Genomic DNA, 922,746 nt, shown 5'->3' on the forward strand with positions numbered 1-922,746 from the left:
AAGAAACAACAAGGTTACTATAATTATCTACATGGTATCATGGTTTCTCAAGATAATATGAATGCTGCCGAGAAATATTTTAAAAAAGCGATTTCTCTAGGGCTTTCTATGGGGCATGATTTAGCAATGGCTAAATTAAACTTAGCTGGTATTGCTATGGCTAAAAGACGTAAAAGAGAAGCTCAAGTTTTACTTAAAGAAGCTGAAAAATTAGACAAGCACGGTATGTTAAACGAGCAAATTAAAATGATGAAAGAAAACATGAAACGTGCTCAAATGCCTAATCAACATTTTGGTGGGCACAGACAGCAAAGACCAGGTAAAAGACGATAAACTTTCTATAATAAAGGCGACCAAAGCCTACAAAGCGACTCTTGAAGCCTAATAAAATTTGAACGTTTTTCCCAAACGTTTATATCTATTTTATTACAATCTTGTAAATCTTTTAAAAACTGATTTTTAAGATCTACACTTACTTGTTCATTGTAAATAATAGCATTAACTTCAAAGTTAATATTAAAGCTTCTATAGTCCATATTTGATGTTCCTACGGTACAGAAAATATCGTCTATAACAACTGTTTTGGCATGCACAAAACCTTTTGTATAGTGGTAAACCTCTACGCCTGCTTCTAATAAAGGTTGTAGAAAAGAATTGGTAGCATGTTTGGCTGTCCAAGAATCCGATTCGTAAGGCACTATTAATTTTACATCAACACCACTCTTATCTGCAATTTGCAAGGCTGTAACTATTTCATCGTTTGGTATAAAATAAGGTGTAGTAATATATACGTAATCTTCGGCTGTTGTAATGGCTAACATAAGAACTTCTAGAATATTAGCCCAATCTGTATCTGGGCCACTTCCAGCTATTTGCACTGCAACATCATCATTACAATTTGTTTCTGGAAAATAGCTTGTTGTTATATTCACGGTTTCTCCTGACACAAAATCCCATGTTGTTAAAAAATGAATTTGAAGTTGCTTTACAGCTTCGCCAACAATTCTAACATGAGTATCTCGCCAATATAGTTTGGAATCGGTATAATTCATATACGTGTCGGACATGTTAATGCCGCCAACATAACCTACCTCTCCATCTATTATAGCAATTTTCCTATGGTTTCTGTAATTCATTTTTCCTGCAAATCGCGGAAACAGCACAGGCATAAAAGGGAAAAATTCAACTCCAGATTGTTTTAGTTTGTGTTTGGATTTTTTAGATATTTTGCTCCCTACATCATCGTAACTAACTCTAACTTTTACACCTGATTTTGCTTTTTTACATAAAATATCGATTATTTGAGAACCTATTCTATCGTCTTTAATGATGTAATATTCTAAATGAATATGATGTTTAGCGTCATCTAAATCTTTTAATAAGCGCTTAAATTTTGCTTCTCCATTAAAAAGTAATTCGACTTTATTGTTTAGTGTTAATGGTGAATTATCGCTATTATGAAGTAATTTTACAAGCTTAACTTTTTTATCTAATTGCTTTTTTACCTCTTCTAATTCTCTTTTATTTAGTTCTAATTCTTCACGAACCCTTTTAACTACAGATTTATTTAAGATTTTCTTTCGATTGAAAATTTTATTTTTTCGGTATTCTTGACCAAAGAAATAATATACGACTAATCCAAAAAATGGAAAAAGAACTAATACTATAATGTAAGTTAGTGTTTTTGAAGGGTTAATGTTTTTAAACAGTATTGTTATGGCCGCAGAAATAGCTAAAACATAGTTTAATACGATTAAAATGTTCCAAAAATTATCCTTTAAAAACTCCAATTCATTGTTACTTTAAGTAGACACCGTCTTTAGGTATATCGATAAAATACTGCTTACGCGACTTATTATTTAAATGTTTTTCGCGCAACCAAGGGTTGTGTATTTTTAATATTTTATAGTTAATCCCAAATTTCTCTGAAAATGCTGTAAAGTCTGTAACAGCGGTATCTACCCCAACCTTATAGGTAGGTATATTTTTATACAAATCTTTATCTCTAAAGTTAAAACCATATTTATCTGGATGGCTTAAAATTTCTTTTAAAGCTAATATTCTAAACACATAACGCCCTGTTTCTTGCCCTAACAATAAATCGTAATAATCGGATACGTTTTGTCTTTCTAATTCTTTTGAAACACCATAATTCCCCGCATTATATGCTGCAGCCGCTAATGTCCAAGACCCAAAACGCTCTTTAGATTTTTTTAAATACTCGCAAGCTACTTCTGTAGCCATTTCTAAATTATAACGTTCATCTACATTATCATTAATTTCCAATCCATATTCGCGTCCTGTTGTTTTCATAATTTGCCAAAAACCACGTGCTCCAGCAGGCGATACAGCATTGGTTAAACCACTTTCTATAACAGCTAAGTATTTAAAGTCGTCTGGAACACCATGTTTTGCTAAAATAGGCTCTATAACAGGAAAGTACTTTTTAGCACGTTTAAACATTAATAATCCATTAGATTGCCAATAAGTGTTTACCAAAAGCTCTCTATCTATACGTTCGTATATATCTGGATTATTTAGAGGTACAGGTTCTCCAGAAAATTCTAAGTATTCAGGTACTTGAAGTGCATAAACATTATAATCGTTCACCAGTTTTTTTTCAAAATTCTCGTCGGTTGGGGCATCTTGAAAGGCATTCACAAAAATAGATACCACAAAAAACAGCCCTAAAAGTGCCATTACATTTTTAATCCATCTCATAACTATTGTGTTTTTTATAAATTTAATAAAAGCTTTTTAATTATAGTTTATTTTCGCTTAAAATAAGTTTTGGTAAATGTTCATTAAACCATTTATATCTATTCAATATCATAATATGTGTTCCTCCTTTAACAGTAATACAGTTTTTTATGTGATAATACGGGAACACAAGGTCTTTATCGCCGTGAATATGAATAACATCTTTTAAAGGCGTTTTAACGTTCCAACAAACAATTTGTTGTATAGACCATCTCATATAATGGGCATCGTTAACAGATAAGTATTTCTTATATAATTCTACCCGTTTAGTAGCCCTTTTACCAAGTGCAAAACGTGCTAAAAAATCTAAATCTTTAAATGCTCTAGCTGGAATAAGCTTATATACTTTAATATATTTTGCAAATTTTAAGCGTTTAGGGAGTTCGTATTTTGTCTTTACTGTTGAAACAATAATTACTTTTCTTGCGTGAACATATTTTTGCATTTCTTGTACCAAAATGCCTCCAAAAGATACTCCAAGAAGCACAACATTATCATGAGTTACTTTTTTTGAGAGACGCTTAGCATAATTGGTTAAACTTTCGTTTTTAAATGGAATTTCCCATTCCAACCAATGCGATTCAAACTTATCTGAAGGTAATTCTATATTCTCAAAAATTTTAGGATTTGCCGCCATTCCAGGCATAAAATAAACGTGTATAACTTCGGTATTCATGGGAGATAAACCGTTAAATATGTTTCTATTAACAATAATTTTTCGTAAATTAGCGTTACAAAACTATTGAAAATAGTACTTACTCCTAAACATTCCTAGTAAATAAAATATTTTATTATGATTGATGCAGCTGATCTTGTAGATAATGACTTTTTACGCCAATTTGAATTAAAAATTGATGACCATTTAGCAAAAATTGAATATTCGCTTCAAGAACGAAAAATATTCTTAACCAAGCTTGTTGTTCCTGAAGAAATTGATTCGGCAGAATTTCAAAACGAGTTTATAAAAATTGTGTTCCAAAATATTGAAGAACGTAGCTTAAGTGTTGTTCCTACAAGTCCAGAGATAGCCAAATTTATTAGGAAAAATAAGCGCTATAAAAGCATGTTGCCTGTTGGTGTTAGAATTTAAAAACGGCTTATTATTTATTTTACAAATGTATAAGTCAAGTTTTGAGATACCGATATATCTCCTGTAATCTGGTCTCTTGCTATAAAACCATTCGCAACAGTTATAGATAACACATTTTCACTTACTATAAAAGACGATTCTACACCATCATAATTAATAATTCCAACACCATCTTCTAAGGTGTAATTTATAGGTTCGTCTACTCTATCGTCATTTGTAGAACTAGTAATCATAAAAAATAATTTCCCATCATCATCTCTAGTGCTATATGTTGTTTGGGCACTAAAATAAATAGTCCCACTTGTTTCATTATTTATAATTAATTCCGAATGACCTAAATACCCTGGCGCTTCAAATAAAATAGCACTAGCAACACCATCATTATTAATATCTAAAGGGGTTTCTAAGGTTATTTCGTTCAATCTCCAAACACCTTCAATGCCAGATGCTTCATTATTAACAACATCATCTTGATCGCTTGAACAAGCAAAAACGACTGTAAGTGATACTAAAAAAAATAGCTTATTTATAAATTTATGCATGGCAATATAATTACTGGAAATAAAAGTAATTTTACACCTAATAATTACCCAAAAAAATAGCTGAAAGACTACTGAAAACCGATGAGTTACAAAAAATAAGGAGATTTAATTTACCGAAACACTTAAAAACTCAAACCTTACCAAACCATCCTCATCTATCTTGGTAAGTTCAACATCATGTAACGTGTTAACAAGTTCTGGATTCCATGGTGCTTTAACTTTAACATAATTTTCGGTAAACCCATGAATGTAACCTGCTTTGTTTTCTCCCTCAAACAACACCGTACGTTTAGTTCCTAATTGGTTTTCATAAAATGCACGGCGTTTTTTAACAGACAAGCCACGCAGCATTTTACTACGTTTAGAGCGTACTTTTTTAGGCACTACGCCATCCATTTCGGCAGCTTCGGTATTATCACGTTCTGAATAAGTAAAAACGTGCAAATAAGAAATATCTAATTCATTTAAAAAATTGTAAGTCTCTAAAAAATGCTCGTCGGTTTCTCCAGGAAAACCAACAATTACATCTACACCAATGCAGGCGTGCGGCATAACTTCACGAACTTTAGCTACACGATCTACATAAAGCTCTCGCATATAACGACGCTTCATTTTCTTTAAAATAGTATTACTACCACTTTGCAACGGAATATGAAAATGCGGCACAAAAGCTCTAGATTTTGATACTAAATCTATGGTGTCGTTTTTTAACAGATTAGGCTCTATTGAAGAGATGCGTAAACGTTCTATTCCTGCTACTTTATCCAGTTCGGTTACTAAATCTAAGAAGGTATGTTCATGTTTTTTATTACCAAACTCGCCTTTTCCATAGTCACCAATATTAACACCTGTTAATACAATTTCCTTGATACCTTTTTCTGAAATCTCCTTGGCGTTCTTTAACACATTGTCCATCGTATCACTACGCGAAATACCTCGTGCTAACGGAATGGTACAATAGGTACATTTGTAATCGCAGCCATCTTGAACCTTTAAAAATGCACGTGTCCTATCACCAATAGAATAACTTCCCACATAAAAATCGGCTTCATTAATTTCACAAGAATGGACTTCGCCTAAATCGTTTTTAGATAAATCGTTTAAATAATCGGTAATTTTGAACTTCTCGGTAGCGCCAAGTACTAAATCCACGCCATCAACATCGGCCAACTCCTGTGGTTTTAATTGCGCATAACAACCAATGGCAGCGACAAACGCTTCTTCATTAGCCTTCTGCGCTTGCTTAACAATGGTTTTAAAACGTTTATCGGCATTTTCGGTTACCGAACATGTATTGATCACATAAATATCTGCTTTTTCAGAAAATTCTACGCGATCAAACCCTTCATTAGTGAAGTTTCTAGCAATGGTTGATGTCTCCGAAAAATTAAGCTTACAGCCTAATGTATAAAATGCGACTTTTTTACGTTCCATATTTATTTAAGCAAACTTTGTTTTAGGACGTGCTAAAATTTATCTTTACAATTAAATGGCTGCAAATTTACAACTAAATAATAGAATGATAAAACCCTTACTACCAAACTTAAATGCTTTAATATATTATTTTACAATTAGTTGTGCTGTACTATGTCTTATTTCCTGTGAAAAAAAAGCAACTAATAACAATGATAATTTAGTTTTTCGCTATAACGAACATAAAAATATTGGTTCTCTGGACCCTGCATTCTCTAAAGATCTGGCCGATATTTGGGCTACCAATCAGTTGTTTAACGGTTTGGTTGAAATGGACGACAGCCTTAACGTAAAACCAAGTATTGCTAAACATTGGGTAATAACCGATAGCGCCAAGACGTACACGTTTACTTTACGACATGATGTTTGGTTTCATAAGCATCATTTATTTGGAAAAGATTCTACGCGAACAGTTACTGCTTATGATTTTGAGTATAGTTTTAACCGGCTTATTGACCCTAAAGTGGCTTCTCCTGGAAGTTGGGTTTTAAATAAAGTTGAAGGGTTTAAAGCGGTAAACAGTTCAACCTTTCAAATACAATTAAAACAACCTTTCCCTGCGTTTTTAGGATTGTTAACCATGAAGTATTGCAGTGTTGTTCCAAAAGAAATTGTAACACATTACGGAAGTAAATTTAGAGCAAACCCAATAGGGACTGGGCCATTTAAGTTTAAACGCTGGGAAGAAAACATCAAATTGGTATTTAGGAAAAACCATAACTACTTTGAGGCCGATTCTAAAGGTGAAAAACTTCCTTACTTAGAAGCTGTTGCTATTACATTTTTGCCTGACAAACAAAGTGAATTTTTGCAATTTGCGCAAGGTAACATTGATTATGTTTCTGGACTTGATGCATCTTATAAAGATGAGATTTTAACTGCAAAAGGCCAACTTCGAAACAACTATGCTAAAGATGTAAATATGATTCGCGGGTCATATTTAAATACCGAATATCTAGCATTTTATATGGATTCTGAGATTCCTGAAATTCAATCTAAATTACTTCGGCAAGCTGTTAATTATGGGTTTGACCGCAAAAAAATGATGACCTACTTACGCAACGGTATTGGTATTCCTGCCAATGGTGGTTTTATTCCAAAAGGATTGCCTGGTTATAATGAAGATATAGGATATGATTATCAACCTGAAAAAGCTAAACAATTAGTCACTCAATTTAAAACCGAAACAGGTATAACAGCTCCAGAAATTACCATAACCACTACTAGTAATTACCTAAGTTTTTGCGAGTATATTCAACGTGAATTACAAAAAACAGGGTTAACCGTTACTGTTGATGTTATTCCTGCTGCCACTTTAAAAGATGCCAAAGCCAATGGCAAATTGGATATGTTCCGTGCCAGTTGGATTGCCGATTATCCTGATGCCGAAAATTATTTATCCCTGTATTACAGCAAAAATTTTGCGCCAAATGGCCCAAATTACACACATTTTTCTAGCAAGATTTTTGATCAATTATATGAACAAGCTTTTAACGAAACCAATACAAAAGCTCGTGAATTGCTTTACACAAAAATGGATAGCCTTGTAATGCAGGAAACTCCCGTTGTAGTCATGTTTTATGATGAAGTTGTACGGTTTACTAGAAAAAATGTTACCGGTTTAGGGATAAACCCAACCAATTTGCTAGACTTAAAACGTGTTCGTAAAAATTAACTTCGTCTAAACTTAGCCGTTTCTTCAAAAACGTGCTCTAGAATGGCTTTGTCTGTATCGGAAAGCTCTACATTTCTGCGAGACATAACTACTTTAGCAACTTCAAAAGCTTTTTTAGTTAAATACGTTGTAAATCCGTTGTTGCCTCCCCATGAAAAACTAGGCACAAAGTTTCTTGGAAAACCACTACCGAAAATGTTAGCACTTACACCAACTACTGTTCCTGTATTAAACATGGTATTTATGCCACATTTACTATGATCGCCCATCATTAAGCCACAAAATTGTAAGCCTGTTTTAGCAAAACTTTCGGTTTCGTAATTCCATAAACGGACTTCGGCATAATTATTTTTTAAATTAGAATTGTTACTGTCGGCACCAATATTACACCATTCGCCAAGCACAGAATTTCCTAAAAAGCCATCATGTCCTTTATTAGAGTAGCCAAAAATTACCGAGTTATTAATTTCGCCACCAACTTTACTGTAAGGTCCAACTGTGGTTGGTCCATAAATTTTAGCCGACAACTTAACCGTAGCATTGTCGCACAAGGCAAATGGCCCACGGATTACGCTACCTTCCATAATTTCGGCGTCCTTACCAATATATATCGGCCCATTTTCGGCATTTAATGTTACAAAATTTAGTTTAGCGCCTTCCTCTATAAAAATATTTTCTGAGGATAAAGTATTTACTGTTTTTGGTATAGGCTGTGAGGTTTTATTTTTAGTTAATAAATCATAATCGGTTTCAATTGCAGCACCGTTTTTACTAAAAATATCCCAGGTGTGTTCAATTTTTAAAACATCTTCTGAAAACTCTATAGCTTCATAAGCTTGTAAAGCTACATCGTCTTGCGAATCTTTGGTGTAAAAAGCAATGACATCTTCATCTTGAAAAATGGCTTGATTTTCTTTAAGGTTTTTAATCATTTCTATCAACTCATAATTTGGTAAGAAGGAAGCATTTATCATAATATTGTCTTCCATCTCTACCATAGGAAACTTATCAGACAAGTAATCCTCGGTCACCGTTGTTGTGGTAATTCCTAAAAAGGCTTCCCACTTTTCGCGTATGGTAAGAATACCTACTCTTAAATCTGCTACAGGTCTTGTATAGGTAAAAGGCAACAAGTTATTTCTTGAAGGACCGTCAAAAAGGATGTAGTTCATTTGGTTGAAAATTTAGGTTGATATAGAACGTTGTATTATCTCAAAAATAGCTTAATTATAGCAACAAAAAAAAGCCTTCAGTAAAAAACTGAAGGCCTAACAAAAATTATATTTAACGCTATATTACTTTTTAAATTTAGCGTATTTGTTTTTAAACTTATCAATACGACCAGCAGAGTCTACTAACTTAGACTTACCAGTGTAATATGGATGTGATGTTCTTGAAATCTCCATTTTAACCAATGGATACTCAACACCATCAACCTCAATAGTTTCGTTTGTATTGGCTGTAGATTTTGTTAAAAATACATCTTCATTTGACATATCTTTAAACGCTACCATTCTATAATTTTCTGGATGTATTCCTTTTTTCATCACTAAATTCTTTAATCGTTTCGGTTTTTTCGAGGTGCAAATTTAAGCATTTTTTACAATTGAACAACTCTTTTTTATATTTTTTATTATGTTAAAGTTTTGTAACGTTTTGGTATCTTTGTTTACTAACTAAACATAATCAACTAAAAACACAAACATAATGGAAAAATCAGTAAAATCAATTGCAATTAATTACGGTCTATATCTTGGTGGTATCTTAGCCTTATTTTCTGTTTTAGCTTATGCTATAAATTTAGATTTATATACAAAAGTGTGGTATGGTATTGCGTTACTATTAATTGTTATTGTATTTGGTATTATCTCTACTGTAAAAACCAAAAGTGCCTTGCAAGGTATTATCAGTTTTAAAGAAGCGTTTACATCGTACTTTTTAACGGTTCTTATAGGAATTGCTATTAGCTCTGTAGTGAGTATTTTAATTTTTAATGTAATCGATCCCGAAGCTGCTATTGTATTAAAAGAAAAAATTGTTGACTCGCAAGTGCAAATGATGAGAAACTTTGGAGCTCCAGAAGAAGCCGTAGCCGAAGCTGTAGAAAAAATGGAAGCTGAAAGCAATATGTTCTCTATAGGAAATGTTCTACAATCATTAGTTTTTCAACTAGTAGGATTTAGTATTGTAGGCTTAATCGTTGCTTTAGTTTTGAAAAAGAACGAAGAAAACGCTTAAAATTCTTACTTTTGAATATTGTTTTATTTAAACGCATTCAATGAACATATCAGTAGTCATACCACTACTTAACGAACAAGACTCTTTAAAAGAATTATACGATTGGATTGCAGAGGTTATGCAGTCCAATCGTTTTTCTTATGAAATTATTTTTATTGATGATGGTAGCACCGATAATTCATGGAACACCATTCTACAGCTCTCCAAAGCTAATAAGCATGTAAAAGGTATTCGCTTCTTAAAAAACTTTGGCAAATCGCAAGCTCTACACGCAGGGTTTCATGAAGCTAGTGGCGATGTTGTTATAACGATGGATGCCGACTTACAAGATAATCCTGAGGAAATTCCAGAACTGGTTTCCATGATTACTAAAGACGGTTTCGATATGGTTTCTGGTTGGAAAAAGAAACGTTACGATAATACCTTTACAAAAAACCTTCCGTCTAAATTATTTAATTGGGCAGCACGAAAAACATCTGGTGTTAAGCTACACGATTTTAATTGTGGTTTAAAAGCTTACCACATTAATGTGGTTAAAAATATTGATGTTAATGGTGAAATGCATCGCTACATCCCCGTATTGTCTAAAAACGCTGGATTTATAAAAATTGGTGAAAAAGTAGTGAAGCATCAAGCCAGAAAATACGGCGAAACTAAGTTTGGCATGGATCGTTTTATACATGGTTTTTTAGACCTAATTACCATTTGGTTTTTATCGCGTTTTGGCAGAAGACCCATGCATTTATTTGGCGCTTTAGGTGTTATTATGTTTGCTATTGGGTTTAGTTTTTCACTATATTTAGGTATAGATAAACTCATTTTAAACCCTTCTGGAAGATTAATTACACAAAAACCACAATTTTACATTGCCTTAGCCACGATGATTATTGGAACCCAATTTTTTGTCGCTGGTTTTTTAGGCGAAATCATCCTAAGAACAAAACAAGACAAAAAGCGCTATTTAATTAAAGACAAACTTAATTTTTAACCACCTAACAGTTCTTTTTACAAGTTGAACAACTCAATTTTTTTGTATTAAACCTTAAGAAATGACACATTTAAAACCTGAAATACAAAACCAAGTTAACACCTGGTTAACCCCTACTTTCGATGAATCAACTCAAAACGAAATAAAAGAGCTCCTTACTAACAACCCTAAAGAACTAGAAGAAAGCTTTTATAAAAATTTAGAGTTTGGTACAGGCGGCATGAGAGGTGTTATGGGCGTTGGAACCAATCGTATTAATAAATATACGCTTGGAAAAAACACCCAAGGGTTAAGTAATTATTTAAAAACACAATTCCCTGGTGAAGACTTAAAAGTGGTTATTGCTTACGATTGCAGAAACAATAGTAACACGCTAGCAAAAGTAGTAGCCGATGTCTTTTCGGCAAACGGTATACAAGTTTATTTATTTGAAGACTTACGCACAACACCAGAATTATCCTTTTCCGTAAAATATTTAAACTGCCATTGCGGTATTGTTTTAACCGCTTCGCACAACCCACCAGAATACAACGGTTACAAAGTATATTGGCAAGATGGCGGCCAATTAGTTCCACCTCAAGATGGAGAGATTATATCAGAAATTAACAAATTAGATTATGCTGAAATTAAATTTGAAGCTAACAATAATTTAATTGAATATATTGGCGAAAAAGTTGACAATGCTTTCATTGATGCATCCGTAAAAAATGCGAATTTCACTTCAAATGAAGCCAAAGACAACCTTACAATTGTGTTTACCTCGTTACATGGTACATCCATAACTACGATTCCAGAAACTTTAAAACGTGCTGGCTACAAAAATGTTCATATTGTAGAAGAACAGGCTACACCAAACGGTAATTTCCCTACGGTTAAGTCGCCAAACCCAGAAGAACCAGCAGCCTTAAAAATGGCTTTAGATTTGGCTGAAAAAGTAAAGGCCGATATTGTTATCGGTACAGATCCCGATAGCGATCGTCTTGGTGTCGCAGTTAGAAACTTAGAAGGCGAATTAACCCTTTTAAATGGTAATCAAACTATGGTTGTCATGACAGAGTTTTTACTCAACAAAGCAAAAAACAACGGGTTACAAGGCAATGAGTTTATTGGTTCAACAATTGTGTCAACACCAATGATGGAAGTTCTTGCTAATGATTATGGCGTGGAATATAAAGAAGGACTTACCGGGTTTAAGTGGATTGCCAAAATGATAAAAGACTTCCCTAATCAAGACTTTATTGGTGGTGGTGAGGAAAGTTTTGGCTTTATGGTAGGCGATTTTGTTCGCGATAAAGATGCTGTAACTTCTACCCTTTTAGCTTGCGAAATAGCGACAAAAGCAAAAACCGAAGGAATTTCTTTCTATGAAAAATTATTACAACTATATGTAACACAGGGGTTTTATAAAGAGCGTTTAGTTTCCATAACCAAAAAAGGGATTGAAGGCGCTCAGGAAATCAAACAAATGATGGTTGATGCTAGAGAAAATCCTAAATCTGAAATTAACGGTTCAAAAGTAGTTACTCTAGAGGATTACAAAATAGCAATTGCTAAAAATTTAATTCAAAATACAGAAAGCCCAATTAATGTCCCTAAATCTAATGTCTTAATTTATTACACTCAAGACGGTAGTAAAATAGCATTAAGACCAAGCGGCACCGAACCTAAAATAAAGTTTTACATTAGTGTAAACACCAAATTAGACAATGTGGCAGACTTTAAACAAACGGAACAAGAATTGGAAACTAAAATTGATGCTATCCTAAAAGATATGCAGCTTAATTAGATGAAAAAAATAATAAACCAATTACTTCCCTTTATCAAGAAATTTAAAAGACACGTATTTTTTAATGTGTTTTTTAATTTACTCTATGCCTTTTTTAGCGCTTTAGCATTTATCTCATTAATACCAATGCTAAATGTATTATTTGATAAAACAGCCATTGTTAAAGAAGCCCCAAAATGGGAAAGTATTTTAAAAATAAAAGACTACGGCGAGCAATTATTAAACTATAAAGTAAGTGGTTATTTAGAAGATGGAAATCCACAAATGGCCTTAGTAATTGCCGTAGTTATTGTTATTTCCACTTTTTTATTAAAAAATATGTTTGGTTATTTTGCCATGCAACATGTTATGTATCTTAAAAATGGTGTTTTAACCGACTTAAGAAAAACCATGTACAACAAAATTATTAGCCTTCCTATAAGCTTTTATTCCAAACGACGAAAAGGCGATGTTATGGCTAGAATTTTAGGCGATATTAACGAAATGCAAAACTCCTTTTTTATTGTATTAGAGTTAATTGTAAGAGAGCCAGCAACCATTATTTTTTCCTTAATACTTATGTTTACTATAAGTTGGGAATTATCATTATTCGTACTATGCTTTATTCCTATAGCTGGTATTTTAATTTCAAGAATAGGAAAAAGCTTAAAAAAGAACTCCTTAAAAGCACAACAAGAATCTGGTAGATTAATTTCAATTGTTGAAGAATCATTAACAGGATTAAAAATTGTAAAAGGCTACAATGCCGAAAATATTTTTAAAAAGAACTTTATTACTTCAGCCGATAAAATTTTAAAACTGAAAAATAAAATTGGTCTAAAAAATAATTTAGCTGGACCCATTAGTGAAGTTTTAGGTATTATTACCATTGCAATTTTATTATGGTATGGTGGTAAATTAGTCCTAGTAGATAAAGTTATTGAAGGCACAACCTTTATTGCCTTTATGGGACTTTCATACGCTATACTAACACCTGCAAAAGCTATTAGCAAAGCGTCTTACAAAGTTAAAAATGGTATTGCTGCTGCAGATCGTGTTTTCGAAATACTAAAAGAAGAAGATAGCATGAAGGATTTACCAAATGCGACAAACCTTGAAACGTTTAACGATAAAATATCTATTGATAATATTTCCTTTAAATATGACGATGATTATGTTTTAAAAGACTTTTCAGTAGATGTTCACAAAGGAAAAACTGTCGCTTTAGTTGGCCAATCTGGAAGCGGAAAAAGTACGATTGCTAATCTTGTAAATAGATTTTACGACGTAAATAAAGGCAATATTTCTATTGATGGTATTAACGTTAAAAACGTAACAAAAAAGTCATTAAGAGACTTAATGGGACTTGTCACACAAGATTCCATCTTATTTAACGACACAATAAAAAACAATATTTCTTTAGGAAAACCAGACGCTACAGAACAAGAAATTATAGAAGCCTTAAAAATTGCTAATGCTTGGGAGTTTGTGCAAAGCTTACCAAACGGTATTGAAACTAATGTTGGCGATGCAGGAAATAATTTTTCTGGTGGGCAAAAACAGCGTTTAAGTATTGCAAGAGCTGTACTTAAAAATCCACCAATTATGATTTTAGATGAAGCAACTTCTGCTTTAGATACCGAAAGCGAACGCTTAGTGCAAGATGCGCTTGAAAACATGATGCGTAACCGCACCTCTATTGTTATTGCACATAGATTATCAACTATTCAAAATGCCGATACTATTGTAGTTATGCAAAAAGGAAACATTGTAGAACAAGGAAACCATAACGAATTAATGGTCAAAAATGGTGTTTATAAAAAACTGGTAGAAATGCAAAGTTTCGAATAACCTTTAAACAATACATATTAAAAAAGGACAAATCCATTTAAGGTTTGTCCTTTTTTGTTTACTGCTAGACTTGGGGCAGACTAACAATAAGTAGGTTTTCTGGTGTAAACATAACGTAATAAAATGTAAAAAGCAAGGAAAAAGTGCTTTTCATCGGTTTTTTAACGCATTTCAACGATTGTTTTCTAATGCTAAAAATTAAAAATACTTCAGAAAATAAACTTTTAATAGTTACTTTAGTCTTAATAACAAAGTGTTTAATTGATTACAGAAAAAGACTTAATAAAACGGTTAACTAATAAAGGTACAAAAGACGAAGCCTTTAAAGAACTATTACACCAATACAAAGAGCGTTTGTATTGGCATATTAGAAAAATAGTTCTGTCGCATGACGATGCAGATGATGTGCTTCAAAATACATTTATTAAAGTCTTTAAAAATATTGATAAATTTAAAGGAGATAGCCAATTATACTCTTGGATGTATCGTATCGCCACAAATGAGTCGTTAACATTTTTAAAAAAGAAATCGAAAATATTACAAATATCAGACGAAGAGTTACAACAGCAAACGATTAATAATCTAGAGGCCGATGTATATTTTAATGGAGATGATATTCAACTAAAATTACAAAAAGCCATAGCTACTTTACCCCAAAAACAACAATTGGTTTTTAACATGAAGTATTTCGATGATATTAAATATAAAGATATGGCCAAAATACTAGACACTAGTGAAGGCGCATTAAAAGCTTCTTACCATATGGCAACAAAAAAAATTGAAACCTATTTAAAGTCAAAATAAACCATTTAACAAAAAAACAGTCTAAGTATTAGATGAGTAACAATTTAAAACATAGTAAACAACACGGATTTTCAACTCCAAAAAATTACTTTGACTCTTTTGATGCTAAAATATTACAGCAATTAAAGGAAGAGGAAACGTTACACCAAGTTAAAACGCACGGTTTTAAAGTGCCAAATCATTATTTTAACGAAGTCGACAATCTTATAATTAAAAGCACATCCAAAAAAACTAAGGTTATTGCTATGCCTTTGCTTAAAAAGGCTCTCTACACAACAGGAATTGCTGCTAGTTTGTTATTAGCTTTTACGGTATTTTTTAACCAGAACAATATAAGTTTTGACGATGTAGAAACCACCTCTTTAGAAACATACATTGAAAGTGATTTTGAACTTCAAGATTTCACTACTTTTTTTACAAATGAAGACTTAGAAAACAATAGTTTTTCAGAAGTTCGTTTTTCCGAAGAACATTTAGAAAATTATATATTTAACAATACATCAATTGAAGATTTAATGCCAGAATAACATGAAAACAGTAACTATATATCTTTTCATATTAGGAATATCTTTTTCTAGTATGGCACAAAATAAAAGTAAAAAAGAAAAAATTGATGCTTTAGAAATTGCCTACATCACAGAACATTTAGACTTCACAAAACAAGAAGCACAAAAGTTTTGGCCCATTTATAATGCTTTTGAAGACAAAGAAGACAAATTACGCTATAAAATGAGAGACAAAAAGCATAATACAAACTTAAACTCTTTAAGCGAGCAAGACGCCAAAAAGCTTATTACAGATTATAATTCACTAGAAGAACAAATGCATAATCTACGTAAAAACTACACACAAGATTTGCTACAAATACTTCCTGCGAAAAAAGTATTGCTTCTTAAAAAAACCGAAGAAGATTTTAGACGCAAAATGTTTGAAGAATTTAAAAAACGTCGAAGTCAGAATTATAAAAGAAGAGATTAATCTTAATCTCTTCTTTTATGGAATAAATGTTAGTTTACATATTCTTCCTGCGCCTGCAGCATAAGCCACACTATCGTTTAAAAATCTAATGGTATAAAACCCTTCATTAGTTAAATGTGACCAAGATTCACCTGCATCGTTACTGTAATCAACTCCCTTAAATCCAACCGTAACAAGCTCCTCTCCTGCTCTATTAGGTAAATACTGAACACAACTGCGGTATCCTGGATTTTTATTTTCTGCTACTAATTGCCAGGTTTTTCCACCATCAATCGTTTTCATTTTATTGGCAGAATTATCTTCTGGATTGGTATAATCGCCACCAATAGCAAAACCAAGTAATTCATTATAAAAATCGATAGAATAAATACCCTCGGTATCTTTGTCTTTTACAATTGGAGCTTCAAAAACGTTCCACGATTTCCCTTTGTCTGGCGAATAGTAAACTCGTCCAGCGGTAGTGGCTACCCAAGTATGGTTCCCAACAATAGCAATATTGGTATTACTTGCAGCAAAAGCACCTTCATTCTCAATAGTATTTGGCAAAACATCACAAGGTAATTTGGTCCACAATTCTCCTCCGTTACGGGTAATAATTATGCTTAAACAACCATGTGTAGCATCGCCAATGGCAATCCCTTCTTTTTCATTCCAAAAAGCCATCGCATCGTAAAAAACGCCGTCGTTTTCTTCTTTGTAAACCAACTCCATATCGCCCGAATTACTGGTTTTATATAACAAAGATGGATTACCTACACTTAACATAAAAAAGTCTTCATTATTATTGGCGACTGCTCTAAATTGGATGTCAAGAGAATCATATTCTTGTTTTGAAAGTAACCATTTATCATTTTCGGCATGATACAAACCATAGGTATTATTATTGGCAGCAAAAGCTAAACTATGCTTGTCTAAAATTTCAATAGCTCTAATGCTTAAGGTGGAATCTTGTAAAATAGTTTCTAGGGCAACATTTGAAAATTGTCGTGGCTTAAACTTCCCCTCTTCTTTACAAGACCATAGAAAAACCAAACTGAATAAAGCAATATAAACACGTTTCATAAGGTGAATTTTGAAGAAAGATACATCTATTCGTTCTAATAATAAAAATATTCGTCTATTCGTGTGATTTAACGTAACTTTGCACGCTTATATAATTGAAATGCGATTACACAGAAACCTATGTTTTGCCGTTATAGATGGCTTAAACAATATATTTAACGACGGTGAATATGCCGACAAGGTTATTCAGAAACTTTTAAAGCGTGATAAACGCTGGGGAAGTCGCGACCGCTCCTTTATTGCCGAAACCACTTACGACATTGTACGCTGGAAACGCCTTTACGCCAAAATTGCCGATGTAAAAGAACCTTTTGATCGTGATAATCTTTGGCGATTATTTGCCGTATGGGCAACCTTAAAAGGTATTCGTTTACCCGATTGGAAGTATTTTGAAAACACCCCAACTCGCAAAATAAAAGGCCGTTTTGATGAACTTTCTAAAATTAGAAAATATCGTGACTCTATTCCAGATTGGATAGATGAAGTTGGCCTAGCAGAACTTGGTGAAGACCTTTGGACCAAGGAAATTGCTATGCAAAACGTGCTAGCTGATGTTATTTTAAGAGTCAATACTTTAAAAACCACAAAAAAAGAATTACAACAACGCTTACAATCTGAAGATATTGAAACCGAATTTTTAGACGGTTATCCATCAGCATTAAAACTAAAAGAACGTGCCAATGTATTTAAAACTACAGCCTTTAAAGATGGCTGGTTCGAAGTACAAGATGCGTCATCGCAATTAGTTGCCGAATTTTTAAATGTAGAACCAGGCATGAAAGTGGTTGACACTTGTGCTGGAGCCGGTGGTAAAACCTTACATATAGCGGCTTTAATGCAAAATAAAGGGCAAGTAATCGCTATGGATATTTACGAAAGTAAATTAAGAAAACTAAAAACTCGTGCTAAAAGAAATGGCGTTCATAACTTCGATATGCGTGTGTTAGATTCTACAAAACCTATTAAAAAATTATATGATAAAGCCGATCGCGTTTTAATTGATGCGCCTTGTTCCGGTTTAGGTGTTTTACGCAGAAACCCCGACGCCAAATGGAAGCTAGAACCAGAATTCTTAGATAGAATACGAGTAACCCAACAAGACGTTTTACAAAAATACTCAAGAATGGTAAAACCTGGTGGAAAACTAGTTTATGCGACTTGCTCTGTATTACCATCAGAAAATCAAGAACAAGTTGACAAATTTTTAACATCAGAATTCGGTAAAGACTTTACTTTTGTAAAAGATAACAAAGTTTTAGCACATCAATCTGGTTTCGATGGCTTTTACATGGCTCTGTTAGAAAAGAAAAAATAATACTATGAAACAATTTTACACGCTCCTTTTAACCCTAATAACAACTACCGTGTTTGCTCAAGCACCAGCAGGTTATTACGACTCTGCTACAGGAACGGGATACACACTTAAAACACAGCTTAAAGAAATCATTGATGATACTGATGATAATTTAGCAACAGAATACCTACATAACGACCAAGGTTATGATGCCATGGATGGTTTTATAGCCTCTTATGATTTAGATAATTATTACGAAACGGGTAGCAATACCATTCTTGATCCGTATTCTGAAAACCCAACAGGAGCCGATCCTTATACATTTTCACCTGCAAATGATGAGTGTGGAGAATATAGTAGTGAAGGCGATTGCTATAACAAAGAACATGTTATTCCACAATCTGTATTTAATCAAAATTTACCTATGCGTAGCGATGCACATCATTTATTACCAACCGATGGTCGTGTAAATGGCTTTAGAAGCAATTTCCCTTTTGGGGTTGTAGATAATTCACAATTAGTGTCGCAAAGTGGTATTTCAAATCCAACGCAAAACGGCTCAAAACTTGGTGGTAATTTAAATAGCGGATACTCTGCTGGATATTCAGGTACTGTTTTCGAACCTATCGATGAATTTAAAGGCGATATCGCACGTATTTATTTTTACTTTGTAACACGTTATGAAGATCAAATCGATAATTGGGGGGCTTACGCCATGTTTGATGGTAGTAATAACAAAGCTATTGCCGATCCGTTTTTAAACATTTTAATTACTTGGCATCAAAGCGATCCAGTTTCACAAAAAGAAATAGATAGAAACAATAATATTTTCAATAATCACCAAAGTAACAGAAACCCTTTTGTTGATCATCCAGAGTGGGTTGCAGAAATTTGGGATGTGACACCAGATACCGAAGCACCAACGGCTCCAACAAACTTAGTTGCTTCAAATCCAACAGATACTTCTATTGATTTAGATTGGGCTGCTGCTACTGATAATATTGCTGTAACATCTTACGATATTTATGTGGATGGCGTTAACACCTTCAATACAAACACAACAAGTTTTACAGCTACAGGGCTTCAACCTAATACTAATTACTGTTTCACTATAGTTGCTTTAGATGCCGCTGGAAACGAATCTGGTTTTAGCAACCAAGATTGTGAAACAACAACTAATAATGGCTCTTCTGGAGGCGTCGATATTTTCTTCTCGGAATATATTGAAGGTGGCAGCAACAACAAAGCTCTAGAAATAGCTAATTTTACAGGTACTGACATTACAGATATGTCTAGCTACTCGTTAAAGCTTAGTAGTAATGGTAATGCAAATTGGACAACAACCTACAGTTTCCCTGGAAATGCACAAATAGCTCATGAAGATGTATATGTTATTGCCAACGGAAGTGCCTCAATTTGCACTTCAGAATACGACGATTTAAACAACGGTATTACCGGCTTTAATGGAAATGACGCAATTGGACTATTTAAGGACGATGTTTTAATTGATATTATTGGTGCTTTAGGTGACGATACCACTTTTGCTCAAAACACAACGCTAGTAAGAAAACCTACAGTAAGCGAGCCAACAACAACATTTGATATAAATGAATGGGATAGTTATCCACAAGACAACTGTGACGATTTAGGAAATCATACACAAACGTTAAGTATTAAAGAGAATCACCTAACCAATGTAACTATTTATCCAAACCCTATAAAAGGCAGCCACATTAAGGTGTCTTCAAATAAAACCTTACAATATGAGATTTACAATATTTTAGGACGATTAGTAAGTAAAGGAGAAACAACTAATGGAAATATTGCTGTACAAATGTTGAATTCTGGTGTTTATATTTTAAAACTTTCAAACGGAAATCAGCAAATCACCAAAAAGCTAATTAAGAAATAAATTATAGCTTAACCATATTTTTAAAGGCCATCAATATTTTGATGGCTTTTTTATTTTTACAACCTTTGATTTTCAATGGAACAAGCCTTTTTTAAACATATTGAAAATAAACTTAGTGCCAAAATTAATAGTATAACGTCTGTTTCAGGCGGTGATATTTCTTCAGCTTTTAGAATCATAACTTCAGATCAAAGTTTTTTTCTTAAAACAAATACAGTTTTAAATGCGTTAAACATGTTTCAAACCGAAGCAGAGGCACTAAAAACCATAGCCAATACTAATACAATCTCTACTCCAAAGGTTATTGATTGCTCTAAATTTGAAAACATATCATTTTTACTTATGGAATTTATTGAAAGTAAATCCCCTTCCTCAAAAGATTTCAAAACCCTGGGAAAGCAACTAGCCCAACTTCACCAAAATACTAACCCTTATTTCGGTTTAGAACAAGACAATTTTATTGGAAGCCTCAAACAATCTAACAAACCAACTAATTCTTGGAATTTATTTTACGTTAACGAACGGCTGTTTCCTCAACTACAATTAGCAATTCAAAACCAATTGTTAATAGAATCCGAATGCCCTTCAAAAGAACAAATGTTAAACAAGCTAGAGCCAATCTTTCAAAATATAAAACCTTCGCTTTTACACGGCGATTTATGGAATGGAAATATTTTGATTTCAGAAAATGGTTCACCCTACCTAATTGACCCAGCTATTTACTACGGAGACCGTGAAGTCGATATGGCCATGACCAAACTTTTTGGAGGTTTTTCAAATAGCTTTTATGACGCTTATTATACTATCCATCCAATTACCGAAAATTCAGCTATAAAAACAGAGATCTATCAACTCTACTATTTATTGGTACATTTAAATTTATTTGGACGCTCATATTACAACGCAGTTATCACTATTCTTAAAAAGTATTTTTAAGCCCTGTTAAAAAGCTTGTTAACATTCCTTAGGGTTTGCTAAAAAAATGCCTGCTTTTATGACTTAAAAAGTGTATTTTTGCACTTTCTAAACACAACTATAACATTTACATAATGATTCATTTCTTTGGAAACCAAAACAGCAAAGTTTATGCTGTTCAAGCAACAAAAGAATTCTCCCCAGAAACCATACAAAAACTGTCATGGTTATTTGGCAACCAACCTAAAATAGAGCAAGCATCGCTGGATGCTTTTTTTGTTGGACCACGTGCTGCTATGATTACGCCTTGGAGTACCAACGCTGTTGAAATCACTCAAAACATGGGGATTACAGACATCATTCGAATTGAAGAATTCGAAGCTGTTTCTAAAGATTTTAAAGGTTACGACCCGATGATTTCTGAAAAATTCAACGGGTTAAACCAAGAATCATTTACCATAAATATCAAGCCAGAACCTATTTTGGATATTGAAGATATTGCAGCTTATAACATTCAAGAAGGATTGTCTTTAAGTGATGAAGAGGTGACTTACTTAGAAGGTGTTTCTAAAAAAATTGGTCGCCCGTTAACCGACTCTGAAGTTTTCGGTTTCTCTCAAGTAAATAGTGAGCACTGCCGTCACAAAATTTTTAACGGAACATTCGTAATTGATGGTGAAGAAAAACCGACGTCATTATTTAAAATGATTCGTAAAACGTCTGAAACACATCCTAACGATATTGTTTCAGCTTATAAAGATAACGTCGCTTTTGTAAAAGGACCTGTTGTTGAGCAATTCGCACCTAAAAGCGCAGACAAACCTGATTTTTACGAAACTAAAGATTTCGAATCTGTGATTTCATTAAAAGCGGAAACGCACAACTTCCCTACGACTGTAGAGCCATTTAATGGTGCTGCAACAGGTTCAGGAGGTGAAATTCGTGACCGTTTGGCTGGAGGAAAAGGCTCCTTACCTTTAGCTGGAACTGCAGTTTACATGACATCTTACTCGCGCTTGGAAGAAAACCGTCCTTGGGAACAAGCCATGGAGGAGCGTAAATGGTTATACCAAACACCAATGGATATCTTAATTAAAGCCTCTAACGGAGCTTCAGACTTTGGTAACAAATTTGGACAGCCATTAATCTGTGGTTCGGTATTAACGTTTGAGCATGATGAAGCCAACGACGTCATTGCGAACAACGTGAAGCAATCTGCTAAAAACGATGAGATTACTTCGTCGCAAACTCCTCGTAATGACGGTAATCAACCTCGAAAACTCGGTTTCGACAAAGTGATTATGCAAGCTGGAGGTATTGGTTATGGTAAAGCCGAACAAGCTTTAAAAGACACCCCTAAAACTGGTGATAAAGTGGTGATCCTTGGTGGTGAAAACTACCGTATTGGAATGGGTGGTGCTGCGGTATCATCGGCCGATACAGGTGAATTTGAATCAGGTATCGAATTAAATGCGGTACAACGTTCGAATCCGGAAATGCAAAAACGTGCTGCTAACGCGGTTCGTGGTATGGTTGAAAGCGATGAAAACTACATTGTTTCTATCCACGATCACGGTGCTGGTGGACACCTAAACTGTCTATCGGAATTAGTTGAAGAAACTGGTGGACACATCGATTTAGATAAATTACCTGTAGGAGACCCTACTTTATCAGATAAAGAAATTATCGGTAACGAATCTCAGGAACGTATGGGATTAGTAATTGCCGAAAAACATATTGAAACATTACAAAAGATTGCCGATCGTGAGCGTTCTCCAATGTACACCGTTGGAGACGTAACCGGTAATCACCGTTTCACATTTGAGTCTAAAACCAACGGTCACAAACCTATGGATTTAGCCATGGATGATATGTTTGGAAGTTCTCCAAAAACATTCATGTACGATAAAAAAGTAGCTCGCAATTATGCCGATGTTGCTTACAACAAAGAAAACTTCTACGATTATTTAGACCAGTTATTACAATTAGAAGCAGTAGCGTCTAAAGACTGGTTAACCAATAAAGTAGACCGTTGTGTTGGTGGAAAAGTAGCCAAACAACAATGTGTTGGACCATTACAAATTCCATTAAACAACGTTGGTGTGATGGCCTTAGATTACAAAGGTAAAGAAGGTATCGCAACCTCTATCGGGCATTCTCCTATTTCAGGATTAATTAATCCAGTTGCAGGAAGTAGAAACTCGATTACCGAAGCTTTAACAAACATTATCTGGGCGCCATTAAAAGACGGAATACAAAATGTGTCTTTATCGGCAAACTGGATGTGGCCTTGTAAAAATGAAGGTGAAGATGCGCGTTTATATGAAGCTGTTGAAGCGGTTTCAGAATTTGCCATTGATTTAGGCATCAACGTGCCAACCGGAAAAGATTCCTTATCAATGAAGCAAAAATACCCTAACGAACAGGTTATTGCTCCTGGTACGGTAATTATTTCGGCTGCGGCTAACTGTACAGATATCAATAAAGTAGTTGAACCTGTTTTCCAAAAAGGTTCCGGTAATGTGTATTACATCAACCTTTCACAGGATAACTTTAAACTGGGAGGAAGTTCTTTCGCTCAGGTAGTTAACAAAATTGGTAACGACACGCCTAATGTTCAATCTGCAGGGTACGTAAAAACCGTATTTAATACCATTCAACAACTCATTCTTGACGGACAAATTGTTGCTGGTCACGATGTGGCTTCTGGTGGTTTAATTACGACGTTATTAGAACTTTGTTTTGCTGATAACAATTTAGGTGCTGAATTAGATATCACAGCTTTAGCTGAAAACGATTCATTTAAAGTGTTATTTGCTGAAAATGCAGGTTTAGTAATTCAGTCGAAAGATGCTTCAATCGAAACTGTATTATCTGCTGCTAATATCGACTTCTTCAACATTGGTAAAGTAACAGAATCTGATACGCTAAGCATCATCAACGGAACAGATGTATTTACTATGACAATCTCTAAACTAAGAGATATGTGGTACAAAACATCGTTCTTATTAGATCAAAAACAAACCGCTAACGGTTTAGCACAAGACCGTTATGACAACTATAAAAATCAGCCATTACAGTTTAAGTTTCCAGAACATTTTACGGGTAAATTATCCGATGTCATTCAGAGCGCTAGCGAAGAATCTAAGATTGCCACGTCGCAAACTCCTCGCAATGACAAAAGACCAAAAGCGGCGATTTTACGTGAAAAAGGAAGTAACTCAGAGCGTGAAATGGCAAATGCGATGTACTTAGCAGGATTTGATGTAAAAGATGTGCACATGACCGATTTAATTTCTGGTCGTGAAACGCTTGAAGACATTCAATTTTTAGGTGCTGTTGGTGGATTCTCAAACTCAGACGTTTTAGGTTCTGCTAAAGGTTGGGCTGGGGCTATCAAATACAACGAAAAAGCGAATGAAGTGATTAAAAACTTCTTTGAAAGAGAAGACACACTTTCTGTAGGTATTTGCAATGGTTGTCAGTTATGGATGGAATTAGACCTTATTAACCCTGAGCACGATGTTCATGGTAAAATGGTTCACAACGATTCTCATAAACACGAAAGTTCATTTACTTCAGTGAAAATTCAAGAAAACAACTCTGTAATGTTATCTAGCCTAGCCGGAAGTACTTTAGGTGTTTGGATTTCTCACGGTGAAGGTAAATTTAACTTACCAAAATCTGAAGATCAATACAACATTGTTGGTAAATATGGATATGCTGAATATCCACACAACCCTAATGGTTCTGACTATAACACAGCCATGATGTGTGATGCAACAGGCCGTCACTTAGTAACGATGCCGCACATTGAGCGTTCTACGTTCCAATGGAACTGGGCACATTACCCAAATAACAGACAAGACGAAGTATCGCCTTGGGTTGAAGCTTTCGTTAATGCCAGAGAGTGGATTGAGAACATTTAAATTGATTTAGATATAGTCATAAAACCCAGATTTAAATTTAAACCTGGGTTTTCTTTTTTTATCAATAGAGTATATTACTTAATCCAAAGGTGGTTATTTTAACCTACCGACGGTTACGGTTTTAATCTCTCCAGTATCCATATCTTTAAGGGTCATGACTATTTCATCCCCTATATCATCATTCTGATGAACTACCAATTCACAAAAATTTTTATCTTCATAGGAAAACTCATTGACTTTCAAAATATAATCTCCTAATTTTACTTGCTCGCTAAGTGTTTCATCCCAAATAATACCAACGACCAATTGTTCGTCTTTCATGGTTGGCTGCACAACAAACGGTGGTTTCACAAAGGTTCTTAAATCTACTAAATCATAGGAATCAAAATAGAAACGTTGCTTGTCATAATCCAGTGTCACTTTTCCAAAAGACAATACTTTGGCGCCAAACCGTGACTCATTGCTGGTGGTAGTATTCACAAAGACATCTTTAAATACCTCCGTATTAATAATCATTTTAGGGATTTTAAGTATCAATTTCTCATTTTTTTTGGCAAATCCATGCATTCCCCAACTATTGGCTCCGTTGGCTTTAGCTAGAACGTCCAACACATCTGTTTTTTCTTCAAAATACTGACACGCCTTCTTAGACATCGCATAGAAGTCATCGGCTCCAGTATCAAACAATACCCGATCTGCAGCACTAGCTTCTCCTTTCTCCAATTTAATATGAATAAATGGATTGCTCTGTGTTTTGGAAAGTTCCATGGTTGAATAAAACTCCGTATTTATTTCCAAATTCTTGGCCTTGTCTGTTATAATAATATGTTTCTTTTGATCATCTATCTGTACCACAGAATTCCGCAACATATTACTCCCTATAATACCATCAATCCCTATACACTGGAAATAAACCTCTGCATTTTGTTGCAATAAAAAACCTGGCGTATCTTCAAAAGTTAATGCTCCCAACTGTAACTTTGGTAAAGAAACAATGTTAATAGCAGCTACATTTCCCGATGCATCATGCACGTCTATAACATCAATAATATCAGGCTTAAATTCCTGATAAAGAGCTTTTGATAAAGAAAAAGGTGCACCTGTATCAAATAAAAATGTATAAGATTTCCCTTCAATAATGACAGGTACTAACATTTTATCTTTAAACATCTTGTATGCGATTGTATCGTGATAATGTTTTTGAGAAATTTGTCCATGATTGATATTAGAAGGCTTTTTTTGAGCAAAGCCAACAAGCGTCAAACAAATGGTAAAAACACACAGAATTTTTTTCATTTCGAGATAATTTTAAGAAAGGGGAAGGTAGAAAAAAAACTCCTTTTATTCTATTAATGACAACGAAAGATTAGGGTAACACGTTATATTACATGGAATTAGGCACACTACCCTAGCAACAGACAAGATGAAGTATCGCCTTGGTTGGAAGCTTTTGTGAATGCTAGAACATGGATTGAAAGTAGGAAATAACGTATTTTTTAGTAATTTAGATTCGGAAATCTGTTCTAAATGAAGCCACTATTAACCTCTATTTTTTTGCTTGTTGCAAGTATTATTTGCGCACAAGACTTGAAAACACAACCAATTGTTAACGAGTTAAACACTCAAATACAATTAGAAAAAAGCAAAGCGAAAAAATTAAAATTGCTAGATAGTTTAACAGCTACTGTAAGAAACAAAACAGATTTTGCATACGATTCTATCGCTCGTAAAACTATAGATTATGCCATATTATTAGACTCGTTTAATATAGCTGCTTACAATACTACAAACCTAATTAACTACCATAATAACATCTTAGGAAACCCCGAAGAAGGCATTGTTATTTTCAACAACTATTTTAATACTTTAAAAAATAAAATAAGTTATAGAAATATAGCAAGTCTTTATATCGATTCGGGAGACAGTTTTTACTTTATAAAACAAGTAGATTCTGCCATGTCTCATTACAGCAAGGCTATAGCCTTTGCAAAAAAAGCAAAAGATCAACGTGTTGAAGCAATGGCTACCTTATATCAAGGTTATGCCTATACTGACGAAGGCAATTTTGTAAAAGCATCGCAAACACTACAAAAGGCTTCAAAAATATTTAATACCGTAAAAGACACATTTAATATTATTGCTTCAAAAAATGCGCTATCACTTTTATACAGTTCTAACGGGTTTTTAACAGAAGCCAGAGAAGAACGTATTGAAGCGATTTCGCTTGCCGAAAAAATAAAAAGCTACGGGCAACTTATTCCGCTTTATGTCAATGAGGCTACTGATAACAAAAAACAAAATCTAGAAACACAACGCATTAAGTATTTACATAAAGCTATTGCTGCAAATAAGAAATCGAATTACTTCGATTATTTTAAACCTATTTTATTGAATGAATTAATTGTTGCCTACGCTGAAAATGATAGTATCAACAAAGCAAATTTCTACTTAAAAGAAATAGAAAAAGATAAACGTAATACCGAAGGCATCTACAAAGTTCATTATTATAATGCTTTAAAAAGTTTAGCCTATGCTAATAAACAATATTCTAAAGCCGAAACATTAGGCAACGAGCATCTTAATATGCTAATTAAAACTAACGATATAAACACCATTCAGAAAGCAGAAGAGTTTTTGGGTAAAGTTTACGAAGCTTTAAATAAACCTAAACAATCATTGACACACTATAAGGTTTCGCAACATATTTTAGACTCTATAAAATCGGTACAAAAAACAAAAGCTCTTGCCTACTACCAAACATTATATGAAACCGAAAAACGTGACCAAAAAATAAAACTGCAAAACAGTAAAATAACTTTACTAGACGAACAAAACAAGCGTAAAAAACAATTACTTTGGTTTGGTGGTCTATCGTTAGTAGCACTATTTATTATTCTTTATCTGTGGCGCTCTAACAAGTTTTCTAAAAGAAAAGCCAAATTAGAAAAAGCATTTGCTCAGGATTTAATTAGAAATGTTGAAACCGAACGCAAACGCATTTCCAGCGAATTACATGACAGTGTTGGCCAAAGTTTACTACTAATTAAAAACAAAATTTTATTAGATTCTGACGAAACTACCGATATGAATTTAATAGATAATACCATAGATGAAGTTAGGAGTATTTCGCAAAACTTACATCCGTTTCAATTTGAAAAGTTAGGACTAATTGCTTCGATAGAAAATACCGTTGAAAGCTTTCAAAAAAGCTCCGATATTTTTTATTCAGAAGATATAGACATACAAGACTTAAATATCCCTAAAGACAAAGAAATATTTATTTATCGTATGATTCAAGAATGTTTAAACAATGTTGAAAAGCATTCGCAAGCTAAAGCTTGTAATGTTATGGCTAAAGATGCGGAGAAATATGTATTATTTCAAATAAAAGATAATGGTATTGGTTTCGACCTTACCGAAAACAGCCAACTTTTAAATAGCCTTGGGATGAAAACCTTAAAAGAGCGTGCACAAATTATACAAGCACAATTAAGTATAAATTCTGAAAAAGGAAAAGGTACAACCATCCAAATACAAGTTCCCAAAAAATAAGTTATGCCTACAACTATTTTATTAGCCGACGATCACCCTTTATTATTAAATGGCACCAAAGAGTTTTTAGAAAAAAAAGGATATCATGTAATAGCAACAGCCATTGATGGAAATGACGCCTATTTAAAAACCCTAAACTTAAAACCAGATATAGCCATCCTGGACTTCGATATGCCAAAACTTAATGGTCTTGAAGTTGCCATTGAAATAGAAAAAAATGAATTACCCACCAAAGTAGTCATCTTAACCCTACACAAACAAGAATCAATTTTAAATGAAATAGGCCATTGCATTCATGGATACATCACTAAAGATAGTGCTCTGGAAGAATTAGAGTTATGCCTAGAAACCCTAAAAAAAGGCGACACATTTATTAGTAGCAAATTAAAGAGTAACATACATTTTGATACCGATGACAACAGTAACATTGAACAATTATCAGTTACCGAAATAAAAATCTTAAAATACCTCAACAAAAACCTTAACAGTACACAAATAGCCGAGGAATTATTTATCTCTAAACGCACCGTTGAAAAACACCGTAGTAACATTATAAAAAAGCTACAAATAGACTCTAGCAAACAAAACGCCCTAATTATTTGGTTAAAAAATCACCCAGAAGTTTTTAACTAATACTCTACACAATACGTAGGTCTACGTATTGATTTTAAAACAAAACTTTCACTCCTTTGCAGTTATAGTCTATTAAAGGCTATTAAAATAGAAGGGGTAGCTATTTATATGAAAAGGTCAAGTATTACACTTGGCCTTTTTTAGTTTCAATACGTAGGTCTACGTATTGATAATGGTTAGCAGCATAAGTAATTTTACATACCAAATAGAACTTAAAGAACATTAACAATGACTTATCTTACTCAATTAAAACATCGTCTTTTTAAAAAACAGCATTTCCTTACATTAGCCTGTTTTATTTTTATACAACTATCCTATGGGCAAGTTGTTCCCTTAAACATTAACAAACATTTTAGTCAAGCCAATGTTATTGTTGAAGGAGAAATTACGGGCTCCCAAAGTTATTGGAATGCCAAGAGGAGTAAAATTTACACCAGCTACACGCTAAACGTAGCTCAAGTTATAAAAGGCAACATTAACCAAGACCAGATACAAATTGTTGTACTTGGTGGACAAGTAGATAATAAATTTTTAAAAGCAAGCCACACACTTAATCTAAAAATGTATGATAAAGGGGTGTTTACATTAAAGTCGTTAACCTCAGCACACCCCAACCCTAACTTTCCTACGAACCTTCAATTTCAAAGTTATGCTGGTTCGCAATCAGCTTTTAAATACAATGATATAGATAATCGTGTTACAGGTCTTTTCGATCAATTTCAATCAAGAGAGGCATTTTACAATACTTTAAGACAAACTTTCACACAAGCTTCTCCGCTATTACAAAGAACAACCTCTTCAACACAAAACCAAAATGCAAATATTTCATCTATATACCCACCTTCTAACATAAGTGCTGGTACAGAACAAGTAATTACAATTAACGGTAATAACTTTGGAAGTAGTACAGGAACTGTTTATTTTGACGATGCCCAAGATGGTGGGATTAGCCAAGTTGAAGGAACTATTGTATCTTGGTCTGATACACAGATAGAGGTAGAAGTTCCCTCTGATGCAGCAACTGGCACCGTATACGCAAATACGTCTAATGGTACATTTACTAGCGCTATAACCATCGATTATAACATTAAAGACTATTTTAACGACACAAGGTTTATAAATGACGACAATAGCCATGGATATACTTGGCGAATGGAAAGTGGTTTTAACAATAATACGCCTGCCAAAACAGCTTTCATGAGAGCATTTAATTCGTGGCGTTGTGCTTCTAGGTTAAACTGGAAAGTAGGAGAAGCAACCTCTTTAAATGAAACCGATTGGGACAACACTAACATTATTCGTTTTGCTAACCCTGGAGAACTAAGTGCTGGTATATTTGGACAGTCTATAATGATGGGAGAATCTTGCCCCGACGTTGTTAATGGAGATTTTATTGTTTCTGAAATGGATATTCATTTTAATCCAGATATCGATTGGAATTATGGAATAGAAGCTCCCGCTTCTAATCAAGTTGACCTTGAAAGTATCGCTTTACGTGAATTAGGTCTTGGCCAAAGTATTGGTTACGTAATAAATCCTAATTCCGTGATGCATTACGAAGATATTACACCAGGTGAAGTAAGAAGAACCCTAAATGAAGGTGACGTCGATGCCACTGAATATATGATGTGGAAAAGTATTCAGTTTTTACCAGATGGATGCAGTCAGTATAGCCGCATGAGGCATAGAAGCCTTAATACTACAGTATATGTTAATCAAAATCAAACGACAGGGCTTAAAAATGGTACATCATGGGAGAATGCCTATACCAGCTTACAAACAGCATTACAAAACTCGACCTCTTGTGGAGATAATATAAAAAATATTCTAGTGGCATCTGGTAATTATAAGCCAACTGATGGCAATGATCAAACAGCCTCTTTTATAGTTCCATATGGCATAAGACTACTAGGCGGGTTTAATGGTACAGAAACCGATATAGATCAACGAGATTGGGTTGCTAATCTAACTATATTAAGTGGAGGAATAAATACTTTTGTTTCAAATCCAGGTAACAGTCATACTATTATAACCATGCTAAGTAATGAAGCAGAAATAAACGGATTTACTATAAGAGGTGCATATGCCGATGATAGCACAGATAACTCACAACCAGCCATTGGTCGCTCTGGCGCTGCTATTTACAACAACGGTAACAATAAAATTTACAATTGTATTATAACAGATAATACCGCAATAGATTCTGGTATTGGGGGTGGTATCGTATCTTTTGGTGGCACTCTAGATATCGTTAACACCTTGTTTTATAATAACTCGGCCTCAGAAAATGGTGGAGCAATCTCTGTTGAAAGCGGCACTACAAATATTATAAACTGTACTATTGCAGACAATACCGCTAATAAAGGTGGCGGTATACACTTTTTCAATGGTAATGTTAATGCTACAAATACCATATTCTCCAATAATAGTGGCACTAATGGGAATATAAATGATGATGGTGGTGCTGGTACAGGAACCGCCAACTATTGTTTGTTCTACAATACAACTAGTGAAAATGACGGTAATATCCCACCTAATATTACAGGTAATAATAATTTAGAAAATACAGATCCAGATCTTAGACCTGATTACAAACTGACCTATACCTCTGCAGCTATTGATGCTGGAGACAACACAGCCAACACCTTAACAAAAGACTTAAGTTTTCAAGATAGAATACAAAACAGCACTATAGATATTGGCGCTTATGAGACAGGAAGTTTATGCGATCTTAACGTAGGTAACACTATCTATGTAGATAAAACAGCCACAGGATATAGAACTGGTAATAGCTGGGGGAATGCCTTTAGAAATTTAGAAACAGCATTAGCTTTACAGGAATGTGGCTTTACAGGTGAGATACTTGTGGCAGGCGGACAAACCTTTACCCCGTCAGCATCTAGATTATGTACCCAAGGTTGTGAGACCCCTAGAGGTTACTATTTTTTAATTCATGAAGATATTCAACTTAAAGGTGGGTATATCCCTCATACATTTACACAAGACTATACCAATCCTACCATATTAAGTGGTGATATTGGTATTATTAACGATAATAGCGATAATACCCTGACAGTAGTTATAACTGCTAACCTAACCAATGCTGCACAAATTGATGGTTTTGCAATTACTAAAGGAAATGCTAATGATAGTAATGTTTATCAAACTATTGGTGGCCTAACCTATCTACCAACAGGTAGGTATGGCGGAGGTCTGTACAATGCTTCTTCTAATATTAACATGACCAATACGGTAATTTATGAAAACTCAGCGGCGCAGGGTGGCGGTATGGTGAACGGTGCATCCAATCCAAATATTATCAACACCGTAATTTATGAAAATTCGGCCGCACTTGGAGGAGGTATTTATAACGATAACTCTGATCCTAATATTACTAATACAGTGTTTATTAATAATTCATCAACATTAGCGGGCGGTGGTATAATGAATTCAGATTCCTCCTCTCCAAGTTTAATAAATACTACTTTTTATGGAAATATAGGTGGTTCTGATGGTGGTGGTGCTATTTATATTGGTATAGGCGAAAATAATAATCCTGAAGTATATAATACGGTATTTTATAACAATACCCCTAATGATATTGATCATTTTTTAGCAGATGGTTCTATAACAGATAACAGTGCTAATAATTACAGTGAAAACTATACAGGTTCTGGTTTCAACGCTCTTACAGTAGACCCGTTTTTAAATAGCAGTTCCCCTATTGGCGATGATGGTATTTGGGGTACAGCAGACGATGGGTTACATCCAACTTATTATAGTATCCTTATAAATGCTGGTGATAATAGTTTTAATATTGAAAATAGCGATATTACAAGAAACCAAAGAATTTATGATAACACTATTGATGTTGGTGCTTATGAGAGCCAATTGACTACAAACGATATTTACCCAAGTGCCAACAATATTTTATATGTAAATAAAAATGTAAGTGGCGGTAATGGTAGCGGAAACTCTTGGGCAAATGCCATTATTGAATTGGCAGAGGCTTTACGTTGGGCTAATAATAATCAAGATAATGCTTGGCAAACTACGCCTTTACAAATCTGGGTAGCAGACGGAACCTACACTCCTGGAACTTTGCAAACCGAAAGCTTTACTATTCCTAGCAACGTAACAGTACTTGGTGGATTTAATGGCACAGAAACCACTGCCAATGAACGCAACTGGGCAGAAAATCCAACCATTTTAAGTGGCGATTTAAACAATAGCCAAACCGCAAATGAAGGTGACAGCCATACCATTGTCACCATGCTGGGTGACAATGCCGAAATAAATGGCTTCTTTATACAATGGGGGTATGCCGATGCTGAGACTTGGATTAGCTCACCATATGGTATTGGCTTAGCTGGTGCTGGTGTGTATAATAATGGTGATAACCGCATTTACAATTGCAGTATACGAAGCAATATAGCAGGCGGTACAATAGGTGGTATTGGTGCTGGTCTAGGATCCTATGGAGGAGAATTAGAGGTTATAAACACATCTTTTAGTTCCAATACAGCCACAAATGGTGGTGCTATATCTGCCGAAGGCGGTACGATAAATCTTATTAACTGTACCATTGCCAACAATAACGCTAATAGAGGTGGCGGTGTTCATTTTTATAATGGAAATGTAAACGCTACAAACACTATTTTCACCAATAATAGCGGCACTAACGGTAATATAAATGATTATGGTGGCGCTGGAACAGGGACCGCCAACTATTGCTTGTTCTACAATGCAACTACAGATAATAATGGAGGTGTACCTCCCAATATTACTGGAAACAATAATATAGAAAATACCGATCCAATCTATACTAACGGCTATGCAATAGCAAATAACTCTCCTGCAGTAGATGCTGGCGATAACACGGCCAACCCTTTATCATTAGACCTAAATGCGCAAAATAGAATATCTAATACAACTATAGATATTGGCGCTTATGAGTTTCAAAATTTATGTGGTGATTTAAGCATAGGAACTATAGTTTATGTAAACAAAAACGCCACAGGCAATAACGACGGTAGTAGTTGGGCAAATGCCCTTACCAGTTTAGAAAGCGCTTTGTCCTTGCAACAAAATTGTGGTTTTACTGGCGAAATGCGTGTTGCTGGCGGACAAACGTTTTACCCTTCCACTTCTCGTTTATGTACCAGTGGCTGTACTAGCCCAAGAGGTTATTATTTTTTAATACATGAGGACATTCAACTTAGAGGTAGTTATGTGGTGGGTACAGACACCCAAGACTATAGTAACCCAACCATTTTAAGTGGTGATATTGGCACACTAAACGACAATAGCGATAACATCTACCATGTTGTTATTACCATCGACCTAACTAATGCTGCAACTATTGACGGTTTTACCGTTACTAATGGGCATGCCAGTAATACTAATACTGCTGTAAATGGACTTAATTTTTCAGGTAATGGTGGTGGTATGTATAACAACTACTCCTCCCCAAGTATAACCAATAGCACGTTTTCTAATAATTCTGCTCCTAGAGGTGGTGCTATGTTCAATCGCTACTCAGACCCTAGCATATCCAATAGCTCGTTTTCTAATAACTCTGCTACCGATGTTGGCGGTGTTGGTGGTGGGATGTTTAACAACCGTTCCTCCCCTAGTATAACCAATAGCACGTTTTCTAATAACTTTGCTCCTAGAGGTGGTGGGATGTACAATCGCTACTCCTCCTCCCTTAGTATAACCAATAGCACGTTTTCTAATAATTCTGCTACCGATGGTGGCGGTGGCATGTATAATGATGAGACTTCAAACCCTGTACTTTATAATACGGTTTTGTATAATAATACTGGTAACGATATTTCTAATCACACCAATTCTTCTATTGATAACAATAGCGCCAACAACTTTAGCGAAACCTCTTATCTTTTAGGAAACCAAGGGGTAAGCTTTACCCAACTTACCGTAGACCCTTTTGTAGATAGTAGCAACCCTATTGGCGCCGATGGTGTTTGGAATACCGAAGACGATGGCTTATATCCAGCTAACGGTAGCGTACTTATAAATGCAGGCGATAATAGTTTTAATACAGAAAGCACAGATATTACTGGTAACCCTAGAATTTTTAATAGCACAATTGATGTTGGGGCTTATGAATTACAATCAACCTTAAGTAATAACTCTGTTAATAAAACAAATAATGAGTTCGTGGTTTACCCTAACCCAACAACCCATATGTTGTATATTAAAACTAACCTTAAACAATTTAGCTATGAATTGTACAACATACAAGGGCAAAAAATTATGGGCTCTAAACAAGCTGTAAATACCATTAACACCTCACAGTTAGCTACTGGTGTTTATGTGTTAAAGCTAAACAGTGGCAACAAAACACAAAGTATAAAGGTGATAAAGAAGTAAAAACAGAGTCATTAACTAAACTACCTTAAAAGGTCAAGTATAATACTTGGCCTTTTTTAATACGTAGACCTACGTATTGATAATGGTTAGCAGCATAAGTAACTTAGCACTCCAAACTATTTTAATGAACATCAAAATGACTTATCTTACTCTACTAAACCGTCTTTTTTTAAAAAAGCAATACCTTTTTACATTGGTTTGTTTTGCTTTTATGCAACTCTCTTATGGGCAAGTTATTCCCTTAAACCTCAACAAACATTTTAGTCAAGCCAATGTTGTTGTTGAAGGAGAAATCACGGCCTCACAAAGCTATTGGGACACAGATAAAAAAAACATCTATACTAGTTACACACTAAACTTGGCTCAAGTCTTAAAAGGTAATATTAACCAAGAGCAAATACAAATTGTCGTGCTTGGTGGCGAAGTTAATGGCCAGTTTTTAATGGCATCTCATACCCTTAAGCTAAATATACATGACAAAGGTGTATTTACGTTAAAACCGCTAATATCGGCAAAAGCCAACCCTAACTTTCCTGCTAATCAACAATTTCAAAGTTACGCCGGAGCGCAATCTGTATTTAAGTATAGCGCTATAGACAATAGTGTAAAAGGGCTATTCGATCAATTTCAATCAAGAGAAGCATTTTACAACACGTTAAGACAAACCTTTACACAAGCTTCTCCGCTATTACAAAGAACAACCGCTTCAACGCAAAATCAAAGTTCTAATATAACTTCTGTAACACCTAATACAGTAAGAGCTGGTGCTGGTGATATTATTACTATTTCAGGATCTGGTTTTGGCACAACACCTGGCACGGTAGCTTTCTCTAATGCCAACGATGCTGGCGCCTCACAAGTTGTCGCCTTAAATTCTCAAATAAGCTCTTGGACCGATACTTCCATAGAAGTAGAAGTTCCTTACAATGCAGGAAATGGTAGCGTATATGTAATTACAGATGGAGGTAGCAACACATTCTCTACACCAATAAACATTACATACAACTTGATAAATGTAAGTGCTGATAATAATATGGCGTACTTATTAAATCATATTGCTCAAAATAGTAGCGGTGGATATGTTTGGCAAATGGAAAACAGTTTTTATAACAATGTTGCTGCTAGAGAAACATTTATAAAATCTTTTAATCTATGGCGTTGCCAATCAGATATTAACTGGCAACTAGGAAGCACAACTACAGTAAATGAAAATGCTAATGACGATATAAACATCATTCGTTTTGCCAATTCTGGAGAAATGAATAGTACAACCTTAGGACAATGCCTTACAAGAGGATCTTATTGCTACCCTGTTGGAGAACCAGATAATAGAAATTACTTTATCGTTGAATTAGACATTCGTTTTAATCCAGATTTCGACTGGAATTATGGTCCTAGTAACCCAACATCTAGTCAAGTTGACTTTGAAAGTGTTGCCTCTCATGAGTTAGGTCACGGTCACAACCATGGTCATGTAATAGACAATACCGCTATGATGCATTACAGTATTGCTCCAGGACAAGTAAAAAGAACTCTTAATCAAAATGATATAGATGGTGCTAATTACATGATGAGTATTAACACACAAGCATCTAGTGGTTGTTATGATACAATGATACCGTTCGGCTCTAACCCTATTGTATATGTTAACGCTAACCAAACTACTGGAAATAACGATGGTAGTTCATGGAGCAATGCCTATACTAGTCTTCAATTAGCACTACAAAATACGCCCTGTGATAACAGTCAGGAAATCTGGGTAGCCGCAGGTACGTACACACCAGGAACAGAACAAACAGACAGTTTTACCATTCCAAGTAATGTAACCGTTCTAGGAGGTTTTAACGGCACAGAAACCACTGCTGATGAACGCAACTGGGCAGAAAACCCAACCATTTTAAGTGGCGATTTAAATGGTTCAGGAACTGAAAATGAAGGTGACAGCCATACCATTGTAACCATGCTGGGTGATAACACCGAAATTAATGGCTTTTTTATACAATGGGGCTTTGCCGATGATAGTACAGATAACTCACAACCAGCTATTGGACGTTCTGGAGCAGGTGTGTATAACAATGGCGACAACCGCATTTACAATTGTACCCTAAGAAGTAACGTAGCAGATACCACAGACGACCCAGAAATTGGTATTGGTGCTGGGTTAATATCCTTTGGTGGTATACTAGATATTATAAATTGTCTTTTTAACTCAAATACCGCTTCAGCTAATGGTGGTGCTATGTCTGCTGAAAGCGGCACTATAAATATTATTAACTGTACCATTGCCAATAATAACGCCAACAAAGGTGGTGGTGTCCATTTTTATAATGGTAATATAAACGCTACTAATACCATCTTTACCAACAATAGTGGCACTAACGGTAACATAAATGACGATGGTGGTGCTGGTACAGGAACCGCCAACTATTGCTTGTTCTATAATACAACTACAGATAATAACGGAAATATGCCACCTAATATTACTGGAAACAACAATATAGAAAATACAGATCCAATCTATACTAACGGATACGAAATAAATTACGATTCACCTGCTGCCGATGCTGGCGATAACACCGCCAACCCTTTATCACTAGACCTAAACGCTCAAAATAGAATATCTAACACCACTATAGATATTGGCGCCTATGAGTTTCAAAGTTCTTGTGAAGGGCTTAATGTAAATGAAATAATCTATGTAGATGCCAATGCAACAGGCACTAATGATGGTACTGATTGGACAAACGCGTTTACCGATTTAGAAGTCGCATTGTCCTTACAAGAATGTGGCCTTACTGGTGAAATTCGTGTCGCTGGCGGACAAACCTTTACACCATCAACATCTCGTTTATGTACTAATAATTGCGACAGTCCTAGAGACTACTATTTTTTAATTCATGAAAATATACAACTAAAAGGTAGTTATATAGTAGGTACAGACACTCAAGATTATAGCAACCCAACCATTTTAAGTGGTGATATAGGTAATTTAAATGATACTAGCGATAATACTTATCATGTTATTGTTACTAACCATCTAAATAACACCAATGTTATTGATGGGTTTATAATCACAGAGGGGCATGCAAATAGTAGCGACACCTTCGTTATTAATGAGCATCATATTTATAAAGACCGAGGAGCTGGCATGTATAACAACACCTCTTCTCCGATTATATATAACACAATTTTTTCTCAAAACACATCTCTATCAGAAGGAGGTGGGATATACAATTTCCTTTCAAACCCTAGTATTTATAACGCTGTTTTTTCAGAAAATGTAACCGGTATTGCTGGTGGTGGGATGTACAACAACTACTCTTATCCAAACATTTACAATGCTACCTTTTCTAAAAACTCGGCAGATTATGGTGGAGGTATCTACAATCAAGACAACTCCAACTCTACAATTTATAATACAGTATTACATAATAATACTCCTACTGATATTTACAATGATGTTACTTCTTTTATTACAGCCAGTAGTGCTAATAATTTTAGTGAAACCTCATACCTAGTTGGCAATAGCTTTACCCAACTTACCGCAAGTCCTTTTGTAGATAGTAATAACCCTATTGGCGCCGATGGTGTTTGGAATACCGCAGACGATGGTTTATATCCGGCTAACGGTAGCGTACTTATAAATGCAGGCGATAATAGTTTTAACACAGAAAGCACAGATATTACTGGTAACCCTAGAATTTTTGATACCACAATTGATGTTGGGGCTTACGAAATGCAAACAATGTTAAGCACAGAAGATGTAAGTTCTACAGAATTTATGGTTTACCCTAATCCAACAACCCATATGTTGTATATTCAAACTAACCTTAAACAATTTAGTTATGAGCTATATAGCATCCAAGGGCAAAAAATTATGGGCTCTAAACAAGCGGTTAACAACATTAACACCTCAGAGTTAGCTACTGGTGTTTATGTGTTAAAGCTAAACAGTGGCAACAAAACACAAAGTATAAAGGTGATTAAGAAGTAAAAACGAAATCATCACCTAAAATTATCTTAAAAGGTCAAGATTGTATTCTTGACCTTTTCAACATAGAAGTCTAATTAAAGTTAATCCCCTTCAAAAAATGAAAAGACTATTATTAATTACCGTATTGAGTTGTAGTATTTACTATGGTTATTCTCAACAAAATACGTTAACATCAGGTGGCGATGCTTCTGGCACTAATGGAAAAATAAGTTATTCTATTGGAGAAATAACCTATCAACATGCTTCAAGTGCTGATGGTAGTATAAACCAAGGCATGCAACAACCCTATGCTTTTGAAACGTTAGGAAAGGACGACCCAAATATAGCTTTAGAAATGGTGGCATACCCCAACCCAACAACTAACACATTACAATTAAAAACAACATACAATCCTAGCGAATTATCGTTTAAACTATTTAACCTTAACGGTAGACTAATACTAACTAAAAAGTTTACCTCACAAGCTATCACAGTAAACATGAGTACACTTACACATGCTACGTATATTTTAAACATTTACAAAAACAACCACCAACTAGAATCTTATAAAATCATAAAAAAATAAACATCATGAAAAAATTAGCTACGCTTTTTCTATTACTTACGGTGATTTCGCTTCACGCGCAAACACCCGAAAAAATGAGTTATCAAACCGTTGTTTGGGATGCCGATAACACCCTATTAGCTAACACACCAGTTGGTATACAGTTAAGTATTTTACAAGGTAATGCATCTGGTACTGCTGTATATATAGAAACGCATACCCCAACAACAAACCAAAACGGGTTAGTTAGTTTAGAAATTGGTACCGGGACAATAACCTCTGGAAATATAACTACTATAGATTGGAACAACGGCCCTTACTTTATAAAAACCGAAACCGATATTACAGGAAGTACAAACTATACTATTACTACAACCAACCAACTTTTAAGCGTCCCTTATGCGTTACATGCTAAAACAGCCACAACGGTAACCACACCACCCCTTATGGAACCTTATATTTTAGGTAGAAGTGCCATGTCAACTAGTGCAAGAGTCAATTATGGAGGACTAACAGGTTGGCAAGCAGCCAACCAAATGTGTAAGGATACTTATCCTAACGAGCCTTACGCAAGAGCTTTTACTGCAGAGCAGATAACACAAGCTATTGTTATTGGTAGTTATTCCTCTAATACAAATTATGATAATGTTTGGTTTTGGGTTATTACATCCTCTGTAACTAAAGGACTGTTTGATGGATCTGGTTTTAATACTTCAGAAAATTTTGGTGGCAATGCAGCAAATGTTTCTCGGGGAGTTAGAGGTATCATTAAATTTAACTATACAACCATAGGAAATGGTGGAGGAATAAATTTACCACGGTTTTTTAATGTAGAACAAGATATTATGAATGGTGATTATATGCCTTGTCTTTGTGGCACCTATGTCCCTGCTAATTAAATGAGGTGTTCTAAAAAACATAAAGGTCAAGATTGTATTCTTGGCCTTTTTTATAAACTATAAAGACATAAAACTAAAGAAACGTATAGATAATTTTAAAAGTATGTGCATCACCTAATGGTAGGTTATTAAAGTGTCTATATTTTTCTAAAAGATACCCCATACTAATTCTACTTTTAGTAAAGGTTTTTATCATATAAACCCGGAATTCTCTAGAATTTGCATAGCGTTCGCCTCTAGCTGGGTCTTTTAAAAAATACCAGGTGTAACCTGTATCTACTTGCCAATGTTTTAGTTTTAGTATATCTAAATCGTAAAGCACCCCTAACGAATAAGTGGTACGAATATAATTTTCATTTTTTAAGCCATCGTAAATAAAATTTCGCCATTCTACTTTTCCTAATTGGTTGGCCTTTAAACCCTCTATAATTTTTGTTTTAAGACCTATACCTAACCACGGACGCAGCTCTAAACCATTGCTTATTTCTTCATCAAAAATATATTGGGTTGTAAAACCACCTAATAAAGACCAAGTATTATATTTATATGTAGCAGATCCGCTAGCATTTATCCGACTCCAACTTGGGTGATCAAAAATTTGTTTATACGATACACTTGCATCATAATTAAACCCCATATCATCTTTAAACGTTTTAGCAACTGTAAGATCTATAAAAAGATCGTCTGTTTGACAAAAACTAAGTAATGGAAAGAAAATAAAAATAATGATAAAGAGGTTTTTCCCCATAATAAAATAGCTTGAAAAATAGGTTTTAAAGTTTTCTACAAAGTACAATACCTAGAATATAACTATCATAAGCGTTCCATCGTAAATCGTAACTAAGCGATAAGCCTACCTCCCATTTTTCAGAAATTTCTATACCGTATTCGTAAGTAAATCTATTTAAAAACAGCGTTTCTTCTTTTTCAAACTCGGCTCCAGCTCCTAATAAAATAGTATGGTGCCCTAATCTTCTTCCTAACATTGCAGCTGGCGCAATAGGATAGCTACGTTCTATAATTTCTTCATCGCTATCTAAGTTTTCTTGTACGGCAAACTTTTCTATAATAATATCGGTATGTAAACCAACACTCCATTTTTCAGAAAATACATAGTCATAATCTAAGCTAAAACCAGGTAAGGTTATCCATTTGGTACCAGCATCTTTTATACCACTAGACATATTTACATGAGTTAAAGCGACACCTATTTTATGAAAAGGAATGTCCTCGCTGTCGTGTTCCTCATGCTCTTGGGCAATAGCCTGTGTGCCTATTAGTAATAGTATTAAAAGTAATTGGTGATTAAGTATTTTCATAACGATATCTATTTAAAGATATTTTACTATTTAGGGAATAGAAGAATTAAAACAGCTCTAAACCCTAAATCGGCATCTTGACCATCTGGTGCATTAAGATTAAATCTTGGACCTACGGCAAAAGAAATTTTTTGTTTTCCAAAACTTGAAAGGCCACTAAAAGTAGGATTTAACCAAACAGTACTTGTATCGGCTTCCCAGTTTTGAGTCCATTCCATATTAAAACCTACACCGCCGCCACTAGACCAGTTATAAGTAAAAAAGGGCTGTAAAAACATTTGATTAACATCTGCTCTATCTTCATTTCCAGCAAAACTCCATATTTGGTTCACTAAAGCACCAAAAGTAATTCCTTTAGCTTGTTTTAAAATAACAGCGGTAGGACCAGCACCAAATTTTTTAGTAGTTAAAAAATCGTCTGTTCCCGTTGGAAATAATAAGGCTGGACCAACACCCCATGTAAGTCCATTTTTTGAAGCTTTAGGGCTAAAAAAACCACTAACAACAGCATCGCTTAAGCCACTTTCGTTAGTGCCTTGTCCTGTAATATTATATTGTGAAATAACTGGTAAAACAACACGACCAATAAGATTCCATTTTTCGTTAATGCTAATAGGAAGTACAGGTTGAATATTTAACGTATAGCGTGTTCCATTATTATCACCAATACCAAAATCGATATTATTTTGAAACGGTAAACTAATTAAAGAGGCTACAGGATTTGCTAATTTTTTGGCTAATTCTTCATCAGAATGTTGTGCCTGAGCTGTTGTAGCAAATAGCACAACAAACAAAAGTAATAGTTTTTTCATATTTAGGATTTTAGGTAAATGCGATTTATTTTCTTTTGTTAGGAAATCAAAGATAAGTGTTTTTACAAAAAACGTTGTTTTTACTCATACTGATTTTCACTATTTTAAATTTCAAAAAGTAAAACGTTTTCTAAAGAATAAAGGATATAAAAAGTCGGGATGACAGGATTCGAACCTGCGACCTCACGGCCCCCAGCCGTACGCGCTAACCGGACTGCGCTACATCCCGAAAAAACAATAAGTAAGAAAGGCAAAAATAAAATTTTAATTAAAAAAGTTCCTATAAATTATTACAATTTCATTCTAACAAAAATATACCTCTGAAAATCAGTATAACACAAATAAACCACCATGTTATTATTAATATTTAAAAATCTTGTGTAATTTTATGCTTTTCTTATCTACAATTTTCTTAGAAATTCAAATGACAGAAATTACCAGACTTTTCGATTTTCCATATTACCAATTGGAAACACACAATCTAGATAAATCTTTAGTTACAAAATATAATGGCCAATGGGTAGCAACCTCCACCAAAGAATATATTGATAAAGCGAATGCTTTAAGCCGGGCGCTACTTAAGTTAGGTGTAGAAAAAGATGATAGAATTGCGGTTATTTCGTCTACAAATCGTACTGAATGGAATATTGTCGATATAGGCGTTTTACAATTAGGAGCGCAAAATATTCCTATTTACCCTACTATTTCGGCAGAAGATTATGAATATGTATTAAATCACAGTGAATCTACATATTGCTTTGTTTCTGATGAGGAAGTTTTAAATAAAGTTAACCAAGTTAAAGATAAAACAAAACTAAAGGAGGTTTACTCTTTTAACCATATTAAAGGCTGCAAGCACTATTCTGAATTGTTTGAATTAGGAAAAGATGTTAGCAATCAAGATGACGTACAAGCTAGAATGGATGCCGTGAATCCAGATGATTTAGCAACCATTATTTATACTTCCGGAACTACAGGAAGACCTAAAGGTGTTATGTTATCACACTGGAACATAGTAAGTAATGCTTTAGATTCTTCTGAAAGACTTCCTGATATAGATTCAGATACAAGAGTGTTAAGTTTTCTACCTATATGCCATATTTTCGAACGCATGCTTATTTATTTATACCAATATGCTGGTGCCTCGGTGTATTACGCCGAAGGTTTAGATAAAATTGGCGACAATGCTAAAGAAATTAAGCCTCATTTAATGAGTGTTGTCCCTAGACTTTTGGAGAAGGTTTACGATAAAATTATGGCTAAAGCCGAAGAACTATCAGGCCTAAAACATAAACTTTTATTTTGGGCTGTAGAACTTGGCGAACAATGGGAACCTTATAAAAAAAATGGTGGATGGTACGAATTCAAATTAAAAATTGCTAGAAAACTCATTTTTAGTAAATGGCAAGAAGCATTGGGAGGTGAATTACAGACTATGGTTTCTGGAAGTGCACCTTTACAATCTAGATTAACTAGAATTTTCTGTGCAGCAGGCATGCAAATTATGGAAGGTTACGGACTTACAGAAACGTCGCCTGTTATATCTGTAGGCATGTACAAAAACAACATGTTTAAAGTAGGAACCGTAGGAAAACCTATTAAAAATGTTGACATAAAAATAGCCGATGATGGTGAAATCTTAATAAAAGGCCCTAACGTTATGAAAGGGTATTATAAAGATCCTGAAAAAACGGCTAGTGTAATGACAGGAGACTACTTTCACACGGGAGATAAAGGAGAAATTGATAAAGAAGGCTTCCTTAAAATTACAGGACGTAAAAAAGAAATGTTTAAAACCTCTGGTGGAAAATATGTTATTCCTACGTTACTAGAAAATGAATTAAAACAATCTAGGTTTATAGAACAAGTCATGGTTATTGGAGAAGGCGAAAAAATGCCAGGAGCTTTTATTCAACCTAATTTTGAATTTGTTGGCGAATGGATAGAACGTAAAAAGAAAACTATTGAACATTCTCCAGAAGCTATATGTGCTGCTGAAGAAGTTATTAATCGTATTCAAAAAGAAGTCGATAAATGCAACGCTAAATTTGGTAAATGGGAACAAATAAAACGTTTCGAACTCACCCCAGTAATTTGGTCTATAGATAGTGGCCACCTTACCCCTACCATGAAAATGAAACGAGACGTTATCAAGTCTATTCATAAAGATCTTTACGATAAGATTTATAAATAACCTCCTATAAAATTACAAACACCTTAAATTAAGGTGTTTTTTTTTGTTAAATTATCACCATTTATTATGCGTGCATAATAAATTTTATTATATTTGATGAGATTAATTTTTTCAAATGAAAGATAAAACCATCGACTATGTCCTGCGTACCACATGGTTAGCAGTAAATAAAATGTATAACGAAGAAGCCAATAAGTTTGATAGTACCATGGCAACAGGATTTACCTTACTTAATATAGATCCTGAAAAAGGCACACCATCAACATCGTTAGGTCCTAAAATGGGGATGGAAGCTACATCGTTATCCAGAATTTTGAAAACTATGGAAACCCGTGGTTTAATAGAACGCAAACCCAACCCTGAAGATGGTCGTGGGGTTTTAATTCATCTTACCGAGTTTGGTCGTGAAAAACGTGCTTATTCGCGTGAAAAGGTGTTAATGTTTAACGAAGCGATTCGTGATAATATTTCAGAAGAAAAATTAAATCATTTCTATGACGTTGCTGAACTGATAAATGATATGATTTCAAACAAAAAAATATATAACCAAGACAAATAACAATATATATAATGAGCAAACGAATTATTAATAAAGTAGCTGTTATCGGATCTGGAATAATGGGAAGCGGTATTGCTTGCCATTTTGCCAATATTGGTGTGGAAGTTTTACTACTGGACATTGTTCCGCGTGAACTTACCGATGCCGAAAAAGCAAAAGGGTTAACTCTAGAAGATAAAACTGTTAGAAACCGATTGGTAAATACCGCATTACAATCAGCATTAAAATCGAAACCTTCCCCTATATATCATAAAAAATTTGCGAATAGGATTACAACAGGAAATTTAGAAGATGATATCGCAAAAGTAGCCGATGTAGATTGGATTATTGAAGTTGTTGTAGAACGCTTGGACATTAAGAAGCAAGTCTTCGAAAACCTTGATAAGCACCGTAAAGAAGGAACTTTAATTACATCAAATACATCTGGTATTCCTATTAAGTTCATGAGCGAAGGCAGAAGCGACGATTTCCAAAAACATTTCTGCGGTACGCACTTTTTTAACCCGGCACGTTACTTAAAATTATTCGAAATTATTCCTGGACCTAAAACATCCCAAGATGTTCTAGATTTCCTTAATGGCTATGGTGAACAATACCTTGGAAAAACCTCGGTTGTTGCTAAAGACACACCAGCTTTTATAGGTAACCGTATTGGTATTTTTGGCATTCAATCCTTATTTCATCAAGTAAAAGATTTAGGGTTAACCATTGAAGAGGTTGATAAATTAACAGGTCCCGTTATTGGTCGCCCAAAATCGGCAACCTTTAGAACGGTCGATGTCGTTGGATTAGATACGCTAGTACACGTTGCCAATGGTATTTACGATAATTGTCCAGATGACGAAGCGCACAACTTATTCAAATTACCAGATTTCATCAATACCATGATGGAAAATAAATGGTTAGGAAGCAAAACGGGACAAGGGTTTTATAAAAAAATAAAAGGTGACAACGGTAAAAGTGAAATCCTATCGCTTGACCTTGACACTCTAGAATATAGAAAAAAGAAAAAAGCCTCGTTTGCTACTCTAGAGCTAACAAAGACTGTCGATAAGGTTATAGACCGCTTCCCTATTCTAGTAGGAGGAAAAGACAAAGCAGGCGATTTTTACCGTAAAAATTTCTCGGCAATGTTTGCCTATGTATCTAACAGAATCCCGGAAATAACAGACGAGCTATATAAAATAGATGATGCTATGAAAGCTGGTTTTGGTTGGGAACACGGCCCATTCCAAATTTGGGATGCCATTGGTGTTGAAAAAGGTTTAGACATTATGAAAGCAGAAGGCTACGAACCAGCAGCTTGGGTAAACGAAATGTTGGCTTCGGGTAGCAAATCGTTCTATACCGTAAAAGAAGGCGCAACGTATTTTTACGATATTCCATCAAAAACACAAACTAAAATACCAGGACAAGATGCTTTCATTATTTTAGATAACATCAGAAAATCCAATGAAGTCTTTAAAAACTCAGGTGTTGTTATCGAAGATTTAGGCGATGGTATTTTAAACTGCGAATTCCAAAGTAAAATGAACACCATTGGTGGCGATGTGTTATCTGGATTAAACAAAGCCGTGGATTTAGCCGAAAAAGATTTCCAAGGATTGGTTATTGGTAACCAAGCCGCAAACTTTTCGGTAGGTGCTAATATTGGCATGATTTTCATGATGGCCGTTGAACAAGAATACGACGAACTCAATATGGCCATAAAAATGTTTCAAGACACCATGATGCGTATGCGCTACTCCTCTATTCCAACAGTAGCTGCACCACACGGTATGGCGCTTGGCGGCGGTTGTGAATTATCGCTTCACGCCGATAAAGTGGTTGCTGCTGCAGAAACTTACATCGGACTTGTAGAGTTTGGTGTTGGTGTTATTCCTGGTGGAGGCGGTTCCAAAGAGATGGCATTAAGAGCATCAGATCAATTTCATAAAGGCGATGTCAAACTTAATGTATTACAAGAATACTTTATGACCATTGGTATGGCAAAAGTATCAACATCGGCTTACGAAGCCTTCGATTTAGGACTTCTTCAAAAAGGAAAAGACTCCGTAGTTGTTAATAAAGACAGACAAATAGCCACAGCAAAAGCGTATGCTAAATTAATGGCAGAACAAGGCTATACGAAACCTATAAAACGTAAAGATGTTAAGGTTTTAGGTAAACAGGCTTTAGGCATGTTCTTAGTAGGAACAGATTCTATGGAAGCTAGCCATTACATTAGTGAACACGACCAAAAAATTGCTAATAAACTAGCCTATGTTATGGCTGGTGGCGATTTAAGTGAACCAACAAATGTTAGCGAACAATATTTATTAGACCTAGAACGCGAAGCCTTTTTAAGTCTTTGTACCGAACGTAAAACATTAGAGCGCATTCAGCATATGTTGAAAACAGGAAAACCACTTAGAAATTAGAAAATAGAACCAAGATACAAGAACCAAGACATCTTGACTCTTGATTCTTGACTCTCTAAATCTTAAAAGAAAAAGATGAAAAACGCATATATAGTAAAAGCATACAGAACAGCTGTTGGAAAAGCTCCAAAAGGACTGTTCCGTTTTAAAAGAACTGATGAATTGGCAGCCGAAACCATCAAACATATGATGAAAGAATTGCCAAACCTTGACCCAAAACGCATAGACGACGTAATTGTTGGTAACGCCATGCCAGAAGGTGCACAAGGACTTAATATGGGGCGCTTAATTTCTCTGATGGGACTAGATATAGTAGATGTTCCTGGAGTAACTGTTAATCGATTTTGTTCCTCAGGAATTGAAACCATAGCTATGGCGTCAGCAAAAATACAAGCAGGTATGGCCGACTGTATTATCGCTGGTGGTGCAGAAAGTATGAGCGCCGTACCCATGACAGGTTTTAAACCAGAATTGAACTACGATACCGTAAAAGCAGGTCACGAAGACTACTATTGGGGAATGGGCAATACCGCTGAGGCAGTTGCCAACCAATTCAAGGTCTCCCGAGAAGATCAAGACGAGTTTGCTTACAATTCACATATGAAAGCCTTAAAAGCACAAGCCGAAAATCGCTTTCAAGATCAAATTGTTCCTATAGAGGTTGAACAAACTTATATAGATAGTAATGGCAAAAAAGCTACAAAAACCTATACCGTAAATAAAGATGAAGGCCCACGAAAAGGAACTAATAAAGAAGCCTTAGCTAAACTACGTCCTGTATTTGCACAAGGCGGAAGTGTTACTGCTGGTAACTCATCGCAAATGAGTGATGGTGCTGCTTTTGTAATGGTGATGAGCGAAGATATGGTAAAAGAATTAGGCCTAGAACCTATTTCCCGTTTAGTAAGTTATGCCGCAGCTGGTGTACCACCTCGCATTATGGGAATTGGACCAGTAAAAGCCATACCAAAAGCCTTGGCGCAAGCCAATTTAAAACAAAACGATATAGAACTTATCGAGTTAAACGAAGCTTTTGCTTCGCAATCGTTAGCCGTTATTCGTGAACTAGACTTAAATCCAGATATTATAAACGTAAACGGTGGCGCTATTGCATTGGGACATCCATTAGGCTGTACGGGAACCAAACTATCTGTACAACTGTTTGATGAGATGCGCAAACGCAATATGACGGGTAAATATGGTGCCGTAACCATGTGTGTGGGTACTGGACAAGGTGCTTGTGGAATTTTTGAATTTTTAAATTAGAATTGAGATATGAGATTTGAGTAATGAGACATCCAAAACATCTCAATACTCAATACTAACTACTAAAAACCTATTATTTATAATGGAAACAGAAAAAAAAGATATTTTGCGCGGCGGACAGTTCTTAGTAAAAGAAACCAACTGCGAAGACGTATTCACTCCTGAAGATTTTTCAGAAGAACAACAAATGATGCGCGACTCGGTTATTGAATTTAACGACCGAAAAATAATTGCCAACAGAGAGCGTTTTGAAAATAAAGACTATGCTTTCACCGAAGAATGCATGAGAGAAGCCGGAGAAATGGGCTTTTTAAGTGTCGCTGTTCCTGAAGAATATGGCGGCATGGGAATGGGCTTTGTTTCAACCATGTTAGTATGCGATTATATCTCTAGTGGAACGGGATCGTTTAGTACGGCTTTTGGTGCACACACAGGAATTGGCACCATGCCAATTACACTTTATGGTACCGAAGAACAAAAACAAAAATACGTACCTAAACTAGCTTCTGGCGAATGGTTTGGTGCTTATTGTTTAACCGAACCTGGTGCTGGTAGCGATGCGAATTCAGGAAAAACAACAGCAAAATTATCTGATGATGGTAAACACTACCTCATCAACGGACAAAAAATGTGGATTTCCAATGCAGGGTTCTGTAACATGTTCATCGTTTTTGCACGTATTGAAGATGATAAATATATCACTGGTTTTATTGTTGAAAACAATCCTGAAAACGGTATTACTTTAGGTGAAGAAGAACATAAATTAGGAATACGCGCCTCTTCTACCCGACAAGTATTCTTTAACGATACCAAAGTACCTGTTGAAAATATGTTATCGGAACGCGGTAATGGTTTTAAAATTGCTATGAATGCTTTAAATGTAGGACGCATTAAATTAGCTGCAGCTTGTTTAGATTCGCAACGTCGTATTACCACTACAGGCGTTCAATATGCTAATGAGCGTAAACAATTTAAAACCCCGATTGCCGAATTTGGTGCGATAAAATCGAAATTAGCCGAAATGGCGACCAATGCTTATGTTGGCGAATCGGCAAGTTATCGTGCTGCAAAAAATATTGAAGATCGTATAGCTATTCGTTTAGCAGAAGGTAATAGCCATCAAGAAGCCGAACTAAAAGGTGTTGAAGAATATGCTATTGAATGTTCTATTTTAAAAGTTGCTGTTTCTGAAGACGTTCAAAATTGTGCCGATGAAGGAATTCAAATTTTTGGCGGTATGGGCTTCTCGGAAGACACCCCAATGGAAGCTGCTTGGCGTGATGCGCGTATTGCAAGAATTTATGAAGGTACTAACGAAATTAACCGTATGCTTTCGGTAGGTATGCTCGTTAAAAAAGCTATGAAAGGTCACGTTGATTTATTAGGTCCAGCCATGGCGGTTAAAGACGAATTAATGGGTATTCCATCGTTTGATATTCCAGATTATTCTGAGTTGTTTACAGAAGAAAAAGACATGATTGCCAAACTTAAAAAAGTATTCTTGATGGTTGCTGGTGCGGCTGTTCAAAAATACGGTCAAGACTTAGAACAGCATCAACAGTTAATGATGGCGGCTTCGAATATCTTGATAGAAATTTACATGGCTGAATCGGCTATTTTAAGAACCGAAAAGAATGCTAAACGTTTTGGCAAAGACAAGCAAAAAGAACAAATTGCCATGGCAAAATTATATTTGTTTAATGCTGTAGAAACGGTAAAAAAGAACGGTATGGAAGGCATTATTTCCTTCTCTGAAGGCGATGAGCAAAAAATGATGCTTATGGGCTTAAAGCGTTTTACAAAATATACAAATTTCCCTAATGTAGTAGACTTACGTAACACTATTGCGGAGAAAGTTAAAGCAGAAAATAAATACTGCTTTTAAGTAATTTTAAGTTTAGTTAGTTTAATCGTTAAACATCCACTTTTTAATTGTTAAAAGTGGATGTTTTTTTATCGAATACTATGTTTAACGCGTTCTTCTTTAGTAACCTCAGAAAGGTTTATAGCTGTTTCTATTAAAGCTAAATGAGAATATGCTTGGGGGAAATTACCTAAAAGACGTTTGGTTTTAAAATCGATATCCTCACTAAACAATCCTAAGTGGTTACTATATGAGAGAAGTTTATCGAACATTTTTTTCGCCTTTTGTACTTCACCAATTTTATACAAGCTATTTATAAACCAAAACGTACAAATGGTAAATGATGACGAAGGCAACCCAAAATCATCTTGATTTTTATAACGATATAATAATCCGTCGTTACAAAGTTCGCGTTCTATAGCATTAACTGTACTTATATATTTTGGATCACGTCCATCTATAAATCCATAGGGTTCCATGAGTAACACCGATGCATCTAAATCTTTAGAGCCATACGATTGGGTAAATGCTTTAACCTCATCGTTCCAAGCATGCTCCATGATATCTTCACGTATTTCACTTTCAAGGATTTTCCATTTGGTACTTTTTCTGGTTTTCCCTAAAAGGTCGGCCACTTTAATAGCTTTGTCTACTGCTACCCAGCACAACACTTTGGAGAAAGTAAAGTGTCTATCTTCTGCTCGAAATTCCCAAATACCTTTATCGGCTTCTTTCCAGTGTTTATTTACAACCCAAACAATACCTTTGGTAATAGTCCAAAGTTCTTCTGTATTTTCTACATCTAGTGTAAAGGTCTTGAATTGCTGATGGATGACATCCATTAAAATGCCATAGATATCGTTTTGCTTTTGTTTATAAGCAGCATTTCCAACGCGTACCGGGCTAGAATTTTTATAACCTTTTAAATGATCGAGTGTGTGCTCTGTTAGTTTCTTTTCTTTATTAATTCCATACATAATTTGGAGTTTTTCATCCTTGTGTGGAATAAGATCTATAATAAAGTTAAGGTATCTTTTAGCTATATTTTTATGACCTAGTTGCGACACCACTTTTATAACCATAGAAGCATCTCTAATCCAACAAAAACGATAATCCCAATTACGTACTTCGCCAATAGTTTCTGGCAAAGATGTTGTTGCTGCAGCTAATACAGCTCCCGATTTATCGTAAGTAAGTAACTTTAATGTTAAAGCACTTCGTATAATTTCGGTATTATACAGGTTATATTTTGGCGTTCTATCTACCCAATTTAACCAATAGACTTTGGTGCGTTCGTGTTCTAAAAAGATATTTTCTACGGTTGTTTCGAACACTTTTTCGTTATAACCTAACAAAAAATAGCCGTCTGATGTTAACTCTATTTCATCGCCATTTACAACACCTTGTTTATCAAAATTAGTATAGAGGAAAATTGTATCAAACTTATCGCCATAAGTTAAACTAACAATAAAATTGTCTTTAATATATGTATTTGTTACCCCTTTTGCATATTCTAGCTTTGGGTTATAATTTATTTTAAACTTTGGTTTTCCTGATATATATTTTATATACCTAATTAATTCTGGTGGTGCTTGATAGCTTCCATTTGCTTTATAATAGCGTGGCATAAAATCGTGTACTTCAAACACATCTTCACCATGACTAAACCTAGTAACAAGTATCGTGGTGTTTTCTATATAAAACTGAGAGATTTTATAACTATCATCTACTATAAAACCAAAACTACCGCCTTTTTCTTCATCTAAAATTTTTGCAAAAACCGATGAAGAGTCAAACTCTGGTAAACACGCCCATTCTATCGTACCTGTTTTAGAAACTAATGCACAACTTCTGCAATTACCAACAATACCGTAATGTAAATTATCTGTCAAATTTCTTAAGTTTTAGGGTTAGGAAATTAATTTTCATTAAATTAACAAAATTCCAAACGGTAATACAAAATATAGTATATGAATAAAACCATAATTGTTTCAAACAGACTTCCTTTACAAGTAAAATTAGAAGACGATAACCTTAATATAAAACCTAGTGTTGGTGGTTTGGCTACAGGCATGAAATCTGTACACGCAGAAGGAAATGGCATTTGGATTGGGTGGTCTGGACTTACCGAAGAAGAATTAAACGAAAACCTATCAGAACAAGTAAATAAGGCCGTTGCAAAAGAAAAGTGCGCTACGGTTCCGCTTACTCAAAGCGACATAGACAACTATTATCTTGGTTTTAGTAATAAAACACTTTGGCCTTTATTTCATTATTTTTCTGAATATACTGTTTTTGAAAGCGAACAATGGGAAACCTATAAAAAGGTAAACCAAAAATTTGCCGATGTTGTTTTAGAGCATATAAACGATGGCGACACTGTTTGGGTACACGATTACCAACTATTATTATTACCAAAACTTATAAAAGATAAAAAGCCTAATACTACCATTGGATTCTTTTTACATATCCCCTATCCGTCTTATGAGATTTTTAGAACCTTTCCTTGGCGTGAAGAATTATTACACGGCATGCTGGGATCCGATTTAATTGGTTTTCACACTTACGATTACGAGCGTCATTTTTTAAGCTCGGTAAAACGTATTTTAAGGCTAGATGTTAAGTTTAACGAGGTGTCTTACTTAGACAGAATTGTAAAAGTAGACTCCTTCCCTATGGGAATAGACTACAAAAAATTTGAAAATGCAGCACTAAAGCACACTAATCAGGAAGATGATGAAAAATCCGAATTACAACGCAGGTTAGACGACCATATTCAATCAGGCTCCGAAGCAAAAATGATTTTATCTATAGATAGAATGGATTACACCAAAGGCATTCCTAACCGTATTCGGGCTTTTGAGTATTTTTTAAATAAATACCCACAATTTAAAGAAAAGGTTCGTTTAATTATGTTAGCAGTTCCATCACGTTCCGATGTTCCACAATACCAAAAACTTAAACGAGAAACCGATGAGCTTGTCGGGCGAATTAACGGGCAATTTGCTACTGTAAGCTGGACACCTATTTGGTACTTTTATCGCTCTATGCCGTTTGAAAACCTTATCGATTTATACACCTCATCAGATATTGCCTTAATTACGCCTATTAGAGACGGTATGAATTTGGTTGCCAAAGAATATGTTGCCACAAGAACAAACCAAGACGGTGTACTTATTTTAAGTGAAATGGCAGGCGCTTCAAAAGAAATGAACGAAGCCCTTTTAATAAACCCCAATAACTTTGCTGAAATAGCAGACACGGTAAAATATGCTTTAGAAATGCCTCTTGCCGAACAAAAAAGTAGAATAGAAATACTTCAAAAACGCTTAAAACGATATAGCGTTGAAAAATGGGCCGAGGAGTTTTTAAAATCGCTTAACAACACCAAACAACTTGATGCCGTAATAGTTGCCGAAAAAATGGCAGGAATTCACGAAACAAAAATGCTATCAGATTTTAAAAAATCGAAACGTAAACTTCTTTTATTAGATTATGATGGTACGTTGTCTGGATTTAAAAACAACCCAAAAGATGCCAAACCAGATCAAGAACTTTTTAACTTATTAGATAATTTAAATGCGCTTGAAAATACTGACATTGTTATTATAAGCGGAAGAGACCGTGAAACTTTTGAAACCTGGTACGGGCATAAAAACTACAATCTTATTACAGACCATGGTGTTTGGTTAAAATCGAAAACATCTGATTGGGATATGCTCGAACGCCTTAAAACCGGGTGGATGGATAATATTCGTCCTATTTTAGAGACATTTGTAGATAGAACACCAGGCACATTCATTGAAAAGAAAAAATACTCGCTAGCTTGGCATTATCGTAAAGCCGATCCCGAACTAGCACAAATTCGTACTATGGAACTTAATACGGTACTTACTAGTCTAATTTCCAATAACGATTTAACAGTATTAAAAGGCAATAAGGTTATAGAAATAAAAAGTAGCAGTGTAAATAAAGGACGTGCTGCCTCTAGATGGATGACAAAATCTGATTACGATTTTACTTTTGCTATTGGAGACGATTGGACAGATGAGTATATGTTTGAAGAGCTTCCTAAATCGGCTTATACTGTTAAAGTAGGCTTTAAAAAAACACAAGCCAAGTATTATGTTAAAAACACAGAAGCTGTTAGAGACTTATTAAGTAAATTTGTTAATGTCTAAATACCTTTAATTTTTATGAAATACATTCTTTTTCTTTCAGTAATACTTTTTAGTTCTTTTAGTCAAGCACAATTATTAGGTGAAAAAAAATCGTTCACAAAACAAGACACGCTTCGCGGCTCCATAACACCAGAACGAGAATGGTGGGATTTAACTTATTATCATTTAGATGTAGACGTATTTCCAGAAGAAAAAACAATTTCAGGAAAAAATACCATTACCTATAAAGTGTTAGCACCTCATCAGGTCATGCAAATAGATTTACAAGAACCTATGCAGCTTACTAAAGCCACACAAAACGGTAAAGAATTACCTATTAAACATGAAGGCAACGCCCACTTTATTACTTTAACTAAAAACCAAAAAGTAGGCGATATAAATACTATTGAAGTCACCTATAACGGAACACCTAGAGAAGCTATTAATGCCCCATGGGACGGTGGATTTTCATGGAAAAAAGATAAGAACGGTAATCACTTTATAGCTACATCAAATCAAGGGTTAGGTGCTAGTGTTTGGTGGCCTTGTAAAGACCACATGTACGATGAAGTTGATAGTATGGATATTAGTGTTACTGTACCAAAAGGATTAACCAATGTTTCAAATGGAAGATTAAAAAGTAAAATTGAAGATAAGAATGCCACTACATTTAATTGGACGGTAAAAAATCCTATAAACAATTATGGTGTTAACATAAATATTGGCGACTACACCAACTTTTCTGAAGTTTATAAAGGTGAAAAAGGAAAACTCGATATGGATTATTGGGTGCTAAGTTATAATCTAGACAAAGCAAAGCAACAATTTAAACAAGCCCCTAAAATGATGGAAGCTTTCGAGCATTGGTTTGGCCCATATCCGTTTTACGAGGATAGTTTTAAACTTGTTGAAGTCCCTTATTTAGGCATGGAACACCAAAGTTCAGTAACTTATGGCAATAAATACCTTAACGGTTATTTAGGCCGTGATTTATCGGGAACTGGTTGGGGACTAAAATTTGACTTTATTATTATACATGAAGCTGGTCATGAGTGGTTTGCCAACAATATTACAAACATAGATATTGCCGATATGTGGATACATGAAGGTTTTACAAATTACTCTGAAAGCCTCTTTTTAGAATACTATTATGGTAAAAAAGCTGCTTCTGAGTATCTTATCGGTCTAAGACAAATTATTCAGAACGATATCCCTATAATTGGCCCATACAATGTCAACAAAGAAGGTTCTGGAGACATGTATTGCAAAGGTGCTAATATGATACACACCTTACGTCAACTTGTTGAAGATGATGATACATGGCGAGCTATTTTACGAGGTTTAAATAAAGATTTTTATCATCAAACGATTAGCACGCAGCAAATTGAAGATTACTTAAGCAACAAAACAGACATTGATTTAACCGAATTTTTTAATCAATACTTAAGAACCACAAAGATTCCAACGCTAGAGTACAGTATTAAAAATAATACCCTAAAATATCGTTGGACAAACATTGTAGATGGTTTTGATATGCCTATAGAAGTTACTATTGATAATAAAAAACATTGGCTATATCCTAATGCCAACTGGAAAACAACAACAATAAAAGGTGATGCTATTATTGTTGATGAGGATTTTTATGTTAAAAAGAAAGAAATTTAAATAGAAGACTTCTATTATTCCATACGCTTTAAAGCGTTTACATTTTCTATTTTAACATATTTCCCTTTGGTAGAAATTAATCCGTCTTTTTTGAATTGCGATAAAATTCTAATGGCAGACTCTGTTGCTGTTCCAACAATGTTGGCATAATCTTCTCTAGATAAAACGATATTAAGCAATCCTTCATCATCTTCACCAAAATTATCCTGTAAATATAATAGGGTTTCAGCCAAACGCTGTTTAACCGATTTTTGTGCCATATCTACAATCACATTATCAGCCGATTTTAAATCATCGGCCATTTCTTTAAGCATGTCCATAGAAAAGTTTACATTGTTTTTTAAGTCATGAACAATTTCACTTTTTGGTATAAAACAAACCTCCATATCGTTTACAGCAATGGCACTTAAATTTGTTGTATCATCAGAAATTAAAGAGCGTTGCCCAAGTAAATCGCCTTTAGTAACTAACTTTACAATTTGGTCTTTTCCATTGGTGCTTAATTTAGATAACTTACAAACCCCATCTTTAATACAATATACACCGTTTACATTTTCACCTTCATCAAAAATCACTTCGCCTTTCTTAATAATTTTTGTGGTTTTACACCCCGACAACCTTACAAGATCCTCTTTATGAAGGGCTTTTAAAGAATTAAATTGCCTAATAATACATTGTTCACATTTACTCATACCTATACAAATTACCTGCTGTGTAAAAATAATTAATAGCTGACAATTATCATATTTTTTATTAACTTATATGACAAAATTTGCCATTAGGTATTTATGAGCAAATAATTATGAAGCAAACTACTTGTTTTCATTGTGGCGATTCTTGTACAACAGACCACATTATTTTTGACAACAAAAATTTTTGTTGTAATGGCTGTAAAACAGTTTATGAAATTTTCTCTGAAAATGATTTAACCTGTTACTACGATTTACAACAATCACCTGGTGCTACACCAAAAGAAATTCAAGGTAAGTATGATTTTCTTTCTGATGAAAGTATTATTGAAAAGCTTACCGAGTTTAACGATGGAAACAATCAAATTGTTACACTTACAATACCACACATACATTGTAGTTCCTGCATTTGGATTTTAGAAAACCTCAATAAACTCAACCCTAATATAACAACCTCTCAGGTTAACTTTGGAAAGAAAACGTTACGCGTTACTTACAAATCCAAGGAAATTTCACTTAAAGAACTCGTATTATTACTAAGTAAAATTGGTTACGAACCTTACATCTCGCTAGAAGATTTTAATACCGGAAAAAATAAAGTAAACCGCAGTTTAATTTATAAATTAGGTGTGGCTGGTTTTGCCTTTGGGAATGTTATGTTTTTATCTTTTCCAGAATATTTCGAGGTGGAAGAGTTTTGGTTAGACCAATATAAAAATGTGTTTAGATGGCTCATGTTCACCTTCTCTTTACCCGTGGTTTTTTATGCTGCTCAAGATTATTTTATTTCGGCTTACAAAGGCTTAAAATCTAAATTATTAAATATAGACATCCCTATCGCTTTGGGAATTTTAGTCTTGTTTATAAGAAGTACTGTTGAAATTATTTTTGATCTTGGTACAGGTTTTTTTGATAGCCTAACAGGCTTAGTCTTTTTTCTACTTTTGGGAAAATTTTTCCAACAACGCACCTATAACTTCTTGTCTTTTGAACGTGATTACAAATCGTATTTTCCAATTGCAGTCACTAAAATTTATCACGACAAAGAAATTCCTATTCAAGTTTACGATATAAAAAAAGGCGACCGATTATTAATAAGAAATGAAGAACTTATCCCTGTTGATGGCATTCTTATAAATGGTAATGCTAATATTGATTATAGCTTTGTAACAGGCGAATCTGAGGCTGTTAAAAAACACTCAGGTGACAAACTTTTTGCCGGTGGTAAACAAACTGCTGGTAGTATAGAAATGGAAGCTTTAAATGCTGTCGAGCAAAGTTATCTTACTCAGCTATGGAGTAACGATATTTTTAATAAAAATAAAGAAGATGGTTTTACATCGTTAACCAATGCTATTAGTAAACGATTTACAGTAGCCGTTTTAAGTATTGCTACACTTGCAACGGTATATTGGTTGATTGTAGATGCTTCTAAAGCAATAAATGTATTTACTGCCGTATTAATTATAGCGTGTCCATGTGCTATTGCGCTTTCGGCTCCTTTTACCCTAGGCAACCTATTGCGTATTTTTGGTAAGTTAAAGTTTTACTTAAAAAATGCTTCGGTTATTGAGCAATTAGCTAAAATTGACACTATTATTTTTGACAAAACAGGAACGATAACCTCTAATAAAGAAAGTAAAACAGCATATGTTGGCGAAACACTATCTACTGAAGAAGAAGCTTTATTAACGAGCACTTTAAGGCATTCAAATCATCCATTAAGTCGCTCGTTATACGATATTCTTCAAAAAAATAATATCGTTTCTTTAAATCATTTTGAAGAACATTTAGGACAAGGTATTTACGGAACCTCTAATAGCAACTCCATTAAAATTGGATCTGCCCATTATGTTGGAAAACCACAACAAGAGACCGATTTACATACAGCTGTTCATATTAGTACCAATAACGCCTATAAAGGAAAGTTTACCTTTTATAACTCCTACAGAAAAGGGTTATCTAAACTATTTAAGACCTTAAAAAAAGACTTTGATTTAGCCATATTGTCTGGTGATAACGATAGTGAATTAGAAAACTTAAAAAAGTTATTACCGTCTAAAACCAAGCTTATTTTTAATCAAAAACCTAACGATAAATTAGAATACATTAAACACCACCAAAACAACGGCGCTAATGTTCTTATGGTTGGCGATGGTTTAAACGATGCAGGAGCCTTAGCACAGAGTGATGTTGGTATCGCTATTTCAGAAAACATTAATGTCTTTTCTCCTGCTTGCGATGCTATTTTAGATGCTTCTAAATTCGACCAATTACATAATTATATAAAAGCCTCAAAAGCAGCTATTAAAATCATAAAATGGAGTTTTATATTCTCATTTATTTATAATGTTATCGGGCTTTATTTTGCCATTACTGGACAACTTATGCCGGTAATAGCCGCTATACTTATGCCTTTAAGCTCTATAAGCATTGTAATATTTACAACTATAGCTACCAATGTATTAGGACGGCGATTAAAATGAAAAAAAAACTTAAACATGACAAATATCATCTTTTAAAAAGGATGCTGAAAGTATTTTTGAACTATAACTTCAAATAGGTATGAGTGTTATTTACGTATTACTTACAATAAGCATAATTATTGCTGTGTTATTCTTTATTGCTTTTATAAAAGCAGTTAAATCTGGACAATACGATGATGATTATACACCTTCTGTGCGCATGCTATTTGAAGACGAATTGGTTAAAACTAAACCTAACAAAACCATTAAAAAACAAAAGTCTAATTAACTATTATGGAAGTACAACAATTTTATTACGACAACAAGATTGTTAAAAAGTTCTTATATGCCACAATTATTTGGGGTGTTGTAGGAATGGCTGTCGGCTTACTCTTAGCCTTTATGTTCTTGTTCCCTAACCTTACCGATGGTATTTCGTGGTTAAGCTTTGGGCGTTTAAGACCCTTACACACAAATGCCGTAATTTTTGCCTTTGTAGGTAATGCTATTTTTGCCGGAGTATATTACTCCTCTCAACGCTTGTTAAAAGCTAGAATGTTTAGCGATGCCTTAAGTAATATTAACTTTTGGGGATGGCAATTAATTATTGTTGGCGCAGCTATTTCGCTACCATTAGGCTTTACTACAAGTAAAGAATATGCCGAACTAGAATGGCCTTTCGATATTGCTATTGCAGTTGTTTGGGTAGCTTTTGGGTGGAACTTAATTGGTACCATTTTAAAACGTCGTCAACGCCATATGTACGTAGCTATTTGGTTTTACTTAGCCACTTTTGTTACCGTTGCGGTACTTCATATTTTTAATAGTTTAGAACTACCTGTAAGCGCTATGAAAAGCTACTCGGTTTATGCCGGAGTACAAGATGCCTTAGTACAATGGTGGTATGGTCATAATGCGGTGGCTTTCTTCTTAACGACACCTTTCTTAGGATTAATGTACTATTTTGTTCCTAAGGCAGCAGATAGACCTATTTATTCTTATAGACTATCCATTGTACATTTTTGGTCGTTAATATTTATTTATATCTGGGCTGGACCTCACCACTTGCTTTATACAGCATTGCCTGAATGGGCGCAAAACTTAGGTGTGGCGTTCTCTGTTATGTTATTAATGCCATCTTGGGGTGGTATGATTAATGGTTTATTAACACTACGTGGAGCTTGGGATAAAGTGCGAACTGATCCAGTTCTTAAATTTATGGTAGTTGCTATTACCGGGTATGGTATGGCTACTTTTGAAGGGCCAATGTTATCTCTTAAAAATGTCAATGCTATTGGTCACTTCACCGATTGGATTATCGCTCACGTTCACGTTGGTGCATTAGCTTGGAACGGTTTCCTTGCATTTGGTATGATATATTGGTTAGTACCAAGATTATTTAAAACAAAATTATTCTCAACCAAACTAGCTAACCTTCACTTTTGGATTGGCACATTGGGTATTATTATGTATGCTCTACCAATGTATGTTGCTGGATTTACACAAGCTAGTATGTGGAAACAATTTAATCCAGATGGAACCTTAGTATATGGAAATTTCTTAGAAACTGTATCTGAAATTATTCCTATGTATTGGATGAGAGCTATTGGAGGTTCACTGTACATTGTTGGTATGTTCATTTTAGCTTACAACATTATTGTTACTATTAGAAAAGGAAGTACTGTAAACGATGAACTTGCCGAAGCTCCTGCATTACAACGTGTGTCTAAAAGACGTATCGCTGGCGAAGGCTTCCACACATGGTTAGAGCGTAAACCAGTACAATTAACCATATTAGCAACTATTACTATTCTTATAGGTGGCGTTATTCAAATTATTCCAACTATTATGGTAAAGTCTAATGTACCAACTATAGCCAGTGTAAAACCATATACCCCACTTGAATTAGAAGGGCGTGATATATACATTCGCGAAGGCTGTGTAAGTTGTCACTCACAAATGGTACGTCCTTTTAGAAGTGAAGTAGAACGCTATGGTGATTACTCTAAAGCTGGAGAATTTGTTTACGATCATCCATTCCTTTGGGGAAGTAAACGTACGGGACCAGACTTACATCGTGTTGGTGGCAAATACTCTGACAATTGGCACCTAAACCACATGTACGATCCACAAAGTACTTCATCTGGTTCTATTATGCCTGCTTACCAATGGTTAGTTCGAAATGAATTAGATAAATCCATGACAGAAGCTAAAATGGAAACCATGGTGAAATTAGGTGTTCCTTATACCGAAGAAGACATTGCTAATGCACAACAAAGCATGTTAGAACAAGGTACCCAAATTGAGAAAAACTTATATGCAGATCCAGATTTTGCCGAAACCTATGAAGCTGATAAAAAAGCCGCTGGCGATGACTTTATTGAAATGCGAAATCGAGAAATCACAGCATTAATAGCTTATTTGCAACGTCTTGGAACAGATATTAAAGTACAAGAATTAGAAGATCAATTAACAACACAAAACCAATAAGTCATGCTCAAATTTGTAAAAAATCATTTAGAGAGTATTACAGGTATAGAAATATATCCTTTAATCTCCTTACTTATATTCTTTCTCTTTTTTGTAGTCCTTTTTTGGTGGGTAGCGACAGCAAAAAAAGATTATATAAATACAGTAAGCAACTTACCATTAGATAATAAAAACGACTAATACTATGAGACAATATTTTCCATCTTGGCTAAGAGTTCCATTGGTGTTTTTTGCCATTGCAGCATTAGCCGAATACGTAATAGATTCTGGCGATAAACCCGCCTTTATAGAACATCCTATGGTAGGTTTATTTTTACTCCTAGTACTACTTATTTTAATTGCTATTGAAGGCATTGTAGGTGCTATGGATAATGTACTTTACCAAAGTTTAGATGACGAAGCTAAAGCAAGGTATGTAGCACAAAAGAACAAAACACCTAGGTTTATTAAATGGATTCAAAACATCTATAAAAAATTATTAGGATCCAAACCTATAGAAAAAGAACACGAAATTATTCTAGACCATAATTACGATGGTATTAAAGAGCTAGATAATTCGCTTCCACCATGGTGGTTGTATAGTTTCTATGCGTCTATAATATTTGCAGCCGTGTATTTATTAAAATACCACGTGTTTAATGGAGATAGCCAATACGACGAATTAGAACAAGAATATGCCGAAGCTAAAATAGCCATTGAAGAATACAAAAAAACAGCTAAAGACCTTGTAGACTTTACCACAGTAGAAGTCCTTACTGATGCCTCCGACCTTAAAGCAGGTGAAGCCATTTTTACCACAAACTGTGTGGCTTGCCATAAAGCAGATGGCGGCGGCGGTATTGGTCCAAACCTAACCGACGAATATTGGATTTTAGGTGGCGGAATAAAAAATGTGTTTAAAACAGTTTCCGAAGGTGGTCGTGACGGTAAAGGTATGATTGCCTGGAAACAGAACTTAAAACCCTCTGAGATTGCACAAGTGGCTAGTTATGTGTTAACATTTCAAGGCACTACACCTGCCGAACCAAAAGAAGCCGAAGGAGATCTTTGGGTGACAGAAAACACTACTACTTCTAAAGAAGCAGCATCTAGCTCTGAAAACGACATAGAAGCTACCGTTGAAACAGACTCAACAACTGCAAATTAGCCTAATTTAAAATGAGCAAACAGACCGAAAATAACGAAAGCTTTAGAGACTCTATTGGAACCATTACCGATGAAGGTAAACGTGCTTGGATATTTCCTAAAAAACCAAGCGGCAAGTATTACGAACGCCGAAAAATAGTAAGTTATTTTTTATTAGCGTTCCTATTTGCAGCACCTTTCATTAAAATTAATGGTAATCAGTTTTTAATGTTTAACGTGCTAGAACGCCGTTTCAATATTTTTGGATTTCCGTTTTGGCCTCAAGATTTTCATCTGTTTGTCATTTCAATGATTATAGGAGTTGTTTTTATTACGTTATTTACTGTTGGTTTTGGTCGTATTTTCTGTGGTTGGATTTGTCCACAAACCATTTTTATGGAAATGGTTTTTAGACGTATAGAATACTGGATAGATGGCGATAGAAACAAACAACGTAAATTAGCACGCCAAAAATGGGATGCCGAAAAAATAAGAAAACGCCTTTTAAAATGGTTTATCTTTTTGGTTATTTCGTTTCTAATTGCTAATATATTTTTAGCCTACTTGATTGGTAGCGATAAATTAATCCAATATATAACCGATGGTCCAGCAAATCATTTAAGTACGCTTTTTCCGTTGCTAATTTTTACAGGTGTTTTCTACTTTATATTTGCTTGGTTTAGAGAACAGGTTTGTATTATCGCATGTCCTTATGGAAGGTTACAAGGGGTGCTTTTAGATAATAAATCGGTCATTGTAGCCTACGATCATAAACGTGGTGAAGGCAAAAATGGACGAAAAAAGTTCCGTAAAAATGAAGACCGCGAAGCACTAGGACACGGCGATTGTATTGATTGCTTACAATGTGTTCATGTATGCCCTACGGGAATAGATATTCGTAATGGTACACAACTAGAATGTGTAAACTGTACAGCCTGTATAGATGAGTGCGACCACATTATGGAAAGCATTAATTTACCAAAAGGATTAATTAGATATGCTAGCGAAAACGAAATAGAAAAGAAAGAAAAATTCAAGCTTACCGCTAGAATGAAAGGTTATATTGCTGTTCTTACTATTTTAATAGGCATATTAACTGGTATGTTATTATTAAGAAATGATGTTGAAGCTAGAGTTTTAAGATTACCTGGACAACTTTACGAACGTAAAGACAACAACATGATAAGCAATGTATTCACCTATAAATTAGTTAATAAAACAACTAAAGAAATAGATAATGTTAGCTTTAAACTTAGAAATTTTGATGGGGAGATTAAACTTGTTTCTACAACAGATGACTTTATAGTACCAGAGCAAGGTATAGCTGAAGGTACCTTATTTATAGAAATAAAGAAAACCGATTTAAAAGGTGATAAAAACAAACTAACTATTGATGTGTATAGCCACGACAAAGTTATTGAAACCACAACCGTTAACTTTTTAGGACCAAGAAGTTACCATTAAAAACAAAATGCTATGAAATTTAATTGGGGAACAGGAATTGTATTGGCTTTTATAGGCTTTATAAGTTTTATCATGTACTTTGTTATAACCATGAGTACAAACGAAAAATACAATCATGATTTAGTAACCGAAGATTATTACAAGCAAGAACTTCAGTTGCAAAATAACATTGATAGCGAACAAAACTCAAAAAAGTTAAAAGAAGATATTACTTGGGAAAAATCTGAAGAAGGAATTACCATAACTTTCCCTAAAGACCTTAATATTTCAAACATAACAGGAAAAGTGTTCCTATATAGACCATCTAACAAACAATTTGACTTCGAAACACCTATTTCTTTGTCAAACCACAATTTGCTCATACCTGACAACCGTTTGTTGGATGGTCGTTGGAACATTATTATAGATTGGCAATATAATAAAATACCTTACCGCTACAAAAAAGAAATTATATACTAAACATGCTTTGGTCTGCATTCATATTAGGTCTATTAGGCAGTTTTCATTGTGTTGGTATGTGCGGACCAATTGCTTTTATGCTTCCTGTAGATAGAAGCAATTCCATAAAAAAAGTTAGTCAAATTACAACTTACCACATAGGAAGGCTTTTGGCTTATAGCACTATTGGTTTATTTTTTGGACTTATTGGCAGAAACCTTTACATTTTTGGATTACAACAACAACTATCCATAATAATAGGTGTTTTAATGATTATTATTGCAGTGCTTCCCTATAAAACTATAAGTAAGTACAACGCTTCAAAACCATTACACAAACTTATAGCTAAAGTAAAGAGTAAACTAGGTATGGCTTTAAAAAGAAAAACGGCCGACACCTTTTTCACTATTGGTTTTCTTAATGGGTTTTTACCTTGTGGCTTAGTTTATATGGCTGTTTTTGGAAGCTTAGTAAGTAGTACGGTTACAGAAGGCGTTTTATATATGACTCTTTTTGGTATGGGCACAATTCCGTTAATGACATCAGCCATATACTTGGGTAAGTTTTTAAACACCAAAATAAAACAACGCATACAAAAGGCCATTCCCGTTTTTGTTGTTATTATAGGAATTCTATTTATTTTAAGAGGCTTAGGGCTTGGCATTCCTTACCTCTCTCCTGCTCCAGCCATTGAAATGGTTTCAGGCAATGTAAATTGCCATTAAAAATTACTCTAATAATCTATCAGAAACAAATTTGTTTCTGGGTTAAAGTAATATCTTTGTTATAATAGGCCATCATAATATGAAACACATTCTACTACTTACCGATTTTTCTAAAAGTGCTACCAATGCCATGGAATATGCCTTGGCTTTTTTTAATACTGAAAAATGCCATTTTCACTTAATGTATGTTCATAAATCTAACAGTTTTACAATGGACGACTTAATGAGTAGCTCTAAAAAAAATGTATACGATGCTATTTTAAAAGATGAAAAACAACAATTAGAAGCTTATAAAACCCAATTACAAAACACTTATAATCAACATCAATTTTCAACAATAATTGATTACGATAATCTGTTAAGCGCTATTAAACAAACAATAGACAGTCAACTTATTGATTTAATTATTGCTGGATACGATGGTGCTACCAGCCTTTTTGAAGTCGTTTTTGGCACTAATACACTTCAAATTATAAGAAACATAGCCTGTCCTACACTTATTATTCCTGAAGATTTTAGCTTTAATGACTTTAAAGATGTTTTATTACCTTTAGACGAACACGATATGCTTGACACCAAAGAGTTTGATAGGCTTTTAAAATTCTTAGATATTAACAAAACGCATTTTCACGTTTTAAGAATGGAACAAGATAACCATTTAATAGAAACCGATAAGCAGCAATTAAACACCAAGGTGAAATCGTACGATTATCACTCCATTAAAAATGTGGCCCTTGCAGATGCCGTTTCAACCTACCAACAGCTAAAAAAAATAGATATTATTGGGCTTATTGTTGAAAAGGAAAGTTTTTTAAAGCGTTTAATAGCCGAGTCTTCAACAACAAAAATCAGTAAGAGCTTGAGTTTACCCTTACTGATTGTTCATCATTAAACACACTATTTAAAATATAGCATACGACGCATTTACGTAAAAATTACGTCCTTGTCTTGGTATATTATTCCAATCGGCGTAGGTTGAATATTGAGCATCTAAAATATTCTCTACCCCATATTTAAATACCATTTTGCTACTTTTAAAATTGATAACATGTCCTAAATTTAAGTTTATCACACCATAAGCAGGCGTTTCATCTTCACCATAAAAACTACTAAATCTACTTTGGTTACCATTACCTTCTAATTGTAAACTCGCATTAAATGTTGCCGTAGAATAAGCCACCTCAGCTAAGTATGACAATGGTTTTATTAGTGGCAACGATTCGCCATTACTACCTTGACCGTAGTTATAACCTAATGAAGCATTAAGCGACAGTTTTTTTGATACACTATATGATGTATTCAAATAAACATCAAAAATAGACGCATGATTTAAACCTGTATATGTTTTTACTCCAGAAGCACCAATAGTCATAGCACTTAAAGTTGGATCTATTTCACCAACTATATAATCTAGAATATAAAAATAGGAGCTTTCTAACCCTATTTTAAAACTCTTTAGGTTGTAATTTGCCTTTATATTAGTTTGAATAGATTTTTCATTGCTTAAATAGGGATTTCCTATGTAATCAAAATTGTCAAAACTGTTGAATAAGAAAAAACCATAACCTTCGCTAACCGACGGAGCCCGTTCGCCATATCCTAATCCAAAAGCAACATCAAATGTTGATTTTTTTAATTGATAATCGGCAGCTATAGTTTTTAAAAATCTATGTTTTGAATCGCTTAATGTTGGGTAAAAAATTTGTAAACTTTCCAAACCAGCCTTTTCACCAATAGAATTGTTATGCACACCAAATCGTACCGAAGCCGACACCTTTGATGCTTTATTTAAGACATAAGTATCTTTAGCATACACTCCAGAATACCATGTTCTAATATCTGGCCAAGTGTACATAAACATAAGTGGTTGATTGGAATCGTTAGGATACATGGTCATTTCAGCTAGAGAACGATTGTAAAAGCCATTTACATTGAAAAGTAAATTATGTTTATGCTCGCTAATTTTCACTTTACTATAAAACCCGTACGTATCGCTCCATCCTGGCATATCCATACGAATAGGCACGTCTGGACGTTGCGAATCGTCCATGATATGCGTAATGGTATTGAAATACAACTTGGTTTCCCATGAGTTAATAAATGTAGAATCGTTTTTAAAAGTGTGTGTTAGCGATGTTATTAAAGCCTCTGCTAACGATACATCCATAGGTAAAGCTGGATAACCAACATCTGTTGCTTTATCATAAATAATATTTGCATCTAATTGATGGTTTTCTGTTAGCTTATAACCACTTTGCAACGAAACATTATATTTTTGAAATTGTGAGTATAATACTTCTTGATTGTTGCCTGCATCATAATTATCAGATTTTCTAAAAATACCATCGGCATTTATATAAAACTTGTTTCCAGAATATTCCAAATCTAAACCTGCTGTTTTATAATTACCATTGGTTTCGTAACCTAAATCTACACTTGATTTTAATCCAAAATCATAATATTTAGATTCCGGTAATTGTAAGTCGATAGATCCACCTACACAATGGCCATTTTCGGTACCTTCCTGCCCTGAAGCAATAGTAACTTTTTTTAAATTTGACACATCAACATAGGATGTAATTGGGTCCATTTTATCGGTACATGCACCAAATATTTGCATGCCATCTATAGTAACATTTAAGCGCTCGCTAGTCATGTTACTTAATGTAGGTTCCCAAGCATAATTTCCACGCTTAATCATAGTAATATGATTAGATTTTTCTAAATAATCGTCTACACTTGATAAGGTTTTTTCTTGGCGGTAATTACTTAGTTTTCGTTGCGATATTACAATAACCTCATCTAATTTTGTGGTGTCCTTTTCCATAGAAGATGCTATTTCCTGTCCTAAAGAAACTGTACTGTATATTAGTCCTAGTAGTGTTATGAGTTTTTTCATGATTATTATATTTTATGAGATGTCATAGTTGGTGATATATCTATGACATCTCATGTTTTAAAAAATTAAAACTCTAATTCTAGATATAGGCTACTTTGCTCGTTAGTTTCTGTTACGTCTTCACCTTTTAAAACATCATCATTATCATTAATAAGCTTTAAGTTTAACACCCAATATCCTGTCATGGTTAGCGATAAATTAGCGTGATACATATTATCGGTTTGATTAAATGTTAAATTGGTATTGTTTGGTGAGCTATGGTTTCCCATACCTGGCATACGTGGATCTAGAGTTAATAGGTAGTTTTCAACAACTGGAAAAGACATCATTGTTTCCATTTTATAAACCCCCACAACTAAGTCGTTATTTCCAATTATGGGGTTTTTAGGCTCAATCATGGCAACGATATAACGATTGTCGTCATTCCCCATAAAACTGGCTACATTTTGATCGTCATTTTGCATTACCGTAATGGTTTCAGAAATCATATAATCCACATCATCAATAGTATAATTTAATGTTAAAGACCATCCTGAACCATCGGCATTAGTCATTTGATAAATAATAGTTCCTTCATAAATTGTATTTTTTCCGCTAACTTTAACTGGGTTTGTATTTGGGCATGAATGCTGCATTGTTGGCATTTGCATTATAGGCATCCAAGAAATTGTAGCATTTTCAATATAGCTATTGGTTGTTTTATCTTTTATTCGAACACTAACCTCGTTGTATCCTGTATAGAAAAGTCCTGATTTGTTATACAATTCGATTGTATGCGTGTCGTTTTCTAATTCTTGAATTAAGTTTAAACCTTGTGTTTCGTTAATTGATGGTGTAAATTCATCGTTGTCATCTGTAGAGCAAGCTACGTTGAACAATGCCAAAAAAAGAATTGGCAGTATATATTTAAATTTCATTTTAATTTGTTTTATAGGCATACCTATAGCGTGTTGCTGTATACAAGCAACATCTATTTAGTATTATTTTTGTAATATTTATATATAATTATCCTCATCCAACTCATTAGAATAAGTTAGAAGGAAAGCTATTTTTAAAGAAATAATTATATAATATTTGGTGGTGGTGTATCTACTAAAAGTAGTGTTTCGTGAGGAATTGGCATATTATAAAACGCTTCGTTTTTACTTGTAAAAACCGAAATAAATTGTGGCGTAACGGAATTTACACTTGACACAAAAAATACATCTAAAACAAGGCGTTTACTTTCTTGAACTGGAGCTTTATTATCTGTTCCTGTTTCGTTTTTTGCTAATTGCTTTTTTAAATGGCATTTCCCATTACACCCTTGTTGATTGTCTTTTTGAATACACAAAGTTTTGGCTATAAACTCTTGATTAGCTAAAAAGTCGCCCACAATAACCAACGTGTTAATATTATGCGCTAGTAGAATAACTACAAGTACATGCGCTGTAATATTATGGGTAAAACTTTTAATCATGTTGCAAATTTAAGTATTGCCTTCTTATTTTTATGTGATAATAGTTACTTAATTAAAAAATCGTTCTTTAGCATTAAAAATCTTTTTTTCTAGATTTAAACATTATTCGCATTACAGGGAGAATGACCCAAATAATAAGCATAATAAACGATACTATTAACCCAAAACTGGTTCCGAAAAATTGTTTAAATATGGCTCCTGTGTAACCTAATAACGCTGAAATATCTAATTTTAATAAAATTAAAGTTCTTGATAAATCTATAGGATTTAACATAGTGCCAACAAGCGAGAGTTTATCTAAAGGGTAATCCTCGAAAAAGATTAAACTCATAAGAAATACCCCATCGTAAATAATCGCTAAAAGTAACCATAGTAAAATAGCATAGCCAAATCCTTTTATTTTATTGTCGTTGGATAATGCTATGTTAAATGCTAAAGCAGTAAAAATAAAGGTTAAAAAGGTACCTGTTATAAGTAATAATGAAAAGTCCCAGATAGCATTACTTTTAAATAAACCATAAAAAACAAACGGAATTCCTAACCCTAAAATCAAGCTCATGGATAGCGACATTGCCACACCTAAATATTGTCCTAAAAAAATGGAGGATCGTTTTAAGGGTTGTGCCAAAAGTAACTCTGTAAACTCTTTGGAATTGTAATAATACATAACGCCAAAAATGGTTCCTATGAGTGGTACTAAAACAATAATAACATTCATGAGCGTAATGACTGCTTTGGATAAATCGTTGTTTAAAAACAGTAACACAATGCCTAATAACAAATAAAATGCAAAGTACACATAACTCCAACGGCTACGTATTAAATCGAAAAAACTATATTTTAATATTTTAAGCATGATTTTCTGATAAAATAGACGCAATAGCGTGTTCAAAATCTTGCTGATTGGTCTTGTTTTTTAATTCGGTTATGGTTCCTTTAAAATAAATTTTGCCTTCCAGAAGAAAGACAATTTCATCTGAAATTTCTTCAACAAAGCTCATAATATGCGAGGTTATTAAAATAGTTTTTCCTTTGGCTTTTTCTTCTTGAATAAGATTTTTTAATCGTATTAAGGAAATAGGATCTAGCCCTGTTGTTGGTTCGTCTAAAATAATTAGCGGGCTATCAAACATAAAGGTTAGAACAATGTTTACTTTTTGTTTTGTTCCGCCAGAAAGGTTGCCTAGTTTTTTATCTAAAAAAGGGGTTAGTTTAAATAATTCTATTAAACGCTCATCTTCGTTAGTGTTTTTTCGCAAATCCTTAATCATTCTAATAAGCTCTTTTACTTTTAGGTTACTAGGAAAATTGGCTATTTGCGGCAAGTAATCTATATAATGCCTGTAACTTGAGTTTTTCTTGATGTTTTCTCCTTGTACTTTAATAGTTCCTTTATTGGGAATTACCATACCAAGAATAGACTTGATTAATGTTGTTTTTCCAGAACCATTAGGGCCTAAAACTGCTATTATACCACCGTTTTTAATACTTAAATCAACGCCTTTTAATACTTGGTTTTTTCCAAATTTTTTATGTAGGTTTTCAATGCTTACCATGTTATGCGTTTTGTTTGTGGATTATTATCTAATAAATTATCTGGCGTAAAAACGGGTGACACTTTTTCTGAAAAATCGATAATATCTATAAACATACTTCGTAATAATATTATGGTTTCAGGTGTACGATTTACAATGTAAGAATAGAGTTTAACAGGTCTATAAGGTATATCGCCAATACCGTCTTTATTTAAATCGTAGCCGGTGTAATTACTCCAATAGTTCTTATCAAAAACATTGTCGTTTACTTTGCTGTTATAAGCTATATCAAACGAATTATATAAAAAATTATTCTCAGTAAACGTATTAGTATAACATGCTCCTCGTACTTTAATTGCCCAACCATTTTTTATAAAATCGTTGTGTTTATATACTATTCTGTTCGAGCCTTCTATATTAATGCCTATGGTATTCTCTTGAAAAGTATTTCCTATAATTTCTGAATCGTTTATCTCTTTAAGTAACATACCATAAGAAGCTGTTCCCCAATTTTCTTTAAAGGTATTGTTAAACATTTTTATATGCTTGGAAAACATAACAGCAACACCTGCGCCATTATTCTCGAAGGTATTATCTTGATAAGTATCGGTATTGGAAAACATAAAATGCAATCCATACCTTACATTATTAGCACTTACATTATTCTTAATTAAACAATTATCTGAAAACTCTAAATAAATGCCATCTCGCACTCGTTCTACATAATTATGCTCTATTTCAATATGATTACTGTACCATAATTGAATACCATTTCCAGAATTGTACTCTTCTACGGCATTTCCTATTATTTTGTTATGATATATCTTACCGTAATTAGATTTTTCTAGATAGATACCGAAGAATAATTTTTCTAAAACCAGATTTTGTATTACAAAATGCTTGCTATTTTTAACCCTTAAAGCGGCGTAATCTTCTGTATAACTCGTGCCTACATTTATAATAAATAATCCATCTACTGTAACAGAGTCGGAAGCAACTGTTATGATCTCTCCTTTAAATTCACCATCTATAACAGGGTAGTTTTTCCCTTTAATGATTAATGGTTTATCGACTATAATATTATGCTCTTTATAAGTACCTGGTTTTACGGTTATAGTATCAAAACGCTGTGCTTTATTAATAGCCTCTTTTAACGTAGATATAGTACACGTACTACACACCTCTATATGTTGAGCATGAGTTGTCATAGCTAAAAAAATAGCACATATAATAACGCCCCATTTTTTCATAACTATTTATTATTTAAATACTCTTGTAAGCTTGACCAATTATACAGTGTACCACCTTTGTTGGATTGAACAGACTCTGCCTCTGCTTTTGTTTTAAAAGCTGACAGGTAAGCTCCCATAGGACTAGGAATGTTTTCGCTAATTAAAAAAGTGGCTTGTGTGGCATCAATTAAAGCTTCTGGCTCTAAATAATTATTTGATAAGTATAGAGCTATCTCATTGGTATCAAATTCTTCCATAAAATTAACCATACACTCTGTTGCATCAAATTTATAGACCTTTCCCTTTTGAGTAACAATCTCGGCTGCGTGGACTTTATCAACAATAGTCATTTTACAAAAATGGCAACCATCTTCACCGTAATTTATAGGTTTAGGGGCTACATTGCATGCAAATAACAACAACAATATATATATTGAAAAATATTTTAGTGGTTTCATGTTTAGTGTTTTTATGTTCTCTTTATTGCTCTGTTGTTTTACTATTCTTCCTTCCTACAAGATAAGCAATTAATGATGTAGCAATACCTAAGCCTAAAAATAAGGCACCTAATCGTGGGTAAGAATGGGCTCTAAAGTTTAAAATATTCTTGCTACCAAATAAAGGTGGTTGAAATCCCATTTGTGTTCCATCTGGATTAGTAAATTTCATAATAGCTTTAGGGTCTAGATTATGCCCGTAGTCATGCTCCCAAAGGTAAAAATCATATAACCCGGCACCACTTAATACAACCATTAATATAAACCAATACAAGAACCATTTGTAATTTCCTTTAAAAGCTATAATAAGTCCTATTAAAGATGTAATTAAAATACCAGCGGGGAAAATTTTAAATTCAGGTATAGCCTCTGGAATATATTTCATACCCACATAATGATTCATTAAATTAATGTTTTTAATGTCATGTGGATTAGCATCTGCAAAGTCATTAATGTGAATATACATTCCTAATGGTGTAGGGTATTGTGGTGCTTCTAATGTAATTTTCCACAAGGGAAATAAAAACAGTCCTAACGGTAAAATAACCGCTATAAGCATTATAATATTCGACTTCTTCATGAATGTTGTGGTTTGGTGTTTCTTTAGTGTTTTTTAAAAGAAAGGCGAGAGCGAAAAGACAACTCTCGCCTTAAATAGGAAAATAAACACTAAAACAAAATTCTCCTAAAAGCTTCTTATTCTATATCTTCTCCCATAGACCATTTTATAGGTGTATCAGCTCCTTTTGGAGACACACGAATATATCCTTGCATTTCTTGATGTAAAGCTGAACAGAAATCGGTGCAATAAAAAGGCCACACCCCTACTTTTGTGGGCTCCCAAACAGATGTTTTTGTTTGTCCAGGCATAATTAATAACTCTGACGTATTTTGTCCTAGCACAGCAAAGCCATGAGGTACATCAAAATCTTGTTCTAAATTAGTTACATGAAAGAATACCTTATCACCTACTTTTATACCTTCTATGTTATCTGGTGAGAAGTGACTTCTTATAGTGGTCATATAAATATGAACTTCATTTCCATCTCTTACTACTTTTGTATCTGCATCCGATTTAGCAGCATAAGGGTGATTATTTTCTTCTAAATTATAGATTTTTTTAGAACGTTCTTTTATTATGTCTGCACGCATTGCTGCAGCATAATGAGGCTCTCCATGTGTTGGAAAATCTAAGAGTAATTCCATTTTATCTCCAGAAATATCATACAATTGTGCAGAGTGCTCCATTTCTGGTCCTGTTGGTAAATATCTATCTTTTGTAATTTTATTCATTGCAAACATGTACTTACCTTGTGGTTTTCTAGAGTTTCCTCCTGGAATGGTTAAATGCCCAACAGAGTAATAGGTTGGTTTTCTATCGATGACTTCCCAAGTTCCTACTTTCCATTTTACAACTTCTGATGAGATAAAGAAGGTTGTATAAGCATTTCCTTGATCATCAAATTCGGTATGCAAAGGGCCTAACCCTGGTTGTTCAACAGTACCTGCTAACACATCTTCAAAATTTAAAATTGGAATACCATAAGCCTCTCCATCAAACTTTTCATTTTCAATGGCATCAAGCATTTTTGTAAATGAGTGTACGGTTAAATTCGCAGATAATTTACCATTACCTACAATGTACTCTCCTGTTGGGTCTACATCACAACCATGAGGCGATTTTGGTGTTGGTAAAAAGAATACGGCTCCAGGAACATCGGTAGGGTTAACTACACGCACTTCTTTTTTTATAGTTGAAGTTGCTGTATGTGTATGCTCATCATAAACATTATGGGCATATTCGGCTGGCATCATTGTACCGCCACCGTTGTTTACGTATTCTTCAATTTTTTTCCAATTTACTGCCGCAATAAAATCTTTATCGTTTTGAGATGCATTAACTTCTAATAAAGTACTAGCTTCTTCGGTATTATACGTCGTAAAAAAGAACCAACCGTGAGATTTACCACGTCCAGGGTGCGATAAATCGTAGTTAAAACCAGGCATTAACACTTGAAATTTTATATCCATATCGCCTGTTTCTGGTGCTACACTAATAAATGATAAGGCGCCCTGAAAATTACCTTTGTAATCTTTTATTGGCATATCGCGTTGTGGAATAGGTACTGAAAAACGTGTTCCTGCTACTACATATTCTGTATTTTCTGTTACAAATGAAGAACTATGATTTCCCGCACTATTAGGTACTTCTATAATCTCTGTTGTTTCAAACGATTGTAAATCTATCTTTGCAATTCTTGGCGTATTATTCTCATTTATAAAAATAAAACGGCCATCAATTTCTCCATTAGTTTGAGAAATATCTGGATGGTGAGAATCTCCCCAAGGCACAAAGCCATGAGAGGTGTTTAACATAGGTTTTGTCTCTTCTGAATATCCATATCCAGAAGTAGGAAATTGTGAAAACACAGGTATTTCCTTAAACATTCTTCCTGATGGTAGTCCGTAAACTGTTAAGTTCCCGCTATATCCACCTGAAATAAAGGCATAAAATTCGTCGTGTTCACCAGGAGACACATATACTTTTTCGGCTATATTGCTTGCCAAAGCACCTGATTTACTATTTGATTGTTTCGTGCTGTTGTTGCAACTAGTAAGAACCAAAAGTCCCGTTACAAATGCAGCCACTGGTTTTAAAATATTCTTCATAGTGTTCATTATTAATTGAGTTAGTGATTTATTTATTCTTTAGATGGCGGTAATAACACCTTATCGATTACGTGTACAATACCATTTCCAGCTGGTACGCTAGCTATTATTTTTGCTCCACCAATAATGGGCTCACCATTCTCTACTGTTACTGGAACATAACCGTTATTAGCTTGCCCCAACTTTTTGAATTTGGTTAAAAAGTCTTTAGAGTAGTTGCCTGGTGTAACATGGTATTTTAAAATGTTTGCTAAATCTGCTTTATTTTCTGGCTTTAATAAATTATCGACAGTACCTTCTGGCAAAGCAGCAAAAGCCTCATCTGTAGGAGCAAAAACAGTTAGTGGTCCTACATTTACTAATGCGTTTTCCACTTGAGCAGCTTGTACGGCTGCAACTAACGTTTTATGGTCTGATGACTCTATAGCTATTTGAAGACAATTAGGTTTTGAGGCATCGTCTTTTATAAAAGCTTGCCCTGTTCTTTCTGAAGACTCATCGGGCTGTTCTGTATTACTTTCTGGCTTGGCTGTTTGTTGACTTTCATTTTTACAGGCAAACAGAGTTCCCATAAAAATAACAACCAAGCAAAATTGTTTAAATAACTTCATAAAATTAATTTTTAATTATTTCAACGTTCTAAAGTATTCTAGTACCGCTCTTGCCTCCTCTTCGCTAAGGTTTTGGTTTGCCATTGGCGAACCATTAAACTCTACTAATAAATCTTTTGCTAAAGGATCTTTTTTTACCATTTCCTCTGGGTTTAAAATCATATTCATAACCCATTCTGGACTTCTTCGTTCTAAAATCCCTGTTGGTGCTGGACCTATAAACTTTTTATCTGCTCTGTGGCAAGCTGTACACATTTTTTTGTAGACTTCCTGCCCATGGGTTGCCATAGACTGATCTATATCTGCAGGTAAATTAATTGAAGTAATAGGACCTACGCCTTTATTATCTAAATCTACTCGTTTAGATGCTGGTAATGGTTTCTCAGCATTGTCCTTTTTTGTAGTTACCTGTTCTGTGTCGGTACTTTTCTTTTGATAAGAGAATGTTTCTTTTTTCTTTTCTTCTTTGCCACCACACCCCATTATTAGGACGGCAAATAAAATTGCGATAATTGATGTTTTAGTTTTCATATATAAATTAATTATTAACTACTCAAAAGTACTTGTTGCATAGAAGATAAAATATGATTTTTATCATAAAAAAGGACTTTTTTATCCTATTTAAAGATAAATAAACACAAAGAAGCATAACCAACTAAATAACAATTAGTTAAAAAAAAGCCTAAAGAGAAATCTTTAGGCTTAAAACACAAATTATGGTTATTATTTTAGATTTTAAATGTCATTACTGGTAATATGGAATGGTTAGCAATATCTTCAGATATACTGCCTTCAAAAAAGTGTGCAATACCAGTTCTACCATGTGTTGCTACAGCAACTAAATCGGCTTTTATACTATTTGCATGATTTAAAACACCTGCCTCGACTGTATAGTCAGACACAAAACTAGTATCTTCCATTCCATCTGTATTTCCATTGGCCTCAGCTAAGAAGTTAGATACTTTCTGGCGCATTTCGGTTGAATTTAAAAAGCTCCCTGGCGTATTTACATACACTAAATGTACCTTAGCTCCCATGCCTTCTAATTTACTTGACGCTTTTTTGTATATATCGATAGATTCTTCTGAAAAATCGGTTGCAAATAACACATTTTTAAAAGCTGTTGATTCTAGTTTGTTTTTTAACACTAGTACAGGAGTTTCTGAGTGTCTTACAACTTTCTCTGTATTTGAGCCAATAAATATTTCGGCCAAACCACTTGTACCTTGAGATCCCATAACAATTAAATCGGCATCGTGTTCTTGGGCTACATCATTAACCTCGCTAAACACTTTAAAGTGTTTAACTATAGGAGTTACATTAACGTCTTGTAAATAATCACGCTCTAAAAACTCTTCAAATCGTTTTTCTGCTAGTTTAAGATAAAAAACAGCTTCTTCACTTTGTGCTGCACTTCCTTTTGTTAAAACGGCTTCCGATAGTTCTAGCATATGTAAAGCTAATACTTCACCATCGTTTTGTTTGGCCATTACAGCAGCTGCTTCTAAGGCGTATTCTGAATATTTAGAGAAATCTATAGGAACAATAATTTTTTTCATTTTTTTTGATTTTAGTATTTTTTAGTATTGTTTTTTGTAGGGCTTAAATTACGATTTTTTGCATTACCCAACAAAGAAGGTTTTAGTTTATTAAATTGTCATAGAAAACAACGGCTTATCAGGTTGCCTTCGTTGTAACAAAACATCAAAAGCCATAGAAATATTACGCACAAAAGGTTGGCCTTTTTTAGTGACTTTTAGACTTTCTGATTCTATAATTAACAAGCCATCTTTTACCATCTCTTCTAATTTAACTAAAGTATCATTTAAAGCTTCAAATTTTAAGTTTTCAGATTTCCAAGATGTTTTATTATGGCACATTAAGTTTAAAATGTGTTGTCTTATTACTAAATCTTCATGGTTTAAAATATGCCCCTTAAAAACGGGGATAATATGTTCTTCTATTAAATGATAATATTCTTCTAAACCTTTTACATTTTGGGCGAAACCATACCAACTATCACTTATAGATGATACACCTAAGCCTATCATCATTTGCGTTTTTGATGCGGTATACCCCATAAAATTTCGGTGTAAACTTTCGTTTGCCATAGCTTCGTATAGCGAATCGGTTGGCAAGGCAAAATGGTCCATTCCTATTTCGGTATATCCTGCTTCAGTTAGTAGCGTTTTGCCTATATCGTATTGCAGTCGCTTTTGTTCTGGTATTGGCAAATCTTGCTCGTTAAAACCACGTTGTCCATTACCTTTTATCCAAGGTGTATGCGCATAACTGTAAAAGGCAATGCGATCTGGCATTAATTGCTTTGTCTTTGCAATAGTTTCTTTAATATGATCCACCGTTTGAAACGGTAAGCCAAAAATAATATCGTGCCCAACACTTGTATAGCCTATTTCTCTAGCTGTTTCTGTAACATATTTCACATGCTCGAAAGGTTGAATTCTATGAATAGCTTTCTGCACCTTTTCGTTATAATCTTGCACACCAAAACTTACGCGTCTAAACCCCAAATCGAAAAGTGTTTGAAGGTGTTCTCTTGTGGTATTATTTGGGTGACCTTCAAAGCTAAACTCGTAATTACTGGCTAATTCGGCTCTATTAACAAGGCCTTTTATTAATCGTTTTAAATTTTCTGATGAGAAGAATGTAGGTGTTCCGCCACCTAAATGGAGTTCTTTAATTTTTGGTTTAGCATCAAATAAATCGCAATATAGTTGCCATTCTTTTAAAAGTGCTGTTATGTATGGAGATTCTACTTCGTGACGTTTCGTAATACGCTTATTACAACCACAAAATGTGCATAAACTTTCGCAAAATGGTAAATGAATGTAAATGCTTATACCTTCTTTAGCATTACTTTCAATAAAAGACTGTTTTAAAGATGCTTTCCAAGCTTTTAACGAAAAGGTGTCCATATTCCAAAAGGGAACTGTTGGGTAACTTGTATACCTTGGACCAGGAACGTTATATTTCCTTATTAATTCTTGTTGACTCATACCTAATAATTTATAATCAAAATTAGCGGTACTGTTAGCTTCAAACTATGATATTTGTCATATAAACCTTGATTATAATTTTATTATCTATATGATAATCCTTAATTTTAAATAAAACTTTATAATTTATAAAAAATGAAAAAAATAAGTTACTTATTAGTAGTACTTACATTAAGTTTACTGTCGTGTAAAGGCGATAAAAAAGAAGCAAAAGCAGAAGAAACAACTGAAGTTGTTAGTACTGAAAAGTTTGTAGTAAAACCAGAAGCGACTTCGGTAAAATGGACGGCTTATAAAACAACAAAAAAAACACCGGTTGGAGGCGAATTTACCGTTTTAAAATTTGACGAAAAATCGGGTAGTTCTCCAGAAGAAGCCTTAAACAATTTAACGTTTTCTATTCCTGTAAGTAGTTTATTTACAAATGATGATGTACGTGATGGCAAGTTAAAGGAATCGTTTTTTGGTGCCATGTTAGACACCGAACTTATAAGCGGTACTATTACATCTAGTAATGGTAGTTATGCTGCCTCTATTACCATGAATGGGGTTACAGAAAATCTTCCTTTAGATATTAGTATTACAGATGAAAGACGTGTTACACTTACAGGAACTATGGATTTAAAAACTTGGAATGCTCTTGATGCTTTGGAAAGTTTAAACAAAGTTTGTTTTGATTTACATAAAGGACCAGACGGTGTAAGTAAAACTTGGGAAGATGTTGCTATTGAGGTAAGTACTTACCTAAGAAAAAACTAAAAACACTATACACTTTATTATTTATATTATAATTTATAAAAAAAGCTGCTTCTTATTATGTAAGCAGCTTTTTTTATACCCAAATACCTCTCCTTACTTATTTTAGTGACTTTATAAATAAAGTGGTGTCTTAACACAATAAATCCCAAATAAAAAACGATGCCGTTAACGCTTATAAATCTTATAGCTATCATTCAAATAGTTTCACTTTGCATATTGGTGTTTTTAAATTTAAAAATGTGGCGGAGATATATAAAAGCTAAAAAGGTTTATCTAAAAAATAAAAACAATTAAAAAGGCTTACTAATAACTAGTAAGCCTTTTCTTTTTATAAGCCAAATTGTGTACTGCCTTGTTAAAATTTATAACTTATGTAACCTTTAGCAAAAAAAGGTGTTCCTGGTGTAAAATGAATTTCTTCAACAGGGTTTATTTCATTTTGAAGTCTTGACTCTGTAGCAAATTGTGTTTCGTTCCAATCAACATCAAATAGGTTTTCTATATTAACTCCAAAGGTTAGTTTTTTCAATGTATAAGAGACATTTATATCGGTAACAAAATAGCCTTCGGCTACAATAGAGTTATTTTCATTTGCTGGTCTATCATCAATATACCTATAACGTACTCCAGCATTAAATCCTTTTAAATTATTTATAGCTAATCCACCTGTTAAAGTAAAGTCTGGAGCTAATGGTATGTAATCTTCTCCATCTGGTGCTTCTGTACTTCGTGCATGCGTAAGTGTAGCATCGGTATCAAAGTATAACCAATCTGTAAATTGATAACGCAACCCGACATCTAATCCATAACGTTGCGACTCACCACTAGGTTCTACAATTCCAGCATCACCTACGTAAACAAATTCTTGTTCTGAAAGTAAATACCAAACGGCGGTGTTAAAGAACATTTTAGGAAATGGTTTCCAAATAGAGCCAACATCTACACCATAAGCTCTAGGTAATATGTCTTCTTCTTGCTGAAGAACTACACGAGTATCATTAGAGTGAAACCCAATGCCTGATTTTACAAACCATTGTAAATTATCCGATTGATTATAAAACACATTTAACTTAGGGCTTAAAGCTACCTTATAATTACTTAGCGTTTTGTAATTTGTTGCTAAAGCATCGTTATACATAAACTTAAAGTAATCTAACCGAAGTCCTGGCACTACTTTAAAATCGCCCATTAAAAATTCTGAATTTAAGTAGGCAAATATATTAGTTAGGTTAACATCGCCTAACTGTAAATACGTTAAAGTTTCTTTTCTATTTAATGTATGTGATAATTCTACATCGTTAACAATATCATGTCGTAAACCCGCTCCAACACTAAAATTTGCTGTAACTTCTCCAAATTTATGATACTTTTCAATCTCGGTATTAAATCCTAAAATATGTCGGTCTTCCTTTTGCTTGATTTGATCTCCATTTACAGGATCTTCTAAAAAGAAAGTGAAATTAGAATACAACTCAAAATCGTAATGAGAATAGTAAGCGTTTGAAGTCATTTTTATATCATCGTCTAGAAACTTAAAGTACGACACATTAACATTAGATCTTGAGGTATTTCCACCTTCGGTATCATCTATGGCACCAAATCTTGAAATTAAGCCACTATCAACTGCTCGTTGTGGAATTTGCCCAGAAGCATCCCATCTGCTGGTAAAGTGCGATGCTGATAATGACAATTTACCGCCATTGTTTAATAAGGTATTATATTTCCCAAAAACATTTAATCTATTAAAGTTTTGAGGCGAATTGTAAGGACCATCAGTAGCAATATACTCCATGGCTAAGTAAGCATTTTGCGTTTTGTTATTTCTATCTAATAGATTAAACATTCCTAACGTTCTTAATGAATTAAATTGCCCGTAAGAAAATGTAATATTATTATCGTTAAGTCTATCTTTTGTTTGAAACCCAACATAAGCCGCAGTAGCAAAATCGCCTTTATTAGCATAATAAGGTCCTTTTCCAAATTCTATATTTTTTATAGTTTCAGGAATAAGAAAATGTAAATCGCTATAGCCTTGACCATGAGCATGAGACACCATGTTTACAGGCATTCCATCTACAGTTAAGGCAACATCGGTACCATGATCAATATCAAAACCACGTAAAAACATCTGTTCTGCTTTTCCGCCTCCAGCATGCTGCCCTATAATCATTCCTGGAACTTTTCTTAAAATCTCTTGAGAGGAATTTACTGGGTTTGTTTCTAAGTCTAATTTAACTATCGAGTTTATGGCATTTATCTTATTGGTTAACACCAACTCATCTAGTAAAAAAGCTTTACTTTTTAAACCAACAACCATGCCTTCTTTAAAGTAAAATGGTTTAACAATAATGGTTGTTTTTTCATAACCTAACAACCCAATTGTAACAGAATCGTTTGCCTTGGTATTATTTAAAATAAAAGCTCCTTTTTCATTACTATGCGCATGACTTTTTGATGTTATATTATAAATATATGCACCATGCAACGGTTGATTATCTAGATTAGTTATTGTTCCTTGAATAGTTTGTGAAAAACCTGTCTTTACAATTATAATTAAAAGTAAAACTGTTATTAGTTTTTGCATATTGGTTGGTTAAAAATTAAGACCTACTAAAATAGTATTAGACTATAATTTTCCACACGACTTTAACATTGCTTTAACTTTACATATATGATATAACGTGAAAAATTAATTTACCTATATTTACATTTTATTAAAACATTTATGAATCCTTCGGCAAACGGTTGGGTAAAAAAACTTTTAAAGCTTGAAAATGAAACCTCGGTATGGATTAATACTGACTTAGAAAGGTTTTATTATAAGTTAAGAGACGTTGGTTTTATTTACGGTAGTAACATAAAAACTATAAAAAATGGTTTAAGTGAAGAGAAACTTACCGAAGAAGAAATTTGTAAAATTAATTTTCTTCTTGCCTTAAAGTTTTGCTATAACGATGTCTTAAATAACGATGATAACGGTTTTGTAGAGAGTGTTATCGATTTTTACACACAAATAAATGCGCACAAACCATCTATTTTTTCTGAGTTTTTAGGCGAACGAAAAACAACATCGCTTTTAGAGACTATTATTCATAAACGTATTCAAATAGATGATAATATTATCGAGCGTAGCTTTAATTATTTTATCACAAACGCCTTACTTTTTATTGATGTTTTAGCTTATCAAAGATTTTTACAACACGATTTTATTTCTGAAGACTATATAAAACATCTTGAATTAGCTATAGAAACAACCGTTATAGAAGTTTTAAATATTAAAGAACAGAAAACTAAATACGACGAAAGTTTAATTGAACTTGTAGAGCAATCGTTACGTTATAATATAGACAAAAAAGTAGAACTTCAAGACGCCTTATCGCTTGTAAACATTAAGCTTGAAAAATATTACATCGTGGATATTGCTTGTATGGCTACTTGGAGTGATTTAAATATTGATAAAAATGAAGAAAGCATTTTACAAGACATTGGTCAACTTTTGGAATTAGATCATGCTATTATTACCAATTCCATAAATAATATTAAACTATTTTACAGTTCGCATAAAGAGAAAATTGCGCTTTTAAGCTCTAAAAACATTGTAAAAACCTTTTACTCTAATTCTAGTAAAATGGTGAGTAAGCTTATTTCTAGAAACAGTAAACGGTTACAAAAAGAATTAAGAGAAAGTCAGGAATTAGTTAAGTTATTAAGCCAATCTACCGTTAGAGAATTAAGCGACGACGAACAAAAAAAAGTACAAGACCAATTATTAGATATTTTTAAATCTATTCCTAGTTTAGCCATTTTTATGTTACCAGGTGGTGCATTACTATTACCGTTAGTTATTAAGTTTATCCCTAAGTTATTGCCATCATCGTTTGATGATAACAGAATTGAAGAAGACTAATTTTTACGCCAACCAACTTTTAAAATCTTTTACACGTTCTCTAGCCACAATAATATCCTGCTCGTTATAATTATTTAGTTTTATTTGAAGTCGAGAATTGGTATAACTCACCATATCGCTTATAGCATGAACATTTACATAAAATGTACGGTTAACACGATAAAACTGATTTGGTTCTAGCTGAGATTCTAACTCTTCCAACGTATCGTCTATTAAATAATTTCTACCGTCAACAGTGTGTAAATAAGTCCCTTTATTTTGACTAAAAACACACTCTATATCATTTACATTTATAAGTTTTAAATGTTGTCCTACTTTTACCGAAAACCTTTTTTTGTACTCCCGTTCTATAGGATTCACTAAAAGCTTTTTTATGTCTTCAAAATCTAAAGAAATAGGAGATTTATAATCAAAATTAGATTGAAATTTGGTAATGGCTTGTTCTAATTCTTCTTCATCTATAGGCTTTAATAAGTAATCTATACTATTCAACTTAAAAGCTTGCAAAGCATACTCATCGTAAGCTGTTGTAAAAATAATTGATGACTTTATATCAACAGTTTCAAAAATTTCAAAAGATAATCCATCACTTAACTGAATATCTAAAAAAATAAGTTCTGGGTGTGCATTGTTTTGAAACCAATTTATAGCCTCTTCAACCGAGTGCAACATGGTTTCAACCTCTAAAACTTGTTTTTCCAACATACGCTGCAAGCGTCTTGCCGATGGCTTCTCGTCTTCAATAATGATTACTTTCATGGTCTGTTAATTGAATTCATTTTTTAATATAACACTCAAAACAACTATTCCCAACGGTTATGGTGTTTTTCCTGTTCCATAAACTGCTTTATTTTGCGTTCTTCCCAGTCTTTTCCCATTATAAATTTTGGCATAAATACTGTTAATCCATGAGCTAAGAGTCCTATTCCCCAAAAAAACATAGTGCTAAAATTACTCCATTGAAAAAACGACTCGCCAGGATTTACATAAATAACGTTAATTATCAAGAGTAAAGCATTAATAACTATGTAAACTACTAAATGAGAGTAAAAGCCTTTTAACTTTTTTACACGTCTTCTAGCATTATCTATACGTTGTTGTTCATTAAAATTCGATTCCATAATTATTGCCATTTTGAGTTGCTCTCCTTTTCTTTATCAAGAATTTCTTGAATTTTTCGTTCTTCCCAGGTTTTCCCATATCCAAATACCCCAAAAGCATGAAATATTAATCCTATTCCCCAACCTATTGCGGGAAACCAAAACCATTGAAACTCCCAATAGGTTTTATAGTTAATAAACATTAAAAAAGGGATAACGCAACAGTAGGATATTAAGTTGCCATAAAATCCTTTTATTTCCTCTACACGTTTTTTGGCTCTGTAGTAAGCGTCTTCTTGTTTTGTTGATTGTGTTTCCATGATTAAAATTTGTTTTGTGAGCATAGGTATTGCCACAGCAAAACTGTCTGCTCTTTGATTGATGATAACTTTTCTATTGGTTAGTAAATCATAGCGTTGTTTAATATTACTTAAACCAACTCCGCTACTCTTTTTTACTATTTGTTTTGGCTGAAGATTGTTTTCTACTATTAAATTACCGTTGTCTTCATAAATATGAATTTTAAGTGGTTTTTTTTCGGTAACCATATTATGCTTTACAGCATTTTCTAGCAATAGTTGTAAGGATAATGGTACCACTTTACTTTCAGGGTTATTTGCCTGTTCTGGAATATTAAAAACAATACTATCTTCAAATCGCATTTTTAATAAAGACATGTATATTTTGGCAAATTTCAACTCTTCATCAACAGCCACTAAATCTTTATTTTTTTGCTCTAAAACATACCTGTAAACCTTAGATAATCCTGTAGTAAATTTTTGGGCGCTTTCGGGGTTTTCTTCAATTAAACTGGTAAGAACATTTAAGCTATTAAACAAAAAGTGCGGGTCTAATTGATTTTTTAAAGCATCAAACTTAGCGCTTGCCGTTCCGGCTATAACCTTTTGCTCCTTAATTCTATTTTGCTGATACTCATTATAAAAATAAATTAAATGAAATACCATAACAATGGTTAATGTAATCCATAAACCAAAGGTATAATTGCTAAAACTTTCGTTCGAAATAAACTCTTTAAACGTATTTCCATTATAATAAATAGCGGTTGATGCTCTTAAAATAAACAAGCCTATTAAAGTTATAATAACCGATCCTACAACACCAATAACAATTCGTTTAATACTACTATTGGGAGGCCATCTTATCTGATTTAGAAACTGAAAATAGAACATATTACTGTAACCTAATAAAAAGGCATAAGCTTGATAAAAAATGAAATTAATTAAAAAATCATTTACCGAATTAAAATGAAATCCATTTCTAGAAAGCGAGTTACCAATTACAAAAACAATCGTTCCTATAATAAATACAATAATGATATTTTTTAAATGTTTTTTCATGCGTCGCGGTTATAGAAACCTAAATTTAACAACTATTTTAATTGATGTAATAAAACTGTTCGTTTTTTATTGATGGTACAAATGTTTTAAAGTTTTAAGTAATTTAAAAAACCTATTTCCCGAACTGTAAAAATTATGGGACGAACTGTATAAAAACAAAAAAGCCTGGAAAATTCCAGGCTTTTAAAATCTTATTTAGGAGAATATTTATTTAATCTCGATTAACTCTAATTCAAAAGTTAAATCTTGTCCTGCTAATGGGTGGTTCCCATCAACAATAATATTATCTTCATTAACCTCAGCAATTCTAAATTGGTATTCTCTACCGTCTTCTGCTCTCGATGTTAATCCCATCCCTACTTGTGGCTCAATATCGTCAGGTAATTGTTCCTTTTTAACTTCATGAAACAATTCTTTATTCACTTCGCCATAAGCTTCTTCTTTAGGAATGTTAACCGTTTTCTTTTCGTTAACTTTCATATCAACAATGGCTTTTTCAAAACCAGGAATTAACATACCTTGTCCTAAGGTTGCCTCTAAAGGTTCTCTTTCAAGAGAACTATCAAAAACTTGCCCGTTACTTAATTTTCCTGTGTAGTGAACTTTTACCGTGTCGTTTTCTTTTACTTGACTCATAAATTATTATGTCTATTTTAATTTTGTGCGAAACTAATATTTATATATTGAATACCAATAAATTAAACCTATTAATCCTAATTAATTAAGAAAAACTTAACGCTAAGGCATAAAAAAAGGTCAAACCTAGTAAGTTTGACCTTTTTGTCGGGGTGGCAGGATTCGAACCTGCGACCTCCGCGTCCCAAACGCGGCGCGATAACCGGGCTACGCTACACCCCGAAAATTTCAGACTGCAAATATATAGCTTTTCTTTAATTAGAAAACTATTTTATTTATATTTTTAGTCAAAAAATTTAATTAGCAACCCGATTTATTAAATCTAATGAAAAAGATTTCTATTCTTTTTAGTTTTATTTTTTTAACAATTGCTTGTAAAAATAATTCTTCTAAAGAAAATAAACAAACCTTTAAAACAAGCTTTAAAAGTGGTAAAACAGTATACAACAACTATTGCATTGCTTGCCACATGGCAAATGGCGAAGGTGTTCCTAAAGCATTTCCTCCACTTGCCAAATCCGATTATCTCATGACAGATATTTCTAGAGCTATTAAAATAGTAAAATACGGACAGCAAGGAGAAATTACAGTAAACGGAAAAGTATACAATGGTAGTATGACACCATTAGGATTAAGCAATAAAGAAATTGCCGATGTTTTAAACTATATAACAAACTCTTGGGGCAATACTAATAATAACTTAATTACAGTAAATGAAGTTTCAAGCATTGAACGATAAAATTACCCTTGAAATAATTAAATTTGCAATAAATGTAAATAACTCTCTATGCTAATCATAGGTATCGCAGGTGGAACTGGATGCGGGAAAACAACCGTAGTAAATCAAATTTTAGATCAACTTCCAGAAGGACAAGTGGGTATACTTTCTCAAGATTCTTACTATAAAGACACGTCTCATTTAAATTACGACGAACGTGTTAAAATAAACTTTGATCATCCTAGATCTATAGATTTTGAGTTATTAGAAGAACACTTAAAAGAGCTAAAAAAAGGCAATAATATTAAACAACCAGTATATTCTTTTGTAAAACACAATAGAACAGGCGATAGCATTATAACAAAACCAAGAAAAGTTATGATTGTTGAAGGTATTTTAATTCTAACCAATCCCGAATTAAGAAATATGTTCGACATTAAAATATTTGTACACGCCGATAGCGACGAGCGTTTAATAAGAAGACTAAAACGAGACATAGCTGAACGTGGCAGAGATATAAACGAGGTACTTTCTCGTTATCAAAACACGTTAAAACCCATGCATCAACAGTTTATCGAGCCTATGAAAGAATATGCCGATATTATTATACCAAACAATAAATATAATACTGTTGCTATAGATATTGTAAAAACCATTATTAACGAACGTTTAGTTTAATATGGCAAAAAACAAAAAAAAATATCTTAAACCTTTTAAAAACATTTTCCTTATCATTCTTATCGGGTTTGGGGTATGGATGATTTTTTTAGATGCTAATTCTTGGCTCATTCATCGCGAATTAAATTCAGACATAGAACAACTAGAAGAAGAAAAAGAATATTACCAAAAAGAAATTATTAAAGATAGAAAAGCTATCAAAGAGTTAAAAACAGAAAATGGTATAGAAAAATTAGCTCGAGAAAAGTACTACATGAAAAAAGAAAATGAAGAGATCTTCATTATAGAGTATGAAGATAGCATAGCAAAAACAGAAAACCATGAGTAAACCGTTATTTACTGATTTTCAATATGTTTCATCAAAGGAGTGGAAACAAAAAATACAAGTTGATTTAAAAGGCGCCGATTATAACGATACCTTAATTTGGCAAAGTCCAGAAGGCATAGATGTTAAACCATTTTATCATGCCGATGAATTTTCTTCGCTCCCAGAAACATCAACAACAAAGGCTACCACATGGAATGTTTTGGAAACGTTTTATGTGTCAAACCCAGAAAGTATAAACAAAAAAGCTTTAGAAGCACTTACAAAAGGAACCGAAGCTTTACATTTTGTAATTCCCCATAAAGATATTGCTGTAGAAATTTTACTAAAAAACATCTCTAAAAACACCCCTTTGTATTTTAGCCTCGATTTTTTAGACGCAGACTACGTAAAGCAACTTGTTACACAAACCCCTAATAAAGACATCACCTTTATTAATAGTGATATTATAAACAACCTTGCAAAATCTGGAAATTGGTTTAACAACCTTAATGACGACTACACCGTTTTTAAAAATAGTGTAAAAAATAGCGGTTGCTTGAGTGTCGATTTATCGCTTTATCAAAATGCAGGAGCAAACATAACACAGCAATTAGCTTACAGTCTAGCACATTTAAATGAATATTTTAATTATTTAAATGATGACATTTCAACTTCAGAAAAGGAAACCTTACGCGTTATTTTTCAAGTATCGGTTGGTACAAATTACTTTTTCGAGATTGCCAAATTAAGAGCGTTACGAGATTTACATGCTTCGCTAGCTAGTGAGTACGGATTTAACGAAAATTGTCACATAGTTGCCTTTCCTACAAAGCGCAACAAAACCATTTACGATTATAACACCAACATGTTGCGTACCACTACAGAGTGTATGAGTGCTATTTTAGGTGGCGCAAACGCTGTTAACAATACGCCTTACGACGCTATTTACCATAAAACAAATCCATTTGGTGAGCGTGTGTCTAGAAATCAATTATTAGTATTAAAGCACGAAAGTTATTTCGATAAAGTTGATAATCCTACCGATGGCGCCTATTATATAGAAACCATTAGCGATCAACTAGCTGAAAAAGCTTTAGAGGTTTTTAAAAGCATTGAGTCTTCTGGTGGTTTTTTAAAACAATTGAAAGAAGGCATTATTCAACGAAAAATTAAGGAATCAGCATCTAAAGAAGAGGAAGCTTTTGAAAAAGGTGATAACATTCTATTAGGCACAAATAAACATCCTAACCCAGAAGATAAAATGAAAAATGAGTTAGAACTCAATCCTTTTGTAGAAACAAACCCTAGAAAAACCTTAATAGAACCTATTATTGAAAGACGACTTGCTGAAAAATTAGATAAAAACCGATTAGAAAACGAATAATTAAACATTTTTAAAACACCATTTTATTTATGAAATCTTTACTTAAAATTACATTATGCATAGTATTACTTAATGTTTTAAGTTGTAAAAATGAACCAAGTATAACTTTGGAATATAAGTATTCAGATAAAGAAAATCCCTTAAAATGTGACGGTTTAGACACCAAAATTTATAACGAAGCCCTATTATCTTTTGAAGAAGACATTATAAATTTTTACGATAAAGAGAATAAAAACCTAACCAGAGCTTACTCAATGTTTTTTAGAAACGCTTCAACAAACCGCATTAAGTTTCAGGACGTTGCATCGCTACATAGTGTAAATATTTTAAAAACTCTGAAAAACGAAAAAGGCTTATGGAAAGAAGGCCATACACTTAATTTTAATCATAAACTATTTAAATGTCTAGGAGACAACTTTAAAGACAAAGACCTTCAAACAACCTTCAACGCATTAATTAGCGCTAACAGTCTAACTCCTGAACTTTTTGGCGCTCCACTAAGATATAAAGTTTCATCTGTTAGCCGGGATAGATATTTAGCTGCTTTTTTTGCTTTAGAATATTATTATTCATACCTATCACAAGTAGATCCATCCAAAATAGATGGAACCAAAACACATAATAATTCTTCTGATGAAGCCGCTCGCTTAAAGGAGCTTAAAAAAACCCAAAAAAGTGTCGATCCACACGCTGGTCATAATCATTAAAACCCTACATGACAAAAAGAATTATCTACATATTACTTTGTTCTATTTGTTGCTTTTCTTGTGTTCAACTGGCAAGTGAAGTTAAAAGCTGGGTTGAGTTAAACGAAAACGACGATATTTTTGGCAAATATCATCATTTAAGTGAAGAAGGTATTAAACTCTTTTTACCAGAAGTTTTCAAAAAATACTCATTGGTTGCTTATCAAGAAGAATTAGATTCTCTTTTAGATGAAAAAGCATATAAACATGAACTCCATAGATTAAACGTATTGAAATCTATGGATGGTAATTTCTATATTTTTTTTGACGAGGATACAAAATCAACCTATACCTTAAACACTCTTCCTTATACACCGCTCTACAAAAGAGATGCTCAATTTATTTTAGGCATGATAAGGAAACGACACGAAGCAGAAACCAAAAACATGAATGCTTCTTTTGAAAAAGTAACCGCCAAATATAATAGTAGTAATGGTGTGCAACTTTTTAAAGTTATATATAAAATTAACTATAAAGATCATCCTGTTGATATCTATAGTACATCCTATATTATATCATCAAACAAAAAAACAGTGATGATAAATCTAACAACACCTTTCGATGTGTATTTCGACCCTTTTATTCAAAAAACGATTTTATAATGTCTAGAAAGAACCTCCAACATATTACATTAAAAAAGGCTACTTCCAATAGTAATAATACTCAAGAGCAATTTACCACTGCAGAAGGAATAAGTTTAAAGCCTTTTTACTCTAAAAACGACATAAAAAATGTAGAACACCTCAACTTTGTTGCAGGAATCTCTCCTAATTTACGGGGTCCTTATAGCACTATGTATGTTAGAAGACCATGGACAATTAGGCAATATGCTGGGTTTTCTACTGCCGAAGAAAGTAATGCATTTTACAGAAGAAATCTTGCTGCTGGACAAAAAGGATTATCTGTAGCCTTCGATTTAGCAACACATCGTGGTTACGATAGCGACCACGAACGTGTAGTTGGCGATGTTGGAAAAGCTGGTGTAGCCATAGATTCGGTTGAAGATATGAAAGTACTTTTCAATCAAATTCCGTTAGATAAAATGTCGGTTTCAATGACCATGAACGGTGCTGTTTTACCTATCATGGCATTCTATATTGTAGCAGCCGAGGAACAAGGTGTAAAACCAGAACAATTAGCAGGAACCATACAAAATGATATTTTAAAGGAGTTTATGGTTAGAAATACTTACATCTATCCACCAACTCCTTCCATGAAAATTATTTCAGATATTTTTGAGTTTACCAGTAAAAACATGCCCCGATTTAACAGTATTAGTATTTCGGGTTACCACATGCAAGAAGCTGGAGCCACTTGCGATATAGAATTAGCATACACACTTGCAGATGGATTAGAATATATTAAAACAGGACTTAAAGCAGGAATGGATATCGATTCGTTTGCTCCTCGCCTATCCTTTTTCTGGGCTATTGGTATGAATCACTTTATGGAAATTGCCAAAATGAGAGCTGGTAGAATGCTTTGGGCAAAACTAGTTAAGCAGTTTAATCCTAAAAATCCTAAATCTTTAGCGTTAAGAACACATTGCCAAACTAGTGGTTGGAGTTTAACGGAACAAGATCCATTTAACAATGTAGCTAGAACATGTATCGAAGCTGCTGCTGCTGCTTTTGGTGGCACACAAAGTTTACATACTAATGCTTTGGACGAAGCCATTGCCTTACCAACCGATTTTTCGGCAAGAATAGCCAGAAATACTCAAATTTATCTCCAAGAAGAAACACAAATTACCAAAACTGTCGATCCCTGGGCTGGAAGCTATTATGTTGAAAAACTAACACACGATATCGCTCAAAAAGCATGGAAACTAATAGAGGAGGTTGAAGAATTAGGAGGTATGACAAAAGCTATTGAAGCAGGTATCCCTAAACTAAGAATAGAAGAAGCTGCTGCTAGAAAGCAAGCTCGTATAGACTCTGGAAAAGATGTTATTGTTGGTGTAAATAAATTCCGCTTAGTAGAAGAAGACCCACTTCAAATACTAGAAGTAGATAATCAAACCGTAAGACGCCAACAAATTGAACGTTTAGATAAATTAAAAGCTGACAGAGATACTGAAAAAGTAAATTCTTCACTACAAAAATTAACCGAAGCAGCTAAAACTGGTCAAGAAAATTTATTAGCTTTAGCTGTAAATGCAGCAAGAAATAGAGCTACATTAGGAGAAATAAGTAGTGCTCTAGAGACCGTTTTTGGTCGCTACAAAGCGCAAATTAAATCATTTTCAGGTGTGTACAGTAAAGAAGTAAAAGACGACGATTCCTTTAAAAAGGCTAAAGCATTGGCCGACAAATTCGCAGAACAAGATGGTAGAAGACCACGAATTATGATTGCAAAAATGGGACAAGATGGTCACGACCGTGGAGCCAAAGTTGTAGCCACTGGTTATGCCGATGTTGGTTTTGATGTCGATATTGGCCCTTTATTTCAAACACCTCAAGAAGCAGCTAAACAAGCTGTAGAAAATGATGTTCATATTTTAGGTGTTTCATCATTAGCTGCTGGGCATAAAACCCTAGTCCCTCAAGTTATTGAAGAGTTAAAAAAGTATGGTCGCGAGGACATTATGGTTATTGTTGGTGGTGTAATTCCTAAACAGGACTATCAATATTTATTTGATGCTGGTGCAGTAGCTGTTTTTGGTCCTGGCACAAAAATTAGTGATGCGGCAATTAAAATTTTGGAAATTTTAATTGATTAACTGCTTTTTAAGTTTTTAAAACGCTGCAATAATGTGGGGTGTGAATAATGCACAAACACATAAGCTGGATGAGGCGTTAAATTGCTTAAACTATTCTTGTTAAGTTTTTTTAGCGCAGTTATTAAAGGTTCAGATTTGTAGGTTTGCTTGGCATAATTATCAGCTTGGTATTCAAATTTTCGTGAAAACCAATTCATGACCAATCCTGTAATTTCAGAGATAGGTGCGTACAGCATTCCAAAAGCAATTAACCCGACGTGAAAACTTGGTTGCTCTACACCTATGGCTTGCGATAATAATGGGTTTGATATAAAAATGGATAACACATAAAGCATTATCCCTGTCAATAGGATTGAGGTTATTAAATTAAACATAATATGCCTTTTCTTGTAATGCCCAACCTCATGTGCTAAGACAGCAACAATTTCCTCATCATTTAAATCATTAATTAAAGTATCATAAAGTGTGACACGCTTTTCGTGTCCAAAACCAGAAAAATAAGCATTGGCTTTTGAACTTCTTTTGGAACCATCAATAACAAAAATCTTGTCCAATTGAAATCCAACCGATTCTGCATACTTAGAAATTTTGTTTCGTAAATCACCTGCTTCTAAAGGTGTCTGTTTGTTGAATAATGGCACGATTAATCGCGAATAAAACATATTCATAAACACCGTAAAAACGGTAATGAGTCCCCAAGCATATAACCAAAAATGAGCTTTTGTAAGTTGAAAAAACCAGATAATCAAAGCTAAAATGCCGCCACCTAAAATAGCCATCATTAGCAATCCTTTAAGCTTATCGATTACAAAGGTTTTAAAAGAGGTTTTATTAAAACCAAAGCGTTCTTCAATCACAAAAGTCTTGTAATACGAAAATGGCGTTGTCAAGATATCGCTACCCAACATAATAACACCAAAAAAGATGAGGGCAACTACAATAGCATTATCACTAAAACTCCTCGCAATATTATCGACAAACTCAAAACCATCAAACACTAAAAACAACACCATTAACAGCAATGAAAATGTTGACGTAATGATTCCAAACTTATAATTAACACGTTTGTATACTTGCGATTTTTTGTATTCGGTTTCATCAAAAACATCTTGAAGTTGTTCAGGAATAGCATCGTTAAAATGCTTAGCGTTTAAAGCATCTAAGATTTTATCCTTTATGAAGTTGACAATGATAATGCCGATAATGATGTAGAATAGGGTTTGAGCTGTCATTTCTTTAATTAATGATTAGTAATGAATAATTATCAATTATTACTCTTTTGAAGATTGGATGATTTTGAATAATATCTTTAGAATACTTGAGAGTTCCGTCTCCAACTTTTCAAATTCTGAATCTGTGATATAGTCCGTATCTTTAAGAATTCTCAACCAATAATGTGTTTCTCTAGCTTCTTTGTAGGAAATAGACATTTTGGCTCTAAAATCTTTCTTTGAAATTCCACCAATGGCTTCTTCTAGATTGGCACCAATTGAAGTGCCTGATTTTAGAATCTGTCTTGATAATACATATTCATTTTCAGCAATAAGTTTTTTGCTCAACAAAACTATTTTTACAGCAAAATCATAACTTTTAGTTGCAATGATATTTTCCTTCATTATTAATTACAAATTGTTCATTACTCATTGATTCGCCTTTGGCGAACTGCTTCAAAAATAAGAATTCCAGCGGCTACCGAAACGTTCATAGAATCAATTTCACCTTGCATGGGAATAATAATGTTTTGTGTAGAATGTTGTAACCAATCGTCACTTAAGCCAGTAGCTTCGGCTCCTACAACAATTGCTGTTGGATTGGTATAATCCTGTTTGTGATAATCCTGAGACGCTTGCAAGGCTGCGCAAAAAATATGAATCCCATTTTGCTTTAAAAACGATAATATCTCGGAAGTTGTTCCTGTGGCAATGGATTTTGTAAACACGCAACCTACGCTAGACCTAATAATATTGGGATTATACAAATCGGTTTTTGGATTTGCAATAATTACGGCATCAACATTAGCAGCATCTGCCGTTCGCAACAATGCCCCTATATTGCCAGGTTTTTCTGGAGCTTCGGCAACCAAAATTAAGGGGCTCTCAGTATTGAATGTAATATCACTTAACTGATGAGGTTTTGCCTTAGCTACAGCAATAACACCTTCTGTAGTACTTCTATATGCTAATTTCTGAAACACCTCTTGAGAGATTTCAATAATCTCTACACCATTTTTTTCTAATGATTTGGCTTCACTCTCAGAAAATAAGTTAGGATAAAATAATAACGTCTCAATAACATAACTTCCTTTAATTGCTAAAGACAACTCACGCTTGCCTTCAATTAAGAATTGCTCAGACTTTCTTCGTTCTCGCGATTTATCTTTAAGCTGAACCAATTGCTTTATGAGTGTATTTTGGGTACTATGTATGGTTTTATGCATAAATGCAAAGGTATAATTTCTGACACAAAAAAAGCGAGTCTAAGTAACTCGCTTTTAAGTTTATTATTGATTTTTATACTTATTAGAATACCGTTTCCAAAGATCGGTTTGGTGACTTTCCAAACTAATATCTCGTCCATCTATAAAAGCTTTATCAAGCACATTGGTACGCATATCTAAGGCATCACCTTTACTAATGAATAACGTCGCACTTTTTCCTACTTCTAAAGAACCATAATTGTTATCAATACCTAATATTTTGGCAGCGTTAAGCGTAATAAGTTGAAGCGCTTCTTCTTTACGTAAGCCATAGGCCGCTGCGGTTCCGGCTAAAAACGGTAAATTTCTAGCATTCATACGTTCCATATCTCCACTGTTTTGTAAAGCTACCAAAACACCGGCATCAGTAAGTTGTTTGGCTAACTTAAATGGTTTATCATAATCATCATCCGCATTATTTGGTGTTGAATGTACGCGCTTAATAAGTATAGGTATGTCATGTGTTTTTAACAAATCGGCTACTTGTAAGGCTTGGTAGCCACCAACAACGACCATTTCCGAAATACCATTTTGGATTTTAAAATTAATCGCATCGGTTATGCCTTTGGCATCGTCAACGTGTACATATAGTTTTTTGCTGCCATCAAATAGCCCTTGAACGGCCTCAAAAGGTAAATGCTTTGTAGATTTATCACTATCTTGATATGTTTTGCTTTCCTTTAGGAAGCTAGTCACTTCTTCAACCTGTTCTGCATAATTGGTATTGGGCTTTAATCCTGGGTCTTCGCCACGCCACCAACGGCCACGCGTAAAACTATTTGGCCAATTTAGATGGATACCGTCGTCTACCTTAATAGCCGCATCTTCCCAATTCCAAGCATCAAATTGCACTACGGAAGATGTTCCAGAAATCCTGCCGCCACGTGGTGTTATTTGTCCAATAAGCACTCCATTAGGACGCATCGATTCCACAACTTTTGATTCGGCATTGTAGGCTATCAAACTTCTTATGTGTGGATTTAGACTTCCAATTTCGTCGTCATCGTCAGAAGCTCTTACAGCATCAATTTCTACTAATCCCAATGTTGAATTCGGGATGATAAACCCGGGATAAACGTGTTTGCCATTGGCATTGACGACTTGCATGCTGCTTAGATCCATTTTCACGACTCGTGCATCGACGACGGTGGTCAATTTGCCTTTTTTGAAGATAATCAAGCTATTTTCAATAATTTCTCCGTTACCAATATGCGCCGTTGCTCCCATTATGGCAATGGGCTGCGTTTGCTTTGATGCTGGAGTTTGTTGTGCCATTACAAGTGAAGCACACAACAGAAATACGATTACTATGTTTTGTTTTAAATGTTTCATTTGTAGTGGATTTTAAAATTGATGATCCATAGTGTCACAATGGAAATGTTGTTGCTCTTCTTTTTTTACGGGTTGTGTTTTTAAGCCCTTGTTCTTGGCTTGCATCATCATATTAATGAGTTCACTTTTTTCTTTCTTGATGGTTTCGCGTTTCTTTTTGTCGGTTTCAATGTCAAAATACACAGCACCTTCAATCAATGTTTTTTCAGCTTTGGCATAAATAGACAATGGATGATGAGACCACAACACCACATCGGCATCTTTGCCTACTTTTATACTACCAACACGATCGTTGATATGTAAAAGTTTTGCAGGGTTTAAAGTCACAAATTTCCAAGCGTCTTCTTCACTTACACCACCATATTTAATGGTTTTTGCAGCTTCTTGGTTAAGACGTCTAGACATTTCGGCATCGTCACTATTTATGGCCACCGTGATGCCCTGATTATGCATAATAGCCGCATTGTAAGGTATGGCATCGTTAACTTCAAACTTGTATGCCCACCAATCACTAAAGGTAGATCCACCAACGCCGTGTGCTTTCATCTTGTCTGCTACTTTATAGCCTTCCAAAATATGCGTAAACGTATTAATATTGAAATTGAAGCGTTCGGCAACTTTCATAAGCATATTAATTTCACTTTGTACATAAGAGTGACACGAAATAAAACGTTCCTTATTTAGTATTTCGGCTAAAACTTCAAGCTCTAAGTCTTTTCTGTAAGGTTTGCCACTTTTTTTAAGCGCATCGTATTCCTTAGCTCTAGTGAAATAATCCATATAAACTTGCTCAACCCCCATTCTTGTTTGCGGAAAACGATCGCGGCTTCCCCAGTTGGATTGTTTTACGTTTTCACCCAAAGCAAACTTGATGAATTTAGGTGTGTTTTCATAGATTAAATTATCGGCCGTTTCTCCCCATTTAAGTTTAATAATCGCCGAGCGTCCACCAATAGGGTTTGCAGAACCGTGTAAGATTTGTATGGAAGTTACGCCACCTGCTAAATTCCTGTAAATGTTGATGTCGCTTGGGTTTAGCACATCTTCTATAGATACTTCTGCTGAAGAATTTTGACCGCCTTCATTTATTGATGACGCAGCAATGTGCGAGTGTTCATCTATAATTCCAGCAGTTAAGTGTTTTCCAGTGGCATCGATAACCGTAGCACGACCAGCTGAAAGGTTCTTACCGATTTTAGAAATTTTACCGTCTTTGATTAATACATCGGTTTGCTCTAAAATACCATCGGCTTCGTTGGTCCAAACGGTTGTATTTTTGAACAAGATAGTTTCCTGTTCTGGTAAGCTTTTAAAGCCATAAGCATTGTTTGGAAATGTTACGGGAACAATGTTTTTTTCTTCATTGGTTTTGTTGGTTTTGTCTTTTTCTTTCGCATCAACAGATTTATGGGTTGCATAAAACGCTACGGTAGTTCCGTTGGGCAGCGTCGCTTCACCTTTTAGATTTTTTGAAGCCTCTACATTGGCAACAATTCTTATGAATTCTTGGTTTGTGGTATCTTTTGATGTTATGGATAGTGTTACCCAATCGTTATTGTATGAAAGTTTTGAACCACGTTTTAAATCATCTGTTTTAACGTCTGTTTTCAGCTTTTCCAAACTCCCTTTTACGCTCATAGAATAATCTTCACCAGCTAATTTAAAGGTATAATCTCCGCGAATATCCAAACGATCTTTATCTGAAAACTCCAAAGCATCTCCTTGAATCCAGTGTTCGTAAATTGTGGCATCATCTTCAAAAATATCTCCAGAAACAATCATAAAATTGGCCCAAGCGCCTTGATTAAGGTTCCCTAAATATTCGGCTTGCCCCAAAATAGTTGCTGGTATGGCTGTAAGCGCTTCCAAAGCTTTTTCTTTTGGCAATCCATAAGCAATGGCTTTTTTAAGATTACCCATAAACTCCTTTGGCGATTTTAAACCATTGGTGGTAAATGTAAATGGCACACCATTTTCAGCTAAAATTTTGGCATTAGCTGGTTTTTGATTCCACTGGCGCATATCGCTCAATGACAATTGTGATGCCATAAATGGATTTTCAACATTATAAGCATCTGGAAATTTTAATGGAAGGATAAACGTCGCGTTGGTGTTCTTTATTAGATTAATTCGCTCATACTCATCTCCACCTCCAACTAAAACATATTGAATATCTGACTCGTCTCCTACTTTATCCGCTCGAAGCGCATTTAACCTACTGCCGGCTGCAAAAATTTGTGGCTGCTTCTTATTTTTATTTAAAGCTTCCAAAGATAAATCTTTAGTTTCTACATGACCTTTAGCATACCAATCGGCATCAATATAAAGTTGTCTTAACAACGCCATACTTCCCATAATGGAAGACGGATACGACTGTCTTGACGTCACACTTTTACTAAAAGAAAGATATTGAGCAGATTCATCATTCAAAATTCTATTGGCATTATCGCCTTTGTTATTCAAAGCAACCAAAATTCCTGTACCACGAACAATACCGTCTTGAATATGGGTATTTACTGTTCCAAAACCTGCTTTAAGAAATTCTATTGCTTTTTTCTCATCGTAATTAAAACGGTCTATGGCTTTGTTTTCTGGCATTACGTGGTCGTTCCAGTAATATCCTGTTCTATTCGAATTATACTGTGAACTTCTACCATTACCGTCTGCTCTAGTTGGTTTTTTTACACCAAAATCGGCATACAAATCGATAAAAGAAGGATAAATGGTTTTTCCTTTTAAGTCTATAATGGTACTATTTTTTGGAATAGTTACTGATTTGCCACTGGCTACAACTTTACCATCCTTGATGAGGAGGGTTCCATTGTCAACAACCTTATTGTGCGAGACATAAATTGTAGCGTTAGTTAACGCTTTATAATTTGTGTTTTTGGTTTTTACCCCATCGTTTTTTGGAAAGTAATCTTGTGCATAAAACGTAAAACTACACAACAATGCAAATAGCAAAGTAATGGGTTTGTTCATTTTGAGTTAGTTAAAAGTGTTAGAACCCTAAAGATATACATTTAAGGTAGTTTTAAATACAATTTAATTTGCTTTAACATTTTGGTTTTCGAAATAATTGACCAATAAAGCCACCACATAGCTGTAACTTTTCATACCATCGGTTTGATTGTTAACCTTTAAAAAGCCATCATAAGTGGTTTTAAAAATAGATTCAAAAGGATTTTCATAACCGTCCCAAAATTCTTGAAGCTCTTGATAATTCTTTAATATTCCAACGTTTACTTGAGTTTTTAAAACTTCATACGTATCAGGATCTCTACGATAAACTTCAACCAAACAATGTTTCAAGGCGAAAATAGTTCCAGAATACTTAAAGTATTTATCAGGATGCTTTGTGGCTGCTAGGACACCTATAAAATTAGCTTCATTTTCAGCAGCAAACCCTAATTGATGCGCCACTTCGTGTGAGGAAATCATTGGAATTTTAAAACTGGGCACTAAATAATCAACATGGGCTTCGCCAGTTAACGGATTCAAATAACCACTAAACCCCATATACGTTAATGGCAAACTAAACAACGCATTTTTTATACTCTTTGGGTAATAATCTAAGCTTGGAAACTCGGTTTTTAATTGGTGAAACCCTTCTGGAACCTTTTTAAAAACCTCCTTATTTGCATAAGGAGATACTACTTTTTGAGTACTATCCTGCGTAATACTTAAATGAATAGTATTAGCTTCTACTATAAATTTCTCAGTCGTTGAAATTAACTCTTCAGTAGTGTAATCGGCATTAATATTTAAGTTTTCATGTAATGGTAATCGGTAATAATTCAATCCCCATAACACATGAAACGCTAAGTATATCATAGAAATAGCAGAAAACACATCAATTAAAAAGCCTTTAAAATTATATTTTACTCGTCTAATATTTAATATTAACCACCTAAGCATATAAATAATCGCAAAAGCATAAAATATGTCCCCAAAAGAAAACGGCAACCAACCAAACACATATCTAAATAATTTTGATATATACGGGTAGACTCCTTCACTATAATAAGATTCCACAAAATTAGGATAAGTAGACAGCCATTTCATCAATAAAATTTGAGGTAGAATGGATAAGGCTACTAGTAGTTTTTTGTTTTTTGGCATAGTTCCAAAATTAATGAAATCTTTATAATACTCCTTAAGTTATTTTTACCTTTGCACAACTAAAATTTTCAATTATGAATTCAGAAATAAGAGCCCTAGAACCCAAAGCACTTTGGAATAAATTTGCTGACCTTAACGCCATACCTAGACCTTCTAAAAAAGAAGAACAAGTTATCGCCTTTATGAAAAAATTTGGCGAGGAATTAGGTTTAGAAACCCTTGTTGATAAAGTTGGTAATGTTATTATAAGAAAACCAGCCACTACAGGTATGGAAGATCGACAAACCGTAGTTATGCAATCGCATTTAGATATGGTTTGCCAAAAAAACAACGATACCCAATTTGATTTTGATACCCAAGGTATAGAGATGTATGTTGATGGCGATTGGGTAAAAGCAAAAGGCACAACACTTGGAGCTGATAACGGATTGGGCGTTGCTACTATTATGGCTATTTTAGAAAGTAACAATATTGAACATCCTGCTATTGAAGCTCTTTTTACTATAGATGAAGAAACAGGTATGACTGGAGCAATGGGACTTGAAGGCGGTATTTTAGCAGGTGATATTTTATTAAATCTTGATACCGAGGAAGATGATGAAATTGGTGTTGGTTGTGCTGGCGGCGTAGATGTTACTGCTACTAGAACATATAAAGTTGAAGAAACACCAGAAACCAAAACAGGTTTTGAAGTAACTGTAAAAGGATTACAAGGCGGACATTCTGGAATGCAAATACACGAAGGCTTAGGAAATGCCAATAAAATAATGAATCGTTTATTATTTGATGGCTTTGAAAACTTTGGCCTACGTATTTCTGAAATTAATGGCGGTGGATTACGTAATGCTATTCCTCGTGAGAGTAAAGCCATAGTTGCCATTGACACCATTCATGAAAATGCCTTTGTTATGGAACTTGCCCAATTAGCTCAAACCATAAAATCTGAATACAAAACTATGGAGCCAGATTTAGATGTTATTGTATCTAAATGCGATACTCCAGAAACTATTATGGAACTAGGTGTTCAAGAAGGCTTTACTAGAGCTATTTATGCTGCCATAAATGGTGTTTATAGAATGAGTGCCGATATTCCTAATTTAGTAGAAACTTCCAATAACATTGCAAATGTAACTGTTAAAAACGGTGAAATAAAAGTTGGTTGCTTAACACGCTCTTCTGTGGAAAGCTCTAAATGGGACTTGGCAAATACCTTACGCGCTACCTTTGAACTTACGGGGTGCGAAGTGGAGTTTTCTGGCGATTACCCAGGTTGGAAACCTAATATGGACTCACCAATATTAAAGGTTTTGGAAAGCTTATATATTGAAATGAATAATGAAAAACCTCACGTAGCTGCTTGTCATGCAGGTTTAGAGTGTGGTATTTTAGGACAAAATTACCCTGAAATGGATATGATAAGTTTTGGACCTAATATAAAAGGAGCACATTCACCGGATGAGCGTGCTCAAATTTCATCAGCACAAAAGTACTGGAAATATGTGTTGGAAATCTTGAAAAACATTCCAAAGAAATAACTTAAACACTATAACAAAAAAAAGCCGCTTTAAATAAAGCGGCTTTTTTGTTATAATTGTATGATTTATTTATCTATACCTACTAAAATAATATCGAAAACTAGGTTTGTATTTGGTGGAATTGGTCCTGTTCCACTTTCTCCATACCCTAAAAACGACGGTATAAATACTTTTGCTTCATCTCCTACTTTCATATTTAACATAGCTTCTCTAAAACCTGGTATTAAACCAGCACTTTCGTTATAAACTTTAGAAAAAGGTTTGTAAGCACCTTGTTCGTCTGCTTTTTCATTATACATATTATTTTCTTGAGCAACCTCTTTAATTGTGGTGTAAAAAAGCTTCCCGTTTGCAAAATATCCAGCGCAATCAATTAATACGTTTTGCGTATGGTTAGGTTTTTCGCCATTACCTTGTTTTGTGTAGACCATCACAACTCCTGTATCCAGTTTTTTAACGTCTCCTAGGTCTTTATTAGCTTCTAAAAAAGTTTCAGCAGCTTTGCTTGCTGCTTCTTTTATTTTTCTTTGTGCTTCTTCTTTTAAGGCACGTTGCTTTTCTTCTAATTTAGGCGCCTCTTCTGTAAATATTTTTACGGCATCAAAAGCTTTAGCATCATTACCTTTTCTAATAATATTTAATTGCTGAATAACAACACTTTGCTCTGGTTTATCTCTGGCTGCAGTTTTTACGTTTGAAATGGTGTCCTGCACATCTAATCCTAAAACTAACTCACCAAAAACGGCATGACAACCACCTCCTGGAAATGTTCCACAACGCTTTAAGCTACCATCTGGTTTAAAAGCATCTAGATTAGGTGTTGGCTTTTCAGTAATAAAAAACTGACTTCCATTAGTGTTTGGACCAGCATTTGCCATAGATAGAATACCCGGTTTATCATGTTTTAAATCTGGGTGAAATTCATCTGGAAAACTATATCCTGGACCGCCAGCGCCAGTTGCTGTTGGATCGCCAGCTTGAATCATGAAATTGTCTATAACACGGTGAAAAATGATACCATTGTAGTAAGGTTTACCTTTAAGCGAGTCGGTTACTTCTGGGTGAGTTCCTTCGGCCAAAGCCACAAAATTGGCTACTGTTACTGGCGCTTTCTTATAAAAAAGCTTTGCCACCATAGTGCCTTTGTTTGTTACAAATTCAGCGTAAAGTCCATCTTCTAGATCTGGGTATTGTTGTCCACAAGACGTAAAACTTACTAATAGTGCTAGTACTAAAAGTTTCATAATCTGGTTTAATTTTTTCATTCTTTTTGGGTTAATTTATTTGTTTTGAATCGGTTATTGAGTTTACGGTAACTTCGCAAATTAGCGGCACATTCATACCTATTCTATTTTCGTCGCCATAGTAACCAAAAGCCTTTTGTGAAGGAAACATAAAAGTTACTGTTTCTCCTGCTTTCATAAGTTTTAAACCTTCACGAAGTCCTGAAAACAGTTCTTGCTTATCCATGACGTAGTTTTGGGTTTTTATGTCTTTTTTAGAATAAATAGTTTGCCCGTTAATTGTTTTTAAGTTGTAATTAAAATTAACGACATCGCCAAAGTCTGGTTTAATTAACGAATCGTTTTCAATTTTCGTATTATAATAATACCAAAACCCGTTTTGCGATGCCATATATTCAGTTTCTGGATTAGCTTGCATTAATTTCTCAAAACTGGCTTTTTCCCTAGCATAAAGCTTTTTATTTCTAACCACAGATTGATCTATAAAAGAACCTGTTTTGGAAGATATTGGTCTTCTTGCTTCTGGTGGTTTACAAGAACACAAAATCGCTAGCGTGCTTATTAATAAAACTATATTACGCATGATTAAGGGCTTTAGAATATTGCGGTAAGATAGTAATAAATTTTTCAACTGTATTTTTCAAGTCTAATTCGCTTCGGCCTCCTGCGGCATTTGTATGACCGCCTCCATTAAAATGCGCTCTTGCAAATTCATTAACAGAAAAGTCACCTTTCGATCTAAAAGAAATTTTGATAATATTATTTCCCTGATCTTCAATAAAAATAACAGCAAATACAATACCTTCTAGAGATAATGCATAATTTACAAACCCTTCGGTATCGCCTTTTTTATAATTGTGTTTATTTAACTCTGCTTGCGACAATGTTATATACGCTGTGTGATATTCTTTAAGCACTTTTAAATTGCTTAATGCTCGACCTAAAAGTTGCATTCTATCGTAGCTATTAGTATCAAATATACTATTATGTATCTCAGAATGGTTTGCGCCTTGATCTATTAGAAAAGCAGCTATTCTGTGTGTTGTACTTGTAGATGATGGAAATCTAAATGAACCTGTATCGGTTAAAATACCTGTGTATAAACATATGGCAATATTTTTATCTATTAAAGCAGTGTCTCCCAACCTATCTATAAAATTATATACCATTTCACAAGTAGAGCTAATAGCCACATCGGAATACATATATGTCGCATAATCATCTGGTTGCTGATGATGATCTATCATAATTTTTAGACATTCACTTTGCGCAAGTACTTCTACCATATCTCCTGCTCGATTTAACGCATTAAAGTCTAAGGTGAAGATAATATCGGCCGCATTAATTAATCCATCTGCTTTATCTTTTTCAGATTCATAGATTACAACAGCATTATTTCCCGGCATCCATTTTAAAAAATTTGGATAGTCATTAGGAGCTACAACAACAGCATCGTGGTTGTATTTGTTTAAATAATGATAAAGTCCCAAAGTGGAACCAAGTGCGTCGCCATCAGGATTTTTATGTGGGACAATAACAATTTTTTTAGGAGTACTTAAAAGCGTTTTTATGTTTGAAATATCGCTATTTGTCATAGTGAGCGAATATACATTTTTTAAAATTGATTACACTTGTTTTTATTAATAAATCCATTACTTTTGCACCAAATTTAAACGAATAAAATGGCAACAAACAGAACATTTACAATGCTTAAGCCAGATGCTGTAGAAAAAGGGCATATTGGTGCAATATTAGAAAAAATTACTGCTTCAGGATTTAGAATTGTGGCAATGAAATTAACACAAATGACTACCGCTGATGCTGAAACATTTTACGCTATTCATAAAGAGCGTCCGTTCTTTGGTGAATTAGTTGAATATATGACACGCGGTCCTATTGTTGCAGCTATTTTAGAAAAAGATAATGCTGTTGAAGACTTTAGAACGTTAATTGGTGCTACAAACCCAGCTGAAGCTGCAGAAGGAACTATAAGAAAAATGTATGCTGCTTCTATAGGTGAAAATGCTGTGCACGGTAGCGATAGCGATGAAAATGCCGCTATTGAAGGTGCTTTTCACTTTTCTGGAAGAGAGATGTTTTAATTAGAAGTTAAAACAATTGTATATAAAAGGCGCCTAAAAGGGCGCTTTTTTATTTTAAAACCACCTTTTTTATAAGGTCTTTTCCTAGATTCTCGTTAAGCATGGTAACTATTTTTTCTTTGCCATAACTTAATTCTTCTCGTAAAACACTAGAACTTAAACTTACATACAATACATCTTGCTTTAAAGAAATAGCTGTTGTATAATTACTAATGCCTGGCCCCATCATATCATGCCAGACATTCTTAATATTAACTTTGTCTAAGCCACTTTCTAGATTGTTGGTTTCCACAAATTCTTTTAAAACTTCTGATAAACTTAAATGTTCTGTATGACGTTTTGACATTATTCTATTTTTATGGGGTGATAAGGTTTATACGTGTAAATAATCTGGTTTTTATTAATGACTTGTAACGCTTCTTCATCAAGTAAAAGTATCGTCTCTTTCCAACTACTATAAGGTGTTTTGTAATAAAGATGTAAACTGTCATTTTCTTTTTTTACAACGAATGTTTCTTCAATAACTACATTCGATGTTTCGTAAGTGCCATTAAAATTAGGTTTTAATTTCTTCCTAAATCCTGTGGAATCACTCGTTAACTCTATAAAATCTATGGTATTATTAAAATTATAAGCTTTTTTAGTGCCATCTGGCATTACAACTTCTTCTATTTCCCAATACCCGTTTAAATCTTGAATATTCTTGTTCTGGGAACAGGACATTACAAATAAACATGATAATAAGGCTGTAATATATTTCATTTAAGATAGTTTAAAAATTTCGTAAGATTGATGAACTTGTTTAACCACATGCTCTGTTCTTTCGGCATGTGTATCGCTTATAAATAATTGGCCAAAATTCTCATTATCTACCAATTTTATTATTTGCGCTACACGTGTTTCATCTAATTTATCGAAAATATCGTCTAATAACAAAATAGGATTAACGCCACTTTGTTCCTTAATAAAATCGAATTGCGCCAACTTTAAAGCTATTAAAAATGATTTTTGTTGCCCTTGACTTCCAAATTTTTTAACAGGATAATCACCAATATTAAAAATTAAATCGTCTTTATGAACACCAACACTTGTATATTGTAACGCTTTATCTTTGTTTAAGTTTTGCTTTAATAACGATTTTAAATCATCGTCAAACAAATTACTTTTATAATCTAACTCAACAGTTTCATTACCGCCACTTATGGCTTGATAACGCTTTTGAAAAATGGTTGAAAATGTTTCTAAAAACTGTTGTCGTTTCTCAAAAATATGTGTTGCATATCCGTTTAATTGCTCGTCATAAACATCTAAAGTGTCTTGATTAAAAGTATTGTTTAACGCAAAATACTTTAACAGTGAGTTTCGTTGCGCTAAAATTTTATTGTAGTTAATTAACTGCTCTAAATACACTTTATCGCCTTGAGAAATAACACTATCTATAAATTTTCGTCTTGTGGCACTTCCCTCTATAATTAAATCTCTATCGGCAGGAGAAATAATAACTAATGGTAAAAACCCAATATGATCGCTAAGCTTATCGTAAGCTTTTCCGTTTCTCTTAATTGTTTTCTTTTGTCCCTTTTTTAAACTTACAACTACTTTTTCTGTATCGCCTTCTTTATCATAATCGCCATTAACTACAAAAAAAGATTCACCATGCTTAATGTTTTGAGAAGAGATAGGATTAAAATAACTTTTCCCAAAAGACAATAGGTAAATAGCATCTAAAACATTAGTTTTTCCTACACCATTATTCCCCACAAAACAGTTTATCTTATCGTTAAAAACATAAGATTGGCTTTCAAAATTTTTATAATTCAATAAGGATAAAGATTTTAAAACCATAAAGTCGTTTCTCTTGTTTTTTGCAAAATTACATTAGAAAAGTTGTGCAAATTATTGAAAAATAACAAATAATTTCACTTTTATTTATGAAGAAAAATTATATTTTTGCGGCGCATTAATATACAATATATGGCAACTTACAAGAAAAGAGGATATAAACCTAAAGCAAACAAGGAAAAAGAAGTTGAAGACGTTGTAGTAGACGAACAAGACTCTACAACAGCAGAAGTGTTTAATACCTTAGATGAAACCGCTTCTAAAACAGAAGATTGGGTTATTAAAAACCAAAAATATATTTTTATAATTATTGCTGTAGTAGCAGCAGTGGTTTTAGGATACTTAGGATATAACCAATTTATTGCCAAGCCTAAACAAGCCGAAGCAATGAACGAAATTTTCCAAGCTAAAAAATACTTTAACGAGGCTGTAACAGGAACCGCTAAAGATTCGCTTTACACATTAGCACTTAATGGTGGTGAAGGAAAATTAGGTATGGTTGATATTGCTTCTGAATACAGCGGAACAAAAGCTGGTAACTTAGCTAATTACTACGCAGGTATGGCTTATCTAAACTTAAAAGATTATAAAAATGCCGTATCTTATTTAAGTGATTTTAATAGTGAAGATGAAGTATTAGCCCCTATGGCTAAAGGTGGTATTGGCGATGCTTTCGTGCAACTTAATCAAACCGAAGACGCGTTAAGCTATTACGAAGAAGCTGCAAAAATGCGTGCTAATGAATTTACAACACCATTATATTTATACAAGGCTGGTGTAACTGCATTAGAGTTAAATCAAGCAGATAAAGCGTTAAATTTCTTCAACAAAATAAAAGAAGAGTACCCATCATCTACACAAGCAACAAATATTGATGTATTTATAGGTAAAGCACAAGGGTTGACCAATTAATAAGTATGGCAACAGCAAATAAAAACTTATCAGAATACGATAAAAACACCATCCCAAACGCGAAAAACTTTCGGTTTGGGATTGTTGTTTCTGAATGGAATGATTCCATAACAGAAGGGTTGTTTCAAGGTGCACACCAAACACTTTTAGATAATGGCGCTCAAGAAAATAATATTTTAAGATATAATGTTCCTGGAAGTTTCGAACTTATTTATGGCTGTAAAAAAATGCAGCAACACAATGTTGATGCTGTTATCGCTATAGGGAGTGTTATTCAAGGAGAAACCAAACATTTCGATTTTGTTTGCGAAGGTGTTACTCAAGGTATTAAAGACCTAAACATTTTACACAATGTGCCTGTTATTTTTTGTGTACTAACCGATAATACAATGCAACAAGCCATAGACCGTTCTGGTGGAAAACACGGTAACAAAGGTACAGAAGCTGCTATTGCAGCCATAAAAATGGCTGTTCTGGAAAAACAATCCCATAGTTAAGACCTAACTGTTAACAATTTTTGGCATTTCAAATCTTAAAATTCCTAGTATTTTAAGTACTTTTGAAATAGTAACCAAGTACCGCGTCATTTTGATTTTCAAACAACGCAAAAACAAACAATTCAACTACAAAACAAGATTTAACGAAGACGGTGAATTAAAAAAAGACACTGCTTCTAAGTTTGATTTTAATTGGGTGGAAGAAAGTAAAGCTAGGCAAAAACGAACTAGCAAATTATTTTCCTTGCCTTTTTTAATCTTATTTCTAATTATGATTGTTGTACTTTGGATACTTTTAGGACGATATGAGTAATTGATTTATGGGAGTATTTAAGACCAGAAAAAATAAAAAGTTTAGTTATACGCCACGCCATTATAAAGGTGATAGTAATCCTTATGAAATAAAACATAAGTTTGACGAATACAGAAAAACGGTAGATTCTTCTGGAGGCTTAAAAGGTAAAATAAACAATGCTTGGGATGACTATAAAAACAATACTGATGAGAAGGCTAACAAACGTGTTTTAATTATAATCCTTGTCTTAATTTTAATATTTCTTTTTATTATCGACTTCGATTTGTCAATATTCTTTAAAAACTAATGGCAGATATTATTCAGTTATTACCAGATCATGTAGCTAACCAAATCGCTGCTGGAGAGGTTGTACAAAGACCCGCTTCGGTTGTTAAAGAACTTTTGGAAAACGCTATTGATGCTAAAGCCACAAACATAAAGCTTCTAGTAAAAGATGCTGGAAAAACCTTAATTCAAGTTATAGATAATGGCTGTGGCATGAGTGTTACCGATGCGCGTTTAAGTTTCGAGCGTCATGCTACATCAAAAATACGGTCTGCTGATGATCTTTTTCAATTAAATACCAAGGGGTTTCGTGGCGAAGCTCTTGCTAGTATTGCCGCTATTGCCCATGTTGAGTTAAAAAGCAAACAAGAAGTCGATGATGTCGGCACACATTTGGTTATAGAAGGAAGCAAAGTGGTCTCTCAAGAGGTTACGGTTACTCCTATTGGCACATCTATTGCCGTTAAAAATTTATTTTTCAATATTCCTGCTAGACGTAATTTTCTAAAGTCCAATCAAGTAGAATTTCGCCATATTACCGATGAATTTCAGCGTGTTGCTATGGCGCATCCTAATGTTACGTTTTTATTGATTCATAACGGTAGTGAGCTTTTTAATTTACCCGCCAGCAATTTTAGACAACGTATTGTAAATATTTTTGGCAGTAAAACCAATGAAAAATTAGTTCCTGTAAATGAAGATACCGAAGTGCTTAAGATTTCTGGCTTTGTAGGAAAACCTGAGTTTGCTAAAAAAACACGTGGCGAACAGTTTTTCTTTGTAAATAATCGGTTTATTAAAAGCGGGTATTTAAATCATGCTATAAATGCTGCTTTTGAAGGACTTTTAAAAGACGGTACACATGCCAGTTATTTTTTAAATCTTGATGTGCCGCCAGAAACTATCGATATTAATATTCATCCTACAAAAACTGAAATAAAATTTGATGATGAACATACGCTTTATGCTATAATTCGTTCGGCTGTAAAGCATAGTTTGGGGCAATTCAATATTGCGCCTATTTTAGATTTTGAAAGAGATGCCAACCTAGACACACCTTACGGCTATAAAAATAAACACGCCGAAACGCCAAAAATTGAAGTGGATAGAAGCTTTAATCCGTTTCAAGATAAAGCAAATTCTGGTAAGCAACAACCAGCGTCTTTAAAACCGAAACCATCGAGTAGTTGGGAAAGTCTTTATGTCGATTTAGAATCGAAAGGAAATAGCAAGCAAGAACTTTCAAATTTTGACGATATTCAGTTTGAAAGTACTACCAAAACCTCTTCTCTATTTGAAGAAAATACCGTAGAAAAAAGTAAAACAACATTTCAGTTGCATAACAAATATGTTATCAGTACAATTAAATCTGGCATGTTGGTTTTAGATCAAAATAAGGCACATCAGCGTGTGCTATACGAAAACTACTTACAACAACTAACGCTAAAAGAAAGTGTTAGTCAACAGTTACTATTTCCTGTTTTGCTAAATTTTTCAGCACATGAAATTGACATTATTAAACAGGTTAAAGACGATTTAGAGCATACAGGGTTTATTTTTTCTAAGTTTGAAAAAGATGCTGTTGAAATCTCTGGTGTTCCTATTAATGTTCCTGAAAGTGAAGTTAACGATGTACTAGAACAAGTTATTAACGACATACAAAATGATGTCCCCGATAGCCATTTTAGCGCTATGGATTTATTAGCCAAATCTATGGCTAAAAGTTTAGCTATTAAAACAGGGCAACTATTATCAAACTCTGAACAAGAACACTTAGTAAATAGCTTATTTGCTTGTAAAGAGCCTAACATGTCGCCCAACAACAAGACAACATTTATTACGTTATCTGTTGATGAGTTAGATAAAAAGTTTAATTAAATTTATGATAAACAATATTACCGATACAGTAAAACATTTACTAATCATTAATGTGATTATGTTTGTTGGTACACTTGCTATAGGAAATAATGGTGTTTTATTTTACGATTGGTTTGCATTACACTTCCCAAAAAACGACACATTTCAATTGTGGCAAATTTTCACCCATATGTTTATGCATGGTGGTTTTATGCATTTATTTTTTAACATGTTTGCATTGTGGATGTTTGGTACAGCTGTAGAGCAACGCTTTGGCAGTAAGAAATTCTTATTCTTTTATATTTCTTCGGGTCTTGGTGCTGCATTAATTATGATTGGTTATTATTTCTTTCAGTATTACAGTGGACTGTCTACATTAAATGAATCTGGTTTTGATACGGCTCAAGTTATAGACGTTTTAAAATCTGGATATAACCGATACGACACGCGTTGGGAAAGTGTTTTAAACCAAGACCAATTAGGAAACTTTGTTGGCGTATTTAATAGTACAATGGTTGGGGCTTCTGGAGCTATTATGGGCGTTCTAGTTGCTTTTGGAATGTTATATCCTGAATCGAAATTAATGTTGATTTTCTTACCCATTCCTATAAAAGCTAAATATTTTATTCCTGGAATTATTATTTTAGATTTAATTTCAGCTGTAACAGGGCAATCTTTTTTCAGTCCAAGCAACACGGCTTATGTCGCTCACGTTGGTGGTGCCCTAACAGGCTTTTTAATTATGTGGTATTGGAAAAAAACACAGTTTAATAAAAATCGTTGGGATTAACGTGACCTCACTAAATCAAGACATACAAAACAAACTTAACAACCTAAATGTTTTTGAAAAACTTATAGGTATCAATCTATTACTGTTTTTAATTGGCCTTATTTTACGACCTATTTTAAGTATTCAAAATAGTTTAAGTTGGTTAGAGCTACCAAGCGATTTTATGGCTTTTTTGTTACAGCCATGGAGCATTATTACTTATGCTTTTGCTCATTACGATTTCTGGCATATTATTTTTAATATGCTTTGGCTATACTTTATTGGCCGTATGTTTTTAAACCTATTTAATGTAAAACTAGGGTTAAACATTTACTTTTTAGGAGCTATTTGTGGTGGCATTTTATTTTTAGCTGGTTACAATTTACTTCCAGATTTTTTTAACACCAACACCAGATTAGTCGGTGCCTCCGCTGCAGTTAGAGCATTGCTTATTTTCATGTGTGCCTACATGCCTAGCATGTCTGTTAGGTTTTTTACGTTTAATATAAAATTATGGCACATAGGAGTTGTTATTGTTGTATTTGATATCATTGGATTGTTTGGTTTAAATGCTGGTGGTAATTTGGCCCATTTAGGCGGTGCCATCTTAGGCTATTTTTATGCTATTCAATTGCAAAAAGGAACAGATATAGGTAAAGGTTTTGAAAAACTTATGGACAGCATTATGGGGCTTTTTAAAAGCTCTAAAAATACGCCTTTAAAAACAGTACATCGAAAAAAAAGAGCATCAAAAGATAAGATGGCTGGCTACTCAAAAGAAGAGTTTGATGAGTTTAACAAGCAAAAACGTATCGATATTATCTTAGATAAAATAAGTAAAAGTGGTTACGATAGCTTAACTAAAGAAGAAAAAGAGTTCTTATTTAGAGCTGGAAAATAATGACCGGATTTATATGAAAAAACTAAAGCTTTTAGATAAACTTATTTACCTAATTAATGCTTTAGTGGCTACACTACTCTTGCTATCCTACCTGTTACCATTTGTACCACCAAAAAATTTCGCTTTACTTTCTGTATTAAGTTTAAGTGTCCCTTTCTTAACGTTAGTTAACGTCTTATTTTTTATTTACTGGCTAGTTAAGGTAAAAAAACAAATGCTTTTATCGCTTTTTGTGCTTGCGATAGGCTATATAAGTTTTGGTTCTGTTTACAAGTTTTCATCATCATCTGGAAAAACGCAATTCCCCAAAACAACACTTTCTGTAATGAATTACAATGTAAGGTTGTTTAACTTATACGAGTGGATAAAAGAAAAGCACATAGAAGACAGTATAACATCGTTTATTAAAAGAAAATCACCCGATATTTTATGCTTACAGGAATATCATCCACATAAAAACGTCAACCTATCGTTTTTTAAACATAAATATGAAAAGGTTTCTGGCAAGAAAACAAAATACGGACAAGCCATTTTTTCAAAATACCCTATTATAAATTCAGGATCTGTAGCATTCCCAAACACATCAAACAATGCCATTTTTGCCGACATTGTAAAAGAAAAAGACACTATAAGAGTTTATAACGTTCATTTGCAATCGCTACGTATAGACACTAATGTTGATAAGCTTAAACAAGAAGATTCTGAACGTTTATTTAAACGTGTAGGTGAAACTTTTAAAATGCAACAGCTTCAAACCGAATTATTTTTGAAACACAAGGAACAATGCAACTATAAAATGATTGTTGCTGGCGATTTTAATAACACTGCTTTTTCGTACGTTTATAAAAATATAAAAGAGAACTTAACAGATAGTTTTGAGGAAGCTGGAAATGGTTTTGGAAGAACTTATGACTTTAAATTCTTTCCCGTTAGAATAGATTTTATTCTAGCCGATCCAAGTTTTAAAGTGGAGCGTTTTAAAACATTTGATGAAAAGTTTTCCGATCACTACCCTATAATGACGCATTTATCACTACATTAATAAGCAATCTAAACTATCTGCTAGCATATGGAGTAATAAGCCAACACCTATAACTCTGGTTACTTTAGGAAATAATAATACCATATAAAAACCTATAGCATAATATGAATGTAGCGGATGAAACCCAATACTACATCTACTATTATCGAAAATTGGTGTTGCGAGTAAATGGTCTAAATCTATAAGTATGGCTGCGAGCATTATTAACGCAGCTTGCTTCCATTTAGATTTAAAAAATAAAAGTGCTATTACTATGGGTAAAATAAAGTGGCATCCATAATGCACAAAAAAACGCATCATAAATCAAGATCTTGAGCTTGTAAGTAATTTAACGTATTAGGACCTTCGTTAAACAGCACATCTAAAATACTAAGATTATTAATGTAACCGTGCTTTTCAGAAAATACCTGTGTATAAGGTTCAAATGGTATAATGTCTGCTCCTTTGGCTTTAACTAAATGTCTAAAATCTATTTTACTGGTGACCTCTTTTTCAAAACTAGAGGTCTTTTCTATATTTAATTCGAGTTGAAGACATTCGCAAATCACATAAATTGTTTCAAAATTTAAATCGATAAGAGACGTGAATGCTTTTTTAAAAATAGGTTCCAAATCATCCCTGTAAAACTCAAAAAAAGGCGACGTACTATAAGCAGACAATAGTGATTTCCAATGATTACTTTGCCAGTTTTCTTCATTAAAAATCTTTACCTCACGATATTTTTGTCGGTTTTTTTGGGTAAAAGAAACAGGAACATTTAGCAACAGTTTACCATTGGCAGCATAAATATAGGTACGATTTCTATAGGTTTGCTTTTGAAAATTATCTTCCATCTCAAAAACGACATTATCTGCCTTAACCATAGCCACAAAATGCGATACAGATGGAAAATATGTTGGATGAATAAGTATATCCATAAAAGTGTTATGCTGCTTTTTTCTTCTTACGCCATTGGTTAAATCCAAACCAAATAGCTAGCAATACTAAAAATGGAATTAAGTAAGATACTGGCTTGCCGCTACCACCAACAGTTGTAAACCAACGTTCCCAACGTGGTTTGCCATCACCCCAGCTCATCCAAATAAACACAGGTTTACCAACAACATGATCAAATGGTACCAAACCCCATGAACGTGCATCTTGTGAATTATGGCGATTATCTCCCATAAGCCAATAATAGTCTTTAGAAAACGTATACGTATTGGCCACTTGGTCATTAATAAAAATTTGGTTGCCTTTTACTTGAAGATCATTGCCTTCGTAAGCCGTAATAACACGTTTGTATAGTGGTAAATTTTCTAGAGTTAAATCAATTGTTTTTCCTGCTTCAGGTAAGTATAATGGGCCGAAAAAGTCGTTATTCCAATCGTAATTTGGGTTGTGAGGAAACACACTAGCGTCTCTTGTCTCTGAGCTATTCTTTACAATAGAAACCACTTCGGGGTCTTGTTTCATTTTCTTAGCTAGTTCTAACGTCGCATTGGCACTAATTTTATTGCTAACCGTAGTAAACTTTAACTTTTCGTATGCTGTTCGGCTCATTTGCCCTATTACATGCACATTTGTACTATCTCTATGAACAACATCTAAGTGCGTATTATTATTTCTTAAAAAATCTTGAACCCTGGTATCGTCCCAAACCTTGGTTCCCAAAGAAAACACATTGGTATATTCTGTAATACCGTATTTATTAAGAAAACGCATATCAACGTTACCCTTGGTTTCTATAGTATGGAAGAACTGCAGTTTTGCACGGTCTGGTAATACATTTTGTTTACCATTCACGTAAACAAAACCATCTTTAACTTCTATAGTATCGCCTGGTAATCCAACACATCTTTTCACATAATTTGTACGTTTATCAATAGGTTTAAAATAGGTTCTATCGGCTGTTTTATACATGTTATATAACGTATCTACCGGCCAATTAAATACAACTATATCGTTGTGTTTTATGTTTTGAAATCCTGGCAACCTTAGATATGGTAATTGAAAAAAGTTTTTCCAAGACGTACTTTTCTCTCCTTTTTTGTCATCGTACAAGTACGATTTTTTCTTAATTCCAGGAATGGTATCATGAACCATTGGTGCAGCAACAGTAGTCATAGGAACTCTGGCACCATAATGAAATTTACTTACAAAAAGAAAATCTCCTACAAGCAACGATTTCTCTAATGATGATGTTGGGATAGTAAACGGTTGTATTACATAAGTATGTACGATTGTTGCAGCAACAATAGCAAATAAAATGGAGCTTACCCAATCTCCTAAAGACGTTCTTGGTTTAAGACTTCTATCGTTTATATACGTAACATCTGCTGTATAGTTTAAGTAGTAATTAAAAAACCCTAGCGTTACAATAGACAATAATGTATCGGTAGCTGAATTTTTACCAAAACTCCTAGCAGTTTCAACCCAAACAACAGGAAACATAATAAGGTTAACTATAGGTAAGAATAATAAAATCGTCCAATACCATGGGCGATTAATTATTTTCATTAAAACAACAGCATTATATACTGGAACAAATGCTTGCCAAGCTTGTTTACCTGCTTTTACATACAATTTCCATGTTCCTAAGCCGTGAATTACTTGAATTACTAGAATGAAAATTAACCACTGCGTCCAAGTCATATTTTAAAGAGTTTCTTTTTTAGTATTGTATTATTTAAGAAAGTTACAAGATGTTATTAGCATTAACCAATATTTAACACATCCTTCATAGTAAAAACACCTGTTTTTCCAAGTAACCATTCTGCTGCTACAACAGCACCAAGCGCAAAACCTTGTCTGCTATGTGCTGTGTGTGTTATATTTATCGTATCAACTTCGCTTTTGTAGTCTATACTGTGCGTACCGGGCACATTTTCAATACGCTTTGCTGTGATAGGTATTACTCCTTCGAGGCCTGACTCTAATTTCCATTCGGTATAGTCGGCATGTTCAGAAATAATATCTTCAGCTAATGTAATGGCTGTTCCACTAGGGGCATCTAATTTTTGTGTATGGTGAACCTCTTCCATAGAGACATCGTATTCCCGTAACTGACTCATCATACGAGCTAGGTTTTTATTTAGCTCGAAAAAGATATTAACGCCTAAACTAAAGTTAGATGCATAAATAAAAGCGCCTTTGTTTTCTTCACAAAGCTCTACAGCCTTATCATAATTTTGCAACCAACCCGTTGTACCAGAAATTACCGGTACGTTGTGTTTAAAACAATTCACTATATTATAAAAAGCAGCATTTGGCACGCTAAAATCTATAGCTACATCGGCTTGAGATATATCGTAACCATCTTCATCTGATGTTTTTATAACAATATCGTGTCCTCTACTTAAGGCTATTTTTTCAATGGTTTTTCCCATTTTACCATATCCTAGTAGTGCTATTTTCATAAATTAAAATTTGAAATTAAGAGTTACGCCTAAATCGCCCGTATTATCAAACTCATTAAGCTTATAATGTGGTCGTAACGACAGGTTATCATCTACATTATACTGTAATAAGTGAGCGTCTACATTGGCATCGATAATATTTAGTGCATAAATACCAATTGTAACCAAAAGGGAAATTTCTTTGTTTCTACGTAATGTTTTTTGGGCTTCTCGTAAGCCATCATCTGTAACAACGCCATAAAACTCATCGTCTTGAAAACCGGCTAATCGTCTTTTATAGGCATCGCGATAACGTTGGTATTCTTTTTGATTATCCAAATAAAAATACATCCCTATTCCTAATCCCGCATACACAATGGGTATCTTCCAATACTTTTTATTGTATGCTTGCCCCAATCCTGGCAATACCGCCGAATAGAAAGCCGCCCTTGCTGGTGCAAGTGGATCTATAGGTTTTTTATCTATAGCTGCCTGCTCAACAACCAATTCTTCGGTTGGAGTAAGTTTACTTTTGTCTTCTTTTTTATTTTCTTCATCCTTACCTTCTTGAGCTAAAGCTGAAAATGAAAAAACAAATAGTAAAAAAAACGCGAGTATATATTTACTTGGCACTTTTTACGAGTTTGATGATACGATTAAAGTCTTCTTCTGAATGAAAAGGAATACTAATATTACCTTTTCCTTTATTATTAACCTTAACGTTTATTTTATGACCAAAGTATTCTGAAAACTCTTTGGCTCCTTTTTTTATGTATTTTGGAAGTTCTTGCGATTTAGATTTTGAAGAAGGTTTTGGAGCTTCTTCTCCTTGTTGAAACGCTCTAACAATAGCTTCTGTATCTCGTACCGATAATTTTTTAGAGATAATTTGCTCGTAAATATCTAATTGGTGGCTTTGGTTTTCTATATTAATTATGGCACGCCCATGTCCCATAGAAATAAAGCCGTCGCGCATACCTGTTTGAATAATAGGATCGAGCTTTAACAAGCGTAAATAGTTAGCAATCGTAGAACGTTTTTTTCCTACACGCTCGCTCATTTGCTCTTGTGTAAGGCTAATTTCATCTATTAAACGTTGGTACGATAAGGCAATTTCTATTGGATCTAAATCTTGACGCTGAATATTTTCTACCAAGGCCATTTCTAGAGACTCTTGGTCGTTTGCTATTCTTATGTAAGCAGGAATAGTTTCTAAGCCTATTAACTTAGAAGCTCGAAAACGTCTTTCTCCAGAAACTAATTGGTACTTATTAAAATCTAACTTTCTAACAGTTATTGGTTGAATAACGCCTAATTCTTTAATAGATGACGCTAATTCGCGTAGCGTTTCCTCGTTAAAGTTTGTTCGCGGTTGAAACGGATTAATATCTATCGTCTCAATATCTAAATCTACTATATTTCCTATAACCTTATCGGCATTTTCGTCTTGTACAGAGTTAATGTCGTTACTAGGATCTTTTAATAATGCTGATAATCCTCTTCCTAAAGCCTGTTTCTTTGTTGCCTTCGCCATAAATTAGGAGTTTTTATTAATGATTTCCTTCGCCAAACTTAAATAATTGCTGGCGCCTTTACTAGCGGCATCGTAATTAATAATGCTTTCGCCATAACTTGGTGCCTCACTAAGTCTTACATTTCGTTGAATAATTGTTTGAAAAACCATATCGTTAAAATGCTTTTGCACTTCTTCTACCACTTGATTTGATAGTCTTAAACGTGAATCGTACATGGTTAACAACATGCCTTCTATATCCAGTTTATTATTATGTATTTTTTGTACGCTTTTTATTGTGTTTAACAACTTGCCTAAACCTTCTAAGGCAAAATATTCGCATTGAATAGGAATAATAACCGAGTCGGATGCTGTTAAAGCATTTAACGTTAGTAACCCTAAAGACGGTGCACAATCAATTAAAATAAAATCATAATCATCCTTTATCTCTTGTATAGCTTGTTGAAGCATATACTCGCGCCTATCCTTATCTACTAATTCAATTTCTATAGCAACCAAATCAATATGCGCTGGAATAATATCCAGATTTGGTGTTTCGGTTTTTACAATAGCTTCTTTTACTGTATTGGTATGCTCTAGCAACTGATAAGTTCCTAATTCGACTTCTTCAACATCAATACCTAATCCTGACGTAGCATTCGCTTGTGGATCGGCATCAATAAGAAGCACTTTTTTTTCTAACACACCTAGCGAAGCAGCAAGGTTTACAGAAGTGGTTGTTTTTCCAACACCACCTTTTTGATTGGCAATGGCTATAATTTTACCCATTAATTGATTTGGTTTTTTCTCCCGTAAAAATACAATTATTTACGACTTTATAAAACGGAAGTTGTTAACAGTTATCATGCCATTCACCATAAAAAATAACAATCCCTTTTTTATATCAATATTCCATAGCTTTATAGCTAACAAATTACACCACTAAGCTCTTAAAATTTGTCCTTATATTTGCAAATGTTAGATTAAAAAATCACATACAATTGACAGAAAACGATAAACATTTTATGACACGTGCCATTAGCTTGGCAGAAGAAGGCATGAACAAAAATGCTGGCGGACCTTTTGGGTGTGTTATAGTAAAAAACGGAAAAATTGTTGCCGAAGGGCATAACTGTGTTACCTCAACCAACGATCCTACCGCACATGCCGAAGTTGTTGCCATTAGAAAAGCTTGCGAAGCTTTAGGAACATTTCAATTAGACGATTGCACTATTTACACCTCATGCGAACCCTGCCCTATGTGTTTAGGGGCTATTTATTGGGCTAGACCTCAAAAAGTATTTTATGCTTGCGATAAAAAAGATGCTGCCAATATAGATTTTGACGACCATTTTATTTACGAAGAAATTGATAAACCTATTTCTGTACGAAGTATCTCTTTTCAACAAATTTTACAAAAAGAAGGTGTTTCTGTTTTTAATAAGTGGACCAATAAAGTTGATAAAACCGAATATTAGAACTGTAAGCGTTTATTAAAATAACGCTTAAGCCACGTTAATTGCACTAATAGCATAATACCAAAAAATAGTATCGCATAAACTAAACTTGTTGGTAATTGGGTACTAGGAAAGATATTACCTAGTCTAGAAACTATACTAAAGTCTAAAAAAGTTAACCAAGAGGCTTGGGTAAAAGTTACATTAACTAAAATTGCAGCTAAAAACCCTACAAAAACGACTGCTATTGCTATCCATACAGATCTTGAAATTAACGGTTTGTAAGTAGTTACCTTAGTATTATTTATAGCATGTATTTTAGACATCACTTGTGTTGAAAATTCTAATGAAGGTGATTCTAAACTTGAATTTTCAAAAATATTGTCTATAAATTGCGTTACCTGTTTATCTGTCTGGTCTTTCATAACTTGCTATTAATTCAGGTTCTAAATATTGTTTTAAAATAGTGGCTAGTTTTTTCCGGCTTCTAAACAATTTAACCTTAACATTGTTCTGGGTTATACTCATTATTTTTGATATTTCACTTAAAGACTTTTCTTCAAAATAATATAATGTTAGCAAAAACCCTTCATCGTTTGGAAGCTTACTTATGCAACTTGTAATCGCCTCCTTACGTTCTACAGCAACCAAAGCATTAAAAGCATTATCTATACTTTTTACTTCACGTTCTGTAAAACTATCTATTGGCACTTCATTAAAATGCTTCCTATTTTTTTTAATTCTGTCTAAACAATTGTTATACGTAATTTTATATATCCATGTAGACAATTTAGAATCGCCTTTAAACTTTTCTAGTGATTTATACACTTTAATAAACGTATCTTGTGCAACCTCTTCCGCTTCTTCGCGATGTTTTAACATTTGTAATGCTAAACTAAACACTAAATCTTTATATGTATCAACCAACGTTACAAAAGCAGCTGTATTGCCTTGTAATACTTGATGGATGATTTTTTGGTTGTTAGTGTCTTTCATTTTAGCATAAGACGATAGGTTTTCCTGTTTGGTTACATATGTAAAGAAAAAAAAATTTTAAAAAAGTTGTAACCATAATTAAAAAACTGTCGTCATAAACTATGAACTCATTAAAAATAATCAATTAAAAACAAACAGTCATGGGATCAGAAGTTATTATTTTACCTGTTATTTTCGGCGCCGTTTTCGGCATATTTTACTTATACTTTTCAACAAGAAACAAAGAACGTCTTGCTTTAATTGAAAAAGGTGCCGACGCTAGTATTTTTGTTAAAGGGAAACAGAAAACAGCTCCTATTTGGAAAGTTTTAATATTAAACTTAGCCTTATTATTAACTGGTATTGGCTTAGGCTCTTTTATTGCCTTGTTACTAGAAAGTTATACAACTATTAACGACAATGCCATTTATCCGTCATGTATTTTTACTATGGCTGGTTTAGGACTTTTTGCTGGTTTTAACATGACAAAAAACTTAGACAAAGAATAACGCTCTTACAGTAAAAAATTCATCAAAACGGTTTCCATACTTTGGAAGCCGTTTTTTATTTGGTATCTTCACTTTATGAGAAATTTTCATCTACTAGTGTTAAGCTGTTTAGGCTGGCTTCCCATTTTTTCGCAAACTTATATTATTGATGACAATACAAAAGAAAGCGTCCCTTATGCCACCGTGTCTTTTGGAAACGGACAAGGTATTTTTGCAGATGAAGATGGGATGTTTCTTTTTACCAAAAAACTATATTCTGATGTAGATTCGCTATTTATATCGTCGCTTGGTTATAAAAATATAGAACTACACTCTAGTAAACTTCCAGATACTATTTATATGCCTCAAAAAGTGGACAAACTGGATGAAGTTTTTATTTATGCTGTTAAAAATCGTGATTATGATGTTGAAACCTTAAAACCCTATCTTGACGACGATTATTACAAATGTTGGCTACCTACAATAGAATCGGAAATAGCTGTGTTTTTCCCCAACAAAGACAAATTAGATAAACAACTAAGTCAAGTGCATTTTCCTATAGCTTTAGAATCGCAAGATTGGAGCAAACGAAAACGAAAAAACGCTGATAAAAAACCATTCTCAACCCTATTTAAAGTTAATTTTTATAGTAATAATGATGGCTTTCCAGGAGATCCATTACTCTTTGAAAATGTGGTGTTTCGTGTTACCGAAAAAGATGGCGACCAATACAATCTAGACGTTTCAAGTCATAATATTTTCATTCCTAAAACAGGAATTTTCATTTCTTTACAAGTTCTTGGATACACAGATAAGAACGGCAAATTACTTCCTAATAAGAAATATAAAGAAATAAAAGGTAGACAAGGTTTGGTAAAAATACCCACCAATTTTAGACCGCTCTTACCTTTTACAGATGAAATTTCGTATAACAAAACTTATACAAAAAGAGTGTTTCTTCATAATAACAAATGGATTCAGTTTAATAAAGCTACTGCTCCAAATTCAAGTTTAATAAGGCAAAATGCGAATAACTATGGTATGGGAATTAGCTTTAAACAATTTAAGGATGAGTAACCTTTGGCACTTGTACGTTATGGCTATAATTTACATTTTAGCTGGCATTATGCACTTTGTAAAACCTAAAGTATACATGCGAATTATGCCCAGGTATTTACCTAACCATAGGTTTCTAGTGTATTTAAGTGGTTTTTTCGAAATTCTTTTTGGGGTTTTACTATACTTTAATAGTACAAGAAACTTAGCTATTTATGGCATTATTTTAATGCTCACCATTTTTTTACTTGTTCATTTTTATATGCTTTCAAGTGAAAAAGCTGGTGCAGGTTTCCCGAAATGGCTTTTAATTTTAAGACTTCCGCTACAATTTGCTTTAATGTATTGGGCTTATTTATATCTTACTTAAAAAACTCGGTGTATTGCATTACCCTAAAATCTAACGTACTAAAATTAGAATCGCGTTGCTTTAATTGTTTGTAAAGCGCCATACTACCAACGGCTCTGTTAGCACTTCCTGAAGGCGCCGTTAGAGAGACTGTTTTTATTATACGCGATGTATTTGGCACTAAAAACTGATGTATTCTTGGCACCTGATTAGAAACTACTTTAAGTTTAATTCCATGAGGTTTTATATGTCTTCTAAAAAAATATTCAGGACCATTTTTACTATTTCCACCCATAAAAAGCAATGTTTTAATGGTTGTATGCTGTTGCAAAATCTTAATCATATCTCGCAACTCAACATCTTGCATTCCTAAATCTGACGCATCAATTTTATCACGCTTGGCTTTTTCAACCATATCGCAAATGCCTATGTTGTGTTTTTTAAGAAACGATTTTCTATGCACAACAGCTTCTTCTGTATTTTCAAATTTTAGGTTTAAATCAAATATCCTGTTTAAAATTTTCCATAATTGTCCATCGCGACTACCATAACAAAAATTAACATCGTCTGGTTTTAAATCGCCCGTTGTAAATCTAGGCGGTGGCAATGTCCCAACAATTAATTTTGACGTGTCTTTTGGAATAAACGGTTTATAAGGATGTTGATGTATAAACACTAGCGTTTTTTTTTGAATTTATTCTTCGTTTTTGTAAATTATAGTGAACTCAAAATTGATTAACTATGGGAAAAGGCGATAAAAAGACAAAACGCGGAAAAATACACAGAGGCACTTATGGCGTAAGGAGACCACGTATAAAGAAAAAGCCGCGCCCTGAAAACAAAATTGACGTTAACAAAAAAGCCAAATAACTACCTTGTAAACACAAGTTTTTTGTCTGTTGATAAGGCTTCGCTAAAACGGTAATTTTCTACATCGAATCCTTTAACATCTTCAATGGTTTTTGCATCATTCTCCACAATATACCGTGCCATTAAACCACGTGCTAGTTTAGCGTAAATGGCAATGGTTTTATATTTTCCATTTTTTAGTTCTTTAAAATCAACATCAATCACCGGTGCTTTTAACGCTTTTCTATCTATAGCTTTAGCATACTCATTACTTGCTAAATTTAAAAATACGTCGTCTTCTTGTAATTCTTCATTTAAAGATTGCGTCACTTTTTTTCTCCAAAATTCATATAGGTTTTTATTTTTTCCTACAGGCATTTTAGTTCCCATTTCTAAGCGGTAAGGTTGTATTAAATCTAAAGGTTTTAACACCCCATAAAGTCCAGAAATTATCCTTACTGTATTTTGAAGTTTATCTAGTTTATTTTCTGCAATGGTATACGCATCTAATCCTCTGTAAACATCGCCATTAAAAGCGTACACAGCTTGTCTGGCATTATTTGATGTAAATGGCAATTCCCAATCTTGATTACGTTGGTAATTTAACTGTGCCAAGTTATCTGAAATTCCCATAAGCTTAGATAAACTTTTAGGTGATTTTTTCTTTAGCAAAGTATTTAAACGTTCAGCTTCTTTTAAAAAACAAGCTTCCGTCGTTTTTGAAGTTGGCAGATTACTTTCGTAATCTAATGATTTTGCTGGAGATAAGACGAGTTTCATAAATCATGATATTTTTTATAAAATTACAATGGTATTCATATTTTATCAAACAATTTTGTCATATTCTCGTTATTACTTTATAAGTTTTTTCGATTGCATTATTTTAAATGCATCATAGGTGTAAAAATATCTAAGGACACTAAAGAGCTAAACATTTCTCTAAATTGTTCTGGCATATTTTTGGTGTTAATAATCTCTCCATTAAAAGCACTAGAAAAATAATGTTGGCTTTCCTCGTCTGAAAACTCTAACAAATATTCATTTTCTAAGTTTTTAAAAACATAGCTATTATTTTTCTCCTTTTTTAACTGAAACTCTGTATTGTAATAATAGATTTCTTGGCTTGTAAACCCTAATTTATCCAATAGTTTTTGCAATCTATAAAAAAGCCTATTGGGTAAAACGTTATTTAAACAAACTCTATCTTCACAATTAATAATAACATTATAGTTACACGTTAAATTACAATGACCTTTTTTACCCCATATTAACTCTACATTTTCTGAATATGCGCCCCAAGACCCTGGCCCAGTTGGTCCGTAAATAGTTAAAATTGGGCAGTTAAATGCTCCTGCCAAATGGGTAATACCAGAATCGTTACCTATATGAAACATGGCACCAGAGACGGCTTTAGCAACATCTTCTATACCGCCATCAATTATTTTAAAAGACAATTCACGACTTAAATAAGGTGAAATATCTGGATCCTTGGGGCCTTGTATAACTTGTACTTCTAACTCTGGGTAATAATTATGTATTTGTTCGATTAATTTAGCAAAGTATGTAATTGGCCAAGCCTTTAAAATAAATCCAGCTCCCGGGTGAACCGTGAAATATTTTTTTGATTTTAATGCTGTTTCATCTCTTTTAAAATAAGGAAACCCAGAATAATTATTCTCAATATTTGCGTGTAAACGAGCAACGCCATCAATATAATGTTTAATGGAATGTTGTTTAAGTTTCTTGCCTGTTATATATTCAATTTGATTAACCTCGTAGTTAAACTTAGGATGGTTTCCTAACTCTATTATAGTATCGTATTGCTTAGTTTCGATTTCTTTACTACTTATAACTGCAACACCGTTTAAGTAGGTTTTAAAAAAGTTAACCAATCTAGGCGCTAAAGCATAGGTTACTTTTTGGGATACTGCCTTTAATTTATAAACTGCAGGTATCGTAAAAAAAATGTCTCCCAAACCTCCATAAGATTTCTTTACAAGTACATTACCTAAACTTTTGTTTTGTTCTTTATCTAATTCTTGATTCTGTATTAAATTAATGTTGTTCCAAAATTCTGGTATCGTCTCCTTTATGGCTTTTAAAGCTTTTGCTTTATCATCTGGATAAAAGTTAAACGACCACGTTCCTACTTTATCATTAGTGATAATCTCACAATCAGATAAAAAAGCTTCTGCAGCTAACCGTCCTGAGGGTTCTGGCCAAACAGGTTTTATTATAATGGTTTTTGTTTTGCCTAGTATATTTAAAACCTCTTTGTTTTCTATTGGAGATTTAAACTTAATGTTTTTAGGGATATCTACTTGTAGTTTGTTTTCGCCATAAACAACAAATTGCTTATCTGGATGGTTAACAGCATAATCAACAAATTCATAACCACCTTTAAGGTTATTAAGGGTTCCAAAAAACGGAATTTGGTCTAGTTTCTCTTTTGAAATTTGAAGATTATCAACATCTACAGTTGGAGGCATTATTAAATGTTCACCTATTGCTTCTCCAAAAAAATCGTAATGATATTGATAATGTTTTGGTGATTGAAATACATTTAATCGTGCGTTAGCAAACAGATTTCTGTAAAGATGATATTTTTCATTATTACAGCAATTCTTAACGTTCTTTTCACTTAAACACAATAGGTTTCGCCTAACACAAAAATTATAATCGTACTCTAGCTTAACATATGGTTTATTACTGTTTATAATGTATTGGAGCAATTCTATTTCAAATTGACAACGCGATGTACTACTTACAATAATTATATTTGATTGAGCTATCTTCTCTTTGGTTATTTTAAAGTTTTCAAGAAGATTTAGTTCAACTAAAAACCCCAACTCGTCTCCATAGGAAATAAGTTGGGTTAATGTTAATTCGGCACCACGCTTTAAGGTTATGCCTGTATCGTGAAGGAATAAAATTCTATTCAATACTACATGTTGTATTAGCCACTGTAATATCCATCGTCATAATAGTCGTCATCTTAGTATCCATCATCGTAATAGCCATCACTATAATAACTATCGTCATAGTATCCATCATTGTAAGAATCGTCATCATAGTAACCATCACCATAATAACCATCGTAAAATGATCCATCGTCATCACTACTACAAGACGCTAACGAAACGCCTACTAAAGATGCTGCAGATGTAACTAATAAGGTTTGACCTGTTTTTTTAAGAAAATCTCTTCTATTCATAATAGCAAAATTAAGTTTCCTGAATTTTTCAAGAAAAAACTCTATTAAATATACAACTTTTTTTTAACTATCAATATGTTTGGCATAGTTACGCCATTTTTCAATGCAAAGGGTCATGTCTTCTGGCAACTCTGACGTAAAGCTCATCCACTTACCTGTTTTAGGGTGCTCGAAACCTAAGGTTTTGGCATGGAGCGCTTGTCGTGGTAAGACTTTAAAGCAGTTTTCTACAAATTGCTTGTATTTACTAAATGTGGTTCCTTTTAATATTTTTTCACCGCCATAACGTTCGTCATTAAATAAAGTATGGCCAATGTGTTTCATATGAACACGTATTTGGTGTGTTCTTCCTGTTTCTAACTTACAGGATACTAAGGTTACATAACCTAAACGCTCTATAACTTTGTAATGCGTTACGGCTGGTTTTCCCTTCTCTGCTTGATCGCCTAAGAAAACGGTATTTTGTAATCGGTTTTTAGGATGACGTCCTATGTTGCCTTCAATAGTGCCTTGATCTTCTTCAACATTTCCCCACACTATAGCAATATACTCGCGTTCACTAGTTTTATTAAAAAACTGTTTGGTTAAATGCGCCATAGCTGTTTCGGTTTTTGCTACAACCAAAAGACCGCTTGTATCTTTGTCTATACGATGCACCAACCCAGGTCTATTACTTGAGTTGTTTGGTAGGTTTTCAAAATGATAAATTAACGCATTTATTAATGTTCCCGAATAATTACCATGTCCAGGATGCACAACCATTCCTGCAGGTTTGTTTACAACTAAAAGCTCCTCATCTTCGTAAACAATATCTAACGGAATATTTTCTGGGGTAAGTAAATACTCAAATGGTGGGTGCTCGAAAAGCACCTGAATTTTATCAAAAGGTTTTACTTTATAGTTTTGCTTTACAGGAGTACCATTCACATGTATGTTACCACTCTTGGCCGCTGCTTGAATTTTATTTCGGGTAGCATTTTCAATAAAATTCATTAAGTATTTATCTATGCGAAGTGGCTGTTGCCCTTTCTCGGCTGTAAAGGAATAATGCTCATAAAGATCGTCCTCACTTTTCTCTATATCGTCTTGGTTTTCTTGAATCATGCGTTTCTTATTCTGGTCGGTTTCCATTACCTAAAACCAAGTCTATTTTTGATGTTTTTGGCAGCTTATCGCCTATTTTAATTTCCGAACCTTCAAACGTTACTTTTACCACCTCATCTTTACCTAAGTAATCTACATAAGAGGTTTCTCCGACTCTAAACCCTAAAGCTTCTAATGTGGGTTTGGCTTGCCTAAATGTTTTACCAACTAAATCTGGGACGTTTACTTTACGGTAACCAGAAGGGTTTAAGGTTAAATATATCTTTCGGTTTTCTTTTACTTTTTTGCCTGCTTTAGGGTCTTGATCTATTACAGCAAATTTTGGATAGTCGGGATTAAAGTTAGAAGAGTCTTGTATTTCCATTGCCAAGTGGTTATTATTTAACTCTATTTTTGCTACTTCTACAGACTTCCCTGTTAAATTTGGCACCGTTTCGAACTCGTTATGATTAGTAGAAACATTCAGCCATTTTAGTAGTAAAAAACATAATACAAACACCCCTATAATAGCAAGTATAACTTGCTTTAAAAAGGTTTTACTAGTAACAAACTTTATAAGACTCATGAAATTTTATTTATCAAACAAATATATAAAAACAGAACTGTTTTTTCTTTCGGTTATTATGTGATATTTTAGCTTAACCAATATTATTTACGTCGCATTGGTCGTTTTTGGATTATTATTTTAAAAAAGTCGCCTACACTATAGGTATAAAAAATGAAAAAAAACATCGCCATTATTATGGGTGGATATTCCAGCGAATTTGAAATATCCTTAAAAAGTGGTAACGTGGTTTACACATCGTTAAATCAAGATAAATATAATCTTTACCGCATACATATATTAGAACATAAATGGGTATATGTTAATGATGATAATGTTGAATTCCCTGTAGATAAAAATGATTTTTCTGTTATCATTCATGACCAAAAAATTCTTTTCGATTGTGTTTTTAATGCCATTCATGGTACACCTGGTGAAGATGGCTACATGCAAGGCTATTTAGAACTTTTAGGTATTCCGCATACCAGTTGCGGTATGTATCAAGCGGCATTAACATTTAATAAACGTGACTGTTTAAGTGTTTTAAAGCCTCATGGTATAAAAACAGCTCAGTCGTACTATGTCAATTTAGGTGATACTATTAGCGAAACAGCCATTATAGAAAAAGTTGGCTTACCTTGTTTTGTAAAAGCTAATAAAGCTGGTAGCAGTTATGGCATTACCAAAGTTTACAAGCAAGAAGACTTACAAGCCGCCATCGATTTTGCTTTTAAAGAAGATGACGAAATAATTATTGAAGCTTTTTTAGATGGTACCGAAGTATCTGTTGGTGTTATAAGTTACAAAGGAAATATTAAAGTTTTACCCATAACCGAAATTGTTAGCGAAAACGACTTTTTCGATTTTGAGGCCAAGTATTTAGGAAAATCACAAGAAATAACCCCTGCCAGAATTAATGAAGCCCAAGCTAAAAAAGTACGCACTTTAGCCAAAAAAGTCTATACCATTTTAAAAATGACAGGCTTTAGCCGAAGTGAATATATTTTTAAAGACGATGAACCACATTTATTAGAAATAAATACTGTTCCTGGTCTTACTGCCGAAAGTATTTTACCACAACAAGCAGCACAAGCAGGTATTTCGTTACAAGACCTGTTTAGTAATGCCATTGAAGAAGCTTTAAAAGCATAACACATTTATTATACGTAACTTTAAAGAATTAATAGCTTAAAAAATGAGACGAGCCATATTTCCTGGGTCTTTTGACCCCATAACATTAGGACATTACGACATTATTAAACGCGGTGTAAAACTTTTTGACGAAGTTATTGTGGCCATTGGGGTAAATGCAGAAAAAAAATACATGTTCTCTCTTGAAGAAAGAAAAGCCTTTATTGAAGCTTCTTTTAAAAATGAAGATAAAGTAAAAGTAGTGACTTACGAAGGTTTAACGGTTGACTTTTGCAAAGAAATCGATGCGCAATTTATTTTACGTGGCTTACGTAATCCTGCCGATTTCGAATTTGAAAAAGCCATTGCTCACACCAATAGAAAACTCTCTAAAATAGAAACTGTCTTTTTATTAACTGCTGCAAAAACATCATATATTTCTTCATCTATTGTTAGAGATGTTATAAGGAATCACGGCGATTACAGTAAACTAGTTCCCGATAGTGTTGTTGTAAAATAACCCCTAAAACTTATATTCTGAAAGCGATTTAGGAAACTCTTCTGGATTGGCTGCTAAATGATATCTTGGATCATCGATATCTTCTACAATAACCTCTTTAAATTTTGGACTAGCTTTATACAATAACGCTTTACAGTCTTCACTTAAATGTTTTAATGTAATTTTCTTCCCTGCGGCTTCATACTTTTCAACTATATTAAAGATGGCTTCTAAAGCAGAGTGATCGCTTACACGTGACTCTACAAAATCAATTTCAACTGTATCTGGGTCGTTTTTAACATCAAATTTATCGTTAAAGGCTTTTATAGAACCAAAAAATAAAGGCCCCCAGATTTCGTAAACTTTTGTTCCATTGTCTTTAACACGCTTTCTTGCTCTAATTCTTTTAGCATTTTCCCAAGAAAACACCAAAGCGCTCACAATAACCCCAGCAATTACCGCTATAGCTAAATCGAAAATTACGGTTAAACCAGAAACTAGTAATAACACAAATAAATCACTTCTTGGAATCTTACCGGCTATTCTAAAACTACTCCAAGCGAACGTACCAATAACGACCATAAACATAACACCTACTAAAGCTGCAATTGGCACTTGTTCTATTAATCCAGAAGCAAATAGGATAAAAAAGAGAAGTCCTAAAGCTGCCACAATACCAGACAAGCGTGTTCTTCCGCCTCCTTTAATGTTTATTATGGATTGCCCAATCATAGCACAACCGCCCATGCCTCCAAAAAGTCCCGTAACTATATTAGCACCTCCTTGCGCTAAACATTCTCTATTGGTGTTTCCTCTAGTTTCGGTTAATTCATCTATTAAGTTTAACGTCATTAAAGATTCTATTAAACCTACCGCTGCTAAAATTAATGCATACGGGCCAATAAATTTAAGTGTTTCCCATGTCATTGGGACTTTATTAAAAATATCTGTTTGGAATGTTGGCAAACCACCTTTTAAACCTTCGCCTCCACCATCTCTAATAAAGCTTCCTACAGTTGCTACATCTAAATTTCCAAAAATCACTATAGCCGAGACGACTAAAATGGCAATTAAAGCCTCTGGTAGTTTTTTATTTAGTTTTGGAAGTCCGTACATAATTCCCATTGTTAAGGCAACTAAAGCAATCATAATCCATAGTTTTGGCCCTTGCATCCAAACCACTTCGCCGTTAACAAACTCCTTAAACAACCCTAATTGCGACAAGAAAATAACAATAGCTAATCCGTTAACAAATCCCATCATTACTGGGTGAGGAATTAATCTCACAAACTTTCCTAGTTTAAATACTCCAGCAAGCATTTGAATAATTCCCATTAGAATTACGGTCGCAAACAAATAATACAACCCTAAGTTTTCGCCTTCTGCTCCCATAGCATTTCCTTCGGCAACTAGGCTTACCATAACTACTGCCAGAGCACCAGTTGCACCACTAATCATGCCTGGTCTACCACCAAAAATTGAAGTGATTAAACCAATCATAAAAGCAGCATAAAGCCCTACTAACGGATCTACCCCTGCAACAAAAGCAAAAGCAACAGCTTCTGGCACTAAAGCCAAAGCCACCGTAATACCACTTAAAATATCGTTCTTAGCATTTGCTGCTCGTTTTCTAATAAAACTTGTCATAAGGTTGAGTTATTTTGAAAGGCGCAAAAATACAGTTAAAATGTAGAAGCACAAACCTATATTATTATATTTCAATGAAGTTTTTTACACTAAAACGTTTGAGATACTTGCAGTCTAAGCGCAACATTATTTTCCTATTATATTCCTCAATAAAAAAACTATTGAATTTTAAAATCAAAATATGTTTTTGGAAACGGTTCGCCTCGTAATGTAAAATGCCACCATTCTTTAGCGTAATTCCTAAAGCCATGTTTTATCATAACTTGCTGTAATAGTTGTCTATTCTGTTTCTGTTTTAAAGTTATACCATCGTAATTTACCCAGGATTCTTGCCCAAAAAAGTCGTATGGACTTCCCATATCTAATGCTTCACCTGTATTACCGTTAATTATGGTTAAATCGACTGTACTTCCGCGACTATGACCAGATCGTGTAGCAATATATTCTTCTCGAAACAAATGGCGTTTTTCAACTTTGGGATAAAACTCTTGCTTATTTATGGTATCATTCAAGTCTTTAGCCCAAACCATAAAATGATTCACCGCTTGTTGTGGGCGATACCCATCAAAAACTTTTAAACATAAATTCTGCTCTTGCAATTCTTCTTGTACTTTTTTTAAAGCCTTTGCAGTAGGTTTTGTTAGAATGAGTTCATTCGCATAATAACCTGGTATGGTATCACCCACAAAATTATTTGTAGAATAATATCTTAACTCAATCGTTATGTCTGGAATTATTTCTTTGACATTAACAAACTCTTCTGGAAGAGCGTTTTGATCATTCACCAAAAGAAATAGGATAATATACAGTGTCGTTTTAAGTTTCATCATATATTGACTAATTTAGAAAAAAATAGGTTATGGACTTATTTTCAAACGAAAAAAACACCTTTAGTTTACCAGATGCTAAGCTAATTTATTATCCTAACTTTTTAAATAGAGCAAAAGCAAATATTTACTTTAAAACTCTTTTAAAAGAAACCCTTTGGCAACAAGATGATATTACTGTTTTTGGCAAAACCTATAAACAACCAAGATTAACAGCCTTGTATGCTGAAAATAACAAACCTTATTCCTACTCTAATATAAGTATGCATCCCAAAAAATTTACAAAAACACTTTTAAATTTAAAATTGGAAGTAGAAGATATATGCAATCACAATTTCTCTAGTGTACTCCTAAATTTATATAGAAATGGAAACGATAGTAACGGCTGGCATGCTGACAACGAAAAAGAATTAGGCAAACATCCAACAATCGCTTCTCTTTCCTTAGGAACAGAACGAGTTTTTAAATTTAAACACAGAACATTAAAAAATGAGAACCATAAACTGTTATTACAACATGGAAGTTTACTAATAATGAAAGGCGCTATGCAGGAGTTTTGGGTACATCAAATACCAAAAACAAAACAGCAAGTTGGTAAAAGAATCAACCTAACATTTAGGTATATTAATTAAAAAACCGAGGTCCCTCAACCTCGGTTTTCTGTTTCATTTGCATTCATATATGTAGTTAGATTTAGGGTCTCTAGTATCAACAACATAATGCAAATATTAATTAATTAATCCATTGAACTAAAAAGTAATTTTCTAGTACACACCAAATGTATAATTAAATACCTACAAGAACGTTTAAAGACACATATTTTCGATGAAATGCACTTTTTTTTAACATTTTGGGTCAAAATATTTAATTTTACCGACGAAATACATACCTGAAAATTAAAAAATCCGTTTTATATGCTAAGAATTATTATATCTTTAGATAAAGAAAATAAAAAAACAACTATGAAAAATTTGGCACGAATTATTTTAATCACATTTATAGTATTTCCTTTAGTAACTAAAGCACAAGACACTACATTCCAAATTAAAGAAATAGCTATCACAAAACTTATTGATGGTACATTATTAACTCCAAATAATAAAACTTCCAATTTGGTTATCATTATTGCTGGCTCTGGCCCTACAGATAGAAATGGCAACCAAAACTTTATGAAAAACAATTCGTTAAAAAAACTTGCCAAAGGAATAACTAAAAATGGTATCGCTACATTTAGGTATGATAAAAGATCGGTAAAACTTATTAAGCAAGGTAAAATAAATAACAGTAATATTTTATTTGATGATTTTGTAACAGACGCCCAAGCCGTAGTAGATTATTTTGCCAATACAGAAACATATAAAAACATATACATTGCTGGGCATAGTCAAGGTAGCCTTATTGGGCTTTTAGCTTCTAATAAACATGTGGCGGGTTTTATATCTCTTGCTGGAGCAGGAAAATCTATAGACAATGTACTATTAGAACAAATTGAAAAAAGCGCACCAGCTTTTAAAGAGCCTTCAGAAAAAGTGTTGACCTCATTAAAAGAAGGTAAAATCACTAGCGATTATCCGCCAGTTTTAGCAAGCCTTTTTAATGAGGACTTACAACCCTTTATGATTAATTGGATACAATATAATCCGGAGGACATTATAGCCAAACTAGAGATTCCCTGTTTAATTATTAATGGTACAAAAGATTTACAAGTATCTGTCGAAGAGGCAAAACTACTCCATCAAGCTGCTAAAAACAGTACGTTGAAAATAATCGATAATATGAATCATATTTTCTTTACTATAGAAGGCGATACTCTAGAAAACTCAAAATCCTATAATGAATCATCAAGAACAATAAACCCAGAAGTTATAAATGCTATAGTCAACTTTATTAAATAATAACCCCTCTCATTACAGAAAAGTAAAAAAGCAGTTCGAAATCGAACTGCTTTTTTTTTCAACTAACTAACCAACCAAAAATATGGATACTGTATAATAACTTATGGTTATCTACAGTATTAAACATAAAACAATATCTGTGCCAAACTTTAATTTGGAATTAAACAAAAACACATATATCTTTATGATATCATTTTAATATCACTTTAAATCAACTAATATGACACAAGAAAAAATTATTGTTCCAGCAAATGGCTACTTAATGCTATTTATTTTTGTTTTAATCTTCTTTGGAAGCATAGCAGCTATTGTAATAACCAAAAGCCCGTGGTTTATTATAACCATACTAAGCGCTATTATTTTAGCCATTGGTTTTGTTATGGTACAACCTAACGGTTCTAGAGTTCTACTATTGTTTGGAAAGTATGTTGGTACGATTAAAAAAAATGGTTTTTACTGGGTAAATCCCTTCTATTCAAAAAAGAAAATATCATTACGTGCTAGCAATTTTGATAGCGAACGTCTTAAGGTTAACGATAAATTAGGAAACCCTGTAATGATTAGTACCATTTTAGTATGGCGCGTAGAAAACACTTACAAAGCAGCTTTTGATGTTGATAATTACGAAAATTTTGTTCGCGTGCAAACCGATGCTGCTGTTAGAAAATTAGCCAGCATGTATCCTTACGATAATTTTGCCGATGAAGGTATGGATGAAGACATCACACTTAGATCAAGCGTAAATGAAGTTAGTGCTGCTCTAGAAAAAGAAATAGATGAAAGACTTTCCATTGCAGGCATAGAAGTTCTTGAAGCAAGAATTGGCTATTTAGCTTATGCTCAAGAAATAGCAAATGCCATGTTAAAACGCCAACAAGCAACAGCTATAGTTGCCGCAAGACATAAAATAGTAGAAGGTGCTGTAAGTATGGTTGAAATGGCACTTGAAGAATTAGGCAAAAAAGAGATTGTCGATTTAGATGAAGAACGTAAAGCAGCTATGGTCAGCAACCTAATGGTAATTCTTTGTGGTGATAAAGACGCCTCACCAGTAGTTAATGCAGGAACATTAAATCATTAAAATGAAAAAAAGATTTGTTTTAGTACAGGGCTATGTTTCTATGGATAACGACACATTATATGTTGAAAACAATAAACATAATATTGTACAAGACTTAAAAAGTAAAACCATTTTACCCATTATTGCAGGTATTTTGCTCTATAATATTATTCAAAAACAAAAATTTAATAGCACTATTGAAACGACAAAAGAAATTATATTATTAGGATTTCAATGGTTGGGCCTTATTGTTATAATTTTAATTATAGCTTATTTAATTTTTAAAATACATTGGTCGAATAAAATTATTATTAATAATTTAAAGAAGATAGAAATAGATAACTCTGATGATTTTGTAACAGAGATGACTTTAACAACAGTTAAAAATAGAGAAAAACACATGGAGTTTAGAAAACTTGAGAATCAGCTAGAACCATTTTTAGAAGAAATCAAAAAGAGAAATTCAAGAATTAAAATAAAATACAAATAATCAATGAAAGAATATAAAGTCGTTTCCAAATCTCTAGGTTTTAGGAGCCCAATACAAAAACTAGAGGATCACCTTAACCAATATGCCAGAGAAGGTTGGCAAGTTATACATATTAACACATCTATGACAACTATAGTCTTTGAAAGAGATAAAAATAGGTAACAATGTCTAAGAAAAAAGCATTTGCATTACGACTTAACGAAGATATGCTCAAAGCCATTGAAAAATGGGCTTCTGATGAGTTCAGAAGTACCAATGGTCAAATCGAGTGGATATTAATGCAAGCGTTAAAAGAGCACAACAGAGTTCCTAAAAAGAAATCCGATAAAAATAAAAGCGACTCATGAGTCGCTTTTTTTATACCCATTAATTTTGGTATTTTGCAGCACAAATTATAACTACACATGGAAAACCAACCAATATTCACAAACGATGCTATAGTTTTTGGGCTTTTAATGCTAGCTCTTGGCTTTGTATTTTATACAGAATCTAAAAAAACAGGCTTCTGGCCCGTATTTTACAAGTACATTCCTGGGCTGTTAATGTGTTATTTAATTCCAGCTATTTTTAACTCTTTAGGGTTAATCTCTGCCGATGTTTCTAAAACTTATTTTATTGCCAGCAGATATTTATTACCTGCATCATTAGTTTTATTAACCTTAAGTATTGACTTAAAAGCCGTTTTTAATCTAGGTTGGCGTGCATTAGCTATGTTTTTTACAGGAACTATAGGTATTATAATTGGTGGACCAATTGCTATTTTAATTGTGTCGACATTTTCTCCAGAAACAGTTGGCGGTGCAGGGTTTGATGCTGTTTGGAGAGGGCTTGCTACTTTAGCAGGAAGTTGGATTGGCGGCGGCGCTAATCAAGCTGCTATGTTAGAAATTTACGAATTCAATCAGGAGCTTTACGGCGGTATGGTATTAGTAGATATTGTAGTTGCTAATATTTGGATGGCCATTATTCTTTTAGGTATTGGAAAACGAAAAAAGATTGATAATTGGTTAAAAGCCGATAATACAGCCATTGATGAATTACAACAAAAAGTACAGAATTTTAGTGATAAAATCACCAAAATACCAACGCTAACCGACTTAATGCTTATTCTCATGTTTGCTTTTGTGGCGGTTGGAATTGCGCATTTTGGATCGGAAAAAATTTCAACATTTTTAAACGACAATTTTGTAGCTGTTAGCGACCCAAAAAGTGCTTTATCTTCCTTTGGTAGTAGTTTCTTTTGGTTAATATCTATTGCTACTTTAATTGGTATAATACTATCATTTACCAAAGCAAAAAACTTAGAAGGCGCTGGCGCAAGTAAAATAGGAAGTGTTTTTATTTATATTCTAGTTGCAACCATTGGTATGAAAATGGATTTAGGTAAAATATTTGAAAATCCTGGACTAATTTTAATTGGCTTAATTTGGATGGCCATCCATGCTGGATTACTCATTTTAGTCGCAAAACTTATTAAAGCACCTTATTTCTTCCTAGCTGTAGGAAGTCAAGCAAATGTTGGTGGAGCCGCTTCTGCACCAGTTGTTGCTGCTGCTTTTCATCCTTCTTTAGCAACTGTTGGTGCTTTACTAGCAGTATTTGGTTATGTAGTTGGAACTTATGGCGCCATTATATGTACAGAGCTTATGAAAATAGCTTCAGGTGCTTAAAAAATTCGTTTATATTTGCCGCTTAACTTTAGAAAACTTAGTATGAAAAATTCACTTTTAGCCTTAATTGTTTTGTTTATTGTTAGTTGTAATAATAAACCACAAGACTTAATTGTTAAAGGGCATATAAAAGGGTTAAAAAAGGGAACGATTTATTTAGAAAGAGTACAAGACTCCGCTATTATTATTCTAGATTCTTTGCTTATAAAAGGCAATCCAAACTTTGAATTATCTTCTGAATTAGAAACACCAGAAGCGTTATATTTAAGACTAGATAAAAACAGTACAAAAAAAAGTACTGACAATCGTATTGTTTTTTTTGCTGATAAAGGAACGACTGAGATTACTACAACATTAAAAAACTTTGTTGTTGATGCTACTATTAAAGGCTCTAAACAGCAAACGCTTTACGAGGACTATTTAAAAGTAATGAGTCGTTTTAACGATAAAAGTTTAGAGTTGTACAAAGATAAACTTGAAGCGATAAAATTAGGAGATTCATCAAAAATAAATGAAATTCAAATTGCTATTAATAAGCTTATTAAAAGCAAGTATTTATATACGGTTAACTTTGCTGTAACTAATAATGACAGTGAAATAGCGCCATATTTAGCCCTTTCTGAGGTTTACGATGCGCAACCAAAATGGTTAGACACCATTAACCAATCACTTACACCCAGAATTAAAGATTCTAAATACGGAAAAATCCTGGACAATTATATTTCAGAATTGAAAGAAAACTAATAAAAAAAGCCTCTCAAAATTGAGAGGCTTTTTTATTAAGAGCCGATGGAGGGACTCGAACCCACGACCTGCTGATTACAAATCAGCTGCTCTAGCCAGCTGAGCTACATCGGCAAAAAACGTGCGCAAATATAACTCTGTAAATTAAATTTGCAAACATTTTTTTAACCAAGTTTATTTATTTTATCCACTAAAGATCTAGCCTTGGTTTCTAAATCGTTGTTAATTGCCTTAAAATGAGCCTTTGCATCATCAAGACCTCTTTTATTTACACGTTCCATTAAATCGTCAAACGTTTCAATAGCTTCATCTATAATAGCTTCACCTTTTTTAGAATCTTTGTCGGTATTATTGTATTCCCAAACATAAACCGATTCAATAATGTCTCCTAAAACATAATTAATGTCTTTTTTTAAGTCTCTTTTATTTGCCATAATTCATTTATTTTATTCTTTTAAATTTATACATAAACTTCCAAAAGCTTAGCGCTTTCAGCTTTTATTTTAAATGTTTTTAATGCTGCGGGAAGCAATACGGTTTCTCCTGCTTGTAATTCAACTGTTTTGTTTTCTGAAATAATTTGGGCATTACCTTCTACACACATATAGATCATAAAAGAATCGTATGTGTTTTCTTTGTCAAGAACTGTATCGAGTTCTAAATAGTTTGTCGTGAAATAAGGACAACGCACCATTGAGTTCGATTGATTTTTATCTTTATCGTAAGCTATTTTAAAATTATTAGGCATATCAAAACCAATGGCATCAATAGCCAAATCGTTGTGCAGTTCACGTCCTTTTCCATTAGCATCTACACGATTCCAATCGTAAACACGATAGGTAATGTCGCTAGTTTGCTGTATTTCTGCCAACATTACGCCTGCGCCTATGGCATGTACACGACCAACTTCTATAAAAAATGTATCACCAGAGGTAACTTGTTCAAAATTCAATATTGAAGGTAGTGTTTTATTTTCTAAATGGTTTAAATAAACTTCAGGGGTGATTTTTTCTTTAAAATCTATAATCAAATTTGAACCTTCATCGGCTTGCATAACGTACCACATTTCGGTTTTGCCAAATGAATTATGACGCTTTTTTGCCAACTCATCATTAGGATGTAATTGAATGGATAAATCCTGCTTGGCATCAATAAACTTGATTAGCAACGGAAATTTGTCGCCAAAAACCCTGTAATTTTTCTTTCCTATTAAATTGGAATGATAGGTTTTTAATAATGTTTTTAATGTTTTTCCTTTTAACTCACCGTTTGAAACAATGGATGTATCACCTTCTACATCACTTATTTCCCAACTTTCGCCAATGTTGGGCGAATCACTTTTTTTGTTTAGCAATTGTTTTAATTTTTCGCCGCCCCAAATTTTTTCTTTAAGTATTGGCGTGAATTTAATGGGATACAATAATTCTTTCATAGGCTAATGTCCTGAATAGGTAACAAAATTTCTTGGTGTTTCGTAAAGTGTGATTTCCAAACTTAAATTTGAAGGTAATTTAGGTTTCAACTTGTTATAAATGACAACCGAAATATTCTCGGCAGTTGGATTAAGCTCATTAAACTCTGGAACCTCTAAGTTTAAGTTTTTATGATCGAAAGCCTCTTCTATTTCTACTCTAATAAGCTCCTTAAGCTCTTTTATATCTATTACATAACCCGTTTCTGGATTAATGTTGCCAGTAACACTAACGATTAACTCATAGTTGTGACCGTGAAAATTAGGGTTATTGCACTTACCAAAAATGGCTTTGTTTTTGGCGTCGTCCCAATCTTTTCTGTACAACCTGTGTGCTGCGTTAAAATGTGCTTTTCTACTGACGGTTACTTTCATCCTTCAACATTGATGTGTTCGTAAAATTTTTCAAAAATAATTTTGAACCACGCCGTATATTGATTTGGATTCGCTTTTATATCTGTATTTACAGCATTTAAACTCATCCATTTCCAATCGGCTACTTCATTTGGGTTAATGTTTGGCTCGTCGTTATAATACCCAATTAAAATATGGTCGTATTCGTGTTCGGTCAAACCATTATCAAACGGTGCTTTGTAAATAAACGATATGGTCTCCTTTAAATCTGTTTCAAAACCCATTTCCTCTTGTAAACGACGTTTTCCGGCCGAGATATTATCCTCTCCTTCTCTCTGGTGACTACAACACGTATTGGTCCATAGTAACGGCGAATGGTATTTATGTCCTGCACGTTGCTGAATCATTAATTCATTTTTATCATTAAATACAAAAACTGAAAATGCCCGATGCAACAGCCCTTTTTCGTGGGCTTCCATTTTTGGCATTAACCCAATTTGTTCGTCCTTTTCGTTTACTAAAATTACTTGTTCTTCTTTCATTAAAACAAAAATACCAAATCCGTTTTTTTAAAGCATTAATATTTCTTTAAAATTGAAAACCTATCATTACATTCATTTTTATTGTAAACAATAATAGTATCTTTGCACACCATTGCTTTATTTGATTTTATGAGCTTTAAAAAAGAAATAGAAAGACGACGTACCTTTGGTATTATATCGCATCCAGATGCCGGTAAAACAACGCTTACTGAAAAATTACTACTTTTTGGTGGAGCCATACAAGAAGCCGGTGCCGTAAAAAGTAACAAGATTAAAAAAGGTGCCACGAGTGACTTTATGGAGATTGAGCGACAACGGGGAATTTCGGTAGCAACATCTGTTCTAGCTTTTGAATACAATGGCACCAAGATTAATATTCTAGATACACCTGGTCACAAGGATTTTGCTGAGGACACTTTTAGAACTCTAACCGCTGTGGATAGCGTTATTGTAGTTATTGATGTTGCAAAAGGTGTTGAGGAACAAACCGAAAAGCTAGTGGAAGTTTGTAGAATGCGAAATATCCCGATGATTGTTTTTATTAACAAATTAGACCGTGAAGGAAAAGATGCTTTTGATCTTCTAGATGAAATAGAACAAAAACTAGGCTTAAAAGTTGTCCCTATGAGTTTCCCTATTGGTATGGGATACGATTTTAAAGGGATTTACAACCTATGGGAAAAGAATGTGAATCTTTTTAGTGGCGACAGCAGAAAGCATATTGAAGAAACCATCGAAATTTCAGATTTGGCTTCTGAAGAACTTGACCAGCTTGTTGGAGAAACATCGGCAAACACCTTACGTGAGGAAATTGAACTTGTTGAGGGCATTTACCCTGCTTTTGATAAAGACACCTATTTAAAAGGCGAACTTCAACCTGTATTTTTTGGGTCGGCTTTAAACAATTTTGGTGTTCGCGAACTTTTAGACTGTTTCGTAGAAATTGCACCTAAACCAAGACCCAAACAAAGTGAAGAACGCTTAGTAAAACCAGATGAAGACAAGTTTACGGGCTTTGTATTTAAAATTCACGCCAATATGGATCCTAACCATAGAGACCGTTTGGCATTTATAAAAATTGTATCTGGGCAATTCAAAAGAAATACACCTTATTTACACGTTAGAAATGGTAAAAAATTAAAGTTCTCCAGTCCGAATGCTTTTTTTGCTGAAAAGAAAGAAATCGTAGATGTGTCGTATCCAGGTGATATTGTAGGCTTACACGATACGGGGAATTTTAAAATTGGAGATACGTTAACCGAAGGTGAAAACATTCATTACAAAGGTATTCCTAGTTTCTCTCCAGAGCATTTTAGATACATTAACAACGCCGACCCTTTAAAATCCAAACAACTTTATAAAGGTATTGACCAATTAATGGATGAAGGTGTTGCCCAATTATTTACCCTAGAACTTAACGGACGAAAAGTAATAGGAACAGTTGGCGCTTTACAATATGAAGTGATTCAATATAGATTGGAACACGAATATGGCGCTAAATGTAGTTATGAAAACTTAGCTGTTCATAAAGCGTGTTGGGTAGATCCTGAAGATCCTAAAAACGATGAGTACAAAGAGTTTTTAAGAGTAAAACAACGCTATTTAGCCAAAGATAAACAAGGGCAATTGGTTTTTTTAGCAGATTCGCCTTTTTCATTACAAATGACTCAACAAAAATATCCAAGCGTAAAATTTCATTTTACATCTGAATTTAACTAAACCTTGCGATTTTTTCAAAAAAAGTGTAAGAAATTTATGATAAAACCGATTTTGTACACTAAAAATTAGTGAGTTATCGATTTTTTTAATTATCATTGAATTGAATTCTTAAATTCATATTGATTATTAACCCCAAAGATGATCTACTATGGAAATTCAATCTAACGTTTTCACAAACGGTGATATTACCGTTACCTACGAACCTTGTAAATGTATTCACGCTGAAAAATGCGCACAAGAATTGTCAAGTGTATTCAGAGCTTCTGTAATTCCTTGGGTGGATTTGGATGGCGCTTCGACACAACAGATTATTAATCAAATTAACAAATGTCCTTCTAAAGCATTACAATATTATTTAAACAAAAAAGAAGCTTCTTAAGTTTATTAGAAAAAGAAAAAGCCCTTATAAATTACTTATAAGGGCTTTTTTTAAGCTTCACCAGTTGGACCAAAATTAAGTGGTATTGGTGGTTGCTCATAATCTTTTATTTCTCCATGAGCGCTTTCAAATCGTTGTACATTATCATTTAATGCCTTAAGCAATCGTTTGGCATGCTGAGGTGTTAAAATAATTCTAGATTTTACTTTACTTTTTGGAGTTCCAGGCATAATACGAACAAAATCGACTACAAATTCAGATACTGAGTGATTAATTATTGCCAAATTAGAATAAACACCTTCGGCAACTTTTTCGTCTAGTTCTATATTAATTTGCCCTTTCTTCTTTTTATTATCGTTTTCTGCCATACTAATAATGGTTAAAAAATCCCGCACTAGGCGGGATTTAATTTATGTATTAATTAAAATTAACTTCTTGTTTAGCTTGCATCATTTCATCAAACTCTTCTTTAGAACCAACTATAATGTTGTTGTAAGTTCTCATTCCTGTACCTGCAGGAATTCTGTGTCCAACAATAACATTCTCCTTAAGTCCTTCAAGCGTATCAACTTTACCGTTAACAGCTGCTTCGTTAAGTACTTTTGTTGTTTCCTGGAACGATGCTGCAGAAATGAATGATTTTGTTTGAAGCGAAGCTCTAGTAATACCTTGTAAGATTGGTGTTGCTGTTGCTGGTTTTGCATCACGAGCTACAACAAGCTGCTTATCTTCACGACGTAAAATAGAGTTTTCATCTCTTAAATCTCTAGGCGAAATAATTTGACCTGCTTTAAGATTTTCTGAATCTCCCGCTTCTTCTACCACTTTCATTCCAAACATATCATCGTTTTCCTCGATAAAGTCTGATTTATGAACTAGTTGATCTTCTAAGAACGTTGTATCACCAGAATCGATAATTTTAACTTTACGCATCATTTGTCTTACAACAACCTCGAAGTGCTTATCGTTAATTTTCACCCCTTGTAAACGGTATACTTCTTGTACTTCGTTTACTAAGTATTGTTGTACTGCTGATGGTCCTTGAATATTCAAGATATCGTTAGGTGTAATAGAACCGTCAGATAATGGCATACCTGCTTTTACAAAATCGTTTTCTTGTACAAGAATCTGATTTGATAATTTCACAAGGTATTTCTTAATTTGACCAGCTTTAGATTCAACAATAATCTCTCTATTACCACGCTTAATTTTACCAAAAGAAATTACACCATCAATCTCACTTACTACTGCTGGGTTAGATGGGTTACGTGCTTCGAATAATTCGGTTACACGTGGTAAACCACCGGTAATATCACCTGCTTTAGCCGATTTACGTGGTATTTTAACTAAGATTTTTCCAATCTTAATCTTATCACCATCATCAACCATTAAGTGAGCGCCAACTGGTAAGTTATAAGATCTGATAACTTCTCCTTTTGAATCTTCAATATGAAGTGTTGGAATAAGTTTCTTATTTCTAGTTTCAGAAATTACTTTTTCTTGGAATCCTGTTTGTTCATCTATTTCTACTTGGTAAGTCACCCCTTGTTCAAGGTTTTCATACTTCACTTTACCAGCAAATTCTGAAATAATAACACCATTATATGGATCCCATTGACAAACGACATCTCCTTTAGATAGTTTTTGACTATCTTTAACAAATAAGGTCGATCCATAAGGAATGTTATTTGTGCTTAATGTAATACCTGTTTTCTTATCGACAAGTTTAAGCTCAGACGTTCTAGAAATAACGATATCTATTTCGTTTCCGTCTTGATCTTCTCCTTTAACTGTTTTAAGGTCTTCAATTTCTGCAACACCATCATGTTTAACAATTAACTTGTTTTCTTCTGAAATGTTACCTGCAATACCACCCACGTGGAATGTACGAAGTGTTAACTGCGTACCTGGCTCACCAATAGACTGTGCTGCTACAACACCTACGGCTTCACCTTGCTGTACCATTTTACCTGTTGCTAAGTTACGTCCGTAACATTTAGCACAAATTCCTTTCTTAGCTTCACAAGTTAATGGCGAACGAACCTCGACAGTTTCTACAGCAGAATCTTCAATTTTCTTGGCAATATCTTCTGTAATTAAATCGTCTGCAGATACTAATAATTCATCTGTAATAGGGTCTGTTACATCGTTTAATGATACACGACCTACTATTCTATCTTTTAATGGTTCTACGACTTCGTCGTTTTTCTTTAATGGCGATACTTCTACTCCTCTTAATGTACCACAATCTTCGCTATTTACAATAACGTCTTGAGATACATCTACTAAACGACGTGTTAAATAACCGGCATCGGCTGTTTTAAGTGCGGTATCGGCAAGACCTTTACGAGCACCGTGCGTTGAGATAAAGTATTCTAAAATTGAAAGTCCTTCTTTAAAGTTAGAAAGAATTGGATTCTCAATAATCTCGCCACCTCCAGCATTCGATTTTTTAGGTTTAGCCATCAGACCACGCATACCTGTAAGCTGACGAATCTGTTCTTTCGATCCACGAGCTCCAGAATCAAGCATCATAAACACAGAGTTAAATCCTTGTTGGTCTTCGCGAATACGCTTCATAGACAACTCGGTTAACTCGGCATTAGTCGATGTCCAAATATCAATAACTTGGTTATAACGTTCATTATTCGTAATTAATCCCATGTTATAGTTTGCCATAATACCATCTACTTGCTTGTTAGCAGAGTCTATCATGGTATGTTTTTCAGCAGGGATAATAATATCTCCTAAACTAAACGACAATCCACCTTGGAAGGCGAAATTATAACCTAAAGATTTTATTTTATCTAAGAATTCAGCTGTTTCTGGTACTGACGTTGCTTTTAATATATCACCAATAATATTTCTTAGCGATTTTTTAGTCAATACTGCATTTATAAATCCAGCTTGTTCTGGTACATTTTGATTAAATAACACACGACCAACAGTAGTTTCTACTATTTGCATAGCAAGTTTACCTTCGTCGTTAAAGTCTAGCGTTCTTACTTTTATAGAAGCATTAAGGTCTACACGTTTTTCGTTGTAAGCAATAACGACTTCTTCATCTGAATAGAATGTTAACCCTTCACCTTTAATTGGGTGGTCTTTGGTTGACTTTCTTTCTTTAGTCATATAATAAAGTCCAAGAACCATATCCTGAGATGGTACCGCAATTGGTGATCCATTTGCAGGGTTTAAGATATTATGAGACGCTAACATTAATAGTTGCGCTTCTAGAATAGCTTCTGGTCCTAATGGTAAGTGAACCGCCATCTGGTCACCATCGAAATCGGCGTTAAACGCCGTACATACTAATGGGTGTAATTGAATTGCTTTACCTTCAATTAATTTTGGTTGGAACGCTTGAATACCTAAACGGTGTAATGTTGGAGCACGGTTTAGTAATACTGGATGTCCTTTTAATACATTTTCAAGAATATCCCATACAACTGGCTCTCTTCTGTCTATAATCTTTTTAGCAGACTTCACTGTTTTTACAATACCTCTCTCTATTAGTTTTCTAATAACGAATGGTTTATAAAGTTCAGCTGCCATGTTTTTAGGAAGACCGCATTCAAATAATTTCAATTCTGGTCCTACAACAATTACAGAACGTGCAGAATAGTCAACACGCTTTCCTAATAAGTTTTGACGGAAACGTCCTTGTTTACCTTTTAATGAATCGGATAACGATTTTAATGGTCTGTTTGAATCTGTTTTTACCGCTGAAGATTTACGTGTGTTATCGAATAACGAATCTACAGATTCCTGTAGCATACGTTTTTCGTTACGTAAAATTACTTCTGGCGCTTTAATTTCAACTAGACGCTTTAAACGGTTATTACGTATAATAACACGACGGTATAAATCGTTAAGATCTGATGTTGCAAAACGGCCTCCATCTAATGGTACTAATGGGCGTAATTCTGGTGGAATTACTGGTACCACTTTCATAATCATCCATTCTGGACGATTTTCTCTATTTTCATTAGATTCTCTTAAAGCTTCAACAACTTGTAAACGTTTTAAAGCTTCGGTTTTACGTTGCTTAGACGTTTCTGTATTTGCTTTGTGTCTTAATTCGTAAGACAATTCATCTAAATCTATTCTTGATAATAGTTCTATTAAACATTCAGCTCCCATTTTAGCGATAAACTTGTTAGGATCTGAATCTTCTAAATATTGATTTTCTTGAGGAATAGTTTCAAGAATATTTAAATATTCTTCCTCTGTAAGGAAGTCCATTTTTTGTAATGGATCTCCTTCCGCATTTTTAGCAATACCTGGTTGAATTACTACGTATCTTTCGTAGTAAATAATCATATCTAACTTCTTAGAAGGTAACCCTAAAAGGTAGCCTATTTTATTTGGTAACGAACGGAAATACCAAATATGAGCTACTGGTACAACTAAGTTAATGTGCCCTACGCGATCACGACGTACTTTCTTTTCTGTTACTTCTACACCACAACGGTCGCATATAATGCCTTTATATCGGATACGCTTATATTTTCCACAAGCACATTCGTAATCCTTTACAGGACCAAAAATACGCTCACAGAATAAACCATCTCTTTCTGGTTTGTGAGTTCGATAATTAATAGTTTCTGGCTTTAAAACCTCACCTCTAGACTCTGCTAAAATAGATTCTGGTGACGCTAAACCAATGGAGATTTTATTAAATCTCTTTACTGTATTCTTATCTTGTTTTCTTGCCATAATATATGGTACTATCGAATTATTTGTAAACTTATGATTCCTAGAAACTCCTAAAGAATTAACTTTAGGAGTTAAAAGGATGTATTATTCTTCTAATCTGATGTCTAAACCTAGACCTTTCAATTCGTGCATTAATACGTTGAAAGATTCTGGTAATCCTGGTTCTGGCATTGGCTCTCCTTTAACAATACTTTCGTATGTTTTAGCTCTACCAAGAACATCATCAGATTTCACGGTCAATATTTCTCTTAAAGTACTAGATGCACCATAAGCTTCTAATGCCCAAACTTCCATTTCACCAAAACGCTGACCACCAAATTGTGCTTTACCACCTAATGGTTGTTGTGTAATAAGCGAGTATGGTCCAATTGAACGCGCGTGCATTTTATCGTCAACCATATGGCCTAGTTTTAACATGTAGATAACACCTACAGTTGCTGGTTGGTCGAAACGTGATCCTGTTCCACCATCGTAAAGATAGGTATGACCAAATCTTGGAATACCAGCTTCGTCTGTAAAGCCGTTAATTTGGTCTAATGTGGCACCATCAAAAATAGGTGTTGCATATTTGCGTCCTAATTTTTGACCTGCCCAACCTAGTACAGTTTCATAAATCTGACCAATGTTCATACGAGATGGTACCCCTAATGGATTTAATACAATATCTACAGGTGTTCCATCTTCTAAGAACGGCATATCTTCATCTCTTACAATACGTGCCACAATACCTTTGTTACCGTGACGTCCTGCCATTTTATCTCCTACCTTAAGTTTACGTTTTTTAGCAATATAAACTTTTGCTAATTTGATGATACCTGATGGTAACTCATCTCCTACTGAAATAGTAAACTTCTCACGTCTTAAAGCTCCTTGTAAGTCGTTTTCTTTAATTTTATAGTTGTGAATTAAATCGGCAACTAATTTATTTGTATAATCGTCTGTTGTCCACGTTCCTGTTGTTAGGTGTGTATAATCATCAACAGAGTTTAACATTTTTTGAGTATATTTTTTACCTTTTGGTAAAACTTCTTCTCCTAAATCGTTAAATACACCTTGAGCGGTTTTACCATTTACAATGGCATAAAGTTTATCGACTAAGACAGATTTTAACTCGTCGAATTTCACTTCGTATTTTTGCTCTAATTGTGCTATATCTTCTTTATCCTTAGCTCTTTTACGCTTGTCTTTTATTGCTCTAGCGAAAAGTTTTTTATCGATTACAACACCATTTAATGACGGTGATGCTTTTAAAGAAGCGTCTTTAACGTCTCCTGCTTTATCACCAAAGATAGCACGTAATAGCTTTTCTTCTGGTGTTGGATCGCTTTCTCCTTTAGGTGTAATTTTACCAATTAAGATATCGCCAGGCTTAACTTCGGCACCAACGCGAATCATTCCGTTTTCATCAAGGTCTTTTGTAGCCTCTTCGGAAACGTTTGGTATATCGTTAGTTAGCTCTTCGTTACCTAATTTTGTATCTCTTACTTCTAGTGAGTACTCATCAATATGGATTGATGTAAAGATATCTTCTCGTACTACTTTTTCTGAAATTACAATCGCATCCTCAAAGTTATACCCTTTCCAAGGCATGAAAGCTACTTTCATGTTTCTTCCTAAGGCAACTTCTCCTTTTTGCGTAGCGTAACCTTCACATAATACTTCACCTTTTTTAACTTTATCGCCTTTTCTTACAATAGGTTTTAAGTTAATTGAAGTTCCTTGGTTAGTTTTTCTAAACTTAACTAGAGGATATGTTTTAGTTTCGCTATCAAAGCTTACTTTAGCTTCGTCTTCTGTTCTATCGTATCTGATAGTGATTTTTTGAGCATCAACATATTCTACAACACCATCGCCTTCAGCATTAATTAATACTCTAGAATCTGATGCTACTTGACGTTCTAATCCAGTTCCAACAATAGGTGCTTCTGGACGCAATAATGGTACCGCTTGACGCATCATGTTAGATCCCATTAACGCACGGTTGGCATCATCATGTTCTAAGAACGGAATTAACGATGCAGAAATAGAAGCAATTTGATTTGGTGCAACATCTGTATAGTGCACTTGGTTTGGTTCTACTACTGGAAAATCGCCTTCCATTCTGGCAATTACCTTATCGTGTACAATCTTTCCATCGTCATCTACTTCTACAGTAGCTTGCGCAATCATTTGCTCTTCTTCTTCCTCTGCACTAAGGTAAATTGGTTTTCCTTTAATATCTACAACACCATCTTCTACTTTTCTATAAGGTGTTTCAATGAATCCCATAGAGTTTACTTTCGCATAAACTGAAAGTGATGATATAAGTCCAATGTTTGGACCTTCTGGTGTTTCAATAGGACATAAACGTCCATAGTGTGTATAGTGAACGTCACGAACCTCGAAACCTGCTCTTTCACGAGACAGACCTCCTGGCCCTAAAGCTGATAAACGACGTTTGTGAGTAATCTCGGCTAATGGATTGGTTTGATCCATAAATTGAGATAACTGGTTTGTACCAAAGAATGAATTAATTACTGACGATAAGGTTTTCGCGTTAATCAAATCTATTGGTGTAAACACTTCGTTATCACGAACGTTCATACGCTCACGAATAGTACGTGCCATACGAGCTAAACCAACACCAAATTGAGATGATAACTGCTCACCTACTGTACGTACACGACGGTTAGATAAGTGGTCGATATCATCAATCTCTGCTTTAGAGTTTATAAGCTCGATTAAATATTTTATAATGGTAATGATATCTTCTTTGGTAAGCACTTGCTTGTCCATACCGATATCAAGACCTAATTTTTTGTTCATTCTGTAACGACCTACTTCACCTAAAGAGTAACGTTGGTCACTAAAGAATAATTTATCTATAATACCACGCGCCGTTTCTTCGTCTGGCGGCTCGGCATTACGTAATTGACGGTAAATATGCTCTACTGCCTCTTTCTCAGAGTTTGTAGGGTCTTTTTGAAGTGTATTATGAATAATGGCATAATCTCCTTGCTGTGCACTTTCTTTATGTAAAAGAATTGTTTTTACGTTTGTTTCAAGGATTTCTTCAATATTATCTTTGTCTAGGACTGTATCACGGTCAAGAACTATTTCGTTACGTTCGATAGATACTACTTCACCTGTATCTTCATCTACGAAATCTTCGTGCCATGTGTTAAGTACACGAGCGGCTAATTTGCGTCCTAAAACTTTCTTTAATCCAGATTTAGAGACTTTAACTTCTTCTGCTAAATCAAAGATTTCAAGAATATCTTTATCTCTTTCAAAGCCTATGGCTCTAAATAATGTTGTTACAGGTAATTTTTTCTTACGGTCGATGTAAGCATACATTACGCTGTTAATATCTGTTGCAAATTCAATCCAAGATCCTTTAAAAGGAATAACTCTGGCAGAATACAACTTGGTTCCATTTGCGTGAAAAGATTGTCCGAAGAAAACTCCTGGCGAACGGTGTAATTGCGATACTACAACACGTTCTGCTCCATTAATAACAAATGTTCCACTAGGTGTCATGTAAGGAATTGTTCCTAAGTACACATCCTGGACAATGGTTTCGAAATCTTCATGTTCAGGGTCTGTACAGTACAATTTAAGTCTAGCCTTAAGTGGCACGCTATAGGTAAGTCCTCTTTCTATACATTCTTCTATGGTATATCTTGGAGGGTCGACAAAGTAATCTAAAAATTCTAATACGAACTGATTACGGGTATCTGTTATTGGGAAATTTTCCATGAAGGTATTGTAAAGCCCTTCGTTTCCTCTTTCTTCAGATTTAGTTTCTAACTGGAAAAAATCCTGGAAGGATTTAATCTGAATATCCATAAAGTCTGGATATTCTGTTCTATTGATAATAGAAGAGAAATTTAATCTTTCAGCTTGTTTTGCTAACATCAATGGACGGAATTTAGATTAAAAAAAATGAATGCGCGTACACTTACTTTTATATACGCAAAATGGTCTAGGTCATATCCCGCTTTTGGGATAGACCTAAACCTTTAAAGTTTTGGGTTGTTAAGCTTACTTAAGCTCAACCTCTGCACCAGCTTCCTCTAATTGAGTTTTTAAAGCTTCTGCTTCGTCTTTTGCAATACCTTCTTTGATTGGGCTTGGAGCGTCATCAACTAAACCTTTTGCTTCTTTTAATCCTAAACCAGTTAATTCTTTAACTAATTTTACTACTGCTAATTTAGAACCACCAGCGGCTTTAAGGATTACATCAAATTCAGTTTGCTCTTCAGCAGCTTCACCACCACCAGCAGCAGCGCCACCAGCAACAGCTACAGCAGCAGCTGCAGGCTCAATACCGTATTCTTCTTTTAAAATATCAGCTAACTCATTAACTTCTTTTACTGATAAGTTAACTAATTGTTCTGCGAAATCTTTTAAATCTGCCATTTTTCTATCGTTTTAATGTGTGTTTTTAATTTAAATATAATTGTGTAAAAAGTGCGTACTCTTTTGGTTTATCCTTCTTTTTCGGATAATGTTTTTAAGATACCTGCTAATTTGCCACCGCCAGATTGAAGTGCTGAAATAACATTCTTCGCTGGAGATTGTAATAAACCAATGATATCACCAATAACTTCTTCTTTAGATTTGATCTCAACTAAAGTATCAAGTTGTTCGTCTCCTAAGTAAATAGCTTCTTCGATAAAAGCACCTTTTAAAAGTGGTTTATCGGACTTTTTACGGAAATTCTTAATTACTTTTGCTGGAGCATTTCCAGTTTCAGAATACATTACTGAGGTGTTACCTTTAAGTGTAGAAGGTAAATCGCCAAAGTCTTTTTCTGATGATTCCATTGCTTTTGCAAGCAAGGTATTTTTAACTACTGCTAGTTTTACGTTTGCTTTAAAGCAAGCGCGTCTTAAGTTTGAAGTACTTGCTGCATCTAAACCTGAGATATCGGCTAAATAAATATTAGCAGATTCGGCTAATTGTGCAGTTAGGTCTTCAATTACTTGTGATTTTTCTTCTCTTGTCATAATAAAAGTTTTAACTACTTAACCGACCAGTTTTTAGTATCTACAGCTACACTAGGACTCATTGTACTAGACATAAAAATACTCTTTACATAAGTACCTTTTGCAGCAGTTGGTTTAAGTTTCATTAATGTTTGTAATAACTCGTTTGCGTTACCTGCTATTTTTTCAGCATCGAAAGATGCTTTACCTATAGAGGCGTGTACAATTCCGGTTTTATCAACTTTAAAGTCAATTTTACCAGACTTCACATCGTTTACTGCTTTAGCAACATCCATAGTTACCGTACCTGTTTTTGGGTTAGGCATTAATCCTCTTGGTCCTAAAATACGTCCTAAAGGTCCTAATTTACCCATAACACTTGGCATGGTTATTATAACGTCTACGTCTGTCCAACCACCTTTAATTTTATCAAGGTATTCGTCTAAACCTACGTAATCTGCTCCAGCTTCTTTAGCTTCGGCCTCTTTATCTGGCGTTACTAATGCTAAAACTTTAACGTCTTTTCCTGTACCGTGTGGTAATGTTACAACACCTCTTACCATTTGATTAGCTTTTCTAGGATCTACTCCTAAACGAACTGCTAAATCTACAGAGGCATCAAACTTGGCGTTTGTGATGTCTTTTACTAATGCAGATGCTTCAGCGATAGAATAAAGTTTTCCTTTTTCTATTTTTGCTAAAGCTTCCTTTTTCTTTCTTGTTAATCTTGCCATTTAATAATTTTTTAGATTAATTAGGGGCTTCACCTCCTTTTACAGTTATCCCCATAGATCTTGCTGTTCCAGCTACCATTCTCATGGCAGAATCGATTGTAAATGCATTTAAATCTTGCATTTTATCTTCAGCTATGGCTCTAACTTGATCCCAAGAAACTTTAGCTACTTTTTTTACATGAGGTTCTCCTGAACCTTTCTTCACCTTGGCCGCTTCTAATAATTGTACAGCAGCAGGAGGCGTTTTGATTACAAAGTCGAATGATTTATCTGAATAAACAGAAATCACAACTGGTAATACTTTACCTTGTTTATCTTGGGTTCTTCCGTTAAATTGCTTACAGAACTCCATGATATTAACTCCTGCGGCACCTAAAGCGGGTCCAACCGGTGGCGAAGGATTCGCGGCACCTCCCCTAACTTGTAGTTTAACTACTTTACTTAACTCTTTTGCCATTTTAATTAATTTAATTTGATACAAGCCTTAATTGTGGAAGCAAAGGTTGCATCTATATCATGTAACAATTATTATACTTTTTCTACTTGCATATAGCTTAGTTCTAATGGTGTTTTTCTTCCAAAAATTTTCACCATAACTTCTAGCTTACGCTTTTCTTCGTTTATTTTTTCAATGGTACCGTCAAATCCGTTGAAAGGTCCATCGATAACTTTTACAGTTTCACCTACTTTGTAAGGTATCGCTACATTCACATCGGCTTCTACTGCTAATTCATCTACCTTACCTAACATTCTGTTTACTTCAGATTGTCTTAAAGGTACTGGATCACCACCTTTGGTTTCACCTAAAAATCCAATAACATTTGTTACAGACTTAATAATATGTGGTATTTCACCAGTTAAGTTAGCCTGTATCATAATGTAACCTGGAAAATATACTTTTTCCTTATTTATTTTCTTTCCATTACGGATTTGGATGACCTTTTCCGTTGGAACTAAAACTTGGTCTACATAGTCTTCTAAACCTAATCGAGCAATTTCGTTCTCTATATAGGTCTTTATTTTATTTTCTTGACCACTAACAGCTCTTACAACATACCACTTTTTCTCGCTCACTTCAGACATATTCTAACCGTTAATCCATTTAAAATAAAAACCAACAACCTTACTAAAAACCGTATCTACTCCCCAGATTGCTAAGGAGAAAATAATTGAAAACACCGCTACTAACACTGTTAAGCCTTGAGCTTCAGACCAAGTTGGCCATGTAACATGGTGCTTTAGTTCTTCGAAAGATTCTTTAATATATTTTACAATTCCAGCCATTGTATTTCTTTATTTGCACGGGTTGAGAGGCTCGAACTCCCGACACCTGGTTTTGGAGACCAGTGCTCTACCAACTGAGCTAAACCCGTAAATACAAGTCAAGGCATTTCGACTTATCGAAACACCTTAACTTATATATTAAACTTATAATTAGTCTAAAATCTCAGTTACCTGACCAGCTCCAACTGTTCTACCACCTTCACGGATTGCAAAACGTAAACCTTGATTTAGTGCAATTGGTTGAATTAAATCAACAGTAATAGTTAAGTTATCTCCTGGCATAACCATCTCAACTCCATCAGGTAAGTTAATGTTACCTGTTACGTCAGTTGTACGTACGTAGAACTGTGGACGGTAGTTGTTATGGAATGGTGTGTGACGACCACCTTCTTCTTTCTTAAGGATATAAACCTCTGCTTTAAATTTAGAGTGAGGAGTAATTGAACCTGGCTTACAGATTACCATACCACGACGGATATCTGTTTTCTCAATACCTCTTAATAAGATACCTACGTTATCTCCAGCTTCACCTCTATCTAATATCTTACGGAACATCTCAACACCTGTAATAGTAGATGTTAATTTTTCAGCTCCCATACCAATGATCTCTACAGGATCTCCAGTGTTAGCAACACCAGTTTCGATACGTCCAGTTGCTACTGTACCACGACCTGTAATAGAGAACACATCCTCTATTGGCATTAAGAAATCTTTATCTGTATCACGTACTGGCTCTTCAATCCAGTTATCAACAGCTTCCATTAATTCCATTACTGTATCCACCCATTTTTGCTCACCGTTAAGTGCACCTAAAGCAGAACCAGAAATTACAGGACCATTGTCACCATCGTATTCGTAGAAAGATAATAAATCTCTCACCTCCATATCAACAAGCTCTAAAAGCTCTTCGTCATCTACTAAATCTACTTTGTTTAAGAAAACAACAATACGAGGAATACCTACCTGACGTCCTAAAAGGATGTGCTCACGTGTTTGTGGCATAGGACCATCTGTAGCAGCTACCACTAAGATAGCGCCATCCATTTGCGCAGCACCAGTTACCATGTTCTTTACGTAATCGGCGTGACCTGGACAGTCAACGTGTGCATAGTGACGGTTAGCTGTTTGGTATTCTACGTGAGATGTATTAATTGTAATACCTCTTTCTTTTTCTTCTGGAGCATTATCGATAGTATCGAAATCTCTTTGCTCAGATAAACCTGCGTTAGCTAATACTGTAGTAATAGCTGCAGTTAAAGTTGTTTTACCGTGATCTACGTGTCCAATTGTACCTATATTTAAGTGCGGTTTGGAACGATCAAAAGTTTCCTTTGCCATGTTTGTAAAATTTAATCTTAGTTATATAATAATATTAGTGTAAAAACAAAATTTATTCCTAGCAGAGCCAATGACGGGATTTGAACCCGTGACCTCTTCCTTACCAAGGAAACGCTCTACCCCTGAGCTACACCGGCTTAAAAGTTCAAAGTTTAAAGCTCAAAGTTTCGCTTTGAAGTTTTAAACGACACTCAAAAGTTTAGAGCGGGAGACCGGGTTCGAACCGGCGACATTCAGCTTGGAAGGCTGACGCTCTACCAACTGAGCTACTCCCGCAATTCTCAATTAAAATAATTTCTTATTTTTTTTTGAGATTTCCGTTTTCACGGAAATTGTTGTGGGGAGAGCAGGATTCGAACCTGCGAAGTTAAAAAACAACAGATTTACAGTCTGTCCTCGTTGGCCGCTTGAGTATCTCCCCAATGTTTGGTATAATTCAGTATTTCTTAGAACTTAGAGCCGATGGAGGGACTCGAACCCACGACCTGCTGATTACAAATCAGCTGCTCTAGCCAGCTGAGCTACATCGGCTTTTTTATTGACTTTTTTTACCTAAAAAAAGCCCGCTATTTCTAACGGACTGCAAATGTATATATTTATTTTCTTATTCAAAACATTTTTTAAAAAATTTTCATTAAAATTTTACAAATAAGATTTTAGCTTGCCTTTTCGTCTTTTTAATTGCCTTTCTAATGAGGCTACAGCCATATCTGTTCCTTCCTCAAAACTTTTGCATTGTTTCTTTACAATTAAGCTATCTCCTGGTACACTAACTCTTGCTTCAAAAATTTTATTTTCTTTATCGCTAGTGTTTTCTACTTTTAAATAAACATCTGATTGAATTATCTTATCGTAAAACAAATCTAACTTATCCATTCGCTTTTGAATAAAATCTATCAACTTTCTATCGGCAGAAAAATTGACTGACTGCGTGTTTACTTTCATACTTTTAATTGTTTTAGGGTTAGACATAAGATTTAATGCTATTTATTACTTCTTGGATGGGCACTTAAATAGACTTTTTTTAGCTCGGCAATACTATTGTGTGTGTATACTTGCGTAGCAGCTAAACTAGAATGCCCTAAAAGCTCTTTAACAGCATTTAAATCGGCTCCTTGATTTAATAAATGCGTTGCAAAGGAGTGCCTTAATATATGTGGGCTTTTTTTAACCTTTGCCGACGCTTTACTAAAATACTCATTAATTGTTCTGTAAACAAGAGTTTCATAAATTTTAACGCCATTTTTGGTTAAAAATAAATGGTCTGAATCTTGTATTTTATTTAATGCTTCGCGTTTCTTGAGGTATAGTTTTATGGTTTCTATTACTTTACCTAGTAATGGTACATAACGTTCTTTATTTCGCTTTCCTACAACCTTTAACATTTTATTGGGTAAATCTAAATAAGACAATTTCATTTCGATTAATTCAATACGACGCATACCTGTTGAATAGAACAACTCTATTATTAAGCGATCGCGTAAGCCTTCAAAATCGTCATCAAAGTGTAATTCATCTAGAACAGTTGCGACTTCGGCTTCGGAAAAAGGGACTTGTATTTTTTTGCTAGTCTTTAGCGCTTTATGTTTGGCTAACGGGTTGGATGTTATTTCGCCTATTTTTAGCAAAAATTTATAATAGGAGTTTAAAGCTGATATTTTACGGTTAATGCTACGGTTTGATATCTCTTCTTCTACCATAAGAACAATCCAGCTTCGTATTTGCGAATAATTAACTTCAACCATATTATTTGTATCGAAGTTTTCTTTTAGAAATGCTAAAAAATTCTCCAAGTCGGTTTTATAAGCTTTCACTGTAAGCTTAGAGTATTTTTTTTCTAGTAATAAGTAGTCTAAAAAGGATTGAAAAGGCATTTCTACATTGTATTATTAGGTTAAATATACAGTTTTGTTATGACATTGGCTAAGCCACATAAACGATAAATCGCTACTTTCTTAAAAACTTTTAACTTTTACGCATAAAAAAATCCTGCAAATTGCAGGATTTTTATTTTTTTTAAAAGCTAAACTTAGATGTTTTCTTGATCTCTAAGTTGTTGTATATACTGTGCTTTTTGTACTTGTGCTCTTCTTGCGACAGAAGGTTTTGTAAATTGCTTACGTGTTTGCAATTGACGTTTTGCTCCTGTTCTATCGAACTTACGCTTAAAACGCTTTAGCGCTCTATCTATATTTTCTCCTTCTTTTATCGGTATTATTAACATAGTGCCTTAACCTCCTCTCTTTTAAAATTTCGGTGTGCAAATATACTTTCTTTTTTTATACGTGCAACTGTTATTTTAAAATAATTAGTTAATCTTTATATAGTTTAGATCTTTTGGTTAAGTCTTGAATTAATTTTTCGTCTTCTTCGCTCTCTAAAAGAATGTTATACCCTTTCCAGAATTCTTTATTGTAAGGCTTTGGCGAAAAAATATCGGCGTCCCAATCTTTGCTTAATGCTTCAGAAATTTTCTCCTTATCTTCTATAACTTCTGAAAATAATATTTCTTGTACCGTATAGTAATAACGCTCCTCTTTATTATAACGTTTTTCTTCTTCTTTATTCATTTTACCTTTGGGCTTATAGCCTACATTAACTAGTTTAGGTGTTTCATAATACATATAACTAGGGTACATTTTATCGTTATACGCCATGTAATTTATAACTAGTTTATGATTGGTTTGTGTTCCAAAGAGTGTTTTACTACGGCTTTTTTGCGCTGGTGAAGCAGCTACTAATTCATACTCTATCTTTTTAATCGCATAATTATCCCAATAGATATACATCCAACCTTTTGGATAATAACCTTCGTTATAAATGCCTTCTGTATCTAAGCCAACATACTCGTTTCCTTTCGCTATTTGAATTTTGTAAATCTTCCTATCGTTATCGACTAGAATTGTATCAATCCCAAATAAGTGTTTGTCTAAAATATCTTCACCAAAAAGGGCGTCTTCTTCTTTCGAGTTTCTAACTAGGTTAAGCTTTCCTTTAAAAAGATTTGGCAGGCCATTAACACGTGTATCGTTCCATTTAATTGCTTTTGTTAGCCTAGATGTTGGAATGGTGTCACGTTTTAAGTTTTCAGCTTTTAAGGTTTTATTCCCTGTTGTATTTTTTAAATATGTATAATAGGTAAATAAGCTATCTACATCGCGCAAGTCGTAACTTTTACGCATTTGATCTACATTTACTTTTAAATACTCGCTACTAGGAGAAGTAAAACCAGAATCGTAAACCGATATGGCGCTTTCTATAAGCCATTTAAATTCTTTAGTATTTCGTTCTTTATGTCGTAAAAATCCTTTTTGAATATAAGCCGAATCGGGCATGTTTTCTTGAAGTTTTTCTAGCGCTTTTAGCACTACTTCGTTTCCGGTTTCGGGGCGTGGATCGGCAACAATTAAAACCTCATCTAAAGAAGCGACATCTTCTTCCAAATAAACTATGGCTTGATTATCAAACTCATCAACAGGTGTTTTGTAGCTTTTGTATCCAATTGTAGAGATAACTAAAGTATCTTTTGCATGCTTACTAGGCACTTGCAACACAAACTTACCATCAATATTACTTACAGTACCAATGGTGGTATTTTGAACATACACACTAGCACTTTCTATGGGATAGTCTAAAATTGAATCGACAATTTTATTTCTTAATTCAATTTGAGAATAACTCGAAAAACCAAAAGCTACGATTAATACAATTAATAAACTTATGTTCTTGTTTTTTGAAGCCATAAATAAGTTATATTGTTGTTTTATATTCTTTATTATCTAGTCCCATTTTGGCAATAATAGATTGGTATTTTCGCTAAAACGCTAAACTAATTTATTTTGCCGGTTTATATGTTTTTTCGTCTATCACCATTTTGGCGATAATTTCACGAAGAATTTCAGAGGTTCCGCCTCCAATAGGCCCCAACCTACTATCGCGAAGCATTCTTGCCATAGGATATTCTTCCATATAACCATAACCTCCTAAAAACTGTAAGCAATTATAAATAACCTCATCGGCCATTGCAGTAGATTTTAGCTTAGACATGGTAGCTTCTTTTACAACATATTCTCCCTTGTTTAATCTATCGGCTACAGTATAATTGAAGGTTTTACACATGGTCATATCGGCATATAATTCTGCAAATTTGTGTCGTAATGCCTGAAACTTATCTATGGTTTGACCAAAAGCTTTACGCTCGCTCATATATTGTTTTGCATAGTTCAAGGCATATTCTGCTCTAGCGTGAGCATTAACTCCCATAATTAACCTTTCTAAAGCAAAGTGCTGCATAATATAAGGGAAGCCTTTTCCCTCTTCTCCCATTAAATTTGATGCTGGAATTTTTACATTATCGAAAGCGATTTCAGCTGTATCTGAAGCACGCCATCCTAACTTATCTAACTTAGTTGCCGATATTCCTGGTGTATCTCTATCCATAATAAAGATACTTATTCCTTTATTTCCTAGCTCTGGGTTTGTTTTGGCTGCTACCACTAAATAGTCACTATATACGCCGTTAGTTATAAATGTTTTTGAACCATTAATAATATAAGAACCGCCTTCTTTAACAGCTGTTGTTCGCATACCAGCTACATCACTACCTCCAAAAGGCTCTGTAATACACAAGCAACCTATTTTATCGCCTGTAATACTTGGTTTTAGGTATTTTTCTTTTATCTCGTGGCTTCCTTCGGCATTAACATGCGTCATGGCTAGATAAGTATGTGCCCAAATATTGGCTGCGAAACCACCTGAATTTATTTTTTGTAGCTCTTCTAAAAGAATGACTGTGTAAAATGTATCTAATCCCATACCGCCATAGGCTTCTGGATATACTAATCCAAATATTCCCATGTCGCCAAACTTCTTCCAAATAAATCGTTCTACGGTTCCTGTTTCTTCCCATTTATCGATGTGTGGTACGACTTCTTTCTGCAAAAACTCTTTAAAACTTTGCCTAAATAATTCATGTTCTTCTGTGAAGTACATATTATTCATATATAAAAATTTAATTATTCTTAGTTATAGGGTCAAATATAACTTAATTATATCAAATTTATTTAAAGGAAAGTCCTCAACTTTCAACAATTCCTCATAAGACTTAAATCCATCCCGTAGCGTTCTTTGTTCTAAAATATTATGAGCGACTTCATAATCAATATATGGAATTAACACTAATTGGTCTCTTGTTGCTGTATTCAGTTTTATTTTTTGAATCGTTTTAGGTGTTTTAACTGTAAAATGCTCTAAAACTCTTGCAATAACATCGTCTTGCAACCCGTAGACTTCTTGTAATTCCACGTCGGCTATAAATCCGTTGTTTTTAACTTTATAATCTACAATTCGCTTACTTAATGCCTCACCAATGCCATACACTTTTTGAAGTTGACTTGCTGTGGCTTGGTTTAAATCGATTTTCTCTTTAAAGGTTTTTGGTAAACTATTTTTATTCCTGTAAGTTTTTTGGGGCTTGGGATTTGTAACCCATTCTGGAAATTTAAAATATGGAGAGATTGTCTTTAACAGGGAATCAGAAACCTTGGTGACTTGCTGAAATTCTTTAGCCGAGTTAACCCATTTATTTTTTGATCGAAATTTATGAAGCCTATCAATTTCCTGATTACTCATCCCTAAAACGTACCCTTTATAATCTGTAATGTAATTCGGGTTAAAAGGATAAATTTTGGGTTTGTTGTTTTCTTTGGCAACTTTTTTAAGCGAGTCGATCTCTTTTTCAAGGTCTTCAAAATTAGTTACATTAGGTAACTTTTCAGGAGTAAAACTCACAAATGAATACACCAATTGAATAACTATAATAAGGAATATCAACAAAAAAATCCCATTTCGTTGTTGATTAGTAAACTTGAAATGGGATTTTATATTTTTCATAAAACTTTATTACATATGCTTAGTCAAGTCTTCGGCTCCATCTTCTAGAGCGTCTTCTTTCTTATTAATAGCATTCATGTATTTTTTTAATTCTTTTCTAATTACTGGAGATAGCATAATGACACCTATTATATTAGGCACAACCATAGCAAAAATCATAGCATCAGAGAAGTCTATTACTGCTCCTAAACTAATAGATGCTCCAACAATTACAAAAATTAAGAAAAGAAATTTATAGATTAAATCGGTTATTTTTCCTTTTCCAAATAAATAAGCCCATCCTTGCATCCCATAATAAGACCATGAAATCATAGTAGAGAAGGCAAATAATATAACGGCTACTGTAAGTATCACTGAGAAATGAGGAATAACAGTATCGAAAGCACTTGCTGTTATTTCTACACCTTCTTTAATCTCTACACCATACTCCATAAATCCACCATCAAAATTAGTAATTACAATTACTAATGCTGTCATAGTACAGATTACAACGGTATCGACAAAAGGCTCTAATAACGCTACAATACCTTCAGAAGCAGGATATTTTGTACGTACAGCGGAGTGTGCAATTGCTGCAGAACCAACCCCGGCTTCGTTTGAAAAGGCCCCTCTTCTAATTCCTTGAATCATTACACCAACAAGACCTCCGGCAATACCAAGACCTGTAAATGCACCGTCATAAATTAAACCAAAAGCATCGTCGATTAAAGTAAAGTTAGCGCCTAAAATAATTAATGCGGCTAATACATAAATACCCGCCATAAACGGTACTATTTTTTCTGTTACAGAGGCAATACGTTTAATTCCTCCAATAATAACAATTGCTACAAGACCTGCCATTACAAAACCAAAATACATTCCTGCATTATCGCTTTCAAAATTAAAAAGCTTAGTAAACTGTGCTGCAGCTTGGTTGGCTTGGAACATATTTCCACCACCAAAAGAACCTCCAATAACAAAAACAGCAAATACGGCAGCTAAAATCTTACCAAGTCCTCCAGCTCCTTTTTCTTTTAATCCTTTTGATAAATAATACATTGGCCCACCGTATACGGTACCGTCTTCGCCAACATCTCTATATTTTACACCTAAAGTACACTCAGCAAATTTAGAAGCCATTCCTAATAAACCAGCAATAATCATCCAAAAGGTTGCTCCTGGTCCACCTATAGATAAAGCTACGGCAACTCCGGCTATATTTCCTAATCCAACAGTTGCCGATAATGCTGCGGTTAAAGCCTGGAAGTGCGACACTTCGCCATGTGCACTATCATCTCTTAGGGTTTCTATAATATTGTGATCTTCATTAGGAGTGGGATCCCCATAAAGTGTATCGGCTCCATGTTTTTCAATGTCTTCATACTTACCCTGTACTACCCTTACAGCAGTTCCAAATCCTGTAATATTTATAAGTTTAAAATAAAAGGTGAAAAATAGCGCACCACCTACTAAAACGATGAGTACCCAAGGAATTTGAAAGGTTTCTGAAAAAGGGATTTCATAAAAAATAGCATCTACAAACCAACCTGTATAGTCTTTAAAAAGTCTGTCAAACTTCTCGGAAGTTGATTCTTGAGCAAACGTTAAAAAAGGTAAAATTGCGGTAAAAAAAGTAAGAAGATATCTCTTCATTGTTATGTTATTTTTTAGTTAGTTTTTAGAAAATAAATTGTTAAAGTCGACAAGATGCTAAAAAAAAATGAGTTATTAAAACATCTGGCGTTAAAATGGGAAGTTACTAATCTATGTTATACACTGTATTTAGCTTTTGTATTTGCTCTGGACGACCTAACACAATAATCTTAGATTTGGGTACTAATTGTGTTTCGGCTTCTGGGTTTACTACGTAATCGCCTTCGCCATCTTTAAAGCCTATTACGTTACAGCCTGTTTTTCGCCTTAGATCTAAATCTTTAATCGTTTTTACCTCTGCTACATTATAGAGTTTCTCGACTTCAATCTCTTCTATATTTATGTTTGATTTACCAACGATAGATAAATTATCTATAAACTCTATTAAATCTGGCACAACAACTAACGATGCCATGTGATCGCCACCTATTTTATCTGGTAAAATTACGTTATCTGCTCCTGCTAATTTTAATTTTTTATAAGAGGTCTCTTGCGATGCTCGACTAATAATACACAGGTTTTTATTTAATTGTCTTGCCGAAAGCACCACAAAAAGGTTATCGGCATCGTTTGGTAAAGCACAAATTAAAGTACTTGCTCTATTAACGCCTGCTTGTATTAAGGTTTCATCGTCATTGGCATTGCCATGAATAAAATGCATATCATCATCGGTAAATCTATCTATTAGTTCCTTATCTTTTTCTATAACCACAAAAGCTTTATTATAAGCCAATAGCTTTCTTGCTGCTTGCGTTCCGTTACGGCCATAACCACAAATTATAATGTGATTGTTTAATTGGTCTATTTTCTTTTGCATTTTTTTTTGCTTTAATTCTTCTAAATTATTCTTGCTTAAAATGTATTCGGTAATCACGCTAATAGCAAAACCTACAATAACAACACTGGCTAATATTAAAAATACGGTAAATACTTTTGAGTATTCGTCGAGTGGTTGCACTTCTCCAAAACCAACTGTTGTAATGGTAATAACCGTCATGTAAAGCGAATCTACCCAGGAATATCCCGACATAAAACGATAGCCAAAAACACCTATTACAAGCACACAACCCAATAACAATATTGCCGTGTAAATTCGAGACTTAAAAAGTTTTAAGAAAGTATTATTCATAAATGTTATAAATCAAAAACCGATGTGCGTTTTGTATAGATTAAGTCTTTTATTCGCATCCAAAACGCGATAAACAAATACAGGGCAAACCCAAAACCTAAGGTTACAAATGTTAAGTATAAAAAAGATGTTCTTACAACTTTAGCACGAATACCTAAACGGTCGGCAATACGTTGGCAAACGTAATAGCCTCTTTTTTGAAAGTACAGTAATGCTTTGTAAAAAATATTCATACTACAAAGAAACGGTTTATTTTGCAATTAACGTATTGCCAATAGCACATTGCAAACACTTATTATAATTACAATACTTATTTTTAAGCTGCAACAATGCTTGTGTTTGTAATGCTGAATTTGCCATAGGACGCAACTTACTAAAAGCTGTAATAACTTGGTTTTTTTCTGGTTTTATTTGACTTACTAGCTTTAATATGGCTTCGTTATTATTTTTTCCAACGGATTGATTATAAGTGAATTTTAAAGGAATTATCGTATTAATAATTAAAAGATCTATAAAAGATTTTGATAAGTTTTTTTGAGTGGCTTTTGATTCTTTTTGAAACGTATAATGTGTTTCCCAAAATGGTAATGTTCCTGTTTTAAATATCTCGTAAATACTCTTTTTATCCTTTGCTTCAATTAGTTTAAAAAACAATCCTTGATGTATACTGTAAAGCATAGCTAATTGAGACAGCCTTATGGTTGGGAAGTTTTTAGGACGTAACCGAAAAAATTTTAATGGTAAAACCGACTCGTTAGACAACCCAAATTTTTGTTTTATAAAATTATATTTTGAAGATAGCTCAAGAAAGTACGGAACTTCTGAAACCTTATTAAATAATCCAGATTGGCCAAAAAACAAAGCTTCCAATTCGTCTGGTTTTGATGATAATTTTCTAACCACAGAAAAATCGAAAGATTTTGACATACTAAAAAATGCTTCGCCATTAACTTTTAATCCAAAGTTTTTAGCTAACAGCTTAAACAACACCGCTTCCCAATCGTTGTTAGATGTTTCTAAAAGCTGTTGTATAACGTTGGTTTTATCTTCTAGCCTTTCAAAGTATAAACGTTCCAGCCAATTATCAATAATAAAATCTTCTATTAAAGCTATTTCATTTTCACAATTAATCCACTTTTCAGATGTAGAAAGTAAGTTGTTGTAATTAGATAGTATGTCTTTAGAAATATAGTTTTTCAGCTCTAAAGTTGGTAATACCGAATTATCTTTCCTAAAAATATCCGTATCGTGATTATAAACCACATGTAAAATTACGTTATCGTAAGCTTTATCCTGTTCGTGATGATGCACAAACCAATCGCTAGAATTTATATGTATCTCTACATTTCCTGCCCAAAGCTGCTCGCTTATTCGTATTTGAGCATTAAAAAAATCTGGTCCAGAATTATGATTATGTTGCCCAACTGAAGTTATAGTTAAACTTTCGTATTGTGTTGTTTGAGCTTGCAACACATCAAACTTTTTATGTTTCCAAATATAATGTAGAAACGCTTCTTGCATGTAACTAATATAGTGCAGTTTAGACTATATAGCAATAAAAAAGCCCAAAACATAGTTTGGGCTTCTTCTTTATTTGTTATTTGAAACGTTGGTTTTTTACTCTAAAAACCCTTGTTCTTTCATCCAATCATTATTAAACATTTTTCCAACATAGCGACTACCATGATCGTGAAATAATACAATTACGACATCGCCTTCTTTAAAATGTTCTTTTAATTGCAACACACCTTTTATAGCAGCTCCAGCAGAATTCCCTAAAAACATACCTTCTTCTTTGGCTAGTTTTTGGGTATAAACTGCCGCGTCTTTATCGGTTACTTTGGTAAAACCATCTATAATATCGAAGTTAACATTTTTTGGTAGTATATCTTCCCCAATACCCTCGGTTACATAAGAGTAAATTTCATTTTCATCAAAAATACCTGTTTCATGGTACTTTTTAAAAACACTTCCATAGGTATCTACGCCCCAAACTTTTACATTAGGGTTTTGTTCTTTTAAATATTTACCTACACCAGAGATGGTTCCTCCTGTTCCTACTCCAACAACAAAATGTGTGACTTTACCATCGGTTTGATTCCAAATTTCTGGTCCAGTACTTTCATAATGTGCTTGTGTATTACTTGGGTTATCGTATTGGTTTACATACCAAGCATTAGGTGTTTCTTCGGCCATTCTTTTAGATACCGAATAGTAACTTCGTGGATCTTCTGGAGCAACATTAGTAGGACATACAACTACTTCGGCGCCAACAGCACGAAGGACATCAATTTTTTCTTTTGATTGCTTATCGGCAATTACAAAAATACATTTGTACCCTTTTACAATAGCGGCTAATGCTAACCCCATTCCTGTATTACCAGAAGTTCCTTCTATAATAGTACCGCCAGGTTTTAGCCTTCCATCGGCCTCGGCATCTTCAATCATTTTTAGAGCCATTCTATCTTTTACCGAATTTCCTGGATTAAAGGTTTCATATTTAGCCAATACTAAACAAGGTAATTCTTTGGTAAGTTTATTTATTTTAACCAATGGTGTATTTCCTATGGTTTCTAAAATATTTTTTGCGTATTCCACTCTATAATTTTTTGTGTGGCAAAGTTACGTGTATTGTTTGAAAATAAAAGTTAATCAATTCTTATTTAAACATTATTCAAACCTCATGGCTTTAACTGGAGATATTTTGGAGATTAAATAAGATGGCACTAAAAGCATAATTAAACACATTACAAAGGTGCCTAGATTTAATAGCAGGACATAAGTTAAGTTTAGGTATATAGGCACTTCGGCAACATAATATACGTCTGGATTTAATGGTATAAATTTAAAATATTTTTGGGCTAATAATAGACCAAGCCCTAGTACATTTCCCCAAAACAGACCTAATAAAATAAGATATGATGCGTTGTATAAAAATATCTTTCTTATGCTCCAATTATTACTTCCTAAAGCTTTAAAAACCCCTATCATTTGGGTACGCTCTAATATAAGAACTAAGAGTGCTGTAATCATATTAATTCCCGCTACCAGTATCATGACACCAATTATACCGTAAATATTATTTTCGAAAATTTTTATCCATTCGAATATAGAAACGTATTTTTCTTCAACTGAATAACTATTAAGTTGAGATGGCGTATTTTGGTAAACCTCGATGAGTTTTTCGTTTATCTGGCTATAATCATCTAAAAAAATCTCAAAATTCCCAGCTTGATTTTCACCCCATTTATTAATACGCTGTAAGTGTTTTAAATCGCCAATTATATAGGTTTTATCAAAGTCGCTAAACCCTGAATTATATATGCCTACTATGTTATATGGTATCATTCTTGGCGGCTTGTTAGGATCGTCTTCTCGCCTAAACATCGTGATAAACTTATCGCCCACTTTAAAATGCATTCGATTGGCTAAATATTCCGATATTAAGACATCTTCATTCATTTTACCTGAATAATCTGGCAAATCGCCATCGACTAAAAACTCTTTAAAATAGCTCCAATCGTAATCGCCACCAACACCTTTAACAATCACTGCTTCAAAATCGGTTTCAGTTCTAATAACCCCCAGTTTTGTTGCCACAGCTTGAATGTGTTTTATGCCACTAACCGATTTAAACTCGGGATAAAAATCTTGTTCCATAGAAACCGGTGCACCACTTTCTTGCGAATTGTTACTATCGAAATTTGAAATAATTAAATGCCCGTTAAACGCCGATACTTTATCGCGAATTTTATGCTGAAGCCCAATTCCTGTAGCAATCGAAATAAGCATAACTACCATACCAATAGCAATAGCTGTAATACCAATTTTTATAATTGGTGCCGAAACGCTACTTTTATACGTTTTATTATCAATTATGCGTTTTGCTGTAAAATATTCGAAATTCAAACTATGTGTTTACTTTTAAAGATGTTCAAAAATACAGTTTTATTATTGGTTTTAGTATTGATTTCCTGCGGAAACTCTCCAAAGGAGAAATCGCTATCTAAAAAGGCTTCAGAAAAACAAAATACAGCCACTAGCTATGATTCTGTACTAAAGACTCCTATTGTTGTTGGCGCTAATAAAACACAAGATTACTTTCCTAAACTCTCAGGCAAAACTATTGGTATTGTTGCCAACCAAACCTCGGTTATTTTTAACGCCAACGGCCACACACATATTGTAGATTCGCTTTATAATTCTAACATTAAAATTCAAACTGTTTTTGCTCCGGAACACGGTTTTCGTGGTAAAGCCGATGCTGGTGAAGTTGTAAAAGATGGTGTAGACACTAAAACAGGTTTGCCAATTGTATCGTTATACGGAAGCAATAAAAAACCAACTCCAGAACAATTACAAGGAATTGACCTTATTATTTTTGATATTCAAGATGTGGGCGCTAGATTTTACACTTACATTTCTACATTGCATTATGTTATGGAAGCTTGTGCCGAAAATAATATTTCGGTTTTAGTATTAGATAGACCAAACCCCAACGGACATTACATTGATGGGCCTATTTTAGAACCAGGACACAAAAGTTTTGTTGGTATGCATCCTGTTCCTGTTGTTCATGGTATGACTATTGGCGAATATGCCCAAATGATAAATGGTGAAGGCTGGTTAGAAAATGGTGTCACTTGCAATTTAGATATTATTAAAATGACTAACTATTCGCATAAAACACCGTACAGTTTACCCATAAAACCGTCTCCAAATTTACCGACAGATCAAGCGATAAACCTATATCCTAGTTTATGCTTTTTTGAAGGCACTAATGTTAATGCTGGTCGTGGTACAAAGACGCCTTTTGAAGTTTTTGGCAGTCCGTTTTTAAATCAAAATACATATACTTTCACATACACACCTCAATCTAACGATGGCGCAAAATACCCTAAACATAAAGATGTGTTGTGTTACGGAAAAAAGTTAAGCCAGAATGAACCATTGCATCGTTTAGATTTAAATTATCTAATTGAAGCTTATAACAACACAAGTGACAAAACAGTATTTTTTAATAAGTTTTTCACCAAGTTAGCAGGAACTAAAACACTTCAAAAACAAATTGAAGATGAGCTAACAGTTTCCGAAATTAAAAAAACTTGGGCTTTAGGTTTAAAAGCTTACAAGGAGATGCGCAAACCGTATTTGTTGTATAATTAAAGTTAGTCTTTCAACAATGGGATTAACTTATTGGGATAATCGGTAATTATAGCGTTTACACCAAAATCTATCATAACTTTCATATCGTCGACTTCGTTTACCGTCCATGGAATAATTTTAAACCCTTGTTTTTGATAGTCTTTTACCTCGCTTTTTATAAGGAGTTCGTAATAAGGACTAATAATCTCAGGTTTAAAAGATAGCTTGGTTAATTTCTCCTCGATATTTTCATCATCATCAATTAACAACGCAACATCCATTTTAGGTGCTTGTTGTTTTATTTCTTCTAAAATACGCACATCAAACGATTGTAAATTACATCTATTAAAAACGTGGTGCTCTTTAATTTCGTTTAAAACAAGCGTTACAAACTCTTTTGGTTCTGGCGTATATACATTATCGTATTCGAGCCTCGCTTTTAACTCAATATTATATTTAATATGCTCGTTTAAAGAATCTGCCATAACAAAAACCTCATTTAATAAAGGTTTGTAGGTTACCATTTTTTGCTGTTCTGGGTAACGTTCATGTATTTTGCTACCGCAATCAAACTGTTTAATTACCTCATAATTCATTGTATAAAGGTTTAACAGTTTATCTACTTCTTCAGGAATTTCTGCACCGCTTGGATCTAAACAATAAAAACGACTAATAAAAGGTTCGTGAGAAACAACCACTTTTTTATCTTTAGAAATCGCTAAGTCTAACTCTAAAGTATTCACCCCTAACTCGATAGCTTTTTTAAACGCTGGTAGTGAATTTTCTGGTAAAATTCCTCTACAACCTCTGTGTCCTTGAACACCAATGGTGTTCTTATGTTCACAACTCATAATAATTGTTGACAATGTAATAGCAAATAGTATTTTAAGAGATTTCATTTGTAGGTAGAGTTGTGGGCTTTTTATATTTTTGAAAGGGTTGGGTTAATAAGTTCTTTATTCGGCTATTTTCATCTTCATAAGGAAAAACATCTACACCATAAACCAGTTTTTCTCGATCTAATTCCATGTATGTTCCAAAAAGTCTATCCCAAACAGAAAAAATATTGCCATAATTAGAATCGGTATACGGTAACACATAATGATGGTGAACCTTATGCATATCTGGTGATACAAAAAAATAACTTAATATTTTATCTGCTTTTTTGGGCAGTTTAATATTGGCATGTGTTAATTGTGTAAAAACGACAGAAAGTGATTGATACAAAAACACCAACGCTATTGGTGTACCAACAATAAAAACACCCAGTAAGGTAAAGGCAAATCGTATGACACTTTCTATGGGGTGATGCCTATTTCCAGTTGTTGTATCGACTTTATGATCGGTATGATGCACTAAATGCACCATCCACAATGGTTTTACTTTGTGCTCGACATAATGAGCCAAATATGCGCCAAAAAAATCTAACAACATCACGCCTACAATAGCATATAGCCAGAGTGGCATTTCGGGTAGCCAATTTATAATTCCAAAGTTAGTTTCTTTAACCCAATCGGCTGTTTTAAGTAGCATAAAGGCTAATCCAAAATTGATAACAATAGTAGTAAGTGTAAAAAAGAAGTTAGGAATAGCATGACGCCATTTTTTATAGTTGAATTTAAACAACGGCACTGCACCTTCTAACAGCCAGAAAAGCGTGATACCACCAACCAATAAAATGCTTCGGTGTAAGGAAGGAATTGTTTCAAAATAGTTTAAAATACTTTCCAATAAATTAACTTTTTGTTTTTAAAGATAACATAAAAGTCTTATGAAAAAAATTAAAATTTAATGCGCTTTTTCATGGCTTCAACAATATTAAAAGCTGCTGGGCAAATAGCTACATTTTTCATGGTTAAATTTGAAATTTGCTGAAACTTCTTCCTATCGGTATGCGGAAATTCGCGACATGCTTTTGGTCTTACATCATAAATCATGCAGTAATTATCGGCACCTAAAAATGTACACGGTACACTTTGTAGCACATAATCGTTATCTTCATCAATACGCAAATATTGGTCTATAAATTGCGATGGTTTCATTCTAAAATGTTTAGAAATACGCTGTATATCTTTATCTGTAAACAACGGTCCAGTGGTTTTACAACAATTAGCGCAGGTTAAACAATCGGTTTTTTCAAACTCATCTTCGTGAAGTTCTTGCATAATATAATCCAATTGCTTTGGCGGTTTCTTTTTTAGCTTTTTAAAGAACTCTTTATTTTCCTTATGCTTATCTTTGGCTCGTTCTGGTAAGTTATTTAATTGATCTTGCATAGTACAAATTTACAATTATGAAAGATATTTTTGGCAAAGCCTTATTAGATTACCATAAAGGTAATTATAGTGACGATATTATAACTTCTACAAATATTTCTGATGAAGACGAGTTACCGCTTCCTTATTTGTTTAGAAATTACAGCAACATGCCTAAACTTGAACAAAAAGCGCTTCAATTAGTAAAAGGTACTGTTTTAGATGTTGGTTGTGGTAGCGGAAGCCATAGTTTATACTTACAAGAAAAAGAACTACAGGTTAAAGCAATAGATATTTCTAAAGGTGCTGTAACAGTGGCCAAAGAAAGAGGCGTTAAGAATGTTGCGTTAGCATCTGTTTTAGATGAATCCGAAACTTTTGATACCATTTTATTGCTAATGAATGGCACAGGAATTTTTCAAGAAATAGCACAAGTCTCAAAATACTTAACTCATTTAAAAAACCTTTTAAATGCTAACGGACAAATTTTAATTGATTCGTCTGATATTGCTTATATGTATGAAGATGATGACGGCGGACTTTGGATAGACACCAACGCGAATTACTATGGCGAATTGGATTACTTTTTAAGCTATAAAGGTGAACAAGAATTACCTATGAAATGGTTATATCTTGATTTTAATACGCTTTATACTGCTTGCAAAGCTGTTGGCTTAGAATGCGACTTAATTATGGAGGGCGATCATTTTGATTATTTAGCTAAACTTTCGTTAGCTTAAAAGCTATTGCTCTTCTCCATCAATAAATAAGCTTTCAACTTTTATAGTAGGTATTTTGTTTACCTCAACAGTCATAATATCCTTATCTAGGATAACAAAATCGGCAAATTTGCCTTTTTCAATACTTCCTTTTTCCTGATCTTCAAAGTTAGCATAAGCTGCCCAAATGGTCATCCCTTTCAAAGCTTCCTCTCGTGTTAACGCATTTTCTTTTTGAAAACCTCCTTTTGGAAACCCTTCTAAATCTTGTCGGGAAACCGCCGCATAAAATGTTAAAAACGGGCTTACTTTTTCTATAGGAAAATCGGTTCCTAAGGCAATCTTTCCTGAGGCTTTTAACAACTCCTTATAAGCATAAGCCTGTTTAATTCTATCTGCCTCTAGCCTATCTTCGGCCCAATACATATCACTCGTAGCATGTGTAGGTTGCACCGATGGGATAATGTTACTGTCTTTAAAAAATTCTATATCGTTATCTGTTAAAACTTGCGCATGTTCTACTCGCCAACGCTTGTCTTTTTTGCCTTTTAAAACATCTTTATAGGTTTGAAGCACAACTTTATTAGCCGAATCGCCAATGGCATGTGTATTCATTTGAAAATTTGCTTGTTCAATCTTTTTGGCCAACGCTTTAATGTTTTTAGGGGTTGTTACCATAGCCCCAAAATGATTATGCTTGTCACTGTAAGGTTTCTTTAAAGCTGCTCCGCGTGAGCCCAAAGCACCATCGGCATATACTTTTACCGATTGCACATTAAGTTTATCGGTTTTAATTGGCCCATTGTTTAAGTAATAGTCAAGATTTTTTTGGGTATTACTCACCATAGCATACACGCGCATGTTTAAATCGCCTGTTTGTTGTAGACTATCGATAAGTTGGATAACGTCTTTATCTAAACCAGCATCGGAAACTGTGGTTAGCCCTAAATCGAAACAAATATCTTGGGCTTGTAATAAAGCGTTTATTTGCTCTTGTTTGGTTGGATTTGGGTAAACGGCCTCAACCATCGCCATAGGATTATCAATTAAAATACCTGTAAGTTCGTTATTTTCAATAACGACTTCTCCCCCTTCAATTTTTGTCTGTTTAGTAATTCCCGCTAAATCTAATGCCGCTTGGTTACACAACATAGCATGCCCGTCTATCCTAGTTAAGGCAACTGGCGTGTTAGGAAAAAGGGCATTTAACAATTTATTGTTTGGAAAGGCTTTTTCTTCCCAATCGTTTTGATCCCAACCGCGACCTATTATAAAATTAGTTTGTTTGGTATTTTGAAAATCTAACACACGTTTCATAACCTCATCGAAACTAGATGTCCCCGCGAGATTTACTCGGTTTTGTTCTAGTCCTAATCCGTAAAAATGGCAATGTGCATCGATAAACCCTGGCACAATCGTTTTACCAGAAACGTTTAAGATATTTTCGGCAGTGAATTTATCTGAAATTGCTTTTGAAGTACCAATAGCAACAAATTTACCATCTTTTACTGCAAAGGCTTCAGCTTTATCATAAGTGTTATTTACTGTGTATACATTAGCATTTACAATTACGGTGTCAACAACTTCTTTATTTTTTGCACATGACCATATAGTAATGGCTATTAATAGGGTTAAAAGCTTTTTCATTGGTAAATAATTGGTGGTTAGTATGCTCTTAAAAATCGAATTTATAGGTTGCTCCTGCTAAAGCTTGAAAACTTTGTACCGGATAGTTTAGCCAACGGTTATAATTTTGATTGGCGATGTTATTTACTTTAGCATATACCGATAATTTATCATTTACATGATATCCAGCATGGGCATTGGCATCGAAATAGCTATCTAATGCTATTGTTTCAATGTTAACAGGCACTAAAGAATTGGTATAATCCATTTGTGCTTTTCGTTCGCCAACATAATAAATGTTTGCGCCAGCAAACCAATGTTTGTTTATTTGGTAATCCATAAACAACGATCCTGTAATTTCTGGTAAGTTCCAGGCCACTTCTTGATTATCTACATCGTACGCAAAATAATCGGCTTTAATACCTAAAGTAAAGTTGCGGTTAATATCTACGCTTAATTGGCCACCAATATTAAATGTGGATACATCATCGTAAACAACCCCGTAAGAATTGGCATGCTGATATACCTCTTCGGCGCCATTAACGACAAGTTCATTATTTTTAAACAAGGCTTTATCTCGTTCGGCTAAATACGCCCCTTTAATATTATAACTCACACTGTTTGACACTTTTCCTTTTAAACCTACATAGGCGTTGTATTGCTGATCGGTAGGTGCAATAAATAATGTTGGCGATACAAATGGGTTATCTTGTGCAAAATCGTAATAGGAATTTTGAATTAAATCACCTTTTATACCTCCGTAGGCGATTAATACCTCATTAACCACTTTATAAGAGGCCGAAATGTTTGGATAGATGTAAAACTTGTTATCACTATTCTCTATATCGTTTAAATAAAATGTAGAAACACCTAAATCTAATGTTAGATCATCATAAATTATTCTGTAGGTTGGCTTTAATCCAATATTAAAATTACCATATTTTAACTCTTCATTGGTATAATAATTTCTATCAAAACTCCCACCTAAATAATCCAACACTAAAGTTGTTGTGATTTCTTCATCAACAATTGGAATATCTGCCGTTGCAGTGGCTTTAAATCTATTTTCAGCCGAACTATAATCATCGCCAAAATGTCTAAATAGTACATCTATATTTTTTAAATAGGTGTCTTCAAATTGAATATCGCCACCAATATTTGCGCCATAAAATGTATGGTTTACATCCATGTTAGCTTCTGGTGATTCTGTGGTAAAATACGGTTGTGGCAAACCATACCAATTATAAACTTGATGCAAAAATCCACCTTCAATATTCCAAGATAAATCTCGTAATGTTCTAGAGTAATTTACATTTATCTTACTGTCGTAAAAATGGTCGTCTAGTAACACATCTTCAATTCCACCTTGAGAAGAATGATGGCTAACATAGCCACCAACATTATCTGTTCTACTAATAGCATGATTTAAATATACTTCACCTAAAATGGTGGTGTAACTACCAAAACCTAAAGTAGCATAATTATCATATAATTTCGCTGGCTTTTCTTTTTCTACTGTGGCAGCTTTTCCTTTTGCTGGCGTAAATGTAGACGCCACAGGAAATGAAAAAATATTATATTTCACCTCTTTTTTAGTTGTGGTAACCTCATCATCTAAAGACGGGGTTTCTTTTACCTTAAAGGCATCGGAAATCGATGGTGTATATGGTTTTACAACATTAATCACATTGGTTCCTATGGTATCGTTGTCGCGTTCTTGACTCCAACTTAACATTCCTGTTAAAGTAAATAATACAACGGATAAATATTTCATGTGCTTGCGCATAAATTTCATTTAATGTTTTTTTTGACTGATTTTTTTAATCTTCTGGTTGAACAGACATGTTGGTTTTAGCTTCTTCTGTCTTAATTTTAGACAACTCGGACTGGGCTTCTGCAACGACATCATCGTAGTCTTTAAAGTTTTCAATAACACTTTCAAGAATGTACGTTGCTTGAAAAGCATCGCCTAATTGATAATGATTTTTTGCCATAACAACCAACCCTTTAGCGCTGTAATATTTATAACCTGAAAAATTCTTTGCTAAATTTTGAACTGTACTATTAGAGGTTTCGAAGTCGCCTTCTTTATGTTGAAAATAAGCTTTGTAAAACATGGCTTCTGCAGCGGCTTCTCCTGTGGCTGTTTTTTCAACTTCTTGATAAGCTTGTTCTGCTTTTGGCTCATCGTCTGTTTTTATAGCCGAACGTGCTATAATTAAATAGGCATCGCTTTTTATTTTATTGTCAATAGTATTTTGCTCAAGTACTTTCTCTGCGTAGGAAACGGCTTGTTTATATTGTTCTAATTGATAATTGGCTTTCATTAAGTTAGATTGCGCAAAAACCACATTTTGTGGAAAACTAGCCTGAACCTCTAAACGTTCTAATAACGGAATTGCTTTATTCCAACTTTTCTGCTCTAGTTGAATTTGTGAAGCACGCAATAAAGCTTCTTCTGTAAACTCATTTGAAGTTCTATTAACAACCTCTATATAATGTGGCAACGCATTTTCTTTTAAATCTTTTTTAAAGTACAATTGCGCGACATAAAAATGCGTTTGTAAAGCATGAAGCCCTTTTGGGAATTCATTTAAATATCCATTAAACTGACGAATTGCAGCATCTGATTGGCCATCTAAATACTTTTTTTCGGCAGACTCGTAAGTGGTATTATCTAAATCGGCATCGGTAACTTCTACATAGTCTAACGTTTGCACCCAAGCTGCATAAGCATCTACTTGCCCTAGGTCGATATAAATTAAACGCGCTGTTGCCACTGCTTGATTTGCTTCTGGTGTATTTGGAAATTCTTCGGCAACTTGTTTAAACTTGGTTAAGGCTTTATCGTTTGTTCCAGAATTATAGTGTACCAAACCTTGACGTAATTTAGCCTTTGGCACAAAAGTACTCATGCGGTATTCGTTATTAAGTTTGTTATACATGTTTAACGCCTCTGAATTTCTATTTGCTTTTACGAGGGAGTTTCCTAATTCATACATGGCATCGTCTCGTAAAGTTGACTTTGGGTAACGTTCTATAAACGTGTTTAGGTCTGTAATTTTTTTATCAGAATTTCCTGCGTAACCAATACTCATTGTTTTTTGAAAAAAGGCATAATCTGAATTCACCTGATTAATTTTTATGGCCTCACTGTATGCATTAATAGCATCGTTATATTTACTAGATACAAAATTGACATCGCCTAACCTTAAATATGCATCGTTTAGCCTAATATTATCGTTGCTGTTATTATTTATAAACTGATTGAAAAAGGTAATGGCTTGCGAATAATTCTTTTGTTTAAAATATGTGTAAGCCAAGTTATAATCAATATTTACCGCTTCTTTTGTAGCTGTAGCTTCTTCAATTTGCTTAAACTGTTTAAAGCCTATTAAAGCATCGTTGTAATTTGATAAATTATAATTTGTTTCCGCTTTCCAAAAAATGGCTCGTGCAGTATAAGTAGGATTTATTTCTTCTTTTAGCGACTTATTAAAAAAGTCTTGAGCTTCTTGATAGTTCCCTTCATTATAAAGTTCTATTCCACGATAAAATGCGACTTTTTGATAGGCTTTTTTATTTTCAAAACTATTTTTCCCCTCGAGTAACTCTAAAGCTTCTTTGTAGTTTTTTGATGTAATATAGGAATCGATTAAAAGTGTTTCTATTTCATCTTTATATGCGGTATCTGGATAAGTCTCTAAATACTGCGTTAATACTTGTGGCACCGATTGATAAGGATTTCCTATTTCGTAACTAATTTTAGCATAGTTTAACCAAGCATCTTCTTGAACTTTTAAATCGTAAGTCATTTGTGAGGCGTTACGAAACGCATTTAAAGCTTCTTGTTTTTTATTTAAATGCACATAACTTTCGCCTAAATGATAATAAGCATTTTGAGCTACGGTATCTTGCCCGTCGATAATTTTACTAAACTCGGCTACAGCATTATCGTAATCTTTTTGCTTGTAGTACGTATATCCTAATTGGTAATAATCGGTATTGGACCATTTTCCGCGTTTTCCTTGATATTCTTTTAAATAAGGAAGCGCTTCTTCATATTGTTCTAAGTTGAAGTAGCTTTCACCTATAATTTTATTTAGTTCTGAAATTTCATCGCGATTACTTTTTGGTAATTGCTCTTTAGCTAACTCGATAGCTTTTTCAAATTTTCCTAGTTTAAAGTTTAAATCGGCTTGATAGTATGATAGCTTTTCTTGGTATTTCTCTTGGTCGCTAACTTGGTCGAAATATTGTGTTGCTTGGTCGTAATCATCGCCTTCATAAGCCATAAAACCAATATAGTATTTGGCTTGCGAGCCATATTTTTTGGAATTTTCAATGCGACTTAAATATTTCCTAGCGTCTTTATAATTTTTGGTTGTAAACGCTACATAACCATTGTTGAAGTTAAATTTTTCACGTTCGTTGCCTGCCAATGAGTTTTCGTCTACTTTATCATACCATTTTTTAGCGTAGGCATACTTTCCATTGGTAAAATAATAGTCGGCAACATCTACAAAAGCAGTATTTCGTTTGGTACTTGTAGGGTAATCTTCAACAAAATCTTCCATTAAGGTATCGGCGTTTTGCTGATTTAGTCTTACCGCACAATTAGCTATATAAAAGACACAATCAGATTCTAAAACATCTGTTTTGGCCGTCTTCTTCAACTGTTTAAAAAGTGTTTGCGCTGCTAAATACTGTTGGTTGTTATATAAAGAAAGGGCTTTTTGGTAATCCACTAACTCGTTAGTATATGCTGCAGATTGTTGTGCATAGGTTACAACACAAAAACAAAGAGTTAGAATGAAAAGGAAAACTCTATTAAGACTCATATAGTGTATGATTTTTTATATTGAATTCAAAGATAATTTTTCTATACATTTTATAACGTTAGAATTCTGTTATAATTATAAACACAAAAAATTGATTTATAAAAATTCTTAACAAAATAGCTTAATTTAAAAACCTTTGATGATTTAGGTTTTAAGTAATACATTTACAAAAGCGTTTTTCTAGTTTTTAAATTCCTATGGCAAATACTTGCATTATTATTCCTTGTTATAACGAAGTCAACAGATTGCCTAGTGAAGATTTTATAGCGTTTTCTAAAACCAATAGTCCTATTCACTTACTTTTTGTGGATGATGGAAGCCAGGACAACACCTTAGCTATTTTAAAAGAAATATCGGATTCCTCCTTATCGGTTTCGCTACTAACTTTAGAAAAAAACTCAGGAAAAGCCGAAGCTATAAGACAAGGCGTTTTACATTTAAACAATCATTACAAAACTATTGGCTATTTAGATGCCGATCTTTCTACACCTTTATCAGAAATAACACGTTTAATTACAATAGCGCAGACCAAGAATGTAGCTTTTGTTATGGGGTCTCGGGTAAAACGATCCGGCGCAACAATTAACCGACGATTAAAAAGACATGTGTTTGGTAGAATTATTGCTACATTTATAGATTCGTGTATATTAAAATTAGGAATTTACGACACCCAATGTGGTGCTAAAGTCATTGGTGCACCTTTAGCAAAAGAACTTTTTAAAACACCTTTTAAAACCAAGTGGCTTTTTGATGTAGAATTACTCCTTAGAATGAAACATAAATACGGGAAAGCCTACTGTAAAAACAATATTCTTGAAATACCTTTAGAGTATTGGCGCGATATTGGCGCATCTAAAATTAGTTTTTTAGATATTTTAATAATTCCTTTCGACCTCTTAAAGCTTTATTTTTCAAGAAAATGATTCTAAAGAAACTATACACATCTATTTTAAAGTCACCTTTAAAGTTTTTACTTATTTATAGTGTTTTAATAAGGCTATTTTTAGTATATACTTACCAGTCGGTTACTATATTCCCAGACAGCGAAGATTATATTACATTAGCTAAGTATATTTCTAATTGGAGCTTACAAGGTTATACCGGAGAAAGAACACCAGGTTTTCCTGCGCTATTAGCATTGTATGGCAATAGTCAAAAAATAACAGTTCTGTGTCAGTTACTTTTGGGGTTGGCAAATATGTATTTTTTATTCCAGTTAAGTTTTAAACAAACGCAACGAAAAGATATTGCTTTTTGGGTAACATTTGTTTTTGGCTCCTTTATAAATATTGTCTTTTTCGAATTTGCTATTTTAACAGAAACACTCACACTAACCCTTCTTTTACTATCGTTTTGGTTTATTTCTAAATACCATTTACTATCCCAAAAAGCCTCTATTAAGCATTTAGGTGTTTTATCTGTAATCTATAGCGCGTTATATCTTACAAGACCTATGTTTATATATCTTCCTTTAGGCTTTTTTCTTTATCGTTTAGTCCTACTTTGGAATATAAAAAGCATTTATAAAACGTTAATCGTTATTGTGTTTCCAGCTTTGGTTTTTTATGGTTGGAATACATTAAACAAAAAGAATATCGGACTATTTACAAGTAGTTATTATCTTGGTTTTAATTTGGCTCAAACAGCTACTTCATTCTTTCATCTTGTACCTGATGAAGACTATGTTATTCGAGATATTTTTGTTAAACATAGAAACAATGTTGAAGAAAATGAACCCGACCATGTTTACCCTATGAGCGTTTGGAAAGCACACGACGAACTCTTAGAAGAAACCCAGCTAACTCGTGTTGAACTTTCTCAAGAATTAAAACGTATTTCTATAGATTTATTTAAAAAACACCCCGATTTGTATCTAAAACAAGTCCTTATTTCTTGGAAAGATTTTTGGGGGTCTACAGAATCTTTACTTTGGAATGTTTCAAAATTTCAAAATAAACCGGTTAGAAAAGCCCTTATTGGTTTTTGGATTTACTTTCAAAAATATCTTTTAATAACAATTAACATCCTATTTCTTGTTTTTGGGTTTAAAAAATTGTGGTCTTTTATTAAACATAAACATATGGATTTTGACCTATTTTTAGTGGCTATTGTGCTATCAGGTTCTTTAGCTCAAGCATTAGTCGCTTACGGATCAAATTCTAGATTTTGCATTCCTTTTTTCCCTTTAATTGTTTACTTTGTAATTTACAGTATATTTACTTCAAAATTTATAGCAAGACTTTATGCAAACAGTACTTCATCTTAAAGATGCTTCAATATACCAAGGCGATAATTTAGTATTAACCGATGTTAATGTAGATGTTAACAAAGGGGAATTTGTTTACCTTATTGGAAAAACAGGAACCGGAAAAAGTAGTTTTATGAAAACACTTTACGGCGATTTGCCCCTAACAAAAGGTGAAGGACAAATTGTAGATTTTGATTTAAAAACACTTAAAGAGAAAGATATTCCATTTTTAAGGCGAAAGTTAGGCGTTGTTTTTCAAGACTTTAAACTCCTTACAGATAGAACTGTTAACGACAATTTGGCGTTTGTACTAAAAGCTACAGGCTGGAAAGACAAAAACAACATTAAAACTAGAATTGATGAGGTTCTTGACAAGGTTGGCATGAAAACCAAAGGGTTTAAGTTTCCCCACGAACTTTCTGGTGGTGAGCAACAACGTGTTGCCATTGCGCGTGCTTTGTTAAACAATCCTGAACTTATTTTGGCAGACGAACCCACAGGAAACCTTGACCCACAAACTAGTGTTGAAGTTATGGAAGTGCTTCGAGATATAAACAAAAATGGGAACACCATACTTATGGCCACGCATGATTATGCCTTGCTTTTAAAATACCCAAGCAAAACTTTAAAATGCGATGACAATCAAGTTTTTGAAGTGGTCCAGAGAAAATAAATATTACTTTAAATAACGACTAACTTCAGCATCGATAATTTTTGAGCATTTCTTGGCGCCTTTTATATTTAAATGATCGGCATCATGAAAATCGCTTAGTTTAAATTTAGGATTACGCAATAAATTAATATTAAAAACATTAGCATATTTTTCACTCAACTGCTTACTTATACGCTCTATAGCTTTCACTTCTTTATAATCGAGTTTATTAAGGTATGGTTCTCCTACAGGCATATTTACCAAAAACACTTTTATTTGTTTTTTAGCACAAATAGAAATCATGCCTTTAAGTCGTGTTATATTATGCGAAAACACCATGCTTCCATCATCATGTTTTGCTGAAATAATCTTGGCTAATCGCTCCATTTCTAACGAATCGACTGCTGTTACATAGGTATTCCCCCAACCTCTTTTATCGCATCCAATTAAGGTTCCTTCGTTTATGTACTGCGTAATGGTTCTAATAGTATGTTTTAGTTTTCTTGTTAATGCTAAACTATATTTTTTGAGATCGAAAGTTGTAATTAAAGGCACTTCTAATTCCATGTTATAACGGTAAAAATACTTTCGCCAAACATCTTCTTGAGTATTATCGGCTTGACTAAGTGTAGTATACTCCATAGGGAAAATAACAAACTCCAATTTTTTAAAACTATCTATATGTTTTTTAAATAATAACTCATCAAAATAAATAGTTTGGCTAATATTAGCCATATTAAAAACAGGCCTTGAAAAACTCTCCGGATTTAAACCATAAAAGTAATGGGAATCGCCAAATATCAACCCTTTTGCTACATTATAATGTTTTGGTATTTGCTTTTGCTTAAAACTATAATTATTTGGTGTTATCCTATAAAAACACTCTATAGAAATCCAAACCAACAGTATTGGAAAAATAAAAAGCAGCGTATTTCTTTGTATTTTTTTCATTTATAATGATAACTATTAAAACGTTTCTTTAACACAGAAAACAATTTCTTTTTAAAAGACGCTCAATATTAACCGCCTTATCTATTTAAAATAGACAATATACATTTAAAACTTGGTTTATAGGTAACATGAAATAAATAACATTGCGAGACAAAATTCGTTTTTTCATAATAAACCCAAAAGTTATTGCTTAGATTTGAAAAACATATGACGCTATTTCATGCTTTCTATTTTAATTCCTACATACAACTACAATGCTTTACCATTAGTTCAAAATATTGAGCAACAAATCAACGAACTAGGAATAGCCTATGAAATTATTTGTATAGATGATAATTCTAACGCCTCGTTTGATAAAACCAACCAGCAAATAAATTATTTAAAAAACTGCATATTTATAAAAAACTCTGAAAATTTAGGCAGTTTAGGCACTAGAGTTAATTTAGCTAAAAAAGCAACATATAATTGGTTATTATTTTTAGATGCCGATACGCTTCCTAAAAATTCTAGCTTTATGGCTTGTTATATAAATAGTTTAAACAAAAATTTTGATGTCATTTTTGGAGGAATAGATTACAAAATCTCACATGAAAAAAGATTTGCTTTAAGAGAAGCTTTTGGAAAAAAGAGAGAAACCGTAAGTGCTTTAAAAAGAAACAAAATGCCTTATAAATTTGTCTCGTCGGCTAATTTTTTAATTAAAAAAAAGGTATTTCTTAATACTTTAGAAAATATAAACAAAACGGCTTATGGGCAAGATTACCTTTTTGGTTCTCTATTAAAATCTAAAAAAACAACTATAAAACATATAGATAATACTGTTTACCATTTAGGACTCGAGGAAAATGATGTTTTTTTAAAAAAATCTAAAACGGCCGTTAAAACGTTAGCGAAACTATATAAAGCTAATCAAATTAAAGAACACGACATTACACTTATAAAAGCATACAAAACACTTCGTTTGTTTGGTTTGACCAGAATATTTAAAATCATTATAACAGCTTTTAACAAAAACATAGAAAAAAACCTTACTGGTAGTTCGCCTAGCTTACTTTTGTTTGATTTATATAGATTAGGGTATTTTTGTAACGTTACTTTGTAAATTATGACGCCTTTTTTCTCCATAATTATACCACTTTACAATAAAGAATATTTTGTAAAAAACACTATTACGAGTATTTTAAACCAATCGTTTAAAGATTTTGAAATTATTGTTGTTAACGACGGCTCTACAGATAATAGTTTAGATATTGTTAAAACATTTAAAGACCAAAGAATTCGTGTTTTAACTACTAAAAATCAAGGCGTTTCATCTGCCAGAAATTATGGTATAAAAAAGGCTAATGCTAAATATATTGCCTTTTTAGATGCTGATGATTTGTGGGAAACCTCATACTTACAAACAATTCATAATTTAATTATAGGGTATCCTAAAGAATCTATTTTTGCAAGTGCTTTAAAAATAAAGAAAGGAGGTAATTATCACCTATCCAAATACAAAGATTTAGATTTAAAAAAAGGCGAAACAGCTAGGTTAAATTATTTTAAAAGCAGTAAAAAACAATCTATCCTTCACTGCTCGTCTGTAGTTATTAAAAAAACCATTTTTAAAAAAATTGGTGGTTTTAATTCTAATCTTAAAACTGGTGAAGATACAGATTTATGGATTAGGATTGGCTTAAAGTACCCCGTTGTGTTTATACATAAATATTTGGTTACTCACCTCGCTCTAAATTCTGGATTAACCTCTACTAACAGAAGCTATTTCAAGCCCATAAATTTTTCGGAATATGAAAACAAAAGTCAAGATATTGATTTTAAATCCTTTTTAAATAAAAACAAATTTTCATCGGCCTTAAAACTTAAAATAACTAAAGACATGAGGTGTTTTAACCAGTTAAAACAAACTATAAATTTTGATATGCTAAGTGTTAAACAAAGGCTAGCCCTAACAGTCCCAAGGTTAATACTATTGGCATACTTATATTTACACTCATTATTTAGTAACGAAAAAAAGTTCTTTTAGAGAGCTTTAAACGACTTAAATTGTTTAAAGTTTCTAATATAATCTGATTCATTAAACTCTTCGGAAGCCAGAACTAAACAAACCGATCCTGAAGAAAAATTTTCTAACTCCCTCCATATTCCAGTTGGTATTAATAAGCCTTTATCTGGTTTATTTAGCACGACTCTTTTTTCATCTACGCCATCATTAAGTACAACTTCAAAACTACCACTTAAGGCGACTAAAAACTGTTTTAATTGTTTGTGAGCATGTCCACCACGATAAGCGTCGCTTGGCACATCGTATAGATAGTACACTCGTTTTATTGCAAAAGGAATACATGTTTTTTCAATAACAGCAAGATTTCCTCTATGGTCTTTTATTTTAGGAATATCAATTATTGTTATATCTTCTAATCGGTTCTTATTCATCATTTTTCTTGACAATATTTTTATACGTTGATATTCCTTTATACCCAGCTTTTAATTTAGAAAAAATACTAGAAACATGAATTAATCCTCTTATAGTTATTCCTACAACATGTTTAATAGGATAAAGATAGGCTATTGTGCCAAAAAGTTTATAATTCAATGCACTTCTAGCAAATATAAATCTATCAGAGTCCATTTCATCGCTCGAACTATAGGGTTTATGTTTTACAATATACTCTGGATAGAAAATTGAAGTAATATGTTTATTTAAAGCATTCCTTAAAAAAATTCGATTCTCTCCATCTTGAAAAACACTTCCTAATCCAAAATACTCATCAAACGACAGTTTATTTTCTTTTAACACTTTTAGATTAAATGTTATTTCAATTGAAAGTACTTTTCTATAAAACCTTCTTAAACTGCTAATTTTATTAGGGTAATTACTATAAGGATCACCTATTGTTGTTAGTGTTTTAAAACATATTAAATCGGCCTTAGTTTCAAGGTAAGCATTGTTTATTTTACTTATAAAATTTTTCAAAAAAACAACATCGTCATCTGCTATTAAGCAAATATCGCCTTTAGCATTATTAATAGCTAAATTACGGCTTTTGCTAACCCCTTTTTCATAAGAGTTAATTATTCTTATATTTTTAAAATTGGACGTGAGCAGATTTTTTGGTGTTGTTTGGTTTATAACTAAAACATGACATTTACTAATGTCATTATTTTTAAACATTTCGTATAAAAAGTTTAATGAACTTCTATTTGTAGTAGATACTAAAACTTCTATACTATATCCTTTATTCTGCGTTATGTTCACTTAAACCGTTATATTTGGTTCTACAAAGTTACCAAATATAGCATGAAAATACTTTTAATTGGAGAATTTAGCCGATTACATAATTCCTTAAAAGAAGGACTTAATTACTTAGGGCATGATGTTATAATTATTGGAAGCGGTGATTTATTTAAAAAACTACCCGTAGATATTGATGTTTCGGTTAAGTTTTTTAATAATAGTTTAGGACGGTTCCTTAGAAAAATTACGTTTCGTGTTTTTGGCTTTGATATTGCTGATTTAGAAACTTTTTTAAGGGTTAAAAAAAACCTTCATCAATTAAAAGGTTTTGATATTGTTCAATTGATAAACGAAGATGCTTTTAACTTAAATCCAGGGTTACAAAAATTAATCCTAAAGCCTATATTTAAACATAATAAATTTGTTTTTTTACTTTCTTGTGGCGACGATTATACTAGTACTAATTATCACCTAAACAATAAAGATAGGTATTCTGTTTTAACTCCTTATTTTAAAGATTCAAAACTTAAAAAAAAGTTTCAATACTCTTTAAAATTTACTACTAAACCTTACAAAAAACTTCACGACTTTATAGTGGCTAATTGTAATGGCGTTATTGCATCGGATATGGATTACCATATACCTTTGCTTGAACACCCTAAATATTTAGGGTTAATTCCTAACCCCATAAATATTAAAAAAATTAAATTCTCCCCCATAAAAGCAAACAACAAAATCAATATTTTTTTAGGAATAAACACACTATCTCGAATAAAAAAAGGGATTCCTTTTTTTGAAGAAGCACTAAATATTATTCAAAAAAAGTATCCTGAAAAGGTGGATATAAAAATCACAAAAAACCTTCCTTATAACGAGTATATTAATATTTATAACAACGCGCATATTGTGTTGGATCAGGTTTATGCTTACGATCAAGGTTATAATGCTTTAGAGGCTATGGCTAAAGGTAAGGTGATTTTTACTGGTGCAGAAAAAGAGTGGCTTAACCATTATGATTTAAAAGAAGATACTGTTGCTATAAATGCGCTTCCAGATGTTAATCAAATAGTAAAAAAGCTAGAATGGTTAATACAAAACCCTAAAAAAATCGAGGACATATCTAAAAACGCTAGATCTTTTATTGAAAAGGAACATCATTATATTACAATAGCCCAATTATATTTAGACACTTGGAAAAACCATTAAGAATCCTCCGGTCCTTCTCCATTATTATGTTTTGACGTTTCGTCTGAAATAACACCAAACAGTGAAGAGCTAAATATTAATAATATAATACCGTAATACATTACATAGGAAACAAAGTGTGCTATTGTTGCTCCTTTTACGCCAAACATATCTATAAAGTAAATACTTGTTGCATACAAAATGGCTACAGAAAAAGCTTCTGTAATAATGTAATGCCAAAACATTTTTTTAGCTAAAAACTGGTAAGCAATAACAATGGAAAGCACTTTTACAAAGTCACCTAAAAGTTGCCATAAAAACAACTCTTCTACAGGCTGAAAATCGCTTGAAAAAACCATTTGAACAATAAATCCTCTTAAAAGATAGATAACCAATAAGCCCGCAAAAAATATAGGGATAATAGATTTATAAAATCCAAAAACTTCATTTCTAAAGTCTTTTACATTGTCTATCTCAGACAATCTAGGTAATACATATAATGTTAATAAAGAGCTTACAAACATTAAGTAGTATTTAGAAATACGATTCATAGCCTCTAAAAAACCGGCTTCATTATCGCCTACGGTATCCATAACATAAGTTCTTATTGCCAAAGACACCATAGGAAGTACGAGCGCAGAAAACAAAGCCATTAACGAATAAGCCCCTAGTTTTTTTACATAACTTAGAGAAAACTGCTTCACCTTAATTAAAGGCGCTAAACTTCTTCTATTTATAACACCTACAAGTGTTATTAAGAAAATTAACGACTCAGCAATAGCAACTGCTATTAAAGCACCATCTATACGGTTTTGATAAATTAAAAGTAAGGTTATAGACAGCCCTAAAATTTGCCCAATAATGTTAATTATAATAAGTATTTTAAACTTAGAAAAACCATTAAGTATTGAAAACGTAAACATATTCAATACATAAAAGGGCAACGCAATGGCTGCTATTTTAATAACGTAAGCATAATCGTTATACGCTGGAAAGATTATGGTATTTATATAATCGGCGTTAAAATAACATAAAAAACAAACTAAAACCGTAGAAAAAAAACCGAGATAGAAAACCGTAGAAATAGTTTTACTTAACTCAATGGTGTTTTCTTTAAACTGGGCGATATATTTTACAACGCCATTATATAACCCTAAAGTAGCAAATGATTTTACAGAGTTAAGAAAATCTCTTAAGTTTCCTATTAATGCTAAACCTTCTGGCCCAACATACAAAGCAATAGCCTTTGATGTTAAAAAACCAGCTACTATTTTGGTAATAACAGACGCCGAATTTAACGATGCTACCTTAAATAAAACATTATTATTTATGTACTTTAAGAGTTTTCTCAATTAATAGGTATTTACAATTTTCACCACATAACTCACTTCTTCATCGGTCATAATAGGACTTATAGGCAAACTTACAATACTTTCGTGAATAGCCTCTGTTATTGGTAAGTTTTTATCAGCAAAACCACTCATTGCCTGCTGTTTGTGTGGTGGTGTTGGGTAATGTATTAAGGTTTCTATGTTATGCTGTTTTAAATAATTTATAAAACCCTCCCTATCGTTAACCCTAACCACAAACACATGATAAACATGTGCTTTTTCACTATTTACAAAAGAAAACTTAACCTTATTATTCTTAATTTCTGATAAATATATTTTAGCTATTTCCTGTCTCCTTGCGTTATCTTTATCCAGACTTGGTAATTTTATGTTTAAAATAGCTGCTTGGAGTTCATCTAATCTCATGTTAAACCCAAGATATTGATTAATATACTTTTTCTCGGCACCATAATTTCTTAAACTCCTAATAACTTTAGCCAAATCTAAATGATTAGTTGTTACTGCTCCTGCATCGCCCAAAGCGCCTAAGTTTTTACCTGGATAAAAACTAAATGCTGCTGCATCTGATAAATTTCCAGCTTTGTTTCCGTTTTTATAAACAGCTCCATGAGCCTGTGCAGCGTCTTCTAAAACAAGTAATCCATGTTTTTTGGCAAAAGAATTCACGTTTTCCATATTGGCTAATTGCCCATATAAGTGAACCGCTAAAATAGCCTTTGTATTTTCTGAAAAAGCATTTTCTATGCTTTCTATGTCTATATTGAAGGTTTCTACGTCTGGCTCGACTAAAACTGGTTTTAACCCAGAATTTATAATCGCTAAAATAGAAGCTATATAAGTGTTGGCTGGTACAATTACCTCATCACCTTCTTGAAGCTTACCTAATACTTTATAAGCTTGAAAAAGCAACGTTAAAGCATCTAATCCATTACTTACACCAATACAATATTTCGTTCCGCAGTACTTAGCATAATTTGTCTCGAAATCCGTAACCTCATTACCAAGAATGTACCGTCCAGAGTTTAAAAATCTAGAGAAAACCTGTTGAAATTCTTTTTCAAATCGCTTGTTAATGCTATGTAAATCCAAAAATTTAATCATTTAAGCACATTATTAAGTTTCTCATGATTTTTAACGTTTATCTTGTAAAAATCTTGTGTAACACCGCGTGCTCCAAAACCTTCTTTCCAATATTGCAATCCTGAATTGACTTGCTTTCCATTATTTTCATTTGAAATTCCAAAATCGAAATACACTTTGTTGGCAAACACCTGTGTTATTAAATAATGATGTAAAAAGTCTAAACTTCCTAATAAATTTTTATCATAATTCCCAGATATATATTGTGAATGAGCCACTTTATCGGTTATAAAAATGGTTGTTCCTGCTACAATTTTGTTGTCATGATATACATTAAACTGTTTAATATTATTAGGAAACTTAGCTTTGAGTTGCTGAATTTCTTCTAAAGAATGTACAGGTTTAGCTTGGTGCTTTTGTTCTAGGTTAGGAATTAAAATAGTATTCCAAAACGCATCAAACGTATCATCTTCTTTTATAGTTAATTTGTGTTTCTTTCCTCTTTTAACACCATCTTTTCTGTCTTTTGAGAACTTTACATGAGCTTTTAAATCGACTACCGAAAGTAAATCTCGTCTTAGCAGTTGGGCTTCCAGTAAAAACATTAAATAAGCCTGCTCATCGCTAGGAACATGACAATAAATACTTGGTATTTGCTTTACAATTAATGTTTCTAGATGTTCTTTTTCTAAATACTGTAAAAGTGTTTGAAAAAGCTTAATTACAGTATTAAACTTTAAGGTATCGCAAAATACTAAACCGCCGTAAGTTAGTCCTTGATGAGAATACACAGTATGTTCTAAAATATTAGCGGGAAAGATGGCTTTTAACTTATTTTTATCATCAAAAATTAGCAGTGAAAAGTCATGAAACTTATGGTTATGATATTCCATAAAATCTCTATAAAACAAAAACGTGCTGTTTTTTGCTTTTGCAACAAAAGTATCCCAAAGGACTTTATCTGAAGTTTGATATTTTCTTACCGAATAACGATTCAAAAGAATAGTTTCCTAAACTGATTTAGCATCTAAATCTAATGTATTTCTTTTTAAAAAAGAAAAAAGCCAAGTTTAAAACTTGGCTTTTGATTAATCTTAGATGTTTTTTGATCGTTTACGATCAACTTCTTTTAATAATATTTTTCGAATACGTAAATGATTTGGTGTCACTTCTACATATTCATCTTTTTGAATATATTCTAACGCTTCTTCTAAAGAGAATTTTATGGCTGGTACAATTTTCGCTTTATCATCGGCACCTGCACTACGTACGTTGCTCAATTTTTTTGTTTTGGTAACATTAACCGTCATATCATCTTGACGTGAGTTTTCACCAATAACTTGCCCTTCATAAATATCTTCTCCTGGATCGATAAAAAACTTACCGCGTTCTTGAAGTTTATCTATTGAATAAGGAATCGCCGTACCATTTTCCATAGAAACCAACGATCCGTTTAAACGCTCAGGGATTCCGCCTTTTAAAGGCTGAAACTCTTTAAACCTATGAGCCATAATAGCCTCGCCAGCTGTTGCAGTAAGTAATTGATTTCTTAAACCAATAATTCCGCGAGATGGCACTATAAACTCACATACCATTCTATCTCCTTTAGCTTCCATACTTAAAAGCTCTCCTTTTCGCATGGTAACCATTTCTACAGCTTTTCCGGAGACATTTTCTGGTAAATCTATCGTCATTTCCTCTACAGGTTCGCATTTTACACCATCAATCTCCTTTATAATTACCTGTGGTTGGCCAATTTGAAGTTCGTACCCCTCACGACGCATGGTTTCTATTAACACAGATAAGTGTAATACACCACGACCGTATACCATAAATTTGTCGGCGCTATCTGTTTCTTCAACACGTAAAGCTAAGTTTTTTTCTAGCTCTTTTGTTAAACGTTCTTTAATATGTCTTGAGGTAACAAATTTCCCATCTTTTCCAAAAAATGGCGAGTCGTTAATGGTAAACAACATACTCATTGTAGGCTCATCAATAGCAATGGTTTTTAAGGCTTCTGGATTTTCCCAGTCGGCAATGGTATCGCCTATTTCAAACCCTTCAAGACCAACTACAGCACAAATATCTCCTGCAAATACTTCTTCTACTTTCTTACGACCTAACCCTTCAAATACATGAAGTTCTTTTATTCTAGATTTAACAACACTACCATCGCGTTTTACCAATGATATGTTTTGGTTTACTTTAAGTTCGCCTCGTGTTAAGCGCCCAATAGCAATTCGTCCTGTAAAAGATGAAAAGTCTAGGGATGTAATTAACATTTGCGTGGTTCCTTCTGGAATTTTTGGTGACGGGATATGCTCGATAACCATATCTAATAATGGCTCGATATTTTCGGTTGGCTGTTGCCAATCTTCACTCATCCAATTATTTTTTGCAGAACCATAAACGGTAGGAAAGTCTAATTGCCACTCTTCTGCACCTAATTCAAACATTAAGTCGAATACTTTTTCATGAACCTCATCTGGTGTACAGTTTTCCTTATCTACTTTATTAACCACAACGCAAGGCTTTAGACCTAAATCGATTGCTTTTTGAAGCACGAATCTAGTTTGTGGCATTGGTCCCTCAAAAGCATCTACCAACAATAATACACCATCTGCCATGTTTAAAACACGTTCCACTTCACCACCAAAATCGGCGTGACCTGGTGTATCTATGATATTAATTTTTGTGTCTTTATAAGTAACCGAAACGTTTTTAGAGGTTATTGTAATACCTCTTTCGCGTTCCAAATCGTTATTATCTAAAATTAAATCGCCTGTATTTTCGTTCTCACGAAATAACTGGCAATGGTACATAATCTTATCAACCAACGTAGTTTTACCGTGGTCAACGTGTGCTATAATTGCAATATTTTTAATTTGAGCCATAATTTAAAGCCTTGTTTTAAGCGCGCAAAGGTACGTTATATTTTAACATGTTGAGTAATAATTACTAATATTTAGTTAATTAAATGTTATAATGAAATAATTTGGCAATTTTGGGTTGTATATTTCGTTATGAAAGCAACTTACTAATCAATTCTGAGTTTTATATTAAACCCTGATAAACAAAAGAATTATGGCACTTTTTAGCAAGTATTACAAATACACTCCTTACTTATATTTTATAGCTGTTACCGCTTACTGGTTTACGCAAGTTAATCGTACTGAAGGATTAACAGCCTACCCTATTTTATTATTTGGCATTCCCTTTTTGTGGCAAATTATTAAACCTAGTAAAAGATTAAACGCTATTTTAGGAATTACTTTTGCATGTTTATCTTCTTATTTAATTCTAGCTTTTTTATCATATACTTTAAACATTATTCCTATATCAAACACCGCTTCTAAATATGTTGCATTTGGAGGCTTATTTGCTATAACCAATTTTATTATGGCTGTTTGGATGATACGAAATACTATTAAAAAAAGCTTTTAATTGATTATCTTTGTTGCTTAATAATTAAGCACCATGAAACTATCCAATATTTCTAAAATAAAACATCCCAACTCTGATAATTTTTTCTTGTTATGTGGCCCTTGTGCCATTGAAAGCGAAGATATGGCGTTACGTATTGCCGAAAAAGTGATTTCTATAACAGATAAATTAGAAATTCCTTATGTATTTAAAGGAAGTTTTAAAAAAGCTAACCGCAGTAGGATTGATAGTTTTACAGGTATTGGAGATGAAAAAGCGCTTAAAATTTTAAGAAAAGTTTCGGAAACTTTCGATATTCCTACCATTACAGATATTCATGAAGCTTCTGACGCAGCTATGGCAGCCGAATATGTAGATGTGCTGCAAATTCCTGCATTTTTAGTTCGTCAAACCGATTTAGTTGTAGCTGCTGCCGAAACAGGAAAAGTGGTTAACCTTAAAAAAGGCCAATTTATGAGTCCCGAAGCCATGAAACATGCGGTACAAAAGGTAAAAGACTCTGGTAGCGATAAAGCTTGGATAACCGATCGCGGAACCATGTTTGGTTACCAAGATATGATTGTTGATTTTCGCGGAATTCCTACCATGAAACAATACGCTCCTGTTGTGTTAGATGTTACACATTCTTTACAACAACCTAACCAAAGTGTTGGGGTTACGGGTGGCAGACCAGATATGATTGAAACTATAGCTCGTGCTGGTGTAGTAAACAATGTAGATGGTTTGTTTATTGAAACGCATTTCGATCCAGCCAACGCCAAAAGTGATGGTGCCAACATGTTACACCTAGATAACCTTGAAGGTTTATTAACTAACTTAACAGCTATTAGAAAAACCATAAATAGTTTGTAATACATTATCTGTAGGTTTATCTACTTACTCTTTTTAAAACATAAATAGTAGCATTATTTTTAAGGTATTAAACAAAAAAAGAGTTTTAACAATATTACTCGGTATAATTGCAATATTACTTATTCCTTTAATTGCTATGCAATTTAGCAACCATGTTAATTGGAGTGTATTCGACTTTCTTATTGCAACAATTGGGCTAGTTTCTCTGGGGTTTTTATTGGAACTAATTTTAGTTTCAGTTAATAAAAAAAGATTAAGAAATATCTTAATTACAGCTCTTTTAATAGTATTCCTATTAATTTGGGTTGAATTAAGCGTTGGTATTTTTGGGACTCCAATTGCAGGAGATTAATCGGTTCTACTAAAAAAACATTTTAGTTTTTCTGCACAAGAACAAGCAACAATTTTACTCTTTCCTATTTTTCTCCTGAATATTTCTTACAATATTGGCCGCCATACCTCTTGGCACCATTCTAGGTAAAGTTGCTAAAAACTTATTAAACGCACCAGGTATAGCCACTGGCTTTCCTTTTTTTAGGGCTTTATAACCATAAACAGCAACGTCCTTGGCGTTAGCCATGTTAAATGTTATTTTATTCTCTGAAGTACCACTAGATACCACTTCTTGAAACGAGGTTTTTGTAGGACCAGGACACAAAGCTGTTACGGTAACTCCTGTTCCTTTTAGTTCATTTGAAATGGCTTCTGAAAAGGATAAAATATAGCCTTTTGTGGCGTAATATAACGACATTAATGGCCCTGGTTGAAAAGCTGCCAATGATGATAAGTTTAAAATTTTCCCTGAACCTCTTGCTACCATTTGATTTAACACAAGCTTTGTTAAGTGTGTTGTTGTTAAAACATGAAGATTAAGCATTTGCGATTCGCGCTCCCAAGCTGTCGTATGAAAAGCTCCAAACAAACCAAAGCCAGCATTATTTACTAAAATTTCAATTTGTTTATCGCCAACATCCATCATAATCTCTTCGGATATATTTGGTAAGCTTAAATCTTTTGTAAGCGTTACTACGTTTACCTGATACTTAGATTCTATTTTCTGCTTTGCTTTAGATAAATTATCTGAATTAATATCTACTAAAACTAAGTCATATCCGTCTTTGGCTATAACATAAGCCAACTCTAAACCTAAACCAGATGCGCCACCAGTAATTAATGCTGTATTTTTCATGCTTATTCTTTTCCGTCTATATAATCTTGTAAGTATTTAAAACGTGGCGTTAATTGACCATTCTCAGTAATTTTAGCACGTTCTAAAACACCATCTTTATCATTATTAAAAAAGGCTGGTATAACATGTTGTAAAAACAACTCCCCAAAACCTTCGCTGGCATCTTTAGGTAACTCGCAAGGCAAATTATCAACTGCCATAACTACAATGGCTTCATCGTTCATAAAATCAATCTCTCTTTCTGTTTCCGCATGATAACCATAAATAGGATTAGCAATTGTAGACGGCCTAATTGTGGTTGCTACTGGCCCATCAATATCACAACTTACATCAGCAACTAGTTTTATATTAAAATCTTTTGATTTTGCGTCTTCTCGAGTGTACAAATAAGGAGATCCATCACCATAAAAGTGACCTGCTATAAAATAGTCGGTTACTTTAGCAAATCGCATAAAATCTGACACATAATCTTCTGGGTGATTATAAAAATCTTTGTTATTAATAACCTGACCATCTTTACGTTTATTGTAGTCTAAAACATCTATTTTACAATACACTGGCTTATTAAAAGATGTATTTAAATAGTCATGGACAGAAACAGAAGTTATATTCATGGCATCTAGCATTTCTTGTGCGCCATTTGCTACTTTTCCACTACCAGTTAGTAGAATTTTAATATTGGGTAATTTTATGTCCTGTAGTTCTTTTATTAAAGCTTTTTGGTCAGGCAAGGTTTCAGCTTTAGGCAAACTCCAAGAGTTTTGTTTTAGTCCCCAAGCCCTAAATCCATTATAAGCGCCTACAATACCTGCATATCTACCAAAACCTATTAATCTGGCTCCATTTTCCTTTATTATGGTTTCATGATCGTAAAGCTCAATATTTTTCTTTAAAATGGCTTGAAGTAACGCTCTATTATAGGGTTGTTTTTTTATAGTATGAGAAAAAAAGAAGTATTTTTTATTAGGAATCAATGCTTCAATAGGCACCTCTTTTACACCAAGCATAACCTCACAATCTGAAACATTTTCAGACACTTCAAAACCAAGGTTTTTATAGGCTTCATCTGAAAACACTCTAATATCTGAATGTTCTATTTTAAATGAAGCTTCTGGATATTTATCCTTTACTTCTAACAATTTTTCTGGCGAAAAAACTACACGCCTATCTGGTGGGTTTTTTCGCTCTTTTATAATAGCAAACTTCATATATTTTTGGTTTTAAATAACTGCCTGACATTTTTTAAACTGGCATAGAATTTGCACGAAAATACATGGATTTAGCGTGTTGCACAACTTTTTTTAGTAACTTCGCCATCCTTTAAAAAAATACGTTCATAAACATATTGGGGTCGACTGGTTTTGACAGCGAGATTTATTAACCAGTAAGCACGTCGTGCTATGATATTAACACACGTAACATGTTGTATCAACTTTTTTAAACGGCGAGAATAACTACGCTTTAGCTGCATAATCTGAATTATAGTAAGATTTGCCTCGGCGCACAAGGTGCGCAAGCTAAATGTCCTTGGAAAGCCTTGGTTAGTGGCGTTCCGCTTAAGGGCATCGTAAAAATTAACCTAGAACCGTTAGCGCTTTGATAAGGGTTCGAAATTTTAAAAGCTAAGTTGTAATTAGGTTGTTTTTTGCCGGCTTACAAACGAAAATTAAGAAAAAACTAAACGTGTAGAAAGCTGCTTGGTAACTTGTTTGGACGAGGGTTCGAATCCCTCCGACTCCACATTTAAGCCTGTTAAACTCTGTTTTTCAGGCTTTTGTATTTTTAGGTGATAATTCAGGGGATAGAATTAATTGATAAAATCATCAATACAATCATGTTTTATAATAGCACTTAATTTACGTTCTTTCATTTCTAGTCTTACAATTCAGGCAAATTTAAAACCTATCATATTGCCAACAATGAACTTAACTTCATTAAGCAATCCTTTACAGCAAAATTCAATTCAGAGATAATCGTTAAGAATGCCTGAAACACAATTTGTTTTATATCAAAACTTGGAAGATAAAGGTAATTATTTAGATAACGAAATCGAAGGTCCTTATCCTTGCGCTTGGGAAAACACTTGGTTGGGTCAGGGATTTTATTATTGGTATCATCATTTAATTATTGGTAAATGGTGGGGTAAGCAACGTTATGGTGAAGGTAATTTTGTAATTTTCAAAATTATTTGTACTGATTTGTCAAAATGCTGGGATTTGCATTCAGGCCCTCATCAGGAAGTTTTTCTTTACTGGTTAGAAAAAATGGATAATGAAGGTTATTTAAAGCACAACACTACAGTTGCCCAAGTAATTGAATTTATCAAGGGAGAATATGATGATTTTGATTATGAGGGCATTAGGTTTTTAGGAGTGGATTCAATTTCAAGAACAGCTATTCAAGATATGGGTATGTCAAGAATAAAATTTGAAATACCAAGAGATAAACGCGATAAAAATAAGCAGAGGTTTAAGGCATATTTCGACCCCACACCACCAGTTCAAGTTTGTTTGTTTAAACATAATTCTTTAGGTCGTACAGGTTATGATGTTGTTTTTCCAGATGAATATTGTGCAGATTATCGTGTTGAAGATTTTCTAATATAATTCCCCACAAAATAAAACCCAGTTTTTTCGTACCTCAAAATCCTCTGTCTTTTATTTTGTTCCGCTCGCCAACGCGCTTGTAGTTTTTGGTTGCCAACAATTAGATAAACACACTAGTGTGTTTATCTATATTATGTTTATACCTCTAAAAATAGTTAAAATTCTTAAAAACCGATCTGGTTTTATGGTTATTTGTGTATTGGGCTGGTAGCAAATAAAAACTGAATAGAATATTCTGCAAGACACGAGCACGAAGTGCGAACTGTACGTTAGTAAATTTTTGTAAGTAGGCTCTCAATAGCAATGGATTATATACGTTGTTGTGGGTAGTTTTTGATTTTTAATGCCATATGCAAAATCGGATAAGGCTTTCCTGAAGCATCAAATTCAGAACGTCCAATTACATAAAAACCGTAATTTTTGTAAAAGCCTATAGCTTCTTCATTCTGTTGGTTAACATCAACCCTACTTACCTTCATATTCTCAACAGTATACATTATCAAGGCTTTACCAATTCCTTTCCCTATATAGTTTGGATGAACAAACAACATTTCTAAATTATTTTCTACAACACCCATAAAACCAGCTATTTTATTATCAGTGGTTCTAATACACCTTAATTCTACGGCATCCAAATAGGTGTTTAATATGAGTGGCTTAAAATATTCAATGTCTTCTTCCTTGAGAAAATGATGGGTTGCCCTAACAGAAGCTTCCCAGACATCTACTACTACTTTAAATTCACACCTCTTAATCGTGTCTATGTTACTAATAGGGAAATCTGTTTTATTTATCATGCGCTTTTTTCTGTCAGCCTTATAATCAATTTTTCACCTCCAAATTCTATTTCTTTTTAGTGGTTTTAGAGTATAATTAATTAGTTATCCATTCAATTGAACTTTCTGACATTTTTTTATAGTCGTGACCTACATTTTTGATGGTATCAATTTCCCAATTAAACACCCAGCTATTCTTGTTCTTCATTTCAATATTTGTATTGAAAAAAGTAGTTCCGCGTTGCAACCTATGAGAGCCTTGTTCCATTGCCAAATCTGTAGTTCTAAAAGTTCCTAAATTTGGATCATTATCTAACTCTCCTAATAAAACAACCAATTTTTTACGATAAGATTCTACCAGATTTATTTCTACATTTTTAATACCATACGGAAACTCAAGAGTTGCATTAGGTAATGTATAAAAGCCCGCATTTGCAGAAATAGCTGTTCTTATTCTTGCTTCAGGCATTAACAAGACCATTCTATGCACAAACTGACCTCCTGCTGAATGTCCAAAAATATCATAATGATCATTAGTAATATTATTGGTCATTTTGATATGATCAAAAATGTTTTCTACCACTGTAAATGCCCACTCTCTTTTCGGGTTTTTAGTCCCAAAAAAGGTAAACAAATTTCCTTCTTGGTAATCGTTAGTTGTATATTTTGAAAACTTGTTCTCAAATTCAGGAGCTACAATTAATAGGTTATTTATATCTGCCAATTCAACCCAAGCCTGTATATAGTCATCTGCATTTCTTCCTCCACCATGCATAACAAATACTATGTTATCATGGTCCTTCCAACTTTCTGGTTTATAGGTCCATACTTTAATAGATTTTCTATCACTATCTTTGTAGGCATTGATGACAAAAGCGTCTACTCCAATTTTAATTTTACTACTTGCTGTAATTTCAGGACCTTTAGGAAGTACATAAAGGTAAATATAACCTGCAACAGAGTGAAGTAAAAAAATAGAAAAAGTATATAAAAACACCTTTTTTAATATTCTATAAAAATTATTCATTGATTCGTTTTTTGTTTATTGATATTTAAATTGCTTTACCTATTGCCTGCTTTTATAGTATCAATTTATGTTTTTTATTCAGATAACCTCATAATCATTTTTCTACCGCCAAAATCTATTTCGTGCATGAGTAATTTTCTGGTTCGGGTATCAATATAATATGTGTTCAACACATTATTATCTGAAATATCATCTGTCACCTCAACTTTCCAAACAGGGATGGATGTCTTGTTAAAATTAAGCGTCGTTTTTTTGGTGTTTTTTACTGTTGCTGCAATTACTCCCACTTTTGATTTTGGATTGTAATCAAAAATAGAAATAGATGTAGAATAGCTATCCTTTAAAGGAAGTAAACGTATCAATTGAGGATAAAAGTTACTATCAAAGAATGGTTGTTGGGTTTCTTCTAAAATTTCTGTTTTAATAGCTGTTTTTTTATCCAAGTAGTAACCTTTTATTTGCTCATCAAACTTCAAAACCATATCTCTTTGTTCATTGTAAGAAGCATGATAAAGTGGCTTAAAACTTTCAGCAGCAACCGTTGTACTGTCAACCCATTCACTTTTAGATTGCTTCATTTTCACTTGAGTTATAATATAGATAACAGCATTCTTTTTTTGAATTTGAGTTACTACCTCTCCTATTTTCACTTCTGTAGTATCGGTAACAATTAACCAATCCATAACATAAGTTTCAGATTTCAATAAAGATTCATCAGCTGAATGACTTAATGGAGTTAATTGTTTCTCCTGACCAAAAATTGATAGCGTTGTATTTATGATGAATATAACTAAGTAAAGCGTGTGTTTCATTTTAAATTTTTTTTAGTTTGCGTTATTGAGTTACAAATTTGACCATTACTTCTATATCTCAAAATGGATAATCTACGTTTATAGATGAACAATTTTCCTCTTTTTTTAATTCTTTATTTATTAGTTTCTATTGGCTGCCAAACTCCTGTTTTTGCAGTTTCTGTTGCATACGCTAAAAACGTTTTTGGTTTTCTACCTAAAACCTTTTCAATATCGTTAGTTATTTTTTGATTTTCCGGGTTGGTTAATACGTGGCTAAAGAGATATTCAATTAACCAAACAACATCAGCTTCTACTTGCATTTGTTTCATACCTTCAACATACTGCTCTAAAGTGATTTCGTAAAAGTTTAAATTTCTTTTACTCACGTTTGAAATGGTGTTAACAATATCCTTAAAAGTGATAAGCTCTGGTCCTGTTACTTCAATAATTTCTCCGTTATAAGTATCATCTAATAAAACAGTGCTAGCAACTTCTGCAATATCATCGGCATCTACAAAAGGAATTAATACATCTGACAAGGGTAAAGCAACTTCTCCTGCTAGTATAGGCTCTAAAAAGAAGCTTTCACTCCAGTTTTGATTAAACCAAGAAGCTCTTACAATAGTGTAATTGATACCTGATGTCATTATAATTTTTTCACAAGCTTCAGCTTCAGTTTCCCCTTTTCCTGATAATAAAACAACTTTTTTAACGCCAAGTTCTTTCGCTAAATATGTAAAACTTTCAATAGCTTCCTTCGCTCCTGGCACAGCTAAATCTGGATAAAAAGTGATATAAACGCGCTCTATATCTTTCAGCGCATGCACCCAAGTTTCTTTATTATTCCAATCGAAACTTGGAGAGGCATTTCTGGATCCAACTCTTGGTTCAATACCTTTCTTTTGTAATTGCGTCATAACTCGGCTACCAGTTTTACCAGTCGCACCAAGCACTAAAATGTTACTGTTCATAATTTGATTTTTTTAATTATGAAGCAAAAGTCACACTAAATGAAAGGAATAAGTTATTTGAAAAAGAATTTGATTTATTCCAAAAGGAGTTTATTTAATTTGGCTTGGTCTGTATCCAAATTTTTTCTCAAAAGCATTTGAAAAAGACCCTAAACTGTCATAGCCAACTTGCCATGCAGCTTCTTGTACCGTGGCTTTCTTATTGTTTATTAAGTCATGAGCCATTTTTAAACGTTCGTTTTGTAAATATTTAAAAACGGGCGCACCAAACAATGCTTTAAAGTTCTTTTTTAAATTATAGGTATTTAAGCCTATTTTACGAGACAATTCTGAAAGTGTAGGTGGATTGTCTAAATTATTAACCAAAATATCTTTAGCCAAATACAACTTTTCTCTTTCTGCTGAATTTATAGTATTTGTTTTTAAGGAAGCTAATTGCCCAAAAAAATGTGATAATAACGCGGTCATTTGACTACGAAAGAACATCATTTTTGTTTTTCCTTCATATGTCATATTAAATACGCCATCCACAATTTGATCCATTTCTGGCGTCATAAAAAACTTTGGTCCCTCTACATAATGATCGGAAGGATTGACCAATTCATTCAATAAGGTCGAAAAAATTTCACCTTCATCATTAGGTAGTTTATCTAAATTTCTAATTGAAGTTGCTATTAATAAACAACGTAAAGGTTTTTCTGGTGATACGGTATGCACAAATTCCACCTGTTCATCTGCATAAAAAGACAAAGCCAATCCTTTGGTTTGTTGAAATTGCTTTTCAGTGCTTTTATAATTAACAGAAAGATCTACATTTCCTGATCCATAGAAGGCCACCGCGATTACAGGTTCATCAAATCGACAAGCATCGGTTATCACACTTTCCGAAAAAGCCTCCTCTACCAAAATGGTAAAATCATTAATATGTATAAAATCTCTGGTCATAAATACCGTAAAGTTAAAAAATAGAAAAAAGTAATTGCAGGCTTCAAACAATTATTTGTGAGACTTATTTCTTCTACAATAAATCATTCTCCTTTCTAAATAAACAACAAGCGTATCTTCTACATACTTTCGAATAGCTTTTTTATAGCAGGGAAAATTGTCCATCCATAGACGTAATTCATCCATTTTATAGCGTGTGTGTTATTCTCAATTTTGTAATGTCAATAATGATAAACAATTTAAAAACAAAAAAATGGAAAATGTAACCGTTTCAGAATTTAAAGTTCCTTCAAGAGATGAAGTAGCTACAAGTAATCAAGAAATCTTTGATAATTTAAACAAAGCCCTAGGTTTTGTACCAAATCTTTATGCCACTATGGCCTATTCTGACCATGGTCTGGGAAGATATTTAAATTTTCAAAATGCTAAAACGTCATTCTCTAATAAAGAGAAAGAAGCTATTAACTTAATTGTAAGCGAGGTAAATGGCTGTATTTATTGTTTAAGTGCACATACTGTAATTGGAAAAATGAATGGCTTTACAGATGCCCAATTGCTAGATATTAGAAAAGGGACAAGCGATAACGTAAAATTAGATGCCTTAGTAAAATTAGCTGCAGATATTACTAAAAACAAAGGAAATGCTGATGATGAGAATGTTCAAAATTTCTTTAACCAAGGCTATTCTAAAGAAAACTTGGTAGACCTAATTCTTCAAGTAAGTGATAAAACAGCCATGAATTATTTACACAACCTTACCAAAGTTCCTGTAGACTTTCCCGTGGCTGAAAGTATTTAATCAAATATGGGAAGTTTGTAAAACAAACAGACTTCCCTCTTTTAACTTTTAAAACGCAATTACAATGAATACACTAAAAAATATCTTGAGCTTTTTAAATAAGACTCCACAAGAAAAAATAGGTAAAACTCCAGAAGGTTTTTGTCCCAACTGTTGGGGAAGACAAGAATATGATGGTAATTCTCACAAAGCCTTAAAAGCTGAAAAATTAGAAAACATAGAGCGTAAAAAGGGTTGGATTACAGCCTACGCTGAGCGTAATCTTAAGCACATACAGTTACAACACAAAGAAAAAAAGCAGGTTTGTAACGTGTGCTTTGAAAGTTTCGATTGCTAATATCCTATTGCTTGATTTATAACAACTAAAAACAACATCATGAAAAAATATCCATTACCACCTTTTAACAAAGAAACTGCTAAACAAAAAGTGCAAATGGCAGAAGATGCTTGGAATAGTAAAAATCCTGAAACTGTAGCCCTAGCCTATACTTTAAATTCAGAGTGGCGAAACAGAACCCAGTTTATTAATGGACGTGAAGAAATTGTGCAGTTCTTAACCAACAAATGGAACAAAGAAAAAAATTACAAACTCAAAAAAGAACTTTGGGGATTTAGAAACAATAGAGTTGCTGTAAGATTTGAGTATGAATACCAAACCGAAAACAACCAATGGTATCGTGCCTACGGAAATGAACTATGGGAATTTGACGAAAACGGACTTATGCAAAAAAGATATGCTAGTATTAACGACCTAGAAATTGAAGAACAAGACCGAATCTTATAATTGTCTTTATAAAAATATCTTAGCTAACAAAAACAACTCATCATGGACAGAAGACTTTTAGGAAACATATTAGTATTTACACTACTCGTATTATTAGCTTCAGGGTTACTCATGTATTTTAACCCCTTTAGCAAAATAGTGGCGTCCATACATACGGTTTTTGGGTTCTTATTCATTTTTGCCATGGCTTTTCATATTATAAACAACAAAAAACCATTATACAATTATCTTTCTGGAAAAAGAAAATCTAGTTTACAGAAGCTTCAAAGTCCTTTAATTATTGTTGTAACAACGGTTATTGTAACCGCCTTATGTTTGAATTTACCTATCTTTAATAAGGTTTACAATTTTGGAAATGAATTGAGAAATAAACAATTGGGAAAAGTTGAAAATCAATTAGATTATCAAATTATAAACCTTAATAATGAACAAAACGGTTTGCAGTTTGAGATAGAATTAAAAAAAGGAGATGCTTTTCAATATCCTTTATTTGCCATTTGGCTAGAAGATAGTATAGGTAATTATTTGGAGACCCTTTACATTTCTAGAGTGATTTCCTCTAGTTCTTATGACTACGGAAACAAAGTAAACGGAACTTGGGAAGCAGCTATAAAACGTCGCCCAGAAGCACTGCCATATTGGTCCCATAAAAGAGGCATAAAAGCTGCTGATGGTTTGTATGTACCACTTAATAACGCTCAAGACATTGATGCTGTTTCTGGTGCTACCCCAACTGGTAATTTTATAATTCAACTAAATAGCAAGTTAGAAAAGTTAAATAATTACAAAGTAATGTTAGAAGTCAACCAATCTTACGACTGGAATACATATTATTCTGAAGACAGATTCCCAGAGGATAAAATCTATTCAGGAACAGGACAAGTAGGTCAGCCTTCCTTGATATACGCAAGCTATGTTCATGATGAAGATATCAAAACTAAACCGTACCATTTCATGACGTTAGTAGGTCATGGTCATCATTCGGGAAAAAATGGGAAACTGTATACAGATTTATCTAATATTACAACGGCTAAAAACATAGCGGATAGAATTATTTTAAACATCAAGTAAAGCCTCAAAATAATTTATGTGCATTGTTAAAAAAAACAGACATTCATCAATTTAAATACGTAAACCATGGAAGAAAATAACTGTTTTACACTTATAAATCCGCAAACCGGTAATTTGGCTTTTAAGCTTCAGTTTTTTAAAATGAAAACCCTTTTGATATCATACAACGGTTAAACCATTATTCTGTCATTTGGATAAAAGAAGGAGCAGGTAATGTGCACGCAGATTTTTCAGACTATACCATAAACGCAAACAGTTTATATTCCTTTTCGCTTTACCAACCTTATCAATTTAAAACTGAAAAACATTTAAGTGGTGTAGCACTTTATTTTCATCCAGATTTTTTTTGCATTCATAAACACCATAAAGAAGTGGCTTGCAATGGTGTATTGTTTAATAACATTTATAATTCTCCATCCATCAAAATAGACAGTAAAACGGAGTTAAATTTTAACATGCTTATTGAGCAATTACAATTAGAAATGCAAAATCCTGCGTTGGCACAATATGAACTTTTGGTATCGTATTTAAAAATTATATTGATAACCGCATCTCGATTAAAAACAGAACAACAAGACGCAGAAAACGTTGAGACTAATAAACATGATGAACCTTTTATTTTACAAAATTTAAAAAACTTTATAGAAACACATTACAAAACCAAACACACCGCTAGCGATTATGCTAACTTGTTAGCTATAACTCCAAAAGCGCTAACCAAATTAACAAAATCTCATTTCAATAAAACGCTTACCGAGTTAATCGCCGAACGCATTGTTATTGAAGCTAAAAGAGAACTGTATTTAACAAACAAAACCGTAAAAGAAATAGCTTTTGAATTAGGTTATAATGATGAATATTATTTTAGCCGATTCTTTAAAAAGCACGTAGACCTATCTCCTCAACTCTTTAGAGAACACATCAATTTTGACAGTGCTACTTTTTCTTGACAAAAAGACTTTAACATCAATATTTCAATCAAAAAACGAACATGTCATGAATACATTGTTGGCAAACGTTATTATTCCTTTTTAATCAACTTTGGTATGTCCTCGTATAACCGTCAGTTACGGGATTAAAGTTAATGATTTTCGGTTAAGAACTGGCGTTAGCAATTCCGAGTGGATTCGGACGTAGTCGAATCCGCCGTAATTGCGGTTATACATTGTTGTACGCAGGTTTTTTAATTCAACCATATTAAAATTCCAATTATTGAAATCAATCCGCAAACAATAAAAATTCCGAAAATTAATCGCTCTTTTCTTTGTTTCTTTTCAGCACGTTTGCGAATCCTTTTTTTTATTTCAGTCAGTTCTTTTTCAGGTACAGTTTTAAAATTCGGTCGTTCCGTTTTCTTGTCAGTTGAGTAAATTCCATCACGATTATTTTCTTTAAACTTTGGCCGATTTGATGGACGTTGTGCTCGGTTTTGTTTCATCCGATTATTCATATCCTGAACGTGTCCTGCTCCAAATGCCATTTTAATTAATTTTTTTTATCGTCAAATTCCGTTTCTTTGCTCAACTTGCGTACAACGGTTTTGGCTATGGTTTCGTTGCGTGAAAATCCGCGAGGACTTTCCGCAAGGAAAGTCAGAAGCAATGAACTATAGCCGGTGTTGGCAAATCGTTTTTGTTTTAATATTAAAGGGGCAGTGATATTTTTCTTTTATTCCATTATGAATGTTTCTATTCTATTATTTCGTTTGATTACGAAACTTGTATCATTATATTTTACAAGCTCATTGTAAATTGTGTCATATAATTGAGTTCTCTTTAGATAAATTCCTTCTTCTGTTTTGTTTCCATTTTTGTACTTAATTCTTTGGATAACAGAATAGTCATATATACTATCCGAAGTGAACTTCATATTGTTAAAAAAAGCAATTTGATTTTTTAAGAATGTTACTCCGTTTAGGGAATCAGAACTTTCAATCCACATTCTTTCCGCAAATTTTTGAGAGATTACTTTTTCAGTATAAGTTTCCTTTGCCTCTTTGCAAGAGAAAAAGCATAAAATAAATAGAAGTAGGTAAGTCTTGTTGTATTTCATTTTAAATGTTTGCCAACTATTGATATGAATAATTAATAAGCAGATAAAACTAATAAATTAAAAACAAACTGGATGAAGTGATTATCAGAAGTTATTAAATTTCACGCTATATATGAAATGGAATGGTTTTAAGGCTGTCTCATTTTCAAACTAACGTACAATCCCTTAACGGTTCACCTATTTTATTATAAAACAACACCACTTCAACAGGCCTTAATTTGCTTTTCTTTTTGGCTTCTTCTAGAGAGATATTTCTGTTTTCAGCAATAATAGGGTTGATATATAATGCAACTTCCTTAGAACTCATGTTTAAATCATGGCTTAGAGATCCTTTGTAACTAGGTTTTACATTTTTAGCAATGTCAAGATTATTCATAAATGGATTGTTGATTTTTAACTTCATAAAATTAAGCCGATACCAAAAAAATCAACAAAAGAATAACTAAGCAACAACCCTTAAAGCAAAAAGTGAATAGTTAGGAGTTAATCCTGAAACCATTCACTTAATATCTTAGGTGACACTCCCAAGGCTGCCTTAGCAAATCCTAATGACGGGGGAGTTTTACTCACCTAAGACAATACAAATATAAAAAAATAGCCTTTCTTCCTCAGGTCGCAATGCGATACCCGCAGTCGGAGAAGCAAGACTACATTACAAATATAAAAAAACAACTAATCAACAACCCTTACATGGGTTGTTGATAATATAAAAACTATCTTAAAACACAAGTGGTTATCCCAAAGAATAATCATTACATTTTTGCAATTATATACTTAGCTTTAATTAATATTTACACACTTTGTTTATATTTATAATATAGTGAATCTTACCACCACTACATCAGTCATAATATCCTTGTTTAATTATACAATGACCCAGAGTAATTAACGGGAACATCAACTATTTTATCTGGAATATTGTCTAAAGCTAATTTATTTTTTATATTTAAAGGACTTAATCCTTGAATTTCAAAAGGCTTTCCCTCTTATTTTGCTCATATGTTGTTGTGGATAATTTTTATTTTTTATAAACATATTCTTCTTTTATTTTTTTTCCAGAGTCAATATCATACCAAACTTCATAGTTAGATTGATAGTATAATTTTAGGTAATCTTTTCTTATTTCAATATAATCGGGATATGACATAAAATTATCAATCTCTTTTCTGCTGCCAAAATTATGAAGAATTTCACCTTGAAAATTAAAAATAAAAATATTATTTCTGCTAAAATTTTCGTCGAGATAATTACAAGGAGGAGTATTTTGTCTTTTAGGCATACCTCTAATTATCATTTTTTCTTTTAAAAAAATTATTTGTTTAATTTCTAAAAAATATTGATTATATAAGTTAAAAGTTATGTTTTCAAAAATTATTTTGTTATTATGGATATCAGTATTTATCATAATTTTTTGTTTAGTTTAAAAAATCAGAAATTGTGCCAAAACTCAGTAAAGAATGAAGTTGGAATAGAAGCATTATTTCCGCCAAATTGTACTCTACCTATAAAGAACTGATATCCAACTCCATCAAGGCCATACAAATTATTAGCAGTCCTACTATACATTTTTGTGCCTCTGGAACGTTATCAAGATTATTCATAAATAGATTATTGATTTTTAACATCATAATATAAAGCCGATACCCAATAAAAATAAACTAAAGAATAACTAAGCAACAACCCTTAAAATAAAAAGTGAATAGATAGAATTAATCTTGAAACTATTCATTTAATATCTTAGGTGATACTCCCAAGGTTGCCGTAGCATATCCTAATGGCGGGGAAGTTTTACTCGCCTAAGACAATATAAATAAAAAAAAAAGCCTCTCAACTTTGAGAGGCTTTTTTTTTTATTACTTTACGGTAACTTGATGGCCTTCATGTTTCCATTGTGAAATACCACCATCTAAATCGTAAACCTTTACAAAACCTGCTTTAATAAGTTTTTCGGCGCATTTGGCGCTTCTTCCGCCAGATTTGCAATACACGATTACAGGCTTTGTTTTATCTAGCTCAAGAATATCTTCTTCAAAAGTATCAGAGTAATAGTCTATATTTTGAGCATGGTCTATATAGCCTTCATTATATTCTTCTGGTGTTCGTACATCTACTAATTGTACATCATCCATATCGAGTAATGTTTGCATTTCTTCTGATGAAACAACTTTAACATTTTCACTCCTATTAATGCACGACATAGCAACTATAGAAAGTAAAACTAAAACAAAGGCTGATTTTTTCATAATTATATATTCTCTACATCACCTTCCCATTCGCTAAAACCACCAAGAAGGTTATGGGTGTTTGTAAATCCTAATTGGTTCATTATAGCACAAGCTTGACCGCTTCTGTTACCTGAACGACAATAAATATAGTAATTTTTTGACTTATCTAGTTTTTCTACTTCATTTATAAATCCTTGTCCCATATAAATATCTATATGTTTGGCATTAGGGATAATTCCGCCTTCTACCTCTTCTTGGGTTCTTACATCTAAAATAATTGCATTATCATCTTCTGATAATTGCGCTAACCATTGGTCTTGTGTTAAATCTGCCATATTATCTTTTTATTTGCAAATTTAAGGTTTTACAAAGACATTTATCATAAAAAAACCGAAGACTTATTTCTTCGGTTTTTTCAATAAAATTAGTTTCTTTTTTAACGGTTATACTTTTATAGTACAACCAATAGCTCTTGTATGTGTTTCTTTAACAGATTTACCTTCTAATAAAGCATCAACAGCTTCTTCTACATACTTTTGGTTAACAGCATTAGCGTCTTTATAATTATCATCAATAGCTCCAATATATTTTACCACATTTCCTTTGTTTTCTTTTTGAAGCACGAAAACATGTGGTGTTTTTGTGGCGCCATATTGCGGATATATTTCCTGACCTTTATCCATTAAATACGGAAATGTAAACCCTTTAGCTTTAGCTCTAGCTTGCATAGCTTCCATACGATCTCCTGATTGTACTTCTGGATTGTTTGGCATAATAGCAATAACAGGATAACCTTTTTTAGCATATTTTTTATCGAGTGCTATTATTCTGTCTTCATAAGCTACTGCATAAGGACATGTGTTGCAAGTAAAGACAACTATAAAGCCTTTGGCATCTTTATAATCGGATAATGATACCATTTTACCATCAATGTTTTCTAATGTAAAATCTGTAGCTACATCGCCTACTTTATAGCCTTGATTATCTTTTATTAAAGTAAATGCCGAAAAAAGCACAACTGTAGTAATTCCTAAAATAAATTTTAGTGTTTTCATAATATGTTAGTTTAAAAATGGTTTGAGTTCGGTTTCAAGCTCGTCGTAAGTGAAGGATTTTTCAAAAAACTTACGTTCTGTTTTGTTAAAAATAAGTGTAGCCGGAATGGCTCCAGACCAATTTTCATTCACCTTAGGAATCCACGTGTTCATACCTGGATCGTCCAATGCTACCACTTTCGACTTTAGATTGTGCTCCTTGATAAATGGCTTTAATTTGCTTTCATACTTAGCAGGAAAATCTAAGCTTACAAGAAGTAATTCCACATTTTTATCTTTGTAATTACTACGTAACTTCTCGAAATAGGGTAGTTCCTTAACGCAAGGTTTGCACCAAGTCGCCCAAAAGTTAACCACATAAGTTGTATCGCTTTGAGTTGAAAGCATTTTTTCAAGCCCTTTAAAATCATAAACCTCAAGATCTATAGCTTCTGAAGTTTCAACACCTTCTTTTTCTGCATTAGGTGTTGTTTTATTCTCTTTACAAGCAACCAATACAATAGTCGCAATTACCAATACAATTCTTTTCATAAGTTTAAAAATAAACACTTCAAACCTTAGCGCTTGTTCATTTAACAAAATTTTATTGCTTTTAATATTCGTATGCCTAAAATAAATTTTCAACAAAAGTTTGAAAAACTGAATTTCGTTTCTATCTTTGACCCATATTAAATTATTAATGAACACAATTTTAAATCATACTTGGTGGTGGAACTTTCGAAACGCAACTTTCGTGAAGTAAACCTATTGTATATTTAAAACTTATAATATCAAGGCTTGTCAATTCACGACAAGCCTTTTTTTTATTTAAAAATGAAAAAATTCAGTCTTTACACACATTACAAAAAAATCCTAGCAGATACCATAACCCCTGTTAGCATTTACTTAAAAATTCGGGATAAGTTTCCCAATAGTATTTTATTAGAGAGTAGCGATTATCACGCCAACGACAACAGCTTTTCGTATATATGTTGCAACCCCATCGCGTCTATAAAAGTTCAAAATGAAACCATAACCGAACAGTTTCCAGATGGCAGTATATTAAACACCAACATAGGACAAAACACAAAGATTTCTGAATCTATCCATAAATTCACAAAGCGCTTTAAAGTTGATGCCGAGAAAAAATTCAAATTCATCAACAATGGTATTTTTGGTTATTTGGCCTACGATGCCGTGCGGTATTTTGAAGACATTGACATTCAGAAAAAAGCCGATCACAATGATATCCCAGATGCTTATTATGCCGTTTACAAAAACATCATAGCCATTAACCACCATAAAAGCGAAGCTTACATTTTTGCGCATTGTTTTAATAACGATAATAACATTGAACAAATCCATCAGCTTATCAAAGCAAGAAATCACGCTGTTTTTAACTTCTCAACAGCTGAAGAACCAAGCTCCAACCTAACTGACGATGACTATAAAAACCACGTAGAATTAGCAAAAAAACATTGTGCTCGCGGCGATGTATTTCAATTGGTATTGTCGAAAAAATTCACGCAAAAATTTAAAGGCGACGAGTTTAACGTGTATCGTGCTTTAAGAAGCATCAATCCCTCGCCTTACTTATTTTATTTTGATTATGGCGATTTTAAACTCTTTGGAAGCTCGCCAGAAGCCCAACTTATCGTAAATAATGGTACCGCTGAAATTCATCCCATTGCGGGAACGTTTAAACGTAGCGGAAATGATGAAAAAGATGCCGAACTTGCCAGAAAACTAGCACAGGATGACAAGGAAAATAGCGAACACGTTATGCTTGTGGATTTGGCTAGAAACGATTTAAGTCGTCATGGCAGTCAAGTTTCCGTAAAAACCAACAGGGAAATTCAGTTTTTTTCGCACGTCATTCATTTGGTGAGTAAAGTCACAGGAAAAATCCACGACAATATTACCACTATGGAGGTTGTCACTGACACCTTTCCTGCCGGGACCCTAAGTGGCGCACCCAAACACAAAGCTATGCAACTCATAGAGCAGTATGAAACCACAAGTCGAGAGTTTTATGGTGGCGCCATTGGATTTATGGATTTTAACGGTAATTTTAATCACGCCATAATGATAAGAACCTTTTTAAGCAAAAACCACAAACTCCATTGGCAAGCTGGCGCTGGAATTGTATCAAAATCCAATGCCGAAAACGAATTACAAGAAGTATACAATAAACTGGGAGCGCTTACAAAAGCGCTAGAAATTGCTGAAAACATTTAATTATGACACACGTTTTAGTAATCGACAATTACGACAGCTTCACTTACAATCTAGTGCATTATTTAGAAGACTTGGATTGCAAAGTTACCGTAAAACGCAATGACCAACTAAATTTGGAAGACGTAGAAGCTTATGATAAAATCCTGTTATCTCCAGGCCCTGGAATCCCTGACGAAGCTGGTTTACTCAAAGACATCATTGCAAACTATGCTGGTAAAAAAAGCATTTTGGGCGTATGCCTGGGTATGCAAGCCATTGGGGAGGTTTTTGGAGGTTCGCTCATCAATCTGGACGCTGTTCATCACGGTGTGGCCACCAAGATTAACATAACGGTAGACGACGAGCCTATTTTTAAAGACTTGCCACATAATATTTTGGTAGGACGCTACCATTCTTGGGTGGTCAACAAGCAACTTCCAGAGATTCTTGAGGCCACGTCGTTTGATGACAATGGTGAATTGATGTCACTCAGGCACAAAATTTTTGACGTAAAAGGGGTTCAGTTTCACCCAGAATCTGTATTGACTCCAGACGGCAAACAAATGCTAAAAAACTGGGTAAATAGTTAAGAGAACAATAATGAAACAGATATTAAACAGACTTATTAATCACGAATATATATCCACCGAAGAAGCCAAACAGGTTTTAGTGAATATTTCCAAAGGCGATTACAACCAGAGCCAAATTGCAGCCTTTCTTACGGTATATATGATGCGCAGCATTACCGTTGAAGAATTGCAAGGGTTTCGCGACGCTTTGTTGGAACTTTGCATTCCCATAAATTTAGAAAGCTACAACACCATAGATTTATGCGGTACTGGCGGCGATGGCAAAAACACCTTCAACATTTCCACTCTAGCGTCATTCATCACTGCTGGAGCTGGTGTAAAAGTTACCAAACACGGTAATTATGGGGTGTCTTCGGTTTCTGGGTCGAGTAATGTTATGGAGTTTTTTGGCGTTAAATTCAGTAATGACGAAGGATTTTTAAAAACCTGTTTGGAGCAAGCCAATATTTGCGTGTTGCACGCCCCGTTATTTCACCCCGCAATGAAAAATGTGGCTCCTATAAGACGAGAACTTGGCGTAAAAACCTTTTTCAATATGCTTGGCCCTATGGTAAATCCTGCATTCCCCAAAAATCAATTGGTAGGTGTTTTTAATTTGGAATTGCTTCGCCTCTACGCCTATCTATACGAAAAAACCGACAAAAACTATTGCATTGTTCACGCTTTGGATGGCTATGACGAAATTTCCCTAACGGGAAATGCCAAAGTTGTAAAAAATAATTCTGAAAGAATATTAAGACCTTCACACTTTAACTCCGATACCTTTAAGCAATCTAGCATTCACGGTGGAAATAGCATTAAAAGTTCAGCTAAAATCTTTGACCATATCCTTTCCGGTCTTGGTACCGAAGCCCAAAACAATGTGGTTTGTGCCAATGCGGCATTAGCTATTTCAACTGTAAAACACTGCAGTTTGGAAGACGCTTATAATTTGGCTCACGATTCCTTAAAAAGCGGGAAAGCAAAAGCGAGTTTCAACACCTTAATTCAATTAAGCAAATGAATATTTTAGACCAAATTGTTACCGACAAACGTCAGGAGATTGCTTTAAAAAAGGCTCTAATTCCCGTATCTCAACTCGAACAATCGGTGTTGTTTGAACGCAATACCACCTCATTAAGTAAACGATTAAAAAACAGTCATTCGGGCATTATTGCCGAACACAAAAGGCGTTCGCCTTCAAAATCGGTCATCAACCAATCATTAAATGTGCAAGCGGTTGCGAAAGGTTATGAAAATGCTGGTGTTTGCGGGATGTCCGTGCTTACCGACGGTAAGTATTTTGGCGGATCTCTGGACGATTTAACACTCGTAAGAGCTAGTTGCAACCTACCACTTTTAAGAAAAGAATTCATTATTGATGAATATCAAATTTTAGAAGCCAAAGCTTATGGTGCCGATGCCATTTTACTTATAGCAGCCATATTAACACGTGATGAGATTAAGCAATTTTCAGAAATTGCCAAACAATTAAGCTTGGAAGTACTTCTGGAAATTCACAATGAAGAGGAACTCAATAAATCCATAATGCCAAGTTTGGATATGCTAGGTGTAAACAATAGAAATCTTAAAACTTTTGAAGTGAATTTGGAAACTAGTAAAACCCTGAGCGCTCAAATCCCCAATGATTTTGTGAAAGTTTCTGAAAGCGGTATTAGTTCTGTCAAAGCCATTAAAACGCTTAAACCATTTGGTTATAAAGGGTTTTTAATTGGTGAAAATTTTATGAAAACCGATAACCCTGGTAACAGCGCAGTACAATTTATAAAACAACTGGAACGATGAAATTAAAAATCTGCGGGATGACATACGAAGACAACATTCTAGAAGTTGCCAAACTGCAACCTGATTATCTGGGCTTTATATTCTATGAAAAATCCCCTCGATATTTTGATAAAACTATTCCAAAACTTCCCAAAACCATTAAAAAAGTGGGGGTTTTTGTCAATGATAACTTAGACAACATCAAAACCAAAATAAAAACACACGATTTACAAGTTGTACAATTGCACGGTCAAGAATCTCCAGAATTTTGCAACAAATTAAACCAAACTGATATTGAAATCATAAAAGTATTTTCAATTAAGGACACCTTTAATTTTGATAAGCTGAAACCTTATGAGCCTTATGTAAATTTCTTCCTTTTTGACACCAAGGGAAAGCTTCCTGGTGGGAACGGTTATGTTTTCAATTGGGATATTTTAAAAAACTATACTGCAACAACGCCTTATTTTTTAAGTGGCGGTATTGGATTGGACAGCATTGAAAACCTCAACAGTTTTTTTAAGACATCGGCTTCAAAACAATGTCACGCCGTGGATGTCAACAGTAAATTTGAAATTAAACCAGGGTTAAAAAACGGCAAATCATTAACTGAATTTAAATCTCTATTATGAGTTACAACATAGATAACAACGGCTTTTACGGCAAATTTGGCGGTGCTTACATTCCTGAAATGTTATACCCAAACGTTGAGGAGCTTCGCCAGAATTACCTCAATATTATGGCTGAAACCGATTTTCAAAAGGAATTTCAGCAACTCTTAAAAGATTATGTTGGCAGACCTTCGCCTTTATATTTTGCCAAACGCTTATCAAAAAAGTACAATACCAAAATTTATTTAAAGCGTGAAGACTTAAATCATACTGGTGCGCATAAAATAAACAATACCATCGGACAAATATTAATGGCAAAACGCTTGGGCAAAACACGCATTATTGCTGAAACTGGTGCGGGACAACACGGTGTTGCAACAGCAACAGTTTGCGCGCTTATGGGTATTAAATGTGTGGTTTATATGGGGGAAATAGACATCAACCGACAGGCACCAAATGTCGCCCGTATGAAAATGCTAGGTGCTACGGTCGTCCCGGCAACTTCGGGAAGCAAAACCTTAAAAGATGCGACCAATGAAGCCATCAGGGACTGGATAAACAATCCTACGGATACGCATTACATTATTGGAAGCGTGGTTGGCCCTCACCCCTATCCTGATATGGTGGCACGTTTTCAAAGTGTGATTTCCGAAGAAATACAAAAGCAATTATTAGAACACGAAAACAGTAGTAACCCAGATTATGTTATCGCCTGTGTTGGTGGCGGCAGCAATGCAGCTGGCGCTTTTTATCATTTTTTGGATGATACCAATATAAAACTTATTGCTGCGGAAGCTGCTGGTCACGGTGTAGATTCTGGTGAAAGTGCTGCAACATCCGCTTTAGGTCGTGAAGGCATTATTCACGGTAGCAAAACCCTGCTTATGCAATCAACTGATGGCCAGATTACCGAGCCCTACTCCATTTCGGCTGGTTTGGATTATCCTGGTGTTGGCCCAATGCATGCTCATTTGTATGACTCTGGTCGCGCAGAGTTTATCTCGGTAACTGATGATGACGCTATGAAATCTGGACTAGAACTTTGCCAATCGGAAGGTATAATTCCTGCCATTGAAAGTGCTCACGCCCTGGCTGTTTTCAGCAAAAAACAATTTAAACCCAATGATGTTGTCGTACTTTGCCTTTCGGGACGCGGCGACAAGGATTTAGACAATTACATTAATTATTTCAATGTTTAAATGAGATAAAAATGAATAGAATTAACAAAGCTCTACAGAGCGACAAAAAACTACTTTCCATATATTTCACAGCAGGTTATCCTGAATTAAAAAACACAACAACCATTCTTGAAAACCTTGAACAATCGGGTATTGATATGGTTGAAATAGGTTTGCCATTTAGCGATCCATTAGCCGATGGGCCAACTATACAAGCGAGTTCTACACAAGCTTTAAAAAATGGTATGACCACCGAAGTGTTATTCGAACAGTTAGAAAATATTAGAAAAACCGTATCTATTCCCTTGATCATTATGGGTTATTTTAATCCTATTTTGCAATTTGGTGTTGAGGCATTTTGCAAACAATGTCAAGCCATTGGGATTGATGGTCTGATTATTCCAGATTTACCGGTTGATGTTTACCAAAATGAATACCAAACCATTTTTGAACGTTATGGCCTAATTAATGTGTTTTTAATCACACCACAAACTTCTGAAGAACGTATTCGTTATATTGACTCAGTTTCCAACGGATTTATTTATATGGTAAGCTCGGCAGCGACAACTGGAAAAACATCGGGCTTTGGAGATGAACAAATGGCATATTTTAATAGGATTTCGGCATTACAACTCAACACGCCTCGAATTGTTGGGTTTGGCATTAAGGACAACGCCACTTTTAAACAGGCGACTACTTACGCCAAAGGTGCCATAATTGGAAGTGCTTTTATAAAGCATTTAAATAAGTTTGGTATTAAAAAAATAGATACTTTTATAAAAACTATAAGAGACTAAACACATGTTTAAAGAGAAAAATTTCATCTTCTTATTTATTACGTTATTAGCCTTAGAACTTCTTTGTTCAAGTATATCGGAACTGAACTCTTTTCGCTATATTACCAAACCACTAATTCTATTATCATTAATTATTTTTTTTAAGAAAAATAATTCTCACTTAGATAAGAGTGTACAAAATCTAACATTATTAGCTTTAGCTTTTTCGTTATTAGGAGACATTTTTTTGTTATTCCCGGATGTATCTCCTCATTTTTTCACACTTGGCTTAGCGGCCTTTTTAATAGCACATATTATGTATGTTTTAGTGTTTTCCAAAAGGGCGAAACCACTCTTTAAAGCCTGGTTTTTTATAATTGTTTTACTAGGTTATGCGGCATTTTTGTTTACTAAATTAGAAAGTGGACTAGGTAATATGCTAATTCCTGTTATTATTTATATGGTTGTTATTTTAAGTATGGCAGCAGCAGCTTTCTTAAGATATAATAAAGTTGTTAAAACTAGTTTTACACTGGTTTTTATAGGCGCACTTCTTTTTTTGACTTCAGATAGTATTCTTGCTTTAAACAAATTTCACAAGCCTATTACTTTTGCTAATATTAGTATTATGCTTACTTACGGTTTGGCTCAGCTTTTAATTGTTTTGGGAATTTTAAAACAAAAAAATGATTAAAACTGTAACAACTTAAGAAGTTAGTATACAAATACATTAAACACCAACCACAAATATTTGAGCAAGTCTTTAGAACATAGTTTTGTTGAATTACTAGAAAAGCATCAAAATATCGTGCATAAAGTTTGTAGGCTTTATACCAATAATCAAGCAGCACATAACGATCTTTTTCAAGAAGTAACCATACAACTTTGGAAAGCTTACCCAAAGTTTCGTGGTGATTCCAAATTTAGCACATGGATGTATCGTGTGGCTCTTAACACCGCCATAACACTATATAGAAAATCGACAAGACGCGTAAAGACACAAGAATTTGATACGGTTCAATTTAAAATAAAAGCTGAGGAGTATGATCGTACCGAAGAAGAACAGCTTAAGCTTATGTATCAAGCTATTCACGAGCTTAACGATATTGAAAAAGCGTTAGTACTCCTTTATTTGGAAGATAAGAATTACAGCGAAATTAGTGAGACTTTAGGAATTACCGAAGTTAATGCAAGAGTGAAAATGAATCGTGTAAAAAAGAAATTAAAAACCATATTAAATCCGTGAGATTATGGATGAATTGGAATTATTAAAAAAAGACTGGCAGAAAAACGACGAAAGATACCCTAAACTATCTTACGACGAGATATATAGAATGATTCTTAAGCGGTCATCCTCTATTGTAAAATGGATTTTTATTATAAGTCTGTTAGAGTTTATTTTTTGGACTGTTATTTCCTTTTTCCTAAAGGATAATGAAGGTATGAAGCGTTTTCAGGAACTTGATTCCGATATGGTTATGATTCCTCTCGCTGTTATTGGGTATGGTATTTTAGCCTATTTCTTTTACTTATTCTTTAGGAACTACAAGCGCATCTCGGCTACCGATAGCGCCAAAGTACTCATGGAAAATATTTTAAAAACCAGAAAAACGGTAAAACAGTATGTTGCGTTTAATTTAATTTACCTTGTGGTTTCAGTAATAGTTGTATTGTGTGTTGAATTTAAAATGGACAGCCAACTAATCTCTCAAGTAAATGAAGCCGCCACTAATGGAGAAGTTTTTAAATTTTATGCTGGAATAGTAATTGCAACCTTTTTATTACTAGCCTTAGTTATTGGAGTTCTCCTCCTATTTTATTGGTTGATTTATGGTATTCTATTAAAACGATTAAATAAGAATTACAAAGAACTAAAACGTTTGGAAGCTTAAAAAATCACCACTCACGTTGTTTATTAAGTTTTTCTTGTTCTTCTAAAACATCCTGCGGTATCACCTTTAAGAATGACGAGTGTTGCTCTATAGCATATTCTATTTTCTCTACAATTTCGGCAACAGATTCATTCTCATAATCTATATCTAAAGGAGTTTTAATTTCCATAGATTGAAGAATATTTTTCTTCTTAATACGCAGTCCTTTTTTATCGAAAGAACGTCTAAAACCATCTATTACAATAGGCACAACAATTGGTTTGTATTGTTTTATAATATGTGCTGTACCACGTCTAATGGGCTTAAAAGGGGTTGTCGTACCTTGCGGAAAGGTAATTACCCAACCATCATCTAGAGCCTTTTTTATGTTAGTAATATCGCTCATTTTCACTTGGCGTTTGACTTCTTTTCCGGCAGAACGCCAAGTTCTCTCTATAGGAATGGCACCAGCATAAGCTAATATTTTAGGTAAGAAACCTGCTCTCATAGTTTCTTTAGCAGCCACATAATAAATATTTAGTTTAGGTTTCCACAAATAACTAATATTTTTTATGCTATCGTCACGATTACTTAAACTCGCATTAAACACATGAAACATAGCCACTACATCGGCAAAATAGGTTTGATGGTTAGAAATAAAAAGCACATTGGTTTCTGGGAGATTTCTTAACACATCAGAGCCTTCAATTTGTAATTCATTGAATCCTCGAAATCGCCTATGACTTATGGCTCCCATTATTCTAATGAGCCATTTTTTTAAAAAAGTATGTGTCCAAAAGGATTTTTCTTAAATAATCCCATAAAATTTGTTAGAAATTAAACAGAACTACAAAAATAATAAATCTTCACGTTTATAAGACCTCATTTAACAAGTCTTTTATTTCACTTAGCATCATTGCTGTCGCTCCCCAAACCACATAACCATTTAATTTAAAAGCTGGAACAACAACATCTTTTTTATACGATGTTGTCACTTTCTTGTTAATCACATTTTTAGGGTTTAAAAAATCTGCTAATGTTACATGAATTATCTCTTCTACTTCTTCATCTTGTTTAGAAAAAACAGGCGTTTTTTTGGTGTAGCCAATAAACGGATATACAAAAAAATTACTTGGTGGAATATAAACTTGGGTTAGACCTCTTAATACATCCACATAATGTCTAGAAACCCCAACTTCCTCTTCAGTTTCTCTTAAAGCAGCACTTTCCATAGATTCGTCAAATTCTTCTAGCTTACCTCCAGGAAAGCCAACTTGTGCAGAATGTACACCTCGATATGTTTTTCTTAAAATAAGAACTAAGCGCGTCATTTTTGTGCTATCTGGGTAAAATAATGCCAATACTGCTGCTTTTCTAGCTGTTTTTATGGCGTCTTTTTGCTGCTCTTGTAATGCTTCTCTAAATGGTGGCGACATTTTAAGTTGCGACAATTCTGCTGGAAGTGGTATATTTTTTATTTTTGGGATTGAATTTAAAAAAGCAGTAAAATCCATTTGTTATAACTTTAATGGAACCTAAAACGACTCCTAAATAATGAAAAAAATCATCTTCATACTTCTCTCTACATTACTCCTTGTAAGTTGTGAAAATAATAAAAATAAAACATCTATATCTAAGTCTAAAACTTTAACGAAACAAAAAACAATAAAAAAAGATTCGGTAAAAAAACCTGAAAGAGAATTCCCGCTTCTTACCGATGACAATGCGATGGAGTTTTTTCTTCAATATGAAAAAGAACATAAAGAAAATAAAGTTAGAATTACTACAGCATTTGGTGATATTGATATTTTACTTTTTAATGAAACTAAATTCCATAGAGCCAATTTTATATTTCTAACAAAGCAACAATATTTTGATAACACCCAGTTTTATCGTGTGGTTAACAACTTTATAATTCAAGGTGGAAGCACCGACGATAGAGATGTTATGAGAAAGCGCACTAAAATAGGAAAATACCTTCTACCCCCAGACACAAAACGAGGCTTTAAACACGACCGAGGCGTAGTAAGTATGCCAAGCAGTGAAATTGAAAACCCTTACAAACTAGCATCGCCTTATGAGTTTTTTATTGTACAACAAAAGGGTGGCGCGCATCATTTAGATGGCGATTACACCATTTTTGGAAAAGTTATAAAAGGCATGGATGTTGTTGATGAAATAGCCAAACAAAAAACCGACGATGGCGAATGGCCTTTACACAACATTTATATTAAAAAAGTTAGGCTTATAGACTAATCTTTATAAATACTTGGCAGACTAATTTTAAACCTTACGGCTAGTAACCTAATAACAATAACAACTAGTCCTGAAATAATAAAAACAAAGTTTTCTACTATTGGTAATTCCTGTAATAAAAAATAGGTTACACCTCCTAAAATACATGCTGTAGCATAAATTTCTTGTCTAAAAATAACAGGGATTTCGTTACTTAAAATATCTCTAATAACACCGCCAAAACAAGCTGTCATTGTACCTAAAGACACACAAATTATAGGGTGTAAACCTATACTTAACCCTTTTTCTATGCCAACAACAGTATATAATCCTATACCAATAGTATCAAATAGAAATAACGATTTTCTTAAATAATTAATTTGTTTTCTAAATATAATAGCAAAAATTGTAGATGTAAATATGACGTAAACATATGTCATATTAGTCATCCAAGATACTGGTGTTTGCCCAATAAGAACATCTCTTAAAGTTCCGCCACCAACTGCCGTTACAAACGCTATAATAAGGACTCCAAAAGGATCCATGCGCTTTTCTTGTGCCACTAATACGCCAGAAATAGCAAAAGCAATTGTTCCTAATATGTCTATAACTTGGAAAAACATTACATTTTTTGTGTATAGTAGTTATAATCTTTTATTACGATAGAGACAAAATCTACTGGTTTTTCTATGGGTTCAACTTGCATAACACTTTTTAGCTGTTTGTATAATGCTAAAACAATATTATGCTGCCCTTTACGAACTGCTTTATCGTAAAGGTTTTTTATAGTTTGCATTTCAGTATCAGAAAAAATAGTTACTTGGCTATATGTAGGCACATAATTATCGGGCAACTCCTGCATTAACGTTTCTTGAATAGAGATTTTAGTCTTTTCGCTAATTACTGTAGTACCAGCAGCGATATCTCCTAATCGCTGTCCATTACCTTTTATTAAAATGGTTAGTACAGCAATACCGCCTGTTGAAATGCTTACATCGACAATACGTAAAAGCCACCGAATTAAATAATTGGAAAACGCTGGTTTAGTACCATCTAATTTAACCACTTTTATTTTCACCACATGTTTCCCTATTGTTTTACCATCCCAAAAAGTTTCAAACAACACATAATACATAAATGCAGGTAGAGATAGTAACAAAAAAACAGCCCAAGAATCAAACATATCAACATCTAATGCATTTAAAATAATAATAATTGAAACCATATAGGCAAATACAATAACACTATCAATAAGATAAGCTAAAATACGATCTCCAATATTAGCCACTTGTTGATGAATCCCTACATTTTGAGCCGTTTCAATTTGAAATTCTTCCATATTTTCTTTTCTTTGAAAGCAAATGTTGTTTTATGCGAGAAGCCGCTTTTGTCAGGCAAAATAAGGATAAATGGTTAAGATTTGAAAGCCTTCTTTCAAATAAAACAAATATAGACCCCAACGAACTCTCTAATTTATACGTAGAAATAACCGACCATTTAAGTTATGCTAAGACGTTTTACCCTAGAAGTAAAACGGCGAGTTACTTAAATCAATTAGCGTCACAAGCGCATCAAAAAATCTATAAAACACAAAAAGAGTCTAAAAATAGAATTATTACGTTTTTTAAAACTGAGTTTCCTTTTCAGTTTTATTATTTCCAAAGAGAATTACTTATAGCCTTTTTAGTTTTTGCACTTTTTGCCATTGTAGGGGCTTTTTCTGCTGCTAACGAAGGCGATTTTGTACGGTCTTTTTTAGGTGACGGTTACGTAAATATGACCCTTGAAAATATTGAAAAAGGCGACCCTATGGCAGTTTATAAACAACAAGGTGAATTTAATATGTTTCTTGGCATTACAATAAACAATATTAGAGTAGCCCTTATGGCTTTTGCTTATGGTATTTTATTGGGTATTGGTTCGCTTTTTGTTATGCTACAAAATGGTGTTATGCTAGGGAGTTTTCAATATTTCTTTTACGATAAAGGCCTACTATGGGAATCGGCTAGAACTATTTGGATACATGGTACTATAGAAATTTCGGTTATTATTATCGCAGGATGTTCTGGATTGGTTTTAGGTAATGGCATGCTTTTTCCAGGAACTTACACTCGTTTAGAATCCTTTAAAAGAGGCGTTAAAAGCGGTTTAAAAATATTAATGAGCACCATTCCATTTTTTATTATTGCTGGCTTTTTGGAAGGCTTTGTTACTAGACATACAGAAATGCCAGATTGGTTAGCTATTCTAATTATTGCCAGTTCTTTGGCACTAATCATTTTTTATTACGTTATTTATCCTATTCAATTACACAAAAAAAATAACCACTCATGAAACAATACATAGAGTTTAAAAAAAGACGCGAATTAGGCGAGATTTTAACAGATAGTTTTGGGTTTATAAGAAACGAGTTTAAACCTTTTTTTAAGCTTATTCTTCAAATATGCGCTCCTTTTTTAGTGCTTTTTTTAATGTCACTCACATTTTATCTATATGCTTCGGGAGGCGTTCTCGATTTTCAGCTAGGACAAACAGCGCTTCCAGAAAATCTTGGTTTAATGTTTTTAGCCTTGGGGCTATTTGCTATAACTGGTCTTATTACTTATGTTTACGCTAATTCTACAGCAATTCATTATATTAAATCTTATATTAAAAATCACGGACAAGTTGAGGCTATTGAGGTAAAGCAACAAGTAAAACAAACTTTTTGGGGCTTTACAGGGCTAAGCATTTTAAAATGGGGAACACTTTTTATCTCTATGATGCTTTGTATTTTACCCGTTTTATACTTTATGGTTCCTATGTTTATTGTGTTTTGTGTATTTATTTTTGAAGATAAAAATGCTACCGATGCCTACAGCTATAGCTACACCTTAATTAAAGAAGACTTTTGGGCTACCTGGGCCTCTATTGTTGTTTTAGGGCTAATTATTAGTGTTGCCGGATATGCCTTTGGGCTTCCAGCAGGTATTTATAGTATGGTAAAAATGGGCATATTTTCTGGTGAAGTTGATCCTGCTACTATGCAAGAATCCTTTATCGACCCTGTGTACATAATTTTAAATATTATTAGCTATCTTTTTAAGTTTGTTTTAAATTTAGTTTTAACTATTGGAGCCGTTTTAATTTACTTTAATTTAAACGAAAAGAAAAATTTCACAGGAACTTTAGAACGTATTGATGCCATTGGTAAAAACGATTAAGTTGTGATAAAATTTTTCTTAGCCTTTTTATTCTGTACCTCTTTAGCTTTTAGCCAAACAGACTCGCTTAGTGTTGTTTACGACAACACAAAAACAGAGACTAAGGAAATCTCTGAAAAAAGCTTAGAAAAATACAAAGACAACCCCAACTTTAACTATACAGAGAAACCTGAAAGCACTTCGATTATAGCTAAGTTTTTTAGATGGTTAAAAAACATCGTTTTAAAAATTTTTGAATACATTTTTGGAGTTGAAAAAGCGACAGGCATTTTAAGTTTCATATTAAAAACGGTTCCTTATCTGCTTCTTGGTTTTTTAGTTTTTCTTTTAGTTAGGCTGTTTTTAAAGTATAATCAAAAACATATTCATACGCCGCAAAAGCTAGCAAACATTACAATATCTGATGAAGAACATATTATTAAAAATGAAGATATTGAAGCTCTAATTTCAAATGCATTAAAAGAACAAAACTATAGACTCGCCATTAGGTATTACTATTTACTTTCTTTAAAATATTTAACCGAAAAAAAGTTAATAGACTGGCAACAACAAAAAACAAATACCGATTATATTTCTGAGCTTGAATCGGAAGGCTTAAAGCACGATTTTGAACAAGCAACACATGTTTACGATTATGTATGGTATGGCGAATTTCAAGTAGAAAACACCAAATTTGAAAGCCTAAAAACTATTTTTGAAACCCTTAATAACTCCATTAAAGCCATTTGACAAAAAAAGCGAAAATATATATTGCCTTAATTGTTTTTACCATGCTATCGCTTGTGGCTTACGAGTATTTAAAGCCCAAAGAGATTAATTGGTTTCCATCGTATGCCAAACATCATAAAATTCCATTTGGTACTTATGTACTTCACGAGCAACTAGAAAACATTTTCCCTAAAACAAAAGATGTTACTATTCCGCCATTCGAGTTTTTAAAAAACGACACCATTACAGGTTCCTACTTTTTTGTAAATAACAGTCTTGAATTCGATAAAAGTGAAACCGAAAAACTATTGTCTTGGGCAAGCAAAGGCAATACGCTTTTTATAGCTTCAGAAAATTTCTCAAATACCTTATTAGATACGCTAAACCTTGAAACAAGCATAATAAGTAATTTAGATAACATTGAAAATGTGTATGGGTTACAGTTAAAAAACAAGCACCTTAATCAAGACATTGTATCGTTTGAAAAAGCTGATTACATTACTTATTTTAAAGAAATAGACACGCTTAAGGCTAAAGTTATTGGTGTTGTCGATAATTTTGATAGTTATTCAGCAATTAAAAATGAACATGTCAATATTATTAAGCAAAATTTTGGAAACGGCACCATCATTTTATGTGCTTTCCCACAAGCATTCACCAACTATTTTATACTTGAAAATAATACAGTACAATTTACAGCTAGCCTATTATCGTATTTAAACGCTAAAGAAACCATCTATATAGATAATCATTATAAATCAGGAAAAACATTTTACACCTCGCCATTACACATCATGCTTAATACTAAGCAATTAAAATGGGCGTATTACATTATGTTAATTGGTGTGTTGTTTTATATTCTATTTGATGGTAAACGAAAACAACGTGCTATTCCTGTAATTACACCTTTAAAAAACCAAACCGTAAACTTTACTCAAACGGTTGCCAACATGTATCTAAATAAAGGCAATCATAAAGATATTTTAAATCATAAAATAAAACACTTTTTAGATTATATTAGGCAGCATTACAATCTAGACACTAACGATATTAACGACACATTCCTTAATCATCTAGCCTCTAGAAGTAATAATACTATTGAAGATACCAAAGCCCTATTTAATAATATAATCGCGCTACAAAACAGAACGCATATTAATCAAAAAGAACTAGAAGACATTAACACGTTAATAGATTCTTACAAACATAACAACGCATGGAAGACGAAAACTTAGACTTTAACAATAGGATTTCTTTAACCGAACTAAAACAAGCCGTAGACAACATTAAAGCCGAATTGGGTAAAGTTATTATTGGTCAAGACAACTTTATCGAGTTACTTATTGTAGCACTTTTAGCCGATGGTCACGTATTAATTGAAGGCGTGCCAGGTATTGCTAAAACAGTTACAGCAAAACTTTTTGCTAAGTCTTTAAAAACAGAGTTTAGTCGCATTCAATTTACACCAGATTTAATGCCTAGCGATGTTTTAGGAACCTCAATTTTTAACACTAAAATATCCGATTTCGAATTTAAGCAAGGCCCTATTTTTTCAAATATTGTTTTAATAGATGAAATAAACCGTGCGCCAGCAAAAACGCAAGCTGCTTTGTTTGAAACTATGGAGGAACGCCAAGCTACCATAGATGGAAACACATATAAGTTTAAAAATCCTTTTATGGTTTTGGCTACTCAAAACCCTATAGAGCAAGAAGGTACTTATGCGTTACCCGAAGCACAACTGGATCGTTTTATTTTTAAAATAAAAGTTGATTATCCATCTCTTGAAGAAGAAATAAAAATTATTGAAAGTCACCACAATCGTAAAGGCGAGAAACCACAAACCGTTATTTCTCCTGTTCTAGATGCCGAAAAACTGGCCGATTTTAAAACCAAAACTCAAGAGGTTATTGTTGAAGGAAAAATTATAAATTACATTGCCGAGATTGTTCAAAAAACAAGAAATCATCCGCACTTATATTTAGGTGGTTCTCCAAGAGCTTCTTTAGCCATATTAAACACATCAAAAGCATTTGCAGCCATAAACGGTCGTGATTTTGTAACTCCAGAAGATGTCAAAAAATCGTTAACTCCCGTTTTAAATCACCGTATTATTTTAACTCCAGAACGCGAAATGGAAGGCATGACAACAGAAAATGTTGTAGAAATGATTGTTCAATCTGTTGAAATACCTAGGTAACTCCTTAATATGCGCTTTATAAAATCGCTTTACATACACGCCAATTTCTATAGCTACCTAGCGCTTGTTTCGGTATGTTTTTTACTATCGTATTGGATTCCCGTTTTATATCCTGTAGCTTGGAGTGGTGTTGTTATTATAAGTGTACTCTTTATTGCCGATTTACTTATCATTTACAATCCTAAATATAGCATAACTGCTAGTAGGTTACTTCCTGAACGTTTTTCTAATAGCGATAAGAACCCTGTTTCTATAACAATAAAAAACAATTACGCTGTAAATGTTTTTCTTGAAATAATTGATGAACTCCCAGAACAATTTCAAAAACGTGACTTTTTACATAAAGCTACTTTAGAGTCTTTTGATAATTATCATTTCGATTATTTTGTAAGACCAGTAGACCGTGGCGAGTACCGTTTTGGATATGTCAATATTTACCTTTCTAGCAGACTAAAAATTGTAAAACGAAAATTCTGTTTCCAAAACGAGCAAATGGTAAAAGTATACCCCTCTTTTATACAAATGCAGAAATACGATTTTCTAGCCATAAGCAATAATTTAACAGCTTTTGGCATGAAAAAAATTAGGCGTATTGGACATACACAAGAGTTTGAACAAATTAAAGACTATGTACAAGGCGATGATTTTAGAACCATAAATTGGAAAGCAACAGCCAAGAAAAGCCAACTTATGGTTAACCAATATCAAGATGAAAAATCGCAACCTATTTATTCTATTATCGATACTGGTCGTGTTATGAAAATGCCTTTTGAAGGCTTGAAACTATTGGATTATGCTATAAATGCTACATTGGCCTTTAGTAATGTTGCCTTAAAAAAGCATGATAAAGTTGGCATGGTTTCTTTTTCTAAAACTATTGAAACGTTTATTCCTCCTGTAAATAAACTAACACACCTTAATAACATTATAGAAAATCTTTACAATATAAACACGCAATTTCACGATAGTGATTTTGGCAACCTTTACGCACATTTAAAACGCAAAGCAACCCATAGAGGCCTAATGATGCTTTACACAAATTTTGAGCATATTAGTGCTTTAAAACGACAACTTCCTTATTTATTAGCCATTTCAAAACAACATTTACTGGTTGTTATTATGTTTGAAAATACCGAGCTCTCTAAACTTGTACTACAGGATGCCGAGGATATTGAAACGATTTACCACAAAACTATTGCCGAAAAGTTTCAATATGAAAAAAGACTTATGGCGAAAGAACTTAATAAACATGGTATTCAAACCGTTTTAACTCCACCAGAAAAACTCACGATAAATACCATAAATAAATATTTAGAAATTAAAGCTAGAGGATTAATTTAAGTATTTACAACAACTCATCTTATAAAAACTACAATTCAGTAAGCAATTATTTTCACCTATTTATATCTTCACAATATTTGCGAAGAATATTAATCAAAAAAACATCATAAAATGAAACATCTAGCTATTGTAGTTATGTTAACACTACTGCCCTTTATCACAAAAGCTCAAGATTCAACAAACACCTATACGGTAGACGTTAAAATTGCCAATATTTTAAATCAAAAAGGACATATTTTAATTGGCTTGCACAATCAGGACACGTTTATGAAAGCTAAGGGTATTCAAAATGCAAAATTAAAAGTAAAAGGAGATACTGTTGTAGCTACTTTTCCTAACCTAAAAGCAGGAACTTATGCTATTATGGTTCTTCATGATGAAAATGATAATAATCGTATGGATTTTGATCCTTCGGGTATGCCAATAGAATCTTATGGCATGAGCAACAACCCCATGTTATTTGGGCCACCAACATTTAACGATGCTAAATTTGAAGTTACCAACAACAACCTGGATTTAACCATTAGGTTTTAAACATAAAAAAGCCCTTACTTGTACAATACAAGTTTGGGCTTTTAATCAATCTACTAACTAACCAAATATTTATACGGTTTCGCCTAACCAAGCTTTCATCATCCAAACGGTTTTTTCTTGTTCGGTAATAAAGTCGCTCATCATAGCATTGGTTCCTTCGTCTCCAACTTCATCGGATTTTTCAAGAATAGTTCGTTCAATCTTTAAAAGCTCTGACAATGAATCAACGATTAAGCGTACCGCTTTTTCATCTTGAGAAATATTTTTTCCTACAGGCACTTGCCCTGCTTTAGTATAATCATCAAACGTGTGTAGAGGTGTTACACCTAACGTAAGAATACGTTCTGCTATTTCATCAACTTTTACATTAGCATCGGTATACAATTCTTCAAACTTAGTATGAAGATCAAAAAATGCTTTTCCTTTAATATTCCAGTGAATGCCTCTTAAGTTTTGATAATACAACTGAAAATTAGCTAAAAGCGTGTTTAAATCACCTGCTAAATCTTTAGTTTCTTCTTTATTTAATCCTATTGTATTTAATGTCATTTTCATTTGTTTTTCTATGGTTTCTTTTACAGTTCAAAAATACTTATAATAAGCTGCTTTTTTTAATAAATATAATTGATAGATTTTATATTTTTATAACCTAAATTGATACTCATGACAATTACACAATTATATTATGTTTTAGCAGTTGCCGAACATCAAAATTTCACCAAAGCAGCACAAAGTTGCTTTGTTACCCAACCAACATTAAGCATGCAAATACAAAAACTTGAAGAAGAGCTTGATGTATTGATTTTTGATAGAGGTAAAAAACCTATAGAACTAACTGAGGTTGGTAAGAAAATAGTATTACAGGCAAGAAATATTGTAAACGAATCGGATAGAATTCAAGATATTGTCGATCAACAAAAAGGCTTTATTGGCGGTGAATTTAGATTAGGCATTATTCCTACTATTATGCCAACATTACTCCCCATGTTTTTAAAAACTTTTATAAAAAAACATGCTAAAGTAAAATTAAAAATTGAGGAATTAACAACCGAAGAAATTATCCAACGCCTAGAAGATGGACACCTTGATGCCGCTATTGCTGCCACACCGTTAGAAAAAGAAAACCTTAAAGAAAGAGTTATATATTACGAGCCCTTTGTAGGCTATATTCCACAAAACCACAGACTTTTTGAAAAAAAGCATATTGAAGTTAACGACTTAGATTTACACGACATGCTTTTATTAGAAGATGGTCACTGTTTTAGAGACGGTATTATTAACCTTTGTAAATCCTTAAAAAATCAAAATGAAGACACCTTTCAACTAGAAAGTGGTAGTATTGAAACTTTAATAAAATTATCAAACGAAGGTTTGGGTATGACATTGCTTCCGTATTTACACACACTTGATCTTAAAGATCATTTAAAGACGAATCTACGTCACTTTACAGAACCAAGCCCTGCCAGAGAGGTTAGTTTAGTATATCATAAAAGTGAATTAAAGATGCAAATTATAGATGCCTTATACGATACTATTTCAAGTATTGTTCGCGGGGCAATAGCGTTTCAAAATGTTAAGATAATTAGTCCCCTCCCTAAAAAGTAATATGTTCTATTAAAACATAAAAAAGCGATCTAAAAAGATCGCTTTTTTATTTAGTTCTTTAAGTGTATTAAACATTGATTTAATTCTGGGTTCTGTTGGATTAAAGATTGGATAAAAATCCTAAGTTCTTCAATCTCGTAAGGCAATAAGCGTTGCATTGCTTTTTGCACTTCTTTACAGAACAACGTAGTGTCAAAACTTACCTTTTTAAGCACAGTTTTGGTGTACTCAAACATTGCTCTCGCCATAATTAATTTTTAGGTTTTGGGTTAATAAAGTAGAAATGTTTTATAGGCTATTATGCTATTTAGTTAGATACTAAAGGTAGTAAAAAAAGTGCTTAAAAAGGTAAAGTCAACAAAATTTTAACACTTAAAATTATAACTATTTAAGCATGAATATTATAAAATTAAAATCTGTTATCGCCATCTAATAAGTCTCCTAAACCTCCTAGAATACTTCCTTCGCCTTTATCTTTACCTCCTGCTCTTGGCGCCGATGCTAATACTCTACCAGCTAGTCTACTAAATGGTAACGATTGAACATAAACTGTTCCAGGCCCTTGAAGTTTAGCAAAGAATAATCCTTCGCCACCAAAAATGGTATTCTTTATGCCACCTACAAACTCAATATCATAATCTACATCTTTTGTAAAACCAATTATACAACCTGTGTCTACGCGTAATGTTTCTCCTGCTTTTAACTCTTTCTTTGCCATGGTTCCTCCTGCATGAACAAAGGCCATACCATCACCTTCTAGTTTTTGCATAATAAAACCTTCGCCACCAAAAAGGCCACGACCTAGACGCTTACTAAACTCTATACCAACACTTACACCTTTAGCTGCACACAAAAAAGCATCTTTTTGACAAATAAACTTCCCGCCAAAATGAGTTAAATCTATAGGGATAATTTTTCCAGGATATGGCGAGGCAAAACTTACATTTCGTTTTCCAGATAGGTTATTATAAAAAGCCGTCATGAACAAACTTTCTCCTGTAAGTATTCGTTTTCCAGCACCTAAAATTTTACCTAAAAATCCAGAATCATTTTTAGAACCATCGCCAAAAATGGTTTCCATTTTTATACCGTCGTCCATCATCATAAAACTTCCAGCTTCGGCAATAACACCTTCTTGCGGGTCTAACTCAATTTCTACAAACTGCATTTCTTCTCCAAAAATCCTGTAGTCTATTTCGTGTGCTGTCATAATATTATGTTTTTGATTGATTTTATAAATTGGTTGCTTAAATATTCATTTTGTTACAGAAATCACTTCACTTTTAATGTCCACTGAAAACCAAATTGAGAAACTTCGTCTCCAGATTCATCAATACCATTGGCATACAACCAAATAGTTTGCCCTTCTCCTGTTTCTATCGCTTTTTTTATTACCTCGTCAATATCCTTCCCTTGACTACATTTGAATATAATTTTTCCAGTTGCCTTTTTAGTAAAACTCCCTTTATTATTGGCTACTAACATAGAAATCTGTTTTCCTGAAGCCTTTATTTTGGTTAGCATTAAAGCCCCGGTGGTTAATTCAGCCGCCATACCTTGCACTGCCCAAAACATAGATTTAAATGGGTTTTGATTAATCCACTTGTGTTTTACTTTAACCTCGCAACTATTGTCGTCTATATATGTTGTTCTTACCCCTGTAAAGTAAGCCGATGGTAATTTAAATAATAAAAATAGGTTTAGTTTTTTGGGTGAAATTGTCATGAGAGCTTTTTTAATTGCCCACTAAAATACCTAAAAAAAACGAGTTTACTTTTGTTAAAAATATGTTAATTTTTAGTACTTTGTATTGCATAATACCTTTTTTTAGATATATATTTGCATAAGAAACTATTATATGGATCATCAATCATGCTAAACAATCATCAAAAAAACATCGCAACGTTTATTCATTTATCAACCTTTTCAAGGTTTATAGTCCCTTTAGGAAACTTTATTGGCCCTATACTTTTATGGAGTATTAATAAAGATAAAGGCGAATTCGTGAATGAACACGGCAAACAAGCCATAAACTTTCAAATAAGTATACTGTTGTACACCATTATTGTAGGTATGATAACCATTCCTTTTTTTATTTTTAAAATTTTTGGAGGGATAGATTTTATAGATATTAATGGGTTCCAAAATTTTCATATTAATTTAGACAACCCTTCTCCACTATTATACTTTACAGGCTTTATGGGTTTTTTAGGTATTATAGCTTTCATCTTGGAACTGGTTTTTATAGTTACAGCTAGTTTAAAGGCTAGAGATGGTTTGCCCTATAAATACCCACTTACTATTAATTTCATCAAATAAATTAATCATCAATTAAAATCAATCAAAAAATGAACAGTTTCATCATTAAACCGAATTAGACCATGAAGATAGAAAACACAAAAGCACAAATGCGAAAAGGTGTTCTAGAATACTGCATCTTATCTATTTTAAAAGATGAAGACGCTTATGTAGCCGAGATTCTAGACACCCTAAAAAACGCCAAAATGCTAGTGGTTGAAGGGACTATTTACCCTTTACTTACACGACTTAAAAACGCAGGACTTCTTTCCTATCGCTGGGAAGAATCAACATCTGGACCACCACGAAAATATTATGGTCTTACAGAAACAGGAAAATTATTTCTTAAGGAACTAAACAGCACTTGGGAAGATTTACAAAACGCAGTTAACATAGTAACCAGTCAAAAAAATAAAACAAAATGAATAAAACAGTCAACATAAATTTAGCAGGTACATTCTTCCATATAGATGAAGATGCGTACTTAAAATTGCAACGCTATTTGGAGGCTATAAAACGTTCATTTACAGACGCTCAAGGACGATCTGAAATTATAGCCGATATTGAAGCCCGTATTGCCGAGCTTTTTACAGAGCGTATGAAACACGACAAACAAGTTATTAGTAGCAAAGAGGTTGAGGACGTTATTAATGTAATGGGACAGCCTGAGGACTACCTTGTTGATGAAGAAATTTTTGAGGACGAACCAAAAAGTACTTATACCAAGCGTTCATCTAAAAAATTATATCGCGATACAGACAACTCCTACATAGGAGGAGTATCATCTGGATTAGGACATTATTTGGGTATCGATGCGGTTTGGGTGCGTTTATTATGGATTTTATTAGCTATTGGGTCTGGAGGAACATTCATCCTTATTTATATTTTATTCTGGATTTTAGTTCCAGAAGCCGTTACTACAGCCGAAAAACTTACCATGACTGGCGAGCCGGTTAATATTACAAATATTGAAAAAAAAATTCGTGATGGCATTGACAACGTTTCAGAAACAGTAAAAAATGTCGATTACGAAAAGTATGGGAATAAGGTAAAATCCAACTCTAAATCCTTTTTCGATACTTTAGGCGATATCATTATGTTTTGCCTTAAAGTTTTTGCCAAATTTATTGGAGTTCTTTTAATACTTATTGGTGCATCAACATTAATAGGCTTAATTATTGGATTATTTACATTTGGGATATCAGACTTTGCAAACATACCAGGATTCGACTTTATTGATGCCGCCAATGCTGCTAACACACCAGTATGGCTGTCATCGTTACTAACATTTTTCTTTTTTGGAATTCCGTTTTTCTTCCTCTTCTATTTAGGATTGAAAATACTCGTGAATAACCTTAAATCTATAGGGAAAATTGCTAAGTTTTCGTTACTAGGACTTTGGATATTATCTATTGTTGGATTAATTATTATTGGTATAAGACAAGCTAGCGAACACGCTTTTGATGCTAATGTTACTAAAACAGAAAGTTTACAAGTTACCGCTCAAGACACATTATTTCTAAAAATGCAAGGAAACACCTTGTACAGTAATAGTGTGTATAGAAACAATACGCCTTATAAACTAGTTTATAACGAAGCAGATGAAAAGCTTATCTATTCATCTGATGTACGCTTAATTGTAAAATCTACTAAAGATTCGTTAGCCAGTATTCGTATTGAAAAAACAGCCGAAGGTAACAGCTATAAAACAGCTAGAAACCGTGCAAACGACATAGATTATAGTTACGTGCTTTCTGGAAACGAATTACAATTAAACGCCTATCACACGACAGCCTTTAAAAATAAATTTAGAGATCAAGAAGTGGAAGTTACACTTTACTTACCTGAAGGACTCACTTTATATGCCGATGATAATACGTATTCCTTTCACAGAAACTCTAGTTATTACAACGACATATTACACAACGATATGGAGGAGCATTACTTAAAAGTTATGGACGACGAATTACAATGTTTAGATTGCGATGATGAGAACTTTGAAGTTAATATAGATATTAAGAAAAATAACAAAGGCGTTACAATTAACGGCGATAGCCTTGAAATTAAAGGTGATGAAAGTATTTTAAAAATAAACAATGAAGGCATTAATGCTGAATCTGAAAGTGTAAACGTTAAAATAGATGACAACGGCGTAAATATTAGTTCTAAAAAAGACTAACAATTCATCATAACAAAACCACAATTCAGTTATCTATTTTTTATAAAATAAATCATCAACAATACATTTGAATAAACAATCAATCAAAAACCAATAAATCATGTCAACACTAACAAAAATAATTGTATCCAGCATTCTAGCTATTTTTTTAAGCTCGTGTGTTTTTGAAAACTTTGGCGTAAATGGCAATGGTAATGTTGTCTCTAAAGAACGTACTTTAAACGGCACTTTTAACGAAATAAAAGTAAGTCGCGGATTAGACGTATATTTAACCCAAGCGAACTCAACAAGCATTAAAGTACAAGCCGATGAAAACCTTCACGACATTATTAAAACGGAAGTTAAAGATAATGTGTTAAAAATTTATGCTAAAGAAAACATTGCTTCATCGGCTGCCAAAAAAATAATGGTTAACTTTAATAATGTTTCAAAAATAGAATCGACTAGCGGTAGCGATGTATTTTCTAACAACACCATACAATCTAAAGAATTAGAACTATCTGCAACTAGCGGTAGCGATATGGAACTTAGTATAGAAACCCAAACTTTAGTCTGCGACGCCTCTAGCGGGGCAGATATGGAATTATCTGGAAAAACACGATCGCTAATCGCCAAAGCCTCTAGTGGCAGCGAAATAGACACCGAAAACCTTAGCTCTGAAACAGCACAAGTTAAAGCAAGTAGCGGCGCTGGTGTCTCTGTAAATACGAGTAAAAAAATTACGGCCAGCGCTAGTAGTGGTGGCGATATTACTTATTACGGCAATCCAGAAATTGTTGAAAAAAACGACAATGTTTCTGGTAGTATTAGAAAACGCTAACTTAACACAACCAGCCAAAAGCGAACCATCTTAATTCCTCATCAGGTTTTAGGATGGTTTTTTATTTATATTTGCTTCAAATTAATTATCCATTTTTATCATGAAAAAACATGTATTCCTTACAGGAATTTTTTCCATACTAATATTATCGGTATTTGCCCAAGAAAAAATAAAAGGCAACCGTAATGTTACCATTGTAGAAACGAAAATAGATCCTTTTAATAAGCTTGTTATTAGTCAAGATTTTGAAGTGGTTTTAGTAAAAGGGTTTGATGCTTCTGTAGAAATTGAAGCCGATGAAAACCTACATAATGTTATTAACTTTAATGTATCTAATGGCGTACTAGCTTTAAGTAGCGATTATAAAATCACCTCTAAAAAGAAACTTAACATAACAATTAAATACACCGAAGATTTATCGTTTATTCAACTAAAAAACGATGCAGAAATATCGGCTATTAGCGCTTTTAATAGTCCAGAAATCACTTTAGAACTTCATGATAACTCTAATACCGAATTAAATATTGAGTCTAAAAAACTGAATATAATTGCTCAAGCTAAATCTAAATTAAAGCTTAATATACAAAGTGATTCTGTACATTTAGAACTAAATGAAAGCAGTAAAATGGAAGCGCTAATTAATGGGCAATATTTAAAAGCCGATTTATATCAAAGTGCCAAGGCCGATATTGAAGGAACTTGTGCTGAACTTCATTTAAACACTATGAATTTTACCGATTTTATAGGCAAAAATTTTACGTGTAAAAACAGCAAAATACTTGCCGAAGACAGTAGCGATGTAACCACACATACAGAAGAACATTTAATTTTAGAGGCTACTGGAGACTCCGAAATTGAGCTTTATGGCTTACCTAAAATTACTATTGATAAATTTTCTGGAACAACAGAGCTTAAGAAAAAAGAGTTATAAAAATAAAAAGCCAAAGCATATAAGCTTTGGCTTTTTTTTATAGATGCATTAACATCTTTTCAAGACCAAATCAAAATTTATAGTTATAACATCTTTTACTTTTATTAATCCAAACACCTTTTGCGGTGGTTCTAAATGGAAATCACTTATGTTTAAGTGCAGCTGCCCTTTTACATTAAACCCTTGGTCTTGGCTTACAGTAACGGGTATTTTATAAGGCTTTAAAACACCAGCCATATCAATTTGTAAATAAGCCTCTACAACATTGTTGTTTGTATTATTATAAACAAGCTCGTTTAAATGTAATACAATTTGTGGGTGCTGTTCTGTTTTTAAAAGTTTGTTGAAGTCTTTATTTATGCCTTTGTTACCACAATCAAAACATGAGTTGTTTAAGGTTAACTTGGCTCTTTTAAACAACAACCCATTAGGTTTTGCTACAAAGCTTACTGGAATTTCTTTTTTAATGGCAGTAACGTCAAATTCGCAATTAAAATCTTTAATATTGGTAGTCCCTTCAACATAAAGCTTACTTTCGGGAGAAAGTAATACCGATGTTTCTGTTTCTTTCATAAACCTGAAAGACACTAAGGTTAAGACTACAAAAAATATTAATAAACGTTTCATAATTTATTGCCATTAGGTGATTAAAAAAGTAAGCTCTATAGACTTACCTATAGAGCTTACAAATTTACAACCAATTTAGAAACTTATCACAGCTTCAACCATAAGGCCATCAAATTGACCTTCATCTAAAATGCTTCCTGTTCCGTAACCGTCGTATTGTTGGTTAACGTATTCTACTTTTGCTAAAATATTTTTGGTCATAAACCAACCGGCACCTAATTGGAATCTATCAACCGTTACATCGCCAGCGGCTTCTTCGGCATCTACCGTATTATAACGACCTCCTACATAGAAATTCTCGGTGTTTCCAAAACGGTATATTACTTCTCCTGCAAATTGGTTAGCGTCTCTTCTGTCTGCTTCGGTATGTCTTCTACCATTAGCAAGTTCTACTGTTCCAAAGAATTCTAAGCCTTTATATTTAACAAAAGGGTTAAACATTATTGCGGTTACTTTGTTACCAAATCCAGGGTTATAACGTCCAGATCTAAAGTTATCATTTGCACCTTCTTCTTGCATAACATGATAGTATCTTGATCCTGTACGGTCTGCACTATATAGGTAAGAATTTGCCACACTTCCTGTGTTGTATATAGATCCTGTAAAACGCACTCTTAAATCTTCGTTAATTTGATTGTCGTAACCTAATTTAGCTAAGAAAGAAGCTCCGTTGGCATCATTTTTCTCTGTAGATTGATTTAGTTTACCATTAGAGAAACCTACCATACCAAATAGACCATTATCCATTCTATAATAAACCTCTGCTCCAACTTCTGTTGTAAAGGCATCCATAATTAAGTTTCCTACAAATGGATTATAGATAGCTTGTGCATTGTCTGTTCTTCTAAAGTGCGCATCACCATAGTTGTTCTCCATGTGACCAATTTTAATGGTTGCATGCTTCATGAACTCACTTAAAAAGCCTTCTTTAATAAAGTCTAATTTATCAATTTGAAAGTAACCACCTTTTACGTAAGGTTCTGGGTGGTGACGAGAAGATAAATAAGTTCTTAAGTGCATTCTTACACCATCGTAAAGTGCTACATCTAAATCTAAGTTAGCTGTTGCCAAGTTAAAGTTGCTTCCTAGTTCTTCTAGAGCTACATCACCTGAATTTTCATGAGTAACAGCTTGAAATTGTAGTGTTGATGACCCACCAATTCTTACTTTCACTTTTTCAAAAGTAGATACGGTGTCTTTTGGAGCTTCAAAAACATTTATTCCGTTTTTATCTGGCTCCCTATAATTGTCTAATTTCCTGTTTTGTGCAAATACTGTGAATCCTATAAATAAGGCTACAAAAAATATTGCATGTTTAATTGTTGCTTTCATGATTTTTGAATTTTAAATTTTTAATTAGTTGAAAATTGTATTGAATTTGATGGTTATTTCATCTCCTGTAGTAATGGTACCAAGTAATGCTGTTGGCGGCTCTACATTAAAAGTTGTCATTTTTAAGTCTTTCTTTCCTGACAATGAAATTGTTCCGTTTGATGGACTTAAAGTAAAAGGCAACTCTATAGATTTTGTAGTTCCTGCTATGGTTAAGTTACCCACAGCTACAACATTATATCCTGCGCCATTTTTTGTTATAGATTTTACTTTATTAAGCTTAAAGGTTATTGTTTTATAATCTGAATAGTCAAGGGCTTTTCTAGTGTTTTTATCCATAGAAGACTTGCCACTCTTTAAGGCTTCAACATCAAAAGTCATTGTTAAGTCTTTTAAGGTAAACTGCTCGGTATTTTCAATTTGAATAGTACCTTTTTGTTGTTCTGCAGTAATTTCCCAATCGTGTAAACTTGAAGTCCCTAATACTAATAATGATGATTTTTGATTATTGACTGAATAGTTTTGTGCAACCAAATCTACTTGGTTATACAGTCCTAATATTAGAAAAACGACTAATAATCGGAGGGTCTTAAATTGTACCATAGTTCTTGTTTTAATGTTACAGTACAAAGGTCTTTATTAAAACCATGCTAGAATATGACATAAATCATAAAACACGAAAAAACTTACATTTTGTTATTTTTTCTTTATTTAACAACAAAAAAAGCCCAGAGCAATGCTCTGGGCTTTCACTAATATAAAGTCTTAAAAACTAGTTGTAAGTAGAGGTACTTACCTCAAACTCTGAGTCTTTAGCAGCTAAGTAGCGTTCAGCATCCAAGGCAGCCATACAACCTGTTCCTGCAGCTGTAATAGCTTGTCTATATACATGATCTGCAGCATCACCACTTACAAAAACGCCATTAACATTTGTTTTTGCTGTTCCGGGTTTATTTATAATGTATCCTGTTTCGTCTAATTCTAGATATTCTTTAAAAATATCGGTATTTGGTTTATGACCAATAGCTACAAAAAATCCAGTAGCTGGTATTTCGGTTACCTCATTAGTTTGGTTATTCTTTACTTTTACTCCTGTAACTACTTGTCCATCTCCTATAACCTCTTCAGTTTCGGTATTCATTAAAATCTCAATGTTTTCTGTGTTTCTTACACGTGCTTCCATGATTTTCGACGCTCTAAATTCATCACGACGTACTAACATGGTTACTTTCTTACATAATTTTGATAAATAATGAGCTTCCTCACAAGCAGAATCTCCAGCACCAACAATAACGACTTCTTGATTACGGTAAAAGAAACCATCACAAACAGCACAAGCAGAAACACCGCCACCAAGCTTTAAATATTTTTGCTCAGAATCTAACCCGAGGTATTTAGCAGAAGCTCCTGTAGAAATTATGACTGTATCGCAGTGAATTTCTTTTTCTTCATTTACCCAAACCTTATGTGTATCGCCAGAAAAATCTACTTTGGTAATCCAACCATCTCTCACATCGGTACCAAAACGCTGTGCTTGTTTTTGTAATTCTATCATCATTTCAGGTCCTGTAATACCATCTGGATAGCCTGGAAAGTTCTCAACATCGTTAGTTGTTGTTAATTGCCCTCCTGGCTGTGTTCCTTGGTATAACACAGGATTCATATTTGCTCTAGCTGCATAAATAGCCGCAGTATATCCCGCAGGACCAGAACCTATTATTAAACACTTTACGTTTTCTATTGTATCAGACATAATTATTGCTTTAATTTCTCTAAACAAAAGTAGGATTTTTGCCCCAAACCTTACATATAAGTTATCAACACTTTAAATATTAGTATAGGTCAATTTTATATAACTTAAAATTCTTATTTCTACAGAAACTTTCTTAAATTAATATTTAAAATAACATAAGCCATGGCAACTACAATAACAACCCAAAATCCTTTTAACGAAAAGCCTTTAAACACCTACTCGCTATTTACTAAAAAGCAACTTGAAACTGTTTTACAAACCTCTCAAAACACGTTTTTAACATGGCGAGAAACCAAAATAAAAAAGCGTTGCAAATTGTTGAAAAAACTGAAAGCTCTACTTCTTGAACGAAAAAACGACTACGCGTTATTAATGGCCCAAGAAATGGGCAAACCAATAACACAAGGTGTTGCCGAAATTGAAAAGTGTGCTTGGTTATGCGATTTTTACCGAAAAAACAGTGAAGACTTCCTGGCCGATGACATAATAAAAACCGAAGCTCATGAAAGCTTTATTAGTTACGATCCTTTGGGTATTATTTTATCTATTATGCCTTGGAATTATCCTTTTTGGCAAGTCTTACGATTTGCTGTTCCAACATTAACGGCTGGAAATACAGCGGTTTTAAAACACGCTTCTAACGTAACAGGTTGCGCTTTAGAAATTGAAAAACTATTTAAAGATGCTGGCTATCCCAAAGGTTGCTTTACAACTATTCTAGCCAATCACAAACAAATCGAAACACTTATTAATGATAACAGAATTAAAGCTGTTTCCTTAACAGGCAGTGAAACAGCAGGAAGAAAAATTGCTGAAATAGCTGGAAAAAACCTTAAAAAATGCGTGCTAGAATTAGGTGGGAATAATGCCTGTGTTGTTTTAAACGATGCCGATTTAGATACGCATATAAACACAATGGTAACAGCTAGAATGCAAAATAATGGACAAAGCTGTATTGCCGCCAAACGCTTTATTGTGGAAGAGGGTATTTATGACACATTTATACAACAATTTCAAGATAAGATAGCACAACTAAATACTGGTAATCCCGAAGATAATAATACAGAAATTAGTGTTCTAGCAAGAACAGATTTAGCCGAAGAATTAGAACATCAAGTGAAAGAATCTATCAAGCAAGGCGCTATTGTATCCTATGGAAACAAAAGAATGAACGCTTACTACCAACCAACTATAGTTACAAATGTAACACCAGAAATGCCCGTTTTTAAAGAAGAAACCTTTGGTCCTGTAGCAGCCATAATTAAAGTGAAAAATAAGGAAGAAGCTTATAAAATGGCTTCACTTTCTAAATTTGGTTTAGGCTGCATGGTTTTTACTAAAGATACAGAAGATGCTTTAGCAAGAATTAGTCAAATTGAAGATGGTGCCTTTTTTATTAACGAAATGGTAAAGTCTGATCCACGATTACCTTTTGGTGGCACAAAAGCTTCTGGTTATGGTAGAGAATTATCAAAAGAAGGAATTTTGGAGTTTGTCAATAAAAAAACCGTGTATTTAAAGTAATTCTAACTTACACAAAATGAATCTCTCATTTCGTTTATTTTAATTATATTGGGTGACTAATTATTTTAACTTATGACTAAACGTTTCCTAATTTTACTGTTTGCAATTGTTATTGTTGCATGTAGTAAAGACGACGACCAAACACAACAAACAACACCTATTTGTAACCCTCCTGAGAATATTACGATAAATAACATTACCTCGGCTAATGCTGAATTACAATGGGACGAATCTAGCAATGCCAACTCTTATTTAATTGAATATGGAATAAGCGGGTTTTCTTTAGGTAGCGGGGAAACCATAATTACCTCGGAAACGTCAATCATATTATTAGGTTTAGAAGGCAATACTACTTACGAGGTTTATATAACAACCATTTGTAGCTCCAGCAATGAAAGCATGACTTCTGATCCTATTAGCTTTACAACTACTATCGCTAATGTTATAGCTGAATTTTTGCCAAACTTATCAGATTTAAACTTATATCAAGGTAATTTAAGCAATTTAACACCAAGCAGTAAAACGTTTGAATACAACTTAAACACACCTTTATTTACAGATTACGCCCATAAACAACGTCTTATCGCTTTACCTGAAGGCACCACTATGACGTATGTAGACGATTTACTTCCTGAGTTTCCTGACAATACTGTAATTAGTAAAACGTTTTTCTACTATAATAACGAGCAAGATGAAAGTCAAGGAAAAACAATTATAGAAACTCGAATATTAATTAAAAAGAATGGTATCTGGGAAACTGGAAATTACAAATGGAATGAAGCCCAAACCGATGCCACTTTAGATAATACCACAAGCACAACATCTATTACTTATACCGACCAATCTGGAGCTATTCAAAATGTTAACTATGTTATCCCATCAAACAACGACTGTGCAACTTGCCATGGTAATAACACAACCATTACTCCTATTGGACCTAAATTAAGAAACCTTAAACGTGATAATCAAATTCAAGCATTAATTGATGAAAACTTTATTAGTAACCTAACCGATGCTTCTGAAGTTTCTGCTCTTCCAAACTGGGAAAACACCTCATTATCTCTTGAAGAACGTGCCAGAGCATATTTTGATGTTAATTGCGCACATTGCCATAGTTCTGGTGGTTCGTGCGAAGACCAATCGCTTTTAAGATTGCGTTACGAAACGCGTTTTAATGAAACTAATATTTATGAAAGCAGTACAGCAATAGCTTACAGAATGTCTTTTTATCAAGATGGTTTAAGTATGCCTTTTATTGGCACAACCATGGTTCATGATGAAGGTTATGCATTAATTTCAGATTATATTGATAGCTTATAACTTCTGTTAATTTTTTATTAAACACGTAAAGCGGTTTAAACCTTTTTCTCATATCTATGTCTTAAAAGTAATAACCTTTAAAATATATCATTATGAAAAAATTAATCATAGTCGCCTTGGCCTTTATGGCTTTTACAGTAAATGCCCAAGACCGAAAAATGCGCCATGATAGAATGTCTGATTATTCACCTGAAGAAATTGCTGAACTTCAAACAAAACGCATGACGCTTAATTTAGATTTAACCGAAGCCCAACAACAAAAAGTAGCTAAAATTAATCTAAAGAACGCCAAAAAGAGACAAGAAAAAATGCAGGCTTTTAAGGCTAAAAAAGGAGATAGAGAAACCAAACTTACAAAAGAAGAGCGTTTAAAAATAAAACATGACTTTCTTGATAGTCAAATAGAAACTAAACGCGACATGCGAGAGGTCTTAAATGATGATCAATATGAAAAATGGACTAAAAGCCTAGAACACAAGAAAAGAAGATTCGCCAAAAGAGATGATAGGCATAAAAGAAAGTGAAAAAAGAAAAAAGCATTGGCCTAAAAACCAATGCTTTTTTTATTTATAAACTAGCAGCTACCTTATCGCAGGCTGCAATAGTATCGTCTAAGTCATCGTAAGACAGAGCGTTTGTAATAAACCAGGTTTCAAAAGCACTTGGTGCAATATAAACGCCATGATTTAGCATACCATGGAAAAAGGCTTTAAACTTATCATTATTACCTTTTACTGCAGATTGAAAATCTTTTACTTCATCGTCACTAAAATGAATAGACATCATAGAACCTACTCTATTTATAGTATGTTTAATACCATGTTTTGTTAATACTTCGGAGCAACCTTTATGAAGATATTTTGTTTTTTCCTCTAGCTCATTAAAAATAGTAGCTTCATCATTTAACGCAGACAACATTGCCAATCCAGCTGCCATTGCTAAAGGATTTCCGCTTAATGTTCCTGCTTGATAAACTGGCCCTACTGGTGCTAGATAATCCATAATTTCGTTTCGTGCTGCAAAAGCTCCAACAGGCAATCCGCCACCAATTACTTTACCAAAACAAACAATATCGGCATTGACATTATAAAGTTCTTGGGCGCCACCTTTGGCTAACCTAAAGCCCGTCATTACTTCATCGAAAACTAAAAGAATGTTATTTGCATCACACAACGCTCGTAACGATTGTAAAAAATTATTTTTTGGCGGAATACATCCCATGTTACCAGGCACGGGTTCTAAAATTATACAAGCAATATCATCTTTATTGCTTTCTACTATTTGCTTAACATTATCAATGTTATTAAACTCTGCTAAAAGGGTGTCTTTTGCAGTTCCTTGTGTTACTCCTGGACTATTGGGTGACCCAAATGTTATTGCGCCACTTCCTGCTTGAATTAAAAAAGCATCGCTATGGCCATGATAACAACCTTCAAACTTTATAATTTTATCTTTTCCTGTGAATCCTCTAGCCAATCTAACGGCACTCATACAGGCTTCTGTACCAGAGTTCACAAACCTGATTTTATCTACATTAGGCACCATGTTTACAGCTAATTCGGCTATTTTGGTTTCTATTTCTGTTGGTGTTCCAAACGAGGTGCCTTTTTTTGTGGCTTCTATTACTGCATCGACAACAGGTTGGTAGGCGTGACCTAATATCATAGGTCCCCATGAATTAATATAATCGATATATTTATTGTTATCCTCGTCAAACAAATAAGGACCTTTTGCTTGGTTTATAAAAATAGGCGTTCCGCCAACGGCTTTAAATGCTCTAACGGGTGAGTTCACACCACCTGGAATTACTTGTTCGGCAGCTTTAAATAATGTACTGCTTCTTTCGTATGTCATAAAAATGTGCTTTTTAATTAATTGTCAAGACCTGACCAACATCAATATTAGTTCCTGAAAGATTATTAATTTTTTGTAGTTGTTTAACCGTAAGATTAAATTGTCTTGAAATGGAATACAAAGTGTCTCCTTTTTTTACTACATAATTGTTTTGAGAATGCGTACTAACTCGAGTAGTATTTGTACTAGCACGACTATAACCATTACCTAACACCTCATCATCAAATTCGTATAATTGGTAACGTTCTATTAAGCTTATTAATTTATCTGGGTATTTTCTATCGGTAGCATAACCTGCTGCTTTTAATCCTTTTGCCCAGCCTTTATAGTCGTCTTGTTTTAAATCAAATAATCCGCGGTATCGTTTACGTTCGGCTAAGAATTGTGAATGGTCTCTAAATGAATATTTAGAATGATTATACTTTCTAAAACATTCTTGGCGCCTATCATCATCATGATAAATTTTAGTACCTGTCCACTCATGACATTTTATTCCGAAGTGATTATTTGCCTCTACAGATAATCGTCCTTTTCCTGATCCAGACTCCAGAATACCTTGCGCCAAAGTTATACTTGCCGGTATACCATAAAGTTGCATTTCCTCTTGCGCGATAGAACTGAAGTTAGCTATATATGCTTCGGTAGGGTTAGCATAGGTTGTTTTAGAACCACTTGAATTAGTGTTTTGTTCTGTATTCGTGTTATTGGTTTCATTATTGGTTGTGCGCTTATCTACTACAACACGTTTAGAATTATTACGTTTTTTAGCTGTTGTTTTTTTTGAAGAACCACAACTAAAAATAAAGATGCTTAGAATTAAATATAATAGTATTTTTTTCATGACTTTTTAATCAATTAACGGCAAATTCTTTTTTTCTAGCCTTTTATTCATTCCTGGTATTCCTTGTAAACCACCTGTATGAATGGTTAGTATTTTTGAGTTTTTATTAAAGTATCCTTTATCAATTAAATCAAAAACACCAAACATCATTTTTCCTGTATAAATGGGGTCTAATGGTATTTGATACGTTTTTTTAAACGTATTAATAAAACTGATTAATTGGGTATTTATTTTAGCATAACCACCAAAATGATAGTCTTGTATTAACTCCCAATTATCATGTTTTGCAAATTTACGAATATCATCTGATAAAAAATCACCTTTCAAGGCTGGAAACCCAAGAATTTTTTGGTGTGGTTTAGAAGCGTTTATAATTCCAGAAATAGTTCCTCCAGTACCAACAGGGCAACATATATAATCAAAATCCACATCGCTCTCTGTTAAAATTTCTTCACATCCCTTTACCGCTAATACGTTAGTACCTCCTTCTGGGATTAAATAAAATTCTCCAAATTCTTTTTTTAGGTTTTCTATAAAGCTAGTTTTAGTTTTATTTCTATAATCTGAACGCGATACAAATTTAAACTGCATACCGCAAGATTGCGAAAAAGATAGCGTTGGGTTATTGGCTATTTTTGAACTAACCTCTTCGCCTCTAATAATCCCTATAGTTTTAAAACCGTAGACTTTCCCTGCTGCCGCTACCGCTGCAATATGATTTGAAAAAGCACCTCCAAAGGTCAATAATGTATCAAGCCCAGTGCTTTTTGCAGCTTGTAGGTTGTATTTTAACTTACGAAGCTTGTTCCCAGAGATGAACTCGTGATTGAGATACTCCTGTTTTATAACGATCTCTCTTTCTTTATATCTTATTGATTTGTTTTTCAAAAAAAATAAAATTATTAACATTTTTATTAAAAAATAATTGCCTTTTTAACAACAAAACTATATGTTTATAAAATAATCCCCTATTTCTAGCAATATATCTCAAACTTCTGTTATGGATATTTATTTGATGACAAGTCAAAAGTAAATGTTTATGATTAGAAAATTACACCCCATTTTTAAAAAGCGTGTTACAATTAAGGTTCTGATTATTGTTTTATTTACACAATTTATCTTTATCCACAGTACAAACGCACAGAACAAAAATAATTGTCCAGAAGAATATTCAATACAAACAACACGTCTGGATGGTTTTAAGCCCAACATTGATGACATCAAACTAAATTGGGATTTCTCAAAAACTTCCAAACGTAGCAACCTCAAGCTCGAAATAGTCATTCAGCCTCTCAATGGTTGTTGGAATGAACTTGACGGCACTAAAAGATCTGAAGCAAGAACACATACCATCACAAACCTAAACAACAAGCCAACAAACAGTATGATAATTACTTACCAAGATTTGATGAGTAAGTGTTTTAAATGGAAGGCTACCTTAATTAGTGACAACTGTAGCGAATCTACCGAATGGAAGTTTGAAAGTATTTATAAAAAATGATCCTACATATGAAAAGAATATTACTCTTCAAAATATTTACGCTGCTCATAACAGGAACCATTTTTCCCCAAGGAGATTCGGTTGCCACAGCACAACCTTTTTGCTCTGGAGGTTCTGAATTAGTGTTCCCGAATGTTTCTGGTCAACCTGACGCCACAGATGTAGGATGTCTTGGCTCCATACCAAACCCAGCGTATTATTATTTAACCATTGATCAACCTGGCGATCTTGTTTTCACCATTTCGCAGGAGGATACTGGAGGAACTCCTATTGACGTCGATTTTATTGCTTGGGGGCCATTTGCTTCAATAGCCGATGCCCAAGCAAACATAACGCTCACCGATTGTCCAACTTGCCCAAACAATACCACCAATCCTAATTTCTATCCATATAACCCCGACAGCATCACCGATTGCAGTTTTGATATTGCACCCACAGAAACATTGACCATCAATGGTGCTACGACTGGGGAGATATATGTTGTTCTCATCACAAATTTTAATGGCTCGCCAGGATTTATTTCATTACAACAAACAAGTGGACTTGGCACCACAAGTTGTGATGGTATACCAGTATGTGGTGGCGAATTTACAGATAGTGGTGGAGACATAGGAGATTACTCCAACAATGAATCTGAAACTTATACTATTTATCCCGCAGTTGCTGGAGGTTTAGTAACCGTAGATTTCACATCATTCAATTTGAGTCTTGGAGACACCTTAACAGTTTACGACGGCGCTGATACTTCTGCACCAAACCTAGGAAACGTAACAGGCATATCTACTTATACCTCCACCGATACCTCAGGCGCTTTAACCTTTATTTTCACAAGCAATAGTTCTGGGGTTAGTTCCGGTTGGTACGCCGATGTTACTTGCAGCACGCCACCAGTATGCGGTAGTGTGTTTTACGATAGCGGCGGTAGTTCAGGAAATTATTCTGACAATGAATATCAAACTTATACTTTTTATCCTGACCAACCCAATCAAGTTATTGAAGCAGTATTTACGACTTTTGACATTGAGGACTGTTGTGATACTTTAACGGTTTACGACGGCCCAGACACATCTTCACCTTTAATAGGAGCTTTTTTTGATACTAGCCCAGGAACAATTACATCAACTCATACAACAGGAGCATTGACTTTTGTTTTTGAAAGTGATTTTTCTGTAACAGATACAGGATGGGAAGCAAACATCAACTGTATTACTTTATGTGATGACTACATAACCGCAACCACTGATGGAGACAACTGTGGTCAAGGCACTGTAGATCTAAGCGCAACAGCAACAGCTGGAGCAACCAATTTTTATTGGTATGAAACCCTTACAGGAGGAACTCCTGTTTCAACCACAACTGGAAATTGGACAACGCCTAACATTTCAAACACAACAACATATTATGTTTCCGCTTACAATGGAACTTGTGAATCTGAAAGAATCCCTGTAGTAGCCAATATTCTGCCTGAACCAACAGATGTCGTAATTAATTCTACTTTAACGCCACTAGGAGCAACCAGTTGCAATCTACAATATGCTGAACTAACAGCCTCTGGAGGAGTGTTTAATGGCGCCGCAACTATAACTGTTTTTGAAGAAAACTTCAATGGAGCTACCTTTCCTACAGGATGGACTGCCAACAACCAAACTACAAATACACAATGGACAATATCAAATACTAATGAAGCCGGAGGAAACGCCAATGAAGCTATGTTAGACTGGATTTCTGGCACTTCAGATACTGGTACTTGGACTTTAAGATCTCCCTCAATCAATATAGCAGGAGAAACCAATCTTCAATTAAGTTTAAAACACTATTTATGGCATTATAGTGCAACTTATCCTTACTCTATTTATGTACAGACAAATTTAGATGGTGCTGGATGGGTTAATCAGTATTCAGCGATAAATGTAGCCAATAATATTGATCCTGAAACCATCAATATTGACCTTTCCTCTTTAACCGGCAATTCTTTGCAAATCCGATTCCTGATGAATGGTAATCCTTTTGGATTTTTCTACTGGGCAATAGATGACATCCTCTTAACAGCAGACGCAACACCATCAGCTCAAATAACTTGGTCGCCAACTAATGGTTTATATACAGATGCTGGCTTAACTACTCCTTATGCTGGAGGTTTTACTGACACAGTTTACGCAGCTCCTAATGGTACTGAAACCTATACTGCTACCGCAGAAGGCTATAACGGGTGTGATAAAACTGACACAATAACCATCACCCGGGGAGGTAAAATCTGGAACGGCTCAGTTGACACCGATTGGTATGAAGCTAATAATTGGACGCCTAATGGTATACCAACCAATACTGACTGTATTATTATTCCAGATGTTACTACTACAAACAATAGATCTCCTATTGTTATTGGATCTACACCAATACCACCAATTCCTGGCTACGGAAGAAACCTTACAGTACAAGACAATGGGTATTTAGAAATTCAGCAGTATGCAAACATTATGATTACCGACTGGGTTAATATTGATACTAATGGAATGTTATTAGTTAGAAATGGAGGAAACCTAATACAAATAACCAATACTGGAGCTAATGCCATTAACTCTGGAAATATCCATGTACAAAGAACAGTTTCCAATGTAAATAATCAAGATTACATTTACTGGGCATCACCCACCGATAATTTTAGTGTAGATAACATCTCGCCAGGCACAAATAACAGCTATATTTGGGAATGGATTCCTACCACAGCCAATACGTATGGTATTTGGCAAAACGCATCGGAAAACATGATTGCCGGAAAAGGCTACATTGTAAGAGGCATTTCGGGAACCACCCCTACTACAACAGCAGCCCTCAATACAACCGAATTTATTGGAACTGCGAGAAATGGACAAATTACCAAGCAAATAAGTCATGGTAATTACACAGGACCAGACTACCCAGGAGGTGGCAGTACGATTGCAACAGAATTAGACGACAACTGGAATTTAGTTGGAAACCCTTACCCTTCCGCCATTTCTGCCGATGAATTTATAGCTTCAAACGCAACTGTTATCACTGGTAATACGCCTCCTATTTCAGGAACCGTTTATTTATGGAGACATCTTAATGCTCCTAGCAACGCTATTGGCGATCCTTTTTATGCCGATTACGTATATAATTACGATGCTAACGATTATATAGCATATAATAGTACAGGCTCTAACCCTCCTGGTTTTAATGGGAGTATTGCGTCTGGACAGGCCTTTTTTGTACTTATGAATCATAATGAACCTTCACCTTCCACAGTAACATTCAATAACGATATGCGTGTAGATTCTGGTTTTACTCCTTACGACAATAATCAATTTTACAGAACTAGTGAAAATAATCATTTAGAGAAACATCGTATCTGGGTCGATTTAATTACTCCTAGTCAAAAAGCTTCATCTATTTTAATAGGATATATTGAAAACGCCTCTAATAATCTTGACAATCTTTATGATAGTCACTCTTTATCAGGAACTTCGACAAAGTTTTATTCTATTTTAAACGAAAACTTTTTAGCGATTCAAGGCAGAACACTTCCCTTTTCAGATTACGACACCGTTCCTTTAGGTTTTACTGCAGCACAAAATGGAACATATAAAATTGCTATAAATACGTTAGATGGATTATTTGAGACCACAAACCAAACTATTTATCTAGAAGACCTCTACAATAACACGTTACACGATCTTAGATCCTCTCCATATAACTTCACTACCAATTCTGGTGAATTTAACGATCGGTTTATATTACGTTACAGAGATAACAGATTATCTATTAATGATATTGAAGAAAACCAAGACAACATTATAATTTCAACTCCTAATTATAGTTATGTCAAGATAACCGCTAAATCAAGTGTTATTACAAATGCAACTATTTATGACATGTTAGGCAAGAAAATATTCGAGGATAATAATCTAAATACTTTAGAAACTACCATTAAAAACTTCACACTTTCTAACGGCACTTATATCATAAACATTACATTAAAAAATGGAATGCAGAAATCACAAAAAGTAGTTATCAGACTCTAGATATAACACACAAAACGCCACAGCGGCCTTGACTTTAAATAGTCAAGGTTGTTTTCATTAGCATAAGCTTCACACTCAAACGAAATATGTTTATAAGCAAGTTGCCTATTCTTATGTATTGCCCATCTATATAAAAACTCAACAACATACCACAAGTAAAAGAATATAATTAAAAGCTCTAGCTGCTGTCTTAAATGAATCTTTTCATGATTAATCAATGTCTTACTCGTCCTCTTAATACTATGTTTTAAAACAATAAAAGGAAACAAAGTAATTCCTATAAACCCTTTGGGCACTAAATATTTTGAATAAATAATCACAGCAAACACATTACAAAAATCACTCCAATTTACGTTATCTTTGTAACATGATAAAAAAACGAATCCCTATTGAAGATGGCGATTATTATTTAACCCCAGATGGCTATCGCTGTTTTACAGAACAATACCACTTAAAACGTGGCTATTGTTGCGAAAGCGGTTGCAGACACTGCCCCTATGGGTTTGACAAAAAAACAAATACTCAAAAAAAATAATTTGGATATTTTTTTCATGACATACCGCAATAAAGTCGCCTACACGCATCATCGTGTTGACATTAGGTATCCTTAGATGTTTTTAGTTATATCCAAGCAACATATTTGGATAGCAGTTTCTTCATACATACTAACAAAAAACATCTATACTCATCATAAAAACAATAAACATGACATTTCAAAAACATATATTACAAGGCATTCCAAACCAATTACCTAAACCTAAGCCCTACGATAACACTATAAATCATGCGCCAAAACGCAAAGAAATTCTTACAAAAGAAGAAAAAAATCTAGCTTTAAAAAATGCTTTACGCTACTTCGAGCCTAAACATCATGCTGCTTTATTACCTGAATTCACAGAAGAACTAGAAAACTACGGGCGTATTTATATGTACCGCTTTCGCCCAGAATACAAAATGTACGCACGCCCTATAGAAGAATACCCAGCAAAGTCCAAACAAGCTGCGGCTATCATGCTCATGATCCAAAATAATTTAGACTATGCCGTAGCCCAACACCCTCATGAGCTTATCACTTACGGAGGTAATGGCGCAGTATTTTCTAATTGGGCACAATATCTTCTAACAATGAAGTATTTAGCAGAAATGACAGACGAACAGACGCTTGTTATGTATTCTGGTCATCCTATGGGCTTGTTTCCTTCTCATAAAGATGCACCAAGAGTAGTCGTAACTAACGGAATGATGATTCCTAATTATTCTAAACCTGATGACTGGGAAAAATTTAACGCCTTAGGAGTTACTCAATATGGACAAATGACTGCTGGAAGCTATATGTATATTGGTCCTCAAGGTATTGTTCATGGTACCACTATTACCGTTTTAAACGGTTTCCGAAAAATTAATAAATCACCTAAAGGTCACATTTTTGTAACATCTGGACTTGGAGGTATGTCTGGAGCACAACCAAAAGCTGGAAATATTGCAGGCTGTATTACTATATGTGCCGAAGTAAACCCAAAAATTACTCAAGTACGACTAGATCAAGGTTGGATAGATGAAAAAATTACAGATTTAGACGATTTAGTATCACGTGTAAAACAAGCCAAAGACAAACAAGAAACCATTTCTCTGGCCTACTTGGGTAATGTAGTTGATGTTTGGGAAAAATTTGATGAGGCTAATGTTCAAATTGATTTAGGAAGCGATCAAACCTCTCTTCACAATCCTTGGGCTGGCGGTTATTATCCAGCAGGCCAATCTTTTGAAGCTTCTAATAAAATGATGGCAGAAAATCCAGAACTATTCAAGGAAAAAGTTCAGGAAAGCTTACGTCGTCATGCAGACGCAATAAACAAGCATACAGCTAAAGGAACATACTTCTTTGACTACGGAAACGCTTTCTTATTGGAAGCTTCAAGAGCTGGTGCTGATGTGATGTCAGAAAACCCTACATTAGGCCGTGAATTTAAATACCCTAGTTATGTTCAAGATATCATGGGCCCCATGTGTTTTGATTATGGCTTTGGTCCATTTAGATGGGTTTGTACTTCTGGAAAACCAGAAGATCTTCAAAAAACAGATGACATTGCTTGTGAAGTTTTAGAAGAGATTAAGAAAAACTCACCTAAGGAGATTCAGCAACAAATGGCCGATAATATTCAATGGATAAAAGGCGCTCAAGAGAATAAATTAGTTGTTGGATCGCAAGCTAGAATTCTATATGCTGATGCCGAAGGACGCATGAAAATTGCTAAAGCATTTAACGATGCTATTAATAAAGGTGACATTGGTTATGTTGTTTTAGGGCGTGATCATCATGATGTTTCTGGTACCGATTCGCCTTATCGAGAAACAAGTAACATTTATGATGGTTCACGTTTTACAGCAGATATGGCGATTCAAAATGTAATAGGCGATAGTTTTAGAGGCGCCACTTGGGTAAGCATTCACAACGGCGGTGGTGTTGGCTGGGGCGAAGTTATAAACGGAGGATTCGGCATGGTTCTTGATGGTAGTTCTGATGCTGAAAGACGTTTAAAATCAATGCTTTTCTGGGATGTTAACAACGGAATTTCACGTCGTAGCTGGGCAAGAAATGAAGGTGCCGTTTTTGCTATTAAACGCGCTATGGAAACTGAACCTAATCTAAAAGTTACAATACCAAACTTAGTTGACGATAATTTATTATCTTAACTGTAAATTAAAAATAAAACGTTATGAAAAATGCATCCACTTATTTATTGATAGGGTTATGCTTCATTATTCTATCATCTTGCAGTTCTATAAAAGTTGTTTCAGATTACGACAAGAATGCAAATTTTGACACTTACAAATCGTTTGCTTTTTATAAAGCAGGTATTGACAAAGCAGAAATAAACGATCTTGACAAACGTAGAATACTAAGAGCTATAGAAACAGAACTTTTAGCAAAAGGGTTCACAAAATCGGAAAATCCAGATTTACTAGTTAGTATATTTACGCAGTCTAGAGAAGAAATAAATGTGTATAATAATAACGGCCCCTACGGATATGGTTGGGGCTGGAGTCCTTGGTATTGGAATAATTATAACACAACTGTTTCTACCTCTACCGAAGGCATTCTATACATTGATTTAATCGATGCCGAAAGAAAAGAACTTATTTGGCAAGGTAAAGGTACAGGATATCTCTCTGAAAACAGAGAAAGTAAAATTGAAATTATAAATGAATTTGTTAAAGAGATATTAGCGAAATATCCGCCAGAAATTAAAGAATAACTAAAATTAAAAAAGGCAGCTAATTAGCTGCCTTTTATCCTTAAAATAAATTTATTATTTTTTTTCTTTAACTAAAGACTTTTTATAGGTTTTATATTGCTCCTCTGTCAATATCTTTTTAAATTCTATATCGATAGTTTTGTTTATCGACTCAATTCCATCGCTTTTAATAGCATTAGAATTATTCATTTTTTTTAATTCGGCTAAATTTTGTTCAGCATTTACTAATACCTTAAAAACTTCCCCCTGCTGTTGTCCTGATAATTCCACTAATTGATGTAGATTGTATGTTTTTTCTTTAGCAACAGCTTCAGCTTTCACATTATCTTGGGCAACAGACGATTGCATCCCTACAAAAAGAAACGCTATAAAACTTAAAAGTGATAAGTACTTTTTCATAATTTAATTTAATTAATAGTTTTCAAACAAAGTTCGATAAATATACAAATATTCATCAAATATAATCATTAGTTGACTCTATTTTTAGAAAGTATCGTCAAAATTCGTTAGTAACTTAATAACGCTTCAATCTTAACTTTTACTTTTTCAATAGAAGGAATCATGGTTTGCTCCAATGTTGAATTCAACGGAATCGCAGGCATATTCTCACTACCAATAGTCATTACTGGTGCATCTAAATACTTAAAACATTCTTCCTGAATTTTCCCAGCCAATGCTCTAGCAAAACTATTATTACTTGGCTCTTCGGTTACTACTAGACATTTGCCAGTTTTCTTTACTGACTTCATTATAGTATCTTCATCCAACGGATACAATGTTCTCAAGTCGATGACTTCTATTTGATCTTTTATTCCCAACTCTTCTGAAGCATTCATGGCCCAATGTACACCCATTCCATAGGTAACAATAGTGCACGTTTCCACATCATCTTGCTTCCAGATTTCTTGTAATACCCAAGCTTTTCCAAAAGGCAACACATAGTCTTCAGCTGGTTCTACTGAAGTTGCTCCTTGCGTTCCTGGCACTTTGGACCAATACAACCCTTTATGCTCAAAAATAACTACTGGGTTTGGATCGTGATACGCAGCTTTAATCAAGCCTTTTAAATCAGCACCATTACTTGGGTAAGCAATTTTAACACCTCTAATGTTAGTCACCACACTTTCCACAGAAGATGAATGGTAAGGTCCGCCACTTCCATAAGCCCCAATTGGCACTCGTAAAATCATACTTACAGGCCATTTCCCATTACTTAGATAGCAACTTCTGCTCACTTCTGTAAATAATTGGTTAAGTCCTGGCCAAATATAATCGGCAAACTGCACCTCAACAATAGGTTTTAAGCCAACAGCGCTCATACCAACAGTTGACCCCACAATAAATGCTTCTTGAATTGGCGTATTGAAAACTCTGTCATCACCAAATTTCTGTGCTAAGGTTGCAGCTTCTCTAAACACTCCACCAAGTCTACCTCCTACATCTTGTCCGTATAACAAACATTCTGGGTATTTTTTCATTAATTCTTCAACAGCGAATAAAGCACAATCTACCATTACGACTTTTTCTGCACCTTCTGGCGAACGCTCGCCTTGTTCTTCGGTAATTGGTGTTGGTGCAAAATCGTGCGTAAATAAATCTTCTGGAGTTGGATCTTCAGCTTTTAAGGCTTTTTGAAAATCTTTTTCAACTTTTAGCTTTATTTCGGCTTCAATGTTATTTATATCTTTTTCTGAAAAACCACCATCTAATAATTGTTGTTTAAGCACTGGATAAGGATCACGTGATTTCGCTTCTTCCAAGTCATCACGATACCATTCCATTCGCACACCAGACGTATGGTGGTTTAACAACGGTACTTTAGCGTGAACTAAAATTGGACGACGTTCTTCTCGTATGGTTTTAATCACTTTTTCTAGCGTCTCGTAACTTTCAATAAAATTAGCGCCATCTATGGAGATCGCTTCCAATCCGTGAAATCCTTGGGCGTATTCTGCTGCACTTTGTGCTCTGGTTTCGGCTTCGTTGGCTGAAATATCCCAACCATTGTCTTGAACCAAATACAAAATAGGCATTTGCTTTAAAGCAGCCATTTGGAAAGCTTCTGCAATTTCGCCTTCGGTTACTGATGCGTCACCCAAACTACAAACGGTGATTGGATTTAATTTAGATTCTTCGTTATCGTTCTGAACAACATTTGAATTTTGAAGTCCTTGCTTTTCCAAATATTGCATTCCCATCGCGACACCTGTTGCAGGAATGGCTTGCATACCTGTTGCCGAAGATTGATGTGGAATTTTAGGCTTATCAGCATCTTTTAAACTTGGGTGTGAATAATAGGTTCTTCCACCAGAAAATGGATCGTCTTTTTTAGCTAATACCTGAAGCATTAAATCATAAGGTGTCATACCAAAAGCCAATAACATCGCATCGTCTCTGTAATACGGAAATGCATAATCTTGAGGCAACAACTGCATTCCTAAAGCCGTCTGAATCGCCTCGTGACCACGTGATGTGGCGTGCACGTATTTTGAAACTACTTTAAAGTTGGCTTCATACAATTCTGCCATGGTTTTGGCGGTTACTAAATTGGTAAATCCTTTTTTTAATATGTCTTTATTCATAACTATTTCCCACGAAAGTGGGAATCTTTTTTTGTTATACTATCCCTTTCTGCTTAAAGATTCCTTCCTACACAGGAATGAATTACTCTTCAACCTTTATCATCCAGTTGAATTTATCTTCAATTTTTCCTGTTTTAATGGCATTTAGCGTATCGTTAACTTCTAATCCTACCGGACTCTCATCAGAAACGTGAATATCGCCATTTGCTGTCCCAATACTTTGAATATATGCAATCCCAACCGCTGTTCCTGTTCCAAAAGCCTCTTCTAGAATACCTTTTTCTGAAGCTTCGCGAATTTCGGTTAGCGTGATTGGGCGCTCAATAACTTCAAAGCCTTTATCCTTTAGAATATCGATAACACTCATTCTGGTAATACCATCGAGAATGGCGCCATCGCGACGCGGCGTGATGAATTCTCCATCAATTTTGAAGAAGATATTCATTGTTCCCACCTCTTGAATGTACTCGTGCTCAACTGCATCTAACCACAATACTTGATCGTACCCTTTGGCTTTTGCCAACTCGGTTGGGCGAATAGCAGCAGCGTAATTTCCGGCAGCTTTAGCTTCACCTGTTCCGCCATCAACAGCACGAACGAATTTTTTCTCAGCCCAAAGGTTAATGCGTTTACTAAAAAACGGTCCAGCGGGAGACGCCATAATAATAAACTTATAACTGGTAGCCGCACGCATACCTATAAAAGCTTCGTCGGCATACATAAACGGGCGTAAATACAAGGCGCTACCATCTTGAGGTGGAATCCAAGCTTTATCTAATGCAACCAGTTGTTTTAAGCCTTCTACAAATAAGTCTTCAGGAACGTTGGGCATTCCCATTCGGTCTGCGCTAAAATTTAATCGGGCTGCATTCTTATCAGCTCGAAATAACATTGGCACACCATCGCTGTTTACCGTAGCTTTCATTCCTTCAAAAATGGCTTGTCCGTAATGCAATGCCATAGCTGCAGGATGTGTTGGAATTAATGCTAAAGGTTCTATTCTTGGGTTTTGCCACTGACCATCTTTATAATCGCAGATAAACATATGATCTGTGAAAGAGGTTCCTAATGGTATATTATTGAAGTCAATGGTATCGACTTTTGATTGTTCTATTTTTTTGATTGAAATATTGTTGTTCATAGTATTTTATATTATTGAGAAATGAAACAGGATACAAGAAACACGACTCAACCATTTAGATTTAGTTTATCAATAAATTTTGAAATTTTACTTTGAATTATCTGAACCTTATTCTGCAAATCAAGAAACTTATCTTCTTCTAAATAATTTTGACGATAACAGATAATTAGTTGGGTTTCCCATTCAAAAGCTGATCCAAGACTATTTTCTAAATATTGAATAAAATGTTTATTTGTTTTTTTACTGGTTCCTTCGGATATATTTGAAGCAATAGAAATAACACATCGATTCATCTGGCTTCTTAATCCGAATTTTTCATAGTCAGGTAATTCTCGTGTTATAGAATAATTATCATCAACCAAGTCCATTGCTTCAATCCAGATGTGCAATTTTTTGAAATTATGTCTTTTCATAGAAGTCTTGTTTCTTGTCTCTTGATTCTAAATAGTTCTATTGGTATCAAATTGTTCTAAATAATCGGCTACGCGACGCACGAAACTCCCACCTAAATAACCATCAACAACGCGATGATCGAAAGACAGCGACAAATACATCATACTGCGTATAGCGATTTCGTCGCCGTTTTTGGTTTCGATAACTTCGGGGCGTTTTTTAATGATTCCTAATGCTAAAATGGCAACTTCTGGCTGGTTGATAATGGGCGTTCCCATAACACTACCAAAAGTTCCCACATTGGAAATGGTAAATGTACTTCCTTTTATATCGCCGCCGCCTAATTTATTCTCTCTAGCTTTTCCAGCTAGTTCGTTTACATCTTCAGCTAAGGTTTTTAGATCTTTGGTATCGGCATTTTTTACAACTGGCACAATTAAATTCCCACTTGGTAAAGCGGTTGCCATACCTATATTAATGTCTTCTTTCACGATGATATTATTGCCATCTACCGAAGCATTAATATTAGGAAAATCTTTGACCGCCTTAGCTACAGCTTCGACAAATAGAGGTGTAAAAGTTAGTTTTTCGCCATATTTTTCTTGAAACTTTACTTTATTGTCATTTCGCCAGTTTACCATATTGGTTAAATCGGCTTCAACATAAGCCGTTACGTGCGGTGATGTATGTTTGGAATACACCATATGATCGGCAATCATTTGGCGCATACGATCCATTTCTATAACCTTTCCTTTGCCTTTATCAAACTCTAATTGTGGAATACGATAAGCTGTAGGATCTTGGACAACTGGTTGTGCAAACTGATATGGACGTCCTTCTTCGATATAGCTGAAGACATCACTTTTACGCAAGCGTCCTTCGTTACCCGTTGCAGGAATTCTTGCTAATTCTTCAAAACTGATATGATACTGTTTTGCGATTGAAATTACCAACGGCGAGAAAAATCGATCTTCATTAGAAACCGTAAAAGATGAAGACTTTAAATGAGATGTCTCGACTGTGCTCGACGTGACAACAGGTTTCTTTTTTGGCTGCTTTTTGGTTTTTTGGTGAGATTTCTCGTCGCTCGTACCTCGCTCTGTCGAAATGACATCTTGTTTTGCTTTAGACTTATTTATTTCCAATATAGCTATAACTTCACCTACTTTTACCACATCTTTTGCTTGGTATTTGGTTTCTAGCAACGTTCCTTCTGCTGGAGCTGGCACTTCGTTGTCAACTTTATCTGTAGCGACTTCTAATAAAATATCTCCCTCATCGAAGGTATCACCTTCATTGACCAACCAATTAATTATGGTGCCTTCGGTTATACTTTCGCCCATCTTGGGCATTTTTAATTCGTAACTTCCTGCGAAGGCAGGAATCTCTTTATCTTTCATTCCGAATTCTTTTATAATCTAAATTCCAATTCATACTCAAATCCATCCAACTAGGATTCATTTCTTCTATACATCTAACTTTCCACTCTCTTTTCCATTTCTTAAACCGCTTTTCCCTTAAAATGGCTTCATCTACATTATCGAACTCCTCAAAATAAACTAGATTATTACAATTATATCTAGCCGTAAAAGCATTTGGACGTATTTTTAATTTATGTTCTTTTATTCTTTCCTCAATATTATCAGTTACTCCTATATAAATTACTCCATTTGGTTTATTTGCCATAATATAAACGTACCAACAATTCATTATTTTGTATTATGAGATTCCTGCCTACGCAGGAATTTTTCGCCCATCTTGGGCATTTTTAATTCGAATTTTGACATTCTTATGAACTAATGTTTGTTAGTTTATTTTTTCATAAAATCACGTAATGTTTCATACGTATTTTCTTGTACAATTCTATCTTTTGGCACTTCACGAAGTGGTTCAACTTCACGTAAGGTGTCGTGACAATCTGTTGGTAACTGTTGATACAATCGTGTGCCTTTGGTTTTCCAAGCAATCATCTCGTCTGTAACTTGCTTGATGACTTTTGCTGGATTGCCGACCACCAAACTACGTGGTGGAATTTTGGTTTCGGCTTTTACGAATGCCATTGCGCCTATTATACTTTCGTCGCCGATTTCGGCATCGTCCATAATAACTGTGTTCATCCCAATGAGACAATTACGACCTAAATTTGCACCGTGAATAATAGCACCGTGACCTACGTGTGCGCTTTTCTTGAGTGTGATGGACTTTCCAGGAAACATATGAACAGTGCAGTTTTCCTGAACGTTAACGCCATCCTCAAGGATGATTTGTCCCCAATCGCCACGAATGGCTGCCCCTGGACCTATGTAGCAGTTTTTACCAATAATAACATTGCCTGTAACTGCTGCCAATGGATGTACGAAACTGCTTTCGTGAACAACGGGTATGTATCCTTGGAATGCGTAAACCACTATTTAAATCGTTTTAAGGTTTCCTTTGTGAATTCACTTAATACCAACCGGCCACTAATTACGGCACGCTCTGCTAAAAGTGCATCCCAATCTTCTGTACCTTTCCAGAACATTGTTTTCATTTCCTTCATTGCTTCTGGATTGTAATTACATAGATTTTCTGCAAAAGATTTTACTGCTTCGTCCAATTCCTCTGTGCTTTCAAACACTTGTGTGAATAAACCTTTGTCTTTTGCCCAATCGGCTGGATAAAAGGTGTTGGCGTCTATGGCTATTTGTGACATTCCACTTAATCCTAATTTGCGCTGTACCGCTGGCCCAACTACAAAAGGTCCAATACCTATATTGAGTTCGCTTAACTTAATGGCTGCAAATTTTGTTGCCATACAATAGTCGGTTGCCGATGCTAGACCAACTCCTCCTCCAACGGTTTTTCCTTGTACTCGACCAACAATAAATTTTGGACATTTGCGCATCGCATTTATCACATTGGCAAAACCTGAAAAGAATACTTTTCCTGTGGCTTCATCATTGATATTGATAAGCTCATTAAAACTTGCTCCAGCACAAAATGTTCTATCTCCTCCACTTTTAAGAACGATGACTTTAATGTCCTCGTTATTGCCAGCATTTGTGATACTCTGTGCTAGTTCAGCCAGAATGTTCCCTGGCAAGGAATTATGTGCAGGATGAAAAAACTCGATATATCCTACTTGGTTTTCTATAGTTTGTTTTACGTATGGTTGTTGTTCTGACATAATTATATTAATCCAAATTGTTCAAAATGATGATTTAAATGTTTTCTTTCCAATAGGTATGATTCGTAACGATTCAATTCTCCAAAGACTAGATTCTTCAATTTAGCATCTGGGTTTTCCTTGAAAAACTGTATATACTTTTCGCGTTGTGCTTTAAACTTTTCAATAGCTGTGTTTAAATCTGGATATTTTAGGTCTTCCAATTTATCTTTTTCAAGATTTGGGAATTGTGCATTCTGCGGAAACTTTTTATAATCATACAAACTGGCGTGTACTTTATCTAAAATCTTTTCTGGTGTTGCAATTTCAAAATCCTGAATCTCGCCAGACGCAATTTTATAGGTATATTCTAGATGCTCTATCATATGTTGCGGCGTCATAATACCCCATTTTGGTTTGGCATCTGCGGTTAGCTTGGAAAGACATTCATCAATTTTCTCATCGGTCATTTCCACAAAAGTCTCTTGCTTTTTCTGAACCATTGTTAAAATAGTTGCAATAGCCACCAATGCTTCTTGATCTTCATCGGGATCTGTATCAAACACCTCAACATACCATTTTACAATACCAGAAGGGTGTTCGGTTCCTTTTTGCTCACGATCCACTTTTTCCTTACACGTTAATCGCACATAAATAGTATCGTTATGATATAATGGGCGTAAAAATCGAATACTATCCAAACCATAATTTGCCGCCACGGGACCTTTGTTAGGATATACAAACAAACCTGCTGCTGCAGAAATAATGAAATAACCGTGAGCTGTTCGTTTTTCAAAAATACTACCATCTAAAGATGTAATATCTGTGTGGGCATAAAAATGATCCCAGGTGAGATTGGCAAAATTAATAACATCGGTATCCGTTAGTGTGCGTTTATGGGTTTCTAAAGACATCCCGGGTTGAATGTCTTCCCAGTGATACGCAAACGGATGCTTTGGTGATTCTTTATAGGCTGAATTTGGCTGGTAAATACCTGTAATTTCGGTTAGTGTTGTTGGCGAACCTTGTATGGCGCAACGTTGCAAATAGTGTTTAATACCACGAACACCGCCCATTTCTTCGCCACCACCAGCACGTCCTGGACCACCGTGGATTAGATTTGGTAACGGTGAACCGTGACCTGTACTTTCTTTAGCATTTTCTCTATTCAATACTAAAATTCTACCGTGATGTGTTGCCGCCGAAATGGTATAATCTCGTGCAATCGTATCATCATTAGTAACAATGGAACTCACTAAAGAGCCTTTACCCATTTTCGACAACTTAATAGCATCATCCAATGTTTTATAAGGCATCAAGGTACTTACAGGACCAAAGGCTTCGGTAATGTGAGCAGCTTCATTTTTAAACGGATCATCCTCACGAAGTAAAATAGGTTTTATAAACGCTCCTTTTTTTGCATCAGCTCCGATGGTTTTAGCAGCATCAAAATCACCATAAACAACATCGGCTGTTTTTGCAATTTTTTCAATTTGCTCTTTTACCGAATTACGTTGCGCATCGTTTACCAAAGCGCCCATTCTAACTTCTTTTAATCGTGGGTCGCCGATAGTAACTTTATCTAATTGCTTCCCTAAAGCTATTTGTACGTCTTCGATAAGATTTTCCGGAACGATAATACGACGAATTGCCGTACATTTCTGACCACACTTAACGGTCATTTCATTTCTAACTTCCTTTATAAACAAGTCGAATTCTGGCGTTCCAGGAACGGCATCTTCACCTAAAATTGAGGCATTCAAAGAATCGGCTTCCATAGTAAACGGAACCGTTTCTGCTAAAATCTGCGGATGATTTTTAAGTAATTTCCCTGTGGATGCAGAACCTGTAAAGGTCACCACATCTTGCGACTGCACCGTATCTAAAATGTTTTTTGCTGTACCGCTAATTAACTGCAAAGCACCTTCTGGCAAAATACCAGAAGCAATAATTTCTCTCACCACAGCCTCGGTTAAATAGGCTGTTTGTGGTGCTGGTAAAACCACTGCTGGCATTCCAGCCATCCAGTTAACAGCACACTTTTCCAACATTCCCCAAACTGGGAAATTAAACGCATTAATATGAACTGCCACACCTTCACGTGGCACCATAATATGGTGTGCCATAAAGCGTCCTCCGCGAGATAAATCGATAGGTTCGCCTTCGACGTGAAAGGGTTGATTAGGGAATAGCTTTCGTAGTGACGCGTTGGAAAACAGATTTCCAAACCCACCTTCAATATCTATCCAACTATCAATTTTAGTTGCACCTGTACGGTAGCTTACTTCGTAAAAGTCTCTTTTTTTCTTTTGAAGATAAAATGCTAATTTTTTAAGCATTAATCCACGCTCTTGAAAGGTCATTTTTCTAAGGGCATCGCCTTTTACTCTTCCGTATTGAAGAATTTCAGGAATATCCAAGCCTTCTGTAGTGACGTTTGTAAAATGCTCACCTGTTACCGAATCGAGGATTGGTGTTCCTTCACCTTTTCCATCTATCCAATGACCTTTTATGTAATGTTGTGTTTTGTTCATAACTTAAATTTATTATGAGATTCCTGCCTACGCAGGAATGTTTTCAATTACTGCAGCATACCCTTGGCCCACGCCCACACACATAGTTACCAAAGCATAACGTTTATTTTGTTCTTGTAATTCTAATGCTGCTGAATAGGCAATTCTTGCGCCTGTAACACCAAGCGGATGCCCGATTGCAATAGAACCACCGTTAGGGTTTAATCTTGAATCATCATCTGCCAACCCCCAAGCTCTGGTACACGCCAATGCTTGTGCTGCAAAGGCTTCGTTAAGCTCAATAACATCCATATCATCCATCGTTAACCCTGCTTTTGCTAAGGCTTTATTAGACGCTTCTACAGGACCAATACCCATAATTCGTGGCTCGACACCAACTACCGCCGAACTTACTATTCGCGCCATTGGTTTTAGATTATATTTTTTAACCGCTTCTTCTGAAGCTATGATTGTTGCTGCTGCACCATCGTTCAACCCTGATGAATTTCCTGCCGTCACACTTCCGCCTTCTTTTTTAAACGCTGGTCGTAACTTGGCTAAAATTTCTTTTGTGGTAGTAGGTTTTACAAATTCATCTTTTGAAAAGATGATTGGGTCTTTTTTGCGCTGTGGAATTTCAACCGAAACAATTTCCTTTTCTAAACGCCCATTTTCTTGTGCTTGAGTGGCTTTCATCTGACTCCAATAGGCAAAGGCATCTTGATCTTCACGTGAGATATTATACTTTTCAACTAAATTCTCGGCTGTTACTCCCATACCATCCGTGCCGTACATCTCGTGCATTTTTGGATTAACAAATCGCCAACCAAAACTACTGTCATACATTTTGGAATCGTTTCCAAATGCGCTAGATGGTTTTGCTACCACATAAGGCCCGCGAGTCATATTTTCAACGCCTCCAGATATAAACAGATCGCCATCGCCTGCTTTAATCGCTCGATTGGCGTGAATAATTGCTGATAAGCCCGAGCTACACAATCTGTTTACGGTTTCGCCCGGCACCGAATATGGTAATCCCGCCAAAAGCGATGCCATTCTAGCTACATTACGATTGTCTTCCCCAGCTTGGTTGGCACAACCTAAAATAACATCGTCGTAAGCTTCTTTTGGGATATTTGGATTTCTTTTTACAATTTCTTTAATAACTAAAGCTCCTAAATCGTCTGTCCGTACAGCAGATAAAGTTCCTTTGTAATTTCCTATTGGTGTTCTTATGCCGTCTATAATGTATGCTTCCATATCAATGTAAAAGTTAAAATGTAAAAGTTAAAATGTAAAAGTTATCTAATTACTTATCATTTTGTCATTTTACATTTTCGTGGTTAAATCTTAGTTTTTGTTGTTTTTATACTTGCCGTAAATATTGCTACAAGTTCATTGCATTCGTTAATTATTAAGGTAAATGATTCCTTATTTTTGATTAAATCAGATTTTTCAATTATTTGTAAATTAACTTGAGACTCTCTTAACTCTTTTAGGCAAACTTTCATCTTATGTACAAAATCTTTTTTCGATTCAGCACTTTGGGCTTCTCCATAATTTAATGCCGATGATGTCACCGAACGTATCAATTGTTTTAATAAATGTTGTGACGCAAAGTTGTTTTTAAATATATCTACATTAGAAATCAATAATGCAGAAAATTCAACCAACCGCTGTTGCAAATTATATTTATTGTCACTTTTCACTTTATTATTTTACATTTTTCGGTTTTATATTTTCCAATCTTTTTGTGTACGATAAACCACACCCTTAAAAAGTGCCACAAGTTCATCGCCTCGTTTTACTTCTATGATATTAAATCCTAGTTTGTTTTTTACGTTTTCTATAACCGATTCGGCTACTAAATAATCGCCTTCTTCTAATGCTTCAATGTGATTAATACTCGTTTCTATGGAAACTGCAAATTTACCGTGCGTATTGGCTGCAAACCCAAAAGCGGTGTCTGCCAATGCATAGCTGATGCCGCCGTGAGCTTTTCCCATACTATTGAGCATTTCCTTGCGAACTGTCATCGCCACACGACAACGACCAATTTCGCATTCTAAAATTTCGATACCCAACCACGTACTAAACGGGTCGAGTGATAACATTTTATGTGGTATTTGCTCACCTTTCAAAATCTATTATTTTTTTACTACTAACTTATGCCCTAACCAAGCCATTGGAATATAGGCTACTGCCAAATCTAAAACAATAAACCAGGTTGGTGCTGGAATCATAAATGCTGCTGAAATACCTCCTAATAAAAAGAATACTCCTATAAACATTGCATAAGCAAATTTGCTTTTCGCAACTATTTTTGCTGTAATCAATGCACCTACCAACGTCCCTATGGCGTGTGCCAAAAATGGCATAATGTAATGTTTAGCTTCCAACACATCTGCTGCGGCTTTTATGCCTTCGGCAGTGGTTAAATCGGTTCCTTCTGGTGGTGGAATAATGGAACCACTAATGGTTATAATTCCCATATTGACTATTCCGCCAATAACTATTCCTGCTACTATAGCGAGAATATTTCTTAGTGTTGTGTTCATATTTGGTTAGGTTTGGTTAGTAAAACGTTCTATTGTCTTTATTCATTTTTCGTAATAATGGGCTACAACGGTAACGATCTTCGTGGTATTCATCATACAACTCGTCTAGTTTTGTGACGCACCAATCGATGCCTTTTTCGTCTGCCCAAGCCAAAAGACCTTTTGGATAATTAACACCTTTGGTCATCGCGTTATCAATATCTTCTGCTGAAGCAATGTTTAAAAATAAAGCATCAGCGGCTTCGTTTATGAGCATTACTAAAACACGGTTGAATATTTGTTGCGGTACTTCTTTATGAGATTCTGAATCAAGTTCAGAATGACAAATACTTATTTTTTTACCATTATCGTCATAATCATAATACCCTTTCCCTGATTTTCTTCCAAAATATCCTGCTTCACTCAAGCGTTTTTGTGTGAAACTTGGCTTGTAACGTGGGTCGAAATAGAAGGCTGCAAACACGGTTTCTGTTACGGTATAATTGACATCGTTTCCGATGAAATCCATTAATTCGAATGGCCCCATTCTAAATCCTCCAACATCTTTCATCGCGGCATCTATTTCAGAAAATGAGGCGATGCCTTCTTCATAAATTCGTAAAGCTTCACCATAGAATGGGCGCGCTACACGATTTACAATAAAGCCTGGCGTGTCTTTGGCTACAGCTACTGTTTTTTTCCAACTTTTTATAGTTTCAACTGATTTAGTTAAAACTGCTTTTGATGTTTGCACGGCTGGAATAACCTCAACCAGTTTCATTAACGGTGCTGGATTAAAAAAGTGAATACCCACACAACGTTCTGGTTTTTGCAAGGATGATGCTATGGATGCTATTGATAAACTTGAGGTATTTGAAGCTATAATGCAATTGTCTGACACGTAACTTTCCAACTCTAAAAACACCTTCTTTTTTATGTCTAGATTTTCAACAATTGCTTCGATAGTTAAGTTTGAATCTGACAAATCTTTTAAGTTATTTACATAAGAGATGTTATTCTGAATTCGCGTCTTTTCTTCAGCATCTATTCGCCCTTTTTCGATAAGACGATTTAATATTTTTTCCAAGTTAGCTTTGGCTTTGTCTAAAGCCACTTGATTGGTATCGTATAATTTTACAGCACAACCAGAAGTTGCTGCTACTTGAGCAATACCACTTCCCATTGTTCCAGATCCTATTATTCCTACGTTCATAAAAGTTCTTCGGTTAATTATTTGCTATTCTTTACTTTCCTTTAAAAGTTGGTTTACGTTTTTCTACAAAAGCTGAAACTCCTTCTTCGTAATCTTCAGTTTGAGCTGCTTCGATTTGTAATTTGGATTCTAAGGCTAGTTGTTGGTCTAGATTATTCGTCAACGATTGATTGAACGCCTCCTTAATTTTCCCTAGTGCCAAAGTTGGCATATTGGCCAGTTTTAAGGCTAGTTTATTGACTTCTTCTTCAAAATTTTCTAATGGTAGCACTTTGTAAATCATCCCCAAGCGTTCGGCTTCTTCGGCAGACACTTTATCGCCTAGCATCGCCAATGCCGATGCTTTTTGAAAACCAATTAATCGAGGTAAAAAGAACGTTCCTGCGCTATCAGGTATTAAACCTATTAAACTAAATGCTTGAATAAAACTTACTTTTTCGTGTGCTATAACCACATCGCAAGCCAAAGCAATGTTGGCACCAGCTCCTGCCGCAACACCATTAACAGCACCAATAATTGGTTTTTTAATAGTTCTAATTCTCGTAATAATGGGATTGTAGTGTTCTTCTAATATTTTTTTAAAGCCTGGATTTAATTCTGGTGAAGTCACTTCCTTTAAATCTTGACCAGCACAAAAGGCTTTGCCATTACCCGTTAGAACGATTGCTCTTACCTCATCGTTAGTTTCGCAGTCATCAAATATCTTCTGAAGACGTAACGCCATTTCGCGATTGAAGCTATTAAACACTTCTGGTCGGTTTAACGAAATGTACGCAATATTGTTTTCAATTTTTAATTCAATTGAAGTGTTGCTCATACCTATGTATTGTTTTATTTAGATTCCGTATCGCGTACGGAATAACAAATCCTTTTTTATTTACTCATTTTATTTAATGAGACCCTGAAGCAAGTTCAGGGTGACAGTTTACTGTCATTTCAAACATTTAAAATAATCGAATGGTTCTTGGCAATCGTTGCATTTAAATTGTGCCTTACAAGCCGTTGAACCAAACTGACTAATCATTGTTGTATTTTTGCTTCCGCATTGCGGACATTTTACTAATTGCTTTCCTTCTAACAACACCGATTTATCTGTCTCGGCATCTAAAGGTGCTGCAATACCATAATCTTCTAGTGCTTGTCGGCCTTTTGGTGTAATCCAATCGGTTGTCCAAGCGGGATGAAGAATTAAATCTACTTCGGCTTTATATCCTGCTTTTTTTAAAGCGCTTTTAATATCATCGCCTATAACATCCATCGCAGGACAACCGCTATAAGTTGGTGTAATTTTAATTTTTACAGTATCTCCTTCAATTACAGCAGAACGCACAACACCCATATCCATAATGGAAAGCACTGGGATTTCAGGGTCCGAAATTTGCTCCAAAATTGGAATAAGTTTGTCGTTTATATTTTGCTGTGTTGTTGTCATAGTTTATAATAAGATTCCTGCCTTCGCAGGAATGTTACCATTCCATATTGGGATAGGTGCGCTGCATATACTGTAAATCTGCAAGCAAATACCCCATATGCTCGGTATGAATGCCTTGCTTTCCTCCTTTTTGAAAATATTTGCTTTCTGGCACACTCAACGTTGCTTCTTCTAAAACTGCGTTTACTTCTTCGTAATAAGCATCTTTTAATTTAGCGACATCCACTCCAACGCCTTCAGCAACCATAGCTTTATCAGCTTCGGTTTGATGAAATAATTCATCGGTGTATGTCCATAAATCGTTAATAGCTGTTTGAATGCGATTATGACTTTCTTCGGTTCCATCGCCTAAACGTTTTATCCAATCGGATGAGAAACGCTTGTGATAACTCACTTCTTTGATGGACTTTTTTGCAATAGCCGATAAGTTTAAATCGGTGCTTTTTTCCAATTCGGTTAGCATTAAAAAATGATATACATCGAATAAGAATTGTCTTGCCATTGTATATCCAAAATCGGTATTTGGCTGTTCTACCAAAAGCACATTGACATACTCACGTTCTTTACGAAGCATTGCGATATCGTCTTCGGTTCTACCGTCGCCTGCTATTTTTGCTGCATACTGATAGTAACTGCGTACTTGCCCCAATAAATCCAAAGACATATTGGTGCACGCAATATCTATTTCCAAACTTGGTCCGTGACCGCAAAGCTCTCCTAATCTCTGACCTAGGATTAGGCTGTTGTCTGCGATGCCAAGTATGTAGTTGTATAAATTTTTGTTTTTCATTATTTCTCAAATTCAGACCTTTCGACTGCGCTCAAGGTGACATTTAACTTCAATAAATGAAATCCTGAAACAAGTTCAGGATGACAAAACTTCGTTTTCTTTCTACATATGTTTTACATCATCTGGCAAATCGTAAAACGTTGGATGACGATAGATTTTGTCTTGAGCTGGCTCAAATAATTCACCGTTATGCTCTGGATTGGATGCTGTTATATGTTTGGATTCTACAACCCAAATACTCACACCTTCGTTTCTTCTAGTATAGACATCTCGTGCATTTTCTAAGGCCATTTCTGCATCTGCTGCGTGAAGGCTACCAAAATGACGGTGTTCTAATCCGTTTTTACTTCTTACAAAAACCTCCCAAAGAGGCCAATTCTTTTTGTTTGACATAATTTGTATGCCTGCGAAAGCAGGTATCTTATTATTTATACTTCTATTTTATTTATTCTTACGTTCATTTTGTCTTGAAACAAAACGAACCAAAAATTCAAGTTGAAATGAGGAATTTTTCAATCTTGCTCTACAGATTGAAAACCTTAAAATGAAATCTAAATTTCTTCCAAGGCTTCAGAAATTTTTAACGATTTCATTTTCTTATTCTGCATTTCAACGTGCTGACATTCTGCCAACGTATTCTAAAAACCAATAAATACGTTTCATTTTTATTGATTAGGAGACCTCTTTTTTCAAAGAGGTTGCTTTCTTTTCTGCGTGAGCCATTGCTGCATCGCGCACCCATTCGCCACTTTCCCAAGCACCTACTCTGGCTTTCATTCGTTCTTTGTTCATTGGACCGTATCCCTTTACAACTTGCCAAAATTCATCCCAATTAATTTCACCGAAATCATAACTTTTTCGGTCTTCGTTCCATTTTAAATCTGGATCTGGAATTGTTAATCCTAAAATTTCAGCTTGTGGTACCGTTTGGTCTATAAATTGCTGGCGCAATTCATCGTTTGTTTTACGCTTCAGTTTCCATTTCATACTTTGTTCGGTATGCGTAGATTCGGCATCGGTTGGACCAAACATCATTAAACTTGGCCACCACCAACGGTTTAAAGCGTCTTGCGCCAGTTCTTTTTGCTCGGACGTACCTTGGCACAACTTGAGCATAATTTCGTAACCTTGACGCTGATGAAAACTTTCTTCTTTACACACACGCACCATTGCTCTGGCATAAGGCCCGAAAGAGGTGTTGCATAACGGCACTTGATTGATAATAGCTGCGCCATCTACCAACCAACCGATAGCTCCCATATCGGCCCAAGTTACTGTTGGGTAATTAAAAATGGAAGAATATTTTGCTTTACCTGAATGTAATTGCTCGTATAATTCGTCACGAGAAATCCCTAAGGTTTCGCAAGCGCTATATAAATATAATCCGTGACCAGCTTCGTCTTGAACTTTTGCCAATAAGGCCACTTTACGACGTAGTGATGGCGCACGAGTTATCCAATTACCTTCTGGTAACATCCCAACAATTTCGGAATGTGCATGCTGACTGATTTGCCTTATATGCGTTTTACGATATTTTTCTGGCATCCAGTCTTTAGGCTCAATTTTCTCGTCACGTGCAATACGTGCTTCAAATTCTGCTTCTAGGTTTTTTATTTGTTCTTCACTCATCGTTCTTCGAAATTGAAATCGAAGTTGAAACCGAAATCGAAAACTCTTCGATTCTATATAGCTTTAACTTCAATTGAGTTTCTATTTTATTTTTCCTTTTCAATATTATGAGATTCCTGCTTTCGTAGGAAGTTTACACATCAAAATCGACTACCACTTTTTTAGTGGTTGGCACCGATTGACAGCTTAACACATAATGTTGTGCCACTTCATCATCTTCTAAAGCATAGTTGATTTTCATTTCAACTTCGCCTTCAACCACCTGACATTTACAGGTACTACAAACACCGCCTTTACAAGCAAATGGCAAATCGGCTCCTGCAGTTAATGCGCCATCTAATATATTGTCGTCATCTTGCTGCATTGTGAAACGGAATTCTTTTCCGCCATCTATAATAACCACCTCAACACCATCTATTTTTTGTTCTGAAAGTCGTTCTACGCGTTTTTTATCTTCTTCAGTTAGGCCTTTTACAAATAATTCAAAATGAATTAATTCTTTTGGCAAACCTGCTTCAGCCAGATAGCTACTTACGTAATTCACCATGTCTTCTGGACCACACAAAAACACTTCACTAGTATCTGGAATATCAATAAATGTTTTGGTGAGCACATTCATTTTGTCATCATCAAAACGACCATTAAACAAGTCGATATCACGCTTTTCTTTGGTGAGGAAATAATATATTTCTAATCTTCCAAAGTAGGTGTTTCGTAATTGCTCTAACGCTTCCTTAAAGATAATGGATTTTGCCGTTTTATTCACATAAAACAACTTACAAGTTGAATTGGGTTCAGCCTCCAAATGCGCTTTTATCATAGACATTATTGGCGTAATGCCACTTCCTGCAGCAAAAAACAGATAGTTTTTAGCATTTTTAGAATCACATTCTACACCAAAAGTTCCACTTGGTGCCATAACCTCAAGTTCGTCTCCTGTTTGTAACTCATTGTTTACAAAAGTTGAAAACTTCCCGCCAGGGATTTCCTTTACAGCGACTTTCCATTCGTTTTCAAATGGGCTTGAACATAATGAATACGAGCGACGCACATCTTCACCATTAATTATGGTTTTTAAGGTAAGATGTTGTCCTTGCGAAAATTTGAAGTCGCTTTTTAAGTCTTCAGGAATTTCGAAAGACACTACTGATGTATCTTTGGTTTCCTTGTATATGTCTTTTACTTTTAATTTATAAAATTCAGCCATTAACAGTTATAATCTCTTGTATATACTTATTTTTTCAACCGAAAACGTTTGCGTTTAGGATTAACAAAAAAACTAACACTTGTTAGTTTGCTTGACAAATTTACAAAAAATTAATTGATTTTTTTGTTAATACCGTTAATAAGCACTTGGCTTAATTGGCGTGAAAGTTCTTCTGGATCTAAGTCTTCTTTTTTAGGAATCCATAAGTAAAGAGAGCGAAGCGTTGACAGGATAGAAAAGAGCATGACATCTTCATTCTCGCTAACAATTTCGTTGTTTTTTATACCTTGAACAATAATGTTTCTAAACTCGTTTTCGTAATTATAGCGTAACTGTAAATAGTAATCGCGATTGTCTTCAAGATGCATCCAGTCGTTATTTAAAGATGCCATTCCGTATGTATTTTGCGACGTTATACTAACGTGTAGTTTTACAATTTCTTGAAGTTTTTCAATATTTGAGAGGTTCGATTTTTGAATATCTTGCAAACCTTTGGTGAATGCTTCTGCTAAAGAGATGATGATTTCCTTTAAAATTTCCTGCTTTGAATTTATATGATTGTAAAGGCTTGCCGCTTTTATACCCATTTCTGAAGCCAAGTCACGCATTGTCATGGCACTATACCCTTTTTCCTTAAATAATTTGGCTGCAGTTTTTATTATTTCGTCTTTACGAGTTGGGGTTTTCAAATTCAATTGTTATTATTAAAGTGTAAATTTATACAAAAAGTAGAACTATGGGCTTTTTATCATTTTTATTCGGCAATAGAGACAAAAAAATTAAAACATATCTAGACAATGGCGCTGTTATTCTGGACGTTAGAACACAACAAGAATACAACAACGGCCATATTGACGGCTCGAAACACATTCCTTTAAACGAGTTGAACAATCGTGTTGATGAGCTTAAGATATTAAACAAACCCTTAATTGTGTGTTGCGCTAGCGGTGTGCGTTCTGCAAAAGCTGCCAAATTTTTAAACCTTAATAATCTGGATGCTATTAATGGTGGCGGTTGGAAAAACCTAGAAAGCAAATTATAGTTTTACGTCTTGAAAATCCTGCTGATTGGCAATAGTGTTATTGTTATACTTTAACGTCCAACCAAGGGAATTGGTTAGAATGTAGAATTTAGACAACTCGCTAATTAATCGGTTTTGGGCATTTGTTTTTAAGTCGGATTGCTCTATTTTTTTAAGTAACGATTGTTTTACTTGCGCTCTGATTTTGTTATGGTCTTCGGCTTCAAATTGATTGAAAAAATCGGCTTGCACATCGTAATACTCCAAATCGGGATGAATTTTTATTTGTTCTTTGGGAATATGCGTGATTTCTAAAGTTTTTGTGGTTTCGTCTATATTATATTCCAACAGGCTTAAATCGTACACTATGGAAACATCGGTATTAACTACGACAAGTGCTTTTTTCTCAGCATTTAACCAATCACCAAAGTAGGTTTTTGAGTTTTTGTAATTGAACACTTGACTAAAATGTCCTTCGGTTACTACTAGCTTTCCAACGTTTTTTATTTGCTTTTGTATTAAAGCTGTATTTTCTTTTAGCTGATACTTTTCCTCCTTTTTATTGTCGCAATACTTGAAGGTAAAAAGGATGATTAACGTGATTAAAACACCAAATAGAATTTTTCTCATAGCCCTAAAAATACAAAAAGCATCGGTTGCTTCGACGTTGAAGCCTAACCAATGCTTGAATTCCTTTTTAAAATAATAGCATTACGAAAATAAAACCTCTTACAAAACTTGTAATTATCTTAACTTTAAATAATAGTTAAATGAGTTTATTTTGTTTGGCTTTTTCTACAGCTTCTAGTTTGTTATGAACTTGTAATTTTTTGTAAATGTTTTCTATGTGTTTCCTAACGGTTCCTGGCGATATAATAAGATTTTCGGCTATTTGGTGATAATTCAGCCCTTTACTTAAATGCTCTAGCACATCGGTTTCTCGGTTAGTTAATTTAATACCTTCTTTATCTTTTGGATTATCAATATTAATTGGATTTCGTAATAATTTTAATGTTTTTAAGGCTATTGATGGGTTCATCGCTGCGCCGCCATTAAGAGTCTCTACAATGCCATCGTGAAGTTCTTTAGCATTAACTTCTTTAAGTAAATACCCATCGGCTCCTGCTTTTATGGCTTTAAATATATTTTCATCATTATCAAAAACAGTAAGCATTATAATTTTAATATGCGGATATTTTTTTTTGACAACCTCGGTGGTTTCAATGCCGTTTAAAACAGGCATTTCTATATCCATTAATATTAAATTTATGTGTTGATTTTCTTCAAGTTTTGTAAGCAAACCTGAGCCATTTAACGCTGAAAATTTAAATGTTAAATCTTCGAAAAAGGAGAGCTTTTCTTTTACCGCGTTAATTAAAAAGGTATTGTCGTCTACAATGGCTATTTTGATGCTCATAGATTAGTTTTTAATAAAATTAATAAACTTTACATTTTCTACATATACGGTATATAACGTATTTTATAATTGTAATTGAATTATTGTACCTCTTTCTTTATTAGAAATAATGGTTAACTTACCACCCATTTCTTGGGCGCGCTTTTTCATATTATTGAGGCCATTTCCAAGTGGCACTTGAGCTTTATCGAACCCTTTGCCGTTATCTATAATTTCTACTTGAAATTTATTGTCTATTTGACTAACCTTAACTAAAATGGCAGATGCTTCTGCATATTTAATCGCATTATTTACAGCTTCTTGAATAATACGGTAAATGTTCATTCCGTTTACCGAAGTGAATTCTATATTATCGTTAATGCTTTTATCATTTTCAAAATTGAATGCAATACCTTCTGAAGCTACGTGAGCTTTATCTATAAAGTTTGAAATACGAGATTGTAAATCTTCTAACGAAATGGCATTTTTATTCATAGCCCAAATAGTATCGCGTAACTCGTATATAGTTGATGATGTAAAAGCACTTATTTTTTTAAGTTTACTGTCTAAATTTTCAGGAAGTTTAAAGCCGTATTTTATATTATCTAAAGATGAAATTATAAAGGTTAATTGTGCCCCTATATTGTCGTGTAAATCGCGAGATATTTGTAAACGCTGTTCTTGTAGCCGGTTTTGGGTTTCAATTTTTGCCAAAGCATCTTTTAACTGGTTTTCACGAATTAATTGTTTGTTCTTTATTTTTTGTTGACTATAAAAAAAGTATCCTAACAACAGTAAAAGAATAGCTAAAGCAACTAAAATTAAAATGTAATTGTTTTTTTGACTTAAATCGAGTTCTTTCTCTGCTAAATTAGCACGTTGTTCTAGGATTTCTTTTTCTTTTTTCTCGGTCTCAAACTCTATTTTTAACTGCTCGACTTTATTGTTGGTTTCAACATTAAAAACACTGTCTTTAAGCACTTGATATTTTTGTGTAAAAACATATGCTTCTTTGTAATTATTTAATGCCACGTATGCTGTAGAAATTGTTTCATAACAATACCGCTCTAGTCTTTTATAGCCGCCTTTTTTTGCCAAGGCAGCACTTGTTTTATAGTTTTTTATAGCATCTTTATAAAGATGTTGCTTGTAGAGGACATCGGCTAAATGAGTATAGTTTACAGCAATTCCATAGTTATCTTTTATTTTAGTTCTTATAGTTGTAGAACTATCTATGTATTGTTTAGCCAAATTAAATTTATTTATTTCTGCATATACTGTTGCTACATTAGCATACCCAAACCCCATTCCAACACTATCTTGCAATACTTTTTTTAGCTTTAAAGACTTTTGGGTATAATACAATGCACTATCGTACTTTTTATTTATGGTAAGCATAATACCATAGTTATCGTATAGTGGGTCTATCTTTGTTTTGTTCTGGTTTTGCTCTAACAGTTTAATGCCTTTTCGCATATAGCGAAGGGCATTATCCATATCGCTATATTTTAGGTTATACCCTAATTGTCCATAAGAAACACCCGCTTTTACATGTTCTCCTAATAATTCGTATATTTTAATAGATTTTAGCACATAATCTGTTCGTTTATCCAATTGCTCTCTGTAAGCATAAACTTGGGCTAACTTAAAATATAAATCACTTAACGATAGGCTATCATTGATTTCTATAGCGATGTTTACAGCATTTAAAAACATCTTTTCCGATGCTTTAACATTGCCTACATATTTATCATAAGGAATTGCTGTTATGCGTTGTAATTGCTCTTGTTTTGATAATGTTTTAATAGATCTCTGAATACTATCTATATATGTGTTATGCTGAGAAACTCCTTTAAAAGTAAATAAGACACAACACACTAAAAACAAAAATGATTTCATGTGAATTGGATTAATTAGCCTTGTTAAATTTAGATATTAATTTAGAATATAACACTCATTTTCTCTCTTAATATCCCTCTAAAAGCAGCCTCAAATACTTTTGTTACAGGGTTACACCCCTTTATTCATAGTAAGAATAGTGTTTTGTAACTCCTTCATGGTTTTATCTGTAAAAAGATGAATCTTATTCAATTGCTTAAGAAGCGTTTTATCCTGAATACTAAACTCGCACTTTAAACTCTCTATAGATGACATAATACAAGAAAGGTTTGTTTCAACATTAGCATACATTTTTTTTGAAAGTATTAAATGCTGCTCTTGAAACTTATTTTGCATTTCTAAGCTCTTAAGAGTTTCTTTAAGTTTATTGCTTAGTCTAAGTTGTTTATTTTTTTGTTGTTGTAAATTATATAACAAATACCCTACTAAACTTAAAACAACTATTACCAACAAAATAGTATAAAGTGTAAACTTTTTATACTCTTTATAGCGTTTTTGTGTCGCTAATTCTACTCTATTAATAAGTATTTGTTTTTCTTTTTCTAGTAAATCAGTTTTCTCTAAACTCTCTTGATTATTATTAATCTCATAAAAAAATGTTGGACTATTTAATTTATAGACATCTCTATTTATTAAATTAAATTTAAAAAGAAAACAAACAACAAAAAACAGAAAGAGTTTCATAAAAGTAAGGCCATAAAAAAAACACCAATTACAAACTAAAAAAGCTTAGAACTGGTGTTTTCTAAAAGTTGACTAATAGCATATTAAATATACAACAAACTAAGCTATATAAATTAAAAAATCGATAAAATGCTTTTTAAAAAAGATTAAGCGTAATTTATAATTATGGGATTACGCTCAATCTAAACAAACCTCAACAACAAGGTAAAATTGTCAAGATTTTAAAAGCATGTCTTAACCTTATTGTTTGTTAAGATTAAAAGATCCTTCCGATATTACTTTTGTTGAACCATCGTTAGAGTTTTTTGCTGTAAAGCTAAAAGTTCCTTTAACTTTCGAATCGGTTTCCTCGCTTATTTTAATTTCACCAGCTACACCAGAATCTTGATAAGGCGCCGACCATGTTTGTGTATTTGCTGGATTACTAATATCTGGTTCGATATAAGAAGCAATAATAAAAACATTCGAATCAGACAACTCATAAGTCCCCTCACCTTCATAACCATTTATAGTCATGTTTATAGCCTGATCTTGGGTATTTCCTTGTAATACTAAAGTTGTCTGTCCACCACCCGATGCTTTATTGGCAAAAGAAGTCATTTCTAAAGAGGTAAAATTATTACCATCAATTTTTGCAGAAATAGTTCCAGAAGCTGCCCCAACACTACCTGGATCGCCCCCATCATCATCGCTTGAACAAGCTGTAAAGGTTACAAAAGTAACAACCGTTAATAATAACATTACGTGTTTTAAAATTCTCATTGTTGAATGTGTTTTGGTTAATAACACTCCAAAATTGTAACAATATGAGACTGAAATCAATACGGCAAATGTCGTATATTTAAAATATGATATGAGGAAAAGCCTCTAAAATGGCACGTTTTTTAAGCTCTAACTTTTTCAGAAACACCTGATGTGCTTCTGATTTTGAATTGAAAGGTTTATGCTGTAACCCTTTTTGAATTTCGGTAATGGTTTTCATTGTAAGCAAAGCCTCATCTGCAATCCAAATGTTTTGAAACCGCTCCCAAATATAATCTATTGCTGTTTCGTTAGGATGTAGCATATCCTTGACATAAAATCGGTAATCACGAAGCTCATCCATCATAATCTCATAAGAAGGGAAATAATGACTTTGCTCTTTATTTATAACTTGATGAATAGCTGATATTAAATGCGCCTTGCTTTGTGTATTTTCCACAAACCCATCTTTTAAATGTCTTACAGGCGAGACCGTAAAAATTACTTGAGTTTTTGGGTTGTATTCTTTTAGCAATACTAAAATAGCTTGTAAAGATTCGATAACAGCATCAACAGATAATAATTCTTTTTGAAATTGTTTTTGAGGTATTTTATGGCAATTAGCCACAATAATATCCGTTTCAATATACCTATAAACCCAAGCTGTCCCTAAAGTTATAACAATATGAGTTGCTGAATTTAACCATTCTTTAGTTGCCGTTATTTGTTGGCTTAGCTTTTGTAACAACGCTTCTTTTGATGGTGAACTCAACTTGGAATGAGCACCAAAATAATGCCATAACTCATTATGTAAAAAGATATCGTCTTCTGTAAACTCCTTGTCGTTGATAGCATCAGTTATTAAGGCTTCAATAGCCAATGGATGAAACAAAATACCAAATGGGTTTTGCAACGTTTGGAATTTATAGTACGAAAGTTTATCTCCTATATTTTCAACAAAACACGACCCTAAAAGCAATACTTTGGAATGATAATCTACCTGATTATGTTGTTGCTTTTGTATGGGTATTTGTGTTCTAAAATTCATTATTCTATATACGCTTTTACAGCATTTAAAGCGTCTTTTATACCATCGGTATTTTTTCCACCAGCAGTAGCAAAAAACGGTTGTCCGCCGCCGCCGCCTTGAATATATTTTCCTAATTCACGTACAATTTGTCCTGCATTTAAGTCTCTTTCGGCAACCACTTCTTTAGAAATATAACACGTTAAAATAGCCTTACCGTTTTTGTTGGATCCAAACAGTAAAAACAGGTTATCAAACTGACTTCCTAATTCAAAACAAATATCTTTTATACTAGAAGCATCCAAATCAACTTGCTTAGCCAAAAATTGTAATCCATTCACCTCAGATAATTCATTTTTTAAATCTCCTTTAAGGTTTTTAGCTTTGTCTTTTAGCAAACCTTCTATTTCCTTTTTTAAAGTGGCATTTTCATCTTGCAAACTTTTTACGGCATCGACAGGGTTTTTAGGGTTTTTAAGTAAATCTTTTAGAGATTGATAATCGTTATCTATACTAATAAAATAATCGCCTACTTCCTCGTTTGTTATGGCTTCTATTCTTCTAATTCCTGAAGCTACAGCACCTTCTGAGGTTATTTTAAAATACCATATTTTTCCGGTTTCTTTTACGTGAGTTCCGCCACAAAGCTCAATGGAATTCCCAAATTTTATGGCTCGCACACTATCACCATACTTCTCACCAAAAAGTGCAATTGCGCCAGCATCTAGAGCTTCTTGCATTGGAATATTACGCTTTTCTTCTAAAGGAATATTCTCTCGAATTCTAGCATTAACAAAATCTTCTATTTGTTGTAATTGATCTTTATCAACTTTTGAAAAGTGTGAAAAATCAAAACGCAATCCTTTAGCTTTTACTAACGATCCTTTTTGCTCTACGTGTGTTCCCAACACGTTTCTTAGAGCTTGGTGCAATAAATGTGTCGCCGTATGATTACAAGCCGTTAAATGCCTTGATTCTTCATTTACTACCGCCTTAAACGTATCGGTTAAGTGCTTAGGAAGGTTTTTAGTAAAATGAATAATAACGTTGTTTTCTTTTTTTGTATCCAAAATATAAACCACATCGCCATTAGCGCTTTCTAAATGACCTTTATCGCCTATTTGTCCTCCCCCTTCAGGATAGAATGGCGTCATATTAAACACTAATTGATACATTTCGCCATCTTTTTTTGTGGTTACTTTTCTATATCGTGTAATACGAACATCTACTTTCAATCTATCATATCCTACAAATTCTTCAACATCATCTTCCATTAAAACTACCCAATCTGACGTTTCAGAAGCCGATGCTTGACGCGAACGGTCTTTTTGCTTTTTCATTTCTGCATTAAACCCATCAACATCTATAGCGTAGCCTTTTTCGCGAGCTATTAATTGGGTTAAATCTAGAGGAAATCCATAGGTGTCGTATAGCTCAAAGGCTTTTGTTCCTGCAATGGAATCTGTTTTGGTATCCTCCATAACGCGATCCAAGAGTAACAATCCTTGATCTAAAGTTCTTAAAAAAGAGTGTTCTTCTTCTTTAATCACATTTTCAATAAGTGTTTTTTGACTTTTAAGCTCTGGAAAAGCGCTCCCCATTTGAGCAGATAAAGTTTCTACTAACTTAAAAATAAATGGGTCTTTTTGATTTAAAAAGGTAAACCCGTAGCGAATGGCACGACGTAAAATACGACGTATGACATATCCTGCACCTGCGTTACTTGGCAACTGCCCATCGGCTATAGAAAAGGCCACTGCACGAATATGATCAGAAATAACACGAATGGCAACATCTGTATTATCTTCTTTACCATACTTACTATTGGTTATGGTTTCTATTTCACGAATTAAAGGTGTGAATACATCGGTATCGTAATTACTTTGCACACCTTGCAACACCATACACAAACGCTCAAAGCCCATACCAGTATCGATATGCTTATTAGGTAGATTTTCTAAAGAACCATTAGCTTTACGGTTGTATTGCATAAATACCAAGTTCCAAATTTCCACTACTTGTGGGTGGTCTTGATTGACTAAATCTTTTCCAGGCACTTTTGTTTTTTCTTCGTCTGAACGAATATCGACGTGAATTTCGCTACAAGGCCCACAAGGACCTTGATCGCCCATTTCCCAGAAATTATCTTTTTTATTCCCCATTAAAATACGGTCTTCGGGAACAATGGCTTTCCAAAAATCGTAAGCTTCTTGATCCATTGGGATACCTTCGGATTCGTCACCTTCAAAAACAGTAACATAAAGAATGTCTTTATTGATTTTAAAAACTTCGGTTAAAAGTTCCCAAGCCCAATCAATGGCTTCTTTTTTAAAGTAATCACCAAAACTCCAATTCCCTAACATTTCAAACAACGTATGGTGATACGTATCGTAACCTACTTCTTCAAGGTCGTTATGCTTTCCAGATACACGTAAGCATTTCTGGCTATCGGTAATACGATTACTTTTTGGTTTAGCATTTCCTAAAAAGTATTCTTTAAAAGGTGCCATACCAGAATTGATAAACATCAACGTAGGATCATCCTTAGTTACCATTGGTGCTGAAGGCACAATAAGATGTTTTTTATCTTCAAAAAAAGTTAAGAATTTAGATCGTATGTCTTGGGATTTCATATAGATTATCTTTGTCAAGCTTATGTTAAAATTACCACATCTGCAAAACAATTTTTATCTTTGGTGTTTTGCAAACGGATACAATGTTTTTATTACATGCAAAAATAGTAAAATTAGGCAATGAGTAAGGTAAAATATTATTACGATCCAGAAACCCTTTCCTACAGGAAAATAGAACGTAAAAAACGTCGTACAGCAAAATACATTTCTATGTTTGTTTTGGCATCGGCTTTATTTGGGTTTTTATTTGTATTTATTGCCAGTCAATACATTGAATCTCCTAAGGAACGCGCCTTAAAACGTGAGCTATCCAACATGCAATTGCAATATGAATTCCTTAATAAAAAAATGGATGAGGCGCAATCTGTTTTAGCTAATATTGAAGAACGCGACAATAATATTTACCGTTTATATTTCGAAGCTAACCCAATTCCAGAAGAACAACGCAAAGCAGGGTTTGGCGGAATAAACCGATACAAAGCCCTTGAAGGGTTTGATAATTCCAAACTAATTATTGAAAGTAACAAACGCCTAGATGTGTTACAGAAGCAAATTGTTATTCAATCGAAATCTCTTGATGAGATAGCAAAACTTGCCGAAGAAAAAGAAAAATTACTATCCGCTATTCCTGCCATACAACCTGTAAGCAATGAAGATTTAACTAGAATGGCCTCGGGTTATGGCATGCGTACCGACCCGTTTACTAAAGCTAGAAAAATGCATTGGGGCATGGATTTTACGGCGCCAAGAGGCACACCTGTTTACGCCTCCGGAGACGGTGTGGTTACAAGAGCTGATAGCAATTCTTCTGGTTATGGAAGACATATTCGTATAGATCATGGGTATGGTTATGTAAGTCTTTATGCGCATTTATATAAATATAATGTACGCAGAAATCAGAAAGTAAAGCGTGGCGACCTTATTGGATTTGTAGGAAGCACTGGTCGCTCCGAAGCACCACATTTACATTACGAAGTCTTTAAAGATGACCAACGTATTAATCCTATAAATTTCTACTACGGAAGTTTATCTGCCGAAGAGTTTGATGAACTGCTTAAACACGCATCAATGGAAAACCAATCTCTTGATTAATGCATATCAATCTACCCGAAAAGCGCTATTACAGTATAGGCGAAGTCGCTAAGGCTTTTGATGTTAATGCCTCTTTAATACGCTTTTGGGAAAAAGAGTTTGATGTACTTAAGCCTAAAAAAAATGCTAAAGGCAATCGCAAATTTACTCCAGAGGATATTAAAAACCTTAAATTTATTTACCACTTGGTAAAAGAACGCGGTTTCACTCTTGAAGGTGCCAAAACACATTTAAAAGAAGAAAAGAAAAAATCGCTTAGTAATTTTGAAATTATCAGTAAATTAGAGGGAATTAAAGCACAGTTACTTAAAATTAAAGAGCAGCTGTAACTTTTTTTGTGTTTACACTACTTATAAAGTGTCATAAACTACATCATTAACACTAAAATATCACAATTATGAAAAAATGGCTTATACCAGTTATTATTCTAGCAGTTATAGGTTTTGGCCTTTACAATTGGGCTGTTGGATTTAACAATACCGCTATAGAACTTAACGAAAATGTAAGCGAAGCTTGGGGTAATGTACAAACTTCATACCAACGCCGTAACGATCTTATAGGCAACCTAGTAAATACCGTAAAAGGTGCTGCCGATTTTGAGCGTAACACATTAACCGATGTTATTGAAGCCCGCGCAAAAGCAACATCTATAAGTATTGATCCAAATAATATCACCCCTGAACAATTAGCACAATATAATCAAGTTCAAGGCGGTTTAAGTGGTGCTTTAAAAAGTTTGCTAGTTACTGTAGAACGGTATCCTGAACTTAAAGCCAACCAAAACTTTTTAAAACTTCAAGACGAACTTACCAGTACCGAAAATACTATTCAAACTGCAAGAACCCGTTTTAACGAAGCCATCAAGCCTTACAATAATCATGTAAAAAAATTCCCTAATTCTATTCTTGCTGGTATTTTCAACTTTGAAGGAAAACCATATTTTGATGCTGAAGCAGGAGCAGAACAACCTGTAGATGTAGAATTTGATTTTGAATAACCATGTCTAAAGTAGAAGATTTTCTTACTTATCAAGAAGAGCAAGACATTATAAAAGCTATTAGGCAAGCTGAAATGAATACGTCTGGCGAAATACGTGTTCATATTGAAAAAACGGCTAATAAAGATACGTTTCAACGAGCTTTAGAAGTGTTTCATTATTTAAAAATGGATAATACCAAACAGCAAAATGGCGTATTAATTTATGTAGCTGTAGAGGATCATGCTTTTGTTATTTATGGCGACAAAGGCATTAACGATGTTGTTCCTAAAGACTTTTGGGATGACACCAAAAATAGTATTCAAGAACATTTTAAACATAAACGCTTTAAACAAGGTCTTATTGATGGTATTTTAAAAGCCGGTCAAGAATTAGAAACCTATTTTCCTTGGCATCATACAGACATTAACGAATTACCTAACGACATTTCCAAAGGATAACTCATGCCTAAAACAACATTATATAGTACTTTACAAATAAAATCAATTGCATGTTTTTTGGTGTGTTTTTTAAGCTGGAGTTATGTCTCTGCGCAATTTGATATTCCAGAAACACCTAAAGAGCAAACTAGTGTTTACGATTATGTTAATCTACTTTCTAGTGTGCAAAAATCGCAGCTTGAAGAAAAGCTTATTCGTTACTCCGATACTACTTCAACACAAATTGTAGTTGCTATTATAGCCACTACAAAAGGCGAAAATATTGGGCTTCTAACTCCAAGATGGGCACATAAATGGGGAATTGGACAAGCCAAAGAAGATAATGGTGTTTTTGTTCTTCTTGCAAATGATGACAGAGAAATATGGATTTCTCCAGGCTATGGTGTAGAACACAAATTAACCGCAGGAATTACTGGAGAGCTTATTAGAAATGTTATTATTCCTGAGTTTAAACGCGGTGATTTTCACGGCGGACTTGATAAAGGCACCGATGCTATTTTTCAAATCTTACAAGGAGAATATCAAGGAACACCTAAAAAAAACTCCTCAAGTGGCTTTCCAATAGGAGCTTTTCTTCCTTTCCTTATCCTCTTTATCATTGTGCTTATTGCATTATCAAAAAACAGACGTAATGGCGGCAATGGAGGCTCTGGTGGCCGTAAAAATAAAGACTTTACTATTTGGGACGCCATTATTTTAAGTAATATGGGACGTGGTAGTTATGGTGGCTCATCTGGCTGGGGAAGTGGTTCTGGAGGCGGCTTTTCCGGTGGTGGATTCGGTGGCGGTTTTGGCGGCGGCGGGTTCTCAGGCGGCGGTGCTGGTGGTAGTTGGTAAAAAATAAAAGCCATTTTTAATATTAAAAAATGGCTTTCTCTACACTTAGTGTTTTCTATTTAATCTCTCCAAAAACCTCGATTATTAACCTCGCCTTTTTTTCCAAGACTATTAAATTTCCAACTTAAACTTAACATAAAATACTGTTTTAACACCGTACTTTGACTATCTTGAATATAGTTTTGTGTTGCCGTTCTTCTAGCATTGGTATTTTGATCTAATAAATCGTATACTTTTAATGTCGCTGTCATTTTATCCTTTAAGAAAGAATACGCTAATGTCGCGTTCCAGAACCATGCACTTCTTTGAAAGCCTGCGGCTACGTTAGGGTTATAAACATAATTTATATCGTTGCGCCACTCGAAGTTTTTAGGCAAGAAAAAGGCTGTTCGTAATCGAAGTTCATGAGACAGAAATTCACGGTCATCAAAAGCTTCAATATCGTAAGTGTTTTTTGTGAAATTTACGCTGTATTTAGGTCTTATTTCAAAAACATCTTTCCACTCGAAAGTCACATCTAACTCTGGTGATATCGATCTTACTTTACCTGCATATTGCACATCGTTATTGTAATTGATACTTCTATTAAAATTACCGTAAACACCCACACCTAATTTTACTGTTCTTATGGAATCTAGTTTTATACGTTTATCATAATCAAAACCACCATAAACATTATAGTTTCCATTAACATTGGTATAGGTTGTTTCACGTACTAAATCGTCGTTAATTGTAGTTTTTGACACCACTTGATTATCGGTTATTTGTGCACCAAAATAACTGTAAAACCCTGTTCTATCTTGAAAATTATAAGAGTTAAACCCAAAATAAAGTCGGTGATTATTAGAAGGATCTAAGTTTGGATTACCCGTTACTGTATTTAATGGATTAGACACATCCTGAAAGGCTTGTAATTGTGATAATTGCGGTGCTTCGTTACGCAAACGGTAATTAAAATAAACCGAGGAGTTTTTGCCAAATCTGTAGTTTAAATAAGAATTTATCTGCATGTTTTCAAATTTGCGTTTAATAGACAATTGCGGCCTTAAAAAATCGGTATTTTCCATGGTTCTAAACAAATAACTCACCCCTATTCTAGAGTAAAATTTGTCTTTATTATAGTTTATAGAAATTCCTGGTGTACTTTCTTCATCTAAATACTCGAAATCTGTACTTAAATCTTGATTAAAATCGGTAAACTCATTGTTAGTTCCATTTCTGTCTAATGTTGTTTTAACATCGTTAGTTTTACTGCGAGTATAGTTATATTGAAAGTTTAAAAACAAGCTTTTAGCTACAATAGGTAACCTGTAAGTGATACCAGAACTTATTGTATTGACTTCGTTTTCAGAATCGGTGTATTGATCTCGTGCCTCTTGATCTATTAACACAAAATCGGGGTTATTAGGGTCGGTCACATCTTCACCATAAATATTGGTTTCAGAATTTAAGTAATCATCTGATGTTCTTGTGCTTATTTCGTTGTTTATATTCATCCTAATATAACCGCCTTTATCGCCAAAACGTTTAGTTACATTTAAGCGGTTACTAAAGCTTCTAGCTTGATTTTCTACATAAGAATTGGTGTACGAATCGTTAGTTAACTGTCCATCTTGGTTTCTAGAGTTCTCACGACTGTTATATGTTGTTTTTCCATCTGAAAATCGAAATGAAGGGTCTACATTTATAAGGAAGGTAGAATCTATTTCTACATCAAACCCCATATTTACACTATGGCTATTGCTATCACTATTTGATACCGAGTTGCTGTTAGTAAAATACCTAGAATCTGGTAAAATATTTTCACGTTGCGACGCGGTTTCGTTTTCTGAGCTACTTCCTGAGTGAAAATAATCGGCAGAGATATCTACATTGTCTTTTTTTCCTAATACATCGGCGTAATTGGCTCCTATACTTCTCGATTCGGTAATACCTTGCCCGCCACCAAATGTTCTTCCATCTATAGTAAATGTGCCATTACTAGACATAGACATGCTTCTTGCTCCGCCAAACATTTTACGTATCTCACCAAAACTAAACCCTGGCGAATTAATGTTGTTTCCGCCAGCTAAAACACTTAATCGCCTATCGTTATTAAAGTAATTAAGCATACCGGCAGCTTCGTAACGTTCGTCTGTTCCTACGCCAGCCGCAACACGCCCAAAGACGCCTTTGTTTTTATCTTCGCTTATGGTTAAGTTAATGGTTTTATTTTCGCCATCGGTTGTTTCTCCAGTAAAGGCTTCCGATTTTGATTTTGTATCGACCACTTGAATTTTATCGATAATTTCTTTGGTTAAATTTTTGGTAGTTATTGTTGGGTCATCACCAAAAAATGGCTTTCCATTAACTAAAATTTTATTTACGGGCTTACCATTTACTGTAATTTGTCCTTCGTCGTCTACCTCTACGCCAGGAAGCTGTTTTAGTAAATCTTCTACAGTGGCGTCTTTTTTGGTTTTAAACGATTTTACATTAAACTCTAAAGTATCTTTTTTAATGGTTACAGGCGCTGCTGATTTTATAACGACTTCGTCTAAGGCGTTAGAGTTAACCTGCATCAAAATTTCTTTAAGATTTATTTTCCCTTTCTCTAAATTTACTTTTTTAAAGTAGGTATTATACCCCACATAAGACACAAACATATTGGCCGACTTCTCGCTAGTTTTGTTCTCTAGTATAAACTCACCGTTCTTATCGGAGATTGTGTATGTAATTAGTGAGCTATCTCTTTCTTTTTGTAAATATACTGTTGCCGATTCTAAAGGCGTACGATCTTCTTCGGTTAATAAAGTTCCTGAAATTTCAAAATGCTTGGATTGGGAAAATGACATTGATATACAAAGCAATGCCAAGACAACAAGTAGTCTATTCATACGATTTTGATTGATGTATTTTGTATAGTTTAGTTTAACAGATAACGAATATATTATCTTTTTCGTATGACTTTTCTTAAAAAAGACTTAAATGTTATTTTTTTCTCATATAAACGGTTACTGGAACACCATGAAAATCAAAGTTTTCTCGAAGTTTATTTTCCAAAAAGCGCTTGTAAGGATCTCTAACATACTGTGGTAGGTTGCAAAAGAACGCAAATTGCGGCTGCGGAGTTGGCAACTGGGTAATAAACTTAATTTTCACATACTTCCCTTTGTAAGCTGGTGGTGGCGTATGCTGTATAATGGGTAGTAATACATCGTTAAGTTTTCTGGTTTTAATTTTCTTACTGCGGTTTTTATAAACTGTCACAGCAGTCTCTATGGCTTTGTAAATACGCTGTTTTGTAAGCGCCGACATAAAAATAATAGGCACATCGGTGAACGGTTCTATTTCTCTTTTAATTTGCTTTTCAAAAGCTTTCATTGTAGAGTTATCTTTATCTACTAAATCCCACTTATTAACTAAAATAACAATGCCTTTACGATTACGCTCGGCTAACCAAAAGATATTTTGCACTTGAGCATCGAACCCACGTGTAGCATCTAAAACTAATAAACACACATCGCTATGTTCGATAGCACGAACGCTTCGCATAACTGAATAGAACTCTAAATCTTCTTTTACTTTAGATTTACGTCTAATCCCTGCTGTATCTACCAAATTAAACTCAAATCCAAAACGATTATATTTCGTATCTATAGAATCTCTCGTGGTTCCAGCAATATCGGTAACAATATATCTATCCTCACCAATAAGCGCGTTAATAAAAGAGGATTTCCCTGCGTTTGGGCGTCCTACAACGGCAAATCTTGGTAAATCTGTTTCTTGTTTGGTTTCATTTTCTGGTAACGCTTCAACTAAAGCATCTAATAAATCACCGGTTCCACTACCATTTATACTAGCAATAGTATAATATTCGCCTAAACCTAAGCTATAAAACTCTACAGCATCTTCAGCGCGTTTAGCATTATCAACTTTATTTACGGCCAGAAAAACGGGTTTATCTATTTTTCTAAGCAACTTAGCAACGTCTTCATCCATTCCTGTAACACCAGCTTCAACATCAACCATAAAGATAATGGCGTCGGCTTCATCTATCGCTAACTCTACCTGTTTGTCTATTTCTGCTTCAAAAACATCATCACTTCCTACAACATAACCTCCGGTATCAATTAAAGAAAACTCTCTACCATTCCAATCGCTTTTACCATAATGACGATCACGGGTAACACCGCTTACCGCATCAACAATGGCTTCGCGACGTTGTATTAATCTGTTGAAAAATGTTGACTTCCCTACATTTGGGCGACCTACTATGGCAACTATGCTACTCATACGTTTTTTTAATTGTTTGCAAAGTTACGGTTTCCTATTTTAAGAAAAAACACTTATTTTAATTCTTGAAAATCAAACTACAAAATGGCTAAAACCAACGAAATTATTTTAAGACCGCGTTTTAAAAGAACGCTTAGCATTTCTAACGATAAAGCTCTTGAAGTTTTTGATCACGCTAAAACTTCTCAAAAAGCCTTTATTGTGTCTCGGGTAGATGACCATGTTTTTATAAAACTACCTGTACAAGAACGTCATTTTTGGACACCACAACTCCATTTAGAAATTAACCGTATTGATAAATCAAGTAGTATGCTGTACGGTTTATTTGGCCCCAGTCCAACCGTTTGGACCATGTTTATGTTTTTTCATTTTATTGTTGCCACCTTATTTATTGGTTTTTCCATTTGGGCGTATACCAACTATAATCTTGATCAAGATTATGCTATTCAAGTGTTTTTAATGTTTTTTATGATTCTTGTTTGGTTTGTACTTTATGCTTTTGGAAGACTAGGAAAACAAAAAGGACAAACAGATATGGAGCGTTTATATAGTTTTATGAAAAAAACCTTAAATTTACCTTAATAAACAACTTTTTATCCTCAAATTCTCGTATTTATTAAAAATAACGCCTCATGAAAAACAATCTTACAGCCACTATTTTTTCAATCGCTATTATTATTGCTGCTTTTTTACTAGGAAATTCTATCATGAATAGAAATAAAACCGAAGGCACTATCGCGGTTACTGGATTAGGGAAAACAGATTTCACATCAGATCTTATTGTTTGGGAAGGTTCTTTTTCTAAAGAAAATAGTGATCTACAACAAGCCTATAGTGATTTAGAAAAAGATAAAAAAGTAATTTCCAATTATTTAAAATCTAAAGGAATTACCGATGAAGAGTTGGTTTTTGATGCTGTTAAAAGCAGAAAAAATACCCGAGCAAAATATAGTGACTCTGGAAAATATATAGGTAATGAGTTTTTAGGCTATATTCTTACACAATCTATTCAAGTAGAAAGTAAAGATGTTGAAAAAGTAGAAGATATTTCTCGTGAAGTTACCGAGTTACTTAACAAAGGTATTCAGTTTTACTCGCAACCACCACGTTATTATTACACCCAATTATCTGATTTAAAAATTGAAATGATTTCTCAAGCCACTGCTGATGCTAGGCAACGCGCCGAAAGAATTTCAGAAAACTCTGGAGGAACATTAGGAAAATTATTATCGGCTAAAATGGGCGTATTTCAAATTACAGGACAAAATTCTAACGAAGAATATTCTTGGGGAGGCACATACAACACCTCATCTAAAGAAAAAACAGCTTCAATTACCATGAAATTAGATTACGAAGTCGATTAAATTTATTTTTGATTATAGCCAAAACGCTTAAGTTGCTTTTGGTCGCTTCGCCAATTTTTATTCACTTTCACGTATAGTTCGATATGGATTTGCTTATCAAAAAAGGCTTCTAAATCTTTTCTGGCTTCAGATCCTACACGTTTTATAGCCGTTCCTTTATGACCAATAATAATCCCTTTTTGGGTATCGCGCTCTACCATAATAACAGAACGTATTCTGATGATTTTGTCGTCTTCAAAAAACTCTTCGGTTTCCACCTCTACAGCATATGGGATTTCCTTTTTATAATGCAATAGGATTTTTTCGCGAATGGTTTCGTTTACAAAAAAGCGTTCTGGTTTATCGGTTAATTGATCTTTTGGATAAAATGCTGGCGATTCTGGTAGCAATTCTACGATACGCTGGAATACGTTTTCAACATTAAAGCCTTCTAATGCTGAAATAGGATAAATCTCGGCATTAGGTACCTGTTCTTTCCAATGGTCAACTTGAGCTTCTAATTGCTCTTGGTTTGAAATATCAATTTTATTTAAGAGCAACAAAACAGGAATTTTAGAATGGGTTATCTTCTTAAAAAAGTCAGCATCTTTTAACATTTTCTCACCTACTTCAACCATATATACTAGTACATCGGCATCTTCAAAAGCAGACTTAACGAAGTCCATCATAGAGGCTTGTAATTCGTATGCGGGTTTGATAATTCCAGGCGTATCGCTTAATATCACCTGAAAATCGTCGCCATTAACAATACCTAAAATACGGTGTCGCGTTGTTTGTGCTTTTGAGGTGATAATAGATAATTTCTCTCCTATAAAAGCATTCATTAATGTTGATTTACCCACATTTGGGTTACCAATAATATTTACAAAACCTGCTTTATGAGCCATTGTTTTACATTTTATTTACGGCAAAGTTACGACCTTGGTTTGTTTATTCCCCTATCATACATAACAATACTTCCTGCAACAGACACATTTAAACTTAATTGTGACTTAAATTTTACTAAAAAATGACTTTTTTCGATAGCCTGTTTAGATAACCCATGGTCTTCTGCGCCTAGTAAATACACACATCGTCTTGGGTGATGAAATGTTTCTAAAGGTTCTGCTTTATCTGTTAACTCTACGCCAACTAATCGTGCACCTTTAGGTAAATTATTGAAAAAATCTTCAAAAGTGTTGTAATGAAAGTAAGGCATGGCTTTTACGGCATTATGAGTATCGCAAGCCTGTTTTGCATAACGATTGCCAATGGTAAAAATAAAACTGGCACCTAAGTTTTGGGCTGTACGCCACAGTACACCTAAGTTTTCAGGCGTTTTGCCATTTTGAATACCTATACCAAAAAATTCGTTTGTAAAATTATCGTTCATAAGGAGCAAAAGTACAAACAAATCGATTAACGCAAGAATAACTCATTAAGGCAAATAACTAAATAAGCCGGATATTGTAATAATTAGGTTACATTTGAGATATTAAATGACAAAAAAATTGCTACAAAAACCCTAGCCTAACATGAAAGATATTAACTTTATTTTTTTGCTACTAGCGTTAGGTGCCGAAATAATTGGAACTATTGGTGGTTTTGGATCATCGGTGTTTTTTGTGCCTATTGGTAATTTTTATTTTGATTTTTATTCGGTTTTAGGACTTACAGCTCTTTTTCATTTATCTAGTAATTTGAGTAAGATTTTCTTATTTAAAAAAGGGTTAGATAAAAAACTATTATTATACATTGGTTTGCCTTCTGTTATTTTTGTTATCGCAGGAGGTTTTTTATCTAAAGTACTAGATAGTGTTCTCCTTAAAATAGTTTTAGGATTATTTTTGGTAGGATTAAGTTTGTTATTCCTTATTAAGAGCAATTTAATCCTTGCGCCAAATAAAAAAAACGCCATTGCAGGAGGCGCTTTCTCTGGGTTTTCTGCTGGATTATTGGGAACCGGTGGCGCTATTAGAGGACTTACCATGGCTGCATTTAACTTAGAGAAAAGTGTATTTATTGCCACCTCGGCTTTTATAGATTTTATGATTGATTTCTCGAGAACTTTTGTCTATTACAATAATGGATACATTCATAATCATGATTTAAAGTATGTTCCTTTTCTATTTGTTATTGGAATATTGGGCTCTTACATAGGAAAAAGAATTTTAAATTATATCCCACAAACTAAATTCCGAAAACTTTCTTTATCTCTCATTCTCTTCATTGGAATAGTAACTTTGCTACAACTATTTTTCATATAGAACTTAACAAAACGCATTTTTTAGAATAAGCTCCAAAAAATGTAGACAATCATGTTGCATAAACACTACAAAACTTATAATATTACGTCTAAAATTAACTGCACTGTATGAAAAAACATAAAGCCATTAGGTTTTTTGTAATTATCCTGTTTTTAGTTTTACAAACCGTGTTTTTAACCATGATTGTAAAAGAAAAATACGACACAGGTGCTATAGATATAGCTTTGATAACTCTTGCCATCACATGTATTATGTGGTTTGCCTACAAAGAGTTAGACCTACATCATGAAAAACATGCCTACGACAAACTTTTAGTGGTTGTTTGGGTTCCTATTGGTGCGTTAGCCTGTTATGCCCTAAATATTTATGCGGGTTTAGGAAGTGTTATCTCGGCGAGTACAGTAGGCACAATAGCATCGTTCGTGCCAATAATAAACAAATCGTCTAGTTACCTAAAAAAGCTCCCCGCTGTTATTTACTGTGGCACTTTTATAGGCATGTCTAGTACTGAAATAGCACCATCTATAGGATTTGTGTTATCTGCTGGAATTTTTGCAGGCGTGCTTTTATTACTTTCAAAAAATCTATTCTTAGGTATTGGAGGCAAATTAGGAACCATTGCTTTTGCAGGCGTTGTTATTGCATCATTAATATATTGGATTTTAAAATGAATACCCTAATTATTATCATAACCGGAATTTTAGGCGCTACACTTACTTTTTATGTAAACGAGCATTTAAAACAGGGAGCCGTTAGAGCATCTGCACTACTCTCTTTAACTGTGGGATTATTCTTTTTCTGGTTTCCAGACATTCTCAACAATTACTTAACTCAAAATATCCCACCTGCGTTTATTGGTGCTTCTTTTATTGGCATGGTATCTTCCAAAGCTATAACACATTATAGCTGGTTAATTATTGCTGGTATATTGTTTAGTATTATTTACCTAAATGCAAGTCATTTTTTTAACGGATATGGTGGCGCACTTGGCACATCGGCTGCTATTGCTTTATTAGCCACTTTAGGCATTCCAGTCACACTTTCAAAAAGAAAAAAGATAACCAATGGTATTTTAATTTTTAGAAAGTGGATTTTTAAAAAGAAGTAAGCTTTTATCGAAAAACTAAACTAGTTATTTAATTTAAACCTTTACCGACCTCTTTTTATAAGTTACCATATACACCCCAATAACAACTAAAATAACAGCCAGAGGCTTATCCCAAGTAAAGTAGTCCTGCCCTACCACAACAGCAACTATAGATGCAATAATTGGTTGTAAATTCATAAAGATACTTACTGTACTTGCTTCTAATCGTTTTAGTGCATATGGCATTAAGAAAAAGGCTAAAGTTGTAGAAAATAATAATGCAAATGCCAGAAAAGAATAAGCCATAAGATTTGATTCACCTGAAAAAATAACCTGATGGTCTAATTCAGAAAAACTAAAAGGAAATGCTGCCAGAGCAGATACCAAAAACATCCATTTTGCAATAGTAACAGGTTGGTATTTCATGGATACTTTTCTTGTCATAACCAAATAACCAGCATAACAAAACACACATAAAACCGAGAATAATATACCTAAAAATGCATTACCCGATTCGCTACCATCCGAATCACCTAAAACGATAATTAGAATAGCGCCAGTAATACTAATTAGAATTCCAATTATTTTTTTTACTGATACTACTTCTTTCAAAAAAATAGTAGATAGTGCTAGTACGACCACTGGTGTAAGCGCCATCAACAAAGAAAAAGTAACAGGTGATGTATATTGCAATGCCTGGGAAAACAAAAATTGTGTTCCGATGAAGCCCATTAATCCGCCAACAAAAATTATAGGAAAGTCTTTTTTATTAACTTTTTCCTTTGACAGAAATAAACCTATAAACCAAAAAATGAGGACACCAAAAAACATCCGAGTTACTGTGTAACCCATGGGTGTCATCCAAGTGTCCATCAATGCTTTAGTTACAGGAATATTTAATCCAAAAATTGTATTAGCCGTTAAAATCGCTAATAATCCCTGTTGTTTTTCTTTCATTTAATAAACTTTCACTGTTGCAGCTTTTGCCCTATCACTTATCATAGATTGCAAATATGGGCTACCATTATATTTTGTTCTGTAAGCTTCGTCTATTTTATCGTTTATTTCTCCTGAAATAGGTTGAAACTGCACTTTAAACTCGGTACCATCAGATTTAATCTTACCTGCTTTTTGAGATAAAGCCGACTTATACCATCTCGAATTTACTCCATTGTAAGCTCTAACGTAAAGGTTACCTTCTACCTCAACCACCCAAATCCATGTTAGGGTTCCAAAAGTTTCACCATCTTCTCTATAAGGTGCAATATGAAAATCATTCCTTTCGGAAATCATTTCTATTGCTTTTTCATTTAATGTTTCCATAATTATTTACTCGTAACTTCCTACATTTAATGGGTGACCACTAGAAGCATTTACCGCTCCATCAACTGGAAGATTAACACCAGAAATAAACGAAGCTTCATCACTTGCTAAAAAGTAAATTGCTTTAGCTATATCTTCTGGCTCTGCAATTCTGTTTAATGGTATACGATCTAAAACCTTTTTTACTGTGTGCTCGTTTTTCAACATTTCTTTGGTTAATAAGGTATTTACAAATGTTGGACAGACTGCATTTACTCGAATTCCAAATTTACCGTAGTTAACCGCCAAAGACCTTGTTAAATTGGTTACACCACCTTTTACAGCGTTATAAATTGGATGCCCATCTTCACCTCCTAAACCAGATAAAGAAGACACATTTACTATACAACCTTTAGTGTCTTTTAAATGTGGTATAATCTCTCTACTTGTAAAGTAAACCGAATTTAAATCTACACCTAATAATTTATTCCACTCATCAGTTGTGCCTTCGGTAAATTCACTTTCACCATAAACACCTGCGTTATTTACTAACACATCTATTTTACCAAATCGTTCTATAGTTTTCGAAACCAAATTCTTTACAGCGTCTTCATCTGAAACATCTGCTGCTAATAGTAGATACTGATCTTTATCATAGCTTTCTGCTACTGGTTCTACATTGCTTACTTTTAAATCGCTTAGTACAACTTTAAATCCGTTGTCTAAAAATTTTTTTGATGTTGCAGCTCCAATGCCTGCTCCGGCACCAGTAACTACAACTACTTTATCTTTATTTTCCATAGTTTTTTTATTTTAATATTTATATCCAGGTTTTTTATATAGTTTTTTTTCTTCAGCTATAATTTGGTTTGGATACACATCACCTTTCCATTCTTCTTTAGTGTAGTCTTGTATGGCTACCGAAAAAGCATCGTCACCATAATCCAAAACCTTTTTTGCTACTTTAATGATTTCATCTGTTAGCTCTTGTTTTTGAGCTTCTGTTTTTCCTTCTAACAGATTTATTTTTATATGTGGCATGTTTTTTTGTGTTAAAATTTTATTCTTTAATAAATGCTTCACAGGCTTCAATCAGTCTTTCTTGAAAAGCTATATTATCTACAATTGAATTTGTATTTTGCTGTTTTTTATGATAGAAGTATTTTCCTGAAACCAAGGCTTCTCTATCCTGACTGGTCGCCAACCACACTTGTGTTTCATACCCTTTTTGCAAATCGTCTGGCGCACCACTTCCACCCATTTTTGTAGGTACCCATCCTGGATCTACAGCATTTATGTACATATCAGGATATTGTCGAGCGAAAGCACTCATCAATGTAGTGATGTACAATTTTGAATCAGAGTAATTTACATTCTGGATGTTTAAATTACCTTTGAAAGTATTTCCGCTACGATGCATGCTAGAGCTTAAGTAAACGAGACGTTCGGGTTTTTCTACCAGTGTAGTCAGCAAATAAGGAGCTATAACATTAACCGTAAACATTATTTCGGATGGCACTGAAATTACTCCTGCATTGTGAATGATAGCATCATATGGTCCAAACTCATTCAGTTCTCGAGCCAACCGCCTGATTTGATTTATATCAGAGAGGTCAGCTACAAGAACCTTTACTTCTTTTTCAAGTTTCTGTTTTACATCCTTAGCACGTTTTTCATTTCGTGCATGGAAATACACTTCATGTCCCTCTTTAAGTAATTGTTTAGCTGCCAAGAAGCCTATACCATCTGTTGATCCTGTTATAAAAATTTTTGACATATTTTTCAGTATTTAACAGAATTCATTTTTCAACAGAGCTTCATGGACTTTAAACACGCTTATTTAGAGTACTGCTCATCTGACACCTTTTCCATCCAAGTTACCACTTCACCATTTACTTCTTCCTGAATTGCAATGTGGCTCATAGCTTTGGTTGCAGAGGCTCCGTGCCAGTGTTTTTCATTAGGTTCGAAGTAAACGATATCTCCTGGTCTAATTTCTTCGATGGGTCCACCTTCTTTTTGTATCCAACCCAATCCTGATTGTACAATTAAGGTTTGTCCGGCAGGGTGTGTATGCCAAGCTGTTCTTGCTCCGGGAGCAAAGGTTACTAGAGCTGCTGCCCCTTTGGTTACATTTTCGATATTTTGGTATAATGGGTCAACGATTACATCGCCAGTGAACCATGCGTCTGGGCCTTTCATTGATGGAATCTCTCCATTTTTAAAAACTTTCATTATGTATGTTTTTATAATTATTTTATCATTTAAATTTATTTAGCGAATACAGGGAAGTAACTTGCTTCTCCATAATCTTTGATTTCCTCCATATTATTAAGTACTTCCATATCCTCAGCTGAGATTTCAAAATCTACTTGTGCATTGGATTTCATATGTGAAGGAGTCTGAGTTTTCGGCAATGGAAGCAATCCTAATTGCAAATCGTAACGAATCGCCAATTGAGGAATAGACACTCCATATTTCTTGGCCATTTCTGCTACTTGTTCGTTCTTGAACAACTCGCCATGTCCTATGGGAGAAAAGGCCTCGATAAGAATGTCTTTAGATTTAGCATAATCGATCATATCTGTTGGCACATTTGTGATGTGCGCCAAAATTTGATTGACTTGTGGCTTTACTTTTGCATTTTCTAAAATGTTATCTAAATCTTCTTTTTTGAAGTTTGAAACTCCGATAGCTTTTAGTTTTCCTGCTTCGTAGGCTTCTTCTAAAGCTTTCCAAGCTTCTAGATTTCCTTCAAAATATCTGTCTTCGTTTTGAAATTCTTGCCAAGGTTTTGGGCTATGAATAATCATCATATCTATATAGTCTAAACCCATGGTTTTTAAAGATTCGTCAATCGATTTTACAGCTTCGTCATAAGATTTTACTTCTGCCGCTAATTTTGTTGTTACAAACAAATCTTCTCTTGCTACATCACTTTCTTTAATTGCCTTACCAACACCTTCTTCGTTTTGGTAAGCTTGTGCTGTATCGATATGTGTATAACCTACATTGATTGCCGTTTTTACAGCATCGACAACAGCATCGTTGTCAATCATCCAAGTTCCGTAACCTATTTTAGGAATTTCTACTCCGTTATTTAATTTATATGTTTCTTTTGTAATCATTTCTTTTTCTTTTTTATTGAATTATTTTTCAATTGTTCTCATATCGATGACATAGCGAAACTTTACTTCGCCTGCATCTATTTTTTCATAAGCCTTATCTACTTCTTCTGGCTTAGCTTCAATAATTTCTACTTCTGGATAAATATTATTTGCCACAGAATAATCTAGCATTTCCTGTGTTTCAGGAATACCTCCTATTAACGAACCGTATACATATCTATGTGCTGATTGTAATACAAATGGAGAAATTGAAATGTTTGAATTAGGAGGTAAACCAACAAATGCCAATTCACCACCTCCCATTTTTAACATTTTAACGTACATCATAGGGTCATAATCTGCTGGTATCGTACTGATAATAAAGTCAAACGTATCTGAAAGGTTTGAGAAATCTTTGGTTGTAGCTACATTTACATAGCGTTCTGCGCCTAAACGTTTGGCATCTGTCTCTTTTTCATCTGTGATATCAAAAACAGTTACTTTTGCCCCTAGGTCTACAAGATATTGCACAGCCATATGGCCTAAACCACCAAAACCTGCGACACCAACAACATCATCCTTTTTTACATCGCTAAACTTTATTGGAGACCAAGTTGTAATACCAGCACACATTAAAGGTGCTACACGCTTAATATCGGCTTTTTTTGGAACGTTTATACCAAACCTTTCTGAAACCGTAATGATATTGGAATATCCTCCTTGGGTAATTTGACCATCATGAAAACGATCTGGAGATCCATAAGTAAAAACGGTTCGCTCTTTACAGTACTGTTCTTTTCCTGCTTCGCAATACTCACAATGCCCACAAGAATTAACCATACAGCCTACACCAGCATAATCACCTTTTTTAAACTTGGTAACTTTATCTCCTACTTTGGTTACACGTCCAACAATTTCATGTCCTGGAACCACGTGTTGATGCGCTCCTCTTACCATAAAATCACTATGACATATACCTGCGTAAAGGATTTCTATTTCTATGTCGTTTTCTCCAACTGCATGACGATTAAAATCAATTCTTTCAAAATTAGATCCTGCTTTTATAGCTAATCCAACTGCTGGAATTGGTTCACTTTTTTCTTGTGCATTTAATTGAAGTGAAACAATTAATGCCACTACAACGTGAATCCAGATATACTTTTTACTTTTCATTTTCTCTTTACTATTTTTTAAAATGTTGAAGCATCGATAACATATCTGTATCTTGCTTCTTTGTTAACTACTTTATCCCAAGCGTCGTTAATCTGGTTTGCATCTATAATTTCTATACTTGGCTTAACACCATTATCTGCACAATAGTGAACTACTTCTTGAGTTTCTGGAATACCACCAATTAATGATGCGTTAAAATTAACTCTTGCAAACGCTAACATTAAGTTGTTAATCGTGATTTCTGAACCTTCTGGCATACCAACAAACGTAAACGTTCCGCCAGGTTTTAAACACATGACGTATGGCGTAACATTGAATTGATACGGAATGGTGCAAATCATATAATCTAAGGTTTTAGAGTAAGCCTGCATGTTTTTAAATGCTTCATCTACCACAATCACTTCTTTTACTCCCCAAGATTTAATATCTTCTACTTTATCTGCCGATGTGGTAAATGCATAAACTTCCGCACCTTTAGATACTGCTAATTTCACAGCCATATGCCCTAAACCACCAATACCTGCAACACCAACTTTTTCACCAACTTTCAATTGTGCATCCATTAATGGGGAATAGGTTGTAATACCCGCACACAACAATGGCGCTGCCTCTTGAAAGCTAATGTGTTCTGGAATATGAACTGCAAAATGATCTCTAACCACTATTTTGTCTGAATACCCGCCTTGCGAAATTCCTGTCGGTTCTGCTTCGGTTTTGTTTCCGTAAGTGAACAATGTTTGACCTCTTTCACAAAAATGTTCTTCACCGTGTGTACAGCTATCACATTCCATACAGCTATCAACCATACAACCAACACCTGCTCTATCGCCTACTTTAAATTTTGTTACATTTTTTCCTACAGCAGCAACAACACCAACAATTTCGTGTCCTGGCACTTGCGGATATTGTTGTTTTCCCCAATGCCCTTTTTCTTGATGTATATCGGAATGGCAGATACTTGCGAATTTGATATCGATTAAAATATCATCATCTCCAACTGGTCTTCGTTCAAATTCCCATGGACTTAGTTTCCCTGATTCGTCTTTGGCTGCGTAGCCTTTAGTTTTTATATTTTTAGTCATGTCTATTATCTCTTTTTCTTCTTCATTTTTAGAATTTGCAAACAACGGAACCGATCCCATTAACATCATTCCTGCGCCAACAGTACCTGATTGTTTTATGAAATTTCTTCTAGATTGCCCTTTGCCGTCTTGGTTGTCTTGAGTTTTCATATCTAAAAGTTTATAGGTTATTGTATTGCTCATTAGTTACTGGCTCCATCCAATTGACTATACCTTTCTCAATATTTGGCACAATGTACATTTGCTGAAGACCTTTATCCTTACTTGCTCCATGCCAATGTCTAGTATCTGGCGGACATGTTACGGCATCACCCTTTTTAATGATTTGAATTGGCTCTCCTTCTATTTGGTGATACCCAACTCCGTCTGTAATGACTAAAATTTGACCTGCTGGATGCGTATGCCAATTACTTCTTGCTCCTGGTTCGAAATACACATTACCCACAATGGTGGTTAACGTTGTATCCATCACTATTCCATAATTGTATGCGTTGCCTGTAAAAAATTTATCAGATCCTTTTTGACCTTTTGGAAAGATGAAATTCAAATCAGAAACATCCTGATTTTTAGTTGCTGGCTTCGCTTCTGTTTGATTTGTCAATTCTTCTTGCTTTTCAGATGCTTGTTTACAACTTTGAAAAAAAACTAGGGACCATACGGTCAATACTAAAAAGGAAAATTTGATATGCTTCATATTTTTAATTGTTTTGTTATTGAATTTGTGATTATATTTCCTTTAATCGATTTAACATTTTATTAAGATTAAAGAACCCTTGAATTAATTTAGAACACCTACTTAATTTCTTAAGTTTATTAAAAGTGAATTTTTATCAGAAAAAGAAAACCAACAAAACCACTTAATATCAGTTATTTAACCAACATAAATTGGCACTACTAATTTACATATTAAATTCCTAAGTCATATAAAAAATTCAAACCGATAGTTATGAAATTCAAACCTCTCATGATAATTGCTTAATTGCGTCGTTAATACAAGAAGGACCTTCACTCATCTCTATGACTTTACCGAATGTAGAGCTGTTATCTAATATTTGCAAGACCGTTTCAGCTACAGCAGCTCTAGGAATGAGTTTTTTGAGCAAATATGGATCTGATACCATTTTAACCTTACCAACCTCTTCATTATCCGTCAACCTTACTGGACGTAGAATCGTGTAGTCCAATCTGCTTCTTTTTAATTCTGCATCTGCCAAATGCTTAGCAATGTAGTATGGCTTCATTCCTGGCTGTGTCCAATAGGAAGGTTCATCGGAAAATGCAGCACCTACCATGATAAACCGTTTTATATTACTTTGTGCAGTAGCATGAATTGCTTTAATGGCTCCATACAAATCAATTTCGATAGTTTTATCGTAACCTGTAGCACCACCTGAACCTGCAGAGAACACAACTGCATCAAACCCTTTAATAGACTCTGCAATAGCATCTTGGGTATTTTCTAGACTTTCAATAATAACGGGTACGTTTATTGAATCGAAAAATATTTTTTGCTCAACTTTTCTAATAAAAGCAGTAGGCTCAAAATGTTCTGATTGGCTCATTTTTTCGGCAATCCGTCTCCCTACTTTTCCATTTGCTCCTATTATTATTACTTTCATGTTTTTCTTTTTTAAATGTTATTTGAATTATCACTTTAACAATTCAAAAGTCACTTTTTGATTTCCCATATTTTTCAGCTTTTTAATACCATCACCTTCTATTTTACCCAAACTAATCAACCCAGTAGAATAGCTAAAATCTTTATAAAAAATCGCCACATCTCCCCAAGGTGCATAATATGTGATGTCTCCTGTTTTTGGCTCATACCCTGAAGGCGCGCCTTCTTTTGTAAGTTTTTCTTCTGGATAAAAAATCTTTTCGTTACTGGCGTAATCTTCTAATTCTGTTGTTATGGGCAACATAGAAATAAAATCTCTTGATGTTGGATTGTCGTATATAGTAGCTGTAAGCTCTACATTAGAAAAAGTGATTTTTAGCTTCATATCTTTTATAGTTTTTTGTTGCACAACATCTTCTTTAAATTCAGCTTTTAATGCTAAAAAGCTTAAAAACAAGCCTAAAACTGAAAGTTGAACTAAAGATTTTATGGCAAGTCCCATTTTATATTTTATTAAAAAAATATGGCTCTAAATATTTAGAGCCATATTGTATTATTTTAAGTTTTCCGTAAAAAATGTTTCCAACTTATCAAAAGGAATTACATCCAACTGATCGTACAAATCTGTATGAACTTTACCAGGAATAATCATTAGTTCCTTTGGCTCTTGAGCTGCTTTGTAGGCGTCTTCACTAAAATATTTTGAATGCGCATTTTCACCAGCTATTAAAAGTATTGGTCTTGGGGAAATCTCTTCAATATACGTTAAAATTGGCATATTCATTAGAGAAAACGCATTTGTTTTTGTCCAAGAACTATTAGAATTAATAGAACGTGGATGGAAACCTCTATCTGTTTTGTAATAATCAAAATAACCTTTTACAAATTCTGGTTCGTTACCCGAAAGTGAATCTGGCAAGCCTTGTCCCGATAATTCTGAAGTTCCTTTTTCTGCATCTACCCATCTTTGCTGACTCATTTGCTCTAACATTTCTGAGCGTTGCTCTGGCGTTGTAGAATCGAAATATCCTTTAGCGGTTACTCTAGACATATCGTACATACTTGTAGTTGCTACGGCTTTTACGCGCTTATCAACTGCTGTAGCATTTAAAGCGAAGCCGCCAAAACCACAAATACCAATTATTCCTATTTTTTCTCTATCAACATTGTCTTGTAAGCCTAAGAAATCTATCGCTGCGCTAAAGTCTTCTGTATTGATTTCTGGCGAAGCTACGTGACGAGGTTCGCCGCCGCTTTCACCTGTATAAGATGGATCAAAAGCTAATACTACAAATCCACGCTCTGCCATTTGATTAGCATACAAACCTGAAGCTTGCTCTTTTACAGCACCGTAAGGTCCGCTAATTGTTAATGCTGGTAATTTTCCTTCTTTACTTTTTGGACTGTATAAATCACCAGCCAAAGTAATTCCATATCTGTTTTTAAATGATACTTTTTCGCGAGTTACATGTTCACTCAATTCAAAAGTATACTGATCTTTTTCTGTACTCATTTCTTTTTGATTTTCATTTAAATTTTGACCAGACACTTTCGTTAATGAAAGCGTCATGGTCATTGCTATTAATACTAAACTTCTCTTTTTCATTTTATTTCTCTTAAATGTTTTTTATAATTTTTGCAGGAACACCTCCCACAACCGTATTGTCAGGCACATCTTTAGATACTACAGCTCCGGCTGCTACAATAGCATTTTTACCTATAGTAACACCTGGTAATATTGTTGATCCTGCACCTATCCATGCTCCTTTTTTGATATGAATTGGTTTTCCTATCAAAGCTTTTCTAGATTCTGGCTCTATCGGATGTGTTTCGGATAAAAGATTAACTCTTGGACCTACCATGACATCATCATCAATAGTAACTCCACCTAAATCTAAAATTTGACAATTTTGGTTTATAAATATGTTCTTACCAAGTTTTAGATTTTTCCCATAGTTGACACTAAAAGGTGTATATATAGTTGTAGTAGAATCAACTTCGCTTTGGATAAGTTTGCCTAAATGCTGTCTAATATCTTCAATAGTTTTAGATGCATTTAAATCTACCAAAATTGCTATAGCACGCTCTGACTGTTCGGGTAATTTATAATATTCTGGATCACTAAAAGGTACGACTTCACCAGATAGTATTCTTTCAAAAATGTTATTGCTGTTTTTTGCACTCATATCTTCAACTTCAAATCTATGGTACAAAGATACTTTCACTACCCTGTTACCAGATAACGAAAATCAAATCAAAAATTATAAAATTCAAACTTATTGTATTCGGACCATTTTTGGGGTTAGCCCCGTTTGCTTTTTAAAGAAGTTGTTGAAATAGGTAGGATACTCAAATCCAAGCGCATAACCCACTTCGCTCACATTCCAGTTGGTATATTGCAACAACGCTTTAGCTTCGTTAACTATTCGTTCTGTAATATGTGTAGACGTAGACTTTCCTGTAACCGATTTTACAGCACGATTTAAATAGTTAACATGAACCGATAATTGATCGGCATATTGTTGTGCTGTGGTAAGCATTAATGGCGAATCTGCTGTCTCAATAGGGAATTGACGTTCAAGAAGCTCTAAAAACACCGATGTTAAACGTGACGCAGCATTGGCATGTTTTTCGGCTTTCTCTGATGGCTGCATTTTCATGGCTTCATGTAGAATTAACTGAATGTAATTCCTAATTAAATCATCTTTAAAGGAATAATCCGTTTGTTGCTCTTGCATCATTTTCTCGAAGATACTATTCAGAAACAAACGCTGTTCTTCTGTTATTTTTAAAACTGGTGTTCCACCTAATTTAAACAAAGGCGATTGCAACAAACTATCGGTACGCTCAGACAATTGCAAAAACTCTTCAGAAAACAAACAGGTGTAACCCACATAACTTGTAGAAAGCGTTTCCCAAGAGTATGGCACATGTGGATTCCCAAAAAAGAGAATTGTTCCTTCCTGCTCGTAACTCCTATCTGCATAATGAATTATACTCTTACCTGTAGTTAGACAAATTTTATAAAAATCTTTGCGGCTGTAAATTTTAGTAGCACTACTATCTTCTTCTATTCTAAAGACATTAAAGCCTTTAAGCTTTAACTCACTATTAAAAGGCGATACCGAACGTTGTGTTTTTGTTCCCATAAAGCAAAGTTAAGAAATTCAAACCTAAAACCCAGCATTCCGTTAACGATCTTTTAACAATATAAGGCAGTAAAATTATTTTAAATCTTTCCACCAAGCTTCAAAAACTTGCGTACTATCTTTTAGTTTTACAACTTCACCTATTTTTGGTGTTACCAAAGAAACGCTTTCAGTTTTATTAGATAGTGCTTCATCTAAAGGCTCATACCAAGGATGATTTGAAAGTGTAAACTTAGAATTATGAACCGGAAATAGTTTTTGTGCACTCAACTCTTCTGCTACCTGATATAATTGTCTAGGCAGCAAATGAATCTGATTCCAATTTTCACTATACTGACCTTGTTCTATAATTGCTAAATCAAAAGGACCATATTTAGCAGCTATGTCTTTATAAAATGTATCGTAACCGCTATCACCACCAATGTAGATATTATTACTTTTTGTGTTTAACACATAAGATGCCCATAAACTTTTATTACGCCTGATACCTCTTCCTGAAAAATGACGTGCTGGTGTTGCTGTCAATTTCACGCCTTCAAATTCGATAGCTTCGAACCAATCTAGTTCATTAATTTTAGACACTTCATAACCCCAATATTCAAAGTGCTGACCAACACCTAATCCACAAACCACTTGACCAACTTTAGGCTTTAACTTCAATACTGTTTCGTAATCCAAATGATCCCAATGATCGTGAGAAATTATTAAATAATCAATATCTGGAAGGTCTTCAACACCATAATTATTAGTTCCTTTAAAGGATTTGTTCATAAAAGAAAACGGTGCCGAATATCCACAAAACACAGGATCTACTAAAAATGTTTTTCCATCTAATCGCATAAAATAGGATGAATGCCCAAACCAGATTAATAAATCTTCTTTTTCGTTTAACCCTTTAATATCAGTTGAAACAGATGGTAAATCATCTACAGGTTTTACTTTTTGTTTTTTTGAAGTCATAAAATCCCACATAGCACCTATTGTACTTTTATTTGAGGTCATGACAGCGGTTTCGCTTAAATTTTTAAATGATCCGTCTTTATAGTTTGGGGATTTCTTAATACGTTCTAAACGTTCGCCTTTAGGATGTTGTCCAAATTTTGACTGGTTAAGTATCATAACAGTTATTAAAGATATAAGTAATACAATACCCAATAAGATTTTTAAAAAGCGTTTCATATCGTTTGGGTTAAATTTATTAGAAGTGCAAAGTTAAATAGACCAAATCAATTTAACCTATCTTCATTACTGAGAATATTACCTGAATTACTGAAAGTTTTAACCCAAAAGTTATATAAACAAAAATCAAACTCTTATTAAAAGTTACTTCTAATATAATTACTCCATAAAAAAAGCGCCTCCGTAAATTACGAATAGCGCTTACTATTTTGCCCCCTTTAACTGACTAATAGTTACACAAATCTATAGACTTTAATTAATAAATACTTACGGGTTTCCGTAACATCATTAAATTATTCCCATATCTTTTGCAATAGCCACTAAATGAATGGAATTATTAGCCTGTAATTGTATTTTTAATTTGTTTAAGCGTTTTTCTATACTACTTAAACTACTTGGTGTAACATTTTTCTTTTTTAATTGTTTACTAATTTGATCTTGACTAAGCCCTAATGCTAGTTCGTTTAATAACAATATATCAAAATCATCTATTTCGTTAACTTCTTGCCCATTGACTGCCATTTCTATGGCTGACGAAAGATACGTTTTGTTTTGGTTAATAGCCTCTACTGCTTGTTCTAACTCTTTAAGACCATACCGCCCTTTACAAACATAAGCTTTAGCCTGATACTGATGTATTAAACGCCGTATACGTTGAATTTTATCTTCTACCGAATAGACAATAACGTTTAAATCTGGCCAAGTCATATTTACAGTCATTACAAGGTCTTCACCATTTTTTAGTTTTTGCTCTCTATGGTCTTGTTTAAAGGACAAATCTGTAATAAGCAAATCGAAAGGATCGCCTTCTTGCTCGGCGCGTTTTAGTTTTAATATAGCGTCATCGCAATAATGTGCATACACAACGTTTTGTGTGTATCCGTTCTTCAGCATAGCATTAACACCTAGATTAATACTCATTAAATCATCAACTACTAATACTTTTTTAAACATTTATATAGATATTTCAGCTTTAAAACCACCATTTGGCTTGGTATCAAAAGTAAATGTTCCGTTACAGTTTTTTATACGGTTTTCCGCATTTTGAAGTCCGTTACCTGCTTTAACCTTTCCACTAACACCATTATCGGTATAGGTTATTTTAGTTTTTTTTCCTTGCTGAGTAAAGTTTAACACCACTAAAGTGGCTTGACTATGTTTTCGCATATTAACTAATAGTTCTTGCAACACGCGATATAGGGTTATTTTTTTATAATTCGCTAATGATTCCCATGACATACTAGAAAGTCCTTTTACAAGAATAGTAACTTGAGTCGTTTGAAAGCTAAGAATAAGATCTTCTAAAGTATTTGTATAGTCTTCGCTAACATTAATTTCTCCTAAATCTTTTGAAATATCACGGGTTTTAAAATACATCGCTTCCAAATTATCTAACACATCTTCTTCTGGTTTTTTTTGAATGGTTGCCATAAGCTTGTACACATCATTAGCGACTTCATCATGAACACGTTTGGCAATATTTGTTTCGGTTTGATAAATATTTTTTAGCGTGATTTTTTTATGTTTTTCACGATAAATCAACAAAATTGCTATCGCAACAACAATAACAATTCCACCTATAGCTTGGTAGATGGTTTTTAAGCGTTTTTGGCGTTCTGCAATTAACTCTTGTTGTTTAGCGATACGTTTTTGACGTTCGTAGGCATATTTTCTGGCAATATATTTGTTTTCAGCAGCTAACTGTGTGGATCTCATACTATCCAACAGTTGTCCGTATTGCGTCACTAAACTATCGTTGTTAAGTTTAACATACCATGACAACGCCTCCTTTAAATAAACTGTTTTTTGTGACTGACGCGCCATTTGTAACATTGTATCTAGATATGTTTTGGCTACCTCTATGTTATTATGATAAACGTAATGTTTTAGAAGATGGTTGTAGGCTGTAAAAACGCCTGGTTTATCGTTTAGTCGCTTTCTTAAAAGTAAAGACTTTTTTATTTTCTCTATGGCAGTGGTATCGTTGAGCTTAGATAGGGCTTCGCCTAAATTCCCTAATATTCTGGCTTTATTCTTGGAATCATTTAACGTTAAGCCTTCTTGATAGGCATCTTGCAATATTTCTATTGCTTTCTCGTAATGCCCTTGCTTTATATATATTGTTCCTATATTATTTTTTATAATATTTTTCCCTACAGAAAACGTATCTACTTCTAAAGCTTTATAATAATACTCTAAAGCAACTTTAGGACTATTCAAAGCTTTATAAACCCTTCCTAAATGATTGTATAGTCGCAACTTATAATCGCTTGCCCACTTCCCGTGCTGCTTGTCTAATAATTGTAGTGCTTGTACGGCAGAGTGCTCACTATCGTTTAAAGCCCCCAGGCGTTTTTGAACAATAGCTAAATTAATATAACCATATACCGTATGTTGTACTTGATTTTGTTCTTCTGATTGGTTAACATAAGCCCTATAAAATTCATAGGCTTTAACAAGCTGATTATTATTTTTTGAGGTTTTCACCACATTATAGTAATGTGATAAACTATCGGACAAAGACTGACCATAGCTTGAACCTGAAATTAGCAACAAACAGAAAAAGAGACATGTAAACTTGGGTGGTTTCATACCCTAAAAATAGAGCATTTTATTAAAACACATAGTAACAAATTCTCTTGATTTTATATAAAAGTAGACTTAACTAAAATTAAGACTATTCAAAAACACCCTATTCTAAAGTCTACTGCTTGAGAATACAAAATTGAAGCAGGAAACGAAATTAACTTGGAAACTCCTCTTAAAAAACTGATATAAATAGGACTTTTCAGAAAATGAATAAAAAGAAAAACTGCATACAATAAAACCTATACGAAATGTGAACTAAAAAGATAATAGAAATGCTCCACTTACACCTTGTTAAAGCGTCACTTTGACATTATTATTGATTAAATTAAAAAACACAAAACATAGCTTTAGCTACCAATTGTAGAAGATTAAAAGTTTTGGCTTTCAAAGTCCGCACTACTCATACCTGAGGTGTAGCAAATATTTAGTGGCGCCCACCTCCATAAAAATCAACATTAACATGAGGAGACACGTGAGGCCCATTGGGACCAAAGTGCATATTAAGCCCTACATTAGTATGAGCAGAACCACACGCAGCTAAAAGCAATAAAAATAACACAACAACAAGAACCGAAAAGATTTTTTTTATTTTCATTTTAAGACGTTTTAATATTATTGGTTCCAAACTTGAATAGCAAAAGGAGCGCCGTTAGGATCTTGAATAATAGCTACAGCACCATTTCTAATATTGTCCTGCGGCTTAAGCATAATCTTTGCTCCTAAAGAAGCTGCTTTCTTAGAAACACTCTCTACGTTACTTACTTTAATATAAGGCAGCCAAGCAGACCTCATATTATTCACCGGATTTTTCATAACCCCACACAATTTCTGATCTCCAGATTTCATCATAAAATATGGCACCTTTTCTTCTTCAATTTCCGTTGCTTCATAAGGAGCCACTCCCTTATAATACGCCAACGAACCATCAATATCATTGGTCCAAAGCTCGTTCCAAAGCCATGAATTATCAGCTAATTGAAACTTAGGATCTCCACTTTCTGAATATATATAGGCTATATAAGCACCTTGCGGATCTTGAACGAGAGCAGACCGACCTCTACCCTTAAAATCGGCAGGTTTAAACAACGTCTTCCCTCCTCTAAAAGTATTGTATTTCACCGCTTTATCAACATCAGGAACAGAAACAGAGCTCAACCATTCACCTGAAGGGTGTGTTGTTACATTTAAAGGGATAATCCCTCCAATAGCATTGTCTCCTCTATAAATAACATGGTAAGCCATATCGCCTTTCCCAAGCGATTTGTATGTCCATCCAAAAAGGTTTGAATAAAAATCCATAGCCTGCTTGGGGTTAGGAGTTATCAAATCATGCCAAACAATCTGACCGTGATTGTATTGAATTGAATCTGATAAAGACAGCTTAGGATATTCTGTCTGATTGCACGAAAACATAACACATAACAACAAGAACACAATTAACTTAGGGACTTTACCACGAATAACCACCATATTTACAAACATTTAAAATGAGACATTGTTTATATAAAGATAAGTGTTTTCTTAAAAAATTAATCTAGAGACTAAAAAAAATTATAAATCTATTACTTATATCTTAAATCTGTTTGGAGTTTATTAGAGCATACAAAAGCTGAAACTACTATGATATACACTCATGTGGCTAAGGAGGATTTAATGCGTATAAGTAATCCTTTAGATGCTACTGTTAAGGGATTAAAGAATTATAGTTATCCAGACAAAAAAGTCACGATATCCGGAAAATAGACTGTTTAAATGTGTATATTAGTGCGCATATAACGAGTTGCCAAATATGCGAAACCAGAATCAGCGGTTTAAATCTCAGCTTTATTAATTTATTCAAAATCTATTTTCAATCCGAAAATTGAAATTTTAAAAACTTAACGGATTTTGATTATGCAAAACTGGATCGCTAAACTTTGCGCAGAGAAGATTAAAAATCCTAAAGAAAATTTGAACTCAGGAGAAAAACTTACTCAAACTCGATAAACCGAAAACGATAAATTGTTGCGGATAAAAAGTTCTTAGCACTACTCTATTTTTAAAATCTTTGCGGAGAAAAATTAAAACTGAAATTCGTTTTCAAAAGAATATTAAAACTTAGTTGACAAAGAAAATCAGAAACGATAAAGTGGTCGTTAAAAGCAAAACGCAAAAGCACATTAGGCAACAACGTTTATCTTCAATCGTGGTGTCGTGTCCTACGGACACGAACGCTTACGCGTCAAAGTCATTTCTTTTTACTATCTTCATTTTCCAATTCCCACAACTGAAAGATAAACAAAACCGTTGTGTGGCATTAAAAACAGAAAATGGATTGGGAACAAGTAGATAAAGTACTCAAAGAACTAATAAATAATAAGTCAGACATCCGCAGCGGTTATGATCAGATTAAGCAGGTCTTGACCGACAACGACCTGCCTTCCTTAGACATTGATACAGACAGGTTAAAAAAAGAGTTCGATGACTGGCTTATAGAAGTGATTGAAAAAGAACCAATACCGAAAAATATTAAGTCCATTTATTTCGGACTTGCAACTATGTCGTTTCCAGAGATTGATAACGGTAAAGAAAAAACGACTGCCTACATTGCTGGTTCAAAATTGACACCTTCCGAAGACGAAGACTGGGCTTGTGATACAGAATATTTCCCGAACAGACGATATGTTTTACTTGCCGACTTTGACAAAATAGACGTAATGATAAAGAGCAATGAGAAACTAAGCGGAGATTATGAAGTATTGGTTTTCAACGGACTTTTAAATTTACTTGTTCTCAATTCTCTAAGGGACTTGAAGGGCAGACTGCTAACTTATCAGGACAAAAAACTTGGACTATTTAAAACTGAAAAGAGACGAGATAGTTTACATTTTGGAGCTGGATTCGACTCTGGAGATGTTTACTTACTTGGAGAACTGAAAAATGAATAAAAAACGCCACACAACACTGTATATAGCAAATAGGGCGATCGGTGGTTAACGAAAGTTCAGTGCTATTTACCAACACCGCCAAATCGTTGATTTGGCTTTTAAAATGAATAAGATAAAAACAAAATACAACGCTTTGGCTCAGTGCAACTTTGAAAGTTTACAGCTTTCTACTGCCCTACTTTCCATATACCAAAACCGTTATGTGCAATTTGAGACAAAAATTATGAGAACACTAATTAATTTAAGAAAACAGATAATCCTACTAATATTTCTGTTCGCTGTTTGTTTTAGTTACAGCCAAGAAACTGCTCAAATTCAGACTGTCGAAATCCAATCTGAAATTTTAAATCAAAATCGCAATATTTTAGTTTATACGCCTTGGATATATAACGAGAGAGATTTGGTTTCCTTTGACGTAGTTTACGTTTTTGACTCACAACATCGTGAATTATTTGATTTAGTCCATTCCTCGTTAAGCTTTATAATGGGAACTAAAAAATTTATTGTTGTTGGCATTCCATCACCAGCATACCCTGAATTGGAATATTACAGAAGCAACGATTTATTTCCTAAACCAATAAATGTAGATATCGAAAATTATAACGTTTTAAATCCAAATGCCGAAAACTTCTGGGAATTTGTAAAAACTGAAATCACACCATTAATTGAAAATCAATTTAGGACAACCAATAGAAAATATCTTATTGGACATTCAATGAGTGCTTCTTTTGCTCTCGACAAAATTGTTTCAAATCCAGAATTTATGAATGGTGTAATTGCAATTTCACCTAATTTCTCATACGATAGTAATCGGCTCGCAAACGATTTTATAAATTCAGATGTATTAAGTAAAAATAAATTCATATATATAAGTCAAGCAGACGAATACTTTTCAATAAATGAAAGATGGTATTCAGCATTCGAAAAAGTCAAAGAATTCGCCGATAATTTGGAAAGTGAAAGAAAGAAGAATTTAATAATCAAAGAATTTCCAGATAATGGACATTGGAATGGGTTTCTGCCCTCTTTAATATTTTCATTAACCGAATTAAAAAAATTCATAGAACAAAATCCATATAAACCAAATGGAAATTTCAAAGAAGTAACTTTTAAAATAAAAACTTTAAACGCAGACGATGAAGTATACATTGTAGGAAACCAAGATAATTTAGGAAGTTGGAACCCTTCACAAGTAAAAATGAACAAAACAAAAGAATTGGAAAGAGAGCTAAAGATAAAGGTTCAATATCCGATTGAATTTAAAATAACAAGAGGTAATTGGGAAACTCAAGCAATAACTAATCAAACTACAAATAGCGGAGAAAATATTGTGATTTTCGACAATGAATCTAATATTATTGAACTTAATATAATGCAGTGGAATGACAAATAAAAACTGCACATAACAATGGCTATAAGTAATTGCTTGTTCTCGCCTACTTCTGAAAATCCTCGCGGATTTTCAGTTTGGTGTGTACTTGCAAAGTTAAGTTCTAACCCACGCAACTACTCATAGCCGAGACCGTTGTAGTGCATTAGAGCAAATGAACGATAGAAATTTAAAATTTGAGGTAATCTGGAAAGATGACGATATGTTTGAAATGCGAATTTCAGCAAATAACGGACGATATTCTGGAATTACAGAAGTTTATGAAGTATCTGAATCTTTACTCGGATTTGTAAACGAACTGAATGGTTTCCCATTTGGAAAAGATAAAGTCTCTCATTCTTGCGGAGAAAAAGACAGTTACGCATATTTCGAAATGGAATTTTATAAGATTGGACCGACTGGAAAATGTGGAGTTCTAATCACAATGGAAGAAAATGTATCAACTGAATACCGAAAAGAAGAAAAGGACAAACTCTCAATGGAATTAATTATTGAACCGAACGCTATAGATGTCTTTTGTCGAGAATTAAAATCATTAGCGGAAAAAGAAGATGGAATTGCGGAATTAAAAGCAATCGGAAATTATACGAGTAATATTGAATAAAATAACGCACTACAACAATGTATAACCGCAATTACGGCGGATTCGACTACGTCCGAATCCACTCGGAATTGCTAACGTCAGTTCTTAACCGAAAATCATTATCTTTAATCCCGTAACTGACGGTTATACGAGACCGTTGGCAAACATATAATGAACTCACGATTTTCAATTGAAATAAGCGAAGTTAAAGGAAAACTCAACATAGGGAAAAATCCTTGGTATGTTGAAATTTTGCTGATTATTATTATGATTCCTTTTCTCATAATTTTTGTCCCAATTTGGGCAATCGGAAATGGAATTGATTACTTATTTGTAAAACCATTTCAAAAAGAAAACAAATTTGAAGACCTAAAATGGACTGTTCTGATTGAAAACGAAAATTTGAAAATTGAAAAGTCTGAACCTTCAAATATATTTTTGAGCAAAAAAGAAATGGATTGGCTTGATGAAGACCCAATTTACTCATTGAAAAGCATTCCGGAATTACCTTTTCTGGAAGGAAAAATCTTTTCTGATTTCATAGCTGAATTTGACAACAGAGTGTTTTTACAACGGATTTTACCAGTTGAAGAAAATAATGATTTTGAACTTAAAAGTGAGCTGATTTCGATTGACTTATCAAATTTCGGAGTCGAAACAATAAAACAATTTGATTATTATTACTTGGAATCAGAAATCGGAAAAAATGAATTGGAAATAAACGGAATTGACCAAATTGGAAGTAAGTTGAACCTGAAAATAAAAAATACGTTTGCCAACAATGTATAACCGCAATTACGGCGGATTCGACTACGTCCGAATCCACTCGAAATTGCCAAAGTCCGTGCTTTATTACAAAGTTTTCGTATATTTAGTCCGTAACTGACGGCTATACAACACCGTTAGGCAACATATGAAAAAAGCAATCGTAATATTAATAACAATTTGTCTTTCAGTCCATAGTTGTTCAAAATCTACAAACTCATCGGATAGGGAAAACCATATTTCCGAATACGGATTTAAAGGAAAAGTAAAATCTGTAAAGTCAGAACTTTTTAATCTAATTCCCGAAAAAGACACTTTCAAAATTGGCGAAAAAATCAACGGAATTTCAATTGACCGAAATGAGTTATTGGAATTTAATAAAACTGGAAATTTAACTTTCTCAAAAGAGTTTTTGGCAAATGGAAAAGTAAGCGATGAAATAATAAACACTTACGATAAAAATAATCAATTGACTCAACGAAAAGTAATTGACAATTACGGAAAAGGAAGCGTTATCGATTATCAGTATTTCTATAATTCAAGCGACAGCTTGGAACAAGTTATAATATCAGGAAAAAATTTCAAAAGAATCCACAAAATAGAACGCGACAAAAAAGTTAGACCAATAAAAAACTTGACAATCCAAAATGACACAATTTTGACAACCTATGTTGTTGAATATGACCAAAACAACAATGTAATTAATGAAAAGCAATTTAAAAATCAGAACATACCTGTTAAATTAATTGATAGAACATTTAATGCAAAAAACTTAAAAGTAAGAGAACAAGTTATTGAATATAGTACTTGGGACACTTTAAAATATCAAAACGAGTTTACATATGACAAAAATCAAAACTTAATACTTGGAAAATACAACATTGAGAATGATTCAAGTTATAATACGGTAAAAAACACTTACTTTAAAAACGGTAAACTAAAAGAATCCGAAAGTGAGTTTGGAGAAAGCGACTATTCTCTTATTCAAAATCAAAAATTTAATGAAAATGGAGATTTAATTGTGCAAGCTGTAAATACAAGTGATGGAGAAACAAAAGATATTTGGGAATACAAATTCAAATATGACAAGAATAATAATTGGATTGAAAAAATTGAGTATAAAAACAGTAAACCTTTAAGGATAGTAAAAAGAGAAATTGAATACTATAAATAAAATACGTTGCCTAACACCGTGTAAGCGCAATAACGGCGGAATTTTCTACCGAAAATTCTCGCCTTTTTATTAACTTGGTTGCGTCAGCGGAAAGTACTCGCGCACTTTCCCGTTACTGACGCTTACACAAAACCGTTGGCAATAATATAAACCGAACGCAGATGGAAATGAAAAAAATACATTTTGACAATATGAAAAATTGGATTTGGAGTACTATTCTAATCCTTTCTCTGATTCTCATTTTGACAGGAGGTTTAGAGTTATTCGAGTTTGAAAACCCAAAATTGAATAAAGGATTAAGTGCTAGTGGATTTTTTCTTCAAGTGATTTATTACAGTAAAATGTTTTGGCATAAAAATTATGTTCAATGGAATAAAAAAGGAGCTGTTATCAGAGTCAACTCTTGGAGTGGAAAATCATTGAGTTTTGACCAAATCAAAAAAACTGAATTGACTGAAAAAAAGTTAATAATAACTAAAGACAACGGAAAAATAGTCTCGTTTGACTTGAATGAAATAGCGGAATCTGACACTCAAAAACTAAACGAAATAATAATTAAAAATACTATTGCCAACAACGTATAACAACAATTGCGGCTTTGTGTCCTGCGGACACAACCGCGCAAGCATAAAAGTCGGGAATTTTAGCTATCTTAGTTTCAAACCAATCCGTAACTGATTGTTATACAAAACCGTTGCCAACAATATGAAAAAAACAGTTTTCATAACTATATTTAGTCTTTTAATTATAAGTTGTGCAAACGAAAAACAGAAAGAATCAGAAAGCGAAATCAAAACAGAATTGAATAAAGAAAGTAAAAATATTGAATTGAAAAAAGAAGATTTTCTAAAATCAAAAATATTCATTGGACTGAAAAACCTGAATGACGGATTCGACTTTGAATCTATAAATTACTTTTCTGAATCTGACTTTGAAATTGTTCTTGACAGAGTGGAAAAATATGGAATTGGGATTTACGGAATTGAACCTTGCTTAAACGGCGATTTTTATGGAGTTAAAGTTCACGAACAAATTGATGCAAAACCAAATGACCCGAATTGGTACAGAGAAGCATTTTCGGAATTCAAAAAAAGTGGAAAAAACTTACAATATTCTGCGACTTATGAAGTTCCGAATGAATTAATAACGGAATAAAATACTGTTGGCAACAATGTATAACCGCAATTACGGCGGATTCGACTACGTCCGAATCCACTCGGAATTGCTAACGTCAGTGCTTAACCGAAAATCATTAACTTTAAACCCGTAACTGACGGTTATACGAGACCGTTGCCAGTAATATGAAAAAAATTCTGCTAATATTAATAATTCTGTTTTCGTTTGAACTTTATTCACAAGAAATAATAAAGTTTTCAGATGCGGAATTTGAATTTTGTCTGACAAAAAAATGCGGAAAAACTGACTGTGAAATAACTAAAATTGAGGTTCTGAAAAATGGAATCTTAAAGCAAACAATAAAACCGAGCGAAAACTATTTCAGCAAAACATTTCCAAACGACCAACTTTTCGCAATTGAGGATATGGATTTTGACGGAAAAATGGATTTTAGGCTAATGGAATTTCTTCCAGCTGGACCGAATGTTCCTTTTCTATTTTGGATTTATAATCCGACAAATGAACTCTTTGAAGAAAACAAAGATTACGGAGAAATAACTTCGCCTGAATTTGATTACGAAAAAAAACAAATTAATTCGACTTGGAGAAACGGTTGTTGCGAACACGGACGAGACGTTTATGAATTGACAAACGGAATTCCAAAATTGACTGAACGATTTGTTATTGGACATAATTCGGAGGACAAAGAATATTACGAACATTGGAAAATTGAAAACGGAGAATTAAAACTAATCGAAAAGACAGTTGAATAAAATACTACTGGCAACAATGTATAACCGCAATTACGGCGGATTCGACTACGTCCGAATCCACTCGGAATTGCTAACGTCAGTTCTAAACCGAAAAAACACGTATATTTACCCGTAACTGACGGTTATACGAGACCGTTGTAAGCAATTTGACGCAACCAAATGAAAATTTTATTATCTAAATAAAAAGACTAAGTATGAAAAAATTGTTATTCATTTTATTAACGGTTGGAATTTTGTCATCTTGTAATAATGATGACGATTCGGACTCAAATACTGAATTAATCGGAAATTGGAAATTAATAGAAGTACTAATTGATCCAGGAGATGGAAGTGGAACATTTAATTCTGTTGAAAGCGAGAAAATTATAACCTTTGAAAATAACGGAACAATAACTTCAAATGGAAATTTGTGTGATATGTCAATTGCCTCTGACAATTCAACTTCAGGAACTTACTCAAACTCTGAAATGAGTTTTAATTCAGCTGACTGTAACAATCCTGACTATGACTTCACATTTGAACAGAATGGAAATACTTTAATTATAAATTACCCTTGTATTGAACCGTGTCAAGCTAAATTTATAAAGGAATAAAAACTGCTTACAACAATGGCTATAAGTAATTGCTTGTTCTCGCCTACTTCTGAAAATCCTCGCGGATTTTCAGTTTGGTGTGTACTTGCAAAGTTAAGTGCTAAACCACGCAACTACTCATAGCCGAGACCGTTAGCTACAAGTATGAAAAAAATCACGTACATATTAATAATTTTGGTTTCTTGTTTAATAAGTTGCAAACAAGAAAAACCTCGGATTGAAAAAAAAGAAAACTCAATTTCAATATCAATAGACGATAGAGTTGAATTATTGAGAGTTGCTTATTTTTTGGCTCTTGAGGACAGTATCGACGTGAATTTAAGACCTTGTAAAACGGATTTTTACAAAACAAATTTTGAGATTTACAAAAAATTCAAAAATCATCCATTAGTTCAAAAAATCGGAAATGGAGACGAATGGAATGCAGATTTGTCAACTATAGCACTTTGTCTTGACAAAAATTTAAAACCAAAAGACAGTCTAAATATTAATGAACTTTCCAAACAATTTGGTTGGTATGGAAAAAACATCGATTCTCTCTCAAAACTATTAATTGATTTCAAAAAAACAATTGGTTTTAAAAATAATTACAATGTGAATTTTAAACCATTTACAGATTCTATAAAATCAAACAGAATAACGGAAAAGCTAAATCAATTTTACAGAACGGACAGAAAAACAAATCTGAAAATATTGTTTGACCCATTAAATAGAATTACCAATAAAGCTATAACATTCACAAACAACCCAGAAAGTGAAAGGTTATTTCTCATAACTTATTTATGTGAAGAACCAAATGATTCTATAAAACAGCTGAAACTAAAATGGAACGATGACTACAGAAGAATCGTAATTCACGAAAATAGTCACATTTACACAGATGCGTTATTCAAAAAATATTACGACAAAGAATTTGATTCATTAGTAAATCAAGAAAAATTTAAGAACGAATACCACGATATTGACGAAATTATGGTTCGTGGAATTACAGCTAAAATATTGGAATTGAATTATGGGCAAAGAATTGGCGAAGATGAAATTAACCACCAACCGAAAAATTCAAGAATAGTTTATGATTATTTGAATAAATATGTGAAAAATGACAACATGGAATTTGAACAAGTTTATAAAGAGATTATTGAACAATTAAAGAAAAAATACCTGTAGCTAACAATGTATAACCGCAATTACGGCGGATTCGACTACGTCCGAATCCACTCGGAATTGCTAACGTCAGTACTAAATCGAAAAACATTATCTTTAATCCCGTAACTGCCGGTTATACGAGACCGTTGTGCATAATATCCAAAATGAACTCTAAAAAATTAAAATTAGAAATTGAACCTATAAATTTTTTCGGATTTATTTTCAAGTCGTTTTTTTCAATGTTTTTGATTCTCTTTATTGCATCAATAATATTTGTGATAGTTACCCCAAACTTGGAAAGCAATTATATTATTGCAATTATTTTGGCTGGATTAACAATGGGTTTGATTTTAGCAATTCAATTTATATTTCGTCCGACAATATATTTATACTCAATCTTCATATCAGAAACCACAACTGAATTAAAGTGGCAAGAAAACGGAAAATTTAAATCGCATCAATTCAATAATGCTGAAATTACAGCTGAATTAATTCCAAGTGGAAAAAATAATCCTTACTTAAAGCTTGATGTAAAAGACAAAGAATCTCATCTGACTTTAAAACAGTATCGAATAGGAGAATGGACTTTAGAAAAATTAAAAGAAATTGGAATTGAAATAAAAAATACTATGCACAACAATGTATAACCGCAATTACGGCGGATTCGACTACGTCCGAATCCACTCGGAATTGCTAACGACAGTGCTTAACCGAAAATTATTAACTTTAATCCCGTAACTGACGGTTATACGAGACCGTTGTAGAGCATTTTGACTAACGAAAACAAAACAAAAATTAATGAACAAAATTTTAATTCTCCTTTTTAGCATTTCAACTATTCTAACTTTTGGACAGTCAAAAAAGGAATATTTAAACGACAATCGATTTGATTTAACTTCAACCGAATTTCAATTTCCACAAAAAGATTTTAACATCATTGGATTTGGTGCTTATCACGGAAGTGCTAAAACTTATGACGCTGAAATTTTACTAATTAAAAACTTAAAAAAACAGAATTTAATAGACTACTACATTCCCGAAACAAATTATAGTCAAGCATTTTTCTTTCAACAATATTTAGAAACGGGAAACGAAGAGCTTCTAAAAGAATTGACACTAGCATTTCAAACCATTGTTAATCAAGAAGGAACAATTGAAACATTTGAGCATTGGAAAAATTTGAGAGAATTAAATCAGACTTACCCCGAAAATCCTATAAAAGTTCTTGGTTTTGATGCCATTGCCGAATATGAATTTCCCATAAAACATATTTTACTATTGACCGATAAAGTTCAAAATTGGAAACTAAAAAAAGAACTTCAAACAAAATTTGAAAACAAAAAAATAAATTTCAGTACTCGTGATACAGTAACGACTGAACTTCTAAAAAACTTCATAAACGATTACGAAGAAAACAAAAGCGTTTATTCCAGCCAGATTACAGATACCATAAGTTTTCATCACATTCTAGAAAATATCAAATATAATTTTCACAGAGAAAAAGGTCGAGAAAAAATAATATTTGACAACTATGTGTACTTAAAGGGTATTTTAAATTTAGAAAATGAAAAACAGTTTTTCAAGTATGGTTTCTTTCATATAGAAAAACAACGTGAAAAAAATTATCCTTCTTTCTTTACAAGAATTATTGAACAAAATGTTTACGATAGGAACAAAGTAATATCCGTTATGGGTTACTTGACCAAAAGTGAGGTACTTTGGGATAAAATTTATGACAAAAAAGGAAACTACAAAACATTTACCACTGAAAAAGGTTACGGAATCGGAGATTATTGGAAAGAATATTTTAAGGGTATAAAAAACCTAAAAAAAACAAAACTATCGGATATTACCTTGTTTAAACTGAACAGTGAAAACTCTCCATATAAAAATGGAACAGATTTGATAGAGGTCAAACTATTTTTAAAGAAAAGTAATGGAAAATCATTGAAAGATAAACCGACAACGGACTTTATTGATTATGCAGTTTTGATAAGAAACTCAAAAAATCAAATACCGATAGAAGAAATGGAATAAAAAAACGCTCTACAACAATGGCTATAAGTAATTGCTTTTTTCGCCTACTTCTGAAAATCCTCGCGGATTTTCAGTTTGGTGTGTACTTGCAAAGTTAAGTGCTAACCCACGCAACTACTCATAGCCGAGACCGTTGCCATTAATGCCGAAAAAACTGAAATCTGAATGACACTACACGCTGCGATAGAAAAACTGCTTAAAGAAAAAGGCACATCTATGTCGACTAACGAAATCGCAACGGAATTGAATAAAAATAAGTGGTATCAGAAAAAAGATGGTTCGGAAATTAGTGCATTTCAAATTCACGGACGAACAAGAAACTATCCGAATATTTTTGACCGACAAGGTTCTTTGGTATCCTTAAAAAACGGGACTTTCCAATCAGAACGAAAACCGACTAAAAAGCTGATATCTAAGAAAAAGTCAGTTACTAAAACGACAAATTCGGACGAACAATATGTGATTGACTTATGCGACAGAGTTTTAAATTCTAAAGCATCGAGACAGCATAAATTTGACTTTTTGTTGGGCGACCCAAATTCAAATGGAATTTCAGCCAAATTACCCGTTGACGCTTATTATCAAGAATTAAATCTTGTAGTTGAGTACAGAGAAAGACAACACACGGAAAGCGTAAACTTTTTTGATAAGCCAAATAAACTGACTGTGAGCGGAGTTCATCGAGGCGAACAACGGAAAATATATGACCAAAGACGTGACGAACTTCTACCAAAAAACGGAATAGAATTGATTAAAATTTCTTATTACGACTTTGAATACGACAATAGGAAAAGAATTTTGAGAAACGAAAAAGACGACATAAAAACGATTGAAAAATTAATAAAAACGGAAAAAAGCACTAATGGCAACAATGTATAACCGCAATTACGGCGGATTCGACTACGTCCGAATCCACTCGGAATTGCTAACGTCTGGGCTTAACCGAAAATTAACACATATTAACCCGTAACTGACGGTTATACTGGACCGTTGTAAGTAATTTAAAAACAAAATATTATGAAAAAAATAATCTTGATTTTATTAGTATTTATTACTATTATTTCCTGTAAAACTGCGGATACGGACTTCACCAAATCTGACTTGAATTCCATTTCTTTATACGACTTTGACAATAAGCCGATTTCTGTCGAGGAAATAACAAATCAGTGGAATGAACGAATTCAGGAAAGTGAAGAAATTAACGCAAGAATAACAAAACTTGAAATAACAAATCTGACTGACCTAAAAACTAATAAAAATGAGTTAGTATTATTGGGAAACACCAATAGAAAATCCGTAAAAACAGCTACCAAGTTGACAAGGTTCAAAAACGGATTGAAATTGAACGAAATTTCTGTTACTTGTAAAAATTGTGAAAGTGAATTGAATATAAAACTGAATAGTGGAAAATGGAGCTGTTTGAATGAAAAAGAACTGAACTCTTGTACGAAAATCGAAACAATGAGAGGAATATAAAAAACTACTTACAACAACGGCTATAGTTCATTACGGCTGAAATTCCTAATCGGAATTTCAAGCCTTTTTGCTAAATTTATGGTTACGGCGGAATGATACTCGCGTACCATTCCGTAACGAAACCATAGCCCAAACCGTTGCCACCAATATGAAAAAACTGCTTGCAATAATGATAATTCTGACTTTGAACTCGTGTTTTATGTTCAAAGAAAACGGAATTGAAATGAAAGTTAAAAATGACTCAAGCGAACCAATAACAAACGTTGAATTTACTACGACCGAAAAACTGGACGTGATAAAAATTGACCGAATCGAGCCGAATGAAAGTGTGACTGAATTTTTATCGATGCAGAAAAATAAAACTGACGGAGCTTACTCGTTAACTTTTACTCGTGCAGACGGAAAAAAGGAAATAACTGGTGGCGGATATTATACAAATGGAGGCTCGTTAGACCATTGGGTTGTCTTTACTGTGAAGAACGACACAACGATTGTGAAATTTGATGGACCGATTTACTGAAAAAATACTGGTGGCAACAATGTATAACCGCAATTACGGCGGATTCGACTACGTCCGAATCCACTCGGAATTGCTAACGCTAGTGAATAAAAGAAAATAATAACTAATTTAACCCGCAACTGACGGTTATACGAAACCGTTGTGTAACATTAGAAAAACTGAATGGAGAAAATGACTTTAACTGAAAAAAGTATTGAAAAGATAATTCGTGAAAGTAATTTTTCGTCATTTATGAATAATTCAAAATGGGAAAAACTATTAGAGATTCTAATTGAGAAATTTGATTCTTTACTAATCCGTTATAAACTAATTGGGCGAGAAAAAATTTTGGAAACTGAATTTAATATTGTTGATTTCAGTCCTTTTTTCATAGAGCCTATTTTATATAAAGAAATTGAATGGATTGAATTTCCTCAAAAAATGATAATGATCAATAATAAGCGAGTTTCACGACAGACAATTTTTGAACATCACCAAAACATCTCTGAAATTGAAAATCTGATTAATAAAATTGGAGTTTTTGATTTGGAAAAAGACAATGGAACTCTAAGATTATATGGATATAAATAACGTTACACAACACCGTGTATAGTTCATTGCGGCGGAATTTTCCAATCGGAAAATTCCTGTATATTTACAAAGGTTCTCGCCAGGCGGAAAGAATCCTGCGGATTTTTCCGCAACGAAACCATACACAAAACCGTTGGCAACAAGCTAAAAACTGACCCAAATATTAGATAAGTAATTGCAGAAAATATATAAATTTTACGACAAACTCTTTCTCTATTATTACAATTTGAAAAAAAACAGTGATGATACACCACAATATTTTCCGATTATAATAATTTCAACTGTACAGTCTACAAATATTTTTTTCTTTGTAATTCTTGTTTATTATTTTCTACAAATTGATTTTTCTTTTTTACCTAAATGGTTTTTGATTATTGATGTCGGAATGATAATGTTTAATTTTTATCTGTATCAGATTAAAAACAGAACGGAAATCATAATTCGAAGAAAAATGAAATTATCATTAAGGTTCAAAATATTCTCATATTTTTATTTTGCAATATCGATTATATCTCCTTTATTTTTAATTTATTTAATCAATGAATACTTATCGTAGTTGACTAAAATAAGTTGATGATTAACAACGAGAAAATCTAATCTGATTGAACATAAAAAATTGGAAATCAAAATTAATGGAACTAAAAAAATCAAACGAAAAAAGCCAGTTGCCAACAACGTATAACCGCAATTACGGCGGATTCGACTACGTCCGAATCCACTCGGAATTGCTAACGTCTGTGCTTAACCGAAAATCATTAACTTTAAAACCGTAACTGACGGTTATACGAGACCGTTACCCAACATTTTGAAGAACGTCACGAAAAATAATCTTGAACTGAATTTAAAAGAGGCTACTTCCACTCTATTAGAAATGGCAAGAAACTCTTGTTGGAATAACATTTCGGAAAATACGAGCTACATAATTTCGGAAATCAAAAATGACTCTCGAAATTTTAAAATCCAGAGACTTGAAAGGAACAAGGCAAATCGGAAAAAGAAACCTGCAACGCTAAAAAAAGCAACAACTGAATTAAAATCGATTTACGAAAACCTGTACGACATTAATCTGGAAATTTATAAAAGTCGGAAAAACGAAACGATTGTTGATATTAGGTATTATCCGAAATCAGCACTTGAATCTGACTATTATGAGAAAGTAAAAAATAACGAACCAATGCTACATTGTAAAGTTGGAATTCCACCTTATGCAAGTGACAAGTCAAAAAAATATGACGTGAATTGGGAACTTGGCGGAATAAGACACGAATGGAACTCATTTTGGAAAAGAATCCAATTCAAATGGAAATACAGAAACCGAATAAAAAACGTTGGGTAACAATGTATAACCGCAATTACGGCGGATTCGACTACGTCCGAATCCACTCGGAATTGCTAACGTCTGTGCTAAGTCGAAAAACAGTAACTTTAATCCCGTAACTGACGGTTATACGAAACCGTTGGCAACAAGCTGAAAAAATGACTCAACAGACAAAAAACCATTTAGAAATTTTAAAAGAAATTATTGCACTTTTAAAAAACAACGGACTTAAAACAGAACAAATCCAGTTGGAAAATGAAATAGCTGAAAGTTCAACAGGCGGAGAAATTTGTATGAGAAGTGCTTCTCTTCTTCTGTCTTTAAATCAACAAGAAAAAATTAAAAATGTAATCGGACAACTGACTTCAGAACTTATTGATTATTGCCATTTAAATGGACTGGAGCCGTTACCTAAAGAAATTAAAAATGGAAACTAATACATATTCACACAAAGGTTTCAAATTTGGAATTCTGGGAATTGGACTAATTTTAATTATTGTTATTCTTTCTCTACTTCTTAACGTGTTAAAATATAATTTTATATCTATACTAATTGGCTTAACAGTTTTTGCAATTGGAATTGTTAGCATTATCGGATTTATTAAATCTTTAAAAGGAATTAAAGAACCTAACACTTTCAAGAAAATAATTGGAATTATAATAAATTTTGGACTTGTAACTTTATTCTTATTGATTTTAATCGCCAATGGATACGATATATATAAAGCATTAATAATGTAAATAAAAGCCAGTTGCCAACACCGGCTATAGTTCATTGCTTCTGACTTTCCTTTCGGAAAGTCCTCGCAAATTTGCTATCTTCGGTTTACGGCCGAAAATCCTCGCGGATTTTCACGCAACGAAACCATAGCCAAAACCGTTGGCATTAATTTAATGAAGAACATTTTAACATACATTTCATTAATTTTCATATTTAGTTGTACTTCTACAAAACAGAAAGAAAAACTAATTGGAAATTGGTATTCAAATAGTGATGACAACTATGGTTTTTTTGAGTTTCAGTTTTATAAAGACTCGCTTTTTATTTATGATAAACTTGGAAAATCTTCTGCACTATGGAAAGTTAATAAAGACAAAATTCACTTAACCGGCATAAACGGATTTACTAATAAAAAGAAATTAACGTATTCATATAATTTAAATAAATCAAACGAACTTTTAAATCTTAAACTTTTAGGGGACACCATAATTCAACTTCCTGAATTGAGGAAAGCTAAAAATGCATTTGATTTTTTAAAAAAGGCTATCGATTTGGAAATAGAATTACCTAAAAGCAAAGAACAACTAAAGAGCTTAAGTCAACCTAAAAGATTAAACTTTAACATCTATGCAGGGTTTAAAAATAAAAAACTAGTCGTAAAAACTGACTCGGCTTCTGACTTGAAAAATTTAGAAAAAGATGTAATAAAATTTAAAAATGACACAAGAAACGAACTAAAAAAATTTTTAAGATTCAACTTAATCGCTGACAAGAAAATAACTCAATCTCAAATAGACTCTATAAAAAATCGACTAAAAGAAACATCTATAAAAATTATTTTTAGAACTTATAAAAATAGTCAAATCGACTACAATGATAACACGCGATGGTATGGGAAAAATGAATAAAAAACTAATGCCAACAATGTATAACCGCAATTACGGCGGATTCGACTACGTCCGAATCCACTCGGAATTGCTAAAGTCTGTGCCAAACCGAAAATTAACGCATATTAACCCGTAACTGACGGTTATACGAGACCGTTGTACGCAAGTTGACCAATGAAACGTAAAAAGAAAATAACTATCGGAATTGGAATCTTAATTGTTGGAATTTTATTCTGGCAATTCGGACTTTTTAACCGATTCAATTATTTGACTGGAAAGATTGACAGTTGGCGGAATTCAGCAAGAATCGTGACAGTTGGAAAACCATTGCCTTGTGGAGTTCCTTGCATTGGACTAAAGGAAAAATATGGATTTCACGAATCGAATGTTGGTTGTACTGTTACTGGACCTCAATTACGCGGAATTGACGCTTACAACGCTGAAATTGAAAAGTATCTGAATAAAAGAAACGGAAAAGACTGGAGAGAAAAATATCGAGCGGAAATGGACTCGCTCATAAAAAATAATAGATTGGAATGAAATTTAGTATGCTTAAGAATTTTATCTTTTTATTATTGTTTTTAGTTGTTATCAGTTGTAAAGATTACTACAATGACACAATCGAATGGGCTGACAATATTGAGGCTGAACTAAATTTAACCGAAGTTCAAAAACTACAACCAGATTTCATTGAAGTTGATTGGAATAATCCACTGACAACCTCTGAAAACGAAAAATGGTATTTAATTACAGAAATTAAAGGGAATAGAGATGTTTTGAGTATGTCTCACTTTTTAGTTTTTAAAGATGGGAAATACAAATATAGAGAATCGAAAAAATAAAAACCTGCGTACAACAACGGCTATAGTTCATTACGGCTGAAATTCCTAATCGGAATTTCAAGCCTTTTTGCTAAATTTATGGTTACGTCGGAATGATACTCGCGTACCATTCCGTAACGAAACCATAGCCAAAACCGTTGTGTGCAAGCGGACAAAAAATGATGGATAAAGAATTAAAATATTATCACAGAATAAATTCGGCTTTTATCGGACGCAAAATAATTGAAGTTTATTATGAAGAGTTGGATTACAAAACCGATTCTGAATTTTGGGAACATTCTACTGATATCCACTCTGTAGATATGAATGTGATTTTTAGACTGGATAATAATGAACTGATTCAAATAAAATGGGATAATGAATTTTACTGTTACGGAATTGGTTTTGAAAAGTTAAACGAGATAAATATCCGCGAGGGAATTAAAACAATCAAACTGACTGAAAATAAAAATTGGGCAAAACTTATCGGAAAAGAAATCTCGGAAATTATTGTTTTATGGGACATTAGCGAGGGAATCACAAAGGAATATAAAAATAACCGAGTTATTAAATCTGAAAAAACAAATACCAAACTTCCTCAAACTTGGCAAATCGAATTTGGAGTTGAGAAAATATGGGTTTCAGCACTTGAAATAAAAGAAGATGGAACTAACTCATATTGGGCTGACCATTTGACTATTTTATTTAATAATAGTGAACAAGAAAAATATCAACTTATTAAAAACGCCAGCACACAACACCGTATAACAACAATTGCGGCTTTGTGTCCTGCGGACACAACCGCGCAAGCATAAAAGGCGGTAATTTTAGCTATCTTAGTTTTTAACCAATCCGCAACTGATTGTTATACAAGACCGTTGTATGCAATGCGAAAACCACTTTAACTATGATGGGACATTTGATTAAGTATTCAGAATTCTACGCCTCAAATGCGCCCGAAAAACCAATTGAAATCCTAAAAGTTTTACCAAAAGAAGAAGTTCTCGCTACAATATCGGCGATTAATTCAAGATTAAAACCGATGGAGAAATCATATTTTGATGATTCAAGAGAAACACAAGTGGAATGTTTAAGGGTCTTATTTCTTGATAACCAAAATCATCCATCTCAATCTAATTGCACTCAATTTATATTTAAGTATCTCAAAACACCAAAAAATAATAATTTATTCTCGAGAGTAACCTGTTTATATGCATTTCAAGAAATAATTAATCACGAAGGTTTCGCAGAAGAGACACCAGAATACACTATCGCAAATCGAGAATTGATTTTGAAATATTTATTGATTGCCAACGAAAATATACTATCCTTTGACAAAGAATATAATGAAAATGATAGTAAAACATTAGGCGATAATTTCTTTGAATATTTTATGTTCAAAGAATTACCACACAATCAACATTACGCTACATCAAATTCAATAAATCTTTTTTACAAATCTTGGCGCTTATTTAAGTCTATAGACAATGACGAATTTTTTGGAGAGCATTTGAGGAAATATTTGAATGAGACATTTGGACTGGAAACCATATCTGACTTTTTCAAAAACCAAATGTATTCGTATTTCAAAAGCTATGATAAAAAATTAAAATTGTGCTACATTAATATCAAGAAGACCGAAAAAGATGCTATCAAAATATTAGATAAATTAAGTGAAAAGCAAAATATTCCACTTCCAGATAAAACAGATTTACGGATATTTGAGTTTCTGAATATTAAGAAAAGTCCGTTATATAAAAATGCTGGAAAAGACGGAAAGGAAATTATCACATACTTAGTTCTTGACAACACCTTGCTTATTGAAAAAACATACGCCTTATTTATAAACGACTTCTGGTTTGACTACTTAAAGCCAAAAAAAATATGCAATAGAACTGATTGGGGAAATTTTATTGGTTCTGTTTTTTTCGAGCCATTTATTGAAGAAATATTAGAAAATTCATTTATCAACAATAAGCGCACTATATTTAGAACTACAGATGATTTGAAATTCAAAATTAATGGTGGTAACGAAATCGAATACGCAGATTATTACATTCGAGAAAGAGGTAATATTATCCTTGCCGAAGCTAAAAGTAATTATCTACCAACAATTCACGGATATAAAACTGTAAAAACGATAGATGATTACAATGCTCTTGATTTAGATAAATTCTATAAAGATTATGGCTTAACCCAATTAGCATCAAAAACAATAAAACTTTTTCACGAATACAAAGAATACATTAATGACAAAGCTTTTGATTTTGATAGGAAAGTGAAACTATTTCCTCTTTTAATATTCAATGATCCAATTTTTAGTTCTGGTTTAGCTTCTTTTGCATTCAAACAGAGATTTGAAAAATCTTTAAAAAAAGAGAATATCAAAATTGAAAGTGATAAGCATAAGATAATGCCTTTGACAATTATAAATCTTTCAAATTTTCAAGATATGGAACAATGTTTACAAGATGGAGATGAGAATCTATTTAATATTATTAGACATTCTCATTCAATATCGCACAAAAAAAGAGTGGCAAGCGAAGGTTCATTTGTAGTTCTCAAAAATATTGAACATTCAATAAATAAGTTGATAAAATCCAAACTAATTTCGGATAGAATTATTAGTTTATCTTGGCTGGAAAATTAGTAAAGCACTGCATACAACAACGGCTATAAGCAATTGGGGTTTAGGTGCTTAATTAAGAATAACGTAAATAAAACAAAGGTCAGTGCTAAACTGAAAAGTTAGGTGTTAAATCCCCAACTGCTCATAGCCACGACCGTTACCTTCAATTGCTCCGAAAAAAAAATGCGGATAAAATTGATTGTTTTTCTCTTTAAAAACTCCACTACCCTGCCAAAGTTGCAACATCTTTAAAACAGTAGCGGATTGAAAAGAAAAACGGATAAATATTGATAAAATGATTTTGATTAGCGGATAAAAACTAAAGCACAACGTGGATTTGAATAGCACAAAACTAATATAAACAAAAGCATAACGTGGATTTGAATAGCAAAACGCTGAAAAAAATGCAGAACGGAAAAAACTTAAAAAGCACAACGCTGATTTAAACCCTAAAAATAAAAACCCGTTTTCTATAAAAACATTAGAACTAGCGGAAAATTAAAAGCAACCCCTAAAAAATAACCACCATTGATAGAATAGCAGAGCGTGCCAAGCAGAACGTGTCGCAAAAAAAGGTAACAACGGTTATAATTCATTGCTGCGGAATTTTCTACCGAAAATTCCAGATTTTTTACTAAATTAGTTTCTCAAACGGAAAGAATCCTGCGGATTTTTCCGCAACGAAATCATAACCAAGACCGTTGGCATTAATTTAATGAAGAACATTTTAACATACATTTCATTAATTTTCATATTTAGTTGTACTTCTACAAAACAGAAAGAAAAACTAATTGGAAATTGGTATTCAAATAGTGATGACAACTATGGTTTTTTTGAGTTTCAGTTTTATAAAGACTCGCTTTTTATTTATGATAAACTTGGAAAATCTTCTGCACTATGGAAAGTTAATAAAGACAAAATTCACTTAACCGGCATAAACGGATTTACTAATAAAAAGAAATTAACGTATTCATATAATTTAAATAAATCAAACGAACTTTTAAATCTTAAACTTTTAGGGGACACCATAATTCAACTTCCTGAATTGAGGAAAGCTAAAAATGCATTTGATTTTTTAAAAAAGGCTATCGATTTGGAAATAGAATTACCTAAAAGCAAAGAACAACTAAAGAGCTTAAGTCAACCTAAAAGATTAAACTTTAACATCTATGCAGGGTTTAAAAATAAAAAACTAGTCGTAAAAACTGACTCGGCTTCTGACTTGAAAAATTTAGAAAAAGATGTAATAAAATTTAAAAATGACACAAGAAACGAACTAAAAAAATTTTTAAGATTCAACTTAATCGCTGACAAGAAAATAACTCAATCTCAAATAGACTCTATAAAAAATCGACTAAAAGAAACATCTATAAAAATTATTTTTAGAACTTATAAAAATAGTCAAATCGACTACAATGATAACACGCGATGGTATGGGAAAAATGAATAAAAAACTAATGCCAACAATGTATAACCGCAATTACGGCGGATTCGACTACGTCCGAATCCACTCGGAATTGCTAAAGTCTGTGCCAAACCGAAAATTAACGCATATTAACCCGTAACTGACGGTTATACGAGACCGTTATCAGCAATAACAAACCTCAACACAGCACCTCAACTGCGCCACGCTTATTTCGGTGCGTGTTTCGGAATTGATACGAAAATCCGCATTTTTGCCAACAAAAAGGCTACCCGATTTTCTAATTGCTGATAACGAGTCGCAGATACCAAAAGAAAAACCTTGCAAGGCTACGCCTTGACTTAATATTAATTAAAAAATTAAAATAATGAGAACAATTGAGGTTACTGGCACAAATAATCAAAAAATTACAATTATTATCGATAAAATCGAATATATAAGTCAAACGGTTGATGATAGTGACACCACTATTATTCAAACTAGTAGTTCTTTAATTAGAACTTATGAATCATACGAAAAAATAATACAATTAATTAATAGTTGATTTAGCATCTAAATTTTCACATAATAACATTAATGCTCTTTTACTGTCTTTTAGATTTTTGTCTTTTACGACATTGTAAAGTTCATTAATCAATTGTACTTGATTCTTAGATAATGGTGTTTCACTAGGTGAAACACTAATTTTTAATTTTAAATCCATAATTGTTTGCTTATTATTAATATTCATTTTTAATTCAATCTTTGTTTTTAACCGATAAAAAAGCTAGTTTGCGGTTAAAATAACAGCAGATAACATCAGATATGTTTCATTGCTACGCAATTGGTTTTTCTTTTGTTCGTTGCTCTTAAAACTTCTACCACTTTAAAGTAAACTTTACGTGGCACGTTTTCCGCAACGAAGCATATCTGCGACTCGTTGTGCATAATTAGATCAACCAAATGACAAAAAAACAAGAAAAGACTAACTGGAAACCTACGGACTCGCGATTTGTTGCTTTTTTAGATATTTTAGGATTTAAAGATATGGTAATGAGAAAATCTCACGAAGATATTTATCAAACTTTAAATCAAATATCAAAAAGTAAAAAACTTGTTGAAAAAGCGGTGGATTTAGATAAGGTTTCAAATGTATTTAATGATGCAGAAGTTTATGTTGTAAGCTTCTCTGATTCGATTGTGATTTTCTCAAAAAATGATAGTCTTGATAATTTGATTTATTTTTTATTAGCTACTCGATGGGTTTTCACAGGTGCGTTTAAAAAACAAATTCCTTTAAAAGGTGCTATTGCTCACGGAGAAATAAGTTTAAATAAAACAGAACAAATTTACTTTGGACAACCAATTATTGATTCTTACTTAATGGAGGAAGATGTAAATTATATGGGGGTTGTTGCCCATAATAGCATTGACAACTATATAGCGAAAATCAAAGAAGGAAAGGACTTAAAGCGTCTTGATAAAATTTTATTTGAAGAAAAAACTACTTTAAAATGTGGAAATATAACTCACACAAATTTAAATTGGTTTAAGATTATAAAACCAGAAGGAAAAGAGGAACCTGAAATCAAAGATATCAAAGAAAGGATTAATATTTTCAAACAGTCATCATCTGGTACAGCCAGAAAATATGTTGATAACACCTTAACGATGTTTGAAAAAATTGAAAATGACTTTATAAAATAACTATGCACAACAATGGCTATAAGTAATTGCTTGTTCTCGCCTACTTCTAAAAATCCTCGCGGATTTTTAGTTTGGTGTGTACTTGCAAAGTTAACTGCTAAACCACGCAACTACTCATAGCCGAGACCGTTAGCAAACATTTGAGTGAAAGATTGGAAAGAATACATAGAATCAACATTTAAACCGATTTCTGATTTCAAAATTGAGGATAAAACTCAAGTTGGAGAAATTGGAATTTATAGTTTGACTCACAATCTGACCGAGACAAGATTTGACTTTATATATCCTGACGAGGATTGGAAAAAAATCGGAGATGTCCAATTCTATAATCCTAAAACGAAAGGTTGGTCTGGAGAATTTTGGGAAGCGGAATTTAACAAAACGGAAAAGCAACGGCTGAATGAGTTTCTTGAACCTGCACTTGAAAAAGGCTGGTCGAGTAAAGACTTCTTCTTGAATGGAGAACATTATATGTCAAAAGTCTATTGGAATAAAAATTTTGAAGGGAATAGTTTTCGCTATTATTCAAATGGATGTATGGGATTATTGCTATTCCCTTTTTATTGGGCTATCAGAAAACTAATGGAATTGAATATTTTAAGTGGAATGAAAAAAGTAATAATTGAACCGATAAATAAAAACGTTTGCTAACAATGTATAACCGCAATTACGGCGGATTCGACTACGTCCGAATCCACTCGGAATTGCTAACGTCAGTGCTTAACCGAATATTAACGCGTACTACCCCGTAACTGACGGTTATACGAACCGTTGTACTGCATTATGAAATCGAGCATAACAATATATTTGACAGTTTTGATTTTGGTCGTTTCTTGCAAACAAAATGACAGAAAAAATGCTGAAAATAAAACAGACCGAAATCAAATTATTTTGGACTCAATTTATAGTGCAGAAAAATTTGATAGCATAAGAATTTATAAACCTTTGAGTTTAATTTATAATGGAAAACCGATTTTGAGAATTGGACAAAAAACATCTGAATTAGATTCAACACTTTCGTATCGGATGGACCCAAATATGGACTATCAAGGCTACGAATATCTAATTACGGACTATTTGACTACCGATGACAATTTATCAATCGAACTTGGAAATCATTCCTCATTAAACGGAATAGTATTTTTTTCAGCGAACAGAAAATCAAATCAAATTTTTAATGTTTCAGCGAGTTGGTATTTTGACTTAAACCAAGAAAATATGGAGCAAATTGCTATTGACTCAATTAAAAAACGAATATTTCCGATTTTAAAAGACAAAATCCAACTTAAAAATAACTGGAATTATGAATTTGAATCGGAAAGCCAAATAGAGAAATTTAAATTAATACAGAGAGAAACCGACAATGGTTGGAATCTGAATTACGAAGTGGAATTGAAAAAATAACGCAGTACAACAATGTATAAATTCAATTGCGGCTGAATTTCCTGCGGAAATTCATTGCAATTTTCTATCTTTCAGTCTCAATCGGAAAATCGTACCGATTTTCCGCAACTGAAATTTATACGCTAACGTTAGCTACCATTTGAAAAAAATCCTGAATTGAATAAGAAAACTAATTTTTTAAAAATGACCGCTTGGTTCTTACTTGTAGTAGGAATAATTCTTTTGATTCCAAGTTGGGGCGGAACAATAATTTTAATTGGAATAAGCATTATAATTTTTGTTTTGAACTTTATTTTTAAAAATTATTCAAACCGATTTAAAAACAATATATGCTTATCAATTTGGGTGATTTTGGGACTAACTATTTATCAATTGACAAAAAAAATTGTAATTCACACGTCTGGTGAACCACAAAATATTTATGTTGTCACTGGAATTGAAAACAAACCAAAAATTCACTCTTGGTGGAAATGGAAAAATAACATTACAATTGATACGACTTATACAATTTACACTTCTTCAAAAGGCAATGAAATTAAATTAGACAACGTAGAAATCTATGATGAAAATGGAAAAAGTATTGGAAATCGCGGAGCTGGAAGAGATATAAGTTATTGTGGAGAAAAAAAAGCTTTATTAAATTTTCAAACTATTTATTTATTCAGTCGAGAAAGAGATAGTATTGAATTAAAAAGAGGAAATGAATTAAGAAATGAATTAAGAAACGAACAGAAAAAAAGATGTAAAAACGGTAGCTAACAATGTATAACCGCAATTACGGCGGATTCGACTACGTCCGAATCCACTCGGAATTGCTAACGTCGGTGTTTAATCCAAAAATTAAGTAACTTTAAATCGGTAACTGCGGTTATACGAGACCGTTGTACCCAATTTAACCAGAACGCAAACTGAATGTATAGTGTCGAAGAAATAAGAGAAAACTACAAAGGATTTTCCGATTCAAAAATTGAGAATATTGCGAAAAAAGAATCGAAAGGTTTAAGAAAAGAAGTTCTCGGAATTTTAAAAGAGGAAATTGAGAAAAGGAATCTTGACAAAAACTTAATTAATTGGGTAGAAACTGAAACCAAAACTTACGACGGAATTGAACGCGATTCTCTAATCAAGAAAATCCAAAATCTGAATTGCCCAAAATGCTCTGAAAAAAAAGACCGCCTTTATGGATTTGAAATTAATAAAGTTGTTTCTGTTATACTTTTTGCAAACGACACACGGAATGAAAAAATATTGTGTTTAAGTTGCGGAAAAAAAGCAAAATTAAAAGCAATATTTATTACTTTTTTCGCTGGTTGGTGGTCAAGACGTGGAATTCTTTTAACACCTTGGATTGTAATAAAGGATTCATTTAACTTTTTGTTCATTAACAAAATAAGTGACAAAATAATTAATCGACTAATTGACGAGAATACTGGACATTTTCGGAGAAAAGGAACTGAAAACGGAACTTTAAATCGACTAATTAAAAGAAGAAACGAAAAGGAAATTTTAGAAAACGAAGGATATGATTTCACCTGATAAAAAACTGGGTACAACAATGTATAACCGCAATTACGGCGGATTCGACTACGTCCGAATCCACTCGGAATTGCTAACGTTTGTGCTAAACCGAAAATCATTAACTTTAAATCCGTAACTGACGGTTATACGAGACCGTTGCCCACAATTTGAAAAAAAACGCAGAAAAAAATCGAAACAAAATAATTTATGGAATTATACAACCAACTAAAAGGACTTGCAGATAAAGTCGAACAACTAAAAGACAAAATCGACACGGAAGAATCAACAAAACACGCTTTTACACTTCCATTTATTAATATTTTAGGTTACGACACCTTCAACCCGACCGAAGTCGTTCCTGAATTTACAGCGGATTTAGGACTGAAAAAAGGCGAAAAAGTTGATTATGCAATCTTTCAAAACGAAACACCAATTTTAATTGTTGAGTGCAAACATTGGAAACAAAATTTAGATGTTCATAATTCCCAACTTTTTAGATATTTTCACGTAACAAAAACCCGTTTCGCACTTTTGACAAACGGAGTTCAATACCGATTTTATACCGACTTGGAAGAAACGAACAAAATGGATGAAAAACCATTTTTGGAATTTGACATTACCAAACTAAAAGAAAGTTCAGTTAAGGAAATTGAGAAATTTCATAAATCAAAATTTGACGTTTCAAAAATTGTCGATAATGCAAGTAATTTAAAATACACTCGTGAAGTAAAATCGTTAATTGACCAAGAACTTTCCGAACCTTCGCAAGAATTTGTAAAACTTTTTGCCAATAGAGCTTATGGTGGACGTTTGACTTCAAAGGTAATGGAAGAATTTACAGAAATCGTTTCAAAAGCATTCAATCAAACAATTAGTGAAAAAGTAAACGACAGACTAAACTCGGCTTTAAACAAAGAACAGGAAAAACAACAAGCCGAAGAAGAAATTGTGGAAGAACCCAAAAGCAAAGTAGAAACTACCGAAGAAGAAATGGAAGCCTATCAAATAGTTGTTGCTATTCTTCGCAGAAAAATTGGAAAAGAAAGAATTGTTCACCGAGACACACAATCTTATTTTGGGATTTTATTGGACGACAATAATAGAAAACCAATTTGCCGACTTCACTTAAACGGTGGAACAAAATATATAAGCCTTTTTGACCAAGACAAAAACGAAAGTCGGGAAAAAATAGAAACTGTGGACGACATCTACAATTTCGAAAAACAACTTTTAGAAACAATTAATTATTACGATAACGAATAAAAAAACTGTGGGCAACAATGGCTATAAACAATTGGGGCGAAAGTGATAAAACGAAACTATAAACATAGAAACAAAGGTCGGTGCTAAACAGAAAAGTTAGGGCGTAAAACCCCCAACTGTTCATAGCCGAGACCGTTACCACACATTTGACAAAACAATGATGAAAAATATTTTACTTATTTGCTTATTAGCATTTAGCTTTAACTCTTTTGGACAAAATAGCTACCGAATTGAAAACCAAATTTGGAATTACATTAAACCATCTGAATATATTTCGAGAGTTGACAACTTTGAAAAAGACAGAAAAACAGGAGAAGAATATGTAAAAAAACAAAATGACGGAACTACGCTTTCGACTGATGACAAGATTCTTTTCTCGATAGCTAAATCGGATTCCACACAAATAAATATTGTTTTAGCGAGTTACAAAGGAAATGGAAATATTGAAAGGTTTACTTTAAAAGGCTATGCTGAAAAACTCGGCGAATATTTCAAAGTAAATCCGAAAAATGATGACCCGAAAATAATTGTGAATGTAAGTGTTAGTGAAGTAGTTATTGACCAAACGAAATTTTATTTAATAAGTAAAACTACTAATTACACAGAACAGAATTACTCATATACATCTGACTATTATGTTAGTGAAATTCAAGGAAAGGAATTCTCAATTGCAGCAGTTTATGACAATGAAACTGACAAACAGAAAATTGAAAAATCTATATTGGAATCAACATTTGAATAAAAACGTGTGGTAACAATGTATAACCGCAATTACGGCGGATTCGACTACGTCCGAATCCACTCGGAATTGCTAACGTCAGTTCTTAACCGAAAATTATTAACTTTAATCCCGTAACTGACGGTTATACAAGACCGTTGTAGCACATTTAAGAAAACCCAATGGCAATAAACCAATTTCTAACATTTGTACTTCCAAAAAAGCCGATTGAAGAAAAATATGGCGGAATACCAAAACAACTCGAAATTAAGCACGCTGAATGGGAAAAGTATTGGGAAAACTACGATATGGAATTGAACGATACGCCAGAACCTGAATTTAAAGATGCGATTTCAACAAAATGGTGGAAAGGAATTGAAATTGATATTGTGGAACTGAGAAAAGACATTGACAAAATAATCACTCGTGCGGAATGGAATGGCGGAACAAGTTGGAAAACAGAAAAAGCGGAATTTGACCACGATTTAAGCATAGATTTTAACGACAAAGAAAATTACATTGAGGATTTTCGATTTCGGACTGACTTAACCGACTCAACTCTGAATTTTATAAAATCAATATTGGATTTATGCGACAGAAACGAATGGATTTTAATGGACGACAAAGGGAATTTGTGCGAACCGAAAATTCAAAATTTAGCGGAATTAGTTAAAGATTCAGACGCGGACAGATTTTTAAGAAATCCGACTGAATTCATTGAAAATATAAAATAAAAAAACGTGCTACAACAATGTATAACCGCAATTACGGCGGATTCGACTACGTCCGAATCCACTCGGAATTGCTAACGTCTGTGCCAAACCGAAAATTAACGCTTATTAACCCGTAACTGACGGTTATACGAGACCGTTGCCATTAATTTAAAACCACAGTCCTGAAATCAATATTTGCCATATCATTAAGTCTGACTTACCTAATCTTTAATCTGAATAGTGAAATAAAAACGACTGAAATACAAAACACGCGCTTGACTGAAAAAAAAGATTGCGGAATTGAAAACGTAACTCTGAAAACTGAACGAATTGAAAAGAAGCGTAAGTTTTTATTTTGGACTTTAAGACATAAAAAAGTAATTGTGACTGACCGAATTATTGACCAAAATGGGAATCAGGTTTTTGAGAAAAAATCAGTTTTTATAAGCTCAATGGACGCTTCTGATACAAGAAAATTTAATCGGATAAAAATTGTTGGAAATGAAATCTGGATTTTTAATCACGGAAAAAATTATGATAAAGACGGACAAATAAAAAAATATAATTATTGCGGAGAATTTATCGGAACTAAAACTTGGGAAGATGGAGATTACTATGAAATATAAAAAACTAATGGCAACAATGTATAACCGCAATTACGGCGGATTCGACTTCGTCCGAATCCACTCGGAATTGCTAAGGCTTGTGTTTAATCCGAAAATAATCGCTAATTTAACCCATAACTGACGGTTATACGAGACCGTTAGCTTTAATGCTGGAGCAAGTTTGCGGTTTGAAAAAAGCCTGGTTTATTTTTCGATTTTTTTTTAGAATTTTAAGGTAGATAAATCAGAAAAACTGTGTGCGGAATTTGAAAATTTTCGGAATTATCACTCAAACGTGGAATGAAAAACAACAGCGGAATTGCTTACTCAAACTCTGAATTGAATTACGGTTGACTTTTTAGCTTGTTTGCGCAATCGGAAGTGGAATAATAACGCTGGAATTACTCACTCAAACCTGAATTAAAAAACGGTCGGAATTTGAGCAAGTTTACGAATGAACTAAAAACGGAAATTAAAGAAATTGGAATAAAATGCTGACCGAAAAACAAAAAGCGGAATGAATTATAAAAGCACTAAAAGCTAACAACGTGTATAATTCATTACGGCGGAATTTCCTCGCGGAAATTCCAATCATTTTTGCTATCTTTCGTTCTTAATCGGAAAAATCCGCTGGATTTTCCCGTAACGAAATCATACACAAACACGTTAGCTAAAATACGAAACAAAAATCAGCGAGTTCAATTGAAGATTGTGTTTTTTTTTCGAGTTTTACCTCAAATCTGAAACTCAAAGTTTAATGGAAAACTCACTCAATTCGCAAAGCAGAAACGGATTAAATTGACTGAAAATCTTTGCGCGGAGAAATTAAAAATTAAATAAAAAAATTAGAACTCGATGGACTTAAACTTACTCGGTTCGATAAATTGGAATGGATAAATCTTTGCGGATAAAATTTTCTTAGCACTACTCTATTTTTAAAATCTTTGCGGAGAAAAAGTAAAATTCGTTTTCAAAAAAATATTAAAGTTCGGCTGATTAAAACGCTCAGAAACGATAAAGTGGAATCGACAATCCTTATGCAAAAGTACTTTAGCTAACAACGTTTATCTTCAATCGTGGTGTCGTGTCCTGCGGACACGAACGCTTACGCGTCAAAGTCATTTCTTTTTACTATCTTCATTTTCTAATTTCCACAACTGAAAGATAAACAAGACCGTTGGTAAAAATGCATAATTACAGCGTGGTAAACTTCAAGTTTCATTTCCAAAACAATCTCTTTCTCGGACGAAAACTTAAAGAAATTTGACGAATCTAAACGGATAAAAAATCACTCAGAAGAAAAGCTGTTTTGAAAAACTTTGCGCAGAGATAATTAAAAATCCTAAAGAAAATTTGAACTCAGCTAAAAAACTTACTCAAACTCGAGGAACCGAAACCGATAAATTGTTGCGGATAAAAATTTCTCAGCACTACTCTATTTTTCAAAACTTTGCGGAGAAAAAGTAAAACTAAAATACGTTTTCAAAAGAGAATTAAAACTCGGCTGACAAAGAACTTAAGAAACGATAAAGTGGAATCGATAATCTGGACGCAAAAGCACTTTAACCAACAACGTTTATCTTCAATCGTGGCTTTGTGTCCTGCGGACACAGACGATGGCGCGTCGAAGTCATTTCTTTTTACTATCTTCATTTCCTAAATTCCCACAACTAAAAGATAAACAAAACCGTTGCCAGTAATTTGAAAGAAAAATGGAAATTACTAAAAAAGAAGTTGAAGAATTAATTGAACTAGAAGAAGAAAATACTTTTAGTAAGCATCTAAAAAATGTAATTAACCGAGACTTTCGGAAAAAAGGAAAAATCAGTACGAACGAAATAAAATATTGGAAACAAGGTTTTTGGAATAAGACTATTTATCCAGTTTTCACATTTGAATTTAATAATGAAAATCATTTAATTAATATTTCAGACCAAATAAATCCTATTGGTAAAATCTTGAATATAATTATATTTCTTCCATATTCAATCTTGTTTTTGATTCCTATTATAAATGATTTTGAAATTTTAAAAAACTGGAGATTTATTTTAATTTTTGTAGTGATCTTAGCTCTATCAATTATCCTAATTAAAGGCGTGTACAAATTTGAAAAACAAAACCAGCTTGAATATATTATTGAGTTTTTAGATTTGGAAATTTTAGATAAAAAAAGGGGAAAAGAATGGACTTTAATAAAAATACTGACTCGAATTTTTACTTATCCTATATGCATCGGACTTATAATTTTAGCTATTTCGTCTCTTTTTCCTGATGGAGAAATAAAATTGGGGTTGATAAGTATTACTATAGCAGGAGCCTATTTATTTACTGATTTAAATATATTGTTAAGAAAAAAAACTACTGGCAACAACGTATAACAACAATTGCGGTTTTGTGTCCTGCGGACACAATCGCGCAAGCATAAAAGTCAGTAATTTTTGCTATCTTAATTTTAAACCAACCCGCAACTGATTGTTATACAAGACCGTTGTAAAACATATGAAAAAAGTCCTGCTAACATTTATAATCGGAATTTTAATTTGCTCTTGTTCAACTACTAAAATTGGAAACAAGACAAAATATTTCGATGAGAATAATATAGAAATCAGTAAATCTAAATTTAACCGAATTCGTTCAACAAATAAATTATTAGATATTCCCGGAGATTCTACAAATCATAAAAAATTGACTTTAAGAGAAAAACGTGGAAAAATAACAAATAGAGCTTTATTGGAATCACTACTTGAGAAAGAAACAAATCAAGAATTAGATTCTACAAAACCAATAGTTATAATTTATTATCCAGGAAAAGACCCTTGTAATTCAAGTGGTTCAGCTACAAAAGAATCAAGGAGAAATTGGTTCGGACAATTAGAGGATGGAATAAATCAAGTTGCTCAAACTAAACCGCTTTACATTTATAAAGATAAAGATGGTTTGGAAAAATATGATGGTGTTTTGACTTGGCACAAAGACCCAGAAGGAACAATTGAAAGGCTGTTTTTTAAATATCATTATCCTTGCAGTAGTTTTGTAGTAATATCAAAAGATGGGAATTACATTAGTTATTTAGGAGAATTCGGAAAACAATATGTTTGGGAAGCAACTCAACTTATGAATAAATAAATACGTTTTACAACACCGTATATAATTTATTGCTAGTTCTAGCCTACTTACGAAAATCCTCGCGGATTTTCTATTAGGTTTTTATTTGCTAAATTACGTGCTAAATCACGCAACAAACCATATACAAACACGTTGGCAATAATTTGAAATGACAAACAAAATCTGGAATTATATAAAGAAAAATAAAACTGTTTGTGTTCTGAATATCATTGTATTTCTGATTTTAGTCGTTCCCTACTCTTACTCTTTCGGAAATCAATACGAAACGGAAGAATTACATTGGACACAAAATTTTGTGTTTAAAGAAATTGACCTGATTATCTTTTATCTACCAATTCTGATTTTGACAATAGGATTTCAACTCACTAAAAAAGCCATTTGGAGAAACACACTTCTGATTTTGAATTTAGTTGTCTCAATTCTTTATTTTTTTGGAGCATTATATTCATTATCATTTCCGATTCAGGACTTTTCCCCTGGAATTGGAAATTTATTGATTCTTACTTTATTTCCTTTAATTATTATTATTTTTAAAATTGAGCAATATGAACGGAATAAAAACAAAAAAACTATTGCCAACAATGTATAACCGCAATTACGGCGGATTCGACTACGTCCGAATCCACTCGGAATTGCTAACGTCTGTGCTAAACCGAAAAATTTGCGTACTTTAACCCGTAACTGACGGTTATACGAGACCGTTACCTGCAATTAGAAGATGAAGAAAATTTATACAACTATAATCATAATAGGAATCATTGCCGAAATAGTTCTTTTATTCTTTTTTGACAAGAAAATTGCTGCTTATGGTCCTGTAATATTTTGGGGCATTGCGCTGCTCGGAATTCTTAATTACGGAGTGAATATTTTTAAATTATCAGACTCTGTAAAAAGAACAAAACCTGAACTGTATAAAAAACATAGTTTCGGAATTATGATAACTAGAAATGCCTTGTCGGACAAAGAATTTTTAGAAGCATTGGATGATTCCGAACAGAGAATAATTAAGAATAATAAAACAATATTCAAGTTTTTATTTCTATGCTTTGGGCTGTTTGCGATTTCCGCAATAGTAATTGTGTTAAAGTAAAAACCTGAATAAAATAAAAAAAGCAGGTAACACGGTATATAGCAAATAGGGCGTTTGGTAATTCACGAAAGTCCCGTGGTTATTTGAAACACCGCCAAATCGTTGATTTGGCTTTTAAAATGAATAAGATAAAAACAAAATACAACGTTTTGGCTCAGTGCGAAATTGAAAGTTCATCGCTTTCTACTGCCCTACTTGCCATATACTAAACGTTCTACGCAATTTGATACAAGCATTGTGCTGAACAGAAAATTGATTAATAAAATATAAAATTATGGAAACAACATTGATTCTCGGATTTGTTATTTTGACCATTATATTATGGTTTTGGGCAATTATTGACATAACAAGGTCGAGATTTAAAAGTCCGAATATGAATACAATTTGGCTTTTAGCTGTTCTATTTTTTCCAGTTTTAGGTTCAGTCTTCTATTTTCAATTGAGAAAAAAGTTTGTAACGAAAGAACCGAGAAAGTTTCAACCGAATTTTAACAGAACGGAATTAAAAACGACTGAATAAATAACTCTAAAGCGGAACTGAACGCTGAATTTAATATTGCGGAATTGTTACTCAGACGGAATTTATAAAAGTTGCGTAAAATTGAACTGAAAAAAGAATTTACACTTGCGGAATTTAGCAAGTTTACGGAATTGAAAACTGAACAAAAAATTAAGTGGAATAAAAAACTGCGTAGAACAACGTGTATATTCAATTGCTAGCTTCTAGGCTACTTTGGAAAATCCTCACGGATTTTCCATTTAGTAATTATTTGCTAAATTTAGTGCTTAAACCACGCAACTGAAACATACACAAAACCGTTGTGCAACATTAAAACCAACTAAATGAATAGTTCAAAAATTGAATGGATTTACCTAAATAACGAAGAAAATACTGAAAGATATATTTTAGGCGAAAACGGAAAAAATATTGTTGCGTGTATTGGGATTAACCCAAGTACAGCGGAACCGAATTCACTCGACCCAACTCTCAAAAAAGTAAAGCGTGTGTCGGAATTTAATGGGTTTGATGGTTGGATTATGTATAATGTTTATCCACAAAGAGCAACTGACCCAAACGATTTGGACGCTGAACTTAACAATGACAAACGAATTAAGAACAGCGGAACTATTCGACAATCAATTAAGCATTTAGGAATTGATACAATTTGGGTTGCTTATGGCGATTTGATTGAAATCCGAAATTATCTACCTTATTGTTTAGCCGATTTATTTATGAAATTAAGTGACCTAAACTTAAATTGGAAAATAATAAAAAACACAACTAAAAAAGGACATCCAAGACATCCACTATATCAAGTATCGGAAAGTGAGCTTTTGGATTTTGATATGAAAAAGTATATTAACGAGATAATCAAACCCAAAACGGCTGAATTTGACAAAATTTACGTTGACGGTATTGAACTTAAATAATTTATAAATGAGTGCATTAAATAATTTGATAAACCAAAAAGTTGTCGCTACAATTGAAGGTGAAGACAATGAATACCAAATCGAGGGAATTGTAACAGGAGTTGACGTTAATGATTTTTATTTCCACGAAAAAGGAGAGCCAATCTATATAAGTGTATCTCTAAATCCGAATGAAGATTTGCCAAAAGAAATTGATATGGAAGAAATGATGGAAATACCTTTAGACAGAATAAGAAAAGTGTAAAATAACGTTGCACAACAATGGCTATAAGTAATTGCTTGTTCTCGCCTACTTCTGAAAATCCTCGCGGATTTTCAGTTTGGTGTGTACTTGCAAAGTTAAGTGCTAAACCACGCAACTACTCATAGCCGAGACCGTTGTAAAACATAATGAAACAAACTTTAAGCATATTAATAATTCTTTTGACATTCCAAATGTCATTCGCTTGTAGTTGTGGAAAGTATCGGACTTTTATATCTGCGAGTAAAGACAGTGAATTGGTAATTAAAGCAAAAGTTTTAAAACACAATTATTACAACCGACAGAAGCAATCCGTTTCTAAAAATGAAATTGATGAAACTGAGTATTTCGGACATTCAATTCTTGTAGAAGTTCTGGAAATAATAAAAGGACAAGAAAAAAGAAAAACTTTTGAAATTTATGGCGCATCGGAATGGAAATACTCTTTGGATTACTGTAAAAGCAAAATTGACGGAATGGAAATTGATAAAACCTATGTTTTTTCATTATATCAATCTATAGAATCTAAACATAGTCAACCGAATGAAAATGAAGACGATTATTCACTTTATGCCTGTCAAGAATCGTACATCGAATATAATGACCAACCAAACATAAAATGAATAAATTCACAGTTCTTTTATTACTCATAACAATCGGAATTATTTCCTGTAAAAATTCAGGAAAGGAAATTGACAAATTGGAAATTGCTAAAGAATTCTACATTGCGATTGACAATTCAAATCCTTTAAAAACGACGGAATTAATAACCGAAAAATTTACGACCATTGACGACGGATTTGAACAAAAATATAGCGGAAATGAATACGCTGAATGGGTAAAATGGGACTCTGTATTCCAACCAACTTACGAAATACTCAAAATCGAAAAAGAAAATGGAATTGTAAAAGCTAAAATTTCAAAAACGGACAAGCGAATTTCCTTTCTTCATCACGAACCTATTGTTACGGACGAAATCATACAATTTGAGGGCAATAAAATAAAGAATATCAATAGAACTTCCGCTTCGTTTAACGTTGAAGAATTTGTTAAAAACAGGGATGAACTTGTAAATTGGATTACGGAGAATCAACCTGAATTGAATGGATTTTTGAATGACCAAACAAAGAGTGGCGGAATGAATTATTTAAAAGCGATTGAACTGTATAAAAACAAAAAATAACGTGCTACAACAACGTGTATAGCTCATTGCGGCTGAATTCCTAATCGGAATTCATTGCAATTTGCTATCTTTCGGTTACAGCGGAAAATCATAGCTGATTTCCCGCAACGTGCCATACACAAACACGTTGTGTGCAAGCGTAAGAACGAACGTCATAAAAATAATATTTCCGAAAATTATTCCCCTACATCTTCAAAATCGACTAACTCATATAACGGAGAACTTTGAAAGAAAAATTTAAGCAACGGAATGTGTGCCGTACCAAATAAAATCAATATTCTGTCGTTCTCGTCAAAACCTATTTTCTGAATATTTCGGTAAATCCTTAAATTTCTGTTTATCCAAAACATAGAAAGAGCATCAGCACCTTCAAAGTTTTCAGAATCAAATTGTCCGCCTTCAATGTATGAACCAAAATATCTGTCAATAACTTTTGCAGAATTGAGATATTTAAAACTTTCAAGCAACGTATGTTTAGTTCTCATTTCATCTTGATGTTCATATAGCTGATTGTATCGTTTATGAATATCATCATCGCCACCGAAATGATGTTTTTCTAAAATTTCATCAATGTAAGTTTTTGGAGAAAGTGAATCTTTATGGTCTCGTAATTCTAGAATAAGAGGATAAGCATCCACACCATAAATAGTGTCCAACTGAAATCTATCGACCAATCGCATTCCGATTTGACTTCTTTCACTAGCATATAATGCTTCTTCACCTTTTTTATATCTTTTTAAATTATTGATTAAATACCCCGTATTTCTTCCTGACTCGACTACAATTTTGGTAGGCATAAATTCTGCAAGATAATCAAGTAATTCTTTCAGTTCTGTCTGTCTTTTTTTAGAGTAAATATTGACTTTTTTTTCTTCATCCGTTTTATGAGCATCCAATCCATAATAACTGAAATGCCAACTTCCGACAAGTAAGACCTTGGGCAACTTTTTGTTTCCAACCAAAATAGAATCAGGGTTAGAAAAACTTTGTGCAAACCCTGTAAACATTGTTAAATAACAGGCCAATGATAAAATGTACTTTTTCATTGTTTTTAAATTTTAATACATCAAAACTCTTCAAAATTATTTCCAGTATTAAACTTTTTCGACAAACCCTTTTGAATCATCTACAAACAAAAAAACAAGTTTGTATTTATATATCTAATTTTACAGAAATTTAATTCTGATGATTAAGGGAACACTTACCGTTAAAAAAGAAATCATATTTCATATTGCCTTTTGGATAATTTGGTTGTATTTTAATATGACCTCAATGGATATAAACGGAGCGGTTTCTTTCAAAAAAGGGTTATTTCCTTGGACTTCATTGGTCGTGAATATGGCTACATTTTATGTAAATTACCTTGTCGTATTACCAAAGGTTTTTAAACCATTCGATTGGAAGAAATCAAGTTCAGGATTAATAGTTTTATTGTTGTTTTTTATTGGTTTCCGATATTTTATAGAGCAATTTATTTCACTTTTACTTTTTGATAAACAAAACTATTACAACCACAATATTGCCTATTATGTATATGACAATTTGTATTTTGCTGTCAAACCCATTTTGTTGAGTACAATATTTTGGCTTATTGTATTTATGATAAGGCTTTTGGAATACAACAAAATTATTTTGGGAGAAAATAAAAACACCGAAATCAAATTTTTAAAAGCGCAAATAAATCCTCATTTTGTGTTTAATACCTTAAACAATATTTATTCGATGGTTTATTTTAAATCCGAAAAATCATTACCTGCCATCGAAAAATTAAGTCAAATTATGCGATTTACAACGTATGAAACTCAAAAGGAAAAGATAAAACTACAGGACGAAATCAACTATATACAAGCCTATATTGAATTGGAGCAGCTACGTCATCAAGAACACGCATTTATCCATTTTCATACTGAAATCGAAAATGAAAATATTGAAATTCCACCTTATATTTTATCGCCTTTAGTCGAAAATGCACATAAACACGGAATAGCTTCTAACGAAAAACCAATAGAAATTCAACTTAAAGTAAGCACTCAAAAACTAATTTTTATATCACAAAACGAAATCGGAACTCAAAAAAAAGATAAATTAGGAGGAATTGGTTTGGACAACTTACGGAAACGTTTAGAAATTTATTATCCCAACTGTCATTCACTAAACCTTACAAATCAAAACAACAGATTTATAGCTAAACTTCAAATATGTTTTAGATGAAAATTAATTGCATTATATTAGACGATGAACCTTTAGCCGTAAAACTTATTGCTGATTATGCTTCAAAAATTTCCAAACTAAATGTTTTGTTTGCAGGTAGCGACGTGTTTAAAGCCATTGAGATTTTAAATAACAAAACAGTTGATTTAATATTTCTTGATATTCAAATGCCACAACTGACAGGAATTGAATTAATGCAATTATTCAACCAAAAACATAATTTCATTATCACTTCTGCCTATTCTGAATACGCTTTGGACACTTATCAGTTTCACGTTATAGACTTTCTATTGAAACCTATTACATTTAATCGTTTTTATCAAAGTGTAGAAAAATATAAGCGTTGGCAGGAAACTTTTCAGAACTCAAAAACAGAAGATTTTTTATTTGTCAAAGCAGACCGAAAACATTACAAAATCGTCACAAATTCTATTTTGTATATTGAGGGGCTTAGAGACTATATTCGCATACACACAGACACAGACAAACTCATCATATTGGAAAATATGAAAGATATTTTAGAAAAACTACCTAAAAATAAGTTTGTCCGTATTCATCGCTCATACATAATTCCACTAAACAAAATGAAAATTATTGAGGGCTACCGAATACAAATGACAAACGGAGAATATTTACCAATCGGAGAAACTTACCGAAATCTGATTAATGAATGGACGAATAAGAAATAACGCCATCACACAACAACGTGTATAACTCATTGCTAGTGAGAGCCTACTTACGAAAATCCTCGCGGATTTTCTATTCGTGATTTATTTGCTAACTTTAGTGCTTAAACACGCAACGAAATCATACACTAGACCGTTGCCAGTAATTTAAAAACCAATTATGATAAAAAAGATTTCGAGAATTTTTCAATCAATTCTGATTTTAATTGGACTTCAATCTTGCGGAGATATAAACACAACAAAGAACTTTGAAAACGGACAAAAAAACTTGGTTGTTTTCTCTGATTATGGGAGTAAAACAGATACAATAATTGAAAACGTGAATGAAGAACAGATAAAAACTATTATGAACAAAATCAATTGGAACAATTATCATATGGTTTATATTGAGAGAAATATTGGCGAAATGATTGGTGTTTTGGGCTTACTCAAAGATGACGGAATTACACCACCAGGACTAACTTCGACTTGGGATGAAAACGGAAAAATGTTAGTTATGAAGAATGACCCAAAAACTGCCGAAGAATTAACTAATATCCTCATTGCATATCTGAATGACGACAAGAATTTGAAAAATAAATATGAATAAAAACTACTGGCAACAATGGCTATAAACAATTGCTATTACAGGCTTATCTTGAAAATTCCTGCGGAATTTTCAGCTTATCGTGTACTTGCAAAAGTCCATGCTAACCCACGCAACTGTTCATAGCCGAGACCGTTAGGTATAATTGATATGAAACACACATTAATATTTTTTCTTTTGATAACAAGCTTGAGTTGTGCTCAACAAAAAGACACAAAAACTGACAAGGAAATAGCTTTAGAATTATGCGATGAATTCTCAAAACAATATTCTAAAAACAACAGTTATCAAAGTAACCGAATGATTTACATAAAAACCGTTCAAATTAAACTTGTGAATTACGATTCTGAAAAAGAAGAAAATATTTCAAGAAAACTTCACGAACTATGTCCATCATTTTTGGAATACTCAACTGTTGCGAGTAAATTGAAAGCTGAAAGCAAAGGACGACCAGATGCTTTTAAATTATGGGATATTTATATAAAAAGTCAAAATGATATTCCTTGGACTGAAAGTGAAAAAAAGCAATTTTTAGACATTTGTAATTATGCTCTCTCAAAAAGACCAAATAGCGAAAAATTGTGCGAATGTACAATTGACAAAATTTCTGAAAGATTAAGTGCTGAATATTTTCTTGGACTATCAACAAACGAACAAGGATATTTAGGAGGACAAGTTGGATATGTATATTGTTCTGAATAAAAAACAACTATACCTAACATTGGCTATAATTCATTGCGGTTGAATTCCTAATCGGAATTCAACGCAATTTTGCTATCTTTCGGCTACGGCGGAAAGAATCCTGCGGATTTTTCCGCAACGAAATCATAGCCGATACCGTTGGCAACAAGTTGAAAAAGACAATGAAAAACCTACTTACATTCATAATTCTGACATTTAGTTTTAGTTGTTTCTCGCAAACTCAAGCGGAAATGAATAAAGAAGCATATGCAGAATTTAACAAGTCCGACAAAACATTGAATGAAATATATAAAACCATATTATCTGAATATAAATCGGACACAATCTTTGTGCAAAGCCTTAAAAAATCACAAAGGCTCTGGATTCAATTTCGAGACGCAGAAATGGAAATGAAATTCCCAAATTACGCAGATAAAACATATGGTTCAATTCATCCAACTTGTAGAGCAGTTTACTTAAAAGAATTAACCGATAAAAGAATTGAGACTTTAAAAGAATGGGTTAGTGGAACTGAAGAAGGAGATGTTTGCAATGGTTCGGTAAAAATTATTGAGGAAATTGACTCTCAATATATGGGAAAAGCTTTTATCGAAAAGGACGGAACTATTTGGATGTCAGCAAATATGAAAAAAGACCATCGAATTTTCGGATATCAAGACAAAGACATTTATTCAGAAAAGATGATTTTATTATCAATATTCACAAATGAAGTCGAGAATAATCCTTTTGATTGCGAATATGGAGCCTTCTATGATACAAATGGAATGAAAGATATGGAGTTAAAGTATATCGCAACCGAAAATGAATTTTTGAAAATAGAAATAATAAAAAACGGAAAAACCATTGACCAAGTATATATGCTTAAAAAATGGTTCGAGTTTGAATAATAAAAACCAGTTGCCAACAATGGCTATAAGTAATTGCTTGTCCTCGCCTACTTCTGAAAATCCGAGAGGATTTTCAGTTTGGTGCGTACTTGCAAAGTTAAGTGCTAACCCACGCAACTACTCATAGCCGAGACCGTTGTAGCACATTTAAGAAAATGTATAGAATAATAATTATCATTTCGATTTTAACACTAACCATCAGTTGTAAAAGCAAAGTTGGTTGCGGAATTGACCCTTTAGTTATTAAGTCAAATGATAGTATTATTTCAAAAGTGGAATCTGATTCAATCGGACAAAAATGGTGGAATAATTATTTGACTAAAATAAAAGAGCCGAACTTAAAAACGGAATTGAATGAAAGCTATCGATTAATGATTTACAACTCAATGTGGGAATCTTCAAAAACTTATCGAATTTATAAAGATTCTGACTCTTACAAATTAGTTTTTAAAGAATTTGGAGGCGAACAAATTGAACGAAAAAATAGTACTCTGACCAAAAATACAGAAAGTAATATATCTAAAGAAAAATGGACTGATTTTCAAAACTTATTGGAAAATTCTGGATTTTGGAGCTTGCCTGTAACCATTGACCGAACTGGATTAGATGGAACTTCTTGGGTACTTGAAGGAAAAAATCCTGATGGAAATGATTGTACGAATAGAACATATCACGTAGTTGCAAGATGGCAACCTCTTGATACAATGAAAGTGATGGAATTGAATTATAAATTGATTGAAATAATAGAAAAATAAAAACGTGCTACAACAACGTGTATAGCTCATTGCGGCTGAATTCCTAATCGGAATTCATTGCAATTCACTATCTTTCGGTTACGGCGGAAAATCATAGCTGATTTTCCGCAACGAGCCATACACAAAACCGTTGCCAGTAATATGAAAAAACTGATTTACATACTTTTAGTTTTTGGATTTTTCCAAGGATTTTCACAAGAAATTAAAACTGTGTCTTTCTCGGAATTGGAATTTGAAATAAACAAAGACACTACGCAGATTAAAGCCAAAAAAGACGGAAAATATTTGAATGGAAAATATAAATTGATTTCGAATCCGGAAAAGGACGAGTACAGCCTAAACGAATTCAAAGATGGAAAAATAATTGGACTTCAAAAATCGTATCGCTACGGAACTTTAACAGGTACGAAAGAATTTAAAAATGGAATGCAGAATGGGTATCATATTCTTTACGATAAAGCAGGAAAAAATATAATGTGGAAAATCCATTATGTAAACGGAAAAAAACACGGATTAACTTGGTGGGCTGATACTGGAAATGAATATTACATAAACGGAGAAAAAGCCACTCAAGCGGAATTTGAAGAGTATGAAAAAAATAATAATCGAAAATAAATACTACTGGCAACATTGGCTATAAACAATTGCTATTACAGGCTTATCCTGAAAATTCCTGCGGAATTTTCAGTTTGTCGTGTACTTGCAAAAGTCCGTGCTAACCCACGCAACTGTTCATAGCCGAGACCGTTACCACACATTTGAGAAAAAAATGATATTCATCTTAATATTTTTTGGAATTTTAATTGGACTGAATTTAATACCAGAGCTGATTAAAAAAGAATATCCTAAAACTGAAAAAATTATTGCTCGAATTGTGCTTTATACGACCTTAATATTCTTGATTTTGATTTTATTATCGCTTGTTGGAATTACATTCAAAGGACAATATACGAACACAATAATCGGTCTGACTTTTTTAATATCAAGTCTTATTTATTTTGCAACGAATAAGAATACAAGGAATAAAATAATATCAATTGTAATTTTATTTCCATTGATTTTAGTTGGCTTCTACTTCCAGTTTTTTAATCAAAATTTAGGAACGTATAAAGTAAATGATGAATTGAATATAAAAATTAGCCAAGAAGGATTTTTGGCTTGTGGAGAAATAATTCGACTGACTAAATCAAAGTTACTGATTTTTGAAAAGGAATTGATTTATGACAGTAACCAATGTTTGAGAGGAATTGACAGAATTGAAACGATTGAATTTAATGATAAACGTGCTGAATTTTTAATTTATCACAATGGAGAAATGGATTCTGAAAACCCTTATCATTACGAAATTGAAAATAAAAACGTGTGGTAACAACGTATATAATCCATTGCTAGTGAAGGCTTACTTACGAAAATCCTCGCGGATTTTCTATTCGGTTTTTATTTGCTAAATTACGTGCTAAACCACGCAACGTATCATATACAAAACCGTTAGCAAACATTTGAGTGAAAGATTGGAAAGAATACATAGAATCAACATTTAAACCGATTTCTGATTTCAAAATTGAGGATAAAACTCAAGTTGGAGAAATTGGAATTTATAGTTTGACTCACAATCTGACCGAGACAAGATTTGACTTTATATATCCTGACGAGGATTGGAAAAAAATCGGAGATGTCCAATTCTATAATCCTAAAACGAAAGGTTGGTCTGGAGAATTTTGGGAAGCGGAATTTAACAAAACGGAAAAGCAACGGCTGAATGAGTTTCTTGAACCTGCACTTGAAAAAGGCTGGTCGAGTAAAGACTTCTTCTTGAATGGAGAACATTATATGTCAAAAGTCTATTGGAATAAAAATTTTGAAGGGAATAGTTTTCGCTATTATTCAAATGGATGTATGGGATTATTGCTATTCCCTTTTTATTGGGCTATCAGAAAACTAATGGAATTGAATATTTTAAGTGGAATGAAAAAAGTAATAATTGAACCGATAAATAAAAACGTTTGCTAACAATGTATAACCGCAATTACGGCGGATTCGACTACGTCCGAATCCACTCGGAATTGCTAACGTCAGTGCTTAACCGAATATTAACGCGTACTACCCCGTAACTGACGGTTATACGAACCGTTGTAAGCAAGTTAAACCAACAAAACTAATATGAAAATAAAACCAATCATCTATTCAATTTTAATATTGTCAGTTTTAAGTTGCTCTGATGGAGAAACTAAAAAACAGTTATCGGAACTGAAAACTGAACTTGAAAAAACCAAAACGGAATTAAATAATTGTACGGCTGAATTGACCGAATTAAAAAATACTGCAGAAAATAGATTTGTTAGAGCCAAAAAACTTCTTTCCGAAAATAATCTGAATGGAGCCAAAATAGAATTCCAAGGAATTGTAGATAATTTCAAAGGAACTAATGATGCATCAATAGCTTCAAAGGAAATCGCAAAAATTGACAAAATTATTGAACAAAAAAGAATAGAAGCGGAAAGAAAAAAAGCACTTGGTTATAAGGTTCTAAAACCGACAACAAGAGTAAAGTATGGCGATTTATCATTAAGATTTGATAAAATATGGAAAGGAAAACGTTGGAGCTTTGATGATTATGGACATAAGTATTTCTTGCGAGATGCAGAAAGAGGCAATAGTCATATTATGACTAGAGTATCCATAACTTCAGACAATAATAATCCTAAACTTCCACCAATTTTAGTTTATCAAATGAACAATGGAGAATTAAAACTTTTAGGAACTTTAAATTATAAATTTAGACGTTGGGAAGATTACGGTTCTTATCTTGGGAACACTGCAGATTATGGAAATGATTTTGCACATTCTAAAACCATTCCTTTCAATTGTGGTTTAGAATTATCTAATGATAAATTAAAAAGCGGAACAATTTATATCGTGCTAAAAAAACAAGGATGTTTTAACCGTACCAAAGTTGATTATGGAAATCCAGAAATTGCATATCGACAAAGCTTATGTAATCCTAAACAAATTTTAAAAGTTGAGGATTTTGACAGCAACTATGTTTTATTAAAAAAATTATAGCATAAATGAGAAAGTATTTAGCAATAATAATTATCGCTCTTCTTTTTATGAGTTGTTCTCAAAGTAAAAGAGAACTTTATGAAATAACTGACACTTTTGTTGAATCTTTAGATACTAAATTTGAAAGTTATGGTATGCAAGGAGAAAAATACTCAAAGAAAACAACCGATGGAAAATATAGAGTTATGCCGTTTGGTAGACTTATTAATGTCAAAATAATGGAGGTTGTAGAAGACGGAACTTATGAAAACCTTCGAGACGATTTAACAGACCATTATGAAGATGATAATCGAGTAAATAAAGTCTATATCAACCAAGGTGGAACAATAATGATTGACTGTAGAAACTAAAAAAACCTGCTTACAACAATGGCTATAAGTAATTGCTTGTTCTCGCCTACTTCTGAAAATCCTCGCGGATTTTCAGTTTGGTGCGTACTTGCTAAGTTAAGTGCTAACCCACGCAACTACTCATAGCCGAGACCGTTGTAGCCAATTTACAAAATGAAAATCCGAGAAATATTAAATACAACAAAACACAGACCTTGGAAAGTTCCAACTGAGAATTGGAAATTTTACCAAGAGTGGAATAATGCAATATTTCTTCATTATCAAGTCGAATTGACTGAATTGGAAAAATTCGTTCCACAAGAATTGGAAATTGACCTTTTTAAGGGAAAACCTTGGATTTCAATTGTTGCATTTACAATGGAAAAAATAAGACCAAAAAACTTACCTTCATTCTCGCCAATATCGGATTTTGATGAAATAAATATTCGGACTTATGTTAAGTCAAATAATAAAACTGGTGTTTATTTCTTGAGTATCGAAGGCGGAAAAAGTTTATCGTGTAAAATCGCAAAAAGTATTTCGGAACTTTCGTATAGATTTTCAAATATTAAACGGACTGACGAAAGATATCAATCCCAAAATTCGGAATTTAATGACAAACTGAATATTGAGTTTAAAATTGGAAACGAACTAAACGAGAAAGCGGAACTGGACAAATGGTTAACGGAAAGATATGCTCTTTTTCAAGACACAGACGATTCGATAAACGAATTTGAAATCCATCACTTGGAATGGCCGATTAACGAAATTGACATACAAAAATTGGAATTGAATTATCCGAGATTTGAAAAACTAATAAACGAACGACCAAGCAAAATTCATTATTCGAAAGGAGTAAAAGTTTTAGCTTGGGGAAAAATTAAAAAGAAAAAAACTGGCTACAACACCGTATAATTCCAACTAAGGTTTTGTGTCCTGCGGACACAGACGCTCACGCGTCAAAGTCAGTTCTTTTTACTATCTTTATTTCCCAAATTCCCTTAGCTGGGTAATTATACAAGACCGTTGTGTGCAAGCGGACAAAAAATGATGGATAAAGAATTAAAATATTATCACAGAATAAATTCGGCTTTTATCGGACGCAAAATAATTGAAGTTTATTATGAAGAGTTGGATTACAAAACCGATTCTGAATTTTGGGAACATTCTACTGATATCCACTCTGTAGATATGAATGTGATTTTTAGACTGGATAATAATGAACTGATTCAAATAAAATGGGATAATGAATTTTACTGTTACGGAATTGGTTTTGAAAAGTTAAACGAGATAAATATCCGCGAGGGAATTAAAACAATCAAACTGACTGAAAATAAAAATTGGGCAAAACTTATCGGAAAAGAAATCTCGGAAATTATTGTTTTATGGGACATTAGCGAGGGAATCACAAAGGAATATAAAAATAACCGAGTTATTAAATCTGAAAAAACAAATACCAAACTTCCTCAAACTTGGCAAATCGAATTTGGAGTTGAGAAAATATGGGTTTCAGCACTTGAAATAAAAGAAGATGGAACTAACTCATATTGGGCTGACCATTTGACTATTTTATTTAATAATAGTGAACAAGAAAAATATCAACTTATTAAAAACGCCAGCACACAACACCGTATAACAACAATTGCGGCTTTGTGTCCTGCGGACACAACCGCGCAAGCATAAAAGGCGGTAATTTTAGCTATCTTAGTTTTTAACCAATCCGCAACTGATTGTTATACAAGACCGTTGTATGCAATTTGAGAAACGAAAGTAATCTATGATGAAAACATTGAAAATTTTATTGTTTTTTACAATTTTCACAATGACTATTGGAAATGTAAATAGTCAAAATACAGATCAAATGAAAATGGATTCTCTAATTGAATCTTATAAGAATTTGACCGACAAAGAAAACAAGTATAATATCGAGTTTGTCGAAAATAAGAATACTTTGATTTTTAAATTTAAAACTCAAAACTCTGAAGAAATCGGATATAAAGTAATTCTGACTGACATTCATCCTCAAGGAATATTCCGTTATGAATCGGAGAATAAAACCTTCATAAGAATTTTATCAATCGATAATGGACATCGTTTTATCAAAGAAAAATTCAGAAACGGATTTAGAATTTCTAATACGACAAACGTCATTGACATTGGACTTCCAAAAATTGTGGATATTGAAAAAGCGGAAAAAGTTATTAAAGACTTAAAAATTGTTTTAGAGAAGCCAATTACGGAACCAGATGAAACTCAAATTGTAGGACCGAAATCGAAAAATGGAAATTAAAAAACTGCATACAACAACGGCTATAATTCATTGCGGTTGAATTCCTACTCGGAATTCAACCGCAAATTTACTATCTTTCGGCTACGGCGGAAAGAATCCTGCGGGTTTTTCCGCAACGAAACCATAGCCGAGACCGTTGGCAAACATTAAAAGAAAGATGAAAAAATATGTTTTAACATTTCTGATTTTAATAATAACTGTTTCTTGTGGACCATACCGAAAAACAAAACACGGATATAAAATAAAGGGAAAAACGGAGATTGTTTTTAATGGAACTGACAAGAGCCTGAATGAAAAGTGTCTAATTTCTGGATTCGTTTATTCAAGGGACACCAAAGATTTTCCTACATCAGCAAGAGTAAAAATTGGAGAATTTGAAACTGAAACTAATGAAAACGGATTTTTTAGTCTAATTGTTGAACCAGGAATTTATAATATATCGACAAACTATATCGGAAATAATGAAGAGAAAATAGAAAACGTGGAATTGAAAAAAAATACAAGACTAATAATTATGTTTGAACTCGGAACGGCAGCAATGTATTAAAATATGGATTTTGAAATAGTAATATATGGAATCATTCCAATTGTCATCGCTTTTTTCGAAATTATTGAAACCGTTTATCTGACTAAAAAGAAAATGAATCTATTCGGATTTATAGTTTCTTTTTTGATTTTAGTCTTTAATTCGATGTCTATTTACATACTTGTTAAAATATTATTGGATGCTTGGCCTAGTTATACTCCTCATATTCTGATTCTATTATCAACTGTATTGTTATTCATTCAATATTTGATATTTAAAAAGAAAAAAACGTTTGCCAACACCGTGTATAAAACATAGCTAGTATGTGCTAAACCGAAAGGTTTGTGCTTATTTGCGAAGAACGCCAAATTTTTAAATTTGGCTTTTAGATAGAAAATTAAAAACAAAATATAAAAATTCGGCTCTGTGTTAAACCGAAAAATTAGCGTCTTTTTAAACGCTACGTTTCATACACAAAACCGTTACCAAAAATTATGAAAATCATACTGCAAACGATAATGCTTCTGATTACGATTACAACTTTTTCACAAGAAAAATTAATCGGAAAATATTGTTCGATTCCACTTGGTGAATCAGATGTAACGTGTATTGATTTTAAAGAAAATAATCGATTTGATTATTTCGTTTCTGGATGTTTAGGAGTTTCGGCAATTGGCAGTGGAAAATTTGAATTGAAAGATGAAAAACTAAACTTGATTTTTGACAAAGCTGAACAGGATTCAAAAAGTGAAATTAAAATAACGGAATCTAAAGCGAAATCTGAAAAAGAAATTAAACTTAAATTTAAAGTTAAAGACGAAAATGGTATTGAAATTCCAGCTAATGTCATAAGAACATCTGACCGCAAACACTTCTTCTTTGATGAACTAAACAAAGTTTTTTTAGTCGATAGAAATAGCCCAAAAGCAAACTACAAAATTGAATTTATTGGTTATGAAACACTTGAATTGGAAATTGACAACAGTTCTGATAAAATAATTGAAATTGATTTATTTCCTGCTCAAGCAAAAGTCATTTCTGATAAAGAAATTTCTTGGAAATGGGAAAAAGTGAATGAAAATGAATTTAAAACAGGAACAAACATTTGGGACAGATTTAAAAAAGTAAAAAAATAACTTTTGGTAACAACGTGTATAATTCATTGCTTCTGATTTTCCTTTCGGAAAATCCTCGCGCTGAATTATGGTTTGCTCTTTTTTTTACTAATTTAGTAACCTAACACGCAACAAATCATACACAAGACCGTTGTGCTTCATACTGAAAAACGAAACGGATATTAAAAACGGGAAAGCCGAAAACCGACTAAAGTAGGCAATAAACAATTAAAAATAATGAAAAAACTAACCAACCGATTGACTTTACTCGCAACACTTTTTGCATTCGCTTTTGGATTCCAAAGTTGTGAACAAAAACAAAAGGAAGAAACTAAAGAGGTGGAAAAAGAAATAATTGTTGAATCCGAAAAACCTGAATATTTTCTCTTGCGTCCAGAAATAGAAAAAGCATACGGATATTCACACGCTGTGAAAATTGGAAACGACATCAAAATATCTGGTGCAGTAAGTATGGACAATGAAGGAAATCCAACAGCTGTTGGAGATATAGAACAGCAGATGAAAAACTGTTATTCTGATTTAGAAAAAATATTAAAACACTTTGGTTGCACATTTGACGATGTTATAAAAGAAGATATTTTTACAACTGATATGGCTCAAATGCTTGAAAAATCAGCATATCGTGCTGAAATTTATAAAAATGGATTTCCGACTGGTTCTTGGCTTGAAGTAAAAGGATTAGCATTACCTGAATTTATGGTTGAAATCGAACTTGAAGTACATAAATCGGAATAAAAAGTACGAAAGCACAACAATGTATAACCGCAATTACGGCGGATTCGACTACGTCCGAATCCACTCGGAATTGCTAACGCCTGTGCTTAACCGAAAATTATTAACTTTAATCCCGTAACTGACGGTTATACGAGACCGTTGGCGTGCATTTGAATGAAAATCCGAATGAAAAAGAAAAAAAGAATAATATTATTACTGATTTTTATAATCCCAATTGTTTTAGTATTTACAGCAAATTATTCAATAGAAAAAAACGCTGAAAACAAAACATTTTCAAACTCATCTGATATTAAAAAAAACAAAGTTGGACTTGTACTCGGAACTTCAAAAAATTTAAAAAATGGTAGAATTAATCTATACTTTAAATATCGAATAAACGCAACAGTTGAACTTTATAAAAAAGGGAAAGTTGATTTTATTTTAGTAAGTGGTGATAATGGAAATAAAAACTATGATGAACCGACTGATTTCAAAAATGAATTGATAAAAAATGGAATTCCTGAAAATAGAATTTTTCTGGATTACGCTGGATTTCGGACTTTAGATTCTGTTGTAAGAGCAAAAGAAATTTTCGGGCAAATGAGCATAACTGTTATTTCACAAAAGTTTCATAATGAACGAGCAATCTATCTTGCAGAGAAAAATGGAATTTCTGCAATTGGATTTAATGCAAAAGATTTAAGTGGGAAGTATGGTTTAAAGACTCAGGTTAGAGAATATTTTGCAAGAACAAAGGCTTTTTTAGATATAATTTTTGGAGTAGAACCTAAATTTTTAGGGAAGAAAATTGAAATAAAATAAAAACGACACGCCAACAATGTATAACCGCAATTACGGCGGATTCGACTACGTCCGAATCCACTCGGAATTGCTAACGCCAGTTCTAAACCAAATTTAATTGTAAATTTATCCGTAACTGACGGTTATACGAAACCGTTACCCATAAGCTGAAAAAACCACTGAAATTTGAGAATCCTACTTCACATTGTAATTTTCGTCCTTTTAACAATTTTGACCCAAATCGGCGGAATTTTATATCTGATTTCAATTTTGGTAATCAAACGAACTGCTAACAAAAGGCGACTTAAACGAATTGGAGTTTTTATCGGACTTTATTTAATCGCAACTTTTTTCATTGTCCCTAATGTTGCACCAATTTTCGGACGTGAAAAAATTAAAGAAACGGAATTTTTAAAAGCTCATTCTGTATTTTTCAAACTTGCCAACAGGAATTATGTAAGACCAGATTTAAACAAATCTCTAACCCAAATCGCAACCGAATTTGAGAAGCGGAATAACGGAATAAAAATGATTTATCTCGATGCGAACTTTCCATTCATCAACGGATTTCCACTTCTACCCCATTTAAGCCACAACGACGGAAAGAAAATTGACGTTTCCCTAATTTATGAAGAGCCAAACGGACAATTGACCAATAAAAAACCATCCGTAAGCGGATATGGAGTTTACGAAAAACCAACCCCAAACGAATATGACCAAAATGCAGATTGCAAACAACGTGGGAATTGGCAATATGATTTCCCGAAGTATTTGACGTTAGGAACTATCAACAAAGAGATTGAATTTTCCGAAAAGGCAACTCGTGAATTAGCGAATATCATTTTACGTCAAAACAGCATCGGCAAATTATTTATTGAACCACATTTAAAAAAACGACTGAATTTAACAAACGGAAAAGTAAGGTTTCACGGATGTCAAGCTGTTCGACACGATGACCATATTCATTTCCAATTAAAATAAAAAAAGCCTATGGGTAACACCGGCTATAGTTCATTGCTTCTGACTTTCCTCGCGGAAAGTCCTCGCAAATTTGCTATCTTCGGTTTACGGCGGAAAATCCTAGCGGATTTTCACGCAACGAAACCATAGCCAAACACGTTACCACACATTTGACCAATGAAAGATAATAGGGATTTAATTTTAGAGTTTTTGTCTGAAAATAGAGATAGACATTTTGACCAAAGAGATTTAAAACAAAAATTGTTTCCTGAATTAAATAAAGACCAAGTAAAAGAATTTTTATACCAAATCATTGATTTTAAACCAAATTTAATGAGAGTGTATAATGAATCTAATATTGGAATTTTACCAGTCCAATACAGTGGACTTATAGATGACTTTATTTCTTCTGGTGGATTTACTAAAATTAAATCGGATATAAAAACTGATTCCGACATTGAAAAGCAAAAAAACAAACTTGATTTAGAAATTAAGATTTTACAAAAGGACAAATTAGAATATGAGGAAACTATTCGTGAACAAAATGACCGAATAAGAAATCTAACAGAAGACCTTAAATTTATTAGTCTAATACAAAAGTATTGGTGGGTTATTCTTACTTGCATAGGTATTGGATGGTCTTTAGGAGAAATTCTGGACAAATTAGGATGGACATAAAAAACACAAAACCAAGGTAAGCCCAAAATAATCGACAATATGCATTTATTTTAACTAATGTTTTATGATTAAATTTTGACATAATATTTGAATTATAAATTAATAAACTGAATTAACCGCTATGGAGAATATTAAAAATGTTAATGACATTGAACCAACTGAATTTGATAAATACAGCAAATACAAAAAGCTTTCTGAATTACGAGCAATGGACGAAAAAGAATTGTTGATTTTAAACAACCTAAATCAATTCCGACTTTTAAAAACACAGAATATCTCGAAAAACATTTTTGTATTCTTTTTAGTTGTTGCGATTTTGTCCATTCTATTACAAATTGTAGTTGCTTTTATAATCTGATAAAAAAACGTGTGGTAACAACGTGTATAATTCATTGCTAGTGAAAGCCTACTTACGAAAGTCCTCGCGGACTTTCTATCTGTGATTTATTTGCTAACTTTAGTGCTGAAACACGCAACGAAATCATACACAAAACCGTTGTGTGTAATTTGAGAAATGAGACAAACGATAACCAAAAGTGATAAAAACTTAAGAATTCTGAACAAATTAATTTTGAACGGATTCTATAATGGATATATCGGAACTGAAAAGTTTGAATTAATGCGGAATCGTTTCCCGAACAATCACAGACTAATCGGAATTGTGAATGAAACAGGTAATTACGATTTGAAATTTGACTTTAAGTCACCGATGAATATTTTAGCGAAAATTTTACTCGGACTCGGAATTCTGATTTCAATAATTTCGCTGATTAAGGCAAATTGGATTTTGCCGATTGTGTTTGTTGTTTTCGGACTGATTATGTTTGCGGATTTTAAACTAAAAGAGAAAAAAGAAATAAATATTTTAACGGATAAACTATTGGAATTCCACAAAACGGAATATGAAACTGAATAAAAAACTACACACAACAATGTATAACCGCAATTACGGCGGATTCGACTACGTCCGAATCCACTCGGAATTGCTAACGTCAGTGCTTAACCGAAAATTATTAACTTTAATCCCGTAACTGACGGTTATACGAGACCGTTAGGCACAATATGAAAAAACCAATGAATACGAAACTCTTTTTACTTACAATATTATTCCTTTTAATTGGAAATTTTGCTATCGGACAAAACAACAAAGAAAAAGCTTTGGAATTAGGGCGAAATGCAATAAAAATAATGGACGAGGGAAAACTTGATGAATCTATTGACTTATTAAAACAAGCTCAAGAATTAGACCCTGAAAGAATGGACTACCCATACGAACTTGCGTATGCAAATTACAGAAAAGAGGATTATCAAAAAGCAATAGAAATACTGAACACAATAACAGAACACAAAGATGTTACAGATGTAGTCTATCAGTTGCTTGGAAATGCTTATGACTTAACAGGAAATCCTGAACTTGCTTTGAAAACCTACCAAAAAGGAATGATTAAATTTCCAAATTCTGGAAAATTCCATTTGGAATCTGGAAATATAAAATATCATAATGAAGAGTATAATGAGGCAATTGCATTTTGGGAAGATGGAATTAAGGCTAATCCTAACTATTCATCAAATTATTATAGACTTTCAAAAGTGTTTTCATTAACGGAAGAAAGAATTTGGACTTTACTTTACGGTGAATATTTTATGTTATTAGAACCAAATACACAGAGAACAGAAGAAATAAGCAAGTTACTATATGAAAATTTTCAAAAAAGCTATGAAGTGCAAACGGATTCCTCTGGTCAATTCCATTTGACAGAAAAAGGATTTCAAATAGTTGTACAGGACAAAAAAGACATAAAAAAAATGAAAAAAGGAGTTCTACCATTTGAAGGTACGTTTGCAACTGCTTTTGCCTTTTCAGCAATCAATTTTCAGAATAATATAAACATTGCTTCAATTTACAATGCAAGAAAGGACTTTTTGGACTTTTGGTTTAATGAAAAAAAATTTAACAAGGATTATCCAAATAAATTATTAGAGTACCAAAAAGAGATTCAAAAGAATGGTTTTTTTAAAACATACACATATTGGATGCTATCGCAAGGAAATCCAACCGAATATCAAGAATGGTACTCTGAAAATGAACAGAATTTTACTGATTTTGCAAATTGGTTTAACGAAAATAGAATTGAGATTAGCGAAAAAGATTTCAATTCGAGAAAAGATTATTAATAAATACTGTGCCTAACAATGGCTATAAGTAATTGCTTGTTCTCGCCTACTTCTGAAAATCCTCGCGGATTTTCAGTTTGGTGCGTACTTGCAAAGTTAACTGCTAAACCACGCAACTACTCATAGCCGAGACCGTTGCCAGTAATGTTGAAAAAACTGAAATGAAAAGAAAATTTTTCGGAACAAATAAACTTACAGACGATTTTAAAAAAAGTCTGACCGAAATCGAGAAACTCGATGGTGGATGGACAAAAATTTATCTGGACGAAAAAACTGGCGACAAATGGATGGAATACGTAATCGACCCAGACCGAGGATATTTTTGGAATTTAATGAAAATTAGTCCAAAACCGAATACGGACGAATTAATAAATATCGCACTGGAATCTGAATTTGAGGACGAAATTCACGCAAGTTCAGCCCGACTTTTTCTGGAGGAACAACAAAACGGACTGGAATACCGACAAAAACTAATTGACAAAATATCGGAATTTGACTTAACCAATCTGAACTCAAAAGAAAAAAAGCGAATTGAAACAATAATTCAGTCTGCTCAATTGAACTCGGAATTTAATTACCGACAGACTTTGGGAAAACACGTTTCGGAAATAAACAAGGATTGGGAATTTTTTAAAGGAATTGCGGAAAAAGCAAATCGGATTTTGGACGAAATAAAAGAAAAAAACACTACTGGCAACAATGGCTATAATTCATTGTGGCAGAGAGCTAAAACAAAGTTTAATCTATAAATCAAACGGCTGGATTTCGGCGGAATAATCCTGCGGATGATTCCACAACGAAATCATAGCCGAGACCGTTGCCCACAATTTGAAAAAATCGTAAATCAATGAAAATAAATCTATTAATTGGAATTCTTTTTTGCTCAACTTTATTTGCGTGCGGAAACAAAAATGATGACCGATTTGTTTTCTTTCTTCACAACCGATTTTTAGAAGAACACGAACTGAATGAATTGCATCCTGAATTTGGGCGGACTGAATACAACGAAATTATAGCTGAATTTAAAAAAAGTGGACTTAAAGTAATAAGCGAAAAACGGAGTGGAAATGTTAACGCAAGAGAATACGCAATCGGAATTGTAACCCAAATTGACAGTTTAATAAAAAACGGAACAGAACCGAAAAAAATAACTGTGGTTGGAACTTCAAAAGGCGGATATATTGCACAATACGTTTCGACCTTGGCAGACAACCCTGAACTGAATTTTGTGTTCGTAGCGAGTTTTAGAAATAGCGATTTGGAAAATATCCCTGAAATAAACTTTTGCGGAAACATTTTGACCATTTACGAAAAAACTGACTCGTTCGGAGTGTCCGCAATCCGAAAAAAAGAAAACTCAACCTGTGAAATAAAGAACTTTAAAGAAATTGAGCTGAATACTGGAATGGAACACGGATTTTTGTTCAAACCATTAAAAGAATGGATTGAACCGACAATAAAATGGGCAAATGGAAATTATGGACTGGAATAAAAAACTGTGGGCAACAATGTATAACCGCAATTACGGCGGATTCGACTACGTCCGAATCCACTCGGAATTGCTAACGTCTGTGCTAAACCGAAAATCATTAACTTTAATCCCGTAACTGACGGTTATACGAGACCGTTGTAAAACATTTAAGACAAACATTATGAATAAGAAAATTTGGATTTTAATTCTAATAATAAATTCAGCTTTGGGGTTTTCTCAAACTGAAAATAAAAATTTAAACTCTCAACTTGGAGAAATGAAAAAATTCTTTCTTGCTGGAGATTATGAGAATTTTGTTAATTACACATATCCAAAAGTTATTGAAATGATGGGTGGAAAATCGAATATGGTTAAAGCCACCGAACAAGGAATGAGTAAAATGAAAAATGATGGTTTCTCATTTACCGATTTGAACTTTAAAAACCCTTCCGAATTCTTAAAAAAAGGAAATGAATCACAGTGCTCTTTGACTCAAGTAATTGTGATGAAAACGCCACGCGGAAAAATAGAATCCGAATATACCTTAATTGGAATATCTGGTGACAATGGACAGAATTGGACTTTTATCGACACCTCTGGAAAAGATAAAGAAACTATGCTTAAGTATTTCCCAAACTTGCACGATGACATTATAATAAAACCGAAAAAACAAAAGCTGATTGATTAAAAACGTTTTACAACAATGTATAACCGCAATTACGGCGGATTCGACTACGTCCGAATCCACTCGGAATTGCTAACGTCTGTGCTAAACCGAAAAATTTGCGTACTTTAACCCGTAACTGACGGTTATACGAGACCGTTGTAAAACATTAAAAAAACAGAACCTATGAAAAAATACACTTTAAGTTTAATAATTTTATTTTTAGTAATTAGTTGTTCTTTGGAATCAAAATTCAGCTTGCCGAATGATGAAAATATCAATACTGAATTAATTGGAGAATGGTTCAATGAAAAAGATAATAGCGAAAAACTTACTATCATAAAATACGGAGAAAAAACATATAAATTATTACTTAAGGACAAGGAAAAAACTGATGAAATAATTTCATTCTCAAAGACAATAAAAGGTTTTGAAATTATGAATCTAAAAACAGAATACAAAAACAAAATCACAAATGTTTTTTATGGCTTTAAAGTTGAGGGTAACACTCTTATTTTTTCAGAAGTGAATAAGAAATTGAGAAGTAAAGAATTCGAATCTCAAAATGAACTTTTAGAGTTTTTTAAAGATAATATAAATCGAGAGGATTTCTTTATAAATAAAACCAAGTTAACCCGAATATAAAAACGTTTTACAACAATGTATAACCGCAATTACGGCGGATTCGACTACGTCCGAATCCACTCGGAATTGCTAACGTCAGTTCTTAACCGAAAATCATTATCTTTAATCCCGTAACTGACGGTTATACGAGACCGTTGTAAAACATTTTAAACAAAACCACGAACTGAATTGGGAACTTGGGGAACAGCCATAAAAAGTAATGACACTTCAGCAGATATTTATGCGGAATTTTTTGATTTATACAACGACGGAAAAGAACCGACAGAAATCAAAAAGAAACTAATTTCAGACAATCCAAACGGAGAAAATGATTTTTGGTTTGCTTTGGCATTAGCTCTTTGGGAAACTAAAAGCTTATCGACTGATATTCTTGAAAAAGTTCGTGAAATAATCAAAAACGAATCTGACTTAAAAATATGGAGAGAACTCGACGCAAGCGAATCGGATATTAAAAAAAGAAAAGTTGTTCTAGATAAGTTTTTAGCAAAATTAGAATCCGAAAAAGCTAAACCAAAAGCAAGAAAAAGGAAGAAAAACAAACAACCTATTTTTGAAACTGGAACTTGCCTTGTTTTTAAATTGGCTAATGGAAATTATGGAAGTGCAATAGTTTTGAGTTCTGATTTGGAGACTGGATATGGATATAATTTAATTGTAACTACAAGATTAAATCAATCAACAAAACCGACACTAGAAGATGTTGAAAAAAGTGAAGTTTTGATAAATAATTTTGGAGATTGGCAAAAAAGTGCGGCTTGGTCTTGGTATTTACCTGACAATTATAAAAACAATATATACGAACCCATTGGTAAATTTGAAATCCAAAAGAAATACAACGCTAAAAATTCTGAAATAGGTTTTGGTTATACATCAAATTGGGATTTTGTAAGCTCTTCAATAATAAAACAAATAGATTTTGAAAAAACGAACGGTAAAACCAAAACTTTCCCGACAAAACGATTGATTAAAAACAAGAAAAGAAAATGGTGGCAAATTCGATAAAAAAACGTTTTACAACACCGTATAACAATAATTGCGGCTTTGTGTCCTGCGGACACAACCGCGCAAGCATAAAAGTCGGTAATTTTAGCTATCTTAGTTTGTAATCAATCCGCAACTGATTGTTATACAAGACCGTTGGCAGTAATTTAAATGACAGCATATTTAGACAATAACATAATAGTTGATATAGAAAAAAACGTTCTACTAATTTCAGATTTAAATAAACTGACAGAAAGGGACATCTCAAAATTCTATTATTCTATGTCTCACATTTTTGAAGCAAATGAAATAACTGCTTCGACAAAAAGTGAACTGAATGAGAGATTATCTAAAAGGTTTAAGATAATAAGCAAAATAACGAAGGATAATTATTTAGATAGATTACTACCTTCAAATAAAGTTGTTAAAACCAAAAATGAACCTTTTCATATTTATCAATCAATTAATGAAGTTTCATTTGCAAGAAACTCTATGAAGCAAATGGTAAACAATACTTCAGAAGAACAAAAAAAGCAATTTAGAGAACAGCTAAATATTGACCCATTAAGAATAAATAACTATTCACCTAAAGAGGTTATTGAACAAATAGATGCAAACAAAATAGCTATGGGTGGATTTACTTTATTAGAACTTATTGAAAAAGGAATTGAAATGCATCCAGACGGAAAGAATATGAGTTTACACAACCGATTTGCTGGTGTATTCGAGATTTTAGATTTAGTTGGATTTTGGAAAGATAAGTACAATGAAAAATCCAATTATGCAAGATTATGGGATTCGAGTCACGCTTATTTCTCGACTTTTTGCGATTATTTTATTTCAGATGATAAAAGAACACGAAATAAAGCAAAAGTAGTTTTTGAACTTTATGACATAAAAACAAAAGTTATTTCTTCTAAAGGCGAAGAATAACTAAAAAAAATAGAAAAAATGAATTGGGAAGAATTACATCCTAAAATAAGAATACTCGCAGAAGAAAGGTTTAATAACAACTTTTATGCAGACTCTATCTCTATGACCTTAAGAGAGATAAATTCTATAGTTAAAGCGGAAATATTAGGAATGACTGGAATAGAATATGACGGAATAAACTTAATGCAACAAGCTTTCGGTTTTCAATATAAAAATGGGAACCTAATTAGAAATGCGAGAATTTTATTTGTACCTGATTTGACAACAGAATCGAGAAGAAATATACAAGATGGATACAGGAATATTTTCGTTGGAGCGATGAGTGCAATTAGAAACCCAAAAGCTCACGAAAATATGAATCCAGATGAAACAAAAACAAGACACTTATTACAATTATCAAGTTTGTTATTTATTAAGCTTGAAGAAGCAGGTATACAAATACCGATTGAATAAATAAAAAACTACTGCCAACAACGTATAACAACAATTGCGGCTTTGTGTCCTGCGGACACAACCGCGTAAGCATAAAAGTCGGTAATTTTAGCTATCTTAGTTTTTAAACAACCCGTAACTGACGGTTATACGAGACCGTTGTACATAATGCCCGAAAACCGCAAATGGAAATAGATTTTGATTTTTTAATACCATACATTAACTATTTAGTTATTGCTTTTATTGGACTAATCGGACTATATATCAAAACCTATATGCAGGAAAGAGCAAAAAGAAAAGCATTAATTCGCACGAACAAAAAATTAATGGAAGAAACTGAATCCATTAAAAAGGAGCATCAACTCGACATAAGTAAAAGACGTTACCAATACGAAAGCAAAAAAGAACAATATTTAGGATTTTTTAAAATGCTAGATAAATTCACAAACGAAGCGACTTTAAAGAATCAATCGGAAATGATGCCAATATTGGATGAGTTCAATAGAAATTATCTGAATGCTGCAACTCAAGGAAATAAGAAAAAGGAAAATTTAGCAGTAACAGTAATGTCAAAAAAAATACAAAAATTGACTTCTGACTCGTATGAAGAATTAACCAAATTAAAACAGGAAACTAATACAATTCGAGTAATTGCAAGTGATGAAATTCTTAAGAAACTGGACTTATTGGAATTATCTTATGATAAACTAATGGAACAGTCTAATAAAATGATGTCTGACTTACCTCAATTAATGCTCACTGGAAATGACGCCAGAATTAAAGAACAACAAAAAGAACTTGAAATAAGCGGAAAGGTAACTCAAAGTATCAAAAATGAGATTATTGAATTAATGAGAAAAGAACTGAATGAAATATAAAGCACTATGTACAACAATGTATAACCGCAATTACGGCGGATTCGACTACGTCCGAATCCACTCGGAATTGCTAACGTCTGTGTTAAACCGAAAAATTTGTGTACTTTAACCCGTAACTGACGGTTATACGAGACCGTTGTAAACAATTTAAGACAAACATTGAGAAAAGATTTAAAATACGGATTTCTGATTTTCGGAATGCTAATTCTAATCGGATTTGCTCTGAAAGGAAATATCAGTCACGAAAAATTTGACTCTGAAAGGTGGAAAAACTGGCCGGAATCGGAATCTGAATGGTCATTGCGTTGGGATATGATGAACAGTTTGCGAAATAATTGCGAACTGAAAGGAAAATCGAAAACGGAAATTATTGAACTATTGGGAAAACCAGATATAGAAACGAAAACGAACTTTAGATATTCTTTAGGAATGTCAAAACGCGGAATAAATACTGGAAGTTTGACAATCGAGTTTAACGAAAATGGAATCGTAACTGACTTTTCAGTTTGGCAAGGATAAAATGGTTTTCAAAAAAGAAACAAAGGACAACGAACTGTACGTTTATATGAACGGAAAATTAATTTATAAAAAGTGGTTGAATACAGGAGAATCGAAAGTGTTTGACTTAATAGCTTATGACAAGTACACTCTGAAATCAATAAATGAAAAAAAGTAAAAAACTGTTTACAACAATGCATAACCGCAATTACGGCGGATTCGACTACGTCCGAATCCACTCGGAATTGCTAACGCCAGTTCTAAACCGAAAATTATTAACTTTAATCCCGTAACTGACGGTTATACGAGACCGTTGTGCTTCATACTGAAAAACGAAACGGATATTAAAAACGGGAAAGCCGAAAACCGACTAAAGTAGGCAATAAACAATTAAAAATAATGAAAAAACTAACCAACCGATTGACTTTACTCGCAACACTTTTTGCACTCGCTTTTGGATTCCAAAGTTGTGAACAAAAACAAAAGGAAGAAACTAAAGAGGTGGAAAAAGAAATAATTGTTGAATCCGAAAAACCTGAATATTTTCTCTTGCGTCCAGAAATAGAAAAAGCATACGGATATTCACACGCTGTGAAAATTGGAAACGACATCAAAATATCTGGTGCAGTAAGTATGGACAATGAAGGAAATCCAACAGCTGTTGGAGATATAGAACAGCAGATGAAAAACTGTTATGCTGATTTAGAAAAAATATTAAAACACTTTGGTTGCACATTTGACGATGTTATAAAAGAAGATATTTTTACAACTGATATGGCTCATATGCTTGAAAAATCAGCATATCGTGCTGAAATTTATAAAAATGGATTTCCGACTGGTTCTTGGCTTGAAGTAAAAGGATTAGCATTACCTGAATTTATGGTTGAAATCGAACTTGAAGTACATAAATCGGAATAAAAAGTACGAAAGCACAACAATGTATAACCGCAATTACGGCGGATTCGACTACGTCCGAATCCACTCGGAATTGCGAGCGTCAGTGCTTAATCGAAAAACAGTAACTTAAAACCCGTAACTGACGGTTATACGAGACCGTTGGCAACAATATCTGAATATTTCAAAGACAAATGAAAAACACAATTATACTGATTCTGATTACATTTCTAATTTGTTCATCTCAATTACAAGCTCAAAACTTGGTTCTACCAAAAAATCCTGAAACCAATAAATGTTATGCAAACTCTTTTGACTATAATAAAAAATTTGAGTGGAAAGAAGTTGATTGTTCTAAAGTACAAGGAAAGAAAACATTTAATACAAAAAAACAACTGATTAAAAAGGAACAAAGAAAACTGAAAATGATTGCTTATCAAAAGAAATTAATCAATCTTGATTATGACGTTGACGCTAATGGCATACTCGATAAAAAAACGATAAAAGCTCATAATAAATTTATTAAAAAAAAGGAGAAAGAAAAGAAACGAAAACTAAGAGCAGAAAAGAAAAAAAGAAAATCAGAATAATACTGTAGCCAACAACGTGTATAGCTCATTGCGGCTGAATTCCTAATCGGAATTCATTGCAATTTGCTATCTTTGGTCATACAGCGGAAAATCCTCTGCGGATTTCCCGCAACAAGCCATACACAAACCCGTTGGCAGTAAGCTAAAAAGCACATCTATGAGAGACAGAATTCAACAATTTTTTCAAGAAATTCAACAAAATCCTATTGAATTATATGGTGAATTTGGAATCCAATTTGAGCTAGCTATTTATTTAAGAAATAATTACAATGATTTAAATGTAAAACTAGAATATCCAACATCTAGAATTTTTAATCCTTTACCTCAGTTTGTAAAAAAAGAAATTGACATTTACGTTGAAACAATAACTGGTTTAAAATACATTATAGAATTAAAAATGCCGAAAGAGAATTGTGGAACACCACTTGAAATGTATGGAGCAATTAAAGATGCTAAATTCTTGGAACAACTAAAACAAAATGATATTGATGGTTGTTACTCAATCTTAATAACAGAACGTCAAGCATTTTGGAATGCTCATCAAGCAAACGCTGGAATTTATCAATTATTCAATGGATTAGGAGTAAATATTAGTAGTATTGACATTCCACAACTTCCGAATTTTTTACATAGAAAAGGCCCTATAGAATTGGATAATATTTATCAAGCAGATTGGAATGAATATATTGACATAACTAATAGAAATTGGAAGTATTATATATTGGACATTTAAAAAAAAGCCTACTGCCAACACCGTGTATAATTAATTGCTAGGTTCTAACCTACTTGCGAAAATTCCTTCGGAATTTTCACGGGTTCGTAAATGTTTATTAACTTAGTTGCTTAACCACGCAACTAACCATACACAAACACGTTGTGCTTAATGTTGAAATCGTGCTAAAAACAAACTTTCATCCTTCCGAAAAACATCTTGCTGATATAAAAAATTGGCTGATTAAAGAATGGAATGAAACGAAAAGCGGATTTTATTGTAATTGGAATATAATTGAAGAGGAATTTGCTAAAAATAACGTAGCAGTAATAACTGAGAATGATTTTGTAATCGGATTTTTAGTTTATAGAATATATGAGTTTCAAGCAATAATCGACATTGCCGAAACCAAACCAACTGAAAGGAAAAAAGGAATTGCAAGAAAGTTAATTAATGACACTTTAGACTACTTTGGACAAAAAGGAGTCTTAGTTTGTGAATTATTTTGCTCGCCTGAAAATTCAGAACCTTTTTGGAAAAGAATTGGATTTGAAAATTTCCCTGATTTACCTCATAACTCAAGAATCAATATGTTTAAACCTCTCGTTGAGACTTTAAAGCCAACTGAAAAAGCGAAATCTGATACAAAAATTAGCTTGTGGAATTGTGAACCTTATCAAGCGGACAGGGAAAAAGCAAAATGGAATTGGGATTTGAATTTCGCGGATGACAATAAGACTTTGACTAAACCAATTATTTTTCCAGTATCAAGTGATTGGCAAGTGGAATTGACCAAAAACGGACAAAAAATAGTTTCGGAAAAGGTTAAAAGATTTAGGATTGATTTAGCAGATAATGGTAGTTTTATGATTATCCGAAAATTAACAGCGTTAAAAAACACTAAGCACAACAATGTATAACCGCAATTACGGCGGATTCGACTACGTCCGAATCCACTCGGAATTGCTAACGTCTGTGCTAAACCGAAAATTTTGCATATTTTAACCCGCAACTGACGGTTATACGAAACCGTTGCCAAATATGCGAAACCAGAATCAGCGGTTTAAATCTCAGCTTTATTAATTTATTCAAAATCTATTTTCAATCCGAAAATTGAAATTTTAAAAACTTAACGGATTTTGATTATGCAAAACTGGATCGCTAAACTTTGCGCAGAGAAGATTAAAAATCCTAAAGAAAATTTGAACTCAGGAGAAAAACTTACTCAAACTCGATAAACCGAAAACGATAAATTGTTGCGGATAAAAAGTTCTTAGCACTACTCTATTTTTAAAATCTTTGCGGAGAAAAATTAAAACTGAAATTCGTTTTCAAAAGAATATTAAAACTTAGTTGACAAAGAAAATCAGAAACGATAAAGTGGTCGTTAAAAGCAAAACGCAAAAGCACATTAGGCAACAACGTTTATCTTCAATCGTGGTGTCGTGTCCTACGGACACGAACGCTTACGCGTCAAAGTCATTTCTTTTTACTATCTTCATTTTCCAATTCCCACAACTGAAAGATAAACAAAACCGTTGGGCACAATTAAAACCGAATGAACAGACTTTTCCTTTTACTTTTTTCAATTTCATTAATTGGTTGCTGTAGAGAATCAAAATTGTTGAATAATGGACTGACTAAAAGTGCAAGTCAAATAACGGAATATACTATTTTGGTAAAACGAGACTCTGCGAATAATGAAACTCGAGATACTTTAATGGTTAGAAATAAACTTTACAACAATAACGACCAAATAATAAATCTGAATCAAAAAACATTATTTGACAATGAAAAAATGGAAATTGATTACAGTTACAACGAATTAGATAAAATTAAAAGAGAAGTTGTTAAAATGTCAACTGACAGTTTACCATTGATAGTCGATTACATTTATAAAGACACATTGCTATATCAATCAAAAGCAATTGTGGATTACCCAAATGAGAAATTCGAACAAATCGAAACTCACTATTACCGGAAAAACAACTCAAAAGACAAATCTGTATCCACACAAATTTTTATCGATTTAGAGTCTTCAGATACAATAAGAAATTCTATTTCAACAACCTATTTTGATAAAAACGAAATAGCGATTAAAATTGAAACTGTTCATAAAACGGACTCAAAGCGGAACCGAAAAATAGTTTATGAGTACAAATGCCAAAATCTAATCGGACTGAAAGAATATAACGGAAATGACTCATTGATTTCAACACTTAAATACGAGTACGACCTGGACAAATTTAAGAATTGGACTTCAAAAAGAATTTACGAAAATGGAAAATTGGATAGGATTTTAACAAGAGAAATAAAATATAAATAACTGTGCCCAACAATGGCTATAATTCATTGCGGCTGAATTCCTAATCGGAATTCATTGCAATTTGCTATCTTTCGGCTACGGCGGAAAGAATCCTGCGGATTTTTCCGCAACGAAATCATAGCCGAGACCGTTGTGTGTAATTTGAGAAATGAGACAAACGATAACCAAAAGTGATAAAAACTTAAGAATTCTGAACAAGTTAATTGTGAACGGATTCTATAATGGATATATCGGAACTGAAAAGTTTGAATTAATGCGGAATCGTTTCCCGAACAATCACAGACTAATCGGAATTGTGAATGAAACAGGTAATTACGATTTGAAATTTGACTTTAAGTCACCAATGAATATTTTAGCGAAAGTTTTACTCGGACTCGGAATTTTGATTTCAATAATTTCGCTGATTAAAGGAATTTGGATTTTACCGATTGTATTTGTTGTTTTCGGACTGATTATGTTTGCGGATTTTAAACTAAAAGAGAAAAAAGAAATAAATATATTCACGGATAAACTATTGGAATTCCACAAAACGGAATATGAAACTGAATAAAAACTACACACAACAATGTATAACCGCAATTACGGCGGATTCGACTACGTCCGAATCCACTCGGAATTGCTAACGTCTGTGCTAAACCGAAAAATTTGTGTACTTTAACCCGTAACTGACGGTTATACGAGACCGTTGGCATACATTAAAAATACTCATATGAGAAAAATTCACATTTTAAGTATCATCTTCATAATAATTGGATTACAAGCAAAAGCTCAAATATTTGAAGTTAGTTTTGATTCAAGTTTAGAACAAGGAGATTTTTCAGGTAATGTTCTACTCTACCTTTCAAAGGAAAATAAATCACCAAAAGATATTTTTGTCGGACTTGAATTGACACCAGTATACAGAGTTAATGTTAAGAATATTAAATCAAATGAAAGTGTCATTTTTGATGATAGTGCTGTCTCATATCCTGTTGAATTGTCAAATATTGAGCGAGGAGAATACTATGCGCAGGCCGTATTCGATTTGAATTTAGGAGATGCGAATATTGGCACAAGCCCTGGAAATTTATATTCTGAACCAATTAAAATTGATTTGACCAAAGATTTTGAAAAGGTCTTCAGGTTAAAGGCAGATAAGGTTATTCAACCAATTAATTTTAATGAAACTGAATTTCTAAAAGAATTAAGTGTTAGATCAAATCTTTTAAGTCAGTTTCATAAAAAAGACATTTTTGTTAATGCAGCAGTTAGCTTACCAAAAGAATACTACGAGGAATCTGATAAAGAATATCCAGTCATATTTTCAATTTTTGGTTTCGGAGCAAATTACAAATTACATTCAGGTCGACATACTTTTTTAGAAAAATTAGGAGAGCAACCTATAATAGTGGTTTATTTAGATGGTAATTGTCCAGAGGGTCATTCTACCTATGCTAATAGCGATGTTAACGGTCCTTGGGGAGATGCTCTTGTAAAGGAGTTTATCCCTTTACTAAAGCAAAAATATAGAACTAACGGAGCTTTTTTACTACACGGTCATAGTAGCGGAGGATGGGCTTCCCTTTGGTTACAAATTAATTACCCAAAAACCTTTGCTGGAGCCTGGGCAAGTGCTCCCGATCAAGTAGATTTTAGAAACTATCAAAACAAAAACATTTATGAAACAAATAATATGTTTTATGATGAAAAGGGTAATTTATTAGCTGATGTTACTATAGCAGGCAGATTTCCAGTAATAAGTGCAAAAGACTTTTATAGGACAGAAAATGTGATTTATCGAGGTTCTCAACTACGTTCTTTCGATGCTGTTTTTGGAGGATTTGATAATAATGGAGATAGAATCAGATTGGTAAATATTCCAAGCGGAGAAATAAACAAGAATGCTATTCCTCTTTGGAAGAGATATGACCTTTCAATTATTTTAAGAGATAATTGGAGTAATTTAAAGGAAAATCTTGATGGAAAAATCAGAATTTCAGTAGGTACAAGTGATAATTTTCATTTACACCACGCAGTCAAGTTGTTAGATAAAGAAATGAAAAGTATAGATGCTAATATGGAATTTGAATATTATGCAGGAGACCATTTTACATTATTTACAGAAGAATATATAAATGAAGGCACTAATTTCCTACTAAAGAACTATGAAAACTGGTTGAATGAAAACAAATAACGTATGCCAACAACGCATATACCTTATGGCGGGTGAACGCCTGCCTGCAAGGCTTTTGTTCCATAGCCAACTTTGGTTTCGGTGGACAGGAAAGTGCTTCAAAACCACCACAAGCCATATTCAAACCGTTGTACGCAAGTTGACCAATGAAACGTAAAAAGAAAATAACTATCGGAATTGGAATCTTAATTGTTGGAATTTTATTCTGGCAATTCGGACTTTTTAACCGATTCAATTATTTGACTGGAAAGATTGACAGTTGGCGGAATTCAGCAAGAATCGTGACAGTTGGAAAACCATTGCCTTGTGGAGTTCCTTGCATTGGACTAAAGGAAAAATATGGATTTCACGAATCGAATGTTGGTTGTACTGTTACTGGACCTCAATTACGCGGAATTGACGCTTACAACGCTGAAATTGAAAAGTATCTGAATAAAAGAAACGGAAAAGACTGGAGAGAAAAATATCGAGCGGAAATGGACTCGCTCATAAAAAATAATAGATTGGAATGAAATTTAGTATGCTTAAGAATTTTATCTTTTTATTATTGTTTTTAGTTGTTATCAGTTGTAAAGATTACTACAATGACACAATCGAATGGGCTGACAATATTGAGGCTGAACTAAATTTAACCGAAGTTCAAAAACTACAACCAGATTTCATTGAAGTTGATTGGAATAATCCACTGACAACCTCTGAAAACGAAAAATGGTATTTAATTACAGAAATTAAAGGGAATAGAGATGTTTTGAGTATGTCTCACTTTTTAGTTTTTAAAGATGGGAAATACAAATATAGAGAATCGAAAAAATAAAAACCTGCGTACAACAACGGCTATAGTTCATTACGGCTGAAATTCCTAATCGGAATTTCAAGCCTTTTTGCTAAATTTATGGTTACGTCGGAATGATACTCGCGTACCATTCCGTAACGAAACCATAGCCAAAACCGTTGGCTGTAATATAACCTAACCTCAAACTATGAGATATTTAACAAGTTTTTTTCTTTTTTTGATGTTAGTGAATTGCCAAAAAAAGGAAAACGAAAAACATCTTGAATCTGAATTTATAAAAGCTGAATTTATATCAACAAAAATTGACAGTTTAAATTCTGAAAAAGAAGTTCAAACATTTGTCAATAAATTAAGGCATCCTTTTTATGAGCAAAAAATATCGGAAGATTCAGTAAGAATTTATAGGCAATTTGAGGAGTTTGAACTTAAAAAAATAAGGGAATTTAAACGAGATTGTAGATTTGATGAAGACACTTTAACTAAAAAAGTTGCTGATTCCTTAAAGATAGACAAAAGTTATTATAAGTCAGATTTTGATAACAATGGTTTCACCGATTTATTGATAATTGGAGATGGACACAATTGTATGGCAATGGCTGGATGTGAGGATGGCAAATACATTTCTTGCGATTTTGGCGTCCATTCTCTTATGAATTTCGGAAATGATTCCATTAATCCAATAGATTTAAACTTCATCACCAAATCCTTATCATTAGTTCCCAAAATTATTGAAACTAAAAATGGCTCTTATATTGAATTACATAAACCACTTGACTACAAAATCGAAAATGGAGAATTAAAAAAATTTAGCAGAACTATTTCTATAGTTTATAAATATGGAACTTTTATTGAGCGAAACGAACAAGAGAATAAATACGATATTGAGAATATAGAATTTATTGCCCAAGGTTGTGTAGCTGGCTGTCCAGAATTTATTATTTCAATAGATAAAAATAAAAATGGAAAATTTAATGCAATAAACTACAATTGGTTTGACAAAGATTTTTCAGAAGATTTAGAACCAAATGATATTGAGGGCAAATATAAAACTCAAATTTTAGATAAACATTTTAAGGAAATCTATGGAATTATCAATTATTTAGACTTTCCTAATCTTGAAAACATATATTCTTCTGGTGCAATGCATTCGAGTTCTGTTGCTTTAAAAATCACTTACAACAACGGAAAAGTAAAAAATATAAGAGACGACGGATTAATTGGAACCTATGGACTCAAAAGGGTTTATGAATTGTTTTACGAATTAAGATTTAATCAAAATTGGAAATAAAAAATACTACAGCCAACAACGTGTATAGCTCATTGCGGCTGAATTCCTAATCGGAATTCATTGCAATTTGCTATCTTTGGTTCACGGCGGAAAATCCTCGCGGATTTACCGCAACGAGCCATACACAAAACCGTTGTAACCAATTTAAGTAATGAACTTAATGACCATAATAATCATCGGAATTATACTATTAGGGCTAATTGCTTTTTTTGCTACCAAAGTGGAAAATAAAACTACAAATTTCCAATCAGTAAAAATTCCATTAGACATTCTTGAAAAGGAGTTCGGAAAAGTAGAAATCAATGGCGGAACTTTACGCTTTTGGGGAAATTGGTTTGGAAAGCCAATGGACAATTACCACGAAATTAAAAATGTCGAATTTGACAAAACCAATAATATTCTGATTTTGACTTTAGATGATGGAGAGAAAATTACAATGTGGAATCCATCCGGCTTGGAAATTGGACAAAAAGAATTGCAGATTAAAAAAGCTGACAAAATTTTATTTGAATGGCATCTCTACGGAGAAAATAAAACTGGAGAAAACTTAAGATTTGAATCTTATAAAAATAATGGAATAAGTATAGAGTTTGCGACTGATTTTATGCCTGAAAAACGGAATGTAGAATGTCATAAATCGGAACCAGCTTTATCAATAATCGGATATTAAAAAACTGGTTACAACAATGGCTATAATTCATTGCGGTTGAATTCCTAATCGGAATTCAACGCTTATTTATTATCTTTCGGCTACGGCGGAAAGAATCCTGCGGATTTTTCCGCAACGAAATCATAGCCGAGACCGTTAGCTTTAATGCTGGAGCAAGTTTGCGGTTTGAAAAAAGCTTGATTTATTTTTCGATTTTTTTTAGAATTTTAAGGTAGATAAATCAGAAAAACTGTGTGCGGAATTTCAAAAAATTTCGGAATTATCACTCAAATGTGGAATGAAATACAACAGCGGAATTGCGCACTCAAACCTGAATTAAAAAACGGTCGGAATTTGAGCAAGTTTGCGGAATGAACTAAAAACGGAAATTAAAGAAACCTGAATAAAAAGCTGACCGAAAAAACAAAAAACGGAATGAATTATAAAAGCACTAAAAGCTAACAACGGCTATAATTCATTACGGCGGAATTTCCTCGCGGAAATTCCATTCATTTTTGCTATCTTTCGGTCAACGTCGGAAAAATGGTCGCCCATTTTTCCGTAACGAAATCATAGCCAAGACCGTTGTGTTTAATTTCCCAGCAAACCGAAAACCGAAAAATAAGAATTGAATTTAAACGAGAATTACATAAAAATTAAAGAGTTCATTTCTCAATATTATTGGATTGCGGGAATTCCATTTTTGATTTGGGGATTTATTCTTGCGATGGAAAGTAAGGAAGATATAAATCGGAATCAAAAAGAGACTTACGGAATGGTTTATGGAGCAAGACCGATTTACAAGCAATACAGCAAGCGGAATTACAAATATGAATTCTATTACAACGGAAAAAAATATACTGGAACTTCGACTGCATATAATTCCAAAAATGTAGAAAATGGGAATTTTTACAAAGTGGAATTCTCTGATAAAAATCCTGAACATAGCCGAATGAATTTTGACTTGGAATACGTTAGAGAAATAAAGACTGATGAAAACGGAAAAATCGATACAACATACGTTCCGAAAGACCAAAAATTGCGGAATGAAATGAAAGAACGATTAGAAAAATATAAAATTGAACTGGACACTATAAAAAACTAAACACAACAATGGCTATAAGTAATTGCTTGTTCTCGCCTACTTCTGAAAATCCTCGCGGATTTTCAGCTTGGTTTGTACTTGCAAAGTTTAGTGCTAACCCACGCAACTACTCATAGCCGAGACCGTTACCTGTAATTTATGAGAAACTTTGTGCTAATCACATTAGCTATTACAATTACGAGTTGCAAATCTCTTAAAACAGAACTTCCAAAAGAATTAAATGTGCTCTTTATTGGAAACAGTTTGACCTATTATCACGATATGCCTCAAACTCTTCAAATGATGCTGAATGAAACAAATACAAATATTACGATTGACCAAAGTACTTATCCAGGTTATTCTTTGTCACAGCATTTATCTCGCCAAACTGAATCGACACCTGAAAACAGAATTATAACTCTTACCGAAAAAAAGATAGCGGAAAGAGATTGGGACATAATAATTTTACAAACTGGAACTGTAAGTGTTTTAATTCCAGAAAATCGAGAATTTAAAGTTAATAAAGCTATATCGAGAATTAAAAAATTGGCTGCGAATAAAGACTGTAAATTTATACTATTTAATACTTGGCCATCTAAAAGAGAATATCCAAAAAAATATTGCTATTCGGGTCATTCAATTGATAAATCAATTAAAGATATTGATTATTGCTCACCAGTTATGGAAAATTTGAAACAAGAAATTAATGCAATCAATGAATCATATAAATTAGTTTCAGAATCAAATAAAATTATAAAATCTGACAATGGAAGTAAATTCTATGAAATCAGAACTTCTCTTCCAGAAATTGAACTTTATGAAGATTACATTCATCCAAATAAAAATGGAGCTTTTTTAAACGCTTGTATTTTTTACCAAATGTTAACTGATAAAAAAGCAACTGACTTGAAATACAATGGAAATATTGAACCTAAAACAGCGGAATTATTAAAGAAAATAGCGAAATAAAAACTACAGGTAACAACGTGTATAGCTCATTGCGGCTGAATTCCTAATCGGAATTCATTGCAATTTGCTATCTTTCGGTTACGGCGGAAAATCATAGCTGATTTTCCGCAACGAGCCATACACAAAGACCGTTGTAAGCAATTTGACAAAAACCTTGGAAAAAGACAAAGTATCGAATAGAAAAGACGTAATGATTTACTTGCTTACCGAATTAAGCAAGAAAGAAAAACCTGTGCGAATGGATGAATTCTTTTTTGAAACTGGTTATGCAAATGGTTTGGATTCGTTTAGAGAAGTGCTAGAAGAAATGTCTCGTTTGGAATGGATAAATATTATTGACGAACCAGGAACACCTGCTTTCGGTGTTTTACCAACAAGAGATATAAAATATACAATCAGCATTAAAGGAATTGAACATTTGAACGAAATAAATAATCCACCAGAAAAGAAAAAAGAAAAAAAGAATTATCATATAAAGGAAATTGTAATTGGAATAATTATAACAGTTGTTGGTGGAATGATTTTAAATATTATACCTAATCCAAAAGAGATTTTTCAAACAGAAAACAAAAAAACAGTTTATCAAAAACCATATATTGCTATTGAGAATTATAAGCTTAAAGCTATTAATGAAAGTGCAAGAAATTTAGATACAATTTCAGTAAATTTTAAATATCAGGGCTCGAAAATTCAATTAAACCGAAATTTTAAATTGGTGGAATATACTTTTAACGATAAATATTATTTTCATTTAGGAGACAGAAATGAATTTGAACCGAAACTGGAATTAATAGAAGTAAATTTAAATAATCCAATTATTGATTCAATTAATCAAAATTCAGAAGTAAAACTTGAACTAAAAAGGCATTTAATTTTTAGTGGCTTTCGAACCGCTTATTTTGAGGAAAATGATAAAGAAAAGATTGGAAATTTAAAAATCTCATTTAGTTATGAGTCTGAAATCGGAATAACGAATGACACATTAGTTAGTGACATTTTTATAGTAAAATAAACTGCTTACAACAATGTATAACCGCAATTACGGCGGATTCGACTACGTCCGAATCCACTCGGAATTGCTAACGTCAGTGCTTAACCGAAAATCATTAACTTTAATCCCGTAACTGACGGTTATACTAGACCGTTAGGTATAATTGATATGAAACACACATTAATATTTTTTCTTTTAATAACAAGCTTGAGCTGTGCTCAACAAAAAGACACAAAAACTGACAAGGAAATTGCTTTAGAATTATGCGATGAATTCTCAAAACAATATTCTAAAAACAACAGTTATCAAAGTAACCGAATGATTTACATAAAAACCGTTCAAATTAAACTTGTGAATTACGATTCTGAAAAAGAAGAAAATATTTCAAGAAAGCTTCACGAACTATGTCCATCATTTTTGGAATACTCAACTGTTGCGAGTAAATTGAAAGCTGAAAGCAAAGGGCGACCAGATGCTTTTAAATTATGGGATATTTATATAAAAAGTCAAAATGATATTCCTTGGACTGAAAGTGAAAAAAAGCAATTTTTAGACATTTGTAATTATGCTCTCTCAAAAAGGCCAAATAGCGAAAAATTGTGCGAATGTACAATTGACAAAATTTCTGAAAGATTAAGTGCTGAATATTTTCTTGGACTATCAACGAACGAACAAGGGTATTTAGGAGGACAAGTTGGATATGTATATTGTTCTGAATAAAAAACAACTATACCTAACAATGGCTATAATTCATTGCGGTTGAATTCCTAATCGGAATTCAACGCTTATTTACTATCTTTCGGCTACGGCGGAAAGAATCCTGCGGATTTTTCCGCAACGAAATCATAGCCGAGACCGTTGCCCACAAGTTGAAAAAAACGAAAATTACATATTTAATCGGACTTCTATTCCTACCAATTTTGATATATGGGCAGAATCCTAAATCTGAATTGAAAAACGAACTGAATAAAATTGACTCAATTGTTGAATTGACCAACAGAACTGAAAAAAACTATTCTGAAGGAATTGCAGAAGGACCAATTGTTTATAAAAGCATTTTTAGAAAAAATGGAGGTTGGGAAGCCTATTATTTATACCAACAGCAAAACGACAATCCTCCACTCCGAATTAAATATAATGAAGCTGGCTACAAAACGTATCAAAAATTTGAATTTTACTATCAAAATGGAGAACTGATTTTTGCCAAACTAAACGTGGATTTTTATCGTGGAAAAAGAAAAAATAAACCGATTGAGAAAAAATATTATTTCAAAAACTCAAAACTGATTTCCGACTCAAAACCTGAATTGGAAAACTACGGAACGGAATACATAAAACGGACAGAAAAAACTGTTCGGAAAATGATTTATGAATAAAAAAACCAGTGGGCAACACCGTGTAAGCGCAATAACGGCTGAATTTCCTAATCGGAAATTCAACACGTTTTGCTATCTTTAGTGCGTCAGCGGAAAATACTCGCGCATTTTTCCGTTACTGACGGTTATACGAAACCGTTGCCAGTAATTAAAGTAAAACGTAAAATATAATTAGAAATTGACTAATAAAAATGAACACTTCAATAATTCTAATTTTTCTTTTTTTAAAGCTTATTTAGATTTAACCAACTAAACTCATATTAATGAAAAAACTATTGCTGTTTATATTAACACAAATAATATTTTCAAATTTATATGGTCAAATTTCCTCTGGAATGGCTACAATTTCAGAAACATTTTCATCAAATGGGAGATATAAATTAATTTCTTATTCATATGATGATGATTTCCCAAATACAATAGGTGAATCGTTTATTATCAAATATGACATTTACAAAAGACCAGATACAATATATAAGATTGATAGGTCTTTTGATTTGTATGCAGATTATCCTTTTCACACTATTGTAAGTAATGATGGTAAAAAAATTATGCATTTAATAAATAACAGATATTATAAAGGTAAAGAAAACAACAACGTAGTAATTTATAAAAATGGGACATTAGACAAAAGTTATACTTCTGAAGAATTTATAAAATGTAATAAAAGTGTAGAAAATTGCGAACTTTTCTACCAAAACAAATACGAAGTAATAAATTACAAAAAAAGTAGTTACCTAGTAAAATCCTTTAAAGAAAACGCAAGCGAAGAAGATAAATTTTTATATGACAAATATATATTTAATAAAAATGATTCCATCTATGTTACTGATTCTAGAAAAAAAACAACTATTTATGACTTAAACAATGAAAAATTTCTAAAGAACAACTTAAACTTTGATTCCATTTTTCCAAACATTAAAAACTACATAACAACAAATAGCAAAATAAATTATTATGAGTATCCATTTAAATATATAATAGATTTAGAAACTAAACTAACAAATGAAAAACTTTCAAAAAAAATTAGTGATATATCAGGATTGAAATTCATTCCATTAAAAGATTCTACTTTTAACAAATTCAAGCTTTACAGAATTGACATTCGAGGTTTTCTTGATAAAACTGGAAAGTTTGAATTAGATTCGATAAATGCAGACACTATATTTGACAAGCAAAAAATTAAAACATTTTTAAAAGAAACTCAATTTAAAACAGATTTTATTCCAAAAGAAGTAGATAAAATTTATTTAAAAAATTTTTTTGGAGGATATAGAAATTACGATAACAAAATTGCTGAACAAGTAACAATCAATGAAAAAGAAAAAAGAATTGAAGAATATAAACGAAGGTTAACTCTGGAAATTATTGATGGAATTTATATACCAAAAAATCTATATGAGTGTATGACTGAATTAGATAGTATATTAAATTTTGAAAGCAAAAGGAAATTGATGGAATCCGAAAACCTTTGGGAATATAACTCGCATATGGGAGGTTTAGGAATGTGGATTAGAAATAATTGGGGAATCAACGGGGGCTCAAGACTTAAAAAGTATTTTAACGACCGGAAAGTTGGAATTAGTGGCTTTGGCAACGATAACATTTCTGGGATAATTATAGAGTTCTATAACAAGTGGCTAAATGGAAATAAAGAATCTATTAAAAAATGGGAAAAGAATAATCCTAAAAAAAAATAACTACTGCCAACAACGTATAACAACAATTGCGGCTCTGTGTCCTGCGGACACAACCGCGCAAGCATAAAAGTCGGTAATTTTAGCTATCTTAGTTTTTAATCAATCCGCAACTGATTGTTATACAAGACCGTTGTGTGTCATTTAAAAAACCCAGAACGAAATTGAAAACTGAAATAATTAACCAACCATATTCTAGAGAATTTAAAGAAAGGATTTACGATATTGAAAGTCCTTGGAATTCTCAATCGTGGACTTGGATAAAGTTTACGGACGAAAATATGATTGAAACTGTCGGACAATTTCGTGGATTTCCAAAAGAAGTAAAATACTCAGAAAGTCAGAATGAAATTATCGTTTTGACATCTGACCACATCTTCAGATTAAACGCTTCTGACTTGAATTTAATTGAAACGGAAAGACAGTTGAATTATCAAGATTTAGAAGTCTCACCAGACGGAACTTTCATTTTTCATAACTATTACGAAATTGAAAAAATGAACAACTCGCTATCTGAAATGATTGAGATTGAAAGTCCTTTTAAAATGGACGACATTCGATTTAAAAAATGGAATGGTAAAAACTTGGAATTTGAGTGTGAGGAATTTACTAATTGGAGTCGGAAAGAATTAATGGAATTAGACACAACTGAATGGAAAATAAAAATAAAAACGCCACACAACAATGTATAACCGCAATTACGGCGGATTCGACTACGTCCGAATCCACTCGGAATTGCTAACGTCTGTGATAAACCGAAAATTATTAACTTTAATCCCGTAACTGACGGTTATACGAGACCGTTGTATGCAATGCGAAAACCACTTTAACTATGATGGGACATTTGATTAAGTATTCAGAATTCTACGCCTCAAATGCGCCCGAAAAACCAATTGAAATCCTAAAAGTTTTACCAAAAGAAGAAGTTCTCGCTACAATATCGGCGATTAATTCAAGATTAAAACCGATGGAGAAATCATATTTTGATGATTCAAGAGAAACACAAGTGGAATGTTTAAGGGTCTTATTTCTTGATAACCAAAATCATCCATCTCAATCTAATTGCACTCAATTTATATTTAAGTATCTCAAAACACCAAAAAATAATAATTTATTCTCGAGAGTAACCTGTTTATATGCATTTCAAGAAATAATTAATCACGAAGGTTTCGCAGAAGAGACACCAGAATACACTATCGCAAATCGAGAATTGATTTTGAAATATTTATTGATTGCCAACGAAAATATACTATCCTTTGACAAAGAATATAATGAAAATGATAGTAAAACATTAGGCGATAATTTCTTTGAATATTTTATGTTCAAAGAATTACCACACAATCAACATTACGCTACATCAAATTCAATAAATCTTTTTTACAAATCTTGGCGCTTATTTAAGTCTATAGACAATGACGAATTTTTTGGAGAGCATTTGAGGAAATATTTGAATGAGACATTTGGACTGGAAACCATATCTGACTTTTTCAAAAACCAAATGTATTCGTATTTCAAAAGCTATGATAAAAAATTAAAATTGTGCTACATTAATATCAAGAAGACCGAAAAAGATGCTATCAAAATATTAGATAAATTAAGTGAAAAGCAAAATATTCCACTTCCAGATAAAACAGATTTACGGATATTTGAGTTTCTGAATATTAAGAAAAGTCCGTTATATAAAAATGCTGGAAAAGACGGAAAGGAAATTATCACATACTTAGTTCTTGACAACACCTTGCTTATTGAAAAAACATACGCCTTATTTATAAACGACTTCTGGTTTGACTACTTAAAGCCAAAAAAAATATGCAATAGAACTGATTGGGGAAATTTTATTGGTTCTGTTTTTTTCGAGCCATTTATTGAAGAAATATTAGAAAATTCATTTATCAACAATAAGCGCACTATATTTAGAACTACAGATGATTTGAAATTCAAAATTAATGGTGGTAACGAAATCGAATACGCAGATTATTACATTCGAGAAAGAGGTAATATTATCCTTGCCGAAGCTAAAAGTAATTATCTACCAACAATTCACGGATATAAAACTGTAAAAACGATAGATGATTACAATGCTCTTGATTTAGATAAATTCTATAAAGATTATGGCTTAACCCAATTAGCATCAAAAACAATAAAACTTTTTCACGAATACAAAGAATACATTAATGACAAAGCTTTTGATTTTGATAGGAAAGTGAAACTATTTCCTCTTTTAATATTCAATGATCCAATTTTTAGTTCTGGTTTAGCTTCTTTTGCATTCAAACAGAGATTTGAAAAATCTTTAAAAAAAGAGAATATCAAAATTGAAAGTGATAAGCATAAGATAATGCCTTTGACAATTATAAATCTTTCAAATTTTCAAGATATGGAACAATGTTTACAAGATGGAGATGAGAATCTATTTAATATTATTAGACATTCTCATTCAATATCGCACAAAAAAAGAGTGGCAAGCGAAGGTTCATTTGTAGTTCTCAAAAATATTGAACATTCAATAAATAAGTTGATAAAATCCAAACTAATTTCGGATAGAATTATTAGTTTATCTTGGCTGGAAAATTAGTAAAGCACTGCATACAACAACGGCTATAAGCAATTGGGGTTTAGGTGCTTAATTAAGAATAACGTAAATAAAACAAAGGTCAGTGCTAAACTGAAAAGTTAGGTGTTAAATCCCCAACTGCTCATAGCCACGACCGTTGTGCACAAGCTGAAAAATGAGAAATCCATTAAAAATATTGCTTCTGATTTTAACTTTAGTTTCTTGTAAAAACCAAACAGAAACGAAATCTGAATTGAAAAACGAGACGGCTGAATTGATTGAAGAAATTCCTAAAATGGAATTACAACAAACCGACTCTATTGAGGAACAGTGGAATTTTATGGTTTTTGAAAAAGGAGGTTGTTTAGGAGGAACACAATATGTTACAGAAAAAAAGAGAGAAATTCCTACTATGGTTTTTAGCGAAACGGAATGGAAAAAGTTTGCGGAAAATGATAAAACGGAGTTGACTGAATTTCTTATCTCTAAACTTTCTGACACAACGAAAACGAAAGTCCATACTTGCCCATTTTTTGGAGCAACGAATGGAGAAATGGCTGTTTATTCACTTCAGCATATTCATAATATAAATTGGCTTGAATTTGCGGAATTTAAAGAATATAAAGACCGAGAATATGGAAATGCGACTGACCAACCTCAAATGTGGTTACAGAATATTTTAAAAAATGAAACTGAACGTAAAACGTTAGCGGAGTTATATCGGAACGAACTAAAAAAATAAAAGCCAGTGCACAACAATGTATAACCGCAATTACGGCGGATTCGACTACGTCCGAATCCACTCGGAATTGCTAACGTCTGTGCTAAACCGAAAAATTTGCGTACTTTAACCCCTAACTGACGGTTATACGAGACCGTTGTGTTTCATACAAAAAAGCCATCGCACAAATAGCACATTTGGTTTTTGCCGACACATAAGCCAACGCTGATAAAACCAAAAGAACTATTTTTACCAAACCTCATAAAAAGAGAATATTTTGAATAAAAAATTGGAAAATAAACTAACAGTAATTGACTTCTTCTGCGGAGCGGGAGGATTTTCTGAAGGATTTAGACAAATGGGATATGAAATTATATATGGATATGACCATTGGAAGCCTGCTGTTGATACTTTTAACCACAATTTTAATCTTAATTGCAAACCTAAAAATATTCTTGATTTTAAAAACTCAATTAAAGAAATTGAAGAATTACCTGATACAGATATAATTATTGGATCACCACCTTGTGTTAGTTTTTCTAGCTCTAACAAATCTGGGAATGCAGATAAATCATTAGGAGTTGAGTTGACAGAAGCATTTTTAAGAATTGTTGCTGTTAAAAAACATCAACCTAAATCAATCTTAAAAGCTTGGTTTATGGAAAATGTTGTAAATTCTAGAAGATACTTGCAAACATCATACACTTTTAAAGATTTAGGGTTAGAAGAATGGGCTAAAAAGCATCGAATTGGTATTTTAAATACCGCTATTGATTTATACGAAAATACCGCTGTTATAAATTCTGCTGAATATGGTTCATTTCAAGCTAGAAAAAGGTTGATATCAGGAGAGATTGTAAAAAAAGGTAAATTGGTTGTACCTAATTCTACACATAATAGTGAGGGAATTGATGGAAAAAAGAAGTTTTTGACAATTGGAGATATGAAAAGGATTTTCCCTCACCCATATTCGAAGCCTTCTAATAAATTAATTTCAGATCCACAATATGATATTAAGATTGCTCAAAATCAATTAACTGATCATTTTTATGATACAGGAATTTATAAGGTAGAATGGAAGTTTTCGAAGTTTTGGAAAACAAATCATCCATTTATGGGAAAAATGTCATTTCCTGAAAATGAAAATAAACCAAGTAGAACTATAACAGCAACAAAAATAGCCAATTCAAGAGAGTCCATAATATATAAATCAGAAATTGAAAGAATTGGTGATGGTGAGTATCGGTTACCTACAGTAAGAGAAGCCGCTATAATAATGGGCTTTCCTATTACCTATCAGTTTATAGGAAAAGAAAATAATAAATGGCGTTTGGTGGGTAATGCTGTTTGTTCTTCTGTAAGTAAAGCTTTTGCGAAGGTCGTTCTTGATGAATGCAAATTACCTGTTCCTAAATCATTGAATTTAAATTTAAAAACTGAAGAGATCTTAAATCTGAATACCTTTAAATTAAAATCATTTGATAATCCTCCCAAAAAAAATCCAGGTTCTAGATTTAGAAGACATGCCATAAAAGATGGTAATCTAACAGTTACTTTATCTAATTATGATATTGAGAAAAATACTAAAAAAGCTGAAGGTAAATGGTATACCTCAATTCAGTATGGAACAGGGAAAGGTTTCCCAATTCAAAAAATTAACGATAATTACTTTAAACATATTGAAGAATTAATTAAAGAATATAAAGAAGGAAAAGATTTTTTGAAATATATCAACAATGGGTTTTCTGAGAAAATTGGAAATGCTAATGAACTTCAAAATCTATATGAACAACAAAAATCGAATAGTAAGTTAACAGAACCAACCGAGTTAGTAGACACAGTTCAAGAAAAGCTTAATGAACTCGATTTAGAGGACAAAGTACTTGAACAAACAAAAAATAAAATATTCAAACATAAAGATAAGGTCCCAGTAAAGCAACTTTTTGCTTTATATGCAATTAATAAAATTTCGACCATTGCAAACGAAAATTAATTATGCCTGTTACATTTCACCCAAACAACCCTATTGATGCTTTGGAAACCATAATTGTTAAGGAAGATGGATCTCCTCTTCGTGGTGAAATTGATATTTATAGAAAACTATGGCGTGAATTAGGAGAAAGTGAATTAGAGTGGGATGTTTGGCACGATTTAAAATTACCAGAGCATTCAGATAATTTTAATTATTATAAAAAAACAAGTGCTCAAATTGATTTTTTAATTCTTTGTAAATATGGAATCTTAGTATTGGAAGTCAAAGGAGGGACAATTTCTAGTAAGAATAATACTTTTTACTACGGAAGAAACTTTAATACCCCAATGAAACAGAACCCCTTCAAGCAAGCAGAAGGCTATAAATACACTTTGAAAGACAATATCCTAAATAATTTTAAGAATTGCTTTTTTTGTGAAGTTGTAGTTTTTCCTCACGTTGACTACCCTTTTGAATCAAAATTGATTGATTCAAATTTACTTTGGTCAAAATATATTGCTCAAACTTTTGATAATTCAATTGAAAAGTTTCTCATAAATGCTATTAAATATTCAAAAAACAAACACAAAAAGCACTTTAGAAACTACAACGAATTATCACATAAAGAGTATGTAGCAATAAAAAATATACTCAGTCCTATCATAAGTGATAGGAACAAGTTAAACACAATCAATACACTCGAATGGTTGGGTATACAAAATATAGAAATCCTAGAAGGTTTATATAAAAACCCAAGAATAATGATTGAAGGACCACCTGGTTCTGGAAAAACAACGTTGGCTAAAGCTTTTATTGATAAGCAATATAATAAGAATGGTATTTACTTATGTTGGAATAATTTTTTAATGCAATATACAAAATCAATCTTAACCGAAAGAAATCTTACCTGCGAAATTGAAGTGACTACATTTTTTAGATTTTTTAAAAAGCATAACCCTTCGCTTTCTTACAGAGAATTAGCTTCAATGACAGAAGATGAATTTTACGAAGTAGTTAAAAATACAATTCAAAAACTAGAATTGGAAGACAAACTAACGCCTTATGATTTTATGATAATTGATGAAGCCCAAGATTTATTTGACAGAGGATTGGATCTATTTATAAATAAGTTTTCAGGGTTTAATGGACAGGGTTTGACGAATGGTAATTCGCTCGTCCTTTATGATATTGACCAGAGTTATACAAGCACTGGTCGCAATGTTACTGAAATTGCAGATTTGCTTACCGAATATTATAGTCATTTTAAAATAAGTGAAGTAAAAAGAAGTGCTCAGAACCCAAATATAAGGAAACTTTCATCTGAAGTGCTAGAAAACCCGTCAATTATACTTAATGAAGAGTTTGAAGAATTATTTCCTAACATTAAAATTAACCAATATCAATCTCTACAAAATGTAAAAAAGCATATTGTAAAAGATATTTTAACTCCTATTCGAGAAACGGATTCTTCTCTAAAAGGTAAAGACTGTGTAATATTAATTGAATCAACTTTTCTACAAGGAACTTACAAAGGAGATGAAGATTTAAGGGAGTTACTTATAATAAAAGACGTAGAGGAATTAAATGAACAAAATTTGAGAGGGACAACTAATAAATTACGATACACGTCAATTTTGAAATACAAAGGACTTGAAAAAAAGAACGTATTCTTAGTTGTTTCAGAGCCTTCTGAAATTAATAAATATGAACTTTTTGTAGGGATAACCCGTGCTATCCTGAATCTTGAAATCAATATTGTAAAGTAATGGGAATTTTCAATAAACATATAACTGAAGATTTGAATAAATTTCTAGATTCAAAAAATCAAGATCTTTTTGAAGTAGTTTTTAAAAAATTAAATTCAGTTAATAAAGAAAATTACAGGAAGTTACTTCAATATATATATTGTATTTTGAAGGATACGAGAAATAATGAAAATGAACTTACCGCCTTAAACATTCATTTTGAGAGAATAATTGATGAAGAAGAAAAAACATTAATAGTAGAGTTTTTATGGCATTATTATTTTGAATTTCAACATATAAGTGAAAAACGAGATGTAGTCAATGAGATTCTAAAAAATAAAATATCTGATTTAAATCAAGAAGTAAAAAAAGATCTTCATTTACCAACGAATAACAAAAAGTTAACTAGACAAATATTTGAAAATAGAAAAATAGATAGAAAACATCTTAATTATTTCAAATCACTAAATAAAACAGCCTCCTTATTACCTGAAACTTTAATAAATCTAAAGATAAATCAACAGAATTCTCTTAGCAGGTTTTATGAATACAATCCCGTTTATTTACCTGCAGAGAAAGATAATTTAACTGATTTAAATTCTTTTGTGTTGTACAACACAAAAGAATTTAATGATATTCGAACATTAAGAATAGACAACACTCCATTACTCCAATTAATTAAAAATATTGTTTTGTTTGATTGTGAGAATAGTATGCAACGATTTTCTCCGTTCAATTTTCAACAACTAACAAATCTAAATGAGCATCACGGAACAAAATTTAGTTTTTTTCTAATTGTAACTTTCTCAAATAAAGAAAATTTAAATTCAATAAAAACCAAAGTAAAAAGACTAAAAGAAAGATACTACATACCTAATCAATCAAGCTATATAATAACAAGTGAAGAATTTGAATATTTAGTAGGACAAGTACACGATAATAAACCAGAAATTAATTTTTTAGAACCTGCAAATTCAGCTTTTTGGGAAGATTTTTATCTTGAGACACAAATAAATGGATTGTATGAACTACGTTCTATTAAAATGATGAATGTCTATTCGCTTTGTTTCAATCAAAAAATAAAAGAATATATTCTAACTCATATTTTTTCAAAAGATATAAAACATAGCTTAGTTACGGAAGATACAAAACAAGAAATTTTTAATTTACCAAATGAAGATATTCTAAAATTAAAAGACCTTTTAAGTAATGTGTTAGATTTAATAATTAATACAGATTTGAAATCTAGTATAAGTAATAATATTGTAGATGCCACTAAAATAGTTTTAGATGATTTCATTCTTAAAAATGAGGGTTTACTTGATTTAATTAAAAAATCAATCAATGTAAGGTCTAATAGAATATTTATAAGTTGGGATAATTTAGAGGAAAACCCTGCTAATGAAATCATTATTCTTTCCTATAGAGACCAAGGGAATTTTAACTATCATTTCTATCCAAATGTAAATGAAATAACAATTTCCAAATACACTAAAATAAAGTCCTTCTTTCCTGCTTTATTCTTTAAGAAAAATCACGAATGGTCTAAATACAATCTATTAAGAGATTATTATAAGATACTAGACCATCCCATAAGAGCAAATCATTTTAATTGGAATAAACTTAATAAAAAAATACAGTATATAAAACCTGAAAAAACTATAGATATTTCCTGGGATTTAGAGAGTGATTATTCTGGTTCTGAAACTAGAATTACATATAAAATTAGTTTTGATAACAATAGACATAATACCTGTAACCCATCAGATTTACATATTTATTATGAAGATGATAATAAACAAAAGCGAATTCAACCTATAAGATGGATTTATGAAAATTTAGAACTGGAAGAAAATAGGATGTTGGTTCAAAAATTAGATGAATTAATCGAAGAATTTAATCCAGTGGAAATGCTAATTGATACAGAACAACAAGAAAATGACTTAAAAATAATTCGAAATCAATTTAATTTTGGAGAAGAAAGTGCTGGTCGTTTATGGAAAATATTGTTGTCAAGAAAAGCAGCCATCTCAAGTCCAGAAACTCTATACAACGATTTGAAAACTATATTTAATAGAAATAATTTAGATATGGTTTCCCAAGGTCATTTTGAAAGCACCTGGATAAATCCTGAGTCAGAATCTTTAGTTCCTAGAGGAAATAAAGCGTTCAAGTTGCTTTGTAATTATTTAGGATTACCAACAACATATTTAAGAATAATTTACACTATTAAAAATAGGAATATTAATGGAAGACGAAATGCAACTCGTATTTATAGTAAATTATTAAAAGACCTTTTTAATGATGGTTGTTTTGATGAAGGAGCAAATCCTAAACAAATTCTAAAAAATAAAATAAATTACTACCAAAATAATCACAATTTTGATGAATTAGGAATTGATGAAGAAAAACCATTAGCGGGATTAATCACATTAATCGATTTAATTAAGCCCGAATTATCCTTTAAAGAAGTTAAAAGCATAGAAAAAAGAGAAGAATGAGCAAGATATTCAACAAAAGAGAAGAATTAGAGCGTTTTATTAGAGAACAGACGCTAGGTCCAGGAATTAGTGGATATCGTTTTGTAAATCTAGAGGCTGCTTGCAATACAGAAAAAGATTTTAAAACTGAATTTCCAATAAATAATGAGTTTGAAATCTTAAACACAATGCCAGCTGCTTTATATAGTACTGGTATTTTATTCCCAAAAGACGAGAGTCAATCAGCAGAAATAGGAGCACAAACAGATTCAAATGATGATGCAAATGGTAATGACGATGAAGAAGAGGAGAATGATGTTGATAATTTGAAAGATGATTTAGGTAATATAGATAGTCCTGATACAATAGAACTTAATCAATTATTCCCTCAAACTATGGGTCTCACATTTTGCATGAAGGAAGATTTTTTGAAAGAAGGCAATATAAATTTCAATATTAGTGCACGCTATTACAGAAAGTTAGCAAAAGATCAATTACTCAATGTTGGTGTTTTATGTGAAGTAAATTCAGATTTGTTTAATCAGTTTCTAATCAATAATAATTTATCTAAATATATTACGATTGTAGATTATGGTGTAAATAAATGCATCAAAGCAAACCATAAACTATCTAATGAAGACACAAAAGAAATAAATCAAATATTACGTTCGATTGATCAGGATAAAGCAAAGGAAATCTTTGAAAAAGATGTTAAAGCCTATATTAATAGAACTTTGAATTTTACACCTTCCAACTTAAGCAGCCTAACACAAACAATATTTTCTGAGTTAAAAAACGAAACAGACAAGAGAGAAACAAGAGAAAAACTTTATGAAGCCTCTCAAAAAGTAGAATTACTTGAAAATTTTAAGAACCATATTAAGGATCTTCTCAATTTATTCAGAAATACAATTTGGGCTTCAGAAAACTTAAATGCTGAGGTGAGAATGGAGAATATTAAATTTGATACTAACTTTACAAAAAAAACTTACTTAGCTTATAAATCAAAAGACTACAGTGAAAATATTGAAATAAAAAGAAGTGATAACACAACATCAGATAGTTTAGAGCACTTGTTTAAAATTCAATTAGATAAAGAAGAATACGCTTCATTATCAGCAAATATTCAATTAAGTAGAGATTCTAGAAAATCTAACAATAAGGTATTTGTAAAAATTCAATTAATCAATGATAGTACCCCCTTCAAAGAAGATCCAGAAGGTAAAAGGTATTACTCAGTTGCCACAGAAAAAGTGAATAACAAAGCTTTTTTTGGTGTAAAAATCATTTCTGAAAGTGAAAATATCATTCCATATACAAACTACAAATATAAAAAAGATGCGGATGGACAATTTAACGAGGATACAACTACTAAGTTTATATATCACCAGTTTGAGGATTATGCAATAGGTCATGGTTGTTCGGTAAATTGGGAAAAACAGAATACTAAAGTTCGTGTTGAAACAGAATATTTACCTGCCTGTGAGACGCCCGATATAGAACCTGTACCAAGAGATAAAAACAAAGAGCCAATTGAGAAAGGTAATGGAGAGTTCACTTCTCCTCCATTTTTAGAAAATTCTAAATCACAAGAATTTAAATGGCTTTCAACATTTTCTAATGCAGAAAATCAAGAGGTTGTTTCAGGATTATTAGAGTTTGTAGATTCCTATGGTAAATGGATTCAACAAAAAAGAATGGATCCGAAATTTCAAAGCGAATTTGAGGACATTGCAAATCAAGAACTGGATAAGTGTCAAGAGGATTATAACCGAATGAAGAAAAACATTGAGAGTTTATTAAAAGGAGAAAACAATGTTGAAAATCTAAATTCTTTTCGTTTGATGAATTCTGCGATGTTTATGCAGTTATTTCATTCAGAAAAAGTGAAGAACGGTGAAATAGGAAATCTGATGGCAGAGAACAGTTTCTGTGGATTCAATTTAGACTTTTACAAAGAAGCTGATGATAAATTATTTTCCAATACAGATTCTGCTGGTTGGAGAGCATTTCAGCTTGCATTTATTCTTCTAAATTTAGATGGTATTTTCAAAGCAGAAAATGATAATCAATGGATTGCAAGAAACGAGTGGGTAGATTTAGTATGGTTTCCAACAGGTGGTGGTAAAACAGAAGCATATCTTGGTCTCATTGCATTAACGATTATTAATAGACGAAAACTATACAAAGAAGAAGGTGGTGGTGTTGCTGCAATAATGAGATATACTTTACGACTGTTAACAATGCAGCAGTTTCAAAGAGCTACACTTGTAATTATGGCATTGGAACTATTACGAAGATGGGATGAGAATCAATTAGGATTAGAACCTATTTCTATCGGATTATGGGTTGGGGACAATTCATTACCCAACTCTATGAAAGGACTATTAGAACAACTTCAAAAATTAAAAGAAGGTAATAAAAATAATAAAATCCCCTTCTCTAATTGTCCTTGGTGTGGATCAGATTTAAGACCAATTCCTTCCGGTGGTATTGTAAATGATAATAATGACATATTTAATAATGGTAAAGCACATCTTTATTGTGGAAGTAAAACATGTTCATTCAGCTATGCATTAGAGGACCCTTTCAGCAATAAACCAATGTCTAATGCTATCCCGATAAATCTATGTGACGAAACCATTTATCAACACCCACCAAGTTTATTATTTGGTACAGTCGATAAATTTGCACAGTTAGCTCATAAGGTTGATGACAATAATAACGGGAGAAGTAAAGACTCCAGAAGATTATTTGGAAGAGGAAATTGGGAGAATGGAAAACCGCAAGATGGTTATTTGCCGCCAGATTTAATTATTCAAGATGAGTTGCATCTTCTTTTAGGTCCTCTAGGATCTGCAGTGGCATTATTTGAAGCTGCTGTAGACCAATTATGCACAAGGAGTGATGGCACTCGCCCTAAAATAATATCTTCAACAGCAACTACACGAAATACACAACTTCAAATTGCTGCATTGTTTGGAAGAGAAGTTAAATTATTTCCAAAGCCTGGTGTTGAATGTGATGATTCCTTTTTTGCTTTCTACAAAAGAAAATTTAATAGTATTGAAAATGTAGAACCCGAATATATTGCTAAACGAAAATATGTTGGTGTGCTACCGACTGGAAGAACGCAAATTTGGATGCAAATGCGTTTGTCCGCAATTTTAATGACACATAGAGTGATTTTTGAATTGAAAGAACTTGGAAATCATCATCCGATTGACTTTAAAGAGTACGATAAGGAATTTATTAAAGCGATGGATTATTACCATACAATCATATCATATTTCAATAGCTTAAAAGAGGTGGGAAAAACACAATCTCAAGTACAAACTTATATTTTAAAAGAATTTAGGAAGGTGTTTAATCGTTTGTTAAGACCTCAAAAATTAATGCATGCTTTATATACCTATGGGCCAATACAAGAAGCTGAATTAACCGGTAGATTGTCCGGTGAAGAGGTAAAGAATGAATTAAAGAATGTTGAATCTGAGTGGAAGCCACAAAATAGATTTGCACACATAGAAAATAAAACTATTTCTCGTGGTAAGGTGCCTCCTGAATTTGTAGTAGCTACTAATATGATTTCTGTGGGAATTGATGTTTCTAGGTTTAACACCATTATAATGAACTCGATGCCAAGAAATACAGCAGAATATATACAAGCTAGTAGCCGTGTTGCAAGAAATGATTATGGACTGGTACTCACGGTTCATCACCCATTTAGGGCAAGAGATATTTCTCATTATGAAAAATTTATTGAGTTTCACGAAAAGATGTACAGTTACGTAGAGCCTATTTCAATAACACCTTTTACAAAAAAAGCGATTGAACGCTATTTAGGTTTATACTTAGCAACTATGATACGGCACACTAGAAATGAGTTTACAAATAGAGATACAGCTAATGTCATCAATAATTTGACGGATGATGAAATTAAAGAACTTATAAATGAATTGATGAGCTATTTTGAATCAAAGAAAACCAAATTGGATTCATTCGACTCTCTAATTCAAAATCTGCTTAAAGAAGAAAATTTAAACCAAATTACAGTATGGCTTTCTGAAGCTCTAAATGAATGGAAAAACCTAGAAGATGAATTAGACAACCAAACAGATTTAGTCTTTACTAGAGCTACTAATAGAGCTAATCAACAAAGACGTCAAGAACAACTCTATGTTGATATAGATGCCTATGAAGGTTCTATTCATAGTAAAAAATGGCAGGTACCTATGTCATTGAGAGTAATAGAACCTGAAGCAGCTATTAAAATAAATTCTATTTAAAATGAATATACTTCAAGCACATCAATATAACCAAGGTATTGGAAAACACAAATTACTATCATCAACAGCTGGTGTAGGATCCATTATAACTACAAAATTTGGTACTTATGTATTAATTTCTGACATAAATAAATGGCAATTTGTTACAATTTTCAATAATAGAATAAAAAATCTTTTGCAAAGCCCACCCAAGGACATTTATGATGGGATTAAAAGAGAAGCAAAAAATTTAGGACTCACACTTGTTGATGATAAACGTTTCGTGAAGTTTATACAACATGAAAAAGAATTGAATAATCTAGAATGTTTAGTCGCTATCCCTCAAATGGCTTTAAATGAAATGTTCAATTCTGTTAATTGGACAAAAAAAGTTCATGGGAGAACTGAGCCAGCTCACCCCATTGCAATGAAATTAAATGAAATAAATGGTAATTCTGGTAAAGCTGAAGATTATCAAATTCAAGGAACTCATTTTCCTAAATGGTTTTTAGGGGCAAAAAAAGTAAATGGAAAACAAGATTTAAAAAAGATTGACGAATGGAAAGATTTATGGGATAAAAAAAGAATTGATAAAAATACTTTCTCTCCTCCTCGGGATGCAAATGTTCCAATTAAAGATTCTAATGGTGATCAAATAAAAAACACTTACTGGGACGCAAATAATGTTCAAAGAAGCATTCCTTTATACAAGGAATTATCACAAACAAATTTAATACTAATTTGTCCTAATGGACATTTATCAGATATTCCATGGTCTAAATATTTAAATTGGAAGACGCAAAAAGAAACCTTTCAACTTCCAAGAGAAGATTCTGGAGAAAATTTATTCACCATAGAACCTTGTTGTAGTAATCCAGATTTGAAGTGGTCTGAAAGTACTACAAAATCGGAAGGGTATGGCTCGATTTATATTGAGTGTTCTAAATGTCGTCTGGGTTCGGGAGATTCAAAAGAAAAACCAAAAATTACGTTAGAAGGAATCAATAGTTTAAAACCAAAATGCCCTGGACACAAACCTTGGGAGATAGACCCCAAAAATCCTGAATACTTACCATATGAAAAATGTCATAAAAATGGTGATGAAAAAAGTAAAGATAGGGAAGTAATGAACGTAGCATTGGTAACAGCTAATAACACTTATTACGCCAATGGTTTTTCGAGTTTATTTATACCAATGCATCTAGCTGAAGAAAAAACAGAAGAATTATATGGTGCATTAGTACGATTAAATGAAAAATACCAATCAGAATGTGAAAGACGAGAAAAACAAAATAGAGTAATAAGGTCTAAAAACGAATATTGGGATAACCTTGATATTGAAGGTTTTATTTATGATGATGAAGGATTACAACCTACAAACTTTGAATCTTTTGTAGAAATTCTTAAAGGAGAATTTTTAAATGAGAAAGAAGATGAAAATGGAGAAGATTTTCACGAAAATTATAGATTTCAAGAATATAAATGTTTTTCTCAGAACTCTTTTTTTGAAGGTAAAGAAGAAAATAAAGGCTTAAGTTTTAGAGACATACATTTAAGTAAAAGCCTATCAGAATATTTTGTTAAAATTCAACAAGTCGATGAATTAAAAGTAACTAATATTCAATTTGACTTCACTAGGGTAAAACCTAAAGAAAGAATTGTAAAAGTTAGTGAAAACGGAGATAGAGATATTCAAGAATCTTCTGCTGGTCAGAATATTTTTTCCATAAGTAACAGTGAAGAAGAACTTCATGTAATGCCAGCTAATGAAACGCTTGGTGAAGGTCTGTTTTTTCAATTTGATGATCAAAAAATAGAGAATTGGTTAAAAAACAACCCAACTCTTTATACTCGTTTTAGTCATTACTTAGACAGAGAAATCAACCCCAAACTACAGGGTGCTAGTTTTATGCAGAAAATTAAAAATAATGGAATTAAACATTTTTTAATACATTCTTTCTCGCATATGATGATGAGAGAATTGGAATTCTCCTGTGGTTACCCCACAGCCAGTTTAAAAGAAAGGCTATATATTTCATCCAACCCAGAAAAACAAATGTCAGGTGTTCTAATATATACTGCAGAGGGATCTGAAGGTAGTATGGGAGGGTTAGTTTCACAAGGAGAACCTGAAAAAATTCTTGAGATAATTAAAAAAGGATTAGAAAGGTCGGTAAATTGTTCTTCCGACCCACTTTGCTGGGAATCTGAAGGACAAGGAATTTATGATTTAAATTTATCTGCGTGTTTCTCTTGCTCTCTTGTGGCTGAAACCGCTTGCGAAGAAATGAATCTAGGTTTAGATAGAAGAGTTTTAGTTGATGAGGAGTTTGGATTCTTTGTAAAAATGTTAAAATAGTCAACGCTAAAAGCCATACACATTTGCAATTCGCACCAACCCACGCTGCAACCAAAAATTGCAAAAGAGTATGTCTTTGCCAACGCTATAAACAGGACGGAAAATAAAGTACGAAAACACAACAATGTATATAAAAAATAGGCGAAATAGCGCTAGAATCAATGCTTTAAGCTCGTATCAATCTTTGTGCTTAACCGAAAATTTAGTGCTTCGAAATCGCCTACTTTTCATATACTAACCGTTACCTGCAATTTGAAAAAAGCAATCTACATATCAATTTTACTGACTTTAGGAATTTGGAATTTTTCATTTTCCCAAAAAACCGAAGTGGAAAAATATTATGTGAGAGTAGACACGTCGTTTGTTACTAAACTGAAAAAAGCCTACGAAACTTCCACAGAAGAATTAATAAAAACTCTTGAAGTCAAAAATGACAGACGAGAGGATTTAGGATTTGGATATCAACTAAAACAAAGTGGAAAAGGTCTTGGGAGTATGACTATCAATTATCAGATTTTGTACTACAAAAATGAAATCGTGTCTTATGAACTTACAACTCGGATTCCTAATAAATCGAAAAGATTAAAAAAGATTTACAAAGAAAAATTATCGAATCTTTTCAAAGTTAACGACGATTTTAAAGTAGAACCAATCTATTTCGGAATTGAAAACTCAACCGAACCGTTAACTGGAATTGAAAAATGGAATAACAACAATCTGAATGAAATAATGAGTCCTTTCTCGTCAATAATTTTCGGAACTTATTGTGGAGAAAGTATGACTTTAATGAACAATAGAAAGTTATTTGACCAAATCATTGAAAGTGACAATTGCGAATACTTGCTTTACAGTAAAAATCCAGCAACTCGATTAATGGCAGTTGAATTTTATTATTGCAACCTAACTGTATTTAGCGACGTGCAGAAAAAATCGATTGACGCTCGAATTGGAGAACTGAAAAGAAAACCAATGTTGACCAAGACTTGTTCAGGCTGTATAATAGGTGGTGAATTAACAGGTAAAATAATAACGGAATTAAAAAACTGCAGGTAACAATGTATAACCGCAATTACGGCGGATTCGACTACGTCCGAATCCACTCGGAATTGCTAATGTCATTGTTAAACCGAAAATTAACGCATATTAACCCGTAACTGACGGTTATACGAGACCGTTGATGTATAATTGCCTGCGGCACGTATAAAGCGTGTTTACAACACTCCTTTTTATACTAATTATACATCAACGCCACCTGTAAATAACACCTCATTTAGTGGTAGTAGTATATTTGCCATATACGAGAACTCCACAAGGAAACAATACACAACAACGTCTATAGCGAATGAGGCGTTATTTATGGCTCTCCGTGAGGCACGCCTCACTACGCCATACACAGGTGGCGTAGCCAATTAAAAACAAAAAAATGTCAATAACAAAAGAATCAGAATTAATCGGAATGAAAAAAATTAGTGAAGTTGTTGGTACTACACTAAAATTAATGAGGAAATATGCTAAAGTTGGAATGACAACTAAAGAATTAGACTTTTATGGAGGTGAAATTTTAAAAAGTTATGGAGCTAAATCAGCACCTTTTGAAACTTATGGTTTTCCTGGATATACTTGTATAAGTGTGAATAAAGAAGCTGCTCACGGAATTCCATCTGAAAAAAAATATTGAAAGAAGGAGATTTGATCAATATCGATGTATCGGCAGAATTAAATGGATTTTGGTCTGACAATGGAGGTTCTTTTGTTCTTGGAAAAGACATTCATAATCACCAACCCCTTGTAAATGCTTCTAAGGATATTTTACGTAAAGCAATTAAAAATATCAAAGGTGGAGTTAAAATTTCTGAAATCGGATATTTAATAGAAACGGAGGCTAAAAAATCAGGTTTCAAAGTAATAAAAAATTTAGCTGGTCACGGAGTTGGTAGAAGTCTACACGAAGAACCAGAAAACATTTTAAATTATAGAGTTAGAACCAATCGAGAAAGATTTAAAAAAAATACAACTGTTGCAGTAGAAACTTTTATCTCAACAAATTCGACGGTTGCTGTAGAATTGAATGACGGTTGGACTTTAATCGGAAATAAAGGTGGTTATGTAACTCAACACGAACAAACAATACTTGTAACTGATAAATATCCTGTCATTTTAACGGAATCAAACGAAATTTGGAATTAAATAACTGGCTACAACACCGTATAACAACAATTGCGGCTTTGTGTCCTGCGGACACAACCACGCAAGCATAAAAGTCGGTAATTTTAGCTATCTTAGTTTCCAACCAAACCGCAACTGATTGTTATACAAGACCGTTGCCCATAATAGCGGAACATCACTCTGAAAATGAATTTAAAAAAACATAAAAAATGAATAAACTACTTCTGATTTTATTACTGTTTTCACTTAACGTTACAGCTCAAAAACTTGACAGAAAAACTTACTATGAATATTCTGAAAATCTTGAATTTCGAATATTTGGAATAAATAAACAAAGAGCAATTGATAGAGGAAACGGATATTACGCAAATAATATTGTAGCTGAAAAAGGCAGAAGATTTATTACTGTAATTTTTGAATTTAAAAATAATTCTTCCCATTCTCAAGAAATAGATTTTAATGAAATTTATTTACGTGATAAAAACGGAGAATTACATAAAATAGATTTTGTTGTAATGTCTATGAAACTGACTTCGAGAACAAATAAATTACAACAAAAATTAAATGCCAATAAAAAAAGAAAAATAGTCGCTCAATTTAGACCTTCATTTGATAAAGATGAAATTATTGACGAATTAGTAATCGGAAAAAAAATTATTCAGCTGAATTATAAATAAAACTACTATGGACAACAACGTGTATAGCTCATTGCGGCTGAATTCCTAATCGGAATTCATTGCAATTTGCTATCTTTCGGCTACGGCGGAAAGAATCCTAGCGGATTTTCACGCAACGAAATCATAGCCGAGACCGTTGCCATTCATTGCGGAACTCACTCGGAAACGAAAAAAAACAAAAAAGACTATGACAAAAAAAATCATCGGATTTACCTTTTTGACAATCGCATCTTTTTTGACACTATATTTTATCTATGGAATTTACAAGAATCCGAATTCCTTGAAAATATTTAAAAAACTATTTAGCGGAGAACTTGGATTACAATGGACTTTAGGAGTTTTATTATTCCATTCTTTTTTCTTTTTAATAATATTTCTATTATTCAAATTTGGAATTAAATGGTCAAAGTTATTACAACCAACTGAATTGAAAAACTAAAACCGAATTGTGTGCGGAATTTTGCAACTTGCGGAATTGCTCACTCAAACGGAATTGAAAATATTACGGAATAAAACTCTAACTGAATTTACTCAAAAGCTGAATATGAAAATCGGAATTTGAGAGTAATAATAAAGAAATGATTAAAAAAATAACTAATGAGTTTCAGCTTCTATTTTCATTTAAAGGTAAAAAAACTAAATGGCAGAAACCATTATTGACAACTTTTAGTATTGGTTTACCATTATTACTAGGCCTATATTTTGATAATTTACAATATGGTTTAAGTGCTTGTTTAAGTGGTTTGATCATCATATACCTTCCTGAATCAGGAACGTTTACTAATAGAATCTTGACATTATTAATCTGTTCATTTGGTTTTATGGTGTCTTCTGCTATTGGCTATATATTTAGTTTTAAACCATTAGTGTCTATCGTTGCTTTTGGTGTTTTTTCAATGACTGTGCATTGGATAACCTTATTTTATAAAACGGCACCCCCAAGAAGTTTCTTCTTTATTCTGATTGCAGCTATGACTATTTGTCAGCCATTTGATATAGAATTGATTCCAATAAAAGTAGGTTTAATGGCATTAGGAACTATGTTAACATTGACATCAGCATTGATATATCTTTTTATTCTATCGTTAAGACAGATAAAAACTAAAAATAAGATTATTCCTATTTTTGAGAAAAACACTTCTGCTGATATTTGGGAAACTCTTATTTATGGCGCCATTATGTCTATTGCCTTAGCTATAGGCCACATTTTTGAATTAAATAATCCGTACTGGATTCCTATATCAAGTGCTGCTGTAATGCAAGGAGCGTCGCTTTATCAAATCAGGCAACGAATGTTTCAAAGAATTCTTGGAACATTTGTGGGTATCGGATTTACTTGGGTTTTGTTTTACTTCATTGATTTTAATCCTTTGTTAATATGTGTAACAATTATAATTCTTCAGTTGGCTATTGAAATGTTAATTGTGAAACAATATGCTGTAGCTGTTGTGTTTATTACTCCATTTACAATATTGTTGAATGAAGCTGCTAATCCTCTTTTTCAAACTCCTAATACTTTAATCGCTCTTAGACTAGAAGAAATTATAATTGGAAGTATTCTTGGTGCAATTGGAGGTTGGTTATTGTATAAAGAAAAAATAAGATATGCTTCAATTAATAAAATAGAAAGCTTAATAAATAACGACCACACAACAAATTTTAAACGTAATGCGGGGCGAAGTGAGTAATTTAAACGAAAGTGAAATAAACAACGATAGCGGTAACTTGAAAGAAAAGTGTGTTGAAATCCCGCACTACGCTTATAAGTGGCCGTTAGCCATAATTAGCAACTAAATGAAGAAAAGAACAAGAAATATAATTTTATTGATTACTGGTGTTTTAGTGTGCTTATTTTTCTATGGAAACAGAAATTTTGAAAAGGATAAAGAGACTTTGTTAATACTAAAGTCGAAAGCGGGAAATGGAGAAATCAAATATGTTCTTGACCAAATAGAAGATACTGAAAGTCTTTCAAGTCCATTAATCAATATTGCCTATCAAAAATGGAAGAATAAAATGTATGAACGCTTTATTACAAAAGAAGAAACAATCGAAAATGTTTCAGGAAATAAAGTAATAGACGATATTTCAAATATTTATCGAGAGTATTGGAGAACTGAACTTTTAAAAGAAGCAAGCGAAATCAGAACCGACTCTTTTCTCTATCATAATCTTGCAGAATATTTATTATCAAATAGCTTGACAAAACTTTCAAAGGATAGCTTACAAAAAACAATTAAAAACGATGTTGAGTTAAAAAAAATAATTGAGAAAGAAGGTTTTAAAGCAAAGTTTATGTATCGAGACCGGCTTCAAGACTTAATAATTTGGGATAGCGAATCGAGTGAAAAATATGAAGTATCATTACCTAAAGACACGATTATCACAACAGTAAAATTTATTCAAAATTATGTTTTAAACGGTTATGATGATTACGCAACATTTGGCTCTTCTCAAGTTGGAGGTTGGGCTGAAAAAGAATCTGCAACATTGTACTGCAACACGAATGAATATGACTTAAACTCTGAGCTGTTCAAAATATCTTATCTGAAACACGAAAGTCTTCATTTTACTGATTTAAATGAATATCCTAATTTGAGTTCAACCGATTTGGAATACAGAGCGAAAATAATTGAATTAATGTTCTGTTCTGAAGCTACCATTTATGATAGGATTGCACAATTTTTAAACGGAGCTGATTCCGAGAATAGAAGTCACGCACACGCTTATGCAAATTACAGTTTAATCAAGAATTTATCTAAAATTATCTTTAAGTCAAAATATGTGTCAGATTACAATGAATGGAAACCGCTACCTGTGGAAAAAATAAACGAAGCAGCAAAGACTTTATACTACCAAAGTGAATCAATTTTGCAGAATGATAAAAGTTTATCTGAAATAATTTAAATAACTATGGCTAACAATGTATAATTGCCTGCGGCACGTATAAAGCGTGTTTTCAACACTCCTTTTTATACTAATTATACATCAACGCCACCTGTAAATAACACCTCATTTAGTGGTAGTAGTATATTTGCAATATACGAGAGCTCCACAAGGAAACAATACACAACAACGTGTATAGCGAATGAGGCGTTATTTATGGCTCTCCGTGAGGCAACGCCTCAATACGCCATACACAGGTGGCGTTAACAAACATATGAGAAAAAACTTTACGACATTTAATGACAAAGCAAATGTCATATAAAAATCATAGGAAAACCGTTATCAAACTTTAACCGAATTACTACTTTTAGAGTTAAATAAAAGTATCAAGCAAATGAATTGGATAGCAAAGAAAATAAGTGAAACCCGAAAAATGAAAGGACTTACTCAAGAGGAATTGGCTGAACAGGCAAAAATAAACTTAAGAACGATTCAACGCATTGAAAACTCTGAAAGCGAACCAAGAGGCAAAACTCTAAATTTGATTTGCGAAGTTCTGGAGATTGACCCAAAAGAATTGATTTTAACGGAAACTTCTATTCGAGAAAAAAATATCGGAACGAAAATAATTAATGGACTTTTTCTCATAGCTCTGAATATGGTCTTAATGGGAATTATCGGTTTTCTGACTTTAGACTCAAACGCAAATATGAATAGCGTATTTGGAGGATACTTATTGAGTGTCTTTCTTCCATTTTTCATAGTTGTAATGACAAAAAAAATGAACGGAATGGAAAGAATGTTCAAATTCGGATCTGGGTATATTGCTTATTTTGTTTTAGTAATGGCAAAACACGGATTTCCAACTGGATTTGTAACTGGATTATTCCCTTGTCTTTTAATTAGTCTATCTGTTCTATATTTTGGAAATGAACTTATCAAAAACAGAGAATAAAAAACGTTTTACAACAACGTATAACAGCAATTACGGCGGATTCGACTACGTCCGAATCCACTCGGAATTGCTAACGCCAGTTCTAAACCGAAAAATAATAACTTAAAATCCGTAACTGACGGTTATACGAGACCGTTGGTAGCAATTCGACACAAACTAGTTCTATTCAATAAGTTAACGCAACAAATCTAAATTTATAGATTTGTTAAAATGGAATCAAAAGACAGACTCTTTAATACTTTTTTTGAACCGATACAGTAAGTATAAAATTATCTAAAAAAAACATATATTTATTGTAAAACAATAATTTTTTATACATTTGCAGTAATAAACTATTTTTTATTATATGCAAAAATCAAATATTATTTCCAAAGTTTTATACTACATCTCAAGGATATTGGGCGGTTTGTATTTAATTACTGGTGTTTATGGGTTATTCAGCTGGGTAACTAACACCCATTTGCTTATAAAAGATAAGCAAACAATTATCACCTACCCTTTTACAGAGACATCTTTTTTAATTTTAGACAGCAACACAACGTATTTAATCTTTTCGTTTTTAATTCCTGTTTTAGGGTATGGTTTGTTTTTTTGGCTACTATCTAATGTCTTTAAAGTATTTTACCAGGACAAATTATTTACCGCCGAAAATATTGTGCATTTACGACGGTTTTATCTTGTCAATATATTTCTACCAACTGTACTTACCATATTCACATCGTTTTTTATGCCCATAGAACACGAAATGTTTCTGATTATTATCCTGCATCTTGTTTTAGGTGTTTTTGTGTTTTTTATGTCAGAAATATTTAACCAAGGATTGCATTTACAAAACGAACAAGACTTATACATTTAAACTATGCCCATTGTAATAAATATAGACGTCATGCTTGCCAAACGAAAAATGAAGAGTAAAGAATTGGTTAAAGAAGTTGGCATTACACCTGCAAATTTATCGATACTAAAAAATGGAAAAGCCAAAGGCATTCGCTTTGAAACTCTAGAAAAAATATGCAAAGCCTTAGACTGTAAACCTGGAGACATTATAGACTATGTAGACTAGCAATCCCTTAAATATTATCTTATGAACACATTGAATATCAACAATGTGTCCCTTGTGTATAACAACGGACACCAGGCACTTTATGCCATAAAATTAAACATAACAAACGGTGTTTTTGGTTTACTTGGGCCTAATGGCGCAGGGAAATCTTCGCTTATGAAAACCATTGTAGGCTTACAAAAACCAACCGAAGGACACATTAGTTTTAACGATACAGATATTGTAAAAAACCCATTAGAAATACAAAAACAGTTAGGTTTTTTACCACAGTATTTTGGTGTTTACCCTAAAGTTTCGGCTTATAATTTACTACAACATTTGGCTAAACTAAAAGGTATTCATCACAAAAAAGAGAGCCACGATCAAATTATTAATCTTCTGGATAAAGTGAATTTAGTTGACGCCAAAAACAAAGAAGTACATACATTCTCGGGTGGTATGAAACAACGTTTTGGCGTAGCTCAAGCGTTACTGGGAGATCCTAAAATTGTGATTGTAGACGAACCTACAGCAGGTTTAGATCCTGAAGAACGTAATAGATTTAATGCGTTGTTGAGCGAAATAGGCGAAGATATTATCATTTTATTATCAACGCACTTGGTAGAAGATGTACGAAATCTATGTTCGGATATGGCGATTATAAAACAAGGTGCTATTGTGGCAAAAGGTAGCCCAAATGAGTTTATTCAAGCTTTACAAGGGAAAATATGGCAAAAAGCAACAACCAAAAACGAGCTACTTCATCTTGAGCCAAACCACAACATAATCAGTAAGCAATTTATTGAAAAGGTTATGCATGTAACCGTGTATGCGGATGCTTGCCCAACTGGGTTTAAAGCTGTAACTCCAAATTTAGAGCATGCTTATTTCACATATTTAAACAGCACAACATGAAAACGGTTTTACTAAACGATATATATAGCGCACTAAAACACATAGCAACGCAATTTGGTTTATTGGCGTATTTGGTGCTTGGTTTTTTTACAGGCTATAAGTTTCATATTAAGGTAGGCGATGGTATTGCTGCCAATGCGCCCTACGCTGTTGGGTTTATGACTGGTTTGTTGAGCTTACTTATTATTTTGATAGCTACCCTACTAGCCTTTTCCAGCTTGTTTAAGGAACGTGACGCTAACTTTGATTTAATTGTTTTTACCACACCTATAAAAAAACGCGACTTTGCATTAGCACGCTTTTTATCCTTCTTTTTACTTACTGCATTGAGTTTTTTTATTGTAATGCTTGGGTATGTTATTGGGTTACATGTGCAAACAGATTCTGAAATGCTTGCAGACTTTCATCTGTGGCATTATGTATATCCTTATTTGATTTTTGGTGTGGTAAATAGTGTATTGGTATGCAGCATCCTGTTTTTCTTTGCTAAAAAATTTCAGAATAAACTATTGGTCGCTATTGCAGGATTGATGTTATACATCACCTATATGATAGTGCTCATGTTTTCAAACGCGCCGTTTATGGCACAATCGTTACCGCAGTCTTTATTTGCTCAAAAAGTATCTGCTATAACTGATATCTTTGGATTGTCGGCTTATTTTTATGATGCCAAGGACTTTAGTGTTTTTGAAAGAAACCACAACATCGTGTCGTTTAGTAACATACTATTGATAAACCGTTTGGGTGTTGTGCTACTGTCTTTATTTATTATGAAATTAGGCATTAATGCGTTCTCATTTCTGCCAGTTTTCAAACAAAATTCAACAAAAAGAACGCCTAAAAAGACCAAGCTACTAGATGTTCCGTTTGCGAAAGTAGGCACATTGTTTACTTCAAAAACAAAACAGCATGCGCTGCGCTCTTTTGTGAAAATCGATTTTATTTATTTGTTTAAAAGTATTCCGCTAATTTCGGTTTCTGCCTTACTGTTATTTTATGTAGGTGTAGAAATGTATGGCGATATAGATATGGGTATTAGATTACCGCAACAGTATGCTAGCTCTGGCTTACTGGTTAAAACCATTAACGAAACATTTTATTTTATAGGCGCACTTGTTGTGGTTTACTTTACAAACGATGTGTTTTGGCGTGCAAATGCCAGTGGATTTTCAATCATTCAAAATACGACTTATTATGCCAAAGAGCGCCTATTAGGACACGCTATAAGTATGGTGCTTTTAATTATTTTTCTTACTGGTTTAATGCTCTTGGAAGCGATTATCTTTCAGCTTATTTTTGAATACCCAATTTTTGATTGGCAAGCATATTTTGGTGTGTTTGTTTTTAATACGTTGCCACTTACACTCTTTGCGTTACTGCTTCTTTTTATTAATAACATAAGCAAAAGTAAATCGGTGGCATTGGGTATATCTATCTTGTTATTCTTATTGTTTGTGACGCCTATTTCAAAAAACATGATTACGAATCCTTTGTTTCGTTTTTTATCTGGTTACAAAGGTGCTTATAGCGATTTTATAGGTTACGGTGCTTATGTAATGCCGTTTATTTACAGATTGATTTTTGGGTTTGCTCTTGTAGGACTTGTATGTGCTTTATACAGTTTGATAAAAACTAAAGTTAAAAAAAGCTGCTTTATTATTGCTATGGTTAGTTGCGTATGTATAGGCATGGTGAGCGGCTATTCGTTTTTAGATGGTTATATTTCAAAAGATAAAGACGCTGACATATTAGCGCGTGTTGCTTACGAAAAGTACTATAGAGCATACCAAAACCTTCCGCAGCCAACCATAAAAAAGGTTAATACTGAAATAGATTTGTTTCCTGAAGACCAAGCTTACCAGATAAAAGGCACGTATTGGTTGGTAAATCAGCACGAACACGCTATAGATTCTATACTAATAAGTGTGCCTGAAGACTTTGAGATACAAGCGCTTTTATTTAGCTATAAAAATGATACCATAACGCTAGACAGGGCTATTTCAGAAATACCATTGAAACAGGCATTACAAGTCCAAGACTCGGCTAAACTCACCTTTCATTTGGCTTACAAATGGGAGGCTGTAAATGGTCATAATCCTTTTAATGCGATTGTAAAGGATGGCTCTTTTATGCGAATAAGTCGTTATTATCCTCAATTTGGGTATGATGCAAGTCAAGAAATTTCAGACAAGACCATTAGAAAACAACATGCTTTGGGCGAAGCCACAGCCATGAAACCATTTGATGCGGTAAAGACCTATATAGACGACTTTATTTCTTTGGACATGCAAATTTCAACCGATAATAATCAAATTGCTGTTGGTACTGGCGCATTAAAATTGCAGTGGCAAGACGCTAATAGAAACTACTACACCTATCAGGCTGATGCTATACCGTTTAGGTTTGCGGTTTCATCAGCTGCTTATGAGGTTAAAAAAGCACAACACAACGATGTTTCTATTGAGGTTTTATATCATCCTTTGCATGAAAACAATGTAGATCACCTTATTGAGAACACGAAGCTGTCATTAGATTATTGTACTAAATACTTTGGGCCTTATCCGTTTTCGTCTATTCAATTTGCCGAAGTGTCATCGTTTACACAAGGTTTTGCAGGCACCGCTTATCCTGGTGTTATATTTATGACAGAGCATATGACGTTTCATGCCAACCTAGCGGGCAACCACAATCAAGATGTTATTAATGAATTGGCTGGGCATGAAGTAGCGCATTTTTGGTGGGGAACCAACCAGATTAATCCTGATTATCGTGAAGGTTATGCTATGCTGACTGAAAGCTTGGCCATGTATACCGAAATGATGCTATATAAAAACATGTACGGCAAGGCAAAAATGCTAGAACGTGTGGCCATACATAAACAAATATATGAAGCTGAAAAGGGTTTTACTGATGACTTATCGTTATTGAAAGCTACAAAAAACAATGCGTTTATTTCCTATTCTAAAGGTGCTATTGTTTTTGTTGAGTTGAGTGAGTTACTGGGCGAAGAACGATTGAACATGGCTTTACGTATGTTTTTAGATCAACACGCGTACCCTAATGCAAAGCCTACTTCAACTGATTTACTAGAAACGATTTTGAAGGTTAGCGATGATAGATTTAAGGACAAAATTAAAGCCATGTTTGAGTAAAACTGTTGCCAAAAACGGCTATAATTCATTGCTTCTGACTTTCCTTGCGGAAAGTCCTCGCAAATTTGCTATCTTGGTTTCTTAATCGGAAAATCCTTGCGGATTTTCACGCAACAAACCATAGCCAAACCGCTGCGTGTAATTTGAAAAACGCAGAATATTTTAACACAAAAGGAAATTCTATAAGAACCTATTTTACTGAACCCATATTAATTTCAAAAGAAAAGAATCAAATAAAATGATCACTGAAATACTTACTAAAATATTCTTTCTAATTGCTGTTATTGACCCCCTTGGGTCAGTACCAGTATACTTAGAAGCCACTAAACAACTGGATCAGAAGCATAAGAAAAAAGTAGCTGTGAGAGCTTCCTTTATCGCATTTTTAATCTTGCTTTTTTTCATAGTTGTAGGTCAGTTGATTCTTGAAGGCATGGATGTAACCCTAGACGCTTTCCAAATTTCAGGCGGTGTTATCTTATTTCTCTTTGCCTTGACGATGATATTCGGTGAAGGTAAACCAGAGTCTGAAAAGCACTTGATAAAAGATTATAAACATGTCACCATTTTTCCAGTAGCTATTCCTTCAATAGCATCACCAGGTGCAATTATGGCAGTCGTTTTATTGACTGACAATAATCTTTATTCAATTCAACAGCAAGCAATGACGACATTGCTCGTTTTGGTTGTAGTTGTGCTCACAATGGTAATATTATTAGCTGCGAACATCGTTCAAAAAAGAATTGGAGAATACGGAATATCGGTAATTAGTAAAGTAATGGGATTGATCCTTGCTGCTTATGCTGTTCAAAGTATTCTCAGCGGACTAAAAGACTTCTTCATAGTATTGAAATAAGAAACTACACACAACAACGCGTAAGGTTAATTGCTCGGTTAGTAATAGAAGGAAATATTCGTACAAATTCATACCTTTAAAAATCGGAAAACTTGCAAGCCAGAGCCTTGCTGCTTTACTCCAGCGGATTTTTCGCCACAAGTGGCTCATCCGAAGCCTAAACAGCTTCGGCTCAATCCGCAACGACAACTTACAAGTGACCGTCGTAACCAATTAGTCCAAACCAAAACTCCTTTGCTTAAATTGAACTAATTACATTTATTTTCTAAAATAAAGTTAAAGTATTTTTTGTTTCTAACCGATTGTTTAGATTTGTCCTGTAATTAGAAATAATGGCAAGAAAAAAAGAATATAACGAAGATTTAGTATTAGAAAAGGCAATGAACCTTTTTTGGCGAAATGGTTATGAAATGACTTCTATGCAAATGCTCGAAAAAGAAATGGGCATTAATAAGTTTTCTATCTATTCTAGTTTTGGTAGCAAAGAAGGTCTATTAGAAGCAAGTATCAAGTGTTACAGAGAAAAGCTAGACCGTTTATTACAAAAAATGATTGACTCTAATACTGGCACCGAAGCCATAAAGCAGTACTTTATAGATTCATTAGAATTCTCTCAAGAAAATAAAGACTTTAAAGGCTGTTTTGTAGGGAATACTTCAACAGAAATAAAAGATTGTGATATGCCAAAAATCAAAAAACTATTAAAAGCCAATAAAACAAAATTGAAAACAATTTTTACCGATAAATTAAGAGAAGAAAATCGCTTTACAGAAGAAGAAATTGAATATAAAGCAGATTATTTGTTAATCGCAAAATTTGGGTTTTCGGCTGCAACAAAAGTTTTTAGCCAAAAACAATTGAATAATTATTTGAACCAAATATTTAAAAATCTATAAAAAATTTAAACAATAACTAACCGTTTGTTTAGTTTTAAAAATTAATAACATTTAAAAAATAACAATTATGAACTTAAAATCACTTTTAACAATAGGCACTATTATTTTAGTCGTTGCAAGCTGTAAAAATAATTCAGATAAAAAAAGTACGACAACTTCAACAAACAATCAAAAGATGGAATCAGAACAAAAAACAACTTTAGCTGCGGAACTCGAACTACGTAAAGTTAATTTTAATAAAAAAGCTGATGCTACAACTAAAAAGATTTACAAAGAAGGATTAGATGCGGTAACTAATAGCGGCATATTGGAATCTGCCAAAAACGTTGGAGACATAGCACCCAATTTCGAACTTGAAAATGCACTTGGTGAAGCTGTTTCTTTAAAAAGCTATTTAGATAAGGGGCCTGTTGTACTCGTTTGGTATAGGGGTGGTTGGTGTCCATATTGTAATCTTACTCTACATCATTTACAAGAAGAGTTACCTAATTTTAAAGAAGAAGGAGCAAATCTATTGGCTTTAACCCCAGAATTACCTGATGAATCAATAAACACATCTGAAAAACACGATTTAGAATTTGAAGTATTAAGTGATATTCATAATAAAATTGCGAAAGAATATGGTGTGGTATTTAAACTCACAAAAGATGTAGCAGAAAAATATAATGAAAAATTTAATTTAAATTCACATAACGGAGATACCAGCAACGAACTACCATTGGCTGCAACTTATATTATTAATACAGATGGTAAAATTGAATATGCATTTTTAGATGCCGATTATAGAAACCGTGCAGAGCCAAGTGAAATAACTAGGTTTTTGAAAGAAATGAAAAAATAACTGGGTACAACATTTTGCATAAGTAATGCCGAGTGAGATGCATAATTTGCACTTCCGTTTTCGTATCAAACTTCATCACGGATCGATAGTAATGAGCTTCGAAATTCGGCACTACTCATACAATTTACCGTTGTGCGTCATACTGCCCCACCTTACAAACAGCAGATTTATTTTTCTCAAACACAAAAAAATAAAAGAACTATTTTATCAATGCTAAAAAAACAGAATATGACAATAATCACATTTTAATCCCAAAACCTATCGTATATTTGCGATAAGCAATATGAAAAGAAGTTTAGAACGTATAGAATATAAAGAAGATACCGAAGCATTGGCAAAATTTGCTAAAGCTTTAGGACATCCAACTCGTATTGCCATTTTAAAATATCTTGAAAATCAATCATGCTGTTTTACTGGAGATTTGGTGGATGTATTACCTATTTCACAATCAACAGTTTCACAACATTTAAAAGAATTAAAAAATGCAGGTTTAATTCAAGGAGAGTTAAAGCCGCCAAAAATAAAATATTGTATTAATCAAGAAAACTGGGTGATTGCTAAAACGTTATTTCAACAATTTTTTGATTGATATTTTTTTAACAAACTTATCGTCTATTGGCGATAAACAAAATGTAAATATTATGACTAAAGTAATTAAAATTTTAGGGACAGGATGTCCAAAATGTCAATCAATGACTGGTGTAGTTAAAGATGTAGTTTCAGCAAATAACATTGATGCAACCATTGAAAAGGTAGAAGACATTATGGAAATTATGAAATTCAACGTAATGACAACACCAGCTTTAGTAATTGATGATGTTATTACAATAAAAGGCAGAGTTCCTTCAAAAGATGAAGTATTGGCACTTTTAAAATAATAATTATGAACTATCATATCAAAGCTTCATCCATTTCAAATCAAGATGCAGTTCTTCATATAAAGCAATCGAATATAGATTTTGGCACAACTTCAAAAACTGCCGAAATCTTGCCAAATCCTGCTGAATTATTCTTGGGTGCTTTTTCTGCCTGTATGTTGAAAAATGTTGAGCGATTTTCTGGTATGATGAAATTTACTTATTCAAAAGCAACAGTTGAAGTCAATGCCACACGTCTTGAAAATCCGCCACGTATGGACAACATCATTTATAATTTGACAATTTATAGCACCGATAAAAAACTAAATACAGATCTGCTAAAAAGGAACATTGAAAAATTTGGCACTATCTACAATACTATAAAACTATCCTGCACTATTTCTGGCACAATAAACACAATTACAAATGTTTGATTGGTTACAACATTTTGCCGATTGGCTTATATACTCTGTTTTTAATATTGGAGCAGAAACTCATTTAGGAACTGCGCTAAATTTCTTTGTATATGATACGCTCAAAATATTAATTCTCTTATTTGTGATTGTATTTTTAATGGGAATTGTAAACGCGTATTTTCCCATTGAACGCCTTAAAAATTATCTGAACCGAAAAAAAATGTACGGTTTAGAATACTTTTTTTCTTCCATTTTTGGTGCAATTACACCTTTTTGTTCTTGCTCTTCCGTTCCTCTATTCATTGGCTTTGTACAAGGTGGGATTCCGTTAGGCGTAACGTTCTCTTTTTTGATTACTTCGCCTTTAGTTAATGAAGTTGCTATTGCTATGTTTATTGGTATGTTTGGTTTAAAAGCAACACTAATTTATGCAGGTTCAGGCATTTTATTAGGAACAATTAGTGGTTGGCTGCTTGGTAAATTCAATCTCGAACCATTACTTTCTGATTGGGTAAAAAAGATTCTAGAAAACAAAATGCAACAGGCAGAATATGAAGAACAAAAGCAAACTTTTTACCAAAGAATACCCGAAATCACAAGAGGAGCTTGGGATATAGTAAAAGGAGTACTTCTTTATGTAATCATAGGTATTGCAATTGGTGCAGCAATGCACGGCTATGTTCCAGAAAACTTTTTCAATCAGTATTTAGGAGGTGGCGAATGGTGGACAGTTCCTCTTGCTGTATTAATAGCGATTCCAATGTATGCTAATGCTGCAGGAATTGTTCCTGTTATTGAGGTTTTTGTTGCCAAAGGCGTACCACTTGGTACTGCAATTGCCTTTATGATGGCAACGGTAGGATTATCTATTCCAGAAGCAACATTGCTAAAAAAAGTAATGTCTCTAAAGCTAATCGCTATCTTTTTTGGCGTGGTTACAATCGCCATCATTATTTCAGGGTTTCTATTCAATATCATCTTATAAACAAAAAAATCATATAAAAATGAATAAAATAATCAAAATTCTTACAGTTTTAGCAATCGGACTAATACTTACATCTTGCAATGGTCAAGATAAAAACAAAACAACTTCTTTAGATAAATCCGTTTCAAAAATTGAAGTGCTAGATTTTCACTCTACACATAGATGTATGACGTGTAATGCTATTGAAACAAATACAAAATACACGTTGAATACTTATTTTGCAAAGGAACTTAAAGAAGCTAAAATTACGTTTCAGGTTATTAATGTAGATAAAAAGGAAAATGAAAAAATTGCTGAAAAATTTGAGGCGTCAGGAACTTCTTTATTCTTAAACGTGATTAAAAACGGAAAAGAAACCCAAATAAATCTAACTGATTTTGCCTTTATGAACGGAAACGACCAAGACGCATTTTCTAAAGAACTGAAAGCCAAAATAGACCAGGAATTAAAAACACTTTAAATGGATTTTTTGCAATCGCTTTTAGAGGATTATAATATTCCCATTCTATCGGCATTGATACTCGGACTAATGACAGCCATTAGTCCGTGTCCTTTAGCGACCAACATAACTGCAACGGCATTTATTTCTAAAAATATTTCCAGTAAACGTAAAGTGTTTTTAAGCGGTTTGCTTTACTCTTTGGGTAGAGGGTTTAGTTACACAGCAATTGGTTTAATATTGTATTTTGGTGCAAGTAAATTCCATATCGCTCGATTTTTCAATCAGAATGGGGAAAAATATTTAGGCCCCTTATTAATAATCATTGGTTTGATTATGCTAAATATTATCAAGCTCAATTTTTTAGGAAAATCAAACTTTCAAGAAAAACTATCTGAAAATTTCAAAGACAAAGGACTTTTAGGCTCTTTTTTAATAGGTATTATTTTTGCGTTGGCATTTTGCCCTTATAGCGGAGCATTGTTTTTTGGAATGTTGATTCCTCTGACAATTGCATCAGCAGACGGACTTTATCTGCCTATCATATTTGCATTTGGAACGGGATTGCCTGTAATTCTTTTCACTTACTTATTGGCTTTTACAGTAGGAAAAGTCGGTGTATTCTACAACAGAATTACGAAAATCGAAAAAGTAATGCGCACCGTTGCAGGTGTTGTTTTCATTTTGACTGGATTGTATTATGTCTCAATTTTCACAGGAATTTTGGAATAACCAATGCTAAAGCCATACACACTTGCAATTACTCACAGTTTTTAATTTCACTTTTTAGTATTCGTGAACTTAGGCTTCTCTCTAGCCAACACTTCGCCAAAATTGTAAAAGAGTATGACTTTACCTATACTGAAAACCAAACTGGATGAAAAAAGCCAATGGGCAACAAAGTGTATAGCTCATTACGGCAGAATTGCTTGCGGCAGTTTGCTGCGCTCGTGTCATTACAATTAGCAAACCTCTCTACTATATATTAAAATAACACGTATTTATCTTGTTTGCCTTGGATACTAAATGCAGATGTAAAGCTATAGATTATTAAGTATTATCTGAAATTAAAACAAAACAGATAATGCTTAGGGCTATAGTTTAACATTCCTTTTAACAAAGCATTAACTGACAAACCTTTGTATATACAATGATTGGGGCTATTTTAGCTTAAAAATTTCTTCATGAAATTAAAACGTATATTGCTATTTACTACAGGAATTGTATTGTTATTATTTGGTAATAGGAAGTTTTGGGATATCTACCAAGAAGGAAAGTTAAAGGCTAAGAAACAAGAAGAATTAGCCCATGCCAATGATGATGTTGTGTCTCGTTTTGAAACTCAAAAATTAGTTTTTGATACAGAGACTTCTACATGGAACAACCCTAATATCTATTTTAAAGTCATAAATCTTGGTAATATAAATTATGATGCGCTAAAGAAAAAGAATGGTTCTGTAAAGGAATCTAATACCGTAGAGAATGCCTCAAGTAGCCAATAGTATATACCTAACACGAACAGAAGAATTATTTTACTGTAAGATAAAGGTAAAGTTACCAGAGCACTATGGCGAATCGTTATTGAATGAATGCTTTGCTATTATGCAAGAGGTAGATACTTTATATAATTCTTATACTGAAGGTTCTTATTTTAATACTATTAACGCGAATGCAGGCCAGTGGGTTGATACAGATTTTAATACTGTACAGCTACTAAAAGTATTAAAGGTTATATGGCAATGTACCAATGGTGCTTTTGACCCAACTGCTATGCCTCTTATAAAAGGTTGGGGGTTTTATAATGACTTAAACGACACATTAATTCCTTCTGAAACAGAAATAGAAACATTTTTACAGGATGTAGACTTTTCTGAAGTACAAATAGATGGCACTCGTGTGAAAATAGGAGCAAACCAAGAATTGATAACAGGAGCTTTTATTAAAGCTTTTGCTGTAGACCAAGTGATAGCACGGCTAAAACAATTGGATGTAAAAGAAGTTCTGATAAATGCAGGAGGCAGCTCTATATGTGCTTTAAGCACTAGCGAAGATCATTGGAGGCTAGATATTCCACATCCTGTAGAACAGTCCCATTCACTTTTGAATTTATCGTTGCAAAACAGTTCGTTTTCACTATCCTCAACTTCAAAATACGATAGGCTTATTAATGGAAAGCGCTACAGTCATATATTAAACTCTAAAACAGGCTATCCTTCACAAAGCTTACAGGTAGGAGTTTTAACAGATTCGGCATTTTTAGGCGATGTTTTATCTACTGCACTTTTCAGTATTGATGCTAAAGATTTTAATACTGTTGTAGAGCAATTGGGTAAACACTATTCGTTTTCGGCATATCATATTGATAAACAGTATCAATATTACAGGTTTAATCCTAAACATATTATGGCGCTATGATGTTAATTCCTTCATTAAAGAGTAAAACTAAACACTTAGGCATACGTCGTCTGTCTTCACCAAAAACTTTGTATTTACCGTTACAGGGTTATAATGGGGTTATGGAATTGTGTGTAAAAGAGGGAGACACTGTAAAAAAATATCAGCATTTGGCAGCTTTAAACGGTTCGTTAGCAAGTTGTATACATGCTCCTGTTTCTGGTATTGTTGAAGGTATTGTTTATATTCAGGATAAGCCCTATTTACAGTTACAAAATGATTTTAAGGATACGGAAGTTTCAAGATTACATCGCATACCTGATGCGTTATCGAAAGCAGATATTATTTCGCTAATGCATGATTACGGTATTATAGGAAGTGGTGGAGCTAAGTTTCCGACACAGGTAAAATATGAAGGAGCAACTTCAAAACTTTCGTACTTTATAATTAATGGAGTAGAGTGCGAGCCTTATTTGAGTGCAGACTATGCCTTAATGAAAGAACAATCTGAAGCCTTGCTCTCTTTACTGGCTTTATTACAAAAGGTATTGCAGATAAAGCGTATAGTATTTGGTATAGAAAAACAGCATAAAGAATTAAAAAAACTATTGCTTACCAAAGCCCAACAGCTATCTCTAGATATTGATGTAAAGATTTTGGAAAATACCTATCCGCAAGGTGGTGAGTTACAATTGATAAAAGCTGTTACAGGAAAAGAATTGCCTAAAGGCAGTATCCCTGTAGATCATGATATTTTGGTAAACAATGTAGGGACATTATGGGCTATGTATAATGCCTTGTACAACAATATACCTTATACAGAACGTGTGATAACAGTTTCTGGTGAGAAAGGAAAAGAACTGGGGAATTTTAATGTAAAAATAGGAACACCAGTAGCACATATTATTGAAGAATTGGGTGTAGAACATGGTTTTAATGCCATAACCACTATACTTGGTGGACCGATGATGGGTAAAGCACTAAACGACACTAAAAGCCCTATAAATAAAGGTAGCGGAGGGATTTTGTTTATAGAAAACCCTACAAATGATAGATATAACTGTATCCAATGTGGGTATTGTACAGATGTTTGTCCGCAACATTTAATGCCCATGGAGTTTGCCCGTTATGAAACCCAAGGTAACTCAGCTAAACTTGAAGCTTTTAATTTGAATGATTGTATAGAATGCGGTGCCTGTGCTTATATATGTCCTAGTGATGTGCCATTGATGAAAAGTATTTTTTCAGGAAAACAATTATTAAGAACCGTATGAGATTGAACCCTTATATAAAACCTAAATATAATAGTACCCGAAGTGTTATGGTAGATGTGCTCATTGCACTGTTGCCTGTGATGTTTGTGGGAACATTGGCTTATGGTAGTCTGTTTGTAAGCAATATATTATGGGCTACAGCAGCGGCTTTGCTTAGTGAGTTTCTTTTTGCAGTCATCTATACGAAGCATTATAAAAGCGTGCTAGATGGTTCTGCTGTAGTAACCGCTTGGTTACTGTGCTGTACACTTTCTGTTATTACACCTTGGTACATGATTGTTTTTGGGGCATTTGCTGCAGTAACGTTTGGTAAAATGGTTTGGGGAGGATTGGGAAAAAACCGTTTTAATCCAGCTTTGGTAGGTAGGGAATTTATGGTTTGCTTTTTTCCGGTTGTAATGACATCAGCTGCTATTTGGCAAAGTAGTAACGTTATTGTAACTGAGGCAGAGCCATTTTTTCCAGGACTTACAGATCCAACGCTTAATGAATATCTAAGTCATTTGGTATACCATACCACTGGTGCTATGGGAGAATATTCTATAGTAGCTTTGCTAGTAGGAGGACTTTACCTTATACTACGACGACGGATATCTTGGCATATTCCCTTTAGTTTGCTTACGGTATTTATGATAAGCTTTTGGTTGATAGATGGAGGGAGTGTATATAACTTTTCTTTTGGAGGTGTTTTGTTAGGTACGCTGTTTATGGCAACAGATATGCCTTCTAGCCCAACAAACCCTTATGGTAAGTTGTACTACGGAGCCATGATAGGTTTGGTAGCTTTTATAATGATTATTGGTGGAGCAAGCTATGAGTATATGTCTTATTCTATATTAATCCTCAATGGTTTTTCATATTATATAAGTACGGTTTTTGTACCAAGAATATGGGGACGATCGCTAAATTATGGCAAGCGCTTAGAAGCTATCTTTTTGCTTACGCTTTGTATACTGGGTACTAGCTTGGCTATTCTGTCTTTAAACTATTACAATCTCATACACTACTTGGTGTATGTGTATATGTTCTACATAATTTTAAAATTCAACTACAGCTTTATAAAACAAATTAAAAACCCAATTTAACCTTACTATTAATGAAACATATAAGCTTAATATTATTATTGACACTCTTGGCTATATCTTGTACAGAAGCACCTGTAGAGCAAGTGGTGTACGACGGTTCACAGAGAGAAGCTATTATACACAATATACTAACCCGTAGATCTATAAGAAAGTATAAGGACACACAGGTAAGCAAGGCACAATTGGATACTATTATGAAAAGTGCATTGTTTGCACCAAGTGCCTTAAATAAACAACCTTGGGAAGTACGTGTAATACAGAATAAAGAATTGCTTACCGAGATTAATGACCGTTTTTTGAGCTATGCAGAAGGGAAAGAGTTTCAAGGTAGTGCAGCCCGTTATAGAGAACCAGGTTTTAGTATTTTTCATGGAGCACCAACACTTATTGTTATTGCTAGGGATACAAGTAGCAACATAAGCTATCTAGATTGTGGTATAATTTTGCAAAACATATTACTGAGCGCTCATGCTATTGATTTGGGTACTTGTCCGTTAGGGACACTGGTTCCTGTTCTTAATAAGGAAGAGAACAAAGATATTATAGACTTACTGAATATACCCGAAGGCTATGAAGTAGCTATTAACGTAGCTTTGGGGTACCCAGACGAACAGCCTGTAGCTCCAAAACGTTACCCTGAACGTTTAAAGATTATAGAGTAAAACATGTTCTTATTTATTCTGTATCTTAATATCTGTTTGCATTTATAATCACATTTTGTATGAAACGATTATTATATATTTTTTTGCTCATTACCTTTTTATCTTGTGATAAAGCCCCATCAAAGGTCTACTATACAGAACCTAATAGTGAGGCTATTATGGATAATATCCTAACCCGAAGATCTATTAGAAAATATACGTCTCAGCAGGTAAGCACTGCGAAACTAGAACAGATAATGAAAAGTGCCATGTATGCTCCCAGTGCTAATAACAAACAGCCTTGGGAGGTTAGAATTGTTCAAAACCCTGAGCTATTGGAAGAAATTAACAAACGATTTATAGATTGGGCACAAGGAAAAACATTGAATGGACGTACAAACCAATATAATGAACCTGGATTTAGTATTTTTCATGATGCACCGACCCTAATTGTTATAGCTAGAGATAAAAATAATCCTTACAGTAATTTAGATTGTGGCATTATATTACAAAATATATTATTGAGTGCTCATGCTTTAAATTTAGGAACTTGTCCTTTGGGTGCTATGGTACCATCAATGAATAGTAAAAAAAATAAAGACATATTAGAGTTACTTAATATTCCGGAAGATTATGAGGTGTCTGTAAATGTTGCTTTGGGTTACCCAGACGAAGTGCCCAAAGCACCAAAACGTAATCCAGAACGTTTAAGAATAGTAAGATAAATTAGTGCTACAACCAGGATTTTTTATTTAGATGCGTATAGGTATAGAGATCTATGTGTTTCTATTATCATTATGATTTATTGCAGTTGGTAATAATAAGTCCAGCCACTTGCTAACCGTGTGTGGTCATTCACCTATATTGTTTTGTGATATGGACTTTAAATACTTCTTCTGTGGGCTTTGTTATTGCCTTTTTGGTTGAAAAGGTTTAAGTTGTTTTTTGTTCTTGTTGCAACGGGTGTTGCTTCGCTTGTTGTTTATTATAAAGCGCTGTATTATCCTCATAAGGACTGTACCCTTGACGCAACAATTTATTTAATACTTGACGTAAAATGGTCAAGACTGCTAATCGCTCTTCTTTAGTTTTGTATTTGTTGGCATCGCCATAAATAGGTGTTTATCTTTTGAGCTTCCCTGTCTCGGGATGACGATAGGAAAAATACACATACCAACGCTTTGATAAATCGTTGTTTGCTGTGTAGATTTTTGGTGTGGAAAATTTCTTCTTCAATGACAAATCCTATGCATTTTCGTATGCACTTTCTATTAGGGCATTAAAATTACGCATAAAAAAAGGATTATGAGAACACAACCCTTTGATTTTACTGGCCTTAGGCCTTTGTAGCGGGAACTGGACTCGAACCAGTGACCTTCGGGTTATGAGCTTGAACCCTGAAAACGTAAACTAGCTAATATTCAGCGTTTTACCCTCGCCGTTTTTCTAAAATCGTATGCACTTTCGTATGCAAAAATGTATGCAGTTTGGTGTTGTGGTTAAACATTAAAACTGAAAGATAAATATAGTGCTTTTTGGTTGACTTTTATGAACTTTTTAAAGACTTATTTTACCTGTTTTTTTTTCATCATTGCATCAGACTAAAGCCCTTTCTTTCTCTTTAAAAGTATCAAATTAGACGCTTTGCAACTATGTTTTTGTTACTATAAACAACACCATTCTTGTGAGTGTTTTGTCTTCCTTAGCATAATAACACCGAAGGCTATTTAACTATTTTCAAACTTCATTTTGCTTATTAAATCTTTAAAATATTGTGGACTCCATATTTTTAACCCTTCGTCGTTTTTAATAAACCTAACAACATCTTCTTTAATACTATCAAAAGATACAGATTCAATTTTCGCTTCTAGTAGTTCTATAACCTGTTCTTTAGAAATGTTGTCGTCTTCCCAGTCTTTTGTGTCTTTGGCTCTCGCTAAGAAATGATTAACATCTAAAGGAATACTTTTTTTAACATACCACTCTATGTCATACCAATCTCTACCTTTTACTCTATTTTTCCATTTTCTAAACAACAGTGCATGCATCTTACCTGCAAACAAACTTGGTTTAGTAAAGCACTTTACATAAAAAGAAAATGGCCGAAGTAACAGTTTTTCTTCGGTTTCAAAATGTAATGGGGGTTGACGGTCAACCTCTATTTTAATTTTCAAAGTCTTATTAGAGCGTACTCCTGTCTCTTTTATGATGTCTTCGAGAATAATTTCTTGCCAAATTGTTTCGGCTTTTAGAAAAGCAGAATCAACAGCGGTCTGTTTTGTTTTCTTCTTTTCCTTAATACTAACAGTTAGCCCCAAAGAAGTAAACTCATCTTGTATGGCTTTAAAATACGGCTCTATTGAAAAATTAGCATCAGGATTAAGTAAAGAAAAGTCCAAGTCTTCAGAATATCTATCCAGCCCATAAAAAATTCGGAGAGCTGTACCTCCATAGAAAGCTGCTTTCTCAAAAAAATCAGTTCTTGACAAAGCTGCTAAAGTAATTTCTTGCATTATTTCTCTTAATGCAGATAATATTTCTTCTTCATTCTGAGGGTTATATTCTTCTATCCACTCTTTTATCATAATTTCATTAGTGTTTTAACAAGCATTTTTAAACTATTCTTTTTAGGTGCGTTTTCAATCCACATTTCCATAACCTTTGTATCTAATGTACTTAACAACTCACTATCTATCCTAAGATCCTCCATTAAAAACTCTTGTGTTTGCTTTATACTTCTAAGGTTAATTTTTGGTGTTAGCACAATTTTATCACACAAAGCTTTTTCTCGTGAGGCTATCAATATGGCTTGCTTAGGAGAGTATTCTATATTTTTTATACCATAGGTATAATAAGGTGTTTTTAATTGTTGATACGTGAACCGCCCTACTAAAGTTTTATATAATTTTGGCGTTTTTATGGTTACAGAGCTTATTTCATAGGCTTTCTCTGGTATCATATTCCAATAAGACAAAGCGGACTCTAAGGATACATAACTTGGTCCCCTAAGATGGTTAGCTATTAAAAATGGTTCTGGTGAGGGTAGGTTCATTTTCGGGCCAATTATATACAATCCTCTTCTAATAGAAATGAGTTCTTCGCTTTTAAGCAACTCACTAATCTTATCATTCGGCCTTTTATAATTACTAAGTAATTCTAAAATTAAGTGTCTAGATATTGGAGCTTCTGCGTATTCTTTTATAATTGTTCTAAAATCCATCTTGTCATTATTACATATAATAATCGGATATAATCCGATTAACTCATTCAAAAATAACAATTATATGTAAAAAACAAGCTATATAATCGGAATAAATCCGATTATATAGTCAAATTACAACTGTTTGACTTCAGCAAAAAGTGAACTTTTAGAGGTGAAAATTTAAGAGAGATATTTCTTAAATTAATAACCTTTAAAATTATCTATTATGGCAAAAAAACAAAGTGCCAGTTCGTTAATCAGTGAACTTAAAAGAAAAACAAGAAAAGTATATAGTTCTGAGGATAAGATCAGGATTGTAATTGAAGGTATGCGTGGTGAAATATCTATAGCAGAATTATGTCGTCATGAAGGTATTGCTCAAGCTAATTATTATAAATGGAGCAAAGACTTTATGGAAGCAGGTAAAAAGCGTTTAAATGGTGATACTATGCGAGAAGCGAATACGTCAGAAGTTCTGGCTCTAAAACAAGAGAACCAAGATCTAAAGGAGTTTGTGGCAGAACTGTCTTTAGAAAACAGAAAGTTGAAAAAAAACTTAAATGGAGACACCTAAAAAGAAAACGGTATATGCATTACAGTCAAGCAGAGAAAATGGATATCATCCGTTTAGTAGAACAATCAGACCTAGGTGTTATCAGGACTTTACGGGAGTTAAAAATAAATAAGACCACTTTTTATAATTGGTACAATGCCTACTTGGAAAATGGATTTCAAGGCCTCGCCAGAAAGCAAAACAAGCGTTGTGGCGGTTGGAATAAAATTAATCAAGCCGACAGGGACACCGTAGTAGAAATGGCTATAGAAAAACCTGAGTCTTCTCCTCGTCAGTTAGCTTGGGATATTACTGATAATTACAATTATTACATCAGTGAGTCCAGTGTGTACCGTATTTTGAAAGAAAATGGTATGATTACCACACCAGCCTTCAGAATTATGAGTGCCTCAGACGAGTTTCACGATAAAACAACAGCTCCTAATCAACTATGGCAGACAGATTTTACCTATTTTAAGATATATGGCTGGGGTTGGTACTATCTATCAACTATTTTAGACGATTACAGTCGGTATATTGTAACTTGGAAACTGTGCTCCAGTATGAAGGCTGAAGATGTTACTGCAACTCTAGATGACGCCTTAGCTAAAGCAGATCTTAAAAATAGTAACCCTCCAAAGTTATTATCAGATAATGGTTCCTGCTACATTGCACACGATTTAGCAAGCTATCTCGATCATAAAGGCATGGAGCATACTCGTGGTAGACCACTTCATCCTCAAACTCAAGGAAAGATTGAACGCTATCACCGTTCTATGAAAAATGTTATAAAACTTGATAATTATTTTCCCCCTGGACAATTAGAAGCTAAATTAGAAGAATTTGTCCAGTTCTATAATTACCAAAGGTATCATGAATCTATAAATAATCTATTGCCTGCTGATATGTATTATGGAAGGGCTCAATGAAAACTAAAGCAACGTGATTTAATTAAATCAAAAACTTTAAAGGCTAGAAAAAAACAATATCAAAATTTAATATTAAATTAGACCCAACACTCTCTTATTTTTTAGCTCAAAAAGTTCAATTTCGACTGAAGACTTACAATGTAACAGTTAGTGTGTTAAATAGCCCAGTAGCAGAATTCCCTGATAGCACTAAGCCTAAGGTAGATAATGAGCCAAAAAATAAAAAGAAAGGTATTATTGAAAAAGTGAGTGAAGCTATATCAGATTTTCTGTCAGATATTATTCCAGATAATATTAATATAGCGCCACCGACTAACTAAAGATTTATTGACGTTTTGAAGAATATTATAACAATTAAAAAGATTAGTTTTCAGGATAGATTTCTTAAATCGTGTTTAGATTTTGTATTTGTGGTATACATTTTCTTTACAATTATTAGTGCTTTAGTGAGTCTTTATCTTTCATTGTTTTTTGTCGTAATGATAGGGTATTATATTTCTAAGAGATATAAAGAGTCACTTATATACATAACGGATATTTTATATTCGGGAGAAGATAAAAAAGTAATATTTTTATATGGTTACAGGGATAATTTTGATTTGAAAATAGAGAAGGACTGTTCAAGTTTTCAGGTAGAAAGGTTTAATCAACTTAAGGGGATAGAAAAAACAAAAATAGTTTTTACGGAAAAGTATAAAACGTTTTTGACTCAATTTGAAGTGGGTGATTGGAATAATGATAATTTTGAAAAAATTGAACGATTCTACTTAAACGTTAAGGCTAATACTTCAAACTAACCCATAATAAAAATTTGTATTAAGTAGGTTTATAATCAGCAATCGTAGTCAATATGGTTGCTGATTTTTTTTATGGGTAATGATGCATAAAAAATAAAGAGCAAGAGGAATAGAGGAACGTCTCCACTGATGCACAAATCCATTTGCCTTCCAAGTTGCAATATGATAAATTATTTCAGTAAAGCACCATGTCATTCAGTATGGAACGTAGTAGAATGAAGAATCCCCCCCCTACCATGCAGCGTAATAATTTATATATCGTTAGATGCTTCAATCGGTAAAAAGCCTCCTTCTGCATGACAGCCGTCCTGTGTAACAAAACCCTCTGTCACTCAAACCTCCGTTACCACACAATTGCCTGTACTATGATTATCGACCTGTATTGTGAGGCACCATGATTTTCATTTCTCTTAGTGAATAAGTTTTCACTTCCAATTATGATTTTTTATATTTATCCGTGAAAAGTTCATTGAAAATAGTGAAAATGATTACCCTTCTTTCAGAATGCTTATGCCTAAACGCCATGGTAGTGTGGATTCCTACCGCTACGGCTTCCAAGGACAGGAAAAAGATGATGAGGTAAAAGGTGAAGGCAATTCACTTAATTATACGTTTAGAATGCACGACCCTCGTGTAGGTAGGTTTTTTGCTGTGGATCCTCTAGATTATAAATTTCCTTGGAACTCACCATATGCTTTTAGTGAAAATAGAGTGATTGATGCAATTGAGTTAGAAGGAGCTGAGTCTTTAGTCTTAGGTACTGAAACTAGTGCGGCTGCAATATATGCGAAAGGTTCGGGGAGCGGAGTCATTTTTGATTTTTCAAAATCGAAAATACAAGTATATACTTATAAATCACAATCAAAAGGATATGAAAGTGATTTAGGGGTTGCTCGTCAGGCTGTAGTAGCATATTATCCAACAGCTTCAGCAGAAAATCTTGAAGGCAAAGGGAAATCAACTGGATTTACATTAAGCAAAAAAATACTAACAGGATCTGTAGCTGTAGTTACGTCAGGAGAAAATGATGAATATAAAGGATTACAAATTGGTGTGGGTTTTGGTCTTTCACCTAATCCATTACCAGGAACAGTATTTGAATTTGATACTTTCACTGAGATTAAACCTTCAAATCTTGCAGCTCATGCACAAGATTTAATTAAATATAAGGGTAAAATAAAAGAAAGCATAAATAAAAACTTAATTGAATTAACAGAGAGGGGAGCATTTTTAGGTACTGCTATTGCAAAGGTTACAAATTATATTAACAAAGAACTTAAACCAAAATTAAATACCCCTAATCTCGATCAAAAATCAAGAATTAACATTACAGCTGATATACTTGGTCATTTGAAAGTTATAGCTGAATATAGAAAAGAAATTAAAGAAATTCAAAAAGCTTCTCATGATGCTGAAAAGTTGCTAGAACAAATTGATGAAGTAATTGAGCAATCTAAAAAAGAAGCAGGAGAATAATAATTTATTTAAGAATGAATTTTTTTACTACAAAAGTTGTTTTAGAGTTAGAATTAACAGAAGATCAAATTTTAAGCAAAGTAAAAACAATTACTACTAAAAAATCTTTAAATAATCTTATAAATACAAGCAATGTTCCTTTTGAAGGAGAAATAGCGGAGGATAGTTTTACTATTTATCCTTTATTTGATTATGGCATAAATATGTTCGGAAGACCGGAAATTTTAGGTAATTTAGAGAAAAATGATATCGCAACAAAATTACATATTACTTCTAAATTTCCTTTGTATTTTCAATTTATATTAATAGGAATATTAACAATAAATTTATCAATAGTAATATTGTCGATTAATGTTGAAATTTTATTTCATCTGTTTTCTTTACTTACATTATTGATATTTTGGTATTCTATGAATAGAAAGTCTGAAAAATCAATACAAATTTTGAAAGACACCCTGTTGCCACACGAATAAAACCCGATAGCACACGATTGTTTTCCCCGCTAGTGCACAAATCCATTTGCCTTCCAAGTTGCAATATGATAAATTATTTCAGTAAAGCACCATGTCATTCAGTATGGAACGTAGTAGAATGAAGAATCCCCCCTACCATGCAGCGTAATAATTTATATATCGTTAGATGCTTCAATCGGTAAAAAGCCTCCTTCTGCATGACAGCCGTCCTGTGTAACAAAACCCTCTGTCACTCAAACCCCCGTTACCACACAATTGCCTGTACTATAATTATCGACCTGTATTGTGAGGCACCATGATTTTCATTTCTCTTAGTGAATAAGTTTTCACTTCCAATTATGATTTTTTATATTTATCCGTGAAAAGTTCATTGAAAATAGTGAAAATGATTACCCTTCTTTCGGAATGTTACTGCCTAAACGCCACGGTAGCGTGGACTCATACAGGTACGGCTTCCAAGGACAAGAGAAAGATGATGAGATTAAAGGCGAAGGAAATAGCATAAACTATAAGTTTAGAATGCACGACCCGAGAGTCGGTAGGTTTTTATCTTTAGACCCTCTTGCACCACAATATCCGCATAATTCGCCTTATGCCTTTAGTGAAAACAGAGTTATAGACGGAATTGAGTTAGAGGGATTAGAAAGAACATCTATCACATATAAATGGAATGAAAAAAATCAAGGATATGATCAGCCTATTAGAATCGATCAAGGCTATGGAAGTGGTTCGGTCATGAGATGGAAAGGTGGTCCTATTGTTCCTTCTGGCTATGATCAAAGAGCTATATATTTTGATGATGAAAACAATGAAATAGCTGATAGAGTCAGTAAAAGTGCTTCTCGTATTTGGAAAGAATCAAGTCTTGTAACTAAAGGAGAGTTAAAAACATCTTTAACCAAATCAAAAAAAGTAAATATTTCTGTTACAACTGCTAAAGTAAGTGCAGAACAACAATTTCAAAAAACAACAGCTTCCTTTTCAAAAAATGAAGGTTTAGAAATTAAGGTTGAAGGTTCCCAAACAACTCTAAGTGTTGGTGGTGGTCTTAAAAGGGGAACTTTAACTGTCAAAAAAAGTTCTAATGGAGATTTTACTCAAGTAATAGAACTGGCTGAATTAGTTCAAATTAAAGCCACAAAAAAAAATAATGGTTCGGAGTCTCAATCAATCTTTTTTGTTTTACCTCCTGTAGAAATAGGTAAAGGAGCAGGAACTGAAACCAAATTGACAATAAAAGGAGGGATTGAACATAAAGAGCCTGTTGAGGTAAATTTTAATGACATACAAAATGATGACAAAAACAAAAAGAATTAATATAATTTTTATTTTGCTTATTTTATTTTCTTGTGACTCTAATGTAGATCAAAATTTATTTGATTCTGAACAAAAAGAAGAAGTGTTAAATTATTTTGAAGCGAGTGAATTATTTTTTGAAGTAGAAAATAATTTATATATTTTAAATATAATAGGTAGTAAAATTGATAATGCTTACATTTTAGAAGAAAACTCGAAAGTTATTGCTTTAAAAATATGTCAAATTTTAAAAGAAAAACCTGAAATATCATTTAATACAGAAATCATTGTAAAGCTAGAAGGTAAATATAATAATAGTTATAATTACAAACTATTCCATCTTGCTGAAATTCAAGAAGGGTTAGAGTCTGTTGAGAAGTCTATAAATCATTTAAAAAACAATAAAGTTCTTCTCGAAGATTTTTATATTGATTTAAACTGTAATGATAAACCAATAATTGCAAATGAAATTGATTGGGATAAAATTCAAAATGTCAATTTAATCAATTTTGAAATCGCTGAATTTGATATGTGTGATCAAATTATAGAATCAGTACTTTATCGTATAAATTTACTTCCATTAAACATTAATATTTGGGTCTATTATTATCCAAAGGATCACAAAATTATTGCAATTGGTCTCCCTCAAGGTTCTTAAGCTAATGCTGATTTATTGTATATGAATACAGCTAAAAAAAAAATTCAATAAAAAGAGTGTTAGAGTTTTAAAAGAAAAAATATATTAAACACCTGTTTTTAGACATAAAACTATGCCCAAAATTTGTATAAAAGTTCATTGAAAAGTTACAGAAAACACCAAAATTTGTAAAAATTTATAGGTTCTAAAATCAAACAATGTCTTGTGGTTATTGAATTAAGACAGGTTTTAATACGCCTTCTTTCGGAATGCTCCTGCCCAAAAGGCACGGCAGCGTTGATGGCTACCGCTACGGCTTCCAAGGTCAAGAGAAAGATGACGAAATCAAAGGTGAAGGAAACTCTATTAACTACAAGTTTAGAATGCACGATCCGAGAGTTGGGAGGTTCTTTGCCATTGACCCATTGTTTAGGAAGTATCCGCATAATTCTCCTTATGCATTTTCTGAGAATAGATTAATTGATGGGGTTGAATTAGAAGGTTTGGAAGTATTGCAAGTTGGTAAAGTTTCAACTCTTTCAGCATTAGTATCTGGTTCATCTCAAGGTGGTATTGCTGTTGATTTTAATACAGGAAATGTTTATGGTTATGGAGAATTGGCAATTGGATTAGAATCAGATATAAGTGTTTTTAGTGGTGTTTCTGTTACTTTCTATCCTTATATGGATTCTGCATTAATATTAGAAGGGAATGGAGCAAGTGCTTCTATTTCAACAGCAAAATGGGGGGCAACAGTGTCTGGTGGATTAACATCTTCTGGTGGAGAATTAGGAATTAACCTTTCCATTGGAATTGGTGCAGGTGTTGCTCCAGCTTCAGCTTCAGCAATGTTTTCTAATACAACCTTGAAACCGATTAGTAAAGGGGCGGAAACAGAAATGGCAATAAAACTATTAAATCAATCATATATGGATATGTATAAAAAAATCAAGCCTTTATTAAAAGAATTCAACAGTTTAAATTCTGCAAATGACCAATTATATACCAATAATAAAGTGTTAAATGATGCTCTAAGTATACAGACTACTGATTATGGAAAAGAAATTATTCAAAAGCAAATTGATACTAACAATGAAGCTATCGATTTAAACAATAAAAAAATCGAAACTCTTCGAAATGAAATTGACCCTGTGATTGAACTAATGGAAAATGTGGAAGATAAAACACAAGAGCTTGAAAATCAACAATAAATTATGGTCAAAATAATTTCAAAATATATATATCTACTTGTTTTATTTCAAATTTCAATATCTACAGGATTATATTTTATATCAATTTCTTATTCAATTTTATTTATACTAATTTTATGTTTGTTAATGGGCATTCTATTTGGCTATTCGCAATTGAAATTCAGAAATAATAAATCTTTAAATTATAAATCAGCAAAGAGTAAGTTTTTTTCTTTTATTGTTATTTCACTAATATGGTTGATTGTTATTTCGGCTTTCAAAATATATAAACTTAATAATTAAATATGGCGCTAGACCCCCGCTAGCGCTTGTTCGTAACTCGCTGCTTTCTCTACGTCTATTTTAAAATAAGCTGCTCCTTATAAGGGAAAGTACTGGGAATAAAACAGTTAAAAAACGTTCTCTGAAATATTGAATTTAGGCTTTTCTGTGATGCTGTATTTGGTCAAGATATAGAATATATTTTGGTATATCCAAACCAGAGGCTTTAATTTTGGCATTTTGAAAATATAAACAAAAGATGAACTTTTTACAGCACCGCCAATATTGGAACTATTGATTGTTCCTTTATTGTTATAATAAGTCTCAATTTCATTAGCTTCATTCTTACTGTTGGCTTTTAATGCCATCCAATAAGTAATTTCTCCATGTTTCTTCTTATGCTGGGCATTTCTTATATTAACATTATTAGTTATTCCACAGTACCAATCACTAAAAATATTGCTCTTCCTTTTGTCACCGTTTGCATTGATATATTTAGTAAAACTATTTTTGATACCTTGATTGGTTGATACTTTCATTTAAACGATAAATTATTTTTTCTTGTTTTTTAAGTATTCCTTGATTACTTTGGCACTAGTGCTTCCCGTTGCTTTTTTAGCACCAGCCAATTGTTGACCTGAAACATTCAGTTTCTTTTTCCAATATTGGATTTCGTGAGGTTGAGTGCTAATTCTTTTATCGTCTCTTGGACCTTTTCTCTTTGGATTATCTGGCATAATGTGTTGATTTTTATACTTTAAAAGTATAATTTACCTCGCATATTTGCAAAATAACTGTACAGAAAATTATTCTTCAAGTAACTGAAAAAACTCTGAAATCTTTATTTCATGAGCTTCACAAATCTTGTATAAAGTTTTTACAGGGATTTCTACTTTGGCAGTTCTTAAAAAAGCTTCGTCATGTATCTTTTTTAATCTAAAAGTTTCCTCAGCTCCAAACCTATCTACCATTTGCCAATAAAGTGGGTCATGCATCCTGAACTTATAGTTTGTGCTGTTGTCTTTGCATTGATCTCATCATCTTTTTCCTGTCCTTGAAAGCCATAGCGGTTTCAACACTGCCTTGACGCTTGGAGAGAAGTTACAGCTTTTAGATAGTTTGGATGATAACGAGAAGAAGTCTATCTTTATGCTTATTGATTAGCTGATCTCCAAAAAAAAGTTTAAAGATTTCTTTGATAAAAATGTAGCTTCGCTTTAACGCAAAAAAAGCTACCGTTTACGATAGCTTACTTATTATATTTTTATAAAGTTAAATTTATATTGGTACTTCAAAAATTTGATCACTGAAAGTTTCTACCATAATTTTTTTCTCTTTCAATTTTACATCTTGAATAAGGTCAGAAAAAATCTTAACTTTTGTGATAGAAAAACTGTATTTACTTATGTGAACAATACTTGTATCAGTGATAATTAAATATCCATTATAAACTATTTCTACAGTAGAAAAATCATCATAGAGCGAGAACAAAAGTCTAATACAACCAGTTTCTTTAGAAAAAAGTGAAATCTTATTACTTATTTCAAAGAGAAGTATATTTTCATCTTCTAAAATTTTTTCTGGAGGTAATTCGTTTACAGAATCAATCAAAAAAGTATATTCTTGGTCTTCTATTTTTAAAACCCAAGCCTCATTATGATTCGAAGTACAATGTATTACTCCAATATGCTTAACAATATTATCAAGCCTATTAATATTATAAGTCATAATTTATTTTTTTAAATCATTGCCTAAATCTTTAGCTTTATCAAACATTTCGCTAATAAATTCTTTCATTTGTTTATTTTGACCATCTATTGTAATTGTTGTTAATTCTGATAATTCTTCTCCTTCTCTAGTTAAGAATGAAAAATTGACTTTTGTTCCATTATTCAACGAAACCTGTTTTTTGATAACCTGACCTGCTTCAGTTGACACTTCTTCAACTAATTCCCCGTTGCTAAACGCATCTTGTGCTAACCCAAGTAATTTTTCTTTTGTATCAATTCCTCCAGCTTTTAACTTGTCACCTCTAAAAATAGATTTAGCAATATTTGTAATCTGTTGTTTAGTGTCTTTAGCTAAATTACTTTGACTTAATTTGCCTAGCATAAAATCTAATTTAGGCACTTTAATTGAAAAATTAGGAATTAATTTACTCTTGCTAAAGTTTCCTATTACCAAACGTGTACCTCGCCCAAAATCATCTATTGGACCTGGAGTTTGTATCTGATTTCCTTCATCAAAAAATCCAATAGCAAAATTACCAGTAGCAACAATTAATGCTTGTCTTTTAGTAATTTCAAAAGCCCCTCTCCAAAATAAGGTTTGTAAAGCAGGAATAGCTGTTCCTCCTGATTCAATAATTAAGAATGCTGCTCCAACTCCTGCACCTCCATAAATTAAACCTTTAGTTTTACCGTCTTCAAAGGCTTTCTTTAGTTTTTTGTCCTCGGGAGTACCAAGTACACCTAATTTTTCTCTAGTGCGTATGATATCAGGAGATAAATTGTAGTTTAAATCTTTCCCAGGCTCTAAGCCTTCTAATTCGGGTGTATGGATGATTTGATTACCACTAAATGAATAAGGACTATAGTATGGATATTCACGTGCCAATGGGTCAACAGCATAGAACCTTCCCACTCTAGGGTCATGCATTCTATACTTATAATTTATAGAATTTCCTTCGCCTTTGATTTCATCATCCATCTCTTGACCTTGGAAGCCGTACCTGTATGAGTCCACGCTACCGTGGCGTTTTGGCATAAGCATACCGAAAGCAGGGTAATCATTTTCACTATTTTCAATGAACTTTTCACGGATAAATATAAAAAATCATAATTGGAAGTGAAAACTTATTCACTAAGAGAAATAAAAATCATGGTGCCACACAATACAGGTCGATAAACGTAGTACAGGCGATTGTGTGGTAGCGGGGATTTGAGTGGCAGAGGGTTTTATTGAACAGAACGGCTGTCATGCAGAAGGAGGCTTTTTAACGACTGAAGCATCTATGTTATAAGAAATTCATCATATTACAACCTGGAACGTGAATGGATTCACGCACCAGGGAAATTCATGTTTGCTATTAACTGACCTGTCCCCATTACTACCCTTTACCAATTGTCATGATTTAACATAAATTTATGCGCTTTTATATAAATAGAATCTGACTTTAAAACCATAGCTCTACGCTCTTTATTATCTATCATAAAAGTGAGATTATAATTATCTTTAAAGGCTAAATTTGAAGATTTAATGCTTAACATAATTCTATTTTCGATTATACTTACTTCCCAAGTTGACGTTTTATCTTTCTCAAAATGCAGTGTTTCGGGAATTGATATTTTAGAATCTTCCTTTAAAACAAGAACATTGGAATAAAGGTAATCTTTATAACTCACCCCATTATATTTAATTTCATCAATAAACCATTGTCCTTCTAGTTTATTTAAAACATCTTTCTTATTATCTATATTACATGAAAAAAAAATCATGAATAAAAAAAGTAATCTAATTTCCATATTTATTTATCTACTTTCGTATTATCAATGCGCTTTCTTTGAGTTTCCTTTTTAATCCCATTTTCTTTAATATCTTTTTTGATTTTTTTTAATTTACGTCCTCTCTCGGTTAATTCATTATATATTTTTAATCCAGCTTCTATAATTTCATCTGAATACAAATCAGGATGTTGTATTTTATCCCCTCCATAGAGCACAACATTTGCAATCAAGCTTATACTCAAATCATCTCTTAAATTATCAGGAATATAATCCTTTTTAGAATTTAGAGCCTTCTGAACAGCAGGTAAAACCTTATCAGTTAGCAACTCATGATGCTCCATGATTAGCTTATCATCATGTCCAGCTCTTAGGTTATAAAAAAGGCCAAGTCCTTCAACTACTAAGACCGCAATCCCCCCACCTTTTGCTTTACCAGGATTTATTCCTCCACCTATAATTCTTTTTGAACTTTGTTTCGGGGTACCATCTTTCTTTAGATGTCTGTGATCAATGGGCTTAGAGCCTGGGTTTGAACCTTCAAATGTTTTCTTAGTTGCATTCTTTTCAAATAAACTAAAACGCTTATCCAGTTTAGGGTCTTCAAAATCTATACTAAAAAGAGATAAAAATGTTTTATATACTACACCAAGATATTCTCCATTCCATTTACTATAAACCGCTTCTCCAAGACTGTGTCTAGTTGATTCATTCACATTTCCTAATTTGATATGAATAGCTCCATAACTAGTAGAAACCCTAGACTCATTGACATCCAAAAATTCTAAACCTTCCAACTCAATACCATCTATAACTCTATTCTCGCTAAAAGCATATGGGGAATTATGTGGATATTGTGGAGCAAGAGGATCTAAAGATAAAAACCTCCCAACCCTAGGGTCGTGCATCCTGAACTTATAGTTTATGCTATTACCTTCGCCTTTTATCTCGTCATCTTTCTCTTGACCTTGGAAGCCATACCTGTAAGAATCTACACTTCCGTGCCTGTTAGGCATAAGCATACCGAAAGGATATGCATCTTTTGATTATTTATAAGAACGTTTTTACTTTTATAAAAGTAAAATATTTTAAGAAAAGCCTTTACATAACTGCAAAAGCTTTTTGTATTTATTCCTGTACCGCTTAATCGCTTAATCGGTATGGCACTAGTTATAAACTAGTGCGAGCGGGGCTTTTCTTTGGAATAATTGCATAGATGATTAAATCTTTTTCTAAATGGGATAGGGTTAAAGATGTAACCTCAAAATCAAAAAATTCAGAAACAGTATCTTTAATTTTAATTGAGTAACTGCCTTCATACATCTTTTCAGTGCTTCTACTTAAACGTAATATATCAGCTTCGATTTCAAAATCAGCATAAATATCCTCTTTCCCTATTTCCATAGTTAGTTGGTCAATTTTTCTACTCTCAATATACAAGTTTCTAAAGCGGTAAACTTTTTTTGGAGCATCATTTTCAAGTAAATCTTTTCCGTTTTTATAAATATGGATTAAATTCCAAATTCCCAAGACTTCTGATTTGGTTTTATCCTTCATACATGAAAAGGAACTTGATAAAATTAACAATACAATAATTATATTAGTTTTTATTGCTGTCATTGTCTTCATTTTCAATATTATTTAAATCATACATTGATTTTTCTAAAAATTCCGAAGTTTCTTGTATTAACAATCTCATTCTTGCATCTTCTTCTGAGATTGTTTTAATTATTTCTCTACCTATTCTTACCGATTCTGGTGATTCACTACCATTGCCCCCAAAAAGAACTATGTTTGTAATTTCACTAATCTTAGTTATATCATATTCATATTCCCCAAGCAAACCCATATTGTAAGTCTTCAGTCGAAATTGAACTTTTTGAGCTAAAAAATAAGAGAGTGTTGGGTCTAATTTAATATTAAATTTTGATATTGTTTTTTTCTAGCCTTTAAAGTTTTTGATTTAATTAAATCACGTTGCTTTAGTTTTCATTGAGCCCTTCCATAATACATATCAGCAGGCAATAGATTATTTATAGATTCATGATACCTTTGGTAATTATAGAACTGGACAAATTCTTCTAATTTAGCTTCTAATTGTCCAGGGGGAAAATAATTATCAAGTTTTATAACATTTTTCATAGAACGGTGATAGCGTTCAATCTTTCCTTGAGTTTGAGGATGAAGTGGTCTACCACGAGTATGCTCCATGCCTTTATGATCGAGATAGCTTGCTAAATCGTGTGCAATGTAGCAGGAACCATTATCTGATAATAACTTTGGAGGGTTACTATTTTTAAGATCTGCTTTAGCTAAGGCGTCATCTAGAGTTGCAGTAACATCTTCAGCCTTCATACTGGAGCACAGTTTCCAAGTTACAATATACCGACTGTAATCGTCTAAAATAGTTGATAGATAGTACCAACCCCAGCCATATATCTTAAAATAGGTAAAATCTGTCTGCCATAGTTGATTAGGAGCTGTTGTTTTATCGTGAAACTCGTCTGAGGCACTCATAATTCTGAAGGCTGGTGTGGTAATCATACCATTTTCTTTCAAAATACGGTACACACTGGACTCACTGATGTAATAATTGTAATTATCAGTAATATCCCAAGCTAACTGACGAGGAGAAGACTCAGGTTTTTCTATAGCCATTTCTACTACGGTGTCCCTGTCGGCTTGATTAATTTTATTCCAACCGCCACAACGCTTGTTTTGCTTTCTGGCGAGGCCTTGAAATCCATTTTCCAAGTAGGCATTGTACCAATTATAAAAAGTGGTCTTATTTATTTTTAACTCCCGTAAAGTCCTGATAACACCTAGGTCTGATTGTTCTACTAAACGGATGATATCCATTTTCTCTGCTTGACTGTAATGCATATACCGTTTTCTTTTTAGGTGTCTCCATTTAAGTTTTTTTTCAACTTTCTGTTTTCTAAAGACAGTTCTGCCACAAACTCCTTTAGATCTTGGTTCTCTTGTTTTAGAGCCAGAACTTCTGACGTATTCGCTTCTCGCATAGTATCACCATTTAAACGCTTTTTACCTGCTTCCATAAAGTCTTTGCTCCATTTATAATAATTAGCTTGAGCAATACCTTCATGACGACATAATTCTGCTATAGATATTTCACCACGCATACCTTCAATTACAATCCTGATCTTATCCTCAGAACTATATACTTTTCTTGTTTTTCTTTTAAGTTCACTGATTAACGAACTGGCACTTTGTTTTTTTGCCATAATAGATAATTTTAAAGGTTATTAATTTAAGAAATATCTCTCTTAAATTTTCACCTCTAAAAGTTCACTTTTTGCTGAAGTCAAACACATTAAGTTTAGCAATATCATTTTCAACTAATGCCCAAACTAAAAAATCTGACAAGCAAGAAAACATAGGTAACTTCACATACTATGATCCTATATTTGTTCATAAATACCCTAATAAACCAAATAAGCTATATGAGCGTTTCGAAGAAATTTCTGTGATTGCTATAGATTCGGTGATGAAAAGTAAAAAAAAAGCAGTATAACGTAAAAGAAAAATACAATGCTAATCTATCAGCAACTGATAAAAACGAGTTAGTTACGTTATTTAAATCTAAAAACAAGAACTATACAGACTCTGATTTACCACATAATTTGAAGGAAATTAGTACCGCTACAGATAACCGCTACGGAATGTTTTTTTTAGTTGAAACTAGAAGTGGCTCTTCTCCTTATACAACACCAATTAGTAAATTACAGCTTAAAACTATAATTTTTGATTTTAAACAAAATGCTGTAGTGTTTTATAAAAAATCTAAAAACTTATCACCTAGAGATAATGGCGGCTACGCACATACTTTAATTAAAAATTTAAATTATATAAATAGAGCTATTAGAAAACTTTAGAATGAATGCTTAACAAATGCTTTCTAAAATAAAAGTGAGTACCGCTTCTATTTAGTCCACCTATAAACAACCTCTTTTCTTTCCATATCATAATATGGTCTTTGACCGTTAGGCTTTGGTGACATGTTTGTTATTAAATGGTATCTGCCCTTTATTTTAGAAACCATTGTATTAATATCCTTTTTGGTTGCGGGTCTATTTTCTTTTTTAGTTAAAAATGTTTTAACGCCATCTGCTAATACTTGTCCCGCAGCAGCATTTCCTACTCCCGCAAAACTCATTTTTTCTACGGCGACTTGCTGTTCTTTTTGAGGTGTTATATCTTCAAAGGATGTTGGCGACTTTTCTGTTTGCTCTTGGTGTTGCGCCTTTTTTCTATGGTGATAGGCTTTGGAACGGCAAGTATCACTACAGTATTTTTGAGCGCCGCGTCTTGTAGGCACATATTCCTCATAACAAAACCCGCAGATATAAAATTTATTTCCAGACATTATACGTCAAATTTACGTTCGTTTTACGCAAAATTAGCATTTTTTAGCTATTTTCAAGTTAAAAACAGTCTCTAAAAGAAAGTTTTCTGCGGTGTCTTTTGTAGTCGCTTTAAGTTGTTTTAGGCGCTGTTTCTTCTCTATGCGTTTGTTTCCTTGTTTTGGTGGCGGTGTTGTACTTGACTCTGTTTGGGGTTTTGGGGCTGTTGTTTGAGGTGTTGTTGGTTGATTTAAGTTAGGTACTAAACTCTTAAAGTTCTTTATTACGGCTTTAGTCTTTTCACTTGTTACATCTAAATGTTTTGCAAAGGCTGTTTGTACTTGAAACTTAGCCGCAAATTCGTCTTTATGCTTTTGGTGTGTTTGGTATTGCCATTCAAAAGCTGATTGCTGGTCTTTGGTTAGATTTGCAACCTCTTGCGCAACATGCGTGTTCATCCATTCTGTAAGGAACAGAAATGCATCTACTTGGTCGCTATACTTTTCTACAATATAGTCAAACTGTTCTTTAGTGTATTTGTCCTTTAAAGCATATAAGTTAAAAATGGCTTCGTTAAGAATCGTTCGCTTTTGCATACTAATCATAGTTGCTTTTTCATTAGGGTCTACAAAATAGCCTTCACTATCTATTACATAGACCTTATTAATCATCTTTTGAACTTCTTTATTATCCGTTAACTTCAACAGGGTGATTAAACGCTCTGGCACATAAAAAATGAACGCTTTCGTCATATTTATAAACGCCCCTTTAATAATATCTTCTAGGCTATCGTTTGCTTGCATCTAATTTTTGATTAATTCTGAATAGTCCTCTGGTAATTCTGCATCTATATCCCGCAGGTATTTCTCTAAAGCGGTCATAGAACTATGTCCTGTAATTTGCATTAGTTTACTTTTTGCGGCATGCGGCGAAGAGTCTTCTACTAAAGCGCGGTACAGTTTGGTTATGTAGGTATGTCTAAAACTATACATGGTGTGATCTTTACCTAAATTGAATTTATTTTTTACTACCTTTTTAAAGCGTTTGGAAAAATAGTTGCGTTTGTTGTCTAATGCGACAGGCCATTCCCCTCCTACTCCTTTTGGTGTAAATAGATAATCCGTTTTCTTAAGTTTTGATAAGTCGGGTAAATCATTCCATAAAATCTCTGGAATAATTTTTGTTTTTAGCGGGCTATTTTTGGCTTTAAAACTTAAGGTGCGGGTTTTGGCGTCAATATCTTCTACTTTTAAGCGGCAAACTTCTATAGGCCGCAAAAAATTATAGGACACAAACTTAATAAACAACAACAAGGTGGGATCGTGTTTTTCTAAGTGATTAAAAATATCTTGTTGTTGTTTTACGGTATAGGTTTTATTTCTTGTGGCGGTGGTTTTAAGGACTTTTATTTTTTTGACCATGTTCTCTCTCACTAGTTCATGTTCTTCTAGTGTAGAAAAGAAACTACTTAAACTAGCGCGATAGTTATTTCTATTTCTCGGTGAGCTTTCGGTCATAATATGAAGTAAAAACTCTGATACGACAGACTTCTCTACTTGCTTAATATGGGTAATATTCTTTTTCTTTGTTTTTAACCATTTTTTAAAAATGCGGATATGACTTCCGTAAGACCGTAAACTACTCGCTTGTAAAGTTTGTTCTTTTATCTTGGCGTCAAAATCAAAGGCCTTTTCTAAACTTACCCCTTGCGGTGCTTCCGCCGCCGCATGTTTTTTAGTAGCGGCGGCGCCATTGGTTAAGGGTGCGTTGCCTTGTTTTATGGGGTGTTGCGCTTTAGTTTGTTGTAATGCCGCGGTAGTTTCTTCTTGCGGGTGTTTTTGCGGTTGCGGTGGTTGCGGCGTTTTTGGTTCTTGTTGCAACGGGTGTTGCTTCGCCTGTTGTTTATTATAAAGCGCTGTATTATCCTCATAAGGACTGTATCCTTGACGCAACAATTTATTTAATACTTGGCGCAAAATGGTCAAGACTGCTAATCGCTCTTCTTTAGTTTTGTATTTATTGGCTTCGCCATAAATAGGTGTTTGCCTTTTGAGCTTTCCTGTCTCGGGATGACGATAGGAAAAATACACATACCAACGCTTTGATAAATCGTTGTTTGCTGTGTAGATTTTTGGTGTGGAAAATTTCTTCTTCAATGACAAATCGTATGCATTTTCGTATGCACTTTCGTATTCAATTTCTATTAGGGCGTTAAAATTACGCATAAAAAAACGGTTTGGCAACACCAAACCGTTTGTATACATGACTTTGTCATTAGTAGCGGGAACTGGACTCGAACCAGTGACCTTCGGGTTATGAGTTTGAAATTTTCCCCGATTTTGACCCCATTTTTGGTCTTCTCGCATTAAAATCGTGTACCGAATTATGTACTCTGATTAATATTAATTTCTATAACAAAGATAGTGTTTTTCTACCAATATTGTTTGCTTACTTCTAAAGTATCTCTACCCACTTCATCAAACAACTCATCCTCCTTCTCGATTAATGGAGCACACCAATCAGCTTTCTCCTTACCCCATTGTAAACATTCCTTTAGCTCTTGAGTCAGCTTATTATTTGTCATTACTATTACTTTAGGGTTTCACTAAATTAAATAATCAAATGATAAAATTTACTATTAACAAATGAGAAAAAACAACACTTTTTATGAGATTTTACAATCTATTAATTAAAACCCCATAGTGGAAAAATTTACCCTCGCATATTAAACGAGAGTAATTTTTAACTATATTTACCTTCGTTTAGATGACGTAAGTAATTTTTACCCTTGTTGAATATGACAGATTTTAATAGAAATATACCCTATAATAGTTTACCGCTACTACCACCAAAAACGTCTCTAGAAACCACTAAAGTATTACGCAAAACTATTGATGCCAGTAGAGCATTAGCACAGCTCAATGGTATGTTGACTAATTTGCCCAACCCAACATTATTTTTAGATACGATTCATTTACAAGAAGCTAAAGCCAGTTCTGAAATAGAAAATATAATTACTACGAATGATGATTTATATAAGTCTATTGTTGCCGATAAAAAATTTGATAATCCAGCAACTAAAGAAGTTATAAGCTATAAAGAAGCTCTTTGGAATGGTTTACAAGAAATTGATAAGCGTCCATTTATAACCACAAATTTATGTGTTGAAATTGTACAAAGCATTAAAAAGAATACGGCAGGCATTAGAACAACTCCAGGGACGGCTTTAAAAAATGCCAAAGGAGAAACTATCTATACACCTCCAACAGGCGAAGCCGTTATAAGAGAAAAATTAGCTAATCTTGAAGCTTTTATAAATACTGAAGATGCTATTGATCCTTTGATTAAAATGGCATTAATGCACTATCAATTTGAAGCCATACACCCTTTTAATGATGGTAATGGCAGAACAGGTCGTATATTATTATTACTATATCTAAAACTTGAAAAACTGTTGGACACACCTGCCATTTTTTTAAGTGAATACATTATTAAAAATAAAGCAGATTATTATGCTAAATTACGAGAGGTAACCGAAAACAACGATTGGGAATCGTGGATACTTTATATGCTTGAAATGGTAGAATATACAGCTAATAAGGGATTAGAGCGTTTAAAGAATGTTACTGCATTAATGAAGCAAATGACTACAGAGATTAAAGAAACATTACCTAAAGTATATACTAAAGAGCTTGTAGAAATACTATTTAGATTACCATATACAAAACGACAATTTTTAATTGATGCCAAATTAGGTACACCAAAAACTGTAGGTAATTATCTAATGGAATTAGAAGAAGCTGGGTTTTTAATTTCTGATAAGGTTGGTAAAGAAAAACTATATCTTAATCAGAGATTAATGGCTGTTTTAAACGAAACATAAACTATCTATTATTCCTCTTAAAATTCTCCGCCTGTTCAAATATATCCTTGTAGACTTCATCACGCTCAACAAGAGGATAACCATGTTCATCAAGCAATAAAATTAGTCCCACTTTAAAAGCTGCCTTAATATCGTCACGTTTGCTCCAATCAGGATATTGGGCTTGCGAATCAACCAAGACCTTAACAGCCTTTGAAAGCTCTATTAGTTTATCTTCTGGGTATGCAAAATCATACTTGACACAAAGCTCTTTAAGAATGTCATAAAATGCTTTTTCCTCAAAACTGATACCCAATTCATCACCAGCTAAAAACCCTTTCTAACTTCCATTATTAAATCTGTTAGCTGGTCAGCTATTTCCTCATAGACTTCACTTCTGAATGTATCATCTCTACAGGTATTATATCTATCTACAAGTGTTTTCTGTTCCTTAATCTTATGGATACTTCACAGGAAGTAGATGCATCACCCTAAACTTCTCCTCTTTGTGAATTACTTTCAGATTACTACTTTATTAGCCTTGATATCTTCGGTAGAACAAGATAAAAACACTGTTATTATAAATAGCCCTGAAAAGGGTTTTAAAACTTTCATATTTAGATATTTTACGCAAATATGAATTACAAAAGTCACTCTAAATAAAACCTAAGTAATAAGTGGTTATATAGATGTTATAAGTGGGAGGATTAAATAAATTTACCCATAAATAAAGTTCGAAGGCGAAAAACTATTTTACCAAATTAAAACATGTTGCTTTTGACTAATAGTGTAGTCAATTTGACTATAAATTGACTACATACGAAGTCATTACCCTCGATGAAAATTACAGTTACCCTCGGTGAGAATTAAGCTTACCCTCGATGAGAATTACAGTTACCCTCGATGAGATTTGGAGTATATCGTATAAAAAACTTGGATTTTATTTAGTGTAGAACTTACCGAAAACCGTTATAAAACCTTATTTAGTTGTTGTGAATTGCTTTCAGATTACTACTTTAGTAGATGATTCACAGGGAAAGAAACACGTAATTTTAACCAATTAGAGTTGTGAATTGCTTTCAGATTACTACTTTAGTAGATGATTCACAGGTTGTTGCTAACGGTCTCATATAAGAGCAGTAGCGGATTACCTGCACTTACTTTTCGGGCATTAAGATACTTAATTAAATGCAAAACGGTTCGAGTTTGCACATGAACAGCTATTGCTTTTATACAGTGTTGTGTTTTCGTGCTTTAAATAACTACCGAAAACAAGAATTATCTAACAATATTTTCTCAATTTTTTCAGTGATCTCCATAACTGGATAGGGCCGGACATTGCCTAGAATAATAATTGTCACTTGATCATCTATATAACGATGAATATTACAAATAAAGCCATACATGGACCCACCGTGTCTCACTAATTTTCCTTCAGCTTCACTATTTCTTTTATATGGTTTGATTTTAAACCCATAACCATAACCTCCATACTGACCTGGAGAGCCATCAAAGAGTAAATCCAAGCTTTCTTGATTGAGTAAGTCATTGCCATAAAGACCCTGATCCCATTTTAATAGGTCTAGCACAGTCGAATAAATGTCACCACCTCCCATGGCATAAGCCAAATGGTTTTTTGGGGAAGGAGATAATTTACCTTCTTCAATTTCATATCCTGTTGCCCTGTGTGCTATAAGGTCATTTGTTCTTTGAATTCCGGACTGATTCATTTCAAGAGGTGTAAAAATGAATTGATTCATATATTCTATGTAAGATAGTCCAGATACTCTTTCAACTACCATGGCACATAGCTGATAATTGAGGTTTGAATAATCATACTTAGCACCGGGTTTAGATGATAATTCTATGGTATTGTATAATTCAATTAGCTCTTTGCTACTTATGTCTCTGTATTCCAATTCTGTAATACGGTTTAGGTGAACTGGAAGACCCGAAGAATTTTTCATCAAATAATGAAGTGTAAGCTCACCTGCTTCTCCAGTAAGTTCTGGTATATAGTTTCGCACAGGGGTATGGAGATTTAGTAACCCTTGTTCTAGACATTGCATAACGGCAATGGCCGTAAATGATTTTGTAGCCGAACCTATTAAGAATCCCGTAGACTCGTTGTTTTTGGTTTTCTTGTCCACAGAAGCATATCCAAAACCATTCTTATAAAGAATTTCTCCCTTTTTTGCCACCAAAACCGAACCGTTAAACTTTTTATCCCCATAATATTCCGTAACACATTGATCTATCTGACTGTATATTTCCTTACTGAATTGAGCAGATGTTCTCAGAACGATAAACAGGGGAAGGATGATAAATATTACTATTCTTTTCATTGCTTTAATTCCGAATTAGATGTGTCAAAATGAACAACTTGTATTTCACCATCGTCCTTACCATATTTATAAACTGAATAAGCACGACCATTATCCTTACGATTGGTCAACTCATCTGAAGTTGAGAGATAGCTAATTCTTGAAATTCTTCCTTGATCATCATAATCATAACGAACACCATGATAACCTCTGGTTGCATGTATGCAAGGGTTGCCAACTACATCAAAATACCTCAGGCTTTTCCTTTTGTTGCCTTGCTCATCCCATGTCAGAGAAAGTTTGTGATAACCGGCATTATTGTGTTTAGCTGGATTTCCTTCCGCGTTATAAAAAGTACGCTCTTGAATATTCCCGAACGGATCAAATTTTGTCTTGCTCATGTAAATACCATAAGCGCTGGCCATTACCTGACTTTTTTCGTCCTGATGTTCAAGAGCTACTTCGTAACCGTATACATTAAATTCTTGTTTACCTATAGCCACATTAGGACCGTTCCCGTTTTCTAGTTCATTATTGTTGTTGAGGACGTTCCATTCCAAAAAATTGCCTTGGGAATTAGTGGTTATTCTGTCTTGAGAGGCTCCGGAACTATTTTCTACCAGATTTCCATTCTCATCAATGTTTTGCATTAATGCTATATGCCCAGATGGGTTGAAGTATAATCTTAGGCGGTAAAATTCAAAACCCGGGCGAATCGAAACTTGATTACCTTGCTCATCGTATCGATTTTCAATTATGCTTCCATCATCAAGGTATTCCCATTGATACTCATAAATTCCCCAACTATTTGTTATTCGCTGATTGTTTTTATTCAAAAAATAAAGTCTGTTTCTGAAACCCAAGTCATTATAGGTATACACGAAAAGACTACAGTTGCCAAGTACTTCGTCTGGTTCACCTTGTGTATTGAAGAAAGAAATCGTCTCCGATTCCTCTCTATACTCGAATTTCATAAAATGTGCAAGCGTAAACAAACTGGCCGTATGATTGGGGCCTCTGGGTGTTTTCCCGTTAAAGAAAGAAACAGATACCAATTGGTGCTTTTCGTTATATGAAAACCTGTAATGGTTTCGTTTCATCGCCTCTTCTTTATTTAAAGGGACACTTCCTTTAATGGAGGATAATGGTGTTTCTACAAATTCAACGGTTGAATAATAGAAAGTATGCAGGTCATTACTTTTTTCCTGAGCAATACTGCCACTGTAAACTCCAGGGAAAAAGCTCGTTAAAAGAAGCCATAAAAAACATCTTAATTTCATCTTTGTAATATTTACTGTTCGATTACAAAAATGATGTTTTATCTTCCTTTTAAGAGTTGTTTCAGCAGTTAATGAAGTTTCAATTTATCAATTAGAACCCTTTTTACTGTCTTGTACAAATTGTTTGGGGGTGAGGCCTGTTTCTTTTTTGAAAGCTCGGAAGAAAGTTGATTTTGACTTAAATCCGCACAGTTCTGAAATAGCTTCAATGGTTATATGCTTATTTTCAGGGGATCGGAGTTGAAGCTTTGCTTCCTCTACTCTGAATTGATTGATGTAATCATTAAATCGTATACCTAATCCGTGATTAATGGTTTGTGAGATATAACTCGAGTTGGAATTAAGTTCATCGGAAAGGAGTTGCAAATTAAAGTCAAATTGCTTGTATAATTGCTTCTCTCTTATAACTCGAGAAATTTCTGAAAGCATTTCATCATAACTGTTCTTATTTAAAGAACTAGAAGCATATTTTGATGGAGGTAAGAAAGCAACACCACTATTGACAAGAAGCGCTATGATAGAAAGTAAAGCGATTACACCTGAGAGAAAAAAGATATCAACAGGCCACTCAATCATAGACCAGCCAGATGCCATTTCGAGCCTTTTGTAAATAAGGTTTGAAAACACAGTAAATAAGAAAAAGAATGAAATCACTGTAAGCAGGATGTACAAGAGTATCTTTTTAGGTCTGCTATGGTTATCTTTTGTGAAACGGTAAAACTCAAAGGCGGTCAAACTCACAAATACAAGTGGAATAATTGTTCCCTTCAACAAGGTTTGCCAATTCTTCCAATAGTTAAAAGGTCCAGGTCTGGTATCTTTGTAAAATAGATGGAGATTCTCAAGCTTTTGATCTATACTTAAGCTTAGTGAAGGTAAATAATTGATCAAGATGAAAGCGATTATTGTACTTATCAGTATCCAATGTTTGACGCTCAGTCGAAAATTGGGTCTCGTGATAGAAAGCACAAAGAACAAAAAGACAGGATAAACCAGAAGATTAAAGAATCTACCACTTATATATAAGGCAGGAAAACTATAAATCACCTCACTATGTATAAGTGTTTTATAAAACAACTCATAAGAAAGTAAAAACAGCAGAAAATAGAGAAATAAATACCCACCATCATTTAAACCCTTTCTTAGAATAAAGAATAATGATAAAAAGCTTCCAATACCAAAAAAGCTAAACCCTAATACAGTAAAATAGTCCAATTTTAATAGCTTTTATATTCTGGTAAGTTGTTTTGTCCAAGTGTATTCCATTTTTCTTATGTATTCTTTTAGCATGAAACACAACGGTCTCGTATAACCGTCAGTTACGGGATTAAAGATAATGATTTTCGGTTAAGAACTGACGTTAGCAATTCCGAGTGGATTCGGACGTAGTCGAATCCGCCGTAATTGCGGTTATACATTGTTGTGCACAGTATTTTTATTCAGTTGTTCAAATTCATTGTCCTTTTTCCAAATATAAATCAGACTCGTAACAGAATTAAAAATCACGAGTAGAACTGTCCACATAGTTTTTTTGTCTTTATCAATATTTTTAAAATTCCAAAGTCTATAAATCAAATATGCAATTTGAATTAAAATCAAACCGTTTACAATTGGTGCTTGATATTCAAATCCGATAATATTATTTGTTATCCACTTAAAAAAGTCGATACTCCAGAAAGTAATCAGATAAACTATTCCGACAATTGAAGGAATTGATAAAAGTATTTTAGTCAATTTGGTCATATTCCATAAATTTAAATCTAATTCCGTCACGTTCATTTACGTTCTTTTCGGATATTGTGCACAACGGTCTTGTGTATGATTTCGTTGCGTGTTTCAGGTACTAATTTAGTAAAAAAACAAAGGCGATAATTCAGCGCGAGGATTTTCCGCAAGGAAAATCAGAAGCAATGAATTATACACGTTGTTGGCAACAGTATTTTATTCCGATTTTGCTTTTCTTTTTTCAGCTTTTCGTTTCCGTTTCTCGTCTTTTTTCTTTTTTTTCAAATATTTGTGATGAGCATTAATTGTTTTATTGTCAGCTATTCCAGTTATATCAACTTCATATCCAAGTTCTTTTAATTTCTCTTGGTACTTTTCCATTTTCAGCTTTTTCTGCTCAATTTTTATAAGTTCCTCTTTGGTTTTTTCTTTATTTCTTTCCGCCTTTATTTTTTCGCAATCAACTTCTTTCCATTCAAATTTCTTTTCATAATCAAAGCATCTTTCGTAACATTTTCCAGCTTTCGGATTTGGTGGTAAATCATAATTTTGCGCTTTCAATTGAGGTGTGAAATTCAATATTATAGTCAGAAGTATTATGTTTCTCATTTGTTTTGCGTTTCGTTCGAATATTGTTGCCAACTACTGATATCGTGACTTAAGTTGTGAATTGCTTTCAGATTACTAACTTAGTAGACAAGTCACAGGATACAAGTATAACCAAGTTAGCGACACTTAGTTGTGAATTGCTTTCAGATTACTAACTTAGTAGACAAGTCACAGGACAAGGTGAGTTAATTGGTGTTATGAATAGGTTGTGAATTGCTTTCAGATTACTAACTTAGTAGACAAGTCACAGGATTGTTTTTTACTAAGAATTTATAGTGGGCGTTGTGAATTGCTTTCAGATTACTAACTTAGTAGACAAGTCACAGGCGCCATTGCCAAAAGTATTGCTTCTTTACTGTTGTGAATTGCTTTCAGATTACTAACTTAGTAGACAAGTCACAGGTCTAAAACAAAGGTAGCACCGTCAAACTTGTTGTGAATTGCTTTCAGATTACTAACTTAGTAGACAAGTCACAGGTTTTCCGTAATGCCCCCGTTAACTGTTACAGTTGTGAATTGCTTTCAGATTACTAACTTAGTAGACAAGTCACAGGTATGTATCGGGTAAAAACGGTTGGGATAAAGTTGTGAATTGCTTTCAGATTACTAACTTAGTAGACAAGTCACAGGTGCCTCTAGATTTACTCCTATATATTCTCCGTTGTGAATTGCTTTCAGATTACTAACTTAGTAGACAAGTCACAGGAGCCGTTAGGCAAAATGAAGATGCAGAGGAGTTGTGAATTGCTTTCAGATTACTAACTTAGTAGACAAGTCACAGGTTAGCGTTTAATACTTTATGGTAAATATGGGTTGTGAATTGCTTTCAGATTACTAACTTAGTAGACAAGTCACAGGATAAAACCAACTATTATCAATTGAACGCCAGTTGTGAATTGCTTTCAGATTACTAACTTAGTAGACAAGTCACAGGCGGAGCACGGAGCGGCCGCCCACTGGCTGTGTTGTGAATTGCTTTCAGATTACTAACTTAGTAGACAAGTCACAGGTGATCGTTTAGCTTAGTACGATTTAGTTTAGTTGTGAATTGCTTTCAGATTACTAACTTAGTAGACAAGTCACAGGAATTATATGGCCATGAAAGTAAGTTAATGAGTTGTGAATTGCTTTCAGATTACTAACTTAGTAGACAAGTCACAGGGTAAACACATTTGTTAACGGTATGTTTTCTGTTGTGAATTGCTTTCAGATTACTAACTTAGTAGACAAGTCACAGGCAATCCAACCAAAGGCCATTGGGGAAATAAGTTGTGAATTGCTTTCAGATTACTAACTTAGTAGACAAGTCACAGGAAAGTATAGAAGGTATAAAAGAACGATTAAGTTGTGAATTGCTTTCAGATTACTAACTTAGTAGACAAGTCACAGGTACTTACCGATGAGCAAAAAGAAGCTTTAGGTTGTGAATTGCTTTCAGATTACTAACTTAGTAGACAAGTCACAGGCCTACCGATTATACAGGTAAATTAATAAAAGTTGTGAATTGCTTTCAGATTACTAACTTAGTAGACAAGTCACAGGAGCAGGAAAATTCAAATGATTATGTTTTACGTTGTGAATTGCTTTCAGATTACTAACTTAGTAGACAAGTCACAGGTGTGTTTTGGAAAACCAAGCAACTAAAGAGGTTGTGAATTGCTTTCAGATTACTAACTTAGTAGACAAGTCACAGGAAGGCGCTAACATCGGTAAGATTAAAACTAGTTGTGAATTGCTTTCAGATTACTAACTTAGTAGACAAGTCACAGGCAAATTCAAGTGCTGAAATTAGACGAATTAGTTGTGAATTGCTTTCAGATTACTAACTTAGTAGACAAGTCACAGGTGAAAAAGTTCGCAAAAGAGCTGAACTAATGTTGTGAATTGCTTTCAGATTACTAACTTAGTAGACAAGTCACAGGGGGAAAACAATGTAGGAATAAGCGACAGCTGTTGTGAATTGCTTTCAGATTACTAACTTAGTAGACAAGTCACAGGTCAATTACCAGCCAACGTAAAGCGTATTAAGTTGTGAATTGCTTTCAGATTACTAACTTAGTAGACAAGTCACAGGTTAGATAGGTTCGTAGAAGCTTCAGTAAAGTTGTGAATTGCTTTCAGATTACTAACTTAGTAGACAAGTCACAGGAACTATTAAAACAATTGGTATTGCTAAATAGTTGTGAATTGCTTTCAGATTACTAACTTAGTAGACAAGTCACAGGAAGCCAAAACATAGGCTTTTTAAATAATTCGTTGTGAATTGCTTTCAGATTACTAACTTAGTAGACAAGTCACAGGTTAGATCGGTTTTTATAAAATCATCTATACGTTGTGAATTGCTTTCAGATTACTAACTTAGTAGACAAGTCACAGGATAAAGCAAATTGAATTGTAATATTTCTTCGTTGTGAATTGCTTTCAGATTACTAACTTAGTAGACAAGTCACAGGATTCTGTTAATACTGTTTTAGCCTTTTGTGGTTGTGAATTGCTTTCAGATTACTAACTTAGTAGACAAGTCACAGGAAGTTTGATAGCGGTTTGTTAGGACTTACGTTGTGAATTGCTTTCAGATTACTAACTTAGTAGACAAGTCACAGGTTGTACGACTTATTCTATTGCTGCAATAAGTTGTGAATTGCTTTCAGATTACTAACTTAGTAGACAAGTCACAGGCTACAGTTCTGGGTGAACACCATGCTAACGTTGTGAATTGCTTTCAGATTACTAACTTAGTAGACAAGTCACAGGTAGTGAAGAGCTAAAGAGAATGGGTAAGCTGTTGTGAATTGCTTTCAGATTACTAACTTAGTAGACAAGTCACAGGGTTATTATAGGTGATGCTTATTATGAGTATGTTGTGAATTGCTTTCAGATTACTAACTTAGTAGACAAGTCACAGGATATCAGAAACCGACATTTTAACAGGTGTTGTTGTGAATTGCTTTCAGATTACTAACTTAGTAGACAAGTCACAGGATACCTTTCTTAAAACACTGGTATCCTGTTTTTTACAAACACATTTAGAATAATTAAATTTAAGGTGATAATTTGGATTTTAATTAAGTCTGTCCTAAATTTTAATTTCTAAAATAATTCCAATTGCTGCGAAGGTGGCTCCAAATCGGCTTCTTTTTGACCATGGAATAGCTCCATCATCCCGAACTGTTTGTCAGTTATCTGCATGATGCAAACTTTCCCTTTTTTGGGCAACGCACTTTTGGTACGTTTTATATGCACCGAAGCATTTTCTCTACTAGGACAAAATCGTGTATAAATACTAAACTGAAACATACTAAAGCCATCATCTAATAACCCTTTTCGAAAACGGGTGGCTACTTTACGCTCAGTTAAAGTTTCCGTTGGAAGATCAAAAAACACAAGTACCCACATACTCCTATATTGGTTTAGACGGGTTAAGTACGATGCCATATATTAGTTTCATTTTTAGCCTATAAAAAACTTTTAATAATAATTAAGCTCTGGATACAGGATTTTACGTCTACTGCCTTCAAAACACTCATACAAACTAGACGTGGTTCGGCTCATAGCATTCATTAATGGGCTTCGCTTGCCATCAATTACCACATCCATGGCAGGAATCATCAATAATTCAGACTTGATGTTGGTATTTAGCTCTTCGATATTACACCCACTTTCTACAATATCATACACCAACATATCCACAAAAGGTCTATAAGGCTCCATCACATCATCAGCCAAACAAAAGGCGTTGTATTTGTTATGATGGAAAATGCCCACCGAAGGCAACAACCCACTACTCACCAAAGCACGTGCTGTTACCGCTCGCAAAATAGCATACCCATAATTCAATAAATTATTAGGTGCAACGCCTTTTTGATTGCGACTAAACCCATCGATAGCAAACAAATTTTGGAAATAAAACGCTGCCGCCAAAGCCTCTTGATTTCCTAAATCGCCACTTTTTACGCCCTTTGCATAACGTTTTAAACGTAAAGCGTTTTTTTCTCGAAGCAAAAAATGGTTAGCCTGATTATCAATTTTTGCTACTACCGTTTGCTGCCAAAGCTGCTTTTTAAGTGGAATACTCGCATTAAGCTGGTAACGCATCCGCTCCGTTTGCTCACTATGACCAACCAAAGGTTGTAAAAAACTGCAAGGCAAATGTTGTTTATCGCAAGTAATTACGGCAGTTTTGTTCTGTACCAATTTCATCAACACCCCATTGGTAAGCGTAATCTGTGGATGTTCCAACACCACATAACCCAAATCTTCTATTGGCGTGGTGACTTCTTTTTCATCATCGTCTGGAAAGTTAACCACCAATTGTTCATTTTTAGTGCTTAAATAAGCGGGATTACCAAAAAACAGGGTGCGTTTTATCATTTACTAAGCCAAATTAAATCACCCAATATTGAAACCTCAAAGTCATAATTTTCATAAAGGAAATTCCAGTTTTTTTTACTTAATCCTAAAATTGGTGTTTGTCCTTCAATAACTATTGAAGAGGATTCTGTTTTATATTGTCCAATTTTAGTTTTCAGTTCTTTCACAAAAGCCTTTCCTGTTTTCTGTTCAATCCTTTTTAATCTTGATGAAAAGTCGTCAACTCGTTTTTGATAATCCTTTTTTCTATCTACCGAGTTTTCAATACCGTTATCTTCGGTTATCAATGGAATACCTTGTTCTATTTCACTTTTTTTAACTATTTCATCTTTTATTGATTTAATCTGCACATCAATGTCTGATTTTGACTGAGCTTCTAAATGATATTGTAGCATAATTTTACTACCATCATATTTGAATTGGGTTATACGATACAACCTATTTTTTTGGAACTCTAAATTTTTTCTTTGTTCGTATTCCCTGTCACTATTTAAAACCAAAACTTTTTGCCCTACTTTTAACAATTTAATGTCTGGATAGTTATTTAAATTTGGATGAAACATTTCCATATACAGTTCTGGTGTAAACTTTTTATATAACTTAAACACTTTTGCTACTTCAAAAGAAGCTACTGGAATCATTTTACGCTCAATCTTATCATTTGTGTTTTTTTGAAGCATTACAGCATAAGGAATTGAACCTGCTGCTGAATAATAATAGTTCTTATGCTCATGTTCCGAACGGTAATTGACACGTTGCTTTACAACTTGCCCTGCTTTTGATTTTACTCTAACATGTCTTATTTTATTACCTTGAGGGTCTGTTGCTTGACTTTTTTGAGTTCTTATTATTTCCCTAATGACAGGGTCTATAATATCATCCACTTTAGACAGCACATCTTTTAATGGTTTACGTTCGGTAAACATAAATTCATCTTCACCTGTTTTGTATTTCCAATCTCCGTTTTTACGAATTGGTTGTCCGTCGGGATAACGTTCTACATCTCTTATCTTCCCTATAAATGTTTGCTTGTACAAAGTACTTCTAACAGTATCACCTTGTGATTTTTTTATGAGTCTTTCTCCTTTTTCATCTGTCACAAAATTTCCATATTTGTCTTTCACATACTGTAATTTGCCACGCTTTCTTACTTTTTTTACAGTCTGCTGTAAGATTTTATCCTTTTCATAATTAACAATAAGCGTCTGGTTTTCAATGACATTTATTAATTCTTGTGAGTTAAATGAATCGAAAGGTTTGGTGGTAAATTGCTTACCTTCTCTTTCTTCCATCTTATACATTTTATCCAACAAGGCATCCCTTCGGCTACTGTTCACTGGTATAAGTGTAAGCACAGCAGCATCAATAGCATGGTGTGAATGCTTATTCCTGCTTTTTATCTTATCGGTTTCCTGAAAACCATATATTTTTCTAAACTGAGCAGTCACCTCCCCTTTTTGTACCGCTACTTTTTTAAAATATGTCTTTAAAAACTCTCGTGCATACTTACTTACCATTTGCGTATCTACCAATTGTCTTCTTGCCCAACTATCTTTTACCTCATCAGTTGTAAATCGCTCTACTTTATCCTTCCAGTACTCATAATGCATCCTGAAGTAATGTTTTTCTTGGATACGTTTGTTCTTTTTAGCCTCATCTTCGTTTCCAGTGGACTTTAGCCTGCTTTCGAATAAGGACTTATAATTATCCCTAGTTTTTTCCCATTCCCTTAAGCGTGGTTTTATGGCTGTACCAATACCCGCTAGATCTTCTTCATAATTTTTGCAAAAGAAAGGCATTAATTTTCCTTTATCGTCTCTATTGTATTTAGCATAGCAAACCGTAAGGTTAGCCATGGTATTGTCTGGCAACAGGCTTCTTGGAATAGTGTGTTCCACATCAATCTCATTTGAAAACAATTGCGAAATGGAAATCATTTTTCCTGTGTACATACATTGCCCTTTTTGCTCCATCCATAATTCATATCGTCTAATAGCTTTTTTTTCGCTTAAAATTTCGCTGTTTTTCTTGTTGATAATTTTCTTTCCTGATTCATCAAAAGTCTCTTCAAAGGATTGTTCACACCACAATTCAAAATCACGAATACGCTCTTCAACATTAAATGATTTGTTTTCCTTAACCTTAAACTCTTCTAAGAAATTCCTTATTTTTTCCCGTTTTTTTCGTCGTTCATTTTGATAACGTTCAATAGCTGCTCTCTTATTATTGTCATTCAGTTCTCTTGCCACTTCAACCACTATTTCAGTATCTTCATCTATTTCCCCTTTTAGAATAAGCTCATTAACCAAACGTCTTAAAATGCTCATAGATTTATTAAACATTGGGTTTTTTATACTGTCAATCAACGGTATAGGCAGTATATCTTTACCAGTATTTTTGTCAGTTACCTTAGTGCCATATATATTTTTTCTGTTGGAATGGTGGTATAATTCTCCGTTTAAGTTTATGCCCTGTTTTGATAGTGCTTCACTGAACAAACTAGTCAATGTAGACACTTCTCGATATGCCCTTTTAGAATCGAAGAAAAATTCTTGGTATTCCTTCCCTACTTCACTGATAATGGTTTCTTTATCTTCTCTTTTATCCCAAGAAGTTTTACCAAAATAACCCACACAAGCATTAATTATGTCCCTTTTATCATCCTCGGTGAGTAGGTACTCAAAATCTTTCCATGCTCTTACTGGTTTTCCAGTTTCCCTCCAGTCTTCCACCTCTCCTTTATAAGCATCAATTAAATTATTGGTAATTCCAACAATCATTTTATGCCAGTTATAAAACTCACGACTGCTTTTAGCCAGTTTTAGGATGGTTTCTTTTTGATGTTCCCATTCATTCTCCATTAATTCCGGAAGCTTAGCCAACATAACCGCGTCATTATACAAATAACCTTGCTTTAAAAACGGAATGATTTTCTTTAGCGCCTTTAAGCTTAGGTCGCTATAACCAACAGTTAGCTTGTTTTTTAGAATAACTAATGGTGATAAAGACACTTCTTTCTTATTGCGCTTTACGGTAACATTTTCAATGTTAAGTTTCTCAATTGCAAAACTTTCTAGGTATTCTTCGTCAAAATCAAAAATGGCATGCCAAATATCCAAAATGGAATAACCTTTTATAATTTTTGGTGCATTGCCCATATGGTAATTTTCAATATTCATTAGAGAATCATAAACTAACTCTCCTAATATTTTGATTATCCCGTTGCAAAAAGGCATACCTGAAACACTTGTTTCGTACTTTCCAGTTTTTTTACTCAAAGGATAGTTGTATTTTGCTTTTTGCTTAAGTTTTTTGTCTAAATATCTTCTTATATCTTCAAACTTAAAATTGTCCTTTTTTATAAAAACATCATTAAAAAGCAACTCTCTTAAATCTTGGGACAAACTTTGTTTTTCATCATTTTTATCATAATACTTTATGGTATTTATGAATTGCCAAGCTCTTGATATCTCAAAAATTGGATGAGAGACAGAGCATCTTAATTTTGAGGGTTCTAATGTACATCTTCCAATGGTGCCTTTCTGCGAACGTAAAGGACGTTGCCAAATAATGGCTTTCCACAGGCTCAGTACAAATTGGTCGTGATAGCCATATTTGCCATCTCTGGAAACGTTATACCCTTGTGCCTTACAAATTAATTCAAGTTCGTTTTGGTATTCCTCTCTGTAAGGGTATTCATTTCGTGCTCTTATACCCTTGTCTAAAAATTCGTTTTTTAAGGCTTCGGCAATGGTTCGGTTATTATCAAGTGCTTTTTGAAACCCACTTTCACCTCTTCTTTTAATTTGAGTTTCGGTCTCTTTATCGGATTCCCCAATATCCTTATACCCTCTTCTTTGAACAAGATGGTACAAAACTCTTCCAAATTCATGCTTGGTCAATGGCTCTTCTAACGCATTCACTCTCAATTCGTAAGGATTTTTATACTTTTTCCCTCCTTGATAAGAAAAATCACAGGCCAACCAGCTTAAAAATTTTTCATCTTCAGGAAACTTTCTTACTTGCCCTTTCTTGTACTTGCTCCAAGTTTCTAACTGTAGAATATTTAAAGGTACATATTCACTACCTTCACATAGAATTTCAAGCAACTTCCATTTTCTGTATTTTCTAGCTCTAATAAGATTTCGTTTAGAGCGTGCTTCTCTTCTGTCTCTTGTAGGCGAGCTATATCCACCTTGCCCCTTAACCATTCCCGAAGAAAATGTAATCACTCCTTTTTTAGTAATTTCATCTCCATTTCTAATTGCCCAACCTAATGAAGAGCTTCCTAAATCTAAACCCAATTTTGCCATATTATATTTTTTTCTTAATTTAGTGTCACTGAAAGACAATTCACAACAAGGCTTAAAAGCCACAGAAAATTCTAAACGACTGCCTAGGTAGTCGTTATTTTTTTAAAATTATCCAAATATTTCATTTTTACTTTACAGTTTATCATATAAGCAATTCACAATAAGGATTATTCCGTTGTGAAAACATTTAAGGCGGCATTTTATGTCGCCTTTTTTCTTAACTATGATTCTTGCCTTACAACTCTAAAAATTGAGTCATAAAATATCTATTAAAGGGGGAAAGTTTATAAATGTAAGAAAATTTATACTTAAATAAAAGAGCGTTTTTCTAGGCTAGACTACCTAATCATGTATTCGCTAAATTTTAAACTTTTCTATTAGATATTCTAAAGCTTCATCATCAGAAAACTTTAGAGTACTAATAGTTGCTTTTTTCTGGGGAGCTTGTGGAACAACTTCAGATTTTAGCATATTATATAGCCTTACACGTTCCTCATGAGGAAGTGCCATAGCTACATCATATACTACTGAAGCATCCATAAACTAGCTTAAACGCTTTAATGTATTTCCAACTATGCCTTCGCTAATTTTTAATCTAGAGGCTATTTGAACAGCTAATGTTAACTTTCCTTCAGACCAAAGCTTATCGAACAACATCTTAGGTACAAATCTATATTTTGCCTCTTCTATCCATTGATTCACAGGTCTAACATGAAGATAACCATTGTTACTTTCTTGATTATTTAGTTTTCCTTGCAGAAAATCAATATCATTATTTACAAGCTTCCTGCTTCCGTTCTGAATTATCTTTCTTTCTTCCATATTTATATTATTATGAAATGTGTATCCCATAGCAAATCTCTGACATATTTAGAAACTGTTTTATTGGTTCTTTCTGCCCTTTCAATAAGAACTTGACGTAGATCATCCTCAATACGGATGTTAAATCCTTTTTTATATAAATTTCATTTTTGTTTATAAAGCAAAACTATAAAACACTTCATAGTTGGTGACTGGCTTTGTTAGGGTTTTATTGGGTTTTGTTAGCTTTTGTTGGCTTTTGTTAGCTTTAGTGTAAACTAAATTCAAAACTTCTTTAATTAATTGGAGTATAATTATTCAGTCACGTCAAAAACTAAAGAGAAAATATCTTAATAGTTTTCTCTTATAAACACCTATTGGAATCCTTCTATAATAAAAAAAGTATCCAAAAAAATGGATACTCTTTACATTATACAATTCCTCTAAAATGTAGTAACACAATTATTTAATAAAAATATTTACTCTTGTAAAAAATGTGAGAAGTCTTGCGGTAACTCTGCGTCTATGTCTCTCAAGTATTGTTCTAAAGCTTTCATTGTAGAGTGTCCTGTTATAAGCATCAATTTACTCTTGACAGCATACGGTGTCATGTTAGCTTCCTTTGAAATCTCTTTATATAATTCTGTTATTGTAGTGTGTCTAAAACTATATAAGCCATAATCTTTATTTAAGTTAAAATGGTCTTTTACCTTTTTAAAGCGTTTTGTAAAATAATCTCTTTTACTTGCTTCACTAACCCTCCATTCTCCTCCAATACTTTCTGGAGTAAATAAGTCGGCTTCCTTTGAAAACTTTGACAAATCGGGTAGTTTGTCAATTAATATTTGTGGTATAATTTTCTCTTTAACAAGCTTGTTCTTAGCCTGCACTTGCATTTTCTTATCTTTTAAGTTAAGGTCTTTTACCTTTAAACGACATACCTCTATTGGTCTTAAGAATCCATAAGAAACGAAGTCTACAAATAATGAGAGTATTTCATCATTTTCCTTCATATACGCCTTTATATTTCTAAGTTGTTCAGAGTTGTATGTTTTATTCCTTTTAGGAGACGGATTTTAACTTATTTATCTTTTTTACAAAATTTGCCTGTAATACATCATTATCTATTAGTGTTTCGATAAAGGAGCTTAAGTCTATTCTTGTGTTATTTCTATTTCGTGCACTTGTCTTTTGTAATACATCGTTTAAATATTGTATTACAACTTTTTTGTCTAAAACCATAACACTATCATGCTTCTTAAAACCTTTATCATACAACCATCTATAAAATTGGTTAATGCGACTCTTATACTTTGGATAGGAGTTTTCGTTAAGCACCTTTTTCTTTGTCTTTAGCACTAAATCTTTTGCTTCTTCTAAAGATATTATATTCTCATCAGGAATATTGGTAAGACTTTTATCATGATTTACATGATTCTTTAGAGGCTCCTTAGGTGCCTGCTCTACCTTTATTGTTTCTGGTTCCCCCATAAGCCTCCTTTTAACATGAGAATTATCTTCTTTGTAAGGGTTATAACCAGCGTCCAAAACATTTAAGAGTTGTCGTTGTATAGGTTTTAGTATTTTAAGTCTATGTCTTTTAGTAGAAAAACGATTAGCTGATGCCTTAATCCGTTTTTGTTGTTCCAGATAACCCGTTTTAGGATTTCGGAAAGAATAATAGACATACCAGTCCTTTTTAAGAGCTGCTTTTTTCTCTTTTGAAGTAAGTTTAGACCAGCGAGTTACATCTACACCACCAGTGTAAATTTTAGGTTCGTTGTAGTTGGGTTTCATAGTAAAATCATGTACTGAATCATGTACCTGCAATATAAAACTTAAAACTGAAGACATAAAAAAAAGGATTGTGAGAACACAACCCTTTGATTTTACTGGCCTTAGGCCTTTGTAGCGGGAACTGGACTCGAACCAGTGACCTTCGGGTTATGAGTTTGAAACCCAAAAACGCAAACCTACTGTTTTTCAGTATTTTACTCTCACTGATTTTCCAAAATCGTATGCACTTTCGTATGCAGTTTGGAGTTGTAGTTAAACAATAAAACTTATCTGTAAATATAATTCATTTTTCTATATAATCTTGCCATTTTATCAATATGTATTTTTCAACATTATGTTCATTCTTTTTTAAAAGCCCATGTTCATAAATAGTTGTCTCCTTTATGGCTTTCCCAATAATGAGTAGAAAATTTGGGGCAAACCTCTCTTGTTATAACTCTTACAGTTACTTTAACCACCTTATTTTATTCCAATAAAGAACAATCCAATTATAAGGCACTCTCTTGCAAAAGTATTACACAATAAATAAATCTAGGTTTTAAGAATATCGGATATCTAATTTGAATAAATAATTCTTTTTAATATTTAGCAACTACTTTAATAGAATCTTTTATGTATTCATAAGACGCTATTAAGTCTCTTGATTTTAAATTTTCTACAAGTTTTGTATTATCCCTTGTTAATTTTATTTTAGGTCTCTTTCGAGTAACCACCATTTTATTATATGGATATGATAATAAGCTGACTAGAGTTTTAACTTCACCTTTATTCAAGTCTTCAAAATACTTATTCAACAAAATAATTTTTGACTCATTTTTCTTACCATTCACAAAGAGACTATTAAGCAACTTATAACTTAAAACAACTTTCCTTGAAGCAGATAAAACCTCACACAATAAAGCTGACAAATCTTTATTACCAACAATAAGGTTTTCACTTATTAAAGGTACTAAACTAGCTAAATCATCCTTATTCGTTTTATTATTTTTTATTAACTGAATAAAATCTTCCGAATCAAAATCATATTCAGAAACAGTCGTCAAAAACTCATTAATAAACTTTTCAATAAGATTGATATGCTTGTGAGGAAAATGAAGTTTCAGTAAGTTATAATTCGAAGTGGTCAAATTCAAAAACCTATCCTCAATCATAAAACCAACTTTATTACTAGATAAGTTTTCAAACCCCAAAGAATTATACTTATAGGGAATAGATTTTATTATTTTTGAAAAAGCTTCATCAGAAATCTCATTAGTCAATAATAACATCTTTGAAATAGTCTTAATATAGTCGCTATCTCTATCTTCAACATCATTAAGTTTGCTTTTAGAAAGCTCCTCGACCACTTCTTCTTCATTTAAATAACCAACCAAAACCTCATCAAATCCCTTACCTACGCCATCTTCTTCTTTAACACCAATAGAATCATAATATTCAAATACATTGTTCCAACTATTAGCAATCTTAATCTCATCGACAAGATATTCTTTGATATTCAAATCAACAACTTCATTCAAGTTTTCAACGTAAAGATTAGACTTATTTATTAATTCAATTCTTGAATCTTCATCAATATTAGAATTATTAAGAAGTTTTAAATAAGACCTTTCATCTTCATCAAAATCATCTAAATCAAAAACAACATCCTCAATGTAAGTATTAATTTTCTCTTCCACGTAATTAATTAACCCTGTTAATTTAGAGTTTAAAACATTTTTATAACTAGGTACAATTTCAGCCTCGCTAAAAACATCAGAAGCTTTAGCCAATAATAGGGTTTTAATATTATTTGAGTTTAACTCATACTGACTTTCATTATACACATAATCAAAAACAACCTCATTTTCATTAGTTGGACTAGTTAGATGTTTTAACTTTAATTTCAGCTCTTCAATTACCTTTATAAGTTTGTCTGCATTGACATTACTTGCAATTTTATCGAAAAAATCTATTTTATTTTCAACATAAGGTTTCAGGTTTGATTCATTCATCTGAATCCAAATATCATAAGCATCAGCATTATTCAACAATAATTGCAAGTACTCATCCTTTCTTTCAACTGTATAATCAGAATTAACTTCTAAAAAATTCCAAAAACCTTTCCATTTATTACATAATAACCTAATAAATGTAGAAACCTGTTTACCATTTTCAACATAGCCATCAACAAAACCATTGTCAGACTTTTTAATAATATTTTTAAAAAATAAATTTAGCTCCACCTGATAAGCTAATTCATTGGTTAGTATAAAATCAAGTAAACTATAATTAAAAATCGCATTAGAATTAAAGTTTCTTAATTGATTTTTATTTGAAAGTCGTTTTAGTAGTTTTTCAATATTCTTAAGCTTAAAAGAAAAATCATTAGCAACCCCACTTAAAACACCTTGAAGAAAGTCGTAATCTTGTTTAGTTAGACTTATTTCGTGAAAATAAGATATATAGTCAGAATATTGCTCATTAATATATCCTTCACTTACAAGATAGACAATCAACTTATCTTCTAAATAATTTCCAAAAACTTCCTTTTTATCACTCTTTTCAATAATATCACTTAAAGTTAACTGTCTAATTTTTTCCTTTTCCCTTTTTAAATCTTCAATTTTCTTTGAATGATTATCAAGCGTCTCTTTGTTTAAACTAGACAACCTCATATCAAATGTTAGATTGGGATTAACCTTTTTTTCAATATCATTAAAACCTTTACCAGACATCTCTTCTCTTCTATTAGATGTAAAAGAACTTCTAACAAGGTTGTGGTTACTAAATGTAATAATCTTGATATTTTTAGTTGATTTTAACTTATCAAAGTTTTCTTTCTTTACTAGTTCATTCCCTCCTAGTATTTCACCATCAATTTCCACTAATATGGCTTTAGGTATAAGTTCAAATAATGCATTTACATAAACAGCTCTTAATTCATTTTCATTTTTTATTTGCTCTTTTTTTACTTTTTCAATTTTCAGTCTTATTTCTTCAATTTTATTCTCAATCTCTTTTTCATTCTCTTTAATTAAGCCATCTTTTTTAGAGATTAATTCAAACAACTTTCCTTTATTATTATTTAATTCAGAAAAATCTTTAGGATATAGGTTTTTATATATTACCATAGCGAAAAGCTTATCTTGCAATAAGCTATCGCTTAAATTATCTTTATAAATTAAATATTCATTCCAAATATTCTTTAACAATCTCATATCATTTATAAAAAATGAAACCTCATCTATAAAATCTTCATCGGGTTTTTTATCTGAATCTAAATTGTTTAATTTCTCGATTAACTTTTCATTCGCATTAGAGGGATTTATTATTGGTATGACTGGAATAAGAAAATCAAAAAACTTTGTTCTATGTTTATAATCTTCAAAAAGGTCATCACGTACTGCATATACAAAGACTACTCTTTTACCAACTTGCTCAGAGCTGTTCAACAATAAATTAATCTCTCTTAATTTGCTAAATATCTCTGTGTTTTCAAACCTATCCAAATCCTCTATTACAATAACATTAAACGGAGTTTTCTCAAAAAAATAAATTATTTCATCAATATTTTTATTAATGATTGATTGGTCAATATTATCGTTAAGTTCAAAGTCCCAACTCTGAACATTGAGTTTATTTAACTTACTATTATTCAAAACTCTAACTATTTTTCCAGCAAACAAGCCTAGACCAAGTAAAATAAGTAACAATGCTACATACTGAAAATATATAAACTCCCAGTTTTCAGGAATGATTTTAAGCACTAAACTTTCCTTGAATAATATAAAATAAGAGATAATCCATAATACAACAGAAAATGATATTCCTCCTATTCTCCACTTACTCAAACTCTTAATCCTTCTAAATCTTGAATCAGGAATTTTGTTATGCTTTACGTGATAAAAAAGTTGTTGCAAAATACTTAACTCCAACAATCTTTCTAAATCATCAATCTCATCACTTTCCCCATTAGTCTCAACTGGTTTAAAAGCAGCTAATGAAATGTTTAAATAATGATATTTAGGTGGAGGATTTAGTTTTTGAAAAGTTTTTATAATACTACTTTTACCTGAACCATAAACTCCTGTTAAAGCAATATTCTTTATTTCTTCATCTTCTAGCGCAACTTTAAGAGCATTATTGTAAACAGAAATGTCTTCTTCACTCAAAACAGTTGGTGATAAAGAATCATAATCATTTGTTTCTTTCTCAACTTTTTCTTTTAGAAAACTACTCTTTAAAACTTTTTTTAGTTCTTTAAAAAATGATTTGATATTTTGGAGGTTGATTTTGTAATTTTTTAGCATTATGATATAGTTTTACAATCTACTTTACTTATATTTTTTAAATCGGTAGTTATAAAAACACAAATGAATTCTGATTTTTTAAAAAGTTAACGAGGTTATATATCTTGTTGTTTTTAATTTTTTACAGATTTGACTCAAAATACGTAAAGTAAGAATAAATTTTACTTTTTATCTACTTATTTAATTTCCTCAAAATTTGTGACAATGTATACTTCCAACTATAAATCTTACAGTTTCCTCTATGCTGATAAATATTAATCAAGCTTTTTTAAACACTACTTAATTCATCAATTATCAACCTTAATTCACACTTAATTTTTTAAAACAGATCGAAGCTGATAAAGGAATCGTTCTATTAATCTCAAATCTTCCGTAATAATTTCTGCTGAACCTCGCATTTCTTGCTTGAAGTCAATTTCTTTGTTATAGGATGTGACCAATTTTTGGGGAAGCTCAACATCTATATAATAAAATCCTTCAGAGTCAGCAATAAGCGATATGTTTTTAACCGTTCCGTTAAGTACTCCGAATTCAGTATCTGGATAATTTTCAAGTTTGATATTGACTTGTTGCCCAACTTTAATCTTTCCAGAGTTTTGAACTGGTGTTTTTAATTTGGCTACGTAAGATTCATTATCACTTGGAATAATCGTAAATACCAAATCCCCTTGATTTACCGTTTGATTAACGCTCCAATAGTTTAAAAAAGACACCTTACCTTGTATTTCAGATTGCAATACATAAAGATATTCCCAATCCTTAATAGCCTTTTTTAATTGGTTAAAGGATTGTATGACATTTTTAAGCAAGGTCATTTCTTCCTTGACCTGATTGATTTCTGTTCCTTTTGAAGTTTTGTGAGCATTACTTATGGCTTCACGGATTTGCGATATAGAGGACTCAAAATTTTTAAAATTGCGTTCTGCTTGAGCATATTCCAATTGTTTACTTTCAAAATCCTGTGCTGAAATAATCCCTTTTTCAAATAAAGACCTGTTTCGTTCTAAATCTTTTTCTTTAAACTCCAATTCTGTTCTGTTAATTTCCTTTTGCGATTGTAAACTCCGTAGTCTATTGTTTAATTCGGAAACAGAATAGCTATTGGCTATGGCTTCATTCGTAAAAGGCTGCAACTGTTTGTTCAATTGGTATTGGATGTAGCTATTTTCAAAGAGTGCATATTGCGATTCAATATCTCCTAAAAACAACATTGGAACACTATCAATAGGGAAGCTAAAGTTTCTTGTATTAACCTTAATGGTATCTATTATGGATTTTAATTTAAAAACATCTTGATAATTAGCGGTATTCTCTATAATGGCCAATGGTTGTTTTGTATGTACCAATTCGTTTTCTGTTACTAGGATAGCATCAAACTTGCCTGTAACTTTTGCATATTCTTTTTGAGGTGGCACTTGTGTTGTTACTGTTGCATCTGAAACAATAATATCTGGATATTTTACAAACCAGGAAATAAGCAGCAATAATATTATTAACGAAAGAAACAGCATATTTCCCCAACGAATCATCCAATGTGGTACTTTGGTCAGGATTTCCTGTACTTCCTCACTTCGTAATTCTATGTTGTCTAAAGTTTTGTTTTCTGGCATGAGCCCATCTGTCTTTCAAACATCTTCCCAAAGGGAAGAATTAATCTATATTAATTTTAACTCCCTAACTCTAATTGATTTTTGACCAAATTGTAATAATCTCCCTTATGTTTTATCAACTCATTATGGTTTCCGACTTCAGTAATTTTTCCATTGTCCAAAACCACAATTTGGTGTGCATTTTTTACTGTACTTAACCTATGGGCAATGACCACAACAGTCTTGTTTTCAAAAAAGGCATCGAGTTTTTCCATAATGACTTTTTCATTATTGGCATCCAACGCCGAGGTAGCTTCATCAAAAAACAAAAAGTTTGGGTTTTTATAAACCGCTCTTGCAATTAACAAGCGTTGTTTTTGCCCTGTACTTAATCCAACACCTTCCATCCCAATTTTGGTATTGTAAGATAATGGCAAGGTTTCAATAAACTCTTTAATATTGGCTACATCTACCGCATGCGCCAATTTTTGCTTATCTACATAATCTTCTCCAACAGCAATATTGTTGGCAATGGTATCATTAAAAATATAACCTTCTTGCATCACTACGCCACATTCATCCCTCCAAGTTTTTTGAGAAATGCTTTTAAGGTCATAATTGCCCAATTTGATGTTTCCTTCAATAGGGTCATAAAACTTTAAGAACAGCTTCATTAAAGTTGTTTTACCACTACCACTAACTCCTACAATAGCAGTCACTTTATTGGCTGGTATGCTTACATTTAATTCCTGAAGAACCATTTGGTCTGAACCTGTATAACGGAAAGACAAATTAGAAACCATAATATCAGCTTCTTCATCAATATCCTTTACAAAATCAATACCTGTTGGTTCTTCATCTTCCTTGCTATGGATTTCGGACAAACGATCCAAGGATATTTTGGCATCCTGAACCTCTCGAATAAAATTAATGAGTTGTGAAATAGGTGAGTTTAATTGTCCAACTATATAGCTTATCGCCAACATCATACCTAGGGTAATATCACCATCAATTACTAATTTTGCAGAAAGAAAGGTTATTAGAATATTCTTCAGTTCATTAATAAAACCAGAACCTACACTTTGATATTGTTCCAAAGCTAATCCCTCAATGGAAACTTTAAACAATCGTGTCTGAACAAATTCCCAACCCCAACGTTTTTGCTTTTCGGCATTGTGTAGTTTTATTTCTTGCATGCCATTAATGAGTTCAATGACCTTACTTTGCTCTTGGCTTACCTGTGCAAAACGTTTATAATCTAAATCCTTACGCTTTTTAAGAAATACGGTTATCCAAACAAAATACAAGAAGCTTCCCAATACAAAAACACCAAAGATTTGTAGGTTGTAATAGGCCAACACAAAACTGAATACAAATAAATTGACCATTGAAAATAAAACATTCAAGGAAGACGTTGTCAATATGCGTTCTATACGTTTATGATCATTTATACGTTGTAAAATATCCCCTGTCATTCTAGTATCAAAAAACGCAATGGGCAAGTTCATAAGCTTAATAAAAAAGTCTGAAACCAAAGAAATATTGATGCGTGTGCTTAAATGCAACAAAATCCAACTACGTATTACCTCGATGGACGCTCTACCTATAAACAACGCTAACTGCGCAAAGAGTATTAAGTATATAAAGTGAACATCTTGGTTTTTAATACCAACATCTACAACACTTTGGGTTAAAAACGGAAAAATAAGCTGTAATAAACTTGCAGCAATAAGACCAATGACCAATTGCCATAAAAATTGTTTATACTTAAAAACGTATTTACTTAAGAATGTAAGGCCTAACCCTTCGGTTTCAGTATCAAATTCTGTACTGTAAAGTTTAGGTGTTGGTTCCAATAATAATGCAATACCCTCTTGGGTTTGTTCATTGGCATTGTTACCTATCCAATGCTTCAAAAATTCCTCTTTATTATAATTTATTAAACCATGAGCAGGGTCTGAAATATAATAGTGTTCTTTTTTAACTTTATAGAGAACCGCAAAATGGTTTTTATTCCAATGTATGATACATGGTAAAGAAATATCAGTAATAGTATTCAAATCAATCTTTACACCTAAAGATCTAAACCCCACTTTTTCAGCAGCCTCACTTAAGCCCAATAAACTACTTCCTTCTCTTGTTGTTTCACTTAAAAATCTTATTTGCTGAATGGAAATAACCTTATTATAGTATTTAGCTATAATTTTCAAACATGTTGGCCCGCAGTCTTTTAAATCTCGCTGTTTGTAAAACGGAAATTTTTTTTTCAATATTCTTTTAACTTTTTAAACCTTCAGCAGGAGGAGGAGGAGGAGGTAATTTTTCTTCTTCCTTATTGTTTTTAACTTCTTCAAGATTACTCACATCAATAGGTAATTCTTCAATATTATTTACCACTTTTTTTATGGTTCCATTTTTGTCAACCAATATATGAGTTGGGTATGTACTTGTTTTCAGCTGTTCTTTAATAAACGTTTTTTGTTTCGGGATGACTATATATTCAAATGGTTTTTCAGCCAAAAATGCAGTTAATTTTTCTTTTGTATCAAGTGCTAAACTGATAAAAACAGTATCTCTTTTCCCTTCATGATTCTTAACAAGCTGATTGAGTATAGGAAATTCTTCCACACAAGGTTTACAACCGATAAACCAAGTTTTAAAAAAAATGGTTTTTCCTTTTAAAGATGCCTTGGTGTAGGTCCTTCCATTTATATCGGTAAAAGAAAAATCTGGAAAAGGGGTATTCTCCATCAAAAAATAATTAAGTCTGATTTCCGCTAGTCTAGACATATATGATTGAATTGTATCGTTAGTTGTATTGAAAAGTTGATAGTATGTCTTAGAATTTGAGGTGTTTTTTAATTTTATAGGTATAAACTTACCCGTTGTTAGCATTTTTAAAAAAGTTCCCTCGTCAACAATACTTCCTTTATTGTTTAAGGGTACAAATTCAGAAGAAAGTACCACCGATTCGTGCTGATAATTATACCATTTAAAAAAGTTAGTATTCAATGTGGTAACATCTATATTAGGAGTACCATATTTCATTTCAGAATTACATGAAATAAAAACAATACTAAATAAAAAAAGAAAAAAGATTTTGCATTTTACTTTCATGAGAATAAATTTTAATTAAACAATACATTTGTATTTTAAAATGTTCAACATTTCAATAGATTTTTTAAATTAAAATCATTAAGCATTATCTAGGTGCTAAAGATTCATAACAGTACTTTTTAATGAGGTGGTTTTAGAACCACCTCATTAATTACTACATTAGTTGCATGCTTCTTCGAGTCCGCACATTTTAGCAGAAGATCCTGATTCACAGACTGGAACACCCACTTCTGCACAAGTACTACAAACGCTTGGATTATTATCATAGCAACACTTGTAGCAATCTCCAATGGAACCACCATCCCTAACTCCACCACTTATAACCTTAAGTTGTGGCTTGTTCAAGACAGTTATCCCATCCATGTTTAAAACTTCTTTTAACATAATTTTAATGTTTAAAGTTAATAAAATAAAAATCGTGTGTTTTAAGGACCACACGACAGGTCCTTCCTTGCAAGAATATTTTTATTTTTAGCTTAATATATTGGTTAAGTCATCAATACTATATTGTTCCGGTAACTCATGACCGTCAATATATATTGTTGGAGTATGGCTTATACCCTGTAGAATACACCAATCACTCATAGCTTTTATCATATGTCTTTGAAGTTTCATCTCTCCGTTTAAAGCATACTGTTTAGCGAAAAGGGAATAGTCTTTCTTTTTCATACTATACCAATCATTTAGTGATTTATGTATTATATCTTCATCTCCTTTTTCGGCTAATGCTAACAAATGGCTAACAGGTGCCGTTTGCGTATAGCTCTCCTGAGGGTGTACAGTAAAAAGTATTTGTAAATCAATCACCCCTTTTTTATACAAATTTTCCAGAATTGGGTGTGCTTTAGCACACGGCCCACAATAAGGATTGCATACTTTTATTATTTTATACTTTGGATTCTTATTCTTAAGGCAGATTCCCAAGCCTGTTGGTTCATTTTGAATTTTTTCAGAATCCTGTAACAAAGCTTTAAAAGTATTTGGGTTGTCCTTAAACCTGTTAAGAGTTCTTTTATATAAAGGAAGCATTTTTCTTTGTTCCAAAAATGGTTTTAAAAACATGAATGACAACAATGAATAGATGGCAACACCAATAAAAATTAGAAACTGCGACAAAGTTTGATCAATATTCCCGTAAAACCCGCCCCAATAAGCTACAACAATCTCTAAAAGCATGACCCCCAAAAGCATCAAACAAAAGCGACACCACTTTTTTAAGATTACTGCCTGGGTATAAATAGAATAGATTATAACAATCAAGCTCAATATGCTAATATTGCCCAAAAGCAAAAAAGTATTTGTTTTGAAAGAAAACACTTGTAATAAAAATCCCGCTAAAAAATACGAAAAAGCGATTGTGCTTAAAGACAAACTACTACCTAATAATTGCGCTTGTTTGGAGTACAATACGGCCTCGCAGTTTAATTTCTTTCCTCCTTTACAAAAATGTTGAAGCTTGGGCTTATAAACCGAAATTTCATACCTAACCAATTCGTAGGATATAACTAACCCTAAAATATTTAAGATAAAAAACAATAAAACTGGTAATGATATTTCACTTATAGCAGTATTCCTAACCAAAATCATTAACAGGCAAACCAAAAGAATTGCCTTCAATACTTGCTCGACCCGTCGTTTTTTTAATTTCTCAATGATGTTAGGTTCTTGAGAATTTTCATTTTTCTCAACTAAAAGCGCAATACCAGTCCAACGCTCAATAAATTGTTTTTTTGTAGCTGTTTTCTTTTTATTAAGATAATTATAATATGTAACATCTTTATCAGTAACTTTTTCTATAGTGTGGAAAAAGAGTATAGCAGGAGCCCGCTCATCTTCTTTAACCATTACCTGAACAACACAAGGAAGCGGTAATTTGTCTAGGGAATCATTCTCTACTTTGACGGCAGCACTGTCTATCTTATAATGTGAAAGAGATTCTGAAATAGCTAGAAGATTCGGATAATCGGATTGAGAAAGGATTATATCAGTTGCATATACCTTAGTGTACTTAACCTTTAAAAGTTGTAGTATCTTAATAAAAGTGTGGAGTGCATTATCCATAGTTCAAAAAGTGTACTTTCTTTAATTAACCGTTACAAAGTATAAAATTCGAGGATAGGCCGAATAAGGATACACCTTACCATTTGGAAGGTTTTGTTTGGTGAAATCTAAAATTACAACTTGATGATGGAGGTTTTTAGAGAATTGCAGACCTACTTTTTAGACCAATAGCCTACTCATAACTATAATAAAGTTCAATCTATTACTCACATTAAAAACTATAACTTTTTCAAAGTTTTAGGGAATTAAGCAGTTCTAAACTGGTAATGTTTAAAAAAAATTAAATAACTATTTACTTCAAAACTAAATAATTCTATTTATTCACTATTACTTTTAAATCTATATTCCCGACTTCTTTAAGGTAGTTTTCAGTTACTCCGAGTAATGTCATAATACTTTCCGATACGCTCTGTTTGGACAAACTTGGTTGCACGATAAAAACCTCAAAATTCATTGGTTTTTTATTCTTGGCAATAGTCAATAGTCTTTCCAAATCATCTGAACTTCCTTTTTCAATTCTACTTCTTTCTTCTCCAGTTCTGACTTTAGTTTTTCTTTTTAGCAGATGTTCAAAAAATTCTGTTCCTTTTTTATGTTTCCAATGAATGGATTTTTGTGCTTGACCACAAACTTCATAAAAGTTGTCTATCCTTGTGTTTATGTTACCGTCTTTTGCAAATTTCAGATGATAGAACTGGACATCGATTCTCTTATCAAATTCTTTTATCGTTATTACATCTGCAATTTCTCCTGAATAGTCATCATCATATACTATATCATAATCTTCTGCAATAAGTTTTTGGATTGTAGCATATTGTATTGAATCGGTTCGCAAAGGAACTACTCCTTGCGCTTCTTTACTTAAATCAACATTTGACCAATCCCAAGCGATTAAATTCTCTGTTGGATATGGTAAAATTATTTGTTTTAATTCAACATATTCATTGCCTTCTAATCTTGAGCCATCAGCAAACCAAACTATTGGTGGATTAGCATTTAAATATTCAGTCAAGTCAAACTTCTTGGTTCCGATTAATATTTCTCCGTTATTGACAGAAGTTTTTACAATTCTAAAATTTGCTATTTGATTTTCTTCAATTGTTTCTATAAATAGCTCTTTTTTAAATTGAATAGAATTTGAAGGTGTTTTAATTTCAAATGTTATTTCTCCATTGGCATTTGCATTCGTTAGCCCAATTGAGCAATTCGTCAAACTGAATTCTTGGTTATCGATAACAAACGAAACTCTTGATTCAGAATTATCGTAAAAATTATCATCCCAATCTATATGAGTAGGATAAATTTTTGGAATATCACTTATAATTTGGGGAATCAAGGTTTCTTTTAAAACTTGGTTAGGGTCGATTGATTCATCTATTAATTTTTTTCCAAGTTTGTTACACCATTTAATGAAACCTCTTAAATCATTTCTTAAATAACTCCAAATACGACCTTTGTAAGAACAACCTAAAGTTATTTTATCTCCTTCATCGTAACCTGAACCAAATACAAACGCCTTTTGTCCTCTTTGCTGTTCTGCAATTGACAATGCTTCTTCTATATCTGTTCCAACTCTCATAGTAAATCGAATTTTTCGATTTAAAAATTCCTTTAAACCAACATTTTGAAGTGAAACTCTTTTTACATCGTAAAAACTTTTGAAAACATTTAATTGGTTAATCATTAAAGCTTTGTCATACAGAACAGCATTAGCTAAATCTTTATAGAGACTTGATTTATCTGAACTATGAATAAACAATAGATTGCTCTCTGTATCATAATAAAGAACTGTTAATTGCCAATTTAGACCAAATACCTCTTTATAGTTTACCCATTCAACTTCGCTTTTACCAGCTGTAATCAAAACCAAAGTTTTAGCTGTTTCATTATAGTCCGAAAACTTATATTCTAAATCATCATATCCTTTGATTCCTTTTTTAAATTTCTTTAAATCGTAAGTGTCATCTACAACAATATCTTGGTCATCTTTATCAAAATTGTTTTTATAAACTACTGTACTTAATGCAAACCGAATGTTCTGGAAAGGAATTTTTGAGCTTTCTAAATATTGGAATCCATCTATAAATTCATTAAAATCTATCTGCTCTTCAATTTCATCAGAACTCAATGTTGATAATAATGAGTTCCAGTCTGAATCTTGTGCGTAAAGTTCACTTAACTCATTTTCAACGTTTGAATCTGCTAAATTGGCAATAAAAGTAGCATTGCCAAGTTCATCATCGTGCGATGTCCTTGTAAATCTACCAGCAAATTGAAGTGTAATTGGTAAGCTCTTTCTAATATCGTGAAATGCTGCTATTTTGAGTTGTGGTAAATCAAAACCTTCTCCCAGCATATTTACAGCAACAATAATTTTATGTTCACAATTAACAATTGACTCTAAAATTGCTTTTTTATTCGCAATTGAAGAATGAACCATTATAGGATTTAAATCCTCAAATTCTTCATAAATTTCAAATATTTCTTTTGCTCTGGTTTTGTTTTCACATCGAGCCATTAATATATGATTGTAACCAGAAGCAATATCTTCTCTTAATTTCTCAACTGCTTTTTCTGCGATTATTTTATCTCCTTTTTTGAAGTCATACTCTCTAATTGGTAGAAAACTAATAGGCTTAAAATATCCTTGTTCTTGTGCTTTTTTTAGTGAAAAGTTAAATATTATTTTACCGTCAACTCTTTTTCTATCGTTACGGAAAGGTGTCGCTGTAAATTGTAAAATTTTTGATTCCTTGAAAAATAGCCTTACTCTGTTCCAAGAACGAGCTTCTGAATGATGTGCTTCATCTATAAATAAATGAGAAAAGTTTTCTGAAAGTAATACGAGTAGCTCATTTGAATTTTTTGAGAGAATACTCATTGTAGTAACAACAACATTGCATTCGTTAATAAACTCCAACAGTTCATCTGATTCCGTGAAATTTTGCTGTAAAATTCCAACTCTTGGATTTAAGGCATTTTCATTTACGATTCCAAATTTCTTAAGTAATCCTAAAGTATAAAATTTGTTGAATATTTGAGTTCTTAAGGCATCAGAAGGAACGGTGATAATTATCTTTTCGCACCTATTAGCTATTAGGGTTGTAAGCATAGTTTCAGTTTTACCTGTTCCTGTAGGCATAACAACTGTACCTATTTCATCTGAAATTTTTAAGTGGCTTAAAATTGAATATAAAGCAGCAATTTGTGGTTCTCTTAAACCATTTATTCCTTCTGGCAAGTCTTCTTCAATAAAAGAGAAATTTCCTTTCCAAGATTCAATTATTTCATCTGTCGTGTATTCTTTAATTTTAGGATGTTTAATCCATTTTTTGAATCTTATCTCATTATTTTCTAATCTTTCTTCAGTTGTTTTTTTATTAGTTAATAGAACGTAATCAAAACCTTCAGGCATTGTGTCTGGATTGCTACACAAACAATATTGAATTCCATTATTTTCAATAATCGTATAGCTTCTATGCGAAGAGACAAAGTTGTATTCTAATTTTGAACTAGGTTCTAATAGTTGTTTGGCAATATTTTTAGTCCTAACTTTCTGCCAATATATTTTCTTTAATTCGGGAAGTTTTAATTTCATAAGTTAAATTTATATCTATAGTTTTAAAAAAAACCAAGTTTTAAAATTCGATGATTCTCAAAAACTCATAAAAACTACTCAATAAGTTAATGAACCTATATTATATATAGTAGGAAATTAGATTTCTTTTTTAACACGAACTGTAATTCCAACAAAAAAATATTTTAAAATATATTGATCAAAGTTATCGATTCCCTCAATTAATGAGATTCGTTTGAAACCAATCTCATTTATTTGTGTTAAAACATCGTGTAATTTCTGTTCTTTATTATGAAAATCAATTAAACCTGCATTATGTATTTTTCTTGAAATCATTCTTGGTAAACCAAACTCCTCAAGCTGGTAAACAACTGTTGGTAGAAATGCATTTGATGCTAAAGAAACAAAACGTGAAATGTCATAGTTTTTATCCTTTAGTATCTCTTTTTGCAAAACATTGACATCACTCAACAATGAAGTTAATTTAAAAGTAACTTTTCTTTCCAGTTTAAAAAAATCATCAATACCTATTTCGTAAGGTTCTAATTCTTTTAAAAGTTTTGGTATAGGTTTAAACCAGTTATATTTCAAAATTTTAACAAACTCTACGAATTGTGTATAACTTGCTTCCCAACCGCCTGGCTGTAAGCGAATTATTTTAAATAGCATCCTGCCCCAATTTTGAGTATTCATTGAATTTAAATAACCTAATCCATTCCAACTTGTTGGGTCGTTTTTCATATCATAAGCGATTTTCTTAATCAATTCCGCATCACTTATTTGAAAAATATTTTGAGTCTGTAACCTTTCAAACTCTTCTTCTCCTAAAATAGAAGCCATTTCTTCTTTGTACATTATAATTTTGGTTACTTGCTCACTCGTTAACTCTCTTGCGAACTTCTTTTCATCTAAATCGCCAAGTATCTCTTCTGGAAATGGTATATCTAGTTGCGTCTGTTCTTCTTTAGGTGGTACATCTAAAATGTAAATTTTTCCAATAAAATGTTTAAACATTCTGCCGCTACGACCCATAATATTCTTATAGGTAAAGTCGTTTAATCTTGCCCTTCCTTTTCCACTTCTATTTGCCCAAATAATTACATTTTCTGCAGAAGTATTTACACCCTCAATTATAGAGGAAGTAGATATTACATTATTTAAGCCTTCTGGTTCTTCAAATAGCTTGACTTGGATTTGACTTAAAGAACGATGAAGTCTTCCATTATGAATTCCAGTTCCTCTCTTTATTAATTTTGTAAGACTCCAGTTAAAAGAATAGTTTTTACTTAACCAAGCTGAAAATTTATTAAGTAGTTCACGTTCTTGTTCAACATTACTTCCTATCAGCAATGTTGAAAGGCTTTCTATATTTTTATAAGTTCCCGCATAAATAAGAGATTTAGTTTGTGTTTCTTTTAGAATGTTAAGTAATTTCAAGCTTTTTAATTCTTCATCATTTTGAGTTCTTCGTGAAAATCGTGTTTTTCAAGAAAAACAGTATTGAAATCTAGCGAAAAGAATTCCATTCCGATTGTGAAAGGATTTTCTTTTAAATGACTAATATTGGGTGCTAAAAAATAACGTTGTTTAGCAACTTTACCGAGCTTTAAAATAGCTTTTACAAGAGTAGGGGAGCGATCAGTATCAAATTTTGAACTAGCTTTATAGAATTCATCAATGATGAGAATATCTAACTGTTCTATTTTTCCAACATAATTAATAGCACGCTCCTGTGGGAATATAAATATATTTTTATCTGCAAGTTCAACTTCGGTAGTTGTAATTATTTTATATTCATGCGCAAATTTTTTATAGAGTCTTCTTCTTGTTTCATCTGTTAGTGCTATAGTTGGAACGATAATAACAACGTTTGTTGGTTTTTTAATTGAAATGTAAGCATCAATTACGAAGCTTTTTCCGAAACTTGTAGGTGCACTAACAGCAACATTTCTTCCCTCAATTAATTTGCTTAAAAGACTTGATTGTTCTCTATGTAGAGTTGGTATTTCTATATCCCCAGTATCTACTTTAAATACTTCATATACAAATCTATCTTGCCAACTCGCACTATCGTAATCTATATATGGATATAAGCCAGTTTCTTTAATCAAATGATTTACTAATCCTGAATATTGAATATTATTTTGTTGATGATAGTCTAAAAGTTTGATTAGTTCATCTCTAGCTATTGATTCTTGATTATCAATTAAATAATCATTTATTTTATGACAGGTTTCGAAAATATCCATATTGTAAACTAATCTTGATTCTTATAATGTTGTACATTCTGGATGAACTTATCGACGATAGGCTTTTTCTCGGGAACAGGAAATAGTATTAGATGAAAGTGAATCTCTGAATACTTAAATATAGATTTGCTACATTTTTTTACCTGTTTTTTAAAATACGATTCTGCTCGCTCCTTATGATATTCTATGATTTCTTTCTTGTATTTAGGAGAAAGAGAATTATTTTTCGCCGTTATCTGGCATTCATATAACATAAGAATTGGAATATGTAGTTTTGGCTTTAATTCATCAATCGAGGTTTTAGATGCTAGTAGCTTTTTTATTTGTTCCAGTAAGTCTTTTTCGTCTTTTAGTAAATCATTCAAGTCTGAAACATTAGTAACAATGCTATTTTCCTTTTTAAGTTTATCTGATAATAAGGAGTTTTCAACAGAATTGACTATGCTATATAGTCTTTCGTCCTCGATACTATTGTAAAACTTTGCCTCCCCAAACCAAACGGTAAAGGTCTTATCATCATTTACTATTATATGGACGCTATCAGCACCTTTAGCGTTATCTTGTACATTTTGCTTATAAAAAATTTTAGGAACAACAGGTAGAGCTTTATAATGATGTTTCATAAAACCATACAATATAATTTCAGCCAGTTCACTTCCTTGTCCATCTTGATTTTTTGAAAGATCTGTTAGTCTTAATTTTTTAGCTGCTTCTGTAAGAGCAGAATGTGATTTATCAATTAGCGCCATTCTGTCCTTATAAGAAAGTGCTGTTTCTGCAATATTATCCCAAATGAAATCTTGGAATTTTCGAAATCTCCATTTGCCGTCTGCGAAGTCATTTATCAGACTTAAAACATTTTTGTTTTCGATATGTTGAATTTCCCTCTCTGACTTTAGGTTTACAAATGAATCATCAATCAATATTTCGAAGTCAATGCTTGTTTGAGCCACTTTTATCGGATGTATTAAATTCTTATTTAAATGATGCCTAACAATTATATGTATTCAAAGTTTAATCTCCTTTCTTATGTTTGTGTGGTTTTAGGGACGGTGTATTTCCAGACGTCTTTTTATTATCCCGTTGGCGTCTATCAGGTTTCCCTGTTGATTTAGCGATTCTTTTTGGTCCTTTTTTAATTCCCATAATAATGATGTGTTTTTTTAGTATTAATAAAAATAGGGATTTCAATAGTTTGCATTAGATAAGGAACCATATATCAAATAATAACATCAATACCATTGGAATAGTATTGAATCAACTAATTTAAGAAATCACAATATGTTTTTGATAAGGAAAACCCTTATAATAAGTAAGGGTTTTTAAGGTTTATTATAGGAATATATAGATTAAATAAACCCTTTTTCTCTTGCAATCTTCACTAAAATTCTATCATCCTTACCTGCAATATTGAAAACTTCCTTTAATAAACGTTTTCTTCTTTCAATACCACTAATAGACATGGATATAACATTAGGCAATTCAGACATTTTTGTTCCATTGGATAATTCATGGAGTATTAGTCTGTCTATTTTATCTAAAACAAAATCTGAAGTTATATGTTTACGAATTAATTTTCGAACAGTTTTACTGTAGTGAGGTGGTTCTTCAATAACTTCAATAATCCCTTTAATCAAATCCTTCGGCTGCATATCATTCTTAATTAAAAACCCATCCGGATTTAAACTTTTCAATATACTGTCAATCCTATAATTATCATTATATGTTGTTAGTACAATAATTTTTGTTTTGGGACTGATTTCCTTTATTCTTAATCCTAAATCCTCACCTGACAAGTATTTCCCATCTTTAGACTTTGGTAGTTTAATATCCAAAAAAATAATATCAAAAAAGGATGATGGATTTTTATTAATCTGAATTAATGCATCATCGATACTCACTACTTCAGTAGTAATAAAATTATACAACCCTGTTTCCTTTTTTATTTTTGAAAGCGCATTCTTATAAGAACTGGCAATAATAGGGTGATCGTCTACAATAAGTACATTAATATCTTTCATTATTTCACTTTATATGGGATTTGCATAGATAGAATAGTCCCTTTATTAGGTTTGGATTCTATAATAAACGTACCATTTAATTGATTAATTCTGGATTGCATATTCTTAAACCCTATCCCTTTACTTGATTTTTTTATATTGAATCCTTTACCATTGTCTTGAATAATAAAATTAAGCAATCTATTGTTAAATCCTAAAGTGATTTTAACTAAACTAGCATTTGAATACTTTATTATATTTTGTAATGCCTCTTGCAAAATACGGTAACAGTTTAATTTAATAGTATCTGATGTTTCATTCCAAATCAAAGACTCATGACAATTTATTTCATATTTAAAACCTCCTAAAAGGCTTTTATCATTAACTAAAGTAGTTAATATTGAAATATAATCGGATATTGAAAGTAAATTTTCCTTTTTTAATTCGTGCGAAATATCTCTTATTTCTCCTTCAATATTTTGTAAACCATTAACTAAATTTTCATGTTTCATTTTTGTTTCTTCATTCCCTTCAATATCTAAAAACCCTAACTCCATTCGTGTTCCAAATATTTTACCTAAAACACTATCGTGTAATTCCTCTGAAATTCTATATCGTTCTTTAAGCCTACCCTCTTCTTGCTTGACATGTTGCTCTAACATTAATTTGTAAATTTCCTCGTTGGCTTTTTGTTGCTCTTTTTCTAATCGCAGTTCGTTATTTTTTGTTTTTTGTAACCTCAGAAAGTATAATAATGACAGTATAGAGATAACAGCAGTGCTAGAAATTAGGATAATATATTTTTGTAATGAGAGTTTTTCAGCTTGATGAATATACTCATCTGTCTCAAATCGAATCCTAGCAAATTTATTTCTTAATAAACGCTCATGTTTATATAGATTTTTTGTTAGTAAAACATGTTCTGTTAAATATGAACTTGAATTTTCTTTATCTATTTTGGAAAGCAACAACAAAGAGGCTAACACATCTCTTTTGTTCATTATTTTATTGGCCAGTTCGTTTGCTTCTCTAGAATAATCAATAGCTTTTACTGTATCTTTTGTAAACAAGAAATATTCAGCCAAATGCAGCTTGGCAATTACAATACCTGAAAAGTTGTATAAACTATCTCTAATATGCAATGATTTCTTTAAATGAAACTTTACTCCTGATGTATCTCTATTCAATAATCTAGTATAAGCAAGATTATCCATTAATCTCGCATATAGCTTAACATCTTGATCAAATAAATCATTATTTTTCAGTGCTTCGCTAAAAGTCTCTATAGCTTTTTCATAATTATTTTGCTTTTGATAAGTTAGTCCCAGATTATTTAGACTTTGTTCCTTAAAAGTGCCTTTTTGTTTTACTTTTGCTAAACTTTCAATAGACCTTGTGTAATAATCAATGGCTGCCACATAATCTTCTAAATCCATATAAATACTTCCAAGAAGATTATAAGATTTATAAAGTGATAGATTCTTATTTAATGATTTATAAATAGATATAACCTGAAATAATTTTGATTGGCTGCTTACATAATCCTTTAATCGGCTTTGAATAAATGCCATGTTATACATCATTTTAGCAGAATAGTATTTATGACCAATTAATTCATAAAAATTATTCGCTTGATAATAATGATAATATGAAGAATCTAAAACGCCCCTTTCAGAATAGTAAGAGCCTCTATTCCAACAAGTTTCAGCAATACCAAGAGTGTCTTTTAGTTTTACGGATAAAGTATATGCTTGGTTATTTGCTTTATTAAAAAGCAACGAGTCTTGGTGTTCAAGTGCTTTATAGGCTATTTTCAATGAATTTGAATTTTTTATTGCATCATTATTCAATTTGCAATTAATATCAAAAGCTTTTAAAAGGTTTGACTGTTCAATAAAAAACGAAATACTGTCATTCTGCTTATTAAATGATCTCGTGTTTTTTGTGTTTTCTGAATTGCAACTAACAAAACCATTAAGCATCAAACTAAATAATAAGATTCTAACGATAAATATGTTTGAGAAAACTTTCAAATATTTAATTAATGTTAAAAACAAATCTATAAAAAAAAGCCTTAAACAAGAGTTTAAGGCTATCAATAATATCAAGTACTATAATTAATCTCCATCTTCATCTCTATCATTATCAACTTCACCAGATTGATCATCTCCAGTACCATAAGTTTCAATTGTTTGATTAGGGTGGTCTCCATCAATACTACTTGGTGTGCATGAAAAAAATAAGGCAGCAAAAAACATTAGAACAAAAAAATTGTGTGCATTCTTCATAATAAAATATTTAGGATTAAACAATTGGTCATCCCAAGTATTAGGGTTGACCTGAAATACAGAGAGACTTGTATACAATCTCAATGCGTTATGAAGAAGCTTCTTACTCCAAACTAAAGTAGAGTAGAAATACAGCTAATTAAAGTACTCTTAAAGAGGTTTAGTGAAACCATCAAGTTTAAGAGTGAAAAGTATGTTTATGAGAGGAAAACTAGTTCTGGCTTGGAAAAGATATGTCTGCTAAAGAATTATTTATAAACTCTATGTTATCAAAATAGGTTTTGGTAAATGGAATAACATGTGAAGTATTGTCAATAGTACATTTAAGCTTACCATAATTAATCCTAGAGACATAATTTTTGTTAATTATATAGCTCTTATGTATTCGTAAAAAATTATTTGGAAGATTACTTTCGTAAGTTTTTAATGTTTTAAAAGCACTCACAATTGAACCGTCAGAAATATAAAAATCAGTAGTATTATTATCGGCTTTTAAAAAAAGAATGTCCTCAATGTTTATATACTGAAAATCTTTGTATGACTTTAAACATAGCATTTTACTGTAGTTCGTCAAATGTTTTTTTTTAAATTTTAAAATTGATTTTCTTATCTCTAACTCTGTAAGAGGGTTCAATAAAAAATCCACAAAATTATGTTTGATTGCAAAATATGCGGTATTCTTGTCTCTTGATATTCCAATTATGTTGGTTTGAGTATCCGTACAAGTGTTCAACTCTGATATAAATTCAAAAGAATTATTAAAAACATCATCTAAATTGAAGAAAACCAAATCTGGTCTTTTTTTAAGGATCGTGTTCATTGCCTCTTCATAAGATGATGAAAACCCAATAGAATTGAACATAGAATAGTCTGCAAATACTTTTTTTATTGTATTAGTGATTTCATCATTATTATCAATAATAAAATAGCTAGTCAAACTTCTGCTTTTAAAAACTCAAGGTATCAATTGAATTGCAGAACTAAATAAGGATGTGCCTTGTATTTTTTAAGGAAATATTTAATGTAACTAATTGTATCATTACTGTTCAATTCCATAAAACGATAATGAAATCTTTGTTAATAGTTATCGCCTTTAGTTGTATTCACCAAACATTGGGACAAAAAAGCTAGCAAATAGTGTAGAATCAACCTTTATTAGGTTACATCTGTAACCCTAATCAACGGAATAGTAGAACAAATCAATGGAATTAGTGACACTTTTTTTGGTTATATTCATAACCTTTAAATTGAAAATACTTTTATTTATGAATTTGCAAACCTTATTGTCAAAAAGAATACTTTTATATTTTTGTCTTAAAGAGGTTTTTTCTACTCTTTCGTTTTGCTCATTGTAATTTGAACGGTTAATATTAAGCTCTTTATTAAATCAACTATGCCTTCAAATTGTATATTTCTTTATTTACTCCAATAGAATCTGTATACAACCTGACTTGTTTCCATATCAAAATATGGTTTTCTTCCATCGGGCAAAGGATTAGCATTTAAAACCAAATGGTAACGTCCTTTAATTTCGGCTACAATTTTTCTAATATCACCCTTTGTTAAAGCTTTATCCGCTTCTTTTGTAACTAATGCCTTTAATCCATCAGCAGCTAAAGACCCTAAAGTAGCATTTCCAACTCCCGCAGCACTTAACTTCTCAACCTTGATCTTGGTTGGATTAGTTGAAACGGCAGCATCTGTTTTATCAAACTTTTGATCATTTGTAGCATTTTGAAGGCGATCGTTTTCTTGTTGTATTCGATCTTGATTATTCTTTCGGTGATGATACGCTTTGGAACGACAACTATTACTACAATACTTTTGTACAACACGCCTAGTTGGCACAAATTGCTCAAAGCAAAACTTACAGGTATAATATTTTGAATCTCTCATTATACGTCAAATATACGTTCATTTGACGTAAATTTACTAATTTTTGATAATATTTACACCAAAAACAGTTTCCAAAAGATAGTTTTCAGCTTTTGCTCTTGTATCTGCTTTTAACTTTTTAATATGTTCTCTCCTATCCAAACCTTTACTTATTGGTTTCTGAACAAACTGCTTATTTAGTTTTGGAACAATAGGCTTTAGATTACTCAAGATGGTCTTGGTATTTAACTTACTATTCGGAAATATTTGAGACTTTTTAGAGAACTTTTTTTCAAACTCATGCTTATGACTTAAAAAAAATTGGTGCTGTAAATTGAAAGCTGTTTTCTGGTCAGTTGTTATATTAAGCATATCATCCTGTACATGGCTGTTTAACCATTCACTTAAATACAATAATGAATTAACCATCTCACCATATTTTTCTAAAACATACTCAAATCCTCCTTTGCTATTGTTTTCCTTAAAATCATACAACAGAATGATATTTTCATCAAGGAACCGTTTTTTTGACAGAATGAACATGCCTGCCTTCGTATCTTCAAGATCTATTGTAAAGCCATCCTTATCAATCAAAACCAATTTGTTTATATCCTTTACCACGTCCTTTGTCTTTTGAATATTCATTAACTCAAGTAACGATTCTGGAATATAGAAAATACTAACCTTAAATAGGTTTACTGTAGTATCATGCAAAATTTGTTCTAACTTTCCTTTCATCTAGGTTCAATAAATTTTGAATAATCTTCAGGTAACTCTGCATCTATATCTCTTAGGTACTGTTCAAGAGCCAACATCGTTGAATGTCCTGTTATTTGCATAAGATAACTTTTAGTCTCAAATGGAGTCAAGGTCTTTCTTAATTCTCGATATAGTTTTGTAATATAGGTATGTCTAAAACTATATAGGCCATATTCTTCTCCTAATCCAAACTTATCCTTCACCACTCTTTTAAAGCGTTTGGAGAAGTAGTTGCGCTTATTGTCAGCTGTTGTTTTCCACACTCCACCAATGCCTTCAGGCGTAAATAGAAAATCTTCTGGTTTATGTCTATCCAGATCCGGCAAATCTCCCCATAATACTTCAGGAATTATTTTAGTTTTTAATGGACTATTCTTTGCCTTAAAACTCAAAGTACGGTTTTCAGCATTTATATCTCCTATTTTCAACCTACAAACCTCTATTGGTCGCAAAAAATTATAGGAAACAAACTTTATAAATAATAACAATGTAGGATCTTCATTTTCTAAATGGTCGAATATTTCCTGTTGTTGAATTTTTGTATACGTTTTATTTCTTGTTGTTGTAGTTTTAAGATTCTTTATTTTTTTAATAAAGTTTTCTCGAACCATTTCATGTTCTTCCAATGTTGAAAAAAAACTACTTAAACTAGCTCTATAATTATTCCTGTTTCTAGCTGATGTTTTAGTCATAATTCCAAGCAGAAATTCTGAAACTATTGCTTTATTCACTTGTTTTATATACTTAACATCCTTCTTGTTATCCTTAAGCCATTCCTTAAATATTTTGATATGGCTACCATAAGAACGTAAACTACTGGCCTGTAAGGTCTTCTTTTTAAGCACCAAATCAAAATCAAAAGCTTCCTGTAAAGTAGCTTCTACTTCCTCAATAGGCGTTTTTTTAACTTCTGCCTTGTTTGCTATGCCATTATCGTCTTGCTCAAAAGAACTTTCAATACTTTCTAGTTTTTCTTCAATTACTTTTGTTGGGTGTTTATCTTTACTTCCAAGATAAAGGGTCTCATTGTCCTGATATGGATTGTAACCTTGTCGTAAAAGCTTTTGTAACACTTGCCGTAAAATAGTCAAAACAGCTAACCGTTCTTCTTTGGTCTTGTATTTGTTTGCTTCACCATAAATTGGTGTCTGACGTTTTAACTTTCCTGTTTCAGGATTTCTAAAGGAAAAATACACATACCAACGTTTGGATAAATCGTTGTTCGCCGTGTAGATTTTGGGTGTGGAAAATTCTTTTTTCAATGACAAATCGTATGCACTTTCGTATGCACTTTTGTATTCTTGCTCAATTAGGTCGTTAAAATTACGCATAAAAAAACGGTTTGGCAACACCAAACCGTTTATATACGTGACTTTGTCATTTGTAGCGGGAACTGGACTCGAACCAGTGACCTTCGGGTTATGAGCCCGACGAGCTACCTACTGCTCTATCCCGCGATATTGGACTGCAAATATACTAGCTTTTTTGGTTTTAACAAGAAAATATTTCAAAATATTTATGAAATAAAAAAGGAGCCATTTTTTTAGCTCCTTTTTCAAATCAACAACAATATTTAGTGCTATTAATCATCAATATAATCTGTTGCTATAGCTTCATTTTCATTTTGTGGAATTCCTAATATACTAGAATCGTCTTGTTTAATTACCGATACATACTCCTTATCTAAATTATTATCACTTACCATTATAACTGATAACTTTTTTAAACCATAAATACCATATGGCAAACGCCCCGATAATTGATTGCTAGAAAGTACTAGTTCTTTCAAGTTATCTAAATTTCCTATTTCATGAGGAATACGCCCTTCTAATTTATTATCAATTAAACTCAGTTTTTCTAATTTTGATAACTCTCCTAATCCTTTAGGAATAACTCCTGTAAAAAAGTTGCTTCCTAATAACAACTCTTCAAGGTTGCTTAAGTTACTCATTTCATTGGGAATATGACCTGTTAAACTATTACTATATAGTTTTAACACTTTAAGGTGGCGTAAAGTAGTCAGTTCATTTGGAATCTCGCCACTTAATTTATTCATATAAAGCTCTAATATTTCTAACTGTTTTAATTGTCCTAATGTAGTTGGTAAGTTACCTGATATATTATTAAAACCTAGTTTTAGTTCTTTAAGGTGAGTTAAATTAGCTAACGACTCTGGTAAAATTCCATGAAGATTATTCATTTCTAAATGTAGCTTTACTACAGCATTATTTTCTATAGTAACACCATACCATGTGTTAACAGGTTTATTTATATCCCATGCGTTAACCCAATTATTACCTTTAGTTGCTTGATAAAAATCTAATAAGGCTTCCTTTTCTCGTGGAGAAATTGAAGCAAAGGTTAAAGTGGTAACCAAAAACAGTAAAAAGGCTAGTTTAGTTGTTTTCATATTCTTTTGGTTTTGAGGCTAAAAGCTAAGCAATAATAATTCATATATTGATTAAACGCAATTTTTTTCGACGAAATGCACGATTAAATATTGTACGTTTTTAAAGAATGGTAATATTGGGCAAGAAAAAAAGGATAACATGCCTGCTATCCTTTTATAAATATTGTGTTGATTTTTTTGCTTTTTAATCGTCGAAATAATCTGTTGCAATCATGCCTTCATCTTCAGGAATAATCTGTAATCCAGGAGGCGTAGATTTACCAGTTACTGTTACATATTCTTTTTCTAAATTATTATCACTCACCATCATAATTTCTAAATGGCGTAATCTAGCCACTTCAAAAGGTAAAACTCCTGTAAGATTATTGCTTGACAAGACTAATTCTTTTAATGATTTTAATTGCCCTATTTCAATTGGTATATGACCTTCTAAATGATTATCTAACAAAATTAATTTCTCTAATTGCACTAATTCACCTACAGATGTTGGAATAGTACCTGTTAAATGATTACTTCCTAAAGACAATTCTTTAAGGTTTTTTAAGCTCATTAAAGTTTCTGGTATAATACCTTCTAAGGTGTTGCTATAAAGTTTTATAACTTTAAGCTTTTTTAAATTGACTAAACTTTCTGGAATTTCACCTTCTAATTTATTCATAAATAACTCTAAACTTTCAAGGTTTGAAAGTTCTCCAATACTTTTAGGCAATTCGCCTGACAACTTATTAAACCCTAAGTTTAAATGTTTTAGATAAATAAGCTTTTTAAGCTGGTTAGGAATTTCCCCGTCTAAATTATTCATATGTAATTGTAAACTTACTACATGATTATTCTCTACAGTAACACCATACCAATTAGAAACAGGTGTATTTAAGTTCCATGTATTGGTCCATGCATCACCGTTTGTAGCTTTATATAGGCTTTTTAAGGCTTGCTTTTCTGAACTTGAAACTTGAGATAGAGCAAAAAACGGTATTAATAAAGAAAATAGAATTGTAATACTATTTTTCATAGTTGATTGTTTGGGGTTAACACAAACAAATTAAGAAAATGATAGGTATAAAACCAACTTTATTCGACCAACTACATGTATTTGAAAGAATTTATGTATAACTATAACGCATCTAATGCTTCTTGAATAGTTTCCCAATCTAGCATTAATTGTTCTAATTGATTTTTTTTAGCTTGATAGCTATCAAAAAAATTGGGTTTTGACACAGTTTCATCATAGTTTACAGCAAGCTCGACATCAATTGCTTTAATGTCTTTTTCTAATTGCGTGATTTTAGACTCTACTTTGCTTAATTTATTTTTTAGAGATTTTTGCTGTTTCTGCGCTTCGTAACTTAGGTTAATGCTTTGCTTAGACTCTTCTTTTACAACATCCCGTTTTTCTACTTCGCGAAGGTTTTCAACATTGCGTTGTTTTAAATAAAAGTCAATATCGCCCAAATATTCTTTAATTTTTTGGTCTTTAAACTCATAAACAGTATTGGTTAATCCTTGTAAAAAATCACGATCGTGAGATACTAATATTAATGTTCCTTCAAAACGATTTAAAGCATCTTTTAATACATTTTTTGATTTGATATCTAAATGGTTTGTGGGCTCATCCATAACCAGCACATTAAATGGCTGTAACATTAATTTGGCTAATGCTAAGCGATTCCGTTCGCCTCCAGACAATACTCTAACATATTTATCGACTTCTTCGCCACGAAATAAAAATGCACCTAAAATATCGCGCACTTTGGTTCTATTAGTTTCGTTTGCTGCATCAATCATGGTATCATGAACGGTTTTATTTCCGTCTAAATATTCAGCTTGATTTTGGGCAAAATATCCTATTTGTACGTTATGTCCTAAATTTAACTGGCCTTGGTGTTCAATTTCATTAACAATAATCTTAGCCAATGTTGATTTTCCTTGACCGTTTTGTCCAACAAAAGCAACTTTACTATCTCTTGCAATAGATAGATTAATATTATTTAATACTTGAAGTTCTCCATAATTTTTAGACACATTTATAGCTTCAAGCACGACTTTACCTGGTGTAATTGACACAGGGAAATTTAATGTCATCACACTATTATCTTCCTCATCAACTTCAATACGATCTATTTTATCTAATTTTTTTATTAAAGATTGTGCCATTGAAGCTTTAGAGGCTTTTGCTCTAAATTTTTCAATAAGTTTTTCGGTTTGCTGTATTTGCTTTTCTTGATTTTTATGAGCGGCTAATTGTTGTTCTCTTATCTCTTCCCTAAGTACTAAAAACTCACTGTATGGTTTTGGATAATCATAAATTCTACCTAATGAAATTTCAATGGTTCGATTAGTAACATTATCTAAAAACATTTTATCGTGAGATACAATTACAACGGCACCTTGATAATTTTTCAAAAAGTTTTCTAACCAAATTATCGACTCAATGTCCAAGTGGTTTGTGGGCTCATCTAAAAGCAACACATCGTTATTTTGTAACAAAAGTTTGGCTAATTCTATACGCATACGCCATCCACCGGAAAAAGTATCGGTAAGCTTATTAAAGTCTTCTCGTTTAAAACCTAGGCCTTGTAAAATCTTTTCGGTATCACCTTGATAGTTGTAACCGCCTAAAATTTCATACTGATGTTGAATATCATTTAAATCAATCATTAACTGGTTGTAACTCTCGCTTTCGTAATCAGTACGTTCGGCTAGCTGTAAATTAATATGTTCCATTTTGGCTTCCAAATCCTTAATATCCTTGAAAGCCTCGTAAGATTCTTCTAAAACAGTTTTGCCAAACTCAAAATCGATATCTTGTTTTAAAAACCCAATACTTAAATCTTTATCGGCTGCAATTTGGCCAGAGTCTGGCTCAAGTTCTTTAGAAAGAATTTTAAGCATGGTAGATTTCCCTGCACCATTTTTTCCAATTAATCCAACACAATCACCAACACCCAATTTAAATGTAATTTCTTCGAATAGAAATTCGCCTTGAAAACTAATAGAAAGGTTATGAATATTGAGCATTTGTGACTTTTGTTACAATTTATGATAGATAATATTGTAATTTTGTAATTACAATTTTCAGCGCAAAAGTACAGTTTTAATTATGATTAAAAAAGGCTCCAAACTATACAGCATTTTAACAGGTAGTTGTCCAAAATGCCATCAAGAATCTATGTATGAAACTAAAAACCCATACATTTTATCAGATGTTTTAAAAATAAATGAGGAATGTTCGCATTGCCATACCAAATACCGAATAGAACCATCGTTCTTTTATGGCTCCATGTATGTTAGCTATGCTATTGGTATTGCTTTTGGCGTCGCGGCTTTTGTTATAAGCTACCTCTTTTTAGGAAGTAGTTTAAAAACAGCCTTTTTTGCAATTATTGGAACATTGGTTGTTTTTGCCCCTATTATTATGCGTTTATCTAGAAACGTATGGATTAACATTTTTATGCATTACGATAAAAACTTAGTTAAGAAGAAAAGCGAGTAACATTAATCTCTTCTTCTAAATTAACATCCTTTTCAATAAGGTTGTAAAGCTGTTGGGCTACATAAGGTGCTATCATAACGCCTCTAGTACCAAGACCATTTAACACATAAAGATTATTATATTTAGGGTGTTGACCAACTAGTGGCCTTCTATCTTTTACGGTAGGACGAATTCCTGCTTTTTGATTAACAACTTTAAAATCGCACTGAATAAATGTATTTAGCTTATCTAAAAGCTCCTTTTTACCTTCCTCTGAAGGCTTGTTTGTTTTATCGGTCCAATTATAAGTAGCGCCTACTGTATAATAATCATCCCCTAACGGAATTAAAAATGCACTGGATTTTAACACAAAATCTATTTTTAAATCTGGAGCATGAATGGTTAATAGTTCACCTTTGGTGCCATTTAATGGTAAATAGTTAAAATAAGGGTTCTTTTTTAAACCAAAGCCTTCACAAAACACGATACTTTTTGCTTGAATATCTTTATAAATTACATAGTCTTCCTTAATTATTAAATCATCATAATTAAACGATTCATTAATATATGTGCTCTCCAACTTGTTCTTAAACGTAACCAATAAATGTTCTGTATCTATTCTTCCTGTATGTAGCACTTCACCTAAACCATATGGGGCAGGAACAGCCACATTATTATTGCTACAAATTTTTGGAGACAAATATTTTTGTAGGCCATATTTATCGGCTGCTACAAACCAATTGTTTTGTTCTTCTACCGAATTGAATAACCGTTTTACAGGAAGTTTATAGTCTAGAGTAGTCTCTAAGTAAGCCTCTAAGTCGTTATAAACACGATTTACCAACTCTAACTGCTTATCACTTTTCCACACTGGTGTAAATCGTTTTAAAACTACTGGGTTATATAATCCACCAGCAACTGTAGATGATTGTTGGGAGTTATCATCAAATACAACAAACGACTTGTTCTGCTTTAGCAATAAATGGCAAAAATTAACCCCTGCCAATCCTTGACCAACTATAATATAATCTACTTTCATATTCTACGAAGGTAACATAAAAAAAACGCCCACTTAAAAGTGAGCGTTTTCATTATTTGTTTATTAGATAAAAGCTTAATAAGCCCACATATCTAATTCAAAGTTTCTTATTTTTTCTTTAATTCTTTCAGATTCTAGAAGTTGCATTAAAGCATTATCAGAAATGTATTCTGTTACTTTTCTATCACCATATACATTTTCTTCTTTAAAGATATAACCGTTAAATCGTCTTGAATTTAAGATATGATCGAAAGAATATGGCATAGCACTATTTTCGTTGTTAAACGATTTTGCTTCGTGCAATACTTCTCTAGCATCTGGATAGAATACCCAGAATAAAGGAATAGGTTCTTTGTTAGCTTCGTCATCAGAATCTAAGAAGTTAACATCTGGTGCTGCTGGTGCAATTCCGAGAAGTCTGTACTTTAATTCTCCTTGACGTTTATCAAAATACCATAATCCTTTTACTAAATAAGCGCTAATATGGTAAGAAGTAATGTCGGTTTTAGTGATATACTCTGGATCTACACGTCCTTCGGCATTGAATTGTTCGTAACCGATATCTAGCGTATCTACTTTAGACATTGAGTATTGTAAATCTTCTATAGTACGTTCTGCTGTGAAGTAAGAATCGTCGTAAATTTTCTCGATTTTTCCATCTTTAACAGCCTTCCATAGTACATCAAATAAAGAGCGTCTATTTTTCCCAATATTGTTTGTATCTATAGGATAATATAATGGAAAGTTAACACGTTCGTCAAGAACAACGCGTTCCCATGTCATTTTAGAGAACATAATATCTCTATCATCTACATAACCATATTCTAAAGGCTTATCATTATCTACTGCTATTTGGGCCTCTGTTTTTACACCAATCTCTTCTGGAGCTTTGGCATTTAAAATATTGGCTTGAGAATAAGCAGTTACACCAAACGATATGGTTACAACGGTTAATAAAATACTCTTTAAATTCATCTTCTTCTTTTTAATTATTAGGGCTTATCAATTTAAGATATAAAGCGCTTAGTTTGTAATTTCTACTACTACAGGAGAAACACTTTTTAACTTATAACTAGAGTTTCCTCTAATACTTGCTTTAATATCGAAAATTGCAACTTGGTCTCCTCTTCTTGCTTTACGTAAAGCGTTTTTAGCTTGTGAGTTAAGTTTTGTTCCACTTACTCTTACAGAAGGTTGACCTGGCACTTTAATTTTAAATTCAGATACTACGATTGGTAATTCGAAGTCGAAATCTTCTAACTCTGCTCCAATTGTTGCAATCTGTACATTGTTTCTTGGTAACTTAACAATTCCTGTTTGTCCAGCAATAGTTCCAGTTGGTTTTGGTATATCTTTAATACGAAATGTTTTTCTGTCTGCAACAGCAGAACCATCGCCTAAAGTAGCAGTTACATTAATAGTAACCTCTCTACCTGTTCCAGGTCTCATTTCATATTTACCATTACCTGTTTTTCTTAATCCGGTTGCACTAGCGTTAACTTTGTTATCTGGCACACCTGCAAACGAAATTGTCATTGGGTTTACAACACCTCTATAAACAACATTCATTTTATCTGCAGAAATAGTTGCAGAATTAGGTTTTGGTACAACAACGTATTTACCATTAAAGTCGATTGGTAATTCTTTACCATCCTCTAAGAATGTAAACTGTCCTTCTACATCGTGTTCACCTACATTACCTACGGTAAATTCGATACGAGCAGCTCCAGTAGAATCGATAGCACCTTCTCTATCTAAATCTAGAGACTCGCCACCTACGCTTAATTTGGTTGGTGTAACGTTAGCATATTTACCTAATACTACTTTACCTGTAAATTTCTCACCAGCGAAAAAGGCATTTTTGTCTGGTACTACAATAGCAGTATAGTTTTTTAATGATACCGCTTCGTCTAATGTGTTTCCTAAAAATAGGTTATACATATTAGTTTCTGTCGCTTTAACATCGTTTTGCATTGCAGTTAGCTTTGTATACGATGCAATAGCTGGGAAACCTTGGAAATGGTAATCTAACCATTGTAGTTTTTTACCATCTTGGTTTACGACTTCTTTAGTATTGAAACGTTCTTCAAAGTTTTCAACAGCTTTTTGGTATTTTACATCGTCTCCTAAAACAGCTTCAATATCAGTCTTATATTTGTTAAGACGATCCATAAAAGCCTGTCCTTCTTTGGTTAAACGATCTCCTGTAAACCAGAACTCATCTAAGAAATCACCTTTATCCATCTTTTCTGATGGTAAGTCACCGTTTTCTTCTCTTTCAAATTTACCTTTTTCAAGGATCATTGCTTTTTGTTCACCTAAATACTTAAAAAAGTCATCAGAGATTTTGCTTATTTGTTGCGCGTTGTTTGAAGCTACTCTAAATTCATCTGGTTTTTCTTCGGCTTTTTGTTTTAAGCCTTCAAGCATTCCTGTGTTTGATGTAGACGCTAGTTCGTTAGCTCTTACAAATTTATCGTTCATTAACCCGAATGCTGAAAGTACTTCTTTACTCATGGTCATTGCAATCATTGCAATAAACACTAAGTACATTAGGTTAATCATTTTCTGCCTTGCAGATAATTTTCCTCCTGCCATGTTTTAATTAGTTTTGTTTGTTAGAAATTAAAATTTACTAGTAAATAATACTAATTAAGACTTATTCATAGCTGTTAACATACCTCCATAAACACCATTTAAAGAAGATAAGTTAGATGCTAATGATTGCATTTGTTCTTTTAACTTTTGAGCATTCTCAACAGTTTCTTCATTAATTGCTGCTTGACGGTTAACACTTTCTAACTGTACTTTGTACATGCTATTTAAAGATTCCATTTGTGCTGCTGCTAAAGATAATTCTTCACCATATTTTTTAGTAGCTGCAATAGAGTCTACTGTTGGAGAAATTCCTTTTGCTGCGCCTTCAAAGTTTTTAATGCTATTTCCTAAGCTAGACATTAAGTCTGCATCGATTTTAGCTTCTTTTAATAAGTTGTCTAATTTTTTAGATAATAATCCTTCTGCATCTTTAGGCTCTTCTTTTTTAGTTTTCTTAGCGCCTAATGATTGCCCGCCAGCTAATTCTGGAAATACCAAAGACCAATCTAAATCACTCTGTTGTTTTTCGAAAGCTGAAACTGTAAATACTATTGCTTCAACGACCATCCCTAAAGTAAGGATTAAAGATCCGTAAGGCCAGTGCTGAATTTTGAAGAGTGCTCCAATAATTACGATTGCTGCTCCAAGCCCGTAAACCATATTCATTGTTGAAAGTTTTCCTTTTTGTGCCATAATTTTAGTTTTTAGTTTAAGTATGCTATTATACTTAAGGTAATTTAATATTTAGTTAATTGTTAATTGATTTTTAATTTAGTTAGCTTTTAGTTTCTAGCGTTTAAAGTTACATCTGTTCCCATGTAATCTTGCACGGTTCTAAACCCTATATAACTTCTTGCTGAATCAGCATATTCGTAGTCACGAGAACTTACTTGTAAGAAATAAGCAACATCTTTCCAAGAACCACCTCTTACTACTTTACGTTGGTTGTTTACATCGTTAACACTTGGGTTAATTGTTGATACGAACTCATAAGATGATTGATCGTAAGAAGCGTTTACCCACTCTGAAACATTACCTGCCATATTATAAAGATTGAAATCGTTAGGTTCGTAAGACTCTGCTTCTACAGTGTATAATGCTTGATCGGCAGCGTAATCTCCACGTAATGGTTTAAAGTTTGCCATAAAGCATCCTCTATCATTCTTAGTGTAATAGCCACCCCAAGGGTAAGTTGCTGCTTGCAGGCCACCTCTTGCTGCGTATTCCCATTCTGCTTCTGATGGCAGTCTATATTTATTTACAAAATGTTTATCTCTTTCTTTTCTATCAGCATTATGATACAGTGTTCTCCATTCGCAAAAAGCTTTTGCTTGTGCCCAAGACACGCCTACCACAGGATAATCGCTATAGGCTTCATGCCAAAAGTAATCGTTGTGCATAGGTTCGTTATAAGAGTAAGCAAAATCACGAATCCATGCAGTTGTATCAGGATAAATTTCTACTTCTTCTTGTATAATAAACTCTGAGCGTTTCTTTCCTTTGTTGGAAGCTTTGGCTGCTTTTTCCATATCCATATAGGTATATTGGAATTTAAACTTAGTAACATCCCAAGTTCTTTGGCCGTTATAAGACTCTTCCATAGGAAGATACATGGTATCCATAACTTCTGCATAGTACTCATCTGGATAATCATCTGTATCGAAAATTAAATCTATATCATGGTTTAATTTTCTACCTTCATACCCTGTTGGACCAAGTCCTACATAGTTATCATACATGTACTTTTCATATACGGTCATGTTTGCTGTATCAGCGTCTTTAAATGCAAATTCACCAATTCCTCCATTACCTGGAGTTTCTCCAATCTCATCAGCTAATATTGCCAACTTAGTTCTAATAGTAGAATCTCTAACCCAATTTACAAATTGACGGTATTCGCTATTAGTAATTTCTGTAGCATCCATGTAAAAAGATCTAACCGTTACGGTTTTTGTTGGAGCATCATGAATTCCAGCAAGATCATCATCTGCTTTACCCATGATAAATGCGCCACCAGGAATTAATTCCATTCCGTAAGGTTTTTCGGGGTGCCACTTCTTTCCTTTAACTCCTACTAGCTGGCCTTTATCTCCTGACCCACAACTAGTTAGAAAAGCTAAAACTGCGATTAATAATATAAGTTTCTTCATATCCATAGAAAACTCGAGGTTAAATTTTGTGCCTTTAAAATTTTAAGAGCGTAAACATATCTATATATTTTTTAAAAAACAACTTTTTTACTAAAAAATTACACATTTCATCGTTGAAAAGTGCATTTCACCGATGATATTGTACGTTTTATGCTCATTTTATTATATACAATTCTTTTTGAACGCTTTATACCAACGCTCAGGTACTTTATTATTACAAGCATCTACGTAATCTTGATGCATGCACGGTAATAACGTATGTTTTTTTAATTTATTATTAACGTTTGATAAAAAAGGAATTTCTATCCACCATCGTCCAGTTTTATTACTTTTAAAGAAGATAAGTTCTTGCTCCTCTACTAAAGTGATAAATTTCTGGTAGCTCTTTTCATCTGAAAAATCATCATCACTAACTCTAAAAGAAAATCCTTCAATGAAATACCACATAATTTGAGCTACTAACATTGGCGTTACATCGTCATCGTTTGATGGTTTATATTCGTAAACACCAAAGGAGGATACTTTATTACTTATCCCTGCATATCTTGAAATAGCACAAATTTCTTTCCCATCTAACCCGTTAGGCGACAGCTGCTGTCTCCCTCCTAATTCTGATGCCTTTACTGCATTTAAATCAACACTTACAATATTAGCATCTCGCATTACAGGTTCTGCTAAAGTTATATTGTTTGACACCTCTCCTAATCTATAAGATTCGAAATAGAGTTTCTCCATTAAATCTATTTCTTCTTGTGAATTAAAATAGGTTTGGTAACCAATTGTTGAGTAATTGAACAAATTATATGGTTGATCTACAACAATTTTCCCAACAAAGCTATCACTCTTTATTGGTTTTGCAGAATCACCCAAGTTAAATTTTGAATCTACATTTACAATATTAACCATAGGAATAATATTGTCGTAAGCGCGATAGTTAGCAAATGTTAAATCCTGACTTCCTCCTAATATGATAGGTATAATTTTTTTCTGGATAAGAATTTCCAGAATTGTTCTCAGCGCATAATAAGTATCTTCAACAGTCTCTCCTTTATTAATGTCGCCTAAATCGGCTACCTTAACATTCCAATTACCTGGAAATAATTGATAGAACGATTTTCTAATATTATCGAGATAGATTTCATCACCAATATAATCAATATCATTTCTATTCTCTAAAACGCCAATTATAGCTAATTGAACGTGCTCTAAATCTGGAAAACCATTCTGATTGGAGTGAATTAACACCTTTCTCCCTAGCGCCTGCGAAGCCAGTAATGTTGTATGCGCCATTACTGAATCGGAAACAGGAGAAAGAAAATCAAAGTTCATTTAGGATTATTTCTTTTTGGTTGTAGACTTTTTTCTGGTTGTTTTTTTCTTCTTTTTTGGGGCATTCTTCTCTAGATGCGCTTGAGCTTCTTCTAAAGTCATATCAGACACATCTACTGTTTTAGGCAGTTCTACTTTAGTTTTACCTTTTATAATGTTATGTCTTCCCCAACGCGCTTTCTCTACTCTTATGCCTTCTTTTTCCCAATTATGAATAAGCTTATCGCGTTCTTTTTGAAGCTTATCTTCTATTAAGGTTTCAATGTCATTATCAGAAAGATTATCCCAATCGTACTTTTTGTTTACATTAATGAACATATTGTTCCATTTTATAAATGGTCCAAAACGCCCTTTACCTTTGGTTACATCGTGATCTTTATAATTATAAATTGGGGCATCGGCTTTTTGTCTCTCCTTAATAAGCTCAATAGCATCACTCATCTCAACATCCAACGGATCTTTTCCTTTTGGCAGTGAAATGTATTTTTTACCAAACTTTACATAAGGCCCATAGCGACCATTATTCACTTCTACCGTTTCGCCTTCATAGTCGCCAAGCTGTTTTGGAAGTTTGAATAAATCCATAGCTTCTTCAAACGTAATAGTATTTAATTGTTGATCTGGGCTTAAGCTAGCAAATAGTGGTTTTTCTTCCTCCTCGGCTGTTCCTATTTGAACCATTGGTCCAAAACGTCCTAAACGCACACTTACTTGACGTCCAGTTTCAGGATCGGCACCAAGAATTCGTTCGCCAGATTCACGTTCGGCATTCTCTTGAACATCTTCTACTATTGGATGAAAATCTTTATAAAAAGCTTTCATCATATTTTCCCAATCTATTTTTCCATCAGCAATATCATCAAAGTCTTCTTCTACTTTTGCTGTGAAATTATAATCTAAAATAGTGTCAAAATGATTTACTAAGAAATCGGTTACTATCATTCCTATATCTGTTGGCACCAACTTCCCTTTATCCGAACCTACTTTTTCTGTTAAAGTAACATCTTTAACATTACCCTCTTTTAAAGTTAGCTGAACATAATTGCGTTCTACACCTTCTACAGTACCTTTTTCAATATAGCCTCTATTTTGAATAGTTGAAATAGTTGGCGCGTAAGTAGATGGTCTACCAATACCAAGTTCTTCAAGTTTTTTAACCAAAGAAGCTTCTGTAAAACGATATGGCGGACGTGTAAAACGTTGCGTAGCGGTAATGAAATTATTGAAAAGTGCTTCGTTGACAGTTAGTTTTGGCAACATTCCGTCTTGCTCGCCATCTTCATCATCAGTACCTTCAAGATAAACTTTTAGGAACCCATCAAATTTAATCATCTCACCATTTGCAGTAAACAATTCTTTGTGGGTTGTAGCGCTTATTTTTACATTGGTACGCTCTAATTGGGCTTCGCTCATTTGCGACGCTATAGCACGTTTCCAAATTAACTCGTATAATCGTGCTTGATCGCGATCTACATTTACGGTATGTCTTGAAAAATCGGTAGGACGAATAGCTTCGTGAGCCTCTTGTGCGCCTTTAGATTTTCCTTTATAGTTTCTTGGCTTGCTATAGTTAGAACCATAAGCAGCTTCTATTTCACGTTGCGCACCACTTTTTGCTTCGTCTGATAAATTTACACTATCGGTTCTCATATAAGTAATCAAACCAGCTTCGTATAAACGTTGCGCCATGGTCATGGTTTTGCTCACAGAAAAATACAATTTTCTTGACGCTTCCTGTTGTAATGTTGATGTTGTAAATGGTGGTGCTGGCGATTTCTTTGCAGGTTTTTTCTGTAAATCGGCAACGCTAAAGTCTGCAGAAGCATTAGCCTCAAGAAACTTTAATGCGTCTTCTTTAGTATCAAAATTCTTTGGAAGTTTGGCTTTAAAAGTTTGACCTTCTTCTGTTGAAAATTCAGCATCTATTCTGTAAGAAGCCACCGGTTTAAACCCTTCAATTTCTCGTTCACGCTCAACTATTAAACGCACAGAAACCGATTGAACACGCCCCGCTGACAACCCGCCTTTTACTTTTCGCCAAAGCACAGGTGACAATTCGTAACCCACAATTCTATCCAATACACGACGTGCTTGTTGTGCATCTACTAAATCGTAATCTATACTTCTAGGATTCTCTATCGCTTTTTTAATAGCTGTTTTAGTAATCTCGTGAAATACAATACGTTTTGTTTTTTCTTTATCTAAACCTAGCGACTCTGCCAAATGCCATGCAATAGCTTCTCCTTCACGATCCTCATCACTAGCTAGCCAAACTGTTTCGGCTTTTTTAGCAAGTTCTTTTAGCTTTTTAACAACCGCTTTTTTGTCTTTAGACACTTCATATTTAGGCTTAAAATCTCCTTCTACATCTACTCCTAATTCTTTTGAAGGTAAATCTGCAATATGCCCAAAACTAGACTCCACTTTAAAATCCTTTCCTAGGAATTTTTCAATGGTTTTGGCCTTTGCAGGTGACTCCACTATTACTAAATTCTTCGCCATAAATCGATTTTTAAGGTTACAAATGTAATTGAAAAAAAACTTATGTTCCTAATTTTTGATGGTCTCTGTACGTAAACCCTATCATTTTCAGCAATAAATTTTTAATTTTTATAACAAAATCTCATTCTGACACTTTGTCATAGTCTATAAATAAATTGTATCTTTGCACACTTATTGACAAGCAAGTACTATTCAATATTGTATATGGAGAAGATTATAGACGAAAACAAACAAGGCGAAAACCTAATTACAGAAAAGAAAGCAGGAAACAACCGAAAACTTTTTATTGAAAGTTATGGGTGCCAGATGAATTTTAGCGATAGCGAAATCGTGGCTTCTATCTTATCTGAAAATGGTTACAACACCACGCAAGAACTTGAAGATGCCGATTTGGTTTTAGTAAACACCTGTTCTATTCGTGATAAAGCAGAACAAACTGTAAGAAAACGACTTGAAAAATACAATGCCGTAAAACGCGAAGTAAACCCTAACATGAAAGTAGGGGTTTTAGGTTGCATGGCAGAACGCTTAAAAAGTAAATTTCTAGAAGAAGAAAAAATCGTCGATCTCGTTGTGGGACCAGATGCTTACAAAGATTTACCTAATTTACTTTCCGAAGTGGAAGATGGTCGCGATGCCATTAATGTGATTCTTTCTAAAGAAGAAACCTATGGAGACATCGCTCCTGTGCGTTTAAATACTAATGGCGTTACGGCTTTTGTATCTATTACACGTGGTTGCGACAATATGTGCACATTTTGTGTTGTACCGTTTACCAGAGGACGTGAACGTAGTCGCAACCCACAAAGTATTGTTGAAGAAATTAACGATTTATCCAATAAAGGCTATAAAGAAGTCACGCTTCTTGGTCAAAACGTAGATAGTTACCTGTGGTATGGTGGCGGACTGAAAAAAGATTTTGACAAAGCTACCGATATGCAAAAGGCAACGGCTGTTAATTTTGCCAAGCTCTTAGAACTTTGTGCCCAAGCACAACCAAAAATGCGTTTTCGTTTCTCAACATCTAACCCACAAGACATGACTTTAGATGTTATTGAAACCATGGCCAAATATCAGAACATTTGTAAGTACATACATTTACCTGTACAAAGCGGAAGCAACCGTATTTTAAAAGCCATGAATCGTCAACATACACGTGAAGAATATTTTGAAATGATTGATAATATTCGTCGTATTATTCCAGATTGTGCTATTTCTCAAGATATGATTGCAGGGTTTCCAACCGAAACCGAAGACGATCATCAAGATACTTTAAGCTTAATGGAATATGTAAAATACGATTTCGGATTTATGTTTGCTTATTCTGAAAGACCAGGAACATTAGCCGAACGTAAACTAGATGACGACATTCCAGAAGCGACAAAAAAGCGTCGTTTGCAAGAAATTATTCAATTACAACAAGAACACAGCCATTATAGAACACAACAACACCTTGGTAAAGTTGAAGAAGTTTTAATTGAAAAGGAATCTAAAAAATCGGATGCGCATTGGGCGGGACGAAACAGCCAAAATACTATGGTGGTTTTCCCTAAAGAAAACTACAAACCTGGCGATTTTGTAAATGTAAAAATAACCGATTGTACAAAGGCTACCTTAATTGGCAATCCAGTTGGGTATTCAGAAAATAATTAATAAAGTTTTTCCTTTTAAAAAGGAATCTAAAGACACTCACTTTAGTGAGCAATATTATGGAATCAATACAAGCTATAAAACAACGCTTTGAAATTATTGGTAACGACCCTGGGTTAAATCGTGCTATTGAAAAAGCCATACAAGTGGCACCAACCGACATCTCTGTATTGGTTACAGGTGAAAGTGGTGTTGGTAAAGAAAGTATTCCAAAAATTATTCATCAATTATCACACCGTAAACACGGTAAATATATTGCTGTAAACTGTGGTGCTATTCCAGAAGGCACCATAGATAGTGAGTTATTTGGTCACGAAAAAGGCGCTTTTACAGGTGCCACACAAACACGAAACGGGTATTTTGAAGTTGCCGATGGCGGCACCATTTTTCTTGATGAAGTTGGCGAATTACCTTTAACTACACAAGTACGTTTATTACGTGTTTTGGAAAATGGCGAGTTTATAAAAGTAGGTAGTAGCAAAGTACAGAAAACTAATGTACGTATAGTAGCGGCAACAAACGTGAATATGTTTGAAGCCATTAAAAAAGATAAATTCCGTGAAGATTTATACTATCGTTTAAGCACTGTTGAAATTCATTTACCACCATTACGTGAACGTAAAGACGATATTCACCTATTATTTAGAAAATTTGCCAGTGATTTTGCTTTAAAATACAAAATGCCCACGGTAAAACTTATAGACGATGCTGTTAATATGTTGCTAAAATACCGATGGAACGGCAATATTCGTCAGCTTCGTAACGTTGCAGAACAAATCTCCGTCTTGGAGCAAAACAGAACCATTTCACCCGATACGCTTAGAAGCTACCTTCCAGATGCAGGAAGCAATTTACCTGCGGTAGTTAATCAAACCAAATCGGAAAGCGATTTTAGTAACGAACGTGAAATTCTGTATAAGGTTTTGTTCGATATGAAAAGTGACCTCAACGATTTGAAAAAACTCACCATGGAATTGATGAAAAGTGGAAATACGTCTGAAGTTGCCAAAGACAACGAAAGCTTGATTCAAAAAATATATGGTGAAAATGAAAATGAAGCCACTATAGAAGACTTAGAAGTACTTTCAATCCCAGAAAAACACGAACCACAACCTATTGAGCAAGAACCGCAAGAAGATAAATATCATTTTGCTGAAGATGTTGAAGAAGAAGAAACCTTATCGCTCCAAGACAAAGAATTAGAACTCATAAAAAAATCTTTGGAACGGCACAACGGAAAACGTAAATTGGCAGCACAAGAATTAGGCATTAGCGAACGCACACTTTATAGAAAAATAAAACAATACGACTTGTAAATGAAACGATATACTAATTTTATAATTACTTTTTGTTTTACCATATTACTTTTTGGTTGTGGTATATATTCATTTACTGGCGCCTCAATACCAGCAGGAACAAAAACATTTCAGGTTAATTATTTTCAAAATAATGCCATGTTAATAGAACCTGGTTTAGATAGAGATTTTACGAATGCGCTAACCGATTTACTTTTAAATCAAACCAATCTAGATTTAGTTAAAAGTAATGGCGATTTAGTTTACGAAGGCGAAATAACAGAGTATCGTATTTCACCAACAACAGCAACTGCCGAAAATACAGCTGCTCAAAACCGTTTAACTATGAGTGTTAATGTTAGGTTTTATAATAAAAACTCTGAAGACGACTTTCAAGAACAACGCTTTTCGTTTTTCTACGATTACGGCAGAAACGAGCAACTTATTGGTCCAGCAAGAGATGAAGCTCACGAAGTTCTTTTTGAACGCTTAACACAAGACATTTTTAACGCCACATTGGCTAAATGGTAGTATGGAACATTTCAATTTTAAATATATACTACAAAATCCCAAACATATGCTTCCGGCATATACAGAAGATTTACAATCTATAATTGATAAATATCCCTATTTTCAATCACCTAAAGCTATTCTTTTAAAAGCGCTAAAAAACAAAGGAAGTTTTAAATACAATAAAGCACTAAAAACAACAGCCGCTTACACTACCGATCGTAGTATTTTATTCGATTTTATAACCTCTGAAGACTTCCTGCAGAATCAAATTTCTGAGTCTATTAAACAAAACTCCTCTAGTTTAAAAACATTAGACGTAAACGCTGAAGACATTTCTGTAAACAAGCATGTTACTATTGATGATAATTTAAAACAGCAAATACAAGAAACCTCTAGCGTTTTAGATCCAGAATTATTCACGCCTAAAGAATCATCAAATCAAAAAGATGACAATACTAGCAAAAAACACGATTCTTTAAAACCAAAAGAAGATGTTCCAAATAAAGTTTTGAAAATTGGAGAACCCTTAGAGTTTACTCAAAACGAAACACATTCTTTTAACGAGTGGCTTAAACTTACACGTTTTTCTCCCATTGAAAGAGAAGATACACAACCAGAAATACCAACTTCCGAACGCGATAAAAAGTTTAAACTAATAGATAAGTTTATCTCTAAAAACCCCAAACTAAAACCAGAGAAAACAGCAAGTAAAAACAAAAATTTGGCTGAACAGCAAATGATTCAACCAGATACATTAATGACTGAAACACTAGCCAGAATTTATGTTGAACAAAAGAACTACAAAAAGGCGATTCAATCTTATAAAATTTTAAGTTTGAAATATCCAGAAAAAAGTGGTTTCTTTGCAGACCAAATTAAAGCAATACAAAAATTACAAGAACAAAATAAATAAATCATAATGAGTACGTTTACTATATTTTTAGCATTAATTGTTGTCGTAGCCTTTTTATTGGTTGTAGTAATCATGGTACAAAACCCAAAAGGTGGTGGCTTATCGTCTTCTTTTGGTGGCGGTGGTACGCAACAATTAGGTGGTGTAAAAAAGACGACTGATTTCCTTGACAAAAGCACCTGGACATTGGCAGCCTTAATGTTAGCCTTAATATTATTATCAAATGTAGCCATAGAAAGAGGTCCAAGAGCAGAATCTAAAGCTCTAGATCCTGATGCCACTACAACACAACCTGTAACGACTCCAGATGCAGCTCCAGCAACACAAAACGAGACTGGAACTAACAATAACGATACCGAGTAAATACTAAGAAATAACACTATTTTAAATGCCAACTTAATTAAGTTGGCATTTTTTTTTACTAGTCAATTAAGAACATCCTTTCCTAAAATTGAAAAGTAGCTTCTTAACCAAAAATGAAATTTTGTCAGTCATTATCTATTGGCACATTTTTAGCTTAATGCATAGCATTAACTAATAAAAATAAATTTAAAAACATAACACAAATGGCATTAAACATTAAACCTTTAGCAGACAGAGTTCTTGTAGAGCCTGTTGAAGCTGAAACTAAAACTGCTGCTGGAATTATTATTCCAGATAACGCCAAAGAAAAACCACAAAAAGGCAAAGTAGTTGCTGTAGGCAATGGCACTAAAGACGAACCAATGACTGTTAACGTTGGAGACACTGTGCTTTACGGAAAGTATTCTGGAACCGAATTAAAACTTGACGGTAAAGACTATTTAATTATGCGTGAAAGCGACATTTTCGCGATTGTGTAAACCACATTAAACAACCAAACAACTTAAAAAATAAATTAACCGCCTAAAGCTTTCCGCTTAAGGCATAAAGCAAAAACAAATGGCAAAAGATATAAAGTTTGATATTGAAGCACGCGACGGACTTAAACGTGGTGTCGATGCTTTAGCAAATGCAGTAAAAGTAACTTTAGGTCCTAAAGGACGTAACGTAATCATTTCAAAAAGTTTTGGAGCGCCTTCTGTAACAAAAGACGGTGTTTCTGTAGCTAAAGAAGTAGAATTAGAAGACGAGCTTGAAAACATGGGTGCGCAAATGGTTAAAGAAGTGGCCAGTAAAACCAACGACCTTGCTGGTGATGGTACTACAACCGCAACTGTTTTGGCTCAAGCTATCGTGAAAGAAGGACTAAAAAATGTTGCTGCAGGTGCTAACCCAATGGATTTAAAACGCGGTATTGACAAAGCTGTTGAAGCTATTACTGCCGATCTTGAAAAACAAGCTAAAAAAGTTGGTAACTCTTCAGAGAAAATTAAGCAAGTTGCTGCCATTTCTGCTAATAACGACAACACTATTGGCGAACTAATTGCTAAAGCATTTGGCAAAGTTGGTAAAGAAGGTGTTATTACTGTTGAAGAAGCTAAAGGCCTAGATACTTATGTTGATGTTGTAGAAGGGATGCAATTTGATAGAGGGTATTTATCACCTTACTTTGTAACCGATTCTGATAAAATGATTGCAGATTTAGAAAATCCATACATTTTATTATTCGACAAAAAGATTTCAAACCTACAGGAAATCCTTCCTATTCTTGAGCCCGTAGCACAATCTGGTCGTCCATTATTAATTATTGCTGAAGATGTAGAAGGACAAGCTTTAGCTACATTAGTAGTAAACAAACTACGAGGTGGATTAAAAATTGCCGCTGTTAAAGCTCCTGGATTTGGCGACAGACGTAAAGCCATGCTAGAAGATATTGCTATCTTAACTGGTGGAACAGTAATTTCAGAAGAACGTGGATTCTCTCTTGAAAATGCCGATTTATCAATGCTAGGTACTGCTGAAACTGTAACTATTGACAAAGACAATACAACAATTGTTAATGGTTCTGGTGATGCTGAAAACATAAAAGCACGTGTCAACCAAATTAAAGCGCAAATAGAAACTACAACAAGCGACTACGACAAAGAAAAGCTTCAAGAACGTTTAGCTAAATTAGCTGGCGGTGTTGCCGTACTTTATGTTGGTGCAGCTAGCGAAGTGGAAATGAAAGAAAAGAAAGATCGTGTTGACGATGCGCTTCACGCTACAAGAGCTGCCGTTGAAGAAGGTATTGTTGCAGGTGGTGGCGTTGCTTTAGTACGTGCTAAAAAAATGCTTGAAAAGTTAACTACCGAAAACCTTGACGAAACAACAGGCGTTCAAATTGTGAACAAAGCTATTGAGTCGCCTATTAGAACTATTGTTGAAAACGCAGGTGGCGAAGGCTCTGTGGTTATTAACAAAGTATTAGAAGGTAAAAAAGGTTTTGGCTACGACGCTAAAAACGAGCAATATGTAGATATGCTTGAAACTGGTATTATCGATCCTAAGAAAGTAACACGTGTAGCCTTAGAAAATGCGGCTTCTGTTGCTGGTATGATCTTAACTACCGAATGTGCTTTAGTAGATATTAAAGAAGATGAACCTGCAATGCCTCCAATGGGCGGCGGCGGAATGCCAGGAATGATGTAATAGCGAATCGCTACAAATAAATTATTCGCTCTTACAAAAACAAATATTAAGAGTTGAATTCTATAAAATAAAAAGCCTTTGAAAATAAATCAAAGGCTTTTTATTTTATAAAGATCTAGCAATTTAATGCTTATGCTTTGGTTCCCATATAAGTCTAATAAATGAACTTAACCTTTCATTTTCTCTACTTATAGGAATACCGGCAATTATGCCCACCATCAAATCATCGGCAATACCCAAACGCATTTGTGGCCGCATCGTCATATCAAAATCTTTTTTATCAAATGTCTTATTGAATTCGACACCTATAAAATTTCTAGTACCTGTTATCATATAATGAAAACTCGTATTAATATCATAAGTTGTATGGAACTCATTTGTACTTAAGTCTTGTCCTATCATTGGACCTGTATAAATTAATGAGTGAAAATTACGCCCCCAACGTTTAGCTACTACAAAAAACGGATTATACACGTTTCCTTTGATAAAAGGTTTACCAAAGTCTCTAAAACTAGATAACTCAAATTCATTAATATAACCAATTGCCATGGATGTTGCCATTGGTTCACTTACAAAAAACGACCATTGTGCCGCTATCTTTATACTATTAAGTTGATTTGACGGAATATAATTTATATCTGCTCCGTTTATTGGTGAGTAAAAAGTAAAAGGCAACTCTACTTCTAAACCTAGTCTATCTGCTGGTGCCCATTCATATTCTATTAAGGCTTCATAAGAATCAAATTCAGTATTATCTGTAAGTCCTAATCCAAGATTCCATTCTCTTTCACCTTTTCTAGCACCTAGATCTCGTATTAAATCAATATATAAAGGTTCTGCATGTAAAACTTTATCAGGTTCTTTATCGTTCTCTACTTGTTGAATATAAAGACTGTCTTTTGCAACATCTGAAATTTGAGCAAAAGCATATGGTGATGATACTAATACAACGATTAGCATCAGTATTTTATTGATGTTCATTTTTGATTTGTTTATTGTGTATTAATAATTTATCCAATACCAGAAGTAAAGGTATTGGACTATAAAAGCGTTATAAAAACAAATCAAACTTTGGGAGGTGGACTATCTATTTCCTTAAAACCATTAAGTAAATGAGAACTATGGTCAAGGAAACTATTTTTCTTTTTGGTTAACCACAAGCAAGGCTTAACTTCATTGTCTGAGTTTTGGTAAACCAAAAAATCAATTTTAGAGTGCTTCTTTGAATTGTGGTCTTCCGAATCATAATCATCGTATTCTTGAATAGCATCTTCATAGCCCAATACTTTTTCTAAAACAAATTCAATGATACTTTCTTGATCATTAAACGATAAATCTTCAGGAATATATTCAGGGTAAGGATCTGCAGCATCAATACTTATATTGAGGAAATAAAGCCCCATAAAGCACCAAATAATTTTAGAAAAAACACTATTTCTTATACTTTTCATTACAATCTAAAATTACTGTTTTGATTAAAAAATCAAAACAGTAATCAGAAAAAAACAGAATCTTCTTCTACCTTTTAGTTATTATACTTAATCCCGTATTATTCTTTTTTAGTCAGCTCCTACTCTTTATGATCATCCTTAACTTCTTCTTCGCGGTATTTGCAGCAAGGATGAACGGAATTATATGCTTCGTCCGTTGCTTTCATATCCTTTAAGTCGTGACCAACCGCTAATATGTTTTTCTTAACATCGTCTAAACTGGTTTTACCCTCATTATAGATTAAACGCAACTCGTGGGTTTGCACATTCCAATTAGCACTTTTTACGCCTTTTGTTTTAATACACGCTTTTTCAATACGATCTTTACACATCATACACACACCATCAACCTCGAAAGAAGCTTTGGCATTTTTATTTTGTGCAAACGATACTGTTGCTATTAAAAAGGTTGCTATTACTAGTATTTTTTTCATTGTTATTTAATTTTATATGTTTTTATTTAATTCTGAATCGCAATCCTGCGTAATACATACTACCAAAAATTGGTCCGTACACATAAGTAGTATCAAAATTCGCTCCAAACGGATCTTCCGCTCCCATAATTGGGTTATCTTGACGTACATTAGTAATGTTTTCACCTCCTAAATATACTTCAAATTTAGAAGAAAACACTTTGGTTATCTGTGCATTTAAGGTACCTACTGTTGGTGTTTTTTCTGGTAATTGATATTGCACTGGATTAGTAATTGTTGATGAAAACCGCTGTTCCCCTAACCAATTATAAGTTGCATCAAATTTCCATTGTGCACCATTTTCTTTTCTGTAAGTTTCATAACCTGCATTGGCAAAAAAGCGATGTTTTGGTGTTAATGGTCTTGGTTTTTTTCCGGTTAAATACTTAGTCTTTACGTCGTAATATTTATATGCCAAACGCACATCAAAACGTTTAAACATATTATAATTTATTTCTGTTTGAAAACTATTAGCATAACTATCATCCTCTAAATTGTAAAAACTGATTTCTTGCGGATTTTCCCAATCGGCAACGACTTGGTTTTGAAAATCGGTACGGTAAAAATCAACACTAACATCGGCTTTTCTTTCAAAGAGATTAAAGCCTTGTAAAAATGATACGCCATAATTCCACGCAATTTCAGGATCCAACCCATAAATCTCGCCACCATTTGAACCTATAACATTAATAGCTCTTGAGGTTGCAAATAGGCTTTGATTTTCTGCAAAAATATTAGCCGAACGTTTTCCACGACCAAACGATGCTCGAAACGCCGATTTTTCCCAAGGTGTGTAACGTGCGTGCAATCTTGGGGTAACAAAAAAGCCTAGTTTATTATGATTGTCTACACGTATGCCAGCGGTTAGATTTAGTTTGTCTAAATTATCAAAATTATACTCGAAAAAAGCACCAATCGAATTATCTATACGCTCAAAAGTATTTAACTCAACAAGCTCATCATAATGGTCGTAAGTAAAGCTAACACCAGTTTTTATTTTATGTCGCGAATCGCTGATTATGGAGTTATACATTACGTTAGAGTAAATACTATTATGCTCAATATTGTACTCTCGCAACCCAAAATACGAATCTTGTTGATGATTGCTTACTGCAAACTGCACACCTACACTTCGCCAAGGTAACTCTGGGTTAACATATCCTAGCTTTCCAGAAAAATCGAAACGTTGCGTATCTATTTCGCTTCCCCAAGCGTTGGTAGTTAGTTTATCGGTGTTTGGATTGAAATCCAATTCGCCTGTTTGTTTTTCATCGGTTAAATATCTAAAGTTGAAAAAGCCTACAAAGCCGTTTTCGGTATCGGTATATTGCCAACGATTCATCACGTTTATTTGATGGTAAAGTGGCATATCCAAAAAGTTATCATGATTAACATCGTGTTCTTTTTGATGCATATTTCCGTGTAAATACAAACCCGTGCTCCACTTATCGCTTAACTTAGCATTAAAATGTGTGTTTAACTCCAAACGTTCATTGCTTGCACCATAAAGGTTTACAAATAACTTGTCGTCTTTTGTTGGCTTTTGAAGTTCGGCATTAATTTGCCCTGCAATACTTTCGTAACCATTAACCACACTTCCAGCACCTTTGGTAATTTGAATACTTTCTACCCAAGTTCCAGGTGTAAACGTTAACCCATAGGCTTGCGAAGCACCTCGAACCGAAGGAATATTCTCTGTAGCAATTAAAATATATGGACTTGTAAGCCCCAACATTTTTATTTGTTTGGTACCTGAAACGGCATCGGCGAAATTAACATCGATTGACGGGTTGGTTTCAAAGCTTTCAGATAAATTGCAGCAGGCTGCTTTTAAAAGTTCTTCGCTACTTACATTCATCACATTTTGGGCTTGTAAATAAGATTTTGAAGTAGCTTTTTTACGAGAGACTATTTCAACTTCATCTAACTCGCTTGTCGCTTTTAAAAAGTGTTTTATAGGCTTATTGGAGTCATTTACCGAAATGGTATCGGTTTTATAGCCAACAAAACTAACGACTAAGTCTTTGTACTCTGTTTCATAAGTAATAGAAAAGTTACCCTCAAAATCGGTTACATCACCAATACTTGTATTTAACCAATACACATTGGCGCCTGGAAGTGGTATTTCGTTCCCTTGGTTGTCTATTTCCAAGATTTTTCCACTTACATTTTCTTGCGAAACCATTACTACAGGTAAAACAAATAGTATATATAATAGTTTTTTCATTGTTTACATTGTTTTTTGGATTACGCATACATTTGAACAAGCATAATGATCGCCATAACAATCATAATGCTATTTTCGATAAAGGTGGCTTTGGTCATAGGGAGTTTTAATGCCGTACCCAAACACGCACATTGAATGGCTTTTTTATCCAGCAATGTTTTGGTCACGCCAATCGTAGTAATCCCCAAGATTATTAAGGTAACGATCAACGCCAACGGAACTTGAATACGCATTAAAAACATAATTCCTAAAGCGGTTTCAATGAAAGGATACATCCACGCGTAAGCTGGAATAGCTTTTGCCAATGGATCGTACATTTTAAAACTCTCAGGAAAGCCTTTTAAATCCAATAATTTGAAAAAACTAAAAATAATATAAAACAAGCCCATAAAATCGAGCATAAAATCGCTCCAATTCCAAGACTTAATATTTATTAATACTGAAGCTACAATGATATATCCAAAGATTAAAAACAATGGAAAAAGTTGTTTTAAATCAGATTTTTCTTCTTCTAGGTTTGTTGCTGATGTAAATACGTTTTGCTCTTGCTTTTTAGAAATTTGGTATTTATCAGGCAAAGCGCCTTGCAAGGTTTGCAAAGCAACGTGTTGTGACATTGTAATCACAACCTCGCCAGAGCTTAAATCGGCGTTTGCCTCATCAATATGATCTGTGTTCTGTAAAGCCTCTTCTACTTTAGCCTTACAGCCATTACAGGTCATTCCTGTAACGTTGTATGTATGTGTCATTTTTTTGATTTAATTTTTGATTGAACAATCTGTTATCCTATCCGTTTTCACGGAACTGTTCTATTAAATCAAATTAAGAAAACTTGGTCGCGCACTTGTATATCGGCAACCAAATTGGGAGGAGAATAATATTTGTGAGGAATTGTGTGTCGTGATAGATCCTCAAAAACACTGAGATAAGAATAAGTAAATGCTGTTAAAAACAGCTGTTGATTCAATTCAAGGTCTTCAAACTTTTTAATAGTTAATTGGTCTTGACCTTTTACAAAATCAATCGTGTCTTTACAACAATGCTTTTTTGTAATTGCAGCTTGCTCTGCCTCAAAAGCTTCCATATCGCATTTTTGCGCTTTGGTAAACACCGAGATATCGATTAAAGTGTCACCACAAAAATGCTTTTCTACCGTAAATGACACTGTAGAAAACAACACTAAAACAGCTAGCGCTACTGAAAAAATTTTATGAAACATAACTACTTTCACTTTGCAAAGGTATAAAAAATTAAAAAGCTACCTTAAAAATTAAGATAGCTTTAGTAACTTACTGAAAAGTCAATTATTTTTCATCCTAGATTATCGAAATATGTTAAGGGGTCATAATTTCGTAAGTAACATTTTTTGTTATCAATCCCCAATTATCTGTTCTAAATGGAACCGCTGGAAATCCTTCCTTATTATACAAATTACAGTTACCTGCATCGTCTGCCCAACCATATCTAACCGCAACTGGGGCTTTAACTTGGTTACTAAACATTTCAACTTTACCGTTTTGTATTATTGCTTGAGCTGGAAAAAACACTTTATCTGCACCTGCAATTTCAAAACCTTTTAATTCTGAATTGTTTTTAGTAACTAGCCCACTTCCTATATCGGTAAAAACTAACGTTATTTTATCCTTCTTAAGCTTCATTTTTTTAAATTTAGGTCCAGAAAACACATTGCTATTTCCATAGTCTTTATTTAGAGCTATAGCAGCAAGCCGCTTACCTACATCTTGTTTGTTCTTGGGGTGAATATCGGTGGCATTACCAATATCGGTAGTCACACACATTCCTGTATTTTTTACAGTTTCTAAAGTATAGGTTTGTGCCTCACGTAACTCGGCCCAACGACTTCCTTTGTTACTATTACCATTAAATTCATTAAAACTAGATAATTGCACAAAATAAAATGGAAAATCGCCTTGTTGCCATTGGTTACGCCAATCGGAAACCATTAATGGAAAAGCCCTTTTGTATTGAACAGCACGATGTACATTTGCTTCACCTTGATACCAAAGAACACCTTTTATAGCATATGGAATGATAGGGTTAAGCATGGCATTATACAATAATGATGGTTGGCTATTGGGGTCGAATCTTGTAATAGCTTCAACGACATTGTATTTCCAGTTTCCTGCTAAAGAATAAGTTTTACTTCCTACAGTTAAACTAACATTGGAAGCATTACCATAAATACCACCACCGCCAGCGTAATCGGTAACTTTTACAGCTATAACATTTTTACCTTCTTGTAATACACCTGCTGGTATATTATAAACTCTATCGGCATCGTATTGCGCTGTTTCACCAACTTTTACTCCATTAATGTAGGTGATATCATGATCATCTATTTTCGCCAATTTTAAGACTGCTTCTTTTCCTATATCATTTTTTGATATGTTAATGGTTTTACGAAACCAAAGCACACCGTCTAAACTTGGAAAATTTTGATTCTCCCATAATTCTGGTACTTTCATCTCTGGCCAAGTACTGTCATTAAAATTGTTTTCTACAATAACTTCACTCGCTAACGTGTTTAATTTACCTCCTTGTAATGTTTCAATATGATTGATTAATTTTTTACGTTGAATTTTCATAATCGAATCAACATTTACTTTAGGTGCTTTTTCTATAATACTAGAAAACTCGTCACTAGAAGTCAGCGCTTCATTACTTGTCCAAGTTTCCACACAAGTACCGCCCCAAGTAGTATTAATTAGACCAATAGGTACGTTTAATTGGTTGTAAATATCTCTTGCAAAAAAATAACCCGCAGCTGTAAACTGTCCTACGGTTTCTGGACTACACACACTCCAAGAAGCGCCTTTTAGATGCTCTTTAGGTGCAGACGATACGTCTTGTTCGATCCAAAATTGACGTATTAATGGATAATTGGCATTGGCAATTTCTGCTTCGGCATTGTTTGATTGCTTAACCGTAAACTCCATATTAGACTGCCCGCTACACACCCAAACTTCACCTACATAAACGTCTGAAACCACAATACTATTACGTCCTGATACTTTCAGCAAAAATGGCCCTCCAGCAACTTCGGGTTTTAAAACAACTTTCCAACGGCCATCTTTATTAGCTATCGTTTTTTGGGTTTGATTCTTAAATTGAACGGTAACTTCTTCATCAACATTTGCCCAACCCCAAACCGGAATATCTTGCTTTTGTTGCAACACCATACCTTCTGAAAACAGTTTAGGTAACGTAACTTCGGCTTGAATAGTACATGTTACTAAACAAACTAATAAGATGATTATGCTCTTCATTTTAAATTATTTTTGAAGTTCTATTTTATATACAAAGGCTTTATCGTCTACTTTTTGGGTTGGTGTTTTAAGATGCAAACCATCTTCTTTTAATGAAAACTCAATGTTTTCATTTGTACCCAATATAGCAATTGAAGCAATACTTTCTTTTAAATTTTCTTTAGAAAAAGCCGACAAAATTATATTGTCTTGCTCTGGAACTCCCATAACAATAGCGTAAATCACACCATCCTTTTGTGTGTAACGCACATCGCCTGATGTATACGTAAGCCAATCTAAAAACATGCCTGATTTTTCTTGTTTTGTTGGCCCTTCGCCAAACACTTGCCATGGGTGTGAGGCATAAATAGCTTCACCATTTGTATTTAACCACTCCCCAACTTCTAGCAAAATATCTTGTTGCTCTTGAGGAATTGTTCCGTTTGCCATGGGAGACACATTTAGCATCAAGGCACCATTTTTACTTACAATATCAACTAGAACATCAATAATATCGTTAGCTGTTTTATAGGTTAAGTTTTCAACGTAACTCCAACTGCCTTTTGTTACCGTCTCGTCGGTTAGCCAATATTCGTCTTTAATTTTATTGGCGCGACCTTTTTCAAAGTCCTCTAAGCTAACAGTTTTAGGCAACTCGCCTTCTTTATGTGTAATAACTACTTCTTGTCCTCTTGCTAAAGATTCATTTATATAATACGCGGCAAACTCACACTTGTATTGATTAGGAATCTTATCTAATTTACTATCAAAATAAATAAGATCTGGATGATATTTATTGATAACTTCTTTTAATTCGCCTAACCAATTTTTATAAAATTGCTCTTTAGGAATATTTCCATACATAATTCTTAACAATGAATCTTCTGATGATGTTGGCATTTTGGGATTATATGGAAAATAAGACGTATCATCTAACCATTTTGTAGAGTCATTTTGAAAAATTTGCAAGTTTCTAGCTTTATGAAAAGACGTTACAAACTTCATATTGTTTTTATGAATGGCTTTTCCTAACTCACCTACAATATCTCTTTTGGGACCTTTATCCATAGCATTCCAAGGATTAATATCACTATCCCAATTAGACCAACCGTCATGATGTTCGGCCACAATGCCTGCAAACTTAGCACCAGATTTTTTAAATAAATCTGCCCAAGCTTCGGGATTAAATTTTTTAGCATTAAACATAGGCACAAAATCATGATAGCCAAATTTAGAGAAGTCTCCATAGGTTTTAACTTGATGTTTGTTTTCATTTGTACCTTCTATATGCATATTTCTAGGGTACCAATCGTTAGCATAGGCTGGCACTGATAATACACCCCAATGGGCATAAATACCAAACTTACCTTCTTTAAACCATTTTGGCGCTTCGTTATATGCCGCTAAGGAATCCCAATGGGCCACAAAACGAGGTGTTCCTCCCTCGTTTTGCGACTGTCTCTCTTCTTTACAATTGTAAAAAAAAGCAGAAAGTAGTAATGTATATAATATTGATTTAAACTTCACTTAAATCCTCTTTCAGTAGTTTTTAATTATTTGTTATAGCGTCTATTATATCTGGGAAATATTCAGCACCATCATTTCTGTTAAAAAGTCCCATTTGATGATTGTCTGGATAGCCATTATCCCAAATTACGGGAACCATACCATGCTCTAAAGCAGACTGTGTTGTTTTTTCGTAATAATATGCGCGGTATGTTTCGGCTCCATCAACCTCTCCTCTATAACTTGCACCATATTCACCTAAAATAACCCCAATACCTTCTGCTACGAAATTATCATACATACTTTGAAATTTAGTTTCTAACCAGTCTTCGTCACCCCAACCTGCTGTTGCGTCTGGGTTGGTAGCAATTTCACCCCATTGCCAAGTATCATCATTATCAACATTTAAGGTATAATCGAATGGATCGTAATAATGTACTTCCATAAGCATACGGTTTTCTGCTGTATCTTCTGGAATTTCGGCAAAATTAACAGTATGATCTATGTTTGTGTTAAAGCCTTGCACTGTTAAAAAACGATAGGCATTTCTTCCTCCTGTTGCTCTTACAGTATTAATAAACGTTTGGTTAAAGCTGTTTTGAACGGTGTAATACTCTTCTGTTGGTGTACCATAATCACCTTCAACCATTACTTCATTTGTTCCTGCAAATATTAAATGGTAATCGTAATCTCTAAAATAGATTGCTATTTGCTTCCACATTTTATCCAATCTATCATTAACATACGCTTGGTCGTTATAGGTTGGTTGCATCCAACCGCCATCCCAATGGATATTAATAACAGCAAACATGTCGTTATCTAATACGTAATTAACAACTTCTTCTACACGCGTAAAACCAGCTTCGCTTATGGCATAATTATCATCGCCTTCTTGAATATAGTTACTCCAAGCAATAGGTATTCTAACGGTGTTAAAACCAGCAGCTTTTACGGCATCTATTAATTGTTGATTAATGGCAGGATTTCCCCATGCAGTTTCACCTCCAACAGCATCAAGTGAATTTCCTACATTCCACCCTACACCCATTTCTGATGTAAGTTGTACTGCTGTTAGGTCACTCATTTCACTAGGATCTGGTGTAATGTTTGATATTGAAGCTTCTTGTGTTACTTGGATATCGAATGATGTTTCATAAGTAAACACCTTAACGGTTGTGTTTCTTTCTTGATCTGAACTATTAGATTCTGCAGTTACAGTAATTTCTCCATTACCAACACCAGAAGTTTCCGAAATAGTTAACCAATCTGCCTCGGTACTAACGCCCCAGCTTATACTATGAGAAGCATTGACATTAAAACTTCTTTCACCACCATTAGAGGTGTAATTAAGTTCGTTTAATCCTACTGAAATATGACTATCTGCATATCCATCATCATCGTCATTGCAGGCTGAAAAACCAACCAAAATGGCTAATACAACCGTGATTTTAAGAATGTGTTTCATTGCTTTCATTGTTATCTTTGTTTTATTATTGAATAGTTATTGTTGTTTCATCAACTAAATTTCTTGAGGAATTACCTACTTTAATAACGTAATTTCCTTTTTCTACCTCCCAAGAGGCTGTGTCTACATTGTAAAATGCTAATTCCTCAACTGGGATTTGAACAGTCGCCGTTGTTTTATCTCCAGAAGCTACAGTTACTTTGGCAAACCCTTTAAGTTCATGAATTGCTCTTTCTACTTTTGATTCTGGTTTAGACACATAAACTTGTATAACTTCTTTTCCATCCAATTCACCTATGTTTTCCACAGAAACCTCTACTGTTATAACTTCCTGTTCTGTATAAGATGATTTGTTAGTTTTAAGTTGTGATATATTAAAATTGGTGTAAGACAATCCATAACCAAAAGGATATAATGGTTCTATATTTTTTGTATCGAACCAACGGTAACCTACTAAAATGCCTTCTTCGTACTTCACTACGTCATCCCCTGGGAAACTATTTGTAGCGTGAGCTGGTGAGTCTGATAAATCGACAGGCATAGTCCATGGCAGTTTACCAGACGGATTTACGTTACCTAATAAAACATCGGCTAATGCATTACCGCCTTCTGAGCCATTAAACCATGACCAAACTACGGCTTTCGCTTTGTCTGTTGTAGCTTTAATATCAAACGGTGCTCCAGCAATGAATACCACTATAGTATTTGGGTTAACCTCAAGTACTTTCTCAATAAGTTTTTCTTGCCCAAAAGGCAAGGCTAAACTTGCACGGTCGGAAGCCTCGGTTTCATAGTCTCTATTAGACCCTGCAAAAATGACTGCCACATCAGAATTTTTAGCAGCATTTACAGCTTCTTCAACTAAATCTGGATTTAATTCATTAATAGTTACTGGACCATTTAAGGTAATATCGCCTAATTTGGCTTTCTCATTTTTTGCATAACGTTCTTGATAGCCTTCTGCATAATTTATTTGGATGCTTTCTGGCAATCTATTTTTTAAGCCTTCCAATGGTGTTACTTCGCGTTTTGTTTTAACACCAGCGCCAAAACCACCTAAAGCATTCTTTTTTGTAGCATTATTTCCTATAACTGCTATGCTCTTCACGCCATTTAGTTGTAATGGTAATGCGTTATTCTCATTTTTTAATAAGACAATACTTTCTGCAGCAATATTGTAGGCGTCTTTAAAATGTGCTTCGGTATCTATACTTCCTTTAGCACGACCTTTATCGTCAATACTTTTTAAGGTATACATCAATCTTAAAATTCTTCTTACAGATTTATCGACTTCTGTTTCTGCAACAGTGCCTTCCTTTACAGCTTTTATTAAGGGGTCGGCAAAATAAAACTCGTTAAATGGTTTTGGTGTTCCCATTTCTAAATCGGTTCCATTTTCTAATGCTTTTTTGGTATTATGAACAGCAGCCCAATCTGAAATAACAATACCTTTAAAGCCCCATTCTTCACGAAGGACTTTATTTAGCATATAATCGTTTTCGCATAAATAATCGCCACGAAATTTATTATACGCTCCCATAAAACTATATGCTTGTGCTTCTTTTACAGCAGCTTTAAAAGCAGGCAAGTAAATTTCGCGAAGTGTACGTTCGTCTATTTGAACATCGACAAAATCGCGATTAGTTTCCTGGTTATTAGCCGCATAATGTTTCACACAAGCGGCCACATCGTTTTCCTGAAGTCCCACAATAAACGGTACTGTTAGCTTTTTATTTAAAAAAGGATCTTCGGTAAAATACTCGTACGTTCTTCCTCCTAAAGGTGTTCTAATAATATTAATTGCAGGTGATAGCAATACGTCTTTATCTCTAGCAATAGCTTCTTCTCCTACACTATAACCAAACTCATAAGACAGTTCTGGACTCCATGTAGCGGCAACACCTCCACCAGCTGGATAATAAGTTGCAAAATCGTTATCCCAACCTGCTGGCGCCCAATTATCACGAGATATTTCTTCACGAACACCTAACGGGCCATCGGCCATTGTTAGCTCAGGAATACCTAATCGCTCGATGGCCTTAGTTGCAAACATACTATTACCATGTAGCATACCTATTTTTTCTTCAACAGTCATTTGGGAAATTAAACTATCTATTTTAGCATCAAAATCACTGGTTATTGGTTGACCTTTATAGGTCTCTTCTTGTGTGTTATTCAAGACATTAGTTGGTTCTTGTTTGGAACTTTCCTTGCAGGAAAATGTTAAGAACACACTAAAAAGTAATGCTGAGTAAATTATATTTCTTTTCATAACAGATTTTATAGTGTTTAGTTATTGATATTAATTGTTTTTTTGAGTTTTATTTTATTTGATGCCGAACCTATTTGAAGCTCTATTTCCCCAGATTCTAAAACAAATTGTTGTTTATTTTTATTCCAATATTCCAAGTCTTTCGCTCTTAGCTGAAGCACAACAGTTTTTGATTCACCTTTTGTAAGATGAACTCTTTTAAATGCTTTTAAAGCTTTTTGTGGACGAGTGACTTTAGAATTTGGATATGACACATACAACTGTACAACCTCATCGCCATCATAATCACCTTTGTTTTTAATTGTAACTTGCACCTCTAAAGTATCGTTCTTTTTAAGAACTGTTTTATTTGTTTCGACAGTTGAATACTCGAACGTTGTGTAGCTTAATCCGTAACCAAAAGCATATAAGGGTTCGCCTTTAAAATACATATACGTTCGATTGTTTGTGATATCGTAATCCATTAAAGGAGGTAAATCGGTAATCGATTTCACCCACGTTTGTGTTAAACGTCCCGCAGGGTTATACTCACCGAACAATACATTAGCTAAGGCATATCCCATCTCTTGACTGTTCTGAGTCATATGTACAATAGAAGGCACATGCCCTTGAGTCCAGTTTATTGTATACGGAAAACTACTCGCCAAAACCACAACGGTATTTGGGTTAGCCTGGTGCACGACTTTTACAAGGTCTTCTTCTTCCAATTCTAACGATTGCCTATCGACCGACTCTTTACCGTGACTTGGCACAGGACAATCGGCCCAACCAGCATCGCAAGTCGGATGATTTCCAACAACAACAATAACAACATCGGCTTGTTTTGCGATAGTTACAGCTTTGCCATCAGCATTATTTTTTGCGTAAAGCACTTCGGTCGTTTCATTAACCTTTTCCTTTATACCTTGCAATGGTGTTACTGTATAAGGTGGCGTACCACTATACCAATCTAAAAGCACCTGATTAGCCCGCTCGCCAATAACAGCAATGCGTTTTATTTTATTTTTTTGAAGTGGTAATAATTTGGTGTCGTTTTTTAGAAGTACAATTGATTTTTCGGTAGCTTCTAAAGCTAAATCTTTATGCGTTTTTGAGTCCCAAGGATTTTCATGGCTGTTAATACCTATTTTTGAATACGGATTGGCTTCGGAGTTATCTAAAAGTCCCAATTTAATCATCACACGATAATTACCTCGTAACTCTTTATCGATATCGGCTTCGGTTAAATATCTGTTTGATATGGCACCATAAACAGCTTCGACATATTCATCTAAAAACTGATTAATACCTGCTTTTATCGTAGCTGCTGCACCTAAATATTTATTAGGGTAATACTTATGATCGGAAAGCAATAGCTTAAACGCCCCGCCATCGGTACAAATAATACCATTTTGTCCCCACTCGTTTTGGGTAATGTTTTTAAGCATAGGATGCACCATGGCAGGCACACCATTTACTTTATTATATGCAGCCATATACGCACGTGAACCACCTTCCACTATGCCCATTTTAAATGGTACCGCATAATACTCACGCCATAATCGTTCACTAAAATCTGATGATGTATAGGTACGCCCATCTTCATTACTATTGGCCAAAAAATGTTTCATTAATGAGGCCGTTTGCCAGTATTTAGGATTTTCGCCTTGCAATCCTTTAACAAAAGCAACCGTTAATTGCCCTGTTAAAAAAGGGTCTTCACCAAAACTTTCCTCGGTGCGTCCCCAACGCGGGTCTCTTGCCAAATCGGCATTAGGCGCACGAACCACCAAACCGCCTCGTTTGTATTTTTGCCAAGCATAGCGCGTTTCGTAACCTTCGGCATTGGCTACTCTTTTTAGTAAATCTACATCCCACGTTTCCCCTAGTCCATAAGCTTGAGGAAACGTAGTTGTAGGTAAAGGTTCTTTATCTTTTCCTCCCCAATCTGCTGGTCCTCCTAAAGCAAGACCATGAAGTCCTTCTACATGCGATGTTCCTACAATTCCTAATCTAGGCACCGATGGATTGGTACTTAAAGCATTTATTTTCTCATCGAGTGTCATTAAAGACAATAGGTTGTCTATACGTTTTTCAACATCTAAACTTGGATTTTGAAACGGATAGTCATATTGCTTTTGCCCGATAAGTTGAGATACAACACCTAAAACACATATGTAGAAAAAAAGAGGTTTCAACATTTATAGTTTTTTAAATCGTACAGCTGCTCCGCCACCAGCACCTAAGTGTAATGGCAATTTATCGTTTGCTGTTACTTCTTGTTTAGAAATAGTTACTTTTGCTGGATTGTTATCGATATCGGTGCCTTCGGCATCAGCATAAATTTGTGCTTCGTAAGTACCTTCATCTAAGAAAGATAAATCGATTTCAAAATCTCTTGCTTCTTCATTAGTTATACTTCCTAAGTACCAATCGTTGCTATTAATATCTTTACGAACTGTGGTTATATATTCGCCTATTTCGGCATTAATCACTTTAGTATCTTCCCAATCGGTTGGCACATCGGCTAAAAATTGAAATTCTGGCTTACCAATATAATTTTCTGGTAAATCGGCTAACATTTGTATAGGCGAATAAAACACCACATACAATGCTAATTGTTTGGCTGCTGTGGTATGCACACGACGTCCATTAAAGCCAGATTCTTGCATTATATCGATTACACCTGGTGTGAAATCCATTGGTCCAGAAAGTAATCTTGTAAATGGTAAAAGAGCTGTATGACTTGGCGGATTACCTTCGCTCCATGCATTATATTCTTGTCCACGTGCACCTTCGCGTGCCATCATATTTGGATAGGTACGACGCTCGCCTGTATCTTTAATAGGCTCATGGAAATTAACAGTCAATTGATATTGTGCTGCTTTTTCTAACACCCAACGATAATATTCTACTCCAAATTGGCTACCATGCCACTCTTTCATGTTAAGCATATCGCCTACTTGACCAATTTTCACATCGTGAATACCTAAGTCTTTATACAATTGCATACCAGCATCGATTTGCTTTTTGTAATTGATGATATTTGAGCCCGTTTCGTGGTATCCTATAATTTTCACATCGTTTTTATTGGCATAATCGACTACTTTATTGTAATCAAAATCGTCTGTTGGTTGCGTAAAACTAAATTCATGCATTTTGTTTTCGTACCAAGTTGGTGTCCAACCTTTGTTCCAGCCTTCAATTAACATATGATGTACGCCTAGTTTTTTGGTTTGATCAATATATTCTAAAGAGTTTTCGGTACTAGCGCCATGTTTTGGTCCTTCGTAAAAGGTATATTTACTAATATGCATACCCCACCAAATGCCTGTGTATTTATACGTTTCGATGTAACTTAAATCGTCTAATTTGTTTGGTTCATTTAAATTCAACACTAAATATGAATCAATTAAATCGCCAGGTTTTTCGGCAATTTGAAGTGTACGCCATGGTGTTTGAAACGAATCGGTAGTACGTACTTTTACGCCATCGCTCCATGGCATAAGATCTAAATCTAAATGTGTACCTTGTTTTTTAGCAACTGTGTAGCTTGCATAATTTTTTAAATCGGCTTCGTGTAAGCTTAAATATAATCCACCATTACTTTTAATAGTATATGGTGTGTGAACAGAATCGATTTGGCTTACTTTTGTTTGTGTAAACAAATGCTCGTAACGATTGGTTTTGTATGCAGGAATCCACCAAGAATCGCCATCGTCTTTTAAATTAAATTCGGTAAGCTCGTTCATGATGAAAATACTATCCTGAACATTTTGCTTTGGAAATATGTAACGAAAAGCCACACCATCGTCGAACGCACGGAACTCGATGTTTAATTTGCGTTTAGCATTTGTTTTTTCTTGTAACTCGACTAAAAGTCCGTTGTAATTGTTGCGAATATTATGTTTTTCGCCCCATACTTGTTCCCAAGTTTCATCGAAAGCCATTTCTTTAGTATTCACAACTTCTAAATTGCTAGCTAATGAATCGTTGTTTTTAAAGACAAAACCCAATTTCGAAGGTGTTAGCACTTCTTTATCACCATGGTTAACCATATAAGTTGGCATTCCATTATCTAAAGTAAATGTTATTGTATTTGCCTTTTCCGGCGATTGTAACACGTATTGTGTTGGCGTTTTGGTTTCTTTTTCACATGAAAAGAAAGCTACGGTTAGTAATAAAACTAAGAGAAAACGTTGTGTCATTGTTTAGTGGTTTATATTAAATTATTCCTGTTATTTTTTAATTGCTTTGTATTTAAAATTCTTAAAAGTCACCTCGCCTTCACCTATGGCAACCAAGCCAATTCGCAAGCTTAAAAAACCGCTTAATACGTTATGGTGATAACCAGAAACCTCTAAAGAACTTTCAATTTTCTGCCATGTTTTACCATCTAAACTATAATACATATCGACGATATGATTATTGTTTTCAATTTTTAGAAAAACTCGGCGATTAATTACATTTTTTTCGGTTACAAATTGCCAGCCTCTTAAGTTAGCTATGATGTTATTTTTGTCGGCTAAAACCCCTGAGGATCCTTTTTCGTTATAAAACATAACCAAACCGCCTACAGCACCGTCCTTTAATTCTATCTCTACTTGAGCTGAATATGAATGATGTGCAGGAATAATAAGCAGGGGAGAACTTTCTGGTATTGAGTTACCTTTTGCTTTAATAGTTAAACTATTATTTTTTACTTGAAATCTATTGGCATCATAATTTTTAAAGAATTTCCATTTTGGATGTAAAGAATTGCCCTCAAAATTATCACTAAGTCTATAATCTGATTTAAACTCAGGTAAGTTAGGTTTGTTTAAAGGCTTTTCTAAATCGAAATCATTTGGTAGTTTAAACCAGCCATCATCGGTCCATTCAACAGGTGCTAACAAGGTTTGTCTTCCCATGTTATAGTGATCCTTTTCATACCCATGAAACACCATCCACCAATCGTTAGGTTTAGCCTCGATAATTGTAGCATGACCAACCGACCACCATTTATCTTGTTGACTTTCGGCTCTAATAATCGGGTTATATGGTGAATTTTCCCAAGGGCCAAGTGGTGATTTAGATCGCGCTGATATAACCATATGTCCCGTTGCTGGTCCAGCTGTACCACCTTCAGCAACCGTTATATAATAATAGTCGCCGCGTTTAAAAAACTTAGGACCTTCAAGGCAAAAACATTCAATGGTCCAGTCCCTAGGAATTTCCCAACCGTCATACGAAGGTTTAAAATCACCAATAACAGATAAGCCGTCTTTCGATAAAGGCACATAGCCACCATCGTTAAAGTATAAATAGCGATTACCATCATCATCGGCAACATGCCCTGGATCTATACGCCCTATTTTTAAGTCGATTGGATCGCTCCACGGTCCAGAAATATCATCTGCAACAATGACATAATTAGTGCTATTTACAGGAAGATAAATGTAGAATTTATCGTCATATTTTACTAAATCTGGTGCCCATACCGAGCCTACATTTTTTGTTAAGGGGTTTGCAATAGGATTCCAATTTATCAAATCTTTAGAATGCCAAATGGTTAACCCTGGATAATAATCGAACGACGAATGTACCATGTAAAAATCGTCGCCATCTACCAAAATACTTGGATCTGGATAATCTCCTGAAAAAATAGGATTTATAAATTCACCAGATTCAACTAAATCTTGATTGTATTGTTTTTGTGCGTTTACCACAAATACAGAAAGAATCAACCAAAAACTTAAGGTTAGCCTTTTTTTATGAAATAGAAGGATATTCATTTTACTTATTGTTTAATTAGTTTTAATAGCACCACATCGTTTTCGTTAACAGGAATACTTTTTTCGAATGCTGTGTTTTTAACCTTTATAGTTTCGGTTAACACTGGTTTTCCTGAGCTTATTTCTTTAAGTGCTTTTACTTGCGCTCGTGTTAATTGATTTGGGCTTCCCATATTAAGGTAAGCCGTATAGGCATCGTTATGTTTATAGCCTACTTTATACAACTCTAAAATATAAGTGCCTTTTGAAAGATTAGAAATGTTTACTTGCACATTTCCTTTTGATTTTGAAGGTAATTCTTGTTTGTAGTAGGTTTGATTTAACTCGTTATCACCAGGATGTGTATGGGTAAAATCCCATAACAGGATTTGAACATTGTTATCTGTTTTGGTTGCCCACGATTGTGTATCGGTATTTTTTAGTTCGGTGGTTCCAAGTTTATTCATAAACTCGTACGCATAATAGGCTGGTTTTTTAATGCCCTGATAATTTAACAAACCAAACCCACCGTGAAATGGTGTAAATCTCGGTCCAGCTTCTTCAAAAATATCGGTAAACACCCAATACGACATCGAGTTTGCCGCATGACCTATTTGTTTTATTTTTTGAAGAATATAAGCCGCTTGGTGATAACTATCGTGAATAGGATCGGCTGGTGTATAAGACGAACTCCACTCGGTATAATGCAATTCTAAATGTTGTTTAGAAAGGCTATCCATTTTTTTTCGCACATCAATTACTTCGCCACTTACACTCCATGGATCTTCATTTAAAATGGTTCCTGAAGTTCCTAACTCATCTAAATAACCATGTTTTACGCCGTAGGAATGTGTCGATATATAATCGATTGGCACATTGTTTTTATCTGTAAATTCTATGGTTTCATTTACCCAACCATTACCTGCTGTTGCTGGTCCACCAATACGATACGCTGGATTCACATTTTTTACAGCTCTAGCTGTATAGTCGTATAGTTTAAAATATTCGTTTTGTGTTCCTGACCAAAAGCCATCTAGGTTAGGTTCGTTCCAAACTTCAAAATACCATGTTTTTACTTCATCGCTGCCATAACGTTCTGTCCAGTGTGTTATTAAGTTTTCGATAAGTGCTTGCCATTTATCATAATCGTTTGGAGGTGTTATATTACCTTTCCACCAAAAAATAGTTTTATCGTCGCTTGCCAAATAGTTAGGCATAAAACCAAGTTCGACAAAGGGTTTCATACCAATACTTAATATATAATCGTACAACACATCGATATATTGATAATTGTATTGCGGATTACCATTTTCGTCTTCTTTATAAACCCCCATATCGTCGGTAAGCAAACCATGCATGCGTATGTATTTAAAATCGCAATCTTGCTTTACCATGGCAAGTTGTTGTTGCCAATCGGCTCGTAGACCTTCGTTGGCACGACCTGCACCAATGCACTCTTTAAACATGGTGTTTAACTCGCCCAATGGTTGATTAACATCTACAGAAATAAGTCGCTCGTTTTGACTAAAACTCATTAGTGATAAAAAACAAGTTGATATGAATATTAATACAGATTTCATGTTATTTTGTTATTATTGAAATTTCTTGAGACTTTAACCCTTCGGATGTTACTGTTAATTTTATATTCCCTTGGTTATTTGTTGCTTGGACTATTACTAGACACTTTCCGTTTAAGGCTTTATGCGTGTCTCCTTTAAATGACTCATGATTAGTTGGATTGCCATTAGCTACGCCTACAATTTTGCCCTCGCCTTCAACTGAAAAATGAAGTTGATTTTGCGCTGTTGGTACAATAGTCCCTTTGTCATCAACCACATCAACTGTTACAAACGACAAGTCGTTTCCATTGGCATTAAGAGTTTGCCTATCGGCTGTTAACTTAAGTGTTGATGGTTCACTTGCCGTTTTAATTTCTTTTTCTAAAACCACATGACCATCTTTTCTAGATACAGCTTTTAGTGTTCCAGCTTCAAACGGAATACGCCACATAACATGTAAATCGTCGCCTTCTTTTTTCCGTATGCCTTGCGATTGGTCGTTTACAAATAATTCAACCTCATCGGCATGGTTGTAATACGCCCAAACATCGACAGTTTCTCCTTCGCTCCAATTCCAATGTGGAAACAGATGTAATACATCCTTATCTGTCCACTCGCTTTGGTACATGTAGTACACATCTTTTGGAAAACCAGCCAAATCGACCACTCCAAAATAAGAGCTTCGAGACGGCCAAACATATGGTGTTGGTTCTCCTATATAATCGAAACCTGTCCAGATATACATACCTGATAGAAAATCATATTTTTTAATTATTTTCCAAGTTTCTTCGTGAGTAGAGCCCCAAGGTGTACTCACTTGATCGTAAGCTGAAACGGTATTTCCTAGATTTCCGCCGTCGAAAGGTATATCCCAACGTACTGGCCAGCGTTTTAAGGTATCGGATATTTTATCGTAATAACCACGTGTTTGCAACCCTGAAGTCGTTTCAGTTGCAATAAAAGGTGTATTGGGGAAGTTTTGCTGATGAAATGGATATGTTTGGTGTGCATAATTATACCCTATTATATCTAACTCTCCTGATGCTGCAACGGGATTTAAATGTACGGTAGACGCATCGAACTGCGTTGTAACATCGGTGTTAGGCATATTTACCGGCGGATTCATTGCCACTGTAATTGGGCGCGTGGTGTCTAAACTTCTAACAAGTGCTTTTAACTCTTTTGCAGTTTCAACGCCTTGTTCGTTCCATTGTTCCTGGATTTCATTACCAACACTCCAAATAAAAACACTTGGGTGGTTTCGGTCGCGTTTTATAAAATCTTCAAGGTCTTTTTTATGCCATTTACCCCAATTGTTGGCATAATCGAACTCTGTTTTGGTGTTGTTCCACATATCGAAAGATTCGTCCATAACAATGAAACCCATACTATCGCATAAGTCTAACAGCTCTGGTGTTGGCGGGTTGTGTGCGGTACGAATACCATTTACACCCATATCTTTCATGATTTGTAATTGGCGTTCTAAAGCTCGTGTATTTACGGCTGCGCCTAAAGGCCCTAAATCGTGATGTAAACAAACGCCTTTTATTTTTACTTGCTCACCGTTAAGTAGGAACCCTTTGTTTAAATCGAATTTAAAATATCGAATTCCAAAAGAAGTTTGGTAAGTATCGACCACTTTCTTATCGACTAGTATTTTAGTAATTGCAGTATACAAGTTAGGTGTTTTAATCGACCATAATTCGGGATTTTCTACTGCTAATTCTTGATGAATAGTTTTGTTTTCGTTTTTATTGATTGATAGAGCTGAGCTTGTTGTATTAAGTTCTGTATCGTGATTATAAATTGTGGTTACTATCGTAGCTTCCTTAGCTTCTGAGTTATTATTATTTATATTGATATCGATTGATACCGTTGCTTTTTTATCAGATACTTTTGGGGTTGTAATAAATGTTCCCCATTGGCTAATATGAAGTTTATTGACTGTTTTTAGCCAAACATTCCGGTATATTCCTGAACCTGAATACCACCGTGAATTGGGTTGTTGCGAATTATCGACTTTCACCAACAATTCGTTGTCTTGTCCATTATATTTTAAATATGGTGTTAGGTCGTACTCAAAAGAAATATATCCATTAGGTCGGCTCCCTAAATGATGTCCATTTATCCAAACATCGCTGTTCATATAAACGCCATCAAACTGGATAAAGGTTTCCTTTGAAGCGTCTTTAACTTGAAATGTTTTTTTATACCAACCTAAACCTCCTGGTAAGTATCCGCCGCCTAAATTGGCTGGATTATTTTTGTTAAAACCGCCCTCTATACTCCAATCGTGCGGCACATTTAAGTGTCGCCATACAATATTTTCCGAGAGGGTGTCATCTTCTGTTAAAACAAATTGCCAATCGTTACTAAAGTTAATCTTGCGATTTGCAACTTTGTTTTCGGTTTTCATCTGTTTACAAGATGATAGTCCCAGTAAAAAGACAAAAACACTTAAATATTTTATTTTGAATTGGCAAAACATTATTGTAGTCTGAGAAACCTTTTTAAATTAGGTAAGAAGCAGTAAATAAATACTACTTCTTACCATAAAAAACACTAATTGAAAAAATATATCTAAACAACGTTTAGTATAAAACAATACTATCTATCGTCGCTGTTACTGCTGTCATATCTGGTATATCATTACCCATACCAACAATATCTACAACAAATACAACAGCACCTTCTGCTGCTGTTCCTGGCACATAAGATACTGTATATGTACCATCGCCTGTTACAGTTATATCGGCACCATTACCATTAGGGTTCCAATCGGCATCTGCATAATACATATGTGCATCATAAGAGCCTGTTACTCCAGTACCACTTATGGTAAATGTTACTTCGATAGACGAATTAAAATTTAAATCGGCTGTATTTAAACCTGGATCATTTACTGTGGTTCCAAATTCATTATAGATTTCTAGGCGAAGGTTTCCGTTTCCTTCAAGATCTCCTAAATCTAATTTTGAATTATCAAAAGGGACTTCAGTTCCAGTTTCTTCGCCACCACCGTTACTTGAAACATTTGGTTCTAAGTGAAAAGCAGTGTATTGAGTAGGTTCATTAACATCATCTGCTGCGCCTAACCATAGATCGGAAATATTACCTTCGGAATCTGTTCCTATGTTTAAAATCCTAAGTTCATTATTCGTATCGGGAGCAAAAGACGCCCAATTAATTATAGTGAATGTAGGTACGGTAATATCGAAAGAATAGATTCCTGAGCTATCTATACTATACGTTCCTTCGGTAGTTGTACCATCTGGCGTTACAAACACCACTGAATTATCAGCAGAATCCATAGTCATAGAGAAATCGCCATAAACTGCTGGATCTGGTGTTCCTAACCAATCTGGGTAGTCGCTTGGTACTTGCCAACCATTCATCATAGACCCATCTAAATTGGCCCAATCTATTGGGTTATCTTCAGATAATTTCCACTCTATAGCTGTTGTTGATATAACACCAACGGTATCCTCCCAACCATCTGGTAGTTCTGGTTCTACTGGGCCTTCTTCTTCTGGCACCCAGTTATCGTAATAATCTTGTGAGATAAAGTTATATACAATCATGGCTGGACCTTCGCTTGCACAAGCTCCTATGGCTTCACGAACAACACCTAATTGCATGGTATCTTCGGTTAAAGAGAAAACTGTAATGTTACCCCAGTTAGATACGCAATCGTCGTAACCTACGTTGTGCAACATTTCGGCGTCGAACATAGATAAGGTATATGAATCTACATCTAGATAATATGTTCCTTCTTGTGTTCCTAAAGCTGGTAACGTAAGGTGGTCTACTGTAACATATGGGCCACCATCTAGACTAAATTCCATATAGCCGTAGTCTGCTGCATCCATAATCCAGGTGTTGCTTGGCCAATCTGGATTCCAATTCCAACAGTCGTCACCATAACAACCAGATTCTTGAGATCCGTCTGCAGATGGGCCTCCACCTTCTAGCCAACCGTTATTAGTTCCATAAAAGAACATTGGTCCTGCAAAATATCTAGAAACGCCTTCGCTATCTAAATCTAGAAGCCATCGTTTTGAGTTACCAACACCTCCAGAAAGATTATTCCATAGTTCGTGATCGACATAATTTAAATTGTCATCAGTAACTGTAATAGTAACTGGATCTGCTTCTACAACGCCACCTGCTGTAATGGCAGAAAACTGTATGGTATATTCTCCTGCAAAAGCATATCGTACAGTGACAGATTGTTCTGTTGATCTTCCTGTTCCATAATCCCAAACAGCAACTGTTTCTGGTGTGTTATTGGTTAAAATTACGGTGTTTCCTCCTGGATCTACAGAAAAATCTTGTTCTATAGTGAAGTTCAGTTCAGATTTGCTTAGCTTTTCTCCTAGTTCGTATTCTTGTTCGCTACAAGAAAACGTTAATACTAGCATACTCAGCATTAAAATTTTAACTATAGTTTTCATACTTGATTTTTTAAATTAATATTACCAACCTGGATTTTGCTCTAATGTGCCTCCAGATAAAGTTATTTGTGTATTTGGTATTTGTGATAAGCCTTGCGTTTCAAGAAGGTTACCTCCATCTATGGTTTTAACAGTTTCAATTCCACCATTTAAAAGTGTGGTAGATTCTGCTATTTCCGCTGCTGCTTCACCTACGCCTTGACGTAATAAATCCCAATATCTTATTCCTTCTAAGGCAAATTCTAGATGACGTTCTTCTAAAATATTATCTTGATTAACAGATAATGGTGTGAAGTTATTACCATAAGCGCGTTGTCTTACTTGATCGAAATATTGTTGCGCGCTTCCACTTCCTAATTCTGCTGCCATTAACAAGACATCAGAATATCTTATAGCAAAGTAATCTTGAAAGTTTCCTAATTGGAAATCGGCAGCATTTACTATTTCTGTTGCATCTACTAATGCTCCTGTTTCTGGATCATACTCAGAACGTGGTGTATACTTTTTATTATAATAGCCTGTATATTCACGTTGTCCTTCTATGTTATCGAAAGGAACTTCTTCTTCGTCTACAGCTATTACAGTAGCAAAACGTCTGGAATCGGTATCATCATATAAATCGTATAGTTTTGAGTTTACTGTAACACCCCATCCTCTTCCGTAAGGATAAGACATAAACTCTCGCATACCAAATAAAACCATCCAATGGTTTCCATCTGTATTACCATTGTAATCACTTGTGTATGTATATTTTATTGAAAATACTATTTCTTGATTAGCCTCTCCGACATAAGTTGATTCTTCACCATCAATTTCTGGGCAAGCTGCAGGCCAAAGATTTTTAAAATCGGATACCAAACCATGACCACTTAACGAAATAACATCTTCTAAGTGTGCTAAGGCTTCAGATTGTGAAACTAAGCCAACTAAATCTGACTGCCCATAGTACCCTGTATAATATAGGTACACTCTAGCTAACATGGCTTTAGCTGCCCAACGTGTTACACGTCCATTAGGAACAGCAGAATAACTTTCTTCTGGGATGTTCTCTGAAGCATACATTAAATCTTGAGCTATTACTGTATAAACTTCGTCTGGAGTTGCAGGTGGTATAATATCTTCTGATGGTTCTGTTAATAATGGGATATTCCCCCAAAGTTTCACCATATCGAAATATAAATACGCACGAATAAATCTTGCTTCGGCTTCATAACGATCTCTTGTTTGTTCGTTATTTGTCCAGTCAATTTGATCTATTTTTTGTATTAGTACATTACAACGATATAAGGCTTGATAATATTTTATCCAAGTATCGTTAAACAAGTTTTGGTAACCTGGCGCTCTATTAATATCAAACTCATCTATAGCTTGGTGATTAAATCCATCGTTATTTCCTACACCCCCAAAACAGTCATCAGACATAATTTCTGAAGCTGTATAAATAGATAATCCAGAGGCTCCTGTAACAACTTGTAATCCATCGTAACAACCAACTAAAGCTGCATAAGCATGTTCTGGTATTTGATAATAGTTAGAATCTGTTGGTTCGGTTACTGGCTTTGTGTCTAAAAAGTCATCGGAACAACTTACTATAGTAAGTAGTCCTAAAACAAACATGTATTTATTTAATCTTTTCATGATACAATTTTTTAAAATTTAACATTTAACCCCATCATATAGGTTCTAGGTCTTGGGTAATATCCTATATCTACTCCTGATGTAAATGTTGGACCATATCCTACTTCTGGATCCATACCGTTATATTCTGTAAAAGTAAATAGGTTTAGTGCGGAGAAGTAAATTCGAAGTTGCTCTGCAAACATTGTTTTTTTACTAAATGCTTGTGCTATATCAAACCCTAGGGTTACCGTACTTATTCTTAAGAAATCACCATCTTTTATATAGATATCAGAAAATCGGTTATAGTTTCTATTATCTGTTGTTACTCTTGGCATTGTATTAGATGATCCTGGACCATGCCAGCGATCTAAAATCTGGGTTGTCCAGTTTTGATTTTGCCCTGTATTTCTATATGATTGCACTAATTGATTTCCTGCCACACCATTAGCTTGTAATGAAAAATCCCAAGCCTTATAGTTAGCCCCTATTGAAAATCCGTAAGTAAAATCTGGATTAGGGTCTCCTATTTCTGTTTTATCGTTTTCATTTATCACACCGTCTCCATTTTGATCAACAAGAATTAAGTCTCCTGGTGCAGCATCTGGTTGGATTTGCGTTCCATTTGACGATACATAACTATCTATTTGTTGTTGTGTTTGAAAAACACCTCCTGTTTCGTACCCCCAGAAATACCCCATTGGGTGCCCATCTTCGGCACGATAAAATATTGGTGAGTTATCCCATAATTGATTAGGATCCCCATTTATAACACCACTTTCGTTTGGTATTTGTTGTACTTCATTTTTATTATAAGCGCCATTAAAGCTTACATTATAACTAAAGTCATCTCCTATTTTATTTCTATATGAAACAGCTAATTCTGCACCTGTATTTATAACACTTCCGCCGTTTATCCAAGGTGCATCTGCTCCTGCTGTAGCTTGCACAGAAGGATTAATTAACCAGTCTTTTTGTTCTTTTCGATACCAATCAAAAGTTACATTTAATTTAGAATTAAACAGTCTGGCATCAAAACCAAAATCTAGTTCTTCGGCTGTTTCCCATTGTATATTTGGGTTTGCCAAACGATAAGCGTACGATCCTGGTGTTAAAGCACCTTCTTCGTTACCAAATGTGTAATTTGTATTACTTATTCGTATTGGAGATAGGTATTGGAAATTGCCTGCATTTTGGTTACCTACTTGCCCCCAACTAGCTCTTAGTTTAAAATGACTTAACCAATTAGCTTTATCTTCCATAAAGTTTTCTTTGGTTATCACCCAACCTAAAGAAAACGACGGGAAGTATCCCCAACGTTTACCATCGGCAAACTGTGAAGAGCCATCGGCTCTAAAAGTGGCATTTAATAAATATTTTTCTTTGTAATCGTAGCTTAACCTACCAAAATAGGACATGCGTTTTACAATGTTTTCTGGTCCACCAGATAATGAAATATTAGCGCCTTCGGTATTGGTTGCTGTACTTAACCAAGCATTGGCTAAATCGTCGTAAATAACTTGTGTATTAGAACCAGACATAAAGTGCCCATCATATTTAAATGACGATGTTCCTACCATTGCAGAAAAATTATGTTGATCTTCATCTCCTAAATTAAAATCGTATGTTAATAAGTTATCCCAAATCAAGCTTTTACCTTTATTCATGTATTGCGAAACGTTTCTTACTCTATTAAATGAGTAAATAGAAAGCTCGTATAGTGGGGTAAAAGAATGCCCTTGTGAAGCATAGTAATCGATACCTAAACTAGTTCTAAAGTTTAAGTTTTTCATTAATTCGAAGTTGAAATACACATTACCTACTAGCTTTTGCTCGTCAGATTCGTTCTGGTTAGAATACACCATTTGTGCGTATGGGTTAGACACGCCTTGCAACCAAGGTTCGTTGTAACCTGTTGTATTAAAATATTCACCATTTTGATTGTAAACTGGTAAAAGCGGATTGGTTTGAAAAGCTGGTCGTAAGGCATTATTATACTGCCCGCCTACACCTATACCATTTCTATTTATCCAGGCATAACTAAAGTTTTCACCAAAGGTGATTTTATCTTTATACAATTTATGCTCTGAATTAAAACGGATGTTATATCGTTCGTAAAAGGAATTATCCTTTCCGCCTACAATACCTTCTTGATTTAAATATGATAATGAAGAAGAGTATGTTGATTTTTCTGATCCACCAGAAACACCTAAGGTATAATTTTCGGTAGCTGCATTATCTTCAAACATCTCATCCATCCAATTCGTTCCTACACCTGCATTTGCAATATCTTCATTAGAATATATCATGGAGCTACCAGAGTTTAAAGCAGCCTCATTCATAATTGTCATATATTCTGTAGCATTTAACAAATCGACCTCTTTTGCTAAAGTTTGGATACCGTAGTACTGATCGAAAGTAATTTTGGCATCGCCTTTTTTTCCTTTTTTGGTTGTAACTAAAACAACTCCATTTGCTGCTTGCGAACCATAAATTGCCGCAGAGGCTGCGTCTTTTAAAATAGAGATACTTTCAATGTCTGCATTATTAAGGTATGAAATATCTCCTGTTTGAACACCATCTACTATATACAACGGCGAGTTATTACCTATAGTTCCTAACCCTCTAATAACAACATTCAATCCTTCTCCTGGTTGCCCTGAACTAGATGTAATTTGTACACCTGCAGCTTGCCCTTGCATAGCCTGTAAAGCATTAGTGGTGCTCTGCTTTTGTAACGACTCACCTTCTAATTGCAAGTTGGCTCCTGTTGTTAAATCCTTCTTTTTAACACCGTAACCAATTAAAACGACTTCCTCTAGCGCTTCTGTGCTTGGTTGTAATTGTACTGAAAGTGTGGTTTGGTTTTGCACATTTACTTCTTGAGTTGTATACCCTAAGTAACTAATTTGCAAAACAGCATTAGATAGCACTTCTATTGTAAAGTTACCATCAAAATCTGTCGAAGTTCCTTTGCCTTCCATGCCCATAACAACAACTGCTGCTCCTGGTATAGGCATACCGTCTGAAGCATCGGTTACTGTTCCAGACACTGTAATGTTGCTTTGCGCAAAAGTTGATTGCACACTAAAAAGTAAGAGCAACATTGTTATACTTAAGGTAAGTAAACCCGAAGAATAATAAAATCTACTTCTCATAATTTAAAAGATTAGTTAATTATATTGACTATTTTAAATAATACTAATAAGCGTTAGCAATAATTTGCTCGTACAATTCTTGCTTTCCACTTATTTGTTTTGGTTCTCCTTTTGATTTGGCTATAGCACTTAAATCTTCAAGGTTTAAGTTGCCTTGTTCGAATTTTGCACCATTTCCATTATCAAAAGATTGATAGCGTTCTTCTCTTAATTTTTTATAGTTTGTATTTTTCAATACATGATCGGCACAAATTAATCCTCTAGCAAAAGCATCCATTCCAGATATGTGAGCGATAAACCTATCGTCTAAATCTGTAGAGTTTCTTCTTACTTTAGCATCAAAGTTAATTCCACCACCTTTAATTCCGCCGCCTTCTAACAGGACTATCATGGCTTGCGTAATTTCATAAACATTAATTGGAAACTGATCTGTATCCCAACCGTTTTGATAATCGCCACGGTTAGCATCTATACTTCCTAAAAGACCAGCATCGATTGCTACTTGAAGTTCATGTTGAAATGTGTGCCCTGCTAATGTGGCATGATTAACTTCTACATTTAACTTAAAATCATCTTGAAGGTTATATTTATTAATGAAGCCTATTGACGTTGCCGCATCGTAATCGTATTGATGTTTTGTAGGCTCCATTGGTTTTGGCTCTATTAAAAATGTGCCTTTAAACCCTTGTTTTCTTGCATAATCTCTAGACATAGACAAAAACATAGCTAAATGCTCTTGCTCTCTTTTCATATCGGTGTTTAATAAGCTCATGTAGCCTTCTCTTCCGCCCCAAAACACATAGTTTTCTCCGTTTAGTGCTACGGTAGCATCGATAGCTATTTTAGCTTGTGCTCCTGCATAGGCTACAACATCAAAATTTGGATTTGTTGAAGCTCCATTCATGTACCTTGGATTATTAAACAGGTTTGAAGTTCCCCAAAGTAGCTTTATTCCTGTTTCCTGTTGCTTTTGTTTGGCATACTCTACCATGTGCTGAATTCTTTTTTCAAACTCGGCTAAAGTTGGTGCCTCATCAACAAGGTCGATATCGTGAAAACAATAGTATGGAAGCCCTAATTTTGACATAAATTCAAAACCAGCATCCATTTTATGCTTTGCTCTAATTAAAGCATCTTCATTTTTATCCCATGAAAACGTTGCTGTATCAACTCCAAACGGATCGGAACCTTTATCGCATAATGTATGCCAATAAGCCATAGCAAAACGCAAATGCTCTTTAAGCGTTTTTCCTGCTACAATTCTATTCTCATCGTACCATTTAAAAGCTAATGGATTATCACTATCCTTTCCTTCAAAAGGAATGGTATTTATATTTTTAAAGTAGGCTTGTGATGTTATCGTACTCATAATTATTATCTTGAATTTTTATATGTTTTTTCCAGTTTTGATATATATCTTGGTATTGTTTTGAGAGTTTCAAATCGGGCTCTATATGTTCTATAATATTTAAATTTGAAAAGGCTTCTTCTAAGGTGTTAAAATACCCCCAACCGTATGCAGCACCTCTAGCTGCACCCTCTGCACCTGAAGTTTTATAAAGTTCTAATGCTGTTTGAGATGTGTTAGCAAAAATGGATCTGAATACAGGACTTAAAAACAAATTAGCATGCGAGGCTTTAACGATATCTCCAGAAACACCTATTGACTTTATAACATCAAAACCATAATTCATGGCAAACACAATACCTTCACAAGCAGCTCTAACCAAATCTTCAGGTTGATGAATATTAAAGTTCAGGTTTTCAATTCCTGAGTTTACTTCTTTGTTGTTAAAAATTCGCTCAACACCATTACCAAAAGGGTAAAAACGCAAGCCTTTGCTTCCCACTTTGGCTTGAGATGCCATAGAATTTAGCAACTCATATGAAACCATTTCTTTTTTACCAACAGACAATAGTTTTCTAAGCCATTGGTATAAGATTCCTGAGCCGTTTACACAAAGTAATACACCGTTTCGTTTTTCCTCTATTGAATTATTAACATGTAGAAATGTATTTACCTTATTATTTTTATCGTAAGCATTTGTATTAGTAACCGCATATACAACTGCAGAAGTTCCTGCATTTGCCACTACCTCACCTGGTTTTAATGCGCTTAAGGACATCGCGTTGTTAGGCTGATCTCCTGCACGGTAAGTCACCATGGCTTTATTATTGATTCCTAATTGCTTTGCTATCGTGACGTCAACTTTAGCATGATGCCCAAATGTTTCTACAACCTCAGGTATTACTTCATCCGAAATACCCATAGCTTGTAATATTTCTATGGCTGGACGGTTTTCTTTAAAATTCCATAAAGCAGCTTCTGAAAGTCCCGATGTACTGGTTTGTGCAACTCCTGTTAATTTAGCTGCAATAAAATCTCCTGGCAACATCATGTAAGAGGCTTTAGAAAACACCTCTGGTTGATTTTCTTGAACCCATTTAAGCTTGGAAGCCGTAAAATTTCCTGGACTTCCTAAAATCTGGGACTGGCAAACCTCTTCACCTATTAATTGGTAATACTGCCTACCTATTTCTGCCGCCCTACCATCACACCATATAATGGCAGGCCTAACAGGTTCTAGATTAGAATCGACTAAGACTAATCCATGCATTTGATAAGCGATTCCAATACCTTTTATATTTTCGGTTACAACACCATGTTTCTTTTTAAGCTGCTGAATTCCATCTTTAATGTATTCCCACCAAAGATTTGGGTTTTGCTCGCCCCACCCCATTTTAGGTGAGTCAATTTTTGTTTCAAACTCAGGAACAGTTATAGCACATATTTCCTTTTGCTTATCGGCTTCAAACACCGAAAGTTTAATTGATGAACTACCTAAGTCTATTCCTAAAAAGTACATATATTATTAATTATTTTCTTTTTTAGATTGCCACAGCATTTCCATTTCCTCTAAGGTTTTCCCTTTTGTCTCAGGCACAAATTTCCATATAAAGAATGCTGACAACACACCCATTACACCATAAACCCAGTAAGAAAATCCGTGATTGAAAAGCGTAATTAGTTCTGCATTATTATTCATCATAGGAAATGTCCACGATACTAATAAGTTTGCTAACCATTGTGCCGCAACAGCCACTGCTAAAACGCCTTTAATTTTATTTGGAAAAATTTCTGAAAGTAACACCCAAGTAACTGGTCCCCACGACATGGCAAAGGCAGCAATATAAACTAGCATAAACAACAACGACACTACACCTGAACTTTGCAGGTACAAGGAGAACCCTAGACCTATCATACTAACCGCCATAACACAACTACCTATTAGCATAAGTTTTTTTCGCCCATAGTTATCTACAGTAAAAATGGCTACTATTGTAAATAACATATTAATAGCTCCAACAATAATAGTTTGCATTAATGAAGCATCGGTTTTCATTCCCATGCCTTTAAAAATTTCTGGAGCGTAATAAAGCACCACGTTTATTCCTACAAATTGCTGAAAAACAGAAAGAAGAACACCTATAATTACTATTCCCCAACCGAAAAACAACCAATGGCCATTTTTTTGTTTAAACGACTTTTTAATATCGGCAAGAATTTGTTGTGCTTTACTTTGCCCGTTTAAACCTGATAATACTTTTACTGCATCTTCCTCTTCACCTTTCATAACCTGAAAACGAGGTGTTTTAGGCACAAAAAACAGGAAAATAAAAAATAAAACTGCTGGCACATTTTCTGATAAAAACATATATCGCCAACCTATATTATTTATCCAATCTTCTGTTTGCCCACTAGCTATAAAATAGTTTACGAAATAAACTATTAACATCCCTGCAACAATAGCGAACTGATTAAAAGACACTAATTTACCTCTAATATTTGCTGGAGCCATTTCGGCTATATACAGCGGTGACAACATACTTGCTAGACCAACTCCAACTCCTCCTACAATTCTAAAAATCATAAAAGCTGTTAGTGTTGTACCGCCAAAAACATTTAAAGTATCTGGATAAGCAGAACCAAATGCCGAAATTATAAACAAGATTGCAGACAATAAAAGGCCATTTCTTCTTCCTATACTATTAGCCACCTTATCCCCCATAGACGCACCTATAATACAGCCCACGAGCGCACTACTAATCATAAATCCGAAGATGGAATTTTTCAGGTTATCTGTTAAAACATTCGCCCCTTTTAAAAAACCTAAATAATAAACTACGCCTATTAATAAAAAGAGTATTGCCACAATAACCGTTGCAGTTGATTTCTTGTAAAATTTATAAATAAATGACGCTATTAACACTCCTACAACAACAACACAAGCTGTTAATACTATTTTAAATTGTATTATTGCCTGAATAGCCATTTTGGAGTCCTCTTGTAATGTGTTTACAAAAAAGGATTCCAATGCTCCAACAGCACCAGAAATAACAGCTGTATCATAACCAAAAAGTAAGCCTCCTAAACTTGCTACAATTGCTATTAAGTAAACACTTTTACTATTTTTCATAAAAAACGCCATATTTATAGTCAATTAAACCATTTCTTATGGTTAATCTGACTACAAGTTTAAGGATGATTTTTATATTTAACAAAAAATTAAAGTTATTTTTTGCTTTTGTTAATAAAAACAACTGATAAATGAGGAATTATCAACATTTTGTTAAATGTGCTGATTTTCAAATTACCACATTTTTTTGTTTATAACTAAGATTTTGGCTTACTTTGCGCTTTCAAAAGTTTATTTTAAATCCTACTTAAACATTCAATAGCTAGATTTTAATTTATAGCTCTTCTTGTTTTCAAAATGATTATGGTAAAAAAATTTATAGACGAAGAGTCGGGTAAAGTAATTGAAAGATCGGTAATGAATTCTATCACCATAGACTGTGTTATTTTTGGGTTTGACAAAGGAAGCTTAAAAGTATTACTAGTCAAGCATGCTGATGGTATTAGCAAAGGCGAATGGGCACTTCCCGGCGGATGGATTAGAGAAGAGGAAAGTATAGACAATGCTGCCAATAGATTACTTAAAGAGCTTACTGGATTAGATAATATTTATCTTGAACAGCTTAAAGCCTTTGGAGAGCCCGATCGATTCCCTTTAGGGCGTGTTATTACTATAGGTTATTACGCTTTAGTCAAAATAGAGGATTACAATATTAAAGCTGGTTTTACAGCTTCAGAGGCTAAATGGTATAAAATTAATGATATTCCTGAACTAATTTATGACCATAACATCATCTTAAACTTTAGCCTTAAACATTTAAGAAACAGAGTCAAACAAGCACCAATTGGCTTTAATTTACTCCCTGAAAAATTCACATTATTACAACTCATGCAACTTTACGAAGAAATTTTAGGGGTTGAAATGGATAAATCTAATTTTAGAAGAAAAATCCTTCGCATGAAACTTCTTCAAGACTTAAATGAAAAACAAAAAGATGTCTCACATAGGGCTGCTAAGTTATATAGATTTGATTACGATATCTATAAAAAGCTAACTCAAAAAGGGTTTAATTTCGAGTTTTAATTTTTCCCTTCCTTTTATTATAATAAAACGCTGGCACTAAAAGCAGTAATAATATAGGCTGTATTAAAAATCGCCTAACATTAAAAAACAAAAAATAACCTTCCTGCTTAGGATTCAATATAAAATACAAGAAAAGTAAGATTAAAATAACATAAGAGATGGTGTAAATTAATAGCGAAAATTTCACCATTTCTTTATCTAGAAAAATTACAAACAAAATACCTAATGATATTAGGGTATTAAGCACATAACGCAATGTCGTAAATACTACTAAATTAAACGCTTCGTATTTGGGAGCGTCTAGATACAGATAATCGTTTTTAAAAAACTGCAAGTATGGATCGTAGAACAATTGTTGCTCGAAAACACGTATTAGAATCAAAGAGCCAATTAAAATAACTAAACCTAAAAGCCTATACTTTTTTTGCATGCTCACTAACTTTTGAAAATCTATTCACCCAAACAATCCATAGCAAGAAAACCATACCATAAATTATAGCTGGAAAAACAACACCATGCAAAACTTTTTCATATTCGGGAAAATGGTAAAATCCAATAGCCAAAATAGCTATCCTAAAAAGGTTAACTACATAAATTAACACACCGCCAACCAAACCAAAAATAATAGTTGTTTTTAATTTACCTGAAAAAGCAATTATAAAGGATAAAAAAAGAATGATTACACTCACAGCATTACAACCTTCTATCACTCTAGCCACATATTTATCGTTAAGAAATAACTTTATCGATGCCTCATTAGGATGCGGAAAAACTGTGGCATTATAGCCAAAATCGTTTAGCAAAATAGCACTCTGGTCTGCAACAAGCTTAGTAATATAATCTGGGTAATACACTTCACCTGTAGACATTTGCAAATAAAACTTATAGCCAAAAATTAAAACCACATAAACAATTAAGAAGGTTAAAATAAACCTTATTACCAATCCATATGTTCTAAAAAGTTGCTTCAAATCAATTTCTTTTAACGATGTTAAAGTTATATAAAATCAATTTTGAAACAGTTTCTTTTAAATACTTTTGACAAAAATTTCTTAACAATGCCATTTAACAAGTTAAAACCTCAAATTTCTCAAATAATTTCTAACGATAAGAAAACCACTGACGAAAAATTATTAGGAATTTGTCAACTTTTAGAGCTTAATGTAAATCACTACAACTGGGTGGGGTTTTACTTTAAAAACGGTGATAAAAATGAATTAAAACTTGGCCCTTATGTAGGCGCCCCAACAGATCACACCATTATCCCTTTTGGCAAAGGTATTTGTGGGCAAGTAGCCGTTAGCAACGAAAATTTTGTAGTTCCAGATGTTTCTGCACAAGACAACTATATCGCTTGTAGCATAACCGTTAAAGCCGAAATCGTAATTCCTATTTTTGTTAATGGTGAAAATATTGGCCAAATAGACATAGACTCGAATACACCAGATCCTTTCACAAAAGAAGATGAAGAATTTTTAGAGTTTATTTGTCAAGAAGTTGCCCGCATTTTATAATTATCAACACCTTTATTTTTTCGTTAAAAAAACACCCACTTTTTCAATAAAATCAGGGCTTATTTTCGGTTTGAAATAGTTACTTTTGCAACTTATTTCACAACATAACTAAAATGAGTACCACAAAAACCATTAAATCGGCATTAATTTCCGTATTTTCAAAAGACGGATTAGAACCTATTGTTAAACAACTTAACGAACAAGGCGTAACCATTTACTCTACAGGAGGAACAGAAAAATTTATTAAAGATCTAGGTATCGATGTTATTCCTGTTGAAGATGTTACTTCTTATCCATCTATTCTTGGCGGACGTGTTAAAACATTACACCCTAAAGTATTTGGCGGCATATTAAACAGGCAAGATAATGATAGTGATATTGCTGAATTAACAGATTTTGAAATCCCACAAATCGATTTGGTCATTGTAGACCTTTATCCTTTTGAAAAGACAGTTGCTTCTGGCGCATCTCATCAGGATATTATTGAAAAAATTGATATCGGTGGCATATCTTTAATTAGAGCTGCCGCTAAAAACTACGCCGATGTAGTTTGCGTTTCATCTGTAGAAGATTACAGTGAATTTTTAGACTTACTAAAAGCTAAAAATGGCGAAACTTCTCAAGAAGACAGAAAACGTTTTGCTACAAAAGCCTTTAACGTATCTTCACATTACGATTCTGCTATTTTTAACTTCTTCAACACAGATCAAAATATTGAATCGTTTAAAATAAGTGAAACCAAAGGAAAAACTTTACGTTATGGTGAAAACCCACATCAAAAAGGTTTTTTCTATGGCGATTTCGATGCTATGTTTACTAAGCTACATGGTAAGGAGCTTAGCTACAACAACCTTTTAGATGTAGATGCCGCAGTAACATTAATGAACGAATTTAAAGGTGAAGCGCCAACGTTTGCTATTTTAAAACACAATAACGCTTGCGGTTTAGCACAACGCGACACCATACATCAAGCATATGTAGATGCGCTAGCTGGAGATCCTGTATCTGCTTTTGGCGGTATATTAATAAGTAATACTGAAATTGATAAAGCAACAGCCGAAGAAATTCACAATTTATTCTGTGAGGTTGTTATTGCTCCAAGTTTTTCAAACGATGCTCTAGACATTTTAAAAGGTAAAAAGAACCGTATTTTACTTATTCTAAAAGACATTGAGCTACCAAAAACTACGATAAGAAGTTGTTTAAACGGTGTTTTAGTTCAAGACAGAGATAATAAAACCGATGCCCTTGAAGATTTAACTGAAGTTACCAACAATAAACCAACCAAAAACGAGTTAGAAGATTTAATTTTTGCTTCAAAAATTTGCAAGCATACCAAATCTAATACTATTGTACTGGCAAAAAACAAACAATTATGTGCTAGCGGTACGGGACAAACAAGCCGTGTTGACGCTTTAAATCAAGCTATTCACAAAGCTGGCTCTTTTAAATTCGACCTTAATGGCGCTGTTATGGCAAGCGATGCATTCTTCCCATTCCCAGATTGTGTAGAAATTGCAGACAATGCTGGTATTACAGCTGTAATTCAGCCAGGTGGCTCTATTAAAGATCAACTTAGTATAGATTATTGTAACACGAATAATGTTGCTATGGTATTTACAGGAACGCGTCATTTTAAGCATTAATTTTATTACATTTACAAGATTTGATTTTTAAACCTCAAAAACTACGTTAAAACGAATGGGATTTTTTGACTTCCTAACTGAAGAAATTGCTATAGATCTTGGTACAGCAAATACACTTATTATTCATAACGATAAAGTTGTTGTTGACAGTCCATCTATAGTAGCTCGTGATCGTATTTCTGGAAAAATTATTGCAGCTGGTAAAGAAGCTAGCATGATGCAGGGAAAAACGCACGAAAACATCAAAACTATACGACCTCTTAAAGATGGCGTAATTGCCGATTTTGATGCTTCAGAGCAAATGATAAGCATGTTTATTAAAAATATCCCTGCTCTAAAAAAGAAGTTGTTTAATCCAGCTTTACGTATGGTTATTTGTATTCCTTCAGGAATTACAGAGGTTGAAATGCGCGCTGTAAAAGAAAGTGCAGAACGCGTTAATGGCAAAGAAGTTTACCTTATACACGAACCTATGGCAGCTGCCATAGGTATTGGTGTTGATATTATGCAACCCAAAGGAAATATGATTGTTGATATAGGTGGTGGTACAACAGAAATTGCTGTCATTGCTTTAGGAGGTATTGTTTGTGACAAATCGGTTAAAATTGCAGGTGATGTATTTACCAACGATATTATTTATTACATGCGCACCCAACACAACCTTTATGTTGGAGAACGTACTGCCGAAAAAATAAAAATACAAATTGGTGCTGCTACCGAAGACCTTGAATTACCTCCAGAAGACATGAGTGTACAAGGTAGAGACTTACTTACTGGAAAACCAAAACAGGTACAAATTTCGTATAGAGAAATAGCAAAGGCTTTAGATAAGTCCATTTTACGAATTGAAGACGCTGTAATGGAAACCTTATCGCAAACACCACCAGAATTAGCAGCCGATATTTATAATACTGGTATTTACTTAGCTGGCGGTGGGTCTATGTTACGTGGGTTAGACAAACGTTTATCTCAAAAAACAGATTTACCAGTTTATATTGCAGAAGATCCGTTAAGAGCTGTAGTTCGTGGTACTGGAATAACTTTAAAAAACATAACTAAATACAAAAGCGTCTTGATAAAATAGCCATAACATATGCAACAAATCATTAACTTTTTAATAAGAAACAAAACCTTTTTGTTGTATATATTGTTGCTTTCTATATCGCTTGTTTTTACTATTCAATCGCATTCTTATCATAAAAGTCGGTTTATAAATTCTGCTAACTTTTTAACTGGTGGTATTTATAATTCGACTAACAATATTTCTGAGTATTTTAATTTAAAAACACAAAATACCATTCTTCAAGAGGAGAACAATAGTTTAAGAATGCTTATTCATAACGGTGAAAAACAAAACGATTCTATTCAAATAACCTATATAGACAGTACAAGTTTTGGCATTGCTTACAAATTTACACCTGCTTTAGTGTTAAAAAATAGTTACTCGGCAACAGATAATATTTTATTACTAAATAAAGGGCATAGAGATAGCATACAACAAGACTTTGGGGTTATTACACCTAAAGGTGTTTTAGGCATTGTAGACCAAACAAGTAAAAAGTTTTCTACTGTAATTTCTATATTAAACACCAATAGCAGAATAAGCGCTAAACTAAAACAAACCAATCATTTTGGATCGTTAATTTGGGATAGTAAATCGCCACACATTATTCAGTTAAAAGAAATCCCTAAAATAGCTCCTGTAAAACAGGGTGACACTATTACAACCTCAGGGCTTTCGGCTATTTTCCCTAAAGGAATTCCAATTGGTACTGTGACAGATTTTTCTTTAGATAATGCCGAGAATTATTATACTATAAACGTAAAACTGTTTAATGACATGACCAATATTGAACATGTTTATATTATAGAGAATGAAGACAAAGATGAAATTAACAACCTGTTAAATCCAGCAGATGAGTAATTTAATTTCTGGCCATACATTACGTTTTATCTTACTTGTGCTTCTTCAAGCATTAATCTTAAATCATATTAATTTTTTAGGATATATAAACCCCTATCTTTATATTCTTTTTGTGGCCTTATATCCTATTAAAAATAATCGCTCTATATTTTTATTTTTAAGTTTCTTATTAGGGCTTTTTGTCGATATTTTTTCCGACTCTGGCGGTATTCATGCTGCAGCAGCTTTAACAGCAGCTTACACAAGACCTATTATTTTAAAATTTTCATTCGGAGCTGCTTACGAACACCAAACTATTAGATTTAATACTATTGAGTTTGGGGCTCTGCTAGTCTATTTAATCACCCTAACGCTAGTCCATCATTTGGTTATGTTTTCTTTAGAAGTTTTTAACATAAAGAACATACTTTTAATACTTAAAAAAACGTTATTCTCTAGTATTTTCACTATAATACTAACCGTATTAACAATCATAATTTTTAGCAGAAAGCGTTAAATGAGACAATTATTACTATTCGCTTCTATTATTATTGTAGGAATCGTTTTTATTGGCAGACTTTTCTACTTACAAATCTACAATTCAGACAACTATAATTTGTTTGAAGATCCTGCCATACGAAAAGTTTACGATTATCCTAAACGTGGCTTTGTTTTTGACCGAAATGGGAAATTACTAGTTGCTAATCAGCCATCTTACGATGTTATGGTTATTCCTAGAGAAGTAAAACCTTTAGATACCGTTGAGTTTTGCTCGCTACTAAAAATAGACAAAGCTCAATTTATAAAAACCTATAATAAAGCTTATCATTATTCCCCAAGACTACCATCTGTGTTTGTGTCACACCTCTCAAAAGAAGATTATGCCGTTTTACAAGAAAAAATGCGTAAATACGAGGGGTTTTACATTCAAAAACGGTCGTTAAGAGATTATCAAACATCTATTGGCGCCAATGTTTTAGGGTTTATTGCCGAAGTTAATCAAGGGCAAATACAAAAAAACCCTTATTACAAAATGGGTGATTTAATAGGAAAACAAGGCGTTGAACTCTCTTACGAAGAAGAATTGCGTGGCGTTAAAGGCGTTAAATTTATCCAAAAAGACAGATTTAATAGAGATTTAGGACCTTATAAAGACGGTAAATTTGACACCATTCCTGCACCCGGAAAAGATATCACTATAACAATAGACTCCAAACTGCAAGCTTACGGCGAAAAGCTTATGGTAAACAAAAGAGGCGGAATTGTTGCCATAGAACCTAAAACAGGAGAGATTTTAGCTTTAGTTTCTGCACCTTCATACAACCCTAATCTATTAGTAGGGAGAAAACGATCGAAAAATTACACGAAACTCTATAACGATTCAATTCATCTTCCACTTATAGACAAAGGTTTATTAAGAGTTCACGAACCTGGCTCACCATTTAAAGCTCTAGTTGCCCTTGCAGCATTACAAGAAGATGTTATTACACCTAAGTTTTCAGTAACCTGCAGAGGCGCTTATCATTATGGTGGAAGACGCCCAATGGGCTGCCATTGTGGTGGTGGACGACGAGATTTAACAAAGGGAATTGCCAAATCTTGCAACTCCTATTTCGCAACTATCTTTAGGAAATCGATCGATAAGTACAGTAATGCCAGTAAAGGTATGGATGCATGGAGTAAACATATTAAAAGTTTTGGTTTAGGACAATACTTAGGCACAGATTTACCTATTGGAAAAAAAGGAAACATTCCAGATGGTGCTTATTACGACAACTGGTATCCAGATTTTCGTTGGGGAGCAACAACAATCATATCAAATTCTATTGGACAAGGTGAAATTTTAACAACACCTATTCACATGGCTAACTTTACAGCCGCTATTGCTAACCGAGGTTACTACTACACACCCCATATTATAAAAGGAATAGAAGGCGAAAAAATAAACAAAGATTTTGTTACTAAGCATGAAACAACCGTAGCACCTAAACATTTCGATCCCATTATTGAAGGCTTATACGATGTTTACGAAAACGGAACTGCTAGATTTTTAAGAATCCCAGGTATAGAGATTTGTGGAAAAACAGGTACTGCCGAAAATTTTATAAAAATTGATGGCGAACGCATGCAATTACAAGACCACTCTATTTTTGTAGCTTTTGCTCCTAAAGACAATCCTAAAATTGCCCTCGCAGTATTAGTTGAAAATGGACATTATGGGTCTATTTATGCAGGAAGAATAGCTAGCTTAATGATTGAACAATACTTAAAAGGAGAGATTACAAGAACCGATATGGAAACCTGGCTACTAAACAATAGCTTAGAAGACGAATATATAAAACCTTATTCTGGACAACCCTTTAGCATAAACTAATGTATAGAGAAACTAATAGATATTTTAAATTTGATTGGATTACCATTATCCTTTTTCTACTATTAGTAGGTTATGGCTGGCTTAATATTTTATCGGCTTCACATGTTGGAGAAACGGTTAACTATCTAGATTTTTCTCAGCCATATGGTAAACAACTCATGTTTATTTTTCTAACCTTTATCCTTATTGTGCTTGTTTTAGCTATAGATGCCAAGTTTTACGAGCGGTTTTCAAGTGTTATCTATATTATAGCAATGCTCTCTTTAATAGGACTTTTTTTCTTTGGAAAAAATGTTAATGGGGCTACTTCATGGTATGGTATAGGTGGCATGACCATACAACCAAGTGAATTTGCTAAAACCGCAACAGCCTTGGCTGTAGCCAAATACATTAGCGACCTTAACACCGATATAAAAACATTTAAAGATCAAATAAGAATATTTACCATAATTGCTATTCCCGCACTTTTAATTTTATTACAAAACGATGCAGGAAGTACTATAGTCTACGCCTCATTTTTTTTCGTTTTATATAGAGAAGGTTTACCCAAAATATACCTCACCATTGGCGTTTTACTTATACTCATTGCTATATCTGCCCTAAAATTTGGCACTCTAGCCACAATATTAGGAACGTCAGCAATTATTTTAACTTATCATTTTACAAGAAGAAGAAAACCCGCTTTCTACAAAACATTATTTACTATTGTGGCATGTAGTGTATTAGCTTTTGGTGTGAAGTTTTTTTACAATAATATCCTTCAACCACACCAACAAAATAGAATTACGCTTTGGCTACGCTTAGAAAAAGATCCAGCCAAACTTGAACTTATGAAAAAACGTGAGGCATACAACCTTATACAATCTGAGCAAGCCATTAGCTCTGGTGGTTGGACAGGAAAAGGGTTTTTAGAAGGCACAAGAACCACTGGAAAGTTTGTTCCAGAACAACATACCGACTATATATTTAGTACTGTTGGCGAAGAATGGGGCTTTGTAGGAAGCGTGTTTGTTATTATACTTTTTGTATTACTTTTATTAAGAATACTTCATCTAGCCGAACTTCAAAAATCGCAATTCAGTAGAATTTATGGATACAGTGTTGCCGCAATTATGTTTACCCATTTTATGATAAACATAGGTATGGTAATGGGATTAATTCCTACTATTGGTATTCCCTTACCATTTTTTAGCTATGGTGGTTCTGGACTTTGGGGCTTTACAATTTTACTATTTATTTTTATAAAGCTAGATTCTAATAGAATTAACGAATGGTAATTACTTTTTTGTGATTTCTAATTTCTCGGCAAAGTAATCGCAAAAATCCATCATTGTAGCACTCATTTTTTCGTCTTGGGTAGCGCGTTTAAAGGTATTGCTCATAGCTACTAAGGTTTGGTGAAAAAACACTTTCATCTCATCTACAGGCATATCTTTTGTCCATAAATCTATACGTAAAGATTCTTGCTTTTCGCTATCCCAAACCGATAGCATCATCGCTTTGGCTTCTTCATTTTTTATCCCGCCATCTTGCGCATTCCAAGTTAGCTTTTCAGGTACACGATTCTCGTCTAATTCTACGTTTAATTCTATGGTTGACTTTATATTTGCCATTATCGTTTTGGTTTAAATTTAGAGTTATTAAAAATATCTTCTGTTGACTTTAAAAGCATTTGTTTTAAAGAAACATCGTTGTTTTTCATATAGGCTTTTACTATTTGCCAGCCCATATATTTTCCTATTTCTCCAGGTGACTCACTATCTATTTCTTCTAAATAAAATTTAGAAAATGGTGCAGGATTAATAAATCTACTAGGAAGTTTGGAATCTGTACTAAACAACAATTCTCTTTCTAAAAAATAGCGCCAAATCTGGCTTTCATTCCTTTCTGCCCATAGGTAGTCATCTTCAGCATAGCCTATAATGTGATGCTTTTCTTTTTTTGGTAGCATGTTCTCTGCAAAATAGAGTTGTTTCCCAAAGTAAATCATCTCATCTAAAAGTGTTTTCTTTTGCTCTTGATAAATATAGTTTTCTGAGTACTTCTTAGCTAAATCAATACTCATTTGCGATTTATCAAAATTCGTTCTTAGATACTTTTGTATACCTTGATAAAACTTATGGTCTTCACCTAAATAGGTATCTAAAGAAATTAATACGATAGTATCTGTTACGATTACTTTATTTCGGTAATCTACATTCGATGTTGTAGTAACTACTCTAGGTACTTTAAATGCATTTGGAAAATAGAATTTTAAATGCTGGAATAAGCTTTCTATATCTTGACGTTCTTGTTTTAAATCGGGAAATGTTTTTTTGGTTTCTTCAAGAAGTTCTTGCTGCAAAGTGTCTCTCATCCTATCTACCCAAAAAGCATCTTTATATTGACGAGGAAACATAAACGGATAAGCCGACTTAAGTTTAGGCAAATCTTTGGGTGTGGCTTCTTTAAAAGCAAGATCAAATCGTTCTATAGTAAAATCGACATCTATACCTGCTATTTGTTTTTCAATACCGCTATCTTTATTACAGGAAAAGCATATAATCAAAACGATAAAAAGCAACACAGATTTTTTCATACAAACTTCGTTCAAGTTAATTTTCATTAATACAACGATTACGTTATTTTTGTGTGACAAAGGTACTAATTCTTTGTTTTAAATTTAGTCATCATGCAAACAGAAAAAGTAGTTAATCATATTGTAAATTGGTTAAAAGATTATGCTAATAACGCTAAAATTAATGGTTTTGTTATAGGGGTTTCTGGCGGAATAGACTCTGCAGTTACCTCAACCTTGTGTGCCAAAACAGGATTAGATGTTTTAGTTTTAGAAATGCCTATCCACCAAGCCCAATCGCAAGTTAATCGCGCTATTAATCATGTTAATTGGCTACAGTCTAACCACACAAATGTTTTGATGACTCAAGTTAACTTAACCCCTGTTTTTGACAGTCTTGTCCAGGCACTACCTTCGGTAAAAAATGAAGAAGACAGGTTTATGTCTTTAGCCAATACAAGAGCACGTTTACGAATGACCACACTCTATTATTTTGCAGCATTAAACAACTACCTAGTCGCTGGAACAGGAAATAAAGTGGAAGATTTTGGCGTAGGATTTTACACTAAATATGGCGATGGTGGGGTAGATTTAAGCCCGATAGCAGATTTACTTAAAACAGAAGTGTATGAGATTGCTAAATACTTAGGCATAAACCAAGAAATTATTGACGCCCAGCCAACCGATGGTCTTTGGGGAGATGACAGGACAGACGAAGACCAAATAGGCGCTTCTTATCCGGAATTAGAATGGGCAATGGCTATGGTAGAAAAAGGAAAGTCTGAAGCTGATTTTTCTGGAAGAGAATTAGAAGTTTTTAAAATTTATAAAAGATATAATAGCAATAATAAACATAAAATGGTCCCAATACCTGTTTGCGAAATTCCAGAAAGTTTAAAGTAGGCAACTTTTTTCGTAAAAAATTCATTATCTTTACTTTAGCACTTGTTTTACAGTGCTTTATTTTGCCTCACAACCATTTTAAATTTTTTATTATGATTAAACTATTGGTTGCAGATAGTCATCCCATTATTCGTAAAGGGATTGAATTAATTTTTGTGGCATCACAAAACATAAGAGTTGTTGGTGGTGTTAGCAATGGCGAGGCTATTTTCGATTTTTTAAGACATCATCAAGCCGATGTTATTCTTTGTGAAGTGGATTTACCAAAACTTAATGGCATTACTGCCCTTAGACGACTCTCAAAAGAATACCCAGACATTAATGTGTTAATATTTACCGCTCAACCCGAGGAAATTTACGCATTGAATACTATAAAAGCTGGCGCTTCTGGTTACCTGTCTAAAATGGCCAATATTATAACACTTAAAGAAGCCATTACTAAAGTAAGTCAAGGCGAAACCTATTTAAGTCCCAACTTAACAGAGCAATTATCGTATAGACGAAAAATAAACAGGCGCTCAGGATCTTACTACAAAAAACTATCCACTAGAGAAATTGAGGTGTTAAAATTATTATCGGTAGGTAAGAAAAATAAAGAAATTGCACAAGAGTTAGAGATAAACGAAAAAACCGTTAGCACCTACAAATCGCGTTTAATGAAAAAGTTAGACGTGAACAATATTGTTGATTTGGTTAATCGTGCAAAATTAATGAATGTTTAAAGCGGCTTATCTAGTTTTCTGGATAATAAATTATCTAATTTCTTATAGTTCATAACATCTTCCAAAATAGTAGGATGTTGTTCTTGAATATTGTTTTTCACCTCTTCACTTAACTCATCAATTTTTCTAGAAATTAAATAACTTCTTAAGTTTAAAATTGTTTGATTCACTAATTGTGCTACAGTATCGGTCTTCTCCTTAGGGAAAATATTTTGTATTTGCCAATTGGAAAGTTCATACCGTTCATCTTCCATAAGAATAGTCGTTATTTCAGAAGCGACGTCTGGCGAAACATCATTTACTAAATTCTCTACAGCGTACTCAGGGTTCTGATTTAGTTTATCAATTATATTGTAGTAAAGTGTTTTAAAATGATCGTTTGTAAACTCCATTTCATCCTCTTGTAAATCTAAATATATTTTCTGAAACACTTTGGCTTCCATTTCTTCAGACTCTAGTACAAGCTCATTCTCTTCGTTTTCTTTTAACAATAAATCATCGAAAGTTTCGGTACGATTACCATAAAGCAATAAAATTTGGATGATTTTTCGTTCCAATTCATATTGAACATCAACCGTTTTTCTTTGAGGTTCGTTTTTTACAACCTCGAAAGCTTTTTGTTGTTGCTCTTTTTTATATTGCTTATTAGCATTGCTAATTTCTTTTTGGGTTAATTGCTGAAGCGTGCTAAACAAAACCGTTTCGCTAATGTCCATTATTTTAGAACATTCTCTTAAATAAATTTCTTGCTTAATCCGGTCTGGTATTTTAGAAATGCTATTTACAATGTCTTTAATAGTCTCGGCACGTTTAACGGGATCGTCTTTAGCTTCGTTTACTAATATAGACGCTTTATAGCGTATAAAATCTGTAGCGTGATTTTCTAAATATGTGGCTAACTCTTCTAAGGTGTTTTCTCTAGCAAAACTATCGGGATCTTCACCTTCAGGAAAACTACACACTTTTACATTCATACCTTGCTCGAGGATTAAATCGATACCACGAAGCGACGCGCGTATTCCGGCTGCATCACCATCAAACAAAACCGTTATGTTGTTAGTCAATCTGTTAATTAACCTTATTTGTTCTGGTGTTAAGGCTGTCCCAGATGATGACACCACATTGTGTATTCCTGTTTGATAAAACTGAATAACATCGGTATAACCTTCAACTAAAAAGCAATTATCCTCTTTTGCTATAGCTTGTTTAGCATTGTAAATACCATAAAGCACTTTACTTTTATGATAAATATCGCTTTCTGGAGAGTTTAGGTATTTAGCCGCTTTTTTATCGTTTGTTAAAATACGTCCGCCAAAACCTAAAACACGTCCACTCATACTTTTTATAGGGAACATAACGCGCCCTTTAAACCTATCGAAGTGCTTGTCTCCTTTAACAATGGTAAGTCCTGTTTTTTCAAGGAACTCCATTTTATAGCCTTTTTTTAAGGCTTCGTCTGAAAACGCTTGCCATTCATCAAGCGAATAGCCTAAATCGAACTTTTCAATTGTTTCTGGGGTAAAACCACGTTCTTTAAAATAGCTTAAACCAATGGCTTTACCTTGATTGGTTTTATGTAATGTTTTCTGAAAATAGGTGTTTGCAAAATCGCTTACCAGATACAAACTCTCACGCTCATTAGCTTTTTCTTTTTGCTCGTTAGTTTGCTGGGTTTCTTCAATTTCAATGCTATACTTTTTAGCTAAGTATTTTATGGCTTCTGGATAGGTAAAATGCTCGTGTTCCATTAAAAAAGCGACGGCATTACCCCCTTTTCCGGTGCTAAAATCTTTCCAGATTTGCTTTACAGGCGATACCATAAAACTTGGTGTGCGTTCGTCGCTAAACGGACTTAATCCTTTAAAGTTACTTCCCGCCTTTTTTAACTGCACAAAATCGCCAATAACCTCCTCTACACGAGCGGTTTCAAAAACTTTATCTATGGTGAATTTTGATATCAAAATATGTATGCGATTAAGAGTGTAAAAATATAAAGATAAAAACAATATATGTAAAAAGGCTTCATTAAAAAATGAAGCCTTGAACAAGGTTGTTTTCACAAGGAAACTAATCCAAATCAAATCTTAATCCTAATGAAATATTATTTTGGTCGATGGCTTGGTCTTTAAATATAGGATTCAAATCGTACTTTGCATAAATTCCTACATTACCAAATCCAGCATAAGCACTCAACCCATATACGATATTGTTTGTATTATAGCTTTTGTATTTATCTTTTTCGCGATTACCGTCTAATTTATACTTCACCTTTTGTAGCGAGCCAATATTAAATCCAGCATAGCCACCTATACCAAATTTAAATTTATGATAGGTTGAATACCTAAAATAATCTTCTTTTTCAATTTTCTTTGAAGGTCCAAACTCAAAATGTACTGGGAATACTAAATTGGTTGTTCTAAATTTCGACTTTCTAACTTGATGAGGAAACTCCTGTAAAGTAATTATGCCTTCATCGTTTTCATATAGATATTTATCGTCTTTTATATCTAATTTATTCCACTGAAAAGACATGCCGTATTTCACCCTTAAAGCATTGGTGTTTTTAAACACACGTGTTTTCCAAGCCCAACCTAATTCTACAAATCCGGAACCTCCTAATTTATAAGGAGAGTCGTTTAAAGATTCACCTTCTATTATGGCATTATTAAAACCGATAGCAAACACTAAATCGCTTGTGGTTCGCCTGTCGTATTTTCTAGGTTTTAACTTATAATCTTCTTCTTCGCCAAAATAAACAACGCCTCTATCGTACGCATCAGAATCTTCATTTTTTCCAATTTTAAAAACATATTTTAAGGATTCTTCATCATTAAAATCGATTTCTTCATTGCGTTCTAACAAGGCTATTTTATTTTCTATAATAGCTATTCTATTTTCTATGTTTAAAGCACGTTTTTCGGCAGCTTGCTGTTTTAAAGCATCGGACTTTTCTTGAGTAATTTCACCATTTTCAAGACGTTTATTAATAGCTTCTACTTCTTGTTTTAGCAAGGCTTTCTCCTCTGATGTTACCTGTTTTATGGACTCCTGTAAATACTCGATTTTATAGTCAACTTTTTGAGATTGCAGGGTGTCTTGTGCCTTTACAAATGTAAAACTTAAGCATAAGATGAGCGGCACGATTAATTTTGTAATAGTGTTCATAACTGTTCGTTTTTTAATTGATGATTGTTTTTAATGGTTACGTTGGGCAACTGCAGTTTTTACCGTTTCGTAACTAGATAATAATGCTTCAAAAACCTTATCTCTAAAGGAGTGATCTATGTCTTCTTCAACGTCTTGAAGTAATGCCATAGCATCTACAGTTTTTGTTGCTTGATTATATATTCTATGATCTCGTATGTCGTTTTGTGCTTTTTTAAGAAGCGAATCTATCTCGGCATCGGTAACCGATGATTGATTTGCTTTCATTTTTTTAATACTAGCCACAACTTCTTTAATTTTTTTGTCTTCAAAAGTTTCTTCTACTTTGCTTTCCTGAACTTTTGAAATAGTTACTAAATCATCTTGATTCGTATTTACCTGTGATAATGTTTCGTGTTGTGTTTTTGTTTTATTAGCATTAGAGTTAGACACAACATGACTTTTATTCTCAGGAACTTTAATGTGTTCTCTTGATGCGGAGTTTTCTATTAATTTTTCACTCTCTACAGTTTTTTCTACCGTATTAGTTTCAATAGTATTTTCCAATGATTTTGGCGCTTGATTTACTATTTTAGTATCTGTTTCAATACTTTCTGATTGGTTTGTAACTTTAAAAAATAAGGTTGATAGTAAAAGTATCCCAATAAAACAGGCGGCAACGCCTATAATCCAATACCATTTTTTATTTGAACGTTTTTCAGCGGTATCAAGTTTGCCTTCTAGCTTATTCCAAGCCGATTGAGAGGGGGAAATATGTCTACCTTCTAAACGTTCTTTTATCTGCTCTTCAAACTTAAGTGGTGCCATTTTCAATCTTATTTTGCTTAATAATTTGTTGCTGTAGCATTTGTCGTGCTTTAAACAACTGCGATTTTGAAGTTCCTTCGGTTATTTGTAACATTTTAGCAATCTCACTATGTTTATACCCTTCTATAGCATAGAGTACAAATACCATTTTATAACCTTCTGGAAGCTGGTCTATAAGTTGTTGAATTTGCGCCACATTCATATTAGATGTTATATTATCTGAACATGTGTTGGGTAAAGACATCTCTTCCATAGAAAACTCGACATGCTTTTGCTTTCTTAAAAATGAAATCGCTTCTCTAACCATAATGCGTCTTATCCAACCTTCAAAACTTCCTGCCGCTTTATAACTTTTTAAGTTGGTAAACACCTTTAAAAATCCATTTAACATCACTTCTTCTGCTTTATGGACATCTTTTATGTAATACCTACAAACACTCAACATTTTGGGCGCATGCAAATCAAACAACGTTTGTTGTGCATTACGCTTGTTTTTTAAAGCCCTTTTTATAAGGTTTTCTTCGTTATTGTATAGTTGAATGACTTTCAAAAAGTTAATTTAAAGTTGACTTCTATTTATAAAGACGCAAAATATTAGCCAATGGTTGCCTGAATTAAAAAAAAATCAAAAACAAAAATTCAAAATACTGAATTACAGCAATATAAAATAGCTATTTTTTTCTATCAATAACATAATTCACCATAAGTTCTAGCGAATCTTTAAACTCTGAAGGTGGGTATTTTTCTAAAATACTTAAGGCTTCTCTTTGAAATTTTTCCATAACAGAAATAGCATACTCCAAACCGTTATTAGCCTTAACAAAAGCAATAACTTCTTTTACACGTTTCTTATCCTTATTATGGTTTTTAATGGAGTTTATAAGCCATTTTTTCTCTTTAGGCGAGCAATTATTAAGAACATAAATTAAAGGCAGTGTCATTTTTTGTTCTTTAATATCTATCCCTGTTGGTTTGCCTATTTTTTCTTCTCCATAATCAAACAAATCATCTTTTATTTGAAAAGCCATTCCTATAAGTTCACCAAACTTACGCATGGTTTCTACTTCTGGCGAATTAGGCTTTACAGAAGCGGCTCCTAAACTGCAACATGCGGCAATTAGTGTCGCTGTTTTTTGACGAATAATTTCATAATAAACAGCTTCGGTAATATCTAATTTTCTAGCCTTTTCTATTTGAAGTAACTCGCCTTCGCTCATTTCGCGAACAGCAACCGAAATAATTTTAAGTAAATCGAAATCGTTATTATCTATAGAAAGCAACAAGCCTTTTGAAAGCAGATAATCACCAACTAATACCGCAATTTTATTTTTCCAAAGGGCATTTATTGAGAAAAAACCACGACGCCTATTACTATCATCTACTACATCGTCATGTACTAAGGTAGCTGTATGTATCAATTCTATAACCGAAGCACCGCGATATGTTCTTTCGCTCACCTCACCATTATTCATCATTTTAGCAACCAAAAATACAAACATAGGACGCATTTGTTTGCCTTTACGGTTCACAATATAATGCGTAATCCTATTAAGCAGCGCCACTTTTGAAGACATAGACAGTTGGAACTTTTGTTCGAAAAGTTCCATTTCAAAAGCAATGGGTTGTTTTATTTGTTCAACGACTTTCAAAAAGAGAAATGTAAAATCCTCACAAAACTAGGAAAAAACAGCTTTATATACTATTTAATGGAGCATTTTGAAAAATTTAACATAAAGAAACTAAATATCTTTTTAAAAAAAATTACTTTTAGGTTTAAGCTATTAACTATTTTATTAAATTTTTTATGAAAAAAACTACTTTATTTTACACTATTTTTACTCTATTTAGCTTTTTCAGTATTAAAGCTCAGAATGATTGCGCCTCTGCCGCTAGCATTAGCGAAGGTGTTACTTCTGTCCCTGCTATTGATGGTACTGTTCAAACTACTATATGCGATGGTGGAGATACTCCAACACTTGCAGAGTGGTATTCTTTTAACGCTCCTTCATCTGGAGTTATTACAATTACAACTGAATTGGCAGTAAATACTGGAGACGACACCAACCTTTCTGTTTATACAGGGACTTGTGGTTCGCTTACCTGCTTAGTAAGTAATGATGATATTGACTTAATGGGAGGAAACTATTTATCTGAAGTCAGCTTTGTTGCTGAAAGCGGCACCACTTACTACATTGTTTTTGATGACCGTTGGTCAGCCACTGGTTTTGACTTTGAACTTACACTAACCTCGGTTACTTGCCCTACATATCCAGTAGCACCACCTTACACGGCAGATTTTAACCAACAATACGAAGTTATTACTTGTTGGGAGACAATTGATGCTGATGGAGATGGACTTGGTTGGGGACAAGTTGATTATGATTTAGATGATGATGGAAACCCTGATGGAAATCCGTGTTTAGTTAGTGCCTCTTGGAACTCTGGTACTGGTGCATTAACACCTGATAACTGGATTATCTCTGGTGGTATAGATTTAACTGGGTATTCGCCTACTGACGATATAGAACTAACTTGGAAAGCAAGAGGAATTGATGCTTCTTATGCTGATGAAAACTACACTCTTTATGTGGCGTCTGGCAATCAAACCTCAGACTTTACTGCTAGTGCAGTTAGTTTCAATGAAATTATTGGTCAAAATGGCGGTGCTGGCAACACATTTGTAGACAGATCGTTAGATATCAGTTCTCTTGCAGGACAAATTGTGTACTTTGCTTTTAGACACCATGATGTGTTTGATGAATTTGTATTAAACATAGATGACGTTTCTGTGACAGCTTCATTAAGTATTGAAGAGAATCAAATTAGTTCTTTCAAACATTTTTACAACTCTGAGACTAAAACATTAAAATTAAGTTCATCTAGTGTTCCTTTTAATAATATAACAATTTTTAATATGCTAGGGCAAACTGTTTTAGGTAAGCCATTATCTAAAACTGAAGAATTAATTAATATGTCTAACCAAAGTGATGGTGTATACTTCGCTAAGGTTAACTTAGGTGAAAAAACAAAAACGTTAAAGTTTATTAAGCAATAACTAATAATTCTAATTAGTTAAAAAAAAGAGCCACTTAATTAAGTGGCTCTTTTTTTTAACTCTTATTTGCTAATTGTCCGCAGGCGGCATCAATGTCTTTACCACGAGAACGCCTTACCGTTACGGTTATATTATTTCTTTCTAATGTATTTATATACATTTGAAGCGCTTCTTCATTAGCTTGTTGAAAATCGCCATCATCTATAGGGTTGTATTCTATTAAATTGACTTTGCTTGGTGCAAATTTGCAAAACTGTACTAAGGCATCAACATCTTTTTGTTTATCGTTAATACCTTTCCAAACCACGTATTCGTAAGTTATTCTATTTTTAGTTTTAGCATACCAATATTCTAAAGCTTCTCTTAAGTCCTTTAATGGAAATGTAGCATTAAATGGCATGATAGACGTACGAACCTCATCTATAGCAGAGTGTAAGGATACTGCTAATTTGAATTTCACCTCTTCATCGGCCATCTTTTTAATCATTTTAGGCACCCCCGAAGTTGACACCGTAATTCGTTTGGGCGACATTCCTAATCCTTCAGGAGAGGTAATTTTATCAATAGCTTTTAATACATTATTGTAATTCATTAAAGGTTCGCCCATACCCATAAAAACAATATTACTTAACGGACGATCGAAATATAAACGACTTTCGTTGTCTATGGCTTTAACCTGATCGAAGATTTCATCTGGGTTCAGGTTTCGCATACGTTTAAGTCTAGCTGTTGCACAGAACTTACAATCTAAGCTACATCCCACTTGCGACGACACACAGGCTGTTGTTCTTGTTGATGTTGGAATTAAAACCGATTCAACAATTAATCCATCGTGAAGTTTAACTGCATTTTTTATCGTACCATCGTTACTACGTTGTAATTGATCGACCTTTATATGATTGATAACAAAGTTATCATCTAACATTGTTCTGGTTTGTTTTGAGATATTAGTCATATCATCAAAACTATGTGCGCCTTTGCTCCACAACCATTCGTACACTTGATTGCCACGAAACGCTTGGTCGCCTTCTCCTATAAAAAAATCACGCAATTGCTCTTTACTTAAGGCTCGTATGTCTTTCTTTTTTGTCTTCATATAAATCTGTTGCAAAAGTACTATTTACAAATGGCATAAAAAAAACCTTGTCGGTTAAACAAGGTTTTATATTGTTGGTTATAAAACTTTTATAGAATTAACATCGCATCGCCATAGGTGTAGAAACGATATTTTTCTTTTACGGCTTCTTCGTAAGCTTCCATAATAAAATCGTGCCCTGCAAATGCAGAAGCCATCATCAATAATGTAGATTTTGGTGTATGAAAGTTTGTTACCATACAATTAGCTATACTAAAATCGTAAGGTGGGAAAATAAATTTATTAGACCACCCTTGGAATTCGTTTAAAGTACCGCTTGAAGATACCGAACTTTCAACAGCTCTCATTACCGTGGTTCCTACAGCACATATTTTTCGCTTTTCAGCTATTCCTTGATTAATTGTATTAACAGCTAATTTATCGATAGTGATTTCTTCGCTATCCATTTTATGCTTGGAAAGATCTTCTACCTCTACTGGATTGAAGGTTCCTAAACCAACATGCAATGTAATTTCGGCAAAATTAATGCCTTTAATTTCTAATCGTTTTAATAAATGTTTAGAAAAGTGAAGTCCAGCCGTTGGTGCTGCTACAGCTCCTTCGTTTTTTGCAAAAATAGTTTGGTATCTATCTTCATCTTCAGGTTCTACTTCTCTTTTTATGTATTTTGGAAGTGGTGTTTCTCCTAATTCGTTTAGTTTTTTTCTAAAGTCTGTATAAGAGCCATCGTATAAGAAACGTAACGTTCTTCCTCTTGATGTTGTATTATCGATAACTTCGGCAACTAACGACTCGTCTTCACCAAAATAAAGTTTATTACCAATTCTAATTTTTCTTGCTGGATCTACTAAAACATCCCATAATCGTTGTTCTTCGTTAAGCTCTCTTAATAAGAACACCTCTATTCTTGCACCTGTTTTTTCTTTATTACCAAAAAGTCTAGCCGGAAATACTTTTGTATTATTAAGTATCATGACATCGTCTTCATTGAAGTAATCTACAAGATCTTTAAAAAGCTTGTGTTCTATGGTTTTCTTTTCTCGGTTTAAAACCATTAAACGGGCTTCGTCTCTGTGCTCTGATGGATACTCTGCCAACAACTCCTTAGGAAGTTCAAAATTAAAATTGGATAATTTCATTTGCTTGTTTTATATTTTCAAAGGTGCAAATATACAATCTGAAAGTATGGGTTGTCAAGTATTTAACCGATTATTATTGAGATATCTTAAATCCGAGTGTTTTTAAATCATCCCAAAATGCTTTGTAAGACTTTGTAACCACATAGGCATTTTTAATTAAAATGTCTGTTTTTAGCGCTAATGGCGCAAAGGCCATAGCCATTCTATGGTCGTTATATGTGTTAATCTCTATGTTTCTTAATAGTTTATTTGAAGCGTGTAATTTTAATGAATTATCTGTAATATCAATTTGTCCTCCTAATTTTTCAATTTCTGTTTTTAGGGCTTGTAATCTATCAGTCTCTTTAATTCTAAGTGTATGCAACCCTACTAAATTACACGAAATACCTAACCCTAGACAGGTTACTGCTATGGTTTGCGCAATATCTGGGCAGTTTACTAAATTAAGTTCGACACCTTTTTCTAGAGTAACTTCTGATGTTTTTTCTAAAGTTATCGTATTCTTTTTAAAACTAGTTTGCACGCCAAATTGTTGGTATATGGTTTCTAGTTCAGAATCACCTTGTAGACTGTTCTTTTTGTAAGACGACAAGGCTATTTTACTACCAATAGGAGACATAGCTACTATGCTATAAAAATAAGATGCTGATGACCAATCGGACTCTACAATAATTTCAATCTCTTTATCCAAAACAGGCTTTGGGCTAACCGTAATTACATTATCCTTAAATGTTGTATTAACACCTATTTGCTCTAATAGCGACAAGGTCATTTTTATATATGGTACAGATGTTATTGCTCCTTTTAGTGTTAGCTCTAACCCATTTTTTAATTTAGGAGCAACTAACAATAATGCCGAAATATACTGGCTACTTACATGAGCATTAAGGGTTACTTTGTCTTTTACAAGTTCCTTTCCTAAAATTTTTAATGGTGGGCAACCATCGTTCTCCATATAGGTAATATCAGCTCCAAGATTTTTTAACGCATCAACTAGTATTTTTATGGGACGCTCTTTCATTCTTTCGGAGCCTGTTAAGACTACTTCTTTTTTTGGTTGGGTAGAAAAATAGGCTGTTAGAAAGCGCATAGCTGTTCCTGCATGATGAATATCTACAACATCAAAATGTCCTGACAGGCCTTTTTGCATGACATGAGAATCGTCTGAATCGGAAAGATTACTTATACTTATTTTTGGGTACTGAGCTTGTAACAGCAATAATCTATTGGATTCACTTTTAGAGCCGGAAACTGTTATATGACTCTCTTTCTTTATCTGTGATTGGTGAAGTTTTAAATGCATAATAGACCTCTTCTAAAATGGGTTATTTTAGCTTTTCGTTATTATGATGCCTATCGTGATCTCTTTTAGTTTTTTTGTCCATTTTTTTACTAAAAGCCTCTTGTAAATCGATCCCTGTTTGATTAGCTAAACACAATACCACAAAAACAACATCGGCTAATTCCTCGCCTAAATCTTTGTCTTTATCGCTTTCCTTCTCGCTTTGCTCGCCATAACGACGGGCTATTATTCTAGCAACTTCACCTACTTCCTCGGTAAGTTGTGCCATATTGGTGAGTTCGTTAAAATAACGAACGCCATGTTCCTTAATCCAATTATCTACTGCTTTTTGTGCGTTTTGTATGTTCATTTACTCTTTATTCTTAGTGTCTATAATTATGGTTACAGGCCCATCGTTTAGCAAGTCTACTTTCATATCTGCTCCAAATTCACCTGTTTGAACAGGTTTTCCTAAATCTGTTTCAAATTGCTTTACAAAAGCTTCATACATAGGTATAGCAACATCTGGTTTTGCCGCTTTTATATAACTTGGTCTGTTACCTTTTTTTGTACTAGCATGTAATGTAAACTGGCTTACAATAATAGCATCGCCATTAACATCTATTAAGGAACGATTCATAACACCTTTTTCATCGTTAAAAATCCGAAGGTTGTTTATTTTTCTTGACAACCATTCTATGTCTTGATTGGTATCGGAGTCTTCAACTCCTAACAACACCAAAACACCTTGTTGTATATTGGCTGTAGTATTGTTGTTTATTGTAACACTTGCTTTTGAAACACGTTGTATAACAGCTTTCATTTAATCCCAGTTATCGGTTCTATAATGTTCGTCTTCACCTTCTAGCATTTGCAAATAACTACGGTATCTTGAGTAAGCTATCTCATCATCATCTAGAGCTTGTTTTACAGCACATTTAGGCTCATCGACATGAATACAATTATTAAATTTGCAGTCTTGTTTTAACTTAAAAAACTCTGGAAAATAATCGCCCACTTCTTCTTTATCCATATCTACAATACCAAAACCTTTAATTCCTGGAGTGTCTATTAATTTAGCGCCAAAACTTAGATCAAACATTTCTGCAAACGTAGTTGTGTGTTGCCCTTGCTGATGTTGCTCTGAAATAACTTTTGTTTTCAACTCCAATCCGGGTTCTATGGCATTTGCTAGCGTAGATTTACCAACTCCTGAATGTCCTGCAAACATGCTTACTTTACCAGTCATTAAATGTTTTACTTTATCAATATTCTTACCTGTTTCTGCTGAAATCCCGATACACTCGTACCCTATTTTACGATAAGTGTGCGCTAAATACCTTACTTCATCTAGTGTTTCTTTATCATAAAGGTCTATCTTATTAAATAATAAAATAGTTGTAATACCATACGCTTCTGCAGTAACCAAAAAACGGTCTATAAAACTGGTAAAAGTTGGCGGATTATCGATGGTTACTAATAAAAAAACCTGATCGATATTGGCTGCAATAACATGCGTTTGTTTTGATAGGTTTACCGATTTTCTAACAATATAATTTCTTCTATCATGAATATTATTTATGATGCCAGTAGTTTCATCGTTTTTGGTTTCTAGTTCAAAATCTACCATATCGCCAACCGCAATAGGGTTAGTACTTTTTATGCCTTTTATACGAAACCTTCCTTTTATACGGCATTGGTAATTTTTTCCTAATTCGGTTTTTACGGTATACCAACTTCCTGTAGATTTATAAACTGTCCCTGTCATGCTTTTGGATCAATATGTTGCAAAATAAAGAATATTATTGATTGCTCCTAAAAGCATTTCATCCTTATCCATTTATTATCTTTTCTTGATGATTTATAGATTCCTGATGAATAGCTTTAAAGACTCTTAAAATAAATTCTTCACTTAACTTTTTCTCTTCGCCTTGTAAAATCATTTTTCCTAGAATTTCATTCCACCGCTTTGATTGTAATACAGCTACATTATGCTGTTTTTTTAAGTTACCAATATCATCAGCTATTTTCATGCGCTTTCCTAGCATGTCTATTAATTGATGATCAATAACATCTATTTGTGTTCTTAGGGTATTGATTTTATTTTTAAACTCGGCAGCTTCGCCTGTTTCCTTTCTAATTTTTAAATCCTCAGTATATGTTTTTAGTGTTTCCGGGGTGATTTGCTGTGCAGCATCACTCCAAGCTTTATCGGGATTATGATGTGTTTCCACCATAAAGCCATCATAATTAAGGTCTAGGGCTGTTTGGCATAAATCGAAAATAATATCGCGACGTCCTGCTATGTGAGATGGATCTAAAATTAATGGTAAATCGGGAAAACGATTTTGTAAATCGACGGCTATTTGCCATTCGGGATTATTACGGTATCTGGTTTTTTCATAGGTTGAAAACCCTCTATGAATAACCCCTAAGTTTTTTACATCGGCCGTATAAAAACGCTCTACAGCACCTAGCCATAACGCTAAATCTGGATTAACAGGATTTTTAATTAACACCGGTTTGTTCGTTCCTTTTAAGGCATCTGCAATTTCTTGAACAATAAAAGGACTTACTGTTGTTCTTGCGCCTATCCAAAGAATATCAACATCGTGTTTTAAGGCTAGCTCTACATGGTTGGCATTAGCTACTTCGGTTGTTGTAAGTAAGCCTGTTTCTTCTTTAGCTTTTTGCAGCCATTTTAAACCTAATGCACCAACACCTTCAAAGTTTCCAGGTCGTGTTCTTGGTTTCCAAATCCCAGCTCTAAAAACGGTAGTATCTGTTTCTTTTAACTGATGAGCTATTTTTAAGACTTGTTCTTCGGTTTCTGCACTGCATGGCCCAGCAATAACTAGCGGATGTTCTAAACCAAAGTTATCTAACCAAGTTCTTAGTTCTTTTTTGTTTTCCATAATTTCCTTTTTTATTCAATTCCGTTTAAAATGTCTTTTATATGATTAATGTCATTCATTTCTTTATAAACGTCTTCAAAAGCATTGGTTTTTAAACATGCTTTAAAACGTTCTAAGTTATTAATGTATTCGTCTAATGTTTCAATAATATTAGTTTTATTCTGCTTGAAAATGGGTGTCCACATGTCTGGTGAACTCTTTGCTAGACGCACTGTTGAAGCAAAACCACTTCCCGCCATATCAAAAATATCACGTTCGTTTTTTTCTTTCTCCATGACTGTTTTCCCTAACATAAATGAGCTTATATGCGATAAATGTGAGACATACGCAATATGCTTATCGTGAGATTCTGGATTCATATATCGAATACGCATCCCCATAATATTAAAAATAGTTAAGGCTATTTCTTGTAATTTAAACGCTGTTTTTTCAACCTCACAAATAATATTTGTCTTTCCTTTAAACAACCCTTGAATAGCTGCACTTGGTCCAGAAAACTCTGTTCCTGCAATAGGATGCGTAGCCATAAAATTTCTACGTTTAGGATGATTTGCAACTGCATTACAGATGTCTAATTTGGTAGAACCAGATTCCATAACCAAGGTATCATCTGAAACGAGGTCTAATATTTTCGGCAATATATTTACCGATGCATCTACAGGAATGGAAACAATAACAATGTTGGCATTTACAACATCATCTAAAGTTGCTTTTCCGTCTATAATTCCTAAATCTAAGGCCTGATTTAAATGAGCTTCATTTTTATCAATTCCTAGAAGTGTAATTTCTGGATTAAGATGTTTAATATCTTTTGCGATACTTCCGCCTATTAATCCAACTCCTACTATGTATACATTTTTTATATTCATACTTATCTTACTCTTGCTAGGGTTTCTTCTAATTCTTCTGTTGAGGCGCAAAGTGAAAACCTTACATAACCTTCGCCATTTGCACCAAAAACGGTTCCTGGCGCTATAAAAACGGCCTTTTCTTTTAATAATAAATCCACAAATTCTTCTGATTTTACTAATGGTGGCAACTTGGCCCACACAAACATACCTACACTATTTTCGTTGTAAGTACAATTTAAAGCATTGGCAATTTGCCACACATAATTCCGGCGCTTTCTATAAACACTATTAAGGCTTTTATACCACATATTGGAACAGTTTAAAGCTTCTATAGCACCTTTTTGAATACCATAAAACATACCCGAATCCATGTTACTTTTTACTTTAAGTATATGTTGTATAAATTCTGACTTTCCTAAAACCATTCCTACACGCCAACCTGCCAAATTAAATGTTTTACTTAAGGAATTTAATTCTAAGCAACAGTCTTTGGCTCCTTCAAACTCTAAAATACTTTTAGGATTATCATTAAGTATAAAACTATAAGGATTGTCGTTTATTAGTAAAATATTATGACGCTTAGCAAAATTGATTAAAGCTTGATAAAACACATCATCTGCTTGTGTTCCTGTTGGCATATGTGGGTAATTAACCCACATTATTTTCACCTTACTTAAGTTGGTTTTTTCTAACGCTTTTAAATCTGGTAACCAGTGTGTATTTTCGGTTAAATTATAAGAAACAGGTGTGGCTCCTACTAGTTTAGTTACTGACGAATAGGTAGGATAGCCTGGATTAGGCACTAAAACCTCATCTCCTGGATTTAAAAATGCCATAGAAATATGCATGATGCCCTCCTTGCTTCCCATTAAGGGCAAAATTTCGGTTTGCGGACTTAACCATACATTAAATTGATTTTTGTAAAACAGCGCTATAGCATCTCGCAATTCTGGTAAGCCTTGATAACTTTGATATTGGTGAGCAACAGCATGGTTTAAGCTTTCTGTTAATGCATTTAGCACACGTTCTGATGGATTTAAGTCCGGGCTTCCTATGCCTAAATTTATAATAGGTTTTCCTTGAGATTTTAAAAAGTTTACTTCTTTTAATTTCTTAGAGAAATAGTATTCTTCTACGGTATGTAATCTATCGGCTACTGTAATCATTGTCTTGCATTTTTGTATTCGCCTAGAATTTTAAAATCTTGTGCCATAAGTTTAAGTATGGCTTTTGCTTTGTTGTAATTGCTGTAATCATCAAAAGTGACATCCACGAAAAAAGCATATTTCCAAGGCGTTTCTATTTTAGGTAACGATTGTATTTTGGTTAAATTTAACTTGCAGTCGCTCATCATGTTCAATACGGCTGCTAAACTACCTCGCTTATGTTCTAATTCAAATTTTAATGAGGCTTTGTTAATCTCGTTTTTAGCAACTTCTGAGTTATGGCGTTTTACAATAACAAATCGTGTTTCGTTATGAGCTATGGTTTGTATGCTTTTTGCTAAAATATCTAACCCAAAAATACGGGCTGCTAAATCGCTTGCTATGGCAGAAATTCCTTTTAATTGCTTCTCATGAATTTGCTTTGCCACATCGGCTGTATCATTGGCTTCAATAAGTTTTATATGTGGATAATTTTTAAAAAACGCTTTACATTGTAGTAAAGCCATTGGGTGAGAATGCACTTCTTTTATATCAGCAATACGCTGTCCTGGCAATGCCAATAAATGATGCTGAATATCTAAATAATGCTCTCCTACAATGTGTAACTTATTAACATCAATTAAGGCATAATTAGGTATTATTGATCCCGCAATAGAATTTTCTAACGCCATAATAACCGTATCTGTTTGTCCTTTTAAAAGGCTTTCTACAGCAACATCAAACGATAGACATTCTTTCACCTTAACCTCCTCTTGAAAAAAAGCTTGGGCAACAATATGATGGAATGACCCTTTTATACCTTGTATCGCAACTGAATTAATCATATATATTCAAAAAAAAATCTCGATTTAATAAATCGAGACCTTTTGTTAATATTATCTTATTTGACATGTTTACATATCAGGCCTCGTTCCCTTTGCTAAAAAAGAAATAAAACCAGTTATAATATGTAAATGCAATATTTGTTTTCATTTTGTTAAAGCTAAAGTAACCAAATAATTGAAAAAACAAAATCTTTTTTTAGAAGGATTTGCAATATAACGTTTTCGCTATGCGTTGAGATAGACAATATTGTTTATTTTTGACAAAATTTCAACTTATTTTTATGTCTATAGAAGTTTCTAACATCACTAAAATTTACAATCAACAAAAAGCATTAAATAATATTTCTTTTAAAGTTGATAAAGGTGAAATTGTTGGTTTTTTAGGCCCCAATGGTGCTGGAAAATCAACCATGATGAAGATTTTAACAACTTATATTGAAGCCTCTAAAGGCATTGCTAAAGTAAGTGATTACAATGTATCTAATTCCTCCAAAGAAGTACAAAAACGCGTTGGATATTTACCAGAACATAACCCGTTGTATTTAGATATGTATGTAAAAGAATATCTAAACTTTAATGCCAATGTTTACAACATCCCTAAATCTAGAATAGACGATGTGATTGAGCTAACAGGCCTTACTCCTGAAGCTCATAAAACCATTAATCAGCTTTCCAAAGGGTATCGACAGCGTGTTGGTTTAGCGAATGCTTTATTGCATGATCCAGAAGTATTAATTTTAGATGAACCTACCACTGGTTTAGATCCTAACCAGTTAATCGATATAAGAAACCTGATTAAATCTATTGGTAAAAAAAAGACAGTGTTTTTATCAACACACATTATGCAGGAAGTTGAAGCCATGTGCGATCGTGTTATTATTATAAATAAAGGCGAAATTGTTGCCGATAAAAAATTAAAAGATCTTCGCGATAACCAAACACAAACCGTGATTGTTGAATTTGACTATCGTGTAGAAGAGGCTTTTTTACTTAAACTCCCTAAGGTTTCTAAAGTGGAAAACACACACGACTTTGTTTATGAAATTACATTTTCAACTACAGAAGATATGCGCTCGCATGTATTTGATTTTGCTCACGATAACCAACTAAAAATCCTCCAACTGAATCAAAAAAATGCAAGTTTAGAAAGCTTATTTAGAGACTTAACTAATTCATAAGAAATTACCAAAAAATCAACTCTCCAGTATACAAACGTTCTACAGTAACAACTGGTGGCTGATTTACTGAAATTACATTTCCTGTACCACGTAAAACACCTGTTAATTCTTGTTGTGGATTAACAATCATATCATTGCTTCCACGATGGTTAACCTCTACATGTTCCGCAATTAAATTTGCCCCTTCAAATCTTCCTGTTCCTGCAAAAAAACCAACAGATAAATTGTTTGTAGTTCCAGATAAATAAAACGATGATATATTATTTGAGGTTACTCTTACTCGGTTACAATCTAATTGCAATCTAAAATCGCCTACGGTAAACTCCGAGCCTCCGTTATAATCTTCTGAAAGGAGCGTTAGGTTATTATAACTTAACACACCATCAGATAATACTTCAAATTGAGACGAGGTTCGTATTTCTGAAATATCTGACGAGGTTACATGCACTTTAGTTGGTGCATAATCTCGTGCATAATTACACGTATTATTATCGGTAATAATTAATTTTGAGTTTTCAACTTTTATCTCAACATCATTTATAAGATTTTTACCAGATTCCACCACAACTTTTGTTGCTATATCATCTTTTAAAATAAGCTGCACGTTTCTATTAACTAAAATTCTATTAAATGTTGCAACTGTAATCTCTTCTTGGACTGTTTCTCCCGACGTTTGAAAACAATCGTTTGCATCTTCACTATCGCAAGAAAACAAACCTATTAAAATGATTATATATAGTAGTTTTTTCATATTACAATCGTATTCCAACACCAAATTCTACAGCTTCGGCTTTTGCGCCGTGAGACTTTAATGTTAATGCGCCAAAAAGTTTTTTTCCAAAGTAACGTTTTAAACCAATTCTTAAATACGTTCTCCCTTCAAAATCGTAAGGATAATACACGTAATACCCTAGCTGCGTTACTACCGACATTTTATTAATAAACAATTCGTGACCAGCAAAAACACCTACGCGTTTCCAGTCTTCATCGCCACTAACATTTTCTTCTGGATAAGCTACGGATTGGTAGTAAATTAATTCTTTTAAAAACTCCGAAAAAAACACATCTGCCCCAAGTTGCACAGCACTAACATGGCCTAAGCGCTTATCGGCATACGCTGAAACAACAAAAAACGGATATTGGCCACTACCAACAAAATCGCTTTCATTTATTCCGCCTCTTAAAACCACATTAAGCTTAATGGGCTCGGTAAATTTTTCTTTTTTAATATTGTAGACATATTCAGGTTCTTCATCTTCCAAGTTATAAGTAAGCCCCACGTTTAATGTTAGTGAGTTTACACTTGTGTTTGGCGCTTTCACATTAGCATTTGAATAATGTATTAGACTTAACCCTGCTTGCAAACCAAACTTATCAAAAAGGCGTTCTTTTTTATAATTAAGCATAAGATAGGTACTACTTAATAAACGAGAACCGAAAGCTATATTTTTATGGTTCTCAACTTTATCGTAAGGATTGGTCGCATAAGCTAATCCTTGACCAACACGCAACATAACATGCCGTTTTAGAAAGTAGAAATTATAATGTGCATATAAAGAATAGTTATTTCCTAATACATCATTTTTTAAGTTTTGGTAAGCAAATGACACCCCATAATCTGGATAATTATAACGTTGTTGCCAATCTTGATTCCCAAAAGTTTTTTTGTTCCAACTTAAGATAAATCCTTCTGGATGCCCTTTAATTAAATGGAGTATATCGTTATTATGAAGTGCTATATTACCTTTGAAGTAATTGACATCAAAGGTTGACGTGGTTAGTTTGTCTTGTGCAAATGCATAACAAGCATAAAACACAAAAATGCAGGTTAATAGGCGCTTCATAGTTTTGTTTAGTGAAGCAAAAATAACAGAATTATTAAAATAACGCTTCGGCTATGGCTTTAATATTATCGCTTTTTCCCATTGAGTAATAATGTAATACAGGAACGCCTGCATCTTGTAATTCTTTTGATTGCTGAACACACCATTCTACACCAACTTGACGTACGGCTTTATTGTCCTTACAGTTTTCAACAGCACTAATCAACTCTTCTGGTAAATCAATTTTAAATACTTGAGGTAAAAGTTGTAAATGCTTTTTAATAGCTATGGGTTTTATTCCGGGTATAATTGGCACATTAATCCCAGCCTGTTTGGCTGCTTCAACAAATTCAAAATATTTCTTATTATCGAAAAACATTTGTGTAACCACGTAATCAGCTCCGCAGTCAACTTTATGTTTCAAGCGTTTTAAATCGGTTTGTAAGGATGGAGCCTCAAGGTGCTTTTCAGGATACCCCGCAACACCAATACAAAAATCGGCTTTATCATCGGCTTCAATAACATCGTGAAGATATTTTCCTTTATTTAAATTTTGAATCTGTTCAACTAACTCATTCGCGTATAAATGTCCACCTTTAGAAGGCTCAAAATACTTTTGATGACTCATCGCATCGCCACGTAAGGCCATCACATTTTCTATACCTAAATAATGGCAATCGACTAGTAAATACTCGGTTTCTTCTTTGCTAAAACCACCGCATAACACATGCGGAACCGTATCTACATTGTACTTATATTTTAAAGCAGCACAAATACCTACCGTACCAGGACGCATACGTGTAATTTTTCTATCTAGGAGACCATCTTTTTCTATATAAACATGCTGTTCTCTAGATGTCGTTACATCTATAAACGGCGGTTTAAACTCCATTAAAGGATCAATGTTATTATACAATTCTTGTATACTACTTCCTTTTTGTGGCGGAATAATTTCGAACGAAAATAAAGTCTTGCCTTTGGCGTTTTTAATATGCTCGGTTACCTTCATAATTTACTGATAGCCAAACCCTAAATTTAGGCAATAAGGTAGGCTACCAATAAAGAAACTGCTGTCATAAGTACAACTTGAACGGCAAAACGGATTTCTAATTTTAATTTCCCCATAACATTCTTTTTTTGATAGTACGATATTACGCTATAATTTGGATTTCAATTTTAATTTAATTGTAATTATTTATTAATTTTTTGTTGTTTTTTAATACTCTGCTAAATTTGGGTTCAACCATTTTGCTGCTTCTTCTTTGCTAATGTATCTTCGTTTGGTATAATCTTCTAATTGATCTTTGGTGATTTTCCCTAATCCAAAATATTTAGCTTCAGGATTTGCAAAATAATAACCGCTTACACTCGCTGCTGGCCACATCGCTAAACTATCGGTAAGTTTTACACCAATGGCTTCTTCTACTTTTAAAATGTTCCAAATAGTCTTTTTCTCTAAGTGATCTGGACAAGCTGGATAACCTGGTGCAGGACGAATTCCTTTATACGCTTCTTTAATTAACTCTTGATTGCTTAGATTTTCATTGGAAGCATAACCCCAAAAATCTGTACGTACTTTTTGGTGCAAATACTCTGCAAAGGCTTCGGCTAATCTATCGGCTAATGCTTTGATCATTATGGCATTGTAATCGTCGTGATTCGCTTCAAATTCTTTGGCTAATTGCTCGGTTCCAAAACCTGTTGTGACACAGAAACAGCCTATATAATCTTGAACTCCAGTATCCTTTGGTGCGATAAAATCGGCTAATGCAAAATTTGGAACGCCTTCGCGTTTTTTTAATTGCTGACGTAAGGTTAGAAATTTTGCAGTGTCAGATTGAGCGCAGTCGAAATCTTTTTTAGATACTGAATCAAGTTCAGCATGACAATCTTCGATTATCACCTCAATATCATCATCATTGATTGAATTTGCTGGAAACAACCCAAAAACCGCTTTAGCTTTCAGCAGCTTTTCATCAAATACTTTTTGAAGCAAGACTTTAGCGTCTTTAAACAATTCAGTAGCTTGTTTACCAACAATGTTATCGGTTAAAATATCTGGATATTTTCCGTGTAAATCCCAACTTCTAAAAAAAGGACTCCAATCGATATAATCTTCTAAAATCGTAATGTCAAAATCTTGAATATCTTGTATTCCTAATTGTTTTGGTTTTACAATTTCAGTTGTTTTCCAATCGATTTTAAACTTTCGTTCACGCGCTTCTTCAATAGGAATATATTCTTTCTTTTTACCTCGTTTTAAAAACTGTTCACGGAATTTCTCGTATTCCTCACGAATCTGTTCTTTGTATACATTGTTGTCTTTCTGCAATAAATTTCCAACAACGGTTACAGCTCTAGACGCATCGTTGACGTGTACAACAGTATTGGAATAATGTGGTGCAATCTTCACAGCAGAATGCGCTCTAGACGTTGTTGCGCCACCAATTAACAACGGAATATTAAACCCTTGTTTTTCCATTTCTTGCGAAACGTAAACCATCTCGTCTAACGATGGTGTAATTAAACCACTTAATCCAATGACATCGACGTTTTCTTTTTTAGCGGTTTCAATGATTTTTTCTGGTGGCACCATGACGCCTAAATCGACTATTTCGTAATTATTACAACCCAAAACAACGCTCACAATATTTTTACCAATATCGTGCACATCGCCCTTTACGGTTGCCATTAATATTTTACCGTTAGATTGTTGCGAGTCGTCCTTTCCTGCTTCAATGTAAGGCTGTAAATAAGCTACGGCTTTTTTCATGACTCGTGCCGATTTCACAACTTGCGGTAAGAACATTTTACCGCTACCAAATAAATCGCCAACTACATTCATTCCTGTCATTAAATGACCTTCGATAACTTCAATAGGTTTATTTACAACTTGTCGCGCTTCTTCAACATCTTCAACAATAAAGGCGTCAATACCTTTTACTAAAGCATGCGTAATTCGGTTTTGCAAAGGTTCGCTTCGCCATTCTTGTATTTTTGCTACATCGTCTTTTTTCTGCCCTTTTACGGTTTCGGCAAATCCTAATAAGCGTTCGGTTGCATCGTCTCGTTTATCAAAAAGCACATCTTCTACGTGTTCCAGTAAATCCTTCGGAATTTCGTCATACACTTCCAACATTGTTGGGTTAACGATTCCCATATTCATTCCATGTTGAATTGCGTGATATAAAAATGCGGCGTTAATGGCTTCACGAACGACATTGTTTCCTCTAAACGAAAATGACACGTTACTTACGCCACCAGAAACGCTGACATAAGGTAAGTTGTCTTTTATCCATTTTGTGGCATTAAAAAAGTCTAAAGCATTTAAACGATGCTCTTCCATTCCTGTGGCCACAGGAAAAATATTGGGATCGAAAATGATGTCTTCTGGCGGAAAATGGACTTGATTTACCAATATTTCATAAGAACGCTTACAAATATCTATTCTTCGCTCATAGGTATCGGCTTGACCATCTTCGTCAAACGCCATTACGATAACTGCTGCTCCGTAGCGTTTTATTAATTTAGCATGATGAATAAAGGTCGCTTCGCCTTCTTTTAAACTAATTGAATTTACTACTGATTTTCCCTGAACGACTTGCAAACCAGCTTCAATAATGTCCCATTTAGAGCTATCTATCATAATTGGCAAACGTGCAATATCAGGCTCTGATGCGATAAGATTCAAGAAGGTTACCATCGCCTGTTTTCCGTCAAGCATACCTTCATCCATATTGACATCTATGATTTGCGCGCCTCCTTCAACTTGATCTCTGGCTACCTCTAAAGCTTCGGTATAATTCTCTTCTTTAATTAACCGCAGAAATTTACGCGAACCTGTAACGTTAGTGCGTTCACCTACGTTTATAAAATTACTTTCTGGTGTTATTATTAAGGGCTCTAGACCTGATAATTTTAGGTATTTCTTACAGTCACTTTTTTTCATTGACATAGATTAAGAGATTCCTGCCTGCGCAGGAATGACACGTGGTTTGTAATTAGCAGCAACTTCGGCAATCGCTTTTATGTGTTCTGGTGTTGTACCGCAACAACCACCAATGATGTTTATTAAATCATCTTTTAGGTAATTTTCTATAAGCTGTTGCATCTGTTTGGCAGTTTGGTCGTACTCGCCAAAAGCATTTGGTAATCCTGCGTTTGGATGTGCCGATGTGTAAAATTCGGTTTCGTGAGATAAGCGTTTTAAATACGGTTGTAATTGGTCTGCACCAAGTGCGCAATTAAAACCAACACTTAACAGCGGAATATGTGATATTGAAATTAAAAACGCTTCTACGGTTTGCCCAGATAAGGTTCTACCAGAAGCATCGGTAATAGTACCAGACACCATAACCGGAATATCAATATTACGTGCTTCCTTAACTTCTTGAATGGCGAATAATGCTGCTTTTGCATTTAGCGTATCGAAAATAGTTTCGACTAACAAAATATCGCTTCCGCCATCTATTAAGGCCTCTACTTGTTGTTTGTATGCTATGCGTAATTCTTCAAACGTTATTGCTCTAAACTCTGGTCTGTTAACATCTGGCGATAAACTTGCTGTGCGATTTGTTGGCCCAATACTTCCAGCCACAAAACGTGGTTTTTCAGGATTGGCTTTTGTAAATTCTTCAGCAACTTGTTTGGCAATTTTTGCCGATTCAAAATTTAATTCGTATACCAAATCTTCCATATGGTAATCTGCCATACCAATGGTTGTTCCAGAAAAGGTGTTGGTTTCTACAATATCTGCACCAGCTTCGAAATACTTTCGGTGTACTTCGGCAATAGCTTCTGGTTGTGTTAGCGATAATAAATCGTTATTTCCTTTTAAGGGATATTTAAAATCTTTGAATCGTGAACCACGAAAGTCGTTTTCAGTAAACTTATAACGCTGTAACATGGTTCCCATAGCGCCATCTAAAACTAAAATTCGGTCTTGTAATATTTTGAAAATGTCTGACATTTTATAATTTTTAAAATGTCATCATGAAAAGAGAGAAGAATAATTCTCGGGTTATCTGTCCCAAAAAACGGGTAGAATTTAGCACCTTCTTTAAAATTAAAGGGTTGCTAAGGCTTCGTCGGGTCTATTCCCTCTGCCTTTCGTGATAACATCATTAAGATTATGAACTGGGGCAAAATAACATAATAAATATGTTTTTACCAATTTTTATTGAAACAAATCTGATGATAAATACCTATCACCTATATCGCAAATAATTGCCACAATAACACCTTTATCTATAGTTTGGGCTATTTTTAAAGCCGATGCAACAGAACCACCACTACTCATACCTGCAAAAACACCTTCTTCTTTAGCCAATCTGTTAGCCACTTCTCGAGCGTCTTTTTCGCTTACTTCTACAATTTGATCTACTTTATCTTTATTAAAAATTTTAGGCAAATAAGCTTCTGGCCATTTTCGAATACCTGGAATTTTAGCACCATCTTTAGGTTGCGCTCCAACTATTGTTACGTTTGGATTTTTCTCTTTTAAAAATGTTGACACGCCCATAATGGTTCCTGTGGTTCCCATTGCCGATACAAAATGCGTGATTTCTCCATTAGTGTCTCGCCAAATTTCTGGGCCTGTAGTTTTGTAATGTGCTTTCCAGTTATCGTCATTTGCAAACTGGTTTAACATAAAATAACCTTTTTCCTTATGAAGTTGTTCTGCTAAATCTCTCGAGCCTTCAATACCTTTATCTGCCGAAGTTAAGATAAGTTCGGCACCATACGCTTTCATGGTTTTAATACGCTCTTCAGTAGAATTTTCAGGCATAATTAATATCATATTCACTCCTAAAAGTTTAGCAATAAATGCTAACGCAATCCCGGTGTTCCCGCTAGTAGCCTCCACTAAAGTATCGCCTTCTTTTATATCGCCTCGTTTTAAAGCTTCGCTTATCATATTAAAAGCAGCACGATCTTTAACGCTACCTCCGGGATTTTTTCCTTCAAGCTTTAAAAATAGTCGTACGCCATCTTTTTTTAAGATATTTTGAACTTCGATTAATGGTGTATTCCCTATTAAATTAGTTATTGATTGACTATTTATCATGATTTTTTGTACTTATTCTAATTTCTGATTTATAGGTTACCAGAGAATTCTCTGGAACAGATTGCGTAATCCAAACATTGGCTCCAATAATACTATTGGCTCCAATAACAATATCACCACCTAAAATCGTAGCATTGGCATAAATGGTTACATTATCTTCTATGGTTGGGTGGCGTTTAGTTTGGGCTAAACTTTTCTTTACTGACAACCCACCCAAAGTTACCCCTTGATATATTTTTACATTATTTTTAATAATACTGGTCTCTCCTATTACAATTCCTGTACCGTGATCGATAAAAAATGAATCGCCAATGGTAGCTCCAGGATGAATATCGATACCTGTTTTACCATGAATACACTCGCTCATCATTCTTGCTACGATAGGCACTCCTAATTTAAAGAGTTCATGGCTCATTCTATGAATAGCAATGGCGTGAAATCCAGGATATGCTAAATAAATCTCTTCTAAACTCTTGCATGCTGGATCGTTTTTTTCTGTAGCTAATGCATCTAGTTGAATTTTATGCTTTATTTCTGGCAACTTTTTTTGAAAATCCTCCCATAATTTTTCGGGCTCTTTATCTGTTATTTCGGAAGCTACCGATTTAAAAATTGTTTCAAGTGCTTTAAGTTCTTGTTGTTGTTTTAACTCATTATCAAAAAGCATATAAAACAGACGTTTGGTCAGATCGGATACAGTTTCTTTAATTCGTAAATTGATTTGCATATTTCGCTCTTATAAACTGTAAAATTACTATTCCATTTTTGGATATGCACAAGCTTTAAGATTTAATTAAAATAAAACCCCGCAGCAACATAAATTACCACGAGGAATTACAACTAAATATACAGCAACTAAATTTTAATTTATAGCTTGTACCACAGCTTTTGGTGCTTCTTTTCTACTTCCATCAAAACCATCTACACCACTAACGGTTGTATACTTTAAAACATATTTTTTACCAGGATTGATAATTTTATAAGCCGATTGACACATTAATGTTGCTTCGTGGAAACCACATAAAATAAGTTTTAACTTACCTTCATAGGTATTTACATCTCCAATTGCAAAAACTCCTGGAATGTTTGTTTGATAATCTAATGTATTTACTTTAATAGCATTTTTTTCAATCTCTAATCCCCAATCTGAAATAGGTCCAAGTTTTGGTGACAAACCAAATAATGGAATAAAATGATCAGCTTCTAAAAGTATGTTCTCGCCTTCTTTTTCGATTGTTACGCCTTCAACATTTTGATTCCCATGTATGGCTGTAACTTCAGCTGGTGTAATTAAATTAATCTTTCCTAAAAGCTTTAACTCTTTTACTTTTTCTACAGAATCTAAAGCGCCACGAAACTCGTTTCTACGGTGAACCAAAGTTACTTCAGACGCAATATTAGCTAGAAAGATACTCCAATCTAAAGCCGAATCACCACCACCAGAAATCACTACTTTCTTGTTGCGATACACTTCTGGGTCTTTAATCATGTATTCAACCCCTTTATCTTCGTAAAATTCTAGATTGTCAATTTTAGGTTTTCTAGGTTCAAAACTTCCTAGTCCACCAGCAATTGCTACTACAGGCGCATGATGTTTTGTACCTTTATTTGTTGTTACAATAAACGAACCGTCTTCTAATTTCTCTATTGTTTCTGCGCGTTCTCCTAACGTAAAACCAGGTTCAAACTGTTTGCCTTGTTCTAATAAATTTTTGGTTAAATCGCCAGCTAAAATTTCAGGAAATCCAGGAATGTCATAGATTGGTTTTTTGGGGTAAATCTCTGAACATTGTCCACCTGGTTGCGCTAATGCGTCTATTAAATGGCATTTTAATTTTAATAATCCAGCTTCGAAAACGGTAAATAATCCGGTTGGTCCTGCGCCTATTATTAATATATCGGTTTTAATCATGTTTTAAATCTGTTTGTTTGAAATTAATGTTTTAGTCACATTGTTTAAGGTTTGAACTTTATGCTCAAAATCGCCTTTAATTGTTTTTCTAAATCGGTTTAAATTTTGCACTAAATCGTCTATGTTTTCTGGAATGACGTCTTCAAAAAACTGTCTTAAACGTTTTGCTGTTGTTGGCGATTTTCCGTTGGTAGAAATAGCTACTTTTACATGACCTTTAGTAACAATACCTCCTAAATAAAAATCGCACAATTCTGGTGTATCTGCGACATTTACCAATATGTGATTTGCTCTTGCATCGTTATAAATTTGCTTATTTACTTCCGGGTTGTCAGTCGCAGCAATAATTAAATCTTGATCCAATAAAAACGACTCGTGATAAGACATCTTGATTAACTTAACATCAAACTGCTTTGCTAGTGTTATAACATCTGGTCTAAAAAAATTAGCAACCATAGTAACTTTAGCGTTTGGACTAGATTTTAGTAAAAACGTCAACTTTTCTAAAGCCACATAACCACCACCAACAATTAGCATATTAATGCTATGCATTTTTATAAAAATTGGATATAAATTATTTCTTTCATTCATGGTTATGCTACTTTTAAAGTTTCTACTTGTTTAGCTATGGAATTAAGCGCAACACGCTGTTTTACAACATCACCAACTACAATAATTGCAGGATTAGACAGTTGCTGCTTTTTTACAACATCGCAAATCGTATCTACGGTTCCAATGCCAAATTTTTCATCTTTTGTTGTTCCGTTTTGAATAATTCCAACAGCAGTTTTTGCTTTACCTTCAGATGAAAACACATCCATAATTTGCTGTAGTTTTCCCATTCCCATAAGGATTACAACTGTTGCTGTAGACTTTGCTGCGAGTACAATATCATTAGACATATTATGCGATTTAGTTGTACCAGTAATAACCCAAAAACTTTCTGAAGCACCACGTTTTGTTAACGGAATACCTTGAAACGCAGGTACTGCCAATGCTGAAGAAATTCCAGGCACCACATAAGTTTCTAAACCAAAAGGCTTCACATAATCTATCTCTTCTGCTCCACGACCAAACACAAAAGGATCGCCTCCTTTCAACCTTACAACATGTCCTTTTGTTTTTGCTCGCTGAACGATTAACTCATTAATTTGTTCTTGTTGATAAGCATAACAACCTTTTCGTTTACCAACAAAAATCAGTTCTGCCTTTTTTGATGCATAGTCAAGCAAATCTTTGTTTATTAAAGCATCGTAGAGAATTACATCTGCTGACTGAATAGCTTTAATAGCCTTAAGCGTTATTAACTCTGGATCGCCAGGTCCTGCACCTACAATGGTTAATTTTGGAATTATTGTCTTCATCATCATGCTACTTTTTGATCGTTTTCACGATAGGTTTTTACTGTTTTTAAAAAGGCTTCGGCACTTTTAAAATATTGCTCTGCAAATGCTTTACTTGGAGCGTTTTCTTTAATTTGAAATACTAACTCTGAAAATGATACGTCAAGCGGAATACGCTTTGTAGCAACAAAATCTTCATCAAACTGCTTAATAATTCCTGCTTGAGAGTTAGTAGATTTATTTTCTGTTAGTAATATTGCTTTAGCTGAATTTACAAACGCATTATACGTGTGATAAATAGCATGAGAATACACGTTGTTCTCTAAAGCTTCTTTTGCTAGCTCTAGCTTTTCTTCGCTTTCTAAAAATAAAGTTGAAATTAAATCGATAACTACGCCAGCACATTCACCAATTCCAATCGCTTTAACATACTTCTCATCATTTCCCCAATCAATAAAATCTTCTTGGGTTAAATTGGTCACATCAGACAAATCTGTTAACATCTCATAAAAATACATTTGCCCTTTGTCTTGATAGTAATCTTCAAACGACAGGTTGTTTGCATTAATTTGAAAATCGTCTAATAAACGACGTAACGCTATTGGCGCACGACGACTTGGCACCTTTACTACTTTGTCTGCAAAAACACCTTGTCCGTTACCTTTGTTTGCACCACCTAAAAGCACTTGTAATGCTGGCGCAACTAATTTATCAGGTGTACGAATAGACATCCCTTGAAAACCAATATTTGCCATATTGTGTTGTCCACAAGCATTCATACAACCACTAATTTTAATTACAAGATCTTTGTTATTTAAGTATTGTGGATATTCGGTTTTAATAACACGTTCTAATTCTTCTGCAATTCCTGTACTGCTTGCTATTCCTAAATTACAAGTATCTGTTCCTGGACAAGCTGTAATATCTACTGCTTTGTTATAACCAGCTTCTGCAAACCCTAGTTTGGATAATTCTTGATAGAAATATGGCAACAAATCTTCCTTAATAAACGGAATTAATATGTTTTGGCGTAAGCTTAATCGTATTTCTCCTGCTGCATAATCTTCGACTAAATCAGCTAACAAACGTGCTTTGTCTGTATAAAAATCACCTAACAACACCTTTATTCCTATGGCTACATAACCATCTTGTTTTTGTTTGATAACGTTGGTGTTTTTCCAAGCTTGAAATGCTTTTTCATCTTTTACAACAACTTCAGGCGCTGTAACATTTGCTGGTTTAGAAAGCAGATAATTTTCCGCTTCTATTGGAACGGACACAAATTCTATTGCTTTTTGCTCTTCTGTCACAAGACGCTTAAATTCTTCTAAACCAATATCTTTTATTAAGAATTTCATACGTGCTTTTGCACGACTTTTACGCTCGCCATAACGATCAAAGATGCGCAAAACACCTTCCATTACTGGAATAATTTTATCACTAGGTAAAAATTCATAAAACACATCAGCATGTCGTGGTTGCGAACCTAATCCGCCACCAAGCATCACTTTAAACCCACGCACATTATTTTCAACTTTTGCGATAAAGCCTAAATCGTGCATGTAAGACAGTCCTGTATCTTCATCTGAAGCCGAAAATGACACTTTAAACTTACGTCCCATTTCTTGACAAATTGGGTTACGTAAAAAGAACTTAAACAAGGCATCTGCATAAGGCGAAACATCAAAAGGTTCGTTTACATCAATTCCAGCAGTTTCGCTTGCTGTTACATTTCTTACCGTATTACCACAAGCTTCACGAAGGGTTACATCGTCACGTTCTAATTCTGCCCAAAGTTCTGGCGTTCTATCAAGATCTACGTAATGAATTTGTATGTCTTGTCTGGTTGTAATATGTAATCTGCCGCGAGAATATTCGTCTGAAACATCTGCAATTCGGCGTAATTGCTTACTTAATACTTTTCCGTAAGGCAATTTTATACGAATCATTTGTACACCTTGCTGTCTTTGCCCATAAACACCACGAGCAAGACGTAAGCTTCTAAACTTTTCTTCATCAATGTTTCCATTATGGAATAGCTCAATTTTTCTAGCTAATTCTATAATGTCTTTCTCTACAACTGGATTTTCTATTTCTGTTCTAAAACTCTGCATGGTGCGTCGCTTTTTTTTATTGTAAATGAATTCCGCACTCTCTACTTTGAAGTGCTTTTATAGGGTCGAAATAATCGACGTTTTTGGTTAAATTATGCTTTGTTACGTAAGCGTCTAAATCGGCATCTGTCCAATAGTAAAATGGACTCACTTTTAAAATGCCGTTTTTACTTAAGCTTAAAATATCTTTCTTATTTCTTAACTCGGTTTGCCTTACACGAATGTTAGTAAACCATACTTCAGGATTGTGTTCTTTTAAAGCTCTTTTGAAGGGTTCTAATTTCACAACTTCTGAAAACTGATCGAAATTATCATCTTCTAATGAAGGAAAACCTATAGTTTTTTCAACCTCATCTTTACTCAATAACGATTGATACTTATGAAGATTTAAATGATACTTCTCTGTAATATTTTCAGCATGTTCATAAGTACTTGGTTGGTTGTATAACGTATCGCACCAAATAACCTTTATGTTGTTACTATGCTTGGTTATGGTACTTAACAAAACTTCAGAGTATACACCAAAACTTGTTGTTACTATGTTATTGTTTGTTAATCGCAATGCCCAATCAATGATTTCATCAGGTGTTTTATCTTTTAATATTTGGTTCCAATATGCTATATCTATCATTTGTCCTATCATGTATTTTTTATTTTTACTATATTCCTATCGGAATAGTAGGAATTAAAAACAAAGCTATATAAAAATATTTAATGAACAACCTTTTGAAAGTTAAATTTTTTAAACTTTTAAGTTGATATTGTACGCAATCGTTTGAAATTCAATTAAATTAAATCTGCCAACGATTTATTGTTAAAAATTTGCAATGTGCTATCCCGAACTTCTATCATTAAATTATGAACAGCACAAGCTGTTTCGTCTGGACAATCGTCACATTTTTCATAAAAATTTAAACTCACGCATGGCACCATAGCAATAGGTCCTTCAAGAATTCTCATAATTGGTGCCATTTTAATATCCTTGGGATCTTTAAGAAGATAATAACCTCCATTTTTACCTTTTTTAGAGCCTAAAAACCCATTCTTACGAAGCGTTAATAAAATACTCTCCAGAAATTTTCTGGAGATATTTTCACTTTCGGAAATAGCACTGATTTGAACAGGTTTGTTTCCTTCCTGTCGTGCTAAATACGTTAGCGCTTTTAGGCCATATTTGGTTTTCTTTGAAAGCATAAATTCAAAGATAACCAAATTCTCTTATCAACCTAACGCTTGATTTAAATCGGCAATAATATCCTCATAATGCTCCAACCCTACTGACACACGTACCAAACCATCTGAAATTCCAACTTCAAGTCTATCTGCTTCATTTAATTTACTATGAGTTGTTGATGCTGGATGCGTTGCAATACTTCTGGTATCTCCCAAATTTGCTGATAATGACAATAGTTGCAATTTGTTTAAAAACTGTCTTCCAGCTTCAATACCTCCTTTTATTTCAAAAGCTACAATATTACCACCTTTTTTCATTTGCTTTTTGGCTATATCGTATTGTGGATGCGATTTTAAAAAGGGATATTTTACCAATTGCACATTTTTATGCGACTCTAAAAACCCTGCTATTTTTAACGCATTTTCACAATGTCTATCTACACGAACAGAAAGTGTCTCCAAGCTTTTTGACAATACCCACGCATTAAATGGTGATAATGCTGGACCTGTATTTCTTGAAAACAGATAAATTTCTCTAATCAAATCAGCTTTACCAACAGTAACACCACCTAAAACACGACCTTGACCATCTATTAATTTAGTTGCTGAATGAATAACCAAATCTGCTCCAAATTTAATAGGGTTTTGTAAATATGGTGTTGCAAAACAATTGTCTATCACCAATAGTAAATTGTGTTTTTTAGCGATATTTCCTAGCAACTCTAAATCTAAAATATCAACCGCTGGATTGGTTGGTGTTTCAGCATAGAGAATTTTAGTATTTGGTTGAATAAGGCTTTCAATTTTATCAATTTCATTTACTTTGAAATAGCTCGTTTCAATATTCCATTTTGGTAAAAATTTGGTGAACAAACTATGTGTTGACCCAAAAACGCTTCGGCAAGATACCACATGATCGCCTGCATTTAACAAAGCTGCAAATGTTGAAAACACAGCCGACATTCCTGTTGCGTATGCGTAACCAGCTTCAGCACCTTCTAACTTGCATATTTTATCTACAAACTCCGATGTGTTTGGATTTGTAAATCGGCTATAAATATTACGCTCTTTTTCTTCGGCAAATGAAGCACGCATATCTTCGGCATCTTCAAACACAAAACTACTAGTTAAGTGCAATGGTGTTGAATGCTCTAAATACTGCGAACGCTCCATTTGTGTACGTATCGCTTGGGTTTCAAAATGGTTTTCTTTGCTCATTATCTTTAGTTTTTTTCTTTTAATTAATGTGTTTTGAAAGGCGCAAAATATCTCCAAAAACACCTCTTGCAGTAACTTCTGCTCCTGCTCCAGCACCTTGAATTACGATTGGATGTTCGCCATACGATTCGGTAAAAATTTCAAAAATAGCATCGGCTCCTTTTACTTGCCCTAAAGCACTATCTTCAGGAATTGACACCAGTTTCACTTCTAGATTTCCTTTGTCTTGTTGTAAATCTCCAGATAATTCACCAACATATCGTAACACATGATTTGGTTGTTGCTTGTCTTTTATACTCTGAAATGCTTCATCCAAAACATCCAACTGCTGTAAAAATTCTGCAACCGAAATATCACGATACGCTTCTGGGATTAAATTCTGAACAGCAACATCATCAAACTCGTTTATTAAATCCAATTCGCGGGCCAGAATAAGTAATTTTCTTGCCACATCATTTCCTGAAAAATCCTCACGTGGATCTGGTTCGGTAAAGCCTTTATCAATCGTTTCTTGAACAATGGTGCTAAATGGTTTATCCTGAATCGAAAAGTTATTGAACAAATAACTTAACGTCCCTGAAAACACCCCACGAATACGTGTAATATTCTCACCAGATTCATGTAAAAGTTTGATAGTATCTATTAGCGGCAAACCTGCACCAACCGTAGTTTCATACAAGTATTGCTTGTTGTTTTCTTTTAAATGTTGACGTAAATCTGCATAGAAATTATGCGAAATGGTATTGGCGATTTTATTGGATGACACCAAATCGAAACCTGCTTCTACCAATGGTTTATAATTCTCATGAAATGCTTTGCTTGCTGTGTTATCAACAGCAATAAGATTTTCAAAATGATGCGCTTTGGCAAACTCAATAACGTCTTGAATGCTATAATTTTCTTGAGCTGAAGTGATTTCGGTTTTCCAGTTTTCTGAAACACCATGTTTTGCCAACAGCAGTTTTTTAGAATTGGCAATAGCGAATACATTTAAGTTAATGCTTTTACGCTTTTCAATCTCTGTTTTTGATTTTAAAATCTGATTAATCAAAGCACCACCAACCAATCCGTGACCAAAAATGGCGATGTTTATCTTTTTAGAAATTCCGAAAATTTCACCATGAATTACATTTACAGCTTTATGTAATTGTGTCTTTTTAACCACCAAACTTACATTACGTCCTGTAACCGTATTGTTAAACAACAAAGGTGTAATTTGATTTTTAATTAACGCATTGAATGGCTTGTGAAACGAACTTAACTCGATACCAATAATAGAAATCACCGCAACATCATCTACTACTTCAATTTTATTGACATCTTTTGAGTAAAAATCGGTTTCAAACTCACGCTCTAAAGCAATAACTGCTTGTGTAGCTTGTGCGGAATTTATAACCAAACCAATACCTCTTTCAGAAGATCCTTGAGACACAATACTTACACTAATACCGTAATTACTCAACGCCTTAAAAATTCTCGCATCAACACCTACTTTGCCTAACAAACCACGACCTTCTAAATTTATAAGCGCAACATCTTCTAAAATCGATAACGAAGTAACTTCTTTGTTGCTTGATCTTGCTGTGATTAACGTCCCCTCATCTTCAGGATTGAACGTATTTAAAATACGAAGATTGATATTCTTTTCAACTAGCGGAATAATGGTTTTGGCATGTAAAACGCTTGTGCCGAAGTTTGCCAATTCGTTAGCTTCGTTAAAGGATAACTCCCTGATTTTTTGCGCATCTTCAACCAAATCTGGGTTTGCTGTATAAATACCATTTACATGCGTGTAGTTTTGCAATTCTTCGGCATCTAAATAGTTTGCCAATAATGACGCTGAATAATTACTTCCATTTCTTCCCAACAAGGTCGTTTCCCCATTTTGATTAGAGCCGATAAATCCTGTTACAACGTTTACAGTTATACCATTATAGTTTTTAAAATGCGCCAAAACATTGTCTTTAGATTGCTTATCTTGAGGTTGCGCATTTATATAATCTGCATCTGTTTTTATCAAAACTCTGGCATCTGTTGGGTTAGCATTAATACCTTTTGATTTTAATAATTCTGAAATCAATTTCACAGATAATAATTCGCCATATGACAATACTTGTGATTTAATTTTATCACTATAATCTCCAAGTAGCTTAACACCTTCAAAAATGTTGTTCAATTCTGAAAACTCTTCAGTAAAATCAATACTTGGCAAAGGTTCTATTTGATAGTTTTTAAAAACCTCAAAAGCAGTTTTATAGTCTTGTTTTTTGGCAGCTTTATTCAAAATAGCTTCTAAAGTATCTGTTGCTTTTCCTCTAGCCGAAACCACAACTGCAATACGCTCGCCTTTATTTACTTTATGCTCTATAATTGACAACACACGGTTTAATCCGTCGCCATTAGCAAGCGATTTTCCTCCAAATTTTAATACTTTCATTCTTTTACTTTTGGTTTCGGGTCTAAAAATGCCTTCTATAATCTGTTCTAATTGTTCAAATTCTATTAAAAATGCATCGTGTCCATGACTGGAATGAATTTCACTATAGGTTACATTAGGATGCGTTAATGCCAATTGGCGTTGGGTTTCGCGGTTTTCTTCAGCTGTAAAAAACAAATCAGAATCTACACCAACAATGGCTATATTAGATTTTATGATATCCAACACATTTACATTATCGCCTCTATCACGAGTAACATCAATGGTTTTTAGTAATTGATTCATGAGTTTGTAAGCCGATAGTTGAAAGCGCTCTTGCAGTTTTTTTCCGTGATGCAACAACCAACTTTCCACATTAAAGATTTCTAAATCGTCATTTTTACTGCGTTGAAAACGCTCTTTAAACGATTGTGGCGTTCGGTAACACAACATGGCGTGCATGCGCGCATCGTGAACCGGATTGTTAGAGTTTACCAAGAATTGCTCTTGAATTTGGCAATTGGCAATCAACCAATCGGTAGATTTCCAGTCGGTTGCCACAGGAATTAAATATTCGGCTAGATTTGGTGACAAAAGCGCCATTTCCCAAGCAATTCCACCACCAAGCGAACCACCAATTAGCGCAAAAAGTTTATCAATTTGTAATGCTTTTAAACCTAAAAGAAATATGTTTGCGATATCTCTTGCTACAAAATCTTTATAGTTTTCAACCGCAAATCCATCGTAACCATTTCCTGGAATATTGAATGCTAAAATGGTATATTTTTGAGTATCGATAACTTTGTTATCGCCTATTAAATCTGTCCACCAACCATCTTTACCAGCAACATTACTATTTCCGGTAAGTGCGTGATTTACCATTACAATTGGTGCTTCTCCTAAAGGTTTTCCAAAGGTTTGATAGGACAATTTAATTGTAATGCTCACATTGCTTTCTAGCAAGACATTATCTAATAAAACATATTTAAGTTTGCTCATGTTTGATTTATAAATTTTAAAAAATCAAAAAGTCAAAACACCTCTTTTGTGAGGGCTTAAATAGAATATGTTAAAAAGAAATAACGTAATTACAGGACTGTAATTAGTTTTGTGTTATCTATCTAATTGAAATTTTCGATTATACTCGAAATAACAAAAAGTAGAATTTAGCACCTTCTTAAATAAAGATTCCTATTTCCACAGGAATTTAAGGGTTGCCAAGGTTTCGCAGGGTCTATTCCCTCCACCTTTCTTGATAACATTTCAATAAGTAATTTGAACTTTGTGAGTGCAAATATTCAGTTAGAAAATTTTAATATCCAAATAATTTTGATTTTTTTTATAAAATCTCTTTAAAAAATTAGGCGTATTGTTCTAAATATTTTGCTTTAATAATCTGTGCTACAGGCTTGTTTTCAATCTTACTTTCTAACCAAGAAATAATATCTAAATATAGAAACGCACGACGCTCATAAGGATGATTTTCGTATTGCTTAAGCTGCTTATAAAATTTAACAAATGCTTTTTTAATATCATGCGGAAAAATATCTTGCAGCCCTCGAATAAACCTAATCATTTCTTTTTGAACTTCGTTTAAATCATTGATTTTCAAAAGATATTTATAAGTGTCTCTCAATAAACGCTCCAAATGATAATCTAATCCTTCTTCATAATGCGCCACAACGTTTAAAACCCGAGAAAAACACTGCAAATCCTCGCGCATAGAAAGTGATTTGTTAGAAATTATCTTATTTAAATAATGGATACATTCACGATTATTTCCTGCCCCAAAATGCATGCTCGCAAATTTGTAATAGAAAATCATGGTGTGATGTTCATCTATTCTATCTTGATATTTTGGCAGTTGCTTTTCAATTTCGGGAATAAGTTTTAATCCCTCTTTAAAACTGCCATCTATAAAATAATAATTTACCTGATTTACATTATAGTATAAAAAACATAATGCTTCAATATTTTCATCTTTTGTAAACGTAGGTTTATCTATAGCCTCTTTAAAGTGGCTTAAATACTCATGAAACTTATCTTTATTTTTTATGTAAAAAAGTGACTCCAATAAGTAATTATTACCTTTTACAAAAAACACTGGGTTTAAATGAATCATTTCTGGGTTCAACTCAAAAAGTGACACCCATTTTAAAGCATATTTATAGCAGTTTAAAAAATCTTGCATTAAAAAACTGTACCATAAATAGGCTTTATATAGCCACAATTTTTCGCGAACACCTAAGTCATTAATATTGTATTTTGGCAACCTTGCCTTAAAATATTCTTGAATTTCTTTAGCATCCTTTTTATTCTTAGCATAACCAAATTTTAAGAACAATCCATACAGTTGTAATGACAAATTGGATAGTTTACTAGCAATTACGTTAGCCTGACTTAATTCTTTGGCTTGTATGGTCAACTCATCAGCACGCCCGCTAATACTTCTTGTAATATATTGCGATTCGATAACTTTTTCCAACTCAACAATTTCATAAGCTAAGTTTTTTTCTTCATGAAGTATTGCTACATCTTTGGCTTTATCTAGAATTTTTAACGCTTGTTTATAAAGCCCTTTATGATACAAAATAGACGCAAAATCTAATTGCTCCCTAATTTGTGAACGTGCGTTTTGGTGAGAAGGACTTAACCGTAAACTAACTAAGATTTGTTTATACAAATGGGCTTTTACATTGGCTAGTTGTTGTTTTTTTATATTTGAGCTTTTAAGAATTGTTTTCTCATTATAATTAGGCATTTTGTCTAAAACATTAAACAAATTAAGGAATTTAGAATCCTCATTTACGCCTAATCTTCCAACATACAATTTAAATTGCCGCTTTTCAGATTTGGTCATAGATTTCACTAATGAAAACAAATTATCTTTTTGGCTTTTAGTCATCGAATAAAAAACAACATTAACTTACTGATAAACAATTATTTAATTCAAAAATACTGATTTGAACATCGTAAACCTAACTCTAGGTTTAAGCTCTACCATAAATCCAAAGTATAAATTCGTAAGACAATACAAAAATTTATTTTTTAATGTCTAAAGATAAAGTTCAAATTTTCGATACCACATTACGTGATGGTGAACAAGTTCCAGGATGTAAATTAAACAAAGGGCAAAAGTTAGTTATCGCAGAACGCTTAGATTCCTTAGGAGTCGATGTTATTGAAGCAGGCTTTCCTGTATCTAGCCCTGGCGACTTTGAAGCAGTTGCTGCCATAGGAAGAATTGTAAAAAATGCTACCATTTGTGGTTTAACACGTGCTGTTGAAAATGATATAAAAGTTGCCTCAGAAGCTTTAAAAACAGCCAAAAGACCAAGAATACACACAGGTATAGGAACCTCCGATTCACACATAAAATATAAGTTTAACGCTACTCGAGATGAAGTTATAGAACGTGCTTTTAAAGCCGTTAAATATGCAAAATCTTTTGTAGAAGACGTTGAGTTTTATGCTGAAGATGCAGGAAGAACCAGTAATGAGTTTTTAGCAAAAGTGTGCGAACAAGCTATCGCAGCTGGAGCAACTGTTTTAAACATTCCTGATACTACAGGCTACTGTTTACCTAGCGAATATGGACAAAAAATAAAATACCTAAAAGAACATGTTAAAGGCATTGAAAAAGCCATCCTATCATGTCATTGTCATAACGATTTAGGTTTAGCTACTGCCAACTCAATTGAAGGAGTTATTCATGGTGCCAGACAAATAGAATGTACTATAAATGGTGTTGGAGAACGTGCCGGAAACACAGCTTTAGAAGAGGTTGTTATGATATTAAAACAACATCCTTATCTAAATTTAGATACAGGTATTAATACCAAGGAACTATATGGTATTAGTCAATTAGTTCAAGAACAAATGGGCGTTTTTGCCCAACCAAACAAGGCTATTATAGGTAGCAATGCCTTTGCTCATAGCTCTGGTATTCATCAAGACGGTGTTATTAAAAATCGTGAAACATACGAAATCATAGACCCTAAAGATGTAGGCGTTACTGAATCGGCTATTGTATTAACCGCTAGAAGTGGCCGTGCAGCTCTAGCTTATCGCGCTAAAAATATAGGCTACGATTTAACCAAATTGCAGTTAGATGATGTTTACCAAAACTTTTTAGTTTTTGCCGATAGAAAAAAAGAAATTAACGATACCGATATTCATCAAATTATTGAAACAAGTAATGTGTATCAACAAATCATTTCAGCATAATGGGAAAAACCTTATTCGATAAAGTTTGGGATGCACATGTAGTCGATTCTATTGAAAACGGCCCTCAAGTTTTATATATAGACAAACACTTAATTCACGAAGTCACTAGTCCACAGGCATTCAATGAACTTGAAGAACGTAACATTCCTATTTTTAGGCCCAACCAAATAGTCGCTACAGCAGACCACAACACACCTACTCAAAATCAGCATTTACCTGTAAAGGATGCTTTGTCTAGAAACCAATTAAAACAACTTGCTAACAATTGCAAGAAAAACAATATTACACTTTATGGTTTAGGACACAAATACAATGGCATTGTACATGTCATGGCCCCAGAATTAGGCATTACACAACCAGGCATGACAATGGTTTGTGGCGATAGCCACACGTCTACACATGGCGCTTTTGGAGCTATCGCTTTTGGTATAGGTACTAGCCAAGTGGCTCAAGTTTTTGCGAGTCAATGTTTATTATTATCCAAACCTAAGAGCTTAAGAGTAACTGTAAATGGCAGCTTAAAACCAGGTGTATTACCAAAAGATGTTATTTTATATATTATTTCAAAAATTGGAACAAATGCAGGCACCGGATACTTCTGTGAATATGCCGGTAATGTTTTTGAAAACATGAGTATGGAAGGCCGAATGACTGTTTGTAATATGAGCATTGAAATGGGAGCTCGTGGTGGCATGATTGCTCCAGACGATACTACTTTCGCATATATTAAAAATAGAGAGTTTGCGCCTAAAGGCAACGATTTTGAAAACAAAGTAGCTTATTGGAAAACACTTCCTACCGATACAGATGCCGTTTTTGACAAAGAATATGAATTTGATGCTACCGATATTGAACCTATGGTTACTTACGGCACCAATCCAGGTATGGGTATAAAAATTAACGCACCTATTCCAAATATATCAGATGCTTCTTTTGAAAAATCTTTAAAATATATGGATTTCAAAAAAGGCGACTATATGCTAGACAAGGCAATTAATTACGTATTTATTGGCAGCTGTACTAATTCACGCATAGAAGACTTTAGGGTTGCAGCTAAATACATTAAAGGAAAACAAAAAGCTCCAAATGTCACAGCATGGTTAGTACCAGGAAGTAAGCAAGTAGAAACTCAAATTGAAAATGAAGGCTTAAAGACTATTTTTGAAAACGCTGGTTTTGAATTACGCCAACCCGGTTGCAGTGCTTGTTTAGCTATGAACGACGATAAAATTCCTGAAGGCGAATATTGTGTCTCCACATCTAACAGAAACTTTGAAGGACGCCAAGGACAAGGTGCACGAACCATTTTAGCGAGTCCGTTAGTGGCTGCTGCCACAGCAGTTGAAGGTAAGATTGTAGATATTACTAAGACGTTTAACTTAGAAAAAGAATTAATTTAAACATGGAGAAATTTACAACATTACAAAGTACTGCCATTCCATTGGATATTGAAAACATTGATACCGATCAAATTATTCCTGCGCGGTTTTTAAAAGCTACAGACAAACAAGGATTTGGCGAGAATGCATTTCGCGATTGGCGTTTTGATAAATCTGGAAATATCAATAAAGAGTTTGCCTTAAACAACCCAAAATATAGCGGCAGCATATTGGTTTCTGGCAATAATTTTGGTTGTGGCTCTAGTCGCGAACACGCCGCTTGGGCATTAACAGGATATGGGTTTAAAGTGGTTATCTCTAGCTTTTTTGCCGATATTTTTAAAGGCAATGCCTTAAACAATGGGTTATTACCGTTACAAGTTTCAAAAGCATTTTTAAAAGAGTTATTCTCCCTTATTAAAACACACCCGGAAACAAAACTTATTGTCGATTTAAAAGCGCAAACATTAACTATTAAAAACACCGATTTAAAGACCCATTTCGACATTGATCCATACAAAAAAACATGTATGATTAATGGGTATGACGATATAGATTATTTATTAAGTAAAAAAGAAGCAATTAAAGCTTTTGAAATGGCGCGTTAGTGATTGAGCGATTGTTTGAGCTCTTTTTGAAATACAAAAAAGCGAGAGCGAAAGCACGACCCGAAAGGGAAACGCCAAAAACAAAGATAAAAGAACTAACAAATTACAATTTTATGAAACTAAACATTGCTGTATTGCCTGGAGATGGTATTGGACCCGAAGTTACGGAGCAAGCTATAAAAGTGCTTCAAGCCATTGCTTTAGAGTTTGATCATACATTTACTTTTAAACAAGCACCCGTTGGTGCCATAGCTATAGATGAAACTGGATCACCACTTCCTGACACGACATTGAACCTATGTAAACAAAGCGACGCTGTACTTTTTGGAGCTATTGGCGATCCAAAATACGACAACAATCCTAATGCAAAAATCCGTCCAGAACAAGGTTTATTAAAGCTTAGAAAAGAACTAGGTTTGTTCGCAAATATTCGTCCTGTAAAAGCTTACGACATGTTATTGGATAAATCGCCCTTAAAAGAAGAGAATATTAAAGGTACTGATATTAGCATTTACCGTGAATTAACTGGCGGCATTTATTTTGGCGAGAAAAAACTTAACGATACAGAAACTGTTGCTTCAGATTTATGCGAATACTCTAAAGAAGAAATAGAGCGCATTGCTCACTTAGCTTTTAAAGCTGCTCAAACTAGACGTAAAAAAGTAACTTTAGTCGACAAGGCTAATGTTTTAGAAACGTCTCGTTTGTGGCGAAAAGTAGTTAAACAAGTTTCCGAACACTATTCTGATGTAGAATTAGATTTCTTATTTGTAGATAATGCTGCCATGCAAATGATATTAAACCCAAAACAGTTTGATGTTATTTTAACCGAAAATATGTTTGGCGATATTATAAGTGATGAAGCTAGTGTTATTGGTGGTAGTATTGGGTTATTAGCATCGGCATCGGTAGGTGATAAACACGCTATGTTTGAACCCATACATGGCTCTTATCCACAAGCTAAAGGCAAAGGCATTGCCAATCCTGTAGCTTCTATTTTATCGGCCGCTATGCTACTAGATCATTTTAAGCTACATAATGAAGCTAATATGATTAGACTTGGTGTTGAAAAGTCGCTACAATTACAAATTACAACACCAGATTTAAACTCAAAACATGAAAACATCACAACCGATAAGGTTGGCAACTTTATAGAAGACTTTATTAGTCACCCAAAAGACACTAATCTAAATTTTGCAAATATTCATTTAGGCCAGTCCACGATTATTTAGTTTGTTGATTAGTTATTTTTAATTGTAATCGGGAAAAAAGCACCTTAATAAGGTGCTTTTTTATATTATATACTTTTAAGTGTTACACTAAAAACTGAAACAAATCGGGTTTGTTGTTTAAATAATCACCGTAAAAATTTCTAGCTTTCATTTTAGTAATTAAAGGCTCTAAATCTTCTTTAAACTTTAACTCTATACCTACAACAGCTGAACCTGTATCTCGGTTAGATTTTTTTGTATACTCAAAATGTGCAATGTCATCGTTTGGTCCTAAAATATCTACTACAAATTCTTTCAATGCGCCTGCACGTTGCGGAAACTTCACAATAAAATAATGCTTTAAATTTGAGTACAATAACGCACGTTCTTTTATCTCGGCAGTACGTGTAATATCATTATTACTTCCACTTACCACACAAACCACATTTTTACCTTTAATTTCTTCTTTAAAATCACTTAAAGTTGAAATACTTAATGCGCCAGCAGGCTCAACCACAATAGCATCTTTATTGTATAAATCCAAAATAGTTTGACACACTTTGCCTTCGGCAACTGTTACCATTTGATCTAAATTTGATTTACAAATTTCAAAATTTAAATCGCCTACGCGTTGCACTGCTGCGCCATCTACAAACTTTTCGATGTGATTAAGTTGTGTGTTTTTTTGATTTTCAATCGACGTTTTCATGGAAGGCGCGCCTAAAGGTTCTACCCCAATAATTTTAGTTTGTGGCGATAATTCTTTAAATATTGTTGATAATCCAGCTGATAATCCGCCACCACCAACGGGCACAAACACATAATGTATTGGATGTTGTGCTTGATCTATAATTTCTAACCCAACTGTAGCTTGACCTTCGATAACTTTTTCATCGTTAAATGGATGGATAAATGCTTTTGAAAGACGTTGGCATTCCTCCATAGCAAGATGATAAGAATCATCAAAAGTATCGCCTTCAAGAATAATTTCAATGTAATCTTCACCAAACATTTTTACCTGCTCTATCTTTTGTTTTGGCGTTGGAGCAGGCATATAAATAGTTCCTTTAATTTTTAATAATTTACAGGACAAAGCAACACCTTGCGCGTGGTTACCAGCACTAGCACAAACAATACCATTTTTTACTTCTGAAGCTGATAACGAAGACATTTTATTGTAAGCGCCTCTAATTTTATAAGAGCGTACTTGCTGCAAATCTTCACGTTTAAACATGATATTACAGTCAAATTCTTTAGAGTATCTAAAGCTTGTTGTTAGCGGTGTAACCGCTGCAACATCATGTAACTTTTCAGCTGCAGCTTCTACTGCTTTTAATTTAGGAGAATAAATGGTTTGCGTTTGCATTGGTTTGTTTTTAAGCTAAAACAGTTTCTTCTTTAGCTTCAGTTTTTATCACTTTCATTGCTGTCATTGCGGCACGAAGACGTTTGCCAACGGTTTCGATGGGGTGATTTCTAATGGCATCATTCACTTTGATTAATTCGATATTATCAACACCTGTTTTTGTTGAAAATGACTTTCCTATTACTGAAGTATTTACCGTTTTCATAAAATCTGCTAATAATGGTTTACAAGCATGATCAAATAAATAACAACCATATTCAGCAGTATCTGAAATTACGCGATTCATTTCAAATAACTTTTTACGTGCAATGGTATTTGCTATTAATGGTAATTCGTGTAACGATTCATAGTAAGCAGAATCTTCGATTATTCCTGCGCTTACCATAGTTTCAAAAGCTAGTTCTACACCAGATTTTACAAATGCTACTAATAACACACCATGATCAAAATACTCTTGTTCTGTGATGTGATCTGAAGTTAATTCGGTTTTTTCAAAAGCAGTTTCACCAGTTGCTGCTCGCCATTTTAAAAGATTTACATCATCATTTGCCCAATCTTCCATCATGGTTTTTGAGAAATGACCAGAAATGATATCGTCCATATGTTTTTCGAATAACGGACGCATGATAGTTTTTAATTCTTCAGACAATTCAAATGCCTTGATTTTTGAAGGATTTGACAATCTATCCATCATGTTTGTAATTCCGCCATGTTTTAAAGCTTCAGTAATAGTTTCCCAACCAAACTGAATTAATTTCGCAGCATAACCCGCATCAATTCCTTCGGCAACCATTTTATCAAAAGATAAAATTGCACCAGTTTGTAACAAACCACATAAAATAGTTTGCTCGCCCATTAAATCAGATTTTACCTCAGCCACAAAAGACGATTCTAAAACACCAGCGCGATCACCACCAGTAGCAACTGCGTAAGCTTTTGCTTGCGCCCAACCTTTATTTTCTGGATCGTTTTCTGGATGCACAGCAATTAATGTTGGCACACCAAAACCACGTTTGTATTCCTCGCGCACTTCGGTACCTGGACATTTTGGCGCAACCATAATTACCGTAATATCTTTACGGATTTGCGTACCTTCTTCAACAATATTAAACCCATGCGAGTAGCTTAACGTTGCGCCTTTTTTCATTAAAGGCATCACTTGATTTACTACATCTGTATGTTGCTTATCTGGTGTTAAGTTTAAAACCAAATCTGCTGTTGGAATTAAATCGTCATAAGTTCCAACATTAAAACCGTTATCGGTTGCGTTTTTATACGACGCACGTTTTTCATCTATAGCTTGTTGGCGCAAAGCATAAGAAATATCTAAACCAGAATCTCTCATGTTTAATCCTTGGTTTAAGCCTTGTGCGCCACAACCTACGATGACTATTTTTTTATCTTTTAATGCAGCTACACCATCTTCAAATTCTGAAGCGTCCATAAATCTGCATTTTCCTAATTGTTCTAATTGTTTTCTTAATGGTAATGTGTTAAAATAATTTGCCATTTTTGTTTGTTTTTAGTGTTGAAAAGCTTCCAACATTTTAGTTATTTCCATTGGTGTTTTGGTGACTGCAATTCGTCCAGAACGAGTGAATTGTAAAATTCCAAATGCACTTAATTCTCTGTGTAATAATTCTATTTCGCTTCGTCTTCCTGATTTTTCAAGCACAAAAAACGCTTTATTTACAGTGACGATTCTGGCGTTACTTTCTTTAATAATATTTTGAATTTGTCGCTCTTCAAACAATAAATCTGATTTGATTTTGAATAGACAAGATTCTTGATAAATAATCTCTTCTTCAGTGTGATAATAAGCTTTAATCACCTCAACCTGTTTTTCTATTTGACCAATAATTTTTTTCATTTGGTCCTCGGTTAACTTCACCACAATGGTCCATTTAGACACATTTTCGATTTCTGAAGCTGAAGAATTTATACTCTCAATATTGATGTGTCTACGTTGAAATATTGCCGAAATACGGTTTAATAGTCCGATATTATTTTCGGTATAAATAGAAACGGTATATAATTTATTTTCACTCATAATTACTCTAATCTTACGTCTGAAACACTTGCACCTGTTGGTATCATCGGGAATACATTGTCTTCTTTTTCAACCATAACTTCTAAGAAATACGGACCTTTAGTTTCCATCATTTCTTTTACTGCATTGGCTAAATCTTCTCTTTTAGACACGCTTTTAGCATCAATATGATAGCCTTTTGCAATTGCAACAAAATCTGGATTTTCCATTTCTGTAGAGGCATAACGCTTATCAAAAAACAGCTGTTGCCACTGTCTTACCATACCTAAAAAATTGTTGTTTAATACCACAATTTTTACTGGTACTTTGGTTTGAAAAATGGTTCCTAATTCTTGGATGGTCATTTGGTAACCACCATCACCAGCAATCATCACCACGTCGCGTTCTGGTGCGCCCATTTTTGCACCAATCGCAGCTGGTAAAGCAAATCCCATAGTACCTAATCCGCCAGACGTAATATTACTTTTTGAGACATTGAAATCGGCATAACGACATGCAATCATTTGGTGTTGACCAACATCGCTAACTATTGCGGCTTCACCTTTGGATTGCTCATTAATCTCTTTAAGCACTTCACCCATAGTCAAGCCATCTTTTGTTGGATGTAAATCGTTTCTTATGACTTTATCAAATTCAACTTGATATAAATCTTTAAATTTTTGATGCCATTCTGTATGCGAATTTTCTTTTAAAAACGGAAGAATTGCAGTCAAAGTCTCTTTTGAATTTCCTAAAACAGCAACATCTGTTTTTACATTTTTATCAATCTCAGCAGGATCAATTTCAAAATGAATCACTTTAGCTTGTTTAGCGTATGTAGCTAAATTTCCAGTAACACGATCGTCAAAACGCATTCCGATTGCGATTAAAACATCACATTCGTTAGTTAAAACATTTGGGGCATAATTACCGTGCATACCAACCATGCCGACATTTAATGGATGTGTTGAAGGAATTGCCGAAGCACCTAAAATAGTCCAAGCCGATGGCAAACTTGCTTTTTCGATAACAGCTTTAAATTCAGCTTCAGCTTCACCTAAAATCACACCTTGTCCCCAAACAACAAGAGGTTTTTTTGCGTTATTTATTAAATCTGCAGCAGCTTGCAAATCAACTTGATTGGTTTCAGGAATTGGTTTGTAACTTCTAATTCCTGTACATTTTTCGTATTTAAAATCGAATTCTTCAAACTGCGCATCCTTCGTAATATCTATTAAAACAGGACCAGGACGACCACTTTTTGCAATATAAAACGCTTTAGCAATGACTTCAGGAATTTCTGAAGCTTTTGTGACTTGATGATTCCATTTGGTAACAGGTGTAGAGATACCAACAATATCGGTTTCTTGAAACGCATCGCTACCTAATAAATGCGAGCCAACTTGACCGGTAATACACACCATTGGCGTGCTATCTATTTGCGCATCTGCAATACCTGTGATTAAGTTGGTTGCGCCAGGACCAGAAGTTGCCATAGCGACACCAACTTTACCAGAAATGCGCGCGTAACCTTGTGCTGCGTGTGTAGCGCCTTGCTCGTGACGTGTTAAGACATGATGAATTTCGTTTTGAAATTTATACAACTCATCATAAACCGGCATAATAGCGCCGCCGGGATAACCGTAAAGCACATCTACTCCTTCTGCTATTAAGCTTCGAACAACCGCTTCGCTACCCGAAATGCGAATAGTTTTTGAAGTAGATTGCTCGTTGTTTTTTATCGTTTTTGTTTCCATAAATTAGTATGGCGTTAATTAGTTTCTATTCTAAAACTCGTCGGTTACACAACCTTTGGATGCAGACGACACCGTTTTAGCATATTTATAAAGGACACCACGATTAAATTTTAATTCTGGTGCTATCCATGATTGTTTTCTTTGTGATAATTCTTCTTCTGAAACTTCAAGTTGAATGGAATTGGTTTCAGCATCTATTGTGATAAAATCGCCATTTTTAACTAATGCGATTGTACCACCATCTTGAGCTTCTGGCGTAATGTGACCAACGACAAAACCGTGTGTTCCGCCAGAAAAACGTCCATCGGTAATTAACGCTACGTCTTTACCTAAACCTGCACCCATAATGGCAGCAGTTGGTTTAAGCATTTCTGGCATTCCTGGTCCGCCTTTTGGTCCTTCGTATCTAATGACAACTACATCTCCTTTTTCTACTTTACCATCTCTAATACCATCGTTTGCTGCATATTCACCTTCAAATACTTTTGCTTTTCCGCGAAAGCGTAATCCTTCTTTTCCTGTGATTTTTGCAACACTTCCGTCTTCGGCTAAATTACCATACAACATACGCAAGTGTCCTGAAATTTTTATTGGTTCTTCAATTGGTTTTATCACGTCTTGACCTTCGGTTAAATCTTCAATATCAAATAAATTTTCTGCCAACGTTTTTCCGGTAACGGTTAAACAATCACCATGGATTAAGCCTTTGTTCAACAGATATTTTAATACAGCAGGAATACCACCAACGCGATGTACGTCTTCCATTAGGTATTTTCCGCTAGGTTTTAAATCGGCTAAAAAAGGTGTATTATCACTGATATTTTGAAAATCTTTTAATGTGAAATTAATATTCGCCGCTCGTGCAATTGCCAAAAAGTGAAGCACTGCATTGGTCGATCCGCCTAAAATAGTCACCAAACGAATAGCGTTTTCTAAAGATTTGCGTGTAATTATATCACTTGGTTTAATATCTTTTTCGATTAATAATCTCATCGCTTCGCCAGCTTTTATGGCTTCTTGTTTTTTCTCTTCGCCAGTTGCTGGATTTGATGAATTGAAAGGTAATGTCATTCCTAAAGCTTCGATTGCTGACGCCATCGTATTTGCTGTGTACATTCCGCCACAAGCACCAGCGCCAGGACAAGCTTTTTCAACTATATTTTGATATTCGCTTTCATTCATTGTACCAGCGACTTTGCTTCCCCAAGCTTCGAAAGCGGAAACGACGTCTAGTTTTTTTCCGTTATGGCAACCAGAATCAATAGTTCCTCCATACACCAAAATACTTGGTCTATCTAATCGAATCATCGCCATTAATGCGCCTGGCATATTTTTGTCACAACCAACAACGGTTATTAGTCCATCATAACTCATAGCTTGCACAACGGTTTCCATAGAGTCGGCAATAATATCTCGTGACGGCAAAGAATATCGCATACCTGGTGTACCCATAGAAATACCATCACTTACACCAATGGTATTAAAAATTAAGCCTACAACGTCTTCATTTTTTGTGCCTTGCTTAGCTAATTTTGCTAAGTCATTTAAGTGCATGTTGCACGGATTACCTTCATAACCTGTACTTGCAATACCAATAATGGGTTTATAAAAATCTTCTTTGGTTAATCCTATGGCGTGCAACATGGCTTGTGCAGCTGGTTGCGTAGGATCTTGTGTTACTGTTTTACTGTATTTATTTAGTTGACTCATATAGTCTTTATGTTGTTTTTAAAATAATTATCTAAATTAATAATTTGACTTCTGGCAACTTCTAAAATATTAAGTATCAGACTAAAGTCAGCCTCAAACACAACCACCCAAATAGCTGACAATGAGAAGTTTAAATAATTTTAAATATGATGTTCAGAAGCTTGTTTAATTTGAAAACTTATAAATTTCAATTTGAAATGAAGCCAACAAAAAAGCCTTCCTGAAAAAGGAAGGCTTTTTTATTTATTCTAAAATAATAGATACCATTCCTTACCACCGTGATTTAATAATCACAATGCTAATAATTGAAATGATATTTACGATCTGTTTGTTCATCTTGATAATCAAATATTGAAATTATTTAATTAAAATCCAAATTACACTCTAGGTAAATCGCCTTCTTCTTTTAATGGTAAATTAGATTTTCCCATTAAAAAGGCATCTACGTGATGTGCTGCTTGACGACCTTCGGAAATTGCCCAGACAATTAACGACTGACCACGACGCATATCTCCTGCAGTAAAAATACCTTTTACATTAGTTGCATAATCTTTTTCGGTTGCTTTGATGTTGGTTCTAAAATCCATTTCTAAACCAAATTGTTCTGCTAAAGTTTTTTCGGCACCAGTAAAACCAAGTGCTAACAATGCTAAATCGCAGTCCCAAGTTTGTTCTGTTCCAGGTAATTCTTTTAGTTCTGGTCTTTCGCCTTCTTTAAAAATCCATTCGACTTCAACCGTTTTTAAACCAACTAAATTTCCGTTTTTATCACCTAAAAACTCTTTAGTAGAAATACTAAAAAAGCGCTCTACACCTTCTTTATGTGATGTTGTAGTTTTTAAGCGCATAGGCCAATAAGGCCAAGGTTGATGTGCTGGACGACCTTTGGTTGGTTTACTTAAAATCTCAAAATTTGTTACAGATGTTGCACCATGACGATTACTTGTACCTATACAATCGCTACCAGTATCGCCACCACCAATGACGATTACTTTTTTGTCTTTAGCTGAAATAATTTCATCTTCACCTATCAATCCATCAACATATTGGTTGTTTTTCTTTAGAAATTCCATTGCTTGATGCACACCTTTTAGATGGTTTCCTTTTATAGGAATATTTCGCCTAACTGTCGCGCCGCCACATAAAAGAATCGCATCAAAATCTGCTTTAATCGTTTCGACACTTATATTTTGTCCAACATGAGCATTGGTTTTGAATGTTATGCCTTCGTCTTCAAGAATTTTAATACGCCTATCAATGACTTTCTTTTCTAACTTAAAGTCGGGAATACCGTAACGCAACAAACCGCCAACTTTTGCGTCGCGCTCAAAAACCGTTACCAAATGTCCTGCTCTATTTAATTGCTGAGCTGCTGCTAAACCTGATGGTCCAGAACCTACAACAGCAACTTTTTTACCCGTACGATGTTTTGGCGGATGTGCTTCTACCCAACCTTCTTTAAAGGCGACTTCAGCAATATTTTTTTCAATATTTTCAATGGTTACTGGGTCTTCGTTAATACCTAAAACGCATGCTTCTTCACAAGGTGCTGGACACAAACGACCTGTAAACTCTGGAAAGTTATTAGTTGCATGTAAAATTTGTGCTGCTTCTTTCCATCGCCCTTTATAGACTTTATCGTTAAAATCCGGAATTAAATTACCCAACGGACAACCGCTATGACAAAACGGAATACCACAATCCATACATCTAGCGCCTTGATTTTTGAGTTTTTCCTCTTTTAAAGGCACTGTAAATTCTTTATAATTTTTAAGACGTTTTTCTACTTTTAAATAACCTTCGTCCTCTCTTTTATATTCTAAAAACCCTGTTGTCTTTCCCATAATCTTACGCTTTTACAGTTTGCTCTTCTGCTATTTTTATTAATGCTTGTCTGTATTCTTCTGGTAATACCTTAATGAATTTTGGCAATTCTGTTTGCCAATTTTCGAGAATACGTTGTGCTAACGGACTTAATGTTGCGTTGTAATGATTCTCTATTAAGTCTTTTAATTCTGAAATATCTTCAGCAGTTTCAACTGGATCAAGATTTAATCCTTCTTTATTACAATGTTGCTCAAAGGTATTTTTTGGATCGTAGATATATGCAATTCCGCCACTCATTCCTGCTCCAAAATTACGGCCAACTTCACCTAAAATCACTGCACGTCCGCCAGTCATATATTCGCAACCATGATCTCCAATACCTTCTACAACAGCACTTGCACCTGAATTACGCACACAAAAACGCTCGCCCGCTTTTCCGTTAATATAAGCTTCACCAGATGTTGCACCGTAAAGCGCTACATTACCAATGATTATGTTTTCTTCAGGCACTAAAGTAGACTCGTCAGGAACTTTTACCGCTATTTTTGCACCAGATAATCCTTTTCCTAAATAATCATTAGAGTTACCATTAATAACCAAGGTTAAACCTTTTGTTGCAAACGCACCAAAGCTTTGTCCTGCAGCACCTGTAAAATTGATTTTTAAAGTGTTGTCCGGTAAACCTTGTGCGCCATAAATTTTTGAAATTTCGTTACTTAAAATTGCTCCGAAAGCGCGATCACGATTGGTGATTTTTGACTCTAAAACTGTTTTTTCTTTACGGAACAACGCTGGATGTGACTTTTCTATAATTTTAAAATCTAAATGTTTATCTAAATCATGTTCTTGTGTTGTAGTGTTATACCGTTTTGTATCAGATTTCACCGGCACTTCATGAAGAATTGGCGTTAAATCCAAACCTTTGGCTTTATAATGTTCAATAGCTTTTGTACGACTTAATTTTTGTACTTGACCAACCATTTCATTGACAGTTCTAAAACCAAGCTTAGCCATAATTTGACGTAATTCTTCAGCAATGAAATACATATAATTCACTACGTGCTCTGGTTTTCCTTTGAACTTTTTACGAAGCTCTGGATTTTGCGTTGCTATTCCGACAGGACATGTGTTTAAATGACACACCCGCATCATTACACAACCGGAAGCTACTAAAGGCGCCGTTGCAAACCCAAATTCTTCAGCGCCTAACAAACAAGCTATTGCTACATCTCGTCCTGTTTTTAATTGTCCATCGCATTCTAAAACCACACGATTTCTCAAATCGTTCATTACCAAAGTTTGTTGCGCTTCGGCAATTCCTAATTCCCATGGTAAACCAGCGTGTTTTAAGGAAGTTAATGGTGATGCTCCTGTTCCACCATCAAAACCTGAAATTAAAATTACATCTGCTTTAGCTTTTACAACTCCAGCAGCAACGGTTCCTACTCCAACTTCAGATACTAATTTTACATTAATACGCGCTTCTCTATTAGCCGATTTTAAATCGTAAATAAGTTGCGATAAATCTTCAATAGAATAAATATCGTGATGTGGCGGTGGCGAAATCAGCCCTACATAAGGTGTAGAATTTCTAGTTTTGGCAATTGCCGGATTGACTTTTGGCCCTGGTAATTGTCCGCCTTCACCTGGTTTTGCGCCTTGTGCTATTTTTACTTGAATTTCTTTGGCATTACTTAAGTAATTAGATGTGACTCCAAAACGCCCAGAAGCTACTTGCTTAATTGCGCTGTTTTTCCAATCGCCAGCAGCATCTTTATAAAAGCGTGTTTCATCTTCGCCTCCTTCTCCAGAGTTACTTTTTCCGCCAATACGATTCATTGCAATGGCTAAATTTTCATGAGCTTCTTTACTGATGGAACCATAAGACATGGCTCCTGTTTTAAAACGCTTCACGATTTCTGTCCAAGGCTCAACTTCTTCAATAGGAATTGGGTCGTAATTTGTGAATTCAAACATCCCGCGAATAGTCATTAATGCCTTGGATTGATTGTTCACTAACTCTGAATATTCTTTATAGGTTGTTGGGTTATTTTCTCGAACCGCTTGCTGTAATTTTGCAACCGATAACGGATTAAACATGTGTTTTTCGCCATTACGCCTCCAACGATATTCGCCACCAATTTGCAAATCTAAATCGCCAGCAATATCCTGCGTTTCAAAAGCTACTTGATAACGTTTGTAGATTTCTTTTTCAAGTTCCATAAGTCCAACGCCTTCAATTCGTGTTGGTGTGTTTGGGAAATATTTATTTACGACGTTTGAGTTGATTCCGATACATTCAAACAATTGTGCGCCTCGATAAGAATTTAATGTTGAAATTCCTATTTTGTTCATCACTTTTAAGATACCCTGACCAACGGATTTGTTGTAATTTCGAATTGCTTCTTCAAACTCTAAATTTAAATCCGGTAAATGACTTTCGATAATTTCATTTACCATATACGGATTGATTGCACTAGCTCCAAACCCAAACAATAATGCAAAATGATGCACTTCGCGAGGTTCGGCAGACTCAATTATCAAACTCGCTTTTGAACGTTTACCTAAACCATACAAACCATGGTTTACATAAGAACAAGCCAATAAAGCAGGAATTGGCGCTTTTCCTTGAGTGACATTTCTATCGGAAAGCACAATAATACTCACGCCATTATCTATAGCTTTTGATGCTTGTTGCACCAATCTTTCAAGTGCTTTTTCCAGACCATTAGTACGTTCATTAACATCATAAAGCATTGAAATAACCTCAACATTATAATCTTCTTTGCCTTTGTAATTAATGAGTTTATCTAAATCTTGTTTTGAAATAACCGGATTTTGAATTTTTAATTTTCGACAGTGCTTTTCGTTAATATCAAATAGATTATAATCGCGACCAAGTGTTAAGCTGATATCTGTAATCATTTCTTCTCGAATACCGTCCAAAGGCGGATTGGTAACCTGCGCAAATAACTGCTTGAAATAATTATAAATTAACTGTGGACGCTCTGATAATACTGCAATTGGTGCATCAGAACCCATTGAACCAATTGGTTCTTTTGCTTTGGAAGCCATTGGTAAAATAATGGTATTTACATCTTCTTTCGTGTATCCAAATATCTGCTGGCGTGTATTTAGCTCTATTTCGTTGTGCGTAATTTGGTAATCACTATACTTTATATCTTTTAATCTGGTTAAATTTTTATCCAGCCACTTACGATAAGGATACTTACTAACAATTTTATTTTTGATTTCTTCGTCATTTACAATACGACCTTCGTTCATATCAACCAAAAACATTTTTCCTGGCTCTAAACGCCCGTGATATTCAACATTTTCTGGTTTGATATCCATAACTCCAGTTTCAGAAGACATAATCACGTAACCCGATTTTGTAACTGTATATCTTGATGGTCGTAATCCGTTTCTATCTAAAACCGCACCTATATAATTTCCATCAGTAAAAGGAATAGATGCAGGACCATCCCAAGGCTCCATTAAACAAGAGTTAAATTCGTAGAAGGCTTTTTTCTCGTCAGACATGTCCTTGTATTTTTCCCATGCCTCTGGCACCAACATCATCATAACTTCAGGAAGCGAACGACCAGTCATTAATAAGAACTCTACAACCATATCCATTTGGGCAGAATCTGATTTCCCATTTAAAACCGTTGGAAAAATCTTTTTTATATCTGGCCCAAACCAATCGCTTTGCATGAGTTCTTCACGAGAAAACATACGTGACACATTACCTCGACGTGTGTTGATTTCACCATTGTGACACATATAACGAAACGGTTGTGCTAAATCCCAAGTTGGGAATGTATTGGTTGAAAATCGTTGATGTACCAAAGCCAGTTTAGCATCCAATAACGGATTTATTAGGTCCTTATAGTATAAACTGATGTCTTCCGGCTTTAAAAGTCCTTTGTATATAATCGTTTTTGTAGATAAGCTTGGAAAGTAAAAATATGATGCTTGCGACAGTTTGGAGCCATAAATATCATGCTCTGCGATTTTACGCGCTGCGAAAAGTTTTAAGTTGAACTCAAACTCTGTTTGTTCCTCACTTGCCTTACCAACAAACACTTGTTTTATAAAAGGCTCTGCAGTTGCTGCAACTTGCCCTAAAACTGAACTATCTACAGGCACATTTCTCCAACCTAAAATTTTAAGTCCTTGGCTATTTATAGCATCGTTGAAAACATTAATACAATATTGCATTTGGTTTTCCTTTTTTGGTAAAAACATATTACCAACGGCATAGCTACCTAGTTCTGGGAGATTAAAATCACAGTTCTCTTTAAAAAACACATGAGGTACATCAATTAAAATACCTGCTCCATCACCTGTTTTTCCGTCAGCATTTACAGCTCCTCGATGCTCTAGTTTAACAAGAATCTCTAATGCTTTGTGAATAATATCATTTGAACGACTTCCGGTTAAACTGCAAATAAATCCTGCTCCACAATTATCGTGTTCAAATTCTGGCAAATATAACCCTTGCTTTTCCATAATAGCCTTTATATGTTGTTAAAAAAATATTGAACTAACTAATGTACAAGGTCTTAAACAAAAAAACATCATACCCAAAAAGAATTACACTATATCTAATTTGGCTTTATTGAATTATTAAAATCATAAAATTACACCTCTAAAATTACCATACTATTAACATGGTTTTAAAATGAAACTTACTATACCCTAAAACTCTTTTAAAAAAATGATCTTGCTTTTGCTAAAAAGACAATTCAATTAAAGAATCAACAAAAAACACCACATATAATAAACACCCTTTATTTTTAAAGGGGTAAAAATAAAAAAACAACAAAAATTTAAAAATCACCCCCAAAATAAACAACCTAATAAACGTTTTTTACATAGATTTACCAAAAAACAATCAATTTTTAGTTTTAAAAACTAAGCAACTAAAAAAGTATACGAATCAGCAATTTTAATTAACAAAATGTACCCTATTATCTTTTCATCATTATTAACAAATCAAGAGGTTTTAGCAACAAAAGGAGACATGGGAATGTTATGGATACTTATTTCTGGTATTCTTGTATTCTTTATGCAATCTGGTTTTACTTTAGTAGAATCTGGCATGACACGATCAAAAAATGTTGTGAATATTGCTATGAAAAACATATTAGATATTGCCGTAGGTTCTCTAGTCTATTGGCTGATAGGATATTCGCTAATGTATGGCACCTCTAATGGCTGGATAGGATGGGACGGTTTTATGTTTAATCAAGGCCCTGCAGATTTATTTTTTCAAACAGTTTTTTGTGCTACAGCAGCAACTATAGTTTCTGGGGCTATTGCTGGCAGAACTAAATACTCTACTTACATTGTATTCTCTTTAGTTATGACAGCCCTAATTTATCCCATAGCTGGCGGTTGGCAATGGAACAGTAATGGCTGGTTAGCCAATCTTGATACACCTTTTATTGATTTTGCAGGATCTTCTATTGTTCACTCAGTTGGTGGCTGGGCTGCTTTAGTAGGCGCCTGCATTGTTGGCCCAAGAATGGGAAAATATATTAACGGCAAACCTGTAATAATACCTGGTCATAATAAACTATTAGCCACATTAGGCGTTTTTATACTTTGGTTAGGTTGGTTTGGCTTTAATGGTGGTTCACAACTTGCTTGGGGTGGCAATGATGCTGTTAGCGCATCAATGGTTATTTTGGTTACTAACTTATCAGCTAGCGCCGGAGCATTAGGAGCTCTTTTTACAACATGGTTTAAAGACGGAAAACCCAATCTAGACATGACACTTAATGGTGCTTTAGCAGGATTGGTAAGTATAACAGCTGGATGTGGTAATATGACTGAAGGTGGCGCTGTATTAGCTGGCCTAATTGGCGGTATTCTTGTGGTATTCTCGATGGAATTTATAGAAAGCAAACTTAAAATTGACGATGCCGTAGGCGCAGTATCAGTTCACGGTGTTGCCGGAGCATGGGGAACACTCGTTATAGGACTTTGGGGTGTTGACAAAGGTAAAGGAATTGGATTATTTAATGGAGGTGGCACTGCGCAACTTAGTTCTCAGGCCATAGGTGTGTTATCATATGCTTTATGGGCGTCAATTATTGCATTTGTGTTCTTCTTTATACTAAAAAAGACTATGGGTCTTCGTGTTTCTAAAGAAGAAGAAATACAAGGATTAGACCTTTCAGAACACGGCACAATAGCGTATCCTGGGAAACGACAAAGAGAAATTCATGATTAATCATGCCCTTGATTAGTTTTTTTATGTTGATTGAAAGCCCTGAAGTAACCTTCAGGGTTTTCTTTTTTTTATTAAAATACAACGTGTTCATTTTTCAGAAACATAATTATTTGTACTTTTGCTCCGATAATTTTTTGAGGAAAGATTTGAACTGATTGCAACCTCATTAAAAAATGCTAAAGCAGTAACCTTTACTCCTTTAGTATTCTCTCTGCAATTCAGTTAAAAACATAAAAAAAACTTTAAGATGCCATATTTATTCACATCTGAAAGTGTTTCTGAAGGACACCCAGATAAAATAGCAGATCAAATAAGCGATGCCCTAATTGATAACTTCCTCGCTTTTGACAAAGATTCTAAAGTAGCCTGTGAAACTCTAGTTACCACTGGTCAAGTTATCTTAGCTGGTGAAGTTAAATCGAACACTTATTTAGACGTTCAACAAATAGCCAGAGATGTTATAAACAAAATAGGCTATACAAAAGGCGAATATATGTTCGACGGGAATTCTTGCGGTGTACTCTCGGCTATTCACGAACAATCTGACGACATAAATCGCGGTGTTGATCGCAACAACAAAGAAGAACAAGGCGCGGGAGATCAAGGTATGATGTTTGGTTATGCCACCAAAGAAACCGATAACTACATGCCATTAGCATTAGATTTATCGCATACTATTTTAAAAGAATTAGCAGCTTTACGAAGAGAAAATAAAGAAATCACCTATTTACGCCCAGATTCGAAAGCACAGGTAACAATAGAATATAGCGATGATAATGTACCGCAACGCATAGACGCTATTGTTGTTTCTACGCAGCACGATAATTTTGATGAAGACGACACGATGCTACGTAAAATTCGTGAGGATATTAAACGTATTTTAATTCCGCGAGTTATAGCTAAACTTCCAAAACATATACAAACTTTATTTAACGACAACATTAAATATCATATAAACCCTACCGGAAAATTTGTTATTGGTGGACCTCATGGTGACACAGGCTTAACAGGACGAAAGATTATCGTAGATACTTATGGCGGAAAAGGCGCTCATGGTGGTGGTGCTTTTTCCGGGAAAGATCCTAGTAAAGTAGATAGAAGTGCTGCTTATGCCACAAGACATATTGCTAAAAATTTAGTTGCAGCAGGTGTTTGCGATGAAATTCTAGTGCAAGTAAGTTACGCCATTGGTGTTGTAGAACCTATGGGGATTTTTGTTGACACATACCAAACTAGCAAGGTAAACTTAACAGATGGTGAAATAGCTCAAAAAGTTTCTGAAATTTTTGATATGCGTCCTGCAGCCATTGAAAATAGACTAAACCTAAGACAACCTATGTATAGCGAAACAGCAGCTTATGGCCACATGGGAAGAAAAAATGAAACTGTTAAAAAAACTTTTACACAACCTAACGGAGAAAGCACCAGCTTAGATGTTGAGCTTTTTACTTGGGAAAAACTTGATTATGTTGACACCATAAAACAAGCATTCAACCTATAAAAAAGGCCTCCAATTTAGGAGGCCTTTTTTAGTACTATATTATAGTTTTCGTATTTCTGTCAATTTCTTTTTTACTATCTCAGCATACTGGTCTTTAGTAACTTTTTTTCCATCAATAGGTTTTATAATTTCTGTACCTTCTGAAGGATTCAGAGTTAATTTAGAACACAGAATAGAAATTTTATCTGTACTCACCTCTAAAATTAAGCCTGGTAACCCCCAATATTCTGATGGCCCTTGACTTACTGGTATTTCCTTAGCATACCAAGCTGTAATAGTTGTTGCTACAGAAGTACCATCCTCTTGCACGACATGATTTACAATAGTTGCTTTATTACAGGTATGTTCCCCTATTTGCTTGGTTTCTTCACCTGTTTTCCATTCTATTTCTGTTAAAGAATCATCTATTAAAAATGTCTCTCCAAAAAATTTTTGCTCCACAAGAAGCTTACTCTCTTCAATATTTTTATACATTTTTTTAAAAGATGAGCCATCTGTCATCATTTCAAAGCCTTCTTGTTGATTAGAATTTTCTTCGATGTATACTGATTCTGATTGATTAAAATTTAGCACATACGTTTTCTCCAACACATGCTTCATACGGTTGGCTATTATCTTTTTTTGTTGTTCACTTAATTGTCGGCTTCTCATTTTATTTATATCAATGGTCGTTTTATAGTGATAAGTCGCTTGTCCATGAATATTTTGAGCGAAAATAGTGTTTGATAATAATGCAATAAGAGCAGCAAATAAAACAATAGTAGGTTTAGTTTTTTTCATTATAAGTAGTTTTTGCAATAGTTTACTTAGACTAAAGTTGGGGCTAGTCTATTTAATTTTTGTAATTAAGAAACTAAAATATAAATTATCTAGTTTATTCTATCTTTGAATAAAAGAAAATTAAACATGCAGAAGTTTATTATCTTAAGTCTCTTTTTATCATCTTATATGTTTTCACAAGAAAACATTAACACAAAATCAATAGACACCATTGATATTCAAGAGAATACAAGTTGGATTAACATTGACAACTTTGAAACTACTTATATTATAAAAGAAAATACATTTTATAAACTTACTGAACAGGAACATTTTAATTATAGTAACTACCAACTGGGCAAACCATCTACTGTAAATATTTTCAACCCTCTAAAGATTAATCTTTTTTACGAAGATTTCAACACTCTTATTATTCTCGACAATAGATTGGCAGAAATTTTTAAAATTGATTTTAATACCACCCTACCTTACAAAAATGTCCTATGCGTTAGTACTGGTAACGATAATTCTGTTTGGTTATTTAATACAGATACGCAAACTTTAGAACTTTACGACTTTAAAAAAAATATTATAAAAGCTAAAAGTCAACCTCTAGCAGAGCAACCTATTTCAATGACAAGTAACTTTAATTTTTGTTGGTTACTAACTCCTAATTACATTTACAAATACAATTACTTTGGAAGTTTAATTTATAAAATAAAAAATAATGCTTTTGAAAGCATTTCTCAATTTAACGAAAGACTGTATTTGGCTAAACAAAATAAAGTTTACCTCTATGATGAAGAGAATTCTAATTACAGAAAAGTAGACACCTCTAATTTGTTAATAAAACAGTTTTTCGTAAACCACGAAACCTTGTATATTTACACAGGAAAAACCTTAAATAAACTCCACCTAAAACTTTAACATATGCACTTTGCTGTAGCAGGAAATATTGGCGCAGGTAAAACAACGCTAACCAAACTTTTAGCTAAACACTATGCTTGGGAACCTCAATTAGAAGACGTTGTTGACAACCCTTATTTAGACGATTTTTATAACCAAATGGAACGTTGGAGTTTTAATTTACAAGTGTACTTTTTAAATTCTCGGTTTAGACAAGTCCTTCAAATTAGAGAAAGTGGTAAAGACATTATTCAAGATAGAACCATTTACGAAGATGCTCATATTTTTGCACCCAATTTGCATGCCATGGGCCTAATGACAAATAGAGACTTTGAGAACTACCGTTCATTGTTTGATTTAATGGAAGAACTTGTACAAGGTCCCGATTTATTAATTTACTTAAGAAGCTCTATCCCTAACTTAGTAAAACAAATTCATAAACGTGGTAGAGATTACGAAAACTCAATAAGCATTGATTATTTAAGTAGACTAAATGAACGTTACGAAGCCTGGATTCATGGCTATGAAAAAGGCAAATTACTTATTGTTGATGTTGATGATTTAGACTTTGTTTCTAAACCAGAAGATTTAGGCAATATTATAAATAAAATAGATGCCGAAATAAACGGTTTATTTTAACCTCATATGCATTAGAAACAAAAAAGCCTCGCATTTATTTACGAGGCTTTTTTATTTTATAGTTTTATTATTGTTTTTTCGCAGCATCACCTGTTTGATGAAAACTTGTTGCTTCTTCTTTTAACTCGTCAATTTTCTTAAGCACCTCTTCCTTAGTCCCACTAATTACTGTTTCTGTAATAACAGGCTCTCCTCCTCCAGACGGTATTGTCTTTGTTTTCACAGAAGCTTTCGCCATATCCTCATTAATAACTTTTAGATCAACAAGAACCTTTTTAATCTCATCGTTTTTCACCTCAACAACCTCTTCAGTTGTTAATTGAGCCATACCTTCTTCTGTTGAATGCCCTCCCAATATAGGAGCAATCACCAACCCTACTAAACAAGTTAATTTTATAAGAATGTTCATAGAAGGCCCAGAAGTATCTTTGAATGGATCTCCTACTGTATCACCTGTAACTGCAGCTTTATGGGCATCGGAACCTTTGTATTCCATTTTCCCATCTATTTCTACACCAGCTTCAAATGATTTTTTAGCATTATCCCAAGCACCACCAGCATTGTTTTGGAAAATAGCCCACATAACACCCGATACACAAACACCTGCCATATAACCACCTAATGGTTCGGCACCAAATATTAATCCAATTATAATTGGGGTAATAATAGTGATTAAGCCAGGAACAATCATTTCTCTTAAAGCTGCTTTTGTAGAAATATCAACACATTTAGCATACTCAGGGGTTGCAGTTCCTTCCATAATTCCTGGAATTTCTTTAAACTGCCTACGCACTTCTTTTACCATCTCCATAGCGGCCTTACCTACCGATTGCATTGCTAAGGCTGAAAAGATTACAGGAATCATTCCTCCAACAAATAGCATAGCTAAAACATCTGCTTTAAAAATATTAATACCGTCTATCCCTGTAAATGTTACATAGGCCGCAAATAACGCTAAGGCAGTTAATGCCGCAGAAGCAATAGCAAATCCTTTACCAACGGCAGCTGTTGTATTTCCAACGGAATCTAAAATATCTGTACGCTCACGAACATGCGATTCTAACTCACTCATTTCGGCAACTCCGCCAGCATTATCGGCAATTGGCCCAAAAGCATCTATAGCTAATTGCATAGCGGTTGTTGCCATCATGGCCGAAGCCGCTAAAGCGACACCATAAAAACCAGCTAATGTATACGAGCCATAAATTGCAGCAGCAAATAGAATAACTGATAAAAATGTTGATTTCATACCTACAGCTAAACCTGCTATAATATTGGTTGCTGCACCGGTTGAACTATTTTTCACAATATCTAAAACAGGTTTTTTACCTAAACTTGTATAATGTGCTGTAACTACAGAAATTAACGCTCCAACTGCCAACCCTATACACGCCGACCAGAACACGTTCATTGAAGATACTTCAACATAGCCTTCTCCAAAGAACTTCATACTCATAGTTTCAGGTAGCATATATTTTATCAATCCAAAACTAGCTATTAATGTTAGCACAATTGCTATCCAGTTTCCTGTATCTAAAGCTTTTTGTACTTGAGGTTCTTTAGCTTCGTTATTAGAAATTTTCACTAAAAATGTTCCTATAATAGAAGCTAAAACACCAACTCCTGCTATAACTAACGGCAGTAAAATAGGTCCCATATTATTGAAACTATCTGTAAATGGTCCGTTTACAGACATATCCTTAATAACGTAATTACCTAAAACCATGGCAGCTAACACAGTAGCGACATAAGACCCAAACAAATCGGCTCCCATACCGGCAACATCCCCTACATTATCTCCAACATTATCGGCAATTGTTGCTGGGTTACGCGGGTCGTCTTCTGGAATCCCGGCTTCTACTTTACCTACTAAATCGGCACCTACATCAGCTGCTTTGGTATAAATTCCACCACCTACACGCGCAAATAACGCAATAGATTCGGCTCCAAGTGAAAATCCTGCTAAGGCTTCTAAAGCAATAGTCATTTCAGAATAGAAAGACGCTTCTCCAGTGACAAACATTTTTACAAAAATGAAGAACAATAAACTTAATCCTAATACAGCTAAACCCGCTACTCCTAATCCCATAACAGTACCTCCACCAAAAGATACTTTTAGTGCATTTGGCAAACTTGTTTTAGCGGCTTCTGCAGTTCTCGCATTGGCTTCAGTAGCAATTCTCATTCCCACATTACCTGCTAAAGCTGAGAAAAATGCTCCTAACACAAAGGCGACTATTATAATCCAATGCGTTGTATCTACTAACATTGAAATAATACCTAAAGCTATAGCCGCTATAACAACAAATACTAAGAGCAATCTATATTCGGCTCCAAGAAAGGCTAATGCACCTTCTTTAATTGATTTAGATATACTTTGCATTCTTTCATCTCCAGGCGCCTGCTTTTTTACCCAAGACATTTTCACGAACATAAACAGTAGGCCTACTATGGCTAACACCATAGGTACAAAAATCATATTTGATTCCATATTAAATATTTAAAAATTGGTTTATTAGTTAAGTGAAGGTAAATGTAGGAAAAACAATGAAAACAAAAAACCTCTTAATAAAATTAAGAGGTTTTTATAAAAATCGTAATATTTTAAGGACTATATTGTGAAATTTCCTTTTTCTTTGTGCTCGCTATTATTGTAACGCTCTACACATTTATTATAGATTTCGATAGCTTCTTTTGCATCTCCCCAACCACCAACATCAACTTTCTTCTTTTCTAAGTCTTTATACACTTTAAAGAAGTGCTCGATTTCTTTAATTCTATGTGGATTTAATTGACTTAAATCTTCATATCTGTTCCAAATAGGGTCTGAAACTGGTACACAAATCAACTTTTCATCTGGTCCTTTCTCATCTGCCATATGAAACACGCCTATTGGCTTTACCTCCATAACACATACTGGAAATGTAGGTTGATGCCCCATAATTAAAACATCTAATGGATCGCCATCTAATGCTAATGTTTCTGGAATAAACCCATAATCTCCTGGATACATCATTGAAGAGAATAACATACGATCGAATCGTATTTTTTTCAATTCAAAATCGTATTCATATTTATTTCTACTTCCTTTTGGAATTTCTATTAAAACATCAAACGTTTTATTCTCTACGTTACTCATAATTAAATTTTAAAGGCTGCAAATATAAGGCATACTCTCTATTTAGACAATAAATATAGGTTGTGTTTTTATTAAAAATTAAACCCAAAACTTCCTGTTACACCAAATTTTCTTGCATTGGGACGTTCTAGGTAATTTCCTCTAAAATTAAAATCTAATCTAAACACCTTAAAGATATTGCCTACACCAAAGCTATATTCCCAGTAAACCCTATCTTTTGGAGCAATAGCACTTGCTGTTAATGAGTTGTAGTTTAGCGTAGATAAGGCTGGTTGACTTAAAGCAATATTATTGTTTGAAATATCGCCCCAAACACCTCTTATACTAACTATTTCACGTAAGTTTAGCTTTCTTAATAAAGGTATTCTCGAAAAAAGACGCCCGTTAAAGTTATGTTGTAAATGTAATGTTGTATAAGTATCTGTTACAAACTCGTAATAATCCATTTGTGAAAATGTATTATAAATTGAGAAGTATGATTGGTTTCCTGGTACCACGCTTAAAAGCCCTAAAGGCACATCGCCAAATATTTTTCCTGCTTCAACAGTAGAATACAATACTCCAAAACCTCCTATTCGCCAAGGTTGCATAAATGAAAATTGTACTTTGGTATAATCGAAATCGCTTCCAAATACGCCTTTATCGCCTCGAGTTACTTGCGCAAATAAACTGGTATAATAGTCGTTTGATATTAATCGTTCTACACCATAACCAGACATTCTTCTATTTGGAAAATAGGATAACGATAAGCTGGTTTCAAATTGTTTTATATGCGATCTGATTCCTCCTGTTTCATCAAAATAATCTAAACTAAATGTTGGTGAAGCAGATTCGAGCGTTCTATAACTTCCTGTGACTCTAAAAATAAGATTTTTTGCTGGTTCTAGCTCTAATGCCGCTCCTGTTACCGATATAGTTGTAAGTTTATCATTTATTCCTGTTCCTATAATAGAGGACGAAATAAGACTTCTTCCTAAAATATCGGTTGATGTGGTAAGACTAGCTCCTATTTGCTCGACATCTTGCCGGTAACCTGCTGAAACAATTAATCTATTCCTTTTGTTGATTAACCATTTTCCAGTTATACCATACTTGAATTTTTCATCTTTAAATCCATAGGCTGTAAAACCTTCAACTCGCCACATATCGTTAGTTCCAAAATAGGTTCTTCCTCCTGTTCTAAGTCGTAAACCTTCAACATCATTATAGCCTACAGTTGAAAAAATAGGGCCATAATCGAAATTAAGCTCATCAAACTCCACATATCCAGACACTAAAACGGTTCCTAAGTTATAAAGTCTTTTAAATTTTTTTACGGTTTTTAAGGTATCTAACATTTTATAAACACCTTTTTCATCTGTATTTAATTCCTCCATTCGGTTTTCATTCCAGAATGTTTCATCGCGAGAATAGGCTTCATCGTTAGGGTTAAACACGTCTTTATTATAAAAGCTTTCTGCCTTTTCTTTATCGAACTCGTAATTATCGTATAAGGTTGTACGCTTTCCATACACACCACGAGAAGATTCTTTTTTCTGAAATGAAAAATCGGACATAAAATAATCGCGTTTTATTAGGAAAACACTATCATTTAACACTTCAAACTCCTGCTCTATATAAATATCTTTTACCCAGTTAATGTTTGCACTTTTAGAGGCGTGCATATTAATCTCTTTAATGGCGTACGTCGTGTCGGCCACCCAAAAATCACCTTTAAAGGTTAATTCGTTTTTTCGTCTAGGGTAATATATAATGTTGTAGCACCATTTATTATCAATAAATGTACTATCAGATAACACATAGTTGTAGGTATTAATTCCTGTTCTAGAAATAGGGCTAACAAAGCTTTTATCGAAGAATTTCAAGTAGTTATCGTAAACACTATAATCGGAATAAAGGTCTTCTATAAAATCAACTACAAATTGGTTGTTTTCAAAGCCTGAATTTTTATTGCCTTTAAGCTTTTCTTTTTCTTTATTTAAGTTATTGTCGCCATAGACTTCACTAACCGACTCGTTAATAAAAATAGGAAGATATGTTTTTCCTGTAACCCGCGAGGTATCTACTTCGTTAAAAATAAATTCCATGCCTTTAAAAATGCGACTTTCCATTAAGGCGCTATCTACATTATTTAAATCGAATTCAACTTTCTCATACTTGTCGTACTTATACTGCTTAAATTTATTTAAACCATTTTTACGTTTTCGTTGCCATATTTTTTTTAATATGGCAATGGCTGGGTTTTCATTTTCGTCTTTAGATTGTTTTCCAGTAACAATAACCACTTCTTGTAACGCATCGGCTTCTTCTTGTAAAGTGAATTTTAAATCGTAGTTAACACGCTTTTCCAGAGGATATTCTATATTTTCATACCCTACGTAAGTTACCATAAGTGTTTTCCATGTGTTATCGGACTCTAGGTAAAATCTTCCGTTTTCATCAGTAATGGTTCCTTCTGAAGAATTTTTAAAAAACACATTGGCGTAAGCAGCCGGCTCGCCTAAATCGTCATAGACATAGCCACCAACTTTGGTTTGCGCAAAAATTGCACAAGAACACAACATCAAATATGTTATAAGTAGATTAAATTTCATTCTTAACAAAAAAACTTCATCAACAGTTATGCCGATGAAGTTCTTTATATGTAAAAATTGTAAAAATTATTTATATAATACCTTCTTCACAGCCTTAATTACGTCGTTACTGTTAGGCAACCACTCTTCTAATAAAACGGGCGAATATGGTGCTGGGGTATCGGCTGTATTTATTTTTTCAATTGGCGCATCTAAATAATCAAATGCTTTAGATTGCACTTGATAAGTAATCTCTGTTGCAATGTTTCCAAAAGGCCAAGCTTCTTCTAAAATCACTAATCGATTTGTTTTCTTTACTGAATTTAAAATCGCTTCATGATCCATTGGTCTTACGGTTCGTAAATCAATAATCTCACAAGAAATGCCTTCTTTCTCCAATTCGTCTGCCGCTTTGTAGGCTTCTTTTATGATTTTTCCAAAAGATACAATCGTAACATCATCCCCTTTACGTTTAATATCTGCAACGCCTAATGGAATTAAATATTCGCCTTCTGGCACTTCACCTTTATCGCCATACATCTGTTCACTTTCCATAAAAATTACAGGATCATCATCACGTATAGCTGATTTTAACAATCCTTTTGCATCATGTGGGTTTGAAGGCACAACAACTTTTAATCCTGGGCAGTTGGCATACCAACTTTCAAAAGCTTGAGAGTGCGTTGCTGCAAGTTGTCCAGCAGAGGCTGTTGGGCCACGAAATACAATTGGACAGTTAAATTGCCCGCCCGACATTTGACGTATTTTTGCTGCGTTATTTATAATTTGATCAATCCCTACTAAAGAGAAATTAAACGTCATAAACTCTATAATAGGTCTATTACCATTCATAGCAGATCCAACACCTATTCCTGCAAAACCAAGCTCAGCAATTGGCGTATCAATAACACGTTTTGGACCAAACTCATCCAACATGCCTTTAGATGCTTTGTATGCTCCATTATATTCTGCTACTTCTTCACCCATTAAGTAAATGCTATCGTCGCGACGCATTTCCTCGCTCATGGCTTCAGCTACAGCTTCTCTAAATTGAATTGTTTTCATTTGTTTTCTATTCTTTTAAACAGGAAAGCAAAAATAGGAATTATTCATAAAAAATACCGTCTAAAAAAGGTTTTGTTTTTTTTACCTAACATTAGCCTTAGCAAGACTTTAAAAAAGGTATTTGCAATTATAATATTCTTAAAAAAGCTTGTTTTATTTTCATTAATTGATTGTAATATCATTTTTTTTTATTTAAAAACCTAAATTTACTATGCGTGCATAACAAATAATCCAATTAAAATACCTAACTTCGTGGTCTCAAAAAAAGTAACACTCAAAAATCATAAAATCGATATGAAAATATTAGTATGTATTAGCCACGTGCCTGATACGACTTCAAAAATCAACTTTACCGATGGTGATACAAAATTTGACACTAACGGTGTTCAGTTTGTGATTAATCCTAACGACGAATTTGGTCTTACTCGTGCCATGTGGTTTAAGGAAAAACAAGGTGCTAGTGTAGATGTTGTTAATGTTGGCGGTCCAGAAACCGAACCAACCCTTAGAAAAGCCCTAGCTATTGGAGCTGATACTGCTGTAAGAGTAAATACCGAAGCTAAAGATGGTATGCAAGTTGCCAAAGAATTGGCTAAAGTAGTACAAGATGGCAGTTACGATTTAGTGATTGCTGGTCGTGAATCCATTGATTATAACGGTGGAATGGTTCCAGGAATGTTAGCCGCTTTATTAGATGCCAATTTTGTAAATAACTGCATTAGCCTTGAAGTTGACGGCACGTCAGCAAAGGCCATTCGTGAAATTGATGGCGGAAAAGAGTCTGTTTCTACGTCTTTACCCCTAGTTATTGGCGGGCAAAAAGGTTTGGTTGAAGAAAGCGACCTTCGTATTCCTAATATGCGAGGTATTATGATGGCTAGAAAAAAACCGCTTAATGTAGTTGAACCAACAAGTGCATCAGCTGAAACAGCTTCTGTATCGTTTGAAAAACCAGCACCAAAAGGTGATGTAAAATTAGTAGATGCAGACAATGTAGGTGAGTTAGTGAATTTACTTCACAACGAGGCTAAAGTAATATAAATTCAAATCCAAAAAGAAATTATGTCAGTTTTAGTATATACAGAATCAGATAAAGGAACATTCAAAAAAATAGCATTAGAAGCAGCATCGTATGCAAAAGCTATTGCCGATAAAATGGAAACAACAGTTACCGCAGTTACAATTAACGCCGACGACACCTCGGTTTTAGGCAACTACGGTGTAGACAAAGTATTAAAAGTAAACGACTCCAATCTAGACGCCTTTAACGCTAAGTCTTATGCTAGCGTTATGCAACAAGCTACTGAAAAAGAAGGCGCCAAAGTTGTTGTGGTTAGCTCTAGTGCCGATAGCAAATACATGGCACCTGTTTTAGCTGTAAACCTGAATGCAGGCTATGCTTCTAACGTAGTTGAAGCCCCTTCAAATACAGCGCCATTTACGGTGAAACGTAACGTATTCACGAACAAAGCTTTCGCCAACACATCTATCGATACCGATGTGAAAGTAGTTGGCTTATCTAAAAATGCTTTTGGTGTTGTTGAACATTCAGCAAGTGCTGCTGAAGAAGCATTTTCACCTTCTTTACCAGAATCTACGGTAAATGTAGAATCTGTTGACAAAGTAACAGGTAAAGTAACCATTGCCGATGCAGAAGTTGTAGTGTCTGGTGGCCGCGGACTTAAAGGTCCTGAAAACTGGGGAATGATTGAAGACTTAGCAGATGTACTAGGTGCTGCCACAGCATGTTCTAAACCTGTAAGCGATTTAGGATGGAGACCTCATAGCGAACACGTAGGGCAAACAGGAAAACCAGTAGCATCAAACTTATACATTGCCGTAGGAATTTCGGGAGCTATTCAACATTTAGCTGGAATTAATGCCTCCAAAGTAAAAGTAGTTATCAATACAGATCCAGAAGCACCTTTCTTTAAAGCTGCTGATTATGGTATTGTTGGAGATGCTTTTGAAGTGGTTCCAAAACTTATCGAAGAATTAAAGACATTCAAAGCTCAGCAATAAATATTTTTTTCATAAATTGTATTTATTAAAGGACTGTTTGAATTGCACTTTACAGATTACTGCCTATATCGTTTTATAGAAAATTTGTGTCTAGCAGTTGGTAAAGTCTTAATTTAAACAGTTCTTTGTGTTTTATATTTCTATGAGTTTAGTTCGTCTTAACATAAAAGGAATTTCCTATAGCCAAACCCAAAATGGTGCTTACGCCCTTATTTTAAACGAAGTAGATGGCGACCGGAAACTCCCTATAGTCATTGGCGCTTTCGAAGCACAATCCATCGCCATAGCTTTGGAAAAAGAAATTAGACCGCCAAGACCACTTACCCACGATTTATTTAAAAGTTTCGCCGATAGATTTGATATTGTTGTAAAACAAGTCATTATTCATAAGTTGGTTGATGGTGTATTTTATTCTAGCTTAATTTGTGAACGCGATAAAATTGAAGAAATTATTGATGCTAGAACCAGTGATGCTATTGCATTAGCTCTACGTTTTGAAGCACCTATTTTTACGTATAAAAACATCTTAGACAAAGCTGGTATTTACCTAAAAGTAAATCCAAAAAAAGAAGACGAAGAAACCGAAGACAGTATTTTAATGGATGATTTGGTTGCCGAAGAACTCGAATCTGAAGCACAATCGTCAAGTGACAACTACAAAGACAAAACCTTACAAGAACTTCATAACCTATTGGATGATGCCGTTGCTAAAGAAGACTATGAAAAGGCAGCTAAAATCCGTGATGAAATCTCTAAACGATAACCAACCAATGAAACAGTTTTTACTAGCGCTATTCGCTATTTTTTTTGGACTAAACACAACACTTCAAGCACAGGAATTAGAAAAAAAATGGCAATTCGAATCTATCACAGATAGCTCAGGTAAAACCCTTTTTAAGATTGACACAACCGATGTTTTAAACCTTAACAAAAACACGTTTTCTTATTCGTTATTAGCTAAAGACACATTAAAAACTTCTGGCGACTTTATACATCAAAACAATTTATTGGTGTTTTATTACAGCCAACCTAACGACACTATTAGACGTTATAAAATTAACGAACTCACCGATTCTACATTAGTGCTTTCTGAAAACAATATTAAATACGCTTTTACCAGAGATACACAAGTCGAAATTATTTCAAAAACAGACGCCAAAGAGAGTAGCATTATCCCTAGCCAAGGTTTTACATTAAATAGTTTTTTACGAGGCACTCTAGGAATGCTATCGCTTATTTTTATCGCCTTTCTTTTTAGTAGCAATCGAAAAGCCATTAACTGGAAAATTGTTAGTATTGGCTTAGCCTTTCAGCTCTTAATTGCTGTAGGTGTTTTAAAAGTAGATTTCATAAAAGCGATGTTCGAATTTGTTGGAGGCTTATTCGTACAAGTTTTAGAATTCACTAAAGCAGGAAGTAAATTTTTATTTGAAGGGCTTGTTGTAGACATGGATACTTTCGGGTTTATTTTTGCCTTTCAAGTATTGCCAACTATTATATTCTTTTCGGCTTTAACTTCTGTATTATTCTATTTAGGTATTATTCAAAAAGTTGTTAAAGGCATGGCTTGGCTGCTTTCTAAAGCCTTAAAAATATCTGGAGCCGAAAGTTTAAGTGTTGCGGGAAACATATTTTTAGGACAAACCGAAGCACCACTTTTAATAAAGGCGTATTTAGAAAAAATGAATAAATCTGAAATCCTTTTAGTCATGATTGGTGGTATGGCAACCGTCGCAGGTGCTGTACTTGCAGCATACATAGGATTTTTAGGAGGCGATGACGAAGTGTTACGTTTATTTTATGCTAAACACCTTTTAGCGGCTTCGGTAATGGCAGCACCTGGCGCCATAGTTATTTCTAAAATATTATACCCACAAACTGAAGATGTTAATACCGATGTGTCTGTTTCTCAAGAAAAAATAGGCGCAAACTTTTTAGATGCCATTGCCAACGGTACTACCGAAGGTTTGAGACTTGCTGTTAATGTTGGCGCCATGTTATTAGTTTTTGTAGCTTTTATAGCTATGTTTAATGGTATTTTAGGCTGGGTAGGAGATGTTTCGACAATTAACACTTGGATATCCAACAACACCAATTACAGCAGCCTTTCTCTTGAACTTATTTTAGGCTATATTTTTGCCCCGCTTATGTGGCTTATTGGTGTTGCTAAGGAAGACATGATGATGATGGGACAGCTGTTAGGGATTAAACTAGCTGCTAGCGAGTTTATAGGGTACATTCAACTTCGCGATTTAAAAGATGTCACCAATTCTACCCATTTAACTTATGAAAAATCGGTAATTATGGCCACGTATATGCTTTGTGGTTTTGCTAATTTTGCGTCTATTGGTATACAAATTGGCGGTATAGGTTCTTTGGCTCCTGGGCAACGTAAAACCCTTTCAAAGTTTGGTATGAAAGCCTTAATAGGTGGAACCATAGCGTCATTAGTATCGGCCACAATAGCAGGAATGATTATTGGATAAAACTCGTTAATAACTTTTAATAGAATTATAGGGTTAAATCACTTTGATTTAACCCTTTTTTATATTTTTATTTTTCAATAAAATGATAGCAATATGAAGCAGTATTTAGACCTAGTTAAACACGTTTTGGAACACGGTAATGAAAAAGGAGATCGTACAGGAACAGGTACAAAAAGTGTTTTTGGTTATCAAATGCGATTTGATTTAAGTGAAGGATTCCCTATGGTTACTACAAAAAAGTTGCATTTAAAATCTATTATTTATGAATTGCTTTGGTTTTTAAAAGGCGATACAAACATTAACTATTTAACTAAAAATGGTGTAAGAATTTGGAATGAATGGGCTGACGACAATGGTAATCTTGGACCAGTTTATGGACATCAATGGCGTAACTGGAATAGCGATGAGATTGACCAGATTAAAGATGTGATAGACACTTTAAAAAATAATCCAAATAGTAGAAGAATGTTGGTTTCTGCCTGGAATCCTTCGGTGTTGCCAGACACCTCTAAAAGCTTTGCAGAAAATGTAGCTAACGGCAAAGCTGCGCTTCCTCCTTGTCACGCATTTTTTCAATTTTATGTGGCTGACGGTAAGTTATCTTGCCAGCTATATCAGCGTAGTGCCGATATATTTCTTGGTGTCCCTTTCAATATTGCCTCATATGCGTTATTAACCATGATGATGGCTCAGGTTTGTGGTTATGAAGCTGGTGATTTTATTCACACTTTTGGTGATGCTCATATTTACAGCAATCACTTTGAGCAGGTTCAACTACAATTAAGTCGCGAGCCAAGACCACTGCCTAAAATGATACTAAACCCAGAAGTAAAGGATATTTTTGACTTTACTTTTGAAGATTTCACCTTAGTTGATTATAATCCGCATCCACGCATTAAAGGCGCTGTGGCTGTTTAATAACAAGATTATGTTCGGAAAAAAGAAAAAAACATCCCAAATAGACAAAGAGCAACTAGAACTCATTGAAAATGCGCAACGTCGTGTTAAACAAAAAAAGCGCTTATATATTCATTTTGTCATCTTCTTGATTGGTGCTGTTTTTTTAATTGTCGCCAATACGGTTTTAGGCATAGGAAAAGATGTGCATTTTTTTGGAATTGATTGGTTTGTTTTCGCTATACTAATTTGGTTATTTTTATTTGTCTACCATCTATTTAATGTATTTGTCACCCATAAATTTATGGGTAAAGATTGGGAAAAACAGCAATTAAACAAGCTGGTCGCTAAACAACAAAAACGTATTGAAAAGCTAAAACAAAACGTAATAAAAGAAGAAAATACCATAGCTAAAACAGAAGCCAAAAAAGAGATCGAACAGCAAAAAAAAAGTTCTAAAACCAAAGAGCTCACCATAATTGTTGCGGCTGGTGAAGATAACGCTATTGGCAAGGATAACGATTTAATTTGGCATTTAAGTGACGACCTAAAACGATTTAAAAAATTAACATCTGGTCATCATATTATCATGGGAAGAAAAACGTTTGAAAGCTTCCCAAAACCACTACCCAATCGTACACATATTGTTATTACCAGACAACATGGTTACAAAGCTCCCGAAGGCGTTGTTGTTGTTAATAACTTAGAAGACGCTTTAGATGCTGCCAAAAATGATGACCAACCATTTATTATTGGTGGCGGTCAAATCTATAAACAAGCTATGTCTTTAGCCGATAAAATAGAATTAACACGCGTACACGATACTTTTGAAAACGCCGACACATTCTTTCCCGAAATTAACCTTAACGAATGGAAAGAGACAAGTCGCAATAGGCACGAAAAGGATGAGAAGCATAAGCACGCTTTTTCATTCATTACTTACATTAAAAAATAATTTCCATACAATTATCAGCCAAGCAAAATCAATAGGTTTACCTTTATATTTTTATTCCTATTTTTGCAGCAATAAATTTTTGAAATCAATGAAAGCATACATATTTCCTGGTCAAGGCGCTCAATTTTCTGGAATGGGCTTAGACCTTTACGAAAACTCACAATTAGCGCAAGAACTTTTTGAACAAGCCAATAGTACTTTAGGTTTTTCTATAACCGATATTATGTTTGAAGGTTCTGCTGAAGATCTAAAACAAACCAAAGTCACGCAACCAGCTATCTTTTTACATTCGGTGATTTTAGCAAAAACTTTAGGTGACAGCTTTAAACCAGATATGGTTGCAGGTCATTCACTTGGAGAATTTTCAGCATTAGTTGCTAATGGCACTTTAACTTTTGAAGACGGTTTAAAACTTGTTTCGCAACGTGCTCAAGCTATGCAAAAAGCGTGCGAACTTCAACCAAGTACTATGGCAGCTGTTTTAGGACTAGACGATGATATTGTTGAGAAAATATGCGCTACTACAGAAGGTATTGTTGTTGCTGCAAACTATAACTGCCCTGGACAATTAGTTATTTCTGGAGAAGTGAACGCTATTAACAAAGCTTGCGAAGCCTTAAAAGAAGAAGGCGCGCGCCGTGCTTTGGTGTTACCAGTTGGTGGTGCGTTCCATTCACCCTTAATGGAGCCAGCCCGAGAAGAATTAGCCGCAGCTATTGAAAATACGACATTTAGTAAACCTAACTGCCCAATATATCAAAACGTTACCGCAAACGCTGTGATTGATGAAGCAGCCATTAAAACAAATTTGATTTCGCAACTTACTGCACCAGTAAAATGGACACAGTCTGTACAACAAATGATTACCGATGGCGCTACATTATTTACAGAAGTTGGCCCAGGAAAAGTACTGCAAGGACTTGTTAAGAAAATAGATCGTTCTGCTGAAACGGCATCTGCAACTTTATAAATCAATACTTAATGAAGATATCTCGTTCTGTATTTATTGCTATTTTAATTGTTTTTAACATAGCCATTGATCAAATAAGTAAAGTTGTTGTAAGAGCTAATGTAACGCCTTACCAAGAAAGCGACATTATTGGCAAATACTTTATATTAACCAATGTTGAAAACAGAGGTGCTTTTCTAGGTATGGGGAGCGACATGAACCCGACCTTACGTCTTATTTTCTTATTAATTTTACCAACTATTGTTTTGGGTTATGTAACCTACTATATTTTAAAAAACAAGTCGCTAGACAAGCATTCTTTAATAGGGTTTTGTTGTATAGTTGGTGGCGGAATAGCTAATGTTTTTGATAGGTTCGCTTATGGATCTGTTACAGATTTTCTACATATAGACTTAGGCGGCATTTTTAAAACAGGTATTTTTAATGTCGCAGACATGTCGGTCATGCTTGGCCTTGGCCTGTTACTTTACGCTAGCTTTAAGCATAAAAAAAGCCTCTAAAAAGAGGCTTTTTTTATAGTTTTATGGATGTTACTATCTTGCTAAAACACAGTCTTCGCAATCTTTTATTTCACCGTAATAGGTTTCTCTATATTTATGTACTGTTTTGTATGGAATACTTATAAAGTACTTTCTAATGTAAGTTACTTTAGTAAGTAATTCACCCATTCTTGGGGTGTGTCTTTTTTCTTCTTTTGTTTCTCTTTTTACAGTAATCAATCTCATAATATCAGTTAACATTAAGTACAAAATAACGAAGGTTTTATGTGAAACACAAAAAATTGAGGTTAAATCATTGTTAATCAGAATATTATTTTCATATTAACAATAATAAATAGAAAAGGTTGTCAAATTGACAACCTTATGATAAACTTGTATGTGGTATTTATAATTTCTTAAAAATTGATAAAAAACTAATCTTTTGTAATTTTTTTCTGCCAATTCCATGCTGAAAGCAAGGCTTCATCTAGTGATAATTTAGCCCTCCAACCAAGTTCGCTATTAGCTCTTTCGGTATCGGCATAGGCTGCTATAACATCGCCTTCTCTTCTATCTGCTATTTTATAATTTAAGGTCTCTCCGGAAACTTTTTCAAAAGAATTAATTACTTCCAAGACAGAACTCCCTTTACCTGTTCCTAAATTAAACACTTCGTAGTGTGCTTTATTGTTATTTTTCAACAAGCGTTCTAAAGCTACAACATGTGCTTTTGCCAAATCGACCACATGAATATAATCACGAATACAGGTACCATCTTCTGTAGGATAATCGTTACCAAAAACAGATAATTGCTCTCTAATCCCAACTGCCGTTTGTGTAATAAATGGCACTAAATTTTGTGGAACACCAATGGGTAACTCTCCTATGTGGACAGATTCATGCGCTCCTATGGGATTAAAATAACGTAGTGCTATAGCTTTTAAATTAGAGTTTGCTTTACATGTATCTTTTATAATTTCCTCGCCTATTTGTTTTGTATTGCCATAAGGCGATTCTGCTGGTTTTATTGGCGCACTTTCTTTTATTGGTAACTCATCGGCTTGCCCATAAACGGTACATGAGGAACTAAAAATAAAGTTTGGCGAATCCATAGCTCCAAATTCCTGAAGTAAATAAACTAGTGTGGTTAAATTATTTTCATAATACAACAATGGTTTATCGACACTTTCTCCAACGGCTTTACTTGCTGCAAAGTGAATAATACCTTCGATGTTATTATGCTTTTTAAAAAATGCTTGAACCTTAGGTTTCTCTCTTAAATCTAATTTTTCAAACTCGGGTAATTTTCCAGTAATTTTCTCTATACCATCTAAAACAGACAAAGAGGAATTCGATAAATTGTCTATAATAACAACATCAAATCCTATATTTTGTAATTCAACAACAGTATGAGAGCCAATAAACCCTAATCCACCTGTTACTAATATTTTTTTAGCCATTAATAAAGGTCTTTATGTGATTTGCTATAAACGCGATTTGTTCATCGTCGAGTTCGGTATGCATAGGTAACGAAATTACATCTTTCACCAACTGATTGGTTACTGTAAAATCGGCTTCGTTATATCTAGAATCTTGATACGCTTTTTGGTTGTGTAACGGAATAGGATAATAAACACCACAAGGAATATTATTATCGTTTAAGTATTGTACCAAAGCATCTCTATCTACTCCCGATAATTTTAATGTATATTGATGATACACGTGATTATCTTTGGCACCATATTCGTAAGGTGTCGTAATCTCGCTAACATCTTTAAAGTGCTCATTATACTTATGAGCTGCTCGTCTTCTTGAAGCGTTGTAAGTATCTAAATGTACTAATTTAGCATCTAAAACAGCCGCTTGAATAGAGTCTAACCTAGAATTCACACCAACAACATCATGATGGTATCTTTTATACATACCATGATTTACAATACCACGTATGGTATGTGCTAAATCGTCGTTATTAGTAAAAATGGCTCCACCATCGCCATAACACCCTAAATTTTTTGATGGAAAAAATGACGTTGATGATACATCGCCTATTGTTCCTGCTTTTGCTTTGTCGCCATTAGCATAAGTATACGTTGCACCAATAGCTTGAGCGTTATCTTCAATAACATAAAGGTTATGCGCTTTTGCTACTTCCATAATAGCCTCCATATTGGCACATTGTCCAAATAAGTGCACAGGCACAATAGCTTTTGTTTTTGGTGTAATAGCCTTTTTTATTGCTTCAACATCTATATTAAACGTATCAGCTTCAACATCAACTAAAACTGGGGTTAATCCTAGTAAAGCAATAACTTCCACCGTTGCTGCGAAAGTAAAATCTGCTGTTATTACCTCATCACCTGGCTTTAAACCAAGTCCCATCATCGCTATTTGTAAAGCATCGGTACCATTTGCACATGGTATAACATGCTTAACACCTAAATAGTTTTCTAAATTTTTCTGAAACTCATGAACCTTTGGTCCATTAATAAATGTTGCCGTATCAATAACTTCCTGAATAGCAGGATCAACAACATCTTTTATACCGGAATATTGACCCTTTAGGTCAACCATTTGAATTTTTTTCATACATCACGAAATTACAAAATTCGCCAACGTTAACCAATGATTTTTTATTAAAGAAACGTATTTTAGCAACAAAGTAAAAACCTTGCATTTTCTTTATAACATTCTCATTTTTTTGGTTCATCCTGTTTTAAAATTTGTTGGATTATTCAACAAAAAGATAAACTTGGGTGTAACTGGAAGGACTAAAACGTTTAAATTACTTGAAAAACATTTAAGCAACAACCCACAAACTATTTGGTTTCATTGTGCTTCATTAGGGGAATACGAACAAGGTTATCCTGTTTTTAAGGAAATTAGAGACACTTACAAAACACATAAAATAGTCCTTACTTTTTTCTCGCCTTCCGGATATGAAATTAAAAAAAACACCGACATTGCCGATGTTGTTTGCTACTTACCATGGGACACCACATTTAATGCTAAAAAGTTTATCAACTTAGTAAAGCCAGAACTAACCGTATTTGTAAAATATGATATTTGGCCTAATTTTTTATCTGAATTAAAACTACGTAATAGTAAAGCCATATTAATATCGGCGCTTTTCAGAGACAATCAACTTTACTTTAAACCACAGTTTAAGTTTATGCGAAAGGCTCTTTTTGCTTTCGATTATATTTTCACTCAAGATAACGCCTCTAAAAATATTTTAAAACGTATTGGCTATAACAATACCACTGTAAGCGGTGACACAAGGTTTGACAGAGTTTTCAGTCAGCTAAACATGGACAACAACATAGATTTTATCAAAAACTTCAAACAAGACAACCTCTGTTTAGTTGCGGGTAGTACATGGCCAGAAGATGAAAAATTGCTCGTCAATTTTATTAATAATTATAATAATGATATAAAGTATATTATTGCCCCACATAATATTAAACCGCTTCAAATTAAAAACCTTAAAAAAAGCATTAATAAAAAGGTGGTTTTATTTTCTAAAAAAAATACAAATAATCTTAAAGAGGCTCAAGTTTTTATCTTAGATACTATAGGATTGCTATCAAAAGTTTATAATTATGCCGACATCGCTTATGTTGGTGGCGCCATTGGTAATACGGGATTACACAACACACTAGAAGCGGCTGTTTTTAAAGTTCCTATAATAATTGGTGATAAGTATGAGAAATTTCCTGAGGCATTTGATATGATAAAACAAGGGAGTATGTTTTCTATAAAAACGCAACAGGACCTTGAAAAAGTATTAACACAACTCATTAAAAATACATCTCTTCGCATAAAAACAGGTGATGATAATTTTAATTATATCAAAAAAAACACAGGTGCTGTCATCCAAATTATGGACTTTCTACGTAAATAAACCATGAAAAATGCAACTAATCGCTAAAATTGTTAAAATATGTTAAATAATATTTGCATAGTTACATGATTAGTTGTTAAATTCGTTTTTATTAAATAACACTAAAACTTTTAACTGATGAAAAAATTATTATTAAGTGTAGCTTTATTAATGGCTTTAGGATTAACAGTTACTTCTTGTAGAGATACTAAAAAAGAGGAAGCTGCCGATGCTATTGAAAATGCCGCTGAAGAAACACAAGACGCTATTGAAGAAACTGCACAAGATGCTGGAGACGCTGTAGAAGAAGCTGCTCAAGATGCTGAAGATGCTGTAGAAGGTGCTATGGATGATGCTAAAGATGCTGCTAACGATGCTATGAATGAAGCTGACGAAGCTGTAGACAAAGCCGTTGATGGCGCTAAAGAAGCTGGCGAGGCTGTAGAAGATGCTGTAAACGAAGCTAGTGATAAACTTACAGGAGACGAATAATTTTTATTATTCTTTCAATAAAAAAGGCTCAAAATATTTTGAGCCTTTTTTTTATATCTTCTTTGTAGAGTTTCTTTCTACAATTTTGGTCTTAACCACCTTATTTACTGGTTCTGTTTTTAACTTACCTTCTATCCTATCTAAAAGAATTCCTGCTGCTATTTTCCCTATGTTTTCGGCATGTTGGCTGACTACAGTTAAAGAAGGATTGGCGTATTCTGCTACCATACCATTAGTAAACCCGATAACAGAAAGGTCTTGAGGTATGTCAAGATTATTTAATCTGGCAGCGTTTTGAGCTAAAGCCGCAGAATATTCATCAGCAGCTAAAATGGCATCAATTTTTTGGTTCTTAAATACTGTTGTTAACGTTTTTTCTATTTCTGTATAATGAGATACATTTACAATATTAGGCTGCTGATTTAAACTAGAAACAGCTTTTACATAACCTGCTTCTCGATGTTGCCCAACACTCGTATTTGAAATAGGGTTTAAAAACAAGATATTCTTACTTCCTAAATCCGACAAAAATTTCACAGCCTTGAAAGCGCCATCAAAATCATCAACAGTCACTTTATCGCAAGTTATATCATCTAAAACACGATCAAACATAACCATTGGCATGTTATGTTTTGCGCTTTTTTCAAAATGGTCGTAAACTTTGCTTTTTTGGGTTTCTTCGGCTACCGATAAAATCACACCGTCAACACTACCATTAATAAAGGTATTAATACTTTCGGCTTCTTTTTGGCTCGACTCATTAGAAAGGCATATAACAATTTTATAGCCTCTTTCTGTAGCTTCTTGCTCGATACCGTAGAGAACTTTATTAAAAAATTCTATTAAAATAGCTGGAATAATAACTCCTATGGTTTTTGTTGACTTAGATTTTAAACTTCTAGCAATATTATTAGGTACATAATTACAGGATTCTGCAATATCTTTTATACGTTGTCGTGTTCTAGCGCCAATCTCGGGACTATCGTTTAAAGCTTTAGATACCGTTGATACAGATACTCCTGCAAGATTAGCTAAGTCTTTTAATGTGGTTTTAGAAGGCATAATTGCGCAAATAATTAATCTTTATAAAAATATGACTTATTTTTTGCAATGTAATCATTAATACATCGTAACACGTTATTTTTCTTTTAAAGTTATATCTTTATTTTATTATCTTAGTCTTTCTAAACCTACTTAAATCATAATTACTATGAAACCAACTGCATTAAAACGATATAGTATTAAATGTCTTTTAGTTCTAGCCAGTATAGTTTGTTATACTAGTAACATAAAAGCCCAAAATCAAACTAAATTAGCGCCTTTTAAGTTAGTTATAGAGCACTCCAACCAAGGGTTTTCCTTGACTAGCCTTAAAGGTACAATATGGAAAAAATTATCTTTTTCTTTAAAAAGTGATACATCACAAATTATCGACGAATATGGTTTATTAAGTTCTGGAACAACTTCTAAAGTAGCTCCACCAAACTTAACCGATTTTCTGTTTACCATAACAAAAACTGCCGATGGCGTTTTATTAAAAGGGCTTGAAGGAACTGCTTGGACAGAACTTTCTTTTAGCTTACCTGTAAAGGGCAAACAACTATTTACTCATGAAGGTATGGTGAAGTAATGAAGTATCTTTTTTTTATATTTATTTTAACCGCAACCTGTATATCCGCAAAGGCTCAAAAATTATATAAATTTGACTATTTAATTACTTACGAACGATACTTTTCTGGAGAAGACTCTACTAAATCCTATCCTGTAAGTTATTTAACTAACTCTAAAGACAATAGCTACCTTGCAAAAATAACTTACTTACATGATAACAACATTCAAATTATATTTTTTAAACACGATGTTATTTATGCTAATGTAAAAACTACACAACAAGAACTTATTAAAGCAGAAACTATTGCCATTCCTTGCTCTGCCATTACCAAACTAAAAAACTCCCACAAACATCTAACCAAAAACTATTATTTTACTAATTTAAAAGATACTATAATTAATGATTTACCGCATGCTGTATATACATTGCAAAGTAATTATAAACCACGAAAAAAAAGACGAAAAAAAATAGGAAAGAACATTTATATAGTTGATAAATCTACTAATTATCACTTACCAATACTTCCGTTTAGTACAGCCTATGAGGAATGGCTTGAAGAAAAAAATATCCCAAATGGTATTATAACTCAAAGAATATATGTCAATCATTTAAATAAAATAGGTTCAATTAATAAACTAAAAAACATTTATAAAATTGATAAAAAGATTCTTATCCCTAAAGAATGTTGGCCTCCTAAAATCCCCCAAATAAAAATATCACACCGTTATCACTAATATGCCTTTATCTATTAAATTTATGGCTTAATTTTTTGTTACCTTAGTCTAAATTCTCAAAAGAAACCTATGAAAAACCCTATTCTCCTAATTACATTTTGTTTATTACTAACCTTTACCTCTACAAAAGCTCAAGAACAAAACACCTCACATTTTACTCTCAAGGCTTCTGGCGGTATTGGATATAGTTTGGTTAAAAATGATACCCAGCCTAACTACAATTTAAATAGTAATTATGCCGATATAGTTTTAAACTACAACTTCACTAAAAAACTAAAGCAATAATGGCTAAAACTCACGACGAACGCATAGCAAGCATGACCTTTGCCTCGGTTTACCCGCATTATATTACTAAAGTTGAAAAGAAAGGCAGAACTAAAGCCGAACTTCATCAAGTTATAGAATGGCTCACTGGTTTTAACAATAAAACCCTACAAAAACTTATTGATGACAAAGTAACTTTTGAAAGCTTTTTTAAAAAGGCAACGCTACATCCTAATGCGCCGTTAATTAAAGGCGTTATTTGTGGCTATCGCATCGAGGATATTAAAACACCCCTAACACAGCAAGTTAGATACTTAGACAAGTTGGTTGATGAGTTAGCCAAAGGCAGAAAAATGGACAAAATTTTACGAACACCAAAGCCTTAACTTTAAGAAAACAATAACACCGTTTACAATAGGTGTTTTTTAAATTTACGGCGTGAAAGAAAAAATCTCTATAAAAACAATCGCTTCTTTACTTTCCTTGGTAGGGTTAGCGGTATTGTTAATTCTTTCCCCTTGCAAGGTTAGAAACTTCATCCAACAGGAACTTGGCACCCAACAAACCGAAGTTTCCAATAAGAATAAAACCACAATAAGTCTTTCTAATTGCCTTGATACTGAAATAACTAATCACGATTCAACCTTAGGAAACACTAGTTTTTCACAACAACTTGCAGCTATTAAAACAGATGTTAGCACTTCGTTTATAGCAACTAATTTTAGTTATAATCACACACCTTCTTATGCAGCAAGAAAACATGCAAGTGCTACAATTCCTCTCTATATTTTATATCAAAACTTTAAAAACTATCTGTAATTAATTACGCTTATTCACCTCGTATTACCAGTTAATGTTACTGGTATTTTATTAATTAACAGATATTTTAAAAATGACATATAACAAAAAAAACGATGCTGGACTTCTAGTTCTAGCACTAAGATTAGTAATTGGTTGGACCTATTTTTCTGCCTTTTGGAGAAGAACTGTATTAGTTGATAAACTCGATCCTGATTTGGCAGGCTACATAGGCGAAAAATTCAATCACTTTTTACCTCACGCTTTAGGTATTAAACCTGTAATTCAATATTTAGTAGAACATCCCGATATCTTATGGATAAACATGGTTGCTTTTACTATAATTGAAGGTATTGTTGGATTATTCATCATCTTTGGTGCATTTACCAGACTAATGAGTATAGGCGTATTTGGATTAGCCATGGGCATTCTTCTAGGCTCTGGCTGGATTGGCACCACTTGTTTAGACGAATGGCAAATAGGAGTTCTAGGTATTGCTACAGGGTTTGTATTATTTTTTACAGGTAGCGGAAAATACTCTATAGATAATTACCTTATAAAAAACACATCTACTATAACTAAAAAGAAATGGTTTTCTTGGCTTGGATCTGGAACACTTCCTATTAAAGAAACTATTTTTCCAAAAATTGTTTTAGTAGGATCGATAGCTATTTTAGGAATTGCGCTAATGACCAATCAAATTTTTCATGGTGGTTTATGGGGAACACTTCATAACAAATCGGTTAAACCTCAATTAGAAATCACTAAAGGTAAGATAGTTAATAACGCCTTATCTTTTGATGTTTTTAGAACTGAAGGTGTTGATGTTTATGGAGCTTGGATTATTGGCATTGAATTACTTGATCAACAAAATAACACCATACTAAAATACACACCTACAGATTTATCGTCTTTAAGTAACAATAGTATTTCAAACTATTATATTGCCAAAGTTAAACCAGGAAAACATAGTTTAATTATTCCTTTAGGAGCCAAAGCAAATTTAACCTTAAAACATCCTAATTTAACACAGTTAGAAAAGGGAACTTATACCTTAAAAATAACAGATATAAGTGGTGTCTTTTGGAAGCATAATATTGCAAGTAATTAAAGTTAAAAATAGCCTATCTAGGTTTCACTCAATTTTTATCACCTTTCTACCAAACATACCGCCTAACCCTACCGTAAAAGTTATATAAAATGACGTACTCAAAAAAAGTCTAAAAAATGCTATATCGACAGGTATCAGCGGCATGGTTGGTGGTGGTATTTTTGCTGTATTAGGATTAGCTGTTTCATTAGCAAAAAGAGGTACACCAATTGCCTTTTTATTTGCGGGAATATTAGCTCTAATAACGGCTTACAGTTACGCAAATTTCTCTAAAAAATATCCTAATAGAGGTGGAACTGTTAAATTTATTAATCAAGGTTTTGGAAAAACCAGTATTTTAGCTTTGAAAAAAACGTATAAGAATCATTCTTTTTTTATCAATTTTTCAATAAAAAAATTTTATTCAACAATTGCACTAATTCTTTAAGCAATGTATACTGTTTACAGTATTTGAATTGTATATTTAGCTTCTTAACTAACTAAAAAAATCATGATTGGATTGCTTTCCTTTATAGGATTTACAGCTCTTGTGGCTATTATATCTTATTTCGCTACACGAAATACAAATGAAAATTCTTCAGACGGTTATTTCCTTGGTGGTAGAAGTTTAACGGGTGTTGTTATAGCAGGCTCGTTATTACTAACCAACCTCTCTACCGAACAAATTGTTGGATTAAACGGTACTGCCTATAAAGAAGGTGTTCTTGTAATGGCCTGGGAAACCTTAGCCGCAATTGCTATGGTAATAGCCGCCATTTTTCTATTACCTAGATATTTAAAAGGAGGCATTGCAACCATCCCTACGTTTTTAGAACGTCGATATAACAAAACAACAAAAGCCATAACCTCTGGTTTGTTTTTAAGTGGTTATGTCGTGGTACTTTTACCCATTGTTTTATACTCTGGCGCATTAGCCATAAATAGCATGTTCGATGTTCCGGAAATGTTAGGCGTTTCTAAAACAGTTGGACTATGGATTACGGTATTTTCTATTGGTATTATAGGGTCTATTTATGCCATTTTTGGTGGTCTTAAAGCTGTAGCAGTTTCCGATACAATTAATGCCATTGGATTATTAATTGGCGGGTTACTTATTCCCATTTTTGGACTAATGGAAATTGGCAACAATAGTATTACTGAAGGAATTTCAACGCTTTTTGAATCAAACCCAGAAAAGTTTAATGCTATTGGCGATGTAACAGCCTCGGTACCTTTTACTACGATTTTTACAGGTATGATGCTTGTGCAATTATTCTATTGGGGTACCAATCAAGCCATTATACAACGGGCTTTAGGAGCTAAAAACCTTAAAGAGGGTCAAAAAGGTCTTTTACTAGCCTCTTTTATAAAGATATTAGGGCCTTTAATTGTTGTCCTTCCTGGTATTATTGCCTTTCATATTTTTCAAGGTAATCTTTCCAACCCAGACGAAGCGTATCCAGAGTTAGTAACTCGTGTTCTACCAGCATCTTTAGTAGGTTTCTTTGCTGCGGTGTTATTTGGTGCCATACTTAGTTCATTTAACAGTGCTTTAAACAGCTCGGTAACCTTATTTGGTGTTGATATTTATAAGGAATTTATCAATAAACAGGCTTCTGAAATTCAAATTGTAAAAGCTGGAAAACGTTTTGGTGTTTTATTAGCATTGCTTTCCATGTTTGTTGCTCCATTTATTGCGAATGCTCCAGACGGGTTATTTGGCTATTTACAAGAAGTTAACGGTTGTTATAGCATCCCTATTTTAACCATTATTGTTGTGGGATATTTAACCAAACGTGTCCCTGCAATTGCAGCAAATATTGCTATTTTATCTGGAGCTATTCTTTATATTATCAGTCAGTTTGTATTACAACCGTATTATGTAAACACAGCGTTGGCAGATGCGAAAGCAGCTTCAATAACAGATGAAGCCGCATTAGCCTTAATTAAAGCCGAAGCTTACCCGCATTATTTACATGTAATGGCTATACTGTTTGTCTGTAATATTATTGTTATGCTTATAATTGGTAAGCTTTTCCCAAGAAAAGAAGCTTACACAGATACATTTACTCAAGAAGTAGATATTACTCCATGGAAATATGCAAAAACAGTAGGAGTTGCTATTACTCTTATTGTTATTGCTATATATATTTATTTCTCTTAAATAACTAAAACTCAGTATTATTAAAAAAGGCTTTTACATTTAAGTAAAAGCCTTTTTTGTTATGGTTTTTATCGCTATCGCTTTAATGCAAAGTGCGATTTAAATTGCTTTTGTTGCCCAGACATATCATCTACATAAGTTAACACAAACCAATAATCTGTTGAGGGCACTTTTTCACCTTTATAAGTTCCATCCCATCCAGGACCAGAAGGCCTTATTCTTGTGATAATTTTCCCGTATCTATCGTAAATAGTTATTTGAGCACTATTTTGATCTTCAAATGCTGTAATATTCCAAGTATCATTATAAGAATCATCATTGGGTGTAAAAAACTTAGGATAACCCACAATATTAATATCTTCAATGGTTAGAACACCACAGGATGGGTTTTCAGTTTTCATATCGTATACATAAACCGTATGTTCTCCAATACTTACGTTAGCAAACACACCACCATTATTAACTATAGGACCATCATCTAATTGAAACCAATACTCACCATAACCTTCTACAGTAATTATAATACTAGGGTTAGCATCTAATCCATCAGATTGTGACACATTAACCAAAACAGCTTGTCCTGATTGAAATACTTCAAAAGGTTGACTAACATCTGAATCGCAATTTGCCGTATTTTGAATTTCGGTGACAGATACCGTATAAAGCCCTGGAGCATTAGTATTAACCACATAAGTATCTTGATTTGCTCCTGTAATCTCTGTTCCATTTAAATACCATGTGTACGCGTAGTTAGCACCTTGCAAATCACTAACTAATGTCACTTGATTTTGCACAGCATCAGTTAAATAATCGACACACAATGTATTAGTACCATCTAAAGATGAAATGACAGGCGTTAATACTGGGCTAACGGTATAATCTACACTTGTAGTTGCTATACAAACATTAGGTATATTAACATTCTCTACGCGAATGTGAATCGTTTGATTATTTGCTACTGAATTAACAAAAGTTTCTGGATTAGTTATTAAATCTGTTCCATCTATAGCCCCTTGAGAAGTTTCGTGATAAGTTACTTGGTAATCTGCAGCATTTTGTCCATTTAAGACTTCTGCGCTTAGTGTTGTTAAATCAAACTCATGAAATCCATCATTTAGTCCATCATCATCACATACAACAACAGGATTAGGCATCGTTGCCATAGCAGCGTCTTCTACATATAATTCAAAAGGAAATATTTCAGAACACAAACTTGAATTATTTGTAATTTGAACATAAATCGTTTGATTATAGGCTACAGTATTGTTGTATGGGTTTTGGATGATTTCTATCGTAGCAGCACTGTCTTCGTAAAAGGTGACATCAAAATCTGAAATATTTTGCGTGCTTCCTAAAATATTAGCAACCTCAGCATCTAAATCGAAAGCATAAATTCCATTTCCACTAGTACCACATTCGGTTAAACTGGTTACGTCTATAGTTGGAATTGGACTCACCTGTATTTCCATGGTCTCGGTAACGGCACATTGGCCAGTGTCGGGCGTAAATGTATAGATTGTTGTAGTTGTGTTGTCCATAGCAGGACTCCAACTTCCTGTTACACCATTATTAGATGTCGTTGGTAAAGCCGCTAATGCATCACCTTCACAAATAGGAGCTACTTGTGTAAACGTTGGGATTACAATCGGATTAACTACTATTTCCATAGTTTCCGTAACGGCACATTGACCTGCATCTGGGGTAAACGTATAGGTTGTTGTAGTTGTGTTATCCATAGCAGGACTCCAACTTCCAGTGACGCCATTATCAGATGTCATTGGTAAAGCCGCTAAGGTATCGCCTTCACAAATAGGGACTACTTGTGCAAACGTTGGCGTTACAATTGGGTTAACTACTATTTCCATAGTTTCCGTAACGGCACATTGACCTGCATCTGGGGTAAACGTATAAGTCGTTGTAGTTGTGTTATCCATAGTAGGACTCCAAACTCCAGTTATTCCATTGTTAGATGTGGTTGGTAAAGCAGCTAATGCATCACCTTCACAAATAGGATCTATTTGTGTAAACTCAGGAATTAATCCAGAATTTACAATTATCTCCATAGTTTCCGTAACGGCACATTGACCAGCATCTGGAGTAAACGTATAAGTCGTTGTGGTTGTATTATCTATTGCAGGACTCCAACTTCCCGTTATTCCATTATTAGATATGGTTGGTAAGGCAGCTAATGCTTCGCCTTCACATACAGGATCTACTGGTGTAAATATTGGCATTACAGTTGGATTAACTATTATTTCCATAGTTTCGGTAACGGCACATTGACCAGCATCTGGGGTAAACGTGTAAATTGTTGTTGCCGTATTATCTATAGCAGGGCTCCAACTTCCAGTAACGCCATTATTAGATGTGGTTGGTAAGGCAGCTAAGGTATCACCTTCACAAATAGGATCTATTGGTGTAAACGTTGGCGTTACAATTGGATTAACTATAATTTCCATAGTTTCGGTAACGGCACATTGACCAGCATCTGGGGTAAACGTATAAGTTGTTGTTACTGTATTATCTATAGCAGGACTCCAACTTCCAGTGACGCCATTGTCTGACATAGTTGGTAAAGCAGCTAAGGTATCACCTTCACAAATGGGGTCTACTTGTGTAAACGTTGGCGTTACAATTGGATTAACTATAATTTCCATAGTTTCGGTAACGGCACACTGACCTGCATCTGGAGTAAACGTATAGGTTGTTGTTACTGTATTATCTATAGCAGGACTCCAACTTCCGGTAACACCATTATCTGACGTGGTTGGCAAAGTAGCTAAGGTATCACCTTCACAAATGGGGTCTATCTGAGTAAACGTTGGGATAATAGTTGGCGTTACAGTAACAGTTTCAGTTTCAGAAAGCGGTTCTGAGCAAACAACTGTTCCATCGTAATTAATCACTTCTGTATCCTCTAATTGCCAAGTCATATCTGCTGTTGGCGATTCTACAAACGATGCCACTCCTGTATCGTCCAATACAACTTCTTGAGTCGCGCCACCATCTATAGTGTAATGTACAGCTGCATATGGCGTTCCTGTTATAGTAAAAGTTACATTATCGCCTTCACAAATTGTGGTATCTGATGCTGCTAGCGATGCTGTTGGTAAAGGGGTTACAATTAAATCAAATTCAACAATAGCATAACAATCAGTAATTCCTGAACTCACTTTAGCATAAACATGCTCTGGATTAGACGTGTTTACATAAAATCCAGCTAATGGATTAATCCCATCTGTAGCATCAGCTAAACTTGAAAAGTATTCAACAGTTTCATTAGCTAAATCGTTAGAAATACTACTACTTAAACTATTTAAGTCAAATACTCCTATATCTGGCGTAATACTACATTGTTTAACATCGCCTATTTCATTAGCTTCTGGCGGACTAGGAAATGCACCATCTCCTTGCATAGCAGAACCTGTCCATTGAATCTCGAAAGGCGTATCAGCTCCAGGAGCTAAATCATGAGGTCTGTCAATTACAATATAATAATATTCGCCAGCAAGAACATCTAACCAACGTACATAACCATTTCCATTATCACCTGGTCCAGCTTGTGTTACCGTTGCTGTACTATTCATTCCTGTGTGATTATTGGATAAACCTGCCTGCTCTGGATTTGTGGTTGCACAACGAATAGGAGATCCTAAGTTGGCACAATTTCTATTTGGCCCAAACACCCAAAAATCGTAATCGACAGCTAAATTTGGATCTTCTGGTATTAAATCGAATCCTAATGTTCCATCTTGTACAATTTCAATTCTTAACCATATAGAATTATGCTCGTAACTTCCACAAGCATCTGAAAACTCTAAATCTCCATAGCCAGAGGCATTAGACATAAAAGTTCCATTACCACAAACTGTAATAGCATCTACACAATCGTTTGGTTCTTGCGCATATAATTGTGTAAATATGCTTAAAAAAGCACTTAATATAATATACTTTTTAATTGTATTCCCTTTCATCATAGTATCTCAAAAAAATCATTTTAAAAGAATGACTTTTCCACTTTTCTTTAACGCATTGACTACCTATTAAAGGTAATCAAAAAAAACTGTATTTACTTAATAATCAAAAACTCAGAACGCCTGTTTAACGCATCTTCTTCTTTAGTACAATTAGATTTACAATCTATTTTTGGTTCTGTACTTCCCATTCCTTTTGCAGATAATCTACTCTTATCTACTCCTTTTGAAATAAGGTATTGCATAGTTGACTGCGCACGTCTCTCGGATAACTTTAAATTATAACTAGCACTTCCTTTGGTGTCGGTGTGGGATTTTACCTGAATATTCATATCAGGGTAATCGTTCATAATTTTAACTAATTTGTCTAGTTCTAAAGCACCTTGCGAGGTTATATTACTTTTATTAAACTCGAAATAAATATTTTCTAGTTTCACTTCGGTTTCAGTAATCATTTCGTTAATTGGCTTTAACGCTACCTCAACAATTATTTGCTCTCCTTTAGATTCATCAACAGTTACAGTTGCAGATTCAAAACCTTCTTTCACAACATTAAATGTGTAGTTGTTTTTACAATTTACCTGAAAATTTGTTTGACCATTTTTAGCTGTTTCCTGGGTAGCAAGAATGTTACTATCCTTATCTAAAATAGAGACGTTTGCTTGCGGTATAATTTGATTAGTCGTTGCATCTTTCACAAAAGCAATAGCTTCGAATTGGCAAATAGGGGTTGCGCCATAAATATTATCTACTCCTGAACGATTTGAAGAAAAGTAGCCTATTTGCATTGCCGAGTTTAAACTAAAAGCAAAATCATCACTTTTAGTATTCACCCCGTTTCCCAAATTTATGGCGTTGTCATTTTTTGATAGATCGACTTTAAAAATGTCTAACCCTCCAAAACCTTGTCTCCCACTTGAAGCAAAGTACAATATATGATTTTCACTAATAAACGGAAATCCTTCTTTTCCTGCTGTATTAACTCTTTCACCTAAATTTTCGGGTTCTCCATAAGAATTACCATTTACAGAAACTCTCCAGATATCTGTATCTCCTAACCCACCAGGCATATTAGATGCAAAATAAAGTGTTTTACCATCGCTACTTAAACTGGGGTGTGTTACGGAATATTCTGTACTATTAAATGGTAATGGTTCTATATTACTCCACTTTCCATTTACTAAAGTCGCTTTAAAAAGTCCTTGTTGTCCAAGTTTAACCTTACTTCTTTTAAGTTTTTTGTACATTTTAGTGCTATGACCATCTCTTGCAAAAATCATAGTCTTACCATCTGTACTTAATGTTATTGGCCCATCGTGGTAAGGAGTGTTTAAGCCATTTTCTGCTTCTGGCTCGCTTAATGTACCATCGGAACTTCTAACAGACTTATAAATATCTAAATATGGTGATTTTGTCCAACTATCTTTCTTTCCACTTTCATCTCTTGCACTCACAAAATAAAGCACATTATTATTTGATAAAACAGGTGCAAAATCGCTTTGATTTGAACTAATATCTTCTATCTCCTCTACTTCAAATAATTTCGATTTATCAGCTAACTGTGGAATATAGTTAGGATTTTCTAAATGTGTTATTGCACGCTGATCTTTAGGCAATAGCTTAGCAAAAACATCCATTTGCTTGTTAGCTTCTTTATATTTTCCTTGCGATTTTAAGGTTTGTGCATATCTAAAATACGTTTCGGCATCTTGCGATGTTTGTACCGCCTTAGCATACCATTTTGAAGCTTCTTCCACATTATACACATGATAATAACTATCGGCCAATTGCTTATACACATGGGCATTACCTTCATGTTCTTCTACAAGTTTTAAATAAGCATCTATGGCATCGACGTATTGATACGTTTCAAAAAGCTTGTCGGCAGTTTCTATTTGATTATTTTGTGCAAAACCTAATGTTGCTATTAAGGCTGCACTTAAAAAACTATATATTTTTTTCATTTTTTAAACACGTTTTAGAGTTAGAAGAATCTTGGTGAAACAGATACTTTTTTCGGGAAATTTAAATCGAATAAAATCATCACTTCATGCGATCCCGAAGTATATGCGTTTAGTTCAGACACAACATGATCGTACGCATATCCAATACGTAAACCTTGTGTAATTTCAAAATTAGCCATCCCACCAACAGAGTCATCTAGACGGTAGGTTGCACCAATTTCAAAACGGTCAAAGAATAATACGTTTGCAGAAACATCTAATGATGTTGGGGCATCGAAAGCTGACTTTAATAAGAAAGACGGCTTAAACTTTGTATTTTCTGATAAGTTGAACACATATCCTGCTGAAAGGAAATAGTGCATAACATCTGTACCATACTTATATTCTCCATTATTATTGCTAATGTCTAAATAGGTACTTTTTAACATATTTGGCACGGCAAAAGACACGTAATATTTATTGGTATAATAGAAGAATCCTGCGCCAATGTTTAAGTGTGTATTATTAGTGTTTTGGCTAAAAGCTTCATCATTTGCATCAACTACATAACCATTACCAATATCGCTAAACAGCCCTATTTTTTGAAAAGTGGCACCTGCTTTCATACCTAACGCTAAACGGTGTTCACCACCAAGATTAAGCGTATAAGAGAAATCGGCATACACATTATTCTCTTCTACTGGACCAATTTTATCTGAAATAATAGAAAGCCCTAAGCCTACGTTTTTTCCTACTGGACTATGAGCAGAAAATGTAGCTGTTTTAGGAGCATCTGGAACATTTACCCACTGCGAACGGTATAATAATCCTAAAGACAAGTTCTCTTTAGAACCGGCGTAGGCAGGGTTAATCACATTCATATTATACATGTATTGTGTATACTGCGGATCTTGCTGTGCTTGAGCACTCACTAAAATGATAAGTGCAAAGGCTATTGTAAAATATAATTTCTTCATTTGTATTTTATATTGCTTTTTGTTAAAAAAACCGCCTGTCTGTATTGTTTAAACAGACGGTCTTATCATTTATAATTAGTGAGCTCTATTTATGAAAACCCATCCTGTTACCGAACTTCCATCGTCTTTTTTAATACTGTAGAAGTACGTACCATCTGGTAAATCGTTACCGTCGTTAGTTTGTCCATGCCATTGGTTAGTGTACATGCCTTTATAACTAAATACTTCACGACCATTTCGGTTATAGATAAAGATATCTGTAACGCCAAAGCCTGTTAAGTCAAACGAATCGTTTTTACCATTTCCATCTGGTGAAATACCTCTTGGAATATCTCTACATGCCGAACGCTCAACCATGAAAGATGCTGTTGTAGAACAACCACCAAACATTACCTCTACTAAAATTTGAGTTGGTAAATTTAAGTTAGTGTTATTTGCATAAGTCGTTACATTAAATGTTTCAGCGTTATCTCCAATAGTATTTCCGTTAGCATCCATCCATGTAAATGATGCTTCACTTTCATTAAACGATCCATTAACTGCTGAAGCTGTTAACACATAATCGCTATTGTTACATTCGCCATTTATAACAACTTCTATATCGTCTAATATTGTAATATCAAACGTACTTACACTTCCTTCAATACAGTTAGCAATGTCTTGCACAACCTCATAAACAACAGTATAATTACCTACTGAACTTGAAGACACATTAATTTCTCCAGTTGAAGCATTAATTGACAAACCATTCTCTGCTGTAAAAGTCCCTCCTGTTGTAAATCCAGCATCAAGAATAGGTAATACCATTCCGCCATCGGCACAGTATAGGTCTTCTTCATATGTAAACCCAGTTACCGTTGTAGTGCTAGCTATAATTTCGATTGAAGCTGTATAAGTTCCCGCTTCGATACAAGTTACTGTATCTCCTTCAAAAGTGTAGGTTACATCATGTATTCCTGATGATACCGAAGTTAAATCTACTTCTCCCGTTGCAGCATCAACCGTTACTGTTGTTGAACTAAATGTACCACCTGTTGTAAAACTAGTGTCTAATGAAGGTGTTGGATTTGTATCTAAATTACAATACGGACTTCCATTATAAGTAAACGTTAACGTTGGTGTAATTACTTCTACAATTTCTAATGATGTTGTATAGCTACCTGCTTCAGTACAAGTGGCTGCATCGCCATCAAACGTATAAGTAACATCGTGCATTCCTATTGTAGCTGTTGATAAATCTATCTCACCAGTTGCAGTATCAATAGTTAAAGTTGCTGAACTAAATGTCCCTCCTGTTGTAAACCCTTCTGACAATGTTGGTGTTGGGTTTTCACTATTTGCGCAATAGGATGCTTCGTAAGTAAACGCTGATGTTGGTGTAATTACTGCAACAACTTCTATAGAGGTTGTATAATTACCTTCACCTATACAATTTGCTTCATCTCCTGTGAAGGTATACGTAATATCATGTGTTCCTACTGTTGCTGTTGATAAGTCTATCTCGCCAGTTGCAGCATCAACTGTAACTGTCGCTGAACTAAATATTCCGCCTGTTGTAAACCCAGCTTCTAATGTAGGCAATGGATTTGTACTATCGGCACAATAAGAGGCATCGTAAGAGAATGTTGTGATAGGGTCAACACCTTGAATAAATTCAATACTTGCTGTGTATGTTCCTGAAGTCGTACACGTTTCTGCGTCACCATCAAAAGTATACGTTACATCATGTAACCCCGCAGTTGCAGAATCTAGATCTATTTCTCCTGTACTAGCGTCAACTGTTAGTGTTGCCGAGCTAAATGCACCTCCGGTTTCAAAACCATCTGCTAAAATTGGCATCGGGTTATTTTCTGCATTAGTACATGTTGCATCATAACTAAAGGTTAGTTCTGGTGAAAACGATTCGCTAACGACAACTTGTATTTCTGCTCTTGGACCTTCGCAACCGTTATCTGAAACGTAAGCTACATAGTAACTAGTTGTTCCAGTAGTTGATGTGTCTGGCGTTGGTGCAGTTGTACTACCTGCTCCTCCTTGTGCATCTGTAAACCACATGGTTGTATAAGTAGCAGAGGCAGTAACCGATAGTGCTTCGGCTGTATCACCTAAGCAATACTCTACTGGCGTCTCTACTGTTGGCGTTTCTCCTACACCATTATAGGTTAATTCTATATCGTAAGAACAATAAGTTGTTTCCCAAGTAAACGTATACGCTCCTGGTTCTACAAAATTAGTTATGGTTGTGGTATTGTTTGTAGCATCATTGAATGTAACTACACTTGGATTATTTTCGTTAGGCACCCAAGTTCCTTGACCATTAGCTTCTAATAAAGCAGTCGCAGTATTACAATCTACTTCAAAAGGTTCAGTAATTATTTCATTATTATATCTAACTTGAACATCATCAAGAAGGTTTCCTACATTGGTAGTACCTCCATCTGCTCTAAATATAAATCTTGTAATATCCTGACCCTCTGGCACCTCGTATGATCCTGAGATAATTTCCCAGTCCCATCCGCCTAGGTTTTCTGTAACTAATTCATACGGTCCGCCTGGAGGTCCTGCAAATAATTGAAGGTTATTTCCTTCAAACCTAATAGCATGTGCGAAACTATAATCTAGTAATGTCGCTTCTGATGTATCAAACTCTCTATATAATCCTTTTAGTTCTGGATCGTTAGGGTCATAATCTTCTTCTGCTATTACTTGCACACATTGCCCGCCTTCGTAAGGGAAAAATCCTGCACCATTTAAGGACATCCAAAACATTAAATTATTAAAGGTATCATAGTTTTGTCTCCAACCAGGAATAGGCTCTAAAGCGCTAATGTTTTGAACAATTCTGAATTCTGAAGAAACAGGCTCTTCAAAACCTCCATTTATAGCTAAATTCATACTACATGGATCTGAAGGCGTTGTTAAACACATATCAAACCTTCTGAAATGATTATTGTCGCTATTGAGTGTTAAACGTAACTTGTAGTTTTGACCTACGGTTAACTGAGCTGAATACATGGCTATTAACACATTATCGTAAGTACACATCATTTCTACAAGATCGCCACCACCATTATCTTGGTAGAGTGTCATGGTCATTGCCGGGTAAGGCATGTCGCCACTTGTATAGTAAAAATTACCATCAAACCCTTTTACTTGTAATATATGTGCTGTTGATTCTGCTGTAAAATCGAACCAGACATCACGTTGATTAACACCCTCGCAACTCATGGCTTCTGGAGAGACCGAAGCATTTAAAAAACTGACACGAGTTGTTGTGTTTTCACATGTATCACTATTAATAGGCAATGTTAACGCCGTAGAAACATCGTCATTTCTCACAAACACATAAGGTCCAGACCAATAACTCTGATCTTGATCGCTACATACAGCTCTCACAAAATACTCGTAAGTTGCTGCAGATAAATCGTTAAAATCGGCATCTGTTGGAGTGTAAGATGGTGTATTTACTATGGTTCCAGATTGCGGTACCGTTCCATTATCTACAGGTTGAATAGCTACTTCCCATTGTGATTCCGATCCAGCTGGTGTCCATGAGAATTGTGTAGTTGCACTAGATGTTAAATCTGTTGGTTGTGGGCACGTAGGCGTTCCACAAATAGCAGGGCCACTATACACAGTTCTTCTAGGAGTTAGTCCTGTAGGGCTTGAATAAACTAAATTGTCTTCACTATCATAAACGTCAAAATGATAATTAGCATATTGTGGTGCATAGCTACCAATAGTCCAAAAGTAAAGTGAGAATTCTACACCACTACACAAGTAAGCGAAGAATTCATCGCCATCTTCATTTCCTTCGAAAGGAAATACTTGAACAACTTGATTATTTTGTGTTAATTGTAATTCTGCAGAGATACCAGTATCACTACTTAGCACAAATTTGTATTGGCATTGATTATCTAAAGGACATTTTGTAGTTACTTGCAATGGCTCTGACCATGGACTATAATCGTTTCCACATTCGGATCTTACATAAACATCATACATACTTGAAGCAGTTAATCCTGTTATTGTAAACGGATTAGTATCTGCTGTATATAAATATTCTGGAGCAGTATCGCCTTCTGGAGCAGGTGTTCCTGCTGGTTGTACTGATATTTGCCATGGTTGTGTAGAACCATTAGCTTCCCAACTTAAATCCATAGTTGTATCGGTAAGCGTATTTACATCAACCGATAGGTTAGTTACCTCTGTACAAATAGGTTCTTCCTCTATTATAACATTATCTATTAATAACCCATTTCCTCTAGAAGTACCACCACCTGTATAGTACGGCACGTGGAATGCTATGTTAACATCGCCGCTAATATCTTGAAGATCGACTATTTTAACGCGATATTCTTCGTTATTTATAATAACAGTATCGTCACTTGAGTCGTAAAGCACTGTTGTAAATTGATCTAAACTAGGGCCATTAGTTGATAACAACACCTCTAAATCCTCGATATAGTATTGGCTTAGAGCTCTATAATAAAAACGTAGTCTATGATTTTCTGTAATGGTTATTGTAGGTGAAATTAACCAGTCGTCGTTATTACCATTTGTTCCTGTAAAAGTGGCTGCCGACTGGTCACCTTCGTACACAAAATTAGCATTATCCGTATACCAGGTTTCTGTATCGCCATTTTCATCAAATACTGTCCAACAGCTATCAGATTCAGAATCTGAATCAAATGTTTCTATAAAAGGTGCGACATAAGACGTACAGGCTGTTTGAAATGCTATAGGTCCAAACCACTCGCTAACACCATTGGCATCGCAATTAGACTGAATATAAAACTCATAAGCTGTATCAGGTTCTAAATCTGTTGCTGAATAGCTCATTTCAGATACTAAAGTTCCCCCTTCTGTTGGGGCCCCCATCCCTGCTTCTTGAACAACAGCATTCCATGAGGTTTCTTGGTAACCAGATTCCCATGAAAATTCGGCTCCTGTAGCACTTACTAAATCTAAAGAAGCGTTAAATGGTATTGGACACGGTGGCGCATCTGTAATACTTACATCATCAATATTTAATCTTGAAACTTGACCAGAAAGATCTGCTGGCAATCTAAAAGCAATATAAATGGTTCCTGTAGCCTCTATGATAACCGACTTTTCGATATAACTAGAATGTGTAAATACTTCTGATGGCACCACTACTGTGGTAAAACTAGAAGGGTTATCGTTTGTTGTAGACATTACCACCTCTAAACCATGTCGTGGTGGTGTAATAGCGCCTAAATTGAATAAGGTTTCGGCTCGGTATTTATATTTTAGTTCTTTAGCGCCATCAATATTTATTGCTGGTGAAATTAAATAAGAGTTTGGGCTTGCACCAAGTTTTGCAGTATTTTCAGTTATATACCAGCCACCATTATCGGTATTCCAACAAAATTTTTGGGTATCGGGGTCTTCATCATCAAAACTCTCAAAAAATGGTGTATCATAAGATGCACATAAGGTTGTGAAAGCTATTGGGCCAACCCATTCACTTTGGTCATCGGCTTCACAATAGGCTCTAACATAAAACTCATAACGCGTTCCTGGTTCTAGACCTGAAGCCATATAAGGTGCGTTTTGTGTAACTAGTTCGCCACTTCCTGTTGGCTCACCAGCTCCTAAGTCTTGAATAGCTAATTCCCATTGCGTTTCGTTTTCGCCTTGTGTCCAAAATAACCAAGCAGAGGTTTGCGTTACATTTAATGTAAATGGATTTGTTGGTACAGGACAAGTTGGTTTATCTTCGATAACAACATCATCAATAGATATTCTAAACGCTGTTTCTTCGTTGTTAGGCTCGACAACCCAAGCAATATTAACATTACCCAAAATATCTACAGGAATATCAATGGTAACTTCCTCAAAAGCCGTATTACTAATTTGAGTTTCTGGCAATATAACTGTTGTAAAATTATCTACACCAACTCCTGTAGTAGATAGTTTAATAGAATAACTTGAAATTCCTTGAGTAGCTCGATGTTTATAACGTAAGCGTTTTTGAACACCATCGAAATTCACTTGTGGTGAGATATATAAATCATGATTTTGACCTTGCGATGACCCTGTTTGCACCGTTGCATATCCTCCTATAAAGCTCCATGCAATACCATCGTTATTGGCATCGATTGCTGTCCAACATGGTTCTGGATTTTCGTTTGTAGCATCGGTAAAACTTGTAGAATATGGTGTATTAAAAACAGGACACTGCGTTGTAAACGACACAGGGTTACTCCAAACGCCTGGTGAACCACTACAAATTGATCGCACATAAAAATCGTACGCTGTACCTTCTGTTAAGCCAGAAATAAGATTATCTAAGTTTGTTGCTGTAGGAGTTCCTGCACTAGTTGGTTCTCCTGAACCTGAAGGAACAACGGCATATTCCCAAGAATCGGCAAAGCCTCCTATATTATCCCAAGAAAACTCAACACTATTTTGTAATAAACTATTAAATGTAATATCTGCTGGAGGCGCACATGTTGGGCTAGATATTTCTAACTCGAAACATATTCCGGCTCCAGTGATTAATTGTGAGGATACTACAATAATGTATTCTTCGCCTGCTTGTACCAACATATTTGAAATAACTGCAGGGTCAAAACCATCAACAGTATTTGCACCTTCTAAACAAGTAACTCCCACATTGGCACAACTATCATACACTAAAAGTGAGCTTAAAGCGTTCCAACAGTTATTTGATGAGTCGCCGCCATCAAAAGTGGTTTGACTTAATGTTAATAAGCCATCGACTATTGGGGTATAACTTAGGAATATTTTATCGCCGTTTAAGTGATTTGTTGTTGAATTACCAGAGGAAATACAGTTAGTTCCTTGCGTTGAGTAAGTTAAATTAGGATTAGGGTAATTAGCCAAATTATCTGCTAACACATAAGGCGTTGTACTTACATCTGGCACCACTAGAGGGTATTCGCAAGACACACCGTACCTAAGTGTTTCGAAAGATACAGGGCCAAACCAGTCACTTTTTGTATCATTGTCGCACAAAGCAGCAACATAAAAGTCGTAACCTGTTTCCGGGTCTAAACCACTTAATGTATAGCTATTCCCTGAAACTGGAATTCCTACATCTGCAGGAGAGCCTCCTTCTGGAATGGCTTGTATTTCAAATTCTGTAGCACTAACATGCGACCAAGATACTTCAGCACCATCTACAGAGATGCTTTCTACAGAGATATCGTTTTCATTAATTACTGGACATCCTTCTACCACTCTAAACTGGTCTACAAACCACTCGTCGCCTGTTGGTGTTGCTCCGTTTTGTGTATTGGTTACTACAAAAGCAATATAAAGCGGAAAGCCTTCTGGCAAATCAGGCAATTCAACAACCTTTTTTTCATAAGTTGTTTGCGAATCGATGTTTAAATCGGCTTCTGTGTAACTTGCTAAGGTGACATTAAATCCGTTAATATCTGGTTGCGCTGCCGTAGAAATTCTTACTTCATACGTAGCACCATTATCTATTTCACTAGATTGTTTCGTGTAGAATTGAATTTCTCCATCGTTAGGCATGGTTACCTGTGGTGAAACCAAAAAGTATTGTGCCGTATTTTGATCGCCAACATTATCGGCACTAGGGTTTACAGAAGCACCATTAGTTCCTAAATAACCATCGGTAGTTGTGCTCCAATCTATATTAGCATTATCGTTACCAAATAATGTCCAAGTAGCTGGAATGCCACTATCAAAAGATTCGGTAACTTGAGCATATCCTTTTCCAGAGAGGAATAAAAATAAAGCTAAAACAAAAAAGAAGATAGGCTTTTTTGCTACAGCCGTTTGTAACGTTTTTCTCATGTTAGTACAAATTTCAGTTTAGTATTTTAAGCACTTAAAAATAGCTATTGCTATACTATATATAAAGGGGATATCTTTGCTTTTTACTGAAATTACAAACACAAAAAAAATCTAAAACCACGCGTATTACATAGGATTAACGCTTGGTTAACATTTTTTTTACACGGTTGAGGCGGGTTTCGTGTTTTGGATGTCTTTTATCTTTTTTTGAAGGGTTTTTATTGTCTTTTTGTTTTTTCTTTCAATTAAAAAAACAGCTAAAATCACTAAAATTATAAAGGAAAAGATCCATTTAATTATGGTTTTAAAACGAACATCTGAAGCTTTTAAAATGGCTTCTTGATTTTTATAATTTTCGTTGATGGAGATATTTATAGAATTACGTTCCGACTTTTTTATTTCTAACTGGGTTTTTAAATACAAGTCGTAATACTTTTGATAGCTTTCCCAGTTATTTAATGCTAAATGATTTTCAAATAGGCCTTTGTAAATACCTTGATTTAAAATTAAATCGCCAACCTTACTTGAGGTTTTTAAAGCAGCTTCTAGTAAAGATAGGGCTATTTCATATTGTCCTTCTAAAAGATAGACTTCTGCCAGGCCTTTCTGCGCAAAAGAGATTAAACTGTTGGCTTCTTCTAACTCGGCGTATGATATAGCCTTTTCAAAACTTTCTTTAGCTAAATTATACTCGGAAAGCAAACTATAACAATTACCCTTATTATAATTTACAATGCTTAAATTGGTGTAATATGCTGCGCTACCTAAAGATTTATATTCACGAATACTTTTGTTAAAAAACTCGAGGGCAATGTCGCAATTTAAATTCTCTTTGTAGATAAATCCTTTTACAGCATAACTGTTTGCTAAATACTTCCTAATAGGATCTTGTGGCGGATATAAAGAAGATAATTGTTCGGTTTTTTCTATATATTCTAACGACTTATCGTAAATTTTTAACTGTTGATAAAGAATTCCTATCTTAAAAAGAATTTCTATTTGTAGTTTTTCATCATCTATTTCACTTGATAAATTATTTGCTTCTGTGGCATATTCCAGTGCTTTTTGGTAATCTCTTTTAGAAGTATAAGCTAAAGAAACAAGAATTAAACCGCGAATTCTATTTTTTTGAGTGTACAGATTATTTTCATAAATGGTTAACCCTAGTTTAATAGATTCATCAGGGTTTTCATAAACTTTACTTTTACCAACTTCTAACAAACTATCTATTTCCTGTATAACCTTTAGTTCAGGAATATTCGATACGGCCACTTGAATAGCAAAAACCGTTAAAAAAATGGTATAGCATGTTTTTATTTTCATGAAACAGATTGTTGTTCTTTTAGCTCTTTACGCTCTTCACGTATTAAATTAATAAATTTTGCTGGCGACATCCCTACTATAGACTTAAACACAGTTGTAAAGCTACTATGCGATGAAAACCCACATTCTTCTGCAAGAAAGCTAATTTTATAATTCACATAATTAGGGTCTTTCTGCAGTTGTTTTATAATGTAATCGACCCGTAACTTATTAATAAACGTATTAAAATTATCGTTATAGTATTTATGGATAACTTCTGATAAATATTTGGTGTTTGTTTCAAATTGACCAGCTAAAACAGCTAATGACATGTCTTTATTTAAAAACTTTTTAGACTTTTCAAACCGATTTAATTTAGCTAAAATAGCGTTCTCTGTTTCTTCTGATATAACGATCCCTTTTGTTTTTCGTTTTTTGCTTATAGTTTTAGGTTTGGGTCTTGTTTTTAAATAATTGGTTCGGCTTATTTCTAAATAATTAATAATTTCTCGCAGTCGTTTTTTTCTACTTTCGCTTTTAAACACGACAAATGCGCCTAGTGTTAATACTAATAAAGCACATATTAAAAAGATATTTCGTAGCCTAGATTGCTTTTCTTTATTTATCTCTAAACTCCTTTCTCCTAAGTTTTGTAATTGATTGTAAAGGTTGTTAATAGATTCTTGCTCTATCTGCTCAACTTGATTATTCAACACTAAAAACTCATCATTATAGACTTTATGTTGACTTTTTTTGTTTGAAGCCAAATAATTAACTGCCAAGTCTTGATTTATTTGCATTAATAGGGTGGTATTCTCTATAATGGAAGCAAATCTTAATGCTATAAACAAGGCTTCTTCACTTTGTTTAAAAGCCCTTTGCTGCAAATAAAGGTGCCCTAAAGCCTTATACATTTGTGCTTTTTGATATACATTTTTTCCTTGCACAACAGCATTTAAGCTTATCGCATTATTAATGTAAACCATTGCAGAATCGTTTTGAGACCTATCGCTAAAAGCACGTTCTTTGGTTAAATAAAGCTCTTGTCTTGCCTCTGGGTGGTCTTCTAGATAAGTCCTATACCTTACATCGGTTTCATTTAATGATTCTAAAGCGTGTTTTGCTTCGCGTTTGTCTAAGAAAAGTTTAGATTGCTCTATAGATAGTTTAAAACCTAAGTAGTCTTGTTGGTTCTTATTGGAGAGTTTTTTTACTAAATCTTGAGTTTCTGCTGAAAAATCATCAGACAAGTTGTATAAATATAGCTTACGTAATAATTCGGACTTAAGAATATTAACCTCAACCTTTGTCTCTAATGAGATTTCTTCCACAAAATTATACTCATCAAAAACATAAGTAATCGCTTTATTATAATCGCCTTTTATCAAGTAGCTTTTTGCTAGAAGGATATTGGCTAAAGCTTTTTTTTGGGGTGTTAGCGCTGTTTTTAAAATATGCTCAGAAACTTTAATAGCCTCATCAGGATTTGTAGAAACAAGTTCTTCGGCTTTGGTATATAAATCGCTTTGCTGAGAGTAGGCATTAGTAACAAAAAAAACATTCATACATAAACAAACATGTATAAGTATTTTAAATAAAACTGTCGCGTAATTCTTTATCAAAACAATCTTTTTAACTTTTAAAAAGCATATTTATTGAAACAAATATAATGTTATATTAAGCTTAATATAACATTATAACTTTAAAAAATGTAACTAGTATATAAAAAGCAAAAAATCCATCGCTATATGCAAATGGATTTTATTCATAAAAAAAAAAACAGGGATAACTTTTACGCTATCCCCATTTTAACTATTAACCAAAAAAACTTAATTTTTATTTTTTAACGACTTTAAATGTCTTTTCAGCTCCGTTTACTTGAACAGTTACAAAATAAACACCTTGGTTTAAGTTGTTCATGTTTACAGTTGTTTTTAAACTGTTTGGCTTAGTTACTAATATCTCTTGTCCAACAATGTTGCGAACACTAATGTTTGAAATATTATTTCCAGCCTTAACAGTTAATGTATTTAATACTGGGTTAGGATAATATGTAAACGATTTAAAAGCATCTACATCACTTACACTTAACGCTTCTTCTGTTGGATAAGCAAATATTTCAAAATCTGCGGCTCCACTTGCATGAATACTAATTAGGTATGTATTCCCTGCTACAACATCACCTTGTATATCTCCAGAATTATAACAACTATAGAATCCCGTTATATAATTATCTGATGTATTAGTACAATCGTCTGTATTATACACCGTATAATAAGCAGAACCTGTTACTCTTGTAAAATCAAAATTATAAGTTCCTGTATAATTTGGCGTAAAACTGTACCAAATGGTATTATAACTAGACACACAGCTTTGAACTGACGGATACGAATCATCCATATTCCCTACAATAGTATTGTTTCCTGTATCGTCTGATTCTAGTAACTCAAATGGCGTTGTACAACTATCGTTTTCTACAGGTTCTGGCAATGCCCACACACATAAGTCAAACTCGGCACCTGGTGTAGATTGAGCAGACCTTACTATAACGTAATACGTTTCAGAACTACTTAAAGTTAACACTACATTATCATTCTCGCCACAATCAATCAATTCGGTAAACGCTCCACAAGAACCACTATATACCATATAATTAGTACTTGGGGCATCAGCTGATGTTATTGTAAGATTAAATTCATATAAACCATCTACACTTGGTGTAAATGTATACCATACATCACCAAAAGTTGAAAATATTGTATTAGGACAAGTAGATGCGTCAGACAATGAAGCCCCTACAGTCGTTCCAGATACAGCATTATCACATGTTTCTGATGTTGATTCTGTTAACACAATAGCATCAGCACAATTGTCATTTGCTGGAAAAACAGGTGTTTTTAAACAAATGGTAAAGTTTTGTTCATTACCACCATTAGAGCTCGTATTTCTTATGTAGTAAGTATCCCCTATTGTTAAACCACTAACATAAACAAAGTCTCCTGTTTGACATAACATGCTAGTAAAGTCACCGCTACATGTTCCATCAGTAGTTGCAAAAACCTCTGTCGATAACAAGGCTGTTGAAGACCCTATTGCTGACTCAATATTAGAATACTGAATAATTACACTCTCTGCAACGGCTTCAAAAGAAAACCAAACATCACTGTTTCCTGCCCCACAAGTAAACGATGTTCCTGCTCCAATAATTTCAGAGTAAGAAGCCCCTGCATTTGTTGCATCGGTTGTTATAGTACATGTATCATCTGTATTTATGGCTAACCCTAAAGCTCCGCTACACTCATCGTTTGTTGGTGGACAGTAATATGATGTCGTCGCTTCTGCAAAACATGATGTTGTATCGTCGTTTGTTAGTGTTAATGTAACCTCACTTCCGCTTGTATAAGGTCCAGGCATATTAACAATACCTGTTTCCGTAATATTTGTTATGCTATTACCTAATCCATCACTTAAGGTTAAAGAACTAGCATCTCCTAAATAAGTTATATCAGCATCAATACTAAAGCCTCCGTTAGCGCAATCTTCAACAGCTGAAATTGTCATTTCAGGGCTTATACATTCATCTTGGCTTATTACCAAGTTATAACCATACGTATAATATGGAGCCGATTCATTACCTGAAGACGAACTTAATACCACATAATAATCTTGATTAGCAGAAAGCACTACATCTAGAAGTTCTTTTTGGTACAATCCTGTATCTGGGTTTACTGGCACACTAAAATTACCATCGGCTACAACACAACTAGTACCTGGGTCACCTGGACAACCATCAAGAAGTAATACTGAAGAAGAATAGAAATTCCCATCAGCTTCATTCCAGTTATAAATCACTTGAATATCTACAGATCTATCTTCGGTAGCTGCTGGTATTTGATAAAAAGCGTCGTTAGCTCTCATGTAATTACTATTACATGGGTTAGCATCTACTATATCTTCAAAATTGGCTGTGTCGTTAACATCAACATAAACAGGACTTGGGTTAGCAATAATAGGATCTCCACAAGTTGCTCCTGTAATAGGCGGGGTACGTGTTGTAAAGCTTTCTTCTGAACAACCAGTAGCATAATCATTTACGTCGTCTCCATTAAAATCGTTAAAAGGTGTAATACTTACAAAATACTCAGTTTCATAATCTAATAACCCTGTTAAATCATAGCTTGTTCCTGTAACCTCCTCAGCATTAACAATATCTGTCGCTCCTGTACTTGTTCCTATAGAAACTGAATAACCTGTTGGAATTCCTGTAGCCGTCGCCCACGTTAATGTTGAATTTGGCTCTACATCAGTAGCACCACTAACAGGTGTAGCTAAAGCAGTACAATTAGGTGCAGATGTAGCCACTTGTGTTATGGATATATCGTCAACAAGCGCAATTAAGCTAAAGTTATTTACTGTAGTTCCTGTTAACACAAATCTAGCCTGAAAATCTGTACCTGCCGCTAAAGTTCCAACATTAACACTTCCAGTTGCAACACAGTCTAACGGACTTACAAATGTAAAGTTAGAATCGTCTATTGTAATAGCAGCTGTCCAGTTTGTTCCACCATCGGTAGAGTACTCAAACACTAAAGATCCCCAGTTTGCTGCTGGTGCCGAAAAACTTGGAGGTGGAAATCGGCTTACTTGTTCAAAAACATTGTACGCAAAACTAACTGTTAAATCAGTATCGTTAGTAACAGCTGTTAAGTTTTGTGTGGTCATTATTGCTGTTTGCCCAGCACCAACACCCCCAGACGCTTGCTCTGTACCACAACCATAAAAGGCATTAGTATCAGAAACATTAAAATCGCCTGTCCAGCCAGCTGGCAGATTACCACTTTCGAAGTCTTCAACAATTTCTACTTGAGAAAATGCTGTGACACTTAGTAGCATCAAAAAGTAAAAGGTAATTTTCTTCATTTTTAATAAATTAGTTAAGTTAATATTTAGCTTTAAAAAATTTTGAGAAAGCAATCCTCTAAAAACGATTATTAGGCTATTTTCAAAATTCATCGAACTTTAAATTCTTGGTTAAAACTAAGTAGAGATATACATTAATAAAAGGGCTTACCTTTTACATTTACTGAAATTTAAAAGAAAAAAAAAGACTGTAAAATACTGACAAACAAAAAGGTAGACGTTCGTTTACAAAACATTAACAATTAATATGCTATTAGTGTTTTTTTACTATAAAAAACTACTTTTTACAGTAAAAAAGATAATAAAAGGATTAAAAGAAATAAAAAAACACAATAAGAAGATTAGAATTTTAAAAAGTAAATAATAAGAAATTTAAGGCTATAAAAGTGACTCTCTAAGATTATTTAAAAATATTCAAAGCATCTAACTCAGTTATTTTTTAAACAAAAAAACCTGTAACTAAGTTGTTACAGGTTTTTTACAGTACAGAAGGCGGGACTTGAACCCGCACGACCAAAATGGTCATTGGATTTTAAGTTCCCTTTCTAATAAAAACAAAAACAATTTCAACTAATAATCAGTATATTAACTAAATTCAACCTTAAACAACATACCTTTACACATACCTTAAAACATACCTTATAACATTAACTCTAAAAATCTATTGTCGTGTAGTTTGAACTCTTTTTAGGTAAGATAGCACCGATACTTCTTAGGTACTTTTTCAATGCATTTTCAGATGAATGCCCAGTAATACCCATTAATTTTATGATGGCTTCACGTTCATTTAATCCCTCATTAATAAAGTTCATAAAAATATCACTTGTAATAGTGTGTCTACTACTATAAATAGTATGATCTTTAGTTAAATTGAAATCTTTTTGTTGTTCTCGAATAGTTTTAAACCTATTACTAAAATAAGCTGTTTTACCCTCGTCTGAAATATCCCAATAGCCTGTTTTACCTGCTTCTTTTGTAAAAATGTAATGTTCTCTTGGCTTGTTTCTTATATCGTAAACATTCTCTAAAAGTGAAATTAAATCTTTAGTTAATGGCTTATATGTTATATTCTCTGTTTTAGTTTCTATAGCAACTACAGCCCTATCTAAATCAAAGTTTTTAACTTTCAGTTTAGCAACTTCTTTATTTCGCAAATAGGTAAACATGATAAACTTGAAAAAGTAATACAAGTTTAAATCATGCTTCACTAAATACTTTTTTAAAGCTACAAGCTGTTTTTTTGTATAAACTTGATGCACTTCTGGAGCTGACTTTGAAGTTTCAATTTCTGAAAAGTGGTTATGATCTATTAAACGACGTTTTTTTAATACTCTAAAAATAGCCGATAATTCCCTACGTGTATTATCTACACTAGTTGCCTTGTTGCCTTGATCAGACTCATAGTCTATGTAGCTTAGTGCATGTTCAAAATTAAACTCATTAGGAGCAATATTTTTTAACTTGTTTTTTCGCAACCATTCAAGTAGTTTGTTTACCCTCATGGTGTACCCTTTTATTGTTGTAGGCTTTAAAGTAAGGCTTTTTTGAACTATAGCATCGTTTAATGCCTTTTCAAGTGTTAAACTATCATCTTTATTTATACCAACTGGTTGCTTGGGATTGGTTCTAGCATCAAAATTAAACTCTTGCTTATCTAATGGGCTATAACCATGATAAAGCAAAGTAGATAAACCTTTTGCTAATCGTGTACCATACGAGCGTTTTTCTTCAACAGATTTTAACCTGTTAATTTGTTTACGCACTTTAAATGGCCCTGTCATCTTACCATTATTATCTCTAAAGTAATAATAAACATACCAATCAGCATTAACATTAGCCACCGTTCTACCATTAACTTTTTTTTGGGGGATGTAAAGTTTAGGTTCAGAGTAGTTAGTATTGGTTTCGGTGGCCAATATTCTGCGTAAATATTTATCGGCAGCGTTACTCATTAATATATTACTGTAAAATTAATCTTATCCTTTTAAAATTCGTAATGCAACTAATTGGTCTTTCCAGCTATCTGTGTAATGAATTGTATAGCCATAAGAAAACTTATTCATTCTAAAGTCAATTAAATGTTGCCAATTAGCATCAAGATCAACTAAAAGCTCTTCAAAATTAGAATCATCGTATTTAACGGCATCTTTATCAGAAAAAATAGTTTTAACGTACACTTTATTTGTTTGTAAGGCAAACTTTAAAGCTTCAATAAAAGGATCTTTAAATTCGACTTCGCTGTCACTTATAGTTTTAACTGGATGAATTATATCAGATAAAAATTCATTACCCTGTTTATACAAGAGCAAAAATAATATATGACACACCAAAGAGTTGCTTTTATAGCTTTTTAAAAAATTCATCACTTAATTTAATAATACTTAAACTACTCATTTAAAACCTTATACTTTTCCTTTTTAAATTCTTCGTCGGTTAAGATACCATCATCGTAAAGCTCTTTTAGTTTTTTTAACTTATCGTATTTTTTGTTAAAATTACTTGTTGGTTCATTTTGAGACTTTAATTCATTTTGTGTTTCTTCATCCTCATTAACTTCAAGTGTAAGTTCACCATAAAAAATTTCTTTCAACTTTATAGCTTCTTCAATATCTATATTATAAACAAGTGTTTTTTGATGGGTGCTTAAGTGGCCAACTAAATATGGATTACCATTAAACATATCACTTTTAACTTTAATTTTATCTATAATAAAAACACGTGTCTGAGATGTCTTTTTTAAGTTCTGTCTTCCGTAATACCAACCACCAAAACCACCAGAAATGACACTTTCATAAACTTCGTCAACATCACTACCAGCCAAATATACTTCATCACCTATTTTATAGTTTATACCATCGCTTGCCGTATAACTATCAAGTTTTTTAGTTTGCGAAAAAGAATTAATGTTTAAAAATAAAGTGGTTGTTAGTATAATTATTAATCTCATAAGTTAATTTAGGGTTATTACAATTCTGTATTTAAAATGTTCGTTTAGTTACTTTAAAAATTTGGTGTATGTTGTTTAGGTTTAACTCAAAATCGCTGTATTCTGGGCTTGTGTTTCTACTATGGCAAGTTATCGTTCCAGCTTCGGCATTCATTCCTATAATATCTTTAAATAAAATATTGCTATGCGTTACAATTACCCAACCATATTTTGCTGGATAAAAACCATCTTTCCAATGGTCTCTTCTTAATTCTCGGCCTAAAACAATAGCATTATCTTCTGTATCGTTTATGTTACCACCATCCATGCTATCACCTTTTACTTTAAATGCCTTATAATTACCCTTACCTACCTTATCTACTATAAAAGTAACTTCTTCAAAATCTTCAAAAAAATCTACGTCTTGGTAATCACTTATATATTTAGCAAAGGCGTTTGCTGGTATCATTGGCACTTTCATTAAAAATTTCCCACTTGGTAACTCAATATGCTTTATCCTATTTTTAGGTATAATTACATTGTTTTCAATCTTCTTTTTGAGCATACTTCCATTACCAAGCAACAACCATTCGTAATTTATTTCGAACGTTCTTGCTATTTTTTCTAGGAAGCTATATTTAGGCTCTGTTTTATTTATATAATTCCTAATATTAGCTTCATTAACCCCTAATTTTTTTGCAAAATCAGAATTATTACCATCGCTAAAATGTTCTACAAGCTCTTTAATACGCAGGTTTATATCACCCATTAACAAAGTTTTATTTAAATGTATTCGCATTTTGTTTCGAATTTATTTGAATATTCGTAATTTTTTTCGATATTTGCCTTGTAACAAAATAACAAGTCGCAATGTTAAAAACACATACCAAATCACGTGCCAAAGTTGTAAGAACTTTCATACCAACGGCTCACACCGTTAAACAGCAAAGCAACAACCCTGCAACAACCCAAATAAATACCAATACTAAGAATAATAAGGGGCTAAAAATCCCTTTTCTATTCCTCAAAATAAATACCCAACACCATAAGGTTTTAGGTCGACATCAAATATAATATTTTTTTGTCACAGTAAATTCCACCAAATAAATACCAACAAAAAAGCAGGAATACCACTTCCTGCTTTCTAAAAGAGCCAACAATGTTGACTCTCACCAAATAAATACCAAACACCACACAAGGCAATGTAAGGTAAGTATTACAAAAGGATACCACTCCTTTTGTGTTTAACAAAGTTAAGTAAAAAAATGTCTGCTACAAACAACACGGTTAAAATAATTGCAACAACCCTTAAGGGTTTGTTGGAACCGTTAAGTGAAGCCGAAAAAATTGCTGTAGCAAAAGAAGTTGGTTTGCCTGTTAAAGAAGAACCTACAAAACGAGAAATAGACGATGCCGAATTTACAAGCTGGTTAGCAGACTCATTAAATAAGGATAAACGTAAAAGACACGCAAGGCAACAAGCGTAAAGATACAATCTCAGCAAATTTTTTGCGACAGTCGTTAGTGGCCGCCACACATAGTTAATTTAAGATTTGGGAAATAGATTAACGGCGGCCATGAAGCGACAACTAACAAAACCTAAAAAACCCAACCACTATGGATAACGCCTTTTTTAATCTTCTAGACAACACAAACCTAGTTCTTTTACTAATTATAGTTACAACAGCAGTAGCTTTAATTTTCATCATTGTAATAGAGCATATTTATAGCCACATAAAAGGTAAAAAGTCTTTAAAAACGAGGTCTTACAAACCTGCCAAATCTTACAAGATATATGATGAGATTGAAAAAGAAAATAGAGTGAAACGTAGAAAAAAACTTAAACAACAAAACCGCACTAGAAAGTGGTTTTTACCATATAATTAATAACCAAATAAATACCAAAACCATGTCGCAAACACCAACATTAGAAGAACTTAGAAATACCTTTGGAAAACAGCTTTTTAACGTACGAAGCAAAGTAGAAAAATGGCATTTACTTGATGATGGGCTACTGCCTAAAGAAATGTTTATAACAGGGCATTTTCCAGATGATATAACTAATGAAGAAATGACTAAGGAAGCATTACTTTTTCTAGAAATTTTTAAACTAGAAATGTTTAAATCTATGCCGTATCTTAAAATAATCGCTTTACACATAGATTATACAGTAGGGTTTGTTCAAGTTAGATTTAAAGTATTACAGTAGCAACACCCTTAACAAGCCTTGTTTTTACATAAAAACAGGGCTTAATTTTTCCCAAAACCAAATAAATACCAATTATGCCTAAAAGAAGTCGCAAAACTTTACAATTAGGTGATACGTTTGGCCAGATAAATAAACATCTGCAAAGCCAACGTAAAAACACCTATTTAAACAATAGTCAATACCCAAGGCTAAAAGGCACATATCCATACATAAACAACACCGCTCTTAAACTCACTCTAGGGCGTTACAGAACCTATGTAAATCTTTGGGCTAAGCGTGTTAAAACTGAAAATAAAGCCGTTAAAACCTATAACCATAAGGTTAAAGCCTATTTAGAGCAAAACCCACCTACACCAGCAATACAACAAGCCATTAATAATTTTGGTAACCGCAGAGTAAATGGCAAAAAACTAAAACACCTATCTCCTAGAGTCTATAATTTTTATGTTGAAGCCGAAAACAAAAATAACAAGGCATTATTAATACAAAAACGTAACTGGCAACGTATAAACCAACAAACCGACGAAGTGTTTTTATGCTGCCTGTTCCAGTATAATAAACTGCTTAAACGTATCAACAAAACAAAGCGAAACATAGCAAATAAGTCTTATCAATATATACCTAAACTAGACTTTAATTCGAGCGAAATTAAGATGCTAACTAATAATGGTGAACGCATATTACGCATGACAAATCAAACCATTAGAAACCACCGCAAACGTTTAGAAGAAGCCCATATATTACGAGATTACTCATTTCATAATCACGAAACAGGTGTTAAGGTACATTTTAACAATCAAATTTTAGTAGCATTTTGTGAACATGAACGCGAATTATTACTACCAGAACACCAACGTATAGATCAAAAAACATTTGCTGCATGGGCGGATAACGACTTTGTTTGTTTAGCCCTACATTCAAAGACCTACACACCTGTAAATCAACAAAATAAATATTTGAAAAGTGAAGAAAACAAGAGCGTTAATAATATTGTTAATAACGGTATTGAAAAAACCGCTAAAAACACTATACATTCAACAAGTCAAAACATTAACAATCACCAAAGTAACCATTTAAAAAGTGAAGAAAACGATGGTGTTAATAACGTAAATAGTACAACTTTAACCCAAACGAGTAAAAATCTTACACATTCAACAAGTCAAAACATTAACAATCAACAAGATAACTACTTAAAAAGTGAAGAAAATCAACTAAAACAACATAGAGAGGGTTATTTTATTGATAGTCAGTATAGTATAAATTTAGAAAGTGAAAGTTTCACGGATAACAATAAACTTACTAGAACAAAAAATAATGTAAATAAGTTAAAAGGAAGTTCGCTAACGCTCTCAAATAATAATTTAAAATTACAAGAACACAATCTAGCAAGTTTTGCAAATTTTAATAGTACGCCTAATAAAGCATCATTAAATAACCCCAAAAATTCCGACGATTTTTTAAAATTTTTGTTGCGCCCAGAAATTTTGGCCAACCAGTTAGCCCAAGGCGTGTATTTTGTGCCGCCAAAAATAGATGCTGCGGCCATTTTTAACGAAGCTAAACATGGCACGCTAACAAAACAGGAATTTCAACACTTTGCTATTAATTATTTTATGATGGTTTTAAGCCCTGTGTACAACAAGCCAAATGTAAAAGCATCTTACGGTAGCTGGCGTTATGCCATTAACTATTTTAGGCAATACATGTTTAGGCTAAAAACAGGTAGCATAAAACCTAAAATACAAATAGCCGATGAGCTTGTAAAAATACATGTATTCGCCCTTAACGAGCTTCATAAATACTGCAAATCAAACCCAAAATTTAACGTGCTTTACCCTAACCTTTATCTAGACTTAAGAAGAACCGACAAACAAAGTGGCGGTTATAGATGGTTTGCAACAACCCAATACAATGCTATGCTAGATGGTTTAAACCAAAAACCAACTACAGCAGATAAGCCAGAAAAGGCACCCCCTTACCAAAGGCTACTAAAAAAGGTAGAAAGCCATGTAAACGGTAAATTGTCTTTGCTTGATCTGGAAGAATACGCCTATAAAAACCACAAAGGCGAATTATACGACAAGCTAGAACAAATGATTATAGAAGAAAAAAAGGAACAACAACACAGGCAAAATGCCAATCAAGCCCAAAGTATAAAGAATTTTTTAACCAAATAAATACCAAATACAATGACACAAGAACAACAATCACAAAGTAAGGTTATAGAACTACTATTGCAACAAGCCATTAATAATATAGATCTAACCACAAGTAAAATAGTCTCCTACTTTAATGAAAGCAACCATATCACCGCCCAAGAACTAGAAAAAAGTAAACAAACTCTTAAAAAAGTCCTTGCAAAAGGACTTAGATAAACTCATTATCCAGCAAATTTTAATGCAATTGCAATAAGCTGAATAATTAAAATAACAATAAGTATTGCTATTATGATATTTCCAAACAATGTTGGTTTTTCAGAATATTTCATAAACCAAATTTAGGATTTATTAAAGTTATTACTTTTTGGCGATAACACAAAAAAATAGTATTTTCACAGTACCAAATAAATACCACACATTATGACACCAACAAAAAATTACCACAATACCAATGGTATTACTGGCGAAGCCCTTGAAACCGAAGAGCAACAAGCCACAACCCAACAACAAAGAGTTCTCGTAATTTTTAAGAAAAACAACAATAAACCTATGAGCGCAAGCCAAGTTTATGTTGATTACATAAAAGAATACGAAGCTAATTTACTAAAGCCTTTCCCTACACCACTACATAGCATAAGGCGTGCTATTACCAACTTAAAAAACGAAGATAAGTTGCGTAAAACCACCGAAACAATACTAGGCTTTTATAAGAAACCAGAATATTTATACAAACCAATATAACGCCAATGCAACAAGCGTTAAATTGTTGCAACCAAATAAATACCAAAACCAATGTCAAACCAAGACACAAAAAAGAAAATTCCAGCATCAAAGCTGCAAATTTCAGCAAGCGACAAAAGCAAAATTAAAACCTATGTAATAGATGGTTACGTAAAAGTTAAAGGTGAAAAAGAAGTACCTAGAAACTTAAGCCATGCCTTTAAACTTATTAATCCTAAATGTAACCGTAGGCAGTTTAACATTTATGTTAATCATGTAAGATCTAATAGTTAGATTAATAGCAATTAGAGTTTAGTGGGTTGTTGCAATTTGCTAGACTCTTCTTATTACCAAATAAATACCACACCGTTACACATGAAAATTTCCCAAGCTAAAAAGGCTAAAGGCCTATATTGTTGCGCCTATGGTTGCAAAGGTGAACCCATTGCAACCATAGGCGGCCTTTGCCACAAACACTACGCCAGAAAAATAAGAGAAACACGCCCAAGAATAGCACGCTACAACCAATTTAAGCAAAACGCAAAAAGGCGTGGTAAAGCATTTTCAATAACCTTTAAACAATTTTGTGAGTTCTGCGATAAAACAGGCTATTTAAAAAATGGCCTACGTGGTTTTAATGCTACCATAGACAGAAAAGACAATACAAAAGGGTATCATATAGACAATATTCAACTACTCACCTTAAGGCAAAATATATCGAAGTTTAACAATGTAGATCGTTTTGCCGAAGTACCATTTTAAAGCCGTAAACAATGGATAAAACAACCCTTAAAAAATGTAGTTGTGGTGAAAAAAACGGTATGTCATGTAAAAACTGTAGCCGTATAAAGCTGGTAATATTAACTAACTGGAATTATAAAAACCATTTAATAGGTGATAATGATAATCCAGCTTATTACAGCCGTATTCGTATGAATAATTGGAGTCCAACAACAATTGCCGATGCCACGTTTAACAACCTAACCACCAAAGAGAAACAACCTATATACACAAACGCTTTACAACATTGTAGCTGGGTTGTTGCTTACGATACTATTACCAATCAAGAAATAAAACGCTATAAGGCATGATAATAGAACTTAAAAAACTAAAAGATAAAGAGCTTAACTGCATTTATAAATGCTTGATGCAGTTTGCCGAATATATTGCTAATTACGAGCATCAAGACAGTCAAGACAGTAAAATAAGACTATCAATTATTAATGAATTAACCAGCAATTTAGCCCATAAAGCCACTAGCAAAACCCAACCCAAAAAGCGTAAACTAAAACTTTATTTACATCAAGCTATTGTATTAAGTCTATCCTTAAAATTTCAAATGGATTACGGCCAGACAGATCAAGAGCAAACAAGCGTTGCAACACGCCTTTATTACCAACTAACACCAGCTATATAATATGCCAAAAAACCAAGATTTACCTTTTTGGGAACTTAACCTAAACCCTATTACCATGCAAACACCTATACGGTATTACGATGAAGAACTTAAAAGCACCCCTATAACGAATAATAGTAGTATAAGCCTTGTTTTAGATCGTATGTACCCAATACCAAATAAACCTTATAATTTGTAGAACGGAATAAACAAGTTTATGCCGTTTAAGTGGCATATTTCACTAAATAAATACCGTACATACAAACAACTACAAAACCTATTCACCCAGAAAGTAGGGAGGATTGGAACTGGAAATTATGAAAGTAGGTTATAAAATATTCTTCGATTTAGATTTTTGGGATGAAAATGGTAATCATATGCTTAAAGAAGTAGAATCTATTATTTTGGATTTAAGTATTGATCCTTTAGGCATTCACGAAACAAAATGTACCGTTGAATATCAAGGGGAAAAATACGGGATTCCTTTTTCAGAAATTAAGAATACAATTCCATTAGGTGAGCAGCTAGAATTATTTAATTAGTGCAAAGTTAAGTGCTAACCTACGCAACTACTCATAGTCATTGTTAGCTGTTGTTATTTTTTATCTAAATCTTTCAATTTATTCGAAATGGACTGCCCTATTTTAATTAAAAAAGTAGATGGTTTAAATTCCAAATCATTTAATAATGTAAGAACTCTGTCAAAAGCAATAAAGGCAATAAAAGATTGTAAAATAGCTTTATCAAACTCCGTTTTTTCGGTTAATGAGCTTCCTTGAAAGTCAGTTATATTAATTGCCAATAAGGAAACAAAATAAAGAACATATATTAAAAATCGAATATTCTTTTCCGAAATCAAATAGTCAGTGAGTTTGTCTAATTCATACGGTTTTAACTTTTTTGAGGTTCTTATTCTTGCTGGTGAAATCAGATACACTAATTGCTTAATTTGATGATTAAAAAGTACAGAAATAAAAACAGTTATTGTTATCTGAAAAAAGAAAACAGTCGTTTCGGTTAAGAAAGATAAATAACCGAAATGATTTAGACTTTGAATTATTATTAATGGTAAAATAACCGAAATCATTAAATAATATAACAAATGAACAAAGACTGTCATAAATGGAATGATAACAGTTACAATGGCAAATAAAATTCCAGCTGGGATTAATATTATTCCAGCAATTTTGTCGACAATTTTATTCTTAAATATTTGTTGAATAATTACAACAATTAAGCAAATTAGAATGTAACCTATAATTGTGTAGTAAAAATACTTTTCATTGTCTCCCAAAGAAATCAAGTATATAAATGCTCCAAATACAAGGAAAATTCCAATAAATATTGATACAGCTTTGATTTCCTTTATATAGTTCATTTATTTTGAGTGGTCTAATAATATCTAACAATGACTATGAGTAGTTGCGTAGGTTAGCACTTAACAGCGTTGGCATTTTCTGTCAGTTTGTTTAATTCCTTTTTCTTTTTCTCTACATACAAAACCACATCTTTAATTACCAATTTATGAATAGCAGAAATAATAGTTTCCATAATTTCATAGTCGGGTTTTCCGTCTTTTACTGGTAGCGAAATATCTAATGCGTCAGCGTCTTTTGCGTAGAAGTTTCTACCATAGTTGAACTGTCCGTTATATGATGATTTGTGAATTGCAGAAGTCACAAAAACAGATGCGTATTTTGGCAGTTTGTTAGTATGAACGACTGCAATATGGTCGTCTCCTCCATATTTGAAGTTTCTATACTTGGCTGAACCAAACATATCAATGGTTGTGGTATTCGCTGAAAAAACTTTAACATCATTTCCTATAAAAGCGGAAATACCTTGGTCAGTTTCTCCTGCTGTAATAAAGGGTAAAGCTCCCGAAACTCGGTCGGCACTTTTTAATCGTCTTCCACGAGTTGATTTACCAAATAAGTTTTCAAGGTTGAAAATGTTCCAATTGCATTTGTCAAAGTTTTCTAATGCTTTTTTCTCTTTGTCAGTTAATTGATATTCGTTGAGTCCATTATTTAGTAAGTATGTTTCTAATTGACTTATTCTTTTACTTTCAATCTCTGCTAAGAGACTCTCAATAAAATCAAAGTCTATTTTTTCATTACTTAAAACAGGAAGTGTTACTTTTTGATTTTTGATTACGTCAACACTGTAACTTGAACTTCCCCAAGAAAATGAACTAAAAGATTTCATCATTGCTGCAATAAAAAATTGGGCATTTTTTTTACCAAACCTTTTTTCTTTTGGCTTTAAAATTTTGATTTTATCCCCTGTGAAGTAAGGTTTTTCTTGGTAAAACATTGTGGCAGTATCTTGACCAAATGATATTGTATTACCTTCATTTAAAAATTTTGGATCTTCATTGATAAAGCCTTTTTGTCCATTATTTGATCCCATTCTAACTACATATGGATAAGTTCCAAGTTGATGAACTTCCACCTTGTTAGCATCAAATCTCTTTTTGTAGGTATTAATTGAAAAAAGGTCTCCTATTGTAAATTCTCCCCACTTGACTTTGTTTAATCTGCTATCAAGTGGGGCGACTACTTTCCCAAGCTTTCATCTGTAATTTCTTGGTTTTTCAGTAAGTCAGAAATTTCATAAGCTATGTAATCACTAATTGTCTTCTTGAAGTCGCTGAATTTTGGATTCAAGTCAATTGGTGCCGACTGATTCCAATCCGCTCCATTATTAGGGTCAATGTGACCTTCGTAGTATTCCCTTTCTGTAAAAATTTTGAGTTTGTTTTTACCAAAACGCACTAAGTCTACAACTTCTTGATAGCGTTCCTTTGCATGGTCGGTATCTTTTAAATTGTTGCTTGCTTTTTTACGATTGCTACGGGTATAACCATCATTGGTAAAATCTATGAATTTTACTACTTCGTCTTTATGGTGTTTTTCGTTTACCTTGAAAACATAAATGTTAGTATTAACACTTGATTTGCCAATGAAAATATCTACTGGCATTTTAATACTTGCCAATAGCGTATGTTTTGCTAGTATGCGTTTATTATAACCTACTGCTTTACCAGATCCAGACGAGTTTTGTATAATAATAGCAGCATAGCCTTTATTCATCATATTTAATGCTCTTTCAACAAAGTTCATTCCGTTACCATCAGCAGAGTATGGCGGGTTTAATATAAAGGCATCTGCAGGGAAAATAGCGTTAGTTTTTCCATAGCCATATTTACCATCAAAATCTGTTAAAGAGTCTGTATTTAAAATGTTAGAACTACCATCGCCCATAAGTATCATGTTGAGTATAGCTAACATGTACACACTAGATAACAGCTCTAACCCTAGTAATTGTTCTGCTTTAATTGCTATTTCTTTTTGAGCTAATTCTTCTGGCGAATTAATGTTTTCTTTGGCATCGTTAAGCATTTCGTTCATGGCTGCTACTAAAAGCCCTGCCGATCCTGTTGCAAAATCCCATACGTACGAGTCTTTATTTACCCTTGCTAGTTTAACCAATAAATTTGCCACATACGATGGTGTAAGCACCACATCGTTAAGTTTATCTTGCGAGAAACCTAACCAGCCGTACATTTCGTTAAAAAGTTTACCTGTAAAATCGGTTGTTAAGCCAATTTTGTAGTAAATACCTAAATCGTCAACAATTTTTACAAACACACGCTTTAACTGGCTTTCGCCACCTTTAACTTTATTAATATTTTCGGTTAAAAGCGTGTTTGACAGTGTTCTAACAATAAGGTTTTTCTTTTCTTCTGGCAGCTCTTTATAGCTTAAAAACGATTCTATTTTTTTAATCATTAAATCGCCATCTCTATACCCTTTTTCTGTAGATGATTTTAAGTCTGCTTTTTCAAGTGGCGTTACTTTTCCTGGTATACCAAGTGTAGCAATAATTGATGCAGCTACTAAATAAACACGATCATTTTCACCTAAACCCTTTTCGTTTTGGTAAATATCATTATTAAGTTTTACAAGACTTTGGTCTATTTCTCTTTCTCGCTGTTCTTTTAATTTATCTAACTCACCTTGCGTTAACTGTAATGCTTTTACTTTTTCTATAAAAGCATCAAAATTGTTTTTGGCTAAAAAGGATAGATCTGTGTAATCATCTACTTTTTGCCCTGCTCCTAAATTACTTTTAGACACATAATAAACACCAATTTCGTGATGAATGTTACCCGAACTATCCTTATGACCTGTTACCCCAATTGCTATAATATCTGTATAGCTTGTATGGTGTAATAATGCGTTTGCATAATGCACGGCACCATTTACTGCATACGAATTAATGTTTGTAAAATTTGGCAGGTTTTTAGATGTTCGGTTTTCAACCTGTCCGTCTTTATCAAGTTTTACAAGTTTATTTTTATAACCTTTATACTCAATAAGTACTGGGTAATAATTTAAATTTTTATCTTGTAATAATATTTTAGCATCTGGGCGATTGGCACCTTTACCACCATTTTTTGTAAAATAATCTGTAAGCGCTTTATCAATTTCAGCGTTAACTGATTCCTGTTCTAACTTGTAAGGTAGCTTATATTTTTTTAGCCATCCATTAGCTAAATCTGCAATATTAGGTTCTATTGATTGTGCCATTATTTTTTTTCTTCCTATTAGTTAATCTTTGACTTCCACATTTAAAATTTCTGCAATCGTGTACCGAAAACAAACTTACAAAAGAAAAAGTAGATTAATTTAGAGAAAAAAGAATGATTGAAAATTATTCAAAATTTGTAAATCCTTTAATGAGATATTCAGAAGTGGCAAGTGAAAGAATATTAACAGAAATTGCAATGCATGATATTGAAGAGCTTTAAAGTTTTTTAAATTCCCAGCATTAGAATAAACAGAAATGAATATGGAAAATAAAAAGGCTTTGAAAATCAAAGCCTTTTTTATTGTTTATTAAAGTTTAAAACCACCTAATTAACTTTAAGCGATTTTAGATACTCTTTATCTAATTTTAACTTAAACTCAATATAATGAGAGTTTTTAAAAGGAGTTATTTCTGCTTCTGTTTTAATGCGTCGTTCTAATTTAATCCAACGAATAAACTTTTTTAGAAGCGACACGCCTTTTTTATCTAGCTTAAAGTCAAAATATAATGTACAGTTTTTATCAACTAAGTAATTAAAAATTATACTTGACACAGCTTTTCTTATCTCTCTACAATACTTTGCATCATTTTGACCTAAAAGGTTTACTAATGAAACTTCAGTATGTTTTGAGTTTATATTATCGTCAAAAATTAATTGATATGGTGTGTGCCTTGAACTTGTGAAACTAAAAACATCTAATCCATAAATGTTTTCTCTAGTAGCAATAATCATTTATTCCCTTTTACCTGTTTATACGCATCAACAGCTAAACCCATTAAACTAGCCTTTCTATCAAGTGCTTTTTGGATTCTGTTGACCTTTGCAGGTGAAGGGTTGTTATCTACTTTGTAAGTAATACCATTATTGTCAAGGTAACTTGTTAGTGATTTAGTTGTCATTGGCTTTTTTTTATTGATCTATTTCAATTTAATAATAAAAATTATTAATCATAATTGCAAAATCCATTCCATAAAATAAAATGGCCGCAAAGGTAATATATTTTTTTTTACCCCTTAAGGGTTCTAAAAATATTTTGTCGAAACTTATCAACGGCTAATATAAGTCCTTTTTTTGAAAAAAATCCACAATTAATGTTAATAATTCTGAAATAAAAAAAATCCAGTTTTGATATAATATTTCATTCTGAATTAAAAAATCCTGTTTTGTTGGCTAAAAAAAAGCTATTATAGATAATTATAATAAAGCACTTTCCCTTATAGGTTCTCCTATTTTATTATAAAACAACAACACTTCAACAGGCCTTAACTTACTTTTCTTTTTCGCTTCATCTAAAGTAATATTCCTGTTATTAGCAATAATAGGATTAATGTACTTAGCCACTTCTTTACTATTCATTTGCAGATCACGACTTAACGCACCCTTGTAGCTGGGCTTTACCTTTTTGGCTTCATCTAAATTCATAAAATTTGGTTTTGGTATTTACTTGGTACGGTAAAATTACGCCGCTATCCAATTAAAATCAAGCCAAATAATGTTTTGTTACGCTTTATCGTGTTATATCCTGCCTTATCCTGTTTTATCCCGCAACGGTTGTTGAGTGTGTATGTAATTTTACAACTCAAAACAATGCTAAATAAAGAGTAAAAGCATGAAAAAAATCTATTAACAACAACCGTTCTTTAATTTATTGAGTTTGGATATAGAAGCAGTAAACCAGTCATTAAAACGCCCTATTAAGTCAGGTAAAAAATATGAAAAGTTTTTCCCTAACGCATCATGCGAACGTACTTTTTTAGGAAGTGGAAATACCGATTTTTCACTAGAAAAAATGCAAGAATGGACATTACAGCATGTAGATCAAGCTAAAGCCATTGCTAAACATTTAAACACTAGCAACAGGGCTAAACTTATAAAAAACATACATCGTTTTTTATTCGATCATGTACAGTACGAAATCGACAAAGGCGATCAGTATATTAAAAGTCCTGCTTGTGCTTGGACTTCAAGGCAACAAGGCAACGATTGTAAAACCTATGCTGCCTTTGCAAGTGCTATTTTACTTAATCTTGGAATACCTCATTATTTCAGAAAAGTAAAACAAGCATATTACAACCCTAACTACTGGACACATGTTTACGTCGTAGTACCAAACTCAAATAAAAAGAACGATTATTTAATAATAGATGCCACCGTTGCAGATAATAAAGAGCCTGTTATGGTAGATAAAAAAGATTTATTTATGAGTGTTAATTTAAAGCATTACGGACTAGCAGCAACAACCCAAGCAACATGTTCTTGTGGTTGTGGTACTTGCAATGATAGCAATGATGCATTGGCAGCTTCAAAGCCAGAAAACACAAAACAAAAGCTTCAAACATTAGCCGACAACTTTAATGCGCTTTTAGATGTTTTAGAACATAAAGGCGTGCCTACTTATGTTACCGATTATGCCATGCAGCGTGTTAAAATGTTCATAGATAAAGACCAAAACCCAAGCATGTCACAAGTATTTGGGCAATACAAATCTTTAGTACAAAGCGTAATTACATCTAATGGATTAAACGCTTCTGGCGACGAAACACAAACCGACCAAGAATATACCGTTGTTGATGGTGCTATTGATAGTGTGTTAACCGATATGGAAGATGAGGATTGGTGGAGTAGCCTATTTAGCGGCATAGACTGCTGGGGCGGTTCTGCTTACGATCAATGGGAGCTTGATGGTGATAAACAAAAGTTAAAAAACATCATGGCTAATCATGTAAGCAATATCAATCAAGCTATTGCTAATCAAAACATGGTGGCCTTGTCACAAGCTGTATCAGATTTTAAAGGTGCTGCGTTTGTTTCTGTTAAAACGTTTAACCAAAAGATTTGGGATAACGACTGGAACAGCTGTACAGAGTCTAGGCTTAATAATATCCGTGATTTTTCAAAAGTATTTAGAGATAAAGCAATTCCTGCATTAGACGCTTATTTATCACAATACTTTAGTGTTTCAAATAGCGGACAAACAAACACGTATAATAGTGAAAGCGTTGGCCTAAATCCATTATGGGCGGGTTGGGTGCGACCAGTAAAAAAACATAATGTTTCAGTTAACAATTACACTTTTAAAACAGGTGTAGAGTCTATTCCTGCATTTATTATAAATGACTTTGTTGTTAATAATGTTATTGACAATCAAAACTCTAACAGCTTTTTTGAAACGCTTACCAATACCGTTTTAGAAGTCGTTGAAGAAATCAACAACGATAATGGCGGTTCTACTACTGGTAGTACTACAGGAAACACCAATACTGGTGGATCAACCACAGGAAACAATAACACAAGTGGCGGCAATGTGCAAACAGCCAGTATGGGTGGCGTATTACCTGTATTATTATTGTCTGGTGTAGCATATGGCGCATATACCATATATAAAAATAAAAAGTCTGAAACCAAGTAAAATGAGCAACTTAGAAAGTCTTAAAACATACAACCAAACTGTACCTATTGAGCAAACAGCTGTAGGGCGAATTATAGAACAAAGAATAGCATCTCAACAAGAAGCTTCTAGATTATTAAATGATGGTTTTAGTTTTCAAGAAATTACTTGGACAACAGCATTCACAACTGTAGGCGTTGCTATAGGAGGGCCAATTGGCGGTCTTGTTGGTGGTATAGTTGGCGGTGTTGTAGATAGTTGCACAAAAAACAGAGACAATGCTAGAGCTAGAGGTATTAATCTAGATGATTATGTTGCTTATCCATTAACAGGAATTGAAGAAGTCGTCTTTTTAAAATGGTTTGATGATTATGCAGTACCAACATTCAATATTATTATAGAAGATGTTGATGCTATGATTGAAAGCCAAGGTAGTGTTAACCAATCTGTAATAGATAAGGCCAACGAGGTCTTTAAAGCATTAGCCGTAATGGAAGCTTACAAAGATAGAATGAAGAGCTTGTCGATTTCATTTGAGGGTAGCGAAAACATAGTGAATAACAAAGTTTCTGTTATTGAATTTGGCGTAAATGCAGTTAGAAATTCGCTTCTAGATTATTTAGAAGAAAACACAACTAACTACGAAGCTACTACAGAAACGATTACAGCTTCTAGTGTTAACAAAATTGGCGAAATGTCGCTGTTTTGGAAAGATACTACGGTAACAACTACAACCATAAAATTTGTAGAAACAACACCTAATAATTCTGATGCCAGTACAGAAAACACCAATACTGGTGGTGATGAAAATACAGGTGGTTCAAGCACAGAAAACACCAACGATAGTGGTGGTTCAAATACAAGTGGTTCAAACACGGAAAACACAAATACTGGTGGATCAACAAACCCAGAAGAAACAACCGAAACCAAAAAATTCAATTGGGGAAAACTAGCCTTTTTTACGGCTGTAGGTATAGGCGTTTCAAAGCTGGTAAAAAAAGATAAAAAATAGGATTTTCTTAAAAATCAACATAAATAATTTATTAACTAAAAACACAAATCAAATGTTTAAAAAACCAAACACCAAAAAAATTGCAGACAACGGTACTAAAATCGGTGCTGGCGTTGTAGGAGCGGCTGTTTCGGATGGACTTGTTGGTTTAGTGCCTAAAGAGTACGAAAAGTACAAAAAGTGGGGTAAACCTGCGTTTGCATTGGCAATGGCTATTGCAGCTGCGGCCGTAGATACAAAAAGTACAGGCGGGAAAATCACACAAGGCGCTTTAGCTGGTATGTCTATCAAACAAGGCCTAGATGCTTTACGTGAGCTTGTTTTATCTAAAGTAGATAAGCAAGAGGGCGAAACAGCAATGGCACGATTTACAAACCACGTTACAGGCTTAGCCGCTGGAACTGTAGAAGTACCAGAAGTTACTGTAGACTCTTCAATGTTTCAACGTAACAGAGGGCAACAACACCAAATTCCAGCAGCGAAACAAGACATGTTAGCAATGGCACAAAAAGAAACTAACAACATGTTAGCATAGTCTTTACCAAGCGTTACGCTGAAAATTAAAAAAGATTTAAAAACCAAATAAATACCAATTACCAAAATGAGAACACTTATTACCAAGGCCAGAGCCTTATCATATTTAGAAATTCCAAAGGTAAAACACGATTTACCACAGGACACGCAAAGACGTATTGCAAGCAAATCGTTAGCGTTAAAAAAGACAACCGCCGTTATTAGAAAACAGATCAATATCGGTCAAGGAACTATTCCTTTAATCACATCTAACACACAAGAAGAAACAGGGGTTTCAACTTTCGAGGGTGACAGATTACCAGACAGAAAAAACATCGTATTTAATGCCGTTGCATTAGGTTACGGTACGCACGCCACAGACTCAGACAAAGCAGCTGTAATTAATTACGACGCTTCTTTAATTCCTAGTTTACGTAACGCAGAATTAGAGATTAAAAGTGATGGTAAAGTTGTTGCTACTGTACAATGTAGCGAATTTTCTAACGATTTAGCCGCTGCATCTGGAAGAGACCTTTACTTTGATTTAGGTGGTGAATACATGATTAGAGAGGGTAAAAAGTTTGAAATAAACTTAAAATTCCCAGAGGGCGCAACTGGTGGCGGAACGGTAGATTACGTAGAAGTACGTTTAGATGCTATCGCTACTAGCGAAAACTAAAATTTTCTTTCATAGCCATAGTTTAAATTTTATTGTTTAACATCCTAAAAAGCCCTGCCTATCATTGGGCAGGGCTTTTTATCTAAAACAAAAATCATGTCAAAAACCACATACGAAGTTGTAACCGTTACATTAGATGCTAATGCACCTACTGCTAATGAAAAAATCAACTTACCAGAGGGTAGATGTCACCGTGTAGGAGTTGCCATTATAGATGGTAACGTTGCAGAACCTATCAATCTTGCCATTTTAGACAATTCGGGAAACGATGTTATAAAAGCGCACGATCATAGTTTTTGGCTACAAAGACAAGGTGGCGATTACTTAGACAGCTTAAAGCCTGTCGATTTTGAGTGTAATAGAACTATTAAACCAACTGTTTTATGTCCAAACACTCAAGCAGGATCTATAACCTTTCAATTTGTGTTTTATATATCACAAAGCGGAACGGACTATTAAAAAACACCAAATAAATACCAATAATCATGTTTAAAAAAGGCAGTTTTCAAAGTGAAATACTCGTAAAAGACGACCAGCATTATCCGTTACTAGGCAAAGCCGATGTTGTATTTCAAAATGCAGGTGATGACAATGTAAAAATAGGCTTAAGAACCTTAAAGCCTACAGAAACATTGCGCATTTGTGGTGAAAACACCGTACTAACTAACGAGTCTATAAATGTAAAGTTTGAGGGTAATGGGGCTTCCCCTATGCTATGGGTACATTTTATACTGCCTTTACAACATGATTGCAATTAATACCACGCAACATGAATAAAGAACATATTTATAACAACAAAAATATTGATAGGGTTAACGATTGGCTAAATAAGCCAAAACACGCTATTCAAATTATCAATGCCGATACAGGTGTAGAAATACGTTTTACACCTAATCCAGATAATCCAAAAAGGCACTTTGCCAATTGGACACTTGACGACATTTTAAGCCGATCAAGTAATATTTACGAGTTTTTTATAAACCTGTATGAAAAAGATATACAAGCATTTATTGTCAAGCTAAAAAAACCTAACGGTACTAGCTATAAAGTACAAGACACCTTTAAAATTGAATTAGTTGAAAATTCCATGTTGCGGAATGGTGAGGACAAAGGCGCAACACAGGTTGCGCCAGTCCAAACCACACCAACAGAACCAAATTATCAAAATCATAGCCCTATGCAACATTTAGGCGGTTTAGGAGCTGCGGCACAAGCAGCTGGATTAGGCTTTAACGATTTAGTTAATCTTAAGGCAAAGGCCGAAAAATACGACGAGCTTAAAGAGCAATTCGATGAGCTAAAAGCCGACAAACGCAAGCTTGATCTTGACAATAAAGAGCTTCAAAGCAAGGTTAACACAGCGGCAAAGGAATTAGATTTAGCCATTAAAGAAGCTAAACTAGATCAAAAGGGTATTATGGACTCACCTGCTGTAACAAAATTAGCAGAGTCTTTGCCTACGTTTATTCCTTTGCTATTGGAACAAAAACACGCTCATAGTGGTAATCACAGTTCTAATGCTAAACTAGAGCAACCAGAGCTTTCAGAAAGCAAACAAGGCTTAATAGATTGGATTAAAAGCGATGATATTACAGACGAAGTGGCCGAAAACTTCTACAGCGTAGTACTTCATCACGCTAATAGTTCTGATGAATTTAGAGCCGAATTACAACAATTATTAAACAAACACACCGCATAAAATATGGAAACAACTGTAATAGTAACAGCAAGTAACCCAATAGAGTTGCAGCAAAAGTTAAAGGCTATAGAAGCCGTTAAAAATTTATCTGGTAAAGAATGTAGTAACCTTACCAAATTAGCCAATAGTGATAAAGCTAGAGGATATTTAAAAAGCGATACAAAGTTTGGTATTCTAAGCCTAGGTTTAAAGTAAAAAATTATTAATTCAATGAGCAAACAAGGTTTATCAAATCCATTAATAACAGCGGCCACATCGGCTATAACAGCTAAAGCTACATCTAAAGCTACAGATAAAGGCGGTGAGTTTTTGTCTAAAAATGCTAAAACCATATTTGTAACGCTTGGCGCTGTAGTGTTAGCTTATTTTGGCTATAAAGCTTATAAAAAATGGCGCATACAAAAGTTTTTAGATGCTAATGCACACAAACCAGACGTACAGGCGGCCATGATTATCTATAAAGCTATCCATAGAGTAAACCTAGGCTTTATATCTAATTGGTTTGATATACCAGATGGTACAGACGTTGAAGCATTAAACAATCTGGCTATTAATATTAATAGCTTACAAGATGTTTCACGAGCCTACAAAATTGTTTTTGGCGAAAACTTACATCAAGATATACAAAGCGATTTATCGAGTGATGAACTTTTAGAATTTTATAACCGCTTAAAAGTTAATGCTAGTAGCCAAAGTATAAATGCTGAACCTGTTTATTTAATCGGCGAAGATGTTTTTGCTAGAAAAAACACAGGTGTTATAACTACTAAAGCAGAAATTATAAACGACCGTTGGACAAACACCGAAGAGTTTTATAAAAAATATGAATACGGCGAAAAGCTAGGAAAAATAGAAGCTATTATAAACGATCCTTGGCAACCAGAAAACACCGTTTACATAATAGATGTTCCTTGGTCTTATGTTGAAATATGGGTAAGACATGACGACGTAGAAAACAACCTTTAAAAACAAGCCAAATGAATACCATAACCAACAATAGTTGCTTTTCAGATTTAATGAAACCAACAACCCAAACCATGAGTAAAGAAGTTGCAAAAGACACCGTTGCAGAAATACCACAGGAAATGCTTAAAGTTCCAGACGTTAAAGGTCGTGTTATAGATGAATTTGGCGATCCTGTACCAAATGCAAATGTGTATTTGCAAAGCAATAATTCTATTGGCGTTTCAACTGATGCTAATGGGGAGTTCTTAATTGAGTGGGTACAAGCTGGTGAAGTAATTATAGTTAGTCACCTAACGTTTAAAAACGTCAGTTTCATACATAAAGACAGCAACTATAAAGAAATTGTTTTACAAGTTGAAACCCAACAACTAGACGAAGTTACCCTAACAAATAAAAAATTTGCTTGGGGATGGGTTTTGGCAGCCATAACAGCTGGAACACTTATTTACAATGCTAATAAAAGCAGTAAAAAAAAAGCAGCTAAAAACAGCTTAAATGCCGCAGCACCAAAAAAGCAAAAAAAACAACCTATTAAAGTTACGATATAATGTTAATATACGAGTCACAAGTACCTGCTAGTTACAGACAAGAATTTATAGATGCTGTACGCTATTACGCAAACAAACTTAGCATTAATCCTAATTGGTTAATGGCTGTAATGTATTTCGAGAGCGCAAAAACATTTAGCCCTAGTGTGCAAAATCCATATACAAATGCCACAGGACTAATACAGTTTATGCCAGCAACCGCCAACGAGTTAGGCACAAGTATAAATGCACTTAAAAATATGACTGCGGCCGAACAAATGTACTATGTATATAAGTATTATGTAAGGTATAAATCAAAGCTAAAAAGCTATGTCGATTTATACTTAATTACATTTTTTCCTTTAGCCGCTGGAAAGCCCTTAAACTTCATTTTGCAAACAGCAACGTTACCAGCTTCTTTAATAGCTAATCAAAACCCTGTGTTTGATCTTGATAATAACGGTCAAGTAACCGTAGGCGAAATACAAAAGGTTATGCTTAACAAAATTCCTGCAAGCTGGATAAACGAGTTTAAAAAAAAAAGGTATTAGGGTTCGCTTACCTTTTAGCATTTTCGGTTTTAGGCTATATAAGTATTAAAGAGTATCAAAAAATTAAGAAAAAACAATGAGTGAATATTTAGGTGTACATAGAAAAGGAGCAAACAAAGAGGATATTGAAAATTTGTCCATAGACATTAACGCTAACGAACAGAATATTGATGATAATTTCAATGCTATAACTGTACTATCAGATGAAACTGTTAAGCGAATAGACAACATACAAATAAAAACATCATGGGCTAATAGTAAAGATGATGGAGCGGTTAACCCCAAAAGGCGATACTCTGCAAGAATTGATGGTAATGTTAATTTATTGAGTCTTACGTTTCAAGATTTTAGCCCTTTAAATTTAGAGTCAACAAGAGGTGTATTAAAATATTATTTATTAATTGATAGGTTTAGAAATCAAGAATTTAAAGGTTCAGGTAAGGAATACAGAAAAGCGGGCTATAAACACGAGGTTATAGATGAAAAATCATCAACTAACAAAATTAATACGGTGTTGATAGATAGCCCAAATATGATTTTAGACTTCAATCAAGATTATTACTTTAAACAATACAACGGTATATACACCGACAAAGTTACTTTTCCAGCACCTACAGGCGTAAGTACAGGGCGTAACCAAATGGGTTACACAAATAGGCTTACAAACAATGTTAGAAAAGGATTTGTTGACTTAGCTTTTAGAATTAGGGTTGATTCTAAAGGTAGAATATTGCATGAAACACCCTATTTAGGGTTTATAAGAATGTTAGCTACTAATGATAAAATACTAGACAGAAGATTAATAACATACGTTAATAGGCAATATTAACATTAAAAATATTTAAAATTTACAAGTTTCACCCGATGCGGTCAAGCCTAGGGAGAAATTGTAACCCACCCGATGCGGTCAAGCCTAGGGAGGGATTAAGGGATACCCGACACGGCCAAGCCTAGGGAATCCGACCAGAAGTTTAACACCTCAAATTAAAAACCAAATAAATACCAACCAACTACTTATGAATTTTGACACAGTATTAACCATGATTTTAGGCGGCACGAACATAGCGACTTTAATAGGATTTGTAACCGAGCGAAATAAACGGAAACACGAAGTTTCCATAAAAGAAGCCGATGCCTTGAAAAGTATGCGAGAACAATACACCGTTTTTGTTGAGGATATGAAAAAAGATCGTGAAGAACTTAAAAAAGAAAAAGACGAAGTTAAAAAAGAAGTATTAGAGCTAAAAAAGTACTCTAGGCAAGTCACCAGAAAATTACAAGAAGCTGAAATAAAGTGTAACAACAAATGCTTTACAAAATGAAAACCAAAAAAGATAAAATAGAGATAGTTTGTAATGTTATTTTTTACATTCTTGTTGCTACGGTAGTAGCTATCTTTTTTATGGTTTCAAGCTGTGCAACAACCCAAACAGCCAACCAAACAACAACCGTTGCTAAAGATAGTTTTTCTGTTAAAACAGATAGTGTAAAAACCAATAAGGTAGAAACTAAAAATGAAACACTTTACAAAGGGTTTAAAGAAGCGTTTAATATTTATCCAGACACATTAACCAATAAACTACCAGAATACAAACGTAGGTTTAATAATGGTGCTGTTAGTGGTGAAGTAGGCTATTCTAAAAAAAGAGGTGCTTATTACGATATTGAAACCAAAGACTTAAAAGAAACCGATCATAAAATAGAAACCGACACTACCAAAACCAGTAAACAGGACACCAAATCAAAAACGTTTATAGATACGGTTTCAGAAACGGTTTTAGTAACTAAAAAATGGGGGCGTTTTCAATGGATAACATTTATTATAAGCCTAGCAGTAGTAGTGTATATCGTTTATCGAGTTTATAAATTTATTAATGGTGGTTTTCTGTCCAAAATAGCTAAAAAAATAACAACATGAAAAAAGGACTACTCATAACATTAGCATCACTAGGTGGCTTAGTTTGGTTTTATTCCAGTAATACCAAAAAATACTTAAGCGTTGGCGAAAATTTAGATATTAAGCTAAAACGCCTTAACGATATTAACTACAGTAATGGCGTAATAACCGCCAATGTAAATGTAGCTATTGTTAATAATACCAATATTGAAACAAGTATAACCAAATTAGCAACGCTTAAAAAACTAGTTTTAATAAGTAATGCAAGCGGGGCAATTCTGGCCGAAAGTTACCCTAACATAAACGGTATTGTTTTAAATGCCAACGGAGAAACCCTAATACAAAATATAGAAATTACAGCCACAACCCAAGCGGCTTTATCGGAGTTTATTAAAAACCAATTTAAAGGCGATTATAAAGTAAAAGCAACTGTAAACGCATTTGGTAAAGATTGGGTATTGGGCTAATTTTACAGAACCAAATAAATACCACATCATGCCACTACCAAAAATTGTAAATAGCAAACATTTAGCCTATGCTAAAAAAGAATTAAAGCTAATTAATAGTTTTTACAAGGTAATAGACACCAAAAAAACTATAAGCTTTACAACTATTAAAAAACAACGTGATGCGTTTGTTTTATTAGCAAAAAACAGCCAGCAATTTCAATCAGAAGTTTTTAAAAACACCTTAAAAAAGGTAATAAGTATTTACAATAAATCACAACCATTAAAAAGTGATGTCGATTTGCATGTTGAAGATAAAGCGTATTTAAAACACTTAAAGCAGTATGTAAAATACAATTCTACAAAAGAAATTCTATTGCTTGAAAAGTATGCAAAAATACAAGGCTTTAGCCCTGCATACCAAAAGGCCGAAACGTTGTTTAATGAGACTATAGATATTTTATTTAATGGTACCATAAATAAGCAATCCATATTTAGCGACTCGCTTTACGAAGTCATTTTCGAGCTTAATATGTATATGTTACATTTTAAAGACTCAAAAAAACATAAATCATTAGGCGCAAACCAAAATACAAATACAAATGAGACCAGAAACCCTAATAGCTATATTGTTATTGATAGTTTTGATAATAATTCTAGTAGTTCGCAAACCGAAACCGAAAGACTAACCGAAGTAAAAAAGGAAACTGCTACACCAGATCAAAACAAGGAAGCAAAGCAAACACCAACGGTAACACCTGTTAATAATACAACCGAAACCGACACACCAAACAAAGAAAATGTTACAAAACAAGAAACAAGCGTTACACAAATAGAGGTTGTCGAACCTAAAGAGGTTAAACCACAACCAACACAAGAACCTAAAAAGACTTCTATTCCTGCTGAATTACGAAAACTTGGTATTACTAGCATGAACGACACGCCAGAAGCCAATAACGAAGTGTTTAAAATTACTGGCGATATAGCCGAATTTCTTGGTAAAATAGAACGCAAACCAAAAGGGAGTGTTTCCATGACTTTAGATGCGGAACAAGGTGCGGGAAAAACACGCTTTGTTTTTCAAATGTTAGACACCTTTGCGGCTCATGGTTATAGATGTTTATTTCCATCTTTAGAAGAACACCCAGACTCTAATTTATTTATTGAAAAACGTGATGAATACATAAACCCAGCGCACCGCCATTTAATACATAACATTGGCGAGTTAAGAAATGGGTTTGCTACATTACAACAGCTTATTCCATTTTACGATGTTGTATTTATAGACTCATGGGGAAAGCTGGTCGAACTTAACAGAAAATTAGACTTTGATCGTGATTTGCGTAAAGCGTTTGATGGGAAACTGTTTGTAGTTATTTTCCAAAGAACATCCGACGGCAAAATGCGTGGTGGTAGCCGTTCGGCTTTCGATGCCGATTTAGTTTGCCGCATAGAAAAAGCCGATGATTACCGTGATACTTACGCCTATTTTAATAAAAATAGATACCAAGATACACCACTAAATCAACTTAAATATAACATCTATTCTAAAACACTTCTTAAAGAAGAAACAACAGACATTACAGGAATAGACTTTGAAAAAGACCAAATAAATACCAAAAAAGATTACATACTACTATGATAACAGGATTAATACTAGGTGCAGCCATAGACAGATTATTTTTAACCAAAAAAACACCAAAAAGCAAGTCAAAACCTATTCACCCAGAAAGTTTAGGAATACCTTACCTAAATCCAAAGGCTGAAAAAGAATTAATAGACAATCATGCTGGATTAGGTAAGGCCATAACATCTAATGATGTTTATGATATGATTACTAAACAGATAATTGATACTATTGATAAAACAGGTCATTTGCCTTGGTACACGGGGCGTGATGAAAACGTTGGTAAAGGCGTTTCATTAAACATAGATACACCTTATAACTTTGATACATTAAAAGCTTACCGTGGTATTAATGCGTTTATGTTAAGCCTAAAGAAAACAGAGGGTAAAGATAAGAATGGTAATAAAGTTATTTATTTAGATCCTATTCAAGATGGCCGCATGTATTGGTTAACCTTTAAACAAATTGAAAAACTTGGTGGAAAAATTAAAAAAGGTACACGATCATCACAGGCTATTTATTACAACTTCATCTTTAAGTATGGCAACGATACAATAAGTGAAAAAAAATACAAGCAACTGTTTAAAAAATACGGTTCAAAAAATAGTCCTAATTATAACGTACAGGAAGCTAAGAAGCTTAAAAAAATACCGTTTGTTAGGTATTACAACGTGTTTAATGAACGTGATATAACAGGAATTAATTTTGAAGCTAAACGTAAAAAGCAACAAGAAAAATTAAAGCAGTTTGAAAGTAAAGCTAAAAAAATAAAAGCGGCCGATGCGTTGTTTAACAACATGCCTAAAAAACCAAAATTAGTACAACGCCATATCGGATCTGGTGAGTCACCGCATTATACGCCAAATACCGATGCTATAACAATGCCACTAAAGCAACAATACAAAGATGTTGGTATATGGTATGGTACATTATTTCACGAGTCTATACATGCTACAGGTCACAGAAGTAGGCTTAATAGAGGGCTTTTAAAAGATTATCATTTAGATGTTCGTGTTAGAGCCTTGGAAGAACTGGTAGCAGAATTAGGAAGTGCTTTTTTAAATGCCGAAAGTGGTATTTTCTTAAGTACATTAAAGAAAAATGCCGCATACATTAAAGGTTGGAGTAAAAGCGTAAAAGAAACGCTACAAGAAAACAACAAAGCTATTTTTGTGGCCGCTGGTTACGCTCAAAAAGCTGCCGATTACATTCTAGATCGTGATAAAAATGGTACACCTAAGTTTTACAACGATATTTCAAATATTGACAATACAAGTAATTTAGAAAAAAGAGTTATTAAACACTTAGAAAAAATGAGCCATGAACAATTTGCAAATGATTATGCTTATTTGTTTAGTGCTGATTTAGATAAAGTTTTATACAGAATTGAAGATAACAACACCTATAAAAAGTATGTTAAATTACTAGCAAAAAAAGTAATAAAAGACAATCGTTTTGATGATGTTAGGTTTGATAATTTAAAACAAAGCGAACAATTATCGTTGTTTGGTTCTTCTGGAATAAATGTTTCTACAGAGAGATTTAAAAAAATGAAAGTTTCTGAATTAAGAGATTTTACTCTAAAGTACTACAATGCTAAACTAAAAGGAAATAAAACTTATAGCAAGTACTTAAATGAAATTGTATTTACAACTAAAGCAGGTAGAAAAATATCTAAAGGTTCAGCTATGTATAAAGAAAAGGCTGCTGTAATTGAACGTCTTGAAGAGCTTATAAAAAAATCCACATATAACAATTGGGGTGATCGAAAAAAAGCAGATCCAAAGAACTTGTTGGGGTATCTTAATTTTAAATCTAAGTTAATTATTGACGGTAAAAAACGTCATGTTAGAATTTCTATAATATTAAATTCTGACAGAAAAACTCACCTAAAAGGTATTGAAGTTGGAAAAACAAAAAAATAGCCTTGCTTCCTCAGGTCGCAATGCGATACCCGCAGTCGGAGAAGCAAGACTACATTACAAATTTACAGGATTTTAATTAATTACCATAATATAACCCTAAAAACTCACTTGTTTTTAAATCATACTGCATGTCAACAATAAAACCATTCATTTGATAAGAAATAATTTTTAGGTTCTTTGTATTGTGGGTATCTAGAACTTTTCCAGAACTTAAAATTTCATCAACTTGCCTAGATTTACTAAACTCTTTGAATGTTTTTAAATCAATCATATAAATAAATTAAATATTAAAATGCCTTTTGGAATAATTATCTGCTGTTTTACCCGCTAACATCTTATATTCATTTAAAGTATTATCTAAATACTTTAATTGCTCTAAAGATAAGCTATAATTATTTACAAAGTATTTAGTGACACTCATTCCTATATCTTGAAACATTTGCGCTTTCAAATTCTCATGCAACCCTTTATCAAAAGGAAATAATCTAACGTCAACTTGCCTTTTATATTCATTAAAGGCTTTACGTGTTGACTCTTTACATTTTATATGCAATAACTCTATATCCATATCTAAATTTAAAAAACATCAATATGTTGAATACAAAATTAACTACAATGGTTAATGAAGTTGAAAATGAATCATGATTTAATGAAAATACGCATTTCTACTTATTTTAAATAAAAAGAGAAGTGATTAGTTTTGATGAAACTATTAAACCATTAATATAAAACTCATAACAATGGATAATTCACATAAGCTTTCTAAAATAGTAATGTACCTAAGTTTTATAAGTTTAGCTTACTTTGTTTTGATTGTTTTTTTCTCATACACCCCTCCCGATTCAACTGGTTCCTTACAATTTTTCGGGGAAATATTGACTATTCCGATGCTGCTTTTAATAGTTTTTAATATTACATACGGCTTAATTTCAATTCTGAAGAAAAAAAGCATTAAAATTAATGCTATCACTATTATTAGTAGCTCATTTGCTATAGCATTTTTAATTATTGTGACTATTAAACAATTAAACCCGTAAGTTTTTCATCAATAAGATAAGCTATTTCATTAGTTAAGCCTGCTATATAGCAGGCTTATTTTTTTGATTAAAATCATAACTAAAAAACTTTCCTACAGCTCCAAGGATCAATGTAACTAAAAAAGAATATTCTAAAACAAAATACCTTAAACCATACCTTTAAACATACCTTTTGTTGGATTTACAAACAAAAAAAGGCTTTAGAAATAATCTAAAGCCTTTTAAAATAAGTACAGAAGGCGGGACTTGAACCCGCACGACCAAAATGGTCATTGGATTTTAAGTCCAACGTGTCTACCAATTCCACCACTTCTGCTTGGACTATTGTGTCTCAGAGCGAAAGACGGGATTTGAACCCGCGACCCTCACCTTGGCAAGGTGATGCTCTACCCCTGAGCTACTTTCGCAAATTTAAAAATGAACGTTTCTCTCATTTGCGAGGGCAAATTTAATACATTTCTTAGAATTCCAAAGGCTTTTTTAAAATATTTTTAAAGAATTATGCTTGCTTCTTTTTTACTAGCATACGTTTTATCTCGTTAAGCTTCATTAATGCTTCTACTGGCGTTAGCGTATCTATATCAGTATGAATGATTTCCTCTTTAATTTGCTCCAACAAGGGATCGTCTAAATTAAAAAAACTTAATTGCATTTCGTCGTCGGCTAATGTTTTAACTTTATCGGTTAGCTCGTGACTGGAATGCGATTTTTCTAATTTTTTTAAGATTTTATTGGCTCGCTGGATAACGTGTTGTGGCATCCCAGCCATTTTTGCCACGTGAATTCCAAAACTATGTTCACTTCCACCCTCAATAAGTTTTCGCAAAAACAACACATTATCTTTTAACTCCTTTACCGACACATTATAGTTTTTAATACGGTTGAAGGTTTCGGTCATCTCATTAAGCTCGTGGTAATGCGTTGCAAACAATGTTTTTGGTCTTGCTGGATGTTCGTGTAAATATTCACTTATGGCCCAAGCTATGGAAATACCATCGTAAGTACTTGTTCCGCGACCAATCTCATCTAAAAGTACTAAACTTCTATCGGAAATATTATTTAATATGGAAGCGGTTTCATTCATCTCCACCATAAAGGTCGATTCGCCCATAGAAATGTTATCACTAGCACCAACTCTGGTAAAAATTTTATCTACCAAACCTATTTTAGCGTCTTTTGCTGGCACAAAACTTCCTATTTGCGCCAATAATACAATTAAGGCTGTTTGACGTAAAATTGCCGATTTACCCGACATATTAGGCCCCGTAATCATAATAATTTGCTGGGTTTCGCGATCTAAAAACACATCGTTAGCAATATAAGCTTCGCTTGGTGGTAATTGTTTTTCAATTACTGGGTGGCGTCCATCTTTAATATCCAACGCAAACGTATCGTCTATAGTTGGAAATGTATATTGGTTGTTTTTTGCCAAGGTTGCAAACCCACTTAAACAATCTATTTTTCCTATTAAAAAGGCGTTTTGTTGTACCGGTTTTATAAACTGACTCATCCAACTTACCAATTCTGAAAACAATTGTTGCTCGATAGCTAAAATACGTTCTTCGGCGCCTAAAATTTTGGCTTCGTATTCTTTTAACTCTTCGGTAATATAACGCTCGGCACTTACCAAAGTTTGCTTGCGTATCCATTCTTCGGGTACTTTATCTTTATGTGTATTTCTGACTTCAATATAATACCCAAATACATTATTAGACGCTATTTTTAACGACGGAATTCCTGTGCGTTTGCTTTCTCGATCGAGCATATCGTCCAGATATTGTTTTCCTGAAGAGGACAACTTCCGTAGCTCATCCAACTCTGATGAAAATCCATCTGCTATGGTTTTTCCTTTTAAAATATTTACGGGAGCTTCTTCATTTAAACTTTCCTTAATTTTTTCACGTAGCGTGTCGCAACTTTGCAACGTATCGCCCAAAACACGCAAGGCGTCATTATCACTTTGCGAGGCCAAAGCTTTTATAGGCACAATGGCTTCCAAGGAGTTTTTTAGTTGAATAACCTCTCGCGGACTCACCTTAGCTGTCGCTACTTTGGAAATTAGACGCTCAATATCGCCAATATGCTTTATATGGTTTTGTGTTTTTTGAAGCGTGGCATTGTTATCCAACAAATGCTGAACAACTTGATGACGCTGCTTTATTTTTTCCACATTTTTAAGCGGTAAAGCCAGCCATCGTTTTAGCAATCGGCCACCCATTGGCGTTATGGTATGATCAATAACATCTAATAAAGTTACCGCGTTGACATTAGTAGAATGATATAATTCTAAATTGCGAATGGTAAATCGATCCATCCAAACATATTCATCTTCAGCAATACGGCTTACCGATGTAATATGCTCTAATTTATTGTGTTGTGTTTCGGACAAATAATGCAACACCGCTCCAGAAGCAATAATGCCTTCGTAAAGATTATCTATGCCAAACCCTTTTAGTGTTTTTGTATTAAAATGACGTGTTAAGGTCTCATTGGCATAATCGGGTTGAAACACCCAATCTTCTAAATAAAACGTATGAAAGTCTTCTCCAAAGGCCTCATTAAAACTTGTTTTTGATTTCTTGGACACCAAAACTTCACTTGGATTAAAGTTTTGAAGGAGTTTATCGATGTACTCAGCATTACCTTGCGAGGTTAAAAACTCACCTGTCGACACATCTAAAAACGATACGCCTATTTGTTTTTTATCGAAATGAACGGCACACAAAAAGTTGTTGGACTTAGAGCTGAGCACCTCATCATTCAACGCGACTCCAGGTGTTACTAACTCAGTCACGCCACGTTTTACGATTTTTTTGGTTTGCTTAGGGTCTTCCAATTGGTCACAAATAGCCACACGCTCGCCAGCTTTCACCAACTTTGGCAAATACGTATTCAAGGAATGATGCGGAAATCCAGCCAATTCGGTTTTTTCGCCACCATTATTTCTATTAGTAAGAACAATATCCAATATTTTGGCTGCCTTAACAGCATCGTCTCCAAAGGTTTCATAAAAATCCCCTACTCTAAACAACAACATCGCATCAGGGTATTTTGCTTTAATGGTGTTGTACTGCTGCATTAACGGCGTAACTTTCTTTGCTTTTTTTGCCAATGGTAAACTAAGTTTTTAATTGTATTTTTGCTCCTAATTGTAGGTTTGCTAATGTAAGTATAAATCTATGTTTTTTGAAACGGATAACCGATAAGTTATCTACAATTGTTGATAGATTTTAAGATGAGAAAACTAAAAAACAGCGAATTAGATCGTTTAGATGTTAATGAGTTTAAAGCTTCAAAGAAAACACCTCTAATTATAGTATTAGACAATATCCGCAGTTTAAATAATATTGGCTCGGTATTTAGAACAAGTGATGCCTTTTTAATTGAAAAAATATACCTCTGCGGTATTACCGCCACGCCACCACATAAAGACATTCATAAAACCGCTTTAGGAAGCACCGAAACCGTGGCTTGGGAATATGCTGAAAGCACACTTGATCTCGTTAAAAAATTGCAAAATGATGGTGCAAAAATTCTCGCTATTGAGCAAGCAGAAAACGCCACAATGCTTAACAATTTTATACCTGAACCCAACACGACTTATGCTTTGGTTTTTGGCAACGAAGTAAAAGGCGTGCAGCAAGACGTTGTTTCGGCTAGCGATATGGTTATTGAAATTCCACAGTTTGGCACCAAACACAGTTTAAATATTTCGGTAAGTTGTGGGGTTGTCGTTTGGGATGTGTTTGCTAAGTTAAAAGCATAGGTATTATACGAAAAAACTTACGCTAAGTTAAAGATTTTATTTATTTTAGCCTTGTTCTTTTTTTAAAACCTAAAACAAATATTAACCCTAATTTAACCCAACTAAAATGAACAAAACTTTACTTTCCTTTTGTGCTTTTTTTATTGTTCAATTTACATTTTCTCAAACCATTACCGTAAGTGGATCTTGTACAGAAGCTGACGCTTTAAGCGATTACATTCAAATAAACGGAATAGACACCCAAAACGGAAAAACCAAATATACTGGCGTGAACTCTTCTTCGGCTGATTGCTCACAATATGTAGGAGAATCGGCTTGCGACGCTGCTAACACAAAATTCACTTACACAATAGAATGGAGTGGTACTAATTGGGAATGGGTAAAAACCACTACAACCGGCAGCTTTTGTGTTTGGCTAATAGAAGAATGTGTTCCTGCGGCACAAACATCAGAAACAGATCCACCACAATCATCAAGAGAGGTGTTAGCTAGTAATCCTGCAGATACCCCCACACCACCTTGTACGGGTTGGACTGGAGATTGCGCCCCGACACTTTCAGAATGCGCTACTTTGGGTTTAATTAGCAATGAATTTGACAATCAATTTACTTATTACCCTAACCCTACAGACGACAAATTCAACATTAAATTTGAAACACCAATTGAGGAGTTAACGCTCAATTTAACCAATGTTTTAGGACAAGTAATTATGAATAAAACATATAAAAACACAAAACATATTGCGTTAAACATTAATCAACCTGCTGGGATTTACTTTGTTAAGCTTACCTCTAAAAACAATAAAGAAGCTTACATAAAAGTAATGAAAAACTAACATATTAAATTATTCCTTTATTGGGAACAATTTTTAAAACAACAATAATTGCACTAATTAAACGGCAATTATTGTTGTTTTATTTTAATATGTTCGGTAATCATAATTAAATACAAGACATTTCAGCCTTCACGTGTACACTCTGGTAAAAACTCAATCTTGTGTTTCATTACTTATCTCATTTAACAACCATAAGTAATCTTCGCGATGCTTGACAAAATCTTTATCGGAGATATCAATCATTTTTACATTGAGCTCGTTTTGGTTTTTTAAAAACTCCAAATAGCCGGCATTAATTTTCTCCAGATAGGCATTTTCTATATTCTTTTCGTAATCGCGACCACGCTTTTTAATGTTTTCCTGTAATCGGTTAGTATTTTGATAGAGATAAATATAAAGCTCTGGCTTGGCGATATCCTTGTACATTAAGTAGAATAACTTCCTGTAAAGCCTGAATTCGTCTTCTGGTAGGGTGATTTTAGAAAAAATCAAGGATTTATAAATATCGTAATCACTCACAATAAAATCACGAAACAAATCCAATTGCGATAAATCGTCGCTAATTTGTTGGTAGCGATCGGCCAGAAACGACATTTCTAAAGTAAACGCGTAACGTTGTTGATCTTCATAAAACTTAGGCAAAAACGGGTTATCGGCAAAACGCTCTAAAATTAATTTAGCATTAAACTCGTTAGCTATTTTTGTAGCTAAACTGGTTTTTCCTGCACCAATATTACCTTCAATAGCGATATAATTCAGCTTTGACAACTCGTATTTTTTAATGGGATTTTTCAACCAAACATTGGCTGGTTCCAAAACACTATCGTCTGGGCTTTCTACCATCAATTGCATAATGGTTTTATTAAACTTGGGATGTGTGAATTTGGCAGCAATATCCAACATGGGTTGTAACACAAAATTGCGCTCGTGTAGTCTTGGATGCGGCACAATTAACGCTTCACTTTCAATGTGTTCATCATTAAAAAACAACACATCTAAATCTATAGTTCTTGAGACATATCCTGAAGCTGAACTGCGCTCACGTCCTAGGTGTTTTTCAATCTCTAATAACGTGTTAATAACCGTTTGCGCATCGTATTCGGTTTGCAATAACAAACAGGAATTAAAAAAATCGTCGCCTTGAAACCCTAAAGCTGGCGTGTTGTAAACCTTGGCAATGGCTTCTATACGACCTAATTTTTCAAAAATCAAGTCAATAGCATCTTGCAGGTGTTTTAACCTATCACCTTTGTTACTTCCGAGTGCAATATATACGTTATGGGTAGTTGTCATAAGAAGTGTCAAAATAACTAAAAGTATTTTTAATAGCTTATATTTACGTCAACCTATTTATTCACAATTTACCTATGGCGCAAAAAGACAAATTAGCAGCACAACGTATTTACTTGATTTTGGCTGCTTTGTTCATTACGTCTTTGGTAGTGTCAAATCTTATTTTTCAGAAGTTTTTTTATTGGTATCCAGGAAACATTGAAGTTTTTGATGCTAAATTATTTGAGATTTCTGTAGGGATACTACCTTATCCCATCACCTTTTTAATCACCGATTTAATCAGTGAGATTTACGGCAAAAAACGTGCTAATCAAGTGGTTGTTACTGGTATTTTTGCATCGTTTTTCTCTATGTTAATTGTTTATGTGGCCAATGCTGTTCCTGCAACTGAATGGTCGCCTGTAAAAGATAGTTTATTCTCTACCGTTTTTGGCAGTACTGCGATTGCTGTATTTGCTAGTATGATGGCGTATTTGTTAGCACAATTTGTTGACATCCAAATTTATCACTTTTGGAAACGCTTAACCCAAGGTAAACATTTATGGCTTCGTAATAATTTTTCAACTTGGCTATCGCAATTTGTAGACACGTTTACGGTATTGTTTCTATTATGCTCTTTTGGGAAAATAGAATGGCACTTATTTTTAGGCTTACTTTTAAGTGGCTTTATTTTTAAAGTTTTGGTCGCTTTGCTAGATACACCATTCTTATATTTAGGCGTATATTTATTTAGAAAACGCTTCAATTTAAAGGTGAATGAAGAAATTGATTTACTCGATAATCGAGATTTGAATAGATCAAGGCTTGCACCAAAATCAAAGCACCCTTCCCAATAAAAACCTTATAAGCTTATCCTGAGTCAGTTTATTATAATGTTAAAGTTTACTTAACAGTTTGGCTTTGTTTCGTTAAATGTGTCTTAACCTTATAGCTTATATTTGCATAGCAGAAACCAAAGCACTATTGTAATACGTATATACCTACATAAATACATCCTAATCCAATTATGAAGAAAGCTCTTAAAATACTAGGCATTACTTTAGGCATTATTTTTTTATTGTTATTAGCTATTCCTTTTGTTTTTCAAGGACAAATAAAGGATATGGTTAAAACATTTTTAAATCAAAACCTCAACGCTCAAGTAGAGTTTTCCGATGTCGATTTAAGCTTCATTAGAAGCTTCCCACAAGCTTATGCCAATGTAGACGATTTAACAATCACTAACAAAAAACCGTTTGAAGGCGAAACCTTGGCCACCGTAAAGTCGATTGCTTTTACCATGTCGATTAAAGAATTATTTAAAACAGCCAATGAAGATGCTATTGTTATTAACTCCATTAATATAGATGAAGCCTTAGTTACCTTAAAAACCAATACGCTTGGGCAAACAAATTACGACATTGCCTTAGAAAACGAAAACATAGAAACAACTACAGAAGACACTAATAGTGACAGCAGTTTTGCTTTCGATATTGAGGATTACGCCATCACCAATAGTGCATTAACCTATATTGATGAAAGTTCAAAAACCGAATTTTTTATCACAGAACTCAATCATGAAGGAAAAGGAACCTTTTCCGCAGAAAAATCTGAACTCAACACCAATACAGAAGCCAATGTAAGCCTAAGCCTTGACAGCACCAAATACTTAAACAACAACCATATAAAATTAGAAGCAATTCTTGGGTTGGATTTAGAAAACCAAAAATACACCTTTAAAGATAATAAAGCTTACATCAATCAATTACCTCTAGAGTTTGATGGTTTTGTACAATTACTAGATGAGGGTCAAAATATGGACATTACCTTTAAAAATCCAGGATCATCATTTAAGGATTTCTTAGCGGTCATTCCAGAAAATTATTCTAAAGATATTTCTAACGTAGAAACTACAGGGAACTTTAAAATTTCAGGGGTTGTAAAAGGTATGATTACCGAGAAAACCATTCCTACAATGGATATTAACATTGTATCCAATAACGCCTCATTTAAATACCCAGATCTTCCAAAAAGTATAAAAAACATTAGTATTAATACAAGTATAAAAAACACCTCTGGAAATCTTGACGATACGTTTGTAGACATACAAACTCTTAATTTTAAGATTGATGAAGACGTCTTCAAATCTTCAGCAGTCTTAAAGAATATAACCCAAAATATGTTAGTCAACGCCAATATAGACGGCACACTTAACTTAGGTAATATTACTAAAGCTTACCCGGTTGAACTAGACAACGAATTAACAGGTATTTTAAAGGGGAATATCAACACCAATTTCGACATGAATGCCATAGAAACCAATGCCTACAACCGTATTAAAAACAACGGAACCGTTAGCATTAGCGATTTTATATTTTCATCAGAAGACATTGTAAACCCTATCGAAATTACACAAGCTAATATAGATTTCAAACCTGGAACCATAACCTTAAAAAACTTTAACGCCTCAACTGGACAAAGCGACCTACATGCTACTGGAACTATTGAAAACTTACTTGGCTTTTTACTTAGCGACAAAAAATTACAAGGAAACTTTAACGTAAATTCCAATAATTTTGTGGTTAGTGACTTTATGGTACCCGATGAAGAAACAGGCGAAGACAATAAAACAACAGGTGAAAGCGAATCTTTAAAAATCCCCGATTTTTTAGATTGTACCATCAATGCCGATGCCAAAGAAGTGGTTTACAACAACCTTACACTTAAAGATGTTAAAGGATCGCTTGTTATTAAAGACCAACAAGCATCGCTAAATAATATGACCTCCCAAATTTTCAATGGCGGATTATCTATAAATGGACTTGTAGACACTAAAAATGACACGCCAACATTTAATCTAGATCTTGGTGCCGATAATTTTGATATTTCGCAGTCGTTTAAAGACTTAGAACTCTTGCAAGTCCTTGCTCCTATTGCTAATGTTTTACAAGGAAAATTGAATTCAACCTTACACCTTTCAGGCGATTTAGATAGTGAGTTTTCCCCAAAACTAACAAGTATTTCTGGAGATGCTTTTGCCGAATTACTTACAAAAGAAATTACCACCGAAAATTCACCTTTACTTAGTAAGTTAGAAAGCAATGTTGATTTTATTGATTTCAAAAAACTAAACTTAAACGATTTAAAAGCCAATTTAGAATTTAACAATGGACAAGTTAACGTTAAACCATTCAACGTTAAATATGAAGACATCGACATTCAGGTTTCTGGTGCGCACAGCTTCGATAAAGCTATAGACTACAATGTGGTATTTCAAGTACCAGCAAAATATTTAGGAAGCGATGTTAATAGACTTATTGGAAAAATAGATGACAAAGAAGTTAATAATCTTTCCATTCCTGTTACGGCAAACATAGGTGGTAGTTTTACAAGCCCAACGGTAAAAACCGATTTATCAAGTGCAGCAACTAACCTTACCAATCAATTAATTGAAATTCAAAAACAAAAACTATTAAACCAAGGATCCAACACAATTAAAGATTTACTTGGCGGTATAAATAATAATCAAGAAACAGAAACACCAACTAATACAAACTCAACAAACACAACAAACACAACAAACACAAACAATAATACTGTAGAAGAAGGCGTAAAAAATCTTATTGGAAATATTTTTGGTAAAAAGAAACAAACCAAAGACTCTGTAAATTAAAATGTACTCACACACAAAGTGTTAACATCTTCTTAATTTTTGCGTCTTTTTAAAAAGAAGTGCTACTTTTTTTGGATTTTCCAAAAAAAAAGTTATGTTGTAGAGTTCATAACATTACATAACATAAATTTTCGGAAAGTATATGAGGCAGTTAAAAATTACCAAGCAGGTTACCAACAGAGAATCTAAGTCACTTGACAAGTATCTTCAAGATATAAGTAAAATGCCCCTAATTACAGCTGAAGAAGAAGTTGAGTTAGCACAACGTATTCGCGAGGGAGACCAACAAGCCTTGGATAAATTAACAACAGCCAACTTACGTTTTGTGGTTTCTGTAGCCAAACAATATCAAAATCAAGGATTAAAATTACCCGATTTAATTAACGAAGGAAATGCAGGTTTGGTTAAAGCTGCTAAAAGATTTGATGAAACACGCGGGTTTAAATTTATATCTTATGCCGTTTGGTGGATTCGTCAATCCATTTTACAAGCATTAGCAGAACAAGCTAGAATTGTTCGTTTACCATTAAATAAAATTGGGTCCATAAATAAAATCAACAAAGCGTATTCTCATTTAGAACAAGCACACCAAAGACCACCAAGTCCAGAAGAAATTGCTAAAGAACTTGACATGACTGTTAGCGATGTAAAACAGTCTATGAAAAATTCAGGCAGACATTTATCTATGGACGCCCCATTAAAAGAAGGTGAAGACTCTAGTTTATACGACGTTGTAAAATCTGGCGAATCTCCTAATCCAGACAAAGAGTTATTAAAAGACTCTTTAAATGTTGAAGTAAATCGCGCTTTAGACACCTTATCACAACGCGAAGCCGATGTTATTCGTTTATACTACGGTATAAGTAACGAACAACCTATGAGTTTAGAAGAAATAGGAGAAACATTTGGATTAACAAGAGAGCGTGTAAGACAAATTAAAGAAAAAGGAATTCGTAGATTACGACACAGTTCAAAAAACAAAATATTAAAAACTTACTTAGGATAATCCTTAGTAATAATACTCTAAAAACCATATATGATAAAAATTGAAGTAAAAGAAGGCGAAAAAATTGAACGCGCATTAAAACGTTACAAGCGTAAGCACCGTAATGTTAAAATCATGCAACAAGTTCGTGAAAACCAATATTACACTAAAAAATCTGTTGAAAGAAGAAAAGAAATTCAAAAGGCCTCTTACATTCAGTCTATTAGAGACGAAGAAGCCATTTAATTTATGAATGTATTCAAAATATACAATTCCAACACAAAACCATCTCAAGAAGAGAAAGATACCATTATTAATTTTCTTCACACGCATTTGCAAGAATTTGGCGATGACAAAAAAGACATTGCCAAATGTTTAGATTATGCTGTAAAAGATAATATCTCGGCTCAAGGTGGTTTTGTTTTGGTAATTAAAGATAAAGAAGGCATTCAAGGCATTACTATAATTAACGAAACTGGAATGGACGGTTATATACCCGAAAACATTCTTGTTTACATTGCGGTACACGAAAACGCACGTGGCAAAGGCATTGGCAAACAACTTATGCAAAAAGCTATCGATTTAACAAATGGCGACATTGCACTTCACGTAGAACCTAACAATCCTGCCATTCACCTTTACGAAAAACTAGGATTTGAAAACAAATATCTTGAAATGCGGCTGAAAAAGTAAACAGTCTGTATGAACCTTATAGATATTCTTGTTTTTATTATTTACATGATTGTCGTTCTGGCAATCGGATTTTATTACTACAGAAAGAACAAAAGTGCAAGCGACTACTACGTAGGCGGTAACAATATGAGTAGTTGGCACGTAGGCCTATCGGTTGTCGCTACCGATGTTGGTGGCGGTTTCTCCATTGGTCTTGGCGGCTTAGGGTTTGTTATGGGCCTATCTGGTTCTTGGATGTTATTTACAGGACTTGTAGGCGCCTGGCTAAGTGCCGTATTTTTAATACCAAAAGTGATTAAGGACGGGCATCAATTCAACCTCTTAACATTTCCCGAACTTTTAAAGCGCAATTATGGTAAAAACGTAGCGCTTGTTGCTGGTATTATTTCATTTATTGGGTATCTTGGCTTTACCGCTTCACAACTATTAGCTGGTGCAAAGTTAGCTATTGGCACGTTTCCCGAATTAAGCTTAAATCACGCCTTAATTATCATGGGGGGCATTGCTTTATTGTATACTGTATTTGGTGGCATAAAAGCCGTTATCTACACCGATACATTTCAATGGATTATTTTAATGATAGGCTTGATTTTTATTGGAATTCCCATAGCTTACTCAACGCTTGGTGGCTTTGAAACCATTTCAAAAGCATTACCTAAAGAGTTTTTCAGTCTAACCAACCTCACTTGGATTGACATATTAAATTGGAGTATTACCATTATCCCAATTTGGTTTGTTGGGATGACACTTTACCAACGAATTTATGCCTGTAAAAACGAAAAAACAGCTAAAAAAGCATGGTACATTGCTGGTTTTTTTGAATACCCCATTATGGCTTTTATGGGTGTTGCCCTTGGTTTACTAGCTCGTGTTGCTGCAGAACAAGGTGTTTTTGCTCCAGAAGGTTTTATATCTGCTGCTGGTATGGATCCTGAAATAGGCTTGCCTATGTTACTTAAAAACGTATTACCCGTAGGATTAATGGGCTTAATGCTATCGGCTTATTTTTCGGCAATTATGTCTACTGCAGATAGTTGTTTACTGGCTGCTTCGGGTAATTTTACTACAGATATTTTAGGAATGAATGACAGCAATCCTAAAACTATTCGCATATCACAAATTATAACTTTTGCTATTGGTTTTTGCGCCATCGTAATTGCCACGTTAATGACTAGTGTTTTAGATTTAATGCTTAGCTCCTATGCGTTTATGGTTTCTGGTTTATTAGTTCCTGTGTTAGGAATGCTTTATTCAAAAGAAAAGAAACCTTTAGCAGCACTTTTAGCTATGCTTTTTGGTGGGTTTTCAACGTTAATCATCATGTTTATAGAAGCTGATATTCCTTATGGTTTAGATCCTATTTTAATTGGAATCTCAATTTCTTTGCTCACTTATCTTTTAGTTAAAAAATAAGCTGTATTTTTAAATGTGAACTTAAATAACCTAACGACATACCGAAAACACCTTCACCAATACCCAGAACTTTCTGGGCAAGAGAAACAGACTTCCAGACACCTTATTGAGGATTTAAAAAAGCTAAATCCAACACAAATTATCACCAATATTGGCGGGTATGGTTTTGCTGTTATTTTTGATAGTGGTAATACTGGTGAAACGGTTATGTTTCGCGCCGAATTAGATGCACTACCCATACAAGAAGTTAATACATTTTCGCATCACTCAAAAATTGAAGGCATTTCTCATAAATGTGGTCACGATGGCCATATGACAATTCTTTATGGTCTAGCGCAAAAACTACAAAAAACACCTATTTCAAAAGGAAGCGTCATCTTACTTTTTCAATCGGCTGAAGAAACCGGAGAAGGTGCTAAAGCTATTTTGAGCGATGAAAAATTCAAATCCATAACACCTGATTTTATTTTTTCACTTCACAATGTCCCAGGTTACCCTTTTGGTAATATTATCTGTAAAACGGGAACATTCACAGCATCGGTTGTTAGTCTAGCTATTGTTTTAAAAGGTAAAACAGCACATGCCGCAGAACCTGAAAATGGCATTAACCCAGATATTGCATTACAGGAGCTCATCTTCAAGATTAAACAACTGGAAAACCCTAACCAAAACGCTAAATATTTTTCAACTATTGCTACGGTTTATGCTGCTTTAGGCTCAAAAGACTATGGCATTTCTGCTGGTAATGCGGAGCTTCATTTTACTATTCGCTGCTGGGCTTTGGAGCAACTTAACACTCTAAAACAGAGCATCTCAAAAATAGTCGAGACAACTTGCAACAAACATCAACTAAAGTATCACATAGAATGGTTTGAAGAGTTTGCTTCTAATCATAATAACAAAACCGCCACAAAACACATAGAACAAGCGGCAAAACAACTAAACTATAACTACATTGAAAAAACGCATCCGTTTAAATGGGGAGAAGACTTTGGATTGTTTACACAGCATTACAAAGGCGCCATGTTTGGCTTAAGCGCAGGAGAACACACATCTGCTTTACACAATCCTGATTACGATTTTCCCGACAGTATAATAGTAAACGGAGTTTCAATGTTTTATCAAATTTTAAAACAAATCAATGCCTAATTCAATTATAGAAATTAGCCAAGAGGCTATAAATAATAATATCTCGTACATTAAATCGCTGTTAAACGACAAAACAACCATGTCTTGTGTGTTAAAAGGAAATGCCTACGGACATGGCATATCGGTCATGGTTCCTGCATTACAAAAAGTTGGTATACATCATTTTTCGGTATTTAATTCGTTGGAAGCGCGTCAAGTTTTTAACAAAGCAAAAGGAGAATTCACCATTATGGTTATGGGCGATATTAGTGACGAAGATGCTCATTGGATGATTGAAAACCATATTGAGTTTTATACATTCAATTTACAGCGCATTCAAAATATGCTGGAGATTGCCAAAACAAAAAATACATCTATAAACATTCATTTAGAGATTGAAACTGGTATGAACAGAACGGGTTTTAGCAAAAGCGATTGGCAAGAGTTAATTCATATTATAAAAAACAACCATAAATTTATAAATGTAAAAGGTATTTGCACACATTATGCAGGAGCAGAAAGCGTAAGTAATTATGTGCGTGTAAAATTGCAACGCAATATTTTTAAAAAAGCTATTAAGTATTTTAAAAATGAAGGTATTCAACCAGAACGCATCCACAGTTCTTGCAGTGCAGCAATCTTGGCGTTCCCTCAAGATAATTTTGATATGGTTCGTATTGGTATTCTTCATTATGGATTATGGCCAAGCAGAGAGACGTTTATCTCTCATATGACAAAACACAATCTTGAACATTCGCCGCTTAAACCTATTTTATCGTGGACATCTTATATTATGGATATTAAACACGTGAACAAAGGCGAATACATTGGTTACGGAAATTCGTATCTTGCTGAAAACAACATGACTATTGCCTCTGTTCCTATTGGTTATGGTTATGGTTACAGTAGAAGTTTAAGTAATCAAGGGCGCGTTATTGTTAATAATAACCGTTTTAGTGTTATTGGTATTGTAAACATGAATATGCTTTTAATAGATATTACTGCAGACCAAAATGTAGCCATTAACGACAATGTATTTTTAATAGGCAAACAAGGCGATCATGAAATTACCGTATCGTCTTTTGGAAACATGACCGATCAATTAAATTATGAAGTACTATCCAGAATAGACAAAGACATTCCAAGGATTTTAAAATAACACTATGGCTTACTTTACATTAAATAAAGCATCATTAACACACAATTACAGGTTTCTTCAGCAACTGTTCAATAAAGAAGGAATGACTTGGGCGCCTGTTTTAAAACTACTTTGCGGTCATGAAAAATATTTAGAATTTGTGCTTTTGTTAGGAGACGAACAAGTTTGCGATGCTAGATTATCTAACCTTAAAACCATAAAAAAATTAAAGCCTAGCGTTGAAACTATTTACATTAAACCACCAGCAAAACGCAGTATTAAAAACATTGTTAAATATGCCGATGTAAGCTTTAACACCGAATACACAACCATTAAATGGCTATCTGAAGAAGCTGGAAGACAAAACAAAATCCACCGGGTTATTATTATGATAGAATTAGGTGATTTACGCGAAGGCATCATGGGTGACCATTTAATGGATTTTTACGAAAAAGTTTTTGAACTCCCCAACATAAAGGTTGCTGGCATTGGTACAAACCTTAATTGTTTAAGTGGTGTTATGCCAAGTAAAGACAAACTCATACAATTATGTTTATACGAACAGTTAATTGAAGCAAAATTTAATCGTAAAATTGAAGGTGTTACAGGTGGTTCGTCTGTCATGGTACCGCTTTTAATAAAAGGCATTGTACCCGAAGGCATTAACCATTTTAGAGTTGGTGAAACCCTATTTTTTGGCACCGACTTGTTTGAAAACAATACCATAGAAGGCATGAAAGACGATGTATTTACCCTACACTCTGAAATCATTGAAATAACAGAAAAACCTAGTGTTCCATATGGAAAACTAGACAAAAACCCTTCTGGAGAACTATTTGAAATTGATGAAACTAAATTCACCGAAATTCAAAAACGTGCCATTTTAGACATTGGATTATTAGATATTTCAAAAGTCGATTTTTTAAAACCTATAAATACTTCATTAAATTTTGTTGGTGCTAGTTCTGATATGTTAATAATAGACATTACCAATGCTAATCGCGCATACAAAGTAGGCGATATTATTAGCTTTAGAACAGATTACATGGGAGCCCTTCGCGTAATGAATTCAGAATATATTGGGAAACGTCTTATTTAATTTACTGTAATTCCAACTACCAAGCCTTCATTACTCCTAATATTAAATACCGTCTGATCTTCAAAAATTAAATATTGTCCTTTTACGCCTACTAATGTTCCTGTATAGGTTTTAGATTTTTCAAGATTTAAACTTTTAGGCTTTTCGGGGTATTTGGTTACAGGAAAATGCAATTCGGTTTCGGTATTATTTTCTATAAAATACTCGGTAGCTTCCTCTGGAATAAAGGCTTTTAAACGCTCACGCCACTCTACCAAATTTTCATCTTGAATCTCGTTTTTAAGCATTGTACGCCAATTGGTTTTATCGCTCACGTGGTCTTTAAGCGCAACCTCTGTTATACCTGCCAAATAGCGATTTGGCACCTCAACAATTTCTATAGCCTCGTGTGCACCTTGATCAATCCAACGTGTTGGCACTTGACTTTTTCTAGTTACGCCTACTTTTACATTACTAGAATTAGCTAAATACACAATATGTGGTTGTAATTGTACTTTCTTTTCGTACGCTAAATCGCGATCTTCCTTATCTAAATGCGCCATGCTTAATTCTGGTCGCATGACCCAATCGGCAGCTTGCGGCACATCAAAAAAACAGCTTTTACAAAATCCTTGGCGGTAAATAGACTTATTTAAACCACAGTTTAAACACTGATACTTAACAAATTCCATGGTAATCGTTTTACCTAGCATTTGGTTTAGGTTTATAAAGTCGTTTTCAAACACTAGATAATATTGAATAGGATCTAAAAACTCCGTATTCATTTTTGTAAGAACGCCTTGGTAGGTCATAAAAAAAAGTATTATTTTTATTTTTTAAAGATAATGCAAATATGCCAATTCCTATAGTAAATTCTATTGCTTCCTGGTTTTTAAAAAAACGTTTTCATCAAATTGAATTATTTTTAAAGTATCCTAACGAAGTACAACAGGAGTTACTATTTCAACTACTTTCCAAAGCTAAAGACACCGAATTTGGAAAAACTTATGATTTTGCCTCGATAAAAGATTACAATACTTTTTCTAGTCGCATTCCTATATCTACTTATGAAGATTATCACGATGCTATTGAACGCTCACGACAAGGAGAACACAATATTTTTTGGCCACAACCTATAAGATGGTTTGCTAAATCTAGCGGGACAACCAATAGTAAAAGTAAATTTATCCCTGTTAGTGATGATTCTTTAGAAGATTGTCATTATGCAGCAAGTAAGGACTTACTTTGTATGTATCTTAATAATAATGAAAACTCTCAACTCTTTACAGGAAAAAGTCTAAGACTAGGTGGCAGTAAAGAACTTTACAAAGAAAATGGGACCGTTTTTGGCGACCTTTCTGCCATATTAATAGACAATATGCCTTTTTGGGCCGAATTTAGTAGTACGCCAAGCAGCAAAGTTTCTCTTATGAGCGAATGGGAAACTAAAATGGAAGCTATTGTAAATGAAACCATTCAAGAAAATGTTACCAGCTTAGCTGGTGTACCCTCATGGATGTTGGTTTTATTAAACAATGTTTTAGAAAAAACAGGCAAAGACAACATATTTGATATCTGGCCAAATCTAGAGGTGTACTTCCATGGTGGCGTAAGCTTTGTTCCTTATAAAGACCAATACAAACGTATTTTTCCTAGAAAAGATTTTAGGTATTACGAAATTTACAATGCTTCAGAAGGTTTTTTTGCTATTCAAGATCAAAATAAATCTAGCGAATTGTTACTTATGTTAGATTATGGTATTTTCTATGAGTTTATTCCTATGGAAACATACGGTACCAAACATGAGAAAATTGTTCCGCTAGGCGAAGTAGAAAAAGATAAAAATTACGCTGTCATTATTACTACAAATGCAGGACTGTGGCGCTATAAAATTGGGGATACCGTAAAGTTTACTTCTATACAGCCTTATCGTATAAAAATTACAGGACGTACAAAGCATCATATTAATGCCTTTGGCGAAGAATTAATTATAGAAAATGCTGAAGAAGCCTTAAAAAAAGTTTGTGAAAAAACAAAGTCGGAAATTGTAGATTACACCGCAGCACCTATTTTTATGGATGGCAAGGAAAAAGGTGCTCACGAATGGCTAATTGAATTCAAAACGCCTCCTAATAATATTGATTATTTTAATGAGCTACTAGATAATGCTTTAAAATCTCTTAATTCAGATTATGAAGCAAAACGTTATAACAATATGACGTTAAACAAACCTAAAGTCCATATTGCTCGCCCCCATTTATTTTACGATTGGTTAAAACAAAACAACAAACTGGGTGGCCAACATAAAGTCCCAAGGTTATCAAACACAAGAGAATATTTAGACGAGTTACTTCAATTAAACTCCTAATTGTTATTCACCGAAAAAATAGTTATACTTTTTTCTCATAACGAAAATAATGGTGTGTTTATCTAAAAACAGATAAGGTAATTTTTTTCTTACAAGCAAAACTGTAGTTTTACAACATCATATCATGCTTATAGGCTCTTAAAAGACTATTGTTTATAGCCTATTTTCATAATGTTACTATTAATTAACATATCCATAAAGCTTAAAAAACCACTTAAAGTTATTAAGTGGTTTTTTTATGATGCTTATCTAAAGTTTTTTAAACAGTCCACAAAATCTTTAGGGCTTTTTAAATAAATACTTTCTCCTTCTTTAATAGCATTCTCTATGTTATCTGTATTTCCCGATATATATAATGGAACATTAGATTTAGAGCAAAACGCATTAATTTTTGCAAAAGTTGCTTTCTGTATTGGAGTTATAAACATGGTTAACATAATGTCTGGCGTAACATCTTCTATTATTTGACTAATGTTTTCTAAAGGAACATTTTGCCCTAAATAATAAACTTTCCATCCTAATTTTCTAGCCAAATAATAGGCTAAAAGCAACCCTATTTCATGATACTCGTCTTCTATTAAAAACATAACAACAGATGGTGCACCTTTTGGCGGATATGGGAGTAAATCTATCTCAGTAAACATTTTTTTCTTAATTAAATTTGAAACAAAATGTTCTTGAAATGGCATAACCCTATCAATACCCCATAAAACGCCCACTCTATTTAAAAACGGATAAACAATCTCTAAAACCGTTGTCAATAAGCCTTTATTAATAATTTGAGTTTTTAAAATATTATCAAATGCCTGCTCATCCATATCCAGCAAACTTGTAATCAAAGCATTTATTTCCACCTCATATGTCTCATCAGAAATTTGATTAGTTACCGCTTTATGAATGTCTTCTTCAGACATTTTATCAATTTTGGATATTCTATATCCATTTTTTGTGAGCAAGCTTATATTTAAAAGCTTTTTTAAAAGACTATCTGAATAATACCTGATGTTTGTTTCTGTTCGCTCTGGCTCTATTAAAGTATAGCGCGTTTCCCATTTCCTTAGCGTATGGGCATTAATTCCTGTAAGTGTTACCACTTGAGCCATTGTATATTTACTCATGTCTAATTCTTTACGCTATAAAATTATACATTTTTTTGAAAACACAGGGAATAAAATTCATTTTGTCTACTTTTATTTAATTTTTATTTGACAAACAATATTTTTTTGTATATTTGTCTAACTTTAACATTAAAAACAAAGACAAAAATGAAAACAACAAAATTATTATTCCTATTACTAAGTTTCGCTTTCATTGGCGTCTCTTGTAGTAGTGACGACGACAATTCTACACCTTCAACACCATCTAACCAAAAAAACATTGTTGAACTGGCTGTAGACACACCAGAATTATCAACATTAGTTGATGCACTCTCAAGAGCTGATGGTGATTTAGTTAGCGTGCTTAGCAGCGATGGACCTTTTACAGTTTTGGCACCAACTAACGATGCTTTTTCAAGCTTTTTAACCGACAATGGTTTTAGCTCTCTAAATGAAGTCCCAAGTGATGTTCTTTCACAAATTTTATTAAACCATGTTATTATGGCCGATGTTGAGGCATCAGATTTAACAGCTATGGGGTCTGGATATACTTCTGGAAGCGCAACTGGAGCTGGTGGAAACAACATTAGTATTTATTTTGACACCTCAAATGGTGTTAGCTTCAATAACTCTGGTACAGTTACAACAGCAGACATTAATGCTAGCAACGGAACTATACATATTTTAGATGGTGTTTTAGGACTACCTGACATTGTTAGCCATGCCGCTAATAATCCTGCCTTTTCTAGTTTAGTAGCTGCGCTTAGTGCTGCAGATGGCAACTTGGTATCTGTACTCCAAGGCGATGGACCCTTTACAATACTTGCTCCAGACAACAGTGCTTTCGATACCTTTTTAAATGGCGCTTCATTAGGTGATGTTGATACGGCGGTATTATCACAAATTCTACTTAATCATGTAATTTCGGGTTCAGCAATCTCTTCTGAAGCACTTATAAATAGTGGCGCTGGATATACTAACACAGCAGCAACTGGCGCTGAAGATAACAGTATGAGTTTATATTACAACACTAGCAATGGCGTTATATTTAATGGTATATCCACTGTTTTTCAAGCCGATGTGGTTGGCACAAATGGTATTATTCACGCAGTAGATACAGTAATCGACATCCCTACAGTAGTTACATTTGCACTAGCCGACCCTAACTTCTCTACCTTAGCTTCTGCTTTAACCGAATTAACACCAGCTACCGATTTTGCGTCAATTTTATCACGTACTGAAAGCGGCAACAGTGATGGTATAAATCCAGATTTTACCGTATTTGCTCCTACAAATGATGCTTTTGATGCTTTAATTAGTGAACTAGGCGGTGTGCCAAATGAAAGCACTTTAACAGAGGTGCTATTGTACCATGTAGCGAGTGGCGCTAATGTAACTTCTGGCGACCTTAATACAGGCGCAAACCCTGTAACATCATTACAAGGCGGAAGTTTTACTGTTAACCTTCCAGGAACCGGCAGTAATATTGCTGATATAACAGATGGTTCTGGCGCAATGGATATAGGCATTATAGCTGTTGACGTACAAGCTGGAAATGGCGTAATACATGTTCTTGACAAAGTGATGCTTCCTAATTAATTCCTCTTTAACTATAATATTAGCAACAATAAACCAGTAGCAAAAAAAGCTACTGGTTTATTTAAAAGGTGCTCTAAATGAATTCAAAAAAAATTATTGTCATAGGATCAGGATTTTCATCGCTTTCTGCGGCTTGTTACTTAGCAAAAGAAGGCCATAAAGTGACTATACTTGAAAAAAACAGGACGGTTGGCGGACGTGCAAGACAATTAAAAAAAGAAGGATTTACTTTTGATATTGGTCCAACTTTTTATTGGATGCCTGATGTTTTTGAGCGTTTTTTTAACGATTTCAACTCAACTACTTCAGATTATTACACCTTAAACAAACTACACCCTGCTTATAAAATTTATTTCGGAAGGAAAGATTTTATAAGTATCTCTGAAAATTTTGAAGACATTAAACAAACCTTTGAAAGCATTGAAAAAGGAAGTAGTGAAAAATTACAACAATTTATTAATAAAGCTGAGGCAAATTATAATATCGCCATAAAGGACTTAGTTTATAAACCAGGCGAAAATCTTTTTGAAATTATTAATAACAAAACCATTTTTAAGTTACATGAATTTATTTCAACGATTTCAAAGCAAGTTTCTAAATCCTTTAAAAATAAAAAGCTAAGAAAAACCTTAGAGTTTCCTGTATTATTTCTTGGTGCCAAACCAGATAACACACCATCTTTTTACAATTTTATGAATTATGCCGATTTTAAACTAGGCACTTGGCACCCTAAAGGTGGTATGTATAAGGTTGTTGAAGGTATAAACATATTGGCAAAAAGTCTAGATATTACTATTCACACTAATTGTGAAGTTAGCGAAATTATAACCAAAAATGATCGCTCAGTCACAGGAGTAGACACAAATTTGTGTTACATGGATTGTGACATTTTACTAAGTGGTGCCGACTATCATCATACCGAAACCTTACTACCAAACCATTTAAGACAATACTCAGAAAATTATTGGAACAACAAAACATTTGCGCCATCGGCGTTACTATTTTATGTGGGCATAAATAAAAAGCTAAGTCAGGCATCTCATCACACTTTATTTTTTGATACCGATTTTGAAACTCATGCCAAAACCATTTACGATACTAAAGAATGGGCTAAAAAACCGTTGTTTTATGCTAGTTTTCCAAGTGTAACAGATGAAACCATTGCGCCTAAAAACAAAGAAGCTGCTATTTTCTTAATTCCAATTGCTCCAGATATTAAGGACACACCTGAAATTAGAGAAACCTATTTTAAACAATTAATCGATCGTCTTGAAAACATCACTGGAGAATCTATTAAAGACCATATTCTTTTTCATGAATCGTATTGTGTAAGCGATTTTAAACAAGACTACAACTCCTATAAAGGCAATGCCTACGGACTAGCAAACACGTTAATGCAAACCCATATTCTTAGGCCTAAACTAAAAAGTAAAAAACTAAACAATCTTTATTTCTGTGGGCAATTAACTGTTCCTGGACCAGGAGTTCCTCCATCTTTAATTTCGGGTAAAATTGTTAGTGATTTAATTAATAAATATCATACATCATGAAAGCCTTATTCGACTCCTCTAGTTTAAAATGCAGTGAAATTATCACTAAAACTTATAGCACGTCATTCTCTTTAGGTATTAAACTATTTGCGCCTTCCATTAGACCTGCGATTTATGCTATTTACGGTTTTGTTCGTTATGCCGATGAAATTGTAGATTCGTTTAACGACTATAATCAAGAGCGTCTTTTTAAAGATTTTGTTCATGATTACCACAAAGCACTTGAACATAAAATTAGCCTAAACCCTATTATTAATGCGTTTCAAGAGGTCGTGCATAAATATAAATTACACACTTATGCCGAGGACTTTCTAAAACGTATGGAAGCCGATTTAACGGTTTCTAACTATACGACTAAAGAAGATTATGAGAATTACATTTATGGCTCTGCCGATGTGGTTGGCCTTATGTGCTTAAGGGTTTTTGTAAATAATGACGACATTAAGTTTAACGATTTAAAGCAATCGGCTAAACATTTAGGCTCAGCATTTCAAAAGGTTAATTTTTTGAGAGATTTTAAAGATGATACCGAAAAACTTGGCCGATCGTATTTTCCTAACCTTCAAAATAACACTTTAAATAACCTAAGCAAACAAGAGATTATAAATGACATAAAGTTCGATTTTAACGAAGCTTATAAAGGCATTATTCAATTACCAATAGAAAGCAGACTTGGCGTTTATATTGCTTATAGATATTATTTAAAGCTATTAATACCGATTCTAAGCTTATAGCAAACAAACGCATACGTGTTTCTAACGGTATTAAACTATTTATTCTTACAAAATCGTACATACGCTATAAACTTCATGCGTTTTAAAATCACTGTTAATTCTTAAATTTAATTATGTCTATTTTTATTTATATCGTAATAACCATTGCAACATTTATAACCATGGAAGCTATAACTTGGCTAACCCACAAGCATATTATGCATGGATTTTTATGGTATTTACACAAAGACCATCATCAACCAAAATACGCTCACACCTTCGAAAAGAATGATGCCTTTTTTGTAATTTTTGCCATACCTAGCATACTACTATTTTATTTTGGGTTAGTCCCTAATTTAAATGTGTTGTTTTTTATTGGTTTAGGCATTCTTTGCTATGGTATTGCTTATTTTTTAATTCACGATGTACTTATTCACCAACGCTTTAAATGGTTTAAACACACCAAAAACAAATTTCTTTTAGGATTAAGAAAAGCCCATAAAATACACCATAAACATTTAGGAAAGGAAGATGGCGAATGCTTTGGTATGTTGTATGTTCCTAAAAAATATCATAAGCAATACAAGTGATTACATGAAACCTCTTATTTATTTACTGGTAAACTTGGGATGTATTTCTATTCCGTTACTAGCTAGTTTTTACCCTAAACATGCCTTTTATAAAAATTGGCGTTATTTTTTTAGTGCTAATATTTTAATAACAATAATATTTGTTGTTTGGGATATTATTTTCACTAAAATAGGCGTATGGGGATTTAACCAAACATACTTAACAGGATTTTACATTTGTAATTTACCTATTGAAGAACTCCTTTTTTTTGTTTGTATTCCTTTTGCTTGTGTATTTAGTTACTTTGCCTTTAAATATCTTATTAAAAACAACCCTTTAGAGAAAATTCAACGAGCTGTTACCTATATTTTAATTGTTGTTTTTCTAATAATCGCTTTACTTAATTACAACAAACTATATACTAGCACGACCTGTTTTCTTACAAGTTTATATTTAACTCTTTTGGCTGTAAGGAAGGTGAATTTATCTTATTACTACTTAAGTTATATTTTTATTTTACCCTTTTTCTTTGTGAGTAATGGTATTTTAACGGGTAGCTTTTTTGTTGAACCTATTGTTTGGTATAATGATGCCGAAAATTTAGGTGTTAGAATAAGTAACATCCCTATTGAAGATAGCATTTACGGCTTACTTTTAATTTTTATAAACATACATTTATATAAGTACTTTAAAACAAAAAGTCTACTTAAAATTAAGTAGACTTTTTTGATCTTTTATTTTCATCAACCTTAAGATACCGCTTTTAATTTTTTTAGCGTGGTCTTGGTTAATTTATCCTCGGCGTAAGCTTTAGTAACTTTTAAAGTTTTTTCGTCACTTCCTGGAAGCTCAAACATGGCATCAGTTAGAATCTCCTCACATAATGAACGAAGCCCTCTAGCGCCAAGTTTATACTCAATGGCCTTATGGACAATAAAATCTAGTGCACCATCGGTAATACTGAATTCAATATCATCCATTTCAAACAGTTTTTTATACTGCTTTATGATAGCGTTTTTAGGCTCGGTTAAAATAGCTCTAAGGGTTTTATCATCTAAAGGATTCATGTGAGTTAACACAGGTAAACGTCCTATTATTTCAGGAATTAAACCAAAGTCTTTTAAATCTTTAGGAATAATGTATTGTAGCAAGTTTTCTTGATCAATAACTTCTTCCGATTTTGAAGCGCTATAACCAACGGCTTGCATATTTAAACGCTTAGATATTACTTTATCAATACCATCAAAAGCACCTCCAGCAATAAATAAAATATTCTCTGTGTTTACTTCAATAAATTTTTGGTCTGGGTGTTTTCGTCCGCCTTTTGGTGGTACATTTACCGTAGTTCCTTCTAATAGCTTTAAAAGTGCCTGCTGAACCCCTTCTCCAGAAACATCTCGTGTAATAGATGGATTATCACTTTTACGTGCAATTTTATCAATCTCATCAATAAACACAATTCCTTTTTGTGCTTTGTCTAAGTTATAATCTGCTGCTTGTAATAATCTAGTTAAAATACTTTCAACATCTTCGCCTACATAACCGGCTTCGGTTAACACTGTAGCATCAACTATAGCTAAAGGCACATTAAGCATTTTAGCGATGGTTTTTGCCATTAAGGTTTTACCTGTTCCTGTTTGTCCCACCATAACGATATTACTCTTTTGGATTTCAATATCGTCATCGGAAGGTTGTTGCAGTAATCTTTTGTAGTGATTGTACACTGCAACCGACATGATTTTTTTGGTTGTTTCTTGACCTATAATATATTCATCTAAGAATGTTTTTATTTTTTGCGGTTTGCGCAACATTAGCTCTGCACTAAGTTCACTGTTATCAGTTTGTTTAGATTCTTCTAAAACAATACCGTGTGCTTGTTCTATGCACCTATCGCAAATATGTGCGTCTAAGCCAGCTATTAACAGATTAGTTTCTGGCTTTTTTCTTCCGCAAAATGAACATTCTAATTCTTCCTTTGCCATAAAATCAATTTCTGGTTCTTTTAATATTAGTTACGCACTAAAATTTCGTCTATCATACCGTATTCTTTAGCCTTATCAGCTTTCATCCAGTAATCACGATCACTATCAGCATATACTTTGTCGTAGTCTTGGCCAGAGTGCTTACTAATAATTTTATATAATTCTTCTTTTAATGTTAAAATTTCACGAGCAGTAATTTCTATATCACTTGCTTGACCTTGCGCACCTCCTAGAGGTTGGTGAATCATAACTCGTGAATGTGTTAAACCGCTTCTTTTTCCTTGAGCTCCAGCACATAATAATACCGCACCCATTGATGCTGCCATACCTGTACAAATAGTAGCCACATCTGGTTTTATAAATTGCATGGTATCATAAATTCCAAGTCCCGCATAAACACTTCCGCCTGGCGAGTTTATGTAAATTTGAATGTCTTTAGAAGAGTCTGTACTCTCTAAAAACAACAACTGAGCCTGTACTATATTGGCCACTTGGTCGTTTATTCCTGTTCCTAGAAAGATAATACGATCCATCATTAAACGTGAAAACACGTCCATAGCCACAGCGTTCATTTGGCGTTCTTCAATAATATTTGGCGTTAATCCTACAGGATACATACTACTCATAATTTTGTTGTAGTATGTACTGCTAACACCTTGATCTTTTATAGCGAATTTTTCAAATTCTTTTGCGTAATTCATAGTCTTTATTGAGTTTTTTCTAAAATAAAAAAAAGCGTTGAAATGTTAAAAATTTCAACGCCTAAATATAAGCAATTATTCTTTCTCAAAGCGTTACGGATTATTTATCTCCGTAAACCTCTTTTACAAATGCGTCGTAAGTAACTTCTTTTGTTTTAAGATTAGATTTTTCTTTGTAAAGATCTAATAATTTTTGGCTAATGATTTGCTCTGAAATTCTTCTCGCTTCGTCTTGATTAGATAATACTCTAGCTGCAATATCGTCTAATTCCTTTTCAGAAGGATTCATTTGACCAAATTGTGCCATTTGAGCTTTTATCATTTGCTTGGCGTGATCTTTAATATCATCCATAGTTACTTTAATATCGTTATCGGTAATTAATTTACCTTCGATTAATTGGTAACGTAAGCTTTTTTCAGATTTTTCGTATTCTTCTTTAGCTTCGGTTTCATCAAGTTCTTTTTCTCCTGCTGTTTGCATCCATTTTTGTAAGAACTCTGCAGGTAAATCAAACTTCGTATTATCTACTAAATATTCTGTAATATCGTTTAGTAGTTTTTGGTCGGCTTGTTGCTTGAATTGTTTTTCAGCGTCTTCTTTAATTTTTTCTTTAAGTTCGGCAACACTGGTTACGGTACCTTTTCCAAAAAGTTTATCGAATAACTCCTGATCTAAATCGGCTAATTCACGTTCGTTTATTTCGGTTACAGTAAACGTTACGTCGATGTCTAAACCGTGAACCTCATCGTGAGTTAATTTTAATGCGTGCATTAATTCATGCTCATCGCTGTAAAGTCCTTTTGTTTTAAGCTCGATAACATCACCTACTTTAGCACCAATGAATTTCTTTTCGGTTGCTTTTCCTTTAAATTTATCTAAAGTTAAGGTTACGGTGTTTTCTATCTCGCGCTCTTCGTTTTTAAACGTTCCTGTTACTTCGCTATCTTTTTCTATAGTGTCTTGAGAGACTAACTTACCGTATTGTTTTTGGATGTTTTCAACTTGCTCGTTGATCATTTTATCATCTGCAACAATATTGTATTGTGTAATGGCTTTTTTAGGTTTAATATCTACATCAAATTCTGGTGCTAAACCTAATTCAAACTCAAAAGAAAGTTTTTCTGCATCCCAATCTAAATCGTCTTGTGGCTTTGGTAATGGTTGCCCTAAAACGTCTAGTTTTTCTTCGGTTAAATATTTGTTTAACGCATCTTGTAAAAGTTTGTTCACCTCATCTACTAATACGGCTTTTCCGTATTGTTTTTTCACCATTCCCATTGGCACATGACCTTTTCTAAAACCAGGTATGTTAGCCGTTCTTCTATAATCTGAAAGGATTTTTTCTACTTTATCGTTGTAGTCTTCTTTTTCAATATCAACTTTTACGACTGCATTTAATGCATCAATGTTTTCTCTTGTAATATTCATGCTCAAAAATTATGTGGCCTATTGGCGCTTCTATTTTAATTTAAAAAGGGATGCAAAAGTATAACTTTTTTTGCATCCCCACAAAGTTTTTAACGTATTGAAATTCAGCCTATTTTTCATCGTCTTTTAAAAGTGAATGTAGTATAGATTGCAATATGGATAATAAGATGCTAAAAAGGATAGCAATCCAAACGCTGCTTACCGAAAAGCCTTCTATTAATTTATCTGCAATAAGTATTATAAAAGCGTTGATAAACAATAGAAATATACCAAAAGTAACCACCGTTACTGGTAAGGTGAGTAATACTAAAATGGGTTTAACAAATAAGTTAAGAATTGCCAAAACTAAAGCTACTATAGTTGCTGTAAGATAGCTATCTACATTTACCCCGGAAAGTAGTTTAGATAAAAGCACAACGGCTAACGCATTAAGCAGTAATTTTAAAATTAATTTCATGTGTCTGTTTTTTTAATTCTCTAGAAAGTTAAGAAATAAATTTTATGACTTCGTTATAAAAGTCTTTCGGGTTTTCTGCATGTAACCAATGTCCCGCGTTTTCTATGGTTTTTATCTCTGCGTTAGGAAAATGAGAATGAATTAAACGTTCGTCTTGTGGTGAAATATATTCTGATTTATCGCCTCTTAAAAAAAGCGTATCTTTTTCAAATTTAACATGCATAGGTAAAGCTTCGCCTACTTCACCTACTTGATCTTTTAAAACGGGCAAATTGAGTCGTAAAGCTAATTGTCCTTTTTCTTTCCAATACAGATTTTTAAGTAAAAACTGTCGTATTCCAAAATCTGACACATAGCTTGATAGCGCATCATCGGCTTCTCTTCTATTTTCAATTTTGGAAAAGTCTAAATTTGATAGTCCTTCTAAAATTTTATCATGATGAATAGGGTAAAATCTAGGTGAAATATCGGCTACAATTAGTTTAGAAAGATATTCTGGGTAATCTACTGCAAACAACATAGCTGTTTTACCTCCCATAGAATGCCCTAATAAAATAATATCTTTTAAATCGTGATTATCGCAATAGGCTTTTAAGTCTTTAGCCATAACATCGTAATTAAACTCATTGCTATGAAAACTTCGACCATGATTTCTTTGATCTACTAAATGAACTTCGTAGCCATCCTTTGCTAAGTGTTTCGCATGAGTTTTCCAATTATCTCCCATGCCTAAAAAACCATGTAATATAACAAATGGCGTACCGGTTCCTAAAATATTTGAATGTAGTTGCATCTATTTTAATTTATTTAAATACATCTGTATAACATTCTCTACGCTTAAATATAAACTTTCTGAAATTAACGCATGTCCAATAGATACTTCTAATAATCCTGGGATATTCTCTTTAAAAAACTGAATGTTATCTAAAGATAAATCATGACCTGCATTTATGCCTAAACCTATTTCGTTAGCCAGTTTAGCGCAATCTACAAAAGGTTTTATGGCGTCTTTATTTCCTTGAGCATACTCGTGTGCATAACTCTCGGTATACAGTTCAATTCTATCAGTTCCCGTTGCTTTTGCACCTTCAATTTGCTTAACATCTGGATCTACAAAAATGGATGTTCTTATACCTTGTGCTTTAAACTCCTGTATTTTTTCAACTAAAAAATCTTTGTGCTTAATCGTATCCCATCCAGCATTACTTGTTATGGCGTCGACAGCATCTGGCACTAAGGTTACTTGAGTTGGTTTAATTTCAAGAACCATTTTGGTGAACTTATCTATAGGGTTTCCTTCAATGTTATATTCGGTATATACTTCAGGTTTTAAATCGCACGCATCTTTATATGTAATATGTCGTTCGTCTGGTCTAGGGTGAATAGTAACACCCTGCGCACCAAACACCTGAACATCTTTAGCAAATTGCACAACATTAGGCACATTACCGCCTCTAGAGTTTCTTAAAGTTGCTACTTTATTTATATTAACACTAAGTTTTGTCATTGTTGGTTATTTTATATGTACAAAAATACGAAGTAGACCACGCTTATTGTAGCAATTTTTAATTAATTTGCAAAAAGCACAAAAGCATTATCATGGATTTAAAAGAGTTTATTATTAACGACATAAAGCCATTTTCTGTAAATGATAAAGTAGGCGATGCGCAAGTATTGTTTAACCAGCTTACTTATTCACATATTCCTATAAAAAATAATTCAGACCAATATATTGGCTGTCTATCAGAAACCGATGTTCATTGCTTTGATAAAGACAAAAGCATTTCAGAATTCCTGCTATCTATTGAAAGTTTCTTTGTAAAAGAGAAAACTGTTTGGCTAGATGTTTTAGAAGCATTTGCACAAAACAGCACTAACATCATGCCTGTATTAAGCGACAACAATACGTATTTAGGATATTACGAATTAAATGATGTTATAAGCCTATTTAACGAAACACCTTTTTTTGCCGAAGCTGGAGGTATTTTAATAGTTGAAAAAGGGTTGAACGATTTTTCGTTTAGCGAAATAAGCCAGATTGTAGAATCTAACGACGGAAAATTATTAGGGGCTTTTATTTCAAAAATTGAAAACGACTTAGCACAAATAACCCTAAAAATAGGTAATACAGGGCTAAATGAAATCATGCAAACCTTTAGAAGGTATAGCTATAATGTGATTTCTGGACACGAAGAAGACACTTACTTAAAAAGCTTAAAAGAACGCTCAGAATATTTAAATAAATACCTAAACATATAATTATGAAAATAGCCCTATTTGGACAATTTTTCCATAAAAATGCCGAAGAGGCTATTGCCATCCTTTTAAATTATTTAGATGGTAAAAGCAATGATATTTATATTGAAGAGAATTTTCTAGATATAATTAATAAAAACCTAGATACAACCATAGACCTTAACGATTTTAAAACCTTTAAAACGTTAAACGACAGTTACCAATTATTAATTAGTATTGGTGGCGATGGCACCATATTAAGAGCCATTACCCATGTTAAAGATACAGGTGTTCCTATTGTTGGTATAAACACAGGACGTTTAGGATTTTTGGCAACTATTCAAAATGAAAATATCACACATGCTATGGATGATATTTTTAATGGTAACTATAAAATCTCTAAAAGAAGTCTGCTTGAAATTAAAACCACTCCCAAACACCAAAACCTTACAGAACTCAACTTTGCCTTAAACGAAATTGCCATAAGCCGCAAGAATACCACCTCTATGATTACGGTTTCAACCAAACTTGATGGCGAATACTTAACTTCATATTGGAGCGATGGCTTAATTGTCTCCACACCAACAGGATCTACAGGATACTCCTTAAGTTGTGGCGGCCCCGTTATTGCACCAGATGCCGAAAGTTTTGTGCTCACCCCCATTGCACCACATAACCTAAACGCTAGGCCACTTGTTATAACCGACACTACAGAAATTGAACTAAAAGTAGACGGACGAGAAAACGAATACCTTGTCTCTCTTGATTCTAGAATTGCAACACTTCAAAACAATGCTATAATTTCTATAAAAAAAGCGCCTTTTAAAATTAAAATGATTGAACTTGCTACCGAAAGTTTCTTAGACACCTTAAGAAAAAAGCTGCTTTGGGGAGAAGATAAGCGTAATTAGGCAATAAATTGTATGAAATATTGTTTTAAGCTAATACTATTTCAATCAAATTGTTATAGGCTAATCATATTTATTATATTTGCAAACTTTTGAAGACATATGAGGTATTTAACCATAATCATATTATTTGTTTTTTCATACCAAAACACCATTTCTCAAACACACGAAATAGGTGTTTTTGTTGGTGGCAGTAATTTTATTGGCGATGTTGGTGCTACAACACATATTTCCCCAAACAGCCCTGCCTTTGGCGGTATATATAAATGGAATAGAAGCCCACGACATTCGTTTAGGTTTTCATTATTGTATTCTAAATTAGAAGCAAACGATTTAGATAGCGACGACCCAAGAAGAATTGAAAGAGGTTACGAGTTTGAAAATGACATTATAGAAGCCTCTCTAGGTCTAGAATTTACCTTTTTCGATTTTAACCTACACGATGGAAGAGATAAATTTACCCCCTACTTATACACAGGAATTTCTGTAGCACATCATGATAATTTCTTCTTTAACAACCAAGGAAAGAAAGTAATGGAAGACACCTCCAGTCTTGCCTACGGTATCCCTATGACATTAGGTGTAAAAGCAAAATTTATCGAACATATTGTTATTGGATTTGAAATTGGTGCCAGATACACGTTCTCCGACGAATTCGATGGTAGCGTCCCTGACTTTAACAACGAAAGCCCTTTAGCATTTGGGAATACTAATAATAATGACTGGTATGTTTTCACAGGCCTAACACTCACCTATACCTTTGGCCGCAAACCTTGTTACTGCGTATTTTAATATGAATTTAAAGTCACAAATACATACAAATAAGTTACCAAAGCACCTTGCCATTATTATGGATGGCAACGGCCGATGGGCAAAACAAAAAGGTTTCGTTAGAATGATTGGCCATGAAAATGGCACTAAATCTGTTCGTCAAACAGTAGAAGCCTGTGCCGAGTTAGGCATAGAGAACCTAACTCTATATGCATTTTCCACCGAAAACTGGAACCGCCCCAAACTAGAAGTACAAACCCTAATGAAACTTCTAGTTTCCTCTTTAAAAAAGGAAATAAAAACATTACAAGAAAACAATATAAAACTCAAGGCAATTGGTAATTTAAAAGAATTACCAAAAAAAGTATATAACGAATTAGATTACGTTATTAACGAAACAGAAAACAATAATAGAATGACCTTAACTCTAGCATTAAGCTATGGTTCAAGGGAAGAACTCTTAAATTGTGTTAGAAACATTAGCCTTAAAGTTAAAAATAATATAATTTCTCCAGAAAAAATTGATGAATCGGTTATAAATGAGCATCTTTACACGCAAAATTTGCCAGACGTCGATTTGCTTATTAGAACAAGTGGAGAGCAAAGAATTAGCAATTTTTTATTATGGCAAATAGCTTATGCCGAATTGTATTTTACAAATGTACTTTGGCCAGATTTTACAAAGCAACATTTATATGAAGCAATTATTGAATACCAAAATAGAGAACGACGCTTTGGGAAAACCAGCGAGCAAATCAGTTAATATTACATCATTGAAAACACTATTACCTCTACTTACATTAATATCCTCATTATTTATTTTTCAACATGCTTCGGCACAAGAAGCTAATTACGATAATGGAAAAAAATACACCATAGAAGAAATTACTGTAGCTGGCGAAACCAGTTTTAGTGAGCAAACCATTATCTCCTTTTCCGAATTACGTAAAGGACAACAAATAATGATGCCTGGAAAAGAAATAAGTCGTGCCATAAAAAAACTATGGAACTCCAACTTATTTAATAATATTGAAATTTATGCTAAAGACATTCAAGGCGACAAGGCATTTCTTGAAATAAGATTAAGCGACCTTCCAGAATTAAATAATGTACAGATTTCTGGAATAAGAAAAGGTAAAAAAGATAAAGTTATTGAGGAAAACAAGCTTAATAAAGGTGTAAAGGTTACCGAAAACCTTATTACAACAACAAAAAACTACCTCGTTAACAAATACCAAAAAGACGGTTATCTTAACTCTAAGGTTACAATAAGCACTAGAGAGGTACAGGATTCTATTCAAAAAGCTCGAGTAGACATGTCTATTTTTATTGATAAGGGCAAAAAAGTTAAAGTAAAAGATATTGTATTTACAGGCAACGAAGTTATTACAGACCGTAAGCTTCGAAAAGCCATGAAAAATACAAAAAAGAAAAAAATTTACAGGCTATTTAAACGCTCTAAATATATTGAAGCTGACTACGAAGAAGACTTAAAAAGTGTTATCGATAAATTTAAAGAAAATGGTTATCGAGATGCAAGAATTATTTCGGATAGTTTAGAAATTATAAATAAGAAAAACATCGCTCTACATATTGAGGTTGAAGAAGGTGAATTATACACCTTTGGCGATATAGACTTTATAGGTAACACGGTTTATTCCGATGAATATTTAAAACGAATTTTAAGAATTAACAAAGGTGATACATATAATGGCGTTTTATTAGATAAACGTATCGCTGATGACACAAAACCAGACGCCTTAGACATCACTAACCTATACCAAAACAATGGGTATTTATTCTCTACTATTAACCCTGTTGAAGTTAGCGCTGAAGGTAATGTTATAGATTTAGAAATTCGTATTTCTGAAGGAAAGCCTGTTCATTTTAACAACATTACAGTTGTAGGCAACGAAGTAACAAACGACCATGTTATTTACAGAGAGCTTCACACTAGACCAGGACAACTTTACAGTAAATCTAACGTAGTTAGAACCATACGCCAGTTAAGTCAATTAGGCTTTTTTGATGCACAACAAGTTGGAACAAACTTTTTAAACCCTAAACCTAACGAAGGAACCATCGATTTAGAATATTCGCTTGTCGAAACAGGATCTAGCCAAATAGAACTACAAGGTGGTTACGGTGGCGGTGGATTTATAGGTACACTAGGATTATCGTTTAACAATTTCTCATTAAGAAATCTCTTTAATCTAGACGCTTACAAACCCGTACCAAGAGGTGATGGACAAAAACTATCGTTAAGATTACAAGCCAGTCAATTCTTTCAAACGTATAGTTTCTCGTTTACAGAACCTTGGTTAGGCGGTAAAAAACCTGTTCAATTTTCAACATCGTTATCACATACCAAGCAATTTTTATACGATTATACTACAGGAAAAGCAGACAGAGATAAACGCTTTAATATTACAGGTATTACGGTAGGATTAGCCAAACGTTTAACCGTACCAGACGATTATTTTACACTGTCTCAAGCCTTAACATTCCAGCATTATAATTTAAAAAACTATAACACAGGGCTATTTACCTTTGGTGATGGTTATTCAAACAACCTTGCATATACTATTGGACTAACACGAAATAATACGGCTGTTGACCCTATTTACCCTGTACGAGGTTCTAATTTTTCTGCGAGTGTTAAACTTACTTTGCCATATTCATTATTTAATAATGTAGACTACAAAGCATTAAGCGATGAACGCGATGAGCTTTCAGAGTTTGTTAGCGATGCAAATAACCCTGTAGACGATAGAACTGATGCTAATAACCGTATTGCCGAAATAGATCAAGAACGCTTTAAATGGTTAGAATTTTATAAAATTAAGTTTAAAGCAGACTGGTACACAGAATTAGCTAAAAACTTAGTTTTAAGACCAAGTCTTGAATTTGGTTTCCTTGGAGCCTATAATCATAACCGTGGTATTATTCCTTTTGAAAGATTTTTCCTTGGAGGAGACGGGTTAGGTTCTTACAGTTTAGATGGTAGAGAAGCTATTGCCTTACGTGGTTACCCAAATCAATCTATACAACCAATGGATCAATTTGGAAATATAAGTAACGATGGAGGAACCATATATAACAAATTCTCTTTAGAATTACGTTACCCTATAACCTTAAAACAATCGGCTAAAATTTATGTTCTAGGGTTTATGGAAGGCGGAATTGCTTATAACAATTTTCAAGATTACAACCCTTTTGATTTAAAACGTTCGGCTGGTTTAGGGCTACGCCTTTTCATGCCTGCCTTTGGTTTATTAGGTATCGATTTTGGTCATGGATTTGACCCTGTACCAGGATCTACAACTAAAAACGGATGGGAAACACACTTTATTATTGGTCAACAATTTTAATTTGGCACGATATTTTCTATATCCTTTTTGATTATTTAAACCATGAATTGAAATTTTTCAAGTTAAATTTCGTTAATTTTGGAAAGTTAAATTCAAAAAATTGGCAAAAAAACTAAATAATCTATTGTCATTTTTTAAATTTTATGATCGTAATAAATCATTAAAATATGATACAAATGAAAATTAAAGTTCTTTTTTTATTGACATTGTTTTCTTTGATAGGTATATCTCATTCTCACGCGCAAAGAGGCATTAGAATAGGCTATATAGATACCGAATACATTTTAGAGAACGTTCCAGAATACCAAGAAGCGACAGCACAACTGGAAAGTAAAGTACAAAAATGGAAAGGTGAAATAGAAAGCCAGTTAAGCACTATTGAACAAAAGAGGAAAGACTTAAGCAATGAAAAACCTTTTTTAACCAAAGAGCTTATCGAAGAAAGAGAAGAAGATATAACTTTTGAAGAACAAGAAATATTAGATTATCAACAAAAGCGATTTGGCCCAAATGGCGATTTAATTATTCAAAAGCAACAGCTTATAAAGCCTATTCAAGATCAAATATTTACTGCTGTTCAGGACATGGCTAAAAAAAGAAAATATGATTTTGTTTTTGATAAATCGGCAGATGTGGTTATGCTTTATTCGGCAGAACGTTACGATTTTAGCGACGAAGTTATAAGAAGCATTACAAGAAGCGCCAAACGTAAACAAGCGCAATCTAGAGCAGAAAAGCGTCAAGCAAAACAAGAAGAAGTGCTTCCTGAGATTAATGAAGAACGTGAAGCTAAAGAAAAAGCTGCAGAAGAAAGACGCCAAGAAATACTAGACGAACGTGCCGCAAGAAAAGAAGCTATCCAAAAAAGAAGAGATAGTATTATTGCCGCAAGACAAGCCGCAAGAGAAGCGAAGCTTAAAGAAAGACAACAAGCTACAAAAGACAACGTTTCGGAAGGTGAAGATGCTTCTGAAAACAAAACAGACGCTAATAATAATAATAACAATGAAGGCGAAAAAACAAGAGAGCAAATTCTTGAAGAACGTCGCCAGAAAAAGTTAGAAGATCGCGCTAGAAGAAAACAAGAACTAGAAGAACGTAGACAACGCATATTAGCAGAAAGACAAAAAGCTAAAGAAGAGCGAGAAAAAGAACGTCAAGAACAAGAAAATAACGATAACGAAGACGAGCAAGAAAACTAAATTTTAACAATTAATTTATAACACAAACACACATTAATACTATTACAAATGAAAAATTTTAAAACCTTATTTTTTACAGCAGCATTATTTATTGGAATGATGGGATTTGCACAAGCGCAAAGTAAAGTTGCTCACATAAGCACTCAAGAATTAATTTCTGCAATGCCTGAAACTAAAGCTGCTGAAGCTGAAATTGAAAAACTTGGAAAAACTTATGAAGCAGATATTCAATCCATGATTACAGAATATCAAAATAAAGCTAAACAATACGAATCTGAAGTTGACACAAAAACTGATGAAGAAAATCAAAAACGTGGTTTAGAGCTTCAAACTATGCAACAAAATATTCAACAGTACAGAGGTACAGCGCAACAAGAAATGCAAAAGAAAGAACTTGATTTATTAAAGCCAATTACAGAAAGAGCTAAAGCCGCTATTTTAAAAGTAGCAAGAGCACAAGGTTTCGACTATGTATTAGACTCTTCTCAAGGTAGTGGTGTAATCATGTCTGACGGTAAGAACCTTTTAGATGACGTTAAAAAAGAACTTGGTTTCTAAATAACACATAAGTTTAATAAAACATTTAAAAGCTGCTTATCTATTAAGCAGCTTTTTTATTTTTGTAACATGAGCAACAAACCTATTGGTATTTTCGATTCTGGCGTTGGCGGCACTTCTATTTGGAAAGAACTTCATTCCCTATTACCTTATGAGAATACCATTTATCTTGCCGATAGCAAAAATGCCCCTTATGGCCTAAAAGGCAAATACAACATCATTAAATTAAGCATAAAAAATGTAGAGCTTCTACTAGAAAAAGACTGTAAGCTTATTGTCGTGGCATGTAATACAGCGACTACAAATGCTATTAAAGTATTACGAAAAAATTACGATATACCTTTCATAGGAATCGAACCCGCAATAAAACCAGCGGCTTTGCAAACCAAAAACAAAGCTATTGGTATTTTAGCAACCAAAGGAACTCTAAGTAGTGATTTATTTCATAATACCGCTGCTCTTTATAGCAATGGTATTACTATTGTAGAACAAAATGGCAATGGCATTGTAGAGCTAATTGAACATGGTAAATTAGATTCTCCAGAAATGAGAAGTCTCCTTAAAGAGTATCTTTCTCCTATGATAAAAGCCAATATTGATTATTTGGTTTTAGGATGCACACATTATCCATATTTAATGCCTTTGTTATTAGAGCTTCTCCCTCAATCAATAAAAATAATAGATTCTGGTGAAGCTGTGGCCAAACAAACAAAAGCGATATTAGCACAACATAACCTATTGAATAATGCTACTGCTAAACCAAAAAACAAATTTTATACTAATAGCAACCCAATAGTGATGCAAACACTATTAAATGAAAATTTTAACGCTGAATATTTAGACTTTTAATCTTCTTTAAACCAACTAGAATACTTTACATAATTATTGGCTATCCTATCTATCTCACCAGAGATTAACTCTTCGCTAATATCTTTTACTTTCCTAGCTGGAACTCCTGCATAAATACTTCCGGCCTCTACTCTAGTGTTTTGTGTTACAACAGCTCCAGCTGCAATAATGCTATTACTTTCTACAACACAATCATCCATAACAATACTACCCATTCCTATTAAAACATTGTCGTGTATTGTACAGCCATGCACAATAGCATTATGGCCAATAGAAACATTATTGCCAATAGTGGTTGGTGATTTTTGGTAAGTAGCATGAATAACCGCACCATCTTGAATATTGACTTTATTGCCTATTTTTATATAATGAACATCGCCTCTAATTACAGCGTTAAACCAAATACTACATTCATTCCCTAAAGAAACTTCGCCTAACACAGTAGCATTTTCTGCCACGAAACAGTCATTTGGTATTTGAGGATGCTTATTGTTTACAGGTTTTATTACAGGCATAGATTTTTATTTAAAGTAAAACTAATCGTGTTATTTAACGATCTTAATATAAAGAAAAAGCCTTGAGAAATCTCAAGGCTTTTTTATTTTTTAGTTAACCGCTGGACAATTACAGTGGTAGCGTTCTCGTCTACAATTAAAGTTAAATCCTAGTGTTATTTGATGGAAACCTCCATTATTAAACACTACAGAATTTGCTTGATAAGAATATGTATAAGCAAACATAAATTGCTTATAATCTATACCTAATATTGGTGTAATGTACTGAAGTTTCTGGCTACTTACACCATTACCCTCGTAATAATCTGCACCATCTAAACTTCTTCTGTAAGATAATCCTCCCCAAAGCTTACCAAATTCCATTTCTTTGTATGCTTTAGCATTTATATCAAATGAAGATTCTTTTGTACCATCTTTATATTGAAACATTACTGATGGCTCGAAAGCCCATGTGCTTCCATATTTAGAAAAAACATATCCTACTGTTCCTAAAAACTGTCTTGGGTTATCGTAAGAGAATAAACCATTCTCGTTAGAGTTTATCCCTTCATTTTTAAGCATATTTTTTACCGTGGCATGAGCATAAAAATCATACAAATGGTAAGAAAAACCAAAATCTAAATTAAAGTTAGTAGCACTTTGGTCTACACCAGCTATAATAGGATCAAAAGGTTCGTTTATAAAAGCACTTTCATCTAATCTATATTGAATAGCTCCTATACTTAAACCAAAAGATAACATATTTAAATCTACTTCACTTCTAGAAAACATAATATGGTGCGCATAGGTTATGTATCCTCCAGTTTGTGAGTGATACCCATTTTTATCGGTATAAAGAATAGCTCCTATACCAGATTGAGAATCGCCAATTCTACCATTAGCACTTGCTGTTAGTAACCTTGGTGCATCATCATCGCCAAACCACTGCTGACGTCCTGTTATTCTAACCTTGGCACAATTAGAAGCTCCAGCCATTGATGGGTGAATTAAATAATAATTGTCGGTTAAGTAGTCTGAGTATATAGGAAGTCCTTCCTGTGATTGTACTAGTTGAAAGCTAAATACAGCTAGTAATAATAAAAACAATCTTTTAAATATCATAATCTAAGGTTTCAGGCAGATTTGTCATTCTATTACCTTATTAAAACTCCTTTTAAGCAATAAAATTATAATCAGATGCCAAATATAAAAAAATTAGTCATTTTCTATAGTACTTTAACAATGTAATACACATGAAAAAAGTGTTTTCCCAAAAAAGACTTAAAAGCCAAATATACACATTATCTTTTTAGTACTTTTGCATAAAATTTATATCTCATGAGTAACTATCACGTTTCCATACAAGAAACTTCCAATAAAGCCATTATAAAGTTTGAATTAAACCAATTTATCACTAAGCATCAAAGTTTTGAATTTAATAACATTGATGAGGCCAAATCATCGCCTTTAGCACAACAGTTATTTTATTTACCTTTTGTAAAAAAGGTATACATTTCAGGAAATTTTATTGCTGTAGAACGCTATAATATTGTTGAATGGAAAGATGTTCAATACGATGTTGCTAAACAAATAGGAGAGTATTTAAACAATGGCGGCATTATTTTAGAAGAAGATGCTGCACCTAAAAAAGTACCTGTTACTGTTTATGCCGAAAGTACGCCTAACCCAAGTGTTATGAAATTTGTAGCGAACAAAAAACTAGTAACTGCACCTTACGAATTCACCTCGATAGACCATGCTAAACTATCACCTCTAGCATCGGCTTTATTTCACTTTCCATTTGTTAAAGAAGTGTTTATTGATGAAAATTATGTTTCTATAAGTAAATATGACATTGCCGAATGGAACGATATTACTATGGAGCTCCGTGAGTTTATTAAAACACACATTGAAGAAGGCAAGGACATTTTACTACCAGAAGCTCCAGAGACTTTAAATAAAACCAACGAAAAGTTAGATCAAAACTTTGAGGCTTTAGATGACACTTCGAAACAAATTGTAAACATTTTAGAAGAATATGTAAAACCAGCTGTACAAAGCGATGGTGGCAATATTATGTTCGAATCTTATAACGCTTCTGACAAAACTGTAAAAGTTGTTTTACAAGGTGCTTGTAGCGGTTGTCCGTCATCCACATTTACCTTAAAAAATGGCATAGAAAATATGCTTAAAGACATGCTAAACGATACCTCTTTAAAAGTGGAAGCTATTAATGGTTAAGTGTGACTTTTTTATTTGGATGGTGTCTAAAAAACAGCTATATTAAATAGCTATTATACATTATTAACCAAATAAAAAATTACATTATGGCAGTATTAAAAGTAATTGAGGTATTGGCCAACTCGGATAAAAGTTGGGAAGATGCTACAAAAAAGGCTGTAAAAGACGCCTCTAAAACAGTAAAAAACATACGTTCGGTTTACGTAAACGAGCAAAGCGCCGTAGTAAATGGCGATGATGTTGTAGAATTTCGTGTAAACGTTAAAATTACATTTGAAGTTAAATAACATACTACTAACACAATAAACTAAAAAGTGCTTTTAAACTAAAGCACTTTTTTTATCATCTTAAAAAAAGAAGCTTAACCTTTATTTAAAGAGGTTGAAAAATCATTCTTATAATTTTATTAATTAATCACTTAAACAAAACACATGGATTTAGAAAAATGGACTGAAAAAGGCCTAAACTTTGCCTCAGAATATGGCATTAAAATTCTGGGAGCCATTCTCATATGGATTATTGGTTCTTGGATTATTAAAAAACTTCTAGGCACTACCAAAAAAATAATGGATAAAAGAGACTTTGATGAAAGTCTAGAGAAATTCCTAATTAACCTTCTTGGCTGGGCATTAAAAATACTTTTAATCCTTGCTATTCTTGCTAAGCTTGGTGTTGAAACAACATCGTTTGCTGCTATTTTAGCTGCTGCTGGTTTGGCAGTTGGTATGGCATTACAAGGATCGTTATCAAACTTTGCTGGAGGCGTTTTAATTATGATTTTTAAACCTATTAAAATAGGTGACTTAATTGAAGCTCAAGGTGAAATAGGTGTGGTAAAAGAAATTGAAATTTTCACCACAAAACTTACAGGACTTTCTAATAAAGAAATCATTATTCCAAATGGAGCGCTTTCTAATGGTAATATTGTTAACTACACAACTGAAGGCACCAGACGTGTTGACCTTGTTTTTGGCGTTGGATATGATTCTGATATTAAAAAAACCAAAGAGGTTTTAATGAATGTATTAACATCTCATCCTAAAGTATTGAAAGACCCTGCTCCTGCGGTTACCGTATTAGAATTAGCAGACAGCTCGGTTAATTTTGCTACAAGACCATGGTGTAAAACTGAAGATTACTGGGATGTTTATTTTGATGTTACCGAAAATGCTAAAGAAGCCTTAGATGCTGCAGGTATTGAAATTCCTTACCCACACAGTGTTGAAATACATAAAGACGCTTAAAGGCTTTAGGCTAATATATTAAGCAAAAAGAGAACGTTAATAACGTTCTCTTTTTTTATTTTTTCTAGCAGCTTTTATTCTTATTTCTTAGATTTTATCGCCACAAAATCCTTTAAATAATACGGTTCAAAATAAGCCACATCTTCAAAGTTGTTTACTTTATACTTTTTATAAGCTATGCTACCCATCTCGTTTGCCGAGGGTAATTTCGCATCAATAAAAACAGCATTAGGATGAGTTATAATGGTTTTTGTTTTCTCCACACCATTACCTATAAAATAAACTTTCTCTTTCTCTAAGTACTCTTGAAAGCTATTTTCTTCTAAAACTTCGGCTTTAATATCACGTGCTAAACTAAAATCGGCATTAAAAACGGCCGAATATACTTCCATACGCCTAGCATCTAGCATAGGAATAATATAACCACCTTCTATGTTAACCTGTCTTGATAACGACTCTAAAGTAGATACAGAAATTAAAGGTTTCTCTAGTGCGTAGGCTAATCCTTTAGCTGTAGAAACGCCAATTCGCAATCCCGTATAAGAGCCCGGTCCTTTACTTACAGCTATAGCATCTAGTTGAGATTTATCGATATTACCCTCGCTTAAAATCTGATCTATGTAAGCATGTAATCTTTCGGCGTGTGAATAGCCTTTATCATAATCCTCAATAAGAGCTATAGTTTCACCTTCTTTAGATAAAGCTACCGAACAATTAGTTGTTGCTGTTTCTATACTTAGAATCAAAATAACTATTAATTATTATTTATTACTATTGGTTTTCCAATATAAAAATCTAACACTTTAGTTTTAAAAATAAAATCGTATTTAGCGTTAATTAAGTTTGATTGTGCATTGACATATCTAATTCTAGACTGCTCTAAATCGAAAGCATTCATAGCGCCAAGATTATACCGTTCTTGCGCATTTTCAAAGGCTAATTCTTGTGATTGCAAGGCCTTTTTAGATGCTTCGTAACTTTTTAAAGCTGCTTTGGCATCTGTAAATGCCGTTTGTATAGTGTTTTCTAAGTCTAATTTAGATTGCGCTAAATCTAATTTTGAGTTTTCAACAGAAATTTTTGCTTTGGTTACAGATGTTTTATTTTGAAATTGTGAGAATATTGGTATTCCTATACTTAAACTAAAACTATGCGCTTTTTGATCATTTAACTGATTGAAAAACGTGTCTTCTGTATCTATCAAATTCGAATAAAATGCATTTGATCCAAATGCGTAACTTAAATTTACGTTTGGCAAAAATCCAGATTTGCTAATTTTAGTATTCATCTCGGCTACTTCAATATTCTTTTCGGCAAGTTTTATCTCACTTCTATTATCGAAAGCATAGTCTAAAATAGGCTCTACGTTATTATACATTAAAGTTGCCGTTGGGCTTCCTACATCAATCATTTCTACCTGAAATCCTTCTCTAGGTATTTGCAGTATTTGAGACAGTGTAAGTAACGCAATATTATAATTATTCTCGGCAATGGTTAAACTTTGCTCATCTGATGCTAAAGTTGCTTCGGCATCATAAACATTGGCTTGTGGTTGAACGCCAGCTTCTACCAAATCTTGCACTTGGTTTAATTGTGCCTGTGAGAAATCTACTTGCGCTTTTGCCGTTTCTAAATTTTCCTTATTGAATAATACATTTAAATAGGCATTGGCTACATTTAGCGAAATATCATCTTTAAGCTTTTGTAACTGTAATTGGTTGGCCTCTTGGTTTAGTAAGGATTGTTTATATAAATAAGAGGTTCTAAAACCATTAAACACATTTTGAGTTGCTCTTATCCCTATATTGGTAGAATGCGTTGTACGGTCGGCAAATTGACCTTGAAATAACTCTTGGTTACCAAGTCCTAGTGATTGACTTGCACTAGCATTTAACGTTGGTAAAAAACTACCTTTAGAAGCTTTTACATCTTGCTCTCCAGACAAAAGCGAATTATTAATCTGTTTTACCGATATGTTATTCTCCAAAGCATAATTAACACACTCTTGTAGTGTCCAAACTTTATCTTGTGCTTGAATGCTTATACTTAAAAATAATACTGCTATTATGCTAAAACCTATTTTATCTATTTTCATCATCTTCATTATTATCATCTGATGCTTTGTTCCACACTTTTATTTTATCGCCTTCGGCAACACCTTCGGTAATTTCAACATTTATACCATCGGATAAGCCAAGCTCTACGTCTACTTTTTTGTAATTGTTTTCACCCTCTAAAACCTCAACAAATGGTTTTTCGGTAATACGGTTATATTGCAACAAGGCTTCGCGAATAGCCAAAACGCTATCTCTTGCCTCGATATCTATTTCGGCATTTGCACTATATCCTGCACGTATATTGGTGCTTTCTTCTACATTTACATCGGCTTTTATAGTAAATTGTACGGCGCCGTTTTCTTCAATACCTTTTGGTGCCACAAATGTTAGTTTAGCAGGAAATTCTTTATCGCGAATAGCTCCTAAAATAACTTTTATTTCTTCACCTTCTTTTAGTTTACCAACTTCGGCTTCATCAACTTGGCCTTCAAAAATCATCACACTCATATCGGCAATGGTTGCAATGGTTGTCCCATCGTTAAAGTTGTTACTTTCGATAACTTGATCGCCTTCACGCACTGGAATTTCTAAAATAGTTCCTGAAATTTGTGCTACAATACTTGTGTTTGCAGTGTTTCCACCAGACAGCGATCCTTGTTTAATAATTTGATAGTTATTTTGTGCTTGCGCTAAGCTCTCTTTAGCTTGATTGTAAGATAACTCGCTATTCTCGAAATCTTGCTTTGAAATAACTCCTTTTTCAAACAATTCTTTATTACGATCGTAAAGCACTTTAGCGTTATCGAATGATAGTTTTTGTGTTTGAATATTACTTCTGGCACTTACCAAACTTTGCTCGTCTGGCACCACACGAATTTTAGCAATTAAATCGCCTTTTTTCACAATATCGCCTTCTTCGACAAGTATTTTATCGATAATCCCAGAAATTTGTGGTTTAAGTTCAATTTCTTCTTCTGGGTTTAATTTTCCCGTAGCCACAGCTTTAGTATTTATTGAAGTATAAAAAGGCTCTTCTGTTTTAAAATCTTCAACCGCTTTAGAATTAGCGTCTTTAAAATATTTGATTACCCATACAAATAGTAAGAGTAATACAATTCCGATAATGATTTTTAACGTTTTATTCATTTTATTTTTGATTGTTTATTCTATTCTTCTCTTAATGCGTCTATTGGTTTTATACTTGTGGCTTTAAATGCAGGTATTAACCCGATTAAAGTTCCTAAAATCACTAAAATTACTAAAGCGACAAATACAACTGCAATCGAGACCGATGGGTTTACTATGGCAGCTTCATCTCCTTGACCAAACATAGTATTTAACAAAATTAAAATCCATCCGCCAGAAATAATACCAAAAAGGCCTGCAATAATAGTTAAAAACACAGCTTCAACTACAATTTGTCGTTTTATTTCATAAGGCGTGGCTCCTAAAGCACGACGAACACCTATTTCTTTAGTACGCTCTTTTACAGTAATAAGCAATATGTTACCAATGGCAAATACGCCTGCTATTAAAGTGGCAATCCCCACAAACCATGTTAAAAACTGCATTCCTGTTAAAAAACCAGTCATTTTTTTAAACTCTTTCCCTAAGTTAAAACTTCCAAAAGCACGACTATCTTCTGGATGAATATTGTTTAGGTTTTTTAATAAAAGTTTAGCGTCTTGTTCTATTTGCTTGATGTTATACTCTGGTTTACCAGTAATCATCATCCAGCCTATTCTATCACCTGAGTTATAAATTTGTTGGTAGGTTGTAAATGGAATATGCATGTCTTGCGATGGCCCCATATTTACATTCCCAACTTCGTAAAGTCCTATAACTTTAAAATTAATATCGTTAATAACGATGTATTCACCTATAACTTCGGCATCTTTTTCAAAAAGTTGTTTGTAAACATCTTCTGAAATAACGACCACTTTTTTATTATCATCAATATCATTTTGATTGACAAAGCGTCCTTGAATAAGGTTTATTTTTTGAAGTTTATTTAAAAGCGGATAATCACCTACCATTCTAAAGCTACCGGATAAAAAATTGCGTGTTGCTGTAATGGTTCGCTGGTTTCTAGGTAAAACGAATTCAATGCCTTCTACATTTTCTTCTATTTTTTTGGTATCGGAAAGCGAAAGTTCTACTTGGCGCCCTTCTTGAAACCCTCTAAAAGGCATTCCTGTAGATTGCCCCCAAACAAAGACACTATTTGTCGCAAAATCGCCAAACAAACGGTTAAAAGCGTTTTCTAAACCTCGTGCTGAGCCCAATAAGCCAATAAGCAGTAAAATTCCCCACCAAACGCCTACCATGGTTAAGACTGATCTTAACTTGTTTTTATTGAAGCTATCAAAAACTTCTTGCCAGGTATCTCTATCTAATAAAAATCTTAACATGTTAATCGTTTCTTAAAGCTACAATAGGTTTTATTTGTGACGCTTTTTTTGCTGGTAAATATCCAGCAATTGCACCTGCTACAATAAGCGTAATTGTGGCACCAACCACTAAACTATTGCTTACGCCTGGATCTTTTATAAAATACGTTTCTAAACTTGGTGCAGCCAGTTCTAAAACACCAACTCCTAATAGCAGACCAACATATCCCGCTATGGCCGTAATTATTATAGATTCTAATAAAATAATTGATATAATAGACCGTGGTGAAGCTCCTAAGGCTTTTCGAATACCAATTTCTTTAGTACGCTCTTTTACAATAAAAATCATGATATTACTTATCCCTACAATACCGGCTATAAGTGTACCAAAACCAATAACTAAAATAATTACGGTTAAACTACTAGTCATGATATCGACTTGCTTAGTGCCTTGAGCCATATTAAAAATACGAATCGCACGTTGATCGTTTCTTGCCACAGAAAAACGCTGTTTTAATTTACTTTCAATGGTATTTCCAAAGGCTAATGCTTCATCTGAATTCATTTCAGGGTTATATGTTAAATGCATTAAATCAACATAATCGTTATTACCATAAACAAACTGTGTGGTACTAATAGGCATGTAAATAACTCGTTCTTCACTATCGCCTTCATCATCGGTAAAAACACCTGCTATTTTATATTGAATGCCGCCTATGTTAATATACTTCCCTATGGGATTTTCTCTTTTAAATAAATCGTCTTCTACAGTCTGACCAATGACAACAATTTTAGTTCTATTTGTAACATCGCTTTGGTTGATGTAGCGACCATCTTTTACTTTATTATTTTCGATGAACATATATTCGGGATATACGCCTCGAACTTCGTAAGTATTTTTTTCGCCTTTGTAAGCAACGCTTGCTGTACGATTTACTTTAGAGGTTATATATTGAACATTGTCTCCGAATTCATCTAAAATGTAATCGCGATCTTCATTTTTAAATTGTATGAGTCTTCCTGACTGAAGACCTTTATAAGGCTTGGTTGTTTTTCCTGGAAAAATTATAATGGAGTTATTGGCATCGGTACCAAAAGCTTCTTTAAAGGTGTTTTTTAGCCCATTTGCTATACCGAAAAGTATGGCAAATAACAATATAGCAAAGGCCACGGTAAAACCAGATAGCAAACTTCTGGTTCTATTTTTATTAATACTTTGAAATATTTCGCGCCAAAGATCTATATCAAACATACTGCTCTGCTCTTACTTGATCTACTTTAGTATCTTCCATAATAACACCATCTTTAAGTCGTACAATACGTTTACACATATTAGCAATATCCTCTTCATGGGTTACCATTAGTATGGTTTTACCTTCATCGTTTAAATGCTGAATAAAAGCCATAATTTCATACGATGTTTTGGTATCTAAGGCTCCTGTCGGCTCATCGGCTAAAAGGAGTTTAGGGTTTGCTGCCAAGGCTCTTGCTATAGCAACACGTTGTTTTTGCCCACCAGAAAGTTCGTTTGGTAAATGATGTGCCCATTCTTTTAAGCCTACTTTTTCTAAATGAAATAAGGCTTTCTCTTGACGTTCTTTACGTTTTAAACCTTGATAGTATAGCGGCAAGGCTACATTTTCTAAAGCGTTTTTATAGTTTATAAGATTGAAAGATTGAAAAATAAACCCTAAAAACTTATTACGATAGATAGCGGCTTTTTTCTCGGTGAGGTTTTTAATAGGAACATCATCCAATACATATTCACCAGAATCAGCTTCGTCTAGCATACCTATAATATTTAAAAGTGTAGATTTCCCAGAACCCGATGACCCCATAATAGCGACCATTTCGCCGTCAGTTACAGAAAGATCTATGCCTTTTAAAACATGTAAACTAGAATCTCCTATTGGATAGGATTTATGAAGATTTTTAATTTGTAACATATACTTTTTTGATTGGTATTGATGGTAAACCCATAAGTTAGACTTGAAATCAAGAAAAATGTTACAATAAAAGTAAATTTTATTTACAGACGCTCTTTTCTTACTGTGTTAAACTTTTTGTAAAATAGGGTTTCACCTCTTATTTTTCGTACTGAATGCCAAGCTCAACTAATGGATTCATGTAATAGTACTTTACTTTCCCAAATGACTTCCACCGCATTTTACGGGTCATGTGTGTCCAAGGTTGCCCACGATAACTCGACCAGGTTAATGATTCATCATCGTAAGTCATTACCAAATTTGGTGTGGTTACGTACATACTTTTTTTAGGGTGATTAGGCTGTGGGTTAATCGCTTCTATACTTACACAAACTCCATATTTTAAAAATGGTACAAATTCATCTTTAAGAAGTATTTTGATACGTTGGTTTTTATTTTTAGGCTTTATTATAGTATCGAAGCTAGAAATAGGTTTTGCTGGACGTTTGCGAATCGTATCAAATTCATAAAATTTTACTCTAAAAAAAGTTGGATACATATCATAATCCTCAATCTTTTTCTTTTTAAGCTTAAAAGCCACCCAGGCTACTTTTCCTGAAACTAAAGACTCATTTTTAATGTACAAACACCTTTCATAACCAAAAGGCACGGACGATTTAAATTTAACTTTTTTGCGTTTAACCCCTAATGTTTTTATTGCTGTATATTTTTTTCTTTTCGCGTTAACTAAAACTTCATTTAAAGTTATTTCTTGAGGCAACAACTTTATAATTAAAGGCTGCTTTTTATGCACAAGTGTTATTAGCGGAATTTGTTTGTTTTTATAACCTAGCGCCGACACAAATAAAGTATCGTTAGTGTGTTTATCTAGGTTGAATGTAAACTTCCCTAAACTATCGGTAGCAGTACCGTAATTAGAGTTTAAAACACTTAAATTGGTATAGGGTAATAGAATATTGGAAAGACTATCGCGAATAGTCCCAGAAATGTTTTGTGATTGACTATAGGTTATTATAAAAAAGCAGATAATACAAAACAACAATCGCATTAACGCTTCTTTTTATTGAAAGCTTTATAAATAGCGAACCCTATTCCGGCAACCAATATATAAGGTATTGCCATGAGGTAAATAATACCATCGTTAATACCTTTTGCGGCACTTTGCCCTTCTTCACTTTCTAATACAGCTCGACACATGGCACATTGCGCTTCTACTGGGATAGCCAATAGTAGTAATAATAGTAAAAGTATCCACGCTTTTTTCATAAACTAGTTGTAATACGGTGATATCATAATATAAACCATAACACCTGAAATTGCAACATACAACCATAAAGGAAAAGTTATACGTGCTATTTTTTTATGCCTTTCAAAGTTTTTTGTAATAGCTCTTACATAGGTAATTAATACAAAAGGAATAATAATAATTGAAAGTAAGATATGGGTTATTAAAATGATATAATAAGTATATTTTAAAACCCCTTCGCCACCATATTTTGTAGAGTCGCTAGTCATATGATATGCCACATACATACCTAAAAAAGCTACTGAAAAAAAGATGGCTACTTTAATAAGTCGTTCATGCAGTAAAGGTTTTTTATTAATAATCGCCCAATAAGCCGAAATTAATAAAATTGCAGTTATAGCGTTTATAGAGGCATAAATGGGTGGCAAAAACGTTAACGGTTCAACATTGGGCAACTTTATACCAAACAAGGCTGCAACAGCTAATGGAATTACAACAGACAATACAACAATCCATTTGTTATATTTTTTTTCAGCGTCAAGGTTTTCTACATTACTCATTTAATAATTTTTTTATATCCTGTTTTAGCATGGTTATTTCTTCTTTTTGTCCATCATCATCAACTTGATCTTCAACACTTGTTACTCCTGAATAAAATATTTTAGGATTACCAAAGTTATCCATTCTAGAACGGATGTAACCGTTTTTATCTATTAAAGCAAAATTTCCTGAATGTTCAAAACCTCCTGCTACTTCTGGGTTTTCACCTGCATAAATATTAAATCCTGTATTGGCTAATTCATAAATAGCTTCTTTATCTCCTGTCATTAAATGCCAATTAGGGTTTGTAATACCATATTGTTTGGCGTAATCGTTTAACACTTCTGGTGTATCGTGGGTTGGGTTTATTGAAAACGATGCTATACCAAAATTGGTATACGATGTAAACGCATTTTGTATGTGTACTAAGTTTCTATTCATTTTAGGACATATTGTTGGGCATGTAGTGAAGAAAAACTCCACAACATATACTTTGCCTAAATAGTCGTTTTGCGTAATGGTATCGCCTTTATGGTTAACAAAACTAAAAGCTGGTACTTTTTTTCGTTTGCCATTAATTTCTAAAAACGCTAAGGCACTTTCATCTGAAAAATTATTATCCTGCTCTTGAGTCATTCTATCACTTCTAGTAATGTCGTTATTTTTAATTCTATCAACAATTTTAGGGATGAAAATGATACCGAAAACCAATATTATAAAAGCAATTCCTATGTAAGAATAATTTTGTTTTTTGCTCATGTTTTTACTTTAAATCGTTAGCTCTTCGTGTTGTGGAATCGAAATTTCCTTTGCGTTTTTGCCTATATTCTGTAAACAAAATACGTAAGTCTTCACTCATTTTATTTTTAAGTTCGGCAACTTCTATACAGTTGTATGATAATAACGGATAAACGTCTGCGTTTTTTGCAATCTCGCCATCGGTTCTATCGTCTAATCTTCCTCTTTGATTTTGTTCTTTATCTATTAAAAAAACCTGCTGTGAAGATAAATTCTCATCTAACCTTTTAGATGACCTTAAGCTACTGTACAATGTATTTATTTGTTGCTCGCTACCATAAACCAAATGCAAATATTCTAAGGGCTTATAACTCGCTATCTCTTTTTTAAGGTTTTCGCCTTGTTCTTCACTTCCTTTGGGTAATACAAATATAATTTGGAATGTTTTAAAGCCTTTAAATTTATCGTAAACCAATTCTTTAAGGTTAGACGCTTCAATAAGTTTTTCTTTTGGGTTACTACCTAAAAAGGCTAAAACCGTTAAATGATCTTTAATAAAAATTGGCTCCTTAGATACAAAGTTATTTATTTCTGAAATATTAGCTTTTACAACATCTAAAGCGTCATAATTATGCTTAGCAGGATATAGGAAAAGCAAAAACATGACTGGTAAAAAAAACAGTACACCTAGAACAATATACTTTTGAGAAGACTTTAGTTTCATAGGTACAAAAATAAAAAAAGGCGGTTTAAAAACCGCCTTTTAATATCTATTTAACTTAATTAAAAGTCTCTTGTGATAAATCCATTTTGGTAAACTCCTTGAATATATCCTCCTTCTTGAAGTAAAATAAAAACAAGGTAACATATTAAGAAAACTCCAGTCCAAACTACAGCTCTTCTTAGGCCTTTAGTTTCGTCTCTCATGTGCATGAAATCCCAAGTAATGTAATATGCTTTTACGATGGTTAAAATAATGAAAATCCAGTTTAAGATTTTCATTCCTATAATTTTTCCTTCTAAAGCTTCTGGTTTGTATATCCCTAAAACAACCTCGATTGCTGTTACGATAGATAGTAATATTAAAACACCCCAAATTTTCTGGGTATTGCTTTTAAATTTAATTAAACCTCGTAATATTTCTAATTTATGTGCGTCTGCCATGATGTATGCTTTATTTTAAATCTGATAAATTAAACTAAATAGAAGAACGTAAATACAAATACCCAAACTAAATCTACAAAGTGCCAGTAAAGACCTACTTTCTCAACCATTTCGTAGTTTTTTCTTCTTTCGTAAGTTCCTAAAATAACATTAAAGAAAATAATGATATTAATTACAACACCCGAGAATACGTGAAATCCGTGGAATCCTGTAATAAAGAAAAAGAAATCTGCGAATAGAGGCGATCCATATTCATTTACATGAAGATTAGCACCTTCTACAACAGCTTTTCCATTAGCTTTTAATTGCTTAATAGATTCTTCTCTGGAAAGCACTGTTTTCTTTCCGTCTTCTGTTAATTGCTGTGTGCGAATTACAATATTCTCATTAGCTTCAAAACCACTCACCACTTCTTCTAGTGTAAAGGTTGGTAACGACTCGTTATCTGTAAACCAGATACCGCTTTTACGCTGGTCTTCAACACGCGTTTTGTGTTCATTTACAATAGCAAAGTCTTTTAAAGCTACGCGATGACCTTCATTATCAACAAACTGTAAAATATTACCTCCTTTTGTTTGAATAGCTCCATAATCCCCTTTAATAAATGTTGCCCATTCCCACGCTTGAGAGCCAACGAAAATAATACCACCAATAATGGTAAGGAACATGTATATAGTTACTTTAGCTTTATTCATTTTATGTCCAGCATCTACAGCTAATACCATAGTTACCGAAGACATAATTAAAATAAAGGTCATGAATGCCACATAAATCATTGGCAATTCTTGCCCATGCAAAAACGGCACGTGAGTAAACACCTCGTCTGCAATTGGCCATGAGTCTATAAACTTAAATCTTGAAAATCCGTAGGCTGCTAAAAAAGCTGAAAACGTTAAGGCATCTGATAGGATAAAGAACCACATCATCATTTTACCATAACTTGCTTTTAATGGTTGATTTCCACCACCCCAAGTTTTACCTTCTGTTCCAGTATTTACAACTGTCGTGTCCATATAATTGGTTTAGTTATTAAAGTTGCACAAAAATAATCAATTTCTTCATCTAAAGAAATATGATTTTTCTAATTTTTGATTTGAAATCCTTTATACTCCTTAAAAGTTCTTGATGTTAACTATATTAAGCCCGTAAAATCAACTTATATAATTCAAGAACAAAAACAGAAATAACCAAAGAAAATCAACAAAATGCCAGTAAGTTGTAGATAATTCTACCCCTAATAAATTACTAGGCGAATACTTTTGTTTATAATGATTATAAATTACTACTAAAATTGATATTAGCCCAACAACAACGTGCAAGATGTGTACAAATGCTATAATATACACAAAACTCATTGTTACATTACTAGTGGGACCAGTAAATGCATACCCTAAATCTATAATTTGTTTAAAGCCTATTAATTGACTCCAAATAAAAACAATTCCTAAGAGAAGGGTTACCCATAATAACACTGTTGCTTGCGCGTTTTTATTATTCTTGATAGCACGTTTAGCTAACAAAAAGGTTATGCTACTTATTACGATTAATATGGTGCTCGTTATAAAAGCTTGTGGTAAACTAAAATCGTTTAACCAATCTGGTCTAGAACTACTAACAATAACGGCACTTGTTAATCCTGCAAAAGACATGGTTAAAGAGATAATTCCAAACCATAACATCATTTTTTTGGCTCTGTTATTTTTTTCCTGGTCAGTTCCTTGTGTTAAATCCATAAATGTCTTAAAAATTTATCTGCAACATAAACAACTTGCAACAAGGTTATATACAAAACACTAGCTAACATTAGTTGTTTCGCTGCATGAGACGTCATATTCTTAAATAGCTTAAAGGCATAATAAATCATAACAAAACCTAACAATCCTACTACCACAGCTGCTATTGGCGACAAGTAAAGTTTGCCTGTAAAACCAAACACAGGAATTAAAGACATAATAACTGTCCAGATAGTATACATAATGGTTTGTACTGCGGTACCTCTATCTCGTTTTCCGGTTGGCATCATATAAAAGCCACCTTTTTTATAATCGTCGTACAAGAACCATCCAATAGCCCAAAAGTGTGGAAATTGCCAAAAAAACTGAATAGCAAATAAGGTTCCTGGTTCTATACCAAAATCGTTAGTAGCAGCTACCCAACCTAACATAAAAGGTATGGCTCCTGGAATAGCTCCTACAAAAACAGATAAAGGCGTTTTAGTTTTTAAAGGTGTATAAACACTTGTATATAAAAAAATTGAAATCGCACCAAACATAGCTGTTTGTGGATTTATGGTATACAAAATACCTATTCCCAAAACAGTGAAAATAGCAGCTATTAAAAAGGCTGTATTTACCGACATTCTCCCCGCTGGAATAGGTCTGTTTTTAGTACGGTCCATTAAAGCATCTAAATCCTTTTCAATAATTTGATTAAAAGCATTAGAAGCTCCTACCATAAAATACCCACCAAGAGCTAAGAAAATAAGTGTTTTTGCAGAGACAGTTTCGGCGCCAAGTAAGTATCCTGCAATTGAAGAAAACACGACACTTAAAGACAACCCCATTTTGGTTATTTCTTTAAAGTCTGAAACGATACTATGTTGTTTTATTGAAGTTTCTATAACAGCCAAAGTTAATCTGTACTTAGTCGCCAAAATAGCGACTGCAAAGATACTTTGAAAAGTTTATATTACAAATCGAAATACCAATTAAAAAGACTTGTTCTTAAACCAAGATTAAACCAAACGGTGTTACTCTCGAAAGTTGTACTTGTTTGTGCATCAGGATTAAAATTTCTAAACGTTACATCGGCAAATAACTGTAGGTTTGATGACGGATTAACAACATACCCCGCTTGTAAATTTGCAAAAAGAGAGGTTGCTTTATTTCCTTGCCCTACTGTAATTCCGGTATCTGAAGGCCTGTCGTCATAACTTTGAAAAATATCGCCGCCATAACTATAATTATCGCTACCATCGTTAAAATCTAAACCTCGTTCGCCAAAAATAACTTTAGCATTAGCAAACCATCGTTTATAATGGTAGCGCCCTATTAACACCACTTCGCTTAAATTTGCTCCCCATAAATGCGCCATAGATTGATTGGCATGCCCATAATTTAAAGCAATTGTGTTGTGCGAATAGGTATACGGACGTATTCTATTATATTCGGCTTGCAGATATAGATTTTTAAGTTTGAAAGCATCGTAATATTTAACCCCTAATTGATAGCCGTATTTATTTTTCCAACTCTTTTCCCCTCCAGTAACATCGCTTGTCGAAAATTCATCTAACACAAATTGACCATAAACATTTACCTTATCACTAATTTTATATTTAGCAGACATTCCTAAAATAGCGTTTCCAGCATCTTGCCCAGTTTCAAACTCGATAGCTCGGTAAAAGATAATAGGATTAATGTAATTAATATCGAACGAACGGTTTTCGGTTTTAGCCCAAATAACCGATTCGAAAAACCCTATATTAAGTCGCTTGGTTGCATTCCAACTTAAAAAATGAGTTGCCATATATTTACTTAAATAGGCGCCATCATCATCTCTTACATCTGGTCTTACATCGCGCAACCACATCCATGTATTTGTGTATTTTATTTTCCAAAAATTAGTATTTAGCTTAAAGTATGTTGATGGACTTGCAACATCACTTGTAAATAACGATCGATAACCATCGCCTATAAAGTTTTTACCATGTCCTAACTGCACGTTAAAAAACTTAGCTGGCGAATAAGACAAATAGGCTTCGGCCACAGGATAATCAAAACCACGATCTTTAAAGGCTTTGGCAATACCTCTTCCCGGGACAATTCCAGCTTCGTCTGCTGCTTTTATCAACGTTGCATATTGATTGTAGTATTGTGCAAAACGCCCTTGACTTTCGTAAACTGCCGTAAAAAAGTTAAACTTTTTCCCTAAACCTCCTTGTACATATATACCTCTTGTATTGTTATAGGTGGAACTAAAATCGGCTTCGGTATCTTTACCAACTTCAAAATCGAAAATAGGATCTACCGTAAACCAATAATGTTTAGACTGGACTCTTACTAGATGTTCGTTCCATAATTTCCTTCCAAATAATGAAGATTTATCTTTAAGCAACGCCTCTTTTTCCGATTTAAAATCGTAATAATTAGCCACATCACTATACAATAATGGTTTAGATGCTGTGTGAGCATTTGTACCAACTAGGTTTACACTTTTATCAAATCTAGAGTAATAACTATGTGTAAACGGAATATTTAACTCGCTTGTTAACTCTTTTTGCGTGTAAGGCACTAGTTTTAAACCTACACTATCGTACTCTGTTTTGGCGGCTTCTTCTAGAGCTGTTAACTCATTACTTTTTCCGTTTACGCTATCTACAGAAATACTCTTCGCAGATATGGTTTGGTCTTGTAATGGAATTTTAATCACAACCGAATATTGCTTAAAAATAGGATTTCCATTATAAGTAGCGGGTTGTATTTTTGGTAATTTTGAAAATACGTTTTTAGTTTCTTCCTTTAACTCGTCGTAAATAGCATCAACATAAATCACACGAAAAGCGCCTTCTTTATCAACTTCAAACAGAACGGCTACATTGCCTTTATAATCATCTTTTACAATATCTGGAACTTGAAATGTTTTAAAAATGTGACTAAAAATCTGGTTATCGAAACAGGTTTTAAAGTTTTCAACGGATTCATTTTCGCACTCTGGAAAGACTGGAGGTTTCTCATAAAATTGGGATTGTGCTAATGAAGAAAAACCGCATAACATCAATAACAGAAGACCATATAATTTCATATGAAAAAGATAGATTTATTCGACTTGAAAGATACTATTTTTTTAATAATGACTACAAAAAAAAGCCACCGCATCGCAACAGTGACTTTTAAAAATTAAAAAATATCATATTAGTTTTGAACCTGAAACATAATGGGCAAACCATAAACAACATCTACTGCTTTTTTATCTTGCTTTCCTGGTTGCATATTAGGTAGTTTACCAATAACACGTTTTGCCTCATTGTCTAGCTGTTTATAAGGTGATCGCGCTTTAATATCGGTTACCTCGCCATTTTTATCTACTTTAAACATTACATTAATACGTTGCAACCCACTTAACCCTAAATCTGAAGCGATATCGGTATCGAATTTTCTTTTAATATGTTTTGAGATTTTTTCTGACATGCATTTAATGCGCGCTTTATTAGAAGTTTCATCTTCGCAACCAGGAAAAACAGGTACTTGCTCAACAGCCATAATACTTACTGGAGGTAAATCGTCCGGTTTTTTCTCTACTACAATACTTCCTGGATCGGCAACAGGCTCGTTAGTTACTGGCTCTGTTACAATATCTGGTGTTACTTCACCTTCATCGTCATCATCAGAAATTTTGGGGTCTTTAAAAACTGTTGGTTTTTTCTTCTTTTCCTTAACCTCTTCTTGATATATTTTTACCTGCTTGTCGAATACATAAATATCGTCTTCTTCTAAGTTTGTTAATACTTGTGGCGCATAGTCTTTAGATTCAAACTTCATTTCTAATAACCCATAGGTTATCAGCAAACAGATAATTAACCCAACTTGAAAGTACAAGGTTGAGTTTTTTTGAATAGATAGTCCTTCTTTCTTTAAACTTCTTTGGTTTTTCTTTGGTGTTCTCATAATAATGATGTTTAAATGTTAATATTTTCATAATTCACAATAAACGTACCAAACAAAAAATCCCGACACTTTTAAAAAAGTATCGGGATTAAAATATTTTAAAAACTATTTCTTTTAGTCTTGTACTTGGAATAAAATTGGCAGTGAGTAAGGTACTGTTACAGCTTTACCACGTTGCATTCCTGGTTTCATTTTTGGTAAAGATTTCACAACACTTTCCGCTTCTTGTTTTAATTTCGGGTGTGGTGCTCTTGCTCTTACGCCAACAATGTTACCTGTTTTATCAATTTTAAACATTACAATAATACGTTGTCTTCCTGAAAGGCCTAAGTCACTTGCTAAATCTGTATCAAACTTTCTTACAACAAACTTTTGTATTCTTTCGGACATACATTTTTTCTTAGCGTTGTTTCCTTTCTCGTTTTCACATCCCGGGAAAACTGGTACATTTTCAATTACAGCAAAAGGAACTTCTACATCTTCTTCTACTTCTTCTACTTCAATTTCTTCAACCTCAACAATTTCTTCTTCTTGACTTGTTTCGGTAGACTCGATAACAGTTTCTTCCACTTCTTCCTCATCTTCAACAACTTCAATTACTTCTGGCGCTGCTGGTGGCGGTGGCGGTGGCGGTGGTGTCTGGATCTGTTCTGTAATTGGAATTTCTTCTTCCAATTCTTCTTCCATATCCAATTTACCAATATCTATTACTTCTTTATCGTAGGTTTTGTAGTTAATCGCATAGTTTGTTAAGAATAACATTAATGCTAAACCTACGGCAAAATAAAGGGAACTGTTACGTCCTACGTTTGCTTTCGAATTTTTCTTAGGTTCCATAATTGTTGTTTTTCCTGATTGCTAAAATAACCATTTATTTGGTAAAAAAGCAAGTGATTATATTTTTTTAACGTTGCCCAATTTTTGACTTTGATAGTACAAAAACTGTAAATAAAACACCTAAAGTGTTTGATAAAATATCCCAAAAGTCGAAACTTCTAGTACTTGTAAGTGTCATTTGTAATACCTCAATTATTATACCAAAAATTATTGAGAATAGTAATGACGACCTGATAGCTTTTTGTTTTAACATTTTAAGGTGAAAGATAAAGGCTCTCATCCATAAAAAAGTTAGCAAGGCGTAAGCTAAAAAATGAAATATTTTATCGCTAAATGATGGTGCAATATCTGACACCTTATTAAAGTCTATACTTATTAAGCAAGCCAAAGTCAATACTACGGTATAGGCAATTGCAATAAGTAGACTGTGCTTAGCCACCTATAATATCTTTGTACTGGTCTACTGTAAGTAAATCGCTTACTTGAGCATCGTCAGAGATTTTTAGTTTAATCATCCAACCGTCGCCGTAAGGGTCTGTATTTACTTTTTCTGGTTCATCTTCAAGGTTTTCGTTAAACTCGATGATTTCTCCAGATAATGGTAAATAAAGGTCTGATACTGTTTTAACAGCTTCTACTGTACCAAAAACTTCTTCAGCATCTAAAGTTTCATCTACGGTTTCTACCTCTACGTAAACAATATCTCCTAATTCGCTTTGTGCAAAATCGGTAATACCAATGGTAGCAACATCGCCTTCTATTTTAACCCATTCGTGATCTTTTGTGTATTTTAAGTCTGCTGGAATATTCATTTTGATATAATTATTTTATGTTTTGGCAAATGTATTTATTCAATTTATAATTTCAAACAAGTTAGGGCTAATTCCCAAAATTATATCGTAATGTAATTCCTGCTCGTATACTTGTTTGTGGAAAAGCTGTTGAAATAGCATATTCTGAAAACGCATAATCAAAATAGAAAATACCTGTTAAGTTTTTACTAAACGAATAATCTGCTGTGAATTTAGCCGACCACATGGTTTGCCCGGAGGTAACTTGATTATTATCTAAATCTAGATACCTTATAATGGTTTTGTTATCTCTTAATGAGATATCGGCTTTCATGTTTAAATCGCTAACAATCATTCTTCTTGGCCCTGCTAGTTTTGATTTTATGCGAACATCTTTAACCCTATACCCTAATCCTAGAATGTATTCCATACCTTGAATTTCGGTCATTAAATTGTTGTCAAAACTTAGCGACAACATTCTGTCTTTCTTTAACTCGGCTAGTATTTTTATGGAGTTTTTCATTTCCATATCAATTCGTACTAACGGACTAAACATTTCGGTTAAACTAATATTACTATAAAGGGTTTTATTTCTAAAGTTTCCACCTTGATCTAGTTCTTCTGGGTTTTGATCGTTATAGTTTAAGTTTGTTCTAAATTGATTTATTGTGTAGTTGGAACGATAGCCGTGTGTTAATGAGAAGCGTTTAAAACGTTCTTTAAACCATTTCATCTTCATTAACCCTGTGTACTTAATATCCCAGTTAGGAATTGGCATATCTCTAAAAGCTCCTAAACTTATTTTCCCGGCATCTTTTCCTGTGTATGCTGATAGAAAAGAGGGTAATAAAACCGATTGATTATTCTTACCAAAACCAACAGGATATCCTTCGGCGTCTCTTGGGAAGCTTGAACTACCATAGTGTTTTTCTGCTAATCTATTGGCGATTTCAATTCTGTTATTTCTAAACGTTTCAAAAGCTTCAGATTCGTTTTCATCGCTTTTACCAAATGCCGTTGCAATTAACATTGTAGAAATATTAAAGTTTCCAAAGGTATTTGGGGTAAGCGATTGGTACTCTAAATCGCCGTTAATATTATCTACACGATAATTTTCGGTATAATTCTCGGCCATTATTCGATTTCCTACTAAATCGATTTTTAAATCATCAAACGGTTCTAAATTCGCTGAAAAATCTAGTTGTTTATTACGGTTAATGGTGTATTGCTCATTAAATTCTGGATACATCGTTAACCAACCGTTTCTTGCTGCTAATTGCCTTATATCTCTCTGGCTACCAAAAGTAAATCCTACTGTAGGTTTTAATGTTCCTATAAATCCAGGTGTTCTTAAATACCCTGGTAAATAGGTTCCGTTTGTTTGCGCATAATTTACTTGTACACGTTTTAAACTTGTAAGAAGTCCTATACCAAAGTTTAACAGTCCTTGACCTCCTTTTTTAGATTTAACCTCATCTTCTTTCTGGCCATCAACCTTTGCTGGTGGTGCGCCGCCAGGTCGCCTTCTTATGGTATTCCTACTAGACGTACGTTTCTTTTTTAGGCCTATATAATTATAGAACCTATTCATATTTAAAGAGGTGTTTATATTATGTTGATTGGCGTTAGAAATGGAGTTTCCTAAGTTATAGGATTGCCCATTTAAATCAATATCTCCTAATAAATCGGAACCTTTTTGCCACTGGAATTCTCCGCTATAAGAATATGTGGCATCAATAAAACTAAAGGTTGGTATTTTATTTATTGGTATATCGTAATTTATACCTAATTGTTGGTATTGCCTGTTAGGGTCTCCAAAATCGAAAAAGCCATCCCAAACATCTAATGATGGGTCTTGCTCGCCATTAATAATATCATTTTTAAAATAGTTTCTAACAATATTATTATTTGATGCTGTAAAATTAACTTGAAGCGACTTGGTAAGATTATAATTTATGGTGTATTGATAATCGAAAGTATAGTTTCTTCTATAAAATTCTTCTAAACCTATATTACCACCAGTTAAATCGACATCTCTAAATTTTTGTTTATTAAAGCTTCTATTAATATCTGTATTCACCGTAAAGCTTGAAGGCAACGGATTAATATTAAAGTCTTTTAAGATTTTCCAATATTCGCCATTAAACAAGGAATCGTTTTTCTTGAATGGTTCTATAGAAACAGGCTCGAAATTATACGCATAATTAACGCCAGCTCTTACGGTTTGGTCTATGGAGTTTTCTATTTCAAAATCGCGATGTTTCACCTTGTTATAAGAATAATTAAAAGTTAGGTTTTCAACATCGTAAAAATGTGGTTTAGAGTCGCCTGTTTTTATTTTTCTAACCCCAATAAAATTAATACTTCGGCGTTTGGTATAATTTTCTGATTGTTCTCGAATTCTATCTTTTTCGGTATCGGTATCGGCTGCATCTATACGCGATTCTAACGTTAAATCTTTATAAAACTGATCGTATTTTGGCGTGATAAGCTCCTCTCCTTGGCCATAATTAAATGGTATTTGTAAGCCCCATTTTTTAGGAAATAATTGCCCAACATTCACATTAGTAACCACGTCGTATTGCACAACATCTTCTCGGCTTCTTTCGTTTGGACCTTGCTCTAGAGAGCCAAATCCGGTTGTACTTTTTCTACCTGTGGCGCTTACGTTGGCAAAATCTGCAATATTTGAATCTAGACTTACCACAGCAGCCCAACCACCTTCGTTATCCATATCGGATAAACGGAGCTCATTAAACCATAATTTGGCACATTTATCTGTTGTTGATCGGTTTTTAACACCTACCATTAATGTTCTAATATCGCCAAAGTTCGGATTTCCTTTTATTCCTATTCTATGAAATCCATTTCTATTTGATGATGCTGGTAAATCGGCATATTCGGCTACTGGATTACTACTTAATGAGCCGCCATTAACATCATAAAATATAGGATCGGGATTACTTAAAGCTCCATTACTTATGGCTTCTGATTTAATGTCTTGCAGTAAAGATAATGCCAAATTTATTTCGTTTTCTTCTGGCCATAGTGCTTCTCTTGTGGTGCCTATACTTACCTTTAAAGGTACTTCTATTTGGTAATAGTTTTGGGTTAAATCGTTACCCATACGTATAAAACCTACTAAGTCATCATCGTTTAAGCCAGAAAGCTCACCTTCTTCGGCATGCATAAACATCCTTAGTTTTTTATATTGACGCATGTCTACGTTTATGTTTTTGAATACCGCTCTTGCATCGTGCGATTCTAAATCACAAACATTAACCACTAAAGATTGTTCGTTTTGACGTACTACTGTGTTGTTATTAAATAATTCTTCTGGATCGACTCCTGGAGGCGATTGGTAACTTCCTTCATTTTCTATGGTACTTACAACACCAACACTAAACTCGGTAGTATCATCGTCAGGATCGCCTTCATCTTCATCTAGTGTTTGGGTGTATCGTCTCCAATCGCTACGTACTAAATCTAAAGTACCAAAACGGAATACTGTGGTTTCAGAGAATTCTTTTAAAAACATTCTCACAAAACGAATAGATCTTAAATCACTTATACCTCCTATAGCTTCTGTATATTCTGAAACAGGTATTCTAAATTGAATCCATCTTGGTGTTGCTGTTTGCCCATTAGGTAAATTTCTTATTTGCCCTTCCTTAATATCGGCAATTAATGGGTTGTTGGTGTTTAATGTAGCTGGAGTTAACTCTACTTCATATTGATAGTAACTATCTATGGTATTCATGGTATTATCCCTATTTACATCTTCAACATCAGGCTGGGTTGTATTACCTCGGTTAGTATCTGAAAAAGTATCAGGTGAATTTCCATCTACCCCATTATATTGTTTATAGCGTTCAAAGATATCTCCACTAGTGTTTAAGAAATACGTATAATTATCTCTTGCGGGGTCATTTAAACCGGCATAATCTGTGAAAATTTGTTGCTCTTCATTATCACTATACCCATCGTATCCAACATCTTGATTTGTTCGTTCCTGTCCTGTAGTATCGAAAGCATAAATTAAAGACTGGTTTTGAGGATAAACCGTTTCCCATGATGGCGATGTTGGTAATACACCTATCACATTACCATCTTGAGGCAAACCATTTTCGTATAATTTCCTCCCGTCTTTTACAATATCTTCTGAAATGTTTCCTAAGTTAAAAACTAGTTTCCCTCCTGTGTTTGCTTGGTTTTCCTGAAAAGGATCTTGTAACCAAAACTCAATATATTCTACATTGGCTTGTTCAAAATCGGTAGATGTTAAGGCTCTCGTAATTCCTGCCCAACTATCTTCTGGAGCTGTTAATGTATTATTTGGTATATCAACATTGGTTGTTTGAAAGTTATACGGCCCACGTTCTTCGGGATAATAAACTAAATCCAAAGTATTAATTACCGCACTTTGCCCTTGTGCTATATCTTGTTGTGGGAATAATTCTTCGCTAAATACACGACTTGTAAATAGGTTTGAAATATCGTCATCTGATATATCGTCGGGCTTTCTATTTCCATAAAAAATAGGATCGATATTATACCAGTTTAACAACGCTCTATTATACCCTTGTTCAATGCCATTGGCATCGTCGTTATTATTATTAATACCTTTTGGTCTACTTGATAAAAACCAAGATTGTGGCGACTTTAAATCGATGGCATTTTGCGAGCCTTCAAAATCATCAACATAAGATGTTGCTTCGCCATTAAAATCGGTTCCTTTTGGCGCACCCGGTAATAAATAAGCAAATTCTCCTCTTACTGAAAGATTTGATGGTGCATCGGTATCTATATTTGGCAATTTATTTACCATTCTAGTTAAAAATGGCACTTCGGTTGAATAGTTCCCATTTAAACCAAAGATGTGATTATTTATGGGCTCTTGACTATAATTTGCCTTTTGTGTAATAGGTCTTTCGTTTAAGTTTAACCAAGTAGCGCCTAACACAAAGTTTTCATTAAACTTATGCTCTACATTAATTCCTGTAAAACGCTTGGTTTGCTGACCGAAAACTGCATTATTTTCTGTAGAAACCTGTATTGGTGTGTTGGATGCTTTTAGGGCTTCATCTAAAATTTGAACTGTTCCTAACTGATAATTCACCGTGTAATCTACACCTTCTACTAACTTTCGACCTCCTGCAGTAACCGTTACAGAACCTCTTGGAACATTGAACGCCCCGATAGGAATACCATCGCCGCCAGAGGATTTATAACGTCCTTTTAATAAGAATTTATTTTTTTCGGCTTCTTCTAATGCTGCTGTTTTGGTTTCCTTATAAAGGATATCGTAAACATATTTGGTTTGATTATCGTTATAAGAAGCATCGTTGTTATAATCTTCACTTGCAGAAATGGACAGTTTATCAAATAAATACTCTCCAAAAGGCTCTACTGTTGTAAAAATAATTTTTCCGTTTTGCGGTAAAACTGTTAATCCAGGAACAAAATCGAAGAACCCATCACCATTAGCCTGCGGGTCGTTATTAAAGTTTAAGCGATCTAAGTGAAACAGCTTTAACAACGTTGTTTCTTGTATTGCATTCCCATTAAAGGTAGGGAAAGGCGTGCCATCAACGGGTGTTATAAAGTTTAATGGTGATGCTTCGTTATAAAAGACATTCAGCTTAAAATCATCTTGACTTAGTTGATATGCGCCTGTATCGTAAATGTTTTTCATCATTAAATCCCAAATAGGCTGATCGACATTGGTTATAGGACTTTTAAGCATTTTTAGCACCAAACTATTATTGGTTACCATAGTAACAGCAGAGGTATCATCAACTGTGGTAGCATCTACACCATCGTTAGCAAATTCTCCTACTTGGTAAACTTGCCCACCAACAGTATATTGATAGGCTACGGCTAAAATCTCGTCGTTGGTTAATCTTTGATTTAAAGAGATATATCCTAATTGTGGGTTTAAAGTATACTCTTGACCTTCTCGTAACTTTCTTGCATTTTCTAATTTACCATAGTCGGAACCTTCATTAACTACCGATGACAACGCACCAAACCCTTGCTGTGCTGTAGCTATATCGCGAATGGCATCGGTTAATACTGAACCTGTACCAATGGCAGTAGGATCATAATCATTGTTTCCGTTATCTGGAAAAGCGTTTGGTCCAGCATTGATAAATCCTCCTGGAATAGATTGTAGATATAAATTATTGGCATTTGGATCTGGGTTAGACTCCCCTAAATCCTGTAAGGCTACAATATTTCTAACATTTTCAGTAGAATTATTTCTATTGGTTATCCAAACTTCAATTCTTGTAATTTGAATATTGTTATTAATGTAGGGATAGTTTTCTAAGGCTCTATCGTAATTATCTCTAAAATAATGGCCTAAGAAAAAGTGACGATTTTCATCGTAATCTCTAGCATAAAACTCAAAATCTTCTACAGTTCCACCGCCTTGAGCGACTACGGTTCTAGTATCTGATCTTTGCTCAGAAAACACTCCTGTAATGGTTGTTTTTCCAAATTGCAGTTGTGTTTTAACCCCAAATAAACTTTGCGCTCCTGAAATAAGTGAACTATTAAGCGGCATGTTTACGTTACCGACTTCTATTTTTTGAATGATATCATCTTCTGTTGGGGTGTATTCTAATTTAATTAAGTTTTGAAAATCGAAAGTAGACTCGGTATCGTAATTTGCTGTTACTTGTAGCCTTGTTCCTACTTTACCCAAAAGACTTAAACTAATTCTTTGATCAAAATCAAACGAAAAATTCCTTCTATTTCTAGGTGAAAATGTAGGGTTATCTTGTTTGGCAAATAATACGCCTAAATCTATTTCAACAGAACCTTGAGGCACCACATTAATGGTATTACCCCCAAAAATGGTTTCGAAAAAACCTGATCTTACATAAAATTCTGGTAATAAGTTTTTTTGTTCTTCTTCAGCGCCTTCTTTTTTACCATCGTAAGCATCAATTTTTTGTTTGTAATATTCTTTAAGGCTTTCTTTTAATATAAAATCTTGATACTCTTCTGGTGTAAGGATAATGGGGTAATTAATATTAAAATCACCCACCGATTCGGTATAAATATATCTATCTGTTAAAGGGTCGTAAGTATATTTAGACTCTATACTATTGGGGTTTGGCATGGTCATTTCCCCTAATGAATACCCTGTTTTTGTACTATCTTGTGCTGTTGGGTTTTGTTGCGCTATGGCAAATAAACTGCAAAAGAAAGCCAAACTAAATACAATATGCCGCCTTACTGATTGATTAGTATAGTTAGTTGTCCTCAAATCTTTTATAAGTTTTTTAAAGCCTCTTTTATCAAGAATTCAACGTCTGCTTCTGGCATACTTTTTAATATTTTATCTAGCATACGATTAGCTTGTTTTTTGTTGAACCCAAGAACTTCTAAAGCAGATAACGCTTCATCTTTGTTTGTATTGCTTTTTTGAGGTGAAAGTTCGTCAATATCATAAACTTTCAAAATTTTATCTTTCAAGTCCAAAATAACTCGTTGAGCGGTTTTAGCACCAATACCTTTTATAGATTGAATTAAAGCAACATCCTCTTGAGCAATCCCTTCTCTAACCTGTTTTGGTGTTAAAGAAGACAACATGGTTCTTGCTGTGCTGGTTCCTACACCACTAACCGAAATTAATAATCTAAACACTTCACGCTCTGCTAAAGTAGTAAAACCAAATAGGGTATGCGAGTCTTCCTTAACTTGAAGGTGTGTATAAAGCTTTATATGCTCCTTATCAGGAATCTGAGAAAATGTATTTAAAGAAATATTTAGTAAATAGCCAACGCCATTACAATCTACAACAATATCTGTTGGATTCTTTTCAACAAGTCTTCCTTGTATATGTGTAATCATTAATTAATCCTTAAAACCTCTCAAATGTAATAAAATTATTCACATTATAAAGCAGTTATCCCTGTAATGACACTTTTGCTTTATTGTTCTCTTTTCTCTTTTTGTTGCGCATCGACCACAGCTATAGCAGTCATATTTACAATTTCGTCAACACTAGCGTCAAGTTGTAAGATATGAACAGGTTTTCTCATGCCCATCATTATTGGACCAATAGAATCGGCTTTGTTAAGTTCTTTTAAAAGCTTATACGTTATATTGGCCGCTTCAAGGTTAGGAAAAACTAATGTATTCACCTTTCTTCCTGCAAGCTTGGAAAACGGAAATATATCTTGAAGCATTTCACTATTTAAAGCAAAATCTGTTTGCAGTTCGCCATCAACAATCATATCTGGATAAAAACGATGTAAATAAGAAACAGCTTCTCTTACTTTTGAAGCTCGATCGTTATGAGATGATCCAAAATTTGAATAAGATGTCATAGCAATTACAGGCTCCATACCAAACATTTTCACTACAGTCGAAGTCATTTGTGCAATTGTTGCTAAATCCTTTGCTGTTGGGTCTATATTAATTGAGGTATCGCTTAAAAACATTGGGCCACGCTGTGTCATCATAATATTTGTGGTTGCTACTCTCGAAGCACCTTTTGCCTTTCCTATAAGTTCTAGCATTGGTTTTACTACAGATGGATAGCTGCGTGAATATCCAGATATCAAAGCATCGGCATCACCTTCATTTACCATCATGGCAGCAAAATAATTACGCTCACGCATTTTCTTTTGAGCAGAGTAAAGTGTTACACCACGGCGTTTTCTATGTTTCCAATAGGCTTCGGCATATCTATTTTTTCGTTCTATTTCTTCGTCTGATTTAGGATCAATAATTGGCAAATCTACATCAAACTCTATCTCTTCCATTAAGGTTTTGATGGCCTCTTTTCTTCCTAATAAAATAGGATAAGCTATTCCTTCATCATAAGCAATTTGTGCGGCTTTTAAAACATCTAAATGATCGGCTTCTGCAAAAACAACACGCTTAGGGTTCATTTTAGCTCTATTAATTAAAAGCCTAACCATTTTATTATCTGACCCTAGTCTTTCTAACAATTGATTTTCATAGCGTTCCCAATCCTCAATAGGCTCTTTAGCAACACCACTATCCATGGCTGCTTTTGCTACTGCTGGCGGAACTTCGGCAATTAATCTCGGGTCAAAAGGTTTAGGAATAATATAATCGCGACCAAACATTAACTTGGTTTCTCCATAAGCAATATTTACTTGCTCAGGTACTGGCTCTTTAGCTAATCTAGCCAAAGCTTTTACTGCAGCCATTTTCATTTCTTCATTAATTTTGGTGGCACGAACATCTAATGCACCACGGAAAATAAACGGAAATCCTAATACGTTATTTACTTGATTAGGGTGATCGCTACGGCCAGTTGCCATAATAATATCTTCTCTAGTTTTTACTGCCAAATCGTAAGCGATTTCTGGATCTGGATTGGCCATTGCAAAAACGATAGGATTTTCTGCCATAGTAATTAACATCTCTGGAGAAACTATATCTGAAGTAGATAATCCTATAAATACATCGGCATCTTTCATGGCTTCGTCTAAGGTATTTAAATCCTTATCTGTAGCAAATTCAGCTTTTTGAGATGTTAGATTTTCTCTATCCGATCTTATAACACCCTTGCTGTCAAGCATAACCATATTTTCTCTTCTTGCACCACAAGATTGGTACAATCGTGAGCAAGAAATAGCAGCAGCACCAGCACCACTAATTACAATATTAACATCTTCTATATTTTTTTCGGCAAGTTCTAAAGCGTTTAATAAGGCTGCCGCAGAAATAATAGCTGTCCCGTGTTGATCGTCATGCATTACAGGAATATCAAGCTCTTCTTTTAGGCGCTTTTCTATCTCAAAAGCCTCAGGAGCTTTTATATCTTCAAGATTAATACCTCCAAAAGTTGGCGCTATATTTTTAACGGTTTGAATAAACTCTTCAATATTTTCGGTATCGACTTCTATATCAAACACATCTATATCGGCAAAAATTTTAAAAAGCAACCCTTTTCCTTCCATAACAGGTTTGGAAGCTTCAGGACCAATATTACCAAGACCTAAAACTGCTGTTCCGTTAGATATGACAGCTACTAAATTTCCTTTAGTAGTGTATTTGTATGCATTGTTTTTATCTTTTTCTATTTCCAAACAAGGTTCTGCAACGCCTGGAGAATAGGCTAATGCTAAGTCTCTTTGAGTAGCATATTTTTTTGTTGGAACAACTTTAATTTTACCTGGCGTTGGCTTAGCATGATAAACTAACGCTTCTCTTCGTTTTCTTGGGTTACTCATAAACATTTTTAAATATGTTATACAAATGTAGTAATCCTACAGAATTAAACTCTAATCTTTCAAGAAATCAATGTTACGAGTTAACCCTGTGAATTTAGTCCGCTTTACCGCTGACTTTTTAAACACCTTTCTAAAAGTATCTTCGGTAATTTCTTCCCAGTCTTTTTTAGACATTTTTAATAAGTCGGGATGCGGATTAAATAGTGGTTGGTTATGTGGTTTTGAAAACCGGTTCCATGGGCATACATCTTGACACACATCGCAACCAAACATCCAATCGTCCATCTTATTTTTAAATTCTAATGGTATATTGTCTTTCAATTCTATAGTTAAATAAGAAATACATTTGCTACCATCTACTACGTAAGGCTCAACAATAGCCTGAGTTGGACAAGCATCAATACAGGCTGTACATGTTCCACAATGATCGGTAGTTGGAGTGTCGTAATCGAGTTCTAAATCGATAATAAGTTCTGCAATAAAATAAAAGGATCCGACTTGTTGCGTAAGTAAATTGCTATGTTTTCCTATCCAACCCAAACCAGATTTTGCTGCCCAAGCTTTATCTAAAACTGGCGCCGAGTCGACAAAAGCACGACCTTCTACTTCACCTATTTCATGTTGAATAAATTGTAATAGTGATTTGAGTTTATCTTTTATTACAAAGTGGTAATCGGTACCGTAAGCGTATTTTGACAACTTGTAACTTTCTGAGTTTTGGGTTTCCGAAGGAAAATAATTCAGCAATAAGGAAACCACACTTTTAGAGCCTTCCACTAGTTTTGTTGGGTCTAAACGTTTATCGAAATGGTTTTCCATATAACGCATTTCACCATTCATATTAGCATTTAACCAGTTTTCTAATCGTGGGGCTTCTGTTTCTAAAAACTCAGCTTTACTTATGCCACAAGACAAAAAACCAAGGCGTTTGGCTTCAGTTTTTATAAGTTGTGTATGGTGTTGTTTATTTGGCATATGTTAAAGATAACATTACGTTTATCGCTTTTGAAATCTTACAATAGCATTTTTAGGTTTTAAAGTAATTAACGGGTTAATTTCTATAGAATCCTTTACAGGATAAATTTTATATCTAAGTAAAAGTTCTGAGACAGCTATTGCCATTTCGTACATAGCAAAGTTATTTCCTATGCATTTTCGTGGTCCAGCACCAAATGGAAAATAATGTGATGTATAGTTTTTAGCATGCTCAGGCAAAAACCTATTAGGGTTAAACGTTTTAGGGTTTTTCCATAAGTTTTTATGTCTGTGGATTTCGTAAATAGAAAACAATAAACTGCTTCCTTTTTTAAATAGAAAGCCATTAAATTCATCATCTTGTATATTCACACGATCTATAAAATATGCTGGCGGATATAACCGTAAAGACTCCTCTATAACTTGTTTAGCTATCTGAGATTGTGTGATTGCTGTCATTAGATTGGCATGATATTTTTCTAATATAGTTTGATATTCTATATAGATTTTATCTTGCCATTCGGGATGCTGAGCTAATAACTGTACTGTAAAACTTAATGTATTTGCTGTTGTTTCGTGGCCAGCAACAAAAAGTACCAAAATTTCATCAATTAATTGGTTGTTATCCATACTTGAGCCGTCTTCATAACGTGCATTTAAAAGCATATCCAACAAATCATTATATTGAGTTTTAGACTGTGTTCGTCTATTAATGATATTTTGAAGAATATCACGAGATTCCTTGGTACGCGACAAATGCTTTTTTATAATCCCAAAAGACTCAAAATACCATTTTAAATAAGGCTGACGCAACTCTTTTACCAACATGTTTTGATTTTCCTCGGTCACTTCTTGAAGGATTTTAATCTCAGCATCGGTAGCGGCATTACTAAACAACGACTTTACAACCACTTTAAAAGCTAAATCGCTAAAAAAAGGGAGTACATCCATATCAATATCTGTTTGGATACTATGTAGCTCTTCAATAATGGTTTTTTTTATGGTAGCAATTAAGTTTTCGAGATGTTTTTTATGAAATGCTGGTTGAATGAGTTTGCGTTGCTTTCGCCAATGTTTGCCTTCAGAAGTCAACAATCCTTTTCCTAAATATTTAGCAAGGTCCTTTGTTTGGATAGGTGACTTTGTATAATTTTTCCAATTCTTTTGAAGCACATATTCTGCTAAAGCGGCATCACGGGAAAAAATAGCATAGTTACCAAAACCAATATTAAGCTTAAACGTATTGCCGTAGCGTTCAAAATTTTTATGATGGAATGGCAGTGGATTATTAAGAATATTAATGGCGTGTCTTAAAAACGTAAATGTAGACACCTCGGGTATTTCTTTTTGATTATCCATTAAAACAATCCGCCTTGCGTTCCTCCTTTGGTACGTCCAAGATGTTTATAGGCTTGTTCGGTTACTTCTCGACCACGAGGTGTACGCATAATAAATCCTTGTTGAATAAGAAAAGGCTCGTAAACTTCTTCTATCGTTTCGGCACTTTCACTAACCGCTGTTGCTAAAGTTGTAATACCTACGGGACCGCCTTTAAATTTATCGATAATAGTAGACAGAATTTTATTATCCATTTCATCTAAACCATGCGCATCTACATTTAAAGCTTCAAGAGCAAATTTGGCTATTTTAATATCAATTTTGCCATTGCCTTTTATTTGGGCAAAATCGCGCACACGGCGTAATAATGCATTAGCTATTCTTGGGGTTCCTCGACTTCTTCCTGCTATTTCTACTGCGGCTTCCATAGAGATAGGCACATTTAAAATTGAAGCACTACGTTGGACTATGGTTGTTAATAATTCGGTATTATAATATTGTAATCGGCTACTTATTCCAAAACGCGCTCGCATAGGAGATGTTAGTAAACCTGAACGTGTTGTGGCTCCAACTAATGTAAATGGATTAAGATTGATTTGAACCGTTCGCGCATTTGGTCCCGTTTCAATCATGATATCAATTTTATAATCTTCCATGGCCGAGTATAAATACTCTTCTACAATAGGACTTAAACGATGAATTTCGTCAATAAATAATACATCGCGCTCATCTAGATTGGTGAGCAAGCCAGCCAAATCACCTGGTTTATCCAATACAGGTCCTGAGGTGACTTTAATACCAACACTCAACTCATTAGATAAAATATGCGCCAAAGTTGTTTTACCTAATCCTGGAGGCCCATGAAACAAGGTATGATCTAAGGCTTCGTCTCTTAAGTTGGCTGCTTTTACAAAAACCTGTAAGTTTTCTAATACTTGATCTTGTCCTGTAAAGTCATCAAAAGACAATGGACGCAATTTTTTCTCTACATCTAACTCTTCAGGTGAGAAATTATCATTTGTTGGATCTAGGTTTTCGTTCATAAAAACAAAGATAAAGAAAAAGCCTTTCCAAAACGGAAAGGCTTTTTAATATCTTTTGATATTCTCTTTTTAGAGAGACGTCTAGTGTTGTAATTCTTCTTCACCCTCTTTCATTGGGGTATTTTGCGGCACGAAATCTAAATCGTGTCCTGGCTTACTATAATCGTATGCCCAACGGTGTACGTGAGGAATTTGACCTGGCCAGTTTCCGTGAATATGTTCTACTGGTGTTGTCCATTCTAATGTGTTAGACTTCCAAGGGTTTTGCTCGGCTTTCTTACCAAAGAATATACTCGTAAAGAAATTATATAAGAATACTAACTGGAATGCACCACCTACTAAGGCAAATATTGTTATAACAACGTTTACATTAGCTAAATCGTCGAATAGTGGAAAATTAGAGTTTGTATAATAACGTCTTGGTAACCCTGCCATTCCTATAAAGTGCATTGGGAAGAATACTCCATACGCGCAAATTGCTGTTATCCAAAAGTGTAAATAGCCTAATTTTTTATTCATCATTCTACCAAACATTTTTGGGAACCAATGATAGATTCCTGCAAACATTCCATACAATGCAGAGATTCCCATTACTAAGTGGAAGTGAGCTACTACAAAATAGGTATCGTGTACGTTAATATCTAAAGCACTGTCTCCTAAAATAATTCCTGTTAAACCACCTGTAATAAATGTTGATACTAAACCAATAGAGAACAACATGGCTGGATTCATTTGTAAGTTACCCTTCCACAGTGTTGTAATATAGTTGAATGCTTTAACAGCTGATGGGATAGCAATTAATAGGGTTGTAAAGGTAAATACAGACCCTAAAAATGGATTCATACCAGATACGAACATGTGGTGTCCCCATACAATTGTTGATAGGAAAGCAATTGCTAAAATTGAAGCTACCATGGCTCTATACCCAAAGATGGGTTTACGTGAGTTGGTTGCTATAATTTCGGAGGTAATTCCTAATGCTGGTAATAATACAATATATACCTCTGGGTGACCTAGGAACCAAAATAAGTGTTCGAATAATACTGGAGAACCACCTTGGTAATGTAATACTTCACCTTGAATAAAAATGTCTGATAAGAAGAAGGATGTTCCAAAACTTCTATCCATAATAAGTAATAATGCCGCTGATAATAATACAGGGAAAGATACTACACCTATTATAGCTGTTACAAAGAATGCCCAAATAGTTAATGGTAAACGCGTCATAGACATTCCCTTCGTTCTTAGGTTAATTACAGTTACTATGTAATTTAAAGATCCTAATAGAGAAGATGCAATAAAGATTGCCATAGAGACTAACCATAATGTCATTCCCATACCAGATCCTGGTTGTGCCATTGGTAAAGCACTTAACGGTGGGTAAATAGTCCATCCTGCTGCAGCTGGTCCAGCTTCAACAAATAAAGATAATACCATGATTACACTTGATAAAAAGAATAACCAATATGATACCATGTTTAAGAAACCAGATGCCATATCTCGTGCACCAATTTGTAATGGTATTAATAAGTTACTAAATGTACCACTCAATCCTGCAGTAAGTACAAAGAATACCATTATAGTACCGTGAATGGTAACAAGTGCTAAATAAATATCAGCATCCATAACACCATCTGGTGCCCATTTACCTAATAATGCTTCAAAAATAACATTAGGTTGTTCTGGCCATGCAATTTGCATACGGAACATTAAAGACATCACAACGCCAATAATTCCCATAATAGTACCTGTAATCAAGTACTGTTTGGCAATCATTTTGTGGTCTTGACTGAATATATATTTAGTTATAAACGTTTCTTTATGATGATGCCCGTGGTCGTCGTGTGCGTGAGTATCTGCGTGTGCTGACATAATCTTGTTTCGTTTTAAGTCTTTGTTTAGTTAATTAAAGAGTTTTTAAAGGTCTTTTGTTCTTTGATCCAAGCGTCATATTCTTCTTGAGTCTCAACAATAATTTTCATTTGCATGTTATAATGAGACTTACCACAAATTTTGTTACATAACAATAGGTAATCAAACTCATATCTTAAATCTTGACCTTTAGCTTCTATCTCTGCTTTATTCTCTACACGAATTTTATTGATATTAGCTACTTTTTCTATGATATCAGGATTTTGTCTCATTTCTGCTGTTGTAACAGATGGCGTAAACCCAAATTGGGTTATCATACCAGGAACACAGTTCATTTGTGCTCTAAAGTGTGGCATATAAGCAGAGTGCAGTACATCTTGAGATCGCATTTTAAATAATACTGGCTTACCAACTGGTAAATGTAACTCGGTAGTTATAATATCGTCTTGTGCATTTGGATCTGACTCATCAACACCTAAAATGTTAGCTCTATCAATATCTATTAATCTTACGTTAGCTTTACCTAATACATTGTCTTGTCCAGCATAACGAGCTTTCCAGTTAAATTGCTGTGCATAAAGTTCAATTACTAATGGATCTTCATCTTCACTAACATTCATAATGCTAGACCAAGTGAATAATCCGTAGATAATTAAACCTGCTAATGTTATTACAGGAATAATAGTCCAAATAGCTTCTAGAGTATTATTATCTGCATAGAACAAGGCTTTTTTACCTTTCTCTCCTTTGTATTTAAAGGCGAAATAATGTAATAAGAATTGCGTTACTGTTTGAACGATAAAAATAAGAATTAAAGAAATGATCATTAATGTATCAATTTGCGATCCATGCTCGGATGCTGAATTTGATAATAATGGTAAATCTCCCCATTCATATATGGAAACTATAGTTATGGCATAAATGAAGACAAGGAATGCCATCATTAAATACCCATTAAGTTTGTTATCTTTATCTGTTGCAATTTGTCCGTTATCTGCACCAACACTAGCCAAATCGAATATTTTGACCATTTGCCAGATTGCAACAGCTACAAAAAATACTATTAAAATTGTTAATAAAGCAGTCATCGTTATTTCTCTTCTTTACTTATTAAATATTAGTAATGGAAGTTTTCACTTTCCTTAATAAATGGGTTTCTTTTTGCTAATAGTGGTGCTTTAGATATTGCTGTAAATACAACTAGCATAAATAGTCCAGCAAATAAGCAAATAGCTCCAATTTCTGGCACACCAATAAACCATCTGTCTCCTACTGTTGCTGGCATAATCATATTGAATACATCTAAATAATGTCCAAATAAAATTACAATACCTGCCATTACTATAAACCATGGTATTCTCTTGTAATCACTATTCATTAAAACAAGTAGTGGGAAAATAAAGTTCATAGCTAGCATGCCAAAGAATGGTAACTTGTAATCATTAATTCTTGTAATAAAATAGGTTACCTCTTCTGGTATATTTGAATACCATATTAACATAAATTGTGAGAACCATAAGTAAGTCCAAAAGATACTAATGGCAAACATAAATTTAGCTAAATCATGTAAATGACTATCATTTACAAACTCTAATAATCCTTTTGATTTTAAGTACATAGTTATTAAGGCAATAACCGTAATACCGCTTACAAACATGCTTGCAAATACATACCATCCAAATAATGTACTAAACCAGTGTGGATCTACACTCATAATCCAGTCCCAAGACATCATAGATTCTGAATAGATATAGAATACTAAGAATGCCGCTGCGATTCTGAAAGATTTTTTAAAGTTTTTGTCGTCTTCAGCATTATCTTGTGCTAAAGAGAATTTTCTTGCAAAGTGACGGTATAAACTCCATCCTGCAATAAAAATAAGTCCTCTTACTGCAAACATTGTTAAGTTTAACCAACCTGCTTTACCTTGAATAAGTTTATCATGCGCTACAACATCGGGATCCATCCAAATAAAGATATTGTAATGTCCTATTGTTCCAGATGCAATAGCAATAGCTAATACAATTAATCCGCCAGGTAATACATATGCTGTAATACCTTCCATAATTCTAAATAGTACTGGAGACCAACCTGCTTGCGATGCTCTTTGAATAGCATAAAATGCTAACACGCCTAAAGCAATCATAAAGAAAAAGAACGCACCTACATAAAGCGCTGACCAAGGGCGGTTAGATATTTGGTGTTGGACATGCTCTACATGTTCTTTATGAGCATCTGCATGGTGTGCTTCATCTGTATTTGAAGCTTCTTTGGCATGTGAATCGTGCGCTGTTTCTGTAGTGGCATGAACTGTATCTTCAGCATGACCACCTCCATGATGTGAGGCTTCTTCAGCCAACATAGTTTCAACTTCTTCAAAAGATTTGTGAGAAGTCATAAAACCATAACCAACACCTAATAAACCTATAATAACTAAGGCTATGGAAAATGTCTTTAATTTATTTGAGAATGTGTACATATCTATATAAATAAACTTTATTCTATCTTACTTTTCTAATTTAGCTTTAAGTTCCATAACATAAGCTATAACTTGCCAACGCTCTTCTTCATTAATCTGGTTTGCATAAGACCCCATGGCGTTTTTACCGTAATAAATGGTATGATAAACACTACCAGCTGTTATGGCTCTACCAGCATCGTCATAACTAGGAATACCTAATATTTTTTCGCGCTTTACTAAGTTTCCTTGACCGTCACCTTTGTTACCATGGCAAATACCACAATAAATATCGTATAACTCTTTTCCTTTAGCTAAATCTACTTGTGTAGAATCTAATGGCGAGTTTAATGAGTCTTTAGCTAGCTGATACCCTTCTACAGTATTTTCTATATCAAAAGGTTTAAACCCTCTAGGTATAGTTCCTTCTGCGGGAAGTTGTCCTTCTTTTCCATTACGGAAAGCTGCAGATTCTGAATAGGTTTCGTACCCAACAGATTCGTACATATTTGGCATGAATTGATAGTTTGGTCTAGTATCTTTTTTACAAGCTACTACCACTACCATAAGAAATGCTAGAAGTGATATTTTAATTAAGCCTTTCATCTGTAACTTTATATTTTTCATTTTTTATTAAATGTTTGCAGCACTATATTCTAGGACTACTTAACAGTTTAATGTGCGTCTTTATCAACTATATTAATTTCTACGGCACCTGTTTCTTTAAGTAACGTTTCAAGTTCTTGTTCGTTACCATGAACTGGAATTTCCATCAAGAAATGATCATCTGTTGTTCTTGGATCTGGGTTTTCAGCATTTTTAAATGGCCACATTCTACTACGTAGGTAAAATGTAATTACCATTAAGTGGGCTGCAAAAAATACGGTCAACTCAAACATAATTGGTACAAAAGCCGGCATGTTCTCGATATAACTAAAACTTGGTTTACCACCAATGTTTTGTGGCCAATCCTCAATCATGATGAAGTTCATCATTGTGATGGCTACAGCTAATCCTAAACATCCGTATAAAAAAGAAGCTATTGCTATACGTGTTGGTTCTAGTCCCATAGCTTTATCTAGCCCATGGACTGGAAAAGGGGTATAAACTTCTTCTATATGATGCTTTTCTGCTTTTACTTTTTTAACAGCAGACATTAACACATCGTCGTCTGTATAAATCGCGTGAATTACTTTAGATGCTTCCATTGTCTACGTTTATTTTATAAGATTTTTTGCTTGACCAGACCAATCATCACGCTCTGCTCTTCCTGGGAAAGAACCAGTGATTTCATCTAATAAGTCGTATTCTTTTTTTGTCATTTTGCTAACCTGTAAGAATGTGTAAATACCTATGCTATTTAAAGCTTCTTCCATTTTCGGTCCTACACCATTTATCTTTTTAAGGTCGTCTGCTGTTTCTGTATTAGGATCGAAAGTTCCTATACTAGCTAAAAGGCTATCTACTTTAGCAGAGTTATCTACTTTAGGAGCTTCAGTATTAACAACTGGTTGCTTTCCTGAGGTTCTTTCATCAGAACCAGTTCCTACTAAACTTTCTCCTGCTTCTCTAATTCTTTTGTAACGTTCTCCTGAAGATTTCAAGATTGTTTTAACCTCAGCTTGCGCAATTACTGGGAATGTTCTTGAGTATAATAGGAATAACACAAAGAAGAATCCTATTGTTCCTATAAAAATTCCTATATCTACAAATGTTGGTGAGAACATAGTCCATGATGATGGTAAATAATCGCGGTGTAATGATGTTACAATAATTACAAAACGCTCAAACCACATACCTATGTTTACTACAATAGAGATAAAGAACGAGAACATAATACTTGTTCTTAATTTCTTGAACCACATAAACTGTGGTGAAAACACGTTACAAGTCATCATTGCCCAATATGCCCACCAGTAAGGTCCTGTTGCTCTGTTTAAGAATGCATATTGTTCATACTCTACTCCAGAGTACCAAGCAATAAATAACTCAGTAATATAAGCCACACCTACTATTGAACCTGTAATCATGATTACAATGTTCATTAGTTCGATGTGTTGTACTGTAATATAATCTTCAAGGTTACATACTTTCCTCATGATGATAAGTAATGTATTTACCATAGCGAATCCTGAGAAAATCGCCCCTGCCACGAAATATGGCGGAAATATTGTAGTATGCCAACCTGGAATAACAGATGTTGCGAAGTCAAAAGATACAATAGTATGTACAGAAAGTACAAGTGGTGTAGCTAAACCTGCTAATACTAATGACACTTCTTCAAAACGTTGCCAATCTTTAGCACGACCTGTCCATCCAAAACTTAATAAAGAATATATTTTCTTTTGAAATGGTTTTACAGCACGATCACGAATCATAGCAAAATCAGGTAATAATCCTGTCCACCAGAATACTAATGATACCGATAAATATGTTGAAATCGCGAATACGTCCCATAATAATGGCGAGTTAAAGTTAACCCATAACGATCCAAATTGGTTTGGAATTGGTAACACCCAATACCCTAACCATGGACGGCCCATGTGAATTACAGGGAATAAACCGGCTTGAACTACAGAAAAGATAGTCATCGCCTCTGCCGAACGGTTAATTGCCATTCTCCATTTTTGACGGAATAGAAGTAATACTGCAGAAATAAGTGTTCCTGCGTGACCAATACCTACCCACCAAACGAAGTTGGTAATATCCCAGGCCCAACCTACGGTTTTATTTAAACCCCAAGTTCCTATACCTGTAGATATGGTATAAATAATACATCCAATTCCCCAAAGAAAAGCTACCAGTGAAATTCCAAAAACTATCCACCACTGCTTATTCGCTTTACCTTCTATAGGTTTTGCCACATCCACAGTAACGTCGTGGTAGGACTTTTCACCTGTAACTAAAGGTCTTCTAATAGGTGCTTCGTAATGAGACGCCATAATCTGTTTATAATTGTTTCTTAATTAATTCTTTATTGTTAAGCTTCTGTTGTATTTCTCACTTTAGTTTGATACATCACGTTTGGTTTTGTTCCAACGTGTTCTAATAAGTGATACATACGGTCTCCTGCTTTAAGATGTGCTACTTCACTATCTTTATCATTGATATCTCCAAAGGTCATTGCACCACTACTACATGCAGCAGAACAAGCTGTTTGGAATTCACCATCTTTAATCTGTCTTCCGTCACGTTTAGCATCTAAAATAGTTTTCTGTGTCATTTGAATACACATAGAACATTTTTCCATTACTCCACGAGAACGCACTACTACATCTGGATTTAATACCATACGTCCTAGATCATCATTCATATGGTAATCAAACTCATCATTTTCAGAGTATAAGAACCAGTTAAAACGACGTACTTTATAAGGACAGTTATTGGCACAGTAACGCGTACCTACACAACGGTTGTAAGCCATATGGTTTTGACCTTGGCGACCGTGTGATGTTGCTGCCACTGGACAAACTGTCTCACATGGTGCGTGGTTACAATGCTGGCACATTACAGGTTGGAAAGCGACTTGTGGGTTTTCTGATGGGTGTTCCATCTCACCAAACTCGCTTAACGAACTTCCTAGTCCAGAAATATTGTCTTTTTTCTCGTTATCCCCTTCAAAAGATCCTTCTGAAGAATAATATCTATCAATACGTAACCAGTGCATATCACGGCTACGACGTACTTCTTCTTTACCTACTACAGGAACATTATTTTCTGCATGACATGCTATAACACATGCACCACATCCAGTACAAGCATTTAAATCGATAGATAAGTTGAAATGATGTCCTATTGAACGATCAAATTCATCCCACATATCAACATCTGGAGATGTTACTGGTGTTTCTTGGTGATCTAAAGACACAACAGGAATAGCATTCCAGTGTTCTTTATCTTTAGTGTTAAAGATTTCAAGCGTTGTTTCTTTTACAATATCACCACGTCCCATTAATGTATTGTGCAACTGTACACATGCAAATTCATGCATTCCAGAAGCAGCTGTAATACTAACGTTTTGTATATCGTTAAAACCTTGGTAAAGCCTAAAAGCATTTACACCGGTTTTCATTTCATCTTTTAAACCTGCTGTTCTACCATAACCAAATGATAAACCTACAGAACCTTTTGCTTGGCCTGGTTGTATTAAAACAGGTACATTCTTTAAGGTTGTTCCATTAACGGTTACATCGGCATAACTACCATCTAAGGCACCCGTTGCAACATGTTCGTTTTTCAAGCCTAACTTTTCGGCATCAACTTTAGATACTGTTAAGTAGTTATCCCAGGATACTCTTGATATTGGATCTGGAAACTCTTGTAACCAAGGGTTGTTGGCTTGTTGTCCATCTCCCATTCCTGTCTTACTATATAATGTAAGCTCAAGTTCTGAAGCTGATTTTACAGACGAAGCTAAAGCTCTTGCGGCATTTCCAGAAGGCGTTTCAACTTCATTATTTTCAGCTAAACCTTCTAATGCATCTATATTGTCAATCTCGTGAACTGACTCTGAAACGAATTGCCCATCATGTAACGCCTGGTTAAACGAGGCTCCATCTAATATATCTTCAGTCCAGATTTCTTTAATATAATCGTTATAGGCAACACTATTAGCTGTCCAAATTAATAAAGCTTCCTGAAACTGTCTCGTGTCGAATAAAGGACGAATGGTTGGTTGCATTAATGCATAATGTCCATTTTTAATTTCAACATCTCCCCAAGATTCTAAATAGTGAGGCACTGCTGCCGCGTATTCTGTTAAAGACGAGGTTTCATCTACTTTCATTGAGAAAGTAATAGATAATTCAGTCTTCTTTAAACCTTCAGCAAAATCAGCAGCATTTGGTAATGTATATACTGGGTTAACACCAGCCATAATAATAGCAGCAACGTTACCAGATTTCATATCGGCTACTAAGTTTGCAACCTCTTTAGCATTACCTTGTCTTGTCTTTATTGGTGTAGCAGCGTTAAAAACTTGGCTACTTAAATATTCGTTTATTTCTAAGGCTACTGTTTGTGCATTCACATCTTGTATACCTGTAACAACAACAGCTTTAGCACCAGATTTCTTAAGTTGAGTGGCAGCTTTACGAACAGCTTCATCAATAGTTTTTGGTAAGTCACCTGAAACTGAACCTCCAACAACATAACTATATAATTTAGCTAAAGCTAGTTTTTGTTGACTTGGTGTTAATGGCACACGCTTATCTGCATTTGCTCCAGTTAACGACATATTAGATTCGAACTGGATGTGTCTAGACATTTTTCCTTTTGCAGGAACACGTCCTTTAGCGTATCCAGAATCAAATCCGCCACCTTGCCAGTCTCCTAAAAAGTCGGCACCAACAGAAACGATTGTTTCTGCTTTAGAGAAATCGTAATCTGCTAAAGCACGCTTACCATATTTAGCCTGGAAAGCATCTAAAGCAGTCGATTCTGAAACAGCATCGTATACCACGTGCTGAACATTTCCATACTCTTCTTTAAAGTCTGCGATTAAGTTACGTGTAGAAGGGCTCGCAAAAGTTTGTGTTAATAAAACAATCTTCTTGTTAGCCGCTTTTAACTCATTTAATTTTTTTGTCGTATCAGCATCAAACGTGTTCCATGAAATAGCAGAATCCCCTTTCATAGGACCTTGAAGCCTTAAACTATCGTACAATCCTAAAACCGATGCATTTACTCTAGCATTGGCACTTCCATGAGTTGATGCTAAGCTATTGTTTTCAATTTTAATTGGACGACCTTCTCTAGTTTTAACCAAAACACTAGCAAAATCAAAACCATTGGCAATGGTAGTTGCATAATAGTTTGCCACTCCAGGAACTATTTCCTCTGGCTGCACTACGTAAGGTATCGATTTTACCACAGGACCTTCGCAAGCAGCTAACGATGCAGCAGCTGTACTAAATCCAACATATTTTAAGAAGTCACGACGTGTTGTTTTTGAACTTTCTAACGAATCTTTATCACCTAAAAACTCATCAGTTGGTATTTCTTCAACAAACTCGTTGTGTTTTAGCGTCTCAACAACAGAGCTATTATCGTTAAGCTCTTCAACACTTTTCCAGTATTTCTTGTTTGATGACATATATAATAGAATTAACTCTTTTATTAATTTAATTTAGTAATGGCATTTACCGCATTCCAATCCACCCATTTGAGCAGCCGTTAGCTTTTCTACACCATATTTTTTAGATAGCTCGGCATGAATTTTCTCATAATAAGCGTTATCTTTTACTTTGACCTCTGTCTCTCTGTGACAGTTAATACACCAACCCATAGTTAATGGTGCATGTTGATACATAATTTCCATCTCCTCTACAGGGCCGTGACAAGTTTGACATTCAATTCCTGCAACCGTTACGTGCTGTGAGTGATTGAAATAAGCAAAATCTGGAAGGTTATGAATTCTCACCCATTTTACTGGTGTTGTTTCACCTGTATACTTTTGCTCAGCATCATCCCAACCTGCCGCTGCGTATAACTTTTTAATCTCACCATCGTAAAACTCTTTACTATACTCTGCTGTTGTTTCTCCTTTGTATTCGTATACTGATTTATGACAGTTCATACACACATTTAATGATGGGATACCTGATGTTTTACTCACTCTAGCAGAAGAGTGACAGTACTTACAATCTATACCATTATCTCCAGCATGAATTTTATGTGAAAAATGAATTGGCTGCACTGGCTGATAACCTTGATCTACACCTACCTGCATTAAGTAACCGTAAACAAAGTAACCACTAGCTAATAATAAGAAGATACATGCAACTAAAACCAAGAACTGGTTTTGCACAAACGCTTTCCATAACGGTAATCCTTTTTGATCTTCAGGAATCTCTACTCCTTTAGCTTCAGCAAACCTGTTAAGTGTTTTTCTCACAAGAATTAATGCCACTGCCAACAAAGCAAACAACAATGCTAAAGCACCAAGAACTAATTTATTTGACGTTCCTGATTGCGCTGCTTGGCCACCTCCTGCAGAAGCCGCTTCTGTTGCAGGATCGGCTTTAGGAGCTTCTTGAGCTGTATAAGCTAAGATATCTGAAATATCTTGATCTGATAATTGCGGAAAAGCCGTCATAGCTGTTCCGTTATACTCATCAAAAATTTTGTTCGCGTAATCATCTCCAGACTTCACAACAGCAGCACTGTTACGAATCCATGCACTTAACCACTCTCTATCTAAACCATGATCATCAGACAACCTTTGCTCTACATGGCGTAAAGCAGGACCAGTCATTTTACGATCTAAATTATGACATGAAGCACAATTAGTATTAAACAATGTTTTCCCTTTTGCAGGGTCTCCTTCTTGTGCAAAAAGTGAGGTTGAAAGTGTTAGTAATAAAATAAAACTCAATTGGAGAATATTCTTACCTAACGTACGGCGAGTCACCTGTTCCATATTATTGGTTGAATTAACTTCTAAACTTTGGTATGATTTTTTCATCTAAAAATAAAAAAACACAGTTATAAAATCTCTCGCAAAAGTAACACTTAAAGTCGATTTTAGAAATGTTAGAGAAGCGTTAATTACTAATTTAGAGAAATTCTAAATAATAATTTGATAAAAATAGAGTTTTAACCCTACATTTGCATTAAATACTTAACTAAAGATGAAAGTTTTACAAAAAAAATCTAATTTAATTCTTTTTGGCGCATTGGTTTTATCATCAACTATTTATGCACAAAACGGACAGCTATCTATACAACAAGACAAAAAAATAGATGAGTTAATTGCATTAAAAAAGGAGATAAACACTTCTGAAAACGCCTTAGACCGATATAAGATTCAAATTTTTTCTGGTGGTCGTAAAAGTGCCGAAAAAGCCAATTCGACTTTTAAAGAAAAGCTCCCTAATTGGGCTTCTAGAATGGAATACGAAACCCCTAATTATAAGATTTGGGTTGGTAGTTTTAGAACACGACTAGAAGCTGATAAAGCACTTATAAAAATACAAAAAGAGTTTCCAACAGCATTTATTTTTAAACCTAAAGTTAAAGAATAAAAAAAGCGGCAAATAAGCCGCTTTTTTTATTGAACAATGATTTTTTTAATTATTCTATTTTTAGTTTTCGTATTAATCTCCATGAGATATACACCAGCTTTAACTCCAGATAGACTTATATTTTCAAATTTATTAACCTGCTGTTTCACTATTTTTCCTTGCAAATTAAATAATGTAACGTTAGAAATAGCATGATTAGGACTAGTTACAGAAACCATATCCTTTGCTGGAACTGGATAAACCTTAATACTTGATAAAATATTTGAGCCAATATTTAAGGTTTCATCTTGCACATCGCCTATTAAAGTTGAATTTAATTCTGTTAAGGCTCCACCACAATTCCCTAATGTTACAACTGTATTTTCAATCCAAGTTCCTAACTGCAAGCTCGGTGGATTAGGTGTTGAAGCTTCGGTATTGTAATAAATTAAAAAAGGACTTGAAAAATTACCGTTACCATCATCTGCAATAAATTCCCAGCGATTGTTTGTTTCACTCCATGATATTTCAAATTCACAAATCCCAATACCATGACAAGGTTGGTTTCCATCTACAGGCGTAGTTACAAAAATGTTTCTTCCTGTGGCATCTGATCCTGTATTTACGAAAGTGAAATCTTGATCGTTAAATAAATAATGACAACCATTAAAGGTTATTTGCCCATAACTAAACGAACAAAATAGCATCATAACAATATATATATAGTGTTTTGTCATGACTCCTATTAATTTCTAGATGGAAAATAGCCTTGAACACATATAACATAACGTAGACCCACATAAGGTTGCTTGTTATTTACTGGCTGGTTATTACCTGTACTGCCAATCATGTTAGAATTCATAGTTGTAGCAGTTCCTCCATTTGCATACTCTTTGTCTAATAGTTTAGTGCCAGCAGGAAAGTTTCCTGTGGGCGTTGCACTATTCCCGTCATCAACCACAGCATTTACAGTATGATTATGTGATGGCATTTGTGAAACGGTTAATGTATTTGTTTCACTACCACCGGTGTCACCTAATTGCACCGTAGTTAATCCAGGTCCAGAACCTATGCCAACTGGCACACGACCTCTTAAATCTGGTAAAGCAAAAGTTGTTATGCCATCACCACCATAAATTGTTCCTATAAGTGAAAATAATGCGCTGTGCTGTGCAATTGATAAAAGACGACCATCACATTCCATCCAACCGCGTTGTTCAAAGTTAATAGCTGTTAATTTAATGTCGCCTAGATAAGCCTCTTGAGCTTGTGTTGCTGTGCTAAAAGAGATAGTCATTAATAGCACAATAAGTGTCATTGTTTTTTTCATAATTAAAGTAATTTGTTAATAGCTAGCCAAAGAACGTGAAAAGAGACTGAAAAACACAAAAAAAAGCGACCAAAATGGTCGCTTTCAAATATTTACACAAAGTAACTGTTATTTTAATTTCTTCTTAACCTCTACTTCTTGGAAGGCTTCAATTACATCGCCTTCTTTAATATCGTTATAGTTTTTAACTTGCATACCGCAATCGTAACCTTTAGAGACTTCTTTAACATCGTCTTTAAAGCGTTTTAACGAGGCTAATTCTCCAGTATAAATAACTACACCATCTCTAATAAGACGAATTCCAGAGTTTCTGTAAATCTTACCATTGGTTACCATACATCCTGCAATAGTTCCAATTTTAGAGATTTTGAAGGTTTCTCGTATTTCAGCTGTACCAGTAATTTCTTCTTTAAGTTCTGGCGACAACATACCTTCCATAGCATCTTTAAGATCGTTAATCGCATCGTAGATAATAGAGTATGTACGGATATCGATTTCTTCTTTGTCGGCTATTTGTCGTGCATTACCCATTGGCCTCACATTAAACCCTATAATAATAGCGTCTGATGCTGATGCTAATAACACATCACTTTCGGTAATGGCTCCAACACCTTTATGAATAATATTGACTTGAATTTCTTCGGTTGATAGTTTTTGGAACGAATCGGTTAAGGCTTCAACAGATCCATCAACATCACCTTTAAGAATAATATTTAATTCTTGGAAATCACCTAAAGCAATACGACGACCAATTTCGTCTAATGTAATATGACGTTGTGTACGTACAGATTGCTCACGTTGTAATTGGGTACGTTTTGCAGCAATTTGTTTAGCTTCACGCTCGTCTTCAAACACATTAAATTTATCTCCCGCTTGCGGTGCTCCATCTAATCCAAGAAGTGATACTGGTGTTGATGGTCCAGCTACTTCAATATCATTTCCTCTTTCGTCATGCATTGCTTTAACTTTACCACTATGCTTACCTGCTAAGACATAATCACCTATTTTAAGTGTTCCTGCTTGCACTAGCACCGTCGCAACGTAACCTCTACCTTTATCCAAAAAGGCTTCGACAATTGTTCCTACTGCTGGTTTATCTGGATTTGCTTTAAGTTCTAACAGTTCGGCTTCCAACAAGACTTTTTCAAGTAATTCGTTAACGCCTTCTCCTGTTTTAGCTGATATATCTTGCGATTGTACTTTACCTCCCCAATCTTCAACTAATAAGTTCATATTAGCTAAGCCTTCTTTAATTTTATCTGGGTTGGCGGTTGGTTTGTCAATCTTGTTAATTGCGAAAACAATTGGTACGCCAGCTGCTTGTGCGTGTGAAATAGCTTCTTTGGTTTGCGGCATAATATCATCATCTGCAGCAACAACAATAATGGCAATATCTGTTACTTGTGCACCACGAGCACGCATAGCTGTAAAGGCCTCGTGACCTGGTGTATCTAAAAAGGCTATTTTTTGGCCATCTTCAAGAGTTACACCATAAGCACCAATGTGCTGTGTAATACCTCCCGATTCGCCAGCAATTACGTTTTCTTCACGTACGTAATCTAATAACGATGTTTTACCGTGATCTACGTGACCCATAACAGTTACTATTGGTGCACGAGATTGTAAATCTTCTGGCTTATCTTCAACCTCTTCTATAGATTCTTCAATATCTGATGTTACAAATTCTACTTCGTAACCAAACTCTTCTGCTACAATAGTTAAGGTTTCGGCATCTAGACGTTGGTTCATGGTTACCATCATACCTAACGACATACATGCTGAGATAATTTGAGTTACCGAAACATCCATCATGGTAGCAACCTCACTAGCTGTAACAAATTCGGTTACTTTTAGTGTTTTACTATCGGCTTGTTCTGCCTGAAGCTCTTTTTCGGTTTGCTCTCTATGTTGCTCTCTTTTCTCTCTTCTGTATTTAGCACCTTTTCCTTTACTAGACTTTCCTTGAAGCTTTTCTAGTGTTTCACGTATTTGCTTTTGTACTTCTTCCTCTGTAGGCTCTTCTTTTACTTGACGTTTTTTGCCTTTATTCTTAGATCTAAACCTTTCGTTTTTATTATTAGATTGAGGTGAAGATTTACTTATTCTACGACGTTTTCTTCTTCCTCCTGAGGATTTATCGTCGTCTTTTTTATTCTTATTATCTTTTTTCTTTTTAGGCTTATTGAATTGAGAAAGATCTATTTTTTCTCCAGCTATTTTTGGCCCTGAAAGTTTTTTGTATTGTGTTTCTACAACCTCTTTCTTGGGCTCTGTAGTCTCTTTTTTTGCTGGAGCTTGTTTTACCTCTTTTTTAGGTTCCTTCTTTTTCTTGTCTTCCTTTTTAGGTTTTCCCTCAGCCTTTTTAGGTTTAGGTTTTTCTGCTGGAGCTGGCTTTTCCTCTTTCTTCTTAGGCTTTGTTGCTTCTTCTTTGGGTTGTTCTACTTTCTTTTCAACCGCTTTCTTTTCTTCTTCTTTTTTAGCAACTGGCTCTTCGGCTTTTTCTTCTGGTTTTTCGTCCTTCTTTTTATTGTCAAGGTCGATTTTACCTACTTGCTTAGGTCCAGAAAGTTTGGCTTTAGCTCTTACAACGTCCTCTTCTTTTTTGGAAGCTTCTTCTTTTGCGCTTTTTTCTTTTTCTTTTTGCTCTATTTCACGCTCACGCTCTTCCCTTAGGGCTTCTTTTTCTTTCTGCTTAGCCTCGCTAACTTCTTTTGATGCTACTTTTTTATCGGCATCGGTTTGAAATTCATCTGAAAGTATTTGATAAACTTCATTTGAAATTTTTGTAGTTGGGCGCTTCTCTATTTCGACACCTTTTGAATCTAAATATTCAACGGCACGATCTAAAGATATGTTTAACTCGCGTAAAACTTTATTTAACCTAATTGTTCCAGCCATAAATTGCTTTAAAAATAACCTAATTAAATTCTATTCTTCAAATTCTTCTTTAAGAATTCTTCTTACTTCTTCTATTGTTTCTTCTTCTAAATCTGTTCTTTTGACTAAATCTCCCACTTCTAGTTCTAGTACACTTTTTGCTGTATCTAGACCTACGCGTTTTAATTCATCAATAATCCATCCTTCTATTTCATCTGAGAATTCAGATAACTCGACATCTTCTTCTGCTCCTTCTCTAAAGACGTCTATTTCGTAGCCTGTTAATTGACCTGCTAGACGAATATTGTGTCCACCACGACCAATAGCTTTGCTTACTTCTTCTGGTTTTAGCATAGCTTCGGCACGTTTGTTTTCTTCATCTATTTTTATAGATGTTACACGTGCTGGGCTAAGCGCTCTTGTAATAAACAACTGTAAATTGTTTGTATAGTTTATTACGTCTATATTTTCGTTACCTAATTCTCTTACTATACCATGAATACGAGAACCTTTCATTCCTACACAAGCACCTACTGGGTCTATTCTGTCATCGTATGAATCTACCGCTACTTTGGCTTTTTCACCCGGAATTCTTACGACTTTTTTAATGGTTATTAACCCATCAAAAACTTCTGGAATTTCCTGTTCAAATAATTTTTCCAAGAAAATAGGCGATGTTCTTGACATGATAATAGAAGGCTTGTTTCCTTTAAGGTCTACTGTTTCTATTATTCCTCTTACGTTATCGCCTTTTCTAAAGAAATCTGAAGGGATTTGTCTATCTTTTGGCAAGATAATTTCGTTTCCTTCGTCGTCTAAAAGAATAACTGCTCGGTGACGTATGTGATGTACTTCTGCAGTGTATATTTCTCCTATTAATTCTTTAAATTGCTTATATATATTAGTATTGTCGTGTTCGTGAATTTTAGATATTAAGTTTTGTCTTAATGCTAATATTGCACGGCGCCCAAGATCTACTAATTTTACTTCTTCAGATACATCTTCTCCAACTTCAAAATCTGGCTCAATCTTACGAGCTTCTGTTAAAGAAATTTCTTGATTTGAATTTTCTACTTCGCCATCGGCAACTACAATTCTATTTCTCCAAATTTCTAAATCTCCTTTATCGGGGTTTATAATGATATCAAAATTATCGTCATCTCCAAATTTTCTCTTTAAGGCTGCTCTAAAAACTTCTTCTAAAATAGCCATTAACGTCACACGATCTATTAACTTATCGTCCTTGAACTCTGAAAACGAATCAATTAACGCAAGATTTTCCATATCAACAAATTAAAATTTAATCATAACTTTAGCTTCTACTATATTTTCGTAGGCTATATTAGCCTCTTTTTTTACGGTATGTTTTCCTTTACCTACAGGTTTAGGTTCTCTGGCTTTCCATGTTAATGTAATACCTTCGCTTGTTGCGTTGGCAAGATTACCTTCGTAGGTATCATCGTTAGTTTTTACTTCTAACGATCTTCCTAAATTCTTTTTATACTGCCTTTGATTTACCAGTGGCGATGTTGCTCCTGCCGAAGTTACTTGTAAAGAAAAGTCTTGTTCTTCTCTATCTAAATTATGCTCTACTGCGCGACTTATAAAAATACAATCTTCAACAGTAACGCCATCATCTCCATCTATCACTACTTTTATAGAATAATCTTCACCAATTGTAAAGTCTATTAAAAATAGATTATCTCTTTCCTGCAGGGCTTTTTCAAGTAATTTTTCTACGGTGTCTTTAAACATTTTTTAGTATAAAAAGAGGGGACTTCCCGTCCCCTCATGTAATTCTTTGTCCTAACAACGGTGCAAATATACAACAAAATTATTGATTTTCACAATGATTAGAAAGTCATTTTTTATTCTTAAATTTATTGTAATCAACTAAAAAGCTAATTCAAAACTCCTAAAAACATCGCTTATGAAAAAATTACTCGTTCCCACCGACTTTTCTAAAGAGGCCGAAAACGCACTAAAAGTTGCTGCACAACTAGCCAAAAAACATCATTGTGAAATATACTTATTACACTTGATAGAATTACCACTTCAACAAATAGACATGATAAACAACCATAGTGAGTTTCCTGAAGCTATGTTTTTTATGAAACTTGCTAAACAAAAATTTGAAGAAGTATTAGATAGCGATTACCTAAAAGGTATTACCATACATGACTTTGTTGAATTTGGTGAGAATTTTGCTAACCTATCGGATATAGGAAAAGAAAAAGGCGCCGATTTAATTGTTATGGGGTCTCATGGTGCTAGTGGTTTAAAAGAAATGTTTATTGGTTCTAATGCCGAAAAAGTAGTGAGAACATCTGAAATACCTGTTCTTGTGATAAAAAATGAACATGACAATTTCGATATTAAAGATTTTGTATTTGCTTCCGATTTTAAAAACGACAACAAAGAAACTTATAAACAAGCCTCTGAATTAGCACAAGCGTTTAATGCTAAAATTCATTTATTAATGGTTAACACTATTAGCCAGTTTTCTACCACCACAAAAGCAAACAACAGAATTAAAACTTTTATTAAAGACTACCCTTTCGACAATTACACTGTAAATATATATAATGACACAAGTGTTGAAAACGGCATTTTAAACTTCTCTAAAGACATAGATGCCGATTTAATAGGTATTAGCACACATGGTAGACAAGGTATAGCACACTTTTTTAATGGTAGCATTAGCGAAGACTTAGTAAACCATGCCAAAAAGCCCGTTATTACTTTTAAAATTTAAGCAATCTGTTCAAACCACAAACAAAAAAGCCTCCGGATTTTCCGGAGGCTTTTGTTGGCCTACTAGGGCTCGAACCTAGACTCTTCTGGACCAAAACCAGACGTGTTGCCAGTTACACCATAGGCCATTCTTGTTTTGAGGTGGCAAATTTACAACAAACTTTTTTATGAGCAAATATTTTTTAAATAAAATATACAACTAATACTTAACGTTTCCTTAAATATAGTTTTCGTTACATAATTATTGTTAAATTCGCTGCATCTATCAAACAAAGAGAATATGACAGACCTTAGCTTTAAAAAATGGAATACCCTATTGGGTTGGTTTTCCTTTTTAATTGCCTTAATAACATATAGCCTAACTGTTGAACCTACGGTAAGTTACTGGGATGCTGGTGAGTACATTTTAACTTCTTCAAAATTACAAGTTGGACACCCACCTGGCGCACCACTATTTCAAATGTTTGGAGCCTTTTTCTCCATTTTTGCTTTTGGCGATCCTACTAAAATTGGGTTAGTTATGAATATGATGAGTGCTGTAGCCAGTGCTTTTACTATTCTATTTATGTTTTGGACGATTTCACTGCTGCTTAAGAAAATAATCACGTTTAACAATGGTGAATTTTCACAAGGCAAAAAAACAGCAGTTTTAGGAAGTGCCCTAGTAGGTAGTTTAGCGTTTACATTTACCGATTCGTTTTGGTTTAACGCTGTAGAGACCGAAGTATATGCTATGGCCACTTTAATCATGTCTGCTTTATTCTATTTAGGGCTTCGCTGGGAACAAGACATGGACAAACCTAGAGGTAATAAATGGCTTATATTAATTGCCTTTTTAATTGGATTATCATTTGGCGTGCACTTTATGGGGCTGTTAACCATTCCTGCCATAGGGTTAATATATTACTTTAAAAACTACAAAACCATCACCATTAAAAACTTCATTATAGCCAATGTTGTTTCTGTGGCTATATTACTTTTTATCTTTAAGCTTTTAGCCCCTAATATTCTTAGGTTTTTTAGTAGTATGGAATTGTTTTTTGTAAACTCCGTTGGATTACCTTTTAATTCAGGAACCATCATTGCGGGACTTATACTAATCGCCTTTGTTTACTTTGGTTTAAAATATACTAGAGAAAAACAATACAAACACCTCAACACAGCGCTATTATGTGTAACTTTTGTAGTCATTGGGTTTTCTACATGGTTAATGCTACCTATTCGTGCCAATGCCGATGTTGTTATTAATGAAAATGACCCCTCTGATGCTAGAGAATTATTAGCCTATTATAACCTCGAGCAATACCCAAAAACCTACTTGTTTTACGGACCACAATTCACCGATCAGTTTTCAGGTTTAGATGACGATCAACCTTATATAGACGACAAACCAAATTATGAAAAAGACTATAAAAAAGGAGAATATGTTATTATAAACGATTGGAAAAACGCTAAGCAAAATTACAATTCAGATCACGCCTCTATTCTACCAAGAATGTGGAGTACCGAGCATGCCGAAAACTATATGCTTTTTACAGGCTATTTAGATTTTAAGCTTAAACCAGAATACCAAATGGAGAACGAGCTCCGTAATGCTGTTTTTGGTTTTAAAAACGATGTTGCTCAAGGCTTAGTCGATTATGAAGATTACACCAGTTTTTTAAGACAGTTTAGTCAATATATCGATATTGAAAAGCCCTCTTTAGGAAGCAACGTCGCTTATCTTTTAGAGTACCAATTAGGCTATATGTACTGGCGTTATTTTATGTGGAATTTTGTTGGAAGACAAGACGACATACAAGGTAAGTACGACAATCATGGAAACTGGTTAAGTGGCATTAAATTTATAGACGAATGGCACTTAGGACTTTCTCAAGACAATCTACCAAGCGATGTAGAAAACAACAAAGGACGAAACACCTATTATTTCTTACCATTTATTCTTGGATTATTAGGTTTCTTTTTCCTTTTTAACAAAGACAAAAAACTATTCTGGGTTATGCTTGTCTTTTTCCTATTTACAGGTTTAGCCATACAAGTATATACCAATGTACGCCCATTCGAACCTAGAGAGCGAGACTATTCAGTTGTTGGCTCTTTTTATGTTTTTGCTTTATGGATTGGTTTTGGCGTGTACGCTTTATACGATATGTTAAAAAAACATGTCAAAACTAAAATGCTCGCACCAGCGATAACTTTAGTATGCCTTATCTTAGTTCCTGGAATTTTAGCTGCTAATAATTGGGATGACCATGACCGTTCTGGAAAATACACAGCAAGATCTATGGCAAAAAAATACCTAGACTCTTGTGCAGAAAACGGCATCCTATTTACTATAGGAGATAATGATACATTTGCGCTTTGGTACGCCCAAGAAATTGAAGGCTACAGAACCGATGTTCGTGTGGTTAACACAAGCTTATTTCAAACCGATTGGTATATCAATCAAATGAAACGCAAAGCATACGAGAGCGACCCTATTCCGTCTCAATTAACACACGATCAATATCGTTATGGCACTAGAGATTACATTATGAAACGCTTAATGTCTAGAGACACAATGGATATTAAAGACTTCTTAAACTTTGTCTCTAGCGAGAACCCTAGAACAAAATTTAAATATGTCTTACAGCAGCAAGGTGAAGACCCAAGTTTTTACCCATCACAATTAACAAACTCAAATTATTTCCCTGTAGAAAACATTAGTATTCCTGTAAATAAAGACAATGCTATTAAGAGTGGTATTGTTAAAGAAAAGGATGCAAACAATATTGTAGACAGTCTTTATATTACAATCACAGGAAGTGCTCTTTATAAAAACAGACTGTTAATGCTTGACGTTGTTGCCAATAATAATTGGGAAAGACCCATTTACTTTACTGGCGGCGCCTTTGCTGATGATGATTACATTTGGATGAAAGACTACCTACAACTAGATGGTATGTGTTACAAATTAGTCCCCATAAAAACACCAGTAGATCGTGCTAATCCATTTGATATGGGACGTGTTGACAGTGATTTAATGTACAACAAAGTTGTTAATTGGGATTGGGGCAATAGTGGAAGCGACGATATTTACCACGACCCAGAAACCCGTAAAAACGCCATAACCTATCGCGGTAATTTAGCAAGGCTAGTTGAACAACTTATTAATGAAGACAAACTTGATAAAGCCGAAGAAGTAGCCGACATTGCTATGGAAAATATGCCCGTTGAGCATTTTAACTACTATACATTATTAGAACCATACATTGGCGCTTATTACGAAGTAGACAACAAAGAAAAAGCCAGACAGCTATTTAAACAAGTTGCCGAAAAGTATCAAGAAAACTTGACCTATTACGGAAACTTAAAAATTGAAAATCAATACAATTTAATTGAAGATATTTTAACTGACATTGAACGTTATAAAGGCGTCCTAGATGTGGTTGATGAATACGATGAAGAATTCTCACAAGCAGAAAATAAACTATTTTCAGATTACCTTAACCTGTTCAGTCATTTTTATGAAGATGAAGGAGTTGAAACCCCAAAACAGGATATTGATATAGATGACGCTTTAGAAGCCGACAGTTTATTAATTGACTTAAATGAATAATCCTAATGGCTAGAGTTCCTGCTAAACTTCCAGCCATAGTTAAATATGTGTTTCCAAATTATGTTTGGAACATAAACACTAGTAAAAAGTACATTTACTTAACATTTGACGATGGTCCAACACCTAAAATCACACCTTGGGTGTTAGATCAGCTTCAAACATATAATGCGAAAGCCACGTTTTTTTGCATAGGAAATAATGTAGAAAAACATCCTGAAATCTTCAACCAAATACTTAATCAAGGGCATACCGTTGGCAACCATACTTATAATCATTTAAAAGGTTGGAAAACGACCCCTGATTATTATTTACAAAATGTTATAAAAGCGTCTAAAGTTATTCCTTCAAAACTTTTTAGACCACCTTATGGGCAGATTACTAGAAAACAAGCCAATTTAATTATAGAAAAAGGGTATGAAATTATTATGTGGAGTGTTATTTCTATTGATTGGGATAAATCCCTCAAGGAAGAAGCCTGTTTAAATAACGTTGTAAAAAACACAAAGGAAGGCAGCATCATTGTTTTTCATGATAGCATTAAAGCTGCTAAAAACATGCAATATACACTTCCTAAAGTTTTGGAGTACTATTCAAAAAAAGGATACCAGTTTAAATCGCTATAATAGCTAAACGTACTGTTGAATCACTTGTATAAGCGTATTCGCATCTTGTTCGCCACTATGACGCCATTTCATTTCGCCATTTTTATAAATAATTAACGTAGGCAATCCTTTTACACGAAGTGCTTCGGCTAGTTCTTTGTTTTTATCAACGTCTATTTTAATTACTTTAGCCTTATCGCCTAAAGCTGCAGCCACGTCTCTTAAAATAGCATGCATGACTGTAGATTGCTCGTTCCATTCGGTAAAAAAATCAAGCAGAACAGGAACATCTACATCTATAAGTTCCCCAAATTTAGACATACATTTTAAAATTTAACATTAAATGCGTTACTACTAACCTACATGGTCTTATAATTTTACTATAAGGGGCAACTGTAGTAACCTCATAACGTATTTATTATAAATATAAGTATTTTCTTATTAAAAAGACAGGTACACTTAAATTATGTGGTTTTTGAGTTTTTTTTCAACTCGATTACTGTTATTTCAGGCCAAATCCCTACTCTACCAGGAAAAGCATGATAACCAAACCCTCTATTAACATTAATAAAGCGCCCAAACTCTTCGTAAAGACCAGCCCATTGCTTGTAAACATATTTTGAAGGGCTCCATTTTATTAATCCAGGAATTTCAATACCCATTTGAAGTCCGTGTGTATGGCCACTTAAAGTTAAATGATAATGAAAGTTGTCTTGCTTAACTTGATTTTCCCAATGCGAAGGATCGTGAGACATTAAAATTTTAAAATCGGATTTGTCTATTCCTGCTTTGGCTTTATTTAAATCGCCTGCCTGATTAAACCCTTTTCCCCAATTTTCAACACCTATCAAAGCAATCTTTTCGCCGTCTTTTTCAATGTAACGATTTTCATTCATTAATAAATCAAATCCTATTTTAGGATGCAACTCCTGAATTTTTCTAAAATTGGCTGCTTTATCATCTTCTGTATCCCATTCTACATAATCACCATAATCATGATTACCAAGTATGGAATATTTACCTTTAGGTGCTTTTAGAGCTTTAAACATAGTCACCCAATTGTCCATCTCGGAAGCAACATTGTTTACAATATCTCCGGTAAATAAAATAACATCAGATTGTTGCTCGTTTATTAAATCTACACCATACTGTATTTTTTTGGCATTGGTAAAACTCCCTGAGTGGATATCGGAAATTTGTGTTATAGTAAACCCATCAAAAGCATCAGGTAAATCATCAAAAGCTAATTGATATTTTAGCACCTTATAATTGTATCTTCCTTGTACTATTCCATATAAAAAAGACGCAAATGGTATGGTTGCTAATCCTAATGCTATTTTTGAAATAAATGCACGCCTACCTTGAATAGGTTGTGTTTGTCCAGGAGTAAACCAACTCACTAATTTAACGCCAAAACGCCAGATATCTTCAGAAAACATCCCTAGAATTAAAATGGCTTTGGGTATTAAAATGGTTAGCATAAACCCTACAGCATATTGAAATTGTAACGTTTGCCCAACACTTCTAGAGGTTGAAAAAATAACATAAAGTAAATTGGCATACACTAAAGCAGACACCCCTAACCAAACGCCTTTAATTAAACGACTTCTGGTTATGGTTTTTAGTGCTTGAAAAGCATAAGCTTCAGCTATAAATATAATTACAGCCAAAATAATTAGCCGTATTACCCAACGTGACATATTGCAATTTTACATCAAAGATAATTGAATTTTAGCTCATTAAGGTTCTACACCATTACCTTTAACGATACCTTAAGAATTAGTATCTTTCACGAGCAACAACATAATTAACATGAACCAATCTTATTTTACGCTATTTTTAGCCTTTTTGCTCCTCAATTGCTCATCAAAACCCAAGGAACTTGCCGCAAAAAAAGACGCCCCTTTAATTTCTTATGTCAATCCATTTATTGGAACTGGTGGTCATGGGCATACTTATCCTGGAGCTACATTGCCTTTTGGCATGATGCAACTTAGTCCAGATACTAGATTAGATGGTTGGGATGGTTGTTCTGGTTATCACTATTCCGATAGTTATATCTATGGATTTTCGCATACACATTTAAGTGGTACCGGTGTTTCAGATTATGGCGATATTTTATTAATGCCTACTAATAAAGCAACCTTTAATAATGGAGCCAATGATAAACAAGGTTATCGCGCTCATTTTAGCCATAATAACGAAATAGCTGAACCTGGTTTTTATAGTGTATTATTAGATTCTACCAATATTAATGTAGAGTTAACCGTATCCAAACGAAGCGGGATTCATAAATATGAATTTCCTAATCCCGATAATCAATATGTAATTTTAGATTTAGAACATCGTGATATGTTGCTATCGCATAACATAACACAAAAAGACTATAAAACTATTCAAGGACACAGACATAGCAAAGCCTGGGCAACAAACCAACGCTTGTTTTATTACATGACGTTTTCCGAAGCCATAGACACTATCATTTATAACACTACTAATAACCCTACAAAGGCTGCTATTCGTTTTAATAACCCTGAAAACAATCCTCTATATACTAAAATAGCTATCTCGGCAGTAGATACTATTGGAGCTCAAAAAAACCTTGAAGAAGAACTTGACACCAAAACGTTTTCAGAAATAAAAGCTGAAGCGCAAAACACTTGGGAACAACAATTAGAAAAAATTATTATTGAAAGTAATAATAACGATAATAAAACCAATTTTTACACCTCGCTTTACCACACCATGATTGCCCCTAATTTATATCAAGATGTTGATGGGCGTTATCGCGGTATGGATTTAGATATTCATAAAACCAAAGATTTCGAATATTACACTGTGTTTTCGTTATGGGACACGTATCGCGCAACACATCCTTTATATACAATAATAGAGCAAGATCGCACCAATAATTTTATTAATACGTTTTTAGCTAAATACGATGAAGGCGGTATTATGCCTATTTGGGATTTAAGTGCAAATTATACAGGGTGCATGATTGGTTACCACGCCGTTCCTGTTATTGCCGATGCCTACCTAAAGGGTATTAAAAACTATAATACAGAAACGGCATTTAACGCTATGAAACATAGTGCAACTCGTGATAAATTGGGACTAAAATCGTATAAAGAATCGGGTTTTATTCCTGTAGAAGAAGAAAGCGAGTCAGTTTCAAAAACATTGGAATATGCTTATGACGATTGGACCATTGCTCAAATGGCCAAAGCTATGGGTAAACCTAAAGATTATAAAACTTACATCCAACGTGCTCAAAACTACAAGAATGTATTCGACCCAGAAACGCAATTTATGCGTGGTAGATTTAGAAATACCTGGTTTTCGCCTTTCGATCCTTATGAAGTAAATTTTAATTACACTGAAGCCAACTCGTGGCAATACAGCTATTATGTCCCTCAAGATATTTCTGGTTTTACAACACTGTTGGGTGGTAAACATCAACTAGAAACCAATCTAGATAAACTTTTTACAGCTGAAGATAAAACGTCTGGCAGACATCAAGTAGATATTACGGGGCTAATTGGGCAATATGCTCACGGCAACGAGCCAAGTCATCACATGGCATATTTATATAATTTTGTTAACAAGCCTTATAAAACACAAGAAAAAGTACATCAAATACTAACCGAACTTTATACAAATGCGCCAGATGGTATTTCTGGTAATGAAGATTGCGGACAAATGAGTGCTTGGTATGTATTTTCTTCTTTAGGATTCTACCCAGTAACACCAGCTAGTAATACATATATTATAGGAACTCCATTGTTTGATAAAGCAACCATAACCTTGGAGAACAAAAAGCAGTTTACTGTTCTGGCCAAAAACCTCTCAAAAGAAAATAAGTATATTCAATCTGCAACTTTAAACGGGAAATCTTTAAATAAAACCTATATTAACCATTCAGATATTATAAATGGGGGGCTATTAATTTTTGAAATGAGCAATCAACCATCGTCTTGGGGTACACAACAAGGCGAAGAGCCCGTCACCAAAATAGACGAGCATTTTATAACTCCCGCACCATTTATTGCAAAAGGTGACATCGCTTTTAAAGACAACACAGAAGTCACCTTAAAAAATGTAGATAACGAAACAACTATTTTTTACAAATTAAACAATTCGGATTATTCAGAATATACTTCTCCATTCACAATTTCAAAAGCAACAACGCTTTCTGTATATGCTGAAAAAAATAATATTAAAAGTTCTGTAATAGTTGCTAAATTCAACAAAATAAACACAAACCTATCTATTACGCTAGAGAGCCAATATGCTAACCAATATAATGGTGGCGGCAATAATGCTTTAATTGATGGCGTTCTTGGCACAACCGATTTTAGAACAGGGACTTGGCAGGGCTATCACAACACAGATTTAATTGCTGTTGTTGACTTAGGAAAGGTAAAATCTATCAACACAATTAGCATTAACTTTTTACAAGATCAAAAGTCGTGGATTTTCTTCCCAACTGAAGTTGAATGTTGGGTTTCAGACAATCTTAACAGATTTTACAAAAGTCTTCCTAAACAATCGTTTAACAACAAAAAACAAGCAACAACTAACCAGATAAAACCTGCTACATTTAACATGAATGGCTATAAAGCACGTTATATAAAAATTAAAGCAAAAACATTGGGCGAACTACCAACATGGCATTTAGGCCACAAACACGACGGCAGAAGTTGGTTATTTGCAGATGAAATTACTATAAAATAAATCACATGAAACGTAGAAAATTTATAAAAAACGCCTCGCTTACAGGTATTGGCTTAAGTGTTGGCACTTCGGTCTTAGCTTGTAACGAAAATACATCAAAAACAAAACCTGTAGCTACTGCTAACACAACAATATCTTTACCATTAGTTATTGCTACTTGGAATGTTCCTAACGCTACTGCAAAAGCCTGGAAAATACTAGAAAACGGAGGCTCCGCTCTAGATGCTGTTGAGCAAGGTTGTATGGTAGAAGAAGCCGACATTAACAATACCTCGGTTGGCAAAGGAGGTTTACCTGACCGCGATGGCCACGTTACTCTTGATGCTTGCATAATGAACAAACATGGCGACTGTGGCTCTGTAGTATTTCTTGAAAACATAACACATGCTGTTTCGGTAGCGAGACAAGTTATGGAGAAAACACCTCATGTTATGCTTGCTGGTAAAGGTGCGGAACAATTTGCTTACGAACAAGGCTTTAAAAAAGAAAACCTTTTAACCGAAGCTTCTAAAAAAGCTTGGGGGAGCTGGAAAGTTAAAAGCGAATACAAACCCATTATTAATATAGAAAACCATGATACCATAGGCATTCTAGCTATTGATAAAAATGGTGATATTTCTGGGGCGTGTACTACTAGCGGACTAGCTTATAAAATGCATGGTCGCGTAGGAGATTCGCCTATAATAGGCTCTGGTTTATATGTTGATAATGAAGTTGGTGCTTGCGTTGCAACTGGATTAGGCGAAGAGGTAGTAAAAACAGTAGGAAGTTTTTTAGTCGTAGAATTAATGCGCCAAGGTAAATCGCCTCAAGAAGCTTGCAAAGAAGCTATACAACGCATTGTAACCAAACCTAACAGTAATTATAAAGATTTTCAAGTGGGATATATTGCCATTAATAAACAAGGTGAAACAGGTAGTTACTCTATTCATCAATGGTTTAGTATGACAAAATATCAAAACAATAAAAATGAAAATATACAATCTGATTTTTACTTAAAGAACAAGTAATCGTTTTACCGAAAAACCTGCATTTTACCGATAAACCTATACTAATCAACTTAAAAATAAACTTCAATTAACTGAAAATTAGCTTCTTGCGTTTAAAATGCATTTCATCGATGTTTTTTGATTTCATTTTCAGATTATCAAGAATTTCTACGTTATAACTATTTTTTTTAGCGGTTACATCTTTCCCCTGTTTCTTTGTTTCAGAAATTAGAATTAAAAGCTAAATAAAATGAAATTGTTAGTTGCTATATTAGGATTTATGTTTATCTCTACAACTGTTTTAGGTCAAGAACATATGCTTACTAAAACGGCTGCACAGCAAACGCCTAACAATATTGTTACTACAGTAAAAACTAAAGCTTCTAAAAAAGTAAGTAGTAATAAAACAACACGCATTCTTTTAGAATCTAATTTTGACAAAGCAGCACTTTTATTTAGAGGAAAAAAATCTAAGAGAGTTAAACTTTGCTAGTCAATTAAAACCATTTAATGGTCCAATCCACTAATTTTTGCTTCAGTTTTGTGTAGGGCGGAAATAAAAACTCTGTAGCGCCTTTTGTATGTTGCTTTAACACAGCTCTTCTATTAGAGAATGCTTCAAAGCCATAAAACCCATGACTTTTTCCAATACCACTATTATTACTACCGCCAAAAGGCAAATGGTGATTACTGTATTGTAACACATTATTATTTATAGCTGTTGTTCCTGCTCTAGTGTTTTTTATAACATAATTAATATGAGATTTACTCTTGCTATAAATATACAATGCTAATGGTTTTTCTTTTGAATTGATATAGGCAATAGCCGCTTCTAAATTACCATAAGTTTTAATAGGTAAGATTGGCCCAAAAATTTCCTCTTGCAATAAACTAGCCTCTTCTGGAAGATTAGAAATTACAGTCGGTTCAATAAAGTTTTCTGTTTTGTTTGATACGCCTCCAATTTCTATACTTGCATTACATTGCCTAGCATTCTCAATATGATTTACCAATCTATCAAAGTGTTTATCATTCACTACACGACTATAATCACTTGATTGCTCTATTTCTTCAGTATAAAACTCGTTTAGATGCTTCTTAAAGGCTGAAATGAAGTCGGATTTAACGGTTTCATCTATCAAAATATAATCCGGCGAGACACAAATTTGTCCGTTGTTTAAAAATTTACCCCAAGCAATTTTACGTGCAGCCTGATTAATATTAGCTGTTTTATCTACAATGGTTGGCGATTTTCCACCAAGCTCTAAAGTTACCGATGATAAATGTGTTGCAGCAGCTTTCATCACTATTTTACCCACCGCTGGCGAACCTGTAAAAAATATATGATTAAACGGCAATTGCAATAATGCTTTGGAAGTTTCTACAGCTCCTTCAACTAGCGCCACCTCATCTTCTGTAAAAATAGCTTTTACTATTTCTGCCATGACTTTAGAACTGTTAGGCGTCATTTCCGAGGGTTTTAAAATCACCGTATTTCCCGCAGCTATGGCACTCACCAAAGGCCCAAATGTAAGATTAAACGGAAAGTTCCATGGCGAAATAATCAAACAAACGCCTTTAGGCTCGTATGTCACCCAAGAAGAAGACCCCAACAATGCCATAGGCGTTTCTACTTTTTGGCGTTTCATCCAAGATTTTAAATTGGCTGACACATATTTTATTTCACTAACAACAGGATAAATTTCGGTAAGATCTACTTCTAACTCAGGCTTCTTAAAGTCGTTGTAAAGCGCCTCTCTTATCTTCTGTTTGTAAGTAACTTCAACAGCATATCGCAAAGATTTAAGCTTTTTTAAACGCTCTTTATACGTTGTATTACCAACCTTAAACTGATTGTTTTTCTGACGATTAAATAATTCTAAATACAGATTTTCCAAAACTAGAGTGAATTTACATCTGTGTAAAATACAAATTGCAAATCAAATTATTTATAATCTTTCATAGTTTTCGTAGTTTTACGTTTCTTTCAAAACACAATACATGTCAGAACAAAAACGTTTATTTCTAGTCGATGCTTACGCCTTAATTTTTCGTGGGTACTATGCTTTTATAAAAAACCCAAGAATTAACAGTAAAGGTGTCGATACATCGGCCATTATGGGCTTTATGAATTCGCTTTTAGATGTTATTAAACGTGAACGCCCCGATCATTTAGCCGTTTGTTTTGACAAAGGTGGCAGCGCCGATCGTGTAGAAATGTTTGAAGCTTATAAGGCAAACAGAGACGAAACACCAGAAGCCATAAAAGTTGCTGTGCCTTACATTCAGGATATTTTAAAAGCCATGCATATTCCTATTATGGTAAAAGAAGGATTTGAAGCTGACGATGTTATAGGAACCCTCTCTAAACAAGCCGAAAAACAAGGCTACCAAACCTTTATGGTAACACCAGATAAAGATTTTGCGCAGTTGGTTTCTGATAATATTTTTATGTACCGTCCAAAATCGTTTGGTGGCGGCTACGAAACTTGGGGCATTCCAGAAGTGCAGAAAAAATTTGAAGTAGAACGCCCAGAACAAGTTATTGATTTTTTAGGCATGATGGGCGATTCCAGCGACAATATTCCTGGGCTACCTGGCGTTGGCGAAAAAACAGCTAAAAAATTCTTAAAAGCTTATGGCAGCATGGAAGGCCTTTTCGAGAATATTCATGAGCTAAAAGGTAAAATGAAAGAAAAGGTTGAAGCCAACCAAGAATTAGGCTTGCTATCAAAAAAACTAGCTACCATTATGCTAGATGTTCCTGTGGAATTTGATGAAACTGATTTTGAAATGTCTGAACCCGATATTGAAGGCGTAACAAACATTTTTCAAGATTTAGAATTTAGACGACTTACCGAAAACTTTATAAAAACCTTTGCTCCAGGTCAAGAAACACCAGCTCCTTCAAAAGATAAAAAAACTGAAACAAAATCAAAACCTAAAACAAATACAACTGCAGGTGCTGGGCAATTCTCATTATTTGGTAATGATGGCGAAGCACCATCGGAAACTAAAACCGAATACACCAGAAAAGTTGCTAAAACCACTTCGCACTTTTACCAAAGTATCAACACGCCATTGGCAAAACGATTGTTTATAGAAAAACTCATGCAACAAAAATCGGTTTGTTTTGATACTGAAACTACAGGCTTAAATCCGTTACAAGCCGAATTAGTCGGTATTGCCTTTTCTTGGGAAGCAGGCAAAGGATTTTATTTACCGTTTCCTGAAGATAAAACCGAAGCACAAGATTTAATTGAAGAGCTTCGCCCATTTTTTGAAAACGATACTATCGAAAAAATAGGTCAGAACTTAAAGTACGACATCAAAGTTTTAGCCAAATACAACATCAACGTAAAAGGTAAATTGTTCGATACCATGTTGGCTCACTATCTTATCAATCCCGATATGCGCCATAATATGGATGTGCTTTCGGAAACCTACCTTAACTACACGCCTATTTCCATTGAAACGCTTATTGGTAAAAAAGGAAAAAACCAATTATCCATGCGCGATGTGACTTTAGATAAGCAAACCGAATATGCCGTAGAAGATGCCGATATTACACTTCAGTTAAAAGAACATTTTCAAAATGAATTAGGCCAAGCCAACACCCAAACCTTATTCGATGAAATTGAAGTTCCTTTACTACGGGTTTTAGCCGATATGGAATTGGAAGGCATTAATTTAGACACCACGTTTTTAAACACACTCTCCGAAACCTTAAATAAGGACATTAAAGATTTAGAAACAAAAATCTATAAAGACGCTGGCGAAGAGTTTAACATTGCGTCTCCAAAACAATTAGGAGAGATTTTATTTGGCAAACTTAAACTGGTTGATAAACCTAAAAAAACAAAATCTGGTCAATACTCTACCGCCGAAGATGTTTTAAGTTATTTAGCCAAGGATCATGCTATCATTCAACATGTTTTAGATTACCGCGGTCTTACCAAATTAAAAAGCACTTATGTTGATGCCTTGCCAGAGCAAGTTGACCCATCAACCAAACGTGTTCATACAGACTATATGCAAACTGTTGCAGCTACAGGGCGTTTAAGTAGTAATAACCCTAACTTACAAAACATTCCTATACGTACCGAACGCGGACGACAAGTTAGAAAAGCCTTTATTCCGCGTAGCAAAGACTATACATTACTCGCTGCCGATTACAGTCAAATCGAGCTCCGTATTATTGCTGCCTTAAGCGAAGAGGAAACCATGATTGAAGCCTTTAAAAACGGTGAGGATATTCACGCATCGACTGCAGCAAAAGTATTTAATGTTCCTATTTCCGAAGTAACTCGTGAACAACGTAGTAATGCTAAAACCGTCAACTTTGGAATTATCTATGGCGTATCGGCTTTTGGGCTTAGCAATCAAACTAGCTTAAACCGTACCGAAGCCAAAGAATTAATAGACACCTATTACGCGACCTATCCTAAATTAAAACGTTACATAGGAAAACAAGTAGATTTTGCTCGCGACCACGGTTATGTACAAACTGTTTTGGGAAGACGCCGTTATTTAAAAGATATTAACTCTAGAAATGCTGTTGTTCGTGGTGCCGCAGAACGTAATGCCGTTAATGCGCCTATTCAAGGCAGTGCTGCCGATATTATTAAATTGGCTATGATTTCCATTCATCAAAAACTAAAAACCAGTAATTACAAAACAAAAATGCTGTTACAAGTACATGATGAATTGGTATTTGATGTTTACAAACCCGAATTAGAAACCGTTTCAAAACTTATAAAAACCGAAATGGAGAATGCTTATAAACTTGTTGTTCCTTTAGATGTTGATTTAGACACAGGAAACAATTGGCTAGAAGCCCATTAACCCTATTCACACAATTTACAAATCTGTTAATAGGTATTTGTTTTCAAGTTTATTATAAGCTGGTGTATCCCATTTTTTAAGCACGTGAACATAATACCCGTATGGCTTGTGTTGAAAGAATGATTTTTCTTTATAATAGTATTTGCCATCAACTTCAGTAAATTTTTCACGGTTTTCAACAGTCATATTAGAAACATCTACTTCTACCTTAGGAAATTCAAACGAATCGATTTCCATAATTACACCTGTTGGGTAATAGTTAATATCATCAATAAATTCGGGCATATCAACTTGGCCAAACCTAAAATTAACAAACTTATTAATTAATGAGTTTGAGTTTTTTATGTGGCTTTTTAAACCGCCCTCAAAAAGCTTAACAAACATATTCTTCCCGAAGTCTTTAGCATCAAAATCAGCTTCGCCAAACACCCAAGATGCGATGGTGTTTTTATTAAGTAATTTATCGTTTTCATTATAGTTAATAGGTAATTCTGGAATAGGGTCTTCAGGATTTATAATTGAAAAGCTTGTTTGTGAGTCGCTAAATTGCTGGTTATAATCTGTTGCGAACTCTTTATTACCACACATAGGAGCAGCAAAAGCATAAGTTTTAAAATTATTTTTTTGGTTAAATGTGCCTTCAGGCAAATGTTCTAAATAAGCTCGCATTAATGTAGCTAAAGCACCACCTTGACTATGTCCAGTTATTATAATATCTGAAATGCCTTTTTCATTCAATGTCTTTACTTGCGCTATAATATCCTTAGAAAGCATAACAACCGTTAGTGCATAACCAGAATGTACTGCTGCACTATCGGCTTGCGTAAACGTATAATTATAACCTTTTTCTTTAATAGTCATTTCTCCTTTGGCAGGTATCATGGCAGCATAACAATTTTCTACCCAACTTACCATCTTATCTGTAGAGCCTCGAAAACTTATAACACCATATTTACCATTATCAAATACACGAAATTTATTATCCATAGACATAATTCCAGAATCATAATTAAGTGTAAAGGTTTTGGGCAGAATAGCGTCGTGCGAGTTAAATTGTTTATCAAAATTGAATGTATTACAAAGCGCTATACTGGCAATAACTTCATTCGTTTGAAAGCCCGTTTTACTCTGTGAGAAACAAAACGTCGTCGTTAACATGATAATAATGACTTGGATGTTTTTCATAATAACATATTTATTATTTAATCTGTATAGATTTTAAAATACAAAAACGATTCCAAAGTAGAAATTAGTCTAATTTAGATTATTTTTTTACTATAAAACCCTATACCACTTAAAAATAACGCAGAGTATTTGGTAATCAAATAGATTATCGTAAATTTGCAAACTCTTTTTTAAGAGAGGAATGTTTAATAATTAAATTTAAAAAGTGTGGACACATTAAGCTACAAAACCGTTTCGGCAAACAAAACCACTGTAAATAAAGAGTGGGTTTTAGTTGATGCTGAAGGGCAGACTTTAGGTCGCTTAGCTTCAAAAGTTGCAAAACTTTTAAGAGGTAAGCACAAACCTAACTTTACACCACACGTTGATTGTGGCGATAACGTAATTGTTATCAATGCTGAAAAAATCAACTTAACTGGAAACAAATGGGACGAGAAAACTTACATCCGTCACACAGGTTATCCAGGTGGGCAAAGAAGTTTAACTGCCAACGAACTATTCTCTAAAGATCCAGCGAGATTAGTCGAAAAATCAGTAAAAGGCATGTTACCTAAAAACAAATTAGGAGCAAACCTTTTTAGAAATTTAAACGTTTATGTAGGTGCTGAGCACGATCACGACGCTCAAAAGCCTAAAACAATTAACTTAAACGAATTTAACTAATGGAAGTAATTCACAAAATTGGTCGTAGAAAAACGGCTGTTGCTCGTGTATATGTTGCTCCTGGAAAAGGAAACATCACAGTAAACAAAAAAGAATTAAATACTTACTTCCCAACTGCAACATTACAGTACAAAGTAAATCAACCGTTAGCAATGACTGACAACCAAGATAACTTTGACGTATCTGTAAATGTAATTGGTGGTGGTATTACAGGTCAAGCTGAAGCTGTTCGTTTAGCTTTATCTCGCGCAATGTGCGAATTAAACGAAGAAAACAGAAGCATTTTAAAGCCTGAAGGTTTATTAACAAGAGACCCAAGAATGGTAGAGCGTAAGAAATTCGGTCAGAAGAAAGCGCGTAAGAAATTCCAGTTCTCTAAACGTTAATATTTTAAACAAAATTTTAATCCGTTATTGTTGTCCATGGCCTATTAGGCTAGGATTTAGTTTAGCATCTAAATGTTTAAGGCCGTTACAAACGCCACTTAAATATTGCTAATTCAACAGAACGTAAACTATTACAAAAATGGCAAAAGCAGAAGTAAAAGAGTTATTAGAAGCTGGTGTACACTTTGGTCACCTAACTCGAAAATGGGATCCAAACATGGCTCCTTATGTATATATGGAGCGTAATGGCATCCATATTATCAACCTCTACAAAACAGCAGCTAAGATAGAAGAAGCTAGCGCAGCATTAAGCAAAATCGCAGCTTCAGGACGCAAAATCTTATTCGTTGCTACAAAAAAACAAGCAAAAGATATTGTTGCCGATAAAGCAGGTAACATTAACATGCCTTACATCACAGAAAGATGGCCAGGTGGTATGTTAACAAACTTTGTAACCATTAGAAAAGCAGTTAAGAAAATGGCTGCCATCGATAGAATGAAAAAAGATGGCACCTTCAACTCTCTTTCTAAAAAGGAGCGTTTACAAGTAGATCGTCAACGTGCTAAATTAGAAAAGAACCTTGGTTCTATTAGCGACATGACGCGTTTACCAGGCGCACTGTTTGTAGTGGATATTAAACGTGAACACATTGCAATTAAAGAAGCACAAAAATTAAACATTCCAATTTTTGCTATGGTAGATACCAACTCTGACCCACGTCAAGTTGATTATGTTATCCCAGCAAATGACGATGCTTCTAAATCTATTGAGAAAATATTATCGCATGTAACCGATGCAGTTGCTAACGGTCTTCAAGAGCGTAAAGCTGAAAAAGAAGCCGCTAAAGCTGCTCCTAAAAAAGCCGCACCTAAGAAAAAAGCTGCTGCTGAAGAGGAAGAATAAACTAAACATAATATTTACTTAACACATTAAAAGTCGTTCAGTTTGTTTCTTAACAGAGTAAATTAAACGACTTTTTTTTAATATTTTTAAACACACATTATGACAAAAATAACAGCCGCAGAGGTTAATAAATTAAGAAAAGCTACCGGTGCTGGAATGATGGATTGTAAAAAAGCATTGGTTGAAGCAGAAGGCGATTTTGATACAGCTATTGAAATTCTACGTAAAAAAGGACAAAAAGTAGCTGCAAAAAGAGCCGATAGAGAATCTACAGAAGGAGCCGCAATTGCAAAAGTAAATGCAGACAATAATACTGGTGTAGCTATTGTTTTAGGTTGCGAAACTGACTTCGTTGGTAAAAACGAAAACTTTGTAGCATTAGCTAACAAATTAGCCGATTTAGCATTAACAGTATCTTCTAAAGAAGAATTATTAGCAGCCGATTTTGATGGCATGCCTGTTTCTGAAAAATTAGTTGAACAAACTGGTGTTATTGGAGAAAAGATTGACATTAACGCATTTGAGAAAATCGAAGCGCCATTCGTAGGATCTTACATCCACGCTGGAAACAAAATTGCAACTTTAGTTGGTTTATCTGCTAACGTAGAAGGCGCTGATGTTGCTGCTAAAGATGTTGCTATGCAAGCTGCAGCAATGAATCCAATTGCACTTAACGAAGAAGGTGTTGACGCTTCAGTTATCGAAAAAGAAATTGAAATTGCTAAAGATCAATTACGTGCTGAAGGTAAACCAGAAGAAATGTTAGATAATATTGCTAAAGGTAAAATTAAGCGTTTCTTTAAAGATAATACGTTAGTAAATCAAGCGTTTATTAAAGACAGCAAACAAAGTGTTGCGCAATATGTTAAAACTTACGGAGATGTTACCGTAACATCTTTTAAAAGAGTAGCTTTAGGATAAACTAAAGTTTAAACAATATATTTAAAAAAGCCTTGGTATGATACCAAGGCTTTTTTTATGACTTAAAAGCATGAAACACCATAAGGAAAACACAAAATTTTATGTAGTTTTGCTAAACTTTCTATCAGAGTCATGAAATATAACAGAATTTTATTAAAACTATCTGGCGAAGCCCTAATGGGAAACCGCCAATATGGTATAGATCCAGAACGCTTAGCCGAATATGCTAAAGACATAAAAACTATTACAGATAAAGGCGTAGAAGTTGCCATTGTTATTGGTGGCGGAAATATCTTTAGAGGGGTTGCTGGAGCTAGTAACGGCATGGATCGCGTACAAGGAGACCACATGGGCATGCTAGCCACAGTAATAAACGGCTTAGCCTTGCAAAGTGCTTTAGAAGATGCTGGGGTACCTACACGCTTACAATCTGCTGTTAAAATTAACGAAGTTGCAGAACCTTTTATTAGAAGAAAAGCTATGCGTCATCTAGAAAAAGGCCGTGTTGTTATTTTTGGTGGCGGCACAGGAAATCCTTATTTTACAACAGATTCTGCTGCGGTATTACGTGCCATAGAAATTGAAGCAGATGTAATTTTAAAAGGCACTCGTGTAGATGGTATTTATAATGCCGATCCAGAGAAAGACGAAAAAGCTGTAAAGTTTGATCATATCTCTTTTGATGACGTGTTAAGAAAAGGCTTAAAAGTTATGGACACAACTGCTTTTACACTTAGCCAAGAAAACCAATTACCTATAATTGTTTTTGATATGAATAAAAAAGGAAACTTACTAAAGGTGGTTTCTGGTGAAAAAATAGGAACAAAAGTTAACTTGTAATTAAAATTTAAAATATTTTTGGTTTACTTTTTGAGGTAACTTTTTTATTAAACTAAACTTTTTTTGATTATGAACGAAGATATTGATTTTATATTAAGCTCCACTAAGGACTCCATGGCTCACGCGCTACAACACCTTGAAAAGCAATTATTAAACATTCGTGCTGGAAAAGCTAGTCCTAGCATGTTAGGAAGTGTTATGGTAGATTATTATGGTTCTCAAACACCGCTAAACCAAGTAGCCAATGTTAACACGCCAGATGGTAGAACTATTTCGGTGCAACCATGGGAAAAGAACATGCTACAAGAAATAGAAAGAGGTATTATGCTTGCCAACTTAGGATTTAACCCTATGAATAATGGCGACATGATTATTATAAACGTTCCGCCACTTACCGAAGAACGTAGAAAAGATTTAGCTAAACAGGCAAAATCTGAAGCTGAAGATGCTAAAGTAAGTATACGAAATGCCCGAAAAGATGCTAATAACGAATTAAAAAAGTTAGACATCTCTGAAGATCTTCTTAAAAATGCTGAAATTGATGTTCAAGGAATGACAGATGATTATGTTAAAAAAACCGACGAGATTTTAAGCGTTAAAGAAAAAGAAATTATGACTGTATAAAATGAAGGCAACGAATTATCGTTGCCTTTATTCATATTAAAAACTTCATGCCAAAACACTGTGCCATTAGCTTATTTTTTGTGCTATGTTCCTTTTATGCACAGTCTCAAAACCCTAAAAACGACTCTGTAACCGTTGCTAACGACTCTATTAAAAAAGCTGCTTTTATAAAAAGTCTTACTAATGGATATTTCCCTACAAAATATTTCAATTTCGATTTAAAATATTTAATAAAATACAATCAGTATGAAAGCTTTAGACCTGGTTTAGGAGGCGAAACTAACAAAGCGTTTTCTAAAAAATATAAAATTGCAGCTTACGGTGCTTACGGTTTTAAGGACAAAGAATTTAAATATGGGATAAGTGGTGGTGTTAGAATTATTCCAAATACAAATACCTGGATAAATGTTTCTTACACCGATGATCTTTTAGAAACAGGGAGTTCTAACTTTTTAACCGATAAAAGGTTTTTTCAAATATTTCAACCTAGACTGCTTAATATTGATTTGTTTCATAGACATGTAACAAGAGCGCTATCTTTTAGTCATCAAATATCTCCTAAGTTTTTATCAGAAATACAATTTGCTTTAAGCGACATAGACCCAACTTATAATTACCAATATTTTTATAACAATAAGCTATACAGCAATTTTAATTTATCTACTACAACATTATCGTTTCAATGGAGTCCTTTTAGTGTTTACGAGTCTATTAATGATGTTATAAGAGAAACAAAAAATGGGTTTCCTAAATTCACCTTACAGTTTACACAAAGTTATCGTAATCTTTTTGATAGTGATTTTAGTTTTTCTAAGGTCGATTTTAGAACTATTCACCAAATAAATTATAACGATAAAGCATCTAAATCTGAAATTGTTTTAAGATCAGGTTTAGCATTAGGCAATACGCCCTTAACACATTTATACCACGCCTACCCTAATAACATTAACAAAGAAACTATTCTGCAACGGTTTTCAGTTGCAGGTTTATACAGTTTTGAAACCATGTACTTTAATGAGTTTTTCTCAGACAGGTATGCTACTTTACAAGTAAAACATTTTTTTAAACCCTTTAATATCTCACAACGCTATAAACCACAACTAGTGTTAATTACAAGATTTGCACTTGGGAGTATGAACCACATATCTAGACACCAAAATGTTAGCTTTAACACTTTAGACAAAGGCTATACCGAATCGAGTATTGAAATTAATAAATTGTTATTTGGTTTTGGGTTAAGTGGCTCTTACCGTTATGGTGCTTATCATCTTCCTAAGCTAGAAGATAACATAGCTGTTAAGTTTACATTTAACATTACTTTATAGTTAAATTAATCTTTGTAATCACTAGGTTTTTCCTAACTTTGCGGCTCTTTTATTAGAATATGTTTAAACTACTTACTAGAGGGTTTTGGGATGGTATAGCTAGAGTTATTTTACGAAATAAAATAGTTATACTAACACTGGTTTTATTGGCAACTATTTTCTTTAGTTACCAATGGAAGAATATGCGTTTTACCTACACCGAGGCTAATTTGCTTCCAGACGATCATCCTATAAATTTAGTTTACAACGATTTTCTTGATAAATTTGGTGAAGAAGGAAACCTTATAGTTCTTGGTGTAAAAGATTCAGCCTTATTTACTATTGACAACTTAAATACCTGGAATAAGTTATCAGATAAATTAAAGAACTTTAACGAAGTTACTTCTGTTATATCTATAAAAGATTTACAAAAGCTTACCAAAAATAACCAAGAACAAAAATTTGGTCTTGAGCCTTTTATAAAAGGCGACATACAGTCGTTAAGTGAAATAGACACCTTAAAACAGGAACTTTTTTCACAATACCCTTTTTACGACAACTTTCTATTTAACAGCGAAACGCAAACTGTAAGGACGGCTATTTACATTAAAAAAGATATTGTAAATACCCCAGCTAGAAAAGCCTTTGTATTCGATCATCTGCAACCAGAAATTGACGCCTTTGAAGTGAAGACTGGTTTAGATGTTAGAGTCTCTGGAATGCCTTACATAAGAACGCTAAATGCCCAAAACATTATAGATGAAATAGGAAAATTTATTGGTCTTGCTCTAGCAGTAACATCGTTAATATTCTTTTTCTTTTTTAGGTCTTTTAGAGCCACATTTATTTCCATGTTAGTGGTTTGTATTGGGGTTATGTGGACCTTTGGTATAATTGGATTATTAAATTATGAAATAACTGTACTTACAGCTTTAATACCGCCATTAATTATTGTTATAGGTATTCCTAACTGTATTTTCTTAATTAATAAATATCAACACGAAGTAAAATTACACGGAAATAAGGTAAAATCGTTACAACGCGTTATTACCAAAATAGGTAATGCCACATTAATGACCAATGTAACTACGGCTTCAGGTTTTGCAACCTTTATTTTAACCGAAAGTCAGTTATTAAAAGAGTTTGGTATTGTAGCTTCTCTAAGCATTATAGCTATTTTCATACTTTGCTTACTCATTATTCCTATAATCTATACCTTTTTACCACATCCTAAAGACAGACATTTAGAACATTTAAACAAGCGTTGGATTGGTGGTTTTGTTGATTGGATGGAACGCATGGTAAAACACAAGCGTATTACCATTTACATTACATCTTTAATTTTACTTGTAGGAAGTATTATTGGTATTTATCAAATACGTATTTCTGGGAGTTTAATCGAAGATATGTCTAAAGAAGCGCAATTCTTTAAAGACATACGCTTTTTCGAGAAAGAGTTTAATGGCATTATGCCTGTAGAGATTTTAGTCGATACAAAACGTAAAAAAGGGGTTATGAAATTAAGCACCTTAAAACGTATGAATGAGCTAGAAGACGTTATAAACGAAATTCCAGAGCTTTCAAGACCTGTGTCGGTAGTAAGTTTAGTAAAATACTCCAAGCAAGCCTATTACAACGACAACCCTAAATACTATCAATTACCAACATCTCAAGAACGTAGTTTTATTTTAAGCTATGTTAAAAACTCCTCTTCCAATGTAGAGTTATTACAAAATTTTGTAGATAGCACTGGACAATATGCACGTATTACAACCTTTATGAAGGATATTGGAACCGATAGAATGGAACGTATTGAAGAAACCCTTCAAGAAAAAATAAATAAAGTATTTCCTAAAGAACGTTACTACGTTACTATTACCGGAAAAGCATTAGTGTTTCAAAAAGGGACAAAATATTTAGTTAAAAACTTAGCTATTTCACTATCCTTAGCCATTTTACTCATTTCATTGTTTATGGCGTATATGTTCCGTTCCTTTAGAATGATTATCATTTCGCTTGTCCCAAACATTTTACCATTAGTTATTACCGCTGGATTAATGGGCTTTGTTGGTGTGCCAATAAAACCCTCAACCATTTTGGTATTTAGTATTGCTTTTGGTATTTCGGTAGACGACACCATCCACTTTTTGGCCAAGTATAGACAAGAATTACAATCCAATCATTGGAAAATACGCAAATCGGTTTATGCAGCCTTAAAAGAAACTGGTGTAAGCATGTTTTATACCTCTATTGTGTTGTTTTTTGGGTTTTCAGTATTTACCGTTTCCGATTTTGGCGGAACAGTTGCTTTAGGCGCTTTAGTATCTGCCACGCTGTTATTTGCTATGTTATCTAACTTACTTCTATTACCATCTTTATTATTGTCGTTAGAACGTAATATTGCCAATAAAGAAGTCCTTAGAAAGCCAGCGATTAACATAATTCCTGATGATCAGGATGACGATGAAGACATACAAAATAAAGATACTTTATAAAACGTATTGAAAGACTTATCTTTGAACTTATAAAATTTAACTATGACATCTTATACAGTTGCAGAATTATTAACACAAGAACCTACACTTCAACCCATAGAAATTAAAGGTTGGGTTAGAACGTTTAGAGCAAATCGTTTTGTTGCTTTAAACGACGGATCTACTTTAAAAAACATACAGTGTGTAGTTGATTTTGAAAATACCGATGAAGCTTTATTAAAACGCATTACAACAGGTGCGGCGGCTCATATAAAAGGAGAATTAGTAGAAAGTCAAGGAAAAGGACAAAAGGTAGAAATTACCGTTACTGAAATTGAGATTTTAGGCGATTCAGATTCTGAAACCTACCCTATTCAACCAAAAAAACACTCTTTCGAATTCTTAAGAGATAACGCCCATTTACGCACAAGAACCAACACGTTTAGTGCTATTATGCGTTTACGCTCGTCGTTATCGTTTGCTATTCATAAATATTTCAACGAAAATGGCTTTTATTATATGCATACGCCAATTATTACAGGAAGCGATGCCGAAGGTGCCGGAGAAATGTTTAGAGTCACTAATTTAGATGATAAAAACCCACCGTTAAACGACCAAGGCGATGTAGATTACAAAGAAGATTTCTTTGGCAGAGAAACAAACCTCACTGTTTCAGGACAATTAGAAGCCGAAACGTATGCCATGTCTTTAGGAAAAGTATATACGTTTGGCCCAACATTTAGAGCAGAAAACTCCAATACATCACGCCATTTAGCAGAATTTTGGATGATTGAACCAGAAGTTGCCTTTATGGATTTAGATGGAAACATGGACCTAGCAGAAGACTTTATGAAATCGGTTTTAGGACATGTTTTAAAAAACAATATGGAAGACCTTGAGTTTTTAGAAAAACGTTTACTAGACGAGGAAAAAACAAAACCTCAAGCCCAACGTAGTTCCATGTCTTTAATTGAAAAACTAAGGTTTGTTGTAGATAACAATTTTAAACGCGTAAGTTACACCGAAGCTATCGATATTCTACGCAACTCTAAACCCAACAAAAAGAAAAAGTTTAACTATGTAATAGAAGAATGGGGTGCCGACTTACAAAGTGAGCACGAACGCTATTTAGTAGAAAAACACTTTAAGTGTCCCGTAATTTTATTTGATTACCCAGCCAATATTAAAGCCTTTTACATGCGCTTAAACGACGATGGTAAAACCGTTCGCGCAATGGATATTTTATTTCCTGGTATTGGCGAGATTGTTGGTGGTGCCCAACGTGAAGAACGTTTAGAGGTTTTAAAAGAAAAAATGAACGCCTTAGATATTGACGAAAAAGAACTTTGGTGGTATCTCGATTTACGTAAATACGGTACCGCTGTTCACTCTGGATTTGGGCTTGGTTTCGAGCGTTTAGTTATGTTTGCTACGGGTATGACCAATATTAGAGATGTTATACCATTTCCAAGAACACCTCAAAATGCCGAATTCTAATAAAAAACACACATAAAAAATTCAATAAAACAATCTATGTTTACGTATAAAATATAGATTGTTTTTTTTTAAATTTATTGAAACCTTTTATTACACATGCTCAAACAACATTTACAGTTTAAATTATCGCAAAAATTGTCGCCGCAACAAATTCAGTTAATGAAACTGATACAGTTGCCAACACAAGCATTTGAGCAACGCCTTAAGCAAGAACTAGAAGAAAATCCTGCCTTAGAAAGTGGTAAAGAACAAACCAAGGAAGAGTTTGACGATGTTTTTGAAGACACTCAAGACGATTTTTCAGATAACGAAGAAATAAATGCCGAAGATATTAATGTAGATGAGTATTTAAGCGACGATGAAATTCCTGATTATAGAACACGCTCCAAAAACTACAGTAGTGACGATGAAGAAAAAAATGTACCTTATGCCGCTGGCACATCGTTTACACAGCATTTAAAAAATCAGCTCAACACCTTTAGGCTTAATGATGAAGAGCGTGGCATTGCCGAGTTTTTAGTAGGCAGTGTTGATGAAAGCGGTTATGTAAGACGTCCTTTAAGTGATATTGTAGACGATCTAGCCTTTACGCAGAATGTTTACACCGATGAAACTACAGTGGAAAGCGTCTTAAAAAAAGTGCATCAACTAGATCCCGCAGGAGTTGGCGCAAGAGATTTACAAGAGTGTTTAAGCATTCAATTACATCGAAAAGAGAAAACAAAAGCTATTGAATTAGCTATTAATATTATTGATAATGCTTTTGAGCAATTCACAAAAAAGCACTACAAAAAATTATTACAAAAATTCGATATAGATGAAGAACAGCTTAAAGATGCTATTCATGAGGTTGAGCGTTTAAACCCTAAACCTGGTGGTTCTTACTCTGGGAATAATAGAATTGTCGAGCATGTTGTTCCAGATTTTGCTATAAAAATTGTAGATGGTGAATTAGAACTTACCTTAAATGGTAGAAATGCACCAGAACTCCATGTTTCTAACGAATATAGCAACATGCTTAAAGGCTATAAAGCTTCTAAAGACAAATCTAAATCTCAAAAAGATGCTGTACTCTTTATTAAGCAAAAGCTAGATGCCGCCAAATGGTTTATTGAAGCAATAAAACAACGTCAACAAACCTTATTTGTAACCATGAGTGCTATTATGCACTACCAAAAAGAATACTTCCTTACAGGCGATGAACGCAATTTAAAACCTATGATTTTAAAAGATATTGCCGATGAAATTGACATGGATGTTTCTACAGTATCGCGTGTAGCCAACAGTAAATATGTTGATACGCCTTATGGCACAAAGCTAATTAAAGAGTTCTTTTCTGAGTCTATGAAAAATGATCAAGGAGAAGATGTTTCAACTAGAGAAATTAAAAAAATTCTAGAAACTGTTATCGAAAAAGAAAATAAGAGAAAACCATACACCGACGAGGCTTTATCTAAAATATTAAAAGAGAAAGGTTACCCAATTGCTAGACGAACAGTTGCTAAATATAGAGAGCAATTAGATATTCCAGTAGCTCGACTACGCAAAAAAATATGATACATCATATTTTAAAAAGCATATCATTTATATTTCACCCTATTATTATGCCATTGTTAGGGGTTCTTTTTTATTTTTCTAAAACCAGACGGTTTATACCCGAGGAGATTATTTATGCTAAACTAGTCTCTATTTCTATTTTAACGGTATTACTTCCTATTTTACTTTTTTTTCTACTTAAAACATTAAATAAAGCCGAAAGTATTTACTTAAAAAACGTGAAGGAGCGTGTTATTCCGTTGTGTTTAAATTGTATTATAGTGCTCCTTATTATAAACCGCGTGCTTCCTATTTCTGAGATTGTTGAGCTCTATTACTTTTTTCTTGGAATATTAATATCAACTATTACTTGTTTAATTTTAGCGTTCTTTCAGTTTAAAGCAAGTATACATATGATGGGATTAGCCGGCATAACAATGTTTTTCTTTGCTTTAAGCCTCTATTTTAGCATTAATATAAATGGCACACTTGCGTTACTTGCCATTATTACAGGAGCTGTTGCAACATCAAGGTTGCATTTAAAAGCACATACCTTTCCAGAGTTATTGGTTGGCCTTTTTATTGGTTTTATGCCGCAGTTATTACTCCTTAACTATTGGTTATAAAATGTAAAATATTAAACCTATTCTAATTTCGTTAATATCAATCGTATTGCCATTTACTCTAGCCTGCTTTTCAAACAATGGTGTTAAAGCATAATAAATATGAAAGTTCCAGGTGTTATAACCAAACCCTAGCGTAGCACCATATTGAAATTTATTAAACCCATCTATATTATCGACAGTAATTTTTCCTAAGCTTCCTTTATATTTAGCGGCATTATAGAGTGAATATCCCAATTTTATGCCACTGTAAATACGCCAAAATTTGTAACTATCGGCAGTAGAACTTCGCCATCTAAACTCAAGAGGAACTTCTACTAAATAATTGATTAACCTGTTTTTGGTGTAGCTAACATTGTCTAGATTATTTAGCTTTTCAAATGTATAAGTGCTAGATTCATCCTTGTTAATAAGCAGGTTATGATTAAAACTACTTCTAGCTAGGCCTAAACCTAATCCAATGGCTAGGTTTCTTCTTTTATTAATAGGCATATCTTTTATAAAACCTAAATGAAACCCACTTGAAAAACCCGTTTGAGAAACATCACTCGGCTTATTTGCCATAAGGTTATATGTAACTGCAAAATAGAATTGATCTTCTTTATAACGCTTATCTAAAGACTCTGTTGAATCTAAAACTACATTGTTATCTTGCGAAAAACAAACACAAGTTATAAAACAACATATAGTAAAAAGACAAATAGATTTCATAGACATACAAGCTGAATATAAATAAAGGCGTGATGATTTCTCAAAACGCCTTTACTTTTATAAAATTAAGATTATAAACTAATCCTTTAAACCAGCTAAAGCATCACCTTTTCTGGTTGTATAATTTATTTTTAGAGCATTTACTTTACGTAACTCTTGTTTAATATCGGTAACAATACCCATATTGGCATCACTATCTACTTTTAAAGATGTGGTAAGAAAAGGAACTAGCTCTTCTCTTTTTGATGCGCGTTCTGCTTGAATAAAAGCAGCGATATCGTCAACATCGGCAAATTTATCATTTAACTGAATTCTTGCCTCTGTACCATATTTACTTTGGTAGTTGCTACTAGGCTTACCAACATATATATACATAACCAAATCTTTTTTATCTAGTTTTTCAACTTGGTCTGCTGCCGGTAAACTGTTTTGCACCTTTAAAGTATTTTGTCTCATTACTGTTGCCACCATAAAGAAGAACAATAGCATGAATACAATATCTGGTAAGGATGCTGTAGAAATCGCAGGTAAATCACCTGATTTTTTCTTTTTAAATTTAGACATATCTCTGTGTTATCTAATTAGACTTTTTAGGCTCTGCCTCAGAGAATTTTTGAGGAATTAATAGTTTTATTTTCTCTAATTTCTCCTTTAATTTATCCTTCTCGCTAGAACTTGTTCGTGGATCGTTATATAGCTTTTCAGCTTCCACAAAACTCATATCTTCGCCAGGAAAATCTCTTTTAAATTCTCTATTTCTTAACTGGTTGTATGCCGCGATAACTTCATTTTGCACAGCAATATAAGTATCGTACTTAGTTGCCCTATCACTTTGTAGTGATACTACTGCTTTTTGAAAATTATCTGAAGACTTAGGGTTTTTACTACCTTTACATCTCTTACAAGCATCTTCACCAGTACCGCCACCATTATCAAGAAACTTAACTGCTTCGGCTCTTAAATCTTCAATATTTAAAAGCTTTTCTTCTCCTCCAGTTTTAAGTAACAGTTCATTATTTCTGTTTACATTAATCTGGAAAATGTTTTTCTCTTTAATGATAACATCTTCTTCTTGCTCTTCCATAGGAGGTAGTTTTCTGCTTAATCCAGAATCTGTTTCTATGGTTGTTGTTACTAAGAAGAAAATTAATAGTAAGAAAGCAATGTCAGCCATTGAGCCTGCATTCACTTCTGGTGCTGATCTTTTTGCCATAATTAATTGTTATCTGTTTATCATTTTTTTAACTCCTGAAAATAACATGGCTCCACCTGCTATTAATACAAGGAAGTAGAACATATATAGTCCTGCTCCTATAAGCTTTGAACCATTTTCAGAAAGCATTTCACCATCGCTTAATGGAGTTTCTACACCATTAGCAAAAGCAAAGTAGCAAATAAGTGCTAACAGCACAAAAGCTCCTAGACTTATTAACGTGTTTTTTAATGTTGCCGTATTCGTGAATAAGTTTTTTAACACGAAAACTACAACTAGACCTATTACTAATAGCATTACAATGTAAGCAATATAGGCTATAGGATCGATAATAGCTGTATCACCTGCTAGGGCATCTGCTTTTATAGTATCGTCCCCTGTAGCAATAAGGCTAATTAGGGCAACAATACCAGCAATACCTAATAGGCCAGCTAATATTTTTAATATCTTATGTAAATTCATAATTGTATTTAGTTAAAAAATTATTACTTCTTATTTCTAATCAATAAGTCCATTAAAGTAATCGAAGCATCTTCCATATCGTTAACGATACTGTCGATTTTAGCAATAATGTAGTTGTAGAAAATTTGAAGAATAATTGCAACGATAAGACCAAATACCGTTGTTAAAAGTGCTACCTTAATACCACCAGCAACAAGTGATGGTTGCATATCTCCAGCAGCTTGAATTTTATCGAAGGCTTTAATCATACCAATTACAGTACCCATAAATCCTAACATTGGTGCAAGTGCGATAAATAAAGAAATCCAAGAAACATTTTTCTCTAATTGTCCCATTTGAACACCACCGTAAGCTACAACAGCTTTTTCGGCAGCTTCGATACCTTCGTCTGTTCTATCTAATCCTTGGTAGAATATAGAAGCAACAGGTCCTTTTGTATCACGACAAACTTCTTTAGCCGCTTCTACACCACCAGACTGTAGTGCGTCTTCAACGTCTTTAGTTAATTTTTTTGTGTTTGTAGTAGAAAGATTTAAAAAGATAATTCTCTCTATAGCGATAGCTAGCCCAAGAATTAAACATAATAAAACGATTCCCATAAAAACAGGACCACCTTCTATAAAACGTTTTTTAAGTTCTTGGTGAAATCCTAAGGTTTCTTCTGCTGCTGCATCGTCTTCAGCGGCATCTTCTTGAATTGTTGCTGCAACTGCGTTTGCAGAGGTTGCGTAAGTAGTTGCATTAGCTGTTCCTAGTGCCATAAAACACATGATGGCAAGGATTGAAAATAATCTTTTCATTGTTCTTGTTCTTAATTTTATTAGTTAAAGTGTTTAAAGATATAAAAAAAATGTGATTATAGAATAAATTAACAGCAGAGAGGAAGGGATTCGAACCCTCGATACGCTTTTGGCGTATACACACTTTCCAGGCGTGCGCCTTCGACCACTCGGCCACCTCTCTGTTTATTTAGTATTATTCTATAATACGACCAAGCAAATAACAAAAAAACTTTTGAAAGGTAAAAATTTTCACAGTTAATTTTATGTCATTTCACCTCTTAAAGAGGTTTCGAATATGGTTTTGAACGTTTTAGAGGAAATTTTTTCTCCTAACATATACATTAATTTTGTTACAGCGGCCTCGGTTGTGATATCTTTTCCAGAAATTACACCTAATGATTTTAACTGAGAACTCGTTTCGTAGCTTCCCATGTTAACACTTCCACCCGAACATTGGGTGACATTTATAACTTGAATACCATTTTTTAAGGCCGTTTTAATTACCTCAACAAACCAATCTTCTGTTGTAGCATTTCCTGCTCCATAGGTTTCTAAAATAATGCCTTTTAATTTAGGATTGTGTACCATACAGTCTAAAACGGCTTTTGATATTCCTGGGAATAACTTTATTAAAGCAATATTGTTATCAAATTGTTTGTGTACAACTAGTTTTTTTCGCGCATTGGGTTTAAATAAATCGTCGTAATTAACGTTTAAATGTACTCCAGATTCTGCTAAATGTGGATAATTTAACGACTCGAAGGCTTCAAAATGTTCGGCATTTATTTTTGTTGTTCTGTTTCCTCTGTATAATTTATATTCAAAATATAGCCCCACTTCTCTAATTACAGGTCTATTTCGTTTTTGTAGCGATGCCATTTGTATAGAGGTGATTAAATTTTCTTTGGCATCTGTTCTTAAATCGCCTATTGGTAATTGCGAGCCTGTTAAAATAACTGGTTTTGATAAGTTTTCTAACATAAAGCTTAATGCTGAAGCGGTGTAACTCATCGTATCGCTGCCATGTAACACAACAAAGCCATCATAAGCATCATAGTGTTCCTCTATTATTTCGGCAATTTGCACCCAATAACTAGGATTCATGTTTGAGGAATCGATAGGTTCATCAAAAGATACTGTAGAAATATTGCAGCTTATTAATTTCAACTCAGGAATACGTTTCAACAGATTATCAAAATTAAAGGCTTTTAAAGCTCCTGTATTAGGATTTTTCACCATACCTATGGTTCCTCCTGTATAGATTAAAAGTATATTAGGTTGCTTATCCATAGGCTATATTTTAAAAATCTCTTTAGAATTTTTAGTAGTAATTTCTGCGATGTCTTCTTGTGAAACACCATATAATTCCGATAGTTTTTCTAAAACCTTTACTACATAGGCGCTTTCATTACGCTTACCGCGATAAGGTGTTGGCGCTAAATAAGGTGAATCGGTTTCTAACACAATATGTTTTAAATCTATTTGATTTATAAATTGATCAATTTTTCCGTTTTTAAACGTCACTACACCTCCAACACCTAGTTTCATATTGTACGATATAGCTTTTTCGGCTTGTTCTATAGTGCCTGTAAAGCAATGAAAAATCCCGTAGAGCTTATCATCTTTTTCGGTTTCTAAAACGTCAAAAATTTCATCGAAAGCTTCGCGACAATGAATAACAATAGGTAAGTTATAGTGTTTAGCTAATTGTATTTGGTGTTTAAACGCTTCTTTTTGTATTTCTAAGGTAGAGGCGTCCCAATACAAATCGATACCAATTTCGCCAACGGCACAAAACTCACGTTTGGCTAATTGCTCTTCAACATGTGCTAGCTCATCTTTATAATTATCTTTTACAGATGTTGGGTGTAACCCCATCATTAAATGTACGTGTTCTTTAAAATTAGCTTCTAACTCGTACATCGCTTTTGTGTAAGTTGAGTCTATAGCAGGAATAAAAAAACGTTGCACACCAAGATTTAAAGCGCGTTGTATCATTTCTGCTCTATCATCATTAAAAGCATCGCTATATAAATGTGTATGGGTATCTGTTATAATCATAAGCACAAAAATATAAAAGTCATTAGCATTGCGGTATGTTTTCGCTTACTATTTCATCACACTAAATACATAGAGCATTTTACCTTAATTTATTATATTACAACCGTTTTCTTAATATGAAGCGTTGTATTTTTACAGTTCTAAAAAATTAATGAAGAATGAAAGAGAAATCTCCTGAAGAATTAAAAGACTTTTTACTAAAAAAAGGATACGTTAGAAAAAAATTACATCTTACCAAAACCAATCATTTTGAAATTAGAGCTTCTATAAACGGTGTAAAAGGTTCGTTTATTTTAGATACTGGTGCCTCTAGTTCTTGTTTAGATTTTGAAAGCATTAGTCGTTTTAAACTTAAAGCAAAAGATTCTGAAGTTAGAGCCGCAGGTGCTGGCGCTAGTGATATGATAACACAAATTTCCAAAAAGAATAAAGTAAAAATTGGCAAATGGAAAAAAGAAAAAGTTGCTTTAATTTTATTTAGTCTTACTCATGTAAACACGGCTCTTATTAATCATAATGCAGATCCTGTTGATGGGATAATTGGTGCCGATATTTTAAAAAAGGGAAAAGCAGTTATAGATTACGAAAAAAAATACTTGTACTTAAAGCTGTAATACTTTTCTTCTAATTAAAAAGAAAAGTCATTATCTTTACATGACAAGATTAATAGCCACATCATGAAAAAGCCCTCAATAATAATAGCAGACGACCATCCACTTATACTTAAAGGGTTAGAAGATTTCCTGAAAGAACGTCATTACAATGTTCTAGATAGCGCTAAGAATGGCAAACAAGCCTATCAACTCATAGAAGATTTGCAACCAGATATTGCTATTTTGGATATACAAATGCCTTATTTAACAGGCTTACAAATTGCCGAAAAATGCAAAAACAATCAGTTTAATACAAAAATCATTATAATTACTTTCGAAAAAGATGAATCTATCTATAACCAAGCCAAATCTTTAGGCATTTATGGCTATGTCCTTAAAGAGTTTGCACTTACCGAAATAGAAAACTGTATTGCTTCTATTTTAGAAAATACCTCTTATTTTAGTCCAGAACTTCTATCTCACTTAGAAAAAGAACAAGTTCCAGAAGAACTTAAATTATTAACACCTACAGAAAAAGAGGTTTTAAAACTTACCGCTAAAAGTAAAACAGCCAAAGAGATTGGGGACATTTTGTTTGTTTCTAAAAGAACTGTAGAAAAACATAAAAGCAACATCTCAAAAAAATTAAAATTAGATTGTAAAGACACTAGTCTAGCACTTTTTGCTAAAGAAATAGAAGCTTATTTATAGAAAAAATACGTATAAATACGTATTGTTTAACACCTTTTTATTTCCGAATTTTACAATGCTATTAATTACAAGGGGAATAAAGGAGCTCTATACACATTTATATTTTGTGATAGAGCTTTTTTTATGGAGTCCTCTGTATAAAAATACGTATTTATACGTATTGTTTGACATCTATTAATTTTAGATATTTGGAATGCTATTAATCAAAATTCCCTTTTAATTATTTTATTAGAAGGATCATAAAAAACTCTACGTCAAAGGGGGCGTAGAGTTTTCTCAAAAAAACCCAACAAAACTATGCCAAGTGAATACGAAAACCTTTATGTCATGAACAACAATTTAAAACCTATTGGTAAGTATTTTATAATTGGTATTATAGTTCTCGCTATAGCAGTAATTTCATTAAATATACTCGTTAATTTTTTTTAGTTAGTTAGTTGTATAAAAAAGCGCGATGAAATAAATCTCATCGCGCTTTTTTGATTTTAGAAAGTTATTTTTCTTAAAGCTCTAAAGCTTTTTTAACATCACCATTCATTAATAATTCTACTGGATTTTCTAAGGCTTCTTTAATAGATACCAAGAATCCAACAGATTCTTTACCATCAATGATTCTATGATCGTAAGATAATGCCAAATACATCATTGGGTGAATTTCTACGTTACCATCAACAGCTATAGGACGCTCAATAATATTGTGCATACCTAAAATACCACTTTGTGGCGGATTGATAATTGGTGTAGATAACATACTACCAAATACGCCTCCGTTAGAAATAGTAAATGTTCCACCTGTCATTTCATCTACGGTAATCTGGCCATCACGGGCGCGAAGTGCTAAACGTTTCACTTCAGCTTCAACACCTCTAAAGGTTAAGTTTTCAGCATTTCTAATAACAGGAACCATTAATCCTTTTGGTCCTGAAACGGCAATACTTATATCACAAAAATCGTAAGATATCATTTCCTTTCCATCTATCATAGAGTTTACTGCTGGATATTCTTGTAACGCTCTTACAACAGCTTTGGTAAAGAAACTCATAAACCCAAGACTTACACCATGTTTTTCTTTGAACGCTTCTTTGTATTGTTTACGAAGTTCGAAAATAGGTGTCATATTCGCTTCGTTAAACGTTGTTAACATGGCTGTTTCGTTTTTAGCAGACACCAAACGCTCTGCAACTTTACGACGAAGCATGGATAGTTTTGAACGCGATTCACCTCTGTTCCCTCCTGTTGGTGTTCCCATAGATGGTTTTGCATTAACGGCATCGTTTTTTGTTACGCGGCCATCTTTACCTGTACCTTTTACTTGTGAAGCTTCCATGCCTTTTTCGGCTAATATTTTTTTAGCTGCTGGACTTGCTGTTCCTGTTGCGTAGGTTTTATTCTCTGCTGCAGGTTCGGCTTTCTTTTCTTCAACTTTAGGAGCTTCTTCTTTTTTCTCTTCTTTAGCTGGCGCTTCACCTCCTTCAGGCTTTTCAGCACTTGTATCTATTAAACATACAACTTCTCCCACTGCTACGGCATCGCCTTCTTCGGCTTTAAGTGTAATGGTTCCACTAGCTTCTGCTGGAAGTTCTAAAGTGGCTTTATCACTATCAACTTCGGCAATAGCTTGGTCTTTTTCTACGTAGTCACCATCTTGCACTAACCATTCTGCAATTTCTACTTCGGTAATAGATTCACCTGGTGAAGGCACTTTCATTTCTAAAATCATTGTGATATAATTTTATGTTTGGATATTTTATCGTTGATTATTTTTTGTTTTATCGAACACATAGTCGATGACTTCTTGATGACGTTTCTTAGAACGTGTGGCACTACCGGCTGCTGGAGCCCCATATGGGCGTCTGGATGCTACTCTAAAGGTTTTCACCTCATCTATATGCATTAACATATGTGCGTAAGCTCCCATATTTCTTGGTTCTTCTTGCGCCCAAACAACATCATCTACATGTTCGTATTTTTTAAGTATGTCTTTAATTTGCTTTTCTGGAAGCGGGAATAATTGTTCTATTCTTATTAAAGCGACATCGTCTCTTTCTAGTTTTTCACGTTCTTCTAATAAATCGTAATAGAATTTACCTGTTAAGAAAACTAACGTTTTTACTTTTTTAGGTTCAACCAACGTATCATCTATTAACATTTGGAAACTTCCGTTTGCAAATTCTTCAACAGTTGACACACATTTTGGATGACGTAATAAACTTTTTGGCGTGAATACTATTAATGGTTTTCTAAACTTAGCTCTTACTTGTCTGCGCAATAAGTGGAACATGTTGGCAGGTGTAGTACAATCGGCTACGTACATATTATCTTTAGCACATAATTGTAAGTAACGTTCCATACGTGCCGATGAATGTTCAGCGCCTTGTCCTTCGTAACCATGAGGCAGTAACATAACCAACCCATTTTGCAGTTTCCATTTATCTTCGGCAGCAGAGATATATTGATCCAACATAATTTGAGCGCCATTACTAAAGTCTCCAAATTGTGCTTCCCAAATGGTTAAAGTTTTTGGACTTGCCATGGCATAACCATAATCGAACCCAACAACGCCATACTCTGATAATAAGGAGTTATAGATAAAAAACTTTCCTTGGTCGTCGCTAATATTGTTTAGCAATATAACTTCTTCTTCGCTATCTTCAACTTTTACAACTGCATGACGGTGTGAGAATGTTCCTCGTTCTACATCTTGCCCAGAAATACGCACATCATGTCCTTGCTCTAACAAACTGCCATATGCTAAATGCTCGGCCATAGCCCAATCTAGTTTGTTCTCTTCAAACATTGTTTTTCTAGATTGTACTAATCGTTGAATTTTTCTGATGAATTTTTTGTCTTCTGGCAATGAAGAAATAACATCTGCAATGCGTTTTAAGCTTTCAGTTGGATATTTAGTATCGACTGGCTTTAGCATTTTATCTTCTTCAACCGTCACATAATTTTCCCATTCGTTTTGCATGAATGGTGTAATAACTGTTTTATCTTGCTTACGAGAGTCTTCTAAACTTTCCTCTAATTTAGCTTTATAATTTTTTTCGAGTTGTTTTACGTAGGCTTCGTCTATAACACCTTGTTCAATCAACTTTGAAGCATAAATATCTCTTGGGTTTTGGTGTTTAGAGATAGCTTTATATAAAAGAGGCTGTGTAAACTTAGGTTCGTCGCCTTCGTTATGGCCATACTTTCTGTAGCCCAACAAATCGATAAACACATCGCGTTTAAATTGCATTCTAAAGTCTAACGCAAATAACATGGCGTGTACTACAGCTTCGGCGTCATCTGCATTAACATGCATAACTGGCGATAGTGTTACTTTACCAACATCGGTACAATAGGTACTAGAACGTCCATCTAAATAATTGGTGGTAAACCCAACTTGGTTATTTACTACAATATGAATAGTTCCGTTGGTTTTATAACCGTCTAATTTGGCCATTTGTACTACTTCATAGGCTAAACCTTGTCCAGAAATAGCAGCATCGCCATGTACTACAATAGGTAATACTTGCGATGGATTATCCGGGTATTTATCATCTTGTTTAGCCCTTGTAATACCTTCTACAACTGCTCCAACCGTTTCTAAATGCGAAGGGTTTGGTGCAATATTTAAATTAATTTTTTTACCGCTATCGGTTTCACGATCGCTAGTCCAACCTAAATGGTATTTTACATCGCCATCAAATACTTTTTGTTCGTAATCTTTACCATCAAACTCACTAAAAATATCTTTGGCAGATTTACCAAATATATTTGTTAATGTACTTAAGCGACCACGATGCGCCATTCCCATTACAAACTCTTTCACATCGTATTCTGAAGCTCTTTCAATAACCGCATCTAGTGCTGGAATTAAAGATTCTCCTCCTTCTAGTGAAAATCGTTTTTGACCAACATATTTTGTATGCAAGAAGTTTTCGAAAGAAACTGCTTCATTAAGTTTTTTTAGAATATGCTTTTTTTGGTCGTTTGAAAAGTTAGGTTGATTATCATTTACATTAAGTTTTTTCTGAATCCAATCAATTTCTTCTGGATTTCTAATATACATGTATTCAACTCCTATAGAGTCGCAATATATACTATCAAGATGCTTAAGAATTTCTCTTAGGGTTTTTGCGCCAATACCAAGAATTTCTCCAGCGTTAAAAACGGTATCTAAATCAGATTGTGATAATCCAAAATTTTCTATAGCTAACTTTGGGCTATATTTTCTACGTTCGCGTACAGGGTTTGTTTTTGTAAACAAATGTCCTCTGGTGCGGTAACCATCTATAAGTTTTACAACCTGAAATTCTTTTGTTAATTCTTCAGATACTGGTTGACACACCAATTCTGGGTCGATTTCAGAGTTTATGTTTTCTCCATATTCGCTACCAAAATCGAAACCTTGAAAAAAAGCTCTCCAACTAGGTTCAACTGAATCAGGATTTTTTAAGTATTGATCGTAAAGTTCAGCAAAGAATACTGTATGTGCTGCGTTTAAAAAGGAATATTTATCCATTATATTTTAAAAATGCTTTCTAGCGTTTTGCAAATTTATACAAAAGTACAATTTTTACGAAAATACACCTGCGTTTTATTATATTTATAACATCTCTTATTCAACGATATAACTTATGAAAAATCTTTCTAAAAAATTACACATGAAAAATACTGCTTTAGTCGTGCTATTTTGCATTGGTTTATTAAGTGCTAATGCTCAAGAACATTCTAGTAATTTTTGGCAACACGTTAGGTTTGGTGGTGGTATTGGCCTTAGTTTTGGCGATGGCTTTTTTAGTGGTACGCTTGCACCAAGTGCTATTTATCAGTTTAACAGCCAATTTGCTTTAGGCGTTGGACTTAACGGCACTTACAATTCTAGAAAAGATTATTATAAATCGACTATTTTAGGCGGAAGTGTTATTGGTTTATACCACCCGATAAAAGAACTGCAAATTTCTACCGAATTTGAAGAGCTAAACGTAAGTCGTAACTGGGAAAACAATCTAAATATAAAAGATCAAAATTATTGGTATCCAGCATTGTTTGTTGGTGCGGGTTATCGCACAAGAAATGTCACTGTAGGTATTCGTTTTGATGTTTTGTATGATGAGGATAAGAGTATTTATGCCGATCCTTGGATGCCTTTTGTTAGAGTTTATTTTTAAGAATATTGTTGCCTAAACCATACTTTTTGCCATTCGCGTAGCAAGATTAAAAACGTAACTTCTTCCGATAATTTTAAGGTATCGTCGCCATTAAGTTGTTTAATTTTATGTTCTGGCACATCTATTATGTAGAGTAAGTTAAGGTAGTCTGCAAATTTTTCCTGAATTAGGTTATAAACAATTTCATGAAGTTGTAATTTTAGGGTTTCGGGTAAGATAGTATCTTCAAAATCTAAATCAATATTAGCATACAAAAAGTCTTTGTTTAATTGCCTAATCAATTTTACGTATAGTGCTTTTTGATTGGCTTCGGCAATTAATTCCTCGAAAGTTTTAGGTAAAGACATTACACGTTCCTATTCATTAATTGTTCTCCAAATGCTTGTAGCATGACTTTATTGTCGTTTGAAATATGTAACGTTTCCAAAACATCAAAAGCTTTTTGGGTGTAATTTTTTATTTCAATTTTAGTCGCTTTGGCTGAGCCACTCGACACAAAAAATTGCTTAACTGTCTCTATTTTATCACGATTATCTGTGGGATTGATACTAAACAAATGTTGTAATTGTAATTTATCATCTTCCGAAGAAAACTCTAAGGCTTTTAAATACAAGTATGTTTTCTTATTTTCAATAATATCACCTCCAACTTGTTTCCCAAACGTTTTTGGGTCACCAAAAGCATCTAAATAATCGTCTTGTAACTGAAACGCAATTCCTAGATTTTTACCAAACTCGTAAATGCCTTTTTGGTTTTCTTCTGATGCTTGCGCAACAATAGCTCCCATTTGCATAGCAGCACCAACTAAAACAGCTGTTTTGTACTCAATCATTTTTAAGTATTCGGGAATGGTAACATCATCTCGTGTTTCAAAATCTATGTCGTATTGTTGTCCTTCGCAAACCTCTAAGGCTGTTTTACTAAACAATTTTGCTAATGCTTGAAAGGTTTTCGCTTCATAATTTTCAAATAGTTGATATGCTAGAATTAGCATAGCATCGCCAGATAAAATCCCCGTGTTAATATCCCATTTTTCATGAACAGTTTCTTGTCCACGACGCAATGGTGCATCGTCCATAATATCGTCATGTACTAATGAAAAATTATGAAATACCTCTATACTTAATGCAGCATGCATGGCCTGCTCACTACTCCCTTGAAAAACATCGGCAGCCATTAATGTTAACACAGGACGCAAACGCTTACCCCCTAATTTTAAAATGTAATTTATTGGATTGTAAAGGTTTTCTGGTTGGCGTTGTTTAGAAAATACTTCTAAATACGCTAAAAACTGCTCTTGATAGTACTGTACTTTTTGCATGTGGCAAAAATCGGTATTTGTCTTCATTATAACAAGCAAAACCACAATATTAAATAATCGTTAAAACTTAGGAAACTTTTTTTGTTTTTAAAGTTTCCTGTCGTAGATTTGCCAAGAATTATGAAACAGAATATTTTAAAAACGGCCGTTGACTTGTTCTTAAACTATGGTTTTAAGAGCGTGACTATGGATGATATTGCCAATACTCAAGGCATCTCGAAAAAAACTATTTACCAGTACTTTTCTAACAAAACAGTATTGGTTGAAGAGACTGTACAATATTTATTTCAAACTATATCAAGCGGTATTGAAGATATTCGAGACCAAGAAAAAAACCCCATTGATGAGATTTATGAAATAAAACGGTTTTTAATGCAAAATTTAAAGGATGAAAAATCGTCTCCGCAATTTCAATTAGAAAAATATTATCCAAAAATATTTCATGACATCAAGGACAAACAATATTGTGTTATGCAAGATTGTGTAAGCTGCAATTTAGAACGCGGTAAAAACATGGGGCTATTTAGAGAAGATTTAAATGTAGGGTTTATTTCAAAAATTTACTTTAACTGTATGATGGCTCTAAAAGATAAAACACTATTTCCTTTAGAACATTTTTCAATGCAAATGCTTATGGAGAATTACTTAGAATATCATTTACGTGGTATTTGCACATCTAAAGGCATTGCCTATTTAAACAACTATTTAGAAATCAATCAAAACAATAATTAATGACTAAATACCTAATCATATTTTTTGGAATTCTCTTATCCACATCATCTATTGCACAAGAGAAAGACACCTATAGTTTCAGTTTACAAGAAGCTATAAATTTTGCTCTAGAAAACAACCGTGCCGTAAAAAATGCCGAACGCGACATAGAAGTTGCCGAAAAACAAAAATGGGAAACTACAGCAACAGGGTTGCCGCAATTAAATGCAGGAATAGACTATCAAAACTGGCTAAAACAGCAAGTGCAATTACTTCCTGCTGCTGCTTTTGACAACACACAAAGCACTATTGATATTGTAGACACCTATTTTGATGGCGTAGTTAGAAACAACACCGAAGTTAATTCGCCAAGTGGATTTGTCCCTTTACGATTTGGCACCAAACAAAATGTAAATGCTACCGCAACGTTGTCACAATTATTGTTTGACGGCTCTTATTTAGTGGGATTACAATCGGCCAAGGTGTATTTACAAATATCGAAAAACGCTAAAAACAAAACCGATTTAGAAGTTAGAAAAGCCGTTATAGATGCTTACGGAAATGTCCTTTTAGCCGAAGAAAGCATAACCATCGCTAATCGTAACATAGATGTTGTTTCTGAAAGTTTAGATGAAACTATAAAAATTTACGAAAACGGTCTGGAAGAAGAAGAAAGCGTCGAGCAATTAAAAATAACCTTGTCTGGTTTAGAAAGTTATTTAAGCAATGCCAAACGACTTAAAACACTAGCCTATCAAATGCTAAACATTACCCTTGGTATTGATTTAAATTCGGAAACCACTTTAACCGACAACTTAGAAACTCTAACAGCAGAAAACATTAATCTTGGGTTATTAGAAGCCGACGATACCGTAGAAAAAACAATCGATTATCAAATTGCTGAAAACGATATGATTTCAAAAGAGTTATTGGTGAAATTAGAGAAAAGCAAATACTTACCAACGCTTAACGCTTTTATTAATGGTGGTTATGCTGCTTTTGGCGATGAGTTTTCGTTTTTAGAAAGCGACCAAGATTGGTACGGATCGTCACTTTTTGGCGTAAGCCTTAACATTCCTATTTTTAGCTCTGGCATGCGAAGCGCCTCTACACAACGCGCTAAAATTAACCTAGAAAAAGCTAAAGCCGATTTAACCGAAACCGAACAGCAACTCAAACTTCAAATAGCCAATGCTAAAAGCGAATATCAATTTGCTATTGAAGAATACGATAATAAAAAAGAAAACCTCAACCTTGCCGAACGTATCGAACGTAAAAACCAAACCAAATTTTTTGAAGGTGTTGGGTCTAGTTTCGAACTACGTCAAGCACAAACACAATTATACACAGCGCAACAAGAGTTTTTACAAGCTATGCTAAATGTTATAAACTCTAAAGCCGAACTGGAAACTGTTTTAAATACAGTACAATTAAACTAATTAAGTAACACCTCATCATGAAAAAAATATTCACCCTTACAATTACTGTTTTAATTTTAGCCTCTTGTGGTGGCGAAAAGAAGAAGAACTCCATGGAAAACGTTCTTAGCTCAAACAACCTTGAGTTATTACGAAAAAAACGCACCGAAATTGTTGCCGAGCAACATGCCGCTACAGATAAACTAAAACAGTTAGATAAAGCCATAGCAAAACTAGACACCGTTAAAAAAGCGCCATTAATTACCACATTTATAGCTAAAGAAGAGGTGTTTAATCACTATTTTGAAGTTCAAGGAAATGTTACCACAAAAGACCTTTTAGTTATAACACCAGAATACAATGGTATTTTAACACATGTTTATGTTAAAGAAGGCCAAAAAGTAAACAAAGGACAAACCTTAGCCAAGATAGACGACGGTGGCTTAAGTCAGCAATTATCACAGCTTGAAATACAAGCCGAATTAGCAAGAACAACTTACGAACGTCAAAAGCGACTATGGGATCAAAATATAGGTAGCGAAATCCAGTTTTTACAAGCAAAATCTAATTACGAAGCACAACAAAAAGCTGTCGATCAACTTAAAAAACAAGTGGCAAAAACTACGGTAAAAGCACCTTTTTCTGGAACCATTGATGATGTTATTACCGAAAAAGGAAGCGTAGTTGCTGCAGGACAAACACCACTTATGCGTATTGTAAATCTAAGTAATATGTACATTGAAACCGATGTCCCTGAACGTTATGTAAAAGATATAACCGAAGGTAAACATGTTAATGTTGAATTCCCTGTACTAGGACAATCAGTAGAAACAAAAGTGCGCCAAGCAGGCGATTTTATAAATCCTGCTAATAGAACATTTAAAGTAGAAGTTGGCTTACCAAATAAAGACAAAACCATAAAACCAAACCTTACAGCCAAATTAAAGATTAACGATTACACAAACGAAAACGCCTTTCTCGTGCCTCAAAGTGTTATTTCAGAAAACGCTGAAGGCGAACAATACCTTTACGTTGTTGAAAATAAAAACAATAAAAACGAAGGCGTCACCAAAAAAGTTATTATTAAAACGGGAAAAACACAAAACGATGTCATAGAAGTACTTTCTGGTGTAGAAGTGGGTACAGAAATTATAAAAGAAGGTGCCAGAAGTGTAAAAGACAAACAACCTGTTAAGGTTATTAGTTTTGAAACCGATTCAATTAATTAACCACTGATTAAAGATTTATTATGACCGATAGACAAAAAAAAGTGGATAAAGAGTTTAAATTGTCCTCATGGGCAATTAATAACAAAACAACCATATATGTTCTTATCTTGGTATTCTTTTACCTTGGTGTATCTGCATTTTTCGATATGCCTCGAGAAAACTTCCCTGAAGTAAATGAAACCAAAATTTATGTAAGCACTGTTTACCCAGGCAACACAGCCGAGGACATTGAAAAACTTATTACAGATCCACTTGAAGACGAATTAAAAACCGTTAGTAATGTTGTAGAAATAACCTCTACTTCTGCCGAAGATTACGCAATGGTAATTGTGGAGTTTGATGAAAATATTACAGTTGAACAAGCCAAGCAAAAAGTAAAAGATAAAATAGAATCGGAAACCTCGGGCGAAGATTGGCCTACCTTTAACGGTGCCAAAGTAGAGCCCGATGTGTTCGAGTTGAGCCTTTCAGAAGAAATGCCAATTCTTAATATTAATATCTCTGGAGATTACCCCATAGATAAACTTAAAGAATATGGTGAATACCTTGAAGACGAAATTGAAGACCTTCTAGAAATTAAAGAAGTCTCCATTCGTGGCGCTCAAGAAAAAGAGGTAGAAGTCGCTGTTGATATTTATAAAATGACAGCTGCAAAAGTTACCTTTAGCGATATTATAAATGCCATAAATGGTGGTAATGTAACCATGTCGGCTGGAAATATTAAAGCTAGCGGACAACGTAGAACCATTCGTATTTTAGGTGAAATAGAATCACCTTCAGAACTTGAAAACTTTGTTGTAAAATCTGAAAACGACAACCCTATATACTTAAAAGATGTTGCTATTGTGCGTTTTCAAGAAGAAGACAAAACCACTTACGCTAGAGAATATGGCCATCCTGTTGTTATGTTAGACGTTAAAAAGCGTGCTGGGAAAAATATGGTACATGCTGCAGAAGAAATTCATACCATAGTAAAAGAAGCCACTGAAAACGAATTCCCTCAGGACCTAGACGTTACCATTACAAACGACCAGTCTTCAGTAACTATTGGTCAAGTAGACGACTTAGTAAACAATATCATTTTTGGTGTGATTCTAGTTGTAACAGTACTAATGTTCTTCTTAGGGTTTAAAAATGCCATTTTTGTTGGGTTTGCCATTCCTATGTCTATGTTTATGTCGCTTATGATTTTAAACATGTTTGGTATCACCTTAAATACCATGGTGTTGTTTGGACTTATTATGGGGTTAGGTATGTTGGTTGACAACGGTATTGTAGTGGTTGAAAATGTTTATCGTTTAATGGACGAAGAAGGCATGAGCCGTATTGAAGCTGCCAAAAAAGGTATTGGTGAAATTGCCTTTCCTATTATTATTTCAACAGCAACAACCGTAGCCGCATTTATTCCATTAGGATTATGGCCAGGTATTATGGGAGAGTTTATGATGATTTTACCGCAAACATTGTCCATTGTATTAGGGTCTTCTTTATTTGTTGCTATTTTCTTCAACTCGGTATTAGTCTCTCAATTTATGAGTATTGAAGACAAAGATATGCCGTTAAAGCGTATCATTATCACAACAAGTATCATGACTGTTTTAGGTCTTATTGTTTACTTTGTTGCAGGCCAATATCGTGCTCTTGGGTCTTTAATGATTTTTACAGCTATTATGCTTTGGGTGTACCGTTTATTTTTACGCAAATGGGCCAATATATTTCAAACCAAATTCTTAGTAATATTAGAAAACTGGTATGAAAGACAATTACGTTATGCCTTAACAGGTTGGCGACCTTACGCTTTTAGCATTGGCACTTTTGTTTTGCTTATTGTATCATTCATAGCATTTGGCGCATCATTACAATCGCAACGTACTAAGGTGGAATTTTTTCCAGACAACAATCCTAATCAAATTATTGTTTACATAGAATATCCCGAAGGTACCGCCATTGAAAAAACCAATGCCATTACTAAAGAAATTGAAAAGATTGTTTTTGATGTCTTGGATGACGAGCAATATAAAGACGGTAACTATAACTTTATGGTAGAAAGTGCTGTATCGCAAGTTGGTGAAGGTGCAGGAAACCCACAAACTGATATGGGATCAGCTGCCGAAATGCCTCATAAAGCCAAAATTACAGCATCCATGCGCGAATACAAATATCGTCGTGGAGAAGACAGTAAAGACTTATTAAAGAAAGTGCAAAAAGCACTTGTGGGTATATATCCAGGTGTTTTAATTTCAGTTGAAAAAGATGCCGCTGGGCCACCAGCTGGTTCCCCAATTAACATAGAACTTGAAGGCGATGATTACAACCAGCTTATCAATACAGCCGAAAATATGCGGGAGTTTATTAATAGTAAAAACATAGCAGGTATTGACGAACTTAAAATAGATGTTAACAAAGATAAACCTGTAATGCGCGTAATTGTAGATCGTGAAAAAGCAGGAGAATTAGGTGTTAGCGCCTCTCAAGTTGGACAACAATTACGTAATTCTATTTTCGGATCGAAAGCTGGTATTTATAAAAAAGGGGGTGACGATTATGATATTTATGTAAGATTTAACGAAGATAACCGCTACAACAAAAGTGCTTTATTTAATCAAAAAATCACTTTTAGAGATATGGCTAGCGGGCAAATAAAAGAAATTCCTGTGTCTGCCATAGCTCATGCCGAAAACTCTTCTGGATTTAGTGCCATTAAACATAAAGACACCAAGCGTGTTGTTACAGTGTATTCAGCATTAGCGCCTGGACATACCGATGCTGGCGCTGTGGTAAACCAAATTCAAAATGAGATGTTAAGCTACGAAAATATGCCTAAAAACATCAAAATTGATTACACAGGACAAATAGAAGAGCAAAACAAGCAAATGGCCTTTTTAATGGGTGCCTTTTTTACAGGTTTAGGGTTAATTTTCTTCATATTAATCTTCCAATTCAACTCCATTTCAAAACCAGCTATTATCATGTTAGCCATTTTCTTAAGCTTAATTGGTGTATTTGGCGGCATTGTAATTACTGGAAGTGCCTTTGTTATTATGATGACCATGGTTGGTATTATATCCTTAGCGGGAATTGTGGTAAACAATGGTGTTGTGCTTCTCGATTACGCACAATTATTAATTGATAGAAAAAAGGTAACCCTTAACCTCGAGGAAAGTGATTACCTAGATAAAGACGATTTGTACGAAAGTATTGTAAAAGCAGGTAAAGCGCGTTTACGCCCAGTACTATTAACAGCTATTACAACAATTCTAGGATTAGTACCATTAGCTATTGGGCTAAACATTAATTTCTTTACACTATTTAAAGAATTTGATGCTCATGTTTATATGGGTGGAGACAACGTTGTATTCTGGGGGCCTTTAGCATGGACCGTAATTTACGGACTATTGATTGCTACCTTCTTAACTTTAATCATTGTACCTGTATTATTCTTCTTAGTCACCAAATTTAAAATGTGGTTAAAACGAAAAACAACGTCTGTTGTAGATGAACTGGATGAAAGCACTTCTCTAAGTTAGTTTAGAGTCGTTTGATTAATAGCGAAAAGTCCTCGGCAATTGCCGAGGCTTTTTTATTTAATAATCATATAACTTCCTTAAATTTGCACATCTTAAAACAATACTATGTACAGAAGTCATACCTGTGGTGAATTAAGAGCATCGCATATAAATACAGAAGTTACCCTATCTGGTTGGGTACAAAAAGTTCGTGATAAAGGATTTATGGTTTGGGTAGATTTACGCGACCGCTACGGCATTACCCAATTAATTTTTGATGAAGAACGCACCCCTAAGGCCATTATGCAACAAGCCGAAAAGTTAGGCCGTGAGTTTGTTATTCAAGTTACGGGAACCGTTATTGAACGTGCTTCTAAAAACCCTAATATCTCAACAGGCGATATTGAAATTTTAGTTAAAGAACTTACTATTTTAAACGAAGCCAAACTACCACCATTTACTATTGAAGACGATACCGACGGTGGTGACGAATTACGTATGAAATATCGTTATTTGGATATTCGTCGTAACCCTGTAAAAAACAGTTTAGTTTTTAGACACAAAGTCGCTCAGGAAGTAAGACGTTACTTATCCTCTGAAGAGTTTATTGAAGTAGAAACCCCTTACCTTATTAAATCTACACCAGAAGGCGCACGCGATTTTGTGGTACCAAGTAGAATGAACGAAGGTCAGTTTTATGCGCTTCCACAATCGCCACAAACTTTCAAGCAACTGCTTATGGTTGGTGGTATGGATAAATACTTCCAAATTGTGAAATGTTTTAGAGATGAAGATTTACGTGCCGATAGACAACCAGAATTCACACAAATAGACTGTGAAATGGCATTTGTGGAGCAAGAAGATATTTTAAATACTTTTGAAGGTTTAACACGACATTTACTTAAAGAAATTAATGGTGTTGATGTAGCAGAATTTCCAAGAATGACTTATGACGATGCTATGCGCAAGTATGGCAATGACAAACCAGACATTCGTTTTGGGATGGAGTTTGGTGAGTTAAATGCCGTTGCTCAACATAAAGATTTCAACGTATTTAATTCGGCCGAATTGGTTGTTGGAATCGCTGTTCCTGGTGGAAACTCTTATTCAAGAAAAGAAATAGATAAACTAATCGATTGGGTAAAACGTCCTCAAGTTGGTGCCTTGGGTATGGTTTATTGTCGCTATAACGACGATGGTAGCTTTAAATCGTCGGTAGATAAATTTTACAACCAAGACGATTTGGCTAAATGGGCAGAAGCCACTGGTGCTAAAGCAGGCGATTTAATTTGTGTGCTTTCTGGTGATAAAAATAAAGTGAGAGCTCAATTAAGTGCGTTACGTATGGAACTTGCAGAGCGTTTAGGCTTACGAAAATCCAATGAATTTGCACCACTTTGGGTCGTTGATTTCCCGTTATTGGAATGGGATGAAGATACCGAACGTTATCACGCCATGCATCATCCGTTTACCTCGCCAAAACCAGGGCAATTAGAGTTGTTAAACACAAACCCTGGAGATGTTAAAGCCAATGCTTACGATTTGGTGTTAAATGGAAACGAAATTGGCGGTGGTTCTATTAGAATTTTCGACAAAGATACACAAGCCATCATGTTCGACCATTTAGGATTTACCCCTGAAGAAGCCAAAGCACAATTTGGTTTCTTAATGGATGCTTTTGAATATGGCGCACCACCACATGGCGGAATTGCTTTTGGCTTGGATAGATTAGTTGCCATTTTAGGCGGCCAAGAAACCATACGTGATTTTATTGCCTTCCCAAAAAACAATGCCGGAAGAGATATCATGATAGACGCTCCTGCTCCAATTGATGATGAGCAACTCAAAGAATTACATCTAAAAGTAAATATGCCATCATAAATTATTAAAATCCTGCTAAATGCAGGATTTTTTAGTAGATTTAATTTATGCCAAAGAACAATTCATACTTAAAACGTTTTTTAATTTGGAGGTATAAATATATCTCACAAAAAAACTTTGTCTTTTTACTAAGTATTCTTGTTGGGCTTTTGGCGGGCTTGGTTTCTGTAACCTTAAAAAACATCACCTTTAGCATTGAAGCACTTTTAGAAAAAGGTATTGTTTTCTCGCAAAACCAGTTGTATTTTATATTACCAGTTATTGGGCTATTATTGGTTTTCTTATTTGTGAAATATATTTCGAAACGTCCTATTGAACATGCCATTCCATCAGTTTTATTTTCACTATCAAAAAAAGGCGGCATTCTAAATTATAAGAAAATTTATTATCCGTTAATCACAGCACCTTTAACTGTTGGTTTTGGTGGATCTGTTGGATTGCTTGGACCAGCAATTGTGTCCGGCGCTTCGCTAAGTTCTAATTTGTCGCGACTGTTTCATATTGATAAAAAAACGCGAACGCTTTTAATTGCCTGTGCTTCGGCTGGAGCCATTGCCTCAATTTTCAAATCACCTATTGCAGCCATTGTATTTGCTGTTGAGGTTTTTAGTTTGGATCTTACGTTTGCTTCGCTTTTACCATTACTTATAGCTTCGGTTTCTTCTGTATTAACCTCCTATTTCTTTTTAGGTAATGAAGTCTTATTCAATTTTAAGGTTACCGATACGTTTGCTCTAAAAGACACTATATTCTATTTGGTTTTAGGTGTTGGCACGGCATTTGGCTCAATATATTTCTCTAAAATGTATTTTGCTATTCTCAAGTTTTTCAATCGATTTAAAACGCCTAAACAGCGGTTAATATTTGGTGGTTTAGCTATTGGTATTATGCTATATTTTATTCCGCCTCTATATGGTGAAGGTTTTGGATTTATTAATAATTTACTTGCAGATGACCACCTTTCGGCCTTAGGAAAGACACCTTTCGATAATCATATTGATAATATTTGGGTTGTAATAACCTTACTTTTTGGCATAACTGTGTTTAAAGCTATAGCCATGACTACCACTTTTGCTGCTGGCGGAACTGGTGGAATAATTATTCCTACCTTGGTTATGGGAAGTGCCTTGGGAAATGTTGTCGCCAAAATAATAAATCATATCGGGTTTGGGTTTCATGTTTCTGAAGCTAATTTTACGTTGGTTGGTATGGCCGGATTAATTGCAGGTGTACTTCATGCACCTTTAACCGCTATTTTTCTTATTGCTGAAGTTACAGGAGGTTATGCCCTTTTTGTTCCGTTAATGATTACCGTATCGATGTCCTTTATTCTTACTAAAAATGCGATGGAACATACCATCTATACTCGAGAACTCGCTGAAAAAGGCGCATTATTAACGCACGACAAAGACAAAAGTGTTCTTACATTAATGAATATTGATAATGTTATTGAAACCAGTTTTATAAAACTAACCCCAGAAATGACCTTAGGAGATATGTTACATAAAGGCGTGGCAAAATCTAGTAGAAACCTGTTTCCTGTTATTAACTCTGAAGAACAACTTGTTGGTATTATTCTTTTAGACGATATTAGAAACGTGATGTTTGACCAAACCTTATACAATTGCACTTCGGTAGAAACGTTTATGCATAATCCACCTGATTATATTATATATGAAAAAGATAATATGCATCGTGTCATGAAAAAATTTCAAAACTCTGGAGCATGGAATTTACCCGTTATAAAAGAGGGAAAATATTTGGGGTTTGTGTCGAAGTCTAAATTATTAACGGCATACCGTAGAGAATTAATTAACTTTACATCATAAATGAAAGTAATTAAAATTATAACCGGAATAGTATTTTTAGCTTCCTTAACTGGAATAGTTACTGGCTATATTGTTGACAACCCAAAATATATTGGCTTAGGTGTAGCAGGCTTGTTCTTTGTAGTTTTCCCTCTGTTCTCTTACTATCGCTGGAAAGATAAAGACATTAAAGACTATATGATTACCAAGGAAAACATCGATAAAATGCGCGAAAATCAAAAACGTCATAAATACTGATTTTCAGAAAATTAAAATAAAACGATTTCTTTACATTACGTATTAATTAAAAGCCTACCTTTGGCCTTTAATTATTTATATTTTTTTTATTATGACTGGAACAGTTAAATTTTTTAATGAATCGAAAGGTTACGGATTCATTACCAACGACGAAACAGGAAAGGACATCTTTGTTCACGTTTCTAACCTTAATGGCGTAGAATTACGTGAAGGAGATAACGTAGAGTACACTGAAGAAGAAGGAAGAAAAGGAATGGTTGCTGCCAACGTGGAAGTAATCTAATCTATATATCTTATTACAGTTTCAACGCTCAACTTTTGTTGGGCGTTTTTTATGACTTTAATTTAAATTACGCTTTTCTATAAAAAACCGTTTCATAAGTTGAGAAGACTCCTTTTCCAAAATACCACCTTCTACTGTTGTTTTAGGATGTAATTTAGTATTTAAATTTATACAACCACGTTGTTCATCTCTTGCACCATAAACAATTTTACTTATTTGACTCCAATACAACGCACCAGCACACATTTGGCAGGGCTCTAAGGTTACATATAATGTGCAATCTTTTAAATATTTACCGCCTAAAAAATTGGCTGCAGCCGTTATAGCTTGCATTTCGGCATGGGCAGTAACATCATTTAGAGTTTCAGTTAAATTATGGGCCCTAGCAATAATGCGATCTTTAATAACAATAACGGCTCCTACAGGGATTTCACCTTTATCAAAAGCTGCTTCTGCTTCCTGAAGGGCTTTTTTCATAAAATATTCATCGTTGAATGGGTTTTCCATATATGTAAAAATAAAAAAGGCAGCTGAAATAGCTGCCCTTTTAAAACATATTTTAAAAAAATACTTATTTAATAATTACCTTATGGTTCATACTAACATTAGTACCTTCAATATTCAATACATAAATTCCAGATTGAACATTGTTGACATTTAATGTCATAATATTATTAAGTTCTCCTGATTGCGAAAGGACTTTTCTTCCATTAATATCGAAAAGTGTTGCCTTAACATTACCAAAGCTTCTATTGACCTTGATATTTATATTATTATCTGTTGGATTAGGATAAATTTTAAAGTCACTTTGGTTAAATTCATTAACACTTAAAGTAGTACAATTAGCTAATGAAGGATCATTTTCATCTGGCATAGTAAAATCTTCTACTTGATCTGTCATAATAGTTGGAAACCCTTGAGAAGCGTTAACACCTAGTCCTCTATTAGCAAAAACTTCCCAAATTAAACATTGGTCTTCTCCTCCAGTTAAAGCCATATCTGCCGCTAGGATAGCATCTCTACCTTGAACAAATCCAGGACTGCATGGTTGTAACTTAAGACCATCTATTACTATTTGCATGACCTTATTATTACCTCCTGTTCCATTGTATAAATCTGGATCAAAACCATATTTATCTATGTAAGCCCATGTTAGATCCCATAAAACAGTTCCCCAAACAAAGCCTATATTATGAACACTATCATTCCAATTGACTGGATTGCCATTAGTATCATATCCTAATAAGGTGTCATTATTTGTAGCTCCATAAGTATAATTATTTGCAGACATATCTGTTGTATACTGCACTGGTCTAATACCTACTCCTGCTGCACTTTGGCCATCTGCATAAGTAGCAATACCTCTTAAATCCTCAGCAACATCATCTGAATCTAAAGTAACCATTAGAGCAAACCAGTCTGACCATCCTTCGCCCATTTGTTCTCCATTTTGTAAACAATTACTATTGTTTGGACCACCTGTTAATCTTGTTGAAATACCATGTCCATACTCATGAGAAACAATCCCATTATCAAAACTTCCATCTCTTCTAAATGCATTATTAACTATTGTAGCGTTGATCACATCTCCATTTTGTAAGGAATTTATTATTGGTTGACCATTATCATAATTAATGAATATTGATGGAATTGTAAATTCTGGAGTTGATTCTCCAGCCATATTAACATACTCTACATAGTTAGGGTCGTTATCAGGGTTATTATGATTAACCATAATAACTGCAACTGCTCCTGCGTTTTGTGCAAACTGTATTTTTTCTACAAATGAGCAATTACCTCTTTTTATTACAGCTATTTTTCCATTAACTAAAAACCAATTAGATAATGCACTACATCCTTCTTCTGGATTTGCAGAGCCATCACTCACTAAAGCTAAATCTGCTGTAATTGGTGTAGAAGATGGTGCTGTTATATTATTCCCTGGTCCTGTTGCTGGATACGAAGCAGTATAACCACCAGCTAAAGAACCTGTATTAATAGTTAGTGGTTGTGGGTCATCAACTTCTGACCATAAGTACATTTGCATATATGGATTTGTACCTTCAGGAGGAGTTCCAAATACAGCGTTATTAAGAGAGCTACCATCTTGTCCATCTGCATAAACATAATCTCCTCCTAAACCTCCATTACCATAGTTATTTTCTTGAAAATTACCACTTTCTTCATCAAAACCATACTTATACCAAATATCATGCATTACATTATTCATGTAAAATAAATTAGTTATAGATGGATCTTGGTAACTGTTAGGATCTTGATTAATATTCAAGTTAAAGTCAAAGTTTAGATTATTTGTTCCATCTGGAGAGTATCCTGTTCCATCATTGCCATTTATATCCTCTTGTGCCCAAACATTATTACCTCTAGTTATAGTATATTCAGCACCTGAAACACCATTAACATCATGCCATCCATATGGGGAAGCTAATGGATCTGCCGGTTCAATAACTAATGATCTATCTCCATGGTTGGGGCTTTCAATAGGTAAAGCAAAAACGTTATACTGTGATCCATCAACCATAAAGCTTTCTTCATTAAATAACTTAAATGTTGATGTATTATCTTTTATATTATTTTCAATCTCGTGGTTGTGTAATTCATGATCTCCTTCAAAACTACATTTAACCATCCAATTTGTTTTATCAATAATATCACCTGACAAGGCGTCAATCCTAACACTCCACCAGTCTTGCCCATCTATAGTATGTATACTTAAATCCCAAGATAGTTTTAAATTATTTTCTTCATCTAAAAAGAACACTAATTTAACAGGGATATCACTCTTAGAAATCCCCCCATTTGAAAACAAATATCTAAAGCCCTTCTTTTCGATATTTTCTAAACCTATAGTACTGCCTAAGTTTAGTTTAGTAGCAACTTCTAGAATAGCTTCTTCTGCTGTCAATTGTGGCGATGTTGAATTAACCTTACTAGCAATATTGGCCACAAAATTGTTTGCGTAATAAAAAACACTATTATCTTTTATAGCTAAACTTGACGTAGCGTTAAATATTTCTATTCCTTGATATCGCTGATTTAAATATAAGTGGGTAAGCTTGGTACTCTTAGAAAAAACTTCTTTATCGATAACAATGTCATTAAAATCATTTTCAAGCAAGTTAAATTCTTCTTTATTTTGGTTAAAATAGTCTTCAACTATTGCTTGATATTTAGAGTTTAACAGCAAGTCTTGCGAAAAAGTAGTTGCTGACATTAAAAACATACTCAAAAAAACAAAGAGATAGAGGTAATGCTTTTTCATTTTTTTATCTTTAAATTTAGATTGTATAATTAGTTTAGACGCAAATATATACAGTAACTTACTTTTTCCTACTCAAAAAGCACTAAATTTTAAACCTAACCTTTCAAATTTTGGTAATTTTGTAAACTTTCACCTTATTCTTTAAACAAATCTATATTCTGTATGAAGAAACCTTCTTTAAATCTTATTAACTCACCAAAAGATTTAAAAAAACTTTACGTAAGTGATTTAGAGCCTTTAGCCAAAGACTTAAGACAATTCATTATAGATATTGTTGCCACAAAAGAAGGGCATTTAGGGGCTAGTTTAGGGGTTGTTGAGCTTACTATTGCTTTACATTATGTATTTGATACTCCAAACGATTTATTAATTTGGGATGTTGGTCATCAAGCTTATGGTCATAAAATACTTACAGGAAGACGTGATATTTTCCATACAAACAGGCAACTTAACGGTATAAGCGGCTTTCCCAAACGCACAGAGAGTGAATACGACGCCTTTGGAGTTGGACATTCTTCAACCTCCATTTCTGCGGCATTAGGAATGGCTATCGCTTCCAAATTAAAAGGAGAAAACAAACATCATATTGCTGTAATTGGAGACGCCTCTATTGCTAGCGGCATGGCGTTTGAAGGCCTAAATCATGCCGGAGTTACTAAAGCCAACTTATTAGTAATTTTAAACGACAATGCTATTGGTATAGACCCAAGTGTTGGTGCCTTAAAACAATACCTAACCAATGTTAAAAAAGGCACTCAAAAACAAGACAATATTTTTGAAGCCCTTAACTTTAATTATTCCGGCCCAATTGATGGACATGATATTCCCTTATTAATTAATGAGCTGGATAGATTAAAATCTGTTGAAGGCCCAAAGCTGCTTCACGTTATAACCACTAAAGGAAAAGGATTAAAGCAAGCTGAAGAAAACCAAGTTAAGTATCATGCACCTGGTAAATTTGATTCTAAAACAGGAGATCTTTTACCCAAAAAAGCTAACGGTAATGAACCGCCAAAATTTCAAGATGTTTTTGGAAAAACCATTGTAGAACTAGCCCAAAAAAACGACAAAATTGTTGGTATTACACCAGCCATGCCCACAGGAAGTTCTTTAAAATATATGATGGATGCCTTTCCTGATCGGGCTTTTGATGTTGGCATAGCCGAGCAACATGCTGTAACACTTTCAGCTGGTATGGCAACACAAGGTTTTATGGTGTTTTGTAATATTTATTCAACATTTCTTCAACGAGCCTACGATCAAGTTATACACGATGTTGCCTTACAAAAACTGCCTGTAATCTTTTGTTTGGATCGTGCTGGTTTAGTTGGAAATGATGGTGCCACACATCATGGTGTTTTTGATTTAGCTTATCTAAGATGTATTCCTAATCTTATTATTTTTGCACCAAGAAATGAAATTGAACTTCGCAATATTCTTTACACAGCTCAATTAGGTTTAAACAAACCTATTGCTATTCGTTACCCACGAGGGAGAGGACAGATTATTGATTGGCAACAACCTTTTAAAGAAACACCAATTGGTAAAGGGGTTAAATTAAAATTTGGAAGCGACGTAGCTATTTTAAGCCTAGGAAGTATAGCACAAAACGTGACTAAAGCTATTGACAAAATAGAAAACAACGAAAAAGTTTCTCATTACGACATGCGCTTTTTGGCTCCTTTAGACGAAAATTTACTTCATGAGATATTTTTAAAATATCATACCATTATTACAATTGAAGATGGAACTATAATTGGTGGTTTTGGTAGTGCCATTTCTGAGTTCTGCACAAAACACAAGTATAAAAACACTATTAAAATACTAGGTATCCCAAACCATTTTATAGAACATGGAACAACAAAAGAATTGCATCACATTTGTAAAATTGATGCCCAAAGCATTAAAGCACTTTTAGAAACATTAATCTAAATCGGTATTTGAATCGACATAAAACTGTTGGGAATCTATTTGAGGATTACTGTTCGTATTTGCTTCTTTAATAACCAAAATACATGCAAATATTACAAAAAGAACAACCAATACACCAAGTAAGTTTTTTCTCATTTTAAGTAGTTAAGTAAATTTGGAATGTAAATATACGCTAAAATAATATTTGTAAAAATTATATGTTTTGCCCCATCAGTTTTAAGTAAGTTTCTTTTATCTTACCATCAGACAGTTTTGAAATGTAATTACAAATAGACATTAAGTTGTTATATAAATCGTCATGATTTAGATTAACAGTTTCAGGCAAAGACCTAAGAATTAACTTATCGAAATTTGTTAAATTACCATCAGCTTTATTTTGTACGGTTTTGGTGTAAACATGTAGTAGTTTATTTATTACTTCGTAACCTACAATCTCCTTATCGATAACTTCTTGAGATTGATAAATGTTTTTAACACTAAGAGCTATAATATCATTTATTTGCGCTTCATATGAACATTTGTCTAACAATGCATGGGGAAAGTCGTTTTTCAAAATAGATGCTTCATTATCTAAAAACACTTCAACGGCTTCGTTAATTAATGTATTAATTGCTAAAGCTCTTAAATAACTTACCCGATCTTGAGTATTAGATAGATTATGGTATTTCTTAGTATTAATATTAGTTTTCACTAATTTGATTAAATATTCTAATGCATACTCTTCTTGAATTAACCCTAAATTAATACCATCTTCAAAATCGATTATAGTATAACAAATATCATCGGCAGCTTCTACCAAATATGCTAATGGATGACGTGAAAAGCTTACACTATCATCTTTCCCTGTACTAATTAATCCAAGCTCTTTGGCAACATCTAGAAACACCTCTTTTTCCGATTGAAAAAACCCATACTTCTTATCAGCTATATGTGTTGTTGGCTTTTTAGGTAGTGACTCTTTAGGATATTTCATAAAAGCACCTAAAGTAGCATAACTTAATCGCAAACCACCTTCTCTTCCTTGGCGGCTTTCGGTTAAAATTTTAAACCCGTTAGCATTACCTTCAAAATCGCATAAATCTTGATATTCTTTAGCGGTTAAAAAGGACTTAAAATGTGTTCCACTACCATTTTTAAAAAACTCACCTATGGCTTTCTCTCCCGAATGTCCAAATGGCGGATTCCCTATATCATGAGCCAATGCGGCGGCGGCTACAATAGCACCAAAATCGTTAGCTTGATACCCGTGTACCGTATTTAAGTGCGGATACTTCTCCAGTAACTTGGCACCTACTTTTCTGCCTAGCGTTCTCGCTACAACACTTACTTCTAAGCTATGAGTTAATCTGGTATGCACAAAATCGATTTTCGACAATGGAATAACTTGTGTTTTATCTTGTAGACTCCTAAACTCTGAAGAAAAAATAACGCGATCGTAATCTACTTCAAACCCTAATCTGGTTTCATCTTGCTCTTTTCGCAATCTTTTATTAGTGTCACCAAAACGCTTTAACGATAGTAATTGTTCCCAGTTCATCTTAATAGTTTAAAGCGTGCAAGATAACCATTTCAATGTTAAATTAATGTTTGCTACCACAACTATATTAGGCTAGCTGTTAACACTAATTAAACATTATAATCATATAGGTTTAATTCTCAATTAACCTAGACTTTACAATGTAGCTGTTTCTTTGCGCCAATAAATCAATGCAACTTAAATAATTTAAAAAAAGTAAAATGAGAAAATTAACTTTAGCCGTAATAACACTATTATCATTAGTTTTAACAGGCTGCTTTAAAGATGACGACACACCTATCGTAATCGAGGAAACTACAATTAACAACAATAACTCTGGTGGTGGTAGCGAAGATACATGCCCTACTATAATAAAAGCTGGTGGTATTGCTATAGACGAAACTTGGACTAACGACAACATTTACATATTAGACAGAAAAGTTGTTGTTATGGATGATGTTACACTTACTATTGAGCCAGGAACTATTATTAAAGGTCGTGCTGGTCAAGGATCATTATCTTCTGCATTAATTGTTGCTAGAGGTGGTAATATTCAAGCTATCGGTACTCCAGAACAACCAATTATATTTACATCAGAAAGCGATAACATTTCTTGTGGTGAAACTGCTGGAACTAACTTAGATGAAACTAACCAAGGGCTTTGGGGTGGTCTTTTAGTAATGGGCTATGCGCCTTGTTCTTTATCAGGAGATGTTGAAGAAGTGCAAATTGAAGGAATTCCTGCTGATGATACGTTTGGTCTTTATGGTGGTACAGATCCAGAAGATGGTTCTGGTGTTATTAGACACGTATCTATTAGACACGGTGGTACTTTAATTGGTGAAGGTAACGAAATTAACGGATTAACACTAGGTGGTGTTGGTAGAGGAACTGAAATAGACCACGTTGAAGTAGTTGGTAACGTTGATGATGGTATCGAGTTCTTTGGTGGAACTGTAGATGCTTCTAACTTATTAGTTTGGGGACAAGGTGATGACGCTCTTGATATCGATCAAGCTTATTCTGGAACTATTGACAATGCGGTTATTATCTTAGGTGGAAATTCAGACCATGCTTTAGAAATTGACGGTCCTGAAGGTTCTGCTGTAGGATCTTACACACTTCAAAATGTTACTATGAAAGGTAACTTAGATACTGCAGGTGGAGAATATGCAGACTTTAGAAGTAACGCCATGGGTGCAAACAACAATATCTACGCATTTAACTTTAAAGAAAGTTCAGATGTTGAAATAGATAACGACGGTGTTGCTAACAACTATAACAATGGCGACTTAACATTATCTAACTGGGAAGTTGCATTACCAACAGGTGTTGCTAACGTATCAGACATTTTCAACAATACTTCATCAGTAAGTGCACCTAACTTTGGTACCGAAGCAACTGCTGTTACTCAAGGAAGCCAAACTACAGGAGCTGATACATCTGTTTTCATTTGGACATACGCAAGCGAAACTGGAGCTTTAGACTTCTAAACAAAACAATATTTAAGCACTAAAGCTCACCTAAAACAATTAGGGCTTTAGTGCTTTTTTTAAATCTTTCTTAAAGATTAGGAATAGCTATAAACACTTAAACTCATACAAGTTTTTATAGTAACATCTGAAAGTTAAGAAATAACAAAAAAGCACAGATGGAAAAAAACAAAATATTACTCACGCTATCTTTGTTGTTTGTAACTTTATTAGGTTATGCACAAACAGGTAAAGTAGCTGGTACTATAATTGATGGTGAATTTGTTGACCCTATGCCTTTTGCCAACGTCATTATAAAAAACACCACTAAGGGAACGACTTCAGATTTCGATGGGAAATATGAATTAGAACTTGAGGCTGGTACTTACACTTTAATTTTCTCTTTTGTTGGTTACGAAACCAAAGAAATAAGTGACGTAGTTATTAAGGCAAATGATGTTACCGTATTAGATGTTACGCTAACGACAAATTCATTAGATGAAGTTGTTATTACAACAAGCGTTAAAAGAAATACCGAAAATGCCGTTTTAAATATGCAGCGTAAATCTGCTGTGGTTATGGATGGGCTTTCGGCACAAAGCATAAAGAAAACAGGAGCAAGTAACATAGCAAGTGCTGTAAAAAGTGTTCCTGGAGTTTCTGTACAAGGTGGAAAATATGTGTATGTAAGAGGTCTTGGAGATCGTTACACAAAATCTATTTTAAATGGTGTTGATATTCCTGGGTTAGACCCAGACAGAAACACCATTCCTATGGATATTTTCCCTACCAATATTATCGATAATGTTATTGTTCTTAAATCAGCAAATGCCGATCAGCCAGCCGATTTTACTGGTGGTATTGTAGATGTTATCACTAAAGATTTCCCTACAAAAGCTGAATATAGTATCTCTGCTGGTTTTGGTTATAACCCAAACATGCACTTCAAAGATAATTTTTTAACTTATGAAGGTGGAGACACAGATTTTTGGGGTTATGATGATGGTACAAGAAACTTACCAATTAACAGATATCAACCAATTCCTACTACTAGTCCAGACGCAAATGGCAGACCACCTAGGTTACTTTTAACTTCGTTAACCAATAGGTTTCAAGAACAATTAAAAGCAGACAAAGCAACAAGTGCTCCTAATTTTAACTTAGGACTAACCGCAGGAAATCAGTACGAGGTAGGTAAAAATGGTAACAAATTAGGCTATTTAGCTTCTGCTTCATATAAAAACAACACTACATTTTATGAAGATAGAATTGATGGTGCTGCCATAAAAGATGCAGACAAAAGTGTATACCAACCTCGCTATTCTTTATATAGTAAAGGTAGCGAAGGGATAAACGAAGTATTAGTTAATACGCTTGTGGGGTTAACGTTTAAAACCGATTTGTCTAAATATAGATTTACGGCACTTCATATTCAAAATGGCGAATCGTCAGCAGGATTCTTCGATCAGGATTTATCTCAAGATAACACCGGTGGAGCTTACGAAGATGTTGTAAAAGACGCTTTACTTTATACCGAACGTTCTATTACAAACTTTAACCTAAGTGGTAGCCATAAACTAGGCGCTAATTCTGGTTGGGATTTTGATTGGACCTTATCTCCATCTTTCTCTAAAGTAGAAGATAAAGATCATAGAATTACACCTCTTGTTGTAACACAAGAAAATCAATATATAATTGATCCTAGTACAACGACAAACCCTACCAGACTTTGGAGAAACTTACTAGAAGAAAGTTGGGTGTTTAAAGCAGATTTTGATAAAAAGTATGAACTATTTAACAGACCTGCTAAATTTCAAGTTGGGGGTAATTATGTGTATAAGTTTAGAGACTTTAGTATTGATGAGTTTTTCATGACTGCAACAAACAACATTGTGCCTAATGGAAATACAAACTTACTGCTAATGGATGAAAACTTATGGACACCAGAAAGCGGTGAAGGCACACACCTAGTTACCACAGGTAATCAAACATTTAAACCATCTAATGCTTACGAAAGTGAACAAATGGTGTATTCTACATACATCTCTAACGAGTTTAACGTAAGTGAAAGTTTAAAAGCCATTGTAGGACTTAGAACAGAATTATACCAATTATTTTATACTGGAGAAAATGCTCAAGGTGACGAAGTTTACAATAGACAAAGTACTATTGATAACTACGATTTGTTCCCTTCGGCCAACTTAATTTATGCCTTAAATGATAACTCTAACTTAAGAGGTTCTTATTCTAGAACAACTGCTAGACCATCGTTTAAAGAAGCGTCTAGAGCACAGATTTTCGACCCTATTACTAACAGAACATTTATTGGTAACGGTTTTGGTATTTATGATGCCAACGGCGATATTATATTTGATGCTGTTAAGCCTACATATATCAATAACTTTGATCTTAGATATGAATTGTTTAGAGACAAAGGACAAATGATTGCCTTTAGTGGATTCTACAAAGGTTTTAAAGATCCTTTAGAAGTAACCTTCTTCCCAACATCCGCAGAGCAATTAACAATTGCCAACCTTGGTGATGCTACCGTAGTTGGTGCAGAAGTTGAATTAAGACAAAATTTTGGATTTTTAACCAACAACTTAGAAAAACTAAGATTAAACGTTAATGCCTCATACATCTATTCAGAATTAAGCATGTCTGATAGTGAATACGACAGAAGAGTTTTAGCGGCTAGAGATGGTGAAACCATTGATAGAAAAAGAGAGCTACAAGGCCAATCGCCGTACTTAATCAATGCTGGTTTCGATTACGATAATGACGATATGGGCTTACAAGCTGGTTTGTTTTACAACGTACAAGGCGAATCATTAGAAGTGGTTGGTACTGGTCAAATCCCAGATGTTTACACCAAGCCTTTCCATAGTTTAAACTTTACGTTTAGCAAAAAACTTGGTGAAAACAAAAAGTCTTCTATCGACTTAAAAATAAATAACATTCTTGGTGATGAAAGAGAAAGTTTATACGACTCTTACAAAGCTAGTCAAGAATTAATTTACACACAAAGAAAGGTTGGAACCGAGTTTTCTATTGGTTATAGTTACTCTTTCTAAGAATAGTTAGTTGTTAATACAAAAAAAGCTCTCAAGAAATTGAGAGCTTTTTTATGTTATAAAAAACTTGAACTTGCTTTAATCTCTTACAGCAATAGTTGAGCTGTTTTTCCATTCGTTAACTGTAGCCATTCTAGAATCTACAAAATCTACCTCTTTTAAGGTATCTTCTGTCCAGAAAAACCATTTACCAACTTTCGTACCGTTTTCGTATTTTCCTACAGCTAGTTTATTTCCTTGTAAATCAAAACTAGACCAAGTGCCATGTAATTCACCTGCTTTATTAAAAAAACCATGTTGCTTAACAACACCGTTATCGTAATAATAAGTCGCTTCTGTTAAATTACCTTTTTTTTCGTATTTTGGTTTAATAGTATCGCTACTTTGGGCAAAGGCTAACCCAAAACATAACATTAAAACTATTGATAATATATTTTTCATGATAAATTAGGTTTTATTAATACTTACATAACAAATATACATCTTTATTTTACATTAAAAAAACATTTACGTAACATTAAATTAACATTAGAATTTTAATTCGCTGGTTTTTAGGTTTTTAAAAATTAAATAAATTAAAAATTTAACATTGGGAGCTTAAGTTTTCCTTTATTTAATTAAAACAAATACAACTAATTGCTAAGGAAATATAAATAGAACATAACATTAGCTTAACATAACATTATGCATAATGTAAGAAATTTGCTGATTGATAATTTTGACTGATTTCAATGGAAAACATTTACATTTATATGCTTATCGCCTTGGCCGTATTAGCCATCGCAGATTTAGTAGTTGGCGTTAGTAACGATGCGGTTAATTTTTTAAATTCTGCTATTGGCTCAAAAGCCGTATCATTTAAAACTCTAATGATTGTTGCCAGTTTAGGTGTTGCTATGGGAGCTCTATCTTCAAGCGGTATGATGGAGGTTGCTAGAAAAGGTATTTTTAACCCAAGCGAATTTATGTTTAACGAAATCATGATTATTTTCATGGCGGTTATGTTAACCGATATTCTCCTCTTAGACTTTTTTAATACGTTAGGTTTACCAACATCAACAACTGTTTCTATTGTTTTCGAGTTGTTAGGAGCTTCAGTTTGTATGGCACTTATTAAAATATCTGCTGACGATTCGCAAACCTTATTAAACATTACAAACTACATTAACAACGAAAAAGCTATAGAAATTATACTCGGCATACTCCTCTCGGTGGTTGTGGCATTTTCTGTTGGGGCGTTTGTTCAGTTTATTTCAAGATTACTCTTATCGTTTAAATTTAACGAAAAACCATATTGGTATGGCGCACTATTTAGTGGATTTGCCATTACATCAATTATGTATTTCATCTTAATAAAAGGGCTTAAAAGTGCTGCTTTTATGAGTCCTGAATTTATGACTTTAATACAGACTAATACAGTCTTATTTGTGGCTATTAACTTTATTGTTTGGACCGTTTTGTCTGTTTTAATCATTAAGCTATTAAAAACCAATATTTACACTATAATAATTATTGTTGGAACTTTTGCTTTGGCTATGGCTTTTGCTGGTAACGACTTGGTAAACTTTATTGGCGTACCAATAGCTGCATACAATTCATTTGAAGCCTGGTCTGCAAGTGGCCTTTCACCTACCGAATTTAACATGAGCATACTAGCGCAAAAAGTTCCTACACAACCGTATTTACTACTAGTTGCTGGATTGGTTATGGTATTAACCTTATGGTTTTCAAGCAAGGCTAAAGCTGTTGTAAAAACATCGGTAGATTTATCTAGACAAGACGATGTAAAGGAACGTTTTGAACCTAATTTCTTATCAAGAAATGTTGTTAGATTATCAATGGGACTATCTAATATGTTTAACGACTTATTGCCCAAATCAAGTAAAACATTTATTGAAAATCAGTTCTCCAAACCTACTTTAGCTTTATCTAAAACCAAAACTGCTAGCAATGAAGACAAACCTGCTTTCGATTTAGTTCGTGCGGCGGTAAACTTAATGGTGGCTAGTGTGTTAATTTCTATTGCAACTTCCATGAAGTTACCACTATCTACAACCTATGTAACATTTATGGTGGCTATGGGTACATCTTTAGCCGATAGAGCTTGGGGAAGTGAAAGTGCTGTGTATCGTGTTGCTGGTGTATTTAATGTTATTGGTGGTTGGTTTTTTACTGCCTTAAGCGCTTTTGTTGCTGCTGCTATTACAGCTTACTTATTAAACTGGAATGTAAAAGTGATGGTACCTGTACTATTATTTTTTGCTATTCTACTTTTAGTTAGAAATTATATTTCACATAGAAATAAATCTAAAGAAAGTAAAGCCGAAGACCGTTTAGAACGTGCCGAAAGTAGTTCTGTACAAGGGGTTATTCATGAAAGCGCCGATAATATATCTAATGTTATAAAACGCGGTAATAAAATTTACACCAATGCTATTGAAGGCTTAGCTAGACAAGATTTAAATACCCTAAAGAAAAACAAGAAACAAGTTAATAAGCTAACAAATGAAATTGAAGATTTAAGAGATAATATCTTCTATTTTATTAAAAACTTAGACGAAAAGAGTATTAATGCGAGTAACTTTTATATTAACATTCTTGACTATTTAACAGATATGGCACAATCTCTTGAGTACATTTCAAGAGCCAGTCATAAGCATGTAAACAATAATCACAAAAAGCTTAAATTTAGTCAAATTAAAGAGTTAAAAGATCTTGATGAGACGATGGCTAAATTATTTGCCGAAACTCGAGATGCATTTTCATCGTATTCGTTTGAAAAGATAGAAGAAGTACTAAAACAAAAACCAGAAGTATATAAACACATTACTTCAAAAATACAACTACAAGTAGAGCGTACAAGATCTGAAGAGTCTAGCCCTAAAAACACCACATTATACTTTAGTGTATTGTTAGAAACCAAAGACCTTTTAGATGCTACTTTCGATTTACTAGAAGAATACAATCAAGCTCATGATGCTTCTGTAACACCTGCTAAAGTTACTAGCGAAGGAGAAGAATAAAATATCTTATTTAAATAAATAATAAAAAGCCATCAAAAACTTGATGGCTTTTTACGATTAATAGCATACTTTTTGTATAAAATATATACCCCTTAAATAATTAATAGCACAGCTAATATCTAATAAAAAAATCGTCTTTGAAAAAGAATTGTATAATTGGTAGTAAATAATGTATAGTTGGCAAATAGGAGATAGAAAACAACCGCAATACACGCCTTTTAACACCTATTATACAAAAAACAGAACCAACAATACAAATTACAGTTAACTAAAACGATATATGCTTATATTTGAATATGATAAAAGCTGTAATTGTAGACGACGAACCAAAAGCTATACAAAGTTTAACTTGGGAGTTAAGCGGTTTTAAAGAGGAGTTAACCATTATAAACTCCTTTACCCAACCCGAGCATGCTATTACCTACCTACAACAAAATAATATTGACTGCTTGTTCTTAGACATAAATATGCCAACTATGGATGGGTTTCAGTTTTTAGATAAACTGGGGAAACAAAACTTTTCGGTTGTTATTACAACAGCCTATAATGAATTTGCCCTTAAGGCAATAAAAAACGAAGCTATTGATTATCTACTTAAGCCCATAGACTCTGATGATTTAAAAGAAACCATAAAAAAAATAAAAAAGCATTATACAAATAGTGTTGCCATATCTAAAGTTGAAGAAACCCTTATTAACTTTAATAACAATACTCAAAAAAATAAGGTTACTATAAATGCCGATGGGAAATTAGTTTTTTTAAATACCAACGACATTCTTTATGTAGAATCCGATGGTAATTATTCAACCATATTTTTAGAAAACAATCAAAAAATGGTGGTTACCAAAAAACTAAAAGAGATGGATGCTATTTTACCCGAAGATAGCTTTTTTAGAATTCATAACTCTTATATTATAAACCTAAATAAAATAAAAGAATTTGTAAAGACCGATGGTTATGTTGTTATGACATCTAACCAACAAATCCCTGTTGCTAGGCAACGAAAATCTAAATTTCTAGACAAAATATAGCTTCATGTTATGTAAAAAGACCATCATATTACCTTTTAAGCTTTTAATGTTAATAGCGCTAAACTTTTTAGTTTATACTACCAAAGCACAAACTATTAAACCAGATTCAGCTTTTGTAGAAACTGTTAATTCAATTCTTAAAAACAAGCCTACTCATTATCGGTACTTAGACTCAGTTTTTAAAAAACATAAAAACGATTCTATAAAAATGTCTTTTTTACTTGAAAAGGTAACAAAAGCTAATTACCTAGAAGGTGAAGGCTTTGCACATAACATGCTAGGCATTATTTATAGAAACACCTCACAGTACAACAAGTCTATTACACATCACGAACAAGCTAAAGTAGCCGCAAAAAAAGCCAAAAATATCGAGCTTGAAATTGTAAGCTTAAACATGCTTGGTGTAAATTATAGAAGACAAGACATTATTAGATTAGCCCTGGACAATCATAAAGAAGCCTTAGATTTAGCCGAAACTGTAAAAATACCTTCAGAAGACTTAAAACGTAGTATAGCTGTTTCACAAAACAGCATGGGAAATATTTTTTTAGCCTTAAAACAATACGACTCTGCCTTAGAGCATTTTAAAAAATCGCTCACTATAGAAAAAGCATTAAATAACAAATTAGGTTTAGCTATAAATTACCACAATATTGGTTATGCACAAGAAGCCAAAAATCAAATAGACAGCGCCTTAACAAACTATAAAATCTCATTAAAGTATAATAACGACATAAACTCTGTTATTGGGCGCATTATTTGTAATAATAGTATTGCTAAAATTGAAATAAAAAAAGGGCATTATGATAAAGCATTACCTTTAATCAATTCTGCTATTAAAAACGCTACTCAAGAAAAAGATCAATTTTACATTGCTACCTCCTATCTTAATTTAGGTTTGGTTCAACTTAAACTTAATCAACTAGAACAAGCCAATACCAGCCTAACAATTGCTTTAGATATTGCCGAAGAATACAACTTAAAATCTTCGGTTGTAACCGCCTACGATTACCTCTCGCAACTCTACGAAAAAACTCACGACTACAAACAAGCTTTAAAGTATAATAAGCTACACCAAGAACTAGACGAAACCATAACCAACGACCGAAACCTACAATACGCCAATGGATTAATTATTAAGTATGAAACCGAAAAGAAAAACAATCAAATTCAAGCATTAGCCAGCGAAAATGAAATTGTAAAACTAAAACTAAAACAGAATAAAAACTTTTTATTGTTTAGTATAATTGGAGGTTGCCTAGCTTTAGTCATTATGGTTATTCTATATAGACAACATAAATTAAAAAACGAGAAAAAAATTATAACGCTAGAGCAAGAAATGCTAAGAAATCAAATGAACCCACATTTCATTTTTAATTCTTTAAACTCTATCAAGCTGTATATTATTAACAATGAAAAAGAAAATGCCGTTTACTACTTAAATAAATTCTCCAAACTGATTAGAAAAATTTTAATCGCCTCAACCGAAAAAGAAATTAGTCTACATGACGAACTTGAAACTATGGCACTTTACATGAACATTGAAAACATAAGGTTTTCCAATGAAATTGATTTCTCCATTTCTATTAATGATAATGTAAATACTAGTCTAGTAAAAGTACCGTCGCTTATTCTTCAGCCTTTTTTAGAAAACGCTTTATGGCATGGGTTATCATCAAAAACTGGCGACAAGAAAATTACCTTAGAGGTATCTAAAGATTCTCCAGATTTTGTTACTATACGTATTACCGACAATGGTATTGGCAGGGAAGCTTCAAAAAAAATACGAGAGCAAAAAAAGCTAAAAAGGAAATCGGTTGGTTTAGATATTACTAAAGCACGTTTGGCAAACTTCTCCAAACATTACGCCAACGATTATAGTATAGAAATTGTAGATCTTTATTATGACAATAAAGCCTCTGGCACAAAGGTTATTGTAAATATTCCTGTAAGAGCAATAGCTTTAAAAACAGCTTAAGACCTAAGCTTTTTGGCTGTTTTTTCTAGTTCCATATACCAATCTTCGCCAAATTTTCTAATTAAAGCGTCTTTTACAAACTTATAAATGGGCACCTGTAGCTCAGCACCTAATGTACAAGCATCGTCGCAAATGGGCCAACGATGGTAGTTAACCGCAGAAAACTCGCTATAATCCTTAACGCGAACAGGGTATAAATGGCAAGACACAGGCTTTTTCCAATCTATAACACCTTTATTATGGGCTTCTTCAATAGCACAAAGTGCCATACCATTTTCGGCAAAGGTTACATAAGCGCATTCAGCGTTGTTTACTAGAGGCGTTTCTAACTCGCCATCTTCTGTTGTAATAAAAGCACCTTGTTTTTCAATCGCCTCAACACCTTCTTTTCTTAAAAAAGGTTTTACTTTTTCATAAATATCGTCAAGAATATCGGCTTCTTCTTCATCAAGTGGTGCTCCGGCATCGCCATCTACACAACAAGCGCCTTTACAGGCAGAAAGATTACACACAAAATCCTTCTCGATAATATCTTCTGAAATAATTGTTTTTCCTAATTGAAACATGCTACAAAGGTAAGGCTTCTTCTATAAAATTTTGCTCAAAAAAATAATGGATTTTAGTAATGATTATTCAAACATAAATAACGAGATTTGCAAAAAATTTTAAAATTAAAAATCATGCAACTTAATATAAAAGAAATAGTTACAGCTTTTATGGTATTATTTGCCGTAATTGATATTGTTGGTAATGTGCCTATTGTTATTGATTTAAGAAAAAAAGCGGGTCATATACAAAGTGAAAAAGCCTCGATTATTGCTGGTGTAATTATGATTGTTTTTCTTTTTATAGGACAAAACATTCTCTCGCTTATTGGTATTGGCGTAAATAGTTTTGCTGTTGCGGGTGCCTTTATACTATTTTTTATCGCACTTGAAATGATTTTGGGTATTACGCTCTATAAAGAAGACGAAAGCACCTCTATGACGGCTTCTGTATTTCCTTTAGCGTTCCCTTTAATTGCTGGCCCTGGTAGTTTAACTACATTGCTTTCTTTAAGAGCAGAATTTCGTTTGGAAAATATTATTGTAGCAGTTATTTTAAATGTTATTATTATTTATGTCGTGTTAAAAACATCCTCTAAAATTGAGCGTTTAATAGGTCAAAATGGGATTAACATTATTAGAAAAATATTTGGTGTTATTTTACTTGCCATTGCCGTAAAACTTTTTGCCCAAAATATTAAAGTACTTTTAGCATAAAATCTATATGAAAATATTTTCTACCATAATAACCGTTTTAGCTTTAGCATTAATTGTATTTAATGTTACAAAAATTAATTTTGGCGCACCTTTTCAAGGCGATAGTATTATTGCTTTAATTACTATTTTGTGTGCTTTATGCGCTATTGTATTGCTTCAAATTTTAAGGATTTCTAAAAAAATTCAAAGTAACTACAAAAAGTAAATTATGTTTGATGTTTTAATTATTGGTGGCGGTGCTTCTGGAATGTCTTGCGCTCTTGTTTTGGGCTCTGCTAAAAACAAAGCGTTTGCCAAAGACAAATCTATAGGTATTGTTATGCATCAACGTAATTCGCACCTTCAAGAAGCATTATTTAATAATGTTCTAGGTGTTACACCAGGCACTACAGGCAAGGATATTTTAACTAATGGAAAATCGCAATTGACTACATTATATCCTCATGTTGAACAAATTGAAAAAGAAAAAGTCTTAGAAATAACAGAAACCAACGAGGTGTATACTGTAACTACCAACAAGAACACATACAAGAGTAAACTAGTTGTTATTGCAGTAGGCTATACAAATCTTATTAACATAAAAGGATTAGAACATTTTATTGAGCCGCATCCTAGAGCTAAAGCTGAAAAAAATAGAATTTGGTTAAAGAATGACAATCACCTTATTAAAAAGGGACTTTATGTTGCTGGAACACTTGCAGGATGGCGCAGTCAGTTTGCTATTGCTTCTGGAAGTGGCGCGCAAGTTGCTACCGATATTTTAACGCTTTGGAATAATGGTGAACACACTAAAGTTCATGATAAAATATAAGTTAAGGAGTGTTACTTAACTCGATAACCTCATCTATTACAAGATCATTTCTATTTATAACCTCTTCAAAAGCACCATTGCCGTATAACTGGTTGGCTAAGGTGGCTTTTATGTAATGCTTTATTTCTTCATTATAAGCCACAAAGGTAATATTGGCTTCGGTTTTTTCGTTTAAATAATCTTGAAACTTAAGCACAATATCATCATTCAATTCAAAATCGTTTATAAACTGCTCTCTAGAGATACCATCGTAGGCATGTCTATCCTCGTCAAGGTATTCAAACACAAAGTTACTTATAAAGCCACGTCTTTTAAGAAACATGATAGTTTCGTTTTGCATGCCTGTATCTAATGGCACAAAAACATCTGGTATAATCCCACCTCCTCCATAAACAATTTTTCCTTTTGGGGTGGTAAATTTTAACGAATCGTCGACTATTATTTTATGTTCGTCTAATAATTCGCCACTCTCTACTCTTTCGTAGTACTCGTCGTAATAATCTTTTTTTCCATTTTCATAAGATCGTTGTATAGATCTTCCAGTTGGCGTGTAATATCTGGACACGGTAAGTCTTACTGCACTCCCATCGCCTAACTCCATTTCGCGTTGCACCAAACCTTTTCCGTAGGAACGTCGCCCTACTATGGTTCCTTTATCGTTATCTTGAAGTGCTCCTGCCACAATTTCACTTGCTGAAGCTGAGTTTTCATCTATTAAAACGTAAATTTTTCCATTTTCAAAATCGCCTTTACTTGTGGCATAACTTTTATTAATATTGCCACGTTTGTTTTTTGTAAATAAAATGAGTTTACCATCTTTTAAAAACTCATCGACAATTTGTTCTGCGATTCCTAAAAATCCTCCAGGATTACCGCGAAGGTCTAGGGCTAATTCTGTTATTCCTTGACTTTGGAGTTTGTTTAATTCTTGTTTAAATTCTTTATACGTTGACTCGGCAAAGCGATTAATTTTTATGTACCCTAGGTTACTAGTAAGTTTATAAGCGGCATCAACACTTTTAATGGCGACATGATCTCGTTTAATTTTAAACGTTAATAGGTTGTCTTCTCCTCTACGAAGGACTTTAAGATTAACTTCAGAGTTTATAGGACCTTTTAGCTTATTTACAACGTCGTTATTTTGTAGTTTCTTGCCGTAAACAGTATCACCATTAGCAAATAATATACGGTCGCCTCCTTTAATTCCTGCTTTTTCACTCGGGCCGCCTTCAACAGTTCTAATTACGGTAATGGTGTCTTTATAAGTGTAAAAGTTAATTCCTATACCTACAAAATCGCCTTTCATATTATCTGTTACACGTTGCATATCTTCGCTTGGAATGTAAACAGAATGTGGATCTAGATTATCTAAAATGCCATTCACGGTAACATCAACTATACTGTCGGTATTTACATCGTCTACATATTCGTAGTCAATATAATCTATAAGTCTGTTGAGTTTGTCTTTTTTACTGTTAGATGTAAATAACCTATCGGAAGCATCGGTAAAGTTTAATTTTCCGCCAATAAAAATACCTGCTGCTACAGCAACTCCTATTACTAAAGGCAAATATTTTTTATTGAAACGTTTCATGTTTTAAACCGTTGTATGTTCTATTAATTTAAGTTCGATACCTGCTTTTTTAAGAAACTCTAATCCAGAATTGTCTTTATAGGCTTGATTATAAACCACTCTTACAATTCCTGCTTGATGTATTAATTTGCTACACTCTTTGCACGGCGAAAGTGTTATATATAACGTGGCACCTTTACAGGATTGCGTGGATGAGGCTACTTTTAAAATAGCATTAGCTTCGGCATGAAGCACGTACCATTTGGTATACCCTTCATCATCTTCGCAAAAATTTTCAAATCCTGTTGGTGTACCATTGTAACCATCGGATATAATCATCCTATCTTTTACAATAATTGCGCCAACTTGTTTTCTATTACAATAAGAAAGTTTTCCCCATTCTTGGGCCATTCTTAAATAAGCTTTATCGTACTTAAGTTGCTTATCGTCTTTCATTTAAAAAGTATAATATAAACGAATATAATTGGTTGTTTACTGAAATACAACCTATTAAAGTATTTTCACAAAATTTTAGGTTTCAATTTAGATGCTTTTAAGAGATAAAATCGCTCTGTAAAATCATTGGTATAACTAATCCTACTACTATAGCCGAAATAACCATAATCCAATCGCGTTTAGAGAAGCGGAAAATAGTTTGCATAATATACCCCAGAAACAATACTATAAATACAACTATAACTTGTGCTATTTCTATACCTAAAGCAAATTCTACTAGTGTTAATAACTTATTATCTGATCCTCCTACCAGCATTCTAAATTCTCTTGCAAAACCTAAACCATGGATTAATCCAAAAAATAGTGTTGAAAAAAATAATACTCCAACACGCTCTTTTTGGGCGCCTTTACCTGCAGTAAACACATTAAACAAAGCTACAACTAGAATAGAAACTGGTATTAAAAACTCTACTAACTGTCCATTTACATGAACAACACCATAAGAAGCTAGAACCAGCGATAATGTATGGCCAACGGTAAAGGTAGTCACCAACAACAAAACTCTTTTCCAGTTTTTAAATAAGTAGGGGACTGTTAAAACGATTAAAAATAAAACGTGATCGTACGCATTAATATCTAAAACATGATAAATGCCATACTCCACATTAAACCAAAAATTTTCAAGCATTATTTATTGTAGTTTTGGGGTTAAATATTTTGAACTTGCCCAAATATACAATATAACAAAAAAAGTACAGCTTTACGGCTGTACTTTATTTTGTTGTACTCGAGGTGGAAATCAATTAAATTAATTTCCATATTCTCAAAATACTTATAAATTCTTGTATATCCCTTTGAAATTAACACCTTACGATTAATAAAATTCAATTAAAGATTAAAATTAGTTAAGCTAAATTAATTAAAATTCATTACTTTTCGGCTATATTTCGGCAAAAAATGAATATTAAATATTTTATTATTCCTGGTAAGAGAAAATACTCTAGCATTTATGTTAGGTTTTGGGACAGCAAAAGAGTTGACCAAAAAACTAGAACAGGATTAAGTGTTGAAAAAAGAAACTGGTCTATAAAAAAACAACGGTTTAAAATAGTTATTTCTGAAGAAGATAACAACTTAGATTTATTAAATAATAAGTTAGATAGATTAGAAAAAGCTATACACAAACAATACAATAAAGACTATGCCGAATCAAACCACATATCTAGAACTTGGCTTAAAGATGTAGTTAACGAATTTTTTAACCAGGTTCCAGAAGACCAAAACCATAAAAAATATTTTGCAGAATGGGCAGAAAAATTTGTTGAAAATAGCAAAGACCGTACAGTTAACGGCAAAAGACTTAAAGCCAATTCCTTAAAAAACTACACCGCAGCCCTTAATAAGCTAAAACAGTATGAAAAACATCGCGGGATAAAATTAAAATTTCAAGATATAGATTTAGAATTTTATCGAGATTTTGTATTGTACTGTAATGAAACTCTTAACCTAAATAATAATAGTATTGGAAATTTAATTTCTCGTATAAAAACCTTCTGCAGCAATATAGAAATAGAAGGGCTACCTATAAACCCACAATACAAACACAAAGAGTTTAAAATCCCAAAAAATAAAACACACCACATTTACTTAAACAATAAGGAGATTGAAAAAATTTTCAAACATGATTTTAGTGAAAGCTCTAAACTTGATAACGCTAGAGACTTATTAATTATAGGCTTAAGAACTGGCTTAAGAGTATCTGACTTTTTAAGGATTAAAAAAGAGAATATTTTTGATAATGTAATAAATATTACAACACAAAAAACAAACCAAAACCTTACAATACCAATACACCCACAGTTTAGAAAAATACTGAAAAAACATAACGGTAATTTTCCTAAAAAAATTTCAGATCAAAAATTCAATAAATACATAAAAGAGGTGTGTGAAAAAGCTGGAATTAAAAATGAGGTTTATGGATCTTTACTTGATAAAAAAACTAAAAGAAAGGTTGAAAAACACTATCCAAAACACAAATTAGTCACCTCTCATACTTGCCGCCGCAGTTTCGCAACTAATTTATTTTTAGAAGGTATTCCTAATCATATTGTTATGGCTGCTACAGGACATTCAAGCGAGAAACAATACTTAGCTTACGTTAAAGCAACACAAGAAGAACATATTGAAAGACTTCAAAAACATTGGAAAAAGCAAAATAAAAAACAATGAAGTATTTAAAATGTATAAACATAAATAAGTTTATAGAGCTCACGCCCTTTCAACAAGTACAGGTGTTTATTGAGAATGGATTTTTTGAAATTGAAAACAAACATCTAGAATTTGTTAAAAATAAGATCAATCATCTCAAACAAGAAGGGACACTAGATTCCAAATTATTAATTACAGAAACAGATTATATAAAATGGAATAAAGAATTAGGTTTAGAAATAGCCAAGCACATAAATGATAACATTCATAATTATAACACATCGGTTTTTATTGAATTAATTAACGATTATGAGAGTGTTATAATACTAAATGACACAATAGATTACAAAAAGTCAATTATTAAAGACTATTTAGTGAAACTCCATAAAGAATTTTATGCAATTTGGTGTCATAGCTGGGGCTTTGAAATTAATCCAAATAGTATAACACTAAATGGTTTAAAACTTTGGACTGAACAGGTTTATAGCGGATTACAATTCTATGACAATCATGAAGAAGGTAACTATATTTTAATAAGAGAGCTTCTTAGAGATGTCAAAAGAGATATTATCCAATATTTAATTAATGAAGGTGATTCTGAATTTGTAACCTACCAAGGTTTTTCTGCTATTTTACATGACTATATTAAGTATAAGAACAAACTCAACGATGAGTATAATAGTCTAATTCACAAAGAAAAGGCAATGCATGGAGAAAGCACCCCCTTAAATATCAATAAATACCCTAGAGTTTTCAAAGACATATCTGGACTTAACTTATTTATAAACTTAGTTGCCAAAAATCCAAAACCAAAAAAAATTGATTTCACATATTACTTTGAAATCTTTAAAACAGAAAAGATTTTAATTAAAAAAGTTAAAATCTCTGACTATATATTTTTTGTAAATGACTATTACCCTCAAATAAGTTTTAATAGATTAAGAAAAAATGATTTTAAACATGAAGACTACAACAAGCATTTAAAAGCACTATTAAAAATACAAGAAAAACCAACCTCTTAAAAATAATGATTATCAATTGTTTATGTTTTTTATTTCCCCTTCTACTGACGAAATAATGACGTAAAAACAGATTAACCCTCAATAATTTACTCAAGCTCAATCAATAGTTTAGCATCAACAATAAAAACTATTGACATGAAAAAATCAATTATTCAAATTGAAACAACTTCTTCTAGTGAATTTATTCCAAAACTAGCTGCGGAAATAAGAAAGGTTATAAAAGAAGAAAGTAACCACCAAGAATCCAACCAAATATTATTAACTCGAGAACAAGTGGCAGAAATGCTGTCTATTTCTCTCGTAACCCTGTGGAAATACACAAAAAAAGGTGTGATCCCTGCTTTTAGAATAGGTACCAAAGTAAGGTACAAAAAAGGAGATGTTATTCTGGCATTAAAAAAGATGAACAATTTCTAAAACAAAACCCTAGCGTAAGCAAAAAACAACTAGGGTGTTATTATTTTTTTCACCAAATAATAAATACACATGCAAGATAATAAAAATCAAACAAATATCCCTCAAGATATTGACTCTATTGATGAGATTATAAATAAAAATCTATCTACACCCAAAGACAAATTAAGAGATCAATTAAATAATATAATTTCAAAGCTACCTAACGATTATAGATTATTTATAGAAAAGTCGTTTTTTCATTTATTACTTCCTAAAGAATATGTTTTAAGCTCAATTCTGTTTACTGTTTGCAATGCTTCCGGATTAGCTTTTTGTACTGAATTTGGAGAATATAAGAATTACGGTAATTTATATTTTGTTCTTGTTGGTAGTAGAGGAGGCTATAAAACACCTTCAATGAATTTAGCTATTAAACCGTTGAAGTTGGTTGATGACATGGAATATCGTAATTATAAAGAAAAAATAAAAGATATAACAGATGAGACGCAGCCAAAACCAAAAAGAAAACGGTTGTTTTCACAAGAAACAACCATAGAGTCTCTTTTATGGAATCATTACCAAAATAAATACTCAATAGGAGTTTATCTTGATGAGATAAGCTACTTTTTTGATGTGATGAATAATCCAAAAGACACTAAAGGCTCTCAATGGAGGAATATGTTACTTCAAGGAAACACAAACGGATATATTGATGTATCTAGAAAAACATCAGAAAGTTTTAGAATTGAAAAGTCTTATCCCTCAGTTCTAGGAGGAATACAGCATCAATTAATTTCAAAAATGTTTTCAAATAAAAACTTAGAAAGCGGCTTACTTGATAGGTTTTTATTTACAGTTGACTTAACTAAAAACTCAAGACTAACAAAAGAAAGCATGCCCACAAGTGTATTAGCAGGATACAATCAAGCTATTACAAATATCTACCAGAAGAGAGATGCTTTAAATGATGCTGGCCAGGAAGTTTGTTTAGACATGGTTCATGAAGCTAAAGATAAATTGTATGATTATATACAAGATAAGATAGATCAACAAAACAATTTAGAGTCTCCTTTAAAGGAGTACTTATCTAAAATGAGGATTTCTATACACAAATTAGTCTTATTACTACACTTGATAAAAGTATCTCAAGAAAAGGATTTTTATAGTCAAATAAGTCTTGAGACTCTTAATCTGGCGATTGAACTAAATGAGTTTTATTATTCCAACTTCAAGCTAATAACCGATAAATGCACACAACCAACACCCCTTAATAAAAAAGATGTTGTTAATGAGGTTATTAATATGGCTAAAAACAATAATGTTCCACAAAATATTATAGGTCAATTAACAGGCTATAGCAATGGCTATGTGAGTAAATTATGGAATAGGTAGAGGAAACTGGAAACTGGAAACTGGAAAGCGCAAACCCTTATAAACATTAGCGGTTTAAGGTTTTTTGTTAAAAATTAAAGTTTCCTAAAAAAATCATTTTTATAAAAACATAGACACAAGAGGAAACTTGAGGGTTGTTTCAAATCTTTGTTAAGCGTTGTAAACACTATACTTAACGCTATGTAGTTTCCAGTTTCCAGTTTCCTAAATGGAAAAATAAAAAAGCATGAGAAAATTAGAAAAAATAGATACTAAATATAAATTCTCTAGGAAAAGAGATAGAAATATAATAACGCCTTGTTGTAACAAGAAAAACGGCGGTGGTTTTGTGCATTATGAAAACCAGCCTAAACGGTTTGGATATTGTCATTATTGCGACACAACAACATTACCACCTATATTGTATAAAGATAGCGCAGGCAACTTGTTTACCTATAATGATGTTATTCAGCAATTTGAGAGTTATAATAGTATTGTTGAACCTATTGTTGCAACAACCCAACCAAAAACAACCAGCATCCCTCAAAAGTTTATTCCAGAGAATAAGATTTGGGACGCGTATAGTAAGCTGCCAGAAAACAACCTCTTAAAATATTTACGTAAAACCTATGGCGACAATAGAGTTGACAAAGCATGTAAAGAATATGCCCTAGGAACTAGTGATGATGGAGGTGTTATGTTTTGGAGTATTAATACAGATTTACAAGTTCAGAAGCTAAAAATATCATACTACGATACCAATGGTCGACGTAAAAAGAAATTCAAAGCTCCTTATCTAAATGACAAAGGGTATTATTCATGCTTATTTGGTGAACACTTGTTAATTCCTAGTTGCAAAGATAGGCAACGAATTGTTTTAGTAGAAAGTGAAAAAACGGCTATTGTTGGAAGTATTGTTTTACCAAAATTCACATGGTTAGCTTATGGTGGTTTAACTCAATTAACTGTAAAAAAAGCACATTGTTTAAAAGGGTATCAACGAGTGTTGGTAATTCCTGATTTCAGTAGCAAAGCAATTAAAGCAATAAGCAAAAGAATCACGGAGCTCAAAGAGTTAGGGATAAACTTAAATATACTAGACTTAACGCAAGGTATGACTGATACGCAAAGAGATAATCTAGGTATTTATGGTTATGACCTAGAAGATATTATAAGAAAAATACCTAGCTAAAGAATACGAAATATAAGAAATAAAAAAGGGCAAGTTTATTTGCCCTTTCATAATAAATGTAATTCTTGAGTATTTCATCGCGAAGCATTTATGTATATTTGTGAGGTACGTACTTGGAAAACCGCGTACTTAGTCACATCACAAATATACAAGATTCAAAAGAAATACTATAAAAGAAAAAACCGCCGCCGCAACCGCCATAAAAACCGCCGCTAAAAAATAACGGCGGCGGCGTGTAAAACCGCTGTTTATACTTGTTAATATCAAGAATAACGGTTAATAAGTAAAACAACCAACCGCAAAAGTGCAATTAATATAAAAAAGCGCATTGTTATTACGCCGCTAATTTTTACTAAATGGTGGTAAACATCAACCATTAAATTTTCATGATAAAGTAATACGCAATTTTAAAACTTCAATAGTTGCTAGTTATTAAAAACAAAGTTTTAATTTAAAAAATTTATTATGATGAATTATCAAAAAAACAGAAATCAAGAACTAGAACCAGCTTTAGGAGGTTTTTTCTCCTGGCTAGGTAGAGCAGTTAGAAATGTAGCAAATGCAGTATTAGAAGTATCGCATAATCCTACATTTATTATTAATATAATAAAAGATGCCGTTGACGGTGGTAGTTTTACCGTTGGTTACGGGTGTAGATTAGATCCTGGATTTGCAGAAACCGATGTGGTTTGCTCGTATAGTAACCGTGTAGGCGAAATCCCATTAACATCCTCTGACGAAATGACGTTGGATAATTGGGTTAATTATAAGTTTACGCCATTTTTTAAAAGATACTTTGAGGATTTAAAAAACCTTAATGAATCTAACGCAACAATGGCGCAATTCATAGAGCATTATAATAACACGCAAGAATTTATTGCGGTTTTAAAATGGCACATATCCAATATGCATTATGCTATTGGCTCTTTGTCAACAAATGCGTTTGACGCTAGAAAACAGTTTTTAAGCTCTCAAATTGAGGTTATCAAGTCAGATTTAAACAAGTATATGACTGATGCGGGTGTAGATACCGCCGCAACTGAAAAAACTGCGGATATAAGCACGGCGAAATATGCGGTACTAGATTTAGATTTACCTAACAGTATAGAGGTAACCTATTTAAGCAAACAGCAAACAGTTGAAACCATTAGCCAGGAGTTGCCAACCACGGCAACCACCGCCGCAACCGCCACTAAAAAACCTGTTAAACTGAAAAGCCTAGCTTTGTGGACTATTATCGGTATAGGATTGTTTACATTAGCAACCAAACAAACAACCACAAACAGTAAACCAAAAACACACGCATAAGCGTAATTTTAGCAACTATTTTATTGAGCGGTTAGCATTTTATGTTAGCCGCTTTTTTAATTTAGTATTTCTTCTTTGTGTCTTTCAATAAATCTTTCCCACTCCTTTTTCCACTTACGAAAGTTCTTTTTTGCCTGTCTTAACTCTTTTTTAGCAAAATACGGTAACCACCGCCGCAACCGCCACTAAAAAACCTGTTAAACTGAAAAGCCTAGCTTTGTGGACTATTATCGGTATAGGATTGTTTACATTAGCAAACAAACAACCACAAACAGTTGAAACCATTAGCCAGGAGTTGCCAACCACGGTAACCACCGCCGCAACCACCACTAAAAAACCTGTTAAACTGAAAAGCCTAGCTTTGTGGACTATTATCGGTATAGGATTGTTTACATTAGCAACCAAACAAACAACCACAAACAGTAAACCAAAAACACACGCATAAGCGTAATTTTAGCAACTATTTTATTGAGCGGTTAGCATTTTATGTTAGCCGCTTTTTTAATTTAGTATTTCTTCTTTGTGTCTTTCAATAAATCTTTCCCACTCCTTATTCCACTTACGAAATCTCTTTTTTGCCTGTCTTAACTCTTTTTTAGCAAAATACGCTTGTTTTTTAGCTCCCCTTAAGTCTTTCCTAAGCTCACGATTAAGTTGTTTTCTTTCTTCTGAAGTTAAAAGGTGGTTTTGATTAAGTTTTAAATTAGTCATAAAAAAACAGTTTTTTCGGCATAATCTCGGCAAAATAAACAAATAAAAAACCGTAAACATCTAAATATTAGATACATACGGTTTTTACAAGTACTCGAGGTGGGAATCGAACCCACACTCCCGAAAGAACCGGATTTTGAATCCGGCGCGTCTACCAATTCCGCCACTCGAGCAAAAGGACTGCAAAATTATAAAATAATTTATTACCACCCATTAAAATAGTGGCTTTTATCCTTTTACAAACAAAATAAATTCATAAATTTGCACCTCATTAAAAACAAGTAGATTTTTATTGACTCTATAACAGCACATTATCAATGACAAAGATTAAAACCAAAGCCAAAATTTTTGCATGTTCGCAAAGTCAAGTTTTAGCCGAAAAAATTGCTAAAGCTTACGGTGAAGATCTTGGTAAAATTATAACATCTACTTATAGCGATGGTGAATTTCAACCTTCTTTCGAAGAATCTGTTAGAGGTGCTAGATTATTTATCATTGGGTCGACCAACCCTAGCTCAGAAAATTTAATGGAAATGTTGTTAATGCTAGATGCCGCAAAACGTGCCTCGGCAAGACACATTACTGCTGTTATGCCTTATTTTGGTTGGGCAAGACAAGATAGAAAAGACAAGCCTAGAGTTCCAATAGCAGCAAAATTAGTCGCTAAAATGCTTGAAACAGCTGGAGCAACTAGAATAATAACCATGGATTTACATGCCGATCAAATTCAAGGATTCTTTGAAAAACCTGTAGATCATCTATTCGCATCAACCATTTTCTTACCTTATCTAAAAGAAAAAGGGTTAGACAATTTAACAATTGCTTCGCCAGATATGGGTGGTTCTAAAAGAGCATACGCCTATTCTAAAGCTTTAGAAAGCGATGTTGTCATTTGTTACAAACAAAGAGCAAAAGCCAATGTTATTTCTCATATGGAATTAATTGGTGATGTAACAGGAAAGAATGTTGTTTTAGTAGATGACATGGTTGATACTGCTGGAACACTAACTAAAGCAGCCGATTTAATGATGGAACGTGGTGCAAAGAGCGTAAGAGCTATTTGTACACATCCTATTTTATCGGGGAATGCTTATGAAAAAATAGAAAATTCGCAACTTGAAGAATTAATTGTTACCGACTCTATTCCATTAAGTCAAGAAAGTAGCAAAATAACTGTTTTAAGTTGCGCCGAACTTTTTGCAAGTGTGATGTACAACGTACACCATAACCAATCAATAAGTTCTAAATTTGTAATGTAATTAATAATTAATAAATACGAATAATGAAATCAATTACGATCAACGGATCTAAAAGAGAAAGCGTAGGCAAGAAATCAACAAAAGCCTTACGTAATGCTGGACAGGTTCCTTGCGTATTATACGGAGGAAACACACCAGTACATTTTGCAGCTGACGAAGTAGCGTTTAACAAACTGGTTTACACTCCAAACGCTCACACAGTTGTAATTGAACTAGATAATGGAGAAACTTACCAAGGTGTTATGCAAGACATCCAGTTTCACCCTGTAACAGATGCTATTCTTCACGTAGACTTTTACGAACTTCATGAAGGTAAGCCAATTACTATGGAAGTTCCTGTTCACTTTACAGGAAACTCTAAAGGTGTAAAAGCTGGTGGTGTATTACGTAAAAACTCTCGTAGATTACGCGTAAAAGCATTACCTAAAAACTTACCAGATTTTATAGAAGTAGATATTACGCCTTTAAAAATTGGAAACAAACTTTATGTAGGCGATTTACAACACGAGTTATACCGCATCATGCAAACAGACAATACTGTAGTATGTCAAATTAAACGTGCAAGATTAGCTATGGCTATTGCCGTTGATGATGAGGATGAAGACGAGCTAGAAGAAGGTGCTGAAGCAACAGCAGAAGGCGATACTCCAGCTGAAGGAGATGCTCAAGAATAAATATTCTTAACAACTTTTATATAAAAAGCATCCTGAACTTTCAGGATGCTTTTTTACTTTTACAAAAAAACTTATTTTGAAAATCTGTAACTATCTTTCCTACATTTTCAAAAAAACGTCAAAAAAGGAAAACACAAATCGTATGAAAAAGTTCCTTATTGTTGGTCTTGGTAACATTGGTGAAAAATATCATAATACAAGACACAACATTGGATTTAAAATACTAGACTACCTAGTACAACAAGAAGATATCACTTTCGAAACCAAAAAACTAGGCGATTTAGCTACATACAAATTTAAAGGAAGGCAGTTTATTCTTTTAAAACCTAGTACTTTCATGAACCTAAGTGGCAAGTCTGTATTATATTGGTTAAATAAAGAAAAAATACCTTTAGAAAACTTACTTATAATAACAGATGATTTAAACTTACCCTTTGGCACAATTAGGTTAAAAACAAAAGGAAGCGATGGTGGACATAACGGTCTAAAAGACATTCAACAAAAACTAAACACCACTAAATATGCTCGATTTAGATTTGGAATTAGTGATAACTTTAGTAAAGGTAGACAAGTAGATTATGTTTTAGGCCACTGGTCTAACGAAGAAGAAGATAAACTTAACGAACGATTAAAAACATCTGTAGAGCTTATAAAATCATTTGGCACAGCAGGTCCAAGCCTAACAATGAACACCTTTAACGGAAAATAAGTCTTAACCTTTTAACATAATCCCCTGCTTTTTTTGTAAATTTATCACTTACTAACTCACTTTTACATAAAACATATTAAAAATCATGAAAAAAATTACATTTAGGACACTGTCCTACTTTCTTTTATTCTTTATCTCTTTTAGTGCTTTTTCACAGAAGAAAAACACTAAAAGTAACAAAGAGATACCGCTTTCAGAATATAATCAAAGATCTCTAGAACTCACAGGTTACATTAAATGCTTAACAGATGAAAATGAGGCCTTATTGCAAGAAAAATATCCTAATCGTGCTACTAAAGAAGAATTTGAAGCATGGTTAGCCCCAAAGATTCAAAAGACAAAAAGAGATATAAATAACAGAGAAAATGGTCAAAGAGTAGTAAGAACTATCCCTATTATTTTTCATGTTTTCACAGATGGGTTAGGTGCCGAAAATTTAGACGAATTAACAATCCAAGCTCAGGTTGACCAATTAAATATAGATTATGCAGATTTGGCCGGTAGTACCTATGCTGTTTCTGCAGATACAGAAATTCAATTTTGTTTAGCCCAAGTTAATGAATCTGGTATTCAATTAGACGAGCCAGGTATCAATAGAGTTACCTCCTATGGCGACGGCCCTTTTACTAGAAATGACTTTGATACCAGTATGAAAGCTGCTACTCAATGGGATCCTACAAAATATTTTAATGTTTGGGTTGCTGATTTATCTGGTGGTATATTAGGTTATGCCCAATTCCCTGACAATTCTGGATTAGATGGGTTAAATGTAGATGGAGGTCCTGCAAATACAGATGGCGTAGTTGTTTTATATTCTAGTGTAGGAAGCATAGCCAACCCCAACCCTAATGGAGGGCAATATAACGCTGGTAGAACATTAACCCATGAAGCTGGTCACTGGTTAGGTTTAAGACATATTTGGGGCGACGGTGGATGTAATGTTGATGACTATTGCGATGACACACCTTTGGCAGGAGATGCTAATTATGGCTGTCCAAATGTTGATTCATGTGTCTTTGGTAATACTGACCCAGACATGGTTGAAAACTATATGGACTACACAGATGACTCCTGTATGCATACTTTTACAGTAGATCAATCAACTAGAATAGCTGCTGTTATGGATAATTGCCCTAGACGAATGGAATTAGCCTCTTCAAACGTTTGTACTCCAGCTATGGTTTACGATTTAGATTCACGAGCAACTATTGAAAGTCTTAACATGGACAAATGTGAATTTACAATTACACCAGTTGTAAGGGTATATAACAACGGTAATAATACATTAACATCTGCAACTATTAATTATGACATTGACGGTGGAACAAATAACACTATCTCTTGGACTGGCAATTTAGTTAACTATGGTGATTTTGACATGGTTAATTTACCTGAAATAGCTCTTGGCTCAGGAGACTATACATTTAATGTCTCTACATCTAACCCTAATGGAGCTTCTGATATGAATCCAGCTAACGATGCTGATGCTGAAGTTGTAGAACTAGGCAATTCATATTTTGGCTCTACATCCATTACGTTAACATTATTAACAGATGATTATGGTTATGAAACCTCATGGGACTTTGTAGACTCTAATGGTACAGTGCTTTACAATGGCGGGAATCACCCAACATTAGGAGGCACAAATTTAGAAGACAATACCACATATACAGAAATATTTACTATTAGTGATAATGAATGTTATACTTTCACAATTTATGATGACTTTGAAGATGGTATTTGTTGTGATTATGGTAATGGATCTTATGAATTAATGGACAACAATAGTACTACCATTTTTACTGGAGGTGAATTTGACGCAACCGAAACAACAACCATATCTACTACTACATTAAGTACAAATGATATAGAGTTTGTTAGCGGATTAGCGCTTTACCCTAACCCAACAAGTAATGTTTTAAATATAAAAACTACTAATAGCAATTTACCTGATAACTATGCTATTTATAATATGTTAGGACAAGTAATCTCTAAAAAAGTTATTTCTAGCGAAAACGACTTAACTATTAACACAGCTAACTTAAGTAATGGTATGTATTTTATAAAAATCTCTAAAGGAGCTAACGAAGCTACTTTAAGATTTATGAAAAAGTAAATACAACTTAATTATATATTATTAAAGAGGATTGAATAACTTTCAATCCTCTTTTTTTATTTTTGTTCTTCATTTATACACTTTGGAAATAATTCATCAAAAACATATAACTTTTAACCAACCAACTGTTCTTACAATAGGAACTTTTGATGGCGTTCATATTGGGCATAAAAAAATCATTGAGCGATTAATTAAATCGGCTAAAGACAACCATCTTTACGCAACAGTTTTAACATTCTTTCCCCATCCAAGAATGGTGCTTCAAAAAGACACCAACATTAAATTATTAAACACTATTGATGAGAAAAGTAACATATTACAGCATCTAGGCTTGGATTATTTAGTTATAAAAGAGTTTACCAAAGAATTTTCCAGATTAACCGCCGAAGATTTTGTCCAAGATATATTAGTTAACAAACTAAACACAAAAAAAATAATTATAGGTTACGACCATCATTTCGGCAGAAATCGCACCGCTAATATTGATGACTTAAGAGTGTTTGGTAATAAATATAACTTTGATGTAGAAGAAATAAGCGCTCAAGATATTAACGAAGTAACCGTGAGTTCTACAAAAATTAGAAAAGCGCTTATAGATGGTGATATTATAACGACTAACAAGTATCTTGGATATAACTACATGCTTTCTGGTGAAGTTATAAAAGGAAAATCTCTAGGCACTAAAATAGGGTTTCCTACGGCAAATTTGTCTATTAAAGAGACTTATAAACTTATCCCAAAAGATGGTGTTTATGTGGTAAAAGCGCTTATAGATTACAAATTGGTGTATGGCATGATGAATATTGGCTCAAACCCTACAGTAAATAACACAAATAGTCAATTTATAGAAATTCATTTTTTCGATTTTAAAAAATCTATTTACAATCATAAATTAGTAGTTGAAATTCTTCAGAGAATTAGAGACGAACAAAAGTTTAATTCGGTAGATGATTTAAAACAACAACTACAAGAAGATCAAAAAACGGCTTTAAATCTTATTAAAGATTTTGAATAACTTCTTATTTAAACATATAGACAACAGTCCTTTAATCGTCTTTAGAATTATTTTCGGGTTACTTTGCTTTCTAGAGTCGGTAGGCGCTATCGTTACAGGTTGGGTTAAAAGAACACTTATCGAGCCCGAATTCACCTTTTCATTTATAGGTTTTGAATGGTTACAACCATTACCAGAACATATGATGTACGCCTATTATATAATTATGGGGCTTTTTGGGCTTTTTATTATGATAGGCTATAAATATAGGTTTAGTGTTATTATGTTTACCATTATGTGGGCAGGCACATATTTTATGCAAAAATCGTCCTATAACAACCACTACTATCTTTTAATAATTTTAAGTACTATAATGGCATTTCAACCTGCTAACAGGTATTTGTCTCTAGATGCAAAACAAAACCCAAGTCTAAAAAAAATAGCTATGCCACAGTGGTGTAGTTGGGTGTTTATTATTCAAATGTTTATTGTGTATACCTATGGTGCTATTGCAAAGCTATACCCAGATTGGTTAGACACCTCTGTTATGGAGCTTATGATGGCCTCGAAAAAACATTACTACATTATTGGCGATCTACTACAACAAAAATGGGTACACTATTTTCTTGCCTACGGCGGTATTTTATTTGACGGTCTTGTTATTCCTTTATTGCTATTTAAACCAACACGAAAACTGGCCTTTTTTGCTTCTATATTCTTCCATTTATTTAATTCTATAGTTTTTCAAGTAGGTATTTTTCCTTATTTATCGTTAGCGTTTGCTCTATTCTTCTTTTCACCAGAAACAATTAGAAACATTTTCTTAAAAAAGAAGCCCTTATATAACAAAGAAGAAGTCGTTATACCATCATACAGCAAGCCTTTAATGGCTTTATTTGCTATTCACTTCATAACACAATTGGCCTTGCCTTTAAGACATCATTTTATTAAAGATAATGTACTCTGGACCGAAGAAGGCCATCGTATGTCCTGGAGAATGATGTTGCGTTCTAAACAAGGCGTTGCCAGTTATGTGGTTCAGGATAAAAAAACTTTAAAACGTGAAAACATTAATCTAAATAATTATCTAACCAAAAAGCAACAACGTCATGTTTCCAGTAAACCCGATGTTATTTGGCAATTTGCGCAACATTTAAAACAAGATTACGCTAAAAAAGGAAAAGATGTTGCCGTATATGTTTCTTGTAGAATTAGTGTTAACGGAAAACCTTACAAAAAACTTATTAATTCCAATGTTGATATAGCTTCAGTAAAATGGGAACCATTTAAACATAGTTCTTGGTTATTACCTTCAAAATAAACACACTTTTATTTAAAAACTTGTTACTTTTGCTTTTCAAATTTCCTCAAAAGAAAAAGCATGTTACAAGTACCATACATTAGAGAGAATAAAGATTATGTTATTGAAGCTCTAAAAAAAAGAAACTTAGACGCTACAGAAACAATTAACAATGTCTTACAATTAGATGAAAACCGCAGAAAAACGCAAGCACGTTTAGATAATATTTTAGCCGAATCTAACACCTTATCCAAAGAAATTGGCATGCTGTTCAAATCTGGAAAAGTAGAAAAAGCTAACGCCATAAAAAGCAAAACATCTAGCCTAAAAGAAGAATCTAAAACACTTTCTGACGAGTTAAATAACATTTCTAACCAATTAAACGACTTGTTATACACTATTCCAAATGTACCTCATAGCTCAGTACCACGTGGAAAATCAGATGAAGACAATGAAGAAATTTTTAGAGAAGGCGATATTCCTAAACTTCATAACAACGCTTTACCTCATTGGGAATTAGCTAAAAAATATGACATTATAGATTTTGAATTAGGCTCTAAAATAACAGGTGCTGGATTTCCTGTTTACAAAGGAAAAGGTGCTAGGCTACAACGCGCTTTAATACAATATTTCTTAGATAAAAATGCCGATGCAGGCTACGAAGAAATCATCCCGCCTTTTTTAATCAATACAGCTTCTGGCTATGGTACAGGCCAATTGCCAGACAAAGAAGGACAAATGTATGAGATTGCCAATAACGTCTCTGAAGACACACTATACTTAATTCCAACCTCCGAAGTTCCTGTTACCAATATTTATAGAGATGTATTATTAAACGAAACAGATCTCCCTATAAAACATACCGCCTATTCGCCTTGTTTTAGACGAGAAGCAGGAAGTTACGGAAAAGATGTAAGAGGATTAAATAGACTACATCAATTTGAAAAAGTTGAAATTGTAAGAGTTGAAAAGCCTGAAAATTCTTACCAAGCTTTAGACGATATGGTAAAACATGTGAAAAACCTTTTACAAGACTTAAAATTGCCGTACCGTATTTTACGATTATGTGGTGGCGATTTAGGGTTTACCTCTGCGCTTACCTTCGATTTTGAAGTATTTTCAACAGCTCAAGACCGCTGGTTAGAAATTTCGTCTGTATCAAACTTTGAAGCCTATCAAGCAAATAGATTAAAACTGCGCTTAAAAAACAATCAAGGAAAAAAAGAATTAGCGCACACACTAAATGGTAGCTCGTTAGCATTACCAAGAGTGTTAGCTGGTATTCTTGAAAACTACCAAACCGAAAACGGTATAAAAATACCCGATGTTTTAGTACCTTATACAGGTTTTAATACGATTGATTAATCTGTAAGTTTTTTCATCTTTTTAAGATAAAACGCAAAAAAATCGGGTCATTCACCGATTTTTTTGCGTTTTACTTGTATATCACATTTTTTTTACTGAAGTTAGTAAGGTTAAGAACTTAAACCTACTTATTGGTAATGAAGAATTTAAAACGTATTATTCTTTTAGCCGTACTCGCTTTCTTAGCTGGAAAACTTTTGTTTTCAGATTTTGATTTTGGTAATCATTCTGAAAATGAAACAATAACGGCTAATATTTTGGACGAATAAAACAAATCCTTTTTGTCCCAATCAAAATAATTGAATCATGTTTAGTGATTAATAGCACTTTTATATTGGTTGGTCAATGCCTGAATCAACCATTCAGGCATTTTTTTATTAAAAAATTCACACATTAGCATATCTCATTTTATATCTTTACTTATTAGTTTTTATTATGAGAAATTTATTCACCTTATTCTTCACCTTACTTATAACCTTGAGCTTTGCTCAAGACGAAGATTTGGCTAACGAGTATTTTAAAAATGGAGAATTTGAAAAAGCAATTATTTCTTATCAAAAACTATTAGAAACGTCGCCTAATAATTACAAATATCTTTTTGCTTTAGTCGAATCGCATCAAAATCTGGAACAATTTCAAGAAGCTGAAAAGTTACTTACAACACAAATTTCTAGAACAAAATATCCTGCCTTACATGTAGAATTAGGTTATAATTTTCAACTACAAAATAACCTGTTAAAAGCAAATGAAAACTATGATGTAGCTTTAACCTTTGTCGACAACAATCCGCGGTATGCTTTTATAGTTGGACGCGCTTTTGAAGACAAGTCTTTGTTAGATTATGCTATTACAGCGTATAAGAAAGCCATGGAACTAAACCCTGAACTAAAATTTGATATTCAATTAGCAAGAATCTATGGTGAAAAAGGTGAAATAGAAAAAATGTTTAATAGCTACTTAAATTTTTTAAGCAACAATCTTAACAAAAGCTACTTAAGTAATACCAAAAGAATTTTTAGCGACTTTATTAGCGAAAACCCTGAAAACGAACATAATATTTTATTAAAAAATATCCTCTTAAAAAAATCGCAAAAAGACCCTAATTTACTATGGAATGAAATGTTAAGCTGGTTGTTTGTTCAGCAAAAAGAATACAATAAAGCCTTTATGCAGGAAAAAGCAATTTTTGCCAGAAACCCTGTAAGTTTAAGCAGAATTATAGAACTTGGCGACAATGCTAAAGAAGATAAACTTTACAATACCTCTATTAAGATTTTTACGTATATCACTAAAACAGCTCAAGACACAGAAACCATTTTAGAAGCCGAAAACAAACGTATTAATCTTGAAACACAACTAGCCAATAAAGAAAACTACAAAAGCATACAAGAAAAATACACCAACCTTTTTGATACCTACGGTAAGTTTACAACTACACTAGATTTACAAATCTCCTACGCCAATTTTCTTGCGTTTAATTTAAACCAAACCTCTCTAGCAATAAGTAATCTTCGTGAAACTTTAAAACTCCCTTTAAGTAAATTTCAAGAAGCTAAAGTAAAATTAACTCTTGGTGACATCCTCGTTTACGAAGAAAAGTTTAATGAAGCACTTATTTATTATTCTCAAATTCAAAGAAATCTAAAAAATAGCACCTTATCTCAAGAGGCTAGATTTAAAGTAGCTCAAACTAGCTATTATAAAGGCGATTTTAAATGGGCAGAATCGCAACTAAAAATCTTAAAATCCTCAACAACACAACTTATTGCCAACGATGCTTTAGACTTAATGCTGCTAATTACAGACAATAAATACGAAGACTCCACGCAAACTGCTCTAAAACTTTATGCAAAAGCCGATTTAATGGCCTATCAAAACAAAAATGACAAAGCTATCACACTTTTAAATTCTATTCTAGAAGAACACAAAGGCAAAAGCATAGAAGATCAAGCATTGCTAAAACAAGCACAACTTTTTGAGGAAAAAAAGCAATATGATAAAGCCATTGCCAATTATCAAAACATTATCGCCAATTATAATGACGATATCCTAGCAGACGATGCCTATTTCTCTCTAGCAGAACTTTACAATAACATCTTGGCTGAGCCTGAAAAAGCTAAACCTTTTTACGAAAAAATAATTTTCAATCACGAAGACAGCATCTACTACGTCGAAGCCAGAAAAAAATACCGAATGCTTCGTGGCGACACTATAAATTAAGCCATAACTGTATTAAGCTATCACATTCTGTTTATCTTTGCGCTTAAATTCATTTGTAATGATTATTTATAACGTAACCGTAAACATAGACGACAGCATTCACGACGAATGGTTAAATTGGATAAAAAACCATATTCCTGTCGTGCTTTCCACAGGACTTTTTACCGAAGCAAAACTCACCAAAGTACTTGTAGAAGAAGACATGGGTGGCACCACCTACTCCATTCAATACCGTGCAAAATCAAAAGAAGCTTTGCAAGAATATTATAAAAACCATGCCGATGCTATGCGTCAAGACGGCGTAAAACGCTTTGCCGATAAAATGCTAGCCTTTAGAACTGAGTTAGAAGTGATTGATGAATTTTCTGTAACATTCAATTAATATGTCTGTACGCGCCAAAAAACATCTCGGGCAACATTTCTTAACCGATGAAAATATTGCTAAAAAAATAGCAGATTCTTTATCGTTGGAAGGCTACAAAAACGTGTTGGAAATTGGTCCAGGAATGGGCGTGCTTACAAAGTATCTTTTAAAAAAGACATCACAACCTACGTGATAGAAATCGATACCGAATCGGTTGAATACTTAAAAAACAATTACCTCAACCTAGCCAATAAAGTCATAGAGCAAGACTTTTTAAAGCACGACCTAAACACCGTTTTCAACAACGAACCCTTTGCCATAATAGGCAATTACCCATATAATATTTCCTCGCAAATCGTATTTAAAACGTTGGACATGCGCGACCAAGTCCCTGAATTTTCAGGGATGTTTCAAAAGGAAGTCGCAAAACGCATTTGCGAAAAAGAAGGCAGTAAAACGTATGGTATTTTATCGGTATTAGTACAAGCCTTTTACGATGCCAAGTATTTATTTACCGTGCCGCCATCGGTCTTTAATCCGCCACCAAAAGTAGATTCTGGCGTGTTACTATTAAAGCGCAAAGAAAATTATAAACTCCCTTGTAACGAAAAACTATTTTTTAGAGTCGTAAAACAAGCTTTTCAACAACGCCGAAAAACCTTACGTAATAGTTTAAAAACATTCAATTTGAATGATAATTTAAAAGCAAATGCTATATTTGGCAAAAGACCCGAGCAATTAAGCGTTCAAGAATTTATCGAGCTTACACAAGCCATCGAAAACCAATAAAACCTATTTTGTTTGTCTGAAGAAAAAGAGCACATACAATTCGAACTTACCGAAGCCCTTGTAGAGCAAGTAGAACAACTCATTGAACAACAAGATAATAAAGAATTAAAAATCTTGTTGAATGAATATCACTATGCCGATGTTGCCGAAATTCTAGACGAACTCAACTTAGACGAAGCCACGTATATCATCAAGCTTCTCGACTCCGAAACCACCTCGGACGTCTTAATGGAACTCGATGAGGATAATCGTGAAAAAATCCTCGAAAACCTCTCCATTAAAGAAATTGCCGAAGAAATTGAAGAGCTCGACACCGATGATGCGGCAGACATTATCAACGAACTTCCTGAAGATCGTCGTCAAGCTGTAATCTCCAATATCGAGGACGAGGAACACCAAGCAGAAATCCGGGAACTTCTCGCTTACGAAGATGATACGGCTGGTGGTTTAATGGCAAAAGAGTTGGTAAAAGTGTACGAAACTTGGACCGTTGCAGGCTGCCTACGTCGTATTCGCGGGCAAGCTAAAGATGTTACTAGAGTACACTCCATTTACGTAGTAACCAAAGAAGAAAAACTTATTGGGCGCTTATCGTTAAAAGATTTAATCACGGCAAAAAACGAACAAAAAATTGCCGATATAGCAAAAGACAATGTTGACTTTGTAAATGTAAATGACGATGTTGAAGATGTTGCCAGAGTAATGTCCAAATACGATTTGGAAGCCATCCCCGTAGTTGACGACGATCAAATATTATTGGGCCGCATTACCATTGATGATATTGTAGATGTCATGAAAGAAGAAGCCGATAAAGATTACCAATTGGCAGCAGGTATCTCACAAGATGTTGAGGCAGACGATAGTGTTTGGAAACTCACGCGTGCCCGTATTCCATGGTTATTTCTCGGCCTTATCGGTGGTGTTGGTGCCTTTTTAATTATGGAAGGATTTCACGAAGCCTTTTCAAAATACGCCATTTTATTCTTTTTCACACCGCTAATTGCCGCCATGGCAGGAAACGTTGGGGTACAATCTAGCGCTATCATTGTTCAAGGTTTAGCTAACGACGATATTAAAGGAAGTATAAATAGTCGTTTAATGAAAGAAATGCTCCTCGCAGCACTCAATGGCATTATTCTAGCTATATTTCTATTTCTATTTGTTTGGATTTCACAACAAGATGCCAAAACCGCATTTGCCATATCCATTTCTTTGGTTGTGGTTATTATTGTCGCCGGTTTAATAGGCACGTTTGTCCCCTTATTTCTTGATAAACGTGGTATCGATCCTGCCATTGCCACAGGCCCTTTTATTACCACTAGTAACGATATTTTTGGCATTCTTATTTATTTTACCATTGCCAAACTTATCTTAGGTATTTAATTTAGGCGTTCCCCTATTGGGGTCGCGCTTTTGCCAGTCGCTTTTTTTATAAAAAAAGAGCTCCAACAATGGCGCAATCGCTAACGCAAAACTTTGTAATTTTACAGTAAAACAAAATAATGCGCATTCTACATCTCGACACCAATCACCCATTGTTAATCAAACAACTTACCGATTTTGGTTTTACAAACGATAAAGATTATACCTCATCAAAATCTGAAATTGAAACCAAAATCCATCAATACGACGGTTTGATTATTAGAAGTCGTTTTACCATAGACCAACAGTTTTTAGATGCAGCAACCAACTTAAAATTTATTGGTCGCGTAGGTGCCGGATTAGAAAATATTGATTGTGATTATGCACAAAAACAAGGCATATATTTAATTTCTGCACCAGAAGGCAATCGTAACGCCGTTGGCGAACACGCTTTAGGAATGTTATTATCACTGTTCAATAAACTCAATAAAGCTGATAACGAAGTACGAAACGGCAAATGGCTACGAGAAGACAATCGCGGTGTTGAGCTTGATGGCAAAACCATAGGATTAATTGGTTATGGTAATATGGGTAAAGCCTTTGCCAAAAAATTGCGTGGCTTTGATGTGGAAGTATTATGCTACGACATTAAATCCAATGTTGGCGATGCAAACTGTAAACAAGTTACTCTTGAAGAATTACAACAAAAAGCAGACGTGTTAAGTTTACACACGCCACAAACACCGCTAACTATAAATATGGTAGACAATACTTTTATTAACAACTTTGCAAAACCATTCTGGTTAATTAACACGGCTCGTGGTAAAAGTGTAGTAACTCAAGCTTTGGTTGATGCCTTAAAATCTGGGAAAATTCTCGGCGCTGGATTAGATGTTCTAGAATACGAAAAAGCCTCTTTTGAAAGCTTGTTTTCTTCCGAAATACCAGAGGCTTTCCAGTATCTCATCCAAGCAGAAAATGTATTGTTAACACCTCACGTTGCTGGATGGACAATTGAAAGCAAGAAAAAACTGGCACAAACCATAGTCGATAAAATAAAAGCTAAATTTGTGATTTATAATTCGTAAATTAAAACATTATGCAATACAAAGCATCATCTCCAGAAGATTATATCAATCAAGTTCCTGAAGAGCGGCAAGATGCCCTAAAAAAACTTCGGCAAACCATAAAAAATAACATACCTAAAGGTTTTGAAGAAGGTATTCAATACGGCATGATTGGCTATTATGTACCCCATAGCAAATATCCAGATGGTTACCACTGCAAACCCGAAGAACCTTTGCCGTTTATGAGTTTTGCCTCACAAAAAAACTCCATAAACCTTTATCATAGTGGCATTTATGCTGTACCTGAAATTCACGATTGGTTTGTAAGTGAGTACCCAAAATACTGCAAACGCAAATTGGATATGGGCAAAAGCTGTGTGCGTTTTAAAAAAGTAGACGATATTCCCTTTGAGTTGATTGCAGAGCTTTGCACAAAACTCAGCGCAGATGAGTGGATAGATATATACGAAACCAACCTTAAAAAGAAGTAACTATGAAAAAACGCGTAACAGGCATTGGCGGTTTATTCTTTAAATCCAAAGATCCCAAAGCCACAAAAGACTGGTATAAAAAACATTTAGGTTTTAACACTGATGATTACGGTTGTACCTTTTGGTGGAAAGATAAAGATGGTAACGACTGCTCTACACAATGGAGTCCGTTTTCAGAAGATACCGATTATTATAAGCCATCAAAAAAAGACTTTATGTTTAATTATCGGGTAGAAAATCTTGAAGAATTATTAAAAACCCTAAAAGACGAAGGTGTTACCATTGTTGGCGAAATGGAAGAATACGACTATGGCAAGTTTGGTTGGATTATGGACAACGACGGTAACAAAATTGAACTTTGGGAACCCATAGACAAAGCTTTTTTGTAATCCCACTTATTTTTTTTCTAACTTTAGACCTCTAACCATTAAATTTTAAAACATTATGTCTAAAGAAAACAAATCCAACGATATGTTTGACGACGCCAAAGAAGGCGCTAAAAATTTTAGTGAAGAAGCTAAGGAAACCGCTAAGGAATTTTCAGAATCTGCAAAAGAAACTTTTGGTGGTGACTCAAACAAAAAAATATTGGCTGGTATTTTAGGAATTCTATTTGGAAGTTTAGGTATCCATAAGTTTGTACTAGGCTACAACAAGGAAGGTGGTATTTTATTGGGCTTAACTCTAGTTGGGTTTGTGTTAACTTGTATAGGAATTGGTGTTTTTATTGTATGGATAACAGGATTAATAGGCTTAATCGAAGGCATTGTTTACCTTACAAAATCTGATCAAGAATTTTACGATACTTATCAAGCCAACAAAAAACCTTGGTTCTAACACTTAAACGAATTCAAAAAAAAAACCGCAAATACGATTTGCGGTTTTGTTATGATTAAAAGTATTTCTTCCTAAACCAAAAAGCTACTTTTACTAGTAAAATTAGTGCTGGCACCTCTACCAAAGGTCCAATAACACCGGCAAAAGCCTGTCCTGAGTTCAATCCAAAGACAGCAATAGCAACTGCAATGGCCAATTCAAAATTATTGCCTGCTGCGGTAAACGCTACTGCGGTTGTTTTGTTGTAATCGGCTCCCATAGCCTTGGTCACAAAAAAACCGATGATAAACATAATTGTAAAGTACAGCAACAATGGAATGGCAATAATCACCACATCCATTGGGATTTCAACAATCAACTCACCTTTTAATGAAAACATCACTACAATTGTAAATAACAAGGCAATAAGCGTCAATGGTGAAATGGTTGGAATAAATTTTTCGTTATACCAGGTTTCTCCTTTTAATTTCACCAAAATCAATCGGCTTAAAAACCCTAATACAAAAGGCAGTCCTAGATAAATAGCGACACTTTCGGCAATAGTAGCAATAGATATATCGACAATAGCGCCTTCAAAACCAAAATAAGGCGGTAAAATGGTAATAAAAATCCACGCATAAAAACTATACGCAAACACTTGAAAAATACTATTTAAAGCTACCAATCCAGCGCCATATTCGCTGCTGCCTTCGGCAAGGTCGTTCCAAACCAAAACCATAGCAATACAACGTGCCAATCCAATTAAGATAAGTCCAACCATATATTCGGGGTAATCCTGTAAAAACGTAATAGCTAGAAGAAACATTAAAATAGGACCAACAATCCAATTCAGTACTAACGAAACAGACAGGATTTTCACATTTTTAAACACTTTTGGCAATAGCGCATAATTTACTTTTGCCAATGGCGGATACATCATTACAATTAACCCTATGGCAATGGGAATGTTTGTAGTTCCACTACTTAATCCGTTTATTTTTTCAGGAATGCTAGGCACAAAATAACCTAATGCCACACCTAAAGCCATCGCTAAAAATATCCATAAGGTTAAATTCTTATCTAAAAAACTAAGTGATTTTTTGGAGCTCATAATTATTGTTTAATACTTGAAAACACGTGATACATTTCTGCTGCAATTTGCAAACTACGCTCTTTATATTTTGCTTCTTGTTCTGGAGTACCATCAAAAACTTTGGGATCTTCAAAAGTAATAGGTATTCGTTTTTCTGCACCAGGAACAAACGGGCAACCGGCATCGGCTTGCGAACACGTCATAACGGCCGCAAAACCTGATGTTGGATTAAATACACTATCCATACGTTTGGAAAACCCGATAATTGGGTGGATATTTTCAGCATATTTTATGGCATAAATAGGATTGTTTTCATTGGAAAGCTTCTGAGTTTGAAAACCAGATTGCTCCAATACCTTTGCAATCATAGGAAACATAGCTGTCGTTTCAGTTCCTCCAGAATAGCAATAAACGTTCGGTAAATTAAAATATGATGCCAATGCTTGCGACCAAATTTGCGACAAATGACTACGTCTGGAATTATGCGTGCAAATAAAATTGATGTTAACTTGCTGATTATTATCAATTTTACTTTGAATAAAATCAATAAGTGGTTGTAGCGTATTTTTTCTATCGTCTGAAACGACAAGTGTTTGTAACCCATCAATAGTGGTTAAAAGTTTTGTAAACATAGTTTATTGAGGCTTTTTTTTTAACAACAGTTACCATCTGGCGAACAACACGGTTCGTTAGATAAATTGGCTAGTTTAACTTTTGGTTTTTCAACAGGAATACCACAATTGTCTTTTGCTAAGCAATCGGTTTGTTTGGTGGTTAATAAGAAGTTTTCTCCGTTAAAATCCAATCCAAATTTTTGAATGGTTTCGCCTTGATATTCTACTTCAATATCTAAGTCTTTTAACCCTAGTTTTTCTTCTGAAAGTTCTAAGATATGTACCAATTTTTCTGGGTACAACCTGTGGTCGTAATCATTGGCGTTCCATAGTTGCAAACTAATCACGCTTTCGTCTCTTAACGTCCCACCACAATCGATAAATTTTTTATTGATCTGGCCAACTTCGGTGATGTGAAAGTGGCTTGGCACCAATTCCCCATTAGGTAATTTAAAAGCGATGTTCTGCAAAGGCTTTAATGTTGATTTCAGTTCTGAAAGTGTCATCTTATTTTGTTTTTATTGTGATATTACGATTAATGCATTCAAATTTTTTTTTAGCAACAATTTGAGGTGTCATTGAGGTCTTGATCTAAAAAATCTATAAACAATTGTTTCATTTGTATCCAATTGGCTTTATTAATACAATAGCAAACGCTAGTACCTTCTATAGTACCTTGAATTAACCCTAATTGTTTAAGCTCTTTTAAATGTTGCGAAATAGTAGGTTGTGCCAACCCTATCTCGTTTACCAAATCACCGCAAACACAGCTATCTATTTTAAACAAATACTCTAAAATAGCCACACGTGCTGGATGACCAAACACTTTGGCTAACTGTGCAATTTGGTTTTGTTTGTCTGTAAAAAGCTCTGATTTGGATAATCCCATAATCCCTTCATTGTTTCATTGCAATATTACGATAAATATGAAAAATCTCAAAATATATCTTGATATTTAATTCTTTAGGAATTATTAATTGTATCGTTTTGCTCGGTGAGTTTGCGTTCTAATTCGGCTTGAAACTCTTCCATAACAGGTTTTACGGTACTTTCTGGGAGATCGGCAATTTTTATGTACATCAAGCCATCAACCGAGTTGTTAAACAAAGGATCGACATTAAACGCCACTAGTTTGGCGTTTTGTTTTATATACTTTTTAAGCAAGACTGGTAAACGTAACGCACCAGGCTCCACCTCATCAATAATTTTATCGAACTTATTTAAATCAGCTTCGATTTCATCAAACACAAATTCTTTATCGGCATCATTCAATTTCACCTTAAATTCCTTTTTAGGGCGAACAAACTGCGCCAAATACGGATCGTAGTAATGCGATTTCATAAACTCGATCATCAACGATTTGGAAAAGTTTGAAAATTGGTTACTTATACTTACGCCGCCAATTAAATATTTATGTTCTGGATAGCGTAATGTGGTATGTACAATACCTTTCCATAGCAAAAACAACGGCATTGGTTTTTGTTGATATTCTTTGATAATAAAAGCGCGTCCCATTTCAATGGATTTACTCATCATAGGATATACTTCTTGTTCAAAACGAAATAAATCCTGAAGGTAAAATCCGTCTATGCCATATTTTTCAAAAATTTGAGTGCCCAACCCCATACGGTAAGCTCCAGCAATAACCTTAGCATTGTTATCCCATAAAAACATATGATGATAATAGGTGTCAAAACGGTCTAAATCTATGGCTTCATTAGTACCCTCTCCAACTTCTCGAAACGTTATTTCACGCAAGCGTCCAATCTCTTGCAAAATGTTAGGCATTTCTTTTGCCGAAGCCAAAAACACTTCATAATTCTTGCTTTCTAGTAAGCGTAAATCTTTACTACGTAGTTTATCGACTTCTTTTTGCATGACCTCAGTATCTACTGGTGTAATAATATTTTTAGGAGGTCTTGGTATTTTTAAGGTTGAAGGAATACTGCTTAAAAACTTCCCTTTTTCATCGAAAGAATTAGATAACATATAGGTTTTCCGACGAATAAATTCTGAAAACCCTTTTAAATCTTTATACTCTTCTTGGTCTTTTACCGAAATTGGACGTCCAATTCTTACTTTAATAGTTCGACGCTTTTGGGTGAGCAATTCTGAAGGCAATTTGGCTGTTCTAAAGGTGTCGTTAATTTTGGATAGTTTATAAAACAGTTTGCTGTTTTTTGCATGAAAATAAATAGGAACGATTGGCACTTCTGCTTTTTGAGCGAGTTTCATAGCAGCTTCTTCCCAAGGACGATCTACAACCAGTTTACCATCACGATAGGTTGATACTTCTCCTGCTGGAAAAACACCCAACGGATGACCTTCTTGTAAATGTTTTATGGCGTTTTTAAATCCTAAAATACTCGACTTGGCATCTTTTCTTTTTTCAAAAGGATTGACTGGTAAAATGTAAGGTTTGATTGGCGCGATACGATGTAATAAAAAATTAGCTATTATTTTAAAATCATCACGCTGTTCCAACATTAACTTCAAAAGTAAAATACCATCTATTCCGCCTAATGGATGATTGGAAACAGTAATATAAGCGCCATCTTTGGGTAAACGCTTAAAGTCTTCGTCAGGGATTTCAAAATTAATTTGAAATTCGCTTAAAATACTGTTTAAAAAATCTAGCTTTTGTAAATGTTTATTACAATTATAAATTTTGTTTAGGGTAGAAATTTTAAGCACCTTCATTAATAACCAACCAATAAATGTGCCCAAAAAACCATACTTATCCATTTGTATAGCTTGGGCAACTTCTTTGGCAGATACCAATCCAGAATTGGTTGATTTACTCATATTTCAAAAATAGTAAAACTTTATTTAGTAACGATTTGCATGGTTGTAGGCGTTAATTGTTTCAGCAACACCTGTTTATCATTTTCTATTTGCTGAATCGCTACATCGTTATAATGCCTAATAGTATATAACGATACATTTTCGTAACATTCTACTTTAAATTTTGCTTTTAAATGCTGTAATAATTTGTCTAGGTTGTTATAAACGTTATCTACGCAAACTGAAAAACTAATTGCCGAGTTTTGAATAACATCAACCTTCATTTTATATAAATGTAATAAGTTGAAAATATCGCTTATGTTCTCTTCAACAATGTAAGAAAAATCTAACGAAGACAACGAAATAAGCACTTCGTTTTTCTTGACAATAAAACATGGAATCTCTGGCGAGATACCTTTTCCTTTACAAACGGTAGTTCCGGGTTGTTCTGGATTTAAAAATGATTTTACACACAACGGAATTTCCTTACGTTGCAAGGGCTGTAATGTTTTTGGATGAATAACAGAAGCGCCATAAAATGCTAATTCAATAGCTTCACGGTAAGAAATGGTATTGAGCAATTGCGCATTTTCAAAATACCTTGGATCGGCATTTAAAACACCATCTACATCTTTCCAAATAGTGACTTTTTGGGCGTTTAAACAATAAGCAAATATGGCTGCGGTGTAATCGCTACCTTCGCGACCAAGTGTTGTTGTAAAATTGTTGGAATCGCTCCCTAAAAACCCTTGAGTTATATTTAATGTATTAACCTTGTATTGCCTTTTAATTTGTTGTTGCGTGTCTTCCCATTTTACATGCGCATTCCTGTAATAACTATCTGTTTTAATACAATCGCGAACATCTAGCCAGTTATTTCTAATACCAATAGTATTTAAATATTCGCTAACAATAGTTGTTGAGACTAGCTCGCCATATCCTACAGTTTGGTCGTAAACAAAGTTATAATCGGGCAATTTATTCCTATCGAAAAACAGAGACAAATCATCGAATAAAGTAGTTACTTTTTTAAATACAGGGTGATGCTCGTTGTCGAACAAATCTAATAAAATAGCATTATGAAATTTTTTCACATCTTGAATAGAGCTTTGCAACTCACTTTTGTTATTAAAGTAATTTGCAACAACTTGTTCCAAAGCATTGGTGGTTTTTCCCATTGCAGAAATCACCATCATTGTATCCTCATAACCTGTGATGTTTAGTACTTTCACCAAATTTCTAACACCGTTGGCATCTTTTACCGAAGCGCCTCCAAATTTAAATACTTGCATTATAGTTTGGATAAATAGTTTTCCATTCCAACTTCATCTAGTTGCACCACGTCCCAATCGCGCATCACATTGGCGCCATTTTTTTCGTAAAAGGTAATCGCTGGTTCATTCCAGTCCAAGACTTCCCAACAAATACGTTTCGCCTTTATTTTCTTTCCATACGTTACAACTTCATCCAACAATGCTTTGCCCAAACCATGTCCGCGAAAACTCTCTCTTACAATTAAATCTTCTAGATGCAAGGCCTTTCCTTTCCACGTTGAAAACCTTGTGTAAACCAAAGCTATTCCAGCTATGTTTTGATTCATTTCGGCAACAAAGCAATGAAATGCTGGTTGTGAACCAAATCCGTAATGCTCTAAATCTGAAACCGTAATTTCAACTGCATTGGGTTCTTTTTCGTAAATAGCCAGTTCTTGGATAAGTTCCAAAACTTGTGGCATATCTTCTTTTTGCGCTGTACGAATAGAAAACGTCATAGTTATTTTTAATCAGTATCAAAGATAACCCAAACTTAAACATTAAATTGTACAATATTAAACGAAAACGTTGTAGTTGACCAAAAAACTTCGATATTTGCAAAACAATCATCTCAAACTCATAATATGTCTATTAAAAAGCAAACGCTTGGTGAATTTATTATAGAAAATCAAGCGTCCTTTAAATACACCTCAGGAGAACTTTCAAGACTTATCAACTCTATTAGATTAGCAGCAAAAGTGGTAAATCACGAAGTAAATAAGGCTGGCTTGGTTGATATTATTGGAGCTGCTGGCGAAACTAATGTTCAAGGAGAAGACCAACAAAAACTGGATGTATATGCCAACGAAAAGTTTATACATACCTTAACCAATAGAAATATTGTATGTGGAATTGCTAGCGAAGAAGAAGATGATTTTATTGCTATTAATAGTCAAGACGAAAACAACCAAAACAAGTATGTGGTTTTAATTGATCCTTTGGATGGCTCTTCCAATATTGACGTGAACGTTTCGGTTGGAACTATTTTTTCCATATACAGACGCGTAACCCCGCTTGGAACACCAGTTACTATTGACGATTTTCTTCAACAAGGAAATCAGCAAGTAGCGGCGGGCTATGTTGTTTATGGCACCTCAACTATGTTGGTTTACACTACAGGTCATGGCGTAAATGGGTTTACGTTAAATCCTGCTATTGGTACATTTTATTTGTCTCACCCCGACATGCAGTTTCCAGAAGACGGAAAAATCTATTCAGTAAACGAAGGAAACTATATTCATTTTCCACAAGGTGTGAAAGACTATATTAAATATTGCCAAATGGAAGAAGGAGACAGACCCTATACATCGCGTTATATTGGATCGTTAGTGTCCGATTTTCATAGAAATATGATTAAAGGCGGTATTTATATGTACCCTAAACATTCTAAAAACTCTAATGGTAAATTACGCTTGCTTTACGAATGCAACCCCATGGCATTTTTAGCCGAACAAGCAAACGGAAAAGCTAGTAATGGTTATACTAGAATTATGGATGTAGAACCTACCGAGCTACACCAACGTGTGCCATTTTTCTGCGGCAGCAAAAATATGGTGGAAAAAGTAGAAGAATTTATTAAGAAATCTGAATAAAAAAGGCGAACCATCTGGTTCGCCTTTTTTATGTAATATTTTAAAACAATTACTATTTATTCATTGTTTTTATTTCTTCCATAAAGACATCAAGATCAACACCTTGGTGTACTAAACTAAGGGCTTTATCGGTAATATATTTAGCATTATCAGATCTAAACCCTAAACCAATACTTAACTTTTCTAGTAATTTAACTTGACCTTCTGTTTCTATTTGATCTGCCCAAACCATACGAGCCAAATCATATAAACGCTCTAAACGTACATCGTATGATGTTGGTGGGTTAATTGGGTGTGTATTGTAATCTTTTAAAATTTGCTTATAATCATTCTGGCTAATACCTAAATTTCTAGCCAAACGATCTAAAAACTTGCGTTCTTCAACAGTAATAACGCCATCGCTCATTGCAACTCTAACAATAGCAGCAAAGTGATCTTCGTTACGTTTTTTAAACCCACTATCGAATAAATCTGAAATTGACATATCTTCTTGTTTTTAAAAGTCGTGCAAATATAGCATTTATTACTAGTAAATAAACACAAAGTACCTAACAAAAATTCTATATTTGCACAAAATATTTTGCTTTGAGTAAATCTACCCTCTCGCAAACCTTTGCACAGACTTTGCAAACGCAAAATCTGCAAACTGCTATTGCCCAATCCCAAACGAGAACACACTTAAAAGGTCTTGTAGGCTCGTCGCTATCTTTTGTACTTTCAGAATCGTTTAAAAACACAGATAAGCCATTCTTACTTGTATTTAATGACAAAGAAGAAGCCGCTTTTTATTTAAACGATTTAGAATTGCTTCTTAACGACAAGGATGTCTTATTTTATCCTGGAAGTTACCGCAGGCCTTATCAAATTGAAGAAACCGATAACGCTAACGTGCTTCTTCGCGCCGAAGTTTTAAATCGTATTAACTCCAGAAAAAAACCGGCTATTATTGTAACCTATCCAGACGCTTTATTTGAGCAAGTGGTTACTAGACGTGAGCTGGAACGCAATACCTTAAAAATTTCAGTTAACGATAATCTATCTATTGATTTTGTAAACGAAGTCTTGTTCGATTATAAGTTTAAACGTGTAGATTTTGTAACCGAACCTGGAGAGTTTTCGGTACGTGGTGGTATTGTAGATGTATTTTCGTTTTCGCACGACGAACCGTATCGTATTGAGTTTTTTGGGGATGAAGTCGATAGTATTCGCACCTTTGATGTTGAAACACAACTCTCTACAGACCAAGTTAAGAAAATTAGTATTATTCCTAATGTGGCCAATAAGCTTATGGAAGAAAGCCGCCAGAGCTTTCTAAAATATTTGGCACAAAAAACGGTGGTGTTTTTAAACCATTCGGAGCTATTATTTTCTAGGGTTGATAGTTTATTTCAAAAAGCAGAAGACACTTTCGAAACCCTTTCAAAAGACATTAAACACGCACAACCCGAAGAATTATTCTGCAATTCAACTATGTTGAAAAAGCAGTTATTAGACTTTACTTTAGTTGAATTTGGGCAACAAGCACTTTTTAATCCAGAAGATGTTATTACGTTTAACACCTCGCCACAACCAGCTTTCAACAAGCAATTTAATTTACTTATTGAAAACCTCAACCTGCATCATAATAGAGGTTACACCAATTATATTGCTTGTGTAAGTGAGCAACAAGCCAAACGATTTCATGATATTTTTGACGATGTTGAAGAAAACGTTCATTATCAAACTGTGGTGTTATCTTTATATCAAGGATTTATAGATCATGAAAACAAAATAACCTGTTACACCGATCATCAAATTTTTGAACGTTATCATAAATTTCACCTTAAAAATGGCTACGCTAAAAAACAAGCCATTACACTTAAGGAGTTAACTAACTTAGATATTGGTGATTACGTTACTCATATCGATCATGGTATTGGGCGTTTTGGTGGACTTCAAAAAATAGATGTAGAAGGCAAGAAACAAGAAGCCATAAAACTTATTTACGGCGAACGGGACATTTTATATTTAAGTATCCACTCGCTACATAAAATCACCAAATTTAACGGCAAAGATGGCAAACCGCCTAAAGTATATAAATTAGGTAGCAAAGCATGGAAAACCTTAAAGCAAAAAACAAAGAAAAAGGTTAAAGAAATTGCCTTTAACTTGATTAAACTTTATGCCAAACGTAAACTAGAAAAGGGGTATCAATACAATCCAGACAGTTATATGCAACACGAGTTGGAAGCCTCTTTTTTATACGAAGACACGCCAGACCAAAGCTCTGCTACTGCCGATATAAAAGCTGATATGGAAAGCGAACGCCCCATGGACAGATTGGTTTGTGGCGATGTAGGATTTGGTAAAACCGAAGTCGCTATTCGCGCAGCTTTTAAAGCGGTTGACAATGGTAAACAAGTTGCTGTTTTAGTCCCTACTACTATTTTGGCTTACCAACATTATCGTACATTTAAACAACGTTTAAAAGATTTTCCTGTAACGGTAGATTATGTAAACCGCTTTAGAACCGCCAAAGAAAAACGTATTACCTTAGAAAATCTTGAAAGTGGTGCTGTAGATATTATTATTGGAACCCATCAATTGGCTAACAAAACTGTCAAGTTTAAAGATTTAGGCTTATTAATTGTAGATGAAGAGCAAAAATTTGGTGTTTCGGTAAAAGAAAAGCTACGTACTTTAAAAGAAAATATCGATGTCTTAACACTAACCGCAACCCCTATTCCGCGTACATTACAGTTTAGTTTAATGGCTGCTCGAGATTTATCAACAATCTCAACGCCACCACCAAATCGTTATCCTATAGAAAGTCATGTTATTAGATTTAGTGAAGAAACCATTCGCGATGCTGTAAGCTATGAAATACAACGTGGCGGACAAATTTTCTTTATTCATAATAGAATTGAAAATATTAAAGAAGTTGCTGGACTCTTACAACGTTTAGCCCCAGACGCCAAAATTGCTATTGGCCATGGGCAAATGGATGGAAAAAAACTAGAAAAATTAATGCTAGGATTCATGAATGGTGAATTCGACATCTTAGTTAGTACAACTATTGTAGAAAGCGGTCTTGATGTGCCTAATGCTAACACCATATTTATTAACAACGCCAACAACTTTGGATTAAGCGATTTACACCAAATGCGTGGTCGTGTTGGGCGTAGTAACAAAAAGGCATTTTGTTATTTTATTACGCCTGAATATTCTGCCATGACAGAAGATGCAAGAAAACGTATTACAGCTTTAGCACAATTTACAGAGCTTGGCAGTGGGTTTAATATAGCGATGAAAGATTTAGAAATTCGTGGTGCTGGCGATTTATTGGGAGGCGAACAAAGCGGATTTATTAATGATATTGGTTTCGATACGTATCAAAAAATCCTTAACGAAGCCATAGAAGAATTAAAAGAAAAAGAATTTAAAGAGCTTTACAAAGACGATAATAAACCTAAGCAATATGTTAAAGACGTTACCATAGATACCGACTTCGAAATTTTATTCCCAGACGACTATGTTAACAATATTACTGAACGCTTAAATTTATACACCAAACTAAACGAGCTTAAAACCGAAAAGGATTTAAAAAGCTTTGAAAAAGATATTGTTGATCGCTTTGGCGAACTTCCAAACCAAGTTATCGATTTATTTAATAGCGTTCGCATAAAATGGTTAGCTGAAAAAATAGGCTTAGAAAAAGTCGTTATGAAAAAAGGCAAGCTTATTGGGTATTTTATAACTAATCAACAAAGTGAATTTTACCAAAGCAACGCCTTTACCAAAGTGCTAAAGTTTGTTCAAACACATCCGCAAAGTTGTAAAATGAAAGAAAAACAAACACGTAATGGATTACGATTATTACTTACTTTTGATAAAATTACATCGGTAAACAAAGCAATGGAAGCTTTAAAACCAATTGTGGCTTAATAATTGTTAACCAAAAGAAAACTTAATGATGATAAAGAAACTAGTTGTTTTAGTCGTTTTTATATGCAATCTCTCATGGGCACAAAAAACCTTAAATGGAACTTTTATGCCTCCTGAAGAATTCACTCATGTCTTTTTGTATCAATCCACGCCAAGAGGTGCTAATTATGTTAACCGAAGCGAAGTTTCATCGGAAGGTAAATTTAGTATTACCATCGATTCTACTTACAAAAAAGGGATTTACAAACTTGTTTATGCGCTTCCACCAGAAGACAATAACTTTGATATTCTTTACAACGGAAAAGACGATATTACCTTACATTTTGACTTAGAAAAAGGCGTTGAATATTCGCAATCTAAAGACAATAAGTTGTGGTCTTCTTATCAAAACAGTATGGAAGCTGCCAACACAACCATTAATCATTTTTACAGCAATGATGGCGAGTCCTCATCAACATTCACAAAAATATTCAACACATTAAAAGATGCCCAATTGGCTTTTGAAAATGCGGCTAAAGACAGCCCTATGGCTTTAGAGTTTATTAAAGCAAATAAGCCATATATACCGACCTCTTACGAAGATTACAACACCTACACAACACATGTAAAAACACATTTTTTAGATTATTTGAACTTTGAAAGTCAACTTTTATTGAGCTCAGATTTTTTAACCAATAAAGTGTTTGCCTTTGTGTTTGGCATGTCTAATACCAATAGCGACTACAAAACACAGATAGATCGTTTGGCTAAAAAAATTACAACTGTTGAAACCAGAACAGCCTATTTAGAAATGCTTTGGCAAGAGTTTGTTAATCAAGATAATGATGCTATAGCCAATTATATTACAGACACCTATTTGTTAGATTTGGCTAACTCTCAAAACAATACAAATTTAGCTACAATGATTACCACATATAAAAGAACCTCAAAAGGTAGTTTAGCCCCTAATTTCGATGTGGTTTTTAATTCAAAAAATACAACGCTTCACGATTTAAATAGTGCTAATAAATATCTTATTGTCTTTTGGAGTAGCACTTGTGGTCATTGCTTAAAAGAATTACCGCAACTAGAAACCTTTGTAAAAGACATTCCTAAAAACGAATTAACCGTTATTGCTTTAGGTATGGAAGATGATGATGAAAATTGGCTAGAAACCATCCCAAAATTCCCTGATTTCAAACATATTTTAGGGCTTCACAAATGGGATAATCCTGTAGCGAAAAGTTATGGTGTTACCTCTACGCCTACTTATTTTTTGTTAGATCAAGACAAAACTATAATTGCTAAACCTTATGATATAAACGCTGTAAAAGACGTTTTAAAACAGTAATTTTTACAGAATTCAAGCAAAACGTTAACAACGTCGTCTATCTTTTTATTAAAAATGAAAAAAAGCATCTTCGAGGTGCTCAATTTCAAAGGTGCTTTTTTGCTTTACAATAGCAATAATATCAAAACGTACCTCGACATCCAACCCATTTTCGGTCACGTATTCATCAACAGCTTTTACGAGGTTTTTAATTTGTTTGGGTTTCACAAAGTCCTGCGGATTGCCAAAATCGACAGTAGAACGGGTTTTTACTTCAACAATAGCTAAGGTGCTCTTTTGTTGCGCAATAATGTCAACTTCGGCTTTATCAAAACGGTAGTTGCGCTCCACGATATCATAGCCTTTTTTTAAAAGAAAATCTACCGCCAACTGTTCACCTTTTTTGCCAAGTTCATTGTGTTGTGCCATAATATTCCTTCATAATTGTTAAGGTTTTTAGAAAAAAATCACGCTCATTTTATCAAAATCTATCTGATAATTTTAAAACTTGATTGACGAAACTCAAAACCGTAGTTGTTTCTTTACTAAACTTGAAAAAGTCAAATATTGGTTTAGGTAATTTTTTATTTAATAAATCTTTATCCTCATTATTCAACTCTCCAAATGACTTCAACCATTTCTCCAAATAATCTAAACCTTCGTAAGTTAAAAATGTAGCATTCCTATCTATAAATCCATTGTTTACATCAAGATATCTTTTATTATTCAAAAACGACTCTCTACTAAAATCATCTCCGTAAAGATCTTCAATAGACTTTTCTAATTGATAAAAATACTTCATTGCTGCCCCATCACTTTCAATATACAACTTAAACAAAATTAAATGTCTCATTAGTTGATTAGCCTCTAAGATTTTCAACGCATCTTTCATAATTATTCAAAAACCACTTTAGATTGCTCCTTACCTACCGTTAATTGTACTGTTTTACCTAAAATCAATGCGCGGTTATCATCTTCGTGTCCCGTTGGCATATTAAACGCAATAGGGAAATCATATTCAGCAAGTACATCAAGAATAAGTTGTTCTATCGAACTTCCCCAAGCTGTAGTATTTTTTCTTAATTTGGTCATATCGCCAACAATTACACCCGCACAATCATCAAAATATCCCGCACGTTTTAGGCTTTGTAACATTCTATCTATATGATATTTGTACTCTCCTATTTCTTCAAAAAACAAGATTTTTCCTTTGGTATCCAAACTAGTGTTAGACCCCAGCATCGTATGCAAAATGGTTAAATTTCCACCTACTATGGGAGCTGAAACCATACCGGTTTTATTGTATTTAGACCCTTCCAAAACATAACGTAACGGTTCTCCAAAAAGCGCTTTTTTAAATGTAGCGATTGTCTGTTCCAAACCAGCTTGATCCTTGGTCATACTTGTACACATCATAGCATGAATGCTTTCAAAGCCCAAAACATTTAATTGATTATGCAAAGCTGTAATATCGCTATAACCAATAACCCATTTAGGGTGTTTTCTAAATTTGGTATAATCCAATTTATCCAATATTCTTACAGTGCCATAACCACCTCTTGCGGCCCAAATAGCACTAATGCTTGGGTCGTCCATAGCGTGTTGTAAATCTTCGCAACGTTCATCGTCGGTTCCAGCAAAATGATCGTCTTGCTTAAAAACGTGTTCCCCAACAACAGTGTGCAACCCCCAACTTTTTAATAACGCAACAGAGCGATTAACTTCATCTTGTCTATGCTTTAAAATCCCCGAGGGCGCCACAATAGCAACAGTATCGCCAACTTTTAAGTATGATGGTTGTATCAATGTTTTTATGTCTTTTTGTATGGCTTCTTGTGCGTTTAATGTTAGATTTCCAAAGCAAGAAAACAACACACAAATGCCAATAATTAGTATGTTTTTAGTCATATAGGTAAATGTACATTTTTTTTCAGAAACGCTCTTAATTTACGTACTTTTGCCTTCATAAATTTAAGGTCTCAAACTACGACCGTCAACATATAAGATTTTTAAAATGAGTCAACCAAAACGATATACTATTACCGCAGCATTACCTTATACCAATGGCCCAATTCATATCGGGCATTTGGCAGGCGTATATGTACCAGCCGATATTTATGCGCGTTACCAACGTTTGCAAGGCAACGATGTGGCGTTTATTTGTGGTAGCGACGAGCACGGTGTTCCTATTACCATAAAAGCTAAAAAAGAAGGCGTGACACCACAAGATATTGTTGATAAATATCACGCGATTATAAAAACGTCGTTTGAGGATTTTGGTATCTCGTTTGATAATTACTCGCGTACCTCTGCGCCAATTCATCACGAAACAGCTCAAGAGTTTTTTAAAACCTTATATGATAAAGGCGAATTTATAGAAGAAATTACCGAGCAACTATACGATGCTGAAGCCAATCAGTTTTTGGCCGACAGATTCGTTATTGGAACGTGTCCAAAATGTGGTTTTGAAGAAGCCTATGGTGATCAATGTGAAAAATGCGGTACCAGCCATAATGCCACCGATTTAATTAACCCTAAATCGGCAATCACAGGAAACACACCGACATTAAAAGAAACCAAACACTGGTTTTTACCATTAGATAAGCACGAAGCCTTTTTAAAAGAATGGATTTTAAAAGGACACAAAAAAGATTGGAAACCTAATGTTTATGGACAAGTAAAATCTTGGATTGATGATGGACTTCGTCCACGTGCCGTTACCCGTGATTTAGATTGGGGCATTCCCGTTCCTGTTGAAGGTGGTGAAGGCAAAGTGCTTTATGTATGGTTCGATGCGCCGATTGGTTACATTTCTGCTACCAAAGAATGGGCAGCTCGCGAAAGTAAAGATTGGCAATCCTATTGGAAAAATGAAGACACCAAACTGGTACACTTTATCGGGAAAGACAATATCGTTTTTCATTGTATTATTTTCCCGAGTATGTTAAAAGCCGAAGGGTCATATATTTTACCTGATAATGTACCTGCCAACGAGTTTTTAAACCTTGAAGGCAACAAACTATCAACCTCGAAAAACTGGGCGGTTTGGCTACCAGAGTATTTAGAAGATTTCCCAGATAAACAAGATGTGTTACGTTACGCCTTAACGGCCAATGCACCAGAAACCAAGGACAATGATTTTACGTGGAAAGACTTTCAGGCAAGAAACAACAACGAGCTCGTGGCTATTTTCGGAAACTTTATAAACCGTGTTGTCGTGTTAACCAACAAATACTACAATGGTATGATTCCTGAAGCATCAGAGTTTACATCTGTAGATGAAGAAACTTTAGCTACTTTAAAAGCCTATCCCGCGGTTATTTCCAGTTCGATTGAGCGTTACCGTTTCCGTGAAGCTAGCCAAGAATTAATGAATTTAGCCCGGTTAGGAAACAAATACTTAGCCGATGAAGAGCCTTGGAAAGTGATTAAAGAAGATGAAGCGCGTACGAAAACTATTATGTACGTGGCTCTCCAAATAGCTTCTGCTTTAGCCACTTTAAGTGAACCCTTTTTACCGTTTACTTCTAAAAAATTAAAACACATTCTTTGTCATTCTGAACTTGATTCAGAATCTTCTTGGAACGATATTTCCACAAAAGAGGAATTACTTTCAGCAGGACATCACATAGGAAAAGCCGAGTTGTTATTCAGTAAAATTGAAGATGCAGCCATTCAAACACAATTGGACAAATTAGAAGCCAGTAAAAAAGCTAATGAAGCTGCTAATAAATCTGTAGAACCACAAAAGGACGAAATCTCTTTTGAAGATTTCACCAAACTAGATATGCGAGTGGGTACCATTTTAGAAGCTGAAAAAATGCCAAAAACAAAAAAATTGTTGGTTCTAAAAGTAGATACAGGATTGGATGTTAGAACTGTGGTTTCAGGAATTGCCGAAAGCTATAAACCAGAAAATATTATTGGCAAAAAAGTTACTGTATTGGTAAATCTAGCACCACGAAAATTACGTGGCGTAGAAAGTCAAGGAATGATTTTAATGACCGAAACAGCTGAGGGCAAATTAGTGTTTGTTAATCCAGATGCTAAGGAAGAAGCTGCAAACGGATTGCAAATAAGTTAAATGAACCAAAAGTTACATTGGAATACCGTTTATAATACCAAAAACGATGTTGAATTGGGTTGGTATGAAAAACAACCTCAGCAAACATTAGCATTGGTAGAAAGGTGTAACTTACCTAAAACCGCATCTATTCTAAATGTAGGTGCGGGAACCACAACGCTTATCGATTACCTTTTAGAGCAAGGCTATCAAAACCTTATTGCTAACGACTTAAGTAACATAGCCTTACAACACCTTAAAGAGCGTGTTAAAAAGTCATACAATCACGATTTAACTACTATTTGTGACGATTTAACACAGCCAAAAAAACTTAAAGATATCCAAGAAATCGATTTATGGATAGATCGTGCTGTGTTGCATTTTTTCTTATCAGAAAAAGCTATTAGTAACTATTTTAACCTCATTAAACATACTGTAAAAATTAATGGATTTGTAATTATAGCGGTTTTTGCCCTTAATGGTGCTGAAAAATGTAGTGGTTTACCCTTAAAACGCTACAATACCAAAATGCTACAATACCAATTAGGTACTTCATTTAAATTAGTTACAGATTTTAATTACACATACATTAATCCTTTTGGTGGCGAAAGACCTTATACTTATACACTATTCCAAAGAATAGGTTAACCTCATTGCAAATCAAGCAACGTTAAAATCGCGTTAAAAACAATACCTAAAACATCTTTGGAAAAGATTTTGAACGTAATTCAAACAAATAATAAACTTATGATAAAAGCACTAACCTTAACACTAACAGCACTAGTTTTTAGTTTAGTAACAAGCTGTAACGACACTAAAAAAGATCCTGAAAAAGAAGAAGTAACTAAAGCAGAAAGCATTACGGAAACATCTCAAGAAAACTCAAATACCATTGCGTTTACCGATACCAAATGGCAACTTGTTAGCTTAAATGGTACAGATATCGCCAACAGCAAAGCCTTTATCTCTTTTGCCACACAAGACAATCGTGTTTTTGGTAACGCTGGATGCAATAATTTTACTGGAACTTACAAACTAAAAGAAGACACCTTTTTTAAGTTATCACCTTTGGCTATAACCAAAAAAATGTGTGCCGATATGTCTATTGAAAAGTCCTTTTTAAACGCTCTAGAAACAGCTGACAATTATGTGCTTAACGACAATAAATTAATTATACGAAAGGCTAAAACAGCGCCTTTGGCTGTTTTTATTGCGGTTGAATAAACCATTTCATATCCATTTTAAGAAACCTCGTAAAATTATTTTTACGAGGTTTTTTTATTACTTTCCCTCCCTAAAATAATGACTATGATTTCATATATCGCCCAACATACCCAACTTCCTGAAAATGCGATTAAAAACACCGTAACTTTATTAAACGAAGATTGTACCATTCCGTTTATTTCGCGTTACCGAAAAGAACGCACAGGCAATTTAGATGAAGTTCAGATTGGCGACATTGTAAAATTTAAAGAACAGTTTGAAGCTCTTGAAAAGCGAAAAAACACCATTTTAAAAACACTAACCGAACAAGAAGTTTTAACTTCAGAATTAAAAGAAAAAATAGCACAAACTAAAGACTTAACCACTTTAGAAGACCTTTATCTACCCTACAAAAAAACCCGAAAAACTAAAGCCGACAAAGCCCGAGAGCAAGGTTTGGAGCCTTTGGCAAAAATTATAATGGCTCAAAATGCCAACGATATCGAATCTATTGCTTACAAATATGTAAAAAACAACATTAATTCTATTGAATCTGCTCTAGAAGGTGCCAGACATATTATTGCCGAATGGCTTAACGAACGTACCGATTTTAGAAACAACATTCGTTACCAACTAGAACGTTTCGCTACTATTTCTACCAAAGTTATTAAAACAAAAAAAGAAGACGAATCGGCACAAAAATTCCGTGATTATTTTGATTGGAGCGAAGCCTTAAACCGCATTCCCTCACATCGGTTATTGGCCATTTTACGCGCCGAAAATGAAGGCTTTATCCGTGTAAAAATTGAGATTGATGATGAACGTGCCATCCACAAGATGGAACAACGCACTATACGTTCGCAAAACGATTGTGCTGCACAAATTCAACTGGCCATAAAAGATGCTTACAAGCGATTGCTCTTACCATCACTTTCCAACGAGGCGCTTCAAAATGCTAAATCTAAAGCCGATGATGCAGCCATTACTGTGTTTGCCAAAAACCTCAAACAATTATTATTAGGGTCGCCTTTAGGTGAAAAACGTGTTTTAGCCATCGATCCAGGTTTTAGGACTGGTTGTAAAATAGTGTGTTTAGATGAACAAGGTAATTTAAAACACAACGAAACCATTTATCCGCATCCGCCAAAAAACGACAGCAAAGCTGCCATAAAAAAGATTAGCACCTTGGCAGAAGCTTATAAAATTGAAGCCATTGCTATTGGCAACGGTACGGCTTCGCGAGAAACGGAAGCTTTAATTCGTCGTATTCGGTTTAAAAATGAGATACAAGTCTTTGTGGTCAGTGAAGCTGGTGCGAGCGTCTATTCAGCATCAAAAATTGCTCGAGACGAATTCCCCAATTACGATGTTACCGTTCGTGGCGCAGTGTCTATAGGCAGGCGTTTACAAGACCCATTGGCAGAGTTAGTGAAAATTGATCCTAAAAGTATTGGTGTTGGCCAATACCAACACGATGTAGATCAAACCAAGTTAAAAAACGAACTAGATCGCGTGGTAGAAAGTTGTGTAAATGCCGTTGGTGTAAACCTTAATACCGCGAGTAAAAGTCTGTTAAGCTATGTATCTGGTATTGGAGAAAAACTGGCCAAAAACATTGTTAATCACCGTGAAGACCACGGTGCTTTCTCTAGTAGAAAAGACCTTTTAAACGTTACCCGTTTAGGACAAAAAGCCTTTGAACAAGGTGCTGCGTTTTTACGTATTAAAGCCGCTAAAAACCCTTTGGACGACTCGGCGGTGCATCCAGAAAGCTATGGTATTGTTAAACAAATGGCTTCCGATTTAAATATTACAATAAATGAATTGATAGGAAATTCAGCAGCCATTAAAAAAATTCAACTTAAACAGTATGTCACAGAATTTGTTGGATTGCCAACCTTAGAAGACATTATAAAAGAGCTTGAAAAACCGGGATTAGACATTCGAGAAAAAGCTAAAGTCTTTACTTTCAATCAAAACTTAAAGACTATTGATGATGTTCAAGAAGGACAACTACTTCCAGGGATTGTAAACAATGTAACCAACTTTGGAGCTTTTGTAGATATTGGTATTAAAGAAAGTGGCTTGATTCATATTTCTAATTTATCAGATGGTTTTGTAAGCGATGTAAACGCGCATATTAGCTTACACCAACAGGTTATAGTTAAGGTTTTGAGTGTTGATAAGTCGCGAAAACGCATTCAATTAAAACTTCATAAGTGAATAATTTAAATTTATTCTATCCCTATTATTGACTAACTTTACGTAAAACAAAAAAGATTATGTTATCAAAAAAAATAGAAAAAGCCTTAAACGATCAAATTAGAGTTGAAGCCGAGTCGTCTCAAATTTATTTGGCTATGGCTTGTTGGGCAGAAGTGAAAGGACTAGAAGGTGTTGCAGGTTTTATGTATTCGCAGTCTGATGAAGAACGCGAGCATATGCTTAAATTGGTAAAATTTGTAAATGAACGTGGCGGACACGCTCATATTTCTGAACTTAAAGCGCCAAACGTAACCTTTAAGTCATTTAAAGAAATGTTTGAAACTTTGTTTGAACATGAAGTGTTTGTGTCTGAAAGTATTAACAACTTAGTGCATATTTCGTTAGAAGAAAAAGATTATGCCACACACAATTTCCTACAATGGTATGTTGCCGAACAGATTGAAGAAGAAGCTATGGCGCGAACCATTCTAGACAAAATAAATATGATAGGTAACGACAAAGGTGGTTTATATTTGTTTGATCGCGATATTGAGCAAATTACGGTTAGTACTGCTGCATCGGATACGACAGAGTAAATATTAAGAACTAAACTTATGAAAATTAAATTAATCTATATTTTTATTATAACCCTTATTTCTTTCAGTTGTTCATCAGACGATGACTCTGCTGATAACGAAATTCTTAGAACTAATAATCAGGTGAGTTTTGAAGGTGAAAATTACCCATTAAGTACAGTTTTGATTTTTGATGAAAATATTGAAACAGACGAACCAAGCGATATAGGTTTTAATTTGTATAATAAAACAACAAATGAAATTAATTCTGCATTGAATGGAGAAACTGACCTGACAAATATCGTCCACTTTTATTTCGATTTTACTGAAGTAGATTTACAGGAAACTACTTATACCGATATTCTTGATTATTCTTTTTCAATTAACGGAACATTATCTGACGGTAATTATGATGATGGGACAGAGATTTTGTCCGACAACGATCCTAATTCAGAGCTTTATGCTTCAAATTCGGTAGTTACAATTAATAATCTTACTGAAACAACTGTTGATTTATCGTTTTCCTTTACTAGAAATGATGGACAAGTAATTTCAGGAAGCTACAATGGAGCCTACGATATTCCAACTCCTTAGTTTTTTATTTAGATTTAATTAAAATAAACTATATTTGCCTTTGTTTTACAGTATTAACACATGGGCAAGAAAAAGAAAGATAAGAAAAAACAAAAAAAGGCTTTAAAAACCTTACATAAAGCAGGCATTATTAACGCTAACAAGGTTAAAAGCAAGTGCTGCAAAAAGTACAAAAAAGGCGAAAGCAAACGCTGTGGCAAATGCCCTTGTTTTGATTTGCTTAAAAAAGTAGCATAATAAGAACTCCATTTACATTGGGTGTTAAAACTGAATTTTGTCCATCTCACCCAAATATGTTTCACCAACAGGGATTTTTTCATCTTTAATAACTACAAAATTCTTTCCCTTGCTACTTACTTTATCTATTCTAATGATATAGGAACGGTGTACTCTTAAATATTCTAAAGCATCAGGTGTTGTGGCAATAAAATCACCTATTTTACAACGAATAGTATGCGTTTTGTTTGTAGTGACAATATCTAGATAGTTGCCTTGGGCATTAATGTATAAAATACTATGAGTTGGTATTTTAAAATCCTCACCATTAGATCGGAATTTGTAAAATAACTCTTTACGTTTTAAACGTTTAACAGCCAATCGTATTAATTCTCTGGTAATATCTTGATTATAGGTCAGTACACGTATTTTAAAAAACCAATACACAAGACCAGCAAACAACAACAAACAAATGGCATAAAACCACCAACGGTTCCAGAAGGGAGGCAAAATCTTAAACGTATAGTATGTTAACAACGTGTTAGGGTTATTAAAAACTTTGGCCTTGGCTTCGAAAGTGTAATTTCCAGGAGACAGCGACGGAAAACTAATCGTTCTAGATTTGGTTTTTGTCCATATGCTGTCTACTTCTTTTAAGCGATAGTAATAATCAACATTATTGGTGTTTTTTATGGAAATGGCTTGTAACTTAAAATCTATATTGTTTTGGTTGTACTCAAGTTTGATGTTCTTGTCGTATACCCTTTCATTATTAACACTTACTTCTTTTAAGGATAGTGATTGGATGTTTAAAGCTTCCTTTTCATCTAAAACGTTTTTATTAAAATAGGCAAGTCCTTTTTTTGTGGCCACCCAAACCGTATCGTTGATGATTTCCACATCGTCAATATCATTACTAACCAAACCATCTTGTTTGGTAATGGTAGTTATGTTGAAGGTACCATCTGGTTTAAAGGATATTTTATTCAATCCTGTATTGGTACAGGCCCAAATGGTAGAATCGTTTTCAATATGCACTTCGCTTACAATACTGTTTGTAAGTCCATTATCCTTAGTAATGCTATAAATTTTATCACCATACACAACCACCCCATTACCTTGAGTAGCCAGATAAACTGTATTGTTATTGACATCTATATCGTCAATTCTGGATTTTAACAAATAGCTTGGTTGATGTGTGTAGGTACTATCGTTTTTGTGGGCATACAGTCCAGAAGACGTCCCTACTAATATCGTATTATCGTACATACAAACATCTTGGACTTTAGTGGTTAAGGGTATGCTTTTAAGACTGTCCTTGTCCTTTACAAAAAACGTATGAACCATAGATGCCAAAAGCGGGTTGGAAACCTGTTCTGGCAGTTTTGTTGCCGAAAGATAATAGGATTGGGCACTTGTTGTGTAATCAATAAGATAACCATCACCATATCCATAAACACGCTTATTATCGGCATCAAACTCCACCAATGCAGCAGTATTGTTTAGGCCTTTGTAAAATATGCTAATATTATCTTTTGAAATTTTACCAATATCTCCATTACTAAAACCGGCAAATAGATTTCCGTTGTTGTCTTTTACTAAAGACGATATGTGGTCTTCAGTTAAGACTTTTATATTGGGGTTTTTAATGTAAAACACACCAGCTTCCAATGTGCTAATCCAATACCCACCTTCACTATCTATTAGAAAATTGGAAACCGATTTATTGGGCAAGTATGTTTCGTAAATATTGCCGTGGATATCCCTTATTTCGGCACCCAAGCTATAATAACCCACAAGAAACAACTTATCATCAATAGGTTTTATACATATAGGGTATTGCTTTGTTTTTACATATTTAATGCTATTGTCTTTATTGATTATACCCAATTTCCTACCTATGAATAAGGCATATTTATCATTTAGGGTTTTAAAGTCAGCTCTAGTAGTTAAACTCTTTTCCAAGTCAAAAATCCTAATATTCTCATTTGATCTGTAGTTGTGATAAACTGAAAAGAAAACTTTGTTTTTGGGTTGATACCCCATCTTATGTGAAATTTCTTGACTGCTAGGTTTATTGAAAATCGTGTTTTTATCAAACTTTTTGTTTAGAATGCCGCCTCTGGTAATCTCAATAAACCCTGGTAAATAATAGCCCCCAACATACAAAGTGCCTTCGGCATTTACGGTAACACTTTTTATAACCGATTTTGAATTCAATTGTTCGTTAAGCAGATTATTGTATTTGTAATCTTTAAAACCATCAAATACTGTGTTAAAATAAAAGAGGCTTTGGCTATGATATTCATAACAAAATATTTGTCCGTTGTCTTGCGGATAAAAATCTAATATGGTATTGCCGGGCAAACCATCTTTGGTAGTAAAGTTTTCAAATTCGTAGCCATTGTAGCGCGACAAACCCTTATCGGTTGCAAACCAGATATACCCTAATTTATCTTGATATATATCGTACACTTCAGAGCTAGGCAATCCCTCATCTACATCAAACTGTTGATAAATATGCTCTTGAGCATAACTTAATTGTAGCCAAAAAAGGCAAACGAAAATATAACGAGTAAATTTCAATTAATCTGTTTTTAACAAATGTAATATTAATTAAAATAGCGTTTAAAAACAGGTTTTTGTGTTCGTCACTAATTTAAATGGTTTCGTCACAAACCTTTTAAAAACAACAGTTTCAAAGGCATAAAAATAAAAAGACAACTTTTATAGTTACTGCAAAATGCTTCATCACTATTTAATATGGTATTGGTCACAATCACTGGTTTTGGTTTTGGCTTTGGATTTTTCGGAAATAATTTAGTGGTACTACTAATTTTTTAAAACCCAATTACAATGAAAAAAAATCTACTTTCTTTACTTATTCTTTTTATGGTGGCCATAGGCTATTCCCAAACGTTTACTGCAACTGATAGCTACGGAAACGTATTACAATACACCGTAACATCTGCAAATACCGTTACAGCAGTGTCAGGAGGAACTTTAAATAATATAAATGTCGATATTCCCGTCACAGTTTCAAATGCAGGCACCACGTACAATGTTACAGCCATTGGTGATCATTTTTTTCAAGGAGCAGCTTCATTATCTAGTGTTAGTATTCCAAATGCTGTAACTAGTATAGGAAAGCAAGCATTTGGTAATACCAACCTTTCTAGTGTTGTTTTACCTAGCAGTTTAATTACAATAGATGAATATGCCTTTCAATACTGTCAATTACAAGGCATTACAATCCCTAATAATGTAACCAGTATTGGTATTGGTGCATTTAGAGGGAATTATTCGTTGTCAACAGTAACTACACTGGCAACAACACCTCCTATAATAATTACAGAAGCAAACAATAACGATTCGTTTGCTCTATATGGAGATCGAAGCAATATAGACTTATACATACCAGCAGGTACAACAGCTGCATATGTTACCGATACAGGAGCACTTTGGACAGGTTTTAATACTGTAACCGAAAATTTGAATGTAGGCGATACTTATGTAGATAACAATATCACTTATGAAGTGACATCAGTTGCAAATAGCACTGTTAAAGCTGTAGACTACAATACAGCTGGAGGAACCGTCGTTAATATTCCTGCAACAATACCAAATGGTTTGATAACATATAGTGTTACTGAAATTGGCGATTTTGCTTTTGATTATAAAAACTTGACTGACGTAACACTTCCAAACAGCATTGTAAATATTGGTGAGAATGCTTTTTTTAATAATGATTTATCTTCAGTGATTATACCAGATAGTGTCGTTACTATTGATGATATAGCCTTTGCACAAAACAACAATATGACCAATCTTGTTTTAGGAAATAACGTAACTAGTATAGGTGATGCTGCTTTTCGTTTTAATGCTTTAAATAACATTACTATCCCAGCAAGTGTTACCAGTATAGGTATAGTTGCATTTGGAGGTATGGGTGGAACTAATGCAATTACAGACGTTTATTGCCAGGGTATGGTGCCGCCAACAATCGCTACAAGCAGTGCGCCTAATTCAGATACTTTTAATCAGGCTCGTAGTAGTATCCACCTACATATCCCTGGAGGCACAATGGGTGCTTACGTGACTGATGCAGGAGCGTTATGGACAGGATTTAATCCTGTAACCGAAGATGCTTTGAGTGTTGGTGAGTTTCAATTAAAAAATGCCGTTAAAGTAATTACTACTGCCGAAAGTATAAAAGTGGAAACCTCCAATAACATTCGGTTAGAGAGCTACAGTATGTATACCATTTCTGGTCAAAAAATAAAAACAGGGTCAGAATCAGAAATTACAACTGGCTCAATGGCGTCGGGTATTTATATCTTAAAACTGGACTTTGATAAAGGTATGGTCTCCAAAAAGGTACTTATTAAATAAAAAATTGGCTATTAATCAATTTGAAAAACCCATTGTCTTTTTTTTTTGAAGTTTAGCATTTCTTAAAGCACACAATGGGTTTAATATTTTTATATGATAGAGTATATCCAGAAACATAAGCTAGAACTCTTTTTGCTTCTATTTTATGCGCTTATAGCATTATCTGTTTTCGGTTACTGGTTTTAACAAGAATATCTTAAATTGAAGAAAATAAAAGCATCAATGAAAAAAACATTTATTGCAATTCTATTTTTAATGATTTTAAGCTGTCAAACCAAAACCAAAAGCACACAAAGCTACTTAAGATGGGTTGGCGACATCCAGCAAAACAATGCTATTGACGATCCAGACTTTAAAGTATGTAAAGGCGATGATAACGTTCTACAATACTTCAATTTGAGTGAAGGCCCTATGTATAAAGGCGAAAAATCTTCAATTTTAGACTTATTTAAATCACAATACAAACCCTTTATCGACAATAAGCAAAATGGCTATATTAGGTTACGATTTATCATTAATTGTAAGGGGGAAGCTGGTCGGTTTAGGGTTTTACAATCCGATTACAATTATCAAGAAAAAACATTCGATAATCGCATTGTTAATCAACTCCTAACTATTACAAAAAACATCGAAAAATGGGAAATATTACATAGGGATAATATTTCAGTAGATTACTATATGTATCTTATTTTTAAAATAACTAATGGACACATAACCGAAATTTTACCATAATGAGACATCTAATTTTCACAATAGCATTGTTTTTTTCATTGTTTTTGTTTGCGCAACCCAATTGCGAAGCCTTTAAGCATTATGGAGACACCTTAAAATACAAGGCCTGTATAAAGGCCATGGAAATTAGCGGACATTATCAGTTTAGTAAGGAATATCAATCTATCCTTGATCGCGCTATAGAAATAGATTCTACATTTGATTACCCATATTGGGCAAAATCCATTGCCTATTTAAAAAGTGGCGATTTCATAACATGGAAAACACTTATTGATAAAGCTGTGGCTTTAAATCCCAAAACACATTTAGGATATAGAGGTTGGTGTCGCTATCAGTTTTTTCGAGATTATGAAGGGTTAATAGAAGATATTGAAAAACTAGATAGCTTAGTGGATTACGATATTGGTTACTCACAAAACGGCACCTATCATTTAAACATTGCCAAAGGTTTATGTTATAAAGCCATTGGCGATAAAGACAAAGCCATTACCATAATTAAAAACCAAATACAACTTAACGTTCAGGAAAATTTTGTAGGTGCTTACGACTATCTACATCTTGGCGTTCTGTATTTGGAAACAAACCAGTATGAAAAAGCTATAAACACATTTAAAAAGCAGTCTGAAAACAATGAATTGGCCGAAAACCAGTATTATTTAGCATTAACATACCGAGAATTAGATAACTTCACTAAATACACATCTTGTTTAAACAAAGCAAAGCAACTTTACATTGTAGGAAAAAGAATGTTTGACACGTATTCAAACCCAATGGATAAAATTTATCTTGAAACTATTGAAAATGAATTAAAATCCTTTCAGAAAGCAGGTATTATTACCACTAATAAAACAAAAAAGTAGCTTAACTTCTACATTAAGCTGAGTTTCTACTAGCGTTTATATTTCCAAATAACGATCTGGTCACTAACTTTTCAAATACGTCTAATTGTGCTTTATCTGGGTTGGTTTCTTTTTGTAACGTCTGAATTCTTTTTAAAGCATATTGCTGAATGGTTAACAGCGGTAAAACGATAGATTCTCTTATAGCAATCGAGGCTTTACCTGCTGGCTCTTCTTCCATAAGTTCGGTATAGTCTGTTAATTTTAAAATAAGACGTTTGGTGGTGTTATACTCTTCAAAAATAATAGTCCAAAAGTCACCAAACTCGGGATCATCTGCCATGTATTTTGTTAAATCGAAAAAGGATTTGGACAACGACATCATACTATTCTCTATTAATGTTTTAAAGAAACTCGATTCGTTATAGAGTTGTTTTACTTTATCGAACTCATTATTGTCTTCATAATGTTTTAGTGCGGTTCCTACACCAAAAAAGCCTGGCACATTTTGTTTTAATTGGCTCCAACTTCCTACAAATGGAATAGCTCTTAAATCTTCGAAAACGAGTTTGCTAGATTTTCCGCGTTTAGATGGGCGACTTCCAATATTGGTTTTTGCATAATATTTTAAGGTACTCATACGCTCTAAATAAGGCACAAACATAGGATGCGCTTTAAAGTTTGTATAAGTGTTATAACTTATTTGCGCTAAGTCGTCCATAACAGCAATATTATCTTGCGACATGCCTGAGTTAGTTTCATGCAAACGATTATGAATCCCAGAACTTATAAGTTGTTCTAAGTTGTATTGCGAAGAATCTAGTGTCCCAAAATTGGAACTTATAGTTTGTCCTTGAATGGTTAATTGCACCTCTTTATCTTCTATAGTCGGCCCAAGAGAAGCATAAAACTGGTGTGTTTTTCCACCACCACGAGCAGGAGGCCCACCACGACCATCGAAGAAAATAACCGTAACATCGTATTTACGAGACACTTCTGTTAAGCGTTCTTTGGCTTTAAAAATACCCCAATTTGCCATAAGGTAACCGCCATCTTTAGTTCCATCGGAAAAGCCTAACATAATGGTTTGTTTATTACCACGTTTTTTTAAGTGCGCTGCATAATTAGGATTGGTATATAATTCTTCCATAACGGCTGGCGCATTTTCTAAATCCTCTATGGTTTCAAATAACGGACCAATATCAACGGTTAAATCATCTTCAAATGCCACAAGCTTTAACATGGCATAAAGTTGCATGACATTTAATGTGGTTTGATTGTTACTAATTATGTATCGGTTTGCTGCTTTCTCGCCATTGGTTTGCTGAATGGTTTTTATGGCTTGAATAGTTTTTAAGGTTTTCAACACCTCATCATCTTCAAAAAGAGATAAATCAACATGGCCTTTAATTTCTGAAAGCACTTTAACTTGTTCCTTTTCGGACAACTCGTGATAATTACTTGGAAAAATAGTGCTACCGCTTTCAATAAGTTTATCTACCATGGTATTAAACACTTTGGCATGCGCACGACTATCCTGACGGATATCTAAATTAGCAAAATGAAATCCGAATAAATGCACTTTGTTGATTAAGCTATTAACTAACGACACATACAACGACTGATGGTTAGTTACAAGGCTATCGCGAATGGTTTTTAGTGCTTTTACAAAAGCATTGGCTGTTAATGTGTTGTCGTTTGGGTTATCGGTCATTTGAAGCAGCTTAGATTCTAAATCTAACACATGTTCTTCAACGCCTTTAAACGTCAATCTACGCTTTAAGGTTCTAATATCGCGATAATAGTTTTTTACAATGGTTTCTTTTAGTCTATTAGCAACTTTTAGGGTTGTTTCTGGGGTAACAAAAGGGTTTCCATCTCTATCACCACCTGGCCAAAATCCAATGTTTATAATGTCGTTTTGTACAGGTTGACCATCGAAAATATTTTCTTGTATATAATCGAAAATAGCTCCGAAAGATTGATAATAAACGTTCTCTAAATACCAAATTAAGCTTACAGCTTCATCGTAAGGTGTTGGTTTTTCGTGTTTAAAGAACGGCGTTTTTCCTAATTGCGCTAAGAGGTCGTTAATTTCTAATAGATTATTGGTTTTTATGGCTTTGGAAAGGTCGGTAATAATGCCTAAAACTTCTCCTGGATAAAACTGTGTAGGATGCGCTGTTAATACAATACGAACTTTAAACTCTTCTAAATAGGTTCTTAAAGTATCTAATTTATTTTCTGATGCTACCGATTCTTTTAAGCTTCGTAATGTACCTATTCCATCCATATTATTCACTACAGGAAAGGCGGCGTCTTCTATGGCATCAAACAAAACGACTTGACGTTCTATGTATTGTATAAACCGAAATAACAAATTAATCTGACTTTCTTCGTTACGTCGCGCTTGATATTTTTTAAAAAAAGTTTGTACAATGGTTGTAGGATCGTCGCCGTTTTTAAACCCTTTTTCGCAAGTTTCATGAAACAATGGTAATAACACGCCTGTTTTAGAAATAGTATCGAAAGGCAGCGTCATGAAGATGCTGTTATAGATTTGATATTTTGATAAAACGTTTTGCTTAAATCGTGTTAATTTTGGTTGTGTGCTCATTAAAACTGTTTTAGTTTTCTATAAAAATAGGAAACAAAGCGCAAGAACTCTAATATTATTTAAGATTTCCGTTTTTTTTAATTCGAAATCGTTTTCAATAAAAAAAGAGGCTGAAAAAAGCCTCTTTTCTTGTGTTTTATTAATTGAATTATTTCCCTAACATTAAGAGTTCGTTACAAACTATTTCGGTAGTGTAGCGTTTATTGCCATCTTTGTCTTCCCATGTTCGATTGGTTAACTTACCTTCTATAGCTATTTCCTGACCTTTGGTTACATAATTTTCTACTACTTTCACCAAGCCATTACGTACTATAATGTTGTGCCAATAGGTGCGTTCAATTTTTTGACCATCTTTGTTTTTGTAGCTATCATCTGTAGCTATTGAAAACTTGGCCATTTTGTTACCGTTTTCAAAAGTCACGAATTCTGGGTCTTGCCCTAATCTACCAATCAACTGTACTTTGTTTCTAAGCGTGTTCATAATTTATATTTTTAAGGTTAAACAGTTAATGCCATTGAACCATTTTAAGATTCAACACTACAAATATGATGTGAGTCGTTAAAAATAATCGGTTATTACTTATTTATATCCGTTTGAAGTCGTTTGAAGTCGTTTGTTAATCAATTAATATCGTATAACATTGAGGTAATTCTATGGTAGCATACTTTTTTAGTTTATATTTATATGGTATTGATTATGAAACAAATTACACTTACACCTTTACATCATAACAACGCGGCTAATATTGCTATTGGTTTTAAATACAACCATAGTATTAAGGAAGATATTCGCGAGTTTCCGCATGTATATTGGTCTAAAACACACAGAACGTTTTATGTAGCACACACAGTAAAAACACTTCATCTTTTATTTACTTATTTACGTGATAAAGGCTACTATGTAGATTACTCTGCCATGCCCAAACAGCCTAAAAAGGCTTTTAAACCAGCCAAAAAAAAGCCTGTTAAATTTAATAAAAAGCAACTATTTAATAGACTTCCTAAGAGCCATAAAATTTTACTTAATAAGTATGCCTCTTTTTTACGTGGCAAACGATTAAGCGAACAAACGGTAAGTACATATGGGTATTTTATTTTACGGTTTGCACACTACCATAGGTTATTAGCTATTAGTAAATGGGATAATTCGTGCTTGGATAAGTTTATGAGCAATGTTATGTATAATGAAAATTATAGCATAAGTAGCCACAGACAATGTGTGAGTGCTATAAAGTATTTAACAGCATTTTGCGACATGGATACTTTTGATGCTAGTGAGTTTGAACGCCCTAAACGCGATAAGAATTTACCTAAAGTAATCTCTAAAGAAGCTGTAATACGCTTAATAC

At 33.7% G+C, this 922,746-nt stretch carries 858 protein-coding genes, 14 tRNA genes, 1 other RNA gene, 8 pseudogenes, 1 CRISPR repeat array and 2 riboswitches (2 of these 884 cut by a window edge); of the genes and pseudogenes, 446 read left to right on the forward strand and 435 right to left on the reverse strand.

All coding sequences use genetic code 11. The features are described 5' to 3' along the window. Positions 1–333, forward strand: the 3' portion of a protein-coding gene (locus R3L15_RS07860; protein WP_338734124.1) for a DUF2892 domain-containing protein. It extends 240 nt beyond the left edge of the window; 333 of the gene's 573 nt are visible here — the last part of the coding sequence; the start codon falls outside the window, past its left edge; the stop codon is at positions 331–333. 5 nt (positions 334–338) lie between these two features. On the opposite strand, the gene cls is transcribed toward R3L15_RS07860, so the two are convergent. Genes cls through R3L15_RS07875 form a run of 3 tightly spaced genes read right to left on the reverse strand, consistent with a single transcriptional unit; the run spans position 339 to position 3,436 of the window. After that, a complete protein-coding gene (gene cls / locus R3L15_RS07865) occupies positions 339–1,790 on the reverse strand; it encodes a cardiolipin synthase (protein WP_338730977.1) in 1,452 nt (483 codons plus the stop codon). Between the two features lie 7 nt (positions 1,791–1,797). Next, the gene (locus tag R3L15_RS07870) at positions 1,798–2,721 is read right to left on the reverse strand and encodes a lytic transglycosylase domain-containing protein (protein WP_338730979.1); all 924 of its coding nucleotides are present in this window, start codon (positions 2,719–2,721) and stop codon (positions 1,798–1,800) included. A 40-nt stretch (positions 2,722–2,761) separates the two neighbouring features. Beyond that, positions 2,762–3,436 carry an alpha/beta hydrolase gene (locus R3L15_RS07875; RefSeq protein WP_338730980.1) on the reverse strand — a complete coding sequence of 225 codons (675 nt, stop codon included), beginning with the start codon at positions 3,434–3,436 and terminating at the stop codon, positions 2,762–2,764. 117 nt (positions 3,437–3,553) lie between these two features. On the opposite strand from R3L15_RS07875, the gene R3L15_RS07880 reads away from it, so the two are divergent. Next, complete coding sequence (locus tag R3L15_RS07880) at positions 3,554–3,850, forward strand: N-acetyltransferase (protein WP_338730981.1); 297 nt, start codon at positions 3,554–3,556, stop codon at positions 3,848–3,850. 14 nt (positions 3,851–3,864) lie between these two features. On the opposite strand, the gene R3L15_RS07885 is transcribed toward R3L15_RS07880, so the two are convergent. Together R3L15_RS07885 and mtaB are read right to left on the reverse strand one after the other, a co-directional pair. Then, positions 3,865–4,392 (reverse strand): hypothetical protein, encoded by a 528-nt coding sequence (locus R3L15_RS07885; protein ID WP_338730982.1) that lies wholly within the window; start codon positions 4,390–4,392, stop codon positions 3,865–3,867. Positions 4,393–4,497: 105 nt separating this feature from the next. Continuing rightward, positions 4,498–5,826: a tRNA (N(6)-L-threonylcarbamoyladenosine(37)-C(2))-methylthiotransferase MtaB gene (mtaB, locus tag R3L15_RS07890; protein WP_338730983.1), complete on the reverse strand. Its 1,329-nt coding sequence runs from the start codon at positions 5,824–5,826 to the stop codon at positions 4,498–4,500. Between the two features lie 85 nt (positions 5,827–5,911). On the opposite strand from mtaB, the gene R3L15_RS07895 reads away from it, so the two are divergent. Further along, positions 5,912–7,540, forward strand: a complete 1,629-nt coding sequence (locus R3L15_RS07895; protein ID WP_338730984.1) for an ABC transporter substrate-binding protein — start codon at positions 5,912–5,914, stop codon at positions 7,538–7,540. Here R3L15_RS07895 and R3L15_RS07900 read toward each other — a convergent pair. Beyond that, positions 7,537–8,712, reverse strand: a complete 1,176-nt coding sequence (locus R3L15_RS07900) for a GlmU family protein (RefSeq protein ID WP_338730985.1) — start codon at positions 8,710–8,712, stop codon at positions 7,537–7,539. The genes R3L15_RS07895 and R3L15_RS07900 overlap by 4 nt on opposite strands. A 123-nt stretch (positions 8,713–8,835) precedes the next feature. Further along, a complete protein-coding gene (locus R3L15_RS07905; protein WP_338730986.1) occupies positions 8,836–9,087 on the reverse strand; it encodes a type B 50S ribosomal protein L31 in 252 nt (83 codons plus the stop codon). Positions 9,088–9,247: 160 nt separating this feature from the next. On the opposite strand from R3L15_RS07905, the gene R3L15_RS07910 reads away from it, so the two are divergent. The 7 genes from R3L15_RS07910 (at position 9,248) to R3L15_RS07940 (ending at position 16,164) form a co-directional block, all read left to right on the forward strand. After that, positions 9,248–9,778: a DUF4199 domain-containing protein gene (locus R3L15_RS07910; RefSeq protein WP_338730988.1), complete on the forward strand. Its 531-nt coding sequence runs from the start codon at positions 9,248–9,250 to the stop codon at positions 9,776–9,778. A gap of 40 nt (positions 9,779–9,818) precedes the next feature. Next, entirely contained in the window at positions 9,819–10,766 is a 948-nt protein-coding gene (locus R3L15_RS07915; protein WP_338730990.1) for a glycosyltransferase family 2 protein, read from the forward strand. Between the two features lie 61 nt (positions 10,767–10,827). Next, positions 10,828–12,552 (forward strand): phospho-sugar mutase, encoded by a 1,725-nt coding sequence (locus tag R3L15_RS07920; protein WP_338730992.1) that lies wholly within the window; start codon positions 10,828–10,830, stop codon positions 12,550–12,552. Beyond that, positions 12,553–14,382 (forward strand): ABC transporter ATP-binding protein, encoded by a 1,830-nt coding sequence (locus tag R3L15_RS07925; protein WP_338730993.1) that lies wholly within the window; start codon positions 12,553–12,555, stop codon positions 14,380–14,382. Between the two features lie 261 nt (positions 14,383–14,643). Further along, a complete protein-coding gene (locus R3L15_RS07930) occupies positions 14,644–15,186 on the forward strand; it encodes an RNA polymerase sigma factor (protein ID WP_338730994.1) in 543 nt (180 codons plus the stop codon). Between the two features lie 32 nt (positions 15,187–15,218). Next, positions 15,219–15,713 carry a hypothetical protein gene (locus tag R3L15_RS07935; protein WP_338730995.1) on the forward strand — a complete coding sequence of 165 codons (495 nt, stop codon included), beginning with the start codon at positions 15,219–15,221 and terminating at the stop codon, positions 15,711–15,713. Position 15,714: 1 nt separating this feature from the next. Beyond that, positions 15,715–16,164, forward strand: coding sequence for a sensor of ECF-type sigma factor (locus tag R3L15_RS07940; protein WP_338730996.1), 450 nt, complete (start codon positions 15,715–15,717; stop codon positions 16,162–16,164). A 15-nt stretch (positions 16,165–16,179) separates the two neighbouring features. Here R3L15_RS07940 and R3L15_RS07945 read toward each other — a convergent pair whose 3' ends face one another. Next, the gene (locus R3L15_RS07945) at positions 16,180–17,226 is read right to left on the reverse strand and encodes an oxidoreductase (RefSeq protein WP_338730997.1); all 1,047 of its coding nucleotides are present in this window, start codon (positions 17,224–17,226) and stop codon (positions 16,180–16,182) included. A gap of 100 nt (positions 17,227–17,326) precedes the next feature. On the opposite strand from R3L15_RS07945, the gene R3L15_RS07950 reads away from it, so the two are divergent. The 4 genes from R3L15_RS07950 (at position 17,327) to purL (ending at position 25,276) form a co-directional block, all read left to right on the forward strand. Further along, positions 17,327–18,541, forward strand: coding sequence for a methyltransferase domain-containing protein (locus tag R3L15_RS07950; protein ID WP_338730999.1), 1,215 nt, complete (start codon positions 17,327–17,329; stop codon positions 18,539–18,541). 4 nt (positions 18,542–18,545) lie between these two features. Next, positions 18,546–20,432, forward strand: coding sequence for an endonuclease (locus tag R3L15_RS07955; RefSeq protein WP_338731001.1), 1,887 nt, complete (start codon positions 18,546–18,548; stop codon positions 20,430–20,432). 75 nt (positions 20,433–20,507) lie between these two features. Beyond that, positions 20,508–21,368, forward strand: coding sequence for a fructosamine kinase family protein (locus tag R3L15_RS07960; RefSeq protein ID WP_338731003.1), 861 nt, complete (start codon positions 20,508–20,510; stop codon positions 21,366–21,368). A gap of 113 nt (positions 21,369–21,481) precedes the next feature. Continuing rightward, the gene (gene purL / locus R3L15_RS07965; RefSeq protein ID WP_338731004.1) at positions 21,482–25,276 is read left to right on the forward strand and encodes a phosphoribosylformylglycinamidine synthase; all 3,795 of its coding nucleotides are present in this window, start codon (positions 21,482–21,484) and stop codon (positions 25,274–25,276) included. Positions 25,277–25,369: 93 nt separating this feature from the next. Here purL and R3L15_RS07970 read toward each other — a convergent pair whose 3' ends face one another. After that, a complete protein-coding gene (locus tag R3L15_RS07970; protein ID WP_338731005.1) occupies positions 25,370–26,572 on the reverse strand; it encodes a retropepsin-like aspartic protease in 1,203 nt (400 codons plus the stop codon). Between the two features lie 231 nt (positions 26,573–26,803). On the opposite strand from R3L15_RS07970, the gene R3L15_RS07975 reads away from it, so the two are divergent. The 6 genes from R3L15_RS07975 (at position 26,804) to R3L15_RS08000 (ending at position 41,294) form a co-directional block, all read left to right on the forward strand. Beyond that, a complete protein-coding gene (locus tag R3L15_RS07975) occupies positions 26,804–28,828 on the forward strand; it encodes a sensor histidine kinase (protein WP_338731006.1) in 2,025 nt (674 codons plus the stop codon). A gap of 3 nt (positions 28,829–28,831) precedes the next feature. Then, positions 28,832–29,461 (forward strand): response regulator transcription factor, encoded by a 630-nt coding sequence (locus R3L15_RS07980; RefSeq protein WP_338731007.1) that lies wholly within the window; start codon positions 28,832–28,834, stop codon positions 29,459–29,461. A gap of 228 nt (positions 29,462–29,689) precedes the next feature. Continuing rightward, positions 29,690–35,857, forward strand: a complete 6,168-nt coding sequence (locus R3L15_RS07985; protein ID WP_338731009.1) for a choice-of-anchor Q domain-containing protein — start codon at positions 29,690–29,692, stop codon at positions 35,855–35,857. 124 nt (positions 35,858–35,981) lie between these two features. Beyond that, positions 35,982–39,851 carry a choice-of-anchor Q domain-containing protein gene (locus tag R3L15_RS07990; RefSeq protein WP_338731010.1) on the forward strand — a complete coding sequence of 1,290 codons (3,870 nt, stop codon included), beginning with the start codon at positions 35,982–35,984 and terminating at the stop codon, positions 39,849–39,851. Between the two features lie 97 nt (positions 39,852–39,948). After that, positions 39,949–40,416 carry a T9SS type A sorting domain-containing protein gene (locus R3L15_RS07995; RefSeq protein WP_338731011.1) on the forward strand — a complete coding sequence of 156 codons (468 nt, stop codon included), beginning with the start codon at positions 39,949–39,951 and terminating at the stop codon, positions 40,414–40,416. A gap of 5 nt (positions 40,417–40,421) precedes the next feature. After that, a complete protein-coding gene (locus tag R3L15_RS08000) occupies positions 40,422–41,294 on the forward strand; it encodes a hypothetical protein (RefSeq protein ID WP_338731012.1) in 873 nt (290 codons plus the stop codon). Positions 41,295–41,367: 73 nt separating this feature from the next. On the opposite strand, the gene R3L15_RS08005 is transcribed toward R3L15_RS08000, so the two are convergent. From R3L15_RS08005 to R3L15_RS08020, 4 genes are all read right to left on the reverse strand, one after another. Next, positions 41,368–42,042: a hypothetical protein gene (locus R3L15_RS08005; protein WP_338731013.1), complete on the reverse strand. Its 675-nt coding sequence runs from the start codon at positions 42,040–42,042 to the stop codon at positions 41,368–41,370. Between the two features lie 25 nt (positions 42,043–42,067). Then, complete coding sequence (locus R3L15_RS08010; protein WP_338731014.1) at positions 42,068–42,613, reverse strand: hypothetical protein; 546 nt, start codon at positions 42,611–42,613, stop codon at positions 42,068–42,070. A 26-nt stretch (positions 42,614–42,639) separates the two neighbouring features. Beyond that, positions 42,640–43,425 carry a hypothetical protein gene (locus R3L15_RS08015; RefSeq protein ID WP_338731015.1) on the reverse strand — a complete coding sequence of 262 codons (786 nt, stop codon included), beginning with the start codon at positions 43,423–43,425 and terminating at the stop codon, positions 42,640–42,642. Positions 43,426–43,579: 154 nt separating this feature from the next. Next, positions 43,580–43,654, reverse strand: a tRNA-Pro gene (locus R3L15_RS08020). Positions 43,655–43,849: 195 nt separating this feature from the next. Between R3L15_RS08020 and R3L15_RS08025 the strand changes: the two genes are divergently transcribed. The 5 genes from R3L15_RS08025 (at position 43,850) to R3L15_RS08045 (ending at position 51,749) form a co-directional block, all read left to right on the forward strand. Next, the gene (locus R3L15_RS08025) at positions 43,850–45,619 is read left to right on the forward strand and encodes a long-chain fatty acid--CoA ligase (protein WP_338734125.1); all 1,770 of its coding nucleotides are present in this window, start codon (positions 43,850–43,852) and stop codon (positions 45,617–45,619) included. Between the two features lie 115 nt (positions 45,620–45,734). Continuing rightward, a complete protein-coding gene (locus tag R3L15_RS08030) occupies positions 45,735–46,178 on the forward strand; it encodes a MarR family transcriptional regulator (RefSeq protein WP_338731016.1) in 444 nt (147 codons plus the stop codon). Between the two features lie 11 nt (positions 46,179–46,189). Further along, complete coding sequence (locus R3L15_RS08035) at positions 46,190–48,598, forward strand: 3-hydroxyacyl-CoA dehydrogenase NAD-binding domain-containing protein (RefSeq protein WP_338731017.1); 2,409 nt, start codon at positions 46,190–46,192, stop codon at positions 48,596–48,598. A gap of 75 nt (positions 48,599–48,673) precedes the next feature. Continuing rightward, positions 48,674–49,864: an acetyl-CoA C-acyltransferase gene (locus R3L15_RS08040; RefSeq protein ID WP_338731018.1), complete on the forward strand. Its 1,191-nt coding sequence runs from the start codon at positions 48,674–48,676 to the stop codon at positions 49,862–49,864. Between the two features lie 82 nt (positions 49,865–49,946). Further along, positions 49,947–51,749: an acyl-CoA dehydrogenase family protein gene (locus R3L15_RS08045; protein ID WP_338731019.1), complete on the forward strand. Its 1,803-nt coding sequence runs from the start codon at positions 49,947–49,949 to the stop codon at positions 51,747–51,749. A 68-nt stretch (positions 51,750–51,817) separates the two neighbouring features. Here R3L15_RS08045 and R3L15_RS08050 read toward each other — a convergent pair whose 3' ends face one another. Further along, positions 51,818–53,620, reverse strand: a complete 1,803-nt coding sequence (locus tag R3L15_RS08050) for a glycoside hydrolase family 15 protein (protein WP_338731020.1) — start codon at positions 53,618–53,620, stop codon at positions 51,818–51,820. Between the two features lie 78 nt (positions 53,621–53,698). On the opposite strand from R3L15_RS08050, the gene R3L15_RS08055 reads away from it, so the two are divergent. Together R3L15_RS08055 and R3L15_RS08060 are read left to right on the forward strand one after the other, a co-directional pair. Further along, a complete protein-coding gene (locus R3L15_RS08055; RefSeq protein WP_338731022.1) occupies positions 53,699–55,909 on the forward strand; it encodes a bifunctional alpha,alpha-trehalose-phosphate synthase (UDP-forming)/trehalose-phosphatase in 2,211 nt (736 codons plus the stop codon). 15 nt (positions 55,910–55,924) lie between these two features. Beyond that, positions 55,925–57,553 carry a M1 family metallopeptidase gene (locus tag R3L15_RS08060; RefSeq protein ID WP_338731023.1) on the forward strand — a complete coding sequence of 543 codons (1,629 nt, stop codon included), beginning with the start codon at positions 55,925–55,927 and terminating at the stop codon, positions 57,551–57,553. Positions 57,554–57,567: 14 nt separating this feature from the next. Here R3L15_RS08060 and R3L15_RS08065 read toward each other — a convergent pair whose 3' ends face one another. After that, positions 57,568–58,245 carry a Crp/Fnr family transcriptional regulator gene (locus R3L15_RS08065; RefSeq protein ID WP_338731024.1) on the reverse strand — a complete coding sequence of 226 codons (678 nt, stop codon included), beginning with the start codon at positions 58,243–58,245 and terminating at the stop codon, positions 57,568–57,570. A gap of 110 nt (positions 58,246–58,355) precedes the next feature. On the opposite strand from R3L15_RS08065, the gene R3L15_RS08070 reads away from it, so the two are divergent. From R3L15_RS08070 to R3L15_RS08110, 9 genes are all read left to right on the forward strand, one after another. Next, positions 58,356–60,728, forward strand: coding sequence for a heavy metal translocating P-type ATPase metal-binding domain-containing protein (locus R3L15_RS08070; protein WP_338731025.1), 2,373 nt, complete (start codon positions 58,356–58,358; stop codon positions 60,726–60,728). Positions 60,729–60,807: 79 nt separating this feature from the next. Beyond that, positions 60,808–60,996 (forward strand): cbb3-type cytochrome oxidase assembly protein CcoS, encoded by a 189-nt coding sequence (gene ccoS, locus R3L15_RS08075; protein ID WP_338731026.1) that lies wholly within the window; start codon positions 60,808–60,810, stop codon positions 60,994–60,996. Between the two features lie 5 nt (positions 60,997–61,001). Further along, complete coding sequence (gene ccoN / locus R3L15_RS08080; protein WP_338731027.1) at positions 61,002–63,197, forward strand: cytochrome-c oxidase, cbb3-type subunit I; 2,196 nt, start codon at positions 61,002–61,004, stop codon at positions 63,195–63,197. A gap of 3 nt (positions 63,198–63,200) precedes the next feature. Next, a complete protein-coding gene (locus R3L15_RS08085) occupies positions 63,201–63,377 on the forward strand; it encodes a CcoQ/FixQ family Cbb3-type cytochrome c oxidase assembly chaperone (protein WP_338731028.1) in 177 nt (58 codons plus the stop codon). Between the two features lie 4 nt (positions 63,378–63,381). Then, the gene (locus R3L15_RS08090) at positions 63,382–64,344 is read left to right on the forward strand and encodes a cbb3-type cytochrome c oxidase N-terminal domain-containing protein (protein WP_338731029.1); all 963 of its coding nucleotides are present in this window, start codon (positions 63,382–63,384) and stop codon (positions 64,342–64,344) included. An 11-nt stretch (positions 64,345–64,355) separates the two neighbouring features. Then, on the forward strand, positions 64,356–65,786 hold the full coding sequence (ccoG, locus tag R3L15_RS08095) for a cytochrome c oxidase accessory protein CcoG (protein WP_338731030.1): 1,431 nt from the start codon (positions 64,356–64,358) through the stop codon (positions 65,784–65,786). A 12-nt stretch (positions 65,787–65,798) separates the two neighbouring features. Beyond that, entirely contained in the window at positions 65,799–66,245 is a 447-nt protein-coding gene (locus R3L15_RS08100; protein WP_338731031.1) for a FixH family protein, read from the forward strand. 2 nt (positions 66,246–66,247) lie between these two features. Further along, positions 66,248–66,949 (forward strand): sulfite exporter TauE/SafE family protein, encoded by a 702-nt coding sequence (locus R3L15_RS08105; protein WP_338731032.1) that lies wholly within the window; start codon positions 66,248–66,250, stop codon positions 66,947–66,949. Between the two features lie 79 nt (positions 66,950–67,028). Then, positions 67,029–67,841, forward strand: a complete 813-nt coding sequence (locus R3L15_RS08110) for a universal stress protein (RefSeq protein ID WP_338731033.1) — start codon at positions 67,029–67,031, stop codon at positions 67,839–67,841. A gap of 9 nt (positions 67,842–67,850) precedes the next feature. Here the strand turns inward: R3L15_RS08110 and R3L15_RS08115 are convergent, their stop codons facing one another. From R3L15_RS08115 to hemN, 13 genes are all read right to left on the reverse strand, one after another. Beyond that, complete coding sequence (locus tag R3L15_RS08115; protein ID WP_338731034.1) at positions 67,851–69,848, reverse strand: TonB-dependent receptor; 1,998 nt, start codon at positions 69,846–69,848, stop codon at positions 67,851–67,853. A 65-nt stretch (positions 69,849–69,913) separates the two neighbouring features. Further along, complete coding sequence (locus tag R3L15_RS08120) at positions 69,914–70,765, reverse strand: hypothetical protein (RefSeq protein ID WP_338731035.1); 852 nt, start codon at positions 70,763–70,765, stop codon at positions 69,914–69,916. Between the two features lie 146 nt (positions 70,766–70,911). Beyond that, entirely contained in the window at positions 70,912–71,307 is a 396-nt protein-coding gene (locus R3L15_RS08125; protein WP_338731036.1) for a hypothetical protein, read from the reverse strand. Between the two features lie 73 nt (positions 71,308–71,380). Beyond that, entirely contained in the window at positions 71,381–72,163 is a 783-nt protein-coding gene (locus R3L15_RS08130) for an ABC transporter permease (RefSeq protein ID WP_338731037.1), read from the reverse strand. Next, positions 72,156–72,863, reverse strand: a complete 708-nt coding sequence (locus tag R3L15_RS08135) for an ABC transporter ATP-binding protein (RefSeq protein WP_338731038.1) — start codon at positions 72,861–72,863, stop codon at positions 72,156–72,158. Before R3L15_RS08135 ends, R3L15_RS08130 begins: the two co-directional genes overlap by 8 nt. Continuing rightward, entirely contained in the window at positions 72,857–74,092 is a 1,236-nt protein-coding gene (locus tag R3L15_RS08140) for a nitrous oxide reductase family maturation protein NosD (RefSeq protein WP_338731040.1), read from the reverse strand. Before R3L15_RS08140 ends, R3L15_RS08135 begins: the two co-directional genes overlap by 7 nt. Before the next feature lie 2 nt (positions 74,093–74,094). Then, complete coding sequence (locus tag R3L15_RS08145; protein WP_338731042.1) at positions 74,095–74,532, reverse strand: nitrous oxide reductase accessory protein NosL; 438 nt, start codon at positions 74,530–74,532, stop codon at positions 74,095–74,097. A 22-nt stretch (positions 74,533–74,554) separates the two neighbouring features. After that, the gene (locus R3L15_RS08150; RefSeq protein ID WP_338731043.1) at positions 74,555–75,151 is read right to left on the reverse strand and encodes a hypothetical protein; all 597 of its coding nucleotides are present in this window, start codon (positions 75,149–75,151) and stop codon (positions 74,555–74,557) included. A gap of 116 nt (positions 75,152–75,267) precedes the next feature. Further along, complete coding sequence (nosZ, locus tag R3L15_RS08155) at positions 75,268–77,241, reverse strand: Sec-dependent nitrous-oxide reductase (RefSeq protein WP_338731044.1); 1,974 nt, start codon at positions 77,239–77,241, stop codon at positions 75,268–75,270. A gap of 32 nt (positions 77,242–77,273) precedes the next feature. Next, positions 77,274–77,852 carry a fasciclin domain-containing protein gene (locus R3L15_RS08160; protein WP_338731045.1) on the reverse strand — a complete coding sequence of 193 codons (579 nt, stop codon included), beginning with the start codon at positions 77,850–77,852 and terminating at the stop codon, positions 77,274–77,276. A 15-nt stretch (positions 77,853–77,867) separates the two neighbouring features. Further along, on the reverse strand, positions 77,868–78,383 hold the full coding sequence (locus R3L15_RS08165) for a cytochrome c (protein WP_338731046.1): 516 nt from the start codon (positions 78,381–78,383) through the stop codon (positions 77,868–77,870). Between the two features lie 197 nt (positions 78,384–78,580). Next, positions 78,581–79,411: a universal stress protein gene (locus R3L15_RS08170; protein ID WP_338731047.1), complete on the reverse strand. Its 831-nt coding sequence runs from the start codon at positions 79,409–79,411 to the stop codon at positions 78,581–78,583. 90 nt (positions 79,412–79,501) lie between these two features. Continuing rightward, positions 79,502–80,869 carry an oxygen-independent coproporphyrinogen III oxidase gene (gene hemN / locus R3L15_RS08175; RefSeq protein ID WP_338731049.1) on the reverse strand — a complete coding sequence of 456 codons (1,368 nt, stop codon included), beginning with the start codon at positions 80,867–80,869 and terminating at the stop codon, positions 79,502–79,504. Between the two features lie 135 nt (positions 80,870–81,004). Here hemN and R3L15_RS08180 point away from each other — a divergent pair, with 135 nt between their 5' ends. Beyond that, positions 81,005–81,628 carry a YceI family protein gene (locus R3L15_RS08180; protein WP_338731050.1) on the forward strand — a complete coding sequence of 208 codons (624 nt, stop codon included), beginning with the start codon at positions 81,005–81,007 and terminating at the stop codon, positions 81,626–81,628. 355 nt (positions 81,629–81,983) lie between these two features. On the opposite strand, the gene R3L15_RS08185 is transcribed toward R3L15_RS08180, so the two are convergent. Then, on the reverse strand, positions 81,984–84,212 hold the full coding sequence (locus tag R3L15_RS08185) for a TonB-dependent receptor plug domain-containing protein (protein WP_338731051.1): 2,229 nt from the start codon (positions 84,210–84,212) through the stop codon (positions 81,984–81,986). Positions 84,213–84,353: 141 nt separating this feature from the next. Here R3L15_RS08185 and R3L15_RS08190 point away from each other — a divergent pair, with 141 nt between their 5' ends. Continuing rightward, entirely contained in the window at positions 84,354–85,535 is a 1,182-nt protein-coding gene (locus R3L15_RS08190) for an LETM1-related biofilm-associated protein (RefSeq protein WP_338731052.1), read from the forward strand. Between the two features lie 3 nt (positions 85,536–85,538). Here the strand turns inward: R3L15_RS08190 and R3L15_RS08195 are convergent, their stop codons facing one another. The 5 genes from R3L15_RS08195 to R3L15_RS08215 all read right to left on the reverse strand — a co-directional run bounded on the left by R3L15_RS08195 (position 85,539) and on the right by R3L15_RS08215 (position 88,851). Continuing rightward, entirely contained in the window at positions 85,539–86,294 is a 756-nt protein-coding gene (locus tag R3L15_RS08195) for a LytTR family DNA-binding domain-containing protein (protein WP_338731053.1), read from the reverse strand. Positions 86,295–86,338: 44 nt separating this feature from the next. Beyond that, positions 86,339–86,656 carry a 2TM domain-containing protein gene (locus R3L15_RS08200; protein ID WP_338731055.1) on the reverse strand — a complete coding sequence of 106 codons (318 nt, stop codon included), beginning with the start codon at positions 86,654–86,656 and terminating at the stop codon, positions 86,339–86,341. A 2-nt stretch (positions 86,657–86,658) separates the two neighbouring features. Continuing rightward, entirely contained in the window at positions 86,659–87,993 is a 1,335-nt protein-coding gene (locus tag R3L15_RS08205) for a 2TM domain-containing protein (RefSeq protein WP_338731056.1), read from the reverse strand. A gap of 207 nt (positions 87,994–88,200) precedes the next feature. Further along, positions 88,201–88,629 carry a peptidylprolyl isomerase gene (locus R3L15_RS08210; RefSeq protein WP_338731057.1) on the reverse strand — a complete coding sequence of 143 codons (429 nt, stop codon included), beginning with the start codon at positions 88,627–88,629 and terminating at the stop codon, positions 88,201–88,203. Positions 88,630–88,776: 147 nt separating this feature from the next. After that, a tRNA-Pro gene (locus R3L15_RS08215) sits at positions 88,777–88,851 on the reverse strand. Between the two features lie 103 nt (positions 88,852–88,954). Here R3L15_RS08215 and R3L15_RS08220 point away from each other — a divergent pair. The 7 genes from R3L15_RS08220 to scpA are packed head-to-tail and all read left to right on the forward strand — an operon-like array spanning position 88,955 to position 95,184. After that, positions 88,955–89,368 carry a cytochrome c gene (locus R3L15_RS08220; protein ID WP_338731058.1) on the forward strand — a complete coding sequence of 138 codons (414 nt, stop codon included), beginning with the start codon at positions 88,955–88,957 and terminating at the stop codon, positions 89,366–89,368. 48 nt (positions 89,369–89,416) lie between these two features. Beyond that, on the forward strand, positions 89,417–90,025 hold the full coding sequence (gene udk, locus R3L15_RS08225; RefSeq protein WP_338731060.1) for a uridine kinase: 609 nt from the start codon (positions 89,417–89,419) through the stop codon (positions 90,023–90,025). Between the two features lies 1 nt (position 90,026). Next, complete coding sequence (locus tag R3L15_RS08230; protein ID WP_338731061.1) at positions 90,027–90,353, forward strand: septum formation initiator family protein; 327 nt, start codon at positions 90,027–90,029, stop codon at positions 90,351–90,353. Then, entirely contained in the window at positions 90,346–91,716 is a 1,371-nt protein-coding gene (locus R3L15_RS08235; RefSeq protein WP_338731062.1) for a methylmalonyl-CoA mutase subunit beta, read from the forward strand. The genes R3L15_RS08230 and R3L15_RS08235 overlap by 8 nt, the downstream gene beginning before the upstream one ends. A gap of 29 nt (positions 91,717–91,745) precedes the next feature. Continuing rightward, on the forward strand, positions 91,746–92,423 hold the full coding sequence (locus R3L15_RS08240; RefSeq protein WP_338731063.1) for a hypothetical protein: 678 nt from the start codon (positions 91,746–91,748) through the stop codon (positions 92,421–92,423). 8 nt (positions 92,424–92,431) lie between these two features. Beyond that, positions 92,432–93,064 carry a hypothetical protein gene (locus R3L15_RS08245; protein WP_338731064.1) on the forward strand — a complete coding sequence of 211 codons (633 nt, stop codon included), beginning with the start codon at positions 92,432–92,434 and terminating at the stop codon, positions 93,062–93,064. Continuing rightward, a complete protein-coding gene (gene scpA / locus R3L15_RS08250) occupies positions 93,064–95,184 on the forward strand; it encodes a methylmalonyl-CoA mutase (RefSeq protein WP_338731066.1) in 2,121 nt (706 codons plus the stop codon). The genes R3L15_RS08245 and scpA overlap by 1 nt, the downstream gene beginning before the upstream one ends. Here the strand turns inward: scpA and R3L15_RS08255 are convergent. From R3L15_RS08255 to R3L15_RS08280, 6 genes are all read right to left on the reverse strand, one after another. Then, the gene (locus R3L15_RS08255) at positions 95,181–96,416 is read right to left on the reverse strand and encodes a M48 family metallopeptidase (protein WP_338731067.1); all 1,236 of its coding nucleotides are present in this window, start codon (positions 96,414–96,416) and stop codon (positions 95,181–95,183) included. The two genes, scpA and R3L15_RS08255, sit on opposite strands and share 4 nt — an antisense overlap. A 39-nt stretch (positions 96,417–96,455) precedes the next feature. Continuing rightward, positions 96,456–96,800, reverse strand: a complete 345-nt coding sequence (locus R3L15_RS08260; RefSeq protein WP_338731068.1) for a four helix bundle protein — start codon at positions 96,798–96,800, stop codon at positions 96,456–96,458. A gap of 20 nt (positions 96,801–96,820) precedes the next feature. Continuing rightward, positions 96,821–97,621 (reverse strand): RNA methyltransferase, encoded by an 801-nt coding sequence (locus R3L15_RS08265; RefSeq protein ID WP_338731069.1) that lies wholly within the window; start codon positions 97,619–97,621, stop codon positions 96,821–96,823. A gap of 63 nt (positions 97,622–97,684) precedes the next feature. Next, positions 97,685–98,992, reverse strand: a complete 1,308-nt coding sequence (locus tag R3L15_RS08270) for an amidohydrolase family protein (protein ID WP_338731071.1) — start codon at positions 98,990–98,992, stop codon at positions 97,685–97,687. A gap of 12 nt (positions 98,993–99,004) precedes the next feature. Further along, a complete protein-coding gene (locus R3L15_RS08275) occupies positions 99,005–101,974 on the reverse strand; it encodes an amidohydrolase family protein (RefSeq protein WP_338731073.1) in 2,970 nt (989 codons plus the stop codon). 63 nt (positions 101,975–102,037) lie between these two features. Beyond that, a complete protein-coding gene (locus R3L15_RS08280; RefSeq protein ID WP_338731074.1) occupies positions 102,038–103,114 on the reverse strand; it encodes a DUF3810 domain-containing protein in 1,077 nt (358 codons plus the stop codon). Between the two features lie 74 nt (positions 103,115–103,188). Here R3L15_RS08280 and R3L15_RS08285 point away from each other — a divergent pair, with 74 nt between their 5' ends. Beyond that, positions 103,189–104,649: an aminoacyl-histidine dipeptidase gene (locus R3L15_RS08285; protein ID WP_338731075.1), complete on the forward strand. Its 1,461-nt coding sequence runs from the start codon at positions 103,189–103,191 to the stop codon at positions 104,647–104,649. 65 nt (positions 104,650–104,714) lie between these two features. Here R3L15_RS08285 and R3L15_RS08290 read toward each other — a convergent pair whose 3' ends face one another. From R3L15_RS08290 to R3L15_RS08300, 3 genes are read right to left on the reverse strand one after another with little or no spacing between them, the layout of a single operon-like run. Beyond that, positions 104,715–105,914: a peptidylprolyl isomerase gene (locus R3L15_RS08290; protein WP_338731076.1), complete on the reverse strand. Its 1,200-nt coding sequence runs from the start codon at positions 105,912–105,914 to the stop codon at positions 104,715–104,717. A 10-nt stretch (positions 105,915–105,924) separates the two neighbouring features. Further along, entirely contained in the window at positions 105,925–106,476 is a 552-nt protein-coding gene (gldI, locus tag R3L15_RS08295) for a gliding motility-associated peptidyl-prolyl isomerase GldI (RefSeq protein ID WP_338731077.1), read from the reverse strand. Then, entirely contained in the window at positions 106,469–107,488 is a 1,020-nt protein-coding gene (locus R3L15_RS08300; RefSeq protein ID WP_338731078.1) for a bifunctional oligoribonuclease/PAP phosphatase NrnA, read from the reverse strand. Before R3L15_RS08300 ends, gldI begins: the two co-directional genes overlap by 8 nt. Before the next feature lie 87 nt (positions 107,489–107,575). On the opposite strand from R3L15_RS08300, the gene R3L15_RS08305 reads away from it, so the two are divergent. Then, positions 107,576–107,995: a nucleoside-diphosphate kinase gene (locus tag R3L15_RS08305; RefSeq protein ID WP_338731079.1), complete on the forward strand. Its 420-nt coding sequence runs from the start codon at positions 107,576–107,578 to the stop codon at positions 107,993–107,995. A 49-nt stretch (positions 107,996–108,044) separates the two neighbouring features. On the opposite strand, the gene R3L15_RS08310 is transcribed toward R3L15_RS08305, so the two are convergent. The 3 genes from R3L15_RS08310 to recF are packed head-to-tail and all read right to left on the reverse strand — an operon-like array spanning position 108,045 to position 109,840. Beyond that, on the reverse strand, positions 108,045–108,341 hold the full coding sequence (locus R3L15_RS08310) for a DUF721 domain-containing protein (RefSeq protein ID WP_338731080.1): 297 nt from the start codon (positions 108,339–108,341) through the stop codon (positions 108,045–108,047). Beyond that, the gene (locus R3L15_RS08315; RefSeq protein ID WP_338731082.1) at positions 108,341–108,757 is read right to left on the reverse strand and encodes a lipocalin family protein; all 417 of its coding nucleotides are present in this window, start codon (positions 108,755–108,757) and stop codon (positions 108,341–108,343) included. Before R3L15_RS08315 ends, R3L15_RS08310 begins: the two co-directional genes overlap by 1 nt. Further along, positions 108,758–109,840: a DNA replication/repair protein RecF gene (gene recF, locus R3L15_RS08320; protein ID WP_338731083.1), complete on the reverse strand. Its 1,083-nt coding sequence runs from the start codon at positions 109,838–109,840 to the stop codon at positions 108,758–108,760. A 129-nt stretch (positions 109,841–109,969) separates the two neighbouring features. Here recF and R3L15_RS08325 point away from each other — a divergent pair, with 129 nt between their 5' ends. The 7 genes from R3L15_RS08325 (at position 109,970) to R3L15_RS08355 (ending at position 116,395) form a co-directional block, all read left to right on the forward strand. Next, entirely contained in the window at positions 109,970–110,749 is a 780-nt protein-coding gene (locus R3L15_RS08325) for a tetratricopeptide repeat protein (RefSeq protein WP_338731084.1), read from the forward strand. Positions 110,750–110,754: 5 nt separating this feature from the next. Next, entirely contained in the window at positions 110,755–111,246 is a 492-nt protein-coding gene (gene ribH / locus R3L15_RS08330; protein WP_338731085.1) for a 6,7-dimethyl-8-ribityllumazine synthase, read from the forward strand. A gap of 320 nt (positions 111,247–111,566) precedes the next feature. Beyond that, positions 111,567–111,848: a riboflavin synthase subunit beta gene (locus R3L15_RS08335; RefSeq protein ID WP_338731087.1), complete on the forward strand. Its 282-nt coding sequence runs from the start codon at positions 111,567–111,569 to the stop codon at positions 111,846–111,848. After that, a complete protein-coding gene (gene mutL, locus R3L15_RS08340; protein ID WP_338731089.1) occupies positions 111,848–113,704 on the forward strand; it encodes a DNA mismatch repair endonuclease MutL in 1,857 nt (618 codons plus the stop codon). Before R3L15_RS08335 ends, mutL begins: the two co-directional genes overlap by 1 nt. A gap of 7 nt (positions 113,705–113,711) precedes the next feature. Continuing rightward, positions 113,712–114,473, forward strand: a complete 762-nt coding sequence (locus R3L15_RS08345; RefSeq protein ID WP_338734126.1) for a rhomboid family intramembrane serine protease — start codon at positions 113,712–113,714, stop codon at positions 114,471–114,473. Position 114,474: 1 nt separating this feature from the next. Then, on the forward strand, positions 114,475–115,353 hold the full coding sequence (locus R3L15_RS08350; protein ID WP_338731091.1) for a rhomboid family intramembrane serine protease: 879 nt from the start codon (positions 114,475–114,477) through the stop codon (positions 115,351–115,353). Positions 115,354–115,366: 13 nt separating this feature from the next. Continuing rightward, on the forward strand, positions 115,367–116,395 hold the full coding sequence (locus R3L15_RS08355; RefSeq protein ID WP_338731092.1) for an endonuclease/exonuclease/phosphatase family protein: 1,029 nt from the start codon (positions 115,367–115,369) through the stop codon (positions 116,393–116,395). Here the strand turns inward: R3L15_RS08355 and R3L15_RS08360 are convergent. The 7 genes from R3L15_RS08360 to R3L15_RS08390 all read right to left on the reverse strand — a co-directional run bounded on the left by R3L15_RS08360 (position 116,387) and on the right by R3L15_RS08390 (position 122,074). Beyond that, positions 116,387–116,695, reverse strand: coding sequence for a DUF6122 family protein (locus tag R3L15_RS08360; protein WP_338731093.1), 309 nt, complete (start codon positions 116,693–116,695; stop codon positions 116,387–116,389). The genes R3L15_RS08355 and R3L15_RS08360 overlap by 9 nt on opposite strands. Continuing rightward, on the reverse strand, positions 116,692–117,312 hold the full coding sequence (locus R3L15_RS08365; RefSeq protein ID WP_338731094.1) for a WbqC family protein: 621 nt from the start codon (positions 117,310–117,312) through the stop codon (positions 116,692–116,694). Before R3L15_RS08365 ends, R3L15_RS08360 begins: the two co-directional genes overlap by 4 nt. Before the next feature lie 7 nt (positions 117,313–117,319). Continuing rightward, complete coding sequence (gene lepB, locus R3L15_RS08370) at positions 117,320–119,029, reverse strand: signal peptidase I (protein ID WP_338731096.1); 1,710 nt, start codon at positions 119,027–119,029, stop codon at positions 117,320–117,322. 62 nt (positions 119,030–119,091) lie between these two features. Continuing rightward, entirely contained in the window at positions 119,092–119,793 is a 702-nt protein-coding gene (gene dapB / locus R3L15_RS08375; protein ID WP_338731098.1) for a 4-hydroxy-tetrahydrodipicolinate reductase, read from the reverse strand. A gap of 3 nt (positions 119,794–119,796) precedes the next feature. Beyond that, entirely contained in the window at positions 119,797–120,405 is a 609-nt protein-coding gene (locus R3L15_RS08380; protein ID WP_125468208.1) for a DUF5683 domain-containing protein, read from the reverse strand. Beyond that, positions 120,395–121,306, reverse strand: a complete 912-nt coding sequence (locus tag R3L15_RS08385; RefSeq protein WP_338731100.1) for a ParB/RepB/Spo0J family partition protein — start codon at positions 121,304–121,306, stop codon at positions 120,395–120,397. The genes R3L15_RS08380 and R3L15_RS08385 overlap by 11 nt, the downstream gene beginning before the upstream one ends. A gap of 3 nt (positions 121,307–121,309) precedes the next feature. Beyond that, positions 121,310–122,074: an AAA family ATPase gene (locus tag R3L15_RS08390; protein WP_338731101.1), complete on the reverse strand. Its 765-nt coding sequence runs from the start codon at positions 122,072–122,074 to the stop codon at positions 121,310–121,312. 212 nt (positions 122,075–122,286) lie between these two features. Between R3L15_RS08390 and R3L15_RS08395 the strand changes: the two genes are divergently transcribed. Continuing rightward, positions 122,287–122,763: a nucleoside deaminase gene (locus tag R3L15_RS08395; RefSeq protein ID WP_338731102.1), complete on the forward strand. Its 477-nt coding sequence runs from the start codon at positions 122,287–122,289 to the stop codon at positions 122,761–122,763. Here R3L15_RS08395 and R3L15_RS08400 read toward each other — a convergent pair. Then, complete coding sequence (locus R3L15_RS08400; protein ID WP_338731103.1) at positions 122,760–123,167, reverse strand: hypothetical protein; 408 nt, start codon at positions 123,165–123,167, stop codon at positions 122,760–122,762. The genes R3L15_RS08395 and R3L15_RS08400 overlap by 4 nt on opposite strands. After that, on the reverse strand, positions 123,148–123,738 hold the full coding sequence (locus tag R3L15_RS08405; protein WP_338731104.1) for an RNA polymerase sigma factor: 591 nt from the start codon (positions 123,736–123,738) through the stop codon (positions 123,148–123,150). Before R3L15_RS08405 ends, R3L15_RS08400 begins: the two co-directional genes overlap by 20 nt. Before the next feature lie 140 nt (positions 123,739–123,878). Here R3L15_RS08405 and R3L15_RS08410 point away from each other — a divergent pair, with 140 nt between their 5' ends. From R3L15_RS08410 to R3L15_RS08420, 3 genes are all read left to right on the forward strand, one after another. After that, positions 123,879–124,226, forward strand: a complete 348-nt coding sequence (locus R3L15_RS08410; protein ID WP_125468203.1) for a DUF6249 domain-containing protein — start codon at positions 123,879–123,881, stop codon at positions 124,224–124,226. Between the two features lie 75 nt (positions 124,227–124,301). Continuing rightward, positions 124,302–125,282 carry a hypothetical protein gene (locus tag R3L15_RS08415; protein ID WP_338731106.1) on the forward strand — a complete coding sequence of 327 codons (981 nt, stop codon included), beginning with the start codon at positions 124,302–124,304 and terminating at the stop codon, positions 125,280–125,282. Further along, entirely contained in the window at positions 125,275–125,631 is a 357-nt protein-coding gene (locus tag R3L15_RS08420) for a MauE/DoxX family redox-associated membrane protein (RefSeq protein WP_338731108.1), read from the forward strand. The genes R3L15_RS08415 and R3L15_RS08420 overlap by 8 nt, the downstream gene beginning before the upstream one ends. Here the strand turns inward: R3L15_RS08420 and R3L15_RS08425 are convergent. After that, complete coding sequence (locus R3L15_RS08425; protein WP_338731110.1) at positions 125,624–126,286, reverse strand: uracil-DNA glycosylase family protein; 663 nt, start codon at positions 126,284–126,286, stop codon at positions 125,624–125,626. The two genes, R3L15_RS08420 and R3L15_RS08425, sit on opposite strands and share 8 nt — an antisense overlap. Before the next feature lie 65 nt (positions 126,287–126,351). Here R3L15_RS08425 and R3L15_RS08430 point away from each other — a divergent pair, with 65 nt between their 5' ends. Beyond that, positions 126,352–126,480, forward strand: coding sequence for a 30S ribosomal protein THX (locus R3L15_RS08430; protein ID WP_125468199.1), 129 nt, complete (start codon positions 126,352–126,354; stop codon positions 126,478–126,480). On the opposite strand, the gene yaaA is transcribed toward R3L15_RS08430, so the two are convergent. The 5 genes from yaaA to R3L15_RS08455 form a co-directional block, all read right to left on the reverse strand. Continuing rightward, on the reverse strand, positions 126,481–127,239 hold the full coding sequence (gene yaaA, locus R3L15_RS08435) for a peroxide stress protein YaaA (RefSeq protein WP_338731112.1): 759 nt from the start codon (positions 127,237–127,239) through the stop codon (positions 126,481–126,483). A gap of 98 nt (positions 127,240–127,337) precedes the next feature. After that, positions 127,338–129,401, reverse strand: a complete 2,064-nt coding sequence (locus R3L15_RS08440; RefSeq protein WP_338731113.1) for a glycosyltransferase family 9 protein — start codon at positions 129,399–129,401, stop codon at positions 127,338–127,340. 53 nt (positions 129,402–129,454) lie between these two features. Next, entirely contained in the window at positions 129,455–129,673 is a 219-nt protein-coding gene (locus R3L15_RS08445) for a hypothetical protein (RefSeq protein ID WP_338731114.1), read from the reverse strand. A 63-nt stretch (positions 129,674–129,736) separates the two neighbouring features. Continuing rightward, positions 129,737–130,777 carry an RluA family pseudouridine synthase gene (locus tag R3L15_RS08450; RefSeq protein ID WP_338734127.1) on the reverse strand — a complete coding sequence of 347 codons (1,041 nt, stop codon included), beginning with the start codon at positions 130,775–130,777 and terminating at the stop codon, positions 129,737–129,739. 7 nt (positions 130,778–130,784) lie between these two features. Continuing rightward, a complete protein-coding gene (locus tag R3L15_RS08455) occupies positions 130,785–131,342 on the reverse strand; it encodes a PASTA domain-containing protein (RefSeq protein ID WP_338731116.1) in 558 nt (185 codons plus the stop codon). 153 nt (positions 131,343–131,495) lie between these two features. Between R3L15_RS08455 and R3L15_RS08460 the strand changes: the two genes are divergently transcribed. Both R3L15_RS08460 and coaD read left to right on the forward strand, forming a co-directional pair. Further along, positions 131,496–132,473, forward strand: coding sequence for a D-alanine--D-alanine ligase (locus R3L15_RS08460; RefSeq protein ID WP_338731118.1), 978 nt, complete (start codon positions 131,496–131,498; stop codon positions 132,471–132,473). A gap of 43 nt (positions 132,474–132,516) precedes the next feature. Continuing rightward, a complete protein-coding gene (gene coaD, locus R3L15_RS08465) occupies positions 132,517–132,972 on the forward strand; it encodes a pantetheine-phosphate adenylyltransferase (protein ID WP_338731120.1) in 456 nt (151 codons plus the stop codon). 3 nt (positions 132,973–132,975) lie between these two features. Here coaD and R3L15_RS08470 read toward each other — a convergent pair whose 3' ends face one another. Both R3L15_RS08470 and R3L15_RS08475 read right to left on the reverse strand, forming a co-directional pair. Further along, complete coding sequence (locus R3L15_RS08470) at positions 132,976–134,598, reverse strand: SulP family inorganic anion transporter (protein ID WP_338731121.1); 1,623 nt, start codon at positions 134,596–134,598, stop codon at positions 132,976–132,978. A gap of 158 nt (positions 134,599–134,756) precedes the next feature. Beyond that, positions 134,757–135,425, reverse strand: coding sequence for a M15 family metallopeptidase (locus R3L15_RS08475; RefSeq protein WP_338734128.1), 669 nt, complete (start codon positions 135,423–135,425; stop codon positions 134,757–134,759). Between the two features lie 32 nt (positions 135,426–135,457). Here R3L15_RS08475 and R3L15_RS08480 point away from each other — a divergent pair, with 32 nt between their 5' ends. The 8 genes from R3L15_RS08480 to R3L15_RS08515 all read left to right on the forward strand — a co-directional run bounded on the left by R3L15_RS08480 (position 135,458) and on the right by R3L15_RS08515 (position 141,284). Then, the gene (locus tag R3L15_RS08480) at positions 135,458–136,057 is read left to right on the forward strand and encodes an alpha-ketoglutarate-dependent dioxygenase AlkB (protein WP_338731122.1); all 600 of its coding nucleotides are present in this window, start codon (positions 135,458–135,460) and stop codon (positions 136,055–136,057) included. Positions 136,058–136,339: 282 nt separating this feature from the next. Further along, positions 136,340–137,320, forward strand: coding sequence for a serine aminopeptidase domain-containing protein (locus R3L15_RS08485; RefSeq protein WP_338731123.1), 981 nt, complete (start codon positions 136,340–136,342; stop codon positions 137,318–137,320). A gap of 220 nt (positions 137,321–137,540) precedes the next feature. After that, positions 137,541–138,401 carry an SPFH domain-containing protein gene (locus R3L15_RS08490; RefSeq protein WP_338731125.1) on the forward strand — a complete coding sequence of 287 codons (861 nt, stop codon included), beginning with the start codon at positions 137,541–137,543 and terminating at the stop codon, positions 138,399–138,401. A gap of 1 nt (position 138,402) precedes the next feature. Beyond that, the gene (locus R3L15_RS08495) at positions 138,403–138,870 is read left to right on the forward strand and encodes a hypothetical protein (protein WP_338731126.1); all 468 of its coding nucleotides are present in this window, start codon (positions 138,403–138,405) and stop codon (positions 138,868–138,870) included. A gap of 3 nt (positions 138,871–138,873) precedes the next feature. Beyond that, positions 138,874–139,032, forward strand: a complete 159-nt coding sequence (locus tag R3L15_RS08500) for a DUF4177 domain-containing protein (protein ID WP_338731127.1) — start codon at positions 138,874–138,876, stop codon at positions 139,030–139,032. A gap of 2 nt (positions 139,033–139,034) precedes the next feature. Further along, positions 139,035–139,217 carry an Arc family DNA-binding protein gene (locus R3L15_RS08505; RefSeq protein WP_338731128.1) on the forward strand — a complete coding sequence of 61 codons (183 nt, stop codon included), beginning with the start codon at positions 139,035–139,037 and terminating at the stop codon, positions 139,215–139,217. A 57-nt stretch (positions 139,218–139,274) separates the two neighbouring features. After that, complete coding sequence (locus R3L15_RS08510; RefSeq protein ID WP_338731129.1) at positions 139,275–140,540, forward strand: DUF819 family protein; 1,266 nt, start codon at positions 139,275–139,277, stop codon at positions 140,538–140,540. A 42-nt stretch (positions 140,541–140,582) separates the two neighbouring features. Further along, a complete protein-coding gene (locus R3L15_RS08515) occupies positions 140,583–141,284 on the forward strand; it encodes a DUF4369 domain-containing protein (RefSeq protein ID WP_338731130.1) in 702 nt (233 codons plus the stop codon). 40 nt (positions 141,285–141,324) lie between these two features. Here the strand turns inward: R3L15_RS08515 and R3L15_RS08520 are convergent. From R3L15_RS08520 to idi, 5 genes are all read right to left on the reverse strand, one after another. After that, positions 141,325–141,398: transfer RNA gene (locus R3L15_RS08520), tRNA-Thr, on the reverse strand. A 50-nt stretch (positions 141,399–141,448) separates the two neighbouring features. After that, positions 141,449–141,718 carry a hypothetical protein gene (locus R3L15_RS08525; protein ID WP_338731131.1) on the reverse strand — a complete coding sequence of 90 codons (270 nt, stop codon included), beginning with the start codon at positions 141,716–141,718 and terminating at the stop codon, positions 141,449–141,451. A gap of 26 nt (positions 141,719–141,744) precedes the next feature. Further along, positions 141,745–142,716, reverse strand: coding sequence for a type I phosphomannose isomerase catalytic subunit (locus R3L15_RS08530; RefSeq protein WP_338731132.1), 972 nt, complete (start codon positions 142,714–142,716; stop codon positions 141,745–141,747). 3 nt (positions 142,717–142,719) lie between these two features. Beyond that, complete coding sequence (locus R3L15_RS08535; protein ID WP_338731133.1) at positions 142,720–143,130, reverse strand: 6-carboxytetrahydropterin synthase; 411 nt, start codon at positions 143,128–143,130, stop codon at positions 142,720–142,722. Then, positions 143,127–143,651 carry an isopentenyl-diphosphate Delta-isomerase gene (idi, locus tag R3L15_RS08540; RefSeq protein WP_338731134.1) on the reverse strand — a complete coding sequence of 175 codons (525 nt, stop codon included), beginning with the start codon at positions 143,649–143,651 and terminating at the stop codon, positions 143,127–143,129. Before idi ends, R3L15_RS08535 begins: the two co-directional genes overlap by 4 nt. A 129-nt stretch (positions 143,652–143,780) precedes the next feature. Here idi and R3L15_RS08545 point away from each other — a divergent pair, with 129 nt between their 5' ends. Both R3L15_RS08545 and R3L15_RS08550 read left to right on the forward strand, forming a co-directional pair. Next, complete coding sequence (locus R3L15_RS08545) at positions 143,781–145,370, forward strand: peptide chain release factor 3 (RefSeq protein WP_338731136.1); 1,590 nt, start codon at positions 143,781–143,783, stop codon at positions 145,368–145,370. A gap of 148 nt (positions 145,371–145,518) precedes the next feature. Beyond that, positions 145,519–145,749 (forward strand): (4Fe-4S)-binding protein, encoded by a 231-nt coding sequence (locus R3L15_RS08550; protein WP_338731137.1) that lies wholly within the window; start codon positions 145,519–145,521, stop codon positions 145,747–145,749. 50 nt (positions 145,750–145,799) lie between these two features. Here the strand turns inward: R3L15_RS08550 and R3L15_RS08555 are convergent, their stop codons facing one another. The 27 genes from R3L15_RS08555 to R3L15_RS08685 form a co-directional block, all read right to left on the reverse strand. Continuing rightward, positions 145,800–146,117: a DUF3467 domain-containing protein gene (locus R3L15_RS08555; protein ID WP_125468178.1), complete on the reverse strand. Its 318-nt coding sequence runs from the start codon at positions 146,115–146,117 to the stop codon at positions 145,800–145,802. Positions 146,118–146,166: 49 nt separating this feature from the next. Next, positions 146,167–150,468: a DNA-directed RNA polymerase subunit beta' gene (gene rpoC, locus R3L15_RS08560; protein ID WP_338731138.1), complete on the reverse strand. Its 4,302-nt coding sequence runs from the start codon at positions 150,466–150,468 to the stop codon at positions 146,167–146,169. Positions 150,469–150,552: 84 nt separating this feature from the next. Next, on the reverse strand, positions 150,553–154,365 hold the full coding sequence (rpoB, locus tag R3L15_RS08565; protein WP_338731140.1) for a DNA-directed RNA polymerase subunit beta: 3,813 nt from the start codon (positions 154,363–154,365) through the stop codon (positions 150,553–150,555). A gap of 126 nt (positions 154,366–154,491) precedes the next feature. Then, positions 154,492–154,869 (reverse strand): 50S ribosomal protein L7/L12, encoded by a 378-nt coding sequence (gene rplL, locus R3L15_RS08570; protein ID WP_125468175.1) that lies wholly within the window; start codon positions 154,867–154,869, stop codon positions 154,492–154,494. Positions 154,870–154,937: 68 nt separating this feature from the next. Then, complete coding sequence (rplJ, locus tag R3L15_RS08575) at positions 154,938–155,459, reverse strand: 50S ribosomal protein L10 (protein WP_338731141.1); 522 nt, start codon at positions 155,457–155,459, stop codon at positions 154,938–154,940. A gap of 14 nt (positions 155,460–155,473) precedes the next feature. Next, positions 155,474–156,172, reverse strand: a complete 699-nt coding sequence (rplA, locus tag R3L15_RS08580) for a 50S ribosomal protein L1 (protein WP_125468173.1) — start codon at positions 156,170–156,172, stop codon at positions 155,474–155,476. 16 nt (positions 156,173–156,188) lie between these two features. After that, complete coding sequence (rplK, locus tag R3L15_RS08585) at positions 156,189–156,629, reverse strand: 50S ribosomal protein L11 (RefSeq protein WP_125468172.1); 441 nt, start codon at positions 156,627–156,629, stop codon at positions 156,189–156,191. A 71-nt stretch (positions 156,630–156,700) separates the two neighbouring features. Then, on the reverse strand, positions 156,701–157,255 hold the full coding sequence (gene nusG / locus R3L15_RS08590) for a transcription termination/antitermination protein NusG (RefSeq protein ID WP_125468171.1): 555 nt from the start codon (positions 157,253–157,255) through the stop codon (positions 156,701–156,703). A gap of 3 nt (positions 157,256–157,258) precedes the next feature. Continuing rightward, entirely contained in the window at positions 157,259–157,456 is a 198-nt protein-coding gene (gene secE / locus R3L15_RS08595) for a preprotein translocase subunit SecE (protein ID WP_338731142.1), read from the reverse strand. A 16-nt stretch (positions 157,457–157,472) separates the two neighbouring features. Next, positions 157,473–157,545 (reverse strand) — tRNA-Trp (locus R3L15_RS08600). A 61-nt stretch (positions 157,546–157,606) separates the two neighbouring features. Further along, positions 157,607–158,794: an elongation factor Tu gene (tuf, locus tag R3L15_RS08605; protein ID WP_338731143.1), complete on the reverse strand. Its 1,188-nt coding sequence runs from the start codon at positions 158,792–158,794 to the stop codon at positions 157,607–157,609. 65 nt (positions 158,795–158,859) lie between these two features. Beyond that, positions 158,860–158,931: transfer RNA gene (locus tag R3L15_RS08610), tRNA-Thr, on the reverse strand. Between the two features lie 66 nt (positions 158,932–158,997). Continuing rightward, a tRNA-Gly gene (locus R3L15_RS08615) sits at positions 158,998–159,070 on the reverse strand. 62 nt (positions 159,071–159,132) lie between these two features. Next, a tRNA-Tyr gene (locus R3L15_RS08620) sits at positions 159,133–159,215 on the reverse strand. A gap of 36 nt (positions 159,216–159,251) precedes the next feature. Continuing rightward, a tRNA-Thr gene (locus tag R3L15_RS08625) sits at positions 159,252–159,325 on the reverse strand. Positions 159,326–159,436: 111 nt separating this feature from the next. Then, positions 159,437–159,739: a ribosome hibernation-promoting factor, HPF/YfiA family gene (gene hpf, locus R3L15_RS08630; RefSeq protein ID WP_125468168.1), complete on the reverse strand. Its 303-nt coding sequence runs from the start codon at positions 159,737–159,739 to the stop codon at positions 159,437–159,439. A 38-nt stretch (positions 159,740–159,777) separates the two neighbouring features. Then, positions 159,778–160,668, reverse strand: a complete 891-nt coding sequence (locus tag R3L15_RS08635) for a tyrosine-type recombinase/integrase (RefSeq protein ID WP_338731144.1) — start codon at positions 160,666–160,668, stop codon at positions 159,778–159,780. A 155-nt stretch (positions 160,669–160,823) separates the two neighbouring features. Further along, complete coding sequence (gene rpsU, locus R3L15_RS08640; RefSeq protein ID WP_338731145.1) at positions 160,824–161,018, reverse strand: 30S ribosomal protein S21; 195 nt, start codon at positions 161,016–161,018, stop codon at positions 160,824–160,826. An 88-nt stretch (positions 161,019–161,106) separates the two neighbouring features. Beyond that, positions 161,107–162,537 (reverse strand): carboxypeptidase-like regulatory domain-containing protein, encoded by a 1,431-nt coding sequence (locus R3L15_RS08645; RefSeq protein ID WP_338731146.1) that lies wholly within the window; start codon positions 162,535–162,537, stop codon positions 161,107–161,109. 91 nt (positions 162,538–162,628) lie between these two features. Then, positions 162,629–163,795 carry an acyl-CoA dehydrogenase family protein gene (locus tag R3L15_RS08650; protein ID WP_338731147.1) on the reverse strand — a complete coding sequence of 389 codons (1,167 nt, stop codon included), beginning with the start codon at positions 163,793–163,795 and terminating at the stop codon, positions 162,629–162,631. Between the two features lie 24 nt (positions 163,796–163,819). Next, positions 163,820–164,686: a helix-hairpin-helix domain-containing protein gene (locus R3L15_RS08655; RefSeq protein ID WP_338731148.1), complete on the reverse strand. Its 867-nt coding sequence runs from the start codon at positions 164,684–164,686 to the stop codon at positions 163,820–163,822. Positions 164,687–164,695: 9 nt separating this feature from the next. After that, on the reverse strand, positions 164,696–166,318 hold the full coding sequence (locus R3L15_RS08660; protein WP_338731149.1) for an alanine/glycine:cation symporter family protein: 1,623 nt from the start codon (positions 166,316–166,318) through the stop codon (positions 164,696–164,698). A gap of 106 nt (positions 166,319–166,424) precedes the next feature. Then, the gene (locus tag R3L15_RS08665; protein WP_338731150.1) at positions 166,425–167,447 is read right to left on the reverse strand and encodes a potassium channel protein; all 1,023 of its coding nucleotides are present in this window, start codon (positions 167,445–167,447) and stop codon (positions 166,425–166,427) included. A 5-nt stretch (positions 167,448–167,452) separates the two neighbouring features. After that, complete coding sequence (locus tag R3L15_RS08670) at positions 167,453–167,680, reverse strand: PspC domain-containing protein (RefSeq protein ID WP_125468160.1); 228 nt, start codon at positions 167,678–167,680, stop codon at positions 167,453–167,455. A 16-nt stretch (positions 167,681–167,696) separates the two neighbouring features. After that, positions 167,697–168,968 (reverse strand): DUF2851 family protein, encoded by a 1,272-nt coding sequence (locus tag R3L15_RS08675; RefSeq protein WP_338731151.1) that lies wholly within the window; start codon positions 168,966–168,968, stop codon positions 167,697–167,699. A gap of 96 nt (positions 168,969–169,064) precedes the next feature. After that, positions 169,065–170,045, reverse strand: a complete 981-nt coding sequence (locus tag R3L15_RS08680; protein WP_338731152.1) for a cysteine synthase family protein — start codon at positions 170,043–170,045, stop codon at positions 169,065–169,067. Positions 170,046–170,117: 72 nt separating this feature from the next. Further along, positions 170,118–171,356, reverse strand: coding sequence for an FtsX-like permease family protein (locus tag R3L15_RS08685; RefSeq protein ID WP_338731153.1), 1,239 nt, complete (start codon positions 171,354–171,356; stop codon positions 170,118–170,120). Positions 171,357–171,377: 21 nt separating this feature from the next. On the opposite strand from R3L15_RS08685, the gene R3L15_RS08690 reads away from it, so the two are divergent. After that, entirely contained in the window at positions 171,378–172,613 is a 1,236-nt protein-coding gene (locus R3L15_RS08690; RefSeq protein ID WP_338731155.1) for a DUF1343 domain-containing protein, read from the forward strand. A gap of 2 nt (positions 172,614–172,615) precedes the next feature. On the opposite strand, the gene R3L15_RS08695 is transcribed toward R3L15_RS08690, so the two are convergent. Genes R3L15_RS08695 through R3L15_RS08705 form a run of 3 tightly spaced genes read right to left on the reverse strand, consistent with a single transcriptional unit; the run spans position 172,616 to position 174,868 of the window. After that, positions 172,616–173,491, reverse strand: coding sequence for a glycerophosphodiester phosphodiesterase family protein (locus tag R3L15_RS08695; RefSeq protein ID WP_338731156.1), 876 nt, complete (start codon positions 173,489–173,491; stop codon positions 172,616–172,618). Beyond that, positions 173,478–174,323, reverse strand: a complete 846-nt coding sequence (locus tag R3L15_RS08700; RefSeq protein ID WP_338731157.1) for a sterol desaturase family protein — start codon at positions 174,321–174,323, stop codon at positions 173,478–173,480. Before R3L15_RS08700 ends, R3L15_RS08695 begins: the two co-directional genes overlap by 14 nt. A gap of 50 nt (positions 174,324–174,373) precedes the next feature. Further along, positions 174,374–174,868, reverse strand: a complete 495-nt coding sequence (locus R3L15_RS08705; RefSeq protein WP_338731158.1) for a YkgJ family cysteine cluster protein — start codon at positions 174,866–174,868, stop codon at positions 174,374–174,376. A 17-nt stretch (positions 174,869–174,885) separates the two neighbouring features. On the opposite strand from R3L15_RS08705, the gene R3L15_RS08710 reads away from it, so the two are divergent. Then, on the forward strand, positions 174,886–175,587 hold the full coding sequence (locus R3L15_RS08710) for a class I SAM-dependent methyltransferase (protein WP_338731160.1): 702 nt from the start codon (positions 174,886–174,888) through the stop codon (positions 175,585–175,587). 3 nt (positions 175,588–175,590) lie between these two features. On the opposite strand, the gene R3L15_RS08715 is transcribed toward R3L15_RS08710, so the two are convergent. The 3 genes from R3L15_RS08715 to R3L15_RS08725 are packed head-to-tail and all read right to left on the reverse strand — an operon-like array spanning position 175,591 to position 182,033. Then, the gene (locus R3L15_RS08715) at positions 175,591–177,213 is read right to left on the reverse strand and encodes an amidohydrolase (RefSeq protein WP_338731161.1); all 1,623 of its coding nucleotides are present in this window, start codon (positions 177,211–177,213) and stop codon (positions 175,591–175,593) included. Positions 177,214–177,241: 28 nt separating this feature from the next. Beyond that, positions 177,242–178,966 carry a TonB-dependent receptor gene (locus R3L15_RS08720; RefSeq protein WP_338731162.1) on the reverse strand — a complete coding sequence of 575 codons (1,725 nt, stop codon included), beginning with the start codon at positions 178,964–178,966 and terminating at the stop codon, positions 177,242–177,244. Positions 178,967–179,012: 46 nt separating this feature from the next. Further along, entirely contained in the window at positions 179,013–182,033 is a 3,021-nt protein-coding gene (locus R3L15_RS08725) for a tetratricopeptide repeat protein (RefSeq protein ID WP_338731163.1), read from the reverse strand. Positions 182,034–182,230: 197 nt separating this feature from the next. On the opposite strand from R3L15_RS08725, the gene R3L15_RS08730 reads away from it, so the two are divergent. The 3 genes from R3L15_RS08730 to R3L15_RS08740 are packed head-to-tail and all read left to right on the forward strand — an operon-like array spanning position 182,231 to position 184,954. After that, the gene (locus R3L15_RS08730) at positions 182,231–182,956 is read left to right on the forward strand and encodes a glycosyltransferase (protein WP_338731164.1); all 726 of its coding nucleotides are present in this window, start codon (positions 182,231–182,233) and stop codon (positions 182,954–182,956) included. Continuing rightward, a complete protein-coding gene (locus R3L15_RS08735; RefSeq protein WP_338731165.1) occupies positions 182,953–184,299 on the forward strand; it encodes a hypothetical protein in 1,347 nt (448 codons plus the stop codon). The genes R3L15_RS08730 and R3L15_RS08735 overlap by 4 nt, the downstream gene beginning before the upstream one ends. Next, the gene (locus R3L15_RS08740; protein ID WP_338731166.1) at positions 184,277–184,954 is read left to right on the forward strand and encodes an ATP-binding cassette domain-containing protein; all 678 of its coding nucleotides are present in this window, start codon (positions 184,277–184,279) and stop codon (positions 184,952–184,954) included. Before R3L15_RS08735 ends, R3L15_RS08740 begins: the two co-directional genes overlap by 23 nt. 3 nt (positions 184,955–184,957) lie before the next feature. Here R3L15_RS08740 and R3L15_RS08745 read toward each other — a convergent pair whose 3' ends face one another. Further along, positions 184,958–185,884, reverse strand: a complete 927-nt coding sequence (locus R3L15_RS08745; RefSeq protein ID WP_338731167.1) for a hypothetical protein — start codon at positions 185,882–185,884, stop codon at positions 184,958–184,960. Between the two features lie 220 nt (positions 185,885–186,104). Here R3L15_RS08745 and R3L15_RS08750 point away from each other — a divergent pair, with 220 nt between their 5' ends. Next, on the forward strand, positions 186,105–186,986 hold the full coding sequence (locus tag R3L15_RS08750) for a glycosyltransferase (protein WP_338731168.1): 882 nt from the start codon (positions 186,105–186,107) through the stop codon (positions 186,984–186,986). A gap of 3 nt (positions 186,987–186,989) precedes the next feature. Then, positions 186,990–187,910, forward strand: a complete 921-nt coding sequence (locus tag R3L15_RS08755) for a glycosyltransferase family A protein (protein ID WP_338731169.1) — start codon at positions 186,990–186,992, stop codon at positions 187,908–187,910. Here the strand turns inward: R3L15_RS08755 and R3L15_RS08760 are convergent. Further along, positions 187,907–188,320 carry an FdtA/QdtA family cupin domain-containing protein gene (locus tag R3L15_RS08760; RefSeq protein WP_338734130.1) on the reverse strand — a complete coding sequence of 138 codons (414 nt, stop codon included), beginning with the start codon at positions 188,318–188,320 and terminating at the stop codon, positions 187,907–187,909. The two genes, R3L15_RS08755 and R3L15_RS08760, sit on opposite strands and share 4 nt — an antisense overlap. Further along, positions 188,313–189,143 (reverse strand): glycosyltransferase, encoded by an 831-nt coding sequence (locus R3L15_RS08765; RefSeq protein WP_338731171.1) that lies wholly within the window; start codon positions 189,141–189,143, stop codon positions 188,313–188,315. Before R3L15_RS08765 ends, R3L15_RS08760 begins: the two co-directional genes overlap by 8 nt. A 42-nt stretch (positions 189,144–189,185) precedes the next feature. Between R3L15_RS08765 and R3L15_RS08770 the strand changes: the two genes are divergently transcribed. Beyond that, positions 189,186–190,328 carry a glycosyltransferase gene (locus tag R3L15_RS08770; RefSeq protein WP_338731173.1) on the forward strand — a complete coding sequence of 381 codons (1,143 nt, stop codon included), beginning with the start codon at positions 189,186–189,188 and terminating at the stop codon, positions 190,326–190,328. On the opposite strand, the gene R3L15_RS08775 is transcribed toward R3L15_RS08770, so the two are convergent. The 4 genes from R3L15_RS08775 to typA all read right to left on the reverse strand — a co-directional run bounded on the left by R3L15_RS08775 (position 190,325) and on the right by typA (position 195,633). Continuing rightward, positions 190,325–191,659: an O-antigen translocase gene (locus R3L15_RS08775; protein ID WP_338731174.1), complete on the reverse strand. Its 1,335-nt coding sequence runs from the start codon at positions 191,657–191,659 to the stop codon at positions 190,325–190,327. The two genes, R3L15_RS08770 and R3L15_RS08775, sit on opposite strands and share 4 nt — an antisense overlap. Further along, the gene (locus tag R3L15_RS08780) at positions 191,660–192,760 is read right to left on the reverse strand and encodes a DegT/DnrJ/EryC1/StrS family aminotransferase (protein ID WP_338731175.1); all 1,101 of its coding nucleotides are present in this window, start codon (positions 192,758–192,760) and stop codon (positions 191,660–191,662) included. It lies immediately after the preceding gene. Continuing rightward, complete coding sequence (locus R3L15_RS08785) at positions 192,757–193,737, reverse strand: GNAT family N-acetyltransferase (RefSeq protein ID WP_338731176.1); 981 nt, start codon at positions 193,735–193,737, stop codon at positions 192,757–192,759. Before R3L15_RS08785 ends, R3L15_RS08780 begins: the two co-directional genes overlap by 4 nt. A gap of 96 nt (positions 193,738–193,833) precedes the next feature. Further along, a complete protein-coding gene (gene typA / locus R3L15_RS08790) occupies positions 193,834–195,633 on the reverse strand; it encodes a translational GTPase TypA (RefSeq protein ID WP_338731177.1) in 1,800 nt (599 codons plus the stop codon). Positions 195,634–195,823: 190 nt separating this feature from the next. On the opposite strand from typA, the gene R3L15_RS08795 reads away from it, so the two are divergent. After that, entirely contained in the window at positions 195,824–196,183 is a 360-nt protein-coding gene (locus tag R3L15_RS08795) for a hypothetical protein (protein ID WP_338731179.1), read from the forward strand. A gap of 33 nt (positions 196,184–196,216) precedes the next feature. Further along, complete coding sequence (kdsA, locus tag R3L15_RS08800; RefSeq protein WP_338731180.1) at positions 196,217–197,035, forward strand: 3-deoxy-8-phosphooctulonate synthase; 819 nt, start codon at positions 196,217–196,219, stop codon at positions 197,033–197,035. A 406-nt stretch (positions 197,036–197,441) separates the two neighbouring features. On the opposite strand, the gene R3L15_RS08805 is transcribed toward kdsA, so the two are convergent. Both R3L15_RS08805 and R3L15_RS08810 read right to left on the reverse strand, forming a co-directional pair. Beyond that, positions 197,442–198,224: an SDR family oxidoreductase gene (locus tag R3L15_RS08805; RefSeq protein WP_338731181.1), complete on the reverse strand. Its 783-nt coding sequence runs from the start codon at positions 198,222–198,224 to the stop codon at positions 197,442–197,444. A 2-nt stretch (positions 198,225–198,226) separates the two neighbouring features. Beyond that, the gene (locus tag R3L15_RS08810; protein ID WP_338731182.1) at positions 198,227–199,432 is read right to left on the reverse strand and encodes an NAD(P)-dependent oxidoreductase; all 1,206 of its coding nucleotides are present in this window, start codon (positions 199,430–199,432) and stop codon (positions 198,227–198,229) included. 139 nt (positions 199,433–199,571) lie between these two features. Between R3L15_RS08810 and ssrA the strand changes: the two genes are divergently transcribed. Beyond that, positions 199,572–199,967, forward strand: a transfer-messenger RNA (tmRNA) gene (gene ssrA / locus R3L15_RS08815). A 239-nt stretch (positions 199,968–200,206) separates the two neighbouring features. After that, positions 200,207–200,830: a hypothetical protein gene (locus tag R3L15_RS08820; RefSeq protein ID WP_338731183.1), complete on the forward strand. Its 624-nt coding sequence runs from the start codon at positions 200,207–200,209 to the stop codon at positions 200,828–200,830. A gap of 308 nt (positions 200,831–201,138) precedes the next feature. Here the strand turns inward: R3L15_RS08820 and R3L15_RS08825 are convergent, their stop codons facing one another. From R3L15_RS08825 to R3L15_RS08845, 5 genes are all read right to left on the reverse strand, one after another. Then, complete coding sequence (locus R3L15_RS08825) at positions 201,139–201,627, reverse strand: GNAT family N-acetyltransferase (RefSeq protein WP_338731184.1); 489 nt, start codon at positions 201,625–201,627, stop codon at positions 201,139–201,141. A gap of 76 nt (positions 201,628–201,703) precedes the next feature. Further along, positions 201,704–202,633, reverse strand: a complete 930-nt coding sequence (locus R3L15_RS08830) for a hypothetical protein (protein WP_338731185.1) — start codon at positions 202,631–202,633, stop codon at positions 201,704–201,706. A gap of 74 nt (positions 202,634–202,707) precedes the next feature. Beyond that, positions 202,708–203,445, reverse strand: a complete 738-nt coding sequence (locus tag R3L15_RS08835; protein ID WP_338731186.1) for a hypothetical protein — start codon at positions 203,443–203,445, stop codon at positions 202,708–202,710. Between the two features lie 113 nt (positions 203,446–203,558). Continuing rightward, positions 203,559–204,398, reverse strand: coding sequence for an NAD(P)H-binding protein (locus R3L15_RS08840; protein WP_338731187.1), 840 nt, complete (start codon positions 204,396–204,398; stop codon positions 203,559–203,561). A gap of 90 nt (positions 204,399–204,488) precedes the next feature. Continuing rightward, a complete protein-coding gene (locus R3L15_RS08845) occupies positions 204,489–205,343 on the reverse strand; it encodes an AraC family transcriptional regulator (protein WP_338731189.1) in 855 nt (284 codons plus the stop codon). Positions 205,344–205,596: 253 nt separating this feature from the next. On the opposite strand from R3L15_RS08845, the gene R3L15_RS08850 reads away from it, so the two are divergent. The 5 genes from R3L15_RS08850 to R3L15_RS08870 all read left to right on the forward strand — a co-directional run bounded on the left by R3L15_RS08850 (position 205,597) and on the right by R3L15_RS08870 (position 208,947). Then, a complete protein-coding gene (locus R3L15_RS08850; protein ID WP_338731191.1) occupies positions 205,597–206,142 on the forward strand; it encodes a carboxymuconolactone decarboxylase family protein in 546 nt (181 codons plus the stop codon). Between the two features lie 64 nt (positions 206,143–206,206). Continuing rightward, complete coding sequence (locus tag R3L15_RS08855; protein ID WP_338731193.1) at positions 206,207–206,479, forward strand: hypothetical protein; 273 nt, start codon at positions 206,207–206,209, stop codon at positions 206,477–206,479. A 39-nt stretch (positions 206,480–206,518) separates the two neighbouring features. After that, positions 206,519–206,926, forward strand: a complete 408-nt coding sequence (locus R3L15_RS08860; RefSeq protein ID WP_338731194.1) for a nuclear transport factor 2 family protein — start codon at positions 206,519–206,521, stop codon at positions 206,924–206,926. A 42-nt stretch (positions 206,927–206,968) separates the two neighbouring features. Then, a complete protein-coding gene (locus R3L15_RS08865) occupies positions 206,969–207,997 on the forward strand; it encodes a DUF4405 domain-containing protein (protein ID WP_338731195.1) in 1,029 nt (342 codons plus the stop codon). Positions 207,998–208,212: 215 nt separating this feature from the next. After that, positions 208,213–208,947: a helix-turn-helix domain-containing protein gene (locus tag R3L15_RS08870; protein ID WP_338731196.1), complete on the forward strand. Its 735-nt coding sequence runs from the start codon at positions 208,213–208,215 to the stop codon at positions 208,945–208,947. A 233-nt stretch (positions 208,948–209,180) separates the two neighbouring features. Here R3L15_RS08870 and R3L15_RS08875 read toward each other — a convergent pair whose 3' ends face one another. The 8 genes from R3L15_RS08875 to R3L15_RS08910 all read right to left on the reverse strand — a co-directional run bounded on the left by R3L15_RS08875 (position 209,181) and on the right by R3L15_RS08910 (position 213,860). Beyond that, a complete protein-coding gene (locus tag R3L15_RS08875) occupies positions 209,181–209,477 on the reverse strand; it encodes a hypothetical protein (protein WP_338731197.1) in 297 nt (98 codons plus the stop codon). Between the two features lie 188 nt (positions 209,478–209,665). Then, positions 209,666–210,049 carry a hypothetical protein gene (locus tag R3L15_RS08880; RefSeq protein ID WP_338731199.1) on the reverse strand — a complete coding sequence of 128 codons (384 nt, stop codon included), beginning with the start codon at positions 210,047–210,049 and terminating at the stop codon, positions 209,666–209,668. Positions 210,050–210,194: 145 nt separating this feature from the next. Beyond that, entirely contained in the window at positions 210,195–210,425 is a 231-nt protein-coding gene (locus R3L15_RS08885; RefSeq protein WP_338731200.1) for a hypothetical protein, read from the reverse strand. Positions 210,426–211,067: 642 nt separating this feature from the next. After that, positions 211,068–211,454: a hypothetical protein gene (locus tag R3L15_RS08890; protein ID WP_338731202.1), complete on the reverse strand. Its 387-nt coding sequence runs from the start codon at positions 211,452–211,454 to the stop codon at positions 211,068–211,070. A 448-nt stretch (positions 211,455–211,902) separates the two neighbouring features. Beyond that, entirely contained in the window at positions 211,903–212,292 is a 390-nt protein-coding gene (locus R3L15_RS08895) for a rhodanese-like domain-containing protein (protein ID WP_338731204.1), read from the reverse strand. Between the two features lie 2 nt (positions 212,293–212,294). Further along, positions 212,295–212,609 (reverse strand): rhodanese-like domain-containing protein, encoded by a 315-nt coding sequence (locus R3L15_RS08900; RefSeq protein ID WP_338731205.1) that lies wholly within the window; start codon positions 212,607–212,609, stop codon positions 212,295–212,297. Positions 212,610–212,717: 108 nt separating this feature from the next. Then, the gene (locus R3L15_RS08905) at positions 212,718–213,329 is read right to left on the reverse strand and encodes a thioredoxin family protein (RefSeq protein WP_338731207.1); all 612 of its coding nucleotides are present in this window, start codon (positions 213,327–213,329) and stop codon (positions 212,718–212,720) included. A 6-nt stretch (positions 213,330–213,335) separates the two neighbouring features. Beyond that, complete coding sequence (locus R3L15_RS08910) at positions 213,336–213,860, reverse strand: TlpA family protein disulfide reductase (RefSeq protein WP_338731208.1); 525 nt, start codon at positions 213,858–213,860, stop codon at positions 213,336–213,338. A gap of 282 nt (positions 213,861–214,142) precedes the next feature. Between R3L15_RS08910 and R3L15_RS08915 the strand changes: the two genes are divergently transcribed. From R3L15_RS08915 to R3L15_RS08960, 10 genes are read left to right on the forward strand one after another with little or no spacing between them, the layout of a single operon-like run. Further along, positions 214,143–215,546, forward strand: a complete 1,404-nt coding sequence (locus R3L15_RS08915; protein ID WP_338731209.1) for an anthranilate synthase component I family protein — start codon at positions 214,143–214,145, stop codon at positions 215,544–215,546. Positions 215,547–215,548: 2 nt separating this feature from the next. Further along, complete coding sequence (locus R3L15_RS08920) at positions 215,549–216,115, forward strand: aminodeoxychorismate/anthranilate synthase component II (RefSeq protein WP_338731211.1); 567 nt, start codon at positions 215,549–215,551, stop codon at positions 216,113–216,115. Positions 216,116–216,125: 10 nt separating this feature from the next. Then, positions 216,126–217,118: an anthranilate phosphoribosyltransferase gene (gene trpD / locus R3L15_RS08925; RefSeq protein WP_338731212.1), complete on the forward strand. Its 993-nt coding sequence runs from the start codon at positions 216,126–216,128 to the stop codon at positions 217,116–217,118. Continuing rightward, on the forward strand, positions 217,115–217,900 hold the full coding sequence (trpC, locus tag R3L15_RS08930) for an indole-3-glycerol phosphate synthase TrpC (RefSeq protein WP_338731213.1): 786 nt from the start codon (positions 217,115–217,117) through the stop codon (positions 217,898–217,900). Before trpD ends, trpC begins: the two co-directional genes overlap by 4 nt. Beyond that, positions 217,897–218,511, forward strand: a complete 615-nt coding sequence (locus R3L15_RS08935; RefSeq protein WP_338731214.1) for a phosphoribosylanthranilate isomerase — start codon at positions 217,897–217,899, stop codon at positions 218,509–218,511. Before trpC ends, R3L15_RS08935 begins: the two co-directional genes overlap by 4 nt. After that, on the forward strand, positions 218,508–219,689 hold the full coding sequence (gene trpB, locus R3L15_RS08940; protein WP_338731215.1) for a tryptophan synthase subunit beta: 1,182 nt from the start codon (positions 218,508–218,510) through the stop codon (positions 219,687–219,689). The genes R3L15_RS08935 and trpB overlap by 4 nt, the downstream gene beginning before the upstream one ends. A gap of 11 nt (positions 219,690–219,700) precedes the next feature. Further along, complete coding sequence (trpA, locus tag R3L15_RS08945) at positions 219,701–220,465, forward strand: tryptophan synthase subunit alpha (protein ID WP_338731216.1); 765 nt, start codon at positions 219,701–219,703, stop codon at positions 220,463–220,465. A gap of 4 nt (positions 220,466–220,469) precedes the next feature. Next, complete coding sequence (locus R3L15_RS08950; protein ID WP_338731217.1) at positions 220,470–221,138, forward strand: lysoplasmalogenase; 669 nt, start codon at positions 220,470–220,472, stop codon at positions 221,136–221,138. A 57-nt stretch (positions 221,139–221,195) separates the two neighbouring features. Further along, positions 221,196–221,690 carry a sigma-70 family RNA polymerase sigma factor gene (locus R3L15_RS08955; RefSeq protein ID WP_338731218.1) on the forward strand — a complete coding sequence of 165 codons (495 nt, stop codon included), beginning with the start codon at positions 221,196–221,198 and terminating at the stop codon, positions 221,688–221,690. A gap of 4 nt (positions 221,691–221,694) precedes the next feature. Continuing rightward, the gene (locus tag R3L15_RS08960) at positions 221,695–222,336 is read left to right on the forward strand and encodes a hypothetical protein (RefSeq protein WP_338731219.1); all 642 of its coding nucleotides are present in this window, start codon (positions 221,695–221,697) and stop codon (positions 222,334–222,336) included. Between the two features lie 4 nt (positions 222,337–222,340). On the opposite strand, the pseudogene R3L15_RS08965 reads toward R3L15_RS08960, so the two are convergent. Both R3L15_RS08965 and R3L15_RS08970 read right to left on the reverse strand, forming a co-directional pair. Beyond that, positions 222,341–223,137, reverse strand: a pseudogene (locus tag R3L15_RS08965) (lysophospholipid acyltransferase family protein). A gap of 50 nt (positions 223,138–223,187) precedes the next feature. Next, positions 223,188–223,829: a CoA pyrophosphatase gene (locus R3L15_RS08970; protein WP_338731220.1), complete on the reverse strand. Its 642-nt coding sequence runs from the start codon at positions 223,827–223,829 to the stop codon at positions 223,188–223,190. Between the two features lie 40 nt (positions 223,830–223,869). On the opposite strand from R3L15_RS08970, the gene R3L15_RS08975 reads away from it, so the two are divergent. Further along, positions 223,870–224,571, forward strand: a complete 702-nt coding sequence (locus R3L15_RS08975; protein ID WP_338731222.1) for a peptidylprolyl isomerase — start codon at positions 223,870–223,872, stop codon at positions 224,569–224,571. On the opposite strand, the gene R3L15_RS08980 is transcribed toward R3L15_RS08975, so the two are convergent. Then, positions 224,568–225,173 (reverse strand): trimeric intracellular cation channel family protein, encoded by a 606-nt coding sequence (locus R3L15_RS08980; RefSeq protein WP_338731224.1) that lies wholly within the window; start codon positions 225,171–225,173, stop codon positions 224,568–224,570. The two genes, R3L15_RS08975 and R3L15_RS08980, sit on opposite strands and share 4 nt — an antisense overlap. Continuing rightward, entirely contained in the window at positions 225,173–225,889 is a 717-nt protein-coding gene (locus R3L15_RS08985) for an RDD family protein (RefSeq protein ID WP_338731226.1), read from the reverse strand. Before R3L15_RS08985 ends, R3L15_RS08980 begins: the two co-directional genes overlap by 1 nt. Positions 225,890–225,921: 32 nt before the next feature. Here R3L15_RS08985 and R3L15_RS08990 point away from each other — a divergent pair, with 32 nt between their 5' ends. From R3L15_RS08990 to R3L15_RS09020, 7 genes are all read left to right on the forward strand, one after another. Beyond that, a complete protein-coding gene (locus R3L15_RS08990) occupies positions 225,922–226,884 on the forward strand; it encodes a stage II sporulation protein M (RefSeq protein ID WP_338731227.1) in 963 nt (320 codons plus the stop codon). Then, positions 226,881–227,753, forward strand: a complete 873-nt coding sequence (locus R3L15_RS08995) for a hypothetical protein (RefSeq protein WP_338731228.1) — start codon at positions 226,881–226,883, stop codon at positions 227,751–227,753. Before R3L15_RS08990 ends, R3L15_RS08995 begins: the two co-directional genes overlap by 4 nt. A gap of 3 nt (positions 227,754–227,756) precedes the next feature. Beyond that, positions 227,757–228,482, forward strand: coding sequence for a DUF4129 domain-containing protein (locus R3L15_RS09000; RefSeq protein ID WP_338731229.1), 726 nt, complete (start codon positions 227,757–227,759; stop codon positions 228,480–228,482). Next, positions 228,479–229,696, forward strand: coding sequence for a DUF4350 domain-containing protein (locus R3L15_RS09005; protein ID WP_338731230.1), 1,218 nt, complete (start codon positions 228,479–228,481; stop codon positions 229,694–229,696). The genes R3L15_RS09000 and R3L15_RS09005 overlap by 4 nt, the downstream gene beginning before the upstream one ends. Continuing rightward, the gene (locus R3L15_RS09010; RefSeq protein ID WP_338731231.1) at positions 229,678–230,661 is read left to right on the forward strand and encodes a MoxR family ATPase; all 984 of its coding nucleotides are present in this window, start codon (positions 229,678–229,680) and stop codon (positions 230,659–230,661) included. Before R3L15_RS09005 ends, R3L15_RS09010 begins: the two co-directional genes overlap by 19 nt. 9 nt (positions 230,662–230,670) lie before the next feature. Next, on the forward strand, positions 230,671–232,002 hold the full coding sequence (locus tag R3L15_RS09015) for a DUF58 domain-containing protein (RefSeq protein WP_338731232.1): 1,332 nt from the start codon (positions 230,671–230,673) through the stop codon (positions 232,000–232,002). A gap of 111 nt (positions 232,003–232,113) precedes the next feature. Continuing rightward, on the forward strand, positions 232,114–232,536 hold the full coding sequence (locus R3L15_RS09020) for a DUF2141 domain-containing protein (RefSeq protein WP_338731233.1): 423 nt from the start codon (positions 232,114–232,116) through the stop codon (positions 232,534–232,536). Between the two features lie 69 nt (positions 232,537–232,605). On the opposite strand, the gene R3L15_RS09025 is transcribed toward R3L15_RS09020, so the two are convergent. After that, complete coding sequence (locus tag R3L15_RS09025; protein ID WP_125468102.1) at positions 232,606–233,085, reverse strand: Dps family protein; 480 nt, start codon at positions 233,083–233,085, stop codon at positions 232,606–232,608. 114 nt (positions 233,086–233,199) lie between these two features. On the opposite strand from R3L15_RS09025, the gene R3L15_RS09030 reads away from it, so the two are divergent. Continuing rightward, the gene (locus R3L15_RS09030; protein WP_338731235.1) at positions 233,200–234,141 is read left to right on the forward strand and encodes a LysR substrate-binding domain-containing protein; all 942 of its coding nucleotides are present in this window, start codon (positions 233,200–233,202) and stop codon (positions 234,139–234,141) included. 50 nt (positions 234,142–234,191) lie between these two features. On the opposite strand, the gene R3L15_RS09035 is transcribed toward R3L15_RS09030, so the two are convergent. The 3 genes from R3L15_RS09035 to R3L15_RS09045 all read right to left on the reverse strand — a co-directional run bounded on the left by R3L15_RS09035 (position 234,192) and on the right by R3L15_RS09045 (position 235,866). Further along, positions 234,192–234,389 carry a hypothetical protein gene (locus R3L15_RS09035; protein WP_338731236.1) on the reverse strand — a complete coding sequence of 66 codons (198 nt, stop codon included), beginning with the start codon at positions 234,387–234,389 and terminating at the stop codon, positions 234,192–234,194. A gap of 161 nt (positions 234,390–234,550) precedes the next feature. After that, entirely contained in the window at positions 234,551–235,351 is an 801-nt protein-coding gene (locus tag R3L15_RS09040; protein ID WP_338731237.1) for a TIGR00266 family protein, read from the reverse strand. 62 nt (positions 235,352–235,413) lie between these two features. Further along, positions 235,414–235,866 carry a DUF4442 domain-containing protein gene (locus R3L15_RS09045; protein ID WP_338731239.1) on the reverse strand — a complete coding sequence of 151 codons (453 nt, stop codon included), beginning with the start codon at positions 235,864–235,866 and terminating at the stop codon, positions 235,414–235,416. Positions 235,867–236,013: 147 nt separating this feature from the next. Between R3L15_RS09045 and R3L15_RS09050 the strand changes: the two genes are divergently transcribed. The 5 genes from R3L15_RS09050 (at position 236,014) to R3L15_RS09070 (ending at position 240,369) form a co-directional block, all read left to right on the forward strand. Next, entirely contained in the window at positions 236,014–236,460 is a 447-nt protein-coding gene (locus R3L15_RS09050; RefSeq protein WP_338731241.1) for a DUF4870 domain-containing protein, read from the forward strand. A gap of 62 nt (positions 236,461–236,522) precedes the next feature. Continuing rightward, positions 236,523–236,864, forward strand: coding sequence for a PadR family transcriptional regulator (locus R3L15_RS09055; RefSeq protein ID WP_125468096.1), 342 nt, complete (start codon positions 236,523–236,525; stop codon positions 236,862–236,864). Further along, positions 236,861–238,618 carry a PspC domain-containing protein gene (locus tag R3L15_RS09060; RefSeq protein WP_338731244.1) on the forward strand — a complete coding sequence of 586 codons (1,758 nt, stop codon included), beginning with the start codon at positions 236,861–236,863 and terminating at the stop codon, positions 238,616–238,618. Before R3L15_RS09055 ends, R3L15_RS09060 begins: the two co-directional genes overlap by 4 nt. A gap of 100 nt (positions 238,619–238,718) precedes the next feature. Further along, a complete protein-coding gene (locus R3L15_RS09065) occupies positions 238,719–239,438 on the forward strand; it encodes a head GIN domain-containing protein (RefSeq protein WP_338731246.1) in 720 nt (239 codons plus the stop codon). 100 nt (positions 239,439–239,538) lie between these two features. Next, positions 239,539–240,369 (forward strand): GIN domain-containing protein, encoded by an 831-nt coding sequence (locus R3L15_RS09070; protein WP_338731248.1) that lies wholly within the window; start codon positions 239,539–239,541, stop codon positions 240,367–240,369. A 48-nt stretch (positions 240,370–240,417) separates the two neighbouring features. Here R3L15_RS09070 and R3L15_RS09075 read toward each other — a convergent pair whose 3' ends face one another. The 4 genes from R3L15_RS09075 to trxB form a co-directional block, all read right to left on the reverse strand. After that, a complete protein-coding gene (locus R3L15_RS09075) occupies positions 240,418–240,996 on the reverse strand; it encodes a YceI family protein (RefSeq protein ID WP_338731249.1) in 579 nt (192 codons plus the stop codon). A gap of 75 nt (positions 240,997–241,071) precedes the next feature. Then, positions 241,072–242,328 carry a hypothetical protein gene (locus tag R3L15_RS09080; protein ID WP_338731250.1) on the reverse strand — a complete coding sequence of 419 codons (1,257 nt, stop codon included), beginning with the start codon at positions 242,326–242,328 and terminating at the stop codon, positions 241,072–241,074. 24 nt (positions 242,329–242,352) lie between these two features. Continuing rightward, positions 242,353–242,931, reverse strand: a complete 579-nt coding sequence (locus tag R3L15_RS09085) for a YceI family protein (protein WP_338731252.1) — start codon at positions 242,929–242,931, stop codon at positions 242,353–242,355. Between the two features lie 169 nt (positions 242,932–243,100). Then, on the reverse strand, positions 243,101–244,081 hold the full coding sequence (gene trxB / locus R3L15_RS09090) for a thioredoxin-disulfide reductase (protein WP_338731253.1): 981 nt from the start codon (positions 244,079–244,081) through the stop codon (positions 243,101–243,103). Between the two features lie 162 nt (positions 244,082–244,243). Between trxB and R3L15_RS09095 the strand changes: the two genes are divergently transcribed. The 3 genes from R3L15_RS09095 to R3L15_RS09105 all read left to right on the forward strand — a co-directional run bounded on the left by R3L15_RS09095 (position 244,244) and on the right by R3L15_RS09105 (position 247,449). Further along, positions 244,244–245,605: an NAD-dependent succinate-semialdehyde dehydrogenase gene (locus tag R3L15_RS09095; RefSeq protein WP_338731254.1), complete on the forward strand. Its 1,362-nt coding sequence runs from the start codon at positions 244,244–244,246 to the stop codon at positions 245,603–245,605. A 72-nt stretch (positions 245,606–245,677) separates the two neighbouring features. Next, positions 245,678–246,925, forward strand: a complete 1,248-nt coding sequence (locus tag R3L15_RS09100) for a fibronectin type III domain-containing protein (protein WP_338731255.1) — start codon at positions 245,678–245,680, stop codon at positions 246,923–246,925. A gap of 92 nt (positions 246,926–247,017) precedes the next feature. Further along, positions 247,018–247,449, forward strand: coding sequence for a hypothetical protein (locus R3L15_RS09105; RefSeq protein WP_338731257.1), 432 nt, complete (start codon positions 247,018–247,020; stop codon positions 247,447–247,449). 43 nt (positions 247,450–247,492) lie between these two features. Here the strand turns inward: R3L15_RS09105 and hemL are convergent, their stop codons facing one another. Genes hemL through R3L15_RS09120 form a run of 3 tightly spaced genes read right to left on the reverse strand, consistent with a single transcriptional unit; the run spans position 247,493 to position 250,529 of the window. After that, entirely contained in the window at positions 247,493–248,779 is a 1,287-nt protein-coding gene (hemL, locus tag R3L15_RS09110) for a glutamate-1-semialdehyde 2,1-aminomutase (RefSeq protein ID WP_338731259.1), read from the reverse strand. Positions 248,780–248,792: 13 nt separating this feature from the next. Further along, on the reverse strand, positions 248,793–249,620 hold the full coding sequence (locus R3L15_RS09115; RefSeq protein ID WP_338731260.1) for a glucosaminidase domain-containing protein: 828 nt from the start codon (positions 249,618–249,620) through the stop codon (positions 248,793–248,795). A 6-nt stretch (positions 249,621–249,626) separates the two neighbouring features. Next, on the reverse strand, positions 249,627–250,529 hold the full coding sequence (locus tag R3L15_RS09120; RefSeq protein WP_338731261.1) for a pyridoxal-phosphate dependent enzyme: 903 nt from the start codon (positions 250,527–250,529) through the stop codon (positions 249,627–249,629). A gap of 130 nt (positions 250,530–250,659) precedes the next feature. Here R3L15_RS09120 and R3L15_RS09125 point away from each other — a divergent pair, with 130 nt between their 5' ends. The 5 genes from R3L15_RS09125 to R3L15_RS09145 all read left to right on the forward strand — a co-directional run bounded on the left by R3L15_RS09125 (position 250,660) and on the right by R3L15_RS09145 (position 258,421). Continuing rightward, entirely contained in the window at positions 250,660–251,121 is a 462-nt protein-coding gene (locus tag R3L15_RS09125; RefSeq protein ID WP_338731263.1) for a hypothetical protein, read from the forward strand. Positions 251,122–251,129: 8 nt separating this feature from the next. Beyond that, entirely contained in the window at positions 251,130–255,164 is a 4,035-nt protein-coding gene (locus R3L15_RS09130) for a CUB domain-containing protein (protein WP_338731264.1), read from the forward strand. A 367-nt stretch (positions 255,165–255,531) separates the two neighbouring features. Beyond that, complete coding sequence (locus tag R3L15_RS09135; protein WP_338731265.1) at positions 255,532–255,699, forward strand: DUF5522 domain-containing protein; 168 nt, start codon at positions 255,532–255,534, stop codon at positions 255,697–255,699. Between the two features lie 170 nt (positions 255,700–255,869). Then, complete coding sequence (locus R3L15_RS09140) at positions 255,870–257,858, forward strand: urocanate hydratase (RefSeq protein WP_338731267.1); 1,989 nt, start codon at positions 255,870–255,872, stop codon at positions 257,856–257,858. Positions 257,859–257,881: 23 nt separating this feature from the next. Continuing rightward, positions 257,882–258,421, forward strand: coding sequence for a DUF4136 domain-containing protein (locus R3L15_RS09145; protein ID WP_338731268.1), 540 nt, complete (start codon positions 257,882–257,884; stop codon positions 258,419–258,421). Positions 258,422–258,475: 54 nt separating this feature from the next. On the opposite strand, the gene R3L15_RS09150 is transcribed toward R3L15_RS09145, so the two are convergent. The 21 genes from R3L15_RS09150 to R3L15_RS09250 form a co-directional block, all read right to left on the reverse strand. Further along, positions 258,476–258,820 carry a hypothetical protein gene (locus R3L15_RS09150; protein WP_338731269.1) on the reverse strand — a complete coding sequence of 115 codons (345 nt, stop codon included), beginning with the start codon at positions 258,818–258,820 and terminating at the stop codon, positions 258,476–258,478. Positions 258,821–258,927: 107 nt separating this feature from the next. Beyond that, on the reverse strand, positions 258,928–261,003 hold the full coding sequence (locus R3L15_RS09155; RefSeq protein ID WP_338731270.1) for a thiamine pyrophosphate-dependent enzyme: 2,076 nt from the start codon (positions 261,001–261,003) through the stop codon (positions 258,928–258,930). Between the two features lie 82 nt (positions 261,004–261,085). Beyond that, positions 261,086–262,144: a branched-chain amino acid aminotransferase gene (locus R3L15_RS09160; RefSeq protein ID WP_338731271.1), complete on the reverse strand. Its 1,059-nt coding sequence runs from the start codon at positions 262,142–262,144 to the stop codon at positions 261,086–261,088. A 47-nt stretch (positions 262,145–262,191) separates the two neighbouring features. Then, on the reverse strand, positions 262,192–262,557 hold the full coding sequence (locus R3L15_RS09165) for a four helix bundle protein (RefSeq protein WP_338731272.1): 366 nt from the start codon (positions 262,555–262,557) through the stop codon (positions 262,192–262,194). 27 nt (positions 262,558–262,584) lie between these two features. Then, positions 262,585–263,937, reverse strand: coding sequence for a dihydrolipoamide acetyltransferase family protein (locus R3L15_RS09170; protein ID WP_338731273.1), 1,353 nt, complete (start codon positions 263,935–263,937; stop codon positions 262,585–262,587). After that, positions 263,927–264,247, reverse strand: a complete 321-nt coding sequence (locus R3L15_RS09175) for a GIY-YIG nuclease family protein (protein WP_338731275.1) — start codon at positions 264,245–264,247, stop codon at positions 263,927–263,929. The genes R3L15_RS09170 and R3L15_RS09175 overlap by 11 nt, the downstream gene beginning before the upstream one ends. Positions 264,248–264,348: 101 nt before the next feature. Then, positions 264,349–264,945: a transferase hexapeptide repeat family protein gene (locus R3L15_RS09180; protein ID WP_338731276.1), complete on the reverse strand. Its 597-nt coding sequence runs from the start codon at positions 264,943–264,945 to the stop codon at positions 264,349–264,351. Continuing rightward, on the reverse strand, positions 264,945–265,703 hold the full coding sequence (locus tag R3L15_RS09185) for an enoyl-CoA hydratase/isomerase family protein (protein ID WP_338731277.1): 759 nt from the start codon (positions 265,701–265,703) through the stop codon (positions 264,945–264,947). Before R3L15_RS09185 ends, R3L15_RS09180 begins: the two co-directional genes overlap by 1 nt. 2 nt (positions 265,704–265,705) lie before the next feature. Next, a complete protein-coding gene (gene paaZ / locus R3L15_RS09190) occupies positions 265,706–268,216 on the reverse strand; it encodes a phenylacetic acid degradation bifunctional protein PaaZ (RefSeq protein ID WP_338731278.1) in 2,511 nt (836 codons plus the stop codon). Positions 268,217–268,243: 27 nt separating this feature from the next. Next, complete coding sequence (pcaF, locus tag R3L15_RS09195; protein ID WP_338731279.1) at positions 268,244–269,455, reverse strand: 3-oxoadipyl-CoA thiolase; 1,212 nt, start codon at positions 269,453–269,455, stop codon at positions 268,244–268,246. 83 nt (positions 269,456–269,538) lie between these two features. Continuing rightward, complete coding sequence (locus tag R3L15_RS09200; RefSeq protein WP_338731281.1) at positions 269,539–269,904, reverse strand: four helix bundle protein; 366 nt, start codon at positions 269,902–269,904, stop codon at positions 269,539–269,541. Positions 269,905–269,928: 24 nt separating this feature from the next. Next, the gene (locus R3L15_RS09205; RefSeq protein WP_338731282.1) at positions 269,929–270,309 is read right to left on the reverse strand and encodes a hotdog fold thioesterase; all 381 of its coding nucleotides are present in this window, start codon (positions 270,307–270,309) and stop codon (positions 269,929–269,931) included. Positions 270,310–270,342: 33 nt separating this feature from the next. After that, positions 270,343–270,753, reverse strand: a complete 411-nt coding sequence (locus R3L15_RS09210; RefSeq protein WP_338731283.1) for a hypothetical protein — start codon at positions 270,751–270,753, stop codon at positions 270,343–270,345. Positions 270,754–270,769: 16 nt separating this feature from the next. Beyond that, positions 270,770–271,945 carry a 3-hydroxyacyl-CoA dehydrogenase NAD-binding domain-containing protein gene (locus tag R3L15_RS09215; RefSeq protein WP_338731284.1) on the reverse strand — a complete coding sequence of 392 codons (1,176 nt, stop codon included), beginning with the start codon at positions 271,943–271,945 and terminating at the stop codon, positions 270,770–270,772. 31 nt (positions 271,946–271,976) lie between these two features. Further along, entirely contained in the window at positions 271,977–272,762 is a 786-nt protein-coding gene (locus tag R3L15_RS09220) for an enoyl-CoA hydratase-related protein (RefSeq protein WP_338731285.1), read from the reverse strand. 114 nt (positions 272,763–272,876) lie between these two features. Next, positions 272,877–273,377 (reverse strand): 1,2-phenylacetyl-CoA epoxidase subunit PaaD, encoded by a 501-nt coding sequence (gene paaD, locus R3L15_RS09225; protein WP_338731286.1) that lies wholly within the window; start codon positions 273,375–273,377, stop codon positions 272,877–272,879. Positions 273,378–273,411: 34 nt separating this feature from the next. Further along, positions 273,412–274,167, reverse strand: a complete 756-nt coding sequence (gene paaC / locus R3L15_RS09230; RefSeq protein WP_338731288.1) for a 1,2-phenylacetyl-CoA epoxidase subunit PaaC — start codon at positions 274,165–274,167, stop codon at positions 273,412–273,414. A 102-nt stretch (positions 274,168–274,269) separates the two neighbouring features. After that, positions 274,270–274,560: a 1,2-phenylacetyl-CoA epoxidase subunit PaaB gene (paaB, locus tag R3L15_RS09235; RefSeq protein WP_338731289.1), complete on the reverse strand. Its 291-nt coding sequence runs from the start codon at positions 274,558–274,560 to the stop codon at positions 274,270–274,272. Positions 274,561–274,839: 279 nt separating this feature from the next. After that, positions 274,840–275,796: a 1,2-phenylacetyl-CoA epoxidase subunit PaaA gene (gene paaA, locus R3L15_RS09240; RefSeq protein ID WP_338731290.1), complete on the reverse strand. Its 957-nt coding sequence runs from the start codon at positions 275,794–275,796 to the stop codon at positions 274,840–274,842. 133 nt (positions 275,797–275,929) lie between these two features. Further along, positions 275,930–277,003, reverse strand: coding sequence for a 1,2-phenylacetyl-CoA epoxidase subunit PaaE (gene paaE, locus R3L15_RS09245; protein WP_338731291.1), 1,074 nt, complete (start codon positions 277,001–277,003; stop codon positions 275,930–275,932). Positions 277,004–277,113: 110 nt separating this feature from the next. Then, positions 277,114–277,692, reverse strand: coding sequence for a TetR/AcrR family transcriptional regulator (locus R3L15_RS09250; RefSeq protein WP_338731292.1), 579 nt, complete (start codon positions 277,690–277,692; stop codon positions 277,114–277,116). A 47-nt stretch (positions 277,693–277,739) separates the two neighbouring features. Here R3L15_RS09250 and R3L15_RS09255 point away from each other — a divergent pair, with 47 nt between their 5' ends. After that, positions 277,740–278,045: a rhodanese-like domain-containing protein gene (locus R3L15_RS09255; protein ID WP_338731294.1), complete on the forward strand. Its 306-nt coding sequence runs from the start codon at positions 277,740–277,742 to the stop codon at positions 278,043–278,045. On the opposite strand, the gene R3L15_RS09260 is transcribed toward R3L15_RS09255, so the two are convergent. The 7 genes from R3L15_RS09260 to alaS form a co-directional block, all read right to left on the reverse strand. Beyond that, a complete protein-coding gene (locus tag R3L15_RS09260) occupies positions 278,040–278,654 on the reverse strand; it encodes a DUF4230 domain-containing protein (protein WP_338731295.1) in 615 nt (204 codons plus the stop codon). The genes R3L15_RS09255 and R3L15_RS09260 overlap by 6 nt on opposite strands. Positions 278,655–278,790: 136 nt before the next feature. Then, positions 278,791–279,441, reverse strand: coding sequence for a response regulator transcription factor (locus R3L15_RS09265; protein WP_338731296.1), 651 nt, complete (start codon positions 279,439–279,441; stop codon positions 278,791–278,793). 63 nt (positions 279,442–279,504) lie between these two features. Next, positions 279,505–281,319, reverse strand: a complete 1,815-nt coding sequence (locus R3L15_RS09270; protein ID WP_338731297.1) for a sensor histidine kinase — start codon at positions 281,317–281,319, stop codon at positions 279,505–279,507. 111 nt (positions 281,320–281,430) lie between these two features. Beyond that, positions 281,431–282,003: a hypothetical protein gene (locus R3L15_RS09275; RefSeq protein WP_338731298.1), complete on the reverse strand. Its 573-nt coding sequence runs from the start codon at positions 282,001–282,003 to the stop codon at positions 281,431–281,433. A gap of 240 nt (positions 282,004–282,243) precedes the next feature. Then, a complete protein-coding gene (locus tag R3L15_RS09280) occupies positions 282,244–282,765 on the reverse strand; it encodes a DUF6252 family protein (protein ID WP_338731299.1) in 522 nt (173 codons plus the stop codon). A gap of 79 nt (positions 282,766–282,844) precedes the next feature. Beyond that, on the reverse strand, positions 282,845–283,792 hold the full coding sequence (locus tag R3L15_RS09285) for a GSCFA domain-containing protein (protein ID WP_338731300.1): 948 nt from the start codon (positions 283,790–283,792) through the stop codon (positions 282,845–282,847). Beyond that, entirely contained in the window at positions 283,792–286,404 is a 2,613-nt protein-coding gene (alaS, locus tag R3L15_RS09290) for an alanine--tRNA ligase (protein ID WP_338731301.1), read from the reverse strand. Before alaS ends, R3L15_RS09285 begins: the two co-directional genes overlap by 1 nt. A gap of 120 nt (positions 286,405–286,524) precedes the next feature. On the opposite strand from alaS, the gene R3L15_RS09295 reads away from it, so the two are divergent. From R3L15_RS09295 to R3L15_RS09315, 5 genes are all read left to right on the forward strand, one after another. After that, on the forward strand, positions 286,525–287,496 hold the full coding sequence (locus R3L15_RS09295) for a M23 family metallopeptidase (protein WP_338731302.1): 972 nt from the start codon (positions 286,525–286,527) through the stop codon (positions 287,494–287,496). Beyond that, on the forward strand, positions 287,496–287,825 hold the full coding sequence (locus R3L15_RS09300; protein ID WP_338731303.1) for a MerR family transcriptional regulator: 330 nt from the start codon (positions 287,496–287,498) through the stop codon (positions 287,823–287,825). The genes R3L15_RS09295 and R3L15_RS09300 overlap by 1 nt, the downstream gene beginning before the upstream one ends. 68 nt (positions 287,826–287,893) lie before the next feature. After that, positions 287,894–288,493, forward strand: a complete 600-nt coding sequence (locus R3L15_RS09305) for a LemA family protein (protein WP_338731305.1) — start codon at positions 287,894–287,896, stop codon at positions 288,491–288,493. A gap of 2 nt (positions 288,494–288,495) precedes the next feature. After that, positions 288,496–288,933, forward strand: a complete 438-nt coding sequence (locus R3L15_RS09310) for a TPM domain-containing protein (RefSeq protein WP_338731306.1) — start codon at positions 288,496–288,498, stop codon at positions 288,931–288,933. A gap of 3 nt (positions 288,934–288,936) precedes the next feature. Beyond that, on the forward strand, positions 288,937–289,770 hold the full coding sequence (locus R3L15_RS09315; protein ID WP_338731307.1) for a TPM domain-containing protein: 834 nt from the start codon (positions 288,937–288,939) through the stop codon (positions 289,768–289,770). 59 nt (positions 289,771–289,829) lie between these two features. On the opposite strand, the gene R3L15_RS09320 is transcribed toward R3L15_RS09315, so the two are convergent. Both R3L15_RS09320 and der read right to left on the reverse strand, forming a co-directional pair. Next, positions 289,830–292,646 carry an outer membrane beta-barrel protein gene (locus tag R3L15_RS09320; RefSeq protein ID WP_338731308.1) on the reverse strand — a complete coding sequence of 939 codons (2,817 nt, stop codon included), beginning with the start codon at positions 292,644–292,646 and terminating at the stop codon, positions 289,830–289,832. Between the two features lie 94 nt (positions 292,647–292,740). Beyond that, positions 292,741–294,045, reverse strand: coding sequence for a ribosome biogenesis GTPase Der (gene der, locus R3L15_RS09325; RefSeq protein WP_338731310.1), 1,305 nt, complete (start codon positions 294,043–294,045; stop codon positions 292,741–292,743). Positions 294,046–294,129: 84 nt separating this feature from the next. Between der and R3L15_RS09330 the strand changes: the two genes are divergently transcribed. Next, positions 294,130–294,627 (forward strand): GTP-binding protein, encoded by a 498-nt coding sequence (locus R3L15_RS09330; RefSeq protein ID WP_338731311.1) that lies wholly within the window; start codon positions 294,130–294,132, stop codon positions 294,625–294,627. Between the two features lie 50 nt (positions 294,628–294,677). Further along, positions 294,678–295,409: an SIMPL domain-containing protein gene (locus R3L15_RS09335; RefSeq protein WP_338731312.1), complete on the forward strand. Its 732-nt coding sequence runs from the start codon at positions 294,678–294,680 to the stop codon at positions 295,407–295,409. Positions 295,410–295,411: 2 nt separating this feature from the next. Here R3L15_RS09335 and era read toward each other — a convergent pair whose 3' ends face one another. Further along, positions 295,412–296,296, reverse strand: coding sequence for a GTPase Era (gene era, locus R3L15_RS09340; protein ID WP_338731313.1), 885 nt, complete (start codon positions 296,294–296,296; stop codon positions 295,412–295,414). Positions 296,297–296,322: 26 nt separating this feature from the next. Continuing rightward, on the reverse strand, positions 296,323–296,781 hold the full coding sequence (locus R3L15_RS09345) for an RNA methyltransferase (protein WP_338731314.1): 459 nt from the start codon (positions 296,779–296,781) through the stop codon (positions 296,323–296,325). Positions 296,782–296,923: 142 nt separating this feature from the next. Here R3L15_RS09345 and R3L15_RS09350 point away from each other — a divergent pair, with 142 nt between their 5' ends. The 3 genes from R3L15_RS09350 (at position 296,924) to R3L15_RS09360 (ending at position 298,763) form a co-directional block, all read left to right on the forward strand. Next, positions 296,924–297,655 (forward strand): sulfite exporter TauE/SafE family protein, encoded by a 732-nt coding sequence (locus R3L15_RS09350; RefSeq protein WP_338731315.1) that lies wholly within the window; start codon positions 296,924–296,926, stop codon positions 297,653–297,655. 107 nt (positions 297,656–297,762) lie between these two features. Then, positions 297,763–298,326: a hypothetical protein gene (locus R3L15_RS09355; protein WP_338731316.1), complete on the forward strand. Its 564-nt coding sequence runs from the start codon at positions 297,763–297,765 to the stop codon at positions 298,324–298,326. After that, positions 298,323–298,763 carry a hypothetical protein gene (locus R3L15_RS09360; protein WP_338731317.1) on the forward strand — a complete coding sequence of 147 codons (441 nt, stop codon included), beginning with the start codon at positions 298,323–298,325 and terminating at the stop codon, positions 298,761–298,763. The genes R3L15_RS09355 and R3L15_RS09360 overlap by 4 nt, the downstream gene beginning before the upstream one ends. Positions 298,764–298,796: 33 nt before the next feature. Here the strand turns inward: R3L15_RS09360 and R3L15_RS09365 are convergent, their stop codons facing one another. The 19 genes from R3L15_RS09365 to R3L15_RS09455 form a co-directional block, all read right to left on the reverse strand. Next, the gene (locus R3L15_RS09365; RefSeq protein WP_338731318.1) at positions 298,797–299,699 is read right to left on the reverse strand and encodes a DMT family transporter; all 903 of its coding nucleotides are present in this window, start codon (positions 299,697–299,699) and stop codon (positions 298,797–298,799) included. Next, positions 299,700–300,065: a DUF2255 family protein gene (locus tag R3L15_RS09370; RefSeq protein WP_338731319.1), complete on the reverse strand. Its 366-nt coding sequence runs from the start codon at positions 300,063–300,065 to the stop codon at positions 299,700–299,702. A 6-nt stretch (positions 300,066–300,071) separates the two neighbouring features. Further along, entirely contained in the window at positions 300,072–300,845 is a 774-nt protein-coding gene (locus R3L15_RS09375; protein WP_338731320.1) for an SDR family oxidoreductase, read from the reverse strand. Between the two features lie 12 nt (positions 300,846–300,857). Further along, a complete protein-coding gene (locus tag R3L15_RS09380) occupies positions 300,858–301,085 on the reverse strand; it encodes a tautomerase family protein (RefSeq protein ID WP_338731321.1) in 228 nt (75 codons plus the stop codon). A gap of 19 nt (positions 301,086–301,104) precedes the next feature. Further along, on the reverse strand, positions 301,105–301,821 hold the full coding sequence (locus R3L15_RS09385; RefSeq protein WP_338731322.1) for an SDR family NAD(P)-dependent oxidoreductase: 717 nt from the start codon (positions 301,819–301,821) through the stop codon (positions 301,105–301,107). 59 nt (positions 301,822–301,880) lie between these two features. Continuing rightward, positions 301,881–302,246: a cupin domain-containing protein gene (locus tag R3L15_RS09390; RefSeq protein ID WP_338731323.1), complete on the reverse strand. Its 366-nt coding sequence runs from the start codon at positions 302,244–302,246 to the stop codon at positions 301,881–301,883. Positions 302,247–302,314: 68 nt separating this feature from the next. Next, positions 302,315–303,172 (reverse strand): aldo/keto reductase, encoded by an 858-nt coding sequence (locus R3L15_RS09395; protein ID WP_338731324.1) that lies wholly within the window; start codon positions 303,170–303,172, stop codon positions 302,315–302,317. A 21-nt stretch (positions 303,173–303,193) separates the two neighbouring features. Further along, positions 303,194–304,324 (reverse strand): NAD(P)-dependent alcohol dehydrogenase, encoded by a 1,131-nt coding sequence (locus R3L15_RS09400; RefSeq protein WP_338731325.1) that lies wholly within the window; start codon positions 304,322–304,324, stop codon positions 303,194–303,196. A gap of 17 nt (positions 304,325–304,341) precedes the next feature. After that, positions 304,342–305,589, reverse strand: coding sequence for an NAD(P)-dependent alcohol dehydrogenase (locus R3L15_RS09405; protein WP_338731326.1), 1,248 nt, complete (start codon positions 305,587–305,589; stop codon positions 304,342–304,344). Then, positions 305,567–306,100: a cupin domain-containing protein gene (locus R3L15_RS09410; RefSeq protein WP_338731327.1), complete on the reverse strand. Its 534-nt coding sequence runs from the start codon at positions 306,098–306,100 to the stop codon at positions 305,567–305,569. Before R3L15_RS09410 ends, R3L15_RS09405 begins: the two co-directional genes overlap by 23 nt. Before the next feature lie 268 nt (positions 306,101–306,368). Then, a complete protein-coding gene (locus R3L15_RS09415; protein WP_338731328.1) occupies positions 306,369–307,025 on the reverse strand; it encodes an SDR family oxidoreductase in 657 nt (218 codons plus the stop codon). Between the two features lie 30 nt (positions 307,026–307,055). Then, positions 307,056–307,526 (reverse strand): cyclophilin-like fold protein, encoded by a 471-nt coding sequence (locus R3L15_RS09420; protein ID WP_338731329.1) that lies wholly within the window; start codon positions 307,524–307,526, stop codon positions 307,056–307,058. A gap of 51 nt (positions 307,527–307,577) precedes the next feature. Then, the gene (locus tag R3L15_RS09425; protein ID WP_338734131.1) at positions 307,578–308,537 is read right to left on the reverse strand and encodes an alpha/beta hydrolase; all 960 of its coding nucleotides are present in this window, start codon (positions 308,535–308,537) and stop codon (positions 307,578–307,580) included. Positions 308,538–308,640: 103 nt separating this feature from the next. Beyond that, positions 308,641–309,249 (reverse strand): sugar O-acetyltransferase, encoded by a 609-nt coding sequence (locus R3L15_RS09430; protein WP_338731331.1) that lies wholly within the window; start codon positions 309,247–309,249, stop codon positions 308,641–308,643. A 51-nt stretch (positions 309,250–309,300) separates the two neighbouring features. Continuing rightward, positions 309,301–310,173: a helix-turn-helix domain-containing protein gene (locus tag R3L15_RS09435; RefSeq protein ID WP_338731332.1), complete on the reverse strand. Its 873-nt coding sequence runs from the start codon at positions 310,171–310,173 to the stop codon at positions 309,301–309,303. A 75-nt stretch (positions 310,174–310,248) separates the two neighbouring features. Further along, positions 310,249–311,352 carry an MBL fold metallo-hydrolase gene (locus R3L15_RS09440; protein WP_338731334.1) on the reverse strand — a complete coding sequence of 368 codons (1,104 nt, stop codon included), beginning with the start codon at positions 311,350–311,352 and terminating at the stop codon, positions 310,249–310,251. Between the two features lie 288 nt (positions 311,353–311,640). Further along, positions 311,641–312,306: a response regulator gene (locus R3L15_RS09445; RefSeq protein WP_338731335.1), complete on the reverse strand. Its 666-nt coding sequence runs from the start codon at positions 312,304–312,306 to the stop codon at positions 311,641–311,643. Beyond that, the gene (locus R3L15_RS09450) at positions 312,307–313,944 is read right to left on the reverse strand and encodes a hypothetical protein (protein WP_338731336.1); all 1,638 of its coding nucleotides are present in this window, start codon (positions 313,942–313,944) and stop codon (positions 312,307–312,309) included. A gap of 609 nt (positions 313,945–314,553) precedes the next feature. Beyond that, positions 314,554–315,423 carry a VOC family protein gene (locus R3L15_RS09455; protein ID WP_338731337.1) on the reverse strand — a complete coding sequence of 290 codons (870 nt, stop codon included), beginning with the start codon at positions 315,421–315,423 and terminating at the stop codon, positions 314,554–314,556. A 138-nt stretch (positions 315,424–315,561) separates the two neighbouring features. Here R3L15_RS09455 and R3L15_RS09460 point away from each other — a divergent pair, with 138 nt between their 5' ends. From R3L15_RS09460 to R3L15_RS09585, 26 genes are all read left to right on the forward strand, one after another. Further along, the gene (locus R3L15_RS09460) at positions 315,562–315,684 is read left to right on the forward strand and encodes a hypothetical protein (RefSeq protein ID WP_338731338.1); all 123 of its coding nucleotides are present in this window, start codon (positions 315,562–315,564) and stop codon (positions 315,682–315,684) included. Positions 315,685–316,250: 566 nt separating this feature from the next. Further along, positions 316,251–316,868: a hypothetical protein gene (locus tag R3L15_RS09465; protein WP_338731339.1), complete on the forward strand. Its 618-nt coding sequence runs from the start codon at positions 316,251–316,253 to the stop codon at positions 316,866–316,868. A gap of 103 nt (positions 316,869–316,971) precedes the next feature. Further along, positions 316,972–318,261: an alpha/beta hydrolase-fold protein gene (locus tag R3L15_RS09470; RefSeq protein ID WP_338731340.1), complete on the forward strand. Its 1,290-nt coding sequence runs from the start codon at positions 316,972–316,974 to the stop codon at positions 318,259–318,261. A gap of 151 nt (positions 318,262–318,412) precedes the next feature. Further along, positions 318,413–318,862, forward strand: a complete 450-nt coding sequence (locus tag R3L15_RS09475; RefSeq protein ID WP_092471267.1) for a hypothetical protein — start codon at positions 318,413–318,415, stop codon at positions 318,860–318,862. A gap of 150 nt (positions 318,863–319,012) precedes the next feature. Then, complete coding sequence (locus R3L15_RS09480; RefSeq protein WP_338731344.1) at positions 319,013–319,630, forward strand: hypothetical protein; 618 nt, start codon at positions 319,013–319,015, stop codon at positions 319,628–319,630. 124 nt (positions 319,631–319,754) lie between these two features. After that, positions 319,755–320,780 (forward strand): hypothetical protein, encoded by a 1,026-nt coding sequence (locus tag R3L15_RS09485; RefSeq protein ID WP_338731345.1) that lies wholly within the window; start codon positions 319,755–319,757, stop codon positions 320,778–320,780. A 161-nt stretch (positions 320,781–320,941) separates the two neighbouring features. After that, a complete protein-coding gene (locus R3L15_RS09490) occupies positions 320,942–321,364 on the forward strand; it encodes a hypothetical protein (RefSeq protein ID WP_338731346.1) in 423 nt (140 codons plus the stop codon). A gap of 121 nt (positions 321,365–321,485) precedes the next feature. Continuing rightward, positions 321,486–321,935: a hypothetical protein gene (locus tag R3L15_RS09495; RefSeq protein ID WP_338731347.1), complete on the forward strand. Its 450-nt coding sequence runs from the start codon at positions 321,486–321,488 to the stop codon at positions 321,933–321,935. Positions 321,936–322,081: 146 nt separating this feature from the next. After that, on the forward strand, positions 322,082–322,669 hold the full coding sequence (locus R3L15_RS09500; RefSeq protein ID WP_338731348.1) for an XAC2610-related protein: 588 nt from the start codon (positions 322,082–322,084) through the stop codon (positions 322,667–322,669). 203 nt (positions 322,670–322,872) lie between these two features. Then, a complete protein-coding gene (locus tag R3L15_RS09505; RefSeq protein WP_338731349.1) occupies positions 322,873–323,262 on the forward strand; it encodes a lipocalin family protein in 390 nt (129 codons plus the stop codon). Positions 323,263–323,406: 144 nt separating this feature from the next. Beyond that, a complete protein-coding gene (locus tag R3L15_RS09510) occupies positions 323,407–324,429 on the forward strand; it encodes a hypothetical protein (protein WP_338731350.1) in 1,023 nt (340 codons plus the stop codon). A 143-nt stretch (positions 324,430–324,572) separates the two neighbouring features. After that, positions 324,573–325,055 (forward strand): hypothetical protein, encoded by a 483-nt coding sequence (locus R3L15_RS09515; RefSeq protein WP_338731352.1) that lies wholly within the window; start codon positions 324,573–324,575, stop codon positions 325,053–325,055. Between the two features lie 151 nt (positions 325,056–325,206). Further along, the gene (locus R3L15_RS09520; RefSeq protein ID WP_338731353.1) at positions 325,207–326,445 is read left to right on the forward strand and encodes a hypothetical protein; all 1,239 of its coding nucleotides are present in this window, start codon (positions 325,207–325,209) and stop codon (positions 326,443–326,445) included. 165 nt (positions 326,446–326,610) lie between these two features. Beyond that, positions 326,611–327,324, forward strand: a complete 714-nt coding sequence (locus tag R3L15_RS09525; protein ID WP_338731354.1) for a hypothetical protein — start codon at positions 326,611–326,613, stop codon at positions 327,322–327,324. Between the two features lie 138 nt (positions 327,325–327,462). Continuing rightward, positions 327,463–327,921, forward strand: a complete 459-nt coding sequence (locus R3L15_RS09530) for a hypothetical protein (protein WP_338731355.1) — start codon at positions 327,463–327,465, stop codon at positions 327,919–327,921. Positions 327,922–328,069: 148 nt separating this feature from the next. Continuing rightward, on the forward strand, positions 328,070–328,441 hold the full coding sequence (locus tag R3L15_RS09535; RefSeq protein ID WP_338731356.1) for a hypothetical protein: 372 nt from the start codon (positions 328,070–328,072) through the stop codon (positions 328,439–328,441). A gap of 171 nt (positions 328,442–328,612) precedes the next feature. After that, positions 328,613–329,011: a DUF6678 family protein gene (locus R3L15_RS09540; RefSeq protein ID WP_338731357.1), complete on the forward strand. Its 399-nt coding sequence runs from the start codon at positions 328,613–328,615 to the stop codon at positions 329,009–329,011. A gap of 805 nt (positions 329,012–329,816) precedes the next feature. After that, entirely contained in the window at positions 329,817–330,347 is a 531-nt protein-coding gene (locus R3L15_RS09545) for a hypothetical protein (RefSeq protein WP_338731358.1), read from the forward strand. 140 nt (positions 330,348–330,487) lie between these two features. Then, the gene (locus tag R3L15_RS09550) at positions 330,488–330,766 is read left to right on the forward strand and encodes a hypothetical protein (RefSeq protein ID WP_338731360.1); all 279 of its coding nucleotides are present in this window, start codon (positions 330,488–330,490) and stop codon (positions 330,764–330,766) included. Further along, the gene (locus R3L15_RS09555; RefSeq protein WP_338731361.1) at positions 330,756–331,070 is read left to right on the forward strand and encodes a hypothetical protein; all 315 of its coding nucleotides are present in this window, start codon (positions 330,756–330,758) and stop codon (positions 331,068–331,070) included. The genes R3L15_RS09550 and R3L15_RS09555 overlap by 11 nt, the downstream gene beginning before the upstream one ends. A 153-nt stretch (positions 331,071–331,223) precedes the next feature. Beyond that, positions 331,224–331,958 carry a hypothetical protein gene (locus R3L15_RS09560; protein ID WP_338731362.1) on the forward strand — a complete coding sequence of 245 codons (735 nt, stop codon included), beginning with the start codon at positions 331,224–331,226 and terminating at the stop codon, positions 331,956–331,958. Between the two features lie 153 nt (positions 331,959–332,111). Further along, the gene (locus tag R3L15_RS09565) at positions 332,112–332,477 is read left to right on the forward strand and encodes a hypothetical protein (protein WP_338731363.1); all 366 of its coding nucleotides are present in this window, start codon (positions 332,112–332,114) and stop codon (positions 332,475–332,477) included. Next, a complete protein-coding gene (locus R3L15_RS09570; RefSeq protein WP_338731364.1) occupies positions 332,474–332,779 on the forward strand; it encodes a hypothetical protein in 306 nt (101 codons plus the stop codon). The genes R3L15_RS09565 and R3L15_RS09570 overlap by 4 nt, the downstream gene beginning before the upstream one ends. A 158-nt stretch (positions 332,780–332,937) precedes the next feature. After that, positions 332,938–333,573, forward strand: coding sequence for a hypothetical protein (locus R3L15_RS09575; RefSeq protein ID WP_338731365.1), 636 nt, complete (start codon positions 332,938–332,940; stop codon positions 333,571–333,573). A 92-nt stretch (positions 333,574–333,665) separates the two neighbouring features. Further along, a complete protein-coding gene (locus R3L15_RS09580) occupies positions 333,666–335,408 on the forward strand; it encodes a hypothetical protein (protein WP_338731367.1) in 1,743 nt (580 codons plus the stop codon). Between the two features lie 694 nt (positions 335,409–336,102). Then, positions 336,103–336,837: a hypothetical protein gene (locus tag R3L15_RS09585; protein WP_338731362.1), complete on the forward strand. Its 735-nt coding sequence runs from the start codon at positions 336,103–336,105 to the stop codon at positions 336,835–336,837. Positions 336,838–337,339: 502 nt separating this feature from the next. On the opposite strand, the gene R3L15_RS09590 is transcribed toward R3L15_RS09585, so the two are convergent. After that, positions 337,340–337,540 carry a hypothetical protein gene (locus tag R3L15_RS09590; RefSeq protein ID WP_338731368.1) on the reverse strand — a complete coding sequence of 67 codons (201 nt, stop codon included), beginning with the start codon at positions 337,538–337,540 and terminating at the stop codon, positions 337,340–337,342. A gap of 212 nt (positions 337,541–337,752) precedes the next feature. Between R3L15_RS09590 and R3L15_RS09595 the strand changes: the two genes are divergently transcribed. From R3L15_RS09595 to R3L15_RS09680, 18 genes are all read left to right on the forward strand, one after another. Next, a complete protein-coding gene (locus tag R3L15_RS09595) occupies positions 337,753–338,496 on the forward strand; it encodes a hypothetical protein (RefSeq protein WP_338731370.1) in 744 nt (247 codons plus the stop codon). 144 nt (positions 338,497–338,640) lie between these two features. Further along, a complete protein-coding gene (locus R3L15_RS09600) occupies positions 338,641–339,147 on the forward strand; it encodes a hypothetical protein (RefSeq protein ID WP_338731372.1) in 507 nt (168 codons plus the stop codon). 132 nt (positions 339,148–339,279) lie between these two features. Next, positions 339,280–339,900: a hypothetical protein gene (locus R3L15_RS09605; RefSeq protein ID WP_338731373.1), complete on the forward strand. Its 621-nt coding sequence runs from the start codon at positions 339,280–339,282 to the stop codon at positions 339,898–339,900. A gap of 156 nt (positions 339,901–340,056) precedes the next feature. Then, complete coding sequence (locus R3L15_RS09610; RefSeq protein WP_338731374.1) at positions 340,057–340,659, forward strand: hypothetical protein; 603 nt, start codon at positions 340,057–340,059, stop codon at positions 340,657–340,659. A gap of 153 nt (positions 340,660–340,812) precedes the next feature. Continuing rightward, entirely contained in the window at positions 340,813–341,436 is a 624-nt protein-coding gene (locus tag R3L15_RS09615) for a hypothetical protein (protein WP_338731376.1), read from the forward strand. A gap of 189 nt (positions 341,437–341,625) precedes the next feature. Further along, positions 341,626–342,681 (forward strand): type I restriction endonuclease, encoded by a 1,056-nt coding sequence (locus tag R3L15_RS09620; RefSeq protein WP_338731377.1) that lies wholly within the window; start codon positions 341,626–341,628, stop codon positions 342,679–342,681. 157 nt (positions 342,682–342,838) lie between these two features. Further along, positions 342,839–343,423: a hypothetical protein gene (locus tag R3L15_RS09625; RefSeq protein WP_338731378.1), complete on the forward strand. Its 585-nt coding sequence runs from the start codon at positions 342,839–342,841 to the stop codon at positions 343,421–343,423. A 158-nt stretch (positions 343,424–343,581) separates the two neighbouring features. Next, positions 343,582–344,133: a hypothetical protein gene (locus R3L15_RS09630; protein ID WP_338731380.1), complete on the forward strand. Its 552-nt coding sequence runs from the start codon at positions 343,582–343,584 to the stop codon at positions 344,131–344,133. Between the two features lie 254 nt (positions 344,134–344,387). Beyond that, complete coding sequence (locus R3L15_RS09635; RefSeq protein ID WP_338731381.1) at positions 344,388–344,738, forward strand: hypothetical protein; 351 nt, start codon at positions 344,388–344,390, stop codon at positions 344,736–344,738. Between the two features lie 1,691 nt (positions 344,739–346,429). Beyond that, positions 346,430–347,095: a hypothetical protein gene (locus R3L15_RS09640; RefSeq protein ID WP_338731383.1), complete on the forward strand. Its 666-nt coding sequence runs from the start codon at positions 346,430–346,432 to the stop codon at positions 347,093–347,095. Positions 347,096–347,216: 121 nt separating this feature from the next. Then, positions 347,217–347,843 (forward strand): hypothetical protein, encoded by a 627-nt coding sequence (locus tag R3L15_RS09645; protein ID WP_338731384.1) that lies wholly within the window; start codon positions 347,217–347,219, stop codon positions 347,841–347,843. Positions 347,844–347,991: 148 nt separating this feature from the next. Further along, a complete protein-coding gene (locus R3L15_RS09650; protein ID WP_338731385.1) occupies positions 347,992–348,432 on the forward strand; it encodes a hypothetical protein in 441 nt (146 codons plus the stop codon). 129 nt (positions 348,433–348,561) lie between these two features. Further along, the gene (locus R3L15_RS09655) at positions 348,562–348,933 is read left to right on the forward strand and encodes a hypothetical protein (RefSeq protein WP_338731386.1); all 372 of its coding nucleotides are present in this window, start codon (positions 348,562–348,564) and stop codon (positions 348,931–348,933) included. 274 nt (positions 348,934–349,207) lie between these two features. Continuing rightward, positions 349,208–349,453: a PLD nuclease N-terminal domain-containing protein gene (locus R3L15_RS09660; RefSeq protein WP_338731387.1), complete on the forward strand. Its 246-nt coding sequence runs from the start codon at positions 349,208–349,210 to the stop codon at positions 349,451–349,453. Positions 349,454–349,776: 323 nt separating this feature from the next. Beyond that, positions 349,777–350,364 (forward strand): DUF1643 domain-containing protein, encoded by a 588-nt coding sequence (locus R3L15_RS09665; protein ID WP_338731388.1) that lies wholly within the window; start codon positions 349,777–349,779, stop codon positions 350,362–350,364. Positions 350,365–350,371: 7 nt separating this feature from the next. After that, on the forward strand, positions 350,372–350,608 hold the full coding sequence (locus R3L15_RS09670; RefSeq protein ID WP_338731389.1) for a hypothetical protein: 237 nt from the start codon (positions 350,372–350,374) through the stop codon (positions 350,606–350,608). 191 nt (positions 350,609–350,799) lie between these two features. Continuing rightward, entirely contained in the window at positions 350,800–351,228 is a 429-nt protein-coding gene (locus R3L15_RS09675) for a hypothetical protein (RefSeq protein ID WP_338731390.1), read from the forward strand. Beyond that, on the forward strand, positions 351,225–351,788 hold the full coding sequence (locus tag R3L15_RS09680; protein WP_338731391.1) for a hypothetical protein: 564 nt from the start codon (positions 351,225–351,227) through the stop codon (positions 351,786–351,788). Before R3L15_RS09675 ends, R3L15_RS09680 begins: the two co-directional genes overlap by 4 nt. Positions 351,789–351,964: 176 nt before the next feature. On the opposite strand, the gene R3L15_RS09685 is transcribed toward R3L15_RS09680, so the two are convergent. Then, positions 351,965–352,834 carry a DUF5694 domain-containing protein gene (locus tag R3L15_RS09685; protein WP_338731392.1) on the reverse strand — a complete coding sequence of 290 codons (870 nt, stop codon included), beginning with the start codon at positions 352,832–352,834 and terminating at the stop codon, positions 351,965–351,967. 139 nt (positions 352,835–352,973) lie between these two features. On the opposite strand from R3L15_RS09685, the gene R3L15_RS09690 reads away from it, so the two are divergent. From R3L15_RS09690 to R3L15_RS10095, 82 genes and pseudogenes are all read left to right on the forward strand, one after another. Further along, entirely contained in the window at positions 352,974–353,999 is a 1,026-nt protein-coding gene (locus tag R3L15_RS09690; RefSeq protein ID WP_338731394.1) for a histidine kinase, read from the forward strand. Then, positions 353,996–354,688 (forward strand): LytTR family DNA-binding domain-containing protein, encoded by a 693-nt coding sequence (locus R3L15_RS09695; RefSeq protein ID WP_338731395.1) that lies wholly within the window; start codon positions 353,996–353,998, stop codon positions 354,686–354,688. The genes R3L15_RS09690 and R3L15_RS09695 overlap by 4 nt, the downstream gene beginning before the upstream one ends. A 157-nt stretch (positions 354,689–354,845) precedes the next feature. Next, positions 354,846–355,274 carry a hypothetical protein gene (locus tag R3L15_RS09700; protein WP_338731396.1) on the forward strand — a complete coding sequence of 143 codons (429 nt, stop codon included), beginning with the start codon at positions 354,846–354,848 and terminating at the stop codon, positions 355,272–355,274. Between the two features lie 186 nt (positions 355,275–355,460). Beyond that, a complete protein-coding gene (locus R3L15_RS09705) occupies positions 355,461–355,973 on the forward strand; it encodes a hypothetical protein (protein WP_338731397.1) in 513 nt (170 codons plus the stop codon). Between the two features lie 161 nt (positions 355,974–356,134). Beyond that, complete coding sequence (locus tag R3L15_RS09710; RefSeq protein ID WP_338731398.1) at positions 356,135–356,860, forward strand: lysozyme inhibitor LprI family protein; 726 nt, start codon at positions 356,135–356,137, stop codon at positions 356,858–356,860. 155 nt (positions 356,861–357,015) lie between these two features. Continuing rightward, a complete protein-coding gene (locus R3L15_RS09715) occupies positions 357,016–357,615 on the forward strand; it encodes a hypothetical protein (RefSeq protein ID WP_338731399.1) in 600 nt (199 codons plus the stop codon). A 141-nt stretch (positions 357,616–357,756) separates the two neighbouring features. Next, a complete protein-coding gene (locus R3L15_RS09720) occupies positions 357,757–358,230 on the forward strand; it encodes a hypothetical protein (RefSeq protein WP_338731400.1) in 474 nt (157 codons plus the stop codon). 154 nt (positions 358,231–358,384) lie between these two features. Then, positions 358,385–358,984, forward strand: coding sequence for a hypothetical protein (locus R3L15_RS09725; protein ID WP_338731401.1), 600 nt, complete (start codon positions 358,385–358,387; stop codon positions 358,982–358,984). Positions 358,985–359,118: 134 nt separating this feature from the next. Beyond that, complete coding sequence (locus R3L15_RS09730) at positions 359,119–359,625, forward strand: hypothetical protein (RefSeq protein ID WP_338731372.1); 507 nt, start codon at positions 359,119–359,121, stop codon at positions 359,623–359,625. A 150-nt stretch (positions 359,626–359,775) separates the two neighbouring features. Beyond that, positions 359,776–360,678: a hypothetical protein gene (locus R3L15_RS09735; protein ID WP_338731402.1), complete on the forward strand. Its 903-nt coding sequence runs from the start codon at positions 359,776–359,778 to the stop codon at positions 360,676–360,678. A gap of 47 nt (positions 360,679–360,725) precedes the next feature. Then, on the forward strand, positions 360,726–361,028 hold the full coding sequence (locus R3L15_RS09740) for a hypothetical protein (RefSeq protein WP_338731403.1): 303 nt from the start codon (positions 360,726–360,728) through the stop codon (positions 361,026–361,028). Between the two features lie 153 nt (positions 361,029–361,181). After that, the gene (locus R3L15_RS09745; RefSeq protein WP_338731404.1) at positions 361,182–361,922 is read left to right on the forward strand and encodes a DUF2071 domain-containing protein; all 741 of its coding nucleotides are present in this window, start codon (positions 361,182–361,184) and stop codon (positions 361,920–361,922) included. A gap of 132 nt (positions 361,923–362,054) precedes the next feature. Then, positions 362,055–362,690 carry a hypothetical protein gene (locus R3L15_RS09750; protein ID WP_338731365.1) on the forward strand — a complete coding sequence of 212 codons (636 nt, stop codon included), beginning with the start codon at positions 362,055–362,057 and terminating at the stop codon, positions 362,688–362,690. Positions 362,691–362,784: 94 nt separating this feature from the next. Continuing rightward, complete coding sequence (locus R3L15_RS09755) at positions 362,785–363,297, forward strand: hypothetical protein (RefSeq protein ID WP_338731405.1); 513 nt, start codon at positions 362,785–362,787, stop codon at positions 363,295–363,297. Between the two features lie 157 nt (positions 363,298–363,454). Continuing rightward, entirely contained in the window at positions 363,455–363,844 is a 390-nt protein-coding gene (locus R3L15_RS09760; protein WP_338731406.1) for a hypothetical protein, read from the forward strand. Between the two features lie 473 nt (positions 363,845–364,317). Continuing rightward, entirely contained in the window at positions 364,318–364,959 is a 642-nt protein-coding gene (locus R3L15_RS09765) for a hypothetical protein (RefSeq protein ID WP_338731407.1), read from the forward strand. A gap of 216 nt (positions 364,960–365,175) precedes the next feature. Continuing rightward, a complete protein-coding gene (locus tag R3L15_RS09770; RefSeq protein ID WP_338731408.1) occupies positions 365,176–365,694 on the forward strand; it encodes a RidA family protein in 519 nt (172 codons plus the stop codon). 165 nt (positions 365,695–365,859) lie between these two features. After that, the gene (locus R3L15_RS09775; protein WP_147862026.1) at positions 365,860–366,495 is read left to right on the forward strand and encodes a vancomycin high temperature exclusion protein; all 636 of its coding nucleotides are present in this window, start codon (positions 365,860–365,862) and stop codon (positions 366,493–366,495) included. 165 nt (positions 366,496–366,660) lie between these two features. Further along, positions 366,661–367,455 carry a hypothetical protein gene (locus tag R3L15_RS09780; protein ID WP_338731409.1) on the forward strand — a complete coding sequence of 265 codons (795 nt, stop codon included), beginning with the start codon at positions 366,661–366,663 and terminating at the stop codon, positions 367,453–367,455. Between the two features lie 156 nt (positions 367,456–367,611). Next, complete coding sequence (locus R3L15_RS09785) at positions 367,612–368,112, forward strand: hypothetical protein (RefSeq protein ID WP_338731410.1); 501 nt, start codon at positions 367,612–367,614, stop codon at positions 368,110–368,112. A gap of 121 nt (positions 368,113–368,233) precedes the next feature. Then, the gene (locus R3L15_RS09790; RefSeq protein ID WP_338731412.1) at positions 368,234–368,470 is read left to right on the forward strand and encodes a hypothetical protein; all 237 of its coding nucleotides are present in this window, start codon (positions 368,234–368,236) and stop codon (positions 368,468–368,470) included. Between the two features lie 156 nt (positions 368,471–368,626). Beyond that, positions 368,627–369,028, forward strand: a complete 402-nt coding sequence (locus R3L15_RS09795) for a hypothetical protein (RefSeq protein WP_338731414.1) — start codon at positions 368,627–368,629, stop codon at positions 369,026–369,028. A gap of 158 nt (positions 369,029–369,186) precedes the next feature. After that, positions 369,187–370,287, forward strand: coding sequence for a tetratricopeptide repeat protein (locus R3L15_RS09800; protein WP_338731416.1), 1,101 nt, complete (start codon positions 369,187–369,189; stop codon positions 370,285–370,287). A 161-nt stretch (positions 370,288–370,448) separates the two neighbouring features. Further along, positions 370,449–371,036, forward strand: a complete 588-nt coding sequence (locus R3L15_RS09805; RefSeq protein ID WP_338731417.1) for a hypothetical protein — start codon at positions 370,449–370,451, stop codon at positions 371,034–371,036. A gap of 98 nt (positions 371,037–371,134) precedes the next feature. Continuing rightward, positions 371,135–371,779, forward strand: coding sequence for an alpha/beta hydrolase (locus tag R3L15_RS09810; protein WP_338731419.1), 645 nt, complete (start codon positions 371,135–371,137; stop codon positions 371,777–371,779). A 160-nt stretch (positions 371,780–371,939) separates the two neighbouring features. Continuing rightward, positions 371,940–372,446, forward strand: a complete 507-nt coding sequence (locus tag R3L15_RS09815; RefSeq protein ID WP_338731421.1) for a hypothetical protein — start codon at positions 371,940–371,942, stop codon at positions 372,444–372,446. A 162-nt stretch (positions 372,447–372,608) separates the two neighbouring features. Further along, complete coding sequence (locus tag R3L15_RS09820; RefSeq protein WP_338731422.1) at positions 372,609–373,067, forward strand: hypothetical protein; 459 nt, start codon at positions 372,609–372,611, stop codon at positions 373,065–373,067. 168 nt (positions 373,068–373,235) lie between these two features. Beyond that, positions 373,236–374,069 (forward strand): hypothetical protein, encoded by an 834-nt coding sequence (locus tag R3L15_RS09825; RefSeq protein ID WP_338731423.1) that lies wholly within the window; start codon positions 373,236–373,238, stop codon positions 374,067–374,069. A gap of 261 nt (positions 374,070–374,330) precedes the next feature. Continuing rightward, positions 374,331–374,981 carry a hypothetical protein gene (locus R3L15_RS09830; protein ID WP_338731424.1) on the forward strand — a complete coding sequence of 217 codons (651 nt, stop codon included), beginning with the start codon at positions 374,331–374,333 and terminating at the stop codon, positions 374,979–374,981. Positions 374,982–374,999: 18 nt separating this feature from the next. Beyond that, entirely contained in the window at positions 375,000–375,434 is a 435-nt protein-coding gene (locus R3L15_RS09835) for a TIGR02391 family protein (protein WP_338731425.1), read from the forward strand. A 164-nt stretch (positions 375,435–375,598) separates the two neighbouring features. Further along, positions 375,599–376,291: a hypothetical protein gene (locus tag R3L15_RS09840; RefSeq protein ID WP_338731426.1), complete on the forward strand. Its 693-nt coding sequence runs from the start codon at positions 375,599–375,601 to the stop codon at positions 376,289–376,291. Positions 376,292–376,450: 159 nt separating this feature from the next. Beyond that, the gene (locus R3L15_RS09845) at positions 376,451–376,810 is read left to right on the forward strand and encodes a hypothetical protein (RefSeq protein WP_338731427.1); all 360 of its coding nucleotides are present in this window, start codon (positions 376,451–376,453) and stop codon (positions 376,808–376,810) included. A 378-nt stretch (positions 376,811–377,188) separates the two neighbouring features. Continuing rightward, entirely contained in the window at positions 377,189–377,707 is a 519-nt protein-coding gene (locus R3L15_RS09850) for a RidA family protein (protein ID WP_338731428.1), read from the forward strand. Positions 377,708–377,877: 170 nt separating this feature from the next. Next, complete coding sequence (locus R3L15_RS09855) at positions 377,878–378,273, forward strand: hypothetical protein (RefSeq protein ID WP_338731430.1); 396 nt, start codon at positions 377,878–377,880, stop codon at positions 378,271–378,273. Positions 378,274–378,430: 157 nt separating this feature from the next. Then, on the forward strand, positions 378,431–379,006 hold the full coding sequence (locus R3L15_RS09860; RefSeq protein WP_338731432.1) for a hypothetical protein: 576 nt from the start codon (positions 378,431–378,433) through the stop codon (positions 379,004–379,006). Positions 379,007–379,167: 161 nt separating this feature from the next. Beyond that, entirely contained in the window at positions 379,168–379,905 is a 738-nt protein-coding gene (locus R3L15_RS09865; protein ID WP_338731433.1) for a GNAT family N-acetyltransferase, read from the forward strand. 638 nt (positions 379,906–380,543) lie between these two features. Then, positions 380,544–381,311: a hypothetical protein gene (locus tag R3L15_RS09870; RefSeq protein WP_338731434.1), complete on the forward strand. Its 768-nt coding sequence runs from the start codon at positions 380,544–380,546 to the stop codon at positions 381,309–381,311. A 205-nt stretch (positions 381,312–381,516) separates the two neighbouring features. After that, on the forward strand, positions 381,517–381,861 hold the full coding sequence (locus R3L15_RS09875; protein WP_338731435.1) for a hypothetical protein: 345 nt from the start codon (positions 381,517–381,519) through the stop codon (positions 381,859–381,861). 159 nt (positions 381,862–382,020) lie between these two features. Beyond that, positions 382,021–383,484 carry an alpha/beta hydrolase-fold protein gene (locus tag R3L15_RS09880; RefSeq protein WP_338731437.1) on the forward strand — a complete coding sequence of 488 codons (1,464 nt, stop codon included), beginning with the start codon at positions 382,021–382,023 and terminating at the stop codon, positions 383,482–383,484. A gap of 146 nt (positions 383,485–383,630) precedes the next feature. Then, positions 383,631–383,996, forward strand: a complete 366-nt coding sequence (locus R3L15_RS09885; protein WP_338731363.1) for a hypothetical protein — start codon at positions 383,631–383,633, stop codon at positions 383,994–383,996. Next, a complete protein-coding gene (locus tag R3L15_RS09890; protein WP_338731364.1) occupies positions 383,993–384,298 on the forward strand; it encodes a hypothetical protein in 306 nt (101 codons plus the stop codon). The genes R3L15_RS09885 and R3L15_RS09890 overlap by 4 nt, the downstream gene beginning before the upstream one ends. A gap of 166 nt (positions 384,299–384,464) precedes the next feature. Then, complete coding sequence (locus R3L15_RS09895) at positions 384,465–385,565, forward strand: DUF6438 domain-containing protein (RefSeq protein ID WP_338731439.1); 1,101 nt, start codon at positions 384,465–384,467, stop codon at positions 385,563–385,565. A gap of 151 nt (positions 385,566–385,716) precedes the next feature. After that, positions 385,717–386,235 (forward strand): hypothetical protein, encoded by a 519-nt coding sequence (locus R3L15_RS09900; RefSeq protein ID WP_338731440.1) that lies wholly within the window; start codon positions 385,717–385,719, stop codon positions 386,233–386,235. 607 nt (positions 386,236–386,842) lie between these two features. Further along, a complete protein-coding gene (locus R3L15_RS09905) occupies positions 386,843–387,319 on the forward strand; it encodes a hypothetical protein (RefSeq protein WP_338731441.1) in 477 nt (158 codons plus the stop codon). A gap of 138 nt (positions 387,320–387,457) precedes the next feature. Continuing rightward, complete coding sequence (locus R3L15_RS09910) at positions 387,458–388,267, forward strand: DUF4886 domain-containing protein (RefSeq protein ID WP_338731442.1); 810 nt, start codon at positions 387,458–387,460, stop codon at positions 388,265–388,267. A 154-nt stretch (positions 388,268–388,421) separates the two neighbouring features. Further along, positions 388,422–389,279 carry a hypothetical protein gene (locus R3L15_RS09915; RefSeq protein WP_338731444.1) on the forward strand — a complete coding sequence of 286 codons (858 nt, stop codon included), beginning with the start codon at positions 388,422–388,424 and terminating at the stop codon, positions 389,277–389,279. Between the two features lie 147 nt (positions 389,280–389,426). Then, complete coding sequence (locus R3L15_RS09920) at positions 389,427–389,978, forward strand: hypothetical protein (protein ID WP_338731445.1); 552 nt, start codon at positions 389,427–389,429, stop codon at positions 389,976–389,978. Positions 389,979–390,208: 230 nt separating this feature from the next. Further along, entirely contained in the window at positions 390,209–390,634 is a 426-nt protein-coding gene (locus R3L15_RS09925; RefSeq protein ID WP_338731447.1) for a hypothetical protein, read from the forward strand. A gap of 263 nt (positions 390,635–390,897) precedes the next feature. Continuing rightward, entirely contained in the window at positions 390,898–392,334 is a 1,437-nt protein-coding gene (locus R3L15_RS09930) for a DUF6794 domain-containing protein (RefSeq protein WP_338731448.1), read from the forward strand. A gap of 161 nt (positions 392,335–392,495) precedes the next feature. Next, positions 392,496–393,023: a hypothetical protein gene (locus R3L15_RS09935; protein WP_338731449.1), complete on the forward strand. Its 528-nt coding sequence runs from the start codon at positions 392,496–392,498 to the stop codon at positions 393,021–393,023. Positions 393,024–393,163: 140 nt separating this feature from the next. Continuing rightward, the gene (locus R3L15_RS09940; RefSeq protein ID WP_338731367.1) at positions 393,164–394,906 is read left to right on the forward strand and encodes a hypothetical protein; all 1,743 of its coding nucleotides are present in this window, start codon (positions 393,164–393,166) and stop codon (positions 394,904–394,906) included. Positions 394,907–395,060: 154 nt separating this feature from the next. Then, positions 395,061–395,627 carry a hypothetical protein gene (locus tag R3L15_RS09945; protein WP_338731451.1) on the forward strand — a complete coding sequence of 189 codons (567 nt, stop codon included), beginning with the start codon at positions 395,061–395,063 and terminating at the stop codon, positions 395,625–395,627. Positions 395,628–395,895: 268 nt separating this feature from the next. Beyond that, the gene (gene dcm, locus R3L15_RS09950; protein ID WP_338731453.1) at positions 395,896–397,599 is read left to right on the forward strand and encodes a DNA (cytosine-5-)-methyltransferase; all 1,704 of its coding nucleotides are present in this window, start codon (positions 395,896–395,898) and stop codon (positions 397,597–397,599) included. Between the two features lie 2 nt (positions 397,600–397,601). Further along, on the forward strand, positions 397,602–399,344 hold the full coding sequence (locus R3L15_RS09955) for an NERD domain-containing protein (protein WP_338731454.1): 1,743 nt from the start codon (positions 397,602–397,604) through the stop codon (positions 399,342–399,344). Further along, a complete protein-coding gene (locus R3L15_RS09960) occupies positions 399,344–401,824 on the forward strand; it encodes a hypothetical protein (protein ID WP_338731455.1) in 2,481 nt (826 codons plus the stop codon). The genes R3L15_RS09955 and R3L15_RS09960 overlap by 1 nt, the downstream gene beginning before the upstream one ends. Then, positions 401,821–406,092: a helicase-related protein gene (locus R3L15_RS09965; protein ID WP_338731457.1), complete on the forward strand. Its 4,272-nt coding sequence runs from the start codon at positions 401,821–401,823 to the stop codon at positions 406,090–406,092. Before R3L15_RS09960 ends, R3L15_RS09965 begins: the two co-directional genes overlap by 4 nt. A 1-nt stretch (position 406,093) precedes the next feature. Then, positions 406,094–408,430 (forward strand): DUF1998 domain-containing protein, encoded by a 2,337-nt coding sequence (locus tag R3L15_RS09970; RefSeq protein ID WP_338731458.1) that lies wholly within the window; start codon positions 406,094–406,096, stop codon positions 408,428–408,430. A gap of 252 nt (positions 408,431–408,682) precedes the next feature. Then, a complete protein-coding gene (locus tag R3L15_RS09975; RefSeq protein WP_338731459.1) occupies positions 408,683–409,483 on the forward strand; it encodes a hypothetical protein in 801 nt (266 codons plus the stop codon). A gap of 370 nt (positions 409,484–409,853) precedes the next feature. Continuing rightward, positions 409,854–410,617: pseudogene (gene map, locus R3L15_RS09980) on the forward strand (type I methionyl aminopeptidase). Positions 410,618–410,805: 188 nt separating this feature from the next. After that, a complete protein-coding gene (locus R3L15_RS09985) occupies positions 410,806–411,273 on the forward strand; it encodes a hypothetical protein (RefSeq protein ID WP_338731460.1) in 468 nt (155 codons plus the stop codon). A 578-nt stretch (positions 411,274–411,851) separates the two neighbouring features. Further along, positions 411,852–412,961, forward strand: coding sequence for an FUSC family protein (locus R3L15_RS09990; RefSeq protein ID WP_338731461.1), 1,110 nt, complete (start codon positions 411,852–411,854; stop codon positions 412,959–412,961). Between the two features lie 106 nt (positions 412,962–413,067). Next, complete coding sequence (locus tag R3L15_RS09995; RefSeq protein ID WP_338731463.1) at positions 413,068–414,180, forward strand: hypothetical protein; 1,113 nt, start codon at positions 413,068–413,070, stop codon at positions 414,178–414,180. A gap of 373 nt (positions 414,181–414,553) precedes the next feature. Beyond that, on the forward strand, positions 414,554–415,114 hold the full coding sequence (locus R3L15_RS10000) for a helix-turn-helix domain-containing protein (RefSeq protein WP_338731464.1): 561 nt from the start codon (positions 414,554–414,556) through the stop codon (positions 415,112–415,114). A gap of 346 nt (positions 415,115–415,460) precedes the next feature. Beyond that, on the forward strand, positions 415,461–415,970 hold the full coding sequence (locus R3L15_RS10005) for a DUF2975 domain-containing protein (RefSeq protein ID WP_338731465.1): 510 nt from the start codon (positions 415,461–415,463) through the stop codon (positions 415,968–415,970). Positions 415,971–415,973: 3 nt separating this feature from the next. Further along, a complete protein-coding gene (locus tag R3L15_RS10010) occupies positions 415,974–416,177 on the forward strand; it encodes a helix-turn-helix transcriptional regulator (RefSeq protein WP_215929021.1) in 204 nt (67 codons plus the stop codon). A 21-nt stretch (positions 416,178–416,198) separates the two neighbouring features. Then, positions 416,199–417,071 (forward strand): ABC transporter ATP-binding protein, encoded by an 873-nt coding sequence (locus R3L15_RS10015; protein ID WP_338731466.1) that lies wholly within the window; start codon positions 416,199–416,201, stop codon positions 417,069–417,071. Further along, positions 417,068–420,223, forward strand: a complete 3,156-nt coding sequence (locus tag R3L15_RS10020) for a M1 family aminopeptidase (protein ID WP_338731467.1) — start codon at positions 417,068–417,070, stop codon at positions 420,221–420,223. The genes R3L15_RS10015 and R3L15_RS10020 overlap by 4 nt, the downstream gene beginning before the upstream one ends. A gap of 241 nt (positions 420,224–420,464) precedes the next feature. Further along, positions 420,465–421,079: a MarC family protein gene (locus R3L15_RS10025; protein WP_338734132.1), complete on the forward strand. Its 615-nt coding sequence runs from the start codon at positions 420,465–420,467 to the stop codon at positions 421,077–421,079. A gap of 332 nt (positions 421,080–421,411) precedes the next feature. Continuing rightward, complete coding sequence (locus R3L15_RS10030) at positions 421,412–421,975, forward strand: TetR/AcrR family transcriptional regulator (RefSeq protein WP_338731468.1); 564 nt, start codon at positions 421,412–421,414, stop codon at positions 421,973–421,975. Positions 421,976–422,042: 67 nt separating this feature from the next. Beyond that, complete coding sequence (locus R3L15_RS10035; protein ID WP_338731469.1) at positions 422,043–422,816, forward strand: peroxiredoxin-like family protein; 774 nt, start codon at positions 422,043–422,045, stop codon at positions 422,814–422,816. Between the two features lie 283 nt (positions 422,817–423,099). Continuing rightward, positions 423,100–423,405, forward strand: a complete 306-nt coding sequence (locus R3L15_RS10040; RefSeq protein ID WP_338731470.1) for a metalloregulator ArsR/SmtB family transcription factor — start codon at positions 423,100–423,102, stop codon at positions 423,403–423,405. A gap of 52 nt (positions 423,406–423,457) precedes the next feature. Continuing rightward, complete coding sequence (locus R3L15_RS10045; protein WP_338731471.1) at positions 423,458–423,694, forward strand: thioredoxin family protein; 237 nt, start codon at positions 423,458–423,460, stop codon at positions 423,692–423,694. Between the two features lie 5 nt (positions 423,695–423,699). Further along, positions 423,700–424,107: an OsmC family protein gene (locus R3L15_RS10050; protein WP_338731472.1), complete on the forward strand. Its 408-nt coding sequence runs from the start codon at positions 423,700–423,702 to the stop codon at positions 424,105–424,107. Then, entirely contained in the window at positions 424,100–425,074 is a 975-nt protein-coding gene (locus tag R3L15_RS10055; protein ID WP_338731473.1) for a permease, read from the forward strand. Before R3L15_RS10050 ends, R3L15_RS10055 begins: the two co-directional genes overlap by 8 nt. A 19-nt stretch (positions 425,075–425,093) precedes the next feature. After that, entirely contained in the window at positions 425,094–425,534 is a 441-nt protein-coding gene (locus tag R3L15_RS10060; protein ID WP_338731475.1) for a nitrophenyl compound nitroreductase subunit ArsF family protein, read from the forward strand. Next, entirely contained in the window at positions 425,535–426,245 is a 711-nt protein-coding gene (locus R3L15_RS10065) for an aromatic aminobenezylarsenical efflux permease ArsG family transporter (protein WP_338731477.1), read from the forward strand. 452 nt (positions 426,246–426,697) lie between these two features. Beyond that, positions 426,698–427,015 carry a hypothetical protein gene (locus R3L15_RS10070; protein WP_338731479.1) on the forward strand — a complete coding sequence of 106 codons (318 nt, stop codon included), beginning with the start codon at positions 426,698–426,700 and terminating at the stop codon, positions 427,013–427,015. Further along, complete coding sequence (locus tag R3L15_RS10075; RefSeq protein WP_338731481.1) at positions 426,996–427,928, forward strand: FAD:protein FMN transferase; 933 nt, start codon at positions 426,996–426,998, stop codon at positions 427,926–427,928. The genes R3L15_RS10070 and R3L15_RS10075 overlap by 20 nt, the downstream gene beginning before the upstream one ends. Further along, positions 427,925–429,181: an electron transport complex subunit RsxC gene (gene rsxC, locus R3L15_RS10080; RefSeq protein ID WP_338731483.1), complete on the forward strand. Its 1,257-nt coding sequence runs from the start codon at positions 427,925–427,927 to the stop codon at positions 429,179–429,181. Before R3L15_RS10075 ends, rsxC begins: the two co-directional genes overlap by 4 nt. Beyond that, complete coding sequence (locus R3L15_RS10085; protein ID WP_338731484.1) at positions 429,178–430,266, forward strand: RnfABCDGE type electron transport complex subunit D; 1,089 nt, start codon at positions 429,178–429,180, stop codon at positions 430,264–430,266. Before rsxC ends, R3L15_RS10085 begins: the two co-directional genes overlap by 4 nt. 11 nt (positions 430,267–430,277) lie before the next feature. Next, positions 430,278–430,928 (forward strand): nitroreductase, encoded by a 651-nt coding sequence (locus R3L15_RS10090; protein WP_338731485.1) that lies wholly within the window; start codon positions 430,278–430,280, stop codon positions 430,926–430,928. 59 nt (positions 430,929–430,987) lie between these two features. After that, the gene (locus R3L15_RS10095; protein WP_338731486.1) at positions 430,988–431,632 is read left to right on the forward strand and encodes a nitroreductase; all 645 of its coding nucleotides are present in this window, start codon (positions 430,988–430,990) and stop codon (positions 431,630–431,632) included. 1,002 nt (positions 431,633–432,634) lie between these two features. Here the strand turns inward: R3L15_RS10095 and R3L15_RS10100 are convergent. Together R3L15_RS10100 and R3L15_RS10105 are read right to left on the reverse strand one after the other, a co-directional pair. Beyond that, positions 432,635–433,492 carry a nucleotidyl transferase AbiEii/AbiGii toxin family protein gene (locus tag R3L15_RS10100; RefSeq protein WP_338731487.1) on the reverse strand — a complete coding sequence of 286 codons (858 nt, stop codon included), beginning with the start codon at positions 433,490–433,492 and terminating at the stop codon, positions 432,635–432,637. Then, positions 433,489–434,127 carry a hypothetical protein gene (locus R3L15_RS10105; protein WP_338731489.1) on the reverse strand — a complete coding sequence of 213 codons (639 nt, stop codon included), beginning with the start codon at positions 434,125–434,127 and terminating at the stop codon, positions 433,489–433,491. Before R3L15_RS10105 ends, R3L15_RS10100 begins: the two co-directional genes overlap by 4 nt. 208 nt (positions 434,128–434,335) lie before the next feature. On the opposite strand from R3L15_RS10105, the pseudogene R3L15_RS10110 reads away from it, so the two are divergent. From R3L15_RS10110 to R3L15_RS10145, 8 genes and pseudogenes are all read left to right on the forward strand, one after another. Next, positions 434,336–435,672 (forward strand): annotated as a pseudogene (locus R3L15_RS10110) (IS3 family transposase). A 71-nt stretch (positions 435,673–435,743) separates the two neighbouring features. After that, positions 435,744–435,911 carry a hypothetical protein gene (locus R3L15_RS10115; RefSeq protein WP_338731490.1) on the forward strand — a complete coding sequence of 56 codons (168 nt, stop codon included), beginning with the start codon at positions 435,744–435,746 and terminating at the stop codon, positions 435,909–435,911. Positions 435,912–435,926: 15 nt separating this feature from the next. Next, on the forward strand, positions 435,927–436,388 hold the full coding sequence (locus R3L15_RS10120) for a hypothetical protein (RefSeq protein ID WP_338731491.1): 462 nt from the start codon (positions 435,927–435,929) through the stop codon (positions 436,386–436,388). A gap of 510 nt (positions 436,389–436,898) precedes the next feature. Next, positions 436,899–437,864: a hypothetical protein gene (locus tag R3L15_RS10125; protein WP_338731492.1), complete on the forward strand. Its 966-nt coding sequence runs from the start codon at positions 436,899–436,901 to the stop codon at positions 437,862–437,864. Between the two features lie 14 nt (positions 437,865–437,878). After that, on the forward strand, positions 437,879–438,337 hold the full coding sequence (locus tag R3L15_RS10130; RefSeq protein ID WP_338731493.1) for a hypothetical protein: 459 nt from the start codon (positions 437,879–437,881) through the stop codon (positions 438,335–438,337). 369 nt (positions 438,338–438,706) lie between these two features. Next, positions 438,707–439,654, forward strand: a complete 948-nt coding sequence (locus R3L15_RS10135) for an RHS repeat-associated core domain-containing protein (protein WP_338734133.1) — start codon at positions 438,707–438,709, stop codon at positions 439,652–439,654. Beyond that, positions 439,629–440,291 carry a hypothetical protein gene (locus R3L15_RS10140; protein ID WP_338731494.1) on the forward strand — a complete coding sequence of 221 codons (663 nt, stop codon included), beginning with the start codon at positions 439,629–439,631 and terminating at the stop codon, positions 440,289–440,291. The genes R3L15_RS10135 and R3L15_RS10140 overlap by 26 nt, the downstream gene beginning before the upstream one ends. A 248-nt stretch (positions 440,292–440,539) precedes the next feature. Next, entirely contained in the window at positions 440,540–441,481 is a 942-nt protein-coding gene (locus R3L15_RS10145; protein WP_338731495.1) for a hypothetical protein, read from the forward strand. Positions 441,482–441,870: 389 nt separating this feature from the next. Here R3L15_RS10145 and R3L15_RS10150 read toward each other — a convergent pair whose 3' ends face one another. The 10 genes and pseudogenes from R3L15_RS10150 to R3L15_RS10195 form a co-directional block, all read right to left on the reverse strand. Further along, positions 441,871–442,281 carry a hypothetical protein gene (locus tag R3L15_RS10150; RefSeq protein WP_338731496.1) on the reverse strand — a complete coding sequence of 137 codons (411 nt, stop codon included), beginning with the start codon at positions 442,279–442,281 and terminating at the stop codon, positions 441,871–441,873. Positions 442,282–442,293: 12 nt separating this feature from the next. Continuing rightward, positions 442,294–442,479: a DUF3606 domain-containing protein gene (locus R3L15_RS10155; protein ID WP_338731497.1), complete on the reverse strand. Its 186-nt coding sequence runs from the start codon at positions 442,477–442,479 to the stop codon at positions 442,294–442,296. A gap of 69 nt (positions 442,480–442,548) precedes the next feature. Further along, positions 442,549–442,737, reverse strand: coding sequence for a hypothetical protein (locus R3L15_RS10160; RefSeq protein WP_338731498.1), 189 nt, complete (start codon positions 442,735–442,737; stop codon positions 442,549–442,551). A 283-nt stretch (positions 442,738–443,020) separates the two neighbouring features. Next, positions 443,021–443,470, reverse strand: a complete 450-nt coding sequence (locus R3L15_RS10165; protein WP_338731499.1) for a hypothetical protein — start codon at positions 443,468–443,470, stop codon at positions 443,021–443,023. Between the two features lie 3 nt (positions 443,471–443,473). Next, complete coding sequence (locus tag R3L15_RS10170) at positions 443,474–444,571, reverse strand: RHS repeat-associated core domain-containing protein (RefSeq protein ID WP_338734134.1); 1,098 nt, start codon at positions 444,569–444,571, stop codon at positions 443,474–443,476. A 287-nt stretch (positions 444,572–444,858) separates the two neighbouring features. Further along, positions 444,859–445,266 (reverse strand): hypothetical protein, encoded by a 408-nt coding sequence (locus tag R3L15_RS10175; protein WP_338731500.1) that lies wholly within the window; start codon positions 445,264–445,266, stop codon positions 444,859–444,861. A gap of 2 nt (positions 445,267–445,268) precedes the next feature. Further along, a complete protein-coding gene (locus tag R3L15_RS10180) occupies positions 445,269–446,267 on the reverse strand; it encodes an RHS repeat-associated core domain-containing protein (RefSeq protein WP_338731501.1) in 999 nt (332 codons plus the stop codon). A gap of 148 nt (positions 446,268–446,415) precedes the next feature. Then, on the reverse strand, positions 446,416–446,865 hold the full coding sequence (locus R3L15_RS10185; protein ID WP_338731502.1) for a hypothetical protein: 450 nt from the start codon (positions 446,863–446,865) through the stop codon (positions 446,416–446,418). Then, positions 446,846–447,094, reverse strand: a complete 249-nt coding sequence (locus tag R3L15_RS10190) for a hypothetical protein (RefSeq protein ID WP_338731503.1) — start codon at positions 447,092–447,094, stop codon at positions 446,846–446,848. Before R3L15_RS10190 ends, R3L15_RS10185 begins: the two co-directional genes overlap by 20 nt. Positions 447,095–447,153: 59 nt before the next feature. Beyond that, positions 447,154–448,490, reverse strand: a pseudogene (locus R3L15_RS10195) (IS3 family transposase). Between the two features lie 71 nt (positions 448,491–448,561). Between R3L15_RS10195 and R3L15_RS10200 the strand changes: the two are divergent. After that, a complete protein-coding gene (locus R3L15_RS10200; protein ID WP_338731504.1) occupies positions 448,562–448,780 on the forward strand; it encodes a hypothetical protein in 219 nt (72 codons plus the stop codon). Between the two features lie 109 nt (positions 448,781–448,889). Beyond that, positions 448,890–449,141: a hypothetical protein gene (locus R3L15_RS10205; protein ID WP_338731505.1), complete on the forward strand. Its 252-nt coding sequence runs from the start codon at positions 448,890–448,892 to the stop codon at positions 449,139–449,141. Positions 449,142–449,188: 47 nt separating this feature from the next. On the opposite strand, the gene R3L15_RS10210 is transcribed toward R3L15_RS10205, so the two are convergent. The 4 genes from R3L15_RS10210 to R3L15_RS10225 form a co-directional block, all read right to left on the reverse strand. Beyond that, positions 449,189–449,632 carry a hypothetical protein gene (locus R3L15_RS10210; protein WP_338731506.1) on the reverse strand — a complete coding sequence of 148 codons (444 nt, stop codon included), beginning with the start codon at positions 449,630–449,632 and terminating at the stop codon, positions 449,189–449,191. A gap of 33 nt (positions 449,633–449,665) precedes the next feature. Beyond that, positions 449,666–450,412, reverse strand: coding sequence for a hypothetical protein (locus R3L15_RS10215; protein ID WP_338731507.1), 747 nt, complete (start codon positions 450,410–450,412; stop codon positions 449,666–449,668). Continuing rightward, positions 450,413–451,834 carry a site-specific integrase gene (locus R3L15_RS10220; protein ID WP_338731509.1) on the reverse strand — a complete coding sequence of 474 codons (1,422 nt, stop codon included), beginning with the start codon at positions 451,832–451,834 and terminating at the stop codon, positions 450,413–450,415. Between the two features lie 206 nt (positions 451,835–452,040). Continuing rightward, positions 452,041–452,193 (reverse strand): hypothetical protein, encoded by a 153-nt coding sequence (locus R3L15_RS10225; RefSeq protein ID WP_338731510.1) that lies wholly within the window; start codon positions 452,191–452,193, stop codon positions 452,041–452,043. A gap of 213 nt (positions 452,194–452,406) precedes the next feature. Between R3L15_RS10225 and R3L15_RS10230 the strand changes: the two genes are divergently transcribed. After that, on the forward strand, positions 452,407–453,492 hold the full coding sequence (locus R3L15_RS10230) for a Fic/DOC family N-terminal domain-containing protein (RefSeq protein WP_338731511.1): 1,086 nt from the start codon (positions 452,407–452,409) through the stop codon (positions 453,490–453,492). Position 453,493: 1 nt separating this feature from the next. Here the strand turns inward: R3L15_RS10230 and R3L15_RS10235 are convergent, their stop codons facing one another. The 34 genes from R3L15_RS10235 to R3L15_RS10400 form a co-directional block, all read right to left on the reverse strand. Then, positions 453,494–453,787, reverse strand: a complete 294-nt coding sequence (locus tag R3L15_RS10235; RefSeq protein WP_338731513.1) for a type I restriction enzyme endonuclease domain-containing protein — start codon at positions 453,785–453,787, stop codon at positions 453,494–453,496. A 946-nt stretch (positions 453,788–454,733) separates the two neighbouring features. Next, positions 454,734–455,816, reverse strand: coding sequence for a serine hydrolase domain-containing protein (locus tag R3L15_RS10240; protein WP_338731514.1), 1,083 nt, complete (start codon positions 455,814–455,816; stop codon positions 454,734–454,736). Beyond that, positions 455,813–457,075, reverse strand: coding sequence for a hypothetical protein (locus tag R3L15_RS10245; RefSeq protein WP_338731516.1), 1,263 nt, complete (start codon positions 457,073–457,075; stop codon positions 455,813–455,815). Before R3L15_RS10245 ends, R3L15_RS10240 begins: the two co-directional genes overlap by 4 nt. A gap of 87 nt (positions 457,076–457,162) precedes the next feature. After that, positions 457,163–458,290, reverse strand: a complete 1,128-nt coding sequence (locus R3L15_RS10250) for an AraC family transcriptional regulator (RefSeq protein ID WP_338731517.1) — start codon at positions 458,288–458,290, stop codon at positions 457,163–457,165. A gap of 195 nt (positions 458,291–458,485) precedes the next feature. Continuing rightward, positions 458,486–458,854 carry a hypothetical protein gene (locus tag R3L15_RS10255; RefSeq protein WP_338731518.1) on the reverse strand — a complete coding sequence of 123 codons (369 nt, stop codon included), beginning with the start codon at positions 458,852–458,854 and terminating at the stop codon, positions 458,486–458,488. 162 nt (positions 458,855–459,016) lie between these two features. Further along, entirely contained in the window at positions 459,017–459,409 is a 393-nt protein-coding gene (locus R3L15_RS10260) for a hypothetical protein (RefSeq protein ID WP_338731520.1), read from the reverse strand. 53 nt (positions 459,410–459,462) lie between these two features. After that, positions 459,463–462,391: direct repeats of the CRISPR family, unit length 46 nt; unit sequence GTTGTGAATTGCTTTCAGATTACTAACTTAGTAGACAAGTCACAGG. 108 nt (positions 462,392–462,499) lie between these two features. Beyond that, the gene (gene cas2, locus R3L15_RS10265) at positions 462,500–462,805 is read right to left on the reverse strand and encodes a CRISPR-associated endonuclease Cas2 (protein ID WP_338731521.1); all 306 of its coding nucleotides are present in this window, start codon (positions 462,803–462,805) and stop codon (positions 462,500–462,502) included. 72 nt (positions 462,806–462,877) lie between these two features. After that, positions 462,878–463,780, reverse strand: a complete 903-nt coding sequence (cas1, locus tag R3L15_RS10270; protein ID WP_338731522.1) for a type II CRISPR-associated endonuclease Cas1 — start codon at positions 463,778–463,780, stop codon at positions 462,878–462,880. Beyond that, positions 463,777–468,093: a type II CRISPR RNA-guided endonuclease Cas9 gene (gene cas9 / locus R3L15_RS10275; protein ID WP_338731523.1), complete on the reverse strand. Its 4,317-nt coding sequence runs from the start codon at positions 468,091–468,093 to the stop codon at positions 463,777–463,779. The genes cas1 and cas9 overlap by 4 nt, the downstream gene beginning before the upstream one ends. Positions 468,094–468,450: 357 nt before the next feature. Next, positions 468,451–468,633: a hypothetical protein gene (locus R3L15_RS10280; protein ID WP_338731524.1), complete on the reverse strand. Its 183-nt coding sequence runs from the start codon at positions 468,631–468,633 to the stop codon at positions 468,451–468,453. A 3-nt stretch (positions 468,634–468,636) separates the two neighbouring features. Then, on the reverse strand, positions 468,637–468,915 hold the full coding sequence (locus R3L15_RS10285; RefSeq protein WP_338731525.1) for a hypothetical protein: 279 nt from the start codon (positions 468,913–468,915) through the stop codon (positions 468,637–468,639). Between the two features lie 458 nt (positions 468,916–469,373). Then, positions 469,374–469,907, reverse strand: coding sequence for a tyrosine-type recombinase/integrase (locus R3L15_RS10290; RefSeq protein ID WP_338731526.1), 534 nt, complete (start codon positions 469,905–469,907; stop codon positions 469,374–469,376). Between the two features lie 49 nt (positions 469,908–469,956). Beyond that, entirely contained in the window at positions 469,957–470,748 is a 792-nt protein-coding gene (locus R3L15_RS10295) for a hypothetical protein (protein WP_338731527.1), read from the reverse strand. Positions 470,749–471,269: 521 nt separating this feature from the next. Continuing rightward, the gene (locus R3L15_RS10300) at positions 471,270–474,980 is read right to left on the reverse strand and encodes a hypothetical protein (RefSeq protein WP_338731528.1); all 3,711 of its coding nucleotides are present in this window, start codon (positions 474,978–474,980) and stop codon (positions 471,270–471,272) included. A 311-nt stretch (positions 474,981–475,291) separates the two neighbouring features. After that, positions 475,292–476,590, reverse strand: coding sequence for an HlyD family efflux transporter periplasmic adaptor subunit (locus R3L15_RS10305; RefSeq protein ID WP_338731529.1), 1,299 nt, complete (start codon positions 476,588–476,590; stop codon positions 475,292–475,294). A gap of 56 nt (positions 476,591–476,646) precedes the next feature. Next, positions 476,647–478,839, reverse strand: coding sequence for a peptidase domain-containing ABC transporter (locus R3L15_RS10310; RefSeq protein WP_338731530.1), 2,193 nt, complete (start codon positions 478,837–478,839; stop codon positions 476,647–476,649). A gap of 7 nt (positions 478,840–478,846) precedes the next feature. Further along, positions 478,847–479,686 carry a TlpA disulfide reductase family protein gene (locus tag R3L15_RS10315; protein ID WP_338731532.1) on the reverse strand — a complete coding sequence of 280 codons (840 nt, stop codon included), beginning with the start codon at positions 479,684–479,686 and terminating at the stop codon, positions 478,847–478,849. A gap of 159 nt (positions 479,687–479,845) precedes the next feature. Next, entirely contained in the window at positions 479,846–480,070 is a 225-nt protein-coding gene (locus tag R3L15_RS10320; protein ID WP_338731534.1) for a hypothetical protein, read from the reverse strand. An 87-nt stretch (positions 480,071–480,157) separates the two neighbouring features. Continuing rightward, positions 480,158–481,747 carry a vitamin K epoxide reductase family protein gene (locus R3L15_RS10325; RefSeq protein ID WP_338731536.1) on the reverse strand — a complete coding sequence of 530 codons (1,590 nt, stop codon included), beginning with the start codon at positions 481,745–481,747 and terminating at the stop codon, positions 480,158–480,160. A gap of 313 nt (positions 481,748–482,060) precedes the next feature. Further along, a complete protein-coding gene (locus R3L15_RS10330; RefSeq protein ID WP_338731537.1) occupies positions 482,061–485,345 on the reverse strand; it encodes a DEAD/DEAH box helicase family protein in 3,285 nt (1,094 codons plus the stop codon). 117 nt (positions 485,346–485,462) lie between these two features. After that, positions 485,463–486,761: a hypothetical protein gene (locus R3L15_RS10335; protein ID WP_338731538.1), complete on the reverse strand. Its 1,299-nt coding sequence runs from the start codon at positions 486,759–486,761 to the stop codon at positions 485,463–485,465. A 5-nt stretch (positions 486,762–486,766) separates the two neighbouring features. After that, the gene (locus tag R3L15_RS10340; protein ID WP_338731539.1) at positions 486,767–487,573 is read right to left on the reverse strand and encodes a DEAD/DEAH box helicase; all 807 of its coding nucleotides are present in this window, start codon (positions 487,571–487,573) and stop codon (positions 486,767–486,769) included. Between the two features lie 8 nt (positions 487,574–487,581). After that, positions 487,582–488,526, reverse strand: a complete 945-nt coding sequence (locus R3L15_RS10345; protein WP_338731540.1) for a DUF1837 domain-containing protein — start codon at positions 488,524–488,526, stop codon at positions 487,582–487,584. A gap of 396 nt (positions 488,527–488,922) precedes the next feature. Continuing rightward, complete coding sequence (locus R3L15_RS10350; protein WP_338731542.1) at positions 488,923–489,594, reverse strand: response regulator; 672 nt, start codon at positions 489,592–489,594, stop codon at positions 488,923–488,925. Beyond that, positions 489,594–491,390, reverse strand: a complete 1,797-nt coding sequence (locus tag R3L15_RS10355) for a tetratricopeptide repeat protein (RefSeq protein ID WP_338731544.1) — start codon at positions 491,388–491,390, stop codon at positions 489,594–489,596. The genes R3L15_RS10350 and R3L15_RS10355 overlap by 1 nt, the downstream gene beginning before the upstream one ends. A gap of 300 nt (positions 491,391–491,690) precedes the next feature. After that, a complete protein-coding gene (locus R3L15_RS10360; RefSeq protein WP_338731546.1) occupies positions 491,691–491,861 on the reverse strand; it encodes a hypothetical protein in 171 nt (56 codons plus the stop codon). Positions 491,862–492,072: 211 nt separating this feature from the next. Then, positions 492,073–492,798 (reverse strand): LytTR family transcriptional regulator DNA-binding domain-containing protein, encoded by a 726-nt coding sequence (locus tag R3L15_RS10365; protein WP_338731548.1) that lies wholly within the window; start codon positions 492,796–492,798, stop codon positions 492,073–492,075. 479 nt (positions 492,799–493,277) lie between these two features. Further along, complete coding sequence (locus R3L15_RS10370) at positions 493,278–493,757, reverse strand: hypothetical protein (protein ID WP_338731550.1); 480 nt, start codon at positions 493,755–493,757, stop codon at positions 493,278–493,280. A 36-nt stretch (positions 493,758–493,793) separates the two neighbouring features. Next, positions 493,794–494,474, reverse strand: a complete 681-nt coding sequence (locus tag R3L15_RS10375) for a hypothetical protein (protein WP_338731551.1) — start codon at positions 494,472–494,474, stop codon at positions 493,794–493,796. Further along, entirely contained in the window at positions 494,471–495,826 is a 1,356-nt protein-coding gene (locus tag R3L15_RS10380; protein WP_338731553.1) for a site-specific integrase, read from the reverse strand. Before R3L15_RS10380 ends, R3L15_RS10375 begins: the two co-directional genes overlap by 4 nt. 53 nt (positions 495,827–495,879) lie before the next feature. After that, positions 495,880–495,952, reverse strand: a tRNA-Met gene (locus R3L15_RS10385). A 125-nt stretch (positions 495,953–496,077) separates the two neighbouring features. Beyond that, positions 496,078–496,905, reverse strand: a complete 828-nt coding sequence (locus R3L15_RS10390; protein WP_338731554.1) for a Two component regulator three Y domain protein — start codon at positions 496,903–496,905, stop codon at positions 496,078–496,080. 184 nt (positions 496,906–497,089) lie between these two features. Continuing rightward, complete coding sequence (locus tag R3L15_RS10395) at positions 497,090–497,917, reverse strand: Two component regulator three Y domain protein (protein WP_338731555.1); 828 nt, start codon at positions 497,915–497,917, stop codon at positions 497,090–497,092. A 101-nt stretch (positions 497,918–498,018) separates the two neighbouring features. Next, positions 498,019–499,923: an ATP-binding cassette domain-containing protein gene (locus R3L15_RS10400; RefSeq protein WP_338731556.1), complete on the reverse strand. Its 1,905-nt coding sequence runs from the start codon at positions 499,921–499,923 to the stop codon at positions 498,019–498,021. Positions 499,924–500,005: 82 nt separating this feature from the next. Between R3L15_RS10400 and R3L15_RS10405 the strand changes: the two genes are divergently transcribed. After that, on the forward strand, positions 500,006–500,398 hold the full coding sequence (locus R3L15_RS10405; protein WP_338731557.1) for a DUF983 domain-containing protein: 393 nt from the start codon (positions 500,006–500,008) through the stop codon (positions 500,396–500,398). On the opposite strand, the gene R3L15_RS10410 is transcribed toward R3L15_RS10405, so the two are convergent. The 7 genes from R3L15_RS10410 to topA all read right to left on the reverse strand — a co-directional run bounded on the left by R3L15_RS10410 (position 500,379) and on the right by topA (position 509,995). Further along, the gene (locus R3L15_RS10410; RefSeq protein WP_338731558.1) at positions 500,379–501,416 is read right to left on the reverse strand and encodes an FAD-dependent oxidoreductase; all 1,038 of its coding nucleotides are present in this window, start codon (positions 501,414–501,416) and stop codon (positions 500,379–500,381) included. The genes R3L15_RS10405 and R3L15_RS10410 overlap by 20 nt on opposite strands. Before the next feature lie 75 nt (positions 501,417–501,491). After that, positions 501,492–502,391 carry a gliding motility protein GldN gene (gene gldN / locus R3L15_RS10415; RefSeq protein ID WP_338731560.1) on the reverse strand — a complete coding sequence of 300 codons (900 nt, stop codon included), beginning with the start codon at positions 502,389–502,391 and terminating at the stop codon, positions 501,492–501,494. A 48-nt stretch (positions 502,392–502,439) separates the two neighbouring features. Next, positions 502,440–504,014 carry a gliding motility protein GldM gene (gldM, locus tag R3L15_RS10420; protein ID WP_338731562.1) on the reverse strand — a complete coding sequence of 525 codons (1,575 nt, stop codon included), beginning with the start codon at positions 504,012–504,014 and terminating at the stop codon, positions 502,440–502,442. A 54-nt stretch (positions 504,015–504,068) separates the two neighbouring features. Continuing rightward, complete coding sequence (gene gldL, locus R3L15_RS10425) at positions 504,069–504,707, reverse strand: gliding motility protein GldL (RefSeq protein ID WP_338731564.1); 639 nt, start codon at positions 504,705–504,707, stop codon at positions 504,069–504,071. A gap of 89 nt (positions 504,708–504,796) precedes the next feature. After that, the gene (gene gldK / locus R3L15_RS10430; RefSeq protein WP_338731565.1) at positions 504,797–506,164 is read right to left on the reverse strand and encodes a gliding motility lipoprotein GldK; all 1,368 of its coding nucleotides are present in this window, start codon (positions 506,162–506,164) and stop codon (positions 504,797–504,799) included. 162 nt (positions 506,165–506,326) lie between these two features. After that, a complete protein-coding gene (locus tag R3L15_RS10435; RefSeq protein WP_338731567.1) occupies positions 506,327–507,493 on the reverse strand; it encodes a formimidoylglutamase in 1,167 nt (388 codons plus the stop codon). Between the two features lie 6 nt (positions 507,494–507,499). Continuing rightward, positions 507,500–509,995, reverse strand: coding sequence for a type I DNA topoisomerase (topA, locus tag R3L15_RS10440; protein ID WP_338731569.1), 2,496 nt, complete (start codon positions 509,993–509,995; stop codon positions 507,500–507,502). Between the two features lie 204 nt (positions 509,996–510,199). Here topA and miaB point away from each other — a divergent pair, with 204 nt between their 5' ends. From miaB to groL, 7 genes are all read left to right on the forward strand, one after another. Beyond that, positions 510,200–511,648, forward strand: coding sequence for a tRNA (N6-isopentenyl adenosine(37)-C2)-methylthiotransferase MiaB (gene miaB / locus R3L15_RS10445; protein ID WP_338731571.1), 1,449 nt, complete (start codon positions 510,200–510,202; stop codon positions 511,646–511,648). A 56-nt stretch (positions 511,649–511,704) separates the two neighbouring features. Continuing rightward, positions 511,705–512,961 carry a sigma-54 dependent transcriptional regulator gene (locus tag R3L15_RS10450; RefSeq protein WP_338731572.1) on the forward strand — a complete coding sequence of 419 codons (1,257 nt, stop codon included), beginning with the start codon at positions 511,705–511,707 and terminating at the stop codon, positions 512,959–512,961. Further along, the gene (locus R3L15_RS10455) at positions 512,962–513,471 is read left to right on the forward strand and encodes an LptE family protein (RefSeq protein ID WP_338731573.1); all 510 of its coding nucleotides are present in this window, start codon (positions 512,962–512,964) and stop codon (positions 513,469–513,471) included. It begins immediately after the preceding gene. Between the two features lies 1 nt (position 513,472). Then, on the forward strand, positions 513,473–514,366 hold the full coding sequence (locus tag R3L15_RS10460; protein ID WP_338731575.1) for a hypothetical protein: 894 nt from the start codon (positions 513,473–513,475) through the stop codon (positions 514,364–514,366). A gap of 6 nt (positions 514,367–514,372) precedes the next feature. Then, complete coding sequence (secG, locus tag R3L15_RS10465; protein ID WP_338731577.1) at positions 514,373–514,729, forward strand: preprotein translocase subunit SecG; 357 nt, start codon at positions 514,373–514,375, stop codon at positions 514,727–514,729. 203 nt (positions 514,730–514,932) lie between these two features. After that, on the forward strand, positions 514,933–515,208 hold the full coding sequence (gene groES, locus R3L15_RS10470; protein ID WP_338731578.1) for a co-chaperone GroES: 276 nt from the start codon (positions 514,933–514,935) through the stop codon (positions 515,206–515,208). A 79-nt stretch (positions 515,209–515,287) separates the two neighbouring features. Then, positions 515,288–516,919, forward strand: coding sequence for a chaperonin GroEL (gene groL / locus R3L15_RS10475; RefSeq protein ID WP_338731580.1), 1,632 nt, complete (start codon positions 515,288–515,290; stop codon positions 516,917–516,919). Positions 516,920–517,042: 123 nt separating this feature from the next. Here the strand turns inward: groL and R3L15_RS10480 are convergent, their stop codons facing one another. From R3L15_RS10480 to xylE, 21 genes are all read right to left on the reverse strand, one after another. Beyond that, positions 517,043–517,900 carry an HAEPLYID family protein gene (locus R3L15_RS10480; RefSeq protein ID WP_338731582.1) on the reverse strand — a complete coding sequence of 286 codons (858 nt, stop codon included), beginning with the start codon at positions 517,898–517,900 and terminating at the stop codon, positions 517,043–517,045. Between the two features lie 83 nt (positions 517,901–517,983). Continuing rightward, positions 517,984–518,370, reverse strand: a complete 387-nt coding sequence (locus tag R3L15_RS10485) for a hypothetical protein (RefSeq protein ID WP_338731583.1) — start codon at positions 518,368–518,370, stop codon at positions 517,984–517,986. 119 nt (positions 518,371–518,489) lie between these two features. Further along, the gene (locus R3L15_RS10490; RefSeq protein ID WP_338731584.1) at positions 518,490–518,843 is read right to left on the reverse strand and encodes a cation transporter; all 354 of its coding nucleotides are present in this window, start codon (positions 518,841–518,843) and stop codon (positions 518,490–518,492) included. 22 nt (positions 518,844–518,865) lie between these two features. Further along, a complete protein-coding gene (locus R3L15_RS10495; RefSeq protein WP_338731585.1) occupies positions 518,866–521,109 on the reverse strand; it encodes a TonB-dependent receptor in 2,244 nt (747 codons plus the stop codon). Between the two features lie 20 nt (positions 521,110–521,129). Next, the gene (locus R3L15_RS10500; protein ID WP_338731586.1) at positions 521,130–521,858 is read right to left on the reverse strand and encodes a MauE/DoxX family redox-associated membrane protein; all 729 of its coding nucleotides are present in this window, start codon (positions 521,856–521,858) and stop codon (positions 521,130–521,132) included. Between the two features lie 68 nt (positions 521,859–521,926). Further along, positions 521,927–522,328 (reverse strand): HYC_CC_PP family protein, encoded by a 402-nt coding sequence (locus tag R3L15_RS10505; protein ID WP_338731587.1) that lies wholly within the window; start codon positions 522,326–522,328, stop codon positions 521,927–521,929. A 115-nt stretch (positions 522,329–522,443) separates the two neighbouring features. Beyond that, positions 522,444–524,396 (reverse strand): sialate O-acetylesterase, encoded by a 1,953-nt coding sequence (locus R3L15_RS10510; RefSeq protein ID WP_338731588.1) that lies wholly within the window; start codon positions 524,394–524,396, stop codon positions 522,444–522,446. 6 nt (positions 524,397–524,402) lie between these two features. After that, complete coding sequence (locus R3L15_RS10515; protein ID WP_338731589.1) at positions 524,403–525,902, reverse strand: alpha-L-fucosidase; 1,500 nt, start codon at positions 525,900–525,902, stop codon at positions 524,403–524,405. Positions 525,903–525,924: 22 nt separating this feature from the next. Continuing rightward, a complete protein-coding gene (locus R3L15_RS10520; RefSeq protein WP_338731591.1) occupies positions 525,925–527,355 on the reverse strand; it encodes a cellulase family glycosylhydrolase in 1,431 nt (476 codons plus the stop codon). 16 nt (positions 527,356–527,371) lie between these two features. Next, entirely contained in the window at positions 527,372–529,618 is a 2,247-nt protein-coding gene (locus R3L15_RS10525) for a glycoside hydrolase family 3 C-terminal domain-containing protein (protein ID WP_338731592.1), read from the reverse strand. A 17-nt stretch (positions 529,619–529,635) separates the two neighbouring features. Then, positions 529,636–531,798 carry a glycoside hydrolase family 3 C-terminal domain-containing protein gene (locus R3L15_RS10530; protein ID WP_338731593.1) on the reverse strand — a complete coding sequence of 721 codons (2,163 nt, stop codon included), beginning with the start codon at positions 531,796–531,798 and terminating at the stop codon, positions 529,636–529,638. Continuing rightward, complete coding sequence (locus R3L15_RS10535) at positions 531,799–533,805, reverse strand: glycoside hydrolase family 97 protein (protein ID WP_338731594.1); 2,007 nt, start codon at positions 533,803–533,805, stop codon at positions 531,799–531,801. 30 nt (positions 533,806–533,835) lie between these two features. Continuing rightward, positions 533,836–535,371 (reverse strand): family 43 glycosylhydrolase, encoded by a 1,536-nt coding sequence (locus tag R3L15_RS10540; protein ID WP_338731595.1) that lies wholly within the window; start codon positions 535,369–535,371, stop codon positions 533,836–533,838. A 5-nt stretch (positions 535,372–535,376) separates the two neighbouring features. After that, positions 535,377–536,885 (reverse strand): GH39 family glycosyl hydrolase, encoded by a 1,509-nt coding sequence (locus R3L15_RS10545; RefSeq protein WP_338731596.1) that lies wholly within the window; start codon positions 536,883–536,885, stop codon positions 535,377–535,379. Positions 536,886–536,931: 46 nt separating this feature from the next. Continuing rightward, positions 536,932–539,325: a beta-galactosidase GalB gene (gene galB, locus R3L15_RS10550; RefSeq protein ID WP_338731597.1), complete on the reverse strand. Its 2,394-nt coding sequence runs from the start codon at positions 539,323–539,325 to the stop codon at positions 536,932–536,934. Positions 539,326–539,500: 175 nt separating this feature from the next. Then, complete coding sequence (locus tag R3L15_RS10555) at positions 539,501–541,363, reverse strand: hypothetical protein (protein ID WP_338731598.1); 1,863 nt, start codon at positions 541,361–541,363, stop codon at positions 539,501–539,503. A gap of 21 nt (positions 541,364–541,384) precedes the next feature. Then, the gene (locus R3L15_RS10560) at positions 541,385–543,001 is read right to left on the reverse strand and encodes a RagB/SusD family nutrient uptake outer membrane protein (protein ID WP_338731599.1); all 1,617 of its coding nucleotides are present in this window, start codon (positions 542,999–543,001) and stop codon (positions 541,385–541,387) included. An 11-nt stretch (positions 543,002–543,012) separates the two neighbouring features. Next, positions 543,013–546,138 (reverse strand): TonB-dependent receptor, encoded by a 3,126-nt coding sequence (locus tag R3L15_RS10565; RefSeq protein WP_338731600.1) that lies wholly within the window; start codon positions 546,136–546,138, stop codon positions 543,013–543,015. A gap of 43 nt (positions 546,139–546,181) precedes the next feature. Then, positions 546,182–547,507: a xylose isomerase gene (gene xylA / locus R3L15_RS10570; RefSeq protein WP_338731601.1), complete on the reverse strand. Its 1,326-nt coding sequence runs from the start codon at positions 547,505–547,507 to the stop codon at positions 546,182–546,184. Further along, positions 547,476–549,005: an FGGY family carbohydrate kinase gene (locus R3L15_RS10575; protein WP_338731603.1), complete on the reverse strand. Its 1,530-nt coding sequence runs from the start codon at positions 549,003–549,005 to the stop codon at positions 547,476–547,478. Before R3L15_RS10575 ends, xylA begins: the two co-directional genes overlap by 32 nt. Before the next feature lie 6 nt (positions 549,006–549,011). Further along, the gene (xylE, locus tag R3L15_RS10580) at positions 549,012–550,616 is read right to left on the reverse strand and encodes a D-xylose transporter XylE (protein ID WP_338731605.1); all 1,605 of its coding nucleotides are present in this window, start codon (positions 550,614–550,616) and stop codon (positions 549,012–549,014) included. A gap of 303 nt (positions 550,617–550,919) precedes the next feature. Here xylE and R3L15_RS10585 point away from each other — a divergent pair, with 303 nt between their 5' ends. Continuing rightward, positions 550,920–551,639, forward strand: coding sequence for an NrtR DNA-binding winged helix domain-containing protein (locus R3L15_RS10585; RefSeq protein ID WP_338731607.1), 720 nt, complete (start codon positions 550,920–550,922; stop codon positions 551,637–551,639). On the opposite strand, the gene R3L15_RS10590 is transcribed toward R3L15_RS10585, so the two are convergent. Together R3L15_RS10590 and xrtF are read right to left on the reverse strand one after the other, a co-directional pair. Next, complete coding sequence (locus tag R3L15_RS10590) at positions 551,623–552,069, reverse strand: exosortase F system-associated membrane protein (RefSeq protein ID WP_338731609.1); 447 nt, start codon at positions 552,067–552,069, stop codon at positions 551,623–551,625. The genes R3L15_RS10585 and R3L15_RS10590 overlap by 17 nt on opposite strands. Beyond that, complete coding sequence (xrtF, locus tag R3L15_RS10595; protein WP_338731611.1) at positions 552,053–552,610, reverse strand: exosortase family protein XrtF; 558 nt, start codon at positions 552,608–552,610, stop codon at positions 552,053–552,055. The genes R3L15_RS10590 and xrtF overlap by 17 nt, the downstream gene beginning before the upstream one ends. An 87-nt stretch (positions 552,611–552,697) precedes the next feature. Here xrtF and R3L15_RS10600 point away from each other — a divergent pair, with 87 nt between their 5' ends. From R3L15_RS10600 to rodA, 7 genes are all read left to right on the forward strand, one after another. Continuing rightward, positions 552,698–553,153 (forward strand): GAF domain-containing protein, encoded by a 456-nt coding sequence (locus R3L15_RS10600; RefSeq protein WP_338731613.1) that lies wholly within the window; start codon positions 552,698–552,700, stop codon positions 553,151–553,153. A 113-nt stretch (positions 553,154–553,266) separates the two neighbouring features. Then, complete coding sequence (gene purH, locus R3L15_RS10605) at positions 553,267–554,799, forward strand: bifunctional phosphoribosylaminoimidazolecarboxamide formyltransferase/IMP cyclohydrolase (protein WP_338731614.1); 1,533 nt, start codon at positions 553,267–553,269, stop codon at positions 554,797–554,799. 55 nt (positions 554,800–554,854) lie between these two features. Beyond that, positions 554,855–555,883, forward strand: a complete 1,029-nt coding sequence (locus tag R3L15_RS10610; RefSeq protein WP_338731615.1) for a rod shape-determining protein — start codon at positions 554,855–554,857, stop codon at positions 555,881–555,883. Between the two features lie 9 nt (positions 555,884–555,892). Further along, positions 555,893–556,723, forward strand: coding sequence for a rod shape-determining protein MreC (gene mreC, locus R3L15_RS10615; RefSeq protein ID WP_338731616.1), 831 nt, complete (start codon positions 555,893–555,895; stop codon positions 556,721–556,723). Beyond that, entirely contained in the window at positions 556,716–557,219 is a 504-nt protein-coding gene (locus R3L15_RS10620) for a rod shape-determining protein MreD (RefSeq protein WP_338731617.1), read from the forward strand. Before mreC ends, R3L15_RS10620 begins: the two co-directional genes overlap by 8 nt. Continuing rightward, positions 557,220–559,076 (forward strand): penicillin-binding protein 2, encoded by a 1,857-nt coding sequence (mrdA, locus tag R3L15_RS10625; protein WP_338731618.1) that lies wholly within the window; start codon positions 557,220–557,222, stop codon positions 559,074–559,076. Next, a complete protein-coding gene (gene rodA / locus R3L15_RS10630; protein WP_338731619.1) occupies positions 559,076–560,353 on the forward strand; it encodes a rod shape-determining protein RodA in 1,278 nt (425 codons plus the stop codon). The genes mrdA and rodA overlap by 1 nt, the downstream gene beginning before the upstream one ends. Here rodA and gldC read toward each other — a convergent pair whose 3' ends face one another. Next, a complete protein-coding gene (gene gldC / locus R3L15_RS10635; protein WP_338731620.1) occupies positions 560,354–560,689 on the reverse strand; it encodes a gliding motility protein GldC in 336 nt (111 codons plus the stop codon). Further along, the gene (gldB, locus tag R3L15_RS10640) at positions 560,689–561,654 is read right to left on the reverse strand and encodes a gliding motility lipoprotein GldB (RefSeq protein ID WP_338731621.1); all 966 of its coding nucleotides are present in this window, start codon (positions 561,652–561,654) and stop codon (positions 560,689–560,691) included. The genes gldC and gldB overlap by 1 nt, the downstream gene beginning before the upstream one ends. A 93-nt stretch (positions 561,655–561,747) precedes the next feature. Here gldB and nadE point away from each other — a divergent pair, with 93 nt between their 5' ends. After that, positions 561,748–562,536, forward strand: a complete 789-nt coding sequence (gene nadE / locus R3L15_RS10645; protein WP_338731622.1) for an NAD(+) synthase — start codon at positions 561,748–561,750, stop codon at positions 562,534–562,536. Positions 562,537–562,628: 92 nt separating this feature from the next. Further along, on the forward strand, positions 562,629–563,258 hold the full coding sequence (locus R3L15_RS10650; RefSeq protein ID WP_338731623.1) for a response regulator transcription factor: 630 nt from the start codon (positions 562,629–562,631) through the stop codon (positions 563,256–563,258). Here the strand turns inward: R3L15_RS10650 and dnaG are convergent. The 5 genes from dnaG to R3L15_RS10675 all read right to left on the reverse strand — a co-directional run bounded on the left by dnaG (position 563,255) and on the right by R3L15_RS10675 (position 568,879). After that, positions 563,255–565,219: a DNA primase gene (dnaG, locus tag R3L15_RS10655; protein ID WP_338731624.1), complete on the reverse strand. Its 1,965-nt coding sequence runs from the start codon at positions 565,217–565,219 to the stop codon at positions 563,255–563,257. The genes R3L15_RS10650 and dnaG overlap by 4 nt on opposite strands. A 106-nt stretch (positions 565,220–565,325) precedes the next feature. After that, positions 565,326–566,423, reverse strand: coding sequence for a hypothetical protein (locus R3L15_RS10660; protein ID WP_338731626.1), 1,098 nt, complete (start codon positions 566,421–566,423; stop codon positions 565,326–565,328). A 30-nt stretch (positions 566,424–566,453) separates the two neighbouring features. After that, the gene (locus R3L15_RS10665) at positions 566,454–567,230 is read right to left on the reverse strand and encodes a hypothetical protein (protein WP_338731628.1); all 777 of its coding nucleotides are present in this window, start codon (positions 567,228–567,230) and stop codon (positions 566,454–566,456) included. Further along, positions 567,217–567,780, reverse strand: a complete 564-nt coding sequence (locus R3L15_RS10670; RefSeq protein WP_338731630.1) for an RNA polymerase sigma factor — start codon at positions 567,778–567,780, stop codon at positions 567,217–567,219. The genes R3L15_RS10665 and R3L15_RS10670 overlap by 14 nt, the downstream gene beginning before the upstream one ends. Positions 567,781–567,901: 121 nt before the next feature. Further along, entirely contained in the window at positions 567,902–568,879 is a 978-nt protein-coding gene (locus tag R3L15_RS10675) for a polyprenyl synthetase family protein (RefSeq protein ID WP_338731631.1), read from the reverse strand. Between the two features lie 155 nt (positions 568,880–569,034). On the opposite strand from R3L15_RS10675, the gene R3L15_RS10680 reads away from it, so the two are divergent. Further along, the gene (locus tag R3L15_RS10680; RefSeq protein ID WP_338731632.1) at positions 569,035–570,285 is read left to right on the forward strand and encodes a T9SS-dependent choice-of-anchor J family protein; all 1,251 of its coding nucleotides are present in this window, start codon (positions 569,035–569,037) and stop codon (positions 570,283–570,285) included. A 55-nt stretch (positions 570,286–570,340) separates the two neighbouring features. Here the strand turns inward: R3L15_RS10680 and rlmN are convergent, their stop codons facing one another. From rlmN to R3L15_RS10730, 10 genes are all read right to left on the reverse strand, one after another. Next, complete coding sequence (rlmN, locus tag R3L15_RS10685) at positions 570,341–571,381, reverse strand: 23S rRNA (adenine(2503)-C(2))-methyltransferase RlmN (protein WP_338731634.1); 1,041 nt, start codon at positions 571,379–571,381, stop codon at positions 570,341–570,343. A gap of 89 nt (positions 571,382–571,470) precedes the next feature. Next, positions 571,471–572,520, reverse strand: coding sequence for a tRNA preQ1(34) S-adenosylmethionine ribosyltransferase-isomerase QueA (gene queA, locus R3L15_RS10690; protein WP_125467946.1), 1,050 nt, complete (start codon positions 572,518–572,520; stop codon positions 571,471–571,473). A 73-nt stretch (positions 572,521–572,593) separates the two neighbouring features. Then, on the reverse strand, positions 572,594–573,823 hold the full coding sequence (locus R3L15_RS10695) for a 3-phosphoshikimate 1-carboxyvinyltransferase (protein WP_338731635.1): 1,230 nt from the start codon (positions 573,821–573,823) through the stop codon (positions 572,594–572,596). 22 nt (positions 573,824–573,845) lie between these two features. Beyond that, the gene (locus R3L15_RS10700) at positions 573,846–574,172 is read right to left on the reverse strand and encodes a nucleotide pyrophosphohydrolase (RefSeq protein ID WP_338731636.1); all 327 of its coding nucleotides are present in this window, start codon (positions 574,170–574,172) and stop codon (positions 573,846–573,848) included. Next, the gene (gene dtd, locus R3L15_RS10705; RefSeq protein ID WP_338731638.1) at positions 574,173–574,625 is read right to left on the reverse strand and encodes a D-aminoacyl-tRNA deacylase; all 453 of its coding nucleotides are present in this window, start codon (positions 574,623–574,625) and stop codon (positions 574,173–574,175) included. Then, a complete protein-coding gene (gene rsgA / locus R3L15_RS10710; RefSeq protein WP_338731639.1) occupies positions 574,626–575,570 on the reverse strand; it encodes a ribosome small subunit-dependent GTPase A in 945 nt (314 codons plus the stop codon). It lies immediately after the preceding gene. 64 nt (positions 575,571–575,634) lie between these two features. After that, positions 575,635–576,717, reverse strand: coding sequence for a bifunctional 3-deoxy-7-phosphoheptulonate synthase/chorismate mutase type II (locus R3L15_RS10715; protein ID WP_338731640.1), 1,083 nt, complete (start codon positions 576,715–576,717; stop codon positions 575,635–575,637). Between the two features lie 11 nt (positions 576,718–576,728). Continuing rightward, positions 576,729–577,586 carry a prephenate dehydrogenase gene (locus tag R3L15_RS10720; protein WP_338731641.1) on the reverse strand — a complete coding sequence of 286 codons (858 nt, stop codon included), beginning with the start codon at positions 577,584–577,586 and terminating at the stop codon, positions 576,729–576,731. A 2-nt stretch (positions 577,587–577,588) separates the two neighbouring features. Continuing rightward, positions 577,589–578,734: an aminotransferase class I/II-fold pyridoxal phosphate-dependent enzyme gene (locus tag R3L15_RS10725; RefSeq protein WP_338731642.1), complete on the reverse strand. Its 1,146-nt coding sequence runs from the start codon at positions 578,732–578,734 to the stop codon at positions 577,589–577,591. Then, positions 578,731–579,558 (reverse strand): prephenate dehydratase, encoded by an 828-nt coding sequence (locus R3L15_RS10730; protein WP_338731643.1) that lies wholly within the window; start codon positions 579,556–579,558, stop codon positions 578,731–578,733. Before R3L15_RS10730 ends, R3L15_RS10725 begins: the two co-directional genes overlap by 4 nt. A gap of 281 nt (positions 579,559–579,839) precedes the next feature. Between R3L15_RS10730 and gldA the strand changes: the two genes are divergently transcribed. After that, positions 579,840–580,736 (forward strand): gliding motility-associated ABC transporter ATP-binding subunit GldA, encoded by an 897-nt coding sequence (gldA, locus tag R3L15_RS10735; protein ID WP_338731645.1) that lies wholly within the window; start codon positions 579,840–579,842, stop codon positions 580,734–580,736. Positions 580,737–580,740: 4 nt separating this feature from the next. Here gldA and R3L15_RS10740 read toward each other — a convergent pair whose 3' ends face one another. The 16 genes from R3L15_RS10740 to R3L15_RS10815 all read right to left on the reverse strand — a co-directional run bounded on the left by R3L15_RS10740 (position 580,741) and on the right by R3L15_RS10815 (position 601,707). Continuing rightward, positions 580,741–581,487, reverse strand: a complete 747-nt coding sequence (locus tag R3L15_RS10740; protein ID WP_338731646.1) for a head GIN domain-containing protein — start codon at positions 581,485–581,487, stop codon at positions 580,741–580,743. A 1-nt stretch (position 581,488) separates the two neighbouring features. Beyond that, positions 581,489–582,580, reverse strand: coding sequence for an acyloxyacyl hydrolase (locus R3L15_RS10745; RefSeq protein WP_338731647.1), 1,092 nt, complete (start codon positions 582,578–582,580; stop codon positions 581,489–581,491). Positions 582,581–582,614: 34 nt separating this feature from the next. After that, on the reverse strand, positions 582,615–583,568 hold the full coding sequence (metF, locus tag R3L15_RS10750; protein WP_338731648.1) for a methylenetetrahydrofolate reductase [NAD(P)H]: 954 nt from the start codon (positions 583,566–583,568) through the stop codon (positions 582,615–582,617). A gap of 207 nt (positions 583,569–583,775) precedes the next feature. Continuing rightward, complete coding sequence (gene metH, locus R3L15_RS10755) at positions 583,776–586,508, reverse strand: methionine synthase (RefSeq protein WP_338731649.1); 2,733 nt, start codon at positions 586,506–586,508, stop codon at positions 583,776–583,778. A gap of 9 nt (positions 586,509–586,517) precedes the next feature. Continuing rightward, positions 586,518–587,528, reverse strand: a complete 1,011-nt coding sequence (locus R3L15_RS10760) for a homocysteine S-methyltransferase family protein (protein ID WP_338731650.1) — start codon at positions 587,526–587,528, stop codon at positions 586,518–586,520. 48 nt (positions 587,529–587,576) lie between these two features. Continuing rightward, a riboswitch (SAM riboswitch) is annotated at positions 587,577–587,680 on the reverse strand. 55 nt (positions 587,681–587,735) lie between these two features. Then, entirely contained in the window at positions 587,736–588,626 is an 891-nt protein-coding gene (gene cysM / locus R3L15_RS10765) for a cysteine synthase CysM (RefSeq protein ID WP_405023536.1), read from the reverse strand. Further along, positions 588,616–589,353 carry a serine O-acetyltransferase EpsC gene (gene epsC, locus R3L15_RS10770; protein WP_338731651.1) on the reverse strand — a complete coding sequence of 246 codons (738 nt, stop codon included), beginning with the start codon at positions 589,351–589,353 and terminating at the stop codon, positions 588,616–588,618. The genes cysM and epsC overlap by 11 nt, the downstream gene beginning before the upstream one ends. 135 nt (positions 589,354–589,488) lie before the next feature. After that, on the reverse strand, positions 589,489–590,538 hold the full coding sequence (locus tag R3L15_RS10775) for an NAD(P)/FAD-dependent oxidoreductase (protein ID WP_338731652.1): 1,050 nt from the start codon (positions 590,536–590,538) through the stop codon (positions 589,489–589,491). A 3-nt stretch (positions 590,539–590,541) separates the two neighbouring features. Beyond that, the gene (locus R3L15_RS10780) at positions 590,542–591,129 is read right to left on the reverse strand and encodes a bifunctional precorrin-2 dehydrogenase/sirohydrochlorin ferrochelatase (RefSeq protein ID WP_338731653.1); all 588 of its coding nucleotides are present in this window, start codon (positions 591,127–591,129) and stop codon (positions 590,542–590,544) included. Positions 591,130–591,131: 2 nt separating this feature from the next. Next, complete coding sequence (gene cobA, locus R3L15_RS10785; protein WP_338734136.1) at positions 591,132–591,902, reverse strand: uroporphyrinogen-III C-methyltransferase; 771 nt, start codon at positions 591,900–591,902, stop codon at positions 591,132–591,134. Between the two features lie 2 nt (positions 591,903–591,904). Further along, positions 591,905–593,995 (reverse strand): HEPN domain-containing protein, encoded by a 2,091-nt coding sequence (locus R3L15_RS10790; protein WP_338731654.1) that lies wholly within the window; start codon positions 593,993–593,995, stop codon positions 591,905–591,907. Positions 593,996–594,011: 16 nt separating this feature from the next. Continuing rightward, positions 594,012–594,638: a phosphoadenosine phosphosulfate reductase family protein gene (locus R3L15_RS10795; protein WP_338731655.1), complete on the reverse strand. Its 627-nt coding sequence runs from the start codon at positions 594,636–594,638 to the stop codon at positions 594,012–594,014. 143 nt (positions 594,639–594,781) lie between these two features. Further along, entirely contained in the window at positions 594,782–595,189 is a 408-nt protein-coding gene (locus R3L15_RS10800; RefSeq protein ID WP_338731656.1) for an Rrf2 family transcriptional regulator, read from the reverse strand. 27 nt (positions 595,190–595,216) lie between these two features. Continuing rightward, positions 595,217–596,386, reverse strand: a complete 1,170-nt coding sequence (locus R3L15_RS10805; RefSeq protein WP_338731657.1) for an aminotransferase class I/II-fold pyridoxal phosphate-dependent enzyme — start codon at positions 596,384–596,386, stop codon at positions 595,217–595,219. 19 nt (positions 596,387–596,405) lie between these two features. Continuing rightward, the gene (thrA, locus tag R3L15_RS10810) at positions 596,406–599,801 is read right to left on the reverse strand and encodes a bifunctional aspartate kinase/homoserine dehydrogenase I (RefSeq protein ID WP_338731658.1); all 3,396 of its coding nucleotides are present in this window, start codon (positions 599,799–599,801) and stop codon (positions 596,406–596,408) included. A gap of 111 nt (positions 599,802–599,912) precedes the next feature. Continuing rightward, positions 599,913–600,064: riboswitch (SAM riboswitch) on the reverse strand. A gap of 98 nt (positions 600,065–600,162) precedes the next feature. After that, positions 600,163–601,707 carry a hypothetical protein gene (locus R3L15_RS10815; RefSeq protein ID WP_338731659.1) on the reverse strand — a complete coding sequence of 515 codons (1,545 nt, stop codon included), beginning with the start codon at positions 601,705–601,707 and terminating at the stop codon, positions 600,163–600,165. 146 nt (positions 601,708–601,853) lie between these two features. On the opposite strand from R3L15_RS10815, the gene R3L15_RS10820 reads away from it, so the two are divergent. From R3L15_RS10820 to leuB, 4 genes are all read left to right on the forward strand, one after another. After that, complete coding sequence (locus R3L15_RS10820; RefSeq protein WP_338731660.1) at positions 601,854–603,029, forward strand: 2-isopropylmalate synthase; 1,176 nt, start codon at positions 601,854–601,856, stop codon at positions 603,027–603,029. Next, positions 603,029–604,429, forward strand: a complete 1,401-nt coding sequence (leuC, locus tag R3L15_RS10825; protein ID WP_338731661.1) for a 3-isopropylmalate dehydratase large subunit — start codon at positions 603,029–603,031, stop codon at positions 604,427–604,429. The genes R3L15_RS10820 and leuC overlap by 1 nt, the downstream gene beginning before the upstream one ends. 2 nt (positions 604,430–604,431) lie before the next feature. Next, the gene (leuD, locus tag R3L15_RS10830) at positions 604,432–605,016 is read left to right on the forward strand and encodes a 3-isopropylmalate dehydratase small subunit (RefSeq protein ID WP_338731662.1); all 585 of its coding nucleotides are present in this window, start codon (positions 604,432–604,434) and stop codon (positions 605,014–605,016) included. 113 nt (positions 605,017–605,129) lie between these two features. Continuing rightward, complete coding sequence (gene leuB / locus R3L15_RS10835; protein ID WP_338731663.1) at positions 605,130–606,248, forward strand: 3-isopropylmalate dehydrogenase; 1,119 nt, start codon at positions 605,130–605,132, stop codon at positions 606,246–606,248. A gap of 82 nt (positions 606,249–606,330) precedes the next feature. Here the strand turns inward: leuB and ilvA are convergent, their stop codons facing one another. The 7 genes from ilvA to gltB form a co-directional block, all read right to left on the reverse strand. Beyond that, positions 606,331–607,593, reverse strand: coding sequence for a threonine ammonia-lyase IlvA (gene ilvA, locus R3L15_RS10840; RefSeq protein WP_338731664.1), 1,263 nt, complete (start codon positions 607,591–607,593; stop codon positions 606,331–606,333). A 10-nt stretch (positions 607,594–607,603) separates the two neighbouring features. Next, a complete protein-coding gene (ilvC, locus tag R3L15_RS10845; protein ID WP_338731665.1) occupies positions 607,604–609,103 on the reverse strand; it encodes a ketol-acid reductoisomerase in 1,500 nt (499 codons plus the stop codon). 12 nt (positions 609,104–609,115) lie between these two features. Beyond that, complete coding sequence (ilvN, locus tag R3L15_RS10850; protein WP_338731667.1) at positions 609,116–609,643, reverse strand: acetolactate synthase small subunit; 528 nt, start codon at positions 609,641–609,643, stop codon at positions 609,116–609,118. Positions 609,644–609,645: 2 nt separating this feature from the next. Beyond that, a complete protein-coding gene (gene ilvB / locus R3L15_RS10855; RefSeq protein ID WP_338731668.1) occupies positions 609,646–611,379 on the reverse strand; it encodes a biosynthetic-type acetolactate synthase large subunit in 1,734 nt (577 codons plus the stop codon). 30 nt (positions 611,380–611,409) lie between these two features. Then, entirely contained in the window at positions 611,410–613,089 is a 1,680-nt protein-coding gene (gene ilvD / locus R3L15_RS10860) for a dihydroxy-acid dehydratase (protein WP_338731670.1), read from the reverse strand. Between the two features lie 377 nt (positions 613,090–613,466). Then, a complete protein-coding gene (locus R3L15_RS10865; protein ID WP_338731672.1) occupies positions 613,467–614,933 on the reverse strand; it encodes a glutamate synthase subunit beta in 1,467 nt (488 codons plus the stop codon). Between the two features lie 4 nt (positions 614,934–614,937). Beyond that, the gene (gene gltB, locus R3L15_RS10870) at positions 614,938–619,431 is read right to left on the reverse strand and encodes a glutamate synthase large subunit (RefSeq protein WP_338731674.1); all 4,494 of its coding nucleotides are present in this window, start codon (positions 619,429–619,431) and stop codon (positions 614,938–614,940) included. Between the two features lie 451 nt (positions 619,432–619,882). On the opposite strand from gltB, the gene R3L15_RS10875 reads away from it, so the two are divergent. Together R3L15_RS10875 and metK are read left to right on the forward strand one after the other, a co-directional pair. Beyond that, positions 619,883–621,160, forward strand: coding sequence for an ammonium transporter (locus R3L15_RS10875; protein ID WP_338731676.1), 1,278 nt, complete (start codon positions 619,883–619,885; stop codon positions 621,158–621,160). Between the two features lie 247 nt (positions 621,161–621,407). Beyond that, on the forward strand, positions 621,408–622,661 hold the full coding sequence (gene metK, locus R3L15_RS10880; protein ID WP_338731677.1) for a methionine adenosyltransferase: 1,254 nt from the start codon (positions 621,408–621,410) through the stop codon (positions 622,659–622,661). A gap of 39 nt (positions 622,662–622,700) precedes the next feature. Here the strand turns inward: metK and R3L15_RS10885 are convergent, their stop codons facing one another. Further along, positions 622,701–623,441: a GLPGLI family protein gene (locus R3L15_RS10885; RefSeq protein WP_338731678.1), complete on the reverse strand. Its 741-nt coding sequence runs from the start codon at positions 623,439–623,441 to the stop codon at positions 622,701–622,703. 126 nt (positions 623,442–623,567) lie between these two features. Between R3L15_RS10885 and R3L15_RS10890 the strand changes: the two genes are divergently transcribed. Continuing rightward, the gene (locus R3L15_RS10890) at positions 623,568–624,347 is read left to right on the forward strand and encodes a hypothetical protein (protein ID WP_338731679.1); all 780 of its coding nucleotides are present in this window, start codon (positions 623,568–623,570) and stop codon (positions 624,345–624,347) included. Between the two features lie 3 nt (positions 624,348–624,350). Next, the gene (locus R3L15_RS10895; RefSeq protein WP_125467908.1) at positions 624,351–624,965 is read left to right on the forward strand and encodes a deoxynucleoside kinase; all 615 of its coding nucleotides are present in this window, start codon (positions 624,351–624,353) and stop codon (positions 624,963–624,965) included. Positions 624,966–625,032: 67 nt separating this feature from the next. On the opposite strand, the gene R3L15_RS10900 is transcribed toward R3L15_RS10895, so the two are convergent. The 4 genes from R3L15_RS10900 to R3L15_RS10915 all read right to left on the reverse strand — a co-directional run bounded on the left by R3L15_RS10900 (position 625,033) and on the right by R3L15_RS10915 (position 631,742). After that, positions 625,033–627,456: a sodium-translocating pyrophosphatase gene (locus R3L15_RS10900; RefSeq protein ID WP_338731682.1), complete on the reverse strand. Its 2,424-nt coding sequence runs from the start codon at positions 627,454–627,456 to the stop codon at positions 625,033–625,035. A gap of 120 nt (positions 627,457–627,576) precedes the next feature. Then, positions 627,577–628,104: an inorganic diphosphatase gene (locus R3L15_RS10905; protein ID WP_338731684.1), complete on the reverse strand. Its 528-nt coding sequence runs from the start codon at positions 628,102–628,104 to the stop codon at positions 627,577–627,579. A gap of 71 nt (positions 628,105–628,175) precedes the next feature. After that, on the reverse strand, positions 628,176–630,698 hold the full coding sequence (locus R3L15_RS10910; protein ID WP_338731685.1) for a DUF5686 family protein: 2,523 nt from the start codon (positions 630,696–630,698) through the stop codon (positions 628,176–628,178). Positions 630,699–630,764: 66 nt separating this feature from the next. Next, positions 630,765–631,742, reverse strand: coding sequence for a pyruvate dehydrogenase complex E1 component subunit beta (locus R3L15_RS10915; RefSeq protein ID WP_338731686.1), 978 nt, complete (start codon positions 631,740–631,742; stop codon positions 630,765–630,767). Between the two features lie 294 nt (positions 631,743–632,036). On the opposite strand from R3L15_RS10915, the gene R3L15_RS10920 reads away from it, so the two are divergent. The 8 genes from R3L15_RS10920 (at position 632,037) to lspA (ending at position 639,572) form a co-directional block, all read left to right on the forward strand. Further along, positions 632,037–632,783 (forward strand): electron transfer flavoprotein subunit beta/FixA family protein, encoded by a 747-nt coding sequence (locus R3L15_RS10920; RefSeq protein WP_338731687.1) that lies wholly within the window; start codon positions 632,037–632,039, stop codon positions 632,781–632,783. A gap of 21 nt (positions 632,784–632,804) precedes the next feature. Then, entirely contained in the window at positions 632,805–633,764 is a 960-nt protein-coding gene (locus R3L15_RS10925; protein ID WP_338731689.1) for an electron transfer flavoprotein subunit alpha/FixB family protein, read from the forward strand. A 142-nt stretch (positions 633,765–633,906) separates the two neighbouring features. Next, positions 633,907–634,527 carry a bifunctional nuclease family protein gene (locus tag R3L15_RS10930; RefSeq protein ID WP_338731691.1) on the forward strand — a complete coding sequence of 207 codons (621 nt, stop codon included), beginning with the start codon at positions 633,907–633,909 and terminating at the stop codon, positions 634,525–634,527. 7 nt (positions 634,528–634,534) lie between these two features. Next, entirely contained in the window at positions 634,535–636,250 is a 1,716-nt protein-coding gene (locus tag R3L15_RS10935; protein ID WP_338731692.1) for a nucleoside transporter C-terminal domain-containing protein, read from the forward strand. A 93-nt stretch (positions 636,251–636,343) separates the two neighbouring features. Beyond that, complete coding sequence (locus R3L15_RS10940; protein WP_338731693.1) at positions 636,344–637,168, forward strand: thymidylate synthase; 825 nt, start codon at positions 636,344–636,346, stop codon at positions 637,166–637,168. A gap of 10 nt (positions 637,169–637,178) precedes the next feature. Continuing rightward, on the forward strand, positions 637,179–638,102 hold the full coding sequence (locus R3L15_RS10945; protein WP_338731695.1) for a dihydrofolate reductase: 924 nt from the start codon (positions 637,179–637,181) through the stop codon (positions 638,100–638,102). Positions 638,103–638,190: 88 nt separating this feature from the next. Next, entirely contained in the window at positions 638,191–639,072 is an 882-nt protein-coding gene (gene fabD / locus R3L15_RS10950) for an ACP S-malonyltransferase (protein ID WP_338731697.1), read from the forward strand. Positions 639,073–639,083: 11 nt separating this feature from the next. Further along, positions 639,084–639,572 (forward strand): signal peptidase II, encoded by a 489-nt coding sequence (gene lspA / locus R3L15_RS10955; RefSeq protein ID WP_338731698.1) that lies wholly within the window; start codon positions 639,084–639,086, stop codon positions 639,570–639,572. 33 nt (positions 639,573–639,605) lie between these two features. Here lspA and R3L15_RS10960 read toward each other — a convergent pair whose 3' ends face one another. The 3 genes from R3L15_RS10960 to R3L15_RS10970 form a co-directional block, all read right to left on the reverse strand. Continuing rightward, a complete protein-coding gene (locus tag R3L15_RS10960; RefSeq protein ID WP_338731699.1) occupies positions 639,606–639,797 on the reverse strand; it encodes a hypothetical protein in 192 nt (63 codons plus the stop codon). 188 nt (positions 639,798–639,985) lie between these two features. Further along, complete coding sequence (galE, locus tag R3L15_RS10965; protein WP_338731701.1) at positions 639,986–641,011, reverse strand: UDP-glucose 4-epimerase GalE; 1,026 nt, start codon at positions 641,009–641,011, stop codon at positions 639,986–639,988. Further along, entirely contained in the window at positions 641,004–642,137 is a 1,134-nt protein-coding gene (locus R3L15_RS10970) for a DegT/DnrJ/EryC1/StrS family aminotransferase (RefSeq protein ID WP_338731702.1), read from the reverse strand. Before R3L15_RS10970 ends, galE begins: the two co-directional genes overlap by 8 nt. 82 nt (positions 642,138–642,219) lie before the next feature. On the opposite strand from R3L15_RS10970, the gene R3L15_RS10975 reads away from it, so the two are divergent. Continuing rightward, entirely contained in the window at positions 642,220–643,452 is a 1,233-nt protein-coding gene (locus R3L15_RS10975; RefSeq protein ID WP_338731704.1) for a glycosyltransferase N-terminal domain-containing protein, read from the forward strand. Between the two features lie 117 nt (positions 643,453–643,569). After that, on the forward strand, positions 643,570–643,923 hold the full coding sequence (locus R3L15_RS10980) for a hypothetical protein (RefSeq protein ID WP_338731705.1): 354 nt from the start codon (positions 643,570–643,572) through the stop codon (positions 643,921–643,923). 51 nt (positions 643,924–643,974) lie between these two features. Here R3L15_RS10980 and R3L15_RS10985 read toward each other — a convergent pair whose 3' ends face one another. Beyond that, positions 643,975–644,985, reverse strand: coding sequence for a LacI family DNA-binding transcriptional regulator (locus R3L15_RS10985; protein WP_338731706.1), 1,011 nt, complete (start codon positions 644,983–644,985; stop codon positions 643,975–643,977). Positions 644,986–645,133: 148 nt separating this feature from the next. On the opposite strand from R3L15_RS10985, the gene R3L15_RS10990 reads away from it, so the two are divergent. The 8 genes and pseudogenes from R3L15_RS10990 to R3L15_RS11025 all read left to right on the forward strand — a co-directional run bounded on the left by R3L15_RS10990 (position 645,134) and on the right by R3L15_RS11025 (position 650,585). Beyond that, the gene (locus tag R3L15_RS10990) at positions 645,134–645,553 is read left to right on the forward strand and encodes a hypothetical protein (RefSeq protein WP_338731708.1); all 420 of its coding nucleotides are present in this window, start codon (positions 645,134–645,136) and stop codon (positions 645,551–645,553) included. Beyond that, positions 645,553–646,269, forward strand: a complete 717-nt coding sequence (locus R3L15_RS10995; RefSeq protein WP_338731709.1) for a hypothetical protein — start codon at positions 645,553–645,555, stop codon at positions 646,267–646,269. The genes R3L15_RS10990 and R3L15_RS10995 overlap by 1 nt, the downstream gene beginning before the upstream one ends. 69 nt (positions 646,270–646,338) lie before the next feature. Beyond that, on the forward strand, positions 646,339–646,554 hold the full coding sequence (locus R3L15_RS11000) for a hypothetical protein (protein ID WP_338731710.1): 216 nt from the start codon (positions 646,339–646,341) through the stop codon (positions 646,552–646,554). Beyond that, the gene (locus R3L15_RS11005; RefSeq protein ID WP_338731711.1) at positions 646,554–646,919 is read left to right on the forward strand and encodes a DUF2200 domain-containing protein; all 366 of its coding nucleotides are present in this window, start codon (positions 646,554–646,556) and stop codon (positions 646,917–646,919) included. Before R3L15_RS11000 ends, R3L15_RS11005 begins: the two co-directional genes overlap by 1 nt. Before the next feature lie 52 nt (positions 646,920–646,971). Then, positions 646,972–647,352 (forward strand): hypothetical protein, encoded by a 381-nt coding sequence (locus R3L15_RS11010; RefSeq protein ID WP_338731712.1) that lies wholly within the window; start codon positions 646,972–646,974, stop codon positions 647,350–647,352. 73 nt (positions 647,353–647,425) lie between these two features. Next, a complete protein-coding gene (locus tag R3L15_RS11015) occupies positions 647,426–648,442 on the forward strand; it encodes a TQO small subunit DoxD (protein WP_338731713.1) in 1,017 nt (338 codons plus the stop codon). Between the two features lie 121 nt (positions 648,443–648,563). Further along, positions 648,564–648,773 (forward strand): annotated as a pseudogene (locus R3L15_RS11020) (amino acid transporter); the annotation flags it as partial. Between the two features lie 159 nt (positions 648,774–648,932). Further along, on the forward strand, positions 648,933–650,585 hold the full coding sequence (locus tag R3L15_RS11025) for a solute:sodium symporter family transporter (protein WP_338731715.1): 1,653 nt from the start codon (positions 648,933–648,935) through the stop codon (positions 650,583–650,585). Between the two features lie 74 nt (positions 650,586–650,659). On the opposite strand, the gene R3L15_RS11030 is transcribed toward R3L15_RS11025, so the two are convergent. The 11 genes from R3L15_RS11030 to R3L15_RS11080 all read right to left on the reverse strand — a co-directional run bounded on the left by R3L15_RS11030 (position 650,660) and on the right by R3L15_RS11080 (position 675,211). After that, on the reverse strand, positions 650,660–654,562 hold the full coding sequence (locus R3L15_RS11030) for a T9SS type B sorting domain-containing protein (protein WP_338731717.1): 3,903 nt from the start codon (positions 654,560–654,562) through the stop codon (positions 650,660–650,662). A 92-nt stretch (positions 654,563–654,654) separates the two neighbouring features. Next, the gene (locus R3L15_RS11035; RefSeq protein ID WP_338731718.1) at positions 654,655–656,523 is read right to left on the reverse strand and encodes an OmpA family protein; all 1,869 of its coding nucleotides are present in this window, start codon (positions 656,521–656,523) and stop codon (positions 654,655–654,657) included. 20 nt (positions 656,524–656,543) lie between these two features. After that, a complete protein-coding gene (locus R3L15_RS11040) occupies positions 656,544–657,479 on the reverse strand; it encodes a type IX secretion system membrane protein PorP/SprF (protein WP_338731719.1) in 936 nt (311 codons plus the stop codon). A 75-nt stretch (positions 657,480–657,554) separates the two neighbouring features. Beyond that, positions 657,555–665,294, reverse strand: coding sequence for a choice-of-anchor J domain-containing protein (locus R3L15_RS11045; RefSeq protein ID WP_338731721.1), 7,740 nt, complete (start codon positions 665,292–665,294; stop codon positions 657,555–657,557). 159 nt (positions 665,295–665,453) lie between these two features. Next, positions 665,454–666,617 (reverse strand): tetratricopeptide repeat protein, encoded by a 1,164-nt coding sequence (locus R3L15_RS11050; protein ID WP_338731723.1) that lies wholly within the window; start codon positions 666,615–666,617, stop codon positions 665,454–665,456. After that, on the reverse strand, positions 666,614–668,161 hold the full coding sequence (locus R3L15_RS11055) for a helix-turn-helix domain-containing protein (RefSeq protein WP_338731724.1): 1,548 nt from the start codon (positions 668,159–668,161) through the stop codon (positions 666,614–666,616). The genes R3L15_RS11050 and R3L15_RS11055 overlap by 4 nt, the downstream gene beginning before the upstream one ends. A gap of 271 nt (positions 668,162–668,432) precedes the next feature. Then, positions 668,433–671,516, reverse strand: a complete 3,084-nt coding sequence (locus R3L15_RS11060; RefSeq protein ID WP_338731726.1) for a T9SS type A sorting domain-containing protein — start codon at positions 671,514–671,516, stop codon at positions 668,433–668,435. 653 nt (positions 671,517–672,169) lie between these two features. Further along, positions 672,170–673,468, reverse strand: a complete 1,299-nt coding sequence (locus tag R3L15_RS11065; protein ID WP_338731728.1) for a tyrosine-type recombinase/integrase — start codon at positions 673,466–673,468, stop codon at positions 672,170–672,172. A 24-nt stretch (positions 673,469–673,492) separates the two neighbouring features. Continuing rightward, positions 673,493–673,819, reverse strand: coding sequence for a hypothetical protein (locus R3L15_RS11070; RefSeq protein WP_338731729.1), 327 nt, complete (start codon positions 673,817–673,819; stop codon positions 673,493–673,495). 83 nt (positions 673,820–673,902) lie between these two features. Further along, positions 673,903–674,463, reverse strand: a complete 561-nt coding sequence (locus tag R3L15_RS11075; protein WP_338731731.1) for an SHOCT domain-containing protein — start codon at positions 674,461–674,463, stop codon at positions 673,903–673,905. Positions 674,464–674,494: 31 nt separating this feature from the next. Next, positions 674,495–675,211: a helix-turn-helix domain-containing protein gene (locus tag R3L15_RS11080; protein WP_338731732.1), complete on the reverse strand. Its 717-nt coding sequence runs from the start codon at positions 675,209–675,211 to the stop codon at positions 674,495–674,497. A 496-nt stretch (positions 675,212–675,707) separates the two neighbouring features. On the opposite strand from R3L15_RS11080, the gene R3L15_RS11085 reads away from it, so the two are divergent. The 12 genes from R3L15_RS11085 to R3L15_RS11140 all read left to right on the forward strand — a co-directional run bounded on the left by R3L15_RS11085 (position 675,708) and on the right by R3L15_RS11140 (position 681,468). Further along, positions 675,708–675,929: a hypothetical protein gene (locus tag R3L15_RS11085; protein ID WP_338731733.1), complete on the forward strand. Its 222-nt coding sequence runs from the start codon at positions 675,708–675,710 to the stop codon at positions 675,927–675,929. Between the two features lie 130 nt (positions 675,930–676,059). Further along, positions 676,060–676,329, forward strand: a complete 270-nt coding sequence (locus tag R3L15_RS11090; RefSeq protein WP_338731734.1) for a hypothetical protein — start codon at positions 676,060–676,062, stop codon at positions 676,327–676,329. 22 nt (positions 676,330–676,351) lie between these two features. Then, the gene (locus R3L15_RS11095; protein WP_338731735.1) at positions 676,352–676,651 is read left to right on the forward strand and encodes a hypothetical protein; all 300 of its coding nucleotides are present in this window, start codon (positions 676,352–676,354) and stop codon (positions 676,649–676,651) included. Between the two features lie 74 nt (positions 676,652–676,725). Then, positions 676,726–678,828, forward strand: a complete 2,103-nt coding sequence (locus R3L15_RS11100; protein WP_338731737.1) for a hypothetical protein — start codon at positions 676,726–676,728, stop codon at positions 678,826–678,828. 12 nt (positions 678,829–678,840) lie between these two features. Beyond that, the gene (locus R3L15_RS11105) at positions 678,841–679,026 is read left to right on the forward strand and encodes a hypothetical protein (RefSeq protein WP_338731739.1); all 186 of its coding nucleotides are present in this window, start codon (positions 678,841–678,843) and stop codon (positions 679,024–679,026) included. A gap of 204 nt (positions 679,027–679,230) precedes the next feature. Then, entirely contained in the window at positions 679,231–679,551 is a 321-nt protein-coding gene (locus R3L15_RS11110; RefSeq protein WP_338731741.1) for a hypothetical protein, read from the forward strand. Between the two features lie 51 nt (positions 679,552–679,602). Beyond that, complete coding sequence (locus R3L15_RS11115) at positions 679,603–679,824, forward strand: hypothetical protein (RefSeq protein WP_338731742.1); 222 nt, start codon at positions 679,603–679,605, stop codon at positions 679,822–679,824. A gap of 81 nt (positions 679,825–679,905) precedes the next feature. Continuing rightward, positions 679,906–680,292, forward strand: coding sequence for a hypothetical protein (locus tag R3L15_RS11120; RefSeq protein WP_338731744.1), 387 nt, complete (start codon positions 679,906–679,908; stop codon positions 680,290–680,292). Positions 680,293–680,303: 11 nt separating this feature from the next. After that, positions 680,304–680,621, forward strand: a complete 318-nt coding sequence (locus R3L15_RS11125; RefSeq protein WP_338731745.1) for a hypothetical protein — start codon at positions 680,304–680,306, stop codon at positions 680,619–680,621. Continuing rightward, positions 680,618–680,947 carry a hypothetical protein gene (locus R3L15_RS11130; protein ID WP_338731746.1) on the forward strand — a complete coding sequence of 110 codons (330 nt, stop codon included), beginning with the start codon at positions 680,618–680,620 and terminating at the stop codon, positions 680,945–680,947. Before R3L15_RS11125 ends, R3L15_RS11130 begins: the two co-directional genes overlap by 4 nt. 1 nt (position 680,948) lies before the next feature. After that, positions 680,949–681,125: a hypothetical protein gene (locus tag R3L15_RS11135; RefSeq protein ID WP_338731747.1), complete on the forward strand. Its 177-nt coding sequence runs from the start codon at positions 680,949–680,951 to the stop codon at positions 681,123–681,125. A gap of 118 nt (positions 681,126–681,243) precedes the next feature. Beyond that, positions 681,244–681,468, forward strand: coding sequence for a hypothetical protein (locus tag R3L15_RS11140; RefSeq protein ID WP_338731749.1), 225 nt, complete (start codon positions 681,244–681,246; stop codon positions 681,466–681,468). A gap of 53 nt (positions 681,469–681,521) precedes the next feature. Here R3L15_RS11140 and R3L15_RS11145 read toward each other — a convergent pair whose 3' ends face one another. The 7 genes and pseudogenes from R3L15_RS11145 to R3L15_RS11175 all read right to left on the reverse strand — a co-directional run bounded on the left by R3L15_RS11145 (position 681,522) and on the right by R3L15_RS11175 (position 686,945). Next, positions 681,522–682,304, reverse strand: a complete 783-nt coding sequence (locus tag R3L15_RS11145; protein WP_338731750.1) for a hypothetical protein — start codon at positions 682,302–682,304, stop codon at positions 681,522–681,524. Between the two features lie 53 nt (positions 682,305–682,357). Further along, positions 682,358–682,999, reverse strand: coding sequence for a restriction endonuclease subunit S (locus tag R3L15_RS11150; RefSeq protein WP_338734137.1), 642 nt, complete (start codon positions 682,997–682,999; stop codon positions 682,358–682,360). Then, positions 682,982–683,443: pseudogene (locus tag R3L15_RS11155) on the reverse strand (restriction endonuclease subunit S); the annotation flags it as partial. The gene R3L15_RS11150 and the pseudogene R3L15_RS11155, both read right to left, overlap by 18 nt. A 41-nt stretch (positions 683,444–683,484) precedes the next feature. Continuing rightward, positions 683,485–685,521, reverse strand: a complete 2,037-nt coding sequence (locus R3L15_RS11160; protein WP_338731751.1) for an N-6 DNA methylase — start codon at positions 685,519–685,521, stop codon at positions 683,485–683,487. A 326-nt stretch (positions 685,522–685,847) separates the two neighbouring features. After that, complete coding sequence (locus R3L15_RS11165; protein WP_338731753.1) at positions 685,848–686,255, reverse strand: hypothetical protein; 408 nt, start codon at positions 686,253–686,255, stop codon at positions 685,848–685,850. Then, on the reverse strand, positions 686,252–686,422 hold the full coding sequence (locus R3L15_RS11170; protein ID WP_338731754.1) for a hypothetical protein: 171 nt from the start codon (positions 686,420–686,422) through the stop codon (positions 686,252–686,254). Before R3L15_RS11170 ends, R3L15_RS11165 begins: the two co-directional genes overlap by 4 nt. 295 nt (positions 686,423–686,717) lie before the next feature. Next, positions 686,718–686,945, reverse strand: coding sequence for a hypothetical protein (locus R3L15_RS11175; protein ID WP_338731756.1), 228 nt, complete (start codon positions 686,943–686,945; stop codon positions 686,718–686,720). 232 nt (positions 686,946–687,177) lie between these two features. Between R3L15_RS11175 and R3L15_RS11180 the strand changes: the two genes are divergently transcribed. The 17 genes from R3L15_RS11180 (at position 687,178) to R3L15_RS11260 (ending at position 700,753) form a co-directional block, all read left to right on the forward strand. Further along, positions 687,178–688,932 (forward strand): transglutaminase-like domain-containing protein, encoded by a 1,755-nt coding sequence (locus R3L15_RS11180; protein ID WP_338731757.1) that lies wholly within the window; start codon positions 687,178–687,180, stop codon positions 688,930–688,932. A gap of 1 nt (position 688,933) precedes the next feature. Then, complete coding sequence (locus R3L15_RS11185; protein ID WP_338731758.1) at positions 688,934–689,923, forward strand: hypothetical protein; 990 nt, start codon at positions 688,934–688,936, stop codon at positions 689,921–689,923. A gap of 52 nt (positions 689,924–689,975) precedes the next feature. Beyond that, positions 689,976–690,458 carry a hypothetical protein gene (locus tag R3L15_RS11190; RefSeq protein WP_338731759.1) on the forward strand — a complete coding sequence of 161 codons (483 nt, stop codon included), beginning with the start codon at positions 689,976–689,978 and terminating at the stop codon, positions 690,456–690,458. Positions 690,459–690,524: 66 nt separating this feature from the next. Next, entirely contained in the window at positions 690,525–691,115 is a 591-nt protein-coding gene (locus R3L15_RS11195; protein WP_338731760.1) for a hypothetical protein, read from the forward strand. A 96-nt stretch (positions 691,116–691,211) separates the two neighbouring features. Then, a complete protein-coding gene (locus R3L15_RS11200) occupies positions 691,212–691,574 on the forward strand; it encodes a hypothetical protein (RefSeq protein WP_338731761.1) in 363 nt (120 codons plus the stop codon). Positions 691,575–691,600: 26 nt separating this feature from the next. Continuing rightward, positions 691,601–691,873, forward strand: a complete 273-nt coding sequence (locus R3L15_RS11205) for a hypothetical protein (RefSeq protein WP_338731763.1) — start codon at positions 691,601–691,603, stop codon at positions 691,871–691,873. An 11-nt stretch (positions 691,874–691,884) separates the two neighbouring features. Beyond that, on the forward strand, positions 691,885–692,814 hold the full coding sequence (locus R3L15_RS11210; protein ID WP_338731764.1) for a hypothetical protein: 930 nt from the start codon (positions 691,885–691,887) through the stop codon (positions 692,812–692,814). Positions 692,815–692,817: 3 nt separating this feature from the next. Then, complete coding sequence (locus tag R3L15_RS11215; protein WP_338731766.1) at positions 692,818–693,009, forward strand: hypothetical protein; 192 nt, start codon at positions 692,818–692,820, stop codon at positions 693,007–693,009. 15 nt (positions 693,010–693,024) lie between these two features. Further along, positions 693,025–693,780, forward strand: a complete 756-nt coding sequence (locus R3L15_RS11220) for a hypothetical protein (RefSeq protein ID WP_338731767.1) — start codon at positions 693,025–693,027, stop codon at positions 693,778–693,780. Positions 693,781–693,791: 11 nt separating this feature from the next. Further along, positions 693,792–694,328, forward strand: a complete 537-nt coding sequence (locus tag R3L15_RS11225; RefSeq protein ID WP_338731768.1) for a carboxypeptidase-like regulatory domain-containing protein — start codon at positions 693,792–693,794, stop codon at positions 694,326–694,328. Further along, entirely contained in the window at positions 694,328–694,858 is a 531-nt protein-coding gene (locus R3L15_RS11230) for a transglycosylase SLT domain-containing protein (RefSeq protein ID WP_338731769.1), read from the forward strand. Before R3L15_RS11225 ends, R3L15_RS11230 begins: the two co-directional genes overlap by 1 nt. 76 nt (positions 694,859–694,934) lie before the next feature. Next, the gene (locus R3L15_RS11235; protein WP_338731771.1) at positions 694,935–695,687 is read left to right on the forward strand and encodes a hypothetical protein; all 753 of its coding nucleotides are present in this window, start codon (positions 694,935–694,937) and stop codon (positions 695,685–695,687) included. 187 nt (positions 695,688–695,874) lie between these two features. Further along, entirely contained in the window at positions 695,875–696,180 is a 306-nt protein-coding gene (locus tag R3L15_RS11240) for a hypothetical protein (protein ID WP_338731772.1), read from the forward strand. After that, on the forward strand, positions 696,177–696,776 hold the full coding sequence (locus R3L15_RS11245; RefSeq protein WP_338731773.1) for a hypothetical protein: 600 nt from the start codon (positions 696,177–696,179) through the stop codon (positions 696,774–696,776). Before R3L15_RS11240 ends, R3L15_RS11245 begins: the two co-directional genes overlap by 4 nt. After that, entirely contained in the window at positions 696,773–697,222 is a 450-nt protein-coding gene (locus tag R3L15_RS11250; RefSeq protein WP_338731774.1) for a hypothetical protein, read from the forward strand. The genes R3L15_RS11245 and R3L15_RS11250 overlap by 4 nt, the downstream gene beginning before the upstream one ends. A 28-nt stretch (positions 697,223–697,250) precedes the next feature. Then, positions 697,251–698,843, forward strand: a complete 1,593-nt coding sequence (locus tag R3L15_RS11255; protein ID WP_338731776.1) for a hypothetical protein — start codon at positions 697,251–697,253, stop codon at positions 698,841–698,843. Beyond that, the gene (locus tag R3L15_RS11260) at positions 698,840–700,753 is read left to right on the forward strand and encodes a zincin-like metallopeptidase domain-containing protein (protein WP_338731778.1); all 1,914 of its coding nucleotides are present in this window, start codon (positions 698,840–698,842) and stop codon (positions 700,751–700,753) included. Before R3L15_RS11255 ends, R3L15_RS11260 begins: the two co-directional genes overlap by 4 nt. Before the next feature lie 76 nt (positions 700,754–700,829). Here R3L15_RS11260 and R3L15_RS11265 read toward each other — a convergent pair whose 3' ends face one another. From R3L15_RS11265 to mutS, 5 genes are all read right to left on the reverse strand, one after another. After that, a complete protein-coding gene (locus R3L15_RS11265) occupies positions 700,830–701,024 on the reverse strand; it encodes a hypothetical protein (protein WP_338731780.1) in 195 nt (64 codons plus the stop codon). Between the two features lie 9 nt (positions 701,025–701,033). Then, entirely contained in the window at positions 701,034–701,321 is a 288-nt protein-coding gene (locus R3L15_RS11270) for a hypothetical protein (RefSeq protein WP_338731782.1), read from the reverse strand. Between the two features lie 700 nt (positions 701,322–702,021). After that, positions 702,022–702,106 (reverse strand) — tRNA-Leu (locus R3L15_RS11275). Between the two features lie 19 nt (positions 702,107–702,125). Continuing rightward, positions 702,126–702,197 (reverse strand) — tRNA-Gly (locus R3L15_RS11280). A gap of 92 nt (positions 702,198–702,289) precedes the next feature. Next, on the reverse strand, positions 702,290–704,902 hold the full coding sequence (gene mutS, locus R3L15_RS11285; RefSeq protein WP_338731783.1) for a DNA mismatch repair protein MutS: 2,613 nt from the start codon (positions 704,900–704,902) through the stop codon (positions 702,290–702,292). Between the two features lie 123 nt (positions 704,903–705,025). Between mutS and R3L15_RS11290 the strand changes: the two genes are divergently transcribed. Both R3L15_RS11290 and R3L15_RS11295 read left to right on the forward strand, forming a co-directional pair. Beyond that, on the forward strand, positions 705,026–705,556 hold the full coding sequence (locus tag R3L15_RS11290; protein WP_338731785.1) for an RNA methyltransferase: 531 nt from the start codon (positions 705,026–705,028) through the stop codon (positions 705,554–705,556). Between the two features lie 106 nt (positions 705,557–705,662). Next, on the forward strand, positions 705,663–706,391 hold the full coding sequence (locus R3L15_RS11295; RefSeq protein WP_338731786.1) for a T9SS type A sorting domain-containing protein: 729 nt from the start codon (positions 705,663–705,665) through the stop codon (positions 706,389–706,391). 153 nt (positions 706,392–706,544) lie between these two features. Here the strand turns inward: R3L15_RS11295 and folK are convergent, their stop codons facing one another. Further along, positions 706,545–707,684, reverse strand: a complete 1,140-nt coding sequence (folK, locus tag R3L15_RS11300) for a 2-amino-4-hydroxy-6-hydroxymethyldihydropteridine diphosphokinase (protein ID WP_338731788.1) — start codon at positions 707,682–707,684, stop codon at positions 706,545–706,547. Between the two features lie 74 nt (positions 707,685–707,758). On the opposite strand from folK, the gene R3L15_RS11305 reads away from it, so the two are divergent. The 9 genes from R3L15_RS11305 (at position 707,759) to R3L15_RS11345 (ending at position 717,792) form a co-directional block, all read left to right on the forward strand. Further along, a complete protein-coding gene (locus R3L15_RS11305) occupies positions 707,759–708,520 on the forward strand; it encodes a queuosine precursor transporter (RefSeq protein WP_338731790.1) in 762 nt (253 codons plus the stop codon). A gap of 170 nt (positions 708,521–708,690) precedes the next feature. Beyond that, complete coding sequence (locus R3L15_RS11310; RefSeq protein ID WP_338731792.1) at positions 708,691–711,336, forward strand: AsmA-like C-terminal region-containing protein; 2,646 nt, start codon at positions 708,691–708,693, stop codon at positions 711,334–711,336. Positions 711,337–711,478: 142 nt separating this feature from the next. Next, entirely contained in the window at positions 711,479–712,342 is an 864-nt protein-coding gene (locus tag R3L15_RS11315) for an RNA polymerase sigma factor RpoD/SigA (RefSeq protein WP_338731794.1), read from the forward strand. 30 nt (positions 712,343–712,372) lie between these two features. Beyond that, positions 712,373–712,567 carry a 30S ribosomal protein S21 gene (rpsU, locus tag R3L15_RS11320; protein ID WP_338731796.1) on the forward strand — a complete coding sequence of 65 codons (195 nt, stop codon included), beginning with the start codon at positions 712,373–712,375 and terminating at the stop codon, positions 712,565–712,567. Positions 712,568–712,570: 3 nt separating this feature from the next. Next, positions 712,571–713,014, forward strand: coding sequence for a GNAT family N-acetyltransferase (locus R3L15_RS11325; protein WP_338731797.1), 444 nt, complete (start codon positions 712,571–712,573; stop codon positions 713,012–713,014). Positions 713,015–713,023: 9 nt separating this feature from the next. After that, positions 713,024–714,427 (forward strand): sodium:solute symporter family protein, encoded by a 1,404-nt coding sequence (locus R3L15_RS11330; RefSeq protein ID WP_338731798.1) that lies wholly within the window; start codon positions 713,024–713,026, stop codon positions 714,425–714,427. Between the two features lie 15 nt (positions 714,428–714,442). Further along, a complete protein-coding gene (locus R3L15_RS11335; RefSeq protein WP_338731799.1) occupies positions 714,443–715,576 on the forward strand; it encodes an amidohydrolase in 1,134 nt (377 codons plus the stop codon). After that, the gene (alr, locus tag R3L15_RS11340; RefSeq protein ID WP_338731800.1) at positions 715,569–716,714 is read left to right on the forward strand and encodes an alanine racemase; all 1,146 of its coding nucleotides are present in this window, start codon (positions 715,569–715,571) and stop codon (positions 716,712–716,714) included. The genes R3L15_RS11335 and alr overlap by 8 nt, the downstream gene beginning before the upstream one ends. Positions 716,715–716,718: 4 nt before the next feature. Beyond that, positions 716,719–717,792, forward strand: a complete 1,074-nt coding sequence (locus R3L15_RS11345; protein ID WP_338731801.1) for an alanine/ornithine racemase family PLP-dependent enzyme — start codon at positions 716,719–716,721, stop codon at positions 717,790–717,792. Here the strand turns inward: R3L15_RS11345 and R3L15_RS11350 are convergent. Then, positions 717,789–718,583, reverse strand: a complete 795-nt coding sequence (locus tag R3L15_RS11350) for a DUF2797 domain-containing protein (RefSeq protein ID WP_338731802.1) — start codon at positions 718,581–718,583, stop codon at positions 717,789–717,791. The genes R3L15_RS11345 and R3L15_RS11350 overlap by 4 nt on opposite strands. 41 nt (positions 718,584–718,624) lie before the next feature. On the opposite strand from R3L15_RS11350, the gene R3L15_RS11355 reads away from it, so the two are divergent. Next, the gene (locus R3L15_RS11355) at positions 718,625–720,139 is read left to right on the forward strand and encodes a GH3 auxin-responsive promoter family protein (RefSeq protein ID WP_338731803.1); all 1,515 of its coding nucleotides are present in this window, start codon (positions 718,625–718,627) and stop codon (positions 720,137–720,139) included. A gap of 245 nt (positions 720,140–720,384) precedes the next feature. On the opposite strand, the gene R3L15_RS11360 is transcribed toward R3L15_RS11355, so the two are convergent. Beyond that, entirely contained in the window at positions 720,385–721,257 is an 873-nt protein-coding gene (locus R3L15_RS11360) for a MerR family transcriptional regulator (RefSeq protein ID WP_338731804.1), read from the reverse strand. A 147-nt stretch (positions 721,258–721,404) separates the two neighbouring features. Between R3L15_RS11360 and R3L15_RS11365 the strand changes: the two genes are divergently transcribed. The 5 genes and pseudogenes from R3L15_RS11365 (at position 721,405) to R3L15_RS11385 (ending at position 726,388) form a co-directional block, all read left to right on the forward strand. Next, complete coding sequence (locus R3L15_RS11365; RefSeq protein WP_338731805.1) at positions 721,405–722,835, forward strand: fasciclin domain-containing protein; 1,431 nt, start codon at positions 721,405–721,407, stop codon at positions 722,833–722,835. Between the two features lie 77 nt (positions 722,836–722,912). Beyond that, positions 722,913–724,385, forward strand: coding sequence for an oleate hydratase (locus tag R3L15_RS11370; RefSeq protein ID WP_338731806.1), 1,473 nt, complete (start codon positions 722,913–722,915; stop codon positions 724,383–724,385). Further along, positions 724,382–725,205: pseudogene (locus tag R3L15_RS11375) on the forward strand (phytoene/squalene synthase family protein). The gene R3L15_RS11370 and the pseudogene R3L15_RS11375 overlap by 4 nt, the downstream one beginning before the upstream one ends. 27 nt (positions 725,206–725,232) lie before the next feature. Further along, complete coding sequence (locus R3L15_RS11380) at positions 725,233–725,688, forward strand: carotene hydroxylase (RefSeq protein ID WP_338731807.1); 456 nt, start codon at positions 725,233–725,235, stop codon at positions 725,686–725,688. Positions 725,689–725,692: 4 nt separating this feature from the next. Further along, on the forward strand, positions 725,693–726,388 hold the full coding sequence (locus R3L15_RS11385) for a lycopene cyclase domain-containing protein (RefSeq protein ID WP_338731809.1): 696 nt from the start codon (positions 725,693–725,695) through the stop codon (positions 726,386–726,388). Between the two features lie 29 nt (positions 726,389–726,417). Here R3L15_RS11385 and clpX read toward each other — a convergent pair whose 3' ends face one another. The 6 genes from clpX to R3L15_RS11415 all read right to left on the reverse strand — a co-directional run bounded on the left by clpX (position 726,418) and on the right by R3L15_RS11415 (position 731,744). Continuing rightward, the gene (gene clpX, locus R3L15_RS11390; RefSeq protein WP_338731810.1) at positions 726,418–727,650 is read right to left on the reverse strand and encodes an ATP-dependent Clp protease ATP-binding subunit ClpX; all 1,233 of its coding nucleotides are present in this window, start codon (positions 727,648–727,650) and stop codon (positions 726,418–726,420) included. Between the two features lie 26 nt (positions 727,651–727,676). After that, positions 727,677–728,351 carry an ATP-dependent Clp endopeptidase proteolytic subunit ClpP gene (clpP, locus tag R3L15_RS11395; RefSeq protein WP_338731811.1) on the reverse strand — a complete coding sequence of 225 codons (675 nt, stop codon included), beginning with the start codon at positions 728,349–728,351 and terminating at the stop codon, positions 727,677–727,679. Positions 728,352–728,451: 100 nt separating this feature from the next. Continuing rightward, the gene (gene tig, locus R3L15_RS11400) at positions 728,452–729,780 is read right to left on the reverse strand and encodes a trigger factor (RefSeq protein ID WP_338731812.1); all 1,329 of its coding nucleotides are present in this window, start codon (positions 729,778–729,780) and stop codon (positions 728,452–728,454) included. 109 nt (positions 729,781–729,889) lie between these two features. Further along, positions 729,890–730,237: a phage holin family protein gene (locus tag R3L15_RS11405; protein WP_338731813.1), complete on the reverse strand. Its 348-nt coding sequence runs from the start codon at positions 730,235–730,237 to the stop codon at positions 729,890–729,892. 28 nt (positions 730,238–730,265) lie between these two features. Continuing rightward, entirely contained in the window at positions 730,266–731,030 is a 765-nt protein-coding gene (locus tag R3L15_RS11410; RefSeq protein WP_338731814.1) for an alpha/beta fold hydrolase, read from the reverse strand. Continuing rightward, positions 731,031–731,744 carry a pyridoxine 5'-phosphate synthase gene (locus R3L15_RS11415; protein ID WP_338731815.1) on the reverse strand — a complete coding sequence of 238 codons (714 nt, stop codon included), beginning with the start codon at positions 731,742–731,744 and terminating at the stop codon, positions 731,031–731,033. A 92-nt stretch (positions 731,745–731,836) separates the two neighbouring features. On the opposite strand from R3L15_RS11415, the gene R3L15_RS11420 reads away from it, so the two are divergent. The 8 genes from R3L15_RS11420 to murI all read left to right on the forward strand — a co-directional run bounded on the left by R3L15_RS11420 (position 731,837) and on the right by murI (position 740,131). Then, a complete protein-coding gene (locus tag R3L15_RS11420) occupies positions 731,837–732,496 on the forward strand; it encodes an acetoin utilization protein acuB (RefSeq protein WP_338731816.1) in 660 nt (219 codons plus the stop codon). A 2-nt stretch (positions 732,497–732,498) separates the two neighbouring features. Continuing rightward, positions 732,499–733,383 (forward strand): NAD kinase, encoded by an 885-nt coding sequence (locus tag R3L15_RS11425; protein ID WP_338731817.1) that lies wholly within the window; start codon positions 732,499–732,501, stop codon positions 733,381–733,383. Positions 733,384–733,482: 99 nt separating this feature from the next. Continuing rightward, positions 733,483–734,172, forward strand: coding sequence for a DUF6089 family protein (locus R3L15_RS11430; RefSeq protein ID WP_338731819.1), 690 nt, complete (start codon positions 733,483–733,485; stop codon positions 734,170–734,172). 1 nt (position 734,173) lies between these two features. Next, positions 734,174–734,914, forward strand: coding sequence for an isoprenyl transferase (locus tag R3L15_RS11435; RefSeq protein WP_338731820.1), 741 nt, complete (start codon positions 734,174–734,176; stop codon positions 734,912–734,914). Then, positions 734,847–737,522 carry an outer membrane protein assembly factor BamA gene (gene bamA / locus R3L15_RS11440; protein WP_338731821.1) on the forward strand — a complete coding sequence of 892 codons (2,676 nt, stop codon included), beginning with the start codon at positions 734,847–734,849 and terminating at the stop codon, positions 737,520–737,522. The genes R3L15_RS11435 and bamA overlap by 68 nt, the downstream gene beginning before the upstream one ends. Positions 737,523–737,698: 176 nt before the next feature. Continuing rightward, complete coding sequence (locus tag R3L15_RS11445) at positions 737,699–738,724, forward strand: OmpH family outer membrane protein (RefSeq protein WP_338731822.1); 1,026 nt, start codon at positions 737,699–737,701, stop codon at positions 738,722–738,724. Between the two features lie 48 nt (positions 738,725–738,772). Further along, the gene (locus R3L15_RS11450) at positions 738,773–739,282 is read left to right on the forward strand and encodes an OmpH family outer membrane protein (RefSeq protein WP_338731823.1); all 510 of its coding nucleotides are present in this window, start codon (positions 738,773–738,775) and stop codon (positions 739,280–739,282) included. Positions 739,283–739,351: 69 nt separating this feature from the next. Then, on the forward strand, positions 739,352–740,131 hold the full coding sequence (gene murI, locus R3L15_RS11455) for a glutamate racemase (RefSeq protein ID WP_338731824.1): 780 nt from the start codon (positions 739,352–739,354) through the stop codon (positions 740,129–740,131). On the opposite strand, the gene R3L15_RS11460 is transcribed toward murI, so the two are convergent. Both R3L15_RS11460 and R3L15_RS11465 read right to left on the reverse strand, forming a co-directional pair. Continuing rightward, positions 740,128–740,646, reverse strand: coding sequence for a gamma carbonic anhydrase family protein (locus R3L15_RS11460; RefSeq protein ID WP_338731825.1), 519 nt, complete (start codon positions 740,644–740,646; stop codon positions 740,128–740,130). The two genes, murI and R3L15_RS11460, sit on opposite strands and share 4 nt — an antisense overlap. 90 nt (positions 740,647–740,736) lie before the next feature. Continuing rightward, positions 740,737–741,747, reverse strand: coding sequence for a type IX secretion system membrane protein PorP/SprF (locus R3L15_RS11465; RefSeq protein ID WP_338731826.1), 1,011 nt, complete (start codon positions 741,745–741,747; stop codon positions 740,737–740,739). A gap of 216 nt (positions 741,748–741,963) precedes the next feature. Here R3L15_RS11465 and R3L15_RS11470 point away from each other — a divergent pair, with 216 nt between their 5' ends. The 3 genes from R3L15_RS11470 (at position 741,964) to R3L15_RS11480 (ending at position 744,110) form a co-directional block, all read left to right on the forward strand. Then, complete coding sequence (locus R3L15_RS11470) at positions 741,964–742,866, forward strand: NifU family protein (RefSeq protein ID WP_338731827.1); 903 nt, start codon at positions 741,964–741,966, stop codon at positions 742,864–742,866. A gap of 86 nt (positions 742,867–742,952) precedes the next feature. Then, positions 742,953–743,153, forward strand: a complete 201-nt coding sequence (locus tag R3L15_RS11475; RefSeq protein ID WP_338731828.1) for a dodecin family protein — start codon at positions 742,953–742,955, stop codon at positions 743,151–743,153. Positions 743,154–743,297: 144 nt separating this feature from the next. Further along, positions 743,298–744,110 (forward strand): mechanosensitive ion channel family protein, encoded by an 813-nt coding sequence (locus R3L15_RS11480; RefSeq protein WP_125467831.1) that lies wholly within the window; start codon positions 743,298–743,300, stop codon positions 744,108–744,110. 80 nt (positions 744,111–744,190) lie between these two features. On the opposite strand, the gene tsaB is transcribed toward R3L15_RS11480, so the two are convergent. The 34 genes from tsaB to R3L15_RS11650 form a co-directional block, all read right to left on the reverse strand. Continuing rightward, positions 744,191–744,856: a tRNA (adenosine(37)-N6)-threonylcarbamoyltransferase complex dimerization subunit type 1 TsaB gene (gene tsaB / locus R3L15_RS11485; RefSeq protein WP_405023537.1), complete on the reverse strand. Its 666-nt coding sequence runs from the start codon at positions 744,854–744,856 to the stop codon at positions 744,191–744,193. 8 nt (positions 744,857–744,864) lie between these two features. Then, positions 744,865–746,208, reverse strand: coding sequence for a TolC family protein (locus tag R3L15_RS11490; protein WP_338731829.1), 1,344 nt, complete (start codon positions 746,206–746,208; stop codon positions 744,865–744,867). Continuing rightward, positions 746,192–747,313: an efflux RND transporter periplasmic adaptor subunit gene (locus tag R3L15_RS11495; protein ID WP_338731830.1), complete on the reverse strand. Its 1,122-nt coding sequence runs from the start codon at positions 747,311–747,313 to the stop codon at positions 746,192–746,194. Before R3L15_RS11495 ends, R3L15_RS11490 begins: the two co-directional genes overlap by 17 nt. A gap of 20 nt (positions 747,314–747,333) precedes the next feature. Next, positions 747,334–748,578, reverse strand: a complete 1,245-nt coding sequence (locus R3L15_RS11500) for an ABC transporter permease (RefSeq protein WP_125467828.1) — start codon at positions 748,576–748,578, stop codon at positions 747,334–747,336. 1 nt (position 748,579) lies between these two features. Next, on the reverse strand, positions 748,580–749,809 hold the full coding sequence (locus R3L15_RS11505; RefSeq protein WP_338731832.1) for an ABC transporter permease: 1,230 nt from the start codon (positions 749,807–749,809) through the stop codon (positions 748,580–748,582). Continuing rightward, positions 749,802–750,503, reverse strand: coding sequence for an ABC transporter ATP-binding protein (locus tag R3L15_RS11510; RefSeq protein WP_338731834.1), 702 nt, complete (start codon positions 750,501–750,503; stop codon positions 749,802–749,804). The genes R3L15_RS11505 and R3L15_RS11510 overlap by 8 nt, the downstream gene beginning before the upstream one ends. Positions 750,504–750,642: 139 nt before the next feature. Further along, positions 750,643–751,551, reverse strand: coding sequence for a carboxypeptidase-like regulatory domain-containing protein (locus tag R3L15_RS11515; protein ID WP_338731835.1), 909 nt, complete (start codon positions 751,549–751,551; stop codon positions 750,643–750,645). Then, a complete protein-coding gene (locus tag R3L15_RS11520) occupies positions 751,551–751,769 on the reverse strand; it encodes a hypothetical protein (RefSeq protein WP_338731836.1) in 219 nt (72 codons plus the stop codon). The genes R3L15_RS11515 and R3L15_RS11520 overlap by 1 nt, the downstream gene beginning before the upstream one ends. A 3-nt stretch (positions 751,770–751,772) precedes the next feature. Continuing rightward, on the reverse strand, positions 751,773–752,309 hold the full coding sequence (locus R3L15_RS11525) for a DUF420 domain-containing protein (RefSeq protein ID WP_338731837.1): 537 nt from the start codon (positions 752,307–752,309) through the stop codon (positions 751,773–751,775). Next, the gene (locus R3L15_RS11530; protein ID WP_338731839.1) at positions 752,302–753,048 is read right to left on the reverse strand and encodes an SCO family protein; all 747 of its coding nucleotides are present in this window, start codon (positions 753,046–753,048) and stop codon (positions 752,302–752,304) included. The genes R3L15_RS11525 and R3L15_RS11530 overlap by 8 nt, the downstream gene beginning before the upstream one ends. Before the next feature lie 4 nt (positions 753,049–753,052). Beyond that, entirely contained in the window at positions 753,053–753,751 is a 699-nt protein-coding gene (locus R3L15_RS11535) for a hypothetical protein (protein WP_338731840.1), read from the reverse strand. Positions 753,752–753,810: 59 nt separating this feature from the next. Continuing rightward, on the reverse strand, positions 753,811–754,191 hold the full coding sequence (locus R3L15_RS11540) for a cytochrome C oxidase subunit IV family protein (RefSeq protein ID WP_338731842.1): 381 nt from the start codon (positions 754,189–754,191) through the stop codon (positions 753,811–753,813). Positions 754,192–754,220: 29 nt separating this feature from the next. Then, a complete protein-coding gene (locus tag R3L15_RS11545; RefSeq protein WP_338731844.1) occupies positions 754,221–755,204 on the reverse strand; it encodes a cytochrome c oxidase subunit 3 in 984 nt (327 codons plus the stop codon). Positions 755,205–755,342: 138 nt separating this feature from the next. Next, the gene (locus R3L15_RS11550; protein WP_338731846.1) at positions 755,343–755,924 is read right to left on the reverse strand and encodes a cytochrome c oxidase subunit 3; all 582 of its coding nucleotides are present in this window, start codon (positions 755,922–755,924) and stop codon (positions 755,343–755,345) included. Next, positions 755,915–756,820 carry a heme o synthase gene (gene cyoE, locus R3L15_RS11555; RefSeq protein ID WP_338731848.1) on the reverse strand — a complete coding sequence of 302 codons (906 nt, stop codon included), beginning with the start codon at positions 756,818–756,820 and terminating at the stop codon, positions 755,915–755,917. The genes R3L15_RS11550 and cyoE overlap by 10 nt, the downstream gene beginning before the upstream one ends. Before the next feature lie 59 nt (positions 756,821–756,879). Beyond that, positions 756,880–758,991: a gliding motility protein RemB gene (locus R3L15_RS11560; RefSeq protein WP_338731850.1), complete on the reverse strand. Its 2,112-nt coding sequence runs from the start codon at positions 758,989–758,991 to the stop codon at positions 756,880–756,882. Positions 758,992–759,101: 110 nt separating this feature from the next. After that, positions 759,102–759,854 (reverse strand): energy transducer TonB, encoded by a 753-nt coding sequence (locus R3L15_RS11565; protein ID WP_338731852.1) that lies wholly within the window; start codon positions 759,852–759,854, stop codon positions 759,102–759,104. Positions 759,855–759,968: 114 nt separating this feature from the next. Beyond that, positions 759,969–760,691 (reverse strand): energy transducer TonB, encoded by a 723-nt coding sequence (locus R3L15_RS11570; protein WP_338731853.1) that lies wholly within the window; start codon positions 760,689–760,691, stop codon positions 759,969–759,971. 67 nt (positions 760,692–760,758) lie between these two features. After that, positions 760,759–761,130 carry a VanZ family protein gene (locus tag R3L15_RS11575; RefSeq protein ID WP_338731854.1) on the reverse strand — a complete coding sequence of 124 codons (372 nt, stop codon included), beginning with the start codon at positions 761,128–761,130 and terminating at the stop codon, positions 760,759–760,761. Continuing rightward, complete coding sequence (gene gcvH / locus R3L15_RS11580) at positions 761,123–761,503, reverse strand: glycine cleavage system protein GcvH (RefSeq protein ID WP_338731855.1); 381 nt, start codon at positions 761,501–761,503, stop codon at positions 761,123–761,125. The genes R3L15_RS11575 and gcvH overlap by 8 nt, the downstream gene beginning before the upstream one ends. 67 nt (positions 761,504–761,570) lie before the next feature. Next, entirely contained in the window at positions 761,571–768,758 is a 7,188-nt protein-coding gene (sprA, locus tag R3L15_RS11585; RefSeq protein WP_338731857.1) for a cell surface protein SprA, read from the reverse strand. Between the two features lie 5 nt (positions 768,759–768,763). After that, the gene (ruvA, locus tag R3L15_RS11590; protein WP_338731859.1) at positions 768,764–769,345 is read right to left on the reverse strand and encodes a Holliday junction branch migration protein RuvA; all 582 of its coding nucleotides are present in this window, start codon (positions 769,343–769,345) and stop codon (positions 768,764–768,766) included. Positions 769,346–769,425: 80 nt separating this feature from the next. Further along, positions 769,426–771,705 carry an NADP-dependent malic enzyme gene (locus tag R3L15_RS11595; protein ID WP_338731861.1) on the reverse strand — a complete coding sequence of 760 codons (2,280 nt, stop codon included), beginning with the start codon at positions 771,703–771,705 and terminating at the stop codon, positions 769,426–769,428. A gap of 51 nt (positions 771,706–771,756) precedes the next feature. Beyond that, on the reverse strand, positions 771,757–772,680 hold the full coding sequence (queG, locus tag R3L15_RS11600; protein WP_338731863.1) for a tRNA epoxyqueuosine(34) reductase QueG: 924 nt from the start codon (positions 772,678–772,680) through the stop codon (positions 771,757–771,759). Positions 772,681–772,701: 21 nt separating this feature from the next. Continuing rightward, positions 772,702–774,039: a cytochrome P450 gene (locus R3L15_RS11605; RefSeq protein WP_338731864.1), complete on the reverse strand. Its 1,338-nt coding sequence runs from the start codon at positions 774,037–774,039 to the stop codon at positions 772,702–772,704. Then, positions 774,039–775,061 carry a Holliday junction branch migration DNA helicase RuvB gene (gene ruvB / locus R3L15_RS11610; protein WP_338731866.1) on the reverse strand — a complete coding sequence of 341 codons (1,023 nt, stop codon included), beginning with the start codon at positions 775,059–775,061 and terminating at the stop codon, positions 774,039–774,041. Before ruvB ends, R3L15_RS11605 begins: the two co-directional genes overlap by 1 nt. An 81-nt stretch (positions 775,062–775,142) precedes the next feature. After that, positions 775,143–776,933, reverse strand: a complete 1,791-nt coding sequence (locus R3L15_RS11615) for a cbb3-type cytochrome c oxidase subunit I (protein ID WP_338731867.1) — start codon at positions 776,931–776,933, stop codon at positions 775,143–775,145. Positions 776,934–776,959: 26 nt separating this feature from the next. Beyond that, complete coding sequence (locus R3L15_RS11620; RefSeq protein ID WP_338731868.1) at positions 776,960–778,021, reverse strand: cytochrome c oxidase subunit II; 1,062 nt, start codon at positions 778,019–778,021, stop codon at positions 776,960–776,962. Between the two features lie 29 nt (positions 778,022–778,050). Then, positions 778,051–779,412, reverse strand: coding sequence for a quinol:cytochrome C oxidoreductase (locus R3L15_RS11625; protein ID WP_338731869.1), 1,362 nt, complete (start codon positions 779,410–779,412; stop codon positions 778,051–778,053). A gap of 27 nt (positions 779,413–779,439) precedes the next feature. Next, positions 779,440–779,907 carry a cytochrome c gene (locus tag R3L15_RS11630; protein WP_338734139.1) on the reverse strand — a complete coding sequence of 156 codons (468 nt, stop codon included), beginning with the start codon at positions 779,905–779,907 and terminating at the stop codon, positions 779,440–779,442. Positions 779,908–780,065: 158 nt separating this feature from the next. Continuing rightward, positions 780,066–780,599: a DUF3341 domain-containing protein gene (locus R3L15_RS11635; protein ID WP_338731870.1), complete on the reverse strand. Its 534-nt coding sequence runs from the start codon at positions 780,597–780,599 to the stop codon at positions 780,066–780,068. A gap of 9 nt (positions 780,600–780,608) precedes the next feature. After that, positions 780,609–782,333, reverse strand: coding sequence for an NrfD/PsrC family molybdoenzyme membrane anchor subunit (gene nrfD, locus R3L15_RS11640; RefSeq protein ID WP_338731871.1), 1,725 nt, complete (start codon positions 782,331–782,333; stop codon positions 780,609–780,611). A 38-nt stretch (positions 782,334–782,371) separates the two neighbouring features. Continuing rightward, positions 782,372–785,485 carry a TAT-variant-translocated molybdopterin oxidoreductase gene (locus R3L15_RS11645; protein ID WP_338731872.1) on the reverse strand — a complete coding sequence of 1,038 codons (3,114 nt, stop codon included), beginning with the start codon at positions 785,483–785,485 and terminating at the stop codon, positions 782,372–782,374. A 33-nt stretch (positions 785,486–785,518) separates the two neighbouring features. Further along, positions 785,519–786,811, reverse strand: a complete 1,293-nt coding sequence (locus R3L15_RS11650; RefSeq protein WP_338734140.1) for a cytochrome c3 family protein — start codon at positions 786,809–786,811, stop codon at positions 785,519–785,521. 211 nt (positions 786,812–787,022) lie between these two features. Between R3L15_RS11650 and R3L15_RS11655 the strand changes: the two genes are divergently transcribed. Then, on the forward strand, positions 787,023–787,415 hold the full coding sequence (locus R3L15_RS11655) for an SPOR domain-containing protein (RefSeq protein ID WP_338731873.1): 393 nt from the start codon (positions 787,023–787,025) through the stop codon (positions 787,413–787,415). Between the two features lie 26 nt (positions 787,416–787,441). Here the strand turns inward: R3L15_RS11655 and R3L15_RS11660 are convergent, their stop codons facing one another. From R3L15_RS11660 to rimP, 5 genes are all read right to left on the reverse strand, one after another. Then, on the reverse strand, positions 787,442–788,131 hold the full coding sequence (locus tag R3L15_RS11660; RefSeq protein WP_338731874.1) for a T9SS type A sorting domain-containing protein: 690 nt from the start codon (positions 788,129–788,131) through the stop codon (positions 787,442–787,444). Positions 788,132–788,139: 8 nt separating this feature from the next. Beyond that, entirely contained in the window at positions 788,140–788,724 is a 585-nt protein-coding gene (locus R3L15_RS11665) for a tail fiber protein (RefSeq protein ID WP_338731875.1), read from the reverse strand. 108 nt (positions 788,725–788,832) lie between these two features. Beyond that, a complete protein-coding gene (gene infB, locus R3L15_RS11670; protein WP_338731876.1) occupies positions 788,833–791,622 on the reverse strand; it encodes a translation initiation factor IF-2 in 2,790 nt (929 codons plus the stop codon). Between the two features lie 30 nt (positions 791,623–791,652). Continuing rightward, a complete protein-coding gene (gene nusA / locus R3L15_RS11675) occupies positions 791,653–792,885 on the reverse strand; it encodes a transcription termination factor NusA (protein WP_338731877.1) in 1,233 nt (410 codons plus the stop codon). 9 nt (positions 792,886–792,894) lie between these two features. Next, the gene (gene rimP / locus R3L15_RS11680; RefSeq protein ID WP_338731878.1) at positions 792,895–793,356 is read right to left on the reverse strand and encodes a ribosome assembly cofactor RimP; all 462 of its coding nucleotides are present in this window, start codon (positions 793,354–793,356) and stop codon (positions 792,895–792,897) included. Positions 793,357–793,531: 175 nt separating this feature from the next. Here rimP and R3L15_RS11685 point away from each other — a divergent pair, with 175 nt between their 5' ends. Beyond that, positions 793,532–794,356, forward strand: coding sequence for a universal stress protein (locus R3L15_RS11685; protein WP_338731879.1), 825 nt, complete (start codon positions 793,532–793,534; stop codon positions 794,354–794,356). A 54-nt stretch (positions 794,357–794,410) separates the two neighbouring features. Here R3L15_RS11685 and R3L15_RS11690 read toward each other — a convergent pair. Beyond that, positions 794,411–794,483 (reverse strand) — tRNA-Gln (locus R3L15_RS11690). A 152-nt stretch (positions 794,484–794,635) separates the two neighbouring features. On the opposite strand from R3L15_RS11690, the gene R3L15_RS11695 reads away from it, so the two are divergent. After that, positions 794,636–797,953: a DUF2723 domain-containing protein gene (locus tag R3L15_RS11695; protein ID WP_338731880.1), complete on the forward strand. Its 3,318-nt coding sequence runs from the start codon at positions 794,636–794,638 to the stop codon at positions 797,951–797,953. Between the two features lie 5 nt (positions 797,954–797,958). Continuing rightward, positions 797,959–798,576: a polysaccharide deacetylase family protein gene (locus R3L15_RS11700; protein WP_338731881.1), complete on the forward strand. Its 618-nt coding sequence runs from the start codon at positions 797,959–797,961 to the stop codon at positions 798,574–798,576. A gap of 3 nt (positions 798,577–798,579) precedes the next feature. Here the strand turns inward: R3L15_RS11700 and R3L15_RS11705 are convergent, their stop codons facing one another. Both R3L15_RS11705 and R3L15_RS11710 read right to left on the reverse strand, forming a co-directional pair. After that, positions 798,580–798,876: a thioredoxin family protein gene (locus R3L15_RS11705; RefSeq protein ID WP_338731882.1), complete on the reverse strand. Its 297-nt coding sequence runs from the start codon at positions 798,874–798,876 to the stop codon at positions 798,580–798,582. 143 nt (positions 798,877–799,019) lie between these two features. Beyond that, positions 799,020–800,255, reverse strand: a complete 1,236-nt coding sequence (locus R3L15_RS11710; protein ID WP_338731883.1) for a metallophosphoesterase — start codon at positions 800,253–800,255, stop codon at positions 799,020–799,022. Positions 800,256–800,367: 112 nt separating this feature from the next. Here R3L15_RS11710 and R3L15_RS11715 point away from each other — a divergent pair, with 112 nt between their 5' ends. The 3 genes from R3L15_RS11715 (at position 800,368) to R3L15_RS11725 (ending at position 804,771) form a co-directional block, all read left to right on the forward strand. Next, positions 800,368–803,289, forward strand: a complete 2,922-nt coding sequence (locus R3L15_RS11715) for a GH92 family glycosyl hydrolase (RefSeq protein ID WP_338731884.1) — start codon at positions 800,368–800,370, stop codon at positions 803,287–803,289. Positions 803,290–803,294: 5 nt separating this feature from the next. Further along, positions 803,295–804,299 (forward strand): N(4)-(beta-N-acetylglucosaminyl)-L-asparaginase, encoded by a 1,005-nt coding sequence (locus tag R3L15_RS11720; protein ID WP_338731885.1) that lies wholly within the window; start codon positions 803,295–803,297, stop codon positions 804,297–804,299. A gap of 229 nt (positions 804,300–804,528) precedes the next feature. Then, a complete protein-coding gene (locus R3L15_RS11725) occupies positions 804,529–804,771 on the forward strand; it encodes a hypothetical protein (protein WP_338731886.1) in 243 nt (80 codons plus the stop codon). 4 nt (positions 804,772–804,775) lie between these two features. Here the strand turns inward: R3L15_RS11725 and R3L15_RS11730 are convergent, their stop codons facing one another. Next, complete coding sequence (locus R3L15_RS11730) at positions 804,776–806,176, reverse strand: aldehyde dehydrogenase family protein (protein ID WP_338731887.1); 1,401 nt, start codon at positions 806,174–806,176, stop codon at positions 804,776–804,778. Positions 806,177–806,279: 103 nt separating this feature from the next. Here R3L15_RS11730 and polA point away from each other — a divergent pair, with 103 nt between their 5' ends. Then, positions 806,280–809,123 carry a DNA polymerase I gene (polA, locus tag R3L15_RS11735; RefSeq protein WP_338731888.1) on the forward strand — a complete coding sequence of 948 codons (2,844 nt, stop codon included), beginning with the start codon at positions 806,280–806,282 and terminating at the stop codon, positions 809,121–809,123. Between the two features lie 15 nt (positions 809,124–809,138). Here the strand turns inward: polA and R3L15_RS11740 are convergent, their stop codons facing one another. After that, positions 809,139–810,308 carry a lipase family protein gene (locus R3L15_RS11740; protein WP_338731889.1) on the reverse strand — a complete coding sequence of 390 codons (1,170 nt, stop codon included), beginning with the start codon at positions 810,306–810,308 and terminating at the stop codon, positions 809,139–809,141. Between the two features lie 207 nt (positions 810,309–810,515). On the opposite strand from R3L15_RS11740, the gene rplM reads away from it, so the two are divergent. The 11 genes from rplM to R3L15_RS11795 all read left to right on the forward strand — a co-directional run bounded on the left by rplM (position 810,516) and on the right by R3L15_RS11795 (position 822,083). Continuing rightward, positions 810,516–810,971 (forward strand): 50S ribosomal protein L13, encoded by a 456-nt coding sequence (rplM, locus tag R3L15_RS11745; RefSeq protein WP_338731891.1) that lies wholly within the window; start codon positions 810,516–810,518, stop codon positions 810,969–810,971. Beyond that, a complete protein-coding gene (gene rpsI / locus R3L15_RS11750) occupies positions 810,971–811,357 on the forward strand; it encodes a 30S ribosomal protein S9 (protein ID WP_125467779.1) in 387 nt (128 codons plus the stop codon). Before rplM ends, rpsI begins: the two co-directional genes overlap by 1 nt. A 139-nt stretch (positions 811,358–811,496) precedes the next feature. Continuing rightward, positions 811,497–812,261 carry a 30S ribosomal protein S2 gene (rpsB, locus tag R3L15_RS11755; protein WP_125467778.1) on the forward strand — a complete coding sequence of 255 codons (765 nt, stop codon included), beginning with the start codon at positions 811,497–811,499 and terminating at the stop codon, positions 812,259–812,261. Positions 812,262–812,360: 99 nt separating this feature from the next. After that, positions 812,361–813,182, forward strand: coding sequence for a translation elongation factor Ts (gene tsf, locus R3L15_RS11760; protein ID WP_338731892.1), 822 nt, complete (start codon positions 812,361–812,363; stop codon positions 813,180–813,182). 132 nt (positions 813,183–813,314) lie between these two features. Next, complete coding sequence (gene pyrH, locus R3L15_RS11765) at positions 813,315–814,022, forward strand: UMP kinase (protein ID WP_125467776.1); 708 nt, start codon at positions 813,315–813,317, stop codon at positions 814,020–814,022. 69 nt (positions 814,023–814,091) lie between these two features. Continuing rightward, a complete protein-coding gene (gene frr / locus R3L15_RS11770; protein WP_338731894.1) occupies positions 814,092–814,646 on the forward strand; it encodes a ribosome recycling factor in 555 nt (184 codons plus the stop codon). Between the two features lie 47 nt (positions 814,647–814,693). Beyond that, entirely contained in the window at positions 814,694–815,971 is a 1,278-nt protein-coding gene (locus R3L15_RS11775; protein ID WP_338731896.1) for a hypothetical protein, read from the forward strand. Positions 815,972–816,030: 59 nt separating this feature from the next. Next, positions 816,031–818,445: an efflux RND transporter permease subunit gene (locus R3L15_RS11780; RefSeq protein ID WP_338731898.1), complete on the forward strand. Its 2,415-nt coding sequence runs from the start codon at positions 816,031–816,033 to the stop codon at positions 818,443–818,445. A 42-nt stretch (positions 818,446–818,487) separates the two neighbouring features. Then, positions 818,488–819,921, forward strand: a complete 1,434-nt coding sequence (gene asnS, locus R3L15_RS11785) for an asparagine--tRNA ligase (protein WP_338731899.1) — start codon at positions 818,488–818,490, stop codon at positions 819,919–819,921. A 96-nt stretch (positions 819,922–820,017) separates the two neighbouring features. Beyond that, positions 820,018–821,478 (forward strand): RNA polymerase factor sigma-54, encoded by a 1,461-nt coding sequence (rpoN, locus tag R3L15_RS11790; RefSeq protein WP_338731900.1) that lies wholly within the window; start codon positions 820,018–820,020, stop codon positions 821,476–821,478. Continuing rightward, on the forward strand, positions 821,475–822,083 hold the full coding sequence (locus tag R3L15_RS11795) for a hypothetical protein (RefSeq protein WP_338731901.1): 609 nt from the start codon (positions 821,475–821,477) through the stop codon (positions 822,081–822,083). The genes rpoN and R3L15_RS11795 overlap by 4 nt, the downstream gene beginning before the upstream one ends. On the opposite strand, the gene R3L15_RS11800 is transcribed toward R3L15_RS11795, so the two are convergent. The 8 genes from R3L15_RS11800 to R3L15_RS11835 form a co-directional block, all read right to left on the reverse strand. Then, on the reverse strand, positions 822,078–822,791 hold the full coding sequence (locus R3L15_RS11800; RefSeq protein WP_338731902.1) for a porin family protein: 714 nt from the start codon (positions 822,789–822,791) through the stop codon (positions 822,078–822,080). The two genes, R3L15_RS11795 and R3L15_RS11800, sit on opposite strands and share 6 nt — an antisense overlap. A gap of 78 nt (positions 822,792–822,869) precedes the next feature. Further along, positions 822,870–823,355 carry a biopolymer transporter ExbD gene (locus R3L15_RS11805; RefSeq protein WP_125467768.1) on the reverse strand — a complete coding sequence of 162 codons (486 nt, stop codon included), beginning with the start codon at positions 823,353–823,355 and terminating at the stop codon, positions 822,870–822,872. 13 nt (positions 823,356–823,368) lie between these two features. Further along, positions 823,369–824,004, reverse strand: coding sequence for a biopolymer transporter ExbD (locus tag R3L15_RS11810; RefSeq protein ID WP_338731903.1), 636 nt, complete (start codon positions 824,002–824,004; stop codon positions 823,369–823,371). Positions 824,005–824,013: 9 nt separating this feature from the next. Beyond that, the gene (locus R3L15_RS11815; RefSeq protein WP_338731905.1) at positions 824,014–824,466 is read right to left on the reverse strand and encodes a hypothetical protein; all 453 of its coding nucleotides are present in this window, start codon (positions 824,464–824,466) and stop codon (positions 824,014–824,016) included. 23 nt (positions 824,467–824,489) lie between these two features. Continuing rightward, positions 824,490–825,266: a MotA/TolQ/ExbB proton channel family protein gene (locus R3L15_RS11820; protein ID WP_338731906.1), complete on the reverse strand. Its 777-nt coding sequence runs from the start codon at positions 825,264–825,266 to the stop codon at positions 824,490–824,492. A gap of 75 nt (positions 825,267–825,341) precedes the next feature. Continuing rightward, positions 825,342–825,429, reverse strand: a tRNA-Ser gene (locus tag R3L15_RS11825). Positions 825,430–825,509: 80 nt separating this feature from the next. Next, a complete protein-coding gene (locus tag R3L15_RS11830; protein ID WP_338731908.1) occupies positions 825,510–826,538 on the reverse strand; it encodes an asparaginase in 1,029 nt (342 codons plus the stop codon). Positions 826,539–826,541: 3 nt separating this feature from the next. Then, entirely contained in the window at positions 826,542–827,309 is a 768-nt protein-coding gene (locus R3L15_RS11835) for a TatD family hydrolase (RefSeq protein WP_338731909.1), read from the reverse strand. 158 nt (positions 827,310–827,467) lie between these two features. Here R3L15_RS11835 and R3L15_RS11840 point away from each other — a divergent pair, with 158 nt between their 5' ends. Beyond that, entirely contained in the window at positions 827,468–827,923 is a 456-nt protein-coding gene (locus R3L15_RS11840; protein WP_338731910.1) for a retropepsin-like aspartic protease, read from the forward strand. A gap of 63 nt (positions 827,924–827,986) precedes the next feature. Next, the gene (locus R3L15_RS11845) at positions 827,987–828,613 is read left to right on the forward strand and encodes a response regulator transcription factor (protein ID WP_338731911.1); all 627 of its coding nucleotides are present in this window, start codon (positions 827,987–827,989) and stop codon (positions 828,611–828,613) included. 502 nt (positions 828,614–829,115) lie between these two features. Here the strand turns inward: R3L15_RS11845 and odhB are convergent. Together odhB and R3L15_RS11855 are read right to left on the reverse strand one after the other, a co-directional pair. After that, positions 829,116–830,333, reverse strand: a complete 1,218-nt coding sequence (gene odhB, locus R3L15_RS11850; RefSeq protein ID WP_338731912.1) for a 2-oxoglutarate dehydrogenase complex dihydrolipoyllysine-residue succinyltransferase — start codon at positions 830,331–830,333, stop codon at positions 829,116–829,118. Between the two features lie 27 nt (positions 830,334–830,360). Continuing rightward, positions 830,361–833,123: a 2-oxoglutarate dehydrogenase E1 component gene (locus R3L15_RS11855; protein ID WP_338731914.1), complete on the reverse strand. Its 2,763-nt coding sequence runs from the start codon at positions 833,121–833,123 to the stop codon at positions 830,361–830,363. A gap of 142 nt (positions 833,124–833,265) precedes the next feature. Between R3L15_RS11855 and R3L15_RS11860 the strand changes: the two genes are divergently transcribed. Beyond that, entirely contained in the window at positions 833,266–833,772 is a 507-nt protein-coding gene (locus R3L15_RS11860; RefSeq protein WP_338731916.1) for an alpha-ketoglutarate decarboxylase, read from the forward strand. Here the strand turns inward: R3L15_RS11860 and R3L15_RS11865 are convergent. Continuing rightward, positions 833,769–834,119 carry a hypothetical protein gene (locus R3L15_RS11865; RefSeq protein WP_338731917.1) on the reverse strand — a complete coding sequence of 117 codons (351 nt, stop codon included), beginning with the start codon at positions 834,117–834,119 and terminating at the stop codon, positions 833,769–833,771. The genes R3L15_RS11860 and R3L15_RS11865 overlap by 4 nt on opposite strands. Then, complete coding sequence (locus R3L15_RS11870) at positions 834,119–835,093, reverse strand: polyprenyl synthetase family protein (RefSeq protein WP_338731918.1); 975 nt, start codon at positions 835,091–835,093, stop codon at positions 834,119–834,121. The genes R3L15_RS11865 and R3L15_RS11870 overlap by 1 nt, the downstream gene beginning before the upstream one ends. 120 nt (positions 835,094–835,213) lie before the next feature. Between R3L15_RS11870 and R3L15_RS11875 the strand changes: the two genes are divergently transcribed. The 8 genes from R3L15_RS11875 (at position 835,214) to R3L15_RS11910 (ending at position 846,187) form a co-directional block, all read left to right on the forward strand. Then, on the forward strand, positions 835,214–835,825 hold the full coding sequence (locus R3L15_RS11875) for a TetR/AcrR family transcriptional regulator (RefSeq protein WP_338731919.1): 612 nt from the start codon (positions 835,214–835,216) through the stop codon (positions 835,823–835,825). Then, positions 835,825–837,243 (forward strand): TolC family protein, encoded by a 1,419-nt coding sequence (locus R3L15_RS11880; protein ID WP_338731920.1) that lies wholly within the window; start codon positions 835,825–835,827, stop codon positions 837,241–837,243. Before R3L15_RS11875 ends, R3L15_RS11880 begins: the two co-directional genes overlap by 1 nt. Positions 837,244–837,260: 17 nt before the next feature. Then, positions 837,261–838,451, forward strand: coding sequence for an efflux RND transporter periplasmic adaptor subunit (locus R3L15_RS11885; RefSeq protein WP_338731921.1), 1,191 nt, complete (start codon positions 837,261–837,263; stop codon positions 838,449–838,451). A 20-nt stretch (positions 838,452–838,471) separates the two neighbouring features. Further along, positions 838,472–841,978 carry an efflux RND transporter permease subunit gene (locus tag R3L15_RS11890; protein ID WP_338731922.1) on the forward strand — a complete coding sequence of 1,169 codons (3,507 nt, stop codon included), beginning with the start codon at positions 838,472–838,474 and terminating at the stop codon, positions 841,976–841,978. A 105-nt stretch (positions 841,979–842,083) separates the two neighbouring features. Next, on the forward strand, positions 842,084–843,838 hold the full coding sequence (gene aspS / locus R3L15_RS11895; RefSeq protein WP_338731923.1) for an aspartate--tRNA ligase: 1,755 nt from the start codon (positions 842,084–842,086) through the stop codon (positions 843,836–843,838). Positions 843,839–843,885: 47 nt separating this feature from the next. After that, a complete protein-coding gene (locus R3L15_RS11900; protein WP_338731924.1) occupies positions 843,886–845,667 on the forward strand; it encodes a chloride channel protein in 1,782 nt (593 codons plus the stop codon). Then, a complete protein-coding gene (locus tag R3L15_RS11905; RefSeq protein WP_338731926.1) occupies positions 845,668–845,904 on the forward strand; it encodes a hypothetical protein in 237 nt (78 codons plus the stop codon). Between the two features lie 91 nt (positions 845,905–845,995). Further along, on the forward strand, positions 845,996–846,187 hold the full coding sequence (locus tag R3L15_RS11910) for a cold-shock protein (RefSeq protein WP_036119232.1): 192 nt from the start codon (positions 845,996–845,998) through the stop codon (positions 846,185–846,187). 57 nt (positions 846,188–846,244) lie between these two features. Here the strand turns inward: R3L15_RS11910 and R3L15_RS11915 are convergent, their stop codons facing one another. Both R3L15_RS11915 and R3L15_RS11920 read right to left on the reverse strand, forming a co-directional pair. Next, positions 846,245–846,694, reverse strand: a complete 450-nt coding sequence (locus R3L15_RS11915; protein WP_338731930.1) for a nucleoside deaminase — start codon at positions 846,692–846,694, stop codon at positions 846,245–846,247. A 64-nt stretch (positions 846,695–846,758) separates the two neighbouring features. After that, positions 846,759–849,470: a T9SS-dependent M36 family metallopeptidase gene (locus R3L15_RS11920; protein WP_338731931.1), complete on the reverse strand. Its 2,712-nt coding sequence runs from the start codon at positions 849,468–849,470 to the stop codon at positions 846,759–846,761. 162 nt (positions 849,471–849,632) lie between these two features. Between R3L15_RS11920 and R3L15_RS11925 the strand changes: the two genes are divergently transcribed. After that, a complete protein-coding gene (locus R3L15_RS11925) occupies positions 849,633–851,402 on the forward strand; it encodes a 1-deoxy-D-xylulose-5-phosphate synthase (protein ID WP_338731932.1) in 1,770 nt (589 codons plus the stop codon). On the opposite strand, the gene R3L15_RS11930 is transcribed toward R3L15_RS11925, so the two are convergent. Further along, entirely contained in the window at positions 851,394–851,537 is a 144-nt protein-coding gene (locus R3L15_RS11930; protein WP_338731933.1) for a hypothetical protein, read from the reverse strand. The two genes, R3L15_RS11925 and R3L15_RS11930, sit on opposite strands and share 9 nt — an antisense overlap. Before the next feature lie 58 nt (positions 851,538–851,595). Next, on the reverse strand, positions 851,596–852,939 hold the full coding sequence (dgt, locus tag R3L15_RS11935; protein WP_338731934.1) for a dGTP triphosphohydrolase: 1,344 nt from the start codon (positions 852,937–852,939) through the stop codon (positions 851,596–851,598). A 200-nt stretch (positions 852,940–853,139) separates the two neighbouring features. Between dgt and R3L15_RS11940 the strand changes: the two genes are divergently transcribed. Further along, positions 853,140–854,411 carry a hypothetical protein gene (locus tag R3L15_RS11940; RefSeq protein WP_338731935.1) on the forward strand — a complete coding sequence of 424 codons (1,272 nt, stop codon included), beginning with the start codon at positions 853,140–853,142 and terminating at the stop codon, positions 854,409–854,411. Between the two features lie 158 nt (positions 854,412–854,569). Then, the gene (locus R3L15_RS11945) at positions 854,570–857,464 is read left to right on the forward strand and encodes a TonB-dependent receptor domain-containing protein (RefSeq protein WP_338731936.1); all 2,895 of its coding nucleotides are present in this window, start codon (positions 854,570–854,572) and stop codon (positions 857,462–857,464) included. A 78-nt stretch (positions 857,465–857,542) separates the two neighbouring features. Here the strand turns inward: R3L15_RS11945 and R3L15_RS11950 are convergent, their stop codons facing one another. After that, the gene (locus R3L15_RS11950; protein ID WP_338731937.1) at positions 857,543–857,905 is read right to left on the reverse strand and encodes a nicotinic acid mononucleotide adenyltransferase; all 363 of its coding nucleotides are present in this window, start codon (positions 857,903–857,905) and stop codon (positions 857,543–857,545) included. 290 nt (positions 857,906–858,195) lie between these two features. Between R3L15_RS11950 and R3L15_RS11955 the strand changes: the two genes are divergently transcribed. The 3 genes from R3L15_RS11955 to R3L15_RS11965 all read left to right on the forward strand — a co-directional run bounded on the left by R3L15_RS11955 (position 858,196) and on the right by R3L15_RS11965 (position 863,496). Then, positions 858,196–860,487, forward strand: a complete 2,292-nt coding sequence (locus tag R3L15_RS11955; protein ID WP_338731938.1) for an inorganic phosphate transporter — start codon at positions 858,196–858,198, stop codon at positions 860,485–860,487. A gap of 296 nt (positions 860,488–860,783) precedes the next feature. Continuing rightward, a complete protein-coding gene (locus R3L15_RS11960) occupies positions 860,784–861,518 on the forward strand; it encodes a LytTR family DNA-binding domain-containing protein (RefSeq protein WP_338731940.1) in 735 nt (244 codons plus the stop codon). A 4-nt stretch (positions 861,519–861,522) separates the two neighbouring features. Continuing rightward, positions 861,523–863,496, forward strand: coding sequence for a tetratricopeptide repeat protein (locus R3L15_RS11965; protein WP_338731941.1), 1,974 nt, complete (start codon positions 861,523–861,525; stop codon positions 863,494–863,496). Here the strand turns inward: R3L15_RS11965 and R3L15_RS11970 are convergent. Further along, positions 863,493–864,062: a DUF3109 family protein gene (locus R3L15_RS11970; RefSeq protein WP_338731943.1), complete on the reverse strand. Its 570-nt coding sequence runs from the start codon at positions 864,060–864,062 to the stop codon at positions 863,493–863,495. The two genes, R3L15_RS11965 and R3L15_RS11970, sit on opposite strands and share 4 nt — an antisense overlap. 114 nt (positions 864,063–864,176) lie before the next feature. Here R3L15_RS11970 and R3L15_RS11975 point away from each other — a divergent pair, with 114 nt between their 5' ends. Genes R3L15_RS11975 through R3L15_RS11985 form a run of 3 tightly spaced genes read left to right on the forward strand, consistent with a single transcriptional unit; the run spans position 864,177 to position 865,569 of the window. After that, the gene (locus R3L15_RS11975; RefSeq protein ID WP_125467738.1) at positions 864,177–864,758 is read left to right on the forward strand and encodes a MarC family protein; all 582 of its coding nucleotides are present in this window, start codon (positions 864,177–864,179) and stop codon (positions 864,756–864,758) included. A gap of 7 nt (positions 864,759–864,765) precedes the next feature. Continuing rightward, the gene (locus R3L15_RS11980; protein ID WP_338731944.1) at positions 864,766–864,963 is read left to right on the forward strand and encodes a hypothetical protein; all 198 of its coding nucleotides are present in this window, start codon (positions 864,766–864,768) and stop codon (positions 864,961–864,963) included. A gap of 3 nt (positions 864,964–864,966) precedes the next feature. Beyond that, the gene (locus R3L15_RS11985) at positions 864,967–865,569 is read left to right on the forward strand and encodes an FAD-dependent oxidoreductase (RefSeq protein WP_338731945.1); all 603 of its coding nucleotides are present in this window, start codon (positions 864,967–864,969) and stop codon (positions 865,567–865,569) included. Between the two features lies 1 nt (position 865,570). Here the strand turns inward: R3L15_RS11985 and R3L15_RS11990 are convergent, their stop codons facing one another. From R3L15_RS11990 to R3L15_RS12000, 3 genes are all read right to left on the reverse strand, one after another. After that, complete coding sequence (locus tag R3L15_RS11990; protein ID WP_338731946.1) at positions 865,571–867,163, reverse strand: S41 family peptidase; 1,593 nt, start codon at positions 867,161–867,163, stop codon at positions 865,571–865,573. A 3-nt stretch (positions 867,164–867,166) separates the two neighbouring features. Then, complete coding sequence (locus tag R3L15_RS11995; RefSeq protein ID WP_338731947.1) at positions 867,167–867,598, reverse strand: dCMP deaminase family protein; 432 nt, start codon at positions 867,596–867,598, stop codon at positions 867,167–867,169. A gap of 97 nt (positions 867,599–867,695) precedes the next feature. Further along, positions 867,696–868,286: a HupE/UreJ family protein gene (locus R3L15_RS12000; protein ID WP_338731948.1), complete on the reverse strand. Its 591-nt coding sequence runs from the start codon at positions 868,284–868,286 to the stop codon at positions 867,696–867,698. A 269-nt stretch (positions 868,287–868,555) separates the two neighbouring features. Here R3L15_RS12000 and R3L15_RS12005 point away from each other — a divergent pair, with 269 nt between their 5' ends. The 7 genes from R3L15_RS12005 (at position 868,556) to R3L15_RS12035 (ending at position 875,540) form a co-directional block, all read left to right on the forward strand. Then, complete coding sequence (locus R3L15_RS12005; protein WP_338731950.1) at positions 868,556–869,827, forward strand: tyrosine-type recombinase/integrase; 1,272 nt, start codon at positions 868,556–868,558, stop codon at positions 869,825–869,827. Continuing rightward, on the forward strand, positions 869,824–870,828 hold the full coding sequence (locus R3L15_RS12010) for a hypothetical protein (RefSeq protein ID WP_338731952.1): 1,005 nt from the start codon (positions 869,824–869,826) through the stop codon (positions 870,826–870,828). The genes R3L15_RS12005 and R3L15_RS12010 overlap by 4 nt, the downstream gene beginning before the upstream one ends. Positions 870,829–870,963: 135 nt before the next feature. Further along, on the forward strand, positions 870,964–871,245 hold the full coding sequence (locus R3L15_RS12015) for a helix-turn-helix domain-containing protein (protein WP_338731953.1): 282 nt from the start codon (positions 870,964–870,966) through the stop codon (positions 871,243–871,245). 69 nt (positions 871,246–871,314) lie between these two features. Further along, a complete protein-coding gene (locus tag R3L15_RS12020; RefSeq protein WP_338731954.1) occupies positions 871,315–872,616 on the forward strand; it encodes a DUF3987 domain-containing protein in 1,302 nt (433 codons plus the stop codon). Between the two features lie 226 nt (positions 872,617–872,842). After that, entirely contained in the window at positions 872,843–873,787 is a 945-nt protein-coding gene (locus tag R3L15_RS12025; protein WP_338731955.1) for a DUF6371 domain-containing protein, read from the forward strand. Between the two features lie 465 nt (positions 873,788–874,252). Further along, positions 874,253–875,095, forward strand: a complete 843-nt coding sequence (locus R3L15_RS12030; protein ID WP_338731956.1) for a hypothetical protein — start codon at positions 874,253–874,255, stop codon at positions 875,093–875,095. Between the two features lie 217 nt (positions 875,096–875,312). Next, positions 875,313–875,540, forward strand: coding sequence for a hypothetical protein (locus R3L15_RS12035; protein ID WP_338731957.1), 228 nt, complete (start codon positions 875,313–875,315; stop codon positions 875,538–875,540). A gap of 56 nt (positions 875,541–875,596) precedes the next feature. On the opposite strand, the gene R3L15_RS12040 is transcribed toward R3L15_RS12035, so the two are convergent. Next, positions 875,597–875,806, reverse strand: a complete 210-nt coding sequence (locus R3L15_RS12040; protein WP_338731958.1) for a hypothetical protein — start codon at positions 875,804–875,806, stop codon at positions 875,597–875,599. Between the two features lie 91 nt (positions 875,807–875,897). Continuing rightward, positions 875,898–875,979, reverse strand: a tRNA-Leu gene (locus R3L15_RS12045). Positions 875,980–876,123: 144 nt separating this feature from the next. Between R3L15_RS12045 and R3L15_RS12050 the strand changes: the two genes are divergently transcribed. The 16 genes and pseudogenes from R3L15_RS12050 to R3L15_RS12125 all read left to right on the forward strand — a co-directional run bounded on the left by R3L15_RS12050 (position 876,124) and on the right by R3L15_RS12125 (position 891,353). Further along, entirely contained in the window at positions 876,124–877,065 is a 942-nt protein-coding gene (locus R3L15_RS12050) for a ribose-phosphate pyrophosphokinase (protein ID WP_338731959.1), read from the forward strand. 23 nt (positions 877,066–877,088) lie between these two features. Further along, the gene (locus tag R3L15_RS12055; protein WP_338731960.1) at positions 877,089–877,739 is read left to right on the forward strand and encodes a 50S ribosomal protein L25/general stress protein Ctc; all 651 of its coding nucleotides are present in this window, start codon (positions 877,089–877,091) and stop codon (positions 877,737–877,739) included. Positions 877,740–877,881: 142 nt separating this feature from the next. Continuing rightward, positions 877,882–878,448, forward strand: a complete 567-nt coding sequence (gene pth / locus R3L15_RS12060; RefSeq protein WP_338731961.1) for an aminoacyl-tRNA hydrolase — start codon at positions 877,882–877,884, stop codon at positions 878,446–878,448. Positions 878,449–878,533: 85 nt separating this feature from the next. Continuing rightward, positions 878,534–880,564 carry a M43 family zinc metalloprotease gene (locus R3L15_RS12065; RefSeq protein WP_338731962.1) on the forward strand — a complete coding sequence of 677 codons (2,031 nt, stop codon included), beginning with the start codon at positions 878,534–878,536 and terminating at the stop codon, positions 880,562–880,564. An 82-nt stretch (positions 880,565–880,646) separates the two neighbouring features. Beyond that, on the forward strand, positions 880,647–881,579 hold the full coding sequence (locus R3L15_RS12070) for a bifunctional riboflavin kinase/FAD synthetase (RefSeq protein WP_405023538.1): 933 nt from the start codon (positions 880,647–880,649) through the stop codon (positions 881,577–881,579). Further along, positions 881,569–882,879 (forward strand): HTTM domain-containing protein, encoded by a 1,311-nt coding sequence (locus R3L15_RS12075; protein WP_338734143.1) that lies wholly within the window; start codon positions 881,569–881,571, stop codon positions 882,877–882,879. The genes R3L15_RS12070 and R3L15_RS12075 overlap by 11 nt, the downstream gene beginning before the upstream one ends. A 60-nt stretch (positions 882,880–882,939) precedes the next feature. Then, positions 882,940–884,223 (forward strand): serine--tRNA ligase, encoded by a 1,284-nt coding sequence (gene serS, locus R3L15_RS12080; RefSeq protein ID WP_338731963.1) that lies wholly within the window; start codon positions 882,940–882,942, stop codon positions 884,221–884,223. Positions 884,224–884,360: 137 nt separating this feature from the next. Then, positions 884,361–884,492, forward strand: a complete 132-nt coding sequence (locus R3L15_RS12085; RefSeq protein WP_338731964.1) for a hypothetical protein — start codon at positions 884,361–884,363, stop codon at positions 884,490–884,492. A gap of 166 nt (positions 884,493–884,658) precedes the next feature. Continuing rightward, entirely contained in the window at positions 884,659–886,443 is a 1,785-nt protein-coding gene (locus R3L15_RS12090) for a tetratricopeptide repeat protein (RefSeq protein WP_338731966.1), read from the forward strand. 58 nt (positions 886,444–886,501) lie between these two features. Next, positions 886,502–886,825, forward strand: a complete 324-nt coding sequence (locus R3L15_RS12095) for a DUF4286 family protein (RefSeq protein ID WP_338731967.1) — start codon at positions 886,502–886,504, stop codon at positions 886,823–886,825. Between the two features lies 1 nt (position 886,826). Beyond that, a pseudogene (gene rsmA, locus R3L15_RS12100) lies at positions 886,827–887,596 on the forward strand (16S rRNA (adenine(1518)-N(6)/adenine(1519)-N(6))-dimethyltransferase RsmA). A 12-nt stretch (positions 887,597–887,608) separates the two neighbouring features. Then, positions 887,609–888,979: a magnesium transporter gene (gene mgtE, locus R3L15_RS12105; RefSeq protein ID WP_338731968.1), complete on the forward strand. Its 1,371-nt coding sequence runs from the start codon at positions 887,609–887,611 to the stop codon at positions 888,977–888,979. 119 nt (positions 888,980–889,098) lie between these two features. Continuing rightward, on the forward strand, positions 889,099–890,046 hold the full coding sequence (locus R3L15_RS12110) for a 2-hydroxyacid dehydrogenase (RefSeq protein ID WP_338731969.1): 948 nt from the start codon (positions 889,099–889,101) through the stop codon (positions 890,044–890,046). 11 nt (positions 890,047–890,057) lie between these two features. After that, entirely contained in the window at positions 890,058–890,516 is a 459-nt protein-coding gene (locus R3L15_RS12115; protein ID WP_338731970.1) for a DUF1801 domain-containing protein, read from the forward strand. 2 nt (positions 890,517–890,518) lie between these two features. Next, positions 890,519–890,905 (forward strand): VOC family protein, encoded by a 387-nt coding sequence (locus R3L15_RS12120; protein WP_338731971.1) that lies wholly within the window; start codon positions 890,519–890,521, stop codon positions 890,903–890,905. A gap of 55 nt (positions 890,906–890,960) precedes the next feature. Then, the gene (locus R3L15_RS12125) at positions 890,961–891,353 is read left to right on the forward strand and encodes a TM2 domain-containing protein (protein ID WP_338731972.1); all 393 of its coding nucleotides are present in this window, start codon (positions 890,961–890,963) and stop codon (positions 891,351–891,353) included. Between the two features lie 55 nt (positions 891,354–891,408). Here the strand turns inward: R3L15_RS12125 and arsB are convergent, their stop codons facing one another. The 7 genes from arsB to R3L15_RS12160 form a co-directional block, all read right to left on the reverse strand. Further along, positions 891,409–892,443, reverse strand: coding sequence for an ACR3 family arsenite efflux transporter (gene arsB, locus R3L15_RS12130; protein ID WP_338731974.1), 1,035 nt, complete (start codon positions 892,441–892,443; stop codon positions 891,409–891,411). Positions 892,444–892,445: 2 nt separating this feature from the next. Next, entirely contained in the window at positions 892,446–893,057 is a 612-nt protein-coding gene (locus R3L15_RS12135; protein WP_338731975.1) for a protein-tyrosine-phosphatase, read from the reverse strand. Between the two features lie 20 nt (positions 893,058–893,077). Further along, positions 893,078–893,545, reverse strand: a complete 468-nt coding sequence (locus R3L15_RS12140) for a DUF6428 family protein (protein ID WP_338731976.1) — start codon at positions 893,543–893,545, stop codon at positions 893,078–893,080. A gap of 50 nt (positions 893,546–893,595) precedes the next feature. Then, complete coding sequence (locus tag R3L15_RS12145) at positions 893,596–893,928, reverse strand: metalloregulator ArsR/SmtB family transcription factor (protein WP_338731977.1); 333 nt, start codon at positions 893,926–893,928, stop codon at positions 893,596–893,598. 74 nt (positions 893,929–894,002) lie between these two features. After that, a complete protein-coding gene (locus tag R3L15_RS12150) occupies positions 894,003–895,844 on the reverse strand; it encodes a lysophospholipid acyltransferase family protein (protein WP_338731978.1) in 1,842 nt (613 codons plus the stop codon). A gap of 20 nt (positions 895,845–895,864) precedes the next feature. After that, a complete protein-coding gene (locus R3L15_RS12155) occupies positions 895,865–897,115 on the reverse strand; it encodes an aspartate kinase (protein ID WP_338731979.1) in 1,251 nt (416 codons plus the stop codon). Continuing rightward, on the reverse strand, positions 897,115–897,594 hold the full coding sequence (locus tag R3L15_RS12160) for a GNAT family N-acetyltransferase (RefSeq protein WP_338731980.1): 480 nt from the start codon (positions 897,592–897,594) through the stop codon (positions 897,115–897,117). The genes R3L15_RS12155 and R3L15_RS12160 overlap by 1 nt, the downstream gene beginning before the upstream one ends. A 126-nt stretch (positions 897,595–897,720) precedes the next feature. Between R3L15_RS12160 and fbp the strand changes: the two genes are divergently transcribed. After that, the gene (gene fbp / locus R3L15_RS12165) at positions 897,721–898,728 is read left to right on the forward strand and encodes a class 1 fructose-bisphosphatase (RefSeq protein WP_338731981.1); all 1,008 of its coding nucleotides are present in this window, start codon (positions 897,721–897,723) and stop codon (positions 898,726–898,728) included. Positions 898,729–898,780: 52 nt separating this feature from the next. Here fbp and R3L15_RS12170 read toward each other — a convergent pair whose 3' ends face one another. After that, positions 898,781–899,212 carry a TerB family tellurite resistance protein gene (locus R3L15_RS12170; RefSeq protein ID WP_338731982.1) on the reverse strand — a complete coding sequence of 144 codons (432 nt, stop codon included), beginning with the start codon at positions 899,210–899,212 and terminating at the stop codon, positions 898,781–898,783. A 101-nt stretch (positions 899,213–899,313) separates the two neighbouring features. On the opposite strand from R3L15_RS12170, the gene mfd reads away from it, so the two are divergent. Beyond that, positions 899,314–902,652, forward strand: coding sequence for a transcription-repair coupling factor (mfd, locus tag R3L15_RS12175; protein ID WP_338731983.1), 3,339 nt, complete (start codon positions 899,314–899,316; stop codon positions 902,650–902,652). Between the two features lie 25 nt (positions 902,653–902,677). Next, complete coding sequence (locus R3L15_RS12180; protein ID WP_338731984.1) at positions 902,678–903,982, forward strand: TlpA disulfide reductase family protein; 1,305 nt, start codon at positions 902,678–902,680, stop codon at positions 903,980–903,982. A 48-nt stretch (positions 903,983–904,030) separates the two neighbouring features. On the opposite strand, the gene R3L15_RS12185 is transcribed toward R3L15_RS12180, so the two are convergent. The 3 genes from R3L15_RS12185 to R3L15_RS12195 are packed head-to-tail and all read right to left on the reverse strand — an operon-like array spanning position 904,031 to position 905,869. Next, on the reverse strand, positions 904,031–904,390 hold the full coding sequence (locus tag R3L15_RS12185) for a YraN family protein (RefSeq protein WP_338731985.1): 360 nt from the start codon (positions 904,388–904,390) through the stop codon (positions 904,031–904,033). Positions 904,391–904,442: 52 nt separating this feature from the next. Continuing rightward, entirely contained in the window at positions 904,443–904,853 is a 411-nt protein-coding gene (locus R3L15_RS12190) for a hypothetical protein (protein ID WP_338731986.1), read from the reverse strand. Between the two features lie 2 nt (positions 904,854–904,855). Then, positions 904,856–905,869, reverse strand: a complete 1,014-nt coding sequence (locus tag R3L15_RS12195; RefSeq protein WP_338731987.1) for an LD-carboxypeptidase — start codon at positions 905,867–905,869, stop codon at positions 904,856–904,858. Between the two features lie 106 nt (positions 905,870–905,975). Between R3L15_RS12195 and metG the strand changes: the two genes are divergently transcribed. The 6 genes from metG to R3L15_RS12225 all read left to right on the forward strand — a co-directional run bounded on the left by metG (position 905,976) and on the right by R3L15_RS12225 (position 912,601). Next, positions 905,976–908,045 (forward strand): methionine--tRNA ligase, encoded by a 2,070-nt coding sequence (metG, locus tag R3L15_RS12200; protein ID WP_338731988.1) that lies wholly within the window; start codon positions 905,976–905,978, stop codon positions 908,043–908,045. Continuing rightward, complete coding sequence (locus R3L15_RS12205) at positions 908,046–908,672, forward strand: class I SAM-dependent methyltransferase (RefSeq protein ID WP_338731989.1); 627 nt, start codon at positions 908,046–908,048, stop codon at positions 908,670–908,672. It begins immediately after the preceding gene. A gap of 99 nt (positions 908,673–908,771) precedes the next feature. After that, entirely contained in the window at positions 908,772–909,248 is a 477-nt protein-coding gene (locus R3L15_RS12210; RefSeq protein WP_338731991.1) for an META domain-containing protein, read from the forward strand. 84 nt (positions 909,249–909,332) lie between these two features. Next, complete coding sequence (locus tag R3L15_RS12215; protein WP_338731992.1) at positions 909,333–911,450, forward strand: Tex family protein; 2,118 nt, start codon at positions 909,333–909,335, stop codon at positions 911,448–911,450. A gap of 59 nt (positions 911,451–911,509) precedes the next feature. Beyond that, positions 911,510–912,028: a ferritin gene (locus R3L15_RS12220; RefSeq protein WP_338731994.1), complete on the forward strand. Its 519-nt coding sequence runs from the start codon at positions 911,510–911,512 to the stop codon at positions 912,026–912,028. Between the two features lie 18 nt (positions 912,029–912,046). After that, on the forward strand, positions 912,047–912,601 hold the full coding sequence (locus tag R3L15_RS12225; protein WP_338731996.1) for a hypothetical protein: 555 nt from the start codon (positions 912,047–912,049) through the stop codon (positions 912,599–912,601). Positions 912,602–912,862: 261 nt separating this feature from the next. On the opposite strand, the gene R3L15_RS12230 is transcribed toward R3L15_RS12225, so the two are convergent. Continuing rightward, positions 912,863–915,403, reverse strand: coding sequence for a two-component regulator propeller domain-containing protein (locus tag R3L15_RS12230; RefSeq protein ID WP_338731998.1), 2,541 nt, complete (start codon positions 915,401–915,403; stop codon positions 912,863–912,865). 270 nt (positions 915,404–915,673) lie between these two features. Here R3L15_RS12230 and R3L15_RS12235 point away from each other — a divergent pair, with 270 nt between their 5' ends. The 3 genes from R3L15_RS12235 (at position 915,674) to R3L15_RS12245 (ending at position 918,801) form a co-directional block, all read left to right on the forward strand. Next, entirely contained in the window at positions 915,674–917,209 is a 1,536-nt protein-coding gene (locus R3L15_RS12235) for a leucine-rich repeat domain-containing protein (protein ID WP_338732000.1), read from the forward strand. A gap of 222 nt (positions 917,210–917,431) precedes the next feature. After that, positions 917,432–917,941 (forward strand): hypothetical protein, encoded by a 510-nt coding sequence (locus tag R3L15_RS12240; protein WP_338732001.1) that lies wholly within the window; start codon positions 917,432–917,434, stop codon positions 917,939–917,941. Beyond that, entirely contained in the window at positions 917,941–918,801 is an 861-nt protein-coding gene (locus R3L15_RS12245) for a tetratricopeptide repeat protein (RefSeq protein ID WP_338732002.1), read from the forward strand. The genes R3L15_RS12240 and R3L15_RS12245 overlap by 1 nt, the downstream gene beginning before the upstream one ends. A gap of 13 nt (positions 918,802–918,814) precedes the next feature. Here the strand turns inward: R3L15_RS12245 and R3L15_RS12250 are convergent, their stop codons facing one another. Then, entirely contained in the window at positions 918,815–921,397 is a 2,583-nt protein-coding gene (locus tag R3L15_RS12250; RefSeq protein WP_338732003.1) for a phosphoenolpyruvate carboxylase, read from the reverse strand. Between the two features lie 148 nt (positions 921,398–921,545). Beyond that, complete coding sequence (locus R3L15_RS12255; protein WP_338732004.1) at positions 921,546–921,878, reverse strand: single-stranded DNA-binding protein; 333 nt, start codon at positions 921,876–921,878, stop codon at positions 921,546–921,548. 216 nt (positions 921,879–922,094) lie between these two features. On the opposite strand from R3L15_RS12255, the gene R3L15_RS12260 reads away from it, so the two are divergent. Then, positions 922,095–922,746: the 5' portion of a tyrosine-type recombinase/integrase gene (locus R3L15_RS12260; protein WP_338732006.1), read on the forward strand. It continues 548 nt past the right edge of the window; the window shows 652 of its 1,200 coding nt (coding positions 1–652); its start codon is at positions 922,095–922,097; its stop codon lies beyond the right edge, outside the window.

This window comes from Mangrovimonas cancribranchiae (genome assembly GCF_037126245.1).
Classification (GTDB): Bacteria; Bacteroidota; Bacteroidia; order Flavobacteriales; family Flavobacteriaceae; genus Mangrovimonas; species Mangrovimonas cancribranchiae.

What these genes read in the sequence shown, in the direction of transcription:
- R3L15_RS09860 (WP_338731432.1), top strand. Translation starts at nt 378,431, where the DNA reads ATGAGAGACAGAATTCAACAATTTTTTCAAGAAATTCAACAAAATCCT.
- R3L15_RS12065 (WP_338731962.1), top strand. Translation starts at nt 878,534, where the DNA reads ATGAAAAAAATTACATTTAGGACACTGTCCTACTTTCTTTTATTCTTT.
- R3L15_RS09350 (WP_338731315.1), top strand. Translation starts at nt 296,924, where the DNA reads ATGAAAGATATTAACTTTATTTTTTTGCTACTAGCGTTAGGTGCCGAA.
- R3L15_RS09805 (WP_338731417.1), top strand. Translation starts at nt 370,449, where the DNA reads ATGAAAAGAAAATTTTTCGGAACAAATAAACTTACAGACGATTTTAAA.
- R3L15_RS10900 (WP_338731682.1), bottom strand. Translation starts at nt 627,456, where the DNA reads ATGGAATCAAATATGATTTTTGTACCTATGGTGTTAGCCATAGTAGGC.
- R3L15_RS09995 (WP_338731463.1), top strand. Translation starts at nt 413,068, where the DNA reads ATGAAGAAAAGAACAAGAAATATAATTTTATTGATTACTGGTGTTTTA.
- R3L15_RS09605 (WP_338731373.1), top strand. Translation starts at nt 339,280, where the DNA reads ATGAAATCGAGCATAACAATATATTTGACAGTTTTGATTTTGGTCGTT.
- R3L15_RS11855 (WP_338731914.1), bottom strand. Translation starts at nt 833,123, where the DNA reads ATGGATAAATATTCCTTTTTAAACGCAGCACATACAGTATTCTTTGCT.
- R3L15_RS11490 (WP_338731829.1), bottom strand. Translation starts at nt 746,208, where the DNA reads ATGATGAAAATAGATAAAATAGGTTTTAGCATAATAGCAGTATTATTT.
- gldC (WP_338731620.1), bottom strand. Translation starts at nt 560,689, where the DNA reads ATGGCAAATATAAAGTCAACCATAGAATTAAACGTAGAATTAGACGAG.
- R3L15_RS09910 (WP_338731442.1), top strand. Translation starts at nt 387,458, where the DNA reads ATGAGAAACTTTGTGCTAATCACATTAGCTATTACAATTACGAGTTGC.
- R3L15_RS11205 (WP_338731763.1), top strand. Translation starts at nt 691,601, where the DNA reads ATGTTTAAAAAAGGCAGTTTTCAAAGTGAAATACTCGTAAAAGACGAC.
- R3L15_RS08040 (WP_338731018.1), top strand. Translation starts at nt 48,674, where the DNA reads ATGAAAAACGCATATATAGTAAAAGCATACAGAACAGCTGTTGGAAAA.
- leuC (WP_338731661.1), top strand. Translation starts at nt 603,029, where the DNA reads ATGGGAAAAACCTTATTCGATAAAGTTTGGGATGCACATGTAGTCGAT.
- R3L15_RS09495 (WP_338731347.1), top strand. Translation starts at nt 321,486, where the DNA reads ATGAAAAAAACAGTTTTCATAACTATATTTAGTCTTTTAATTATAAGT.
- gldM (WP_338731562.1), bottom strand. Translation starts at nt 504,014, where the DNA reads ATGGCAGGAGGAAAATTATCTGCAAGGCAGAAAATGATTAACCTAATG.
- R3L15_RS11905 (WP_338731926.1), top strand. Translation starts at nt 845,668, where the DNA reads ATGAAAGTAATTAAAATTATAACCGGAATAGTATTTTTAGCTTCCTTA.
- R3L15_RS09970 (WP_338731458.1), top strand. Translation starts at nt 406,094, where the DNA reads ATGAATATACTTCAAGCACATCAATATAACCAAGGTATTGGAAAACAC.
- R3L15_RS10875 (WP_338731676.1), top strand. Translation starts at nt 619,883, where the DNA reads ATGTACCCTATTATCTTTTCATCATTATTAACAAATCAAGAGGTTTTA.
- R3L15_RS11940 (WP_338731935.1), top strand. Translation starts at nt 853,140, where the DNA reads ATGAGAAAATTAACTTTAGCCGTAATAACACTATTATCATTAGTTTTA.
- R3L15_RS11460 (WP_338731825.1), bottom strand. Translation starts at nt 740,646, where the DNA reads ATGCCTGTAATAAAACCTGTAAACAATAAGCATCCTCAAATACCAAAT.
- mreC (WP_338731616.1), top strand. Translation starts at nt 555,893, where the DNA reads ATGCAACAAATCATTAACTTTTTAATAAGAAACAAAACCTTTTTGTTG.
- R3L15_RS10125 (WP_338731492.1), top strand. Translation starts at nt 436,899, where the DNA reads ATGCCTAAACGCCATGGTAGTGTGGATTCCTACCGCTACGGCTTCCAA.
- R3L15_RS09580 (WP_338731367.1), top strand. Translation starts at nt 333,666, where the DNA reads ATGATGGGACATTTGATTAAGTATTCAGAATTCTACGCCTCAAATGCG.
- lepB (WP_338731096.1), bottom strand. Translation starts at nt 119,029, where the DNA reads ATGACTTGGACGCAGTGGTTAATTTTCATTCTAGTAATTCAAGTAATT.
- R3L15_RS08810 (WP_338731182.1), bottom strand. Translation starts at nt 199,432, where the DNA reads ATGAAGTTTGCTATTATAAAAGAGCGAAAAAACCCACCAGATAGGCGT.
- R3L15_RS08500 (WP_338731127.1), top strand. Translation starts at nt 138,874, where the DNA reads ATGAAAGAATATAAAGTCGTTTCCAAATCTCTAGGTTTTAGGAGCCCA.
- R3L15_RS09360 (WP_338731317.1), top strand. Translation starts at nt 298,323, where the DNA reads ATGAATACCCTAATTATTATCATAACCGGAATTTTAGGCGCTACACTT.
- trpA (WP_338731216.1), top strand. Translation starts at nt 219,701, where the DNA reads ATGAATAGAATTAACAAAGCTCTACAGAGCGACAAAAAACTACTTTCC.
- R3L15_RS12030 (WP_338731956.1), top strand. Translation starts at nt 874,253, where the DNA reads ATGATGAATTATCAAAAAAACAGAAATCAAGAACTAGAACCAGCTTTA.
- R3L15_RS07905 (WP_338730986.1), bottom strand. Translation starts at nt 9,087, where the DNA reads ATGAAAAAAGGAATACATCCAGAAAATTATAGAATGGTAGCGTTTAAA.
- R3L15_RS08950 (WP_338731217.1), top strand. Translation starts at nt 220,470, where the DNA reads ATGTTTAAAGAGAAAAATTTCATCTTCTTATTTATTACGTTATTAGCC.
- R3L15_RS07875 (WP_338730980.1), bottom strand. Translation starts at nt 3,436, where the DNA reads ATGAATACCGAAGTTATACACGTTTATTTTATGCCTGGAATGGCGGCA.
- R3L15_RS08835 (WP_338731186.1), bottom strand. Translation starts at nt 203,445, where the DNA reads ATGAAACACACGCTTTACTTAGTTATATTCATCATAAATACAACGCTA.
- R3L15_RS10805 (WP_338731657.1), bottom strand. Translation starts at nt 596,386, where the DNA reads ATGAGCAAAGAAAACCATTTTGAAACCCAAGCGATACGTACACAAATG.
- rplK (WP_125468172.1), bottom strand. Translation starts at nt 156,629, where the DNA reads ATGGCAAAAGAGTTAAGTAAAGTAGTTAAACTACAAGTTAGGGGAGGT.
- R3L15_RS09480 (WP_338731344.1), top strand. Translation starts at nt 319,013, where the DNA reads ATGAACTCACGATTTTCAATTGAAATAAGCGAAGTTAAAGGAAAACTC.
- R3L15_RS11815 (WP_338731905.1), bottom strand. Translation starts at nt 824,466, where the DNA reads ATGAATTTACATAAGATATTAAAAATATTAGCTGGCCTATTAGGTATT.
- R3L15_RS11380 (WP_338731807.1), top strand. Translation starts at nt 725,233, where the DNA reads ATGTCTATTTTTATTTATATCGTAATAACCATTGCAACATTTATAACC.
- R3L15_RS08450 (WP_338734127.1), bottom strand. Translation starts at nt 130,777, where the DNA reads ATGATTCAAGAAAACCAAGACGATATAGAGAAAAGTGAGGACGATCTT.
- R3L15_RS11655 (WP_338731873.1), top strand. Translation starts at nt 787,023, where the DNA reads ATGAAAGTTTTACAAAAAAAATCTAATTTAATTCTTTTTGGCGCATTG.
- R3L15_RS09370 (WP_338731319.1), bottom strand. Translation starts at nt 300,065, where the DNA reads ATGGAAACATTAAATGAAAAAGCAATAGAAATGATTTCCGAAAGGAAT.
- R3L15_RS12145 (WP_338731977.1), bottom strand. Translation starts at nt 893,928, where the DNA reads ATGGGATTATCCAAATCAGAGCTTTTTACAGACAAACAAAACCAAATT.
- clpX (WP_338731810.1), bottom strand. Translation starts at nt 727,650, where the DNA reads ATGGCAAAGGAAGAATTAGAATGTTCATTTTGCGGAAGAAAAAAGCCA.
- R3L15_RS09520 (WP_338731353.1), top strand. Translation starts at nt 325,207, where the DNA reads ATGAACAAAATTTTAATTCTCCTTTTTAGCATTTCAACTATTCTAACT.
- R3L15_RS10150 (WP_338731496.1), bottom strand. Translation starts at nt 442,281, where the DNA reads ATGAAAGTATCAACCAATCAAGGTATCAAAAATAGTTTTACTAAATAT.
- R3L15_RS08755 (WP_338731169.1), top strand. Translation starts at nt 186,990, where the DNA reads ATGACGCCTTTTTTCTCCATAATTATACCACTTTACAATAAAGAATAT.
- R3L15_RS11410 (WP_338731814.1), bottom strand. Translation starts at nt 731,030, where the DNA reads ATGCAACTACATTCAAATATTTTAGGAACCGGTACGCCATTTGTTATA.
- R3L15_RS08280 (WP_338731074.1), bottom strand. Translation starts at nt 103,114, where the DNA reads ATGCCAAAAAACAAAAAACTACTAGTAGCCTTATCCATTCTACCTCAA.
- rplJ (WP_338731141.1), bottom strand. Translation starts at nt 155,459, where the DNA reads ATGACAAGAGAAGAAAAATCACAAGTAATTGAAGACCTAACTGCACAA.
- R3L15_RS08455 (WP_338731116.1), bottom strand. Translation starts at nt 131,342, where the DNA reads ATGAGTCTTATAAAGTTTGTTACTAGTAAAACCTTTTTAAAGCAAGTT.
- R3L15_RS08935 (WP_338731214.1), top strand. Translation starts at nt 217,897, where the DNA reads ATGAAATTAAAAATCTGCGGGATGACATACGAAGACAACATTCTAGAA.
- R3L15_RS11405 (WP_338731813.1), bottom strand. Translation starts at nt 730,237, where the DNA reads ATGAAATTAATTTTAAAATTACTGCTTAATGCGTTAGCCGTTGTGCTT.
- R3L15_RS09365 (WP_338731318.1), bottom strand. Translation starts at nt 299,699, where the DNA reads ATGAAAGAAAAACAACAGGGATTATTAGCGATTTTAACGGCTAATACA.
- purL (WP_338731004.1), top strand. Translation starts at nt 21,482, where the DNA reads ATGATTCATTTCTTTGGAAACCAAAACAGCAAAGTTTATGCTGTTCAA.
- R3L15_RS09890 (WP_338731364.1), top strand. Translation starts at nt 383,993, where the DNA reads ATGAAATTTAGTATGCTTAAGAATTTTATCTTTTTATTATTGTTTTTA.
- R3L15_RS09485 (WP_338731345.1), top strand. Translation starts at nt 319,755, where the DNA reads ATGAAAAAAGCAATCGTAATATTAATAACAATTTGTCTTTCAGTCCAT.
- R3L15_RS10490 (WP_338731584.1), bottom strand. Translation starts at nt 518,843, where the DNA reads ATGAAAAAAATACTAGTAATAGCAACCTTTTTAATAGCAACAGTATCG.
- R3L15_RS10745 (WP_338731647.1), bottom strand. Translation starts at nt 582,580, where the DNA reads ATGAAGCGCCTATTAACCTGCATTTTTGTGTTTTATGCTTGTTATGCA.
- R3L15_RS07910 (WP_338730988.1), top strand. Translation starts at nt 9,248, where the DNA reads ATGGAAAAATCAGTAAAATCAATTGCAATTAATTACGGTCTATATCTT.
- R3L15_RS11615 (WP_338731867.1), bottom strand. Translation starts at nt 776,933, where the DNA reads ATGTCAGCACACGCAGATACTCACGCACACGACGACCACGGGCATCAT.
- R3L15_RS07940 (WP_338730996.1), top strand. Translation starts at nt 15,715, where the DNA reads ATGAAAACAGTAACTATATATCTTTTCATATTAGGAATATCTTTTTCT.
- R3L15_RS09470 (WP_338731340.1), top strand. Translation starts at nt 316,972, where the DNA reads ATGAATAAGATAAAAACAAAATACAACGCTTTGGCTCAGTGCAACTTT.
- R3L15_RS09455 (WP_338731337.1), bottom strand. Translation starts at nt 315,423, where the DNA reads ATGTTTGTAAATATGGTGGTTATTCGTGGTAAAGTCCCTAAGTTAATT.
- R3L15_RS12150 (WP_338731978.1), bottom strand. Translation starts at nt 895,844, where the DNA reads ATGAGTAAATCAACCAATTCTGGATTGGTATCTGCCAAAGAAGTTGCC.
- ccoG (WP_338731030.1), top strand. Translation starts at nt 64,356, where the DNA reads ATGAGCAAACAGACCGAAAATAACGAAAGCTTTAGAGACTCTATTGGA.
- R3L15_RS11795 (WP_338731901.1), top strand. Translation starts at nt 821,475, where the DNA reads ATGATACATCATATTTTAAAAAGCATATCATTTATATTTCACCCTATT.
- fbp (WP_338731981.1), top strand. Translation starts at nt 897,721, where the DNA reads ATGTCTATTAAAAAGCAAACGCTTGGTGAATTTATTATAGAAAATCAA.
- R3L15_RS09080 (WP_338731250.1), bottom strand. Translation starts at nt 242,328, where the DNA reads ATGAAAGCAACAATTAAACATGCAATATTTTTTGTAGCCTTATTTATA.
- queA (WP_125467946.1), bottom strand. Translation starts at nt 572,520, where the DNA reads ATGAAATTATCCAATTTTAATTTTGAACTTCCTAAGGAGTTGTTGGCA.
- R3L15_RS09880 (WP_338731437.1), top strand. Translation starts at nt 382,021, where the DNA reads ATGAGAAAAATTCACATTTTAAGTATCATCTTCATAATAATTGGATTA.
- R3L15_RS11030 (WP_338731717.1), bottom strand. Translation starts at nt 654,562, where the DNA reads ATGATGAAAGGGAATACAATTAAAAAGTATATTATATTAAGTGCTTTT.
- R3L15_RS09260 (WP_338731295.1), bottom strand. Translation starts at nt 278,654, where the DNA reads ATGAGAAAAATTCTATTTGGTGTTTTAATCACGTTAATCATCCTTTTT.
- R3L15_RS12140 (WP_338731976.1), bottom strand. Translation starts at nt 893,545, where the DNA reads ATGACACTTTCAGAACTGAAATCAACATTAAAGCCTTTGCAGAACATC.
- R3L15_RS09305 (WP_338731305.1), top strand. Translation starts at nt 287,894, where the DNA reads ATGAAAAAATGGCTTATACCAGTTATTATTCTAGCAGTTATAGGTTTT.
- R3L15_RS11900 (WP_338731924.1), top strand. Translation starts at nt 843,886, where the DNA reads ATGCCAAAGAACAATTCATACTTAAAACGTTTTTTAATTTGGAGGTAT.
- R3L15_RS08060 (WP_338731023.1), top strand. Translation starts at nt 55,925, where the DNA reads ATGAAATACATTCTTTTTCTTTCAGTAATACTTTTTAGTTCTTTTAGT.
- rpsI (WP_125467779.1), top strand. Translation starts at nt 810,971, where the DNA reads ATGGAAGTAATTCACAAAATTGGTCGTAGAAAAACGGCTGTTGCTCGT.
- R3L15_RS08210 (WP_338731057.1), bottom strand. Translation starts at nt 88,629, where the DNA reads ATGAGTCAAGTAAAAGAAAACGACACGGTAAAAGTTCACTACACAGGA.
- R3L15_RS12120 (WP_338731971.1), top strand. Translation starts at nt 890,519, where the DNA reads ATGAAAAAACGCGTAACAGGCATTGGCGGTTTATTCTTTAAATCCAAA.
- R3L15_RS11910 (WP_036119232.1), top strand. Translation starts at nt 845,996, where the DNA reads ATGACTGGAACAGTTAAATTTTTTAATGAATCGAAAGGTTACGGATTC.
- R3L15_RS11630 (WP_338734139.1), bottom strand. Translation starts at nt 779,907, where the DNA reads ATGCCAAATATGTACGAATCTGTTGGGTACGAAACCTATTCAGAATCT.
- nrfD (WP_338731871.1), bottom strand. Translation starts at nt 782,333, where the DNA reads ATGGCGTCTCATTACGAAGCACCTATTAGAAGACCTTTAGTTACAGGT.
- tig (WP_338731812.1), bottom strand. Translation starts at nt 729,780, where the DNA reads ATGAATATTACAAGAGAAAACATTGATGCATTAAATGCAGTCGTAAAA.
- R3L15_RS11315 (WP_338731794.1), top strand. Translation starts at nt 711,479, where the DNA reads ATGAGGCAGTTAAAAATTACCAAGCAGGTTACCAACAGAGAATCTAAG.
- R3L15_RS09570 (WP_338731364.1), top strand. Translation starts at nt 332,474, where the DNA reads ATGAAATTTAGTATGCTTAAGAATTTTATCTTTTTATTATTGTTTTTA.
- R3L15_RS10165 (WP_338731499.1), bottom strand. Translation starts at nt 443,470, where the DNA reads ATGACTTATAATATTAATAGGCTTGATAATATTGTTAAGCATATTGGA.
- R3L15_RS11015 (WP_338731713.1), top strand. Translation starts at nt 647,426, where the DNA reads ATGACATATAACAAAAAAAACGATGCTGGACTTCTAGTTCTAGCACTA.
- R3L15_RS10760 (WP_338731650.1), bottom strand. Translation starts at nt 587,528, where the DNA reads ATGTCAGACATTTTCAAAATATTACAAGACCGAATTTTAGTTTTAGAT.
- R3L15_RS08170 (WP_338731047.1), bottom strand. Translation starts at nt 79,411, where the DNA reads ATGAAAAAAATTATTGTTCCTATAGATTTCTCTAAATATTCAGAATAC.
- R3L15_RS09040 (WP_338731237.1), bottom strand. Translation starts at nt 235,351, where the DNA reads ATGACAGCACACGAAATAGACTACAGGATTTTTGGAGAAGAAATGCAG.
- R3L15_RS11370 (WP_338731806.1), top strand. Translation starts at nt 722,913, where the DNA reads ATGAATTCAAAAAAAATTATTGTCATAGGATCAGGATTTTCATCGCTT.
- R3L15_RS11165 (WP_338731753.1), bottom strand. Translation starts at nt 686,255, where the DNA reads ATGATTATTGCTACTAGAGAAAACATTTATGGATTAGATGTTTTTAGT.
- R3L15_RS09955 (WP_338731454.1), top strand. Translation starts at nt 397,602, where the DNA reads ATGCCTGTTACATTTCACCCAAACAACCCTATTGATGCTTTGGAAACC.
- R3L15_RS11980 (WP_338731944.1), top strand. Translation starts at nt 864,766, where the DNA reads ATGAAAATATTTTCTACCATAATAACCGTTTTAGCTTTAGCATTAATT.
- R3L15_RS10130 (WP_338731493.1), top strand. Translation starts at nt 437,879, where the DNA reads ATGAATTTTTTTACTACAAAAGTTGTTTTAGAGTTAGAATTAACAGAA.
- galE (WP_338731701.1), bottom strand. Translation starts at nt 641,011, where the DNA reads ATGGCTAAAAAAATATTAGTAACAGGTGGATTAGGGTTTATTGGCTCT.
- R3L15_RS09560 (WP_338731362.1), top strand. Translation starts at nt 331,224, where the DNA reads ATGAAGAACATTTTAACATACATTTCATTAATTTTCATATTTAGTTGT.
- R3L15_RS10075 (WP_338731481.1), top strand. Translation starts at nt 426,996, where the DNA reads ATGCCTCAAGTAGCCAATAGTATATACCTAACACGAACAGAAGAATTA.
- R3L15_RS10315 (WP_338731532.1), bottom strand. Translation starts at nt 479,686, where the DNA reads ATGAAAGTAAAATGCAAAATCTTTTTTCTTTTTTTATTTAGTATTGTT.
- R3L15_RS08265 (WP_338731069.1), bottom strand. Translation starts at nt 97,621, where the DNA reads ATGCATAAAACCATACATAGTACCCAAAATACACTCATAAAGCAATTG.
- R3L15_RS09900 (WP_338731440.1), top strand. Translation starts at nt 385,717, where the DNA reads ATGAACTTAATGACCATAATAATCATCGGAATTATACTATTAGGGCTA.
- R3L15_RS08120 (WP_338731035.1), bottom strand. Translation starts at nt 70,765, where the DNA reads ATGAAATTTAAATATATACTGCCAATTCTTTTTTTGGCATTGTTCAAC.
- R3L15_RS08530 (WP_338731132.1), bottom strand. Translation starts at nt 142,716, where the DNA reads ATGAAAGAATTATTGTATCCCATTAAATTCACGCCAATACTTAAAGAA.
- R3L15_RS11250 (WP_338731774.1), top strand. Translation starts at nt 696,773, where the DNA reads ATGAAAAAAGGACTACTCATAACATTAGCATCACTAGGTGGCTTAGTT.
- R3L15_RS07985 (WP_338731009.1), top strand. Translation starts at nt 29,690, where the DNA reads ATGACTTATCTTACTCAATTAAAACATCGTCTTTTTAAAAAACAGCAT.
- R3L15_RS08365 (WP_338731094.1), bottom strand. Translation starts at nt 117,312, where the DNA reads ATGGATATACTTATTCATCCAACATATTTTCCATCTGTATCGCATTTT.
- lspA (WP_338731698.1), top strand. Translation starts at nt 639,084, where the DNA reads ATGAAGATATCTCGTTCTGTATTTATTGCTATTTTAATTGTTTTTAAC.
- R3L15_RS09380 (WP_338731321.1), bottom strand. Translation starts at nt 301,085, where the DNA reads ATGCCACATATAAAAATAAATCTGTTAGAAGGAAAAACAGAAGCTCAA.
- R3L15_RS11495 (WP_338731830.1), bottom strand. Translation starts at nt 747,313, where the DNA reads ATGAATAAAACGTTAAAAATCATTATCGGAATTGTATTACTCTTACTA.
- rpoN (WP_338731900.1), top strand. Translation starts at nt 820,018, where the DNA reads ATGCTCAAACAACATTTACAGTTTAAATTATCGCAAAAATTGTCGCCG.
- R3L15_RS09685 (WP_338731392.1), bottom strand. Translation starts at nt 352,834, where the DNA reads ATGAAAAAGTACATTTTATCATTGGCCTGTTATTTAACAATGTTTACA.
- R3L15_RS10940 (WP_338731693.1), top strand. Translation starts at nt 636,344, where the DNA reads ATGAAGCAGTATTTAGACCTAGTTAAACACGTTTTGGAACACGGTAAT.
- R3L15_RS09850 (WP_338731428.1), top strand. Translation starts at nt 377,189, where the DNA reads ATGAAAAAACTAACCAACCGATTGACTTTACTCGCAACACTTTTTGCA.
- R3L15_RS08065 (WP_338731024.1), bottom strand. Translation starts at nt 58,245, where the DNA reads ATGAGTAAATGTGAACAATGTATTATTAGGCAATTTAATTCTTTAAAA.
- R3L15_RS09790 (WP_338731412.1), top strand. Translation starts at nt 368,234, where the DNA reads ATGGAGAATATTAAAAATGTTAATGACATTGAACCAACTGAATTTGAT.
- R3L15_RS11040 (WP_338731719.1), bottom strand. Translation starts at nt 657,479, where the DNA reads ATGAAGAAATTATATTTTACAATAGCCTTTGCACTTATCATTTTAGTG.
- R3L15_RS09665 (WP_338731388.1), top strand. Translation starts at nt 349,777, where the DNA reads ATGAATAGTTCAAAAATTGAATGGATTTACCTAAATAACGAAGAAAAT.
- R3L15_RS08820 (WP_338731183.1), top strand. Translation starts at nt 200,207, where the DNA reads ATGCCTGAAACACAATTTGTTTTATATCAAAACTTGGAAGATAAAGGT.
- R3L15_RS09945 (WP_338731451.1), top strand. Translation starts at nt 395,061, where the DNA reads ATGAGAAATCCATTAAAAATATTGCTTCTGATTTTAACTTTAGTTTCT.
- R3L15_RS07950 (WP_338730999.1), top strand. Translation starts at nt 17,327, where the DNA reads ATGCGATTACACAGAAACCTATGTTTTGCCGTTATAGATGGCTTAAAC.
- R3L15_RS08730 (WP_338731164.1), top strand. Translation starts at nt 182,231, where the DNA reads ATGGCAAATACTTGCATTATTATTCCTTGTTATAACGAAGTCAACAGA.
- R3L15_RS11810 (WP_338731903.1), bottom strand. Translation starts at nt 824,004, where the DNA reads ATGGCAAAAAGATCAGCACCAGAAGTGAATGCAGGCTCAATGGCTGAC.
- R3L15_RS11240 (WP_338731772.1), top strand. Translation starts at nt 695,875, where the DNA reads ATGAATTTTGACACAGTATTAACCATGATTTTAGGCGGCACGAACATA.
- R3L15_RS09565 (WP_338731363.1), top strand. Translation starts at nt 332,112, where the DNA reads ATGAAACGTAAAAAGAAAATAACTATCGGAATTGGAATCTTAATTGTT.
- R3L15_RS09990 (WP_338731461.1), top strand. Translation starts at nt 411,852, where the DNA reads ATGATTAAAAAAATAACTAATGAGTTTCAGCTTCTATTTTCATTTAAA.
- R3L15_RS09630 (WP_338731380.1), top strand. Translation starts at nt 343,582, where the DNA reads ATGGCAATAAACCAATTTCTAACATTTGTACTTCCAAAAAAGCCGATT.
- R3L15_RS08445 (WP_338731114.1), bottom strand. Translation starts at nt 129,673, where the DNA reads ATGAATAGAAGAGATTTTCTTAAAAAAACAGGTCAAACCTTATTAGTT.
- R3L15_RS10290 (WP_338731526.1), bottom strand. Translation starts at nt 469,907, where the DNA reads ATGAAGGAAAATGATGAAATACTCTCATTATTTGTAGACTTCGTTTCT.
- R3L15_RS07980 (WP_338731007.1), top strand. Translation starts at nt 28,832, where the DNA reads ATGCCTACAACTATTTTATTAGCCGACGATCACCCTTTATTATTAAAT.
- R3L15_RS08715 (WP_338731161.1), bottom strand. Translation starts at nt 177,213, where the DNA reads ATGAAAAAGCTTTTAACCCTATTAATAGCCATTACTATATGGTCATGT.
- R3L15_RS09155 (WP_338731270.1), bottom strand. Translation starts at nt 261,003, where the DNA reads ATGAATAAAGACATATTAAAAAAAGGATTTACCAATTTAGTAACCGCC.
- R3L15_RS09500 (WP_338731348.1), top strand. Translation starts at nt 322,082, where the DNA reads ATGAAAAAAATTCTGCTAATATTAATAATTCTGTTTTCGTTTGAACTT.
- R3L15_RS08735 (WP_338731165.1), top strand. Translation starts at nt 182,953, where the DNA reads ATGATTCTAAAGAAACTATACACATCTATTTTAAAGTCACCTTTAAAG.
- R3L15_RS10970 (WP_338731702.1), bottom strand. Translation starts at nt 642,137, where the DNA reads ATGAAAAAAATTCAAATGGTTGACCTAAAGGGTCAATATTCCGGTATA.
- R3L15_RS10890 (WP_338731679.1), top strand. Translation starts at nt 623,568, where the DNA reads ATGCAGAAGTTTATTATCTTAAGTCTCTTTTTATCATCTTATATGTTT.
- R3L15_RS11505 (WP_338731832.1), bottom strand. Translation starts at nt 749,809, where the DNA reads ATGTTTGATATAGATCTTTGGCGCGAAATATTTCAAAGTATTAATAAA.
- der (WP_338731310.1), bottom strand. Translation starts at nt 294,045, where the DNA reads ATGAGTAGCATAGTTGCCATAGTAGGTCGCCCAAATGTAGGGAAGTCA.
- kdsA (WP_338731180.1), top strand. Translation starts at nt 196,217, where the DNA reads ATGAAACTATCCAATATTTCTAAAATAAAACATCCCAACTCTGATAAT.
- clpP (WP_338731811.1), bottom strand. Translation starts at nt 728,351, where the DNA reads ATGAATTACGCAAAAGAATTTGAAAAATTCGCTATAAAAGATCAAGGT.
- R3L15_RS10065 (WP_338731477.1), top strand. Translation starts at nt 425,535, where the DNA reads ATGGATTTTTTGCAATCGCTTTTAGAGGATTATAATATTCCCATTCTA.
- R3L15_RS10390 (WP_338731554.1), bottom strand. Translation starts at nt 496,905, where the DNA reads ATGAAAACAACTAAACTAGCCTTTTTACTGTTTTTGGTTACCACTTTA.
- R3L15_RS11780 (WP_338731898.1), top strand. Translation starts at nt 816,031, where the DNA reads ATGTTTAAACTACTTACTAGAGGGTTTTGGGATGGTATAGCTAGAGTT.
- R3L15_RS11200 (WP_338731761.1), top strand. Translation starts at nt 691,212, where the DNA reads ATGTCAAAAACCACATACGAAGTTGTAACCGTTACATTAGATGCTAAT.
- R3L15_RS10095 (WP_338731486.1), top strand. Translation starts at nt 430,988, where the DNA reads ATGAAACGATTATTATATATTTTTTTGCTCATTACCTTTTTATCTTGT.
- ruvB (WP_338731866.1), bottom strand. Translation starts at nt 775,061, where the DNA reads ATGAACGAAAACCTAGATCCAACAAATGATAATTTCTCACCTGAAGAG.
- R3L15_RS11270 (WP_338731782.1), bottom strand. Translation starts at nt 701,321, where the DNA reads ATGGATATAGAGTTATTGCATATAAAATGTAAAGAGTCAACACGTAAA.
- R3L15_RS11430 (WP_338731819.1), top strand. Translation starts at nt 733,483, where the DNA reads ATGAGGTATTTAACCATAATCATATTATTTGTTTTTTCATACCAAAAC.
- R3L15_RS08860 (WP_338731194.1), top strand. Translation starts at nt 206,519, where the DNA reads ATGAAAAAATATCCATTACCACCTTTTAACAAAGAAACTGCTAAACAA.
- R3L15_RS11230 (WP_338731769.1), top strand. Translation starts at nt 694,328, where the DNA reads ATGTTAATATACGAGTCACAAGTACCTGCTAGTTACAGACAAGAATTT.
- R3L15_RS10575 (WP_338731603.1), bottom strand. Translation starts at nt 549,005, where the DNA reads ATGTACTTTTTAGGAATAGACTTAGGTAGTTCATCAATTAAACTTTCG.
- xylA (WP_338731601.1), bottom strand. Translation starts at nt 547,507, where the DNA reads ATGAGTACGATAACATCACAAGCCTACTTTAAAAATATAAATACCATT.
- R3L15_RS10105 (WP_338731489.1), bottom strand. Translation starts at nt 434,127, where the DNA reads ATGGATTTTAGAACAATTATAAAAGAATACGCAGAAGCTCCAATATCT.
- R3L15_RS09185 (WP_338731277.1), bottom strand. Translation starts at nt 265,703, where the DNA reads ATGTCAGAACAACAACCATACGTAAAACAAACTATAGAAAACCAAGTA.
- R3L15_RS09330 (WP_338731311.1), top strand. Translation starts at nt 294,130, where the DNA reads ATGGCTAAAACCAACGAAATTATTTTAAGACCGCGTTTTAAAAGAACG.
- R3L15_RS11845 (WP_338731911.1), top strand. Translation starts at nt 827,987, where the DNA reads ATGAAAAAGCCCTCAATAATAATAGCAGACGACCATCCACTTATACTT.
- R3L15_RS11295 (WP_338731786.1), top strand. Translation starts at nt 705,663, where the DNA reads ATGAACAAAACTTTACTTTCCTTTTGTGCTTTTTTTATTGTTCAATTT.
- R3L15_RS12170 (WP_338731982.1), bottom strand. Translation starts at nt 899,212, where the DNA reads ATGTCAATTTCAGATTTATTCGATAGTGGGTTTAAAAAACGTAACGAA.
- R3L15_RS08000 (WP_338731012.1), top strand. Translation starts at nt 40,422, where the DNA reads ATGAAAAAATTAGCTACGCTTTTTCTATTACTTACGGTGATTTCGCTT.
- R3L15_RS11950 (WP_338731937.1), bottom strand. Translation starts at nt 857,905, where the DNA reads ATGAAAAATATATTATCAATAGTTTTAATGTTATGTTTTGGGTTAGCC.
- R3L15_RS11110 (WP_338731741.1), top strand. Translation starts at nt 679,231, where the DNA reads ATGACACCAACAAAAAATTACCACAATACCAATGGTATTACTGGCGAA.
- R3L15_RS11085 (WP_338731733.1), top strand. Translation starts at nt 675,708, where the DNA reads ATGTCTGCTACAAACAACACGGTTAAAATAATTGCAACAACCCTTAAG.
- R3L15_RS11160 (WP_338731751.1), bottom strand. Translation starts at nt 685,521, where the DNA reads ATGGCACAATCAATAGAACCTAATATTGCAGATTTAGCTAATGGATGG.
- R3L15_RS12115 (WP_338731970.1), top strand. Translation starts at nt 890,058, where the DNA reads ATGCAATACAAAGCATCATCTCCAGAAGATTATATCAATCAAGTTCCT.
- R3L15_RS11685 (WP_338731879.1), top strand. Translation starts at nt 793,532, where the DNA reads ATGAAAAAATTACTCGTTCCCACCGACTTTTCTAAAGAGGCCGAAAAC.
- R3L15_RS08115 (WP_338731034.1), bottom strand. Translation starts at nt 69,848, where the DNA reads ATGAAAAAACTCATAACACTACTAGGACTAATATACAGTACAGTTTCT.
- R3L15_RS10460 (WP_338731575.1), top strand. Translation starts at nt 513,473, where the DNA reads ATGGAACATTTCAATTTTAAATATATACTACAAAATCCCAAACATATG.
- rimP (WP_338731878.1), bottom strand. Translation starts at nt 793,356, where the DNA reads ATGTTTAAAGACACCGTAGAAAAATTACTTGAAAAAGCCCTGCAGGAA.
- R3L15_RS11870 (WP_338731918.1), bottom strand. Translation starts at nt 835,093, where the DNA reads ATGCAAAAAGTACAGTACTATCAAGAGCAGTTTTTAGCGTATTTAGAA.
- R3L15_RS11970 (WP_338731943.1), bottom strand. Translation starts at nt 864,062, where the DNA reads ATGTTTCAATTAGGAAAAACAATTATTTCAGAAGATATTATCGAGAAG.
- R3L15_RS08110 (WP_338731033.1), top strand. Translation starts at nt 67,029, where the DNA reads ATGAAACACATTCTACTACTTACCGATTTTTCTAAAAGTGCTACCAAT.
- R3L15_RS11435 (WP_338731820.1), top strand. Translation starts at nt 734,174, where the DNA reads ATGAATTTAAAGTCACAAATACATACAAATAAGTTACCAAAGCACCTT.
- R3L15_RS09450 (WP_338731336.1), bottom strand. Translation starts at nt 313,944, where the DNA reads ATGAAACCACCCAAGTTTACATGTCTCTTTTTCTGTTTGTTGCTAATT.
- R3L15_RS10180 (WP_338731501.1), bottom strand. Translation starts at nt 446,267, where the DNA reads ATGCTTATGCCTAACAGGCACGGAAGTGTAGATTCTTACAGGTATGGC.
- R3L15_RS11650 (WP_338734140.1), bottom strand. Translation starts at nt 786,811, where the DNA reads ATGGAACAGGTGACTCGCCGTACGTTAGGTAAGAATATTCTCCAATTG.
- R3L15_RS09150 (WP_338731269.1), bottom strand. Translation starts at nt 258,820, where the DNA reads ATGAAAAAGTACTTATCACTTTTAAGTTTTATAGCGTTTCTTTTTGTA.
- R3L15_RS12000 (WP_338731948.1), bottom strand. Translation starts at nt 868,286, where the DNA reads ATGCTTGAAAATTTTTGGTTTAATGTGGAGTATGGCATTTATCATGTT.
- R3L15_RS08920 (WP_338731211.1), top strand. Translation starts at nt 215,549, where the DNA reads ATGACACACGTTTTAGTAATCGACAATTACGACAGCTTCACTTACAAT.
- R3L15_RS07955 (WP_338731001.1), top strand. Translation starts at nt 18,546, where the DNA reads ATGAAACAATTTTACACGCTCCTTTTAACCCTAATAACAACTACCGTG.
- R3L15_RS12245 (WP_338732002.1), top strand. Translation starts at nt 917,941, where the DNA reads ATGAGACATCTAATTTTCACAATAGCATTGTTTTTTTCATTGTTTTTG.
- R3L15_RS09095 (WP_338731254.1), top strand. Translation starts at nt 244,244, where the DNA reads ATGGCAACTACAATAACAACCCAAAATCCTTTTAACGAAAAGCCTTTA.
- R3L15_RS10545 (WP_338731596.1), bottom strand. Translation starts at nt 536,885, where the DNA reads ATGAGTTTTAGTCAAAACGAGCGACTTATTTCTGTAGATGTTAATCAA.
- R3L15_RS10565 (WP_338731600.1), bottom strand. Translation starts at nt 546,138, where the DNA reads ATGAGAAGTAGATTTTATTATTCTTCGGGTTTACTTACCTTAAGTATA.
- nosZ (WP_338731044.1), bottom strand. Translation starts at nt 77,241, where the DNA reads ATGAAGAATATTTTAAAACCAGTGGCTGCATTTGTAACGGGACTTTTG.
- R3L15_RS10555 (WP_338731598.1), bottom strand. Translation starts at nt 541,363, where the DNA reads ATGAAAACTATAGTTAAAATTTTAATGCTGAGTATGCTAGTATTAACG.
- R3L15_RS09645 (WP_338731384.1), top strand. Translation starts at nt 347,217, where the DNA reads ATGAAAAAAGTCCTGCTAACATTTATAATCGGAATTTTAATTTGCTCT.
- R3L15_RS08055 (WP_338731022.1), top strand. Translation starts at nt 53,699, where the DNA reads ATGAATAAAACCATAATTGTTTCAAACAGACTTCCTTTACAAGTAAAA.
- R3L15_RS10350 (WP_338731542.1), bottom strand. Translation starts at nt 489,594, where the DNA reads ATGAAAGATATTAATGTACTTATTGTAGACGATCACCCTATTATTGCC.
- epsC (WP_338731651.1), bottom strand. Translation starts at nt 589,353, where the DNA reads ATGCAAATCAATTTACGAATTAAAGAAACTGTATCCGATCTGACCAAA.
- cysM (WP_405023536.1), bottom strand. Translation starts at nt 588,626, where the DNA reads ATGATAAATAGTCAATCAATAACTAATTTAATAGGGAATACACCATTA.
- R3L15_RS09820 (WP_338731422.1), top strand. Translation starts at nt 372,609, where the DNA reads ATGAAAAAATACACTTTAAGTTTAATAATTTTATTTTTAGTAATTAGT.
- R3L15_RS11715 (WP_338731884.1), top strand. Translation starts at nt 800,368, where the DNA reads ATGAACCAATCTTATTTTACGCTATTTTTAGCCTTTTTGCTCCTCAAT.
- R3L15_RS10090 (WP_338731485.1), top strand. Translation starts at nt 430,278, where the DNA reads ATGAAACATATAAGCTTAATATTATTATTGACACTCTTGGCTATATCT.
- R3L15_RS11075 (WP_338731731.1), bottom strand. Translation starts at nt 674,463, where the DNA reads ATGAGATTAATAATTATACTAACAACCACTTTATTTTTAAACATTAAT.
- R3L15_RS09710 (WP_338731398.1), top strand. Translation starts at nt 356,135, where the DNA reads ATGAAAAACCTACTTACATTCATAATTCTGACATTTAGTTTTAGTTGT.
- udk (WP_338731060.1), top strand. Translation starts at nt 89,417, where the DNA reads ATGCTAATCATAGGTATCGCAGGTGGAACTGGATGCGGGAAAACAACC.
- R3L15_RS11565 (WP_338731852.1), bottom strand. Translation starts at nt 759,854, where the DNA reads ATGAGAACACCAAAGAAAAACCAAAGAAGTTTAAAGAAAGAAGGACTA.
- R3L15_RS10340 (WP_338731539.1), bottom strand. Translation starts at nt 487,573, where the DNA reads ATGGATATTTTCGAAACCTGTCATAAAATAAATGATTATTTAATTGAT.
- R3L15_RS09215 (WP_338731284.1), bottom strand. Translation starts at nt 271,945, where the DNA reads ATGAACGTAGGAATAATAGGATCTGGAACAATGGGAAGTGGTATTGCT.
- polA (WP_338731888.1), top strand. Translation starts at nt 806,280, where the DNA reads ATGTCAGAACAAAAACGTTTATTTCTAGTCGATGCTTACGCCTTAATT.
- R3L15_RS08235 (WP_338731062.1), top strand. Translation starts at nt 90,346, where the DNA reads ATGAGTAAACCGTTATTTACTGATTTTCAATATGTTTCATCAAAGGAG.
- R3L15_RS10305 (WP_338731529.1), bottom strand. Translation starts at nt 476,590, where the DNA reads ATGCCAGAAAACAAAACTTTAGACAACATAGAATTACGAAGTGAGGAA.
- R3L15_RS07975 (WP_338731006.1), top strand. Translation starts at nt 26,804, where the DNA reads ATGAAGCCACTATTAACCTCTATTTTTTTGCTTGTTGCAAGTATTATT.
- R3L15_RS10185 (WP_338731502.1), bottom strand. Translation starts at nt 446,865, where the DNA reads ATGACAGCAATAAAAACTAATATAATTATTGTATTGTTAATTTTATCA.
- nusA (WP_338731877.1), bottom strand. Translation starts at nt 792,885, where the DNA reads ATGGAAAATCTTGCGTTAATTGATTCGTTTTCAGAGTTCAAGGACGAT.
- rplA (WP_125468173.1), bottom strand. Translation starts at nt 156,172, where the DNA reads ATGGCAAGATTAACAAGAAAGAAAAAGGAAGCTTTAGCAAAAATAGAA.
- R3L15_RS09390 (WP_338731323.1), bottom strand. Translation starts at nt 302,246, where the DNA reads ATGAAAGGCCCAGACGCATGGTTCACTGGCGATGTAATCGTTGACCCA.
- cobA (WP_338734136.1), bottom strand. Translation starts at nt 591,902, where the DNA reads ATGAAGACAATAATTCCAAAATTAACCATTGTAGGTGCAGGACCTGGC.
- R3L15_RS10895 (WP_125467908.1), top strand. Translation starts at nt 624,351, where the DNA reads ATGCACTTTGCTGTAGCAGGAAATATTGGCGCAGGTAAAACAACGCTA.
- R3L15_RS10795 (WP_338731655.1), bottom strand. Translation starts at nt 594,638, where the DNA reads ATGATAGGACAAATGATAGATATAGCATATTGGAACCAAATATTAAAA.
- odhB (WP_338731912.1), bottom strand. Translation starts at nt 830,333, where the DNA reads ATGATTTTAGAAATGAAAGTGCCTTCACCAGGTGAATCTATTACCGAA.
- aspS (WP_338731923.1), top strand. Translation starts at nt 842,084, where the DNA reads ATGTACAGAAGTCATACCTGTGGTGAATTAAGAGCATCGCATATAAAT.
- R3L15_RS10775 (WP_338731652.1), bottom strand. Translation starts at nt 590,538, where the DNA reads ATGATTAAAACCGATATATTAATAATAGGCGCAGGACCAACCGGATTA.
- R3L15_RS09855 (WP_338731430.1), top strand. Translation starts at nt 377,878, where the DNA reads ATGAAAAACACAATTATACTGATTCTGATTACATTTCTAATTTGTTCA.
- R3L15_RS08525 (WP_338731131.1), bottom strand. Translation starts at nt 141,718, where the DNA reads ATGGCAAATAAAAGAGACTTAAAAAAAGACATTAATTATGTTTTAGGA.
- scpA (WP_338731066.1), top strand. Translation starts at nt 93,064, where the DNA reads ATGTCTAGAAAGAACCTCCAACATATTACATTAAAAAAGGCTACTTCC.
- R3L15_RS11740 (WP_338731889.1), bottom strand. Translation starts at nt 810,308, where the DNA reads ATGAAAAACATCCAAGTCATTATTATCATGTTAACGACGACGTTTTGT.
- R3L15_RS12190 (WP_338731986.1), bottom strand. Translation starts at nt 904,853, where the DNA reads ATGAAAGATGCGTTGAAAATCTTAGAGGCTAATCAACTAATGAGACAT.
- R3L15_RS10585 (WP_338731607.1), top strand. Translation starts at nt 550,920, where the DNA reads ATGGTAAAAAAATTTATAGACGAAGAGTCGGGTAAAGTAATTGAAAGA.
- R3L15_RS09030 (WP_338731235.1), top strand. Translation starts at nt 233,200, where the DNA reads ATGACAATTACACAATTATATTATGTTTTAGCAGTTGCCGAACATCAA.
- R3L15_RS10360 (WP_338731546.1), bottom strand. Translation starts at nt 491,861, where the DNA reads ATGAAGAATGCACACAATTTTTTTGTTCTAATGTTTTTTGCTGCCTTA.
- R3L15_RS09395 (WP_338731324.1), bottom strand. Translation starts at nt 303,172, where the DNA reads ATGATTACAAAAGAAACATATAAATTAAATAACGGAGTAGAAATTCCT.
- R3L15_RS09585 (WP_338731362.1), top strand. Translation starts at nt 336,103, where the DNA reads ATGAAGAACATTTTAACATACATTTCATTAATTTTCATATTTAGTTGT.
- R3L15_RS08905 (WP_338731207.1), bottom strand. Translation starts at nt 213,329, where the DNA reads ATGAAAACACTAAAATTTATTTTAGGAATTACTACAGTTGTGCTTTTT.
- R3L15_RS08720 (WP_338731162.1), bottom strand. Translation starts at nt 178,966, where the DNA reads ATGAAATATTTATCCGTTGTATTATTTACTTTAACAGGAATGTTAAGT.
- R3L15_RS11830 (WP_338731908.1), bottom strand. Translation starts at nt 826,538, where the DNA reads ATGGATAAGCAACCTAATATACTTTTAATCTATACAGGAGGAACCATA.
- R3L15_RS09015 (WP_338731232.1), top strand. Translation starts at nt 230,671, where the DNA reads ATGCGCTTTATAAAATCGCTTTACATACACGCCAATTTCTATAGCTAC.
- R3L15_RS09355 (WP_338731316.1), top strand. Translation starts at nt 297,763, where the DNA reads ATGAAAAAACATAAAGCCATTAGGTTTTTTGTAATTATCCTGTTTTTA.
- R3L15_RS11265 (WP_338731780.1), bottom strand. Translation starts at nt 701,024, where the DNA reads ATGATTGATTTAAAAACATTCAAAGAGTTTAGTAAATCTAGGCAAGTT.
- R3L15_RS12225 (WP_338731996.1), top strand. Translation starts at nt 912,047, where the DNA reads ATGAAAATTAAATTAATCTATATTTTTATTATAACCCTTATTTCTTTC.
- R3L15_RS08745 (WP_338731167.1), bottom strand. Translation starts at nt 185,884, where the DNA reads ATGAAAAAAATACAAAGAAATACGCTGCTTTTTATTTTTCCAATACTG.
- R3L15_RS09420 (WP_338731329.1), bottom strand. Translation starts at nt 307,526, where the DNA reads ATGGGACTTGCCATAAAATCTTTAGTTCAACTTTCAGTTTTAGGCTTG.
- R3L15_RS07945 (WP_338730997.1), bottom strand. Translation starts at nt 17,226, where the DNA reads ATGAAACGTGTTTATATTGCTTTATTCAGTTTGGTTTTTCTATGGTCT.
- R3L15_RS11415 (WP_338731815.1), bottom strand. Translation starts at nt 731,744, where the DNA reads ATGACAAAACTTAGTGTTAATATAAATAAAGTAGCAACTTTAAGAAAC.
- R3L15_RS10405 (WP_338731557.1), top strand. Translation starts at nt 500,006, where the DNA reads ATGATTAAAAAAGGCTCCAAACTATACAGCATTTTAACAGGTAGTTGT.
- R3L15_RS08985 (WP_338731226.1), bottom strand. Translation starts at nt 225,889, where the DNA reads ATGGAAGAATTTCAAATTGAAACGGCTCAAAATGTAGGGATTCATCAA.
- ilvC (WP_338731665.1), bottom strand. Translation starts at nt 609,103, where the DNA reads ATGGCAAATTATTTTAACACATTACCATTAAGAAAACAATTAGAACAA.
- R3L15_RS11925 (WP_338731932.1), top strand. Translation starts at nt 849,633, where the DNA reads ATGAAGAAACCTTCTTTAAATCTTATTAACTCACCAAAAGATTTAAAA.
- R3L15_RS11975 (WP_125467738.1), top strand. Translation starts at nt 864,177, where the DNA reads ATGCAACTTAATATAAAAGAAATAGTTACAGCTTTTATGGTATTATTT.
- R3L15_RS11530 (WP_338731839.1), bottom strand. Translation starts at nt 753,048, where the DNA reads ATGAGCAAAAAACAAAATTATTCTTACATAGGAATTGCTTTTATAATA.
- R3L15_RS10780 (WP_338731653.1), bottom strand. Translation starts at nt 591,129, where the DNA reads ATGAATGAAAGAAATAATTTATATCCAATTTTTATAAAAATGCATAGC.
- R3L15_RS09010 (WP_338731231.1), top strand. Translation starts at nt 229,678, where the DNA reads ATGGAAGACGAAAACTTAGACTTTAACAATAGGATTTCTTTAACCGAA.
- R3L15_RS09060 (WP_338731244.1), top strand. Translation starts at nt 236,861, where the DNA reads ATGAATAAAACAGTCAACATAAATTTAGCAGGTACATTCTTCCATATA.
- R3L15_RS08740 (WP_338731166.1), top strand. Translation starts at nt 184,277, where the DNA reads ATGCAAACAGTACTTCATCTTAAAGATGCTTCAATATACCAAGGCGAT.
- R3L15_RS11930 (WP_338731933.1), bottom strand. Translation starts at nt 851,537, where the DNA reads ATGAGAAAAAACTTACTTGGTGTATTGGTTGTTCTTTTTGTAATATTT.
- R3L15_RS09125 (WP_338731263.1), top strand. Translation starts at nt 250,660, where the DNA reads ATGATTAGAAAATTACACCCCATTTTTAAAAAGCGTGTTACAATTAAG.
- R3L15_RS11175 (WP_338731756.1), bottom strand. Translation starts at nt 686,945, where the DNA reads ATGAATTTAGATGAAGCCAAAAAGGTAAAGCCCAGCTACAAGGGTGCG.
- R3L15_RS10160 (WP_338731498.1), bottom strand. Translation starts at nt 442,737, where the DNA reads ATGCATGACCCACTTTATTGGCAAATGGTAGATAGGTTTGGAGCTGAG.
- R3L15_RS08410 (WP_125468203.1), top strand. Translation starts at nt 123,879, where the DNA reads ATGGGATCAGAAGTTATTATTTTACCTGTTATTTTCGGCGCCGTTTTC.
- R3L15_RS10505 (WP_338731587.1), bottom strand. Translation starts at nt 522,328, where the DNA reads ATGTTTCATAAAATTTTTTCAGTAGCGCTAGCTGTTTTAGTGTTGTTT.
- hemL (WP_338731259.1), bottom strand. Translation starts at nt 248,779, where the DNA reads ATGACATACGAAAGAAGCAGTACATTATTTAAAGCTGCCGAACAAGTA.
- R3L15_RS11035 (WP_338731718.1), bottom strand. Translation starts at nt 656,523, where the DNA reads ATGAAAAAAATATATAGTTTTTTAAGTGCAGCCTTAATAGCAACATTA.
- R3L15_RS10930 (WP_338731691.1), top strand. Translation starts at nt 633,907, where the DNA reads ATGAGTTTAGTTCGTCTTAACATAAAAGGAATTTCCTATAGCCAAACC.
- R3L15_RS08670 (WP_125468160.1), bottom strand. Translation starts at nt 167,680, where the DNA reads ATGAATATTTTTTACAAAGCATTACTGTACTTTCAAAAAAGAGGCTAT.
- R3L15_RS08695 (WP_338731156.1), bottom strand. Translation starts at nt 173,491, where the DNA reads ATGAAATCTCTTAAAATACTATTTGCTATTACATTGTCAACAATTATT.
- R3L15_RS09540 (WP_338731357.1), top strand. Translation starts at nt 328,613, where the DNA reads ATGACTTTAACTGAAAAAAGTATTGAAAAGATAATTCGTGAAAGTAAT.
- R3L15_RS11115 (WP_338731742.1), top strand. Translation starts at nt 679,603, where the DNA reads ATGTCAAACCAAGACACAAAAAAGAAAATTCCAGCATCAAAGCTGCAA.
- R3L15_RS09270 (WP_338731297.1), bottom strand. Translation starts at nt 281,319, where the DNA reads ATGAAATCATTTTTGTTTTTAGTGTGTTGTGTCTTATTTACTTTTAAA.
- R3L15_RS11540 (WP_338731842.1), bottom strand. Translation starts at nt 754,191, where the DNA reads ATGGCAGACGCACATAAATTAGAAATATTACGAGGTTTAATTAAATTT.
- R3L15_RS10540 (WP_338731595.1), bottom strand. Translation starts at nt 535,371, where the DNA reads ATGAATATCCTTCTATTTCATAAAAAAAGGCTAACCTTAAGTTTTTGG.
- R3L15_RS10285 (WP_338731525.1), bottom strand. Translation starts at nt 468,915, where the DNA reads ATGGAAGAAAGAAAGATAATTCAGAACGGAAGCAGGAAGCTTGTAAAT.
- R3L15_RS12095 (WP_338731967.1), top strand. Translation starts at nt 886,502, where the DNA reads ATGATTATTTATAACGTAACCGTAAACATAGACGACAGCATTCACGAC.
- R3L15_RS07870 (WP_338730979.1), bottom strand. Translation starts at nt 2,721, where the DNA reads ATGAGATGGATTAAAAATGTAATGGCACTTTTAGGGCTGTTTTTTGTG.
- R3L15_RS10815 (WP_338731659.1), bottom strand. Translation starts at nt 601,707, where the DNA reads ATGACTAAAAGCCAAAAAGATAATTTGTTTTCATTAGTGAAATCTATG.
- purH (WP_338731614.1), top strand. Translation starts at nt 553,267, where the DNA reads ATGAGTACCACAAAAACCATTAAATCGGCATTAATTTCCGTATTTTCA.
- R3L15_RS11365 (WP_338731805.1), top strand. Translation starts at nt 721,405, where the DNA reads ATGAAAACAACAAAATTATTATTCCTATTACTAAGTTTCGCTTTCATT.
- R3L15_RS08840 (WP_338731187.1), bottom strand. Translation starts at nt 204,398, where the DNA reads ATGAACAGTAACATTTTAGTGCTTGGTGCGACTGGTAAAACTGGTAGC.
- paaC (WP_338731288.1), bottom strand. Translation starts at nt 274,167, where the DNA reads ATGAAAAACAAAAATTTATACAACTACATACTTGGCATCGCAGACAAC.
- rpsU (WP_338731796.1), top strand. Translation starts at nt 712,373, where the DNA reads ATGATAAAAATTGAAGTAAAAGAAGGCGAAAAAATTGAACGCGCATTA.
- R3L15_RS08510 (WP_338731129.1), top strand. Translation starts at nt 139,275, where the DNA reads ATGGAAAACCAACCAATATTCACAAACGATGCTATAGTTTTTGGGCTT.
- R3L15_RS10945 (WP_338731695.1), top strand. Translation starts at nt 637,179, where the DNA reads ATGTTCGGAAAAAAGAAAAAAACATCCCAAATAGACAAAGAGCAACTA.
- R3L15_RS09985 (WP_338731460.1), top strand. Translation starts at nt 410,806, where the DNA reads ATGAATAAACTACTTCTGATTTTATTACTGTTTTCACTTAACGTTACA.
- ilvD (WP_338731670.1), bottom strand. Translation starts at nt 613,089, where the DNA reads ATGAGTCAACTAAATAAATACAGTAAAACAGTAACACAAGATCCTACG.
- R3L15_RS08325 (WP_338731084.1), top strand. Translation starts at nt 109,970, where the DNA reads ATGGCAACTTACAAGAAAAGAGGATATAAACCTAAAGCAAACAAGGAA.
- R3L15_RS09375 (WP_338731320.1), bottom strand. Translation starts at nt 300,845, where the DNA reads ATGGAAAATAAAGATAAAGTAGTTGTAGTTACTGGTGCCGGAGCAGGC.
- R3L15_RS10500 (WP_338731586.1), bottom strand. Translation starts at nt 521,858, where the DNA reads ATGACACATACATACAACGTTACAGGAATGACCTGTAATGGCTGTAAG.
- R3L15_RS09345 (WP_338731314.1), bottom strand. Translation starts at nt 296,781, where the DNA reads ATGAACGATAATTTTACAAACGAATTTTTTGGTATAGGTATTCAAAAT.
- R3L15_RS08535 (WP_338731133.1), bottom strand. Translation starts at nt 143,130, where the DNA reads ATGAAAGTAACCGTCAGTAGAAAAGCACATTTTAACGCAGCACACAGG.
- hpf (WP_125468168.1), bottom strand. Translation starts at nt 159,739, where the DNA reads ATGAAAGTAAACACGCAGTCAGTCAATTTTTCTGCCGATAGAAAGTTG.
- R3L15_RS09415 (WP_338731328.1), bottom strand. Translation starts at nt 307,025, where the DNA reads ATGAAAGTAATAATAATAGGAGCAAATGGAAAAGTAGGGAGACGGATT.
- R3L15_RS09695 (WP_338731395.1), top strand. Translation starts at nt 353,996, where the DNA reads ATGAAAATTAATTGCATTATATTAGACGATGAACCTTTAGCCGTAAAA.
- R3L15_RS08315 (WP_338731082.1), bottom strand. Translation starts at nt 108,757, where the DNA reads ATGAAATATATTACAGCCTTATTATCATGTTTATTTGTAATGTCCTGT.
- R3L15_RS09800 (WP_338731416.1), top strand. Translation starts at nt 369,187, where the DNA reads ATGAATACGAAACTCTTTTTACTTACAATATTATTCCTTTTAATTGGA.
- R3L15_RS08895 (WP_338731204.1), bottom strand. Translation starts at nt 212,292, where the DNA reads ATGAAAAAATCAGCCTTTGTTTTAGTTTTACTTTCTATAGTTGCTATG.
- R3L15_RS08845 (WP_338731189.1), bottom strand. Translation starts at nt 205,343, where the DNA reads ATGACCAGAGATTTTATACATATTAATGATTTTACCATTTTGGTAGAG.
- R3L15_RS08125 (WP_338731036.1), bottom strand. Translation starts at nt 71,307, where the DNA reads ATGATTAAAAGTTTTACCCATAATATTACAGCGCATGTACTTGTAGTT.
- R3L15_RS10590 (WP_338731609.1), bottom strand. Translation starts at nt 552,069, where the DNA reads ATGCAAAAAAAGTATAGGCTTTTAGGTTTAGTTATTTTAATTGGCTCT.
- R3L15_RS10320 (WP_338731534.1), bottom strand. Translation starts at nt 480,070, where the DNA reads ATGTTAAAAGAAGTTTTAAACATGGATGGGATAACTGTCTTGAACAAG.
- metH (WP_338731649.1), bottom strand. Translation starts at nt 586,508, where the DNA reads ATGAAAAAAAGTGACTGTAAGAAATACCTAAAATTATCAGGTCTAGAG.
- R3L15_RS08970 (WP_338731220.1), bottom strand. Translation starts at nt 223,829, where the DNA reads ATGGATTTTACTGCTTTTTTAAATTCAATCCCAAAAATAAAAAATATA.
- R3L15_RS11185 (WP_338731758.1), top strand. Translation starts at nt 688,934, where the DNA reads ATGAGCAACTTAGAAAGTCTTAAAACATACAACCAAACTGTACCTATT.
- R3L15_RS09525 (WP_338731354.1), top strand. Translation starts at nt 326,611, where the DNA reads ATGACACTACACGCTGCGATAGAAAAACTGCTTAAAGAAAAAGGCACA.
- R3L15_RS08420 (WP_338731108.1), top strand. Translation starts at nt 125,275, where the DNA reads ATGAGTAACCTTTGGCACTTGTACGTTATGGCTATAATTTACATTTTA.
- R3L15_RS11635 (WP_338731870.1), bottom strand. Translation starts at nt 780,599, where the DNA reads ATGGAAGCATCTAAAGTAATTCACGCGATTTATACAGACGACGATGTG.
- R3L15_RS10510 (WP_338731588.1), bottom strand. Translation starts at nt 524,396, where the DNA reads ATGAAGAGCATAATCATCTTATTAGTTTGTTTAGTAACATGTACTATT.
- R3L15_RS07970 (WP_338731005.1), bottom strand. Translation starts at nt 26,572, where the DNA reads ATGAAAAAAATTCTGTGTGTTTTTACCATTTGTTTGACGCTTGTTGGC.
- R3L15_RS11445 (WP_338731822.1), top strand. Translation starts at nt 737,699, where the DNA reads ATGAAAATTAAAGTTCTTTTTTTATTGACATTGTTTTCTTTGATAGGT.
- R3L15_RS12135 (WP_338731975.1), bottom strand. Translation starts at nt 893,057, where the DNA reads ATGTTTACAAAACTTTTAACCACTATTGATGGGTTACAAACACTTGTC.
- R3L15_RS09445 (WP_338731335.1), bottom strand. Translation starts at nt 312,306, where the DNA reads ATGTTTAAAAAAGTATTAGTAGTTGATGATTTAATGAGTATTAATCTA.
- pyrH (WP_125467776.1), top strand. Translation starts at nt 813,315, where the DNA reads ATGAAATATAACAGAATTTTATTAAAACTATCTGGCGAAGCCCTAATG.
- R3L15_RS09535 (WP_338731356.1), top strand. Translation starts at nt 328,070, where the DNA reads ATGAAAAAACTGCTTGCAATAATGATAATTCTGACTTTGAACTCGTGT.
- hemN (WP_338731049.1), bottom strand. Translation starts at nt 80,869, where the DNA reads ATGAGTCAACAAGAATTAATAAGGAAATATAACGTTCCTGGTCCAAGG.
- R3L15_RS08195 (WP_338731053.1), bottom strand. Translation starts at nt 86,294, where the DNA reads ATGAAAGTAATCATTATTGAAGACGAGAAGCCATCGGCAAGACGCTTG.
- R3L15_RS09530 (WP_338731355.1), top strand. Translation starts at nt 327,463, where the DNA reads ATGAAAAAAATAATCTTGATTTTATTAGTATTTATTACTATTATTTCC.
- R3L15_RS11510 (WP_338731834.1), bottom strand. Translation starts at nt 750,503, where the DNA reads ATGTTACAAATTAAAAATCTTCATAAATCCTATCCAATAGGAGATTCT.
- R3L15_RS10650 (WP_338731623.1), top strand. Translation starts at nt 562,629, where the DNA reads ATGATTAAACTATTGGTTGCAGATAGTCATCCCATTATTCGTAAAGGG.
- R3L15_RS08010 (WP_338731014.1), bottom strand. Translation starts at nt 42,613, where the DNA reads ATGAAAATACTTAATCACCAATTACTTTTAATACTATTACTAATAGGC.
- R3L15_RS10885 (WP_338731678.1), bottom strand. Translation starts at nt 623,441, where the DNA reads ATGAAAAAAACTAAACCTACTATTGTTTTATTTGCTGCTCTTATTGCA.
- R3L15_RS10915 (WP_338731686.1), bottom strand. Translation starts at nt 631,742, where the DNA reads ATGAAAACAATTCAATTTAGAGAAGCTGTAGCTGAAGCCATGAGCGAG.
- R3L15_RS10225 (WP_338731510.1), bottom strand. Translation starts at nt 452,193, where the DNA reads ATGACAAATAATAAGCTGACTCAAGAGCTAAAGGAATGTTTACAATGG.
- R3L15_RS12050 (WP_338731959.1), top strand. Translation starts at nt 876,124, where the DNA reads ATGACAAAGATTAAAACCAAAGCCAAAATTTTTGCATGTTCGCAAAGT.
- R3L15_RS10230 (WP_338731511.1), top strand. Translation starts at nt 452,407, where the DNA reads ATGACAGATTTTAATAGAAATATACCCTATAATAGTTTACCGCTACTA.
- rodA (WP_338731619.1), top strand. Translation starts at nt 559,076, where the DNA reads ATGTATAGAGAAACTAATAGATATTTTAAATTTGATTGGATTACCATT.
- R3L15_RS09745 (WP_338731404.1), top strand. Translation starts at nt 361,182, where the DNA reads ATGAAAATCCGAGAAATATTAAATACAACAAAACACAGACCTTGGAAA.
- R3L15_RS08645 (WP_338731146.1), bottom strand. Translation starts at nt 162,537, where the DNA reads ATGGCTTCAAAAAACAAGAACATAAGTTTATTAATTGTATTAATCGTA.
- R3L15_RS12205 (WP_338731989.1), top strand. Translation starts at nt 908,046, where the DNA reads ATGAACCAAAAGTTACATTGGAATACCGTTTATAATACCAAAAACGAT.
- R3L15_RS11480 (WP_125467831.1), top strand. Translation starts at nt 743,298, where the DNA reads ATGGATTTAGAAAAATGGACTGAAAAAGGCCTAAACTTTGCCTCAGAA.
- R3L15_RS11060 (WP_338731726.1), bottom strand. Translation starts at nt 671,516, where the DNA reads ATGAAGAAAATTACCTTTTACTTTTTGATGCTACTAAGTGTCACAGCA.
- R3L15_RS10985 (WP_338731706.1), bottom strand. Translation starts at nt 644,985, where the DNA reads ATGCCTTCTAAAACCACATTAAAAGACTTAGCTAATCTTGCAGGAGTA.
- R3L15_RS11665 (WP_338731875.1), bottom strand. Translation starts at nt 788,724, where the DNA reads ATGAAAAAAACAATGACACTTATTGTGCTATTAATGACTATCTCTTTT.
- R3L15_RS12195 (WP_338731987.1), bottom strand. Translation starts at nt 905,869, where the DNA reads ATGACTAAAAACATACTAATTATTGGCATTTGTGTGTTGTTTTCTTGC.
- leuD (WP_338731662.1), top strand. Translation starts at nt 604,432, where the DNA reads ATGGAGAAATTTACAACATTACAAAGTACTGCCATTCCATTGGATATT.
- R3L15_RS08160 (WP_338731045.1), bottom strand. Translation starts at nt 77,852, where the DNA reads ATGAAGTTATTTAAACAATTTTGCTTGGTTGTTATTTTTATGGGAACT.
- R3L15_RS11995 (WP_338731947.1), bottom strand. Translation starts at nt 867,598, where the DNA reads ATGAAAGACGATAAGCAACTTAAGTACGATAAAGCTTATTTAAGAATG.
- R3L15_RS09675 (WP_338731390.1), top strand. Translation starts at nt 350,800, where the DNA reads ATGTCATTCGCTTGTAGTTGTGGAAAGTATCGGACTTTTATATCTGCG.
- R3L15_RS08865 (WP_338731195.1), top strand. Translation starts at nt 206,969, where the DNA reads ATGGACAGAAGACTTTTAGGAAACATATTAGTATTTACACTACTCGTA.
- R3L15_RS08780 (WP_338731175.1), bottom strand. Translation starts at nt 192,760, where the DNA reads ATGATTAAATTTTTGGATTTACATAGCATTAACAAGCGATTTGAAAAA.
- R3L15_RS11330 (WP_338731798.1), top strand. Translation starts at nt 713,024, where the DNA reads ATGAACCTTATAGATATTCTTGTTTTTATTATTTACATGATTGTCGTT.
- R3L15_RS10260 (WP_338731520.1), bottom strand. Translation starts at nt 459,409, where the DNA reads ATGAGAAACATAATACTTCTGACTATAATATTGAATTTCACACCTCAA.
- R3L15_RS11545 (WP_338731844.1), bottom strand. Translation starts at nt 755,204, where the DNA reads ATGGACACGACAGTTGTAAATACTGGAACAGAAGGTAAAACTTGGGGT.
- R3L15_RS09770 (WP_338731408.1), top strand. Translation starts at nt 365,176, where the DNA reads ATGAAAAAACTAACCAACCGATTGACTTTACTCGCAACACTTTTTGCA.
- R3L15_RS09025 (WP_125468102.1), bottom strand. Translation starts at nt 233,085, where the DNA reads ATGACATTAAATACAATAGGATTAAATAAAGAAGAAACTAAAGATTTA.
- R3L15_RS11960 (WP_338731940.1), top strand. Translation starts at nt 860,784, where the DNA reads ATGATAAAAGCTGTAATTGTAGACGACGAACCAAAAGCTATACAAAGT.
- gldN (WP_338731560.1), bottom strand. Translation starts at nt 502,391, where the DNA reads ATGAATTTAAAGAGTATTTTATTAACCGTTGTAACCATATCGTTTGGT.
- trpB (WP_338731215.1), top strand. Translation starts at nt 218,508, where the DNA reads ATGAGTTACAACATAGATAACAACGGCTTTTACGGCAAATTTGGCGGT.
- R3L15_RS11705 (WP_338731882.1), bottom strand. Translation starts at nt 798,876, where the DNA reads ATGTCTAAATTTGGGGAACTTATAGATGTAGATGTTCCTGTTCTGCTT.
- R3L15_RS11570 (WP_338731853.1), bottom strand. Translation starts at nt 760,691, where the DNA reads ATGGAACCTAAGAAAAATTCGAAAGCAAACGTAGGACGTAACAGTTCC.
- R3L15_RS09740 (WP_338731403.1), top strand. Translation starts at nt 360,726, where the DNA reads ATGAGTTGTTCTCAAAGTAAAAGAGAACTTTATGAAATAACTGACACT.
- R3L15_RS11965 (WP_338731941.1), top strand. Translation starts at nt 861,523, where the DNA reads ATGTTATGTAAAAAGACCATCATATTACCTTTTAAGCTTTTAATGTTA.
- R3L15_RS10680 (WP_338731632.1), top strand. Translation starts at nt 569,035, where the DNA reads ATGAAAAAAACTACTTTATTTTACACTATTTTTACTCTATTTAGCTTT.
- dtd (WP_338731638.1), bottom strand. Translation starts at nt 574,625, where the DNA reads ATGAAAGCTGTTATACAACGTGTTTCAAAAGCAAGTGTTACAATAAAC.
- R3L15_RS10530 (WP_338731593.1), bottom strand. Translation starts at nt 531,798, where the DNA reads ATGTTGAAACCTCTTTTTTTCTACATATGTGTTTTAGGTGTTGTATCT.
- R3L15_RS08980 (WP_338731224.1), bottom strand. Translation starts at nt 225,173, where the DNA reads ATGTTTTTCCAAGTTATAGACATATTAGGAACAATTGCTTTTGCTATT.
- R3L15_RS08850 (WP_338731191.1), top strand. Translation starts at nt 205,597, where the DNA reads ATGGAAAATGTAACCGTTTCAGAATTTAAAGTTCCTTCAAGAGATGAA.
- R3L15_RS08305 (WP_338731079.1), top strand. Translation starts at nt 107,576, where the DNA reads ATGGCAACAAACAGAACATTTACAATGCTTAAGCCAGATGCTGTAGAA.
- R3L15_RS09590 (WP_338731368.1), bottom strand. Translation starts at nt 337,540, where the DNA reads ATGAATATTAATAATAAGCAAACAATTATGGATTTAAAATTAAAAATT.
- R3L15_RS11090 (WP_338731734.1), top strand. Translation starts at nt 676,060, where the DNA reads ATGGATAACGCCTTTTTTAATCTTCTAGACAACACAAACCTAGTTCTT.
- R3L15_RS08660 (WP_338731149.1), bottom strand. Translation starts at nt 166,318, where the DNA reads ATGAAGAGATATCTTCTTACTTTTTTTACCGCAATTTTACCTTTTTTA.
- R3L15_RS11135 (WP_338731747.1), top strand. Translation starts at nt 680,949, where the DNA reads ATGCCAAAAAACCAAGATTTACCTTTTTGGGAACTTAACCTAAACCCT.
- paaE (WP_338731291.1), bottom strand. Translation starts at nt 277,003, where the DNA reads ATGGCTGAATTTTATAAATTAAAAGTAAAAGACATATACAAGGAAACC.
- R3L15_RS09045 (WP_338731239.1), bottom strand. Translation starts at nt 235,866, where the DNA reads ATGACAATTTCACCCAAAAAACTAAACCTATTTTTATTATTTAAATTA.
- R3L15_RS10995 (WP_338731709.1), top strand. Translation starts at nt 645,553, where the DNA reads ATGAAGTATCTTTTTTTTATATTTATTTTAACCGCAACCTGTATATCC.
- R3L15_RS12220 (WP_338731994.1), top strand. Translation starts at nt 911,510, where the DNA reads ATGTTATCAAAAAAAATAGAAAAAGCCTTAAACGATCAAATTAGAGTT.
- R3L15_RS09295 (WP_338731302.1), top strand. Translation starts at nt 286,525, where the DNA reads ATGAGTAAGGTAAAATATTATTACGATCCAGAAACCCTTTCCTACAGG.
- R3L15_RS10055 (WP_338731473.1), top strand. Translation starts at nt 424,100, where the DNA reads ATGTTTGATTGGTTACAACATTTTGCCGATTGGCTTATATACTCTGTT.
- R3L15_RS10700 (WP_338731636.1), bottom strand. Translation starts at nt 574,172, where the DNA reads ATGAACATACAAAACGCACAAAAAGCAGTAGATAATTGGATTAAGGAA.
- R3L15_RS08855 (WP_338731193.1), top strand. Translation starts at nt 206,207, where the DNA reads ATGAATACACTAAAAAATATCTTGAGCTTTTTAAATAAGACTCCACAA.
- R3L15_RS10485 (WP_338731583.1), bottom strand. Translation starts at nt 518,370, where the DNA reads ATGAAAAGTATAAGAAATAGTGTTTTTTCTAAAATTATTTGGTGCTTT.
- R3L15_RS10000 (WP_338731464.1), top strand. Translation starts at nt 414,554, where the DNA reads ATGAATTGGATAGCAAAGAAAATAAGTGAAACCCGAAAAATGAAAGGA.
- R3L15_RS11385 (WP_338731809.1), top strand. Translation starts at nt 725,693, where the DNA reads ATGAAACCTCTTATTTATTTACTGGTAAACTTGGGATGTATTTCTATT.
- R3L15_RS08385 (WP_338731100.1), bottom strand. Translation starts at nt 121,306, where the DNA reads ATGGCGAAGGCAACAAAGAAACAGGCTTTAGGAAGAGGATTATCAGCA.
- thrA (WP_338731658.1), bottom strand. Translation starts at nt 599,801, where the DNA reads ATGAGCAAACTTAAATATGTTTTATTAGATAATGTCTTGCTAGAAAGC.
- R3L15_RS10990 (WP_338731708.1), top strand. Translation starts at nt 645,134, where the DNA reads ATGAAACCAACTGCATTAAAACGATATAGTATTAAATGTCTTTTAGTT.
- R3L15_RS09400 (WP_338731325.1), bottom strand. Translation starts at nt 304,324, where the DNA reads ATGAAAAGTAAAAAGTATATCTGGATTCACGTTGTAGTGGCATTAATT.
- frr (WP_338731894.1), top strand. Translation starts at nt 814,092, where the DNA reads ATGAACGAAGATATTGATTTTATATTAAGCTCCACTAAGGACTCCATG.
- R3L15_RS09175 (WP_338731275.1), bottom strand. Translation starts at nt 264,247, where the DNA reads ATGAATTGTTGGTACGTTTATATTATGGCAAATAAACCAAATGGAGTA.
- secG (WP_338731577.1), top strand. Translation starts at nt 514,373, where the DNA reads ATGAGTACGTTTACTATATTTTTAGCATTAATTGTTGTCGTAGCCTTT.
- R3L15_RS08910 (WP_338731208.1), bottom strand. Translation starts at nt 213,860, where the DNA reads ATGAAAAGAATTGTATTGGTAATTGCGACTATTGTATTGGTTGCTTGT.
- R3L15_RS08180 (WP_338731050.1), top strand. Translation starts at nt 81,005, where the DNA reads ATGAAAAAAATAAGTTACTTATTAGTAGTACTTACATTAAGTTTACTG.
- R3L15_RS09830 (WP_338731424.1), top strand. Translation starts at nt 374,331, where the DNA reads ATGTCTCACATTTTTGAAGCAAATGAAATAACTGCTTCGACAAAAAGT.
- ruvA (WP_338731859.1), bottom strand. Translation starts at nt 769,345, where the DNA reads ATGATTACACATATACAAGGAAGACTTGTTGAAAAGAATCCAACAGAT.
- rpsB (WP_125467778.1), top strand. Translation starts at nt 811,497, where the DNA reads ATGGCAAAAGCAGAAGTAAAAGAGTTATTAGAAGCTGGTGTACACTTT.
- trxB (WP_338731253.1), bottom strand. Translation starts at nt 244,081, where the DNA reads ATGTCTGATACAATAGAAAACGTAAAGTGTTTAATAATAGGTTCTGGT.
- R3L15_RS09460 (WP_338731338.1), top strand. Translation starts at nt 315,562, where the DNA reads ATGATATACACTCATGTGGCTAAGGAGGATTTAATGCGTATAAGTAAT.
- R3L15_RS09435 (WP_338731332.1), bottom strand. Translation starts at nt 310,173, where the DNA reads ATGGGAACAAAAACACAACGTTCGGTATCGCCTTTTAATAGTGAGTTA.
- rsgA (WP_338731639.1), bottom strand. Translation starts at nt 575,570, where the DNA reads ATGACAGGGACAGTTTATAAATCTACAGGAAGTTGGTATACCGTAAAA.
- R3L15_RS11840 (WP_338731910.1), top strand. Translation starts at nt 827,468, where the DNA reads ATGAAAGAGAAATCTCCTGAAGAATTAAAAGACTTTTTACTAAAAAAA.
- R3L15_RS11050 (WP_338731723.1), bottom strand. Translation starts at nt 666,617, where the DNA reads ATGAAAATAAAAACATGCTATACCATTTTTTTAACGGTTTTTGCTATT.
- murI (WP_338731824.1), top strand. Translation starts at nt 739,352, where the DNA reads ATGAGCAACAAACCTATTGGTATTTTCGATTCTGGCGTTGGCGGCACT.
- R3L15_RS11450 (WP_338731823.1), top strand. Translation starts at nt 738,773, where the DNA reads ATGAAAAATTTTAAAACCTTATTTTTTACAGCAGCATTATTTATTGGA.
- R3L15_RS08290 (WP_338731076.1), bottom strand. Translation starts at nt 105,914, where the DNA reads ATGAAAAAATTAAACCAGATTATGAAACTTTTAGTACTAGCACTATTA.
- R3L15_RS09205 (WP_338731282.1), bottom strand. Translation starts at nt 270,309, where the DNA reads ATGTTATCACTCGACCCGTTTAGTACGTGGTTGGGTATCGAAATTTTA.
- R3L15_RS08025 (WP_338734125.1), top strand. Translation starts at nt 43,850, where the DNA reads ATGACAGAAATTACCAGACTTTTCGATTTTCCATATTACCAATTGGAA.
- R3L15_RS08480 (WP_338731122.1), top strand. Translation starts at nt 135,458, where the DNA reads ATGGACTTATTTTCAAACGAAAAAAACACCTTTAGTTTACCAGATGCT.
- R3L15_RS10215 (WP_338731507.1), bottom strand. Translation starts at nt 450,412, where the DNA reads ATGCAAGCAAACGATAGCCTAGAAGATATTATTAAAGGGGCGTTTATA.
- cas1 (WP_338731522.1), bottom strand. Translation starts at nt 463,780, where the DNA reads ATGATAAAACGCACCCTGTTTTTTGGTAATCCCGCTTATTTAAGCACT.
- R3L15_RS08150 (WP_338731043.1), bottom strand. Translation starts at nt 75,151, where the DNA reads ATGAAGAAGTCGAATATTATAATGCTTATAGCGGTTATTTTACCGTTA.
- R3L15_RS08045 (WP_338731019.1), top strand. Translation starts at nt 49,947, where the DNA reads ATGGAAACAGAAAAAAAAGATATTTTGCGCGGCGGACAGTTCTTAGTA.
- R3L15_RS11305 (WP_338731790.1), top strand. Translation starts at nt 707,759, where the DNA reads ATGGCGCAAAAAGACAAATTAGCAGCACAACGTATTTACTTGATTTTG.
- R3L15_RS11350 (WP_338731802.1), bottom strand. Translation starts at nt 718,583, where the DNA reads ATGACCTACCAAGGCGTTCTTACAAAAATGAATACGGAGTTTTTAGAT.
- R3L15_RS10280 (WP_338731524.1), bottom strand. Translation starts at nt 468,633, where the DNA reads ATGGATGCTTCAGTAGTATATGATGTAGCTATGGCACTTCCTCATGAG.
- R3L15_RS11225 (WP_338731768.1), top strand. Translation starts at nt 693,792, where the DNA reads ATGAATACCATAACCAACAATAGTTGCTTTTCAGATTTAATGAAACCA.
- R3L15_RS08030 (WP_338731016.1), top strand. Translation starts at nt 45,735, where the DNA reads ATGAAAGATAAAACCATCGACTATGTCCTGCGTACCACATGGTTAGCA.
- R3L15_RS08300 (WP_338731078.1), bottom strand. Translation starts at nt 107,488, where the DNA reads ATGACAAATAGCGATATTTCAAACATAAAAACGCTTTTAAGTACTCCT.
- R3L15_RS11210 (WP_338731764.1), top strand. Translation starts at nt 691,885, where the DNA reads ATGAATAAAGAACATATTTATAACAACAAAAATATTGATAGGGTTAAC.
- R3L15_RS11875 (WP_338731919.1), top strand. Translation starts at nt 835,214, where the DNA reads ATGAAACAGAATATTTTAAAAACGGCCGTTGACTTGTTCTTAAACTAT.
- R3L15_RS11345 (WP_338731801.1), top strand. Translation starts at nt 716,719, where the DNA reads ATGGCTTACTTTACATTAAATAAAGCATCATTAACACACAATTACAGG.
- R3L15_RS09700 (WP_338731396.1), top strand. Translation starts at nt 354,846, where the DNA reads ATGATAAAAAAGATTTCGAGAATTTTTCAATCAATTCTGATTTTAATT.
- R3L15_RS09965 (WP_338731457.1), top strand. Translation starts at nt 401,821, where the DNA reads ATGAGCAAGATATTCAACAAAAGAGAAGAATTAGAGCGTTTTATTAGA.
- R3L15_RS09750 (WP_338731365.1), top strand. Translation starts at nt 362,055, where the DNA reads ATGATGGATAAAGAATTAAAATATTATCACAGAATAAATTCGGCTTTT.
- R3L15_RS12005 (WP_338731950.1), top strand. Translation starts at nt 868,556, where the DNA reads ATGAATATTAAATATTTTATTATTCCTGGTAAGAGAAAATACTCTAGC.
- R3L15_RS09130 (WP_338731264.1), top strand. Translation starts at nt 251,130, where the DNA reads ATGAAAAGAATATTACTCTTCAAAATATTTACGCTGCTCATAACAGGA.
- coaD (WP_338731120.1), top strand. Translation starts at nt 132,517, where the DNA reads ATGAGACGAGCCATATTTCCTGGGTCTTTTGACCCCATAACATTAGGA.
- R3L15_RS08135 (WP_338731038.1), bottom strand. Translation starts at nt 72,863, where the DNA reads ATGGTAAGCATTGAAAACCTACATAAAAAATTTGGAAAAAACCAAGTA.
- R3L15_RS10720 (WP_338731641.1), bottom strand. Translation starts at nt 577,586, where the DNA reads ATGAATATAAAAAATGTATACATAGTAGGAGTTGGATTAATAGGCGGA.
- R3L15_RS09725 (WP_338731401.1), top strand. Translation starts at nt 358,385, where the DNA reads ATGATATTCATCTTAATATTTTTTGGAATTTTAATTGGACTGAATTTA.
- R3L15_RS07895 (WP_338730984.1), top strand. Translation starts at nt 5,912, where the DNA reads ATGATAAAACCCTTACTACCAAACTTAAATGCTTTAATATATTATTTT.
- R3L15_RS09275 (WP_338731298.1), bottom strand. Translation starts at nt 282,003, where the DNA reads ATGAAACTCTTTCTGTTTTTTGTTGTTTGTTTTCTTTTTAAATTTAAT.
- R3L15_RS11470 (WP_338731827.1), top strand. Translation starts at nt 741,964, where the DNA reads ATGAGTAACTATCACGTTTCCATACAAGAAACTTCCAATAAAGCCATT.
- R3L15_RS09285 (WP_338731300.1), bottom strand. Translation starts at nt 283,792, where the DNA reads ATGAATTTTAGAACACAAATACCCATACAAAAGCAACAACATAATCAG.
- R3L15_RS08975 (WP_338731222.1), top strand. Translation starts at nt 223,870, where the DNA reads ATGAAAAAAATCATCTTCATACTTCTCTCTACATTACTCCTTGTAAGT.
- R3L15_RS12055 (WP_338731960.1), top strand. Translation starts at nt 877,089, where the DNA reads ATGAAATCAATTACGATCAACGGATCTAAAAGAGAAAGCGTAGGCAAG.
- idi (WP_338731134.1), bottom strand. Translation starts at nt 143,651, where the DNA reads ATGAAAGAAGAACAAGTAATTTTAGTAAACGAAAAGGACGAACAAATT.
- R3L15_RS08460 (WP_338731118.1), top strand. Translation starts at nt 131,496, where the DNA reads ATGAAAAAAAACATCGCCATTATTATGGGTGGATATTCCAGCGAATTT.
- R3L15_RS08085 (WP_338731028.1), top strand. Translation starts at nt 63,201, where the DNA reads ATGCTCAAATTTGTAAAAAATCATTTAGAGAGTATTACAGGTATAGAA.
- R3L15_RS11865 (WP_338731917.1), bottom strand. Translation starts at nt 834,119, where the DNA reads ATGTCTTTACCTAAAACTTTCGAGGAATTAATTGCCGAAGCCAATCAA.
- R3L15_RS10330 (WP_338731537.1), bottom strand. Translation starts at nt 485,345, where the DNA reads ATGAAATTAAAACTTCCCGAATTAAAGAAAATATATTGGCAGAAAGTT.
- R3L15_RS10010 (WP_215929021.1), top strand. Translation starts at nt 415,974, where the DNA reads ATGCCCATTGTAATAAATATAGACGTCATGCTTGCCAAACGAAAAATG.
- R3L15_RS09335 (WP_338731312.1), top strand. Translation starts at nt 294,678, where the DNA reads ATGAAAAACAATCTTACAGCCACTATTTTTTCAATCGCTATTATTATT.
- rplL (WP_125468175.1), bottom strand. Translation starts at nt 154,869, where the DNA reads ATGGCAGATTTAAAAGATTTCGCAGAACAATTAGTTAACTTATCAGTA.
- R3L15_RS09640 (WP_338731383.1), top strand. Translation starts at nt 346,430, where the DNA reads ATGGAAATTACTAAAAAAGAAGTTGAAGAATTAATTGAACTAGAAGAA.
- queG (WP_338731863.1), bottom strand. Translation starts at nt 772,680, where the DNA reads ATGCCAAATAAACAACACCATACACAACTTATAAAAACTGAAGCCAAA.
- R3L15_RS10040 (WP_338731470.1), top strand. Translation starts at nt 423,100, where the DNA reads ATGAAAAGAAGTTTAGAACGTATAGAATATAAAGAAGATACCGAAGCA.
- R3L15_RS09960 (WP_338731455.1), top strand. Translation starts at nt 399,344, where the DNA reads ATGGGAATTTTCAATAAACATATAACTGAAGATTTGAATAAATTTCTA.
- R3L15_RS10240 (WP_338731514.1), bottom strand. Translation starts at nt 455,816, where the DNA reads ATGAAAAGAATAGTAATATTTATCATCCTTCCCCTGTTTATCGTTCTG.
- R3L15_RS11120 (WP_338731744.1), top strand. Translation starts at nt 679,906, where the DNA reads ATGAAAATTTCCCAAGCTAAAAAGGCTAAAGGCCTATATTGTTGCGCC.
- R3L15_RS10600 (WP_338731613.1), top strand. Translation starts at nt 552,698, where the DNA reads ATGCCATTTAACAAGTTAAAACCTCAAATTTCTCAAATAATTTCTAAC.
- R3L15_RS10255 (WP_338731518.1), bottom strand. Translation starts at nt 458,854, where the DNA reads ATGAACGTGACGGAATTAGATTTAAATTTATGGAATATGACCAAATTG.
- R3L15_RS12125 (WP_338731972.1), top strand. Translation starts at nt 890,961, where the DNA reads ATGTCTAAAGAAAACAAATCCAACGATATGTTTGACGACGCCAAAGAA.
- R3L15_RS12215 (WP_338731992.1), top strand. Translation starts at nt 909,333, where the DNA reads ATGATTTCATATATCGCCCAACATACCCAACTTCCTGAAAATGCGATT.
- R3L15_RS11920 (WP_338731931.1), bottom strand. Translation starts at nt 849,470, where the DNA reads ATGAAAAAGCATTACCTCTATCTCTTTGTTTTTTTGAGTATGTTTTTA.
- R3L15_RS11625 (WP_338731869.1), bottom strand. Translation starts at nt 779,412, where the DNA reads ATGTACACATTCTCAAATAAATTAAAGACATTTTCCATAGCCTTAGTT.
- R3L15_RS08165 (WP_338731046.1), bottom strand. Translation starts at nt 78,383, where the DNA reads ATGAAAACTAAAACATCAATTATCGCAATTTTATTTGCCGTCCTAATA.
- tuf (WP_338731143.1), bottom strand. Translation starts at nt 158,794, where the DNA reads ATGGCAAAGGAAACTTTTGATCGTTCCAAACCGCACTTAAATATAGGT.
- R3L15_RS10695 (WP_338731635.1), bottom strand. Translation starts at nt 573,823, where the DNA reads ATGCATTTAAAACTTCACCAATCACAGATAAAGAAAGAGAGTCATATA.
- topA (WP_338731569.1), bottom strand. Translation starts at nt 509,995, where the DNA reads ATGGCGAAGAATTTAGTAATAGTGGAGTCACCTGCAAAGGCCAAAACC.
- R3L15_RS09220 (WP_338731285.1), bottom strand. Translation starts at nt 272,762, where the DNA reads ATGAGCAACACTTCAATTGAATTAAAAATTGAAAACAATATTGCGTAC.
- R3L15_RS10300 (WP_338731528.1), bottom strand. Translation starts at nt 474,980, where the DNA reads ATGCTAAAAAATTACAAAATCAACCTCCAAAATATCAAATCATTTTTT.
- R3L15_RS10790 (WP_338731654.1), bottom strand. Translation starts at nt 593,995, where the DNA reads ATGCAGAGTTTTAGAACAGAAATAGAAAATCCAGTTGTAGAGAAAGAC.
- R3L15_RS09715 (WP_338731399.1), top strand. Translation starts at nt 357,016, where the DNA reads ATGTATAGAATAATAATTATCATTTCGATTTTAACACTAACCATCAGT.
- R3L15_RS08205 (WP_338731056.1), bottom strand. Translation starts at nt 87,993, where the DNA reads ATGAAAAAACATTTAAAAAATATCATTATTGTATTTATTATAGGAACG.
- R3L15_RS12085 (WP_338731964.1), top strand. Translation starts at nt 884,361, where the DNA reads ATGAAGAATTTAAAACGTATTATTCTTTTAGCCGTACTCGCTTTCTTA.
- R3L15_RS08505 (WP_338731128.1), top strand. Translation starts at nt 139,035, where the DNA reads ATGTCTAAGAAAAAAGCATTTGCATTACGACTTAACGAAGATATGCTC.
- R3L15_RS10370 (WP_338731550.1), bottom strand. Translation starts at nt 493,757, where the DNA reads ATGAGAGATTCAAAATATTATACCTGTAAGTTTTGCTTTGAGCAATTT.
- R3L15_RS08900 (WP_338731205.1), bottom strand. Translation starts at nt 212,609, where the DNA reads ATGGCAGATTTAACACAAGACCAATGGTTAGCGCAATTATCAGAAGAT.
- R3L15_RS09765 (WP_338731407.1), top strand. Translation starts at nt 364,318, where the DNA reads ATGAAAATCATACTGCAAACGATAATGCTTCTGATTACGATTACAACT.
- R3L15_RS12210 (WP_338731991.1), top strand. Translation starts at nt 908,772, where the DNA reads ATGATAAAAGCACTAACCTTAACACTAACAGCACTAGTTTTTAGTTTA.
- R3L15_RS11215 (WP_338731766.1), top strand. Translation starts at nt 692,818, where the DNA reads ATGGAAACAACTGTAATAGTAACAGCAAGTAACCCAATAGAGTTGCAG.
- R3L15_RS08200 (WP_338731055.1), bottom strand. Translation starts at nt 86,656, where the DNA reads ATGGAATCGAATTTTAATGAACAACAACGTATAGATAATGCTAGAAGA.
- rpoC (WP_338731138.1), bottom strand. Translation starts at nt 150,468, where the DNA reads ATGGCAAGAAAACAAGATAAGAATACAGTAAAGAGATTTAATAAAATC.
- R3L15_RS11065 (WP_338731728.1), bottom strand. Translation starts at nt 673,468, where the DNA reads ATGAGTAACGCTGCCGATAAATATTTACGCAGAATATTGGCCACCGAA.
- R3L15_RS08515 (WP_338731130.1), top strand. Translation starts at nt 140,583, where the DNA reads ATGAAAAATTCACTTTTAGCCTTAATTGTTTTGTTTATTGTTAGTTGT.
- R3L15_RS11360 (WP_338731804.1), bottom strand. Translation starts at nt 721,257, where the DNA reads ATGAGTAAATATACAATGGCTCAAGTGGTAACACTTACAGGAATTAAT.
- R3L15_RS08475 (WP_338734128.1), bottom strand. Translation starts at nt 135,425, where the DNA reads ATGAAACTTAAAACGACACTGTATATTATCCTATTTCTTTTGGTGAAT.
- gldI (WP_338731077.1), bottom strand. Translation starts at nt 106,476, where the DNA reads ATGCGTAATATAGTTTTATTAATAAGCACGCTAGCGATTTTGTGTTCT.
- R3L15_RS11500 (WP_125467828.1), bottom strand. Translation starts at nt 748,578, where the DNA reads ATGTTAAGATTTTTATTAGATAGAGATACCTGGCAAGAAGTTTTTGAT.
- R3L15_RS08355 (WP_338731092.1), top strand. Translation starts at nt 115,367, where the DNA reads ATGAAAAAACTAAAGCTTTTAGATAAACTTATTTACCTAATTAATGCT.
- R3L15_RS11820 (WP_338731906.1), bottom strand. Translation starts at nt 825,266, where the DNA reads ATGAAAAGATTATTTTCAATCCTTGCCATCATGTGTTTTATGGCACTA.
- R3L15_RS09885 (WP_338731363.1), top strand. Translation starts at nt 383,631, where the DNA reads ATGAAACGTAAAAAGAAAATAACTATCGGAATTGGAATCTTAATTGTT.
- R3L15_RS11130 (WP_338731746.1), top strand. Translation starts at nt 680,618, where the DNA reads ATGATAATAGAACTTAAAAAACTAAAAGATAAAGAGCTTAACTGCATT.
- R3L15_RS09735 (WP_338731402.1), top strand. Translation starts at nt 359,776, where the DNA reads ATGAAAATAAAACCAATCATCTATTCAATTTTAATATTGTCAGTTTTA.
- dapB (WP_338731098.1), bottom strand. Translation starts at nt 119,793, where the DNA reads ATGAAAATAGCACTACTAGGATATGGTAAAATGGGAAAAACCATTGAA.
- trpD (WP_338731212.1), top strand. Translation starts at nt 216,126, where the DNA reads ATGAAACAGATATTAAACAGACTTATTAATCACGAATATATATCCACC.
- R3L15_RS10175 (WP_338731500.1), bottom strand. Translation starts at nt 445,266, where the DNA reads ATGGAAATTAGATTACTTTTTTTATTCATGATTTTTTTTTCATGTAAT.
- R3L15_RS09940 (WP_338731367.1), top strand. Translation starts at nt 393,164, where the DNA reads ATGATGGGACATTTGATTAAGTATTCAGAATTCTACGCCTCAAATGCG.
- R3L15_RS08875 (WP_338731197.1), bottom strand. Translation starts at nt 209,477, where the DNA reads ATGGCATTTGGAGCAGGACACGTTCAGGATATGAATAATCGGATGAAA.
- R3L15_RS08230 (WP_338731061.1), top strand. Translation starts at nt 90,027, where the DNA reads ATGGCAAAAAACAAAAAAAAATATCTTAAACCTTTTAAAAACATTTTC.
- R3L15_RS10140 (WP_338731494.1), top strand. Translation starts at nt 439,629, where the DNA reads ATGATGACAAAAACAAAAAGAATTAATATAATTTTTATTTTGCTTATT.
- R3L15_RS09315 (WP_338731307.1), top strand. Translation starts at nt 288,937, where the DNA reads ATGCCTAAAACAACATTATATAGTACTTTACAAATAAAATCAATTGCA.
- ccoS (WP_338731026.1), top strand. Translation starts at nt 60,808, where the DNA reads ATGAGTGTTATTTACGTATTACTTACAATAAGCATAATTATTGCTGTG.
- R3L15_RS11725 (WP_338731886.1), top strand. Translation starts at nt 804,529, where the DNA reads ATGAAATTGTTAGTTGCTATATTAGGATTTATGTTTATCTCTACAACT.
- trpC (WP_338731213.1), top strand. Translation starts at nt 217,115, where the DNA reads ATGAATATTTTAGACCAAATTGTTACCGACAAACGTCAGGAGATTGCT.
- R3L15_RS11720 (WP_338731885.1), top strand. Translation starts at nt 803,295, where the DNA reads ATGAAACGTAGAAAATTTATAAAAAACGCCTCGCTTACAGGTATTGGC.
- R3L15_RS08825 (WP_338731184.1), bottom strand. Translation starts at nt 201,627, where the DNA reads ATGATAAATAAAACAGATTTCCCTATTAGTAACATAGACACGATTAAG.
- R3L15_RS08405 (WP_338731104.1), bottom strand. Translation starts at nt 123,738, where the DNA reads ATGAAAGACACTAACAACCAAAAAATCATCCATCAAGTATTACAAGGC.
- R3L15_RS11000 (WP_338731710.1), top strand. Translation starts at nt 646,339, where the DNA reads ATGAAAAACCCTATTCTCCTAATTACATTTTGTTTATTACTAACCTTT.
- R3L15_RS10410 (WP_338731558.1), bottom strand. Translation starts at nt 501,416, where the DNA reads ATGAAAGTAGATTATATTATAGTTGGTCAAGGATTGGCAGGGGTTAAT.
- R3L15_RS12235 (WP_338732000.1), top strand. Translation starts at nt 915,674, where the DNA reads ATGAAAAAAAATCTACTTTCTTTACTTATTCTTTTTATGGTGGCCATA.
- R3L15_RS09140 (WP_338731267.1), top strand. Translation starts at nt 255,870, where the DNA reads ATGACATTTCAAAAACATATATTACAAGGCATTCCAAACCAATTACCT.
- R3L15_RS09265 (WP_338731296.1), bottom strand. Translation starts at nt 279,441, where the DNA reads ATGAGCATCAAAATAGCCATTGTAGACGACAATACCTTTTTAATTAAC.
- R3L15_RS07885 (WP_338730982.1), bottom strand. Translation starts at nt 4,392, where the DNA reads ATGCATAAATTTATAAATAAGCTATTTTTTTTAGTATCACTTACAGTC.
- R3L15_RS08145 (WP_338731042.1), bottom strand. Translation starts at nt 74,532, where the DNA reads ATGAAACCACTAAAATATTTTTCAATATATATATTGTTGTTGTTATTT.
- R3L15_RS09575 (WP_338731365.1), top strand. Translation starts at nt 332,938, where the DNA reads ATGATGGATAAAGAATTAAAATATTATCACAGAATAAATTCGGCTTTT.
- secE (WP_338731142.1), bottom strand. Translation starts at nt 157,456, where the DNA reads ATGGCTGGAATTGTAAAATATATTAAAGAATCTTTCGAAGAACTAAAG.
- R3L15_RS10725 (WP_338731642.1), bottom strand. Translation starts at nt 578,734, where the DNA reads ATGATTACAGTAGCCGATAGATTACATACCGTAGAAGAATACTATTTC.
- R3L15_RS10325 (WP_338731536.1), bottom strand. Translation starts at nt 481,747, where the DNA reads ATGGATAATGCACTCCACACTTTTATTAAGATACTACAACTTTTAAAG.
- R3L15_RS09100 (WP_338731255.1), top strand. Translation starts at nt 245,678, where the DNA reads ATGACTAAACGTTTCCTAATTTTACTGTTTGCAATTGTTATTGTTGCA.
- R3L15_RS08665 (WP_338731150.1), bottom strand. Translation starts at nt 167,447, where the DNA reads ATGAATAATACTTTCTTAAAACTTTTTAAGTCTCGAATTTACACGGCA.
- R3L15_RS08555 (WP_125468178.1), bottom strand. Translation starts at nt 146,117, where the DNA reads ATGGCAGAAAACGATAATAAAAAGAAGAAAGGGCAAATTAATATAGAA.
- R3L15_RS09310 (WP_338731306.1), top strand. Translation starts at nt 288,496, where the DNA reads ATGTCTAAAGTAGAAGATTTTCTTACTTATCAAGAAGAGCAAGACATT.
- R3L15_RS11955 (WP_338731938.1), top strand. Translation starts at nt 858,196, where the DNA reads ATGGAAAACATTTACATTTATATGCTTATCGCCTTGGCCGTATTAGCC.
- R3L15_RS08750 (WP_338731168.1), top strand. Translation starts at nt 186,105, where the DNA reads ATGCTTTCTATTTTAATTCCTACATACAACTACAATGCTTTACCATTA.
- R3L15_RS09300 (WP_338731303.1), top strand. Translation starts at nt 287,496, where the DNA reads ATGCATATCAATCTACCCGAAAAGCGCTATTACAGTATAGGCGAAGTC.
- dgt (WP_338731934.1), bottom strand. Translation starts at nt 852,939, where the DNA reads ATGAACTGGGAACAATTACTATCGTTAAAGCGTTTTGGTGACACTAAT.
- R3L15_RS08805 (WP_338731181.1), bottom strand. Translation starts at nt 198,224, where the DNA reads ATGAAAAATACAGCATTAATTACTGGTGGCGCATCTGGTTTAGGTTTA.
- R3L15_RS10450 (WP_338731572.1), top strand. Translation starts at nt 511,705, where the DNA reads ATGGAATCAATACAAGCTATAAAACAACGCTTTGAAATTATTGGTAAC.
- R3L15_RS11475 (WP_338731828.1), top strand. Translation starts at nt 742,953, where the DNA reads ATGGCAGTATTAAAAGTAATTGAGGTATTGGCCAACTCGGATAAAAGT.
- R3L15_RS08710 (WP_338731160.1), top strand. Translation starts at nt 174,886, where the DNA reads ATGAAAGATATTTTTGGCAAAGCCTTATTAGATTACCATAAAGGTAAT.
- R3L15_RS10045 (WP_338731471.1), top strand. Translation starts at nt 423,458, where the DNA reads ATGACTAAAGTAATTAAAATTTTAGGGACAGGATGTCCAAAATGTCAA.
- R3L15_RS09055 (WP_125468096.1), top strand. Translation starts at nt 236,523, where the DNA reads ATGAAGATAGAAAACACAAAAGCACAAATGCGAAAAGGTGTTCTAGAA.
- R3L15_RS09385 (WP_338731322.1), bottom strand. Translation starts at nt 301,821, where the DNA reads ATGTCAAAAATTTTTATAACAGGATCAACAGATGGTATAGGCTTCTTG.
- R3L15_RS09555 (WP_338731361.1), top strand. Translation starts at nt 330,756, where the DNA reads ATGGAAACTAATACATATTCACACAAAGGTTTCAAATTTGGAATTCTG.
- R3L15_RS11710 (WP_338731883.1), bottom strand. Translation starts at nt 800,255, where the DNA reads ATGTCACGTTGGGTAATACGGCTAATTATTTTGGCTGTAATTATATTT.
- R3L15_RS09810 (WP_338731419.1), top strand. Translation starts at nt 371,135, where the DNA reads ATGAAAATAAATCTATTAATTGGAATTCTTTTTTGCTCAACTTTATTT.
- R3L15_RS09755 (WP_338731405.1), top strand. Translation starts at nt 362,785, where the DNA reads ATGATGAAAACATTGAAAATTTTATTGTTTTTTACAATTTTCACAATG.
- R3L15_RS10210 (WP_338731506.1), bottom strand. Translation starts at nt 449,632, where the DNA reads ATGTCTGGAAATAAATTTTATATCTGCGGGTTTTGTTATGAGGAATAT.
- R3L15_RS08190 (WP_338731052.1), top strand. Translation starts at nt 84,354, where the DNA reads ATGAATCCTTCGGCAAACGGTTGGGTAAAAAAACTTTTAAAGCTTGAA.
- R3L15_RS10220 (WP_338731509.1), bottom strand. Translation starts at nt 451,834, where the DNA reads ATGCGTAATTTTAACGCCCTAATAGAAATTGAATACGAAAGTGCATAC.
- R3L15_RS07990 (WP_338731010.1), top strand. Translation starts at nt 35,982, where the DNA reads ATGAACATCAAAATGACTTATCTTACTCTACTAAACCGTCTTTTTTTA.
- R3L15_RS10660 (WP_338731626.1), bottom strand. Translation starts at nt 566,423, where the DNA reads ATGAACACTATTACAAAATTAATCGTGCCGCTCATCTTATGCTTAAGT.
- R3L15_RS09775 (WP_147862026.1), top strand. Translation starts at nt 365,860, where the DNA reads ATGAAAAAGAAAAAAAGAATAATATTATTACTGATTTTTATAATCCCA.
- R3L15_RS10030 (WP_338731468.1), top strand. Translation starts at nt 421,412, where the DNA reads ATGGCAAGAAAAAAAGAATATAACGAAGATTTAGTATTAGAAAAGGCA.
- R3L15_RS10085 (WP_338731484.1), top strand. Translation starts at nt 429,178, where the DNA reads ATGAGATTGAACCCTTATATAAAACCTAAATATAATAGTACCCGAAGT.
- R3L15_RS10035 (WP_338731469.1), top strand. Translation starts at nt 422,043, where the DNA reads ATGAACTTAAAATCACTTTTAACAATAGGCACTATTATTTTAGTCGTT.
- ilvN (WP_338731667.1), bottom strand. Translation starts at nt 609,643, where the DNA reads ATGAGTGAAAATAAATTATATACCGTTTCTATTTATACCGAAAATAAT.
- R3L15_RS11990 (WP_338731946.1), bottom strand. Translation starts at nt 867,163, where the DNA reads ATGAAACGTTTCAATAAAAAATATTTGCCTTTAGTAATAGGAGTTGCT.
- R3L15_RS08015 (WP_338731015.1), bottom strand. Translation starts at nt 43,425, where the DNA reads ATGAAAAAACTATTACTTTTGTTTGTTGTGCTATTTGCTACAACAGCT.
- R3L15_RS08255 (WP_338731067.1), bottom strand. Translation starts at nt 96,416, where the DNA reads ATGACAGCTCAAACCCTATTCTACATCATTATCGGCATTATCATTGTC.
- gcvH (WP_338731855.1), bottom strand. Translation starts at nt 761,503, where the DNA reads ATGAATATTCCAGCAGACTTAAAATACACAAAAGATCACGAATGGGTT.
- R3L15_RS09760 (WP_338731406.1), top strand. Translation starts at nt 363,455, where the DNA reads ATGAAAAAATATGTTTTAACATTTCTGATTTTAATAATAACTGTTTCT.
- R3L15_RS11945 (WP_338731936.1), top strand. Translation starts at nt 854,570, where the DNA reads ATGGAAAAAAACAAAATATTACTCACGCTATCTTTGTTGTTTGTAACT.
- groL (WP_338731580.1), top strand. Translation starts at nt 515,288, where the DNA reads ATGGCAAAAGATATAAAGTTTGATATTGAAGCACGCGACGGACTTAAA.
- R3L15_RS11695 (WP_338731880.1), top strand. Translation starts at nt 794,636, where the DNA reads ATGACAGACCTTAGCTTTAAAAAATGGAATACCCTATTGGGTTGGTTT.
- R3L15_RS11095 (WP_338731735.1), top strand. Translation starts at nt 676,352, where the DNA reads ATGTCGCAAACACCAACATTAGAAGAACTTAGAAATACCTTTGGAAAA.
- rlmN (WP_338731634.1), bottom strand. Translation starts at nt 571,381, where the DNA reads ATGAAGACAAAAAAGAAAGACATACGAGCCTTAAGTAAAGAGCAATTG.
- R3L15_RS09020 (WP_338731233.1), top strand. Translation starts at nt 232,114, where the DNA reads ATGAAACATCTAGCTATTGTAGTTATGTTAACACTACTGCCCTTTATC.
- pcaF (WP_338731279.1), bottom strand. Translation starts at nt 269,455, where the DNA reads ATGGAAGCATACATTATAGACGGCATAAGAACACCAATAGGAAATTAC.
- R3L15_RS09280 (WP_338731299.1), bottom strand. Translation starts at nt 282,765, where the DNA reads ATGAGAATTTTAAAACACGTAATGTTATTATTAACGGTTGTTACTTTT.
- era (WP_338731313.1), bottom strand. Translation starts at nt 296,296, where the DNA reads ATGGCTCATAAAGCAGGTTTTGTAAATATTATTGGTAACCCAAATGTG.
- R3L15_RS08495 (WP_338731126.1), top strand. Translation starts at nt 138,403, where the DNA reads ATGAAAAAAAGATTTGTTTTAGTACAGGGCTATGTTTCTATGGATAAC.
- R3L15_RS12155 (WP_338731979.1), bottom strand. Translation starts at nt 897,115, where the DNA reads ATGCAAGTATTTAAATTTGGAGGCGCTTCGGTAAAAGATGCCAACGGT.
- R3L15_RS11890 (WP_338731922.1), top strand. Translation starts at nt 838,472, where the DNA reads ATGACCGATAGACAAAAAAAAGTGGATAAAGAGTTTAAATTGTCCTCA.
- R3L15_RS09105 (WP_338731257.1), top strand. Translation starts at nt 247,018, where the DNA reads ATGAAAAAATTAATCATAGTCGCCTTGGCCTTTATGGCTTTTACAGTA.
- R3L15_RS08635 (WP_338731144.1), bottom strand. Translation starts at nt 160,668, where the DNA reads ATGCCTTTTCAATCCTTTTTAGACTACTTATTACTAGAAAAAAAATAC.
- R3L15_RS09440 (WP_338731334.1), bottom strand. Translation starts at nt 311,352, where the DNA reads ATGAAACGCTTTTTAAAAATCTTATTGGGTATTGTATTACTTATATCT.
- R3L15_RS11800 (WP_338731902.1), bottom strand. Translation starts at nt 822,791, where the DNA reads ATGAAATCTATTTGTCTTTTTACTATATGTTGTTTTATAACTTGTGTT.
- R3L15_RS11235 (WP_338731771.1), top strand. Translation starts at nt 694,935, where the DNA reads ATGAGTGAATATTTAGGTGTACATAGAAAAGGAGCAAACAAAGAGGAT.
- R3L15_RS07935 (WP_338730995.1), top strand. Translation starts at nt 15,219, where the DNA reads ATGAGTAACAATTTAAAACATAGTAAACAACACGGATTTTCAACTCCA.
- R3L15_RS09085 (WP_338731252.1), bottom strand. Translation starts at nt 242,931, where the DNA reads ATGGTACAATTTAAGACCCTCCGATTATTAGTCGTTTTTCTAATATTA.
- R3L15_RS08245 (WP_338731064.1), top strand. Translation starts at nt 92,432, where the DNA reads ATGACAAAAAGAATTATCTACATATTACTTTGTTCTATTTGTTGCTTT.
- R3L15_RS10820 (WP_338731660.1), top strand. Translation starts at nt 601,854, where the DNA reads ATGTCTAAAGATAAAGTTCAAATTTTCGATACCACATTACGTGATGGT.
- R3L15_RS09510 (WP_338731350.1), top strand. Translation starts at nt 323,407, where the DNA reads ATGAAAAAAATCACGTACATATTAATAATTTTGGTTTCTTGTTTAATA.
- R3L15_RS07995 (WP_338731011.1), top strand. Translation starts at nt 39,949, where the DNA reads ATGAAAAGACTATTATTAATTACCGTATTGAGTTGTAGTATTTACTAT.
- R3L15_RS07960 (WP_338731003.1), top strand. Translation starts at nt 20,508, where the DNA reads ATGGAACAAGCCTTTTTTAAACATATTGAAAATAAACTTAGTGCCAAA.
- R3L15_RS10100 (WP_338731487.1), bottom strand. Translation starts at nt 433,492, where the DNA reads ATGATAAAAGAGTGGATAGAAGAATATAACCCTCAGAATGAAGAAGAA.
- infB (WP_338731876.1), bottom strand. Translation starts at nt 791,622, where the DNA reads ATGGCTGGAACAATTAGGTTAAATAAAGTTTTACGCGAGTTAAACATA.
- R3L15_RS11645 (WP_338731872.1), bottom strand. Translation starts at nt 785,485, where the DNA reads ATGTCATCAAACAAGAAATACTGGAAAAGTGTTGAAGAGCTTAACGAT.
- R3L15_RS11885 (WP_338731921.1), top strand. Translation starts at nt 837,261, where the DNA reads ATGAAAAAAATATTCACCCTTACAATTACTGTTTTAATTTTAGCCTCT.
- R3L15_RS10380 (WP_338731553.1), bottom strand. Translation starts at nt 495,826, where the DNA reads ATGCGTAATTTTAACGACCTAATTGAGCAAGAATACAAAAGTGCATAC.
- R3L15_RS11145 (WP_338731750.1), bottom strand. Translation starts at nt 682,304, where the DNA reads ATGAACTATATAAAGGAAATCAAAGCTGTATCAATATTTATTGGAATT.
- rsxC (WP_338731483.1), top strand. Translation starts at nt 427,925, where the DNA reads ATGATGTTAATTCCTTCATTAAAGAGTAAAACTAAACACTTAGGCATA.
- R3L15_RS09425 (WP_338734131.1), bottom strand. Translation starts at nt 308,537, where the DNA reads ATGAGTACAGAAAAAGATCAGTATACTTTTGAATTGAGTGAACATGTA.
- R3L15_RS12040 (WP_338731958.1), bottom strand. Translation starts at nt 875,806, where the DNA reads ATGACTAATTTAAAACTTAATCAAAACCACCTTTTAACTTCAGAAGAA.
- R3L15_RS09655 (WP_338731386.1), top strand. Translation starts at nt 348,562, where the DNA reads ATGAAGAAAATTTATACAACTATAATCATAATAGGAATCATTGCCGAA.
- R3L15_RS08005 (WP_338731013.1), bottom strand. Translation starts at nt 42,042, where the DNA reads ATGGGGAAAAACCTCTTTATCATTATTTTTATTTTCTTTCCATTACTT.
- R3L15_RS11880 (WP_338731920.1), top strand. Translation starts at nt 835,825, where the DNA reads ATGACTAAATACCTAATCATATTTTTTGGAATTCTCTTATCCACATCA.
- R3L15_RS11025 (WP_338731715.1), top strand. Translation starts at nt 648,933, where the DNA reads ATGATTGGATTGCTTTCCTTTATAGGATTTACAGCTCTTGTGGCTATT.
- R3L15_RS11775 (WP_338731896.1), top strand. Translation starts at nt 814,694, where the DNA reads ATGCCAAAACACTGTGCCATTAGCTTATTTTTTGTGCTATGTTCCTTT.
- R3L15_RS09065 (WP_338731246.1), top strand. Translation starts at nt 238,719, where the DNA reads ATGTCAACACTAACAAAAATAATTGTATCCAGCATTCTAGCTATTTTT.
- R3L15_RS12015 (WP_338731953.1), top strand. Translation starts at nt 870,964, where the DNA reads ATGAAAAAATCAATTATTCAAATTGAAACAACTTCTTCTAGTGAATTT.
- R3L15_RS11190 (WP_338731759.1), top strand. Translation starts at nt 689,976, where the DNA reads ATGTTTAAAAAACCAAACACCAAAAAAATTGCAGACAACGGTACTAAA.
- R3L15_RS10375 (WP_338731551.1), bottom strand. Translation starts at nt 494,474, where the DNA reads ATGAAAGGAAAGTTAGAACAAATTTTGCATGATACTACAGTAAACCTA.
- R3L15_RS10015 (WP_338731466.1), top strand. Translation starts at nt 416,199, where the DNA reads ATGAACACATTGAATATCAACAATGTGTCCCTTGTGTATAACAACGGA.
- R3L15_RS08390 (WP_338731101.1), bottom strand. Translation starts at nt 122,074, where the DNA reads ATGGGTAAAATTATAGCCATTGCCAATCAAAAAGGTGGTGTTGGAAAA.
- R3L15_RS08550 (WP_338731137.1), top strand. Translation starts at nt 145,519, where the DNA reads ATGGAAATTCAATCTAACGTTTTCACAAACGGTGATATTACCGTTACC.
- R3L15_RS09840 (WP_338731426.1), top strand. Translation starts at nt 375,599, where the DNA reads ATGGAAATAGATTTTGATTTTTTAATACCATACATTAACTATTTAGTT.
- R3L15_RS10070 (WP_338731479.1), top strand. Translation starts at nt 426,698, where the DNA reads ATGAAATTAAAACGTATATTGCTATTTACTACAGGAATTGTATTGTTA.
- R3L15_RS08090 (WP_338731029.1), top strand. Translation starts at nt 63,382, where the DNA reads ATGAGACAATATTTTCCATCTTGGCTAAGAGTTCCATTGGTGTTTTTT.
- R3L15_RS10435 (WP_338731567.1), bottom strand. Translation starts at nt 507,493, where the DNA reads ATGAACTTTGATTTTCTTTCTCCTGTTTCCGATTCAGTAATGGCGCAT.
- R3L15_RS08990 (WP_338731227.1), top strand. Translation starts at nt 225,922, where the DNA reads ATGCGAGAAGCCGCTTTTGTCAGGCAAAATAAGGATAAATGGTTAAGA.
- metG (WP_338731988.1), top strand. Translation starts at nt 905,976, where the DNA reads ATGAGTCAACCAAAACGATATACTATTACCGCAGCATTACCTTATACC.
- R3L15_RS08885 (WP_338731200.1), bottom strand. Translation starts at nt 210,425, where the DNA reads ATGAATAATCTTGACATTGCTAAAAATGTAAAACCTAGTTACAAAGGA.
- R3L15_RS09720 (WP_338731400.1), top strand. Translation starts at nt 357,757, where the DNA reads ATGAAAAAACTGATTTACATACTTTTAGTTTTTGGATTTTTCCAAGGA.
- paaD (WP_338731286.1), bottom strand. Translation starts at nt 273,377, where the DNA reads ATGACAACAACACAGCAAAATATAAACGACAAACTTATTCCAATTTTG.
- metF (WP_338731648.1), bottom strand. Translation starts at nt 583,568, where the DNA reads ATGAAGGTAACCGAGCATATTAAAAACGCCAAAGGCAAGACTTTATTT.
- R3L15_RS09490 (WP_338731346.1), top strand. Translation starts at nt 320,942, where the DNA reads ATGGAAATGAAAAAAATACATTTTGACAATATGAAAAATTGGATTTGG.
- R3L15_RS11515 (WP_338731835.1), bottom strand. Translation starts at nt 751,551, where the DNA reads ATGCGATTGTTGTTTTGTATTATCTGCTTTTTTATAATAACCTATAGT.
- recF (WP_338731083.1), bottom strand. Translation starts at nt 109,840, where the DNA reads ATGGTTTTAAAATCTTTATCCTTATTGAATTATAAAAATTTTGAAAGC.
- R3L15_RS11420 (WP_338731816.1), top strand. Translation starts at nt 731,837, where the DNA reads ATGGATTTAAAAGAGTTTATTATTAACGACATAAAGCCATTTTCTGTA.
- R3L15_RS09475 (WP_092471267.1), top strand. Translation starts at nt 318,413, where the DNA reads ATGAACGATAGAAATTTAAAATTTGAGGTAATCTGGAAAGATGACGAT.
- leuB (WP_338731663.1), top strand. Translation starts at nt 605,130, where the DNA reads ATGAAACTAAACATTGCTGTATTGCCTGGAGATGGTATTGGACCCGAA.
- R3L15_RS08880 (WP_338731199.1), bottom strand. Translation starts at nt 210,049, where the DNA reads ATGAAATACAACAAGACTTACCTACTTCTATTTATTTTATGCTTTTTC.
- paaA (WP_338731290.1), bottom strand. Translation starts at nt 275,796, where the DNA reads ATGAGTGAAGAACAAATAAAAAACCTAGAAGCAGAATTTGAAGCACGT.
- R3L15_RS08770 (WP_338731173.1), top strand. Translation starts at nt 189,186, where the DNA reads ATGAAAATACTTTTAATTGGAGAATTTAGCCGATTACATAATTCCTTA.
- R3L15_RS09170 (WP_338731273.1), bottom strand. Translation starts at nt 263,937, where the DNA reads ATGAAAGATAAAGAGATTCCTGCCTTCGCAGGAAGTTACGAATTAAAA.
- R3L15_RS10610 (WP_338731615.1), top strand. Translation starts at nt 554,855, where the DNA reads ATGGGATTTTTTGACTTCCTAACTGAAGAAATTGCTATAGATCTTGGT.
- R3L15_RS11055 (WP_338731724.1), bottom strand. Translation starts at nt 668,161, where the DNA reads ATGAATGTTTTTTTTGTTACTAATGCCTACTCTCAGCAAAGCGATTTA.
- R3L15_RS08335 (WP_338731087.1), top strand. Translation starts at nt 111,567, where the DNA reads ATGGGAGTATTTAAGACCAGAAAAAATAAAAAGTTTAGTTATACGCCA.
- R3L15_RS12110 (WP_338731969.1), top strand. Translation starts at nt 889,099, where the DNA reads ATGCGCATTCTACATCTCGACACCAATCACCCATTGTTAATCAAACAA.
- R3L15_RS07915 (WP_338730990.1), top strand. Translation starts at nt 9,819, where the DNA reads ATGAACATATCAGTAGTCATACCACTACTTAACGAACAAGACTCTTTA.
- R3L15_RS09920 (WP_338731445.1), top strand. Translation starts at nt 389,427, where the DNA reads ATGAAACACACATTAATATTTTTTCTTTTAATAACAAGCTTGAGCTGT.
- typA (WP_338731177.1), bottom strand. Translation starts at nt 195,633, where the DNA reads ATGGCTCAAATTAAAAATATTGCAATTATAGCACACGTTGACCACGGT.
- R3L15_RS07880 (WP_338730981.1), top strand. Translation starts at nt 3,554, where the DNA reads ATGATTGATGCAGCTGATCTTGTAGATAATGACTTTTTACGCCAATTT.
- R3L15_RS08130 (WP_338731037.1), bottom strand. Translation starts at nt 72,163, where the DNA reads ATGCTTAAAATATTAAAATATAGTTTTTTCGATTTAATACGTAGCCGT.
- R3L15_RS09320 (WP_338731308.1), bottom strand. Translation starts at nt 292,646, where the DNA reads ATGAATAGACTACTTGTTGTCTTGGCATTGCTTTGTATATCAATGTCA.
- R3L15_RS10060 (WP_338731475.1), top strand. Translation starts at nt 425,094, where the DNA reads ATGAATAAAATAATCAAAATTCTTACAGTTTTAGCAATCGGACTAATA.
- R3L15_RS09465 (WP_338731339.1), top strand. Translation starts at nt 316,251, where the DNA reads ATGGATTGGGAACAAGTAGATAAAGTACTCAAAGAACTAATAAATAAT.
- R3L15_RS08830 (WP_338731185.1), bottom strand. Translation starts at nt 202,633, where the DNA reads ATGAATAATTTTTATAGAATATTAAAAAAGGTGTTTTTATATACTTTT.
- R3L15_RS09870 (WP_338731434.1), top strand. Translation starts at nt 380,544, where the DNA reads ATGAACAGACTTTTCCTTTTACTTTTTTCAATTTCATTAATTGGTTGC.
- R3L15_RS08485 (WP_338731123.1), top strand. Translation starts at nt 136,340, where the DNA reads ATGCTAAGAATTATTATATCTTTAGATAAAGAAAATAAAAAAACAACT.
- R3L15_RS09650 (WP_338731385.1), top strand. Translation starts at nt 347,992, where the DNA reads ATGACAAACAAAATCTGGAATTATATAAAGAAAAATAAAACTGTTTGT.
- R3L15_RS11860 (WP_338731916.1), top strand. Translation starts at nt 833,266, where the DNA reads ATGAAAAATACTGCTTTAGTCGTGCTATTTTGCATTGGTTTATTAAGT.
- R3L15_RS09625 (WP_338731378.1), top strand. Translation starts at nt 342,839, where the DNA reads ATGATGAAAAATATTTTACTTATTTGCTTATTAGCATTTAGCTTTAAC.
- R3L15_RS08960 (WP_338731219.1), top strand. Translation starts at nt 221,695, where the DNA reads ATGGATGAATTGGAATTATTAAAAAAAGACTGGCAGAAAAACGACGAA.
- gldA (WP_338731645.1), top strand. Translation starts at nt 579,840, where the DNA reads ATGTCTATAGAAGTTTCTAACATCACTAAAATTTACAATCAACAAAAA.
- R3L15_RS09145 (WP_338731268.1), top strand. Translation starts at nt 257,882, where the DNA reads ATGAAAAATGCATCCACTTATTTATTGATAGGGTTATGCTTCATTATT.
- R3L15_RS09930 (WP_338731448.1), top strand. Translation starts at nt 390,898, where the DNA reads ATGAAAAAACTATTGCTGTTTATATTAACACAAATAATATTTTCAAAT.
- R3L15_RS11140 (WP_338731749.1), top strand. Translation starts at nt 681,244, where the DNA reads ATGAAAGTAGGTTATAAAATATTCTTCGATTTAGATTTTTGGGATGAA.
- R3L15_RS11550 (WP_338731846.1), bottom strand. Translation starts at nt 755,924, where the DNA reads ATGGATTTAACACAAGGAACTGACCAGGAAAAAAATAACAGAGCCAAA.
- R3L15_RS08310 (WP_338731080.1), bottom strand. Translation starts at nt 108,341, where the DNA reads ATGTCAAAACGTCATACAGAACATTTAAGTTTATCAGAAGTTTTAAAA.
- R3L15_RS09135 (WP_338731265.1), top strand. Translation starts at nt 255,532, where the DNA reads ATGATAAAAAAACGAATCCCTATTGAAGATGGCGATTATTATTTAACC.
- serS (WP_338731963.1), top strand. Translation starts at nt 882,940, where the DNA reads ATGTTACAAGTACCATACATTAGAGAGAATAAAGATTATGTTATTGAA.
- ilvA (WP_338731664.1), bottom strand. Translation starts at nt 607,593, where the DNA reads ATGCAAACGCAAACCATTTATTCTCCTAAATTAAAAGCAGTAGAAGCT.
- R3L15_RS12180 (WP_338731984.1), top strand. Translation starts at nt 902,678, where the DNA reads ATGATGATAAAGAAACTAGTTGTTTTAGTCGTTTTTATATGCAATCTC.
- fabD (WP_338731697.1), top strand. Translation starts at nt 638,191, where the DNA reads ATGAAAGCATACATATTTCCTGGTCAAGGCGCTCAATTTTCTGGAATG.
- R3L15_RS08285 (WP_338731075.1), top strand. Translation starts at nt 103,189, where the DNA reads ATGAATTCAGAAATAAGAGCCCTAGAACCCAAAGCACTTTGGAATAAA.
- R3L15_RS12185 (WP_338731985.1), bottom strand. Translation starts at nt 904,390, where the DNA reads ATGGCACAACACAATGAACTTGGCAAAAAAGGTGAACAGTTGGCGGTA.
- R3L15_RS08100 (WP_338731031.1), top strand. Translation starts at nt 65,799, where the DNA reads ATGAAATTTAATTGGGGAACAGGAATTGTATTGGCTTTTATAGGCTTT.
- R3L15_RS10005 (WP_338731465.1), top strand. Translation starts at nt 415,461, where the DNA reads ATGCAAAAATCAAATATTATTTCCAAAGTTTTATACTACATCTCAAGG.
- R3L15_RS10520 (WP_338731591.1), bottom strand. Translation starts at nt 527,355, where the DNA reads ATGAAAGCAATGAAACACATTCTTAAAATCACGGTTGTATTAGCCATT.
- R3L15_RS10395 (WP_338731555.1), bottom strand. Translation starts at nt 497,917, where the DNA reads ATGAAAAATAGTATTACAATTCTATTTTCTTTATTAATACCGTTTTTT.
- R3L15_RS10620 (WP_338731617.1), top strand. Translation starts at nt 556,716, where the DNA reads ATGAGTAATTTAATTTCTGGCCATACATTACGTTTTATCTTACTTGTG.
- R3L15_RS11560 (WP_338731850.1), bottom strand. Translation starts at nt 758,991, where the DNA reads ATGAAATTATATGGTCTTCTGTTATTGATGTTATGCGGTTTTTCTTCA.
- R3L15_RS09405 (WP_338731326.1), bottom strand. Translation starts at nt 305,589, where the DNA reads ATGAGCAATACAATAACCTATAAACTTTTAGATATGAAAACTCAAGAC.
- R3L15_RS12240 (WP_338732001.1), top strand. Translation starts at nt 917,432, where the DNA reads ATGAAAAAAACATTTATTGCAATTCTATTTTTAATGATTTTAAGCTGT.
- R3L15_RS08890 (WP_338731202.1), bottom strand. Translation starts at nt 211,454, where the DNA reads ATGATAAATACTGATATCCATAATAACAAAATAATTTTTGAAAACATA.
- R3L15_RS08675 (WP_338731151.1), bottom strand. Translation starts at nt 168,968, where the DNA reads ATGCAAGAAGCGTTTCTACATTATATTTGGAAACATAAAAAGTTTGAT.
- R3L15_RS11620 (WP_338731868.1), bottom strand. Translation starts at nt 778,021, where the DNA reads ATGACTGCTTTATTAACAATTTTAATAGTATTTTTTGTAGCTGTTGCA.
- metK (WP_338731677.1), top strand. Translation starts at nt 621,408, where the DNA reads ATGCCATATTTATTCACATCTGAAAGTGTTTCTGAAGGACACCCAGAT.
- R3L15_RS11325 (WP_338731797.1), top strand. Translation starts at nt 712,571, where the DNA reads ATGAATGTATTCAAAATATACAATTCCAACACAAAACCATCTCAAGAA.
- R3L15_RS08035 (WP_338731017.1), top strand. Translation starts at nt 46,190, where the DNA reads ATGAGCAAACGAATTATTAATAAAGTAGCTGTTATCGGATCTGGAATA.
- R3L15_RS08415 (WP_338731106.1), top strand. Translation starts at nt 124,302, where the DNA reads ATGAGAAATTTTCATCTACTAGTGTTAAGCTGTTTAGGCTGGCTTCCC.
- R3L15_RS11535 (WP_338731840.1), bottom strand. Translation starts at nt 753,751, where the DNA reads ATGAAACTAAAGTCTTCTCAAAAGTATATTGTTCTAGGTGTACTGTTT.
- R3L15_RS10715 (WP_338731640.1), bottom strand. Translation starts at nt 576,717, where the DNA reads ATGGAAAACAAAAAAGAACTAAGAACTTGGTTAGATAACTTTGGTTTA.
- R3L15_RS08430 (WP_125468199.1), top strand. Translation starts at nt 126,352, where the DNA reads ATGGGAAAAGGCGATAAAAAGACAAAACGCGGAAAAATACACAGAGGC.
- R3L15_RS08655 (WP_338731148.1), bottom strand. Translation starts at nt 164,686, where the DNA reads ATGAAAAATATAAAATCCCATTTCAAGTTTACTAATCAACAACGAAAT.
- R3L15_RS09115 (WP_338731260.1), bottom strand. Translation starts at nt 249,620, where the DNA reads ATGAAAAAAATACTATTATATTTAATTCTAAGCATCTTTATTTTTAGT.
- R3L15_RS10455 (WP_338731573.1), top strand. Translation starts at nt 512,962, where the DNA reads ATGAAACGATATACTAATTTTATAATTACTTTTTGTTTTACCATATTA.
- R3L15_RS10920 (WP_338731687.1), top strand. Translation starts at nt 632,037, where the DNA reads ATGAAAATATTAGTATGTATTAGCCACGTGCCTGATACGACTTCAAAA.
- R3L15_RS12090 (WP_338731966.1), top strand. Translation starts at nt 884,659, where the DNA reads ATGAGAAATTTATTCACCTTATTCTTCACCTTACTTATAACCTTGAGC.
- R3L15_RS11125 (WP_338731745.1), top strand. Translation starts at nt 680,304, where the DNA reads ATGGATAAAACAACCCTTAAAAAATGTAGTTGTGGTGAAAAAAACGGT.
- R3L15_RS09165 (WP_338731272.1), bottom strand. Translation starts at nt 262,557, where the DNA reads ATGAAAAGACATAATTTCAAAAAATTGCACATCTGGATTGAAGCAATG.
- R3L15_RS12250 (WP_338732003.1), bottom strand. Translation starts at nt 921,397, where the DNA reads ATGAGCACACAACCAAAATTAACACGATTTAAGCAAAACGTTTTATCA.
- R3L15_RS08490 (WP_338731125.1), top strand. Translation starts at nt 137,541, where the DNA reads ATGACACAAGAAAAAATTATTGTTCCAGCAAATGGCTACTTAATGCTA.
- R3L15_RS11355 (WP_338731803.1), top strand. Translation starts at nt 718,625, where the DNA reads ATGCCAATTCCTATAGTAAATTCTATTGCTTCCTGGTTTTTAAAAAAA.
- R3L15_RS12160 (WP_338731980.1), bottom strand. Translation starts at nt 897,594, where the DNA reads ATGACGTTTTCTATTCGTACAGCGCAAAAAGAAGATATGCCACAAGTT.
- R3L15_RS10980 (WP_338731705.1), top strand. Translation starts at nt 643,570, where the DNA reads ATGAAAAAATTATTATTAAGTGTAGCTTTATTAATGGCTTTAGGATTA.
- R3L15_RS09670 (WP_338731389.1), top strand. Translation starts at nt 350,372, where the DNA reads ATGAGTGCATTAAATAATTTGATAAACCAAAAAGTTGTCGCTACAATT.
- R3L15_RS10740 (WP_338731646.1), bottom strand. Translation starts at nt 581,487, where the DNA reads ATGAAAAAACTACTATATATAATCATTTTAATAGGTTTGTTTTCTTGC.
- R3L15_RS11605 (WP_338731864.1), bottom strand. Translation starts at nt 774,039, where the DNA reads ATGGATAATCAAAAAGAAATACCCGAGGTGTCTACATTTACGTTTTTA.
- R3L15_RS07925 (WP_338730993.1), top strand. Translation starts at nt 12,553, where the DNA reads ATGAAAAAAATAATAAACCAATTACTTCCCTTTATCAAGAAATTTAAA.
- R3L15_RS08725 (WP_338731163.1), bottom strand. Translation starts at nt 182,033, where the DNA reads ATGAGTCTTAATAGAGTTTTCCTTTTCATTCTAACTCTTTGTTTTTGT.
- R3L15_RS08270 (WP_338731071.1), bottom strand. Translation starts at nt 98,992, where the DNA reads ATGAAACATTTAAAACAAAACATAGTAATCGTATTTCTGTTGTGTGCT.
- R3L15_RS10190 (WP_338731503.1), bottom strand. Translation starts at nt 447,094, where the DNA reads ATGGGTTTGCTTGGGGAATATGAATATGATATAACTAAGATTAGTGAA.
- nadE (WP_338731622.1), top strand. Translation starts at nt 561,748, where the DNA reads ATGCAAACAGAAAAAGTAGTTAATCATATTGTAAATTGGTTAAAAGAT.
- R3L15_RS12255 (WP_338732004.1), bottom strand. Translation starts at nt 921,878, where the DNA reads ATGAACACGCTTAGAAACAAAGTACAGTTGATTGGTAGATTAGGGCAA.
- R3L15_RS08185 (WP_338731051.1), bottom strand. Translation starts at nt 84,212, where the DNA reads ATGCAAAAACTAATAACAGTTTTACTTTTAATTATAATTGTAAAGACA.
- R3L15_RS08360 (WP_338731093.1), bottom strand. Translation starts at nt 116,695, where the DNA reads ATGATGCGTTTTTTTGTGCATTATGGATGCCACTTTATTTTACCCATA.
- tsf (WP_338731892.1), top strand. Translation starts at nt 812,361, where the DNA reads ATGACAAAAATAACAGCCGCAGAGGTTAATAAATTAAGAAAAGCTACC.
- arsB (WP_338731974.1), bottom strand. Translation starts at nt 892,443, where the DNA reads ATGAGCTCCAAAAAATCACTTAGTTTTTTAGATAAGAATTTAACCTTA.
- R3L15_RS09210 (WP_338731283.1), bottom strand. Translation starts at nt 270,753, where the DNA reads ATGAACACAACACTAAGAAATATTCTCGCTATAGTAGCAGGAATAGTT.
- R3L15_RS08760 (WP_338734130.1), bottom strand. Translation starts at nt 188,320, where the DNA reads ATGAATAAGAACCGATTAGAAGATATAACAATAATTGATATTCCTAAA.
- R3L15_RS09595 (WP_338731370.1), top strand. Translation starts at nt 337,753, where the DNA reads ATGACAAAAAAACAAGAAAAGACTAACTGGAAACCTACGGACTCGCGA.
- pth (WP_338731961.1), top strand. Translation starts at nt 877,882, where the DNA reads ATGAAAAAGTTCCTTATTGTTGGTCTTGGTAACATTGGTGAAAAATAT.
- R3L15_RS09160 (WP_338731271.1), bottom strand. Translation starts at nt 262,144, where the DNA reads ATGAACAACAATATTTCAATCAAAAAAATAGAACAATCAAAAGTCGAT.
- R3L15_RS12025 (WP_338731955.1), top strand. Translation starts at nt 872,843, where the DNA reads ATGAGAAAATTAGAAAAAATAGATACTAAATATAAATTCTCTAGGAAA.
- R3L15_RS09120 (WP_338731261.1), bottom strand. Translation starts at nt 250,529, where the DNA reads ATGTTAATAATTTTATTTTTTTTGAAAAACAAATCAATAAGATATAAA.
- R3L15_RS10245 (WP_338731516.1), bottom strand. Translation starts at nt 457,075, where the DNA reads ATGAAATTAAGATGTTTTTTATGGCTTCTTTTAACGAGCTTTTTCCCT.
- R3L15_RS10960 (WP_338731699.1), bottom strand. Translation starts at nt 639,797, where the DNA reads ATGAGATTGATTACTGTAAAAAGAGAAACAAAAGAAGAAAAAAGACAC.
- R3L15_RS09515 (WP_338731352.1), top strand. Translation starts at nt 324,573, where the DNA reads ATGAACTCTAAAAAATTAAAATTAGAAATTGAACCTATAAATTTTTTC.
- alr (WP_338731800.1), top strand. Translation starts at nt 715,569, where the DNA reads ATGCCTAATTCAATTATAGAAATTAGCCAAGAGGCTATAAATAATAAT.
- R3L15_RS08690 (WP_338731155.1), top strand. Translation starts at nt 171,378, where the DNA reads ATGTTCAAAAATACAGTTTTATTATTGGTTTTAGTATTGATTTCCTGC.
- R3L15_RS11525 (WP_338731837.1), bottom strand. Translation starts at nt 752,309, where the DNA reads ATGAGTAATGTAGAAAACCTTGACGCTGAAAAAAAATATAACAAATGG.
- R3L15_RS09550 (WP_338731360.1), top strand. Translation starts at nt 330,488, where the DNA reads ATGACTCAACAGACAAAAAACCATTTAGAAATTTTAAAAGAAATTATT.
- R3L15_RS09785 (WP_338731410.1), top strand. Translation starts at nt 367,612, where the DNA reads ATGAAAGATAATAGGGATTTAATTTTAGAGTTTTTGTCTGAAAATAGA.
- asnS (WP_338731899.1), top strand. Translation starts at nt 818,488, where the DNA reads ATGACATCTTATACAGTTGCAGAATTATTAACACAAGAACCTACACTT.
- R3L15_RS10295 (WP_338731527.1), bottom strand. Translation starts at nt 470,748, where the DNA reads ATGTCTTCAGTTTTAAGTTTTATATTGCAGGTACATGATTCAGTACAT.
- R3L15_RS11595 (WP_338731861.1), bottom strand. Translation starts at nt 771,705, where the DNA reads ATGAGTAACCCAAGAAAACGAAGAGAAGCGTTAGTTTATCATGCTAAG.
- R3L15_RS10020 (WP_338731467.1), top strand. Translation starts at nt 417,068, where the DNA reads ATGAAAACGGTTTTACTAAACGATATATATAGCGCACTAAAACACATA.
- R3L15_RS09615 (WP_338731376.1), top strand. Translation starts at nt 340,813, where the DNA reads ATGTATAGTGTCGAAGAAATAAGAGAAAACTACAAAGGATTTTCCGAT.
- R3L15_RS09075 (WP_338731249.1), bottom strand. Translation starts at nt 240,996, where the DNA reads ATGAAACGTTTATTAATATTTTTTGTAGTCTTAACCTTAGTGTCTTTC.
- R3L15_RS10155 (WP_338731497.1), bottom strand. Translation starts at nt 442,479, where the DNA reads ATGCCAGATAATCCAAAGAGAAAAGGTCCAAGAGACGATAAAAGAATT.
- R3L15_RS11985 (WP_338731945.1), top strand. Translation starts at nt 864,967, where the DNA reads ATGTTTGATGTTTTAATTATTGGTGGCGGTGCTTCTGGAATGTCTTGC.
- R3L15_RS12010 (WP_338731952.1), top strand. Translation starts at nt 869,824, where the DNA reads ATGAAGTATTTAAAATGTATAAACATAAATAAGTTTATAGAGCTCACG.
- R3L15_RS08705 (WP_338731158.1), bottom strand. Translation starts at nt 174,868, where the DNA reads ATGCAAGATCAATTAAATAACTTACCAGAACGAGCCAAAGATAAGCAT.
- R3L15_RS11260 (WP_338731778.1), top strand. Translation starts at nt 698,840, where the DNA reads ATGATAACAGGATTAATACTAGGTGCAGCCATAGACAGATTATTTTTA.
- R3L15_RS08070 (WP_338731025.1), top strand. Translation starts at nt 58,356, where the DNA reads ATGAAGCAAACTACTTGTTTTCATTGTGGCGATTCTTGTACAACAGAC.
- R3L15_RS08220 (WP_338731058.1), top strand. Translation starts at nt 88,955, where the DNA reads ATGAAAAAGATTTCTATTCTTTTTAGTTTTATTTTTTTAACAATTGCT.
- R3L15_RS10865 (WP_338731672.1), bottom strand. Translation starts at nt 614,933, where the DNA reads ATGGGAAAGACAACAGGGTTTTTAGAATATAAAAGAGAGGACGAAGGT.
- R3L15_RS10400 (WP_338731556.1), bottom strand. Translation starts at nt 499,923, where the DNA reads ATGCTCAATATTCATAACCTTTCTATTAGTTTTCAAGGCGAATTTCTA.
- cas9 (WP_338731523.1), bottom strand. Translation starts at nt 468,093, where the DNA reads ATGGCAAAATTGGGTTTAGATTTAGGAAGCTCTTCATTAGGTTGGGCA.
- R3L15_RS08545 (WP_338731136.1), top strand. Translation starts at nt 143,781, where the DNA reads ATGAGCTTTAAAAAAGAAATAGAAAGACGACGTACCTTTGGTATTATA.
- mutL (WP_338731089.1), top strand. Translation starts at nt 111,848, where the DNA reads ATGGCAGATATTATTCAGTTATTACCAGATCATGTAGCTAACCAAATC.
- R3L15_RS08400 (WP_338731103.1), bottom strand. Translation starts at nt 123,167, where the DNA reads ATGAAAGACCAGACAGATAAACAGGTAACGCAATTTATAGACAATATT.
- R3L15_RS08995 (WP_338731228.1), top strand. Translation starts at nt 226,881, where the DNA reads ATGAAACAATACATAGAGTTTAAAAAAAGACGCGAATTAGGCGAGATT.
- rpoB (WP_338731140.1), bottom strand. Translation starts at nt 154,365, where the DNA reads ATGTTAGCAAAACAAGCTGAAAGATTAAATTTCTCTTCTATTATCAAT.
- R3L15_RS10525 (WP_338731592.1), bottom strand. Translation starts at nt 529,618, where the DNA reads ATGAAAAGAAATATAATTTACTCAGCATTACTTTTTAGTGTGTTCTTA.
- R3L15_RS10730 (WP_338731643.1), bottom strand. Translation starts at nt 579,558, where the DNA reads ATGATTAATTCAGTTGCGATACAAGGTATAAAAGGGTCATTCCATCAT.
- R3L15_RS10925 (WP_338731689.1), top strand. Translation starts at nt 632,805, where the DNA reads ATGTCAGTTTTAGTATATACAGAATCAGATAAAGGAACATTCAAAAAA.
- R3L15_RS10050 (WP_338731472.1), top strand. Translation starts at nt 423,700, where the DNA reads ATGAACTATCATATCAAAGCTTCATCCATTTCAAATCAAGATGCAGTT.
- gldL (WP_338731564.1), bottom strand. Translation starts at nt 504,707, where the DNA reads ATGGCACAAAAAGGAAAACTTTCAACAATGAATATGGTTTACGGGCTT.
- R3L15_RS11100 (WP_338731737.1), top strand. Translation starts at nt 676,726, where the DNA reads ATGCCTAAAAGAAGTCGCAAAACTTTACAATTAGGTGATACGTTTGGC.
- R3L15_RS11915 (WP_338731930.1), bottom strand. Translation starts at nt 846,694, where the DNA reads ATGGAAAACCCATTCAACGATGAATATTTTATGAAAAAAGCCCTTCAG.
- R3L15_RS09070 (WP_338731248.1), top strand. Translation starts at nt 239,539, where the DNA reads ATGAAAAAACATGTATTCCTTACAGGAATTTTTTCCATACTAATATTA.
- R3L15_RS09680 (WP_338731391.1), top strand. Translation starts at nt 351,225, where the DNA reads ATGAATAAATTCACAGTTCTTTTATTACTCATAACAATCGGAATTATT.
- R3L15_RS11005 (WP_338731711.1), top strand. Translation starts at nt 646,554, where the DNA reads ATGGCTAAAACTCACGACGAACGCATAGCAAGCATGACCTTTGCCTCG.
- R3L15_RS11220 (WP_338731767.1), top strand. Translation starts at nt 693,025, where the DNA reads ATGAGCAAACAAGGTTTATCAAATCCATTAATAACAGCGGCCACATCG.
- R3L15_RS09035 (WP_338731236.1), bottom strand. Translation starts at nt 234,389, where the DNA reads ATGGCGAGAGCAATGTTTGAGTACACCAAAACTGTGCTTAAAAAGGTA.
- R3L15_RS11255 (WP_338731776.1), top strand. Translation starts at nt 697,251, where the DNA reads ATGCCACTACCAAAAATTGTAAATAGCAAACATTTAGCCTATGCTAAA.
- R3L15_RS12020 (WP_338731954.1), top strand. Translation starts at nt 871,315, where the DNA reads ATGCAAGATAATAAAAATCAAACAAATATCCCTCAAGATATTGACTCT.
- paaZ (WP_338731278.1), bottom strand. Translation starts at nt 268,216, where the DNA reads ATGAACAAAACACAACATTACATAAAAGGTCATTGGATAGATGGAAAA.
- ccoN (WP_338731027.1), top strand. Translation starts at nt 61,002, where the DNA reads ATGGAAGTACAACAATTTTATTACGACAACAAGATTGTTAAAAAGTTC.
- R3L15_RS09690 (WP_338731394.1), top strand. Translation starts at nt 352,974, where the DNA reads ATGATTAAGGGAACACTTACCGTTAAAAAAGAAATCATATTTCATATT.
- R3L15_RS09410 (WP_338731327.1), bottom strand. Translation starts at nt 306,100, where the DNA reads ATGAAGCATATCAAATTTTCCTTTTTAGTATTGACCGTATGGTCCCTA.
- mrdA (WP_338731618.1), top strand. Translation starts at nt 557,220, where the DNA reads ATGAGACAATTATTACTATTCGCTTCTATTATTATTGTAGGAATCGTT.
- R3L15_RS10535 (WP_338731594.1), bottom strand. Translation starts at nt 533,805, where the DNA reads ATGACACAACGTTTTCTCTTAGTTTTATTACTAACCGTAGCTTTCTTT.
- R3L15_RS09050 (WP_338731241.1), top strand. Translation starts at nt 236,014, where the DNA reads ATGCTAAACAATCATCAAAAAAACATCGCAACGTTTATTCATTTATCA.
- R3L15_RS09895 (WP_338731439.1), top strand. Translation starts at nt 384,465, where the DNA reads ATGAGATATTTAACAAGTTTTTTTCTTTTTTTGATGTTAGTGAATTGC.
- R3L15_RS11520 (WP_338731836.1), bottom strand. Translation starts at nt 751,769, where the DNA reads ATGAAAAAAGCGTGGATACTTTTACTATTATTACTACTATTGGCTATC.
- R3L15_RS08650 (WP_338731147.1), bottom strand. Translation starts at nt 163,795, where the DNA reads ATGAATAATATGTACTTCACAGAAGAACATGAATTATTTAGGCAAAGT.
- mtaB (WP_338730983.1), bottom strand. Translation starts at nt 5,826, where the DNA reads ATGGAACGTAAAAAAGTCGCATTTTATACATTAGGCTGTAAGCTTAAT.
- R3L15_RS11290 (WP_338731785.1), top strand. Translation starts at nt 705,026, where the DNA reads ATGAGAAAACTAAAAAACAGCGAATTAGATCGTTTAGATGTTAATGAG.
- R3L15_RS11080 (WP_338731732.1), bottom strand. Translation starts at nt 675,211, where the DNA reads ATGGGTGATATAAACCTGCGTATTAAAGAGCTTGTAGAACATTTTAGC.
- folK (WP_338731788.1), bottom strand. Translation starts at nt 707,684, where the DNA reads ATGACAACTACCCATAACGTATATATTGCACTCGGAAGTAACAAAGGT.
- groES (WP_338731578.1), top strand. Translation starts at nt 514,933, where the DNA reads ATGGCATTAAACATTAAACCTTTAGCAGACAGAGTTCTTGTAGAGCCT.
- R3L15_RS08240 (WP_338731063.1), top strand. Translation starts at nt 91,746, where the DNA reads ATGAAATCTTTACTTAAAATTACATTATGCATAGTATTACTTAATGTT.
- miaB (WP_338731571.1), top strand. Translation starts at nt 510,200, where the DNA reads ATGGAGAAGATTATAGACGAAAACAAACAAGGCGAAAACCTAATTACA.
- galB (WP_338731597.1), bottom strand. Translation starts at nt 539,325, where the DNA reads ATGAAAACCGAAAACAAAGTTGCAAATCGCAAGATTAACTTTAGTAAC.
- R3L15_RS11805 (WP_125467768.1), bottom strand. Translation starts at nt 823,355, where the DNA reads ATGTCTAAATTTAAAAAGAAAAAATCAGGTGATTTACCTGCGATTTCT.
- alaS (WP_338731301.1), bottom strand. Translation starts at nt 286,404, where the DNA reads ATGAAATCCCAAGACATACGATCTAAATTCTTAACTTTTTTTGAAGAT.
- yaaA (WP_338731112.1), bottom strand. Translation starts at nt 127,239, where the DNA reads ATGAAACTCGTCTTATCTCCAGCAAAATCATTAGATTACGAAAGTAAT.
- R3L15_RS08915 (WP_338731209.1), top strand. Translation starts at nt 214,143, where the DNA reads ATGAAAAAATTCAGTCTTTACACACATTACAAAAAAATCCTAGCAGAT.
- gldK (WP_338731565.1), bottom strand. Translation starts at nt 506,164, where the DNA reads ATGAAGAAACTTATATTATTAATCGCAGTTTTAGCTTTTCTAACTAGT.
- ilvB (WP_338731668.1), bottom strand. Translation starts at nt 611,379, where the DNA reads ATGGAAACAAAAACGATAAAAAACAACGAGCAATCTACTTCAAAAACT.
- R3L15_RS10935 (WP_338731692.1), top strand. Translation starts at nt 634,535, where the DNA reads ATGAAACAGTTTTTACTAGCGCTATTCGCTATTTTTTTTGGACTAAAC.
- R3L15_RS08470 (WP_338731121.1), bottom strand. Translation starts at nt 134,598, where the DNA reads ATGACAAGTTTTATTAGAAAACGAGCAGCAAATGCTAAGAACGATATT.
- R3L15_RS10905 (WP_338731684.1), bottom strand. Translation starts at nt 628,104, where the DNA reads ATGAGTAACGTAGAGAATAAAACGTTTGATGTTTTAATAGAAATTCCA.
- R3L15_RS11700 (WP_338731881.1), top strand. Translation starts at nt 797,959, where the DNA reads ATGGCTAGAGTTCCTGCTAAACTTCCAGCCATAGTTAAATATGTGTTT.
- gldB (WP_338731621.1), bottom strand. Translation starts at nt 561,654, where the DNA reads ATGAAAAAATCTGTGTTGCTTTTTATCGTTTTGATTATATGCTTTTCC.
- R3L15_RS08275 (WP_338731073.1), bottom strand. Translation starts at nt 101,974, where the DNA reads ATGAACAAACCCATTACTTTGCTATTTGCATTGTTGTGTAGTTTTACG.
- R3L15_RS11045 (WP_338731721.1), bottom strand. Translation starts at nt 665,294, where the DNA reads ATGAGAAAAACGTTACAAACGGCTGTAGCAAAAAAGCCTATCTTCTTT.
- R3L15_RS08140 (WP_338731040.1), bottom strand. Translation starts at nt 74,092, where the DNA reads ATGAAAAAATGGGGCGTTATTATATGTGCTATTTTTTTAGCTATGACA.
- R3L15_RS09815 (WP_338731421.1), top strand. Translation starts at nt 371,940, where the DNA reads ATGAATAAGAAAATTTGGATTTTAATTCTAATAATAAATTCAGCTTTG.
- cas2 (WP_338731521.1), bottom strand. Translation starts at nt 462,805, where the DNA reads ATGTGGGTACTTGTGTTTTTTGATCTTCCAACGGAAACTTTAACTGAG.
- R3L15_RS09660 (WP_338731387.1), top strand. Translation starts at nt 349,208, where the DNA reads ATGGAAACAACATTGATTCTCGGATTTGTTATTTTGACCATTATATTA.
- R3L15_RS09795 (WP_338731414.1), top strand. Translation starts at nt 368,627, where the DNA reads ATGAGACAAACGATAACCAAAAGTGATAAAAACTTAAGAATTCTGAAC.
- paaB (WP_338731289.1), bottom strand. Translation starts at nt 274,560, where the DNA reads ATGTCAAACAAAAAGAATTGGCCTCTTTGGGAGGTTTTTGTAAGAAGT.
- bamA (WP_338731821.1), top strand. Translation starts at nt 734,847, where the DNA reads ATGAAGCAATTATTGAATACCAAAATAGAGAACGACGCTTTGGGAAAA.
- R3L15_RS11660 (WP_338731874.1), bottom strand. Translation starts at nt 788,131, where the DNA reads ATGACAAAACACTATATATATATTGTTATGATGCTATTTTGTTCGTTT.
- R3L15_RS08795 (WP_338731179.1), top strand. Translation starts at nt 195,824, where the DNA reads ATGGCACTTTTTAGCAAGTATTACAAATACACTCCTTACTTATATTTT.
- R3L15_RS08105 (WP_338731032.1), top strand. Translation starts at nt 66,248, where the DNA reads ATGCTTTGGTCTGCATTCATATTAGGTCTATTAGGCAGTTTTCATTGT.
- R3L15_RS10910 (WP_338731685.1), bottom strand. Translation starts at nt 630,698, where the DNA reads ATGAAATTTAATCTACTTATAACATATTTGATGTTGTGTTCTTGTGCA.
- R3L15_RS10665 (WP_338731628.1), bottom strand. Translation starts at nt 567,230, where the DNA reads ATGGCACCACTTAAGTTTGAAGAGCAGATAAAAGAACGTTTAGAAGGT.
- R3L15_RS11425 (WP_338731817.1), top strand. Translation starts at nt 732,499, where the DNA reads ATGAAAATAGCCCTATTTGGACAATTTTTCCATAAAAATGCCGAAGAG.
- R3L15_RS09620 (WP_338731377.1), top strand. Translation starts at nt 341,626, where the DNA reads ATGGAATTATACAACCAACTAAAAGGACTTGCAGATAAAGTCGAACAA.
- R3L15_RS10145 (WP_338731495.1), top strand. Translation starts at nt 440,540, where the DNA reads ATGCTCCTGCCCAAAAGGCACGGCAGCGTTGATGGCTACCGCTACGGC.
- R3L15_RS11310 (WP_338731792.1), top strand. Translation starts at nt 708,691, where the DNA reads ATGAAGAAAGCTCTTAAAATACTAGGCATTACTTTAGGCATTATTTTT.
- R3L15_RS09835 (WP_338731425.1), top strand. Translation starts at nt 375,000, where the DNA reads ATGAATTGGGAAGAATTACATCCTAAAATAAGAATACTCGCAGAAGAA.
- R3L15_RS11105 (WP_338731739.1), top strand. Translation starts at nt 678,841, where the DNA reads ATGACACAAGAACAACAATCACAAAGTAAGGTTATAGAACTACTATTG.
- R3L15_RS07920 (WP_338730992.1), top strand. Translation starts at nt 10,828, where the DNA reads ATGACACATTTAAAACCTGAAATACAAAACCAAGTTAACACCTGGTTA.
- rpsU (WP_338731145.1), bottom strand. Translation starts at nt 161,018, where the DNA reads ATGTTAATAATACCGATAAAAGAAGGAGAAAATATAGATAGAGCGCTA.
- R3L15_RS11465 (WP_338731826.1), bottom strand. Translation starts at nt 741,747, where the DNA reads ATGATATTTAAAAGATTGTTTTTATTATTACTAGCTGTATTTAGCTTT.
- R3L15_RS11170 (WP_338731754.1), bottom strand. Translation starts at nt 686,422, where the DNA reads ATGACAACTAAATCACTAACAAGTTACCTTGACAATAATGGTATTACT.
- R3L15_RS10560 (WP_338731599.1), bottom strand. Translation starts at nt 543,001, where the DNA reads ATGAAAAGATTAAATAAATACATGTTTGTTTTAGGACTACTTACTATA.
- R3L15_RS09255 (WP_338731294.1), top strand. Translation starts at nt 277,740, where the DNA reads ATGGGCTTTTTATCATTTTTATTCGGCAATAGAGACAAAAAAATTAAA.
- gltB (WP_338731674.1), bottom strand. Translation starts at nt 619,431, where the DNA reads ATGGAAAAGCAAGGGTTATATTTGCCAGAATTTGAACACGATAATTGT.
- xylE (WP_338731605.1), bottom strand. Translation starts at nt 550,616, where the DNA reads ATGAAAAATAGTAAAAGTGTTTACTTAATAGCAATTGTAGCAAGTTTA.
- ribH (WP_338731085.1), top strand. Translation starts at nt 110,755, where the DNA reads ATGGCAACAGCAAATAAAAACTTATCAGAATACGATAAAAACACCATC.
- nusG (WP_125468171.1), bottom strand. Translation starts at nt 157,255, where the DNA reads ATGTCTGAAGTGAGCGAGAAAAAGTGGTATGTTGTAAGAGCTGTTAGT.
- R3L15_RS07900 (WP_338730985.1), bottom strand. Translation starts at nt 8,712, where the DNA reads ATGAACTACATCCTTTTTGACGGTCCTTCAAGAAATAACTTGTTGCCT.
- R3L15_RS10480 (WP_338731582.1), bottom strand. Translation starts at nt 517,900, where the DNA reads ATGAACATCAATAAAATACTGATGCTAATCGTTGTATTAGTATCATCA.
- R3L15_RS08260 (WP_338731068.1), bottom strand. Translation starts at nt 96,800, where the DNA reads ATGAAGGAAAATATCATTGCAACTAAAAGTTATGATTTTGCTGTAAAA.
- R3L15_RS11195 (WP_338731760.1), top strand. Translation starts at nt 690,525, where the DNA reads ATGAGAACACTTATTACCAAGGCCAGAGCCTTATCATATTTAGAAATT.
- R3L15_RS10495 (WP_338731585.1), bottom strand. Translation starts at nt 521,109, where the DNA reads ATGAAAAAACTATTATATATACTATTTGTTTTACCTGTAGTAATGGTT.
- R3L15_RS11835 (WP_338731909.1), bottom strand. Translation starts at nt 827,309, where the DNA reads ATGATTATAACAGATACCCATACACATTTATATAGCGATGCTTTTAAT.
- R3L15_RS10800 (WP_338731656.1), bottom strand. Translation starts at nt 595,189, where the DNA reads ATGCTTTCAAAGAAAACCAAATATGGCCTAAAAGCGCTAACGTATTTA.
- R3L15_RS11245 (WP_338731773.1), top strand. Translation starts at nt 696,177, where the DNA reads ATGAAAACCAAAAAAGATAAAATAGAGATAGTTTGTAATGTTATTTTT.